819 protein-coding genes, 8 tRNA genes, 2 other RNA genes and 4 pseudogenes (2 of these 833 running past the window's edge) are annotated in these 902,583 nt (G+C 65.7%); 437 read left to right on the top strand and 396 right to left on the bottom strand.

Going from position 1 to position 902,583, the window contains the following annotated elements; translation table 11 throughout:
* From ABIE08_RS11880 to ABIE08_RS11855, 6 genes are all read right to left on the bottom strand, one after another.
* On the bottom strand, window positions 1-660 hold the 5' portion of the coding sequence (locus ABIE08_RS11880; RefSeq protein ID WP_354551169.1) for an ABC transporter ATP-binding protein. 135 nt of this gene lie to the left of the window's left edge; the window shows 660 of its 795 coding nt (coding positions 1-660); the start codon lies at window positions 658-660; its stop codon lies beyond the left edge, outside the window.
* Entirely contained in the window at window positions 654-1,652 is a 999-nt protein-coding gene (locus ABIE08_RS11875) for an ABC transporter permease (RefSeq protein ID WP_354551167.1), read from the bottom strand. The genes ABIE08_RS11880 and ABIE08_RS11875 overlap by 7 nt, the downstream gene beginning before the upstream one ends.
* A gap of 7 nt (window positions 1,653-1,659) precedes the next feature.
* A complete protein-coding gene (locus ABIE08_RS11870) occupies window positions 1,660-2,694 on the bottom strand; it encodes an ABC transporter substrate-binding protein (protein WP_354551165.1) in 1,035 nt (344 codons plus the stop codon).
* A gap of 26 nt (window positions 2,695-2,720) precedes the next feature.
* Window positions 2,721-4,031, bottom strand: coding sequence for an O-acetylhomoserine aminocarboxypropyltransferase/cysteine synthase family protein (locus tag ABIE08_RS11865; RefSeq protein ID WP_354551164.1), 1,311 nt, complete (start codon window positions 4,029-4,031; stop codon window positions 2,721-2,723).
* Between the two features lie 37 nt (window positions 4,032-4,068).
* Entirely contained in the window at window positions 4,069-5,112 is a 1,044-nt protein-coding gene (locus tag ABIE08_RS11860) for an isopenicillin N synthase family dioxygenase (protein ID WP_354551162.1), read from the bottom strand.
* 502 nt (window positions 5,113-5,614) lie between these two features.
* Window positions 5,615-6,469 (bottom strand): sulfurtransferase, encoded by an 855-nt coding sequence (locus ABIE08_RS11855; RefSeq protein WP_354551160.1) that lies wholly within the window; start codon window positions 6,467-6,469, stop codon window positions 5,615-5,617.
* A 453-nt stretch (window positions 6,470-6,922) separates the two neighbouring features.
* Here ABIE08_RS11855 and ABIE08_RS11850 point away from each other — a divergent pair, with 453 nt between their 5' ends.
* The 7 genes from ABIE08_RS11850 to ABIE08_RS11820 all read left to right on the top strand — a co-directional run bounded on the left by ABIE08_RS11850 (window position 6,923) and on the right by ABIE08_RS11820 (window position 15,431).
* Window positions 6,923-7,897: a substrate-binding domain-containing protein gene (locus ABIE08_RS11850; protein ID WP_354551158.1), complete on the top strand. Its 975-nt coding sequence runs from the start codon at window positions 6,923-6,925 to the stop codon at window positions 7,895-7,897.
* On the top strand, window positions 7,894-9,468 hold the full coding sequence (locus tag ABIE08_RS11845) for a sugar ABC transporter ATP-binding protein (protein ID WP_354551157.1): 1,575 nt from the start codon (window positions 7,894-7,896) through the stop codon (window positions 9,466-9,468). The genes ABIE08_RS11850 and ABIE08_RS11845 overlap by 4 nt, the downstream gene beginning before the upstream one ends.
* Window positions 9,469-9,489: 21 nt before the next feature.
* Window positions 9,490-10,506: an ABC transporter permease gene (locus tag ABIE08_RS11840; protein WP_354551155.1), complete on the top strand. Its 1,017-nt coding sequence runs from the start codon at window positions 9,490-9,492 to the stop codon at window positions 10,504-10,506.
* A complete protein-coding gene (locus ABIE08_RS11835) occupies window positions 10,503-12,476 on the top strand; it encodes a hypothetical protein (protein WP_354551153.1) in 1,974 nt (657 codons plus the stop codon). Before ABIE08_RS11840 ends, ABIE08_RS11835 begins: the two co-directional genes overlap by 4 nt.
* On the top strand, window positions 12,473-13,519 hold the full coding sequence (locus ABIE08_RS11830) for a Gfo/Idh/MocA family protein (RefSeq protein WP_354551151.1): 1,047 nt from the start codon (window positions 12,473-12,475) through the stop codon (window positions 13,517-13,519). Before ABIE08_RS11835 ends, ABIE08_RS11830 begins: the two co-directional genes overlap by 4 nt.
* The gene (locus tag ABIE08_RS11825) at window positions 13,516-14,568 is read left to right on the top strand and encodes an aldo/keto reductase (RefSeq protein ID WP_354551150.1); all 1,053 of its coding nucleotides are present in this window, start codon (window positions 13,516-13,518) and stop codon (window positions 14,566-14,568) included. Before ABIE08_RS11830 ends, ABIE08_RS11825 begins: the two co-directional genes overlap by 4 nt.
* Window positions 14,569-14,639: 71 nt before the next feature.
* The gene (locus ABIE08_RS11820; protein ID WP_354551148.1) at window positions 14,640-15,431 is read left to right on the top strand and encodes an SDR family NAD(P)-dependent oxidoreductase; all 792 of its coding nucleotides are present in this window, start codon (window positions 14,640-14,642) and stop codon (window positions 15,429-15,431) included.
* Between the two features lie 486 nt (window positions 15,432-15,917).
* On the opposite strand, the gene ABIE08_RS11815 is transcribed toward ABIE08_RS11820, so the two are convergent.
* Both ABIE08_RS11815 and ABIE08_RS11810 read right to left on the bottom strand, forming a co-directional pair.
* Entirely contained in the window at window positions 15,918-16,148 is a 231-nt protein-coding gene (locus ABIE08_RS11815; protein ID WP_436409548.1) for a hypothetical protein, read from the bottom strand.
* Window positions 16,149-16,242: 94 nt separating this feature from the next.
* Window positions 16,243-16,659: a hypothetical protein gene (locus ABIE08_RS11810; protein WP_354551146.1), complete on the bottom strand. Its 417-nt coding sequence runs from the start codon at window positions 16,657-16,659 to the stop codon at window positions 16,243-16,245.
* On the opposite strand from ABIE08_RS11810, the gene ABIE08_RS11805 reads away from it, so the two are divergent.
* Window positions 16,579-17,040 carry an SDR family NAD(P)-dependent oxidoreductase gene (locus tag ABIE08_RS11805; RefSeq protein WP_354551679.1) on the top strand — a complete coding sequence of 154 codons (462 nt, stop codon included), beginning with the start codon at window positions 16,579-16,581 and terminating at the stop codon, window positions 17,038-17,040. The two genes, ABIE08_RS11810 and ABIE08_RS11805, sit on opposite strands and share 81 nt — an antisense overlap.
* A gap of 715 nt (window positions 17,041-17,755) precedes the next feature.
* Here ABIE08_RS11805 and ABIE08_RS11800 read toward each other — a convergent pair.
* The 4 genes and pseudogenes from ABIE08_RS11800 to ABIE08_RS11780 all read right to left on the bottom strand — a co-directional run.
* Window positions 17,756-17,944: pseudogene (locus ABIE08_RS11800) on the bottom strand (L,D-transpeptidase); the annotation flags it as partial.
* A 1,406-nt stretch (window positions 17,945-19,350) separates the two neighbouring features.
* The gene (locus ABIE08_RS11790) at window positions 19,351-19,914 is read right to left on the bottom strand and encodes a GNAT family N-acetyltransferase (RefSeq protein ID WP_354551144.1); all 564 of its coding nucleotides are present in this window, start codon (window positions 19,912-19,914) and stop codon (window positions 19,351-19,353) included.
* The gene (locus tag ABIE08_RS11785) at window positions 19,911-23,072 is read right to left on the bottom strand and encodes a multidrug efflux RND transporter permease subunit (RefSeq protein WP_354551143.1); all 3,162 of its coding nucleotides are present in this window, start codon (window positions 23,070-23,072) and stop codon (window positions 19,911-19,913) included. The genes ABIE08_RS11790 and ABIE08_RS11785 overlap by 4 nt, the downstream gene beginning before the upstream one ends.
* 12 nt (window positions 23,073-23,084) lie before the next feature.
* Window positions 23,085-24,278, bottom strand: coding sequence for an efflux RND transporter periplasmic adaptor subunit (locus tag ABIE08_RS11780; RefSeq protein ID WP_354551142.1), 1,194 nt, complete (start codon window positions 24,276-24,278; stop codon window positions 23,085-23,087).
* A 151-nt stretch (window positions 24,279-24,429) separates the two neighbouring features.
* Here ABIE08_RS11780 and ABIE08_RS11775 point away from each other — a divergent pair, with 151 nt between their 5' ends.
* On the top strand, window positions 24,430-25,113 hold the full coding sequence (locus tag ABIE08_RS11775) for a response regulator (RefSeq protein ID WP_354551140.1): 684 nt from the start codon (window positions 24,430-24,432) through the stop codon (window positions 25,111-25,113).
* A gap of 22 nt (window positions 25,114-25,135) precedes the next feature.
* Window positions 25,136-26,203, top strand: a complete 1,068-nt coding sequence (locus ABIE08_RS11770) for an ATP-binding protein (protein WP_354551139.1) — start codon at window positions 25,136-25,138, stop codon at window positions 26,201-26,203.
* A 236-nt stretch (window positions 26,204-26,439) separates the two neighbouring features.
* Here the strand turns inward: ABIE08_RS11770 and ABIE08_RS11765 are convergent, their stop codons facing one another.
* Complete coding sequence (locus ABIE08_RS11765) at window positions 26,440-27,081, bottom strand: TetR/AcrR family transcriptional regulator (RefSeq protein WP_354551137.1); 642 nt, start codon at window positions 27,079-27,081, stop codon at window positions 26,440-26,442.
* A 381-nt stretch (window positions 27,082-27,462) separates the two neighbouring features.
* On the opposite strand from ABIE08_RS11765, the gene ABIE08_RS11760 reads away from it, so the two are divergent.
* From ABIE08_RS11760 to ABIE08_RS11730, 7 genes are all read left to right on the top strand, one after another.
* On the top strand, window positions 27,463-28,578 hold the full coding sequence (locus ABIE08_RS11760) for a sugar ABC transporter substrate-binding protein (protein ID WP_354551136.1): 1,116 nt from the start codon (window positions 27,463-27,465) through the stop codon (window positions 28,576-28,578).
* A gap of 143 nt (window positions 28,579-28,721) precedes the next feature.
* The gene (locus ABIE08_RS11755; RefSeq protein WP_354551134.1) at window positions 28,722-29,690 is read left to right on the top strand and encodes an ABC transporter permease; all 969 of its coding nucleotides are present in this window, start codon (window positions 28,722-28,724) and stop codon (window positions 29,688-29,690) included.
* Window positions 29,691-29,696: 6 nt separating this feature from the next.
* A complete protein-coding gene (locus ABIE08_RS11750; protein ID WP_354551132.1) occupies window positions 29,697-31,202 on the top strand; it encodes a sugar ABC transporter ATP-binding protein in 1,506 nt (501 codons plus the stop codon).
* 12 nt (window positions 31,203-31,214) lie between these two features.
* Window positions 31,215-32,156, top strand: coding sequence for an ABC transporter permease (locus ABIE08_RS11745; protein WP_354551131.1), 942 nt, complete (start codon window positions 31,215-31,217; stop codon window positions 32,154-32,156).
* Window positions 32,153-33,196: a zinc-dependent alcohol dehydrogenase gene (locus ABIE08_RS11740; RefSeq protein WP_354551129.1), complete on the top strand. Its 1,044-nt coding sequence runs from the start codon at window positions 32,153-32,155 to the stop codon at window positions 33,194-33,196. The genes ABIE08_RS11745 and ABIE08_RS11740 overlap by 4 nt, the downstream gene beginning before the upstream one ends.
* A gap of 94 nt (window positions 33,197-33,290) precedes the next feature.
* Window positions 33,291-34,790 carry an aldehyde dehydrogenase family protein gene (locus ABIE08_RS11735; RefSeq protein WP_354551127.1) on the top strand — a complete coding sequence of 500 codons (1,500 nt, stop codon included), beginning with the start codon at window positions 33,291-33,293 and terminating at the stop codon, window positions 34,788-34,790.
* A complete protein-coding gene (locus ABIE08_RS11730) occupies window positions 34,790-36,388 on the top strand; it encodes a GMC family oxidoreductase (RefSeq protein WP_354551125.1) in 1,599 nt (532 codons plus the stop codon). Before ABIE08_RS11735 ends, ABIE08_RS11730 begins: the two co-directional genes overlap by 1 nt.
* A gap of 72 nt (window positions 36,389-36,460) precedes the next feature.
* Here ABIE08_RS11730 and ABIE08_RS11725 read toward each other — a convergent pair whose 3' ends face one another.
* Complete coding sequence (locus ABIE08_RS11725; RefSeq protein WP_354551124.1) at window positions 36,461-37,279, bottom strand: aldo/keto reductase; 819 nt, start codon at window positions 37,277-37,279, stop codon at window positions 36,461-36,463.
* 228 nt (window positions 37,280-37,507) lie between these two features.
* On the opposite strand from ABIE08_RS11725, the gene ABIE08_RS11720 reads away from it, so the two are divergent.
* From ABIE08_RS11720 to ABIE08_RS11710, 3 genes are read left to right on the top strand one after another with little or no spacing between them, the layout of a single operon-like run.
* Window positions 37,508-39,094, top strand: coding sequence for an acyl CoA:acetate/3-ketoacid CoA transferase (locus ABIE08_RS11720; RefSeq protein WP_354551122.1), 1,587 nt, complete (start codon window positions 37,508-37,510; stop codon window positions 39,092-39,094).
* Window positions 39,091-39,879 (top strand): enoyl-CoA hydratase/isomerase family protein, encoded by a 789-nt coding sequence (locus ABIE08_RS11715; protein ID WP_354551120.1) that lies wholly within the window; start codon window positions 39,091-39,093, stop codon window positions 39,877-39,879. Before ABIE08_RS11720 ends, ABIE08_RS11715 begins: the two co-directional genes overlap by 4 nt.
* Window positions 39,880-39,930: 51 nt before the next feature.
* Window positions 39,931-41,190: a glycerate kinase type-2 family protein gene (locus ABIE08_RS11710; RefSeq protein WP_354551119.1), complete on the top strand. Its 1,260-nt coding sequence runs from the start codon at window positions 39,931-39,933 to the stop codon at window positions 41,188-41,190.
* A gap of 99 nt (window positions 41,191-41,289) precedes the next feature.
* On the opposite strand, the gene ABIE08_RS11705 is transcribed toward ABIE08_RS11710, so the two are convergent.
* A complete protein-coding gene (locus tag ABIE08_RS11705; protein ID WP_354551117.1) occupies window positions 41,290-42,306 on the bottom strand; it encodes an aldo/keto reductase in 1,017 nt (338 codons plus the stop codon).
* Window positions 42,307-42,510: 204 nt separating this feature from the next.
* On the opposite strand from ABIE08_RS11705, the gene ABIE08_RS11700 reads away from it, so the two are divergent.
* The 6 genes from ABIE08_RS11700 to ABIE08_RS11675 all read left to right on the top strand — a co-directional run bounded on the left by ABIE08_RS11700 (window position 42,511) and on the right by ABIE08_RS11675 (window position 48,299).
* A complete protein-coding gene (locus ABIE08_RS11700; RefSeq protein WP_354551115.1) occupies window positions 42,511-43,656 on the top strand; it encodes an acyl-CoA dehydrogenase family protein in 1,146 nt (381 codons plus the stop codon).
* The gene (locus ABIE08_RS11695; RefSeq protein ID WP_354551113.1) at window positions 43,653-44,432 is read left to right on the top strand and encodes a 3-ketoacyl-ACP reductase; all 780 of its coding nucleotides are present in this window, start codon (window positions 43,653-43,655) and stop codon (window positions 44,430-44,432) included. The genes ABIE08_RS11700 and ABIE08_RS11695 overlap by 4 nt, the downstream gene beginning before the upstream one ends.
* A 9-nt stretch (window positions 44,433-44,441) precedes the next feature.
* Window positions 44,442-45,590: a dihydrodipicolinate synthase family protein gene (locus ABIE08_RS11690; RefSeq protein WP_354551111.1), complete on the top strand. Its 1,149-nt coding sequence runs from the start codon at window positions 44,442-44,444 to the stop codon at window positions 45,588-45,590.
* Window positions 45,591-45,600: 10 nt separating this feature from the next.
* Window positions 45,601-46,461, top strand: coding sequence for a sugar phosphate isomerase/epimerase family protein (locus ABIE08_RS11685; protein WP_354551109.1), 861 nt, complete (start codon window positions 45,601-45,603; stop codon window positions 46,459-46,461).
* Window positions 46,462-46,542: 81 nt separating this feature from the next.
* On the top strand, window positions 46,543-47,289 hold the full coding sequence (locus tag ABIE08_RS11680; protein WP_354551107.1) for an electron transfer flavoprotein subunit beta/FixA family protein: 747 nt from the start codon (window positions 46,543-46,545) through the stop codon (window positions 47,287-47,289).
* An 80-nt stretch (window positions 47,290-47,369) separates the two neighbouring features.
* Window positions 47,370-48,299, top strand: coding sequence for an electron transfer flavoprotein subunit alpha/FixB family protein (locus tag ABIE08_RS11675; protein ID WP_354551106.1), 930 nt, complete (start codon window positions 47,370-47,372; stop codon window positions 48,297-48,299).
* Window positions 48,300-48,883: 584 nt separating this feature from the next.
* On the opposite strand, the gene ABIE08_RS11670 is transcribed toward ABIE08_RS11675, so the two are convergent.
* A complete protein-coding gene (locus tag ABIE08_RS11670; protein ID WP_436409547.1) occupies window positions 48,884-49,225 on the bottom strand; it encodes a GFA family protein in 342 nt (113 codons plus the stop codon).
* A 165-nt stretch (window positions 49,226-49,390) separates the two neighbouring features.
* On the opposite strand from ABIE08_RS11670, the gene ABIE08_RS11665 reads away from it, so the two are divergent.
* A complete protein-coding gene (locus ABIE08_RS11665) occupies window positions 49,391-50,098 on the top strand; it encodes a helix-turn-helix transcriptional regulator (RefSeq protein ID WP_354551676.1) in 708 nt (235 codons plus the stop codon).
* Window positions 50,099-50,280: 182 nt separating this feature from the next.
* Here ABIE08_RS11665 and ABIE08_RS11660 read toward each other — a convergent pair whose 3' ends face one another.
* Window positions 50,281-50,532 carry a GlsB/YeaQ/YmgE family stress response membrane protein gene (locus ABIE08_RS11660; protein ID WP_354551104.1) on the bottom strand — a complete coding sequence of 84 codons (252 nt, stop codon included), beginning with the start codon at window positions 50,530-50,532 and terminating at the stop codon, window positions 50,281-50,283.
* A gap of 390 nt (window positions 50,533-50,922) precedes the next feature.
* Between ABIE08_RS11660 and ABIE08_RS11655 the strand changes: the two genes are divergently transcribed.
* Window positions 50,923-52,107 (top strand): GGDEF domain-containing protein, encoded by a 1,185-nt coding sequence (locus tag ABIE08_RS11655; protein WP_354551102.1) that lies wholly within the window; start codon window positions 50,923-50,925, stop codon window positions 52,105-52,107.
* Between the two features lie 44 nt (window positions 52,108-52,151).
* Here ABIE08_RS11655 and ABIE08_RS11650 read toward each other — a convergent pair whose 3' ends face one another.
* Window positions 52,152-52,841, bottom strand: a complete 690-nt coding sequence (locus ABIE08_RS11650) for a hypothetical protein (protein ID WP_354551100.1) — start codon at window positions 52,839-52,841, stop codon at window positions 52,152-52,154.
* Between the two features lie 576 nt (window positions 52,842-53,417).
* Between ABIE08_RS11650 and ABIE08_RS11645 the strand changes: the two genes are divergently transcribed.
* Complete coding sequence (locus ABIE08_RS11645) at window positions 53,418-54,206, top strand: SDR family NAD(P)-dependent oxidoreductase (protein ID WP_354551098.1); 789 nt, start codon at window positions 53,418-53,420, stop codon at window positions 54,204-54,206.
* A 294-nt stretch (window positions 54,207-54,500) separates the two neighbouring features.
* On the opposite strand, the gene ABIE08_RS11640 is transcribed toward ABIE08_RS11645, so the two are convergent.
* Complete coding sequence (locus ABIE08_RS11640) at window positions 54,501-55,208, bottom strand: helix-turn-helix transcriptional regulator (protein ID WP_354551096.1); 708 nt, start codon at window positions 55,206-55,208, stop codon at window positions 54,501-54,503.
* 88 nt (window positions 55,209-55,296) lie between these two features.
* Between ABIE08_RS11640 and ABIE08_RS11635 the strand changes: the two genes are divergently transcribed.
* The 4 genes from ABIE08_RS11635 to ABIE08_RS11620 all read left to right on the top strand — a co-directional run bounded on the left by ABIE08_RS11635 (window position 55,297) and on the right by ABIE08_RS11620 (window position 61,066).
* A complete protein-coding gene (locus tag ABIE08_RS11635) occupies window positions 55,297-55,695 on the top strand; it encodes a VOC family protein (protein WP_354551094.1) in 399 nt (132 codons plus the stop codon).
* Window positions 55,696-56,136: 441 nt separating this feature from the next.
* Window positions 56,137-57,207 carry an HlyD family secretion protein gene (locus ABIE08_RS11630; RefSeq protein WP_354551092.1) on the top strand — a complete coding sequence of 357 codons (1,071 nt, stop codon included), beginning with the start codon at window positions 56,137-56,139 and terminating at the stop codon, window positions 57,205-57,207.
* Window positions 57,204-59,954, top strand: coding sequence for a ribosome-associated ATPase/putative transporter RbbA (rbbA, locus tag ABIE08_RS11625; protein WP_354551091.1), 2,751 nt, complete (start codon window positions 57,204-57,206; stop codon window positions 59,952-59,954). The genes ABIE08_RS11630 and rbbA overlap by 4 nt, the downstream gene beginning before the upstream one ends.
* Entirely contained in the window at window positions 59,954-61,066 is a 1,113-nt protein-coding gene (locus tag ABIE08_RS11620; RefSeq protein ID WP_354551089.1) for an ABC transporter permease, read from the top strand. Before rbbA ends, ABIE08_RS11620 begins: the two co-directional genes overlap by 1 nt.
* A 33-nt stretch (window positions 61,067-61,099) precedes the next feature.
* On the opposite strand, the gene ABIE08_RS11615 is transcribed toward ABIE08_RS11620, so the two are convergent.
* Both ABIE08_RS11615 and ABIE08_RS11610 read right to left on the bottom strand, forming a co-directional pair.
* Window positions 61,100-61,624, bottom strand: a complete 525-nt coding sequence (locus ABIE08_RS11615; RefSeq protein ID WP_354551675.1) for a cupin domain-containing protein — start codon at window positions 61,622-61,624, stop codon at window positions 61,100-61,102.
* Between the two features lie 126 nt (window positions 61,625-61,750).
* The gene (locus tag ABIE08_RS11610) at window positions 61,751-62,542 is read right to left on the bottom strand and encodes a phosphatase PAP2 family protein (protein WP_354551087.1); all 792 of its coding nucleotides are present in this window, start codon (window positions 62,540-62,542) and stop codon (window positions 61,751-61,753) included.
* Between the two features lie 194 nt (window positions 62,543-62,736).
* Between ABIE08_RS11610 and ABIE08_RS11605 the strand changes: the two genes are divergently transcribed.
* Window positions 62,737-63,432: a response regulator gene (locus ABIE08_RS11605; RefSeq protein WP_354551086.1), complete on the top strand. Its 696-nt coding sequence runs from the start codon at window positions 62,737-62,739 to the stop codon at window positions 63,430-63,432.
* On the top strand, window positions 63,429-64,601 hold the full coding sequence (locus ABIE08_RS11600; protein WP_354551085.1) for an ATP-binding protein: 1,173 nt from the start codon (window positions 63,429-63,431) through the stop codon (window positions 64,599-64,601). Before ABIE08_RS11605 ends, ABIE08_RS11600 begins: the two co-directional genes overlap by 4 nt.
* A gap of 327 nt (window positions 64,602-64,928) precedes the next feature.
* On the opposite strand, the gene ABIE08_RS11595 is transcribed toward ABIE08_RS11600, so the two are convergent.
* Complete coding sequence (locus ABIE08_RS11595) at window positions 64,929-65,651, bottom strand: GntR family transcriptional regulator (protein WP_354551083.1); 723 nt, start codon at window positions 65,649-65,651, stop codon at window positions 64,929-64,931.
* A 280-nt stretch (window positions 65,652-65,931) separates the two neighbouring features.
* Here ABIE08_RS11595 and ABIE08_RS11590 point away from each other — a divergent pair, with 280 nt between their 5' ends.
* Window positions 65,932-66,894, top strand: a complete 963-nt coding sequence (locus tag ABIE08_RS11590) for a dihydrodipicolinate synthase family protein (RefSeq protein ID WP_354551082.1) — start codon at window positions 65,932-65,934, stop codon at window positions 66,892-66,894.
* 176 nt (window positions 66,895-67,070) lie between these two features.
* Complete coding sequence (locus ABIE08_RS11585) at window positions 67,071-67,928, top strand: SDR family oxidoreductase (protein WP_354551081.1); 858 nt, start codon at window positions 67,071-67,073, stop codon at window positions 67,926-67,928.
* A 67-nt stretch (window positions 67,929-67,995) separates the two neighbouring features.
* Here ABIE08_RS11585 and ABIE08_RS11580 read toward each other — a convergent pair whose 3' ends face one another.
* A complete protein-coding gene (locus ABIE08_RS11580) occupies window positions 67,996-69,186 on the bottom strand; it encodes an acetate/propionate family kinase (RefSeq protein WP_354551079.1) in 1,191 nt (396 codons plus the stop codon).
* Between the two features lie 180 nt (window positions 69,187-69,366).
* Here ABIE08_RS11580 and ABIE08_RS11575 point away from each other — a divergent pair, with 180 nt between their 5' ends.
* The gene (locus ABIE08_RS11575; RefSeq protein ID WP_354551077.1) at window positions 69,367-71,763 is read left to right on the top strand and encodes a phosphoketolase family protein; all 2,397 of its coding nucleotides are present in this window, start codon (window positions 69,367-69,369) and stop codon (window positions 71,761-71,763) included.
* A gap of 53 nt (window positions 71,764-71,816) precedes the next feature.
* On the top strand, window positions 71,817-72,656 hold the full coding sequence (locus tag ABIE08_RS11570; RefSeq protein ID WP_354551075.1) for a universal stress protein: 840 nt from the start codon (window positions 71,817-71,819) through the stop codon (window positions 72,654-72,656).
* Between the two features lie 192 nt (window positions 72,657-72,848).
* Here ABIE08_RS11570 and ABIE08_RS11565 read toward each other — a convergent pair whose 3' ends face one another.
* The 8 genes from ABIE08_RS11565 to ABIE08_RS11530 form a co-directional block, all read right to left on the bottom strand.
* The gene (locus tag ABIE08_RS11565) at window positions 72,849-73,832 is read right to left on the bottom strand and encodes a zinc-dependent alcohol dehydrogenase family protein (RefSeq protein ID WP_354551074.1); all 984 of its coding nucleotides are present in this window, start codon (window positions 73,830-73,832) and stop codon (window positions 72,849-72,851) included.
* Window positions 73,829-74,524: a CBS domain-containing protein gene (locus tag ABIE08_RS11560; RefSeq protein WP_354551073.1), complete on the bottom strand. Its 696-nt coding sequence runs from the start codon at window positions 74,522-74,524 to the stop codon at window positions 73,829-73,831. The genes ABIE08_RS11565 and ABIE08_RS11560 overlap by 4 nt, the downstream gene beginning before the upstream one ends.
* 379 nt (window positions 74,525-74,903) lie before the next feature.
* Complete coding sequence (locus ABIE08_RS11555; RefSeq protein ID WP_354551071.1) at window positions 74,904-75,056, bottom strand: hypothetical protein; 153 nt, start codon at window positions 75,054-75,056, stop codon at window positions 74,904-74,906.
* A gap of 128 nt (window positions 75,057-75,184) precedes the next feature.
* Window positions 75,185-75,895, bottom strand: coding sequence for a helix-turn-helix transcriptional regulator (locus ABIE08_RS11550; RefSeq protein WP_354551070.1), 711 nt, complete (start codon window positions 75,893-75,895; stop codon window positions 75,185-75,187).
* 472 nt (window positions 75,896-76,367) lie between these two features.
* Window positions 76,368-81,635 (bottom strand): beta strand repeat-containing protein, encoded by a 5,268-nt coding sequence (locus ABIE08_RS11545; RefSeq protein WP_354551069.1) that lies wholly within the window; start codon window positions 81,633-81,635, stop codon window positions 76,368-76,370.
* 245 nt (window positions 81,636-81,880) lie between these two features.
* Window positions 81,881-82,564, bottom strand: coding sequence for a response regulator transcription factor (locus ABIE08_RS11540; protein WP_354551067.1), 684 nt, complete (start codon window positions 82,562-82,564; stop codon window positions 81,881-81,883).
* The gene (locus ABIE08_RS11535; protein WP_354551066.1) at window positions 82,558-84,381 is read right to left on the bottom strand and encodes a sensor histidine kinase; all 1,824 of its coding nucleotides are present in this window, start codon (window positions 84,379-84,381) and stop codon (window positions 82,558-82,560) included. Before ABIE08_RS11535 ends, ABIE08_RS11540 begins: the two co-directional genes overlap by 7 nt.
* A 297-nt stretch (window positions 84,382-84,678) precedes the next feature.
* Complete coding sequence (locus tag ABIE08_RS11530) at window positions 84,679-85,407, bottom strand: GntR family transcriptional regulator (protein ID WP_354551065.1); 729 nt, start codon at window positions 85,405-85,407, stop codon at window positions 84,679-84,681.
* A gap of 263 nt (window positions 85,408-85,670) precedes the next feature.
* Here ABIE08_RS11530 and ABIE08_RS11525 point away from each other — a divergent pair, with 263 nt between their 5' ends.
* The 7 genes from ABIE08_RS11525 (at window position 85,671) to ABIE08_RS11495 (ending at window position 93,047) form a co-directional block, all read left to right on the top strand.
* Window positions 85,671-86,480, top strand: coding sequence for a carbon-nitrogen hydrolase family protein (locus ABIE08_RS11525; RefSeq protein ID WP_354551064.1), 810 nt, complete (start codon window positions 85,671-85,673; stop codon window positions 86,478-86,480).
* Between the two features lie 30 nt (window positions 86,481-86,510).
* The gene (locus ABIE08_RS11520; RefSeq protein WP_354551062.1) at window positions 86,511-87,482 is read left to right on the top strand and encodes a cyclase family protein; all 972 of its coding nucleotides are present in this window, start codon (window positions 86,511-86,513) and stop codon (window positions 87,480-87,482) included.
* A 155-nt stretch (window positions 87,483-87,637) separates the two neighbouring features.
* The gene (locus ABIE08_RS11515; protein WP_354551061.1) at window positions 87,638-88,714 is read left to right on the top strand and encodes an ABC transporter ATP-binding protein; all 1,077 of its coding nucleotides are present in this window, start codon (window positions 87,638-87,640) and stop codon (window positions 88,712-88,714) included.
* A gap of 35 nt (window positions 88,715-88,749) precedes the next feature.
* Window positions 88,750-89,652 carry an ABC transporter permease gene (locus ABIE08_RS11510; RefSeq protein WP_354551674.1) on the top strand — a complete coding sequence of 301 codons (903 nt, stop codon included), beginning with the start codon at window positions 88,750-88,752 and terminating at the stop codon, window positions 89,650-89,652.
* A gap of 6 nt (window positions 89,653-89,658) precedes the next feature.
* On the top strand, window positions 89,659-90,507 hold the full coding sequence (locus ABIE08_RS11505; RefSeq protein WP_354551060.1) for an ABC transporter permease: 849 nt from the start codon (window positions 89,659-89,661) through the stop codon (window positions 90,505-90,507).
* Window positions 90,508-90,631: 124 nt separating this feature from the next.
* Window positions 90,632-91,867, top strand: coding sequence for an ABC transporter substrate-binding protein (locus tag ABIE08_RS11500; RefSeq protein WP_354551058.1), 1,236 nt, complete (start codon window positions 90,632-90,634; stop codon window positions 91,865-91,867).
* A gap of 91 nt (window positions 91,868-91,958) precedes the next feature.
* On the top strand, window positions 91,959-93,047 hold the full coding sequence (locus tag ABIE08_RS11495) for an ABC transporter ATP-binding protein (protein ID WP_354551057.1): 1,089 nt from the start codon (window positions 91,959-91,961) through the stop codon (window positions 93,045-93,047).
* A 96-nt stretch (window positions 93,048-93,143) separates the two neighbouring features.
* On the opposite strand, the gene ABIE08_RS11490 is transcribed toward ABIE08_RS11495, so the two are convergent.
* The 8 genes from ABIE08_RS11490 to ABIE08_RS11455 all read right to left on the bottom strand — a co-directional run bounded on the left by ABIE08_RS11490 (window position 93,144) and on the right by ABIE08_RS11455 (window position 98,767).
* Window positions 93,144-93,854, bottom strand: coding sequence for a L,D-transpeptidase family protein (locus ABIE08_RS11490; RefSeq protein WP_436409546.1), 711 nt, complete (start codon window positions 93,852-93,854; stop codon window positions 93,144-93,146).
* A gap of 319 nt (window positions 93,855-94,173) precedes the next feature.
* Entirely contained in the window at window positions 94,174-94,662 is a 489-nt protein-coding gene (locus ABIE08_RS11485) for an SRPBCC family protein (protein WP_354551056.1), read from the bottom strand.
* Window positions 94,637-94,993 carry an ArsR/SmtB family transcription factor gene (locus ABIE08_RS11480; RefSeq protein WP_354551055.1) on the bottom strand — a complete coding sequence of 119 codons (357 nt, stop codon included), beginning with the start codon at window positions 94,991-94,993 and terminating at the stop codon, window positions 94,637-94,639. Before ABIE08_RS11480 ends, ABIE08_RS11485 begins: the two co-directional genes overlap by 26 nt.
* 160 nt (window positions 94,994-95,153) lie before the next feature.
* On the bottom strand, window positions 95,154-95,855 hold the full coding sequence (locus ABIE08_RS11475) for a VIT1/CCC1 transporter family protein (RefSeq protein WP_354551053.1): 702 nt from the start codon (window positions 95,853-95,855) through the stop codon (window positions 95,154-95,156).
* A gap of 34 nt (window positions 95,856-95,889) precedes the next feature.
* Window positions 95,890-97,248, bottom strand: a complete 1,359-nt coding sequence (locus tag ABIE08_RS11470; RefSeq protein WP_354551052.1) for a sensor histidine kinase — start codon at window positions 97,246-97,248, stop codon at window positions 95,890-95,892.
* On the bottom strand, window positions 97,241-97,921 hold the full coding sequence (locus ABIE08_RS11465; RefSeq protein WP_354551051.1) for a response regulator transcription factor: 681 nt from the start codon (window positions 97,919-97,921) through the stop codon (window positions 97,241-97,243). Before ABIE08_RS11465 ends, ABIE08_RS11470 begins: the two co-directional genes overlap by 8 nt.
* The gene (locus tag ABIE08_RS11460; protein WP_436409524.1) at window positions 97,918-98,493 is read right to left on the bottom strand and encodes a cytochrome b/b6 domain-containing protein; all 576 of its coding nucleotides are present in this window, start codon (window positions 98,491-98,493) and stop codon (window positions 97,918-97,920) included. Before ABIE08_RS11460 ends, ABIE08_RS11465 begins: the two co-directional genes overlap by 4 nt.
* Entirely contained in the window at window positions 98,486-98,767 is a 282-nt protein-coding gene (locus ABIE08_RS11455; protein ID WP_354551050.1) for a PepSY domain-containing protein, read from the bottom strand. The genes ABIE08_RS11460 and ABIE08_RS11455 overlap by 8 nt, the downstream gene beginning before the upstream one ends.
* A gap of 268 nt (window positions 98,768-99,035) precedes the next feature.
* Here ABIE08_RS11455 and ABIE08_RS11450 point away from each other — a divergent pair, with 268 nt between their 5' ends.
* Window positions 99,036-99,923, top strand: a complete 888-nt coding sequence (locus ABIE08_RS11450; protein WP_354551049.1) for a cation diffusion facilitator family transporter — start codon at window positions 99,036-99,038, stop codon at window positions 99,921-99,923.
* Between the two features lie 48 nt (window positions 99,924-99,971).
* Window positions 99,972-100,592: a hypothetical protein gene (locus ABIE08_RS11445; RefSeq protein ID WP_354551048.1), complete on the top strand. Its 621-nt coding sequence runs from the start codon at window positions 99,972-99,974 to the stop codon at window positions 100,590-100,592.
* 29 nt (window positions 100,593-100,621) lie between these two features.
* Here the strand turns inward: ABIE08_RS11445 and ABIE08_RS11440 are convergent, their stop codons facing one another.
* From ABIE08_RS11440 to ABIE08_RS11430, 3 genes are all read right to left on the bottom strand, one after another.
* Window positions 100,622-102,298 carry an EAL domain-containing protein gene (locus ABIE08_RS11440; RefSeq protein WP_354551046.1) on the bottom strand — a complete coding sequence of 559 codons (1,677 nt, stop codon included), beginning with the start codon at window positions 102,296-102,298 and terminating at the stop codon, window positions 100,622-100,624.
* Between the two features lie 635 nt (window positions 102,299-102,933).
* The gene (locus ABIE08_RS11435) at window positions 102,934-103,590 is read right to left on the bottom strand and encodes a TetR/AcrR family transcriptional regulator (protein WP_354551045.1); all 657 of its coding nucleotides are present in this window, start codon (window positions 103,588-103,590) and stop codon (window positions 102,934-102,936) included.
* Between the two features lie 142 nt (window positions 103,591-103,732).
* On the bottom strand, window positions 103,733-104,677 hold the full coding sequence (locus ABIE08_RS11430) for a nucleoside hydrolase (RefSeq protein WP_354551044.1): 945 nt from the start codon (window positions 104,675-104,677) through the stop codon (window positions 103,733-103,735).
* Between the two features lie 103 nt (window positions 104,678-104,780).
* On the opposite strand from ABIE08_RS11430, the gene ABIE08_RS11425 reads away from it, so the two are divergent.
* The 10 genes from ABIE08_RS11425 to ABIE08_RS11380 all read left to right on the top strand — a co-directional run bounded on the left by ABIE08_RS11425 (window position 104,781) and on the right by ABIE08_RS11380 (window position 114,439).
* Window positions 104,781-105,794: an isopenicillin N synthase family dioxygenase gene (locus tag ABIE08_RS11425; protein ID WP_354551042.1), complete on the top strand. Its 1,014-nt coding sequence runs from the start codon at window positions 104,781-104,783 to the stop codon at window positions 105,792-105,794.
* A gap of 84 nt (window positions 105,795-105,878) precedes the next feature.
* Complete coding sequence (locus ABIE08_RS11420) at window positions 105,879-107,207, top strand: NAD(P)/FAD-dependent oxidoreductase (RefSeq protein WP_354551041.1); 1,329 nt, start codon at window positions 105,879-105,881, stop codon at window positions 107,205-107,207.
* A gap of 161 nt (window positions 107,208-107,368) precedes the next feature.
* Complete coding sequence (locus tag ABIE08_RS11415) at window positions 107,369-108,229, top strand: ABC transporter substrate-binding protein (RefSeq protein WP_354551040.1); 861 nt, start codon at window positions 107,369-107,371, stop codon at window positions 108,227-108,229.
* A gap of 75 nt (window positions 108,230-108,304) precedes the next feature.
* Window positions 108,305-109,249 carry an amino acid ABC transporter permease gene (locus tag ABIE08_RS11410; RefSeq protein ID WP_354551038.1) on the top strand — a complete coding sequence of 315 codons (945 nt, stop codon included), beginning with the start codon at window positions 108,305-108,307 and terminating at the stop codon, window positions 109,247-109,249.
* The gene (locus ABIE08_RS11405; protein WP_436409523.1) at window positions 109,246-110,049 is read left to right on the top strand and encodes an amino acid ABC transporter ATP-binding protein; all 804 of its coding nucleotides are present in this window, start codon (window positions 109,246-109,248) and stop codon (window positions 110,047-110,049) included. Before ABIE08_RS11410 ends, ABIE08_RS11405 begins: the two co-directional genes overlap by 4 nt.
* Window positions 110,050-110,419: 370 nt before the next feature.
* Entirely contained in the window at window positions 110,420-110,854 is a 435-nt protein-coding gene (locus ABIE08_RS11400; RefSeq protein WP_354551037.1) for a cysteine rich repeat-containing protein, read from the top strand.
* A gap of 5 nt (window positions 110,855-110,859) precedes the next feature.
* Window positions 110,860-111,468, top strand: a complete 609-nt coding sequence (locus tag ABIE08_RS11395) for an OmpA family protein (RefSeq protein WP_354551036.1) — start codon at window positions 110,860-110,862, stop codon at window positions 111,466-111,468.
* Window positions 111,469-111,638: 170 nt separating this feature from the next.
* Window positions 111,639-111,977 (top strand): YciI family protein, encoded by a 339-nt coding sequence (locus ABIE08_RS11390; protein WP_354551035.1) that lies wholly within the window; start codon window positions 111,639-111,641, stop codon window positions 111,975-111,977.
* Window positions 111,978-112,074: 97 nt separating this feature from the next.
* Window positions 112,075-112,431 (top strand): hypothetical protein, encoded by a 357-nt coding sequence (locus tag ABIE08_RS11385; RefSeq protein ID WP_354551033.1) that lies wholly within the window; start codon window positions 112,075-112,077, stop codon window positions 112,429-112,431.
* Between the two features lie 277 nt (window positions 112,432-112,708).
* Window positions 112,709-114,439 (top strand): FAD-binding protein, encoded by a 1,731-nt coding sequence (locus ABIE08_RS11380; protein WP_354551032.1) that lies wholly within the window; start codon window positions 112,709-112,711, stop codon window positions 114,437-114,439.
* Between the two features lie 150 nt (window positions 114,440-114,589).
* Here ABIE08_RS11380 and ABIE08_RS11375 read toward each other — a convergent pair whose 3' ends face one another.
* Genes ABIE08_RS11375 through ABIE08_RS11365 form a run of 3 tightly spaced genes read right to left on the bottom strand, consistent with a single transcriptional unit; the run spans window position 114,590 to window position 118,246 of the window.
* The gene (locus ABIE08_RS11375) at window positions 114,590-116,071 is read right to left on the bottom strand and encodes an aldehyde dehydrogenase family protein (protein ID WP_354551031.1); all 1,482 of its coding nucleotides are present in this window, start codon (window positions 116,069-116,071) and stop codon (window positions 114,590-114,592) included.
* Window positions 116,072-116,125: 54 nt separating this feature from the next.
* Window positions 116,126-117,754, bottom strand: coding sequence for a GMC family oxidoreductase (locus ABIE08_RS11370; RefSeq protein WP_354551029.1), 1,629 nt, complete (start codon window positions 117,752-117,754; stop codon window positions 116,126-116,128).
* 60 nt (window positions 117,755-117,814) lie between these two features.
* On the bottom strand, window positions 117,815-118,246 hold the full coding sequence (locus ABIE08_RS11365; protein WP_354551028.1) for a MaoC family dehydratase: 432 nt from the start codon (window positions 118,244-118,246) through the stop codon (window positions 117,815-117,817).
* A gap of 424 nt (window positions 118,247-118,670) precedes the next feature.
* On the opposite strand from ABIE08_RS11365, the gene ABIE08_RS11360 reads away from it, so the two are divergent.
* From ABIE08_RS11360 to ABIE08_RS11325, 8 genes are all read left to right on the top strand, one after another.
* The gene (locus tag ABIE08_RS11360; RefSeq protein ID WP_354551027.1) at window positions 118,671-119,897 is read left to right on the top strand and encodes a CaiB/BaiF CoA transferase family protein; all 1,227 of its coding nucleotides are present in this window, start codon (window positions 118,671-118,673) and stop codon (window positions 119,895-119,897) included.
* Window positions 119,898-119,919: 22 nt separating this feature from the next.
* Window positions 119,920-120,378 (top strand): MaoC family dehydratase, encoded by a 459-nt coding sequence (locus ABIE08_RS11355; protein WP_354551026.1) that lies wholly within the window; start codon window positions 119,920-119,922, stop codon window positions 120,376-120,378.
* A 73-nt stretch (window positions 120,379-120,451) separates the two neighbouring features.
* Window positions 120,452-122,059, top strand: a complete 1,608-nt coding sequence (locus ABIE08_RS11350) for a choline dehydrogenase (RefSeq protein WP_354551024.1) — start codon at window positions 120,452-120,454, stop codon at window positions 122,057-122,059.
* A gap of 89 nt (window positions 122,060-122,148) precedes the next feature.
* Window positions 122,149-123,129 (top strand): ABC transporter substrate-binding protein, encoded by a 981-nt coding sequence (locus ABIE08_RS11345; RefSeq protein WP_354551023.1) that lies wholly within the window; start codon window positions 122,149-122,151, stop codon window positions 123,127-123,129.
* Between the two features lie 113 nt (window positions 123,130-123,242).
* Window positions 123,243-124,772, top strand: a complete 1,530-nt coding sequence (locus tag ABIE08_RS11340; protein WP_354551022.1) for a sugar ABC transporter ATP-binding protein — start codon at window positions 123,243-123,245, stop codon at window positions 124,770-124,772.
* Window positions 124,773-124,843: 71 nt separating this feature from the next.
* Entirely contained in the window at window positions 124,844-125,788 is a 945-nt protein-coding gene (locus ABIE08_RS11335; RefSeq protein WP_354551669.1) for an ABC transporter permease, read from the top strand.
* Window positions 125,788-126,813, top strand: a complete 1,026-nt coding sequence (locus ABIE08_RS11330) for an ABC transporter permease (RefSeq protein WP_354551020.1) — start codon at window positions 125,788-125,790, stop codon at window positions 126,811-126,813. The genes ABIE08_RS11335 and ABIE08_RS11330 overlap by 1 nt, the downstream gene beginning before the upstream one ends.
* Window positions 126,814-127,005: 192 nt before the next feature.
* Window positions 127,006-128,124: a LacI family DNA-binding transcriptional regulator gene (locus tag ABIE08_RS11325; protein WP_354551019.1), complete on the top strand. Its 1,119-nt coding sequence runs from the start codon at window positions 127,006-127,008 to the stop codon at window positions 128,122-128,124.
* A 67-nt stretch (window positions 128,125-128,191) separates the two neighbouring features.
* Here the strand turns inward: ABIE08_RS11325 and ABIE08_RS11320 are convergent, their stop codons facing one another.
* The 3 genes from ABIE08_RS11320 to ABIE08_RS11310 form a co-directional block, all read right to left on the bottom strand.
* Window positions 128,192-129,406 carry a CaiB/BaiF CoA transferase family protein gene (locus ABIE08_RS11320; protein ID WP_354551018.1) on the bottom strand — a complete coding sequence of 405 codons (1,215 nt, stop codon included), beginning with the start codon at window positions 129,404-129,406 and terminating at the stop codon, window positions 128,192-128,194.
* Between the two features lie 184 nt (window positions 129,407-129,590).
* Window positions 129,591-131,213, bottom strand: coding sequence for a GMC family oxidoreductase (locus tag ABIE08_RS11315; protein WP_354551016.1), 1,623 nt, complete (start codon window positions 131,211-131,213; stop codon window positions 129,591-129,593).
* 28 nt (window positions 131,214-131,241) lie between these two features.
* On the bottom strand, window positions 131,242-131,967 hold the full coding sequence (locus tag ABIE08_RS11310; RefSeq protein WP_354551015.1) for an FCD domain-containing protein: 726 nt from the start codon (window positions 131,965-131,967) through the stop codon (window positions 131,242-131,244).
* A gap of 219 nt (window positions 131,968-132,186) precedes the next feature.
* On the opposite strand from ABIE08_RS11310, the gene ABIE08_RS11305 reads away from it, so the two are divergent.
* Together ABIE08_RS11305 and ABIE08_RS11300 are read left to right on the top strand one after the other, a co-directional pair.
* On the top strand, window positions 132,187-133,662 hold the full coding sequence (locus tag ABIE08_RS11305; RefSeq protein ID WP_354551014.1) for an aldehyde dehydrogenase family protein: 1,476 nt from the start codon (window positions 132,187-132,189) through the stop codon (window positions 133,660-133,662).
* 52 nt (window positions 133,663-133,714) lie between these two features.
* On the top strand, window positions 133,715-134,815 hold the full coding sequence (locus ABIE08_RS11300; RefSeq protein ID WP_354551012.1) for a mandelate racemase/muconate lactonizing enzyme family protein: 1,101 nt from the start codon (window positions 133,715-133,717) through the stop codon (window positions 134,813-134,815).
* A gap of 192 nt (window positions 134,816-135,007) precedes the next feature.
* Here the strand turns inward: ABIE08_RS11300 and ABIE08_RS11295 are convergent, their stop codons facing one another.
* The 6 genes from ABIE08_RS11295 to ABIE08_RS11270 all read right to left on the bottom strand — a co-directional run bounded on the left by ABIE08_RS11295 (window position 135,008) and on the right by ABIE08_RS11270 (window position 141,702).
* Complete coding sequence (locus tag ABIE08_RS11295) at window positions 135,008-135,214, bottom strand: hypothetical protein (RefSeq protein ID WP_354551011.1); 207 nt, start codon at window positions 135,212-135,214, stop codon at window positions 135,008-135,010.
* A 172-nt stretch (window positions 135,215-135,386) separates the two neighbouring features.
* Complete coding sequence (locus tag ABIE08_RS11290) at window positions 135,387-138,332, bottom strand: hybrid sensor histidine kinase/response regulator (RefSeq protein WP_354551010.1); 2,946 nt, start codon at window positions 138,330-138,332, stop codon at window positions 135,387-135,389.
* 289 nt (window positions 138,333-138,621) lie between these two features.
* Complete coding sequence (locus ABIE08_RS11285; protein WP_354551008.1) at window positions 138,622-139,881, bottom strand: NAD(P)/FAD-dependent oxidoreductase; 1,260 nt, start codon at window positions 139,879-139,881, stop codon at window positions 138,622-138,624.
* Between the two features lie 6 nt (window positions 139,882-139,887).
* Window positions 139,888-140,355, bottom strand: a complete 468-nt coding sequence (locus ABIE08_RS11280) for an MgtC/SapB family protein (protein WP_354551007.1) — start codon at window positions 140,353-140,355, stop codon at window positions 139,888-139,890.
* Window positions 140,356-140,444: 89 nt separating this feature from the next.
* Window positions 140,445-141,482 carry a DNA topoisomerase IB gene (locus ABIE08_RS11275; protein WP_354551006.1) on the bottom strand — a complete coding sequence of 346 codons (1,038 nt, stop codon included), beginning with the start codon at window positions 141,480-141,482 and terminating at the stop codon, window positions 140,445-140,447.
* Complete coding sequence (locus ABIE08_RS11270; RefSeq protein ID WP_354551005.1) at window positions 141,466-141,702, bottom strand: hypothetical protein; 237 nt, start codon at window positions 141,700-141,702, stop codon at window positions 141,466-141,468. Before ABIE08_RS11270 ends, ABIE08_RS11275 begins: the two co-directional genes overlap by 17 nt.
* Window positions 141,703-141,940: 238 nt before the next feature.
* Here ABIE08_RS11270 and ABIE08_RS11265 point away from each other — a divergent pair, with 238 nt between their 5' ends.
* Entirely contained in the window at window positions 141,941-142,354 is a 414-nt protein-coding gene (locus tag ABIE08_RS11265; RefSeq protein ID WP_354551667.1) for a (R)-mandelonitrile lyase, read from the top strand.
* Window positions 142,355-142,451: 97 nt separating this feature from the next.
* Window positions 142,452-143,126 carry an HAD-IA family hydrolase gene (locus ABIE08_RS11260; protein ID WP_354551003.1) on the top strand — a complete coding sequence of 225 codons (675 nt, stop codon included), beginning with the start codon at window positions 142,452-142,454 and terminating at the stop codon, window positions 143,124-143,126.
* Window positions 143,127-143,165: 39 nt separating this feature from the next.
* On the opposite strand, the gene cyoD is transcribed toward ABIE08_RS11260, so the two are convergent.
* From cyoD to cyoA, 4 genes are read right to left on the bottom strand one after another with little or no spacing between them, the layout of a single operon-like run.
* The gene (gene cyoD, locus ABIE08_RS11255; protein WP_354551002.1) at window positions 143,166-143,555 is read right to left on the bottom strand and encodes a cytochrome o ubiquinol oxidase subunit IV; all 390 of its coding nucleotides are present in this window, start codon (window positions 143,553-143,555) and stop codon (window positions 143,166-143,168) included.
* A complete protein-coding gene (locus tag ABIE08_RS11250) occupies window positions 143,552-144,244 on the bottom strand; it encodes a cytochrome (ubi)quinol oxidase subunit III (protein ID WP_436409522.1) in 693 nt (230 codons plus the stop codon). The genes cyoD and ABIE08_RS11250 overlap by 4 nt, the downstream gene beginning before the upstream one ends.
* Window positions 144,241-146,244 carry a cytochrome o ubiquinol oxidase subunit I gene (gene cyoB, locus ABIE08_RS11245; RefSeq protein ID WP_354551001.1) on the bottom strand — a complete coding sequence of 668 codons (2,004 nt, stop codon included), beginning with the start codon at window positions 146,242-146,244 and terminating at the stop codon, window positions 144,241-144,243. The genes ABIE08_RS11250 and cyoB overlap by 4 nt, the downstream gene beginning before the upstream one ends.
* Entirely contained in the window at window positions 146,245-147,243 is a 999-nt protein-coding gene (gene cyoA, locus ABIE08_RS11240; RefSeq protein WP_354550999.1) for a ubiquinol oxidase subunit II, read from the bottom strand.
* A gap of 361 nt (window positions 147,244-147,604) precedes the next feature.
* On the opposite strand from cyoA, the gene ABIE08_RS11235 reads away from it, so the two are divergent.
* Window positions 147,605-149,230: a GMC family oxidoreductase gene (locus ABIE08_RS11235; protein ID WP_354550998.1), complete on the top strand. Its 1,626-nt coding sequence runs from the start codon at window positions 147,605-147,607 to the stop codon at window positions 149,228-149,230.
* Between the two features lie 9 nt (window positions 149,231-149,239).
* Here ABIE08_RS11235 and ABIE08_RS11230 read toward each other — a convergent pair whose 3' ends face one another.
* From ABIE08_RS11230 to ABIE08_RS11205, 6 genes are all read right to left on the bottom strand, one after another.
* On the bottom strand, window positions 149,240-150,247 hold the full coding sequence (locus ABIE08_RS11230) for a LacI family DNA-binding transcriptional regulator (protein ID WP_354550997.1): 1,008 nt from the start codon (window positions 150,245-150,247) through the stop codon (window positions 149,240-149,242).
* Between the two features lie 88 nt (window positions 150,248-150,335).
* Window positions 150,336-151,127 carry an SDR family NAD(P)-dependent oxidoreductase gene (locus ABIE08_RS11225; protein ID WP_354550996.1) on the bottom strand — a complete coding sequence of 264 codons (792 nt, stop codon included), beginning with the start codon at window positions 151,125-151,127 and terminating at the stop codon, window positions 150,336-150,338.
* 45 nt (window positions 151,128-151,172) lie between these two features.
* Window positions 151,173-152,132 (bottom strand): ABC transporter permease, encoded by a 960-nt coding sequence (locus ABIE08_RS11220; protein ID WP_354550994.1) that lies wholly within the window; start codon window positions 152,130-152,132, stop codon window positions 151,173-151,175.
* A 4-nt stretch (window positions 152,133-152,136) separates the two neighbouring features.
* The gene (locus ABIE08_RS11215) at window positions 152,137-153,693 is read right to left on the bottom strand and encodes a sugar ABC transporter ATP-binding protein (protein WP_354550993.1); all 1,557 of its coding nucleotides are present in this window, start codon (window positions 153,691-153,693) and stop codon (window positions 152,137-152,139) included.
* Complete coding sequence (locus ABIE08_RS11210) at window positions 153,690-154,688, bottom strand: ABC transporter permease (protein WP_354550992.1); 999 nt, start codon at window positions 154,686-154,688, stop codon at window positions 153,690-153,692. Before ABIE08_RS11210 ends, ABIE08_RS11215 begins: the two co-directional genes overlap by 4 nt.
* 146 nt (window positions 154,689-154,834) lie before the next feature.
* The gene (locus tag ABIE08_RS11205) at window positions 154,835-155,935 is read right to left on the bottom strand and encodes a sugar ABC transporter substrate-binding protein (protein ID WP_354550990.1); all 1,101 of its coding nucleotides are present in this window, start codon (window positions 155,933-155,935) and stop codon (window positions 154,835-154,837) included.
* 669 nt (window positions 155,936-156,604) lie between these two features.
* Between ABIE08_RS11205 and ABIE08_RS11200 the strand changes: the two genes are divergently transcribed.
* The 10 genes from ABIE08_RS11200 to ABIE08_RS11155 all read left to right on the top strand — a co-directional run bounded on the left by ABIE08_RS11200 (window position 156,605) and on the right by ABIE08_RS11155 (window position 167,901).
* The gene (locus ABIE08_RS11200) at window positions 156,605-158,068 is read left to right on the top strand and encodes an aldehyde dehydrogenase family protein (protein ID WP_354550989.1); all 1,464 of its coding nucleotides are present in this window, start codon (window positions 156,605-156,607) and stop codon (window positions 158,066-158,068) included.
* Between the two features lie 4 nt (window positions 158,069-158,072).
* Window positions 158,073-159,593, top strand: a complete 1,521-nt coding sequence (gene xylB / locus ABIE08_RS11195) for a xylulokinase (RefSeq protein WP_354550988.1) — start codon at window positions 158,073-158,075, stop codon at window positions 159,591-159,593.
* A 31-nt stretch (window positions 159,594-159,624) separates the two neighbouring features.
* Window positions 159,625-160,305, top strand: a complete 681-nt coding sequence (locus ABIE08_RS11190; protein WP_354550987.1) for an HAD-IA family hydrolase — start codon at window positions 159,625-159,627, stop codon at window positions 160,303-160,305.
* Between the two features lie 10 nt (window positions 160,306-160,315).
* Window positions 160,316-161,158 carry a MurR/RpiR family transcriptional regulator gene (locus ABIE08_RS11185; RefSeq protein ID WP_354550985.1) on the top strand — a complete coding sequence of 281 codons (843 nt, stop codon included), beginning with the start codon at window positions 160,316-160,318 and terminating at the stop codon, window positions 161,156-161,158.
* A gap of 37 nt (window positions 161,159-161,195) precedes the next feature.
* Window positions 161,196-161,900 (top strand): ribose-5-phosphate isomerase RpiA, encoded by a 705-nt coding sequence (gene rpiA, locus ABIE08_RS11180; RefSeq protein WP_354550984.1) that lies wholly within the window; start codon window positions 161,196-161,198, stop codon window positions 161,898-161,900.
* 251 nt (window positions 161,901-162,151) lie between these two features.
* Window positions 162,152-163,240 carry a substrate-binding domain-containing protein gene (locus ABIE08_RS11175; RefSeq protein ID WP_354550983.1) on the top strand — a complete coding sequence of 363 codons (1,089 nt, stop codon included), beginning with the start codon at window positions 162,152-162,154 and terminating at the stop codon, window positions 163,238-163,240.
* Between the two features lie 98 nt (window positions 163,241-163,338).
* Window positions 163,339-164,865: a sugar ABC transporter ATP-binding protein gene (locus ABIE08_RS11170; RefSeq protein WP_354550981.1), complete on the top strand. Its 1,527-nt coding sequence runs from the start codon at window positions 163,339-163,341 to the stop codon at window positions 164,863-164,865.
* A 58-nt stretch (window positions 164,866-164,923) separates the two neighbouring features.
* Window positions 164,924-165,937: an ABC transporter permease gene (locus tag ABIE08_RS11165; RefSeq protein WP_354550980.1), complete on the top strand. Its 1,014-nt coding sequence runs from the start codon at window positions 164,924-164,926 to the stop codon at window positions 165,935-165,937.
* A gap of 205 nt (window positions 165,938-166,142) precedes the next feature.
* Window positions 166,143-167,180, top strand: a complete 1,038-nt coding sequence (locus ABIE08_RS11160) for an amidohydrolase family protein (RefSeq protein WP_354550979.1) — start codon at window positions 166,143-166,145, stop codon at window positions 167,178-167,180.
* Window positions 167,167-167,901, top strand: a complete 735-nt coding sequence (locus ABIE08_RS11155; protein WP_354550977.1) for an iron-sulfur cluster assembly protein — start codon at window positions 167,167-167,169, stop codon at window positions 167,899-167,901. The genes ABIE08_RS11160 and ABIE08_RS11155 overlap by 14 nt, the downstream gene beginning before the upstream one ends.
* Before the next feature lie 332 nt (window positions 167,902-168,233).
* On the opposite strand, the gene ABIE08_RS11150 is transcribed toward ABIE08_RS11155, so the two are convergent.
* From ABIE08_RS11150 to ABIE08_RS11130, 5 genes are all read right to left on the bottom strand, one after another.
* Window positions 168,234-169,418, bottom strand: a complete 1,185-nt coding sequence (locus tag ABIE08_RS11150; RefSeq protein ID WP_354550976.1) for a saccharopine dehydrogenase family protein — start codon at window positions 169,416-169,418, stop codon at window positions 168,234-168,236.
* A gap of 133 nt (window positions 169,419-169,551) precedes the next feature.
* Window positions 169,552-170,046 (bottom strand): Lrp/AsnC family transcriptional regulator, encoded by a 495-nt coding sequence (locus ABIE08_RS11145; RefSeq protein ID WP_266330023.1) that lies wholly within the window; start codon window positions 170,044-170,046, stop codon window positions 169,552-169,554.
* A gap of 4 nt (window positions 170,047-170,050) precedes the next feature.
* On the bottom strand, window positions 170,051-170,788 hold the full coding sequence (locus ABIE08_RS11140) for an aspartate/glutamate racemase family protein (protein WP_354550975.1): 738 nt from the start codon (window positions 170,786-170,788) through the stop codon (window positions 170,051-170,053).
* A 36-nt stretch (window positions 170,789-170,824) separates the two neighbouring features.
* Window positions 170,825-172,534 (bottom strand): GMC family oxidoreductase, encoded by a 1,710-nt coding sequence (locus ABIE08_RS11135; protein WP_354550973.1) that lies wholly within the window; start codon window positions 172,532-172,534, stop codon window positions 170,825-170,827.
* A 98-nt stretch (window positions 172,535-172,632) separates the two neighbouring features.
* Complete coding sequence (locus ABIE08_RS11130) at window positions 172,633-173,109, bottom strand: Lrp/AsnC family transcriptional regulator (RefSeq protein ID WP_396309112.1); 477 nt, start codon at window positions 173,107-173,109, stop codon at window positions 172,633-172,635.
* Window positions 173,110-173,251: 142 nt separating this feature from the next.
* On the opposite strand from ABIE08_RS11130, the gene ABIE08_RS11125 reads away from it, so the two are divergent.
* The 12 genes from ABIE08_RS11125 to ABIE08_RS11070 all read left to right on the top strand — a co-directional run bounded on the left by ABIE08_RS11125 (window position 173,252) and on the right by ABIE08_RS11070 (window position 189,952).
* The gene (locus ABIE08_RS11125) at window positions 173,252-174,730 is read left to right on the top strand and encodes an aminotransferase class V-fold PLP-dependent enzyme (protein ID WP_354550971.1); all 1,479 of its coding nucleotides are present in this window, start codon (window positions 173,252-173,254) and stop codon (window positions 174,728-174,730) included.
* Entirely contained in the window at window positions 174,687-175,613 is a 927-nt protein-coding gene (locus ABIE08_RS11120) for an MBL fold metallo-hydrolase (RefSeq protein ID WP_436409521.1), read from the top strand. Before ABIE08_RS11125 ends, ABIE08_RS11120 begins: the two co-directional genes overlap by 44 nt.
* Before the next feature lie 43 nt (window positions 175,614-175,656).
* Window positions 175,657-177,420: a SulP family inorganic anion transporter gene (locus ABIE08_RS11115; protein ID WP_354550968.1), complete on the top strand. Its 1,764-nt coding sequence runs from the start codon at window positions 175,657-175,659 to the stop codon at window positions 177,418-177,420.
* Between the two features lie 149 nt (window positions 177,421-177,569).
* Complete coding sequence (locus tag ABIE08_RS11110) at window positions 177,570-178,994, top strand: NAD-dependent succinate-semialdehyde dehydrogenase (protein ID WP_354550967.1); 1,425 nt, start codon at window positions 177,570-177,572, stop codon at window positions 178,992-178,994.
* Between the two features lie 4 nt (window positions 178,995-178,998).
* On the top strand, window positions 178,999-180,729 hold the full coding sequence (locus ABIE08_RS11105; RefSeq protein WP_354550965.1) for a GMC family oxidoreductase: 1,731 nt from the start codon (window positions 178,999-179,001) through the stop codon (window positions 180,727-180,729).
* 211 nt (window positions 180,730-180,940) lie between these two features.
* Window positions 180,941-181,597 (top strand): TetR/AcrR family transcriptional regulator, encoded by a 657-nt coding sequence (locus ABIE08_RS11100; RefSeq protein ID WP_354550964.1) that lies wholly within the window; start codon window positions 180,941-180,943, stop codon window positions 181,595-181,597.
* A 483-nt stretch (window positions 181,598-182,080) separates the two neighbouring features.
* Complete coding sequence (locus ABIE08_RS11095; RefSeq protein WP_354550963.1) at window positions 182,081-183,673, top strand: ABC transporter substrate-binding protein; 1,593 nt, start codon at window positions 182,081-182,083, stop codon at window positions 183,671-183,673.
* Window positions 183,674-183,740: 67 nt separating this feature from the next.
* Window positions 183,741-184,733: an ABC transporter permease gene (locus tag ABIE08_RS11090; RefSeq protein WP_354550961.1), complete on the top strand. Its 993-nt coding sequence runs from the start codon at window positions 183,741-183,743 to the stop codon at window positions 184,731-184,733.
* Between the two features lie 17 nt (window positions 184,734-184,750).
* Window positions 184,751-185,575, top strand: coding sequence for an ABC transporter permease (locus tag ABIE08_RS11085; protein ID WP_354550960.1), 825 nt, complete (start codon window positions 184,751-184,753; stop codon window positions 185,573-185,575).
* A complete protein-coding gene (locus ABIE08_RS11080; protein ID WP_354550959.1) occupies window positions 185,576-186,589 on the top strand; it encodes an ABC transporter ATP-binding protein in 1,014 nt (337 codons plus the stop codon). It abuts the gene before it with no gap.
* Entirely contained in the window at window positions 186,586-187,560 is a 975-nt protein-coding gene (locus ABIE08_RS11075; RefSeq protein ID WP_354550958.1) for an ABC transporter ATP-binding protein, read from the top strand. Before ABIE08_RS11080 ends, ABIE08_RS11075 begins: the two co-directional genes overlap by 4 nt.
* Window positions 187,561-187,621: 61 nt before the next feature.
* Window positions 187,622-189,952 carry a molybdopterin-dependent oxidoreductase gene (locus ABIE08_RS11070; protein ID WP_354550956.1) on the top strand — a complete coding sequence of 777 codons (2,331 nt, stop codon included), beginning with the start codon at window positions 187,622-187,624 and terminating at the stop codon, window positions 189,950-189,952.
* A 302-nt stretch (window positions 189,953-190,254) separates the two neighbouring features.
* Here ABIE08_RS11070 and ABIE08_RS11065 read toward each other — a convergent pair whose 3' ends face one another.
* The 6 genes from ABIE08_RS11065 to ABIE08_RS11040 all read right to left on the bottom strand — a co-directional run bounded on the left by ABIE08_RS11065 (window position 190,255) and on the right by ABIE08_RS11040 (window position 196,005).
* Window positions 190,255-191,658, bottom strand: a complete 1,404-nt coding sequence (locus ABIE08_RS11065) for an FAD-dependent oxidoreductase (protein WP_354550955.1) — start codon at window positions 191,656-191,658, stop codon at window positions 190,255-190,257.
* Complete coding sequence (locus ABIE08_RS11060; RefSeq protein ID WP_354550954.1) at window positions 191,637-191,915, bottom strand: (2Fe-2S)-binding protein; 279 nt, start codon at window positions 191,913-191,915, stop codon at window positions 191,637-191,639. The genes ABIE08_RS11065 and ABIE08_RS11060 overlap by 22 nt, the downstream gene beginning before the upstream one ends.
* Entirely contained in the window at window positions 191,896-193,002 is a 1,107-nt protein-coding gene (locus tag ABIE08_RS11055; RefSeq protein ID WP_354550952.1) for an NAD(P)/FAD-dependent oxidoreductase, read from the bottom strand. The genes ABIE08_RS11060 and ABIE08_RS11055 overlap by 20 nt, the downstream gene beginning before the upstream one ends.
* Window positions 192,999-193,724 carry an aspartate/glutamate racemase family protein gene (locus tag ABIE08_RS11050; RefSeq protein ID WP_354551665.1) on the bottom strand — a complete coding sequence of 242 codons (726 nt, stop codon included), beginning with the start codon at window positions 193,722-193,724 and terminating at the stop codon, window positions 192,999-193,001. The genes ABIE08_RS11055 and ABIE08_RS11050 overlap by 4 nt, the downstream gene beginning before the upstream one ends.
* 128 nt (window positions 193,725-193,852) lie before the next feature.
* Window positions 193,853-194,791 (bottom strand): 4-hydroxy-tetrahydrodipicolinate synthase family protein, encoded by a 939-nt coding sequence (locus tag ABIE08_RS11045; RefSeq protein ID WP_354550951.1) that lies wholly within the window; start codon window positions 194,789-194,791, stop codon window positions 193,853-193,855.
* A gap of 311 nt (window positions 194,792-195,102) precedes the next feature.
* Window positions 195,103-196,005 (bottom strand): hypothetical protein, encoded by a 903-nt coding sequence (locus tag ABIE08_RS11040; protein WP_354550950.1) that lies wholly within the window; start codon window positions 196,003-196,005, stop codon window positions 195,103-195,105.
* Between the two features lie 288 nt (window positions 196,006-196,293).
* Between ABIE08_RS11040 and ABIE08_RS11035 the strand changes: the two genes are divergently transcribed.
* Window positions 196,294-196,686: a PRC-barrel domain-containing protein gene (locus ABIE08_RS11035; RefSeq protein WP_354550949.1), complete on the top strand. Its 393-nt coding sequence runs from the start codon at window positions 196,294-196,296 to the stop codon at window positions 196,684-196,686.
* A 232-nt stretch (window positions 196,687-196,918) separates the two neighbouring features.
* Window positions 196,919-198,340 carry a PAS domain S-box protein gene (locus ABIE08_RS11030; protein WP_354550947.1) on the top strand — a complete coding sequence of 474 codons (1,422 nt, stop codon included), beginning with the start codon at window positions 196,919-196,921 and terminating at the stop codon, window positions 198,338-198,340.
* A gap of 19 nt (window positions 198,341-198,359) precedes the next feature.
* Here ABIE08_RS11030 and ABIE08_RS11025 read toward each other — a convergent pair whose 3' ends face one another.
* Complete coding sequence (locus ABIE08_RS11025) at window positions 198,360-198,731, bottom strand: response regulator (RefSeq protein WP_354550946.1); 372 nt, start codon at window positions 198,729-198,731, stop codon at window positions 198,360-198,362.
* 277 nt (window positions 198,732-199,008) lie between these two features.
* Between ABIE08_RS11025 and ABIE08_RS11020 the strand changes: the two genes are divergently transcribed.
* From ABIE08_RS11020 to ABIE08_RS10985, 8 genes are all read left to right on the top strand, one after another.
* On the top strand, window positions 199,009-199,254 hold the full coding sequence (locus tag ABIE08_RS11020; RefSeq protein ID WP_354550945.1) for a hypothetical protein: 246 nt from the start codon (window positions 199,009-199,011) through the stop codon (window positions 199,252-199,254).
* A gap of 282 nt (window positions 199,255-199,536) precedes the next feature.
* Window positions 199,537-202,632 carry an autotransporter outer membrane beta-barrel domain-containing protein gene (locus ABIE08_RS11015; RefSeq protein ID WP_354551663.1) on the top strand — a complete coding sequence of 1,032 codons (3,096 nt, stop codon included), beginning with the start codon at window positions 199,537-199,539 and terminating at the stop codon, window positions 202,630-202,632.
* A 113-nt stretch (window positions 202,633-202,745) separates the two neighbouring features.
* On the top strand, window positions 202,746-203,510 hold the full coding sequence (locus tag ABIE08_RS11010; protein WP_354550944.1) for a DUF4198 domain-containing protein: 765 nt from the start codon (window positions 202,746-202,748) through the stop codon (window positions 203,508-203,510).
* A 73-nt stretch (window positions 203,511-203,583) separates the two neighbouring features.
* On the top strand, window positions 203,584-204,225 hold the full coding sequence (gene cbiM / locus ABIE08_RS11005) for a cobalt transporter CbiM (protein ID WP_354550942.1): 642 nt from the start codon (window positions 203,584-203,586) through the stop codon (window positions 204,223-204,225).
* The gene (locus tag ABIE08_RS11000; protein WP_354550941.1) at window positions 204,209-204,823 is read left to right on the top strand and encodes a hypothetical protein; all 615 of its coding nucleotides are present in this window, start codon (window positions 204,209-204,211) and stop codon (window positions 204,821-204,823) included. The genes cbiM and ABIE08_RS11000 overlap by 17 nt, the downstream gene beginning before the upstream one ends.
* On the top strand, window positions 204,820-205,590 hold the full coding sequence (gene cbiQ, locus ABIE08_RS10995; RefSeq protein ID WP_354550940.1) for a cobalt ECF transporter T component CbiQ: 771 nt from the start codon (window positions 204,820-204,822) through the stop codon (window positions 205,588-205,590). Before ABIE08_RS11000 ends, cbiQ begins: the two co-directional genes overlap by 4 nt.
* Window positions 205,591-206,355 carry an energy-coupling factor ABC transporter ATP-binding protein gene (locus ABIE08_RS10990; RefSeq protein WP_354550939.1) on the top strand — a complete coding sequence of 255 codons (765 nt, stop codon included), beginning with the start codon at window positions 205,591-205,593 and terminating at the stop codon, window positions 206,353-206,355.
* Between the two features lie 153 nt (window positions 206,356-206,508).
* Window positions 206,509-207,807, top strand: a complete 1,299-nt coding sequence (locus ABIE08_RS10985; protein WP_354550937.1) for a DUF1576 domain-containing protein — start codon at window positions 206,509-206,511, stop codon at window positions 207,805-207,807.
* Here the strand turns inward: ABIE08_RS10985 and nikR are convergent.
* Window positions 207,804-208,337, bottom strand: coding sequence for a nickel-responsive transcriptional regulator NikR (nikR, locus tag ABIE08_RS10980; RefSeq protein WP_396309084.1), 534 nt, complete (start codon window positions 208,335-208,337; stop codon window positions 207,804-207,806). The genes ABIE08_RS10985 and nikR overlap by 4 nt on opposite strands.
* 131 nt (window positions 208,338-208,468) lie before the next feature.
* Here nikR and ABIE08_RS10975 point away from each other — a divergent pair, with 131 nt between their 5' ends.
* Genes ABIE08_RS10975 through ABIE08_RS10940 form a run of 8 tightly spaced genes read left to right on the top strand, consistent with a single transcriptional unit; the run spans window position 208,469 to window position 214,907 of the window.
* A complete protein-coding gene (locus tag ABIE08_RS10975; RefSeq protein WP_354550936.1) occupies window positions 208,469-208,987 on the top strand; it encodes a Na+/H+ antiporter subunit E in 519 nt (172 codons plus the stop codon).
* Window positions 208,980-209,240, top strand: coding sequence for a monovalent cation/H+ antiporter complex subunit F (locus ABIE08_RS10970; RefSeq protein WP_266329985.1), 261 nt, complete (start codon window positions 208,980-208,982; stop codon window positions 209,238-209,240). Before ABIE08_RS10975 ends, ABIE08_RS10970 begins: the two co-directional genes overlap by 8 nt.
* 1 nt (window position 209,241) lies before the next feature.
* Entirely contained in the window at window positions 209,242-209,484 is a 243-nt protein-coding gene (locus ABIE08_RS10965; RefSeq protein ID WP_354550935.1) for a hydrogenase subunit MbhD domain-containing protein, read from the top strand.
* A gap of 2 nt (window positions 209,485-209,486) precedes the next feature.
* On the top strand, window positions 209,487-209,861 hold the full coding sequence (gene mnhG / locus ABIE08_RS10960; RefSeq protein ID WP_354550933.1) for a monovalent cation/H(+) antiporter subunit G: 375 nt from the start codon (window positions 209,487-209,489) through the stop codon (window positions 209,859-209,861).
* The gene (mbhE, locus tag ABIE08_RS10955) at window positions 209,858-210,736 is read left to right on the top strand and encodes a hydrogen gas-evolving membrane-bound hydrogenase subunit E (RefSeq protein WP_354550932.1); all 879 of its coding nucleotides are present in this window, start codon (window positions 209,858-209,860) and stop codon (window positions 210,734-210,736) included. The genes mnhG and mbhE overlap by 4 nt, the downstream gene beginning before the upstream one ends.
* A 16-nt stretch (window positions 210,737-210,752) precedes the next feature.
* The gene (locus ABIE08_RS10950) at window positions 210,753-211,127 is read left to right on the top strand and encodes a sodium:proton antiporter (protein ID WP_354550931.1); all 375 of its coding nucleotides are present in this window, start codon (window positions 210,753-210,755) and stop codon (window positions 211,125-211,127) included.
* Window positions 211,121-214,219, top strand: a complete 3,099-nt coding sequence (locus tag ABIE08_RS10945) for a complex I subunit 5 family protein (RefSeq protein WP_354550929.1) — start codon at window positions 211,121-211,123, stop codon at window positions 214,217-214,219. The genes ABIE08_RS10950 and ABIE08_RS10945 overlap by 7 nt, the downstream gene beginning before the upstream one ends.
* Window positions 214,220-214,226: 7 nt before the next feature.
* Window positions 214,227-214,907, top strand: coding sequence for an urease accessory protein UreF (locus ABIE08_RS10940; RefSeq protein ID WP_354550928.1), 681 nt, complete (start codon window positions 214,227-214,229; stop codon window positions 214,905-214,907).
* Between the two features lie 452 nt (window positions 214,908-215,359).
* Here the strand turns inward: ABIE08_RS10940 and ABIE08_RS10935 are convergent, their stop codons facing one another.
* The 7 genes from ABIE08_RS10935 to ABIE08_RS10905 form a co-directional block, all read right to left on the bottom strand.
* Window positions 215,360-216,373: a L,D-transpeptidase gene (locus ABIE08_RS10935; RefSeq protein ID WP_354550927.1), complete on the bottom strand. Its 1,014-nt coding sequence runs from the start codon at window positions 216,371-216,373 to the stop codon at window positions 215,360-215,362.
* A 120-nt stretch (window positions 216,374-216,493) separates the two neighbouring features.
* Window positions 216,494-216,802 carry a hypothetical protein gene (locus ABIE08_RS10930; protein ID WP_354550926.1) on the bottom strand — a complete coding sequence of 103 codons (309 nt, stop codon included), beginning with the start codon at window positions 216,800-216,802 and terminating at the stop codon, window positions 216,494-216,496.
* A 90-nt stretch (window positions 216,803-216,892) separates the two neighbouring features.
* On the bottom strand, window positions 216,893-217,948 hold the full coding sequence (locus ABIE08_RS10925; protein WP_354550924.1) for an urea transporter: 1,056 nt from the start codon (window positions 217,946-217,948) through the stop codon (window positions 216,893-216,895).
* Window positions 217,949-218,353: 405 nt separating this feature from the next.
* Window positions 218,354-220,057 (bottom strand): urease subunit alpha, encoded by a 1,704-nt coding sequence (ureC, locus tag ABIE08_RS10920; RefSeq protein ID WP_354550923.1) that lies wholly within the window; start codon window positions 220,055-220,057, stop codon window positions 218,354-218,356.
* Window position 220,058: 1 nt separating this feature from the next.
* Window positions 220,059-220,370 (bottom strand): urease subunit beta, encoded by a 312-nt coding sequence (locus ABIE08_RS10915; protein ID WP_354550922.1) that lies wholly within the window; start codon window positions 220,368-220,370, stop codon window positions 220,059-220,061.
* 9 nt (window positions 220,371-220,379) lie between these two features.
* On the bottom strand, window positions 220,380-220,682 hold the full coding sequence (gene ureA, locus ABIE08_RS10910) for an urease subunit gamma (RefSeq protein WP_266329972.1): 303 nt from the start codon (window positions 220,680-220,682) through the stop codon (window positions 220,380-220,382).
* 25 nt (window positions 220,683-220,707) lie between these two features.
* Window positions 220,708-221,556, bottom strand: a complete 849-nt coding sequence (locus tag ABIE08_RS10905) for an urease accessory protein UreD (RefSeq protein WP_354551662.1) — start codon at window positions 221,554-221,556, stop codon at window positions 220,708-220,710.
* A 383-nt stretch (window positions 221,557-221,939) separates the two neighbouring features.
* Between ABIE08_RS10905 and ABIE08_RS10900 the strand changes: the two genes are divergently transcribed.
* The 3 genes from ABIE08_RS10900 (at window position 221,940) to ABIE08_RS10890 (ending at window position 224,645) form a co-directional block, all read left to right on the top strand.
* Entirely contained in the window at window positions 221,940-222,473 is a 534-nt protein-coding gene (locus ABIE08_RS10900) for an urease accessory protein UreE (protein WP_354550920.1), read from the top strand.
* Between the two features lie 51 nt (window positions 222,474-222,524).
* Window positions 222,525-223,160: an urease accessory protein UreG gene (ureG, locus tag ABIE08_RS10895; protein ID WP_354550919.1), complete on the top strand. Its 636-nt coding sequence runs from the start codon at window positions 222,525-222,527 to the stop codon at window positions 223,158-223,160.
* 384 nt (window positions 223,161-223,544) lie between these two features.
* A complete protein-coding gene (locus ABIE08_RS10890; RefSeq protein ID WP_354550918.1) occupies window positions 223,545-224,645 on the top strand; it encodes an NAD(P)/FAD-dependent oxidoreductase in 1,101 nt (366 codons plus the stop codon).
* Between the two features lie 211 nt (window positions 224,646-224,856).
* Here the strand turns inward: ABIE08_RS10890 and ABIE08_RS10885 are convergent, their stop codons facing one another.
* The 8 genes from ABIE08_RS10885 to ABIE08_RS10850 form a co-directional block, all read right to left on the bottom strand.
* Window positions 224,857-225,606, bottom strand: a complete 750-nt coding sequence (locus tag ABIE08_RS10885; protein ID WP_354550916.1) for an SDR family oxidoreductase — start codon at window positions 225,604-225,606, stop codon at window positions 224,857-224,859.
* A gap of 25 nt (window positions 225,607-225,631) precedes the next feature.
* Window positions 225,632-226,399: an SDR family NAD(P)-dependent oxidoreductase gene (locus ABIE08_RS10880; RefSeq protein WP_354550915.1), complete on the bottom strand. Its 768-nt coding sequence runs from the start codon at window positions 226,397-226,399 to the stop codon at window positions 225,632-225,634.
* A 186-nt stretch (window positions 226,400-226,585) separates the two neighbouring features.
* Complete coding sequence (gene denD, locus ABIE08_RS10875; protein WP_354550914.1) at window positions 226,586-227,575, bottom strand: D-erythronate dehydrogenase; 990 nt, start codon at window positions 227,573-227,575, stop codon at window positions 226,586-226,588.
* A gap of 27 nt (window positions 227,576-227,602) precedes the next feature.
* On the bottom strand, window positions 227,603-229,540 hold the full coding sequence (locus tag ABIE08_RS10870) for a hypothetical protein (protein WP_354550912.1): 1,938 nt from the start codon (window positions 229,538-229,540) through the stop codon (window positions 227,603-227,605).
* On the bottom strand, window positions 229,537-230,514 hold the full coding sequence (locus tag ABIE08_RS10865) for an ABC transporter permease (protein WP_354550911.1): 978 nt from the start codon (window positions 230,512-230,514) through the stop codon (window positions 229,537-229,539). The genes ABIE08_RS10870 and ABIE08_RS10865 overlap by 4 nt, the downstream gene beginning before the upstream one ends.
* A gap of 17 nt (window positions 230,515-230,531) precedes the next feature.
* Window positions 230,532-232,439 carry a sugar ABC transporter ATP-binding protein gene (locus ABIE08_RS10860; RefSeq protein WP_354550910.1) on the bottom strand — a complete coding sequence of 636 codons (1,908 nt, stop codon included), beginning with the start codon at window positions 232,437-232,439 and terminating at the stop codon, window positions 230,532-230,534.
* 97 nt (window positions 232,440-232,536) lie between these two features.
* Complete coding sequence (locus ABIE08_RS10855; RefSeq protein WP_354550908.1) at window positions 232,537-233,520, bottom strand: substrate-binding domain-containing protein; 984 nt, start codon at window positions 233,518-233,520, stop codon at window positions 232,537-232,539.
* A 96-nt stretch (window positions 233,521-233,616) separates the two neighbouring features.
* Window positions 233,617-234,372 carry a FadR/GntR family transcriptional regulator gene (locus ABIE08_RS10850; RefSeq protein WP_436409520.1) on the bottom strand — a complete coding sequence of 252 codons (756 nt, stop codon included), beginning with the start codon at window positions 234,370-234,372 and terminating at the stop codon, window positions 233,617-233,619.
* 331 nt (window positions 234,373-234,703) lie between these two features.
* Between ABIE08_RS10850 and ABIE08_RS10845 the strand changes: the two genes are divergently transcribed.
* The 11 genes from ABIE08_RS10845 (at window position 234,704) to ABIE08_RS10795 (ending at window position 248,815) form a co-directional block, all read left to right on the top strand.
* Window positions 234,704-235,663, top strand: a complete 960-nt coding sequence (locus ABIE08_RS10845) for a class I mannose-6-phosphate isomerase (RefSeq protein WP_354550906.1) — start codon at window positions 234,704-234,706, stop codon at window positions 235,661-235,663.
* A complete protein-coding gene (locus tag ABIE08_RS10840; protein WP_354550905.1) occupies window positions 235,660-237,951 on the top strand; it encodes a glycosyltransferase family 4 protein in 2,292 nt (763 codons plus the stop codon). The genes ABIE08_RS10845 and ABIE08_RS10840 overlap by 4 nt, the downstream gene beginning before the upstream one ends.
* 37 nt (window positions 237,952-237,988) lie before the next feature.
* Window positions 237,989-239,287 (top strand): glycoside hydrolase family 130 protein, encoded by a 1,299-nt coding sequence (locus ABIE08_RS10835; RefSeq protein ID WP_354550903.1) that lies wholly within the window; start codon window positions 237,989-237,991, stop codon window positions 239,285-239,287.
* A gap of 144 nt (window positions 239,288-239,431) precedes the next feature.
* Complete coding sequence (locus ABIE08_RS10830; protein WP_354550902.1) at window positions 239,432-239,995, top strand: gluconokinase; 564 nt, start codon at window positions 239,432-239,434, stop codon at window positions 239,993-239,995.
* Window positions 239,996-240,154: 159 nt separating this feature from the next.
* Entirely contained in the window at window positions 240,155-241,279 is a 1,125-nt protein-coding gene (locus ABIE08_RS10825; protein WP_354550901.1) for an ABC transporter ATP-binding protein, read from the top strand.
* A gap of 14 nt (window positions 241,280-241,293) precedes the next feature.
* On the top strand, window positions 241,294-242,421 hold the full coding sequence (locus ABIE08_RS10820; protein ID WP_354550899.1) for a polyamine ABC transporter substrate-binding protein: 1,128 nt from the start codon (window positions 241,294-241,296) through the stop codon (window positions 242,419-242,421).
* A gap of 380 nt (window positions 242,422-242,801) precedes the next feature.
* Window positions 242,802-243,692, top strand: a complete 891-nt coding sequence (locus ABIE08_RS10815; RefSeq protein ID WP_354550898.1) for an ABC transporter permease — start codon at window positions 242,802-242,804, stop codon at window positions 243,690-243,692.
* A complete protein-coding gene (locus ABIE08_RS10810) occupies window positions 243,689-244,534 on the top strand; it encodes an ABC transporter permease (protein WP_354550897.1) in 846 nt (281 codons plus the stop codon). Before ABIE08_RS10815 ends, ABIE08_RS10810 begins: the two co-directional genes overlap by 4 nt.
* A 401-nt stretch (window positions 244,535-244,935) precedes the next feature.
* Complete coding sequence (locus ABIE08_RS10805) at window positions 244,936-246,069, top strand: pyridoxal-phosphate-dependent aminotransferase family protein (protein ID WP_354550896.1); 1,134 nt, start codon at window positions 244,936-244,938, stop codon at window positions 246,067-246,069.
* 55 nt (window positions 246,070-246,124) lie between these two features.
* Window positions 246,125-247,495, top strand: a complete 1,371-nt coding sequence (locus ABIE08_RS10800; RefSeq protein WP_354550894.1) for an LLM class flavin-dependent oxidoreductase — start codon at window positions 246,125-246,127, stop codon at window positions 247,493-247,495.
* A 141-nt stretch (window positions 247,496-247,636) separates the two neighbouring features.
* Window positions 247,637-248,815, top strand: a complete 1,179-nt coding sequence (locus ABIE08_RS10795; protein WP_354550893.1) for a M24 family metallopeptidase — start codon at window positions 247,637-247,639, stop codon at window positions 248,813-248,815.
* A 3-nt stretch (window positions 248,816-248,818) separates the two neighbouring features.
* Here the strand turns inward: ABIE08_RS10795 and choV are convergent, their stop codons facing one another.
* From choV to ABIE08_RS10780, 3 genes are all read right to left on the bottom strand, one after another.
* Window positions 248,819-249,997 (bottom strand): choline ABC transporter ATP-binding protein, encoded by a 1,179-nt coding sequence (gene choV / locus ABIE08_RS10790; protein ID WP_354550892.1) that lies wholly within the window; start codon window positions 249,995-249,997, stop codon window positions 248,819-248,821.
* Between the two features lies 1 nt (window position 249,998).
* Window positions 249,999-250,850: a choline ABC transporter permease subunit gene (gene choW, locus ABIE08_RS10785; protein ID WP_354550890.1), complete on the bottom strand. Its 852-nt coding sequence runs from the start codon at window positions 250,848-250,850 to the stop codon at window positions 249,999-250,001.
* A gap of 116 nt (window positions 250,851-250,966) precedes the next feature.
* The gene (locus tag ABIE08_RS10780; protein ID WP_354550889.1) at window positions 250,967-251,917 is read right to left on the bottom strand and encodes a choline ABC transporter substrate-binding protein; all 951 of its coding nucleotides are present in this window, start codon (window positions 251,915-251,917) and stop codon (window positions 250,967-250,969) included.
* A 354-nt stretch (window positions 251,918-252,271) separates the two neighbouring features.
* Between ABIE08_RS10780 and betI the strand changes: the two are divergent.
* The 3 genes and pseudogenes from betI to betA all read left to right on the top strand — a co-directional run.
* Window positions 252,272-252,853: pseudogene (gene betI, locus ABIE08_RS10775) on the top strand (choline-binding transcriptional repressor BetI); the annotation flags it as partial.
* A gap of 72 nt (window positions 252,854-252,925) precedes the next feature.
* Complete coding sequence (gene betB, locus ABIE08_RS10770; protein WP_436409545.1) at window positions 252,926-254,374, top strand: betaine-aldehyde dehydrogenase; 1,449 nt, start codon at window positions 252,926-252,928, stop codon at window positions 254,372-254,374.
* A 113-nt stretch (window positions 254,375-254,487) separates the two neighbouring features.
* Window positions 254,488-256,158, top strand: coding sequence for a choline dehydrogenase (gene betA, locus ABIE08_RS10765; protein ID WP_354550888.1), 1,671 nt, complete (start codon window positions 254,488-254,490; stop codon window positions 256,156-256,158).
* 6 nt (window positions 256,159-256,164) lie between these two features.
* Here betA and ABIE08_RS10760 read toward each other — a convergent pair whose 3' ends face one another.
* The 13 genes from ABIE08_RS10760 to ABIE08_RS10700 form a co-directional block, all read right to left on the bottom strand.
* Window positions 256,165-256,929, bottom strand: a complete 765-nt coding sequence (locus ABIE08_RS10760; protein ID WP_354550886.1) for an electron transfer flavoprotein subunit beta — start codon at window positions 256,927-256,929, stop codon at window positions 256,165-256,167.
* Window positions 256,922-258,049, bottom strand: coding sequence for an electron transfer flavoprotein subunit alpha/FixB family protein (locus ABIE08_RS10755; protein WP_354550885.1), 1,128 nt, complete (start codon window positions 258,047-258,049; stop codon window positions 256,922-256,924). The genes ABIE08_RS10760 and ABIE08_RS10755 overlap by 8 nt, the downstream gene beginning before the upstream one ends.
* Window position 258,050: 1 nt before the next feature.
* Complete coding sequence (locus ABIE08_RS10750; RefSeq protein ID WP_436409519.1) at window positions 258,051-259,946, bottom strand: (Fe-S)-binding protein; 1,896 nt, start codon at window positions 259,944-259,946, stop codon at window positions 258,051-258,053.
* Window positions 259,943-262,006 (bottom strand): NADH:flavin oxidoreductase, encoded by a 2,064-nt coding sequence (locus ABIE08_RS10745; RefSeq protein WP_354551660.1) that lies wholly within the window; start codon window positions 262,004-262,006, stop codon window positions 259,943-259,945. Before ABIE08_RS10745 ends, ABIE08_RS10750 begins: the two co-directional genes overlap by 4 nt.
* Complete coding sequence (locus tag ABIE08_RS10740; RefSeq protein ID WP_354550882.1) at window positions 262,006-262,530, bottom strand: DUF5943 domain-containing protein; 525 nt, start codon at window positions 262,528-262,530, stop codon at window positions 262,006-262,008. The genes ABIE08_RS10745 and ABIE08_RS10740 overlap by 1 nt, the downstream gene beginning before the upstream one ends.
* On the bottom strand, window positions 262,530-263,501 hold the full coding sequence (locus ABIE08_RS10735) for a dipeptidase (RefSeq protein ID WP_354550881.1): 972 nt from the start codon (window positions 263,499-263,501) through the stop codon (window positions 262,530-262,532). The genes ABIE08_RS10740 and ABIE08_RS10735 overlap by 1 nt, the downstream gene beginning before the upstream one ends.
* Window positions 263,502-263,533: 32 nt before the next feature.
* Entirely contained in the window at window positions 263,534-264,652 is a 1,119-nt protein-coding gene (locus ABIE08_RS10730; protein ID WP_354550880.1) for a hybrid-cluster NAD(P)-dependent oxidoreductase, read from the bottom strand.
* Between the two features lie 2 nt (window positions 264,653-264,654).
* Window positions 264,655-265,914, bottom strand: coding sequence for an aromatic ring-hydroxylating oxygenase subunit alpha (locus ABIE08_RS10725; RefSeq protein WP_354550878.1), 1,260 nt, complete (start codon window positions 265,912-265,914; stop codon window positions 264,655-264,657).
* Between the two features lie 106 nt (window positions 265,915-266,020).
* Complete coding sequence (locus tag ABIE08_RS10720; protein ID WP_354550877.1) at window positions 266,021-266,590, bottom strand: sarcosine oxidase subunit gamma; 570 nt, start codon at window positions 266,588-266,590, stop codon at window positions 266,021-266,023.
* Window positions 266,583-269,570 (bottom strand): sarcosine oxidase subunit alpha family protein, encoded by a 2,988-nt coding sequence (locus ABIE08_RS10715; protein ID WP_354550876.1) that lies wholly within the window; start codon window positions 269,568-269,570, stop codon window positions 266,583-266,585. The genes ABIE08_RS10720 and ABIE08_RS10715 overlap by 8 nt, the downstream gene beginning before the upstream one ends.
* Complete coding sequence (locus tag ABIE08_RS10710; protein WP_354550874.1) at window positions 269,570-269,854, bottom strand: sarcosine oxidase subunit delta; 285 nt, start codon at window positions 269,852-269,854, stop codon at window positions 269,570-269,572. The genes ABIE08_RS10715 and ABIE08_RS10710 overlap by 1 nt, the downstream gene beginning before the upstream one ends.
* Window positions 269,855-270,048: 194 nt before the next feature.
* Window positions 270,049-271,302 (bottom strand): sarcosine oxidase subunit beta family protein, encoded by a 1,254-nt coding sequence (locus ABIE08_RS10705; protein WP_354550873.1) that lies wholly within the window; start codon window positions 271,300-271,302, stop codon window positions 270,049-270,051.
* Window positions 271,303-271,314: 12 nt separating this feature from the next.
* The gene (locus tag ABIE08_RS10700; protein ID WP_354550872.1) at window positions 271,315-271,458 is read right to left on the bottom strand and encodes a hypothetical protein; all 144 of its coding nucleotides are present in this window, start codon (window positions 271,456-271,458) and stop codon (window positions 271,315-271,317) included.
* A 75-nt stretch (window positions 271,459-271,533) separates the two neighbouring features.
* Between ABIE08_RS10700 and ABIE08_RS10695 the strand changes: the two genes are divergently transcribed.
* Both ABIE08_RS10695 and ABIE08_RS10690 read left to right on the top strand, forming a co-directional pair.
* The gene (locus tag ABIE08_RS10695) at window positions 271,534-272,562 is read left to right on the top strand and encodes a GlxA family transcriptional regulator (protein WP_436409518.1); all 1,029 of its coding nucleotides are present in this window, start codon (window positions 271,534-271,536) and stop codon (window positions 272,560-272,562) included.
* Window positions 272,563-272,658: 96 nt separating this feature from the next.
* Window positions 272,659-273,324, top strand: coding sequence for a hypothetical protein (locus ABIE08_RS10690; RefSeq protein WP_354550871.1), 666 nt, complete (start codon window positions 272,659-272,661; stop codon window positions 273,322-273,324).
* Window positions 273,325-273,489: 165 nt separating this feature from the next.
* On the opposite strand, the gene ABIE08_RS10685 is transcribed toward ABIE08_RS10690, so the two are convergent.
* Both ABIE08_RS10685 and ABIE08_RS10680 read right to left on the bottom strand, forming a co-directional pair.
* Entirely contained in the window at window positions 273,490-273,669 is a 180-nt protein-coding gene (locus tag ABIE08_RS10685) for a hypothetical protein (RefSeq protein WP_354550869.1), read from the bottom strand.
* Window positions 273,670-273,813: 144 nt separating this feature from the next.
* Entirely contained in the window at window positions 273,814-274,026 is a 213-nt protein-coding gene (locus ABIE08_RS10680) for a hypothetical protein (protein ID WP_354550868.1), read from the bottom strand.
* Between the two features lie 205 nt (window positions 274,027-274,231).
* Between ABIE08_RS10680 and ABIE08_RS10675 the strand changes: the two genes are divergently transcribed.
* A complete protein-coding gene (locus ABIE08_RS10675) occupies window positions 274,232-274,414 on the top strand; it encodes a hypothetical protein (RefSeq protein ID WP_354550867.1) in 183 nt (60 codons plus the stop codon).
* A gap of 116 nt (window positions 274,415-274,530) precedes the next feature.
* Here ABIE08_RS10675 and ABIE08_RS10670 read toward each other — a convergent pair whose 3' ends face one another.
* Both ABIE08_RS10670 and ABIE08_RS10665 read right to left on the bottom strand, forming a co-directional pair.
* On the bottom strand, window positions 274,531-274,905 hold the full coding sequence (locus ABIE08_RS10670; protein ID WP_354550866.1) for an MmcQ/YjbR family DNA-binding protein: 375 nt from the start codon (window positions 274,903-274,905) through the stop codon (window positions 274,531-274,533).
* Window positions 274,902-275,987 (bottom strand): transporter substrate-binding domain-containing protein, encoded by a 1,086-nt coding sequence (locus tag ABIE08_RS10665; RefSeq protein WP_354550864.1) that lies wholly within the window; start codon window positions 275,985-275,987, stop codon window positions 274,902-274,904. Before ABIE08_RS10665 ends, ABIE08_RS10670 begins: the two co-directional genes overlap by 4 nt.
* A 386-nt stretch (window positions 275,988-276,373) precedes the next feature.
* On the opposite strand from ABIE08_RS10665, the gene ABIE08_RS10660 reads away from it, so the two are divergent.
* Window positions 276,374-276,736 carry a hypothetical protein gene (locus ABIE08_RS10660; protein WP_354550863.1) on the top strand — a complete coding sequence of 121 codons (363 nt, stop codon included), beginning with the start codon at window positions 276,374-276,376 and terminating at the stop codon, window positions 276,734-276,736.
* Between the two features lie 58 nt (window positions 276,737-276,794).
* On the opposite strand, the gene ABIE08_RS10655 is transcribed toward ABIE08_RS10660, so the two are convergent.
* Together ABIE08_RS10655 and ABIE08_RS10650 are read right to left on the bottom strand one after the other, a co-directional pair.
* Window positions 276,795-277,862, bottom strand: a complete 1,068-nt coding sequence (locus ABIE08_RS10655; RefSeq protein ID WP_354550862.1) for a D-TA family PLP-dependent enzyme — start codon at window positions 277,860-277,862, stop codon at window positions 276,795-276,797.
* Window positions 277,863-277,917: 55 nt separating this feature from the next.
* Window positions 277,918-278,673 (bottom strand): SDR family oxidoreductase, encoded by a 756-nt coding sequence (locus ABIE08_RS10650; RefSeq protein WP_354550860.1) that lies wholly within the window; start codon window positions 278,671-278,673, stop codon window positions 277,918-277,920.
* A gap of 180 nt (window positions 278,674-278,853) precedes the next feature.
* Between ABIE08_RS10650 and ABIE08_RS10645 the strand changes: the two genes are divergently transcribed.
* From ABIE08_RS10645 to ABIE08_RS10605, 9 genes are all read left to right on the top strand, one after another.
* Entirely contained in the window at window positions 278,854-279,228 is a 375-nt protein-coding gene (locus ABIE08_RS10645; RefSeq protein ID WP_354550859.1) for a RidA family protein, read from the top strand.
* A gap of 283 nt (window positions 279,229-279,511) precedes the next feature.
* Window positions 279,512-280,495: an HWE histidine kinase domain-containing protein gene (locus ABIE08_RS10640; protein ID WP_354550858.1), complete on the top strand. Its 984-nt coding sequence runs from the start codon at window positions 279,512-279,514 to the stop codon at window positions 280,493-280,495.
* A gap of 6 nt (window positions 280,496-280,501) precedes the next feature.
* Window positions 280,502-280,882 carry a response regulator gene (locus tag ABIE08_RS10635; protein WP_354550856.1) on the top strand — a complete coding sequence of 127 codons (381 nt, stop codon included), beginning with the start codon at window positions 280,502-280,504 and terminating at the stop codon, window positions 280,880-280,882.
* A 165-nt stretch (window positions 280,883-281,047) separates the two neighbouring features.
* Complete coding sequence (locus ABIE08_RS10630; RefSeq protein ID WP_354550855.1) at window positions 281,048-281,230, top strand: hypothetical protein; 183 nt, start codon at window positions 281,048-281,050, stop codon at window positions 281,228-281,230.
* Window positions 281,231-281,698: 468 nt separating this feature from the next.
* Window positions 281,699-283,171, top strand: a complete 1,473-nt coding sequence (locus tag ABIE08_RS10625) for a M81 family metallopeptidase (RefSeq protein WP_354550854.1) — start codon at window positions 281,699-281,701, stop codon at window positions 283,169-283,171.
* A 348-nt stretch (window positions 283,172-283,519) separates the two neighbouring features.
* Window positions 283,520-284,950, top strand: coding sequence for an MFS transporter (locus ABIE08_RS10620; RefSeq protein WP_354550853.1), 1,431 nt, complete (start codon window positions 283,520-283,522; stop codon window positions 284,948-284,950).
* Window positions 284,951-285,022: 72 nt separating this feature from the next.
* Window positions 285,023-286,276, top strand: a complete 1,254-nt coding sequence (locus tag ABIE08_RS10615) for an aminopeptidase (protein ID WP_354550851.1) — start codon at window positions 285,023-285,025, stop codon at window positions 286,274-286,276.
* A gap of 347 nt (window positions 286,277-286,623) precedes the next feature.
* Entirely contained in the window at window positions 286,624-289,251 is a 2,628-nt protein-coding gene (mprF, locus tag ABIE08_RS10610) for a bifunctional lysylphosphatidylglycerol flippase/synthetase MprF (protein WP_354550850.1), read from the top strand.
* Entirely contained in the window at window positions 289,248-290,654 is a 1,407-nt protein-coding gene (locus ABIE08_RS10605) for an AcvB/VirJ family lysyl-phosphatidylglycerol hydrolase (RefSeq protein WP_354550849.1), read from the top strand. Before mprF ends, ABIE08_RS10605 begins: the two co-directional genes overlap by 4 nt.
* Window positions 290,655-291,072: 418 nt before the next feature.
* Here the strand turns inward: ABIE08_RS10605 and ABIE08_RS10600 are convergent, their stop codons facing one another.
* From ABIE08_RS10600 to ABIE08_RS10590, 3 genes are all read right to left on the bottom strand, one after another.
* Window positions 291,073-291,492, bottom strand: a complete 420-nt coding sequence (locus ABIE08_RS10600) for a DoxX family protein (protein ID WP_354550847.1) — start codon at window positions 291,490-291,492, stop codon at window positions 291,073-291,075.
* A 97-nt stretch (window positions 291,493-291,589) separates the two neighbouring features.
* Complete coding sequence (locus tag ABIE08_RS10595; protein WP_354550846.1) at window positions 291,590-293,488, bottom strand: DUF2207 domain-containing protein; 1,899 nt, start codon at window positions 293,486-293,488, stop codon at window positions 291,590-291,592.
* A gap of 10 nt (window positions 293,489-293,498) precedes the next feature.
* Window positions 293,499-294,053 carry a LemA family protein gene (locus ABIE08_RS10590; protein WP_354550845.1) on the bottom strand — a complete coding sequence of 185 codons (555 nt, stop codon included), beginning with the start codon at window positions 294,051-294,053 and terminating at the stop codon, window positions 293,499-293,501.
* Between the two features lie 243 nt (window positions 294,054-294,296).
* Here ABIE08_RS10590 and ABIE08_RS10585 point away from each other — a divergent pair, with 243 nt between their 5' ends.
* Window positions 294,297-294,881 (top strand): hemerythrin domain-containing protein, encoded by a 585-nt coding sequence (locus tag ABIE08_RS10585; protein ID WP_354550843.1) that lies wholly within the window; start codon window positions 294,297-294,299, stop codon window positions 294,879-294,881.
* Window positions 294,882-294,889: 8 nt separating this feature from the next.
* On the opposite strand, the gene ABIE08_RS10580 is transcribed toward ABIE08_RS10585, so the two are convergent.
* The 10 genes from ABIE08_RS10580 to ABIE08_RS10535 all read right to left on the bottom strand — a co-directional run bounded on the left by ABIE08_RS10580 (window position 294,890) and on the right by ABIE08_RS10535 (window position 307,182).
* Window positions 294,890-296,353: a patatin-like phospholipase family protein gene (locus ABIE08_RS10580; protein ID WP_354550842.1), complete on the bottom strand. Its 1,464-nt coding sequence runs from the start codon at window positions 296,351-296,353 to the stop codon at window positions 294,890-294,892.
* Between the two features lie 82 nt (window positions 296,354-296,435).
* Window positions 296,436-297,284, bottom strand: a complete 849-nt coding sequence (locus tag ABIE08_RS10575; RefSeq protein ID WP_354550841.1) for an ABC transporter permease subunit — start codon at window positions 297,282-297,284, stop codon at window positions 296,436-296,438.
* Window positions 297,281-298,051: a taurine ABC transporter ATP-binding protein gene (locus ABIE08_RS10570; protein ID WP_354550840.1), complete on the bottom strand. Its 771-nt coding sequence runs from the start codon at window positions 298,049-298,051 to the stop codon at window positions 297,281-297,283. The genes ABIE08_RS10575 and ABIE08_RS10570 overlap by 4 nt, the downstream gene beginning before the upstream one ends.
* 285 nt (window positions 298,052-298,336) lie before the next feature.
* On the bottom strand, window positions 298,337-299,353 hold the full coding sequence (tauA, locus tag ABIE08_RS10565) for a taurine ABC transporter substrate-binding protein (protein ID WP_354550838.1): 1,017 nt from the start codon (window positions 299,351-299,353) through the stop codon (window positions 298,337-298,339).
* A gap of 446 nt (window positions 299,354-299,799) precedes the next feature.
* Window positions 299,800-302,268 (bottom strand): membrane-bound PQQ-dependent dehydrogenase, glucose/quinate/shikimate family, encoded by a 2,469-nt coding sequence (locus ABIE08_RS10560; RefSeq protein ID WP_354550837.1) that lies wholly within the window; start codon window positions 302,266-302,268, stop codon window positions 299,800-299,802.
* Between the two features lie 344 nt (window positions 302,269-302,612).
* Window positions 302,613-303,158 (bottom strand): RBBP9/YdeN family alpha/beta hydrolase, encoded by a 546-nt coding sequence (locus ABIE08_RS10555; protein ID WP_354550836.1) that lies wholly within the window; start codon window positions 303,156-303,158, stop codon window positions 302,613-302,615.
* A 236-nt stretch (window positions 303,159-303,394) separates the two neighbouring features.
* A complete protein-coding gene (locus ABIE08_RS10550; protein ID WP_354550834.1) occupies window positions 303,395-304,582 on the bottom strand; it encodes a lytic murein transglycosylase in 1,188 nt (395 codons plus the stop codon).
* 158 nt (window positions 304,583-304,740) lie between these two features.
* Complete coding sequence (locus tag ABIE08_RS10545) at window positions 304,741-305,088, bottom strand: MmcQ/YjbR family DNA-binding protein (RefSeq protein ID WP_354550833.1); 348 nt, start codon at window positions 305,086-305,088, stop codon at window positions 304,741-304,743.
* A 73-nt stretch (window positions 305,089-305,161) separates the two neighbouring features.
* On the bottom strand, window positions 305,162-306,748 hold the full coding sequence (locus ABIE08_RS10540) for a peptide chain release factor 3 (RefSeq protein ID WP_354550832.1): 1,587 nt from the start codon (window positions 306,746-306,748) through the stop codon (window positions 305,162-305,164).
* A 74-nt stretch (window positions 306,749-306,822) separates the two neighbouring features.
* A complete protein-coding gene (locus tag ABIE08_RS10535; RefSeq protein ID WP_354550831.1) occupies window positions 306,823-307,182 on the bottom strand; it encodes a DUF423 domain-containing protein in 360 nt (119 codons plus the stop codon).
* Window positions 307,183-307,455: 273 nt separating this feature from the next.
* Here ABIE08_RS10535 and ABIE08_RS10530 point away from each other — a divergent pair, with 273 nt between their 5' ends.
* The gene (locus tag ABIE08_RS10530; RefSeq protein WP_354550829.1) at window positions 307,456-308,298 is read left to right on the top strand and encodes an NAD-dependent epimerase/dehydratase family protein; all 843 of its coding nucleotides are present in this window, start codon (window positions 307,456-307,458) and stop codon (window positions 308,296-308,298) included.
* Window positions 308,299-308,302: 4 nt separating this feature from the next.
* On the opposite strand, the gene ABIE08_RS10525 is transcribed toward ABIE08_RS10530, so the two are convergent.
* The 3 genes from ABIE08_RS10525 to ABIE08_RS10515 form a co-directional block, all read right to left on the bottom strand.
* Window positions 308,303-308,863, bottom strand: a complete 561-nt coding sequence (locus ABIE08_RS10525; RefSeq protein WP_354550828.1) for a methylated-DNA--[protein]-cysteine S-methyltransferase — start codon at window positions 308,861-308,863, stop codon at window positions 308,303-308,305.
* Between the two features lie 42 nt (window positions 308,864-308,905).
* Entirely contained in the window at window positions 308,906-309,706 is an 801-nt protein-coding gene (locus tag ABIE08_RS10520; protein WP_354550827.1) for a potassium channel family protein, read from the bottom strand.
* 87 nt (window positions 309,707-309,793) lie between these two features.
* Window positions 309,794-310,489 carry a GntR family transcriptional regulator gene (locus ABIE08_RS10515; protein WP_354550825.1) on the bottom strand — a complete coding sequence of 232 codons (696 nt, stop codon included), beginning with the start codon at window positions 310,487-310,489 and terminating at the stop codon, window positions 309,794-309,796.
* Between the two features lie 386 nt (window positions 310,490-310,875).
* Between ABIE08_RS10515 and ABIE08_RS10510 the strand changes: the two genes are divergently transcribed.
* Window positions 310,876-312,270, top strand: a complete 1,395-nt coding sequence (locus tag ABIE08_RS10510) for an FAD-binding oxidoreductase (RefSeq protein WP_354550824.1) — start codon at window positions 310,876-310,878, stop codon at window positions 312,268-312,270.
* 49 nt (window positions 312,271-312,319) lie between these two features.
* On the opposite strand, the gene ABIE08_RS10505 is transcribed toward ABIE08_RS10510, so the two are convergent.
* The 5 genes from ABIE08_RS10505 to ABIE08_RS10485 all read right to left on the bottom strand — a co-directional run bounded on the left by ABIE08_RS10505 (window position 312,320) and on the right by ABIE08_RS10485 (window position 318,278).
* Window positions 312,320-313,318: a LacI family DNA-binding transcriptional regulator gene (locus ABIE08_RS10505; RefSeq protein WP_354551657.1), complete on the bottom strand. Its 999-nt coding sequence runs from the start codon at window positions 313,316-313,318 to the stop codon at window positions 312,320-312,322.
* A 293-nt stretch (window positions 313,319-313,611) separates the two neighbouring features.
* Window positions 313,612-314,721, bottom strand: a complete 1,110-nt coding sequence (locus ABIE08_RS10500; protein WP_354550823.1) for a substrate-binding domain-containing protein — start codon at window positions 314,719-314,721, stop codon at window positions 313,612-313,614.
* 29 nt (window positions 314,722-314,750) lie between these two features.
* Window positions 314,751-315,794, bottom strand: a complete 1,044-nt coding sequence (locus ABIE08_RS10495) for an ABC transporter permease (protein WP_354551656.1) — start codon at window positions 315,792-315,794, stop codon at window positions 314,751-314,753.
* A gap of 82 nt (window positions 315,795-315,876) precedes the next feature.
* Window positions 315,877-317,382, bottom strand: a complete 1,506-nt coding sequence (locus ABIE08_RS10490) for a sugar ABC transporter ATP-binding protein (protein WP_266329878.1) — start codon at window positions 317,380-317,382, stop codon at window positions 315,877-315,879.
* A 134-nt stretch (window positions 317,383-317,516) separates the two neighbouring features.
* Entirely contained in the window at window positions 317,517-318,278 is a 762-nt protein-coding gene (locus ABIE08_RS10485; RefSeq protein WP_354550821.1) for an SDR family oxidoreductase, read from the bottom strand.
* Between the two features lie 169 nt (window positions 318,279-318,447).
* On the opposite strand from ABIE08_RS10485, the gene ABIE08_RS10480 reads away from it, so the two are divergent.
* Window positions 318,448-319,476: an L-idonate 5-dehydrogenase gene (locus ABIE08_RS10480; protein ID WP_354550820.1), complete on the top strand. Its 1,029-nt coding sequence runs from the start codon at window positions 318,448-318,450 to the stop codon at window positions 319,474-319,476.
* 89 nt (window positions 319,477-319,565) lie between these two features.
* On the opposite strand, the gene ABIE08_RS10475 is transcribed toward ABIE08_RS10480, so the two are convergent.
* Window positions 319,566-319,997, bottom strand: a complete 432-nt coding sequence (locus tag ABIE08_RS10475; RefSeq protein ID WP_354550819.1) for a hypothetical protein — start codon at window positions 319,995-319,997, stop codon at window positions 319,566-319,568.
* Window positions 319,998-320,264: 267 nt separating this feature from the next.
* On the opposite strand from ABIE08_RS10475, the gene ABIE08_RS10470 reads away from it, so the two are divergent.
* The 3 genes from ABIE08_RS10470 to ABIE08_RS10460 all read left to right on the top strand — a co-directional run bounded on the left by ABIE08_RS10470 (window position 320,265) and on the right by ABIE08_RS10460 (window position 322,541).
* Window positions 320,265-320,792, top strand: a complete 528-nt coding sequence (locus ABIE08_RS10470) for an HPP family protein (RefSeq protein WP_354550818.1) — start codon at window positions 320,265-320,267, stop codon at window positions 320,790-320,792.
* A 64-nt stretch (window positions 320,793-320,856) separates the two neighbouring features.
* Complete coding sequence (locus ABIE08_RS10465) at window positions 320,857-321,783, top strand: ABC transporter ATP-binding protein (protein ID WP_354550816.1); 927 nt, start codon at window positions 320,857-320,859, stop codon at window positions 321,781-321,783.
* Window positions 321,780-322,541, top strand: a complete 762-nt coding sequence (locus tag ABIE08_RS10460) for an ABC transporter permease (RefSeq protein WP_354550815.1) — start codon at window positions 321,780-321,782, stop codon at window positions 322,539-322,541. Before ABIE08_RS10465 ends, ABIE08_RS10460 begins: the two co-directional genes overlap by 4 nt.
* 59 nt (window positions 322,542-322,600) lie before the next feature.
* On the opposite strand, the gene ABIE08_RS10455 is transcribed toward ABIE08_RS10460, so the two are convergent.
* Complete coding sequence (locus tag ABIE08_RS10455) at window positions 322,601-322,987, bottom strand: YciI family protein (protein ID WP_354550814.1); 387 nt, start codon at window positions 322,985-322,987, stop codon at window positions 322,601-322,603.
* 209 nt (window positions 322,988-323,196) lie between these two features.
* Between ABIE08_RS10455 and ABIE08_RS10450 the strand changes: the two genes are divergently transcribed.
* A complete protein-coding gene (locus ABIE08_RS10450) occupies window positions 323,197-324,834 on the top strand; it encodes a Na+/H+ antiporter (RefSeq protein ID WP_354551654.1) in 1,638 nt (545 codons plus the stop codon).
* A 203-nt stretch (window positions 324,835-325,037) separates the two neighbouring features.
* Here ABIE08_RS10450 and ABIE08_RS10445 read toward each other — a convergent pair whose 3' ends face one another.
* The gene (locus tag ABIE08_RS10445; protein WP_354550812.1) at window positions 325,038-325,805 is read right to left on the bottom strand and encodes a glucose 1-dehydrogenase; all 768 of its coding nucleotides are present in this window, start codon (window positions 325,803-325,805) and stop codon (window positions 325,038-325,040) included.
* A gap of 243 nt (window positions 325,806-326,048) precedes the next feature.
* Here ABIE08_RS10445 and mgrA point away from each other — a divergent pair, with 243 nt between their 5' ends.
* Window positions 326,049-327,056, top strand: coding sequence for an L-glyceraldehyde 3-phosphate reductase (gene mgrA, locus ABIE08_RS10440; protein ID WP_354550811.1), 1,008 nt, complete (start codon window positions 326,049-326,051; stop codon window positions 327,054-327,056).
* Between the two features lie 98 nt (window positions 327,057-327,154).
* On the opposite strand, the gene ABIE08_RS10435 is transcribed toward mgrA, so the two are convergent.
* On the bottom strand, window positions 327,155-327,871 hold the full coding sequence (locus tag ABIE08_RS10435; RefSeq protein WP_354550810.1) for a FadR/GntR family transcriptional regulator: 717 nt from the start codon (window positions 327,869-327,871) through the stop codon (window positions 327,155-327,157).
* A 329-nt stretch (window positions 327,872-328,200) separates the two neighbouring features.
* On the opposite strand from ABIE08_RS10435, the gene ABIE08_RS10430 reads away from it, so the two are divergent.
* Complete coding sequence (locus tag ABIE08_RS10430; RefSeq protein WP_354551653.1) at window positions 328,201-328,698, top strand: L,D-transpeptidase family protein; 498 nt, start codon at window positions 328,201-328,203, stop codon at window positions 328,696-328,698.
* A gap of 97 nt (window positions 328,699-328,795) precedes the next feature.
* Here ABIE08_RS10430 and ABIE08_RS10425 read toward each other — a convergent pair whose 3' ends face one another.
* Window positions 328,796-329,380 carry a hypothetical protein gene (locus ABIE08_RS10425; protein ID WP_354550809.1) on the bottom strand — a complete coding sequence of 195 codons (585 nt, stop codon included), beginning with the start codon at window positions 329,378-329,380 and terminating at the stop codon, window positions 328,796-328,798.
* Window positions 329,377-330,012 carry a YjbE family putative metal transport protein gene (locus tag ABIE08_RS10420; RefSeq protein ID WP_436409517.1) on the bottom strand — a complete coding sequence of 212 codons (636 nt, stop codon included), beginning with the start codon at window positions 330,010-330,012 and terminating at the stop codon, window positions 329,377-329,379. The genes ABIE08_RS10425 and ABIE08_RS10420 overlap by 4 nt, the downstream gene beginning before the upstream one ends.
* Window positions 330,013-330,260: 248 nt before the next feature.
* Between ABIE08_RS10420 and ABIE08_RS10415 the strand changes: the two genes are divergently transcribed.
* Window positions 330,261-331,490, top strand: coding sequence for a cyclopropane-fatty-acyl-phospholipid synthase family protein (locus ABIE08_RS10415; protein ID WP_354550807.1), 1,230 nt, complete (start codon window positions 330,261-330,263; stop codon window positions 331,488-331,490).
* Between the two features lie 206 nt (window positions 331,491-331,696).
* On the opposite strand, the gene ABIE08_RS10410 is transcribed toward ABIE08_RS10415, so the two are convergent.
* From ABIE08_RS10410 to ABIE08_RS10385, 6 genes are all read right to left on the bottom strand, one after another.
* Window positions 331,697-332,803 carry a DUF1513 domain-containing protein gene (locus tag ABIE08_RS10410; protein WP_354550806.1) on the bottom strand — a complete coding sequence of 369 codons (1,107 nt, stop codon included), beginning with the start codon at window positions 332,801-332,803 and terminating at the stop codon, window positions 331,697-331,699.
* A complete protein-coding gene (locus ABIE08_RS10405; RefSeq protein ID WP_354550805.1) occupies window positions 332,793-333,896 on the bottom strand; it encodes an imelysin family protein in 1,104 nt (367 codons plus the stop codon). The genes ABIE08_RS10410 and ABIE08_RS10405 overlap by 11 nt, the downstream gene beginning before the upstream one ends.
* Window positions 333,893-335,107 (bottom strand): di-heme oxidoredictase family protein, encoded by a 1,215-nt coding sequence (locus ABIE08_RS10400; RefSeq protein WP_354550803.1) that lies wholly within the window; start codon window positions 335,105-335,107, stop codon window positions 333,893-333,895. The genes ABIE08_RS10405 and ABIE08_RS10400 overlap by 4 nt, the downstream gene beginning before the upstream one ends.
* An 11-nt stretch (window positions 335,108-335,118) precedes the next feature.
* Complete coding sequence (locus tag ABIE08_RS10395; protein ID WP_354550802.1) at window positions 335,119-336,531, bottom strand: multicopper oxidase family protein; 1,413 nt, start codon at window positions 336,529-336,531, stop codon at window positions 335,119-335,121.
* 118 nt (window positions 336,532-336,649) lie between these two features.
* Window positions 336,650-337,915, bottom strand: coding sequence for an imelysin family protein (locus ABIE08_RS10390; RefSeq protein ID WP_354551651.1), 1,266 nt, complete (start codon window positions 337,913-337,915; stop codon window positions 336,650-336,652).
* Between the two features lie 48 nt (window positions 337,916-337,963).
* A complete protein-coding gene (locus tag ABIE08_RS10385; protein WP_354550801.1) occupies window positions 337,964-338,464 on the bottom strand; it encodes a hypothetical protein in 501 nt (166 codons plus the stop codon).
* A gap of 418 nt (window positions 338,465-338,882) precedes the next feature.
* Here ABIE08_RS10385 and ABIE08_RS10380 point away from each other — a divergent pair, with 418 nt between their 5' ends.
* The 4 genes from ABIE08_RS10380 to ABIE08_RS10365 are packed head-to-tail and all read left to right on the top strand — an operon-like array spanning window position 338,883 to window position 341,789.
* On the top strand, window positions 338,883-339,140 hold the full coding sequence (locus ABIE08_RS10380) for a hypothetical protein (protein WP_354550799.1): 258 nt from the start codon (window positions 338,883-338,885) through the stop codon (window positions 339,138-339,140).
* Between the two features lie 7 nt (window positions 339,141-339,147).
* Window positions 339,148-339,900 carry a metal ABC transporter ATP-binding protein gene (locus ABIE08_RS10375; RefSeq protein WP_354550798.1) on the top strand — a complete coding sequence of 251 codons (753 nt, stop codon included), beginning with the start codon at window positions 339,148-339,150 and terminating at the stop codon, window positions 339,898-339,900.
* Complete coding sequence (locus ABIE08_RS10370) at window positions 339,900-340,772, top strand: metal ABC transporter permease (RefSeq protein ID WP_354550796.1); 873 nt, start codon at window positions 339,900-339,902, stop codon at window positions 340,770-340,772. Before ABIE08_RS10375 ends, ABIE08_RS10370 begins: the two co-directional genes overlap by 1 nt.
* 33 nt (window positions 340,773-340,805) lie before the next feature.
* The gene (locus ABIE08_RS10365; protein WP_354550795.1) at window positions 340,806-341,789 is read left to right on the top strand and encodes a metal ABC transporter substrate-binding protein; all 984 of its coding nucleotides are present in this window, start codon (window positions 340,806-340,808) and stop codon (window positions 341,787-341,789) included.
* A gap of 185 nt (window positions 341,790-341,974) precedes the next feature.
* Here the strand turns inward: ABIE08_RS10365 and ABIE08_RS10360 are convergent, their stop codons facing one another.
* From ABIE08_RS10360 to ABIE08_RS10325, 8 genes are all read right to left on the bottom strand, one after another.
* Window positions 341,975-342,565, bottom strand: coding sequence for a protein-S-isoprenylcysteine O-methyltransferase (locus ABIE08_RS10360; protein WP_354550793.1), 591 nt, complete (start codon window positions 342,563-342,565; stop codon window positions 341,975-341,977).
* 9 nt (window positions 342,566-342,574) lie between these two features.
* Window positions 342,575-343,807, bottom strand: coding sequence for a lipase (locus ABIE08_RS10355; RefSeq protein WP_354550791.1), 1,233 nt, complete (start codon window positions 343,805-343,807; stop codon window positions 342,575-342,577).
* Window positions 343,804-344,757 (bottom strand): sugar kinase, encoded by a 954-nt coding sequence (locus ABIE08_RS10350; protein ID WP_354550789.1) that lies wholly within the window; start codon window positions 344,755-344,757, stop codon window positions 343,804-343,806. Before ABIE08_RS10350 ends, ABIE08_RS10355 begins: the two co-directional genes overlap by 4 nt.
* An 83-nt stretch (window positions 344,758-344,840) precedes the next feature.
* Entirely contained in the window at window positions 344,841-346,016 is a 1,176-nt protein-coding gene (locus tag ABIE08_RS10345; protein ID WP_354550787.1) for an iron-containing alcohol dehydrogenase, read from the bottom strand.
* Window positions 346,017-346,159: 143 nt separating this feature from the next.
* A complete protein-coding gene (locus ABIE08_RS10340; protein WP_354550785.1) occupies window positions 346,160-347,563 on the bottom strand; it encodes an aldehyde dehydrogenase family protein in 1,404 nt (467 codons plus the stop codon).
* Window positions 347,564-347,593: 30 nt separating this feature from the next.
* Complete coding sequence (locus ABIE08_RS10335) at window positions 347,594-348,958, bottom strand: glutamine synthetase family protein (RefSeq protein WP_354550784.1); 1,365 nt, start codon at window positions 348,956-348,958, stop codon at window positions 347,594-347,596.
* Window positions 348,959-349,144: 186 nt separating this feature from the next.
* The gene (locus ABIE08_RS10330) at window positions 349,145-350,725 is read right to left on the bottom strand and encodes an amino acid permease (protein WP_354550782.1); all 1,581 of its coding nucleotides are present in this window, start codon (window positions 350,723-350,725) and stop codon (window positions 349,145-349,147) included.
* A gap of 194 nt (window positions 350,726-350,919) precedes the next feature.
* Window positions 350,920-351,738, bottom strand: coding sequence for an N-formylglutamate amidohydrolase (locus tag ABIE08_RS10325; RefSeq protein WP_354550780.1), 819 nt, complete (start codon window positions 351,736-351,738; stop codon window positions 350,920-350,922).
* A gap of 167 nt (window positions 351,739-351,905) precedes the next feature.
* Here ABIE08_RS10325 and ABIE08_RS10320 point away from each other — a divergent pair, with 167 nt between their 5' ends.
* Entirely contained in the window at window positions 351,906-352,745 is an 840-nt protein-coding gene (locus tag ABIE08_RS10320) for a MurR/RpiR family transcriptional regulator (RefSeq protein WP_354550778.1), read from the top strand.
* A 292-nt stretch (window positions 352,746-353,037) separates the two neighbouring features.
* Here the strand turns inward: ABIE08_RS10320 and ABIE08_RS10315 are convergent, their stop codons facing one another.
* The 9 genes from ABIE08_RS10315 to ABIE08_RS10275 form a co-directional block, all read right to left on the bottom strand.
* On the bottom strand, window positions 353,038-354,420 hold the full coding sequence (locus tag ABIE08_RS10315; RefSeq protein ID WP_354550776.1) for an FGGY-family carbohydrate kinase: 1,383 nt from the start codon (window positions 354,418-354,420) through the stop codon (window positions 353,038-353,040).
* Window positions 354,421-354,428: 8 nt separating this feature from the next.
* The gene (gene rhaM, locus ABIE08_RS10310; protein ID WP_436409516.1) at window positions 354,429-354,791 is read right to left on the bottom strand and encodes an L-rhamnose mutarotase; all 363 of its coding nucleotides are present in this window, start codon (window positions 354,789-354,791) and stop codon (window positions 354,429-354,431) included.
* Window positions 354,792-354,814: 23 nt separating this feature from the next.
* Window positions 354,815-356,185 (bottom strand): FGGY-family carbohydrate kinase, encoded by a 1,371-nt coding sequence (locus ABIE08_RS10305; RefSeq protein ID WP_354550775.1) that lies wholly within the window; start codon window positions 356,183-356,185, stop codon window positions 354,815-354,817.
* 5 nt (window positions 356,186-356,190) lie between these two features.
* The gene (locus tag ABIE08_RS10300; RefSeq protein WP_354550773.1) at window positions 356,191-357,246 is read right to left on the bottom strand and encodes a class II aldolase/adducin family protein; all 1,056 of its coding nucleotides are present in this window, start codon (window positions 357,244-357,246) and stop codon (window positions 356,191-356,193) included.
* Window positions 357,247-357,597: 351 nt separating this feature from the next.
* Entirely contained in the window at window positions 357,598-358,704 is a 1,107-nt protein-coding gene (locus ABIE08_RS10295) for an autoinducer 2 ABC transporter substrate-binding protein (protein WP_354550771.1), read from the bottom strand.
* Between the two features lie 68 nt (window positions 358,705-358,772).
* Entirely contained in the window at window positions 358,773-359,723 is a 951-nt protein-coding gene (locus ABIE08_RS10290) for an ABC transporter permease (protein ID WP_354550770.1), read from the bottom strand.
* A gap of 7 nt (window positions 359,724-359,730) precedes the next feature.
* Window positions 359,731-360,717 (bottom strand): ABC transporter permease, encoded by a 987-nt coding sequence (locus ABIE08_RS10285; protein ID WP_354550768.1) that lies wholly within the window; start codon window positions 360,715-360,717, stop codon window positions 359,731-359,733.
* Window positions 360,717-362,225 (bottom strand): sugar ABC transporter ATP-binding protein, encoded by a 1,509-nt coding sequence (locus ABIE08_RS10280; RefSeq protein WP_354550766.1) that lies wholly within the window; start codon window positions 362,223-362,225, stop codon window positions 360,717-360,719. Before ABIE08_RS10280 ends, ABIE08_RS10285 begins: the two co-directional genes overlap by 1 nt.
* Window positions 362,226-362,298: 73 nt before the next feature.
* Window positions 362,299-363,090, bottom strand: coding sequence for a DeoR/GlpR family DNA-binding transcription regulator (locus ABIE08_RS10275; RefSeq protein ID WP_354550764.1), 792 nt, complete (start codon window positions 363,088-363,090; stop codon window positions 362,299-362,301).
* A 290-nt stretch (window positions 363,091-363,380) separates the two neighbouring features.
* Between ABIE08_RS10275 and ABIE08_RS10270 the strand changes: the two genes are divergently transcribed.
* From ABIE08_RS10270 to ABIE08_RS10255, 4 genes are all read left to right on the top strand, one after another.
* Window positions 363,381-365,483: a bifunctional rhamnulose-1-phosphate aldolase/short-chain dehydrogenase gene (locus tag ABIE08_RS10270; protein WP_354550762.1), complete on the top strand. Its 2,103-nt coding sequence runs from the start codon at window positions 363,381-363,383 to the stop codon at window positions 365,481-365,483.
* A gap of 197 nt (window positions 365,484-365,680) precedes the next feature.
* Window positions 365,681-366,973 (top strand): L-rhamnose catabolism isomerase, encoded by a 1,293-nt coding sequence (gene rhaI / locus ABIE08_RS10265; protein WP_354550760.1) that lies wholly within the window; start codon window positions 365,681-365,683, stop codon window positions 366,971-366,973.
* 254 nt (window positions 366,974-367,227) lie between these two features.
* On the top strand, window positions 367,228-367,491 hold the full coding sequence (locus ABIE08_RS10260) for a glycine zipper domain-containing protein (protein WP_266329816.1): 264 nt from the start codon (window positions 367,228-367,230) through the stop codon (window positions 367,489-367,491).
* A gap of 287 nt (window positions 367,492-367,778) precedes the next feature.
* The gene (locus ABIE08_RS10255; RefSeq protein WP_354550758.1) at window positions 367,779-368,042 is read left to right on the top strand and encodes a glycine zipper domain-containing protein; all 264 of its coding nucleotides are present in this window, start codon (window positions 367,779-367,781) and stop codon (window positions 368,040-368,042) included.
* Between the two features lie 116 nt (window positions 368,043-368,158).
* Here ABIE08_RS10255 and ABIE08_RS10250 read toward each other — a convergent pair whose 3' ends face one another.
* Window positions 368,159-370,045, bottom strand: a complete 1,887-nt coding sequence (locus ABIE08_RS10250) for a peptide ABC transporter substrate-binding protein (RefSeq protein ID WP_354550756.1) — start codon at window positions 370,043-370,045, stop codon at window positions 368,159-368,161.
* 193 nt (window positions 370,046-370,238) lie between these two features.
* Between ABIE08_RS10250 and ABIE08_RS10245 the strand changes: the two genes are divergently transcribed.
* Entirely contained in the window at window positions 370,239-370,868 is a 630-nt protein-coding gene (locus tag ABIE08_RS10245; RefSeq protein WP_354550755.1) for a hypothetical protein, read from the top strand.
* Window positions 370,869-371,055: 187 nt separating this feature from the next.
* Complete coding sequence (locus ABIE08_RS10240; protein ID WP_354550753.1) at window positions 371,056-373,035, top strand: FUSC family protein; 1,980 nt, start codon at window positions 371,056-371,058, stop codon at window positions 373,033-373,035.
* A 177-nt stretch (window positions 373,036-373,212) separates the two neighbouring features.
* Here the strand turns inward: ABIE08_RS10240 and ABIE08_RS10235 are convergent, their stop codons facing one another.
* The 10 genes from ABIE08_RS10235 to ABIE08_RS10190 all read right to left on the bottom strand — a co-directional run bounded on the left by ABIE08_RS10235 (window position 373,213) and on the right by ABIE08_RS10190 (window position 381,866).
* A complete protein-coding gene (locus ABIE08_RS10235; protein WP_354550752.1) occupies window positions 373,213-374,298 on the bottom strand; it encodes a hypothetical protein in 1,086 nt (361 codons plus the stop codon).
* A gap of 73 nt (window positions 374,299-374,371) precedes the next feature.
* Complete coding sequence (gene yut, locus ABIE08_RS10230; protein ID WP_354550750.1) at window positions 374,372-375,394, bottom strand: urea transporter; 1,023 nt, start codon at window positions 375,392-375,394, stop codon at window positions 374,372-374,374.
* 117 nt (window positions 375,395-375,511) lie between these two features.
* Complete coding sequence (locus ABIE08_RS10225; protein WP_354550748.1) at window positions 375,512-376,420, bottom strand: urease accessory protein UreD; 909 nt, start codon at window positions 376,418-376,420, stop codon at window positions 375,512-375,514.
* Entirely contained in the window at window positions 376,420-377,055 is a 636-nt protein-coding gene (ureG, locus tag ABIE08_RS10220; RefSeq protein WP_354550747.1) for an urease accessory protein UreG, read from the bottom strand. Before ureG (ABIE08_RS10220) ends, ABIE08_RS10225 begins: the two co-directional genes overlap by 1 nt.
* A gap of 20 nt (window positions 377,056-377,075) precedes the next feature.
* Complete coding sequence (locus ABIE08_RS10215; RefSeq protein WP_436409544.1) at window positions 377,076-377,807, bottom strand: urease accessory protein UreF; 732 nt, start codon at window positions 377,805-377,807, stop codon at window positions 377,076-377,078.
* Window positions 377,779-378,405, bottom strand: a complete 627-nt coding sequence (gene ureE / locus ABIE08_RS10210) for an urease accessory protein UreE (RefSeq protein WP_354550743.1) — start codon at window positions 378,403-378,405, stop codon at window positions 377,779-377,781. The genes ABIE08_RS10215 and ureE overlap by 29 nt, the downstream gene beginning before the upstream one ends.
* Window positions 378,406-378,436: 31 nt before the next feature.
* On the bottom strand, window positions 378,437-380,158 hold the full coding sequence (locus tag ABIE08_RS10205; RefSeq protein WP_354550742.1) for an urease subunit alpha: 1,722 nt from the start codon (window positions 380,156-380,158) through the stop codon (window positions 378,437-378,439).
* Window positions 380,159-380,198: 40 nt separating this feature from the next.
* On the bottom strand, window positions 380,199-380,684 hold the full coding sequence (locus ABIE08_RS10200; protein WP_354550740.1) for an urease subunit beta: 486 nt from the start codon (window positions 380,682-380,684) through the stop codon (window positions 380,199-380,201).
* Window positions 380,685-380,721: 37 nt separating this feature from the next.
* A complete protein-coding gene (locus ABIE08_RS10195) occupies window positions 380,722-381,024 on the bottom strand; it encodes an urease subunit gamma (RefSeq protein ID WP_266329803.1) in 303 nt (100 codons plus the stop codon).
* Window positions 381,025-381,383: 359 nt separating this feature from the next.
* Window positions 381,384-381,866 carry a hypothetical protein gene (locus ABIE08_RS10190; protein WP_354550738.1) on the bottom strand — a complete coding sequence of 161 codons (483 nt, stop codon included), beginning with the start codon at window positions 381,864-381,866 and terminating at the stop codon, window positions 381,384-381,386.
* Between ABIE08_RS10190 and aspT the strand changes: the two genes are divergently transcribed.
* Window positions 381,865-383,556 carry an aspartate-alanine antiporter gene (aspT, locus tag ABIE08_RS10185; protein ID WP_354550737.1) on the top strand — a complete coding sequence of 564 codons (1,692 nt, stop codon included), beginning with the start codon at window positions 381,865-381,867 and terminating at the stop codon, window positions 383,554-383,556. The genes ABIE08_RS10190 and aspT overlap by 2 nt on opposite strands.
* Before the next feature lie 240 nt (window positions 383,557-383,796).
* Here the strand turns inward: aspT and ABIE08_RS10180 are convergent, their stop codons facing one another.
* The 5 genes from ABIE08_RS10180 to ABIE08_RS10160 all read right to left on the bottom strand — a co-directional run bounded on the left by ABIE08_RS10180 (window position 383,797) and on the right by ABIE08_RS10160 (window position 389,645).
* Window positions 383,797-385,353, bottom strand: coding sequence for a TolC family protein (locus tag ABIE08_RS10180; RefSeq protein ID WP_354550735.1), 1,557 nt, complete (start codon window positions 385,351-385,353; stop codon window positions 383,797-383,799).
* The gene (locus ABIE08_RS10175; RefSeq protein WP_354550733.1) at window positions 385,350-387,224 is read right to left on the bottom strand and encodes an FUSC family protein; all 1,875 of its coding nucleotides are present in this window, start codon (window positions 387,222-387,224) and stop codon (window positions 385,350-385,352) included. Before ABIE08_RS10175 ends, ABIE08_RS10180 begins: the two co-directional genes overlap by 4 nt.
* 4 nt (window positions 387,225-387,228) lie before the next feature.
* The gene (gene mdtN / locus ABIE08_RS10170; RefSeq protein WP_354550732.1) at window positions 387,229-388,272 is read right to left on the bottom strand and encodes a multidrug transporter subunit MdtN; all 1,044 of its coding nucleotides are present in this window, start codon (window positions 388,270-388,272) and stop codon (window positions 387,229-387,231) included.
* Window positions 388,273-388,274: 2 nt separating this feature from the next.
* Entirely contained in the window at window positions 388,275-388,523 is a 249-nt protein-coding gene (locus ABIE08_RS10165) for a YtcA family lipoprotein (protein ID WP_354550730.1), read from the bottom strand.
* Between the two features lie 225 nt (window positions 388,524-388,748).
* Window positions 388,749-389,645 (bottom strand): metallophosphoesterase family protein, encoded by an 897-nt coding sequence (locus ABIE08_RS10160; RefSeq protein ID WP_354550728.1) that lies wholly within the window; start codon window positions 389,643-389,645, stop codon window positions 388,749-388,751.
* A 186-nt stretch (window positions 389,646-389,831) separates the two neighbouring features.
* Here ABIE08_RS10160 and ABIE08_RS10155 point away from each other — a divergent pair, with 186 nt between their 5' ends.
* Window positions 389,832-390,287 carry an NUDIX domain-containing protein gene (locus ABIE08_RS10155; RefSeq protein ID WP_354550726.1) on the top strand — a complete coding sequence of 152 codons (456 nt, stop codon included), beginning with the start codon at window positions 389,832-389,834 and terminating at the stop codon, window positions 390,285-390,287.
* A gap of 209 nt (window positions 390,288-390,496) precedes the next feature.
* The gene (locus ABIE08_RS10150; RefSeq protein ID WP_354550724.1) at window positions 390,497-390,997 is read left to right on the top strand and encodes a GNAT family N-acetyltransferase; all 501 of its coding nucleotides are present in this window, start codon (window positions 390,497-390,499) and stop codon (window positions 390,995-390,997) included.
* Window positions 390,998-391,265: 268 nt separating this feature from the next.
* On the opposite strand, the gene ABIE08_RS10145 is transcribed toward ABIE08_RS10150, so the two are convergent.
* Genes ABIE08_RS10145 through ABIE08_RS10130 form a run of 4 tightly spaced genes read right to left on the bottom strand, consistent with a single transcriptional unit; the run spans window position 391,266 to window position 398,098 of the window.
* The gene (locus ABIE08_RS10145) at window positions 391,266-393,341 is read right to left on the bottom strand and encodes a hypothetical protein (protein WP_354550722.1); all 2,076 of its coding nucleotides are present in this window, start codon (window positions 393,339-393,341) and stop codon (window positions 391,266-391,268) included.
* Window positions 393,338-396,163, bottom strand: a complete 2,826-nt coding sequence (locus ABIE08_RS10140) for a DUF4159 domain-containing protein (protein ID WP_354550720.1) — start codon at window positions 396,161-396,163, stop codon at window positions 393,338-393,340. Before ABIE08_RS10140 ends, ABIE08_RS10145 begins: the two co-directional genes overlap by 4 nt.
* Window positions 396,160-397,077, bottom strand: coding sequence for a DUF58 domain-containing protein (locus ABIE08_RS10135; RefSeq protein WP_354550719.1), 918 nt, complete (start codon window positions 397,075-397,077; stop codon window positions 396,160-396,162). The genes ABIE08_RS10140 and ABIE08_RS10135 overlap by 4 nt, the downstream gene beginning before the upstream one ends.
* Window positions 397,078-397,081: 4 nt before the next feature.
* Window positions 397,082-398,098, bottom strand: a complete 1,017-nt coding sequence (locus ABIE08_RS10130) for an AAA family ATPase (protein ID WP_354550717.1) — start codon at window positions 398,096-398,098, stop codon at window positions 397,082-397,084.
* A 131-nt stretch (window positions 398,099-398,229) separates the two neighbouring features.
* On the opposite strand from ABIE08_RS10130, the gene ABIE08_RS10125 reads away from it, so the two are divergent.
* Genes ABIE08_RS10125 through ABIE08_RS10110 form a run of 4 tightly spaced genes read left to right on the top strand, consistent with a single transcriptional unit; the run spans window position 398,230 to window position 400,975 of the window.
* A complete protein-coding gene (locus ABIE08_RS10125) occupies window positions 398,230-398,838 on the top strand; it encodes a DUF1285 domain-containing protein (protein ID WP_354550716.1) in 609 nt (202 codons plus the stop codon).
* Window positions 398,835-399,473, top strand: coding sequence for a CoA pyrophosphatase (locus ABIE08_RS10120; RefSeq protein ID WP_354550715.1), 639 nt, complete (start codon window positions 398,835-398,837; stop codon window positions 399,471-399,473). The genes ABIE08_RS10125 and ABIE08_RS10120 overlap by 4 nt, the downstream gene beginning before the upstream one ends.
* A complete protein-coding gene (locus tag ABIE08_RS10115; protein ID WP_354550713.1) occupies window positions 399,474-399,737 on the top strand; it encodes a DUF6111 family protein in 264 nt (87 codons plus the stop codon).
* On the top strand, window positions 399,734-400,975 hold the full coding sequence (locus ABIE08_RS10110) for a CCA tRNA nucleotidyltransferase (protein WP_354550712.1): 1,242 nt from the start codon (window positions 399,734-399,736) through the stop codon (window positions 400,973-400,975). The genes ABIE08_RS10115 and ABIE08_RS10110 overlap by 4 nt, the downstream gene beginning before the upstream one ends.
* Before the next feature lie 51 nt (window positions 400,976-401,026).
* Here the strand turns inward: ABIE08_RS10110 and ABIE08_RS10105 are convergent, their stop codons facing one another.
* From ABIE08_RS10105 to ABIE08_RS10085, 5 genes are all read right to left on the bottom strand, one after another.
* Window positions 401,027-401,911: a cytochrome c1 gene (locus ABIE08_RS10105; protein ID WP_436409543.1), complete on the bottom strand. Its 885-nt coding sequence runs from the start codon at window positions 401,909-401,911 to the stop codon at window positions 401,027-401,029.
* A 28-nt stretch (window positions 401,912-401,939) separates the two neighbouring features.
* On the bottom strand, window positions 401,940-403,208 hold the full coding sequence (locus ABIE08_RS10100) for a cytochrome b (protein ID WP_266329781.1): 1,269 nt from the start codon (window positions 403,206-403,208) through the stop codon (window positions 401,940-401,942).
* An 18-nt stretch (window positions 403,209-403,226) separates the two neighbouring features.
* Entirely contained in the window at window positions 403,227-403,787 is a 561-nt protein-coding gene (gene petA / locus ABIE08_RS10095) for a ubiquinol-cytochrome c reductase iron-sulfur subunit (protein WP_354550709.1), read from the bottom strand.
* A gap of 295 nt (window positions 403,788-404,082) precedes the next feature.
* The gene (locus tag ABIE08_RS10090) at window positions 404,083-405,918 is read right to left on the bottom strand and encodes an ABC transporter ATP-binding protein (RefSeq protein ID WP_354550708.1); all 1,836 of its coding nucleotides are present in this window, start codon (window positions 405,916-405,918) and stop codon (window positions 404,083-404,085) included.
* Window positions 405,919-406,336: 418 nt separating this feature from the next.
* Window positions 406,337-408,187: an ABC transporter ATP-binding protein gene (locus tag ABIE08_RS10085; protein WP_354550707.1), complete on the bottom strand. Its 1,851-nt coding sequence runs from the start codon at window positions 408,185-408,187 to the stop codon at window positions 406,337-406,339.
* Window positions 408,188-408,248: 61 nt separating this feature from the next.
* Here ABIE08_RS10085 and ABIE08_RS10080 point away from each other — a divergent pair, with 61 nt between their 5' ends.
* From ABIE08_RS10080 to ABIE08_RS10055, 6 genes are all read left to right on the top strand, one after another.
* The gene (locus tag ABIE08_RS10080) at window positions 408,249-408,746 is read left to right on the top strand and encodes a tRNA (cytidine(34)-2'-O)-methyltransferase (protein ID WP_354550705.1); all 498 of its coding nucleotides are present in this window, start codon (window positions 408,249-408,251) and stop codon (window positions 408,744-408,746) included.
* Window positions 408,733-409,620: an oxygen-dependent coproporphyrinogen oxidase gene (hemF, locus tag ABIE08_RS10075; RefSeq protein ID WP_354550704.1), complete on the top strand. Its 888-nt coding sequence runs from the start codon at window positions 408,733-408,735 to the stop codon at window positions 409,618-409,620. Before ABIE08_RS10080 ends, hemF begins: the two co-directional genes overlap by 14 nt.
* A gap of 319 nt (window positions 409,621-409,939) precedes the next feature.
* Complete coding sequence (locus ABIE08_RS10070) at window positions 409,940-410,815, top strand: S-methyl-5'-thioadenosine phosphorylase (protein ID WP_354550703.1); 876 nt, start codon at window positions 409,940-409,942, stop codon at window positions 410,813-410,815.
* A gap of 107 nt (window positions 410,816-410,922) precedes the next feature.
* The gene (locus ABIE08_RS10065; RefSeq protein WP_354550701.1) at window positions 410,923-411,465 is read left to right on the top strand and encodes an adenine phosphoribosyltransferase; all 543 of its coding nucleotides are present in this window, start codon (window positions 410,923-410,925) and stop codon (window positions 411,463-411,465) included.
* A 1-nt stretch (window position 411,466) separates the two neighbouring features.
* Window positions 411,467-412,111 (top strand): glutathione S-transferase, encoded by a 645-nt coding sequence (locus ABIE08_RS10060; protein WP_354550700.1) that lies wholly within the window; start codon window positions 411,467-411,469, stop codon window positions 412,109-412,111.
* A gap of 69 nt (window positions 412,112-412,180) precedes the next feature.
* The gene (locus ABIE08_RS10055) at window positions 412,181-413,395 is read left to right on the top strand and encodes a DUF4282 domain-containing protein (RefSeq protein WP_354550699.1); all 1,215 of its coding nucleotides are present in this window, start codon (window positions 412,181-412,183) and stop codon (window positions 413,393-413,395) included.
* Window positions 413,396-413,495: 100 nt separating this feature from the next.
* On the opposite strand, the gene ychF is transcribed toward ABIE08_RS10055, so the two are convergent.
* The 3 genes from ychF to ABIE08_RS10040 are packed head-to-tail and all read right to left on the bottom strand — an operon-like array spanning window position 413,496 to window position 416,029.
* Entirely contained in the window at window positions 413,496-414,590 is a 1,095-nt protein-coding gene (gene ychF / locus ABIE08_RS10050) for a redox-regulated ATPase YchF (RefSeq protein ID WP_354550697.1), read from the bottom strand.
* Between the two features lie 8 nt (window positions 414,591-414,598).
* Window positions 414,599-415,363: an aminoacyl-tRNA hydrolase gene (gene pth, locus ABIE08_RS10045; protein WP_354550695.1), complete on the bottom strand. Its 765-nt coding sequence runs from the start codon at window positions 415,361-415,363 to the stop codon at window positions 414,599-414,601.
* 39 nt (window positions 415,364-415,402) lie between these two features.
* On the bottom strand, window positions 415,403-416,029 hold the full coding sequence (locus tag ABIE08_RS10040) for a 50S ribosomal protein L25/general stress protein Ctc (protein ID WP_354550694.1): 627 nt from the start codon (window positions 416,027-416,029) through the stop codon (window positions 415,403-415,405).
* Between the two features lie 255 nt (window positions 416,030-416,284).
* On the opposite strand from ABIE08_RS10040, the gene exbB reads away from it, so the two are divergent.
* Window positions 416,285-417,202, top strand: coding sequence for a tonB-system energizer ExbB (gene exbB / locus ABIE08_RS10035; protein WP_354550692.1), 918 nt, complete (start codon window positions 416,285-416,287; stop codon window positions 417,200-417,202).
* Between the two features lie 8 nt (window positions 417,203-417,210).
* Complete coding sequence (gene exbD, locus ABIE08_RS10030; protein ID WP_266329765.1) at window positions 417,211-417,630, top strand: TonB system transport protein ExbD; 420 nt, start codon at window positions 417,211-417,213, stop codon at window positions 417,628-417,630.
* 168 nt (window positions 417,631-417,798) lie between these two features.
* Here exbD and ABIE08_RS10025 read toward each other — a convergent pair whose 3' ends face one another.
* The 5 genes from ABIE08_RS10025 to lgt form a co-directional block, all read right to left on the bottom strand.
* Window positions 417,799-418,731 (bottom strand): ribose-phosphate pyrophosphokinase, encoded by a 933-nt coding sequence (locus tag ABIE08_RS10025; protein ID WP_266329763.1) that lies wholly within the window; start codon window positions 418,729-418,731, stop codon window positions 417,799-417,801.
* A gap of 150 nt (window positions 418,732-418,881) precedes the next feature.
* Window positions 418,882-419,319, bottom strand: a complete 438-nt coding sequence (locus ABIE08_RS10020; protein WP_354550690.1) for a hypothetical protein — start codon at window positions 419,317-419,319, stop codon at window positions 418,882-418,884.
* A 197-nt stretch (window positions 419,320-419,516) separates the two neighbouring features.
* Window positions 419,517-420,287 (bottom strand): peptidoglycan editing factor PgeF, encoded by a 771-nt coding sequence (gene pgeF / locus ABIE08_RS10015; RefSeq protein WP_354550688.1) that lies wholly within the window; start codon window positions 420,285-420,287, stop codon window positions 419,517-419,519.
* Window positions 420,288-420,339: 52 nt separating this feature from the next.
* The gene (locus ABIE08_RS10010) at window positions 420,340-421,398 is read right to left on the bottom strand and encodes a class I SAM-dependent methyltransferase (RefSeq protein WP_354550686.1); all 1,059 of its coding nucleotides are present in this window, start codon (window positions 421,396-421,398) and stop codon (window positions 420,340-420,342) included.
* Window positions 421,395-422,219 (bottom strand): prolipoprotein diacylglyceryl transferase, encoded by an 825-nt coding sequence (lgt, locus tag ABIE08_RS10005; RefSeq protein ID WP_354550685.1) that lies wholly within the window; start codon window positions 422,217-422,219, stop codon window positions 421,395-421,397. Before lgt ends, ABIE08_RS10010 begins: the two co-directional genes overlap by 4 nt.
* A gap of 150 nt (window positions 422,220-422,369) precedes the next feature.
* Between lgt and ABIE08_RS10000 the strand changes: the two genes are divergently transcribed.
* Entirely contained in the window at window positions 422,370-422,666 is a 297-nt protein-coding gene (locus ABIE08_RS10000; protein ID WP_354550683.1) for an accessory factor UbiK family protein, read from the top strand.
* A gap of 142 nt (window positions 422,667-422,808) precedes the next feature.
* Window positions 422,809-423,144 (top strand): GIY-YIG nuclease family protein, encoded by a 336-nt coding sequence (locus ABIE08_RS09995; protein ID WP_354551648.1) that lies wholly within the window; start codon window positions 422,809-422,811, stop codon window positions 423,142-423,144.
* A gap of 74 nt (window positions 423,145-423,218) precedes the next feature.
* On the opposite strand, the gene ABIE08_RS09990 is transcribed toward ABIE08_RS09995, so the two are convergent.
* Window positions 423,219-424,106, bottom strand: a complete 888-nt coding sequence (locus tag ABIE08_RS09990; RefSeq protein ID WP_354550681.1) for a branched-chain amino acid aminotransferase — start codon at window positions 424,104-424,106, stop codon at window positions 423,219-423,221.
* A 256-nt stretch (window positions 424,107-424,362) separates the two neighbouring features.
* Between ABIE08_RS09990 and ABIE08_RS09985 the strand changes: the two genes are divergently transcribed.
* From ABIE08_RS09985 to ABIE08_RS09975, 3 genes are read left to right on the top strand one after another with little or no spacing between them, the layout of a single operon-like run.
* Entirely contained in the window at window positions 424,363-424,899 is a 537-nt protein-coding gene (locus ABIE08_RS09985; RefSeq protein WP_266329754.1) for a MarR family winged helix-turn-helix transcriptional regulator, read from the top strand.
* A 19-nt stretch (window positions 424,900-424,918) separates the two neighbouring features.
* The gene (locus tag ABIE08_RS09980; RefSeq protein ID WP_266329752.1) at window positions 424,919-425,629 is read left to right on the top strand and encodes a response regulator; all 711 of its coding nucleotides are present in this window, start codon (window positions 424,919-424,921) and stop codon (window positions 425,627-425,629) included.
* 43 nt (window positions 425,630-425,672) lie between these two features.
* Complete coding sequence (locus ABIE08_RS09975) at window positions 425,673-427,163, top strand: ATP-binding protein (protein ID WP_354550679.1); 1,491 nt, start codon at window positions 425,673-425,675, stop codon at window positions 427,161-427,163.
* Between the two features lie 7 nt (window positions 427,164-427,170).
* On the opposite strand, the gene ABIE08_RS09970 is transcribed toward ABIE08_RS09975, so the two are convergent.
* The 6 genes from ABIE08_RS09970 to ABIE08_RS09945 all read right to left on the bottom strand — a co-directional run bounded on the left by ABIE08_RS09970 (window position 427,171) and on the right by ABIE08_RS09945 (window position 431,352).
* The gene (locus tag ABIE08_RS09970) at window positions 427,171-427,989 is read right to left on the bottom strand and encodes a VOC family protein (protein WP_354550677.1); all 819 of its coding nucleotides are present in this window, start codon (window positions 427,987-427,989) and stop codon (window positions 427,171-427,173) included.
* 153 nt (window positions 427,990-428,142) lie between these two features.
* The gene (locus ABIE08_RS09965; RefSeq protein WP_354550675.1) at window positions 428,143-428,496 is read right to left on the bottom strand and encodes a tRNA-binding protein; all 354 of its coding nucleotides are present in this window, start codon (window positions 428,494-428,496) and stop codon (window positions 428,143-428,145) included.
* Window positions 428,497-428,548: 52 nt separating this feature from the next.
* Complete coding sequence (locus ABIE08_RS09960; RefSeq protein WP_354550674.1) at window positions 428,549-429,214, bottom strand: TetR/AcrR family transcriptional regulator; 666 nt, start codon at window positions 429,212-429,214, stop codon at window positions 428,549-428,551.
* A 58-nt stretch (window positions 429,215-429,272) separates the two neighbouring features.
* A complete protein-coding gene (proC, locus tag ABIE08_RS09955) occupies window positions 429,273-430,097 on the bottom strand; it encodes a pyrroline-5-carboxylate reductase (RefSeq protein WP_354550672.1) in 825 nt (274 codons plus the stop codon).
* Between the two features lie 197 nt (window positions 430,098-430,294).
* Window positions 430,295-430,798, bottom strand: a complete 504-nt coding sequence (locus tag ABIE08_RS09950) for a YbjN domain-containing protein (protein ID WP_266329747.1) — start codon at window positions 430,796-430,798, stop codon at window positions 430,295-430,297.
* Between the two features lie 341 nt (window positions 430,799-431,139).
* A complete protein-coding gene (locus ABIE08_RS09945; protein WP_266330359.1) occupies window positions 431,140-431,352 on the bottom strand; it encodes a cold-shock protein in 213 nt (70 codons plus the stop codon).
* A gap of 607 nt (window positions 431,353-431,959) precedes the next feature.
* Between ABIE08_RS09945 and ABIE08_RS09940 the strand changes: the two genes are divergently transcribed.
* Window positions 431,960-432,157, top strand: a complete 198-nt coding sequence (locus ABIE08_RS09940; protein WP_354550670.1) for a hypothetical protein — start codon at window positions 431,960-431,962, stop codon at window positions 432,155-432,157.
* Window positions 432,158-432,181: 24 nt separating this feature from the next.
* On the opposite strand, the gene ABIE08_RS09935 is transcribed toward ABIE08_RS09940, so the two are convergent.
* Window positions 432,182-433,351, bottom strand: a complete 1,170-nt coding sequence (locus ABIE08_RS09935) for an MFS transporter (RefSeq protein ID WP_354550668.1) — start codon at window positions 433,349-433,351, stop codon at window positions 432,182-432,184.
* Between the two features lie 155 nt (window positions 433,352-433,506).
* Complete coding sequence (gene lepB, locus ABIE08_RS09930) at window positions 433,507-434,280, bottom strand: signal peptidase I (protein WP_266329744.1); 774 nt, start codon at window positions 434,278-434,280, stop codon at window positions 433,507-433,509.
* Between the two features lie 214 nt (window positions 434,281-434,494).
* On the opposite strand from lepB, the gene ABIE08_RS09925 reads away from it, so the two are divergent.
* The 5 genes from ABIE08_RS09925 to ABIE08_RS09905 all read left to right on the top strand — a co-directional run bounded on the left by ABIE08_RS09925 (window position 434,495) and on the right by ABIE08_RS09905 (window position 438,351).
* Window positions 434,495-435,553, top strand: coding sequence for an LLM class flavin-dependent oxidoreductase (locus tag ABIE08_RS09925; RefSeq protein ID WP_354550666.1), 1,059 nt, complete (start codon window positions 434,495-434,497; stop codon window positions 435,551-435,553).
* A 332-nt stretch (window positions 435,554-435,885) separates the two neighbouring features.
* Complete coding sequence (minC, locus tag ABIE08_RS09920; protein WP_266329741.1) at window positions 435,886-436,590, top strand: septum site-determining protein MinC; 705 nt, start codon at window positions 435,886-435,888, stop codon at window positions 436,588-436,590.
* Window positions 436,591-436,610: 20 nt separating this feature from the next.
* A complete protein-coding gene (minD, locus tag ABIE08_RS09915; protein WP_354550664.1) occupies window positions 436,611-437,426 on the top strand; it encodes a septum site-determining protein MinD in 816 nt (271 codons plus the stop codon).
* Entirely contained in the window at window positions 437,423-437,710 is a 288-nt protein-coding gene (gene minE, locus ABIE08_RS09910) for a cell division topological specificity factor MinE (RefSeq protein WP_354550662.1), read from the top strand. The genes minD and minE overlap by 4 nt, the downstream gene beginning before the upstream one ends.
* Before the next feature lie 173 nt (window positions 437,711-437,883).
* Window positions 437,884-438,351: a DUF4126 family protein gene (locus ABIE08_RS09905; protein WP_354550660.1), complete on the top strand. Its 468-nt coding sequence runs from the start codon at window positions 437,884-437,886 to the stop codon at window positions 438,349-438,351.
* A gap of 110 nt (window positions 438,352-438,461) precedes the next feature.
* On the opposite strand, the gene ABIE08_RS09900 is transcribed toward ABIE08_RS09905, so the two are convergent.
* From ABIE08_RS09900 to ABIE08_RS09880, 5 genes are all read right to left on the bottom strand, one after another.
* Entirely contained in the window at window positions 438,462-438,692 is a 231-nt protein-coding gene (locus ABIE08_RS09900) for a SlyX family protein (RefSeq protein ID WP_354550659.1), read from the bottom strand.
* Window positions 438,693-438,766: 74 nt separating this feature from the next.
* Complete coding sequence (locus ABIE08_RS09895) at window positions 438,767-440,038, bottom strand: RNA polymerase sigma factor (RefSeq protein WP_354550657.1); 1,272 nt, start codon at window positions 440,036-440,038, stop codon at window positions 438,767-438,769.
* 55 nt (window positions 440,039-440,093) lie between these two features.
* On the bottom strand, window positions 440,094-440,633 hold the full coding sequence (locus ABIE08_RS09890; protein WP_354550655.1) for an SRPBCC family protein: 540 nt from the start codon (window positions 440,631-440,633) through the stop codon (window positions 440,094-440,096).
* A gap of 23 nt (window positions 440,634-440,656) precedes the next feature.
* Window positions 440,657-441,076, bottom strand: a complete 420-nt coding sequence (locus ABIE08_RS09885; protein ID WP_354550654.1) for a YciI family protein — start codon at window positions 441,074-441,076, stop codon at window positions 440,657-440,659.
* Window positions 441,077-441,117: 41 nt separating this feature from the next.
* Window positions 441,118-441,540 carry a YciI family protein gene (locus ABIE08_RS09880; protein WP_354550652.1) on the bottom strand — a complete coding sequence of 141 codons (423 nt, stop codon included), beginning with the start codon at window positions 441,538-441,540 and terminating at the stop codon, window positions 441,118-441,120.
* Between the two features lie 203 nt (window positions 441,541-441,743).
* Between ABIE08_RS09880 and ABIE08_RS09875 the strand changes: the two genes are divergently transcribed.
* Window positions 441,744-442,772: an Ldh family oxidoreductase gene (locus ABIE08_RS09875; RefSeq protein WP_354550650.1), complete on the top strand. Its 1,029-nt coding sequence runs from the start codon at window positions 441,744-441,746 to the stop codon at window positions 442,770-442,772.
* Here ABIE08_RS09875 and ABIE08_RS09870 read toward each other — a convergent pair.
* Window positions 442,759-443,715, bottom strand: a complete 957-nt coding sequence (locus tag ABIE08_RS09870; RefSeq protein WP_354550648.1) for a DMT family transporter — start codon at window positions 443,713-443,715, stop codon at window positions 442,759-442,761. The two genes, ABIE08_RS09875 and ABIE08_RS09870, sit on opposite strands and share 14 nt — an antisense overlap.
* A 109-nt stretch (window positions 443,716-443,824) precedes the next feature.
* Window positions 443,825-444,580 carry an AraC family transcriptional regulator gene (locus ABIE08_RS09865; protein ID WP_354550646.1) on the bottom strand — a complete coding sequence of 252 codons (756 nt, stop codon included), beginning with the start codon at window positions 444,578-444,580 and terminating at the stop codon, window positions 443,825-443,827.
* 96 nt (window positions 444,581-444,676) lie between these two features.
* Between ABIE08_RS09865 and uvrB the strand changes: the two genes are divergently transcribed.
* Window positions 444,677-447,505 (top strand): excinuclease ABC subunit UvrB, encoded by a 2,829-nt coding sequence (gene uvrB / locus ABIE08_RS09860; protein ID WP_354550644.1) that lies wholly within the window; start codon window positions 444,677-444,679, stop codon window positions 447,503-447,505.
* Between the two features lie 174 nt (window positions 447,506-447,679).
* On the opposite strand, the gene ABIE08_RS09855 is transcribed toward uvrB, so the two are convergent.
* Window positions 447,680-448,396, bottom strand: a complete 717-nt coding sequence (locus tag ABIE08_RS09855) for an MgtC/SapB family protein (RefSeq protein ID WP_354550643.1) — start codon at window positions 448,394-448,396, stop codon at window positions 447,680-447,682.
* A gap of 85 nt (window positions 448,397-448,481) precedes the next feature.
* Entirely contained in the window at window positions 448,482-449,207 is a 726-nt protein-coding gene (locus ABIE08_RS09850; RefSeq protein ID WP_354550641.1) for a phytochelatin synthase family protein, read from the bottom strand.
* A 604-nt stretch (window positions 449,208-449,811) separates the two neighbouring features.
* Here ABIE08_RS09850 and chvE point away from each other — a divergent pair.
* The 3 genes from chvE to mmsB all read left to right on the top strand — a co-directional run bounded on the left by chvE (window position 449,812) and on the right by mmsB (window position 453,810).
* Window positions 449,812-450,882 carry a multiple monosaccharide ABC transporter substrate-binding protein gene (gene chvE / locus ABIE08_RS09845; protein WP_396308920.1) on the top strand — a complete coding sequence of 357 codons (1,071 nt, stop codon included), beginning with the start codon at window positions 449,812-449,814 and terminating at the stop codon, window positions 450,880-450,882.
* 106 nt (window positions 450,883-450,988) lie between these two features.
* Window positions 450,989-452,521, top strand: coding sequence for a multiple monosaccharide ABC transporter ATP-binding protein (gene mmsA, locus ABIE08_RS09840; RefSeq protein ID WP_354550639.1), 1,533 nt, complete (start codon window positions 450,989-450,991; stop codon window positions 452,519-452,521).
* Complete coding sequence (gene mmsB / locus ABIE08_RS09835) at window positions 452,518-453,810, top strand: multiple monosaccharide ABC transporter permease (protein WP_354550637.1); 1,293 nt, start codon at window positions 452,518-452,520, stop codon at window positions 453,808-453,810. Before mmsA ends, mmsB begins: the two co-directional genes overlap by 4 nt.
* A 271-nt stretch (window positions 453,811-454,081) precedes the next feature.
* Here mmsB and ABIE08_RS09830 read toward each other — a convergent pair whose 3' ends face one another.
* The 4 genes from ABIE08_RS09830 to ABIE08_RS09815 all read right to left on the bottom strand — a co-directional run bounded on the left by ABIE08_RS09830 (window position 454,082) and on the right by ABIE08_RS09815 (window position 456,623).
* Complete coding sequence (locus ABIE08_RS09830; RefSeq protein WP_354550635.1) at window positions 454,082-454,909, bottom strand: SDR family NAD(P)-dependent oxidoreductase; 828 nt, start codon at window positions 454,907-454,909, stop codon at window positions 454,082-454,084.
* A gap of 130 nt (window positions 454,910-455,039) precedes the next feature.
* Window positions 455,040-455,315, bottom strand: a complete 276-nt coding sequence (locus ABIE08_RS09825; protein ID WP_354550633.1) for a TM2 domain-containing protein — start codon at window positions 455,313-455,315, stop codon at window positions 455,040-455,042.
* A gap of 242 nt (window positions 455,316-455,557) precedes the next feature.
* On the bottom strand, window positions 455,558-455,791 hold the full coding sequence (locus ABIE08_RS09820) for a hypothetical protein (RefSeq protein ID WP_354550631.1): 234 nt from the start codon (window positions 455,789-455,791) through the stop codon (window positions 455,558-455,560).
* Between the two features lie 211 nt (window positions 455,792-456,002).
* Window positions 456,003-456,623, bottom strand: a complete 621-nt coding sequence (locus ABIE08_RS09815) for a glutathione S-transferase family protein (protein ID WP_354551645.1) — start codon at window positions 456,621-456,623, stop codon at window positions 456,003-456,005.
* A 160-nt stretch (window positions 456,624-456,783) separates the two neighbouring features.
* Here ABIE08_RS09815 and modA point away from each other — a divergent pair, with 160 nt between their 5' ends.
* From modA to modC, 3 genes are all read left to right on the top strand, one after another.
* Window positions 456,784-457,581 (top strand): molybdate ABC transporter substrate-binding protein, encoded by a 798-nt coding sequence (modA, locus tag ABIE08_RS09810; protein ID WP_354550629.1) that lies wholly within the window; start codon window positions 456,784-456,786, stop codon window positions 457,579-457,581.
* Between the two features lie 65 nt (window positions 457,582-457,646).
* The gene (gene modB, locus ABIE08_RS09805) at window positions 457,647-458,342 is read left to right on the top strand and encodes a molybdate ABC transporter permease subunit (protein WP_354550628.1); all 696 of its coding nucleotides are present in this window, start codon (window positions 457,647-457,649) and stop codon (window positions 458,340-458,342) included.
* On the top strand, window positions 458,339-459,406 hold the full coding sequence (gene modC, locus ABIE08_RS09800) for a molybdenum ABC transporter ATP-binding protein (RefSeq protein ID WP_354550626.1): 1,068 nt from the start codon (window positions 458,339-458,341) through the stop codon (window positions 459,404-459,406). The genes modB and modC overlap by 4 nt, the downstream gene beginning before the upstream one ends.
* Window positions 459,407-459,451: 45 nt before the next feature.
* Here the strand turns inward: modC and ABIE08_RS09795 are convergent, their stop codons facing one another.
* Both ABIE08_RS09795 and ABIE08_RS09790 read right to left on the bottom strand, forming a co-directional pair.
* A complete protein-coding gene (locus ABIE08_RS09795) occupies window positions 459,452-459,832 on the bottom strand; it encodes a septal ring lytic transglycosylase RlpA family protein (protein WP_396309499.1) in 381 nt (126 codons plus the stop codon).
* Window positions 459,833-460,032: 200 nt separating this feature from the next.
* Window positions 460,033-460,824, bottom strand: a complete 792-nt coding sequence (locus ABIE08_RS09790) for a DUF72 domain-containing protein (RefSeq protein ID WP_354550622.1) — start codon at window positions 460,822-460,824, stop codon at window positions 460,033-460,035.
* 71 nt (window positions 460,825-460,895) lie between these two features.
* Here ABIE08_RS09790 and ABIE08_RS09785 point away from each other — a divergent pair, with 71 nt between their 5' ends.
* Window positions 460,896-461,135, top strand: coding sequence for a YgaP-like transmembrane domain (locus ABIE08_RS09785; protein ID WP_354550621.1), 240 nt, complete (start codon window positions 460,896-460,898; stop codon window positions 461,133-461,135).
* Window positions 461,136-461,155: 20 nt separating this feature from the next.
* Here the strand turns inward: ABIE08_RS09785 and ABIE08_RS09780 are convergent, their stop codons facing one another.
* On the bottom strand, window positions 461,156-461,410 hold the full coding sequence (locus ABIE08_RS09780) for a GlsB/YeaQ/YmgE family stress response membrane protein (RefSeq protein WP_354550619.1): 255 nt from the start codon (window positions 461,408-461,410) through the stop codon (window positions 461,156-461,158).
* A 75-nt stretch (window positions 461,411-461,485) separates the two neighbouring features.
* Window positions 461,486-461,905 carry an alternative ribosome rescue aminoacyl-tRNA hydrolase ArfB gene (gene arfB, locus ABIE08_RS09775; RefSeq protein WP_354550617.1) on the bottom strand — a complete coding sequence of 140 codons (420 nt, stop codon included), beginning with the start codon at window positions 461,903-461,905 and terminating at the stop codon, window positions 461,486-461,488.
* Between the two features lie 110 nt (window positions 461,906-462,015).
* On the opposite strand from arfB, the gene ABIE08_RS09770 reads away from it, so the two are divergent.
* The gene (locus tag ABIE08_RS09770; protein WP_354550615.1) at window positions 462,016-462,204 is read left to right on the top strand and encodes a hypothetical protein; all 189 of its coding nucleotides are present in this window, start codon (window positions 462,016-462,018) and stop codon (window positions 462,202-462,204) included.
* Window positions 462,205-462,346: 142 nt separating this feature from the next.
* Here the strand turns inward: ABIE08_RS09770 and ABIE08_RS09765 are convergent, their stop codons facing one another.
* The 3 genes from ABIE08_RS09765 to ABIE08_RS09755 all read right to left on the bottom strand — a co-directional run bounded on the left by ABIE08_RS09765 (window position 462,347) and on the right by ABIE08_RS09755 (window position 464,210).
* Window positions 462,347-462,670: a GYD domain-containing protein gene (locus ABIE08_RS09765; protein ID WP_354550614.1), complete on the bottom strand. Its 324-nt coding sequence runs from the start codon at window positions 462,668-462,670 to the stop codon at window positions 462,347-462,349.
* A gap of 127 nt (window positions 462,671-462,797) precedes the next feature.
* Window positions 462,798-463,055: a hypothetical protein gene (locus tag ABIE08_RS09760; RefSeq protein WP_354550612.1), complete on the bottom strand. Its 258-nt coding sequence runs from the start codon at window positions 463,053-463,055 to the stop codon at window positions 462,798-462,800.
* Window positions 463,056-463,220: 165 nt separating this feature from the next.
* Entirely contained in the window at window positions 463,221-464,210 is a 990-nt protein-coding gene (locus tag ABIE08_RS09755; protein WP_354550610.1) for a substrate-binding domain-containing protein, read from the bottom strand.
* Window positions 464,211-464,686: 476 nt separating this feature from the next.
* Between ABIE08_RS09755 and ABIE08_RS09750 the strand changes: the two genes are divergently transcribed.
* From ABIE08_RS09750 to ABIE08_RS09740, 3 genes are all read left to right on the top strand, one after another.
* Entirely contained in the window at window positions 464,687-465,427 is a 741-nt protein-coding gene (locus ABIE08_RS09750) for an ATP-binding cassette domain-containing protein (RefSeq protein WP_354550608.1), read from the top strand.
* Window positions 465,428-465,460: 33 nt separating this feature from the next.
* Window positions 465,461-466,456 (top strand): ABC transporter permease, encoded by a 996-nt coding sequence (locus ABIE08_RS09745; protein ID WP_266329701.1) that lies wholly within the window; start codon window positions 465,461-465,463, stop codon window positions 466,454-466,456.
* Window positions 466,457-466,807: 351 nt separating this feature from the next.
* Complete coding sequence (locus tag ABIE08_RS09740) at window positions 466,808-467,173, top strand: winged helix-turn-helix domain-containing protein (RefSeq protein ID WP_354550606.1); 366 nt, start codon at window positions 466,808-466,810, stop codon at window positions 467,171-467,173.
* Between the two features lie 3 nt (window positions 467,174-467,176).
* On the opposite strand, the gene ABIE08_RS09735 is transcribed toward ABIE08_RS09740, so the two are convergent.
* The 5 genes from ABIE08_RS09735 to ABIE08_RS09715 all read right to left on the bottom strand — a co-directional run bounded on the left by ABIE08_RS09735 (window position 467,177) and on the right by ABIE08_RS09715 (window position 472,381).
* Window positions 467,177-468,415 carry an NAD(P)/FAD-dependent oxidoreductase gene (locus ABIE08_RS09735; protein WP_354550605.1) on the bottom strand — a complete coding sequence of 413 codons (1,239 nt, stop codon included), beginning with the start codon at window positions 468,413-468,415 and terminating at the stop codon, window positions 467,177-467,179.
* 51 nt (window positions 468,416-468,466) lie between these two features.
* Window positions 468,467-469,294, bottom strand: coding sequence for a lytic murein transglycosylase (locus tag ABIE08_RS09730; RefSeq protein WP_354550603.1), 828 nt, complete (start codon window positions 469,292-469,294; stop codon window positions 468,467-468,469).
* Between the two features lie 179 nt (window positions 469,295-469,473).
* A complete protein-coding gene (locus tag ABIE08_RS09725) occupies window positions 469,474-469,971 on the bottom strand; it encodes a YaiI/YqxD family protein (RefSeq protein ID WP_354550601.1) in 498 nt (165 codons plus the stop codon).
* A gap of 297 nt (window positions 469,972-470,268) precedes the next feature.
* Complete coding sequence (locus ABIE08_RS09720; RefSeq protein ID WP_354550599.1) at window positions 470,269-471,504, bottom strand: lytic murein transglycosylase; 1,236 nt, start codon at window positions 471,502-471,504, stop codon at window positions 470,269-470,271.
* Between the two features lie 76 nt (window positions 471,505-471,580).
* A complete protein-coding gene (locus ABIE08_RS09715) occupies window positions 471,581-472,381 on the bottom strand; it encodes a DUF1194 domain-containing protein (RefSeq protein WP_354550598.1) in 801 nt (266 codons plus the stop codon).
* Between the two features lie 169 nt (window positions 472,382-472,550).
* Here ABIE08_RS09715 and ABIE08_RS09710 point away from each other — a divergent pair, with 169 nt between their 5' ends.
* Window positions 472,551-474,065, top strand: a complete 1,515-nt coding sequence (locus ABIE08_RS09710; RefSeq protein ID WP_354550596.1) for a DHA2 family efflux MFS transporter permease subunit — start codon at window positions 472,551-472,553, stop codon at window positions 474,063-474,065.
* On the opposite strand, the gene ABIE08_RS09705 is transcribed toward ABIE08_RS09710, so the two are convergent.
* From ABIE08_RS09705 to ABIE08_RS09695, 3 genes are all read right to left on the bottom strand, one after another.
* Window positions 473,979-475,880 (bottom strand): diguanylate cyclase domain-containing protein, encoded by a 1,902-nt coding sequence (locus ABIE08_RS09705; RefSeq protein WP_354550594.1) that lies wholly within the window; start codon window positions 475,878-475,880, stop codon window positions 473,979-473,981. The genes ABIE08_RS09710 and ABIE08_RS09705 overlap by 87 nt on opposite strands.
* A gap of 165 nt (window positions 475,881-476,045) precedes the next feature.
* Window positions 476,046-478,109 carry an elongation factor G gene (locus ABIE08_RS09700; protein WP_354550592.1) on the bottom strand — a complete coding sequence of 688 codons (2,064 nt, stop codon included), beginning with the start codon at window positions 478,107-478,109 and terminating at the stop codon, window positions 476,046-476,048.
* A 269-nt stretch (window positions 478,110-478,378) separates the two neighbouring features.
* Window positions 478,379-478,897, bottom strand: coding sequence for a DUF992 domain-containing protein (locus ABIE08_RS09695; RefSeq protein ID WP_354550590.1), 519 nt, complete (start codon window positions 478,895-478,897; stop codon window positions 478,379-478,381).
* 240 nt (window positions 478,898-479,137) lie between these two features.
* Between ABIE08_RS09695 and ABIE08_RS09690 the strand changes: the two genes are divergently transcribed.
* Window positions 479,138-480,112: a magnesium transporter CorA family protein gene (locus ABIE08_RS09690; protein WP_354550588.1), complete on the top strand. Its 975-nt coding sequence runs from the start codon at window positions 479,138-479,140 to the stop codon at window positions 480,110-480,112.
* On the opposite strand, the gene ABIE08_RS09685 is transcribed toward ABIE08_RS09690, so the two are convergent.
* From ABIE08_RS09685 to ABIE08_RS09675, 3 genes are all read right to left on the bottom strand, one after another.
* On the bottom strand, window positions 480,109-481,551 hold the full coding sequence (locus ABIE08_RS09685; protein ID WP_354550586.1) for a phospholipase D-like domain-containing protein: 1,443 nt from the start codon (window positions 481,549-481,551) through the stop codon (window positions 480,109-480,111). The genes ABIE08_RS09690 and ABIE08_RS09685 overlap by 4 nt on opposite strands.
* A gap of 54 nt (window positions 481,552-481,605) precedes the next feature.
* On the bottom strand, window positions 481,606-482,010 hold the full coding sequence (locus ABIE08_RS09680; protein WP_354550584.1) for a VOC family protein: 405 nt from the start codon (window positions 482,008-482,010) through the stop codon (window positions 481,606-481,608).
* 221 nt (window positions 482,011-482,231) lie between these two features.
* Window positions 482,232-483,434, bottom strand: a complete 1,203-nt coding sequence (locus ABIE08_RS09675; protein ID WP_354550582.1) for a pyridoxal phosphate-dependent aminotransferase — start codon at window positions 483,432-483,434, stop codon at window positions 482,232-482,234.
* A 207-nt stretch (window positions 483,435-483,641) separates the two neighbouring features.
* Between ABIE08_RS09675 and msrP the strand changes: the two genes are divergently transcribed.
* A complete protein-coding gene (gene msrP / locus ABIE08_RS09670) occupies window positions 483,642-484,613 on the top strand; it encodes a protein-methionine-sulfoxide reductase catalytic subunit MsrP (protein WP_354550580.1) in 972 nt (323 codons plus the stop codon).
* Between the two features lie 467 nt (window positions 484,614-485,080).
* On the opposite strand, the gene ABIE08_RS09665 is transcribed toward msrP, so the two are convergent.
* Both ABIE08_RS09665 and trxB read right to left on the bottom strand, forming a co-directional pair.
* The gene (locus tag ABIE08_RS09665) at window positions 485,081-485,971 is read right to left on the bottom strand and encodes a LysR family transcriptional regulator (RefSeq protein WP_354550578.1); all 891 of its coding nucleotides are present in this window, start codon (window positions 485,969-485,971) and stop codon (window positions 485,081-485,083) included.
* A gap of 42 nt (window positions 485,972-486,013) precedes the next feature.
* A complete protein-coding gene (gene trxB / locus ABIE08_RS09660) occupies window positions 486,014-486,982 on the bottom strand; it encodes a thioredoxin-disulfide reductase (protein WP_354550577.1) in 969 nt (322 codons plus the stop codon).
* Between the two features lie 217 nt (window positions 486,983-487,199).
* Between trxB and ABIE08_RS09655 the strand changes: the two genes are divergently transcribed.
* Entirely contained in the window at window positions 487,200-487,664 is a 465-nt protein-coding gene (locus ABIE08_RS09655) for an Lrp/AsnC family transcriptional regulator (protein ID WP_354550575.1), read from the top strand.
* Here the strand turns inward: ABIE08_RS09655 and ABIE08_RS09650 are convergent.
* On the bottom strand, window positions 487,633-488,457 hold the full coding sequence (locus ABIE08_RS09650; protein ID WP_354550573.1) for a glycosyltransferase family 2 protein: 825 nt from the start codon (window positions 488,455-488,457) through the stop codon (window positions 487,633-487,635). The two genes, ABIE08_RS09655 and ABIE08_RS09650, sit on opposite strands and share 32 nt — an antisense overlap.
* Before the next feature lie 428 nt (window positions 488,458-488,885).
* Between ABIE08_RS09650 and ABIE08_RS09645 the strand changes: the two genes are divergently transcribed.
* On the top strand, window positions 488,886-489,770 hold the full coding sequence (locus ABIE08_RS09645) for a hypothetical protein (RefSeq protein WP_354550571.1): 885 nt from the start codon (window positions 488,886-488,888) through the stop codon (window positions 489,768-489,770).
* Between the two features lie 47 nt (window positions 489,771-489,817).
* Here the strand turns inward: ABIE08_RS09645 and ABIE08_RS09640 are convergent, their stop codons facing one another.
* On the bottom strand, window positions 489,818-490,546 hold the full coding sequence (locus ABIE08_RS09640) for a glycosyltransferase family 25 protein (protein ID WP_354550569.1): 729 nt from the start codon (window positions 490,544-490,546) through the stop codon (window positions 489,818-489,820).
* Window positions 490,547-490,778: 232 nt separating this feature from the next.
* Here ABIE08_RS09640 and ABIE08_RS09635 point away from each other — a divergent pair, with 232 nt between their 5' ends.
* Together ABIE08_RS09635 and ABIE08_RS09630 are read left to right on the top strand one after the other, a co-directional pair.
* A complete protein-coding gene (locus ABIE08_RS09635; protein ID WP_354550568.1) occupies window positions 490,779-492,092 on the top strand; it encodes a cytochrome P450 in 1,314 nt (437 codons plus the stop codon).
* Window positions 492,093-492,147: 55 nt separating this feature from the next.
* A complete protein-coding gene (locus tag ABIE08_RS09630) occupies window positions 492,148-493,245 on the top strand; it encodes a glycosyltransferase family 8 protein (protein WP_354550566.1) in 1,098 nt (365 codons plus the stop codon).
* Window positions 493,246-493,333: 88 nt separating this feature from the next.
* Here the strand turns inward: ABIE08_RS09630 and greA are convergent, their stop codons facing one another.
* Together greA and carB are read right to left on the bottom strand one after the other, a co-directional pair.
* A complete protein-coding gene (greA, locus tag ABIE08_RS09625) occupies window positions 493,334-493,807 on the bottom strand; it encodes a transcription elongation factor GreA (protein WP_354550564.1) in 474 nt (157 codons plus the stop codon).
* 240 nt (window positions 493,808-494,047) lie between these two features.
* Complete coding sequence (carB, locus tag ABIE08_RS09620) at window positions 494,048-497,356, bottom strand: carbamoyl-phosphate synthase large subunit (protein ID WP_354550562.1); 3,309 nt, start codon at window positions 497,354-497,356, stop codon at window positions 494,048-494,050.
* Between the two features lie 231 nt (window positions 497,357-497,587).
* On the opposite strand from carB, the gene ypfJ reads away from it, so the two are divergent.
* Window positions 497,588-498,526: a KPN_02809 family neutral zinc metallopeptidase gene (gene ypfJ / locus ABIE08_RS09615; RefSeq protein ID WP_354550560.1), complete on the top strand. Its 939-nt coding sequence runs from the start codon at window positions 497,588-497,590 to the stop codon at window positions 498,524-498,526.
* Window positions 498,527-498,937: 411 nt separating this feature from the next.
* Here the strand turns inward: ypfJ and ABIE08_RS09610 are convergent, their stop codons facing one another.
* On the bottom strand, window positions 498,938-499,882 hold the full coding sequence (locus ABIE08_RS09610; RefSeq protein WP_354550558.1) for an alpha/beta hydrolase: 945 nt from the start codon (window positions 499,880-499,882) through the stop codon (window positions 498,938-498,940).
* A gap of 273 nt (window positions 499,883-500,155) precedes the next feature.
* On the opposite strand from ABIE08_RS09610, the gene ABIE08_RS09605 reads away from it, so the two are divergent.
* On the top strand, window positions 500,156-502,411 hold the full coding sequence (locus ABIE08_RS09605) for a DUF6600 domain-containing protein (RefSeq protein ID WP_354550557.1): 2,256 nt from the start codon (window positions 500,156-500,158) through the stop codon (window positions 502,409-502,411).
* A gap of 106 nt (window positions 502,412-502,517) precedes the next feature.
* On the opposite strand, the gene ABIE08_RS09600 is transcribed toward ABIE08_RS09605, so the two are convergent.
* The 4 genes from ABIE08_RS09600 to dnaG form a co-directional block, all read right to left on the bottom strand.
* Window positions 502,518-502,808, bottom strand: coding sequence for an HlyU family transcriptional regulator (locus ABIE08_RS09600; protein ID WP_354550555.1), 291 nt, complete (start codon window positions 502,806-502,808; stop codon window positions 502,518-502,520).
* 36 nt (window positions 502,809-502,844) lie between these two features.
* Complete coding sequence (locus ABIE08_RS09595; protein WP_354550553.1) at window positions 502,845-503,435, bottom strand: Uma2 family endonuclease; 591 nt, start codon at window positions 503,433-503,435, stop codon at window positions 502,845-502,847.
* A gap of 75 nt (window positions 503,436-503,510) precedes the next feature.
* Window positions 503,511-505,505: an RNA polymerase sigma factor RpoD gene (gene rpoD / locus ABIE08_RS09590; RefSeq protein ID WP_354550551.1), complete on the bottom strand. Its 1,995-nt coding sequence runs from the start codon at window positions 505,503-505,505 to the stop codon at window positions 503,511-503,513.
* A 173-nt stretch (window positions 505,506-505,678) separates the two neighbouring features.
* Complete coding sequence (gene dnaG, locus ABIE08_RS09585) at window positions 505,679-507,628, bottom strand: DNA primase (RefSeq protein ID WP_354550549.1); 1,950 nt, start codon at window positions 507,626-507,628, stop codon at window positions 505,679-505,681.
* A 210-nt stretch (window positions 507,629-507,838) separates the two neighbouring features.
* Here dnaG and ABIE08_RS09580 point away from each other — a divergent pair, with 210 nt between their 5' ends.
* The 4 genes from ABIE08_RS09580 to ABIE08_RS09565 all read left to right on the top strand — a co-directional run bounded on the left by ABIE08_RS09580 (window position 507,839) and on the right by ABIE08_RS09565 (window position 511,582).
* Window positions 507,839-508,681 carry a sugar phosphate isomerase/epimerase family protein gene (locus tag ABIE08_RS09580; protein WP_354550547.1) on the top strand — a complete coding sequence of 281 codons (843 nt, stop codon included), beginning with the start codon at window positions 507,839-507,841 and terminating at the stop codon, window positions 508,679-508,681.
* Between the two features lie 66 nt (window positions 508,682-508,747).
* A complete protein-coding gene (locus ABIE08_RS09575) occupies window positions 508,748-509,530 on the top strand; it encodes a DeoR/GlpR family DNA-binding transcription regulator (RefSeq protein ID WP_354550545.1) in 783 nt (260 codons plus the stop codon).
* Between the two features lie 241 nt (window positions 509,531-509,771).
* The gene (gene glpD, locus ABIE08_RS09570) at window positions 509,772-511,286 is read left to right on the top strand and encodes a glycerol-3-phosphate dehydrogenase (protein WP_354551644.1); all 1,515 of its coding nucleotides are present in this window, start codon (window positions 509,772-509,774) and stop codon (window positions 511,284-511,286) included.
* Between the two features lie 107 nt (window positions 511,287-511,393).
* Window positions 511,394-511,582, top strand: a complete 189-nt coding sequence (locus ABIE08_RS09565) for a hypothetical protein (protein ID WP_354550543.1) — start codon at window positions 511,394-511,396, stop codon at window positions 511,580-511,582.
* Window positions 511,583-511,696: 114 nt separating this feature from the next.
* On the opposite strand, the gene ABIE08_RS09560 is transcribed toward ABIE08_RS09565, so the two are convergent.
* Window positions 511,697-511,969 carry a hypothetical protein gene (locus tag ABIE08_RS09560; RefSeq protein ID WP_354550542.1) on the bottom strand — a complete coding sequence of 91 codons (273 nt, stop codon included), beginning with the start codon at window positions 511,967-511,969 and terminating at the stop codon, window positions 511,697-511,699.
* 153 nt (window positions 511,970-512,122) lie between these two features.
* Entirely contained in the window at window positions 512,123-512,383 is a 261-nt protein-coding gene (locus tag ABIE08_RS09555) for a DUF2171 domain-containing protein (RefSeq protein ID WP_354550540.1), read from the bottom strand.
* 248 nt (window positions 512,384-512,631) lie between these two features.
* On the opposite strand from ABIE08_RS09555, the gene ABIE08_RS09550 reads away from it, so the two are divergent.
* Both ABIE08_RS09550 and ABIE08_RS09545 read left to right on the top strand, forming a co-directional pair.
* Entirely contained in the window at window positions 512,632-513,744 is a 1,113-nt protein-coding gene (locus ABIE08_RS09550) for a sensor histidine kinase (RefSeq protein WP_354550538.1), read from the top strand.
* Window positions 513,745-513,911: 167 nt separating this feature from the next.
* Window positions 513,912-513,987, top strand: a tRNA-Ile gene (locus ABIE08_RS09545).
* A 181-nt stretch (window positions 513,988-514,168) separates the two neighbouring features.
* Here the strand turns inward: ABIE08_RS09545 and ABIE08_RS09540 are convergent.
* Window positions 514,169-515,440, bottom strand: a complete 1,272-nt coding sequence (locus ABIE08_RS09540; protein ID WP_354550536.1) for an NAD(P)/FAD-dependent oxidoreductase — start codon at window positions 515,438-515,440, stop codon at window positions 514,169-514,171.
* 129 nt (window positions 515,441-515,569) lie between these two features.
* On the opposite strand from ABIE08_RS09540, the gene ABIE08_RS09535 reads away from it, so the two are divergent.
* Window positions 515,570-516,289: an SIMPL domain-containing protein gene (locus ABIE08_RS09535; protein WP_354550535.1), complete on the top strand. Its 720-nt coding sequence runs from the start codon at window positions 515,570-515,572 to the stop codon at window positions 516,287-516,289.
* Between the two features lie 76 nt (window positions 516,290-516,365).
* On the opposite strand, the gene ABIE08_RS09530 is transcribed toward ABIE08_RS09535, so the two are convergent.
* Both ABIE08_RS09530 and carA read right to left on the bottom strand, forming a co-directional pair.
* The gene (locus ABIE08_RS09530) at window positions 516,366-517,286 is read right to left on the bottom strand and encodes a diacylglycerol kinase family protein (protein ID WP_354550533.1); all 921 of its coding nucleotides are present in this window, start codon (window positions 517,284-517,286) and stop codon (window positions 516,366-516,368) included.
* A 97-nt stretch (window positions 517,287-517,383) separates the two neighbouring features.
* Window positions 517,384-518,640, bottom strand: coding sequence for a glutamine-hydrolyzing carbamoyl-phosphate synthase small subunit (gene carA, locus ABIE08_RS09525; RefSeq protein ID WP_354550531.1), 1,257 nt, complete (start codon window positions 518,638-518,640; stop codon window positions 517,384-517,386).
* Window positions 518,641-518,887: 247 nt separating this feature from the next.
* Here carA and ABIE08_RS09520 point away from each other — a divergent pair, with 247 nt between their 5' ends.
* Window positions 518,888-519,340 (top strand): GatB/YqeY domain-containing protein, encoded by a 453-nt coding sequence (locus tag ABIE08_RS09520; RefSeq protein ID WP_354550529.1) that lies wholly within the window; start codon window positions 518,888-518,890, stop codon window positions 519,338-519,340.
* Between the two features lie 8 nt (window positions 519,341-519,348).
* Complete coding sequence (locus tag ABIE08_RS09515; RefSeq protein ID WP_354550527.1) at window positions 519,349-520,317, top strand: small ribosomal subunit Rsm22 family protein; 969 nt, start codon at window positions 519,349-519,351, stop codon at window positions 520,315-520,317.
* A 69-nt stretch (window positions 520,318-520,386) separates the two neighbouring features.
* On the opposite strand, the gene ABIE08_RS09510 is transcribed toward ABIE08_RS09515, so the two are convergent.
* The 3 genes from ABIE08_RS09510 to ABIE08_RS09500 form a co-directional block, all read right to left on the bottom strand.
* Window positions 520,387-521,628 carry an NAD(P)/FAD-dependent oxidoreductase gene (locus tag ABIE08_RS09510; RefSeq protein WP_354550526.1) on the bottom strand — a complete coding sequence of 414 codons (1,242 nt, stop codon included), beginning with the start codon at window positions 521,626-521,628 and terminating at the stop codon, window positions 520,387-520,389.
* 4 nt (window positions 521,629-521,632) lie between these two features.
* The gene (locus ABIE08_RS09505; RefSeq protein WP_354551643.1) at window positions 521,633-521,962 is read right to left on the bottom strand and encodes a MocE family 2Fe-2S type ferredoxin; all 330 of its coding nucleotides are present in this window, start codon (window positions 521,960-521,962) and stop codon (window positions 521,633-521,635) included.
* A 249-nt stretch (window positions 521,963-522,211) separates the two neighbouring features.
* Window positions 522,212-523,297, bottom strand: coding sequence for a fatty acid desaturase family protein (locus tag ABIE08_RS09500; protein WP_354550524.1), 1,086 nt, complete (start codon window positions 523,295-523,297; stop codon window positions 522,212-522,214).
* Window positions 523,298-523,476: 179 nt separating this feature from the next.
* Between ABIE08_RS09500 and ABIE08_RS09495 the strand changes: the two genes are divergently transcribed.
* A complete protein-coding gene (locus ABIE08_RS09495; protein WP_354550522.1) occupies window positions 523,477-524,514 on the top strand; it encodes a LacI family DNA-binding transcriptional regulator in 1,038 nt (345 codons plus the stop codon).
* Between the two features lie 128 nt (window positions 524,515-524,642).
* Window positions 524,643-525,749 (top strand): FUSC family protein, encoded by a 1,107-nt coding sequence (locus ABIE08_RS09490; protein WP_354550520.1) that lies wholly within the window; start codon window positions 524,643-524,645, stop codon window positions 525,747-525,749.
* Here the strand turns inward: ABIE08_RS09490 and iolB are convergent.
* The 5 genes from iolB to ABIE08_RS09465 form a co-directional block, all read right to left on the bottom strand.
* Window positions 525,746-526,543: a 5-deoxy-glucuronate isomerase gene (gene iolB / locus ABIE08_RS09485; RefSeq protein ID WP_354550518.1), complete on the bottom strand. Its 798-nt coding sequence runs from the start codon at window positions 526,541-526,543 to the stop codon at window positions 525,746-525,748. The two genes, ABIE08_RS09490 and iolB, sit on opposite strands and share 4 nt — an antisense overlap.
* Before the next feature lie 196 nt (window positions 526,544-526,739).
* Entirely contained in the window at window positions 526,740-527,624 is an 885-nt protein-coding gene (gene iolE / locus ABIE08_RS09480; RefSeq protein ID WP_354550517.1) for a myo-inosose-2 dehydratase, read from the bottom strand.
* A 484-nt stretch (window positions 527,625-528,108) separates the two neighbouring features.
* Window positions 528,109-529,956: a 3D-(3,5/4)-trihydroxycyclohexane-1,2-dione acylhydrolase (decyclizing) gene (iolD, locus tag ABIE08_RS09475; RefSeq protein ID WP_354551642.1), complete on the bottom strand. Its 1,848-nt coding sequence runs from the start codon at window positions 529,954-529,956 to the stop codon at window positions 528,109-528,111.
* 763 nt (window positions 529,957-530,719) lie between these two features.
* On the bottom strand, window positions 530,720-532,657 hold the full coding sequence (locus tag ABIE08_RS09470; RefSeq protein ID WP_354550515.1) for a bifunctional 5-dehydro-2-deoxygluconokinase/5-dehydro-2-deoxyphosphogluconate aldolase: 1,938 nt from the start codon (window positions 532,655-532,657) through the stop codon (window positions 530,720-530,722).
* Between the two features lie 129 nt (window positions 532,658-532,786).
* Entirely contained in the window at window positions 532,787-533,626 is an 840-nt protein-coding gene (locus tag ABIE08_RS09465; protein WP_354550513.1) for a MurR/RpiR family transcriptional regulator, read from the bottom strand.
* A 204-nt stretch (window positions 533,627-533,830) separates the two neighbouring features.
* Here ABIE08_RS09465 and ABIE08_RS09460 point away from each other — a divergent pair, with 204 nt between their 5' ends.
* From ABIE08_RS09460 to rfbA, 8 genes are all read left to right on the top strand, one after another.
* Complete coding sequence (locus tag ABIE08_RS09460; protein ID WP_354550511.1) at window positions 533,831-534,754, top strand: sugar ABC transporter substrate-binding protein; 924 nt, start codon at window positions 533,831-533,833, stop codon at window positions 534,752-534,754.
* 162 nt (window positions 534,755-534,916) lie between these two features.
* Complete coding sequence (locus ABIE08_RS09455) at window positions 534,917-536,044, top strand: ABC transporter permease (RefSeq protein ID WP_354550509.1); 1,128 nt, start codon at window positions 534,917-534,919, stop codon at window positions 536,042-536,044.
* On the top strand, window positions 536,044-536,823 hold the full coding sequence (locus tag ABIE08_RS09450) for an ATP-binding cassette domain-containing protein (protein WP_354550507.1): 780 nt from the start codon (window positions 536,044-536,046) through the stop codon (window positions 536,821-536,823). Before ABIE08_RS09455 ends, ABIE08_RS09450 begins: the two co-directional genes overlap by 1 nt.
* Window positions 536,824-536,855: 32 nt before the next feature.
* Window positions 536,856-537,974: a Gfo/Idh/MocA family protein gene (locus tag ABIE08_RS09445; RefSeq protein ID WP_354550506.1), complete on the top strand. Its 1,119-nt coding sequence runs from the start codon at window positions 536,856-536,858 to the stop codon at window positions 537,972-537,974.
* Window positions 537,975-538,056: 82 nt separating this feature from the next.
* Window positions 538,057-539,052, top strand: a complete 996-nt coding sequence (iolG, locus tag ABIE08_RS09440; RefSeq protein ID WP_354550504.1) for an inositol 2-dehydrogenase — start codon at window positions 538,057-538,059, stop codon at window positions 539,050-539,052.
* An 89-nt stretch (window positions 539,053-539,141) separates the two neighbouring features.
* On the top strand, window positions 539,142-540,197 hold the full coding sequence (gene rfbB, locus ABIE08_RS09435; protein ID WP_354550502.1) for a dTDP-glucose 4,6-dehydratase: 1,056 nt from the start codon (window positions 539,142-539,144) through the stop codon (window positions 540,195-540,197).
* Complete coding sequence (gene rfbD, locus ABIE08_RS09430) at window positions 540,197-541,081, top strand: dTDP-4-dehydrorhamnose reductase (RefSeq protein ID WP_354550500.1); 885 nt, start codon at window positions 540,197-540,199, stop codon at window positions 541,079-541,081. The genes rfbB and rfbD overlap by 1 nt, the downstream gene beginning before the upstream one ends.
* A complete protein-coding gene (rfbA, locus tag ABIE08_RS09425; protein ID WP_354550498.1) occupies window positions 541,078-541,950 on the top strand; it encodes a glucose-1-phosphate thymidylyltransferase RfbA in 873 nt (290 codons plus the stop codon). The genes rfbD and rfbA overlap by 4 nt, the downstream gene beginning before the upstream one ends.
* Before the next feature lie 15 nt (window positions 541,951-541,965).
* Here rfbA and rfbC read toward each other — a convergent pair whose 3' ends face one another.
* Window positions 541,966-542,517: a dTDP-4-dehydrorhamnose 3,5-epimerase gene (gene rfbC, locus ABIE08_RS09420; RefSeq protein ID WP_354550496.1), complete on the bottom strand. Its 552-nt coding sequence runs from the start codon at window positions 542,515-542,517 to the stop codon at window positions 541,966-541,968.
* A gap of 212 nt (window positions 542,518-542,729) precedes the next feature.
* On the opposite strand from rfbC, the gene ABIE08_RS09415 reads away from it, so the two are divergent.
* Window positions 542,730-543,335, top strand: coding sequence for a phosphatase PAP2 family protein (locus ABIE08_RS09415; protein WP_354550494.1), 606 nt, complete (start codon window positions 542,730-542,732; stop codon window positions 543,333-543,335).
* Between the two features lie 3 nt (window positions 543,336-543,338).
* Here ABIE08_RS09415 and cueR read toward each other — a convergent pair whose 3' ends face one another.
* Together cueR and ABIE08_RS09405 are read right to left on the bottom strand one after the other, a co-directional pair.
* Window positions 543,339-543,782 (bottom strand): Cu(I)-responsive transcriptional regulator, encoded by a 444-nt coding sequence (cueR, locus tag ABIE08_RS09410; protein WP_354550492.1) that lies wholly within the window; start codon window positions 543,780-543,782, stop codon window positions 543,339-543,341.
* Between the two features lie 18 nt (window positions 543,783-543,800).
* Window positions 543,801-546,035: pseudogene (locus ABIE08_RS09405) on the bottom strand (heavy metal translocating P-type ATPase); the annotation flags it as partial.
* 182 nt (window positions 546,036-546,217) lie between these two features.
* On the opposite strand from ABIE08_RS09405, the gene ABIE08_RS09400 reads away from it, so the two are divergent.
* A complete protein-coding gene (locus tag ABIE08_RS09400) occupies window positions 546,218-546,415 on the top strand; it encodes a heavy-metal-associated domain-containing protein (RefSeq protein ID WP_354550490.1) in 198 nt (65 codons plus the stop codon).
* Here ABIE08_RS09400 and ABIE08_RS09395 read toward each other — a convergent pair.
* Entirely contained in the window at window positions 546,412-546,822 is a 411-nt protein-coding gene (locus tag ABIE08_RS09395) for a DoxX family protein (RefSeq protein WP_354551640.1), read from the bottom strand. The two genes, ABIE08_RS09400 and ABIE08_RS09395, sit on opposite strands and share 4 nt — an antisense overlap.
* Window positions 546,823-547,040: 218 nt before the next feature.
* On the opposite strand from ABIE08_RS09395, the gene ABIE08_RS09390 reads away from it, so the two are divergent.
* Window positions 547,041-547,256, top strand: a complete 216-nt coding sequence (locus ABIE08_RS09390) for a hypothetical protein (RefSeq protein ID WP_354550488.1) — start codon at window positions 547,041-547,043, stop codon at window positions 547,254-547,256.
* 495 nt (window positions 547,257-547,751) lie between these two features.
* On the opposite strand, the gene ABIE08_RS09385 is transcribed toward ABIE08_RS09390, so the two are convergent.
* Together ABIE08_RS09385 and ABIE08_RS09380 are read right to left on the bottom strand one after the other, a co-directional pair.
* Window positions 547,752-549,251: an FGGY-family carbohydrate kinase gene (locus tag ABIE08_RS09385; RefSeq protein ID WP_354550486.1), complete on the bottom strand. Its 1,500-nt coding sequence runs from the start codon at window positions 549,249-549,251 to the stop codon at window positions 547,752-547,754.
* A gap of 60 nt (window positions 549,252-549,311) precedes the next feature.
* Window positions 549,312-550,166, bottom strand: a complete 855-nt coding sequence (locus tag ABIE08_RS09380) for a DeoR/GlpR family DNA-binding transcription regulator (RefSeq protein ID WP_354550484.1) — start codon at window positions 550,164-550,166, stop codon at window positions 549,312-549,314.
* Window positions 550,167-550,325: 159 nt separating this feature from the next.
* Here ABIE08_RS09380 and ABIE08_RS09375 point away from each other — a divergent pair, with 159 nt between their 5' ends.
* Entirely contained in the window at window positions 550,326-551,108 is a 783-nt protein-coding gene (locus tag ABIE08_RS09375) for an SDR family NAD(P)-dependent oxidoreductase (protein ID WP_354550482.1), read from the top strand.
* Between the two features lie 73 nt (window positions 551,109-551,181).
* Here ABIE08_RS09375 and ABIE08_RS09370 read toward each other — a convergent pair whose 3' ends face one another.
* The 4 genes from ABIE08_RS09370 to ABIE08_RS09355 all read right to left on the bottom strand — a co-directional run bounded on the left by ABIE08_RS09370 (window position 551,182) and on the right by ABIE08_RS09355 (window position 556,250).
* Window positions 551,182-552,402: an MFS transporter gene (locus ABIE08_RS09370; protein ID WP_354550480.1), complete on the bottom strand. Its 1,221-nt coding sequence runs from the start codon at window positions 552,400-552,402 to the stop codon at window positions 551,182-551,184.
* 159 nt (window positions 552,403-552,561) lie between these two features.
* The gene (locus ABIE08_RS09365; protein WP_354551639.1) at window positions 552,562-553,758 is read right to left on the bottom strand and encodes an amidohydrolase family protein; all 1,197 of its coding nucleotides are present in this window, start codon (window positions 553,756-553,758) and stop codon (window positions 552,562-552,564) included.
* 8 nt (window positions 553,759-553,766) lie between these two features.
* Window positions 553,767-554,810, bottom strand: a complete 1,044-nt coding sequence (locus ABIE08_RS09360; protein ID WP_436409515.1) for a questin oxidase family protein — start codon at window positions 554,808-554,810, stop codon at window positions 553,767-553,769.
* Window positions 554,811-554,825: 15 nt separating this feature from the next.
* Window positions 554,826-556,250, bottom strand: a complete 1,425-nt coding sequence (locus ABIE08_RS09355) for an NAD(P)/FAD-dependent oxidoreductase (protein ID WP_354550479.1) — start codon at window positions 556,248-556,250, stop codon at window positions 554,826-554,828.
* Window positions 556,251-556,592: 342 nt separating this feature from the next.
* Here ABIE08_RS09355 and ABIE08_RS09350 point away from each other — a divergent pair, with 342 nt between their 5' ends.
* The 3 genes from ABIE08_RS09350 (at window position 556,593) to ABIE08_RS09340 (ending at window position 559,831) form a co-directional block, all read left to right on the top strand.
* Complete coding sequence (locus ABIE08_RS09350) at window positions 556,593-557,873, top strand: extracellular solute-binding protein (protein ID WP_354550477.1); 1,281 nt, start codon at window positions 556,593-556,595, stop codon at window positions 557,871-557,873.
* 192 nt (window positions 557,874-558,065) lie between these two features.
* Window positions 558,066-559,016, top strand: a complete 951-nt coding sequence (locus ABIE08_RS09345) for a carbohydrate ABC transporter permease (protein ID WP_354550476.1) — start codon at window positions 558,066-558,068, stop codon at window positions 559,014-559,016.
* Window positions 559,013-559,831: a carbohydrate ABC transporter permease gene (locus ABIE08_RS09340; RefSeq protein WP_266329608.1), complete on the top strand. Its 819-nt coding sequence runs from the start codon at window positions 559,013-559,015 to the stop codon at window positions 559,829-559,831. Before ABIE08_RS09345 ends, ABIE08_RS09340 begins: the two co-directional genes overlap by 4 nt.
* A gap of 239 nt (window positions 559,832-560,070) precedes the next feature.
* On the opposite strand, the gene ABIE08_RS09335 is transcribed toward ABIE08_RS09340, so the two are convergent.
* The 8 genes from ABIE08_RS09335 to ABIE08_RS09300 all read right to left on the bottom strand — a co-directional run bounded on the left by ABIE08_RS09335 (window position 560,071) and on the right by ABIE08_RS09300 (window position 567,533).
* Window positions 560,071-560,235: a hypothetical protein gene (locus ABIE08_RS09335; RefSeq protein WP_354550474.1), complete on the bottom strand. Its 165-nt coding sequence runs from the start codon at window positions 560,233-560,235 to the stop codon at window positions 560,071-560,073.
* 138 nt (window positions 560,236-560,373) lie between these two features.
* Window positions 560,374-561,540 carry an ABC transporter ATP-binding protein gene (locus tag ABIE08_RS09330; RefSeq protein WP_354550473.1) on the bottom strand — a complete coding sequence of 389 codons (1,167 nt, stop codon included), beginning with the start codon at window positions 561,538-561,540 and terminating at the stop codon, window positions 560,374-560,376.
* 115 nt (window positions 561,541-561,655) lie between these two features.
* Window positions 561,656-562,399 (bottom strand): copper homeostasis protein CutC, encoded by a 744-nt coding sequence (locus ABIE08_RS09325; protein ID WP_354550472.1) that lies wholly within the window; start codon window positions 562,397-562,399, stop codon window positions 561,656-561,658.
* A gap of 13 nt (window positions 562,400-562,412) precedes the next feature.
* Window positions 562,413-563,321 (bottom strand): ROK family protein, encoded by a 909-nt coding sequence (locus ABIE08_RS09320; RefSeq protein WP_354550471.1) that lies wholly within the window; start codon window positions 563,319-563,321, stop codon window positions 562,413-562,415.
* A gap of 13 nt (window positions 563,322-563,334) precedes the next feature.
* Window positions 563,335-564,498: an N-acetylglucosamine-6-phosphate deacetylase gene (gene nagA / locus ABIE08_RS09315; RefSeq protein ID WP_354550469.1), complete on the bottom strand. Its 1,164-nt coding sequence runs from the start codon at window positions 564,496-564,498 to the stop codon at window positions 563,335-563,337.
* A 350-nt stretch (window positions 564,499-564,848) separates the two neighbouring features.
* The gene (locus ABIE08_RS09310; RefSeq protein WP_354550468.1) at window positions 564,849-565,874 is read right to left on the bottom strand and encodes an SIS domain-containing protein; all 1,026 of its coding nucleotides are present in this window, start codon (window positions 565,872-565,874) and stop codon (window positions 564,849-564,851) included.
* A gap of 22 nt (window positions 565,875-565,896) precedes the next feature.
* A complete protein-coding gene (locus ABIE08_RS09305; RefSeq protein WP_354550467.1) occupies window positions 565,897-566,661 on the bottom strand; it encodes a GntR family transcriptional regulator in 765 nt (254 codons plus the stop codon).
* Window positions 566,658-567,533, bottom strand: coding sequence for a BadF/BadG/BcrA/BcrD ATPase family protein (locus ABIE08_RS09300; RefSeq protein WP_354550465.1), 876 nt, complete (start codon window positions 567,531-567,533; stop codon window positions 566,658-566,660). Before ABIE08_RS09300 ends, ABIE08_RS09305 begins: the two co-directional genes overlap by 4 nt.
* 334 nt (window positions 567,534-567,867) lie before the next feature.
* On the opposite strand from ABIE08_RS09300, the gene ABIE08_RS09295 reads away from it, so the two are divergent.
* The 8 genes from ABIE08_RS09295 to ABIE08_RS09260 all read left to right on the top strand — a co-directional run bounded on the left by ABIE08_RS09295 (window position 567,868) and on the right by ABIE08_RS09260 (window position 577,184).
* Window positions 567,868-568,776: an N-acetylmuramic acid 6-phosphate etherase gene (locus ABIE08_RS09295; RefSeq protein ID WP_354550464.1), complete on the top strand. Its 909-nt coding sequence runs from the start codon at window positions 567,868-567,870 to the stop codon at window positions 568,774-568,776.
* Between the two features lie 51 nt (window positions 568,777-568,827).
* Window positions 568,828-570,099, top strand: coding sequence for an ABC transporter substrate-binding protein (locus ABIE08_RS09290; protein WP_354550463.1), 1,272 nt, complete (start codon window positions 568,828-568,830; stop codon window positions 570,097-570,099).
* 205 nt (window positions 570,100-570,304) lie between these two features.
* Entirely contained in the window at window positions 570,305-571,246 is a 942-nt protein-coding gene (locus tag ABIE08_RS09285; protein WP_354550461.1) for a carbohydrate ABC transporter permease, read from the top strand.
* Window positions 571,247-571,254: 8 nt separating this feature from the next.
* Entirely contained in the window at window positions 571,255-572,094 is an 840-nt protein-coding gene (locus ABIE08_RS09280) for a carbohydrate ABC transporter permease (RefSeq protein ID WP_354550460.1), read from the top strand.
* A gap of 50 nt (window positions 572,095-572,144) precedes the next feature.
* Window positions 572,145-573,197: a Gfo/Idh/MocA family protein gene (locus ABIE08_RS09275; RefSeq protein WP_354550459.1), complete on the top strand. Its 1,053-nt coding sequence runs from the start codon at window positions 572,145-572,147 to the stop codon at window positions 573,195-573,197.
* A 63-nt stretch (window positions 573,198-573,260) separates the two neighbouring features.
* Complete coding sequence (locus ABIE08_RS09270; protein WP_354550457.1) at window positions 573,261-574,259, top strand: ABC transporter ATP-binding protein; 999 nt, start codon at window positions 573,261-573,263, stop codon at window positions 574,257-574,259.
* A 512-nt stretch (window positions 574,260-574,771) separates the two neighbouring features.
* Window positions 574,772-575,992, top strand: coding sequence for an NAD(P)/FAD-dependent oxidoreductase (locus tag ABIE08_RS09265; RefSeq protein WP_354550456.1), 1,221 nt, complete (start codon window positions 574,772-574,774; stop codon window positions 575,990-575,992).
* Window positions 575,993-576,083: 91 nt separating this feature from the next.
* Window positions 576,084-577,184: a sulfite oxidase gene (locus ABIE08_RS09260; RefSeq protein ID WP_354550455.1), complete on the top strand. Its 1,101-nt coding sequence runs from the start codon at window positions 576,084-576,086 to the stop codon at window positions 577,182-577,184.
* Window positions 577,185-577,387: 203 nt separating this feature from the next.
* On the opposite strand, the gene ABIE08_RS09255 is transcribed toward ABIE08_RS09260, so the two are convergent.
* Genes ABIE08_RS09255 through ABIE08_RS09245 form a run of 3 tightly spaced genes read right to left on the bottom strand, consistent with a single transcriptional unit; the run spans window position 577,388 to window position 580,654 of the window.
* The gene (locus ABIE08_RS09255; protein WP_354550453.1) at window positions 577,388-578,461 is read right to left on the bottom strand and encodes an HlyD family secretion protein; all 1,074 of its coding nucleotides are present in this window, start codon (window positions 578,459-578,461) and stop codon (window positions 577,388-577,390) included.
* Window positions 578,462-578,486: 25 nt separating this feature from the next.
* Window positions 578,487-580,184 (bottom strand): MFS transporter, encoded by a 1,698-nt coding sequence (locus tag ABIE08_RS09250; RefSeq protein ID WP_354550452.1) that lies wholly within the window; start codon window positions 580,182-580,184, stop codon window positions 578,487-578,489.
* Window positions 580,181-580,654, bottom strand: a complete 474-nt coding sequence (locus ABIE08_RS09245) for a MarR family winged helix-turn-helix transcriptional regulator (RefSeq protein ID WP_354550451.1) — start codon at window positions 580,652-580,654, stop codon at window positions 580,181-580,183. Before ABIE08_RS09245 ends, ABIE08_RS09250 begins: the two co-directional genes overlap by 4 nt.
* Window positions 580,655-580,881: 227 nt before the next feature.
* Between ABIE08_RS09245 and ABIE08_RS09240 the strand changes: the two genes are divergently transcribed.
* From ABIE08_RS09240 to ABIE08_RS09230, 3 genes are all read left to right on the top strand, one after another.
* Window positions 580,882-582,309 carry a glycosyltransferase gene (locus ABIE08_RS09240; RefSeq protein ID WP_354550449.1) on the top strand — a complete coding sequence of 476 codons (1,428 nt, stop codon included), beginning with the start codon at window positions 580,882-580,884 and terminating at the stop codon, window positions 582,307-582,309.
* A gap of 167 nt (window positions 582,310-582,476) precedes the next feature.
* Window positions 582,477-584,129: an energy-dependent translational throttle protein EttA gene (gene ettA / locus ABIE08_RS09235; protein ID WP_354550448.1), complete on the top strand. Its 1,653-nt coding sequence runs from the start codon at window positions 582,477-582,479 to the stop codon at window positions 584,127-584,129.
* A 109-nt stretch (window positions 584,130-584,238) separates the two neighbouring features.
* Window positions 584,239-584,943 carry an aspartate/glutamate racemase family protein gene (locus tag ABIE08_RS09230; protein WP_354550447.1) on the top strand — a complete coding sequence of 235 codons (705 nt, stop codon included), beginning with the start codon at window positions 584,239-584,241 and terminating at the stop codon, window positions 584,941-584,943.
* Between the two features lie 4 nt (window positions 584,944-584,947).
* Here ABIE08_RS09230 and ABIE08_RS09225 read toward each other — a convergent pair whose 3' ends face one another.
* A complete protein-coding gene (locus tag ABIE08_RS09225; RefSeq protein ID WP_354550446.1) occupies window positions 584,948-585,649 on the bottom strand; it encodes a phosphotransferase in 702 nt (233 codons plus the stop codon).
* A gap of 643 nt (window positions 585,650-586,292) precedes the next feature.
* On the opposite strand from ABIE08_RS09225, the gene tam reads away from it, so the two are divergent.
* The gene (gene tam, locus ABIE08_RS09220; protein ID WP_354551637.1) at window positions 586,293-587,063 is read left to right on the top strand and encodes a trans-aconitate 2-methyltransferase; all 771 of its coding nucleotides are present in this window, start codon (window positions 586,293-586,295) and stop codon (window positions 587,061-587,063) included.
* 50 nt (window positions 587,064-587,113) lie between these two features.
* Here the strand turns inward: tam and ABIE08_RS09215 are convergent, their stop codons facing one another.
* On the bottom strand, window positions 587,114-587,410 hold the full coding sequence (locus tag ABIE08_RS09215; RefSeq protein ID WP_354550444.1) for a hypothetical protein: 297 nt from the start codon (window positions 587,408-587,410) through the stop codon (window positions 587,114-587,116).
* A 70-nt stretch (window positions 587,411-587,480) separates the two neighbouring features.
* Window positions 587,481-588,425 carry a hydrogen peroxide-inducible genes activator gene (locus ABIE08_RS09210; RefSeq protein WP_354550443.1) on the bottom strand — a complete coding sequence of 315 codons (945 nt, stop codon included), beginning with the start codon at window positions 588,423-588,425 and terminating at the stop codon, window positions 587,481-587,483.
* A gap of 155 nt (window positions 588,426-588,580) precedes the next feature.
* On the opposite strand from ABIE08_RS09210, the gene ABIE08_RS09205 reads away from it, so the two are divergent.
* From ABIE08_RS09205 to ABIE08_RS09155, 11 genes and pseudogenes are all read left to right on the top strand, one after another.
* Entirely contained in the window at window positions 588,581-590,041 is a 1,461-nt protein-coding gene (locus ABIE08_RS09205) for a catalase (protein WP_354550442.1), read from the top strand.
* Between the two features lie 168 nt (window positions 590,042-590,209).
* The gene (locus ABIE08_RS09200) at window positions 590,210-591,214 is read left to right on the top strand and encodes an ArsR/SmtB family transcription factor (RefSeq protein ID WP_354550440.1); all 1,005 of its coding nucleotides are present in this window, start codon (window positions 590,210-590,212) and stop codon (window positions 591,212-591,214) included.
* Window positions 591,214-592,164 carry a methylenetetrahydrofolate reductase [NAD(P)H] gene (metF, locus tag ABIE08_RS09195; RefSeq protein ID WP_354550439.1) on the top strand — a complete coding sequence of 317 codons (951 nt, stop codon included), beginning with the start codon at window positions 591,214-591,216 and terminating at the stop codon, window positions 592,162-592,164. The genes ABIE08_RS09200 and metF overlap by 1 nt, the downstream gene beginning before the upstream one ends.
* Window positions 592,161-592,586: an endonuclease domain-containing protein gene (locus ABIE08_RS09190; RefSeq protein ID WP_436409514.1), complete on the top strand. Its 426-nt coding sequence runs from the start codon at window positions 592,161-592,163 to the stop codon at window positions 592,584-592,586. The genes metF and ABIE08_RS09190 overlap by 4 nt, the downstream gene beginning before the upstream one ends.
* Window positions 592,579-596,312, top strand: a pseudogene (gene metH, locus ABIE08_RS09185) (methionine synthase). The gene ABIE08_RS09190 and the pseudogene metH overlap by 8 nt, the downstream one beginning before the upstream one ends.
* 132 nt (window positions 596,313-596,444) lie before the next feature.
* Window positions 596,445-597,170, top strand: coding sequence for an AzlC family ABC transporter permease (locus ABIE08_RS09180; RefSeq protein WP_354550436.1), 726 nt, complete (start codon window positions 596,445-596,447; stop codon window positions 597,168-597,170).
* A gap of 1 nt (window position 597,171) precedes the next feature.
* Window positions 597,172-597,492, top strand: a complete 321-nt coding sequence (locus ABIE08_RS09175; RefSeq protein WP_354550435.1) for an AzlD family protein — start codon at window positions 597,172-597,174, stop codon at window positions 597,490-597,492.
* Window positions 597,493-598,179: 687 nt separating this feature from the next.
* Window positions 598,180-599,241 carry a DUF2336 domain-containing protein gene (locus ABIE08_RS09170; protein ID WP_354550434.1) on the top strand — a complete coding sequence of 354 codons (1,062 nt, stop codon included), beginning with the start codon at window positions 598,180-598,182 and terminating at the stop codon, window positions 599,239-599,241.
* Between the two features lie 74 nt (window positions 599,242-599,315).
* The gene (locus ABIE08_RS09165; protein WP_354550433.1) at window positions 599,316-600,536 is read left to right on the top strand and encodes an alanine racemase; all 1,221 of its coding nucleotides are present in this window, start codon (window positions 599,316-599,318) and stop codon (window positions 600,534-600,536) included.
* Window positions 600,537-600,614: 78 nt separating this feature from the next.
* Window positions 600,615-601,547 (top strand): extensin-like domain-containing protein, encoded by a 933-nt coding sequence (locus ABIE08_RS09160; protein ID WP_354550431.1) that lies wholly within the window; start codon window positions 600,615-600,617, stop codon window positions 601,545-601,547.
* A 79-nt stretch (window positions 601,548-601,626) separates the two neighbouring features.
* Window positions 601,627-602,328, top strand: coding sequence for a hypothetical protein (locus ABIE08_RS09155; RefSeq protein ID WP_354550430.1), 702 nt, complete (start codon window positions 601,627-601,629; stop codon window positions 602,326-602,328).
* A gap of 207 nt (window positions 602,329-602,535) precedes the next feature.
* Here ABIE08_RS09155 and ABIE08_RS09150 read toward each other — a convergent pair whose 3' ends face one another.
* Window positions 602,536-606,327: a hydantoinase B/oxoprolinase family protein gene (locus ABIE08_RS09150; RefSeq protein ID WP_354550429.1), complete on the bottom strand. Its 3,792-nt coding sequence runs from the start codon at window positions 606,325-606,327 to the stop codon at window positions 602,536-602,538.
* 167 nt (window positions 606,328-606,494) lie between these two features.
* Here ABIE08_RS09150 and ABIE08_RS09145 point away from each other — a divergent pair, with 167 nt between their 5' ends.
* From ABIE08_RS09145 to recN, 23 genes are all read left to right on the top strand, one after another.
* Window positions 606,495-607,211: a DnaJ family molecular chaperone gene (locus tag ABIE08_RS09145; RefSeq protein ID WP_354550427.1), complete on the top strand. Its 717-nt coding sequence runs from the start codon at window positions 606,495-606,497 to the stop codon at window positions 607,209-607,211.
* Between the two features lie 50 nt (window positions 607,212-607,261).
* The gene (locus ABIE08_RS09140; RefSeq protein WP_354551635.1) at window positions 607,262-607,993 is read left to right on the top strand and encodes an N-acetylmuramoyl-L-alanine amidase; all 732 of its coding nucleotides are present in this window, start codon (window positions 607,262-607,264) and stop codon (window positions 607,991-607,993) included.
* A 171-nt stretch (window positions 607,994-608,164) separates the two neighbouring features.
* Complete coding sequence (locus ABIE08_RS09135) at window positions 608,165-608,671, top strand: lytic transglycosylase domain-containing protein (protein WP_354550426.1); 507 nt, start codon at window positions 608,165-608,167, stop codon at window positions 608,669-608,671.
* A gap of 234 nt (window positions 608,672-608,905) precedes the next feature.
* Window positions 608,906-609,295: RNase P RNA component class A (gene rnpB / locus ABIE08_RS09130), an RNA gene on the top strand.
* A 536-nt stretch (window positions 609,296-609,831) separates the two neighbouring features.
* Window positions 609,832-610,305 carry a division/cell wall cluster transcriptional repressor MraZ gene (locus tag ABIE08_RS09125; RefSeq protein ID WP_354550425.1) on the top strand — a complete coding sequence of 158 codons (474 nt, stop codon included), beginning with the start codon at window positions 609,832-609,834 and terminating at the stop codon, window positions 610,303-610,305.
* On the top strand, window positions 610,302-611,327 hold the full coding sequence (gene rsmH, locus ABIE08_RS09120) for a 16S rRNA (cytosine(1402)-N(4))-methyltransferase RsmH (RefSeq protein WP_354550423.1): 1,026 nt from the start codon (window positions 610,302-610,304) through the stop codon (window positions 611,325-611,327). The genes ABIE08_RS09125 and rsmH overlap by 4 nt, the downstream gene beginning before the upstream one ends.
* Window positions 611,327-611,785 (top strand): cell division protein FtsL, encoded by a 459-nt coding sequence (gene ftsL, locus ABIE08_RS09115; protein ID WP_354550422.1) that lies wholly within the window; start codon window positions 611,327-611,329, stop codon window positions 611,783-611,785. The genes rsmH and ftsL overlap by 1 nt, the downstream gene beginning before the upstream one ends.
* Entirely contained in the window at window positions 611,782-613,515 is a 1,734-nt protein-coding gene (locus ABIE08_RS09110) for a peptidoglycan D,D-transpeptidase FtsI family protein (protein ID WP_354550421.1), read from the top strand. Before ftsL ends, ABIE08_RS09110 begins: the two co-directional genes overlap by 4 nt.
* Window positions 613,516-613,600: 85 nt before the next feature.
* Window positions 613,601-615,061, top strand: a complete 1,461-nt coding sequence (locus tag ABIE08_RS09105; RefSeq protein WP_354550419.1) for a UDP-N-acetylmuramoyl-L-alanyl-D-glutamate--2,6-diaminopimelate ligase — start codon at window positions 613,601-613,603, stop codon at window positions 615,059-615,061.
* Window positions 615,058-616,509: a UDP-N-acetylmuramoylalanyl-D-glutamyl-2,6-diaminopimelate--D-alanyl-D-alanine ligase gene (locus ABIE08_RS09100; RefSeq protein WP_354550418.1), complete on the top strand. Its 1,452-nt coding sequence runs from the start codon at window positions 615,058-615,060 to the stop codon at window positions 616,507-616,509. The genes ABIE08_RS09105 and ABIE08_RS09100 overlap by 4 nt, the downstream gene beginning before the upstream one ends.
* Complete coding sequence (mraY, locus tag ABIE08_RS09095) at window positions 616,509-617,594, top strand: phospho-N-acetylmuramoyl-pentapeptide-transferase (RefSeq protein ID WP_266329558.1); 1,086 nt, start codon at window positions 616,509-616,511, stop codon at window positions 617,592-617,594. The genes ABIE08_RS09100 and mraY overlap by 1 nt, the downstream gene beginning before the upstream one ends.
* Window positions 617,595-617,601: 7 nt before the next feature.
* A complete protein-coding gene (murD, locus tag ABIE08_RS09090; RefSeq protein WP_354550417.1) occupies window positions 617,602-619,002 on the top strand; it encodes a UDP-N-acetylmuramoyl-L-alanine--D-glutamate ligase in 1,401 nt (466 codons plus the stop codon).
* Window positions 619,002-620,162, top strand: coding sequence for a putative lipid II flippase FtsW (gene ftsW, locus ABIE08_RS09085; RefSeq protein ID WP_354550415.1), 1,161 nt, complete (start codon window positions 619,002-619,004; stop codon window positions 620,160-620,162). Before murD ends, ftsW begins: the two co-directional genes overlap by 1 nt.
* Before the next feature lie 4 nt (window positions 620,163-620,166).
* Entirely contained in the window at window positions 620,167-621,285 is a 1,119-nt protein-coding gene (gene murG, locus ABIE08_RS09080; protein ID WP_354550414.1) for an undecaprenyldiphospho-muramoylpentapeptide beta-N-acetylglucosaminyltransferase, read from the top strand.
* Window positions 621,286-621,288: 3 nt separating this feature from the next.
* Window positions 621,289-622,701 carry a UDP-N-acetylmuramate--L-alanine ligase gene (gene murC, locus ABIE08_RS09075; RefSeq protein ID WP_354550413.1) on the top strand — a complete coding sequence of 471 codons (1,413 nt, stop codon included), beginning with the start codon at window positions 621,289-621,291 and terminating at the stop codon, window positions 622,699-622,701.
* Between the two features lie 85 nt (window positions 622,702-622,786).
* A complete protein-coding gene (locus tag ABIE08_RS09070) occupies window positions 622,787-625,555 on the top strand; it encodes an autotransporter domain-containing protein (protein WP_354550411.1) in 2,769 nt (922 codons plus the stop codon).
* Window positions 625,556-625,693: 138 nt separating this feature from the next.
* A complete protein-coding gene (locus ABIE08_RS09065; RefSeq protein WP_354550410.1) occupies window positions 625,694-626,617 on the top strand; it encodes a D-alanine--D-alanine ligase in 924 nt (307 codons plus the stop codon).
* Window positions 626,605-627,522: a cell division protein FtsQ/DivIB gene (locus tag ABIE08_RS09060; RefSeq protein WP_354550409.1), complete on the top strand. Its 918-nt coding sequence runs from the start codon at window positions 626,605-626,607 to the stop codon at window positions 627,520-627,522. The genes ABIE08_RS09065 and ABIE08_RS09060 overlap by 13 nt, the downstream gene beginning before the upstream one ends.
* Before the next feature lie 29 nt (window positions 627,523-627,551).
* Entirely contained in the window at window positions 627,552-628,844 is a 1,293-nt protein-coding gene (gene ftsA, locus ABIE08_RS09055) for a cell division protein FtsA (protein ID WP_396308780.1), read from the top strand.
* 99 nt (window positions 628,845-628,943) lie between these two features.
* On the top strand, window positions 628,944-630,722 hold the full coding sequence (gene ftsZ, locus ABIE08_RS09050; protein WP_354550406.1) for a cell division protein FtsZ: 1,779 nt from the start codon (window positions 628,944-628,946) through the stop codon (window positions 630,720-630,722).
* A gap of 268 nt (window positions 630,723-630,990) precedes the next feature.
* The gene (lpxC, locus tag ABIE08_RS09045) at window positions 630,991-631,941 is read left to right on the top strand and encodes a UDP-3-O-acyl-N-acetylglucosamine deacetylase (protein WP_354550405.1); all 951 of its coding nucleotides are present in this window, start codon (window positions 630,991-630,993) and stop codon (window positions 631,939-631,941) included.
* Window positions 631,942-632,124: 183 nt separating this feature from the next.
* Window positions 632,125-632,997 carry an outer membrane protein assembly factor BamD gene (locus ABIE08_RS09040; RefSeq protein WP_354550403.1) on the top strand — a complete coding sequence of 291 codons (873 nt, stop codon included), beginning with the start codon at window positions 632,125-632,127 and terminating at the stop codon, window positions 632,995-632,997.
* 18 nt (window positions 632,998-633,015) lie between these two features.
* Window positions 633,016-634,686, top strand: a complete 1,671-nt coding sequence (recN, locus tag ABIE08_RS09035) for a DNA repair protein RecN (protein WP_354550402.1) — start codon at window positions 633,016-633,018, stop codon at window positions 634,684-634,686.
* Window positions 634,687-634,734: 48 nt separating this feature from the next.
* Here the strand turns inward: recN and ABIE08_RS09030 are convergent, their stop codons facing one another.
* Window positions 634,735-636,117, bottom strand: coding sequence for an FAD-binding oxidoreductase (locus ABIE08_RS09030; RefSeq protein ID WP_354550401.1), 1,383 nt, complete (start codon window positions 636,115-636,117; stop codon window positions 634,735-634,737).
* 364 nt (window positions 636,118-636,481) lie between these two features.
* Here ABIE08_RS09030 and ABIE08_RS09025 point away from each other — a divergent pair, with 364 nt between their 5' ends.
* Complete coding sequence (locus tag ABIE08_RS09025) at window positions 636,482-637,759, top strand: multidrug effflux MFS transporter (RefSeq protein ID WP_354550399.1); 1,278 nt, start codon at window positions 636,482-636,484, stop codon at window positions 637,757-637,759.
* 93 nt (window positions 637,760-637,852) lie between these two features.
* On the top strand, window positions 637,853-640,000 hold the full coding sequence (gene ligA, locus ABIE08_RS09020) for an NAD-dependent DNA ligase LigA (protein ID WP_354550398.1): 2,148 nt from the start codon (window positions 637,853-637,855) through the stop codon (window positions 639,998-640,000).
* A gap of 60 nt (window positions 640,001-640,060) precedes the next feature.
* Here ligA and ABIE08_RS09015 read toward each other — a convergent pair whose 3' ends face one another.
* Window positions 640,061-640,663: a PRC-barrel domain-containing protein gene (locus tag ABIE08_RS09015; RefSeq protein ID WP_354550397.1), complete on the bottom strand. Its 603-nt coding sequence runs from the start codon at window positions 640,661-640,663 to the stop codon at window positions 640,061-640,063.
* A 128-nt stretch (window positions 640,664-640,791) separates the two neighbouring features.
* Window positions 640,792-642,627 (bottom strand): aminopeptidase P family protein, encoded by a 1,836-nt coding sequence (locus ABIE08_RS09010; protein ID WP_354550395.1) that lies wholly within the window; start codon window positions 642,625-642,627, stop codon window positions 640,792-640,794.
* Between the two features lie 233 nt (window positions 642,628-642,860).
* Between ABIE08_RS09010 and ABIE08_RS09005 the strand changes: the two genes are divergently transcribed.
* Together ABIE08_RS09005 and ABIE08_RS09000 are read left to right on the top strand one after the other, a co-directional pair.
* Window positions 642,861-643,079, top strand: coding sequence for a hypothetical protein (locus tag ABIE08_RS09005; protein WP_266329538.1), 219 nt, complete (start codon window positions 642,861-642,863; stop codon window positions 643,077-643,079).
* Between the two features lie 140 nt (window positions 643,080-643,219).
* A complete protein-coding gene (locus ABIE08_RS09000; RefSeq protein ID WP_354550394.1) occupies window positions 643,220-644,713 on the top strand; it encodes an acetyl-CoA hydrolase/transferase family protein in 1,494 nt (497 codons plus the stop codon).
* 282 nt (window positions 644,714-644,995) lie between these two features.
* Here ABIE08_RS09000 and ABIE08_RS08995 read toward each other — a convergent pair whose 3' ends face one another.
* Complete coding sequence (locus tag ABIE08_RS08995; protein WP_354550393.1) at window positions 644,996-645,934, bottom strand: 50S ribosomal protein L11 methyltransferase; 939 nt, start codon at window positions 645,932-645,934, stop codon at window positions 644,996-644,998.
* Here ABIE08_RS08995 and ABIE08_RS08990 point away from each other — a divergent pair.
* The gene (locus tag ABIE08_RS08990; protein ID WP_354550391.1) at window positions 645,933-646,334 is read left to right on the top strand and encodes a GNAT family N-acetyltransferase; all 402 of its coding nucleotides are present in this window, start codon (window positions 645,933-645,935) and stop codon (window positions 646,332-646,334) included. The genes ABIE08_RS08995 and ABIE08_RS08990 overlap by 2 nt on opposite strands.
* A gap of 91 nt (window positions 646,335-646,425) precedes the next feature.
* Here the strand turns inward: ABIE08_RS08990 and ABIE08_RS08985 are convergent, their stop codons facing one another.
* A complete protein-coding gene (locus ABIE08_RS08985; protein ID WP_354550390.1) occupies window positions 646,426-648,774 on the bottom strand; it encodes an ATP-dependent helicase in 2,349 nt (782 codons plus the stop codon).
* A 190-nt stretch (window positions 648,775-648,964) separates the two neighbouring features.
* Here ABIE08_RS08985 and ABIE08_RS08980 point away from each other — a divergent pair, with 190 nt between their 5' ends.
* The 3 genes from ABIE08_RS08980 to ABIE08_RS08970 all read left to right on the top strand — a co-directional run bounded on the left by ABIE08_RS08980 (window position 648,965) and on the right by ABIE08_RS08970 (window position 655,351).
* Window positions 648,965-649,948, top strand: coding sequence for a zinc-binding dehydrogenase (locus ABIE08_RS08980; protein WP_354550389.1), 984 nt, complete (start codon window positions 648,965-648,967; stop codon window positions 649,946-649,948).
* 174 nt (window positions 649,949-650,122) lie between these two features.
* On the top strand, window positions 650,123-651,544 hold the full coding sequence (locus ABIE08_RS08975; protein ID WP_354550387.1) for an FAD-binding oxidoreductase: 1,422 nt from the start codon (window positions 650,123-650,125) through the stop codon (window positions 651,542-651,544).
* A 6-nt stretch (window positions 651,545-651,550) separates the two neighbouring features.
* Entirely contained in the window at window positions 651,551-655,351 is a 3,801-nt protein-coding gene (locus tag ABIE08_RS08970) for an AsmA family protein (protein ID WP_354551634.1), read from the top strand.
* Here ABIE08_RS08970 and ABIE08_RS08965 read toward each other — a convergent pair.
* The 5 genes from ABIE08_RS08965 to ssrA form a co-directional block, all read right to left on the bottom strand.
* On the bottom strand, window positions 655,338-655,589 hold the full coding sequence (locus ABIE08_RS08965; RefSeq protein WP_354550386.1) for a ribbon-helix-helix domain-containing protein: 252 nt from the start codon (window positions 655,587-655,589) through the stop codon (window positions 655,338-655,340). The genes ABIE08_RS08970 and ABIE08_RS08965 overlap by 14 nt on opposite strands.
* Window positions 655,586-655,786, bottom strand: a complete 201-nt coding sequence (locus ABIE08_RS08960; RefSeq protein WP_354550385.1) for a DUF4169 family protein — start codon at window positions 655,784-655,786, stop codon at window positions 655,586-655,588. Before ABIE08_RS08960 ends, ABIE08_RS08965 begins: the two co-directional genes overlap by 4 nt.
* Before the next feature lie 297 nt (window positions 655,787-656,083).
* Entirely contained in the window at window positions 656,084-657,475 is a 1,392-nt protein-coding gene (gene fumC, locus ABIE08_RS08955; RefSeq protein ID WP_354550384.1) for a class II fumarate hydratase, read from the bottom strand.
* 57 nt (window positions 657,476-657,532) lie between these two features.
* A complete protein-coding gene (locus tag ABIE08_RS08950; protein ID WP_354550382.1) occupies window positions 657,533-658,051 on the bottom strand; it encodes an SspB family protein in 519 nt (172 codons plus the stop codon).
* Window positions 658,052-658,313: 262 nt separating this feature from the next.
* Window positions 658,314-658,671, bottom strand: a transfer-messenger RNA (tmRNA) gene (gene ssrA / locus ABIE08_RS08945).
* Between the two features lie 292 nt (window positions 658,672-658,963).
* Here ssrA and ABIE08_RS08940 point away from each other — a divergent pair.
* A complete protein-coding gene (locus ABIE08_RS08940; protein WP_354550381.1) occupies window positions 658,964-660,169 on the top strand; it encodes a multidrug effflux MFS transporter in 1,206 nt (401 codons plus the stop codon).
* Between the two features lie 14 nt (window positions 660,170-660,183).
* Here ABIE08_RS08940 and ABIE08_RS08935 read toward each other — a convergent pair whose 3' ends face one another.
* Entirely contained in the window at window positions 660,184-660,774 is a 591-nt protein-coding gene (locus ABIE08_RS08935; protein ID WP_354550380.1) for a hypothetical protein, read from the bottom strand.
* A 169-nt stretch (window positions 660,775-660,943) separates the two neighbouring features.
* On the opposite strand from ABIE08_RS08935, the gene ABIE08_RS08930 reads away from it, so the two are divergent.
* The 9 genes from ABIE08_RS08930 (at window position 660,944) to ABIE08_RS08890 (ending at window position 668,501) form a co-directional block, all read left to right on the top strand.
* Window positions 660,944-661,738, top strand: a complete 795-nt coding sequence (locus ABIE08_RS08930) for a thymidylate synthase (RefSeq protein WP_354550378.1) — start codon at window positions 660,944-660,946, stop codon at window positions 661,736-661,738.
* A 90-nt stretch (window positions 661,739-661,828) separates the two neighbouring features.
* Window positions 661,829-662,833, top strand: coding sequence for a DUF4424 domain-containing protein (locus ABIE08_RS08925; RefSeq protein ID WP_354550377.1), 1,005 nt, complete (start codon window positions 661,829-661,831; stop codon window positions 662,831-662,833).
* 14 nt (window positions 662,834-662,847) lie between these two features.
* Window positions 662,848-663,363: a GNAT family N-acetyltransferase gene (locus tag ABIE08_RS08920; protein WP_354550376.1), complete on the top strand. Its 516-nt coding sequence runs from the start codon at window positions 662,848-662,850 to the stop codon at window positions 663,361-663,363.
* 39 nt (window positions 663,364-663,402) lie between these two features.
* On the top strand, window positions 663,403-663,933 hold the full coding sequence (locus ABIE08_RS08915) for a TIGR00645 family protein (protein WP_354550374.1): 531 nt from the start codon (window positions 663,403-663,405) through the stop codon (window positions 663,931-663,933).
* A gap of 2 nt (window positions 663,934-663,935) precedes the next feature.
* Window positions 663,936-664,442: a dihydrofolate reductase gene (locus ABIE08_RS08910; RefSeq protein WP_436409542.1), complete on the top strand. Its 507-nt coding sequence runs from the start codon at window positions 663,936-663,938 to the stop codon at window positions 664,440-664,442.
* Window positions 664,443-664,590: 148 nt separating this feature from the next.
* Entirely contained in the window at window positions 664,591-665,712 is a 1,122-nt protein-coding gene (gene hflK, locus ABIE08_RS08905) for an FtsH protease activity modulator HflK (protein ID WP_354550372.1), read from the top strand.
* A complete protein-coding gene (gene hflC, locus ABIE08_RS08900) occupies window positions 665,712-666,740 on the top strand; it encodes a protease modulator HflC (RefSeq protein ID WP_436409541.1) in 1,029 nt (342 codons plus the stop codon). The genes hflK and hflC overlap by 1 nt, the downstream gene beginning before the upstream one ends.
* Window positions 666,737-666,922 (top strand): DUF2065 domain-containing protein, encoded by a 186-nt coding sequence (locus ABIE08_RS08895; RefSeq protein WP_354550369.1) that lies wholly within the window; start codon window positions 666,737-666,739, stop codon window positions 666,920-666,922. The genes hflC and ABIE08_RS08895 overlap by 4 nt, the downstream gene beginning before the upstream one ends.
* Window positions 666,923-667,007: 85 nt before the next feature.
* Complete coding sequence (locus tag ABIE08_RS08890; RefSeq protein WP_354550368.1) at window positions 667,008-668,501, top strand: DegQ family serine endoprotease; 1,494 nt, start codon at window positions 667,008-667,010, stop codon at window positions 668,499-668,501.
* 217 nt (window positions 668,502-668,718) lie between these two features.
* Here ABIE08_RS08890 and ABIE08_RS08885 read toward each other — a convergent pair whose 3' ends face one another.
* Window positions 668,719-669,279, bottom strand: coding sequence for a GNAT family N-acetyltransferase (locus ABIE08_RS08885; protein ID WP_354550367.1), 561 nt, complete (start codon window positions 669,277-669,279; stop codon window positions 668,719-668,721).
* Complete coding sequence (serB, locus tag ABIE08_RS08880; RefSeq protein WP_354550365.1) at window positions 669,276-670,187, bottom strand: phosphoserine phosphatase SerB; 912 nt, start codon at window positions 670,185-670,187, stop codon at window positions 669,276-669,278. Before serB ends, ABIE08_RS08885 begins: the two co-directional genes overlap by 4 nt.
* Here serB and miaA point away from each other — a divergent pair.
* The 6 genes from miaA (at window position 670,186) to ilvN (ending at window position 678,020) form a co-directional block, all read left to right on the top strand.
* Window positions 670,186-671,124 carry a tRNA (adenosine(37)-N6)-dimethylallyltransferase MiaA gene (miaA, locus tag ABIE08_RS08875; protein ID WP_354550363.1) on the top strand — a complete coding sequence of 313 codons (939 nt, stop codon included), beginning with the start codon at window positions 670,186-670,188 and terminating at the stop codon, window positions 671,122-671,124. The two genes, serB and miaA, sit on opposite strands and share 2 nt — an antisense overlap.
* Before the next feature lie 224 nt (window positions 671,125-671,348).
* Window positions 671,349-672,929, top strand: coding sequence for a glucan biosynthesis protein (locus ABIE08_RS08870; RefSeq protein WP_354550361.1), 1,581 nt, complete (start codon window positions 671,349-671,351; stop codon window positions 672,927-672,929).
* Between the two features lie 336 nt (window positions 672,930-673,265).
* Complete coding sequence (locus ABIE08_RS08865; protein ID WP_354550360.1) at window positions 673,266-673,868, top strand: hypothetical protein; 603 nt, start codon at window positions 673,266-673,268, stop codon at window positions 673,866-673,868.
* A 138-nt stretch (window positions 673,869-674,006) separates the two neighbouring features.
* Complete coding sequence (locus ABIE08_RS08860) at window positions 674,007-675,212, top strand: hypothetical protein (RefSeq protein ID WP_354550359.1); 1,206 nt, start codon at window positions 674,007-674,009, stop codon at window positions 675,210-675,212.
* Window positions 675,213-675,554: 342 nt separating this feature from the next.
* Window positions 675,555-677,321: an acetolactate synthase 3 large subunit gene (locus ABIE08_RS08855; RefSeq protein WP_354550357.1), complete on the top strand. Its 1,767-nt coding sequence runs from the start codon at window positions 675,555-675,557 to the stop codon at window positions 677,319-677,321.
* Window positions 677,322-677,480: 159 nt separating this feature from the next.
* Complete coding sequence (gene ilvN / locus ABIE08_RS08850; protein ID WP_354550356.1) at window positions 677,481-678,020, top strand: acetolactate synthase small subunit; 540 nt, start codon at window positions 677,481-677,483, stop codon at window positions 678,018-678,020.
* 45 nt (window positions 678,021-678,065) lie between these two features.
* On the opposite strand, the gene ABIE08_RS08845 is transcribed toward ilvN, so the two are convergent.
* Window positions 678,066-678,530, bottom strand: coding sequence for a MarR family winged helix-turn-helix transcriptional regulator (locus ABIE08_RS08845; protein WP_354550355.1), 465 nt, complete (start codon window positions 678,528-678,530; stop codon window positions 678,066-678,068).
* Between the two features lie 63 nt (window positions 678,531-678,593).
* Here ABIE08_RS08845 and ABIE08_RS08840 point away from each other — a divergent pair, with 63 nt between their 5' ends.
* Window positions 678,594-679,079 (top strand): cupin domain-containing protein, encoded by a 486-nt coding sequence (locus tag ABIE08_RS08840; RefSeq protein WP_354550354.1) that lies wholly within the window; start codon window positions 678,594-678,596, stop codon window positions 679,077-679,079.
* Window positions 679,080-679,274: 195 nt separating this feature from the next.
* Here ABIE08_RS08840 and ABIE08_RS08835 read toward each other — a convergent pair whose 3' ends face one another.
* Window positions 679,275-680,315, bottom strand: coding sequence for an LLM class flavin-dependent oxidoreductase (locus tag ABIE08_RS08835; RefSeq protein ID WP_354550352.1), 1,041 nt, complete (start codon window positions 680,313-680,315; stop codon window positions 679,275-679,277).
* A gap of 255 nt (window positions 680,316-680,570) precedes the next feature.
* Here ABIE08_RS08835 and ABIE08_RS08830 point away from each other — a divergent pair, with 255 nt between their 5' ends.
* Window positions 680,571-681,248, top strand: coding sequence for a TetR/AcrR family transcriptional regulator C-terminal domain-containing protein (locus tag ABIE08_RS08830; protein ID WP_354550351.1), 678 nt, complete (start codon window positions 680,571-680,573; stop codon window positions 681,246-681,248).
* A gap of 14 nt (window positions 681,249-681,262) precedes the next feature.
* Window positions 681,263-682,282 carry a ketol-acid reductoisomerase gene (gene ilvC, locus ABIE08_RS08825; RefSeq protein ID WP_354550350.1) on the top strand — a complete coding sequence of 340 codons (1,020 nt, stop codon included), beginning with the start codon at window positions 681,263-681,265 and terminating at the stop codon, window positions 682,280-682,282.
* Window positions 682,283-682,425: 143 nt separating this feature from the next.
* Here ilvC and ABIE08_RS08820 read toward each other — a convergent pair whose 3' ends face one another.
* Entirely contained in the window at window positions 682,426-682,791 is a 366-nt protein-coding gene (locus tag ABIE08_RS08820) for a BA14K family protein (protein ID WP_396308743.1), read from the bottom strand.
* A 195-nt stretch (window positions 682,792-682,986) separates the two neighbouring features.
* Window positions 682,987-683,727 (bottom strand): SDR family oxidoreductase, encoded by a 741-nt coding sequence (locus ABIE08_RS08815; protein WP_354550348.1) that lies wholly within the window; start codon window positions 683,725-683,727, stop codon window positions 682,987-682,989.
* 100 nt (window positions 683,728-683,827) lie between these two features.
* Between ABIE08_RS08815 and ABIE08_RS08810 the strand changes: the two genes are divergently transcribed.
* Both ABIE08_RS08810 and ABIE08_RS08805 read left to right on the top strand, forming a co-directional pair.
* Window positions 683,828-684,721: a LysR family transcriptional regulator gene (locus tag ABIE08_RS08810; protein WP_354550347.1), complete on the top strand. Its 894-nt coding sequence runs from the start codon at window positions 683,828-683,830 to the stop codon at window positions 684,719-684,721.
* Window positions 684,722-684,820: 99 nt separating this feature from the next.
* Window positions 684,821-685,846 (top strand): hydroxyacid dehydrogenase, encoded by a 1,026-nt coding sequence (locus tag ABIE08_RS08805; RefSeq protein WP_354550346.1) that lies wholly within the window; start codon window positions 684,821-684,823, stop codon window positions 685,844-685,846.
* A gap of 49 nt (window positions 685,847-685,895) precedes the next feature.
* Here ABIE08_RS08805 and ABIE08_RS08800 read toward each other — a convergent pair whose 3' ends face one another.
* A complete protein-coding gene (locus ABIE08_RS08800; protein ID WP_354550344.1) occupies window positions 685,896-686,210 on the bottom strand; it encodes a hypothetical protein in 315 nt (104 codons plus the stop codon).
* Between the two features lie 113 nt (window positions 686,211-686,323).
* Window positions 686,324-686,689, bottom strand: a complete 366-nt coding sequence (locus ABIE08_RS08795; protein ID WP_354550343.1) for a BA14K family protein — start codon at window positions 686,687-686,689, stop codon at window positions 686,324-686,326.
* Between the two features lie 177 nt (window positions 686,690-686,866).
* On the opposite strand from ABIE08_RS08795, the gene ABIE08_RS08790 reads away from it, so the two are divergent.
* Window positions 686,867-687,775: a PhzF family phenazine biosynthesis protein gene (locus tag ABIE08_RS08790; protein ID WP_354550342.1), complete on the top strand. Its 909-nt coding sequence runs from the start codon at window positions 686,867-686,869 to the stop codon at window positions 687,773-687,775.
* Between the two features lie 473 nt (window positions 687,776-688,248).
* On the opposite strand, the gene ABIE08_RS08785 is transcribed toward ABIE08_RS08790, so the two are convergent.
* A complete protein-coding gene (locus ABIE08_RS08785; protein ID WP_354550340.1) occupies window positions 688,249-689,337 on the bottom strand; it encodes a glycosyltransferase in 1,089 nt (362 codons plus the stop codon).
* Between the two features lie 396 nt (window positions 689,338-689,733).
* On the opposite strand from ABIE08_RS08785, the gene ABIE08_RS08780 reads away from it, so the two are divergent.
* Entirely contained in the window at window positions 689,734-691,302 is a 1,569-nt protein-coding gene (locus ABIE08_RS08780; RefSeq protein ID WP_354550339.1) for a 2-isopropylmalate synthase, read from the top strand.
* A 358-nt stretch (window positions 691,303-691,660) separates the two neighbouring features.
* Here ABIE08_RS08780 and ABIE08_RS08775 read toward each other — a convergent pair whose 3' ends face one another.
* Window positions 691,661-693,868 carry an esterase-like activity of phytase family protein gene (locus tag ABIE08_RS08775; RefSeq protein ID WP_354550338.1) on the bottom strand — a complete coding sequence of 736 codons (2,208 nt, stop codon included), beginning with the start codon at window positions 693,866-693,868 and terminating at the stop codon, window positions 691,661-691,663.
* Between the two features lie 226 nt (window positions 693,869-694,094).
* On the opposite strand from ABIE08_RS08775, the gene ABIE08_RS08770 reads away from it, so the two are divergent.
* The 3 genes from ABIE08_RS08770 to ABIE08_RS08760 all read left to right on the top strand — a co-directional run bounded on the left by ABIE08_RS08770 (window position 694,095) and on the right by ABIE08_RS08760 (window position 694,765).
* Window positions 694,095-694,170, top strand: a tRNA-Lys gene (locus ABIE08_RS08770).
* Window positions 694,171-694,231: 61 nt separating this feature from the next.
* Window positions 694,232-694,307 (top strand) — tRNA-Lys (locus ABIE08_RS08765).
* A gap of 173 nt (window positions 694,308-694,480) precedes the next feature.
* Window positions 694,481-694,765: a DNA-binding protein gene (locus tag ABIE08_RS08760; RefSeq protein WP_354550336.1), complete on the top strand. Its 285-nt coding sequence runs from the start codon at window positions 694,481-694,483 to the stop codon at window positions 694,763-694,765.
* 41 nt (window positions 694,766-694,806) lie between these two features.
* On the opposite strand, the gene ABIE08_RS08755 is transcribed toward ABIE08_RS08760, so the two are convergent.
* Both ABIE08_RS08755 and ABIE08_RS08750 read right to left on the bottom strand, forming a co-directional pair.
* A complete protein-coding gene (locus ABIE08_RS08755; protein ID WP_354550334.1) occupies window positions 694,807-695,205 on the bottom strand; it encodes a hypothetical protein in 399 nt (132 codons plus the stop codon).
* A 153-nt stretch (window positions 695,206-695,358) separates the two neighbouring features.
* Window positions 695,359-695,901, bottom strand: a complete 543-nt coding sequence (locus ABIE08_RS08750) for a sterol desaturase family protein (protein ID WP_354550332.1) — start codon at window positions 695,899-695,901, stop codon at window positions 695,359-695,361.
* A gap of 171 nt (window positions 695,902-696,072) precedes the next feature.
* Here ABIE08_RS08750 and ABIE08_RS08745 point away from each other — a divergent pair, with 171 nt between their 5' ends.
* Window positions 696,073-696,966, top strand: coding sequence for a trypsin-like serine peptidase (locus ABIE08_RS08745; RefSeq protein ID WP_354550330.1), 894 nt, complete (start codon window positions 696,073-696,075; stop codon window positions 696,964-696,966).
* A gap of 24 nt (window positions 696,967-696,990) precedes the next feature.
* Here ABIE08_RS08745 and ABIE08_RS08740 read toward each other — a convergent pair whose 3' ends face one another.
* The 5 genes from ABIE08_RS08740 to ABIE08_RS08720 all read right to left on the bottom strand — a co-directional run bounded on the left by ABIE08_RS08740 (window position 696,991) and on the right by ABIE08_RS08720 (window position 706,752).
* Window positions 696,991-697,137, bottom strand: a complete 147-nt coding sequence (locus ABIE08_RS08740) for a DUF1127 domain-containing protein (protein ID WP_266329492.1) — start codon at window positions 697,135-697,137, stop codon at window positions 696,991-696,993.
* 100 nt (window positions 697,138-697,237) lie between these two features.
* On the bottom strand, window positions 697,238-698,479 hold the full coding sequence (locus tag ABIE08_RS08735; protein ID WP_354550328.1) for an MFS transporter: 1,242 nt from the start codon (window positions 698,477-698,479) through the stop codon (window positions 697,238-697,240).
* Between the two features lie 164 nt (window positions 698,480-698,643).
* On the bottom strand, window positions 698,644-698,796 hold the full coding sequence (locus ABIE08_RS08730) for a DUF3309 family protein (RefSeq protein ID WP_266329490.1): 153 nt from the start codon (window positions 698,794-698,796) through the stop codon (window positions 698,644-698,646).
* A 93-nt stretch (window positions 698,797-698,889) separates the two neighbouring features.
* On the bottom strand, window positions 698,890-700,131 hold the full coding sequence (locus tag ABIE08_RS08725; protein ID WP_354550326.1) for an MFS transporter: 1,242 nt from the start codon (window positions 700,129-700,131) through the stop codon (window positions 698,890-698,892).
* A 222-nt stretch (window positions 700,132-700,353) separates the two neighbouring features.
* Complete coding sequence (locus ABIE08_RS08720; protein ID WP_354550324.1) at window positions 700,354-706,752, bottom strand: hypothetical protein; 6,399 nt, start codon at window positions 706,750-706,752, stop codon at window positions 700,354-700,356.
* Between the two features lie 769 nt (window positions 706,753-707,521).
* Between ABIE08_RS08720 and ABIE08_RS08715 the strand changes: the two genes are divergently transcribed.
* From ABIE08_RS08715 to ABIE08_RS08705, 3 genes are all read left to right on the top strand, one after another.
* Window positions 707,522-707,842, top strand: coding sequence for a 2Fe-2S iron-sulfur cluster-binding protein (locus tag ABIE08_RS08715; protein ID WP_266329487.1), 321 nt, complete (start codon window positions 707,522-707,524; stop codon window positions 707,840-707,842).
* Between the two features lie 127 nt (window positions 707,843-707,969).
* Window positions 707,970-708,998, top strand: a complete 1,029-nt coding sequence (locus ABIE08_RS08710; RefSeq protein WP_354550322.1) for an NAD(P)/FAD-dependent oxidoreductase — start codon at window positions 707,970-707,972, stop codon at window positions 708,996-708,998.
* Window positions 708,999-709,088: 90 nt separating this feature from the next.
* Window positions 709,089-709,601 (top strand): cupin domain-containing protein, encoded by a 513-nt coding sequence (locus ABIE08_RS08705; RefSeq protein ID WP_354550320.1) that lies wholly within the window; start codon window positions 709,089-709,091, stop codon window positions 709,599-709,601.
* Window positions 709,602-710,221: 620 nt separating this feature from the next.
* Here ABIE08_RS08705 and ABIE08_RS08700 read toward each other — a convergent pair.
* From ABIE08_RS08700 to ABIE08_RS08685, 4 genes are all read right to left on the bottom strand, one after another.
* Window positions 710,222-711,244, bottom strand: coding sequence for a YcjF family protein (locus tag ABIE08_RS08700; protein WP_354550318.1), 1,023 nt, complete (start codon window positions 711,242-711,244; stop codon window positions 710,222-710,224).
* The gene (locus ABIE08_RS08695) at window positions 711,241-712,704 is read right to left on the bottom strand and encodes a YcjX family protein (protein ID WP_354550316.1); all 1,464 of its coding nucleotides are present in this window, start codon (window positions 712,702-712,704) and stop codon (window positions 711,241-711,243) included. Before ABIE08_RS08695 ends, ABIE08_RS08700 begins: the two co-directional genes overlap by 4 nt.
* Window positions 712,705-712,801: 97 nt before the next feature.
* Window positions 712,802-713,347 (bottom strand): SixA phosphatase family protein, encoded by a 546-nt coding sequence (locus ABIE08_RS08690; protein WP_354550314.1) that lies wholly within the window; start codon window positions 713,345-713,347, stop codon window positions 712,802-712,804.
* A 148-nt stretch (window positions 713,348-713,495) separates the two neighbouring features.
* The gene (locus ABIE08_RS08685; protein ID WP_354550312.1) at window positions 713,496-713,972 is read right to left on the bottom strand and encodes a hypothetical protein; all 477 of its coding nucleotides are present in this window, start codon (window positions 713,970-713,972) and stop codon (window positions 713,496-713,498) included.
* Window positions 713,973-714,345: 373 nt separating this feature from the next.
* On the opposite strand from ABIE08_RS08685, the gene dksA reads away from it, so the two are divergent.
* A complete protein-coding gene (dksA, locus tag ABIE08_RS08680; RefSeq protein WP_354550310.1) occupies window positions 714,346-714,762 on the top strand; it encodes an RNA polymerase-binding protein DksA in 417 nt (138 codons plus the stop codon).
* A 129-nt stretch (window positions 714,763-714,891) separates the two neighbouring features.
* On the opposite strand, the gene ABIE08_RS08675 is transcribed toward dksA, so the two are convergent.
* Entirely contained in the window at window positions 714,892-716,241 is a 1,350-nt protein-coding gene (locus tag ABIE08_RS08675; RefSeq protein WP_354550308.1) for a flagellar biosynthetic protein FliO, read from the bottom strand.
* Window positions 716,242-716,769: 528 nt separating this feature from the next.
* Between ABIE08_RS08675 and cckA the strand changes: the two genes are divergently transcribed.
* The 3 genes from cckA (at window position 716,770) to ABIE08_RS08660 (ending at window position 721,691) form a co-directional block, all read left to right on the top strand.
* A complete protein-coding gene (gene cckA / locus ABIE08_RS08670; protein ID WP_354550305.1) occupies window positions 716,770-719,313 on the top strand; it encodes a cell cycle histidine kinase CckA in 2,544 nt (847 codons plus the stop codon).
* A gap of 90 nt (window positions 719,314-719,403) precedes the next feature.
* Window positions 719,404-720,687, top strand: coding sequence for a cytochrome P450 (locus ABIE08_RS08665; RefSeq protein WP_354550303.1), 1,284 nt, complete (start codon window positions 719,404-719,406; stop codon window positions 720,685-720,687).
* A gap of 131 nt (window positions 720,688-720,818) precedes the next feature.
* The gene (locus tag ABIE08_RS08660; RefSeq protein WP_354550301.1) at window positions 720,819-721,691 is read left to right on the top strand and encodes a class I SAM-dependent methyltransferase; all 873 of its coding nucleotides are present in this window, start codon (window positions 720,819-720,821) and stop codon (window positions 721,689-721,691) included.
* On the opposite strand, the gene ABIE08_RS08655 is transcribed toward ABIE08_RS08660, so the two are convergent.
* A complete protein-coding gene (locus ABIE08_RS08655; RefSeq protein WP_354550299.1) occupies window positions 721,604-722,503 on the bottom strand; it encodes a DUF1194 domain-containing protein in 900 nt (299 codons plus the stop codon). The two genes, ABIE08_RS08660 and ABIE08_RS08655, sit on opposite strands and share 88 nt — an antisense overlap.
* A 342-nt stretch (window positions 722,504-722,845) precedes the next feature.
* The gene (locus tag ABIE08_RS08650; RefSeq protein ID WP_354550297.1) at window positions 722,846-723,757 is read right to left on the bottom strand and encodes a pseudouridine-5'-phosphate glycosidase; all 912 of its coding nucleotides are present in this window, start codon (window positions 723,755-723,757) and stop codon (window positions 722,846-722,848) included.
* 233 nt (window positions 723,758-723,990) lie between these two features.
* On the opposite strand from ABIE08_RS08650, the gene ABIE08_RS08645 reads away from it, so the two are divergent.
* On the top strand, window positions 723,991-724,680 hold the full coding sequence (locus ABIE08_RS08645) for an SDR family oxidoreductase (RefSeq protein WP_354550295.1): 690 nt from the start codon (window positions 723,991-723,993) through the stop codon (window positions 724,678-724,680).
* 18 nt (window positions 724,681-724,698) lie between these two features.
* Here ABIE08_RS08645 and ABIE08_RS08640 read toward each other — a convergent pair whose 3' ends face one another.
* Window positions 724,699-725,928 carry a serine hydrolase domain-containing protein gene (locus ABIE08_RS08640; RefSeq protein ID WP_354550293.1) on the bottom strand — a complete coding sequence of 410 codons (1,230 nt, stop codon included), beginning with the start codon at window positions 725,926-725,928 and terminating at the stop codon, window positions 724,699-724,701.
* 338 nt (window positions 725,929-726,266) lie between these two features.
* On the opposite strand from ABIE08_RS08640, the gene recA reads away from it, so the two are divergent.
* The 4 genes from recA (at window position 726,267) to ABIE08_RS08620 (ending at window position 732,429) form a co-directional block, all read left to right on the top strand.
* Entirely contained in the window at window positions 726,267-727,352 is a 1,086-nt protein-coding gene (recA, locus tag ABIE08_RS08635; RefSeq protein WP_354550291.1) for a recombinase RecA, read from the top strand.
* A gap of 90 nt (window positions 727,353-727,442) precedes the next feature.
* Window positions 727,443-727,802 (top strand): GFA family protein, encoded by a 360-nt coding sequence (locus tag ABIE08_RS08630; RefSeq protein WP_354550289.1) that lies wholly within the window; start codon window positions 727,443-727,445, stop codon window positions 727,800-727,802.
* Between the two features lie 142 nt (window positions 727,803-727,944).
* Window positions 727,945-730,596, top strand: coding sequence for an alanine--tRNA ligase (gene alaS / locus ABIE08_RS08625; protein WP_354550287.1), 2,652 nt, complete (start codon window positions 727,945-727,947; stop codon window positions 730,594-730,596).
* A gap of 36 nt (window positions 730,597-730,632) precedes the next feature.
* The gene (locus tag ABIE08_RS08620; RefSeq protein ID WP_354550285.1) at window positions 730,633-732,429 is read left to right on the top strand and encodes a cation:proton antiporter domain-containing protein; all 1,797 of its coding nucleotides are present in this window, start codon (window positions 730,633-730,635) and stop codon (window positions 732,427-732,429) included.
* 32 nt (window positions 732,430-732,461) lie between these two features.
* Here ABIE08_RS08620 and ABIE08_RS08615 read toward each other — a convergent pair whose 3' ends face one another.
* The 4 genes from ABIE08_RS08615 to ABIE08_RS08600 all read right to left on the bottom strand — a co-directional run bounded on the left by ABIE08_RS08615 (window position 732,462) and on the right by ABIE08_RS08600 (window position 735,977).
* Window positions 732,462-733,190: an SDR family oxidoreductase gene (locus tag ABIE08_RS08615; protein WP_354550283.1), complete on the bottom strand. Its 729-nt coding sequence runs from the start codon at window positions 733,188-733,190 to the stop codon at window positions 732,462-732,464.
* Between the two features lie 75 nt (window positions 733,191-733,265).
* Window positions 733,266-733,976, bottom strand: a complete 711-nt coding sequence (locus tag ABIE08_RS08610; protein WP_354550281.1) for a hypothetical protein — start codon at window positions 733,974-733,976, stop codon at window positions 733,266-733,268.
* Between the two features lie 38 nt (window positions 733,977-734,014).
* Entirely contained in the window at window positions 734,015-735,037 is a 1,023-nt protein-coding gene (locus tag ABIE08_RS08605) for an aldo/keto reductase (RefSeq protein ID WP_354550279.1), read from the bottom strand.
* A 103-nt stretch (window positions 735,038-735,140) separates the two neighbouring features.
* Window positions 735,141-735,977: an oxidoreductase gene (locus tag ABIE08_RS08600; protein WP_354550277.1), complete on the bottom strand. Its 837-nt coding sequence runs from the start codon at window positions 735,975-735,977 to the stop codon at window positions 735,141-735,143.
* Between the two features lie 155 nt (window positions 735,978-736,132).
* Between ABIE08_RS08600 and ABIE08_RS08595 the strand changes: the two genes are divergently transcribed.
* The gene (locus tag ABIE08_RS08595; protein WP_354550275.1) at window positions 736,133-737,044 is read left to right on the top strand and encodes an AraC family transcriptional regulator; all 912 of its coding nucleotides are present in this window, start codon (window positions 736,133-736,135) and stop codon (window positions 737,042-737,044) included.
* Between the two features lie 67 nt (window positions 737,045-737,111).
* Here the strand turns inward: ABIE08_RS08595 and ABIE08_RS08590 are convergent, their stop codons facing one another.
* The 9 genes from ABIE08_RS08590 to ABIE08_RS08550 all read right to left on the bottom strand — a co-directional run bounded on the left by ABIE08_RS08590 (window position 737,112) and on the right by ABIE08_RS08550 (window position 748,159).
* Window positions 737,112-738,008, bottom strand: coding sequence for a carbohydrate ABC transporter permease (locus ABIE08_RS08590; protein ID WP_354550273.1), 897 nt, complete (start codon window positions 738,006-738,008; stop codon window positions 737,112-737,114).
* A 10-nt stretch (window positions 738,009-738,018) separates the two neighbouring features.
* The gene (locus tag ABIE08_RS08585; RefSeq protein ID WP_396309487.1) at window positions 738,019-738,906 is read right to left on the bottom strand and encodes a carbohydrate ABC transporter permease; all 888 of its coding nucleotides are present in this window, start codon (window positions 738,904-738,906) and stop codon (window positions 738,019-738,021) included.
* Between the two features lie 116 nt (window positions 738,907-739,022).
* Window positions 739,023-740,339, bottom strand: a complete 1,317-nt coding sequence (locus ABIE08_RS08580; RefSeq protein WP_354550269.1) for an ABC transporter substrate-binding protein — start codon at window positions 740,337-740,339, stop codon at window positions 739,023-739,025.
* An 85-nt stretch (window positions 740,340-740,424) separates the two neighbouring features.
* Window positions 740,425-741,486, bottom strand: a complete 1,062-nt coding sequence (locus ABIE08_RS08575; protein WP_354550267.1) for an ABC transporter ATP-binding protein — start codon at window positions 741,484-741,486, stop codon at window positions 740,425-740,427.
* A gap of 795 nt (window positions 741,487-742,281) precedes the next feature.
* Complete coding sequence (locus ABIE08_RS08570) at window positions 742,282-743,493, bottom strand: NADP-dependent isocitrate dehydrogenase (protein ID WP_354550265.1); 1,212 nt, start codon at window positions 743,491-743,493, stop codon at window positions 742,282-742,284.
* Between the two features lie 183 nt (window positions 743,494-743,676).
* The gene (locus tag ABIE08_RS08565; protein WP_354550263.1) at window positions 743,677-745,002 is read right to left on the bottom strand and encodes a glycosyltransferase family 2 protein; all 1,326 of its coding nucleotides are present in this window, start codon (window positions 745,000-745,002) and stop codon (window positions 743,677-743,679) included.
* Window positions 745,003-745,430: 428 nt separating this feature from the next.
* Window positions 745,431-746,600 carry a glycosyltransferase family 2 protein gene (locus ABIE08_RS08560; protein ID WP_354550261.1) on the bottom strand — a complete coding sequence of 390 codons (1,170 nt, stop codon included), beginning with the start codon at window positions 746,598-746,600 and terminating at the stop codon, window positions 745,431-745,433.
* A 108-nt stretch (window positions 746,601-746,708) separates the two neighbouring features.
* Window positions 746,709-747,599: a glycosyltransferase family 2 protein gene (locus ABIE08_RS08555; protein ID WP_354550259.1), complete on the bottom strand. Its 891-nt coding sequence runs from the start codon at window positions 747,597-747,599 to the stop codon at window positions 746,709-746,711.
* A complete protein-coding gene (locus ABIE08_RS08550; protein ID WP_354550258.1) occupies window positions 747,596-748,159 on the bottom strand; it encodes an HdeD family acid-resistance protein in 564 nt (187 codons plus the stop codon). The genes ABIE08_RS08555 and ABIE08_RS08550 overlap by 4 nt, the downstream gene beginning before the upstream one ends.
* 143 nt (window positions 748,160-748,302) lie before the next feature.
* Here ABIE08_RS08550 and ABIE08_RS08545 point away from each other — a divergent pair, with 143 nt between their 5' ends.
* A complete protein-coding gene (locus ABIE08_RS08545) occupies window positions 748,303-749,112 on the top strand; it encodes an RNA methyltransferase (protein WP_354550256.1) in 810 nt (269 codons plus the stop codon).
* Window positions 749,109-749,906 carry a glutamate racemase gene (gene murI, locus ABIE08_RS08540; protein WP_354550254.1) on the top strand — a complete coding sequence of 266 codons (798 nt, stop codon included), beginning with the start codon at window positions 749,109-749,111 and terminating at the stop codon, window positions 749,904-749,906. The genes ABIE08_RS08545 and murI overlap by 4 nt, the downstream gene beginning before the upstream one ends.
* Before the next feature lie 30 nt (window positions 749,907-749,936).
* Here murI and ABIE08_RS08535 read toward each other — a convergent pair whose 3' ends face one another.
* Window positions 749,937-750,938: an LLM class flavin-dependent oxidoreductase gene (locus ABIE08_RS08535; RefSeq protein ID WP_354550252.1), complete on the bottom strand. Its 1,002-nt coding sequence runs from the start codon at window positions 750,936-750,938 to the stop codon at window positions 749,937-749,939.
* A 166-nt stretch (window positions 750,939-751,104) separates the two neighbouring features.
* Between ABIE08_RS08535 and ABIE08_RS08530 the strand changes: the two genes are divergently transcribed.
* The 5 genes from ABIE08_RS08530 (at window position 751,105) to ttcA (ending at window position 755,747) form a co-directional block, all read left to right on the top strand.
* On the top strand, window positions 751,105-752,100 hold the full coding sequence (locus ABIE08_RS08530; protein ID WP_354551633.1) for a Gfo/Idh/MocA family protein: 996 nt from the start codon (window positions 751,105-751,107) through the stop codon (window positions 752,098-752,100).
* Window positions 752,101-752,176: 76 nt separating this feature from the next.
* Complete coding sequence (locus tag ABIE08_RS08525; RefSeq protein WP_354550250.1) at window positions 752,177-752,953, top strand: SDR family NAD(P)-dependent oxidoreductase; 777 nt, start codon at window positions 752,177-752,179, stop codon at window positions 752,951-752,953.
* Window positions 752,954-753,144: 191 nt separating this feature from the next.
* The gene (gene rpsD, locus ABIE08_RS08520) at window positions 753,145-753,762 is read left to right on the top strand and encodes a 30S ribosomal protein S4 (protein WP_266329449.1); all 618 of its coding nucleotides are present in this window, start codon (window positions 753,145-753,147) and stop codon (window positions 753,760-753,762) included.
* Window positions 753,763-753,900: 138 nt separating this feature from the next.
* On the top strand, window positions 753,901-754,794 hold the full coding sequence (locus tag ABIE08_RS08515) for a DMT family transporter (protein ID WP_354550249.1): 894 nt from the start codon (window positions 753,901-753,903) through the stop codon (window positions 754,792-754,794).
* A 155-nt stretch (window positions 754,795-754,949) separates the two neighbouring features.
* A complete protein-coding gene (gene ttcA, locus ABIE08_RS08510) occupies window positions 754,950-755,747 on the top strand; it encodes a tRNA 2-thiocytidine(32) synthetase TtcA (RefSeq protein WP_354551631.1) in 798 nt (265 codons plus the stop codon).
* A gap of 17 nt (window positions 755,748-755,764) precedes the next feature.
* Here the strand turns inward: ttcA and ABIE08_RS08505 are convergent, their stop codons facing one another.
* Both ABIE08_RS08505 and ABIE08_RS08500 read right to left on the bottom strand, forming a co-directional pair.
* A complete protein-coding gene (locus ABIE08_RS08505) occupies window positions 755,765-757,018 on the bottom strand; it encodes an arsenic transporter (RefSeq protein ID WP_354550247.1) in 1,254 nt (417 codons plus the stop codon).
* 114 nt (window positions 757,019-757,132) lie between these two features.
* Window positions 757,133-757,645, bottom strand: coding sequence for a hypothetical protein (locus ABIE08_RS08500; RefSeq protein ID WP_354550245.1), 513 nt, complete (start codon window positions 757,643-757,645; stop codon window positions 757,133-757,135).
* Between the two features lie 132 nt (window positions 757,646-757,777).
* Here ABIE08_RS08500 and ABIE08_RS08495 point away from each other — a divergent pair, with 132 nt between their 5' ends.
* Both ABIE08_RS08495 and ABIE08_RS08490 read left to right on the top strand, forming a co-directional pair.
* Window positions 757,778-758,449 carry a response regulator transcription factor gene (locus ABIE08_RS08495; RefSeq protein WP_354550243.1) on the top strand — a complete coding sequence of 224 codons (672 nt, stop codon included), beginning with the start codon at window positions 757,778-757,780 and terminating at the stop codon, window positions 758,447-758,449.
* Window positions 758,446-759,801: a sensor histidine kinase gene (locus tag ABIE08_RS08490; protein ID WP_354550241.1), complete on the top strand. Its 1,356-nt coding sequence runs from the start codon at window positions 758,446-758,448 to the stop codon at window positions 759,799-759,801. Before ABIE08_RS08495 ends, ABIE08_RS08490 begins: the two co-directional genes overlap by 4 nt.
* A gap of 59 nt (window positions 759,802-759,860) precedes the next feature.
* Here the strand turns inward: ABIE08_RS08490 and ABIE08_RS08485 are convergent, their stop codons facing one another.
* The 8 genes from ABIE08_RS08485 to purC form a co-directional block, all read right to left on the bottom strand.
* Entirely contained in the window at window positions 759,861-760,337 is a 477-nt protein-coding gene (locus ABIE08_RS08485; RefSeq protein WP_354550239.1) for a BA14K family protein, read from the bottom strand.
* 265 nt (window positions 760,338-760,602) lie between these two features.
* Window positions 760,603-760,938 carry a Grx4 family monothiol glutaredoxin gene (gene grxD, locus ABIE08_RS08480; RefSeq protein ID WP_266329445.1) on the bottom strand — a complete coding sequence of 112 codons (336 nt, stop codon included), beginning with the start codon at window positions 760,936-760,938 and terminating at the stop codon, window positions 760,603-760,605.
* 36 nt (window positions 760,939-760,974) lie between these two features.
* Entirely contained in the window at window positions 760,975-761,208 is a 234-nt protein-coding gene (locus tag ABIE08_RS08475; protein WP_266329444.1) for a BolA family protein, read from the bottom strand.
* 41 nt (window positions 761,209-761,249) lie between these two features.
* Window positions 761,250-763,463: a phosphoribosylformylglycinamidine synthase subunit PurL gene (purL, locus tag ABIE08_RS08470; RefSeq protein WP_354550236.1), complete on the bottom strand. Its 2,214-nt coding sequence runs from the start codon at window positions 763,461-763,463 to the stop codon at window positions 761,250-761,252.
* A gap of 76 nt (window positions 763,464-763,539) precedes the next feature.
* Window positions 763,540-764,202: a phosphoribosylformylglycinamidine synthase subunit PurQ gene (purQ, locus tag ABIE08_RS08465; protein ID WP_266329442.1), complete on the bottom strand. Its 663-nt coding sequence runs from the start codon at window positions 764,200-764,202 to the stop codon at window positions 763,540-763,542.
* A 23-nt stretch (window positions 764,203-764,225) separates the two neighbouring features.
* The gene (locus ABIE08_RS08460) at window positions 764,226-764,459 is read right to left on the bottom strand and encodes a hypothetical protein (RefSeq protein ID WP_354550234.1); all 234 of its coding nucleotides are present in this window, start codon (window positions 764,457-764,459) and stop codon (window positions 764,226-764,228) included.
* Between the two features lie 21 nt (window positions 764,460-764,480).
* Complete coding sequence (gene purS, locus ABIE08_RS08455; RefSeq protein ID WP_354550232.1) at window positions 764,481-764,723, bottom strand: phosphoribosylformylglycinamidine synthase subunit PurS; 243 nt, start codon at window positions 764,721-764,723, stop codon at window positions 764,481-764,483.
* Between the two features lie 88 nt (window positions 764,724-764,811).
* The gene (purC, locus tag ABIE08_RS08450; protein WP_018185113.1) at window positions 764,812-765,579 is read right to left on the bottom strand and encodes a phosphoribosylaminoimidazolesuccinocarboxamide synthase; all 768 of its coding nucleotides are present in this window, start codon (window positions 765,577-765,579) and stop codon (window positions 764,812-764,814) included.
* A 284-nt stretch (window positions 765,580-765,863) separates the two neighbouring features.
* Here purC and ABIE08_RS08445 point away from each other — a divergent pair, with 284 nt between their 5' ends.
* The 3 genes from ABIE08_RS08445 to ABIE08_RS08435 all read left to right on the top strand — a co-directional run bounded on the left by ABIE08_RS08445 (window position 765,864) and on the right by ABIE08_RS08435 (window position 767,772).
* Entirely contained in the window at window positions 765,864-766,187 is a 324-nt protein-coding gene (locus tag ABIE08_RS08445) for a DUF1476 domain-containing protein (protein ID WP_354550230.1), read from the top strand.
* Window positions 766,188-766,218: 31 nt separating this feature from the next.
* The gene (locus tag ABIE08_RS08440; RefSeq protein WP_354550228.1) at window positions 766,219-766,992 is read left to right on the top strand and encodes an HpcH/HpaI aldolase family protein; all 774 of its coding nucleotides are present in this window, start codon (window positions 766,219-766,221) and stop codon (window positions 766,990-766,992) included.
* 78 nt (window positions 766,993-767,070) lie between these two features.
* Entirely contained in the window at window positions 767,071-767,772 is a 702-nt protein-coding gene (locus ABIE08_RS08435; protein WP_354550226.1) for an MIP family channel protein, read from the top strand.
* Window positions 767,773-767,867: 95 nt separating this feature from the next.
* Here the strand turns inward: ABIE08_RS08435 and ABIE08_RS08430 are convergent, their stop codons facing one another.
* From ABIE08_RS08430 to rpe, 5 genes are all read right to left on the bottom strand, one after another.
* The gene (locus ABIE08_RS08430; protein ID WP_354550224.1) at window positions 767,868-768,344 is read right to left on the bottom strand and encodes a glutathione peroxidase; all 477 of its coding nucleotides are present in this window, start codon (window positions 768,342-768,344) and stop codon (window positions 767,868-767,870) included.
* 96 nt (window positions 768,345-768,440) lie between these two features.
* Complete coding sequence (gene purB / locus ABIE08_RS08425; protein WP_354550222.1) at window positions 768,441-769,748, bottom strand: adenylosuccinate lyase; 1,308 nt, start codon at window positions 769,746-769,748, stop codon at window positions 768,441-768,443.
* A 68-nt stretch (window positions 769,749-769,816) separates the two neighbouring features.
* Window positions 769,817-770,152, bottom strand: coding sequence for a hypothetical protein (locus ABIE08_RS08420; protein WP_354550220.1), 336 nt, complete (start codon window positions 770,150-770,152; stop codon window positions 769,817-769,819).
* A gap of 85 nt (window positions 770,153-770,237) precedes the next feature.
* A complete protein-coding gene (locus tag ABIE08_RS08415; protein WP_354550218.1) occupies window positions 770,238-770,948 on the bottom strand; it encodes a DUF2259 domain-containing protein in 711 nt (236 codons plus the stop codon).
* Window positions 770,949-770,986: 38 nt separating this feature from the next.
* Complete coding sequence (gene rpe / locus ABIE08_RS08410) at window positions 770,987-771,655, bottom strand: ribulose-phosphate 3-epimerase (protein WP_354550216.1); 669 nt, start codon at window positions 771,653-771,655, stop codon at window positions 770,987-770,989.
* A gap of 179 nt (window positions 771,656-771,834) precedes the next feature.
* On the opposite strand from rpe, the gene ABIE08_RS08405 reads away from it, so the two are divergent.
* Both ABIE08_RS08405 and ABIE08_RS08400 read left to right on the top strand, forming a co-directional pair.
* Window positions 771,835-773,082: an NAD(P)/FAD-dependent oxidoreductase gene (locus tag ABIE08_RS08405; protein WP_354550215.1), complete on the top strand. Its 1,248-nt coding sequence runs from the start codon at window positions 771,835-771,837 to the stop codon at window positions 773,080-773,082.
* A 267-nt stretch (window positions 773,083-773,349) separates the two neighbouring features.
* On the top strand, window positions 773,350-775,239 hold the full coding sequence (locus tag ABIE08_RS08400) for an amidohydrolase (RefSeq protein ID WP_354550213.1): 1,890 nt from the start codon (window positions 773,350-773,352) through the stop codon (window positions 775,237-775,239).
* A 217-nt stretch (window positions 775,240-775,456) separates the two neighbouring features.
* Here the strand turns inward: ABIE08_RS08400 and ABIE08_RS08395 are convergent, their stop codons facing one another.
* The 7 genes from ABIE08_RS08395 to ABIE08_RS08365 form a co-directional block, all read right to left on the bottom strand.
* Complete coding sequence (locus ABIE08_RS08395; protein ID WP_354550211.1) at window positions 775,457-776,569, bottom strand: branched-chain amino acid ABC transporter substrate-binding protein; 1,113 nt, start codon at window positions 776,567-776,569, stop codon at window positions 775,457-775,459.
* Window positions 776,570-776,675: 106 nt separating this feature from the next.
* Complete coding sequence (locus tag ABIE08_RS08390) at window positions 776,676-777,794, bottom strand: branched-chain amino acid ABC transporter substrate-binding protein (RefSeq protein WP_354550209.1); 1,119 nt, start codon at window positions 777,792-777,794, stop codon at window positions 776,676-776,678.
* Between the two features lie 163 nt (window positions 777,795-777,957).
* On the bottom strand, window positions 777,958-778,302 hold the full coding sequence (locus tag ABIE08_RS08385) for a DUF6867 family protein (protein ID WP_354550208.1): 345 nt from the start codon (window positions 778,300-778,302) through the stop codon (window positions 777,958-777,960).
* Between the two features lie 37 nt (window positions 778,303-778,339).
* Window positions 778,340-779,077 (bottom strand): ABC transporter ATP-binding protein, encoded by a 738-nt coding sequence (locus ABIE08_RS08380; protein WP_354550206.1) that lies wholly within the window; start codon window positions 779,075-779,077, stop codon window positions 778,340-778,342.
* Window positions 779,074-779,976, bottom strand: coding sequence for an ABC transporter ATP-binding protein (locus tag ABIE08_RS08375; protein WP_396309484.1), 903 nt, complete (start codon window positions 779,974-779,976; stop codon window positions 779,074-779,076). The genes ABIE08_RS08380 and ABIE08_RS08375 overlap by 4 nt, the downstream gene beginning before the upstream one ends.
* Entirely contained in the window at window positions 779,973-781,352 is a 1,380-nt protein-coding gene (livM, locus tag ABIE08_RS08370; protein ID WP_354550202.1) for a high-affinity branched-chain amino acid ABC transporter permease LivM, read from the bottom strand. Before livM ends, ABIE08_RS08375 begins: the two co-directional genes overlap by 4 nt.
* Before the next feature lies 1 nt (window position 781,353).
* Window positions 781,354-782,271 carry a branched-chain amino acid ABC transporter permease gene (locus tag ABIE08_RS08365; RefSeq protein WP_354550200.1) on the bottom strand — a complete coding sequence of 306 codons (918 nt, stop codon included), beginning with the start codon at window positions 782,269-782,271 and terminating at the stop codon, window positions 781,354-781,356.
* Between the two features lie 273 nt (window positions 782,272-782,544).
* Here ABIE08_RS08365 and ABIE08_RS08360 point away from each other — a divergent pair, with 273 nt between their 5' ends.
* A complete protein-coding gene (locus tag ABIE08_RS08360) occupies window positions 782,545-783,042 on the top strand; it encodes a flavin reductase family protein (RefSeq protein WP_354550198.1) in 498 nt (165 codons plus the stop codon).
* A 139-nt stretch (window positions 783,043-783,181) separates the two neighbouring features.
* On the opposite strand, the gene ABIE08_RS08355 is transcribed toward ABIE08_RS08360, so the two are convergent.
* Window positions 783,182-784,492 (bottom strand): MFS transporter, encoded by a 1,311-nt coding sequence (locus tag ABIE08_RS08355; RefSeq protein ID WP_354550196.1) that lies wholly within the window; start codon window positions 784,490-784,492, stop codon window positions 783,182-783,184.
* A 139-nt stretch (window positions 784,493-784,631) separates the two neighbouring features.
* Window positions 784,632-785,477 (bottom strand): uracil-DNA glycosylase, encoded by an 846-nt coding sequence (locus tag ABIE08_RS08350; RefSeq protein WP_354550194.1) that lies wholly within the window; start codon window positions 785,475-785,477, stop codon window positions 784,632-784,634.
* Between the two features lie 86 nt (window positions 785,478-785,563).
* Here ABIE08_RS08350 and ABIE08_RS08345 point away from each other — a divergent pair, with 86 nt between their 5' ends.
* From ABIE08_RS08345 to ABIE08_RS08335, 3 genes are all read left to right on the top strand, one after another.
* Window positions 785,564-786,877, top strand: coding sequence for a PQQ-dependent sugar dehydrogenase (locus tag ABIE08_RS08345; protein WP_436409513.1), 1,314 nt, complete (start codon window positions 785,564-785,566; stop codon window positions 786,875-786,877).
* Between the two features lie 178 nt (window positions 786,878-787,055).
* Window positions 787,056-788,717 carry an electron transfer flavoprotein-ubiquinone oxidoreductase gene (locus tag ABIE08_RS08340; protein ID WP_354550192.1) on the top strand — a complete coding sequence of 554 codons (1,662 nt, stop codon included), beginning with the start codon at window positions 787,056-787,058 and terminating at the stop codon, window positions 788,715-788,717.
* Between the two features lie 108 nt (window positions 788,718-788,825).
* On the top strand, window positions 788,826-789,233 hold the full coding sequence (locus ABIE08_RS08335) for a DoxX family protein (RefSeq protein WP_354550190.1): 408 nt from the start codon (window positions 788,826-788,828) through the stop codon (window positions 789,231-789,233).
* Here ABIE08_RS08335 and pcaD read toward each other — a convergent pair whose 3' ends face one another.
* From pcaD to ABIE08_RS08320, 3 genes are all read right to left on the bottom strand, one after another.
* On the bottom strand, window positions 789,234-790,019 hold the full coding sequence (gene pcaD / locus ABIE08_RS08330; RefSeq protein WP_354550188.1) for a 3-oxoadipate enol-lactonase: 786 nt from the start codon (window positions 790,017-790,019) through the stop codon (window positions 789,234-789,236). It abuts the gene before it with no gap.
* Between the two features lie 254 nt (window positions 790,020-790,273).
* The gene (locus tag ABIE08_RS08325) at window positions 790,274-790,720 is read right to left on the bottom strand and encodes an SRPBCC family protein (protein WP_354550186.1); all 447 of its coding nucleotides are present in this window, start codon (window positions 790,718-790,720) and stop codon (window positions 790,274-790,276) included.
* A 174-nt stretch (window positions 790,721-790,894) separates the two neighbouring features.
* The gene (locus ABIE08_RS08320) at window positions 790,895-791,677 is read right to left on the bottom strand and encodes an SDR family NAD(P)-dependent oxidoreductase (RefSeq protein ID WP_354550184.1); all 783 of its coding nucleotides are present in this window, start codon (window positions 791,675-791,677) and stop codon (window positions 790,895-790,897) included.
* Window positions 791,678-791,816: 139 nt separating this feature from the next.
* Between ABIE08_RS08320 and ABIE08_RS08315 the strand changes: the two genes are divergently transcribed.
* Window positions 791,817-792,713, top strand: a complete 897-nt coding sequence (locus tag ABIE08_RS08315) for a LysR family transcriptional regulator (protein ID WP_354550182.1) — start codon at window positions 791,817-791,819, stop codon at window positions 792,711-792,713.
* 11 nt (window positions 792,714-792,724) lie between these two features.
* Here the strand turns inward: ABIE08_RS08315 and ABIE08_RS08310 are convergent, their stop codons facing one another.
* The 4 genes from ABIE08_RS08310 to ABIE08_RS08295 form a co-directional block, all read right to left on the bottom strand.
* A complete protein-coding gene (locus ABIE08_RS08310; protein WP_354550180.1) occupies window positions 792,725-793,468 on the bottom strand; it encodes a peptidase in 744 nt (247 codons plus the stop codon).
* Between the two features lie 78 nt (window positions 793,469-793,546).
* Entirely contained in the window at window positions 793,547-794,362 is an 816-nt protein-coding gene (locus tag ABIE08_RS08305; RefSeq protein ID WP_354550178.1) for a transglutaminase family protein, read from the bottom strand.
* Window positions 794,363-794,374: 12 nt separating this feature from the next.
* Window positions 794,375-795,316: an alpha-E domain-containing protein gene (locus tag ABIE08_RS08300; protein ID WP_354550176.1), complete on the bottom strand. Its 942-nt coding sequence runs from the start codon at window positions 795,314-795,316 to the stop codon at window positions 794,375-794,377.
* A 147-nt stretch (window positions 795,317-795,463) separates the two neighbouring features.
* Window positions 795,464-796,882 (bottom strand): circularly permuted type 2 ATP-grasp protein, encoded by a 1,419-nt coding sequence (locus ABIE08_RS08295; protein ID WP_354550174.1) that lies wholly within the window; start codon window positions 796,880-796,882, stop codon window positions 795,464-795,466.
* Window positions 796,883-797,312: 430 nt separating this feature from the next.
* Between ABIE08_RS08295 and ABIE08_RS08290 the strand changes: the two genes are divergently transcribed.
* The 4 genes from ABIE08_RS08290 (at window position 797,313) to ABIE08_RS08275 (ending at window position 801,746) form a co-directional block, all read left to right on the top strand.
* Window positions 797,313-797,798, top strand: a complete 486-nt coding sequence (locus ABIE08_RS08290; protein ID WP_354550172.1) for a VOC family protein — start codon at window positions 797,313-797,315, stop codon at window positions 797,796-797,798.
* 102 nt (window positions 797,799-797,900) lie between these two features.
* Window positions 797,901-798,890 carry a potassium channel beta subunit family protein gene (locus ABIE08_RS08285; RefSeq protein WP_354550170.1) on the top strand — a complete coding sequence of 330 codons (990 nt, stop codon included), beginning with the start codon at window positions 797,901-797,903 and terminating at the stop codon, window positions 798,888-798,890.
* Window positions 798,891-799,063: 173 nt separating this feature from the next.
* The gene (locus ABIE08_RS08280; protein ID WP_354550168.1) at window positions 799,064-800,092 is read left to right on the top strand and encodes an amino acid ABC transporter substrate-binding protein; all 1,029 of its coding nucleotides are present in this window, start codon (window positions 799,064-799,066) and stop codon (window positions 800,090-800,092) included.
* Window positions 800,093-800,156: 64 nt separating this feature from the next.
* Complete coding sequence (locus ABIE08_RS08275; protein ID WP_354550166.1) at window positions 800,157-801,746, top strand: L,D-transpeptidase family protein; 1,590 nt, start codon at window positions 800,157-800,159, stop codon at window positions 801,744-801,746.
* A gap of 336 nt (window positions 801,747-802,082) precedes the next feature.
* On the opposite strand, the gene ABIE08_RS08270 is transcribed toward ABIE08_RS08275, so the two are convergent.
* The 4 genes from ABIE08_RS08270 to ABIE08_RS08255 are packed head-to-tail and all read right to left on the bottom strand — an operon-like array spanning window position 802,083 to window position 805,577.
* Window positions 802,083-802,934 (bottom strand): metal ABC transporter permease, encoded by an 852-nt coding sequence (locus tag ABIE08_RS08270; RefSeq protein WP_436409512.1) that lies wholly within the window; start codon window positions 802,932-802,934, stop codon window positions 802,083-802,085.
* Window positions 802,931-803,788, bottom strand: a complete 858-nt coding sequence (locus tag ABIE08_RS08265) for a metal ABC transporter permease (RefSeq protein WP_436409511.1) — start codon at window positions 803,786-803,788, stop codon at window positions 802,931-802,933. Before ABIE08_RS08265 ends, ABIE08_RS08270 begins: the two co-directional genes overlap by 4 nt.
* Window positions 803,788-804,648 (bottom strand): manganese/iron ABC transporter ATP-binding protein, encoded by an 861-nt coding sequence (locus tag ABIE08_RS08260; RefSeq protein WP_354550164.1) that lies wholly within the window; start codon window positions 804,646-804,648, stop codon window positions 803,788-803,790. The genes ABIE08_RS08265 and ABIE08_RS08260 overlap by 1 nt, the downstream gene beginning before the upstream one ends.
* Window positions 804,645-805,577, bottom strand: a complete 933-nt coding sequence (locus tag ABIE08_RS08255) for a metal ABC transporter substrate-binding protein (protein WP_354550162.1) — start codon at window positions 805,575-805,577, stop codon at window positions 804,645-804,647. Before ABIE08_RS08255 ends, ABIE08_RS08260 begins: the two co-directional genes overlap by 4 nt.
* A gap of 251 nt (window positions 805,578-805,828) precedes the next feature.
* On the opposite strand from ABIE08_RS08255, the gene ABIE08_RS08250 reads away from it, so the two are divergent.
* The gene (locus ABIE08_RS08250; protein ID WP_354550160.1) at window positions 805,829-807,313 is read left to right on the top strand and encodes an MFS transporter; all 1,485 of its coding nucleotides are present in this window, start codon (window positions 805,829-805,831) and stop codon (window positions 807,311-807,313) included.
* On the opposite strand, the gene radC is transcribed toward ABIE08_RS08250, so the two are convergent.
* Window positions 807,300-808,001: a RadC family protein gene (radC, locus tag ABIE08_RS08245; RefSeq protein ID WP_354550158.1), complete on the bottom strand. Its 702-nt coding sequence runs from the start codon at window positions 807,999-808,001 to the stop codon at window positions 807,300-807,302. The genes ABIE08_RS08250 and radC overlap by 14 nt on opposite strands.
* Window positions 807,998-808,831, bottom strand: coding sequence for a type I methionyl aminopeptidase (gene map, locus ABIE08_RS08240; RefSeq protein WP_354550156.1), 834 nt, complete (start codon window positions 808,829-808,831; stop codon window positions 807,998-808,000). Before map ends, radC begins: the two co-directional genes overlap by 4 nt.
* Window positions 808,832-809,216: 385 nt before the next feature.
* Here map and ABIE08_RS08235 point away from each other — a divergent pair, with 385 nt between their 5' ends.
* The 3 genes from ABIE08_RS08235 (at window position 809,217) to ABIE08_RS08225 (ending at window position 810,989) form a co-directional block, all read left to right on the top strand.
* Entirely contained in the window at window positions 809,217-809,978 is a 762-nt protein-coding gene (locus ABIE08_RS08235) for a competence/damage-inducible protein A (protein ID WP_354550155.1), read from the top strand.
* A gap of 96 nt (window positions 809,979-810,074) precedes the next feature.
* Entirely contained in the window at window positions 810,075-810,572 is a 498-nt protein-coding gene (gpt, locus tag ABIE08_RS08230) for a xanthine phosphoribosyltransferase (protein ID WP_354550153.1), read from the top strand.
* Between the two features lie 72 nt (window positions 810,573-810,644).
* Window positions 810,645-810,989: a hypothetical protein gene (locus ABIE08_RS08225; protein ID WP_266329398.1), complete on the top strand. Its 345-nt coding sequence runs from the start codon at window positions 810,645-810,647 to the stop codon at window positions 810,987-810,989.
* A 69-nt stretch (window positions 810,990-811,058) separates the two neighbouring features.
* Here the strand turns inward: ABIE08_RS08225 and ABIE08_RS08220 are convergent, their stop codons facing one another.
* Window positions 811,059-811,976 carry a DMT family transporter gene (locus ABIE08_RS08220; RefSeq protein ID WP_354550151.1) on the bottom strand — a complete coding sequence of 306 codons (918 nt, stop codon included), beginning with the start codon at window positions 811,974-811,976 and terminating at the stop codon, window positions 811,059-811,061.
* Window positions 811,977-812,109: 133 nt separating this feature from the next.
* Between ABIE08_RS08220 and ABIE08_RS08215 the strand changes: the two genes are divergently transcribed.
* A complete protein-coding gene (locus ABIE08_RS08215; protein ID WP_354550149.1) occupies window positions 812,110-812,970 on the top strand; it encodes a LysR substrate-binding domain-containing protein in 861 nt (286 codons plus the stop codon).
* 6 nt (window positions 812,971-812,976) lie between these two features.
* On the opposite strand, the gene ABIE08_RS08210 is transcribed toward ABIE08_RS08215, so the two are convergent.
* Complete coding sequence (locus tag ABIE08_RS08210) at window positions 812,977-813,675, bottom strand: hypothetical protein (protein ID WP_354550147.1); 699 nt, start codon at window positions 813,673-813,675, stop codon at window positions 812,977-812,979.
* A gap of 160 nt (window positions 813,676-813,835) precedes the next feature.
* A complete protein-coding gene (locus tag ABIE08_RS08205) occupies window positions 813,836-814,798 on the bottom strand; it encodes a helix-turn-helix transcriptional regulator (RefSeq protein ID WP_354550145.1) in 963 nt (320 codons plus the stop codon).
* A gap of 410 nt (window positions 814,799-815,208) precedes the next feature.
* Here ABIE08_RS08205 and ABIE08_RS08200 point away from each other — a divergent pair, with 410 nt between their 5' ends.
* The 3 genes from ABIE08_RS08200 (at window position 815,209) to ABIE08_RS08190 (ending at window position 817,087) form a co-directional block, all read left to right on the top strand.
* Complete coding sequence (locus ABIE08_RS08200; protein ID WP_354550143.1) at window positions 815,209-815,568, top strand: PepSY domain-containing protein; 360 nt, start codon at window positions 815,209-815,211, stop codon at window positions 815,566-815,568.
* 294 nt (window positions 815,569-815,862) lie between these two features.
* On the top strand, window positions 815,863-816,834 hold the full coding sequence (locus tag ABIE08_RS08195; RefSeq protein ID WP_354550141.1) for a hypothetical protein: 972 nt from the start codon (window positions 815,863-815,865) through the stop codon (window positions 816,832-816,834).
* 168 nt (window positions 816,835-817,002) lie between these two features.
* Window positions 817,003-817,087 (top strand) — tRNA-Leu (locus tag ABIE08_RS08190).
* A gap of 12 nt (window positions 817,088-817,099) precedes the next feature.
* On the opposite strand, the gene ABIE08_RS08185 is transcribed toward ABIE08_RS08190, so the two are convergent.
* Complete coding sequence (locus ABIE08_RS08185) at window positions 817,100-817,777, bottom strand: PadR family transcriptional regulator (protein WP_354550139.1); 678 nt, start codon at window positions 817,775-817,777, stop codon at window positions 817,100-817,102.
* A gap of 205 nt (window positions 817,778-817,982) precedes the next feature.
* Between ABIE08_RS08185 and ABIE08_RS08180 the strand changes: the two genes are divergently transcribed.
* Both ABIE08_RS08180 and ABIE08_RS08175 read left to right on the top strand, forming a co-directional pair.
* Window positions 817,983-819,566 (top strand): AMP-binding protein, encoded by a 1,584-nt coding sequence (locus ABIE08_RS08180; protein WP_354550137.1) that lies wholly within the window; start codon window positions 817,983-817,985, stop codon window positions 819,564-819,566.
* A gap of 147 nt (window positions 819,567-819,713) precedes the next feature.
* Entirely contained in the window at window positions 819,714-821,177 is a 1,464-nt protein-coding gene (locus ABIE08_RS08175) for a GGDEF domain-containing protein (RefSeq protein WP_354550135.1), read from the top strand.
* Here ABIE08_RS08175 and ABIE08_RS08170 read toward each other — a convergent pair.
* Both ABIE08_RS08170 and ABIE08_RS08165 read right to left on the bottom strand, forming a co-directional pair.
* On the bottom strand, window positions 821,174-822,343 hold the full coding sequence (locus ABIE08_RS08170) for an FAD-dependent monooxygenase (RefSeq protein ID WP_354550133.1): 1,170 nt from the start codon (window positions 822,341-822,343) through the stop codon (window positions 821,174-821,176). The genes ABIE08_RS08175 and ABIE08_RS08170 overlap by 4 nt on opposite strands.
* A gap of 12 nt (window positions 822,344-822,355) precedes the next feature.
* Window positions 822,356-822,604: a zinc-finger domain-containing protein gene (locus tag ABIE08_RS08165; RefSeq protein WP_354550131.1), complete on the bottom strand. Its 249-nt coding sequence runs from the start codon at window positions 822,602-822,604 to the stop codon at window positions 822,356-822,358.
* Between the two features lie 154 nt (window positions 822,605-822,758).
* Between ABIE08_RS08165 and ABIE08_RS08160 the strand changes: the two genes are divergently transcribed.
* The 4 genes from ABIE08_RS08160 (at window position 822,759) to ABIE08_RS08145 (ending at window position 825,670) form a co-directional block, all read left to right on the top strand.
* Entirely contained in the window at window positions 822,759-823,523 is a 765-nt protein-coding gene (locus tag ABIE08_RS08160) for an alpha/beta fold hydrolase (protein WP_354550129.1), read from the top strand.
* 301 nt (window positions 823,524-823,824) lie between these two features.
* Complete coding sequence (cysE, locus tag ABIE08_RS08155) at window positions 823,825-824,649, top strand: serine O-acetyltransferase (RefSeq protein WP_354550127.1); 825 nt, start codon at window positions 823,825-823,827, stop codon at window positions 824,647-824,649.
* 115 nt (window positions 824,650-824,764) lie between these two features.
* The gene (locus ABIE08_RS08150; protein WP_354550125.1) at window positions 824,765-824,980 is read left to right on the top strand and encodes a DUF3126 family protein; all 216 of its coding nucleotides are present in this window, start codon (window positions 824,765-824,767) and stop codon (window positions 824,978-824,980) included.
* Window positions 824,981-825,148: 168 nt separating this feature from the next.
* Entirely contained in the window at window positions 825,149-825,670 is a 522-nt protein-coding gene (locus ABIE08_RS08145; RefSeq protein ID WP_354550123.1) for a gamma carbonic anhydrase family protein, read from the top strand.
* A gap of 71 nt (window positions 825,671-825,741) precedes the next feature.
* Here ABIE08_RS08145 and ABIE08_RS08140 read toward each other — a convergent pair whose 3' ends face one another.
* From ABIE08_RS08140 to ABIE08_RS08130, 3 genes are all read right to left on the bottom strand, one after another.
* Window positions 825,742-826,899: a CAP family protein gene (locus tag ABIE08_RS08140; protein WP_354550121.1), complete on the bottom strand. Its 1,158-nt coding sequence runs from the start codon at window positions 826,897-826,899 to the stop codon at window positions 825,742-825,744.
* Between the two features lie 209 nt (window positions 826,900-827,108).
* A complete protein-coding gene (locus tag ABIE08_RS08135; protein WP_354550119.1) occupies window positions 827,109-827,723 on the bottom strand; it encodes a transglutaminase-like cysteine peptidase in 615 nt (204 codons plus the stop codon).
* A gap of 411 nt (window positions 827,724-828,134) precedes the next feature.
* Complete coding sequence (locus tag ABIE08_RS08130) at window positions 828,135-828,752, bottom strand: PAS domain-containing protein (protein WP_354550117.1); 618 nt, start codon at window positions 828,750-828,752, stop codon at window positions 828,135-828,137.
* A gap of 268 nt (window positions 828,753-829,020) precedes the next feature.
* On the opposite strand from ABIE08_RS08130, the gene ABIE08_RS08125 reads away from it, so the two are divergent.
* A complete protein-coding gene (locus tag ABIE08_RS08125) occupies window positions 829,021-829,878 on the top strand; it encodes a rhomboid family intramembrane serine protease (RefSeq protein WP_354550115.1) in 858 nt (285 codons plus the stop codon).
* Between the two features lie 190 nt (window positions 829,879-830,068).
* The gene (locus ABIE08_RS08120) at window positions 830,069-830,497 is read left to right on the top strand and encodes a CBS domain-containing protein (protein ID WP_354550113.1); all 429 of its coding nucleotides are present in this window, start codon (window positions 830,069-830,071) and stop codon (window positions 830,495-830,497) included.
* 33 nt (window positions 830,498-830,530) lie between these two features.
* On the opposite strand, the gene hisI is transcribed toward ABIE08_RS08120, so the two are convergent.
* Both hisI and folE read right to left on the bottom strand, forming a co-directional pair.
* Window positions 830,531-831,007 carry a phosphoribosyl-AMP cyclohydrolase gene (gene hisI / locus ABIE08_RS08115; RefSeq protein WP_354550111.1) on the bottom strand — a complete coding sequence of 159 codons (477 nt, stop codon included), beginning with the start codon at window positions 831,005-831,007 and terminating at the stop codon, window positions 830,531-830,533.
* A 111-nt stretch (window positions 831,008-831,118) separates the two neighbouring features.
* The gene (folE, locus tag ABIE08_RS08110; protein ID WP_354550109.1) at window positions 831,119-831,745 is read right to left on the bottom strand and encodes a GTP cyclohydrolase I FolE; all 627 of its coding nucleotides are present in this window, start codon (window positions 831,743-831,745) and stop codon (window positions 831,119-831,121) included.
* Window positions 831,746-831,874: 129 nt separating this feature from the next.
* Here folE and ABIE08_RS08105 point away from each other — a divergent pair, with 129 nt between their 5' ends.
* The 5 genes from ABIE08_RS08105 to ABIE08_RS08085 all read left to right on the top strand — a co-directional run bounded on the left by ABIE08_RS08105 (window position 831,875) and on the right by ABIE08_RS08085 (window position 834,894).
* On the top strand, window positions 831,875-832,330 hold the full coding sequence (locus ABIE08_RS08105; protein ID WP_354550107.1) for an iron-sulfur cluster assembly scaffold protein: 456 nt from the start codon (window positions 831,875-831,877) through the stop codon (window positions 832,328-832,330).
* A gap of 33 nt (window positions 832,331-832,363) precedes the next feature.
* Window positions 832,364-832,663 (top strand): hypothetical protein, encoded by a 300-nt coding sequence (locus tag ABIE08_RS08100; protein WP_354550105.1) that lies wholly within the window; start codon window positions 832,364-832,366, stop codon window positions 832,661-832,663.
* A 22-nt stretch (window positions 832,664-832,685) separates the two neighbouring features.
* Window positions 832,686-833,042, top strand: a complete 357-nt coding sequence (gene yidD, locus ABIE08_RS08095; RefSeq protein WP_436409540.1) for a membrane protein insertion efficiency factor YidD — start codon at window positions 832,686-832,688, stop codon at window positions 833,040-833,042.
* A 102-nt stretch (window positions 833,043-833,144) separates the two neighbouring features.
* A complete protein-coding gene (locus ABIE08_RS08090; protein ID WP_354550101.1) occupies window positions 833,145-834,071 on the top strand; it encodes an AraC family transcriptional regulator in 927 nt (308 codons plus the stop codon).
* Between the two features lie 79 nt (window positions 834,072-834,150).
* Entirely contained in the window at window positions 834,151-834,894 is a 744-nt protein-coding gene (locus ABIE08_RS08085) for an SDR family oxidoreductase (RefSeq protein ID WP_354550099.1), read from the top strand.
* A gap of 26 nt (window positions 834,895-834,920) precedes the next feature.
* Here the strand turns inward: ABIE08_RS08085 and ABIE08_RS08080 are convergent, their stop codons facing one another.
* Complete coding sequence (locus tag ABIE08_RS08080; protein ID WP_354550097.1) at window positions 834,921-835,814, bottom strand: LysR family transcriptional regulator; 894 nt, start codon at window positions 835,812-835,814, stop codon at window positions 834,921-834,923.
* 103 nt (window positions 835,815-835,917) lie between these two features.
* Between ABIE08_RS08080 and blaOXA the strand changes: the two genes are divergently transcribed.
* Together blaOXA and thrS are read left to right on the top strand one after the other, a co-directional pair.
* A complete protein-coding gene (gene blaOXA / locus ABIE08_RS08075; protein ID WP_354550095.1) occupies window positions 835,918-836,751 on the top strand; it encodes a class D beta-lactamase in 834 nt (277 codons plus the stop codon).
* A 215-nt stretch (window positions 836,752-836,966) separates the two neighbouring features.
* Entirely contained in the window at window positions 836,967-838,937 is a 1,971-nt protein-coding gene (thrS, locus tag ABIE08_RS08070; protein ID WP_354550093.1) for a threonine--tRNA ligase, read from the top strand.
* A gap of 104 nt (window positions 838,938-839,041) precedes the next feature.
* On the opposite strand, the gene ABIE08_RS08065 is transcribed toward thrS, so the two are convergent.
* The gene (locus ABIE08_RS08065; protein ID WP_354550091.1) at window positions 839,042-839,476 is read right to left on the bottom strand and encodes a hypothetical protein; all 435 of its coding nucleotides are present in this window, start codon (window positions 839,474-839,476) and stop codon (window positions 839,042-839,044) included.
* A 468-nt stretch (window positions 839,477-839,944) separates the two neighbouring features.
* On the opposite strand from ABIE08_RS08065, the gene ABIE08_RS08060 reads away from it, so the two are divergent.
* Window positions 839,945-840,283 (top strand): hypothetical protein, encoded by a 339-nt coding sequence (locus tag ABIE08_RS08060; protein ID WP_354550090.1) that lies wholly within the window; start codon window positions 839,945-839,947, stop codon window positions 840,281-840,283.
* A gap of 67 nt (window positions 840,284-840,350) precedes the next feature.
* Here ABIE08_RS08060 and ABIE08_RS08055 read toward each other — a convergent pair whose 3' ends face one another.
* The 3 genes from ABIE08_RS08055 to ABIE08_RS08045 form a co-directional block, all read right to left on the bottom strand.
* Complete coding sequence (locus ABIE08_RS08055) at window positions 840,351-840,689, bottom strand: hypothetical protein (protein ID WP_354550088.1); 339 nt, start codon at window positions 840,687-840,689, stop codon at window positions 840,351-840,353.
* A gap of 43 nt (window positions 840,690-840,732) precedes the next feature.
* A complete protein-coding gene (locus ABIE08_RS08050) occupies window positions 840,733-841,611 on the bottom strand; it encodes a hypothetical protein (RefSeq protein WP_354550086.1) in 879 nt (292 codons plus the stop codon).
* 745 nt (window positions 841,612-842,356) lie between these two features.
* The gene (locus tag ABIE08_RS08045; protein ID WP_354550084.1) at window positions 842,357-843,331 is read right to left on the bottom strand and encodes a hypothetical protein; all 975 of its coding nucleotides are present in this window, start codon (window positions 843,329-843,331) and stop codon (window positions 842,357-842,359) included.
* 276 nt (window positions 843,332-843,607) lie between these two features.
* Between ABIE08_RS08045 and ABIE08_RS08040 the strand changes: the two genes are divergently transcribed.
* Window positions 843,608-844,186, top strand: coding sequence for a nitroreductase family protein (locus tag ABIE08_RS08040; RefSeq protein WP_354550082.1), 579 nt, complete (start codon window positions 843,608-843,610; stop codon window positions 844,184-844,186).
* 136 nt (window positions 844,187-844,322) lie between these two features.
* On the opposite strand, the gene ABIE08_RS08035 is transcribed toward ABIE08_RS08040, so the two are convergent.
* Entirely contained in the window at window positions 844,323-845,105 is a 783-nt protein-coding gene (locus tag ABIE08_RS08035; protein WP_354550080.1) for an NAD kinase, read from the bottom strand.
* A gap of 102 nt (window positions 845,106-845,207) precedes the next feature.
* Window positions 845,208-845,900 (bottom strand): fumarylacetoacetate hydrolase family protein, encoded by a 693-nt coding sequence (locus ABIE08_RS08030; RefSeq protein ID WP_354550078.1) that lies wholly within the window; start codon window positions 845,898-845,900, stop codon window positions 845,208-845,210.
* A gap of 174 nt (window positions 845,901-846,074) precedes the next feature.
* Here ABIE08_RS08030 and purU point away from each other — a divergent pair, with 174 nt between their 5' ends.
* Together purU and folD are read left to right on the top strand one after the other, a co-directional pair.
* A complete protein-coding gene (purU, locus tag ABIE08_RS08025) occupies window positions 846,075-846,935 on the top strand; it encodes a formyltetrahydrofolate deformylase (RefSeq protein WP_354550076.1) in 861 nt (286 codons plus the stop codon).
* Window positions 846,907-847,839, top strand: coding sequence for a bifunctional methylenetetrahydrofolate dehydrogenase/methenyltetrahydrofolate cyclohydrolase FolD (folD, locus tag ABIE08_RS08020; protein WP_354550074.1), 933 nt, complete (start codon window positions 846,907-846,909; stop codon window positions 847,837-847,839). Before purU ends, folD begins: the two co-directional genes overlap by 29 nt.
* Before the next feature lie 246 nt (window positions 847,840-848,085).
* On the opposite strand, the gene ABIE08_RS08015 is transcribed toward folD, so the two are convergent.
* Window positions 848,086-848,985, bottom strand: a complete 900-nt coding sequence (locus ABIE08_RS08015; protein ID WP_354550072.1) for a DMT family transporter — start codon at window positions 848,983-848,985, stop codon at window positions 848,086-848,088.
* Between the two features lie 323 nt (window positions 848,986-849,308).
* On the opposite strand from ABIE08_RS08015, the gene ABIE08_RS08010 reads away from it, so the two are divergent.
* The 7 genes from ABIE08_RS08010 to ABIE08_RS07980 all read left to right on the top strand — a co-directional run bounded on the left by ABIE08_RS08010 (window position 849,309) and on the right by ABIE08_RS07980 (window position 860,321).
* Window positions 849,309-850,265, top strand: coding sequence for a UDP-glucuronic acid decarboxylase family protein (locus tag ABIE08_RS08010; RefSeq protein WP_354550070.1), 957 nt, complete (start codon window positions 849,309-849,311; stop codon window positions 850,263-850,265).
* Window positions 850,262-850,681, top strand: a complete 420-nt coding sequence (locus ABIE08_RS08005; RefSeq protein ID WP_354550068.1) for an HIT domain-containing protein — start codon at window positions 850,262-850,264, stop codon at window positions 850,679-850,681. Before ABIE08_RS08010 ends, ABIE08_RS08005 begins: the two co-directional genes overlap by 4 nt.
* Window positions 850,682-851,015: 334 nt before the next feature.
* A complete protein-coding gene (gene bcsN / locus ABIE08_RS08000; protein WP_354550066.1) occupies window positions 851,016-851,918 on the top strand; it encodes a cellulose biosynthesis protein BcsN in 903 nt (300 codons plus the stop codon).
* Window positions 851,919-852,092: 174 nt separating this feature from the next.
* Window positions 852,093-854,297 (top strand): UDP-forming cellulose synthase catalytic subunit, encoded by a 2,205-nt coding sequence (bcsA, locus tag ABIE08_RS07995; protein WP_354550064.1) that lies wholly within the window; start codon window positions 852,093-852,095, stop codon window positions 854,295-854,297.
* Window positions 854,294-856,999, top strand: coding sequence for a cellulose biosynthesis cyclic di-GMP-binding regulatory protein BcsB (locus ABIE08_RS07990; RefSeq protein ID WP_354550062.1), 2,706 nt, complete (start codon window positions 854,294-854,296; stop codon window positions 856,997-856,999). The genes bcsA and ABIE08_RS07990 overlap by 4 nt, the downstream gene beginning before the upstream one ends.
* A gap of 59 nt (window positions 857,000-857,058) precedes the next feature.
* Window positions 857,059-858,072, top strand: a complete 1,014-nt coding sequence (locus ABIE08_RS07985) for a glycosyl hydrolase family 8 (protein WP_396309480.1) — start codon at window positions 857,059-857,061, stop codon at window positions 858,070-858,072.
* Window positions 858,069-860,321, top strand: a complete 2,253-nt coding sequence (locus tag ABIE08_RS07980; RefSeq protein WP_354550058.1) for a tetratricopeptide repeat protein — start codon at window positions 858,069-858,071, stop codon at window positions 860,319-860,321. The genes ABIE08_RS07985 and ABIE08_RS07980 overlap by 4 nt, the downstream gene beginning before the upstream one ends.
* A 39-nt stretch (window positions 860,322-860,360) precedes the next feature.
* Here the strand turns inward: ABIE08_RS07980 and ABIE08_RS07975 are convergent, their stop codons facing one another.
* Entirely contained in the window at window positions 860,361-860,660 is a 300-nt protein-coding gene (locus tag ABIE08_RS07975) for a hypothetical protein (RefSeq protein ID WP_354550056.1), read from the bottom strand.
* 146 nt (window positions 860,661-860,806) lie between these two features.
* On the opposite strand from ABIE08_RS07975, the gene ABIE08_RS07970 reads away from it, so the two are divergent.
* Together ABIE08_RS07970 and ABIE08_RS07965 are read left to right on the top strand one after the other, a co-directional pair.
* Complete coding sequence (locus tag ABIE08_RS07970) at window positions 860,807-861,463, top strand: alpha/beta hydrolase family protein (RefSeq protein WP_354550054.1); 657 nt, start codon at window positions 860,807-860,809, stop codon at window positions 861,461-861,463.
* 83 nt (window positions 861,464-861,546) lie between these two features.
* Window positions 861,547-862,527: an SDR family oxidoreductase gene (locus ABIE08_RS07965; protein ID WP_354550052.1), complete on the top strand. Its 981-nt coding sequence runs from the start codon at window positions 861,547-861,549 to the stop codon at window positions 862,525-862,527.
* 79 nt (window positions 862,528-862,606) lie between these two features.
* Here the strand turns inward: ABIE08_RS07965 and ABIE08_RS07960 are convergent.
* A tRNA-Thr gene (locus tag ABIE08_RS07960) sits at window positions 862,607-862,681 on the bottom strand.
* 171 nt (window positions 862,682-862,852) lie between these two features.
* Entirely contained in the window at window positions 862,853-863,695 is an 843-nt protein-coding gene (rlmB, locus tag ABIE08_RS07955) for a 23S rRNA (guanosine(2251)-2'-O)-methyltransferase RlmB (protein ID WP_354550050.1), read from the bottom strand.
* Between the two features lie 200 nt (window positions 863,696-863,895).
* On the opposite strand from rlmB, the gene ABIE08_RS07950 reads away from it, so the two are divergent.
* The 46 genes from ABIE08_RS07950 (at window position 863,896) to rplQ (ending at window position 899,842) form a co-directional block, all read left to right on the top strand.
* Window positions 863,896-863,980, top strand: a tRNA-Tyr gene (locus ABIE08_RS07950).
* Window positions 863,981-864,000: 20 nt separating this feature from the next.
* Window positions 864,001-864,074 (top strand) — tRNA-Gly (locus ABIE08_RS07945).
* Between the two features lie 109 nt (window positions 864,075-864,183).
* Window positions 864,184-865,374: an elongation factor Tu gene (gene tuf, locus ABIE08_RS07940; RefSeq protein ID WP_354550048.1), complete on the top strand. Its 1,191-nt coding sequence runs from the start codon at window positions 864,184-864,186 to the stop codon at window positions 865,372-865,374.
* A gap of 84 nt (window positions 865,375-865,458) precedes the next feature.
* A tRNA-Trp gene (locus ABIE08_RS07935) sits at window positions 865,459-865,534 on the top strand.
* 97 nt (window positions 865,535-865,631) lie between these two features.
* Window positions 865,632-865,832, top strand: coding sequence for a preprotein translocase subunit SecE (secE, locus tag ABIE08_RS07930; RefSeq protein ID WP_266334978.1), 201 nt, complete (start codon window positions 865,632-865,634; stop codon window positions 865,830-865,832).
* 15 nt (window positions 865,833-865,847) lie between these two features.
* The gene (gene nusG / locus ABIE08_RS07925; RefSeq protein ID WP_266334976.1) at window positions 865,848-866,378 is read left to right on the top strand and encodes a transcription termination/antitermination protein NusG; all 531 of its coding nucleotides are present in this window, start codon (window positions 865,848-865,850) and stop codon (window positions 866,376-866,378) included.
* Between the two features lie 141 nt (window positions 866,379-866,519).
* Window positions 866,520-866,951, top strand: a complete 432-nt coding sequence (gene rplK / locus ABIE08_RS07920) for a 50S ribosomal protein L11 (RefSeq protein ID WP_354550046.1) — start codon at window positions 866,520-866,522, stop codon at window positions 866,949-866,951.
* Window positions 866,952-866,953: 2 nt separating this feature from the next.
* Complete coding sequence (rplA, locus tag ABIE08_RS07915; RefSeq protein ID WP_354550044.1) at window positions 866,954-867,652, top strand: 50S ribosomal protein L1; 699 nt, start codon at window positions 866,954-866,956, stop codon at window positions 867,650-867,652.
* Between the two features lie 300 nt (window positions 867,653-867,952).
* A complete protein-coding gene (gene rplJ / locus ABIE08_RS07910) occupies window positions 867,953-868,471 on the top strand; it encodes a 50S ribosomal protein L10 (protein WP_354551626.1) in 519 nt (172 codons plus the stop codon).
* A gap of 45 nt (window positions 868,472-868,516) precedes the next feature.
* Window positions 868,517-868,888, top strand: coding sequence for a 50S ribosomal protein L7/L12 (gene rplL / locus ABIE08_RS07905; RefSeq protein ID WP_354550042.1), 372 nt, complete (start codon window positions 868,517-868,519; stop codon window positions 868,886-868,888).
* Between the two features lie 141 nt (window positions 868,889-869,029).
* Window positions 869,030-873,166, top strand: coding sequence for a DNA-directed RNA polymerase subunit beta (gene rpoB / locus ABIE08_RS07900; RefSeq protein ID WP_354550040.1), 4,137 nt, complete (start codon window positions 869,030-869,032; stop codon window positions 873,164-873,166).
* 95 nt (window positions 873,167-873,261) lie between these two features.
* Window positions 873,262-877,497, top strand: a complete 4,236-nt coding sequence (gene rpoC / locus ABIE08_RS07895) for a DNA-directed RNA polymerase subunit beta' (protein ID WP_354550038.1) — start codon at window positions 873,262-873,264, stop codon at window positions 877,495-877,497.
* A gap of 202 nt (window positions 877,498-877,699) precedes the next feature.
* The gene (locus ABIE08_RS07890; RefSeq protein ID WP_354551624.1) at window positions 877,700-878,968 is read left to right on the top strand and encodes an alpha/beta hydrolase; all 1,269 of its coding nucleotides are present in this window, start codon (window positions 877,700-877,702) and stop codon (window positions 878,966-878,968) included.
* A 116-nt stretch (window positions 878,969-879,084) separates the two neighbouring features.
* The gene (locus tag ABIE08_RS07885) at window positions 879,085-880,419 is read left to right on the top strand and encodes an esterase-like activity of phytase family protein (protein ID WP_354550036.1); all 1,335 of its coding nucleotides are present in this window, start codon (window positions 879,085-879,087) and stop codon (window positions 880,417-880,419) included.
* 158 nt (window positions 880,420-880,577) lie between these two features.
* Complete coding sequence (locus ABIE08_RS07880) at window positions 880,578-881,012, top strand: cupin domain-containing protein (protein WP_354550034.1); 435 nt, start codon at window positions 880,578-880,580, stop codon at window positions 881,010-881,012.
* A gap of 444 nt (window positions 881,013-881,456) precedes the next feature.
* Complete coding sequence (gene rpsL / locus ABIE08_RS07875) at window positions 881,457-881,828, top strand: 30S ribosomal protein S12 (protein WP_018184664.1); 372 nt, start codon at window positions 881,457-881,459, stop codon at window positions 881,826-881,828.
* Window positions 881,829-881,843: 15 nt separating this feature from the next.
* Window positions 881,844-882,314 (top strand): 30S ribosomal protein S7, encoded by a 471-nt coding sequence (rpsG, locus tag ABIE08_RS07870; RefSeq protein WP_018184665.1) that lies wholly within the window; start codon window positions 881,844-881,846, stop codon window positions 882,312-882,314.
* Between the two features lie 23 nt (window positions 882,315-882,337).
* The gene (fusA, locus tag ABIE08_RS07865; protein WP_354550032.1) at window positions 882,338-884,413 is read left to right on the top strand and encodes an elongation factor G; all 2,076 of its coding nucleotides are present in this window, start codon (window positions 882,338-882,340) and stop codon (window positions 884,411-884,413) included.
* 51 nt (window positions 884,414-884,464) lie between these two features.
* Window positions 884,465-885,655 (top strand): elongation factor Tu, encoded by a 1,191-nt coding sequence (gene tuf, locus ABIE08_RS07860; RefSeq protein ID WP_354550030.1) that lies wholly within the window; start codon window positions 884,465-884,467, stop codon window positions 885,653-885,655.
* A 61-nt stretch (window positions 885,656-885,716) separates the two neighbouring features.
* A complete protein-coding gene (gene rpsJ, locus ABIE08_RS07855; RefSeq protein WP_018184903.1) occupies window positions 885,717-886,025 on the top strand; it encodes a 30S ribosomal protein S10 in 309 nt (102 codons plus the stop codon).
* A gap of 16 nt (window positions 886,026-886,041) precedes the next feature.
* The gene (gene rplC, locus ABIE08_RS07850; RefSeq protein WP_266335009.1) at window positions 886,042-886,761 is read left to right on the top strand and encodes a 50S ribosomal protein L3; all 720 of its coding nucleotides are present in this window, start codon (window positions 886,042-886,044) and stop codon (window positions 886,759-886,761) included.
* Window positions 886,761-887,381: a 50S ribosomal protein L4 gene (gene rplD, locus ABIE08_RS07845; protein WP_266335053.1), complete on the top strand. Its 621-nt coding sequence runs from the start codon at window positions 886,761-886,763 to the stop codon at window positions 887,379-887,381. Before rplC ends, rplD begins: the two co-directional genes overlap by 1 nt.
* On the top strand, window positions 887,378-887,671 hold the full coding sequence (locus ABIE08_RS07840; RefSeq protein ID WP_018184906.1) for a 50S ribosomal protein L23: 294 nt from the start codon (window positions 887,378-887,380) through the stop codon (window positions 887,669-887,671). The genes rplD and ABIE08_RS07840 overlap by 4 nt, the downstream gene beginning before the upstream one ends.
* A gap of 23 nt (window positions 887,672-887,694) precedes the next feature.
* Window positions 887,695-888,531: a 50S ribosomal protein L2 gene (gene rplB / locus ABIE08_RS07835; RefSeq protein WP_266335012.1), complete on the top strand. Its 837-nt coding sequence runs from the start codon at window positions 887,695-887,697 to the stop codon at window positions 888,529-888,531.
* 14 nt (window positions 888,532-888,545) lie between these two features.
* A complete protein-coding gene (gene rpsS / locus ABIE08_RS07830; protein ID WP_018184908.1) occupies window positions 888,546-888,824 on the top strand; it encodes a 30S ribosomal protein S19 in 279 nt (92 codons plus the stop codon).
* 1 nt (window position 888,825) lies between these two features.
* Complete coding sequence (rplV, locus tag ABIE08_RS07825) at window positions 888,826-889,206, top strand: 50S ribosomal protein L22 (protein ID WP_266335014.1); 381 nt, start codon at window positions 888,826-888,828, stop codon at window positions 889,204-889,206.
* Window positions 889,206-889,916: a 30S ribosomal protein S3 gene (rpsC, locus tag ABIE08_RS07820; protein WP_354550026.1), complete on the top strand. Its 711-nt coding sequence runs from the start codon at window positions 889,206-889,208 to the stop codon at window positions 889,914-889,916. Before rplV ends, rpsC begins: the two co-directional genes overlap by 1 nt.
* A gap of 31 nt (window positions 889,917-889,947) precedes the next feature.
* A complete protein-coding gene (rplP, locus tag ABIE08_RS07815; protein WP_018184911.1) occupies window positions 889,948-890,361 on the top strand; it encodes a 50S ribosomal protein L16 in 414 nt (137 codons plus the stop codon).
* A 25-nt stretch (window positions 890,362-890,386) separates the two neighbouring features.
* Window positions 890,387-890,587: a 50S ribosomal protein L29 gene (rpmC, locus tag ABIE08_RS07810; protein ID WP_266335019.1), complete on the top strand. Its 201-nt coding sequence runs from the start codon at window positions 890,387-890,389 to the stop codon at window positions 890,585-890,587.
* A 10-nt stretch (window positions 890,588-890,597) separates the two neighbouring features.
* Window positions 890,598-890,843 (top strand): 30S ribosomal protein S17, encoded by a 246-nt coding sequence (rpsQ, locus tag ABIE08_RS07805; RefSeq protein WP_266335021.1) that lies wholly within the window; start codon window positions 890,598-890,600, stop codon window positions 890,841-890,843.
* Window positions 890,844-890,913: 70 nt separating this feature from the next.
* Entirely contained in the window at window positions 890,914-891,282 is a 369-nt protein-coding gene (gene rplN, locus ABIE08_RS07800) for a 50S ribosomal protein L14 (protein WP_018184914.1), read from the top strand.
* A complete protein-coding gene (rplX, locus tag ABIE08_RS07795; protein WP_266335023.1) occupies window positions 891,282-891,599 on the top strand; it encodes a 50S ribosomal protein L24 in 318 nt (105 codons plus the stop codon). Before rplN ends, rplX begins: the two co-directional genes overlap by 1 nt.
* The gene (gene rplE / locus ABIE08_RS07790) at window positions 891,592-892,149 is read left to right on the top strand and encodes a 50S ribosomal protein L5 (protein ID WP_266335025.1); all 558 of its coding nucleotides are present in this window, start codon (window positions 891,592-891,594) and stop codon (window positions 892,147-892,149) included. Before rplX ends, rplE begins: the two co-directional genes overlap by 8 nt.
* A gap of 30 nt (window positions 892,150-892,179) precedes the next feature.
* Window positions 892,180-892,485 (top strand): 30S ribosomal protein S14, encoded by a 306-nt coding sequence (gene rpsN, locus ABIE08_RS07785; RefSeq protein ID WP_266335027.1) that lies wholly within the window; start codon window positions 892,180-892,182, stop codon window positions 892,483-892,485.
* A 13-nt stretch (window positions 892,486-892,498) separates the two neighbouring features.
* Window positions 892,499-892,897 (top strand): 30S ribosomal protein S8, encoded by a 399-nt coding sequence (gene rpsH / locus ABIE08_RS07780; RefSeq protein ID WP_266335029.1) that lies wholly within the window; start codon window positions 892,499-892,501, stop codon window positions 892,895-892,897.
* 40 nt (window positions 892,898-892,937) lie between these two features.
* Window positions 892,938-893,471: a 50S ribosomal protein L6 gene (gene rplF, locus ABIE08_RS07775; RefSeq protein ID WP_354550022.1), complete on the top strand. Its 534-nt coding sequence runs from the start codon at window positions 892,938-892,940 to the stop codon at window positions 893,469-893,471.
* A gap of 12 nt (window positions 893,472-893,483) precedes the next feature.
* Entirely contained in the window at window positions 893,484-893,840 is a 357-nt protein-coding gene (rplR, locus tag ABIE08_RS07770) for a 50S ribosomal protein L18 (RefSeq protein WP_266335033.1), read from the top strand.
* 47 nt (window positions 893,841-893,887) lie between these two features.
* Window positions 893,888-894,433 carry a 30S ribosomal protein S5 gene (gene rpsE, locus ABIE08_RS07765; protein ID WP_266335035.1) on the top strand — a complete coding sequence of 182 codons (546 nt, stop codon included), beginning with the start codon at window positions 893,888-893,890 and terminating at the stop codon, window positions 894,431-894,433.
* A gap of 29 nt (window positions 894,434-894,462) precedes the next feature.
* Window positions 894,463-894,669, top strand: a complete 207-nt coding sequence (gene rpmD / locus ABIE08_RS07760) for a 50S ribosomal protein L30 (RefSeq protein WP_354550020.1) — start codon at window positions 894,463-894,465, stop codon at window positions 894,667-894,669.
* Between the two features lie 19 nt (window positions 894,670-894,688).
* A complete protein-coding gene (gene rplO, locus ABIE08_RS07755) occupies window positions 894,689-895,174 on the top strand; it encodes a 50S ribosomal protein L15 (protein WP_354550018.1) in 486 nt (161 codons plus the stop codon).
* 110 nt (window positions 895,175-895,284) lie between these two features.
* Window positions 895,285-896,619, top strand: a complete 1,335-nt coding sequence (secY, locus tag ABIE08_RS07750) for a preprotein translocase subunit SecY (protein ID WP_354550016.1) — start codon at window positions 895,285-895,287, stop codon at window positions 896,617-896,619.
* Window positions 896,616-897,221, top strand: coding sequence for an adenylate kinase (locus ABIE08_RS07745; RefSeq protein ID WP_354550014.1), 606 nt, complete (start codon window positions 896,616-896,618; stop codon window positions 897,219-897,221). Before secY ends, ABIE08_RS07745 begins: the two co-directional genes overlap by 4 nt.
* A gap of 160 nt (window positions 897,222-897,381) precedes the next feature.
* On the top strand, window positions 897,382-897,750 hold the full coding sequence (gene rpsM / locus ABIE08_RS07740; protein WP_026304634.1) for a 30S ribosomal protein S13: 369 nt from the start codon (window positions 897,382-897,384) through the stop codon (window positions 897,748-897,750).
* A gap of 78 nt (window positions 897,751-897,828) precedes the next feature.
* The gene (rpsK, locus tag ABIE08_RS07735) at window positions 897,829-898,218 is read left to right on the top strand and encodes a 30S ribosomal protein S11 (protein ID WP_266335047.1); all 390 of its coding nucleotides are present in this window, start codon (window positions 897,829-897,831) and stop codon (window positions 898,216-898,218) included.
* Between the two features lie 126 nt (window positions 898,219-898,344).
* The gene (locus tag ABIE08_RS07730; protein WP_266335049.1) at window positions 898,345-899,361 is read left to right on the top strand and encodes a DNA-directed RNA polymerase subunit alpha; all 1,017 of its coding nucleotides are present in this window, start codon (window positions 898,345-898,347) and stop codon (window positions 899,359-899,361) included.
* A 49-nt stretch (window positions 899,362-899,410) separates the two neighbouring features.
* Window positions 899,411-899,842, top strand: a complete 432-nt coding sequence (gene rplQ / locus ABIE08_RS07725) for a 50S ribosomal protein L17 (RefSeq protein ID WP_266335051.1) — start codon at window positions 899,411-899,413, stop codon at window positions 899,840-899,842.
* A 527-nt stretch (window positions 899,843-900,369) separates the two neighbouring features.
* Here the strand turns inward: rplQ and ABIE08_RS07720 are convergent.
* On the bottom strand, window positions 900,370-901,344 hold the full coding sequence (locus ABIE08_RS07720; RefSeq protein WP_354550012.1) for a hypothetical protein: 975 nt from the start codon (window positions 901,342-901,344) through the stop codon (window positions 900,370-900,372).
* Between the two features lie 256 nt (window positions 901,345-901,600).
* Here ABIE08_RS07720 and ABIE08_RS07715 point away from each other — a divergent pair, with 256 nt between their 5' ends.
* On the top strand, window positions 901,601-902,583 hold the 5' portion of the coding sequence (locus ABIE08_RS07715; RefSeq protein WP_354550010.1) for a DegQ family serine endoprotease. It continues 424 nt past the right edge of the window; 983 of the gene's 1,407 nt are visible here — the first part of the coding sequence; the start codon lies at window positions 901,601-901,603; its stop codon lies beyond the right edge, outside the window.

The raw sequence follows: 902,583 nt of genomic DNA, 5'->3' as shown, positions 1-902,583 counted from the left end.
GATGATGACGCGATCCGCCAGCAGCAGCGCTTCCTCGACATCGTGGGTGACGAGCAGCGCGGTGAAACCGGATTGCTGCCAGAGCGACAGCAATTCTCCCTGCATGGTGAGGCGGGTCAGCTGGTCGAGCTTGCCAAGTGGCTCGTCGAGCAACAACAGGCGCGGATCGTTTACGAGGGCTCGCGCCAAAGCCGCGCGTTGCGCCATGCCGCCGGAGAGCTGATGGGGCAAGGCGTCGGCGAATTCGGCGAGCCGCACGCGGGAAATGGCCTCGTCGATGCGATGGCCCTCGGTCTTGAGCCGGCCCTGCGCCTCGAGCCCGAGCGCGACATTGCGGCGGACGGTGCGCCAGGGAAACAGCGTGGGATCCTGAAACACCAGCACGCGGGACGGATCGGGGTTCTCCAACGGCACGCCGTCGGCGAGCACGCTGCCCGTCTCCGGCCGTTCGAGCCCGGCGACGAGGCGCAGCAGCGTAGACTTGCCGGAGCCGGAGGGCCCGAGCAGGGCCACGCAGGCGCCGGGCGCGATCGAGAGGTCGATGCTCTCCAGCACCGCCAGCCGGCCGGATGGCAGGTCATAAGCATGCGAGACGTTGCGCAATTCGATGGCGAGGCCGGTTCCAGCCGGTTCCGGCGCCGAGGCGACAGCCGCTACCATTGCACGATCCCCTTCTGCCAGCCGAGCAGGCGATCGCGCCCGACGAAGAGCAGCTTCACCAGCCCCGAGCAGAGCAGCGCCATCAGGATCAGCGCGGCATAGACATTGGCATAGGCGGAATAGGCGGTCTGGAACTGCAGATACCAGCCGAGCCCGTATTTGGCGCCAAGCATCTCGGCGATGACGAGAACGGCGAAGGAGGAATAGAGGCCCATGAACAGGCCGACGAAGACGTTGGGCAGCGCGGCGGGGATCGCCACCTTCAACACGAGGAAACGGCGATCGGCGCCGAGCGTGCGGGCGACATCGTAAAGCGAGCGGTTGACCGAGGCGACGCCCGAGGCGGTCAGGATGATGACGGGGATACCGGAAGCCAGCGCCACCAGGAAGATCGAGGCGCCGAAAGTGGTCGGGAAGACGAAGAAGGCGCTCGGAATCCAGGCGCTGGCCGGTACCGGCCCGATCAGCTTCAAGAGCGGCATGCCCCAATAGCTGAAGCGCTTCGACCAGCCGAGCGCAACGCCGACGACGAAGCCGATCGCGATGCCGGAGAAGAAGCCGAGCCCCCAGAGACGCAGCGAATAGAGCATGCAGACGAGCAGCCGGTCCCAATCCGTCATATAGACATGCAGCAGCCCCTGCGGCGGCGAGAAGAACGGCTTTGGCAGCCAGCCGAGCTTTGCCGTCGACACCTCCCAGGCGGCCAGCCAGAGACCGAGCGCGATCCACCACGCACCATAGTGAACCAGCTTGCGGCCGATGGCGCCGAGGCGATGGACGGTGAAGGCGAGCAAGACGAACCCGCCGGCGCCGATCGCCAGCAGCAGCGCGAACAGCTGCGTCTGGCCCCAGGGCACGACGTCGGTGAAGCCGGCCGTCACGGCGGCCGCCAGCAGCCAGCTCGCCGCGGCCAGCAGGCCGTTGCGCCAGATCTCGCCGGAGAGTGCCGAAGACGCGAGCGCGCCTCCGGCCGTTTGCGTGGTGTCGGCCATGGATCGCTCAGGCGAGCAGGTTAGCGGTGACGCGCTGTGCCAGTTCGGCCGGGTCGGTCGAGGCATCGATCACCTTGATCAGCTGCAGGTCCTCGGCCGCCCATTTCACCTGCTCGACCAGTTCCGGGCCGATCGGGTGGATGTGATAAACGAAGGAGCCGAGATCGTCGGAGAGATCGGCCAGTGCCAGGTCCGGCTTGAGGTTGTCGAGATACCACTTCGCCACTTCTTCCGGATGCTTGCCGGTATATTCGTGGATCTCGATATTGGCCTCGGCCAGGCGGCGGATTGCGTCACGGTTGGCCTCCAGGAACGGACCGTTGACGCCGAGCACGCAGCAGACCTTGTCGGCGAAGATGCCGGTCTGGGTGTTGGCGATCTCGACCAGGTCGTATTTCTTCTTCAGCGAATAGGCCCAGGGATCGAGATGGGCGAGCGCATCTGCCTCGCCGCGGTCGACCGTCGCGCCGACGAGATCGAACGGCACCGCCTTCCAGTTGACGTCCTGTTCGGGATCGATGCCGGCGCGCGCCAGCGCGATCTGGAAAGAGTGCTTGGGCGGGCTGGCCGGGTCGTAGCTGACGATGGTCTTGCCCTTCAGCCCTTCCAGCGTGGTGATGCCGGAGGCCTTGGAGGCGAGCAGCCGGGTGCAGCCGCCATGCGAGCCGACGAACAGCTTGACGTCGAGGCCTTGTTCCAGCGGCTTGACCCAGTCGAGCAACAGGCCGGCCCCGGCATCGGCCTTGCCGGTCGCGAGCGACTGCACCAGCGTCTGGCCGCTGGCGCCCTGGTAAAACAGCTCGATGTCGAGGTCGTGCTTGTCATAGATGCCCTTGGCGACGCCGAAGGCGATCGGCGAATGGCAGGCGGCGAATTCGGTCCAGGCGAGCCGGATCTTGGTGCGATTGCCGGCGCGGGCCGAGAAGGTCGGCGCGACGCCGAGGAAGGCGGCGCCGGCCAGCACGCCGCCCCCGGTCAGGGCTGTGCGCCGCGAGATGCGGCGACCGAACAGCGAAGGCTTCTTACCGTCGAGAATGCTCATGGCAATGTCCTGAAAAGGGTGGCGGGTCAGGCGCGGTCCAGCGCCTGGGCGAGGTCAGCGATGATGTCGTCGGGATGCTCGATGCCGACCGAGAGGCGCACATAGCCGGGCGTCACGCCGGTCGCAGCCTGTTCCTCTACGGAAAGCTGCGAGTGGGTGGTGGTCGAGGGATGGATGGCGAGCGAGCGCGCATCGCCGATATTGGCGACGTGGTAGAACAGCTTGAGCGCGTTGATGAAGGCGCGGCCGGCGTCGCGGCCGCCCTTGACCTCGAAGCCGACCAGCGCGCCCTTTCCGCCATTCAGATAGCGGTCGCCCCGTTCCTTGGCGATGCCACTCTGCAGGCCCGGGAAGATCACCTTCTCGACCTTGGGATGCGCGTTCAGGAAGTTCGCCACCTTGATGGCGTTCTCATTGTGCTGGCGGATGCGCAGCGGCAGTGTCTCCAGCCCCTGGATGAACTGGAAGGCGGCGAAGGGCGAGATCGCGGCGCCGATATCGCGCAGCAGCACGGCGCGGGTGCGCAACACATAGGCGATCGGACCCAGCGGCTTCGCCTTCTCCAACCAGGTCGCGCCGTGATGGCTCGGGTCCGGCTCGTGCAGATTGGGGAAGCGCTCGGGATGGTCCGCCCAAGGAAAGTTGCCGCCATCGACGATCAGTCCGCCGATGGTCGTGCCATGGCCGCCGATATATTTCGTCGCCGAATAGACGACGATTGCCGCGCCATGGTCGAGCGGACGGATGGTGAGGGGGGCGGCTGTATTGTCGACGATCAGCGGCACGCCAAGCGAGCGCCCTATCGCAGCAACTTCGGCAATCGGAAACACTTCGAGGCGCGGATTGGGCAGCGATTCCGCGTAATAGGCGCGGGTCCGGCTGTCGGTGGCGCGCCGGAAATTCTCCGGGTCGGACGGATCGACGAAGCGGGTCTCGACGCCGAGGTTCTTCAGCGTCGCGTTGAACAGCGCGTAGGTGCCGCCATAGAGGCCGGTCGAGGAGACGATGTTGTCGCCCGGCCGCGTCAGGTTGAGGATGGAATAGGCCGAGGCGGCCTGCCCGGAGGCGAGCGCCAGCGCGGCGACGCCGCCCTCGATCGCCGCGATCCGCTGTTCCAGCGCATCCTGCGTCGGGTTGCCCACGCGGGTGTAGATGTAGCCGAGCTCGTCGAGGGCGAAGAGCCTATCGGCGTGGTCCGTATCCTGGAACTGGAACGAGGTCGACTGATAGATCGGCACGGCGACAGCGCCGGTTGTGGGGTCGGCACGATAGGTCCCGCCGTGCACGGCGAGGGTTTCGAAGCGCTTGGTCTCGAATTGGGTCGGCTGGAAGGTCATGGTGCGTCTCCGGATGCCGATGAATTTTCGTCAGGGATCAGTAGGCCGAGGCCGGCTCGCGCTTGGCGGCGGGGTCGAGGAGGTCGGCGTAGTGGCGCTGCGCCACGTCAGGGTGCGAACGGAGCCGACCCTTCAAGTAGTTCTGGCCGATCTCGCGGAATAGCGGATTGAGCGGGTCCGCGGTGGGGCCGAGTGCCTGCGCGGCAAGGTCGGCGTCGAGATCGAGCAGCGGGATATGCGCGTCGAGGGCAGCGCCCAGGAAGAAGGCGACCGAGAGCCGGTCCTTGCCGGCCGGCGGCGTGACGACCCGGTGCACGGTGGCGCGGAGATAACCGTTGGACGCCATTTCCAGCACTTCGCCAATATTAACGATGAAGGTGCCGGGGATCGGCGGCGCATCGATCCAGCTGCCGTCATCCGCCTCGACCTGCAACCCGCCCTGCACGTCCTGGAGGAGCAGGGTCAGGAAGCCGCCATCCTTGTGCGCGCCGACGCCCTGATCGCCGCCGGTGGCGTCGCGCCCGGGATAGCGGATCAGCTTGATGTGCTGGACAGCGCCCGTCTCGTAGATCGGCGCGAATACGTCCTTGTCCTGGCGCAGCGCCAGCGCGAAGGCCTCCAGCACGCGGATGCCGAGATCCGTCAGCTGGCGCTGCCATTCGAGCACGGTCGGCTTCAGCTCCGGCAACGCCGCCGGCCACTGGTTGGGACCCTGCAGGCGCGCCCAATCCGGCGTTCCCGGTGTGCGCGGCAGGACCTCGCGCTCGGAGGAGAAGTCGATCTGCTCGCGCCAGTCGGCCCGGCCCCGCGTGATCTCGAGCCCGGCCCGGGTATAGCCGCGGAAATGCGGCGAGTTCACCATCTCGATGGCAAGCTTCTCGGCATCCGGCAACGCGAAGAACTGGCGCGACGCCGCGACGATGTCGTGGATCAGCGCGTCAGGGACGCCATGGCCCGTCAGGTAGAAAAAGCCCACGTCACGGGCGGCATCGCCGAGTTCGGCCAGAAAGGCGGCCCGCTCTTCCGGGCTGCCGTCGAACTTCGAGATATCGAGGATCGGAAGCGTCTTGGGTGTCGGCATGGTCGTCCTTCCCTGAATCCAGGCACCGGGCGGTGGTCCGCCGGTGCGACGGGCACGTTGTTCCGTGGCCCGGTTGCTGTCTAGGATTTTAAGACGACTGAATTGGTAGAGAAGAAACGGCGTTCTTTTGTGCAGGCTCGCCGGAGTTCGTTTCCACAAAGGACAAGAGAACGACGCGACGGCCATGCTTGGCACCCGGACGGACAGCTGCCGCCGCGCGCAGCACGCGGACCTGCGGGGCTGCCCCCGACTCGGCCCATAGCGGCCTCGCCTCGCGCAACACAGGGTTGTTGCGAGGACGCTAGGCGTGCGTGGAATGGGGTCGGGGCGCTGCAGCCCTCGTTATCGTGCCCCAGCCGGCTTCGGTCTGTCTTAACGAAGTCGTCGTCAGCCCCAGGCTGAACGAAGTCTAGAAGCGATACCGCTCCGCGCGGCGCCGCAAAAGGCCGGTGTCCCGACGGAATGAAGTCAGGACACTGGCGATCTGGTTGGCGAACGCCGGTCAGGCCTTGGGTGCGGCTGCGCTGCGCTTCGGCGTATCCTCGCGCTGGCCCCATTCGTGCCAGGAGCCGTCATAGAGCTTCCAGTCCGGATTGCCCGCGCGCTCGATCATGAAGCCCAGGATCGCGGCGGTGACGCCGGAACCGCAGGTGGTGATCACCGGACCGCTGACATCGACCTTCGCATCGGCAAAGACCTTGGCGGCGGTGTCCGCGTCGACGAAGGCGAAGTTGTTGGCGGGATCGAAGAATTTGGCCCAGGGCGTATTGACCGCGTTGGGCATGTGGCCGCTGGCCACGCCGGGATAGCCGGAGCCTTCCGTTCCCTCGAAGCGCGCGGCGGTGCGCGCGTCGACAACCGTCACGCCGCTGTCGAGCGCTGCGCGAACCGCCTCGACGTCGACGACCCGTCCGGGCTGAAGCACGGTTTCGAAAGCCGCGGGCGTGGCTTCCTCGGGATCGCCGGCCTCGACCGGGCGCCCTTCGGCGACCCATTTGCGCAAGCCGCCGTCCAGAATGCGGACCTTGTCGTGCCCGAAGACGCGGAACATCCACCAGAGGCGGGCGGATACATAGCCGGCGTCATAGACGATCACGGTCGTCTCGTTGTCGATGCCGAGACGGCCGATCTCGCGCGCCCAAAGCTCGGCGGACGGCAGCATGTTGACATAGGGTGAGTCCGGGTCCGACACGGCGCTCAGATCGATGAAGCGCGCGGTCGGAATATGGCCGCGCCGGAAATCGTCGATCGCCTGCTTGCCCGAATCGGGCAGGTACCAGGAGCAGTCGAGCACGGCCAGCTTGGCATCGCCGAGATGCGATGCGAGCCAATCCGTGGTTACAAGCCATTCGCTCATCGTCATTCTCCAACAGGAGCGGAACTACGGTCCGCCCGGATGAGTATCGTTCGCGGTGACAGAAGACATCCCGTTCGGACGGGATGCCATAAGAGGTGTCTGCCGGTCGCCCCTGCGGGGGTGGCTCGCAGCCTGCCAGGCCGGCCGAAATCGAACTCCGCCCGATGGAGGCATGGAAACGCCGCCTCCGCCGCTCGCGCTTCCAGCCATTCGGCCCGATCAGAGGATCGTTAGCCTTGGGGCCGTCTGGCGGGGGAGGGGACTATACGGCTCCCCGGCTCGCCCTTTCAAAGGACACAGCCGGGCGAGGCCTCCCCGTTTTGGAATTGTGTTTCCTCGGCTCGCCTTTCCGCAGAACATCCTGCCTTCATCAATACACGACAAAATCAATATAGATACTGAAGTATCAACCGCCCAAGACGCTTGGGCACTGAAGTCCCAAGGGAATTTCCGATGTCGATCAAGACAACGATCTCCGCGATAGCGCTCGCGGCGCTGGCAACCGCGCCTGCCTTCCACGCTTCGGCCGAGCCGAAGGGCAAGGATGCCGAGGTGACCATCCTCGTCTCCTCGCTGACCTACTCGTTCCCGCACTTCGTGTTCCTGCAGGAGCAGCTCGAAGATGAAGCCGCCAAGATCGGCAAGGTTAAGGTGCTGCGCGCCGATGGCCAGCTGAGTGCGCCGAAGCAGATCGCCGATATCGAGGCCGCCATCGTGCAGGGTGTCGACGGCATCATCATCGCTCCGGCCGATGCGGACGCGCTCGCGCCCGCCGTGAAGGCCGCGATCGACGCCGGCGTGCCGGTCGTGACGATCGACCGCCCGGTCAATGGCGTCCCAGAAGTGCTCGCCAATGTCGCGGCCGACAACGTCAAGGGCGCCGAGCGCCAGGGCGAGGCGATCGCTGCCCAGTTCCCAAAGGGCGCGACGATCATCAACCTGCAGGGCATCCCAGGCGACAAGACCGCCAACGATCGCAATCAGGGCGTCCACACCACCCTCGACAAGCAGCCCGATCTCTACAAGTTCGTGTCCGAGCAGACCGCGCGTTTCAGCCGCGACCAGGGGCTCGCCGTCACCGAGAACATCCTGACCGGTCTCGCCGAGGTTCCGCAGGTTATCGTCGCCGCCAATGACGACATGGCGCTCGGCGCCGCCCAGGCCGTCGAAGCCCGCAAGCTCAACGGCAAGGTCGCCATCTATGGCTATGACGGCTCGACCGACGCCCTGAAGGCCGTCAGCGACGGCTCGCTTGCCGCGACGGTCGACCAGTTCCCCGGCAAGCAGGGCCGGGTCGCCGTCAAGACGCTGGTCGATTTCATCCGCGAAGGCGTGAAGCCCGCCAACGCCAACATCCTCGTCGAGCCGGTCGCCATCACCAAGGCGAACCTTGCCGACGCAGAACGCATCGGCACGATCACGCAATGACCGCCATCGGCAGCGATGCCGGGACGACTGCCTCGGGTGGCGTTACGCCGCCCGAGACTTCGTTTCTGAGCCTCGAGAATCTCTCCAAGAGCTTCTTTGGCGTGACCGTGCTCGACCGCGTTTCGCTCGCGCTCCACCCCGGCAAGGTGCATGCACTGCTGGGCGAAAACGGCGCCGGCAAGTCGACCCTGATCAACCTCCTGAGCGGCATCCACAAGCCGGATGGCGGCGCGCTGCGGCTGGACGGCGAGACGGTCGAACTGACGGGGCCGCATGACGCGCAGAAGCGCGGCATCTCGACGATCCACCAGGAATTCAGCCTGTTTCCAGACCTGACCGTGGCCGAGGCGATCTTTGCCGGCCGCCTGCCGCTCAACCGCTTCGGCTTGGTCCACTGGCGCCGCATGGCGCAGCAGACGGCCGAGGTGATGCGGCAGCTCGGCGCCGAGATCGCGCCCTGGCGCCGGGTCGCGGATCTGAGCATCGCCGAACAGCAACTGGTCGAGATCGGCCGCGCGCTGACATTGAAATCGCGTTTGATCATCATGGATGAACCCACGGCCTCGCTGACGCCGCGCGAAGTGGATCGCCTGAAGGCGGTCGTTCGCGCCCTCACCGCCGAGGGCGTCTCGATCCTGTTCGTCAGCCACCGGCTGGAAGAGGTCAAGGAACTCGCCGACAGCTTCACCGTGTTGCGCGACGGTGTCGTGGTCGCCCGCGGCGACATCGCCGACGCGACGATCGACGACCTGGTTCGCTGGATGGTGGGCCGCGAACTGCTCGAGGAGGACTGCAGTCATGCGCCGTCCAAGTCCGGCGCCATCGTGCTCGAGGTGGAGGCGCTGAAAAGCCGGCCACACTCCGCCCGCTCGGCTTCGGTCGAAGGCGTCAGCTTCACCGTCCGCGCCGGCGAGATCGTCGGTCTCGCCGGGCTGGTCGGCGCCGGCCGCACCGAGATTGCCCGTCTCATCTTCGGGGCCGACCCGATCGGTGGCGGCGCCATCCGTTTGAACGGCCAGGCTTTTCGCCCCAAGGGACCGGGCGACGCGATTGCCGCTGGCGTGGCGCTGGTGCCCGAGGACCGCAAGCAGCAGTCGCTGTTTCCAACGCTTGCCATCAGCGAGAATTTCGCGGCGGCAGGCGGCGTGCCCACCGGCCCGTTCGGCATTCTTCGCCGCAAGGCGGAAAAGGGCGCGTTTCAGCACTTTCGCGACCGGCTGAAGCTGCGTTCGGCCGGCGCCAACGCGCCGATCGCCACGCTTTCCGGCGGCAACCAGCAGAAGGTCGTGCTCGCCCGCTGGCTGGAGCTGAAGCCGCGGCTGCTGATCGTCGACGAGCCGACGCGCGGCGTCGATATCGGCGCGAAGGCGGACCTGCACCGCCTGCTGCGCGAACTGGCCGCCGACGGCGTCGCCATCCTGCTGATCTCCTCCGACCTGCCGGAAGTACTGGCGCTCAGCCATCGCATCCTGACGCTGCGCGCCGGCCGCTTGACCGGCGAACTCGCCGGCAGCGATGCCGACGAAGAAAGCCTGATGCGGCTGATGACGCTTCCCAAGGCGGCAGCCTGATCCCCAACCCCGGTTGAAACCATGTCCCTTGCTTCATCGCCTCCCTTGGCCCGTCAGCGGCCGGCGAACCTGATCGCGCTGCTTGCCCGCTTCGCGCCGCTGATCTTCCTGCTGCTGTTGATGGCGCTGTTCACCTTTCTCGCGCCGCGCTTCCTGTCGTCGCTGAACCTGTTCAACATCCTGCGCCAGGTCTCGATCTTCGGCATCGTCGCCGTCGGCATGACCTTCGTCATCCTGACGCGCGGCATCGACCTCTCGATCGGTGCGCTGATCGCGCTGACCGGCCTGGTCGCGGCCGTCGTCGCCAAGGGTGGCATTCCGGGCCGGCTTGAACTGACGGCCGGCGGCGGGCCCTTCGCCTGGTATTGGGCAGCGCTGGCCGCGATCGTCGTGGGCGGCGTCGCCGGCGTGCTGCAAGGCGTTTTCGTCGCCAGGCTGAGCGTGCCCGCCTTCGTGGTGACGCTGGGCGGCATGACGATCTTCCGCGGCCTGGCCTTGATCATCGGCAATGGCGGCCCGATCAGCGGCTTCGACGAAAGCTTCGGTTGGTGGGGACGCGGCATGGTCGGCGCGGTGCCGGTGCCGGTGATCGTCTTCCTGGTCGTCGTGGTGATCGCCGGCTTCGTGCTGCATTCGACCCGCTATGGCCGCTCGGTCTATGCCATCGGCTCCAACCCGGAAGCGGCGCGACTTTGCGGACTGAACGTCAACCGCACGCTGATCAGCGTCTATGCGCTGACAGGCCTTTGCGCCGGGCTTGGCGGCTTCCTGCTCGCCTCGCGGCTCAATTCCGCCGAGGCGGTCGCCGGCAACCAGTATGAACTGAACGTCATCGCGGCCGTCGTGATCGGCGGCACCAGCCTCTATGGCGGAACCGGCAGCATCGCCGGCACGGTGATCGGCACGCTGCTGATCGGCGTGCTGCTGAACGGTCTCGTGATCCTCAATGTCTCGCCCTACGTCCAGCAATTGCTGATCGGCGCGATCATCGTCGGCGCCGTCACGTTCGACATCTTCATCAAGAAGTACAAGCGATGAGTCGCCCTCTTTTTCTCACGGGAACGGCGAGCCTCGAGCCGCCGGTTCGCAGTCTCGTCGCCGGCGCGCTGTCGGCGACCTATGATCGCGGCGCGCTGCGCTGGGTGCGCTGGCATGGAAGAGAGATCCTGCGCGGCCTCTCCTTTCTCGTCCGCACGCCGGGCTGGGGAACGCCGGACGCCGAAATTTCCGATCTCGATATCGCAGAGAGCGCCGACCGGTTCTCGGTCGGTTATTCCGCGCGCTATCGCAACGGCGCTTCCATCATTTCGGCCCGGATCCGTTTCACCGGCAACGCCGACGGTGCCCTCGACGCGACCGCGACGATCCTGCCGGAGACGGATTTCGAGACCAACCGCACCGGCTTCGTCGTGCTGCACCCGCTCGACGGCGTCGTCGGCCAGCATTTGTCGGTCGAGCATGCCTCGGGGGGCACGGAAGAATTCGTCATGCCGGAGGCGATCAGCCCGGGCCAGCCGCTGTTCGACATTCGCGCCATCACCCATTCGCCGGAGCCCGGCCTTTCGGTCACGGTCCACTTCGAGGGCGACGTCTTCGAGATGGAGGACCATCGCAACTGGTCCGACGCCTCGTTCAAGACCTATAGCCGGCCGATCGGCCTGCCTTACCCCTACCGGCTCGAAGCGGGGACGCCGACGCAGCAATCCGTGAAAGTCACGGTCCGCGACACGGTCGAGCGGGCTCAGCCGGCCGGTGCGGGCGACGGCGCGCCGAAAGCCACGCTGGTCACGATCGGCGACGCGACAGACGTCCGGCTACCCCGGATCGGCATCGGCCTGCCGGCCGGTCTCGCGGGCGCGGCGCTTGCGGTCGCGCCGCAGTTGGCAACACTGGCGGGTGCGCACTGGCTGCTCCGCTATGATCCGGCAGCCGGCGACAAGCCCGGGGACATCCTCGTTGTCGGCGACCTCGCCCGCCGCACGCGCCTTCCGGTCGCCTTCGAGCTTCTCCTGACGGCCGAGTCGGATCCGCGTCCGGAAATCGCCGAGGCGGCCGGATGGCTCGCTGACGCTGGAATCGCGCCGCTTTTGGTCGCCGCCTTCCCTAAGGTCGACGAAACCTCGTTCCAGCCCGGCGAAGAGCGTCCGCCCGCGCCCGGCGAGGCGGCCATTTATGAAGCAATCCGCGAGAGCTTCCCCGGCATTCCGGCCGGCAGCGGCTCGCCCGCCTTCTTCACCGAGTTGAATCGCAAGCGGCCGCCGGCCGGCACCTTCGATTTCATCACCCACGCCACCGCGCCCACGGTGCACGCAGCCGACGATCTCTCCGTGATCGAGACGCTGCAATCGCTGCCGCATATCCTGCGCTCGGCGCGGGCCATTGCAGGCACCGCGCCCCACCATATCGGCCCGATCGGTATCGGTGCGCGGCTCAATCCCTATGGACCCGGCCCGACACCCAATCCCGACAATGGCCGCGTCGGCCTCGCCGCCGCCGATCCGCGCCAGCGCGCGCTGCTCGGAGCCGCCTGGCATGTCGGTTATGCCGCTGCCGTAGCCCCATTCGGCATCGACACGCTGGTCCTCGGAGCACCTGCCGGCCCGTTCGGGCTGGTCTCGACGCGCCAGGCCTATGCGCGGCCCTGGTGGGACGACGTCGCCGAGGGCAGCGTCTATCCGCTGTTTCATGTCGTTGCCGATCTCGCCGAAGCGTCCGGCAAGCCCCGGCTCGCAATCGAGATGCCAAACGCCGACATCGCAGCGCTCGGCTGGGTCCAGGATGGCAGGCGGCAGGTGATTCTCGCCAACCTTTCCGACCGTCCCGTGGCGCTTCGCCTCGCCGGCCTCGGCGCCGCGACGCTCCGGCTACTCGATGCCGAAAGCTTCACCACCGCCGCGCTGACGCCTGGTGCCTTCCGCGATGCAAGCCTCAGCCTACCGGACGATGGCGCGCTGACGCTTGATGCCTACGCGATCGCGACGGTTTCCGAGACAGGAGCGGCAGCATGACCGCACGCTTGAAGGGCGCCGTCATCGGCTGCGGGTTCTTCGCCCAGAACCACCTGCATGGCTGGGCCGACCTGGACGATGTGGAGATCGTCGCCGTCTGCGACGTCGACGAAGCCAAGGCGCGAGCAGCGGCTGAAAAATTCGGTATCACCCGCGTCTACACCAGCGCGAAAACCCTGTTTGCCACTGAGGCGCTCGGCTTCGTCGACATCCCGACGACGATGGAGACGCATGAAGCGCTGGCGGGGCTCGCCTTCGCCCATGGCGTGCCGGTGATCCTGCAGAAGCCGTTCGCGCCCGATCTCGACGCTTGCCGGCGGATCGTCGCTGCCGCGGCAGCCGCCAACGTGCCGCTGATGATCCACGAGGATTTTCGTTTCCAGAACCTGTCCCGGACGGTGCGGAAGATCCTCGACAGCGGCGAACTCGGGCGGCTGACCTTCGGCCGCCTCTCCTGGCGCACCGGCATCGACGTCTATTCGAACCAGCCCTATCTCGCGAACGTCAAGCGCTTCATGATCATGGATGTCGGCATCCATCTGCTCGACCTCGCCCGCTTCCTGTTCGGCGAGGCGGACGGCGTCTTCTGCCGCACGCAGCAGATCAAGGAAGGCATCGCCGGCGAGGACGCCGCGACCATCCTGCTCAGCCATGAGCAGGGCGCGACGTCGATCCTCGACTTCAGCTACGCCACCAGGCGCGATCCCGACCCGTTCCCCCAGACGCTGGGCGAGATCGAGGGCACCGAGGGCACGCTGGTGATCGGCGCCGACCAGGTGCTGACCGTGCATGGCAAGGGCGGAACGCGGCGTATCGCCGTGCCGCAGGACGGCCGTGCATGGACCCGCGAACCCTGGACACAGATCCAGGACAGCGTGGTCCACACCCAGCGCCATTTCATCGACAGCCTGCGCAGCGGTGTCGAGCCGGAGACTTCCGGCCGCGACAGCCTTGCCACCTATGCGCTGCTCGAAGCCGCCTATCTCTCCGCCGCCAGCGGAAGGCTCATCCATCCCGAACGCCTTGTGGGAGACCCCGCATGACCCTCTTTTCGACCCGCCGGCTCGGCAAGACCGAGCTCCGCCTTCCCGTCTTCGGCGTTGGCACCTGCCCGCTCGGCGATCTCTTCGAGGCAATCCCGGAAGCCGAGGCCAGCGCCACGCTGGAAGCCGCCTGGAATGGCGGCGTTCGCCTCTATGACACCGCGCCCTGGTATGGGCTCGGCCAGGGCGAGCACCGCACCGGTCGTGCGCTCTATCGCCGTCCGCGCGAAGACTTTGTCCTATCCACCAAGGTAGGAAGACGGCTGTTCCGGCCGCGCGACCGCGCCAGTTTCGACGGTTCGAAATGGAAGGGCGGCCTCGCCTTCGAGCATGTGCACGATTACTCCTATGACGGCATCCTGCGCTCCTATGAGGACAGCCTGCAACGGCTCGGCATCAACAAGGTCGATGTCCTCTACATTCACGACCTCGACAGCGGCTATTTCCCCGACGAGGCCGACCTGCTGGCCCGGCTGCGGGAACTGGAAACCGGTGGATTTCGCGCGCTGGAGGAATTGAAGTCTTCCGGCGAGATCAGCGCCATCGGCGCGGGGATCAACGAGCGCGGCATGATCCACCGCTTCCTCGATCGCTACCCGCTCGACGTCTTCCTGGTTGCCTCCCGCTACACGCTGCTGGAACAGACGATCTATGCCGACGAGTTGCTGCGCGCCGAGCGCGAAGGCGCCGGCATCGTCATCGGCGGGGCATTCAATTCCGGCATCCTGGCAACGGGCGCCGCGGGCGCCGGCCGCTACGAATATGGCGCCGTGCCAGTGGCGATCCTCGATTGGGTGCGCCGGATCGAGGCGGTGGCGGCGCGCCATGGCGTCCCGCTCGCCGCCGCCGCGCTGCAGTTCCCGCTCGGCTTCCAGGCAGTCGCGAGCGTGCTGAACGGCCCGTCGCGGGTTGGCGAGATCGAGCAGAACCTCCGGCATTTCCGCCATCCAATCCCGAGCGATTTCTGGCTGGAACTCCGCGCCGAGAAGCTGCTTGGCGACGAGATCCCGATCCCGGCGGCCGTCGCCCACGCACCCGCGGCCGCCTAGCCCTTTCCCCACACGGGACGCGGCTTTTCGCCAGGTCCCCGATCGTTTCCATCATCCCCTGGAGCAAACTTATGGCTCGAATTCTCGATACGCTCTTCTCGCTGGAAGGTAAGACGGCGCTGGTCACCGGCGCCGGTGGCGCCATCGGCCGTGTGCTCGCCAAGGCCCTGGCCGAAAGCGGCGCCAAAGTCGCCATTCACGATTTCGATGACGAACGCCTCGCCGGGGCGAAGGCATTCATCGAGGAGACCGGTGCAGCCGTCCTTACCTTCAAGGCCGATCTCACGGACGCCAAGGCCTGCCGCACGCTGGTCGACGACGCGCATGCCGCCCTCGGCAAGCTCGACATCCTGCTCAACAGCGCCGGCACCAACCGCCGCAAGCCGATTGTCGAGGTTACGCCGGAGGATTTCGACGCCATCATCGACGTCAATCTGCGCAGCATCTATTTCCTGAGCCAGGCAGCTCAGCCGCACATGGCGGCGCAGGGCGGCGGCAAGATCGTCAACATCTCGTCGCTGAGCGCCAAGCACGCCTTCAACACGATCTCGGTCTACGCGGCCTCGAAGGCCGGCGTCAGCCAGTTGACCAAGGCGATGGCGCGCGAATGGGTCGGTGACAACATCCAGGTCAACGCCATCGAGCCGGGCTTCGTGAAGACGGAATTCACCCGCCCGCTCTGGGACGATGAATACCGTGCCGACTGGTTCGCCCGCTTCATCCCGACGGGCCGCCTCGCCAACCCGGACGAACTGATTGGCGCCACGCTGCTGCTGGCCTCGCCGGCCTCCTCCTACATCACCGGTCAGGCGATCGTGGTCGATGGGGGTGTCCTGTCGGGCGCAACATGGGTCAAGCCCTAGCCGCACTCGATGGCGGAAGGCGCGCTCGCGCCAGGACGCAACGAGCCGTCCATGACGGTCCTGGCTGCGCGGGTCTCATCGCGCAGCCCTGAGGAAACCCATCTCAACCCAGCGGAATCCATTCGAGGCCCACCTTCGGCCTATCCATGAGGCCATCTCGTGACTCGGCGACGCGACCGCGAATGAACTGTCTAGAACTGGGCTGTCTGGTGCTTGACCGCAGACTACGAATGGATACGGACCACCAAGGTTTCGCGGAGCAGACTCACCAGCTGTCGAATTTGGTCGATCTACGAGAGCGTTGAGCTCTCTGAGTTTACGACGCGGGTCTGGACTATGGGTATCGCTATAATGGAGCACGCCCTCGACCCCGAGGCTTGGGCAGACCAATGTAGCCCTTGGAATCAGAAGTCCGCAAAGGGTCATATGAGACCTTTGCGCCAGCGGTTTGAGCGTTCGCTGTTAGTTTGCGGTCGCCAGAAGCGGTCAGTCTGCCTCCGGCCCCGTTCCTGTCGGATTTGTCCTCAGCCCCCATGGGCGCCACCATCGCCACACGCCCTGCAAATCGGAATTCGCCGTCTGCTTTCGCGCGGTCCGGGAAATGTCTTCCGGTCGCAATCCCAGAATAACTTCGTCGCGACCAACGCGCGCGGCGATGCTTGCCTGCGCCCCTGCGGATCCCCCGAGCCGGAGGATACTTCCGCCTTCGGCAGCCATGCAGCTCGCCTTTCCCATGTTCATCGCCGGAGAGCCCATGAAACCTGCCACGAACAGATTCGCGGGGTTGTCGTAGATCTCTTTATCTAAACCGTCAGGGGCGTAGTCGCTTCTTCCCGACGTCCTCGCTGCTTCGTTTGCCGGGTTCCTTTGGATCGCCGCTCACGCCAGTCGCGACCGTGTAGTTCGTGCGCGCCGAATTCTCATCAAAGCGGAACAGAACATTTTCGCCGTAGACATGCTGAACGGTCGTGCCGCTATTGTAACACGCGCCGGCGGAGCGATTGGAGGCGCTATTTGCATTGCCCTCACTGTCGCAGGCGCTTGCGTCTTGGCCGTAGACAAGAATGCAGAGGGACTGGCCGGACTGAGGTCTGAGCGCTGTATTTCGTTCGTTTAGGACCTCACCGCCAAGAATGCAGCCGAGGCGATCATCAAGGCTGCGCGTGCGCAGGGGCCGGTCGACATCCTGATCAACAATGCGGGCATCGGCAATGCGCCGGCCCTGCACGAGACCAGCGATGGGACCTTCGACCTCCCGATGGAGGTCAATTTCGGCAGCGCCTTCCGCCTGACGCGGGTGTGCATCCCGGGTCTGATCGAGCGACGTGGATGCGTCCTCAAAACTGCATCGGTAGCAGCTGTGTCAGGATATCAACGGCAGGCTGCATATAGCGCTGCCAAGGCGGAGTTGACTGGCCTGACCCGAAACATCGCGGCAAACTACGGCCGCCATGGCGTCGGCGCCCATTGCGTCGCGCCCGGGATCATCCGCACGGCCCTCGCCGAGCAGAGGCTATCCCAGCCAGAATTTTGGAACCTGATCGTCGGCTCGACTGCCTTGGAACGAGCGGGAATGCCGGACGATGTAGCTGCGGCCATTTTGTCCTAGCCAGTGCCCTTGCATCGTTCATAACCGGGCAGGTGCTGGGCTTGGATGGGGGCAGGGGTGCACGAGCTATATCTCGCCCGACATTATTGCGTCGTCGACGGCGTGGAGCGGGCTCAGGCTGAGCGCTAGCACCAGACTCCCGAAAACTCGGCCTCACGCGCTTGTCATGCCATCGGCTTTGAGGCCGCCGCACCGATCGCGGCAGGGCGGTTGCCACGCCGCTTCGTTGAGCACTCCCGACTTTATCGACGCTCGCACCAGACGCGTCCATCCGTCGCGTCATTCATGCACAAATTCGAGGCCATGGTACAAAAATATGGTATCGTCAATGCAAGATGATGAAAATAAATCATATTTGGTAGCCTCCCCCGCTACCAAATCTCTCAATGAAATTAGGTACTTACAAGGCGCCCTCCGAGGCGCCTTTTTTGTGTCGACAGTCTTGTCGCGTTTTCTGGATAATTTTGTTCCCCGAGCATTCGCGCGCTCCATCTTTTGGGCGACGCCGCGCATCTGCATTTGGCGGTCTGCTTCGGCGCTGTAGTGGTCGGCTTGCGCCTGCGTTTTCTGGCCGAGCAGCGACGATCGAAGCTTTGCAAGGGGCGTCGGGATAGACCCATCCAGGCATGGCAGCCACGTCGACATTGCCCACCGCGCCCGTCTGCGTTTCGGTGGTGTGATTGTCTGGGTCCGATCTCCGTTTCGCGGCTCGGTGCTAGACGACGATCACTGACGCTCCAACAGGAACGCGATCATAGAGTTCAATGATGTCCTCATTGATCATCCGGATGCAGCCGGAAGATGCCTCCGTGCCGATCGTCCACGGTTCCGAGGTGCCGTGGATGCGGTACAGCGTGTCGACACCGCCTGCGTACAAGTAGAGGGCTCTCGCCCCCAGCGGATTGGCCACCTGAATTCTGTAGAAGTTGACCATAGGGCTGGCTGTTACCCGGATTGTCGTGGATGGTGACATTGGCCCCGCCAGACAGCGTTAGCCCGCCATCCAGCGAGCCCTCAACAACCATCGTTGTGTATCTGCCGGCATCCCATATTGTTCCAGTACCATCCAATGTCAGGGTGTGCCCCCCCGTGGTATCAATTGTCACACTTTCGGGTGCGACAGCTGAGGGCAAAACCGTGGGGGCGGTAACGGAAACATCGCCCTGCAAGCGGATGGTTGTGGGCTCCGCGTCCGTGCTGGCATCTGTCAGCGCTTGCACGAACTCAGTGCTGTTACTCACATTGATGTCCGCAGCATAGGCGGGGGGAATGAAGCTTATCGGGGCTAAGATGGCAAATGAGGCCCCGCTAAGCAGCCAGGAGTTAACACGAGGGCACCTTCGGGCTTGCCGCGCAAAGCTTAGCGGCGGCGAGATGCGCTGTTGGCCCGTTAACTCTTTCATTCCATTCCCCCAAAGTCATGCACTCAGCCCCATCGGACAAGAGCACCTAGCCAAAAAGTTAAGTATTTTTTGATTGGATAATAGTTAAGCGCCTTATCAGGCTAGACGACGATCACGGATCGGTCCTACAGGAGCGTGATCATGGACATGTCCCTATTGATCATCCGGATGCAGCCGGAAGAAGCCTCCGTACCGATCGTCCACGGTTCCGAGATGCCGTGGATGCGGTATAGCGTACCGAGTGTAAACCCAGGGGCAGGCCTGAGGCAGAATAGATCAGGCGTACTGCCAGATCCGCCCCCACGATAGTGGGAATTCCGAACTATAATAGGAGTAGGGTGAAACTTACTCTTGATGCAACGCCACTTGCTGTCACTCCCTGTCACTTCCTGTCGGTCGGCGGCGCCAGGCTTCGCGCTTCCCCCTCCCATGCCCGGCCCTCGCTCCTGGGAGCGGCAAGGAGGGCTTGCAGGAAAATTTGGAGGCTCGAACGTTCTCACGGAGCGCTCCGCGGAATGGCATCGCGTCAGGCAAAGGCAACGCTTGCCGGAATGTCCGAGACGGGGCGCGAAGCGGACCTGCGGTCGGGCGGGCAAGATCATTCGAGGCCGCTGATGGCAAAAGTGGTAAACTGCCATAAGTCTTTTGAAGCGATCCCTTTGCGCCCTCATTCAGGTCGTTCAGCGACAGTTTCCGAGTTCCCGAAAGCTGCCGTTCGGTGCCTCTCGCGAGGATGCCGGCCCCGTTGCTGTCGCAATGCGCGCCAGATTAGTCGTTCGATCCAGTCTCTCGCTATCTGGCAACGCGAAGCAAGTTGATCGAAGCGATCGGTGAATGATCCGCCGACCTCCGACGAAGAAAAGTGCGGCCAAGTAAGTAACCGTTGGCGCATCTGGATTTTCGGGCCCTAAGGCAGCTGACTCGATTCGAACTCCGCGGATCCCATGCGCTTTTCGAAGCGGAACATGCCGTCATCGTCCGGGAGGTCTTGGCTGGGCGGATGGTTGGGATCCGGGTGGCGGGCGTGGTGGTACTCGACGATGTGGAACCCGCAGACGTTGACGTAGAAGTGGATGTTACGCTTCTCGAAGTAGGGCGTGTGTGTCGTCCAGACTTTGGTGTCGGGATAGCGCGCCTCAATAGCCGCCCAAGCCTTGCGGCCGATGCCGCGACCCAGTTCGTCAGCCCGCAAGTAAAAGAGGTCGAGTGAGTTGCGTTGTGTCGCGACGTCGATCGAGACAACGGCCCCGCCGACCCACCGGCCATCCTCCAGGATGCGGTGAACCACGGCGTTCGGAGCCTTGAAGGAGGCCTCCACGTCCTCGTCGGCGGGAACAGGCCCATCGGCGACCGAACCAAACGCTTCCACGACCGCGATGGCGAAAGCCTCCTGAAGATCCCTGCGGAAGCGAGGGAGGTCGGCGGCGCTCGCGATATCGAGGGTGATTTTGCCGGTGGGGGAGGCAGTCATGACTTTTCTCCAGTTCCGGTTTCAATGACGGGCGAAACCAGGAGGCGCCCGGTCGGGCTCGTCGCGACCAACTCGCTGCCTTTGCGTGCGGCAGGACGCATCACGAGTACGAAGAAGACCGGCACGAAGAGGAGTGCGAGTACGGTGGCCGAGATCATGCCGCCGAACAGGCCCGTGCCGAGAGCGTTCTGCGTTTCCGAGCTCGGCCCCCTGGCGATGACCAGGGGCACGATGCCGAGCGCGAAGGCGAGCGATGTCATGACGATGGGGCGCAGGCGCAGACGCGCCGCTTCGAGAGCAGCCTCGCGCAAACTCAAACCCTCGTTCCACAGCTTGCGGGCGAACTCCACGATCAGCACCGCGTTCTTGGCCGACAGGCCGATAAGCGTGATCAGGCCGACCTTGAAGAACACATCGTTCTCTAGCCCCCGCAGATGGACCGCCGCGACCGCGCCGATGATGCCGAGCGGCACGACCAGCATGACCGAAATCGGAATGGCCCAGCTTTCGTAGAGGGCAGCCAGCACCAGGAAGACGACGACGATGGAAAGCGCCACCAGAAGCGGCGTCTGGGCGCCCGACTGGCGTTCCTGGAAAGACTGGCCGGTCCATTCGACGGCGAAGCCGGCGGGAAGCTGCGCGGCGATCCGCTCCATCTCGTTCATCGCATTGCCGCTCGACACGCCCAGCGCGGCATCGCCGGAGAGGCTGAGTGAGGGGTAGCCATTATAGCGGTTGAGCTGCAGCGGGCTGACCGACCATTCCGGCGTCACCACTTCGGACAGGGGAACCATGCCGCCCTTGTCGTTGCGCACATGCAGCTTCAGCACGTCCTCGACCTGCATGCGGTCGCTGGCCCGCGCCTGCAGAATGACCTGCTGGAGGCTTCCGGCGCGCGGGAAGTCGTTGACATAGGACGAGCCCATGGCGGAAGCGAGCACGTCGCTGATGGCCGTGAAGGATACCCCGAGCGCGCCGGCCTTCTGGCGGTCGACGTGAAGCTTCACGCTGGGGCCGTCGGGAAGGCCGTCCACCCGCACATTGCGCAGGAGCTTGCTTTGACCGGCGAGCGCGACCAGCGTCTCCGACGCATCCCGCAGCGCCGTCGCGTCGCGCCCTGCGCGGTCGACCAGGCGAAGCGACACGCCCGAGGTCGTGCCCAGTTCGTCGATGGCCGGCGGCTTCATGATCAGGACTTCTCCCTCCGTCGCTTCCTGCATCGCCCGTTCGGCAGCCGCGATTTCCGCGTCCGTGCTGCCGCTGCGCGAATCCCAGTCGCGCAGCGTCGTGAAGGTCATCGCGGCATTTGGGCCCGAACCGGAAAAGCCGAAGCCCATGATGGACAGGTTGTTGGCGATATCGGGACGCGTCGCGGCGTGGCGGTCGAAGCGTGCCACCAGCGCCTGGGTCCGCTCGGAGGTGGCGTCGGCCGGCAGCGTGAACGAGGTCATGAACGTCCCCTGGTCCTCGTCCGGCACGAAAGCGGTCGGCAGCGCGCCGTAGCCCAGCACCAGCGCGCCGATGAGGACGCCATAGACCAGCATGACGCGACCGGCCCGCCGGACGAGCCAGGCGACCCATGTCGTATATGGTCCCGTGAGCCGGTCGAAACCCCGGTTGAACCAGGCGAAGAAGCCCCTGCGCTCTGGATGATGGGCGACCGGCCGCAGGATCGTGGCGCAGAGCGCGGGCGTCAGGCTCAGGGCGAGGAAGGCCGAGAACAGGATCGAGACCGCGAGCGCGACGGTGAACTGCCGATAGATTGCGCCGACCGACCCGCCGGCGAGGCCCATCGGCAGGAACACCGCTGTCAGAACCAGCGTGATGCCGATGACCGCGCCTGTGATCTCACGCATGGCCCGGCGGGTGGCGCCGCGCGGGGACAGGCCCTCGGTCGCCATGAGCCGCTCGACGTTTTCCACGACGACGATCGCGTCGTCGACGATGATGCCGATCGCCAGCACCATGCCGAACATCGTCAGCACATTGATCGAATAGCCGATGGCCCACATCACCGCGAAGGTGCCGAGCAGCGCGATCGGCGCGACAATGGCAGGGATCAGCGTGTAGCGAATGTTCTGCAGGAAGAGGAGCATGATCAGGAACACCAGCACCATCGCCTCGGCGAGCGTCTGCACGACCTTCGCGATCGAGAGCTTCACGAAGGGCGCCGTATCGTAGGAGACGGCATAGGCGATACCGTCGGGCATCGACGGGGCGAGTTCGGCCAGACGCGCCTTCACGCCTTCGGATGCCGCGACGGCGTTGGCGCCGGGGGCGAGCTGGATGGCCGCGGCAGTGGCCGGCTTGCCGCCGTCGAAGATCGAGAAGCCCATCGTCTGCGGGCCGATCTCGATCCTGGCGACATCGCCCAGTGTCAGCTTCGAGCCGTCCGGGTTGGAGCGCAGGACGACGGCGGCGAACTCTTCGGGCGTCTTCAACTGGCCGTCGAGGCTGAGCGGAACGCTGATCATCTGGCCGGGAACGGCAGGCGCCTCGCCGAGGCGGCCGGGCGCCACCTGGACGTTCTGGGCCTGGATGGCCTGCGTGATCTCGGCCATGGAGACCGCGTAGGAAACCAGCCGGGCCGGATCGATCCAGACGCGCATGGCCGCCTCCGAGCCGAAGGACTGGACGCGGCCGACGCCGGGCACCCGCTTGAGCTCCGGGGCCAGGCGGCGCGCGAGATAGTCGTCCAGTGCCAGGGAACTGGCCTTGCCGCCTTCGGAACGCAGCGAGACAATCATCAGGAATCCCGACGTGATGCCCTCCACGGAAAGGCCCGCGCGCCGGACCGTCTCGGGCAGGCGCTGCTCGACCGCTTTCAGGCGGTTCTGGACATCGATCAGGGCGAGCTCCGGGTCGGTGCCGGGCTTGAAGGTGACGGTTATGCTGGCATTGCCCGACGAGTCGGATGACGACTCGAAGTAGAGGACATTCTTGACCGCCGTCAGCTCACGCTCGATGGGGGCGGTGATGCTGTCGTTGACGGTCTGCGGGCTGGCGCCCGTATAGGTGGCATTGATGCTGACGCTCGGCGGCGCGATGACGGGAAAGCGCGAGACCGGCAGTTGCGGGATCGCGGCGAGACCGGCCAGCACGATGAAGATCGCGATGACCCAGGCGAAGACCGGCCGTTCTATGAAGAAATGAGGCATCGGACGCTATCCCTAGATTTCGTTCTTCGGCGAGGCGGGCTGATAGGGGACCAGCTCCAGCGGTTGGCCGCTTTCGGCGCGATCCTGGCCCTGCACGACCACGGTCTCGCCAGCCTTCAGGCCGGACAGGATCACGTATTGACGGTCGACCAGCGCCCCCAGCTCGACGTGTCGGCTGACCGCGGTTTTGTTGTCTGCAATGACCGTCAGCTGGGCCCGTCCCGACGGATCCCGGCGCACGGCCTCCTGCGGCACGGTCAAGGCATTCGCATAGATGGCGCTGGGCACCCTGGCGCGCAGATACATGCCCGGCAGCAACTGCCGCGCCGGGTTAGGCACCTCCACGCGCATGGCGATGCTGCCGGTGCCGGGATCGACGGTACTGTCGGAGAAGAGAAGCTTGCCCTGGGATTCGTAGGGCTTGCCCGTGATCGTCAGGATGTCGACCGGAAGCGCGCCGGCATCCTCCCTCGATCCGCTTTCCAGCATTTCCTCCAGCAGCTCCCGACGCATCGAGGGCTGACGGACATCGAGATAGACGCGGTCGATCTGCTGGACGACGGCAAGCGCCGTCGCGGCGCCGACGGAAGCGAGGCTGCCCTCGGTGACGAGGGCTTGGCCGATGCGCCCTGTGATGGGACTGCGGATCGATGCATGCGACCGTTCCAGTTCGCGGCGCCTCAGGTTGGCCCTGGCCTCCGCGACACTTGCGCGAGCTTGCGCCAAGGTCGCGGTCGCATCGCCGAGCGCGGCGGCGCTCACGGTCTGCGCGGCCGCGAGTGCCTGGACCCGTTCGTGCTTGTTGGTTGCGTTGAGGAGATCCGCCTCCGTGCGGGCCAGGACGGCGGCAGCCGCTTCGACGTCGGCTTCGAACGGCGCCGGATCGATCTGGAACAGGGGCTGGTCGGCCAGCACCTCGGAGCCTTCGGTGAAGAGCACCTTCTGGATGATGCCGTTCACCTGGGGACGAATCTCGGCCGTTCGCAGGGCTGAGACGCGCCCCGGAAGTTCGTCATAAACCACCACGCGGCGTGGCTGTGGCGTCTGCACGGCAATGCGGACGGTGGCGGTCTCGGTTTGCGCCTGCGCCGTCGCGCTATCCTTCCTCTGGCTTTCCCCACCGTCCGTGCAGGCGGAGAGAAACATCGCCGTGGCGGCGACGAGCGCGTGTATCTGGGGGTGGCAAAGGCGCATCGTCGCGGTCATCCTCTATGGCAGTCCTTGAGCAGGGCTCGCGCCCTCTATCGATCCGCCGGGTTGACGCCGTGTGGAGGGTATGTCGCGACTTGATGGAGAAAGGCCGAGACCTCTCGACGCGAGCCACGCTGGATGGCATCCCTTGTCGAAGGAGACCGCCATGACAGCCCTCGTTCTGATAGCCGAAGACGACGACGAGATTTCAGCGATCCTGGACGCCTATCTCGTTCGGGAGGGGTTTCGGACGGTGCAGGCGCGCGATGGCCGCACGGCTCTCGACCTGCACCTCGCGCTGAAGCCGGACCTCATCCTTCTCGACATCACGATGCCCCGAATTGACGGATGGGAGGTGTTGGCGGAATTGCGACGCCGGGGAAACACCCCCACCATCATGATCACAGCGCTCGACAAGGACATCGACCGACTGCAGGGCCTGCGCATCGGCGCCGACGACTATGTGGTGAAACCCTTCAACCCCATCGAGGTTGTCGCCCGCTGCAAGGCCGTCCTCCGCCGCTCGGGCCTTGCGACCGCGGCGGGCATCCTGCGGGTCGGCGATCTCGCTATCGATCTCGATGCCTATCAGGCAAAAGTCGGCAATGACGCCGAAGCAATACGGCTCGCGCTCACGCTGACTGAATTCCGTATCCTTGCCCATATGGCGCGAAGCCCGATGAAGGTTTTCACCAGAAGCGAGTTGTTGGATGCCTGCCTGCCTGGATCCGATGCACTCGACCGCACGGTGGACAGTCATGTCAGCAAGCTTCGTCGGAAGCTCGAACAGGCGGGAGCTCTCGGCTTGCTGCCTGGGGTGCGCGGCATAGGCTACAGGCTGTCGGCCTGACGGGATGGGGCCTCGCACCGGATTGGGCCGGCAGATCCTCCTCGCCATGTTGGCGATCTCCGTGACGGCCGGCGTGCTCGTGTTCTTCGGGACCTATTTCCTCTACAGCGCGATCCTCGCTATTTTCCCCGCTCCAGAGGCGTCGGACAGCTGGCTTACCGCGACGGACCTCGGCATCCTGGGCCTCGTGATCCTTGTAACGCTGCCGATCGCAGCCCTGGTCTCCCTGCGTCTCGCGCGTCGTATCCTGGAGCCGCTGGAATCGCTTGCCCTCAGCGCACGCCGGATCACCGCCGGCGACCTCTCCTCGCGCGCATTCCCTGGCGAGCGGGCACTCGGGGAAACCGCCGCGCTGATCGACGACTTCAACACGATGGCGCAGAGACTTCAGGACATGGCTGCCGACATGGCCCTGTGGAACGCGACAATCGCGCATGAGCTACGCACCCCGCTGACCATCCTGAAGGGACGCATGCAGGGTATGATCGACGGCGTTTTCGAGCCAGACGAACGCTCTCTTCAGGGGCTGATCCTGCAGGTGGACGGGTTGGCGCGCCTCGTCGAGGACCTGCGGACAGTGACACTGGCCGACAGCGGCCATCTGGATCTGCGTATCGAGCCGATCCGTCTCGCGCCGGAAATCCGGCAAATGGCCGAGCTGATGGCGCACGACCTCAGGGCCAGCGGCTTTCGCCTGGAGCTCGACCTTGCCGATCTCGTAGTGGATGTGGACCCGACACGTATCCGTCAGGCCCTGCTGGCGCTCGTCACCAACGCGCGGCGCTATGCGGTTCGAGGCACGATAACGATCCATCTTGCCGAAGGCGACGGCGACATTTTGCTGGGCGTCGCCGATGAGGGGCCGGGACTATCGCCCGAGATGGCAACGCGGGTATTCGATCCGTTCGTCCGCGACGATCCGGTGCGGTCCCAGGAGCTCGGCGGCAACGGGCTCGGGCTGTCGGTCGTGCGCGCCATCGTGGAGGCGCATGGCGGACGCCTTCGCTACCGCAGCGCGCCGCAGGGCGGCGCGCTGTTCGAGATGATCTTTGCAAAGCCAAAGCGTTCCCAGGCCGCGCACGATGCATGATGTTCGGGCGCGTGGGCCTTGTGCCCAAGGTTTAAAGCCCGGGCATCATCTGGTCTTCTCGCGCCTCTCGATGGGAGACCTCTGAACTTCGGCAAACTGCCCAGCTAGGCTGGATCTGGCGATACACTTGTTGGCGTCTTTGCCAGACGCCGACGACGTGGAAAAGAAATAGGCTGGCGAACGAGACGTGATCGAGCCGTAGCCGGCCTGCGATGCTCTCGCGTAACAACAACGCCCTATTTACAGACAAGACGTCTTATTGTGTCGATATTGAACGCCAGGCGGTCGTCCAGCGCCTGTGCTGTCATCAGGTCCTTCTCGAACACGATTGAACCGGTGAAGCGGTTGTTGAGATAATAGTAGCCGATCGCCGCGATGGTGATGTTGAGCTGGACCGGGTCGATGCCCGGCCGGAACACGCCCTCCCGCACCCCGCGTTCCAGCAATTGCTCGACCAGGGTCACCACCTTGCGGCTGACGACGTGGATCACCTGCGACTTCTTCAGGTGCTTGGCCTTGTGCAGGTTCTCGCTGTTGACCAGCGTCAGGAATTCCGGATTGGCGAGATAGTAGTTCCAGGTGAAGCGGACCAGCGTGTCGAGCGCCGTCCCGGCGTCGAGATGGTCGAGCTGCAGCTTCTGCTCGGCCATCCGGATGTCGGTATAGGCGTCCTCAAGCACGCGCTGGAACAGCGCTTCCTTGCTCTCGAAGTAGTGGTAGATCATCCGCTTGTTGGCTTTGGCCCGCTCGGCAATCAGGTCCACGCGTGCGCCCCCCAGACCGTTCTTGGCGAATTCCTTTTTTGCCGCTGCCAGGATTCGCTTCTGGGTCGCCTCAGCATCGCGGGCACGCGGTTTTTCAGTGGTGGACGTGACCATCGCTTTTTCGGTTTCCCCTTCTTCCGTTCATCACTCTTAGCGTTTTGCCGCCGAGCTGCAAAGCAACGACCGCCGCCCTGCCGATCGGCCCGCCATGGCGCATGGCCGCTGCGCCGGAACGCTCCCGGATCCGTTGTCAGGCGTGCTCCAGGCCGTCGCTCTCTAGCATGCCGTCCGATTAAGATGAACTAATGGGATATTTACAACGAGGCGATGGGACGAGCCTTCCTGCCCCATCGACGCGATTGACAGGGGGAATTCATCCCAGTAACTAGTTAGTGCAATAGGCCCCTCGTGACGGCGATGCGTGGGTGGGTCCGCGTCGACCGGGAGCCGGAGGGGCATCGTTCGTTTCGGGATGGTTTTCACAGGGAGGAACCAATGTCGTTCATCAAGGATTTCATCGAGAAAGAAACACTGAGCCGGCGTAATTTCATGCTGGCCTCGGCTTTCGGCCTGACTGGCGCCGCCGCTGCGTCGATCATCGGGGCGGGCCGGGCGCAGGCCGCCGGCGCGATCGAGGACCCGACGATCGCCTGGTCCTATCGTGACCGCACCAACCCGTACTGGAATTCGATCGTCTCGGGCGGCGAGTCCTTCGTCGAGAGCCTCGGCAAGCCGAAGAGCGCGCTGGTGCACCTGATCAACGAGGGCAGCAGCGAGAAGTCACTCGCCGACGTCAAGGCGCTGCTCGGCAAGACCGACGGCAAGCTGGCGCTCGCCATCGACACCAATGACTCGCCGAATGCGCGTCCCGTCGTCGAGGCCGTCGTTGCCAAGGGCGCCTATGTCTCGACGATCTGGAACAAGACCGACGATCTGCATCCGTGGGATTTCGGCGACAATTACGTTTCGCATATGAGCTGGTCGGATGTCGGTCCGGCCGAGCAGACCGCGACGATCCTGTTCAAGGCAATGAACGGAAAGGGCAGCATCGTCGGGCTGGGCGGCATCGCCTCCAACAATCCGGCGATCGAGCGTCGCAAGGGCCTCGACAACGCACTGAAGAATTTCCCCGACATCAAGCTGCTCGACTACCAGGCCGCCGACTGGGACACCCAGAAGGCGAACAGCATCATGTCGAGCTACCTGACCCGCTTCGGCGACGAGATCACCGGCGTGTTCTGCGCCAATGACACGATGGCCTATGGCGTGCTCGAGGCGCTGCGTGCCGAGGGCCTGGCCGGCCAGATCCCTGTCGTCGCCTATGACGGCAATGCCCAGGCGGTCGATCTCGTGATTGCCGGCGAATTGCTCGCCACCGTCTACACCAACCCGCATTGGGGTGGCGGCATCACCGCCGCGCTGGCCTATTACGCGGCGACTGGCGCCTTCAAGCCGTCGGAAGAGCCGCATGAGCATCGCGAGTTCAACGGCCCGACCATCCTGATCTCCAAGGCCGACGCCGAAGACTTCAAGAAGAAGTACATCGACGCGACCCCGACCTATGACTGGAAGGACTTCTGGGGTCCCTCCAACGGTCCGATCACCTACTGAGCCCGTCGTTACCGCGCGACCCCGCAGGGGAGGCGCCCGGTCGCGGGCGTCTCCCTTCGCCTGCCGCTGTCATGGCGGCAAGCCGGGCGGCGCATAGGCGAGGCTGAGCGACATCCAGGCCGCGCGTCCTCCAGGAGCCAAACATGCCGAACCTGTCCTTCCGTGGTGGGGATCTCCAGCGCTGGGCGCCGCTCTTGGTGCTCGTGGCGCTGGTTGTCTTCTTCTCCATGGTCAATCCGAACTTCTTTTCCCTGAAGAACTTCGCCCGTATCGGCATCTCCGCGACGCCGCCGCTGATGATCGCCGTCGGGGCCACCTTCATCATCATCATGGGGTCGATCGACCTGTCGATGGAGGGGGCGGTTGCCGTCTGCGCCGTCGTCTTCGCCAGCATCTTCATGGCGTTGGGCGGAACGCTTGGCGGCTGGGGTTGGCTGGCGCTTCCGGCCTGCCTGCTGGTCGGCGCTGTCTGCGGTCTCGTCACCGGCGCCGTGCATGTCGGGCTGCGAATTCCCTCCTTTATGGCCAGCCTCAGCATGGGCTTCGTCGGCATCGGCCTGTCGCTGATGATGACCGGCGGCGACCGCATCCGCGTCGAGGACCCGCTGTTCCGCTCGCTGCTGACTCAGCGCTTCCTCGGCTTTCCGCTGATGGTGCATGTCGCCTTCGTCGTGCTGCTGTTCGCCTGGTTCATCCAGAGCAAGACCACGCTCGGTCGCAATTTCTACGCCGTCGGCGGCGGCGAGGACCTGGCGCACGCCTCCGGCCTCAATGTCCGCCGCGTCCGTATCGCCGGCTTCGCGCTGGCAGGCGTGTTCTATGCCTTCGGCGCGCTGTTCGCCGTGGCGCAGCTCGGCATCGCCGAGACGGCGACCGGCTACAATTTCATGTTCGTCTCGATCACCTCGATCGTCGTCGGCGGCACCGCGCTCTGGGGCGGCAGCGGCGGCGTCTGGAACACGCTGGTCGGCGTGCTGATCGTCAACGTCATCAATAACGGCATGATCGTCATGGGCCTTCCTCGATACGTGCAGGACGGCGTCCTCGGTCTCTTGGTCATCATTGCCGTCGTGCTGTCGACCGACCGCAAATCCCTCGCTTTCGTGAAGTGACCGCCAATGTTCGAGCTTAGGAAAGTCGAGAAGCGCTTCCCGAATGTGCGGGCGCTGAAGGCGATCGATTTCGAGATCCGCCAGGGCGAGATCGTTGGCCTGGTCGGTGAGAACGGCGCCGGCAAGTCGACACTGATGAAGGTGATCTACGGCGCCTACCAGCATGATGGCGGCGAGGTGCTGAAGGATGGCATCCCCGTCCGCTTCGAGAACCCGCGCCAGGCGATGCAGAAGGGCATCGGCATGGTGTTCCAGGAGCAGTCGCTGATCCCCAATCTCAGCGTCATGGAAAACATCTTCCTCGGCTTCGAGCAGCAGTTCGTGAAGCTCGGCGTCGTCAACTGGAAGAAGATGGCGGCCGCCGCCCGCTTCCAGCTGGCCAAGGTCAAGCTCGATATCGATCCCCGGATCATCACCGCGAAGCTTTCCTTCGCGCAGCGCCAGCTGGTCGAGCTCGCCAAGGTGCTGACGCTGGAGGAGCGCGTCGATGGCGATCTGGTGATCCTCCTCGACGAGCCGACCTCGGTGCTGGCCAAGGAAGAAGTCGAGTTGCTTTTCAAGCTGGTGCGCGAACTGCGCTCGCGCGCCGCCTTCATCTTCGTCTCTCACCGGCTCGACGAAGTGCTGGAGCTGACCGACCGCGTCTATGTGATGAAGGATGGCGAGGTCGTCGACCATGTCGTCTCGGCCGAGGCGAGCGCGGAGAGCATCCAGCGCAAGATGGTCGGCCGCGACATCAACAAGGAATACTACCGCGAAGAGAAGCAGCTTCCCTATGACGCCAGTCGCGTGCTGGTCGAATTGCGCAACGCCACGGTTCCGGGCCAATACAGCAATGTCTCGTTCCAGCTTCACGCCGGCGAGGTGCTGACGCTGGTCGGCACGGAGGGTTCGGGCCGCGAGGCGATCCTGCGCACCATCTTCGGGCTGCAGAAGCTGGTGCTGGGCGACCTCGCCATCAAGGGACGCAAGGTCGAGAGCTTTTCCGCCGAAGCGAGCGTTGCCAGCGGCGTCGGCTACATCCCGCGCGAGCGCAAGGTCGAGGGCATCGTCGCGGGCATGAACGTCTACGAGAACATCACGCTCTCGCAGATGGGCAATTACAGCCGCTTCGGCTTCCTGCGGATCGGCGACGAGAAGGCGACCGCTAAGGACTGGATCGCCAAGCTGTCGATCAAGGCGTCATCGGAGATGGCCGATTGCGGCAATCTCTCCGGCGGCAACCAGCAGAAGGTCGTTCTCGCCAAATGGCGCAGCGGCGGCTCCGACATCATTCTGCTCGACCATCCGACCCGCGGCCTCGACATCGGCGCCAAGGAGGACGTCTACGAAATGGTACGGGCGATGAACGCGGACGGTGCGGGAATCGTCCTGATCGCCGACACGCTGGAAGAGGCGATCGGGCTCTCGCACACCATCCTCGTCGTCAAGGACGGCGCCATCCAGAAGCGGTTCGATTGCAGCGCCGGGACCAAGCCGTCGCTGTTCGATCTCGTTCATTTCATGATCTAGGGGCGCGGACGGATGAACCTTCATAATCTCAAGAAGCACTTCCCTTGGATGACGCTGGTCCTGCTGGCGCTATTCGTCGGCATCCTCGATCCCAACTTCCTGCGGCTGGAGAACCTGATCGATCTGGCCGGCGATATCTCGACGCTGTTCATCATGGCGCTTGGCATCACCTTCGTCATCTATATCGGCAGCATCGATCTGTCGGCGCAGTCGGTCGCCAACATGATCACCGTGCTGGCGACGCTGCTGCTCGTGCACATTGGCGCCTTCGCGGCGCCGGTCTGCATCGCCATCGGCGCGCTGTTCGGTTTTGTCTCCGGCCTGGTCTCGACGCGGTTCAAGGTGCCGTCCTTCATCGCGACCCTCGCCGTCGGCGGCATCGCGCTCTCGGTCGGCCAGTACGCCTCGGGACAGAAAGCGCTCTACATGGACGCCACCCTGCGCGAGCAGGCATTCGGCTGGATGATCGGCACCACGGCCGGACTGCCGCGCGAGATGATCATCGCGCTGGTGCTGCTGGTGGTCGCGCTGGTGATCGAGCGGCGCACCGTGCTCGGCCGCGCCCTGAAGGCGATCGGCGCGGGCGAGCCGGCAGCGGTTGCCTCGGGCCTGCAGGTCAACCGCTACAAGATGATTGCCTTCGCGATCTCCGGTGCCTTCGCCGCCATGGCGGGACTGTTGTTCGCGGTCAAGCTTTCCGGCGGTTCCCCGGTGATGGCGAACGGCTTCCTGCTGCCGGCGATCGTGGCCGTGCTGGTAGGAGGCACGCCACTGACGGGCGGCGTCGGCGGCGTGCTCAACACCTTCATCGGCGCGCTGATCGTCGCCGTGATCCGCACCAGCATGCTCTATCTGAACGTGCCAGCCACAGCACAGCAGATCTTTTTCGGCCTCGTGCTCGTCGGTGCCATCGCCATCACCATCGATCGCACGAAGGTGAGGACGGTGAAGTGAGCGCGGTTCCCTCAATGATGCGCGCGGCGGTATTGGTCGCGCCCGGCCGGTTCGAGATCCGCGAGGTTCCGGTGCCTGCGGTCGGCCGCGACGATGTGCTGATCCGGGTCGAGCGCTGCGGCATTTGCGGCACCGACATGCACATGTTCAATGGCCACTACGCGGCCGAGAGCCTGCCGATCATTCCGGGTCATGAATTCGCCGGTACGGTCGCGGCCATCGGCGCGGATGTTCGCGGCTTTGACGAAGGCGACCGGGTCGTCGCCGACATCAATATCGGCTGCGGCCATTGCTTCTACTGCCGCCGCAACGAAGTGCTGAACTGCGCCGAAGTCCGGCAGGTCGGCATCTCGCGGGACGGTGCCTTCGCCGACTATGTCGTGATGCCGTCGCGGCTGGTGATGGCCGCGCCTGCCGACGCGCCCTTCGATCTCCTGGCGCTGGTCGAGCCGATCGCCTGTGTCGTCAGGGCGGCGCGCAAGGCCAATGTCCGCTTCGGACAGTCGGTGCTGATCCTTGGCGCCGGGCCGATCGGCAATCTGCATATCCAGATGATGCGCCTCGTCGGCGCCGCGCCGATCCTGGTCGCCGAACCCTCGGCAGTGCGTGGCGCCATGGCGCTGGAAGCGGGCGCCGATGTCGTCATCTCCGATCCGGCGACGCTGCGCGAAACCGTGCTGAAGCATACCGGCGGCCGGGGCGCCGATATCGTCATCGAGAGCGTCGGCCTGCCGGCGCTTTATGCCAAGGCGTTCGAGCTGATCCGGCCAGGCGGTCATATCGCTGCCTTTGGCATTGCCGGTCCGGCCGACACCGTGCCGCTGCCGCTGCTCGCCACCGTGCTGCGCGAAAATTCGATCAAGGGCTCGGTCGCCGGCATGGGCGAGGACATGCATGACGCGCTGACACTGCTGGCGCATGGCCGTTTCCGCACGGAGGCGTTCCGCGCTCGCAGCTTGCCGCTGGCCGAAATCCAGCAGGCCTTCGAGACGCTGCCACGCCATCCAGAAGCGCTGAAGGTTCAGATCGTCGTGGCCTGACGCCGGGTCTTGTTGTAACGGAATGGTTACTGGGTAACGTTGGTTTGTGATGTGCGGTCGCCAAGGCGTGTCGGGCGTGGGTAGGAGAATGATGATGGACGTGAACTCTGCAGTCTGGACGGTGCCGGCGCGAGCCCGCGAATTCGGCTTCTTCGTCGATGGGCAATGGGCGGAGGCGGGGGATCGTCCCATGTCCGAGCGCAAGAGCCCCGCGCATGGCGTTGCCGTCACGCGCACCGTCCGTTGCACCAAGGCGGATATCGACCATGCCGTCCGCGTGGCTCGCACGGCGTTCGAGGATCGCCGTTGGTCGGGCCTGCCGGGCGGCGAGCGGGCGAGCGTGCTGCTCAAGGCCGCTGCCGGCATCCGCGCCCGCGTCGAGGAACTCGCATTGCTGGAGTCGCTCGAAAGCGGCAAGCCGATCGGCCAGGCGATTGGGGAGATCGAGGGCGGCGCGAACATTTTCGAATATGCCGCCGGCGCGGCGCGGGCGCTGCATGGCGACGCCTTCAACAATCTCGGCGACAACATGCTTGGCCTGGTGACGCGTGAGCCGATCGGTGTCGTCGGCCTGATCACGCCGTGGAATTTCCCGTTCTTCATCCTGTCCGAGCGGGTGCCGTTCATCCTCGCCGCCGGCTGTACGATCGTGTCGAAGCCAAGCGAAGTGACGTCGGCGACAACGCTGCTGCTGGCCGAGATCCTCTCCGACGCCGGCCTGCCGGCTGGCGTGTTCAACGTCGTGACCGGCAGCGGCAGCGAAATCGGCCAGGCGCTGGCCGAGCATGCTGACGTCGACATGATCTCGTTCACCGGCTCGACCGCGGTCGGCCGCAGCGTGCTGCTCGCCTCGGCCGGCAATTTCAAGAAGGTCGGCCTGGAACTCGGCGGCAAGAACCCGCAGGTGGTGTTCGCCGATGCCAATCTGGACGAGGCCGCTGACGGCGTTGTCTTCGGTATCTGCTTCAATGCCGGCCAGTGCTGCGTCGGCGGGAGTCGTCTCGTCGTCGAGAAGTCGATCGCGGCCGAGTTCGAGGCGCTGGTCGCCGCCAAGATGGCGCGGGTTCGGATCGGTGATCCGCTCGACCCGAACACCCAGATGGGCGCCATCGTCACGGCGGCGCAGAACGCGACCATTCTCGACTATATCGAGGCCGGCAAGCGGGAGGGCGCTCGGCTGGTCTGCGGCGGTGAAGCCTATCCGAGCGATGCAGGCCAGTTCGTCCGGCCCACCGTCTTCGCGGATGTAACGCGCGAGATGAGCATCGCGTCGGAGGAGATCTTCGGTCCGGTGCTCACCATCTCGACCTTCGAGACGTTCGACGAGGCGATGGCGATCGCGAACGACACCATCTATGGCCTGGCGGCCAGCATCTGGACGAGCAATCTCGACAAGGCGACCGATGCGTTCCGCCGCATCCGCGCGGGCCGCGTCTGGGTCAACACGACGATCAACAACGGGCCGGAACTGCCACTCGGCGGTTTCAAGCAGTCCGGCACGGGCCGCGAAGCCGGCATCTATGGTGTCGAGGAGTACACCGAGGTCAAGGCGACGCATATCGCGCTCGGCCGTCGCGAGCCCTGGGTGTCGTGATGGCGGCGAAGGGCTACGATTACGTCATCGTCGGCGGCGGTTCGGCCGGCTGCGTCATGGCCAGCCGGCTGAGCGAGAATCCGGACGTTCGCGTCCTGCTGCTCGAGGCGGGCGGCCGCGACACCAACCCCTACATCCACATGCCGGTCGGCTTCGCCAAGATGACGACGGGGCCGTTGACCTGGGGGCTCGTCACCGCACCGCAGAAGCACGCGGGGAATCGCGAGATCCCCTATGCTCAGGCGCGCGTGCTCGGCGGCGGCAGCTCCATCAATGCCGAGATTTTTACCCGCGGCGTGCCGGATGACTATGATCGCTGGGCCCATGACGAAGGTTGCGACGGCTGGTCGTTCCAGGACGTGCAGCCCTATTTCCTTCGTTCGGAAGGCAATGAGATCCTTGCTTCCGGCTATCACGGCACGGAGGGGCCGCTCGGCGTCTCCAACATCCGCGATCCGCAGCCGGTAACTCGTGCCTTCGTCCAGGCCTGCCAGCAATATGGCATGCCCTACAATCCGGACTTCAATGGCCCGGTGCAGGAGGGGGCGGGCGTCTATCAGACGACGATCCGCAATGCCAGGCGCTGCTCGGTCGCCGTCGGCTATCTGCGCCCGGTCATGGGGCGGCCGAACCTGACCGTCGAGACGGGCTGTCTGACGACGAAGATCCTGTTCTCCGGCAATCGCGCCATCGGCGTCGAATACCGGCAGGACGGCGCGCTGAAGAGCGTACGCGCCGATCTGGAGGTCGTGGTCACGGCCGGGGCCATCGGCTCGCCGAAGATCATGCTGCTTTCCGGCGTCGGTCCGGCCGATCATCTCGGTGCGCTCGGCATCGATGTGGTGCAGGATCTCCCCGGCGTCGGCGAGAATTTGAGCGATCATTTTGGCATCGACATCGTCTACGAGCTGAAGACCGCCGACAGCCTCGACAAATACAACAAGCTGCACTGGATGCTCTGGGCTGGCCTGCAATACACGCTGTTCAAGTCCGGGCCGGTGACGTCCAATGTTGTCGAGGGCGGTGCGTTCTGGCGACAGGATCGCTTGCTGGCCAACCCGGATCTGCAGTTTCATTTCCTCGCCGGCGCGGGCATGGAGGCCGGCGTGCCGGCGATCCAGTCCGGTTCCGGCTGCACGCTCAACTCCTACACGCTGCGGCCGAAGAGCCGCGGCACGGTCAAGCTGCGCAGCAGTCGGCCGGAGGACAAGCCGATCGTTGATCCGAACTTCATCGCCGAGCCGGACGACCTCCGCGTTTCGGCCGAGGGCGTGAAGATCAGCCGCGAGATCATGAACCAGCCGGCTTTCGCCAAATATGTCCGGCAGGAGCATTTCCCGGGCAAGAACGTGCGAACCCAGGCGGATTTCGAGAACTATGCGCGCCAGTACGGCCGCACCTCGTATCACCCGACCGGCACCTGCAAGATGGGCGTCGACGAGATGGCGGTGGTCGATCCGCAACTGCGCGTGCGCGGGCTGGAGGGCATCCGCATCTGCGATTCCTCGATCATGCCGAGCCTGATCGGCTCGAACACCAATGCCCCGACCATCATGATCGCCGAAAAGGGTTCCGACTTGATCCGGGGAAATCGCTGAGCAGGCGTTCAGCCTCCTTCTCCTCTCCCCACTGCGGCGCTCCTTGGAGCGCCGCTTTTCTTTGCGAGGAGGTCAGTCCCATTCGGGCGCGGTCGGCACTTTCGCCTTGTCTACACAGCGATAGCCGGTCGCGCGCATGGCATCGATACGGTCCATGTCGATGCTGGAGAGCGTGAAATCCATCACGTCGAAATTGGCGCGGATGTTGTCTGGCTTGGTCGACATCGTGTTGATCGGCACGCCCTTCTGCAGGATCCAGCGCAATACGACCTGCGCCGCCGACTTGCCGTAGCTCGCGCCGATCTCCGCGAAGAGCGGATATTTGAACACTTCGCCGCGCGCCACCGAGCAATAGGAGGCCAGCGGAATGCCGGTCTCCGTCGCGGCCTTCAGCAGGATCGACTGGTCAAGCAACGGGTGGAACTCGACTTGATTGGTGATGATCGGTTCATCGAGCAGGCTGGCCGCTTCGCGCATCATCGTCGAGGTGTAGTTGGAGATGCCGATATGATCGGCGAGGCCCTGGCGCTTCGCCTTTTGCAGCAGGCGGAGCGAGACGGTATTGTCGCCGTCATAGGCAGGCCAGTGCAGCAGCAGAGCATCGACGCGGTCGAGGCCCAGCTTCTTCAGGCTCCCTTCCACCGAGGCCAGGAAGAGCGCATCGGTGAAATTGTCGGGATGGACCTTGGTCGTGATGCAGATCTCGTCGCGTGGCAGGCCGAGGGCGGCGATTGCAGCGCCGACTTCCGTCTCGTTGTTGTACATTTGCGCGGTGTCGAACGCGCGATAGCCGACCTTGGCAGCCTCGGCAACGGCGCTGGCAAGCGTGTCGCCCGTCAGCGGAAACGTGCCGAACGAGCGCTGATAGGTCTGTTGGAAATACAGGTTCATAAGCTACCTCCCTCATTATGTAACTAATCAGTTATTTACAGCAGTCTGAGCGGAATTGCATTCAGGGATTGTCGCGAAACAGCGATTTCCTCGCCTCGCGGCCATGCAGGATCCGACGCAACCGGCTCCGACAAAGCGGGCCAAGGGCATTTTGCCCCTTGCGAGGGGCGCAGGGATTTTTTAGGGTAATAACCAACTGGTTACTTAAATAGCGCGTCCGGAGGAATGATGTCCAAGTTGCGAGCCGCATCGGAAGTGGCGGCCCTGATCAGGGATGGGGCGATCGTCGCTGTGAATTCGTCGAGCGGCCTCGCATGCCCTGACGCGGTGCTGGCCGCGCTTGGCGAACGCTACCGCAGCGAAGGCGCGCCGCGCGGCCTGACCACGATCCACCCGATCGCGGCCGGCGACATGTTCGGCACCAAGGGCGTCGATCATCTTGCCCAGCCGGGCATGATCTCGACGATCATCGGCGGCTCCTATCCCTCGGGTCCGTCCTCGGCCGAGCCGCCACTGATCTGGCAGATGCTTGGCCGCAACGAAATCGCCGCCTACAACATCCCGAGCGGTGTGCTGTTCGATATCCTGCGCGAGGGGGCCTCGAAGCGCCCGGGCGTCCTGACCAAGGTCGGACTGGAGACCTTCGTCGATCCTGACAACCAGGGCTGCGCGATGAACGAGCGCGCCCGCGCCAAGCCCGTGGTGAGCAAGGTTCAGTTCGCCGGCGAGGAGTGGCTTTATTTCCCGTCGATCCAGCCGGATGTGGCGATCATCCGCGCCAGCACCGCGGATGAACGCGGCAATCTCACCTTCGAGCATGAAGGCGCCTATCTCGGTGCGATGGAGCTGGCGCTGGCCGGCCACAATAGCGGCGGCATTGTCATCGCGCAGGTGAAGCGGGTCGCGCAGGCCGGCACGCTTCGCCCGCATGATGTCCGCGTGCCGGGCATCCTCGTCGACTATATCGTCGAGGTCCCGGACCAGTTGCAGACGACGGCAACCGAATATGACCCGGCCATTTCAGGCGAGCTGTTCCGGCCGCTCGATACCTTCAGCCTGCCGCCCTTCGACGTCGCCAAGGTGATCGCCCGTCGAGTCGCGCAGGAATTGCAGCCCGGCTGGGCCGTCAATATCGGCTTCGGCATTTCGGCCAATGTGCCGCGCATCTTCCTGGAGGAGGGGCGGCATGGCGACATCACCTGGGTGATCGAGCAGGGCGCGGTCGGCGGCATTCCGCTGCTCGATTTCAAGTTCGGTTGCTCGTCCAACGCCGAGGCCTTCGTCGCCTCGCCGCACCAGTTCGCCTATTTCCAGGGTGGCGGCTTCGACGCGTCGCTCTTGTCCTTCCTGCAGATCGACCGGCACGGCTCGGTCAATGTCTCGCAACTCTCGGCTCGGCCGCATGTGACGGCAGGCGCCGGCGGTTTCGTCGACATCACGTCGCGCGCCCGCAAAATTGTCTTCTCCGGCTATTTCAACGCCGGCGCCAAGTTCTCTATCCATGATGGCAAGCTGTCGATCGACAAGGAGGGCAAGGTGGCGAAGATAGTCGACGCGGTCGAGCACATCTCCTTCTCCGGCCAGCGCGCGATCGCACAGGGCCAGGACGTTACCTATGTGACAGAGCGCTGCGTGCTGAAGCTGAAGCCGGAAGGCTTGATGGTGACCGAAATCGCCCCCGGCATCGACCTGCGCAAGGACGTGCTGGAACGTGCGGAGACGCCGTTGCATGTGGCGCCGCACCTGAAGCAGATGGACGCGTCGCTTTTTCATCCGGAGAAGGTCGGGCTGCATCCGGTCCGGGATGCGGCATGAGCGACGCGTCCGAACCTCCGGTGCGGTTTGAGCAGGACGGCGCCATTGCCATCCTGACGCTGGCGCGGCCCGACAAGCTCAACGCGCTTGACGAAGCGGCAGTCGAAGCGCTCGGCTCGCTCTGCCGCCGCATCGAGCGCGACGAGACCATTCGGGCCGTGATCCTGACGGGGGAGGGCGGCAAGGCCTTCTCCGCCGGCGGCGATATCGGCGGCTGGAGCGGCAAGACGCCGCTCGAGTTCGGCCGCTTCTGGCTGCGCGAGGGCCATGCGGTGTTCGACGCGCTGGCGCGGCTGCGCCAACCGGTGATCGCCGTCCTGAACGGTCATGCGCTCGGCGGCGGCCTGGAACTGGCGGCGGTGGCGGATCTGCGCATCGCCGAGAGCCATGTGAAGCTCGGTCTGCCCGAGGCCGGGCTGGGCATCATTCCCGGCTGGTCGGGTACGCAGCGCGCCGTGCGCCGCTTCGGCGCCTTGGCCATTCGTCGGATGGCCTTGTTCGGCGAGGTCTTCGAGGCGCAGGCGGCGTTGGAGCTTGGCCTCGTCGATGTCGTGGTGGCGACCGGTGAGGGGATGGCCGAAGCGAAGCGGTTGGCGGCGAAAGTCTGCGAACGCGCGCCGGTCGCGACGGAACTGACCAAGATGCTGATCAATGCCGCCGAGGGCGAGGAGCGCGAACGCGTGCTGGAGACGATGGCCGGCATGTTCGCCGCCTCGACGGAAGATCTGGCCGAGGGCGTCGCCGCCTTCCGCGACAAGCGCAGACCCGGCTTCACAGGCCGCTGAAGCCGCCATCGAAGTCTGCCACAGAAGCCCGCTTGGACGAACCGTCAGATCATGTTCGAATCCCGTGCCTTTTTGACATCGCTGTTTCAGGCGGCGGTCTCCGCTGCCGACCCGGACATGGCGATCCGACGGTTTCTTCCCGAGCGTCCCAAGGGACGCACGATCGTCGTGGGCGCCGGCAAGGGTGCGGCGCAGCTTGCCCGCGCATTGGAGCGGAACTGGGATGCGCCGCTCGAAGGCGTCGTCGTCACGCGATACGGTTTCGGTGTCGCCTGCGAGCGAATCCAGGTGATCGAGGCAGCGCATCCCGTTCCCGACGAAGCAGGGCTGGCTGCATCGGCTCGATTGTTCGAGGCCGTTCGGAACCTGACCACCGATGATCTGGTGATCGCGCTCATTTGCGGCGGCGGTTCCGCGTTGCTGCCGGCTCCGCCGGCCGGACTGGGTCTCGCCGACGAGATTTCCCTCAATCGAGCGCTGCTGGCATCGGGGGCGCCGATCTCGTCCATGAATGTCATTCGCAAGCATGTCTCGTCGATCAAGGGCGGGCGCCTGGCGCTGGCCGCGGCGCCGGCTCGAGTCGTGAGCCTCGTTGTTTCCGACATTCCCGGCGATAATCCGGCCTATGTCGCGTCCGGTCCGACGATCGCCGACGCAGCGGGGCGGGCCGAGGCTCTGGCGGCGGTTCGTCGCCATGCGCTGGTGCTTCCGGCGAATATCCTTAGCCATCTCGAAGGCGAGGCGGCCGATGCGCCCATGCCCGATAATCCAGGCTTTGCGCGGAACAGCGTCCATGTCATCGCCTCGGCCGCTGTCTCGCTCGAGGCGGCGGCGCGCGTCGCCGCCGTGGCAGGGATCGAGCCCGTCATTCTTTCCGATGCGATCGAGGGCGAGGCGCGCGAGGCGGCGCGGGTTCATGCCGCCATCGCTCGGGAGGTGGCCCATCGCGACCGACCTTTCCGCAAGCCTGCCGTCCTCCTTTCCGGTGGCGAGACGACGGTGACAGTGGTCGGGGCGGGAAAAGGGGGGCGCAACACGGAGTTCCTCCTGTCGCTCGCGCTCGACCTAGACGGCGTCGAGGCGATTTCTGCGTTGGCTGCGGATACGGATGGGATCGATGGCAGCGAAGACAATGCCGGCGCCTTCGCCGATGGCGGCACGATCGGCCGCTTGCGCGATGCCAGCCTCGATCCGGCGGCTCTGCTCCGCGACAACGACGCCTGGACGGCATTCGCGGCGCTCGGTGATCTGTTTGTCCCCGGTCCCACGGGCACCAACGTCAATGATTTCCGAGCCATCCTGATTCGTTGAGGTGGAGGGACGGCTCGCTTGAGTGGGCGGCCTCGCGCCATGCGCCGATGTTCGGCCGGTGGCGCAGCCCGCCCAGTCCTGGGCGGGCTGCGTTGATGGTCAGGCGGGGGTGGGTGCGTCCTCGCGCAGCAGTCCCTGCTTCTTCAATTCGACCCAGAAATCGCCCGGGATTTCGTGGCTGAACCAGCCGAGATTCTTCTGCAATTGCTCGACGGTTCGGGTGCCGGCGATGAAGGACGGAATCGCCGGATGAGCCGTGGCGAACTGCATCGCCGCGGCCGGCAGCGGCACGTCGTAGTCGCGGCAGACCTGCTCGATCTTGCGAACGCGGTCGAGGATTTCGGCCGGGGCGGGCGCGTAGTTGTAGCGGGCGCCCTCGATTGCGCCGGTCGCCAGGATGCCGGAATTGAAACCGCCGCCGATCACGACCGCCGCGTTTCGCTCGACGCAGAGCGGCAGAAACTTGTCGAGCGATTCCTGCTCCAGCAGCGTGTAGCGGCCGGCGAGCAGGAAACAGTCGAAATCGCGCTGCTTCAATGCCTCGTAGCAGACCTCCCATTCGTTGACGCCGACGCCGATCGCCTTGACGAGGCCCTGGTCGCGCAACTCCGATAGCGCCTTCCAGGTACCGTCCATCGCCTGGCGAAACACCTCGGGCTGCTCAGCGCCGCGTGTAAACACGTCGATGTCGTGGATGAAGCAGATGTCGATGCGCTCCAGCGCCAGCCGCTGCAGCGAATCCTCGAATGAGCGCATCGTGCCGTCATAGGAATAGTCGAACACCATTTCATTGGCGGCGGCGTTGTTCCAGGGCGAGAAATCGATTTGGGAACGCTTCGCCGGCTTCAGCAGCCGGCCGACCTTCGTCGACAGCACGAAATCGTCGCGTTCCTTCCAGCGCAGCGAGTGGCCGCAGCGCAACTCCGACAGGCCGTGGCCGTACATCGGCGCGGTATCGTAGTAGCGGACGCCGGCATCCCAGGCCGCCTGGATCATTCCGTCGGATGTCGCCTCGTCGATGGGGCGCGCAAAGTTGCCGATCGGGGCCGTGCCAAAGGCAAACGGCGTCACCTCCAGATCGGTGCGTCCGAATTTCACTCGCTTGGATGGCTGCATGGACTTCCTCCCTTGAAAAGTAACTATTTAGTTATTTAATGCGACGGAGGATGGCAAGAGGGCGCGCGGCAACTCCGAGGATCTGCCAGCCATTTCGCGGCGGGGGCGACTCGAACATTGCAAATCGCGAGGCTCGCCCGCTTGACCGCATGCAGAGCCGATGATAGCCAGTAACTAGATAGTTACATAAGGGGTCATTTTGAGATGTTTGTGACGGAGACGCACGAGCAGGTTCGCGACATGGCACGCCAGTTCGCCGACGAGGTCATCCGGCCGGTCGCTGTCGACCTCGATCGCGACGAGCGCTTTCCCGGCGAGATCTTCGAACAGATGGGCGATCTCGGCCTGTTCGGCATTGGCGTTCCCGAGGCGCTCGGCGGCCCTGGCTTCGATACGCTGGCCTATGCGCTCGTCATGGAAGAACTGTCGCGCGGCTATGCCTCGGTCGCCGACCAGTGCGGCCTCGTCGAATTGATCTCGACGCTTCTGGTGCGCCACGGCACGCCGGAGCAGCAGGCGCAATGGCTGAAGCCGGTGATGTCGGCCCGCACCAAGGTTGCCTATTGCCTGACCGAGGCCGAGGCCGGCAGCGATCTCTCGGGCTTGCGCACCACGGCGGACCGCGACGGCGCCGGCTGGAAGCTGAATGGCGGCAAGATCTGGATCCACAACGCGCCAGTCGCCGATATCGGCTTCGTGCTCGCGCGCACCGACAGGAACGCCGGCCATCGCGGCATGAGCATCTTCATCGTCGATCTGAACGCCAAGGGCGTCGAGCGCGGTCCAAAGGAACACAAGATGGGCCAGCGAGCGAGCCAGGTCGGCGCGCTCAACTTTTCCGACGTGACGCTGCCTCCTGAGGCGCTGCTCGGCGAAGAGGGACGCGGCTTCCACATGATGATGAGCGCGCTCGACAAGGGCCGCGTCGGCATCGGATCGCTTGCCGTCGGCATCGGCCAGGCCGGCCTCGAGGCGGCGCTCGACTACGCCCAGCAGCGCAAGCAGTTCAACGCCAAGATCGCCGATTTCCAGGGCGTGCAATGGCTGCTCGCCGATATGGCGAAGGATATCGAGGCGGCGCGGCTGCTGGTCCAGAGCGCGGCGGTGAAGATCGATCGCGGCGAGAACGCCACCAAGGCCTGCTCGATGGCCAAATGCTTTGCCGGCGACATGGCCGTGGCGCGTACAGCAGATGCCGTACAGATCTTCGGCGGCAGCGGCTACATCCGCGGCTTCGAGGTCGAGCGTCTCTATCGCGACGCCAAGATCACGCAGATCTATGAAGGTACCAACCAGATCCAGCGCATGATCATCGCGCGCGAACTGGTGAAGCATGGTGCACGCGGATGACCGGAGCGCGACAGGCGGCGCTGGTTACCGGAGCGAGCCGGGGCATCGGCCTCGGCGTCGCGCTTGCACTCGGCGCGCGCGGCTTCGACGTCGCGCTGAACGGCTTCGTCGACGATGAGGAACTGGATCGCGCCGCCAGCGCGGTCATGGAAACTGGCGCGCGCGTCGTCAAGGTGCCGGGCGATGTCAGCCTGCTCGCCGGCCATGACGGGCTGCTGCAGCAGGCGGAAGCGGCGCTCGGTCCGCTCACCACGCTGGTCAACAATGCCGGGGTCGGCGTGATCTCGCGCGGCGACCTGCTGGATGTGACGGAAGAAAGCTATGACCGCTGCATGGCGATCAACGCCAAGGCGCATTTCTTCCTGACGCAGGCGTTTGCCCGCCGGCTGCTGTCGCGCAATCGCGCCGACGGCCGCTTCTACAGCATCGTCAACGTCACTTCTTCCAACGCAACCGCCGTCGCGGTCCAGCGCGGCGAGTATTGCGCCTCCAAGGCCGCCGCCGCGATGATCTCCAAGGTTTTCGCTGTGCGCCTCGGCGCCGAGAACATTGCCGTTTATGACGTTCAGCCCGGCCTGATCGAGACCGACATGACGCGCGCGGTGACCGAGACCTACCGGCGCCGCATCCGCGAGGAGGGGCTGACGCTGTTGCCGCGCATGGGCCAGCCGAAAGATCTCGGCCGGATCGTCGCAACGCTTGCCGAGGGCTCGCTGCCCTACACGACCGGCCAGGTTATCTCCGCCGATGCCGGCATGCTTGTTTCCCGCTTCTGAGGAGTTCCGATGGATATCCAGCTTCCTGATCCCAAGGGTCGCCTCACGGCCTACACGCTCGTTGGCAAGCCGATCGAGACCGCGTCCTTCTCGCGCGATTTCAACCGCACGGTATTTTCGGCTGCCCATGTCGTCGCCGATCCTTTTACCGCGCGCGATCCCTCCGGTCCCGCCTCGATCGACTGGGACGCGACGATGGCGTTTCGCCGTCATCTTGCCGATCTCGGGCTTGGCATCGCCGAGGCCATGGACACGGCGCAGCGCGGCATGGGGCTAGACTGGGGCGGCGCCCTCGAACTGATCCAGCGCACCAAGCGGGAAATCCCCGATGCGCTGGTGTTCAACGGCGCCGGCACCGATCATCTCGACCCGAAGGACGCGCGGACGCTGGACGATGTCCGCCGCGCCTATGCCGAGCAGATCGAGGCGATCCAGAAGGTCGATGGCCGCATTATCCTGATGGCGAGCCGCGCGCTTGCCCGCGTCGCAGCCAGCCCGCAGGACTATGTCGACGTTTATCGTGATGTGCTGGCGCTTTGCGACGAGCCGGTGATCCTGCACTGGCTCGGCGACATGTTCGATCCAGCGCTCGCGGGCTACTGGGGAACGGACTCGTTTGACGGGGCGATGGAAACGGCGCTCGCCGTGATCGCGGAAAGCCAGGCCAAGGTTGACGGCATCAAGATCTCGCTGCTCGACAAGCAGAAGGAGATTGATATGCGGCGTCGCCTGCCGGCCGGCGTCAAGATGTATACGGGCGATGATTTCAACTACCCGGAGTTGATCGAGGGTGACGCGCAAGGTTTTTCGCACGCGCTGCTCGGGATCTTCGATCCGCTCGGTCCGGCGGCGGCTTTCGCAATGTCGCAGTTGAGCGCAGGCGATACGGCCGGATTTCGCGAGGTCCTTGATCCGACTGTGCCGCTGGCGCGACTGATTTTTCGCGCGCCGACGCAATACTACAAGACCGGCGTCGTCTTCCTCGCCTGGCTGAACGGCTTCCAGAAGCATTTCATCATGCTGAACGGTGCCCAGGCCATGCGTCCCTTGCCCTATTTCACCGAGATCTTCCGCCTCGCCGATCAATGCGGTCTGCTGCGTGACCCGAATCTGGCCGTGGCGCGGATGCGATCGCTGCTTACTGTCTACGGCGTCTGAGGGCAATCGGGTGCGTGATTTCTCGCAGGATCATTCAGCCCTGGCGCTGAACACCGCGACCCTTGGCCACAATGTCGAGGGTCATGGCGCTGGCTGGTCGCCGGAGCGGGTAATCGACGCCTGCGCCGAGCGCGGCTATGGCGGCATCGTGTTCTGGCGGCGCGAGATCGGTTCGCGCGCCGTCGAGATCGGCGAGCGGGCGCGGGCGGCAGGCCTCGCCATTCCAGGGCTTTGCCGGACGCCCTTCCTCGTCGGCCCCCTGGCGCCCAAGCCGGATGCGGCGATGTTCGACGATCTGCATGCATCGATCGACATGGCCGCCGATCTCGGGGCGGCCTCGCTGACGATCTGCGTCGGCGGCGTGATCGAGGGGTCGCATTCGATCGGCGACAGCCTGAAGCGGGTTACGGAGATCGTCGCCGAGGCCGCCCCGCGCGCTGGCGCAGCCAATGTCCGGCTGGCGCTGGAGCCCCTCAATCCGGTCTATGGCGGCAATCGGTCTTGTCTGGTGACGGTGCGCGATGCCGTCGACATGGTGGAAGCGATCGACCATCCGGCGATCGCGGTGGCCATCGACGTCTATCACGTCTGGTGGGACCTCTCCCTTGCAGCCGAATTGCAGCGTCTCGGCAGCGAGCGTATCGCCGGCTTCCACCTTTGTGACTGGCTCGCCGATACCCGCGATGTGCTGCTCGATCGCGGCATGATGGGCGATGGCGTTGCCGACCTGAAGGGGCTGCGCCGCGCCGTCGAGGACGCCGGCTATGTCGGGCTCTGCGAAGTGGAGGTGTTCTCCGCCGACAATTGGTGGAAACGCGGCCCCGCCGAGGTGCTGGATATCTGTGTGGAACGGTTCCGGACGCTCTGCTGAGCGGACTGTGGCGGGCCCGTGAGCCCGGATTGCGAGAAGCGGACGGCCCTGGCGGCTCCCGTTGAAGGAAAGGTATTCCCGATGAAGATCCTGGTGCCCGTCAAGCGGGTCGTCGATTTCAACGTCAAGATCCGCGTCAAGCCGGACGGCTCCGGCGTCGACCTTCAGAATGTGAAGATGTCGATGAACCCGTTCGACGAGATCGCCGTTGAGGAAGCCTTGCGGCTGAAGGAGGCCGGCAAGGAGGAGGTCGTGGTCGTCTCCATAGGCCCGGCAAAGGCCGAAGAGACGCTTCGAACCGCGCTCGCCATGGGCGCGGATCGCGCCATTCTCGTCGAGACGGATGACGCGGTTGAGCCGCTCGCCGTGGCCAAGATTCTCAAGGGGGTCGTGGAGACCGAGCAGCCGGGTCTGATTCTCCTGGGCAAGCAGGCGATCGACGATGATTGCAACCAGACCGGCCAGATGCTGGCCGCGTTGCTTGGCTGGGGGCAGGGCACCTTCGCTTCCAAGGTCGAACTGTCCAGCGATGCTGTCTCGGTGACGCGCGAGGTCGATGGCGGATTGCAGACGGTTTCGCTGCGGCTGCCGGCGGTCGTTACGACGGATCTGCGCCTGAACGAGCCGCGCTATGCCTCGCTGCCCAACATCATGAAAGCCAAGAAGAAGCCGCTCGACCGCAAGACGCCTGCTGACTTCGGCGTCGCCACGGCCGCGCGGCTACGGATCCTCAGGACCGAGGAACCGGCCCGCCGCGTTGCCGGCGTCAAAGTCGGGTCCGTTGCCGAACTGGTCGACAAGCTCAGGACCGAGGCCGGCGTTCTCTAGGGATCGGCCCATCTCGTTTTCTTCACGCGAACCGCTGAGCGCTTCGCTCGGAACCGCTTCAGGTCCGAAAGGGTAACATCATGGCCATTCTTCTTCTCGCAGATCACGACCTTGCCGGGCTTGCCGGCCAGACCGCACGAGCTCTGACGGCGGCGCTGCAGATCGGCGGCGACGTGCATATTCTGGTGGCGGGCGTGAATGCGCGTCCCGCTGCCGAGGCGGCGTCGCGGCTCGCCGGCGTTGCAAGAGTGCTGCTGGCGGAAAGCGCAGCTTTCGAGCACGCGCTGGCCGAGCCATTGGCGGACCTGATCGTCTCGCTGGCGCCTGGCTATGACACGATCCTCGGGGCAGCCACCTCGACCGGCAAGAACGTGCTCCCCCGCGTCGCAGCGCTTCTCGACGTGGCGCAGGTCTCCGATATCGTCGAGGTCGGGTCGGCCGACACGTTCAAGCGGCCGATCTATGCCGGCAACGCGATCCAGACCGTGCAGGCGACCGACGCCACCCGGGTGATCACCGTGCGCACGGCCAGCTTCGCTGCAACGGGCGAAGGCGGCAATGCGCCGATCGAGCCGGTTGAAGCTGTGGCCGAGTGCGCGCTTTCACGTTTCGTCGGAGAGACGACCGCCATCTCCGACCGGCCGGAACTGGCCTCGGCCCGTGTGATCCTCTCCGGCGGCCGCGCGCTCGGCTCGCTCGAGAAATTCAATGAGCTGATCCTTCCCGTCGCCGATAAGCTCGGCGCGGCCGTCGGCGCGTCGCGCGCCGCCGTGGATGCCGGCTACGCACCGAATGACTGGCAGGTCGGCCAAACCGGCAAGATCGTCGCGCCGCAGCTCTATATCGCGGTCGGAATCTCCGGCGCGATCCAGCACCTTGCCGGCATGAAGGATTCGAAGGTCATAGTCGCCATCAATAAGGACGTGGACGCTCCGATCTTCCAGATTGCCGACTATGGCCTCGTCGCCGACCTGTTCGTCGCGCTGCCGGAATTGGAAAAGGCGCTCTGAGCCCCTCTTCCATCCAGGGTACCTTTCGCTCGGTGGATCTGTTGACAGGGGGAACGACACTGAAGTGCCCCTGCAATGGTCGACTTTCCGGAACCAGAGCGGTTGACGATTCTGAGGGGCTCGCCCGCCGCCATCAGAAATAGGCTTTCTGCCGGTAGAGGCGACGTCCGATAGAAGACAATCGAAGGGTTTTCGGCTCGGAGCCTGAGTCAGATACTCGCCTATGCAGTCTCTGAAGCTATGCATTTGGGCGGATTGAAGTTTTGATGTCGAACGGATTCTTGGAGCTAACTTGTGGCAAAAGTGGTGAACTGCCATGAGCCGGTTCGGGCGATGTGACGCCACACGGAGGGTCCGGATTGGGGCGCGAAGGCGGCGGCACGGGGCCCCGTAATAGCTGAGAAGCGGGAGCTGGCCATTTCCCGAGAGCCGCTTGTTGGCCCATTTTAGCTGCGACTGCAAATCCCTAAAGCGAGGGTATCGTCCACTTTAGCAAAGCGACATGCGTTTTCCGGCAGGCCGCCCGGGCAAAGTCCCATCGCTATTGGCGCGTACCGCATGGCGATAGTCGAACGCGAAATCGTTCAGGTCTCAGCGCTAACCGGATGGCCAAGATACTGGGGCGCGGCATCGCAGATGGCAGCCCATGCCGGCTTCTCAGCGACGAACTCATTGAACTGCACCCGAACCTGTGGGTCATCATCAAGGCAGTTCGCGTTGATGGGAAAACTGTTGCCCGCGCCTGGTTCACCCAGCGCCGTGCCACAGCAGGAGCAAAAGCAGCGATCGTATTTATAGGGTGGGACGGCCGGGTAGCGTTGGACCATCTCCTCGCCATCGATCCAACGGAAGGTATCGCTACGCACAAAGACGATCGTGCTGGCGCCCACCTTGCGGCAACGGCTGCAATGGCAACATCCCATCATCGCAGGCGGTTCTGACAGTTCGAAGGATATCGCTCCACAACAACAACTTCCCTTAATCATAGCTACGCCTCGAAGCCTTTCGTCATTGCCAACAGCAGCCCTTGCGGCGAGAGATATCAGGGCCATGCTGACAGCGTTATGTCAGCATCATGCAGGAGATTGGTCATTCGCCGCGCCGACAGGCTTTTTGAAATCGTTCAGCGTCTCCGACGAGCCCGCAATCCTGTGTCGGCGGAGGCGATCGCCGAAGAGCTGCAGGTGTCGAAGCGCACCATCTACCGGGATATCGCTGTTCTTATCGGCCAGAGGGTACCCATCATCGGCGAACCGGGGATCGGCTATGTCTTGGAGCGTGGCTTCGATATGCCGCCGTTGATGCTGACGCCGGATGAACTGGATGCGGCAATGCTGGGGGCCAGTTGGGTTGCTAGCCGGGGCGAACCAGAGCTGGCGCGTGCTGCGCAAAACCTGATCGCCAAAATCGAAGCTGTCGTTCCGGCAGCGCTGCACAGCCATATACTGGAACCAGCCACCAGCATTGCCCCGGTGCCTGTACCGCCCGAGCGCATCCGAGCAGCTATGTTGCGCGAGGCGATCCGAACGGGACGGAAAATCACTCTCGAATATGAGGATAACAGGGGAGCCGTGACCCGCAGGATCGTGTGGCCGATCCTTCTCGGATATCGGGATTCTGGAAGGATCCTGGCTGCCTGGTGCGAAACCCGAAGTGCTTTTCGATATTTTCGCACGGACCGCATCCTCGCCGCAGACATCCTCGCTGCGCGGATACCCGAACGTCGCGCAACTCTGCGAGCCCGTTGGCAAATCGCTATGGATGATGAACGGGAGCGATATCTCGCCGCTGGTAAGTGATCCCCGCACGCGACGCCGCTTCGAGGGATAGTCAGGTATTTCCCGTCAAGGGTTGAGATCCGATGCTTGCATGGCACCCTCCGACGGCACCTTTTTCGTCAGGCGGTCTTGGGATGTGGCGCCTGGCCACAATCGGCCCGCCGGGACCGCCCGGCGGGCTCTTCCTGGAGGAGGGAGGGGCGCTAGCGCCGGACCGCTCGTCCGATGGCGATCAGGATGCAGGCGCCGACCAGGCCCGCGATGAGGTAGCCGAGCCAGCCCGAGAAGCCGACGCCAATCAGCCCGAAGAGGAAGCTGGCGACGATGGCACCCACGATGCCGAGAATGATGTTCAGCAAGAGCCCGGTGTCGCTCTTCATGATCATAGAGGCGATCCAGCCGGCCAAACCGCCGATGATGATCGCAGCAATCCACCCAATGCTTCTGTCGTCCATGCTTGGCCTCCTAGTCGACAATCGACTCGATCATTGAGGCATGACGCTCGACACTCGGCAAGTTACTGCACCGGCTTAGGGTGAATGTCCGATTGCTTGGGAGTCGCCCTGTGTCTTCACGGTATCACTTGCGCCACTATTCCTTCGTGCCGGACGGCGCCGGCTTTCACGACGAGTTCTCTGGGACGGTCGCCAGCGCGGCTCGATCCGCCGGAGCGGGTGCGCGGGCGCGTTGAGAGGCGGGTCCGCCACAATCCGTCGGCGTTTTGATGCAGCCCGGGCCTTTTCGCTATGCCTTCGGCAGCCTCGCCCCTATAGCGGTTGCGCTAGCGTTTCAGAGGGCGATCCAGCGTTGCTGTGGCGCGCGGAAGTGACGGGGGTCAAATCCAGATGGACGGAACGGTTATCCGCATCACACTTTCGCTGATCGTTCCGAGCCTGATCCTGGTCTTCGCCATTGCGTTTGTCTGCACATGGCTCGTCGAGCGGAAGCGACCCTATCTGTTGCTCCTGGCGGCCGGGTGCGGATTGTTCGCGCTGGGCAGCACGTCGCAGATTCTGTATTGGCCTCCCGATACCGGCATCAATGCTCTGGTCTCAGGCACGATCTACACCTGTGCCGTCATCGCCGTCTCGGAAGGCGTGCTTTCGAGATCTGGCAGACGCTCGAAGATGCTGGTCAATCTGGCGCTGGTCCTGACCATTTCGGCGCTCCTGTGGTACTTCTTCTATGTCGACCGGAACCTGATCGCGCGCGTCTACATCCAGAACTTTGGATACGGGCTCATCTTGCTTGGCGCGGCCATCCGGCTTGCCGACCTGAGGAAGGGGCGGGTTGCCGATCGGATCCTGTTCTGGACCCTGTTGCTGTTTGCCGTTCACTTCTTCCCTCGCACGCTGCTCACTATCGGCTTCTCGGCGCCCGCCGGAGCCAAGGCTTTTGGCAATTCCGTGTTCTGGCAGGCGCTGCAACTGTCCATGGCGGTGCTGGGGTCCAGTCTCGCCTTCGCGATTATCGGAGCGGCCATTTCGGACCTGATCGACGATCTCCGCCGGGAGCGGGACAGCGACCACCTGACCCGGGTCCTCAACCGCCGCGGCTTCGAAGCGGCCGTGGAAGCCCGCCGCATGCGCCACGGCTCGCGCGCGTCCCTGGTCGTTTGCGATGTCGACCAGTTCAAGGCCATCAACGACGCGCATGGTCACGCGGTGGGAGATCCCGTCCTGGAACGGGTCGCGACCATCTTGCGAACGTCTTCGGAGGCAGACGACCCGGTCGGTCGTCTGGGTGGCGAAGAGTTCGCGATCTATCTCGTGGGGGCGAGCGGCGCGGAAGCCTATGGCTGCGCCGAGCGTCTTCGGGAGGCGATCGCCCGGACGGATTTTTCCGATCTCGGCCTCTCTCGCCCCGTCACCGTCAGCTTCGGTATCGCCACCACCGCAGACGGGCCGTGGGGCGACCTCTACAAGGAAGCCGATGGCTGGCTCTACCAGGCCAAGAACGCGGGGCGGAACCGAACCTTCCCGGAACCGGTTCAGAGCTTGACGGACGATTCCCTGCCTCTCCCGGCCTAGCGGGCGGCGGAGCCTCTTCGGAAACCTGAAGCGATCTCAGCCCTTCACTTCTTGGGGAAGAGGAACTGCAACTGCGCCCGGACTTGCCACTGTGGTCCGATATCGTCGGGAGCGATCACATTATAGTAGGCGCCGATCTGCGCATTGACCGGCTGTTTGCCGATCCGGAAGACCCGGCCAAACGCGCCGCCGACCGGCAGCGTCCAGCGATCGTCGTTGTCGGCGTTCCAGTCCGCCGTGACCAGCGGTGACGATGAAAGATACCAGCCGTCCTTGAAATTGTAGTTCACGAAAGGCTGCAGCGTCATCTGGTTGACGTCCTTCCGGCCGGGATCGCCGGCAAACGACCAGATATTGTTGATCAGCGCGCCGTAGACCCACGGTCCGTCCATGATGAGGCCGACGGCGGTCGGTCCAGCGCCCCATTTGCCGGTGCCCAGATCTTGGTCCGTGGCGGTTGGCAGCAGAAAGGCCGGCCCGACGCCCCAGATAAACTTGCCCGAGTGCGCCGGGGAGAGAAAAGCGCTGGCCGTCGTGTCGCCAAGGCCGAAGGTTCGCTCGCCGTCCGGGGTGAGTTGCGGCTGCGAAATGACCGGCACGATCGTCCTGGTTATCAGGTTCCAGTCCGGCGAGAGGTTTATCGGGATGACCGGCTGTATATTGATGACTTCCTGGGTCTTGTCGTAGGCCCCGTAGCCGAAGTTGGTGTTGAACTGGAACGGGACGCTGATCATGTCCGCGACGGGATTCTGCGCTGCCTTGGCAAGGGCCTCGGTGCTGGCGGGCCGGTCTTCGGCAAGGGCGCTTCCGGACCCGAAAAGGACTGTGATCAGCGCTACCTTGAGCCAGGAACGCGCGTGTCCCGGGCCGTTGCCTCCGGTACATGGAGCCGTGTCCCTTCTCTCCATGGGGCGATATGGGCAATCAACTGGCGCGTCTATGGCTGTTGAAGTCATATCGGTAGCCCTTTTGAGGGTTCAGCTATCCGGCTGGCGCTCCGGCCAGCTTGGAGAGTAGCATGCCGTAGCGGAATCGTCACGAAACACTTGGTCTTACGCTTGCCAAAACTATCGTCTCCAGAATAGGCTTCCGATATAGCCGCCGCTCCACTGCGCCTGTCATGAAGACAGTGTGCGAGCGAATTCGCGGCAACCCTCCCACGTCCTCGAAGCCTCGGCGTCGCACGCGCTCCCGGAGCCATGCGGAACGCGACGTGCCCTTCCGGCGCCCGGCCGTTGACATTTACATGATCTCCATCATATTTGCCGACAATGATGACGACCATAATTTAATCAGCAGAGAGATCCCTTATGACCAAGCTGCCTTCCGTGCTCATCACCGGCGCCTCGTCGGGCATTGGCGCGACCTATGCCGATCGTTTCGCCCGGCGGGGGCACGATCTGGTTCTGGTTGCCCGCGACGGCGCACGCATGGAGGCGCTCGCCGCCCGGCTGCGCCAGGATACCGGCGTCGCCATCGACATTCTGCCGGCCGACCTCACCCAGCGGGAGGATCTGGCCAGGGTCGAAGCGCGGCTGCGCGAGGACGAGACGATCGGCATCCTGATCAACAATGCCGGCGCGGCTCTTTCCGGGGCGTTTGACGAGCAATCGCTCGACGATATCGAACGGCTGGTTGCGCTCAACACGACGGCGGTTGTCCGGCTCGCCAACGTCGCCGCCAGCCGGTTTGCCAAGGCCGGCTCCGGCGCGATCATCAACATCGCCTCGGTCGTCGGCCTCGTTCCCGAATTTGGCCAGACGGTCTATGGCGCCACCAAGGCCTTCGTCACCTTCCTCTCGCAGGGCATGACCCACGAGCTGGCGCCCAAGGGCGTCTATGTGCAGGCCGTGCTGCCCGCGGCCACCGCGACTGAAATCTGGCAGCGCGCAGGCGCCGACACGAGCACGTTGCACACGATGATGCGCGTGGACGAGCTGGTGGATGCGGCCCTAGTGGGCTTCGACCGCCGCGAGACGATCACCATTCCCCCGCTTCCCGATGCCGCGCAGTGGGACAACTATCAGGCCGCCCGCCAGGCGATGCTGCCCGGCTTCGGCAATGCGCGCGCCGCCGAGCGTTATCGCGCCGCCAGCTGACGGCTGTCGGCCCAGCGGCTTGACCTCGCCGCATCTGCCGCCCGAACCTATGGGGCCGCTGCCGTCGCGCTCAAGCCTACCAGGCTGAGCATGGTCGAAGCGGTATCCATCCCGCGGGTGGCCAAAGGCTTGGCATGCGCTCGTCGAACAGGTGGACCTCCCCGAGGGCGCAAAGGTGCTGAACCAAGCTGGCTTGGGCGGCGTCGGCACGTTCGCCATGCATGAAGGGCATGCATGGCCCCCAGCCGCGGCTGGGGGGCGTAGCGCGTGCACAGGGCAGGCAGCGTGTTGCCGTCATGGTGCGGGGCGCGGGCGGGAAAGCTCCGTTTCACGCCACTTCCGCCATTGCTGTCTCAGCTTGGCTCGGGAAAGGCCGATGGGCTCTTCCAGAACTTCGAGATCGAGGATGCGTTCGGTGCGAAAGTGGCGGAAAGCCTGCTTGGCTTCGCACCACGCGATCAGGAGGCAATGCGCGTCTGCATAGCCCAGAAGCACGGGCCAGACGATGCGGCGGGTTACCTCGCCATTCGCCGCGCGATAGTCGAGCCGCGTCTTTCGCCCCTCCCGGATCGCCCGCCGGAGGGGACGGGAATCGAACCTTGAGCCGTCCTCCACCTCGCTGGGTTTCAGGCTGACGGCGGGTTCGACCATGAAGGGAAGAAGGTCGCTCGGGATTGTGGACGCAATCTTTGCGAGGACATCTCGGGCGGCATTTGTGATCGCGGCATCACCCAGCTTTGCCACCATCTGGGCGCCGAGGACAACGGCCTCGATTTCCTCGGGTGTCAGCATCAGCGGCGGCATGTCGTATCGCGGATCCAGGACGTAGCCGAACCCGGCTTCGCCGGCGATGGGAACGCGCTGGCCGATCAGGTGTGCGATGTCGCGGTAGATGGTGCGTCGCGCGACCTCGAGTTCATCCGCGAGCTGCGCCGAGGTGACGGGGCAGCTCGACCTTCGAAGGATCTGGATGATCTGAAAGAGCCGTTCCGCTTTTCGCATGGATGCTGACTACTGCTGCCACAACGCTGTCAGCACGACTGTGTCACAAAATCGGGGAAACAGATCGCTCCGACCGAAAGACACAATCATGAAACTGGCATCCATCCGTCTCGTCGCCTCGGATATCCGAGGGATGGTGGCCTTCTACGAGCTAGTAACTAGCTACCGCGCGGACTGGCTTGCTCCCGTCTTCGCCGAGATCGTGACGCCGGGTGCGGCCTTGGCAATCGGCAGCGTGGAGACGGTGGCCCTGTTCAAGGCGGGCAGTGCAGAGCCTCGCGCGAACAAGACCGCCATTCTTGAGTTCATGGTAGCCGACGTCGATGCGGAATTCGCACGGCTGAAGGACCAGGTCGAGGTGGTGCATGAGCCCAAGGATCTGCCCTGGGGCAATCGCACGGTCCAGTTCGCCGACCCCGAAGGCACCCGGGTCGCCCTGTATACGCCGATTACCGAGGCAGCGAGACGACGTTTCAGCGGTCGTTGATCGCCTGACGCCGTCTCCGTAGGTCCTTTCTCGATGGGCGCAGCTCCAGGACGTGCAGCACCCGCGGCATGGCGACAGGGCCATTGCGCCTTGCAGCCGATGCCACCCTCACGGAATTGCTCTGCCGCCCGCGAACCGGTCCGTTGCAGCGCATCACATTTCCTCGACGGGGATTGCCGATCGCGGCGATATCTTCCAGATTACCCGAGGGCGCAACCCCGGCTTGTGCTGGCAAAAAACAACCACTGCTTTCGCAGGCTTCGTTCAGGCAATTATTCCAGTCTCTGTAGTGCGTTCGGAGTAGATGTATTTCACCTCTGAGCACCCATCGCTGATCTCGTGAAGAGGAAGCGTTCGGGATGACAGATCGGGAGAGGTACCTCTCCGTCTTGTTCAGGCCGTTTCGAGGGGGCATGTCCGCGAGGCCATGACAATTCCAGTATGAGCCATGCCAAACGCAACTGGCTGATCGTGGGTCTGCTGGTGGTGCTCGCCGGAATCGCGTTTTATGCTTGGCAACGATCTCACAACGGTGCCTTGCCCGCAGGCATAGCGAGCGCGAATGGCCGCATCGAAGCGGTTGAAATCGACATTTCGGCGAAGTCGCCCGGCCGCATCAAGGAGATCCTGGCGGAGGAGGGCGACTTCGTGAAGGCCGGCGACGTGCTGGCGCGCATGGACACGGCCCAGCTGCAGGCCAAGCGTCGCGAAGCCGAGGCCCAGCTGCAGCGCTCCCGGATCGCCGTGGATACCGCCAATCTGCTGGTCACCCAGCGGCAGGCCGAGAAGAAGACCGCTGAAGCCGTCCTCAGCCAGAGGCAGGCCGAGCGCGATGCGGCGGAGCAGCGGTTCAAGCGTTCGGAGAAGCTCGCCGCCAGCAACACGATCTCGCAGCAGACCCTGGACGATGACAGGGCGGCCGAACGCGGCGCCGCCGCGGCGGTGGCCGCCGCCGAAGCGCAGCTGGTAGCCAGCGACGCGGCGATCAATACCGCGAGGGCGCTGGTCGTCGACGCGCAGGCGGCGCGGGAAGCGGCCAGCGCCGCCACCGAGGCGATCGACACGGAAATCGACGATGCGATCCTCCGCTCGCCGCGCGACGGGCGGGTTCAATATCGCGTGGCCGAACCCGGCGAGGTGCTGGGCAGCGGGGGCAGGGTGATCAACCTCGTCGATCTCGAAGACGTTTATATGACCTTCTTCCTGCCCACCGCGGAGGCGGGGCGCGTGGCGATCGGCAGCGAGGTCCGGCTGATCATGGATGCCGCGCCGCAATACGTCATACCGGCCAAGGCCACCTATGTTGCCGACGTGGCGCAGTTCACGCCCAAGACGGTCGAGACGGAGGAGGAGCGGCAGAAGCTGATGTTCCGCGTCAAGGCCAGGATCGAGCCGGAGCTGCTGCGCAAATATATCCAGCATGTGAAGACCGGCCTTCCCGGCACGGCCTATGTCAAGCTGGATCCAAAGGCCGAGTGGCCTGCCGCGCTACAGGGAAACCTGCTCCAATGAAGCCTGGAGCGCCGCCCGAGCCGGTCGTCCGGCTGCAGGGCGTCGGCCAGACCTATCGGGCGGTCGCGGCGCTGCAGGAAATCACGCTGGATATTCCGTCCGGCTGCGTGGTCGGCCTGATCGGACCCGACGGCGTCGGAAAATCGAGCCTCCTGTCCCTGGTGGCTGGCTCGCGCGTGATCCAGCGCGGCAGCATCACCGTGCTCGGCGGCGACATGGCGGATGCGGCCCACCGCCGGCGCACCTGTCCCCGCATCGCCTACATGCCGCAGGGACTGGGCAAGAACCTCTATCCGTCGCTCTCCGTCTTCGCCAATGTCGACTTTTTCGGACGCCTCTTCGGCCTCGGCCGACAGGAGCGGGAACGGCGCATCGGCGCGCTGCTGGAGAGCACCGGGCTGGCGCCTTTCGCCGACCGGAGGGCTGCCAATCTTTCCGGCGGGATGAAGCAGAAGCTCGGGCTCTGCTGCGCGCTGATCCATGATCCGGACCTCCTCATTCTCGACGAGCCGACGACCGGCATCGATCCTCTGTCCCGCAAGCAGTTCTGGGAGCTGATCGAACGCATCCGCACCAACCGCGACGGCATGAGCGTGATCGTGGCCACCGCCTATATGGAGGAAGCCGCGCGCTTCGACTGGCTGGTGGCGCTGGACGCCGGGCGCGTGCTCGCGACCGGCACGCCCGGCGAACTGCTGGCCCGGACCGGCGCCGCGGACCTCGATGCCGCCTTCATCGCGCTGTTGCCCGCCGAGGCGTCAAAAGGCCACGAGGCGGTGGTCCGGCCCGCCCGCCTGCCGGTCGCCGACGGCGAACCGGCGATCGAGGCAGAGCATCTGACGAAGCGCTTCGGTGATTTCACGGCCGTGGACGATGTCAGCTTCCGCATCGCACGGGGCGAGATCTTCGGCTTCCTCGGCTCGAACGGCTGCGGCAAGACCACGACCATGAAGATGCTGACCGGCCTGCTCGCCGCGAGCGCCGGGCGGGTCCGGCTGTTCGGGCGGGAGGTTGATCCGCGCGACATCCAGATCCGCCGCCGCGTCGGCTACATGTCGCAGGCCTTCTCGCTCTATTCCGAGCTCACGGTCCGCCAGAATCTGGAACTGCATGCCCGGCTGTTCGCCCTGCCGGAGGCCGGCATCCCGGCGCGGATCACGGAAGTGGCGCGGCAATTCGGCCTGATCGAGCAGATGGACGCGTTGCCGGACGAGCTGCCGCTCGGTATCCGACAGCGATTGTCGCTGGCGGTCGCGATGATCCATTCGCCGGATATCCTGATCCTCGACGAGCCGACATCAGGCGTCGACCCGGTGGCGCGGGACAATTTCTGGCGCATCCTCATCGAGCTTTCCCGCCGCGACGGGGTGACCATTTTCGTGTCCACCCATTTCATGAACGAGGCCGAGCGCTGCGATCGCATCTCCCTGATGCATGCGGGCAAGGTCCTGGTGAGCGACACGCCCGAGGCGATCGTGGCCAGCCGCTCGGCGCCGACCCTGGAAGCTGCCTTCATCCGCTATCTGGAGGACGCGGCCGGCGATACGGCCCGCAACGCCACGCCCGCGCCGTTGCTCGTTGGCGATTCAAGGCAAGCCGAGGAGAGCGCCACCCGTCTCCTGTTCGATCCGCGCCGCATGCTGGCCTATACGAAGCGTGAGAGCGTGGAACTGCTGCGCGATCCCATCCGCGCGACCCTGGCGACGATCGGCAGCCTGCTGCTCATGTTCGTGATCGGCTACGGTATCAACATGGATGTCGAGAACCTGTCCTTCGCCGTTCTCGACCATGACGACACCGCCATCAGCCGGGACTATGCGCTCCAGCTTTCCGGTTCGCGCTACTTCACGGAGAAGCCGGCCCTGACCGGCTATGCCGACATGGACCGGCGGATGGAGCGCGGCGAGATCAGCCTGGCGCTCGAGATCCCGCCGGGCTTTGCGCGCAATCTCGCGCATGGCCGCGACGTCACCGTCGGCGCCTGGATCGATGGCGCCATGCCGACGCGGGCGGAGACGATCCGCGGCTATGTCGAGGGAATGCATTCGACCTGGCTCGCCCAGAAGGCGCGCGAGGCCTATGGCAAGGCGGCCGACCAGCGCGACTTCCAGCTGGAGGTCCGCTACCGCTACAACCCGGATGTTCGCAGCCTCGACGCCATGGCGCCGGCCATCATTCCCATGCTGCTCCTGATGATCCCGGCCATGCTGGCGGTCCTGAGCGTCGTACGCGAGAAAGAGCTTGGGTCGATCACGAATTTCTACGTCACGCCGGTGACGCGGATGGAATTCCTGATCGGCAAGCAGCTTCCCTATGTCGCGCTGGGGATGCTCAACTTCCTGCTGCTGACGGCGTTTGCGGTCTACGGCTTCCAGGTGCCCTTCACCGGCAGTTTCGCGACCTATGCTGCCGCCGCCTTCCTCTATGTCGTCATTGCGACATCGATGGGCTTCTTCCTGTCGACCTTCATGCGCAGCCAGATCGCCGCGATCTTCGCCACCGTGCTGCTCACGATGATCCCGGCGTCGCAATATTCGGGAATGATCGATCCCGTCTCGTCGCTGCAGGGCGCGGGCGCGTTCATCGGGCAGATCTACCCGGCCACCTATTTCATGACGATCTCGCGCGGGGTGTTTTCGAAAGCGCTTGGTTTCCATGATCTGTGGGGCGCGTTTGTCCCGCTGCTGATCACGGTTCCCGTCGTCATCGGCCTCAGCGTCGCCTTCCTCCGAAAGCAGGCCCGCTGATGCGACTGGCCAACATCTTCCAGCTGGGCGTCAAGGAACTGCGGGTCCTGCTGCGGAACGTCACGCTGCTGCTGCTGATCGCCTATTCCTTCTCGCTGCAGGTCTACACCGCCTCGCGCGCCCTGCCCGAGACGCTCAACCGCGCGCCCATCGCCATCGTCGACGAGGACAGGTCGGCCATTTCCGATCGCATCGCGAGCGCCTTCTACCTGCCCTATTTCGTCGAGCCGAAGCTGATCTCGCAGTCCGAGATGGACAGCCGGATGGATGAAGGCCTGGATACGTTCGCGCTCGACATTCCCCCCAACTTCCAGCGCGACCTTCTCGCCGGCCGGTCGCCGACCATCCAGCTCAACATTGATGCGACGCGCATGACCCAGGCCTTCACCGGGGGAGGCTATGTGCAGTCGATCGTTTCCGGCCAGGTGAGCGAGTTCCTGGCGCGCCACAGGGAGGAGACGCAGCTTCCCGTCGGGCTCGACCTGCGCGCGCGCTTCAATCCGGAGCTGAACAAAAGGTGGTTCGGCGCGATCAACGAACTGATCGAGGCGATCACGATGCTGTCCGTGATCCTCACGGGCGCCGCGCTCATCCGCGAACGCGAGCACGGGACGATCGAGCACCTGCTGGTGATGCCGGTGACCGCCTTCGAGATCATGGTCGGCAAGCTGTGGTCGATGGGACTGGTCGTGCTGGTGGCCGCTACCTTCTGCCTGCTCGTCATCGTGCAGGGCCTGCTGGCGGTGCCGATCCACGGGTCGCTGCTGCTGTTCCTCACGGCCGCCGCTCTGGATATCTTCGCCATGACCTGCCTCGGCATGTTCCTGGCCACCGTTGCCGGCTCGATGCCGCAATTCGCCCTGCTCGTGATGATGGTGCTGATTCCGCTGCAGCTTCTGTCGGGCGGTGTCACGCCGCGGGAGAGCATGCCCGAGATCATCCGGATCATCATGTTCGCGGCGCCCACCACCCATTTCGTGATGCTCTCGCAGGCCGTCCTCTTCCGCGGCGCCGGCATAAGCGTCGTCTGGCCGCAACTCGTGGCCTTGCTGGCGATCGGCGTCGCGCTCTTCACCTTCTCGCTGAACCGGTTTCGCCAGTTTCTGGGCTGAGCCGCGCGCGGGCCGCCGCCCTGGCGCGATCCGCTACGGATGCTTGTGGATCGGGTCGACCCAGTAGACTTCCTCCGGCTTCTCGACGGGATCGACGGTGTCGATATTGACGACGACCGCCTCGTTGTCGGAACGGACCAGCACGCATTCCAGCGTCTGGGTCGGATCGGCGTTGATTTCCTGGTGCGGCACGAAGGGCGGCACGAAGATGAAGTCGCCGGCTTCGGCCTCGGCGACGAACTCCAGCCGATCGCCCCAGCGCAGCCGGGCGCGGCCCTTGACCACGAAGATCACGCTTTCCAGTTCGCCGTGATGATGCACGCCGGTCTTGGCGTTGGGCGCGATCTGCACCGTGCCGGCCCAGATCTTCTGCGCGCCGACGCGGGCATGGTTGATCGCCGCCTGCCGGTACATGCCCGGCGTCTGGGCCGTGTTGTCGTCGAGCTGGTTGCCTTTGATGACGCGCACGCCATCATGTTTCCAGCGCGGCGCGGCCGCGTGATCGTGCCCGTGGTCGTGATCCCGAGCGGGATTGTCGGAAGGGTCGTTCTGGCTCATCGGATCTGCCTTGTTCTCGTCGGCGGCGCCCGGCTCCGGCCGCCGGCGCTCTCCGTCCATGATAGCGCCCCCACGAGACGGAAGAACGGCCAAATCAACCGATGAAGAGGGGTATGGGGCCTCCAGCTAGCGTCGGCGGGCGGGATGGTAGCCGACGCCCTGCCAGAACCGCCGATCGATCCGCTCGCCATTCCTGGAAAACACGGGCCAGAGCCAGGCCATGAGCCAGAGCAGGAGCATCCAGGCCATCACGACGTCCGAGAGGAAATGAGCGCCGAAGGCGATCCGGTTGATGGAGAAGGCGAGCACGACGGGTATGAGCGCGACGATTGCCGTCTTCTGCCAGCGGCTCGGCAGAAGCAGGGCGAGGGCCAGGAGGGCGACGGCGGAGGATGCCTCTCCGGACGCGAAGGAGCAATTGCGCGCGCAGGCGGAGGATACCTGCCAGGCGGGCGTGAAGGGCAGGCTGCCCCCGAATTCCAGGATCTCATGCGGCCGCGCCCGGCCGACAAGGCCTTTCAGAGACTGGATCAGCACGCCTGGCCCCAGCGCGTAGAACGCCAGGAAGAAGATCGCCTTGTGCGGCCGAAGCAACCAGCGCTGCGGAGCGATCGCCTGGACGAGAAGGAGCGCCATGACTGCCGGCAGAATCAGGAAGGGCAGGGCGCGGTTCCAATCGCGCAGCGCGATCAGCAGCGGTTCTCGGGACAGCGGAAAGCCCCCGCTCCCCGTCGCAAAGCCGTGCGACACGGCGAGATCCAGGCCCGGAAAGGCCATGAAGAGGCCGGCCGCCAGCAGCGTCAGGACGCCCGCGACCTTCGCCGGCTTCGCCTCGAAGCGGGAGCGAACGCTGCGCAGGGCGGCGCGCCATGCACGGAAGTCGACCTCGGAGGCCGGCAGGGGATTGATGTGGGTCATGTCGTCCGTGGCTCGAAACCGGGGGGCGGGGCGAGCGGGACGATCGTGGCGTTCTGTCAAGAAATGGCGGAGATACGGAGCGCAATCGCCCGACATGGGCCCCATCGGCCGGTTTGTCCGGTCCTGTTAATTGCCACCCGGACCTCGCCGCCTCATAAGGCGCTTCGGAAGATGCGCGTTGCGAGGGGTTGGGCATGGTCGATAAGGGTCTCATTCTTCTGGTCGAGGACGAGCCGGAAATTGCCCAGATTCTCGACGCCTATCTGGTGCGGGACGGGTTTCGCACCGTGCGCGCGGCCGATGGAGAGATCGCTCTCACGCACCACGCCGTGTTGTCGCCCGATCTGATCCTGCTCGACATTCGCCTGCCGAAACTCGACGGCTTCGAAGTGCTGGCGCGGATCCGGCGCGAGAGCCAGACGCCGACGATCCTGGTCACGGCGATGGCGGAGGATCTCGACCGGCTGGCCGGACTGCGGCTCGGCGCGGACGATTATGTCGTCAAGCCCTTCAATCCCCAGGAGGTGGTGGCCCGCGTGAACGCCGTCTTGCGGCGGACCCGCCATGGCGGAGGCACGACGGTGCTTCGCTGCGAGGGGGTCGAGGTCGATCTCGATGCCCATGCGGCGTTTGTGGTGACAGCGGGCGATCGGCAGTCCCTGCCGCTGACGTTGAGCGAATTCCGCATCCTGGCCTACATGATCCGCCGCCCCATGCACGCTTTCGACCGGGCCGATCTCCTGGATGCCTGCCTGCCGGATAGCGGCGCAATGGCGCGTACCGTCGATACCCACATCGCCAATCTGCGCCGCAAGCTGGAGGACCTCGGCGCGCCGGGCTTCTTCGCCGCGGTCCGGGGCGTCGGCTACCGGTTCATGGATCCGCGATGAAACTCGCTCTTCAACGCGTACCCCTGGGCGTGCTGACCGCCCTGACTATGGCGGTGCTGCTGGTCGTCAGCGTCATCTTGGTATTTCTCGGCGTGGTCGCGCTGGAGTCGACGCTGGAGCGCCGAACGCTCGATCGCCTGCCCAGCGAGGCGTCGGCGGCTTATCTCGACTTCAATGCCGGCCGCATGCCGACGCAGGACGGCGTGCGCGCCCTGCTGAACAGCTTGCCCGCGGTCGAAAGACAATCCGAAACCGAGGGACAGCTGACGATCCTGGCGCTCGCCATGATCGTGGCTCTCGTCGGCAGCCTGTTTGGCTATTGGCTGGCGCGCAAGATCAGCCGACCGCTCGAGGTGCTGGCGGCGGCGACCGAAAACCTTCGCGCCGGCGACTTCAGCGTCCGCGTGGGGCCGGTCGGCAATGCCGCCAAGGAGGTGGCGCTTCTGGTCCGCAGGTTCGACGCGCTCGCCAGCGAGCTTGAAAGCATGGAAAGCCGGCTTCGCTTCAACACGATGGCCGTCGCGCATGAACTGCGGACGCCCTTGACGGTTCTTCGCGGCAACCTGCAGGGCATGGCCGACGGCGTCTTCCCCATCGATCGGACCCGGATCGTCCAGCTGCTGCTACAAGTCGAAGGGCTCTCGGCGCTGGTCGAGGATCTGCGCACGCTGTCGCTTGCAGCCGGCCAGAAGCTGGTGACGCAACGCCTGCCGCTCGACCTTTCGGTCGAGGTGGGCCAGGTGCTGGAGGCGTCGGGCCATCTTCTCGAGAAGGCCGGCATGACCGTCGAAACCGCACTTCAACCCGTCCGGATCGTCGGCGATGCGCCGCGGCTTCGGCAGGCCGTCCTCGCCCTGGTGGAAAATGCCACGCGCTACGCGGCAGCGGGGGGCGTGCTGCGCTGTGAAGTGGGCTTGCAGGGTGGCCAGGAAGCCTGCATCCGCCTGCTCGATCGCGGGCCGGGGCTGCCCGAAGACGTCTCGTCCGATTCCGTCGATCTGTTCTGGCGGGCCGACACGTCGCGCTCGCGGGCAACCGGCGGCAGCGGTCTCGGTCTTTCGGTCGTGAAGGCGATCGCCGCCGCGCATGACGGGCGCCTCGAATTCGCCAAACGCCCCGGCGGCGGCGCGATCGTCTCGATCATCCTCCCCGTCGAGGCGGGCCCCTGACGCGGCCGGTCGCTTTGGGATCCGCGATGGCGTTTCAAGAAATAGGGAGATAATCCCGCCAGTGGTCGGGCCATCCGGCGGGATCTGGGTCGCTTAGTCGAACTGGCCGCTCGTCGGCAGCGTCGCGGCGATGCGCTGCAGAATTGCCGACCTTTCGAGTGCCGGCTTCGCGTAGGTCTTCTTCATCTCAAGCCCCCTTAGGCATTGTTGACGCCGCGTCTTCTGCCATTCCCTGGCTCGACTGTCGATTGAGTCGCGACGCCGTCCCCACCTGAAATTGTCGGATTGACTGCCGGAGCTTCTCGCTCGCGGCCGATCCCAGCCGCGTCAGATGGCAATGCGGGCGTTGGTGCGGCCGTCGGCCGTGATCGAGGCCTGGATGTGGCGGACGATCTGATCGGCATGGGCGCTTGCCAGGGCATCGGCGCGATCGATGTCGCGCGCGACGATCGCCGCGATCATGTCCTCGTGTTCGTTGACATATTCGCGCGGTAGCACGTCGTGGAATGAAGAATAATAGAGCCGCAGGATGCGTCGGCCCTCGTCCAGGAGTTGGGTGAACAGGTCGGTGTAGTAGCGGTTGCGGCCGGCGCGCGCGATCTCGAGGTGGAAATCGCGGTTGGCGCCGATCATGGCCAGCGCGTCGCGCGCTTCAACCGCCTGGATGAAGTTCGCCTGCAAGGCGCTGATGCGCTGGATGTCCTCCTCGCGATGATGCGCGGCGGCGAGACGCGTCGTCACCCGGTACATCAGCGTCAGCGCATCGAAGAACTGCGGCAGGCCGAGAAAATCGATGTTGGCGACGATGGTGGCGCGGTTGGGCAGCGTTGTGATCAGCCCCTCGGCCGCGAGACGGACGAGCGCCTCGCGGATCGGCGTACGCGACAGCGAAAAGCGCTGCGCCAGCTGCACTTCATCGATCGGGCTGCCGGGCGGCAGCACCAGTTCGATGATGTCGTTGCGCAGCGCCTCATAGACGTGACCCACCCCGGAACCCCGGCGATGGCCGATAGCCGCTTCGACCGCCTGCTCGTCCTGCCGTATGGTCATGGTGACACCTGCCCCTCGCGTTCCGCTGCCGCCTTCTTAGCCAACAACGCGGTTGCGTGAATAGTGTCGATCCCTTTCGTTGCGATTGTCGAGGAATGGGATGCAGGAAGTTTGCGGGCCATCGTGCCCGGCTCGCTTCGAGGTGGGCAAAGCCGAGGAAGCCCCCCATCGCAGGTAGAGTGTCGACAATTAAAATACAAATGATAGAATGCGTCAGGATCGATGCCGTTTCGGGCCTGCGCGCCGCGAAGCCGAAGACCAGGCTCTGAAGGAGAACCCCATGACATCCGCCATTTTTTCCGGCTGCATTCCGGCGCTGATGACGCCGTGCCAGGCTGACCGCACGCCCGACTTCGACGCGCTGGTGCGCAAGGGCAAGGAACTGATCGCCCATGGCATGTCGGCCGTCGTTTACTGCGGCTCGATGGGCGACTGGCCGCTGCTGACCGATGCGCAGCGCATGGAAGGCGTCGAGCGCCTGGTCGCGGCCGGCGTTCCGCTGGTCGTCGGCACCGGCGCGATCAATACCGCGAGCGCGGTCTCGATCGCGGCGCATGCGCAAAAGGTCGGCGCCCAGGGCTTGATGGTCATTCCGCGCGTCCTGTCGCGCGGATCCTCGCCGGCGGCGCAGCGCAACCATTTCAAGGCCATTCTCGCCGCCGCGCCCGACCTGCCGGCCGTGATCTACAACAGCCCGCATTATGGCTTCGCGACGCGCGCCGACCTGTTCTTCGCGCTGCGCGCCGAGCATCCGAACCTGATCGGCTTCAAGGAATTCGGCGGCCCTGCCGACATGTGCTACGCGGCCGAGAACATCACCAGCCGGGACGACACCGTGACGCTGATGGTCGGCGTCGACACGGCCGTGTTCCACGGCTTCGTCAATTGCGGCGCGACCGGCGCGATCACCGGCGTCGGCAATGCGCTGCCGAAGGAAGTGCTGCATCTCTTCGCGCTCTGCAAGGCAGCCGCCAAGGGCGACGTGACAGCGCGTGCGCGGGCGCAGGAACTGGAGAGCGCCCTCAAGGTGCTGTCGTCCTTCGACGAGGGCGTCGATCTGGTGCTCTACTACAAGCATCTGATGGTGCTGAAGGGCGACGCCGAATACACGCTGCACTTCAACGAGAGCGACGTGCTGAGCGACAGCCAGCTCAACTATGCGACCGCGCAGTTGGCGCTGTTCGAAACCTGGTACGCCGAGTGGAACCAGCAGTTCGCCGGCGCACAGAAGCACGCCGCCTAACAACGTGCATCAGAAGGCCGCCGTGAACGGCGGCGGCCTTCTTCACCGGGGATGATCGACACCGGCCTCGGACGACCCGTGGGTCGGCGAGAGGTCAATCATGGGGAACGATAGGGGCAGGGTACCGTTGACCCGGGGACTGGCGGCGGATGCCGCGCCCCCCACACGGAGTTCCCATGACCGATTATCCCAAGCCCCCCTTCGACACCCCGCAGCAGTCGATTCCCGGCGACACCGCCAAGATGAACCCGGTGCCCGATCACGGCGAGACGTCCTATGAGGGCTCGGGCCGGCTGAAAGGCAAGAAGGTCGTCCTGACCGGCGGCGACAGCGGCATAGGACGCGCCGTCGCCATCGCCTATGCGCGCGAAGGCGCGGATCTGCTGATTTCCTATCTCGACGAGCATGATGACGCGAAGGCGACCCAGGAACTGGTCGAGAAAGCCGGCCGGACCTGCATCCTGGTGCCGGGCGACATCCAGAACGCTGCCCATTGCCGAGACGTCATCGAGCGTGCCGTGAAAGAATTCGGCCGGATCGACGTCCTCGTCAACAATGCCGCCCATCAGGCGAGTTTCGACGACATCGGCGATATCTCCGACGAGGAGTGGGAGCTGACCTTCCGGGTCAACATCCACGCAATGTTCTATCTGACCAAGGCTGCCGTTCCGCACATGCCGGAGGGGGCCAGCATCATCAACACCGCGTCGATCAACTCGGATGCGCCCAATCCGACCCTGCTCGCCTATGCGACGACGAAGGGGGCGATCCAGAATTTCACCGCCGGCCTCGCCCAGCTTCTGGCCGAAAAGGGCATACGCGCCAATGCGGTGGCGCCCGGACCGGTCTGGACGCCGCTGATCCCGGCGACCCTCCCGCCGGACGCGGTGAAAAATTTCGGCAAGCAGGTGCCGATGAAGCGCCCGGCGCAGCCGGTCGAACTCGCGACGGCCTACGTCATGCTGGCCGACCCGCTGTCGAGCTACGTGTCCGGCGCGACGATCGCCGTCACCGGCGGCAAGCCGATCCTCTAGCCTTTGGTGCCCAAGTCGCTCTGCCTTCATTCCGCTTCGGGTGAAGGCAGGGTGGCGCGCCTCGCGGCTAGGTCTGCTCGACACTCGCGAGAGTGTGCCGCGCGATCATCCTCTCCTCGTCGGTCGCGATCACGCGGACCTCGACCCGGCTTTGCGGCGCGCTGATGAGTGCGTCGCCGCGCTCGTTGGCTGCGGGATCCAGCACGACGCCCAGCCATTCCAGGCGCTGGCAGACTGCGGCGCGTATGGGCGGCGCGTGCTCGCCGATCCCCGCCGTGAAGACGAGGCCGTCCAGCCCGCCGAGCGAACTCGTCAGGCCGCCGGCTTCGCGGGCAATCCGGTAAGCAAATAGATCCACCGCCTCGGCAGCCCGCGGATCCGGGCTCTCGAGAAGCGTGCGCATGTCGCTGGAAATCCCGCCGGAAACGCCGAGCAGGCCCGACCGGCGGTAGAGAAGATCCTCCACCTCGCTGGCCGTCATCCCCCGCTCCTGCAGCAGATAGAGAATGACGCCGGGATCGAGCGTGCCGGGCCGGGTGCCCATTACCAGCCCGTCCAGCGCGCTGAAGCCCATGGTCGTATCGATGCTGCGTCCGTGATTGAGCGCGCAGAGGCTGGCGCCATTGCCGAGATGCGCCACGATCACCCGGCCGCGGGCCAAGGCGGGCGCGAGGTCGGGCAGGCGGCTCGCGATGGATTCATAGGACAGGCCGTGAAAGCCGTAGCGGCGAATGGCCATGGCCTCGTATTCGCGCGGCAGCGCAAAGCGGCTGGCGACGGCCGGCATGGTGTGGTGAAAGGCCGTATCGAAGCAGGCGACCTGCGGCAGATCGGGTCGCGCGGCGGCGATCGCCCGGATCGGCGCGAGGTTTTGGGGCTGGTGCAGCGGCGCCAGCGGCGTGATCCTGTCCAGCGCCGCGAGCAGTTCCGGCGTCACCCGTTCGGGCTCGGCATGATCGGGTCCGCCATGCACCACCCGGTGGCCGACGGCGATCAGCCGGTCCGGGCCAAGATGCGCCTCGGTCCAGTCGATCACCTTTTCAAACAGCGGCTGCGAGCCCCCGGCCGCGGCATCCGGCCAGCGCTCGTCGACCAGTGCCTTGCCGTCGGCGTCCCAGGCCTGGAAATGCGGATGGGCCGCGATCGCCTCGATCTCGCCGCGCAGCGCAAGCGCCAGCGTGTCGGGGCGCCCCACGCGGAACAACGCGAATTTGAGGCTGGAGGAGCCGGCGTTCAGGGTCAGGATCGCTTCGGTCATGGTCCGGATCTCCCCCCGTGGCCCGCCTGGTTCGCCGCGGGCCTTGCCTTGATGCAAATCAAGGCGCTCCCTGCAGCGGCGCCGCAGTCTCCAGCGCACGGGTTTTTTCCGCCGATTGCGCTATTCTTGGTAATGCAAGCCATAGTGGATCCTTCGCGGCCTCACAACGGAGCATGCCGTATGACAACCGCTGAACAGGACGTATCCGGAGCGGGGTCGCAGCCCTTGTCGCCGGACGAGGTACGGCTGATCAACGCCTGGTGGCGGGCGGCGAACTATCTCTCCGTCGGCCAGGTCTATCTGCTGGCCAATCCGCTGCTGCGCGAGCCGCTGACCCCGGCGCATGTCAAGCCGCGCCTGCTCGGCCACTGGGGCACCACGCCGGGCCTCAACTTCATCTACGCGCATCTGAACTGGGTGATAAAGCGCGACCATGCGAACGTGCTCTACATTGCCGGGCCCGGGCATGGTGCGCCGGGCGTCGTCGCCAGCACCTGGCTCGAAGGCACCTATAGCGAGCTCTATCCCGAGATTTCGCAGGACGAGGCGGGCATGTGCCGCCTGTTCCGGCAGTTTTCCTTTCCAGGCGGCATTCCAAGCCATGCCTCGCCGGATACTCCGGGTTCGATCCATGAGGGTGGCGAGCTCGGGTATTCGCTGAGCCACGCCTTCGGCGCCGTCTTCGACAATCCCGATCTCGTCGCGGCCTGCGTCGTGGGCGACGGCGAGGCCGAGACCGGGCCGCTCGCCACCGCCTGGCACGGCAACAAGTTCCTCAACCCTGCCCATGACGGCGCCGTGCTGCCGTTTCTCCATCTCAATGGCTACAAGATCGCCAATCCGACCGTGCTGGCCCGGATCCCGCATGCCGAACTCGAAGCCTTGCTGCGCGGCTATGGCTATGCGCCGATCTTCGTCGAAGGCGACGAGCCCATGGCGATGCACCAGAAGATGGCGGCCGCCCTTGATGCCGCCTTCGCTTCAATCCGTGCCATCCAGCAGAAGGCCCGGACCGGCGGCGGCACGGCCGAGCGGCCGGTCTGGCCGATGATCGTGCTGCGCTCGCCCAAGGGCTGGAGCGGGCCGAAGACGGTGGACGGCAAGCAGACGGAGGGCTCCTGGCGTTCGCATCAGGTGCCGTTCACCATGGAAAAGCCGGAACATCTCGGCCTGCTGGAGGCATGGCTGCGCAGCTATGTGCCGGAAGAGCTGTTCGACGCGGCGGGAAGGCTGCGGCCGGAAATCGCCGCGCTGGCGCCAGTGGGCGACAAGCGGATGAGCGCCAATCCGCACGCCAATGGTGGCGCCTTGATGCGGCCGCTCAAGCTGCCGGATTTCCGGGATTACGCGGTGGCGGTGCAGCAGCCGGGCGGCGCCAATGCCGAAGCGACGCGGATCAGCGGCGGCTTCCTGCGCGATGTGATGGAGAAGAACGCGGCGAACCGGAATTTCCGCGTCTTCGGCCCCGACGAGACTGCGTCCAACCGGCTGCAGGACCTGTTCGAGGTCACCAGCCGGGCCTGGGACGCCGAGATTCTCGCCTCGGACGATCACCTGTCGCCCGATGGCAGGGTGATGGAGATCCTCAGCGAGCATACCTGCCAGGGCTGGCTCGAAGGCTATCTGCTCACCGGCCGGCACGGCTTCTTCTCGTGCTACGAGGCGTTCATCCACATCGTGGATTCGATGTTCAACCAGCACGCCAAATGGCTGAAGACGTCGAAGGAGGTCGCGTGGCGGCGGCCGATCGCGTCGCTGAACTACCTGCTGACCTCGCATGTCTGGCGACAGGACCATAACGGCTTCAGCCATCAGGATCCGGGCTTCGTCGATCATGTGGTGAATAAGAAGGCCGAGATCGTCCGCGTCTACTTTCCGCCGGATGCCAATACGCTGCTCTATGTCACCGACCACTGCCTGCGCAGCTGGAACCGCATCAACGTCATCGTCGCGGGCAAGCAACCCAGTCCGCAATGGCTGACCATGGACGAGGCGATCAAGCACTGCGCGACCGGCATCGGCATCTGGGAATGGGCCAGCAACGATCGCGGCGCCGAGCCCGACGTCGTCATGGCGTGCTGTGGCGACGTGCCGACGCTGGAGACGCTGGCCGCCGTCGACCTGCTGCGCCAGTACCTTCCCGACCTCAAGGTGCGGCTCGTCAACGTCGTCGACCTGATGTCGCTGCAGCCGAAGACCGAGCATCCGCACGGACTTTCCGATGCCGATTTCGATGAATTGTTCACCCGCGGCAAGCCCGTGATCTTCGCCTATCACGGCTATCCCTGGCTGATCCATCGCCTCGCCTACAAGCGGGCCAACCACGAAAACATGCATGTGCGCGGCTTCAAGGAGGAGGGCTCCACCACCACGCCCTTCGACATGGTCGTGCGCAACGAGCTCGACCGTTTCCACCTGGTCGCCGATGTGGTCGACCGCGTGCCGGGCCTCGGCGCCGCAGCGGCCTACGTCAAGCAGGCGATGCGGGACCGGCTGACCGAGCACTATCACTACGTCCGCGAGCACGGCGCCGACATGCCGATGGTGGCCAACTGGCGCTGGCCGGGCGCGGAGTGACGAAGCGGGGCGGCGGCAGAACTGGAAGCGGCCCCCAACCGAAGGAGCCCACTATGACGAACGTCCGTCTCGCCTATATGCCCCTGATCACGTATCCCGGTTTAGCCCCAGATGAGTCGATCATTGCGGCCGTAGCCTTTGCAGGAGCCCTGGGTTGCGAGCTTCAAGCGACGACCTTCTCAGTAAAGATCCCGCCCGTGAGCTCACCGATTGGCAATTTCCTGCTGAACATCCCTGAGCTAATCCGAACCACGGAAGAGAACAGTCTGGCCGACTGCCTTCGCCTTCAGGACCTGGTTCACCGGTGGGCAGATGGACGGATCAAGGCTCAATGCTCAAGCAAAAAGCTGATGCTCGGCCTGGCGGGAAATGCGGCGACTATTGAGGCAAGGTACTACGATGTATCGTTAGTGCCCTGGGCCGTTGACAACCTTGTCATACAAGAGCTGGCTCAGTCGGTCGTCTTTGATGCCGGCAGACCCGTCATTCTGGTTCCCCCATCGGCCACATCAAAGCCCATTGGGCATGTGGCGATTGCCTGGGATGGCAGTCGCGTCGCCGCACGCGCACTCGCCGACCTGATGCCCCTGCTGGCCCAGAATACATTCATCACGGTCCTGACTGTTCAAAATGAGAAGCCATTGGAAGCGCCCGACATTGCTGAAGCTTTGGCAGCTTCACTAAAGAGACGTGGTGTTCAGGCTCTCGCGCGAAACGTTGAACTGGGCGGCAGGGAAATCGCCGAAGCCTTGCAGGAAACGGCACTCGAGGTCGGCGCGGACCTGATGGTCATGGGCGGGTTCGGACACACGCGCCTCCGTGATTTCATCTTGGGGGGCGCCACCAAAGGGGTTTTCTCCGACCTGCGTCTTCCCGTCCTGTTTTCGCATTGACCAACCGCATTTCCCGACGCGCCGGGGATCCTGCCGATACCGCTCATGCTGGCGATCGGCCTGATCGTCATACTCTATCCAATCGCCGAAGGCCTGAAGCGGGTGGCGATGAATCCGCAGCCGGTCCGGCGAGGGGCCGGTCATTCCCGGGCCACGCGGCGCGTCAACGGATAGAGCAATTGGCGATGCGGGTCAGGGCACCAGGACGGCGGCGCCCTGGAAGCGGCCGGCGCGAAGATCGGCCAGCGCCTCATTCGCCTTTTCGAGCGGGTATGTGGTCGTGGTCGTGCGGATCCCCGCCTTCGCGGCGATGGCGAGGAAATCGATTCCGTCCTGCCGGGTCAGATTGGCTACCGAGACCAGGCGACGCTCTTCCCAGAGGAGTTCGTAGGGAAAGCTTGGAATATCGCTCATATGAATGCCGCCGCAGACGACCGTGCCGCCCTTTTTGACGGCTCGCAGCGCCTGCGGCACCAGCGCGCCGACGGGCGCGAACAGGATCGCCGCATCCAGCGGTTCGGGCGGCAGCTCGTCCGAGCCGCCGACCCAGACCGCGCCGAGCGAGCGGGCCATGGCTTGCGCGGCCGCGTCGCCGGGCCGCGTGAAGGCGTAGACGTCGCGCCCCTGCCACCGGCAGACCTGCGCCAGGATATGGGCGGCGGCGCCGAAGCCGTAGAGGCCGATGCGCTCGCCATTGCCGACGACGACGAGCGAACGCCAGCCGATCAGGCCCGCGCACATCAGCGGCGCCGTCGCGACGGGATCGTCAAATCCAACGAGCGGAAACGCGAAATCGGCCTCGGCCACCACATGGGTCGCGAAGCCGCCATCGCGCGTATAGCCCGTGAAGGCCGGCTCGTCGCAGAGGTTTTCTCGGCCCGATCGGCAATAGGGACAATGTCCGCATGTATGTGCGAGCCAGGGGACGCCAACGCGGGCGCCGAGCTTCGGAAAGGCGACTCCAGCCCCCTGCGCCTCGACGATGCCGACGATCTCGTGGCCCGGGATGACGGGCAGCCGGATATGGCGGAGTTCGCCATCGACGACATGCAGATCGGTTCGACAGACGCCGCAGGCTTCGACGCGGATGCGCAGTTCGCCGGGTCCCGGGACAGGATCGGGCCGTTCCTCCAGCAGCAAGGGTTGCCCGATGGCGCGCAGCACCATGGCCCTCACGGCAGGATCGCCATTCCGGAAAGCGGCTCGATATAGATGAGCTCTTCCCGGACCGACTTCACGCCGGGGACGTTCTCGGCCGCGACCCGGGCCGCGGAGCGGCTGCGATCGTCGAAGATCGTTCCGGTCAGCTCGACTTCGCCATTCTCGACCTGCGCCCGTATGAAACCGCCCCAGCCTCGCCGGGCGAGCTCGGATTCGATGTCGGCCCGGATGCGCTCGTCATCCGAAAGGCGCCGCGGTTCCGATGACAGGATTTTGAGCATCGCCCGCATCAGGTCCGAACGGGTCAGGATGCCCACCAGCTTGCCCTGATCCACGACCGGCAGGCGCTTGACGCGATGCTTGATCATCAGTTCGACGGCTTCTTCCAGCGGCGCATCCTTGCGCGTCGTCACCACATTGCGCGCCATCACCTCGCCGACCTTGCGGCCATGCAGGTGGACATACTGGTCGGCCTCGGCCCCTTCCGAGGTCAGCCATTCCAGCCACCAGGACCGCTTCGGCTCGGTTCCCAGCTCCGGCCGCTGCAGGAAGTCGGCCTCGCTGACCACGCCGAGCAGCTTGCCGTCTTGCGAGACCACGGGAAGTCCGCTGATCCGTCGCGCCAGCATGAGGCGGGCAGCATCCTGGATCGACATATCGGATCCCGCGCTGACGACGGGTGCGGTCATGACACTGTCCACGAGCATTTCGATCTCCCGCATGTGGGTTGACTGTGCTGACGTATCGCGAAGCCTGCCCATCCATAGCTGTGCGACCAGGAAACCGGATCAAGGCCACCCTTGCCTGACTGGAAGCGCTGAATGAGCGGGTCGAGCAACCTTGACGCTAGAAACCCAGGGTCAGATCCGCGGTGATCTTGCTTGCGATCCAGAACAGTACAGCCACAGCTATAATAAGGCCGGTATATTCAACGAGCCTGTGCATGACACTACTCCCGCACGCCTGGCTTGGCGTCAGAGAAGCATCCGGCAGAGGGGGCAAACAACTCCGGTAAATTACGTAGCGGTAAAAGGTGAAGCTAAACGACCGCTTCTTGCCTGGGATCTGCAGGGCAGGAGCGGGCGACTAGTCGTCCTTCGCATCCGAGACCGGGGATTTCCGGGTCCCCTTTGGGCGTGCCTGGCTGTGGCAGCGGCGAGCTTGGTGCAGGGCCTCGATCAGGGTATTGGCGAGTTCCGGCTCCCCCAGCGCTTCCGCCTCATGCACCAGAAGCGACAAGTGCCGTTCCATTTCCGCTAGGCGCTCATGTGGCTGCATGATCGGGCTCTCCTCGATCTCTTATAGGCCGATCGCCTTGACGTCTCAAAGATATTGATGGGTCTGCCGCCTGGGCGCGACGCCTTGCCCTAGAGGGAGGCGAATATGGCGGCGGCTTGGGTCCGGGTGCTGACTTCCAGCTTCTTCAGGATTTCGATGACGTGATAGTCGATCGAGCGCTTGGTCTGCCCGAGGATGACCGCAATCTCGGTGTTCGTCTTGCCGCCTGCCATCCAATTCAGGATTTCCCGCTGCAGCGGGCTGAGCGAGCGGTATTTCGCGCTGCCAACCGAAGTCTGCCCCGAGATCAGTCCGATCGCCGCGGCGCGCTGGGTCGCCACCATGCCGAGGATCGCGGCGGCCTGGGTGACATCCTTGTGATGCTCTCGAGCGGACCAGGACAGCAGCGTCAGGGCGCTGATCTGGTCTGGTTTGGCGAGCAGCGGAACGGTGACGCCGCTCACCAGCCCCGACGATTGCACATATTCAAGATAATCGAACCGGTTCTGGGCCTGCCACGTCGCATGGGTCCAGTGCAGAGGGGCTCCGCTGCTGGCGGCATAGTCGAGCAAGGGATCCCGTTCGGACCATCCGTTACGCTCGTAGGCCACGAGGTCGTCATAGGACCAGTTGGTCAGGGTGGGGTCGGTCATGAACTGACCCTTGGCCGTCTTCTCGGAACCCAGATTGAAACTGTCGAATCCCAGCGATTGTACAGCGGAGTGAATGACTGATTTCAACTCGATTTTGTCATTCGCGTTGCAGATGTCGGCCACGGCCTTTGCGGTTATATCCAGCAAGTGCAATAGAATTCTCCAGTCCGACCAAGTTATTGTTCCTGTCGTGCTGGGTACATTGGGGTTGGGTCCGCGTTATCAAATTACCATTTCGTTAGACTTGGCTATGCTGCGACAATTCGATGCGTATTGGGAAATACCTTGACGGCCAGGCACCGCAGGCCAGCCGGAAAATGTCGTGTAATCCCTTGGGATGTTCAGGCGGCGGGCGGCCTCCAGGCCGATGGTCGGCCGATCATGCGCGGCGCGGTGACGCATGTCGCGTGGTTTCTGCCGGCTGCCGATACCGGCCCGCAAACAGATCAGCCCGGCCCCATCCCGAAGGAGAGGGCCGGGCTGTGAAGGATCAGGCGCGAGGACGCAGCATTGGCGCGTCCGGCTTCAGGCCGAAGGCCGCTCGCGTCTTCCGGTTCCGCCCGCGTATCCATTCGCAGGCAAACCGGAAGACGTCGCGCCACCCCCCGGCGTTGGGTTGTTACCAGCGACCGACCAGGCCGACCGTCCCCTGATAGGAGGTCAGATCGCCGCTCAATCCGTAGGCTCCCTTGAAGTTGGTCGACAGGGTCAGGCCTTCGAGAATGTCGGCCTGAAGACCTGCGCGCATTTCCGCCTGCGTGCCGCCCCAGCCGGTATTGAAGGCGAAATTGTCGACGGTGACCGTCTTGTCGCCAAGCGCGTCATAGGCGACCGCGACGTCGAGATAGGGCTGCAGCCACTCGTAACGGCCTTCCGTGCGCAGGCCGCCCCGCACCATCAGCGAATTGCCGTCGTTGAACGTGACGCTGTCGACCCAGGCGCTCTCGACATCGCCAAAGCTGGTCGTCTGGTAGACCAGCTGCGCCCAGGGCGTGAAGCGGATCTTGTCGACGTTCACGCCATAGCCGGCTTCCAGCGCAGCGGTCGCGGTGTTGGCGTCGACGGTCAGCTTGCTGGCCGCGGTCGGGCTGAACGTCCAGTCGCTCCAGCCATACTGGCCGATGGCGTCGACATAGGCATCGCCCGACGTCCAGTTCACATGCAGGCCGGCCGAGTAGAGGCTTCCGTCCAGCTTGCCGATACCGGTCTCGGTGGTGACATCGCTGCTCGAATTGCCATAGGAGCCGATGACGCCGGCGCGGACATTGCCGAACCGCACGAAGTCGGTGCCGAACTGGCCGAAGGTCAGCGTCTGCGTGGAGGAGACCGTCTCGTTGACCTCCGTCCGGTTGACGCCGAAGCGGCCCCAGATCGGCGATCCGTTCGCATTTTCATCCGCCTGAAGGCGGTCGATATAGGTGCCGAGAATGTCCCGGTTGGCCTGGTCGATCGTGCCGGCGAGGGCGGCGACACCGTAGGTTTCGTCCTGGATGAACGAGCGGATGCCATAGACGGTCATGGAGTCGGCAACGAAGAAATCCTCTTCGGTCAACCAATCCGTTTCCGTCGCGCCGGTGCCGCTGACCAGCGCCTCGGCGCTGGCAAGCCGGGTGCGGGTGTCGAGAACGACCTCGTGGCCATTCTGCGTGTAGCGGTTCGCCTGCACGACCTCGCCTTCGACGTTGCCGCCGACGCGGAGCAGTTCGATATCCTCGATCTTGCCCAGCGCTGCCGAACGCGACACGCCATAGCCGGCCAGGGTGACGGGCAGGGTGCCTGTCAAATCGCCCGCGACATTGACCTGGTCGTAGTCGACGCCGGCCTGCGGCGCCAGGCTGCCGAACACGACCTCGAACTTCGAGGCGGCGAAACTGTCGGCGTTCAGATTGCCGCCGATATCGATGACGCCCGGCGACGCGCCCGGGGAGATCAGCCCGTTCAGGTCCAGATTGCCATGGATGTAGGAGTTGCCCGTGATGGCGCCGCCCTGCACCGAGGCGTTGCCCGTGACTTCCAGCGGACCGGCGATGCTGGAGCCGGATTCGAGCAGCAGGTTGCCGTCGATCGTGCTGCCGGTCTCGAACACGGCCGAGGCGCCCGTTCCGACCGTGAAGCTGCCGGTGTCGGCACGTCCCTGCCAGCTCGAGCCCGTGTTGAGCGCCACGGTGGTGGTGCCCGCGCCGGTGCGCGCATCGCCGTCGAGGATGTCGCCATTGGCGACGCCATTGGTGGCGATGGTGAAGTTGACGATGCCGTCCGAGCCGACGCCGGAGCGGTCGACCTGCAGCAGCACGCCATTATTGGCGACGATGGTCGTGCCCGCGCCCAGCTTGATGTTGGCGGTCTTGCCGGCCTCGTCGAAGCTGGCATAGGCGGTGGCGACGCCGGAGTTCAGGCTCGCCTGCTCGATCTCGATGCCGCCGCCATTGACGACCGAGACGGCCGGCTTCGAGGCGCCCGCATCGATCGAGCCGCCATGGACGAGGATCTTGCCGCCGCTGGCGGCCTGGAGGCCGGTGTTGATCGTGGCCGCCTGGAACGTCTGCTCTCCGCCCGAGACCGTCAGATAGCCGGTGCCGTCGACCGAGCCCGAGAAGGTGGTCGAACCATGGGTGATCGCAAGCGACTGGTCGCCGAGCACGATGGCGCCGAGCCCGGACAGGGTGCGGATCGAGGAGCCATTGTCGGTTTCGGAGATGTCGAAGGTGCCGGCGAGCGCCAGCTCCGACGACTCGGCGATGCTGCCCGTGCCTTCCAGCGCCAGCGCCGAACCGGAGGCGACGGTCGTCTTGCCGCTATAGCTGTTGCTGCCGGAAAGCGTCTGGGTGCCGCCAGCGACCGTGACGCCGCCGGCGCCCTCGATGCCGCCGGCAAAGGTGGTGGAGCCGTTGGTGACGGTCAGCGTCTTGCTGCCGAGCAGAACCGCGCCAACCCCGCTGAGCGTGACGAGCGAAGCGCCATCATCGGTTTCCGAGATGTCGAAATGACCGTTCGCCTCGACGCCAGACGACGAGGCGACGGTGCCCGACCCTTCCAGCGCCAGCGTGGCGCCATCGTCGATCTGGGTCTGGCCCGTGTAGCCATTGGCGCCGGAGAGCGTCTGGGTGCCGCCGGAGACCTTGACGCCGCCCGAGCCGTTGATGGCGCCGGCAAAGGTCGTCGAGCCGTTGCTGACCGTGAGCGTCTTGGTTCCCAGCGCCACAGTGCCGACGCCGCTCAGCGTGACCAGCGAGGCGCCATCACCGGTTTCGCTGATGTCGAAGATGCCATCCGCCTGGAGGCCCGACGAGGCCGCGATGCTGCCCCATCCCGTCAATGCCGCCGTCGCGCCGGCGTCGATCTTCGTTTTGCCGGTATAGGTGTTGGTGCCGGAGAGGGTCTGCGTGCCGCCCGAGACGGTGACGCCGCCCGTGCCGCCGATGGCGCCGGCGAAGGTGGTGGAGCCTTCGGTGATGGTGAGCGTCCGGGACCCGAGCGCCACGGTGCCGACGCCGCTCAGGGTGATCAGCGAGGCCCCTTCATCGGTGGCGGAGATGTCGAAATGGCCATTGGCGACCACCTCCGAAGAGGTCGCGATGCTGCCATTGCCGGAGAGCGCGGCGGTCGCGCCGGCGTTGATCTGGGTCTTGCCGGTATAGGTGTTGGTGCCCGAGAGGGTCTGCGTGCCGCCCGAGACGGTGATGCCGCCCGTGCCGCTGACCACGCCCGCGAAGGTGGTCGAGCCATTGGTGAGCGTCAGCGTGTTGGCGCCCAGCAGGACGTTGCCCGAGCCATCCATGGTGACCAGCGACGTACCGCCGGACAGAGCCGACATGTCGAAATCGCCGTCGATTGTCGTCTTGGACGAGGATGCGATGGTGCCATTGCCCTGCAAGGCCAGCGTGGTGCCGGCCTTGACCGTGGTCGTGCCGGAATAGGTATTGGCGGCGGAGAGCACGATGGTGCCCTGCGTCGTCCCGTCGCCCAGGACCAGCGAGCCGTTCGACAGGACGCCCTTCATGTAGACGAGGTTGTCGCCGTCCGCGCCGCCATTGTTGACGATGGTGCGTTCGCCGCCATTGAGATTGATGGCGTTCTTGAAATGGACATCGGCATTGGCCGAGTCTGATCCGAACAGCAGCGACGATCCCGCGCCGACGAAATTGCCGCTGTCCCAGGTCAGCGTGGCGCCGTTGTTGAGATTGACCGTGAGATCTCCGCCTTCGGCCGCAAAGCCGCCCGATCCCGTCCATTGCAGGCGATTGGATGCGGCGCCGAGATAGCGGTTGAAGGTGCCGTTGCTCTGGAAGATGCCGCCGGCGAGATTGATGTTGCTGTTGCTGTTGACGCCGCCGCCGTCGATCGCCTGCAGCACGCCGCCCGAGATCTTGGTCTGGCCAGTATAGGTGTTGGCGCCGTTCAGGATGACGAGGCCGCTCTGGATGTTCAGGCCGGCGCCCTGGCCGCTGGCGATCGAGGTGCTCGAAATGCTGGCGGCGCTGTTATCGGCGATGGTGCCGTTGAAGACGATCGTGTTGCCCGCGCCGGCATTCAGATTGACAGTCGAACCCTTCATCATGAACAGGTCGGTGCCGGCCGCTTCGCCGGCCTGGCCGCCATTCTCGCTTGATCCGCCGAAGACGCTGTTGCCGTCGAAAGTCGCGTTGCCCGAAATGTTCAGCGTGCCGCCACTGGCAACGAAGATCGCGCCGCCATAGCCGGAGCCGCCGCCGCCGCCCGTGCCGTTCGACGTGCCGTTGCCGGTGCTGCCGACGCCCGCACCGAAGCCGCCCGCGCCGCCTTTGCCGCCATCGCCGTCATGATCGCCATGGACGGCATTGTCGCCGTCCGCGCCACCGGCGCCGCCAGTGCCGCCGAGACCACCGCCGGCGCCAAAGCCGCCGGCGCCGCCCAGGCCGCCCTCGCCCCCATTGCCGCCCGCAGCACTTGTCGCGACGCTGGTCGCGTCGCCGCCATCGCCGCCGTTGCCGCCCGCGCCGCCGCCCTGTCCGAAGGCGCCGGCGCCGCCGGTTCCACCGATTCCGCCAGCACCACCGGCGCCGGCCGCGCCGAGCTCGTAGCTGGTGACCTGGATCGCCAGCAGATAGGCGGTCTCATAAGCTGCCTGTGTCAGTTCTCCGGTGCTCTCCGCCGTGGCCTCCGCCGCCAGCGACGTGAAGGTCGCTGCCATGGCGGTCAGCGCGCCTGCCAACGCCGGATTTGCCGCCGTGACGACGCCACCACCGGACGAGGCTGCGGCCGCCGCCGTCGCGAGCTCGGTGGCGACCGCCGTGTAGAAGCCCGCCGTCGTGGAATTGCCGAGCGCGTCGAACGTGGCCTTGGCCTGGTCGACGATGGTCTTGGCGATATCCGCCGTTGTCGCCGAGCCGTCCGAACCGTCGCCGCCCGCGCCGCCGCGGCCGCCGGCGCCGGTCGTACCGGCCCCGCCCGTGAAGCCGTTCTGGCCGTTGGTGCCGTTGCCGTCATTCAGATAGGCAGCTCCGGCCTTGGCGTCGGCGCCGTTGGTGCCGTTCGTGCCCGCCGTTCCCGCGTTGACGCCGTTCAGCGTGCCGCCGGTCGAGCCGACGCCGCCGGTGCCGCCGACCACGGTATTGCCGAGGAAATCGACATTGTTGATGTTCACCGTCGCGCCATTGCCGACGTAGATCGCGCCACCGAGTCCCGCGCCGCCACCGCTGCCGGTGCCGCCCGTGGTCGTCTGGCCGGAATAGGCCTCATTGGAAATCGTGGTCGTTCCGTTGAGATACATCTCGCTGGCGCGGGCCGAACCGCTGCCGGCGTCGATCGCGGAGAGAGCGGCGATGCTCAAGGCGAGCGCGGAAACGCCGGCCAGCGAGCGCTGGCGAAGCAGGAAAATACGGCCCGCCGGCGCGCGACGATGGTCCATTCCAAGGTGGTTGTCGCAAGGGAGCGCGACGACGTTCGGCGCCGATGGCATGAGGTATTTCTCCGCAGATTGCCTGTGATCCGACTCACAGCTGCGGGACGGTAACACTGCGGAAACCGCGAAAATTACCGTTCGTTACAGGGCGCCCTGGCCTTGATCTTCATCCAGATACCCTATGTATATCAAAGGCTTGTCGAATGTGCGGCGTGTCCTCGTGCTTGCGCGGGTTCAGCTTCGGAAATGCCTCACGAAAGCCGGATCGGCACGAGCAGCTGATAGCCCCAGTTGCGGATAGCCCGGATCGAGCGCGGGTGGCCGGTGACTTCCGTCAGCTTCTTTGTCAGGCGAAAGATCATCACGCGGATGGCGCCGCGTCCGTCGGATTGCTCCATGCGCGGGAAGATCTCCAGGATCTGCCAGACCTCGAGCCGGCCGTCCGGGGCACGGGCGAAAGCCGCGAGGAGCGACGCTTCCTGGCTGGAAACGCCGACCGAACCGAACTCGCCGCGCAGCGTCAGCGTTCTCGCCTCCAGCGCCAGTCCCGATTGGGCCATGGCCGCGGGCTTCAGCCGACGCGCCAGCGACTGGATCGCGGCGCGCAATTCCTCGAACGACACCGGCTTGGTCAGGTAGATGTCGGCGCCGCTTTCATAGCCGGCCGTCCGGTCGGCTATGCGGTCGCGGGCGGTGACCATGACGATGCCGATCTCCGGCTGCACGCGCCGGATGCGCTGAGCCAGGCTCATGCCGTCCTCGCCGGGAAGGTTGAGATCGACCACCATCAGATCGATCGCAAGCAGCTGATGCTGTTCGGTCAGCGCCTCGGCGCAGTCGAGGCCGACGACGGAATGGCCTTCCCCGCGCAGGATTCCCACGATCGCGCTGCGAAGATCGTCATTGTCCTCGATGACGACGATGTTCATCAGCATGGCAGGCGCAGGCTGAAGCGAACCTTCCCCTCGACAACCTCATGCGCCATCGCCCCGCCCAGCAACCTGGCGATGCCCTGAACGATGTAGAGCCCGAGGCCCGACCCGCTTTTCCGGTGCGCGCCAGGCCCGCGATAGTATTTGTCGAACAGGCGGTCGGGGTCGGGCAGGGCGGCGGCGGGCCAGTTCTCGACCGCGATGCCGACGCTTCGGTCGCCGTTGTCCTCGCCGGGTTCGATGCGGATCGCGACCGGCGATTGGGGCGGCGAGTATTTCAGCGCGTTGTCGACCAGATTGTCCAACAGCACTTCGAGCAGCGCGCGATCCGTTTCGACGGCGGCGACCGCGCCGGGATGGAGTTCCAGTCGCTCCGGTTCGGACGAACGCGCGGCGACCTCGTGGAGTAGCGCCTCCATGTCGAACGGTTCGCGGTGCAGCCGCAATTGGCCGTGCTCCAGGCGGTCGGCATAGCTGCAGCGATCGACGATGTCGTTCATGTTGTCGATCGCCGTCTCGATGAGCCTTCGGGGCTCGCCTTCGCCTTTCATGGAGACGAGCGCCAGGCGCGCGACCGAGAGCGGCGTCTTGATCTCGTGGGTGAGCATGGCGAGAAACTGCCGCTTCATCTCCATCTGGTCGTTCTGCAATTCGAGCCGCTGCTGCGCCAGGCTGAGCTGAAGCTTGGCTTCCTGGATCTGGCGGCGGCGAGCGCTGGCCCGGAGATAGAGCAGCAGGAACATCGCAAGCGCCGAGCAGAGCCCCATGAGGAGCGAGCTCTCCAGGCTCCACTGCGTCGCCTTCATCAGGCCGAGATAGTGGCCGTTGGTGAAGACCAAGGCGAGGGTCAGCCCGGTGTAGACGATGCGGAGCCAGGTTCTGCCCGGCAGCGCATCACGGCGGGCCGAGAAGGCCAGGAAGATCAGGGTCGGCGCGACCAGCATCATGACGATGGCGTTGAGCTGCAATCCCGGCTGCGGAATCCCGACAAGCACGAACCCGACCGCGATGACGTCGAGGAGGATCAGAGCATTCAGCATTCCCCGGGCAACGAAATGCGGCGCGAAGGGAAGAACCAGCGCCCGGTGAAACAGAAGTGATGTCAGCGCGACAAGGCAAACCATGACGCTGGTGAATTCGTCGACGTAGTAGGACAGCGCCTCGGGCAGGAACGGCGTCAGCATCCCGGTGATGGCGAGGGTGTAGAGGATGTAGACGGGCTGCGAGACCAGGAACCAGTGCAGGGCGATGTCGCGGCCATTGACCAGTTCGCCGGCGGCGCTGAGCAGAACCCACAGCATGATCGCCAAATAGAAGATCATCACGACGGTGAAGTGGCGGTCCAGCCGCTCCGCCACCACCGGCTCGTAGGCGTGCACGTCGAGCACCGACGAACTGGTGGTTTCCAGGCGCAGATAATAGGTGCTGCCGGCGGGTGCCGGCTGGATCCGGAAGGCAAGCGGCACCGCGGCGACGCCGCGCTCGTGAAACGGCGTGCGGTCGCCGGTCTGCTCCCGGCTCCACTCGCCTGGGCGCTCCGGATCCTGCCAGAACAGCGTCACCTCATCGAGAAAGGTGGGGCGAATTCGAAGGATGAGTTCGCCGCCTTCGTCGGCGGCCCGGATGTCCAGCCGGAGCCAGTGCGCGGCCTTGGTATAGCCGCCGGTCAGGATCGACGGCTCGGGCACGAAGGTCCCCGTGACGGCCTGCTCGATCGTGAAAGACGCGTCCGGATCGACCAGAACGGCCTTTTCTGTGACGTGATCTTCCTCGGCGAATGCGGAAAGCGTGCCGCTGGCCAGCGCCAGCAGCAAGAGCATCACTCGAATCACTTTGGCGGCCCCCCGGCCAGATATTCGGTCGGGAGAGCCCCTCTACCCACGGCCCGATCCCGACATGATTCCGCGCCGGGTGGCCCTCACGCGGCCTGGCGCATCGTCGGCCGGAACGGAAGTCCGGCCCGACGATGGCCGGCAAGTTTTCACATCCGCGGGAAATCGTCGACCATTTTTGCTCGCGCCTTAACCGAGCGTCGCACGGGATTGGTGGCATGCGGGGGTGATGGCGTGCCGTCGATCCGGCATTCCCGAAGCCATTCCGGCGGTGTCGGAAGGCGGTCAGGCTTCGGTATTGAGGGAGAGAACGTCGACATAGAGCGGTCCAAAAACGGTGCCTGCCTCGGCGTCGCCGGTCTCCTTGACGACGAGGGCCCGGACGCTGGTGACGAGGTGGTCGCGCATGGCGGCAGCGGCCCCGGTCGGGTTGTTCCTGGCGATCTCCTCGTAGATCCGCTCGTGATCGCGATAGATCGAATCCATCTCGCGCGTGAAGCCGCCCGAGGTGCCACCGGCGATCATCTGCTGGTCGAAGAGGTTGTCGAGGATGCCTGCCAGCCGCCGGCTGCCGGAGATCAGCGCGATGGTGCGATGGAAGCGCGCGTCCGGCTCGAGATGCGCGCGGACATTGGTCGAGGTCGACTTGTACGCTTCCTCGACCTCGTCGAGCGACTGGCGCAGCTTGCGCAGTTCCGGCGGTGTGATCCGCATCGCCGCGCGGTAGGCGGCGGGCACTTCGAGCAGCACGCGCAGGCTGAAGATTTCCTCCAGATCATGCACGGTCGTTTCCAGGATCCGCGCGCCGCGATTGCGCTCGAAGCTGATCATGCCGAGCTCCTCGAGCTTCAGCATGGCCTCGCGCACCGGGGTGCGAGAGACGTTGAGCTTCTCGGCGATCTCCTGGACCGAATGCAGGCTGCCGGGCGCGAATTCGCCGACGACGATCGCATTGCGGACGATCTCGAAGACCCGTGTCGCGAGGCTCTTCTGATGCAGGTCTGTGCTTTTCATCAAGGTTCGCTTCTCGGTGAGCCGGCGGTCGATTTCTGGCGACACGATACCGGTAGGTCGCATGGATCACACCCATGCAGCGCAGGATTGTGCCCGGAAACCGGATGTTTTCACCGCCATCCCCGGTTGATGCGCGTGAATGATCAGGATTTCACCTATCGCTCAACAAGGCGTCGGCGTGCGCCGCGTTTCTGTGCATTCGAGTCGTTGACTTGCATGTGTAGTGTGACATGCTACTCCCATCATACACGCACGGAGCCATGATGAAAATCGCGGTTGCACAGGTCGGATCGATCAAGGGCGCGGCGGCAGAAAACGCGGAAGCCGTGGTTCGCTGGATCGAGCAGGCGGCGTCGGAGGGCATCGTCCTCACGGTTTTCCCGGAGTGCTGCCTGACCGGTTACGTCTACAACGACCGGTCCGAACTCGAGGCGGCGGCGATCGCGGCGACGGGGCAGGAGATCGAGCGGATCCGGGCGGCCTGCGCCGAGCTTTCCATGCATGCGGTCGTCGGACTGTTCGAGGCGGATGGCGGCCATGTCTACAACACCGCGCTGCTGATCGGACCGGAAGGCGTCATCGGCCGGCATCGCAAGCGCCATCTGCCGTTCCTCGGCGGCGATCGCTTTGTCGACCAGCCGGAGGGCATCGAACCGGCGGTGTTCGACACGCTGGTCGGCAAGATCGGCCTGGCGATCTGCTACGAAATCCGCTTCCCGGAAGTGGTGCGCACGCTGGTGTTGAGCGGCGCCGAGATCGTGGTGCTGCCGACCAATTGGCCGGTCGCGTCGCGGATCCTGGCCGATCTGTTTACTCCGGTCCGGGCCGCCGAGAACTTCGTCTATTTCCTGGCGGCCAACCGCAATGACAGCGAGGACGGCACCACCTTTCTCGGGTCGAGCCAGATCGTCGATCCGATCGGCAAGGTAATTGCTCATGCCGGGACGGAGACGGGCCTGTTCGCGGCCGAGGTCGACCTGGACCGGGCGCGCAACAAGACGATCATCTTCGAGTCGGGGGAATTCGAGATCGCGCCGTTCAAGGATCGGAAGCCCGAAACCTATCGACTTTGAGCCAATAAGAGACGGAGAGGGGATATCGGTATGTGTGTTGCTTGTTACGTGGATGCGGCGACGAAAGACAAGATCATCGCCTATAATGCCGAGTTCCATAAGGTAACGAAGAGTCCGTTCGGCAAGAACGACCAGATCGGCATGCTCAACCTGATCGATGGGGAATCGCGTTCGGCGATCCTGAGCCGGGCCGATGCCAGCAAGGTCTTCGATCTCTCGGTCGATCATTTCATCGGCATGCCGGGCTGGTTCGGCGCCGGTGACCAGCCCTACCAGATCTGGATGACGCATACGCCGGCCGGCGAGATCGTCGCGGACAGCATGAACAAGGGCATTGAGGCGAATACGCTGGTCGCCTATTCCGGCGACGGCATCTCGATGTACACCCATTGCGGCACGCATATCGATACGTTGAACCACTTCGGCTATAACGGGAAGATCTTCAACGATTACAGCGCCAAGGATCACCTTGGCAGCCGCAGCTGGAACGTCGCCGGCCCGGAACTGCATCCGCCGATCTTCGCGCGCGGCGTGATGCTCGATGTCGCCGCGCTGCATGGCGTCGACGTCCTGCCGCCCAGCCACGCCATCGGCGAGGATGACCTCAAGGGCTGCCTGGCGCACCAGAACATCAAGCTAAACCTTGGTGACGTCGTGCTGATCCGCACGGGGCAGATGCGGCTCTGGCCGGACATGGCCTTCGTCGCCAATACGCCCGGCATCAACCGCGAGGGCGCGGAATTCCTGGCCAAGAACGGCGCCATCATGATCGGCGCGGACAACCTTACCGTCGAGCAGACGCCGACGCTGGATCCGATCAACTTCTTCCCGGTCCACACCTACCTCCTGGCGGAGGCTGGCGTGCCGCTGCTCGAGATGATCAATCTCGAGGAGATGTCGGAGGCGCGCTGCTACGAGTTCGCCTTCTTCGGCGCCTGCATCAAGCTGCGTGGCGCGACGGGCGCGCCGATGCGCCCGGTGGCGATGCCGCTGTCCAACTGATCGATCGCGGCGCGCCCCAAGGGGTGGCCGCGCTCCATGACGAACACCGCATCCAGGAACCGGCAGCGCCTCATCAGGGCCGCTGCCGGGAAGGCAGACATGCGTCCGCAGAGACGCGGCCTTCGCCCGGACGTCGAATGCAGGGAACCAGAGCCATGTCACCATTGCTGCAGTTGCACGCCGTCGAAAAGGGCTTCGGCGGAACGCCGGTTCTCCGGGGGATTAATCTCGCACTCAGCGGCGACAGCTATATCTCGCTGCTGGGCCCGAGCGGCTCGGGCAAGACCACGCTTCTGCGCGTCATCGCCGGGTTCGACGAGCCGGATCGCGGCGACGTTATCCTGGATGGCAAGCGGGTCGACGATGTTCCGACCTATCAGCGCAACATCGGCTTCGTGTTCCAGAATTTTGCGCTGTTCCCGCATCTGAGCGTCGCGCGCAACATCGGCTTCGGGCTGGAGAACCGAGCCATCGGCGCGATGCCGGCGGCCGAGCGGCGCGACCGCGTCGCGGCGATGATCGAACTGGTCGGCCTGACGGGGCTGGAGGATCGCGGCATCGCGCAGATTTCCGGCGGCCAGCGCCAGCGTGTGGCCCTGGCGCGGACGCTGGTCACGGAGCCGAAGCTGGTGCTGCTCGACGAGCCGCTTGGCGCGCTCGACGCCAATCTCCGGACACGCATGCGCGACGAACTGCGCGCCATTCGCGAACGGCTCGGTGTCACCTTCCTGCATGTGACCGGCAGCGAGACCGAGGCGCTGGCCATGGGCGATACGGTGATCGTACTCGCCAATGGGCGGATCGCCCAGTCCGATCTGCCGGACACGATCTACAGCCAGCCGGCCAGCGCAGAAATCGCGCGTTTCCTCAATTGCTACAATATCTTCCCCGGCGTTCGCGACGGCGGCGAGTTCGTCGGTCCCGCCGGCCGCTTCGCGATTGCCGCCGCCTCGGTCCGCTCGGTTGATACGGCGCCGGCCTATGCCATCCGGCAGGACAAGATCGCGGTGAAGCCGCAGGGGGCAGGGGCGGGCGACGGCGAGGAAAGCGTCGGCGGCACCTTCATCGCCAGCGAATATTCCGGCGCCGCAGTGCTTTCCTTCTTCGCCCTCGACGATGGCCGCGTGATCGAGGTCGAGGACCATCTCAGCCTCCGCGAGGCGCCGGCCTATGCCGAGAAGCAGCGCTACAGCCTGACCTGGCAGACGCGCGACGCGCTGGTGTTCGCGTGAGCGCGCCGTTGGACAAGGGACAGCCTTCCATGACGATGACCACCACCGCCGCTGCCGCCGAACTCCCGGCCGCCCAGTCCACCGCCCGCCGGTCGCGCCAGCGCACGGCCTATTGGCTGATCGCGCCGGGCGTCCTCTGGATGCTGCTGTTCCTCGTCCTGCCGATCGGCATGATCCTCTATGTCTCGTTCTGGACCCAGACGACCTTCGCCATCCAGCCAGTGCTGACGACGAAGAGCTGGACCACCTTCTTCTCCAGCGACACCTATCTCTCGGCGCTCTGGACCACCGTCCGGATCTGGCTGACCGTGCTGTTCGCGACCATCCTGGTCGGCTACCCGGCGGGGCTGTTCGTCGGCCTGTTCGTCAAGAACAGGACGCTGCAGACGGTGCTGCTGACGCTCTGCGTCATTCCCTTCTGGACCTCGTTCCTGATCCGCGTGCTGGCCTGGCGGCCGATGCTCGGCAAGGAAGGCGCGATCAACATCGTGCTGCAATGGCTCGGCATCACCAGCGCGCCGATCGATGCGCTGCTGTTCTCCGAGCTTTCGGTCGTGATCGGCATGACCCAGATCTACTGCGTGTTCATGGTCGGCCCGATCGCCTTCATGCTCGGCCGCATCGATCCCAACATCATCGAGGCGGCGCGCGATCTCGGCGCCGGCTTCGGCCGCATCTTCCGCACCATCATCCTGCCGTTGTCGCTGCCGGGCGTCGTCGTCGGCTCGATCTTCGTCTCGGTCATGGTGTTGGGCGAGTTCGCAACCTCGGCGGCGCTGTCGGGCCGCAAGGTCAACCTGCTCGGCAACATCATCGTGACCCAGGTCGGTTCGCTGAAATGGGCCTTCGCCTCGGTGATCGGCGTGGTGCTCACCCTCATCATCGGTGTCGTCGTGGCGGGTCTGCTGCGCGTCGTGAACCTGCGCAAGGAGCTCTGAGCGATCATGCAGTCGACATTCGTGAAGCCAGCGCTCGGCCTCTACATCGTCCTGTTCCTGACCTTCCTCTATGCGCCGATGGTGGTGCTTGCCATCATCTCCTTCCAGACGGGACCGGAAGGCGGGCCGCAATTCCCCATCGTCGAGTGGTCGACCTACTGGTATCGCCACCTTCTCGGCCTGGTGCCGCCCAGCCGCATCGCACCGCTGCCGGTCGGCTCCGGGCTGCTGCGCTCGCTGGCGCTCGCCTTCATGACCATGGTCGTCTCGACTACGCTCGGCGTCATGTCGGCCCAGGCTTTCCGCAGCCGCTTCAAGGGCTCGGGCGTCGTCTTCTACCTGATCGTGCTCGGCATGATGGTGCCGGGCCTGCTGGTCGGCCTCGGCATGTCGCTGGTCTCGAACGTGCTGGGCATCGACCGGCATTGGTGGGGCACGGCTTTCGTCCTGCACGTCGTCTACACCTATCCCTTCGCCTTCCTCGTGATGCTGGCGATCTTCAACCGCTTCGACCAGAGCGTCGAGGAAGCGTCCTGGTCGCTGGGCGTATCGCCGGCGCGGACCTTTCGAAAGGTGACGTTCCCGCTGATCTTCCCGGGCGTGCTGTCGGCGATGATGTTCGCCTTCACGCTCAGCTATGACGAGTTCTCGCGCACGCTGTTCGCCTCCGGCCGCGACCTGACGCTGCCCTTGGCGATCTACGGCACGTTCTCGGTCGAGATCCATCCCAACATCTTTGCCTTCGGCGTGCTGACGACCCTGTTCTCCTTCGCGCTGCTCAGCGTCTACGGGGTGCTGATGGGCCTGTCCGTGCGGCGCGCCAAGCAGGTTGCAGTCCAGGAGGAGGCGGCCTGACCGCCCGCCCGTCATTCAAGAAGGAGGCGGCTCTTCCGCCTCGTCCCCCGCGTGTTCCGGCCCCGCCGCCTGACGGGTGCCGGTCATAACAAAAGCAGCAGGCAAAACCAGACCGAGGTGGACCATGAACAAACAAATGGAGATGACGCGTCGCTTCCTGCTCAAGGGTGCGGGCGCAGGTGCAATGGCGGTTGCGGCGGGCAGCGTGCCCTTCGCCTCGGCCTCGCGGGCCTTCGCTCAGGACAGCGCGCTGGCAAATGAGAGCCTGCGCACGATCGGCCTGTCCGTGACCGTGCAGGAACGCATCCTGGCCGACTTCAAGACCGCATCGGGCGTCGGCTCGGTTTCGGGAACGGCCTCGACCCACCCCGACGCGCAGACCAAGATCCTTTCCGGATCGGCCGACTATGATTGCTGGGAAACCAATGTCGAACGGCTGCCGGCCGTCGTCATGACCAACAATGTCGAAGCCGTGCCGGTCAGCGCCCTGAAGAACTGGGCCAACATTCGCGACACCTTCACCAAGCCGAACGACAAGTGGGCCGCCAACGCGCAGATCACCGGCCAGATCTGGGCCGATGAAGGCCAGACCAAGCTCTGGCTGGTGCCCGCCGTCTACAACTACGATTCGGTCGGTTACAATCCCGAGATCGTTTCCGACGAGGAAGCCAACAGCTGGACGGCGCTGTTCGACCCGAAGTGGAAGGGCAAGTCCGGCCTCAACACCGATCCGCTGACGGCGCTCGGCCAGGTGTTCATGGCGATGAACACGCTCGGCCTTTCCGACGTGAAGAACCCGGCCAACCCGTCGCCCGCCGAGATCGACGAGGCGATCAAGTTCCTGATCGCCAAGAAGAAGGACGGTCAGTTCCGTGCGCTCTGGGGCGATTTCGGCGAGCTCGTCAACCTGCTGGCATCGGGCGAGATGGTCGTCTGCGACGCCTGGCAGCCGGCGGTCATGGCCGTCAAGGCGCAGGGCAAGGCCTGCCGGTACGCCGTGCCGAAGGAAGGCTATCGCGGCTGGGCCATCGGCCCGGCCATGCTCGCTTCCTCGCCCAACAAGGAAGCGGTCGCCGCCTATGCCGATTACTGGCTGTCGGGCCCTCCGGGCATCGCCGTTTCGGAGCAGGGCTACTACTCGCCCTCGACCAATCTGAAGCAGTTCATGGCGCCGGAAAAATATGCCTTCTGGTACGAGGGCAAGCCCTGGGTCGGCGCGCCCGAGCGCGGCATCAAGGAAGGCGATCTGCGCGACGGCGGCTCACTGGAGCAGCGCGCGGCCAATGTCGCCTACTGGCACCAGTGGCCGGAGGAATATGACCACCTCGTACAGAAGTGGGACGAATTCCTCAGCGCCTGACGCGGCTTCCACCAATTGGAGCGGCGTTTGTCGACGCCGCTCCTCCAACCGAATGCGCGATCGCGTCCGCGCCCGGCACCAGGAGACTCCCGTGGGCTACGATCTCGAACTGATCAATCTCGGCAAGACCTATGACGACGGCACCACCGCCGTCGCCAATTTCGACCTGTCGGTGACCAAGGGCGAGTTCATCGCCTTCCTGGGACCGTCGGGCTGCGGCAAGACGACGACGCTGCGGATGATCGCGGGGTTTGAATCGATCACCTCGGGCGACATCCGCATTCGTGGCCAGCGGGTCAATGACCTGCCGCCGGAGCGCCGCCCGACCTCGACGATCTTCCAGAGCTACGCGCTGTTCCCGCACATGACCGTCCGCCGCAACATCGGCTACGGCCTCGAAGTGAAGGGCATGGCCAAGGCCGAGCGCGACGACAAGGTGGAACGCATGATCGCCAATCTGGGGCTGGAGGACATTGCCGATCGCCGCCCCGACAAGCTCTCCGGTGGCCAGAGGCAGCGGATCGCGCTCGCCCGCGGCCTGGTGGTCGAGCCCGATATCCTGCTGCTCGACGAGCCGCTCGGTGCGCTGGATGCCAATCTGCGCAAGTCGATCCAGAACGAGCTGAAGCTGCTGCAGCGCACGCTGGGCATCACCTTCGTCTTCGTCACGCATGCGCAGTCGGAGGCGCTGTCGCTCTCGGACCGGATCGTGGTGATGAATCGCGGCCGCGTCGAGCAGATCAGCCGGCCGCACGATCTATACACCCGGCCCAACACCGCCTTCGTGGCGCAGTTCATCGGCCGCAATACGGTGTTTGATGGCGTCATCGGGACGGTCGAGGGCGGGCATGTCGCAGTCGATACGCCAATCGGCCGGCTGGTCGGCGTCGCCAATGGCGCGATCGCCGCCGGTGAGCGCGCCAAGATCGTCATCCCGGCCGAGGCGATCGACCTCAAGGTGCGGGGGGCCGGCGATGTGCAGTCTGGCAACGCCATCGCCGCGCGGATCGCTCGCAGCCATCGGGTCGGCAATGTGCGGCGCCTGGCCGTGGTGCTGCCGGATGCGCGCACCGTCGCGCTCGAGGCGCATGTCGACAAATATCCGGATGACACCTTCGCCGACGGTCGCGACCTCGTCCTGACCTGGCTGCCCGACCGCGCCACCGTGATCGCGGCCTGAGTGGGCCAAGGCCACGGCGAAACCAAGATCGAGGCGTCTGCCGCTGCTTGACGGCAGACTGCCCCGGACCCGATGGGCTGCCTCGTCGGCTCTCGCCTAGGCGGGGAGGACGAGCACCTTGGTGTTGACCGGCGTGCGCGCATAGAGGTCGAGCATGTCCTGCGTCAGCAGGCCGGTGCAGCCGCTGGTCACGCCGGTTCCGATCGAGCGGGCCACGCGGGTGCTGTAGATCGTGTAGAGCGTGTACTTGCCGTCCTGATAGAGATAGAGCGTGCGCGCGCCGAGCGGATTGTCGGGGCCCCCCGGCATGCCGGCGGCATATTTTCCGGCCTCGGGCTGGCGCGCGATCATCTCCTTGGGCGGCGTCCAGGTCGGCCATTCGGCCTTGCGCCCGACATAGGCCTCACCGCTCCACAGGAAACCCTCGCGGCCGACATTGGCGCCGTAGCGGGTGGCATTTCCGTCGCCTTCGATGCGATAGACGTAATGCTTGGCGGGGTCGATGATAATCGTGCCCGGCGCTTCCTTGCTGGGATAGCGCACGGTGCGGCGGTAATATTTCGGATCGACCTTGCTGATATCGACCGCGGCGATCGGGAATTTGTCGCCGGCCACCGGTCCGTAGGCGCGAACCGCCTCGGCGTGGCTCATACCGCCCGATGACGCGCAACCGGTCAGGCTCAGCGCACCGAGACCGAGGGCGGAACCCAGCAGAAACGATCGGCGGTTAAGCTGCCCCGGCCCGGCTTCGGGCAGAGCTTCCTCAGGCAGCGCATCGCCACCGGCAAACATACGGTCCATGATCATGATGTCGGAGTGTCCCATGTCCTGTTGCCCGCCCCCCGAAAGACTTCGGCGCACAGCAGCGAAAATCTTGCCGAACTGACATTGCCGCCAAACCGCTCGATTGGCAAACGCAGCGTGTCGCTGCGTCGCCATGTCATGGCTCAGCGTTGCAAAAGGGTCGCGAAAACTAGCCGTGCAGCGGGTTGGCGATCGGGGCGCCGAGCCGAAGTGCGTGAAGCGAATCTGGAAGCCGGCGCGCTGCGGCGAGCAGGCCATCGGCCCGACTCGCACCTCGCGGCTGTCCGGGAACGGGCAGAGCCCGATCAGCTGCTATACAGGCTCATCTATCCAGCCAGGCGGCGAGCCCGTCTAGCGTCTGCAGCCCATATTCCACCGCGCCGAAGCCGATGACCTCCCGACGCCGCTGGGCGCTCGGATGCAACTGGCGCAAGGTCAGGACCGTCTTGCCGTCAGACTGTTCGTCGAACGTCACGGTCATGCGAAAGCGCTCGGGATCGTCGTCGGCGGGCATGCCATAGTCCATCACGATCCGCTCGTTCGGCACGATCTCGAGAAAGCGCATCAGGTTGGGGAAGCGCTGCTCCCGGCCTTCGAACATGCCCACCATGTCGAACCGCCAGAGCCCGCCCTCGCGGATATCGGCCTCGTGGCTTTCGATGCGAAGGCCGGCCGGGCCATACCATTCGGCCAAGGCCGCGGGGTCCATCCAGGCGGCGAACACCTTTTCGCGCGGGTGATCGAGAAGCTTCACCAGCACGATTTCCCGATCCAGCGACCAGGTCTCAAACAGATTTGTCATATCCTTCATCCTCCGCCTCCCTCTTGTCCAAATAGGCTTCCAGCCGATCCAGCCGCTGGGCCCAGCGTCGACGCTCCGCTTCCATCCAGTCCGCCGCTTCCTCGAAGCGCGGCTGCACCAGCCGGCACCAGCGGCTGCGGCCGCGTTTCTCGCTGGCGATCAGGCCGCAATCCTCCAGCACCTTGAGATGCTGGACGAAGGAAGGCAGCGCCATGTCGAAAGGCTCTGCCAGCGCGCTGACCTGCGCCTCGCCCTCGGCCAGCCGCGAGACCACGGCGCGACGCGTCGGGTCGCTGAGTGCGTGGAAGGCGAGATCGAGTGGCGACGAATGGTAAGGCATGTGCCTTAGTATCAGGGCCTGCGCAACCGGTCAAAGAAAATGAGAGGACCTGGGTTCGGGGGAGGGCGCTTCAGCCCGATCGGGACCGGGGAGGCGGAGGTTGGCCGCTCCGGTGCCGTCTTGCCGCTTGGGTGTTTCCTGTCTTGAACGCGACGGCGCGTCAGACGACCGTGCCGAAGGCCGCGCCGATGCCGGCGGTGATTGCCATGGCGATCGCGCCCCAGAAGGTCATGCGGATGGTGGCTTTCAGCACATTCGCGCCACCGGCCTTGGCGCCGATGGCACCGAGCAGGGCCAGAAAGGCGAGCGAGGCGATCGACACCGCCGGCACCACCCAGGAAGCCGGCGCTATCAACGCTGTCAGCAGCGGCATCAGTGCGCCGACGGAGAAGGTCGCGGCCGATGCCATCGCCGCCTGGATGGGGCGGGCCGTGGTGATCTCGGAAATGCCGAGCTCGTCGCGGGCATGCGCGCCGAGCGCATCCTTTGCCATCAGTTGCTCGGCCACCTGGCGGGCGAGAGCGCTGTCCAGCCCTCTCTGCTCATAGATCTGGGCGAGTTCCTGTCGCTCGGCCTCGATATCGGTCGCCAGTTCCGCCCGTTCCCGGTCGAGATCGGCGTTTTCGGTGTCGGCCTGCGAGCTCACCGAAACATATTCGCCGGCGGCCATCGACATGGCGCCCGCCACCAGGCCGGCGATGCCCGCCAGCAGGATTTCGCTCGGCCCGGACGCCGCCGCGGCGACTCCGACGATCAGGCTGGAGGTCGAGAGGATCCCGTCATTGGCCCCGAGCACCGCCGCTCGGAGCCAGCCGATGCGATGGACCAGATGGTTTTCCCGGTGGGTCAAATGACGTGGCATCTTCGGTTTCCTGGGTGCGGGAGGGAAGCGGGGCTCATGGCGCGGGCTTGGGAGCCAGCGGCGGGAAGGTCAGCACGGCCATCGTGCCGGTCGCCGGATCGGCCGAGATCGCGAAACGGCCGTCATGCAGCGCGGCGATCCGCTTGACGATCTCAAGGCCCATGCCGAGGCTGTCACCGGCCTTGGCCATCGGCGCATCGTCGCCTGTCGCGGCGTGATAGAGGCCCGCCTTGTCGACCACCGCGATCCGGGGGCCCGGGCCGGCGCCAAGCTCGATCTCGGTGCCGGGCGGCGTATGCGTGACGGCGTTGGTGATGAGGTTCATCAGGGCGTCCTCCAGGAGCCCACGATCCCCCAGCATGGCCCCGGCGTCGTTTTCCACGAAGGCGATCGCGTGCGCATGATCGTAGACCCAGGGCCCCATGGAGGCCACCACGCCCCGGCCAAGCTGGGCCAGGTCGATCGGCTTGAAGCCCTTGCGTTCGATCGCCTCGAGGCGGCCGAGCGCCGTGATCTGGCCGACGAACCGGGCGAGCCCCTCGACGTCCTTTTCCATGCGCCGGGCGCGGGGACTGTCGATCTGGCCGAGCTCGAGCTGCAACATGGCGAGCGGCGTGCGGATCTCATGCGCGACGGCCGTGGTGAACAGCTTCTGTTCGCGCATCAGCCGCCCGATCCGCGCGAGCGAGCGATTGACCGCCACGCCCAGTTCCGCGACTTCCCTCGGCATCTGGCTGATGTCGATCTTGTGCTCCGGGTCGAGCGGGTCGATGGCTCCGGCCTGGCGCGCCGCCGCCTTGACCGGCCGCATCGCGAGCCAGGTCGAGACGAGCGAACCGCCCAGGACCAGCACCAGTTGCAGCAGCATGGGGATGGCGAGGTGATCGGCGAATTCGTGACCCAGTGCGCGCCACATCACCGCTTCGTTCTTGTCGAGGATGGCGATCTCGATCACCACTTCCTGGCCGTCGATCTGCATGGACCGTCCGCCCGCCACGGCGATCGGCTTGCCCTGGCTCAGAAGCCGTGTCCAGCGATCCGGCGGATCGATCTCCTCAGGCAGCAGATGCTCGCGGCATTGATCACCGCAATTCGAGAAGATCCGCGTGCCATCGAGGGTTCGGATGCGGGCGACGCGGGTGGGGCTGTCGGGGCCGAACCCTCCGATCGAAGCCGGCAACTCGAAGGCCCACTGGCCATCCTTGCGGGAGATGCCCTGCGCCAGCAGTGCCGTCTCGCGCTCGATCATCAGCGAGCCGAGTTCGGAATCGTCGAAATAATAGTCGGCGAAGACGATGACGAGTTGCGCCGCCATCGCCACGACGGCGAAGAAGACGATGCGCCAGGCGATCGTCGCGACCAGGCCGGGCCGGCGCGCCGCCCGCTCAGCCATGGGTGAGGTCCCGCAGGAGATAGCCGGCGCCGCGCACCGTCTCGATCGCCAGGCCGGCCTCGATTCCCTCCAGCCGCTTGCGAAGCCTCGATATGGCAAGCTCGATGGCATTGGCGGAGAGCTCATCGCCGAATTCGGAGAGCTTCGCCTCGATCCGCTCCTTGGGTACGACCGTTCCGGCGTTGCGCAGCAGCACGGCGAGCACCGAGCGCTCGCGCGGCGAGAGCGCGACGGTCTCCCCGGCGCAGGACAGGACGGCGCTGGTCGGGTCGAAGGCGACATGGCCCAGCTCGATCAGGTCGGCGACATGCGCCGGCGCGCGCCGCAGCAGCGCGCGGCAACGCGCCAGCAGCTCGAAATGGTTGAACGGCTTGACCAGATAGTCGTCCGCGCCGGCGTCGAGGCCGGCGATCCGTTCATCCACCGCGCCGCGCGCGGTCATTATCAGGACGGGGATGGTGTGGCCATCGGCGCGGATGCCGCGGACCAGATCGAGCCCGTCGCCATCCGGCAGGCCGAGGTCGACGAGCAGCAGGTCATAGGGCGCGACCGCGATGGCGGCGCGGGCGTCGGCGACCGTTTCGACGCCGTCCACGCGCCATTCCGCCTTGTGGATGGTTTCAATGAGGAGCTCGCGAAGGCGCGGGCTGTCTTCGACGAGCAGGATCCTCATGCCTTCTTGCGACCCGTCACCATCGACAAAACCAGGTTCTCGCGATGCCGGAAGCTCTCGAACAGCGCGGCGGCGGCATGGAACAGCGCGAGCACCATGATGGCATTTGCCAGCGTGCCATGCACTTCCTGCAGCCAGTCCTCGCCCCAGAAAGCGTCGAGGCCCATCATCCAACCGGTCAAGCATACGCCCGACAGCAGGACCATGAGAAGGATCATCATGACCGCGCCGGCGGGATTGTGACCCAGGTGGCGTGGCTCGCGGCGTTGGACCAGGGCGCGCAGATAGGGCAGCAGTCGGCGCGGCGTCGGGAAGAAATCGGAAAAGCGGGCATGGCGCGTGCCGATGAAGCCCCACACCAGGCGGATCGCCAGTGCCGCGGCGACCGTATAGCCGGCGGCGCGATGCAGCGCGTGGCCGGGTTCCAGAATGAACAGGTTGAGGATGCAGGCGGTGACGATGGTCCAGTGAAAGAGCCGGACGATCGGGTCCCAGACGCGGATCGTGGCCGCCCCTTTCGGGGCGACCGGGCAATCCGTGGGCGAGACACTTGTCTCGCCGCGATCAATCACCGATCTCGGCCTTCACGATGGAGCCGTCGACCGGGTTGAAATAGACCTCGGCCTTCTTGTTGGCCTTGTCGTAGCCATAGATCTCGTAGCACGAGCCCGTGACCTTGAAGGTCTTGATCTTCTGGTAGCCCATGTCGGCGATCTTCGCCTTCATGGCCTCCTGGCTCATCCAGGCCGATTTGGGCTCCTTGGTGCAGGTGGGGCCGGCAAGGGCGACGCCGGCCAGGAGCGGCAGCGACAGGGCGGCGAGGGCGACAGTCGAGACAATACGCATGGGAAACTCCGGGGTTGCTGTTTCGCACGGCCACCGGCCGGCCAACGCAATGTGGCGGAACGAGCTGTCAGTCCGCTGTCAGGCGGCGATTCCGATCCGGACACCCGGCGGGGAGGGGCTCTCGCGGCGATCTCGCAAGGGCGCCCTTTCTTGTGGGCGCGCTCCTTCAGGACCGGCTTTCGCCGCTTTCGTCCGGCAAGGACGTCACACTACCAAGGCATGCTAGACTTGCCCGACCCGCCCCGCGCCAATGCACTCGAAGGTTTCCATGAAAAAGGCCATGAAGTTCGCGATCGGCAGCCTGGCTGTGAGCTTCGTCGTGCTGGGCATCAAGTATGTCGCCTTCGCCGTCACGGGCAGCCTCGCGCTCTATTCGGACTTCCTGGAAAGCATCATCAATGTCGGCACCTCGGTGGCCGCCATCGTCGCCATCCGTGTTTCCGCCCTCCCGGCCGACGCCAATCATCCGTTCGGCCACCACAAGGCCGAGTATCTTTCGGCGGTGCTGATCGGGGTGATGATCATCGTCGCTTCGCTCCTGATCTTCCATGAGGCGTGGGCCGGCTTTCTGGACCCGAAGCCGATCGAGGCGCCGGCGCTCGGCCTGACCATCAGCATGGGTGCGACCGCGATCAATGCCTTCTGGGGGCTGCTGATCATTCGCTTCGGGCGGCGCGCCCGCTCGGCATCGCTCGTGGCCGACGGCAAGCATATGCTGGCCGATGTGGTGACCTCGCTGGGCGTCCTGGTCGGCGTCGTCCTGGTGGTCGTCACCGGCATGGTGGTGCTCGACGCGGCGATCGCGGCGCTGGTGGGGCTGCATATCCTCTGGAGCGGCTATGGCGTGCTGCGCGAAAGCGCCAGCGCGCTGCTCGATGAAGCGGTTCCGGCCAAGACTCTGGATACGATACGCGGCATTATCTCCACCCAGGCGCCGGAAGCGATCGAGGCCCATGACCTCCGGACCCGGCATGCCGGGGCGGCCACCTTCATCGATTTCCACCTGGTGGTGGACAGCGAAATGAAGATCGCGACGGCCCATGCGGTCTGCGACCGCTTGGAATCAGCGCTGGAAGCCGCGGTTGACGGCGCCGTGGTCAGTATCCATGTCGAGCCGGCAAACAAGGCCAAGCATAAGGGAATTGTCGTCCTATGATCGTTGCTGCTGCCCATGCCAAGCCGACCAGGCCTGACGGTGCCCAACATGACTGAGCTGCTGACGGGGCTGGTGCGCCCGACGGATGTGCCCTTTCCCGACCGGCTGCGCCTTGCAGCCGAGCTGGCTGCGCAGATGCATGAGGCGGGGCTGATCCGGGCCGACCGGCTTGCCGATGCCCCGCACGACATCGCGACCTATGGCGACTTCACCAAGGACGGCCGTGAACTGGGCCGGGACCTGGCGCGCTATGAGGCGTGGCGCTGCAACGATGCCGTCTATGCCGCCCTCGACGGCTACGGCCGCTTGCTGGCCGAGCGGCTGGAGGCGCTTCAGCTGCGCTGGGCGGCCGAGAACGAGATCCAGCCGAGATTTCGCGTCGGCGACCGAGTTGTCTGGCCCAAGGTCCGCGGCCAGGACAATATGGGAACGGTGGTGTCGATCGAGCCGGGTGGACGCTATTCGATCCAGCACGACAACGCGGCGAAGACCGGTTCGTCCTTGCGGTTCCTGGTTGATTTCGAGGCGTGCCGCGCCGAGGGAGAGCCTGCACCGTCACGGCTTTCTTCGCTGAAGGGGCTTCCCGGCAAAATATGGGCGGCGATCTCCGCGCTGCTCGCCCTGGAGGCGATGGACTTCACCATGCGGGTCGGCCTGCTGCTTCCCTAGATCGCGTGCTCGGGAGGGGTAATCCCGATTCAGACGCCCTTGCCCAGAGATCCCACACGCCGTCCGTGGTTCTGGCAAAGCGACCAGGGCAGTTGATTGGAATTGGCGAAGGCGAGCAGACTTCCGGCAGGGACACTGGCGCTATAGCGCCAGCCCTGGGCAAAATTGGCTCCCGACAACTGGAAGTAGCTCTCCTGCTCCTCCGTCTCGATGCCCTCGACGATCACGGAGATTCCGAGGTCCTTTGCCATGCCGAGGATCGAGGGAATCAGCCGGGCCCGGATGGTGTCGCTGCCGACGCTCTGCGTGAAGATCATGTCGACCTTGATCGTGTCGACCGACAGTTCTCCCAGATAGGCCAGGTTGCTGTATCCGGTGCCGAAGTCGTCGATATAGATCCGGTAGCCCTTGGCATGCAGCGCCCGGATCGTCGCCATGGCGCCTGGCGTGTCGATCGGCTGCCTCTCGGTCAGTTCCAGCGCGATGCGCCGGGGATTGATGCCCTTGGCGACGATATGGGTCTCCAGGGCCAGCAGGAATCGTGGGTCCGTCAGGTCCCGCGACACGATGTTGATGCTGATCACAAAATCCGGCTCGTCGCTGAGCAGGCTGCGCAGTTCCCGGCTCGCCGTTTCGATGGCAAAGCAGGTCAGGTCGGTAATCAGCGCGCTTTGTTCCGCGCAGGCGATGAAGGCCGTCGGTGGGATTTTCTCGTTCGAGCGTAGCGTCCAGCGCATCAAGGCTTCCGCGCCGGATACCCGGCCGCTGCCAAGATCGACGATCGGCTGGTATTCGAGCGAGATTTCACCGGTGCCGAGCGCGCGCCGCAGCCGATTTTCGAAGGTCGCCCGCCTGCGCTGGGCCTGGAGGATAAAAAGCGCGACGCCAGTTCCGATCGCCGAGCCCAGCAGGACCAGCAGGACAATCGGCAGGCTGAATTCGCGCCAGATTTCTTTCAGCCCAATCACTTGTACCTGGCAGACAAACGAGCTTTCCAAGCATTCCGCAAAAATGATGTGCAGCCCTTTGCGGATCGGCGTGTGCGAAAGCAGTGCGGCAGCGCTGAGGCCTACCCGGGGCCCGTAAATCGTCGTGACGGCCCCGGACAGGGGATTGACCAAAACCGTGCTGATCGGGCTGCCGCCCCGGCTCTGCTGGCCGGTGGGGGCGACCATCAGACTGAAATTTCCCTTCATGATGATGGTTGACTTCACCCCGGGAGCCGAGGGCAGTTCGACGTTGCGCCAGGTCTCCGCGCCACTGACCGCGCGAAAGAGTGGAGGGCCGAAGGAATCGATGGAAACCCGGACCTGGCCCGCACCGCTGCTGCACAGGACGACATTGCCCTGCCGGTAGGCCGCGTCGCGGATCGTATAGCTTTCCAGCACGATGGCCCGCATTTCGGCGAGAAAGTCCGGCGAGCACCGGTCTGCGGAAATGGCTTCCAGTCTGTCGAACGCTCCCTGGATTTCTCCGCCCTGCAAACGCAACCGGTTGGTGGAAGGGCCCCCGCTCGCGTGCAGGCTAGGCAAAATATAAGTGTAGAGACCCAAGAGCGTGGCAATCAGCCCGACGCATGCGCCGTCGACAATTCCGGCGATTAACCAAGTCAAGGTCGCCGCTAAGCTTGGGCCGCCATAGCTAAGGTTGGTTCGTTCAACGTTAGGAATGGAGAGTCGGGGCAGCCGAACAGGGATCCAGTGCATTGGGTCATCTTCTCGGCCAGATTTTCATATCGATTAAAACAGAAATTTAAATCATCTCTAGTCCTTGTCTTATATGAGAATTTCTGAAGCCCATCCGGGATCCCACGAAATACGGGCGGCCCAGGTGGCGGACAGCGCCCCGCCGCTCCTCGCTCCATGCCCCAGGGTGAGGCCGGGGAGGGAGTGGGGCCTGTCGCGATAGCGCCAGGCGCGGCATCCAAAGGGCTGAAGCTTCTCTCGATACGGATCGAAAAGCCGCGGGTGGCGCCTTACGGGCCCCTTGCTGTCTCGATGGGGGAGTAGGCTTCGATCCGTCGTGTCAGGGGCCGGCGGAGCGACATGGCGTCCGCGAGACGGAAGCTAGGGCGCGCCGACGTTCCGATGTGCGGACCGGCCCAGGATCAGATCCATGCGTCGCAAAATCAGCGCAGACCGCCCCAGCGCAAAAGCGCCCGCTTCGAGCCTCTCCTGCAGGGAGAGGGCGGAATCGGAGAGGCCGGGGACGGGATGGTACGGGCGATGGATCATGGTCGCCGCAGGTGTGGGCTACTTGGCCGACGCTGTCGACTGCCCTTTCGTGAACAGCACGTTCACCGAACGGCATCTGCACTGGTCTGACGCTTCAGGGCGCCCGCTCAGCCGTCCTGGCGCTGCGGGGCGGCTTGCCGCGCCTCTGCCGCTTCGGCGTTGGGGCCGAGCAGGACCTTGCCATAGATCGGCTGGTAGCGCTTCCGGTCGGCGGCCGACTCGCGGAAATACAGCGTGTAGTGGCCGATCTGGTGGAAATAGGTGATGCGGGCGCGGACGAGCGCCTCGTCGGCCGGATAGTCGAGCGCCAGGAACGCCTTCTCCAGCAGCGAGATGCGTAGATCGTCCGCCGCCGCCATCTCGTCGGCGAGCTTGCGCGATCCGCGCGACCAATCGCGGACGGCCAAGTCGAGCAGCGGGCTGAACGGGTCCTCGTTGACCCAGGTCAGCACGATGATCTCGAAGAACACCAGCCCGTCTGGGTGCGGATTCCTAGCCAGCGCCTCGAACGGCCGGCAATTGCGCGCGCGCCATTCTTCCAGCAGGGCTTCGCGCAGGTCCTTGATGCTGGAGAAGTGGAAATAGAAGCTGCCGCGCGTCACCTTGAATTGCTTGGCCAGCACGTCGATCTTCACGTCGGCGATGCCGCGCTTTTCGAGAACCTTGAGCGCCGCGGCGATCCAGGCTTCGCGCGTCAATGTCTTGCGCCGAACGGCCGGCGTTTCCTTGGTGCCTTGCCTGGCAGGTCGGTCGGTCTTCGGCAAATCGCGCTCCAGCAATCGGTGACGTACAGGCGACAACCATAGCCCAGCGGCGCGGAGGTTGTGGCCGGAAAATCCGGCCACAACCTGTCCCGGTCCGGTCGGGACAGGCAGGACCTTGCGAGGAGAACGCGCCGGGGCTGCGTCAGTCGAGCGAACCGATGCGCTCCAGCATCAATTCGAAGAACGGCGCCGGATCGATCCGGCGCAGCACGTTGCAATTGCGGCGACGGCCGGTGACATGCCACCAGTCGACCACGGTCATGCCGATCGTCTCCGGCGAGACGATGTCGATGGTGACGTTGCACTGGCGCTGCTCGTAGATCTCCGGCGCCAGCAGATAGCCGGTGACGCAGGCGTCATGGATCGGCCGCGCCGTCGTCGCGAATTTGTGGCTGCCATACTGGCGATAGAAATCGGCCATGTTGGCCGCCTCGATCGCCGCCCGCTTGCCGGTCGCCCGCAGCCGGTCGAGCCATTCGACGGTCATTTCGGCGGTATAGGTGCAATCGATCGGGCACATTGTTACCGGCACGCCGGATTCAAACACGACATGGGCCGCGTGCGGGTCGACGAAGATGTTGAATTCCGCTGCCGGGGTCGCATTGCCGCCCTGGAAGAAGCCGCCGCCCATCAGGACCACTTCGCGCAGGCGCGGGATGATCCGAGGCTCCATGACCATCGCCATGGCGAGATTGGTCATCGGGCCGAGCGTGCAGACGGTCAGTTCGCCTTCCGGCGCCGCCATGATCGTGCGGACGAGATAGTTGACGGCGTGCTCGTCCTGCGCGGCGACTGACGGGGCAGGGAGGTCGGCACCATCCATGCCGGTTGGGCCATGCACATATTCGGCCGTCATCAGCTTCTTCACCATCGGCCCGGTGCAGCCCGCATAGACCGGGACGTCGGAGCGCCCGGCCAGCTCGACCACCTTGAGCGCATTCTCCGTCGTCAGCTTGAGCGGCACGTTGCCACCGACCGTCGTGACGCCCACCACCTCGAGTTCCCCAGGAGAGCCCAGGGCGAACAGGAGCGCGAAGGCGTCGTCCTGTCCCGGGTCGGTGTCGATGATGATCTTGCGCGGAGCCACGGCGTTTCCTTGTCGATGCTGTGGGAGGAAGGGCCTGACTATTGCCAAGCGACGCGATCCGAGAATACAGTACTGTATCTTATGTTCAAGATGGGAGGCTTGCATGGTTGCAGAGGCACGCGGAGATTTTTCGCACATTCCGATCCTCGACGTTTCGGGGCTGTATACCGGCGATCCCGCTGACGCCCGCGCCGTCGCCGAGACGCTGCGCGGCTATCTCGAGACGGTCGGCTTCCTGTATGTTTCGGGACACCGCGTCCCGCGCGAGGATGTCGAGGCCGTGCGCAGCATGAGCCGCGCCTTCTTCGCCCTCCCGGACGAGCAGAAGCTGAAGCTCAAGATCGACAAGAACTTCCGCGGCTACCTGCCCTTCAACGGCTCGACCATCGTCACGTCCTCGGTCGCCAAGGTCAGCAAGCCGAACCAGAGCGAATCCATCTTCTTCATGCACGAGGTCGCGGCTGACGATCCGGATGCGCTGGCCGGCAAGCCGCTGCAGGGTCCGAACCAGTGGCCGTCCGAGGCGGAACTGCCGGGCTTCCACGCCACGATCGATCGCTATGTCGCCGAAATGAGCGCGCTGGCCCGCGAACTGGTCGGCGCCATCTCGATCTCGCTCGGCCTGCCGCCCGAGAGCATGGATCGCTATTTCGAGAAGCCCACGACCTTCCTGCGCCTGCTGCACTATCCGACGCAGCCCGAGGAAGCCGGACTGTTCGGTTCCGCGCCGCATACCGATTACGGCTACATCACCCTGCTTGCGCAGGACGATGTCGGCGGGCTCGAGGTCAAGAACAAGGCCGGCGACTGGATCCCCGCGCCGCCGATTCCCGATACGTTCGTGATGAATGTCGGCGACATCCTCGCCCGCTGGTCCAACGACCTGTTCGTGTCGACGCCGCACCGCGTCATCAACCGCTCGGGCCGCGAGCGCTATTCGCAGCCCTTCTTCTTCGATCCCTCGATGGACGAGACGATTGAGGCGCTGCCGCCCTGCGTTCCGGCCGGCACGCAGCCCAAATACGAACCGGTCGTCTATCGCGACTATCTGATGGAGCGCATCGACAAGAATTATCACTACCGCAAGGGCGCGGCGGCTTCCTCCCAGGCGAGCTAGCGCGCAGGATCCTGCGCTGAGAACCCGGTGGGCCGGATGCATGACGTCCGGCCCACCGGCATCCTGACTGCGAAAGGACCAAGTTTGGGGCCACCCACTGATCCCGTCGGATCCTCCGACACCCAGCCGACATCGTCCGATGTCGTCGTCATTGGCGGCGGCATCATTGGTTTGAGCACGGCCCTGTTCCTTGCGCGGGAAGGGCTGTCCGTTGTCGTCTGTGAAAAGGGTCAGTTTGCCGGCGAGCAATCGAGCCGCAACTGGGGCTGGGTTCGCCGCATGGGCCGCGATCCGCGCGAGTTGCCGCTGGTCGTCGAGGCCATGCGCCTCTGGGACCAGATGGAGACGCTGGTCGGCCGCGATGTCGGCTTCCGGCGCACCGGCATCCTTTATCTCTGCGAGAACGATGCCGACGTGGCGCATCACCGGGGCTGGATCGCCCGCGCCGGCGCGCATGCGTTCGACACGCGGATCGTCTCCGGTCCGGAACTGGCGGTCTTGCTGCCCGGCGCCACCCGGCCGTTTCACGCTGCGCTCTACACCGCCAGCGACGGCCGCGCCGAGCCGCAGAAGGCCGCTCCGGCGATCGCCGCCGCGGCGGCGCGCGACGGCGCCGTGCTGCTGGCCGATTGCGCCGTGCGCGGGATCGAGACGAGCGGTGGCGCGATATCCGGCGTTGTCACCGAACGGGGCCGGATTGCGACGAAGCGGGTGGTCATCGCAGGCGGTATCTGGTCCAGCCAGCTTTGCCGGACCCTGGGGCTGCGCCTGCCGCAACTCGGCATTCGGTCCTCGGTGCTGCGCACCGCTCCCGTCGACGATGGTCCGGAGGGCGCCGCCTGGGGGCCGCGCTTCGCCTATCGCAAGCGCCTCGATGGGGGCTATACGATCGCCGATGGCAGCCGCAGCCTGCATGACGTGGTGCCGGACAGCTTTCGCTTCCTCGGCGATTTCGTGCCGATCCTGAAGCGCGAATGGCGCCACATGCGCCTCGGCTTCGGCGCGCCGCTCGTGGCCGGCCTGCGCCAGAGCCTGCGTGGCGCCGAGGGCGCGGCGAAGGCCTTCGAACAGATGCGAACGCTCGATCCGCAACCCCGCCAGCGCCAGCTCGCCGCCGCCTATGCCGCGCTGCAGGACGTGTTCCCGGTTTTCAAGACTGTGCCCGTGGTGCAGCAATGGGCCGGCATGATCGACGCCACGCCCGATGCGGTGCCTGTGATCTCGACCGTACAGACCCATCCGGGCCTGGTGATCGCCACGGGCTTTTCGGGGCATGGCTTCGGCATCGGTCCGGCGGCCGGGCGGCTCGCGGCGGATCTGGTCACGGGCGCGACGCCGATCGTCGATCCGCGCGCTTTTCGCTATGAGCGCTTCATCGATGGCACGCGGCCGCAACCGACGACGGGGGTCTGAGGCGAAGGCGCGCTTTGAACCGCCGCGGGTCGGCATCCAGATTGACGATTTTCGAAATCCAAACCCGCCCCGGAGAGTGCGGGCTGGATTGCGGGGAAGCCCCACCGTTTGGGTGGGGGACGAGACAACGGACTTCCAGGAGTGATCGAGAGGAGATGATTATGAACCGATATCTGAAACCGATGGCAGGGCTGGGAATTGCGCTGGGGCTGGCGGCTTGGTCCGCGGCACCGGCGTCGGCCGAGATCGCCAAGTCGCCCGAGGTAGCCCAGACGGGCACGCTGGCGATCGCCAACACGCTCGACTTCGCGCCGTTCGAGTATCTCGATGCCGATGGCCAGCAGACGGGCATCATCATCGAACTGGCCGGCGAGGTCGCCAAGCTGGTCGGAGCCAAGCTCGACATCCAGCGCACGCCCTTTCCCTCGATGATCCCCGGCCTTTCCGCCGGTCGTTTCAAGATCGCCTGGGAGACCTTCTCGGCCAATGAGGATCGCCTGAAGCAGGTCGATTTCGTCATGTTCCTGAAGGCGGGCGTGGCGGCATCGACGGCGCCGGACCTGGTCGCCTCCTTCACCGGCGACCATCCGCTTTGCGGCAAGCGCGTCGGCGTCTCGGCCGGCACCGCTTCCGACTTCCTCGTCGACAAGCTGGATGCCGAGTGCAAGGCCGCCAACCTGCCGCCGATCCAGAAGTCGGTCTTCAACGCCTCGACCGACATCATCCAGGCCGTTCTGTCCGGCCGCATCGATGCGCGCCTCGACGACGCCACCGCGTCCAGCTATTTCGAGGTGACGAGCAAGGGCAAGCTGGTCGTGCTGCCGGAGCTCTATGACGTCGCGCCGCTCGGCATGGCGGTCGCCAAGGGCGACGCTGCCACCCAGACGATGATGATCGAGGCGCTTTCGGAGCTGTTCCAGAACGGCACCTACCAGAAGATCCTCGACAAGTACGGCATGGGCAAATACGCCATCCGGGAACCCTATCTGGTCGACAGCATGGACAAGGTCCGCAAGGACTGAGTTTGTCGGCGCCGGGCGTCACGGCGTCCGGCGCCGCTCCCATCGACACCCCCAAAGCTTCGAGGAACCGTGCGGATGAGCCTGGTCGAGCCGAAAAACACTACCGGGCTTCCATTGGATCTACCCGTTGAAGAACTGGTCGTGGTGCCGCGCCGGCGCTATGGCATCTGGATCGGCATCGCGATCGCGATGCTGTTCGCCTTCTTCATCGGCAAGGCGTTCGCGACCAATCCCGCCTTCGATTGGGGAACGGCTGCCAACTACCTGTTCCATCCCTCGATCATGCGCGGTCTCGGCAAGACGCTGCTGCTGACGGTCGTGATCATGGCGGCGGCCATCGTGATCGGCACGATCATCGCCATCATGCGCGTCTCGCCGAGCGCGGTGCTGCAGACCTTCGCCAGCGCTTACGTCTGGTTCTTCCGCGGCGTTCCCGCGCTGATCCAGCTGATCTTCTGGTTCAACCTGTCGCTGCTGTTCCGCACGGCGTCGCTGTCGATCCCGGGCATCGGGACGGTCTTTTCGGTCAATACCAACGACTTCATGACGCCCTTCGTCTCGGCCGTCGTCGCGCTGTCGCTCTGCGAGGCGGGCTATCTGGCCGAGATCATCCGCGCCGGCATCAAGTCGGTGCCGCATGGCCAGTTCGAGGCGGCGAGCGGCCTCGGCATGTCCTACCGGCAGATCCTGCGCCGGATCATCCTGCCGCAGGCGATGCGCTTCATCGTGCCGCCGACCGGCAACGAGGCGATCAGCCTGCTGAAGATGACGTCGCTCGTCACCTTCATCGCCGTCGACGACCTGTTCTATACCGCGCAGAGCATCTATGCCCGCACCTTCGAGACTATACCGCTGCTGATCGTCGTGGCGTTCTGGTACCTGTTCGTGGTGACGGTGATGTCGATCGGGCAGCACTTCCTCGAGCGCTATTACGGCCGCAGCGACCGCCGCCAGGAGAACCCGCTGATCCGGCTGCTGCAATCGATGCTTGGTTCTCGCAAGGGGAGTGTCCAGCCATGACGTCTCAGGGGGAAAGCCGCGCCCGCTTCGGCGTGCCGGCGGATGCGATGGTCTTCGCGCGCTCCGTCCGCAAGTCCTATGGCTCGCTGGATGTCCTGAAGGGCATCGACCTGACCGTTCCCAAGGGTTCGGTCGCCTGCATCATCGGGCCGTCCGGCTCGGGCAAGAGCACCTTCCTGCGCTGCATCAACCACCTCGAGCAATTGACCGGCGGCGTGCTGCTCGTCGATGGCGAGTTCGTCGGCTACGATCTTCGCGACGGCAAGCTCTACGAGGTGAAGGACAGCCTGCTCTGCAAGCGCCGCGCCGATATCGGCATGGTGTTCCAGTCGTTCAACCTGTTCTCGCACATGACCGTGATGGAGAACCTGATCGAGGCGCCGACCCGCGTGCGCGGAATGCCCGTCGCCGAGGCCAAGGCGAGCGCCGAGGTGCTGCTGGCGCGCGTCGGCCTTTCCGACAAGGCCGGTCGCTATCCGCGGGAACTCTCCGGCGGCCAGCAGCAGCGCGTCGCGATCGCCCGCGCGCTCGCCATGAACCCCAAGGTGCTGCTGTTCGATGAGCCGACCTCGGCTCTCGACCCGGAACTGGTCGGCGAGGTGCTGCAGGTGATGCGCGACCTGGCCGAGAGCGGCATGACCATGGTGGTGGTGACGCACGAGATCGGCTTCGCCCGCGAAGTCGGCGACGACCTGATCTTCATGGACGAGGGCGTCATCGTCGAGCGCGGCGAACCGCGCGAGGTCATCGCCAACCCGCAATCGGCCCGCACTCGCGAATTCCTCTCGCGCGTGCTGTAGCGCGGCTTTCCTCCACTCCGTCTGGCGGCACGCATCGCGCTGGGGCTTCGCGCCGCCAGCGCTCGCGCCCGCTTTGGCGCTGTTATGCAAATTTATCTCGGCCTTTGGCGAATCTGTGCGTAAATGACGTGCATGTCGTTGAGGAATTGCACGTCTTCCGACTTCGGAAGCGCGGCCTTTTCCTGACGACGGTTGGGGTCTTTCGGTCCGCCGAGGTTGTTGCAGGATGGCATGTGTGGGAGGGCAGATCCACGCGGCCCCTGCGGGCGGGGCATTCGCCGAAGATCCAGATGGGCGAATTGGAAATGTCGGCGGTCGCGTCGGGCGTTTACCCCGGGGCCGTAACGACGGTTAGCGGGGGAATGAAACAATGCGTATTTCAAGTCGAAGGCTGCTCGGGGCGGGGCTGGCAGCGGGGCTCCTGATGGGCCTGGCGGCATCCGTCTCGGCGCAGACGATCAGCTATTCGGAAGCCGGCGCCTTGCTCGCCAAGAGCTGCGGCAAGGACATCGAAAAATACTGTCCCAAGGTCAATCTCGGCGGCGGGGCGCTCAAGGACTGCCTGCAGGAGCGGGCGGCCCAGATCAATCCGCAATGCATCGCCGACTACAAGATCGTGGTGGCGTCGCTGAACGAGCGCCTTGCGGCGCAGGCTGCGGTGACCAAGGCGTGCCGGGGTGACGCGACGCAGTTCTGCCAGGGCACGGCGCCCGGCAACGCGCACTATCTCAACTGCCTGAACGCCGCCAAGAAGGTTGTCAGCAAGCGCTGCACCACCGCCATCACCAACGCTGGCTGGAATTGAGCGTCATGTCGAGATCGATCCGCAATACATCGCTTCTTTCGCTCGCTGTCGCCGGCATGCTTGCCGGCGGGCTCTCCTCCGCCGGCGCGCAGACGGCTCTGAGCGGCGACCAGATCGTCCAGACCATGGGGAGCGCGGCGCGGGCCGCCCCTCCCGGTCTCTCGGCCGCGCTCATCCGCCAGGCCGTGCAGCAGCACATGATCGACAATCCGGGCATGCCGATCACCTGGAAGCCCCTGGAACTGCTGGATAACCTCGCGCAGATCGACGTGCAGATCCAGTTCGCACTGAATTCGGCGATCATCCGGCCGGAATCCTATTCGACCATCGGCTCGATCGCGGATGCGCTGCATCACCCCATTCTGGGCGGATACAAGTTCGTCGTCACCGGCAACACCGACACGACCGGCAACCGCAAGGACAATCTGGCATTGAGCCAGGCCCGCGCCGACGCCGTGGTGGAAGCGCTGACGACGACCTTCAGCGTCGACCCCGCCCGCGTCGAGGCGGTCGGTCTCGGCGAGGAGGCGTTGGAAGACGTGAAGAATCCGAAGAACCCGATCAATCGCCGCGTCCAGCTGATCAATATCGGCAAGTATCTGCCCGGCAAGTAGGCCGCCGGATATCGGAGGTCGCGTCGCAGGGCGCGGCCTCTCTTTTTGCGCCGACGCGTCACGCCGGCGCAATATCTCCCGGGCGCCGTGTCGAATCCGGTGTGGGTGGTCCGTCGTTCTGGCGAGGGCAGGGCAGGACGCCCGGCCGAGGACCGTGACAGGAACCGCCGATGACACAATATCTGGTCGCCATTCACCACCCCGACGATTTCGACCCCGCCATGGAGTCGGAAGCCGCCATCCGGGACATTCAGGCTCTCAACGTCGAAATGAAGGCGGCCGGCGTCCGGCTGTTCGCGGGCGGGCTGCAATCAGCCGCCAGCGCGCGCTCGCTGCGGCCGCAGCCCAATGGCGAGGTCCACGTCACCGACGGGCCCTATATCGAGGCGAAGGAGCATGTCGGCGGTTTCTGGATCCTGGAAGTCGGCACTCCCGAGGAAGCGCTGGAATGGGGCCGGAAGGCCGCCATCGCCTGCCGCGTGCCGGTGGAAGTGCGAGCCTTTCACTGACGGCTTCGAAACATCCGCGGCATTGACGCCTTGTCACAAAGGACGTCAGGTTGGGCGGCTACGATAGTGCATGTCCAACCGCCTCGGAGTGCGAGAGATGCCGGTATCGAAGAGCGACCTCGAAGAGGTCCTGGTGAAAGGCGCGGCGGAGGGTTTGACCAGCAGCCAGCTGTTCGACCGGGTCCGCAGCCAATATCCGAAGGCGAAGACCGGGAAAATCGTTCGCGCCGCGTTTCACGCCCTGAGCGAACCGACGCTTAAGGATCGGGCCGTGCTTGACGTCATCTACGCTCTGGCGCTGCAGCATCGGCTCGATGAATCGCCGGATGACGGATCCGGCGAGGATGACGAGGCCGAGGTCGCGAAGGTTTCGCCGCCGAAGCGCGTGAAGTCCAAGGCGGCGACCCTGCCGCTGCCCGAGACCGCCAAGAAGCGTCGCAAGAAGGGCGCGTAGCGAAACCATCTTTAGGCATGCTGGCGGCCGAGCCCTTGGACTCGGCCGCGGCCGGAGCGTCTCGGGACCCAGCGTCGCCAAGGCGCAGAACATGCCGACGTTGGGTTGGCATGAAAGCGCTCTTTCGGCTGCATATCGCCCGCTATTCCTAGATTGCCTCAGGTCGCGTAGTCCGATACCCTTGCCAATGAAAGCGCTTTCATTGCGAAGTGAGGCGCTGGTCTTGCTGGGAGAAGCCGGCTGGCGATGGAAATCGGCTGGCCGCGAAAGGATCGGGATGCCAAGCGAACTCAGGGAAATCACGACGGACGTGCTCGTCATCGGCAGCGGCGGCGCCGCGTTGCGGGCAGCGCTCGAGGCACAGGAGGGCGGCGCCGAGGTCACCGTCGCCATCAAGGGCGAATTCCGGCGCAGCGGCGCGACCTTCCACTCCGTGGCCGAGGTCGGCGCGTTCAATGTGCCGGACGGCGCCGGCGACGCGGAAGACAGTCCCGAGGTGTTCCTGGACGACATCCTGACCGCCGGGCAAGGCATGTCGGATCCGCGCCTGTCGGCGATCCTCGCCGAGGAGGCGGAAGAGGCGCTGCGCTATCTGGAAGGCTACGGCGTTCCCTTCGAGCGCGTAGGCCCCGAGGCGGGCGAACCTTACCTGACGTTCAAGGCCTGCTTCTCGTCGAAGCCGCGCTCGCATGTGATCAAGGATCACTTCAAGCCGATCGTGAAGGCGCTGGGCAGCGAGGCGACGCGACGCGGCCTCTCGGCGCTCGACCGGCTGATGATCAAGGACCTGATCGTGCGCGACGGCGAGTGCCTGGGCGCGGTCGCCGTGGATGCCGAGGGGAAACTGGTCGTCATCCGCGCCAAGGCGACGATCCTGACCACCGGCGGCGCCAGCCAGCTCTTCCGCACCAACCTTTATCCGTCCGATATCACCGGCGACGGCTATGCCATGGCGCATCGCGCCGGCGCGCATCTGGTCAATATGGAGTTCATGCAGGCCGGCGTCTCGATCATCGATCCGTTCGTCAATCTGTTCGGCAACTATCTCTGGGATGCGCGCCCCAACCTGACCGATCGCGACGGCAAGCCGTTCATCACCGACTACCTGCCCGAGGGGCTGACCCTCGACGCGGTGATCCATGAGAAGCAGCGGCACTTCCCGTTCAGCTCCAGCGACATCTCCCGCTTCATCGAGATCTCGATCCAGAAGGCGATCAACGAAGGGCGCGGCACCGACAAGGGCGGATTGCGGCTCGATTTCATCCATGACGATCTCGACGCCATCCTGGGCGATCAAAGCCGCAGCGTCGCCAAGATGTGGCCGCTGACCTATAACTGGTACAAGGAGCGCGGCACGGACCTGCGCAAGGACAAGGTGGAGATCACCTGTTCGGCGCATGCGATCAATGGCGGCTTGCGGATTGACGAGGACGCCCAGTCCAACATCAAGGGCCTGTTCGCGGCCGGCGAAGTGGCGGCGGGGCCGCATGGCGCCGACCGGCTGGGGGGTAACATGTCGGTGACCTGCCAGGTGTTCGGCGGCCGGGCCGGAAGGGCTGCGGCGGCGCGGGCGCGCGAGATCGATCATCGTCCGCTGGCCGATCCGCTCGATGGGCATGCCGCCCTGCTCAAGGGCGCGAACGGCGCCTCGAAGCGCGAACTGCCCGAGCTGCGGGCCAGGCTGCAGAACGCTGCCAACCGTTATCTGCTGATCCTGCGTGACGAGGCGGGCCTCGAGGCCTTCGGGGCCGAATGTGCCGAGATCCGGGAGAGCCTGGAGACCGAGGCGCGGATCGATACGCCGGCCGAGACCGTGCAGGCGCTGGAACTCGAAAACCTGATCGCGGTCGGCGAACTGATGGCGCTGGCGGCGCTGGCCCGTCCCGAAAGCCGCGGCAGCCATTATCGCGAGGACTTCCCCGAGCGGGATCCGGCCTTCGAGCACAACATCCTGCTCGATCGCCATGCCAAGGGCGGCTTCTTCCGCGCCCGGCTTGGTGATCTCTGAACCGAATTTCGGGATCGCGCGTGACGCGTGCGAGCCTGTTCCGCCGGGCTTGGCCCTTAGAGGGCCAATGAAAACGGGCGCTGCGAGAGATCGCAGCGCCCGTCCTTCTTAGGCCAGACTTGATCGGAAGGAGAGCGTCGCGCTCCGCCTTCAGCTTTTGGCGGTGTAGTAGGGCTCGCGCTTGCCGAGATGGGCGAACACCGTCTTGATGTTGGTGAACTCGTCGAGGCCGGCCTGGCCCATTTCGCGGCCGAAGCCGGACGCCTTGTACCCGCCAAACGGCATCTGCGGCGAACCGTCGATGGTCGTGTTGATCCAGACCGAGCCGCTGCGCAGCTTCGGCGTGATCTGGTGCGCGGTGTCGAAATTCTTGGTCCAGAGCGAACTCGCCAGACCATAGATCGTGTCATTGGCCAGGCGCACGGCCTCGTCCTGATCCTTGAAGCGGATGATCGACAGCACCGGCCCGAAGATCTCCTCGCGGAAGATCGTCATGTCAGGCGTGACATGGTCGAAGATCGTCGGCTGGACGAACAGGCCGGCGTCCTGATTGGCGGCTTCGCCGCCCAGAAGCACGCTGGCGCCCTCGGCCTTGCCCTTGCTCAGATAGGAGCAAACCTTGTCGAAATGCTTGTCGCTGATCATCGCGCCGACATCGGAATCATCGGCATGGATGTCTCCGAGCTTGAGCGACTTGGCGCGGGCCACGAGACGGGCGACGAAATCGTCGGCGATCGTCTCGTCGACCAGAAGCCGCGTGGCCGAGCAGCAGCATTCGCCCTGGTTATAGAAGATGCCGTAGAGCGAGCCGTCGATGGCGTCCTCGAGATCGGCGTCGGCGAAGACGATGTTGGCCGATTTGCCGCCGAGTTCGAGCGAGACGCGCTTCAGCGTCTCGGCCGAATTGGCGAGGATGCGGCGGCCGATCGCGGTCGAGCCGGTGAAAGAGACGAAATCGACGTCCGGGCTCTTCACCAGGGCTTCGCCGACCGGGTCGCCATAACCGGTCACGACCGACAGCACGCCTTCGGGAATGCCGGCCAGCGTGCCGAGGCGCGCCAGTTCCAGCGCGGTGCCGGAGGTGAATTCGGAAGGCTTGACCACGACGGTGCAGCCGGCGGCCAGCGCGAACGGCACCTTCTGGGCGAAGATCAGCGCCGGGAAATTCCACGGGATGATCATGCCGACGACGCCCACCGGCTCGCGGTGGATCCAGCCGGCCTTTTGCGGGCCGAGATTGGAGTAGGTCTCGCCGTGGACCTGCATGGCGAGGCCGGCGGCGAAGTGGGTCAGCGAGACGACATTGCCGAGATCGCCGCGCGCCTGGCGGATCGGCTTGCCGGCCTCGTCGACCTCGATGCGGGCGAGGCGCTCGACATTCTCCTCGATCAGATCGGCCCAGCGGCGCAGCACGGCGGCCCGCTCCATGCCGGTCTTGTTCGGCCACGGGCCGTTGTCGAAGGCGTCGCGGGCCTGGGCGATCGCCGCGGCGGCGTCCTCGGCCGTGCCCTGTCGAAAGCGGGCGACCAGACGGCCGGAGCCCGGCGAAACGCGCTCGATCATCGGGCCCACGCCGGTGCCTTCACCGGCCAGATGGTGGGCGTAATCGCGTGTCGTGAAAATGTGGTTCATGGCGTCATTCCTTCGATGCAGGCGGTTCATACAGTGTTGGAAGCGGATTCTGGTTCAGCCAGCCCGCTGGAGCGATGCGGCGTTGCCGAGACCGACGCGATTGCCGCGAATGAAGTCCGAGGCGCGCTCGCCGATCATGATGCTGGGGGCGTTGGTGTTGCCCGAGACCAGGCGCGGCATGATCGAAGCGTCCGCGACCCGAAGGCCGTCCACGCCGCGCACCCGCAACTCGGTGTCGACCACGGCCATCTCGTCCTGGCCCATCTTGCAGGTGCCGACCGGGTGATAGCCGGACCGCGCACGCTCACGGATATAGGCCTCGTATTCGGCCCGGCTGCGGCACTTCGGACCCGGCATGAATTCGTCGGTGGCGAAGCGGGACATGGCGGGCTGCGCCATGATCTCCTGGCCGACCTTGACGCAATCGATCGTGCGCTCGACGTCGTAGGGATCGCCGAGGAAATTCGGGTCGATCGAGGGCGCGACACGCGGATCGCTGCTGCGCAGCGTCACGGCGCCACGTGCGCGCGGATGCATGAAGTAGCCGTTCAGCGTGCAGCCGTTGCCGGTGATGGTGGCGTCGGTGTCGTTGACTTCCTCGACGCCGGTGCCGGGCAGGAAATGGTACTGCAGATCCGGCGCGTCCAGGCTCGGATCGCTCTTGCAGAAGGCGCCGCCCTCGACGATCGTCCCGGCGATCGGACCATTGCGGAACAGCGCATACTGGATCGCCGGCATGATCTTCCGGGTCGCCTTCTTGTAGACGTCGTAGCTGTCGACGTTCTTGACGTTGTACATCATGAACACGTCGAGATGGTCGTGCAGGTTCTCGCCGACGCCGGGCAGATCGACCAGCGTGCGGATGCCGTGGCTCTTCAGATGCGCCGAGGGGCCGACGCCCGAGAGCATCAGCAGCTTGGGCGAGCCGATCGCGCCGGCCGAAACGATCACCTCGCGCGAGGCGCGCTCGATCACCGTGCCGTTGCCCTTGATCAGCTCGACACCGACGGCGCGGTTGTTCTCGATGACAACGCGCTTCGCCAGCACGCCTGTGCGGACCGTCAGGTTGGGACGGTTGCTGGCCGAGCGCAGATAGGCCACGGCGGCGCTGCAGCGGCGGCCGTCGCGGTTGGTGGTCTGGTAGAGACCGGTGCCGGGCTGGGTCGCGCCGTTGAAGTCGGCATTATAGGGCATGCCGTATTCCTGGCAGGCCTGGACAAACGCCTTGCTGAGCTTGTGCGGATGGCGCTGGTCGACGACGCTGAGCGGGCCGTCAATGCCGTGAAAGGGTGCTGAATATTTCTCGTTGCTCTCGGCGCGCCGGAAATAGGGCAGCACGTCGCGATAGGCCCAGCCGGGGCAGCCCATCTCTTCCCAGTTGTCATAGTCCTCGGCATTGCCGCGAATATAGACCTGGGCGTTGATCGATGAGCCGCCGCCCAGAACGCGGGCCTGCGGATAGAGCGGGGTGATGCCGCCCTGGTGCTGCTGCGGCGCCAGTTCGTAGCGCCAGGTCAGCGGTCCCTTTGTCGTCTTGTAGAAGCCGACCGGCATATGGATGTACGGGTTCCAGTCGCGCGGGCCCGCCTCCAGCAGCAGCACCTTGGCGTCGGGATCTTCCGACAGTCGGGTTGCGAGCGCGGAGCCAGCGGATCCGCCTCCCACGACGATGAAATCATACATGGCTGTCCTCCCATATTTTCTCTGATTTGCCCGGTACGGCATTGGCGCCCGGGCAGCTGGTCAGCTCACCCATTTCAGGATGTGTTCGCCGATGCAGACGGTCTCGTCGTTCTGGTTGGTGACGGAGATTTCGGAACGGGCACGGCGGCGCTCGGTGTCGATTTCGCGGACGGCATAGCGCAGCCGCACGGTGTCGCCGATAAAAACGGGCTTCAGGAAGCGGATCCGGTCGTAGCCGAGCGAAACCGGGGTCTCGGTGGCGCGGACATCCGGCACCCGCTCGACGATCATCGTGGAACAGGTCGACATGAAGGCGATGATCAGCGCGCCGTGGGCGATGCGGCCTTCATAGGCCGAGGCCGACATGGCGGCTTCGTCGACATGGTTGGGCGAATGGTCGCCGCTGACCTCCGCGAAGGCGTTGACGACAGCTTCGCTGACTTCGCGCTCCAGCGTCACCGAGTCACCCACATTCAGATAGAAATCCGTCACGCTTGGTATCCTCCGGGCACTGCATTGCCGGTCCGCACAAGGGACAGTCCGGGCTAGTCGGTAATCCCCGTGCGGCCGGAACAGCGAGCCGCTTCAAGGGGATGGATCGCCGCGATGCCGGCAGCGCCGCCGCGCATGGCAAGAAAGTCGCTCCTGTTTCATTCTCCTGAAAGTGGGAATGAAAGCGCTTACATTTTTGAATGCTATAGCCTTTTGAAGCGCCGTGCAATGGGTGTCTTTGGGCGGCATCAGTTCGCGGTCAGCCTTGCCGATCGCCAAAAATATAAGGCAATACGTGGAGAATTTGGCGAGTATCGTCCGGTTCACACCGAACAGGGCGCTCGCACGGCCCCATTGCCAAGCCCTGAAACATGCGATAAGCCCAAATGAAATCGCTTTCAGAACTCGTTTCATTGGAGGGGCCGTGCGCCATCTCGAAGGTATCCGGATCGTTAGTTTCAACCATTTCCTGATGGGGCCGGTCGGAATCCAGTTCCTGGCGGATCTCGGGGCTGACGTCATTGCGATCGAGCCCGTGGAGGGCGCGTTCCAGCGCAAATGGGGCGGCGCCAACCGCTTCCTGGACGGCCAGACCATGCTCCAGCTGACCGGCAACCGGAACAAGCGCAGCCTGGCGCTGGACCTGAAGAGCCCGGAAGGGCTGGCGGTGGCCAAGAAGCTCGTCGAGAGCGCCGATGTCGTGGCGGAGAACTACCGCCCCGGCGTCATGGCCAAGCTCGGCCTCGGCTTCGAGGATATCCGCAAGGTCAATCCGGGCATCATCTATGCGGCCGCGTCCGGCTTTGGACCGGATGGCCCTTATGCCAAGCGCCCCGGCCAGGATCTGATCGTCCAGGCAATGTCGGGTCTCGCCGCGATCACGGGAACGCAGGACGATGGACCGCGCGCCGTCGGCGTTTCGGTGGTGGATCACCATGGCGCGGCGCTGTTCGCCGCCGGCATTCTGGCGGCCCTGCTGCGGCGCGAGCGTTCCGGGGAGGGCGGCCGCGTCGATGTCAGCCTGCTCAGCGCCGCGCTCGATCTACAGATGGAATCGCTGGTCTGCTTCCTCAATGGGGCGCGCGACGACGATGTGCGCCAGACCGGCCGTCTCTCGGGCTGGTACTACGGCGCCCCCTACGGGATCTATTCCACCCAAGACAGCTTCATCGCGATTTCGCTCGGGACCCTCGAGGCGATTTCCGAGGCGATCGAGATTCCCGAGGCGGAGCGCATCCCCAACAGCCAGGCCTATGAGCGGCGGCAGGAAGCGGCGGCCGGCATCGCCAGGGCGCTGAAGAAGCGCAGCACGGCGGAATGGAGCGTCATCCTGGCCGAACGCGGGATCTGGCACTCCCAAGTCAACGACTACACCCATCTCGCCGAGGACCCGCAGGTGGTCCACAACGGCAATTTCGTCACCGTCCCGGGGGCGACCGGCTCGCCGATCACCCTGGTGACCCATCCGGTCCGCTATGACGGGGAAGCGCCTGGTGTCCGGCTGCCGCCCCAGAAGCTGGGCGCCCAGACTGCCGAGATCCTGGCCGAGCTCGGCTATGACGAGGCGGGCGTCAAGGCACTTTTCCAAGGCGGCGTGGTGGGCGGCGAACAGGCTCACGAAACCGCCCCGTCGCTCGTCGCGGCGCAATGATCCCAAAGGATAGGCCATCACCATGAAGTCCATGCATGCAGAGATCGGCGACGCCGTCCGTTTCTCCAAGACCGTCGGCGAGGCCGATGTCTATCTCTATGCCGGCATCACCGGCGATTTCTCCGGCAACCACGTCAATGACGAGTTCATGAAGAAGTCGATCTATGGGCAGCGCATCGCCCATGGCGCGCTGACGATCGGCTTCATGTCGACTGCCTCGACGCTGATGATCGAGCGCAGCCTGTCGCAGGGGATCGACTCCACCCCGGTGTCGCTCGGCTATGACCGCGTGCGCTTCCTGGCCCCGGTGTTCTTCGGCGACACGGTCAATGTCACCTACACCATCAAGGAAGTCGACGAGGAGCGCCGGCGGACGCGCTCCCAGGTCGAGGTGCACAACCAGAAGGGCGTGCTGGTCGCGGTCGGCGAGCATCTCCTGAAGTGGGTCAAGAACGAAGTGGCCGAGACCGAGGCCGCCTAGCCTCGTTCACCAGTTCCAAGACGCGGCACCCCTGGTTTGCAGCGGCGGTCGCGGAGGCGTGAGGGAAGAGACAATGACCGACTATGTGATCGTCGGCGCCGGTTCGGCGGGCTGTGTCCTGGCCAACCGTTTGAGCGCAGACCCCGCCATCAATGTCGTTCTGCTCGAGGCCGGCGGGCCCGATCGCAGTCCGTTCATCCATATGCCGGCCGGCTACCGGCAGCTGATGCTGTCGGGCGCCGTCGACTGGGGTTACCAGACTGTGCCGCAGAAGCACTGCAATGGCCGCACGTTCCAATGGCCGCGCGGCAAGGTGCTGGGCGGAAGCAGTTCGGTCAATGGCATGGTTTATATCCGCGGCCACGCGTCCGACTATGACGGCTGGGCGCAGATGGGCAATCGCGGCTGGTCCTATTCGGACGTGCTGCCCTATTTCAAACGCGCCGAAAACTGGGAACTGGGCGAGGACGAGTTTCATGGCAGCGGCGGGCCGCTTCATACCTCCCGGGTGCAGGAGTTTCATCCGCTGGCACGCGCCTGGTTGGAGGCGGGCGTCCAGGCCGGCTATCCGCGCAATCCCGACGTGAACGCCTCGAGCCAGGAAGGCTTCGGCCCGCTCGACAGCACCATCACCAAGGGGCGACGCGCCAGCACGGCCTATTGCTATCTGCGGCCGGCGCTGACGCGGCCGAACCTGCGCGTCATCACCCATGCGCTGGCCTCGCGGGTCCTGATCGAGGGCGGACGCGCCGTCGGCGTCGAATATGTGCGCAAGGGCCGGACGGAGGTCATCCGCGCCGATGCCGAGGTGATCCTCGCCGGCGGCGCCATCAACTCGCCGCAGCTTCTGCAGCTTTCCGGTGTCGGCGACGGCGACCATCTGCGTTCGGTCGGCATCCGCGCCGTGCATGACCTGCCAGGCGTGGGGCAGAATCTGTCCGACCACGTGGCCACCGAAATCCAGCAGGAATGCACCCAGCCCATCTCGCTGCTGAAGGAGTTGAAGCCGGTCAACATCGCCAAGTCCCTGGTGCGCTACGCGCTGACGCGGGACGGCCCGATCGCGCATCCGGGCATCCAGGCGGTCGGCTTCGTGAAGTCACGGCCCGATCTGGTTGCGCCGGATATCCAGTACCACTTCATCATGATCATGTATGGCGAGCATGGCCGCACTTTGCACAAGTCGCATGGCTATCAGCCGCTGATCAATGTGCAGCGACCGGAGAGCGTGGGCACCGTCCTGATCCGGTCGAACGACCCCACCCGGCATCCTGAAATCGATCCAAATTATTTGGCAGCTGAAGAAGATGTGCGTGTTCTCCGGGAAGGCGTGAAAATCTGTCGTGACGTGTTGGCGCAAAAGGCGTTTGATCCGTATCGTGGAATTGAAGTTTCACCCGGACCCGATGTAAAGACGGATGCTCAGATCGACGAGTACGTCCGTCGATCCGCCCATACGCAGTATCATCCGGTCGGCACCTGCAAGATGGGCGCCGATCCGATGGCGGCCGTGGATGCGGCGCTGCGGGTGCGGGGGCTGGGTGGGCTTCGCGTGATCGATGCGTCGATCATGCCGAAGATGGTGAGTGCGAATACGAACGCCGCGACGATCATGATCGCCGAAAAAGGGGCAGACATGATACTCGGCGGACGTGAGGCCTACGCCGCTGGCGTGGCCTGACTAGGGGAGGGGGCTTTTGGCAGAAAGCCCCGGATTGACAAGCGCGGATTTCGGACCCCGCTCAACATGGTCCGAGGGAGGAAGTTAATATGATCAATCGTCGTTCGTTGCTGCAGATCGCCGCCGGTGGCGCCGCTCTGGGTGCCTTTGGCCTGCGCCCGGCCTATGCCAACATGCCGAAGCTGAAGGAAAAGGACACCTACAAGATCGGCTTCGCCCAGACCGAGAGCAACAATCCCTGGCGCCTGCAGCAGACCAAGAGCATGCAGGACGAAGCCAAGAAGCGCGGCTGGCAGCTGGTCTATACCGACGCCGCCGGCTCGGCCGCCAAGCAGGTTGCTGACGTTCGCTCCATGATCGCCCAGAAGGTCGACGTCATCCTGCTCGCCCCGCGCGAAGAGCGCCCGCTGATCCCCGCTGTCATGGAAGCCAAGAAGGCCGGTATCCCGCTCTTCCTGATCGACCGTGGCGTGGATCCGAGCCTCGCCAAGGGCGGCGAAGACTACGTTGCCTTCATCGGCTCCGACTTCGTCGAGGAGGGCCGTCTGGCCGCCGAGGCGCTGGTCAAGGCCGTGGACGGCAAGGCCAAGATCATCGAGCTGGTCGGCACCGTCGGCTCCTCGCCGGCCAATGACCGCGCCAAGGGCTTCGCCGATTACATCAAGGACCATCCGGGCATGCAGGTCATCGCATCCCAGTCCGGCGATTTCGCCCGCGATAAGGGCCGCCAGGTGTTCGAGACGCTCTATCAGGCGCATCCCGAGGCAACGGCGCTCTATTCGCACAATGACGAGATGACGATGGGCGCCATCGCTGCGATGGAAGCTGCCGGCAAGGTTCCGGGCAAGGACCTGATCATCGCTTCGATCGACGGCACCAAGGATGCCGCCCAGGCGCTTCAGGACGGCAAGGTGGTCGTGGTGGTTGAGTGCAACCCGAACTTCGGTCCGGCTGCCTTCGACGCCGTGGTCAAGTATGGCAAGGGCGAGGCCGTCGCGCCGCGCCTGGTCAACAAGGACCGCGTTTTCACCAAGGAAAACATCGCGGCCTACCTGCCCGAGGCTTACTAAGCCTTGCCAGCGGGCGCCCTCGGGCGCCCGCTCTGCTTCAGCTTCGATCATTCCTCGCGACAGCCGTAGCCGGATCGGTTTCGGCTGTCGTCAGCTTCGAGACAGAGTCGCCCATGGCTACCGCAGAACCTTTTCTGTCGATGCAAGGCATCAACAAGTCCTTCGGCAACATTCCTGCCCTGATCGACGCTTCGCTGGAAGTGCGCGAAGGCGAGGTCATGGCCCTGATCGGCCAGAATGGTGCCGGCAAGTCCACGATGATCAAGGTCCTGAACGGCTTCAGCCGCAAGGACGCGGGCACCATCACGGTCAACGGCGCGCCCTGGGCCGCGACGTCGCCTGAAATGGCGCAGCGCGGCGGCATCTCGACGATCTTCCAGGAAATCAATCTCATTCCCTTCCGCTCCGTGACCGAGAACATCTATCTCGGACGCGAGATCAAGACGCGGCTGGGCCTGCTCGACCTTCGCGCGATGCAGGCGGGCGCCCGGAAGCTGCTGGCCGAGTTCGACATCGATGTCGACGTCCGCCGGCCGCTGGGCGAATTCTCCACCGCGATCCAGCAGATGGTCGCCATCGCCCGCGCCGTTTCGTTCGATGCGCGCCTGGTCATCATGGACGAACCGACTTCCTCGCTCGACGAGACCGAGGTCGGCGTCCTGTTCGAAACCATTCGCCGGCTCAAGGCCAAGCGCGTCGCGGTCGTCTTCGTCAGCCACAAGCTCGATGAGCTCTATGCCGTCTGCGACCGCGTCACCGTCATGCGCGATGGGCGCACCGTCGCCGTCTCGACCATGGCCGACATGAGCAAGCTGCAGCTTGTCGCCACGATGCTCGGTCGCGACCTAGCCGAGGTTCGCCGCGCCGGCGCGACCGCCTTCACCGAGGGAACGCGCGCAATAGGCGAGGAACTGCTTGCCGTGCAGGATCTGGCCGTCGGCCGCCGCGTGAGCGACGCGAGCCTATCCGTCCGTCGTGGCGAGATCGTCGGCCTGGCCGGTTTGCTCGGCGCCGGCCGCACCGAGACGGCACGCGCCATCTTTGGCGCCGATCCGCACGAGAAGGGCAGCATCCGCCTGCAGGGCAAGGAGACCGAATTCACCGCGCCCGCCGACGCCATCAAGGCCGGCATCGGCTTCTGCTCCGAGGATCGCAAGCATGAGGGCATCATCCCCGGCATGTCGGTTCGCGAGAACCTGACGCTGGCGCTCCTGCCCGCTCTGTCGCGCGCCGGCATCGTCGACGAGACGCGGCAGCGCGAGATCGTGCTGCGCTTCATCAAGGAGATCGGCATCAAGTGCTCGAGCCCCGAGCAGAAGATCCGCGAACTCTCCGGCGGCAACCAGCAGAAGGTCCTGCTGGCGCGCTGGCTCTGCATGAACCCGAAATTGCTGATCCTGGACGAACCGACGCGCGGCATCGATGTCGGCGCCAAGGCCGAGATCCAGCGGCTGATCCGCAAGCTCGCGGATGATGGACTTGGCGTGCTGATGATCTCGTCGGAAATCGAAGAAATCGTGGAAGGCTCGGATCGCGTCTTCGTGCTGCGGGACGGCAAGATGACCGCAGAATTTGACGGCGAGGCCATTACCGAGCCCGCCGTGATGGGGGCCATGGCCCACGCGCATGGAGAAGTCGCATGAGTTCCACGATTCAGAATGCGCCTTCGCCGGTGCCGGGTGTCAGCTCGCGCCCGCGGGGCGGCATCGCGTCCATGCTGTCGCGACGCCATGTCGGCACGCTCGCCGCACTGGTCGCGCTGCTCATCTTCAACTTCATCTTCACGCCCCACTTCGCCACCATGCAGACGCTGTCGGTGAATCTCACCCAGGTCTGCGTGATCGTCATTGTCGGCGTCGGCATGACCATGGTCATCGCCACCGGTGGCATCGACCTCTCGGTCGGCTCGATCATGGCGATCGCTGGCGCCTTCGCGCCGCAGGTCTTCCAGGGCATGCTGTTCCCGGTGCCCAATCTCTATGTCGGCATTGCGCTCGCCATCGTTCTGTCGATCACGATCGCCGGCTTCTTTGGCCTGTTCAACGGCTGGCTGGTGTCGAGTTTCCGCGTACAGCCGATCATCGCGACGCTGATCCTCTACATCGCCGGTCGCGGCATCGCCCAGGTATGGACCAATGGCGACCTGCAAGTCTTCAAGGTGCCGGAATTCCAGCAGATCGCGATCGGCCGCGTCTTTGGCGTGCCGTTCCAGGTCTGGATCATGCTGGCGCTGGTGCTGGCCGCAGCATGGGCGCTGCAACGTACGGTGTTCGGCCGGCAGGTGCTTGCGGTCGGCGGCAATGAGCAGGCAGCCCGCCTCGCCGGCATTCCGGTGCGTCGCGTCAAGCGCAGGGTCTATGTCATCTCGGGCGTCTGCAGCGGCATCGCCGGCCTGATCGTCATCGCGATGAACTCGGCCGCCGACGCCAACCTCATCGGCATGGGCATCGAGCTCGACGTGATCGCGGCGGTCGCGGTCGGCGGCACCCTGCTCAGCGGCGGCCGGGCGACCATCATCGGCACGCTGCTTGGCGCGCTGATCATCCAGCTTGTTCGCTACACCCTACTCGCCAATGGCGTTCCCGACGCGGCGGCCCTCGTGGTCAAGGCCGGACTGATCGTGCTCGCCGTCTGGCTCCAAAGGCAGGATCGCGCGTAATGCCTCGTCTTCACGCCTCCGCCGGCTTCGGCGCCCTTCTCGCACTCCTGCTGATCATCGGCTTCGGCGCCTGGCGCTATGATGGCTTCATCAGCGAGTACAACATCCTCACGGTGCTGCGTTACAACTCGATGTTCGCGCTGGTCGGGCTCGGCATGTGCTTCGTCATCATGACGGGCGGCATCGACCTGTCGGTCGGGTCCGTCGCGGCCCTTTCGAGCGTGGTCGCGGCCTATCTCAGCCCCTATGGCCTGATCCCCGGTCTGCTCGGCGGACTGGCGGCGGGTCTTGCCGCCGGCATCATCAACGGCTTCATCATCTCCAAGATGAAGATCTTGCCGTTCATCGCCACGCTGGCGACGATGCTCGCCGCCTCCGGCGTCGCCCTGCTGATTTCCAACCAGCAATCGGTTCCCGCCTCCTACGACACCAATTTCATGGCGCTCGGCCAGGGTGACTTCGCCCTCTATGCGCCCGAATGGGTCAATGGCGAGGATGCCGGCTTCCTCGGCGCGGTCATCCGCATCTTCCTGGGCTTTCCGATCCCGGCTTGGATCGCGGTCTTCGCCTATCTGCTGGGTTCGCTGATCCTGAACCGCACCGCCTTCGGCCGCCATGTGCTGGCGGTTGGCGGCGGCGAGGAAGCCTCGCGCCTGATGGGCCTGCCTACCGACCGCACGATCTTCCTGGTCTACGTCATGTCCGGCTTCCTGGCGGGCATGGCGGGCGTCATCCTTGCGGCCCAGTTCGGCGCCGGCCAGCCGATCGAAGGCGTGGGCTGGGAATTGTTCGCGATCGCCTCGGTGGTGGTGGGCGGCACGCTGCTCACCGGCGGCAAGGGCTCCGTCGGCGCGACCCTGGTCGGAACGCTGTTGCTCGGCATCCTGTTCACCGTGCTCAACTTCGAGAACGGCATGGGCTGGATCAGCCTCAGCGCCTATTGGCAGTCGGTCCTGCGCGGCGCCTTCCTGTTCGTGGTGGTGATCCTGCAGAGCCGGCTCACCCGCTCCGCCGCGACCGCCTGAACGAGGTTGCGGCCCGTCCCCGGATCTTCCGGCGTCGGGCCGCAACGCCCGGCTCCACACGGGGTTCGATAGGGCCGGTTCCCTCCCGAGAGGGGACCGTGCCGGATCCCGGGCGAGGCGGCGCACCCACCCCGTTCCGCCGAACTCGGCGCGTCGCTTGCGACGTCCGGGCTTCTGCTTCAGAGTTCCGGCATGGATAGACCCGACAAGAAAGCTGCGTCACCCTCCAAGAAGCAGGCGGAACCGCCGGCCCCCGGGGCGGTGCGCGCCAAGCTCGAGGACGTGGCCAGCCTGGCGAAGGTATCGCTCGCCACCGCCTCCCGCGCGATCAACCAGCCGGACATCGTACGGCCGGCGATTCGCGAGCGGGTGTTGCGCGCCGTCGAGATGCTGGCCTATTCGCCGGATCGCATGGCCAAGGCGTTGAGCTCAGGCCGCAGCCATACGGTCGGCGCCGTGGTGCCGACGCTGGGCAACGCTATATTCGCTGATGGCGTCGAGGCGCTGGAAGTCGGGCTGGGCGCGCGCGGCTACACGCTGATCCTCGCCCATTCGCAATATGATCCGGCGCGCGAATTCCGGCAGATCCGCTCCATGCTGGAATATGGCGTCGACGGGCTGGTTCTCGTCGGCGATTCCTTCGCCCCCGACGCCCTGCCGCTGATCCGCCATCACCGGCGGCCGCTGGTAACCACCTATGTGTGCACGTCGCGCCAGGGCATTCCGGCGATCGGCATCCAGAACCGGCGAGCCACCTATGGCATGACGCGCTATCTGCTGGAGCTCGGCCACCGCGAATTCGCTGTCATCGCCAATACCGGCATGCCGAACGACCGGTCGCAGGCGCGCCTCGACGGCATCCTCGAGGCGATTGCGGAGGAGGGCATTCGCCTGCCGCCGGACCGGATCTTCGAAGCCGCGCAGCCCACCATTGTCGCGGGTCGCGAGGCTTTCCGCCAGCTTCGCGCCGCCCATCCCGGCGTTACCGCCTTCCTCTGCACCACCGACGCCATGGCGGTCGGCGCCCTGGCCGAGGCACGTCGCGAGGGCATTCGCGTTCCCGAGGATATTTCGATTACCGGCTTCGACGATGTCGAGATCGCCGGCGAGACCGATCCGCCGCTGACGACAGTGCGCGTTCCCGCGGCCGAGATCGGCACGCTGGCGGCCGACCACCTGATCAGCCTCATCGAAGGTGACCCGATCCCGATGAGCACGCAACTGGAAGCGGCTTTGGTCGTTCGCGGCTCGACCGGTCCCGTCGCGGCGCCGGTTCTGCGCAAGCGCCGCTCCCGCGCCGCCGTCGCCTGAGGTTGACGCTCGTCTCTGGACTTACGCTCTCCGCGCCAGGCGGCAAGTCGTCGCGCAGCGGTCCTTCCTAGACCGCTTCGGCGAGAGCCTGCGGTTGCCTAGACGCCGCCACGGCGCGGGCAGCGACGAGGCGGTCTATCTCAGCCTCGTCATAGCCCAGTTCCCCCATGATCTCGTGCGTGTGCTCGCCGATCTCCAGCGCCAGCACGCGCAGTTCCGGCACGGCGCCATCATAGCGATTAGGGTGGTTGACCAGATGGACCGTCCGGCCGCGCACCGTCACTTCGCGGAAGACTTCGGCATGCTGGATCTGCGGATCGCTGAGAAGATCGTCGTAGAAGTGGATCGGCGCCCACCAGATGGCATGGGAATCGAGCCGCTCGCCCAGTTCGTCGCGCGAGAAAGGCGCCGTCGCGGCGCAAAGCCGCCGGGCATATTCGTCGCGTTCGCGATAGCGGTCGACGCCGGCGATCTGGCGCAGGGCATCGCAATCCAGCGCCTCGGCCAGCACGCCGGCGTCGCAGAGCGAGATCACGACATGGCCGTCCGTGGTCGGGTAGACGCCATAGGGCGCGGCGTGGAACCAGGTGGCGAGGTTTGATTCCCGCTGGAGAATGTCGCGGGTCATGCCGCCGGCAAAGAAATTGACCAGCGCCTCGCCCTGCAGGTCGAGGCCGGCATTCAGCAGGCTCGCCTCGACGCGGGTGCCGACGCCCTCGCGCAGGCGGCGGACGAGCGCACCCAGGATGCCGATCGCCAGCAGCGCGCCGCCATGCTGGTCGACGATGGCGGCGCCGACCGGTGTGGGCCCGCCATTGGGCGTTCCGGTGACGCTGATCAGCCCCGACCGGGCCTGCACCAATATGTCCTGGCCCGGCTTCTGCGCCATCGGCCCCGTCGAGCCGAAGCCGGAGGCCGAGGCAAAGATCAGCTTGGGATTGATCGCCCGCAGTTCCGCCTCGCTGAAGCCGAGCTTGCTGAACACGCCGGGACGAAAATTCTCCATCACCACGTCGGCGCCAGCGATCAGGCGGCGCGCGACCTCGCGGCCCGCCTCGCTCTTCAGATCGATGCCGATCGAGCGCTTGTTGCGATTGGCGCAGAGATAGAACCCGCTAATGCCCTCGACAAAGACATCGGCTCCCGACCAGCGCCGTTCATGCGCGCCGTCGATTGGCTCGACCTTGATCACGTCGGCGCCCATGTCGGCCAGATATTGCGCGCCCGCCGGGCCCTGCAGGAAATGGCAGAAGCTGACGATGCGGATTCCGTTGAGCAGCATTGGGGAGCATTCTCTGAGCCAGGGACAGTGTCTCTGAAAACGCTTTCATTATTTATCGACCGCGGTCAATCGAGAAGTGCCTTGCTTGCTATGTTTCGAGGTTCGAGAAGACAATCTGTCGGAAGATAGGGCCAGGGCTATCCCCCTCCCGCGGGCGGGAGAGGGGGCTGGCCGCCCGTGCTGCTTAGCGCGGATTGAGGATGAAGTCGGCGCAGCGGTCGCCCAGCATCATCGCCGGCGCATTGGTGTTGCCGGCGTTGATGTTCGGCACCGCCGACATGTCGCAGACCCGCAGCCGTTCGACGCCGCGCACGCGCATGCGGGAATCCAGCACCGCCATCGGGTCGCCATCCGCGCCCATCTTGCAGGTGCCGGCCGGATGATAGTTGGTCTTCACGAAGCGCCGGCAATGGGTGCGCAGCGCCTCCTCGTCCGGATCCGGTTGGGCGGGCAGGGCGACGCGCTCGATCCGGCGGGCGAGCGGCTCGGTATGGAAGGCACGCAGGAAGAAGCGCTGTCCGGCCACCATCTGGCGCATGTCGTCCTCGTCCTTGAGCAGGTTGGGCGAGACGAGCGGCATGGCGGAGGGATCGGCCGAGCGCAGCTTGACGTAGCCGCGCGACTTCGGCTTGACCACTACCGTGGTGATGGTGACGCCATAGGTGTCCTTCATCGACTTGCGCGTGTCGCGGTCGAGATAGACGATCGGCACGCAGAAGGCCTGGATGGTCGGTGGCGCGTCGGGATCGAGCGGGTTGACGAAGGCGCCGGCCTCGACGCCGGCCGTGGTGATCGGGCCGCTGCCGAACAGTTTGAACTGGATGCCGTTCTTCAGCATCCGCCAGCCATTGCCCTGGTTGAAATAGCCGAACTTGCCATTGGTCGTGCCGGTGATCGGCACTTCCGGATGGTCGATCAGATTGGCGCCGACGCCCGGCAGGTCCACCTTGCACTCGATGCCGTGCTCGGCCAGATGGGCCGCCGGCCCGATGCCGGAGAGCATCAGCAGCTTGGGGCTGACCAGCGCGCCGGAGCTGACGATCACCTCGCCCTTGGCATAGGCCGTGTGCTCGGTCTCGCCGATGCGATACTGGACGCCGACGGCGGCGCCGTTCTCGATCAGGATGCGCGAGACCTCGGCATGCAGCCGGACGGTCAGGCGCGGATCGTTCTTCAGCGGCTCGACGAAGGCATAGGCGGCGCTGCTGCGCTTCCCGGCCCGGTTCATGAACTGGTAGAAGCCGACGCCGCGCTGCGACGGGCCGTTGAAGTCGGGATTGAACGGCTCGCGGAGCGCCTGCACCGCCTGGACGAACCAGCGCGACAGTTCGTTGACATGGCCCGGGTCGGAGACGAGCAGCGGGCCATCGGCGCCATGGGCGTCGTTGTTCAGCCGGTTGTTGCCTTCCATGCCGCGGAAATGCTGCAGCACCGCGTTCCAGCTCCAGTCGGCGCCGTCATTGTTGCCGCGCAGGATCTGGTCCCATTCGTCGTAATCGGAAGGACGGCCGCGAATATAGACCTGCGCATTCACCGACGAACCGCCGCCGAGCACATTGCCCTGCGGGATGTCATGCTCGCGGCCATCGAGATGCGGCTGCGGCACCGTCGTGTGGTACTTCATGTACTTGCTGCCATTGATCATCTTGAAGATGCCAGGCGGCATGTCGAGCAGGGGGTGATGGTGCGAATGCCCGGCCTCGAGCAGCAGGACGCGGTGATTGCCCTTGGTGACCAGTTGCGCGGCGGCGACGCAGCCGGCCGACCCGCCTCCGACGACGATATAGTCAAACTCCTCCCGAGCCACTCTCGAAATCCTCCCTGGTATCCGTGAATTAAAATGTGCCGCGCACCGTCTCCCACGCCTCGCTCAGATGGGCGAGAAGCGCCTTTTCGGCGGCGTCTGGATCCCGGTCGATGATGGCGTCGAAGATGGCCTTGTGGCCGGCGTAGTAGATCAGGTTTTGTTCCGGCGAGCGGCTCATGCTCTGCCAATGCTCGAACAGCCAGGTCACGAAGGCCCTGTGCACGGCCGGGAACACCGGATTTCCCAGAATGCCGTAGAAAACAGCGTGAAAGGCGACGTCGGTATTGTCGAACAGCACGGGATCGTCGATCGCGGCGTGGTTGCGCTCGAGCGCGGCGCGGAGCGCGGCGATGTCTTCCTTGCGCGCATGCAGGGCGGCGTGCCGCACCAGCGATGCCTCGAGAAAGATGCGCACGTCGTAGAGGGTCTTCACGCCGCCATCCTGCCGCAGCAGGTGGCTGACCACGCCGCCCACGGCGGAGAAGGCCGCATCATAGCCCGGCTTGCGCACGACCGGCCGGTGGCGCGGCTTGCTTTCAAGCAGGCCCCGGGTGGTCAGCGTCGCGATCGCCTCGCGCACCACCGTGCGGCTGATGCCGAAGCGGCCCATCAGGTCGCGCTCGGGCGGCAGGAGGCTGCCGTTCTCCAGCAGGCCGGAAACGATATCCTGTTCGATCGTCGCGACGACGATGTCGGCGGCGCGGTGCTCCCCGGTGCGGGGCGGCATGTCGTCGAGCGTCAGGTCGTTCAGCATGGGTCTCCATCCGGCCTGCGAAGTCCGTTGCCGCAGCAATCCACCAATCGCCCGCGAAGATCAATAGCGTGGATCTGGACCGACCAAAAGATCGGGCGATTGGCGCCGGTTGGCATCAAATGCTGACTAATCTTTGTAAAATCCAGAACATTTGACAAAATGGGATGAGGTGTGGTCCAACCTCTGCAAAATTTGGTCCGACCAAATCTGGAGGAAGTTGTGCTCGAAAAGCTTGGTGGCGTCGTGGCGGAAACCCCGTCGCATATCGGTATGTTCATTGGCGGCGCCTGGCAGGCCGAAAGCGCGGCGCCGGTGGTCGAGATCGAGAATCCTGCCAATGGCGACATCATCGGCACCGTTCCCGGCGGCTCCGCGGAGCATGCGCAGGCGGCCCTCGACGCCGCCAAAGGGGCACAACCCGGCTGGGCGGCCATACCCGCCCCGGAGCGCGGCAGGCTGGTCGGCCTGCTGGCCAATGCCGTGCGCGACCATCGCGATCTCCTGGCCCATGTTGTCGTCGCCGAGCAGGGCAAGCCGCTCAACCAGGCCTATGGCGAGATCGGCGCGACCGAGGCGTTCCTGCGCTATGCGGCCGAAAGTGGCCGTCGCATTGAGGGCGACATCATGCCCTCCGACGCCGCCAATGAGGAAATCTGGATCCGCCGGGCGCCCTATGGCGTGGTGGTGGGTCTGACGGCGTGGAACTATCCCTCGGCGCTGACGGCGCGCAAGCTCGGTCCGGCGCTGGTCGCCGGCAACACCTTCGTCCTCAAGGCGCATGAGTTCACGCCGCTGTCGGGCCTGGCCATCGCCGCCCTGGCGGAGAAGGTCGGCATTCCGGCCGGCGTCTTCAACGTGGTGACGGGAACCGGTCGCACGGTCGGCCAGGCTCTGGTCGAAAGCCCGCAATCCGACCTGATCACCATGACCGGCAGCACGCGCGCCGGCCGCGAGATCTATGCCTCGGGCGCCGCCCGCATCAAGCCGATCCGCCTCGAACTCGGCGGCAAGGCCCCGTTCATCGTCATGGAAGACGCCGATATCGACCGCGCGGTCGAGAGCGCGGTGACGGCGCGCTACACCAATTGCGGCCAGATCTGCACCTGCAACGAGCGCATGTATCTGCACCGCGCCATCGCGGATGAGTTCATCCAGAAGTTCATTGCCCGCAGCCGCGCCCTCATCATCGGCGACCCGCTCGACAATCCCGACATCGGGCCGAAGATCAGTGGCCCGGAGGTCGACAAGATCGCCGATATCGTGCGCCGCAGTGTCGAGGCCGGCGCTGAGGTCCTGCTCGAAGGCGGCAAGCTGAGCGAGGGCGTCCACTCCAAGGGCCATTGGTATGCGCCGACCGTCCTGCTCGCCAAGGACAATGCGATCCCCGCCATGCGCGAGGAGATCTTCGGGCCGGTCGTGCCGATCGTCATCGTCGACGATTTCGAGGAAGCGCTGCGGCTCGCCAACGATTCCGACTATGGCCTCTCGGCCTATGTCTATACCGGCAGCCTGAAGCGGCTGATGCGGGTCGCGGCAGGCCTGAACTTCGGCGAGATCTACTTCAACCGCACCAATGGCGAGCTTCTTCAGGGCTTCCACAGCGGCTGGGGACAGTCCGGTCTGGGCGGCGAGGACGGCAAATACGGCCTGGATGGCTATTTCCAGAAGAAGACCATGTACGTCAACTGGGGCTGATCTGGCTTCGCCGGGTCGTTCGACATCAAAATTCTTCAAGGGGAAGAGAAACATGTCCAGCCGTCAAGCCATTACCGGCATCCGATCGCGCGTCTTCCGGGTTCCGCTTGAGGAGCCGATGCAGGATGCGCGGCACGGCCTGCAGACCTATTTCGAGCTGGTAACGGCCGAGATCGAGACTGCGGACGGCCAGTCGGGCCTTGGCTATACCTACACGATCGGCACCGGCGGCCACGCCACCAAGGCGATGATCGACCACGACCTCGCGCCGATGCTGATTGGCCACGACGCCGACGATATCGATACGCTTTATGACGAGATGCAGTCGCGCCTGCACTATGTCGGCCGTGGCGGCATCGCCTCCTTCGCCATCTCGGCGATCGACATCGCGCTGTGGGATCTGCGCGGCCTCCGGCAGAACCTGCCGCTCTGGAAAATGGCGGGCGGCGCCGGCAAGTCGCCCCTGACCTATCGCGGCGGCGTCGATCTGAACTATCCGATCGAGAAGCTGGTCCAAAGCGTGGGCGGCTATCTCGACCAGGGCTACCGCGCCATCAAGATCAAGATCGGCAAGCCGGACCTGGCCGAAGACGTGGCGCGTCTGCGTGCCGTGCGCGACCGGATCGGGCCGTCGAACAAGCTGATGGTCGACGGCAATTTCGGCTATGACCTCGACCGCGCCATGGCGGCGGGCAAAGCCTTCGAACCGTTCGATCTGACCTGGTTCGAAGAGCCGATGGAGCCCGATGACTTCGCCGGCTATGGGGAACTCGCCAAGGCTACCCGCGTGCCGCTGGCGATGGGTGAAAACCTGCACACGCTGCAGGAGTTCAAGCATGCCTTCGAGCATTCGTCGCTGTCCTTCATCCAGCCCGACGCGTCGAATTGCGGTGGCGTCACCGGCTTCCTGCGTGTCGCGAAGCTGGCCGAGCCGCTGGGGATTCCGGTCTGCAGCCATGGCATGCAGGAACTGCATGTGAGCCTCGTCCCGGCCGTGCCGAATGCGGGCTGGCTGGAGGTGCATGCGTTCCAGATCGATCGCTACACGCTGCGCCCGCTGGTGGTGGTGGATGGCCGCGCCGTGGCGCCGGACGAGCCCGGCAGCGGCGTCCGGTTCGACTGGGCCGCGCTGGAAGCTCTCCCCATCGCCTGACGCTTCTCCTTGAAGCGGCGAGGCACTCCAACCGATTGACCAGAATTGATATTTCGAGCGAGGCCGTGACGGCGGCGCTCCAAAGGTCCGAGAAATGAAAAGCCCCGGAAGCCTGAGCGCATGCAGCGTTCAGGCTTCCGGGGCTGTTTCTATTTCAGGCTTATAAGCAAAGGATGGAACGGGCGGGCCGTTCTATTCGCCGAGGCGCTCGATCAGGCCGCCATCGGCGCGCTCTTCGTCGGTCAATGCGGAGGTGCCGGTCTTCTGGCCTGGGGCGGGAAGTTCGGTCTGACGCACGACGCAGGCGGCCCGCTGCAACGCGGATCTCGCCTCATCGCTGATCGACTGCTCGGCGAGTTGCTCAAGCTCCTCGCGAAGCGTCGGTAGTGATTGCTCCATATCCGTTCTCAAACCCCGATTCAGGGCGAGAGACAGCTCTCACCAGAGATACAAGTTTATCCGACCTCGGTTGCAAAGTCGAATGCCGGAAGGGGCGGCACGAGCGTTCTAGCGGAACGTGCACACCCCAGATCACGCCTACGGCCGGATGATGCTTAGCCGGCTTTAGAAGCTATTCCTCGCCCGGCGAGGACGATGCGGTAGCCGCCTCGATGGCCGCCTGCATGTCGTCCCCGTCATAGGGCTTTCGCAGCAGAATGCCGGGCTTGCCGGGCAAGGCAGGCGCCTGGCTGTCGCCGGTGGCGAAGACGATCGGGATCTCCGGCTGCATCGCCCGCGCCATCAGCGCAAAGTCGGCGCCGGAGATGCCGGGCAGTCCGAGATCGGTCACGATGACATCGAGCGGATGGGCCTCCAGGGCGGCGAGCCCCTGCTCGGCATCGCGCGCTTCGATGACCTCGTGGCCGAGTTCCTCCAGCACGTCGATGGAGTTGATCCGGATCATCACCTCATCCTCGACCAGCAGCACGCGCAGCGGCCGGGCTTCCTGCTGAGCCGGCGGCGGGGGCGCGACGGGCCGGGCGGCCTCGGGCGCCGACAGCACCGCCTTGGCGGCATTGCGCTGCTGCTCGTTACCGAGCACATGGCGGATCTTCCGCGCCAGCGCCTCGACGGTGTAAGGCTTGGAAAGCAGCTCGACATTGGCGTCGAGGCGGCCGCCATGCACGATGGAATTCTCCGTATAGCCGGAGGTGAAGAGAACCGCGATGCCGGGGATGCGCTCGCGTGCCTTGCGGGCGAGATCCGTGCTCTTCAGCGTTCCCGGCATCACCACGTCGGTAAAGAGCATGTCGATCGGGATGCCGCTTTCGATGATGCTGAGCGCGCTGTCGGCATCCTTTGCCTTGAGGACGCGATAGCCGAGCCCGCCCAGCATGTCGATCACGGCGGCGCGGACTTCTTCATCATCCTCGGCGACCAGAATGGTCTCTTCGCCGCCGGTGACGGGGCCATAGTCCTGGGTGGACGGAACGTCCTCGGTTTGCTGCGTGCGCGGCAGATAGAGCTTCACCGTCGTGCCATGGCCGAGCTCGCTGTAGATCTTGACGTGGCCGCCGGACTGCTTCGTGAAACCGAACACCATGGCAAGGCCGAGCCCCGTGCCCTTGCCGGCCGGCTTCGTCGAAAAGAAGGGTTCGAACACGCGCGACATGACTTCGGGCGTCATGCCGCAGCCGGTATCGCTCACCGCCATTACGACATACTGGCCGGGAACAACCTCGGGCTGGGCGCGGGCGTAGGTCTCGTCGAGGAAGGCATTGCCCGCTTCGATGGTGAGCTTGCCCGTCCCCTCCATAGCGTCGCGGGCGTTGATGCAGAGATTGAGCAGGGCGTTCTCGATCTGGGTCGGATCGGCGAAGGTGTTCCAGAGGCCGCCGGAGACGAGAACCTCGATCTCGATGCTCTCGCCTAGCGTCCGCCGCAGCATGTCTTCCATGCCATAGACGAAGCGGCCGACATTGAGGACCTTCGGCGCCAGGGGTTGGCGACGGCCGAAGGCGAGCAGCTGGCTGGCGAGCTTGGCGCCGCGCCCGACCGCCGTCAGGGCGGTGGCGACCCGGCGTTCGGCCCGCTCGTTGCCGGATATGTCGCGGCTCAGCAATTGCAGATTGCCGGAGAGAACCTGCAGCAGATTGTTGAAATCATGCGCCACGCCGCCGGTCAGATTGCCGATCGCCTCCATTTTCTGGGCTTGCTGCAGCGCTGCTTCGGCGCTGCGACGTTCGGCCATCTCGGCGTCCATGCGCGCCTCGAGCGTCTCGGTCCATTCGGCAAGCGCGCGTGCCGTGGCCTTGGCTTCCTCGATGTCGGTATTGGTCCCGACCCAGCGTCGGATCGAGCCATCGTCGTCCCGCACCGGCATGGCGCGGACCAGGAACCAGCGATAGCTGCCATCGGCGCGGCGGATGCGGAACTCGGTCTCGTATTGCGTGCCCGCTTGCAGCGCCGAACGCCATTTGGTGGTGACTGACGGCACGTCGTCGGGATGGACCAGCGACAGCCAGCCATCCTCGTCAAGATCGCCGGCCCCGGCGCCGCTGTAGCGGTAGACCTGGTCGTTGAACCAGTCGAGTTGTCCTTCCGGCGTCGCCGTCCAGAAATGGTTGGGCATCACCTGCGCAAAGGTGCGGAACTGCGCCTCGCTGGCATTGGCCGCGCGGCGCGCCAGCACGCGCTCCGTGACGTCGGTGCCCTGGGCGAAGATGCCGATGATCGATCCGGTATCGTCGCGAAGCGGGTGATAGACGAGGTCGACGAAACGCTGCTCGCTCTCGTCATCCGGCCGGCGTTGCAGCATCACCGGCATTTCGAGGCCGATGAAGGGTTCGCCCGTCTCGAAAACCCGGTCCAGCCGTTCGAAATAGCCCTGGCCGGAGAGTTCCGGCAGCGCCGCGCGGATCGGCTTGCCGACGATGTCGCGATGGCCGACCAGAGCCAGATAGGCCGGGTTGGCCAGATCGAAGACATGGTCGCGTCCCGTTAGCCGCGCCATGAAGCCGGGGGCCTGCTGGAACATCTGGCTGAGCCGTTCCCGCTCGCCTTGGAGCCACTGCTCCGCCTTCACCTTGGAGGTCGTCTCGACGACGATGGCGATGACGCCGATCGGCAGGCCGTTTTCGTCCGGGATCGGCGAATAGTCGAGGTTCATCCAGACCTGCTCGGGAACGCCGTTTCGATACAGCGTGAGCTCCTGGTCCTTGTAGGCGAGGGTGCCCCCGCCGAGACCGACCTTCATCACATGGGCGTTGAAATCGGCAACCTCGGGCCACCCCTCGAGCACCTTGCTGCCGAGAATGACGGGATGACGGCCGCCCGCAAAGCGGGAATAGCCGTCATTGTAGATCATCACGCCATCGGCGCCCCAGAGCATCACGATCGGCACCGGCGAGCGCAGGACGAGTCCGATGGTCGTCTTGAGCGACTGCGGCCAGTCTGCGACGGGCCCGAGGGAAGTGGATGCCCAATCATAGCCGGCGATGCGCTCGGCCATCTCACCGCCGCCTGCCAGAAAGCCGGTATCCGAGCCAGACGACGCGGGCGTATTGTTCTGGCTCATATCCGTGAACTTCTTCCAGTTGCGCGGGCTAATCGTTTGCGATCAAGCGGTTATAGGGGCATCGACACCCTGTTTCAAATGAAACAGGACATCATCCGGTCGTGAACGCTGCATCGGCAAGCGAGAATAGTCGAGGGTCGCTGCGGAGCTGGTGCATGTCCCTCAACGCGATCCAAATTCCTCCCCGGAAACATCTGCCAGCCTTCCCGATCTTCCAATCTATACAATCATCCGGTGTTCCATCCTCGCGCGGCACCTATCGCTGGCGCTCCTGGGATCGTATCTTTCATCAAGTTGAAGGCTGCCCGCGATCCAGCGCGAAATCGTCGAACCACGGCCGCGGCGCGCCCGCGACGAGTTCAGCGATGATGCGCGAAGCCATGAAGCTGAAGGTGATGCCGTTGCCGCCATAGCCATAGGCTGCGAGGATATTGCGCGCGCCCGGCACCGGGCCAATCAAGGGAAGCCCGTCTTCCGTCTGGCCGAAGGCGGCCGTCCAGGACGAGGTGAAGGTGTAATCGCGATCGGGCCATAGAGCGCGCATCCGGCGGGCGAGGGTTGCCGACTTCTCGGCCATCTTCTTGTCGCGCTCGTCCGCGTCCTCGATCACCTCATCCTCGCCGCCCACGACGATCTCGTCCGTTTGGGTCAGGCGGGCATAGAGATAGGGATCGTCCGCCTCCCAGAGCAGCGCCCGGTCATTCCAGATCGCATTGCGCGGCACGGGGCCTGTCGAGACGCACCAGGTCGACACGATGCTGTGCAAATCGGAGCGGACGAAATCCGGCATGTCATAGCCGGTCGCCAGCACGATCTTCTTGGCGTGCAGCGAGGCGCCGGAGGCGAGCGCGACATAGGCCGCGTCGTCGTCCCAGTCGTAGCGAACCGCCTCGTCGGCAACCAGCCGCGCGCCGCCCCGGAACGCGGTCTGAAGCAGGCCATGCGAAAGCAGAACCGGATCGGCTTCGGCCGATCCCGGGGAGATGAGAGCCGCCGGCCTGTCGAAGCCGAAGGCGCCGATCAGTTCCTCGCGCGAGAGCAAAGCCCCAGGCAGCCCGGCCCGGGCGCGGGCCGCGTGCTCTTGCGCCAGATCGCCGGCGCCTTCGCCGGCCGGCGCCAGATAGAGCGAGGGCCGCAGGGCAAACTGGCAGGGCAGGGCAAGTTGCTCGACCATATCGGCGATGCCCGATACCGCGAGAAGGCTGCGCTGGTAGACGGCGGAAGCCTTCTCGAAGCCGTAGAGATCGGCCAGTTCTACCAGGGGCGTGTCGATTTCCCACAGCAGCATCGCGGTGCTGGCCGCCGTGCTACCCCGTCCGGGAAACGCCCGGTCGACGACGATCACCGAATGGCCAGCCCGCGTCAGGATTTCCGCCGTCATGGCGCCGGTTATGCCGGCGCCGACGACCACCACGTCGCAGCTGACTGTCCCCGACACGCGCAGCAGCGGCATCTTCTGCGGCCAGTGAAGCTGCCATGGGCCGGAGCCGTTGCGGAGCGGATGGATCGAGGAATTGCTGGATGGGCTTGCGAAGTCGAGATCAGCCACAATCCCTCACCGGCCGCGGGGGAGAAAGGACAGCAGGCCGAAGGTCGCCAGGGCAATCACCGTGCAGAGCAAGGCGATCTGCCAGAAGCCCAGCCCTACGGCGAGCCCGGCCGCGCCGGCGAGCCACATGCCGGCCCCGGTGGTGAGGCCATGCACTTCGCCCTTGGAGAAAAAGATCAGGCCCGCCGCCAGGAAGGCGACGCCGGCCGTGGTGGCCTCGACCAGGCGCAGCGGGTCAATCCGGATTTCCTGGCCGCCGAAATCGCCCAGATGCGTGATTTCGGTGGCGATGATCGCGATGGCCGCCGTACTCACGCAAATGAGGATATGCGTGCGCAATCCGGCTGGGCGGTTTCGCCATTCCCTTTCGAAACCGACGATGGCGCCGAGCACGGCTGCCAGCAGCAGGCGGGCCGAGATGACGGAGAAGGGCAGCCAGGTCTTCTGGCCAAACTGCTGTGCGAACTCTTCCATGTCTGGCGCTATGCCTCCTTTTGGCCCGCCGTTAAACGGTTTCGCCTCGATCCGGTTCCAGCGCGAACGCACAAGGTTTTCGAGGCGGCTCAGGAGGCGATGAGGCGCTTCACCAGGCTCTCGCTGCGCTTGCGCAGGCCGACGCTCCGGCAGGTCTTCACGATGGCGGGGAGACCGCCCGCGGCGAAGGCCTCGACGATGCGGGAATGGACGTAGCTCTTGCGGGTGACGGCCGGGGTATTGCCGAGGCGCTCCGCCACTTTCCGCATGACGGCAGCGATCTGCCGGCGCTGGCGCGTCTCGACCGTCTCCGGCTCCATCGCGGCGAATTCCTGCGCCGCGAGCGCGTTGGCAGCCAGCATCCGGAGATCTTTCGCGGTGATTTCGGCGCCGGAGATCTCCTTCAGATAGGCGTTGATCTCCTGCGCATGGATGAGCTTTACCGCACCGGAAGCATCCTGATATTGCAGGAGGCGGCGGCCCGGAAGTTCGGCGATCCGGCTCAGCGCGCGAGCAAGCGGGGAATGCAGCACCGTACAGCGGAACTGCGTGCCGCCCTTGCCGCGAAAGCAGAGCAGGACCTGCTCCTTGCCGAGACTGGAATGCCGCTTGAGCAAGGTTGCCGCACCGCGAGCACCGCTGGTCGAGACATATGCCTCGCAGCCGACGCGAATATGGGTCTCGTCGAGGATCGCGACGGCGCAGGCGAGCGCCTTCGAGCGGTCGAGCTTCCGGCGCGCCATGTCGGCCCGGACGCGGGCGCGGATCTTCGGCAGCACGTCGAGAAGAAGGGCCAGCCTCTCGATCTTTCGGGATTCGCGAACGCCGGTCCAGTTCTCGTGATAGCGATGCTGCCAGCGCCCGGCCGCGTCGCGTCCGATTGCCTGCAGATGCGAGGTCGGGTCGCTCGAGATGCGGACGTCTTCATAGGCGGGCGGGATGGCCAGCTTGGCGATCCGCTCCAAGGCAGCCTTGGCGCGGATCGTCCGTCCCTTGCGATCGACATAGGAGAAGCCGCGACCGCGGCGGCGCCGTCGGATGCCAAGATCCTCGGCGCGCGCCCGCTTCAGCTCTTCCAGCGGCTCGGACGCGGCTACGGCTTCCTCGAGCTCAGAGCTGTCCGGCATCATGGTCCCGCGGGATATGACCGGCCGAACGCGGCGCGGCAGCGCCAAAGTCGATCATCGCGCGACGGGTCTCCCGCTTCTGTTCGCGGGCCGTGCCCCGGGCCAGGAGGTTGGACGCTTCCGTCCAGTAGTCGAGCGGATGGGACCAGATCGGTCGACCCTTCGCCTCGAAGATCCGCTCGGCTTCGGCCCGGATGGACTGTTCTGAAATTGCCGTCATGGCTGTCTCCTTGCTGATCGAGATGATGGTCGGTGATTGCTCCAACGACAGCGCGCCTCGCGAGTTCCGGCAACATCACAGGAGAGCGCGAGGAAATTTTCGAACGTGGGGCGGCAGCTTGTTCGCGTTCCACCTCACCGCTCTGTCGGCGCCGCAGGCAGGCCGAGAAGCGGCCATCGCTTTGTGCGAAAACACGCTATGTCTTTGTCATCGGAACGAACCGGGTGAGGACTGCGAAATGGAAATCAGGCGAGTTGGCACCCAGGCATCCGGCAAGGGGCCTGCGGACTGGTTCACCGGCACCGTTCGCATCGATCCGCTGTTCAACGGGTTCGATCCGGCGCGCGTGCAGGGGGCGAACGTCACCTTCGAGCCCGGCGCGCGGACGGCATGGCACACTCATCCGCTCGGCCAGACCCTGATCGTCACGTCCGGCAAGGGGCTGGCGCAGCGGCTCGGCGGCGCCGTCGAAGAGATCTTTCCGGGCGATGTGGTCTGGTTCCCGCCTGGCGAAAAGCACTGGCATGGCGCAGGCCCGACGACGGCGATGGCCCATATCGCGATCCAGGAAGTCTTCGAGGGCAAGGTCGTCGACTGGATGGAGCCGGTCACCGAGGAGCAATACCGGCGCTGTGGGTCGCGGTCTGCATAGGCGGGGCTGACAGCGGGCGGCAAGGCGGGTAAGGGTCGCAGCGACCCATTCCGGCGCTGCCGCGACCCCTGCGCACGCCATCAGCAAGAGGCTTTCCATGACGACGGATGCGCTGTTCGGCGGACGTTCCTTTGCGGCGTTCCTGTTCGACATGGATGGGACGCTGTTGACCTCGATCGAGGCGGCGGAGCGCGTCTGGTCGAATTGGGCCGGCCGGCATGGCCTCGACGTCGCGGCCTTCCTGCCGACGCTGCACGGCAAGCGGGCCATCGACACGGTACGCCAACTCGCCTTGCCGGGCGTCGATGCCGACGCTGAAGCGGAGTGGATCCTGCAGGCCGAGATCGACGACGTCGACGGCGTGCGGGAGATTGGCGGCGCGGCGGCGTTCCTCGGCGCGCTTCCGGCGGATCGCTGGGCGCTGGTCACCTCGGCGCCGCGTCTCCTCGCCCTTCGCCGGCTTGAGGCCGCGGGCCTGACGCCGCCGGCCGTGTTCGTCACCGCCGACGATGTGGCGATCGGCAAGCCCGAGCCGGACTGCTATCTACTCGCCGCCAGCCGGCTCGGCGTCGTGGCGTCGGATTGCCTGGTGTTCGAGGATGCCCCGGCTGGCATCGAAGCCGGCGAGCGCGCTGGCGCCAGCGTGCTGGTGATCCAGGCGACGCACACCGCACCGCTCGCTTCCAGCCATCCCGGCGTCAGCCATTACGAGGGATTGCGGGTCTCCAGCGACGCAGACGGCCGGCTGACGGTATCGCGCGACCTCGGCTGAGGATCTGCCGGGTCGAGCGCCGAAACGGCGTCCGGCACCTCACATGTTCTTCATCTGCTCCATCATCTGGTCGGGCATCAGATTGTGGTTGAGGTTCGCCATGATCCAGAGCGAGCCGGCCAGCACCAGGAAGACGATGAACACGCCAAAGGCCAGGGCCAGCACATTGTTGGTGCTGTCCGGCGAGGTGGTGATGTGCAGGAAGAACACCAGATGCACGCCCATCTGGGCGATCGCCAGCACGACAAGCCCCATGGCGATGCCCGGCCCCCAGAGCAGGTCGGAACTGGCGACGTAGAACGACATCGCCGTCAGGATGACCGCCAGCACGAAACCGACCAGATAGCCCAGGACACCGCTGGCGATCGATTCCGAGATCTGCTCGTCGCCCGGTGCGACGTCATGCTGGTCGACGGGGTGCGAGGTCATGATGTCGTTCCGATCAGGTAGACAACCGTGAAGAGGGCGACCCAGATGATGTCGAGGGCATGCCAGAACAGGCTGAAGCACATCAGCCGGCGCAGGATGCGCGGATGGAAGCCCTTGACCGCGACCTGCGCCATCATCGTGCCGAGCCAGAGCAGGCCGGTGAAGACATGCAGGCCGTGCAACCCGACCAGCGCGAAGAAGGCCGACAGGAAGGCGCTGCGCGTCGGCCCGGCGCCCTGGTCGATCATGATCGCGAATTCCTGCAGTTCGAGACCGAGAAAGACGAGCCCGAGCACGCCGGTCGCGAGCAAAGCGAGTTGGGTCCAGAGGTGGTTGCGGACCTGGCTGGCAATCATCGCCAGCCCGCAGGCGAAGCTCGATGCCAGCAGGCAGGCCGTCTCGATCGCGACGCGCGGCAGTTCGAACAGCTGCCGGCCGCTCGGTCCGCCGGCGGTTGCGTCGACCAGCACCGCATAGGTGGCGAAGAAGGCCGAGAACATGATGATGTCGCTGAGCAGGAAGATCCAGAATCCATAGGCGACGACGGTGCGCTTCGAGGCCGGCCCGCCCTCGCCATGGCCGGTGGCATCCCCGCCATGATGGCCGTGTCCATGCCCATGGCCCTTGGCGCGTGGCTGGTGTCCCATCCGGTAGGGGTCTGTGTCGGGGCTGACGGCGATATCGCTCATGCCGGTTGCCTCAGCGTGGGCAGCGCTTCCTCGCGCAGGCGGCGGCGCTCGCGATCGAGCCGCGCCACTTCCTCGGCCGGGATTTCGTATTCATCGACATCGCGCCAGGCGAAGACGACGAAGGTGGCGAAGGCGCCGACGAGGCCGAGGATCACCATCCACCAGATGTGCCAGATCAGCGCGAAGCCCATGAGGGTGGTGAAGAAGGCTGTGACGAAGCCGGTCGGCGAATTGCGCGGCATCTCGATCGCTTCATAGTCGGGCTCCTGCACGAGACGCTGCGCGGCAAGAGCCCGCTGCTTGATGCCCCAATAGGGCTCCTCGTCCTCGACATTGGGCAGCACGGCGAAATTGAACACCGGCGGCGGCGAGGTCGTCGCCCATTCCAGCGAGCGGCCGTCCCATGGGTCGCCGAAGACGTCGCGCAGCCTCTCGCGGTCGCGGATGCTGACATAGAGCTGCGCCGCCTGGGCGACGATGCCGGCCAGGATGCACAGCGCGCCCACCGCCGCCAGCAGCAGCCAGGGCCGCCATTCCGGCACGTCGTAATGCTGCATCCGCCGGGTCATGCCGAGCAGGCCGACGACGTAGAGCGGCATGAAGGCGAGATAGAAGCCGACGACCCAGAGCCAGAAGGCGAGCTTGCCGAGCCTCTCGTCGAGGGTGAAGCCGAATACCTTGGGGAACCAGTAGGTGTAGCCGGCGAAGGCGCCGAACAGCACGCCACCAATGATGACGTTGTGGAAGTGGGCCACCAGGAACAGGCTGTTGTGCACCAGGAAATCGGCCGGCGGCACCGCCATCAACACGCCCGTCATGCCGCCGATGACGAAGGTGACCATGAAGCCGAGCGTCCAGAGCACAGGCGTGGTGAAGCGGATGCGGCCGCCATACATGGTGAAGAGCCAGTTGAACACCTTCACCCCCGTCGGGACGGCGATGATCATTGTCGCGATGCCGAACACGGCATTGACGTTGGCGCCGGCGCCCATGGTGAAGAAGTGGTGCAGCCAGACGAGGAACGAGAGCACGCAGATCGACATCGTCGCCAGCACCATCGAGCGGTAGCCGAACAACGGTTTGCTGGAGAAGGTCGAGATCACTTCGGAGAAGATCCCGAAAGCCGGCAGGATCAGGATGTAGACTTCCGGATGGCCCCAGATCCAGATCAAGTTGACATACATCATGACGTTGCCGCCGGCTTCGTTGGTGAAGAAATGGAAGCCGAGGTAGCGGTCGAGCGCCAGCATGGCGAGGGTCGCGGTCAGGACCGGAAAGGCCGCGACGATGAGCAGGTTGGAGGCGAGCGACGTCCAGCAGAACATCGGCATGCGCAGATAGCCCATACCGGGCGCCCGCATCTTGAGGATCGTCGTGACGAGGTTGATGCCGGTCAACAGCGTGCCGACGCCAGATATCTGCAGCGCCCAGATGTAATAATCGACGCCGACGCCGGGGGAATACTGGATGCCCGAAAGCGGCGGATAGGCGAGCCAGCCGGCCTGAGAGAATTCGCCGATCACCAGCGACAGGTTGATCAGCAGCATGCCGGAAGCGGCGAGCCAAAAGCTGACGGAATTCAGCGTTGGAAAGGCAACGTCGCGCACGCCGAGCTGCAACGGGACGACGATGTTCATCAGCCCGATCACGAACGGCATCGCCACGAAGAAGATCATGATCGTGCCATGCGCGGAGAAGATCTGGTTGTAGTGCTCGGGGGGCAGATAGCCCTGCGACTGGAACGCGACCGCCTGTTGCGTGCGCATCATCAGCGCGTCGACGAAGCCGCGCAGCAGCATGACCAGCGCCATCAGCGTGTACATGACGCCAATCCGCTTGTGGTCGACGGAGGTGATCCATTCGCGCCAGAGATAGGGGACATGGCCCTTGACCACGACCCAGGCGAGCACGCCGAGCGCCACGACGATGACGAGCCCGGAGGCGATCAGCGGGATCGGCTGGTCGAAGGGGATCGCGTCCCAGGAAAGCTTGCCGAGCATCTATCCCTCCTGCTTCGACGATAGGGACGCCGGCATCATGGAGTGCGGCGCTTCGGCATCCGGCATTCCCGGCATGGCGGGCATCTCGACTTTTGGCGCTTCCGCGCCGGCGGGCACGGCGTGCATCGGACCGGTGGCAGGCCCGGGACCGGGGGGAAGTTTCTGCGTCAGGATCGACCGGAAAAGCTCCGGCGAACCGAGCTTGTAGATCGTCGGCGGCACGTTCTGGGTCGGGTGCGACAGGACGATATAGGCAGCGTCGTCGAGCACCTTGGTCGATTGCTGCGCCGTCTCGACCCAGGCTGGGAAATCGGCTCCGGCCACCGCGCGAACAGTGAAGTTCATGCCGGAAAAGCCATTGCCGCTATAGTTCGACGACAGGCCATGAAACTCGCCCGGCTGGTTCGCCAGCAGGTTCAAGTTCGTCCGCATGCCATGCATCGTGTAGATCATGCCGCCGAGCTGCGGCACGAAGAACGCGTTCATCACAGAGGACGAGGTCAGCTCGAAATGCACCGGCGTCCCGGCCGGGATGACCAGCTGGTTGACGGTCGCAATGCCCTGTTCGGGATAGATGAACAGCCATTTCCAATCGAGCGATACGACCTGGACTTCGAGCGGCTTGACGCTGGAGACCAGCGGTTTCGGCGGATCGAGGTCATGCGAACCGATCCAGGCGATGCCGCCGAGCAGAACGACGACGAGAATGGGAATCGCCCAGACGATCAGTTCGATCTGGCCGGAATAGACGAAGTCGGGCTGGTACGTCGCCTTCTTGTTGGAGGCACGGAACCACCAGGCGACGAACAGGGTGACGAGGATGGTCGGGATGACGATCGTCAGCATGATCGCCACGGAATTGATGAGGATCAGCTTCTCGGCCTGGCCGACCGGCCCCTGGGGGTTGAGCACGCCGATGCAGCCACTGCCCGTCACTGCCACGATCGCCAGCACGACCCATCGCAGGCCCGCGGCACGGCGTCGCTTCCACTCCGTCATTCAAGCGCTCCGTGTCGTGGCGACAAGCGTACGAGAAAGCGATCCGGAAGATTGAGACGAGAAACGCGCCGGCGCTTCGGACGCGCTGGCCACCGATCAAGATAGAAGAATGGCTTCAAACGGCAAGGGACCGCTTTGGCCGTCTGGGCCGGGTTCAGTACCCTTGCGGCAACACTGCGATGCATGCGCAATGGGATGCATATTTGGCGAAGCGCGAGGACTTTCCATGCGCTAGGCTCGGCGGATCGGGTGCGCCGGCGGGGGGGAGACTGTCGGCGCGCCGGCTTTTTTCGAGCGCGCGAGCGGGCGGTCCATGACATGGGGATCGCTCCCGGCGACGCTTCGCGATGGGAGGTTCTGGATGCCGGATTACATCATCGTCGGCGGTGGCTCCGCCGGCTGCGTCATGGCGGCCCGGCTGAGCGAGGATCCCGACGTGTCGGTGCTGCTGCTCGAGGCCGGCCCGCGCGACACCGATCGCTACATCCACATGCCGGTCGGCTTCTTCAAGATCTCCGCCGGGCCGCTTTCCTGGGGCTACGAGACGGAGCCGGGCAAGGCCGTCAACGGGCGCACCATCCCCTATCCGCAGGGTCGCGTGCTCGGTGGCGGCAGCTCGATCAACGCCCAGGTCTTCACCCGCGGCTGTCCGGAAGACTATGACGCCTGGGCCGAGGAGGAGGGCTGCACCGGCTGGTCGTTCCGCGAGATCCTGCCGCTGTTCCGCCGCTCCGAGGACAACGATACCTTCGCCGGTCCGTATCACGGCCATGGCGGACCGCTGGGCGTCAGCAGCGGTTCGCCGCATCCGCTGACTCGCGTCTTCGTGCAGGCGGCGCAGGAGGCGGGGCTGCCGTTCAACCCGGACTTCAACGGTCCGCACCAGGCCGGCACCGGCTTCTACCAGTCGACCACGCGCAAGGGCCGCCGCTGCAGCACGGCGGTCGGCTATCTCAAGCCGGCGCTCGGCCGGCCGAACCTCACCGTCCGCACCGACGTGCTCACCCGCCGTATCGTCGCCGAAGCGGGCCGCGCCGTGGGCGTCGAGATCGCCACTGATGGGCGCAGCGAGATCCTGCGCGCCGACCGCGAGGTGATCGTCGCCTCGGGCGCCATCGGCTCGCCCAAGCTGCTGATGCTTTCCGGCATCGGCCCGGCGGCGCATCTGCGCGAGCATGGCATCCCGGTCGTGCACGACCTGCGCGGCGTGGGGCAGAACCTGCAGGACCACACCAATATCGACATCGTCTACCAGCTGAACGGGCCGCACAGCTTCGACAAATACAAGAAGCCGCACTGGAAGCTGATGGCAGGGCTTGAATATCTGGCGCTCGGCAAGGGGCCTGTGGCATCGAACATCGTCGAGGGCGGCGCGTTCTGGTGGGGCGATAGGGCGGAGAAGACGCCGGACCTGCAATTCCATTTCCTGCCCGGCGCGGGCGTCGAGAAGGGCGTCGGCTCGGTGCCGGGTGGCAATGGCTGCACGCTCAACTCCTACCATACGCGGCCGCGCTCGCGCGGCTCCGTGACCCTGCGCTCGGCTGACCCGAACGACGCGCCGCGCATCGACACCAACGCGTTTTCCGACCCCTATGATCTGGCGCGCGCCGTCGACGGCGTGAAGATCAGCCAGGAAATCATGGCGCAGGACGCTTTCAAGCCCTTCCTCGCGGGCGAGCATATTCCGGGCAAGGGCGTGCGCACGCTCGCCGAATACCAGGAATTCGCCCGCTCGGCGGCGCGCACCGCCTATCACCCGGTCGGCACCTGCCGGATGGGCCATGGCGAGGATGCAGTGGTGGATCCGGAATTGCGCGTGCACGGCATCGAGGGCCTGAGGGTCTGCGACAGCTCGATCATGCCGCGACTGGTCTCGTCCAACACCAACGCCCCGACGGTGATGATCGGCGAAAAGGCGTCGGACCTGATCCGCGGCAACCGGAGCGGCGCGCGGGAGGCGGTCCGCGAAGCGGCGCTCGACGCATGACGCGCCGCGCTACCGCTGCGTCGTCGCGCGCTCGGCGAGGCGGACGGGCACCGTCGTGGTGACGCCGTCGGCGGGCTCGGGGTCGGCCATGCGAGCGTGCAGGATGGCGATCGCGGCCGCCACCATGGCCTGATGGCCATGCACCACCGTCGTCAGGTCGAATGAGCCCCAGGCCGCCGCCGGCACGTCGTCATAGCCGGCGACCAGCACGTCCTCCGGGATGCGCAGGCCCGCCCGGCGCAAGGCATCGAGCGCGCCGAAGGCCATCAGGTCGTTGGCGCAGAAGAGCGCGTCGGGAACCTTGCGCCGTTCCGCCATGGCGGCTGCCGCCTGGAACGCATCTTCATAGAGATAGTCGCCCATGGCGGTCTCGACGTGATCGAACCCATGCAGGGCGAGGCGCTCCCGGAAGCCGCGCAGTCGTTCGCCGCTGGCATAGTCGCTGGGCGTGCCGCCGATGAAGCCGAAGGATCGCGCGCCGCGGGCGACGAAGAGATCGGCGACGAGCGCCGCGCCGCCGGCATTGTCGGAGCAGACCGACGAGATCCATTGATTGCGGGCCGGCGTATTGAACGAGACGATCGGAATGCGGATGCGGGCGAAGGCCTCGGCCGCCGACTGGGTCACGACCGGCAGCGCGCTGACGATGGCGTCGACCCGGTAGCTGGCGAGGCGGGGCAGGATGCCGTCCAGCGCGTTGCCGCCATCGACGCTGGCGAGCAGCACCTGGTGCCCGGTTTCCTGCAGCGCCCGCGAGAAGGCGTCGACCGCCACGGCATAGAAGGGGTTGGAGCTGTCGCTGACGACGATGGCGACGAGGTCGGAGCGATGCTTGAGCAGCATGCGCGGCAGGAAGTTGGGGCTGTAGCCCAGTTGCTCCGCCGCTTCGAATACCTTGCGGCTGGTCTCTTCCGAGACGCTCTTGCCCTTGTTGAAGGTGCGCGACACGGCCGACTGCGAAACGCCGGCGAGGCGCGCCACATCCGTCGATGACGGGTACCTTCTCGAGGCTTTCATGAGGTGAACCATTTGCGGGAATGACGGGCGCCTGCCTAGCGCCCGCCGGTGCCTTGTTCAACGGAAACCTGTGTTTCCGGCGCCGGTCTCAGATCGTCTTCAACATGCCGCCATCGACGAAATAGGTGGAGCCGACGGAATAGCTGGCCCGGTCCGAACAGAGGAACACGAAGAAATCGGCGATTTCTTCCGGCGAGGCGAAGCGGCCGATCGGCGCGTTCTCGCGGGCCAGATTGTCGATGTAGCCCTTCCAGTCACCGCCGGTTTCGGCGGTGAGCTGGGTCGCCGTCTTGATCCAGTCCGGCGTCAGCACGAAGCCAGGATTGATCGCGTTGACGCGGATATTGTGCGGGATGAACTCGGTCGCCATCGTCTTCGACGCCATGATCAGCGCCGCCTTGGTGACGTTGTAGATCGGCTCGTACCAGAGCGGCTGGGCGGCGCAGATCGAGGCGTTGTTGAGGATGACGCCGCCGCCGCGCCGCTTCATCGAGGGAACCAGCCCGCGCGCCAGCCGGACTGCCGCCATGACATGCAGGTCCCAGTAGAACTGCCACTTGTCGTCCGGCGCATCCAGGATGGTCTCATTGCTGCCGGTGCCGGCATTGTTCAGGAGGATGTCCGCGCCGCCAAAGGCTTCCTCGGTCGCGGCCAGCAGCCGGTCGCAGCCCAGCGCCGTGGCGACGTCGCAGTCGACGGCAACCACCTGCACCGCATGGGCGGCGAGGATTTCCTCGCGCGCCGCCGTCAGCCGGTCGGCATCGCGCGCGGCGATGACGACATGGGCGCCCTCCGCCGCGAAGCCCTTGGCCACCGCCAATCCGATGCCGATGCTGCCGCCGGTGATGACGGCAACCTTGTCGCGAAGTCCGAGATCCATGCTTGTGCTCCTGGCCTCTTGAGAGTGGCCCTTTGAAAAACGCGATTACTTGACGATCGGGATTTTCGACCGGTCGATGGTGATGGCGACGGCGGCGACCAGGACGACGCCGAAGACGATGTTCTGGGCGAAGATGTTGACGCCCAGAAACGTCATGCCGATGCGAACCACCGAGATGATCAGCGCGCCGACCAGCGTGCGCCAGATGCTGCCGACGCCGCCCGTGATCGCGGTTCCGCCGACCACGACCGCGGCGATCGAAGGCAGCAGCAGCTCGCTCGCCAAGGTTGGCGATCCGCTGGCGAGCCGGCCGACAAGGACGATGCCGGCGAGCGCCGCGCAGGCGCCCGACAGGACGAAGGCGATGATCTTCTGGCGGTCGACCTTGACGCCGGACGCGTAGGCCGCCGGTTCGCCGGCGCCGATTGCGGCGCTGTAGCGGCCGAAGCGCGTGCGGCTTTGCAGGATATGCGCGATGGCGAGCACGATCAGCGCAATGATCACGACGTTGGGGATTCCGAAGACCGTGCCGGTGATCCAGCCGAGATAGGCGCGCTCGCTGTCGCCCAGCGTGATCGAGCGCTCCTTCGAGGTGACCAGGGCGGCGCTGTAGAGCACGCCACCCATGGCGAGCGTCGCGATGAAGGAGGGGATGCGCAGGCGGACATGGGCGATGCCGGAAAGCAGGCCCGCCAGCGCGCCGAGCGCAAAGGCGAAGGCGAAGGCGCCATAGCCGAAGCGCGACAGGGTCAGCGCCACCGCCACGCTCGAAAGCGACGCCATCGACTGGATCGACAGATCGATGCCGCCCAGCATGATGACGAAGGTGACGCCGGTCGCCAGGATGAACAGGACGGCGGTGTCGCTGGCGAGCTGCAGCAGCGTGTTCATTTCGAGGAAGGCGGGCTGGAACGCGCCCACCAGGATCACCAGCAGGATCAGCGTGGCGAGAGGCAGCCACTGGCGCAGTCCATCGGTGCGGATCGTCTCGATTATGCTGTTCATCGCGCTACACCATGTGTCCGATGAGATCGACCTGCTGCGGCTTGTGGCCGGGCTCTGCGCCGACACGGTGGGTGATGACGCCATCGCGCATCACCAGCACCGTGTGGCTCAATCCGATCGTCTCCTCCAGCGTGTCCGAGGTCAGGATGACGGCCACGCCTTCGGCAGTGACGGCTCGGATGAGCTCGTAGACCTCCTCCTTGGCGCCGACGTCGAGACCACGGGTCGGGTGGTCGAGGATCAGGATGCGCGCCTTGGCATTCAGCCATTTGGCGAGCACGACCTTCTGCTGGTTGCCGCCGGAGAGATTGAGGCAGAGCGTGTGGATGCCGGGTGTGCGGATCCTCAGCTTCTTCACCCAGTCCTGCGCCAGCCGCTTTTCCTCGCGCGTGTCGATCAGGCCGTGCTTGGTCAGCGTGCCGAGATCGCCCAGCGTGATGTTGGCGGCGACGGGCAGGAACAGCACCAGCCCCTCGACCCGGCGTTCGCGCGGGATGTAGCCGACGCCGATATCGACGGCCTCGGCCGGCGAGCGCAGCGTCACCGTCTTGCCATGCGCGATAAGCTTGCCGCCATCATGCGGCGCGAAGCCGGCCAGCGTCCGCGTCAGTTCCTCGCGGCCGGAGCCGATGACCCCGGCAATACCGAGGATCTCGCCGGCATGCAGCTTGAAGTCGATGTCGCGATAGGCGCCGGCGTGGCGGAGCCCTTCGAGTTCCAGGACCACCTCGTCGCGATAGGGCACCTGCAGCGGTTCGCGGTAATATTCCGCCTGCAGGCTGCGGCCGACCATCAGATGGTGGAGTTGCGTGACGTCGGCCTCGGCGGCGACCAGATCGGCGACGACGGCGCCATCCTTCATCACATAGATGCGGTCGGACAGTTCCAGCACTTCGTCGAGACGGTGCGAGACGAAGATGAACGAGGCGCGGGCGCGCAGGGCGCGGACGCGGGCGAACAGGATGTCGATCTCCGCCCGCTCCAGTACCGAGGTTGGTTCGTCGAGCAGGATGACCAGATGGCCCGGCGCGTTTTCCTCCAGCGTCAGCGCCTTGGCGAGTTCCACCATCTGCCGGGCGGCGAAGTCGAGATCCTCGGCCCGCATCCTCGGATCGGCGTCGATCTGCACCTTAGCAAGCTGGCGCGACGCGGCGGCGTAGAGCGCGCGCCAGTCGACGATGCCGAAGCGGCTGAATTGCTTCTCGTTGCCGAGATAGATGTTCTCGCCAACCGTCAGATTGGTCAGCAGCGACTGCTCCTGAAACACCATGCCGATGCCCTGGTGCATGGCGTCGGAGGCGCTGATGAAGCGGGTCTTCTTGCCATTCAACAGGATGTCGCCGGAGTCCGGCTGGTAGACGCCGCTGAGGATCTTCATCAACGTCGACTTGCCGGCGCCGTTTTCGCCTACCAGGCCGACGACTTCGCCGGGCCGGATCTCGATCGAGACGTCCTTCAGCGCATGGACGCCGGGAAAGCGCTTGTCGACATGGACGAGCGCGAGCGCGGGTGGCGCGGCTTCCGCCGGCTTGGGGGCGGGGTGGAGCTGGGTGACGTTCATTTGACGATCCGCATCCGCTTGCGATCGATCGACAGGGCGACCGCCGCGATGATCATCAGGCCCTGCACGCCGATCTGCACGCTGGGCGGCACGCCCATCAGCACCATGCCGTTCGACAGCACGACGACGATGAGAACCCCGACCAGCGTCTGCAGCACGCTGCCCTGGCCGCCGGAGAGCGCCGTGCCGCCAACGACCACGGCGGTGACGGTGGTGAACAGGCGACCATTGCCGATCTGGGCATTGCCGAGACCGAGCTGGGCCGCGGCCAGCACGCCGCCGACGGCGTAGAACACGCCTGCCAGCGTGAAGGTCAGGATGCGGACGCGGCCGACGGGAATGCCCGACAGCGCCGCCAAGTCCTCTCCGCCGCCCAGCGCATAGATGTAGCGGCCGAGACGGGTGTAATTCTGGATGACGAGCGCGATCAGCAGGCAGAACAAAGCCAGCCAGACGCCCCAGGGAAATCCGAGGAAACGTTCGATCGCGAGGCGCCGGATCATCGGGTCGTTGATGCGGATCGCCATGCCGCCGAGCAGTGCATTGGCGGCGCCCACCCCCACGAACCACATGCCGAGCGTCACCATGAAGGAGGGGATCTTCAGGCGCACATGGATCACGCCATTGGCGAAACCGACGCCGGCCCCGACGAGAAGCACGATCAGAATGCCGAACAGGCCGAAGGTGTTGGAATTGGCGCCGTTCAGCACCAGCATCGACAGGATGACGGCGGACAGCGTCAATCCGCCCTCGACCGAAAGGTCGATCGAGCCCATCAGGATGATGAAGGTGGCGCCGAGGCCCAGCACCAGCGGGATCATCGCCGCCTGGCTGATGCGGACCATGTTGCCGAAGGTCATGAAGTTGGGATTGATCAGGGTGATCAGGCCGCAGAGCAGCACGAGCACGATCAGCGGCGCCCAGGCTGCCAGGCGCCAGCGCCTCCGCGGCGCAGGCTTCGCCGCCTGGGAAGAAATCGAAGCATCAAGGGTCATTGGCCGGATCGCCTCATGGGAAATCGATCGGGATGCGCATCGCCGCGAACGAAGGTTCGGGACGGGGAACGCGCGGCAGGTCGCCGGCTCCGATACACAGGAGCCGGCGATGGGCGCACACCAGGCGCGCCCGCCCCGGGAGGCGGTCAGTCGTACTGGATCTGGCCGCTGACACGGCCCCAGATGTCATTCCAGTCCATCTTCGGCTCGGCCGCGATATTCTCGGCATAGTAAGTATTGGCGTTCTCGTCGGTGATGATCACGCCCTTGCCGTAGAATTCCCGATGTTCCTTCGGCTCCTTGGCCGGGTCGAAGACGCCGGTCTTGGCCGCGTAGCCGATGGCGAGGCCCATGCCGCCCTGCCAGTACGGATCCCAGGCGACGGTGCCGGCCAGTTCGCCCTTCTGGATCGCCTCGACGGCGAGCTGGATGCCGTCCACGCCCGTCACTGGCACCTTGCCGGCGCGGCCGTCGGCGCGCAGAGCCTCCACGGCGGCGAGCGCCATGTCGTCATTCGCGGCCCAGATGCCGGTGATCTGGTCGCCAAACTGGGTCAGCCAGGCATTGGTCTTGTCGAGCGCCTCGGTCGCGGACCAGTTGGCGACCTGGTAGTCGAGCAGCTTGACGTCGGGATGGGCGGCGAGCGCCTCCATCAGGCCCTTCTTGCGCTCGATGGCGGGCACGTTCGACTCGATGCCGCCCAGCGCGACGATGCCGCCCTTGCCGCCCATCTTCTTGATCAGCGTTTCAGCCATGGCCTTGCCGTAGGGCACCCCGCTGAACGAGATGTGGGCGACGTAGTTGGGATCGTAATCCCAGGGATGCAGGTCGGCCGGCTTGTTCCACTGGGTGACGACATAGGCGCCGGCGGCCTTGGCGGCCTCGACGATCGCCCGGGCGTCCGGGCTGTCGTTCGGATCGACGTTGATGACGGCATTGCCGCCCGTCTTGGCCAGGATCGCCTTGATGTCGGCGATGCCCTTCTCGCTGTTGCCCTCGGTGACGAGGGTGACGTAGTCGGCACCGACCGACTTGGCGAAGGCTGCCCCGCCCTTGTTCCAGGTCGCATGATAGGGGTTGGACAGCGACCGGATCGAATTGACGACGGTCGGCTTGTCGGCGGCAAAGGCGGATCGGGTGAGGATGGCCGGGAACACGCCCGCCATGCCGATCAGGCCTGCGCCCTTGAGGATGTCTCGCCGCTTGATCGGCTTCCCCAATGTGCCGGAGATGAGTTTATTGCCCATTGAACACTCCTCCCTGTTTGGAGCGCCCTGGCCGCCGGGGCTCCGTTTTTATGTGTCGTTTCCGGCTGTCCGTCTTCCCTCGAATTGATGATTCCGCCACCGGCGAACGGCGTTGGCGCGCCTGTCGTCCGGATGCAAAAAAGCTGGCGGCTGTCTCTCGGACTTTCCGCAACGACCCATTATGTTTTCTGGCCTTGCATAGCTATGCACGCACGGGAAAGGCTGTCAATCGGCGCTTGAGTGCCTCTCCTCGTCGGCAGCCGGCGATTTTGTAGTGTGCAATGCACGCGGGGTAGGGGTGCTCTGTGGGATGGAAAATAGGCGCCGCGGGCGAGCGCGGAAGGGGGAGGCCAGAACCCGCGTCTCGACATCGTAGTAAAACTATCAAGTTGGCCCAGGGGTGCTCCTGTTTACCCTGGCTGCGCGGCGCTAGGCCAAGGTCGGAAGGTCAGCATCCTGAGCGCTTCAGGGCGCGGAAAAGGCAGCGATCCTAGACGTTTGGGTCAAGTGTCCGGTTCTGCCTCGTCGCTTCCACAGCTCGGGCGTCGGCCGGCCTTGTGCTTGTGTAGTTATGCTATATTCTGCCGCCATGCACGGCCTCGGATGGGCTGTTTCCATGCCCGGCACGGGTTCGAATGAGCGTGCCGCCGGGTTACAGGGACGGATGAAATGATCTCGGAATTGAGTGGTAAGCTGTTCATCGGTGGCGGCTGGAAGACGGGCGTGGGCGCCCGCATCGCGGTCCTCAACCCGGCGACGGGCGAGTCGATCGGCGAGATCGCCGCCTCGACCGCGGACGAGATCAACGAGGCCGTCGCCGCGGCGCGCGCGGCCTTCCGCGGCTGGGCCGATCTGCCGGCCAAGGCGCGCTCCGGGGCGCTGCATCGGCTGGGCGACGCCATCGCCGCCGATGCGGACGGCATGGCGCGGATCATGACGATGGAGCAGGGGAAGCCGCTCAACGAGGCGCGCGGCGAAATCCTGAAGCTCGCCGAAGCCTGCCATTTCTACGCCGAGGAAGCGGTCCGCGTGCATGGCGAGATCGTGCCGGGCGACACCACCGATCATCACAGCCTGGTCATCCGCGAGCCGATCGGCGTCGTCGGCGCGATCACGCCGTGGAACTATCCGGCCGAGCTGGTCGGCTGGAAGCTGTGCGCCTCGCTCGCCGCCGGCTGCACCATCGTCATCAAGCCGGCCGATCTGACGCCGTTCACGGCGCTGGCGATCGCCCGGAAGGTCGAGGAAGCCAAGATTCCGGCCGGTGTCGTCAATGTCATCACCGGGCCGGGCTCCGTGGTCGGCCAGGCGCTGGTCGAGCATCCGGGCGTCGACAAGATCGCCTTCACCGGTTCGAGCAGCGTCGGCCTGCGGATCCAGCAGTCCGCCACCACGGTCAAGCGCATGTCACTGGAGCTTGGCGGCAATTGCCCGATGATCGTCACGGAATCCGCGGATCTCGATGCGGCCGTCAAGGGCGCGGTGCGCCGCTCATTCCGCAATATGGGCCAGATCTGCATCGCGATTAACCGGGTCTATGTCGCCCGTCCGATCTACGAGGCGTTCCTGGCCAAGGTGAAGGTCGCGGCCGAGGCGCTGACCATCGGCAACGGCCTCGATAAGCCGGATGCCGATCTCGGCGCGATGGCTTCGGCCGATCCCCTCGCCAAGACGAAGGAGCATCTCGGCGATGCGCTGGCCAAGGGGGCACGGCTGGTGACGGGCGGCGCGGCGCCGGAAGGTGAGGCTTTCGCGCGCGGGCATTTCTTCCGCCCGACCGTGGTTGCCGATTGCACGCATGCCATGAAGGTGATGAGCGAGGAGACGTTCGGGCCGCTGCTGGGAGTCGCGCCCTATGACGGTCTCGACGAGGCGATCGCGCGCGCCAACGACACGCCCTACGGTCTCGCATCCTATGTCTACGCCAAGGACATGGACGAGGTGCGCTACCTCACCACGCGTCTCGACTACGGCAATGTGGCGGTCAACAATGTCGATGCCGGCGTCATGAACGCGCCTTATGGCGGTCGCAAGCAGAGCGGCGTTGGCTATGAGCATGGCCGCGAGGGAATGCTCGAATATTTCAACTTCAAGCATATCCGCATCCGCCATGATGAGCCGAAGGGGCGCTAGCATCATGCGCGCGCTTCTGGGGATCGATATCGGCACGTCCGGCTGCAAGGCGCTCCTGATCGACGAGGCCGGCGGCGTGCTCGCCAGTTCGACCGCGACCTACGGCCTGTCGCAGCCGCGTCCCGGCTGGACCGAGCAGGATCCCGCGCTCTGGATCGAGGGTGCCCGCCAGTCGGTCGCCGCCGTCCTGGCCGAGCGGGGCGATGTCGAGATCGCCGGCATCGGCCTTTCCGGCCAGATGCACGGCCTGACGCCGCTCGACGAGGCCCATCGCGTGCTGCGGCCGGCCTTGCTCTGGAACGACCAGCGCAACGGCGCGGAATGCGCCGAGATCACGGAAAAGGCCGGCGGCTTCGAAGCGCTGCTGGCCCTTACCAACAACCGCATGCTGGTCGGCTATACCGGCGGCAAGATCGTCTGGATGCGCAACCACGAGCCGGAGCTGTACGCAAAGCTCCGCCATGTCGTGAACCCCAAGGACTATCTGCGGCTGGTGCTGACCGGCGAGATCGCGACGGAAGTCTCGGACGCTTCCGGCACCGGCCTGTTCGATGTCCGCAAGCGTTCATGGTCCGGCGAACTGCTCGAACGTCTCGACATCGATCCGGCGCTGCTGCCGCCTTGCCATGAATCGCAGGTCGTTACCGGTCGGGTGAACCGCTCCGGGGCGGCGCTGTTTGGCTTGCCGGAGGGCATTCCGGTCGTGGGCGGTGGCGGCGACAGCGTCATCCAGACGCTCGGCTCCGGCGTGATGATGCCCGGCGAATTGCAGACAACGATCGGCACGGCCGGCATTGTCGCGAGCGCGCTCGAAGCGCCGGAAGACAATCCCGACGGCCGGCTCCAGGTGTTCTGCAATGTCGCGCCGGATAGCTGGCACTGCATGGGCGTCTCACTTAATGCCGGCGGCGCCATGTCGTGGTTCCGCGACACGATGGGCTCGATGGGGCAGGGGAGCGAAAAGCTCTCCTTCGACGAGATCGTGGCGAAGGCGGCGATGAGCCCTGCTGGTGCGAAGGGCCTGTTCTTCCTGCCCTATCTCTATGGCGAGCGCTGCCCGCATCCCGATCCGATCGCGCGCGGCGCCTTCGTCGGGCTGACGGCCCGCCACGAGGGCGGCGACCTGGCGCGCAGCGTCATGGAAGGCGTCACCTATGCGCTTCGCGATATCCATGGATTGATGCAGCGGATCGGGATGCAGCACAGCGTCATCAAGGCGTCGGGCGGCGGGGCGCGTTCGGCGCTCTGGCGCCAGATGCAGGCCGATTTGTTCGATTGCGAAGTGGTGACGACCGAGGGCGCGGCCGAGGGCGGTGCGTTTGGTGCGGCGCTGGTGGCAGGCGTCGGCGTCGGCATCTGGCCGGACGCGAAGACGGCGGCGCAGCTCTGCAAGCCGCTGACGCGCCAGTTGCCCGATCGCGAGACTGGCGACACGCTGCGCCGGGCCTTTGGCATCTTCGAAGGCCTCTATCCTGCCTTGTCGCAAAGCTTCGCGGCGATTGCGGAAGCGAAGCTCGATGCGTGACGAGACCGGTATTGTCGACAGAGAGACGGACATGACCAAGCCGCTGCCTGCCTATGGGGCGCTGATTTTCGACCTCGACGGCACGCTGATTGACAGCGCGCCGGATATCGCGGCGGCGGTGAATGCCTATCTGTGCTCGCGCGGCTGGCCGGAGCAGGAGACGGAATTCGTCGAGCGCTTCATCGGCAATGGCCCGCGCCGGCTGCTGCTCGACATGCTGGTCGAGCTCGGCCTGCCGAGCGACGACGAGACGATTCGAGCCGCGCATGCCGCCTATCTCGCCCATTATGGCGAGGCGCCGGCGCGGCTGACCCGATTCTACAGCCATGTCCGCGAGGATCTGGCGGCGCTGAAGCAGGCAGGTTTTCGCCTCGGCATCTGCACCAACAAGCCGCATGCGCTGACGCTTCGCGTCCTCGACTTGCTCGGCATCGCGCCCCTGTTCGATGCCGTGCTCGGCGCGGATGCGGTGCCGGCCTGCAAGCCCGATCCCGGCCATCTTCTGGCCGTGACGAAGCTCATGGGGCTCGGCGAGGGCGAGTGGGCCTATGTCGGCGACACTACGGTCGACCAGGCGACAGCGGTGGGCGCCGACGCGCCGTTCTTCGTCGTTCCCTGGGGCGGCGGCAAGCTGGTGCCGGCAGAGCCTGAGCAGCGTCTGACGCGGCTGCTCGATCTCATGGCCTACCGGCCCGTCCAAGCGGCCAGCTGAGGGATAGCGGATGTCAGCCAACAGCCTGCTGCAGCGCATTCTCCAGGAGCAAGACCGGATGGGGCCGGCCGAGCAGCGGCTGGGCAATTTCGTCAAGACGCATCCCGGCAAGGTCATCCATATGAGCATGGCGCGGCTGTCGCAGGAATGCGACGTCAGCGACCCCACCGTGATGCGCTTCTGCCGCCGCTTCGGCTTCGAGGGCTATCAGGACTTCAAGCTCAACCTGGCGCAGAGCCTCGTGCCGTCGGCGCCCTTCGCCTATGAGCAGATCGTGCCGGGCGACTCGATCGAGAACATCGTCCGCAAGACCGCGCGCAATTCGCTGAATGCGATCCAGCGCGCGTTGGAGGATCTGCTGCCCGCCCAGATCGAGGAGGGCGCCCGGCTGCTGCAGGCGGCAAGCTGGGTCGGCATCTATGCCACGGGCATTTCCGAGGTGACGGCGGTCGACGCCGAGCACAAGTTCCAGCGGCTCGGCATGCGCTGCGCGGCCGTGATGGGCCGCACCAAGCAGTGGCTGCACGCCGAAGCATCGCGGCCCAATGAGGTGGCGCTGATCTTCTCGCAGTCCGGCCACACCAAGCAGATGATCGAACTGGCCATCGCTGCCCGCACCGGCGGCGCCCGGGTCGTCTCGATCACGGCGGCGGACAGCCCGCTGGCGCATGTGTCCGATGTGCTGATCGCGGTGACGCCCTATGACCGCACGGAACTGCTGACGCCGCTCGCCTCGCGGCTCAATCATCATTTGGTGATCAACATGCTGGTGACCTCGATCGCCGTCACCAGCGGCAGCGAATTCCCCGACCAGTTGCCGGCGCTCGATTCGTGGCAGACCGACAAGATCTGACCGCCGGCCGATCCGTTTCGCATTCGAAGGACAAGACATGACCACTCAGGATGAAGCCAAGAAGGTAGCCGGCCGCAAGGTGATCGAGGAATTCGTGCGCGACGGCATGAAGCTCGGCCTCGGCTCCGGCACGACGTCGCATTTCTTCGTGCGTGAGCTTGGCAAGCATGTCGCCGCCGGCCTCAAGGTCACCTGCACGACCACGTCGCGCGCCACCAATGACGTCGCCCGGGAAGTCGGCATCAAGATCACCGATCCCAACGAGATCGGCGAGCTGGACCTGACCGTCGATGGCCCGGACGAGATCGACCGGCAGTTCCGCATGATCAAGGGCGGCGGCGCCTGCCTGCTCTGGGAAAAGATCGTCGCCCATGCCTCGAAGCAGATGATCACCATCTGCGACGAGACCAAGATCGTCGACCAGCTCGGCGGATTCCCGCTGCCGGTCGAGGTGGTTCAGTTCGCCTGGAAGCAGACGGAGCGCATGGTTTCGCGCCTGTTGGCCGAGCATGGCATCGCCGAAGCTGTCATCGTGCGGCGGATGAAGGACGGCCAGCCTGTCGTGACCGATAGCGGCAACTTCATCCTCGACTGCCGCTGCGGCGTCATTCCCAATCCGGAACAGCTGGAAATCAAGCTCAACCAGATCCCGGGCGTCGTCGAGAATGGCCTGTTCACGCGGGAATCGCAGGGAATGGTCGTCGGCTGCTTCGACGGCACCGCCTATGTTGCCATGCGGTGATGTAGTAAAACAAACATCCCGCTCCAGAACGGTTCCGTGGCCAGCTTCCAAGCTTCCCCGTTGTGGCGGGGAGGTGCCGGATTGGGGTGTCCGCGATTTCCATATATTCGACTATCAAATCAACTATTTAAGCCAAAAATACCGGATCGCCACGCGCCGCTAGGCCATTGACAGTCCGTCGTGATGTAGTGAAACTAGATTGCATTCCAGTCGGCAGGGATTAGGGAGCCGATGGGACATGGGAGGATTGAGTGACAAACGTGAACAACCTCAGCCGTCGCGGCCTGCTCAAGGCAGGCGCGGCTCTCGGTGTCGGGGCAATGGTCGGCGGGAGCAGCAGCGCTTTTGCGGCGGACCGCGTCTTCGTTCCCTATAGCAACAAGAGCCTCGATTACTACTTCTTCGTCATCCAGGAAGAGGCCGTGAAGCGCGCGGTCCAGGCGAACAAGTGGGAATTCCAGGCGACCAACGCTAATTTCGACAACACCCGCCAGCTGGAGCAGTGGCAGAGCCTGATGCTCTCCGACCCTTCGGCGATCATCAGCGACCCGATCGACAGCCAGGCGATCGTTTCGGCGATCCGCCGCTATAACCAGAAGGGCATTCCGGTCGGCATCATCGACACGCCGGCCGATGGCGGCGACGTCGCGATCACCGTCTCGTTCGACAATTACCTCGGCGGCCAGATGGCGGCCCAGGAGATCATCAAGCGCCTAACCGCCAAGTATGGCAGCCCGAAGGGCACCGTGCTGAACTGCTTCGGCGCGCTGCAAAGCGTCGCCTGGCGCCTGCGCAAGGAAGGCATGGACGCCGAGTTCGCCAAGTATCCGGAGATCAAGTATCTCGCCCGTCCGACAGAAGGCGCGCTCGACCAGATGCTGGCCGTGACGCTTTCGACGCTGTCGGAATTCCCGGATCTCGACGCGGTGCATGCTCCCTCCGATTCGCCTTCGCGCGGCATCGTGACGGCGCTGCAGCAGAAGGGTCGCTGGAAGAAGGTCGGCGAGGAAGGCCACGTCATCTTCGTCAACATCGACGGCGAGCCGGTCGCGCTGAAGTGGATCCAGGACGGCTTCATGGACGCCTGCGTGTCGCAGGATCCGATCGCCTATGGCCAGATCGCGGTCGAGATGCTCGGCACCTATTCGATGAAGAAGCAGGCCGTTCCGATCGGCCCGTACGAGAACAAGAAGTACTTCTGGGAGAAGGGCGAGATCGTCGCCGGCAAGACCGGCCCGACGCTGATCATTCCGCCCTTCATCATCGACAAGTCGAATTCGGCCGATCCGCGCCATTGGGGCGCCATCGCCGAGATCGAGTGGAAGATCCCCTACACATAGTCGGCAAGGACGCCGCGCCGGTGGACCCGTTCCTCCGGCGCGGCGTTGCCTTCTGTTGCGCCGCGCTCGATGCGCGGCCGTTCCGTTTTTGACAGGAGATGCGCGTGACCGTGCCGATGACATCCAGATCGCAGGCCGCGAGCGACTATGTTCTGCGCGTGGAAAACCTTGGCAAGGTCTATGGCGGCGCCGTGGCGCTGCGCGATGTCAGCCTCGCCATCCGCCGCGGCTCGATCCATGGCCTGCTGGGCGAAAACGGCGCCGGCAAGAGCACGCTGGTCGGCATCATGTCGGGTCAGCGCCAGCCGACGACGGGCACCATCTATCTCGATGGCGTGGCGCTCGGCCATGCCGACGTGCCCTCGATGGAAGAGGCGGGCGTGTTCCTGGTCACCCAGGAGCCGATGATCATCGATCATCTCTCCGCTGCCGAAAACCTGATGCTCGGCATCTGGCCGCGCCGCTTCGGCTTCGTGAACTGGCGCAAGCTGCGCAAGGACGCCGCGCGGATGCTGGCCGGCACCGGCATCGATCTCGACAAGCCGGCCGGCAAGCTCGACGCCGTGGCGCGTCGCAAGCTCAACATTCTCCGCGCCATGTTCAGCGGCGGCAAGATCATCATCCTCGACGAGCCGACGGCGGCTCTGACGGTCGAGGACCGCAACCAGCTGTTCGATTTCATGCGCCGGCTGAAAGCCGACGGCGTCACCTTCATCTTCATCTCGCACTACAATGACGAGATCCTCGATATCTGCGACGCCGTCTCGGTGCTGCGCGACGGCGTGCTGGCCGGCGGCTCCGAGGATGTCGGCAGCCTGACCTCGGCGCAGCTTTCCGAACTTGTGCTCGGACGCGGCCTGGTGCTGTTCCAGCGCGAGCGTCGCAGCTTCGCCGACGATGCGCCGGCCGTGCAGCTCCGCGATATCGTTGGTCCCAGCGTCCGCGTTCCCGCGCTCGACCTGCGCCCCGGCGAGGTGGTCGGCTTCACCGGTTTGCCCGGCGCCGGCGCCAAGGAACTGGCGCGCTGCATCTTCGGCCTGACGCCGGTGCAATCCGGCACGATCCGCTTTGCCGATGGCACCGAGACGCAGAAGCTGCCGAGCCATCCGCGCGATGCGTTCGAAGCCGGCATCGCCTTCCTCTCCGACGACCGCCGCCGCGATGGTGCGATCGGCCAGATGTCGATCGGCGCCAACATCTCGCTGTCGTCGCTCTCGGCGGTGGCCAATGCCGGCTTCCTGAGCAAGGACGCCGAGCTGAAGCTTTCGGACCGTTATTTCGCGGCGATGGATATCAAGGCGCCTTCGGCCGCCGTCGCGGTCGATACGCTCTCGGGCGGCAACCAGCAGAAGGTCTGCCTCGGCCGCGTGCTGGCGACGGGGCCACGCGTGCTGATCCTCGATGAGCCGACGCGCGGCATCGATGTCGGCGTCAAGCAGGACGTGCTCCGGATCGTCGACGATCTGAGCCGGACCGGCGTCGCCGTCATCATCGTCTCGACCGATACCGACGAGATCACCCGCGCCGTCGACCGGGTCTGCATCTTCGAGAATGGCACCATCGCCCGCGAGCTCACCGGCTCCGAGATCACCAATGACCGGCTCCGGGGGCTTGAGCCGGCTTAGGTCCACATTCGGATCTTGCGCCGGCCACCCGGGATGCCATGCTGACAACGAGGAAGAGATGAGCCGCACGATGACCGTCGCCGCCAAGACCGCGAGCCCGACCAGCGCCGCCCCGACCACCAAGGAGGGCGGCCGTTCCGCGCTTGGCTGGGTGCTGCACAACGTGGTGTGGATCTGGCTGATCGCGCTGGTCGTGATCTTCGGCCTGTTCAACCAGTTCTTCTTCACCGTCAACAACATGCAGAACATCATGGTGCAGGCCACGGTGCTCGGCATGCTGGGCCTCGCCGTGGCGCTGCCGCTGCTGGTCGCCGAGATCGACTTGTCGCTGCCGGCCAATCTCGGCTTCTCCTCGGCGATCGGCGCGATGGCCTATTCCGACTGGGGCCTGCCATGGTTCCCGGGCATGCTGGTCGGCGTCGGCGTCGCCACCTTCATCGGCTTCTTCAACGGCCTCTGCATCACCAAGCTCAAGATGGTGTCGCTGATCCAGACGCTCTCGATGATGATCATCCTGCAGGGCGCGCTTCTGGCGCTGACCCAGGGCCGCACCATCACCAATCTTTCCGATGGCTATGTCTGGATCGGCCAGGCGACGATCGGCGGCTGGCCGATCATGCCCTTCATTTTCGTCATTGCGCTGGTCGGCGTTGGCATCCTGCTCTCCAACACCGTGTTCGGCCGCCGCGTCTATGCGGTGGGCGGCAATCCGGTCGCCTCCAATTCGGCCGGCATCCGCGTCGACCGGGTCAAGATCCTGACCTATACGCTGGCCGGCTTCCTGGCCGGTTGTGCCGGATTCCTGCTGGCGTCCTGGCAGATGGCGATCACCTCGAACCAGGGCTCGAGCTATCTGCTCTATGCCATCGCGGCCCCCATCATCGGCGGCGTCAGCGTGTTCGGCGGCCGCGGTAATGTCATCGGCGTGCTGGGCGGCGTGCTGCTCCTGACGATCATCCAGGTCGGCCTCGCCATCATCTCGGTGCCGTCCTTCTATGTCGGCATTATCGGCGGCGTCATGATCTTCATCGCCGTTGCCATCGACGCCATCCGCGTGCGCTATTTCAGCTGACCGCGCATCGCGCTAGCGTTGCACATTGCGCCGATCGGCGCGGAGGAGACCATGGGGAACAGCGCCGGAGGCGTGCTGTTTCCGCGACTAGGCCGGCCCTGGACAGACCATAAGGCGCGAAGGGCAGCGTGCCGTCGATTGCAAAGCTTCTTTGCAGGGACGGTCCGCGGTCTAGTCTCTGCCAGGAAGATCCAGGGAGGGATCCATGTTCGTTACGCCGGACGGAGAGCGCATTCTGATCGTCGATGGCCATACCCACCTCTGGGATGGGCGGCCGGAGAACTGGCGCAACGACTATGGCCGCACCTTCATCGACACGTTCTGGGGCGGGCATGTCGGCTTCACGCCCGCCGACAAGCGCTGGACGCAGGAGCAGTTCCGCTACTACGGCGCGGAGAAGGCCGCCCGCGACCTGTTCGTCGACGGCTATTGCGATGCCGCCATCATGCTGCCCGTCGATCTCCGGGATTTCTACAAGGACGGCTTCAACACCACCGATCAGTGCAGCGAGCTGAAGGCACTTTGCCCGGACCGCATCGTGCTGAACGGCCGGATCGATCCGCGCGAGGGCGCGCGCGGGCTGGCAAGGCTTGAGCAGGACCACGACCGCTTCGGCTTCAAGGGCGTCAAGCTCTATACCGGCGAATGGAACGGCATCTCGCGCGGCTACCGCCTCTCCGACGATTTCGTGAGGCCGTATCTGGAGAAGTGCCGCGAACTGGGCATCACCATCATCCATGTCCATAAGGGGCCGACGACGCATCCGCTCGACTATGACGCCTTCGATGTGCGCGACGTCGACAACGTCGCGACGAGCTTTCCGGACCTGACCTTCGTCGTCGATCATTGCGGCATGCCGCGCATCGACGATTTCTGCGCCGTCGCCGGCCAGGAGCCGAACGTCTATGGCGGGCTGGCGCTGGTCACCTCGTTCATCCGCGCCCGGCCGCGCCATTTCAAGACGATGCTGATCGAACTGCTCTGGGGCGTCGGGCCGGACCGGCTGATCTTCGGCTCGGACTACGCGATCACCAGTCCCGACTGGATCATTGAGGCGTTCATGGCGTTCGAGCTCGATGAGGAAGATACGACCGAGGCGGGACACGCGCTCGACCTCGATGCCAAACGCAAGATTCTGGGCCTCAACGCCGCCAAGCTCTACGGGCTCGACGCCGATGCGTTGCTGAACCTGCCGCCGGTCGATCTGCCGGCAGCCGAGGCATCCCGCCATGCGGCCGAATGAGGCCACGCCGTCGCCCGCTGCGCCGTTGGCGGTCGCGGACAGCTTGACCGAGGCGCGAGCGGAAGAGGTGCGCCTCGCTCTGGAGACGATCCGCGACCCCGAACTGGACGAGACGGTCACGGCGATGGGGTTCATCAAGTCGATCGAGGTCGACGGCGGATCGGTCGGCGTTGCCTTCCAGTTGCCGACGCAATGGTGCGCGGCGAACTTCGCGTTTCTGATGGCGGCCGACATCAAGGCGGCCCTGGTGGCGCTGCCTTGGGTCACGTCCGCCGAGGTGGTGCTGCGCGATCATTTCGCGGCGCGGCGCATCAATGAAGCGGTCGCGCAGGATCTCTCCTTCATGCAGGCGTTTCCGCAAAAGGCCGAAGGCGAACTGGACGGCCTGCGCCACACCTTCCTGGAGAAGGCCTTTCTGGCCCGCCAGCACGCCGTGCTCGATGTCCTGCCCAAAGGCGGAAATCTCCCGCTGCCGGCGCTATGGACCCTTCCGGATCTGGAGCGGGTCGCGCGCGAGACGGCAAGCCTGACCGAACCTGTGGCGCGCTATCTGGCGCTGCGCCGCAACCTGCCCGGGGACCGGGCCTTCGTCTCGGCCCAGGGCGAGCCTGTCGAGATTGCGCACTGGACAGTGCATGTGCGCAGCGTCCGCGGCACGGCGGTCACCATGGCGGCCAATGCCGAGCATTGCCGGGTCCTGGCGGCGGCCAATCCGGACTGATTTTTCGAGAAGAGTTAGATGCGGCGCGGGCGGGATAGGGGCTCGACTACCTATGCGTTGGTCAGGGCAAGAAACCGGAAAAACTGCCCTGTTCCCCGTGCCGCCACGTCCGGTTGACGCGCGCCGCATCTGGTAGGGCAACCCCTCAGCGGCGCGATGGTTCCCGGTCGGGGCGATGTCCTGGCCGACCGACTTTGTCGGTTCCTGAGTGTCCGGCCCGCAGCGTAACAAGCCAGCCGATGTCCTCCGTCGAGCCGCATTCCTCATCACCTCTCCCTCGGGGAGAGGTGATGAATGGAAGCGGCCGCACGGCTGGTTCCAGACTTTCACTCTTATGCGGGCAGGAGGCCCGCCGCCTTGGCGTGGCGGCGGGCGCCATCGGCAGGATGCGGCTCTGCCGTCTTTTCCTGCCTCCCCTGGCTGTTGGTGATGCCGGATCCGTCCGGCCGGTAGACGCAGCCGAAGCGATTGGCGAGGAACGCCGCCATCGGAATGTCTTCCTGCCGGACCAGTCCCGTCGCGGGAAGCTTTCCCTCGGCCAGCAGGTCGAGCACCGCGCAGGCGGCCGAGGCCGTCGTCAATTGGATCGCGCTGCAGGCGCTCGGGCCTTCCCCGCGGCTATAGATCTTCTTGGCGTAGATTTCTTCGACAAGCCGGCCCTGCTTCATGCCGCTGACGCTGACGAAGATCACCACCACGTCCTGCCGTGTCGTCGGCAGCGATTGTTCCAGGATATCCTTCAGCAATTCGCGCCGGGCGCCGAGGCGGAGATCGTCGAGCAGCACCTTCATGATCGCCGCATGGCCGGGATAGCGGACCGTCTTGTAGTTGAGCCGCCGCACCTTGCCGGAGAGCGTCTCGCACAGCGTGCCGAGACCGCCGGAGGTGTTGAACGCCTCGTAGAGCACGCCGTCGAGCGAGAATTCCTCGCGTTCTTCCAGCGGCGGCACCGAGACGAGCCGCCCATTGGTGATCGCCTCGCAGGGCTCGCAATATTCGTTGATGACGCCGTCCGTGCTCCAGGTCAGGCTGTAATTGAGCCCGTTGGAGGGAAACTGCGGCAGCGCGCCGACCCGCATGCGGATGCTGTCGAGGCTGTCGAAATCGCGCGCCATGTCGTTGGCGACGATCGAGATGAAGCCGGGGGCGAGGCCGCATTGCGGGATCAGCGCCGCGCTGGCGGTCGCCGCCATGCTCTTCACGAAACGGGTGCTGGCGACGTCTTCCGTCAGGTCGAGATAGTGCACGCCGGCTGATATCGCGGCCGTGGCGACGGCGGTCGTCAGGTGGAAGGGCAGGGCGCTGATGACGGCAAACGAGCCTGCCAGCGTTTCGACCAGCGCGCCTTCGGTGGCGACATCGGCCACGCGGTGCGTCAGGCGCGGCAGTGCCGGCAGCGCGTCGAGGCTCGCTTCGCTGCGGTCGACCAGTTCGACCCGGTAGTCGCCCGTCTCCGCCAGCATCGACGCGATGGTGCTGCCGATCTTTCCGGCTCCAACGACGGTGATGGTTTTCATGGCGGCGGCTCCCTCGCTCTCGAGGTGCCGATTGTCCGGGGCGGGCGATGCGGTCGCCAGCGTGAAAAATAAAGCTCGACCGCCGTTCCGCCGACAAAAGGACGGCCCGACCGACGAAATGACGGAAGCGCTGTCAGCCCTTGTCGAAATTGGTCGTCATGATGATCGAGCTGCGGCAGCGCTCGACGCCGGGAAGGTTGATGATCTCGTCGAGCACGGCGTCGAGATCGTCCATCTGCGGCGCCTCGACCATGAGAGCGAGGTCGAAGTCGCCGCTGACGGTGTGGCAGGTCAGCACTTCCGGCAGCCGCCGCAGCCGCTCCATCACGGCCGGCTGCATGCGCTGCACCAGGCTCAGCATGACGATCGCCCGGCTCGCGGGCGTGCCGAGATTGCGCGACAGAATGGTGGAATAGCCGAGGATGACGCCGCTCTTCTCGAGCTTGGCGATCCGCTCGTGCACGGTGGTCCGGCCGAGCTTCAGCTTGCGCGCCAGCTCCGTGACGGATTCGCGCGCATTCTCCTGCAACAGGGCGATCAGCTTGCGATCGGTGCCGTCGAGCGTGGGCTGCTTGTCCCGGACACGGCCGCTGGAAGCTGCGTCTTTGCCGGAGCCGGGACTGTCCATCGGTTCAGTAGCCTCCCTGATAGGTCCGGCGCCGGCCCGCTCCCTGTACGAAATCGATCATCGTCAGGAAGTCGAACACATGCCGGCCCGTCGCCCGCTGTACCGCCGCAGCGTAAAGGGGAAGGTTGGAGCATTCCAGCAGGATCGCGCCGATTTCGGGATGTTCCTCGACCAGCTTCACGGCGCGCTCGACGACTTCCTTTTCCACCGCGTCGCTGTCGAGCTCGCCCTTCTCGTCGAGAATGGCATAGCGGAAGGCCGGCGCGTCCTGCAGCCCCGCGACATGCAACTCCCGGGTCGGGTGCGGATAGGCGTAGGAGAGCAGCTCCGGCGTCAGCCGATCCTTGTTGGCGCAAATGACGCCGATCGAGGCGCTGGGCGCCAGGGTTGCCGCGATGAAGGGCAGCTGCAGCAGGCTCGACAGCATCACTGGGATGTCGAGCGCGGCGGCGACTTCCTCCTGGAAATACAGCATGTAGCCGCAATCGCTGGTGATCGCCTTGACGCCCATGCCCTGCAGCTTCTTCGCCGCGGCGACCACCGAGGGCGCCATCGAGCGGTCGCCCTCGTTGATCAGGCTGTCGATGGTGACGTCGTAGATCGTCTCGTACAGCACCGGATAATTGTAGCTCCAGGCGTTGCCGACATCGCCCGGCGGGAAGGGGTTGGAGCAGGCGATCAGCAGGATGCCGATCTCATGGCCATAGCTCTGCGCATCCGGACGAACCCGATAGATTCCCACGTTCCTCGTCTCCTGAATTGGTCCTGCGTTCGGCCCTTAGCGCCCGGCCAGGATATCGTCGGCGATCTTCTCGGCGATCATCATCGTCGTCAGGTTGATGTTGGCGGCCGGGATCGACGGCATGATCGATGCGTCGGCGACGCGCAAGCCCTCGACGCCATAGACCGAGCCATGCGGATCGACCACGGCGTTCGGATCATCGGCGCGGCCCATGCGGTTGGTGCCGCAGGGATGCCAGTCGCCCTGCACGCCGGCGCGGATCCATTCTTCCATCAGCGTCTCGTCGGCCATGGTCTTGTCGAGCGGGAAGCGCTTGTCTATGGCCGCGCCCAGCACGAGCTGCCGCGCCGCGCCCCCGAGATCGAGCAGGCCGGCCGCGACATTGGTGATGATCTTGTTCATCGCCGTCGGCGCGGTCAGGTTGCGCAGCGAGGCCGCGTAGATGCCCGGCCAGAAGGCGCTGACATAGTCCGAAACGGGGCCCTGCGTCAGGAACCCGGCGACCTGGCGCGCCGTGGTCATGAAGCGCTCGAGATCGCGATGGTCGGAAAGATAGTTGAAGGCAACGAAGGGCTCGGAATGGGGCGAGGCATCGTTCAGTCGCACGATGCCCTTTGAATAGGCCTTGTTGGGGCCGAAATTGACGGTGGCGAGGCGTTCGCCCAGCCGCGTCGCGGCAAAGCGGCCGGAGACGGTCAGCTTCATGTCGACGCGCGGCGTCTGCGGGTGACCCGAGCTCCAGCGCATATGCATCAGGAAGCCATTCTTGGCGGCGCGCGAAAGCTGGCCCTCCGGCTTCAGATGGACACCGAAGCCGATCAGCGGGTGGTCGAGGAGGTTCTCGCCGACGCCGCGCCGGTCGGCGAGCACGGCGACATTGTGCTCGGTGAGATGCTCGGCGCGGCCGATGCCGGCGCGCATCAGCAAGGCCGGGCTGTGCAGCGCGCCGGCCGACAGGATGACCTCGCCGGCTTCGATACGCTCGTCCTTGCCGTCGCGGCGGATGGTGACGCCGGTGATGCGGCGGCCTTCCGCGGTCAGCCCCTGCACCACGGTTCCGGAGAGGATCTTCAGGTTCGGGCGACGGCGGGTCGACTCGTCGAGATAGCCCGCGGCCGACGAAACCCGGTGGTTGTAGGCATTGTTGCGGCCGAACGGGAAGCAGGCGTCGCCGACCTGCTGGTGGCTGTCGTCGAGATAGGGAATGCCGGCTTTGCCGACCACGTCGCGGAAGGCGAGGGCGAACGGGCTCCAATATTCCGGGAAGGTGCGGCGGATCGGGATGCGCCCTTCGGTGCCGCTCAGCGGCGTCGTGAAATCGAGGTCGCGCTCGATCTTCTTGAAATAGGGCAGGCAGTCGTCCCAAGACCATCCGGCCGCGCCCATAGCCTGCCACTCGTCATAATCGGTAGCGAGGCCGCGGATCAGCACCTGGGCGTTGACCGAGGAGCCGCCGCCCATGACGCGCGCCTGCTCGTAACGGCGCTCGGGCATCGCGGCCTTGATCTCGTCCGCCGACTTGTTGCCGATCGGACCGGTATAGGCCTTCAGCTCCGTCCAGTAGCGATAGGGCTGGAAATAATCCGGCAGGAAGCCTTCGCCATAGATCGTGGCGGGGACCGCTTCGGGCGGGGTGTCGGGTCCCGCCTCGATCAGCAGCACGCGGCGCTTCGGGTCGGCCGAAAGCCGGTTGGCCAGCACGCAGCCGGCGGAGCCGCCGCCAACGATGATATGGTCGAAGAACATGGCGAGCCCGCAAATCCGCTGATTAAAACAACTGTTTAATTTCTAGATCCACGATCGGGCATCGTCAATCGGACTGCGCGGCCTGGGGCGTGCACCGGCTAGCCGCCGAGATCGCGGATCGGGAAGGGGCGCTGTTCCGCGATCGCCTCCATGGCGAAATAGGAGGTGACCGTGTCCAGTTCGACCTTCTCGATCAGGCGCTGGTAGGAGCGGTCGTAGCTCGCCAGGTCGTGCGTGACGATCTTCAGCATGTAATCGTAGTCGCCGCCGATGCGGTAGAAATCGATCACTTCCGGCATGGACTGCACATGCTGGCGGAAGGTTTCCAGCCACGCCTTGGAATGATGGCGGGTGCGGATCATGACGAAGACGACCACGTCGAGATCGACCGCGGCGCGGTTGAGGCGCACCGAATAGCCCTGGATCACGCCGCTCTGCTGGATCGCCTGAAGCCGCCGCCAGCAGGCGTTCTGCGACAGGTTCACCGTCTCGGCCAGCTCGCGCTGCGACAGCGATGAATCATTCTGCAGGGCGCGCAGAATCCGCAAGTCCATGTGATCGAATTTTGGCTTCATGATCCGATCAGGTGATCTATTTCGGACCCTTATGTCAATAAAATTGGTGTATTTTCCGCGTTTGGAAGTTGAAATGATGGTTTGAATGACCCGTTCCGGCCCACGCCTGCGACGGGCTTCTTCCTTCAGAAGGCGCACGGCCATGGATACTCCCCGCGACACGATCGAGACCGTCAACGCCACGCCGCTGCAGCGTTTTCGCGCCGGCCTCGCGAGTCCCGATATCGTGCGCGAACTGCGCGAAGGGCTGATCGGCGAGGGGAAGCTGATCGAAAGCCCCTTCGGGCCGAAGCCCTTGCTCTATGCCGATTACGTTGCCTCGGGCCGGGCGCTGCGCCAGGTCGAGAGCTTCGTCATGGAAGAAGTCCTGCCCTTCTACGCCAACAGCCATACCGAGGCGTCCTATTGCGGTGGCGCGATGACGCGGATGCGCCGCGAGGGGCGCGCCACCATCGGTCGGCTGGTCGGCGCCGATGCGGATTGCGCCGTCATCTTCACCGGTTCGGGCGCGACCGCCGGGATCAACCGGCTGGTCTCGCTGCTCGGCGTCGCCGATGCGGCGCAGCGCGGCGAAAATCCGCTGGTGATCGTCGGCCCCTATGAGCACCACTCCAACATCCTGCCCTGGCGCGAGAGCGGCGCCGAGGTGATCGAGATCGCCGAGGCGGCCGAAGGCGGCCCGGATCTCGGCGAGCTCGAAGCGACACTGGCGCGAACCGGCGACCGGAGCCTTCGCATCGGCGCCTTCTCGGCCGCCTCCAACGTCACCGGCATCACAACGGATACGGATGCGGTGACGGCGCTGCTGAAGCGGCATGGCGCGCTCGCCGTCTGGGACTATGCCGGCGGCGGCCCCTACATGCCGATGAACATGGCGCCGGGCGAGGGCCTGGCGAAGGACGCGATCGTGCTGTCGCCGCACAAGTTCGCCGGCGGACCCGGCGCCTCCGGCATTCTCGTGGTGCGGAAATCCGCCGTGACGCAGACGCGGCCGAGCTGGCCCGGCGGAGGCACCGTGTCGTTCGTTTCACCCTGGGGCCATGATTATGTGAAGGATCTCGCCGCGCGGGAAGAGGCGGGAACGCCGAACGTCGTTGGCGACATCCGCGCCGTGCTGGCCTTTCTCGTCAAGGATGCGGTCGGCCAGGCCTTCATCGATCGCCGCCACGCGGAGCTGAACGCCCGGGCGCTGGCCGTGTGGTCGCAGAATCCGCGGCTGAAGCTGCTCGGTGTCGACAAGGGCGAGCGGCTGCCGATCTTCTCCATGCGCGTGCTGAACGGCGAAGGCGGCTTCGTCCACCACCAGCTCTTCACCCGCATGCTGAGCGATTGCTTCGGCATCCAGGCGCGCGGCGGCTGTGCCTGCGCCGGCCCCTATGCGCATCGCCTGCTTGGCATCGACGAGGACGCCTCCAACGCGATCCGCGCCAGCATCGGCGCCGGCCAGGAAATCGAGAAGCCCGGCTGGGTGCGGCTGAACCTCAGCTTCCTGATGGACGATGCCAAGGCCGATTTCCTGATCCGCTCGGTCGACCAACTGGCGCGCGACCCGTCCGCTGCCGCCGCCTATCAGGTCGATGTCGCGACGGCGAAGTTCCGCCCTGCCGACAAGGCGGCCTGACTTGGCCGGCCGGCCGCAGGTGACGGGGTTCTTCGATCCCCGGACGTTCTCGATCCAGTATGTGGTGGCCGACCCGGCGACGCGGCGCTGCGCCATCATCGACCCCGTGCTCGACTTCGACGAGAAGTCAGGCTCGGTCGCCAGCCGGAATGCCGATCGCCTGCTTGACTTCATCGCCTCGCAAGGCCTGACGCTGGAATGGATCCTCGATACCCATCCGCATGCCGATCATTTTTCGGCCGCCGATTATCTGCGCCGCAGGACGGGCGCGCCGACGGCGATCGGCGAGAAAGTGGTGGGCGTCCAGACGATCTGGAACGACATCTACAATCGGACCGACCTGCCGGCGGACGGGTCGGCCTGGGATCGGCTGTTTGCCGATGGCGACCGATTCCGCATCGGCGATCTCGAGGCGCGGGTGATGTTCTCGCCCGGCCATACGCTGGCTTCGATCACCTATGTCGTGGGCGACGCGGCTTTCGTGCACGACACGCTGTTCATGCCGGACAGCGGCACGGCGCGGGCGGATTTTCCGGGCGGATCGGCGAGCGATCTCTGGCGCTCGATCCAGGCCATTCTGGCCTTGCCGGACGAGACGCGGCTGTTCACCGGGCATGACTACCAGCCTGGTGGCCGCAAGCCCGCATGGGAGAGCACGGTCGCCGAACAACGCGCCCGCAACACGCATGTTTCCACCTGCGAAACCGAGGCCGAGTTCGTGGCGCTGCGCAGCCGACGCGATGCGACCTTGCCAATGCCGAAGCTGATCCTGCATGCCTTGCAGGTGAACACGAATGGCGGCCGGATGCCCGCGCCGGAAGCCAATGGCCGACGCTATCTGAAGATCCCGATCGGCGCGCTGGGCGAGCCGGACTGGGGCTGATCGTTCCCATCTCTGACGCCTTCCTCCAACACGGGCCTTAAGCGTGATCGCGAGACTGCTGCAACGAAGCCTCCCCATTCTCGACTGGGGCCGCCGCTACAATCGATCGACGCTGACCAATGACCTGATCGCCGCGGTGATCGTCACGGTGATGCTGGTGCCGCAATCGCTCGCCTATGCGATGCTGGCCGGCCTGTCGCCCCAGGTCGGGCTCTATGCGTCCATGCTGCCGCTGGTCGCCTACATGCTGTTCGGCACCAGCCGGACGCTGGCGGTCGGCCCGGTTGCTGTCATCTCGCTGATGACGGCCGCCGCGATCAGCCAGGTGGCGGCGCCGGGATCGCCGGAATACCTCGCCATGGCGGTGGCGCTCGCCTTTCTCTCGGGCGTCATCCTGGTGTTGATGGGCGTGTTCCGGCTCGGCTTCCTGGCCGGATTGCTCAGCCGTCCGGTGATTTCCGGCTTCATCACCGCATCCGGCGTGCTGATCGCCGTCAGCCAGCTCAAGCATGTTCTCGGTGTCCCGGCCGGCGGCAGCACCTTGCCCGACATGCTGGCAGGCCTGTTCCACGCGGTCCCGCTGTTCAATCCCTATACGGTCCTGATCGGCGTCGGGGTCGTCGCCTTCCTGATCTTCGTGCGCTCGCGGCTAAAGGGTGTGCTGCTGCGGCTTGGCCTGCGTCGCGCCGCGGCGGAACTGATCGTGCGGCTCGGGCCGATCGCGGCGATCGTCGTGACGACGGCGGCGGCGGTTGTCTTCGACCTCCAGGCCAAGGGCGTGCAACTGGTCGGCGCGATCCCGCAGGGCCTGCCGGTGTTCGCGCTGCCGGATCTTTCGATCGAGACGGTGACGCGCCTGGCGGGGCCCGCCTTGCTGCTCAGCGTCGTCGGCTTCGTCGAGTCGATCTCGATCGCCCAAACGCTTGCCTCGAAGCGGCGGCAGCGGATCTCGCCCAATCAGGAACTGATCGGGCTTGGCGTCGCCAATCTCGCTTCCGGCTTTTCCTCGGGCTATCCGGTCACGGGCGGCTTTGCCCGCTCGGTGGTCAATTTCGATGCCGGCGCCGAGACGCCGGCGGCCGGGCTCTACACCGCCATCGGCATCGGTCTCGTCACGCTGTTCCTGACGCCCTATCTGGCGCACCTGCCGCAGGCGACATTGGCGGCGACGATCATCGTCGCGGTCTTGTCGCTGGTCGACATCGCGGCGATCCGGCGCGTCTATGCCTATTCGCGGCCGGATTTCGTCGCAATCTGCGCGACGATCCTGGTGACGTGGATCTGGGGCGTCGAGATCGGCGTCGTTACCGGCGTGGCCGTTTCGCTGATCCTGCATCTCCAGCGCACGAGCCGGCCACATATGGCTGTCGTCGGCCAGATGCCGGGGACCGAGCATTTCCGCAATGTCGAGCGCCATGCCGTCCTCACCGACGAGGCCGTGCTTGGCCTGCGCGTCGATGAAAGCCTCTATTTCGGCAATTGCGGCTTCCTCGAAGACAGCGTGTTGCGGCTGGTGGCGGAGCGGCCGAAGGTGCGGCACCTGATCCTGATGTGCCCGGCCGTCAACACGATCGATTCCAGCGCGCTCGACAGCCTGTTCGAGATCAACAGCCGTCTGCAGGACGCCGGCATCCAGTTTCACCTGTCGGAAGTGAAGGGGCCGGTGATGGACCGGCTGCGCCGATCCGATTTTCTCGCCAAACTGTCCGGCAAGGTGTTCCTGAGCCAGATGGAAGCGGTCCGCGCGCTGACCCTGCCGGTCCCCGCCATGGTCGAGGCCGGGACGGCGTCCGTGGAGCGCGCCTGAGGGAGAATTCTATTCTCCGCGCCGATGCTTCGGCCGAACGCGCATTTTTATGTCTGTCATCGCCGTCGGGGCAGGGCGCGTTTTCACTTGAGCACGCATTCAAATAAATGTTTTAAATGATTGATTAGGATCTAGCCAAGGCGCGCCCCATGTACGCTGCACCGACCCTGCTGATCAACGGGATCGCCCGTTCGACCTTTGAAACGGCTTCCAACGTCATCGTCAACCCGGCAACCGGGCAGGAACTGGCGCCGCTGCCGATTGCCTCGGCCGAGGATGTCGCGGCGGCGATCGAGGCGGCGGACGCAGCCTTTCCGGCCTGGAGCCGCAAGGCGCCGGTCGAGCGCGCCCGCGTGCTGCGCCGTGCCGCCGATCTGATCCGGCTGCGTGCCGACGACATCGCCACCGGGCTGACGCTGGAGAACGGCAAGCCGCTGGCGGAAGCGCGGGGCGAGATCCTCGCCACCGCCGAGGTTTTCGACTGGTTCGCCGATGAAGCACGCCGCGCCTATGGCCGTATCATCCCGGGACCGCACGATGGCCGCATGGTCGTGCTCAAGGAGCCGGTCGGCGTGGTGGCGGCGATGTCTCCCTGGAACTTCCCGGCCATGACCTCCGGCAAGAAGGTCGCCGCGGCGCTCGCCGCCGGTTGCACCGTCGTGCTGAAGCCGGCCGAGGAAACCCCGTCCGCGCCGCTGGCGATTGCCCAGTGCCTGCATGACGCCGGACTGCCGGCCGGCGCGCTCAATGTCGTCCTGGGACGTCCGGCCGATATCTCGACCCAGATCATGGCGTCGCCCAAGGTCGCCAAGGTGTCGTTCACCGGCTCGACCGCGGTTGGCCGCGAACTCGCGCGGCTCGCCGCGCCCGGCCTGAAGCGCCTGACCATGGAACTGGGTGGCCATGCGCCCGTCCTGGTTATGGACGATGTCGATCCAGCCTGGGCCGCCGCCCGTTCGGCGACGGCGAAGTTCCGCAATGCCGGCCAGGTCTGCACCTCGGCGACGCGCTTCTTCGTGCATCAGTCGATCTATGAGGCCTTCGTCAACGAATTCGCCCGCCTCGCCAAGACCGTGCAGGTCGGCGACGGCCTCGATCCGGCGACCGTGATGGGGCCGCTCACCAATGCGCGCCGCGTCGACGCGGTCGAGCGGCTGACGGCCGAGGCGGTTTCCTGCGGCGCTCGCCTGGTTGCCGGCGGCAAGCGCATCGATCGCCCGGGCAATTTCTTCGAGCCGACCGTGCTTGCCGACGTGCCGGCCCATGCCAAGGTGATGAGCGAGGAGCCGTTCGGCCCTCTGGCGACGATCACCCCCTTTGCCGATCTCGACGAGGCGCTCGCCGCCGCCAATGCCGTGCCGTTCGGACTTGCCGGCTATGCCCTCACCCATTCGACCGCCTATTCGCGCCGCATCGCCCGCGACCTGAAGGTCGGCGTCGTCGGCATCAACACCTTCGTCGCCAGCAGCGCGGAAACGCCGTTCGGCGGCGTCAAGGATAGCGGCTATGGCGTCGAAGGCGGCATTGAGGGGCTCGATTCCTATCTCGTCACCAAGTTCGTGAACGAAGGCTGAGGCCATGCCGGAGCTGACCTGCGATTTCGTCGTCGTCGGCGGCGGTTCGGCCGGCTGCGTCATGGCGAGCCGCCTGTCGGAGGACGGCAGGTATCGCGTGATCCTGCTGGAAGCGGGCCGCGATACGCCGCCCGACCGGGTCGAGCCCGCCATTCTCGACAGCTATCCGCGCGTCGCGTATTTCAACGCCAAGAATGTCTGGCCGGAATTGCGCGTCCACCTGCAGCCGGTGCCGCACAACAATCCCGGCAAGGCGGTGCCTCGGCGCTACGAGCAGGCGCGGCTGATGGGCGGCGGCTCCAGCCTCAACGACATGCAGGCCAACCGCGGCACTCCGGACGACTATGACGACTGGGCGCGGGTCGGTGCGACGGGCTGGGACTGGGACGGCGTGCTGCCCTTCTTCAAGAAGGCGGAGCGCGATCTCGACTATGCCGGCGATCTGCACGGTCAGACCGGCCCGCTGCCGATCCGGCGCATCTTTCCCGACGCCTGGCCGAAATTCTCGCATGCGGCGGTCGAGGCCTGGGGCGCGGCCGGATTCCGGCAGTTGCAGGACCAGAACGGCGAATTCGGCGACGGATTCTTCCCGGTCGCGATCTCCAATATTTATGACCGGCGCGTCTCGACTGCGATCGCCTATCTCGACAACAAGGTCCGCCAGCGCCTGAACCTGACGATCCTCCCGAACGCCATGGTGAAGAAGCTCATCCAGCAGGATGGCCGGATCGCCGGCGTCGAGGCGCAGACGGAGCAGGGCCCCCAGACGATCGTCGCCGGCGAAACCATCATCTGCGCCGGTGCCCTGCATTCGCCGGCCATGCTGATGCGCGCCGGCATCGGGCCGGGCGACACGCTGCGCCGTCTCGGCATCCCGGTCGTCGCGGCCCGGCGCGGCGTCGGCCAGAATTTGCAGGAACATCCGACGATCTCGATCTCGTCGCACGTCAAGCCGGACGCCCGCCTCGGCAAGAAGCTGCGGCGCCATATCCATACGGCGCTGCGCTATTCCTCCGGCGTCGAGGGCGGCGATCCGCAGGACATGTACATGGTGGCGATGACCACCTCGGGCTGGCATCCGGTCGGCCAGCAGGTCGGCTCGCTGATGACCTGGGTCAACCGGGCCCACTCGCGAGGCTTCGTCACGCTCGACAGCGCCTCGGCGGATGCCGAGCCGCATGTCGAGTTCGCGCTGCTCTCCGACAATCGCGACGTGCAGCGGTTGAAAGCCGGCATGCGGCTGATCGCCAGGCTCTACGACACGCCGGCGATGCAATCGGTCGCCAACGATCCGTTCCCGACCAGCTATACCGAGCGGATCCGCGATCTCGGCGTCATCAGCACCAAGAACTACGTCATGACCAAGATTTTGGCGACGATGCTGGACGGACCGGACTGGATGCGGCGGCTGCTGTTGAAGCACGTCGTCACGTCGGATGCGCCGGTCGCCGCCATGATGGCGGATGACGACCTGCTGGAAGCCTTCGTGCGCGAGAAGGCGCATGGCGTCTGGCATGCCTCCGGAACCTGCAGGATGGGCAGCGTCACCGACGAGGATGCGGTGGTCGGCCCGTCCGGCAAGGTGATCGGCGTCGAGGGATTGCGCGTCGTCGACGCCTCGGTAATGCCGTTCACGCCGCGCGCCAACACAAATTTGCCGACCATCATGATCGCCGAGCGAATGAGCGCATTGATCCTCGCGGAGCGAAAAGAAGGCCACCGTACTGCCTGGTGATGCGTTACGACGGCAAAACATGGTGAAAAAGCCTACCAAAACCCGCAGTTAGCGTTCTGCGGGTGTTCGGGCGTGATGGCCAATCGGACGTGGTGAAGGTTAACCTGTAATCTGCGGCGCAGGTCGCCAATGAGCGCCGAGTCGGCGCGGGTGCGCAGGTCGGATCGGATTGGGGAGAACGGGTGCCTTGGTCGTATCGGAAAGCACAGCAATGGCAGGCAAGGAAGCGGACACGCGGGAGCGGCTCATCAAGGCTGCGCTACGGGTATTCGCCGATCGCGGCATTGCTTCCGCCACCTTGCGCGAGATCACCGTCGAGGCCGGCGCCAACGTCGCCGCGGTGAACTATTACTTCCGTTCGAAGGAAGAACTGACCCGCACCGTGCTGGAAGCCTGCCTGCGGCCGATCAACGAGAGCCGCCTGCATTCGCTGGAGAAGCTGGTGGCTTTGAACGGCGACGCGGCTATCCCGCTCGAAAACCTGATCGAGGCGCTGGTCCGGCCGATGGTCGAGCAGAGCCTGGACGAATATGGCGGCCGCTCTCCGGTACGGCTTCTGCTGCAGGTGCGCGCCCTGCCGCAGCCCTTGACCAACACCATCCTCGCCAACCAGTTCGACAGCATCCATCGCCTGTTCGTCGAAGCGCTGGGCCGGGCGCTGCCGGAGCTCACCCGCGAGGAAATCGGCCTGCGCTATGACTTCGCCCGTGGCGCCATCATGCAGATCCTGGGCGACCTCGACCCCGCGGCGCGCGACCTGCCGGATCTGCCGATCAAGCAGGCGCGGCTCGACAACGAGACGCTGATCCGGCAACTCGTCCACTTCATCGCCGCCGGTTTTCGCGCCCCCGCCTTCGCGAGCCCCTGAGCCGCCGCGCGCCGGGCCCCGCCTCGGGATTGGGCAGGCCGCGCCCCTGCCGCTTGCAACACGACCCTAGACCTCGTCCAAGCCGCAAATCCTGCGAGCCCTCCGTCGCCGCGTACGCTGCGCGAAGGCGAGCGTTGCTGCGCCATCGCGCCCGATTTCCGGCGCGGAAGGGCGGATGCCTCCCTCGTTGGAGTCCTCGGTCAGGATGCAATCCTTCCTGCCCGCTAAAAGCGCTTGACCAGCAACAAAACATTCGTTTGAAATGAAGGTATGAAACATATTTTTTGCTTCTGGGACTGACTTAGGCGGCGTTTGCCTCGGGGAGGGCGGACGCAGTTGCTATTTTGCCGAAGGAGTGGCCTCGCGCGTGCAGCCGGGTGCCGACCGGCAAAAGCGGCGCCGCGAAGCGCGGTGGTCGTGAATGGCGGGACGGCAGTCGTCGCGCTTCGGTTTCGTCATGCAGTCATCAAGGGGAGTTCATTCATGCGTCCAGCTAAGTTGCTACTCGGTCTCGGCGCGGCGCTTTGCGCGCTGACGTCCTTCGCGCAGGCGGAAGAGCCGGTGCGCGGCGGAAACGTCACGTTCCTGATGTCGCCCGCGCCGCAGATCCTGACGTCGGCGATCACGACGGCGGGCGCGGAACAGGTGGTGTCATCGAAGATTTCCGACAGCCTGTTCACCTATGACTATGACCTCAATCCGAAGCCCCTTTTGGCCGAGGGCTTTTCGGTCAGTGATGACGGCCTGCGCGTCACGATCAACCTGCGCAAGGGCGTGAAGTGGCATGACGGCAAGGAGTTCACCTCCGAGGACGTCGCCTTCACGACCATGGAAGTCTGGAAGGTCCTGCACGGCCGTGGCCGCACCATCTTCGGCAACGTCACCGCCGTCGAGACGCCCGACCCCTACACGGCGATCTTCGTTCTCTCGAAGCCGTCGCCCGGCATGCTGAAGAGCCTGGCCGCGCAGCAGGCGCAGATCCTGCCCGCCCATCTCTACAAGGGCACGGACATCGCCACCAACCCGGCCAATCTCAAGCCGATCGGCACCGGTCCGTTCAAGTTCGTATCGTTCGCGCCGGGCGATAACCTGGTGCTCGAGCGCAACCCGGACTACTGGGACAAGGGCAAGCCCTATCTCGACAAGCTGATCTTCCGCTTCATCCCCGATCCGGCCACCCGCGCCTCGGCGATCGAATCCGGCGAAGCCCAGATCGCGCCGCAGAACCTGGTGCCGATGGCCGATCTCGAGCGCCTCTCCGCCACCGGCGAATTCGACATCACCACCAAGGGCTACGAGTTCCAGAACGAGATGGAGATGATCGAGTTCAACCTCGATGATCCCGTCATGAAGGACAAGCGCGTCCGCCAGGCGATCGCCCATGCGATCGACCGCGACTGGATCGTCGAGAACATCTTCTTCGGTTATGGCAAGTCGGCCGAGACGCCGCTGCACCAGCAGCTGACCGAGATGTTCGACTCGAGCGGCGTGCCGCAATACGCCTTCGATCCGGAAAAGGCCAAGGCGCTGCTTGACGAGGCCGGTTACAAGCCGGACGCCAACGGCATCCGCCTGAAGCTCACCGTCGATCCGCTGCCCTATGGCGAGCACCAGGCGAGCATCGCCGCCTATATGCGCGAAGCCTTCCGCGCGGTCGGCATCGACCTGACGGTGCGGGCGCAGGATTTCGCCGGTTTCGTCAAGCGCGTCTACACCGATCGCGACTTCCAGTTCACCGTCAATCTGCTGACGGGCGGCTCGGATCCGACGATCGGCACGCAGCGCACCTTCTGGTCGCAGAGCTTCAAGCCCGGCGTCGGTTTCTCCAACGGCTCGCACTATGTGAACCCGGAGATGGACAAGCTGCTTGAGACGGCTGCTTCCGAAATGGATCCCGCCAAGCGCAAGGCCGAGTATCACGACTTCCAGAAGCTCGCCATGGAAGACCTGCCGGTCTTCCCGCTGGTCGCGGTCGAGAGCGTGACCATTGCCAGCAAGCGGCTGAAGAACCATACGATCGATGCCAACGGCACCTACAGCAACTTCGCCAACGTCTATCTGACGCCGGCCCAGTAAGCTCGATGGGAGCCGGCGGCGATCTGCCCGCCGGCTCCCGTTCCCTATCCGCCCGCCACCCGGAGACATGACCGCCTTGAACCGGCATCTGTTGCATTATCTTGGATGGCGGCTGCTCCAGTCCCTCGTGGTCATCACCATCGTCGTGATCGGCAGCTTCATGCTGTTGCACCTCGTCCCCGGCGACATGGTCGATGTCCTCGGCGGCCAGCGCGGCGACATGGACGCCGAGCTGATGGCGACGTTGCGCACGCGCTACGGCCTCGACCAGCCAATGCTGGTCCAGCTCTTCAACTACGTCACCGGGGTGCTGCAGGGCGACCTCGGCTATTCCTTCCGGAACTCGAATACCGTGCTGTCGCTGGTGTTGCAGCGCCTGCCGGCAACCATCCTGCTGGTGGTCTGCTCCGTCGCCGTCGCCGTCTTCATCGGCACGCTGGCCGGCGTCTTCGCCGCCCGCCATGTCCACCGGCCGATCGACGTCATCATCTCGATGGTGGTGCTGATCTTCTACGCCACGCCCGTCTTCATGACAGGTCTCGGCCTCGTCATCATCTTCAGCGTCAAGCTCAAGCTGCTGCCGGTCGGCGGGCTTACCACGCCCGGCGTCGACATGACGACGCTGCAGATGGTCGGCGATGTCGCGCAGCATCTGATCCTGCCGGTCCTGTCTCTGTCGCTGTTCTACATCGCGATCTATGCGCGCCTTGCCCGCGCCTCGATGCTGCAGGTGCTGAACCAGGATTATATCCGCACCGCCTATGCCAAGGGGCTCGGCACCAGCCACGTCATCATCGGCCATGCGCTGCGCAACGCGCTGCTGCCGGTCGTCACCATGGTCGGCCTGCAGATTGCCGAGCTGTTCGGCGGCGCGGTCCTGACCGAGACGATCTTCAGCCTCCCCGGCGTCGGCCGCCTTGCCTATGACTCGGTGTTCGAGCGCGACTATCCGCTGATCCTCGGCGTGCTGGTCGTCTGCTCCTTCGTCATCATCCTCGTCAATCTGATCATCGACCTCATCTACACGCTGCTTGACCCGCGCGTCGAAGTCAGTCGCTGAAACGCAAGGGGATCATCATGCTTCGCCGCGTCCTGCTTTCCCCTGCCGGTTTTGTCGGCCTGTTCCTGCTGCTGATGATCGTCGGCATGGCGCTTTCGGCCGGCTATTTCTTCCCCAAGGGGCCGTGGGCGCTGGTGGCGCGTCCCTATATGTGGCCGGGCCAGCGACCGGGCCTGCCTTTCGGCACGGATTCGCTCGGGCGGGATATCCTGGCGGCAATCTTCTATGGGGCGCGCGTGTCGCTGATCGTCGGCCTGGTCGCCACCGTCTGCGCGCTCGCGGTCGGCATCACGGTCGGTTCGATCGCCGGCTATTTCGGCCGCGGCGTCGATGCCGTGCTGATGCGCGTCACCGACGCCTTCCAGACCATTCCGGGCTTCCTGTTCGCCATCGTGCTGGTGTCGATCCTGTCGCCCTCGGTCACCAACATCGTCATCGCCATCGCCGTGGTTTCCTGGCCGCCGGTCGCCCGACTGACGCGCGCCGAGGTGCTGCGCGTGCGCGAGACGGAATATGTCCAGTCCTGCAAGATCATCGGCATGTCGACGCCGCGCATCATCCTGACCCAGGTGCTGCCCAACAGCCTGTCGCCGGTCATCGTCGTCGCCGCCGTTCTGGTCGCCACCGCCATCATCACCGAGGCGGGCCTTTCCTTCCTCGGGCTTGGCGATCCCAATGTCATGAGCTGGGGCACGCTGATCAATGTCGGTCGGCCATCGATCCGCAGCACCTGGTTCATCTGCGTGCTGCCCGGCCTGTTCGTGGTCATGACCGTGCTGGCGCTGAACCTGCTTGGCGACGCGATCAACGATGCGCTCAACCCCCATTTTAGGAAGCGATAGATGATGCCGAACGCTTCCGTGCCGAGGGAAAGCCTGCTCGATGTCGAGGGGCTTTCGATCCTGATCAAGGATAAGCGCGGCGATGTGCGCGCGGTCGAGGATGTCAGCTTCTCCGTCGCCGCCGGTGAGACGCTGGCGCTGGTCGGCGAATCCGGCGCCGGTAAGTCTCTGACGGCACTGGCGCTGATGCGGCTTCTGCCGAAGACGCTGGCCGTCGAGGCGAAGCGCATCACGCTGGCCGGCAAGGACCTGACCTCGCCATCCGAGCAGGACATCCGCAAGGTGCGCGGCTCGATCATGGCGATGATCTTCCAAGACCCGCTTTCGGCGCTCAATCCGGTGCTGACCGTCGAGCGCCAGCTGGTCGAGGCGATCCGCCTGCACGAGACGATCTCGCGGTCGGACGCTCGCGCGCGGGCGCTGGAACTGCTCGACATGGTGCGCATTCCGGCCGCGGCAGCGCGGCTCGGCGAATATCCCCACCGGCTTTCCGGCGGCATGCGCCAGCGCGTCATGATCGCCATGGCGCTGGCCGGCCGGCCCAAGCTGATCCTCGCCGACGAGCCGACCACGGCGCTCGACGTCACCATTTCCGGTCAGATCCTCGATCTGCTGAAGGAATTGCAACGCGATCTCGGGCTCGGCATGTTGTTCATCACGCATGATCTGCATGTCGTCCGCTCCGTCGCGCACCGGGTCGCGGTCATGTATTCCGGCCGCGTCGTCGAAAGCGGCACGGTGGCGGACGTGTTCGAGCGGCCGCGCCATCCCTATACCGAGGGCCTGATCCAGGCCCGCCCGCATGGCAGCTTCGTCACCGATGGCCACCGGCTGCGGGAGATCGCCGGCACGGTTCCGGTGCCTTCCGCCCGGCCGCCCGGCTGCGCCTTCGAGCCGCGCTGCGTTCGCGCCGAGGCCGATTGCCGGCAGATCGTGCCGCCGTTGACGCCGGAGCCCGGAACGGCCCGGTCTTTCGCCTGCTTCCACCCGCTGCAGCAGGAGCAGTACGCATGAGCCCGCGCCTGCAGATCGACGCCATGGTGGTCGAGCACCGGACGAAGCGTGGCGTCGTCCATGCCGTCGCCGGCGTCAGCCTGGAGCTGGAAGCCGGCGAGACGCTTGGGCTGGTCGGCGAATCCGGTTGCGGCAAGTCGAGCCTCGCCCGCGCCATTGTCGGCCTCAACACGCCGAAATCCGGCGCCATCCGCATCGATGGCCGCGACACCGATCCAAGCCGTCGCGGCGCGCAGGCGCGCGATATCCAGATGGTGTTCCAGGACCCCTACGGTTCGCTCAACCCGCGCATGAGCGTGCGCGAACTCGTCGAGGAGCCGCTCTCGGTGCATCGGCTCGGCAACCGCGCCGAGCGTGCCGCAAGGGCCAAGGCGCTGCTGGAGCGCGTCGGCATCTCGGCCGCCATGCACGATCGCCTGCCGCACCAGCTTTCCGGCGGCCAGCGCCAGCGCGTCGGCATTGCCCGCGCCATGGCGCTGGAGCCGAAGATCGTCATCTGCGACGAGCCCGTCTCGGCGCTCGACGTCTCGGTCCAGGCGCAGGTGTTGAACCTGCTGCTCGACCTGCAGAAGGAGCAGGAACTGACCTTCCTGTTCATCTCGCACGACCTCGAAGTCGTGCGCTATGTCTCGCACCGGATCGCCGTCATGTATCTCGGCGTCATCGTCGAGATTGGCCCGGCCGAGGGCGTCTGGTCGCTGCCGCTGCACCCCTACACGCGCGCGCTGATGCAGACGGCGGGCGATGCCGAGCGGGTCGCGGCCACTGGGCCAATGGTGACGCTCGCCAGCGAATTGCCCAACCCGCTGCATCCGCCGAGCGGATGCCGGTTCCGGACAAGATGCCCCCTTGCAATCGAGGTCTGCGCCCGCGATGTTCCGGCGCTCGAGGACTTTGGCGACGGCCATCGCGTCGCCTGTCATCGCGCCAGGGAATGGGCGGGGACCGCAACGCCGGCCGCCCATGCCTGACTGCGGGTCTTGCGTCCGGTGGGATGACCGAGCCTGACGAGCGAATTGCGAAGGTGAAACCATGACCACGACCAGCCGCAAGTTCCAGTCCCTGGCCCATTGGGGCGCGTTCACGGCCCATGTCGAGGATGGCAGGCTGGTCAGCGTTTCGCCCTTCGCCGGCGATGCGCAGCCGAACGACCTGATCGATGCATGGCCCGAAATGGTCTATGCCGAAAACCGCATCCGCCGGCCCTCGATCCGGCGCGGCTGGCTGGAGACGGTCGGGCGCGGCCTGCCGCATCCGGGTTTCGGCCGCGGCGACGACACCTTCGTCGAGGTTTCGTGGGACGAGGCGCTCGGCCATGTCCAGCGAGAGCTGGAGCGGGTGCGCAGCCAGTATGGCAATCCCTCGATCTTCGGCGGTTCCTATGGCTGGTCGAGCGCCGGGCGGCTGCATCATGCGCGCACGCTGGTCCACCGCTTCCTGGCGACGATCGGCGGCTGCACCGGCCAGGTGACCAATTACAGCTATGGCGCCGCGATGCGGCTGCTGCCGCATGTGCTGGGCGACATGGCGGCGGTGGCGGGCCCGGTCACGGACTGGCCGGCCATCCTGGAAAACTGCGAGCGCTTCGTCGCCTTCGGCGGCATCGCGGGCAAGAACTGGAAGATCCATTCGGGCGGCGGCGGCCTGCATCCCTATGGCGGCTGGATGGACAAGGCGGCGCAGAGCGGCGTCAGCTTCGTCAACATCTCGCCCTTGAAGACCGACACCGCCAACGTCATCGAGGCCGAGTGGATCCCGATCCGCCCCGGCACCGACATGGCGCTGATCCTGGCGACGGCCTGGCTGGTCCATGCCCACGGCAAGACCGACATGGATTTCGTGAACCGCTACTGCGTCGGCTTCGACCGCTTCCTGGCCTATCTGCAGGGCGCCGAGGACGGCATCGTCAAGGATCCGGCCTGGGCCTCGGCGATCACCGGCCTGTCGGTCGAGGCGATCACCGGCTTCGCCGAAAGCCTGTTCGACCGGCGGGTGCTGCTGACCGCCGCCTGGTCGCTGCAACGCGCGGAAAATGGCGAGCAGCCCTATTGGGGCCTCGTGGCGCTGGCGGCGATGCTGGGCCAGATCGGCTTGCCGGGCGGCGGCGTCGCCTTCGGCTACGGCTCGATGAACGGCATGGGCGCGCCGCTCTATGATTTGCCGATCTCCGGCATGTCGGTGCCGAAGGTGCCGGGGGAGCTGAAGATCCCGGTGGCGCGCATCGCCGACCTTCTGCTGCGGCCCGGCGAGCCGTGCGAATTCGACGGCAAGAGCTTTCCTTATCCCGATACAAGGCTGGTCTACTGGGCTGGCGGCAATCCGTTCCATCATCACCAGGACCTATTCCGCCTGCGCGAGGCGTTCCAGCGGCCCGACACGATCGTCGTGCACGAGCCCTGGTGGACGGCGACGGCGCGCCATGCCGACATCGTGCTGCCGGCAACGACGCCGCTTGAGCGCAACGACATTGGCGGCTCCTCGCGGGACCCCTATCTCTTCGCCATGCAGAAGGCGATCGAGCCGGTCGGCGAGGCACGCGGCGATTTCGAGATCTTCAGCGCGCTGGCCGACCGCATGGGCGTCGGCGCCGCATTCCACGAGAATCGCAGTGAAGAGGAATGGCTGCGCGTCATCTATGGCCGCTTTGCTTCGAAGATGGCGGAGCGCGGGTTCAACCCGCCCGATTTCGACGCCTTCTGGGAGGCGGGCCATGTCCGGATTCCGGATCCCGAGGGCGGCTTCAACCTCTACGAGCCGTTCCGGGAGGACCCCGTCGCCCACCCGCTGGCCACCCCTTCGGGCAAGGTCGAAATCTATTCCGAGACAGTCGCCGGCTTCGGCTATTCCGAGTGTCCGGGCCTGCCGGTCTGGCGCGAGCCGACCGAGTGGCTTGGGTCGGAACTGGCCGAGCGCTATCCGCTGCACATGATCTCCAACCAGCCGGAAGACAAGCTGCACGGTCAGATGGATGCGAGCGCGCCGAGCCGCCGCAACAAGGTGCGCGACCGGACCGGCCTCGTCATGAACCCGGCCGATGCGGCCGCGCGCGGCCTTGCCGATGGCGACGTCGTCCGCGTCTTCAACGATCGCGGCCTCTGCCTGGCCGGCCTGCGCATTTCGGAGCTGATCATGCCGGGCGTCGTCTGCCTGCCGACGGGAGCGACGTTCAACCCGATCTCCGACGGCGCCGGCGGGCTGATCGAGAACCATGGCAATCCGAACGCGCTGACCAAGGACATCGGCACGTCGCGCCTTGGCCAGGGCCCGAGCGCCCAGACCTGCTTGGTCGAGGTCGCGCGCCACGAACAGGAAGCCGTTCCGATCACCGTCCTGGCCCAGCCGCCGATCGAAGCGGCGGCCTAGTCAGACCCTCACCCCAACCCTCTCCCGCAAGCGGCGAGGGGGCTCGCCAGCGCTTGTTGTCGGGCCCGGTGCGCTTGGTGAGATTTGTCCGATTCACCCGCTCCACCATCATCCTGAGGCGCTTCGCGCCAGCGAAGCCTCGAAGGAGGGGCCGGCGTAGCGCCGAGGCCCTCGACGAATGTCCGTGCCTCCGGCCTCATCCGGGTGATCCCTGGACCCTCCTTCGAGGCCCGGCTTTGCCGAGCACCTCAGGATGATGGGGGTGGGGTTCGAGCGGATTCAAGAAGAGAAGCGGAATTCGCCTAGGCGTCCGAGCCGGTATGTCCCTGGCCCGTGTGGCTGGCGGCGAGTTCGGCGACCGTGATCGGGCGGCCGGGCGTGCGCAGGCTCGGCCGGGAGAAATCGGTGACGGCGGCGCCCAGTTCCTCGGCTAGCACGCTCACCAGCGACAGGGTGCATTGCCGGCCCTGGCAGGGGCCCATGCCGCAACGCGTCGCCGCCTTGACCTGCCGCGTGCCGGTGGCACCTTGCGCGATCGCGGCGCGAATGCGCGAAACCGGCACTTCCTCGCAGCGGCAGAGCAGCGCCGCGCCATCGGCCTTGGCTGCCGAAAGCGTCGGCGCGTAGAGCGCGTCGACGAAGCGCCGCGCCCGCAGGCGCCTGCGCCGTTCCGCCAGCAGGGGCGCCACGGCTTCCGCATGCGCCTCGGTGGTCACGGCACCCAGTTCGCGCGCGATATCGAGCGCCGCGAGCTTGCCCGTCAGCGTCGCGAGATAGCCGCCCGAGATCGCCGCCGCATCGCCGGCAAGCCAGATGCCGGGGACCGAGGCGCGGACCTCGTCCGTCGTGGTCATCGCATAGCACTGCGTTTCGGCATTCCAGTGGCTGGCGCAGCCGAAGGAGACGGCAAGCTGGTCGTTCGGCACGACGCCGTCATGCAGCGCCACCAGGCTTGCGTCGAGCTGGTGCTCTCGGCCTTTCGAGCGAAACGCCAGGCCCTCGGCGCGGTCGATGCCGAGCACGCGCAGATCGGTAGCATGGCGGAAAACCGGAATGCGGGCGGCGCGGATGCGGGCGAGCAGCTTGATGCCGCTCATCGCCAGCGCCGGGTCACCGAGCAGCCCCGGCGCATGGCGCAGGCTGGAGAGAAAGCGACCGCGCGGCGTGGTGTCGACGATGGCCATCGGCGGCGCGCCGACTTCCAGCAGTTGCAGCGCCGTCAGCAGCAGCAGCGGGCCATTGCCGGCCAGCACGAAACGACCCGACGGCACGGCGGCGCTGCCCTTCAGCAGCGCCTGCAGCGCGCCGACGGTGACGACGCCGGGCAGCGTATGGCCGGGCAGGACGACCGGCCTTTCCATCGATCCCGTGGCGAGGATGACGGCGCCGGCCTGCAGGCGGCAGGTCTGGCCCTCGACACCGTAGACCAGCGTGTCGCCATCGCGCGCCCAGACGCTGGCACCGCGGACATGCTCTACGTCGGATTGCTGGAAAGCGGTGGCAAGTGGCTGCCCCCATGCTTCGTAGGAAACGCGTCGCGTGTGCGTGATCCCCCGCAGGATCTGGCCGCCGATCGCCGGCTGGTCGTCGAGCACGGTGACGCCGAGGCCGTGGCGGCGCGCTTCGATCGCGGCCGCCATGCCGGCCGGACCGGCGCCGATGATGGCGACATCCGTCGCCGGGTCTACGCGCGCAAATTCCGGCATATCACCATTCCGTCGCGCACTGGCGTCAGGCACGCCTGTACATTGCTTCGTCCGTCCAACTCGACCGTGCATTCGAAGCAGGCGCCCATCAGGCAGTAGGGCGCGCGCGGTTGGCCGCTTGGCGTCTGCCGCATCGGCACCAGATCGTGGCGCAGCAGGCAGGCGGCGACCGTCTCGCCCGGATGCGCGTCGAAAGGCTGGCCGTCGACGGTGACGGTCAGTCGCGCATCGGCGGGGTCAAGAAGCGAGCGCAGCATCGAAGCGCCTCGAGGAGAGGGTGACGAGTTCGGCCGGCAGCGCGTCGGCGGCGATGGCGGGGCCAACGATCTCCGCATGCGCGGCGGCCAGCGTGATGCCTGAATGGCAGGCGACGGCGAAGGCGCCGGGGCAGGTCTCGGAGCGGGCATAGATCGGCATGCCATCGGCGGGCATGACGCGGATCGCGCCCCAGCTGCGCAGTACACGCGCCGCGGCGAGGAAGGGGAATTCGCGGATGGCGCGCTGCGCGTGGCTAGCCAGGATCGGCAGCGTGGTGCCGGGTGTCACAACGTGATCCTCATGGCTGTTGCCGAACATGATGCTGCCGGCGCGAGCCTGCCGCGTCGTCGGCGTCGCGTGGGCGATCGAGGGCGGCAGCCGCTCGGTGACGACGATCTGGCCGCGCACCGGCTTCAGCGGCACGCGCATGCCTGCCGTGGCGGCCAGCGGTTGCGTGGCGAGGCCGGCGGCGACGACGACGCGTTCGGCCGGATAGCGGTTTTCCGCGCAGAAGACGGTGAGCTGCGACCCGGCCATGCCGATCGACAGCGCCTTTTCGTTGCGGAGGATCTCGACGCCGAGCCCGCGCGCCTGCACGGCCAGTGCCTGCGTCAGCAGCAGTGGGTTGGCGTGGCCATCGGCCGGGCACCAGCTGCCGCCGATCACGTCCGGCCCGACCTTCGGCAGCCGCTCGCGGATGAAGGCGGGGTCGACCATGACGACATCGTCGGGGATGCCCGGCTGGCCGGAGAGCCTGGCGACCATGTTCGCGCGCGACGTGAGTTCCTCGTCCGAGAGGCAGAGGCTGAAGCCGCCGCGGCGGTCATATTCCGGATCGATGCCGGTCGCGGCCAGCAGTTCCGCGGCGAAGGCTGGCCAGAGCGCAGCCGAGCGCCGGCTCCATTGCGCATAGGGCGGGTGGTTGGCACCCTTGCCCTGCACCCAGACGAGGCCGGCATTGCCATAGGAGGCGCGCGGCTCCTGGTCGGAGCCGTCCAGGATGACGACGGAAAGCCCGGTGCGCGCCATGCCGACCGCGAGCGAAAGCCCGACGATTCCGCCCCCGATGACGATGGCGCGTCTCACGCCGCGTCCCCCGGCTCGTGCGGCGCCTGCGGATAGACGCGCGGTTTGACGCCGGCCATCAGCCAGTCGCCCAGCGTCACGATGTCATAGACCGGCAGGCCGAGTGCGCGCGAAACCTCGGCGGCATAAGGCGGCATGTTGGTGCATTCCAGCACGATGGCGCCGATCTCCGGCGCCCGCGCCGCGAGCCTGCGGGCGGCGGCGATGACTTCGTCGCGCAGCGCGGCGTGGCCGGCGTTGCGGTTGTCGCGGATCATTCCCCAGAAGACGCCGTCGCGCGGCAGGCCCTCCGTCGGCACGGGATGATCGACGCCGACGGCGGCGAAATGGTCCGGCGTCAGCTTGGCCGCGTCCATGGTCAGCACACCGACCGTGCGCCCCTGAGGCAGCAGACGCTCGACGATCGGGATCTGTAGCAGGCTCGACGTCGCCACCGGGACGGGGAGGGCGGCGGCGAGCGCCTTCTGGTGGAGGGCGAGGAAGCCGCAGGTGGTGGAGATCGCGCTGGCGCCATGCGCCACCAGGTCGAGGCCGGCGGTGATGAAGGCGTCGAGCAGGCCCTCGGCGCGGCCGTCGATCACCCTGAGCGCATCGGCGCCGCGCACGATGCGGTACTGAACCGGATAGCTCCAGCTGTCGATGTTGCCGGCGTCGCCGGGCGCGCGCGCGAAGGCGGTGTCGAGGATCAGCAGGCCAAGGCTCGTACCGGATACCGTCGTCAGGGCCTGCTCTCCGTCACTGGAACAAACTTGGGGCCGGCGCGCCGCATAGGACCGCGTGGCCGATGCAGCAAAGGCGCCGCGGGGAAGGCGGCCGTGGGAGGCGGCCGCCTTCCGGCCCTGGGAGGTCGTTACTCGGCAGCGATCCGGGTTGCGGCGTTGAGGCCGTACTGGTCGAGCAGGCCGAGCGTGCGCATGATCTCGACGCCCTTGTCGAGCGCCGGGCCCTTGAGGCCGGTGAGCGGGCGACGCAGGTCACCGGCCGGCAGGCCGACCGCCTTCATCAGCGACTTCACCGCGACCGGGTTGATGGCCGAATAGGTGTAGTGCAGCAGCGGCAGCAGGCGCATGTAGCTCTCGCGGAAGGCGAAGCCGTCCGTGTCGGTCGTCCACGGCTTGGACAAGGCCGCCATTTCGGCCGGGGCGAGATTGCCGGTCATGTTGGCGGTGCCGTGGCCGCCGAGCGCCATGGTCGGCACGACGAGGCCGAGATTGGGCGAGTCGCAGCACATGATGGCGACGTCCGGGTTGCCGGCGATCACCTGCGCCACCTGGCCGACGCGGCCGGTCGATTCCTTGTGAACCACGAAGTTCGGATGCTGGAACAGCCGCAGCAGCGCCTCGTGGCCGAGATCGGTCTTCACGCGCGGCGGGTTGTTGTAGATGCCCATCGGCAGCTCGGTCGACTCAGCGATATCGAGGAAATACTGCTCGATGTCGGCTTCCGAGGCGCAGATATAGGCGGGGGCCGCGAGGATCGCGCCATCGGCGCCTTCGCCCTTGGCAAAGCGCACGAGGTCGATCGAGGTCTTGGTGTCGCCGCCGGTGCAGCCATAGAACAGCTTCATCCCGCCGGTCTTCATCTTGGCGGTCTTCGAGATGATCTCGCGGCGCTCTTCCATGCTGAGCATCGAGATCTCGCCGGTCGAGCCGAGGATAAGAACGGCCGCGGTGCCGTTGTCTTCCTGGAACTTCAGCAGATCCTGGAACGCCTTGAAGTCGACCGTTCCGTCCGCGTTGAACGGGGTGATCAGGGCGACGAAGGATCCTTCAATACGCATCTTGCTCATTGTGTCTGTCTCCGAAAGCCATTCGCGGCCGTCTCGCCCGGGAGGCGCGCCACCCATCCAAGAAACCTCGTTTCAGGCATCTCGGTCTTCGGATTGAAACATGCATTTGAAATGACTGTTCGTCAACGAGCTTCGCACCGGCTGTGACGCCATTGGCGTGTAGGATTTGCTCGCGATCGGGCTCATGAGAGACGTTTCTTGCTGGCCAGGCAGTACAGCTCGCGGAGCGCGGCAAGGCCGATCCCCGGCGTGGGCACAAAAAAATGCCGCCGCTCCTGTGAGCGGCGGCATTCGGGGTCCGAGAGGGACGGTTAGCGACGGACGGCGACGGTATCCTCGTCGCGACGGCTGCCGGCATAAGCGGCGGCGACCGAGGCGATGAAGGCGCCGACCAGCATGGCGACAACCGACAGCAGCGAGGTCGTCAGGGCTGCCTTGCGGGCCGTGTCGGCCGCTTCCTTGGCTTTGTCCTTGACGGACTGGATCTGGGCCAGCACGTCATTGACGCGCTTTTCCGCATCCGCCTGGGGCATGCCGGTCCGGCTGGAAACCAGCTGGGCCAGATAGGCCTTGTCGCCGGGCGGGAATTCACCCGCGGTGGCGTCCTGCAGCAGGATACGGGTGACTTCGCCACGAACGGCGGCGTCATCGCCCTGAACCGGAGCGGCAGCGCCAGTCTGGGTTGCCGGGCGGAACATCAGGTCGATGAAATAGCCGCTCGGATCGCCGACATTGCTGGTCGACGAGGTAGCACCCTGCGCAGCGCCCTGGGCCGCACCGGAAACCAGCGCCGTCGTGGACTGCACGCCCTGGGACACAACCGAACCAATCGCGGAAGAAAGCAGGCCGACCACGATGATCGTCGCGACGCACCAGGCGATGAAGCCATGGACGGTGTCGCGGAAGAACACCTCGTCGGTGTGGATGCCAACCCACTTGGTGCGGAGGCGGCCGGTGATGTAGCCGCCGAAGCCGGAGGCAACCCACTGCGTGATCAGCAGCCAGATCACGGTGGAGACCGCAACGGTGGTTGCCGAGGCGCCTTCACCTGCCCACGGAGACACCGCGGCCAGTCCAAGGCCCGAGCCCAGCAGGGCCATGACGAGAGTGACCGTGATCGCTGCTGCGGCGCCGGCGAAAATAGCACTCCATGACACGGCAGATTGCGACGACTCCGGTGCCGGAGACGGCGATTCTACTTCGATGATGGCCATCTTTTCACCCTATCTGAAGAACAGAGCGAGAAGAATGATGATCGGAATTGGCACACCGAGCAGCCAAAGCAAGATACCGCGACCCATAACAGCCTCCTAGTTGAAATTATCGGCAGTTCAACGGGGAGGGCACTGTTTGGTTCCCGCACTCTCAACATTGTGTTGCGGCGGTTGGTCGGCAATAGCATCCGGATGAATTCGGCGCCGCTGTGGATAAGCTCCAGGGGAATGGAACCATCCGGTATCGTTCGAATTGAACGGTCACTCTACCAATAAGGATGGATCAACATGACGAAGACCCTCACCGCCCTGGCCATTTTCGCGGCTCTCACGGTTCCTGCCATGGCGCAGGATTCGAAGCCCGCGCCGCAGGAGACGGTCGGTGTCGCAACGCTGGATCCGGCTACGATCGCCACGGGCTGGCGTGCGTCCAAGATCATCGGATCGACGGTCGAGAACGAGAATGGCGACAATATCGGTTCGGTCGATGACCTGATCCTGACCGCCAACCAGCAGGTGCCCTATGCCGTGCTTTCGGTCGGCGGCTTCCTCGGCATCGGCTCCAAGCTCGTCGCCGTTCCCTACATGGATCTCGACACGACCCAGAAGGGCAAGACGATTCTCCGCGCTGCGACCAAGGAGAGCCTGACCGCCGCTCCAGAATTCAAATACGCAGAATGACGGTTCCGCCTCGCGTCGTCTGAACTGCACGGATCGGGAAAGTCTCGCCAGGATTGGCGGGGCTTTTTCGCTTTGTGATGGCCGTTGTCCTCTCGGAGCCTTTTCCTTCGATGCGCATTTACCATCTTCCGCAACAGGCGCGATGCCGCTTGATTTGTGGATCGGTTCAACGACCTATAGATGAGACAGTGACGGACTCCGGGAGGGCAGATTGGGTCCTGCATTGGGCGATATGATCAACGAACCGTCGCATGGCGAAGCAGAACTGACCGATCTTGACCGGATGACGCGTAGTTTCGGCCAGATTCGGGACTTCGTGGACGTGCTCCCCGCAGCTATTTATACGGTCGATTCCCAAGGCCGGATCACCTCGTTCAACGAGGCGGCCGTAGAATTATGGGGGCGCCGTCCTGTCCTGCATGCGGAAAAATGGAGCGGCGCCTGGCGCCTTCAGAAGCCAGACGGCTCGCCATTGCCGCACGAGGCCTGTCCCATGGCTGTGGCGCTGTCGGAGGGCCGCCCCCTGCGCGGCGCCGAGGCGGTGGCCGAGCGACCAGATGGCACGCGCGTGCATTTTTCGGCCTATCCCACCCCGCTGCGGGATCCGAACGGCGCGATCGTCGGCGGCGTCAACATGCTGGTCGATATCACGGAGCGCAAAAGTTCGAACCTGTCGGCCGCCGTTCTATCGGCGATCGTCGAATCCTCGCATGACGCCATTGTCAGCAAGGACCTGAACGGCATCGTCGTCAGCTGGAATGCAGGCGCCAAAAGCCTGTTCGGCTACACGGCGGCGGAGATGATCGGCAAGCCGATCGCGCTGCTGATCCCGCCCGATCGGCAGGATGAGGAGCCCGCCATCCTCCGGCGCATCCGCAATGGCGAGCGGGTGGACCATTTCGAGACGGTGCGCCGGCGCAAGGATGGCAGCCTGGTCGAGATCTCGCTGACGATTTCTCCCGTGCGGGACCGCAGCGGCCGCATCATCGGCGCCTCCAAGATTGCGCGCGACATCTCCGATCGGCGCCAGGCGGAGCAGCAGCAGCGCCTGATCGTCCGCGAGATGAGCCACCGCATCAAGAATCTGTTCGCCATTGCCGGCTCGATCGTGTCGATGAGCGCGCGCGCCGCCACGACGCCGGCCGAACTGGCGAAATCCGTCCGCGAGCGGCTCGACGCGCTGACGCGGGCGCATGAGCTGACCCGTCCGGGGCTGATCGACGACATCGACACGGGCGGCGGGGAACAGAACCTGCGCGACTTGATCCAGGCGATCCTGCTGCCCTATCGGGGCGATAACGAAAGCACGCCGCGCCTGGTGCTCGCCGGTCCGGATATCGTCGTCAACGGTTCCGCGGTGGCCAGCCTAGCGCTCGTGTTCAACGAATTCGCCACCAATGCCGCCAAATATGGCGCGCTATCGGCGGCGGAGGGGCGGGTGGAGGTAAGCTGGGCCGTTCATGACGGCATGCTGGCCGTCGACTGGCGGGAGTTCGGCGGCCCGAAGATCGCACATCGGCCGCAGCGCCAGGGCTTTGGCAGCACGCTCGCCAACCGGGTCGTGGTCGGTCAACTGGCCGGCTCGCTGGAATATGCCTGGGATCTGGACGGCTTGGCGATCCATCTCGCCATCGCGCGCGATCAGCTCGGCTGAAACACGGCGTGGGGTGTTTTTAGCCCGTCATGTCCCATAGCGCCTTCGAAACCCGGCCCATGTCATAGGGCTTGGCGAAGAAGGCGCTGTCGGTCGGCAGGATGTCGGAGGTCGGCGACTGGTGGCCCGAGACCAGGACCAGCTTTACCGGCGGCCAGCGCTCGCGCACGGCATGCGCCAGGCGGATCCCATCCATCGAGCCGGGCATGTCGATGTCCGTGAACAGGATGGTTATCTCCGGATGCGCCTCAAGCATCTTGATCGCCTGGTCGGCATTTGCCGCTTCAATGACCTTGAAGCCGGCTTCCACCAGATCGTCCGCTGCTGCCATGCGAACAAGACCTTCATCCTCGACGACGAGAATGACGGGTGGTCCATTGGAGATGCTCATCACAATAGGGTACCCAACCTTGGCAACACCCGGACACTGGCGACCGGGCCGAATATCTCAGCAGGCGCGACGATAGTTTGCGTCATGCTTGCGTTGCTATGAACCGTCCAACGGAGTTAGCTCCGATTTCGTTCCGGCAAGTCACGTCTTGGCGTCACAATATCACCAGGAGGTTAAGAGGACGCTTCCAGGAACGACCTTGGGAACCAACTTGTCCCGCGGAAGCTTTAGCCTAGCCGGGGTGAATGTCTCGCCTACGGTCTCGCGGAGACCACTCATGTTCCATACCTGGCTCAATCTCAATATGCTGGCGTTCGAATCGCAGCAGGTGATTTTCCTGCGCCTCATGACGCTCGCAGCGGGCGGACGGGATGCCCAGCGCGAAGCCGAGCTGATGCTGCGCGAAAAGGTTCTCGCCGCGTCGCAGTCCTCGGTGCGGATGGCCGGCGGTGCTTCGCTCGACAGCGTGGTGCAGACCTATCGCAAGACCGTGCGCGCCAACGCCCGTCGCCTGTCGCGCTAATCGGGCCTGCCGCCGCTGCCGGCGGGGACAATCAATCCCTTGTTAACCATAGTTTAAGGCGCTTCGCGTCACCTATCGTCGGTAATCCCGATGGCTCTGCAAGGCCTTGGGGCCTATGGCAGGTGTCGGGGCGGCAATATGGTTGGGCGGCGAGATTTCAGTTCCGGTCGGCGCGAGGCAGACCGCTTCGTCGCATCCCGGCCGGTCGCGCCGCGCCGTTCCGGGCCGTGGCGCACTCTCTCTTGGGCCTTCGCTCCCCTTTGGTTGGGCTTGTTGCTGCCGATGACGGCGCAGGCGGTCTCCGATCGCGAGTTCAACGGCACCGAGTCGGCCGGGTCGGAACAGATCACCGCGAATGACGGCGATACCGTCCGCTTCAACGACACCAGCACCGCCGACCAGGCCAACATCATCAACAATTCCGGCGGCTCGACCTATTTCTACGATGCCAGCACCGCCGCGAACGCCATCCTGACCAATAACGGTACGGGCAGCCTGTCTTTCGGAGAGACCAGCACGGCCGGCAATTCGACCATCGTCAACAACGGCGGCGGTTCGCTTGGTTTCAGCGGCACGGCGACCGCCGGCACCGCCAAGGTCACCAACAATGGCACCACGCTGTTCAGCGGCTCGTCGACGGCCGGCGGCGGCACCTTCGTCACCAATGCCAGCGGCACGCTCACCTTCGCCGACACCAGCACGGCGGGCACCTCGAAGCTGACCGTCAATGGCAAGATGGAATTCACCGACGCTGCCACCGCCGGTACGGCCGAGATCACCAACAACACTACCGGCGTCGTCGATTTCCTCGACGCCAGCACCCTGGCCGGCGCCTCGCTCAACAATAGCGGCATCGTCAATTTCGCCGGCACCAGCAGCGCCGGCATCGCGACGCTCACCAACAACGCCACCGGCGCTATCGTCTTCTCCGAGCAGGCCTCGCTCGGCGCCGTGGCGCTGCTGTCGAACAGCGGCCAGGTAACGTTCAAGGGCAGCAGCACGGCGGCGACCGGCTTCGTCGCCAACAATGCCGGCGGCTCCATCCTGTTCACCGAAACGAGCACGGCCGGCTCGGCCCGCATCGGCAATAGCGGCTCGGTCGCCTTTTCCGGCTCCAGCTCGGCCGGCTCGTCCGATTTGATCAACAATATGGGCTCGGCGGTCGCCTTTTCCGGCAACAGCACGGCGGCCCAATCGACCATCAACAATGCCGGCCGCGTCGATTTCTCCGGCTCGAGTTCGGCCGGCGCGGCCAAGATCACCACGGGCGGCGGCGGGCTCACCACCTTTGCCGGCAACGCGACGGGCGGCACCGCCTATCTGATCGCCGACGAGAACGCGACGGTCGATTTCTCGCAGGTCACCAGCGGCATCGCCGTCGGCACCATCGAGGGCGCCGGCACCTTCCGCCTCGGCGGCAAGGTGCTGACCGTCGGCAGCGGCAATCTCTCGACCACGGTCGATGGCACCATCGAGGATGGCGGCATTGGCGGCGGCGCTGGCGGTTCGCTGGTCAAGGTCGGCACCGGCACGCTCAGCCTTGGCGGCGTCAGCCTCTATACCGGCCGCACCGACGTTGAGGCCGGCACGCTGCAGGCGGCGAAGAATGGCGCGCTGGCGGAAAAGTCCGCCTTCACCATCGCCGCCGGCGCGGCGCTGGATCTCGCCGGCTTCAAGGCGACGATCGGCTCGCTGGCCGGCGCCGGCGCGGTCACCCTGAACGCCGCGACCAGCGCGCTCTCGGTCGGCGGCGACGGCACCTCGACGGTGTTTTCCGGCATGATCTCGGGTGAGGGCGGGCTGAACAAGTTCGGCGCCGGCACCTTGGCGCTGACCGCCGATAATAGCTACCAGGGCACTACGACGATCACCGGCGGCACGCTGCAGGTCGATGGCGGCATCGCCGATTCCTCCGTCGTGGTCGGGGCGAACGGTACTTTATCCGGCATCGGCACGGTGGGAGCGACCACGGTCGCCGGCATCCTTTCCGGCGGCAATGCCGCGTCTCCAGCCGGCACCCTCACGATCCGGGGCGACCTGGCGCTGCAAGCGACCGCAACCTTGCGCACCACCGTCACGGCCAATGGCATGAGCCGGGTCTCGGTCGAAGGCGACGTCGATATCGATGGCAGCACACTGAAGCTGGCGGTCTCGGCCGTGCCGCTGCAGGTCGGCACCTCCTACACGATCCTTTCCGCCACCGGCACGATCACCGGCACCTTCGGCAATACGCTTTCCGACTACGCCTTCCTGGACCCGACGCTCGATCAGACGACGCAGATGATCAGCCTGACGCTGGATCGCAACGACACGACCTTCGCCTCGGTCGGCGCGACGCCGAACCAGAGGGCGACGGGCGGGGCCGTGGAGCAGCTCGGCGCCGGCAATGCGGTATATGACGCGGTGCTGCCGCTCGAAGTGGCGACGGCGCGCGCCGCCTTCGACAACCTCTCCGGCGAGATCCATGCGACCGCGCTCGGCACCTTGCAGGCGCAGAGCGAGCAGACGCGGACGACGCTGTTGAACCGGATGCGCAATTCCGGCTGGGTCGAGGGCTATACGCCGTGGCTCACCGGCTATGGCGCGCAGTCCAACTTCGACGGCGACGGCAATGCCGCCGGCGGGTCGCGCAATTCGGCCGGCGTCATGGCCGGTATCGACCGCACCACGGAGGACGTCCGCGTCGGCCTCGCCGTCGGCATGGACAAGGGCCAGATCTCGCTCGACGACCGCGACAGCTCCGCCGACCTGCAATCCTTCATCCTGGCCGGCTACGGCCAGTGGAACTACGAGGCGCTGCGCGTGCGCGGCGGCGTCGCCATGGCGCTGCACGAGCTCGACGTCGAGCGGCAGATCCACGTCTCCACGCTCAGCGGCACGGCCAAGAGCAGCTATGGCGGCTGGACCGGGCAGGCCTTCGCCGAGCTCGGCTATGTCCTGCGCTTCGGCGCCAGCGAGGTCGAGCCGATGGCAGGCTTCGCCTGCGGCCGCACCGATCTCGACGGCTTCACCGAGGATGGCGCCGGCGCCGCCAATCTCACCTCGGCGGGCGGCGCGCTCTCAGGCTGCGCCACCACGCTCGGCCTTCGGGCTAGCCATCGGTTCGATCTCGATAACGGCCTCTGGATCAAGCCGCGCGTCGCAGTCGCCTGGACGCATTCCTTCTCGGACGAGACGCCGACGCTCGGCATGGCCTTTGCCGGCAGCGACACGTTCCAGATCGCCGGCATCGGGCCCAGCCGCGATGCGGCGACCGTGGATGCCGGTCTCGATTTCGGCCTGGTCTATGGCGCCAGCGGCTTCGTCAACTATGCCGGCCGCTTCGCCGCCGGCGAGGACAGCCATGCCGTGCAGCTCGGCGTCCACATCGCTTACTGACGCCGGTTGCATAAACCGGTTCGGCCACGTCGAAAACGTGCAGCCGCCGCTTGACGCGTATGACGTTCCGATACAATCCTCACATTCAGTCGGTCTGGATGTGAGGATTGGTTGTGAAGTTCGTACGCATCATCGCCTTGGCAGCCGCCATCGCCGCTCCCTCCCTTGCCCAGGCGCATTTCCAGGAAATCCTGCCCTCGACCGATAATTTCGGCGCCGAGGACAAGGCGCTGGACCTCAACCTCGTCTTCACCCATCCGATGGATCGCGGCCCGACCATGGACATGGCGAGGCCCGTGCGCTTCGGCGTCGTGACGTCCGAGGGGGAGACGGATCTGCTGGGAACGCTGGTCGAGGCGCCGCGCGACGGCAAGATGGCCTGGAAGACCAGCTACAAGCCGGCCAAGCCCGGCGCCTACACCTTCTTCGTCGAGCCGAAGCCCTATTGGGAGCCGGCCGAGGGCAAGTCGATCATCCATTACGCCAAGGTCGTGGTCGACGCGTTCGGCTGGGGTTCGGACTGGGACCGGCCGGTCGGCCTTCCCGTCGAGATCGAGCCGCTGGCGCGCCCAAACGGCCTTTGGACCGGCAATGTGTTCAGCGGCGTGGTGCGCCGCAACGGCGAGCCGGTGCCGTTCGCCGAAGTCGAGGTCGAGTGGGTCAATGACGGCTCCGTCACGCCGCCGGCCGATGCCTACGTCACCCAGGTGGTGAAGGCGGACGGGCAGGGCGTGTTCCACTACGCCATGCCGCGCGCCGGCTGGTGGGGTTTCGCCGCCCTGGTCGATGCCGATTATCAGCTGCCGGATCCGGAAGGCCAGCCCAAGCCGGTCGAGCTTGGCGGTCTGATCTGGGTCCAGGCCCGGGACATGAAATAGCGCCCTGTGCGGGGAGGCCTGCTTTCGCCTCTCCCCCCAGGGAGAGGTGAAGTAAGCGAGGGACCAGGACGTTATGGCTCACATTCCGGATGGCGTCTTGTCGGTCCCCGTCCTGGCGGGCGGCGGCGTCGTCACCGCCGCGGCCCTGGCCTATGCGCTGAAGAAGCTCGACGAGGACAGCCTGCCGCGCGTCGCCGTTCTGGCGGCGCTGTTCTTCGTCGCGAGCCTGATCAGCGTCGCCGTCGGGCCGACCAGCGTCCATCTGCTGCTGTCCGGGCTGATGGGGCTGATCATCGGCTGGGCCGCCGTGCCGGCCGTCTTCGTCGGGCTGGTGCTGCAGACGGTCTTCTTCGGCTTCGGCGGCGTCACGACGCTGGGCGTCAACACGATGGATATCGCGCTGCCTGGCGTGCTCTGGGCGATGCTGTTCGCGCCTCTGCTCGTCCATGCCACGCCGCGCCGCGCCGCATGGGTGGGCGCCGTCGTCGCGGCGCTCTCGGTCGCGACCACTGCCGTCCTGGTGGCGCTGGTGCTGACGCTGAGCGATTCCAGCTACACGCTCTCGGCGCGGATCGTGCTCCTCTCCTATGGCCCGCTGCTGGTCGGCGAGGCGGTCATCACCGCCTTTGCCTGCGGCTTCCTGGCTCGCGTCAGTCCGGACATGCTCGGCGCGCGCGCCCTGCGGCGGGGAGGCAAGATTGCCGCGTCGTCCTGATCGCTTCCGCCTGCTGCTGCTGGCGACGGCGGCGCTTCTCGTCGCCGCCAGTCCCGCCTCGGCGCACCGACTCAAGGTGTTCGCCTCGGCGATCGGGTCGAGCATCGAGGGCGAGGCCTATTTTGTCGGCAGCGGACCGGCCGCCGGCGTCGACGTCACCCTGCGCGACACGGCGGACAAGGTGCTGCAATCGGGCAAGACGGGGCCGGATGGCAAATTCGCGTTGAAGGCGACGGGAACTGGCGACATCACCGTCACGGTCGACGCGGAAGACGGTCATGTCGCGCGCTTCACCGTCGCGGCCTCCGAGCTGGATTCGAACCCGCCCGCGGCCGTGCCACCTGCCTCTGCCGCGCTGGCAGGCGATGCCAAGCCTGTCGACGCCGCGATGCCTGCCGCCGCCGCGCCGGCCGTGTCGATGGCTGATCTCGAGAACGCTGTGGCGCGCAAGGTCGCGCCGCTCGCCGCCCAGATCGACGCGCTGCAATCCGCCCTGCGGATCCAGGACATCATCGGCGGCATCGGCTACATCGTCGGCATTTTCGGGCTGGTCGCCTTCCTGAAGTCGCGCCGTCCTGCGAAAGATCGCCAGTCATGAGCGGCAAGGCGAGCGCCGCGGCCATCTTCGCGGAAAACCGCGATGCAGGTCCGCTCGCCGCCATCGATCCGCGCGTCCGCCTGGCGGCTGCAATCACCTTCCTTGCGCTGCTGGCGGTGTTGCATACGGCGCCCGCTCTCATCGCCGCCTTGTTGGCGGCGCTGGCCGCCGCGTTCTTCGCCCGGCTGCCGTTCCGCGCGACGCTCCGCCGGCTGACGGCGGTCGAGGGCTTCCTGCTGTTCCTGCTGCTAACCCTGCCGCTCACCATGCCCGGCCATGCGCTTTTCAGCCTCTTCGGCCTTCCGGTTTCGGAAGAGGGCGTGCGCCGCGCCATCGTCATCATCGTCCGCGTCAATGCCGGCGTGCTGATGGCGGCCGCGCTGCTCTCGACCATGGGCACGATGCGGCTCGCCGGCGCGATGAGCGGCATCGGCGTGCCCCCGCGCATCGCCCATCTGTTCCAGCTCACCGTGCGCTATGTCGGCGTCTTTCACGAGGAATATGCCCGGTTGCGGCGGGCCATGCGGGCGCGGGGCTTTCGCGCCGGCAGCAACCGCCATAGCTGGCGCAGCCTCGGCCATCTGCTCGGCATGTTGGTGCTGCGCAGCGCCGAGCGGGCCGAGCGCGTCGCCTGGGCGATGCGAGCGCGCGGCTTTTCCGGCCAGTTTCGCGCCTTCGCGCAGCGCCGGCTGGAGCGCGCCGATCGTCTCTTCATCCTCATCTGGCCGGTGCTGCTGATTGCGCTGGCCTGGCTGGAGTTCGGCTGAATGAACGCGCTGCCCCCGCCGCTGATCCGCCTTTCCGGCATCGTCGCCGGCTATGCCGCCGCCAAACCCGTGCTCGACGGCGTCGATCTCGTGCTCAATCCCGGCGAGCGCATGGTGCTGCTCGGCGCCAATGGCGCGGGCAAGAGCACGCTGCTGCATGTCATCACTGGCTTCATCCCGGCCAGCGCCGGCACGGTCGAGGCCTTTGGCGCGGTGCGGCGCTCCGAGGCGGACTTCCGCAGCGTGCGCGTGCGCGCCGGCCTCGTGTTCCAGGACGCCGACGACCAGCTCTTCTGCCCGACCGTGATCGAGGACGTCGCCTTCGGGCCGCTCAATCTCGGGCAATCGCGCGAGGAGGCCTATGAGACGGCGCGGGCGACGCTGCGCTCGCTCGAACTCGGCCATCTCGCCGACCGGGTCACGCACCGGCTGTCAGGCGGTGAAAAGCGGCTGGTCTCGATCGCCGCCGTGCTCGCCATGCAGCCGGAAGTGCTGCTGCTGGACGAGCCGACGGTGGGGCTCGATCCCGATGCCTATGCCCGGCTCAGCGACATTCTCGAAGCGCTGCCGCAGGCGATGATCATCGTGGCGCATGACGCGCATTTCATGGCCCGCTTCGCCACCTGCGCGCTGCTTTTGAAGGATGGGCGCGGCCATCGCGGCAGCGTCCACCAGCATCCGCACCACCACAGCCATGCCCATGTGCATTTCGAGCATGATGTCGAGGGATCGCTGCCGGTCGGCCTCGGCGCGCATCCCCTCTGAGCGTCGCGGCGCGGATGGCTCTACGTCCGCTCCCTGTGCGCTGCGTCTCAGTCTGAGGCGCTCAGAGAGGTTTTAATTTCCGTGACGCCTCTGCCATGATACGGGCGAGCCTGCCGTGCGAGGTCACGGGGGATCAGGCGACGGAATCACACGATGAGCGCATCGAACGCGACCCTGCAGGAGGCGACGCCCGAGCTCTCCAATGATGGCCTGCTCGGCATCGTCGCCCTTGTCGCCGTCCTATTTGTGGTGTTCGGCCTTGTCGTCTCGCCGCCGGGCGACATCGTGCCCGGCCTCGTCAAGATCCTGCTCGCCCGCGATACGCTGATCACCGACTATATCGGCGTCGGCGGCATGGGCGCCGCCTTCGTCAACGCCGGCCTGCTGACGCTGGTTTCCGCCGGAATCTACCGCCTCGCCGGCGCGAAGATCGGCGGCGCCTCGATCGCCTGCCTGATGCTGGTGCTGGGCTTCGGCCTGTTCGGCAAGAACCTGCTCAACATCTGGCCGATCATCGGCGGGGTCTATCTCTATTCGCTCTACAAGCAGGAGGATTTCGCGGCCCATATCAACACGGCCTTCTTCGGCTGTGCGCTGGCGCCGGTGTTCTCCGAGATCCTGTTCTCGACCGCCATTCCGATGTCGATCGGCCTGCCGCTCGGGCTGGCGACGGGGCTGCTGATGGGCTTCATGCTGCCGCCCGCCGCCGCGCAGCTGTTCAAAGCCCATATGGGCTTCAGCCTCTACAATATGGGGTTCACCGCCGGCATCGTCGGTACGCTGGTCGTCGCTATCTACAAGTCCTACGGCTTCGTGCCCGACCCGGTCTTCATCTGGACCACCGGCAACAACTGGCTGCTCGGCTCGTTCCTGACCGTGCTGTTTCTCGGCCTGATCGCGGGCGGCCTCTATGTCGACCGCGCGTCGCTTGGAAAGATGAAGGAGATCCTGGCGCTCTCCGGCCAGTCGCCGAGCGATTTCGTGGCGCTGGTCGGCATCGGCCCGACGCTCGTCAACATGGGCCTCACCGGCGCGATCGGCATGGTCTACGTGCTGCTGGTCGGCGGCGACCTGAACGGCCCGGTGATCGGCGCGATCTTCACGATGGTCGGCTTCGCCGCCTACGGCAAGCATCCCAAGAACGTGTTGCCGATCATGGTCGGCGTCTTCATCGGTTCGCTGGCCAAGCCCTGGAGCGCGTCGGACCCGTCGATCGTGCTGGCGGCGCTGTTCGGCACGACGCTGGCGCCGATCGCCGGCCGCTTCGGCTGGTATTGGGGCATCGTCGCCGGCTTCGTGCATTCCTCCGCCGCGCAGGCGGTCGGCGTGCTGCATGGCGGGCTCAATCTCTACAATAACGGCTTCGCCGCCGGCATCGTCGCCTCCGTGCTGGCACCGGTGATCACGGCGATCCAGTGGCGCAAGGCCGACAAGCCGGAAGAGAAGCTCTAGTCATGGCTGTGCCCGGGATCCTCCCCATGAGCGTGATCGTGACGATGCCCATGGCCATGGTCGTGGCCGTCGTCGTGATGGTGATGGCGGTGCGTGTGGCCCTGTTCCGGCTCGGCATGTTCGACCGGCATGATGTGGAGGGCACCATGGCGCACGCCGCGCTGGCTGATCACGCTGTCGGCGAAGGCCTGCAGCTTCGACACCGTGCCGCGCAGGATCGAGACCTCGAGGCAATTGTCATGGTCCATATGGACATGGGTGGTCGAGATCGACATGTCGGAATGGTGATGGTGGTTGGTGGTCAGCCGGCTCGCCAGCGCACGGGTCTCGTGGTTGTAGACGTAGGTCAGCGTCGCATGGCAGATCTCGTCCGCGCCGGCGGCCTCGGTCGCCGCCGCCTGGGCGCGCGAGAACTCCGAGCGGATGATGTCGCGCAGCGCTTCCGACCGGCTCTGATAGCCCTTGCTCTGGCAAAGTGCGTCGATGCCTTCCAGCAGGTCGTCGTCGATCGTCACCGTCACGCGCTGCATGGCCGCTTCTCCCTAAATATTTGTCATGGTTAGCATAAAATGAATGGCGCGCCGTCTCCAGCATCTCGCTGCGAATTGCATGCGACATCGCCGCAATCTAGAGTCTGCTGGGTCGCTCGGGGGTGAATGACATGGATCAAAACAGTCGGAAATCCATCGCGCCGCAGGGCATGCTCAGCCTCTGGCTGGTGCTGTTCGTCGTCTGGATGGTGGCCAATTCCACGCTGGCCGTCGAGGTCGCCATTTTGGGCGCGGTCATCACCCTGGCGCTGGCCTATGTCTTCACCTCGAGCAGCGACGCCTGGCGCCGGATCCGCTGGACGCCGGCCGGCTTCTATCACTTCCTCGCCTATAGCGGCACCTTCCTGGTCGAGCTGGTCAAGGCCAACATTGCCATGATGCGGGTGGTCTACGCCCCGCGCATCGATATCCATCCCGGGGTGGTCAGGATCCGCACGAAGTTGAAATCGCCGATCGGCCGGCTGGCGCTTGCCAACACCATCGCGCTGACGCCCGGGTCGCTCGTCCTCGATATCAAGGGCGAGACCTTGTACATCCACTGGCTCGACGTCCAGACGACCGATCTCGACAAGGCGACCGAAGCGCTCGCCGGCCCGTTCGAGACGCATCTGGAGAAAGTCTTTGGCTGAGTTCATCATCCAGATCGCCGCGATCCTGATCTTCCTCGCCATCCTGTGTGGCGTCATACGGCTCGTCATCGGCAGGACGCTGGTCGACCGCATCGTCGCCATCGACATGCTCACCGTCATCTCGATCTCGCTGATCGCCCTCTATGCGCATGTCTCCGGCCGCTTCGTCTATATCGACGTGGCTCTGGTCTATGGCCTGCTCAGCTTCCTGGCGGTGCTGGCGATCGCGCGTTTCCTGGAAAAGGGGCTCTAGCGTGCTCGAGTTCCTGCTCCTCCTGGTCTGCGCCAGCATCCTCGTCAGCGGCATCCTCGCCGTCTGCCTGAAGGATGTGCTGCCCGCCATGGTGGCGTCCGGCTTGGCCAGCCTGTTCGCGGCAGTGTCGTTCCTGCTGCTGGCTGCGCCCGATGTGGCGATGGCGGAAGCGGCGATCGGCTCCGGCCTAGCCACCTTCATCTTCCTCTACGCCATCCGCAAAACCGGCAACGGAAAGGGCTGAGTATGATCGAGCTGATCGGCAGCCTGTTGATCCTGGCCGGCGCCATCTTCCTGTTTTCGGCCGGCGTCGGCATCCTGCGCATGCCCGACACCTTCACCCGCATCCAGTCCGGCACCAAGGCGACGACGCTCGGCAACATGCTGGTGCTGGCCGGGCTCGCCTTCCACCACCCCGGCTGGACCTTCAAGCTGATCCTCGCGATCTACTTCGTGCTGATGACCAACCCGATCTCGTCGCACGCGCTGTCGCGCGCCGCCTACCGCATCCGCACGCCGATGACCCCGACCACCGGCGTCGACATGCTGGCCGAGGACGAGGCCGGCGAGAGCGGGGCGAGGCCGCCATCTGGCAGCGCCGGACGGAGGAAGCGCTCATGATGCGCCACATCCTCGTCGCGGCTATCGTCGTGCTGTTCGGGTTGATCTTCGCGCGCATGGTCGGCGGCTATGTCGAACTGGACGCGCTGCGGCCGCTGGCGCTCGATTATGTCACCCGCGCGCCGGTCGAGCTCGGCACGCCCAACATCATCACCGGCATCCTGATCACCTATCGCGGCTTCGACACGCTGGGCGAGGTCGCGGTTCTGTTCATGGTGGCGGCGAGCGTCGGCCTGCTGCTGAAGAAGGATGACGGCAAGGCGTCCGTCGCCAAGGTTTCCAGCGACAAGGCCGCTGGCGAGAAGACGCCGGCGGCGAAGCCGGTGCTCGCCAGGACGGAGGCGGCAAGGGCCGCCGCCGCACGGGCAGCGGCGGCGAAGGCCAATGCCAGCGCCCGCGCCGCGACAGCCGGCACCGTGGCCGTAAAGACCGCCCGGGCGGCGGAGCCGGCGGAAGACGATGAGGCGCCGCAGCGGGAGCCGAGCGAGATCGTCCGCACCGGCACGGAAGTCCTGCTGCCGCTGATCTTCACCTTCGGCGCCTATGTCATCGTGAACGGCCATCTCTCGGCCGGCGGCGGCTTCCAGGGCGGCGCCATCGTCGCGTCCGGCGTTATGCTGATGCTGTTGGCGCGACCGGGCGCGACGCTCAACGTCGCGCTGCTCTCGATCGTCGAATCCTTCGCCGGCGTCTTCTATGTCGGCCTCGGGATTCTGGGCCTGGTGCTGGCCGGGGGCTTCCTCGATCCGCGCTTCCTGCCCAAGGGCGAGTTCGGCGCCTTCATCAGCGCCGGCGCCATCCCGCTCATCTCCGCGCTGCTCGGCATCAAGGTCGGCGCCGAGCTCAGCGTCATCATCGACCGCTTCAGAAGCTGAGCCGGGGAAACGGGACATGACGACAGGCCTACCGGTTTCCACCATCCTGCTGATCACGGGCTTCGGGCTCGCGCTGATCGGCATCTGGGGCATGCTGACCCACCGCAATATCCTGCGCATCATCATCGGCTTCGCCGTGATGGATACCGGGCTGCACCTTGTCATGGTCGCGACGGGCTACATTACCGCCGGCACGGCGCCGATCCTCGACGCTGCCTTGAGCCAGGCCGATGCGCCGCACCGCGCCATCGACCCGATCCCCTCGGCGCTGGTGGTCACGGCGATCGTCATCGGCCTTTCGGTGACCGCCGTCATGCTCGCCTACGCCATCCGCCTCTACGCCGCCAAGAAGACGCTCTCCATCGACGCGTTCACGGAGTCGAAATGGTAGACGCGCTTTTCCATCCGCTGAACATCTTCCTGTTCGGCCTTGGCGGCGGCTTCGTCATTCCGCTGCTCTACCGGCTCGGCAAGCCGTGGCTGCATGCCGGCTTCTTCGTCGCACTGATCGGCGTCGTCGCGGTCAGCGGCGTCTCGTTCGCCGGTCTGTTGCAGGGCGGACCGACGATCGAGGTTCTGACGGGTGTCGGCCTGCCGCCCATGTCGATCAATCTGCGCTTCGGCCTCTGGGAAGGCTTCTTCACCTTCGGCGTCAATCTCGTGGCGCTGCTCGGTGCGCTGCATCTCTGGGATCGGCTCAAGGGCAATTACGGCGCGCTGCTGCTCTATCTCATCCTGGTGATGGGCATAGACGGCATGGTCATGACCCGCGATTTGTTCAATCTCTTCGTCTTCCTGGAGATTGTCTCGATCGCTACCTATGGCCTGCTCGGGCTGGAGCGCCACGCGGCCGCCATGTCGGCGGCGTTCAAATACATCATGGCGACGGTCATCGCCTCGACGCTGTTCCTGCTTGGCTCGGTGCTGCTCTATTACGTCACCGGCACGCTCAACATCGACGCGCTGATCGAACATCGCGCCGAGATCACCGGGCCGATTGGTACCGCGGCGCTCATCATGGTGCTCGCCTGCCTCGTCATCGAGCTGAAACCGTTCCCGGCCAATGGCTGGGGCCTCGATGTCTACGAGACGGCGCCAAGCGGCATCGCCGCGATGGTCTCTGTCGGCGTTTCGGCCGGCGTTTTCTTCGCGCTGATGAAGCTGCTGCCGCTGTTCCCGGACCAGCTCGGCATCATCGCCATCTCCGGCGGCATCAGCTTCCTGTTCTCCAACCTGATCGGCTGCACGCAGACCAAGGTGCAGCGGATGCTCGGCTATTCGTCGATCAGCCAGATGGGCCTGATGATGCTGGCCCTGGCGCTCCTGACGGAGATCGGCGCCACGGCCTCGATCCCGCTCGTCGTCGGCGGCCTGTTCGTCAACCACCTGCTCGCCAAGGCCGGCCTGTTCTGGCTTGCCGGCGTCTTGCGCCAGGATGATGTCGACGCCCGCACCAGCCTTTCCGGCCGGCCGCTTCTGCTTGGCCTGCTGGCGCTGTTCATGGTGGCGATCGCCGGACTGCCGCCATTCCCCGGCTTCTGGGCCAAGTGGGAGCTGGTGATGCAACTGACCAGCGCCGGCAAGCTGCCCTGGATCGCCGTGATCCTGACCGGCTCGCTGCTTGAAGCCGCCTACATGTTCCATTGGTTCGTCCGCGCCATGCGCCCGTCCGATGCGCGGGCCGAAGCGAGGCCGGACCTCGTCGCGCTGCTGCCGATCTTCGGCATCGCGCTGTTGCTCGTCGTCGCCGGCTATACCGCTGCCCGACTGTCCGGCGCGGCATCGCTTTGGATCTTCGCGCCGCTTGCCGTCGGCGTCGTGCTCTATGCGCTCGATCGGCTGCCCGGCCGGTTGAAGGCCGTGCTGATGCTGATCGCCGTGGCGCTGGTCGGCTTCTGGCTGGCCGAAAGCGCGACCGGAATCGCCCGGCTTTTTGCCGTGCTGCTGCTCGGCGGCAGCCTCGTCATCGCCGCCGCCAGCCTCTATCGCGAGGATCCGCGCCCCGGCTATTTCCCGATGCTGGCGGTGCTGCTGCTCTCGATCCCGGCGCTGCTGCGCTCCTCGACCAGCCTCGAATTCTTCTTCAGCTGGGAAATCGTCACGCTCGCCTCCTGCTTCCTGATCGCCAAGGGCAGGGGAGCGGGGCCGCATGTGCTGACCTTCCTGCTGTTCTCGCTGCTCTCGGCCTTCTTCCTGCTGGCGGGCTTTGCCGGTATCGCCTCGGTGAGCGGCACCACCAGCCTTTCGGCGCTGTTGACCGCCGGCCCCGACGCCACCACGGCGCTGGTGCTGCTCGGCATCGGCTTCCTGATCAAGGCGGGCGCCATCGGCGTGCATGTCTGGCTGCCGGGCGCCTATGCGGAGGCGGATGATGATTTCACCGCCATGCTCTCGGCCGTGGTCAGCAAGGTGGCGATCTTCGGCTTGTTGACCGGCACCTATCTGGCGATCCGCTCGCAAGCGGCGCTCGAACTCGCGCATGGCATGGCGTGGATCGGCATGCTGACGACGATCGCCGGCGCGGTGATGGCCCTGCGCCAGACCGACTTCAAGCGCCTGCTCGCCTATTCGAGCATGAGCCAACTCGGTTACATCGTCACGGCGATTGCGCTGATGAGCCATCTCGGCTGGGTCACCGCGCTCTATCTCGTCGCCAACCACATGATGGTGAAGGGCATATTGTTCCTCGCCATCGCCGGCATCATTCTTCGCACCGGCACGCGGTCGTTCGGCGAGACGGGCGGTCTGGCGCGCGCCATGCCCATCACCTTCATCCTGTTCGTGGTCGCCATCATTTCGATGTCCGGCCTGCCGCCGCTGATGGGCTTCGGCGGTAAGTGGCTGCTGCTTTCGGCCATGACCGACAAGGGCTGGAACTTCCTCGCCGCGGCCGGCCTCTTCGCCACCTTCCTCGGCTTCCTCTACATGATCCGCCTCGTCGCCGGCCTGTTCCTGGGCAAGCGCCAGCGCGGGCAGGAGAGCGTGCGCGAACTTCCGCTCGCGCTGCTGGTGCCGCAGGCGCTGCTGGTCGTCGGCATCCTGGTGCTGTCGCTCTATCCGAAGCTGCTGATGGACCCCGTCTCGGCGGCGATCGACCCGCAATTCGCCTCGACGCTGGTCTGGGAGGGCATGTCGCTCTACACGATCTACGGCTACTGGAACCCGACGCCGGTGATGCTGATCGCCGTCGCGGTGGCGGCCGTGCTCGGCGTCATCGCCTGGGCCGTCTATCGCAGCGGCGTCGGTCGCACGGGCAATCTGGCGCGTTTCTACGCCTATTATCGCCGCGGGATCGAGGTGGCCGTGCCGCCGGTCGCCACCCTGTTCTGGCAGGGCGTCACCGATTTCACGCTCGCCACCGCCGCCACCTTCCGCCAGGTCTATACCGGCAACGGGCAGACCTATGCGATGGTGGTGCTGTTCTATTTCCTCGCGCTCTATCTCGCGAGCACCGGCCCCGCCGGCTTTTGGATTGCAGGCTGAGATGAGCATGACCACGCCCCTCGACGAGACGATCCCGCTGCACCTGCTGCGGCTGGTCAGCCCCAGCCTGCCGGTTGGCGCCTTCTCCTATTCGCGCGGCCTCGAATATGCCGCCGAGGCCGGCTGGGTGCATGACGAGCCTTCCGCGAGGATCTGGATCCACGGCACATTGGAAAATTCCTTCGCCGTGCTCGACGGCGCGCTGTTCTGGCGGATGAGCGAGGCGCTGGCGCGCGACGACGCGGAGGCCTTCCTCCATGCGGATGCCTGGCTTTCCGCCGGGCGCGAGAGCCGCGAATTGCAGCTCGAGGACCGCCGAATGGGCGAGGCGCTGCTTCGCCTGCTCGCCGATCTCGAGGTGCCGCAGGCGCAGCTCTATCTCGGCCGGCCCTTGACCTATCCGGCCGCCTTCGCCATCGCCGCGCATCACTGGAACGTCTCGCCGGCGGCGGCGCTGAAGGGGCTGATGTGGACGATCGCCGAGGGCCAGGTCGCGGCGCTCTTGCGCCTGGTCAAGCTCGGCCACACCGCCGGCCAGCGTATTCTCATCGACGCGGTGCCGGTGATCGAGCGGGCCGTGGCGACGGCCCGCAGCCTCGAAGACGACGAGATCGGCAACGTCTCGGTCGCGATGGCCATGGCCAGCGCCTGGCACGAAACGCAGTATTCGCGGCTGTTTAGGTCTTAGAACTGGGGCTGGTTGCCCAGATCGTTAAACCTTCCGGTCCGATCGATTGGCCCCGCCATCACCCTGAGGTGCTTCGCAGGAGCGAAGCCTCGAAGGAGGATCCAGCGAGCCACTCCGGTTCGCAGACGAGGGGAACTCCGCCCGGATCCAGATGAGGAATGTTCACTGGACCCTCCTTCGAGGCCCGGCTTCGCCGGGCACCTCAGGATGATGGTCGAGGGTTGGAGCACGCAAACCACCACCTTCCGGCGTCATCCGGGCTCGACCCGGATCCATGCCGCTGAAGCCGAACGCGTGCGAGCCGCCCGAAATCCCGGCTGGATGGATCCCGGATCGCCGCTTCGCGCCGTCCGGGATGACGACGAGGGTGGAGTAGGATCGGTACTTAATTCTTCCTCGGCACATCGGGGGAGAGGCGAGGGGACGCCCGACGCCGTGCCCACACCTTCCCCTCACACCGTGTGCTGGTCGTTCAGGATAACGAAATCCTTGCCCGAGCGGCTGTCGGCACTGAGCGGCAGGTCGACCGTCACCAGCACCACGCCCGGCTTCATCCGCTGGCGGATGGCGTCGTTGATGCTGCGGTCGGCGCGGATGCGGGTGAGCGTGCTCTGGTCAGCGCTCCGCGCCGCCACCTTCGGGTCGGTGCTGTAGCCGATCGGCTTCCAGTGCAGTTCCTTGTCGTCGGCGTCGAGATGCGACAGCACGAAGACGTGGTTGCCGAGCGGCCGTGACGGCTGCAGGATCGTGGCGCCGCCATCGGCGACGATCTCGCCATCGTCGAGCACGATCACCCGGCTGTCGGCGCTGGAGATCATGATCGAGGTCGCCGGCGGGCTGTAGGGCGCCTGCGGCGAGGCCGGGATCTGCTTTTGCTTCAGAGTCGAGACCGTGTGGTCGAAATCCTTCTCCGCCTCGGCCGAGAGCACCATGCCGGGATGGATCACCGTCTCGGGGAAGGCGGCGCTGTCGGCGATGATCACCGGCGTGCCGACATGGGTGACGGTGAACAGCTTGGACGAGAACGCCATCGGCAATCGCACGCAGCCATGCGAGGCCGGATAGCCCGGCAACTGCCCGGCATGCAGCGCGATGCCCGACCAGGTCAGCCGGTTCATGTTCGGCATCGGCGCCTCGTTATAGGTCGAGGAGTGGTGGTCCTTGTCCTTCTGCAGGATGGTGAACACGCCCGTCGGCGTGTCGTGGCCGGGCTTGCCGGTGGAGCAGGTCGAAACGCCGATGCGAATGCCGTTGCGATAGACATAGACGCGCTGGTCGGGCAGCGAGACGACAATCGCCACCGGCCCGTAAGGCGAGCGCTCGGGGTGCCAGGTGAATTCGCCCGGCTTCAGCGCGTCGACCGTCTCGACGATGGCGGCGACGGCCTGTTCCAGCGACGCGGCGGCAAGGAGCGCGCCGGAGCCCAGTAGCAGGGTGCGTCGGGAAGGATGCCGCCAGGTCGTCATGGATTTTCGCGCTCCGCGTGCCGGGCGGAAGCTCGGTTCGAGCCGCCGCAAATCAGTTTCGGCAACTCTACCGACAGAGGCGAGCGGGGTACAATCGTTTTGGCGGGGCGCCGGCTCGGACTATTCGCCGTCGCTGGTCATGGCCATGACGTCGATGAAATTGCCTTTCTTGTCGAAGCGGCAGGCGAAGGCCTTGATGCCCTCGCTGCCCTTGTCGACCGTGCCCTGGATCGACAGGCTGCCATCCCGCGCTTTGACGATCTTGCCAGTCTTCACATACATCGGCTTGGTGGCGTACATGGCCGAAACCTCGCCCCGGCAATAGGCCGGCATGTTGCCTCGGCTGATGGCGTTTGCCGCGCCGGTGGACGCGACGAGAAGGGCGGTGACGGTGGCCATGCCACCCAGCCAGACAAGCGTCCTTTTCATGACGGGCCTCGCGCAAACAAGACGGCGCCGCCAATTGGCGACGTCTCCCTGCAAGCTAGATCGGCAACCGCCGAAGGCAAGGCCGCGCCGTTAGCGCGGGCCCCTGAGATAGCGCGCGCGGTTGTCCTCGGGGTTCGTCGCCTCGGCCGGCGGCACCGGCACCAGCGCCTTGAAGCCATATTGGCCGATCAGCATCAGCCAGGTGACGAGCACGAAGGTCGAGGTCAGCACCGGCATGCCGATCGGCTTCAGGAAGATCGCGATCGACGCCCAGAGCCAGGTGGTCACGACGATGCCGAATAGGGTGTAGGCGAAGCTGCGCCAGGTCAGCACCAGGAAGAAGCCGCCCAGCGCGATCGCGGTCAGCGCCGCGTTGTAGCCGAACAGGCCGTCGCGGATCGCGCCTTCGGGCCCGCCGAAAACGCCGGCGACGAGTGCCGCGCCGGCCGCGCCGATCAGCGCCATGCCGGCCGAGATGCGCGAATTGACGGCGATTCCGATGACGATCAGGTAGCCGGCGATCCAGTTGTCCTGGAAGAAGATCTGCCCGATGGCGTTGCCGATGCCCATGTACCAGGTGGGCAGGGCATAGGCGATCGCCGCGTCATACTGGTCGGGGGAGACGGGCTTGGCCAGCGGTCCGGCCTCGATCGCCGCGAATTTCAGCACCGCGAACAGGAACAGCCAGCCGACCAGCACGAAGGGCGAGGTCAGCGCCGCCACCTTGTGCGGCCCGAGCAGCGTCGCGATGGTCGAGAAGGCGATGGTGGTCATCGCGGCCGCGAAGACGATGTAGATCGTCATATGGAAGGACGGCACGGCGCCGCTGCGGAAATCGGCGCTGGTAAAGGCGACCAGCGCCAGCCCGACCAGTGCGCCATTGAAGCCGAACAGCCCGTCGCGGATGAGGCCCCTGTCGGCTTTGAGCAGGATGGCGGTGGCGGTCGCCACGACGACGCCGAGAATGCAGATCGCGCCATAGACGGCCGAATTGAAGAACAGCGCCAGAAGGATGATCAGCCCCGTCAGCGGGTTGTTCTGGAACACCACCTGGCCGATGCCGCGCAGGCTCCAGTCGACGAAGCCGAGGGTGGCATGGTCGCGAAACCGGTCCTGGAACGGAAATTCTGTCTGTGTCTGGGTCACGAGCTTTCTCCCCCTGGAGCCGAATGGTTCTGTCTTGAAACGCCTAGGCCGTTCTTCACCTCTCCCGGAGGGAGATCCTTGCGCCATGTTCTTCCCGATCTCCGGCCATCATCCTGGAGGTGCCCGGCAAAGCCGGGCCTCGAAGGAGGGTCCAGAGCGCACCGCCCGCGTTTGGCTGCGAATGGCAGCGTCTCGCTGGATCGTCCTTCGAGGCTTCGCTGACGCGAAGCACCTCAGGATGATGGCGGAGCTTGCAGCGGCGTGACGGAAAATCACGTTCCGCCAACGTCTCCCAAGAGAGGCGAAGGGGCAATTTCCGACAAGTCGGATACGGCCTCCCGAAAAAGAAAACCCCACCGGACGTATCCGGTCCGATGGGGCTTGTGTCCGTCGCTTGCCGTTCTGTCAGAACAGGAAGTAGCGCTGCGCCATCGGCAGGGTTTCCGCCGGTTCGCAGGTGATCAGCTCGCCGTCGATGCGCACCTGGTAGTTCTGCGGATCGACCTCGATCTTCGGCGTCAGCGAATTGTGGATCATGTCCTTCTTGCGCACGCCGCGCGTGCCCTTGACCGCCACGAGCTGCTTCTGCAGCTGCAGCGTCTCGCCGATCTTGTCGTCGAGGGCCGCCTGCGACACGAAGGTGACGCCGGTCTTGCCGCGCGCGCGGCCGAGCACGCCGTACATCGGCCGGTAATGCACCGGCTGCGGCGTCGAGATCGAGGCATTCGGGTCGCCCATCGGCGCGGTGGCGATCATGCCGCCCATGATGACCAGCGACGGCTTGACGCCGAAGAAGGCGGACTTCCACAGCACGAGATCCGCACGCTTGCCGACTTCGATCGAGCCGATCTCATGCGCGAAGCCATGGGTAATGGCCGGGTTGATCGTGTATTTGGCGACGTAGCGCTTGCAGCGGAAATTGTCGTTGCGCTCGCTATCTTCCGGCAGGGGCCCGCGCTGCACCTTCATCTTGTGCGCGGTCTGCCAGCAGCGAAGCGTGGTTTCGCCGATGCGGCCCATAGCCTGCGAGTCCGACGACATCATCGAGAATGCGCCGAGATCGTGCAGGATGTCCTCGGCCGCGATCGTCTCCTTGCGGATGCGGGATTCGGCGAAGGCGACGTCTTCGGGGATCTGCGGGCTCAGATGGTGGCAGACCATGAGCATGTCGAGATGCTCGTCGATCGTGTTGATCGTATAGGGCCGCGTCGGGTTGGTGGAGGAGGGCAGGATGTTTTCCTGGCCCGCCGCCGTGATGATGTCGGGTGCGTGGCCGCCACCGGCGCCTTCCGTGTGGAAGGAGTGGATAGCGCGGCCCTTCATTGCCGCGAAGGTGTCGGCGACGAAGCCGCTCTCGTTCAGCGTGTCGGAGTGGAGCGCGACCTGCACGTCCATCTCGTCGGCAACCGTCAGGCAGTTGTCGATCGCGGCCGGCGTGGTGCCCCAGTCCTCATGCAGCTTCAACCCGATGACGCCGGCGCGGATCTGTTCGCGCAAGGGCTCCGGCAGCGAGGCGTTGCCCTTGCCGAGGAGACCGACATTGATCGGCAGTTCCTCGATCGCTTCCAGCATGCGGTGGATGTACCAGGGGCCGGGCGTGACTGTGGTGGCGAGCGTGCCGACCGAGGGCCCGGTTCCGCCGCCGACCAGCGTCGTCGTGCCGCTCGTCAGTGCTTCCTCGGCCTGCTGCGGCGCGATGAAGTGGATGTGGGTGTCGATGCCGCCAGCGGTCAAAATCTTGCCTTCGCCGGCGATGACGTCGGTGCCCGGGCCGATAATGATGTCGACGCCCGGCTGGATGTCGGGATTGCCCGACTTGCCGATCGCCTGGATGCGGCCATCCTTGATGCCGACATCGGCTTTGATGATGCCCCAGTGATCGAGGATGATCACATTGGTGATCACCAGGTCGGCGACGTCGGCTGCGTTGCGCTGGCTCTGGCCCATGCCGTCGCGGATGACCTTGCCGCCGCCGAAGGTGACTTCATCACCATAGACGGTGCGGTCTTCCTCGATCTCGATGATCAGGTCGGTATCGGCCAGGCGAACCCGGTCGCCCTTGGTGGGGCCATAGAGCGAGGCGTAATTCTCGCGCGTGATCTTCGCCATCTCAGACCTCCAGCTTTCCCATGACCTTGGCATTGAAGCCGAAGACGGCGCGGTCGCCGTCGAGCGCTACCAGTTCGACGGTGCGCTCCTGTCCGGGCTCGAAACGGACGGCGGTGCCGGCCGGGATGTTGAGGCGGAAGCCCCGGGTCTTGTCGCGGTCGAAATGGAGCGCGGTATTGGTCTCGTAGAAATGATAGTGCGAGCCAATCTGGATCGGCCGGTCGCCCGAATTCGCGACGTCGACGGAGATAACGGTGCGGCCGACATTATATTCGATGTCGCCGTCCTCGAGGATGTATTCGCCTGGGATCATGACGCGCCCCTACGGTATGGGATTGTGGACGGTGACCAGCTTGGTCCCATCGGGGAAGGTGGCTTCGACCTGGATGTCGTGGATCATCTCGGGCACGCCCTCCATGACCTGATCGCGCGTCAGCAGCGTCGCGCCATAGGACATCAGCTCAGCGACCGTGCGGCCGTCGCGCGCGCCTTCTAGGATCGCCGCGGAAACGTAGGCGATGACTTCCGGGTAGTTCAGCTTGACGCCGCGGGCCAGGCGGCGTTCCGCCACCAGGGCCGCGGTGAACAGCAGAAGCTTGTCTTTCTCGCGTGGTAGAAGTTCCATCGGCGGTCCCCAATCGTATCCGTGTTTACGTGGCCCAGATGCGCGGCGCGTTGGCGGCCTTGCCCTGGCATGATGTCCTGAGCGCATCCCATGCCCGGACGAAAAGTGCCTTGCCTTCCGAAACCCGCGGCCCGAGATAGCGGCAGACGACCGCGTGCTCGAGCTGGCTGACGGCGAACACGCCGTCCGCCTGGCCGCCGACGGCTTCGCGCACCCGCTCGGCCGCGTCCTCGGCCATGGGGCCGGCATAGATCATCGTGCCCCAGGTCGGCTGATCGGCCAGCGCATAGGGCGCGCCCTGCAGGGCCGAGCCGCCCGGCAGCCGCACCCGCTCGAACCAGATCGGCCTGCCATCGCGCACGATCTCGATGCGCTGGCGCAGCGTGCCGGTCTCGAAGCGCTCGCCCGCCGCCGGTCGCCCGAGGCAGATGAAATCCCAGCCGACATAGGTGGCGCCAGCTTCCAGCGTCACGCGCGTGTCGATCGAAGCATCGGCGCCATCGAAGACGATGGTCTCCTGCGGAAGGTATTCGCAGATGGCATGGGCGCCGACGTCGATCATCGTCGCCTGGGTGCTGCGGCCATGTTCGCTGCGATAGAACTTGGTGGCGCCGGGCGTGGTCAGCACGGCGCGGGCATCAGCCGCCAGATGAAAGCGCAGGTCGAGCTGGTCGCCGCCGGCGACGCCGCCTGGCGGATGCAGCAGGTAGACGTGGCAGGTGCCGTCCTTTTCCGGATGGAACGGCTTCTGGACGACGAGCGGGCCGAGATGGCGGCGGCGCATCAGCCGGGTCTTGCCGGCATTGACCGCGAACCACAGTTCGAGTTCGGCGAGCCAGCGGCTCGGCTGCGCCGCATAGTGCGCGCGCGCCATCGGAACGGCGTCCGGCGAAGCTCCCTCGGCGAGCAAAAGCGGTCTCACTTTGGTCCCTGGTCCCGATCCGGCCGGCCCTTTGGATGGGCACAGCGACGATAGTCGCCGAAGGCTATCACACGGAGTTGCCCCTCCGGCAACCACAAATATTCATTTGCGTGCTCAAAGACTTGGCAGTTGTGCGCCCGATCCCGGGGCTATGCGCCCTGTCCCGAAAATCGCGGCCGAGCTTTCCATCGGCGCGGAAAAAGAGGCAAACTGCCGGCCATCGCATTCGCCCCCAAGACGCGACATCTATCACTGGTATAAGGGGGCAGCCAAGCGGCGCTCCGGCCATGTCGGTGCGGCATTGCCGGGCGGATCTGTTGAACTGGGGAATGGGAATGCTGAGGGCAGTCGCTGTCCGGCGTGCGTCGGACGCCGCCGTGGAAGGTCAGGAGCCGCCGGCCGGTCGCGCGGTGCTGCAGCATGACGAGCGCCATCTGCGCCGCCGCCTGATCGAACTGGTCGATGGCCGCAAGGTGATGGTCGACCTGCCCGAAACGGTGGTGCTTGACGCCGGCGACAGCCTGGTTCTCCAGGACGGCAGCACGATCGCCATCGCCGCCGCCTATGAGCCGCTCTACGAGGTCTTCGCCCGGGATCCCGTGCACCTGCTCGAACTCGCCTGGCATATCGGCAACCGCCATCTCGCCGCCGCGATCGAGCCGACCCGCATCTTGATCCTGCGCGATCACGTCATCCAGGCGATGCTCGAAGGGCTCGGCGCGCGGGTGAAGGAGATTGTCGCGCAGTTCAATCCGGTGCGCGGCGCCTATTCCGGCCATGGCGAGCACAGCCATGGGCACGCGAGCCACGATCACGCCGGGCATGGCGATCACGGCCATGATCATGCCCACGGCCATTCGCACGATTGAGTTTTGCGTCGCGGCTTCGCCGCGCGCTCCAGCAACACGAGGCGAGCTCTGATGACATCGAAAAACGGCCCCCTTCGCGTCGGTATCGGCGGCCCCGTCGGCTCCGGCAAGACGATGCTGACCGAGAAGCTCTGCAAGGCGATGCGCGACGAATTCTCCATCGGCGTCATCACCAACGACATCTACACCAAGGAAGACGCCATGATGCTGGCGCGCCGGCAGGCGCTGTCCGAGGACCGCATCATGGGCGTCGAGACTGGCGGCTGCCCGCATACGGCGATCCGCGAGGACGCCTCGATCAACCTGCAGGCGATCGCGGAGCTCAACCGCAAGATCCCCGATCTCGATATCGTCTTCATCGAATCCGGCGGCGACAATCTGGCCGCGACCTTCTCGCCGGACCTCGCCGACCTGACGCTCTATGTCATCTCCGTCTGCCAGGGCGAGGAAATCCCCCGCAAGGGTGGCCCGGGCATCACCCGCTCCGACTTCCTCGTCATCAACAAGAGCGATCTCGCGCCTTACGTGAATGTCGATCTCGACGTGATGGAGGTCGACGCCAAGCGGATGCGCGGCACGCGCCCCTTCGGCTTCACCGACCTGACGCGCGGCAAGGGCCTCGACCGGGTGGTCGATTACATCGTCGAGCATGGCGGCCTCCGGATGGACGCGCGCAAGAGCGCCTGAGGCGAAACCTGGCTCATCCATCATCCTGAGGTGCCCGGCGAAGCCGGGCCTCGAAGGAGGATGGCCAGAGCCGTTGGGTCGGGTTTCAAACGCGAGCCCGGCTCCCTCTGCCGTCATCCCGGCGGAGGCCGGGATCCAGACCCACCGCCTGGACGGACGGGCTCAGCCAGGATCTTCGTGAACGGTGTTCAGGAGCCCCGGCCTTCGCCGGGGCGACGGGCTGTTCCCACCCCGGTCCGCCCGGCTCTCGCTACGGTGCGAAAAGGCGCGCCTCGGCCAGACACCATCAGCTCGTTCCACCTCGCAAAATCTTGCTCTATAGACCGCAGGGCGCGCTGATTCCGTCGGCGCGCCTGCCGTGCGGTCCTGGATTCGAGTGCGCTCATGGATGAAGTCGATTGCGTCGTCGTCGGCGCCGGTGTGGTCGGGCTGGCGGTGGCGCGGGCGCTGGCGCTCGCCGGCCGCGAGGTCCTGCTGATCGAGGCCGAGGACGCCATCGGCACCCAGACCTCGTCGCGCAACAGCGAAGTCATCCATGCCGGCATCTACTACGCCCCGGGCAGCCGGATGGCGAAGTTCTGCGTCGCTGGCAAGCAGGCGCTCTATGATTATTGCGCCGAGCGCGGCGTGCCACATGCCCGATGCGGCAAGCTGATCGTCGCCGCCGACGAGGCCGAACGCGGCCGGCTCGGCGCGATCGCCGCCCGCGCCGCCGCCAATGGCGTGCACGACATGCGCGAACTCAGCGCTGCCGAGGCGATCGCGCTTGAGCCGAACCTTGCCTGCGCCGGCGCGTTGCTGTCGCCCTCGACCGGCATCATCGACAGCCACGCCTTCATGCTGGCGCTGCACGGCGATGTCGAAAGCGCCGGCGGCATGGTGGTGTTCTCAAGCCCGCTTCTCGCCGCCAAGCCGGATGGCGACGGCATCGTGCTGTCGATCGGCGGCACCGAGCCGATGCAGCTTCGCACCAGGCTGCTGATCAACTCCGCGGGCCTGTTCGCGCCCGCTGTCGCCCGCACGATCGAGGGGCTGAATCCCGCTGCCATCCCGACCGAATATTATGCCAAGGGCAGCTACTTCACCCTGTCGGGCCGCTCGCCCTTCTCGCGGCTGATCTATCCGGTCCCCGTGCCGGGCGGCCTCGGCACGCACCTGACCATCGACATGGGCGGCCAGGCGCGCTTCGGCCCGGATGTCGAATGGATCGACGCGATCAACTACGACGTCGACGCCTCGCGCATCCCGCTCTTCGTCGAGGCGGTGAAGCGCTACTGGCCGGATGTCAGCGCCGACCGGCTGCAGCCGGGCTATTCCGGCATCCGCCCGAAGATCGTGCCGAAGGGCGCGCCGGGCCAGGATTTTGTCGTCCAGGACGCGTCCGCGCATGGCGTCGCCGGCCTGATCAACCTGTTCGGCATCGAATCCCCCGGCCTCACCGCCTCGCTGGCGCTGGCGGAGCATGTCGCGGCGCTGGCGGGATAGGCGGCTTCGTCCGTCAGACGGGCTGCTCGCTTCACCTCTCCCTGAGGGAGAGGGCAAGAGAGCGCGGCCTTGTCCTCGGCGGCATCCCATCCTCCGGCGTCATCCTCGCGTAAGCGAGGATCCATTCAGCCGCCTTCCGACGGCGGCTGAATGGATCCCGGGTCTCGCTGCGCTCGCCCGGGATGACGGCGAGTATTGGACGGGTGCCCGATCAGCCCCGGCCGACGAGCGGCATCTTGGTGGCCATGATCGTCATCTGCAGGATGTTGGCGTCGAGCGGCAGGCCCGCCATGTGGACGACGGCGTTGGCGACGTGGCTGACGTCGAAGGTCGGCTCGACCTTGATCGACAGGTCCGGCTGCAGCACGCCCTTCTTCATCTGGCTCGCCATCGGCGTCTCGGTGTTGCCGATGTCGATCTGGCCGCAGGCGATGTCATATTTGCGACCGTCGAGCGCGGTCGAACGGGTCAGGCCGAGCACGGCGTGCTTGGAGGCCGTGTAGGGCGCCGAGTTGGGGCGCGGCATCACGGCCGAGATCGAGCCGTTGTTGATGATGCGGCCGCCCATCGGCTTCTGGTCCTTCATGATACGGAAGGCGGCCTGGGTGCAGAGGAAGACGCCGGTGACGTTGGTGTCGATCACGGCCTTCCAGCTTGCGACGTCGAGGTCCTCGATGTTGACCGGCGGGGCGTTGACGCCGGCATTGTTGAACAGCACGTCGAGACGGACGAAGCGGTTCTTGATCTCGCCGAACAAAGCGGCGACCGAGGCCTCGTCGGTGATGTCGGACGGGATCGCGACAGCGTCGCCGCCGGCCTCCTTCACGACTTCCTCGAGCGGCTCGGCGCGGCGGCCTGTGACGACCAGCGTGTAGCCGGCGGCGGCCAGCGCCAGGGCGACGGCCTTGCCGATGCCGGTGCCGGCGCCGGTGACGAGCGCGATCTTGCCAGTGTTGGACATAAGCGTTCCTTCCAGGATTTGTTTGTTATTGGGCGAGGAAGCCGCCGTCGACCGGCAGCGTGTGACCTGTGACCATGGAGGCGCCAGGGCCGGCCAGGAACAGGATCGCGCTCGCGACCTCTTCCGGATCGGCCAGGCGGCGGAGCGGCGTCATCGCCTCGATCCGGGCGACCAGCTTCGGATCGGCAACCAGGCCGGCGATGAAGGGCGTGCGGACATAGGTCGGCGCCACGGCGTTGACGCGGATGCCGTTCGGCGCCCATTCGACGGCCAGCGCGCGGGTCATGTTGACGATCGCGCCCTTGGTGGTCTGGTAGGAGATGTTCGGGTAGAGCCCGCCGCCGGAAAAGCCCATGATCGACGAGACGTTGACGATCGAGCCCTTCGTGCCGGCGGCGATCATGTGGCGCGCCGCGATGCGCGAGGCGAGGAAGGTGCCCGTCATGTTGATGTTCACCACCGTGTCCCAGTCGGCGACGGTCAGTTCGACCGCCGGGCGTCGGATCGCCGTGCCCGCGCTGTTGACCAGGATGTCGAGCGCCTTCGCCCGCTCGGTGACGGCCTCAAAGGCTGCCTCCAGGCTTGCCTCGTCGGCGACGTCGGCGACCACCGCGAAGTGGTCGGCCTCGTCCCCCAGCGTCGCCAGGACTTCGTCCGAGACGGGATTGCGGTCGAGGATGGCGACGCGGGCGCCGGCCCTCGCCAGCGCCTGCGCGCTGGCAAGGCCAATGCCGGACCCGCCGCCGGTCACCGCGGCGACGCGGCCGGTCAAGGAGAAGGGATCGCTCGCCATTGGTGCTGTTTCCGGTTTCGTGTCGGTTGGAAGCTGGCTTTCACCTCTCCCTGAGGGAGAGGTCGGAGCGCAGCTCCGGGTGAGGGTTTAGGAAACCATCCGGTGGGGCCGTAAACCCTCACCCGCCGACCTTCGGTCGTCGACCTCTCCCTCAGGGAGAGGTGAAGAGCTGCGCTTGTCCTACGATCAGCCGCCGATCTTGCCGCCGAGTTCGTCCTCGACATGGGCGCGGATGATCTGGTCGAACGAGGTCTCGGCCTTGAAGCCGAGCGACAGGGCGCGGGTGGTGTCGAAATCGCGGGCCCAGCCGGCGACGATCCGGTCGATGGTCTCGTCCTTCTCGTGGCGGATCAGCTTGACGGCCTTGTCGCCGGCAACCTGGCGCAGCGCCTCGATTTCTTCACCGACCGTGGCCGAGAGGCCCGGCATGTTGAGCGTGCGGCGCGGGCCGACCTTATCGAGGTCGATCGTGCCGGCATGGACCAGGAAGCCGACGGCCGAGCGGGGGCTCGCGAACCAGTGGCGCACGTCGGGCGACACCGGCAGCACGGCTTCCAGGCCGACCAGCGGCTCGCGCAGGATGTTGGAGAAGAAGCCCGAGGCGGCCTTGTTCGGCTTGCCGGGGCGAATGCAGATCGTCGGCAGGCGGATGCCGATGCCGTCGAAGAAGCCGCGGCGCGAATAATCGGCCAGCAGCAGTTCGCCGATCGCCTTCTGGGTGCCGTAGCTGGTCAGCGGCGTCTCGAAGAACTCGTCGCCGATCTTGTCGGGGAACGGCGCGCCGAACACGGCGATCGACGAGGTGAACACCACGCGGGGCTTGTAGCCGGACTTGGCGTTCTCGAGCCGGATGGCGTCGAACAGGTAGCGCGTGCCGTCGAAATTGATGCGGTAGCCCTTGTCGAAATCCGCCTCGGCCTCGCCGGAGACGATGGCCGCCAGATGGAAGATCACGTCCGGACGGTTGGCGATCAGCGTCTGCGAGGCTTCCGGCGCCGACAGGTCGATGGTGAGCGTCTCGACCGGGCCGTCAAAGCCCTTGGGCGCCTCGGGGGCGACGACGTCGGCGAGCGTATAACGGCTGATCTCCTTGCCGCCCAGATGACCGTCCGCGACAAGCTTGTCCGTCAGCTTGCGGCCGACCATGCCAGCCGCGCCGATGATAAGGATATGCATAGTACAACCTCGAATAATGAAACGAAATCAGGACAGTCGGATTCTCGCTACCGCGTAGGGTGCCAGTGTAAGCATGCGGTCGTCAAAAGGTTTGGCCAGCGTATCCAGCGCATTTCCGTCCTGCGTCGCAACCACAAAGCTGTCGGCATCGAGCAAGAACCGGTCGCGCGGCGCGCCGGGCAGGGCGACAGACTGTTCGGAGCCTGTGCGATTGGCAAGCCACAGTTCGATACCATCCCCGGTCTCGGCGGCGATCGCCTCGATCGTGTCCGGCGTCGTCACCTTGCGCAGCGGCTTGCCGGCCAGGCGCGCCATGCCGCGCAGGACGTGGAACATCGGGAACACGCCGCCGACCTCGTCGAAATAGGGCTGCGGCCAGGCATGGCGGGCATGCACCAGCCCGAACGCCCCGGTCGTGCCGCCGAGCGTGATCGTCGTGGCGCCGCCTTCGGCGAAGCGAGCGAAGAAGCCCAGCGCCCAGGCGGCGCCGAGCAGGCCGCGATGGCGGGGATCGTTGAAGTTCATCGCCTGGCGGATGTTGCCCGGGTTCTTCAGCGGCGCCTCGCCATAGGGATTCATCCGCATGCCGATGGCGCTCGGGCCGACCGCATAGGGCTTGCCGTCGGCGATGGCGCGGGCGCTGAGCGCGATTGCGGGCAGCGTTTCCAGACCCTCGGTGATCGAGGTGTCGTCGCCGGCATGCAGCATGGCCGTCGTCGTGAACGAGACGAGATCGATGAGGTCGACCGGCGGCCGCTTGCGGTTCATCTCGGTGAACAGGCTGAACATGCCGCCGCCGATGCGGGCCTTCGGGAAGGCCTTGCGAGCGGCCTCGAAGAAGGCGCGCGGCGGCGGCGCGGGCGGCCAGACGCTGCCCGGCAGGGTGCATTTCAGATCCGGCAGCGGCGACAGCAGCACGGTCTTGAAGGGCGAGCCCATGTCGGCGACGTCGCGGCCGAGCGCCGCGATCTCGGCCTCGAAGCCCTCGACCGACTGGACGACCGCCTCGAGCCAGGGCTCGGCCTCGAGCGACCGCGCCGTGGCGAGGATGCCGCCCAGCGTCGTGAAATCATGCCCGAGCGATGGGTCGTAATAGCCGACCAGCACCTTGGCGCCGACGAGATGCAGCCGGTCGCGCCGGGCGATCGTGTCGGTGATCTCGGAAGGGTCGAGGCCGAGACCGAGCGCCGGCACCGTGCCGATGACGCTGCCGAGTGTCACCTGGCCGGCGACCGAACCGGCCTGCGCCGCCGGCAGCGCGCCGGTGACCGTCAGGCGAACCGCCTGTTCGATCCGCTCATCCTTGGGCAGCGTGTAGGGCCAGGGCAAGGCGAGCGGCCGGACATAGGTTTTGTACGAGGCGTCGGTCCAGTTGCGCTGGTCCTCCATCTCATAGGTGTCGCCTTCCATCCGGCAGGTGACCTTCAGCCCCGGCGCCGCCTCATGGGTGAGGGCGCGCAGATCCATCATCGGCTGGACGGGGTCGATGATGTCGGGGAAGCGGCTTTCCACGATGGAGCCGTCGACATGCTCGATCGTCACCGGATGGCCGGAGACACCGGCGATCGGATGCAGCACGACGAAGCCGGTGCGGTTGGTCAGGAAGGGCGTTTCGGCGCTGCCCTCGGCCGAGAAGTCGAGGCGGCCTTCGGCCGAGCCCTCGATGCGGGCCGAATAGCGGAAGGCCTGGTTGTCGTCGAGCGCCAGCGCCTTGTAGGTGACGGTGAAGCCGTCGGCACGCTCGTCGACGACGAGGTCCGAGATCACCGGGTTGTAGGTGCCCCAGTTCTTGTCGCGCACGATGAAGGAAATCGCGCGGATGATCTCGACGCCGCCAAAGCGGATATGGCGCAGATTGCCGGTGTCGAGCTCGGCGGTGAGCGCCCCCGCCCTCAGGATGCGGAGCGGCGTGACGGGTTCGTCGGTGCCAAAGAGCCGGATAGCGAGGGAGGGGGCGTTGTTCATCGGCTGATCCTCGAGGAAACCAGGCGCTCGACCAGAAGGGCGAGGATGATGATGGTGCCGATCGCGGTGCCCTGCCAGAAGGGCGAGACGCCCATCAGGTTCAGGCCGTTGCGGATCATCACCATGATGAAGACTCCGATCAGCGTGCCGAACATCGAGCCGCGGCCGCCGAACAGGCTGGCGCCGCCGATGACCACGGCCGCGATCGCGTCCAGCTCCATCGAGTTGCCCATCAGCGGATCGGCGGAGAGCAGCTGGCTGATCGAGAAGGTGATGGCCACCGCCGCGAAGGCGCCGGAGAGCACATAGGGCAGGATCGAATAGAAGGTGGTGTTGAGGCCGGCGGCGCGGGCCGCTTCCTTGTTGGAGCCGACGGCGTAGATGGTGCGGCCGCCCTTGGTGTAGGTCAGGTAGGCCCAGGCCACGACGTAGAGCACGATCAGGAACAGCACGTTGGACGGGATGCCCAGCACGTCGGTGTAGACGATGCTCTGCATGCCCTCGGGGATGTTCGAGATCGCCGTCTGGCCGGAGAAGATGTAGGCGAGGCTGCGGCCGATGGCCATGACGCCCAGCGTCACCACGAAGGGCGCCAGCCCGAACACGGTGATCAAAGTGCCCGAGATCAGGCCGATGAAGCCGCCGGCGACGACCGCGATGCCAATGGCCGGCACGATCGGCACATGCTGCAGCGACAGGCCGAGGATGATGCCGGTCAGGCCCGCCACCGAGCCGACCGAGAGGTCGATGCCGCCGGTCAGGATGACGAAGGTCATGCCGACGGCGACGATGCCGATTACCACGGACTGGTCGAGCAGGTTGAAGATGTTGGACTTGGTCAGGAAGTAGGGCGACAGCAAGGAGAGGCAGACCGCGATCAGCAGCGCCAGCAGCAGCATGCGGACTTCGAGCCGCTGCGCGATCTTCTTGATGGGCGAGGCCGGGGCCTGACGGGAAAGGGTCTCTTGGACCATGGGCGAAGTTTCCTTGCTCACAGCGTTGCCGCCATGGTGTCGATGCGGGACTTGATGGTTTCCGGAGCGGGCAGCGGGCGGTCGGTCGGCAGCGACAGCCCGACCCAGCCGAGGTCGTGGCCGCGCGGGCTGGTCATCGGCACGACCAGCGTCGTGCGCGCGCCGTCGGGTTCCGGGACGAAGACCGGCTCGCGGCGCTTGAGCGCCTCGGGGATGCGGGTGGCGGCGAGCTCGCGCGCCTCGCCGGCCTTGAAGCCGGGGTCGAGCGCCGGATTGCTCGCGACCGCGTTGAGGCAGATCAGCCGGTCGCCCTCGATCAGGCCCCAGAAGCCGGCGCCATTATGGGCGCGGGCAAGCTCGTTCAGCATCTCGGTATTGCGCACCATCGAGGTGCGCGGAGCGGCGAGCAGGGTCAGGCTTTCCTCGTCGAGCATGGCGCTCGGCAGGTCGGCCGTGGTGCGGCCGTCGCTCATCACCACCACGCGGTCGGAGAGGCCGAGCAGCTCCTCGAAATCGGAGGAGACGACGACCAGCGCCACGCCCTGGGCCGCGATGTCGCGCAGCATGGTGTAGATCGAGGCGCGGGTGCCGATGTCGACGCCCTTGGTCGGCTCGTCGAGGATCAGCACCTTGGGCTCCAGCAGCAGCCACCGGGCGATGATGATCTTCTGCTGCATGCCGCCGGAGAAGTTCAGCATCGAGGCGTCCATCAGACGGTCCTCGGGCATGCCGAGGCCTGCCAGCAGCTCCTTCACCTTGCGCTCGCGCGAAGCGTAGCTGCAGAAGAAGCCGCGATGGGCGCCGAGATGCGCGAGCAGCAGGTTCTCCTTGACCGAGAGGTCGGGCACGATGTTCTGCGTGCGGCGGTCCTCGGCGACGAAGCCGAGGCCGGCGCGGATCGAGGTCTGCGGGCTGTCGCCCCGAAGCGACTTGCCGTTCAGCACCACCTCGCCGCCCGTGCGTGGGCGGAGCCCGAAGATCGCCTCAACCGTCTCCGAGCGGCCGGCGCCGACCAGGCCGCCAATGCCGAGGATCTCGCCCTTCTTCACCGAGAAGGAGACGTCGCGCACGGCCGGCGTCGAGCTCAGATTGCGGACCTCCAGCGCCACCGGCGCATCGATCTCGCGGGTATGGGTGTCCTTGCGCTCGTAGATCGCACCGAGTTCGGCGCCGACCATGGCGCGGATCAGGTCCGCCTGCGACAGCGAGGCGGTCTCGCGCGCATTCATCACGGTGCGGCCTTCGCGCAGCACGGTGACGCGGTCGGTGATGGCGAAGACTTCTTCCAGCCGGTGCGAGACGAAGACCAGGCCGTGGCCGGTGTCGCGCAGCCGCGCCATGATGTCGAACAGGCGCTCGGCCTCGCCCGGGCTCAGCGATGCGGTAGGCTCGTCGAAGATCAGCAGCTTGGCGCGCACGCCCAGCGCCTTGGCGATCTCGACCAGCTGCTTCTGCGCCGAGGAAAGGCGCCGCACTTCCCAGTCGAAGGGCAGGCTGTCGCCCTGGCCGAGATCGTTGAGGATCTCCTGGCCCCGCTGGCGCAGCTGGCTGTAATCGAGCCGGCCGGGACGGCCGAGTTCGGGCAGGAAGATGTTCTCCAGAACCGTGAGGTCGGGGACGAGGCTCGTCTCCTGCATCACGATGGCGATGCCGATGCGCAGCGCGTCGCGCGTCGAACGCAGGCGGATCTCGTGGCCGCGATAGGAGAGGTCGCCGCCGTCGAGCGTGTAGTGGCCGGAAATGACCTTGGAGAGCGTCGACTTGCCGGCGCCATTGGCGCCCAGCAGGCCGTGCACTTCGCCTTCGCGAAGCTCGAAGTCGGCGCCCTGCAGCGCCCGCGTCCGGTCGAATGTCTTGGTGATGCCCCGCGCGACGAGGAGGGGGGAAACGTCTGCCTCCGCGACGGGTGCCAAATTGGGCTGCAACGAATCATGCTCCTGAAGACGGCCTCGACGCGATCCTGCGCGGGGGCGGAAGGATAGGAAACCCGTCGCGCGGCGGTGCCGCGCGACGGGTTATGTATCAGACTTCGTTGGCGAAGACGGTCCGGCGAATGGTCGGCAGTTCCTGCTCGATATTCGTGCTGGTGATGGCGACGATCGGCACGGTGATCTCGGCCTTCGGCTTCTTGCCGTCGAGCACTTCGAGCAGCGCCTCGCCGGAATTGACGCCCATCAGGAAGGGCTGCTGCATGCCGGAGACGACGAGGTCGCCCGACTTCAGCAGGTCGACGAATTCCGGAATGCCGTCGAAAGCGGCGACGAGCACTTCGCCGTTGCGGCGGGCCGCCTTGATGGCGCGCAGTGCGCCGATGGCCGGCTGGTCGGTCTGGATGAAAAGGCCGCGCATGTCCGGGTTGGCGGTGAGCAGGTCCTGCGTGAACTTGAAGGTCTCGTCGGCGGTGTAGCTCTGCATCTGCTGCAGGCCGGCTTCCTTGCCGGTGAAGCCGCCTTCCTTGAGGCCGTCGAGGAAGCCCTTGGTGCGGGCCTGGCCGTTCTTGCGGGCTTGCGAGATGGCGACGATGCCGACCGATCCGCCTTCCCAGCCCTTCTTCTTCAGCGCTTCGGCGAGCGCGACGCCGACGTCATGCGCGCCCTTGTAGTTGTCGGACGAGATGAAGGAGGCGAACTCGCCGGCATTGGTGCCGATATCGCCGATGACGACCGGGATGCCGGCCTTCTGGGCGAGCGCGAGTACGCTCGGCGCGGTCGAGGAATCGGTCGGCGAGATGATGATGCCGGCCACGCCGCGGGCGATCGAGTCCTGGGCGTTGCGGAGCTGGGTCTCGGCGCTGTTATGGCTGTCGAGCGCCTGGAAGTTGAAGCCCTTGGCCTTGACCGTCTCCTCGATGCCCTTCGACAGATAGCGCCAGAAGGGCAGGTCGAGGCCCGGCGTCAGGTAGACGATTTCCTTGCTGGCGGCGCTGGCGGCGGAGATGCCGCCCAGACCGGCGCCGGCGAGCAGCGTGGTGCCGGCGGCAAGCTTCAGGAATGTCCTGCGTTCCATAGTGTTTCCTCCCATTGGATCAGCCATGATCGGCTGCGTTGAAGATAGGTTTCGCCGGGGGCCGCGCGTCCTCGCTTGCGGCCCGCCGAATTCGCGTCAGGCGCCCCCCTTCAGGAAGGGTTGCGTCGTCGTGTAGATGCGGCCCGTATGAGCGGCGAAGGCCTCGGCCGCGGCGTCGGGATCGCGCGCCTTGACGGCAGCGACGATGGCGACGTGGTCGGCATAGCTGGTGGCGATCGCCCCGGGGGAGGCCATCGCCTCGCGCCGGTACTGCATCATGTAGGCGTAGAGATCGGTGCTGATGTCGGCGAGCAGCGGATTGCCCGAGGCCTGGTAGAGCGCGACATGGAATTCGCGGTCGCTGATCAGGAAGCGGACCGGATCGTCCAGCGTCTCCGTCTGCGCCTCCAGCAGCGCCTCCAGCACCGCGACGCCGGCATCATCGATGTTGCGCGCCGCGTCGGCGACCACCTGGCGGTCGACCAGCAGCCGCGCCGCATGCACGGATTCGATGTCGTAGGAGTTGACCGCCCGCGCCATCGCGAAGCCGACGGCGACCGGCCCGACCTCGTTGCTGCGAACCCTGGTGCGGGCGCCGTGCGAAATCTCGAGAATGCCGCGCGCCGCCAGCATCTGGATGCCGCCGCGCACCGCGTCGCGGCTGACATTGAGCGCGTCGGCGAGCTGGCGCTCGCTCGGCAGCGCATCGCCGACCTGCAGGATGCCCGACGCAATCAGGGTCGCGATCTTGTCGCTGATGACGGTCGTCAGCGGACGCTTCACGATCGCTTCCCGAAAACTCGGGAGCTCCGCGATGAGGCCGGGATCACTGACTTTCGCCGAGGACGACATGGCACCTACTAATAGACTGATCGGACCAGCAGACCAGTTGCATTAATCGCGCCGCCCTCGCGGAGTCAAGCGTCCGATGATGGCGCTATCATTTCCTCCACGTCGCGATGCGTCGGGGGCCGCCTCCCGCGCGGGCCTTCGCGGAAAAGGTTGGCTCCGTCAGGCCGCTGCCGCCGACCCCGGCGCCAGTCATCCGATCGACGGGCAGGTTTATGGGAACGGAGCCGGGCCGGTCGCGTTGGGTCCATGTCTTCGGTGATGGAGATGCTTGGCGTTCGGCCGCATCCATCGTCACGGCGACTGTCTGAAAAGCACGAAACAGGAGCGATTCATGACAATCGAACATGCGTCCATGCGAACCGTCCGCAAGCCCTGGGGAAAGAACGATCTCCGGCCGTGGAATGAGATCCATGACGATCCCGACGCCGTTGGGGAGATCTGGTTCCAGCGCAAGAGCCAGGACGTCGCGGACCCCGAACTACTCCTCAAGCTGCTCTTCACGAGCCAGCCGCTTTCCATCCAGGTCCATCCGGATGACGACTACGCCCACAAGATGGGCCAGCCGCACGGCAAGACCGAAGCGTGGTACATCCTCGACGCCGAACCCGATGCTGCTGTCGCCGTCGGGTTGACGCGCGAGATCGGGCCGGATGAGCTCCGCAGGGCGATCGAGGACGGCTCGATCGCCGATCTCGTCCAGTGGCACCCCGTCCGCGCCGGCGAGGTGATCTTCATCCCGGCCGGCACCATTCATGCGATCGGTCCGGGGCTGGTCCTGGCGGAAATCCAGCAGCGAAGCGACACGACGTTCCGGCTGTTCGACTACGGCCGCAAGCGCGAGCTGCATGTCGAGGACGGCGTTGCCGTGGCCCATGCCGGCCCGCCGGAAGCGCAGCCGAAGCCGCACCGGCTGGGGCCTTCGCGCACCGTGCTGATCGCCAACCCGTTCTTCGTGCTGGAGCGGGTGACGCTGGAGCCGGATACGACGCGTGTCCTGAATGCGCCCGGCGAGACGTGGATCCTCGGCCTCGATGGCGACGCGACGCTGGGGCCGACGCATGTGGCCGTCGGCGAGGCCGTTTTCCTCGACCATGAGCGCTGCACGATCAGCGCCGGCGAGGGCGGCCTGACCGCGCTTTGCGCCTATCTCGGACCGGAAGCGCATCCCGATCTTCTGGAGATGCCGGACGCGACCGTTATCGACTTGGCAGCCCGCCGCGCGGGCGCGCCGAATTCTCATCCCGGCGGAAAGGCTGGCGCCTCGTCCCGCATCACGGAGGTTCCTCTATGACCATTGTACACCGGACTTCGACCACCACGCGGGTGGCTTTCATTGGCAACTCGCTTCCGCGCCGCTGCGGCATCGCAACCTTCACGACCGATCTGCAGCAGGCGATCGCGGCGACCGGCAGTGCCGATACCGCCATCATCGCCATGACGGATTGTGGTCGAAGCTATGACTATCCGACCAGCGTCGCGCTGGAGATCCAGGAAGCCACGCTCGAGGACTATGTCGCGGCGGCGGACTATCTCAATCGCGGCGGCTTCGATGTGGTGTCGCTGCAGCATGAATTCGGCATCTTTGGCGGCGAGGCCGGCAGCCATGTGATCGCGCTTCTGGCGCGGCTGGACATGCCGGTCATCACCACGCTCCATACCGTTCTCGCCGAGCCGACCGACGCGCAGCGCCGCGCGCTCGACCGCATCATCGACCTTTCCTCGCGCATCGTCGTGATGGCGGAGAAGGGCCGGGAGCTGCTGCGCACCATCTATCGTGTGCCGGCCGAGAAGATTGACGTCATCCCGCACGGCATTCCCGATTTCGACTTCGTCGACCCGGAACCGGTGAAGGCCAAGCTCGGCTTCGGCGACCGTACCGTGATCCTGACCTTCGGCCTCCTGTCGCCGAACAAGGGCATCGAGGTCATGATCGACGCGATGCCGCAGATCCTGGAGAGCCGTTCCGACGCGGTCTATGTCGTGTTGGGCGCGACCCATCCCAATCTCGTGCGCGACCAGGGCGAGAACTACCGTGACAGCCTTGTCGAACGGGCGCGCCATCTCGGCGTCGAGGCCCATGTCGTCTTCAAGGACCAGTTCGTCGATCGTGAAACGCTGCTCGACTACATCGCCATGTGCGATGTCTACGTGACGCCTTACCTCAATGAAGCGCAGATGACCTCGGGCACGCTCGCCTACAGCTTCGGCCTCGGCAAGGCGGTGGTCTCGACGCCGTATTGGCATGCGAGCGAGCTGCTGGCGGATGGCCGCGGCGTGCTGGTGCCCTTTGGCGACGCCAAGGCGACCGGCGCGGCGATCGCCGACCTGCTGACCGATGACGCGCGCCGCGAGGCGATGCGCAAGCGGGCCTATTCGACCAGCCGGTCGATGACCTGGGAGAGCACGGCCAAGCGCTACCTTGCCTCGTTCGAGACGGCACGCCGTGGCGATCGCCTGAAGCTGATCCCCCCGGCCAGCACCGCCATGCTTGCCAATGTCCCGCCGCCGGCCATGCAGCTCGGCCACTTGCTCGCAATGTGCGACGATACCGGCCTGTTCCAGCATGCGGTTCATTCCGTGCCGGATCGCCATCACGGCTACTGCGTCGACGACAATGCGCGCGCGCTGCTCGTCGCCTGCGCCCTGAACAAATCGGGCGAGCAGCGCCTTTCCGAACCGCTGACCGCCCGCTTTGCCTCGTTCATCCAGCATGCCTGGAACCCCGACACGCGCCATTTCCGCAATTTCATGAGCTTCGACCGGCGCTGGCTGGAAGATCGCGGCTCGCAGGACAGCCACGGCCGCACCCTCTGGGCGCTGGGCGAGGCCTCGGCCAACGATGCGAGCCCTTCGCGGCGGCGCTGGGCGGCCTCGCTGTTCATCGCGGCGCTGCCCACCGTCGAGGAATTCGGCTCCCCGCGCGCCTGGGCGTTTACCTTGCTCGGCCTGGATCCCTATTGCGCCGCATTTCCGGGTGATCCTATCGCCGAGCGGCATCGCACGTTGCTGGCGGACCGGCTTCTGGCGCTGCTGGAGCAGACCGAGACCGAGGATTGGGTGTGGTTCGAGAATGGGCTTTCCTATGACAATGCACGTCTGCCCCAGGCCATGATCGCCACCGGCCGGGCCACCCGCAATGCGGACTACCTGGCGGCGGGTCTGCGCAGCCTGCGCTGGCTGATCCAGATCCAGACTTCGCCCAAGGGCCAGTTCCGCCCGGTGGGCAGCGCCACCTTTGGCGAGCAGCGCAAGCCGCCGCTTGCCTTCGATCAGCAGCCTCTCGAGGCGACCGCCACGATTTCCGCCTGCCTCGCGGCATGGCGGGCCGATGGCGACGGGTCGTGGACAGCCGAGGCGAAGCGCGCCTTTGGCTGGTTCCTCGGCGAAAACGACCTCTCGGTGTCGCTGGTCGATCCCGAGACGGGCAGCTGTCGCGACGGGCTGCATCCCGATCGCGCCAATGAAAACCGCGGAGGTGAATCCGTCGTGTCCTATCTTCTGAGCCTGGCCGAGATGCGCCAGCTCGCACGCCTCAGTGGCGATCGTGTGAAACCGGAGCTGCGAGCGCTCCGTGCTTGAACTCGCCCCCAATCCCATCAGTCAAGGCGACGTCGAATTGACACACGTCACGTTCCTGAATCGCCAGGCGCTCTATCTGCGCCCGGATCCTGCTCGCGTCGTGGTTCGGCCGTTCAAACCGGCGACCGAACCACGCGATCTCCATCCGAAGGAAAAGACCCGCGCCAACCACATCGTGGACCGCGTGCTTGGCCTCGACCCGGAAGCGGCCGCCAGCCAGCTGATCGACGTGCTGGAGAATTTCGACGGCCGGCATCGCAATCTGCTGCGGACCTTCGAATTCCGCTGCGACGAGATGGAAGAGGCCTTCGATCCGCATCCTCCTTTCAGCCGGATCCAGCGCCAGCTGATCGGCGCGTATTTCCTGCATGAGTATTCGTTCGAGGCTGCGGCGCTGTTCAATCCCAGCATCGTGCCGCATCCCGACCAGTCGGGCGCGGGGGAAGGCGAGAAGCGTTTCGTCCTCAGCCTGCGGTCGGTCGGCGAGGGTCATATCTCGTCGCTCACCTTCCGGTCGGGAACGGTGACGGCCCAGGGGATCGTGACCGTGGATCCGACGGTCCGGCTAGCCTCGGTGCCGAAGGTGGTGGCGCGCTCGCCGGTGCCCGACGGCGAGGCGGTGGAACTCGCCTTCTCGCCAGAGGAAGACATCAGCGAGCGGCTAATCTTCCCGATCACCGCCTCGCAGTCCAACGGCATCGAAGATGCGCGCTTCGTGGAATTCCACGATGGCCCCCGCAAGACCTATTACGCCACCTACACGGCCTATAGCGGCAGCGCGATCCGTTCCGAGCTGATCGAGACGACGGATTTCCAGACCTTCCGCATGGGCCCGATGCGTGGCAGCGCCGCCCGCAACAAGGGCATGGCGCTGTTCCCGCGCAAGATCAATGGCCGCTATGCCATGATCGGCCGGCAGGACAATGAGAACCTGTACCTGATCTATTCGGACGATCTGTTTTCCTGGGATGGCGGTGTCGCCATCCTGCGGCCGCGCTTCCCGTGGGAGTTCGTGCAGATCGGCAATTGCGGCTCGCCGATCGAGCTCGACGAGGGCTGGCTGCTCCTGACCCATGGCGTCGGCCCGGTGCGCAAATATTCGATCGGCGCCGTGCTGCTCGACAAGGACGATCCGTCCAAGGTGCTCGCGCGTTCCAGCGAGCCGCTGGTGCGGCCGGAGCCGTCCGAGCGGGAGGGCTATGTGCCGAACGTCGTCTATACCTGCGGCGCCATGCGGCACGGCGACTATCTCGTCCTGCCCTATGCCGTCTCGGACACGTTCTCCGCCTTCGCGACGATCCGGATCGACGCCCTGCTGCGCGAAATGCGCGGCTGAACCGTCAAGCCGCGCCATCCTTTCCATACGGAAGGGTGGCGCGGCTGCGCCTCGACGGGGATGCTCTCCGGTGGACGCGCGCCCTCGGCTCGCGCTATCCCTTGTCGGGTTGGTTTCTCAACGGGGTGGGGCGGAACGCATTTCATGGTGACGACGCAATCGGAACACGGCGCGGCCGCACGGCTCGCCATCATCGTCATGGGCGTCTCCGGCTCGGGCAAATCCAGCATCGGCGAGGGCTTGGCCGAAGCGCTCGGCATCGATTTCGTCGATGGCGACGGGCTGCACAGCCCGGCGAACGTCGCCAAGATGGCGAGCGGCACGCCGCTGGTCGATGACGACCGCTGGCCCTGGCTCGACAAGATCGGCGCGACGCTGGGCGACCGCGCGGCCCATCCCGCCGGCATCGTCGTTGCCTGCTCGGCGCTGAAGAAGATCTATCGCGATCGCATCCGCGCCGCCGCCGGCCAGCCGATCCGCTTCGTCTTCCTCGACGCGCCGCAATCGCTGGTCAAGGACCGGCTCGGCGCGCGCAAGGGCCACTTCATGCCGCCCAGCCTGCTCGACAGCCAGTATGCGACGCTGGAGCGTCCGGGCGCGGACGAGCCCGACGTGCTCGCCGTCGCAGTCGATGTCTCGATCGCCGAGATCGTGCGCCGCGCGGCCGCCGAGCTTGCCGGCGGCGCCGCGGTCAAGCCCTTGAATTGACGAGGATTTGGCGCTCCGGCGAAAAAGCGGAACAAGAAACTCAGCCGGGCCGGATCTTGGCAACAATCCAACTCGATTCTTGCCGAGCGTCCCCGTACTAGTTTCCTGGCGGCGGCGGTCACGCCGTGGCCCCTCCCGGCTTCTGGTTCGCAATCGCCCATGACGCAAAGTCCCCCTCCGATCGCAGTCGCGCTGCATGGCATCGCCAAGAGCTTTGGCGGCGAGCGTGTGCTGTCCGGCCTGTCGCTGGAGGTGCCGCGCGGCGAATTCCTGGCGATCGTCGGCCCGAGCGGCAGCGGCAAGACCACGGCGATGCGCATCATCGGCGGATTTGAAGCGCCCGACGAAGGCTCTGTCTGGATTTCGGGCGAGAATGTCACGGCCGTTCCGGCCGAACGGCGCGACGTCAACACCGTGTTCCAGAGCTATGCGCTGTTCCCGCATATGACCGTCATCGAAAACGTCGCCTATGGCCCGAGGATGCGCGGCGTCGGCCGAGCCGCACGGCGGAAAAAGGCCGGCGAACTGCTCGAACTGGTGCGTCTCTCCGATGTCGGCAACCGCAAGCCCAACCAGCTTTCCGGCGGCATGCAGCAGCGCGTGGCGCTGGCGCGCGCGCTCGCCAACGAGCCGGCCGTGCTGCTGCTCGACGAACCGCTCGGCGCGCTCGACCGCAAGCTGCGCGAAGAAATGCAGCGCGAGCTTCGCCGCATCCAGACCGAGCTTGGCGCCACCTTCATCTACATCACGCATGACCAGGAAGAGGCCTTCGGCATGGCCGACCGGCTCGCGGTGATGCGCCATGGCGGCTTCGAGCAGATCGGCGATCCCGCGACGATCTACGATCGCCCGGTCAATGCCTGGACCGCCCTCTTTGTCGGCAGCGCAAACCAGATCCGCGCCACGCTCGGCGAAAACGGGGCGCTTGTCTCCGATCTCGGCCCCCTCGCGGCCTCGCATGTCGACCCCATGCTGAAATCCGGCGATCCGGCGCTGGTGATCGTCCGGCCGGAAGAAACCCGCTTTCTCCCCGCCTCGGCGGATGCCGCCTCCGGCCCCAATCGCTTCGCGGCCCGCCTTGTTGACGCCGTCGCGCTCGGCCCCTCGCTGCGGCTGCGCGCGGTGACGGCCGGCGGCATCGCCTTTGAATCGATCGAGCGCCGCGCTAGTTCGGACGGCATCGAGCGCCTTCCCGGCGACGCCGTCCTGGTCTCCTTTGCTGCCGCGGCCGCGCGCGCCTATCGCGACGAGCCCGTTGCCAACCCCCTTCGTCCGTCCTCCTGACAAGGATCCCCGTCATGACCCGGCATCTGCTTCTTCCCAACGGTTCCCTTCGCGGCGCGGGCTTCAGCCGCCGCTCCGTCCTCGGGCTGCTGGGCGCGGCCCCGGCGGCGCTTGCCGTCGCGTCGGCCTTCCCGGGCGGCGCTTCGGCCGAGACCACCGGCGGCACGCTCAACGTCTTCTCCTGGCCTAACTATTTCTCCAATGAGAGCCTGGCCAACTACACCCGCAAGTCGGGCGTGACGCCCAACATCACCAGCTATGACTCCAACGAGACGCTTTTCGCCAAGCTGAACAGCCCGGCCGGCGCCGATTTCGATCTCGTCATCCCGAGCTCGAGCTGGATCAAGCAGATGGCCGACAAGGGCCTGCTGCAGGAGATCGATCACAACCGGCTGAACTTCGCCTCGCTCGACCCGGCGCTGCTCGACCGCGACTACGATCCCGGCAACAAATATTCGATCCCGAAGGACTGGGGCGTGCTCGGCGTCGTCTACGATCCGGAAGCCGTCGGGGCTGAGATCAAGACCTGGCAGGACTTCCTCGATGCCGGCGCCAAGCCTGGCGTCAGCGGGAAGGTGCGCCTGTCGGATTCCGGCTGGGAAACCATCGGCATGTCGCTCTGGACGCATGGCAAGGACTGGAACAAGGCGACCGAGGCCGAGATCCGCGCTGCCGGCGAGGAGATCAAGGCGTTTGCCAAGCATGTGAAGACCTTCTCCGGCCTCGACCCGAACCAGCTCGCCAATGGCTCGATCGTGCTGGCGCAGACCAACCAGGGCACGGCGCGCGCCGCCATCGGCCTCAATCCGAAGCTGAAATTCGTCGTGCCGGGACCGATGAGCGAGCTCTGGGTCGACAATTACGCCATCCCCGCCAAGGCGCCCAACCTCGACCAGGTCTACGATTTCCTGTCCTACCAGCTTGAGCCGGAAGTGCAGCTTTCCGAGACGCAGTATATCGGCTTCCCGGCGGCGCTTGCCGGCCTGCGCGAGAAGCTGCCGGCCGACACCAAGAACGCCGACCTGATCTTCGGCGGCAAGGATCTCGACTTCTCCAAGCTGACCTCCTTCGTCGTCGACCCGGCGACGGTCGGCGTCTATCTCGAGGTCCAGGCCGAGATCCAGGCCGCGGCGGGCGGGTGAAGCGCGGGCTGATCCGCTCCGGGAATAGCCCTGGCATGACTCGACCATCATCCTGAGGTGCCCGGCAAAGCCGGGCCTCGAAGGAGGGTCCAGGAAACGCCGTCATGGCGATAGCGGGCGGCTCTCTACGGACTTCCGGTCCGTGCCTGCACAGTCGAGTGTCTGGCTGGACCCTCCTTCGAGGCTTCGCTGACGCGAAGCACCTCAGGATGATGGGGGAGCTTGATCCGGGGCGGTCTCGACGGGGCAACAAGCTCCGTCCGCCCCCTCTACCGCTTGCGGCAGAGGGCTGGGGTGAGGGGCTTTCTTGGCGCGAGGGTCTCCTCCGCGCGCGATGAAGAAGCAGGCGCCGTCTCGATGTATCTTGCGCAAAAGGACCGATGATTTCCGCGAGCCAACCCAGTCAGCTGACATCAAAGCGTGCGCCCTCGGCGCGCGTTGCCGATCACCTGTTCGCTGCTATCCCGACCGCCTGGCTCGCCATCTTCTTCCTGGCGCCGCTGGCCTTCACGGTCGTCTATTCGTTCGGCAATTCGCTGTTCGGCGCGGTCGAGCTCGGCTTCACGCTGAAAAACTACCAGACCGCGCTTTCCGGCTTCTACCTTTCGACCTTCCTGCGCACCGTGCAGTTCGCCATCACCGCCTCGGCGCTTTGCCTCGCCGTCGCCTTTCCCGTCGCCTATTTCATCGCGCGCAAGGCCGGGCGCTTCCGCACGCTGGCGCTCGTCCTGATCCTCATTCCCTATTTCTCGTCCTTCCTCGTCCGCGTCATGTCTTGGCAGATCCTGCTGGCGCGCGGCGGCGTGTTCGAGGTGGTGCTGAATTTCCTGCATCTGCACGAAGGGCCGCTCGATCTGCTCGACACCAAGACCGCCGTCTTCATCGGCATGGTCTATGCCTATCTGCCGATCGCCATCGTGCCGCTTTTCGTCGTGCTCGACCGCATGCCGCCCGCTTTGCTCGAGGCGAGCCGCGATCTCGGCGCCAGCCGCTTCCAGACCTTCTGGGCGGTGACGCTGCCGATGGCGCGGCCGGGCATCGCCACCGCCGTGCTTCTGACCGCCGTGCCCATGCTGGGCGAGATGGTGATCCCGAAACTGCTCGGCGGCAGCCGCGGCGTGCTGATGGGGCAGGCGATCTCGTCGCAATATCTGCAATCGCAGAACTATGCGCTCGGCTCGGCCATGGCGGTGCTGGTGCTCATCGCCGTTGCGGTCGTCGTCGCCGCGCTCGCCCGCCTCACCAAGGGCTTTGCCGAGGTGGCGGCATGAGCGTCCGCATGGATGGCCGGCAGAAGCGCATCACCGATGCCGGGCTGACGCTCTGGTTCGGCCTCGCGATCCTGTTCCTGTTCGCGCCGCTCGCCATCTCGATGATCTATTCGTTCAATGTCGGCGTCGTCGGCAAGCAGACGTCGAATTTCACCGGCTGGACGCTTGAGTGGTATCCGGCCGCCTGGAACGATCTGGCGCTGCGCCGCTCGGTCCAGACCAGTCTCTACGTCGCCTTCTGGGCGGCGCTGATCGCGCTCGGCATGGGCGCCTCGCTCGGCTATGCGTTGGTGCGCCATCCGAGCCCGCAGGTACGAAAATGGCTGTCGGGCCTGACCTATATCCTCCTGATCGTGCCGGAAGTGGTCATCGGCGTCTCGCTGCTGCTGTTCTATGCCGTCACCGGCATTCCGCTCGGGGCGGCGACGCTGATCGCCGGCATCACGCCGGCCGCGATCGCCGTCACGGCGCTGATCGTGCGTGCCCGCGCCCTGACGCTCGACCCGAAGCTAGAGGAGGCGGCCGCCGATCTCGGCAGCACGCGGCTGAAGACGCTGTGGTTCATCGTCCTGCCACAGCTTTTGCCGGCGATCCTGGCCGGCGGGCTGATGTCCTATGCCTTCTGCTTCGACAATCTGGTCGTCGCCGCCTTCCTGACGACGCCCACTGTCAACACGCTGCCGGTCTATCTCTATGGCAGTTTGCAATACGGCCCGGCGCCCTCCGTCTATGCGGCGGCGACGGTCGTTTTCCTGTTCACGGTAACCCTGCTCGGCCTCGCGGCGCTCTGCTTCCAGCTTTCGCGACGTTCGGGGCGGGTGCGACTGGGGGATGTCCGATGAGCGCGACCGTGCCGCTTCACCCTTCTCCGATCGTCCGGCCCCCTATGGCCCATGGCCCGCTCATCATCCTGAGGCGCCCGGCAAAGCCGGGCCTCGAAGCAGGGTCCAGGGAACGCCCGGTTGGAAATCGCGCGGCTATCTGCAATTTCGTGCGCGCCGTCGTGTGCTCCGCTGGACCCTCCTTCGAGGCTTCGCTACCGCGAAGCACCTCAGGATGATGGTGGAGCAAGTCGATTGGCTTGGGCGGTTGACGGGCCTCTACTGGTCAATCTGCAGCATCTATTCGGTCCGCATTCCGCGCCTCCATAATCCCTCAACCAGAGCTTTGCCCAAACCTCTCCCGTGAAGCGACAGAAGAAAGCCAGATCCCCCGATCCGGCTACCAGCATGAGACCCATTTCATGACCCAGTTCTCCGCCGAAGACCTGCTTGATCCGCCCGCCTATCCCAATGTCGGCTATGCCCTGCTGGCCGATCGGATCGGCGCGGTGATGCGAAGCTTCGACGATGTCGTCTTCGTGCAGGCGGAAGCGGTCGTGGCGCTGGAAGCGGTCGCGGCCAGTTTCGCCAAGCCGGGCCTTCGCGTCCTCAACGTCGTCACCAGTCTGTATGGCGACTATTTTGCCACCTGGCTGCGCCGGGGCGGCGCCATAGTCGAGAATGTCGTGGCCGAACTTGGCCGGCCTGTCGATCTCGCGGTCTTCCAGGCGACGCTCGACGCCATGGCCGAGGTCGATGTCGTCGTGCTGGTGCATGGCGAGGCCGCGAACGGCGTCTTGAACCCGTTGCCGGAGATCGCCGAGAGCGCCAAGGCGCGCGGCGCGCTGCTGGTGGTCGACGCCGTCGCCTCAATCGGCGCCCACACTTTCGAGGTCCAGACGCTCGGCATCGATATCGCCGTCATCGGCCCGCAAAAGGGGCTGGGCGGCCCGGCCGGCCTTTCCGCCATCTCGGTCAGCGAGGCGGCCTGGGCACGGATTGCCGAGGAGCCGGCGCTGCGGCTCTCTACCTTGTCGCTGCTCGATCTCAAGGAGAAATGGCTGGATCCCGGCGCCGATGCGCTGCCCGGCACGCCGGCGCCGCTGGAATTCTGGGCGCTCGATGCGGCGCTCGACCGGATCGACGCGGAAGAAGACGGCATCGAGACGGTGATCGAGCGCCACCAGCTTGCCGCCAAGGCGACGCGCGCTGGCCTCCGCGCGCTCGGCGTTACGCCGTGGATCGAAGAAGACGCTTCCGCCTCGGCGCTGGTGACGGCGGCGCCGGTTCCCGCCGGCATCGAACCGCAGGCACTGGTCGACGCTGCAGCCGAGTTCGAGGGCTCGGCCATCAGCCTCGGCGTCGGCGGCGTCGAGCATCTGCTGGTTCGCCTAAACCACACCGGCATCCGCGCCGCCTATCGGCCGGTGGTCGCCAATGTCGTCGCCTATGGCCAGGCGCTGGCCGCGCTCGGCGAGAGCGTCGATATCGACGCGGCGATCGAGGCCGTCGCCAAGACCTACCAGGACGCCGAGCCGGCGGGGTCGGCGGAATAGGCCGTTCTTCACCTCTCCCTCAGGGAGAGGTGAGAAGCCAGCACCGGAACCGCGCATGACCGCCCGAACGATCCATTTGAACGCCTTCGAGAACTGCTCGCCGGTCAACATCTCCTCCGGCCTCTGGCGCCATCCGGAAGACCAGTCGCACCGCTACAAGGACCTGAGCTACTGGACGGAACTGGCCGTGATGCTGGAAGGGGCAGGGTTCGACTCGATCTTTCTCGCCGACGTGCTCGGCATGCTCGACGTCTATCAGGGCAAGCCGGACGCGGCCTTGCGCACCGCCACACAGGTGCCGATCAACGATCCGCTCTCGATCCTCTCGGCCATGGCGGCGGTCACCAAGAACCTCGGCTTCGCCGCCACCGTCTCACTGACCTACGAGCAGCCCTACAGCTTCGCCCGCAAGATGACGAGCCTCGACCATGCAAGCCAGGGGCGCGTCGGCTGGAACATCGTCACCTCCTATCTCGACAGCGCCGCGCGCAATCTCGGCCGCGGCGAGCAGCTCTCGCATGACGAGCGCTATGATCGCGGCGACGAGTTCATGGAGGTGCTCTACAAGCTCTGGGAAGGGTCCTGGGAGGACGATGCCGTCGTCATCGACAAGGCGAGAGGCGTCTATGTCGATCCGGCCAAGGTCCATCCGATCGCGCATCAGGGTCGCTATTTCACCGTGCCCGACGCCTTCATCTCCGAGCCGTCGCCGCAACGTACGCCGGTGCTGTTCCAGGCCGGTTCGTCCTCGCGCGGCCAGCGATTTGCCGCCACCCATGCCGAGGGGGTCTTCGTGCATGGCACGCGGCCGGAGGTGATCGCGCCCGTTGTCGCCAATGTGCGCGCCCGCGCGGCTGCGCTTGGCCGCGACCCGCGCAGCATCAAGGCCTTCGCCGTCACCACCATCATCGCCGCCGAAACGGATGGCGCGGCGGAGGAAAAATATGCCGAGCTGCTCTCCTATGCCGATTACGAGGGCGCGATGGTGCAGTTCGCCGGCCCGCTCGGCCTCGACGTGTCGAAGTTCGATCCCGACATGCCGCTGACCGAAATCAATCCGAACGCGGCGCATTTCGCCCGGCATCTGTTTTCGGACGCCGATCCCGACGTCGTCTGGACGCTGCGCGACATCGCCCATTACATGGGCGTCGGCGGCATGGGCCCGAAATTCGTCGGCTCCGGCAAGACGATCGTCGACGAGATGGAGCGCTGGGTCGAGATCGCCGATCTCGACGGCTTCAACATCACCTATGCCATCCGTCCCGGCACCTTCGTCGACACGGTGAAATACGTCGTGCCGGAACTGCGCCGTCGCGGGTTGATGCGGACGGCCTATCAAGGCTCGACGTTCCGCGAGAGTCTCTATGGCAAAGGCCAGAAGCACTTGCGCGACGACCATCCGGGAAGGAAGTTCTGGAGGGGGTAGGGCTCTTCTTAGCCCTCGCCCGCTTGCGGGAGAGGGTTGGGTGAGGGTCTTTCTTCCTTTAACCCGGCTGACGAACAAGCAAGATTCTCACCCCACCCTCTCCCAGAGGGAGAGGGAGTCCGACAGAGCTTGAGGATCACCATGTTCAATCTCGACGACGCCCAGCGCTTCATGCAGGCCGAGGGCATCGATGCCTGGCTGCTGGTCGATTATCGCGGCAGCAATCCGCTGCTCTGGCACATCCTCGGCGTCGTCCGAAACCCCACCCGCCGCGCCTTCCTGATCGTGCCGCGATCCGGGCAGCCGGTGCTGCTGATCCATACCGTCGACCAGTTCTTCTTCCACGACGTCACCATCGACAAGCGGATCTTCCGCGGCTGGGTCGAGATGCGGGCGATGCTGCGCGACCTGCTCGGGCCGGCCAAGACGCTCGCGCTCGAATATTCGGAAGAAGGCGGCGTGCCGACCGTCGCCTGGGCCGATGCCGGCATGGTCGAGCTGCTGCTGAGCTGGGACTACCGGATCGTCACCTCGGCCGATCTCTTCCAGGTATCGGCCGCCGCCTGGGACGATTTTGCGATCGAGTCCCACAAGCGCGCCTGCGTTGTCGTCGCCGGCATCAAGGATGCCGCCTTCGACCGCGCGAAATCAGCCATCCGGGTTAACAAGCCGCTAACAGAATATGAGCTGCAGCAGTTCATTTTTTCCGAGTTTGACCGCCTCGGCCTGGAGACCGAAGGTCAGCCCGTGGTGCAGGTCAATGGTCATTCCGGGATCGTCTCCTACGAGCCGAAGCCGGAAGGATCGGCGACGATTGGCGCCGGCGACTGGCTGCTGATCGATTTCTGGGCGCGCTATCCCGGCGAGCGCAACGTCTATTCCGACATCGCCTGGGGCGCCTATGCCGGCGCGGTCATCCCGGAAAAGCTCCAGGCCGTCTTCGACATCGTCCGCCACGCGCGCGACGCCGCGCTGCAAGCGATTGAAACCGCTTGGGAAAACGGCGAGACGCTGGAAGGCTGGCAGGTCGACGATGTGGCGCGCGGCATCATCGCGGCTGCCGGCTACGGCGACAATTTCCACCACCGCACCGGCCACAGCATGGGGCCGGGCAAGCGGCTGCACGGCCTCGGCGTCAATCTCGACAACCTCGAAACCCACGACACCCGCCGCATCCTGGCGCGCACCGGCTTTTCCATCGAGCCGGCGATCTATTTGCCGGAATTCGGCGTCCGGCTGGAGATCAACGTCTTCCTCGATCCGATCGCCGGGCCCACGGTGACGACACCGACCCAGACGGAAATCGTCAGGCTTGTCTGAGGTTTAGGCGTTGCGGCGAAGCAGGCTCGCATAGATCTCGTCGTCGCCGCAAAGGCCGGCGAGGCGGCCCAACTGGTCGACGAAAACGATCGGATGGTCGGATTGCCGCTTCAGCGCGATCGCCGCATTGAGCTTCAGATCGACCGGCGCGACGATGATATCGCAGGGCGTGTCGAAGCTCGCCGCATCGCCCTCGACGACGCCGAGCTTGCCCTCGCAGCCATTCACTTCCACCCCGACCGGCCGGTCGGCGGCGTCGACGCGGATGCGCACCAGGCCTTCGCGGTCCAGCAGGACGGCGCCCTCGGCGCGGCGCAGCGCCCGGGCCGGCGTCATCACCGAACGGCCGCGCAACACGTTCAACGGGTTGGTATGCTTGACGAATTCGGCGACATAGGCATTGGCGGGGCGGAGCAGGATTTCCTCCGCCGTGCCCGCCTGGACGATCCGGCCGCCCTCCAGGATGGCGATCTTGTTGCCGAGCTTCATCGCCTCGTCGAGGTCGTGGCTGACGAACAGGATGGTCTTCTGGATCCGGCTCTGCAGGCTGAGCAACTCGTCCTGCATCTTGTCGCGGATCAGCGGGTCCAGCGCCGAGAATGGCTCGTCCATCAAGAGGATGTCGGCGTCGGTCGCAAAGGCGCGCGCCAGCCCGACCCGCTGCTGCATGCCGCCGGAAAGCTCATGCGCGTGCTTGTCAGCCCATTGCGTCAGCCCGACCATGGCGAGCTTCTCGTCGACGATGCGCTTGCGCTCGTCCTTCGCAATGCCGCGGATTTCCAGGCCGAATCCCACATTTTCCCGCACCGAGCGCCAGGGCAGCAGGCCGAATTGCTGGAACACCATCGATACGGTTCGCATGCGGATCTCGCGCAGCATGGCCTCGCCACAGGCCGCCACGTCGACGGGCTTGCCGTCGTGCGAGACCGAGACGCTGCCGCGCGCCACCGTGTTGAGTCCGTTTACCGCGCGGAGCACCGTGGATTTGCCAGAGCCGGAGAGTCCCATCAGCACGCAGATCTCGCCGCGCTCGACCGTCAGGTTGACGCCGGCGGCGCCAAGCACCGAGCCGGTCTGAACCAGGATCTCGTCGCGTGTCGCGCGCTTGTCGATCAGCGCCAGCGCTTCCTTCTGGCGGTCGCCGAAGACGATGTCGACATCGCGGAATTCGATCGCCGCCATCTCAGCGCTTCCCCGATTTGGGCTCGGGGCGCTTGCAGACGCGGTCGAGCACGATGGCGAGCAGCACGATGGCAGCGCCCGCCTCGAAGCCCATGCCGATATTAACGGAATTGAGCGCGCGCACCACCGGCTTGCCCAGCCCGTCGGCGCCGACAAGGGCGGCGATCACCACCATGGAGAGCGACAGCATGATGCACTGGGTGACGCCGGCCATGATCGTCGGCATCGCATAGGGCAGCTCGACCTTGTAGAGCAGCTGCCGCCTCGTCGCGCCAAAGGCCTTGCCGGCCTCCTGCAACTGGCTCGGGACCGAGGAAATGCCGAGATGGGTCAGGCGGATCGGCGCGGGAATGGCGAAGATCACGGTCGAGATCAGGCCGGGCACGGCGCCGAGCCCGAACAGCACCAGGGTCGGGATCAGGTAGACGAAGGTCGGGATCGTCTGCATCAGATCGAGGATCGGCCGGATGCCGGCATAGAGCCAGGGCCGGTGCGCGGCGGCGATGCCGATCGGTACGCCGACGACGACGCAGACGACGGTGGCCCAGATCACCAGCGACAGCGTCTCGAGCGTCGCCTGCCAGTAGCCGAGATTGATCACCAGCAGGAAGGCGATGACCGTAAAGGCCGTCAGGCGGATCGAGCGATGCAGCGCATAGGCGATCGCGCCGAAGATGGCGATGAGCAGAAGCGGCGGCGTCAGGATCAGCAGGTCGGTCAAGCCGTCGATCAGCGAACCGAGGACGAGCGAAATGAAGTCGAAAAGCCACTGCGCATGCAGATTGAGGAAGTCGACGAAGGTCTTGATCCAGGAGCCCAGCGGGATCTTGTGCTCGGTCAGCCAGCTATACATGGGAAGGGTCTCCGGCGGCCGTTAAAGACCGTCCGGGCGGTTACAGCTCCGCCCGGTCTTGCAGCGCGGTCGATGTCGACGCCAGCAAGCCGGCGTCGACAGGGACGGGATTTCGATCAGAGGCCGAGGCTCTTCTTCACGGCCGGCAGGCCGGGCTGGCCGTCGACCGTGTTGACGCCGGCAAGCCAGCCATCGAGCGCGGCCGGATTGGCCTTCAGCCAGGCTGTGGCGGCCGCATCCGGGTCCAGTCCGCCATCCAGGATGCTGGACATGACCTGGCCTTCAATCGGCAGGGTGAACTTCATGTTCTTGATCAGCGCGCCGACATTCGGGCACTCTTCGAGGAAGCCCTTGCGCACGCTGGTCGAAACCGTGGCACCGCCGAAATTCGGCCCGAAGACGTCATCGCCGCCATCTAGATATTCCATCTTGAACTTCTCGTTCATCGGATGGGGCGCCCAGCCGAGGAAGACGATCGGCTCTTCGCGGCGGCCGGCGCGATCGACCTGCGAGAGCATGCCCTGTTCGCTCGATTCCACCAGTTCGAAGGAGCCGAGATCGAACTTGTTGGCCTTGATCATGTCGAGGATCAGGCGATTGCCATCATTGCCGGGCTCGATGCCATAGATCTTGCCGCCGAGCTTGTCCTTGAACTTGGCGATGTCGGCAAAGGTCTTCAGGCCCTCGTTGAAGAGGTAGGTCGGCACGGCGAGCGTATATTTGGCGCCTTCGAGATTGACGCCGACCACTTCGACCGAGCCGTCATCCTGATAGGGCTTCAGATCGGCGGCCATGGAGGGCAACCAGTTGCCGAGGAAGACGTCGATATCCTTGTTCTTCAGCGAGGCGTAGGTGACCGGCACCGACAGCACCTGCAGCTTCGGCGTGTAGCCGAGCCCGGTGAGGATGCGCGAGGTCAGGCCCGTCGTCGCCGAGATGTCGGTCCAGCCGACATCGGAGAAACGCACGGTCTTGCAGGAAGCGGGCTCGGCCGCATAAGCGGTGCCGGCGAGCGCAACGACGCAGGCCGCGGCCGCCAAGGTCTTCGACAGTATCGAATTGAGCATTCAGATTCTCCCAACGGGCGGCCATGCGGAAACGGCCGCTGCTCCCCACCAAGCATAGCGCAGCATGGGACGCGATGAAGCGTCCTATACATTGGATCTGGTGATAGTCCCCGTGGCGATGTGTCCACCGCTCTTCGTTATCTGTCCAATCAACATCAAACGGAGCGCCGTGTCACGCGCATTGTTTGCTCGTTCAATGCTCAAAAGAGCCGTTTTTCTAAGCGCCTGAGTCATTCCTTGTCATTTGTGACGCTGGGGAAGTGCGCCGGCGCATCACGCGGCGCGTAATTATTGATTGCTTGTTCAATCAAGATGCCTGACCATTGATTGGCTTGATGGCGGAAGGGGAATGACATGCGTGAGGCCGGTTCCGTCCGGGTCGAAGCCGAGGACGTCCGGAGACGGCAGCTGATCGAGGCGACGATCGAATCGCTCGCCGATGTCGGTTTCGCCGCCTGTACGCTGATGGATATCGCCCGCCGCGCCGGCGTCTCGCCCGGGCTGGTGGCGCATTATTTCGGCGACAAGGAAGGACTGCTGGAGGCGACGCTCCGCCATCTCGCCGGTCGGCTCGCCCGGCTGGTGTCGATCCGGCTGGCGCAGGCGCGCACGCCGCGCGAGCGGATCCAGGCCGTCATCGACGCCAATCTTGCGCCCGAGGAATTCGACCGCCGCACCGCCAGCGTTTGGCTCGCCTTCTGGGGCCAGGTGATCCATTCGGCCCGCTTCAAGCGCGTGCAGAACGTCTACCAGCGCCGCATGCTTTCCAATCTGCGCCATGGCCTGAAGCAGATCGTGCCGGCGCGCGAGGCGCAGTCGATCGCGATCGCCATCGCGGCCGTCATCGACGGGCTCTGGCTGCGCGAGACCCTGGTGGCCGAAGGCGAGCCGCATGGCGCCGGGGCGCGCGCGATCGCCACCGCCTTCGTCGATGCGCAACTGGCAGCCGTCCGGCCGCGCGCCGCGATCGCCGATCCGCCGACGAGCCGGGGTGGCCGCGACCATGCCATCCGCAATCACATCGGCGGCCGTGCCCATCCGGCCGTCGAGGCGCGCAGCTTCGCCACGATCAATCCCGCGACCGGCGAGACTCTCGCCGAAATCGAGATCTCCGGCCCTGCCGAGATCGAGGCGGCGGTGGAAAGCGCCAGGCGCGGCCAGAAGACCTGGGCGGCGATGACCGGCAGCCAGCGCGGGCAGATCCTGAAGCGCGTCGCCAGCCTCCTGCGCGAGCGCAACGACGAACTGGCGCGGCTGGAGACGCTCGATACCGGCAAGCCAATCCAGGAAACCTCTGTGGTCGACGTGCTGTCCGGTGCGGATTGCATCGACTATTTCGCCGGTCTGGCAGGGGCCATCACCGGCGAACATGTCGATCTCGGACCGGAAGCGTTCGGCTATACGCGCCGCGAACCGCTCGGCATCGTCGCGGGCATCGGCGCCTGGAACTATCCCCTGCAGATCGCCTGCTGGAAGGCGGCCCCGGCGCTCGCCGCCGGCAATGCGATGATCTTCAAGCCGGCCGAGCTCACGCCGCTGACGGCGGTGAAGCTGGCGGAGATCATGACCGAGGCCGGCGTGCCGGACGGCGTCTTCAATGTCGTGCAGGGCTTCGCCGAGACGGGACGGCTGCTGACGCGCCATCCCGATATCGCCAAGATCTCGCTGACCGGCGAGGTCGGCACCGGCAAGAAGGTGATGGCAGACGCGGCCGAGACGCTGAAGCAGGTGACGCTGGAACTGGGCGGCAAGTCGCCCTTGCTGATCTTTAACGACGCCAATCTCGACGATGCCGTCTCCGGTGCGCTGCTTGCCAATTTCTATTCGGCCGGCGAGGTCTGTTCGAACGGCACCCGCGTCTTCGTGCAGGAGAGCGTGCGCGAGGCGTTTCTGGAAAAGCTCGTCACCCGCACCAACCGGATGATTGTCGGCGACCCGCTCGATCCGCGAACCCAGGTCGGCGCGCTGATCTCGGAAGCGCATATGCAGAAGGTGCTCGGCTATATCGAGCGCGGCAAGGCCGAGGGCGCCAGGCTTCTGACCGGCGGTTATCGTGTTGTCGATGGCGCGCTTTCGAAGGGCGCCTTCGTCGCGCCGACGATCTTCGATGGCTGCGCCGACGACATGGCGATCGTGCGCGAGGAGATATTTGGGCCGGTCATGGCGGTGCTGTCGTTTCGTGACGAGGACGAGGCGATCGCGCGGGCCAACGACACGCCCTTCGGCCTGGCGGCCGGCGTCTTCACCCGCGACCTGGCGCGCGGGCACCGGGTCATCGCGCGGCTGCACGCCGGCACCTGCTGGATCAATCACTACAACGTCACGCCGATCGAGCTTCCCTTCGGCGGCTTCAAGCAATCCGGCCTCGGCCGCGAAAACTCCAAGGCTGCGCTCGAGCATTACACCCAGCTGAAGAGCGTCTACGTCAATCTGGGTTCTATCGACTCGCCTTACTGATCCCGAGCCATTCCGTGTTTCATGGAAATACGGATGGCTCCAGCTCTTTGTTTGATCGCGTCTTCTTCACGCGAACCGGTGGCCACTTCGCGAAAACGCTTCAGGAGGATGCCGTGCCGAACGGGAACGCCGAAAGCTTCGACTATATTGTCGTCGGCTCGGGTTCCGCCGGTTCGGTGCTGGCCAACCGGCTGACCGAGGATGGCCGCCATACCGTCCTCGTGCTCGAATATGGCGGCTCCGATCGCTCGGTCCTGATCCAGATGCCGGCGGCGCTGTCGATCCCGATGAACATGGCGCGCTATAGCTGGCGCTATGAAACGGAGCCCGAGCCTCATCTGGACGGGCGCCGGCTGCATTGCCCGCGCGGCAAGGTGCTGGGCGGTTCGTCGTCGATCAACGGCCTCGTCTATGTGCGCGGCAATCCGCTCGATTTCGAACGCTGGGAGGAGGAGGGCGCCTCCGGCTGGGCCTATCGCGACGTGCTGCCCTATTTCCGCCGGGCCGAGGCGCGGCAGGAGGGCGGCGACGACTGGCGCGGCCAGGATGGGCCACTCGCCACCCGCTACGGCTCGCTGGAGAACCCGCTCTACAGGACCTTCATCCAGGCGGCGGCCGAGGCCGGCTATCCCACCACCGACGACATCAACGGCGCGCAGCAGGAGGGCTTTGGCCGGATGGACATGACGGTGAAGGATGGGGTGCGCTGGTCGACCGCGAACGCCTATCTGAAGCCGGCCATGACCCGTCCCAATCTCGAAGTCCGCACCCATGCGCTGGTGACGGCGATCCTGTTCGAGGGGCGTCGCGCCGTCGGCATCCGCTATGAGCAGGGCGGCGTTTCCCACGAAATCCGCGCCCGGCGCGAGGTGATTCTCTCCGGCGGGCCGATCAACTCGCCACAGCTTCTGAAGCTCTCCGGCGTGGGGCCGGCCACGGAGTTGCAGGCGCTGGACATTCCGGTGGTCGCGGACCGGCCGGGGGTCGGCGAGAATCTGCAGGACCATCTGGAGTTCTATTTCCAGATGGCCTGCACCCAGCCGATCACGCTCTATGCCTGGTCCGGGCTGGTCGGGAAGGGCATGGTCGGGGCGCAATGGCTAACGACCGGCACCGGGCTCGGCGCCAGCAATCACTTTGAAAGCTGCGGTTTCATCCGCTCACGCCCGGGCATCCGCTATCCCGACATCCAGTATCATTTCCTGCCGATGGCCGTGACCTATGACGGCACGGGGCTTGCCTCCGAGCATGGCTTCCAGGCGCATGTCGGGCCGATGCGCTCGAAAAGCCGGGGCCATGTCCGGCTCGCCGCGCGGGACCCGCATGTCCATCCCAGCATCCGCTTCAACTATATGAGCCATGACGACGACTGGACCGAGATGCGCGCCTGCGTGCGGCTGACGCGCGAGATCTTCGCCCAGCCCGCCTTCGCGCCCTATCGCGGACGCGAGATCCAGCCGGGCGCGGATATCGTGAGCGACGAGCAGATCGACGCGTTCATCCGCGCCAAGGTCGAAAGCGCCTATCACCCGTCCTGCAGCTGCAAGATGGGGGCGGTCGACGACCGAATGGCCGTGGTCGATCCGGAAACGCGTGTGATCGGCGTTGAGGGGCTGCGCGTCGTCGACAGCTCGATCATGCCGTCGGTGACGACCGGCAATCTCAACGCGCCGACCATCATGATCGGCGAGAAGGCGGCCGACCATATTCTCGGCCGGCCGATGCTGGTTGCCGCCCATGCGCGCTACCACGTCGCCCAGAACTGGCAGACGGCGCAAAGGTGAGGCGTGTTAGAACTCGATCAGCCGGTGGCTGCGCAGATAGGCGAGGATCGCCAGCGCCTTTTCGGTGGGCGTGCCCTCGGTGACGAGGGTGCCGCCCTTGCTCTCGCTAGTGATGGCCGCCGCCATGCGGGCATGGCCGGATTTCTTCTCCGTCGCCTGGAGCACGACCGGTTTCCTGGCCGGTTCGGTGCGCCATGCCGTCGATGCGGCCTCGGTTGAGGCGGGTGCCGGTAAGGTTACGGACTGGCCCGAGACGCGGCGCAGATGGCTGTAGCGCGGCGTGAGCGGCGCCATCGGATGCACGGCGATGATCGCCGGAAGGCGGACTGTTATGCGCCGCCGCTGGCCCTTGGGCAAGAATTGCGTGATCTCGGCCTGGCCCTCCGCCACGGCGAGATCCAGCGCCTGCGCCACAATCGGCAGGCCGAGGCGTTTGGCGAGCGCATAGGGCAGCATGCCGCTCGCCTCGCCGCCTTCCGTCCGGCTACCGGTGAGGATCAGGTGGAAGCCCTGCAAGCGCGCGGCGAGCGGGGGCACGATGTCCGGCCCGCCCGGCATCGGAAGGATCTCGAGCGGCGCGGCGCTATAGGCGAGGTAATCGGCCAGCGCCGGCTCGTTAGGGTCGCCGGCATGGAGGATCGTGAGCTCACCGCCGGCCTTGCGCGCCAGTTCCAACGCCAGCAGATCGTTGCGGTCCGGCCGCGCCGCGCCGCTCACCGGATTGCGGCCGATCGAGACGAGGACGGCGATGCGGAGCTGCCAGCTATCCATCGGCCCGCGCCTCGTCGGCGGCATCGCCCGGCCAGTTGCGCCTGGCGGTCTCGCTCACAAGCGCCTGCATGACCGCCTGCGCATCCGCGACAATGGTCAGATCGGCGCGGCGGGCAATCGGGGCGCTGGCGTCGCTGTTGATGGCGATGACATGCCGACAGGCGCGGATCCCTTGCAGATGCTGAACGGCGCCGGAAATGCCGATTGCCATGTAGACGCTGGCCTGCACCGTCTTGCCGGTCGCGCCAACCTGCTTGTCCTTGGGGAAGCGGCCATCGTCGACGGCGACGCGGCTGGCGCCAATCGCGGCGCCGAACAGGTCTGCCACCGCTTCGACCGTCGGGACGTCGCGAACGCCATTGCCGGCCGCGACGATGAAATCGGCCTCTTCGAGCGGCAGCGCCGCCCCCGCGACCGGCTTGAGCCCGAGATCGCGATAGAGGCCCGGCGCCACGGCATGGGCGGCGTAGTCGAGCCGCTTACCGGCGCCGCGGAAGGGCAAGGCAGCATCAATCGCGCCGGGATCGAGCAGGATGAACCGCGGCAGGCCGCGCCGGGCCAGCACGGTGCCGCCTTGCCGGTTGCAGGCAACCGAGTCCGTCTTCAGTTCGACGACATGGGTTGCAATCTCGGCGTCCAGCGCCGCCGCGGCGCGTCGGCCGAGATCGCCGGTGCCCGTCGGGCTGTCCGGCATCAGGACATGGCGCGGCTGGAAGCGATCAATGACGTCGGACAGTACCGACACCTCCAGATCCGGCAGAAAGGCGCCATTGCCGCATTCCGGCACGGCGAGGATCCGGTCCGCGCCAAAGGGCCCCAGATCCTCCGCCAGATCGCCCAGAACCAGCACCAGCACGGGGGTGGCGGGATCGGCCAGGATCGCAGCGGCGGCGATCGCCTCGCGGGCCGGCGCATCGAGGGCGCCGCGGTCGCTATGCGCCACGACCAGCAGGTTTGCCGTGGCCTCGCCGACGAGGCGTAGCGGCTTGGATGAGGCCATCGCCACGGGCGACAGCGCGATTTCGCCGGCGTCGCCTTCCTCGCCCAGGACGATCCGGCGGATGCCCTCGGGCGTGATGCGAAAGGGGCGTCGCGGGTTGATGCGCCGGGTGCCGCTCATCTCAGGCCTCCAACGACGCGGCGACAAGTTCGGCGATATCGAGGATTTCCGGCCGCTCGCCGACGACGCCTTCCAGCATCGCCGTGCAATTGGGACAGGCGACGGCGATGATGCCGGCACCCGTTTCGCGCGCATCGTCGACGCGGATATCGGGTATCCGCCTCTTGCCGGGTATATCCGTCAGCGGCGCACCGCCGCCGCCGCCACAGCAGCGGCCGCGCAGGCCGGATCGCTCCATCTCGCGCACCGCCACGCCCATGCCGGCGAGCAGGGCGCGCGGCGCGTCGATCTCGCCATTATAGCGGCCGAGATAGCAGGGGTCGTGATAGGTGATCGGCCGAGGATCCTCTCGAGCGCCGAGTGTCAGCGCGCCGCTGCGCGTCAGTTCTGCCAGCAGGGTCGTGTGATGCAGCACGGCGTAGCGCCCGCCCAGCGCGGGATATTCGTTGCGAAGGCTGTTCAGCACATGCGGGTCGGCCGTGACGATCCGCTTGAAATCGAGGCTGTCGAGCGTCGCGATGTTGCCCTTCGCCAGGGTTTGGAACGTGGCCTCGTCGCCGAGCCGGCGGGCGGTGTCGCCCGTGTCGCGTTCCAGCGTGCCGAGAAGGGCGAAGTCGACCTTGGCCGCCTTCAGCGATCGGACCAGCGCGCGCAGCGTGCGCTGATAGCGCATGTCGAAGACGCCTTCGCCGGCGACGAGAAGAATGTCGATTGCCTCGCCGGGCTGCGCCTGTCGCACATCGAGATCGACCGCCCAGTGGGTCCGCGCCGCATGGGGAAAGCCGCCGACCGTGCCGGTCTCGCGCAGATGGGCGAGGGTTTCCGGACCCTTGCCGGGGATGTCGCCATGCGCCAGCGTTTCGAAACGGCGCAGATCGACGATCGCGTCGACATGCTCGATCAGCATCGGGCACTCCTGCACGCAGGCGCGGCAGGTCGTGCAGGACCAGAGCGTTTCCGGCGCCACCAACGTTGGCAGGATGGCCGCGTTCGGCGCGCCAAAATGCTTGCCGATCGATAGCCCTGGCGACGGGCTGCCGGCATAGGCGGCGTCGCTGCCGCCCGTCATGCCAACGACGAGATCCTGGATCAGCTTCTTCGGGTTGAGCGGCTGGCCGGCGGCGAAGGCAGGGCAGGCGGCCTCGCACTTGCCGCACTGGACGCAGGCGTCGAAGGAAAGCAACTGGTTCCAGCGGAAATCGGCCGGCTTCTCGACGCCGAATTCGCCCCCCTGGAGGTCCAGAAGCTTGAGGCCCGTGGAGGGATGGGTGAAGCGCTCGGGGCGGGGGTGGAGGCCCAGATGCAGCAGTCCGGCAACGGCATGCTTCATCGGCCCGCCAGAGCCGATACCGAGCGCCAGTTCGGCCGTGCCGGCGAGAAGCAAAAGCAGGATGAGCGCCGCGAAGCCTGCGACCAGGCCGGAAACGGGCAGGCTCATGCCGGTGATGACGCCGACCAGGACAAGCCCGAGCGCGAAGGCGGCGAGACTGTAGGGCAGGCGACTCCAGGCGCCCCGGGATAGCCGCGCCGGTGGATTACGGCGACGGAGCCAGACGAAGACGCTGCCCGAAAGCATGATGAGGGCAGCGATCGCGATCAGCCAATCGAGCCAGGGCGAATAGAGCAGCAGGCCGTAATTGATGCCGACCACCACCAGAGCGGCGATGGCGCCGCCCGCGACGGCCATGTGGGTTCGGGCGATGTAGGGATCGCGCGCCACGATATGATGGAGGTCGACGAAATAGCGCTTCGGGATGGCGAGCAGGCCGAGCCAGTTCACGCGGGCTTTACGGCCTTTCCGCCAGAGCCTGGCCCGCCGCCACAGGCCGACGATGAGGACCAGCACGGCAAGCCAGAACAGGATCGTGACCGCGCCGGCGAGCGGAAACACCGTCAAAAGTCCTTGCAGAGGCGCAGCGCATCATAGATCGCGCCGTGGATGTTGTGCTGGGAGATGCAGTCCCCGACCCGGAAGAGCAGATAGCGGTCGCCGGACAGGTCTTCGGCAAGGGCGGGCTGCGGCTCCGCCGCGAAGAGCCGGGCGACATCGACCTGGCCGCGGTTGAGCGAGCCTTCCTTCAACTCCCAATAGAGTCCCTCATTCGGCAGGATGCCATTCTCGATGACGACCTGATCGACGGCGCGCTCCTCCAGCGCCTCGGTATATTCGTTGCGCAAGACGGCGATCTTCTTGTCGCCCTCCGCATAGACGCGGTCGAGCCAGTGGTTCGGCGTCATCACGACGTCCATCGCATAGAGGCGGCGATAGAAGATCGGAAAGGTCGTGCCGCCGACATCGTCGGCGATCTTCACGTCCGGCGTCACGATCTCGACCATGCTGCCGCGTGTCGCCAGATAGTCGGCGACGCCCGCGCCGGCATGGGTGCTGACGGCGTCGTAGACGAGGACGTTCCTGGCCGGCTCGACGCGGCCGGAGAGAATGTCCCATGAGCTGACCGCCAATCCGTCCGCCACGCCCCAGCCCGCGACATCGCCGCTATGGCTCGTCCCGCCCGTGGCAAGCACGACAATGTCCGGCTGCTCTCCCAGGATCATCGCGGCGGTCGCCTCCGTGCCCATGCGCCGGTCGACGCCGAGGCGTTTCGTCTCCATGTCGAACCAGCGGACGATGCCGGCCATCTGTTCTCGCTGCGGCGCCTTGGCGGCGAGATTGATCTGGCCGCCGACCGCCGCGTTCCGTTCGAAAAGCACGACCTCATGCCCGCGAGCCTTGGCGACGCGGGCGGCCTCCAGCCCGCCCGGCCCGCCGCCGACCACCACCACCTTGCGGATCGGGCCGGTAGAGCGGGCGACGACATGCGGCATGGTCGCTTCGCGCGAGGTGGCGGCGTTCTGGACGCAGAGCACGTCGTGGCCATTATACTGCCGGTCGATGCAGTAGTTCGCGCCGACGCATTGCTTGATCTCGTCCTCGCGGCCGTTGCGGATCTTCTCGACCATATGCGGATCGGCGATCTGGGCCCGCGTCATGCCGACCAGATCGACCATGCCGCTGGCGAGGATTCGCTCGGCCTGTCCGGCGTCGCGGATGCTCTGCGCATGCATGACCGGAATCGTAACCACGGATTTGATGCCGGCGGCGAGATGCACGAAGGGTTCCGGCGGCAGCGCCATGGGCGGCATGCAGTTCGCCAGCGTGTTGTGCGTATCCGCGCCGGAGCCGATGACGCTCAGATAATCGATCAGCTTCGTCTCGCTCATCGCCTGCGCGATCTGCTTCAGCGTCTCGTGGTCGAGCCCGTCCTCGTGGAACTCGTCGCCGCACATGCGCAGGCCCACGCAAAAGTCCGCACCCACCGCTTCGCGAACCGCCGTCAGCACCTCGATGCCGAAGCGCATCCGGTTTTCGAGGCTGCCGCCGAATTCGTCGCTGCGACGGTTGGTGCGCGGGCTCCAGAACTGGTCGATCAGGTGCTGGTGCGCCGCCGAGATCTCGATGCCGTCGAGGCCGGCGGCCTGGACGCGCTTCGCAGCTTTGGCGAAATCGCCGACGATGCGGCGGATTTCCTCGATTTCGATGATCTTGGCATTGCCGCGATGCACCGGTTCGCGGATGCCGGACGGCGTCATCAGATGCGGCCAGTGCTCGCCATGATAGGAGGAGCGGCGCCCCATATGGGTCGCCTGGATCATGATCTTCGCGCCATGCCGGTGCATGGTTTCGGCGAGCCGGACGAGCGGATCGATGACGGCGTCGGTGGAGAGATTGACCGATTTCCACCAGCCCTGCGGGCTGTCGATCGAGACCGGGCTGGAGCCGCCGCAGATCGCCAGGCCGAGGCCACCCCTGGCTTTTTCCTCGTAGTAGCGGATGTAGCGATCCCCCGGCAGGCCGCCCGGCTCGGCATAGACCTCGGCATGCGCCGTCGAGACGACGCGGTTGCGGATCGTGACCTGGTTGAGCGTGATCGGCGAGAGCAGATGCGGGTAGCGCATCAGGCGGCCATCGGCGTGACGCGGAAGGTGCAATGCGCATGGCCTTCGGCGGCGCACTGCGTTTCGCGGCTGACCGTCCGGTAGTCGCGGCCCTCGCTTTGCCCGACCCAGTCCATCGCGCCGGCGAACCAGCCTTCGAACATGTAGCAAAGCCGGCCCGTGACGCCCGGCTGCTGAAGCACGAAAGACGAGTGCCAGAGTGCGATCTCGGCGTCGCCGGCGTCGGCATTGGCGGACAGGAAGGCGAACTGGCCCCAGCCGCGCTGCGACAGACGCTTCAGATAGTGCTCGAACACGGCGAGACCCTTGAGGCCGTGGGTCTTCGCCTCCTTGTCGCACCAGAAGAACGCGGATTTGTAGCCGGCCGGATACAGGATCTCGGCATAGCGCTCGCGGCCGAGCGCGGCTTCCACGGCGAGGTGGTTGTTGGTGAAGAAGTGGCGCGGCACATAGAGCATCGGCAGGCCGTCCGTGCTCCAGACGCCTGTTTCCTCGTCGACCTCGATCGGCAGGAGCGGCTGCATCATGCGCCCCAGACGGTTCGGAAGGTCCGCAGCCAGTTGCCGCCGATGATCTTCTCGATCCGGGAAGCGCTCCAGCCGGCCTTTTCCATGGCCATCGTCAGGTTCGGCCATTCGCCGATGGTGCGGATGCCTTCCGGGTTCAGCACGGTGCCGAAATCGGTCAGGCGGCGGTGGCGGCCCTTGTCGTGGGTGATCCAGTCGAAGAAGGCGCGGTCATAGCCTTGCGTGAAATCCGTGCCGACGCCGACATTGTCCTCGCCAACGATGTTGGCGACGTAGTCGATCGCCTCGACATAATCGTCGACCGTCGCCTCGGTGCCGCGCTTCAGGAAGGGCGGGAACATGGTGACGCCGACGAAGCCGCCATGATCGGCGATGAATTTCAGCTGCTCGTCGCTCTTGTTGCGCGGATGCGCCTTCAGCCCCGAGGGCAGGCAGTGCGAATAGGTGACGGGCTTTTTCGATTCGAGGATCGTCTCTTCCGACGTCTTGGCGCCGACATGCGAGAGGTCGATCAGTATGCCCACGCGGTTCATCTCGGCGACGACTTCGCGGCCATAGCCGGAGAGGCCGCCATCGCGCTCGTAGCAGCCCGTGCCGATCAAATTCTGCGTGTTGTAGCAAAGCTGTACGACGCGCACGCCCTGGTCGGCGAAGGCCTCGACATAGCCGAGATTGTCCTCGAAGGCGGCGGCGTTCTGGAAGCCGAGGATGATGCCGGTCTTGCCGTCCGCCTTCGCCCTCACGATGTCCTCGGCCGAACGGATCAGCGTCAGGATATCGGCATTGTCGCGGATCTCCCGCTTCATGGTGGCGATGTTGTCGACGGTCGCCTGGAATCCTTCCCAGACCGATACGGTGCAATTCGCGGCCGAAATCCCGCCTTTCCGCATTTCCTCGAAGACGGAGCGGTCCCATTTCGAGATGATCAGCCCGTCGATGACCAGGCTCTTGTCGTGCAGCGCGCTCATGGATCCCCCGGATTCCGGCTCCCTCATCTCTCTCATCGTTCGACCACCAGGTCGCTGGTCGGCCTGGCGCAGCAGAGCAGCGTCATGCCGGCGTCGATCTCGCGCTGGCGGATGCCGCCCTGGTGCTTCAACTCGACCGTGCCGGAAACGAGCTTCGACTTGCAGGTGCCGCACAGGCCCTTGGTGCAGGAGGAGGGCAGGCGGACGCCGGCGCGGCGGGCGGCTTCGAGCACCGGAACGCCTTCCGGACAGTCGATGACGCGGCGTGTCTTCGAAAACTCGACGCGATAGACCTTTCCGACCGGCATGACGGCCTCGGCTTCGCGCACGGCCTCCTGCTCGGCGCCGGAAAGCTTGGCGAAATCAAAGCTTTCCTCGTGATGGCGGGTCATGTCGAAGCCGGCATCGGCGAGCATGGCGCGGACTGCCGCCATGAAGGGGGCCGGGCCGCAGACGAAGATCTCGCGTGTTAACCAGTCGTTAGCCATAAGGTGCAGCATTGGTAGCGTCAGCCGGCCGCGATAACCGCCCCAGGCTTCGCTGCCGCTGTCGGCCTCGCAGAGGGCGGCGAAGTGGAAGCTTTTCGACTGCCGCGCCATCGTCTCCAGCTCGCTGCGAAAGATGATGTCGGCGGGCGAGCGGGCGGCGTGGACGAAGACAATGTCGCGCGGCTCAGCGAGGTCGTGGAACGTGCGCGCCATCGACATCAGGGGGGTGATGCCGCTGCCGCCGGAGAGAAACAGGTATTTCTCCGCCGGATGGTTCAGGCAGCTGAACTCGCCCATCGGGCCGATCGCCTTGACGGTCGCGCCGGGCCTCAGATGATCGTGCAGCCAGTTCGAGACCGGGCCGCCGGGCACGCGCTTGACGGTGATCGAGACGAGGTTGGGGCGGGTCGGTGCCGAGGAGATCGTGTAGCAGCGATGGATCGCCTCGCCGTCGATGTCGAACTCGAAGGTCAGGAACTGGCCGGGCCGGTAGGCGAAGCGATGCTGCAGGCGGGGGGCGAGCAGGAACGTCTTGACGTCATGCGTCTCGTCGCGGACGGCCCGGCAGACGAGGATGTCGTCGCTCTCGCCATTCCAGACCGGGCCGCCCTCCAGAAGGCGGGCGACCGGGTCCTGCAGCAGGGCGCCATTGCCATCCGCCATCGTCACCGCCCGAGATGCGCGGCCATGCGGCCGACATACCAGCGACAGAATTTTTCGACGAGGAATTCGGTGTGCGGCGAATAGCGGCCGGGCTCGTAAGCGGGGCTGCGCGCGCCCTGCTGGGCATAGCCGACCAGGGCGCTGTCCTGTGCGTTGGTGGCGCTCCAGACCTCGGTGAGGTTGGCGAGATCGTAGTCGACGCCCTCGACCGCATCCTTGTGCACAAGCCATTTCGTGCGCACCCGCGTCGTGCCGGCATCGACCGGCATCACGCAGAAGGTGACGATGTGGTCGCTCATGAAATGGTGCCAGGAGTTCGGCTGCGTCCAGAACGACAGCGCGCCGTGATTGGCGCGGGTGAACTGGCCGAGCAGCTTGCGGCTCGCGCGCTTGGTGTCGAGCGTATGCGCCTCGCCGGCGCCGTCGAGCGGCAGCCGTTCGGTGCGGAAGCCGGTGATGCGGCTGTCGAGCCGCTCGATCTCGCGCGAGGGCAGGCCGCTTCCCTCCCAGTCGGCGTGGCTGTCCCGCACCAGGCAGGCATAGCGCTCGGCCTGGGCGCGGTCCTGCTCGTCCATCTCGTCCGGCGCGAAGCCGAAGCCATAGGCGAAGAGCGGCACGGTCAGTTCGGGATGATTGCCGGCGCAGTGGTAGCACTCGCGATTGTTCTCCATCGCGAGCTTCCAGTTGCCCTGCTCGATGATATCGCTCTCGAAGGCGATCTTGGTGTTGGCGATGTCGTGCGGGGCGATATAGGGGCCCATCTCGCGCGCCATCTCGTCGAAATCTTCCGGCGGCTCCTCGGCGAGGCAGAGGAAGATCAGTCCTTGCAGCGAGCGGACATGCACTCGCTTCAAACCGTGGCAGGTCCGGTCGAAATCGGCGCCCATATGCTCGGCATGGATCAGCGCGCCGGAGAGGTCATAGGTCCAAGCGTGGTAGCGGCAGACGATGTTGCCGACGGTGGTCTTCTCGTCATGCAGGATGCGCGCGCCGCGATGGCGGCAGACATTGTGAAACGCCTGGATGCCCATGTCGTCGTCGCGCACGACGATGACCGAATAGCGACCGATATCCACCGTCATCGCGTCGCCGGGCTCCGGCACGTCCGGCTCGACCCCGACATAGATCCAGTGCCGGCCGAAGATCAGCTCCATGTCGGCGGCGAAGATCTCGGGGCTGACATAGAAGGGCGCATCGAGGCTGTGCCCGGGCCGGCGATTGCGGATCAGCGCCTTCAGCGGTGTTTCGGGACTGTCGAGCATCGGCTCAGCTTTCGTGAAGGCGGACCCTGGGTCCCGCTCATTCTGCTACCCGTCCTGCCGTCCCATGCGTGCCGGAACGACATCTTCTCGCCGGAAGGCGACACGCTCAATCGCCATGAAAGTCCCGCGCCGCTTCCAGCAGGAAGCCGTGCACATAGGGGGCGAAGGAGCGCCAGCATTCGACCCGGTAGGTCGGCGCGTCATCCTCGCGGATCAGCACGATTTCCGCCTTGCCCAGCAGGGTGCGGGTGGCGAAGCCGGCCGGGAACGCGGCGGCCGACAGGTCGAGCGGGCAGCCGGCATTGAGCACATCGACAGCATGGTTGCCACGAACCGCGATGCCGACATTGCGGTGGCTGATCTCGACCAGCGCATGGAACCTGTCGCCGAGCGCTTCCGCGATTTCGGCGGCGATGGCGTCGGCGTCCGCCGCTTCGCCGATCAGCAGCCATTCGTCGGGGCCGAGCTGTATCGACCGGCGCGGACCCGGCGAGGCGCGGTTGATGGCGAGGTCGAGCGGGAAGCCCGCCACCGCGCCCAGTTCGGCGGCAAGCGCCGGCCGCAGCCGCAGCGCGAAGCGGGCGGCGTCGGGGAGCGGGGTGATCTCCGGTGTTCCAGTCGAGGCGGACGCGGTCAGCGCCGCGGCGCGGGTGGCCCTGGCGATGGTCTCAAGCATGGACGCGTTCTCCCGCGGGATCGAAGAAGGCCGGCGCGGTTACCGTCGCCTTGGTGAAGCTGCTCGGCGTCGTCACGAAGACATCGCTGCCGATGCGCGCGCGGCCGCCCTCGACCAGCGCCAGCGCGATCGAGCGGTCGCAAGCCGGGCTCCAGTAACTCGAGGTGACATGGCCGAGCGCATGGATCGGGATCGGCTGGTCGCGGTCGGCGACGATCTGCGCGCCCTCGTCGAGAAGGAGGGTCGGGTCGTCGGCCAGGATGCCGACCAGTTGCTTGCGGCCAGGCGCGACCAGATCCGGACGTGCCAGCGAACGCTTGCCGACGAAATCCGGCTTGGACTTGGCGATCATGCCGGCAAGGCCGAGATCGTCCGGCGTGACCGTGCCGTCGGTTTCCTGCCCGATGATGACGAAGCCGCGCTCGGCCCGCAGCACATGCATGGCCTCGGTGCCATAGGGCGTCAGCCCGAACGCCGCGCCTCGTGCAAAAATCGCTTCCCAGACCGCGCGGCCATAATCGGCGGGCACGTTGATCTCGAAGCCGAGTTCGCCGGTGAACGAGACGCGGAACAGCCTTGTCGGCACCCCGCCGATGAAACCGGTCCGCACCGCCATATGCGGGAAGGCGTCGTTGGAAAGGTCGATGCCGGTGACCAGCGGCGCGATCAGGTCGCGCGCCTTCGGGCCCTGCACGGCGATGACGGCGAACTGCTCGGTGGTCGAGGTAAGGAAGACCTCCAGCTCCGGCCATTCGGTCTGGAGATAATCCTCCATATGGGCGAGCACGCGCGGCGCGCCGCCGGTCGTGGTGGTGACGTGGAAGCGGTCGGGCGCCAGCCGGGCGACGACGCCGTCGTCGAGGATGTAGCCATCCTCCTTCAGCATCAGCCCGTAGCGGCAGCGGCCCGGTTCGAGCTTCAGCCAGCCATTGATATAGATGCGGTTCATGAACTCGGCCGCATCGGGGCCGACGACTTCGATCTTGCCCAGCGTGCTGGCGTCGAAGATGCCGACATGCTCGCGCACCGCCGCGCATTCGCGCGCCACTGCTTCGCGTATGTCCTCGTCGCCGCGTGGAAAATACCAGGCGCGCTTCCAGAGCCCGACATCCTCGAACCGCGCGCCCTGTTCCTCGGCCCAGCCATGAATCGGCGTTTTTCGCGCCGGGTCGAAAAGGGGACCGCGCGATGGGCCGATCAGCGTGCCGAAGGTGACCGGCGTATAGGGCGGGCGAAAGGTGGTGGTGCCGACCGCGGGCAGGGGCTTGTCGAGAATGCCGGCGACGATGCCGAGCGCGTTCATGTTCGAGCTCTTGCCCTGGTCCGTCGCCATGCCTGTCGTGGTGTAACGCTTGACGTGCTCGACGGATTCGAAGCCCTCGCGGACGGCCAGGTGGATATCCTTTGCCGTGACGTCGTTCTGGAAATCGATGAATGCCTTGATGCGAGCGGGGTCGGCGTCGGTGGGCAGCACGCGAACGGGCCAGAAGCCGGTCGACGTCGGCGTGGCCGCGAAGGTACGGCTGGCGCTGTTTCCGGCGGCGGCGGTGCCGGCGGCAAAGCCTTCGGCGAGGATCTCGGCGAGATCGTAGCGGCCATTGGCGGCGCCGGCCGAGCGGGTTGCCTGGACCGGTTGATCCGGCACGAAGGCATCGAGCGCTGGGTTGAAGCGCAGCTTGCCGCGCGACTGCGAGAACAGATGCACCGAGGGCGTCCAGCCGCCCGACATGCCGACACAATCGGCGGCCAGGATTTTCCGCGCGCCGATCTTGCCTTCCGGGGACACTGGCGCGACGGCGAGGCCGGTGACGCGCCTGGTGCCGGTCGCGGCCAGGACGGTGTGGCCCGTCAAGGCCGGGACGCCCTTTGCGCGCAGCGCGGCCAGTTCCGGCCCGCAATCGCTTTCGGGCCGGATATCGACCAGCGTCACGTCGAGCCCGGCATCGGCCGCGTCGAGCGCCGCCGCATAGGCCGAGGCGCCGTTAGTGACGAAGACGATCCTGCGGCCGGGGGCGACGGCATAGTGGTTGACGAAGGCGCGCACGCTTTCCGCCAGCAGAATGCCGGGGCGGTCATTGTCGGCGAAGACCAGCGGCCGCTCATGCGCGCCGGTCGCCAGCACAACCTCGCCGGCGCGGACCTGCCACAGTCTTTCGCGCGGCAGGTGGGCGGGGGCGTCTGCGAGATGGTCGGTGATGCGTTCGGCGAGCGCGACGTGATTGTGGTTGTAATAGCCGAAGGCGGTGGTTCGCGGCAGCAGCGTGACGTTGCTTCGCGCGCGCAATTCGGCAAGCGCTTCCGCCATCCATTCCTGCGCTGCCTTGCCGTCGATGAGCGAGGTCCGGTCGTGCAGCAGCGTGCCGCCCATCTCCGCCTGCTCGTCGGCGAGGATGACGCGCTTGCCCGTCCCCGAGGCGGCGAGCGCCGCGGCGAGGCCGGCGGGGCCGGCGCCGACCACCAGCACGTCGCAATGGGCGTGGCGGTTGGCGTAGCGGTCGGCATCCGGCTCGCTCGGCGCCCGGCCGAGACCGGCGGCGGCCCGTATCTTCGGCTCGTAGACGCTGTCCCAGAACCGGCGCGGCCACATGAAGGTCTTGTAGTAGAAGCCGGCGACGAAGACGGGCGACAGCACGTCGTTGATCGCGCCGACGTCGAATTCGAGCGACGGCCAATGGTTCTGCGATTGGGTGACGAGCCCGTCGCGGGCCTCCGCCACCGTGGCGCGGTTGTTCGGGTCGATCTTGCCGGGGCCGCGATCGACCGAAAGCAGGGCGTTCGGCTCGTCCGAGCCATGGCTCAGGAAGCCGCGCGGCCGGTGATATTTGAACGAGCGGCCGACGAAATGGATGTCATGCGCGATGAGCAGCGAGGCGACGGTATCGCCGGCAAAGCCCGTCAGCGTCCTGCCATTGAAGGCGATCGAGACGGGCTTCGACCGGTCGATGCGGCCCCCCCGGGGCAGGCGGTTGCGGCCGGCCATCAAAGGCTCCCTCCGCCGGCCGGCTTTTCGCCCATCCTGTAGCTCTCCAGGATGCGGTCGCTCACCGTGTCGCGCAACGCATTGAACCAGCGCTGGCAACCATGCGCATGGTTCCAGCGCTCGGCCATCAGGCCCTTCGGATTGGTCCGGTAGAACAGGAATTCGGCCCAGGCCTGATCGTCGATCGCCTGGGGATCGCGGGGACGGGCGATATGCGCCTCGCCGCCGCCGCGAAATTCGATCTCCGGCCGGTCGCCGCAATAGGGGCAGGGAATGAGCAGCATCTTCGGGCCCCTCTTGAGGGTGGAACTGACGCTTCACCTCTCCCGGAGGGAGAGGTCGGCTCGAAGAGCCGGGTGAGGGATTAGGGAACTCTCCGGCAAGGCCGTAAACCCTCACCCGCCGGTCCTCGGCCGTCGACCTCTCCCTCAGGGAGAGGTGAAGAATGGCTCTGGTCTTTCAAGGTTTGCATCCTGCCCTAATGCGCGACGGCGGCGGCGGCCGCTTCGTCGATCAGCCGTCCGGTGCGGAAGCGATCGAGGGTGAAGGGGGCGTTGATCGGGTGCGGCTCGCCCTTGGCGATGGTCCAGGCGAAGACATTGCCGGAGCCGGGCGTCGCCTTGAAGCCCCCAGTACCCCAGCCGCAATTGACGTAGAGGCCGGGGATCGGCGTCTTGCCGATGATGGGCGAGCGGTCGGGTGTCACGTCGACGATGCCGCCCCAGCTGCGTAGCATCCGCATCCGCGAGAATTGCGGGAACAGTTCGCAGATCGCGTCGAGCGTATGGATCGGAATGTGCAGCCCGCCCTGCTGGCTATAGGAGATGTATTGGTCAGTGCCGGCGCCGATCACCAGTTCGCCCTTGTCGGATTGGGAGATGTAGGCGTGCACGGCGTTCGACATCACCACGCAGGGAAAGGCCGGCTTCACCGGCTCGGAAACCAGCGCCTGAAGCGGGAAGCTTTCGAGCGGCATACGCAGCCCGGCGCGCGCCATCACCACGCTGGTGTGGCCCGCGGCGACGACGCCGACACGCTTTGTGGCGATGAAGCCCTTCGAGGTCTCGACCCCGGCGATCGCGCCGCCGGCATCGCGGCGGAAGCCGGTGACCTCGCAATTCTGGATGATGTCGACGCCCATCGCGTCGGCGCCGCGCGCATAGCCCCAGGCAACCGCGTCATGCCGCGCCACGCCGCCGCGTCGCTGCAGGGCCGCGCCGACGATCGGATAGCGCAGGTCGGGCGAGATGTTGAGCGGCGGACAGAATTCCTTCGCCTCGTCCGGCGTCAGCCATTCATTGTCGATGCCGGCCAGGCGATTGGCATAGACATGGCGCTTGAAGCTCTGCACGTCGTGGCTGTTATGCGCCAGCATCAGCACGCCGCGCTGCGAATACATGACGTTGTAGTTGAGCTCCTGCGACAGCCCGGCCCAGAGCTTCATCGCATGCTCGTAGATCGCCTCGCTCTCCTCATAGAGATAGTTGGAGCGGATGATCGTGGTGTTGCGGCCTGTATTGCCGCCGCCGAGCCAGCCCTTCTCGATCACCGCAATATTGGTGAGGCCGTGTTCTTTCGCGAGGTAATAGGCGGTGGCGAGGCCATGGCCGCCGCCGCCGACGATGACCGCGTCATAGGCCGCCTTCGGCTCGGGCGTGCGCCATTGCCGCTCCCAGCCCTGATGGGCGTTGAAGGCTTCCGAGATCAGCGATTTCAGCGAGAAACGGCGCATGGGGAACCCCGATTACCGGCCGAGCTTGGCGCGAAGCCGGCGGCCGATCTGGTGCGACAGCGACGCGAATTTGAGGTTTTGCGACGGCGCGCCGCCTTCCTTCAACCTGGTCCAATTCCAGAGTGTATTGACGCCGTTCCCGCGGGCGGGGATCATCGATCCCGGATCCGGCAAGACTTCGAAAAATTCAACAAGACTTCGAAAAATCGGGCAGCCGGCAGGGAAATCGCCATGCAGAAGCCGGTCGAGAGATCGACGATGCCCGTGTCGCTGATGCCGGTCGCCGAGGCGCCGCGCGTCTATGGCTTCATGCTGGTGCCGCAGTTCTCGATGATCGCCTTCACCTCGGCGATCGAGCCGCTGCGCCTGGCAAACCGCGCCGCCGGGCGCGCGCTCTACGAATGGCGGCTCTATTCGCCGGATGGCCGGGCGATCGAGGCGTCGAACGGCGTCGCCGTCGCGGTCGATGGCGCCTATGCCGAGGCGGGCGGGCTCGCGGCGGCGATCGTCTGCGCCGGGCTGGATGTCCAGACCCATGGTCATCGCGAGCTGATGGCTGTGCTGCGCCGGCTGGCTTCGTTTGGCGTCGGCATCGGCGCGGTCTGCACGGGAACATACGTACTTGCCAAGGCGGGCCTGCTGGATGGGCATGCGGCCACGATCCACTGGGAGAATTTTTCCAGCCTGGCCTCGGAATTTCCCGATCTCGATCTGAGCCAGGAACTGTTCGAGATCGACCGCAACCGTTTCACTTGCGCGGGCGGCACGGCGGCGGTCGACATGATGCTGTCGCTGATCGCCGGGCATCACGGGACGGACATCGCCACCGAGGTCACCGACCAGCTGATCCACCATAGGGTCCGCGACGCGGCCGAGCGACAGCGGATGGATCTGCGCGCCCGGCTCGGCGTCGCCCATCCGAGGCTGCTCGCCGTGGTGGCGCTGATGGAGCAGGCGATCGAGCGGCCGCTCACCTGCCAGGAACTGGCGGCGAAGGCCGGCTGCTCGACGCGGCAGCTGGAGCGGCTGTTTCACAAATATCTCGGCCGCTCGCCGACCCGGCACTATCTGACGATCCGGCTGGAGCGGTCGCGCGAATTGCTGCGCCAGACCAGCCGGCCGATCCTCGCCATCGCCGTCGAATGCGGTTTCGTCTCGGCCTCGCACTTCTCGAAAAGCTATGTCGAGCATTTCGGCCGCACGCCGCGCGCCGAGCGCAACGCGCTGCGCAGCGGAATCCCCGTGCGCGCCACCGGCTAGTCTTTCGCGCCCTCGTCGGCCTTCCTCGGCCACCTATATCGGAACGGGTCGCACATCCGCGCGTTGCGGACGAAACAGGCACGAGAGGAGATCGACATGAGACACGCATCCCTGGCGCTCGCGGCGTCGATCGTAACCCTGGCGCTGGCGGTCCCCGCGCAGGCGCAGGACGCCGGCAGCATGACCTTTTTCGTCACGAGCGCCGGCTCGGTCAAAGGCGCGGATCTGGGCGGGCTCGATGGGGCCGACACGATCTGCCAGACGCTTGCCACCAAGGTCGGCGCCGGCAAGCGCGCCTGGGATGCCTATCTCTCGACGCAGGAAGCCGATGGCAAGCCGGCGGTGAATGCGCGCGACCGCATCGGCAAGGGCCCCTGGCAGAACGCCAAGGGTGTCGTCATCGCCAAGGATGTCGCCGACCTGCACAGCGACGCCAACAATCTGAACAAGGAGACCGCGCTGACCGAAACCGGCGCTACGGTGAACGGCCGCGGCGACACACCGAACACGCATGACATCCTGACCGGCAGCCAGCCGGACGGCACCGCCTTCCCGCCCGGCGAGGACAAGACCTGCGGCAACTGGACGAAGGGCGGCGTCGATGGCGCAGCCATGCTCGGCCATCATGACCGTGTCGGCATCAACGACAGCGCGCCGATGAAATCCTGGAATTCGTCGCATCTGACGCGGGGCGGCTGCAATCAGGCTGCCTTGCAGAGCACCGGCGGCGCCGGGCTGCTCTACTGCTTCGCCACGAACTAGGCGCGATGCCGAAACGTCGAGGCGATCACGCTCCGTGATGAGGGGGATGGTCGCGTTCGGCGGTTCGCTAGAAGTGGTGCAAGGGCCTATTGGCCTCGCCGTGTCGCGCTGGCACCTCGCCCCGCGCGGACGTCTCTTCAAACAGCGATGGCGAGTGCCGGCGGATCAATCTGCCTCGGCCTGCCGGTGGCAGCTGCTGCCGGGCGTCAAGGCGGATGGCTCGGTCAGATTGTTGAACAACAGGGCATCGGCGGCCTGTCGCAGCGACTTCTGGACGGCGGGGTCGTCGGCCTGAGCGGCAAGCTCAAGGCACTCCATCGCTTGTTTTTCGCGATCGGAGATCATTGGCGTTCCTCCTCTTTCGGTAGGCGGGAGCGCAATTCTCTCTCAGCCACTGGCAGCCGAGGCCTCTATGCCAATGGTGCAGTAAGTATGGAGTCCAAAGCGATGAAAGTACAGACCGAGCGAATCAGTTTGTAAGGGATTGCATCAATGGCGGGTGCCGGAATGGTTCAAAATTTGAACTTGTTCGATCTTGGGAATGAGTTCGCTGTCGTAGATCTGGCGCTGATCTTCGTCGAGAGCGGTGACGCCATTCTCGATCACCAGCTTGATGATGCGGTGTGCGTTGGAGCGCCGGCCGATCTGACCTTCATCCACCAAACGATCCAAGGCTGCTGTGAGAAAAATTCGTCGCGACATATTCCGACCACCCTGTCGAGAAGAACCAGAATAAAGAATCTGCCTCCTTCGAGATTCGGTCAAGCGGTGGTATGGAACCGTTCTGGGCCATTCTCCCTCATCCACAACAAGTTGGGCGATTGCGTCGCATCGACCGTTGACGGATTTTCGTGTCGATGCCTCATGCAAACCAGTCATATGTCGGTCGGAACGAAGGATAGCATTGATGAACAAGAAACTTACGGCGCTGCGGGCTCGTCTGGTCGAAGCACAGCAGAAGCTGATCACCCAGGCGGTGGATGCCGGCGGGCTGCCGACCGATGGCGCGCTGCGCAAGATCTCCGATCTTGAGAATGCGATCATGGCCGTCGAGCACATGATGGAAGACGTCGGCCACGGCAAGGGCTGAGCCGAGCCGCGTTAGAACGCGCGAAGCGGGCTGCAGCGTCGCGCCGGTTCTCGTTGCAGTCGATGTCGTCCCCGAAGCGCGGCTGCCCCCGGCGCGCCGCTTCGAGGGCGCCAGCTTTAATCGATACGGCGGGCGAGGCGTTTCGACGCGATCAGGCGATAGCTGCGCTCAAGCAGCGCCGCGATCTCGGCCCAGTCGGGATCGTCGTCGACGCGGATGCCGACCCATCCCCTGTGACCCAGATAGGGCGGCACGAAGAAGCGGTCGGGATCGGCGCCCACCAGGATCGACTGGCTGCCATCCGGCGCCTTGAGCCAGACCGAGGCGCGGCCATCGCCGCGCTTGAGCATGGCGAAGATCTTGCCGCCCACGCGAAAGGTCGGATCGCCCCACGCCTCCTGCTCGGCCGCTTCCGGCAGGGCCAGGCAGAGTTTCCGCACTCGATCGATCGGCTGGTCCGGCACGATGGCGCGCTCCGGCGTTCGGATCAACGTTCGCCCAGATAGCTGAACAGGGTCTGCTTCCACCAGTCGCTATGGACGTTGTCGAGCAGGGCGACGTCGATATTCTTGCGCAATGGGCTGCCCAGTGGCAGGCCGATGCCATAATTCTGCGGGTCAAAGACGATGTCGAGCACCTGGATCGACGACGAATAGTGTTGCAGCACAATCCAGGCCAGCAGCGGCTTGTCATAGACGAAGGCGTCGATTTCGCCGGCCTTCAATGCCTTGAGGCCGTCCTCGGCGGAAGCATAGCCCCGATATTTGATGCGCTGGGTCTTCAGATAATCGACGCTCGAGCTATCCGAGATCGCACCGACCCGGATCGACGCCAGATCGTTCACATTGGTGACGATCCCCTGCAGGGCGCTGGTGGTCAGCGCCGAGGTAACGCCGGCCGTGAATACGGCGATGGCGATGATCGAGACGGCCATCCAGAGAATGGCGAGCGACCGTCCGGCGAGCGTAATCGGCGTGTGGACGCCGGTGCTGGCCTGCGTCATCGCCTCGGCCGACCACCAGATCGACGCCCCGATGCCGCGCGCCCCGCCGAAATGCTCGTTGCGGCCGCGCTCAAACACCCAGATCAGGAAGCCGACCAGCAGCGCCAGGCCGATCAGCGCGCCGACGGCCTGCAGGAAGCCGAGCGACAGCATGGAGCGGAGGATAACCGTCCAGCGCGACCCCTCGGTGAGCGAGACGGCGATGCCGAGGCCGGTGCGATAAAAGGGCTGGCTGAAATCGAGGATCTCGGCCCGCGGACCGGTAATCGTCAGGGCCGCGACGGCGGCGTCATATTTGCCGGAGGCCGTGCCATCAATCAGCGCTTCGACGGTCCGTTCCTCGACGAGGCGATATTTGACGCCGAGTTTGTCGGCGATGCGCTGCCACAAGTCGATGCTGATGCCGGTCCAGACGCCGTCGGTGCCCTTGATCGCGAAAGGCGCGGCCTGCTTGGTGCCGATGACGAGTTCGCGGGCCGGGCCCGGGGGCGGGATCTCCTGCGCCGAGGCGCCTGCGATCCCCAGCGCCAGCCAGAGGCCTGTCAGTAGCGTGAAGAGGACCCTGAGCATCGCCGGTCACCATTTCCTGGATCGGCATGCGAAGACGCGGCCGATCTCCCGCCCGGTTCTAGCGAAAGCGGTCAGGATATCCAGTGCCTTTGTGGCGTCAACGCCCGCTCGAAAAGCGGCGCGATGGCTTCGTTTTCTCGAGGCAAACGACCGCATGGGCCATAACGGACCCTGCCATGACGCCGACAGGAGCGCGACACGCCAAGCGCCGCCCTGCGGGTGTCCGATCGCGGCCTTGCACCATGACCTCGAAACGCCCGCGCCTCAGGTCGTATCCGGGCCGGTGTGGTCGTTTCGGGCTCGCTCATCAGAAAGCGATGCGGCATTATTATATTCAACGATTCGAGGACTATGTCCCTAACCTTGAACGCCACCGGAGAAGGTCAGTGTTGTTTCCCCGATTTCGCTCCAAGGAACGCGATGTTCGCAGCGACGTCGAGCGTCTGACCTTGGTGCAGAATTCCATTGCCAAGGTAATTGGCGAGGTCGAGCAGGAATTGGCGGGCCTGACAGCCCGGATCGAGGATGCCCGCGCACGCGCGGCATTTCTCTATGGCGACATGATCGAGGGGGAGTCCGACGACAATGCCCGCGACGCCGCCATCCTGGCCGATGCGGAACGGATCCTTGTTCGCGGCGATCGCCGGATCGAGGAGATCCACCACAATCTCTCTTTCCTGATCGACCTGCGCCACCGCATGACGGCCGAGACCGAGCGGTTGCAGGCCTACGCCGCCGAGGGCGAATAGTAGCCGTATTTGCGTCCGGCCCCGGCCGGAGCCGGGGCCTTGTCCTGTCGGTGCGGGTTCAGTCGACCCGGCCGCGCGCCGCGACGGCGATGGTTTCGACGACGTGGTCGCCCGACACCAGATTGACGTGATCGAACAGGTTCGAGACCGGGCAGGCGTGGTTGGGCAGGATGCGCAGCCGCTCGCCGACTTCCGGCTTCTCCGCCGAGGCCGAGAAGTCGATATTGCCGTGTTCCTCGCTGAGGCCGTAGATCACGGCGTCGGGATAGCCGAGCACCATGCCGTAGCCGTTCTGGCCCAGCAGGTCGCTGGTCAGCGCCTTGGAGCCGGCATCGATGATGGCGCGGTCCTCGGTCGGGCGGCTGACGACGGTGACGAGCACGTTGAGCGCGCAATCCTCGACGGTTGCCACGCCGCGCGAGACCAGCGAGCGATCGTAATAGATGTAGGTGCCCGGGCGGTATTCGGTGGCGATCGTCGTCTCATGCGCGCGCCAGATGTCCGGCGTGCCGCCGGTCGAGATCGTCCTGGCGGGCAGGCCGGCGGCGGCCAGCTTCTCCGCGGCTTCTTCCAGCCATTTGCGCGCGCCGGCGGCGTCGCCGGCCGGCGGATAGGTCATCAGCCCGCCGAAGACGAGACCGCGCTTGCTGGCAATCAGGCGGGCGAGGGCGACCGCATCATCCGGCGTCTGCACGCCGCAGCGGCCCGCGCCGGTGTCGCACTCGACCAGGACAGAGAGCGGCGCATCGGCGCTGTCGGCGAAGGTCTCGGCATAGCCTTCGACGACGAAGGCGCTGTCGGCGGTGACCGCGAGCGTGACGCGTTCGGCCAGTTGCTTCAGGCGGTAGAGCTTTTCCGGCGCCAGGATGTTGTAGGGCAGGAAGATGTCCTCGATGCCCGCGTCCGCCATGACCTCGGCCTCGCCGAGCTTCTGGCAGGTGATGCCGATGGCGCCGAGTTCAAGCTGGCGCTTGGCGAAGAAGGGCAGCTTATGGGTCTTAATATGCGGCCGCAGGCGGACGCCGTGTTCATCGGCGAAATCCTGCGCCTTCTGGAGATTGGCGTCGGCCCGGTCGAGATCGACCAGGACGCAGGGGGTCTGGAGCGTATCGATATGTCTCGGCATGATGTCCTCGCCATGTCGCCGGCCGGCGAATGGATGTTGATGAAGGCCCGGTCCGTCAGAATACGTCGCGGATGAAGCGCAGATTGCCTGCCGTCAGTCCGGCATCGACGGGGAGCGCCACGCCGGTGATCGCGCCGGCCAGCGGCGAGGCCAGGAAGACGGCGGCGTTGGCGACGTCGGCGGGCGTCGTCAGCCGGCCCAGCGGATAATGCTGCACCACCTTGGTCAGGAGGCTCGGATCCTTCTCCATGCGGTGATCCCAGGCCGGCGTGCGCACCGAGCCGGGGCAGATGCAGTTGGCGCGGATGTTGTCGCGGCCGTTTTCCACGGCGATCGACCGCATATAGGCGACGAGGCCGGCCTTGGCCGCGGCATAGGCCGGGTTGCCGTAATGGGCGAGCGCATTGACCGTGGAGGTCATGACGATCGAGCCGCCGCCATTGGCGATCATCGCCTTCAGGGTCGGGTCGATCAGGTTGAAGCTGCCGGTCAGGTTGATGTCGACTTCCTGGTTCCAGGACTGCTGGTCGACGGCGTCCATCGTCTCTGCACGGGTATAGCCCGCATTGCTGACGAGGACGTCCGGCGTGCCTTGCTCGGAAACGATGGTTGCCACCGCGCGCGCTGTCTCCTCGGCATCGGTCAGCTCGAAGACGAACTTCACCACGCCGTCCAGGGCTTCCAGCAGCGACGCGTCGCGGTCGCAGGCCGTCACCTGCGCGCCGGCGGCCAGAAAGGCGGAAACGAGGGACCGGCCGATGCCGCCACCCGCGCCGCTGATCACCACATGCTTGTCTTCCAGACCGAACATCGCCGTTCCTCCATGTGCAGCAAGGCTCGACCGGATCGGTGGACAAAGCAACGGGTGCGACGCCCGAATTTGCTGCTTCCTGTCGATAATGCAGGCGAATTCCTTTAGCTTGCCGCCGCTACACAGCGCTGATCTATCGCCCGCCCGCGGGCGTTCCACATGGCAGAAGGGGCTTGTTACATGAGCAAATTGAAGATCGTCTATGGGGCATCGCATGTGCCGCTTTCGCCGGCCGTGCGCGCGGGCGATTTCGTCTATGTCTCGGGCCAGGTGCCGACCGATTCCACCGGCACCGTCGTGGCCGGCGGCATCGAGGCGCAGACGAAGCAGACGCTCGAAAACGTCAAGGCCGCGCTGGCGCTGGCCGGCTGCACCATGGACCAGGTGGTGAAGACCTTCGTCATCATCACCGACGCGCGCGATTTCGGCGGCTTCAACAAGACCTACGCCACCTTCTTCCCGAAAGACCCGCCGGCCCGCACCACGGTCGAGGCCCGGCTGATGATCGACATTAAGGTCGAAATCGAAGCGATCGCCTACGCTCCCCAGAGCTAAGTGCCATGCGTGGCTCCGGCGTGATCGGAGCCACGCCTTGCGCGCCGCCGCACCCCGCCTTGTCAGTCCGCGACCCTCGGCCCGCGCCGCCGAGCGGCTGGTTGTGGACGCGCTTCCGCTGTCGCTGATTCCGCCAAATCCGGCTGCTTTGGGCCCTCCGCCGGCAGTTCCCGTCGAAAGACGGAGCATCCTTCACGCTTCCTGAGCGTTGCAGTGACGCGTAGCGCCCAGGAGAGCTCGGCCAAAGGGGTCGGCCCAGAGCGCGGAAATGGCAGGATAGAACATGACGCTTGAGGAATTATATCGGCTGCTCCGGAGTGGTCATATCCAGACCCAAGGGATCGTCGATACCCTCCATGAGCCTCTCATCGTGCTGGATAAGGCCTTCACGGTCTGCAATGCCAATCCCGCCTTTTATCGAACCTTCGGCACCGACATGGACGGCACGATCGGGCACAGCCTGTTCGAGCTCGGCAACGGCCAGTGGGACATTCCCGAACTGCGCATGCTGCTCTCGGACGTCGTGCCCAAGGCGTCGGCGATCGTCGGCTACCAGGTCAACCATGACTTTCCGGGCCTCGGCGAGCGGTCGATGTGCGTCACGGCACGGCAGCTTGCCATCCCCGGCAATAACAGCTCGCAGATGCTGGTGGTTTTCGAGGATGTGACGGACCGGCAAAGGGCGGAAGCGCGAAAGGACATCCTGATCGCGGAGACGCGGCACCGGATGAAGAACCTGATCGCTACGGTGAAGGTGATCGCCCGGCAGACGGAAGTCGCCGGCGTGACGGGCGCCGAGTATCGCGACCGCTTTCTAGGCCGGGTCGACGCCCTGCTGATCGCGCAGGACTTCATCTCGGCGAGTGGGGCGAATGCCGACCTCGCCGCGCTCATCGACCAATGCCTGTCGCCGGTCGCCGGGGAGCGGACCGACCTGGTGGCGAGCCCGGCGGTCAGCCTGTCGGAAAACCAGGTGCTGCCCCTGTCGATGATCCTGCATGAGCTGGCGGTCAACGCGCTCAAATACGGCGCCCTGGCTGGCGATGGCGTCATTCGAGTCAAATGGAATACGGAACTGGACGAGGGAAGCCGGCGTTTGGTCTTGCAGTGGCAGGAAGTGGGAGGTCCCCCGGTGGCTCCGCCGAAACACATAGGTTTTGGGACCCGTCTCATTGACTACAGCATCAAGGCAGAGGGTGGCAGCGCGATCTTTCATCACGATCCCGAGGGATTGCGTGTGGAGATAACCTTGCCGATACAGCAGTAGGTAGTTGTGGCATCATCCAGTACAGATTCAACGCCGTTCGAAATTCTTATCGTCGAAGACGAGTATCTCATCGGGATGGAGCTGGTCCAGATCCTGGAGGATAGCGGCTATGTGGTGGTCGGCCCGATTGCGACCGTCTCCGCTGCTGTCGCAACCATCGAACGCAATGCGCCCAGCGCCTGCATCCTGGACGTCAACCTCCGGGGCGAGATCAGCGCGCCCGTGGCGGATTGCCTGAAGGCTAAGCATGTGCCGTTTTTCCTGTCGAGCGGCTACAAGCAGGAAACCATCAACCAGGAGCCGGCCTTCAGCGGCATTACCAATATCGGCAAGCCGGCAAAGCCGGAGCAACTGGTGTCCGCGCTGGATCTGCTCCTGAAGGCGTAGTGCCTTCATAACCTGCGCACCTAAGCCGACGCTGGAATGGGCGGTGAGCGCACCGTCCGGTTGTCAACCGTTCGAACGAACAGTAGCAGGGGCTTTTGTCCCTGTGGGAATGGTGAACCGCGACTTGCTGGATCCCGTGCAACCCGCTGTGGGGCGAAGATGACAATGCAGAAGACAGCCCGTTACATCCAGGACCTGTCCACCGAGCTCAGCCAGCTCGCAAGCCAGCATGAGTTGCGCGATCTCGCCTATCTGCTCAGCCTGGCAGCCGAGGAGGCGCGCTCGAGCGCCGAGACCGGAACCTACACGCGCCTCCCGCCCCCTCACTCGCCCGACGAGGCCGCCTGATCCGTAACGACTTTCTGGCGGATGGGTCGGTCCCGGGAAGATGCAATTGCGCCTTCGCCGCAGGCGAATTTTTGCTGGACGGGCGCCTTACGGTTCTGCCAAATTGCGTAGCGTCAACAATGCCATGGGGGCACTATGAAGAAGACCTACGAAAAGCCGGCGCTCGTGAAGTCGGCACTCCTGCAGCGCATCGCGGCTGAGCCGATCCAGAGCGGCCTCGGGAAATAGTTGTAGCGCATCGCTGCGCCAGATCCAGCCCGCCGCGTGGCCCAGCCCCGGCGGGCTTTTCTTTGGCCAGCGCTATAGGGTCGCGTTCGGAAGGCTGGGGCTTGCGGTCGGGCGGGCGCGGAGAATACCTTTCGAGCCAGACGGCAGCATGGACGCGACGCGCGCCGGATGCATCGCCGACCCCCACCAGGGAACTCGGATCCGGGATCCGAGGGACCGCTTCCGGAACGCCCCCGCATCATGCGCATCTTCACCGCTTCGCTCGCGACCGAAACCAATACGTTCTCGCCGGTTCCGACCGACCGCGCGAGTTTCGAGATGGCGTTTTATGCCGGACCCGGCCAGCATCCCGAGACGCCGACGCTCTGCTCCTCGCCAATGGTGGCGCTGCGCCGCCGGGCCAAGGCGGATGGCATCGACCTGATCGAGGGCACGGCGACCTGGGCCGAGCCGGGCGGGCTGCTGCAGCGCCAGACCTTCGAGGGGCTGCGCGACGAGATCCTCGACCAGCTGCGCGCCGCGCTGCCGGTCGACGCCGTCGTGCTCGGCCTGCATGGCGCGATGGTGGCGCAGGGTTATGACGATCCCGAAGGCGACCTGCTCGCCCGTATCCGCGAGATGGTCGGCCCCGACGTGCTGATCGCCGCCGAGCTCGACCCGCACAGCCACCTGACGGCGAAGCGGGTGGCGAATTCCAACATCCTCGCCGCCTTCCTCGAATTCCCGCATACCGACTTTTACGAGCGCGGCGAACATGTCGTCGATCTCGCCATCCGCACGCTGCGCGGCGAGATCAAGCCGGTGATCTCGACCTTCGATTGCCGGATGATCGACGTGTTCCCGACCAGCCGCGAGCCGATGCGCTCCTTCGTCGACCGGATGAAGGCGATGCACGGCAAGGACGGCATCCTGTCGGTGTCGCTGATCCACGGCTTCATGGCCGGCGACGTGCCGGAACTCGGCACGCGCATGCTCGTCGTCACGGATGACCGCAAGGCCGAGGGTGACGCCTTGGCCAAAAAGCTCGGCATGGAGATCTTCTCGCTACGCGGCAAGACGATGATGCCGCAATTGTCGATCGACGCTGGCATCGACAAGGCGCTGGAACTGGCCGCCGCAAAGCCCGGCAAGCCGGTGGTGATCGCCGACACATGGGACAATCCCGGCGGCGGCGTGGCCGGCGACGGCACGCTGATCCTGCACCGGATGATCGAGCGCGGCGTCGACAATGTCGCCGTCGCGACGATCTGGGATCCGATCGCCGTCACCTTCTGCCTGGCGGCAGGCGAGGGGGCCAAGATCCAGCTCCGCTTCGGCGGCAAGGCGGGACCGGATGGCGGTGCGCCGATCGACGCCATGGTCGAGGTCGTTCGCGCCGTGACCGAGGGCTGGCAGAGCTTTGGCGCCAGCCGCGTCACCTTCGGGCCGACGGCGCTGGTGCGCATTCTTGGTACCCAGATCGACGTGATCCTCAACACCAACCGCACCCAGACCTTCGAGCCCGACGCCTATTCCAATCTCGGCCTCGATCCGCTGTCGAAGGAGCTGCTGCTGGTCAAGTCGACCAATCATTTCCACGCCGGCTTCCTGCCGATCGCGGCCGAAATCCTCTATATCGACGCTGGCGCGCCTTACCCGTCGAACCCGCGCGTCACCGATTATCGCAAGCTGAACCGGCCGATCTGGCCGCGCGTCGAGAACCCGCATGGCTGAGATCGGGGCATATCGGCCGAGAAAGACCCCTCCCCAAAACCGGCTTCGCCGTTTTTGACCCTCCCTCAAGGGGAGGGTTCCGGGAGCGCGTGTTTGACGGTGGAGCCAGACCGCATTTCCTTTTGAACCCTCCCCTTGAGGGAGGGTCGAAAGCGCCCGCGCGCTTTCGGGGAGGGGCTCTTTGACAAAGGCCCGACGCACAACATGGCGGAGCATGCACCTACCCAGAAGCGGCAGCGCGCCGCAGAGGGTTGTGCTTGCCGGCCGAAAGCGCGATGACTCCTGTGTTCGATGTGTCGCCGGCTGGCATCATGTCGCCTCATCTCTTCTCCTGAGCCGTCGGCCGGCATGACCTCCGTCCCATCCCAGACCTCGCCCCATAAATCGACATGGATTGCCCTGCTCGTCGCGGGGGCTTTCTTCATGGAGAATCTGGACGGCACGGTCATTGCGACCTCGCTGCCGCAGATGGCGCATTCCTTCGGCGTCGCGCCGGTGGATCTCAATATCGGCATGTCGGTCTACATGCTGACGCTGGCGATCTTCATCCCGGCCAGCGGCTGGATGGCGGATCGGTTTGGCGCGCGCACGGTCTTTGCCACCGCTGTCGCCGTCTTCACCCTCGCCTCCGTCTTCTGCGCGCTCAGCGAAAGCGTGATGGGCTTCGTGCTCGCGCGCATCCTGCAGGGCGCCGGCGGCGCGATGATGGTGCCGGTCGGGCGGCTGGTCGTGCTGCGCAACACCTCCAAATCGGAACTGATGCGGGCGATCGCGGTACTGACCTGGCCGGCTTTGTCCGCGCCGATCCTGGGCCCGCCGCTGGGCGGCTTCATCACCACCTATGCGTCGTGGCACTGGATCTTCATTCTGAATGTGCCGATCGGCATCGTGGCGCTGGCCCTGTCCTTCTGGCTGATCCCCAACCAGCGCGGCGACGATCGCCAGGGCTTCGACTGGCTCGGCTTCGTGCTCACCAGCGTCGCCTGCGCCGGGTTGATGTACGGGCTCGATCTCGTCGGCCAGACGGAGAGCGACTGGGTGATCGGCGCCGGGATTCTCGCCGCCAGCGCGCTGTTCTTCTGGGTGGCGCTGCGCCATTCGAGCCAGCACCCGCATCCCTTGCCGGATCTCTACGGGCTGACGATCCAGACCTTCGCCGTCACCATGAAGGGCGGCTCGCTGTTCCGCACTGCCGTCAGCGCCGTTCCGTTCCTGCTGCCGCTGATGTTCCAGCTCGGCTTCGGCCTCGATCCGTTCCAGGCCGGCCTTTATGTGCTGGCGCTGTTCGCCGGCAATCTCGCCATGAAGCCGCTGACCAGCCTCGTGCTGCGCAGCTTCGGCTTCCGCAACACGCTGATCGGCAACGGCCTCTTCTTCGTCGCGACCCTGTTCGGCTGTGCGATGCTGACGCCGGCGACGCCCTGGCCGGTCATCATGCTCGTCCTGTTCCTGAGCGGCGCGGCGCGCTCGATGCAGTTCACCGCGATCGGCACCATGGCCTTTGTCGACGTGCCGCAGGAACGCATGAGCGGCGCCAACACGCTGTTCAGCCTGGTGCAGCAGATCACGTTCGGCCTCGGCATCGCGCTCGGCGCCATCGCGCTGCGGCTGGCGGATGCCTGGCTGACGCCGGATGTGAGCGGGCTGACGCTGCGGGATTTCCACGCCGCCTTCCTGATCGTCGGCGTGGTCGGCCTGCTCGGCCTCTATGACAGTTTCGCCCTGCCGCATGATGCCGGCGCGCCGGTGAGCAAGCACCGCGCCCGGGCGCGCGCCTGAGCCCTAGGGGTTTCCTGTTTCGGCCCGCCCTCCGCGGGCCGATCGAACGAAAACGAAGACTGGAGTTCTGCCATGACCAAGTTGAACAAGGATCCGTCGCTCACCCACGAGCAGAAGCTCGACCGGCTTGGCGAAGTGGCCGTTCGCGTCGGCCTCGGCCTGCAGCCGGGCCAGGAACTGGTGATGACCGCGTCGCTCGACGCGCTGCCGCTGGTGCGCCGGATCACCGAGCACGCCTACAAGGCCGGCGCCTCGCTAGTGACGACGCTGTTCTCCGACGAGGAGGCGACGCTGATGCGCTATCGCCATGCTCCGGACGGCAGCTTCGACGTCGCCTCCGGCTGGCTCTATGACGGCATGGCCTCCGCCTTCCGCAATGGCGCGGCGCGCCTCGCGATTGCCGGCGAGAACCCGTCGCTGCTGGCGGGGCAGGATCCGGACAAGGTTTCGCGCGCCAACCGCGCCCGCTCCAAGGCCTACATGCCGGCTCTGGAGCTGATCGCCGGCTTCGACATCAACTGGACCATCGCTTCTTTCGCCTCGCCGGCCTGGGCCAAGGCCGTGTTCCCGAACGAGACCGAGGAAGTCGCCGTCGCCAAGCTCTGGGACGCGATCTTCGCCGCTTCGCGCGTGGATCTCGTCGATCCGGTCGCCGCCTGGGGCGAGCACAACAAGGCGCTGCATGCGCGCACCAAGCTGCTCAATGACAAGCGCTATTCGGCGCTTCGTTTCGTCGGCCCGGGCACCGACCTGACGGTCGGGTTGGCGGACGACCATGAATGGGAGGGCGGCGCCTCGACCGCCAAGAACGGCATCGTCTGCAACCCGAACATCCCGTCCGAAGAGGTGTTCACCACGCCGCACAAGAACCGCGTCTCGGGCCATGTCACCAGCACCAAGCCGCTCTCCTACCAGGGCACGCTGATCGAGGACATCCAGGTGCGCTTCGAGGAAGGCCGCATCGTCGACGCGACGGCGCGCAAGGGCAGCGACGTGCTCTCCAAGGTGCTGGACACGGATGAGGGCGCGCGCCGGCTCGGCGAAGTGGCGCTGGTGCCGGATTCCTCGCCGATCTCGGCCAGCGGCCTGCTGTTCTACAACACGCTGTTCGACGAGAACGCCGCCTGCCACATCGCGCTCGGCCAGGCCTATGCCAAGTGCATCCGCGGCGGCGACACGATGAGCCAGGAAGATCTTGCCGCGCGGGGGGCGAACAAGAGCCTCATCCACATCGACTGGATGATCGGTTCGCGCCATATCGACATTGACGGCATCGGCCAGGACGGCAAGGTCGAGCCGATCATGCGCCAGGGCGAATGGGCCTGACGCTCGACCGTCACAACTTCATGCCAGAAGAGCCGGGCGGCGCAATCGCCCGGCTCTTTTCGTTGCGTGACTGAAATATCGCAGCGGATGACCGTCAATCTTTCGAGAGGCGCAAGCGACGCAGCCTTCGGCCTCAATCCAGCCAGAATTGAAGCCCTTGAAGCTTACGGTAAGATGCAACGAGAAGGCAGCGCTTTGGCTGGTCGGGACTTCGGTCCCCTGGCTTGGTCGAAGCTACAAAGTCCACGATGACCCATAGCGCCACTTTATCGACCCGGCAGGCAGAACGCCGTCCGGGATCCAAGAACCGACCCGAAGCGGACAGCCGTCCGGGACCGCGGGAAGCCATGCTGGAAGAGTTCGAGGCAGCCGACCGTCTGGACGATTCAGAGCCGGTGGCCGAGCCCCGCTTGGAGCGGCTGCGGGCGCTTCTGGCGCCCTGGCGGCCTGCGATCACCGCGGTGGCCGGCATCATCGTCGTGGTGCTGGTCTGGCTCGCCATCTCGAAGCTGATCGCCGAAGTCGACTACAATGACGTGCTCGACACGCTGCATGCGACGCCTGTATGGGCGATCTTCGCGGCGCTCGGCTTCACGGCGCTCAGCTTCCTCGCGCTCAGCATCTACGACCTTTCGGCCCTGCGCTACCTTGGCCGCCAGGTGCCGTATCCCATCGTTGCGCTGACCGCCTTCTGCGCCTATGCGGTGGGCAATACGGCCGGTTTCGGCCCGCTCACGGGCGGCGCCATCCGCTATCGCTTCTATGCCCGCCTCGGCTTCGAGCCGGCGGACGTCGCCAAGGTCGTCGCCTTCGTCACGGTCGCCTTCGGCCTCGGGCTTGCCGGCGTCACGGGGCTCGGCCTTGCCTTTGCGGCGCATGATCTGGCGGAGCCACTGTCGCTGCCGCCCGTGCTGCTCCGCGCGCTGGGCGGCGCCATCCTGCTGGTGCTGGCCGGCCTTCTCGCCTATTCGGCCTTCGGGAAGGGGCGGGTCGGTTGGGGCGGGCTCTCCTTCACGCTGCCGCGCCCCGGCAGCATGCTGGCGCAGTTTGCGGCCACCATCGTCGACGTCTCCACCGCCGCCGCCGTGCTCTGGGTCCTGCTGCCGCAGACCGATGTCGGCCTGCCGGCCTTCGTCGCGGTCTATGCCGTGGCGATCGGCCTCGGCGTCGCCAGCCATGTCCCGGCCGGGCTCGGCGTGTTCGAGGCGGTGATCATCGCCGTCGTGGGCCGCACGGCATCAGTCGATCAGGTGCTGTCGGCCCTGATCCTCTATCGCGTCATCTATTACGGCGTGCCGCTGCTGGCGGCATCCGGACTCGTCACCGGCATGGAGGTGCGCCGCGCCGCCTCGGGCGTGAATGCCTCGCGCTTCCTGCGCGCCGGGGCGCAATTGTCGCCGCGCGTGCTGGCGACGCTCACCTTCGCGCTGGGCGGCGTGCTGGTGCTCTCCGGCGTTACGCCCGCTGCCGATCAGCGGCTCGACATGCTCTCCGGCCTGCTGCCGTTGCCGATCCTGGAGGGCGCGCATTTCCTGGAAAGTGTGCTCGGCCTCGGGCTGATCGTGGTAGCGCGCGGCCTGGCGCACCGGCTAGATGGCGCCTGGTGGGCGGCGATCGTCTCTGTCGGCGCGGCGGTCATGCTGTCGCTGCTGAAGGCGCTCGCCATCAGCGAGTCGATCGCACTCGCCCTGCTGTTCATCGCGCTGCTGGCGACCCGCCGCGAGTTCAACCGGCCGGCCTCGCTGCTGCACCAGCGGCTGACGCCGGGCTGGCTGTTGGCGATCGCCACCGTCATCGTCACCGCCGCCGCGGTCATGTTCTTCGTCTATAGCGACGTCGAATATTCCAACCAGCTCTGGTGGCAGTTCGAATTCTCGGAAGAGGCGCCGCGCAGCCTGCGGGCGCTGCTGGGCGTGGTCATCGCGGCCGGCTCGCTGGCGGCCTGGTCGCTGCTGCGCCCCTCCAAGGGCAAGACCGGGCAGCCCGATCCGGAAGAGATCGCCGAAGCGGTCAAAATCCTCGCGACCCAGCCCCATCCCGATGCGAACCTGGTTCGCATGGGCGACAAGACGCTGCTCTTCTCCGACGACCGCCGCGCCTTCATCATGTTCGGGCGCCAGGCCCATTCCTGGGTGGCGTTGTTCGATCCGATCGGCCCGCGCTCGTCCTGGCCGGGGCTGATCTGGCAGTTCGTCGAGATGGCGCGCGCCGCCGGCGGCCGGGCGATGTTCTACCAGGTGATGCCGGAGAACCTCGCCCTCTATGCCGACGCCGGCTTGCGCGCCTACAAGCTCGGCGAGGCCGCGCATGTCGACCTGCAGGGCTTCGACCTCAAGGGCGCCAAGCGCGCCAGCCTGCGCCATGCCTTCAATCGCAGCCAGCGGGAAGGCCTGAGCTTCGAACTGCTGGAGCCCGATCAGGTGGCGGAGTCGATCGACGACCTGCAGCGGATCTCCAACCTGTGGCTGGCCGAGCATCGCGCCCGCGAGAAGCGCTTTTCGCTCGGTGCCTTCGACCGCGACTATGTGATGGCGCAGCCCGCCGCCGTCGTCCGGCGCGAGGGGCGCATCGTCGCCTTCGCCACCGTCATGACGACGACGATGAAGCAGGAGGCGACCGTCGACCTGATGCGGTTCGAGCCGGAGGTTCCGGCCGGAACGATGGAATTCCTGTTTATCAGCCTGATGCTCCAGCTGAAGGAGCGGGGCTATCACTGGTTCGATCTCGGCATGGCGCCGCTTTCGGGCCTCTCCGAAAGCCCGGCAGCGCCGTTCTGGCATCGCATGGGCCGTGCGGTGTTCGAGCACGGCGAACGGTTCTACAATTTTCATGGGCTCAGGGCCTTCAAGGCGAAGTTCCAGCCCCAATGGCAACCCCGTTACATCGCCGTATCGGGGAGCATGTCGCCAGCACTCGCGCTCGCCGACGTAACGGTGCTGATCAGTGGCGGGCTCAAGGGAGTGGTTGGTAAATGATCCGGAATCTGCTGTTTGCGTCCCTGTTCGCCTGCGCGTCGCTGCCGGCGATGGCCCAGGACGCGCCCGCCGGCAGTGCGCCGCCGAAGCCCGACGGCTTCAATGCCGGCCTGCTCGGCAAGCCCGAGATCCTGCTGCCGACCGAAGCCGTCACCGGCGCGGTCTTCCTGTTCTCCGACAAGGAGGGTTGGACGCCGGCCGACGAGGCCACGGCCGCCACCCTGCAGAAGTCCGGCGCCATCGTGGTCGGCATCGACACGCCGAAATTCCTGGCCGGCCTGGAGGCCGACAAATCCGAGGATTGCGCTTATGTCGTCGGCGACATCGAGGATCTGAGCCATCAGATCCAGCGCCAGCTCGGCACCAGCATCTATCATTCGCCGGTCATCGCCGGCATCGGCACCGCCGGCGCCCTGGCGCTGGACCTGGCGGCACAGACGCCCGACGCCACGATTGGCCGAAACGTCGCCGTCGATCCGGCGCTGGCGCTGCCGCTGGTCAAGCCGCTCTGCACCGATGCGCCGCGCACGGAAGTGCCGGGCGGCGTCACCTATGGCCTGGAGAAGGGCGACCCAGCCAATCCGGTCGACGTGATCTTCACCGCGTCGGCGCCCGCCGACGGCAAGGCGCATGTCGCCGACCTGCAGAAGCAGGGCTTCAAGCTCAAGGACAAGACGGTCGAGGGCGATGCCCGCGCCGCGTTGCTGGAACGTCTGCAGCACCTCCTGGTGCCGAAGTCTTCGGATGCGGATCCGCTCGCCGACCTGCAACTGATCGAGCTGCCGGCCACGTCGAAGTTCGACACGCTGGCGATCGTCTTCTCCGGCGATGGTGGCTGGCGCGATATCGACAAGTCGGTCGCGGAAGCCCTGCAGAAGGAAGGCGTGCCGACCGTCGGCGTCGATTCCTTGCGCTATTTCTGGTCGCAGAAGACGCCGGACCAGACCTCGGCCGACCTTGCCCGCATCATCGAGGCCTATACCGAGCGCTGGGGCGTCGATCACGTCGTCCTGATCGGCTATTCCTTCGGCGCCGACGTGTTGCCGGCCGCCTATAACCGCCTGCCCGCCGACACCAAGGACATGGTGGCGCAGCTCTCGCTACTCGGCCTGTCCGAGGCGGTCGACTACGAGATCTCGGTCGGCGAATTCCTCGGCACCAGCTCCAGCGAGGGCCAGACCCTGCCGGATCTGAAGCAGATCAAGCCGGCGCTGGTCCAGTGCGTCTATGGCGAGGAGGAGGACGATTCCGCTTGCCCGAAGGTCGAGGGAACCGGCGTCGAGATGATCAAGACGACGGGTGGCCATCACTTCGACGGCGATTATGACGCGCTGGCCGCCAAGATCCTGGACGGCATCAAGCGCCGCGTCCCCGCCGGCGCACACCCGCAGGCGAAGAAGTAAGCGTTCAGAGGTAGAACTTCAGCTTCGCAAGCTGAATGTCATGTAGCCAGAGGCGCTTCTTGCCTCTGGACTGCTTGGACTTGCCACCGTCCTCAACATGCTGAGGAGGCCCGAAGGGCCGTCTCGAAGCACGCAGGGCAGTGCGGTATCCCTTGGCACTTGGACGGTGCGTCCTTCGAGACGGCTTGCTCGCAAGCCTCCTCAGGATGTTGGGTGTCGAGGGTGGCACGCCGGTTTCCGAAGGGCGCCAAAGTCTTGCTCCGGGTGAGGGTTTAGGGACCTATCCGGAGAAGCCGTAAACCCTCACCCGCCGGTCTTTGGCCGTCGACCTCTCCCTCAGGGAGAGGTGAAGGGGAGACTGTTATGCGAGGGGCAGTGACCGGCCGGGCACTGCCCCTTCTTATGCGCATTCAAGTCGCTAGGCGGCCGCCCTTCCAAGCAGGGACCTCCGCAGGGCCAGTCTTTCGCCCGGGCCGTGCACGGCGGCGAAGAGCAGGCCGGCGATGAAGGTGAAGTGGTCGACGAAGAAGCCGAACTCCGCCTGGTTGCCGCTCCAGTGCGAGGGCCCATGGAAGGCGATCGCCAGGAACAGGATATAGGCAGCGGCGAGAAGCGCGGCTTCGGAAAAGAACGCGCCGGTCAGCAGCGCGATTGCCAGAGCCGTCTCGAAGATCGCCGCCACCCAGGCCAGGAATAGCGAGGCGGGGAAGCCGGCGGAGGCGATGTAGCCGGCGGTCGCGTTCATGTCGATGAACTTGAAGGTCGCCGCCATCACGAAGACGCCGCCGAAAATCAGGCGCGCGATAACCAGTGCCAGGGTCTTGAATGTGCTGTCCATGGATCGTCCCTCCGAAACGTCGCTCTATTGCCAAGCGACGGATGAAGGGGCCCGGTTTCGACATGCGGCCGGATGATTTTAGTGCTGGTCCCTGCGACTACCAGCCGGAACCACCGCCGCCTCCACCGCCGCCGCCGGATGAACCACCGCCGCTGCTGCCGCTGAAGCCGCCGGAACCCGAACTGGAACCCGGTGCGGTCGCGGCTGCGGCCACCGTCTGCGATAGCCCGGAGCCGAGGCGGTCGACCAGGCTGCCGACGTCCCGGTTGCCGCTCGCGATATACCAGCTCGATACGGCCGCGGTCGCTCCCGCCGCCGCCAGGATGCCGGCGAACTTCGCCGCCCAGGCATTTTCGACGTCGAGCGCCACGGCATAGGGCAGGTAGCGCTCGAACAGTTCCGGCGTCTTTTCCGGCGGATGCAGCATTTCCAGCCGGTGCTCCTCGGCGATGCCGAGATATTGGCGGAAGCCGGCGATGGCATCGCGCAACTTCTGCCCCTCCGGCGTCGGCGCACGCATCCACGAGAAGGACGAGGCCAGCATGGGCAGCAGGGCGAAGGGCAGCACGAGTACCGCCAGATCGATCGGACTGCGCACGGCGCTGAGAAACACGCCGAGGCCCGCGCCGCCAAAGGCGAGCGCGAAGATGCCGATGAACAGCAGGGTGAAGATCCGCTTGTACCAGGGACTGCCGCGCAGCGAGCGCAGGGTCAGCCCGACCACGATGGACGGCACTGACAGGAACACCAGGCTGAAGGCGGCGACCATGCCGTTTTCGCCCATGGCGATCACCAGCCCGATCGCCGCCAGCGCATAGGCCGCGACCGTGATCAGCACGCCGCCGGTGAGCCAGCCGCTGTTCATGTTGAACACGGTGCCGGAATAGGCCTTCTCGAGCGCTCGGGCCAGCGTCGTCCGGGCGTTGGAAAGGGTGGCGTGGTTCGACTGGACGAGCGAGATCTCGCCGCGGCTGCGAAACAGCGCCTGCGCCGCCGCGGCTTCCGGCGCGGGGATCGCCTTGCCGCCCGGCATGCGGGTCACGACCAGGGTCTTGTCGCTGTCGGTGATCTTCAGCTGGCCCTTGACGCCGAGATCGAGGATCGCAGCGGTGAAGACGCGATCGTCGAAGTCCATTTCCGAAATATAGCGGGTCGCGGCGGCCGAAAGGCCCTCGGGCGGCGTGAAGAGGGGAATGATCGGGCCGGGCCTGGGATCGCGGCCGGCCTTGCGCCAGGCCTGGAACAGGTAGAGCAGCCCGCCGGCACCGCCGAGCAGCGCGAAGATCGCGCCGATATTGTCCTTGAGCCACCAGACGGTGCGCCGGCTGGTGCTTGGCGGCTCGACCACGCCTTTCGGCCAGGCGGCGGCAACCGTCAGGCCGTTATGCGCCGGCAGGGGCGCCGTCGTGCGGAAGACGATCCGTCCCGGATCCTTGGAAACGACCGTGGCATCCTGGCCGCGGTCGCCCTGCTGGCCCGTATAGATCGCCGTATTGCCGAACGGGACGGCCTCGGGAAGCGTGATCCGCGCCTCGGCGACATCGATCGGGAAGGTCCAGCCGGTGCCGGTCGCGTTCCAGTACAATTCGTCGAAACCGTCGAAGAAGCCGATCTGGCGTGTCGTGCGATAACGGATGACGTAATCGTGCGGGCCGGGCTCGAGCAGCGTGTCGGCCGAGCCGATGCGGATGCGCTTGCCATTGGCCAGGGATTCGATCTCGAAGGGCTCGTTCTGGCCGTCGCGGGTGACGGATTCCACGTCGAAGCCGACGACCACCGAGCCGCCTCGGTCATCCCGGTAGGTGGTCGGGAAGTCGCGCAGGATGCCGCGCCGGATCTCGTTGCCCTCGGCCTGGACGCGGATGGTCTCGACCACGTCGAGGTCGCCATTGCGCTGCACGGCCACGTCCGAGACGAAGCGCAGGATGCGCTCCTCGGCGGAGGCGGACGCCAGCGACAGCAGGAGAGCGATCAGGAATCCAGATATGCGCAGCATGGATAACGCCTCAGAACGAGACCTTGGGCGGGATCTGCGCGGCGGCGCGATCCTCGATCTCGTAGAAGGCCTCGGCGTGGAAGCCGAACATGTTGGCGACCAGCACGGCGGGGAAGGTCTGGATCGCGGTGTTCAGGTCGCGCACCGTGCCGTTGTAATAGCGGCGCGCCATCTGCATCTCGTCCTCGACGCTGGCGAGCTGGGCCTGGAGCTCCCGGAAATTCGCGTCGGCTTTCAGGTCCGGATAGGCCTCGGAGATCGCGATCAGCCGGCCGAGCGCGCCGGAAAGCGCCTGGTCGGCGGCGGCCTGGCTCTTGACGTCGCCGGCGTTCATGCTGGCCGCGCGCTTGGCGGCGACATCCTCGAAGATGCCCTTCTCATGCGCGGCATAGCCCTTGACCGTCTCGACCAGGTTGGGGATCAGGTCGGCGCGGCGCTTCAGCTGGACGTCGATGCCGCTCCAGCCCTCATGGGCGAGGTTCCGCTTGGTGACGAGGTTGTTGTACAGGCTGACCGCATAGAACGCGGCGGCCACGATCACGGCTAGAACAATCCATGTGGTCAAGGTCTTTCCCCTCGGCTTGGCGGCGCCGGAACGCTCGGCCCTTGTCGAATCCTGCCCGGTTGCGGCGGTGCTGGCTTGTTGATAGCGCTTCGCGGCAAGGTTTGCGAAGTCGCTTTCATGCCACCCGGCCGAATCGCGCCGGCGCGGGCGAGGGCGCATCCCTTGGTTTGGCCGTTCCGATCCCTATCTCTGGGACCTTGTCCCGTCCCGACGCTTTTCCGGCCTTCGCGGCCCAAGGTGCCCATGACCGATCCCGCCACGCTTGCGCTCGAAACCCGTACCGGATTGCCGGAGACGCTGCGCTTCCTCGCCGAGCTCTATCCGCGCGAGGTCTGGACCGGCCACGCCAATCTCGGCATGACGGCGCGCTTCTGGCTGCAGCGCCATGATGCTTTTCGCGAGCAGGGCCGGATCATGGCCGCCGGGCTGGTGGATTTCCGGGAAGGCAGGATCGAGCCGCGCGCCTTCGGCCCTTGGCTGGTGCCGCGGCTGCAGCGCTTTCTCGGCGAGCTCGAGGGCCATCACCAGATTGAGGACTACCAGTATTTTCCCGTCTTCACGGCGGCGGAGCCACGCCTGGCGCATGGCTTCGAACTGCTAGACGGAGATCACCAGACGATCCATCACTGGATCGATTCCGTGGCCGAGACGGCGAACGGCTTGCTGCGGTCGCTCGATGGCGATCGCGATGCCCTGCTGCGGGCAAGCAATGCCTATGCCGATGCGAGCGGCGCCATGCTCGCGGGGCTGATGCGCCATCTCGCCGACGAGGAAGACCTGATCATCCCGCTGATCCTCGACCGGACCGAGGACGGAATCGGCATCTGAGCGCGGCGTCAGTTGCGCGCCATCTGGGCCCGGCCGATCGCGTCGAAGATCCGGGCGCGCTGGCGCGTTTCGCGGGCGACCTTCTGGATGTTCGCATTGTTCCGCACCGCCTCGCGGCCGGCCTGGATCACCAGATCGACCTGCTGCTTGTCGAGGCGCAGCCGGGTCGGGATGTTGTTGAGCGCCCGGTATAGCGACGGGTCGGCGTTGCGGAACGACAGGTGCTCGGTGGTGACGACGACATCGCGGCAGTTCCAGCCGACGAGCGTGCCGCGCGTGCGCAGCACCTGCGCATTGGTAAGGCCGCAGCGATATTCGATCAGCTGCTGCTGCCACTGGTTGAAGGCGAGGTCGACCGCGTCGAAGCCGTGGCGGGTGGAGGCCGAGATCGTCGTATCCGCGACCGAGCGCAGGATCTTGCCGATATGCGGCGGCTGCTGCGATACGCCCCAGTCATATTCGTTCTGGACGCCGGCATCGGTCACGATGAACAGGAAGTGGCGGATGCGCACCGCCTGATACGCCGACAGCGGGGCATAGGGCGTGGTGGCCTGGGCCCGCTCCAGCGACATCGCGCTGATGCCGAGATTGTCGGTCAGGCCGCCATCCAGAAGGCGGACATATTTGAGATCGCTGTTGGACTGGTAGGAATCGAGCATCCGCGCATAGGCCTGCAGGCGGACGGACGGGTTGTCGGAATCGATCGCCCGCTGCAGCCAAGCGGGCCTTTGATACTGGCACTGGCCCTTGGCCGGCGTGGCGAGGATGACGGGCGAGAACACGACCGGAACCGCCGCCGAAGCGGCGACCGCATCGGCGATCTTCACCTGGTCGAGATCGCTGCAAAGCGCCGAGAAAGTATCCTGGGTGAAGAGGAACGGCGTGCGGTTGTAGATGTCGGAGGCGGTGATCCAGACGATCGGCCTGTCCGGCTTGTGGAAGGCCGCGAAGGTCGCGCCCTCGAAGAGCTGTTCGTCCAGCCAGCGGCCGAAGCTGTTGCGGTCATTGGCGCCGCCATCGACGACGGTGCGCGCCAGATTGCTCGGCGTGAAGAGGGTCCGCATGTAGCTCTCGGCGTCCATCGCCAGGAAACGATCGCGGAAGTCGGCATATCCCTCCTTGCCCTTGTAGCCGAGATAGGCGGCCATGACGGCGCCGCCGGAGGTGCCGGCGACCGAGCGGACGTCGTCGACCAGGCTGCGTTCGGTGGGATGCTCGTCGATGATGAGCGTGTCGAGCTCGGTCAGCGCGCCATAGGCGAAGGCGGCGGCGCGGGTGCCGCCGCCGGAAAAGGCCAGCGCCAGGATGGTGCCGCCGTCATCGTCGGGATCGGGAAGGGCGGCGGGCGAGGGCGGTCCTGCCTGCGTCCGCGTCTGGTTGATGGGCGTGGTGTCGGTGGCCGAACACCCCGACACGGCGATCCCGGCCGCCAGCACGACCAGCCGCAGCGCTGCTCCCCACCCATCTCGCACTGTCGCCCCCCTCCGCCCCGTCCCTGCAAGGCAGTCTAGGGCGCGAGGGCTTAATCGTTCAACAACCCAGCGTCCGAGACACCTAGGCCTTGCCCGCCCAGGGCACCAGGCGACGCTCGATCCAGCGCAGGATCGCCTCCAGCGCGAAGGCGACGGCGGCGATGACGAGGATGCCCATCAGGACCACGTCGGTGACCAGGAATTGCGCCGCCGACTGGATCATGAAGCCGAGGCCCCGCGAGGCGGCGACCAGTTCGGCCGCGACCAGGGTCGACCAGCCGGCGCCGAGCGCGATGCGGATGCCGGTCAGGATCGAGGGCAGGGCGCTGGGGAGCACGACATGGCGAAGCAACTGGCCGCGCGTGGCGCCGAGCGAGCGCGCAGCGTTGAGGCGGTCGGGGTCGACGCCCTTCACGCCGGACGTGGTGGAAATGACGATCGGCGCCAGCATGGCGATGCCGATGATCAGGATCTTAGAAGGCTCGCCGATGCCGAACCAGATGATCACCAGCGGCAGATAGGCGAGCGGCGGGATCGGCCGCAGGAACTCGATGATGGGATCGAAGATGCCGCGGCCGATGCGGCTCGAGCCGATGGCGAAGCCGACCGGCACGGCAATCAGCGTCGCGCCGACGAGGGCTGCGAAGACGCGGCCGAGGCTGGCGGAAAGGTGCTGCCACAGCGTCGCGTCGACGAAACCCTCGTGCGCGACCGTCAGGAACGCCCGGCTGACCTCGAAGGGGGACGGCAGGAACAGAGCCGAGACGAGCCGGAAATGCGACGCGATCGTCCAGGCGAGCAGCAGGGCGGTGAGGGTCAGGCCGGCGGTGATCGCGACGACCGGGCGCTTGCGCGGGGGCGTGGGCGGCCGGGCTGCTTCGGATTCTGCGCGGGACGGTGCGAGGCTGGCTTCCGCAAGATCGAGGCTCATGCCGCTTCCCTCTCAAAGATGCTGTCGAGCAGGTCTTCGCGCGCCGCGACGAAGGTCGGGCTCGACTTGATCGAACGGGCGCTTTCCCCGGCCAGGCGACGCCGGCCGAAATCGACGTCGAGCCGGCGAATGATGCGTCCGGGGGCGGGCGCCATGACGATGATGCGGGTGGCGAGGTAGAGCGCTTCCTCGACGCCATGGGTGATCAGCAGCGTGCCGGCGCCGCTTTGGTGCCAGGCGTTGAGCAGCAGGTCCTGCATCCCCTCGCGGGTCATCGCGTCGAGCGCGCCGAGCGGCTCGTCCATCAGCAGGAAGGCGGGATCGGCGGCGAGCGCCCGAGCCAGGCCGACGCGCTGGCGCTGGCCGCCGGAGAGCTGCCAGATGGGCCGGTCGCCGAGCCCGGCAAGGCCGACGATGTCGAGCAGGCGGTCGGCCTGGCGTCGCCGCTCGGCCTGGGCGACGCCGGCGAGGCGCGCGGCGAAGGCGACGTTTTCCGCCGTCGACAGCCAGGGGAACAGCGCATCGTTCTGGAAGACGACGGCGCGCTCGGCGCCGGGTCCGGCGACGGGCCTGCCGTCGACCAGGACGCGGCCGGAGTCGGGCGTGAGGAAGCCGGCGGCAAGGTTGAGCAGGGAAGTCTTGCCGCAGCCGGAGCGCCCGACGATGACGATGAATTCGCCCGAGGCGATGTCGAGCGAGACATTCGAAAGCACCGGCGCCCCGCCATCATAGCGGAGCGAGACGTTTTCCAGCGTGAGATGGGGCATGGGTGTTCGTCCTTCCTTGCCGACTGCTGGCGCTTGTTCGCCAAAGTTCCCGCCGCTCCGGCGTCATCCCCGCGAAGGCGGGGATCCATTCAGCTTCCGTCGCACGTCGGCTGAATGGATCCCGGGTCAAGCCCGGGATGACGGCGAGCACGGGTTGGTCCGCTACGTATGTGCCGAACGGCAACCGCCCCGAAAACGGTTTGGCCCGTTCCGCGACAGAGGGGCGCGGAACGGGCCGGGTGTTGTCGCGGCTTGGCCCGGCCGCCGACGGCCGCCACGACGACCTCAGTTGGAAGCCTGTGCCTCGGTGACGAACTTGGTGGTGACGTAGCCGCTATAGTCGGGCAGCACGGCCGGGATCTTGCCCTGCTCCTTGAGGAAGGCCGAGGCGTCGGCGACCGCCTTCACCGTGCCGCCGCCGAGCAGCGCGTTCGACGCCTGCTCCTCCAACAGCGGGAAGTGGTAGCCCTTCAGCAGCGCCGGGACTTCCTCGACCTTGGCGCCGGTCAGGCGGGCGATCTTGGCTGCCTGTTCCGACTTGGCATCCCAGGCGTCCGGCTTGGCGCGGAAGTCGGCATAGGACTGGCCGGTCACCTTGACGAAGGCCTTGACCGCGTCGGGATGCGCATCGGCGAATTCCTTGCGGACGATCCAGGCGTCGAAGGTCGGCGCGCCGAAGGTGGCGACCTGGGCCGAGTCGGTCAGGACCTTGCCGTTCTCCTTGATCTTGCCGAGCGCGGGATCCCAGACATAGGCCGCGTCGATGTCGCCCCGCTCCCAGGCGGCGGCGATCTCGGGGGGACGCAGGTTGAGGACTTCGACGGTCTTCGGATCGATGTTCCAGTGCTTCAGCGCCGCGAGCAGGCTGTAATGCGTGGTCGAGACGAAAGGCACGGCGATCTTCTTGCCGACGAGATCCTTCGGTTCGTTGATGTTGGCGCCGTTGCGCACGACGAGCGCCTCGGATTCGCCGATCAGCCCGACGACGAAGATCGTCTCGATCGGCAGTTCGCGGCTGGCGGCGGCGGCGAGCGGGCTGGAGCCGACATAGCCGATATCCACCGCGCCGGAAGCGATCGCGGCGATGACGTCGGCGCCGGAATCGAACTTTTTCCAGTCGATCGTGGCGTTGGCGGCCTTCTCGTAGACGCCGTCGGCCTGCGGGACCTTGGAGGGCTCGACGACGGTCTGGTAGCCGATCGTCAGCTTGGTCTGGTCGGCGCGGGCCGTGGCCCCGGCGGCGAAGGTGAGGCCGATCGCGGCGGCCGTGGCAACGAAGGTGCGGCGGGTGATGCGTGACATGGTTTGTCCTGAGAGTAGCGCGCAGGCATCCGTTCGCTGAACGGGAGCGCGGGGAATGCAAAGAGGTTGGAAAGCGCCGCGCGCTGCGCGGCATCGCCATCAGGCGATCTCGACCGATCCGTCGGTCAACAGAGCCGGGTTGTCATGGGCGTCGTGCTCCCTTTGGGGCTTAGCCGTTGTTGGCGCGGGGCAAGCCAATCCTGAAATCGCCGCGGCGGTCGATCATCCGACCGTGTCTTCAGACTAGGAATGACGCCTTAGACGATAAAGGCAGTCGTTTTTAATTTTGAAGAATGTCGGGGTCGTTCATTGCGCGTTTTTCGCCTCCGGCGGATGCCGGCTCACCTTGGGGAGCTTGGTCACGCGATGGCGATCGGGCATCGCTAACGAAAAAGGGAGGGCGCTTGCGCACCCTCCCTCGGATTGTTCGCATTGCTGGATGCGGGTCAGTTCGCCTTGGGCAGGCTGTAGGCGATGATGTAATCGCCGCGATCGGGCGACTGGCGCGCGCCGCCGGCCGAAATCACCACGAACTGGCGACCGGATTCCGGCGAAACATAGGTCATCGGGGTCGCCTGGGCGCCGACGGGAAGGCGGCCCTTCCAGAGTTCGTCGCCCGTCTTGCTGTCGAGCGCGCGCAGATAATAGTCCTGCGTGCCGGCATAGAAGACCAGGCCGCCGGCGGTTGTCGTGGGACCGCCCAGCGAGGGCATGCCGACCGGGATCTGCAGGCCGGTCTTCATGCCGAGCGGGCCGGTATCCTGCAGCGTGCCGGCCGGAACCTGCCAGGCAATCTGGCGCGTCTTCAGGTCGATGCCGGTGATCGTGCCATAGGGCGGCTGGTGGCAGGGCACGCCGAGCGGCGACAGGAAGCCGTTCTTCAGCGCGCCATAGGGCGTGCCCTTCTGCGTGCCGAGGCCGTCATGCGCCGCCGACGGGCCGTAATTGTCAGCCACCTCGCGCGGCAGCAGTTCGACGAACTGCGGCATGCGGATGTCGTTGACGACGAGCAGGCCGTTGGCTTCATCGACCGAGGCGCTGCCCCAGTTCATGCCGCCATAATAGCCCGGGAAGATCAGCGAGCGGGTGGTGCCGGGCGGGGTGAATTCGCCCTCATAGCGCATCTTCTTGAACTCGATGCGGCAGTAGAGCTGGTCGAACGGGGTCGCGCCCCACATCCGCGCCTCGGTGAAGGGCTCCGTGCCGATCGAGGGCATGCCGACCGAATAGGGCTGGGTCGGGGAGAGGAAGTCCTCCTTGACGCCGCCGGTCTGGGGAACGGGCTTTTCCTGCACTTCGGCGATCGGCTTGCCGTCGCGCCGGTCGAGCATGAAGATCTGGCCGCGCTTGGTGACCTGGATCAAAGCCGGCGTCGTGCCGCCCTTGCCGTCCGGCACGTCGTAGAGCGCCGGCTGCGAGGGAACGTCATAGTCCCAGAGGTCGTGATGCACGGTCTGGAACTTCCAGCGCTCGCGGCCGGTGGCCATGTCGAGCGCCACCACCGAGGCGGTGTAATCCTCCGCCGCCTTGGAGCGGTGCGCGCCGAAGAAGTCCGGCGTCGCATTGCCGGTCGGCAGGTAGACGAGGCCGAGCGCGTCGTCATAGCTCGGCGTCGACCAGACATTGGGCGTGCCGCGCGTATAGCTCTCGCCGGCCGGCGGGGCGCCGGTGATCGACGGGTTGCCGAGATCCCAGGCCCAGGCGAGTTCGCCGGTGCGGGCGTTGAAGGCGCGGACCGCGCCCGAGGGCTCGCCGGTCTCGACATTGTCCCAGACCCAGCCGCCGACCAGGATCAGGTCGCGCATGACGGTCGGGGCCGAGGTCTGGAAGTAGAAGCCGGCCTTGACGTCGCCCATGCCGTTCTTGAGATCGACCGTGCCGTTATTGCCGAAGCCCGTGCAGGGCTGGCCGGTCTTGGCGTCGATCTGGATCAGCCGCGCGTCGATCGTCGTCATGACGATGCGGGCGCCGCAATTGTCGGCGACCGGGGCCGGAGCCGGGGTGGCGGCGGGAGCTTCGGTGGCCGGGGTGGCGGCCGTCTCCGTGCCATCGGTGGGAGCCGGCGTTGCCTCGGTGGCGGCAGGCGCCGCGGCGGCCGGCACGGTCACCGGCTCATAGTAGCTTACGCCACGGCAACGCTGCCAGAGCGGCGACTTCGCCTGCGGATCGAATTTCCAGCGCAGCGCGCCGGTTTCGGCGTTCAGGGCGTGGACGATGTTGTGCGGCGAGCAGGTATAGACCGTGTCGCCCACCTGGAGCGGCGTGTTCTGGTCTTCCGAGCCCGAAACCGCGGGGTCGCCGGTCTGGAAGGTCCAGGCGACCCTCAGGTCCTTGACGTTGTCGCGGTTGATCTGGTCGATCGGCGCGTAGCGCGTGCCGTGCGAGGTGCGGCCATACTGGCGCCAGTCGGTGGCGCCCGCCGCCGCTGCGGGGACGGCCGGCGGCGCATCGGCCGAGGCGACCGCATTGCGGATCACGCCATGCGGCGTGAAGGCATAATAGGCCGTGGCGCCGAGCGCGACGATCAGGGCCAGCGCGCCGAGAAGGGCGGGGGCCGAACTGCGGCCGCGCGCCGGGAAGGCCGGCACCAGCAGAAGCGCGAAGACGGCGAGCACGGCCGGCGCGACAAGGCGCGGCACTAGCGGCCAGAAATCGAGGCCGACTTCCCAGAGCGCCCAGGCGAGGGTGGCGAGCAGAATGGCGATGTAGAGCCAGGGCGCGACCGGCCGGCGCAGGATGTAGAGAATGCCGACGACGACGAGGCCGATGCCGGCCAGCGCGTAATACCAGGAGCCGCCGAGCAGGATCAGCTGGACGCCGGGAATGGCGAGCCCCAGTCCGACAAGCGCGACGATGATTCCAAAGAGGACGAGCAACCATCCGCCAATGCCAAGCGGAGCTCTCGAACTGGCCATTTTTTCACCTCGGTATGGGGCGTCGCGGCCGGGGGGAGGCGGCGCCTCGTTTGCGATTGAGCCCGACGGGCCGACAACGCCATGCGCGCCTGGCGGCACGCGGGCTCAACGCGAGCCCAAGAAATAGTATAGTTGCCTATCTAATTTGACGCAACGCATCGGGCTTGACGGCCATGCGATGGCCTCCATCCGCGCTTGCAAACTGCAGGATTCGATAAGGCTTCGCCCGCAACGCTACGTCAGCGTGGGCGGCGACGGGTCCGGCTCACCCATGACGACGGCCCGCGCCGATGGGGATCGGCGACGGCAAGCCGTCGGATTGGGCGAATCGGGGCGGCGGACAATCAGGCCGCGGCGCAGATCGGCTGGCTGCCCAGCTGCGAGGCGAGCCGGAAGCCGGCCGGCCAATGACCATGGCCGCTCTCGGTGTTGACGTGGCCGGCATGGCCGAGGTCGACCAGTTCCGAGCCCCAGCGCGCGGCGAACAGCCGCCCGCGCTCGACCGAGATATACGGGTCGTTGCGGCTCAGGGCGAGCGTGGTAGGGAAGGGCAGGCGCGACAGCGGAACCGGGGCGAAGCCGGAAAGCGGGTGATCAGCAGCGAGCGACTCGGTATCGGCCGGGGCGACCAGCAGGGCGCCGGCGATCGGCGCGCGCGGATAGCGGCGGGCATAATGCGCGACCAGGACCGCGCCGAGGCTGTGGGCGATCAGGACGGGCTGCCGGGTGCGGCGGATGGCGGTATCCAGGCGGGCGAGCCAGTCTTCGAGCTTGGGCGCATGCCAATCATCCTGCTCGACGATCCGCGCGTCGGCATCGACATCGAGCCAGCGGCGCTGCCAGTGGCCGTGGCCGGACCCTTGCCAGCCGGGAATGATCAAACGGGACATGGCGCAATCTCTGCCCAGGAATTGGATGGCTCCAAGAATAGGGCAGGCAGGCTCCGGGTCGAAGGAATGAGGGTCCAAGCTTTTCCGGCATGCCGGATTATCTTCCCTCAGATCGCGAGATGCTTGGAAGCGCAACCGCTGCGCGCCTTCACCCCGGCCGGTCGTGGACGATTCCCGCTTGAGGCGCGCGGTCCGCAAAAAAAGAGGCCGAGCGCTGCCGCCCGGCCTTTTGGTCCTCAGCTGCCGGCGCGCAGGCGCTGCAGCAGCGCGGCGTCGGGATAGGAGTCGGCGGGCATGCCGAGATCGATCTGCATCGCCTTCACCGCCGAACGGGTGCCAGCGCCGATCATGCCGTCGACCTTGCCGACGTCATGGCCGCGCTTGGCGAGAAGCTTCTGCAACTCGATGACTTCCTTGTAGGGAAGCTGCTTGGCGTTATCGCCGCGTCCGACCTGCGGCGCCCCGGCAAGCCGGGTGGCATAGTAAGCGGCCGTCGTTGCGTAGATGAAGGACTGGTTCCATTCGAGATAGACGCGATAATTCTGGTAGGCGAGGAAGGCCGGGCCGTTGCGGCCCATCGGCAGCAGTAGCGACGCCTTGTAGTCGGTGGTCGGAAGCTTGGAGCCGGGAGCGACGGTGACGCCCATCTTCTGCCAGGTCGAGACCGGATGCTGGATCTGCAGATCGGCCTGCGACCAGTCGAGATCGGCGGGGACGCGAACCTCGGTCAGCCAGGGCTGATCGCGCTGCCAGCCTTCATGCACCAGCAGATTGGCGGCGGAGGCGAGCACGTCCGGGACGCTCTTGATCAGGTCGCGGCGGCCGTCGCCATCATAGTCGACGGCGAAATCGCGGTAATGCGTCGCCAGGAACTGTACCTGGCCGAGTTCGCCGGCCCACGGGCCCTTCATCTCGGATGCCGTTAGGTCGCCACGGTCGATGACGGTGAGCGCCGCCATCAGCTGGTCGTGGAAGAGCTGCGGGCGGCGGCAGTCATAGGCGAGCGTCGCCAGCGAACGCAGCGTCGGCATGTCGCCGAGATTGGCGCCGAAATCCGTCTCGAGGCCCCAGAAGCCGACGAGCACGGCGGCCGGGACGCCGTAATCCTTGTCGATCCGGTCAAACAGCTTGGCGTTCGACTTGATCAGCTGCGCGCCCTTCTGCAGCCTATACTTCGCGACCATGCGGTCGGAGAATTCCAGGAAGCTCTGCGAGAAGACGTTCTGCGCACGGTCCTTGGCGATGACGTCGGGCGCATAGGCGATGCCGTCCAGCGCCGAGATCGCCTTCGCCGAAATGCCGCTCTGGGCGGCTTCCTGCCGCACGCCATCGAGCCAGGCGGGGAAGCCGGATGCGTCCTTGCAGGAGGCAGCGAAGGCCGGGGCGGCGGATAGGGCGAGGGCGAAGAATGTCGCGAGCTGCAAGCCAGCTTTTCGCATGGGGGAAAACCTCCGAGGAGAATGCCGGGGGGCATGATGCCGGGCCGGGATGCGGCCCAATCGTTTGAGCGGTCTTTGACCATCGCAATCCGTCGATTCCGTGACGAAAGCAACGGCCTCTGCAATCCTTGATGGGTCCGGCTTCAGCCGGCGGCGGGGTCGAAGGCTCTCAGAAGCCGCTTCGGCGCGGTCTGGCGCCATGACTTTTCCACCAGCGGCGCCAGGCGGTCGGCGTCGATCGCCGGCAGGCGCACCAGCACATAGGCGTAGCCGCGGAAATGGTCGTTGGTGAAGAAGATCTCCGGCTCGACCGCGATCAGCATGTCGCGATCGCCGAAATCCATTTTGAGCGCGAAGGTTCTTCCGTCCTCCTGCATCCGGCCAAAGAAGGTCTTGCCGAGATAGAAGGAGAGCGTGCCGTGGGTGACGCCCTCGCGCACCTCCGGCAACGCCAGGAAGATCTGCTTCAGCCCATCCGTATCGACCGGCATCGTCTCGCCCCGCCAGGAAGGATCCTCGCAGGGCAGTTTGCGCCGGTTGCGGCCGGGTTGCCAGCCTGCCGGATCAGGCGGCTTCTTCGCGCTGGTAGTCCTTGATCTCGCTGGCGGTAATGCCGGGCGTGCGGTCGAGCTCATAGCGCAGCTCGAAGGCTGAGGGAGCCATGAACACCGGGGCGCCGTCGAGATCGGACGCCATGGACGAGCGGTGGCGATCGATGAAGGTTTCCAGCGCGACCTTGTCGGGCGAGGTCACCCAACGGCAGACCGTGAAGCGCGAATGCTCGAAATCGATCGGCAGGCTGTATTCGACCTGCATGCGTTCCTTCAGCACGTCGAGCTGGAGTGCGCCGACCACGCCGATGATCGCCGGCGAGCCGTCATGCGGCACGAAGACCTGCACGACGCCTTCCTCGGCCATCTGCTGCAAGGCTTCCTTCAGCTTCTTCGCCTTCATCGGATCCTGCAGCCGGATGCGGCGCATGATTTCCGGCGCGAAGCTCGGCACGCCGCGGAAGACGAGGTTCTCGCCCTCGGTCAGCGTGTCCCCGATCCGGAGCGTACCATGGTTCGGGATTCCCACCACGTCGCCGGCGAAGGCCTCGTCGGCGAGCAGGCGGTCCTGCGCGAAGAAGAATTGCGGGCTGGACAGCGGGATCGGCTTGCCGGTGCGCACCAGCTTGGCCTTCATGCCGCGCTGCAGCTTGCCGGAGCAGACGCGCAGGAAGGCGATGCGGTCGCGATGGTTCGGATCCATGTTCGCCTGGATCTTGAACACGAAGCCCGACATCTTCGGCTCGGTCGGCTCGACGGTGCGGCCTTCGGCTTCCTGCGGACGGGGCGAGGGGGCGAAGGCGGCGAGCGCGTCGATCAGGTCGTGGACGCCGAAATTGCGCAGCGCCGACCCGAAATAGACGGGGGTCAGGTGGCCCTGGCGGAAGCTGTCGGCGTCAAAGCCGTTGCCGGCGCCCTCGATCAGTTCCATTTCCTCGCGGAACAGGGCGACGGCCTCCGGCGTGGTCAGACCGTCGATCTTGGGATCGTTCGGGCCCGAGACCGGGATGACGGAATTGTCGGTGTCGATGCGGCGGACCGTCCGGGCGACGATGTCGTAGGTGCCGGCGAATTCGCGGCCGCGACCGATCGGCCAGGTCATCGGCACGGTATCGAGCGCCAGCACCTTTTCGATTTCGTCGAGCAGGTCGAAGGGATCGCGCGTCTCGCGGTCGAGCTTGTTGACGAAGGTGACGATCGGGATATCGCGCAGGCGGCAAACTTCGAACAGCTTGCGCGTGCGATCCTCGATGCCCTTGGCGGCGTCGATCACCATGACGGCGGAATCGACGGCGGTCAGCGTGCGATAGGTATCTTCCGAGAAGTCTTCGTGGCCCGGCGTGTCGAGCAGGTTGAAGATCTTGCCGCCATACTCGAACGTCATCACCGAGGTGACGACGGAGATGCCGCGCTCGCGCTCGATGCCCATCCAGTCGGAACGGGTCTGGCGGCGGTCGCGCTTGCCCTTCACTTCGCCGGCAAGCTGGATCGCGCCGCCCATCAGGAGCAGCTTTTCGGTCAGCGTCGTCTTGCCCGCATCGGGGTGCGAGATGATGGCGAAGGTCCGGCGGCGATCGACGGGTCCGGTCAGGGCGTCCATGAAACAGTCTTCTAACGGTTTTTGAGGTGGCGCATCGATAGACGAGACCGGCCCGAAAGGCCAGCCCGAAGCGTCTAGCGCTTGCGCATCAGCAGCGACGCGACCGCAATACCGAGCCAGCCGAGGATCATCGTCGTGCCGCCGATCGGCGCCACGAAGGAGAGAGCCGCGCTGCCGGAGAGGCTGTGGAAGGCCAGCGCGCCGGAAAAGCCGATCAGGCCGAGCGCGATCGCCCAGGCGGAAATCGACATCAGCAGCGCCGTCGTCGGCACGAAGAAGCCGAGCGCCAGCAGCGCGGGCGCCTGCGCCATCGCCATGTTGCCGGCGGTGGCCAGCCTCTCGCCGCCCGGCAAATGCGCGCCGGCGGCGGCCAGCGCCACGCCGATCATGCCGGCGAGACCGGCGACAACCAGAAGCGCCTTTTGTCCGTTCATGTGCCTGTTCTCCCAAAGTCCTTGCCGAAGCCTGCCATCGGCGACCCGCATTCTCCGATCGAATAGAACCGATTGCGCCGGCGCGCGTCGTGGCAAAACCGCCCAACCCGCTGGAGGCCCGAGGGGCTGCGCAAGCGCGAGATATTCCGCTGGGGCATTGTCACATCGCGATCCGATGCTATGTTAGCGCTGTCATCGCGGCTCCGCCGCCTCGCGTCACAGGCCGGTCAGGCGTTGCCGCCGGCTTCCAGTCCAAAGCTTCGGGAGAGAAACATGATCATCGTTACGGGTGGAAGCGGTCTTGCGGGTCGCGCGGTGGTGAAGGATCTCGTCGAGCATGGCTACGAAGTCGCCTCGATCGACATGGCCCTTCCGCCGCCGGGGCAGGGCGTGCCGTTCAGCAAGGTCGATCTGACCGATTACGGCCAGGCGCTGGCCGCCTTCTCCGGGATCGACGATCGCTTCAAGAAGGCAACCGGGATCATCCATCTGGCCGCGATTCCCGCGCCGGGCCTGGCGCCCAACCACGTCATCTTCGAGACCAACATGATCTCGACCTACAACGTGTTCGAGGCGGCGCGGGTGCTCGGCATCAAGAATGTCGTCTGGGCTTCGAGCGAGACGGTGCTGGGCCTGCCCTTCGAGACGCCGCCGCCCTACGTGCCGGTCGACGAGGCCTATCGTGGCCGACCCGAGACGGCCTATTCGCTGTCCAAGTTCCTCGGCGAAGAGATGGCCAAGGAATTCTGCCGTTGGGATCCGGAAATGAAGATCTTCGGCCTGCGCTTCTCCAACGTCATGCCGCCGGAGCGCTATGCGGAATTCCCGGCCTTCGACGCCGACATCAACGCCCGCAAGTGGAACCTCTGGGCCTATATCGACGTGCGCGACGCCGCGCAGTCGTGCCGGTTGGCGCTGGAATCGCCGCTCAGGGGCGCTGATGTCTTCGTCATCGCCAATGAGGACGGCGTCATGAGCCGGACGAACGATTCCCTGCTCGACGAGGCGTTCCCGGGCATCGAGCGCAAGCGCCCCATCGGCCCGAACGAGACGCTGCTCTCGATCGACCGCGCGAAGAAGGTGCTCGGCTACAAGCCGCAATACGGCTGGCGCTGAGCCGTCAGGCTCCCTCCGGACGGCTGCCGAACAGCGGCAGCTCGTCCAGCTTGGCGCGGCTTTCGATGGCGAGGACCCGGCGTTTGGTGGCGATGCCGCCCGTGCCGGAGAAGCCGCCCATCTTGCCCCCGGCCGCCAGCACGCGGTGGCAGGGGATGAGGATCGGATAGGGGTTTTCGCCGAGCGCCCGGCCGACGGCGCGCGCCGCGCCCGGTTCGCCGATCGCCGCCGCGACCTCGCCATAGGTGAGCGTATGGCCGGGCGGGATGGCGCGGGTCACGTCATAGACGCGCTGGTTGAAGGGCGGGATATGATCGGGGTCGAGCGGGACGGCGGTCAGGTCATCATCCGCGCCTTCGAGCAGCGCGACGATCGCTGCGATGGCCGACTGGACAAAGGCCGGCGGCTCCTCGGAGTGCGCATCGGGGAAGCGGCGCGCCAGCGCCAGGCGCGTCTGCTCGGCATCGGCGCCCGGAAATTCAACGCCCGTGATGCCGCGCGCGCTCCAGCTGATGCCGCAGCGGCCGATCGGCGTATCGAACAGGGCAAGGCCTTGGGTGGTCATCCCCGCAATCTAGCACAAACCGGGAACGAGACCAGCCACCGGCTAGCTGTTGCCATCGTCGGGAATGGCCAGGATCTCGCCGCAGGCCTTGCAATGGACGGCGTCCGGGTCGTGCATCTGCAGGGCGCAGCGCGGGCAGGGAAAGTACACCTTGTTGGGCCGGACGATGGATTGCGCCAGGCGCACGAACAGCGAGATGCCGCAGATCATGGTGACGATGGCGGTCAGCTTGCCCCAGGGGCCCGGCAGCGTGATATCGCCGAAGCCGGTCGTGGTGACGGTCGCGACCGTGAAGTAGAGCGCGTCGATATAGCCGGCGAAGCCGGGGCTGAAGCGGAAGAAGAAGGTGTAGATGAAGCCGGTGGCGACGAACAGGAACGTCACCAGGTTGAGCACCGCCTGCACCGGCTGCTGCCAGCGGGCCAGCTGGCGTTTCGACAGCGGCCGCCACAGGAAGCCGCTGCGCGACAGCGACCAGAGCCGCAGGATGCGCAGGAAGCCCAGATTGGCGAGATAGGCCGGAAACAGCAGCGTGATCAGGATGAAGATGTCGACGATCACCGTCGGCTGCCGCAGCCAGCGTTTCAGGTCGGTTTCCGCCAGCCCCCGGCAGGTCAGGTCGACGGCCAGCACGATCGCGATGGCATAATCGTACCAGAGGAAGGCCGAGGCATCGCGGATCATCGGGGTGGCGATGAAGAAGGCAATGATCAGCAGGTCGATGGTGACGACGCAGGTCTGGAACAGGCGGGCCGGCCTGGCGCGGCTGTGATAGAGAAAATGCAGGTGCCGCCGCAGCCGGGCGAAGCCACCGTCCATCGCGCTCTTGGAATTGGATTGCATAAGGGCTCGCTCAACCGCCCGAGTGGCAGCCATGACACGGCCGGGGCCGCTCGGAACTCCGGCTTCAACGCGCCGGCGGGACCAAGCCTATAGATGGGCCAGGGTCGGGTCCAACGGCTTCCGCGTCTCGATCCCTTCCGAATAGATGTCGCGGACTCGGTTGATATGGTCGCGGATCGTGGCCGTCGCGCTTTCGAGGTTCCGGTCGGCCACCGCCTGGACGATCGCCGCGTGCTCGTTGCGCGAGACCTCGAAGAGTTGCTCGTTGGGCGAGGAGAAGTTGGCGCGCAGCGCCTGGATGCGCGGGTCGACCGAGCCATAGACCTCGGCCAGCAGGCTGTTGCCGCAGGCGACGAAGAAGGCCTTGTGAAAATCCTGGTCGAGCGTGTGATAGGTCTCGCGCTGGTAGCCGTCGCGCATCTTTTCCATCTCCGCGAAGGGGCTCGACAGCGCCTCCAGCAATCGGGCCTGCCCCCGCTCCATGGAAAGCCCCAGCGCGTAGCTTTCGAGTTCGATACGCAGCTCGCAGAGTTCGCGCACCTTGTCGATGGTCGGGAAGGGGACGTAGCAGCCCCGCTGCGGCTGGATTTCGACCAGGCCGAGCGACTGCAGCTGGAAGAACGCCTCGCGGATCGGCGTCTTGCTGGTGCCGAAGGTCTCGGCCACGGCCTTTTCGCTCAGCATGGTGCCATAGGCGATCTCGCCATGCACGATGCTGTGCAGCAGGCGATCGAATGCCCGGGCGGTCAGCGACTTGGGCCGATCGAGAGGCAGGGCGGTCATCGGCGGCGGCTCCCCTTGCTGACGTTGCGAGGCCACGCCGGTGGCCTGGCTTCGGCTGGACGATATTTCGACTGTTGAAGAATGGCATGGCACATGCGCGCGCCCGCCGGAAGCCTGACTGTCACGGGTGCCGCCGCTTCCCCCTTTTTATCCCTGGCCTCGGGTCCGGGGCACCTGTCCAAATGGACGAGGTGTCCGGACGGGATCGGGCCGTCGATGGCGCAAAATGGAGGAGCTTTCGGCCTGTATTCTGCTCAAGAAGCATTTCCCTCTGCCGACGCCGGTTGCCAGATCCCAAGTTTTAAAATATCTCAGATATGAATTTGAGGAAAGGCTGGATCGGTCGGCTCGCGGCGCGGCGACGGTTCTTCCGGACGGAGATGGATATGGATACGACCGAGACGACGCTGGACGAGACGATCCTGATCCGGGATGTCGACCGCGGATCGCACTACATCCGCGACTGGACCGGCGAGGCGGACGGCAATCCGTCTTTCGTCGCGCGGCCGCGCTCGGTCGCCGAGGTTGTCGATCTCGTGCGCTATTGCGTCGAGAAGGGCCTCGCCATTGTGCCGCAGGGTGGTCACACCGGCCTTGTCGAGGGCGCATCGGCCCGGATCGAGGGCGGCCATGTCCTGGTCAGCCTGGAGCGCATGAACCGGATCCGGGCGATCGATCCGCTCAATTTCAGCGTCGAGGTCGAGGCCGGCTGCGTGCTGGAAGTGCTGCACCAGGCGGTCGAGGCGGAAGACCTGATGTTCCCGCTGTCGCTCGGCGCGAAGGGTAGCTGCCAGATCGGCGGCAATGTCGCGACCAATGCCGGTGGCATCAATGTCCTGCGCTACGGCATGATGCGCGACCTCGTGCTCGGCCTTGAAGTCGTGCTGCCGGATGGCCGCGTCTGGAACGGGCTGAAGACGCTGCGCAAGGACAATACCGGCTATGACCTCAAGCAGCTCTTCCTTGGCTCGGAAGGCACGCTCGGCATCGTCACGGCGGCGACGCTGAAGTTGTTCCCCCGTCCGAGCAGCATCGAGACGATGTTCCTGGCGGTCTCGTCCGCCAGCGATGCCATTCGCCTGTTCGCCGCCGCGCGCCGGCATCTGGCCGACCTGCTCTCGGCCTTCGAGCTGATCTCGGACCGCAGTGTCGAGCTGGCGCGCACCATGCCGGACATCTCCAATCCGCTCGGCACCGGCGCGCCCTATTACGTCCTGCTCGAAGCATCCTCCAGCGGCCCGCTCGATCTCGAGGTGCTGGTCGGCGGCTTCCTGGAATTCGCCATGGAAGCGGAAATGGTGCTCGACGGCGTGCGAGCCTCCAGCGTCACGCAGGCGCAGAAGATCTGGGCGATCCGCGAAGGGGTCGTCGAGGCGCAGGTCAAGCACGGCACCTATCTGCGCACCGACGTGTCCGTGCCGATCTCGCAGGTCGCCGCCTGCATCGACGAGGTCGAGGCGGCGCTGGCCGAGACCGTCGCCGACGGCGTCGTGCTGACCTATGGCCATATCGGCGACGGCAACATGCATTTCGTCGTGATGCCGCCGCGCGACATGCCGGAGGGCCCAGATCGGCGCAGCTGGATCAAGGCGAGCGAGGCGGTGATCTTCGAGGTGGTCGACCGTCTCGGCGGCTCGATCAGCGCCGAGCATGGAATCGGCCGCGCCAAGCGCAACGCCTTCGAGAAGCGCGCCTCGGCGACGCAGATGGACCTGCTGCGCACGCTGAAATCCGGCATCGATCCGGCCAACCGGATGAATCCCGGCGCGATCTTCGAATGACGGCTTGAGAGCCTTCACCTCGACCGACCTGATCGGGCCTTCGGCCCGGTCACGTGCTTTCGCGCTGGATCACCCGGAACGGCATTTTGTGGGTCTCCGGTGCGATCCGCTGGCCCTCGCGCCGCGCCTCGATCGCGCGCAGTAGCAGGCGGCCCGCCGTGCGGCCGATCTCGAACGCATCGACGGAAACCGTCGTGAGGCGCGGATGGGCGCAGCGCGACACCTCGAAATCGCCGAAGCCGGCGATGGCGATCCGGCCCGGCACGGCCCAGCCGCGCCGATGGCATTCCATCAGCGCTCCGAAGGCGGAGAGATCGGAAACGCAGATCGCGGCATCGACCTCGGGCCATTGCTCGACCAGCTGGACGATCGCCTCGCCGCCTTGTTCCATCGAGATCGGCGGACTGCCGAACGAAATGATGCGGGATGGGCCGAGTTGCAGTTCGGTGATCGCCTGGCTGTAGCCGACGCGGCGATCGGCGCCGCGGGTGTCGCGATTGCTGGTGCCGCCGATGAAGCCGATGTTGCGGTAGCCGCGCACGTAGAGGTCGTGCACCAAGGCGCGGATGGCTGCCGCGTTGGAAAAGCCGACGACATGCTCGACCGGCTCCTGCGGCAGGTCCCAGGTCTCGATGACGGGAATGCCGACCGATTCCAGCAGCCGCCGCGAACGCGGGCTGTGCGAGCCCCCGGTCAGGATGATGCCTTCCGGCCGGCGCGTCAGCATGGATTCCAGCAGCGTTTCCTCCTTCTCGACGAGATAGTCGGTGCGGCCGAGCAGGAGCTGCAATCCGCTGCCTTCGATCGCCTCGCTGACGCCGCGCACTGTGTCGGAGAAGTTGGAATTGTTGATCGAGGGGATCAGCGTGGCGACGAAGCCCGAGCGCTTGGACGAGAGCGTGCCGGCGGTCTGGTCGAGCACGTAGCCGAGTTCGTCGACCGCGGCCATGATCCGGCGGCGGGTTTCGTCCGAGATCGGGCCGCCCTTCTTCAGCGCGCGCGATACCGTCATGGTCGAGACGCCGGCACGCTCGGCGACGTCGGCCATGGTGGGCTGGCTCTTCGGCGTTCGGCCGGGGGGATCGGTCGCCATCGTCTCTATCCATGGGGCGGCGCGGGACAAACCGCGCCGTGGGGAAAAAGGCTGAAACAGCCGGGTGCGGGATATGCCGTCTCGGCGAAGCGTCGTCGTTAGCCCAGCCACGCCCGGAGCGCCAGAGCAGGGCGCACGACCCCGACCGGGGCCAGCGCCTGCGCGGCGCGGGCCTCTCTCCAGGGCAGCGGGCCTGATATGGGGGAACCGGCGGCGACGCGTGGCCGCCGCCGGTCAGCACGCGGCGCTTACTGGACGCCCCAGATCTTCTTGTATTCGGCGCGATAGCCATTGTCGGGGTCGAAAACGTTCTTCGGGCCGCCGTCAAAGGCAACGTTGTCCGGCGTCACGAGATGGACGCCCGGGACGTAGCCCGACCACTTTTCGCCGGCAAAGGCGCGGTTCAGCTCGTCGATGAGCTGCCAGCCCTGCATGGTCAGGGGCTCCGGCACGGTCGCGGCCTGATGATCCTTGGCGCGGATGCGCTGGTAGGCCGATTCCGAGCCGTCGCCGGCCGAAACGTTCTGCGGGTCGCCGTCGCCGGCAATGCCGGCAGCCTGCAGCGCCGGCGGCATGAAGTCGTAATAGAGGTCGTTGATCGCCAGCGAGTGGGTCCACTTGGCGCCATTCTGCTGCAGCAGCGTCGTGGTCAGCTGCGGAATGCGCGTCGAGACGTCGGCGAGCGGCGTGTCCTGGAAGGAGACGACCGAGCAGCCGGCGCACTTCTTGATCCACTCTTCCATGGCGCGGCCCTTGGCGATGGCGATCGCATAGGTCGAGTCGGCGAACACGACCACGCCGGCCTTGCCGTCGGAATCGGCGATCGCTTTCATCGCCGCGACCTTGGCGACTTCCATCGCGTCGGTGGTGACATTGGCGAAGATCGGCGTGCCTGCGAGCGGGCCGGGCACGGGGCCGGAATGCCAGCCGACCATGAGGATGCCTTCCTTGGCGGCGCCCTCCAGTCCGGCCTTCTGCTCGACGGCATCGCTGCCGCCGACGATTATGGCGTCCGGCTTCAGTGCGATCGCCTGGGAGAGCGCCGTGGCCTGGCCCGAAACGGTGCCCTGGCCGTCGATCTCGCGATAGTCCCAGCCGATCGCTTCGGCCGCTTCCTTGGCGCCCTGGGAAACGCCCAGGATGCCGCCATTGCGCATGTCCCCGGCGACATAGACGACGGTCTTCTTGCCGACGGCCTTGGGGCCGGTGGTGGGGCCGTCCCACTTGTCGGCGCGGCCGACGGCCTTGGCGACCACGGCCTTGGCCTCATCGACGAAGGCGTCGGCGTGGGCAACCATCGGTATGGCCATCAGGGCGACGGCGCTGGCCGCGGCAAGCAACAGGTTACGTGACTTCATGAACTTCCCTCCGAGTTGCGACGGGGTTCTTAAGTGCCCGTCTTTTTGAATGGCTTGTTGTTCGTGCCGCGGCGGCGCTGGGCATAGCCGGCGATGCCGATGGCGATCAGCAGCGTGACGCCATTGAACATCGGCTCGACCCAGAACGAGCCGCCGAACTGCTGGATGCCGGCGATGCCGACCGCCAGGATGGCGACGCCGGCGAGCGTGCCCCAGACATTGACGCGACCCGGCTTGATCGTGGTCGAGCCGAGGAAGGCGCCCACCAGAGCCGGCAGCAGGTATTCGAGGCCGACGCTGGCCTGGCCGATGCGCAGCTTCGACGCCAGCAGCACGCCGGCGACCGCCGTCAGCGCGCCCGAGGCGACGAAGGCGCCCATGGTGTAGCGCTGGACGGGAATGCCGTTGAGCGCGGCGGCCTTCGGATTGGCGCCGATGGCGTAGAGATAGCGGCCGATCGGCAGGTGCTCGAGGATCAGCCAGAGCACGATGGCGAGGCCGATCACGTAGAACCCGGTGATCGGCAGGCCGAACACCATGGTTCCGTTCAGCGACAGGAAGCCCTGCGGCAGCTGCGCCACCACCTGGCGGCCTCCAGTGTGCCAGAGCGCGACCGCATAGAGCACGGTGCCGGTGCCGAGCGTCGCGATGAAGCTATCGATGCGGGCGACCTCGACCAGCAGGCCGTTCAGCAGGCCGACGCAGGCGCCGAGCACGATGACGATCAGCACGGCGAAGGGCCAGGGAATGCCGGCCATGGTCTGCAGGCTGATGGCCAGGATATGCCAGAGCACGATGCCGTAGCCGACGGTCAGGTCGATCTTGCCGGCGGCCATCGGGATCATGGCGGCGAGCGAGAGCAGCGCGATGATCGCCTTGTCCGAGATGATCGACCGCACGTTCAGCATGGTCGGGAAGGTCTGCGGCAGGATCAGCGAGAAGATCACGATCAGCAGCACCAGCAGGATCGGCAGGCCATAGACCGGGATGCGGCGGCGCAGGCGCTCGCCGAAGGAAGCGTTCTTCAATTCGCTGCGGGTCGGTTCCAGCGCATCGGAGCGGACGGAGTTCATGGACATGGGCGCGGTTCCTGGAGCGTTTTCGAGCGAAGTCGGGTCCGGTTCGCGGGAAGAAAACGCGACTAAACGAAGGGTTCTAGGCTGCTTCCGACGCGGAGGCCGCGGTGATCACCGATTGCGTGGTCAGGGCAGGGCCGGTCAGTTCGGCGATGATCCTGCCCCGGTTGAAGACGAGCGCCCGATGGCAGATATGGGCGATTTCCTCGAAATCGGTCGAAACGACGACGACGGCGAGGCCCTTTTCCAGCGCCTGCGCGATCAGCCGGTAGATCTCGGCCTTGGCCCCGACATCGACGCCGGCGGTCGGGTCCTCGGCGATCAGCAGGCGGCGGTTGGTGGCGAGCCAGCGCCCGACCACGACCTTCTGCTGGTTGCCGCCGGAAAGCCCTTCGATCGGCAAATCGGGATCGTTGGGGCGAAGGCCGACAGAGGCGCCGAGTTCGACGGCCTGGCGCGCCTCGGCGCGGGGCGACAGATAGGAGAGCAGGCCGCGGCCGATGGCGGCCGGGTTGAGGAAGGCGTTTTCCCGGACGGATAGCGAGAAGGCGACGGATTCCTCGGTGCGGTCGCGCGCCACCAGGCCGATGCCGGACTGGAGCGCGGCGCGCGGGGAGGAGAGGTCCGGCGCCTGGCCATCGATCTCGATCGTGCCGCGATGCGGCGCCGCGCCGAACAGCGCGCGGCCGATCTCTTCCTGCCCCGCGCCCCGCAGGCCGACCAAGCCGAGCAGTTCGCCCTGGCGGATATCGAAGCTGACGGGGCCGGCGGAGGGCGTCTCCAGGTCGCGGATGGCGACGCGGACCTTGCCAGACCCGAGCTCGCCCTTCTTGAACAGCTCCAGCGTCGTCGAGCCGACGATCAGGCTGACCAGCTCGTCCGGGGTGGTCTCGGAAACCGGCTTCTCGCCCACCTTGAGGCCGTCGCGCATCACGACGACGCGGTCGGCGATGCGGAAGATCTCGTCGAGGCGGTGCGAGACGTAGATCATGCCGACGCCCCGGGCGCGCAGCCGGCGGATCGCCTCGAACAGGCGCTCGACCTCATCGGCCGGCAGGCTGGCGGTGGGTTCGTCGAGAACGAGGAAGTCGCAATCGACCACCAGCGCGCGGGCGATCGCGACCAGCGATTTTTCCGTGCGGCTCAGCGCATGGACGCGGGTGGTCGGGTCGAGGTCGCAGCCGACCAGTTCCAGCGCCGTCGCGGCGCGCTGCTCGGTTGATTTCCAGTCGATCAGGCCGCGCTTGCCGCCGCGCCCGGCGAAGCCTTGGGCAAGGCCCATGTTCTCGGCCACGGTCATCCATTCGACGAGGCCGAGATCCTGATGGATGAAGGCGACCTTCTGGCGTTCGCCGCGCGCCTGCGCGCGATGTCGGTAGGGCTCGCCGCCGATGGTGACATGGCCGCTATCGGCGCGGAAAATGCCGCCGAGGATCTTGATCAAGGTTGATTTGCCGGCGCCGTTTTCGCCCAGCAGCGCCACGACCTCGCCGCGCGCCACCTCGAAACTGACGCCCTTCAGCGCTCGCGTGCCGCCAAATGACTTGGCGACATCGTCGAAGCGGAGGACCCCTCCGTCGATCATGGTGTTCCCTCCTGGATGCGGCGCGGTCACCGCTTATCGCATCGTCCGGCTCTTTGTCCGGCTGCTCTTGTTATCGATAACAATCTTGGGCCTGTCAAGCGCGGCCAGCGAACCGGCCGCGCACTTAGCGGTCGCTAGAGGCTGGCGGTGATGCCGCCATCGACATAGAGGATGTGGCCGTTGACGAAGCTGGAGGCGTCGGAGGCGAGGAAGATCGCGGCGCCGGCCAGTTCCTGCACGTCGCCCCAGCGCCCGGCCGGCGTCCGGTTGGCGAGCCAGCCGGAGAACGCCTCGTCGGCGACGAGGGCGGCGTTCAGCTCGGTCTTGAAATAGCCGGGGCCGATGCCGTTGACCTGGATGCCGTAGCGGGCCCAGTCGGTCGCCATGCCCTTGGTCAGCATCTTCACGGCGCCCTTGGTCGCGGTGTAGGGGGCGATGCCCGGCCGCGCCATTTCGCTCTGCACCGAGCCGATATTGATGATCTTGCCGCGTCCGCGCGGGATCATGCGGCGACCGACCGCCTGGCCGACCAGATAGACGCTGTCGATATTGGTAGCGACGATCTTGCGCCATGCCTCGAGCGGGAAGTCCTGCAGGGGCGTGCGGTGCTGCATGCCGGCATTGTTGACGAGGATGTCGATCGGGCCGATGTCGGTCTCGATGGCCTCGATGCCGGCGGTCACCGCGTCGGGATCGGTGACGTCGAAGGCGGCGGTGCGGACGTCATAGCCCTTGGCCGCGAGTTCGGCGCGCGCCTGCTCCAGCCGCGTCTCGTCCCGGGCGTTGAGGACGATGCGGGCGCCGGCCGAGGCGAGCGCGTCCGCCACGGCATAGCCGATGCCCTTGCTGGCGCCCGTGACGAGGGCCAGTCGCCCGCTGAGATCGAACAGGTTCACGCGATCACTCCCCAGAGCATTTTTGATTGGTCGTTGAGATAGGTTGGTATCGATAACAAGGGGCTGTCAAGCTGGTCCGGCGCCGGCGACGTGTCTTGGAGCCGGGCTGACTTGCACTGGGGCGGGATCCTGATATCGATAACAAAAAGCCTGCCGAGGGAGAGAACCGATGCGCGCCGTCGTCATTCATGCCGCCCATGATCTCAGGATCGAGGAGCGGGAGGTCGGGGCGATGGGGCCTGGCGAGGTCACCGTCCGTATCGAGGCCGGCGGCATTTGCGGCTCGGACCTACACTATTACCAGCATGGCGGCTTCGGTACGGTGAAGCTGCGCGAGCCGATGATCCTGGGCCATGAGGTGGCTGGCACCGTTTCCGCCGTCGCGCCGGACGTCACCCGCGTCAAGCCGGGCGATCGCGTTGCCGTCAACCCGTCGCGTCCGTGCCGCGCCTGTCGCTACTGCTATGAGGGCCTGCCGAACCAGTGCCTCAACATGCGCTTCTATGGCAGCGCCATGCCGATGCCGCACATCCAGGGCGCCTTCCGGCAGGAACTCGTCTGCATGGCCACCCAGTGCGAGAAGGGCGACAAGGCCTCGGTCGCCGAACTGGCGATGGCCGAGCCCTTCGCCGTGACGCTGCATGCCCTGTCGCGCGCGCCGTCGCTGCTCGGCAAGCGCGTGCTGATCACCGGCTGCGGTCCGATCGGCGCGCTCACCGTTGCCGCCGCCCGATTCCATGGCGCGGCCGAGATCATCGTCACCGATGTCGTCGACGAGCCGCTCGCCTATGCCCGCGAACTGGGCGCCGACCGCACCATCAACATGGCGCGCGAGCCCGACGCGCTGGCCGCGCTCGCCGTCGACAAGGGCAGCATCGGCGTGATGTTCGAATGCTCCGGCAATGAGCGGGCGCTGCGCTCCGGCCTCGACGTGGTCCGGCCGCGCGGCACCATCGTCCAGGTCGGTCTCGGCGGCGAGCTGTCCCTGCCGCAAAACGTCGTCGTCGCGAAGGAGATTTCGCTGACGGGTTCGTTCCGCTTCCATGACGAGTTCCCGCTGGCGGTCCAGCTGATCGACGCGCGCAAGGTCGACCTGCGCCCGCTGCTCACCGGCAGCTTCGGCATCGAGGATGCGCGCGAGGCGTTCGAGACGGCCGGCGACCGTAAGCGCGCCATGAAGGTCCAGCTGGCGTTCTAGGGGAGGGGCGCCGCCGTCACCCCTCCGGGCCTCCTCAGCATCTCGAGGCCGGTGTGACGCTGGGCCGAGCCACGAAGATTTCAGCAGGATCACCGGCGCCTGGGGCGGGGCGGTTCCGGTTCTTCCCAATCCTCGTCCCAGTCATCGTCGAGATCCGCGTCGGGATCGTCTTCGTCGTCTTCCAGCTCTTCCTCCTCGTCGTCATCCTCTTCCTCGGGCGGCTTCGGCCGAGGACGGCGGGAGAGGTAGCGCAGGATTCCGCCATTGATGGCGAGCGCCAGGGCAAGCAGCAGGAAGTTGACGATCGGGCTGGAACTGTCGATCCACCAGGTCAGCAGCACGCTCCAGGGCAGTCCGAGCACCAGCCCCAACACGGCGGCCAGCGGGTTTTCGGCCACCATTCCGAACGCGCTCAGCGGCACGAGCAGCAGCGCGAAGATGGCCCATGCCACATAGATCAGAAACAGAATGCGGATCAGGCGCCAGCGCATGGTGGGTTCGGTGCAGTTGGATCGCGGCATCGCCCTCCGACGCGGCCGGACGGAACATCACCTCCGCCGGGCTCGAGTCTAGGCGTTCCTGCTTTCCAGAATCTTTCAGGCCTCGCGCGTGCGGAGAGGTTGTGGATAGCCCGGATTTGCCAGCCTGCCGCGTCCGGCGCCACGACAGCCGGGGTTTTCTGCGAAGCGCCGCTTTTCTAGGCGAGGATTGCTCGTTTTTTCGCCAATCTTCGCCTAGAAAAGCAAGCCCATTCTCCGGGCGCCCGATCTTTCCAGCACAGCAGCCCCATGACCCGCCGCCTTCGTCCTTTCGTCACCCGCCATGAAGTGCGCTCCGGCAATACGCTGACGCATCTGAAATCCGGTCTCGGCGGCGCCATCGGCATTGGCGCGGTCGGCGCGGCGGCGGCGCTGACGCATGAGCCGTTCCTGATCGCGCCGTTCGGCGCGTCGGCCGTGCTGCTGTTCGGCCATCCGGCGAGCCCGCTGGCGCAGCCGGCCAATGTGATCGGCGGCTATCTCGTCGCCACGCTGGTGACGCTGCTGGCGCTCGCCTTCTTTCCCGGCGCCTGGGTCGCGGCGGCGGCCGGCGTCGGTGTCGCCATCGCGCTGATGTCGATGCTGCGCATCACCCATCCGCCGGCAGGCGCCATTCCCATCCTCGCCGCCACCTCGACCATCCAGGGCGGCACGCTGCTCGGCGTCGTGCTGGGCGGCAGCATCGGCCTCGTCGGCGTCGCCTCGCTGCATCACTGGCTGCCGCCCCGGCACGAATATCCCAAGCGCCCGCCGGTCAAGGATGTCGCCGCGCCCTGAAATTTGAGTGCGCTGTTGCATAAATCTCGCCGAAATGTCGACTGCCTCGGCTATTATCGGCGCCATGCAAAACATCATTTCCGTCGCGAATCTCTCGAAAGTCTATGCGTCAGGCTTCGAGGCGCTGAAAGGCGTGACCCTCGACATCCGTCGGGGCGAGATCTTTGCGCTGCTCGGCCCGAACGGCGCCGGCAAGACGACGCTGATCAGCATCATCTGCGGCCTCGTCAATCCGTCGACCGGCACCGTGCTTGCCGATGGCCATAACGTCGTCACCGAATACCGCGCCGCCCGTTCCCGCATCGGCCTGGTGCCGCAGGAGCTGACGACCGACGCGTTCGAGACCGTTCTGGCGACCGTCACCTTCAGCCGAGGCCTGTTCGGCAAGCCGCCGAACCCGGCCCATATCGAGAAGATCCTGCGCGAGTTGTCGCTGTGGGACAAGAAGGATTCCCGGCTCCGCACGCTGTCCGGTGGCATGAAGCGCCGCGTGATGATCGCCAAGGCGCTATCGCACGAGCCGGAGATCCTGTTCCTCGACGAGCCGACGGCCGGCGTCGATGTCGAGCTGCGGCGCGACATGTGGGAAGTGGTGCGGCAGCTGCGCGAGAGCGGCGTCACCATCATCCTGACGACCCACTATATCGAGGAAGCCGAGGAGATGGCCGACCGGATCGGCGTCATCCACCGCGGCAAGATCATCCTGATCGAGGAAAAGGCCGAGCTGATGCGCAAGCTCGGCAAGAAGCAGCTGACGCTGCAATTGCAGGAGCCGCTCCACGCCATTCCAGATGGCCTCGGCGACTATGGCCTGGCGCTCGGCGCTGGCGGCAACGAGTTGATCTACAGCTATGACGCCGATGCCGAGCAGAAGGGCATCGCCGACGTGCTCGGCGCGCTCGGCAAGGCCGGTATCCATTTCAAGGATCTGCAGACGAGCCAGCGCTCGCTGGAAGAGATCTTCGTCAGCCTGGTGAGTGAGCGGTCATGAATCTTTACGCAATGCGCGCGATCTATCTCTTCGAGATGGCGCGGGCCGGCCGCACCGTGCTTCAAAGCATTATCGCGCCGGTCATCTCCACCTCGCTCTACTTCGTCGTCTTCGGCGCGGCTATCGGCTCGCGCATGCAGGCGATCGACGGCGTCACCTTCGGCTCGTTCATCGTGCCGGGCCTGATCATGCTGTCGCTGCTGACGCAAAGCATCTCCAACGCGTCTTTCGGCATCTACTTCCCGAAATTCACCGGTACGATCTACGAAGTGCTGTCGGCGCCGGTGGCGCCGTTCGAGATCGTCATGGGCTATGTCGGCGCGGCGGCGACCAAATCGATCATCCTCGCCCTGATCATCCTGGCGACGGCCGGCCTGTTCGTGCCGATCGAGATCCAGCATCCGTTCTGGATGCTGCTGTTCCTGGTGCTCACCGCCGTCACCTTCAGCCTGTTCGGCTTCATCATCGGCATCTGGGCCGATGGCTTCGAAAAGCTGCAGCTGGTGCCGCTGCTGATCGTGACGCCGCTGACCTTCCTGGGCGGCAGCTTCTATTCGATCACCATGCTGCCGCCGGTCTGGCAGAAGATCGCGCTGCTCAATCCGGTCGTTTATCTAGTCAGCGGCTTCCGCTGGAGCTTCTTCGGCACCGCCGACGTCCATGTCGGCATCAGCGTCATCATGACCCTGGTTTTCCTGGCGGTATGCCTCGGCATCATCACCTGGATCTTCAAGACCGGATACCGGCTCAAGAACTGATCGAGCCGAGAGGCCGCGCGTCACCGCGCGGCTTCCGGATCGGGCGTCCGCCCGGACGATCAGGCGGGGGCCGTCTCTTCCACTTCGTCGAGCGTGCCGGGCATGAACAGCGAGATCGGGCGAAGCTCATAGGCGCCGCCGGGATTGGCGCGGGTCAGGTCGCGCGCAACGGCAAGCGCGGCTTCGCGGTCGGCAACGTCGACGACATAGAAGCCGAGCAGCTGCTCCTTGGTCTCGGCATAGGGGCCGTCGATCACCCGGTCCTGGTTCTTCAGCAGGGTCGTGGCGGCCTTGGTCGGATGCAGCCGCGCGGTCGGGCCCAACTGGCCGTTGCGGGCGAGCGTCTCGTGCACACCGTGCAGGCGGGCCATGACCGCGTCGTCTTCCTCCTTCGTCCAGCCGGTGACGACCTCTTCGGAATGATAGCAAAGGATGGCGTAGAGCATCGGACGGGTTCCTCCTCCTCCGAGCGGGTCTCGCGCCAGTCGGCGACGCCCGCTGTAACATTCATGATATCGCCCGGAACTATAACCAGCCTGCCTTCGCAATTTGGCGCCCGGCGGTCGCGAAAAAGTCGAACTGAAGCGGTTCCTTGGCGAAGTGCGATGCGTCGCAGTATATCGGCTTCGGCCGCGAAGTCAGGATCCAGCATCCCTTGGAAACCATCACCATCGTTCTCGTACTGCTGCTTGCCGTGGTGGTCAGCGAGTATCTCTCCCGCATGCTGCGACTGCCGATTCCGCGCCCGCTGGTCCAGATCGCGCTGGGCGGGGCGATCGGGCTGATCGGCGATTTCCAGGTCACGCTCAATCCCGACATCTTCTTCCTGCTGTTCCTGCCGCCGCTGCTGTTCCTGGATGGCTGGCGCATTCCGAAGGAAGAGCTGGTCCGCGACAGCAAGACGATCCTGGCGCTGGCCTTCGGCCTGGTGGTCTTCACGGTGCTGGGCGTCGGGCTGTTCATCCATGCCATGATCCCGGCCATGCCGCTCGCCGTCGCTTTCGCGCTGGCGGCGGTGCTGTCGCCGACCGATCCGATCGCGGTCTCGGCCATCGCCGCGCGGGTCCCGATCCCGAAGCGCATGATGAACATCCTGGAAGGCGAGTCGCTGCTCAACGACGCTTCGGGCCTGGTCTGCCTGCGCTTTGCCGTCGCCGCCGCGCTGACGGGAACCTTCTCGCTCTACGAGGCGACGGCGGATTTCGTCTGGGTGGCGGTGGGCGGCCTCGGCGTCGGCTTCGTGGTCACCACGATCATCAACGCCGCCAAGAACTGGATGGCGCGCCATTATGGCGAGGATACCGGCTCGCAGATCCTGATCAGCCTGCTGATCCCGTTCGCCGCCTATCTGCTGGCCGAGCATCTGGAATGCTCCGGCATCCTCGCGGCGGTTTCCGCCGGCGTGACCATGAGCTTCAGCGAGGCTTCCGGCCAGGCCATGGCGACCACCCGGGTTCGCCGCAGCACCGTCTGGGACATGATCCAGTTCGCGGCCAACGGCATCATCTTCGTGCTGCTCGGCGAACAATTGCCGGCGATCCTGCGCAGCGCCGCCGAAACGGTCCGCCTGACCGGCCATCACGATCCCGGCTGGCTGCTGATCTATGTGCTCGCGATCAACCTGGCGCTGGCGGTGCTTCGCTTCGCCTGGGCCTGGGTGTCGCTCGGCTTCAGCCTGTTTCGGGCGCGGCGGCGCGGCATCGTCATCGAGCGGCCCAGCTGGCGCTTCGTCGTGGCGATGTCGCTGGCCGGCGTGCGCGGTGCGATCACGCTCGCCGGCGTGCTGACCTTGCCGCTGGTGCTGAACGATGGCTCGCCCTTTCCCGCGCGCGACCTCGCCATCTTCCTGGCGATGGGCGTGATCATCCTGTCGCTGGTCGCCGCCAGCATTGGCCTGCCGCTGCTGCTGCATGGCCTGCATCTGGAAACCAATACCGGCCAGCGGGCGGAGGAGAACCGGGCGCGAATGGCGGCCGCCGAGGCTGCCATCGCCGAGGTCGAGCGCGTCCAGCACGAGCTGGCGGAAGGCAAGTCGGACGCCGATCTCTACGTCGCCGCCGCGGCGCGGATCATGGATCTCTACCGCGCTCGCATCGAGGCGCAATCGCGCGCCGGCGAGGATGCGGCGCTGGCCCGCCAGATCGAGGCGATCGAGGCGCGGCTGCGCGTCGCCGCGCTGAAGGCCGAGCGCATGACGATCTACCGCCTGCTGCGCACCCGAAAGATCGGCAGCGAGACGGCGCGCAAGCTGGTGCGCGAACTCGACCTGATGGAAGCGCGCTACGAGGGGTGAGGGGGCTTTTCGTTTGGCGAGGTGCCCCGCGCCAGCCAACCCACCGGCGTCATCCCGGGTGGAGACCCGGGATCCATTCAGCCGCGCCGCCGGGGGGTTGCTCGGCTCTGTATTCCGGCTGGATGGATCCTCGCCTTCGCGAGGATGACGGCGAGCGTGGGGCTTGCTTGCCCGCTTCGTGCGCGCCGCCGCGCCCCTCCGCCCTACACCACGGCCGTCACGCCGCCGTCGACATAGAGGATGTGGCCGTTGACGTAGCTCGATGCGTCAGAGGCGAGGAAGATCGCGGCGCCGGCCAGTTCCGGCGTTTCTCCCCAGCGGCCCATCGGCGCGCGCTGCGCCAGCCAGGTGTGAAAACTCTCGCTTTCGACCAGCGCCTTGTTCAGCTCGGTCTTGAACCAGCCGGGACCGATGCCATTGACGTTGATGCCGTGTTTGGCCCACTCCGCGCACATGCTCTTGGTCATCATCTTGATCGCGCCCTTCGAGGTCGAATAGGGCGTGATCGTCGCGCGGCCGAGCTCGCTCGTCACCGAGCAGATGTTGATGATCTTGCCGCGTTTGCGCGGGATCATCTTGCGCGCCACGGCCTGGCCGACGAGGAAGGCCGCATCGACATTGGTCGCCAGCACCTCGCGCCACTGCTCCAGCGTGAAATCCTCGAGCGGCAGGCGCTTCTGCGTGCCGGCATTGTTGACGACGATGTCGATCGGCCCGATGTCGCGCTCGATGGCGTCGACCGCGCTAGCGACGGCCTCAGCATCGCAGACGTCGAACACCGAGGCGCTGGCGTTGAGGCCGGCATCGCGCAGTTCGGCCGCGGCCGGCTCCAGCGTCTTGGCATCGCGGCCATTCAGCACGACGGTCGCGCCGGCTTCCGCAAGGCCGCGCGCGATGGCGAAGCCGATGCCCCGGCTCGATCCGGTGATGAGCGCGACCCGGCCCGTCAGGTCGAAGAGTTTCGTCGTCATGCAGTCCTCCCGATCGGCGGTTCGATCCGCCTGAATTTCCCGGCCTGGTTGATCGCATCGCCTGCCGGGTCGCGCGACGCGGGCCATGGTGAGCCCTGCCATGCGCGGGCGATGCCCGATGCTTGACGAAGATGCGGCAAGCGCCCAGAATTGTCACTTCGTTTGACGATTTTCGGTGCATGGCTCGTTCGCCTTGCCGGTTCGATCCGGCAGGCCCCGCTGCGCATCCCTGAGGATTTTTCCATGGTCTATCAAGCTGCCGCCAATCGCTATGACGCGATGAAGTATAACCGCGTGGGCCGGAGCGGGCTGAAGCTGCCGGAGATTTCGCTCGGCCTCTGGCACAATTTCGGCCATGACGGCAAGGTCGAGACGATGCGGGCGATGTGCCACCGCGCCTTCGACCTCGGCATCACCCATTTCGATCTCGCCAACAATTATGGCCCGCCTCCCGGCTCGGCCGAGGAATTCTTCGGCACCATGGTGGCCGGCGACTTCAAGCCCTATCGCGACGAACTGATCATCTCGTCCAAGGCCGGCTATCTGATGTGGCCGGGTCCCTATGGTGAATGGGGCAGCCGCAAATATCTGATCGCCAGCCTGGAGCAGAGCCTGAAGCGGATGAAGCTCGACTATGTCGATATCTTCTATTCGCACCGCTTCGATCCGGAGACGCCGCTGGAAGAGACGATCGGCGCGCTCGATGCGATCGTCCGCCAGGGCAAGGCGCTCTATGTCGGCATCTCCAGCTATTCGTCCGCCCAGACCGCCGAGGCCGCCGCGATCGCGCGCCGGCTCGGCACGCCGATCGTCATCCACCAGCCGCGCTATTCCATGCTCGACCGCTGGACCGAGAAGGACCGTCTGCTCGATACGCTGGAGACGGAGGGCATGGGCTGCATCATGTTCTCGCCGCTTGAGCAGGGCGTGCTCTCGGACCGTTACCTGAACGGCATCCCCGGAGACAGCCGGGTCCGTCATTCTCAGTCGCTGCGCGAAAGCGCGCTATCGGCGCAGAACCTGGAGCGGGTGAACGGGCTGAACGACATCGCCAGGGCTCGCGGCCAGACGCTGGCGCAGATGGCGCTTTCCTGGGTGATGCGGGATGGCCGCATGACGTCGGCGCTGATCGGCGCCAGCAAGGTCTCGCAGATCGAGGACGCCGTGGCGAGCCGCGACAAGCCGACCTTTACCGCAGACGAGCTCGCCGCGATCGACAGGCTCGCCATTGACGGCATGCTGAAGGGCTGATCGACCCGGCGCCGTCCTGCCTGTCTGCGGGCAGGATGGCGCCGATCACGCTCTGGCCTGTAGTCTGGGATCTCTTGTAAAGAAATATTACAAGTCGATCAGCGATCCCGACGGGAGTCGGTCAGGCGTCGGCGTGCCTCCACCAGGTGGAACTTGGTGTAGAGCGCCGCCTGGTCGGCCTGCTGGCTGGCGATGGCGTCGAAGATGTTGCGGTGTTCCTCGACGATGGTGCGGCGCCGTTGCTCGGAGCCGAGGCGCGTCATGTTAAGGGCGCTGCGCATCCAGTCCTCGATCCGACCTTTCAGGCTTTCGAGCACGGCGGGGAAGACTTCGTTGCCGGTCGCGTTGGCGATGGCGAGGTGGAAGGCGAAATCCTCTTCCAGACCGGCCTCGCCGGACTGCAACGCCTGTTCGAAGGCGCCGAGCCGGGCCTCGATCTCCGCCAGTTCCGCGTCCGACCGGCGCTCGGCCGCGAGGCGGGCGCATTCGGTCTCTATGGCGATGCGAACCTCGGTGACGCGCAGCACGCTCGCGACCTGCTCCGGCGGCGTCGAGGCCAGCAGTCCGCCCGGCGGCTTGTGCGAAACGAAGGTGCCGGCGCCCTGGCGCGCGATGACCAGCCCGTCCGCCTGCAGCCGCTGCAGCGCTTCCCGCACCACCGGCCGCGACACTTCGAAGGCCTTGCAGATATCGTTTTCCGACGGCAGCCGGTCGCCGGCGGCGAAGGTGCCGGAGACGATCTGTTCCAGGATCTGGCCGTAAAGGATATCGGCGAGCTTTTCGCGCCGCGCCGGCTTCAGTTGCAGATCGACCATCCGCCTCTCGCTTTCCTGTCGCTCCGACTCATGTCGCGAAGGGTAGCCCGGCGCAACGTTTTTCCGAATGGCCGGCAACGCACTAGAGGTATTGCCCGCGAAGCGGGAACTCGAGCCAGGGCACATACGGGCCTCTATTTCGCCTGCCGAGACAGGCCGGGCGGCGCGCCAGGGGTGGGAGACCAATGAATGTTTGGCGGCGTTCCCGTCGAAATCGCTAGCCTTTGCATGGCTTTGGCGGTTTGATGGCGCCGGTTTCGGTTGTTTTCGAGGTTCGTGTGCGCGTCTGGTTTCGGGTTGCCACCATCGCCATCGTGCTGGTCACCGGCATGTTGGGCTATCACCACGGCATGGCGCGCATCGGCTCGGGGCCCGTGCCGTCCATGGCGTCTGGCGAGCGGCAGGCCGACCGGATCATCGTCGACAAGTCGGACCGGCGGCTTGAATTGCGCCAGGGCGATGCCGTGCTCGCCACCTATCGCATTTCGCTCGGCGGCGCCGCCGATGCCGGCCCCAAGCGCCGCGAGGGCGACCAGAAGACGCCGGAAGGCGTCTATGCCATCGACTGGCGCAATCCGAAATCGATGGCGCATATCAGCCTGCACATCTCCTATCCCAACGAAGCGGACCGGGCCGCGGCCGAGGCGGCGGGTCACTCGCCCGGCGGCAACATCATGATCCACGGCCTGCCAAACGGCTGGGGCTGGCTGGGGCCGGTGCATCATCTCTGGGATTGGACAGACGGCTGCATCGCCGTCACCAACAAGGAGATGCAGGAGATCTGGTCGAAGGTGCCGAACGGCACGCCGATCGAAATCCGAAGCTAGAGCGTCTTCGAGCGAAGTGGGTATCGGTTCGCGTCCAGAAAACGCGCCCCAACGGGAGTTGGAGCGTTGCGCCGTTTCAAAGAAACGGCAAAAGGCCCTAGCTGAACCAGCGCCACGCGAACTCGCCGTAGAACAGTAGCCAGAAGGTCGCGAGCAGCATCAGCCGACGCCTGAGGTCGAAGCGCCGGCGGAGCGGTGCGTCGATCGCGGCGACGAGGCTGCTTGCCACGGCAAAGCGCAGCAGGCGCACCGGTATCGTGACGCCGAAGAAGAGCAGGGCGGTCAGGCCCTCCTTGCCGGCGGCGACCGCGTAGACCTTGTAGGGAATGCCGGTGACCGACCCGCGCAGCATGGCGAGCGGCCAGTCCGCGCTTGCCATGCTGGCCATGCCCTTGGCGATCATCCCGGCGGAAACGAAGGGCACGGCGGCCAGGAGGTTTGTCGCGGCGACGGGATCGACCAGGCCATGGCGCCACATGATCATGCCGCCGCAGGCCGCGCCGATCGCCGCCGCGAGCGAGGCCAGCAGGGCGACGCGCAGGCCCATGGCGATGGCGATGAAGGTCAGCAGCACGTCGGCGACGATGAAGAAGACCGTCGCCTCGGCAAAGCTCCAGGCAAAGGCGGCTGCGATGGCTGCCAGCGGCAGCAGGGAGGAAGGAGCGCGCGGCGCGGCGCTCAAAATACCCCGGCGACATCAGCGAAGTGGAACACTTCCAGCCCGCCATCGAAAATCATCTTGAAGGCCACCCAGGCGATGACGGCCAGGCCGACATAGGCGATCCACGGCATCCTCTTCAGCAGGCGCGCGACGAAATTGGCGGCGACGCCCATCAGCGCCACCGACAGCACCAGGCCGACGACTAGCACCCAGGTGTGCTCGCGCGCGGTGCCAGCGACCGCCAGCACGTTGTCGAGCGACATGGACACGTCGGCGATGATGATCTGCGTGATCGCCTGCTTGAAGGTCTTGCCGGGCGCGCCCTCGGCGCTGGCGATCGCCGCCTGCTGTTCGGCGGCCTCGGCGTCATGGTCGGTGCGGATCTCGCGCCAGAGCTTCCAGCAGACCCAGAGCAGCAGGATGCCGCCCGCCAACGTCAGACCGATAATGCCGAGCAGCTTGGTCGCGAACAGGGCGAAGATGATGCGCAGGACCGCCGCCGCCGCGATGCCGACGATGATCGCCTTCTTGCGGACGTCCTTCGGCAGGCCGGCCGCCGCCATGCCGACGACGATCGCGTTGTCGCCGGCAAGGACCAGGTCGATGAGGACGACGGTCGCAAGCGCGACCAACTCGGCAGCTACAAAATCCATCAGAGGTGAAGCCTCGGGGAGGTCATGGGTGGGTTCTGCACATCTGGGGCACGACGATCCGAATGTCCAGCGAAAGCCGGTCACCCGCGGGTACGGCTGCCGTTCCAATGCGCGGCGGCGCGTGCGGGTTGCCCCGTTTACTGAGCTTGCGGGGTCGAGACGCCGTCGGAGCTCCGGGCCGTACGCTTTCCGGTTGCACAAACGTCATGGAGCCGCTTTGATCCTATTCATCGGACGGGGGAGTGCGCATGCGCCTGTTATCTCATCTGCTGAAGCGGTTCGTGCGAAATGGCCGCCTCACCGTGCTCGACCATGAGGGCAAGCGGCATGTCTTCGGGTCCGGCGAAAACGGTCCCGACGTCACGATCCGTTTTGCCGACAAGAAGGTCGAGCGCGAGATCTTCCTCAATCCCGAATTGAAGACTGCAGAAGCCTATATGGACGGGCGGATGACGGTCGAGAACGGCGGCACGGCGTTCGACCTGCTGTCGCTATTCTCGGTCAATCGCAGCGGGCTCGCGGCGCATCCGATCCAGAAGGGCTTGCGCAAGGTCTGGCGGACGCTGCGCCGCAGCCAGCAGCGCAACTCGATCCCGCGCGCAGCCGAGAACATCAAGCATCACTACGATATCCCGCCGAAGTTCTACCGACTCTGGCTGGACGACACGATGACCTATTCCTGTGCCTATTATACCGCGCCGGATGTCGGGCTGCACCAGGCGCAGATCGACAAGCTTCGCCACATCGCCGCCAAGCTGAAGCTCGAGCCGGGCATGCATATCGCCGAGATCGGTTCCGGCTGGGGCGCGCTCGCGACCTTCCTCGCGCGCAATTACGACGTGCGCGTCACCTCCGTGTCACTCTCGCCCGAGCAGATCGGCGTGGCGCGGGCGCGGGCGCTCGAAGAAAACGTCGCCGACAAGGTGACCTTCCTCGAGCAGGACTATCGTCATCTCGAAGGCAGCTATGACCGCGTGGTCTCGATCGCCATGATGGAGGCGATCGGCGTCTCGAACTTCGACAATTACTTCGAGACCATCCAGCGCCTGACCAAGCCGGGCGGCTTCGCGCTCGTCCATTGCATCGGCCGGATGTCGCCGCCCGGGACGACGGCGCCGTTCATCCGCAAATACATCTTCCCCGGCGGTTATGTTCCGGCGCTGTCGGAAGTGTTCGCGTCGCTGGAGCGGACGGGAACCTGGTGCGCCGACATGGAGAGCCTGCGGCTGCACTATTACTGGACGATCCGCGACTGGCGGCTGGCCTATGAGGCGAAGCGGGAGGAAGCTGTTGCCATGATGGGCGATCGCTTCTGCCGGATGTGGGATTTCTATCTGGCCTCGGTCGAGCTCGGATTCCTGCACGGTTCGAACTTCGTGTTCCAGATGCTGCTTTCCAAGCAGCGCGACGACGTCCCGGTGATCCGGGACTACATCGTCGACGAGGAACGCCGGCTGGCGGCGGTACACGCGGAGTAGGGGGCTCGATGGAGCGCTCGCTATCCTTCACCTCTCCCTGAGGGAGAGGTCGGAGCGAAGCTCCGGGTGAGGGTTTAGGGAACCCGCAGGATAGAACCGCCGGCACCCCCTTGAAGCGCCAAGCCGGATAGGCCGTAAACCCTCACCCGCCGGCCTTAGGCCGTCGACCTCTCCCTCAGGGAGAGGTGAAGAACCCGTGCATACCTTCAGATCCGTCTTAGGTGGTTGTCGAACTGGGCATCGCGCCTCGCGACCGGCGTCAGCCTGCCGCCTTCCGCGCGCATGACCCGGCCGTCGCCGGCGGTCGCCAAAAACGCTTCGCCTTCTGTCGCGGCGACGCCACAGCCATCCGGCAATGCCACGACATCGCGAAAATCGCCGCTGGACGCATCCCAGAAGAACACCTGGCCGCCGATCGGCGACGAGGTGGCAATGGTCGAGCCGTCGCGGCTCGCCACGACCGAGCCGATATAGTTGCGGGCCAGCGGCGCTACCTTGTCCGGAAAGGCCATCAGCTTCGCCTTGCCGTCCCTGCCGATGCGGCCAACCAGCGGCGGGCGGACGCCGCGCTCGCCTTCCCACTGGCAGCCGAACCACACGGCACCGGCGCCATCGAAGGTCATGTGGCGCATGGAAAGCCGGTTGAGCGAGCCATCCAGCACCGTCTCGTCGAGCAGGTCGCCAGTCTCACTATCGATGCGCACGATCGACGGTCGCATCTCGGCGAGGTTGAGTTTCTGCCGGCCGTAATCCGGATGGGTCTCGATGCCGCCATTGGCGATCACCAGCGTGCGGCCATCGCCGGCGAGCAGCATTTCATGCGCATCGACGCCATGCGTCTCGAATTCGCCGATCCGATCATAGCTCTCGCCGCTCGCATCATAGATGCCGACGACGCCGCGCGAGCGATCGTCGCCGAAGCGGTTTTCGGTGGCGTAGAGCAGGCGGCCATCGGCGGAGAAGATGCCATGTCCGAAGAAGTGATGTCCCTCGGGCGGTGTGATCGTCGCCAGCGGCGTGCAGGATTGGGCGTCGACGATGACGGCGAAATAGCCGGGCCGGCGGGCAAAGACGGCAAGACGCTTGCGCTCGGGATCGATGGCGATGTCATGCGCGCGGCCGGCGAGCTTCATTCGGCCGACCGAGGCGCCCCGCTCGTCGATGAGAAGCAGTTCATGCTGGCGCGGGCCGACGCGGACCGAGGAGACGAAAACCTGCCGCGCCGTAGCGCCGCCTTCTTCGCGGGCAAAGGGCAGGATCGCGCGCAGCGCGCGTCCCGCCAGGCCGCGTATGCCGCTCGCCTCAGTCGCCATCGAGCGCATTGAACCCCGGCGAGATGCCCGCCGCCTCCGCGAACCGGAAATTGAAGATGTCCTCGACCGTCTTCAGCACCTCGAAGGCATGCTGCAGCCGGGCATAGCTGGCCGGGTCGGCCAGTGCTTCCGACCAGGGCTTGCCGATATCGATCGACTGGCGGAAATCGGTCATCGCCGCTTCGGTGGCGGCCAGCAGCGTCGCGGCCTGGGCGGGCGTCAGGCTGAACACGTCGGAGCGTTCGACCAGCCGGTCGATCGCATCGGCGGAGGCGTTCAGGTAGGCGAAGGTCTCGCCGGATTTGACGAAGGCGCCACGGCCGGGCTTCGCTGTCTCGATCGATTTGCCCAGCGCCGGCAGAAGGCGCTGGTCGCGCATCTGCTGCAGGCCGGTGACAACCGCCTTCAGGATTTCGACCAGCGGTTCGGTCGCGTCGCGATAAACGATGTTGGCGCCGCCGGGGCTCAGCATCAGATCGCGCCAGCCGCCCTGGCGCGTCCATTCCGTCACCGCTTCGGTGGCGATCAGGTTGAGGTTCTCGGCGATGCGCAGTGCCAGCTGGCAGCGATAGGCGGAGGTTTCGCTATCGTCGGACGCGCCGAAGACCAGTGCCTCGAAGGCCGGCATGCCCTGCACGGCGGCGCTCTTCCGGGCGATCGCGCCGGGCTCGAGCAGCGCCGGATCGGGCTTTGCCAGGATCTGGCGCAACTGGCGCGCGCCGGTCCCATGCGGATCCGGCAGGAAGGAGAAGCGCTCCAGCCGGGCCTTTTCGGCCATCGGTCCGAAGCGCAGGAAATCGACATGCGCCCAGGCCTGCAGCACGGCGGTGAAGGCGGCGCGAACCGCTTCACTCGGCGCCGCAGTCGGGTTCGTGCAGCTCTCGCTCATCGCCGCGACCAGCTTGGCCGTCGCGTCGCGCAGCGCCTCATAGGACGGGATGAAATAGTCGTCGATCGCCTTCTTCGCGACCTTGTCCAGCGCCTCCGTGCTGGGACCGGGCTTGGCCGGTGCGTCGCCGGATTGCGCGAAGGCGCGCCGTGCCGCGAGCAGCAGGGGCGACAGCAGCAGCAGGCGTTTGGTGATCGCGATCATAGCGTTTCCAGATAGGCGACGAGCGCGGCCCGGTCGGCCGCCACAAGGGCTTCATAGCGTGTTTTGGCGGCCGTGGCTTCGCCGCCATGCGCGCGGATGGCCTCATCGAGTGTGCCGGCCCGGCCATCATGCAGGTAGCGTCGGTCGGCATCCTTGCGAAAGGCTAGGGTGGTAAGCGGTGCCGTGCGCCATTCGGACGAGGCAACGCCCGGTTCGCCGACGCCGTCATCGAGGGCCGGGCCCATGTCGTGCAGCAGCAGGTCGCTGTAGATCGCGACCGTGCCGCCGCCCTTGGCCGGCAGGCTGGGCACGTGGCAGGCGGCGCAGCCGGCCGAAGCGAACAGGGCAGCGCCGGGCGTCGGCGGATCGACCGGCTTCGGCGCGGCGAGGCTTTTCAGATAGGCGTTGAGCAGCCGCACCATCTCGCCGGAGATCTCTTCATTGTCGAAGGTCGGGCTTCGGCCATCGGGAGCCGCGAGGCAATCGGGCTCGGCCTTCGTGCAATCGCCATGCGGGAAGGGCGCCAGCGGGCTCGACATGCCGATATCGAGCATGAAGGCGTCGGAGGTCATCTGGCTCAGGCTCGGCGCGGAGGCTTTCCAGCCATAGCGGCCGAGCACCGGCTTGCCGTCGACCTGCACGAAATGCGGCCGGCCGCCAATGCCGTCGGGGTGCGTCCTGTTGCGATCGGCGAGCGCCAGCACGGCGGCCTCATCCACCTTTTCGATCAGGCCGATGCCGCGCAGCGAGGGCGCCTGGCGGGGGCCGAGGCGGGTCTCGGGCGCAATATCGCCTCGGGTCGGCGCGAAGATGACGGCCAGCGGCCCGCCGGCCACGTCCGGCAGCGCATAGGTGACCGTCCCTTCGCTGATCAGGCCGGAGACGGCGCGGGGCTGGATCTGGCGGCCATAGACCGGGTCGGTGACGCCCTGCGCATCGCCAAGACGCGTTGCCAGACCGCGCTGCGCCAGAGTGCCATCGGGCTGCACGGTGAGCTTGGCCGAGAGCGCCTTGCCGGAATGACAGCTGGCGCAGCTCTTCTCGTTGAACAGCGGCCCCAGCCCGTCATTGGCGAGCGTCGAGGAGGGGGCCTGCACCCAGATCCGGTCGAACAGCGCCTTTCCGATCGCCGCGTCCAGCCCATCGGCCGTGGCGAGCGCAGGCAGCGCCGTTAACAAAGCGAGCGTGAGAAGGGCGTGGCGCAGGCGCATCGGCGCGATCCTCACGCGACCTCGAACCACGCCATCATGCCCGTCTCCTGATGCTCGATGATGTGGCAGTGGAGCATCCATTTTCCGGGATTGTCGGCGACGAAGGCGATCTCCATCCGCTCCTTCGGCAGCAGCAGCACCGTATCGGCGTGATGCTCCGGCAGGTCGCGGCGGTTCGATTTCAGCACACTGAAGCTGTGGCCATGCAAATGGATCGGGTGCATGTGCGGCGTGACGTTGCGCAGCTCGAAAATATAGGTCTTGCCGCGTTCCAGCGTCGCCATGGGCGGCGGGATCTGGTGCATGTCGCTCGGCCAGGACGCCTTGTTGATCGCCCAGAGATTGCTCTCCGAAAGGCAAAGCGGCCCGAGCGGCGCACCATCGGCGACCAGATCGGCGACGGCCGCGCCAGTCGCGGTAGCGGAGAAAGTGATCGGAAACCGCGTCGCGTTCGCAAGATCGGGCGCGGGAATCCGGCCGGCGGCGAGCGGCGCCGGATCGAACGGCCCCTTCCGGCGCGCTGGACCCTGCGCGACGAGATGGGCGAGCGGCACCGGCTTGGCGGCGAAATAATCGACCAGCGTCGCCGTGCCGCCATCCGCCGGGGTGCGGACGATCAGGTCGGCGCGCATCGCCGGCCCCATGCGCCAGGAGCGCAGCGGGAAGGGCGGGCAGGCAATGCCGTCGATCGCCACCACCGCGGCCTCGGCGCCTTCAATGCCGATCTCGGTCAGGCGGGTCGGGTCGACATTGACGATGCGCAGGCGGACATCGGCGGAGGCCGGCAGGGTGATGTCGGGGAGGATCGCGCCATTGACGCTGCGCACCGTGCCGAAAGTGCCGGCCTTGCCGGCGCCCTCCTGGGTCAGGAAAGGCAGGAAGCCGGTGCCGGCCTCGTCGATGCGCCAGTCCTTCAGCACCACCAGTTCGTCGGCGTCATAAGGCTCCGGCGCGTCACCCTCGACGATCAGGATGCCGATCAGGCCGCGGCCGAGCTGTTCGGCCGAGTTGCAGTGGGTGTGGAAGAAGAAGGTGCCGGTGTCGGGCGGCACGAAGGAATAGTCGTAGCTCTCGCCCGGCTCGACCGGCGGCTGCACCAGATAGGGCACGCCGTCCTGGTCGTTGGGCAGGCGAATGCCGTGCCAGTGGATCGAGACATGCTCGCCCGGCCGGGTCAGCCCGTTGACGAGATGGGTGTTGAGGCGCTGTCCGAGCTTCACGCGCACGACGGGCGGCTGCGCTGCGTCGGTGAAGGTCCAGAGCGGCAGGCTCTTGCCGTTGAAGCAGGGCAGCGAAAGCTGGCGCTCGGCCGCCCTCAGCTGGAGCGAGACGACGCTTTCCGCGCCGACCGGAGCCGTGGGCGGCAGCGGGCGGGTAAAGGCGGGAGCGCTCCCCGGCCGGCCAAACAGGACGGAGCCTGCCATGGCAGCGGAACCGAGAAGGACGGAACGGCGCGAGATCATGATCGGGGGCTCTGGTGGCGTGGCCACGGAAGGTGGCCACGCCGGAATTGCGGCCCGCAATAGGGGCCAATTGTGACCGTTAATCGGCGGTGACGGCGGCCGGGTTGTCGAGGCTGTCGGAACCTTCGACCTCGATCTTCAGGCCGAGCGCCGCGACGACGGCTTCGACCGCGCGGGTCTGGCCGACGAGACCGTCGATCGCCGCCTGGACGATGGCGTTGCCGGCTGCGTTGTCGGGGCCGATCATCTGGTCATAGGCCTCGCCCTTGTCGGACGTGTCCTTGAGGACCTGCATCTTGGCGGTGGTTACAGCCAGCGCCTCGTCGACGCGCTTGGCGGCGTCGGCGTTCTTGGCAGCCGCCAGTTCGCGGATGCTCGGGCCCTCGACGACCGAGCCATCGGTGCGGGTGTACTTGCCCTGCCAGGCGGCGACCATGCCAGCCTGGTCGTAATAGTGGCTGTTGGCCGTGTTGTCGGAGAAGCAGTCATGCTCCTCTTCCGGATCGTGCAGGATCAGGCCGAGCTTCATGCGCTCGCCGGCCAACTCGCCATAAGAGAGCGAGCCGATACCGGTGAGGATGGTGGCGAGGCCGCCCTCGTCACCCTTGGCGGCCAGCTGCTTGCGCGCCTCGCCATCGGCCTTCCAGTTCGCGGCCATCTCTTCGAGATCAGCGACCAGCAGGTCCGTGGCTGCCTTCAGGAAGGCGGCGCGGCGGTCGCAATTGCCATTGGTGCAGTTCTTGGTGTCGTAATCGGTCGCGGGACGGTTGCCGGCGCCCGGACCGGTGCCGTTCAGGTCCTGGCCCCAGAGCAGGAACTCGATCGCGTGATAGCCGGTGGCGACATTCGCCTCGACGTCGCCGGCTTCCTGCAGCTTGTGCAGAAGCTCGGCATTGATCACCGTCGCGTCGACCTTGTCTGGGCCGATCTGCAGCGTCTTGTTGGCGATGACGTTGGCGGCATAGAGCGGGTTCGAATCCGAGCTGTCGCCATAGGACTTGGCGTCGACATAGTCGATCAGGCCTTCATCGAGCGGCCAGGCGTTCACGCGGCCTTCCCAATCGTCGACGATGGCATTGCCGAAGCGGTAGACCTCGGTCTGCTGATAGGCGGGGCGCGAAGCCTTCCACGCATCGCGGGCGGCGGCCAGCGTCGCATCGGTCGGGTTGGCGATCAGCGCGTCGACGGCGACGTTCAGCGCCTTGGCGCCGGCCAGCGCGTCTTCATACTTCGCCTGCGCGATGTCGCCATAGGTCTTGAGCACGGCGCTGGCGGCCGGGGCGTCGGCGGCCAGGACGGGCGCGGCGCCTGACAGGGCGAGCACCGCCGTGGCGGCGAGAAGCATCTTCTTGAGGTTCACAATCGTCTCCGTGCGTGAATGGGTGCGGTGAATTCAGTGAAACAGCCGGCGGCAGGGGCGGGTGGCGATCTCGTGGATCACGGCCTGCGGGACCGGGATGAGGATCTGGCCGGTATCGGCGAGGGCTTCGGCGAAGTTCCGGGTGGCGCGGACGACCTCGGCATGGCCCTCCGGCAGGATCAGCCGCTCCATGGCCTCGAGCAGGCTGCCTTCGTCATGGTTCTGGCAGGCGGCGATCATCGAGACGGCGCAGCATTCGTCGAGGCAAAGGCGCGGGCAGTGCGAGGGCGACAGGCCGGGGGGCCGGTCCATCCAGCTGCGCAGCGCTTCGACCCAGTGCGCCAGCGCGCCAAGCACGCGCCGGCCCTCGGCCGAACCCAGTTCCTCGGCATAGAGGCTCGCGGCCAGTTCCCAGCAGGTCGCCGATCCGCGCTCGCAGCCCTGCATCCAGCGGCGCAAGCCCTCGACAACGAGCTTTTCCGGCTGCCGCTCAAGATAGCGTTGGGTGGCTCCACAAGGCAGGCGCGTCGCCATCAGCGCTTATCCTTGGAATGCGCGCGCCGGGCCGAATGCGGCTCTGCGCGGGGGAAGGTGAAATCCATCGTCCACTCCAATCAACAGGAGGCCTGTTGTTAAAGCGTCCACCGATCGTGGCGCGGATGGGCGACGTTTGGACCTCTTGGCCAGGTGAGTCAAGAATATGTAACACCTTGAAATTATTCTAATTCCAGTATTCGAGGTCGCTCTGGCGCTGAGTTCTTGATCGGCCTGCGGAATTGGCAAGGACGACTTCGGCAGTCCTGAGATATCGATCACCGCGCAGGCGATCCCCACCGCGACGGTCCTGCGACTCTGTCGCGGTCGCCCATCTGAAAAATCCGCCGCGTGGCTCTTGCATCGTGTGAAACGATATAACATAACATCTGGCAATCGGCAGCGAGACGGACCAGCCATGGCAAACGCGAACTCAGGCATAGCGACGAAGGGCGGAACCATCCCCGCCCCGGCGCACGGGCAGGATCCCCATCATGGTCACAGCCATGGTCATGCGCATCCCGCCGGCCGTGAGCACGCCGCGCCGCACGACGCCGTCACCATTCCGCGCGCCTACAAGCATTCGATGTTCCTCGCCTCGGCGATCGAGCGCCTGGTGATCGCGGTGCTGCTGATCGGGTTGATCTGGCTCGGCATCTTCTGGGCGATCGCCTGAGGCCGACATGCTGAAACGCAACGCTCCCTCCATCCGCCTCGACAATCTGACGCTGTCCTACCGGCGTCATCCGGCGGTGCATCATTTGTCCGGCACGTTCACCCCCGGCTCGTTCACCGCGATCTTCGGCCCGAACGGCGCCGGCAAGTCGACGCTGCTCAAGGGCATCGTCGGCCTGATCAAGCCGGATAGTGGCCGCATCGCGCTCGACGGCGTCGGCCGCTCCGATATCGGCTATCTGCCGCAGCAGAGCGCGCTCGATCGTTCCTTTCCGATGCGCGTGCTCGACGTCGCGGCCATGGGTCTCTGGCGCAAGGCGGGCATTTTCTCGTCGATCGGCCGCAAGCAGCTCGGCGCGGTCGAGGCAGCTCTGGCTTCGGTTGGGCTGACCGGCTTCGAGGACCGCATCATCGGCACGCTGTCGGGCGGTCAGTTCCAGCGCGCCCTATTCGCCAGGCTGCTGCTGCAGGACACGCACCTGATCCTGCTCGACGAGCCGTTCACGGCGATCGACGCGCGCACGACCGAGGAATTGCTGGCGCTGATCCAAAGCTGGCATGGCGAGGGGCGCACGGTCGTCACCGTACTGCACGACCTCGACATCGTGCGCGAGCGCATCCCCGAAACGCTGCTTCTGGCGCGTGAAAAAGTTGCCTGGGGCCCGACGGCCGAGGTGATGACCGACGCCAATCTCGCCCGCGCCCGGCATCTGCACGAGGCGTTCGAAGACAATGCCGAACTGTGCGAGATGCCCGCCTGATGGCCCTTTATGATCTTCTCTTCGGGCCGTTCATCGAATTCGGCTTCATGCGCCGCGCCCTGATGGGGTGCCTGGCGCTGTCGATCTCCGGCGCGCCGATCGGCGTGTTCCTGGTGCTGCGCCGCATGAGCCTGATGGGCGATGTGATGGCACATGCGATCCTGCCGGGTGCCGCGATCGGCTTCCTGCTGTCGGGCTTCTCGTTGTTCGCGATGACGGTGGGCGGCGTCGCGGCCGGCCTGCTGGTGGCGCTCGGCGCCGGCGCCATCGCCCGCACCACGCCGCTGCGCGAGGATGCGAGCTTCGCCGCCTTCTATCTCGTCTCGCTCGGGCTCGGCGTGATGATCGTCTCGATCAAGGGCTCGAACATCGACCTGCTGCATGTGCTGTTCGGCAACGTCCTGGCGCTCGACGATCCGTCGATCTACCTGATCGGCGGCATTGCGACCGTGACGCTGCTGACGCTGGCGCTGATCTACAGGCTGCTGGTCGCGGAATGCTTCGATCCCGGCTTCCTGAAGAGCGTCGGCGGCGCCGGCGGGCTCGCGCATTTCCTTTTCCTGGCGCTGGTCGTGCTCAACCTGGTCGGCGGCTTCAACGCGCTCGGCACGCTGATGGTGGTGGGCCTGATCGTCCTTCCCGCCGCCTCGGCCCGCTTCTGGAGCGAGACCGTGCCCGGCCAGATCGGCGCCTCGGCCATCATCGGCATCGTGTCGTCGCTGGTCGGCCTGCTGGTTTCCTATCACGCCGAATTGCCGACCTCGCCGGCCATCATCCTGGCGGCCGGTGCGATCCACGCTCTCTCCATACTCGCGGGCCGCCATGGCAGCTTTGCCAGCCAGGCCCTGCGGGCAAGGCACCTGAGGGGCTGAATTCTACGTTTCCAATGCAGGAGAACTACCCAAATGAAGTCAAGTCTTTGGCTCATCGCGGCGGCGCTTGCCCTGAGCACGGCGCTGCCGGCCCAGGCCGCCGACAAGCTCAAGGTCGTCGCGACCTTCTCCGTGCTCGGCGATCTCGCGACCGAGATCGGCGGCGACCATGTCGAGGTCCGCACGCTGGTCGGCCCGAATGGCGACGCGCATACCTTCGAGCCGAGCCCGGCGGACGCCAAGGCGATGGGCGGCGCGGCAGTGCTGGTCGAGAACGGCCTCGGCCTCGAAGGCTGGCTCGGCCGGCTGATCAACGTCTCCGGCTTCAAGGGCGAGAAGGTGATTGCCACCGCAGGCGTCAAGCCGATCGCCTGGACCGGCGCGGAGGAAGAAGAGGGGCATGACCACGACAAGCCGGACGCCAAGGCCGAGGCGGGTCACGACCATGACGGCCACGACCACGCGGCGCATGAGGGCCATTCGCACAGCGTCGATCCGCATGCCTGGCAGAACCCGCTGAACGGCGTGCTCTATGTCCAGAACATCGTCGCCGGGCTCTCCGCCGCCGACCCGGAGCACGCGGCGGAGTACAAGGCCAAGGGTGAAGAGCTGGCCACCGCGCTGAAGGCGATCGACGCGAACTTCAAGGCGGAATTCGCCAAGGTGCCGGCCGAGCGGCGCAAGATCGTCACCAGCCATGACGCCTTCGGCTACTTTGCCGATGCCTATGGCATCCAGTTCGTCGCGCCGGAGGGCGTGAGCACGGAGAGCGAGGCCTCGGCCGCCGACGTTGCCAAGATCATCCGGCAGATCAAGGCGGAGAAGATCACGGCGCTGTTCGCCGAAAACATCACCGATCCGCGCCTGCTGAACCAGATCGCGCGCGAGACCGGCGTCACGATCGGCGGCGAACTCTTCTCCGACGCGCTGTCGCCGCCGGACGGCCCGGCGCCGACCTATCTGAAGATGTTCGAGAACAACGGCGCGAAGCTTCTCGCGGCGATAAACGCCAACTGAGTTTCTTCGTTTCAACGAGCGCCGGCAAATCGCTGGCGCTCGTTCCACACTCGACGTCATTCCTGCGAGAGCAGGGATCCATGCCGCCGAAGCCTTGCCGATCGAGACGCCCCATGCCTCGGCTGGATGGATCCCGGGTCAAGCCCGGATGACGGCGAGGGTGGTAATCCTGATCGGCTAACCCTTTAATAAATATACGGGATCAGCCGCGCGGTCTTGCTCGCATAGTCGCGATAGACGCCGCCGAACGTGTCCAGCATCAGCTTCTCTTCCTTCTTCACGCGGAAGAAATACAGTATGCCGACGCCGACGATGCCGGCGAGGCCGACGAACCAGTTCTGCAGCAGAAGCGCCTGCGCGATCGCCATCAGCCAGAACGACACATACATCGGGTGGCGGACATAGTGATAGACGCCGCTCGTCACCAGCGTGTGCTTGGCGCGGATCTCCAGCGTCGCCGACCAGTTGTGGCCGAGATCCTTGTGGCTGCGATAGAAGAACCAGAGATAGGCGATGACGGCGACGATGCCGGCATAGGCGACGGCGGGCGAGAAAGGCAGGTTGGCGCCTCTCGGCGCGCCCATGCCGGTCAGCGCCCAGAAGCCCGGAACCAGGCCGAGGCCGACCACCGAGATCGCCACCAGCGTCTGCTGGCCGCCGCGATTGCGGGAATCGACGATCGCATGCTTGCGGGCGCGGCGCTGGTGGGGAAGGCGGATGATGAACCAGATCACCAATCCGGCGACCCAGCACATCGTGGCGGCAAATTGCGTCATGTCGTCCCCTCAGGCTTCCGTATGGTTCCGCGCCGCCGGCTTCTCGGCCAGGGAGAAGCGCTCGCGCAGGACCATCGGACCACAACAAATCTGGAAGAAATCATAGAAGTAGCGGCGCGTGTTTCCCATGACGAACTGATAGTGCACACGGAAAAGACTGTTGCGGATGCGGCTGTAATCGGTCGGCTGCAGCATTTCGCGGATGCGCACATTGAGCACATGCGGAAAAACCCGGTCCGGCGAGGGCTCGAGCCGCATCAGCCTGGCGGGGTCGGTCCGGTAGAAATTCACCACATCGGTCAGGGTCTGGAATTCCAGCCAGTCGACGCCATCCTCGGCCTGCAGGCGCTGGACCCGGGCGCGAAGCTGCTTCGCCGCTGGGTGCAGGCCGAGCTGCAGCACGCAGGACCCGACCGTCATCACCGAGATCGGCAGGTCGCGCCGGGTGATTTCCGGATCGAGCGAGAGCGCCCGTTCGAGCGCCTCGAGCGCGAAGACGCTGCCCTGGCTGTGTCCGATGATCAGCAGTTCGTCGAGCCCCGGCTCGGCCGCGACGGTGACGATTTCGCGGGCGAAGCGGTCGACGCGCGCTTCCATGTCCGGTCTGCCGCCGCGCATATATTCGCCCATGAAGACGCGCGCATCGAGCAGGTGGCTGACGAACCAGCGGTTTCCGGGCCATCGCATCAGCCCGACATAGACGAGCACGCCGACAATGGGCGCCAGCCAGGGAGCGAGTGGGTGATCGATGCGCAGAACGAGCGCAGCGGCCATTCCGGCGGCGATGACGAACAGCAGCGAAAAGAAGAAGGGCGCGACGAAATAGAGGCCGAAGCGCCAGGCGGCGAGGAAATAGCGAAAGATCGTGCCGGAGACAAGGAAATCGGCCAGCAGCCCGAGGGATAGCGGGATGCGCTGCCAGATCGGCCGGGCAAAGTCGCCTTTCACCAGGTCATCCCAGGCGAGCAGGCGAAAATCGGTCTCGACGGTCCAGCCGTCGCCCCGGGTCTCGATCTCGGTGCGCCAGACATGGCCATCCGGCGACGGACGGGCCGGGGTCGGCGTCGCCTCGACATCCCAGGTGGTGCGAAAATGGCCGAGTTCGCGCGCCTGACGGGCGAAGAACTTTTCCGGCGCAACGGGATCGTAGCCGCCAAGATAGAGCACGCAGCGACGAACCGGGCGTCCGGCCGTCGTCGAGGGCTCCCGGAGGGGAGCGTTGGCCAGATCGCCTGTCGTCATTTTCGGTTGAGGAGCGCCGCTTCGACGTCGCTGCGCGTCGGCATTGGCGCGACCGCGCCATAGCCTTCGGTGGCGAGGCCGGCCGCCGCATTGGCGTAGCGCGCGGCGGCGAAGGCGTCCTTGCTGCGCAGATATTCCGTCAGGAAGGCGCCGTCGAACGTGTCGCCGGCGCCGGTGGCATCCACCGGCTTTACCGCGATTGCCGGGATGACCATGCGCTTTTCCTTCGTCGCGACCAGCGCGCCGTCGGCGCCCAGCGTCACGATGACGATCTTCGGGCCGAGGCCGAGATAGAAGTCGGCGATCTTGTCGGCGTCCTTCTCCCCGGTCAGCTCGAAGGCGTCGTCGGAGCTGGTCTTCAGGATATCGGCGAGCGCTGCCGCGGCATGGATGACGGCGCGGGCGCGCTCGATCGGCCAGAGGCGCAGGCGCAGATTGGTGTCGTAGGAAACCAGCACGCCGGCTTCGCGCGCGGTCTTCAGCGCCTTGAAGACGAGGTCGGCGGCCTGCGAGGAGATCGCCTGGCTGATGCCGGAGGTGTGGATCACCTTGGCGCCGCGAATGTAACCTAGCGACAACTCTTCCGGCGTCATCCGGCTCGCGGCCGAACCGGCGCGGCGATAGGAGAAGACATGGCCCTCGGGGCCGTGGGTCACGAAATAGATGCCGGTCGGCGCGGCGGGGTCGATCTTGACCGCGCTGAAATCCACGCCTTCCTTCTTCCACAGATCGAGGAAGGACTGGCCGAAATTATCCGCCCCGACGGCCGTCACATAACCCACCGATGCGCCCTGGCGGGCGGCCGCGATCGCGCAGTTCGACGTGTCGCCGCCATGCCCCGGCAGGAACGCTTCGGAGCCCTTGGCCTGATTGAGTTCGAACAGGGGTTCGCCAATACAGACGATGTCAGGGCTCTGGGTGACAGGGCTCTGAACGGTAGGGCTCGGCATTGACGTTTCTCCGGACGCGAATGGTGCCCTTCATGGCGTGTCACGCGCGGCGGTGCAAGACCACGCCGCGCGTGCAGTCGCTCTCAGAGCTTGCCGTTGATTGCGTTCCGGAACAGGAGATCATAGTCGGCGGCGGTCACGGCGATAGGATTGCCGCCGGTCGAGGGGTCGAGCTCTGCCATGCGGGCCGCTTCCGGCAGCACGGTTTCATCCACGCCGATTTCCTTCAGCGTGTGCGGAATGGCCAGTTCCTCGCGAATCGCCAGCACCCAGTCGACGAAGCTCGACGCACTCTGGCCGGGCAGGTCGAGATAGCGGGCGGCGGCCGCCAGCTTGGCGTCGATCGCCTGGGCGTTGAAGGCGAGCACATAGGGCATGACGACGGCGTTGGTCAGGCCGTGATGCGTACCGCGCAGGCTGGAGCTCGGATGGCTCATGGCATGCATCGCGCCGAGGCCCTTCTGGAAGGCGACCGCGCCCATCGACGAGGCGATCAGCATCTGCGAGCGCGCCTGGAGGTCGTGTCCGTCCTTCACGGCCTTGGGCAGCCAGTCCTTGACCAGCCGCATGCCTTCGAGCGCGATACCGGCCGACATCGGGTGGAAGAACGGACTGCAGAACGCCTCCAGCGAATGCGACAGCGCGTCCATGCCGGTCCAGGCGGTGATCTTGGCCGGCAGGTCGACGGTCAGCTCCGGGTCGGAGATGACGATCTTCGGCAGCATCAGCGGATGGAAAATGATCTTCTTGGTGTGGTCGGACGGATCGGTAACGACCGAGGCGCGGCCGACCTCCGAGCCGGTGCCGGCGGTGGTCGGAACGGCGATGATCGGGGCGATGCCCTTCGGGTCGGCGCGGGTCCACCAGTCGGCGCGGTCCTCGAAATCGAACACCGGCCGCGTCTGGCCCGACATGAAGGCGATGGTCTTGCCGATATCCATCGCTGAGCCGCCGCCAAAGGCGACGACGCCGTCATGGCCGCCGGCCTTGTAGACGGCGAGGCCCTCATCCAGATTGGCCAGCGTCGGATTGCCGTCGACCTTGGAGAAGACGGCGTATTCGACCTTGGCCTCGTCGAGGATCGCCAGCGTCTTCTTCACGATCGGCAGTGCCACCAGGCCGGGATCGGTGACGAAGAGCGGCTTCTTCATGCCGGTCGCCGTTAGTGCCGCCGGCAGCTCGGCAATCCGGCCGGCGCCGAAGCGGATGGCGGTGGGATAGGACCAGTTCGCGTTCAGCGAGGCGTAGTTGTCGAGCATCTCGGGATCCTTTGCTTCACCTCCCCCTGAGGGGGAGGTCGACGGCGAAGCCGGTGGGAGAGGGTTTAGGGAGGTATCCGGATAGGGCGTAAACCCTCACCCGGCCCTGTGGGCCGACCTCTCCCACAGGGAGGTGAAGTGACTTAGTCGGTCTTGGTGCGAAGGTGAAAGCTCTTCGGCCGGGTCAATTGCTCGTAGCCGACCTGTGACAGGCTGGCGCCGCGACCGGTTGCCTTGACGCCGGTCCAGGCGAGCGCCGGATCGACATAGTCGCAGCGGTTCATGAACACCGTGCCGGTCTCAATCCGGTCGCCGATCGCTTCCGCCGCGGCAAGGTCCTCGGTCCAGACCGCGGCGGTGAGGCCGAATTCGGAATCGTTCATCAGTTGGATGGCTTCCTCATCCGACTTGACCTTCATGATGCCGAAGGCCGGACCAAAGGTCTCTTCCGTCATCACCCGCATCGAATGGTCGACATCGACCAGCACCTGCGGGGCGAGATAGGGCGTGCCGGCCTTGGCCTCCGGGAAATGGCTGGGGTCGATCAGGCCCTTCGCGCCCTGGCGAATGGCTTCGTCGATCTGGCCCTGGATGAACGCAGCCGCCGAGGCGCGCACCACGGGTCCGAGCGTCGTGTCCGGATCGGTCGGGCTGCCGAGCTTGTAGGCGTTGACGGTGGCGACGACGCCCTCGACGAAGCGGTCATAAACCGCCTCATGCACATAGACGCGCTCCATCGCGCAGCAGGACTGGCCGGAATTGAAGAAGCCGCCATCGACGATGTTTTCGACCGCGAAGGCGAGGTTGACGTCGGGCCGGACATAGGCCGGATCCTTGCCGCCCAGTTCCAGGCAGGTGGCCGGGAAGTTCGGCGCACCCGCGACCGAGGCCATGATGTTGCGGCCGCCGGCGGTCGAGCCGGTGAAGCCGACCTGGTCGACGAGGCCGGAGCGGATCACCTTGTCGGTCGTCTCATGCGTCATGTTGACGAACTGGAACACGTTCGCCGGCAGGCCGCCCTTGGCGAAGGACGAGGCGAAATGCTCGGCCACCAGCGCCGTCTGGCTCGAATGCTTCATGACGACGGTGTTGCCGGCGAGGATGGCGGGCAGCACGGCATTGAGCGCCGTCATGTAGGGGAAGTTCCAGGCCGGCAGGTTCAGGCAGACGCCGAGCGGCTCGCGGCGGATATAGCGCTTGAAGCCTTCCTTCGGGCCGGCGTCGATATCGGCCAGCGACTTCGCCGCGATGGCGATCATGTAGCGGGCGCGCTCCTCGAAGCCGCGCATCTCGCCATGGCCATAGCGGATCGGCCGGCCCATCTGCCAGGCGATCAGCTCGGCCACCTTGTCCTTCTCCGCCACCATGGCATCGACGAAGGCGGTTGCCATCTTTTCACGCTCGGCGATGGCGACTTCGCGCCAGTCGCGCTGCGCCGCCTTGGCCTTTTCGAGCGTGGCCAGCACATCGGCTTCGGAAGCCAGCGGCCGCTCGGCATAGACCGAGCCATCGACGGGGGTGATGATCTTCAGGACGGGGGCGTTCATAGTTCTATTCCTCGCGGCGTTGGCGCGGACTCAATACCGCTCGAAGCCGCGCTGCAACTCCCAATCCGTGACGCGGCGGTCATATTCGTGCTGCTCCCAGCGGGCGGTGTGCAGATAGTGCTCGACCACCTCGTCTCCCAGGGCCGTCCGCAGTACCTTGGACCCGTCCAGCGCTGCGATCGCGTCGCGCAGCGTCTTCGGCACCTCGGGCAGGTCGGCGGCATAATAGGCGTCGCCGGCGAAGGCCGGTTCCAGCTCCAGCTTCTCGTCGATGCCGTGCAGGCCGGCCGCGATCAGGCCCGAGAAGGCGAGATAGGGGTTCAGGTCGGAGCCGCCGATGCGGCATTCGGTGCGCACCGACTTGCCCTCGCCGACGACGCGGAAGCCGGCGGTGCGGTTGTCGACGGACCAGACGGTCTTGGTCGGTGCGAAGGTGCCGACCTGGAAGCGCTTGTAGGAGTTGATGTAGGGGGCAAGGAAGGCCGTCATCTCGCCGGCATGGGCGAGGTGGCCGGCGAGCCAGGATTTCATGGTCGCCGACATGCCGAGCGGGTCCTTCGGATCGGAGAACAGCGCTTTCTTGCCGGAGGCATCCCAGAGCGAGGAGTGGATGTGCGACGAGGAGCCGGCGAGGTCGTAGCGCCACTTCGCCATGAAGGTGACGGCGCGGTTCTGGAGATGGGCGATCTCCTTGATGCCGTTCTTCATGATGACGTGCCAGTCGGCCATTTCGAGGGCTTCCGCATAGCGGATGTTGACCTCTTCCTGGCCCGGGCCCCATTCGCCCTTCGAGTTCTCGATCGGGATGCCGGCGCCCATCAGGCCGGTGCGGATGGCGCGCAGCAGCGGCTCGTTCTTGGTCGTCTGGAGGATCTGGTAATCCTCGATATTGTCGCCCATCGTCTTCAGGCCGCGCCAGCGCTTGCCGCTCGCGCTCTCGGTCGTCTCGTCGAAGGCGTAGAATTCGAGTTCCGAGGCGAAGAACGCCTTCATGTCGCGGTCGGCGAGCCGCTTCAGCTGGGCCTTCAGGATCGAGCGTGGCGCGTGCGCCAGGTCCTCGCCATGGTGGTCGCAGACATCGGCCAGCATCAGCGCCGTGCCCTCGAGCCAGGGAATGCGGCGCAGCGTCGAGATATCCGGCTTCAGGACGAAATCGCCATAGCCTTTCTCCCAGCTCGCCGCCTTGTAGCCGGGCACCGGCTCCATATCGATGTCGACGGTCAGCAGATAGTTGCAGGCGTGCGTTTCGTTGATGGCGCTGTCGAGGAAGAAGCGGCCGGTGAAGCGCTTGCCGACGAGGCGACCCTGCATGTCGGGGAAGGCGACGATCACCGTGTCGATCGTGCCGTCGGCGATTGCCGTCTCGAGCTCATTCAGCGTCAGGTTTCCGGCCATGGCAGTTCCTTGTTCGATCCGTCGAGCGCTTCTGCGTGCGGGCAGCCGGATCGGATCCGGCCACCCTCCAGCCCTTCGGGCCGGGGCAGGAAGCGGTGAGCCTCAGTGCCGGAGGCGGACCTCCGGGATGGCAGCATGCCGCTTGGGCGGGACCGGCCAGCGAGTGGGCCGCCCGGTCCGCAAGGTTCAGATCTCGCCAACCGCCTTTTCCGCCGCGGCGATTTCGGCCTGCCGCTTGGCGATGACGTCGCCGATCGGCGGGCCCTGGAAGCGGCGGTTCTCGAAGGCGAGCCAGATGATCGCCGTCAGCACCAGGAAGCCGATGGTGATGTAGAGCGCCCATTCGTTCGGCGGCTGAACGCCGATGAAGAAGATCAGCACCATAGAGATGATGGACAGGATCGCGAACAGCGAGAACAGCCCGCGCCCCATGTTCCACGGCCCCATCGCCGGCCATTTGGCCGTGCCATAGGCAAACAGGCCCAGCACGATCGGGATGACGAAGGAGAAGAACAGGAAGATGACCGTGCAGGAGACGACGATCGTATAGACCGGCGTGTCGCCGATCGAGACCAGCGACGAGCCCCAGACGAACAGGACCGCGAGGATCGCGCCGGTCCAGATCGCCGCGACTGGCGTGCGGAACTTCGGGCTCACCTTGGACAGCGCCCGCGAGGCCGGCAAGCCGCCATCGCGCGAGAAGGCGAAGATCATGCGCGACACCGAGGTGACCGTCGCCAGGCCGCAGAGGAACTGCGAGAGGAAGATCGCGATATAGAGGATGACCTTGATCGTCGGGTTCACCTGGACGTCCATCGCCCAGAAGAAGACGTTCCAGCCCTGCTTGGCGGCATCGTCCATGTTGGGCAGCATCAGCACGAACGAGCACAGCATGATGTAGCCGAACACGGCCGACCAGACGACCGACATCACCATGCCGCGCGGCACGGAGTGGGCGGCCTTCACGGTCTCCTCGGAAGTGTGCGCCGAGGCGTCGTAGCCGGTGATCGTATAGATCGGCAGCAACAGGCCGAGCAGGAAAACCCACCAGCCCGACACGGCCGGCCAGACCGGCGCGCCGGTCAGCGTGCCGTCGGCGGCCATCGTCGCCTGGCCGGAATAGTTGCCGAAGGTGAAGAGCCGGGCGAAATCATAGCTCGGCGCGGCGGCGAGGCAGACGATCGCGAGCGCCACGGCGGTGACGAAGATCAGATAGCCGGAGAAGTCGGTGAGCTTGGCGGTGAGGCCGATGCCCATGTGGTTGATCAGCGCCTGCGCGCCGGTCAGCACGGTGAGGAACAGCACGCGTGAGGTCGTCGTGTCTTCCCAGCCGAAGGTAGGGCCGAAGGCGCCGACGAAGAAGTAATAGGTGCCGACATTGATGGCGCCGAGCACGGTGACGAGGCCGAGCAGGTTGAACCAGGCGGTGACCCAGCCGGTGAAGCGGTTGCCGAGGATCGAGCCCCAGTGATAGAGGCCGCCGGCGGTCGGATAGGCGGAGCTGATCTGCGCCATCGCCAGCGCGAAGACGCCCGAGATCAGGCAGCCGACCGGCCAGCCGATGCCGATGCCGGCGCCGCCGGCGCCCGACGTCGCCTGGGCGAGCGAATTGATGCCGCCCGAGAGAATGCAGATGATCGAAAACGAGATGGCGAAGTTCGAGAAGCGGCTCATCCGCCGTTCGAGCTCCTGCGCGTAGCCCATGGAATGGAGGACATGGATGTCCGCCTTCTTGTCGCTGTCGGAATACCCCTCGCGATGGCTCATCAAGTGCTCCCGTCTCTGTTGCCCGTCCGGCCGCAGCCCGGCTGCGTCTCGGATCGGATGAAGTTCCCCTTTGTTCCGTGCCGGGCGGCGGTATCCGCTCGGGTAGTTTCGGGCTTTCGGTCTGCGCCGTTCGGCCCGCCCTGCTTCCTGCTTGTTCTTGTCGTTCGCCGCCGCGGAGGACGGCGTTGTCTCCCTTAGTCTTCCTGCGCCGGTGAAAGGCCGAGCGCGGCGGCACTTTCGAGGAGCGCGTCGCCCAGCCGCTCGACCCAGGCCGCGACATCGGTGGCGCTCTCGACGAGATCGTTGCGAACCTCGATCATGACGTGCGGCAGGCCGCGGTCGAAGCCGTGCCGGCGGATCGTGTAGTCGACATTGTCGCGCGCCGAATAGGGCTCGTCGTCGCCGACCACCAGCGCGGGATCGCGCCGGAGCGCCGACAGCATCGCCTCGGCAAAGCTGCGCTCGCCGCTGGAAATGATGCCGACATGCCAGGGCCGCGACACGCCGCGATAGACCGACGTGAAGGAATGCAGCGTGACGATCACGCTGGGCTTCCCGGCTGCGATGCGCGCCTCGACGAGTTCGTCGATCGCGGCGTGGAACGGTGCCCAGATCGCGTCGACGCGCTGCTGCCGCGCATCCGGACCGAGATCCTGGTTTCCGGGGATCGCGGTATCTTCCGACAGCGTGGTGATCGCGTCCGGCAGGCCCGGCTCGCGGTTGCAGTCGATGACGAGGCGCGAATAGCTCTGCAGGATCGCCGGGCCGCCAAGCCGGGCGGCGAGGCCCAGCGTCATCGCGGCCGCGCCGGGATCCCAGGCGATGTGGCGCGTCAGCGCCTCGGCCGGCAGGCCGAGGTCGCCGAGCGCCTTCGGAAGGCGGTTGGAGGCGTGTTCGCAAAGGAAGACGAAGGGGCCGCCGGCGCTGTCCTGGAGATCGACCACGGGCGGCTCGTCGCTCGCGAGCAAGGGTGCTGCCGCCTCGTCTGCCGCGCCTGCCAAGCCATCCGCCATGACCCGATCCCCCGATCGCCGCGCCTGATACCGGCGCTGCGACATCGTTCGACTCCCCGATGCCGCCTAACTGAAATATACGTTACAGGGTGGGTGTGGCGCGTCAATTCTGAAATGCAGGCGTCAAATGCCTTCCGATGCGGCAACAGGGGCGGCGGCAGAGCGGCATGAACAGCGGGAATGGGGCTTCGATCGCCGAGCAGATTCGGCGCGATCTCGGGCGGCTGACGCCAAATGAACGTCGCGCGGCGCATCGCCTGCTGGCCGAATATCCGATGGCGGGGCTCGATACGGCCGCCCGCTTCGGCGAGGCGGCGGGCGTCAGCGCGCCGACCGTGCTGCGGATGATCGCCAAGCTCGGCTTTTCCAGCTATGGCGCCTTCCAGGACGGGCTGAAGCAGGAACTGGCGGCGCAGCGCGCCACGCCCCTGACCAAGGGCGGCATCCGGCCGGCCGGCGATCCGCTCGATGCGTTCGCGCTGGCCGCGATCGCCAATCTCCGCGCCACGGCGGAGAACGTGCCGCGCGAGGAATTCGACGCCGCCGTGCGGCTGATCGCCGATCCCCGACGGCCGCTGCATCTGCTGGGCGGCCGTTTCACCGATGCGATCGCCGCCTATATGGCCGCGCATCTGCGCGTGCTGCGGCCGCATGTCCAGCATATCGAGGGCCAGCCGGCGGCCTGGTTCGACCGTCTGCTCGACATCGGCAAGCAGGACGTGATCGTCCTGTTCGACATCCGGCGCTATTCCGACGATCTCGTCGTCTTTGCCGAGCGTGCGGCCCGGCAGGGGGCGCGGATCATCCTGATCACCGATCCCTGGCTTTCGCCGATCTCCAAGGTCGCCCGCCATGTCCTGCCGGCGCATGTGCCGGCACCGTCGGTGTGGGATTCGAGCGCCGGCCTGCTGCTGCTCGCCGAGGCGCTGACGGCCGCCGTGGCCGAGCAGAGCCGCGTGGCCCGCGACCGGCTGGAAGCGCTGGAACGCCTGCGCCGGGGCGAGTGAACGCGGGGGCTTCTTTTACCTCTCCCTGAGGGAGGCTTCGCATAGCCGCGAAGATCTTCATTCGAAACTTCAGCGCGTGGGAGCGTTCGTCGCCCCGGCGAAGGCCGGGGCCCATAACCACCGGCCCAGAAAACCCTGGCAAGCCTCTCTTCGGCAGGCCTGCGGGTATGGATCCCGGCCTCCGCCGGGATGACGGCCTTGGCATTTGGCTAGGTTGGGAAGGGCCTCCTTAGCCTGTCGAGGATGGTACTCCCTCAGGGAGAGGTGAAGGACGCCAAGCTTCCCCCGCTTTTTACTCCGTCGTCTCGCGCCAGGCGGTCGCGTAGGCCGTGAGGTCGTGCGCGAAGGGCGGGGCGGGATCGGCGTCGGGGAGGCCGGGGCCGACGCCTTCCGGGCCCTTGGCGAGCAGCGCCGCGCCTTCGGTCGTGCCGGTCGCGTCGGTGCGGGCGACCACGGGGCGGCCGACGATGCTGGTCAGCGCCGACAGGAACAGCGCGTTGCGCGAGATCGGCCCCTCGACGACGATTGGGCCGGCGGCGCCTGTCAGCTGCAGGCAGGTCTCGGCGGTCAGCGCGCAATAGAGGCTCGCCGCCACGATCCTCTCGCCCGGCGTCAGCGACCCTGGATCGTGGCTCCAATGCCCCTCGCGGAAGGCGAAGGGGCCTGTGCCGGGCGCGAAGGACGGCAGCGCCATGATCCGCTCGTTCACGACGCGGGCAATCTCCGCCTCGGTCGGAACGGCCTTCGAATCCCCGGTCAGCAGCGAATATTCGCGTCCCGCCATGAAACGGGCCGAGGGCACCGCGCGGCCGAGCGCATCGACATTGGCGAGGCAGTCGCGCGCCGGGTCGAGATCGGCGATCGAGCCGCCGACGGCGAACAGGATCAGCCAGGTGCCGGTCGAGATCACCGAGAACGGCGCGCGGCGACGCAGGACATGCGGCAGCAGGCTGGCATTGCTGTCATGGATGCCGGCGACAACGCGGCAATCGGCCGGCAGGCCCGTCCTGGCGGCGAGTGCCGGCAGGAGCGTGCCGGCGGTGTCCCAGGGATGCACTATCGGCGGGAACAGTTTCGACCAGCCGCGATCATCGGCGAGCCGCGAGAAGGTGCCGGCCTCCGGGTTCCAGAGGTCGGTATGGCAGCCCAAAGTCGTCGGCTCGCTGACCGCGACGCCGGTCAGCCGCCAGACCCAGTATTGCGGATAGAACAGGATCGTCTTCGCTCGGCCGAAGGCGGAAGGATAGGTCCGCTCCTGCCAGAACAATTGCCGGCCGACATTGAGGCCGCCCGGCAGTTCCGGCGACAGCGTCTCCCAGAACGCGCCGCGCAGGGCGCGGTAGGCCTCGGCGACGGAATCCGGTCCCTTGAACTCATAGTCGAGGATCGGCATGACGAGGTCGTCGCCGTCGGTGACGGCGATCGCCGCGCCATGGGTGGTGGTCGAGATGCAGCCGACCGCCGCCTGGCCGGCGAATTCCGCCAGGCCCTCCAGGATCCATTTCCAGATCCGTTCGACGTCGAAATGCGGGTACAGCCCCTCGGTCAGGACCTCGTTGGCGGTGGTGCGGATCGCGAGGATCGCGCGCGTCTCGTCATCGACCAGCGCCAGCTTGGCGTTGGTCTTTCCGATATCGAGGACGATGGTGGCCTTGGGGAGGGAAGCGTGGGGCATGGAACCGGTCACGGCATGTGGAAGACGGTTTCGAGCGGCGTCGCGATCGGCTCGTTATCCGGATGCGACGCCATGATATCCGCCATATGCGCCCACCAGCGCTGCATGACCGGATGGCCGGGCAGGGCGTCCATGCCGTGATCGTCGGTGCGCCAGAGCACGGCGAACAGCGTCGAGGTCTCGCGGTCCAGATGGATCGAATAGTCCGAGACGCCGGCTTCCTTCAGCAGGGCCGAAAGCTCCGGCCAGATCTCGTCATGGCGGCGCTTGTATTCCGCTTCCTGGCCCGGATGGAGCTGCATCTTGAAGGCGTATTTCTGCACGGGGATCTCCTGGACGGATCGCGGGACGTCTCCGCGCGACCATAACATTTCAGAGCCGGATGGGTGATGCCTCAGGCTTCCGCTTGCTCTTTCCACTGCGCTGCATATGCCGCGAAATCGCCGCCGAGCGGTTCGGCAGGCATCGGGTCCGGCGCGGCCTTGCGGCTGGAATCGGGGCCATCGGCCAGCAATGCGGCGCCTTCCGTCGTGCCGGTCGCATCCGGACGGCCGATCACCGGCCGGTCGACCAGCGCCGACAGCGCCGACAGGAACAGTCGGTTTTTGGCAAACGGGCCTTCGATCAGCACAGGACCCTGCGCGCCGGTGAGGGTCAGGCAGGTCTCGGCGACGAGGGCGACATACAGGCTGGCGGCGGCCGTGCGCTCGCCCGGCGCAAGCGTCGCGGGCTCTACCGACCAACTGCCCCGGCGATGGCCGAACGGGCCATTGCCAGCGACGAAGGCGGGCAGCGCCATGATCTTGCGCCCGAGGACGGTGGCGATCTCCGCCGGGGACGGCTCGGTCGCCTTGCCGTCGGTCAGGATCTCGAATTCGCGCCCCGCCATCGACATGGCCGAAGGCACCGGCCGCGCGAAGGCATCGGCATAGGCGAGGCCGCCGCGCTCGGGATGCAGATGGTCGAGGCTGCCGCCGGCGGCGAACGAGATCATCCAGGTGCCGGTCGAGATCACGGTGAAGGGCAGGGTGCGGCCCAGTATGTGCGGCAGCAGGCTGGCGTTCGAGTCATGGATGCCGGCGACGACGCGGCAGTCTGGGGACAGGCCGGTAAGCTCCGCGATCTCGGGCAGCACGGGCCCAACCGTATCCCAGGGCGCGGCGCGGGGCGGGAACAGCTTTGTCCAGCCCTGCGTCTCGGCGAGCGTCGAATAGGTCTGGCCACGCCCGTTCCAGAGGTCGCTATGCGCGCCAAACGAGGTCGCCTCGGCGACGCGCTTGCCGGTGAGCCGCCAGACCCAGTATTGCGGATAGGGCACGATCGCCGTCGCTTTCGCGAATTCCTCCGGGAAGCGGCGCGCCATCCAGAACAATTGCCGCCCGGTATTGAGCCCGCCTGGCAGGTCGGGTGACAGGATCTCGGCAAAGTCGCCGCGTGCCAAACGGTAGTCGTCGGCCAATTCGTCGGGGCCGGGATGCTCGTAGTCCAGCACCGGCAGCGCCAGGCCGTTCTCGCCGAGCACCGCGATCGCCGCGCCATGCGTCGTCGTCGAGATCGCGGTGATCTCGGCCTGGCCGGCAAATTCCGTCAGTCCCTCGAGAAACCATTCCCAGATGCCGTCGACGTCGAAATGCGGGTAGGGCGGTCCCGGCTGGACGCTGTTCTTGCGAGTGCGGATGGCGAGCACGGCGCGGCTGTCGAAATCGAGCAGCGCCAGCTTGGCGTTCGACTTGCCGATGTCGAGGACGGCGACGGCTTTGGGCATGATGGTCAGTTCTTCGCGGCGGCGGCGAGCGAGCGGCGATAGATCTCGGCGTCCCACGTCACCAGCTCCTGTTCCTCATCGACCGTGAGGAAGCGGAGCGGCGCGTCGACCTCGATCCGGCCGGTCACGTCGGCCAAAGCGCGGGCGAGCGCGTCGCCGCCGCGCAGCACCTCGCGGTGGATCAGCACGCCCTTGCCAGGCACGGCGAGCAGCATGGGCGGCAGCGCCGAACGCTCGGCGACGGCGGAGGGCGTATCGCCTTCGGCCAGCACCGCGGTGCCACTGCCGAGGAACACGACGTGATCGGGATAGAGCGTGCCGCGCGCTGCGATGGCGAGGCGGGCGGGATCGGTCGCGGTGGCATGCGCCGCCGGGTCGGTCGGCAGGCGATAGGGCGAGCCCTCGGCCAGTGCTTCCAGCGCGGCGATATCGGCGGCCGGGGCCGGGCGAACGGGAACCGCCAGCGCGGTGCCGACGCGTTCGATCAAGGCGACCGCCTCGGCCACTGTCTCGGCGGCGACGATCAGGCCATGATTGCCGAGCAGCACGACATTGGTGCCGGCCGGCGACACGGCGTCGATCTCGCGCGCGAGCGGCAGGCCTGGCTTCACATAGGGAACATAGGACCAGACGATGCCGTCGAGCCCGTCCAGCCGGGCGGCGATGGCGTCGCGCGCATCGGCGCGGGCGACCTGGGCGACCGTCTCGACGCAATGGATGTGCAGCACCACGGCTTGCGGCAGCACGGCATGCACCGAGGTTTCGACCGAGGGGCGCAGTCCCAGCGGATTGGCGTCCGCGACGACGAAATCCGTCGCCTTGGCGGCGCGCTCGTCATTGGCTTGGATGGCGTCGAGCAGCGGCGGCAGCGAGACGGGCAGGAAGATCTCGCGTTCCTCGGCCTCGGCGAGCCAGGTGCCGGACGCCTTGACCCAGAGCACGCCGTCGCGCTTCAGCGAGGTATTGCCGCCGGCCGCCTGCGTGCGCAGCGGATCGCGCCCCAGCAGGGCGGAGGCCTGGCGAAGGGCGGCGAATTCAGCGTCGTCGGTATGCGTGGTCAAGTTCCGGCTCCGGATGGATAGGTGGTAGCGCGCTCTTTTACTTCTCCCCCAGGGAGAGGTCGGAGCAACGGTTGAAGGCCGTCCTGCAAGTCTCGATCTCTTCATCCTGAGGTGCCGCCGTCAGGCGGCCTCGAAAGGACGCAGGGCATCGGTGCAATCCTGAAATAGACCCGCCCCAGGGCAGTGCGTCCTTCGAGGCTTCGCTGCGCGAAGCACCTCAGGATGATGAAGATTGGCGCTGCAGAGCGGCCTGCATGGATGGGCGGAAGTCCTCTCGGGGAGTTCGTCGGGACTCTCTCAAAGAGAAACGCGGGGCATGGCCAACCATGCCCCGCGTCAGAGAAGCCTCGACTAGAAGTCGAAGTCGTTGATGTTTTCCTTGGTGAAGGTGTAGGGCGCGCCGAGCAGGATCTCGGAGCCGTTGATCACCTGGAGTTCACCGAGCTTGCCGGCCTTGACCGAGGTCGCGCCGGGCTTCAGGTCGCCATCGGCGGCGGCGCGCAGCGTGTACATTGCTGCGTAGCCGAGATCGACGGGGTTCCAGAGCACGACCGACTTGACGCAATCCTTGGCGACATAGGGCTTCATCGCGTTCGGCGTGGCGAGGCCGATGACGGCGACCTTGCCGCACTGGCCGGCCTGGGTGACGGCCTCGGCGGAAGCCGGGGTCGCGACCGAGGTCATGCCGAAGATGCCCTTGAGATCCGCGCCATGCTTGTTGATCAGCGTCGTGGCCTGGTTGAAGGACAGGACGTTGTCTTCCTGCGCCTCGACCGTCTCCAGCCACTTCATCTTGGGATGGCACTTCTCCTGATAGGCGGCCATCTCGGAGATCCAGCGCGCCTGGTTCGGCGTGGTGAAGGTCGAGGTGACGATGGCGAACGAGCCGTCCTCTCCGATTTCCTTCGCCATGTTGTCGACCAGCGACTTGGCGATGCCGTTGAACTCGGCCTGGTTGACGAACCACTGGCGGGCGTTCGGCTCGGAGTTGGCGTCATAGCCGACGACGTTGATGCCGGCGGCGAGCGCCTTCTTCAGCACCGGTGCGATCGCGACGGGATCGTTGGCGGCGAACAGGATGCCGTCGACGCCCGACGTGATGTAGTTGTCGATGAACGAGATCTGCTGGTCGATGTTCGCCTGGGTCGGGCCGTCCGTCTTGGCGTCGACATTGCCCAGTTCCTTGGCGGCGTCGGCAATGCCCTTCGAGGTGGCATTGAAATAGCCGATGCCGATCAGCTTCGGCACGTCGACGACCTTGATCGGCTTGCCTTTGCGATCAGGCTGGTTGGTGACTTCGCCGCCATCATAGGGCTTGGCGACGGGAGCCGCGGCCGTGCCGTCGCAGGCGAGCGGGTTGGTCGGCAGGTCGTCGCCGCCGGTCCAGGTCGCGGCGAGGGCCGCACTGCTCACGCCGAGGCTCAGTCCGATCGCCAGGGCTAGGGTTCTCTTCAGCATTTGCTCTTCTCCTCCAAAATGACGACGGGTCTTTTTTGTTACGGCGAGACCCGATCGTCTCCTCCCGATCAGCCGTCACCGTTGCGGCTGAAGATGTTGCTCGCGACGATCGCGAGTATGAGCACGAGGCCGATGACGACGATGGTGCCGTCTCCCTTGACCCCGGACAGAGCGAGACCGTTCTTCAGCGCCTGCATCAGGATGAGGCCGAGGACGGTGCCGATGATGGTGCCGCGGCCGCCGAAGATCGACGTGCCGCCCAGAACCACGGCCGTGATGACATCGAGCTCCAGCCCGGTGCCCATGTCGGAACGTGTCGTCGAGACGCGCGAGACGAAGATGACGCCGGCCACGCCGGCGACAAGGCCGGAGGCGGTGTAGATCAGCATCTTGGTGCGATCGACGCCGATGCCGGAGAAGCGCGCGCCGGTTTCGTTGGCGCCGGTCGCGTAGGTGGCGCGGCCGAAGGTGGTGAGGCCGAGGATGACGGCGGCGATGATGACGAGCACGCCGAGGATCCAGAGCTGCGTCGGCACGCCCCAGACCTCGCCCTGGCCGAGCACGAAGAACCATTCCGGATAGCCACGCACCGAGCGGGCCTGGCTGATGCCCTCGGCAAGCCCGCGATAGAGCGCGAGCGTCGCCAGCGTCGCGATCAGCGGCGGCACCTTGAAGCGGGTGATGATCAGCCCGTTGATCAGGCCGCCAATGCCACCGGCGAGCACGGCCAGCACCATGGCGGCCGGCAGCGGCAGGCCGAGATTGTGCCAGAACACGCCGAGCAGGATCGCGGTCAGGCCCAGGATCGAGCCGACCGAGAGATCGATGCCGCCGGTGACGATGACGAAGGTCATCGCCAGCGCGACCAGCCCGACCTCGGTCATGAGCCGGCCCTGGTTGAGCAGGTTGGCGGTGGTGAAGAAGCGATCCGACTGGGTCGCCAGCGCGGCGAGCACGATGACCAGGAGGATGGCGAGGATCGTCTCGTGCCGAAGCAGGGAGCGAAGGGTTGCGGTCATCGGAACGTCACCGGAGCCGGCGTCGACGCGCCATGTCGGCGAGCACGGTGATGAGGATCAGCAGACCCTGCACCGAGCGCAGCCAATAGGCGGAGACGTTGAGGAAGATGAGCGAGGAGGCGATCGCGGCGAACAGGATCGCGGCGAGCGTCGAGCCGATGACCGTGCCGGTGCCGCCAAGGATCGAGACGCCGCCGACGACGGAGGCGGTGATCACGGTCAGCTCCAGATTGGGCGGCACGGTCGACTGGATCACCTGCAGCTGGGTCGCGAACAGTACCGCCGCTATGCCGGCGAAGGCGCCGTGGATGGCGAAGACGATCACCGTCGAGCGCTCGACCTGGATGCCGGCGACGCGCGCGGCCTCGACATTGCCGCCGATGGCGTAGATCGTCCGGCCGAAGCTGGAATAGCGCATCCAGAAGGCGACCAAGGCCGTCAGGATCACCATGAACCAGACCGGCGAGGGCACGCCGAGCAAGCGGAACTGCGCGATCAGGTAATCCTCGGGCAGATTGGTAATCCAGGCGCCGGCGGTGACGCTGATCAGCCCGCCCTTGAGGATCGACAGCATGCCGAGCGTCACGACGATGGACGGGATGCGGAGATAGGCGACCAGAGACCCGACGCCGGCATTGACGACGATGCCGATGAGCACGGGCGCCAGCCAGGCGAGCCAGATCGGATAGCCGTTGACCGCCAGCAGGCCCGAAATCGTCGCCAGCACACCGATCAACGAGCCGACGGCAACGTCGATATGGCCGGAGATGATGACCAGCGACATGCCGATCGCCGCGACGGCGATGTAGGCGTTGCCGGCGAAGATGTTGGAGATGTTGTTGGCGCCGAAGAAGCGTGGGCTGATGATGCCAACGACGATGAACAGCGCGGCGATGGCGCCGAGCAGGATGAATTCCTGGCCATAGGCGGCGACGCGTTTCAGCAGGCGCATTGGCGGGGCGGGACGGGCGGCGGCGGGCGCGGACATCGACATCACGCCACCTCCGCCAGCGTCTGGGTCTGCATCATGGCGGTGCCGACGCTGTCGGGCGTCGCATGCGCGCGGTCGAATTCTGCAACGATGCGGCCATTGTTCATGACCAGCACGCGGTCGCTCATGCCGAGAACTTCCGGCAGCTCGCTGGAGATCATCAGCACGGCGAGGCCCTGGCCGGCGAGCCGGCTCATCAGCGCGTGGATTTCCGCCTTGGCGCCGACGTCGATGCCGCGCGTCGGCTCGTCCATGATCAGCACGCGCGGCTCCGTCGCCACCCATTTGGCCAGCACGACCTTCTGCTGGTTGCCGCCGGAAAGCTGGCGGACCCGCTGTTCCGGGCCACGGGCGCGGATGCCGAAGCGCTTGATCAGTTCGCGCGCCAGGCTCGATTCCTTGGCGCGGTTGATGATGCTGGCCGTCGAGATCCTGTCGAGCAGCGACAGTGACAGGTTTTCGCGGATGGTCTGCGACTTGATCAGGCCCTGCAGGCCGCGATCTTCCGGCACATAGGCGATGCCGAGGTCGCGCGCCTGTTTCGGGCTGGTGATGGCGATCGGCTTGCCGTCGAGCAGGATTTCGCCTGAGGTCGCCGGCGTGATGCCGAACATGGTCAGCGCCAGTTCGGTGCGGCCCGATCCGATCAGGCCGGCAATGCCGACGATCTCGCCGGCGCGCAGCGTCAGCGAAATGTTCTCGATTTCGTCGCGATAGCCGACATTGCGCAGTTCCAGAACGGTCGCGCCGATCTCGGTATTGGCCTTCGGGAACAGCTGGTCGACGGGGCGGCCGACCATCATCGAGACCAGTTCGGCCTCGGTGATGTCGCCGATATCGCTGGTGCCGACATAGGCGCCGTCGCGCAGCACCGAGACGCGGGTGGCAAGCGCGAAGATCTCGGGCATGCGGTGCGAGACATAGACGATGGCGACGCCGCGATCGCGCAGGCGGCGCACGACATCCATCAGCCGGCGCGCATCGGCATCGGCAAGCGCCGCCGTCGGCTCGTCCATGATCAGCACGCGGGCGTCCTGCGACAGCGCCTTGGCGATCTCGACGCGCTGGCGGTTGGCGACCGAGAGGCTGCCGACGCGGGCATCGACATCGAGGTCGTGGCTATCGAGGTCATCGAGCAGCCGGCGCGCCTCGTTGCGCATCTTCGGCCAGTCGAGGGCGTTCATCGTGGTGCGCGGCGCGTGGCCGAGAAAGATGTTTTCGGCGACCGAGAGCTCGGGGAAGAGCAGGAGTTCCTGGTAGACCGTGGCGATGCCGGCGGCGCGGGCCTCGCGCGGCGAGGCGAAGCGCACGACCTCGCCATTGACGCGGATGTCGCCGCTATCGGGGGCATGGACGCCGGCCATGACCTTGATCAGCGTCGACTTTCCCGCGCCGTTCTCTCCCATAAGCGCATGCACTTCGCCCGGTCGGACATCGAAGGAGACGCTCTTCAGCGCGTGAACGCCGGCGAACGACTTCGAGACCCCGTCGAGTGCGAGGATCGGCTGCATAACGTGGCGTTTCCCTTGAATGTTCGGCTTTGCGCCGATTCTTATTGGCCGGGATTGGCGGGGTGTGCGGGCATCAGCTTTCCGGCGGGACCTCCACGACGTCGACGATGACGCCGGCGTCCCGCAGCATGTCGCAGGCTTCCTGCGGGGCGGAACTGTCCGTGATGACCCGGTCGAGCTGGGTCAGCGGACAGAGGATCAGGCTGCCGCGCGGCTGGAACTTCGAGCCGTCGACCAGCGCGATCACTTCCTCGGCCTGCTTCAGCATCTTCTGTTCGGCCTTGATCAGGACGGGATCGCCCTCGATCAGGCCCTGGCGGCGGATGGCATGGGCGCCGAGGAAATACTTCCCGGCATAGAAATGCTCGATGACGGTGTCGCTGGTATAGGGGCTGACGACCATGCGCTGCTCGCGATGCACGTCGCCGCCGGGCAGCACGACCTGGCAATCGCCATTGGCGATCAGGTAGAGCGCGAGATCGAGCGAATTGGTCAGCACGCGCAGCTTGCGCTCGGCGATATAGGGGCCGAGGCAATAGGTGGTCGTGCCGCCATTGACGATGATGGATTCACCGTCCTCGACCAAGGCGGCGGCGGCCCGTGCGATCGCCCGCTTGGCGGCGAGGTTCTGCAGCCGTGTTTCCTCGAAGGCCGGCGTCATCAGGCTGCCGATGCCGTTCTCGCCATGCAGCCGTTCGGCGCCGCCGCGCACCTTGCGCAGCTGGCCGACATCGTTGAGCGCGGTGATGTCGCGACGGATCGTTGCCTCGGAGGCGCCGGTGAGGCCGACGAGCTGCGCCACCGTGACGACGGGGCGCTCGGCCACCTCGCCGAGGATGATCCTGTGACGCTCGATTTCGTGCATGCGACCCTCCGACTGGCCGGGATTTTCCAAGCTTTCCGATGATTGTCAATCAAAAACGATCATCATCGATAATGATGCGACGCAAAAGGATCATTATCGATCATATTGCGCTGCGATATGACTAGTATCTGACCGCTTTTGATTGACAAAGCCCGAAGCTGCTGACAGATCATGATCCGCAATTGCGTGGTCCTCGGCTCCCAAGCCGAGCGACGTCCCCCGTGGATGGTTCGCCGATCCGAATGCGCTCGCATCTGCGCGGCGGCGACCGATCAAGAGCAGCTTTGATCATGACCTCACCCGCCTCCTCGCACCGCCTCGACAATCGCTGGGATGACGCCAAGGCCGCCGGCCTCAGCGAATCCGAGCTTTTGCTCTATCGCTCGAACCTGCTCGGTTCCGACAAGCGGATCACCAATTTCGGCGGCGGCAACACCTCGGCCAAGGTCACCGAAAAGGACCCGCTCTCCGGCGAGGACGGCACGGTGCTCTGGGTCAAGGGCTCGGGCGGCGATGTCGGCTCGATGAAGCTTGACGGTTTCGCGACCCTCTACCAGGACAAGCTCGAAGCGCTGAAGGGCATCTATCGCGGCCTCGAGCACGAGGACGAGATGGTCGGCCTGCTGCCGCACTGCACGTTCAATTTGAACCCGCGCGCCGCCTCGATCGACACGGCGCTGCACGCTTACGTCCCCTACAAGCATGTCGACCACATGCATCCGGACGCGATCATCGCCATCGCCGCGTCGCAGAATTCCAAGGAACTGACGCGGCAGATCTATGGCGACACCATCGGCTGGCTGCCCTGGAAGCGCCCGGGTTTCGAGCTCGGCCTGTGGCTGTCGAAGTTCGCCAACGAGAACCCCAACGCCAAGGGCGTCGTGCTCGAGAGCCACGGCCTGTTCACCTGGGCCAATACCTCCAAGGACGCCTATGAGCTGACGCTCGAGATCATCAACAAGGCGATCGAGTGGTTCGCCAAGGAGACGGAAGGCAAGCCGATCTTTGGCGGCGCCGTCTCGCAGTCCCTCGACGCCGACAAGCGCCGCGCCGTGGCGGCCGCCCTGATGCCGCAGATCCGCGGCCGCATCGGCAAGACGGAATCGAAGATCGGTCATTTCGACGACCAGCCGGCCGTGCTCGAATTCGTCAATTCCGCTCAGCTTCGCGCATTGGCGGCCCTCGGCACGTCTTGCCCCGATCATTTCCTGCGCACCAAGATCCGTCCGCTGGTCGTCGACTACGACCCGGCCAAGGACAATCTCGATGAGGTGCTCGCCGGCCTCGACGGTGCGCTCGACGCCTATCGCGCCGATTACGCCGCCTATTACGAGCGCTGCAAGCATGCCAACAGCCCGGCCATGCGCGACCCCAACGCCGTCGTCTACCTGATCCCCGGCGTCGGCATGATCACCTTTGCCCGCGACAAGGCGACCGCCCGGATCGCCGGCGAATTCTACGTCAACGCCATCAACGTGATGCGCGGCGCCTCGACGGTCTCGACCTATGTCGGCCTCGACGAGCAGGAAGCCTTCGATATCGAGTACTGGCTGCTCGAGGAAGCCAAGCTGCAGCGCATGCCGAAGGCGAAGTCGCTGGCTGGCCGCATCGCCTTCATCACAGGCGGCGCCGGCGGCATCGGTTCGGCCACCGCCGTCCGCTACCTGCAGGAAGGCGCGGTCGTCATGATCGCCGACATCGACCAGAACGCGCTCGACACGACCGTCTCGGGCCTCGGCGCCAAGTTCGGCAAGGACAACATTCGCGGCGTCATCGCCAACGTCACCAGCGAAGCGGCTGTCGAGAAGGCATTCCACGACACGCTGATCGAATTTGGCGGCATCGACATCCTCGTCTCCAATGCCGGCATCTCGTCGGCGGCGCCGTTCGAGGAGACGACGCTGGAGACCTGGGACAAGAACATCGCGATCCTGGCGACCGGCTACTTCCTCGTCTCGCGCTCCGCCTACCGGATCATGAAGACCCAGAAGCTCGGCGGCTCGATCGTCTTCATCGCCTCGAAGAACGGTCTCGCGGCGTCGGCCGGCGCTTCCGCCTATTGCACCGCCAAGGCGGCCGAGATCCATCTCGCCCGCTGCCTGGCGCTGGAAGGCGCGCCGTTCGGCATCCGCGTCAACACGATCAACCCGGATGCGGTGCTGCGCGGATCGAAGATCTGGCAGGGCGAGTGGCGCCAGCAGCGCGCCGAATCCAACAAGATCGGCGAGGACGATCTCGAGGAGTTCTACCGCAACCGCTCGCTCCTGAAGCGCAGCGTGTTCCCGGAAGACATCGCCGAGGCCGCCTATTTCCTCGCCGCCGACCTGTCCAACAAGTCGACCGGCAACATCATCAATGTCGATGCGGGCAATGTCATCTCCTTCACCCGCTGAGACCGTCCGCCAATTCTACTAGGCCGGCCGTCTGACGCGGTCTTCTGCGCTTCCGGTGCTCACGGACCCAAAGTCCGCTCCGCTCCGGTTCTCGAAGAGCACGCCACCCGGCTCGGCCTAGCGAATTCTCGAACGGTCCCAGGCTGCTTCAGCAGCCGGGCCGTTCCATGAACATAGGCTTGGGGAGGACCCGCCACATGACCGATCTTCCGATCTCTTCCGATCTTCTGGCCGAAAAGAACAAGGCCGAGGAAGCTGCGCTCGCCAATGACTATGCCTCGCTCGGCGAGCAGCTCGACCGGCGCGGCATCGACATCGACGTCATCACCCGCAAGGTCGCCGCCTTCACCGTCGCCGTGCCTTCCTGGGGCGTCGGCACCGGCGGCACGCGCTTTGCCCGCTTCGCCGGCCCCGGCGAGCCGCGCGGCATCTTCGAGAAGCTGGACGATTGCGCCGTCATCAACCAGCTGACGCGCGCGACGCCCAACGTCTCGCTGCACAACCCCTGGGACAAGGCCGACGTCAGGGAGCTGAAGGCCAAGGCGGATTCGCTCGGCCTCGGCTTCGACGCGATGAATTCCAACACCTTCTCGGACGCCAAGGACCAGAAGCATTCCTACAAGTTCGGCTCGCTGTCGCACACCGATGCCGCCGTGCGCCAGCAGGCGATCGAGCACAACATCGAGACGATCGAGATCGGCAAGGCGCTCGGCTCCAAGGCGCTGACGGTCTGGATCGGCGACGGCTCCAACTTCCCCGGCCAGTCGAATTTCACCGGTGCGTTCGAGCGCTATCTCGGCGCGATGAAGTCGGTCTATGCGGCGCTGCCGGATGACTGGCGCGTCTTCACCGAGCACAAGCTCTATGAGCCGGCCTTTTACTCGACCGTGGTGCAGGACTGGGGCACCAACTACATGATCGCCCAGGAACTCGGCCCCAAGGCGTTCTGCCTCGTCGACCTCGGCCACCATGCGCCGAACGTCAATATCGAGATGATCGTGGCCCGGCTGATCCAGTTCGAGAAGCTGGCCGGCTTCCACTTCAACGATTCGAAATATGGCGACGACGACCTCGATGCCGGGTCGATCAACCCGTTCCAGCTCTTCCTCGTCTTCAACGAGTTGGTCGATGCCGAATACCGCAAGGCCAAGGGCTTCACGCCCGCCTACATGATCGACCAGTCGCACAATGTGACCGACCCGATCGAGAGCCTGATGACCAGCGCGATCGAGATCCTGCGCGCCTATACCCAGGCACTGCTGGTCGACCGGCCCGCGCTCGCTGGCTACCAGGAATCGAACGACGTGCTGATGGCGAACCAGTCGCTGAAGCGCGCCTTCACCACCGATGTCGGTCCGATCCTCGCCAAGGCGCGGCTCGCCAAGGGTGGCGCGATCGACCCGGTCGGCGTGTATCGGGCCGCCGGCTACCGCGCCAAGGTTACGGCCGAGCGGCCGTCGTCCGGCGGAAGCTCTAGCGGCATCGTGTGACTATTATACTTCTGTTGACAACGGAATTAGAAGAGTCAGGTCCGATTCGACTTGCCGCTTCTCTGTGCTCTTCAGAACAGCTAGCTTGACTTCAAGCCTGACTGACCCTTCAAGGGGCGCGGGTGCATGGCTTTGATGTCGGTCTCCGGCGATTCTCGCGAATGCCGGGGTCCGGATCGAGCGCCAATGCGGGGGAACCGGACGGGTCTGCTCGGACGGCCTCCCTCGGGGGTTCACATCGACAGGAGAGATTGATGAAGAAGGCTTCTACGCTCGTTATGCTCGTTGCCCTCGGCGCAGTGGCAGCTGGCTGCACCACCGGTTCGCGCGCTGGTGATGGTGCCGTTGTCGGCGGCCTCGCCGGTGCAGCCATCGGTGGCATCGCTGGCGGCAGCGTCGGTGCGGCAGCTATCGGCGCTGGCGTCGGTGCGGTCACCGGCGCGATCATCGCTGACGCGACCGGTCGCTGCTACTGGAAGGACCGTTACGGCCGTCGTCACTACACGTCCTGCCGCTAATCGCTTCCCGGGGCATGAGACGGACTGAGGCGCGCAGCGCATCGTCCGTCACGTGCCTGGACAGATCGCGTGGCCGCCCGACCCCAGCGGGGATGGTGCGGCTGCCGACCTAAAAACGGCCGGAACCTGGTTCCGGCCGTTTCTTTTTACCTCGGCTTTGGGGCCTTCAGTGCGCCTGCGATAAAGCGGGACACGTCGCCTCGGAACCCATCGCGGACCTCCTGCATTACAATTTGGCAATCATGCATTCAGGACGTGCCCCCCGGCGGCGTCCAGAGGAGGTCGACATGAAGAAAAGTTCCCTGGTGATCGCTCTAGCCCTGACCGGCGCCGTCCTTGCAGGCTGCACGACCGGTTCCCGCACCGGTGACGGCGCCGTCGTCGGCGGCCTCACGGGCGCAGCGATCGGCGGCATCGCCGGCGGCAGCGTTGGCGCAGCAGCGATCGGCGCCGGCGTTGGCGCAGTGACCGGCGCGATCATCGCGGACGCGACTGGTCGTTGCTACTGGCGCGACAATTACGGCCGCCGCCACTACGTCGCCTGCCGCTAAGCCGGTTGCGCCGACGCTAGAGCCTTTCTCCGTTTCGCTGAAACGGTGAAAGGCTCACTCCTTGTTGGATCGCGTTTTCTTCACGCGAACCGGTACCCACTTCGCTCGAAAACACTCTAGTTGACCGCGAGGAAGCGGGTCGGGTGGACGTTGAGCGGATTGTCGCTCCAGCCCGTCAGCGTCGGCGACACCAGCGATAGCGAGACATAGCCGAGCAGGGGAATGATCGGCGCGTCGGCGGCCAGCAAGGCCGCTGCCGCGCCGAGTTCCTGTTTGCGACGCTCGAAGTCCATGTCGACCGCCGCCTGGTCCAGCAGCTTGTCATACTCGCGGTTGTTGTAGCGCGGGTAGTTGAAGCGGACATTGTCGCTGCGCAGCACCGTCAGCAGGTCGATCGGATCGGCCTCGTCGGCGATCCAGCCAGTTCGCGCCACATCGAAATCCCCACCATCGCGCAGCCGCGCAAAATGCGCCGGGTTCGGCTCGGTGACGATCGTTGCCTCGACCCCGATCGTCTTCCACTGGTCGGCGACGACGCGAGCCGTCTCCTCATGGCCAAGGCCGGTGCCGACGCGGATGGTCAGGCGCAGCGGCTTGAGTCCGGCTTCATCCTTCGCCTCTTCTTCCGTGGCAGCGGGTGCTGCCGGCGCGGCAGCCTTTGTCTCGGGCTGGTCGGCCACCGCCTTGTCGTTAGCCGGCTTTTCAACGACCGGCGCCGCATCGCCGGGGACGGTGACGCTGGGCTTGGCGGTGATCGAATAGGTCACGTCGGGGTTGGCGCCATCCTTGGTGCGGGGAGCGCCCGGCTCCGCCGGCTTGGCGTCCGTGGCCTTGCCGTCCGCGGCGTTCGCCGGCGTCGCGGCGCTCGCCGAGGCGGTCGGCTTGGCTGCCTCCTCAGGCTTTGGAGTTACGGCGGCCATCTCGCGGAAACCGGCGGCCTCGAGCAGCTTGCGCGCCTCAGTGCGGCGAGCCTCGATCGGCTCAGGCGCAGCGGCGGGCGCGCCGGCGAGGGCAGGGGGGACCAGCGTCTCGGCCGGCACCATGCCGCCGGACCACACCGCGCCGGCCAGCGCCTCGCGGTCGATGGCTAGCGACAAAGCGCGGCGCACCTCGATCTTGTCGAACGGCTTCTTGGCCGTGTTGATCGCGAAATAATAGGTGCCGGGGAAGGGCGCGAGCCGCAGCGCGCTGCTGAATTCGCCCTTCAGTTCCGGCAGGTTCTCGGTCGGCACGTCGGGGCAGGAAAGCACCGCCTTGGCGCGATAGGCCTCGACGCAGCCGGCGACATCCTCGAATGCCTTGTAGACGACGCTGTCGATCGGCATCGCCTTGGCATCGCGGAAGCGTGGGTTCTTGACGAGGATATAGCCGTCCTTCTTGTCGATCGCGGCGAGGCGATAGGCGCCGTTGGAGACGATCTTGCCCGTAGTGCCGAAATCGGCGCCGAGCTTGCGGATCGAGACGACGTTGACGGGGAGCGCCACCGGAAGCGCCAGGCGGCCGAGGAAAGTCGGCACCGGCCGTTCCAGCGTTATTTCCAGCGTCTTCGCATCCGGCGCGGCCACACCCAGTGTGTCGGCCTTGGCGTTGCCCTGCTGGATAGCGGAGGCGTTCTTGATGACGAGTAGCGGCCCCGTCTCGGTCGCGCCGGTCTCGGGCGCGAACAGGCGGCGGAACGACGCCACGAAATCGGCGGCCTTGACCACATCGCCATTCGACCAGCGCGCGCCGTCGCGCAGCTGGAAGGTGTAGACGAGGCCGTCGGGCGAGATGGTCCAGCTTTCGGCGGCGCCGGGGATCGTCTTGCCCTCGCCGTCGAGCGCTACCAGGCCTTCGAACAGGTCGTAGAGGATCGGCGTTTCGTTGAAGGTCGCGGCCTTCTGCGGGTCGAGCGTTTCCGGGGCCTTCACCAGCCCGCGCGGATAGATCACGTCGGCGCTGGCGGGAAGCGCGGCAGTCGCCGCAAGCATCGCGCCGGCGATCCAGGCGAATCGCATCATCATGTCTCCGTATCCGTCCCGACCCGGGCGCGATAATCGTCAGAATTCAGGCGATCTCAAGCCTTTGTCGTGCTTTTCCGCGATCGTGCCGCAGAAGGGTTCATGCGCTTGTGCCGAGGGTCGATGCAAGGGATGCGGGCGCGCCGTGGATTTGCTAAGGTGGCGGCATGAGATCGCATCACTCCGGAGCCCAGGGATGACCGACGCCAGCGGCAGGCAGGGTTCGCCTTCCAATGTCCGCCATCTCGCCGATGCGATCCGCAAGGTTCGGCTGGCGGAGGCGGAGCGCGCCGACGTGGTGGTGGAGCTGAGGGACGCCGAACGGGCCAGGCTCGACCTGCTGGCCGATGAATTGCGTGGCGTCTTCGCGGAGGTTCCCGAGGGCGACGACCAGTTCGTGGCGCAGATCGACACCGGAAGCCAGCCGCGCTTCTGGATCGACATGACCTCCTTCGTCTCGATGGCGCGCGACCGGCGCACCTATCGCTTCCTGAAGGATACGCGGCTCGGCCGCACCGTCATCCTCGAAACCGCCGATCTCGACGACATGGCCGATTGCGTCATGCACTACGTCGCCGAGCGCATCATCGAGCGCGACCGCGCGCTGGAGGGCGACTGGCTGCTGCGCCGCGCCGCCGCGCAGGCGGAGACGCCGCGGCGGGAGCGGCGCCGGATCGGGCGCGAACCGGCGGTCGAGGCCCCCCTGGCAGTCACCCCCGCCGCGGCCAGCGCGCCGACGGGCTGGATCGTTGCGGCGTTCCTGGCCGGCATCCTGGTCGGCGTCGTCGCTCTGCTCGGCTATGCCTGGGTGCATGTCGGCGACTGACCCCAAGCCTGTCCTGCCGACGGTCATCGTCCAGGCGCAGAAGGCCAGGTTGTATCCGCCGCCGGCCGGAATCGCGGAACGCCGCCGTTCCCCTGTCCGCCTTTCCCAACTATAAGATTGGCTTCCTGAATCGTTGAAGCCTATGGTTGTGGCTACGGCGGTGGCCAGTGCGATAGTGGTACAGCGGATGCATTATAAGCCTGCCGAATGGCTCGTGAACCTGACGCGGCTCAATCCGAAGGCGGCCTGGCCGTGGCGCCAGTCGATCCGCCTGGCGCTGGCGGTGACGGTGCCGATGGTCGTCGGGCTGATGATCGGGCAGACGGAAGCCGCGATCATGGTGTCGCTCGGCGCCTTGCTGAATTCGATCAAGGTCCAGTCCGGTCCCTATTCGGTCCGCCTCCACAATTTCCTGATCATCGTCCCCATCGCCATGTCCGGCTACGTGCTGGGCGCGATGGTTTCGGGGCACGGGCTGCTGACCCTGGTCATGCTGGTCCTGGTCGGCATCCTTTCCGGCCTGATCAGCGGCTATGGCGCGGTGTTCTCCAAGGCAGCCATGCAGATGATGATGCTCGCTGTCATCGCGGGCGCCGGCGATCCCCCGGCATCGGTCTGGTTGCCGGCGGTGCTTTTTGCTGGCGGCGCGGCCTTCGCCGCGCTGTTGCTCGGGATCCAGGCGGCTTTGGACAGCCACCTGCCGGAGCGGACGACGCTGGCGCATCTGCTGCATGCGCTGGCGCATCTGTCGCGGCTCGATGCCGATCCGCCGGCGGCCCATGGCGGATCGGCGCTCGACACCCCGTTCGAGCAGCAGCGCCGCCATGTCACCGACGCGATGCTCAAGGCCTATTCCGACCTGCTCGAAACCCGGCTCGGCAATGAAGGCAGCACGCAGGACAGCGATCACCGCGCCGCGATCCTGTCGACGGCGAGCCTGATCTTTTCCACCCTGGTTGCCGGCGGCAATACTCCAGAAGCCCTGCACACGGCCAGCCATCGGCTTGAGCAGATCGCCGACGCCGTGGCCAAACGCGGCGGCCGGCCTGCCGCCGCGAAACCGACGCCCGACGCGCCGCCGCTGGTGCGCTATGTCGGTCGCCTCTGTGACGAGATCTGGCCGGGCGAGGCGCGCCGGGCCCCGGCGGAATCCGGCGCCTTGCGCCCCCATCCGATGCACGCGCCCGCCTGGCTCGAGCGGCGCTGGTGGCTCGACCGGATCGGCCGCCTCACCCCGGGGCGCGACGTTGTCATCTCGGCGCTGCGGCTGGCGCTTTGCCTCGCCCTCGCCTTTGCCGCGCAGAGCTATCTGGGCGGCGTGCGCTCCTACTGGATCCCGCTCTGCGTGGTGATCGTGCTGAAGCCGGACCTCGGCTCCGTCTTCGTGCGGGCGATGCAGCGTTCGATCGGCACGATGGTGGGCGTCGTCTTCGGCGTGGTCATCCTGACCCTCATCCCGAAGGGGATCTGGCTGCTCGCCTGCATGGCGGCGCTGGGGGTGGTCCTGCCGGCGGCCGGACAGCGCGGCTATGCCATGCAATGCGCCTTCCAGACGCCGCTGATGCTGATCCTGATCGACATGACCGCCCAGGGGACGGTGGATTTCGGCCCCCAGCGGCTTGTCGATACGCTGGTCGGATCCGCCATCGCGGTCGTGTTCGGCTATCTGATCTGGCCGCGCGATCCCGCGCCTGAGATCCGCCAGTCCTTCGACCGCGCGGTGGCCGCGTCGGAGGCCTATCTCAGGGCTGCCTGCGCGATCGGCACCGGCGACAAGCGGGCCGCGGAGGGACAGCTGTTCAGCGCGATGACGGTCGCCTATCGGAGCCTGTCCAATGTGCGCGCCGGCCTGCAGCGCGCCATCGCCGAACCGCCCCCCGCGAGCCGCGAGGCCGCCGCCTGGTTCCCGGCCGTCGTCGAGGCGGAACGCCTCTGCGATCGCATCACCGGCTTGGCGCAGCTCCATCTCTCGGGCGCGGTGACCCTCGATCCGGCCAGCGTCGAGCGCCGCGTCGCCATGCTCGAGGGGCTGCGCACAGGTTCCGCGGCCGGCGGCACGGAGGCGCCGGAGGCACTCGTCGCGGCGAGCCCGGATGCGGACGCGGCGTTCCAGGAGATCGATTTCGAACTGGCGCGGCTGTCGCAGCTGATGCAGCCGGCGCAGTAGGGGCTGGGGCAAGACCCGCGTTTTGCCCCGCTAGAGCACCGACGGGATAACGAACCGTCGGTGGTGACAGAAGGCCTTTGGGTGGAGGCAGGCGCGTGGTCCAAGCCTCGCCCGCTGTGGGGAGGATGGGCGAGGGCGTTTGGTCCTCGCAGGCAGGCGGCCTAAGCCGCGCTGCGCCTAGATCGCGCTGCTGATCGCCTCGTTCGACGCGGAAGCGGCGCCAGGGAACGGCCCCGTGACGTCGAGCACCGAGGTCGGCGTCAGGGTCGCCACGGCGACCTGCTGGATGAACGGGGCATATTCGACGCGCATGGCAAGATAGCTGCGCCGGCATTCGGCCCGGTCGTGGATCACCGGCAGGCCTGCGGCGACGAGCGCATCATAAAGCCTGTCGAAGCGGTTGGTGTCGGCGGAACGGCCGTGCGGGCGGGGCGGTGCGCCGACGCCGAGCGCGCCGGCGATGAGGCGCATCGTCGTGGCGCCCTCGCGGCGGCAGAGGCGGGCTTCCGCCGGCGCCTGGCGGCCCAGGCAGGCCGTCAGGGCGTTCGCGGTATCGAGCACGCTGAGCGACGTGGCGATCCAGCTCGTGCCGGGATAGATCGACGGCACATAGGACAGGATCGGCGAGAGCGTATGGGTCTCGCGGATGCCGCGGAACCAGTTTTCCCAGTCCTCCCAGCCCTCGGCAATGCCGCCATTATCCTTCTTTTCCAGGAGCCAGCCCAGATAGCGCTCGCTGCTGGCCTCGTCCTCGGTGCGGGCATAGAACCAGCCGACCCGCCGCTCGCGAGTCTGGATCGCGGCCTGGTAGCCGGGAACGAAGGTGAAGAGCAGCATGACGACGGCGAGGCCGATCGCCGCCTGGAACACGGCGAGATATTCGCCGACCAGCGTCGAGGGCGTGAGATAGCCGAGCGTGCTGAGCGCCGAGCCGCTGGCGCTCAGCGCCCGCCAGAAATCCGGCTCGATCCGCAGGCCCCAGAGAATGCCGGTGAACGCGATCTGCACCAGCAGGAACCACGTCACCACGGCGAGCAGCACGAAGAGCGGCATGATCCAGGCCTGGCGGCGCTGGATCTCGGTATAGCCGATGCTCCGGCCGATGAAGCGCTGGATGATAGCAACTGCGCTCCGCCGGGCGTTGCGCTCGACGAAGTCGTTCGATTTCGAGTTCAGCAGGGCGACGACGACGATCGAGCGGAAATAGAGGGCGAGCAGGATGGCGCCCACAAGACAGGCCAGAACATACAGCGCGATCGTCATGGTTTTCCCGGAACAGGCAGAGGGACGGCGAAGACGGTTCGTCTCGGCGGGGGACGGAAGCGCGGGGCTCCCGTCAGGGGCTCTTCTTGAACAGCCCGCCCTGCATGAGGCCATGCGGATGCGGCTTCAGGTCGGCCTTGGGCAGCAGGAACAGCCAGGTCACGAAGACGAACGGGGCAGTGAAGGTGGGGATGCCGAGCGGCGCGACGCCGGCATTCATGGCGCCCTGGACCAGCACGGTGAAGACGGTGCCGAGCAGCGCGAAGACGAGAACGCGCGGGGAGGGTGCATAGAAGACGCAGCCGAGGCCGACCGCCGTCAAGACCGGGCTGAAGCCGTAGAGGCCGGCCGTCACCGCGGCGAGGCTTGCGCCCAGCGCCAGCGAAACGGCCAGCGCCACCGCCGCACCGACCGCCGCGAGCCCGGCAGCCCAGGCCGACGAGACGAGCAATCCCACCAGCACGAGCACGCCGCTGACCGGATTGTTGATCAGGAACACCTGCGCCGGTCCCTTGAGCCAGGCCAGGAACAGCTCCGTGACATTCAGCGCGGATTCCGCGCCGGCCGTATCCAGCGCATGCGGCAGGGCGGCCGGGCCCATCGAGGCGATCGGCAAATGCCCGAAGGAGTAGGCGCCGAGCACCAGGAACCAGGAGGTCAGCACGAAGGGGAAGGTGAGTGCCGGCGCTTCCCAGGTCTTCATGATCTTGGAAACGGCGAGCATGACGACGGTCGAGACCGCCGCGCCGACGAGAAGGATGAACCACATCGCCGCGCCATCGGCGAGCAGGGTCGGCACCGCGACGCCGACCAGCACGCCGTTGAAGCCGAACATTCCCTGTTCGAGCGACGTCTGGTCCACGTTCAGCAGCATGGCGGTGACGGTCGCCACGACCAGCGCCACGACCGCGCCGATGGCGATGTCGATCTGGCCGCTGGCGATCGCGCCCCAGATGATGGCCGCGAGGAAGAACAGGCCGGTCAGGGGATTGTTCTGGAAGATGACCTGGCCGGCGCCGCGCAGGTTGATGTCCAGGAAGCGCGCGAGCGCATTCTTTTGCGTGAAGCCTGTCCAGGCAGAGAGCGCGTCCGACATCCTGTCCCCCTCATCGATGGTCGCCCCTCGGCGACGTGACCGTCCCAAATCGGTTGCCGCCGCCGGCGAGGCGCCGGCGGGTCGTTTGCGGTGGTGCGGCGACCTGGCGGTCGCGCCTCAGGCCCAGAGAAAGTTCTCGGGCACCTTGTGGCCGGCGGCGATCTCGCGCGCCTCGGACCAGAACTCGCGGATCTTGGCCATGGCCGGGGCCGATTCCATCGACAGCACCTTGAAGATGATGCCGGCGTCGTTCGGCAGGCGGCTGGCGCCGTAGGCGATCTCGTTTTCCGCGTCGAAGGCCGGCGTGACCCGGTCGAACAGGGCGTCGGCGTTCTCCTTCGGCGTCAGCACGATGACGTTGCCGAAGACGTGGAAGCCGCCCATCACGCCCATGCGCGAGAGTTCACTGATGTGCGGCTCGATCACGAACTTCTCCGTGAACAGCGCCGTGCCATCCGGCCGCGCCGCCTCGACGGTCGACGAGAACAGCTTGTACTGGAAGATCTCGCCGTCGCCGTAATGCTTGCGGCCCGGCATCAGGATCTCCGAGTAGATCAGCGTCGCCGTCGGATCGACCGAAACCTTGGTCGCCTGGATGAAGCGCGAGTTCTTGGCCGGGATGATCGGGCGCGCGATGTATTCCAGATAGGAGCCGGCCGCCAGCGTCAGTTCCTGGGTCTGGCTGGCATAGTTCGCGTCCATCTCGTGGATGCGGGTCGCCGACTGGGTCGTGACATGCGCCTGCGAGCCGGCCGCCATATCGATCTCGATGACGTTGCGGTCCCCCTGCAGGATACCGCCGGCATTCGAGATGATGGAGACGCAGGGCAGGCCCGGCATCTCCTCGTCCCAGTAGAGCGCCTGCTGGACGATCAGGGGCGCACGGCGGTGCAGGGTGCGCAAGAGGCTGCGATGCGGGCCCGGTTCGAAACCGAGCCGCAACATCGCGTTCTTGCCGAAGGAGCCGCTCGGCAGCTGAGGGGGCTCATCCTGATAAGCCCCCAGTTCCCGGGCGCCGCTGAACATTACGCGCCTGCTTTTTCGGTGGTTTCGAACAGCAGGTTCTGGCGGATCAGGTCGGTCAGCTCCTCGATGCCTTCGTTCGTCTTGCAGTTGGTGAAGACGAAGGGCTTCTTGCCGCGCATCATGCGGGAGTCATCGTCCATGACCTGCAGGCTGGCGCCGACATAGGGAGCCAGATCGGTCTTGTTGATGACCAGGATGTCGGAATGGCTGACGCCGGGGCCGTTCTTGCGCGGGATCTTGTCGCCGGCGGCGACGTCGATCACGTAGATGAAGAAGTCGACCAGGGCCGGGCTGAAGGTGAGCGTCAGGTTGTCGCCGCCGCTCTCGATCAGCACGAGGTCGGAATCGGGGAACTTCGCTTCCATCTCCTCGACGGCGGCGAGGTTCATGCTCGGGTCTTCGCGGACGGCCGTATGCGGGCAGCCGCCGGTCTCGACGCCGATGATGCGCTCTTCCAGCAGGATGCCGCGCAGCGTGCGCTGCACGTGCTTGGCGTCTTCGGTGGTGACGACGTCGTTGGTGATCACCAGGATGCGATAGCCGAGCTTCACGAGCACAGGCGTGATCGCCTCGATGATGGCGGTCTTGCCGGAGCCAACGGGTCCACCAATGCCGATGCGGGGGATCTTTTTCATAGTGCTATCCAGCTACCTTGTTAGTTCATGAACATGCGGACGTGACCCTTGACGTGGACCGCCGCGAGAATGTCGATAATCGGCGAGAAGCTCGCCATTTCGTCGACGGTCGCATCCGCGACCCTCTCATAAGCGGTACCCACCTGGGCCGTGACGTCCAGAAGGATCTTCTGCGTATCGACGAACGAAATCCGCATCAGGCGCAGCGCGGCGCTGAGCACGCCGTTGGCCACGCCATATTGATGGACGCCGAACGCGTCGCGCCGGTTGGCCTTCAGCGTGCCGAGGGTGATGGCGAGGCTGACCGGATGGGTGCCCGGCGTCTCGCCGCTCTTGATCTTCTGGAACCAGTCGCGGGGGAGCGGTTCCTCGATCATGCCGGCCGACAATTCGCAGAGCTTCTTGCCCATGCGAACCGTCATCAGGCGCGTTTCCTCGTTCAGCTTGCGCTGGTAGGTCAGCCGGTCGATCCGCATCAGCGCGTCGACATCGCCGGCCTCGACTGCCCGGTGGGCGCAGAGCACCGCCACGCCATCGCTGGTGGCAGCCTGCCACATCGATGTTTCCGTGTAGGTGCGCAGCGTCGCCGGGCCGTCGACGATGCCCTGCTGAATGGCGGTTTCCAGTCCGTTCGAGAACGAGAAACCACCGACCGGCAGGGCGGAGTCGGCGAATTGCAGCAGATAGAGCAGTTCCGGCAGGGGCCTGTCGGAACCGCCTCCCTCAGTGGTCATGATCGTGGTCATGGGAATGGCCGTGGCCATGCGAATGTCCATGACCATGGGCGTCCTTCGAAGCATTGTGATGCGAATGCGGCGTGTCGCTGGCGCCCCCGAACAGGCGGCGCGATTCATGCGGCGCCAGGTAGGGGATAACCTCCGAGCCGGGCATGAACTCGTGACGGACGCCCGGCAGGGCGTGCGTCTTCATCACCGAGTTCATCACCTTCTTGTCGACGGTGAGCGGCACGTAGACCTTGGTTCCCTTGACGACGGCCGGCCAATGCTGGTTGCCCAGTGCATGGCCAAGCTCGAACAGGGTCTGCACCATCTTCTCGACCTGCTCGCCGACGACTTCCTGCAGGTCGATGATCATCACTTCGCGCAGGGTGATGCGGGCGACGACGGCCGCCCGCTTGGCTTCGTCCCAGATCAGGACGTCGCCATCATGCAGGTGCGAGTTGCGATCGAGCGAAAGGGCCAGCTCGACATCGCCGAGCGTCGCCTTGCGGAGCCGGCTCTTCTGGGCCTCCCACTGGTCCAGTTCGAGCCAGTCGATGGTCGCCCCGTCGAGGGACTTGGCCCATTCCGGATCCCGAACGTTACCAAGCGTGCTTTCGATAAGTATCATGCGTGCCTCTGCTGCATGGGAATGCAGGCGATCAACTGAAGAAATAGAGCTGGTTGAGCGAAATGCTCGTCGGCGGCTCGACGGTCACATGCTTGCCGTCGATGGTGACCGCGAAGGTCTCCGGATTGACGTCGATGTTCGGCAAATAGTCGTTGCGGACCATGTGCTGCTTGCCGAGCGTGCGCGTGCCGCCAACCGGGCTGATCATGCGCTGCAGGCCGAGCTTCTCGCCGATCTTGTCGTCATACGCGGCGCGCGAGACGAAGGTGATCGAGCTCTTCTGCATCGCGGTGCCGAAGGCGCCGAACATCGGGCGGTAATACATCGGCTGCGGCGTCGGCAGCGAGGCGTTGGGGTCGCCCATATTGGCCCAGGCGACGAAGCCGCCCTTCAGCACCATCTTCGGCTTGGCGCCGAAGAAGGCCGGCTCCCACAGCACCAGGTCGGCGAACTTGCCCGGCGCGATCGAGCCGATCTCGTGCGCAAGGCCCGAGGTGAGGCAGGGATTGATCGTGACCTTGGCGAGGTAGCGCAGGACGCGGAAGTTGTCGTTGTCCGGGGCATCCTCGTCCAGCTGGCCGCGGGCCTTCTTCATCGCGTCTGCGGTCTGCAGGGCGCGCAGGAAGTTCTCGCCGATGCGGCCCATGGCCTGCGAGTCGGAGCCGATCATCGAGATGGCGCCGAGATCGTGCAGCACGCTCTCCGCGACGATCGTCTCCGAGCGCACGCGGCTCTCGGCGAAGGCGACGTCGGAGGGGATCTTCGGATTGAGGTTGTGGCAGACCATGATCATGTCGAAGAGCTCGGCGACCGAGTTCTTGCCGCATGGCAGGGTCGGGTTGGTCGAGCTCGGCAGCACGTTGCCCTGGCCGACGACCTTGAGAAGGTCGGGAGCATGGCCGCCGCCGGCGCCCTCGCTGTGGAAGGTGTGGATGGTGCGGCCGTCAAAGGCGGCGATCGTGTCCTCGACATAGCCGGATTCGTTCAGCGTGTCGGTGTGGACGGCAACCGAGACGTCATACTCGTCGGCGACCGAAAGGCAGGCACGGATCGCCGACGGCGTCGCGCCGTAGTCCTCGTGCACCTTGAAGCCGGCTGCGCCGCCATGCAGCTGCTCGATCATCGGGCCCTTGCCCGTCGAGTTGCCCTTGCCGAGCAGGCCGACATTGATCGGCAGCCCCTCGATCGAGCGCAGCATCATTTCCAGGTTCCACGGACCATTGGTGGTCGTGACGCCGTTGCTGCCGTCGACGGGGCCGATGCCGCCGCCCCAGATGGTGGTGATGCCGTTCGAAAGCGCGGCATAGACCTGCTGCGGCGAGATGTAATGGACGTGGGTGTCCATGCCGCCGGCGGTCAGGATCAGGTGCTCGCCGGAAATCGCGTCGGTCGAGGCGCCCGTGACCAGGCCCGGCGTGACGCCGTCCATGGTCGACGGGTTGCCGGCCTTGCCGAGGCCGACGATGCGGCCGTTGCGGATGCCGACATCGGCCTTGACGACGCCGAGCGTCGGCTCGAGCACCGTGACGTTGGTGATGACGAGATCGAGGCAGCCGGCTTCCTGCGTCAGCTGGTTCTCCGAACCCATGCCGTCGCGCAGCGTCTTGCCGCCGCCATATTGAAGCTCATCGCCGTAGACGGCGCGCAGATCCTGTTCGATCTCAACATAGAGGTCGGTATTGCCGAGCCGGATCTTGTCACCGACGGTGGGACCGTAGAGATCAGCATATTGCTGACGGGACATCTTGGTCATGACGCCGTACCTTTGGAAACTGGATGGGAAGGACGAGGGATCACTTCGCGGGCTTGGTCTTCTGCGCCCGGGACTTGAAGCCGAGTTCCTCGGCCTTCGCGATCGAATGCTTCTTGTTGGGCCTGTAGTCGGGCGTCGGGCCGTCGCCGGTCCAGCCATCCACCAGGTTGTTGAATCCGTAGACGAACTGCTTGCCGCCATAGGGGACCAGCGTCACGTCCTTCTCGTCACCCGGCTCGAAGCGGACGGCGGTGTTCGCGGGGATATCGAGGCGCTGGCCGAAGGCGGCGGCGCGGTCGAATTCGAGATAGCGGTTCACCTCGAAGAAATGGAAATGCGACCCGATCTGCACCGGGCGGTCGCCGGTGTTGCGCACGGTCACCGTGGTCCTCGGGCGACCCGGATTGAGCTCGATGAAGCCGGGAGCGACGACATAGCCCCCCGGTGCCGTCGGAGCCGGTTTGGTCGCAGCTGCGTCCGCGGGCTTCGATGCGCTGGCGGGCGCGGGTGTCGATTTATTGGCCAAGGCAACCTCCTGAAGCGTTTAGTCGGCCCGGAGCCGGTCAGACGATTGGGCTGTGCAAGCTGACGAGGCGGCTGCCGTCGGTAAACACGGCTTCCACCTGGATCATGCCGAGCATGGCGGGGACTTCGTCCATCACGTCATTGACCGTGAGGACATGACGGGCGCCATCCATGACTTCTTCCACCGACTTGCCTTCGCGCGCGCCTTCCAGCACGTACTGGCAGAGTACGGCGACCGTCTCGGGATGGTTAAGCTTCAGGCCCTTGGCCTTACGCTTGAGCGCGACATCCGCCATCGTGTGGATGATAAGTTTGTCAAACTCCCGCGGTGTCAAATGCATCGTCGTCTCCGAACTTGTTGAAGCTGATCTACACTGGCTGACATCGATCTATGCCTTGGCATATCGCTCCAGCTTTGTGAAAGTCGATGGCGGCCGAACGGTTTTTTGGGAGATTGTCCAGGAGACCTGCCGCGCGGCTATCGAATCCTGGCCGCCGCGTGGTCTTTTCTGCGCTCCCCGTTTCGCCGAAAAGGGCGATTCGCCAGGCGCATCTCCCGAGTATCCGACGGCGCAGGCGATCCCCTTGCTAAGCCCTCCGCCGCATCGCCTGCATCGAAGCTATATGAGAGCAGGTCACACGACAAGACTATGTCGTAGAACTGCCGTTTTGGGACTATAGACGCCGCTCCGCCGACGGCTCAACAGATTGGTCGATCGGTTGCCAACCGCAAGTTGCCATGATATTGTGCATGTTGGTTCAAAATCCGAAGTATAAATAGTTTGGAAGGTAAAACTTTCGAATATTGGATTGGCGATTTCGTGCGTTGCGCTTGCTGGAAATGATGTCGCCCGCCGTTGCTGCAATATTCCATCGGCGCGGCAAGCACGAGTTGCAGGCCGGGATTTGAACCGTCGTCCGCTTTCCCGCCCGCCGGGACGACCTCGCTTTGGTCCGCGACGAGAGGCCGGCGCGAATTCATCACCATCATCCCGATTCCATGGCCCTGTGATGATCTGGTAGCCTTTGAGACGAGGCGGTCGGAAGACGATCGCCTGTCGCCGTCGCGCTGCTTCGGCGCTGTCTTGCGCGAGACGCGGTCGTCCGGGGATGATCGCCACCCATCAAACCCGCGGGCAAGCCTTCCTTTTCCCGCGGCCGAAGAGCCGAGATTGAAAGACATGTGGAAATGGTTGGTCGACACGCTGCGGGCGAACCCCGAGATCGCCGTGTTCCTGTGTCTCTCCATCGGCGCCTATATCGGAAAGCTGTCCTTCAAGGGCGTCGGCCTCGGCGCGGTGACGGGAACGCTGCTGACCGCGCTCGTCGTCGGACAGCTCGGTATCACGGTCTCGAACGACGTGCGGGCCATCTTCTTCCTGCTGTTCCTGTTCGCCATCGGCTATGGCGTCGGCCCCCAGTTCGTACAGGGCATCGCCAAGAACGGCCTGCCGCAGGCGCTGTTCTCGATCCTCATCTGCGCGCTCTGCCTGGGCACGGCCTGGGTGGCGGGCCGCATCGCCGGCTATGACATCGGCTCGACCGCGGGATTGTTTGCCGGCGCATCGACGATCTCGTCGGCGCTGGCGCTTTCGGTCGACGCGATCGAACAGCTCGGCCTTGCCGCCGGCGAGACCACCCGGCTGGTCAATGCGGTGCCGACGGCCTTCGCCATGACCTACATTTTCGGCACCATCGGCGCGACCATGATCATCTGCGTCGTCGGGCCCAAGCTGCTCGGCATCGACCTTGTGGCGGCCTGCCGGGCCTATGAGCGGAAGATGGGCGGGCACGGCCAGTCCGGCGACGGCCTGCGTGCCTGGCACCTGCACATCGTGCGCGCCTACCGCATCGGCGATGGCTCCGACTGGATCGGCAAGAGCGCGTCCGAGATCGAGGCGGGGCACGGCCTGGCGCAATTGTTCATCGAGCGGATCCGGCGCGATACGCAGATCGTCGATGCCACGGCGGAGATGACGCTGCGGGTCGGCGACGTGGTGGCGGTCGCCGGCAATCGCGCGGTCCTGATGCAGCTCGCCGGTCCAGGACTCGTGGAGGTCGAGGACGCCGAGCTGCTCAATGTGCCCGTCGAGGGTACGGAAATGCTGATCACCAACCGCAAGGTGAATGGCCAGACGCTTGCCGAACTGGCCAAGTTGCCCGTCACGCGTGGCATCTTCCTGCGTCGCATTCGTCGCGGCGCCACCGGCATCGATATTCCGGTGCTGCCGGCGACGACGTTGCATCGGGGCGACGTCGTCACCGTGGTCGGCCGGCCGCAGGATATCTCGCGGGTTCTGGCGGCCTTCGGGCGCGCCGATCGCGCCACGGAGGAGACCGACATTGCGCTGGTCGCGGCGGCGATCGTCATCGGCGCCATCCTCGGCTCCATCGTGCTGCGGATGGGCTCGGTGCCGGTCACGCTGTCGTCCTCCGGCGGCGTCCTGCTGGCCGGCATCGCGCTCGGTTGGCTGCGTTCGGTCCATCCGACCTTCGGCCGGGTACCGCCGGCGGCCAACTGGCTGATGAATGCGCTCGGCCTCAACATGTTCATCGCCGTGGTCGGCCTGTCCTCCGGCCCCAGCTTCGTCGCCGGCGTGCAGGAGCTGGGCTTCAGCCTGTTCCTCTGGGGCATGGTGGTGACGAGCGTGCCGCTGATCCTGGCCCTCTATATCGGCCGGTACGTCTTCCGCTTCGACGACGCGATCCTGCTCGGCTGCGTCGCCGGGGCGCGCGCCTCGACCGCGTCCCTCGGCATGCTGACGGCGCGCGCCAAGAGCCAGACGCCGGCGCTCGGCTTCACCGTCAGCTGCGCCGTGTCGAACACGCTGCTCACCATCGGCGGAATTCTCATCGTGCTGCTGGCGCGGTAGGTTTCCCTCGGTCGTCATCCCGGCGGAGGCCGGGATCCATATCCGGTGGCCGGGGAGATGAGCCACGGTCTTGTCAGCCGGTGTTTATGGGCCCCGGCCTCCGCCGGGGCGATGCTTCGCGCGCTGGCGAGGAAATCGCCCTGTCCACGCTTCGCTCACCGTCGATGACGATTGCCGGCCGAAACCCTCGCCCGCTTGCGGGAGAGGGCAGGGTGAGGGGGCTGGCTTCCTGCGCCGCGTCTACCGGTAGGACAGCGTCTCGGCCGCGCGCGGCGACGTCATGGCGCCCAGCACGAAGGCCAGATTGGCGGCGGCGACCAGCGAGGCGGCGTGCGCGTCGGCCCGGGCCTGGCGGGCGTCCAGCAGGCCGCTATCGGCGACGGTCGCGGCCGTGACCGTGCCGAGCCCGTTGCGATAGGCGTCGAGCGCCGCATCATAGGTGATGGCGGCCGCGTCGGTCAGCTTGCTGGCCGCGCGATAGGAGGCCAGCGCCGAGCGCAGCGTGTTGGACGCCACCACCATTTCGCGGACGGCCTCTTCCTGCGTCTTGGCGAAGGTAGCGCGCGCCACGGCGGCGCGTGATTCAGCCGCCTTCAGATTGGCGGCGCGCAGGCCGCCGTCATAGATCGGCATGGTGGCGCCCACGAGCACGCCGGCGCCGGAGCCCTGCTGGCCGATGGTGGGCAGGCCGGCCGTGTTGAAGCCGCTGGTGCCCTGGCCGGCGACGCCGGAGAGGAACACCTTGGGCAGGAAATCGGCATTGGCGACGTTTATGCCCGCCTCGCCGGCCTTCATGTTGGCATAGCTCGCCAGCACGTCCGGCCGGCGCGCCAGCGCCTCGCGGACCATTTCGTCGGTCGAGACGTCGGACGGGGCCGGCAGGCGGCGGCGGCCGGAATTGGCGATCTTGATGTCGAGGGTCGGCGACACGCTCATCGCGGCGAGCAGCGCTTGGTAGGCGTCGCGCTGCTGGCCCGACGCCACCACCTGGCGCAATTCGGACTGCGCCACCTGCTGGCGCGCCTGCGCGACCTCGACCGTGGTGCCGAGGCCCTTCTTCTCGCGCGCGACGGCGGCGTCGAGAATGGCGCGGCTGTTGCTCAGCGACTGGCCGGCGACCTCGGTGCGCGTCTGCGCCGCGCCATATTGGTAATAGGTGCGGGTGACGTTGAAGATCAGCAGCTGGTGCGCGCCGTTGAAGGTGACGTTCGCCGCTTCCAGCACGTGCTTGGCAACGTCGGTGGCGGCCTTGCGCTGGCCGAAGTCGAACACCAGCCATTGCAGCGCCACCGCCGCGGTCGCGCCGCTGACATTGGTCTGGATATCCTTGCGCTCGCCCAGCACGTCGATCGGCGTGGTGATCTGCTGGCTGCCGCCGATGACATTGGCCGAGATGGTCGGCAGGAAGGTCGATTCGGCGATGCCGACGGCCAGCGCCGCCTGGCGCGCCTGTTCCCAGGCGACGCGCGTCGTCGGGTTGTGGCGGGCGGCGAGGTCGATCAGGTCGGGCAGCTGGTACACCTTGCCGGGGCGCACTTCCGGCGCCGCGGGCAGGGCGGTCAGTTCGGGATTGCCGCGCACGCCGAAATCGCGCGAGGTCGACGGCGCGGAAGGGGCCTGCGGCAGAAGGCTGACGGTCGTCTTGCGGCCCTGCTGATAGGGCTCGTCCGGCGAGGCGGGCGCCAATTGCTCGGCATATTGCGCGCAGCCCGCCAGCAAGGCCAGCAGGCTGGTGGTGAGGGCGAAGCCGAAGCCTGCGCGGGCGCGTCGACGCGGTCGGGAGGGGATCGCCATCATGCCTCGGTCACCAGTGCCGTCTCGATTCGGGAAATGCGTTCCGCAGCCGTAGCACGAGGGGCGGCGGGGGCGTCCAGCGTTTGTTGGCCGTGAGATCCATCCGGCGGCGTCGCCGTGGCGACCGCCTTCGATAGCCGCGCCAGCCGGGCAGCCTCGTCAGGGTCGGGCGCGGGCGCCAGCAGAAGGCTCGCCGGCAGGTGCTCCGCCTCGGCGATCATGGTCTGGAAGCGGCGGATGTCGGCCGGGCTCGGGCGCAGCGACGCGGGCTCGTAATGCGCCATGGCGAGCTGGTCGGAGGCCTGCCGCAGTTCGACGGTGGCAGCCGCCGCCTGGTCGACGAGGGCGCGGCGGTTGTCGCGCGGCAGGGCGGCCAGGCGCGACAGGGCGGCGAGCGCTTTGGAGAGCCCGCTGCGCACGCCCGTGACCACGCCGACCGGCCAGATCCGCGTGAAGATCAGGTAGACGAGCACGTTGCCGAGCAGGATGCCGACGATGCGGTCGCGCGCCGAATCCATGTCGAGGCTCGGCTCGAAGCCCTGCAGCACGGTGAGCAGGAAGGCGAGGCCGATCTGCACGCCGCCATAGGAGATCCGCTCGCTGCCCGAGGACACCCAGGCGGCCGGCAGCATCGCCACGAAGACGAGCCCCATCAGCCCGCCGACGCTGGTAAGGCTGGGGATGACGAAGAGGATTGCGGCCATGCCCATGGCCGCGCCGATCAGGCAGCCGACGATGCGGAGCGTCAGCTTGTGCACCGTCTCGCCGGTGGTGCCGAGCGAGGCGACGAAGCAGGTGATCATGGCGGTATGGATGCCCTGCCAGTCGATGCCGGCATAGACGATGTAGGCGATCATCGCGGCCAGCGTCGTCTTCAGCGCGAAACGCTGATGCGCCGGATTGCTGAGCGCGTCGGCGGCGAAGAACGGTTCCTGCGCCATGGCCGGCCAGGCGGGTTCGGGATCGGCCATGTCGCGCAGCATGGCCCAGGCCTCCCGCAGCGCCGGATCGCCGGATGGCAGAGGCGTGTCGGGCGGGGGAATCGCGGCTTCGGCCTTGAGCGCCGCGGCGACGCGCTCGCACTGCGCGGCGAGCTGGCCGCGTTCCTCGTCCGTCACCGTATCCGGCATCGCGGAGACCGCCAGCAGCAGCGCGTAGCTCTGCTCGATCGCCTGCGCCAGCATGTTGGTGACCCGGCTCGGCACGTAATGCAGGATGCGGGTCAGCAGGGCGCGTTGGTCATGCTCGGCGTTGCCTTCGCGCAGCAGTTCCTGCACCCGCGCCAGGCTTTCGGCGTCGTTGCGGCGAAGATGCTCGCCCGCCACCTCGATCCGCTCGCGCACCGTGGTGCGCAACAGGGTGGAGGGTTTCCAGCCCAGCACCAGGTTGAAGCAGAGCATCAGCGCCATCGGCATGGTCACCATCTGCCAGGCATAGAGAAGGCCGCGCGTCACGACCTCTCCGAGCGGCGCGCCGCTGACCAGCGTCAGCGCGAAGGTAATCACCAGCGCCATGTCGGAGCCGAGCGGCCCGAGCTTGCTGACCGAACCGAGATAGACGAAGGCGAAGGAGGCGAGCGCCATCACCGCCAGCCGCAGGAACGGCACCTCGATCGTCCAGCGCGTCAGCAGGAAGACGAGCGCGACGAACACGGTGACCAGGATGGTGGCACCGATCGCCAGCACGATGTTGGTCGAGGCATCCTGCTTCATCAGGTAGACGATCAGGTAGCAGCCGATCGCCGGTTCCGGGATCTTGTAGATCATGGCGACGGCGGCCACGAGCGCGCACAGCAGCGCGACGCGCCAGGTCATGCCGAACCGCCCCTCGAAGGGCTTCAGGTCGGCGACAAGCTGGTGCATCCGGAGCGACATGGCCTCAGCAGCGGTCTTCGCTATGGATGGTTGCGATCGCCGAGGCGCCGACGCGCATCAGCTCCTGCGGCGGATTGTCGAGCAGGATGCGGACCGGGAAGCGCTGCGAGATGCGTACCCAGTTCAGCGTCTTTGGCACATAGGGCAGGCTGCGCGGAAACAGCAGCACTTCCTCCGAGCTGACGCCCCAGCCGATACCGACGACCCGGCCGCGCAGCGGCACCGAGCGGTTGGCCATGACAAAGGCGGTGGCGCAGGCGCCGTCCTGCAGCTGCCGCAGCTCCGTCTCGCGGAAGGCGGCGGTGACGAACCATTGTTCCGTGTCGATCAGGGTGAAGACCGACTGGCCGGTGATGACGAACTGGCCCGTTGACACGGCGAGGCCGGCGACGAGACCGTCATGCGGCGCGCGAACCTGCGTATCGGCCAGGTTCCGCTCAGCCAGCGCCAGCGCGGCGCGGCGGGCGGAAACCAGCGCCTCGGCGCCGTCCAGCGTGCTGACCAGCGCATCCGCCGCCTCGCGCTGCGCCAGCGCCTGGTTCAGGCTGATCGTGGCGTCGCGCTTGGCGGTCGCCGCGTCATCGACCTGCTGGGCGGTGACATAGCCCTTGGGGCGAAGCGCGGTCAGGCGCTGCAGCGTCTGGGTCGCGAGGTCGAGATTGACGCGGGCGCGGGAGATCTGCTCGCTCGCCACGGCGGCGTTGGAGGTCTCGGCGCGGATCGTGCGCTGCTGCGCGGCCAGCGCCGCCTCGGCGATCAGCAGGTCGGCCTTGGTCTGCTCGACGGCGAGGCGGTAGGGCACCGGATCGATCGCGAACAGCAGGTCGCCCCGCTTCACCCGGCCGTCATTCTTAACCGCGATCTCGATGATGCGGCCCGGCACGGTGGAGGAGATGTTGACCAGATTGGCCTGGACGACGGCGTCGTCCGAGCTCGGGTTCAACTCGCTCTGGCGCAGATATTTCCAGCCGAGCACGCCAGCGCCGGCGATGATGACGAGGGCCACGACGCCGCCGAGCGCCTTGCCGAGGAAACCGGGCTTGCTCATCGTCAGCGTCCGAAAAAGGCGAGGGAAGCGGCGAAGGAAATCCCGGCCGCGAGGCAGACATAGACCAGGAGCCGCAGCGGCAGCCGGTCGTCCAGCCCGATCAGCACGAAGGCGACGCGGATCGCCACCGCGCCGAGAATGCCGATGGTGGCGCAGGCGAGCCAGGCCGGGAAATAGGCGCCGAAAAGCGGAATGGCCGGCGCTCGGGTATCCGAGCAGCCAGCCAGGGCGATCGCGGCAAGCGGTGCCAAGCGAGCGCAGGACATTGATTTCATGAGACGCCAGCCCCCAATTCCGAGCGCGGCGGCTCGTCATCCTTCTATGAAAGGATTACCGTTCCAGCCCGCCGGCTGCAACCAGCGGGTGCTCAGTGTTCATCGGCCGCGTGTTCTTTTAAGATGCCGAATCCGGCCGTCGGATGCGGGATCGCGTCGCGAGCATCGTCCGTCCCCGGATGCTCGCCGCCAGCCGACAGGCTAGACGATGTCGCGCTCGCGGATGACTTCGATCCCGGAGCCCGGCGCGCCATAGCCGCGCTCGACCAGCGAACAGCGCCAGTTTCCGGGCTCACCCTCGATGCCGAACAGGTTGTAGCGGCCGGCGGGCTTGTGGCCGCCCGGCGCATTGGCCGCCGACGGCACGCCGATCACCGGCACGGGTCCGTGCGGCCCCTCAAGCGTCTCGAAGCTGTCGATGTGGGTGTGGCCATGCAGGATCAGCTCGGCGCCGACTTCCTTGATGATAGCGCGGATCCGGCCAGCGCCGACCAGACGCTTGTGCCAGTTCGTCGCGTTTCTGAAGGGCGGATGGTGAATGAGCACGACACGGAAGAAGCCGTCCTCGCGGGCGCGGATCAGCCGCTCGCGCAAGGCCGGAAGGCACTGCGCGTCGACATGGCCCGTGGCCATGAACGGGCCGGAGGCGCGGGCGCTGGAAACGCCGATGATGGCGACCGGGCCGCGGCGGCGCAGATAGGGAAAGGTGACGCGGCCGAAGGAAAGCCCCTCGTCGCCCGTCACATAGGGCGCCCAGAGCGCCAGCGCCTTGGCGAGCACGCCGGGGACATAGGCATCGTGGTTGCCGGGCACGAAGGAGACGTCATGCGGCAGGCCCACCGCCTTCAACCATTCGCCGGCGGCGACGATCTCGGCCGGCAGCGCGATGTTGACCAGATCGCCCGTGACGGCGATGTGATCGGGCTTCCTCGCCAGCATGTCCTCGACCAGGCCGGCCAGCACGTGGCCGCCCAGTGAGCGGACGCGGTTGCGCTGCCAGTTGACGTAGCCGATCACCCGCTTCGAGGCGAGTTCCATCGTGCGCGGACGGGGCAGGGGGCCGATATGCGGATCGGAGATGTGGGCGAGAACGAACATCCTCTGGACTTAACGAAGCGCGGCCCCAGCGTCCAGTTACGATCCGCCGCAGCGAGACGCTCGTGTCGCAGGGAGGGCGGGACGGGGCGACGCGGCATCAGGCAGCATCAAGGCAGACATACGACCCATGGCCTGCCATGTTTGGCGTCCATCGTCCGTCGCTCGCCAATCTGGATCGAAATCCGCATGTATTCCGCTCTTGCCCGCCTAGGAACCCTCGTCGCGCCCGTGCTGCGCGGCATGACGCTCGGTGTGCGCGGCGCCTGTTTCGATGCCGAGGGCCGCATCTTCCTGGTCCGCCACAGCTACATGCCGGGCTGGTACCTTCCCGGCGGTGGCGTGGAACGCGGCGAGACCGTGCAGGACGCGCTGCTGCGGGAGCTGCGCGAGGAAGGCGGCATCGAGGTGGACGACATGCCGGCGCTGTTCGCGATCTACGTCAACCCGAAGCGGCGGCGCGACCATGTGCTGGTCTTCGTCTCGCGCAGCATCCGCCGGCCCAGCCCGCCCGATTATCCCAATCGCGAAATCGCCGAGGCGGGCTTCTTCGACCTGCAGGCCCTGCCGGAGGCGACGACGCCGGCGACGCGCCGCCGGCTGGCCGAGATATCAGAGGGGGCGCCGATCGCGCCGCATTGGTGATTGCCGAGGCCGGCGACCCATGTTATTGCGCCTTGGACCTCGATCCGGAACCCTGAATGACTCCGAGCCTTATCCTGCTGCGACGACGAACCGACGGCCGTGACCTCCTGTCACGCGACGCCGTTCGTTCGCCTGTCCCCGGGATCCGCTATACCTGATCGGTGGCCTCCGTCGGACCGCGCCATGCCCTTCCGACGAGAAACAATTCCATGAAGATCGATTCCTTCACCGTCCAGGCCGAGCAGCCTGCCGACGATGCCGCCATCGAAGCGCTGCACGAGATCTCGTTCGGCCCCGGCCGGTTTGCGCGCGCGGCGTCGCTGCTGCGCGAGGGCGTTCCGCATGATCCCGAGCTTTCCTTCGTGGCAAGATCGGGCGAGCGGCTGATCGGCTCGGTGCGGCTGACGCCGATCCGGATCGGCGGTAAGCCCGCCATCCTGCTCGGGCCGCTGGTCGTCGTGCCGGAGTGGAAGGGTCGGGGCGCCGGCAAGTCGCTGATGCGCACCTCGATCGCGGCCGCCAAGGAAGCCGGCCATGCCGTAATCCTGCTGGTCGGCGACGAGCCCTATTACGGCCCGTTCGGCTTCATCCGGCTGAAGCCCTACCAGATCACCCTTCCGGCCCCGGCCGACCCGGCCCGCGTCCTCGTCTGCCCGCTCACCGACGACGCCCTGGAAGACCTCGGCGGCGCCGCGGAACGCGCGGCTTAGAGCTGCGGCGAGGCCGTAAGCCGCTCGCTGAGCGCCCGGGACTTCAGGCTAGCTTTGTCTTTCCCCCGGCCATCATCCTGAGGTGCTTCGCGTGAGCGAAGCCTCGAAGGAGGGTCCAGCGGACCGCCGAAATCTCCCCCTGCGAGCGCCGGTTCCTACGAGGCCAGAGGGAATCCTGAGCGCTCTGGAACCTCCTTCGAGGCCCGGCTGAGCCGGGCACCTCAGGATGATGATTGGGCGGTTTGCAAAAAAAGCGGGAGCGCGCCGGCTACCGCCCCTCGCGATACCAGGTCGCCGCCATGACGCCGAGCAGCGCGGCGAGGCCCAGGAAGCCGGAGAAGAGCGGCCAGCGGTCGACGCCCTTCAACACCGACGCCTCCGTCATCCGCACGCCCATCCAGTCGCGGCCCGACATGGAGCGGCCGGGGCGCATCGGCACGATGCGCGGCAGGTCGGCCTTGCCGTCCGTGACCATGCGGGCGATGTGCCCGCCGGTCGCGTCGACCACGGGCTGCAGCTTGTCGAAGGTCGACAGCACGTCGGTGAATTCGCGCGGATTGGCGGGGCCGACATGCGCGAAGGCGCGATATTCGCCGTCCTCGACGCGCCAGAGGCCGATTTCGTCGGCCGCCATCTCGGCATGGAAGCGGCCGGGCGCCTGCGGGGCGAGGGTCAGCGTGCGACGTGCGCCGGACGGGGCGATGACCGTGACCGGGCCGACCGTCTCCTGCATGGTCTGGCGGTCGACGAGGAGCGTCGCGCCGCGCGCCGTTGCCCGAAGCGCCTCTTCCTCGAGGTCCGGCTCCTTCATCAGCCAGTGCGCCAGCCGGCGCAGCAGGTCGACATGCGGGCCGCCACCCTCGAAGCCGCGCGCCCAGAGCCAGACCTGGTCGGAGAGCATGAGCGCGACGCGGCCCTTGCCCTCGCGGTCGAGTACCAGCAGCGGATCGTCGTCGGCGCCCTTCATGATGGTCTCGCCGCCCGGCTTGTCGACCTCGACCTGCCGGAACCAGCGGCTCCAGCGCGGCGGCTCGGCATCGGCGCCTTCGAGACCGCGCGTCACGGGATGGCGTTGGCCGAGATCTGTCACGCGCGGGCTGAAGGGCTTTTCGATGACGCGGCCGGTGGGGGCCGCGGGCAGCACGTCCGCCAGCGGCGTGCTCCAGAGGCTGTCATCCGAGGCGTAGTCCGGCCCGGAGGCGACCAGCAGCGCGCCGCCCTCGCGGACGTAGCGGGCGATGTTGTCGAAATAGATGGTCGGCAGCACGCCGCGCTGGGCGTAGCGGTCGAAAATGATCAGGTCGAACTGGTCGATCTTGACCGAGAACAGTTCGCGCGTCGGGAAGGCGATCAGGGAAAGCTCGTTGATCGGCGTGCCGTCCTGCTTTTCCGGCGGACGCAGGATGGTGAAGTGGACGAGATCGACCGAGGCGTCGGATTTGAGCAGGTTGCGCCAGATCCGCTCGCCGGCATGCGGCTCGCCGGAGACCAGCAGCACGCGCAGATTCTCGCGAATGCCGTCGATGACGGCGGCGGCGCGGTTGTTGACGGGGGTGAGTTCGCCGTCGAGTGGGGCGGCCTCGAATTCGTAGATGTTCTGTCCGGCATGGGCGATCCGGATCGGAAAGCGGTTCAGCGCGCCCGGCGTCACGGTTTCCGTGGCCAGCGGCTCGCCGTCCAGGCTGATGGTGACGCGGACCGGCTCGCTGGAGGGCGCGCCCTGGTCGATCACGCTGTATTCGATCGTCTGGTTCTCGCCGACGATGGAAAAGCGCGGCGCCGAGCGGATCACCATCTGGCGGTCGCGCTCGTCGTCATGGCCGGAGACCAGCGCATGCAGCGGCGCGCCGCCAAAGGGCGAGGTCGGCGGCATCGGCACGTCATGCACCTCGCCATCGGTCAGCATGACGACGGCGCCGAGCCGTTCCGGCGCGACATCGGCGAGAGCCGCCTGCACGGCGGTGAACAGTTCCGTGCCGTCGACCGGCGCCCCGCCGGTCTTGCCGCCGGCCTCGACGACGCGCAAATCGATGCTGCGCAATTCGCCGAAACGCTTTTCCAGCGCGGCGCGGGCGTCGGCCGTCATGCTGGCGCGGCCATCGAGATCCTGGCTGGCGCTCCTGTCGACGACGAGCGCCACGACGGTCGGCAAAGGCTGCCGGTCCTCGGCGAGCAGCACCGGCCCGGAAAGGGCGGCGATCAGCGCCACCAGCGCCAGCAGCCGCAACCAGCCGCCGCGAAGGTGGCGCAGCAGCAGCGGCGCCACCGCGAGCAGGCCGAGCACGGCCACCGCCACCAGCCAGGGTAGCGGGATGAGCGGCGCGAAGGTCAGGGACCAATTCACTGGCCTAGCCTCTCCAGAAGCGCCGGCACATGGACCTGATCGGCCTTGTAGTTGCCGGTCAGGGTGTACATGACGATGTTGATGCCGGTGCGATAGGCGAGTTCGCGCTGGCGCGGGTCCGGCGGCACGGTCGGCACCAGGTAGCGGCCGTCCGGATCGGTCGCCCAGGCGGCGGCCATGTCGTTCTCGGTGATCAGGATCGACGAGACGCCGTCACCCGGCCGGGCCGGACGCTGGGCGGCGTTGGCGTCGTCCTCCGGTGGGGAAGCCTCGACCCAGAGCTGGCCGCCGCTATAGCGGCCGGGAAAGTCCTCGAGCAGGTAGAAGGCCTTGGTGAGCACGTGGTTGCCGGGCACCGGCTCGAGCGGCGGGATGTCGAGGCCGGAGAGCATGGCGCGCAGCCGTTCGGCCGCGGGCGTGCCGCCGAAGCCGGTCGAGCCGGGCGCCCGTTCCAGCTCGTCGCGCGTGTCGAACAGGATCGACCCGCCCTGTTTCATATAAGCGTCGATCTTGGCCAGGGTCTGCGAGGAGGGCATGGGCGACGACGGATCGATCGGCCAGTAGAGCAGCGGAAAAAAGCTCAGCTCGTCCTTCTCGATATCGACGCCGAGCGGATTGTCCGGCTCCATCGCCGTGCGGGCACTGAGCGCGCGCGACAGTCCCGCCAGGCCGGCCTCGCTCATGTCGTCGATCTCGCTATTGCCGGTCCGGACATAGGCGAGCCGCGACTTGTTGACGGCGTCCATGGCGAACCGGTCGCTCGCCGCATCGGCATGGGCCGGCGGGGGCGCCAAACCATGCATCAGGGTTAACAGGAGGATAACAGACGCGGTCGCATGACGTCGCATCCGGAGCCCCCCGTTCAGCCAGAGCACGGCGAGCGCATCGGCAATCAGACAGACGAGCGCGGCGAGCAGCAGCCAGGGCGAAAGGTCGATCGGCGCCGTCGTCGGATAGGGCCGGAGCTCGGCCCGGCTCATCGCGCTGACGTCGAAGGGCGGCAAGGTGGCGTCGGGCGCCAGCACGTTGATGGCGCGGAAGCCGTCCTCGCTGCCATAGAGGCCCGGCGGATGTTCGGCGCTGGGGTCGACCGGCGCGCCGGAGGCCGGCAGCGGCCGCGCTACGGGATCGCTGGATACGAAATGACCGAAGCCATCCAGCAGCCTGTAGGGCGGCAGCGTCGCGCCAGCCGCGCCCTCGACCGTCTTGGCAGCATTGTCCTGCATCAGCGGCACCGAGGCGAAGGCCGAAATCCGGCGCAGCATCTCCACGAAAGTGCCGGAAAGCGGCAGGTTGGACCAGCTGGCGTCGGCGGTGACATGGAACAGCACCAGCCAGCCCTTGCCGAGCGGCGCGGCGGTGACCAGCGGCGTGCCATCGGCGAGGGCTGCCCAGGTGCGGGCCGGCAGATTGGCGTCCGGCTCGGCCAGGACCTGCCGCCGGACCTCGATATCCGGCGCGATCGCGAGGCCCGCGAACGGGCTGGTGGCGGCGAAAGAGGCGAGCGGCTGTGGCGACGACCAGGAGAGGCTGCCGCCGAGCACGCGGCCTCCCTCGCGCAGACGCACGGGGATCAGCGTGTCGGTATCGGCGCTCGCCGCCGCCAGGCGCGGCCCCGCGAAGCGCAGCAGCGTGCCGCCGGCCTCGACCCAGCCGGCGAGCTTTTCCTCGACGTCGGGCGTCAGTGTGCCGATATCCGCCAGGGCGATCACGGCCGCGCCGGCCTCGATCATCTGCGGCACGGCGAGCGCCGCATTGGCATCGCGCGGCTCGATGACGTCGGCAAAGGGCTGAACCGCGCGGGTGATGTAGTAGAGCGGCGAAAGCAGCGGCTGGGCATTGTCGCTCGACGCGCCGGAGATCAGGCCAATGCGGCGGCGCTTGAAGCGGTCGTCCAGAAGCTGCACGGCGCCGGCCGTCTGCTGGCCGGCGATCTCCACCCGGACGATCTCGTTGCGCAGTTCGGTCGGCAGGTTGAAAACGGCGTCGGTGCGCAGGTCGCCCGTCTTGAACGCGAACGGCGCTTCGCCGACCGAGCGACCGCGCATGTCGCGGGCGACCAGCGTGCCGCTGGAAGCGGCCGCGCCGTCGCTGCGGATCGCGGAAAGCGTCAAGGCGTCGGCGGTCGCGACGGGCGCCGCGAGCCCGAGCAGAGCCTTGCCATCGCTGCCATAGACCGTCACCGGCGCCTGGATCGAGCTCTCCAGAAAGCGGCCGAAATCCTCCGCGTCCTGGCCGCCAAGGCCATTCGAAAGCCAGGCGACACCGCCAAACCCGGTCGCGTTTGCGGTGGATCGCAATGCGGCGGCGATGGCCGCGCGGTTGGTCGGATAGGGGCGCGGCACCAGCGCATCAAGGCGCGTGCGAATTGCCGCGCCATCGGTGGGCGCGAATTCCTGGTTGGCTGGCTCCGCCGTGGCGATCAGGCCGACCGGCCGGCCGGCGCTCTCGGCCAGCTGCACGATTCGGCGAGCAGTATCGATCCGGGTTTCCCAATCGCGGGCGGAGGCCCAGTCATTGTCGATGACGACCAGCAGCGGTCCCGAGCCGGGTGCGCTTTCGCCCGTCGGCCGCCAGATCGGCGCGGCGAGCGCCAGGATGACGAGTCCGGCCAACAGCAGCCGCAGCGCCGTCAGCCACCAGGGGCTGCGCGCTGGCTGTTCGTCACGCCGGGCGATTTCCGCGAGGATTCGTGTCGGCGGGAAGCTTTCGAGACGTGGCTTGGGCGGGGTCAGCTTCAGCAGCCACCAGATCGCCGGCAGCAGCACAAGCGCCGCCAGCACCAGCGGTGCGCCGAAGGCGAGGGGGAGGCCGGCGATCATGCCCGATCTCCCTGGGTGGTGCGGGTGGACAGCCGGGCGTGCAGCGCCAGCAGCGGCTCGGTCGCCGGGCGGTCGGTGCGGTGGGTCAGATAGGTCCAGCCCAGGCGGCGGCAAGTCGCGGCCAGCGTCTCGCGGCGGGCGACGAGGCGATTGCGATAGTCCTCGGCGATCTGCTCGGCGCGGCCGATGGTGTAAAGCGCGCCCGTTTCCGGATCGCGAAACTCGGTGCGGCCGGCATAGGGGAAGATCTCTTCGACCGGATCGCGGATCTCGACCAGATGAACGGTCGCGCCATGGCGGGCATATTCGGCCAAGCGCGCCTCGATCTCGTCGAGCGGATCGAGAAAATCGCCGATGACCACCAGATCGGCAAAGCGGCTGAGCCGCATGGCAGAGGGGAGGGCCGGCTGGTCCGTGTCGAAGTGGGTCAGCGTCTCCGCCAAGCGCTCGGCCGCATTGCGTGACAGGATGGGATCGCTGAGACCGAGAAGGCCAATGCGTTCGCCGGCTGCCGCCAGCAGGTCGCCCAACGCCAGAAGCAGGACGACGGCGCGGTCGCGCTTGGAGGCGAGCGCCAGGCGGGAGCGGAAATCCATCGAGCGCGACAGGTCAGCGGCCAGCCAGACGGTATGCGCCGCCTCCCATTCGCGCTCGCGGATGTAGAAGTGGTCGTCGCGGGCCGAGCGGCGCCAGTCGATGCGGCCGGGGGCCTCGCCGGCCACGAAGGGCCGAAATTGCCAGAAGGTCTCGCCAGGGCCGGCGCGGCGGCGGCCATGCCAGCCGGCCAGAACCGTGGTCGCAACCCGGCGCGCCTCGACCAGCAGGTCCGGCAGGCTCTTGGCCAAGCCCTTGGCCTCGGCCAGATTCGTGCCGACACGGCTGGATGCCTGCACGGAAGCGCGCGTCTCGCTCAAGATGTCACCCGATTCGTGACTTGAGGGTCCCGATGACATCGCGCACCGTGAGCCCGTCGGCCCGGGCCGCGAAGCTCAGGCTCATGCGGTGCTGAAGCACCGGTTCGGCCAGCGCGATCACGTCGTCGACCGATGGCGCATAGCGCCCGTCGATCAGGGCGCGAGCGCGGACGGCGAGCATCAAGGCCTGGCTGGCGCGGGGACCGGGTCCCCAGGCGATGACACCGGCAAGCTTGCTGTCGGCGATTTCGCCCGGCCGCGCCGAGCGAACGAGATTGAGAATCGCCTCGACGACGCTCTCGCCGATCGGCAGGCGGCGCACAAGTTGCTGGATGGCCTTCAGCGACTGGGCGTCCGTCACCTTCTCGGCGACGGCATCGCTGGCGCCGGTGGTCTCGAACAGCATCTTCCGCTCGGCGTCGCGATCGGGATAGAGCACGTCGATCTGCAGCAGGAAGCGGTCGAGCTGCGCTTCGGGCAGGGGATAGGTTCCCTCCTGCTCCAGCGGGTTCTGCGTCGCGAGTACATGGAAGGGGCTCGGCAGGTCGTAACGCTGGCCGGCGACGGTGACGTGATACTCCTGCATGGCCTGCAGCAGCGCGGATTGCGTGCGCGGGCTGGCGCGGTTGATTTCGTCCGCCATCAGGAGCTGGCCGAAGATCGGTCCCTTCAGGAAGCGGAAGGAGCGGCGTCCGTTCTCGTCCTGGTCCATCACCTCCGAGCCGAGGATGTCGGAAGGCATCAGGTCGGGCGTGAACTGAACGCGGCGCTCCTCGAGGCCCAGCACGATGCCGAGCGTTTCCACCAGCTTGGTCTTGGCGAGGCCGGGCACGCCGACCAGCAGGCCGTGGCCGCCAGCCAGCAGCGTCACCAGCACGCGCTCGACCACCGTCTCCTGGCCGTAGATCACCTTGCCGATGGCGGCGCGTGCCGCCTTGATCGAGGCAACGGCCGCGTCGGCTTCGGCGATCGTGCGGCCCGGATTGACGTCGGCAATGGAGGTCTGATTGAACGCGCTCATATCGGCCCATATAGTTTCGGTTACGGTCGCGACGAGACCGAGTGACTCGATCCGCGTACAATCTTCGCACGACCGGCATGGCAGCGTCAGCCTCTGGCTCCGCCGCCCTGCACGGAAGGATGATACTTAGCATGTCAGTTACAAAGCAGGGCGAAACCAAGGCCGAGGACATTTCGGCGCCGGGTTCGGCCCTCTCGGGGCTTATCGAACGGGCGGGCAAGCTGCGCGGACCGGCGCCGGTCCATCTCTGGAATCCGGCCCATTGCGGCGTGATCGACATCCGGATCGACCGGAATGGCGCCTGGCATCACGAGGGCCGGCCGATCCTGCGCGAGGCGCTGGTCAAGCTGTTCGCCACCGTTTTGCGCCGCGAGCCGGACGGCAGCTACGTCCTTGTCACGCCGGCCGAAAAGCTGGCGATTTCCGTCGAGGACGTGCCGTTCATCGCGGTCGAACTGGCTGTCGAGGGCGAGGGGGCGGCGCAAACCGTGGTTCTCCGCACCAATGTCGGCGATGTCGTCACCGTCGATGCCGAGCATCCGCTGCGGGTCGCTCCCGGACAAGCGGAGGACGGGCTGGTTCCTTACGTCCTGGTCCGTGGCGGACTCGAAGCCCGGCTGGCGCGGCCGCTAGTGCATGAGCTCGCTTCGGCTTTCGAGCAGCGCGGCGCGGAAATCGGCGTGGTTTCCAGCGGTCACTTCTTCGTCATCGGCCCGGCCGAAGCGGCGGTGACGTCTTGACGCAGTTTGACGATGACGACCCTTTCCGGCCGGATCATTTCTTCGAGCGGGCGCGGCAGCGGTTGCTGCCCCTCGAGCATCCGCTGGTCGCGGATCCGAACGAAATCGTCATCAACCCGGAATTCGTGCCGCCAAAGGGCTTTGTCTGGCGCGAGGCGGCAGTGCTGATTCCCATCGTCGAGCGCAGCACCGCCACCGTGCTGATGACCCGGCGGACGATGCAGTTGCGCAAGCATCCCGGCCAGATCGCTTTCCCGGGCGGCAAGATCGATCCGACCGACGCGGATGCGACGGCTGCCGCGCTGCGCGAGGCGCAGGAGGAGATCGGACTGGACCCGGCTTTGGTCGAGCCGATCGGCGGGCTGGACCCCTATATCGCCGGCACCGGCTACCGCATTACTGCCATCGTGGCGCGGGTGGCGCCCGATCATCACCTGGTGCTGAACCCGGCCGAGGTTGACGCGACCTTCGAAGTACCGCTCTCTTTCCTGATGACGCCAGAAAATCACCAGACGATCAGTCGCGAATTTGATGGCGTCCGGCATTCTCTCTATCAAATGCCGTATGACGAACACCATATCTGGGGAGTGACCGCCGGGATCATCCGCGGTCTCTATGAGAGACTCTTTCAATAGATGCTGCGATTTCTCGCCATTACACTGTTCTGCTTCCTGGCGCCGTTCCTAGCCTATGCCGGCTGGCGCCAGTTCGCGCCCGGTTCGTCGCTGGCCCGCGAGGACTGGGACTACAAGGTGCTTTCCCGCTTGTCGGCGGCCGGTGTCGTGCTCGTGCTGATCGCCGTGATCGGGCTGGTGCATCTTTCCGGCGGTGAGGTCGGCACGACCTATCACCCGGCCGAATTCCGCGATGGCAAGCTCGTCCCGGGTGGCTTCGATTGACCCAGAGGGATTGCAGGGACGCAGCGTTCCTGACTCAGCCGCTGGTGCGTCAGGTGCTGGAACTGCTGTCGACCGATGGCGAGGAAGCGCGTGTCATCGGCGGCGCCGTGCGCAACACGCTGATGGGCCTGCCCGTCGCGGACGTGGATGTCGCCACGACGGCCGTGCCGGAGACGGTGATCGCGCGCGCCGAGGCCGCTGGCCTCAAGGTCGCGCCGACCGGCATCGAGCATGGCACGGTGACGGTGATCGGCGATCGCCATGTTGTCGAGGTGACGACGCTGCGCGAGGACATCGAAACCGATGGCCGCCGCGCCGTCGTGCGCTTCGGCCGCGACTGGCAGGCCGATGCCGAGCGGCGTGATTTTACCCTCAACGCGCTATCCGTCGATATCGAGGGGACGCTGCATGATCCGGTCGGCGGTCTCGCCGACCTCGACGCGCGAAAGATCCGTTTCATCGGCTCGGCCGACCGGCGCATCGCCGAAGATCGCTTGCGGGCTCTGCGCTTCTTTCGTTTCCACGCCGCCTATGGCGCCGGAGCGCCGGACCCGGAGGGGCTGGCGGCGACCATCCGCGCCCGGCACGACCTGGCCGGGCTTTCGGCCGAACGGGTCGGCCAGGAGATGCGCCGTCTGGCCGTGGCAAACGGCGCGGTGCCGACCCTGGTGCTGATGCAGGAAAGCGGCATCCTTCCGCTGATTTCCGCCAGCGTGGGCGACTTGGTCGCCCTGGCGCGCCTGCCCGATTTCGAGCCTGACGGACCTTGTCCTGCCCTGCGTTTCGCCGTTCTGTTCGGCCGCGTGCAGGAGGATGTCGACCGGATCGGCCTGCGCTTCCGGCTTTCCAATGCCGAGCGCAACCGCATGCGCGCGGCACTGGAGGCCGCGACCGATATCGTCAGCTCGCCGCCCGACGCCGATCACGCTACGCTCTATGCGATCGGGGAGGGCGCCTTTCGCGACGGGCTGACCTGTGCCGCCGCCAAGGGGCAACTCGCCCCAGACGATTTCGCGGCGCGCCTCGCTGCGGCGCGGGAATGGCCGATCCCGACCTTCCCGCTCTCCGGCCGGGACGTGGTCGAGCTTGGCGTGGATCGCGGTCCGCTGGTCGGCCTGCTGCTTAAGAAGCTGGAGCGCGAGTGGATCGACGACGATTTCCGCGCCGATGCGGAAACGCTGCGCCAGAACCTCAAGGCGTTCCTGACGAGCTTCCAGCAGCAACAGCAGCAGCAATAAAAAAAGGGCCCCGTCGGGGCCCTTTTTCAATGCATGTCTGCCGGTCGCGCCTTAGTGGGCGACCTTGGCCCAGATCTTCTTCTTGGCGAAGTAGAGCAGGCCGGCAAAGACGATCAGGAAGATGATCACCTGGAAGCCGATGCGCTTGCGCGCGTCGAGATGCGGCTCGGCCGTCCACATCAGGAAGGCCGCGACGTCGCGCGAGTACTGGTCGACAGTCTCGGGCGTGCCGTCGGCATAGGTGACCTGGCCGTCCGAGAGCGGCGGGGCCATTGCGATCGCCGAGCCGCTGCCGAAGCCGACATTGTAATGCAGGCCGGGGCCGACGGTGACGCCTTCCGGCGGCTCGCGGTAGCCCGTCAGCAGGCCGTGGATATAGTCCGGGCCGCCTTCCTGGTACTGGGTGAAGATATCCAGCACGAACCAGGGGAAGCCACGCTCGACGGCGCGCGCCTTGCCCATCAGCGACAGGTCCGGCGGAGCCTTGCCATTGTTCGAGGCGGCGGCCGCTTCCGGATTGGGGAAGGGCGACGGGAAGCGGTCCGACGGGCGGGCCGGACGCTCGAACATGTCGCCGGCGTCGTTCGGTCCGTCCTGCACCTGGAAGGTCGCGGCAAGCGCCTTGACCTGCGCCTCGCTGAAGTGCGGTCCGCCGGGCTGGCCCAGATTGCGGAAGCTCATCAGGTTCATCGAGTGACAGGCGGAGCAGACTTCCTTGTAGACCTGGTAGCCGCGCTGCAGCTGCGCCGTGTCGAACTTGCCGAACACGCCAGCGAAGCTCCAGGGCTCCTGCGTCGGATGAACGAGCGGGTAGTGCGGCGTCTCGTGGGCGGCTTCCTCTGCGGCGCTGACGGGGCCGGCCACCAGCGTCGCCGAAGCGACGCTGAGGGACAGGACCAGGCCAAACCGCGCGATTTTCTCGGAAAGGGACTTCATCATGATCGATCCGTGATCCTCTCGCGGCTTACTTGCTCTGCGGCGCGGCGGGCGCACCGGCGGTGACATTGGCCGCACCCTTGCCGAGAACCGACTCGGTGATCGACGCGGGCAGAGGCTTCGGCTTCTCGAACAGGCCGAGCAGCGGCAGGATCACCAGGAAGTGGAAGAAGTAGTAGACCGTCAGGATACGCGAAGCGATGACGTATCCACCTTCCGCCGGACGCGAGCCGAGATAGCCCAGGCCGATCGACACGATCACCAGGATCCAGAAGAACTGGCGATAGAGCGGGCGGAAGTTGGCCGAACGGACCTTCGAGGTGTCGAGCCAGGGAACCACGAACAGCACGGCGATGGCGCCGAACATCGCGATGACGCCGCCCAGCTTGTCCGGGATCGAACGCAGGATCGCGTAGAACGGCAGGAAGTACCATTCCGGAACGATATGCGCAGGCGTCACAAGCGGGTTGGCCGGGGTGTAGTTGTCCGGATGGCCCATGAAATTCGGCAGGTAGAACACGAACCACATGTAGACGATCAGGAAGACGACCAGGCCGAGCGCATCCTTGACGGTGAAGTAGGGATGGAAGGGCAGGGTGTCCTGGCTGGACTTGACCGACACGCCGGTCGGGTTGTTCGAGCCGGGGATGTGCAGCGCCCAGATGTGCAGGACGACGACGCCGGCGATCATGAACGGCAGCAAATAGTGCAGCGAGAAGAACCGGTTCAGCGTCGGGTTGTCGACGGAGAAGCCGCCCCAGAGCCAGGTCACGATGGTCTCGCCGACGATCGGGATCGCCGAGAAGAGGTTGGTGATCACGGTGGCGCCCCAGAAGGACATCTGTCCCCAGGGAAGCACATAGCCCATGAAGCCGGTGGCCATCATCAGCAGGAAGATGATCATGCCGAGGATCCATAGCACCTCGCGCGGCGCCTTGTAGGAGCCGTAGTAGAGGCCACGGAAGATGTGAACATAGACGGCGATGAAGAACATCGACGCGCCGTTGGCGTGCAGGTAGCGCAGCAGCCAGCCATAGTTCACGTCGCGCATGATGCCTTCCACGGAGGAGAAGGCCAGCGAGGTGTGGGGGGTGTAGTGCATCACCAGCACGACGCCGGTGACGATCTGCGCCACCAGCATGAAGGCGAGGATACCGCCGAAGGTCCACCAGTAGTTCAAGTTCCGCGGATTGGGGAACACGATGAACGACGAATGGATGAGCCCGCCGATCGGCAGGCGTGCCTCGAACCACTTCAAGAAAGCGTTCTGCGGCTGATAGCTAGATGGTCCGGACATGATCTCGATTTCCCCCGGTCAGCCGATCTTGATCTTGGTATCGCTCAGGAAGGAATAGACCGGCACGGCCATATTCTCCGGAGCCGGGCCGCTGCGGATGCGGCCGGCCGTGTCGTAGACCGAGCCATGGCAAGGGCAGAACCAGCCATTGTATTCGCCAGACTGGCCGAGCGGAATGCAGCCCAGATGGGTGCAGACATTGACCATGACGAACCAGTTTTCCTTGCCGGCCGCGGCGCGGTTAGCATCGGTGGCCGGAGCGTCGAGCTGCAGGTTGGCGTTGCGCGCGACCGGATCCTTGAGCTCGGAAAGCGAAGCCGCCTTGGCGTCGTCGATTTCCTTCTGCGTGCGGTTGCGCACGACCACGGGCTTGCCGCGCCACTTCACGGTCAGCGAGTCGCCGGGTTGCAGGGCGCCGATGTCGACTTCCGTGGAAGCGAGCGCCAATGCCGACGCGTCGGGATTCATCTGATTGATGAAAGGCCAGACGGCGGCCGCGACACCGACAGCGCCTACTGCGCCGGTCGCAATATACAGAAAGTCGCGGCGGGTCGGTTCTGCCGTAGCATTTTCAGCCAAGATGATCCCCTCATAGTCCTCGGAAGCGGGCGCTGCCGTCGTCATCGTCCGTATGCGGCCCACATCAGTGCGATGTCCGGAACGCCCGGCCGAAATGGATGGGAAAACCGGCATGGTCCCCATCTGTCAGATTAGAAGCTGTTTAGCCACCGACGGCGAGGAATGTCCAGAGAGCGCTCACCCGATGCGCACATTGTCGCGGGAAGGCGACGGGATATGCGCAGGGATCGCGCTGAATTGGGTGGAAAGAGGCGGACGGCCCGCGTGGCCGCCCGCTCTGTCCCAGCGGTGGGACTCAGTTGGCGTGCAGGTCCAGGAACCCGCCCGACTGCCGATGCCAGAGGCCGGCATAGAGGCCGTTCTGGCGCAGGAGCTGCTCGTGCGTGCCGGTTTCGACGATGTGGCCCTGATCTAGCACGATCAGCCGGTCCATCGCCGCGATGGTGGAGAGGCGGTGCGCGATGGCGATCACCGTCTTGTTCTCCATCAGCCGCAGGAAGCTCTCCTGGATCGCCGCCTCGACCTCCGAATCGAGCGCGGACGTCGCCTCGTCGAGGATCAGGATCGGCGCGTCCTTCAGGAGCACGCGGGCGATGGCGATGCGCTGCCGTTGGCCGCCGGAGAGCTTGACCCCGCGCTCGCCGACATGCGCGTCGAGCCCCCGGCGTCCCCGGGGATCGCTCAGCCCCTCGATGAAGCCGTCGGCATGCGCCTGCCGGGCCGCTTCCCGCACCGCCTCTTCCGATGCGTCGGGGCGGCCATAGAGGATGTTGTCGCGCACCGAGCGATGCAGCAGCGAGGTGTCCTGCGTTACCAGGCCGATCTGCTGCCGAAGACTGTCCTGCGTCACGTCCGAGACGTTCTGCCCGTCGATCAGCACGCGGCCGGCCTCGACGTCGTAGAAGCGCAGCAGCAGGTTGACCAGGGTCGACTTGCCGGCACCCGACCGTCCGACCAGGCCGACCTTCTCGCCCGGCTGGATGGTGAAGCTCAGATCCTCGATGATTCCGCCCGCCTTGCCATAGTGGAAGCGGACATTCTCGAAGCGGATCTCGCCCTTGTCGGCGACGAGCGGCCGGGCGGCCGGCTTGTCAAGCAGGTCGTAGGGGCGGGCGATCGTCTCCAACCCCTCCTGCACGGTGCCCATCTGCTCGAAGATCCCGACCGCCACCCACATGATCCAGCCGGACATGTTGGTGATGCGGATGGCGAGGCCGGCTGCCACCGCGATGGCGCCCAGCGTGATGGCCTCGAACGACCACAGCCAGACGGCCAAGGTGCCGGTCGCCATGACGAGCAGGCCGTTCAGGCTGGAGACCGTGGCGTTCATCGCCGTGATCAGCCGCGTCTCGTTCTTGAAGGCGGCGGTGTGCTCAACCAGCGCCTCCTTGGCATATTCGTCCTCGCGCTCGGGATGGGCGAAGAGCTTCACCGTCTGGACGTTGGTGTAGCTGTCGACGATCCGGCCGGTGAGCTGAGAGCGCATCTCGGACATGATGGTCGCGCGGTCGCGGATGCGCGGAACGAACCATGCCAACGTCACGACATAGGCGATGATCCAGAACAGCAGCGGCATCGCCAGCCGCCAGTCGGCGCTCCAGAAGATCACCAGCGCCGAGCCGGCGAAGATCGTCACGAACCACAGCGCGTCGATCACCTGCGTCACCGATTCGCGCAGCGCCGGGCCGGTCTGCACGATCTTCGAGGCGATGCGGCCGGCGAAGTCATTGGCGAAGAAGGTGATTGACTGGCGCATGACGTAGTGGTGCGTCTGCCAGCGGATCAGATTGGTGAAGTTGGGCGCGATGGTCTGCTGGTTGACGAGATCGTGCGCGAGGGCTGCCAGCGGCCGGGCGATGACGATGACGAAGCCCATCCAGAGAAAGGTCGGCCCGTAATCGGCCAGGATCTCGCTCGGCGTGGTCGATTTCAGCAGGTCGACGATCGAGCCGATATAGCGAAGCATCGCGATCTCGATCAGCGATACCACCAGACCGATCGCCATCAGGATCAGCAGGTACGGCCAGATCTGGCGGCAATAGCGCCAGTAGAAGCCGACCAGCGTCGCCGGCGGCATGCTGTCGTCATGGCTGCGGAACGGATCGATCCGGGATTCGAAGAAGCGGAACATGGGGACGTCCAGAGTTTGGATGCTGGACCGCGCCTCGGGCGCGCGGCTCGACGTTGCATTGCGGACGCGCGTCTCCGGCGGGAGAGGGCGCATCTTCCGGCGGAAGCGAGGAGCCTGGGCGTACCGGGACCGGACAGGAGCGGGAAGTCCGGACGAGTGGCCGGTGGGGCCAGGAAAGCGTCAGAGCGTGGCGTGCATCGCCTGACGGGGGCAGATCGCGGGCCGGATGTTCAACAGGACATTTTCCATCCAACCCTCCCGGATCTGCGCTGCGGCGCGCGAAATGCGGCGGCAACTCATGCAATCAGAGGATGCTAGCGCGAATCTCACTTCAAATCCCGCATTTTCACGCAGCGAGCGGGTTTTCGGGCGTCTTGTTGCGGATGGGTGACAGGCGCTTGGCTTGTCACCCGTCGCGCTACTCCGCCGCGATCTCGTGCGGGGTGAGGCCGCCGATGAAGCCGCCGGACTGGCGGGCCCAGAGCGAGGCATAGAGGCCTTGCGCTGCCAGCAGTTCCTGATGCGTGCCGGTCTCGACGATCCGGCCTTCGTCCATGACGACGAGGCGGTCCATCGCCGCGATGGTGGACAGGCGGTGCGCGATGGCGATCACCGTCTTGTCCGCCATCAGCCCCTCGAGCTGTTCCTGGATCACCGACTCGATTTCCGAATCGAGCGCCGAGGTCGCCTCGTCGAGCACGAGTATCGGCGCGTCCTTGAGCAGCACGCGGGCGATGGCGATGCGCTGGCGCTGGCCGCCGGACAGCTTCACGCCGCGTTCGCCGACATGGGCGTCATAACCGGTGCGGCCGCGCGGGTCGGCGAGACCCTCGATGAAGCCGTCGGCGGCGGCCTGGCGCGCCGCCAGCCGCACGGCTGCGTCGTCGGCGTCGGGCCGGCCGTAGCGGATGTTGTCGCGCACCGAGCGGTTCAGCAGCGCCGTGTCCTGCGTGACGACGCCGATCGCGGCGCGCAGCGAGCCTTGCGTGACGGTGGAGATATCCTGGCCGTCGATGCGGATCGCGCCGCTCTCGAGGTCGTAGAGGCGCAGCAGCAGGCTCACCATCGTCGTCTTGCCGGCGCCGGAACGGCCGACCAGGCCGATGCGTTCGCCGGGCTTGACCACCAGGTTGACGCCGCGCAGCACCGGCGTCTGGCCGCCATAGTTGAAGACCACGTCGTCGAAGGCGATTTCGCCCTTGCTGACGATCAGCTGCGGCGCGTCGGGCTGGTCGATCAGCCCATGCGGGCGGGCGATCGTGCGCATGCCATCCTCGACCGTGCCGACATTGTCGAACAGGCCGGTGAGCGTCATCATCACCCGTCCGGACATGACGGTGAGCCGCATGACGAGGCCGAGCGCCACCGCCGTCTCGCCGGCGCTGATCGAGCCGCGCATCCAGAGCACGACCGCCGCCGCGCCCGTCGCTCCGATCAGCAGGGCATTGGTGAACTGCATCAGGATCGACAGCGTGGTGAGCAGCCGGTTCTGGTCGAGCATCCGGCCGGTCTGTTCGGCGATGGCGTTGCGGGCCGTGTCTTCCTCGCGGCCGTCGCGGGCGAACAGCTTCACCGTCTGGATGTTGCCGTAGATGTCGGCGAGCTTGCCGGTCAGAAGCGAGCGCGCCTCGGACGCGGCGGCGGCGCGCTTGCGCACCTTGGGCACGAAGAAATAGGCGAGCGTCGCCAGCGCCACGACCCAGATCGCCAGCGGCACCGCCATCAGCAGGCTGACATCGGCGAAGATGAACAGCGCTGAGACGACGAAGACCGAGATCACCCAGAGCGCATCGATCACCTGTGTGATCGACTGCGTCAGCGCGGAGCCGGTCTGCACGATCTTGGTGACGATGCGGCCGGAGAAATCGTTCTGGAAGAACGAATAGGACTGGCCGATCACATGCAGATGGTTGAGCCAGCGCACGCGCGCGGTCAGGGCCGGCGGCAGGGTCTGGTTCGACAGGATGGTCTGGATCGCGTTGACCAGCGGCCGCAGGAACAGGACCACGACGGCCATGCCGGCCAGTTGCCAGCCATGATCGGCCAGGAAGGTCGCCGTCTGGCCGTTGGCCATCAGATCGACCAGGCGGCCGACATAGGAATAGATCGCGACCTCGGCCAGCGAAACGGCGAGGCCGGCTGCCATCAGCGCGACGACATAAGGCCAGACGGGCATGAGGAAATGGCGGTAGAAGGCGAGCAGGCCGGTCGGCGGATCGTTTTCCTCAGGGACAAACGGATCGATCAGATGTTCAAAGTAGCGGAGCATGCCGGATCCTGTATCACCCTTGCCGCGAGCCTGCCGCGCCAATCCAATATATGAAGGCCAGATGCCCCGCATTGCGCTTTATCAGCCCGACATCCCCCACAATACAGGGGCGATCCTGCGATTCGCTGCCTGCATGGGCGTGGATGTCGACATCATAGAGCCTGCCGGCTTCGACCTGTCGGATCGCGGATTGAAGCGGGCGGGCATGGACTATGTGGAGCGCGCCGCGCTTCGCCGCCACATTTCTTTCGAATCCTTCGAGATTTTCCGGGCGGAGCAGGGCAGCCGGCTGGTGCTGCTCTCGACCAAGGCCGCGATCCCCTATACCGATTTCGCCTTCCGGCCGGATGACATCCTGTTGTTCGGTCGCGAGAGCGCGGGCGTGCCGCCATCCGTGCACGAACGCGCCGAAGCGCGACTGATCGTCCCGATGCGGCCGGGATTGCGCTCGATCAATCTCGCCATGACGGTCGCCATGGTAACTGGCGAGGCGCTCAGGCAGACCGGTGGCCTGCCGGGCGGACCCGCTGTTGAGGAAGACACACATGGCACTGCCTGACGCAATCGAGGACAAGAAGGCCCGCGCGAGCACCTGGTTCGCCGAATTGCAGGGTCGCATCATCGCCGGCTTCGAGGCGCTGGAGGACGCGGCATCGCCCGCGCTCTATGGCGACAAGGTCGGCCGGTTCGAGCGCAAGCCCTGGAAGCGCACCGATCACACCGGCGCGCCGGGCGGCGGCGGCACCATGGCGCTGATGCATGGCCGCCTGTTCGAAAAGGTCGGCGTGCACGTCTCGACGGTGCATGGCAGCTTCGCGCCGGAATTCGCCAAGGAAATGCCGGGCGCGTCGGAGGATCCGCGCTTCTGGGCCGCCGGCATCTCGCTGATCGCGCACATGACCAATCCCAACGTGCCGGCCGTGCACATGAACACGCGCATGGTGGTGACGACCAAGCAGTGGTTCGGCGGCGGCGCCGACCTGACGCCGGTGCTGGACCGTAGGCGAACGCAGGAAGATCCCGACAGCGTCGCCTTCCACGCCGCCATGCGCGGCGCCTGCGAGCGCCATACGGTCGCCGACTACGAGCGCTACAAGACGTGGTGCGACGAGTATTTCTTCCTGAAGCACCGCAACGAGCCGCGCGGCACTGGCGGCATCTTCTATGACGGCCACCAATCCGGTGACTGGGACGCTGATTTCGCCTTCACCCAAGATGTCGGCATCAGCTTCCTCGCCGCTTACGAGGCGGCCGTGCGCGCCAATTTCGAGACGCCCTGGACCGAGGCCGACCGTGAGGAACAGTTGATCCGGCGCGGCCGCTATGTCGAGTTCAACCTGCTCTACGATCGCGGCACGATCTTCGGCCTCAAGACCGGCGGCAACATCGACTCGATCCTGTCGTCGATGCCGCCCGTGGTGAAGTGGCCGTAGGTCGGCCCGTCTGGATGCCTCAAAGCGGTTAACTTGAAGCAGCGCGAGGTTCGCCTGGCGCTGCTTGGTCGGAACCGTGGATCCCTGCTTTCGCAGGGATGACGGCGGAGGGTGTCTTTTCTGTCCGAGCCGGCAGGAAGCGTCGGCGGTTCTCCGCGCTCGCCGTCATCCCGGCCTACGCGCCGGGATCCATCCATCCGCAGGTGAGGGCGGTTGGTCGAAGGCGCGATAGCGTCGCCCGCCCTCTGCCGATCCCGCTTGAGCTTGTCCGGCCGCTTTGCCATCTTCGCGGCTCAACGGACAAGGCAGGTACGGATCCATGACCAAGGCGGTTCTCGGCATCATCGGCGGGTCGGGGCTCTATGACCTGCCGGGCCTTGAAGGCGCGGAATGGCGCTTCGTCGAGAGCCCCTGGGGCCAGCCTTCCGACCAGCTCCGCTTCGGCCGGATCGGCGCGACGGAGATCGTCTTCCTGCCGCGCCACGGCCGCGGCCATCGCCTGTCGCCATCCGGCATCGACTATCGCGCGAATATCGATGCGCTGAAGCGCGCCGGCGTCACCGATCTCGTTTCCGTCTCCGCCGTCGGCTCGCTGAAGCAGGAGCATTTTCCCGGCGAGTTCGTCATCGTCGATCAGTTCATCGACCGGACGGTGGCGCGGGTCTCCAGCTTCTTCGGCAATGGCTGCGTCGCGCATGTCTCGATGGCCCATCCGGTGGCGCCGAAGCTGGTCGAGCAGATCCGGCGCGCCGCCGAGGCCGAAGCGATCGACCATCATGTCGGCGGCACCTATGTCTGCATGGAGGGGCCGCAATTCTCTTCGGTCGCCGAATCGCACCTCTACCGAAGCTGGGGCGCGTCGGTCATCGGCATGACCAACATGCCAGAGGCCAAGCTCGCCCGCGAGGCGGAGATCGCCTACGCTACCATCGCCATGGTGACCGACTATGATTGCTGGCACCCCGGCCATGAGGCGGTATCGGTAGAAGCGGTGATCAAGGTTCTCGGCGACAACCGCGACAAGGCGCAGCGCCTGGTGGCGCGGCTGGCGCGCGATTTCCCGGCCGAGCATGAACCGTGCCCGATCGGCTCCGACCGCGCGCTCGAGCACGCCATCATGACAGCCCCGCATGCGCGCGATCCCGAGCTGATGGCCAAGCTCGACGCCGTTGCCGGCCGCGTGCTGGCGCGCTGACCCCCTGCTATCGGCCAAACGCCGCAGCGTTTGCCGTCTTGGAACTGGACGCGGGCCGAAAGCTGGGGCAAGCCTTAGCCAATATCCGCAGAAATCTGAAAGCCATCATGACCTCTGCCCTGAACGACATCGCCACCTCGATCCGCACGATCCCGGACTACCCGAAGCCGGGCGTCCAGTTCCGTGACATCACCACGCTGCTCGGCAATGCGCGCGCCTTCCGCCGCACGATCGACGAACTGGTCCAGCCCTGGGCAGGCGCCAAGGTCGACCAGGTCGCCGGCATCGAAGCGCGCGGCTTCATCATCGGCGGCGCCGTGGCGCACCAGCTTTCGGCCGGCTTCGTGCCGATCCGCAAGAAGGGCAAGCTGCCCTTCGACACGGTCAGCATGTCCTATGCGCTCGAATACGGCACGGACGAGATGGAGATGCATGTCGATGCGGTCGGCAAGGGCGACCGGGTGATCCTGGTCGACGACCTGATCGCGACGGGCGGCACGGCCGAGGGCGCGGTCAAGCTGCTGCGCCAGCGCGGCGCCATCGTCGAGGCGGCCTGCTTCATCATCGACCTGCCGGAACTGGGCGGCGCGGCCAAGCTCCGGGCGCTCGACGTTCCGGTCCGCACGCTCGTCACCTTCGAAGGGCACTGACATGCCGGACTTCACTGTAGTTATCGGCTCGCGCCAATGGTCGAGCTGGTCGATGCGGCCCTGGCTGGTCCTGCGGCAGACCGGCGCGTCCTTTGACGAGGTGGTGCTGCAGCATCGCACGGCGGCCGGCAAGGCGGAGGCGGCCGCTCTCGGGCCGACCGGCCTCGTGCCGCTGCTGATCGACCGCCGCACCCAGGTGCCGATTAAGATCTGGGATTCGCTGGCGATCTGCGAATATCTGGCCGAGTGCTATCCCGATCGCGGGCTCTGGCCGTCCGATCGCATGGCCCGCGCGACCGCGCGCTCGATCTCCGCCGAAATGCATTCGGGCTTCCGGCCGCTTCGGATGGCGCTTGCGATGGATCTGTTCGAGCATTTCCCAGGCGCCGGCCTCGACGAGCCCGGCGTTGCCGAGGACATTGCGCGCATCGATGCGATCTTCCGCGATTGCCGTACTGCCTTTGGACTGGGTGGCCCCTATCTGTTCGGACATCGGACGATTGCGGACGCCATGTACGCCCCGGTCGTCAGCCGGTTCCGGACCTATGAGCCGGAACTCTCGGAGCATGCCGCGGAATATGTGGCCACAATGCTGGCCGATGAGGGCTTCAAGGCTTGGGAAGATGCGGCGCGCCGGGAATTATGAGAGTCTGGCGCGACTCGCCGGCGGACGGAGCGCTGCGATGCGCGTGGAGTGCTTCATTGGGATGACGACATGACCTCCTTCTTTGACCTCTTCAAATGGGATCGGTTCGTTGCGACGTCGGTCATCGAACTCCTGTTCTGGCTGCTCGCAGCCATCGCCGTGCTGTTCGGCATTTCGGGACTCCTGAACGGCCTGGCGCTGGTCCAACTCGCCCCGGTCAATGCGCTGCTCGCCATCGCCTTCAGCATCATCGGCACGCTGGCGGCGATCGTCGCGGCGCGCGTGGCCTGCGAAGCCGTCATCATGCTGTTCCGCGTCAACGAGAACCTGATGGACATCCGGGACAATATCGCGGCCCCGCCGGAGCGCGCGCCTTTCGTCGCTGCGCCCGTGCCCGTAGTCGAAGACCCGTTCGTCATGGCGTTCGAGGAGATGCTGCCGGCGCCGCCAGAGCCGGTTACGGCGCCTGTCGCGACGCGCGCTGAGGGCCGCTGGAGCGAGACGAGGGCGCCCGCGGCGCGGACGTCGGAGACGGCGCGTGTTCCCGAGCCGCGTCTGGAAGGAAAATCGAGCGAGACCAGTTCGCTGGAGGCGAGGCTGGCCGAGATCCGCGCCCGACGCGACGGCGTGGCGGCGGCTGCCGCGCGCGCGGCCGCGACGACGGCGGCTCCCGCCGTGACGGATGCGGGCCTTGCCGGTGCGAGGCTACATCTCGAAGAGGCCGCGGCACCGAAATGGGAAGCGCCGCCGGTCATCTCAGCGCGACGCGACGAAGCCAAGCCGGAGCCCGTCAAGGCTGCCGCCGTCGAGGTCAAGCCGCCTGGCGTCGAGACCAAGCCCGCCATCGCCACGGCCCCGATCGCGGAGGCCAAGCCTGTCGAGCCCAAGGCTCCTGAGGTGAAGCCGGCGGAAGTGAAGGCGAGCGACCCCAAAGCGGTTGAGACGAAAGCTCCGGACGTGCAGGCGCCGGCCGCCAAGGCTGCGGAGGCCGTGGCGTCGGAGGTGAAGGCACCCGAGGTGAAGGCGCCGGAACCGAAGCGCGGCGAATCCAAGAAGGCCGACTCGAAGAAGACGGCCAAGCTGGCGGACGCCGCCGTCATGAAGGCGGTCGAGGAAGCGCTGGTGGAGGTGGTCCAGGAAGCGCCTCAGGACACGCCGAAGGACGCGGCCACCGAAGCTGCCGACCGGCTCGTGGAAGAAGCCACGAAGGCTCTGGTCGACGCGGCGGAGGCGACGATCGTCGCTGCCGAGCCTGAAAAGCAGAAGACCAACGACGCCGCCTGAGCCATAGGCCCAGCAGGGCTCCGAAGCTTCCAAGGCAGAATAGAAAAAGCCCCGGCGAAGGGATGTTCGCCGGGGCTTTTGCTTGTCGGGGCGTTGCGCCTCAGGTGTTGAAGCGGAACAGCAGCACGTCGCCATCGGCGACGACATATTCCTTGCCTTCGTCGCGCGCGCGGCCCGCTTCCTTGGCGCCGGCTTCGCCGCCGAGGCGGGTGTAGTCGTCAAAGGCGATCGTCTGGGCGCGGATGAAGCCGCGCTCGAAATCCGAGTGGATGACGCCGGCGGCCTGGGGGGCCTTGGTGCCCTTGGTAATCGTCCAGGCGCGGGCTTCCTTCGGGCCGACCGTAAAGTAGGTGATCAGGCCGAGCAGGTCGTAGCCGGCGCGGATCAGGCGGTCGAGGCCCGGCTCTTCCAGGCCGAGCGTCTCCAGGAACTCCGCCTGCTCAGCGGCGTCGAGCTGGGCGATCTCGGATTCGATCGCGGCCGAAATCGTCACGCAGCCGGCGCCCTGCGCCTTGGCCATCTCGAATACGCGGTCGGAATGCGCGTTGCCGGTGGCCGACGCGGATTCCTCGACGTTGCAGACATAGAGGACCGGCTTCGACGTCAGCAGGTTGAGCGCGTCGAACATGGGCCGGTCATCGGCGGAGACGTCGAGCAGGCGCGCGGGCTTGCCCTGGCGCAGCAGTTCCAGCGCGGCGTCCATCAGCACGACCTGGGCCTTGGCTTCCTTGTCGGTGGCGGCGCGTTTGCGCAGCGGGGTCACGCGGCGCTCCAGGCTGTCGAGGTCGGCGAGCATCAGCTCGGTTTCGACGGTCTCGGCATCGGAGACCGGATCGATACGGCCTTCGACATGGGTGATGTCGCCATCTTCGAAGCAGCGCAGCACATGGGCGATGGCGTCGACTTCGCGGATGTTGGCGAGGAACTGGTTGCCGAGGCCTTCACCCTTCGAGGCGCCGCGCACGAGGCCGGCGATGTCGACGAAGGTCAGGCGGGTCGGCACGATCTGCTGCGACTTGCCGACCGCGGCCAGCTTGTCGAGGCGCGGGTCGGGAACCGCGACTTCGCCGGTATTCGGCTCGATGGTGCAGAACGGATAGTTCGCCGCCTGCGCCGCCGCCGTCTTGGTCAGCGCGTTGAAAAGGGTCGACTTGCCGACATTCGGCAGGCCGACGATCCCGCATTTGAAGCCCATAATGTTCCTTACTCGTCCTTGGCGCCGAAGAGGCGCTTCAGCCCCGCCGCGAACGGCCCACCGGCCGGCGGCGAAGCTGGTGAAGATGATGGTGTGCCCGACGCGCCAGCGGAAGCCGTCGCCTCGACCTTGGCGGTCTTCGCCGGCCTTTCGGCCGCGTCCGGCTTGGCCGGCTTGTCGCCCTTCGGGGCTTTTGCCGGCTTGTCGGGCTCGAGGCTGCGGTGCAGCCGGTTGGCGAAGGTGGCATCCTTGCCGTCGGCCAGCAGCGCGGCATTGTCGGCCACGGCGTCGAGCAGCAGATTGATCCACTCGCCGTCGACCTTGGCGAAATCATGCAGCACGTAGCCGTGCACGAGTTCCTTGGAACCCGGATGGCCGATGCCCAGCCGCAGCCGCCGATAGTCCTCGCCGACATGCGCCGAGATCGAGCGCAGGCCATTATGGCCGCCATGGCCGCCGCCGGTCTTCATCCGGATCTTGGCCGCGGGCAGGTCGAGCTCGTCATGCATGACGACGATATCGGCGTTGGGAATCTTGTGAAACCGGGCGGCTTCGCCGACGGCGCGGCCGCTTTCGTTCATGTAGGTCTGGGGCTTCATCAGGAGGGTCTTGCGCCCCGCGAGCGTGCCCTCGGAGACCAGCGCCTGGAAGCGCGAGCGCCAGGGGCTGAAGCCATGGCGGCGGTGGATCGCATCCGCCGCCATGAAGCCGATATTGTGCCGGTTGAGCGCGTATTGGCTTCCCGGGTTACCGAGGCCGACAATGAGGAGCATCCTGCTTCCCCCACGCAAAAACCGGGAAAGTGCCGAAGCTTACGCCTTGGCGGCGGGAGCAGCCTCTGTGGCCGCAGCTTCGTCTTCTTCGCTCTTCAGAGCGGCCGGAGCCGCGATCGTCGCGATCGTGAAGTCACGCTCGGAGATGACCGGGGTCACGCCAGCGGGAAGCTGGACGGCCGAAATGTGGATCGAATCGTTGATGTCGAGGCCGGCGAGGTCGACAACGATGTGATCGGGGATCGCATCGGCCTGGACCGTTGCTTCGATCTCGTGACGAACGATGTTCAGCACGCCGCCGCGCTTGAGGCCGGGCGACTGCTCTTCATTGATGAACTGCACGGGGATCTGGACGTGCAGGGTCGAGCCAGCGGAGACGCGCAGGAAATCGACGTGGATCGGCTGATCGGTAACGGGGTGCAGCGCGTAGTCGCGCGGGATCACGCTGATCTTCTCGCCGTTGACGTCGATCGTGGCCACGGTCGTCAGGAAGCCACCAGCGTGGAGCTTCATGAAGATCTCTTTGTGGTTCAGTTCGATCGCCAGCGGAGCCTGCTTGTTGCCGTAGATGACGGCCGGAATCTTGCCTTCGCGACGCGACGCCCGGGCGGCCCCCTTGCCCACGCGGTTGCGGACAGAGGCCGTGAGCTCGTAAGTATTGCTCATCGGTATTCTCCTTGTGTGAAACAGAAAAAGGCCGCGGTGCCTCCAGGGGTGTCGGCGCGGCCGGCGTCCTTATAGACGAGGGAGTCCGATCGAACAAGCGCGCTGCGGCGGAAGCGGCGGAAACGCTGGCCTCGCGCCAGGAATTTCGGACACATCGGTCCGTGCCGCCCGCGCCACGGAGCGCGCGGGTTGCGTCGGCTGGGTCCGTGCGTTATTCGGAGTGTCATACTCATCTTTAAAACGGTACGTGTCGCCATGCTTGCTAGTCTTTGTCGGGGGGCGGCCCTCTGGGTCGCCATCGTCGCCCTGTCGCTCCCCATCGGCAGCACGATGGCGTTCGGCCAGGCCGGAGAGGCGCCGGCCGCCTCCGCGCCCGCGGCAGCAGCACCGACTCCGGCGCAGCCGATCGCTCCCGAGCCCGCCTTGCCGGATTCGGTCGAGGCGCCGGCCGGTGAACCCGGCGTCGATCGTTCGACCCTGCCGCATGACCTGTCGCCGATCGGGATGTTCACCAACGCCGACATCGTGGTGAAGGGCGTCATCGGCGTGCTGATCGCCGCCTCGATCCTGACCTGGGCGATCTTCCTGTCGAAGACGCTGGAACTCGCAGCATTGCGCCACAAGACGCGGGCGCTGGGAGAGCGGGTCGCACGCTCGCGCACGCTGCCCGAGGCGGAAGCACAGGTCGGACGGCGCAAGGATCCGGCCGCCAGGCTGGTGCAGGCCGCCGTCGAGGAAGTGTCGCTGTCAGCCGGGCTTTCGGCCGAAGGCATCAAGGAACGCGTCGCCTCGCGCTTCGAACGGATCGAATCCGGCGCGGGGCGCGAGATGATCCGCGGCACGGCGGTGCTCGCGACGGTCGGCTCGCTTTCGCCCTTTATCGGCCTCTTCGGCACGGTCTGGGGCATCATGAATTCGTTCATCGGCATCAGTCAGGCCAACACGACCAATCTCGCCGTCGTCGCCCCCGGCATCGCCGAAGCACTGTTCGCGACCGCGATCGGCCTGGTCGCCGCCATCCCCGCCGTGCTGTTCTACAATGTGTTCGCCCGCATCATCGCCGGCAACAAGGCGGTGATCGCCGACGTCTCGGCCGAGACGATGCGCCTCGTCTCGCGCGATCTGGACCGAGCCGACGCGCGAGGCCCTTCGCGCCTCGCCGCGGCGGAGTGAGGGAAGCCATGGCAGGCAAGCTCACCCATCACGACGACGAACTGGTCGAGAACAGCGAAATCAACGTCACGCCGTTCATCGACGTGATGCTCGTGCTGCTGATCGTGTTCATGGTCGCCGCGCCGCTGGCGACCGTCGATGCGCCCGTCGACCTGCCGCGCTCCAACGCCAAGGCGGCGCCCCGCACCGACAAGCCGATCTTCCTGTCGCTCAAGCCGGACCTGTCGCTGGTTCTCGGCAATGATCCGATCGCGGCCGAAGGCCTCGGTCCGGCGCTCGACGCGCTGACCAAGGGGAATCGCGAAGAGCGGCTCTATCTCCGCGCCGATCGCAAGGTGGCCTATGGCGACGTCATGGAACTGATGAACAAGCTGCGCGACGTCGGCTATGCCAAGGTGGCGCTCGTCGGCATGGACGGCGCCCGGTAGGGGCGAGCCGCATCCCGTCCCAAGACCGCCTGAGGCGGGTGGGCGCTCCCTAAGGGCAGGATTGAGAAAGGTCGGCTTCCGCTATTGAACGGTGGCATGCAGCTGAAAACGAAAAAAAGGCCCGACTGCCTGACTGGCATCCGGGCCTTTTTCTTGTATGCAGCGCGATCAGATGAACAGGCTCGAGACCGACTTCTCGCTGGCGGTGCGGTTGATCGCTTCGCCGATCAGGGTCGAGATCGAGGTGACGCGGATGTTCGGCGCCTTCTGGACCGCTTCCGTCGGCTGGATCGAGTCGGTGATCACCAGTTCCTTCAGCATGGAATTGCTGATGCGGGCGACCGCGCCGCCCGACAGCACGCCATGGGTGATGTAGGCGACGACCGATTTCGCGCCCTGGGCCAGCAGCGCCTCGGCGGCGTTGCACAGCGTGCCGCCGGAATCGACGATGTCGTCGAACAGGATGCAGTCGCGTCCCTCGACATTGCCGATGATGTTCATGACTTCGGATTCGCCCGGCCGCTCGCGGCGCTTGTCGACGATGGCGAGCGGCGCATCGATGCGCTTGGCCAGCGCACGGGCGCGCACCACACCGCCGACGTCGGGCGACACGACCATGACATTCTCGAGCTCGTAATGTTCCTTGATGTCACGCGTGATGACGGGAACCGCGAACAGATTGTCGGTCGGGATGTCGAAGAAGCCCTGGATCTGGCCGGCATGCAGGTCGAGCGTCAGGACGCGATCGGCGCCGGCATGAGTGATCAGATTGGCGACCAGCTTGGCGGAGATCGGGGTGCGCGGGCCGGCCTTGCGGTCCTGGCGGGCGTAACCGAAATAGGGAAGGACCGCCGTGATGCGGCGCGCGGAGGACCGGCGCAGCGCATCGATGATGATCAGCAGTTCCATCAGGTGGTCGTTGGCCGGGAAACTGGTCGACTGGACGACGAAGACGTCTTCGCCGCGCACGTTTTCCTGGATCTCGACGAAGATTTCCTCGTCCGCGAAACGACGGACTGAGCACTTCGCCAGCGGGATTTCGAGATAGGTGGCGATCGCCTCGGCGAGCACCCGGTTGGAGTTTCCGGCAACCAGCTTCAAGGTCTCGTGTCCCGACGTGAGGAGGTATAGGGCGAGCCGACCCCGCAAGGAGGTCGTTCGTTCAGGCGGCGCGTTGTACCAACTGCGCTGCCGCACTGCAAACGCGATTCGCGCGCGGGCGGCAAGCGCAGATTGGAGTCGATGTCGCGGTCACGCTCCCGATCCCCAGGCGACGATGGAAGCAACGGTGCGGCGCGCGACGTTCGAGATGGTGGCGTCGTCGACGCCCTGCCACGGATCCTGCGAGCCGTTCGCCGATGTTTCCTGGCCGGAAATCCGGTGGACGCGACGTCCGCTGGCGTCGAGCACGTCCCAGACATAGACGAGGATCGTGCCGGTGGAGTCGCCGACGGCGGAGAGATAGCCCTTGACCACGTAGTTGGCCTGCGGATCGCCCGACGGCACGAGCGCGACGTTTTGCGCCAAGGCTTCCTGGCCCAGTTGCGACGAAAGCTTGGTGAGGATGTTGCCGGGAGCGCCCGTCACAGGCGCGAACGAGAACTTGGCGTTGGCGAGCGGCACCGCGGGCAGGGCTGGCGTCGTGGGTGCGGAGGCCGTCGCCGAGCCGGACGACGAACCGGAGCTCAACGTATTGTTGCAAGCTGCCAAAGCAAACGTGGCCAACAGGATGGCGGCGCATGCGAGCAGCCGATTTCCCTTCACCATCATGGCGATCGTCCTTCCGGCGCGGTCGTCAGGACCCCTGGAGCCTGTCTAGCGGCAATTCTATACGGGGTCCAGACGCGGTTTCCCGAACTGCATGATTGTGGAGCTTTCCGGGCTACTTACGCGACGATCGTGATCGCATGAAGCAGCCGGCCATAGTCGGGCTCGCCGGCATGGGTCGTGCGCCGGTAGGAGAAGAAACGGGCGGGGTCGGCATAGGTGCAGAGCGCCAGGTCATCGACCGTGCCCAGCCCGGCGGCCCGCAGGCGCATGCCGATGAAGGCCGGCAGGTCGAACTGGTGATGCTCGGCGCGCCCCGACGGGGTGAAGAACGCATCATTGGCCGCGTCGGCCTCAAGAAAGCGGGCGCGGAATTCCGGCCCGACTTCATAGGCGGATCGGGAGATGGTCGGTCCGAGCACGGCCACGATCCGTTCCCGGCGCGCGCCCAGCGCTTCCATGGCGGCGACGGTCGCCTCCAGCACACCGGTGAAGGCGCCCTTCCAGCCGGCATGCGCCGCGCCGACGACGCCTGCCTCGCCATCCGCGAACAGGACGGGGCCGCAATCGGCCGTGCCGACGCCGATGGCGATGCCTGGGCGGTTGGTGACGACGGCGTCCGCCTTGGGGCCTTCGCCAACCGGCCAGACCGCATCGACGGTGACGACGTCGGGGCTGTGCACCTGGTAGGGGGTGGCGAGCCGGTCGGCCGCGACGCCCAGATCTGCAGTGACGCGGGCCCGGTTCTCCATCACATGCGCTCGCTCATCGGCCGAGCCGACGCCGCAGTTCAGGCTCGCATAGATGCCTTCCGAAACGCCGCCCTGCCGCGTGAAGAAGCCATGCCGGATCCCCGGGAGGGCGTCGAGGGCGTCGGCGGTGATCTTCATGGCGTGTCTCCTGCGAGGCGGGAAGGGTAGGGCTTGATCCGACGAATCGATGTCATCCGAAAGGCGGGGCGACCAGATTGCCGCCCGTCACGCAGAGCACCTTGAACAGGGAGCCCATCGCGTCCGGGCCGGCCAGGCGCTCGACGGCAGCGCGGATCGCGTCCTGCGTGGCGGCGTCTTTGCCGGCCCCGAGCCGGCCGGCCCGTTCGAGTAGGCCGAGCGTGAGCAGGAAATCGCCCTGCGTCCAGATAGCCGAGGCGCGGGCACCGTTTGCCTCGGCCGTGCGCGCGAGCGCAGCGAAATCGACATGCACGGTGAGGTCCGCTTCGCCGGGATGGGCCAGCGGATCGTCGAAGGCATGGCTGCGGAGCGCCTGCAGGGTGTCGCCATAGCCGGACTCGGCATGGCCATAGTCGATCGCCAGGAAGGCGCCGCCGGACCGTTGCAGCCGGGCGGCGAGCGTCGCCATGATCGCCGCCGAGATCGTGGCGGTCTCGACCAACGAGCCTTCCGGCGCGCGGTCGTCGGCGCCGTCGAAATGCGCATTCGCCCGGAGGCCGAAGGCGAGCCGGCCGTCGCTGACGCCGACCATCCGTTCCGCCCAGCCATCCGCCGTGCGGAGGAACTGCCGGACCGGCAGCGCGTCGAAGAGTTCGTTGGCGACGACAATCGCCGGGCCTTCCGGCAGCGCGTCGATGTGTTCGATCCAGTCGATGACGTGCCCGGCGAGCGTATCGGCCTGGATGGCGCGCAGCCGGGGACTGGTTTCGACGAGGGCGATGGTCGCGGCCTTTTCGAAGTCGGGCGCGATCTTCGCTGCGCGCAGCGCATCGGCCATGAGCGTGCCACGGCCGGGGCCGATCTCCGCCAGGACGAAGGCGGCGGGGCTACCCATGCGCCGCCATGTTTCCACCGCCCACATCCCGATCAGTTCGCCGAACATCTGGCTCACTTCCGGCGCGGTGACGAAATCGCCGGCGGATCCGAACGGTTCGCGCGTCGTGTAGTAGCCAAACTCGGGGTCGCCGAGACAGGCGGCCATATAGTCGGCGATGGTGATCGGGCCGAAATTCTCGATACGATGGACCAGCTTTTCGGCCAGCGGCGTCATGCAGTGGCGACCGGACGGCGCGAGGCAACGACGAGCAGTATGATGCCGGCGATCACCAGCGGCAGCGACAGCAGCATGCCCATGGTGAGGCCGCCGGAGAAGTAGCCGATCTGGATGTCCGGCTCGCGGAAGAATTCCGAGAAGATGCGGGCGAGGCCATAGCCAATCGCGAAAATCGCCGAGATGAAGCCGGGCTGGCGCAGGCGCAGCTGCTTGTGGGTGAAGAAGCGCAGTACAAGGAAAAGCACGAGCCCCTCCAGCAGGGCTTCGTAAAGCTGGCTCGGATGGCGCGGCTGGCTATCGGCATTCGGGAAGATGATCGCCCAGGCGACATCGGTCGGGCGGCCCCAGAGCTCGCCATTGATGAAATTGGCGATGCGGCCGAACAGCAGGCCGAAGGTGACGGAAGGCGCGACGACGTCGATCATCGACCAGGTCGGGATCTTGCGCGACCGCGCGAACAGGATCATGGCGATGACGGTGCCGAGGAAGCCGCCATGGAAGGACATGCCGCCATTCCACACCTGGAAGATCTGCCAGGGGGCGGCCAGGAACATCGGCAGGTCGTAGAAGAGAACGTAGCCTGCCCGTCCGCCGACAATGATGCCGATGGTCGCCCAGACCACGAAGTCGTCGATGTCGATCGGCTTCATCGGCGCGCCGGCCGGGCCCCAAAGCTTGGCATTGTTGACGAGGCGCTTGGCGTACCACCAGCCGATCAGGATGCCGACGATATAGGCGAGCGCGTACCAGCGGATCGCGAACGGGCCGATCTGGATCAGGGTCGGGTCGATGGCCGGGAAGGGCAGGGCGAACAGCATCAAGGGGCTCCGGCGGTCGGTCGGGCGGCATTGGTGCGCTGATCCGGGGGGAAGGGTCAAGCCCGGGCGTGCGCGACCCCTCGACACCTTGTTCGCCAGAGGGCACGCAACCATACTAGAAGGGAGATACCGTTACCCCGGAGGCTGCCCATGAACACGACCCCGAACCGGCTGTTCGACGAATTCGCCAAGCTGATGACCGACGCCGCCGGCATGGCGCAGGGCGTCAAGCGCGAAGCCGAGACCGTGATGAAGCATCAGGCCGAACGCCTGTTTGCCGATATGGACTTCGTCAAGCGCGATGAGTTCGATGTCGTTCGCGAGATGGCGCAGAAGGCGCGCAGCGAGAACGAGGCACTGACGGCGCGGGTCGCCGAGCTGGAGGCCAAGCTGGCGGTGTTGACCCAGGGCCATATCGTTGCCGCGCCCTCGACCGACGAGCGCTAAGCGCTAAGCGCACAATCGGCTGACAAGATCTAATTAAACCCGGGTAATATTTGACATTGGAATATTGCCCGGGTAAAAGGCCGCGCTGTGCGGCTGCTCGATCGTGGCCGCTCTCAACAAGACGATCCGGGGAGCGGATGACATGCAGCGCGACGAGCGGAAGGCGGCCATTTCCGCCTACAAGAAGCGGGAAGACAGCGTTGGCATCTATGCCGTCCGCTGCGCCACGACGGGCGAAGCCTGGGTCGGCAAGGCGCCCAATCTCGATGCGATCCAGAACCGTCTCTGGTTCACGCTCGGACATGGCACGTGCACGGCGGCGAGCCTGCAGGCTGCCTGGAACCGGCATGGCGCGGATGCCTTTCGTCTTGACGTGCTCGAGCGGCTGGAGCCCGAGGAATCCGCCTATATCCGCAATGCGATCCTGAAGGAGCGCTGCCAGCACTGGCGGGCACAACTCGGCGCGCAAATCATCTGACATGCCGACAAAGAAAAAACGGCCGGAGAAATCTCCGGCCGTTTCTTTTGTTTCTCGAGGATCCAGCGACTGGATCAGGCGAGGACCTTGGCGCCCTGGACGAGGTCCGTATAGGCCTGCATCAGGTCCGCGCTGATCTTGCCCGGCGTGAACTTGTGCTCGCCGATCTCGGAGACGGGCGTGACTTCGGCCGCGGTGCCGCAGAGCCAGCATTCGCTGAAGGTCGAAAGCTCTTCCGGGGCGATCCGGCGCTCGATCACTTCAAGGCCGCGCGACTTGGCAAGGCCGATCACCGTCTGGCGCGTGATGCCATTCAGGAAGCGGTCGGCCAGCGGCGTGTGGATGACGCCATCCTTGACGAAGAACACGTTGGCGCCTGTCGATTCCGCGACATTGCCTTCCCAGTCCAGCATCAGCGCATCGGCATAGCCGCGGGCTTCGGCGGCATGCTTGGAGATCGTGCAGATCATGTAGAGACCCGACGCCTTGGCCAGCGACGGGGCGGTGCGCGGATCGGGACGGCGATACTTCGCCCAGTCGAGACGGATGCCCTTCAGGCGCTCGGCAGGGGTGAAGTAGGACGGCCATTCCCAGGCGGCGATGGCGACGTTGATCTTGTTCTTCTGGGCCGAGACGCCCATGGCCTCGCTGCCGCGCCAGGCGATGGGGCGCAGATAGCCGTCGACCAGGCCGTTCTTGGCGAGCGTCGCGTTCGAGGCCTCATCGATCTCCTCGATCGTGTATGGGATCTTGAAATCGAGGATTTCGGCCGAATGGAACAGCCGCTCGGTGTGCTCGCGCAGCTTGAAGATGGTGCCGTTATAGGCGCGCTCACCTTCGAACACGGCGCTGGCATAGTGCAGGCCATGGGTGAGTACGTGAATCTTCGCGTCCTTCCACGGAACGAAGGATCCGTTCATCCAGATCCAACCATCTTTCTGGTCGAAGGGGACCGCGCTCATTTTCCTCACTCCATATCGGCCGCCGGCTGCGGCCGCGCCCTGTTGGCGTTGATTGTCGTGCCTATTTCTCGCGCCGGTTGGGCAAAGTAAAGCCAGTTCCAGCAACGACTTTTTTGCGCCGCCTTGAAACAGTCGGTAAAGTGCCGGTCGAAACGCGATCGCGCGAGAGGGTGTCGCGGGAAGGGAAACGGCTGGCGCGTTCGATCATTTCGTCGCGGCCACTCATCAGGTAACAATCGAACCAAAATATGTCAATATGGCTGACATAAATTTCGCGACCGATTCGAAGGGACCGGCATCCGTGCAGCGCGACGAGTCCGTCAAAACGCCTCTTTCGATCCAGGAACAGCCCGAACTGGTGCTGATCGAGTTGCTCTTCTACGCCTATCGGGACTTCGTCTCCGATCCGGACGTCGTGCTGGCGAAGTTCCAGTTCGGCCGTGCCCATCACCGCGTGGTCCACTTCGTCAACCGTCACCCGGGCATGCGCGTCGCCGACCTGCTGGACATCCTGAAGATCACCAAGCAGAGCCTCGGGCGCGTGCTCAAGCAGCTGATCGATACCGGCTATATCGAGCAGGTGCCGGGGCCCGTCGACCGCCGGCAGAGGCTGCTTTATCCGACCGCCAAGGGCAGGGCGCTCGACCAGCGTCTCACCGAACCGCAGGCGGAACGCATCCGTACCGCGCTTGAGCCGTTGGGTCCGGAAGGGCGCCTCGCGGCCGAGCGCTTCCTTCGCCTGATGATCGATCCGTCCGAACGGGATAAGGTCGCCCAGATGATCGAGCAGTGATGCGCGTGGAGTATGCGTGATGAGCGATTTGGCAACCGCCCCCCTGGCCGATGATGCGCCGCATCTTCTCGTCATCGACGATGATGCCCGCATTCGCACGCTTCTGTCGCGCTACCTCAACGACAACGGCTTTCGCGTCGATGTCGCGGCCAACGCCGCCGAGGCGCGCGGCCGGCTCGGCGGCCTCGCCTTCGATCTGCTCGTCGTCGACGTGATGATGCCGGGCGAGACCGGGCTCGAGCTTCTCCGGAGCCTGCGTGAGACGATGGAGGTGCCGATCCTCATGCTGACCGCGCGCACCGAGATCGAGAGCCGCATCAAGGGGCTGGAGCTCGGCGCCGACGATTATCTCGGCAAGCCGTTCGAGCCGCGGGAACTGCTGCTGCGGATCAACGCGATCCTGAAGCGCGGCACCGCGACCGCGGCGCCGCTGATCGAGCAGGTCCGCTTCGGGCCGTTCACCTTCCACATCGCCCGGCGCGAGCTGCGGCGCGGGCAGGAGACGATCCGGCTGACGGATCGCGAGCGCCAGATCATGGCCGTCTTCGCCGAGACGCCGAACGAGACCGTGCCGCGCCTGTCGCTGCTGGCCGAGGACGAGCCGGCCGGGGAGCGTACCATCGACGTGCAGATCAACCGGCTCCGCCGCAAGATCGAGGTCGATCCCGCCAACCCGCTCTTCCTGCAGACGGTGCGCGGCATTGGCTACCGTCTGGTGACCGAAGCGTGACGCCATCCCGCCAGTCGGCTGTCGCTACTCGGGGTCGGCGCTGATGGACAAGCTTCCGCCTTCCATCCCAAGCCGTCGCGTGACCGGCGGCTGGGCTGAGTGGCCCGCCGTGGTCGCGCTGCGCCGCCTGGCCCGATCGCCGGCTGCCAATTCTCTGCGCCGGCTTGCGCGCCGCGCGCAACCTGTCCTCGACGTCTTGCTGGTGCCTTATCGCTTCCTCGGCAAGCGGATGGCGGCGGCGATGCCGAAGGGGCTCTATGCCCGCGCGCTGATCATCATCATCACGCCGATCGTCATCCTGCAGTCGGTGGTTGCCTTCGTCTTCATGGAGCGGCACTGGCAGACGGTGACGCAGCGCCTTTCGGCCGCGACCGTGCGCGACATCGCGGCGATCGTTGACCTGATCGACACCTATCCCGCCGATCCCAACTTCACCCAGATCATCCGCATCGCGCAGGACCGGCTCGGCCTGACCATTTCGGTCATCCCCAACGAGCCGCTGCCGCCGGCGGCGCCGAAGCCGTTCTTCTCGCTGCTCGACAGCGCGCTGTCGCGCGAGATCGGCCGTCAGATCAACAAGCCCTACTGGATCGACACGGTCGGGCGCTCCAACCTCGTCGAGATCCGCATCCAGCTCGGCGACAAGGTGCTGCGCGTGCTGGCTCGCCGTAGCCAGACCTATGCCTCCAATTCCGAGATCTTCATCTTCTGGATGGTGGGCACCAGCCTGGTGCTGCTTACGATCGCGATCGCCTTCCTGCGCAATCAGATCCGCCCGATCCAGCAGCTCGCCGATGCGGCCGAGAATTTCGGCATGGGCCGCGAAATGGCGGATTTCAATCCGCGCGGCGCGCGCGAGGTGCGACGCGCTAGCGCCGCCTTCATGGAAATGCGCAACCGCATCGAGCGGCAGATGGAACAGCGCACGACGATGCTGGCCGGCGTCAGCCACGACCTGCGCACCGTGCTGACGCGCTTCCGCCTGCAATTGGCGCTGCTGCGCGAAACGCCCGACATCCGCGCCATGCGCCGCGACGTGGACGACATGCAGCGGATGCTGGAGGGCTATCTGGCCTTTGCCCGCGATGACGCGGACGAGCCGACGGCGGCGACCAATATCGCGACGCTGCTGGCTGAGGTCGCGGAGAACGCCAGTCGGGTGGGGCACGACGTTTCGCAGGACTTCACAGGCGATCCGATCGTCAGCATCCGCCCGAACGATTTCAAGCGCTGCCTGTCCAACCTAGTGATGAATGCGTGCCGGCACGGCGACCGCATCGAACTGCACGGCTCGCATGTCGACGGCTGGCTCGTCATCCATGTCGACGACGACGGGCCGGGCATCGAAGAGGCGGAGCGCGAGGCTGTGTTCCGGCCATTTTACCGGCTCGACGAAGCGCGCAATCTCGACGAGAGCGGCACCGGCCTCGGCCTGCCGATCGCCCGCGACATCGCGCGCTTCCATGGCGGCGATGTCACGCTGTCCGATGCGCCGGGCGGCGGCTTGCGCGCCACCGTCCGCATTCCAGCCTGATCGGGCCTCAGGCCCCCGGCTGCAGGCGGATACGGGTGCCCCAGGGGTCGAGCAGTTCGCGCTCGGCCTGGATGCCCGAACCCGCCAGCGTCACATAGGCGAGGCCATTGCGCTCGGGATCGCGCGGGCCCGCGCCGCGGCTCTGCCAGTGGTTTGCCCCGATATGGTGGTGGTAGCCGCCGGAAGACAGGAACGAGGCGCTGGGCATCGTCGTGACTTCATCGAGGCCGACTTCCGACTTCCACCAGTTCGCCGCCACCGGGGCGTCGCCGACACGCAGATGCACATGGCCGATGCGCAGGAATTCCGGCGCGCCGCTCCATGACGAAGGCCGCTCCCCGAGCGAAGCGACGATCGCATTGACGTCGAGCGGATCGGTCGCCATGCGCACATGCGGGCCTTCCCAGACCCATTCGTCGGTCGGGCGATCGGAATAGATCTCGACGCCATTGCCTTCGGGGTCGGTCAGGTAGAACGCCTCGCTCACCAGATGATCCGCCATGCCGTCGACGGGCAGGCGCTTCTCGCTCGCATGCAGGATCCAGCGGCCGAGATCGGCGCGCGTCGGCATCAGGAACGCGGTATGGAAGAGGCCCGCCTGCCGGGTATCGTCGCTCGTGCCGCGCGGATGCGGCTCGATCACAAGGAACGGCACGCCGCCGGCGCCGAGCGTCACGGTCCCGCCGGCGCTCGAGATCGTCTCCAGGCCCAGGACGTCGCGGTAATAGTCGGCGACCTTCTCGACGTCATGCGCCTTGAGGCCGACCTCGGCGATATGGATCGGACGGGTCAGGGAAAAGGGGAGTCCGGTTTCGGCTTGGCTCATGGCGTGGCGACCTCTGGTTGAAACCAATACCTAGTCATTCAGGTCCGGGATCGACAGTCGCACGCCAGTGAACACACCGTCCAATCGGGGCTGAAGCCTTGCGGGATCGCGTTTTCTTCACGCGAACCGGTAGCCGCTTCGCTCGAAAACGCTCTAGAACAGGCGGCCGCCATTCGGAACGGTCCGCTCGACGGCGGTCAGCACCACGTCGCCCTCGGCGTCCGGCATGCCAAGGGTAAGTACCTCCGACATGAAGGGGCCGATCTGGCGTGGCGGAAAGTTCACGACCGCCATGACCTGGCGGCCGATGAGCTCGGCCGGCTGGTAATATTTGGTGATCTGGGCCGAGGACTTCTTGCGGCCGATCTCCGGGCCGAAGTCGATGACCAGCTTGATCGCCGGCTTGCGCGCTTCCGGGAAGGGGCTCGCTTCGACGATGGTCCCGACCCGGATATCCACCTTGAGGAAATCGTCGAAGCTGATCGTCTTCGGGGCGGGCGCGTCCATGTCGTCTCTCCGTTGGCTGTCTGCTCACGGGGTAGCACGACGGGCCGCCCGGTCAAGCGGCCGGCTGGGCTGTATCCGGCTTCGGCTCGCGCGGCCTGCTCTCCGGACGATGGCGATGAAGCCGGTTGGCGACGCGGCAGACGAGGCCTGCGGCCCGGTCGGTGCGACGCGACCAAGTCTCCGCATGCTCCAGCGCGCGGTCGAGGGCCGCCATCGTCTTCGACAGGTCGGGATCTTCATCCTTCAGCCATATCGGCAGGACGCGCGACATCATCAGCACGAAGCCCTGCGTCCGTGCCGCGCCGCGCAGGCCATCGGTCGAAATGCCGGCCCCGGCCAGCATGAAGCGGGCACTGTCGAGGGCGATGCAGTTGAGGCAGAGCGCGAGCGCCGGATCGCGCCGGGCGGATTCGGCCAGATGGCCGATCGCGGCGCGATGCGGCGCCATCTGGTCGAGGCGCTTCATGATCAGGTCGAACAGCCGGTCGCGGCCCGACTCGTCCGTCGAGGGCGTCTCGGCTCCGTCGAGCACGGCACGGTCGATACGGCGCATGAAGTCGGCGAGGATGTCGATCTTGCCGTCATACGCCTCGCGCAGCGCTCCCAGAGAAAGCCCGGCCCGGGCCGCGATGTCGCCAAGGCCGATTTCGGCATAGGGCTTCGCGGACAGCAGACCGAGCAACGCGTCGACGATTTGGGTCTTCGTCTCGTTCGGCATGATGCAATCTCCTCTATTCCCTCTATCTAGGGATGCCTTGTGGCGGAGACGAGGCTGATCAGCCGGCCAGTTCCTCGGCGCGCTGCTTGGCGGCGGCAACCGCGCGCACGAGAAGCGGCGCCAGGCCGTCCTCCGCCATCAGCACGTTCAGCGCCGCCGCCGTGGTGCCGCCCGGCGAGGTCACGTTCTTGCGCAGCGTGTCGGCCGGCAGCGGCGACTGATTGAGCAGTTCGCCGGCGCCGACGATTGTCTGCCGGGCGAAGCGGGCGGCGAGTTCCGGCGTGAAACCGGCTTCAAGGCCGGCCTTTGTGAGGCATTCGACGAGCAGGAAGACATAGGCGGGGCCGGACCCGGAGACGGCGGTCACCGTGTCGATCAGGCTCTCCGTCTCGACCCAGCCGAATTCGCCGACCGCCGCCAGCAGGGCGCCGACCAGGTCGCGATCCTCTGCCGTCACGGCCGGATTGGCGAAGGCGCCGGTCATGCCGCGCCCGACCTGGGCCGGTGTGTTCGGCATGGTGCGGACGATGGCGCCGCCAAGCGCGGCTTCCAGCGTCGCGATCGTGGTGCCCGCGGCAATCGAGATCGTCACCGTGCCGGAGCTTATCAGGTCGCGCACGGCGGGAAGCGCCGTGCCCATCATCTGCGGCTTGACCGCCAGCAGCAGCACACGCGCCGTGACGCCGGCGGGCGCGCTGGTCTCGTGCGCGATGCCGTGCGCGGCCAGCAACGCCAGCGTCTCTTCCGGCGGCTTCGGGTCGACGACGATGACCGCCTTCGGGTCCAGGCCGGAGGCAAGCCAGCCGGTCAGCAGCGCGCCGCCCATCTTGCCGGCGCCGATGAGGACGATAGGGGAGGAGGGCGTCAGGGCGGAGAGAGACATGCGGAAGCGCTCGTTCGTGAATGGCGACGATGTGTCTGTACGGCGCTCCGCGCCGGCGCGAAAGGCCCCTCCCATGCGCCGCGCCCGGGCTCGACGAGCAAACGTCGTCGGAACATGCGGCGAAGTCCCGCGATGGAGCCGGCGGATAGGGAGGGAGGCAGGACGGCGCGCGGGTTACACGCGCCGGCCTCGATCGATCAGGCTTCGCCGACCGTCTCGAACAGGACGGTTTCGAGCGCCTCGGCGGCGGACTTGCCGGCCCAGACGACGAACTGGAAGGCCTGGTAATAGCGCTCGCAGCTTTCGATCGCGTTTTCCAGCAGTCCCTCGACTTGGCGGCTGTTGGGTTCCGCGCCGCCGGCCAGCAACAGCGTCTGCCGATACATGACGACGCCTTCCTTGCTCCAGAGGTCGAAATGGCCGATCCAGAGTTGCTCGTTCACCAGGGAAAGCAGGCGCATGACTTCGGTCTTGCGCGGGTCTGTCACTTTCAGATCGAAGGCGCAAGCCAGGTGCACCGCCTCCATATCCTCCATCCAGGAGAAGGAGACGTGGTAGTCGCACCAGCCGCCGGCGATGGAGATGGTGATCTCGTCATCGCCGGATCGCTCGAAGCTCCAATCATTGAGCCCTGCGATGTGCTCGATCATATCGACCGGATTGGACTGCCGGTCTTCGGTCTCGAAGTCGATGAGGCTCATGGCCGACCCTCGCGCTTGATCGGGGAAAACGCAACGCAACAAAACGACTGCCGAAAGCAGATCTTCAGAGCCAGCCCTCCTGTTGAGCAAGAACCGGTCCGCCCCGTGCGGAAAAACCGGTCTCCATCTCGTTCTCAACGGTGGCGCCAGGCAGAGCAGCGCGAATCTTCATTGAGTATCAGTATATAGGGAGCCTAAGAAATTTCGCGATGACTTTTCCTCCACTGGGGTGTCGGAATTGTGGACGCTCCGGCAGGCGGCGCCCCTGGCGGTTCTCCAGACCTAAAAAAGCCGCCGGGGTGGCCGGCGGCTTTCTCGATCATGTCGCGATGGCGGAGGTACTAGCCCGGCTGCAGATCCACGGCCTTCGGGCCCTTGCCGCGCTTGTCCGGCTCGGTCTCGAATGTGATCCGCATGCCATCGTTCATGTTCGAAATACCCGAACGCTCGACGGCCGTGACGTGAACGAACACATCCTTGCCGCCGTCATCAGGGGTAATGAAGCCGAATCCCTTCGACGCATTGAAGAATTTGACTGTACCAGTCTGTCGCATCGCTGTTCCTTTCCCGTTCTCTTCATTCTGCCAGCCGCTCCGCTCGGCCAGCACACTCCAGGCACTCAGGTTGTCGGGGAAAGGTCTCTGCGTCTTATCGATATCGTGCGGTCGCTCGCGCTAGCCGCCCCGCGAATGTCGTAGCATCCGACGCGCTTTGTTCCAGTCTCCGTCGGGTCCTTTGCCCGTGCAGGGCAAAATATGCTTCAGCATTCGCAGAAAATCAATGCCCTACATTCCCATACGTAAGGTATCGCGTTGCTTGGCAAGACTGCAACCTGCCTTACCATTATTCTATATGTTCGACTGACGGTAAGCATGGCTTGGCAGGCATGGCATATTGCGTTGCGGCACCTTGAGGCCAAGGCGCCTTGCGCTGCAAGGGGAGCATGCCCAGATAGGTAAGCGCGAGGAGCCCGAAACGAAACTCCGAAAACGGAAGCCGGCGTGTCATTCAACTGGCACGAACGCTGCATATTGCGGGGCGGAAACGCTGGCTACGCGCTTGACGAAAATTTGACGTCACGCGACGGAACAAAGTCGGACGGATCGCATTATATCTCACGATCATATTTATCGTGTTCGCAGGGCAGGGCGGAGATCGATGATGTCAGGGTTCAGCGCGGATAATCTGCTGGCAGCGGCGGCAGTCTGGGTTGCAATCATGTTGCCGAGCGCGGCGTTCGGCCACGACCCCGTTTCGGAGGGCGTGGTGGCGCAGCGCTGTCATGCAAGCCAAGTCCAGGCTCAGTCCTCCGACACCGTCCCGGATCTTGTCCGCATCGGTTTGGATCGCGCGGCCTAATCCCTAGCTGATATCTACCTGCATTCAGGCGGCTGGCGCCGTTGCAGGCTGTTGCCTGGCGAGGTGCCAGGAAGCCAACGCCACAATCAGGGCCGCGACCGTCAGCGAGGCGCCGACCAGAGGCAGTTTGTCATAGGTCGCGCCCATGGTGATGGCGAGCCCGCCCACCCACGCGCCGCCGGCATTGCCGACATTGAATGCACCCTGATTGAGTGTGGACGCCAGATTGGGCGCCTCGCCGGCGCATTCGATCACGCGCATCTGCAGGGGCGCGATCAGGATGAACATCACGCAGCCCCAGACGAAGACGCTGATGCAGGCGCCGATGACGGAGTGGCTGCTGTAGGTGAACTGCGCCAGCACGAGGATCAGCGCGGTGAGGGCGCCGAGGATCGTCGGCATCAATTTCCAGTCCGCCAATCGGCCGCCGATCAGGTTGCCGATCGTGATGCCGACGCCGAACAGCAGCAGCACCCAGGTTACCTGATGCGGCGCCAGGCCGGTCACAGTCTGCAGGATCGGTGCGATATAGGTGAAGCAGGCAAAGGTGGCTGCCGCCGACAGCACGCTCACGGCCATGGCGAGCCAGACCTGCAGGCGCTTGAACACGGCGAATTCGCGCATCAGGCTCGGCGGGGCGGTGGCGCCGCGGTCGGACGGAACCCAGGCGATGATGGCCGCGACCGAGACCAAGCCGATCGCCACGACGGCCCAGAAGGTGGCGCGCCAGCCGGCGATCTGGCCGAGCGCGGTGCCGCCCGGCACACCGAGAATGTTGGCGAGCGTCAGGCCGGCGAAGACCAGCGCCATGGCCTGGGCGCGCTGGTTGCGCGGCACGAGCGTGCCCGCGACGACGGCGCTGATGCCGAAGAATGCGCCATGGCCGAAGGCGGTAAACACGCGCGCCGCCATCAGCAGCCCGTAGGTGGGTGCGACGGCGCAGAAGATGTTGCCGACCACGAACAGCATGGCCAATCCGACCAGCGTGATCTTGCGCGGCAATCGCGCGGTGGCCAGCACGATGATCGGTCCGCCGATGACGACGCCGATCGCATAGCCGGTGATCAGCAGGCCCGCGCTCGGGATCGAGACGCCGAGATCCGCCGCTACTTCCGGCAGCAGGCCCATGATGACGAATTCAGTCGTGCCGATGCCGAACGAGGCAATGGCCAGGGCGAAGAGGGCGATCGGCATCAAGAAGTCCGGCGGTGAAGGGCGGTGCGGCTGAAGAGGCGCGATGGACGAGAGAATGACCGCCGACCTGCGCATTTTGCAATGCACAAATCACCGGTCATTGCATTTTGCAACGCACGTTCAGTGAGGCGCGGGGATGATCCCCCCGGAGCCGGTCAGGTGATGGAGGTGAAGAGCCGGTTCCAGCGGATCGACCACGGCCACTTCCAGAATTCCCAGACGCGTGCGCCGTCGGCGATCGAGAAGAACACCCAGCGGGCCTTGCCCTCGACATTCTCGTTGGGAACGAAGCCCATCGACTGCATGTCGCGCGAATCCGCCGAATTGTCGCGGTTGTCGCCCATCATGAAGAGGTGGCCGGGCGGAACTTCATATTTCGGCGTGTTGTCGAACGAGCCGCGATCGCCCTCGATCTCGATGATCTGGTGCTTGACGCCGCTCGGCAGCGTCTCTTCGTAGCGCGGCGCGGAGATGGTGTTGCCGAAGAAGTCCTTGGTCTCGTACGGCTCGATCGGCTGGCGCTCGACCATCTTGTCGTTGATGTAGAGCCGGCCATCGATCATCTGCACGGTGTCGCCGGGCTTACCGATGACGCGCTTGATGAAATCGGTCGAATTGTCCTTCGGTCCCTTGAAGACGACGATGTCGCCCTGGTTCGGCTCCGAGCCCCAGATGCGGCCCTCGAACGGGCCCATGCCGAAGGGGAACGAGTAGCGCGAATAGCCATAGGAATATTTCGAGACGAACAGGTAGTCGCCGATCTCCAGCGTCGGGATCAGCGAGCCCGACGGAATCTCGAAGGGCTGGAACAGGAAGGTCCGCACGATGAGTGCGATGATCAGCGCTTCGGCGAAGACGCGGATGGTGCCGCCGAGACCGTCCTTGGACGACTTCTTTTTCTCGGCGGTCTTCTCTAGTTCAGCCATCATGCGACTTTCAGCCGATTGGGGAGCCTGTCATTTAGGCGATGCCGGCCCGAGCGGCAACCGAAAGCCGTCGGGCCCGCCCGCCCGTCGGCGATGCGATGCTCGTATCGGTTGACGATGCGTCTTCCTGCGTCGAGGCTGACAAGCGACGGGGATATCGCCATATCTGCGGCGATCCGGGCCGTTCTGCTCCGAAGCGCCCCAAGAGGTGACCCCAATGGAATTCGGCATCTATACCTTCGGCGACAATATGCCCGACCCGATCACGGGTGCCCGGCTCGATCCGGTGCAGCGCGTGCGCAATCTGATCGAGGAAATCGAACTGGCCGACCAGGTCGGCCTCGACGTCTTCGGTCTCGGCGAGCATCACCGGCCCGACTATCTGGTATCCGCCCCCGACGTGATCCTGGCGGCCGGCGCGGCGCGGACGAAGACGATCCGTCTCTCCAGCGCCGTCACGGTTCTCTCCTCGGATGATCCGGTGCGCGTCTTCCAGCGCTTCTCCACTCTCGACCTCGTGTCCAACGGTCGCGCCGAGATCATGGCCGGGCGCGGCTCGTTCATCGAATCCTTCCCGCTGTTCGGCTACGACCTCGGCGACTATGACGCGCTGTTCGCGGAAAACTTGGACCTGCTGCTCAAGCTGCGCGAAGCCGAGCGGGTGACCTGGCCCGGCGGCCATCGCGCGGCGATCCACGATCTCGGCGTCTATCCGCGTCCCGTCCAGGATCCGCTGCCGGTCTGGATCGCGGTCGGCGGCACGCCGCAATCGGTCGTGCGCGCGGCGGTGCTTGGCCTGCCGCTGGCGATCGCCATCATCGGCGGCAACCCGGCCCATTTCCAGCCGCTGGTCGACCTCTACCATCGCGCCGCAAAGGAATCCGGCAGCGACCCGACCCATCTGCGCGTCGGCATCAATTCGCACGGTTTCATCGCCGAGAATTCGCAGGACGCGGCCGACATCGCCTATCCGCCCTTCGCCGCCGTCATGACCAAGCTTGGCAAGGAGCGCGGCTGGCCGCCGACGACGCGCGGCCAGTTCGAGGCGCAGCGCCGACTTCATGGAGCGCTCTTCGTCGGCAGCCCGTCCGAGGTGGCCGAAAAGATCCTCTACCAGCACGAACTGTTCGACCATGACCGCTTCCTGATCCAGTTCAGCGTCGGCACGCTGCCGCATGACAAGATGATGAAGTCGATCGAGCTGTTCGGGACCAAGGTGGTGCCGGAGGTCAAGAAGGCGCTGGCTGCGAAGGCGGAAACGGCCGCTGTCCCATAGGCTTGTGGGGGGATGTTGATGCTCCGCAGCGCCGCGGCAATTGTTAACGCGGGGCCGATTCGGGGCCTCCTGGCGATTCGCCGGGAGGGCGCCCTGGCTGGAAGCGGCGCGTTGCGGGATGACGCAGCGACCGGCAGGAAAACGCAGGAAACGAGCGGCTTTTCGCGTTCGTGTTGATGGGGCCGGCGCCTGCAACTCGAATTTTTTTGCGCGCCCTAACCCCTTCGGAATTCCTCACTTTTGCCCTTCAAACCCTTAACGGGCCCCGCGTGGTTAACCACTCGTTAACCAGCGTGTCGCACACATTGCTTAACAGAAGGCAAAGAGCGACCGTGGCTACTCCCGCTTCCAAACAACGCGCAGCAATCCGGTTCCGGGGAAGGTCCTTCCTCGCTACCGTCCTGGCGCCCGAGCTTCCGCTGGCCGATTGGCTGGCCGAACTCGACAAGCTTTCCAAACGTTCCGAGGGCTACTTCGCCAGTCGCCCCGTCATTCTCGACGTCACCGGCCTCGCCATCACCAAGCGCGACTTCGCAGAGCTGATCGCCATGCTCTACGAGCGCGAGATCAAGGTGATGGGAGTCGAGGGCGCCGATCCGTCCTGGCTCGGCTTCGGCATGCCGCCATCCGTCAGTGGTGGCAAGCAGACCGAAATCCTGCACAAGCCGTCCGCCGAGCCACCCAAGAACAGCTTCGTGGACCGTGCGGTCCCGTCGCTGCTGATCGAGACGCCGGTCCGTTCCGGCCAGTCGATCATCTTCCCGCAGGGCGACGTGACCGTGGTCGGCTCCGTCGCCTCGGGCGCGGAGATCATCGCCGGCAACTCGATCCATATCTACGGCACGCTGCGTGGTCGCGCGATCGCCGGGTCGACCGGCAATGCCGGGGCGCGGATCTTCTGCCAGAAATTCGAGGCCGAGCTGATCGCCATCGACGGCCTCTACCAGACTGCGGATGACCTGGATGCGAGCCTTCGCGGCCGATCGGTCCAGGCCTGGCTCGCAAATGACAAGATGAACATGGCGGCGCTGGCCTGAGCCAGCAAGGAGCACAAGCAATGTCTCAGGTTCTCGTTGTGACATCGGGCAAGGGCGGGGTGGGCAAGACGACGTCCACCGCCGCCATCGGCGCTGCATTGGCCCTGTCCGGCCAGCGGGTCGCCGTCGTCGATTTCGATGTCGGCCTGCGCAATCTCGACCTCGTCATGGGTGCCGAGCGCCGCGTGGTCTATGACCTGATCAACGTGGTGCAGGGCGAAGCCAAGCTGCAGCAGGCGCTGATCCGCGACAAGCGGCTCGACACGCTCTATGTGCTGCCCGCCTCGCAGACCCGCGACAAGGATGCGCTCACCGAAGAGGGCGTCGCCCGCGTCATGGAAGAGCTGCGCGGCCATTTCGACTGGGTTGTCTGCGACAGCCCGGCCGGCATCGAGCGCGGCGCCATGCTGGCCATGCGCCATGCCGACGTTGCCATCGTCGTCACCAATCCGGAAGTCTCGTCGGTGCGCGATTCCGATCGCATCATCGGCATGCTGGATTCGAAGACGGTCAAGGCCGAGAAGGGCGAGTACATGGAGAAGCATCTCCTGCTCACCCGCTACGACGCAGCCCGTGCCGAGCGTGGCCAGATGCTGAAGGTCGAGGACGTTCTTGAGATCCTGTCGATCCCGCTGCTCGGCATCATCCCCGAGAGCGAGGCCGTGCTGAACGCCTCGAATGTCGGCTGCCCGGTCACGCTGGTCGACACCGACAGTGCTCCGGCGCGCGCCTATCTCGACGCGGCCCGCCGGCTCGAAGGCGAGACCATCCCGATGGTCGTTCCGGCTGAGCGGCGCGGCTTCATGAGCAAGCTTTTCGGTCGGAGGGCTGCATGACGATCTTCAACTTCTTCAAGCCGTCGCGTTCTTCCGCGCCGGTGGCACGCGACCGGCTGCAGATCCTGCTGCAGCACGAGCGGGTCACGGCAGGCGCCAGCGACCTGATTGCCAAGCTTCGGGAAGAGATCCTCGGCGTGATCGCCCGCCACGTCGACATCCCGGCCGACAAGGTCCAGGTGAAGATGCAGCGCGGCGATGCCGTCTCGACACTGGAGGTCGAGATCGAACTGCCGAACCCGATCCGCCAGCGGCGGAAAGAGGGCGCCGAGGCAGCCGCTTAAACCCAGAAGGCCGGCATTGTTGCCGGCTTTTTCATGCGCGTCCGCGTAAGCTCGATCGGGGCGTGGCATCAACCGGCGGAAGCCGGAGGATTTCTTTCCGACGTTGACGATTTTTCTGGCCAAGGCTACCGGAAATCCCGCACCTATGGTTGTGGGCAACGAAGGGGGACAGCATGTTCATTTACGTTCTGGCACTTCTAATCGGCGTCGTCGCGGGGCTCCGTGCCATGACCGCGCCGGCCGCGGTCGCCTGGGCCGCCTATCTCGGCTGGATCAACCTGGATGGCAGCTGGCTCTCCTTCCTGAGCCACTGGCTGGCGCCGCTGATCCTCACCCTGCTCGCCATCGTGGAGCTGATCACCGACCAGTTGCCGTCGACGCCGAGCCGCAAGGTGCCGGTGCAGTTCGGGACGCGCATCTTCATGGGCGCCGTCTGCGGCGCGGCGATCGGCTTCGCCGGCGGGGTTTGGATCGTGGGCCTGATCGCCGGGGCGATCGGCGCCATCATCGGTACGCTGGGCGGCTATGAGGCGCGCAGAAGCCTCGTCGCGGCGACGGGTGGCAAGGACCTGCCGATCGCGCTGCTCGAGGACGGCATCGCCATCGCGGTCGCGCTTTGGGTCGTCGCCTACGTCACCTGAGTGTTCGGCCTGCAGCGCGACGCGCGAGCGGGGCACGCACTATCCTTCACCTCTCCCTCAGGGAGAGGTGAGATGGGGCTATTTCACCCTTCAATGTCCCGAGCGGCCACTCAATAATGCGGCGGCGGGGGCTCGGGCAGGCCGGGGCGGCCGATCTGTTCGGTCGTCTCGCGCAACTGGTCGGTCAGCTGGGAAATCTTGCGGGTCAGGAAATCGATCTGCTTCCACTGCGCGGTGATCGCGCTGTTCAGATCCTCGATCGTCTCGTCCTGATAGGCGATGCGGATTTCCAGCGCCTCGATGCGGCTGGCAAGAGCGCCGCCAGCGTCCGTGTCGGTCATCCGATCCTCCTGTGCCACAGCGCTGCTCCCTACGGCGTGTCGGCTTCCGGCGCAAGGGCGGGCGAGGGCCAGGCTCAAACGGCGATGCCATTGGCACAGGTCGCGGCGCGTTCGAGCAGCAGCTGGCGCTCGCGCATGTTGCGGGTGAGGGCGGCGGCGCGTTCGAAATCGGCCTGCGCCTCGGCGAGGCGGCCGAGCTTCATCAGCAGATCGGCGCGGACGCCGGGCAGCAAATGCGAGGTGGCAAGCACCGGCTCGTTCGCCAGCGTTTCGACAAGGGCGAGGCCGGCTGCCGGTCCTTCGGCCATGGCGATCGCGACGGCGCGGTTCAGCTCGACGACGGGCGAGGGCGCGATCCGGGCCAGTTCGGCGTAGAGGCTGGCGATGCGGCCCCAATCGGTCTGCTCGGCGGTCGGCGCGCGGGCATGGCAGGCCGCGATTGCCGCCTGCAGCGTATAGGTGCCGCGGGGCCCGAGCGCCTCGGCGTGCGTCAGCGCCGCGAGGCCGCGACGGATCAGCAGGTGATCCCAGCGCGCGCGGTTCTGGTCCATCAGCAGCACCGGTTCGCCGTTCGGGCCGACCCTGGCGGCGAAGCGCGAGGCCTGGATTTCCATCAGCGCGACGAGACCATGCACGTCCGGCTCGTTCGGCGCGAGGCCGGCCAGGATGCGGCCAAGGCGAACCGCCTCGTCGGCCAGTTGCGGGCGGATCCAGTCATCGCCGGCGGTGGCCGAATAGCCCTCGTTGAAGATCAGGTAGATGACCTCGATCACCGAGGCGAGGCGCTTGGCCCGTTCGTCGCCGCGCGGCACTTCATAGGGCACGTTGGCGTCGGCGAGCGTGCGCTTGGCGCGCACGATGCGCTGCGCCACGGTCGGCTCGGGCACGAAGAAGGCGCGGGCGATCTCGCCGGTGGAAAGCCCGCCGATCAGCCGCAGCGTCAGGGCGACGCGAGCCTCGGCGGAGAGGATCGGATGGCACGCGGTGAAGACCAGCTTCAGCAGGTCGTCGCCAATGTCGTCGTCGAGCCGCGCCTCGAGCGCATCGACGACGCTGTCCTGGTCGAGATCGCTGATATAGCCGATCTCGACGTGCTTCTCGTCGGCCAGCTTGCGGTGGCGGATGCGGTCGATGGCGCGCCGCTTGGCGGTCGCCATCAGCCAGGCGCCGGGATTGTCGGGAATGCCGGTTTCCGGCCAGCGTTCCAGCGCCGCCACCAGCGCATCCTGCGCCAGCTCCTCGGCCTGGCTGATGTCGCGCAGCATGCGCGCAAGGCTGGCGACGAGCTTTGCCTGCTCGATCCGCCAGACCGCGCTGATCGCCTGATGGGTTTCGGTACGTGTCACGGCTGCGGATCAGGCCACGTCCCGTCCGCAGACGCAAGACACGAGGCGCGAAGACCTATCTCCCCTCCGTCGCTGTCTTGAGATTGGCGAGGCCGGTCGCGAAATCGCGGCCGATGAGATTGTCCATGTCGACGAATATTCCAAACAGCTTGCCGATGAACGGCGTCGGGCCTTCCATGCTCCAGCGCACGCGTGTGGCGTCGCCATCCGCCTCCAGCGTGAATTCGGTGAGGTTGCTGGCTCGCATCGGCCTGGTGAAGTCGAGGCGAATGCGGACGAGGGAAGGCGGCGCGGTGTCGGCGATCTCCATCCGTCCGGCGCCGGCCTTGCCGTCGCCGCTCCACTGGTAGACCGCGCCCTTGCCGGCCGGTGCGCCATCGAAGCTTCGCTTCATGGTCGGGTCGATCGTCTCATAGGGCGACCATTCGGCCCAGCGATGGAAATCGTTGATCAGCGGAAAGATCGCGGCCGCCGGTGCCTGGATGCGCGCCTGGCGCTCGACGCGCAGGCGGCCCGGACGCGTCGCGGCATAAGCGAGGACTGCGAGGATCGCGACGACCAGGATGATCGCCGCGACGAGAAGGAACTTGAGCATGATGGTCTCCCGGCCGGCGCGGGCTAGCGCCCGGCCGAGCCCCCCTGCATGGTCTCGAAGCCCGCGGCGGCTTGCTGCACGTCGGCGGGGAAGTCCTCCATTTCCTGGACCTGGCGGACCTCGATGATCTCGTTGTCGCCGGCCGGGCACAGGCTCGCCCATTCGATCGCTTCGGCGCGCGACCTGACGTTGATCATCCAGTAGCCGCCGAGCACCTCCTTGGCCTCGGCAAACGGGCCGTCGCTGACCCTGGGCTTGCCGCCCTGGAAGGTGACGCGCGCGCCCATGGAGGGAGGATGCAGGCCGTCGCACGAGAGCAGGATGCCGGCGTCCTGCAGGGCCTGATTGTATTTCATCATCTGGGCCACGGCGTCCGCCTCCGGCATGGTGCCCGGCGTCGCGGTTTCGTAGCCCCTGGGGATCATCAGCATCATGAAGCGCATGGTCTTGTCCTGTTCTGCGTGGTGGGGTCGTGCGGGAAAGTTCAAGCGGGCCTTGCGCCCGCTTCCATCTGGCGGAGGCGATCGATCGCCTCGCTCGGTTCGAAATCCTCGAGTTCAAACAGCTGCCGCAGCTCGATCTCGCCCTCCTTGCCGTCACCGGCGGGGTTCGGCATCCGCTTCGCCCATTCGATCGCCTCGTCGCGTGATTTGACCTCGATGATCGTGTAGCCGGCGATCAGTTCCTTCGCCTCGGCGAACGGGCCGTCGATGACGGAGCGCTGGCCGCGTGGGGAAAAGAGGATCCGGGCGCCTTTGGAGGACGGCTGGAGGCCGGAAGCATCGAGAAGAGCGCCGGCCTTGGCGAGTTCTTCGTGATAGGCCGTCATCTCGGCAATCCGCTTTTCTTCCGGCATCACGCCGGCTTCCGTGTCGTTGTTGGCCTTGACGAGGATCATGAACCGCATGGCGAACTCCTCTGGATCGGGTGCCTTGGCGAGCCGGGCAGCTCCGGCTTCTGACAACACGACGGATGACCGACGGCGGGATCGACAGGGCGCGATGCCAATTTTCGCCAATCGACCGAGAGGGCTTCCCGGCCGTCACGTTGTCGGCGCTCCGGGGCACTGGTAGACAGGCACCAACGCGATATTGGGCAGGATGGCACGATTTGAACCAGGCACATTCCGGCGACACGGTCGCCCTCGGGCTCGACCAGGTATTCGAACTCTCGAAGGCCGTGCTGATTGCGGCCGGGCTCAGCGAAGCCCAGGCGACGCCGGTCGCCCGCGTCATCACCGAGGGACAGCGCGACGAGTGCCATTCGCACGGCCTGTTCCGGCTGCCGGGCTGCGTCCAGACGATCAACCATCCGCGCTTCAATCGAGCCGCCGCGCCGGTTGTCGAGAACACCACGGCGGCGGTGACCAAGGTCGATGCCGGCTTCGGCTTCTCGCTGCCAGCCTTCGAGGCGGCATTGCCGACTTTCGTGGAGAAGGCCAAGTCGATCGGCGTCGCCGTGCTGGCGATCAATCATTGCTTCCACTTCTCGGCGCTCTGGCCCGAGATCGAGATGCTGACGGCGCAGGGACTGGTCGCCATCGCCATGACGCCGAGCCATAGCTGGGTCGCGCCGGCCGGCGGCACCAAGGGAGCGCTCGGCACCAACCCGATCGCCTTCGGCTGGCCGCGCGAAGGGCAGAATCCCTATGTGTTCGACTTCGCAACCAGCGCGATCGCGCGCGGCGACATCTCGCTGCACAAGATGGCCGGGAAGCCCTTGCAGCCGGGCTGGGCGATCGACGCGGACGGCAATCCCACCACCGATGCGGCAGCAGCCCTCGATGGCGCGATGCTGACCTTCGGCGGGCACAAGGGCTCGGCGCTGTCGACGATGATCGAGCTGCTGGCCGGGCCGCTGATCGCCGACATGACCAGCCTTGAATCGATGGATTTCGACGATGGCGTCAAGGCGGCGCCGGCGCATGGCGAGATCCTGATCGCCTTCGATCCGAAGATCCTCGGCGGCACGCGCGACAACCAGGCGAGCAGCGAGCGGCTGTTCTCGGCCATTTCCGACCAGGGCGCGCGGCTACCCTCGCTCCGGCGCTACGAGGCGCGGGCGCGCAGCCTGGCATATGGCGTCCGTATCCCGCGCCATCTCTATGAGCAGATCATGAGCCTGCCTAGGGCGGGCTGACCGCCGGCCGCTCGCCCTCGCGGGCCCGGTGCGCGGTGACGCAGGCGAGCACGCTCGCCACCACCAGGACGATGGCGACGCTTTCCAACGTCGTCGGCAGGCGGCGTTCCCACAGGAAGCCGTAGAGCAGCGCGAAAAGCGTCTCGAACAGGATCATCTGGCCGACCATGGTCAGCGGCATCAGCCGGCTCATCCAGTTCCAGCAGGCATTGCCGATGATCGAAGCGCAGAGCGCGACGCCGGCCGCGACCCCGGCGAAGCGCAGCCACGCGCCGGCTTCGTGGGATTGCGCGCCGATCAGGAGCGCCGGCGGCAGCAGGAGCAGCGCCAGCCCGCCGGTAACCACGCCGGTCAGCAGGTTCCAGTCATAGGACGAGATATGCCGGACGCGGACCAGCCAGCGGGCATTGCCGACGGCATAGCTCGTCCAGGAGGCCAGCGCGCCGATGGCGCAGGCGAGGCCGACCAGTCCGCCCGGCCGCAGGCCTGTCTCGATCGATCCGAGCGACTGCCAGCCGATGCAGAGAATACCCGCCGTGCCGAGCGCGAGCGACGGCGCCAGCCGGATCAAGGGCGTTGCGCCCTGGTCGCGGCTGCCGATCAGCGTGACCGCGACCGGCAGGAAGCCGATGATCAGCGAGGTCATGGCGATGCCGCCAAGCTGCACGGCGCTGGCGAGCAGGACGTAATAGATGATGTTGCCGAGCAGGCTGAGCCAGACCAGCGCTCCCCACTCGCGCGCGCCGAGACCACGGGTGAGCCGGCGCCAGCGCGGCGCGATCAGCGCGGTCGCGAACAGGCCGTAGGCGAGATAGCGGGCGGCGGCGAGCTGCAGCGGCGTGAATTCGCGCACCAGCTGCGGCGCAAGGAACACCAGGCCCCACAGCGCGCCGGCCGCGACGCCGCAGCCCACTCCAATCCACATCCTGCCGTCGCTGGTCACGATCATCTCCCGGAAAGACCCGGTGATGTCATGTCGGGCTGCGCGGTTCTCGGCCGAAGCTATCGCATTTTAGGCCCGGCCTCGCCAAGCGCGTTCGGCGCGCCTTCGGTCAGCGGGACGGGCCTTCGGCGCGGCTTTGACGGCGATAGGCGGCGGGCGTCAGGCCTGTGGCGCGGCGCATCGCGCGGGTCAGTGCATTCTGGTCGGAATAGCCGGCGCGAAAGGCGAGTTCGGCGATGGGCGCATCCGATGTTGCCAGCCATTCGCGCACCCGGTTGAGGCGCAATTCCGATAGCCAGGCCGCCGGCGTCGTATCGAGTTCGCTGCGGAACAGCGCATGCAGGCGGCTGACGCTCATCGCGGTGCGCTCGGCCATCGCCTCGGTGGTCCAGGAACGGTCGGGCGCCGCCTCGATCTGGCCGAGCAGGGCGGCCAGCCGCGATTGCGGCCGGGCCGGCGCCTGTACCAGCGCATCGAGCAGCAGCGGCAGCCAGTGTTCGAGCTGGTCGCCGCGCGCGCCGCCACCGCCGGCCACAAAGCTCATATAGTCGACCAGCCGGTTCGCCGCCGGCGCCAGCGGCAGGAAGGGGCGGGCGACGAGGCGATCGGCGACTTCCGGATCCAGGCTGGCGAGGTCGAGGTCGACAATCAGCCAGCGATTGGCGCGGTCGCCTGCCTGCGAATGCGGCGCGCCGGTTTCGACGAAGGCGGCCCGAAACGCGTCGAGTCTCTGCTCCCGTCCGGCGATGTCGATCGCCAGCGTCCCCTTCAGCGGCAGCACCAGCTGCGCGAAATCGTGCCGATGCGGATCGCTGGCGCCGCCATAGCTGCGGATATCGATGTTGAGAAGGGCGTTCTGGCGCATCCCCCGACTATATCAGTCTCGTGCCGGCATTCCGAAGCGGCAAACTTTGCATCCGACCTCTTCAAATTCGCATCCGGACGTTCTACTTTCGTACCCATGGCCAAGCGTCCCAAAACTTCCGGCTTCGGCGAAGCGCCGCAGGCTCCGCTCGAAGGTACTCCCCTGTCGGGCAACATCGCCGACTGGATGGAGGAGATCGCGCGCGCGGCAGATGCCGAGCCGATCGCCCCCAAGCCGAAGCGCGCCCCTCGCGCCCGTCCCGAGCGCATGCAGCTGGTCGACCTGCCGGTCGATGCCGGGCGCAAGGCGAAGGGCAAGAAGACCGACAAGAAGGCGGAAGGCGACACGCACAAGTCCGGGCGCGGCACGTCGATCGGCGTGGCGGCGACGGCGCGCGAGCGCGCGGCCAGCGGCCTCAACCCGGTTTCCGGCCTGGAGATCAGCCTCGAGGAAGCGGAATCGATGTCCGCCTCGTCGGTGACGGCGACGGTCGCGGCGCTTTCGGCGCTGATCGAGACGGGCCGTCCCGAAATCAAGGACAAGACCTGGGTGCCGCACCGGCCGCCGCGGCCGGAGAAGTCGGAGGGCGGCAAGCCGTTCCAGATCGTCTCGCCCTTCGAGCCGCGCGGCGACCAGCCGAACGCGATCCGCGAACTGGTGGCCGGCGTGGCCGAGCAGGAACGCGACCAGGTGCTGCTCGGCGTCACCGGCTCCGGCAAGACCTTCACCATGGCCAAGATCATCGAGGAGACGCAGCGTCCGGCGTTGATCCTGGCGCCGAACAAGACGCTGGCGGCTCAGCTCTATGGCGAGTTCAAGTCGTTCTTCCCGGAGAACGCCGTCGAATATTTCGTCTCCTACTACGACTATTACCAGCCGGAAGCCTATGTGCCGCGCACGGATACCTTCATCGAGAAGGAATCTTCCGTGAACGAGCAGATCGACCGCATGCGCCATTCGGCGACGCGTTCGCTGCTGGAGCGCGACGACGTCATCATCGTCGCCTCGGTTTCCTGCATCTACGGTATCGGCTCGGTCGAGACCTATACGGCGATGACCTTCGGCATCACGCTGGGCGAGAAGCTCAACCAGCGTCAGTTGCTCGCCGACCTGGTGGCGCTGCAATACAAGCGCCAGGACCTGAACTTCGTGCGCGGCTCGTTCCGGGTGCGCGGTGACACGGTTGAAATCTTCCCGGCCCACTTGGAAGATCGCGCCTGGCGCCTGTCGCTGTTCGGCGACGAGGTTGAGAGCATCACCGAGTTCGATCCCCTGACCGGGCAGAAGACGGCCGAGCTCAAATTCGTCAAGGTCTACGCCAACTCGCACTATGTGACGCCGAAGCCGACGCTCAACCAGGCGGTCGCCTCGATCAAGCATGAGCTGCGCCTGCGTCTGGCCGAGCTGGAGGCGGCCGGCCGTCTGCTGGAAGCGCAGCGGCTGGAGCAGCGCTGCCGTTTCGACATCGAGATGATCGAGGCGACCGGCGCTTGCGCCGGCATCGAGAACTATTCGCGCTATCTCACCGGCCGCCTGCCGGGCGAGCCGCCGCCGACCCTGTTCGAATATCTGCCGGACAATGCGCTTGTCTTCACCGACGAGAGCCATGTCACCATCCCGCAGATCGGCGGCATGTATCGCGGCGACTTCAGGCGCAAGGCGACGCTGGCCGAATATGGCTTCCGCCTGCCTTCCTGCATGGACAATCGGCCGCTGCGCTTCGAGGAATGGGACGCGATGCGCCCGCAGACGGTGCACGTCTCGGCAACGCCCGGCAGCTGGGAGATGGAAGCGACCGGCGGTGTCTTCACCGAGCAGGTCATCCGTCCGACCGGGCTGATCGATCCGCCGGTAGAGATCCGCACCGCCAAGACGCAGGTCGACGATCTGCTCGGCGAAGTGCGCGAAACCGCCAAGAAGGGCTATCGCACACTGGTCACCACCTTGACCAAGCGCATGGCCGAGGACCTGACGGAATATCTGCACGAGAACGGCGTTCGCGTCCGCTACATGCATTCCGACGTCGAGACGCTGGAGCGCATCGAGATCATTCGCGACCTGCGGCTCGGCGCCTTCGACGTGCTGATCGGCATCAACCTTCTGCGCGAGGGTCTCGACATCCCGGAATGCGGCCTCGTCGCCATCCTGGATGCGGACAAGGAAGGCTTCCTGCGCTCCGAGACCTCGCTGATCCAGACCATTGGCCGAGCGGCGCGTAATGTCGACGGCAAGGTCATCCTGTATGCCGATCGCATCACCGGCTCGATGGAGCGGGCGATGGGCGAGACCGAGCGCCGCCGCGAAAAGCAGATGGCCTACAACATCGAGCATGGCATCACGCCGGCCTCGATCAAGCGCGACATCGGCGACATCCTGTCCTCGGTCTACGAGCAGGATCACGTCACGGTTGATGCTGGCCTCGCCGACACGGCGCTTGTCGGCAACAATCTGAAGACGCATCTCGACGCGCTCGAGAAGAAGATGCGCGACGCCGCCATGAACCTCGAATTCGAGACGGCGGCCCGCCTGCGCGACGAGATCAAGCGCCTCAAGGAGACGGAACTCGCCATTGCCGACGATCCGCTGGCGCGCCAGTCGGCGATCGACGATCGCACCGGCGGTTATCGCGGCGATCGCAAATATGGCAGCGCCGCCAACCTGCCGCCCGAACCCGCGACGCGAGCCCGCAAGAACGATCTCGACGAGATGACAGTGAAGCGCACCGAGATCCCCGTCGCGACGCGGGCGCGCAAGCCGCATCTCGACGAAATGGGCGCGAGCTCGAACATGACCTCCGTCGCTGCCGACGAACATGAGCGGCCGCAGCGACCTGACCCGATGACGACCAATCATCGACCAGGCGGGCGTTCGGTCGGTGGCCGGGCGGGTAGTTCGGCCGGCCGCAAGGGACCGAAGCGGCGGTAAGGGTCAGGCTCCGCCCGTGCAGTGGGAGAGGGGCGCTTTGCCGGGACGGCTGCTGTCTGATGGATGGCCTAGTCACTCCGCGGTTCCGCGAAGAACCCCTTCCCAAAACCGCTTCGCGGTTTTGACCCTCCCTCGAGGGCAGGGTTTAGACGGAGGCCGGTCGAAAAGCGGGCATCAGTCCTTGGTGCTGATCGCCCAGGAGGCGTGGATGACGCCGGGCAGGCTGCCGATCCGGCGGGCCACGGCGTCCATCTCCGCGGCATTGACGGCGGTGTTGACCAGCGTCGCGACGATTTCAGCGAGGTTCTCGCCGCGATCGACGACTTCGAGATCGCCGGCCGGATAGTGCGCCTTTTCGAGCATGTCGGCGACGATGGTGCGCAGCCGCGGCAGGTCGCTGTCGCGCACCGTCACGGTCACCTCATAGGTCGCCTCGGAGGCCTCCTCGTTGAGCGGAATGCGGTTGATCGCGTTGACCAAGGGCCGCAGCAGCGTGTTGCCGGCGATGACGAACACCGTCACCAGGGCCGCATGCGCGATCATGTCGGCGCCGGCGCAGGCGCCGATCGCCGCCGCGCACCAGAGCGTCGCGGCTGTGTTGAGGCCCCGGACGTTCATGCCCTCGCGCATGATCGCGCCGGCTCCGAGAAAGCCGACACCGGAAACGACATAGGAGATGACGCGGACCGCTTCCGCCGGGCCGGTGATCGCCATGGCGAGATCGACGAAGGCGGCCGCGCCGACCGCGACCAGCACGTTGGTCCGCAATCCGGCGGTGCGCTGGCGATACTGGCGCTCGGCGCCGACCGCCGTACCGAAGATGAAGGCGGCCGTCAGGCTGACCACGGTATCCAGGAAGGGCCAGAACTCGAAGACTTCAATGAAACGCACGGTCGGTCCTGCCAGTGACGAGGCGAATCAGACGGCTCATCCTAGCCGAGAGCGGCTTGACCTTCATGACGGCAGGGGCGGCTCGTCAGGGCGGGGGTGGTTTCGATACCAGCACGTAGCCCCGCGTCCGGTTGCCATTGTCGGCGTCGGGCGTGTTCATCGCTGAAAAGAGGTCGGCGGCGGTGACCCAGACGGGCGGATATTTGTACCGGGCGACGTCGAGAATCAGAAAGCGGTCGCTGTCGGCATCATAGGCGGCCAGCGGCGAGATGTGGCCGCCGAGTTCCTGCCGAATCGACTTGCGCAGGTAGTTGACGATGACGAACTGGCCGGGCGTTGCCAGATGCTCGCGCGCCGCGCTCCGGAACGCGTCGAGGCTGCTGTCCCCGGCATGTGTCACCGCGACGGTGAGCGGCTGCGTCGCCAGCACACCGCCCAACTGATCGAGCGTCATGCCCTGCATCAGGATAGTGCTGCGCCGGACGACGGCGTCGGTCTTCGCGTCGAGCAGGTTGTCCTGCGTGAAGGTCCGGTAGGGGCGGTATTCCGGAACGTCGGGGGCCGGTACCCCGGCTGCGTTCAGCACCATCACCATCGAGGCGACGCCGCAGAAGGACTGGGTCTTCTGGGTGACGAAATTCTGGACGAGCGGAAAATAGGCTTCGCGCGCTTCGGACTCGATCAGGAGGGCTTCGCCGCTCTCGGTCGCCGCGCCGACCAGGTTTGCCGGCAATGGCAAAGTCTCGGCACGGGCCTGTCCGGCCGAGACCAGGAGCAGAAGAAGCGCGACGCGCAGAGCCAAGGCGATCATGGTGGCGAACCCGAAGCTTTGATGATCCCGCTCGGTATCATGCCGCGCTTTTCGCTCCAGCGCGAGTCGGCGCCCCTGAAGCAATAGGGCGCGGGCCACCATGGTGGTGAATCCTGCTGCGGCAGATGTGGCGCCTTGCCCGCTCGGTCGTCTGCCAGTAGTTCCCCTTACGGCATGCGGTTTGACTGTCTGCGAGATCGCGCAATTCCTGCGCTCCCCGGGGATATTCCGGTTCTGCGCCGCTTAGACCTGCGACGCCGATCGCCTGATCGCGACGCAGCCGATCGGCATGACTTGCGAGGCGGGAAGCGCGACTCGGCGCGTTCATTCATCCGACTATTGCCAAGCGCTCTGAAATTACCGCCAAATTCACCGTGCAGGCGGAGTGGAAGCGCTACACGCAAAAACGTGTTTGACTGGAGGCCGAAATAAATCATACCAAGTCGTGCCGAGCGGAGTCTGGCCCGGTAGGGCGGGTGGACGAACGGCCGCAACCGAGAGGTTGCAGGGCATTGTGATCGTAGGTTCGTGAAGACAGAGCTCGCTGACACAAGCGGCTTGGCGACACGCGTGAGCAAACGTCGTACTATTAGGGAGAAGACGAATGAAGTTGTTCAAGTCCGCGCTCGCGGCAGTTACCGTCAGCATGCTGGCGCTCGCACCGGCAGCGCATGCAGAAGACAAGGGCCTGATCGGCGTCCTGATGCCGACGAAGACGTCGCAGCGCTGGATCAACGATGGCGACGCCGTCAAGTCCCAGCTCGAGGCCAAGGGCTACACGGTCGACCTGCAGTACGCTCAGGACGATATCCCGAACCAGCTCAGCCAGCTCGAGAACGAGATCACCAAGGGCCCGAAGGCCCTGATCATCGCCTCGATCGACGGCACGACGCTGTCGGACGCGCTGCAGAAGGCTGCCGACGCCGGTGTCGTCGTCGTCGCTTATGACCGCCTGATCAAGAAGACCCCGAACGTCGATTACTACACGACCTTCGACAATTTCGGCGTCGGCGTCATCCAGGCGACCTCGCTGGTCAAGGGCCTCAAGGAACGCTTCCCCGACACCAAGCCGTGGAACGTCGAGCTGTTCGGCGGTTCGCCGGACGACAACAACGCCTTCTTCTTCTATGACGGCGCCATGTCGGTCCTGCAGCCGCTGATCGATGACGGCTCCATCAAGATCGTCTCCGGCCAGGTCGGCATGGACAAGGTCGGCACGCTCCGTTGGCTCGCCGCCACCGCCCAGGCCCGCATGGACAACCTGCTGTCGGCCAACTACTCGGACGGCAAGCGCGTCGACGGCATCCTGTCGCCGTATGACGGCCTGTCGCGCGGCATCATCGCTTCGCTGCGTGGCGTCGGCTACGGCACCGCCGAGCAGCCCTGGCCGATCGTGACCGGCCAAGACGCCGAGACCGCTTCGGTCAAGGCGATCATCGCCGGCGAGCAGTACTCGACCGTGTTCAAGGACACCCGCGACCTCGCCAAGTCGACCGTCGAGCTCGTCGACACGGTCCTCTCGGGCGGCAAGCCGGAAAACCTCGACACCAAGACGTACAACAACGACGTCAAGGTCGTCCCCTCGATCCTGCTGACCCCGCATGAGGTCGACAAGACCAACTACGAGAAGCTCGTGGTTGAGTCGGGCTACATCAAGGCCGACGAACTCAAGTAATCACACGATCCAGATTGGGGGCCTCGCCTAGGCGAGGCCCCTTCTCGTCTGGCGGGCGAGGGGCTAACGTCCCCTGGTCCGTATACCTGCGCCGGAGCGGTCCGCCATGCCTTCCTATATTCTCGAGATGCGCGACATCACCAAGACCTTCCCAGGGGTCAAGGCGCTCTCCAACGTCAATCTCAAGGTCGAGGAAGGCGAAATCCACGCCATCTGCGGCGAGAACGGGGCCGGCAAGTCGACCCTGATGAAAGTGTTGTCGGGTGTCTATCCGTCCGGCGACTATGAAGGCCAGATCATCTATCGCGGCCAGGAATGCCACTTCAGGGGCATTCACGACAGCGAGGAAAAGGGCATCGTCATCATCCACCAGGAACTGGCCCTGGTCCCGATGCTGTCGATCGCCGAAAACATCTTTCTCGGCAACGAGCATGCGAAGTTCGGCGTGATCGACTGGGGCGCGAACGAGAAGCGCACCCGCGCCCTGCTGAAGAAGGTCGGTCTCAGCGAAGATCCGAAGACCCTGATCACCAACATCGGCACCGGCAAGCAGCAATTGGTGGAGATCGCCAAGGCGCTGAGCAAGGAAGTCGAGCTGCTGATCCTGGACGAGCCGACGGCAAGTCTTTCCGAGAAGGACAGCCAGGCGCTGCTCGATCTGCTGCTGGAATTCAAGCGCGAGGGCATCACCTCGATCATCATTTCGCACAAGCTGAACGAGATCAACCGCGTCGCCGACCACGTCACGGTCATTCGCGACGGGCGCACGATCGAGACGCTGGACCGCAGCGAGATCAGCGAGGACCGGATCATCACCTCCATGGTGGGCCGCTCGCTCGAGGACCGCTATCCGCCGCGCGATCCCAAGATCGGCGAAGTCTTCTTCGAGGTGAAGAACTGGTCGGTCTACCATCCGCTGCATGCGGACCGGCAGGTGATCAAGAACATCAACCTGAATGTCCGCAAAGGCGAGGTCGTCGGCATCGCCGGCCTTATGGGCGCCGGGCGGACCGAATTCGCCATGAGCCTGTTCGGTCGCAGCTATGGCCGCAAGATCACCGGCGAGGTCGAACTGCACGGCAAGCCGGTCGATGTCTCGACGGTGGGCAAGGCGGTCAAGCAGGGCCTCGCCTATGTCACCGAGGACCGCAAGGTGTTCGGCCTCAACCTGATCGAAGACATCAAGAACAACATCACCATCGCCAATCTGAAGGGCGTGTCGACCAACGGCGTCATCAACGACCTCAGGGAACTCGACGTCGCCAACGAATATCGCAGCAAGACCAACATCCGCTCGCCCAGCGTCTATCAGAAGACCGGCAATCTCTCGGGTGGCAACCAGCAGAAGGTGGTGCTGAGCAAGTGGCTCTTCGCCAATCCCGAAGTGCTGATCCTCGACGAGCCGACGCGCGGCATCGACGTCGGCGCCAAGTATGAGATCTACACGATCATTGCGCGGTTGGCGGCCGAGGGTCGGGCGATCATCGTCATCTCATCCGAAATGCCCGAGCTCCTTGGCATCTCCGACCGTATCTACGTCATGAACGAGGGTGCGATCGTCGGCGAGATGCCGGCGAGCGAGGCGAGCCAGGAAAAGATCATGCGCGCCATCGTGCGCGGAGAAGGAAAAGCAGCATGAGCACCGATACCGCTCCAAACCCGCAGACCGGCGTCGCCACGGATATCCCGGCCGGCACCCGCGTCCCCGTTTCGTCGTTCGTCTCGAACCTGCGCGAATACGGGCTGATCCTGGCGCTGATCGCCATCATGGTGTTCTTCCAACTGACGACCGGCACGCTGTTCAAGCCGGTCAATCTCAGCAATCTCGTGCAGCAGAACAGCTTCATCATCGTGATGGCGCTCGGCATGCTGCTCGTCATCGTCTCCGGCCATATCGATCTCTCCGTCGGTTCGGTCGCGGGCTTCATCGGCGCGCTGGCCGCGATGATGATGGTGATCTGGCCGCTGGGCGGCTTCTTCGCCAATCCGCTCGTCGTCGCCATCCTCTGCCTTATCGTCGGCGGCGCGATCGGCGCGGCGCAGGGCTACTGGATCGCCTATCACCGCATACCGAGCTTCATCGTCACGCTCGCCGGCATGCTGGTATTCCGCGGCCTTTGCCAGGGACTACTGGGCGGCGGCTCGTCGGTCGGCCCGTTGCCGGATTCGTTCAAGGCCCTGAGCTCGGGCTTCCTGCCGGAAGTGCTCGGCACCTGGGTGCTGATCCCTCCGACGGTCAATGCCGCCGGCAAGACGGTTTTTGGCAGCGGCGTCACGCTCAACCTGACCACGCTCCTGCTCGGCGTGATCGCCGTGCTGGCCTATGCCATTTCGGGCCTGCGCGCCCGCCGGACGCGCGAGCGTCATGGCTATGAGGCCGAGCCTTTCGTCCTGTTCGTCGTCAAGACGATCGTCGTCTCGGCGCTGGCGCTGTTCTTCGTCTACCAGTTCGCCGTCTATCGCGGCTTCCCGATCGTCCTGGTTGTCATGGGCATCCTCGTCGCGTTCTTCGTCTTCATCACGCGGCACACCACGATCGGTCGCCGCGTCTATGCGATGGGCGGCAACATCAAGGCGGCGCAGCTTTCGGGCATCAAGACCGAACGCCTGACGCTGCTCGTCTTCATCAACATGGGCGTGCTGTCGGCACTCGGCGGCCTGATCATCGCGGCCCGCCTCGGCCAGGCCGTGCCGGCCGCGGGTCTTGGCAGCGAGCTCGACGTCATCGCGGCGGTGTTCATCGGCGGCGCGTCCGCCATGGGCGGCGTCGGCCAGGTGATCAGCACCGTCGTCGGCGGCTTCATCATGGGCGTCATGAACAACGGCATGTCGATCATGGGCGTGAACGTCGACTGGCAGCAGGTGGTCAAGGGCCTCGTCCTGCTCGGCGCCGTGGTGTTCGACGTCTACAACAAGAACAAGGGCTGACGGTTTCCAAGCCGCGGTACTGCACGAATGAAGAAGCCCCCGCTCGGTTGAGCGGGGCTTTTTTTGTTGCTCGGGTAGCGGGGGAGATGGAAGACCCTCACCCCAACCCTCTCCCGCGTGCGGGAGAGGGGGCTCGCCGGGCCCGGACGTTCCAGCGCCGCCTGCCAACACAGATCTCCACCTCGACAACACGCCGCCCGAAAGGCCCTCGCCCGCTTGCGGGAGAGGGTTGGGTGAGGGGCTTCCTTAGGTGGCTGGCCGAGCCTCGGCCTCACCCCTTCAGAAACGCCTTGAACTTGTCGCCGAAATCCTTGTGCCAGCGCGACAAGGGCGGGCGGTTTTCGACGATGTCGCCGGCGGCCCAGAGGATGCGCTTCTCGTCAGTGGCGCGGTCCACGTCATTGTCGGGGCAGAGGATGTAGAAATCGCCGCGATCGAGCGAGGCGATCATGAAGTCGACCGTCTGTTCCGGCGTCCAGGCGGCAGCCGGCTTCTCGGTGCGGTCGCCCTTGGTCAGATAGGACCAGACGAAGCCCGGGATCAGCAGATGCGCCGTGACCTTGGCGCCCTCGATGTTGCGCAGCTCATGCGCCAGCGCCTCGGTCGCCACCTTCACGCCCGCCTTGGAGACGTTGTAACCCGCGTCGCCCGGCGGGGTGGTGATGCCCTGCTTGGAGCCGGTGTTGATCACCAGCCCGGGCTCCGTGCCTTTCAGCATCTCGGGCACGAACACCTGCATGCCGTGCACGACGCCGAACAGATTGGTGCCGATCACGCGCTCCCAGTTTTCGAACGAACCGAGCACCGGGCCTGCGCCGTCGGTGCCGGCATTGTTCATCAGCACGTTGACCTTGCCGAAGCGCTGGTAGACCGCGTCCTTCAGGCGCTCGATGTCGTCGCGGCTGGCGACATTGGTGCGGACCGCCAGAACGTCGGGGCCGAGTTCTGCCGCTGCCGCGTCGAGCGCGTCCTGGCGATAATCGGCGATGGCCACCTTCATGCCCAGCGCCAGGAACTTCCTGGCGGCGGCGAGGCCGATGCCGGAGGCGCCGCCGGTGATCACGGCGACATGGTTCGGGGCGAGCGCAGGATGGGGCATGGCGTGGCGTCCGGGTTTGGGAATGGGCGCGTAGCTAAGGACGCCCGCGCCGGATTGTCCAGACGCCGTGGCCGATCCTCTCGACCGGCCAGGATTTCGCGCGAAAGTGGCGAGCGGCCTTTCGCGACGCTCAGAACATCCCGGCCATCATCCGCTGGCGGATCTCGTTCTGGCGCTGGCGGATCATGCCGGGGATCAGGAAGGCATCGATCAGGAGCCAGATGAAGCCGATGGCGATGAAATAGCTGAGGATCTGCAGCACGGCGGTTCCCGGCCGGCCCAGATAGAAGCGGTGAGCCGAGACGAACCAGAGAAACAGCCAGAGCAGATAGGCGGTAGCCGTGCTCGGGCTCTCATTGGCCACGCGCATCTCGATCAGCATTTGTTGTTCGGTCGTCAGCGGCATCTATCTTCCCCTATCCGCGGCGACCATAACCGAACCGGGCAGAATAGGAAGTGACCCGCATCGCGTGTATCGCCATGCCGCAGGTCGCTGCCTGCGACGGCCTCACTTTTCGCAGGACCGGAGGGGGGCCGCCAGCCAGAATTGCTCGATCTCGAAGGAGTCGTGGTGCTGACGGCGCTCGCCGCCGGCGGGAGGCCGGCGGACCTGGACGCGTTCGTGCGGGCGGGGAGGACGATTGAACATCAGCCATTCACATCCGCTTGGGCGACGATCGGAATGACCGGGCCGAGCGAAACGCCGCTCCGCGTCGCCTGCCGGGTCGGTTCGCCATCCGGCGCGCTCGCGCCGCCGATGGCATGGACGGCGACGATCGCCACGACGATGGCAGCGTAGGCCGCCATCCAGAGATAGAAGGCTCCGCGCGTCGCCCGCTCGCGCCGATGGCTCCCGCTGAAGCTCCTGTTCGTGTCGTCCATGCTCATCATCTTTTCCCGTCGATCTTGCCGTCAGCCACGCCCGTCCCACGCTCCTATTCAGAGCCTCGACTACGGCGCTCGTCCGGATGGATTGTGGCTTTGCCCGACAGATATCGTGTCGAAAGTAAGGGCTTGGAATCACGGTTAAAAATCCGTGAAAGGCGTTCATAGACGGTGACCGCTGAACTGTCTGTGAACGCCGTCACCGCCCCTACGGCCGCCAGTCGATTCCGACATGCCGAGGCCGCGCCGCGACGCGGGCAAGCCAGGCGCGGATTGCCGGATAGCGGCCGAGATCGTAGTCGGCTTCCTCGGCGACATGGGTGTAGCCATAGAGCGCGATGTCCGCGACCGAGAAGGCCGGACCGCCGAAGAAGTCATGCTTCGCCAGGAACGCCTCCATGATGCCGAGGACGCGGTTGCCCTTCTCCTGCCATTCGTCGATCCGGTGCGCCATGGTCTCGCGACCGCCGGGGATGTAGTGCAGCCAGTTGCGCGCCACGGCGATCACCGGCTCGTGGCTGTACTGCTCGAAGAACACCCACTGGTAGCAGATGGCGCGATCATAGGCGTCGGCCGGGATCAGCGCGCTGCCCTCGGCCAGATGCAGCAGCATGGCGTTCGATTCGGCCAGCGGCCGTCCATCCGGCAGGATCAGCAGCGGCACCTGGGCGTTCGGATTGAGCGCCAGGAATTCCGGGCTCGTGGTCTGCCCGCTGCCCTTCACGAAGTCGACGATGCGGAACGGAATGTCGAGTTCGTGCATGGCAAGGCGCGGCTTGTAGCAATTGCCCGAGAACTGCATCGAATAGAGCGTGTATTCGGCGACCATCATCATCCCCCTTGCTTTGCGTCAGGCTAGCCGGGGCGGGCGCGCCGCGTCCAATTCCAATTCGTGCAGCCGTCATCAATGGGAGTGATCCTTTCGGAGGGGGCGTTGATCGCAGCGATATTTCCGTGCAGAAATGTCGCTCCGATTTCAGGAGCTCTCCATGTCGATCCATCGCTTCCGCCGCGGACTTGTCCTTCTTGGCAGCCTTGCCTTTCTTGTCGCCCCGTTCGCCGCCACGATGGCGCAGGCGGCCGACGTCACCGTCTTCGCCGCCGCCAGCCTGAAGAATGCGCTCGACGGCGCGGCGGCCGTCTACAAGGCCAAGACCGGCAAGGAATTGGCGATCAGCTATGCGAGTTCGTCCAACCTCGCCAAGCAGATCGAAGCGGGGGCGCCGGCCGACATCTTCTTCTCCGCCGATCTCGACTGGATGGACTATCTGGCGAAGAAGGATCTGATCGACCCGGCGTCGCGCGTGACGCGGCTCGGCAACACGCTGGTTCTGGTCGCGCCCAAGGATTCGACCGCCACGCTGACGATCGCCAAGGATTTCCCGCTCGCCGAAGCGCTGGGTGCAGATGGCAAGCTCGCCATGGGCTCGATCGATTCGGTGCCGGCCGGCAAATATGGCAAGGCGGCGCTGACGGCGCTGGGCGTCTGGGATTCGGTCGCGCCGAACGTCGCCCAGGCCGACAATGTCCGCAGCGCGCTCGCTTTCGTCGCCAAGGGCGAGGCGCCGTTCGGCATCGTCTATGGCACCGACGCCAAGGCCGAGCCGAACGTCAAGGTGGTGGGCATTTTCCCCGAGACGAGCCATCCCTCGATCGTCTACCCGGTCGCCCGGGTCGCGGCTTCCACAAGCCCGGACGCCAAGGCGTTCCTGGAATGGCTGAATTCGGCGGAAGCCCGCCCGAGCTTCGAGGCGCAGGGTTTTACCTGGCTCGAGGGCCGCGGCTAGGCGGCTGGATGTCGTGAGGCTGGCGACCTAGTCTCGATGCTGGCGATTCCCCAAGCGGCTGATGGATGAACGGCTTTCTCTCCCCCGAAGAATGGACCGCCATCGGCCTCAGCCTGAAGGTGTCGTCCGTGGCGACGCTGGTCAGCCTGCCGGTCGGCATCGCCATGGCGATGCTGCTGGCGCGCGGGCGCTTCTTCGGCCGGACCTTGCTGGACGGCCTCGTCCATCTGCCGCTGGTGATGCCGCCTGTTGTCACCGGCTACCTGCTGCTGCTCGCCTTCGGCCGCAAGGGTCCGCTCGGTGCGTTCTTCGAGCACACCTTCGGTCTCGTCTTCGCCTTCCGCTGGACCGGCGCCGCGCTCGCCTGCGGCGTCATGGGCTTTCCGCTGATGGTGCGGGCGATCCGCCTCTCGATCGAGAGCATCGACCGGAGGCTCGAGCAGGCGGCCTCGACGCTCGGCGCGGGCAGGGCGCTCGTCTTTCTTACCGTCACCCTGCCACTGGCGCTGCCGGGAATCCTCGCCGGCGTGGTGCTGTCCTTTGCCCGTGCCCTGGGTGAGTTCGGCGCCACCATCACCTTCGTCTCCAACATTCCCGGCCAGACGCAGACGATGCCTTCTGCCATCTACGCGCTGATCCAGACGCCGGATGGCGACGCCGCGGCGCTGCGGCTGACCGCGATCTCGATCGCCATCTCGCTGGCCGCGCTCGTCCTGTCCGAGTTCCTCGCCCGCCGCATGGCGCGGGGAGGCGTGGCATGACGCTCTCGATTGCCATTCGCAAGCAGCTGGGGCAGTTCTCGCTCGATATCGCGTTGGAGACCGGGCCGGGCGTCACGGCCCTGTTCGGCCGTTCCGGGTCGGGCAAGACCTCGCTCGTGAACCTCGTGGCCGGCCTGTCCCGACCCGACCAGGGCCGGATCGTGCTCGACGGGCGGACGCTGGTCGACACCGAGCGGTCGATCTTCGTGCCGGCCGGAAAGCGGCGCATCGGCTATGTCTTCCAGGAGGGGCGGCTGTTTCCGCATCTCTCGGTGCGGTCCAACCTGCTCTATGGCCGCTGGCTGACGCCGCAGGCGCGGCGCTGGGGCAGTCTCGACGAGGTAGTGGACCTGCTCGGCATCGGCGGGCTGATGGCGCGGATGCCGCGGGATCTCTCAGGCGGCGAGAAGCAGCGCGTGGCGATCGGCCGGGCGCTGCTGTCGAGCCCCGATTGCCTGCTGATGGACGAGCCGCTGGCGGCGCTCGATCGCGAGCGCAAGGCCGAGATCCTGCCCTTCATCGAGCGACTGCGCGACGCCAAGCGACTCCCCATCGTCTATGTCAGCCATTCGGTCGAGGAGGTGGCGCGCCTGTCCGATACGGTGGCGCTGATCGAGGCCGGGCGCGTCGCCGCGATCGGGCCGGTCGGCGAGGTATTCGCGCGCCTCGATGCGATCGGGGAGTGGGAGGCGGGCGCCGTGCTGGATGCGACCGTTTTGGCGCAGGATCCGGAAGCCGGCGTCACCCGGCTCGATCACCCGGCCGGGTCGCTGGTCGTACCCTCGATCGATGCGCCGATCGGCAAGCGGCTGCGCATCCGCATTCGTGCCCGCGATGTGACGCTGGCCGTGGGCGAGCCCGGCCGGCTCTCGGTCCGCAACCGCCTGAGGGCGGAGATCGTCTCGATCGGCGAGGGTCGCAGCCACGATGTCGGCATCCGCCTCGACGTCGGCGGGGAGCCGATGCTGGCGCGGGTCACGCGGGACGCTGTGCGGGATCTGGAACTCGTTCCGGGCCTCGCCGTCACCGCGCTGGTCAAGGCCGTGGCGCTGGACGGGACTTAGGCTCGCTCCACCATCGGAGGCGATGGGACCGAGCCCTGGCGGAGATCAGGCGGGGCAGGAATTCTTCACGGCGGCGCCGTCGACGACGAGGCGGACCTTGGCGGTGCCGGACTTGACCATGCCGAGCTGCTGCGCCGCGGCGCGCGAGACGTCGATCACTCGGCCGCCGGTGAAGGGGCCACGGTCGTTGATGCGGACGACGACATACTTGCCGTTCTTGAGGTTCTCGACCCGGACGCGGGTGCCGAAGGGCAGCTTGCGATGGGCGGCAGTCAGGGCGTTGGGGTTGTTGCGTTCACCGTTGGCGGTCTTGCCGCCCAGGGCATACCAGGAGGCTCGGCCACACTGGGTCCCGGCTTCGGCCGGAAGGCTCCCGAAGGAGAGGGCCGCACCGGCGGCTACGAGAGCGGCCGTCACGGCCGCGATACGCAATTTTACCTGCACACTGGATCTCTTCGTTTTCGCGTTCGCCGACGCGGATTGCACCCAAAACGGAAACAAGCTTCGTTGGCTGTTTATCAACAGCCGAAAAAGGCGAGAATTGGGCGCTGGACTGTTCACAAAATCGATACAACCGGGTGCAACCGGTTGGGAATCGACTAGCGTCGGCGGGGCCCCAGACTGACTCAGCGGGAGGCGAGTTTCTCGATCAGCGCCATGGCGGCAAACGGCGCCTTCGGCTTGAAGCCATTGATCATGTAAATGAAAACGTCGCGCTTGCCGGCCTTGGCCGGCTTCTCCGAGAGCAACGGCAGGTCGGCGGGGACACCGCCCTCGGCCCAGCGCTCGGCGCGCTTCTTCCACTCGGAAAGAGCGGACTCCGGATAGCCGATTTTTTCCTCTTCGGATGCATTTTGCAGGCGTGCATACACGAAGTCGGCCGTCGGGTCGGCAATCTGGGGGTGCGTCTCGGAATCGGCTACCACCACCGCGACGCCATGCTTGCGGGCCAGCGCGATGAATTCCGGCGTCTGGAAGCTCTCGTGACGCACGTCGACCGCATGGCGGATGGCGATGCCGTCGACCGTCTTCGGCAGCAGTTCGAGGAAGCCGGTGAAATCCTCGGCGTCGAATTTCTTGGTCGCCATGAACTGCCAGTTGATCGGCCCGAGCTTGGGGCCAAGCTCGGTGACGCCGCTGGCGAAGAAGCGCGAGATCGACTCGCCCGCCTCGGCGAGCACGCGGCGGTTGGTGGCAAAGCGCGGGCCCTTCAGCGCGAAGACGAAATTATCCGGCGTCTCCTCCGCCCATTTGCGGAAGCTCTCCGGCTTCTGCGATCCGTAATAGGTGCCGTTGATCTCGATCGAGGTGAGCTTGGAGCTGGCATATTCGAGCTCGCGCTTCTGCGGGAGCCCGGCCGGATAGAAATTGTCCCGCCAGGGCTCGAACGTCCACCCACCTATGCCAACCCGGATCATCGCCTACCTCTCCATTGGAACGGGCACGACACTCGCGCGTTCAACCCCTGTCAGCAATCGGAGAAAAAATCATGTTTCGGGCAAAACCCCCCGTTGTCGTTCCGGAAGTCTCGACCGAAGGCCGCATCGTCTCTGTGGTTGCCGGCCTCATCCTTGCGGCGGCAGCGGTCAAACCACGGCCGAACCGGCTGCTTTCCGTGCTCGCCCTGGCGACTGGCTCTTATCTCGCCTATCGCGGCGCCACTGGTCAATGCCCGCTGACGAAGGCCGTGCATGATCATTGCCCGGAATGGGAAAGCCGGGTTCGCTGAACCCGGCCGTCTCTTTTCGATCAGGCGCGCTTCTTGACGATGACGCCCCAGATCAGCAGTACGATGACCGCTCCGACGATCGCGCCGATAAAACCGGCCTGGTCGTTGGGGCCGTACCAGCCAATGGCCTGGCCCAGATAGGTGGCCAGGAACGCGCCGGCGATGCCCAGGATAACTGTCAGAATGAAGCCGCTTGGCTCATTGCTGCCCGGGGTGATGAACTTGGCGATGACGCCAGCCACGAAGCCGATGATGATGGTCCAGATAATGCCCATGAGGCTCTCCCCGTAATGATGCCGCAGCAGCGGCCGCGGCAAAATGTTGCACGGGTTCTGCTGATTTGGCGAGGGCTAATCGACCTTCACGCCGCCGCGCATGGCCTTGACCCCGGAACGATTCGCCTTGCCCTCCAGGCGCCGCTTTTTCGATGCGAGTGTCGGTTTCGTCGCGCGCCGCGGCGTCGGCGGAATCAAGGCTTCCTGGATCAGCGCCACGAGACGCTCCAGCGCGTCAGCCCTGTTTCGGGCCTGATCCCGAAAGCGCTGCGCCGTGATGACGATGACGCCATTCTGCGTCAGTTTCGAACCCGCCAGCCGCATCAGCCGCACCGCGACCGCGTCGGGCAGCGCGCGCGAACGCCGCGCATCGAAGCGCAGCTGAACCGCGCTCGAAACCTTGTTTACGTTCTGCCCACCCGGTCCGGAAGAGCGGATGAAGCTCTCCTCGATCTCGCTGTCGTCGAGGGCAATGTCGTCATTGATGCGGATCATGAGTGGCCTTCCAGGCCGACCCCATAGCATGGCAGCACGCTCTTCGGCAGGGGGTGTCGCAGCGGCACGCGACTTGTGCTAGAATCACCGAGCAGAGAACGGGGGTAACGATGGATCTCCAGTTTGGACTAGCTGTCGCACTCGTGGTCGTCGCTGGCTTTCTGCTTGCCAACAAGGCCGGAGCCGGCCCGATCATCTGGGCCGATCATGGCGTTGCTTCGCAGCGGTCGATGATGCTTTCCGGGGTGTCGTTCGTCTTCGACGGGACGCTGCCACGCATCAGCCTGCCGCCGCGCTGAGCCTCGCGGAGAGCGCTGATCGATCTTCCTGCCGATGCCATGGCACGGCGGGCAGGGTGTGGCCGAATTCTGCATGCTCCGCTAGCGCTCTAGGCTTGGCCTCGAGTGAAGCGACCTGTTTGCTTTGTCGGAAGCGGCTGCATCAGGCCGGTGGCGAGTACGCTCCGGTCTTTGCCTTCCGCATCGCGTCCACCCCTTCGGCTGGGGTCATCAGCACGGTGGTCTCGAATTTCGACAGGGCGCCGGTCGCGCTGGTCGCGAGCGCCACGGCGGCCGCCGACACATTGTCGGGGAATTCGGCGATGATCACGACGTCGAATTCGCCAAGCGCGAAATAGAAGGCGTGCAGCTTGCCGCCCATCGACTCAACGACCTTGCGAACCGCATCTTCGCGGTTCTGCGGATTGGCCACCATCGCCTTGACGGCGTTGGCGGCGTAGGAGACCTGCAGAAGATAGTGAGCCATGAGGTCCTCCCCTGGGGCGCGGACGCCCCGGTTGCCCGCCTCGGATCCGGCGGATCGCCGGGCGCGGGACAAGAGTGGACCTCATGCCGACCCAGGGGAAGGCTCGTGGCGGATGCTCGCGAGAGTTTTACTGCTTGGCCTGGGCCTCGGCGATCGCCTTGTCATAGGCGGCGCAGATCTCGTCGAAATTCGTGGTCCGTTCGGCGACACGGTCAACCTCGACCTGCCGCTTGCGCCATTCCGCAGCCTGGCTCGGATCCTTCGTCGTGATCTGCTTGACCAGGTCGGCGAGCGAAATCGACTTGGCCTGAAGCTCCTCCTCGGTGCAGGCGAAGGCCGGTGTCGCGGCCAGAAGGAGCGAAAGTGCCAGGATGGTGCGGCGCATCGTCTGATATCCTCGTCTTGAAGTCAGTCCCCGGTCCGATATAGAGCCTCGGCGCATGCGATGCACGCCCGGCGATCCGGCCTGAATGGAAAAGGGGCGCCATGGGCGCCCCTCTAGTGGTCAGTCGATGCCCCGGGCCTGTCTCGGTCCGTGGGGCTGTCTGGATTACTTGGCCAGGCAGCTGTCGACATTCTCCGGCAGGCAGGTGTCGAGGCCCGTGAACAGGATCTCGTCAACCTTTTCGCCGTTGATCAGCTTGATCATGGCGTCCGGCGCCTTGTAGCCCATTTCGAATGGCCGCTGGCCGATCTGGGCATGGCTGCGACCGGCCTTGAGCGCGTCGATCTGCGGCGGCAGCGTGTCGCCGGCGATGATCACGAGGTCCTTGCTCTTCAGGCGTTCCATGACGCCGTCGGTGACCTGCGCATAGGCCTGCGGGGCGAACTGGGCCCAGCCGCCGACGAGCACGAAGGCGTCGAGCTTCGGATTGGCGGTGAAGGTATCGCTCATCTGCTGGTTGGCGAGGTCGGACTGGTCGTTGGTGAACAGCGGGCAGCCCGCCGGTTCGGTCCAACCGTTCTGGCCGGTCAGCTTGTCGACATCCTTGGCACCGGCCAGCGTGTCGCGCACGCCGGCGGCGCGGGCGGCGATGTTGGCGGCCGCGACGTTGCCGAGCTGAAGGCAGACGGTGCCGCCCTTCTTCAGCTTCTGCAGTTCCTCGCCCATCTTGACGCCCATCAGGTAATTGTCGGTACCCAGATAGGCCTTGCGGAGCGCGGCATCTTCCTTGTTCAGGTCAGCGTCGACCGTCATCACGGGGATGGTGGGCGCGCGCTGCTTCAGAAGATTGGCCATGGCCGGCGCGTTGGACGGCGAGATGGCGATGGCGGCGACGCCCTTGGTCAGCAGGTCGTCGACGATCTGGACTTCGCCGGCTTCATCATTGCTGGAAGCAGGGCCGGTATAAAGGCAAGTATAGCCCTTGCCCTGGTTCTCGGCGTTCCATTTCTGGCAGCCCTTGTTGATTTCCTCGAAGAAGGGATTGTCGAGGCCCTTCACGACTATGGCGAGGACCTTGTCCTCCGCGCGCGCCGCGCCGAGGCTGAGCGCCAGGCAGGTGGTGGCGAGCGACAGTATCGCGAGTGTCTTCTTCATGCTGTTGTCCTCCCGAGACAATAGAAATCCGTCGTCCGCCACCCTATGAAAGTCGCGCATTCCTGGATCCCGGGTGTTCCCGGTCATCGCGGCGCGAACGATTTTGGGCCCTCTGTCGTATCAGCGGACACAACCAACTAAATTCCGAAAGCGAACAAAGTCAATCCGATTAATCCTATGAAATGCGTCATGCTGCATCGCATTGTAAGTTCTTGCAGTGCAATACGCGCCGTTCCGCCACCCATTTTCATATCAGTATACTAGCTATGCTGCCGAACCGAGGTATAGCGGTTTATAGCGGGGCAATAAAACTGGGATGCCTCAGCGGCATCGCCGCGCTATTTGTCTGATGTTAAAGTTGACGGCGCTCTGGCGCGCCAATAAGGGTAAAAAGAGACCCGGGCGGCGTCGCCGCACCGGATACCAGGGAAACGACGGGCCGGCCAACGGCCTGCGTGGCAGGGAGGAGCGCCGGGATGACTGTCCTGGAACTCAAGGGCATTTCGAAGCATTTCGGGGCGATTCAGGCCCTGAACGACGTTTCGCTGACCATCGAGCCCGGCGAAGTCGTCGGGCTGATGGGCGACAATGGCGCCGGCAAGTCGACGCTGGTGAAGATCATCGCCGGCAATTTTCCGCCGTCGCACGGCACCATGCGGGTGCTGGACCGCGAGGTCCATTTCCACAAGCCGGTCGAAGCGCGCGAGAATGGCATCGAGGTCGTCTATCAGGATCTTGCGCTCTGCAACAACCTCACGGCGGCGGCCAATGTCTTTCTCGGCCGCGAGTTGAAGCGCGGTTTCGGGCCGATCCGCATCCTCGATTACGCGACGATGTACAAGCGCGCCGGGGCCCTGTTCAAGGAACTGAAATCCGAGACGCGGCCGCGCGACCTGGTCAAGCAGATGTCGGGCGGGCAGCGCCAGGCGGTGGCGATCGCCCGCACCCGGCTCTCCGATTCGAAGATCGTGCTGATGGACGAGCCGACGGCGGCGATCAGCGTGCGGCAGGTGGCCGAGGTGCTGAACCTGATCCGGCGCCTGCGCGACCAGGGCATCTCCGTGATCCTGATCAGCCACCGCATGCCGGACGTGTTCTCCGTCTGCGACAAGATCGTGGTGCTGCGGCGCGGCACGAAGGTGGCGGACAAGCGGATCGCCGACAGTTCCCCGGAAGAAGTGACGGCCTTGATCACCGGCGCGCTCGAGCGCGCCTGACATCGAGCGAAAGGAAGAGGGAGGACGTTACAAATGGCTGTTTCGCTCGACGACACCATCAATCACCAGACGCACAGCACGCTGAGCTGGCTGCTGTCGCGCCAGACCTTCTGGGTATTCCTGGCGGCGGTGCTGGCCTGCATCGCGCTGACCTTCATGACCGACACCTTCGCGACGAAGAACAATCTGTTCAACGTGACGCGCAACTTTGCCTTTGTCGGCATCGTCGCGATCGGCATGACCGTGGTGATCATTTCCGGCGGCATCGACCTTTCGGTCGGCTCGACGCTCTGCCTCTCGGCGATCGTCACCGGCCTGGTGATGAGCGCCGGCTATCCGCTGGCCGTCGGCATCGCGCTGGCGCTGGTCGCCGCCATCCTCGTCGGCATCGTCAACGGGGTGCTGATCGCCTATGTCGGAATGCCACCCTTCGTGGTGACCCTCGGCATGCTTTCAGTGGCGCGAAGCATGGCGCTGGTGCTGTCCAACAACAAGATGGTCTATCAGTTCGGACCCGACCAAGCCCTGCTGCTGCAGCTCGGCGGCGGCACCACACTCGGGATCGCCAATCCGCTGATCGTGCTGGCCGTGATGGCGCTGATCGCCGGCTTCGTGTTCCGCTGGACCGGCTGGGGACGGCACATCTTCGCCATTGGCGGCAATGAGCAGGCGGCGGTGCTTACCGGCGTGCCGGTGAAGCGCATCAAGGTCGGCGTCTATGTCATCTCGGCGCTGACGGCCGGCATTGCCGGCGTGCTGATGACCGGCTGGCTCGGCAGCGTGACGACCAATCTCGGCACCGGCATGGAACTGACCGTGATCGCGGCGACCGTGATCGGCGGCGCCAATCTCGCTGGCGGCGTCGGCACCGCATTTGGCGCGGTGGTCGGCGCGGCGCTGATCGAGGTCATCCGCAACAGCCTGATCCTGCTGGGCATCTCGACCTTCTGGCAGGGCGCTTTCGTCGGCAGCTTCATCGTCATCGCGGTGGCGTTCGACCGCATCCGCAGCTTCCGTCAGTCGGACTGACCAGAACCTCCGGGCGCCGTCTCGTGTCGGCGCCCGGAGTTCTATAAGCGGCGTCTTCTCACCTCTCTCTGAGGGACACCTGCGCGCAACACTATCCTCAACATGCTGAGGAGGCCCGGAGGGCCGTCTCGAAGCACGCGGGGTGGGTGGGCAGTGCGGATTTGCCCGCAGGCAGTGCGTCCTTCGAGACGACTTGCTCCGCAAGTCTCCTCCGGATGTTGAGGCGGGGTCTGGCACAACGGTCTTTCTTGGGGCAGGCGTGCTGCCTCCGCAGAGGGCATAAGCCCCTCGACGGTCGGCCGGGGGATGCGCCAGAATGCGCGTCCTCGTCCGATGGAATCCTGAAACCGCATGAGACTTCCCAACCAGACCGAAGGCCTGCGTTTTCGCCTCGTGCTCAAGCCTGGCTTTGCGCTCGGGCCGGGCAAGGCGGATCTGCTGGAGGCGATTGCTGATACCGGCTCGCTCTCCGGCGCCGGGGCGCGGCTCGCGATGAGCCCGAAGCGCGTCTGGAGCCTTGTTCGCGAGATGAACACGGCGTTTCGCGATCCGCTGGTCGAGACGGAGAAGGGCGGCACGGGCGGCGGCGGCAGTGCGCGGCTGACGCCAATCGGCCGGCTCGTGCTCGATCGCTATCGTGCCATGGAGGCGGAGACGAATGCGCGCATCGCCGCCGGCGTCGCGGAGTTGCGCGGGCTTTTGCGCGACGAAGGCTGAGCCTCAGGCCTCGGCGTTCAGGCGTGCCAGAATGCCCTTGGCGGCGGCGATGCCGGTCGCGAAGCTTGCCTGCAGCAGATAGCCGCCGGTCGGCGCCTCCCAGTCGATCATCTCGCCCGCGACGAACACGCCGGGCAAAGCCTTCAGCATCATGCCGTCATCAATGCCGTTCCAGGCAACGCCGCCCGCGGTAGAGATCGCGCGCTCGAGCCCTTCCGTGCCGGTGAGCCGGATCGGGACGGCCTTGATCAGGCTGGCCAGCGCGTCTGCGTCGCGCGGCAAGGCAGGGCCATTTCCTTCGCGCATCAGGTTGATGGCGACCGGCGGCAGGTGCGCCGCCTTGCGCAGCAGGTTGGACAGCGACTGCCCCGGCTTCTGCGCTCCGATCCGCGCCGAAAGTTCCGCCGCGCTGCGGCCCGGCGCGAGGTCGAGATGGATCGTCGCGTGGCCGTCGCGGGCGATCGCGTCGCGCAAGGGCGCCGACAGCGCGTAGATGAGGCCGCCCTCAAGGCCATGCGCCGTCACCATCGCTTCGCCGCGCAGCGTGATGTCCTGGAAGCCGATCGCAAGCGCCTTGAGCGGCGTGCCGGCGAAGCGCGTCTTGAACAGGTCGGACCAGCTTGTCCGGAAGCCGACATTGGCCGGCCGGAGCGGCGTGACGTCGACGCCCTTTTCCCAGAGCCTGTCGGCAAAGGCGCCGTTCGAGCCCAGGCGCGGCCAGCTGGCGCCGCCGACGGCGAGCAGCGTCGCATCGGCCATGACCGTTTCGGTCGAGCCGTCCGCATGGCGGAAGATCGGCTGGCGATCGGCGTCGAAACCCTGCCATTCGTCGCGGAGACGGAAACGGATGCCAAGGTCGTCGAGCCGGCGCAGCCAGGCGCGCAGCAGCGGCGAGGCTTTCATCGAGGTCGGGAAGACGCGGCCGCTGGAGCCGACGAAGGTCGCTTCGCCCAGTGCCTCGGCCCAGGCGCGCAGCTCGGCCGGGGGAAACGCCTCGATCAGCGGCGCAAGCCGGCTCGACGCGGCGCCATAGCGGGGGAGGAAGCTCGCTAGCGGCTCGCTATGGGTCAGGTTGAGACCGCCACGCCCGGCCATCAGCAATTTGCGGCCGATGGAGGGCATGCGGTCATGCACCGTGACGGCGAGACCGGCCTTGGCGAGCGTCTCGGCGGCGATCAGGCCGGACGGGCCAGCGCCGATGATCGCCACGGAGCGCGGCATGGGGGAGGGTGTGTTGGACATCGCCGCGGTTTGTCGGTCGAAACCGCGGCGATCGCAAGAGGCTGATTGCGCCTAGCGCTTGCCGACCAGCTTGTCGGCGAACAGAGCGGCGCTCTTGGCATAGACGCCGGCCTTGTTCCATTCGCGCAGTACCGCGAAGTTATGCGAGCCTTCTTCCCAGCTGCCGCCGCGCTGCCAGCCGTAACCCTTGAGGTAATTGGCGGTGGAGGCGAGCACGTCGATCGGGCTGTTGCGCAGGTCGGCATGGCCGTTGCGGTCGAAATCCACGGCGAAGCGGATGTAGGAGGTCGGCAGGAACTGGGTCTGGCCCAGCTCACCCGCCCAGGCGCCCTTCATCTGCGCCGGCGACAGGTCACCACGCTGGACGATCTTCAGCGCGGCCATCAGCTGGTCCTGGAAGAAATCGGTGCGGCGGCAATCGAAGGCCAGCGTGGCGAGCGAGCGGAAGGTCGACATGTTGCCGCTGCCGGCGCCGAAATCGGTCTCCATGCCCCAGATGGCGATCAGGATCGGGCCCGGGACGCCATAGGTCTTCTCGATCGCCGCGAGCGTGCTGGCGTAGCGCTGCATCAGCTGCTTGCCCTTGGCGACGCGGCCCGGCGAGACGACGCGCTTGGCATAGACCTCGAAGGGCTGGGCGAAATGCTTCTGGTTACGATCGAGCTTGATGACGCGCGGATCGTAGGTGACGCCGGCGAGCGCCTGGTCGACGACGCTGCGCGAGATGCCCGACGAAACGGCCTCGGCCTTGAAATCCTGCAACCACGCGCCGAACTGCGCGGGATCCTTGCCGCAGGTTGCAGCTTCAGCCCGTCCCAAACCGGCCGCAAGCGCGACGGAAAGAACCAGGGCCGACAGGCGGAGCTTCGAGATCTTCATAATAAGCCTTTGTCTAGTCGGAACGGCCGTTCACTATGCGGGCTTCGCGAGCACGCGCAAGACGACACTAGTCGAGCGATGGTTACCTAGCAGTTGAGGGTGCGCCCAAGTGTTATCTTGGTCACACTTTGGGTGGTGTTTTGGGCTGCCAGCGTTGTTTGCAGGGATGGATGCGCGTTCTAGCCGAAGCCCGCCCGCTTCAGCCGGACGATGGCGAGATCGAGCGCGGAGAGGAAGGCGGACCGGTCGCGCGGCGAGAACGGCCTGGGGCCGCCGGTGACGGCCCCGGCCGAGCGCAGGTCTTCCATCAGGTTGCGCGTTGCCAGCACATTGCCGATCGAAGCCTCGGTGAACGGCCTGCCATTGGAGCCGATGACGTCGGCGCCGGCCTTGATGCAGCGGTCCGCCAGCGGGATATCGGCCGTGATGACGATATCGCCCCGCCCGACGCGCTCGGCGATCCAGTCATCGGCGATGTTCAGGCCGCTCGGCACGACGACGCGCTCGATCCAGGGCTCGCGCGGGATGCTGATCGGCGTGTTGGCGACGACATGCACCTTGAGGCGGTGCCGCTCGGCGACCTTGTAGATCTCCGCCTTCACCGGGCAGGCGTCGGCATCGACATAGATCTCGATCGGGCGGGAGGCTTGGGGGGAATTATCGGTAGGAGCAGACATTCGATACTCGAAAAGGAAGAAGGGCCGCCCTTCCGGACGACCCTTCCATTGTCAGACCGCGACCCGGCGCGAGGCCGGAGGAAAGCCGGTCACGCGGCGCAAACCTCTGCAAAGAGAGAGATCCGGACCATTGGAACCGACATACGCGGTGAACGACAATGAGACACTAGACCACCTCCTTTCGATTGTTGATGACATGGTTAACGTAGCGCGTTTCCGCCCGATTCGTAAGGGCAGCCGATACGCTTCCGCAGCGGCGCGCTGTTTTTGCATCAGATGGCCAGGGCGGAAGCCGGCTCAGCGGATCGAGCGCAGCATGCCGGCATCGGGGAAGCAGGTGGCGTGGCGGCCATTCGCTTCTTCCCACGCGCCGATGGCGATCCGCGTCTTGAAGCCGACGAGACCATCCGCCGTGCCGACATCGACGCCGCGCTTTTCCAGCCTTTCCTGCATGGCGCGGACATCGGAGCGGGTGAAGCCGCCGACATCGCCCCAGGGATTGGCGATCGCGCCGGCACCGCGCAGCCGATCGCCGAGATGGCCGATGAATAGCGCGTAGAGATCGGACTCGTTGTAGCTCTTCAGCACGTAGAAATTGCCCGAGACGATGAAGGCGGGGCCATGCCGGCCGGCCGGCATCAGCAGATGGCCGATGCGGTCCGGCGTGCGGCCGGCGAGCTTGCCGCCGCCGACGGGGCGCACGCCCATCGCCTGCCAGGCCAAGAGCGGCTTGCCCTGTTCCGGGCCTTCCAGGCTGCAGGAGACGTTTTCGGGAACCTCGACCTCGACGCCCCAGCCGACGCCGGGCTGCCAGCCGCTCTGGCGCAGGTAGTTGGCGATGGAGGCGAGGCTGTCGGGCACGGAATTCCAGATGTCGCGCTTGCCGTCGCCGTCGAAATCGACGGCGAGCGTCAGATATTTGGATGGCAGGAACTGCGGCTGGCCGAGCGCGCCGGCCCAGGAACTGCGCATCTCGTTCAGCCCGATGTGGTCGCCGTCGACGATCTGCAGCGCCGCGAGGAATTCGGGATAGAAGCTCTTCTTGCGCGCGCCCATGAACGCTTCGGTCGCCAGGGCCCGGACGGCGGGGTAGGGCATCTTGGCGGCGCCATAGCCGGATTCGCGGCCCCAGATCGCCACGACGATCGGGGCGGGCACGCCATAGGTCTTCTCGATCTTGGCCAGGGTCTTGGACCATTTCGCCATCAGCGTGCGTCCGCCATTGGCAAGACCGGCCACCTTCGCTTCGCTGAAATACCGGGCGGGGCCGGAGAACTCGGCCTGGCGCTGCGGTTCTTCCTTCTTGCGCGGGACGCCGGGCGGAGCGAGGTCGGGCAAGCTCCAGTCCAGCGTCAGGCCGCTCAGCGCCGTGTCCAGCGTCTGGCGCGAGATGCCGCGCTTGGCCGCGTCTTCGCGCACGGTGCTCGCCAGCCAGGCCTGGAACTGCCTCTCGATGCGGGCCTTGTCGGCAGTCTGGGCGGTTGCCGGCAGCGCGGCGAGGAAAAGCAGGCAGAGGCAGAGCAGAATGCGCACGGGATCGGTCACCTGGCCGTGAAAGGGATATGCACGGCACCTTGGCGAAGCCGGGCCCTTCGCGCAACCTTGTCCGTCAGCGTGGCGCCGTGCGGCCGCCGCCTTCGCCCGTCAGGCAGTCGGTTTCCGGCCCGGCGATCCGATCGGCCACGGGCAGGATTGGCAGCGGGCGCGCGGCGATTTCCGTCACCAGCTTGCGGCGGATGGCGACCTCGAACTGGTCGACATCGGAAACCGCCAGGGTGAAGGCGCCTTCTCCCCCCATCACGCAATCCCGGTAATAGGCGTCGAGATTGTCGATGTCGAACACGCTCGAACTCCCGCTATGCGGGGGCTTCAGCATGATGGCCAGCCCGTTGATCGTGATACCGCGCGCCACGACCCGGTCGCGTATGCCGGGGACGGTAGGTCCCATGTTGTTGGGTCCGTCGCCGGAGATGTCGATCGTGCGCCGGGTGCCGCGATAGCCATTGTTGTCGAACAGCGCGGCCGCGAAGGCGAGACTGCCGGAGATCGAGGTGCCATAGCGGCCGATCACCTCGCCCGGCGCGATGCGGGATGCCACCGCGTCGGCGCTTTCCGCCCCGTCGATAAGGCTCCAGGGCACGATGATCGTCTGGGAGTTGATCCCGGACCACTCGAAATAGGCGAGCGCGATGCGTCCCATCGGCCCCGACTGGATCGCGGCGAGAACCTCGGGATGGCGCAGCGCATTGACGTAGCCCTGGCGCTGCAGATCCTGCTCATCGGCATCCATGGAGCGGGAGACGTCGACGGCCAGGATCAGTTCGAGATCGACGGGGATCTCCTGGGCACGAGTGGACGGCATGCCTGTAATCATCAGCAGGCCTGCGATCAGCACTGGCGAAAGCCGCATGGCGCACCTCGATCATCTTGGGTTGCGGGCGCCCCCAAGGTTCAGCCTAGGGCGCTGTCGGCATGCCGCAAGGGAGCGGGTGTAGATTCCTGTCGGCCGCATGCCATCCCCGGCGCGCCAGACAGGATTCTCGGCTACATTCCGCGCAGCGATGGCGGTGGAGACGAGCGTGACCGAAGCGGGCGTAGAATTTTCTCCGTCAGGCGAGACGAGCCGACGGCGCTATGTGCTTGCCGCCACCATTCTGGCCTCCGGCATGGCCTTCATGGACGGCTCGATCATCACGGTCGGCCTGCCGGCGATCCGGGCCAATCTCGGCGCCAGCTTTGGCGAGGCGCAATGGACCTCCAACGCCTACACGCTGACGCTCGCCGCCTTCACCCTGCTCGGCGGCGCCGCGGGCGATGCCTATGGCCTGCGCCGGGTCTTCATGCTGGGCATCGCCCTGTTCGGGCTCGCCTCGGCGGCCTGCGGCTTCGCCTGGTCGCCTGAAAGCCTGATCATCGCCCGTACCATCCAGGGCGTCGGCGGAGCCCTCATGGTGCCGGGCTCGCTGGCGCTGATCTCCGCGCACTACCCGCCTGAGATCCGGGGGCGGGCGATCGGAACCTGGGCGGCCGCCTCGTCGATCGCGCCGGCGATCGGCCCCATCATCGGTGGCGCGCTGGTCGATCTCGGTTCCTGGCGGGCCCTGTTCCTGATGAACGTGCCGATCGCGATCGGGGCTTGGTTGCTTTGCCGATCCAAGGTTCCCGCCGATGCGCGTACGGTCGCGGTGCGGATGGACTGGATCGGCGGCGCCTTCGCCGTGGTGGGTCTCGGCGTGCTCGCCTATGGGCTGACGGATCTGGGCGCCTCGACCGGCATCCGGTTCGACCTGGCAGTCGCCTTGTCATTGGCCGGAGCGGCGGTGCTGGTCGTTTTCGTGATCTGGGAAGCGATCACGCCCGCGCCGATGATGCCGCTCGGTCTGTTCGCCAACCGGATGTTCTCGGGCGTCAATGTGCTGACCCTGCTGCTCTATTTCGCGCTGGCCGGCGCGTTGTTCTTCCTGCCGACGGCGCTGATCCAGGCGCATCACTATCCCGCCGCCCTGGCCGGTTCGGTCTTTCTGCCCTTCGTGATCGTCATGGGGCTGCTGTCGCGCTTCGGGGGCGGGCTTTCCGACCGGATCGGCGTGCGGCCCTGCCTCACGGTCGGGCCGATCCTGACCGGTATCAGCTTCCTATTACTGTCGCCGGCGGTCGGCAATGGGGCGTTCTGGACGGCGATGGTGCCGACCATGATGCTGATGGGGCTGGGCATGGGCATCACCGTCGCGCCGCTCTCGACGGCGGTGATGAACGCGGCGCCGGAAGCGCGGCGCGGCGCGGCCTCCGGCATCAACAATGCTGTGTCGCGGGTCGCCGGCCTGATCGCCGTGGCCAGCCTCGGCATCGCCGTCACCTATGGCTTCGACGGCGTACTCTTGGGCGCTTCCGACGACGCGGCGCGGTTGGTGCGCGAAGCGGGATTCGGCGGCACTATGGGCGCGGTCGAAGGGACCGATCCGGCGGCGGTGCGGGCGCTTTGGGCGCAGGCCACGATCTCGGGCTTTTCAGCCGTGGCGCTCGTCTGTGGCGTCTTCGCGATCGCGGGCGGGCTGGTCGGCTGGCTGTTCACCGGCAGCCGCCATGAGGTCTAAGACAGTCTTGTCCCACGCGGATGTTTTGTTTTCGCCGGCGGGCGAAGCCTCCGCGACCCGGTAGGCGCCGCCACCGCTGGCCTTGGCGTCATAGAGCGCGATATCGGCGAGCCGATAGGCGTCTGCGAAATCCGGTCCGCCATTCGCCACCGCGGCGATGCCGATGCTGGCGCCGGTGGTGACGACGGAATCCGCGAAGCCGATTGGTTCGCAGATGCGTTCGATCAGCAGCCGGGCCGTCTGCTCGACCTCGGCGGGCGGGGCCTGGATCAGCAGCGCGAATTCGTCGCCGCCAATGCGCGCGGCAATGTCGTTCTTGCCGAGGCAGGCGCGAATGCGGTCGGCGATGGCGAGCAGGGCGTGGTCGCCGAACTGATGGCCGAACCGGTCGTTGATCGGCTTGAAGTGGTCGAGATCGATCAGCACGAAGCAGAAGCTGCGCGCCTGCTCGTTCCAGCGCCGGAAACTTTCGCCGAGGGCGGCCCGGTTCGACAGGCCGGTGAGCGAGTCGTGATGGGCGCGACGGTCCAGTTCCTCCTGGCGGGCGCGCCGGCGCGTGATGTCCTGTATCGTGCCGACGGCGCGATAGGGGCGGCCTTTGGCGTCGCGCTCGACGACGCTGCCCCGGTCGAGCACCCAGATCCAGCGGCCGTCCTTGTGGCGCAGGCGCTGCTCTATGCTGTAGCGCGGCGTCCGCCCTTCCAGGTGATCGCGGATGCGCCGCTTGCTTTCCAGCGCATCGTCGGGATGGCGCAACTGGTCCCAGGTGTCGGCCGTCGCTTCCAGTTCGTCGCGCTCATAACCGAGGATCGCGTACCAGCCGTCGCTGAAATAGGCGCTGTTATCGCCGATGCACCAGTCCCACACGCCTTCGCCCGAGCCGGCTAGCGCATAGCGCAAGCGCTCCTGGCTCTCCTTCAGGGCTCGCGTCATGGCGTAGAGCCCCGCCAGGGCGGCGGCGACGAACAGCGGCGGGATGGTGATGAAGCTCAGGGCCAGTTCGGTGCGCTGCAATTGCCAGGCGAGGGATCGGCTGATCGCCGTGTTCGGCCACTCGCCGATGATCACCAGCTGGACGATCCCGAGCGACAGCAGCGAACTGGTGATCGCGGTCGCCGGGGGTCCGAAGCGGATGGCGCACCAGAGCAGCGGCACGGTGAAGAAGCTGACCATCGACACGTTGGCGTGGCGCATGACCACGATCGACGCGGCGATGATGCCGACAATGGCGAGATATTCGAGAATTCGCACCGTGCTGCCGGAGCGGAGCGCGCTCCGGAATGTTCCGACCCAGCCCATTTTGCCCATGGCGAAATGGGGAGCGAGGATGATCAGCGCGCTGGCAGCGTTGAGGCGCCAAAGCGTGGCGAGGCTGTCGGAAAAGACGACGCCCTCGAACCAAACCAGGGTCGCCGCGGCGCCGATCGCGCTCAGCAGGGTGGCCAGCGACAGGATGGCGATGAGCGCGGCGACGCTGGCGACACTTTCCAGTCCCGATGCGAGCAGGTTTAGCCGACGCGCAAGGATGACGACGACCACCACCTCGACCATGTCTGATGCCGCGATGGCGATGCCCATCGGCCCTGTGCCCAGGACGGTCTGGATGACGACGCCGGCTGCCAGGCCGCCCATCGCTACCCACGGCAGTTGCCGGGCCCCAAGCGCGAGGACCAGGATGACCGTTATGCCGTTGGCGGGCCAGAACGCCGCTTCGTTGCTTGCGACCAGCATCAGCCACAGGCCGATCGTCGCCCCAATCCCATAGACGAGGGCACCCGAGGCGAACGAGATCACGGGGAAAAGAAAACGCTGCACGGTTCGCGCCATGGTTGTGGGTTCTGCGGCCCTCCAATCGCAGCAATTCATTGAGGAAGAGCGAAGATGGTCCGGAAAATTGGACCCATGCAGCGCAAAAAGGGGCGGAGGCGCAACGGAAACCGGAGAGCGACGCAGCTCTCCGGTCCGATAGGGGCGCCCAACTTAGGCGGCGCGGGTTCCCTTCTTGTCTGCAACCTGATCCGCCAGGCGGCCGGTCAGCTCGGCCAGATGGTCGAAGCGGCTGGAATAGGTGCCGACGCCGGCGGTGGCCGAACGCAGTTCGACGATCAGCCCGCGCATCTCCGATTCCGGGATTTCGGCCTCCACCACGTCCCAGCCGGGCCAGCCGGCCTTGGCATCGAAGCCGAGCAACTGGCCGCGCCGCTGCGTCACCATCATGTTGACCCGCGAACTCGCTTCGGACGGCACGGTGACCGAAACATGCAGCACGGGCTCAAGGAGCACCGGGCTGCAGGCCTCCAGCGCCTCTCGCATGCCGATCTGCGCCGCCGTGCGGAAGGCCTGATCGGACGAGTCGACGCTGTGATAGGAGCCGTCCGTCAGCTTGACGGCGACGTCGACGACCGGAAAGCCGAGCGGGCCGCGTTTCAGGACGTCCTGCACGCCCGCCTCGATGGCCGGGATGTAGTTTCGCGGCACCACGCCACCGGTGATGGCGTCCTCGAACAGGAAGCCGTTGCCGCGCCGCTGCGGCCGGATCTCCAGCACGCAATCGCCGAACTGGCCGTGCCCGCCGGACTGCTTCTTGTGGCGGCCACGGACGGTCGCCTGGGTGCGGATGGTCTCGCGATAGGGGATCGAGGGTGGCCGCGTCTCGACCTTGAGGCCGTAGCGCGCGGCGAGACGCTCCAGCGCAACCCTGAGATGCATCTCGCCCTGGCCGGCGAGGTGGATCTCGCTTGTCTCTTCGTCCTGCGACACCACCAGGGCAGGGCTCTCCTCGGAGAGGCGCTGAAGGGCGGCCGACAGTTTCGTTTCGTCCTTGCGCTCGGCCGGGCTGACCGCCAGCGCGATTACCGGCTCGGGCGTGGCGAGCGGCGCGAGTTGCGCCGGCGGCTGCTTGCCCGTGGCGAGCGTCATGCCGGTCGCGGCGCCGTCGAGCTTGCCAAGCCCGACCACCTCGCCGGCGCCGGCGGGATCCCGCTTGGCTACCTGCTGGCCGATGACCCGCAGCAGCCCGGAAACCCTGCCGACCGGCCCGTCCGGGCCGACCAGTTCGGCGCCGTCCTGGATCGTTCCCCGCATCACGCGGGCGATGGACAGCTTGCCGGCATGGCCAGTGTGCACCGTCTTGAGCACCTGGACGACCGTCTCCGGGCCATCGTCGAGGCCGAGACGCTTGGCTGTCGCCGCGACGTCGGGCGCTTCGTGCCGGATCGCCTTCAGCAGGCGGCCCACGCCATGGCCGTGCAACGCGGAGCCGATCAAGACGGGGCAGACCAGCCCGGCGCGCATGTCGGCGACGAGGTCGGTCAACACATGCTCGCGGGAGGGTTCGACGTCCTCGAGCAACTCCTCCATCAGGGAGTCGTCATAGTCGGCGAGCTTTTCCAGCATCGCATAGCGTTCGCGCGCCTCGTTGACGCGAACCTCGTCGGTCATGTCGATCAGTTCGCTTGGTGCATATTCGCGGTAGATGAAGGCGCGCTCCAGCGCCAGGTCGACGAAGCCGGTGACGACATCATGCTGGCGGATCGGGATATGGCGCAGCAGCAGCGGCACGCCGCTGGCCGGTTGCAGCAGGTCCAGCGTCTCGCGAACGCCCTTCTCGCTCTTGTCGATCTTGTTCAGGAAGAGGATGCGTGGGATTCCGAGCGCCTCGAGCCGTCGCAGGATCAGCTGCAGCGCGCCGACCTTCTTCTCGTCGGGCTCGGCGACGACGATGGCGCAGTCGACCGCGGCCAGCACCGCCTCCGCCTCATGCGCGAATTCGACGGAGCCGGGGCAATCGAGCAGGCTGATGCGCTCGCCCATGAAACTGGTTTCGGCGACGTTGAGCTCGACGCTCATGGCATGGGCCCGGGCTTCCGAGCCGGCATCGCCGACCGCCGTGCCGTCGCCCACCAGGCCCTGCCGATGGATGGCGCCGGTTCGAGCCAGGATGGCTTCCATCAGCGTGGTCTTGCCGCTGCCGAACGGTCCGATCAGCGCGATCGCCTTGGGGCCGGCGCTTCTGCCGACTCCACCTCCGTTCCTGTCCGTCATCGCTTCCTCCGTTCATGAAATGTTCTTGTGGCATTCTCATGTCTTGGACGCGTGGACCGGCGCCAGTATCCCGGCCCGCCTCGGGATCGTCTCAGGGAATACCGGATGTGGCAAGGCATTCGGCGCGGAGGTCCCGAAAACGAAAAAGGCCCGCGCCGGGGCGCGGGCCTTTCCATCCTTGCGGATGCGGATTGTTTCGACGGCCAAAAGGGACGGATCGTCGATCCCGGGAGCTTCAACTCTTCGGGATCGCGACCGGCTAGCCTGTCTTAGTTGACCGGGTCGAGCAGCAGCGCGGCGCCGCCAGCGGCGACGTTGAGGCCGACCTGGCCGGTCACGCTGATCGGCTGCAGGGCGATCGAGCCGCGCGTGCCGCCGAACAGGACGTTGGCGCCGACGCCGCCGACAACGGTGGCTTCCGCCGTCGCGCCGAGATAGAGGCCGCCCAGCGAACCGCGGTGATAGCCGGCGGTCGGCGCGAACACGGCCCAGATCAGCTTGCCCTGGCTGGTCCAGCCGAGGTCGACGCCGAGCTTCTTGATGTTGCCGATATACTGTTCCGGAGCGCCACGGTTGGGACGGAAGGTGCAGGCAACTTCCTTAGCCGAACCAATGATATAGCCGAGGCCCGAATTGATGTCGCAGCCCAGCGTGCCGATGCGGACGCCGTTGCGGCCGTCTTCGTAGACCGGAGCGGTCGAGATATCGGCAGCCTTGGCGGCGCCGAGGCCGGCCAGGGTCAGGGCAGCAGCGGTTGCAATCAGCTTAAGGGAAACAAACTTCGACATAATGAATTGTTCCTTTCGTGTTAGGCACCGGCATCGTTGCCTTTGCCGGCATTACGTGGTTCGCCCGATGGAGGATCTAGCGAACCTGGGGGGACGGCCGAGGCTCGGCCTTACAACGGGTCTTGCGCGAGTTCGATCCCATCGACATACGACTTGGGTCCGTCATGACAAACGTTTGCTGGCGGCGCAAGGGACAAGGCGTACAAGTCTTGTCGTTCGGTTAACGCACTGGAGCCCTGCATGCTGACTGCCTACGCGATTTCCGACGCCGGCCTGGGGCCCCTTTCCCCCGAGGCGACGGCAGCCGGGGCGCCTGCCGCTTGGCTCGACCTTTTTGCGCCGACTCCCGAAGAGGAGCATGCGGCGGAAGCCTTTCTCGGCGCGCTGGTGCCGACGCGGGAAGAGACGCAGGAGATCGAATTCTCCAGCCGCTTCTATGTCGAGAACGGCGTCGTGTTCATGACGGCGAGCGTCATCGCCGGCCTCGATGCCGGCCATCCGGTGCTGACCCCGTTCACCTTCGGCGTCGGCAAGTCGAAGATCGTCACGCTGCGCTATGAGGATACCAGGGCATTCCGCCAGTTTCTGTCCGTGGCGCCGAAGCCGGACGGCGGCTGCGGCACGCCGACCGGTATCTTCAATGGCCTGCTCGAAGCGTTCATCGCCCGCACGGCCGACGTGCTGGAGCACATCGCCCAGGCCGTCGACCGGATCAACAGCGAGATCTTTACCCGCAAGGCCAGCGAGCGAATCCGCTCCAAGCGCCTGTCCATTCTGATCGGCGCGATCGGCATGCAGGGCGACCTGGCCTCCAAGGCGCGCGAGAGCCTTTCCTCGCTGGAGCGGCTGGCGCAATACGCCGCCGCCATGCTGCCGGATCAGGCGCTGAAGAACGGCAATGGCACGCGGCTCAAGCTGGCCCTGCGCGACGTGCGGTCGCTCGAGGACCATGTCAACTTCGTGCTCAACAAGATCACCTTCCTGCTCGATGCGACGTTAGGTCTCGTCGCCAACCAGCAGAACCAGGTGGTGAGCGTGCTGACGGTAGCCTCCACCATCCTGATGCCGCCGACGCTGATCGGCACCATTTACGGCATGAACTTCAAGGACATGCCGGAACTGGGCTGGGGCTTCGGTTATCCGCTGGCGCTCGGGATCATGGTGGTGTCGGCGCTGGTGCCGTTCCTCTATTTCAAGCGGCGCGGCTGGCTCTAGAGATAGGGCGTAAGCAGCCGGGTCGCCGCATCGCGCAGCCGGACCGGAAGCTCGCGCTGGCGCAATTCCTGGACGGTGATGGTGCGCCCTTTTGCCTGCTTGGTGTCGATCAACTGGTCGATCTTGGCGGCGAAGTCGGTGTCGTAGGATTCGACATTGAACTCGAAATTGAGCCGCAGGCTGCGCGCGTCCCAATTGGCGCTGCCGAAGAGCACCCAGGCGCCGTCGACCGTCATCAGCTTGGAATGGTCGAAGGGCGGTGCGGCGCGGGCGATCTGGCAGCCCGCGCGGATGAGCGGCGCCAGCGAGGCGTCCATAGCCCAGTCCATATAGAACTGGTCGGATTTTTCCGGCAGCAGGATCTCGACCGAAACGCCACGCAGCGACGCGAGCACCAGCTGGGAGTTGATGCGGTCATCCGGCAGGAAATAGGGCGTCACGATGCGGATGCGGCGCTCGGCGCGCGCGATCGCCGCCGCCATCGTCCACATCAGCTTTTCATTGTCTTCGTCCGGACCGCTGGCGATGCCGCGCGCCGGGATCGTGCCACTGGCGCCAATCTCGGGGAACCAGGCCGGGCCTGCCAGCAGTTCGTCGGTCGTGAAGGCCCAGTCCTCGACGAAGGTTTCCTGCAGGTGCGAGACCACGGGACCCTCGATGCGGAAATGGACGTCCTGGACGGCGTGCCCTTCCGGGATCTCGATCTGCTGGTAGAGATTGCCGGCGCTGATGTTCATGCCGCCGGTGAAGCCGTGGCGGCCGTCCGTCACCATCACCTTCTTGTGGTTGCGAAGGTTGATGAACGACATCTTCCAGGGCGCGACTTCGTGCAGGAAACGGGCAACGGGGACGCCGGCCGCCAGAAGCCGGTTATAGGCCGGGTTGCTCAGATAGCCGCCGCCAATGCCGTCCAGCAGCACGCGCACCGCGACGCCGCGGCCGTGCGCTGCGATCAGCGAGTCGATGATCGGCGCACCGCCCTGGTCGTCATGGAAGATGTAGCCGGAAATGCCGACGCTGGTGGTCGCCGCGTCGATGGCGCGGATCATCTCGGGATAGGCTTTGTGGCCATCCACCAGCGGGGTGATCGCGTTGCCGGACAGCAGGGTGCGGCCGGTGATGCGCAGGCCGAACTTGGCGAGCGGCTCGAGGTGCTCGTCCTCGCCCTGGGCGATATCGGTCGATTTCAGCGCAAAGCGGGATTCCGGCGGATCGACGTCGGCGCCCGGATCGGACAGCTTGATCGCCTTGCGGCGGACGCGGTTGACGCCCAGCAGGAAGTAAAGCAGCGGCCCGATATAGGGCGACAGCCAGGCGACGCCGATCCACGCGATGGTCGACTGCGGATTGAGCCGGGTCAGCAGCGCATGCACCGTCACCGATGAGGCCAGGCAGATATGCAGGAACGAGAAGAAGAGGGCGAAATGATTGCCCGTCATGGCCGGATGCCTATGGAGTGACCGCTGACCAGCTGGGGCGACCGAAGGGCAGGGCTACGGCGCACCGTTGATCTCCACGATGTTCCGGTCCGGGTCCATCATATAGAGCTGCGGGAACCCGGCCAGCCCCTCGCGAATGACGAAGAGGCGCATCGGGTCGCCTTCCTCGGCGTCCTCGCGAAAGCCTTCCGCGACCAGATGGTCAAGGATCCCGTAGAAATCGCGGGTGTGAAACGAGAAATGCGCGTCGTTGTTGTCGATCGTGGCCGCCGCGCGGAACGTGCCCTGCGGATACAGGATCAGGTGGATCTGGATGCCGTGGCAGACGAGCCACGCGCCTTCCGTCTTGAAGGGCGGGCGAGCCAGCCGCTCCAGCCCGAACGCCCTTTGATAGAAGGCAACCGAGCGTTCGAGGTCGGTGACGACGATCGAGACGTGATGGACGCGCAGATCAAGCATTCCGATAGTCTCCCCCGATCGGATGATTCCGAGCCTTGTCGCCAGCATTGACCGGAGGATAGGGCCAAGCCGGGGCCATGTCTTGCGGGATATTGGGCCAAGCCGCCAAGCCGCCAGGCCGGATCCGGCCGCCGCGGACCGCGCCGAGGGCGCGATCCGGAGGTAGAGTGCAAGGGTGGGCGAGGACCGCTCGCCCGGCTCCCCCGCTTGGCGCGAACGCCCTAGCGGAGATTGCCGCAGAAGCGCTGGATGCGCGTGCAGGCCTCTTCCAGCGCCTCGGTCGAGGTGGCGTAGGAGATGCGGAAATAGGGCGCCAGGCCAAAGGCCGAGCCCTGGACGACCGCGACGCCTTCCTCTTCCAGCAGCGCCGTGACGAAGTCCTCGTCGGTCTTCAGCAGCTTGCCGCCGGCAGTGGTCTTGCCGAGCGTGCCGGCGCAGGACGGGAACACGTAGAACGCGCCTTCCGGGTTCGGGCAGACGATGCCGTTGGCCTGGTTCAGCATCGAGACCACGAGGTCGCGGCGCTTCTTGAAGATCTCGGCGTTCTTCGGGATGTAGTCCTGCGGACCGTTCAGCGCCTCGACGGCGGCCCATTGCGAAATCGACGACGGGTTCGAGGTCGACTGCGACTGGATCGTGCCGATGGCCTTGATCAGCTCTACCGGGCCGCCGGCATAGCCGATGCGCCAGCCGGTCATGGCATAGGCCTTGGAGACGCCGTTTACGGTCAGCGTGCGGTCATAGAGCCTGGGCTCGACCTCGGCGATGGTCGCGAACTCGAAACCGTCGAAGACGAGATGCTCATACATGTCGTCGGTCATGATCCAGACCTGAGGATGCTTGAGCAGCACGTCGGCGAGCGCCTTGAGCTCGGCCCGCGTGTAGCCGGCGCCGGTCGGGTTGGACGGCGAGTTCAGGATCAGCCACTTGGTCTTCGGCGTGATCGCGGCTTCGAGCGCGTCCGGGCCGATCTTGAAGCCCTGCGACTGCGGTCCGACGATCTCGACCGGCGTGCCGCCGCCAAGCGCCACGATCTCCGGGTAGGAGACCCAGTAGGGCGCTGGGATGATGACCTCGTCGCCGGGGTTCAGCGTCGCCATCAGCGCGTTGTAGAGCACCTGCTTGCCGCCCGTGCCGACCGTGATCTGGTTCGGGGCATAGGTCAGGTTGTTCTCGCGCTTGAACTTGGCGGAGATCGCCGCCTTCAGCTCGGGAATGCCGTCGACGGCGGTGTACTTGGTCTTGCCCTCGCGGATCGCCTGGATGGCGGCTTCCTTGATGTTCTCCGGCGTATCGAAATCGGGTTCGCCCGCGCCGAGCCCGATGACGTCGCGACCGGCCGCTTTCAACTCGCGCGCCTTGTTCGTGACCGCGATGGTCGCGGACGGCTTGATGCGGGCGAGGCTATCGGCGAGGAAGGCCATTTGGGGCTCCGAAGATGGAAAAACGGAAGGATTTGTGCGGCGCGGAACCTAGTCTGCGAGGGGCACGTTGGCAAGGGAAGACAACGGTTGCCGGGTTGCTTCGCGATCTGCCGCGGCGGCTGCCACCAACGCCAAAGTGATTTGACCTTTGGGACGAAGTTCCTAGTTGTTGCCCGGCGGGGCCAATCCTGAAATCTGGAGAGAACGATGCTTATTCGTCGCAAGCGCGGCTGGGAGATTCCCGAGAGCCGGGCGACCCCCGAATCGGTCTTTCTCAATCGCCGCGAGATCCTGGCTGCGGCCGGCATGGGTGCGGTGGGACTGGCGGCAGGTTCCATGGCGCTGCCGGGCATCGCCCGCGCCGCAGAAACCGATCCGAGCGCCGGGCTTTATCCGGCCAAGCGCAATCCGCGCTACACGATCGAGCGCCCGGTGACGCCGGAGACGATCAACGCCAACTACAACAATTTCTATGAGTACAGCACCGACAAGCAGCTGGCCGACGCAGCGCAGGCGCTGAAGATCCGCCCCTGGACGATCCAGTTCGGGGGCATGGTGGAAAAGGAGAAGACGGTCGACATCGACGATCTCCTCAAGGCCATGAAGCTGGAGGAGCGCCTCTATCGCCATCGCTGCGTCGAGGCCTGGTCGATGACGGTGCCTTGGACCGGCTTCCCGCTCGCTGACCTGGTCGCCTTCGCCAAGCCGTTGTCGGGCGCGAAATACATCCGGATGGAGACCTTCCTGGATCCGGCCATGGCGCCCGGGCAGAACCAGCCCTTCTATCCCTGGCCCTATGTCGAGGGCCTGACCATGGCGGAAGCGACGAACGAACTGGCCTTCATGGTGACCGGCGTCTACGGCAAGCCGCTGCTGAAGCAGATGGGCGCACCGATCCGCCTGCATATCCCCTGGAAGTACGGCTTCAAATCGATCAAGTCGATCGTCAAGGTGAGCTTCGTCGAGGAGCAGCCGGTGAACTTCTGGCAGCAGCTGCAATCCTCGGAATACGGCTTCTGGGCCAATGTGAATCCCGACGTGCCGCACCCGCGCTGGAGCCAGGCTTCCGAGACTGTGATCGGCACCAATGAGCGCGTGCCGACGAAGCTGTTCAACGGCTATGGGGAATTCGTGGCCGGGCTCTACAAGGGCATGGAGAGCGAGCCGCTCTATATGTGAGCATGCCTGCGGATTAGGCAAAGCTGTGGGCAGGCGCGTCCCGCCCGTGGCAAAAAGCTGGCTTAGAAAAGAAAAGGCCGGGCACTCTTGCGAGGCCCGGCTAAGTCTTTGTTGCTGCGGCAGGGAAATGCGCAGCAAACACCTTCCAGAGGGGAACAGCTGAGGTCGAACCCTTCGCAGGGAGGAGGGAGCAAGGGGCCCAACGCATCAACTGTCCCGTATATGGATTGATCAGGATGCCTAATCAACCAGCAGCGGTGCATCTCAGCTATGCAATTTTGATATGACGCAACGATCCGTTCGTCTTGCGTCGATTGGCCCGCCAAAGCTCGGGGAAGATTCGGGCGCGGTGGAAAAAATTTCTCCACTTCGCCCTAAAATCGGCAGCCTCAAAAATACAATAAAAATACCCGGCGACTTTGTCCCGGAATTGTCATCAAACCGTGCCCGGATTCGGGGCGATGCGCTCAGAACTGCCAGTTCTGCGCGCTGGCCAGCATGAAATCGCGGAAAGCCGTGACGCGTGCCGAATTCTTCAGCTCGGACGGATAGCAGAAATAGGTCGGGAAGCTCGGCACCTGCGCCTCGGGCATCAGCTTCACCAGCGAGGAGCCTTCCTCGATCATGTAGTCAGGCAGGATGGCTATTCCCGTGCCGCGCTCGACGGCCGCCTTGATCGCATAGATGTTGTTGATCCGGACCACCGGCTCGCGCGGGTTGTCGGAGGAGCGGCCGGCGATCTCCAGCCAGTTCACGTCGCGGATATTGGGCGGCACCGGCACGCCGAAGGTGACGATGCGGTGGCCTTCGAGGTCGTCCAGCGTCTCGGGCTTGCCGAAGCGGGCGACGTAATCTTCCGAGGCGTAGACGTGATAATGCGCCGTGAACAGGCGCCGCTGGATCAGGTCGGGCTGCACCGGCTGGCGCAGGCGGATGGCGACATCGGCCTGGCGCATGGTGAGATCCAACTCCTGATCGTCGAGGATCAGGTGAAGGTTCAGGTCGGGATGCAGATCGACGAATTCGTTGAGGCGCTGCGTTAGCCAGGTCGAGCCGAGCGCCACCGTGGTGGTGATGCGCAGCGTACCCGTCGGCTTCTCGCGCGAGTCGGTCAGGCGGATCTTTACGCCTTCGAGCTTCTGCATCACGTCCTGCGACGTGCGGTAGAGCAGTTCGCCCTGTTCCGACAGGATCAGCCCGCGCGCATGGCGGTGGAAGAGGGGGACACCGAGATCCTGCTCCAGCGCACCGACCTGGCGGCTGACGGCGGACTGGCTCATCCCTAGCGCCTCGCCGGCATGGGTGAAGGAGCCGGCCTGCGCGGCGGCATGAAAGATTCTCAGTTTATCCCAGTCCATGGTTGGACAGCCCCCTCCGCAGCACCAGCCCTACTATTGCATTTATTCCGCGGCGGCTGCGGTCTCGTTCACAACCGGATTAATGGCCAGCCAGCGCTCGGCCTCGAGCGCCGCCATGCAGCCCTGTCCCGCCGCGGTCACGGCCTGGCGGAAGGTCTCGTCCGTCACGTCGCCGGCGGCAAACACGCCGGGAATGCTGGTCGCGGTCGAATCGGGCGCCGTCCAGATATAGCCCGACGGCTTGAGGGCGAGCTGGCCGCGGACGATCTCGACGGCCGGCGCGTGGCCGATGGCGACGAAGACGCCATGGGTCTCGCGCTCGCTGACCTCGCCGGTCACGACATTGCGCAGCCGGACGCCGGTCACCGAAGGCGGGAAGCCGGTCTTGCCGAGCACCTCGTCGACGACCGTGTCCCAGATGACCTCGACATTATCGAGCCCGAACAAGCGGTTCTGCAGAATCCGCTCGGCGCGGAAATGGTCGCGGCGATGGATCAGCGTCACCTTCTTGGCGATATGCGCCAGATAGAGCGCTTCCTCGACGGCGGTGTTGCCGCCGCCGACCACCACGACCTCCTTGTCGCGATAGAAGAAGCCGTCGCAGGTGGCGCAGGCGGAAACGCCAAAGCCCTTGAATTTCTGCTCGCTGTCGATGCCGAGCCACTTCGCCTGCGCGCCGGTGGCGATCACCAGCGTGTCGGCGGCGTAGATCTCGCCGGAATCACCCTTGAGGATGAAGGGGCGCTGCGACAGGTCGGCCTCGACAATATGGTCGGAGACCATCTTGGTGCCGACATGCTCGGCCTGGGCGCGCATCTGCTCCATCAGCCAGGGACCCTGGATGACGTCGGCGAAGCCCGGATAGTTCTCGACATCGGTGGTGATGGTGAGCTGGCCGCCGGGCTGGACGCCGGCGATCAGCATCGGTTCCAGCATGGCGCGGGCTGCATAGATGGCGGCGGTGTAGCCGGCAGGGCCGGATCCGACGATGATGAGCTTTGCGTGCTGCATGATGGGCCAGACATAATGACGAGGCGCGCCCTTTTGAAGGCCGCGGCTCTGGAGGGTTGAGTGGAACGCATGCAAACATGCAAGCTATGCGATCCTGTGCGTTCTCGCGATCAATTGTTTCCGAATCATGGCAATTGGGCCAGACTCGAATATCCGATTGCCGACCGGCATCCCCGGCTTTCTTTCCCGTTAGAGGCTCTTTAGCCGTGAGGCCCGTGTGAAAGCCCGTTTAGACGCGATCGACTGGAAGATCCTGAAGGAGCTTCAGGCTGACGGTCGCATCACCAATGTCGAGCTGGCCCGCCGCGCCGGCATCTCCGCGCCTCCCTGCCTGCGCCGCATGCGCGCGCTGGAGGAGGCGGGCATCATCGAGGGCTATCGCGCCCTGGTCGATGAAGGGGCGCTGGGCTACGACGTCACGGCCTTCGCGATGATCGGCCTTTCGAGTCAGGCGGAAGCGGATCTGACCGCCTTCGGCGCCCGCGTCCGGGACTGGTCGATCGTGCGCGAGTGCTACATGCTGTCGGGCGAGGCGGATTTCATCCTGAAATGCGTCGCGCCGACGCTGAAGTCGTTCCAGGCTTTCGTCGAGGAGCTGACGGCCGCGGCCAATGTCGCCAGCGTCCGCACCACCCTCACCATCCGCCGCATCAAGGACGAGCCTCTGGTTCCGATCGAGTAGGGGACACGCTCTTCGGCTCGGCGGCGCTATCCGCTTCAGGCGCCGTCCACCCGGCCGAGACATAGCGCCAGAAGATTTCCTGGGTGTTGGCAGCAGCGGCGAGGAAGCCCTCGCGGCCGTCCAGGAAGCCGCGCTTGAGGATGTAGAGCTTCAGGAAGGTTCGCGTCGCGCGCCGGGCGGCTCGGAAGACGCCGCCCTTGTGACGGCTCCGACGTTGCTCGCCGCCCGAAATCGCATAGCGGCGCTGCTTGTCCAGCAGTTCGTCGATATCGCGGTAAGTCTGATGCGGCATGTCGTGGCGAAGGTCGCCGACCTTGCCTTCCACGATCAGGGATTCGTGCACGATATCCGGGGTGAAGCGCGCGAGATCGCGCCGGACGACGCGTACGTGATAGTCGGGATACCAGCCGCCATGGCGAAGCGGCTTGCCAAGAAAGATATTGAGGCGGTTGATACGATAGCCGGCATTCGCGCCGGTTTCGATGGCGGCGCGGATTTCCGCGGCGAGCGCCGGCGGAATGGTCTCGTCGGCGTCGATCGACAGCACCCAGTCGCCCGTCGCGGCATCGAGGGCCCGCTGCTTCTGGGCGCCGAAGCCGATCCAGTCGGTGCGGATGAGGACCCGGCATCCATGTGCTTCAGCGATCGCCACCGTGGCGTCCGTCGACCCGCTGTCGACGACGACGATCTCGTCGCAGAACGCCAGCGAGGCAAGACAAGCCGGCAGGTCCCGCGCCTCGTTCTTGGTGATGATGGTCGCGGACAGCTTGGTTGCTGTCTTGCCAGAGTGCATGTCGAGTATTCCCGTCGCTGTTCAATCGTGCGTCGGCATTCCCGAGTCCGGGAGTGCAGGCGATTGCGTAGTCGAGCTTTTCCCGCGAAGCCAGTCTTCTCGGTCCATGGCCGTGCCGCGCGCTCTGGACTATCGCATCTTGCGGTTGAAGCATCTGTCCTGCGCGCGCATAGAGTTCTCTATTGAGACTAAAAAGTCACTATAGTTCGTAAATAGGGCGAAGAACGCGTGACTTTCGGGAATTACCCTGCGCCTTCCCTAGCGTCGTTCTGAGTTAAAATTATAATGTCTGACATCTCTGGTTCGGTGCGCAGCGGTTACGTTGAGGCCGGAGAGCGGGGCAGAAAAGGGATGTGCATATCCGCTTGTCGTCAGGCAGGCGGAATAATGGCGCCTTTTTGGGAAAGGATTGGTCCTAGGGGTGCGCAATGCCGCGAATTTTCGACTGCTTTCTATTGTTCAACGAGCTTGATTTACTGGAAATCCGTCTGAATGAAATGGCGCCCTTCGTGCACCGTTTTGTTATTGCCGAGGCGACGACCACTTTTTCAGGCCAGAAGAAACCTTTGTATTTTGAGCGCGAACGGGCTCGATTCCGGGCTTTCGAGAGCAAGATCGACTACATCGTCGTCGACACGGCTGGGTTGAATGGGGATGGTTGGGATCGCCGTCGGCGACAATGCGATGCTCTGGAAGGCGGACTGCGCGATTCGGCGTCTGACGATGTCGTCCTTCTATCTGATCTCGATGAAATCGTCTCCGCCGACGCCATGATCGCCCTTCTCCAGCAGCCGCCCCGGTCTGGTGAGGTGATCTGTTTCGAACTGCGGATGTTCAACTACTTTCTCAATCTGGAGATCGATGAGTTCTGGCTGCGGAGCGGCCCCCGCGCGATCCGGCGTGAGGATCTGAAGACGATGGAGCGACTGCGAAAGGTGTATGGGCCGTCTCCCGTATGGCGGAGAGACGTCATGCGGGCGATCAAGGCATCGTTCCAAATGGGGCGCCCAGTGCGACGGCGGGTCGTTCGGAACGCCGGATGGCACTTTTCTTATCTCGGTGGCATCGAGGCGATCCGGCGCAAGCTGAAGTCCTATGCGGCGCATGACACTGTGCCGGAGGACTACCTGATCTCGGACCGGCTGCAGCGCCTGCTTTCTGCGGGAATCTCGATAAGCGAGATGGGCAGCCGCCGATTGCACCATCGCATCGTGGATCACACGTTTCCAACCTATGTCCGCGAAAACCAGGACCGCCTCGCGCACCTGATCGCCGCACCGGTAGGTGAAGCGCGGGTCATGGAGCTCACTTGAACAGCGTTCGCGGTCTGTCCGTTCCGATGATGTTTGAAAAACGAGGGTCAGTGCGGCCAGTGGCGAATGTTGTAGATCAGGCGCGCCATCACATCGGTTTGGCGGCTGAGTTCGCGCCGGAATTTCGCCATGCCGGTTCGGCGGTGCGATCGTGCTCCAATCGCACCGACAAGGATGTCGCGGCTCATTTCCTCGAGCTCGTACGGGACGATCGCCTTGCTCGCGACGCGGTGCAGCCAGAACCGGTCGAGATAGTGGTCGACGGGTTCGTTCCAGAGGGTCGCCTTCGACAGGAGGGCACGCGCCCCGTCAGGGGACACGCAATAGCTCTGCGTTCCTATGGGGCCCTGCTGGAAGCGAACAAGTGTGTAGCCGGCGCTGAGCGTTTCGAGATGCCGTGTCCTGCGGTTGTGCTTGCCGAAGAGCCGTATGAGTCGATGCTGATCGATGCGCGAGGCGGCGAGGGCGAGAACCTGTGGGAAGCGCGAGCCGAGCAGGACGTCATCCTCGAAGATGGCAAGCGACTCGTCGCGTTCAATGCAGAGTTGCCAGGCGGAATAGTGGCTGGCGAAGCATCCAATTTCAGCTGCGGTGAGCGGCGCGCCGTATCGCGCCATGGCAGCACCTTCGTCATAGCGCGACAGCCGGATGTGCTCGTTTTGACTGGCGTCGACGGCGTCGAGGAAATCAAAGCCAAGACCCATTGCTTCAAATTGCCTCGCGATCAGCGATCGTCTCTCCGTCATTCTGGCAAGGCTGATGACGACGGATTTCATTTGGGCTCGCTTTGCTGCATGGGCGCGGTTCGAAGGCCGGATGATCGTGCTGGAAGGTGGCTAGCGGAATCTATGCGGGAACCATCACATTAGGAAATGCCCTGATGTGGGTCTGTGTCCTTCCTTATTCTTTGTGGAACGAGTGGCCTCGCATCAAGGCGCTCTTGTCGGGATTTGGGCATGCAGGCGCAGCCAGGAAGGGAAATTATTTTTATGCCGTGGGAGTTTGGATGTGCTCGACAATAGCTTGATCAGATTAAAGCGCTTCGGGAAATCGCTGCATCTCCGGCGTGTGACCCTTCAGCATGGATTTCGTGCTGCGCTGAAGGGCAAGCCGCTTCCTCCCGGGCGTCTGCACATCTTGTCGAGCACTGCCCTCGCTAACCAGTTCCTGCTCCTTGAGGAGTCGCGTCGGCTTGGGCCAATCTTCAAGGTCTGGTGGGGCGGCAAGTTCACCACCTGCATCGTCGGTCACGAGATCGGACGAAAGTTTCTGACCGAGAACGAGGGCAAGACCAAAGCTGCCACGACGGATCTCAGCGACTTGTTCCCGTTCGGATTTCTGCGAGCGCTGGAAGGCGAAACGCATCGCAAATACCGTCGCATCTTCATCGACGTATTCAAGGGCCTCGATCTTGCGGATCACGATGCTTTCCTGCGGCGTGTCGTGCGGAAGGTGCTGGTCCAACTCGCGCAGATGGAAGGTCCGCTCTCCGCCGCAACAATCACGCGAGCGTTCAAGAAGGCGACCACGGAAATGCAGCTTCGGCTGATCCTCGGCGTCAAGCGGGATGATCCGCTATATGAGCCCTTGGCAAAAGCCTATGACGACTATGCCCCCAACGGCATCTTTCTCGTCGCCAAGGACAAGCACAGGGCAGCCTACAGGCGTCTGCGTGCCTTGGTCGGTCAGGTCATCGAAAAGGGGGCTACCCCGGACAGTCTGCTCGGTGTCGCCTTGTCCAAGGGAGATCCTGATGAAACCGTCCTCGGCAATCTGATCCAGATGACGGAAGCGTCGCGCTACGACCTTCACGGCCTTTGGTTCTGGATCATGAACATGCTGTCGCGGGACCCTTCCATCCTCGCGAGAGTGAGGGCAGCCGCACCTGGGCCAGAGCGCCGGGCCTTCGCTCGATCCGTCGCGCAGGAATCCCTGCGCATGGAGCAGAGCGAGTTCATTCACCGGGCGACGACACGCGACATAGTTTTCGATGGCTTTTTCCTCCCCAGGGATACACGCGTGCGCATCTGTGTCTGGGAGGGGCATCGCGACCCCATCAAGTTCGCGGCGCCGTCCACATTCGATCCCGAGCGCTTCCTGGGTGAAAAGCACTCCATGGACACGTATGCGCCCTTCGGCATGGACAAGCACCGTTGCCTGGGGGGCGACTGGACGATCGAAACGAGTGCCGTCTTCATCGAGGAACTTGCATCGACCCTCGAATGGGATGTCGTTTCCGATGGCCCGCCCGCGCGGGGTGTTTTCCATTTCGAGCCGAGCAGTGCCTTCAGCGCCAGGTTGAAGCTTCTCCAGGACGCATAGGCCCGGCTTTCGAGCCGAACTGGTCATGCCAGGAGCCCGTTTCCAAGGGATCGCCATGCGGAACGTCGTCTATTTTGTCGTCAACGACCGCTTCCTTCCCATCGCGCTCGCCGTGAGCAGTGCCTTGGTGCGGGAGCCGGAACGCAATTTCGACGTCGTCATCATTCTCGACGGAAAGGCCGCATCGAGCTATCGGATACCGGAAGGGGTTCGGATCCTCCCCAACGACTTGGTCAGGCATGTCCCGGCCGGTCTGGAGAACACCGACGCGGCCTGGGCGCGGATGTCCTTCACCCGCCTGTTCGCGCCGATGATGTTCGCCGGGGAATATGACCGTGCCCTCTATCTCGACGCGGATGTCGGCGTGCTCGGCCCGGTCTCGCCGCTTTTCGGGCTGGATATGCAGGGGCTGCCGCTGGCGGCCGGCGAGGGCATGATGGACGAAGGCACCGACCTTCATCGGTTTGACGTTGGCGAGTACAAGAAGCGGCTTGGGGTCAAGGACGGCCGGACTTTCAACTCCGGGCTGCTGCTCATCGACGTCGAACGGTGGAACGCGCTTAATCATCGCGAGATGCTGGCAAGCTACGCCGCCTTCAAGCGCAACCATGCTGGGCCGGGCATCGGCATGTCGGGCGACCAGGACTATCTCAATTTCAGCTTGAAGGGCGCCTGGAGCCTTCTATCGCCCCGCTGGAACTTCCAGACGTTCCTGCTCCGGCTCGAGCTGGAAGCGTTGATCGATCCTGCCATCGTCCACTATGTTGGGCCACGGCGGCCATGGGATGCAAAGCTGTTCCCGTTCGGGAGGCGGCATGTCGAATTCTACGATCAGGCATTCGAGCGCATCGGGCTGAAGGATCGCTCATCCTTCCGCGCCGGATCCTATCACTGGCACGCAGTCTGCGACCGGTTCCGTCACGCTGTCTACAACTACGCGCGCCCCGAACGAACGCGCGACATGTTCGAGGAATGGTCCCGGATGCGGCGCATTTTCAAGCAGGCGATCCAGACAAGGCTGGATCAAGGGCGGTATGCGGATGTGGTGCAGGGCATAAGTCGCATCGACCTCTTGGACGACCCGTTCGAGCATACCCGCTTCGAGGACGTTAGGTACTACCGGAAGCGCATCCGCGTGCGCTCGACGATATAGCGATCCGGGCTGCATCCGATCGCGATAGGTGTATCAGCCCACCCGACGCGCTCGCGCGAGGCGTCGGGTGGGCTGATCCAGGCAGCCTCTAGCGGAATGCCACTTCCAGGACTTCGTAGGAGCGTTCGCCGCCGGGGGCGGTGACGGCGACCGTGTCGCCCGCCGTCTTGCCGATCAGTGCGCGGGCGATCGGCGAGGAGATCGAGATGCGGCCCGAACGGACGTCGGCCTCCAGATCGCCGACGATCTGGTAGGTTTTCTCTTCCTCGGTGTCCTCGTCGACCAGCTTCACCGTCGCGCCGAACTTGATCGTCTCGCCCGAAAGCTTGCTCACGTCGATGATGTCGGCGCGCGAAAGCTTGTCCTCGAGCTCCGCGATGCGGCCCTCATTGTGGCTCTGCGCTTCCTTGGCGGAGTGATATTCGGCGTTCTCGGAGAGGTCGCCATGCGCGCGTGCTTCCGAGATCGCCGCAATGATGCGCGGGCGCTCTTCCGAGGTCAGACGCTTCAGCTCCACTTCGAGAGCCGCATGACCGCCAACGGTCATTGGAACCTTTTCCATGGTCTTTCTGGCCTTTTCTTCCTTCTTGGCCGCCGCCCTGAAAAGGGTGGAAGCACAATAATTCAGGCGCCGGTGCCCGTGGGAACCAGCTGCCTGACTTCAAAATCCGAAGCCGGCGCCGATCAGGGCGCGCGTTCCTTCGGGTACCTACGAGGCAAACTCTGCCTTCGAGTGTCGTCCACGATTGCGGCAAGCGCAAGGGGGATGCTTGCGGACCCAGGGCCCGCAAGCGAAACGAACCTACTCGAAATAGGCCTGCAGCGGCCGGACTTCCAGAGTTCCGGTGGCATAGGCCTCAATGCCGAGCGAGGCGGCGACGGCGCCCGAAAGCGTCGTGTAATACGGCACCTTGTGGAGCAGGGCGGCGCGACGCATCGAGCGGCTGTCGCCGAGCGCGCGGGCGCCCTCTGTGGTGTTGAAGACCAACTGCACGTCGCCATTCTTGATCGCGTCGACGATATGCGGGCGGCCTTCGGCGACCTTGTTGATCTTGGAGCAGGCGATGCCGTTCTCGGCCAGGAACCGCTGCGTGCCGCTGGTCGCGATTATCTTGAAGCCGAGGCCTTCTAGGCGGCGCATCGATTCCAGGATGCCGGCCTTGTCGGAATCGCGCATCGAGACGAACACGGTGCCGGTCTTGGGCAGCGAGTTGCCGGCGCCGAGCTGGCTCTTTGCGAAGGCGACCGCGTAGTCATAGTCGAGGCCCATGACCTCGCCGGTCGAGCGCATTTCCGGGCCGAGCAGCGTGTCGACGCCGGGGAAGCGGGCGAACGGGAACACGGCTTCCTTGACCGCGATGTGGTCGCGGCGAGCCGCCTTGAGATCGAAGCTCTCCAGGCTTTCGCCGGCCATGACGCGGGCGGCGATCTTGGCGACCGGAAGGCCGATCGTCTTGGCGACGAAGGGCACCGTGCGCGAGGCGCGCGGGTTTACTTCGAGCACGTAGATGTCGCCGTCCTTGATCGCATACTGCACGTTCATCAGGCCGCCGACCTCAAGCGCCAGGGCGAGCTTGCGGGTCTGCTCCTCCAGCACGCCGATCATCTCGGGGCTCAGCGAATGGGGCGGCAGCGAGCAGGCGCTGTCGCCCGAATGGATGCCGGCTTCCTCGATGTGCTCCATGATGCCCGCGACGAACACCGTCTTGCCGTCGGAGAGCGCGTCGACGTCGACCTCGATCGCATCGGAGAGATAGCGGTCGAACAGCAGCGGGTTCTTGCCGAGCAGCGTGTTGATCTGGCCGGTCTTGTCGTTGGGGTAGCGGACCTTGACCTCGGCCGGCACCAGTTCGGGCAGCGTGCCGAGCAGGTAATCCGACAGCGTGTCGTCGTCGCGGATGATCTGCATGGCGCGGCCGCCCAGCACATAGGACGGGCGCACGACGAGCGGATAGCCGAGATCGGCGACGATCAGGCGGGCCTGCTCGACCGAATAGGCGATGCCGTTCTTGGGCTGGCGGATGCCGAGCTTGTTCAGCAGCTTCGAGAAGCGGTCGCGGTCCTCGGCCAGGTCGATCGCGTCGGGCGAGGTGCCGAGGATCGGTACGCCGGCCTCTTCGAGGGCGGCGGCGAGCTTCAGCGGGGTCTGGCCGCCGAACTGCACGATGACGCCATGCAGCGTGCCGTTCGACTGCTCGACGCGGATGATCTCCAGCACGTCCTCGGCCGTCAGCGGCTCGAAATAGAGCCGGTCCGACGTGTCGTAGTCGGTCGAGACCGTTTCGGGATTGCAGTTGACCATGATCGCTTCATAGCCGGCATCCTTCAGCGCGAAGGCGGCATGGCAGCAGCAATAGTCGAACTCGATGCCCTGGCCGATGCGGTTGGGACCGCCGCCGAGGATGATCACCTTCTTGGCGTTGGAAGGCTCGGCCTCGCTGATCGGCTCGCCGGTGAACGGACCTTCATAGGTCGAGTACATGTAGGGCGTCGGCGAGGCGAATTCGGCCGCGCAGGTGTCGATCCGCTTGTAGACCGGATGCACGCCGAGCGAGAGGCGCAGCGCCTTGACCTCGCTGTCCGCCTTGCCGGTCAGGTTGGCCAGCCGCTGGTCGGAGAAGCCCATCGCCTTCAGGCGGCGCAGCGCGCCCGCCGTCTGCGGCAGGCCATGCGTGCGAATCTTCAGCTCGGTATCGATGATGCCCTTGATTTCCCTGAGGAACCACGGGTCGATCTTGCAGATGTCATGCACCTGCTCGACGGAAATGCCGAGCCGCATCGCCTGGGCCGCCTGCAGCAGGCGGTTGGGGGTCGGCGTGCCGATCGCGGCGCGTATGGCATTGGCGTCATCGCCCTGGCCGAGGCCGGGAATCTCGATCTCGTCGAGGCCGGAAAGGCCGGTTTCGAGGCCGCGCAGCGCCTTCTGCAGCGATTCCTGGAAGGTGCGGCCGATCGCCATGACTTCGCCGACCGACTTCATCGCGGTGGTCAGCACGGGCGAGGCGCCCGGGAACTTCTCGAAGGCGAAGCGGGGGATCTTGGTGACGACATAGTCGATCGTCGGCTCGAACGAGGCCGGGGTCGCGCCGCCGGTGATGTCGTTGTCGAGTTCGTCCAGCGTGTATCCGACGGCGAGCTTGGCTGCGACCTTGGCGATCGGGAAGCCCGTCGCCTTGGAGGCGAGCGCCGAGGAGCGCGACACGCGCGGGTTCATCTCGATGACGATCAGCCGGCCATCGGCCGGGTTGACGGCGAACTGGACGTTGGAGCCGCCGGTCTCGACGCCGATCTCGCGCAGGACCGCCAGCGAGGCGTCGCGCATGATCTGGTATTCCTTGTCGGTCAGGGTCAGCGCCGGCGCGACCGTGATCGAATCGCCCGTGTGGACGCCCATCGGATCGATGTTCTCGATCGAGCAGATGATGATGCAGTTGTCCTTCTTGTCGCGGACCACCTCCATCTCATACTCTTTCCAGCCGAGGACGCTTTCCTCGATCAGGACTTCGTCGGTCGGGGACGCATCGACGCCGCTCTCGACGATCTCGATGAATTCCTCGCGCGTATAGGCAATGCCGCCGCCGGTGCCGCCCAGCGTGAAGGACGGACGGATGATGACGGGCAGGCCGATCTCTTCCAGCGCGGGCAGGGCTTCAGTGAGCGAATGGGCGAGTCGCGAACGCGGCGTCTCCAGCCCGATCTTCGTCATCGCATCGCGGAAGCGCTCGCGGTCCTCGGCCTTGTCGATCGCCTCGGCCGTCGCGCCGATCATCTCGACGTTGAACTTGTCGAGCACGCCCATCTTCTTGAGCGAGAGCGCGCAGTTCAGCGCCGTCTGGCCGCCCATCGTCGGGAGCAGCGCGTCGGGGCGCTCCTTCTCGATGATCTTGGCCACGATCTCCGGTGTGATCGGCTCGATATAGGTTGCGTGCGCGAGATCCGGATCCGTCATGATCGTTGCCGGATTCGAGTTCACGAGGATGATTCGATATCCTTCATCCTTCAGCGCCTTGCAGGCCTGAGTGCCGGAATAATCGAACTCGCAAGCCTGGCCGATAATGATGGGCCCAGCTCCGATGATCAGGATCGATTGGATATCTGTACGTTTCGGCAATTTCGTCTCGCGCGTAGCAAAAAACCCGACGCGGTGATCCGCGCGGGCCATCAAGCAGGGGGCGTGTAAGGCTAGAGCGGCCTTATAGGGGAAAAGGCGGGGAGGGGGAACCCCTGCAGGCAACTGTCTCCGATGCGCACACGTTAGAGCCACTGGCGGCGTCATGCTGGCGGGATTAGGGTCAACGAAATCGAAGGCGCGGCTTTGGCCGCGGCAAAAAGGAGAACGTCCATGCGTCTCGATGGACAGCGCGAGAGCGACAACGTCGAAGATCGACGCGGCGGAGGAACGGGCGGGCTCGGCGGCGGCTTCCGCCCGGCCGGCATGGGCGGCGGACGGGGCATCCCGCTCCGGGGCGGATCGCTGGTGACGATCGCGGTGCTTGTCGGCATCGGCTGGCTGGTTTTCGGCATCAACCCGCTGCAGATGCTGGCGATGGTGACGGGCGGGGGCGGAAGCTTCACCCAGAGCGAGGACGCTGGCTACCAGCCGGCGCCATCTTCTGGTGGCACCCAGACCGGCGCGGGCGTCAACGACGCCGGCAAGCAGTTCGTCTCGAAGGTTCTGGGCAGCACCGAGGACGTCTGGACCGACATCTTCAAGTCGGCCGGCGAAACATATGCGGCGACGCCGCTGGTGCTCTTCTCCGGCATGACCCGCTCGGCCTGCGGCCAGGCCAGCGCTGCTTCGGGGCCGTTCTATTGCCCGCTCGACAAGAAGGTCTACATCGATCTCGCCTTCTATGACGAGCTGAAGCGCCGCTTCGGCGCGCCCGGCGATTTCGCTCAGGCCTATGTGATCGCCCACGAAGTCGGCCATCACGTCCAGGATCTGCAGGGCATCCTGCCGAAGTTCAACGAGATGCGACAGGGCATGAGCAAGGCGGATGCCAACGCGCTCTCCGTCAAGGTCGAGCTGCAGGCGGATTGCTATGCCGGCGTCTGGGCCAACCGCACCGACCAGAAGGGCATGCTGGAAGCGGGCGACATCGACGAGGCGCTGAATGCGGCGACCCAGATCGGCGATGACGCGATCCAGAAGCGCACCCAGGGCGTGGTGGTTCCGGAAAGCTTCACGCACGGCACCTCGGCGCAGCGCAGCACCTGGTTCAAGCGCGGCTACCAGACCGGCGATGTGAGCCAGTGCAACACGTTCCAGGGCCAGATCTGATCCGGGAACTCGCTGAACTCCTGCTGGCCGACGGCATCTCTGTGCTGCCGGTCAGCGTTCTCATTTAGGGCGTTTCGAAGCCGTTCATCGAACTGCTTGCTGGCGACTAGGCACGGGCCGGTGCATCCATCCTTGCAGCTAGGGCGAAGGGCACGGCTGGGCATCGGTTCTGCTGCCACCGTGCGGAGCGCGAGCCCCCGCTCTCTCGGTCGTCATCCCGGCGAAGGCCGGGATCCATACGCTCCCGGCCTCAGAAGAGAGGGAGACATATCCCGCTTGGCCGGTGTTTATGGGCCCCGGCCTCCGCCGGGGCGACGAGCCGCTACATGCTCGAGAGACGGGTACGGCAATCTGAGAGGCTTCGGGAAAGCCTCTACAAGCGGCCTCGATGCGCTCAACGGACCCCCGCCCTCACTTCTCGCCTGCTGCCAGCATCCAGTTCAGCGTCTCGCGCCAGTCGGTCATGCGGATTGGCGTGCCGTGGTTGCCGTTCTGGAACAGCACGAACTGGATGGGGTAGCCGGGCGACTTCTTGCGCACGCTGTCAAAGAAGGCCTGTTGCGTCTTCCAGTCGATGATCGGGTCGCGGCTGCCATGGCCAATGAAGATCGGGATTTTTCGACCGCCGGGTTTCATAGCCGCCGTCTTCAGGAAGCCCGGATCGTTAAGCGAGCCGAGCAGGATCAGGCCCGAGATCATCGAGGCCGCCTCGGGATCGCGGGCGAGCGACCAGCACAGCTTGCCGCCATAGGAACCGCAGGCGACGAAGATCGGGGCGCCCGGCGAGCGGGCGGCGTAATCCTGCATCAGCGCCTCTATCTCGGCCGTTCCGGTCGCCTCGAAGTCGCTGAAATCGGGCGACAGGTACGCGCCGCCGGCCGCGACCGTCAGGTTCTTCACCCGGTTGAAATTGCCGCCAAACGTCCAGTCGTCGGCGCCCTGGAAGCGCGTGCCGTTCTGGCCGTGCAGATAGAGGACGATCAATTTCGCCGGGCCCTTGGTGGCGCCAGCGCCGACATATTTGAGGCTGTGGCCGCCGACCTTGTAGGTCAGGTGGTCCTCCACGCGCTTGGTCTTCAGCGAGACATACTTGCCCTGCGCCTTGCGCTCGGGGACCTCGTCGCGGCCGTTGATGTCGCGCATCTCGTCATAATCGACGACGCGGAAATCGCCATCGACGCGCGTCTCGAGGATGGTGCCGTACTGGAACAGCGCATCCTTGTAGGGCGGCAGGCTCAAGCCGGCGGCGGAGGCTGCTGTGGCCAGGAGACAGGCCGGCAGCAGCGCGGCGAGTAGGGCGAGGCTCGCCCGGATTCCGGCAATGGCCGGCCGCTTGCCGGAATGGTGGACTGTCATGCGTCGCGTATCTCCCGTCGCGCCTTCGACCGTGGGCCAAGATGGCATCTCCGCGCCGCGTCGCCAATCCGTCGCACGGCCGGTCATTCAGGGAACGTTCAGGCGCCTCGGCCGATTGAGGGAGGGAGAATGAGGCAGGCCGGTCGTTGAAACGGCCTTGATTGGGCCTCGCCCATGCCGCTTTCCCCCGCTGATATCGGGAAAACGGCCAAGTCCATTGGCATGATTCGGTTCGACCGGCCCGCAACGGCCGGAAACGACGGGAAGGTGAATATGAAACTCTGGGGTCTGGTTGGTGCCGCGCTCGCCGGCGGTGTCGTCGTCGCGGGGGCGGCGGTCGTCACCGGCGTCGTCGATGTTCCCTACAAGCTCGAACTGCGTCCCAACACGCCGGCCGTCGCGCCCGACGAGTCGGCGCCGCCGTCCGATACGACGGACATGGACGAGTATGATCAGTCGGCCGAAAGCGAGAGCCCGGCCGCGCCCGCAGCGCAGCCCGTGAAGGTCGCCGAGACGCGTCCGGCCGTCGTGCCGCCCGCGCCGCGGCCGAAGCCCGTGCAGGTCGCGCAGTCGCGGCCGCGTCCCCAGCCGGTCTCGTCGCGTCCGCGCGCCAGTCGTGCATCGGGCGATGTCGGCTATTTCTTCGACCAGCTGCAGCCTTATGGCCGCTGGATCGAGGATGAGGATTACGGCTACGTCTTCGTGCCCAAGCGCCGCGGCGCCGGCTGGCGCCCCTATCAGGAGGGCCGCTGGACCTGGACCGACGATTACGGCTGGTACTGGGAGTCGAGCGAACCGTTCGGCTGGGCCACCTATCACTATGGCCGCTGGGACTATAGCCCCGATTATGGCTGGTACTGGGTCCCGGGCGACACCTGGTCGCCGGCTTGGGTGACCTTCCGCGTCGGCGGCGGTGCTGTCGGCTGGGCGCCGATCGCGCCCGACCGTTCGGGCTACCAGTATGGCGCGCCGAAGCGCTACGACCCGCCGGTTTCGGAAAGCTGGGTGTTCGTCGACGACCAGTATTTCGATGATGACGATATCGGCCGCCGGGCAGCCCCCGTGCGCGATGTCGGCCGCTATCTCGGCGAGGCACGCGATGTTCGCCGGCCGCAGCTCGAGGATGGCCGTTACTTCAACGAGCCGGTTCGCCGGCGTGACCGTCCCGGCCGCGAGGTCGTCTTCGTCGATGACCAGAGCGACATCTTCGATGACGATCAGGGTGGCCGCATCGGCGTGTTCCGTCCGCGCATCGACGACCAGCGCTTCGATCGCCGGCCGGATCGCTTCGACCGCGACGTGCCGCGGGATGACCGGACTCTGATCCACCAGTATGTCGAGCCCGATCCGAAGGCGGCCATCGCCGGCGTCGTGTCGGCGGCGCTGCTCTCCGTGCTCAACCCGGAGGAGCGGCGCGACCTGCGCCGCGATCGCGACCAGCCGCAGCAGCGCGATCGCATGCAGGCCGAGATCGAGAAGCTGAGGGCCGAGAAGGCTGATCTGGTGGCGAAGCAGCGCAAGGCGGCGGAAGACCGTTCGGCCGAAATCGATGCCGCGACCCAGAAGGCCGCGCAGCAGCGCCAGGCCGAGCAGGAGCGTATCCGTCAGGAGCGCGCTGCCAGGGCCGAAGACGTGCTGAAGAAGGTCGAGGCCAATCCGCAGCCGGCCGAGCCGCAGGTCCCCGCCGACGGCAATCCGCCGCCGGTCAATCCGGACCAGCCCCAGCGGCCGAACCGTCCGGATCGGGCTCCCGATGCGGGGCAGCCGGGTGAGCCGGCCGGCCAGCCTGGCGACGCCCCGCAGGGCGAGCGTCCGCGCAAGGATCGTCCGGCCAAGCCGGCCGAGGCGGCCCCCGCTGTCGAGGCACCAGCCGCCGAGCAGCCGAAGCCGGTCGAGAAGCCTGCGCCGGAAGCGGCTCCCGCCGAGCCGGCCCAGGAGCCGGCGGTCAAGCCGGAGAAGCCGCGCCGCGAGCGTCCGGCCAAGCCGGCCGAGGAGCAGCCTGCGCCGGAAGCCAAGCCCGAGCCGAAGCCGGCCGAGAAGCCTGCGCCGGAAGCGACACCGGCCGAGCCGGCACAGGAGCCGGCCGCCAAGCCGGAGAAGCCGCGTCGCGAACGCCCGGCCAAGCCGGCCCAGGAAGCCGCGCCGCCCGCTACCGAGCCGCAGCCGGAGGCACAGCCCCAGCCGGAGCCGGCCGAGCGTCCGCGCCGCCAGCGCCCGCAGGCCGAGCCCCAGGCAGAGCCGGCAGCGCCGGCCCAGACCGAGGAAGCGCCGCGCCAGCGTCGCCAGCAGCGGCAGGAGCAGCCCCAGCAGGAGCCGCAGCAGCCCCAGCAGGAGCAGCAGCGCGAGCAGTCGCAGCCGGAGCCCCAGGCCGAGCATCCCCGCCGCCAGCGCGAGCCGCAGGCGGAACAGCCGGCCCAGCCTGAGCCGCAGCAGCAGGAGCAGCGCCAGCCCGAGCGCCGCGAGCGTCCGCAGCGGGGTGGCGAGTGCCCCGAGGCTGCCGTCCAGCCCGATGGCAGCTGCGCCCAGTAGCGCCGCCTGCCTCGCAAACAAGAAAGCCGGCCGCGTCACCGCGGCCGGCTTTTTCATGTCTGGGTCTTTGGATCCGTGAGCGCCGCGCCGGAAGAGGTGCTACGGATCAGTTTGAGTCGAAGATCCGGTCGCCCTGCTCGTCGATGATCTGCTTGCCCTTGATGACAGCGAAATCGGCCGCCGCGTCGCGGCTCGCATGCGAGTCGACGCGCACGAAGCGGTAGGACTTCTCGACGCCGTCAATCGTCTTCTCGATAAAGCCGGCGGTCTTGTACTGGCCGCCCTCGGAATAGGGGGCAGGGCGGATGTTGTAGCCCTTGTATTCGGTCGCCTCGCCCTTGGGCTCGACGGCGTCCGAGCCGCCACCGCCGCCGAACAGCTTCTTCAGGAACGACATGGATTGCCCTTTTCGATTGGTGTCCGTGTCCGAGCCTTAGCCCGATCCGTCGCCGAGGTCGAGATCGGCGAGGCGCAGTGCGAACTCGACCGGCGCGAAGGCCGGCACGACGAGGTCCTCGGCCGTCCATGGCGCGATCGCCTGATAGCGCCCGTCGACCGGCTCGCGGTGGACATGGATCGTGCCGGTGGTCGCGTCGATCACCCAGAGCTCGCGAATACCGAAATGCGCATAGACGAGCGCCTTCGGGCCGAGGTCGAAGCCGAGCGAACTGTCGGAGATCTCCACGGCGAGCAGCGCGGTATCGCCATCGAGCCTTCGAATGCCGATAGCCCGCTCGAACAGCACCACGTCGGGCTCGAGATAGGTATCGAGCGCAAGGCGGAAGGTCGTTTTCGGGATGAGCATAATATGGTCGGGCGTCGCCCTGTACCACCGCTTCAGCAGAGCGGCCTTCAGGAGTTCGTGCCGGCTGCCCTTGGGACTCATCGGAATGAGCTCTCCCCCGATCAGCTCGACCCGTTCCCCGTCGCGCAGCAAGCCGACCTCGCTCATGCGCTCGACTTCCTTCACCGTGAAGCGACGGCGGGGGAGGCCGGCATTTTCGATCAGGGTGCGGACGTTCATGGCGGCCATTCTAAAACAAAAGGGCCGCTCTCGCGAGCAGCCCTTTTGCAGGAGGTCAGGACCGGATCCCGGCGATCAATTGTCCAGGAACGAGCGCAGCTTGCGCGACCGGCTCGGATGCTTGAGCTTGCGCAGCGCCTTCGCCTCGATCTGACGAATGCGCTCGCGCGTCACCGAGAACTGCTGGCCGACTTCTTCCAGCGTGTGGTCGGTGTTCATGCCGATGCCGAAACGCATGCGCAGCACGCGTTCTTCACGCGGCGTGAGCGAGGCCAGAACCCGCGTCGTCGTCTCGCGCAGGTTCGACTGGATCGCCGCGTCGATCGGCAGGATCGCCATCTTGTCTTCGATGAAGTCGCCGAGATGCGAATCCTCCTCGTCGCCGATCGGCGTTTCGAGCGAGATCGGCTCCTTGGCGATCTTCAGGACCTTGCGGACCTTTTCGAGCGGCATGGCCAGCTTCTCGGCCAGCTCTTCCGGGGTCGGCTCGCGGCCGATCTCGTGCAGCATCTGGCGCGAGGTGCGGACGATCTTGTTGATCGTCTCGATCATGTGGACCGGGATGCGGATGGTGCGGGCCTGGTCGGCGATCGAGCGGGTGATCGCCTGGCGGATCCACCAGGTCGCATAGGTCGAGAACTTGTAGCCGCGGCGGTATTCGAACTTATCGACGGCCTTCATCAGGCCGATATTGCCTTCCTGGATCAGGTCCAGGAACTGCAGGCCGCGGTTCGTGTACTTCTTGGCGATCGAGATCACGAGGCGAAGGTTGGCCTCGACCATTTCCTTCTTGGCCTGGCGGGCTTCCTTCTCGCCCTTCTGCACCATGTGCACGATGCGGCGATATTCGGTGATCTCCAGGCCCGTCTCGGTGGCGAGGTTCTGGATCTCGCCGCGCAGTTCGCGGATCCGGTCCTTGCCGTTGGTGACGAAGTCCTTCCAGCCGCGGCCGCCCAGATTGGCGACGCGACGCAGCCAGTTCGGATCGAGCTCCGAGCCCTGGTATTCACGCAGGAACTCGTCGCGGCTGACGCGATAGCTCTCGGCCAGGCGCAGCAGCCGGCCCTCGGAACTGACCAGGCTCTTGTTGATCGTGTAGAGCTGCTCGACCAGCGAATCGATGCGGTTCTGGTTGAGCGAGAGCGACTTGACCTCGAGGATCAGGTCGTCCTTCAGCTTCTTGTAGCGGCGCTCCTGGGAGGGCGAGAGGGTCTCGTTCTTGAGACGGCCTTCCACCAGCTGGTCCTGCAGGCGGCGCAGCTTCTTGTAGTTCTCGGCGACGTTGTCGAAGGTCTCGACGACCTTCGGCTTCAGCTCGGCCTCCATGGCGGCGAGCGACATGTTGTTCTCGAGGTCGTCCTCGTCGTCATTGTCGTCCGTCGGGGGCGGCGTGGGCGCCTCGGCGTCCTCGTCCTCGGCGTTCTCGTTGAACGGAACGCCGCCTGGGCCTGCCATCGGGGCGTTCTTGGCCTCGGGACCGGCATAGGTCGCTTCGAGATCGATGATGTCGCGCAGCAGGATCTTGCCCTCGGCAAGCTCCTCCTTCCAGATGATGATGGCCTGGAAGGTGAGGGGGCTCTCGCAGAGCCCGGCGATCATGGTCTCGCGGCCGGCCTCGATGCGCTTGGCGATGGCGATTTCGCCTTCGCGCGACAGCAGCTCGACCGAGCCCATCTCGCGCAGATACATGCGCACGGGATCGTCGGTACGATCGGTCGGTTCCTTGGTGGTCGTGGCGCGCGCGACGGCGGTGCCGGTCGATTCGGCAAGCTCGCCCGCTTCCTCCTCGGCGTCGGCAGCCGTCGGCTCCTCGGCTTCCTCGACCTCGTCGGCCTCGATCACATTGATGCCCATTTCGGAGAGCATCGACAGAATGTCTTCGATCTGCTCCGAACCGACCTGTTCGGACGGCAGGACGGAATTCAGCTCTTCATAGGTCACAAAGCCGCGCTTCTTGGCGACCTTGATCATCCGCTTGACGGCGGCATCCGAGAGGTCGAGAAGCGGACCGTCCTGCGGCTCGGCCTGCGCGTCCTGCGCCTCGTCGTTTTCCTGAACCTTCGTCGCCATGCTGTTCTCCGTCTTGGCAGAGGCTTCGCGCCAGACGGTTCTCGTCCGTCGCGCTCGCACACCACCGTTAAATCCTAGAGGCGGCAGGAGGATTCCCTCTTGCCGTCGGTCGCCCGACAATTAGACTTTGTTGTCTTAAGGCCCGCTTAACCTTACGCCGCCGCGCATCGATCCTACATCGACTTCTGTCGTCGGCCCGAACTTAATCCGAAGCCCTCGATCTGGGCCTCGGTGCCATCGCTGTTTGCCATCTGGTTCTGGATGTCGATCATCTGCGCCAAATTGGCGTCGCTGGGGTCGGCAGCCAGTGCCGCCTCGGCATCCTTGAGTTCCTTATGTAACGTTCGCGCCTTCCTGTGCAAGGTGAGAGCCTGCATCCAACCATCCGCTGCGTCACGATCCGACGCATCCGCCCGTGCCTGCCAGTTGCCGCATCGCTCGATCTGCTGGTCGAGTTTGTCCAGCAATTCGCCGAAGCGTGCGGATACAAGCCGGTCGCGTAACCCTCCGCCTTCTATATGAGGATCCTCGGCCGCAATCTCTAGGATTTGCGTGCGAAGGGAGTCAAGTTCGCGATTCGTCAACTCGATCTGGGCGAATTCATCCAGAAGGTCGGGGACAAGCCCCGGATGATTGGCCATGGTCATGACCAGCACCACTTCGCGCAGGGGCGCCTGTACCCGGCCGGACAGGGTCGTGGAGCGCTTCAGGCTCTCGGAAATGATCGGCGGGGGCTGCCGAATCGGTCGCGACGCGCCGCCCGCTCCACCGTTTGGGCCGTTGCGCCGGTCGCCGCCGCCGCCATTGCCGCGCTGCTGGCGGAAGCCGTTTTTCTGGCCATAGCCGAAGAACTCCCGCGCCCGTTCGGCAAAGGCCTGCTCGTAGTGATGGCGGATGCTTTCGTCGGCGACGGTGCGGGCAATGTCGCGCAGCCGCGCCTCCAGCGCCGCGCGGCGCTCCGGCGTGTCGAAGCCGCCGCCATCCGTCTCGCGCGTCCAGACCATGTCGAAGAGCGGGCGGGCCGCGGCCAGCACCTGCGCCATCGCCTCGCGGCCGGCCGAACGGATCAGGTCGTCCGGATCCTGGCCTTCGGGCAGCAGGGCGAAGCGCACCGTCTTGCCCGGCTTCAGGGCGGCCAGCGCCAGGTCGGCGGCGCGATAGGCGGCGCGAAGGCCTGCCTTGTCGCCGTCGAAGCAGAGAATCGGTTCCGGCGTCAGCCGCCAGAGCAGGTCGAGCTGGCGCTCGGTCAGGGCCGTGCCGAGCGGGGCGACGGTGTGGCCGAAGCCGGCCGTCGCCATGGCGATGACGTCGACATAGCCCTCGACGGTGATGATCGTGCCGGCGCTCTGTACCGCCTTGCGCGCCTCGAAGCCGTTATAGAGCAGGTCGCCCTTGCGGAAGAGCACGGTCTCCGGCGAGTTGAGGTACTTCGCCTGCGCGTCGGCCGACAGCGCGCGGCCGCCGAAGGCGACGATGCGGCCGCGGAAATCGGTGATCGGGAACATGACGCGATCGCGAAACCGGTCATAGGAAACCGGGATGTCCTCGCCCGAGATCAGCAGGCCGGTCGCGATCATGTCCTCATGCGGCACGCCCTTCGAGGCGAGATGCTCCTTGAGCGCATTACGGCTCTGGCGCGCATAGCCCAAGCGGAAGCGGCGCTGGATGTCGGGGCCGAGCGCGCGGCCGTTCAGATAGCCGCGGGCGCTGGCGCCGTCGCGCGACTGCAGCCCTTCCTCGAAGAAGCGGCAGGCAAGCTCCATGACTTCGTGCAGCGAGGCGCGCTTGCGCTCCTCGGCCTCGGCGTGGACGTCGCGCGCCGGCATGGAAAGCCCGGCCTCGCCCGCCAGCCGCTCGACGGCTTCTGGGAAGGAGAGGCCCTCGAGCTTGGTCAGGAAGGTGAAGTGATCGCCCGATTCGCCGCAGCCGAAGCAGTGGTAGCGGCCCTTGCGATCCTCGGCATGGAAGGAGGGCGACTTTTCGCCATGGAACGGGCAGCAGGCCCAGAAATCACCCTTCTGCGGCTGCGACTTGCGCCGGTCCCACGTCACCCGTTGTCCGACGATCGAGGAGATCGGCAGGCGGGCGCGGATTTCGTCGAGAAAGGAAGGCGAGAAGCGCATTGGACCCCGGATAGGCGATGACCCTCCAATTTAGGGCCTGGGACGTCGAAGGGCAAAGGCGAGCTGCAAATTATCCCGCGTCATCGCGGCGGCTTAAGGGCGCAGGCGAGGGGGCAAGGCGGAGCCATGCAACGATTCTCGATGGCCGTCGACGGTTTCCGCAACCGGCGCTAAAACCGTCTTCAACCTGTCCAAGCCGGAGCGCCCGCCATGCAACGCCTGCTCGTCTTTGAATCGCTCTGGGGCATGCAGCGCCTGAAGGGCCGCGAGGCCGACTTGCCGCTCGCCGATATGGTGGCGGAAGCGGCCGCCGCCGGCTTTGACGGCGTCACCAACCTGTTCTTCACCAAGGAGCTGGCAGCGCCCCTGGCACAGGCGGCGAGCGACAATGGCATCCAGGTCGAGGGCCAGTGCTTTCCAACCTCGATCGAAGAACTGAAGCCGGCACTCGAACTCGCCAACCATTACGGCATCCATCATTTGACCATCCAACCGGATGTCCGCCCGCGCGCCCTGGCGGAAAGCCTGCGTATCCTCGAGGGCTGGAACCGGATGGCCGAGGATTCCGACGTGCCGGTCTATGTCGAGACGCATCGCGGCCGCATCACCAACGACCTGCTGGTGACGCTCGATATCCTCGACGCCATGCCGGACCTCAAGCTGCTCGCCGACCTCTCGCATTTCATGGTCGGGCGCGAATTCCCCGAGGTGCCGGTCCCCAGGGAGATGGACGACCAGATCCGCAGGATTCTCGACAACTCCTGGGCGGCGCATGGCCGCGTCGCTTCGCCCGAGCAGGTGCAGGTCGAGATATCCTTCCCGCACCACAAGCCCTATCTCGACCAGTTCCTCGCCTGGTGGGGCTATCTGTTCGAAAGCTGGAGCCGGCGCGCCGGGCCGAACGACACGCTCTCCTTCACCTGCGAGCTCGGGCCGAAGCCCTATGCGATCAGCGGCCCCGACGGCTTCGATCAATCGGACCGCTGGGCCGAGGCGCTGATGCTGAGGGATCTCGTGCGCGAGCTCTGGAACAAAAATCCGGCAAAGCGCTAGGAGGCGCGGATGGATCGCTGCTAGTTTCGTTTTTCGACTGAATCGAAACATTCGAAAGCCGAACGCATGTTGCCGTCGCGCCAGACCGCCATTCTCGAAATCGCCAAGCAGCGCGGTCGCGTACTGGTCGACGAGCTCGCGGCGCAATTCGCCGTCACGCCGCAGACGATCCGCAAGGACTTGAACGACCTCTGCGACAAGAAGCTGATGGCGCGCACCCATGGCGGCGCCATCCTCGCCTCGGGCATCGAGAATGTCGGCTACGAGGCGCGCTCGCAGATCGCGGCACGCGAGAAGACGGCGATCGCCGAGGCGGTCGCCAAGCTGATTCCCAACGATGCCTCGCTGTTCATCAATATCGGCACCACGACGGAGGCGGTGGCGCAGGCGCTGCTGCAGCATCAGGGCCTGATGGTGATCACCAACAACATCAACGTCGCCCACATCATGCGGCCTTATCCGCAGATCGAAGTGGTGATCGTCGGCGGCGTGGTGCGCAGTTCCGATGGCGGCATTGTCGGCGAGGCGGCGATCGACTTCATCCGCCAGTTCAAGGTCGACTACGCCATTGTCGGCACCTCGGCGATCGACGAGGACGGCTCGCTGCTCGACTATGATTTTCGCGAGGTGAAGGTGGCGCAGGCGATCATCGCGAATACGCGCCATGTGATCCTGGCGTCGGACTCGACCAAGTTCGCCCGCACGGCGCCGGTGCGGATCGGCAGCCTCAGGCAGATCCACACCTTCGTCACCGATTTCTGCCCGAGCGACAGCGTGCGCGAATTCTGCGCCGCCAACGAGGTCGAGCTGGTCGAGGCGCTGCCGGAAGCCGCCCGGTCCGAAGACTAGGCGGTCTCGACCCATTCGTTTTTCGCATTTCGCCTATGCAATGCACGGGCAGCGATCGACCGCGCGCGCCGCGATCTGGCGAGATCGGCCATGTTTATCAAGGCGTTGATCGGTTCGATCGGCAGCCGAGGCGTGCTGCACGACTTTCGTTTTATGCGCGAAGACATTCGAATTTACTTGCGTTTCCGTTTCGTCTGGCGCATAGCAACCACATTGCAGCGGGAGGCGATGCGTCTTGGCTATGCTCGACATCTTCATCATCGGCGGCGGCGTGAACGGTTGCGGCATTGCCCGCGACGCGGTCGGGCGCGGCTTCTCCGTCGCCTTGGCCGAGATGAACGACCTCGCAAGCGGCACCTCGTCGCGCTCGACCAAGCTGGTGCATGGCGGCCTGCGCTATCTCGAGCATTACGAGTTCCGCCTGGTGCGGGAATCGCTGATGGAGCGGGAAGTGCTCTGGGCGAGCGCGCCGCACATCATCCATCCGCTGCGGTTCGTGCTGCCACATCACAAGGGCCTGCGCCCGGCCTGGCTGCTGCGGCTCGGCCTGTTCCTCTATGACCATATTGGCGGCCGCAAGCGCCTGCCCAAGACAAGGACGATCGATCTCACCCGCGATCCCGCCGGCGCGCCGCTCAAGGGCGACTATCGGCTGGGCTTCGAATATTCCGATTGCTGGGTCGACGACGCCCGCTTGGTGGCGCTGACCGCCCGCGACGCCGCCGATCGCGGCGCCCGCATCGATACGCGCACGAAGGTCACCAACGCCGAGCGCGTCGGCAATCATTGGCGCATCACGCTGCGGGACGAGCTTACCGACGAGACGCGGCAGGCCGAGGCGCGGCTGCTGATCAATGCGGCGGGCCCCTGGGTCGACCGCGTGCTACGCGGCATGTCGGGAGCGGATGCTGGCCACCATGTCCGCCTCGTGCAGGGCAGCCACATCGTCGTGCCGAAGATGTTCGAGCACGACCGCTGCTACATCTTCCAGAATGCCGATGGCCGCATCATCTTCGCCATTCCCTATGAAGATGATTTCACGCTGATCGGCACCACCGACCGCGACTATACGGGCGATTTGAAAGAGATCGAGATCTCCGACGAGGAGACGGACTATCTCTGCGCGGCGGCGAGCGAGTATTTCAAGCAAGAGGTGCGCAGGGACCAGATCGTCTGGTCCTATGCCGGCGTCCGGCCGCTCTATAACGATGGCGCCAGCAGCGCGCAGGAAGCGACGCGCGAATATGTGCTGAAGGTCGATGGCGCGGCCGATGCGCCGAAGATCATCAACGTCTTCGGTGGCAAGATCACCACCTTCCGCAAGCTCTCCGAGCATGTGCTGGAACATGTCGAGGCGGCGCTCGGCAAGCGCGGGCCGGCCTGGACGGCGGAGGCGATCCTGCCGGGCGGCGATCTGCCGGCTGGCGGCATCGAGGCCAAGATAGCCCTTCTGGTGGAACGCTACCCGGCGATCGATCGCGCGCTGATCGGGCGGCTGGTGCGCCATTACGGCACGCGGGCGCGCAGCATCCTGGGCATCGCGCGCAACGAGGCGGAGCTCGGCCGTAATTTCGGCGCCGGCCTGACCCAAGCCGAGGTCCACTATTTGATCGAGCAGGAGTGGGCGCGTTCGGCCGAGGACATCGTCTGGCGGCGCAGCAAGCTGGGGCTGCGCATGAGCGCGGCCGAGATCGCGGCGCTCGACGACTACATGCGGAGCGCGCTGCAGGAGCGGATGGCGGCGGCGGCGCAGTAGCGGCGGCGATAGCGCTGGACCGCGATGGCGCGGGCTGACACACTCGGCGACGATTGATTTGACACGCCGTTGTTCAGCCGGCGCCCGGACGCCGCAGGAGACTTTGTATGAGCGATACCAACGACTACAGCGAGATCAATGGCCGGATCGCGGCTGTGCGCGAGGAAATCCGCATCGTGACCGAGCAGGCCGCGGCCGAGTCCGGCGGCGCGGTCGAGGAGCGGTTGAGCAACCGTCTCGCCGAGTTGGAAGCGGAGCTCGAAGAATTGCAGAAGGGTTCGAAGGGCGCGGCCTGAGCCTGCCTGTCTGAAGCCGTCCCGCGTCGCCCCGAAGGGCGGATGGCTTCCGTGCCATCCCGTCCTTCGCGACGCCCGCCTCCGAGAAATCACGCTGGTCCGCGGACTGCCGGCTCAGCGTGCATTTTCCTTCTGGTCGACCGTGTCCTGCAGCGCCGCATCGATCATCGCTGACAAGATGCGCGCCGGCTTGCGGCCGTCCCAGGGCGCGTCGCTGACCAGGCCGGCGCGAAAGATCATGTCTTCCGTCGGAAATCGCATGGCCTCCATCGCCGCCCGAGCCTGCTTCTCATAGCTGCGCCAGTCCCGCATCGCTTCTTCGGTTGGCTCGGCCACGCTCGCGTCGCGAATTGCCATGGCGACGCGTTTCACCATCTCGTTGCTCATCATCGGGCTCCTCTCTTCATGGAAAGAGATGGCGCGCGCCGGATCGACCGCAATCCTGTTCCGCCAGCAAGGCAGGCCTTCACGTCCCGTGCGGCGGGGACAAAAAAAGCCCCGCACGATGGCGGGGCTCTTTTGGGCGTCCTGAAAGGACCGTTATTCGGTCGAGGCGCCGGTCTCTTCTTCCTCGAAGGTCACGGCAACATCGCCATTGGCCGAAAGCCGGACGCGGTTGCCCTCGACTTCGGCGACGAGGCCGAGCGAGATATAGTGGTGGTGGCCCTTGTGGGATCCGACGCCGCTATCGGTGCGGGTCAGCTTGATGCGGTCGCCCTCGACGTGATCGACCGTCCCGACATGAACACCGTCCGCGCCGATGACTTCGGCATGTTCCTTGATCTGGCTGGCAATCGACATTGGATTCTCCTGTGTTGGCAGGAGACAACGCGCTCGCCCGTCAATGGATGCACGCGCGGCGGGACGCCGGCAAGAACGCCCGCTGCGACGATGGCAACGGCGGCCTCGGGTAGACTCCGTTTGGACAACCGGCCGGAGATGCCTATTGTACTTCCGCTATCCGCTATCAATCACGAATGCGGGCCACCGGGACCTCTACATGTACGCCGTGACTGATCGAAAATATGTCTGACACCGGACCTGCGGGCATGGCCGACGGCGCTCAACACTTTCTTGCAACGGCGGCTGGCCAAGGGGCCGATCTGCGCTTCCTGTCCGGCGGGGGCGAGATGGGCGCGCGCGTGCGGGCGTTCGATTGGGCTTCCAGCCCGCTTGGCGAGCCGCAGGACTGGCCGCATTCGCTGCGCACCGTCGTCGCCCTGGTGCTGTCCTCGCGCTTTCCGAAATGCCTCGTCTGGGGCGATCCGATGATTTCGATCTACAACGATGCCTTCGCGCCGATCCTCGGCAAGAAGCCGATGTCGATCGGCCGGTCGTTCCGCGACATCTGGAGCGAGGCCTGGCCCTCGATCGGCCCGATCGCCGACAAGGCCTTTGCGGGCGAAGCGACCTTCATCGAGGACTTCCCGCTGGTCGTGAACCGCAACGGCTATCCCGAGCAGGCCTATTTCACCTTCTCCTACAGCCCGGTGCTGGGCGAGACGGGCGAAGTCGCCGGCTTCATGGACACGGTGATCGAGACGACGGGCAAGGTCGAGGCCGAAAACCGGCTTCGCGTGCTCAATGCCGAACTCGGCCACCGGATGAAGAATACCCAGGCGATCGTCCAGGCCATCGCCCGCCAGACCCTGCGCGGCATGGCCGACGAAGAGGCGCTGCATGCCTTCACGCAGCGCCTGATCGCGCTCAGCTCGGCGCATGAGATCCTGCTGAAGCAGGATTGGCAGGCGGCGCCGCTCAAGGCCGTCGTCGAAGGCGTTCTGGTGCACCACCTCGAGGCCAACCGCTTCCAGCTCGACGGCCCGGATTTCCACATTGGCCCGAAGGCCGTCCTGTCGATCTCGCTGATGATGCACGAGATGGCGACCAATGCGATCAAGCACGGTTCCTTCTCCGTCCCGAACGGGCGGGTCGATATTGCCTGGACGATTGAGGGCGAAGGCGAGGATGCGGTCCTGCGGCTGCGCTGGTGCGAGCGGGACGGCCCGCCCGCCGCGGCACCGACGCGCCATGGTTTCGGCTCGCGGCTGATCGAGGGCGGCCTGACCGGCACGGGCAACACGAAGCTGCACTTCCTGCCGACCGGCCTCGTCGGCGAGTTCGAGGCCCCCGTCAACTGGATCTCCGCCGGGGCGATCTAGCCTCCGCCGGCGACGGCGGGTTTCGCGGGAGCCTCGCTCCGCGCCGGCCTGCCGCCGCCTTCGCCGGCGCGGCGGCCACCTCCCATGGGGAGGACGCTCGCCTGTGAAAGCGGACCACGCGTTCCGGGTCGACAAGCCAGGCCAAAGGCGATACGGAAAGCCCTTGGGGGCCTATAGCTCAATGGTTAGAGCCGACCGCTCATAACGGTCTGGTTCCAGGTTCGAGTCCTGGTGGGCCCACCAACTCGACCCTCGGCTTATCTTCCCGTCCGAAGGCGTACAAATTCCTCAATGAAATCAATGGGTTTTGGACTGCAGGGACGCTGACGGACCTTTCCGTCTGCCGTTTTGTTAGTACGGTTTTTGGTATCCAATCGGCAGGCGCCATCCGTACCAACGCATCAGCTGATTCAGGGGCGGCGGTTCAGTCGTCGCCTACCAGGGGATCGCGCTGGGTGATCAGGCGGGCGCTGCGGCTGCCGGTGGTGTGGATCCACAGCCAGGACAGTGCGACGGCGAGGCGGTTGCGCACGCCGATCAGGAAGAAGATGTGGGCAAGGCCCCACATCCACCAGGCGAAGCCGCCCTTGAAACGGATCCAGCCGAAATCGACCACCGCCGCCTTGCGGCCGATCGTGGCGAGGTTGCCCTGGTCGCGATAGCGGAACGGACGCGGCGTCCGGTCGCCGGCAAGCCGCGCCAGCAGCGTCGCGCCGACATGGCGCCCCTGCTGCTTGGCGGCGGGCGCCACGCCCGGCACCGGCTTGCCCTCCGACATCACCATCGCCGTGTCGCCGATGACGAAGACGTCGGGATCACCGGGAAGACTCAGATCGGGCTCGACCTTGACCCGCCCTGCGCGATCGGCCGGCGACACGCCGAGCCAGGTCGCGGCGGGCGAAGCCTGCACGCCAGCGGCCCAGATCACCGTCTCGGCCGCAAGGACCGTGTCGCCGATCGAGACCTCGCCGGCCGCCATGCCGGAGACCGGATGCCCGGTCCGCACCTCGACGCCGAGCTTTGCGAGCGCCCTGGCGGCATAGTCGGAGAGCTCCGGCCGGAACGCCGCCAGCACGCGCGGTCCCCCCTCGATCAGCAGCACGCGGGCGCTGGCCGGATCGAAATTGCGGAAATCGCCGGGCAGCGTCCGGTGCGCCAGTTCGGCGATGGTGCCGGCCAGTTCGACGCCGGTGGGGCCGCCACCGACGATCACGAAGGTAAGCCAGGCGGCGCGCCGGGCCGGGTCGGGCTCGCGCTCGGCCCGCTCGAACGCCGTCAGGATGCGCCGGCGCAGGGTCGTGGCATCCTCCAGCGTCTTCAGGCCCGGCGCCAGGGGCTCCCATTCGTCATGGCCGAAATAAGCGTGGCGCGCGCCGGTCGCGACCACCAGCTGGTCGAAGGGCAGTATGGCGCCATCCTCGAGCTCGACGTTGCGGGCCTGCCGGTCGACGCCGACCACCTTGCCGAGCACGACCTCGATGTTCTTGTAGCGGCGCAGCAGGTGGCGGATCGGCCAGGCGATCTCGGAGGTCGAAAGCAGCGCCGTCGCCACCTGGTAGAGCAGGGGCTGGAACAGATGGTGGTTGCGCTGGTCGACGACGGTGACGCGGGCGGTGCTGCCGCCCAGGCGCATGGCTGTCTCCAGCCCGCCAAAGCCGCCGCCAATCACGACAATCCGGTTCGAAGGCTCGGTCATTCGTCCGTCCTTTGTTGCCCTGGTGACGATCATCATCTCGCCAACAGGTGGTCGCAGTCCCGTCGCAATGCCAACCTATTCAACAACCTATCGTAGTGCCTGCCAATCGAGACGAAGGAAACCGCGACCATGCGCACCATCAACTTCCGCACCGCCATCCTGGCTTCTACCCTGCTCGCGGTGTTCGCGGCCCCCGCGCTGGCGCAGTCGGCGCCGCAGCCGCCGACGCTCACCGTCTTTGCCGATGGTAGCGCCACCGCCGCCCCCGACATCGCCATCGTGACGCTCGGCGTCATTTCGGAATCTCCGACAGCCAAGGACGCGCTGGCCGCCAACGCCACCGACATGAACGCCGTGATCGCGGCGATCACCGGCGCCGGCATCGCCACCAAGGACATCGCCACCAGCGGCCTGTCGGTCAATCCGGTCTATTCCGACCCGTCCAAGGACCCGAATGGCCAGGCGCAGGTCACCGGCTACCGCGTGCAGAATCAGGTAACGGTCAAGATCCGCGATCTCGCCCAGTCCGGCCCGCTGCTCGACAAGGTCGTCTCGGCCGGCGCCAACCGCGTCACCGGCATCGATTTTGACATCGACAAGGCGACCTCGCTGCGCGACGCCGCGATGAAGGCGGCGATCACCGAAGCGCGCCGCCGCGCCGAACTGATGGCGGAAGCGGCGGGCGTGAAGCTCGGCGAGATCCAGTCGATCCAGACCAGCGATGGCGGCGGCGTTCCGATCTTCCGCGCGCAGATGGCGATGAAGGCCGATTCGTCGACCCCGGTGATGGGTGGCGAGCAGCAGATCACCGCCAACGCGACGATCGTCTACCAGATCTCGCCGCGCTGACCCCCTGCGCCTGACATCTGGCGCCTGACGAAATGGCGGCCTCTCCCTCGGCGGAGGGCCGCCCCCGTCGGCACGGCTAAGCGACATCCTCGACGGCCTGGCCCGTGGGGGCCGGCGCGAGGACGGAAATCGCGCCGGGCACGCTTTCGAATACCAGTGGCGTCTGCATCCGCGTCAGCTCGCCATCGACCGAGAGCCAGACCCGGGACCGGTGGCTGGTGATCGTGGCATGGCTGACCGCCAGCGAGTTGATTTCCGGATTGTCGCGCCAGCGCCCGGACAGAAGGTCCAGCCCCGCCTGCATCCGGCTTGCCATCTCGGCGCCTTCCGCGAAATGGATCTCGATCACGCCCTCGTCGAGCCGCGGGCGATCGAAGCCTCCGGTAGACAGCCGGTTGTTGGTGACCAGCAGCGCATAGGCGGCAATCTCGCGCTCGCCCTGCGGCGTCTCCAGGTTCAATTGCAGGATGCCGGCGCGGGTGAACGCGCGGAATGACGAGCGCGCCACCGCGATGAAGCGTCCGAAGGGCAGGCTGAGGCCGCGGAACTGCGCCCGCCCACGCGCCACCTCGGCGAAGAAGCCGAGCCCCGCGAGCGAATGGAACAGGCGGCCATTGACGGAGGAAAGATCGATCCGGCTCGGGCTGGCATCGGCCAGCGCTACCAGCGCGGCGTCGAGATCCGTCGGCATGCCGAGGCTCTTGGCGAACAGGTTCATCGTGCCGAGCGGCAGGACGCCCAGCGTGCGCTCGGTGCCGGCGATCTTGCGGATGGCGTGCCCGACCGAGCCGTCGCCGCCGCCGACCACGACGGTCTGAGGACCCGACTTGGCGGCGTCGTCGATCGCCCGCATGAAGTCGTCGCCTTCGGCGAGCACCACCTCGGCCGAATGGCCGCGCTCGGTGAAGGTGCGCTCGACCGCGGCACGGATCTCGGCCGGATCCCGATCATGGATCGTTCCGGCCTTGGCATTCAGGATAACGATGGTATCGACCACTATGGGCTCCCCCGCGACGCCTCAAGGTGGCGACGCCGACGGGGCAACGCAAGCCGTCCCGGAACGATCCGTGGTGCGGCGATCGAAACCGGCTTCCTTAGCGGGTCTGCAGCGGGACCGGCGTCGGGCGCGCTTCGGAGAGGGCGGCCTCGCCCTTGCGGGCGCGCATCAGATTGACGAAGCGCGTGAACAGATAGTGGCTGTCCTGCGGGCCGGGGGAAGCTTCCGGATGGTACTGCACCGAGAAGATCGGCTTGTCCTTGACGCGCAGGCCGCAATTCGAGCCGTCGAACAGCGAGACATGCGTCTCCTCGACGGTATCGGGCAGCGAGCCGGCATCGACGGCGAAGCCGTGGTTCATCGAGGTGATCTCGACCTTGCCGGTGGTGCGGTCCTGGACCGGATGGTTGGCGCCGTGGTGGCCCTGGTGCATCTTCTTGGTCTCGCCGCCGAGCGCGATGCCGAGCATCTGGTGGCCGAGGCAGATGCCGAACAGCGGCACGTCGGCCGCGATCACTTCCTTGATCGCCGGCACGGCATATTCACCCGTTGCGGCCGGGTCGCCCGGGCCGTTCGACAGGAAGACGCCATCCGGCTTGTGCGCCAGGATTTCCTCGCCGGTCGCCGTCGCCGGCAGCACGGTCACGTCGCAGCCGGCATCGGCCAGCAGGCGCAGGATGTTGCGCTTGATGCCGTAATCGACGGCGACGACCTTGTGGACCGGGTTCTCCTCGCGGCCGAAGCCCTTGTTCCAGACCCAGGTCGTCTCGTCCCAGCGGAAGCTCTGTCCGGTGGTGACGTCCTTGGCGAGGTCCATGCCTTCCAGGCCCGGCCAGGCGGCCGGTTCCTGGGCAAGCGCCTGCCGGTCGAAGGCGCCGTCCGGCGCATGGGCGATCACGGCGTTGGGCATGCCCTTCTCGCGGATCAGCGAGGTCAGCGCGCGCGTGTCGACGCCGGCGATGCCGACGATGCCGCGCGACTTCAGCCACTGGTCGAAATTCTTCAGTGCGCGGTAGTTGGACGGGTCGGTGATGTCGGTCTTGATCACGCAGCCGCGCACGCCCGACGCCGAGGCCATGTTGATGGTCTCGATATCCTCGTCATTGGTGCCGACATTGCCGATATGCGGGAAGGTGAAGGTGATGATCTGCCCGGCATAGGACGGGTCGGTCAGGATTTCCTGGTAGCCGGTCATCGCCGTGTTGAAGCAGACTTCGCCGACCGCGTGGCCGACCGCACCGATGCCTCGGCCCTCGATCACGGTGCCGTCGGCGAGGATCAGAAGCGCGGTCGGCTTCGGCTCGGCCCAGACGTTCTCATCCGCGATCGTGTCGGTCAGCATTGTGTCGGCCATGGTCTACCTGCGGGTCTCGAGACGGGGCGCCAAGCTCGTGCCGACAAGCTCATGCCGCACAAAAACGCGGCGGATCCCGTGGATCCTCCGCCTCGCGCCCATTTGCCGGGAAACTAGGCCAAGAGGCCCCACCCGTCAACCCGAAGCGGAAAATACAAAAGTCATAGATTTCAATGTGTTAGCATTGATGTGCTTGAAGGCCGCGCCAAGCTTCTCTATGGTGCGGCAGCGTTCAAGGAGATTGAAGATGCGCGACACCATCACCGCAGCCCTGAAAGCGGCCACGCTGGCCCAGGACAAGAGGCGCACCGGCACGCTTCGCCTGATCATGGCCGCGATCAAGGATCGCGACATCGTCGCCCGCACCGCCGGCGCCGGCACGGCCAGCGACGTCGAACTGATCGACCTGCTCGCCAAGATGGTCAAGCAGCGGCTGGAATCGGCCAAGATCTACGAGGACAATGGCCGTCCCGAGCTCGCCGCGCAGGAGCGCGAGGAAATCGCCATCATCGAGGAATACCTGCCCAAGCAGTTGAGTGAGGACGAGGCCAAGGCCGCGATCGCCGCCATCGTCGTCGAGACGGGCGCCAGTGGCATCCGTGACATGAACAAGGTGATGTCCGAGCTGAAGGCCCGCTATGCCGGGCAGATGGACTTCTCCAAGGCGAGCGCCGCCGTCAAGGCAGCCCTTTCCAGCTAGGAACGACCATGGAACTGCCGCCCGCCCTCCGCGACGCCGTCGACGCGGCGCTCGAGGGCGCCTCGACGGCGGCCCTTGCCGAAGCCTCGGCCATGCTGTCACAGCGCTATCGCAGCGAGCTTCGCGACGGCCGGTTCCACGTCTCCGAGGACGATGCCGCGCGCGCCTATCTGGCGGCGCGGCTGCCCGCCACCTTCGCCGCCGTCCGCGCCGCGATGGGCGAGGCCGAACTTCAGATGCTGGACTTCCAGCCGACATCGCTGCTCGACCTCGGCGCCGGGCCCGGCACCGCCATGTGGGCGGCGCGCGACGCCTGGCCTTCGATCGACGACACGCTGATGATCGAGGGCAGCCCGACCATGCGGCGCTGGGGCGAAAAGCTCGCCGCCTCCGCCGCGCCGTTTCGGCGCGAATGGCGTGTGGCGGATTTTTCCAAGGGCAGGCTCGCGGTCGGGACGCATGATCTCGTCACCATCGCCTATGTGCTCGACGAACTGGAAATCGACGCCCGCGCGGCACTGATCGAGGCGGCGTGGCAGGCGACCGGCTCGCTGCTGCTGATCGTCGAGCCCGGCACGCCGGCCGGCTGGCAGCGCATCCTGGACACGCGGACGCAATTGCTGGGCCTCGGCGCGAACATCGTCGCGCCCTGCGCGCATCAGGCGCCGTGCCCGATCGTTTCGCCCGACTGGTGCCACTTCTCACGCCGCGTGGCGCGGACGAAGATCCATCTGCGCAGCAAGGGCGCGGTGGTGCCTTTCGAGGACGAGAAGTTCATCTATCTGGCCGTCTCCCGGGCACCGGTCGCCCGGACCACGGGCCGCGTCCTGTCGCCGCCTCGCGCCGGCAGCGGCAAGGTCAGCCTGAAGCTCTGCCTCGCCTCCGGCGCCGCCGAGACGCGGCTGATCACCAAGCGCGACGGCGAGCTGTTCAAGGCCGCCCGCCGCATCGACTGGGGCGACGCGCTCGAGGTCTAGCGGGCAGGGGCGTCTCTTCCCCCTTCCTGCGCCGCCGCCCGACACGCAGAAATGCGGCCGGGACTTCGATCACCCCGCCAGCAATCCCTTCAGCTTCACAGAGCCATCCGCCAGCGCCGCCTTGTCCGGTGTCGCGCGCTTGGCGATGAGCATTTCGGCGAGGCGGACATCCCGGCCGATCTTGCCGTTCGGGCCGACCGCGCTGGCCGCGATCAGGCGGCCGTCGCTGGCGAGGTGGAAATCGAGCCGTGCCCCGTCGCCGAGATCGCGCGTCACCGTCTCGTGGCCTTCATCGGGAAGGCCGGCGATCTGGAGGGTGAGGTCATATTGATCCGACCAGAACCATGGCACGGCGTCATAGGCATCGCCGCCGCCCAGCATGGATTTCGCCGCCGCGTTGCCCTGGTCCTGCGCGTTGCGCCAGGCCTCCAGCCGCAGTCGCCGGCCGTCATAAAGCGGGTGCGGGAAAGAGCAGCAGTCGCCCGCGGCAAAGATATCGGGATCGCTGGTCGCCAGTCGCTTGTCGGCGGCGATGCCGTTGTCGATCGCGAGCCCGGCCCGTTCGGCAAGGCGGGTCTCCGCCACCGCGCCGATGCCGGCGATTATGCCGTCGCAGACGATGCGTTCGCCGGTCGACAGCCGGATGGCGTGGCGCGCGCCCTCCGCCTCGATGCGCTCGATCCCGAGGCCGGTCAGCAGCCGGACACCCGCCGCGGCGTGCCGGGCCGCGATGACGTCGGCAATGGCCGCGGGCACGGCGCGGGCGAGCAGGCGCGGCGAAAGCTCGATCAGCGTCACCTCGGTGCCGCGCGCGCGAGCCGCCGCCGCCAGTTCGAGGCCGATGAATCCGCCGCCGATGATGGCGATGTGCACACCCGGAGTGAGGCGAGAACGCAGCGCGCGGGCTTCCTCGAAAGTGCGCAGATACAGCACGTTTTCCGGTCCCGCGCCGGGAAGGGCCAGCTTTCGCGCCCGCGCGCCGGTGGCGAGCAGCAGCCGGTCGTAGCGCAGCCACCCGCCACCGGCGAGTTCGACCGCATGCGCGGCGCGGTCGATGGCGATGGCGGCGCGACCGCCGAGATGGCGGATGCCGTGTTCGTCGAGCCGATCGGGCGTCAGGATGAAGGCGGCCTGCGGCTCGGCTTCGTCGGTCAGCGCGGCCTTGGAGAGGGGCGGGCGCTCATAGGGGCGGTGCGCTTCCTCGCCGAGCAGGGTCACGTTGCCTTCAAAGCCGTTCTCGCGCAGCGCCATGGCCGCGCGCGCCCCGGCTTCGCCCGCGCCGATGACGAGGATGGTTTCCGCCTTCGTCATCGCCTCACGCCAGGCCGAGCAGGACTTTGCCGCCGTCCAGCTTGACCGGATAGGTCTTCAGATTGAGGCAGACCGGCGCGCCCTTGGCCTGGCCGGTGCGGTAATCAAAGCGGCCATTGTGCTTGGGGCATTCGATGATGTGGTCCATGACGAGGCCATCGGCCAGATGGATCCGCTCATGCGTGCAGAGCCCGTCGGTGGCGAAATACTCGTCGTCCGGCGAGCGGTAGATCGCATAGGTGTGGCCGGCATGGTCGAAGCGGATGACGTCCTCCGCATCGATATCGTCGGCCTCGCAGGCTTCGATCCAAGTCGTGGCGGTGGTGGTGGTCATGATCATGATGGTTCCTGCTTATTGAGTAGCGTTCGTGCGCTGGCGATGGGCGCGATTTCGGGGGGTACCCCCTCCCCAAAACCGGCCTTGCCGGTTTTGACCCTCCCTCAAGGGGAGGGTTTAAACGGAGATAGATCCGGGCTCGGCAGGCCTAGGCGCTCCTCTTGAACCCTCCCCTCGAGGGAGGGTCGAAAGCGCAAGGCGCTTTCGGGGAGGGGGAGCTTGACGCCCAGCACACACGGCGCCCTCTCACTCCGCCGGCACGAACTGCGTGCCATGATTGTAGGGCACGGACTTTTCCGGGTTAGGCAGCTGGCGTCTGACGAAGAAGCCGGGCTCGCGGGTCTGGCGGAACAGGGCCGGGATGATCTCGGCATAGGCTTCCCAGAGGCCGCTATAGGGCGTCGGGCAATCGTCCTTGATCGCCTCATGCAGCTTCGGCAGCGCGTGATAGGGCACCATCGGGAACATGTGATGTTCGACGTGGTAGTTCATGTTCAGATAGAGGAAGCGATAGACCGGGTTCATGTAGACGGTGCGGCTGTTCAGCCGGTGATCGAGCACGTCCTCGTCGAGGCCGGCATGCTGGGTCAGGCCAAAGATCACCGTGAAGTAGCCGCCATAGAGCGTCGGCAGACCGATGAACATCGCCGGCAGGATCGAGCCGATGGCAACGCACCAGATCGCCACGGCGGCGAAGATCGCGAGGTACAGCCGCGCGATCCAGTAGACCTTGCCGCGCTCCATCTCCGGAATATAGGTCCGCTCCTCGTCGGTGAGCCTGCCGCCCGCATGCAGGAACAGCTTCTTGAAGGCGGCGTAGCTGCTCTGGATCGCGAACAGGTTCAGCAGGATGCCGAGGATATCCGGCGGGCGCGGCACGGCGATCTCGGGGTCGCGGCCGACGATGATCGTGTCCGTGTGGTGCCGCGTATGGCTCCAGCGCCAGACGGTCGGCTCACGCAAAATCATGAAGCAGGCGATGTGATAGACGACATCGTTCATCCAGCGCGTCTTGAAGGCGGTGCCGTGGCCGCATTCGTGCCAGCGCGAATCCGACGCCGAGCCGTAGAGAATGCCGTAGACCGCGAAGAAGGGGAGCGCCCACCAGCTGCCCCAGAAGTAGTAGCCACCGAGACCGGTCAGGACGAGAGCCGCGAACCAGATCGCCGTGTCGCGCAGCGCCGGGCCATCGGAGCGTTTCATCAACTCCTTCAGCTGCTTGCGCGGGATCGGACATTGATACCACTCCGCCGCTGCCAGGCCCATTTCCTCGGCCCGCCGGGTATCGCGCCCGACTAGGGAATAGTCGCGTAACACCGTTCCGGTGGTCATTCCGTTCCTCCGCCGCATCGCGCTTTTGGGCCAGTCCGCAGGGGGAGGCGCGCTTTCGATGTCTGAAACGAGACTAGCCCCGCAGGCTTCCCGGCTCAATCGGACGATGATAGAATCTCTCACGAAAGCTCAAGGCTGCGGCGGATCGCGATGATGGAAACTATCAAGGCTGGACCCGCATGGACGGCGTGACCCGGCCGACCATCCGCGACCTCGCCGAAGCCGCCGGCGTCGGCGTCGCCACGGTCGATCGGGTGCTGAACCAGCGCGCGCCCGTCCGGCGCGAGACGGCGGAGCGCGTGCTCGCCGCCGCGGAGGCGATTGGCTATCACGGCACCGGCCTGCTGAAGCGGCGGCTGGAGGAAACCGCGCCAAGCCGCACCTTCGGCTTCCTGCTGCAGCGCCGCGCCGATGCCTTCTATCAGGAGATGGCGGCGGCGCTGGTGGCGGCCACCCGCGCCGCGCCGGGCGTGCGCGGCAAACCGGTCGTCGAGTTCGTCGAGGATATCTCGGCCGGCACGGTGGCGGAAAAGCTGCTGGCGCTGGGCGCGCGGGTCGATGCGCTGGCCGTCGTCGCCGCCGACCACCCCAAGGTGACCGAGGCGGTGGAGCAACTTGCCGCGCGGGGCGTCGGCGTGATGACGCTGCTCTCGGAACTGTCGGCGCCGGGCGGCATCGGCCATGTCGGCATCGACCATCGCAAGGCCGGGCGCACCGCCGCCTGGGCGATTGCGCGGCTGGCGAAGAAGCCCGGCAGCGTCGGCATCTTCGTCGGCAGCCACCGCTATGTCGGGCACGAGCTCTCCGAGATCAGTTTTCGCAGCTATTTTCGCGAGCATGCGCCGGAGTTTCGCCTGCTCGAACCGCTCGCCAATCTGGAGGATCCGCATCTCGCGCATGAGGGCACGCTGGAGCTGCTGAAGCGCAATCCGGACCTGGTCGGCATCTATGTCGCCGGCGGCGGCATGACCGGGCTGATCTCGGCCCTGCGCGAGAGCGGGGCGGCCGGCCGGATCCTCGCCGTCTGCAACGAACTGGTGCCGGAGACGCGCGCCGCCCTGGTCGATGGCGTCCTCGACGCGGTGATCGCGACGCCGGTGCAGGCGCTCGCGGAAAGGTCGGTCGAGATCCTCGCCCGCGCCGTGGCGGGCCGGGCCGGGGAGGGGGAGAACCGCGTGCTGTTGCCGTTCGAACTCTATGTTTCCGAGAATGTCTGATGGTGGCGGGCCGATGAAAAGGGCTAGGGTGAGGCCTCGGGCCGGCTGCGCGCCCTTCGCATCGCGTCGTCCCGGGCATGATCCCGCCCTGGGGTCGCTTCCCGAAACTCTTTAAGCGGGTGAGCCGCGTGCCAATCCATCGCCTTCTTCGCGCCCGGATCCCGGTGCGTCGGTACAGCCAGGAAATGTTCGCGTTTCGGCGCGGCGACATCCGGCCGGAAACCGTCATTGCCTGCATGCCGGCGATCGCCATCTGCCTCGCGGCCGGCATCGTGTTCGGACGGCCGGATTTTGGCCTGGTCGCGGCCAGCGGCGCCTTCTCGGTCGGCTTCGGCGCCTATCAGCGCTTCACGGCCGTGCGCGCCGCCCCGATGATCCTCGCCATGGCGGGCATGAGCGCGGCTGCCTGTGTCGGGTCGTTTTCCGGCAGCTACCTGCCGCTGATGATCCTGTTTTCCGCCATGTTCGGCGCGCTTTGCGGCGGCGCCAACGCCGCCGGCCCGGCCGCCTGGTGGATCACGCTGCAATGGGCGATCGCCTTCTTCGTCGCCGACGCCTATCCCTCCGACATCCAGGGCGCGCTGGGGCGGGCGGGCCTGATTTTCAGCGGCGGCCTGCTGCAGATCGCGCTGGTGACGCTGGTCTGGGTGCTGGCCGGCAAGTCGGCTGTTATTCGCGAGCATGACGGCTCCGATCACTGGCAGGACCTGTTCGCCGTGATGGGCCGCCGCCTGACCGGGCATTCCGACACGCTGCGGATTGCCATTGCCACGGCGATCCTGGCGGTGGCGACGACCCTGCTCACCAAGACGACGCAGATCCCGAACGGCTACTGGATCCCGGTGACGGCGCTGATCATCCTGAAGCCGCAATCCGACAAGACGGTCGAGCGCGTCGTCTTCCGCATCTGCGGCACGGTCGCCGGCGCCGGCATCGCCACGCTGATCGCAGCGCTGCTACGGCCCGATGACAGCTTGCTGGCGGTGCTGGTGGTCCTGCTCGCCGGCGTCGCCTATTCGATGCAGCGCTCCGGCTATGCCGCCTTCGTCGCCTGCGTCACGGCCTGCGTCGTCTTCCTGGTGGCGCTGGCCGGCCTGCCGGAGATCCAGGTGGTCGAGCATCGCATCATCGCCACCGTGATCGGCGGGCTGCTGGCGCTGGCGACCGCGGTCTGCGTCGAGGCGTGGGACCGGCGGGCGCAGCGTGGCGCCGAGCCGCCGGCCACCGACGGCTAGCGCTTCAGCAGCCACTCATGCTCGGGATCGTTGTGGAACTTCCACGTCCGCTTCGGCCCGGCCATGACGTTGAGATAATAGAGATCGTAGCCATGGACGGTGGCGCAGGGGTGATAGCCCCTGGGCACCAGCGTCACCACGCCGTCCTCGACCAGCATCGTCTCGTCGAGCGTGCGGTCGTCGGTATAGACGCGCTGGAAGGCGAAGCCCTGCGGCGGGTTGAGGCGGTGGTAGTAGGTTTCCTCGAGCTGCGATTCCGCCGGCAGGTTGTCGGTGTCGTGCTTGTGCGGCGGATAGCTCGAGGTGTGGCCGCCGGGCGTGATCACCTCGACGACCAGCAGCGAATCCGCCGCCGCTGTCTCGGGCAGGATGTTGGTGACGTAGCGCGTGTTGGTGCCGGTGCCCCGCGTCTCCTGCGTGACCTTGTCGGGCCGGATATGGCGCGGCGGCAGGTTGCCGCCGGTCGACGGCGCGGAGCAGACGGCGAGCGTCACCGGCGTCGTCGCCGTCACCATCCAGTCATGATCGGCCGGCACGTAGACTGAGTCCGGCTTGCCGTCGAAGGGCGACATCCGCTCGCCCAGAATGTTGAAATCGACATCCTCGATGATGATGCGCGCCTTGCCGGAAACCAGCACCAGGCAGACCTCGCGGTCATTGGTGTTGGCCTGCGCCATCTCGCCCGGCGCAAGCTGGTAGAGATCAAAGCCGACATGCGACCATCCCGCCGATTGCGGCGTGACGTGGATGGTCTGGCCCTTGCTGCCGATCGGCTTGACGAGAAGATCTGCCATGAAGGTCTCCCTGGATTGCAACACAGGCTTGGGCCGAAACTCCACTTCACCTCTCCCTGAGGGAGAGGTCGGAGCGAAGCTCCGGGTGAGGGTTTAGGGAACTTGCCCGGTGAGGCCGTAAACCCTCACCCGCCGCACTGCGTGCGTCGACCTCTCCCTCAGGGAGAGGTGAAGAACCGCGTGGTGCAAAGTCCCTTTACCGCTTCAGTCCCGCAGCATCGATAAACCGGTTGAGATTGTCGAATCCCATCTTCACATAGCGCGCCGGTGGCGCCTTGACGGGGTCCTGTTCGGCCTCGATGACGATCCAGCCGGCATAGTGCGGGATCTCCCGGAACACGGCGACATAGTCGATCGCGCCGTCGCCCGGCACGGTATAGACGCCGGCCAGCACGCTATTGAGGAACGACCAGTCGCCGGCGGCCGCCTGCTTCGCCACGTCCGGGCGGACGTCCTTGGTGTGGACATGGGCGATGCGGTCGCGATAGTGCCGCGCCAGCCGGACCGGGTCGCCGCCCGCCCAGGTGATGTGGCCGGTATCGAGCAGCAGCTTGACCGCCGGCCCCGTCGCCTCCATCAGCCGGTCGATCTCGGCCTCGGTCTGGATCACCGTGCCCATGTGGTGGTGGTAGACCAGCGTCAGCCCCTCGCGGGAAAGATAGTCGGCGAACTCGGTCAGCCGCGTGGTGAAGCGGCCCCATTCGACCTCGCTCATCAGCGGCCGCGTCGAAAGCGGCGCGGATTGCGTGCCATGGATGGTGCGGGTGCATTCCGCCGCGATGAACACCTTGCAGCCGAACGCCTTCAACAGGTCGATATGAGCGCGGGCCTGCTTCCACTCTTCCTCGGCGTCGCGCTCGATCAGGAAGGTCGAATACCAGCCGCCGACGAGGTCGAGGCCATGAGCGGCCAGGATCGGCCGCAGCGTCTCCGCGTCGCGCGGAAACTTGTGGCCGAGCTCCATGCCCTCGATGCCGATGGCCTTCGCCTCGGACAGGCATTGCTCGAGCGAGATGTCGCCGCCGATGTCCTGCTTGTCGTCATTGGACCAGCAGATCGGGTTGGCGCCGATGCGGATCATGGGGTGCTTCCTCGTTGGTTTGTCGGCGGTATCGGTTCTGGTTGGCGTTCCCTCTCCCGCGCGTGGGAGAGGCTAGGGGCTTTGCTTTTGGCTTCACCTCTCCCTCAGGGAGAGGTGAGGGATCTCGTTCATCCCATTCAAGCTTCCCTCCGCCCGTCATCCCGGGCAAGCGAAGCGCGACCCGGGATCCATATCTCCGCCGGGCGGCTGGCGGGTGGATGGATCCCTGCTTTCGCAGGGATGACGACCGAGGTTGTTGTTCCATTGTGCCTACGCTCCCGTCATCCCGGACCGTCTCCGATCATCCCGCAACGCTTTCGGCTTCAACTCTTGCCTCGAGCGAAGCTCAAGACACTCGCCGTCATCCCGGGCTTGACCCGGGATCCATTCAGCCGACTGCCTTGGGAGGCTGAATGGATCCCCGCCTTCGCGGGGATGACGCCGGAGCAGGGGACGGAGGGGCACGGGACGGAGAGGGCGAACGTCAATCCACCACCCGCTGCGCCTGCATCGCCTTCTCGTATTCCTTGCGCGCCGCGTTCACCTGGGGCCGCGGACTGACTTCCGGGACGGCGACGTCCCACCAGTTGCCGCCTTCCTCGGTCGTCACCAGCGGGTCGGTGTCGATGACCAGCACTGTCGTGCGGTCGTTCGTCACCGCGGCGGCGAGGCCCGCTTCCAGTTCGGCGATCGAGGCGACCTTGGTCGCGATCGCGCCGAGGCTCGCCGCATGCGCGGCGAAATCGATCGACGGCAGGACGTCGTGCCGGGCGTCCTTGAGCAGATTGTTGAAGTTGGCGCCGCCGGTGGCCATCTGCAGCCGGTTGATGCAGCCATAACCGGCATTGTCGAGCACGACGATGGTGAGCCGCAGCCCCAGCATGACCGAGGTGGCGATCTCGGAATTCATCATCAGATAGGAGCCGTCGCCAACCATGACGACGACTTCCTGGTCCGGCTTCGCCATCTTGACGCCGAGCCCGCCGGCGATCTCGTAGCCCATGGTCGAATAACCATATTCGAGATGGTAGGAGCCGGGCGCGCCCGCCTGCCAGAGCTTGTGCAACTCTCCCGGCAGGCCGCCGGCGGCGCAGACCACCGTCGCGCCGGATCCGAGCGCCCGCTGCACCGCGCCGATCACCTGGCCGTCCGAGGGAAGCGCCGCATTGGTGGCGGCGGTCGCCTTGTCGGCCGCGCGGAACCAGAGGTTGCGCCCCTCTGCTGCGCGCTCCGTCCAGTCTTCCGGGGCGCTCAGCGCTTCGAGCTGCAATCCGATCTCGCGAAGGCCCGCTTGCGCGTCGGCGACCAGCGGCAGCGCCCGATGCTTGGTCGCGTCGAACACCTGCGTGTTGAGGCCGATGATCGTCTTGCCGTTCTGGAACAGCGACCAGGAGCCGGTGGTGAAATCCTGCAGCCTGGTGCCGACTGCGAGGATGACGTCGGCGTCCCGCGCCAGCTCGTTGGCGGCGGAGGTGCCTGTGACGCCGATCGAGCCCATGTTGAGCGGATGGTCGGCCGGCAGCGAGGATTTGCCCGCCTGCGTCTCGGCGACGGGAATGCCATGCGCTTCGGCGAAGTTGGCGAGCGTCTCCGTCGCGCCGGAGTAGAGCACGCCGCCGCCGGCGATGATCAGCGGCTTCCGCGCCGTGCGCAAAGCTGCGACCGCGGCGGCCAGTTCGTCGTCGGAAGGTCGTGGCCGGCGCTGCGTCCAGACCTTCTCGTCAAAGAAGGCTTCCGGATAGTCATAGGCCTCTGCCTGCACGTCCTGGCAGAGCGACAGCGTCACCGGGCCGCAATCGGCCGGGTCGGTCAGAACGGCCATGGCGCGGGGCAGGGCAGCGAGGATCTGCTCGGGCCGGGTGATGCGGTCGAAATAGCGCGAGATCGGGCGGAACACGTCATTGACCGAGACCGTGCCGTCGGCGAAATCCTCGACCTGCTGCAGCACCGGGTCGGGCCGCCGGTTGGCGAAGATGTCGCCGGGCAGGAACAGGACGGGCAGGCGGTTCACATGCGCCATGGCGCAGGCGGTCACCAGGTTGGTGGCGCCGGGGCCGATCGAGCTGGTCACCGCCATCATGCGGCGGCGGAAGCTCGCCTTGGCATAGGCGATGGCGGCATGCGCCATCGCCTGCTCGTTATGGGCGCGGAAGGTCGGCAGCGCGTCGCGATGCTGATAGAGCGCCTCGCCGATCGCGGCGACATTGCCATGGCCGAAGATCGCCCAGACGCCGGCGAAGATCGGCACGGTCTTGCCGTCGATGATGGTCTTCTGGCTGGCGAGATAACGCGTCAGCGCTTGCGCCATGGTGAGACGGATGGTGGTCATCAGGCTGTTTCCTCGCCCATTTTTGTCGCGCTCCGCCCCGGTCGTCTGGGACGGTCTCCCTTGTTCTTCAAGCTAGTCTCTCACGGCTGTCGCCGCGAGAGACGGAGCCTCGCCTTCTTCACCTCTCCCTCAGGGAGAGGTCGACGGCCGCGGGCCGGCGGGTGAGGGGTTCAGCCCTTACCCGTGAGATCGCAGCCCCTCACCCGGAGTTTCGCTCCGACCTCTCCCCATGGGAGAGGTGAAGATCTTCCCTCGCGCCCGCATCGCACCGCCCGCATTCCCACCCTCGCCGTCATCCCGGGCGAAGACCCGGGATCCATTCAGCGGGGTTGGCCGCCACGCGAGACGCCCGAGGCCGCGGATGGATGGATCCCTGCTTTCGCAGGGATGACGACCGAGGGTGTTGAGTCCTTCTCGTCCACCCTCGGCAGTCAGGCTCCGCCCGCCTTACCATCCTCTCCGTCATCCCTGCGAAAGCAGGGATCCACTCTTCCACTCTTCCATTCTTGTCCTCTCTTCAGACGCGTGGGCGCCGCCGCATGGGTCCCTGCTTTCGCAGGGATGACGACGGAGGGTGTTGAGTGCTTCTCGTCCACCCTCCTCAGTCAGCTCCGCCCGCTTTTCCATCCTTCCGTCATCCCTGCGAAAGCAGGGATCCATTCTTCCATTCCAGTCCTCACTTCAGACGCCGAGGCTGCCGGCTCCCCGCCTTCGCGGGAATGACGACCGAGTGGGGGGGACCCTGGCGGCCCTCCAAAAAAGAACCTCACGCCACCTCCGGCTGCCGCGTCGATTCCCAGGCTGCCACCAGCTTGCCGAAGCGGGTCGCCATGTCGGCCACCGCCGCCTCGTCGTCGATGTGGCCGGAAAGCCAGCCTTCCGCGGCTTCCGCGAAGATCGTCCGGCCGACAGCAAAACCCTTGACCAGAGGCGTCGCGGCGGCGATGCGGAAGGCGGCGACCAGCTCGCTTTCCGGCGCCTCCAGCCCGAGCAGCACGATGCCCCGGCAGAGCGGATCGTGGGCTGCAATCACCTGTTCGATGGCGCGCCACGCGGCCGGGCTCGTCTGCGGCTCCAGCTTCCACCAGTCCGGCTTGATGCCGAGCTCGTAGAGCCGGGCGAGGATCGACGACACGGTGGTCTCGGTCAGCGCGCCATGCTTTCCGGCGATGATCTCGATCAGAAGTTCGCGGCCCACGGTCCGCGCCGCGTCGGCGACGCGCAGCAATTCGCGCTCCTGCTTCGCCTTCAGTTCTGCGCTGTCGTCAGGATGATAGAAGCAGAGGCACTTGATCGTGTGGCCGATCGGCCATTCGGCCAGGTGGCTGCCGAGATCGGCCATATGGTCGAAGTCGAGCGGGCGCGAGCCGGGTCTCTCGACCGGCCGGCCGATCCAGAAACCGTGTTCGGCGGCGCGCGGAAACGCCTTCTGGCCATAGGTGGAATCGAGCAGCATGCCGAAGCCTGGCCGCCCCTTGGCGACCCGCGCCGCCGCTTCGACCGCCAGCGCCTTGATGCCCTCGATTTTTTCCCGCGGCACGTTCAGCCGGTCGGCCACCGCCTCCAGCTGCGAGCGATGGTCGATCGCCAGCGCCATCAGGGTCTCAGGTTGCTTGCGGCGCGTGGTGGCCCAGTGCAGATGGTTGAGCGCCGCGTCCTTGCGCAAAGCGCGGTGCGAACTGCCATGCTCGAGGAACCAGGAAAGCTCGGCCCAGGTCGGATATTCCGGCGAGCAGAGCAGCCGCGACACCGCGAAGGCGCCGCAGGCATTGGCCCAGGTGGCGGCGGTTTCCAGCGCCTCGCCCTTCAGCCAGCCGCGCAGGAAGCCGGACATGAAAGCGTCGCCGGCGCCGAGGACGTTATAGACCTCGATCGGAAAGCCCTTGCCGACGATGCCCTGTTCTAGATCGTCGGGGATCGCGCCCTCATAGACGATGCAGCCCATGGCGCCGCGCTTCAGCACGATGGTCGCCTGGGACAGCGCCCGGATCGTCTTCAGCGCACCGAGCACATCATCGGCGCCGGACGCGATGCGGATTTCCTCCTCGGTGCCGACGATCAGGTCGCAATCCCGCAGGATCGACTTCAGCTGCTCGGAGACGCGGTCAGATTTCACATAGCGGGCGAAGCCGTCGCCATGGCCGGCGAGGCCCCAGAGATTGGGGCGGTAGTCGATGTCGAACACGACCTTGCCGCCATGCGCCTTGGCGATCCGGATCGCCTTGCGCTGCGCCTTGTCGCTGTTCTCGCGTGAGAAATGCGTGCCGGTGACGACGATCGCCTCGGCCGAGGCGATGAAGGCCTCGTCGATATCCGCCTCCGACAGCGCCATGTCGGCGCAATCGGTGCGGTAGAAGATCATCGGCGAGACGCCCTCATCCTCGACGGCGAGCAGCACCAGCGCCGTCAGCCGGTCGGGGTCGGTGGCGATGCCGTTGGTCGCCACGCCCTCGCGCATCATCTGCTCGCGGATGAAGCGACCCATCTGCTCGTCGCCGACGCGGGTGATGACCGCCGACTTCAGGCCGAGCCGGGCCGTGCCGATCGCGATGTTGGACGGGCAGCCGCCGACCGACTTGGCGAAGGAGGTGATGTCCTCGAGGCGGGAGACGATCTGCTGGCCGTAGAGGTCGACCGAGGATCGCCCGATGGTGATCACGTCGAGCGGTCGGGCCGGCGTGTCGCCCCCACGAGCCTGGGTCATCGCAATCTCCGTCCCGGTTAACGAGGGGGTTACGGGCCGTTACCAGAAAACGGCCGCGACGCACCCTGACTTACGCGGGGAAGTGAAACAAAAATTCTGCGATTTCGTCAATATGGAATATTCGAACCGTCAACTGCGACGTGCTTCGGCGACGGCGACGGTCAGCGTCATGGCGAGCGCCATGGAGGCGGAGAGCGAGCGGAAGCCTTCGTAGTCGGCCTCGACCACTTCGAACCAGACGCCGATCTTGGGGATCAGCGGGCTGAACGGGCTGTCGGTGATGACCACCAGCGGCGTGCCGCCCTCGTTGATCTGGCGCGCGTAATTGAGCGTCGCCGAGGCATAGGGCGTGAAGGAGATGGCGATCGCGGCGTCGCGCGGCGTGGCGAAGGAGAGCGTTTCCGGGTCGTTGCCCTGGGCCGAGCCGACCAGAACCGACTTCACGCCGAGCTTGCCGAAGGCGTAGCTCATATAGGAGGTGACGGGGAAGGAGCGGCGCTGGCCGATCAGATAGATCGTCTCGGCGCGGGCGAGCAGGGCTGCCGCCTCGTCGATCTGCTCGACCTGCACGCGCTCGCGGAGCGAGCCTACCGACCGTTCCGCTGCCTTGCAAAACCCGGCAAAAAGCGTGGCCGACTTGCTGTCGCCGGCGACATGCGAGCGCAGCGACGACAGGCGTTCGGAGTAGTTGGAGGTGCGGTCGCGCAGCCGGTCCTGGAATACGGCCTGCAGGTCGGAAAAGCCCTGATAGCCAAAGGCCTGGGCGAAGCGCACCAGCGTCGAGGGCTGGACCTCGGCCTTTTCGGCGATGCTGGCCGCCGTGCCGAAGGCGACATCGTCGGGATTGGCGACGGCGTAGATGGCGACCTGAGCGAGGCGCTTCGGCAGCGTCTCCTTCCGGCTCACCATCAGATTGCGCAGGCTCCAGAAATCGCGGGGCGGCAGGGCGTCATTGTCGTCGAGGGTCATGATCGCGGTTCTTTCCTACGCATTCGCGCAGCTTTCTCCGACTTCGGCGCGAAAATCAACTCTTGACGCGCATCCGGGTTGATGGAATGAATATTCCGGCATCGGATATGAGGGTTCATTTATTCCGGAATATCGATGCGGCGAAATCACAGAGCAGCAAAAACGGCCGGATTCTCGCATTTTTTCATTCTCGGGAGGAATGTCATGAAGATGAAATTGAAGGCAATGCTCGCGGCCACGGCTCTTGCCGTCTCCGCCGTCGCCGCGCATGCCGATATCATCGTTGTCAGCCACGGCCAGGCGTCGGATCCGTTCTGGTCGGTGGTCAAGAACGGTGTCACCGAGGCCGGCAAGGATCTAGGCGTCAAGGTCGACTACCGCGCGCCGGAAACCTTCGACATGGTCGCGATGGCGCAGCTGATCGATGCGGCCGTCAACCAGAAGCCGGAGGGCCTCGTCGTCTCGATCCCGGATGCGGATGCGCTCGGGCCGTCGATCCAGAAGGCCGTTGCGGCCGGCATTCCCGTCATCTCGATGAACTCGGGCTCCGATGTCTCGAAGAAGCTCGGCGCGCTGCTGCATGTCGGGCAGAGCGAATATGATGCCGGCAAGGCCGCCGGCGCGAAGCTGAAGGAAATGGGCGGCAAGAAGGGAATTTGCGTCAACCACGAGGTTGGCAATGTCTCCCTCGACGTTCGTTGCAAGGGCTTCACCGATGGCTTTGGCGCCGTCACCGTCCTGCCGACCTCGAACGATCCCGCCGACGTGAAGGCCAAGGTGAAGGCGGCGCTTGCCTCCGATACCGCGATCGACACGATCCTGACGCTGAACGCCTCGCTCGCCGGTGAGCCCTCTGTCGCCGCGGTCGGCGAATCCGGGATGGACGGCAAGGTCCATGTCGCCAGCTTCGACCTGTCGTCGGGTCTCCTGCAGGCCATCGCCGACGGCAAGGCAGCCTTTGCCATCGATCAGCAGCAGTTCCTGCAGGGCTACCTGCCGGTCGCCTTCCTGGCGCTGCACAGCAAATATGGTCTGATGCCGGGCGGCGACGTCCCCTCGGGCCCCAATCTCGTGACCAAGGACTCGGCCGCCAAGGTCATCGAGCTCTCGTCCAAGGGCATTCGCTAGCCGCAATCTGGCCGGATGCGCGCGGGCCCGAGGGCCGGCGCGCATCAAGCTTGTTGGCCGCCCGGTTTCGCTCGGGCGTGCCGGATGAACACCTTTCGAAAACGAGCCGGCGTTCTCAAGCGATCTGCGTGAATGCAGACGTGCGCGCCAGCGGGAGCGACCATGACCGACCGCAGCAGCCCGACCGAACTGATCCCAGACGAACGCATCCGGCCCGCCTCGGTCGTTACCCGCATCCTGCGGCGGCCCGAGCTCGGCGCCGTCCTCGGGCTTGTCATCGTCACGGTCTTCTTCATTGGCATCGCCAATCCGGTGATGTTCGAATTGTCGGGCATCGTGAATTTCATGGCGCCGGCAGCCCAGCTCGGCATCCTGGCGATCGGCGCCTCGCTGCTGATGGTAGGCGGTGAGTTCGACCTCTCGGTCGGCTCGATGGTGGCTTTTGCGGGCCTGATCTTCGCCGCCTGCGTCGTCACCTTCGGCTTGCCGCTGCCCGTGGCGATCGTCATTACGTTTGCCTGCGCCGCTGCCTTCGGCTTCTTCAACGGCCAGCTGGTTCTCTATACGGGCCTGCCCAGTTTCATCGTCACGCTGGCGTTTCTTTTCGTGTTGAGGGGGCTTTCGCTGGTCGGCCTCAAATGGGCGACCGGCGGCGCGACGCAGCTGCGCGGCGTACGCGAGGCCGCGACCGATACTCCGCTCGACGCGTTCTTCTACAATCTCTTCTCCGGCGACGCGTTCGAGGGTCTGTTCGTCTGGCTCGCGGCGCATGACTGGATCGCCAAGTTTCCCAACGGCCAACCCAAGGTCACGGGCGTGCCCGTTGAGATCATCTGGTTCGTCGCCCTGGCGATCATCGCCGCGGTGGTGCTGGCGCGAACCCGTTATGGCAACTGGATCTTTGCCTCGGGCGGCGACGCGAACGCGGCGCGAAACTCCGGTGTTCCGACGCGGCGCGTCAAGACTTCGCTCTTCGTCCTGACGGCCTGCTGCGCCGCGCTGGTTGCGATCCTGACCGTGCTCGATGCCGGATCGACGGACGCCCGGCGCGGCTTCCAGAAGGAGTTCGAAGCGATCATTGCGGCGGTCATTGGCGGGTGCCTGCTGACCGGCGGCTATGGCTCGGTCATCGGCGCTGCGATCGGGGCGATCATCTTCGGCATGGTGCTGATCGGGCTCACCTATACCTCGATCGACCAGGACTGGTATCTCGTCTTCCTCGGCGGCATGCTTCTGATGGCGGTGTTCTTCAACAACATCATCCGCAAGCGCGTGACGGGAGAGCGGTGATGACGACACCTATCCTGGAAATGCGCGATATCGAGAAGCATTTCGGCTCCGTCGTTGCGCTGGCGGGCGTGTCGGTATCGATCCAGGCCGGCGAGGTTCATTGCCTGCTGGGCGACAACGGCGCCGGCAAGTCGACCTTCATCAAGACCATGTCGGGCGTTCACCGGCTGACCAAGGGCGAGATGTTCGTCAACGGCGAACCGGTCAATTTCACTAGTCCGCGCCAGGCGCTCGATGCCGGCATCGCCACGGTCTACCAGGACCTCGCCATGATCCCGCTGATGTCGGTGACGCGGAACTTTTTCATGGGCCGGGAGCCGGTCAAGGGCATCTGGCCGTTCCGCTTCATGGATATGGGCTTCTGCGACCGGGTCACGCGTGAAGAAATGAAGCGCATCGGCATCGACGTGCGCGATCCCGGCCAGGCCGTCGGCACCTTGTCGGGCGGCGAGCGTCAGTGCGTCGCCATCTCGCGGGCCGTCTATTTCGGCGCCAAGGTCCTGATCCTCGACGAGCCGACCTCGGCGCTTGGCGTGCGCCAGACCTCGATGGTGCTCAAATATATCGACATGGTGCGCAAGCGCGGGCTTGGCGTCGTCTTCATCACCCATAATGTCCGCCATGCCATGGCCGTCGGCGATCGCTTCACGGTGCTGAACCGCGGCAGGACCCTAGGCACGGCGACGCGCGGCGAGATCTCGGCGGACGAATTGCAGAATCTGATGGCGGGCGGCAAGGAGCTTGCGGACCTCTCCTCGGAACTGGGCGGCACCGTCTAGAGACCCTCTCTCATCCTCGGGAAATGACCAGCATGAAATCCCTCGGTATCGGCCTGATCGGCACCGGCTACATGGGCAAGTGCCACGCACTGGCCTGGAACGCCGTCGCGCCGACCTTCGGCGATGTGGCGCGGCCGAGGCTGGTGCATCTCGGCGAGGCCAACGAGGCATTGGCCGCACAAAAGGCAGCAGAACTGGGCTTTGCCCGCGCGTCCGGTGATTGGCGCGCCGTGGTCGAGGATCCGGAAGTCGATGTCGTCTCGATCACGACGCCGAACCAGTTTCATGCCGAGATGACAATCGCCGCGCTCCAGGCGGGCAAGCATGTCTGGTGCGAGAAGCCGATGGCGACGTCGGAGGCCGATGCGCTCGCCATGCTGGAGGCGGCGGAAGCCTCGGGCAAGGTGGCGGCGCTCGGCTACAACTATATCCAGAACCCCGCCATCCGGCATATGAGCGGGCTGATCGGCCAGGGCGCGATCGGCATGGTCAATCACGTCCGTGTCGAGATGGACGAGGACTTCATGGCCGATGCGGCCGCGCCGTTCGGCTGGAAGAGCGAGGCGGCGTCGGGTTATGGCGCGCTCGACGATTTCGCCGTCCATCCGCTGTCGCTGCTCTCTGTGCTGGTTGGACGGATAACGAGCGTCGTCGTCGACATGGCCAAGCCGTATGCCGAACGGCCGCTCGCCTCCGGCGGCAGCCGCGCGGTCGAAACGCACGACATCGCCAATATCCTGTTCCGGCTTGAAAGCGGCGCTTCCGGCAGTCTGCTGGTCAATCGCTCCGCCTGGGGCCGCAAGGGCCGGATCGCCATCCAGATCTTCGGCTCGGAAGGCTCGCTGCTCTACGACCAGGAGCGCATGAACGAGCTGCAACTGTTCCAGGCGCGCGGTCCCGTTGCTGAGCGGGGCTTTCGCACCATTCTGACGGGAACCGCGCATCCGCCCTATGATCGCTTCATCCCGGCGCCCGGCCATGGTCTCGGCTTCAACGATCTTAAGGTGATCGAGGCGCGCGAGTTGATGCGCCGGATCGCCGGCGAGCCCGCGCATCTGATCGAATTCGCGACGGGTCTGCAGATCGAACGCGCCGTTCACGCCATGGCTCGCTCGCATGAGGTGCGAGGCTGGGTGGACGTGCCGGAATAGTCCAATTGCCCAAGAGGCCGCGCGCCTTGTCGGGGCGGCGCGGCAGATCGTCTACTTCGCATGAGCTTTCAGGGACTTTGACATGACCGTGAGACTGGGACTTCTGGGCGCCGGGCGTATCGGCAAGGTGCATGCAGGCGCGATCGCCGCGAATGCCGGCGCGACGCTGGTTGCCGTCGCCGACGCCTTTCCGGACGCGGCCAAGGCGCTGGCTGCCTCGACCGGCGCGGACGTGCGCGACGCCGACGCGATCATGAACGCGTCCGACATCGACGCCGTGCTGATCACCACACCGACCGACCTCCACGCCACGATGATCGAACAGGCGGCGCGCGCGAAGAAGGCGATCTTCTGCGAAAAGCCGATCGATCTCGACGTCACCCGCGTCAAGGAATGCCTCGCCGTCGTCAAGGCGGAGAAGGCGCTGCTCATGGTCGGCTTCAACCGCCGCTTTGATCCGAACTTCATCGAGGTGCGCCGCCAGATCGACGAAGGCGCCATCGGCAAGATCGAGATGGTGTCGATCACCTCGCGCGATCCCGGTCCGCCGCCTGCCGATTACATCAGCCGTTCCGGCGGTCTGTTCCGCGACATGACGATCCATGATTTCGACATGGCGCGCTTCCTGCTCGGCGAGGAGCCGGCCAGCGTCTATGCCTCCGCCTCGGTGCTGGTCGATCCGGAGATTGGCAAGCTCGGCGACTTCGATAGTGCCTCCATCGTGCTGACGACGAAATCCGGCCGCATCGCGCAGATCTCGAATTCGCGCCGCGCCAGCTATGGCTACGACCAGCGCATCGAGGTGCATGGCTCGAAGGGGCTGGTCAGCGCCGACAATCTGCGCGCCACCAATGTCGAGATCGCCAATGGCGACGGCTATCGCCGCGAGCCGCTGCTCAACTTCTTCATGACCCGCTACACCGAGGCCTATCGCAACGAGATCGCCGCCTTCATCGCCGCCGTCAAGGATGGCGGACCGGCGACGCCCTCGGGCGAGGATGGCTGGAAGGCGCTGGTGCTGGCGGACGCGGCGCTGCAATCGGTCCGGGAAAAGCGCGCGATCCCCGTCTCGATCTGAGGCCCCGGTCCTTCACGGGGCGATCACGCCTTTGCGATGCCATGTTGAAGCGCTAGGCTTGGCGCTTCCAACAGGGTGGCACGTTTCCTATGCGCGTTCTTGTTACCGGCGGCGCCGGGTTCATCGGATCGGCCTTGTGCCGGCATCTGGTCGGCGAACTCGGCGTGGGCGTTGTCAATGTCGACAAGCTCACCTATGCCGCGAACCTCGCCTCGCTGGCCCCGATCGCCGACGATCCGCTCTACACTTTCGTCCGCGCCGACATCTGCGACCCCGTGGCCATGGCCGATGTCTTCCGCCGGTATGAGCCGGACGGCGTGATCCATCTAGCCGCCGAAAGCCATGTCGACCGCTCGATCGGCAGCCCCGGTGCTTTTCTGCAGACCAACATCATGGGTACGGCGACGCTGCTGGAGGCGGTGCGGGCCTATCAGGACCGGCTCGGCGCCGAGAAGCGGGCGGCGTTCCGCTTCCTGCATGTCTCGACCGACGAGGTTTTCGGCACGCTTGGCCCGAGCGGGCTGTTCCACGAGGCCTCGCCTTATGATCCGTCTTCGCCCTATTCGGCCAGCAAGGCGGCGTCCGACCATCTGGTCCGGGCCTGGCAGCGCACCTATGGCCTGCCGGCGCTGATCTCCAACTGCTCGAACAATTACGGGCCCTACCATTTCCCGGAAAAGCTGATCCCGCTGGTCATTCTGAACGCCATCGAGGGGGCGCCGATCCGCGTTTATGGCGATGGCTCGAACGTTCGCGACTGGCTGCATGTCGAGGACCATGCCCGCGCTCTGTTCCTGGCGCTGACCCGCGGTTCCCCGGGCGAGAGCTACAATATCGGCGGCCGCAACGAGCGGGCCAATCTCGAGGTGGTGCAAAGCATCTGCGCGATCCTCGACCAGCGTCGCGGGGGTAAGCCGCACGCCGAACTGATCGAATTCGTCGCCGACCGTCCGGGCCATGACCAGCGCTACGCCATCGACCCGACCAAGGCCGAGGCGGAGCTGGGCTGGCAGGCGGCGGAAAGCTTCGACAGCGGCATCGAGAGGACGGTCGACTGGTATCTCGACCGGCGCGACTGGTGGGAGCCGATCCGCAGCGGCGTCTATCGCGGCCAGCGGCTCGGCCTGCTCGAAGGCGCTCCTTGATGCGGATCTTCGTCGCCGGTTCGAGCGGCCAGCTGGCGCGCGCCTTGAAAGCGCGGGGGGCGGCCCATGGGCATCTTGTCGAAACCTTCGGCCGGCCGGTTCTGGATCTGGCTGATCCTGACGGCGCCGCTGCGCTCATCGAGGGCTTCGCGCCCGACCTGGTCCTCAACGCGGCCGCCTATACGGCGGTCGACCGTGCCGAGAGCGAGGCGGAACTCGCCATGGCCATCAACCGCGACGGCGCGGCGCAGCTCGCTGCCGGCGCGCGCAAGCTCGGTCTGCCGTTTCTGCATGTCTCGACCGACTACGTCTTCGACGGCGAGAAGCGCGCGCCGTATGTCGAGGTGGACGCGACCCATCCGCTCGGGGTCTATGGCCACACCAAGCTCGAGGGCGAACGCCAGGTTCTGGCCGAAAATCCCGACGCGCTTATCTTCCGCACCGGCTGGGTCTATGGCGCTGATGGCGGCAATTTCGTCCGCACCATGATCCGCCTCGCGGGCGAGCGTGAAAACCTCGACATCGTCGCGGACCGCTATGGCAATCCGACCTTGGCTGCCGATCTCGCCGATGGCCTTCTGACGATCGCCGCGAAGGCGAGGGGGGCGTCTGGCGGTGTCTTCCACCTTGCCGGCAACGCCGAGGCAAGCTGGTTCGATCTCGCCGCCGGCGTCATGGCGCGGCTTTCCGCGGCCGGGCGCAAGGTGCCAGCGCTCGGCAAAATCTCGGGCGATGCCTATATCGCCCCGGCGGCGCGGCCGCGCGATTCCCGGCTCGATTGTACGCGGGCGGAGCAGGTCTTCGGCGTTCGCTTGGCCGGCTGGCCGCAAAGCCTCGGCGTCGCCGTCGACGCCATCCTCGATTCCGATCGGAGCGCGGCATGAAGGGCATCGTTCTCGCCGGCGGCGCCGGAACACGGCTGCATCCGATGACGCTGGTCACCAGCAAGCAATTGCTGCCGATCTACGACAAGCCGATGATCTATTACCCATTGTCGACGCTGATGCTGGCCGGCATTCGCGACATCCTGATCATCTCGACGCCGCAGGACCTGCCGAAATTCCAGGCCCTGCTCGGCGACGGTTCGCAATGGGGCATCGCGCTTTCCTATGCCGAACAGGCGGCGCCGGAAGGCCTGGCTCAGGCCTATCGGATCGGCGCCGATTTCGTTGCCGGCTCGCGCTCGGCTCTGATCCTCGGCGACAACATCTTCTTCGGCCATGGACTGACGGGACTGCTGGCCGACGCGCGAGCCCGGACCCTTGGCGCGACCGTGTTCGCCTACCACGTCCAGGATCCCGAGCGGTATGGCGTGGTCGCCTTCGACCGCGACCGGAAGGCCGTCTCGATCGAGGAAAAGCCGAAGGAGCCGAAATCGAACTGGGCGGTTACCGGGCTCTATTTCTATGACGAGGCGGTTGTCGACATCGCGGCCGACCTCAAGCCCTCGGCGCGTGGCGAACTGGAAATCACCGACGTCAACAGCGCCTATCTCGAACGCGGTGCGCTGCATGTCGAGAAGATGGGTCGCGGCTATGCCTGGCTGGACACGGGCACGCCGGACAGCCTGATCGAAGCTTCGGAATTCGTACGCACCTTCGAGAAGCGGCAGGGGCTGAAGATCTGCTGCCCCGAGGAAGTCGCCTATCTCATGGGCTTCATCGACGCCGCCGCGCTGGAGCGTCTCGGCGTTGCGCTCGGCAAGAGCACCTACGGCCAGTATCTGCTGAACATGGTTCTGGCCGACCGCTGAGGCGTCGATTCCGCTTTAGGGCTGAAGAACGGCGAGGCGCGGATGCTTCCGGTCGCGATCCGAAAGGGTCGCGTCCGCCTCGGCAACCGGCCAGAGAATCCCGAGCGCCGGATCGTCCCAGGCGAGGCCGCGATCGTGCTCGGGGCTGTAATAATCGGACGCCTTGTAGAAGACCTCCGTGTCCTCTTCCAACGTGCAGAAGCCATGCGCGAAGCCGGCCGGGACGTAAAGTTGCGCCCGGTTCTCGGCTGAAAGCGTAACCGCGACATGCTGCCCGAAGGTCGGCGAGGCGGGGCGGATATCGACTGCCACATCGAGGATCGAGCCGCGCAGCACCCGCACCAGCTTGGCCTGCGCGCGCGGATCGAGCTGGAAATGCAGGCCCCGCACCGTGCCGGCCGGACGGGAAAAGGACTGATTGTCCTGGACGAAGCGCACGCCAGGCGCGACGTCGCGGTCGAAGAGATCCTGCCGGAAGGCCTCGAAGAAGGTGCCCCGTGCGTCGCCATGCACTTTCGGGTGGATAAGCGCCGGGCCCTCGATGGCGAAGCGTTCGATGGTGGTCATGCTGGAAAACGGTCCGGTTCGCCGATGGGAGCGTCAGCTTGACCGCGATCACGGCCCGGATGCAAGCCGCGTCGGCGCATCGCCGCATGGACAGCGCGTTTGACGGTCGCCATGGTGGCGCTCACGCGCAGGAAGCGGGGCGAATCGCGCCGGCTGGCGCGGCGCAGCGCCGGCAGGGGCAGCGTCTTCCGTCGTTCGTTCTGGATTCCTGCATGTCGCTTCGTCCCCTCACCATTTTCGTCACGAGCTTTGGCGGCCAGGGCGTGATCCTGCCGATCCTGCTACTGGTCACACTGATCCTGCTCATCTCCGGCCAGAGGCGGGCGGCAGTCTGGTGGGCGTTTTCGGTTGCCTTGGTGCTGGGGCTCGTGCTGGTCGCCAAGATCGCCTTCATCCCCTGCGGCCGTTATCTCGGCGCCCTCGATCTTCGCAGCCCGAGCGGACATGCCGGCGCATCCATGGCGGTCTATGGGGGTCTCGCCGTGCTGGTGGCGCGGCTGGCGCGGAGCCGGGCGCTCGCGGGACTGGCGCTTCTCTGTGGTTTTGGCATTGCCCTGGCCATTGCCGTCACGCGCGTGGTGCTGGGCGCCCATAGCGTTTCCGAGACGATCCTGGGCGGTGCGATCGGCCTGATCGCGCCGCTGTTTCTGGCCAGCCGGCCGGATCTGTTCGTGCGGCCCGTCCGGCTCAAATGGATCTGGCTGCTTGTGGCGCCGGTGATCGTGGTGGCGCTGCTGCATGGCGTCGAACTCGGCGCCGAGTCGGTCATCGAGCGCATCGCACGCGAACTCAACGCGTGGCTCGGCGTCTGCCGCTGAGCGTCAGTTTCGTCCGCGCAGGGCCGGCTTGCGGGCGGGCGCGGCTTTCCCGGGTTCCGAGATGGCGGCGAGATCGTCGAGAATGGGGCAATCCGGCCGTTCGTCGCCATGGCAATGGCCGGCGAGATGGCGCAGCGTGCGCGCCATTCCCTCCAGTTCATGGATCCGTTTCTCGATCTCGGCGACATGCTGCAGCGCCACGCGCTTGACGTCGGCGCTCTCGCGCGCCTTGTCCTGCCAAAGGGCCAGCAGCGTACCCATCTCCTCGACCGAGAAGCCGAGGTCGCGGGCGCGGCGGATGAAGCGCAGCGTCTCGACGTCCCGGGTCGAATAGACCCGGTAGCCGGACTCGGTGCGCAGTGCCGCCGGGATCAGGCCGATCTGCTCGTAATAGCGGATCATCTTGGCGGAAACGCCGGAGGCGGCGGAGGCTTCACCGATGTTCATCGTGTTGATCTTCCTTGTCTATTCGGCCGGCCGATAGCGCTTGAGGCGCAGCGCGTTACCGACCACGAAGACGCTCGACATCGCCATGGCGCCGGCCGCCAGCATTGGCGACAGCAGCCAGCCGAAGGCCGGATAGAGCGCGCCGGCGGCGATCGGGATCAGGGCGGCGTTGTAGGCAAAGGCCCAGAACAGATTTTCCTTGATGTTGCGGATCGTTGCTTCCGACAGGCCGATCGCCTTGACCACGCCGCCGACGTCGCCGGACATCAGCACGACATCGGCGCTCTCGATGGCGACGTCGGTGCCGGTGCCGATCGCGATTCCGACATCGGCGGCGGCCAAGGCGGGGGCGTCGTTGATGCCGTCGCCGACGAAGGCGACCTTGGCGCCGCGCGCCTTAAGCCTTTCCACCGCCTCGACTTTTCCGTCCGGCAACACTTCGGCCAGCACCTCGTCGATGCCGAGTTTCCGGGCGATCGCCTCGGCGGTGGCTCGGTTGTCGCCCGTCACCATGACGACGCGACGACCGAGCTTGTGCAGCGCGGCCACGGCGGCGGCGGAACTCGGCTTCACCGGATCGGCGATGGCGAGGATGGCAGCAAGCTTGCCGTCGATGGCGACATAGAGCGGCGACCGGCCCTCGTTGCCCAGGCGGGTGGATTCGGCAGCGAATCCAGAGACATCGAGCCCGAGCTTGGCCATGAAGCGGTCGGCGCCGACGGCAACGGCGTTGCCATCCGCCTCGGCGCGCACACCGTAGCCGGGCACGGCCTCGAAGTTGGTGACGGCCGGCAGGTCAAGCCTAGATTCCTTCGCCGCCGCGACCAGCGCGATGCCGATCGGGTGCTCCGACCGGCCTTCTACGGCCGCCGCCAGCCGCAGCACGAAATCGCGCTCGGAGGGGTTAACAGCAGTCAGGTCCGTTAACCCTGGACGCCCTTCTGTTAGCGTTCCGGTCTTGTCGATGGCGACGATCGACGTGTCGCGCAGCGTCTGCAGCGCGTCGCCCTTGCGGAACAGCACGCCGAACTCGGCAGCCCTTCCGGTCGCGACCATGATCGAGGTCGGCGTCGCCAACCCCATGGCGCAGGGGCAGGCGATGATCAGCACCGCGACGGCATTGACCAGTGCGAAGGAGAGGGCGGGCTCGGGTCCGAAGATCAGCCAGACGAGGAAGGTGACGAGGGCAGCCGCCATCACCGCCGGCACGAACCATTGGGTGACCTTGTCGACCAGGGCCTGGATCGGCAGCTTGGCGCCCTGGGCGCTCTCGACCATGCGGATGATCTGCGCCAGCACCGTGTCGGCGCCGACCTTTTCGGCCCGGAACGAGAAACTGCCGGTCTTGTTGATCGTGCCGCCGACGACGGCCGCGCCGACCGACTTCTCGACCGGCACGGGCTCGCCGGTGATCATCGCCTCGTCGACGAAGGACGAACCGTCGCTGACAATGCCGTCGACGGGGATCTGGTCGCCCGGGCGGACCAGAAGGACGTCGCCGACCTTGACCGCGTCGAGTTCAACCTCGACCGGCTGGCCATCCCGCAGCAGGCGGGCGGTCTTCGGGCGCAGCTTGACCAGCTTGCGGATCGCCGCGCCCGTCCGGCCCTTGGCGCGCGCTTCCAGCATGCGGCCGAACAGCACCAGCGTGACGATGACGGCGGCGGCTTCGAAATAGACATAGCCGGTGCCGGCCGGCAGCAGGCCCGGCAGGAAGGTGGCGACGGTCGAATAGAGATAGGCGGCGCCGGCGCCGATCGCGACGAGGGCATTCATGTCCGGGGCGAGGCGGGCCAGCGCCGGCAAGCCCTTGCGGAAGAAGCGCAGGCCGGGCCCGAACAGCACCAGGGTGGTCAGGGCGAACTGGAGATAATTGTTCCAGGGGCCGAGCGTCATCATCACCCAGTGGTGCAGCGCCGGGATCAGATGCGACCCCATTTCGACGATGAAGATCGGCAGGGTCAGGGCGGCGGCGATCGCGAGCGAGCGGGCGAGGGCTGCCGCCTCGGCGTCGCGCTTTTCGGACATGTCGTCCGGCGCGTCGGTGGCGGCGATGGCATGCGCGTCATAGCCGATGCCGCGCACGGCTTCTTCCAGCGCGGCGGTAGACACCGCGCCGGCCGGGGCCAGGATGGTGGCGCGTTCGGTGGCAAGGTTGACGCTGGCGCGGGAGACGCCCGGGACCTTCGAAAGCGCCTTTTCCACGCGCGCCACGCAGGACGCGCAGGTCATTCCCTCAATCGCGAGATCGAGTTCCTGATCCGCCAGAATCTGGCGCGGGGAGGGTAAGCTGGTCATCGAGGCGGCCTTTCATTGGCGTGATGACGATATAGGTAAAGCTTCCCATTATTGGAAGGTCAAGGGCTGATTGCGGGCTTGACCTTGCCATGATGGGAAGCTCCATATTCGCCTCAACCCAACGAATGGAGCCCAATATGCTGACGTTGAATATCAAGGACATGTCCTGCGGCCACTGCGTCTCGACGGTGCAGAAGACCGTGAAGGCGCTCGATCCGGCCGCCGAAGTCGGCACGGATCTGGCGTCCAAGACCGTGCGCATTGAGAGCACCGCGGAAACCGGTGCGATCGTAGCCGCGCTCGAGGAAGCCGGCTACCCGAGCATCCTCGTCTAGAACTCGCTCTCGCGCCGCCGCCGCGCCAGAAGGCCATCGACGCTCCAGGCGCCGGGGCCTGCGGCGGCGATGTAGAGGAAGATGAAACAGAACAGGATCGCCTCGACGCCGCCATTGCGAAGCGGAAAGAGGTCGTTCGGCTGGTGGGCGAGGAAATAGGCCACGGCCATTTCGCCGGACAGCAGGAAGGCGACCGGCCCGGTGAAGAGGCCGACCAGCAGCAGCGGCGACCCGATCAGCTCGATCCAGCCGGCGAACCAGGGCAGCGAATACGGCGCCAGGCTGGAAAGCATGTCGGAATAGGGAAAGCCCAGCAGCTTGCTGGTCCCGTATTCCCAGAAGACCAGCGCGGTGACGATGCGCAGCAGGGACAGGATCTGGGGCCGCCAGTCGCGCAGAACCGGCATTCGCGCCCAATTCGCCTGATCGTTCAGCCCTTTGCCGAGTGGTCTGCCATCCCGAATGTCCATGTCTCGCTCCCGATTGGCTGCCGCGCGTTCGCGCCGTCCTGACAAGGCGAAAATGTAATTAGCGCGGGCCGCGCGATTGCATCGCTTTGTCTGGAACGAAAACAGCCGTCGGGCCTTGTTTATTCGAAGACGATTTCAGCCAAGGAGGACGTGAAGTGGCCGTCAAGGAATTGCTGAAAACGATACTGCCGGGTCATGCCGCGCGTACCGCTCGCAAGGAAAAGAACGACCGCCTCGACAAGGAGCTCACGGAGTCCTTTCCGACGAGCGACCCGCCGGGGATGGTGCAGCCGGGTTCCGGCATTACGGGCGCCGAGGTGAAGCCTTCCAAGCTGTCGCCGTCGCAATTGGCGAAGGGCAAGAAGGCATAGCAGGTCCAGCCGGAGCGAACGGCTTCGGTGTGACAAGTCATAGATCTTCCGAGGTTTGTTCCCAACCTCCCAGAGCGCCCCTCCCGCGCTCCATCTCAGACCCCGGAGCCGCCAGGCTTCGGGGTCCTTTTGTGTGGGCTTCCCGAAATGCTCTTTCTTCACCTCTCGCCTCTAGGGAGAGGTCGACGGCCGCAGGCCGGCGGGTGAGGGTTTACGGCCTCTCCGGATGGTTCCCTAAACCCTCACCCGGAGCGTCGCTCCGACCTCTACCTCAGGGAGAGGTAAGGGCAATGCGGCTCGAATGGAGAAATCGGCATCGCTCGTCGACCTACCGACAAGACACCGGGCGCTTCGCGACAGCGGAGCCGCGAAGGAGGCTGCAGCGTATTGTCTAAGGCGTTCGCTGGACCCTCCTTCGAAGCCCGGCTTTGCCGGGCGCCTCAGGATGATGGTCGAGGTTAGGAACCGAGGATGGCTACTCGCTTAGTAATCGTCCTAGGGCATGGCGAAGACGGGCTTCAGAGCGACATAGGCGGCGCGGTAGCGCGCATAGCCATGGTCATAGACCTCGCGATTGGCCGGGTTCGGCTGGATCAGCGCGCCCTGCGTCGCCAGGCTGGAGATGCCGCTCCAATCGGTGGCGAGGCCCGTTCCCATCGCCGCGACCCAGGCAGCGCCGACCGAGGAGCCATAGGGGTTGTCGAGCAGTTGCACCGGCGCGCCCATCACATCGGCCATGATCTGCATCCAGACCCGGCTCTTGGTGCCGCCGTCGGAGGCAAAGAAGCGGCGCGGGGCGTGGCCCATGTCCGCGAGAACGTCGACATGGTGGCGGAAACCATAGGCGACGCCCTCCAGCAGTGCGCGCCAGAAATGACCCTTCCCGTTGCCGAGGCTGAGGCCGATATAGGTGCCGCGCGCCAGGGGATCGTGGATCGGCGTCTTCTCGCCGAGGAAATAGGGCAGGCACAGCACGCCATCGCTGCCGGCGGGAACCGCGCCGGCCAGCTTGTCGAGCGCGACATGCGGGCGTTCCTCGCCATCCGAATCCGCCAGCAGCCGGGCCATCCAGTTCAGGGCCGAGCCGGACGAGGCCATGCAGCCATTCGGCGCATAGAGACCGGGCACGAGGTGATAATCGAGATAGAGCCGTGCGTCCGGCTTGGCCTTGTCGGCGGCCACGACGATATCGCCGGCGCCGCCGAACTTGAGCAGGACGTCGCCATTGGAGGCGATGCCGGCGGCGAGCGCCGAGGCGATGTGATCCGCCGCGCCGCCGAAGATCGGCAGGCCCTCGGGCAGCCCCGTTTCGCGCGCGGCTTCGGCCGAGACCGTGCCCATCTGCTCATGCGTCACGGTCCGATCCGGCACGGCGCTGCGCGGAATGCCGGCCAGCGCCACGAGATCGTCGGCGATGCGGTCTGTCGCGACGTCGGTGAAGCCAGCCTCCAGCGCCCAGTTCTGTTCCACCGCCCGGCGGCCGGTCAGGCGCCAGTTGATGTAGTCATAGGATCCGAACACCGTGGCGATGCGCGCGAACACGTCCGGCTCGTGCTTGGCGATCCAGCGCAGCTTGGCCGCCACGAGCTGCTGATTGATGCCGTTGCCGGTGCGCTTGAGAAAAGCCGTCTCGTCGACCTCGCGCTTCAGCCCCTCGACTTCCTCGCCGCAGCGACCGTCGCTCTGCTGGATGCTCGGGCGCAGAACCCTGCCGGCCGCATCGAGCAGCACGACCGCCGGCAGCATGCCGGTGACGCAGAGGCCGGCCAGCGAATCCGGGCCATCCGGCAGGGCGGCGATGGTTTCGCGCAGCACGTCGCAGGTGTTCGCCCACCACTCGGTCGGATCTTCCTCGGCCCAGCTCGGGCGCGGCGAGGAAAGGGTCACCGGCCGCGACGCCATATGCAGGATCTGGTCGGGTACGCGGACCGCGATCGAAATGGTCGAGGTCGTGCCGATATCGAGGCCGATGACGGTGGTCTTCTGGGCGGGCATGCAGGGATCCAGTTTCGTTGGGAAGCGGCGCACGAGAGCGGCGGCAGTCCGTGCGGGCGGTCAGTCGGGCAATCGTCCGGGCTCCGGCCCGGCGATGATGGTTTCTATGTTCGCGGCCTCCAGGGCGCGCGCCAGATGGGCGGGCGGGGCCGCATCGGTGACCAGCACGTCGGCGCCGGAAAGCTCGCACACCCGCGCCAGCGAACGATGATCGAATTTGGACGAATCGCACAGGATGACCACCTGGTCGGCCCGCGCGATGAAGGCGCGTTTCACCTCGGTATCCTCAACCGAATAATCGAAGAAACCGGCCTCGATCAGCCCGGAGACGCCGATGAAGACACGGTCGATATTGTAGTTCTGCAATTCGCTGACGGCGCGCGAGCCGACCACGGACTGCTCGGGATTGCGGACCTCGCCGCCCAGCACATAGACCGGACTCTTGGAGGCGGAGAGCGTCATTGCCGCGCGCAGGCTGTTGGTGAAAACCCGGAGGTCGGGGCGGCCGAGCACCGCTTCGGCCAGGGTCAGCGTCGAGGTGCCGACATCGATGCCGATCGTCTCGCCGGGGCCGATCAGCGCGGCGGCGGCGGTGGCGATCGCGGTTTTTTCACGAGCGTTTCTGTGACGCCGGCGCTTGAAAGCGGGCTCCTCGAGGTCGAAAACCTCGCGGGGATCGGAGGCGGACGAGACGGCGCCGCCATGCGTACGGGCCAGCAGGCCGCGCTCTTCGAGCAGCACCAGGTCGCGCCGGATCGTCATCTCGGAAACGCTCAGATTTCCTGCGATTTTCGAGACGGAGACGAAGCCGTTCATCTCGATCCAATCGAGGATGAGGGATTGGCGCGCGCCGGCGGGAATGCGGCCGAGTTCCTGCCCGGCCAGTTCGGCCTGGCCGAAGAGGGGGCCGCTCATGGCGCGCCTGCGAGGAAATCGGCTGGCATCGCAGTTCCTTCCGGACGTTTAAACTGCAACAGGTTCGAACATTTACAAACATTATCTGGAAGCAGGGCGTTGTAAAGTGTTCGATTTTGCGTTTTGTTGGGCCACCCAATCCAGCAAGGAACAACTGATATGGCCGGCATATTCGATCTTTCAGGACGCAAGGCAATCGTCACCGGCGGATCGAAGGGCATCGGCGCGGCGATCGTGCGGGCCCTCGACAAGGCCGGCGCGACGGTCGCGATCGCCGATCTCGACGTGATGGCGGCGCAGGCCGTCGTGGCGGAGCTTGAGAATGGCGGCTTCGCGGTCGAGGTCGACGTCACCAAGCGCCAGTCGGTCGACGAGGCCATGCAGAAGGCGATCGACGGCCTTGGCGGCTTCGACCTGCTTTGCGCCAATGCCGGCGTATCGACCATGCGCCCCGCGGTGGATATCACCGACGAGGAATGGGACTTCAATTTCGACGTCAATGCGCGCGGCGTCTTCCTCGCCAACCAGATCGCCTGCCGCCACTTCCTCGCCAACAAGACCAAGGGCGTGATCGTCAACACCGCCTCGCTGGCGGCCAAGGTCGGCGCGCCGCTGCTGGCGCATTACTCCGCCTCGAAGTTCGCCGTGTTCGGCTGGACCCAGGCGCTGGCGCGCGAAATGGCGCCGAAGAACATCCGGGTCAACTGCGTCTGCCCGGGCTTCGTCAAGACGGCGATGCAGGAACGCGAGATCGTCTGGGAAGCGGAACTGCGCGGCATGACGCCGGAAGCGGTGCGCGCCGAATATATTTCGCTCACCCCGCTCGGCCGCATCGAGGAGCCGGAGGATGTAGCCGACGTGGTCGTCTTCCTCGCCTCGGACGCGGCCCGCTTCATGACCGGCCAGGGCATCAACGTCACCGGCGGTGTGCGCATGGACTGAGGCGAGCCGGAGGTTTGTTTCCCGGTCTTGAGAAGAAGATGGGGCGGATCGGAAGCGATCCGCCCCATTTTTGTCAGTGCGCCGAGGCGCGGCTGCCTACCAGTTCGGTGAGGTAGAAGAGGAAGGCGGCGAGGGGGAAAGCGAGGCCTGCCACGACGATGCCGTTCCAGCCGAAGGTCTCGTAGAGCGGGCTGGCGATGGCCGAGCCCACGGCGCCGCCCATGAAGATGGTGGCGACATAGATGCCGCTCAGGCGGCTGCGGATCGCCGGCGCCATCATGAACAGCGAGCGCTGGCCGAACACCATGTTCGCCTGGACGCAGAAATCGAGCAGGATCGCCGCAATCACCAGCACCGCGATCGAGCCGACCGAGACCAGCCCCGACAGCGCGAAGGCGATGAAGACGCCGGCGATCGCCAGGCCCGTGCCGATGCGCCCGAAGCCGCGATCGGCGAGGCGGCCGGCCAGCGGCGCCGACAGCGCACCGGCGGCACCCGCCAGCGCGAAGACCGCGATCTGCGTCTGCGACAGGTGGAACGGAGCGCCGGCGAGTTCCAGCGGTACGCTGGTCCAGGACAGGCTGAAATCGGCGAACAGGGCGAACTGGTAGAAGCCGCGCCGGCGCAGCACCGGCGTATCGCGGAAGATCGACCAGAGCGAGCCGATCAGCTGCGAATAGGTGTGGCCGGAATGGGGATGGCGCTTGGGCAGATGGCGCAGCAGCAGGAGCGCCAGGGCCAGCATCAGGCCGGCCGAGCAGAAGAACACGCCGCGCCAGCCGATCAGATCTGCCAGCACGCCGGCGAGCGGCCGCGCGAACAGGATGCCGACCATCAGCCCGCCCATGACGTTGCCGACCGTGCGGCCGCGCGTCTCGTCGCTGGCCATGTGGGCGGCCATCGGCACCAGCACCTGGGCGATGCTGGAGCAGATGCCGATGAACAGCACCGCGCCGAGGAAGGGCAGGCTGCTCGGCGCGACGGCAGCGAGCAGCAGCGCGAAGGCGGTGACGCCGACGGCGATCAGGATCAGCTTCTTGTTCTCGATGATGTCGCCAAGCGGCACCATCAGCATGAGGCCGACGCCATAGCCGATCTGGGTCAGCGTGACGACGAGGCTGGCGAGCGCCGGCGGCAGGCCGATATCCGGCCCGATCAGCGCGATCAGCGGCTGGGCGTAATAGAGATTGGCGACGATGGCGCCGCAGGCGGCCGCCATCAGGATGGTCAAGGGCCCGGAAATGGTGGCGGGAATCGGCGCCGGCTCGACGCCGGCTGAATCTGGCAGTCGCATGAGAAAGCTCTTGTTTGATGGTGGGGCGATCGCCTCAGTGCGACGTCCGGCCATCCGGGGGGAAGGACGATGGGCAAGAAATGGCAGCTTTCGCGGGCCAATCCTATCATCCGTAAGGATGAGTGGATCCCCGGGCCGCGGTTTTGAAATCGGAGAGGCTCAGTCCCTCGGCGTCAGCACGCCTTCGAGCGCCACCAGCCTTCCACGCTTGATCACGGTGCGGCCGCGCGGCGCGCCGGCGACGGCCTCCGGCACCGAGCCGGAATCGAGCAGCACGATGTCGGCGCGCCGGCCCGGCCCGAGGCCATAATGCGTGACGCCCAGCACGGCGGCGGGGATTTCCGTCACCATGGCGAAGGCGTGCACGAGATCCGGGTCGGCGAGGAACTCCTGCCGGTAGCCGATGATCTGGGCGCGGCGCAGCAGGTCGCCATCGCCATAGGGCGACCAGGCGTCGCGGATGTTGTCGGAGCCGGCGAAGACGGTGACGCCCGCCTCCCGCAGTCGCTTGACCGGCGGCATGGCGACGGGGCCGGGGCCGTTGGTCATGATGGCGACGCGAGCGTTGGCCAGTGCCTCGGCCGTGCGGAAAAACTCGAAATCATCGATCTGGCCGAGCGCGAAGGCGTGGCTGACCGCCACCTTGCCCTCCAGCCCGAGCGCCAAGGTGCGCGCTGCGATCTGGCGCAGTTCGAAGGCACCGAGCGGGCCGGAATCATGCAGGTGGATGTCGACGCCGACCCCATGCTTCTCCGCGACCGCGAAGACCGCGTCGAGATGGCCGGTCACGTCCTGGTCGATGCCGGCCGGGTCGAGCCCGCCGACGAGATCGGCGCCTTCGCGGATCGCCGCATCGAGCAGGTCGGCGACGCCGGGATCGATCCGGATGCCGCTTTGCGGGAAGGCGACGATCTGGATGTCGACCAGATCCCAGTAGCGTTCCTTGAGGCGCAGCAGCGCATGCAGGCCTTTCAGGCCCACTTCGGTGTCAATGTCGACATGGCTCCGGAGGCTGCCGGTGCCGAAGGCGGCGATCTGCTCGATCAGCCGTCCGCCGCGCTCCTCGACCGGAAGCGCCACGGTGCGGCGCAACTGCTTCTCCGCCTCGATCCGCAGCGCGACCGTGTCGCCGGGAATATGCGGGATGAAGGGCAGGCCGAGCAGCGTCTTGTCGAGATGGATGTGCCCCTCGACAAAGGAGGGCGCAGCCAGGCGATCGGTGGCGTCGATGCGGTCGCAATCGGCGGGCCCCTGTCCGGCCGGCACAATGGCCGCGATGGTTTCGCCGGCGATCAGGATATCGACGCGGCGCCCATCGGCAAGCGTGGCGCCGGCAATGACGAGGCTCGGCAGCAGCGAAGGGCTCAAGAGATCAGTCCCATCCGCCGGGCGGCGACGACGCGGTAGAGCCGGTCGCCATAGACGGCTTCCTCCTCGCGGGCGGAGAAGACGAGGCTGATGTCATGCTCGTCGTCCGACTGGATCGCAGCCGCAGCGATTTCCGGCCAGCCCGGAGCAGGCAGGTGGCGCCATTGATCCAGCTGCTCGGCGCTCGGCAGGCTGGGGAAGCCGATCTTCGGCACCAGCGAGGCGATGATCTGCCAGAAATAGCGCTGCAGCGCCGGACGGTCGGCCTCCGCCAGATGCGGCCCGATCATCCGGATCCAGTGCGAGCCGGTCAGCGCGTGCAGCGAGGAGAAGTCCATGGTCGCGGCGAACAGCGCCAGCGAGGTCTCGGCCAGCCTGCGGCCGGTATCCGGGCCGATGGCGAGCCAGTCGACGACCGGGGCAAACGATTCCTTCTCGCCCGCCGCGCGGATGTTGTGCCAGAGCAAGTCGGTTTCGGGCTCGACTTCGCGCAGGCAGGACAATTCGCAGGCACGGGCCAGCACCTGGCCGGGATCGTCGGTGACCGGGGCCGCGCCGGTGGCGCGCGGCATGGTGAGATAGGTGGCCGACCAGTAGCCGAGCGCGGTGCCGACTTCGCTCGGATCCATCCGCATCACGCCATAGGCGGTGCGCATCATGCCGTGCAGCGCGCTGGCGCCGATGCCGGGGATTAGCGTCGGCAGATAGGTCTGGATCGCGGCGTCGATGCCGATCCGGCGCACTTCAGCCTCGAAGAACGTCCGGTAATCCTGTTCGCGCGCGCGGTCGCCCAACGCCTCCGTCCAGCTCTCGCGCGAAATCGGCGCGACCGGCGGCGGCTGCGGAACCAGGCCATTGGTGTCCCGATAGGTGTCGAAATAGTCGCGCAGCCGTTCCTTCGAAGCGCCGAGCCGATCGAGCGCCACCAGGATCATCGGCAGATGATTGGCCAGCAGCAGCGGAAACTCGGCGCTGAACATCCGGACTTCGACAAGCAGGTCCTCGAGAGTGTCAGTCTCGGTGCGCGGGGATAGGGCCATGGCATTCCTCGGGAATTAGGTCTTCGTGTTCGAGACGCTGAAGTGAACTTCATCATAGGCCATCAATTCCGCATAGTGCCGGTCTGCGTCGTCGAGGAAAAGGCCCTTTGTCAAAGCCGCGACCATTCTTGGCACGCCATATTTGAGCCCGGTAATGCCGTTGCAGATCGGCCCCAGGCTCGGCACCGCGCCATTGTTGAAGACATGGATGTTGGCGAGATGCGGCGCCGTTCCCGGATGCTTCTCGGTGAATTCGAAGGCGCGGCCGAGATAGGGATAGCGGCCGAGGCTTGCATCCGTCTCGCCCTCCGGCGCGGCGAAGCGATCGGACCAAAGCGCGATGTCGTCGACGAGGCTGGCCAGCTCCGGCCGGCGGCGCAGGTCGATGTCGTAGCCGGTGCCGAGCAGGAGGTGGTCGAAGTCGAACCGGCCGCGCGGCGTGTCGAGCCGGATGCGGCCGTTCTCGATGCCCAACCGCTCGGGCGGACAGCCGAGCTCAAGGCGAAAATTCGGAAAGGCGCAGGCGGCGTTGAACATCTCCGTCGTCGGCGGCGTCTTGATGTCGAAGAAGCGGCGCATGAAGCGCCAGCGACGCAGATCGTCGAGATCGGCGAAATGGCTGAGGAAACCCGGAAAATTCGTCCAGGCGAGAACCTCGGTCTTGGCGAATTCGGTGGCGCGGCCAAACAGGGTCGCCGAGCGCGCGCCGGCCCGGAGCGCCGCCGTCGCCCAGTCGAAGGCGGAGGAGGACGAGCCGAGAATGCCGACGTCGCGGCCGGCCAAGCGCGACGTGTCGATCGCCTCGCCGCTATGGGTCCAGAATTCGCGCGGCAGGTTCTCCGAGACGATGGCCGGCACGGAATGGCCGCCGGCGCCCTCAATGCCGGTCGCAAGCACGATCTTGCGCGCGTAGATCCGTTGGGTTCCCTGGGGGCTCTCGACCGAGAGCGCCAGGCCGTCAGAAAAAGGCTCGATGGCGGTGAGCGTGGTTTGGTTGCGCACGGCAAGGCCGGTGACGCGGCGATACCAGCGCAGATAGTCCATCCAGTCGGCGCGGCCGATCTTGCCGAGGCTGTCCCAGGACTGCGCGCCATGGATCGCCTCGTGCCAGGCGCGATAGGTCAGGCTGGGGACGCCCAGATCGGGGCCCGCGAGATGCTTGGGCGAGCGCAGCGTGTCCATGCGCGCGCAGGTCAGCCACGGCCCTTCATGCCCCTCGGGCCGGGCATCGAGGATCAGCACGTTGACGACGCCCTGCCGCTTCAGCCCGAAGGCGATCGACAATCCGGACAGGCCGGCGCCGATGATGACGACGTCATGGACCGGTGCGCCTTCCGGGCCGCCGCGCGCCGGAATCCATGCCCGCGGCGCAGCCTCGATGCGGACCAGGTCGGCCGCGATTTGCCGTTCCAGTTCGGCCAGTTGGGGGCAAAAGGTCATGCAGCGCATCCTCGCTCGGGAAGGCCTGCATCGTATCGCATCGGTGCGAAACTGTGCTTGACGTAAAATTAGGCATCAGCGATTTTTTCTGTCGTGCGCCAGGGCTCGTGATTTTGCAGCAATATGCATGCCCGAATGCTGCAAGCGAACATCGTTGTTGTTTGCGAGGGAACATCGCGACGCAAGCTGACTGCAAGTTGGGCAAGCTGCCAATTGAAGGAACAGCTTGATGAAAGCTGTTCATCTTGGGTTTTGCAGGAATAAAAGGTAGGTCTTGAGCCCGGTATTGTTTGATGTAAGCTGCGCCACGCCCCTTGTCCCGAGGAAGAGAAAGTCACAGGAATGAGCACCGCATCGCTGTTAAAGCTCGGAGTTGCCGGGCTGGTCTATGTGAGCATCGCGGGCGCCGCGCTCGCCGCGGACAAGCCGCTGGCCGGCATCACGCTGAACCTTGCCTCGCAGAACGACCAGTTCGCGCCGGTGATCGCCAAGCTGGCGCCGAAGTTCGAGGAAGAAACCGGCGCGACCGTCAAGGTCGATATCCTCGATTATGGCTCGCTGCTGACCAAGACCCAGGCCGACTTCATCGGCCACACCAAGAATTACGACCTGGTGACGATGGATATCGTTTGGGCCGGGCAATATGCCGACAACAAATACACCGTCGACCTGACCGACTGGATCAAGCGCGACGCCGCCGAGATGAAGCTGGACGATATCTATCCGTCCACGATCAAGTATATCGGCCAGTATGACGGCAAGCAGGTGGCGTTTCCGTTCGCCGGCTATGCGGCTCTGCTGGCCTATCGCAAGGATCTGCTCGACGCGGCCGGCCTGAAGGTTCCCGAGACGGCGGAAGAGTTCGTCGAGACGGCGATCAAGCTGACCAATCCCGACAAGAAGCAATATGGCTTCGTCGCCAACGGCCAGAAGGGCCCGGCGGTGGCGCAGGACTGGCTGCAGTACAACGCCCAGCTCGGCGGCTCGGTGCTCGACGCGTCCGGCAAGCCGGCGATCAATTCGGAAGCCAACATCAACAGCCTGAAGGTCTACAAGGAACTGTTCGACAAGGCGGCCCCTCCCGGAGCCGTCGACTATGACTGGGGCGGCCGCGAGGAAAGCTTCCGCCAGGGTCTGGTTGCGATGATGGAAACCTGGTCGGTCGGCGCGCCCGGCTATTATGATCCCTCCATGTCGAAGATCGTCGACAGCGTCGCCATCACCACCACGCCGGGCGCCAAGGGCCTGCCGGTCAAGTATGGCCTCGGCGGCTGGGGCATGGGCATCAATGCCGATATCGACCCGGCCCAGCAGGAAGCCGCCTGGAAGTTCATCAAGTGGCTGACCAGCCCGGAGATCCAGAAGGAATTCAACATGGAGGGCGCCGGCAGCTACATCCGCAAGTCGACGCTCGCCGACCCGGACCTGAACAAGAAGTTCCCCTACCTGCCCGTGATCGCCAAGTCGTTCGAGAACGCCGACGGCGACTATCGCCCGCGCATTCCGCAGTATCCCGAAATCCAGGATCTGCTCGGCACGGCCGTGAACGCCGTGCTGGTCGGCGGCGTCGAGCCGAAGGCGGCCCTCGACGAAGTGCAGGAAAAGGCTTTGAAGCTGTTCTGATCGGCCTCGATACCGGGCGAGGGCGCCACGCTCTCGCCCGGCTCCTCCCTGTGCAGGTGAGGGGGACCCATCCGGAAAGACTGCAGACCTTCGCCCGCCGCACGATGTGCGTCGACCGCTCCCTCAGGGAGAGGTAAGGAAGTGACGGGTGCTTCCGCTTAGACGATCTGGATCCAGCGAGGGTGTTCCGCATTGGCTACGACTTCCGTCGGCTCGATCGATTTCCCCCAGCGCAGGGCGGCCCGCCTGCGCTTCCAGGACCGGCGCAGGCTCTTCCTGATCGCGCTCGCCGTCCCGGCCGTCGTCTATGTCGTGCTGATCGCGCTCTGGCCGCTGGCGCAGGGCATCTGGTATTCGTTCTTCGATTATAATCTGCTGCGCGGCGGCGGAAGGCGGACCTTCGTCGGCCTCGCCAACTATGCCGAGCTCTGGACGGACTCGACGGCGCGCCGGGCGCTGATCAACACTTTCGTCTTCACCTTCGCCGCCGTGGCGCTGGAGTTCGTCTTCGGGCTCTGCCTGGCGCTGCTGCTCTGGCGCGAGGGGCGCTTCAATCGCATCTGCCTCGCCTTCCTGCTGATCCCGGTCACCATCACGCCGGTGGTTGTCGGCCTGATCTTCCGCGCGCTGCTCGCCGTCGACTACGGCTTTTTCGGCTATTACCTGGCCGAATGGGGCATATCCGGCCCGCGCGGCTTCCTCGCCTCGACCAGCGCCGCGCTGCCGGTCGTCATCCTGATCGATGTCTGGGAATGGACGCCGCTGGTCGCGCTGATCCTGCTCGCCGGGCTCAAGTCGCTGCCGGGCGATATCCTGGAGGCGGCCTCCGCCGATGGCGCGACGGCGTTGCAGCGCTTCCGTCTCGTCGTGCTGCCGCTGCTGCTGCCGACCGTGTTCCTGGCGCTGGTATTGCGGGTGATGGATGCGTTCCGCGTGTTCGACATCATCTTCGTCACCACCGGCGGCGGGCCGGGCGACGCGACCAATTCGCTGATGGTCTATGGCGTCAAGCAGGGCCTGCAGTTCTTCAACATCGGCTTTGCCTCGGCGATCGGCAATGTCGCGATCCTCTGCATCGCGGTGCTCTGCGCCGCCTTCACCCTGCTGATCCGCCGTGCCGATGTGAGGGCCAACGAGACATGAAAGCCCGCACCCGTCAGATCGCGATCGAGCGCACCACGCTGGTCGTCATCCTCGCCCTCTACATGATCCCGGTGCTGTGGCTGGTCTCGACCGCCTACAAGCCGCCGCGCGAGATCTTCTCCTCGCCGCCGAGCTTCACCTTCAGCCCGACCCTGTTCAATTTCGAGCGCATCTTCCAGCTGTTCGACGTCTGGCAATTGCTGAAGTCGAGCATCGTCATGAGCCTCGGCACCACCGTGCTGTCGCTGCTGCTCGGCGTGCCGGCCGGCTATGCGCTGGCGCGCTCGAAATCGCGCTACGCCATCGTCGTCGCCTATTTCTTCCTGGCGATCCGCACGGTGCCGATCATCGCGACGCTGATCCCGTTCTACCTGATGATGCGCGACATCGGCCTGCTCGGGACGTGGTGGGCCGTGATCCTGATCAACACGACGCTGAACTGCGCCTTCGTCACCTGGATGATGTTCTCCTATTTCCGCGCGCTGCCGCGCGACATGGAGGAGGCGGCGCTGACCGATGGCTGCACCCTCTGGGGCGCGTTCTACCGCGTCGCCCTGCCGACCGTGGTGCCGGGCATCATCGCCAGCGCGCTGTTCTGCATCATGTTCTCGTGGAATGACTTCCTGACGCCGATGTTCCTGACCAATTCGGACACCAAGCCGCTCTCGGTGGCGCTGCTGGCCTCGTTCGGCACCAAGGACATCACCTGGGGCACGCTCGGCGCGCTGGCGCATTTCTCGACCGTGCCGATCGTGCTGATGGCGCTGTTCCTGAACCGCTATTTCGTCCAGGGCCTGACCAAGGGCGTGCACTGACTCTCTGTGGGACGGGGAGGGCGCGGCCTATGCCGCGGCCTGCCGCAGTCCGTGCGGTCGGCAATGTCAGATGGCCCTTCGAGCGCCATGGCGCGCGGGCAAGGAATCGACGGAAAAAGTGGGCAAGGCATCGCACCGCGCCGCCGACCATTCAGCCGGTTGCGCGGTGCGTAGGGCGCGGGCAACAGCGCTCGGCCCCCCGACCGATCGTGCGCCCGCAGCGCCTGGAGGCAGCGTCCTCAGTTCCGTAGCGGACGAGCGGCCTGGATCGGGGGCCGCTGGCCGGTGGGCTTCGGGTTGACGCTCAAATGGCGCGTCTGCCGTTCGGCCCAGGCGACGGAGGTCATAAAGACCAGGAAGGCGCTGATAATGGCGCCCAGAGCGAGGATGTTGGCTGCAGTCATGACAGGCTCCGTTTTTCGACGGAACCAATATCGAGCTCCAGATTGTAGCCTGCCTTGATCGAAATCAACCGATCTCTTTGACCCAATAGGCGATTTTCCGGAATTGCCCGTAAATTGCCGTTATTTTGATCCGATTGCTCAGGCGACGATCGCCTGCTCGGTCGCTGCATCGAACAGATGGATGCGGGATGGGTCGACGGTCAGGCAGATTCGGTCGTCCTTGCGCACCGGCAAGGTGCCGTCGACGATGGCGCGCAGCCGCGTGCGGGCCGAGCTCAGCTCCTCGCCATCCTCCGAAACACCGGCCGCGACCACCGCCGCGCCGTCGAGATCGAGATGGACGAGCAGGCTGGCGCCGAGATCCTCGACGAACGCCACGCGGCCGGAGAGCTTGCCCGGGCCAGGCGTGGGGTCGTCGACGAACTGGAAGGCCTCGGGGCGGATGCCGGCGATGATGTCCCGGCCGGCGAAGCGCGCAATACCGGGGCGGGCGGCAAGCGACGCCGGGTCGAGCGCGATCGTCAACTCGCCGAGCTTCAGCGCGGGGCCGCCCTCGGTGGCGATGACTTGACCGGGCAGCAGGTTCATCGGCGGCGAACCGATGAAGCCGGCGACGAACAGATTGGCCGGCGCGTCATAGAGCGTGCGCGGGGCGGCGAGTTGCTGCAGAACGCCCTTGTTCATGACGGCGACGCGGTCGCCCATCGTCATCGCCTCGACCTGGTCATGCGTGACATAGACGGTGGTGACGCCGGTCATCTTCTGCAGATGCGCGATCTCTGCTCGCATCTGGCCGCGCAGCCGCGCGTCGAGATTGGAAAGCGGCTCGTCCATCAGGAAGGCTTTTGGCGAGCGCACGAGGGCGCGGCCCATGGCGACGCGCTGGCGTTGGCCGCCGGAAAGCCGCCCCGGCTTGCGGTCGAGCAGGTCGGAAAGCTCCAGCAGCTTGGCCGTCTCCTCGACCTTGGCGCGGATTTCCGCCTTGTCGGAGCCGCGCACCCGCAGGCCGAAGCCGATATTGTCGGCGACCGAGAGATGCGGATAGAGCGCGTAGGACTGGAACACCATGGCGATGTTGCGGTCGCGCGGCGACAGGTCGTTGGCGACCGCGCCGTCGATGACCAGCGAGCCGTCGGAGATTTCCTCCAGCCCCGCGATCATGCGCAGCGCCGTCGACTTGCCACAGCCGGACGGGCCGACCAGCACCAGAAACTCGCCATCGGCGATCTTCAAATCGAGCGCGTTGACGGCGAGCTGGCCGTCATCATAGCGCTTGGTCACCCGCTCAAAGACGATCTCGGCCATTGCCATTCCCTCATGTCGGAAGGCGAGCGTGCCACGCCCGGGGACCGCCTGTCAAAGCCGAGGAGTGCTGCAATTTCAACCGTTTCGGTGCCTTATTCGGCATGTTCGGTTGGCGCTATCCGGCGGGCGGAATCTCGAACACGCGGATGATCTCGACCATCTTGGCGACGCTCTCTTCCGAGGTGACGTCGAGCGTCGGCGCGGTGGCGAAACCGAGTGCGACGGCCTCCGGCGCCACGGCCTGGCTGCCCGTCCGGCACGAAGCATGGATCTCGCGCGCGCCGGTCCTGTCGAGGATATGCGCGACATTGTCCGGCCGCACGCCCGAGCCCGGCATGATCGCCAGCCGGTCGCCGGCACGTTGCACCAGTTCGGCCAGCAGCGGCACGCCGTCCATCGCCTTGCGCTCGCGACCCGAGGTCAGGATGCGTTCGAAGCCGAGCGAGACGGCCGTCTCCAGCGCCTCGAACGGATCCGGCACGAGGTCGAAGGCGCGATGCAGGGTGGCGCCGAGACCTTCGGCATGGCTGCGCAGATAGAACAGTGCCTCGGCATCGAGCTTTCCGCGCGGTTCCGATGCGCCCAGCACGACGCCGGCGAGGCCGGCGGCGCGAGCGGCGTCGATGTCGCGGCGCATCTGGTCGATTTCGCCGGGCGAGAAGACGAAATCGCCCTCGCGCGGCCGGATCATCGCATAGACCGGCACGCCCGCTTTGGCGGCGATCTTCATCAGGCCGGGGGAGGGCGTCAGCCCGCCGATCGACAATGCGCTGCAGAGTTCGATGCGGTCGGCGCCGCCATGGATGGCTGCGGCTAGGCCGTCGGGCGTGTCGACGCAGATTTCAAGCTGGATTTTCATGGGCGCCATTGGATCATGCCGGAAGTTCTTCCGCCAGCATCGCCGCGCCGATCAGGCCACTGGCGCCGCGCGTCCGGCCGGGGACGACCAGCGGCGTGTCATAGCGGCCGAGCACGCGCGCCCGCACGGCGAGGTCGATCCGCTCCAGCAGCGCCGGATCGGAGGAGAGCCCGCCGCCGACCGGGATGACCCAGGGGCCGATGGTGTTGACGATCACCGAAAGTGGCCCGGCGATCAGTTCCACGAAGGCGTCGACCGTGCGCGCAGCATCGGCATCGCCGGCGTGCCAGGCCTGCGTGATCTCGTGGCTGGTCAGGCTTGCGCCGGTGAACGCTCCGTGGATCCGCTCCAGCCCGCGCGCCGAGCCATAGCTGTCGAGGCAGCCGATCTGGCCGCAGCCGCAGCGGATGACCGGGATGCCGCGCGCCGCGACAGCCTCCGCCAGAATGGGGCCATGGCCCCATTCGCCGGTGACGCCGTTGGCGCCGCGCACCATGCGGCCGCCGATCACCAGCCCGCCGCCAACGCCGGTGCCCAGGATGGCACCGAAGACGATCGGCTTGCCCCGGCCGGCGCCGACCGTTGCCTCGGCCAGCGCGAAGCAGTCGGCGTCATTGCCGACCCGCACGGGCACACCGAGCGCTGCGGAGATCTCGTTCTCCAGATGGTGACCATTCACGACGGGGACGTTGGCGGCCTGCGCGATGCCGGTGGCGCTGTCCGTGGTGCCGGCGATCGAGATGCCGATCCGCGTCGCATGGCCGCCGTCGGCGGCGACGAGCGATCGCAGGGCGGCGACGAAATCGCCCCAGTTCGTGTGCGGGGTCGGGAGGGTCGCGCGGTTGGTCACCGCGCCCTCCCGGTCGACACGGGCGAACTCGATCTTGGAGCCGCCAATGTCGAAGGCTGCGGTAACGGACATCTCGTCTCCCGGATCAGGCGAGCGGTGCAAAATGCTGGCGCTCGCCGCCGATGAACACGTCGAGGACGGAGAGATCCCCGGCGAGATGGACGAAGTCGGCGCGCGAACCCGGCGCGATCCGGCCATGCGTTCGATCGATGCCGAGGAACTGCGCCGGATAGAGCGAGGCCATGCGCAACGTCTCGTCCAGGCCGATGCCGACCGTGCCGGTCATGAAGCGGATGGCGCCGACCATGTCGAGATCGGAGCCGGCCAGCGTGCCGTCGTCCAGTGTCAGCTTGCCGTTCTCGCGGGTAATGGTGCGGCCGTTGAGCTCGAACTCGGTCATGGTCGTGCCGATCGTCGACATGGCGTCGGTGACGATGAAGATGCGGCCCGGGGCGCGCTTGGCGCGCAGCGCATTGGCAATCGCCGCCGGATGGACGTGCAGCCCGTCCGGGATGATGCCGCACCAGGCGTCGGCGCTGTCGAGCGCCGCGCCGACGACGCCCGGCGAGCGGTGGCCAAGCTGGCTCATCGCATTGAAGAGATGGGTGATGCCGCGCGCGCCGGCATTGAAGGCCGCCATGGCGGTTTCATAGGAGGCGTCGGAATGGCCGATGGCGACATGGACACCGGCCGCCGTCAGTCGGGCGATCTGCGCCGGCGGCACGGTTTCGGCGGCAACCGTGGTCAGCACATGCTGGAGCCCGGTCGAGATCAGCCGCTCCAGATCGGCCTCGTCCATCGCGCGGATGAAGCCCGGATTATGCGCGCCCTTGCGGGCGATCGAGAGGTGCGGTCCCTCAATATGCAGGCCGAGGCAACCCGGTACGCCGGCGGCGATGGCGTCGCGCGCGGCGGCGATCACAGCCTCGGTCACGGCGGGCGTGTCGGTGATCAGCGTCGGCAACAGCGCCGTGGTGCCGTAGCGGGCATGCGCGGTGCAGATGGTGCGGATGCCCTCGACCGTCGCGGCGCTATTCAGCAGTGCGCCGCCGCCGCCATTGACCTGTGCGTCGACGAAGCCGGGCGCCAGAAGGCCGCCCTCCAGGTCGATCGTGGCCACGCCTTCCGGCAGGCCGCCGGGCCCGACGATATCGACGACCGTGCCGCCTTCGACAAGAATGGCGGCATCCCGGCGGCGCGTCGCGCCGTCGAACAATTCTGCGCCCCGATAGGCGGTCAGGTTCGGCATGGGCTCTTCCTGAAAATCCGTGTTGGCAGAATGGATAGCATGGCCGGTACCGCAAGGAACCGGCCACTTGTTCTTCACCTCTCCATCAGGGAGGCCTTCGCGTTCGCGTAGCGCCATCCTCAACATGCTGAGGAGACCCGAAGGGGCGTCTCGAAGCACGCAGAGCGTGGCCTCATCCAAATTTGCCCTCGGGCAGTGCGTCCTTCGAGACGGCTTGCGAAGCAAGCCTCCTCAGGATGTTGAGATCGAGACCTGCCCGACTGCCTCACGGGTTCGTTCCTAAACCCTCACCCGCCGGCCTCCGCCCATCGATCTCTCCTTCCCGGAGAGGTGATGGAAAGTGGCCCCTCCTAGACCGTCTCGGTCACCTTGTTGAGGCCGCGCGGTTTGTCGGGGTTGTAGCCTCGGGCCACGGCCACCGTTTCGGCAAAGCGGTAGAAGGAGAGCGCGATCGAAACCGGATCTGTCAGGGCGTGGCCGGTGGGGGCGATCGGCAGGCGCGGGCCGGGGATCGTCGCGGCTGTGGCGGTGAACACCTTGGCGCCGCGCGCATGCAGCGCCGAAACGGTCGCGACCATGCTGGGCGATGCCGCATCGTCCGGGATGAAGGCGATGAGCGGGAAGTTTTCGTCGACCAGGGACACCGGGCCATGCTGCAATTCGGCGCCGGAATAGGCCTCGGCATGCAGGATCGAGGTTTCCTTGAGCTTCAGCGCCGCTTCCTGCGCCACCGCGAAGCCGGGGCCACGGCCCAGCGTATAAAGCGACGAGGCGTTGACGACCATGTCGCGCGCTTCGCTCCAGTCGCATTCGAGCGCGGCGTCGAGCTTGTCGGGCAGGGCGGCGATGGCGGCCTGCAGATCCTTGTCCTGGCGCCACTCGGCGAGGATGGCGAGGCCGGCGACCACCGAGGTGATGTAGGACTTGGTCGAGGCGACGCTCTTTTCCGGACCGGCGCGCAGCGGCACGAAGATGTCGGCGAGCGACGCCAGCGGCGCGTCCTCGACATTGACGAGGGCGATGCTGGCGGCGCCGCCCTTCTTGGCGGCCTCGACCATGGCGAGCAGGTCCGGGCTCTTGCCGGATTGCGAGGTGGCGATCACCGCGCCGCCGGGCAGATGCAGCGGTGTCTTGTAGATCGAGGCGATGGAGGGGCCGAGCGAGGCGACCGGCACGCCGGTGGTGATCTCGCAGGCATATTTGAAGAAGGCGCTGGCGTGGTCGGACGAGCCGCGCGCCACGGTCACGATGACCTTGGGATCCAGGCTGCGCAGGCGCGCGCCGGCTTCGCGAATCGCGTCGCCGGATTGCTCCAGCAGGCGGCGGACGGCGGCCGGGGCTTCGTCGATCTCGGCGCGCATCAGGGTCGTGGTCATCGTCGTGTTCCTCTTTCCAACTCTAGCGCGGCGGCGCTTCGGTCAGGTTCAATTCGGCTACGAAATCATAGGCATCGCCGCGATAATGCGAGCGCGTGAACTCGACGATGCGGCCATCCGGCAGATAGGAGATGCGCTCGATCGCCAGCGCGGCGGAGCCGGCGGCGATGCCGAGCAGGCTGGCATCGGCGCTGCCGACATTCTCGGCGTTGAGGCGCTGCACGGCGCGCACCGGGCGCATGCCGACCGACGTCAGCGCATCATACAGCGAATTGGTGACGATCATCGGGTCGGGCAGGATCCGAGCCGGGATCACGGCGCGCTCGATCGCCATCGGCTCGTTGTCGGCAAGGCGCAGACGGTGGAGGCGCGAGACGCGCTCGGTCGGGGCGAGGCCGAGGATCATCGCCTCGGCCGAGGTCGGCATGCCGACGGAGCGCTCGATCCAACTGGCGGTGGGCACGAGGCCGCGGCTCTTCATGTCCTCGGTGAAGGAGGAGAGGCGGGACAGCGGCTGCTCGACGCGGCCGCCGCTGCGTGACACGAAGGTGCCGGAGCCGTGGCGCTGGCGCAGCACGCCATCGGCGACGAGGCCCTGGATCGCCTTGCGCACCGTCACGCGCGAGACGCCGAGCGAACTCGCCATGTCCCGCTCCGGCGGCAGCGCAGCATTGGCCGGCAGACGGCCATCCGAGATCGCGGCGCGGATCAGCGTCTGCAGGCGGAAATAGAGCGGGCCGCCTTCTTCGTCGGCGAGATGGTCGGGCGCGAAGAGGAAATCACTCATGCCGACACCCCGGCGGGAAGCAGCGTCGCGGCCAGGATCAGCGCGCCGTCGAGCGCATCGCCGACGGGCGGCGCGACATGGACGGCGATCCCGGGCGAGAGCCGCTCCGCATAAAGCGGCGCGAGGCCGCCCAGCAGGCTGATGCGCGCCGCGCCGAGCTCGACGAGCCGGTTCAGCGCCACTTCGATGTCGCGGGTGGCTTCCGCCAGGAGCGCCGAGGCGATGGCGTCGCCGGCGGCGGCGCGCTCGAACACCAGCGGGGCGAAAGTGCCGTAGTCGCGCGGCAGCGCCGTCTTGCAGAAGGTGACCATCCGGTCCGGCTTGCCGTCGAACTGCGCCAGCAGCGTGTCGGTCAGGGCGGTCGAGGGAACCAGCGAGTCATGCGCCAGCACGGCCTGGCGCATGGCCATATGGCCGAGCCAGGCGCCGCTGCCCTGGTCGCCGAGCTGGAAGCCCCAGCCGCCGACCGTGACGAAGACGCCGCCGGTCTGGACCACATAAGCAGTGCCGGTGCCGAGGATGGCGATGGCGCCATTGCCGTCGGGATGGGCGCCGCGACAGGCGATCCAGGCATCCATTTCCAGCGCGGTGCGGGCGAAGGGGAGGTCGGAGGCCAAGAAGCGTTCGGAGAGATCCGGGATGTTGGCGCCGGCGAGGCCGAGGCCCACGAGGCAGCGGCCGAGATCCGCGCCGCTCAATCCCCCCGCCACCAGGGCGCCCTCGACGGCGGCGACGATGTTGTCCCGCGCCGTCTCGACGCCCGCCAGGATGTTGGCCGTGCCGGTGACGCATTCGCCGATCGGCGTGCCGTCGGGCCAGCGGGCGCGTGCCCTGCAGCGGGTTCCGCCACCGTCGACGCCTACCAGAATCAATTGGCCAGCCCTTGCTATCGATCCGGACATGTCACCCGCTTCGAGCCGAAATGCGAGGTTGCAGGCGGCCGGAGGGCCCGATCCGGATGCCGATATCGATAATACCAAATTGAATCCAGTTGGGAAGACCGAATACCACTTCAGACCATGGTATCCTGGTTCTTATGGGAGTAAAAATAAGGCATTTAGGATCATGTATTTGAATTAGCATGATAAAATCGATTTGCATCGCCGCTTTTGGAAAAGTGGGCGGAAGCGCGTCCTTGCCGTCTGGACGCAATGGTACTTTGTTGGTATCGTTTTCCTGAGGACGTCAATGGGGGATGCTGGTTTCATGGCAATGCCGCGTACGGAAGTGGTGGAAGACCGCTTCGAGGGCATCGATCTCTGGCCGACCGCCGACGCGCTTGCCGCCTTGGCCGAAGGGCAGATTCGCGGCGCCATGTCGGTCCGCGGCGCCATTCCCGCGCTCGCCGCCGCCGCCGAACGGGCGGCCGAATGCCTCGCCAAGGGCGGTCGCCTCGTCTATTTCGGCGCCGGATCCTCGGGCCTGCTCGCCCTCGTCGATGCGCTCGAAATCCCGCAGACCTTCAGCGTGCCGCAGAGCCAGATCCTGGTGCTGATGGCCGGCGGCATGGCGATGACCGAGACGCTGACCGGCGGGCCGGAAGATATCGCCGAACTCGGCGTTGCCGACATCGAGGCCGCACGGCTTGGACCCGACGATTGCGTCGTTGCAGCGTCCGCCAGCGGATCGACCCCTTACACGGTCGCCGGCCTCGAAGCGGCGCGGAAGACGGGCGCGGCCACCGTGGCGATCGCCTGCAACGCCTCGGCGCCGCTGTTCGCCCATGCCCATATCGCCGTGTTCCTCGATTCCGGCCCGGAAGTGCTGGCGGGATCGACGCGGATGGCGGCGGGGACGGCGCAGAAGGCCGCCTTCAACATGCTCTCGACCATGATCGCCATCCGCCTCGGCCATGTGGTCGATGGGCAGATGGTCAATGTCCGCGCCGACAATGCCAAGCTGCGCGGCCGCGCCGCCCGCATCATCGCGCGGATCGCTCGGGTTGACGAGAAAACCGGCATCGCGGCGCTGGATGCCGCCGATGGCGAGGTGAAGCCCGCCATCCTGATCGCGGCCGGAGCGGCGGATGCCGCCCGCGCCGAGCAACTGCTCGCGGCCCATAAGGGCAATCTCCGCGCGGCGCTCGCTGCGCTCGGAACACGCGAAACCGCATAACCCGATGCTGCCGCACCAACGCGGCGGCACGGACCAGAGAGGAGTCATTTCATGAACAATCTCAGGAAGACCCTGCTTGCGACGACGGTCGCAGCGATCGGCGCGAGCTTCGCTGCCCCGGCCTTCGCCGAGGACGTCACGCTGACGATCGAAAGCTGGCGCAATGACGATCTGCCGATCTGGCAGGAGAAGCTGATCCCGGCTTTCGAGGCCAAGCATCCCGGCATCAAGCTGAACTTCGCCCCGTCCGCTCCGACCGAATATGACGCGGCGCTCGGCGCCAAGCTCGACGCGGGCTCGGCCGGCGACATCATCACCTGCCGTCCGTTCGACAAGTCGCTGGCGCTGTTCCAGAAGGGCCAGCTCGCCTCGCTGAACGACGTCGCCGGCATGGACAAGTTCTCGTCCGTCGCCAAGTCCGCCTGGATCACCGATGACGGCAAGGACACGTTCTGCGTGCCGGTCGCCGCCGTCATCCATGGCTTCATCTACAACAAGGAAGCCTTCGACAAGCTCGGCATTTCCGTGCCGCAAACCGAAGACGAATTCTTCGCCGCGCTCGAGAAGATCAAGGCCGACGGCACCTATATCCCGCTCGCCATGGGCACCAAGGATCTCTGGGAAGCCGCGACCATGGGCTACCAGAACATCGGTCCGAACTACTGGAAGGGTGAAGAGGGCCGTCTCGCCCTGATCGCCGGCAAGCAGAAGCTGACTGATCCGCAGTGGGTCGAGCCCTTCGCGACGCTCGCCAAGTGGGCGCCCTATATGGGCGACGGCTTCGAGGCCCAGACCTATCCGGACAGCCAGAACCTGTTCACGCTCGGCCGCGCCGCCATCTACCCGGCCGGCTCGTGGGAAATCTCGGGCTTCAACCAGCAGGCCCAGTTCAAGATGGGTGCGTTCCCGCCGCCGGTGAAGAAGGCCGGCGACGAATGCTACATCTCCGACCACACCGATCTCGCGATCGGCATGAACGCCAAGACGGCGCATCCGGAACAGGCGAAGCAGTTCCTTGCCTGGGTCGCTTCGCCCGAATTCGCCGAGATCTACGCCAACGCGCTGCCGGGCTTCTTCAGCCTGTCCTCGACGCCGGTGAAGATGCAGGACCCGCTCGCCGAGGAGTTCGTCTCCTGGCGCGAGAAGTGCAAGCCGACGATCCGCTCGACCTACCAGATCCTGTCGCGCGGCACGCCGAACCTCGAGAACGAGACCTGGACGGAATCGGCCAATGTGATCAACGGCACGGATACGCCGCAGGTCGCCGCCGAGAAGCTGCAGAAGGGCCTGGACGCCTGGTACAAGCCGGCGGCCGCTAAGTAATTCAGGGAAGGCCCTCACCCCAGCCCTCTCCCGTGGACGGGAGAGGGGGCAATCGAGGCAAGCCGCAAGGTTTGTGACGATCGCCGTGGAAAAGCCCTCGCCCGCTTGCGGGAGAGGGTGGGGTGAGGGGCTTCCTTCGAGATCGACGTTCCGGACGCCGCATGCGCCCGGAACGATTTCCAAGCCGCGAAAGAGATGGCCCGGGATGACCACGATCGATGCTACCGACGCCGTCGCCAAGCGCCCCGTCCGCTGGCACATCACCGTATTCCTGGCGCCGGCCGTCCTGATCTACACCGCCGTGATGATCCTGCCGCTGATCGAGACGCTGCGGCTGTCGCTGTTCAACGTCCAGAACGGCCAGTCGATCTTCGTCGGCTTCGACAATTTCAAGGTGCTGTTCGGCGATGACCGCTGGTCGGTCTCGTTCTGGAACGCACTGAAGAACAATCTCGTCTTCTTCGTCATCCACATGCTGGTGCAGAACCCGATCGGCATCGCGCTGGCAGCGCTGCTGTCGCTGCCGGTCCTGCGGCTGCGCGGCTTCTACCGCACCGCGATCTTCCTGCCGACCATTCTTTCCTTCGTGATCGTCGGCTTCATCTGGAAGCTGATCCTGTCGCCGATCTGGGGCGTCGCGCCCTTCCTGATGGATCTGGTCTGGCTGAAGCCGTTCTTCGGACCCTGGCTCGGCAAGCCGGGCAGCGCGCTGATCACGGTGTCGCTGGTCTCAGTTTGGCAGAACATCGGCATCCCGATGATGCTGATCTACGCGGCACTGCTGTCGATCCCGGACGAGGTGATCGAGGCGGCGGAATGCGACGGCGTCACCGGCTGGGCCCAGTTCTTCAAGATCAAGCTGCCGCTGATCCTGCCGACCATCGGCATCGTCTCGATCCTGACCTTCGTCGGCAATTTCAACGCCTTCGACCTTGTCTACACCATGCAGGGCGCGCTGGCCGGGCCGGACGGATCGACCGACATCCTCGGCACCTTCCTCTACCGCACCTTCTTCGGCTTCCAGCTGCAGGTCGGTGACCGCTCGATGGGTGCGACCATCGCCACGGTGATGTTCCTGATCATCCTGGCCGGCGTCAGCCTCTATCTCTTCGTCATCCAGCGGCGCATCCGCCGCTACCAGTTCTGAGGCGGGTCATGTCGAAAGCACGTTCTTCGCTCGCCCGTTCCGGCTTCGTCCATCTGGCGCTGGGCGGCTACACCCTGCTGGCGCTGTTCCCGATCTTCCTGGTCATCGCCAACTCTTTCAAGACGCGCGCCGGCATCTTTTCCGCGCCGCTGCAGCTGCCGAACGCCACCACTTTCAGCTGGATCGGCTACCAGACCGTGCTGAAGCAGGGCGACTTTCTCGGCTATTTCCAGAACAGCCTGATCGTCACCATCGTGTCGATCTTCCTGGTGCTGCTGTTCGGCGCCATGGCCGCCTTCGCGCTGTCGGAATATCGCTTCCGCGGCAACACGATGATGGGCCTTTACCTGGCGCTCGGCATCATGATCCCGATCCGGCTCGGCACGGTGGCGATCCTGCAGGGCATGGTGGCGACCGGCCTCGTCAACACGCTGACGGCGCTGATCCTCGTCTATACCGCGCAGGGGCTGCCGCTCGCGGTATTCATCCTGTCGGAATTCATGCGCAACGTCTCGGACGATCTGAAGAACGCCGGCCGGGTCGATGGTCTCTCCGAATACACGATCTTCTACCGCCTGGTGCTGCCGCTGGTCCGGCCCGCCATGGCGACGGTCGCCGTCTTCACCATGATTCCGATCTGGAACGACCTCTGGTTCCCGCTGATCCTGGCGCCGAGCGAGGCGACCAAGACGGTGACGCTGGGCGCGCAGATGTTCATCGGCCAATACGTCACCAACTGGAACGCCGTGCTGTCGACGCTGTCGCTGGCGATCCTGCCGGTGCTGGTTCTCTACCTGATCTTCTCGCGCCAGCTGATCCGCGGCATCACCGCCGGCGCGGTGAAGTGACTTTTGCGCCGAAACTCGGCCCGTTCTCTCTGATGGCAGGTTGCTGACCCATGACTCGTCCCCTTCGCGTATTCGTCGCCGGCCTCGGTCAGATGGGGCGCAGCCATGCGCTGGCCTATCACGCCAATCCGGGCTTCGAGATCGTCGGCATGTACAACCGTTCCGAGGTCGACCTGCCGGCGGAGCTGATGGCCTATCCGCGCGTCGAGAGCTTTGAAGCGGGGCTGGCGCTGAAGCCGGATGTCGTTTCGGTCAACACCTATACGGACAGCCACGCGCCCTTCGCGATTGCGGCGATGGAGGCGGGCGCGCATGTCTTCGTCGAGAAGCCGCTGGCGGCCAACGCCGCCGATGCGCGTTCGGTCGTCGAGGCGGCCAAGCGGACGGGCAAGAAGCTCGTCATCGGCTACATCCTGCGCCATCACCCGTCTTGGATCGGCTTCATCGCCAAGGCGCGCGAGCTCGGCCCGCCCTTCGTCATGCGCATGAATCTGAACCAGCAGTCGTCGGGGCCGAGCTGGCACATCCACAAGCAGCTGATGCAGACGACCTCGCCGCTGGTCGATTGCGGCGTCCATTATGTCGACGTCATGTGCCAGATCACCGACGCCCGGCCGGTCGAGGTTCGCGGCATGGGCGTGCGTCTCTCCAACGAGATCGCCGAGACCCAGGTCAATTACGGCCATCTGCAGGTGATCTTCGAGGATGGCTCGGTCGGCTGGTATGAAGCCGGCTGGGGCCCGATGATCTCCGAGACCGCCTTCTTCGTGAAGGACGTGATGAGCCCGAAGGGCGCCGTCTCGATCGTCATGGATGAGGGCGCGAAGTCGGACGATGTCGACACCCACACCAAGACGGCGCGCATCCGCGTCCATCATTCCGAACTCAAGGCGGATGGTTCGTTCGAGCGCGCCGATGAATGGTTCTCGACCGAGGACGAGCCTGGCCACCAGGCGCTTTGCGACCGCGAGCAGGCCTATCTGCTGAAGGCGATCCGCGACGACATCGACCTGACCCGCCACATGCAGGACGCCATCACTTCACTGGAAATCGCGCTGGCCGCCGAGGTCAGCATGCGCGAGGGCAGGGTGGTGAAGCTGTGACCTGGCATATCGACAGAGTTTTCCTGGGCCGACGCTCAGCCAACGATCACGAAGGATAAGCCCGTGAGCGCACTGACCCTCCAGAACGTCACCAAGCGCTTCGGATCGACCGATGTCATCCGCGGCGTCGATCTCGAGGTCTCCGAGGGCGAGTTCGTCGTCTTCGTCGGCCCGTCAGGCTGCGGAAAGTCGACGCTGCTGCGCATCATCGCGGGCCTCGAGGACCAGACCTCCGGCCACGTGACGATCGCCGGGAAGAATGTCGACGTGACGCCGCCCGCCAAGCGCGGCATCGCCATGGTGTTCCAGAGCTACGCGCTCTATCCGCACCTGACGGTGAAGGGCAACATGGGCCTGGCGCTGAAGCAGGAGGGCGTCGAGAAGAGCGAGATCGAGCGCCGGATCGCTGCCGCTGCCAAGATGCTGCATCTCGACCCGCTGCTCGATCGCCGGCCTTCCGAGCTTTCCGGCGGCCAGCGCCAGCGCGTCGCCATCGGCCGGGCCATCGTGCGGCAGCCAAAACTGTTCCTGTTCGACGAGCCGCTGTCCAATCTCGATGCGGCGCTTCGCGTCAATACGCGCATCGAGATCGCCAATCTGCACCGCCTGCTGGGCGGCACGATGATCTATGTGACGCATGACCAGGTCGAGGCGATGACGCTGGCCGACAAGATCGTCGTCCTGAGCGCCGGCAAGATCGAGCAGGTCGGCCGCCCGATCGATCTCTACAACAAGCCGGCCAATCTCTTCGTCGCCGGCTTCATCGGTTCGCCGAAGATGAATTTCCTCACCGGCGCGCCGGCGGAAAAGCTGGGCGCCACGACGATCGGCATCCGGCCCGAGCACGTTCGCATCGTGCCGACCGGCGGCAATTGGGAAGGCAAGGTCAGCCATCTCGAGAAACTGGGCTCCGACACCTTCGTCTATGTCGCCGTCGAAGGCGCCGACATGGTGACGGTCCGCATCGTCGGCCAGGAAGATTTCGAGGTCGGCGCGACGGTCGGCCTCGCCGCCGACGAGACGCATATCCACCGCTTCGACAGGGGCGGCCGGGCGATTTGATTCCGGTGAAGGGCCGGAGATACAAGCTCGCCGTCATCCCTGACGCAGCGAAGCGGAGATCCGGGATCCATGCATCCGGGTTTTTGGGAGTCTTAAGCGGCCAAGGTCTACGCTCGCCGTCATCCCGGCTCGGGAGCCGGGATGACGGCGAGCGTGATTGTCCGTTGTGCCCTGTCCTGCCGGAGACGCGCTTCCTTCACCTCTCCCTGAGGGAGAGGTCGACGGCCGCAGGTCGGCGGGTGAGGGTTTACGGCCTTACCGCTTGATCTCTGCATTCTGAGCTTTATCCGGATGGTTCCCTAAACCCTCACCCGGCTCTTCGAGCCGACCTCTCCCTCAGGGAGAGGTGAGAGGCTGATGTCCCCTTTATGGGAGCCGTCGCGCGCGTTCTATCGCCCGCTTGCGGGAGAGGGACAGGGTGACAGGCTTTCTGCCCGTCTCCGGACCCTCCGCCCCTTGCACGGAACGGCCCCCCGGTGCCAGTGTCGCGCGGAATCGGACTGGCGGGTGACATGACCAAGAACATCGTAATCATCGGCGGCGGCCATGCCGGCGCGCAGGCCGCGGCGAGCCTCCGCTCGGACGGATTTGACGGCAGGGTCACGCTCGTCTCGGCCGAGCGCGAGATCCCCTATCACCGCCCGCCGCTCTCGAAAGGCTTCATCAAGGCCGAGGGCGACGAGCTGCAAGAGCTGCGCCCGGCCGCCTTCTACGAGAAGAATGCCGTCGATCTGGTGCTGGGTTCGGAAGTGACCGCCATCGACCGCGACGCAGGGTTGGTGCGGCTCGGAGCCGACAGCCTGCCCTTCGACGGGCTGGTGCTCGCGACCGGCGCGCGCGTCCGCGTGCCGCCGGTACCCGGCATCGATCTCGAAAACATCTTCCTGCTGCGCACCGCCGAGGACGCGCGCCGGCTGAAGCGGCGCTTCGCGATGGCGCGGGATGTCGTCGTGGTTGGCGGCGGCTTCATCGGCCTGGAGCTGGCCGCGACCGCGCGCCTGCTCGGCAAGACCGTGACCGTGCTGGAAGCCGCGCCGCGCCTCATGGGCCGCGTCGTGGCGCCGGCGATCTCGGCCTATTTCCTCGACCTGCACCGCGCCATGGGCACGACGATCCGGTTGGAGACTCCGGTCCACGGCATCATTGGCGAGAACGGCCAGGCCGTCGCGGTCGAGACGCTGTCCGGCGAGCGCATTCCCGCCGACACGGTGATCGTCGGCGTCGGCGTGGTGCCGAATGTCGAACTGGCGGAGGCCGCCGGCCTGCATGTCGCCAATGGCATCGTCGTCGACGAGGCGATGCGCACGTCCGATCCGCGCATCGTCGCGGCCGGCGACGCGGTGTCGTTCCATCATTGGGCGCTGGGCCGTTCGGTGCGGCTCGAAAGCGTGCAGAACGCCGTCGACCAGGCAAAGACCGGCGTCGCGGCGCTGCTCGGCAAGGGCGAGGCCTATCGCGCCGTGCCATGGTTCTGGTCGGATCAGGGCGACGCCAAGCTGCAGATGGTCGGCCTTTCCAACGACGCCAATTCCAGCGTCCTGCGCGGCAGGCCGGAGGACGGCTCGTTCTCCGTGTTCCATTACCGCGACGACGAACTGGTCGCGATCGACTCGGTCAACCGCGCCGGCGATCACATGCTGGGCCGCCGCATGCTGGGATCCGGCTTCCAGCTCGACAAGGCGGTGGCGGCGGACGAGGGCGTGGATCTGAAGAAGCTGGTTCTGGCCGGCTGAACCGAGCCGGCCGGTCTGGTGCCGCGCCGGTTCCATGCTAGGCTTTGCAACGGCCGGTAGCTGTCGCAGAGCTTTGATCATGGGGTCGCGCATGTCCGATACGCCGCTTTCCATCTTTGGCCGCCCGTCCTTGCCCAAGGGACCGACCGAGGGGCCGCTGACGGTCGAGGAGTTGCAGCTCGCGGCGCGCAACCACGCCATGCCGCTTGAGGCGCTGCGGTACGACATCACCCCGGCGGGCCTGCATTACCTGCTGATCCATTTCGACATTCCGATGATCGATCCCGCCGACTGGCGGCTTTCGATCGAAGGCTCCGTCGCGCGCCGCCTCGAGCTGACCCTGGACGACATCCGCGCGCGGCCCCGCGTCAGCCTGCCGGTCACGCTCGAATGCGCCGGCAATGGCCGTTCGCGCCTGCATCCGCGGCCGGTCAGCCAGCCCTGGGTGACGGAGGCGGTCGGTACGGCGCTGTGGACCGGCACGCCGCTCTCCGGCCTGCTGGCCGAGGCCGGCGTGCAAGCCGATGCCGTCGAGATCGTCTTCACCGGCGCCGACCATGGCTTCGAGAAGGGCGAGGAGCTGGATTACGCCCGCAGCCTGCCGGTCGACTATGCCAACCGGCCGGAAATCCTGCTTGCCTATGAGATGAACGGCCAGCCCCTGCTGCCGCAGCACGGCTTTCCGCTGCGCCTGCTGGTACCGGGCTGGTACGGCATGGCCAGCGTCAAATGGCTGAACCGGATCGAGGCGGTGAACCGTCCGTTCCAGGGCTACTATCAGGCGACCAACTACCATTATCGAAGCGGCCCGGACGATCCCGGCGTGCCGGTGCAGCGCATCCGGCCGCGCGCGCTGCTGGTGCCGCCGGGCGATCCCGATTTTTTGACGCGCCAGCGCACGCTGGGCGCCGGGCCGTGCCGGATCGAGGGCCGGGCCTGGTCGGGCGAGGCGCCGATCGAGCGGGTGGAGTTCGGGGTCGATGGCGGCTGGACCGCGGCGGAGCTGGATCCGCCGCAGGGGGAGTTCGCCTGGCGGCGCTGGACCTGCCTCTGGGAAGCGGAGCCCGGCGAGCACGTGCTGTCCTGCCGGGCGATCGATGCGGCCGGCAATATCCAGCCGATCGAACCGAACTGGAACTGGATCGGCGTCGGCAACAACATGGCCCAGGCCATTCCCGTCACCGTGCGCTGAGGCGAGCGCGGCAAAAGGGCTCGCGCCCGTCCAGCGCACGCCTCGTTACCTCTCCCTGAGGGAGAGGTCGGAGCGAAGCTTCGGGTGAGGTTTTAGGAAACTATCCGGTTAGGCCGTAAACCCTCACCCGCCGGCCTACGGCCGTCGACCTCTCCCTCAGGGAGAGCTGAAACCGGGCGCCCTTGCCGGGCGCCCGTTGGTGGTCACTGCGCCGAAGCCAGGGCCGGCAGCGGCTTGTCGGCGGTGTCGATCTTGACGATCACCGACATGCCGGGGCGCAGATCCGCAGCCGCGGGCTGGCCGCCATCGATCTCGATGCGCAGCGGAATGCGCTGGGCGACCTTGGTGAAGTTGCCCGTGGCGTTGTCCGGCTTGAGCACACTGAACTCCGAACCGGCAGCGGGCGCGATCTGCGACACGCGGCCGTTCAGCTCGACGTCGCCGAGACCGTCGACCGTGAAGGTGGCGGGCTGGCCGACTTCGACATGGGCGAGCTGGGTTTCCTTGAAATTGGCGATGACCCAGGTTTTCGACGGCGTGATCGAGGTCAGCTGCGTGCCGGCGGCCGCATATTGTCCAAGCCGCGCCGCGACCTCGCCAAGCCGGCCATCGACCGGCGCGACGATGCGGGTGTTGCCGAGGTTGATCTGGGCGAGTTCGACCGCCGCCTCGGCGCTGGCGACGGCGGCTTCGAGGGAGCTCTTGCCGGCGTCGATCAGAGCGAGGTTCTGCTCGGCGATCTGCACCGAGGCTTCCGCCTGGGCGACCATCGACTGCGCCTGCAGCCGCGCAACGCGGGTCTGGTCGCCGGAGGATTGGGTCGAGAAACCGCGATCGACCAGCGTGCCAGTGCGCTTGTCGTCGAGCTCGGCCTTCTCCAGCCCGGCCTGCGCGCTTTGCCGCTGCGCCTTGGCGAGGTCGAGGCTTGCCTGCTTGGCGAGGCGGTTCTCGGCGAAATTGGCGAGCGCCGCCTGCTGCTGGACCAGGGTCGCCTGGGCCTGAGCCAATTGCTGGCGATAGATGCGGTCGTCGATCTGCACGAGCAGGTCGCCCTTCTTGACGCTCATATAGTCCTGGACCGGAACGGCGACGACATAGCCGGCGATCTGCGGGCTGAGCAGCGTGACCTGGCCTTTGACATAGGCGTTGTTGGTGGTCTGCACCGACGAGGCGAAGGGCGGCAGCTGCCAGGAATAGAGCACGAGCAGCACGCCGAGAATGCCGACGGCAAGCGCGGCGAGGGTGGTTCTGGATTTGAAGATCGACTGGATCTGCATGATGAACACTCGATTCTGATAACCGTCAGGCCGGGGTGAGCGCGGCGAGGCGGGTGGTGCGATAGCGGACATAGGCGGTGTGGGCGGCCAGCAGGGCGATGCCGGCCAGCGCGACGTAGAAGATCAGCAGGAACATGTCCTGGTAGGCGAGGATGCTCGCCTCCTGGCTGGCCAGCTTGCCGAGTGCAACGACGCCTTCGGCATTCTGGAGCGCTGGATCCGGCAACACCTTGGAATAGGCGGCGCCGTAGGCGCGGATGCGCTGGGCGACGAGCGGATCCTGCAGCGTCAGGTGCTCGACGATGACGCTCGAATGGAACTTCTCGCGCACCGTCTGGAAGGTCCCGAGAATGGCGGAGGCCAGGATGCCGCCCATGCTCTGGGTGCCGAGGAAGACGACGAGGAAGCTCAATATGCCCATCGGCCCCCTGGCTATCGCCTTGCCGAAGCCCACGAGCAGAGCGGGCGGCAGGAACATCGCGCCGGCAAAGGCGATCATGGCCTGGCTGACATAGAACTGCTCCGGCCGGGTCAAGTTGGTGACGCGCGAATCCATCCAGGCGCCGGCGGCGATCAGGATCAGCGCCGCCAGATGCAGGCGCGGGCCATTTGCCGGGCTGATGACGCAGGCCGTGAACAGATAGCCCGCCAGCGTCGCCGCTAGGATGATCGTGAACAGCGGGATCAGCTGGTCGTTCTGCAGGCCGATCGAGTTGAACAGGCCGATGGCGCCGACCGACTGTTCGGACAGCAAGAAGCGGAACAGCAGGAACGAGCCCGTCAGCGTCAGCATGTCGTAGGACGACAGCCAGCGCAGGTCGATGATCGGATGGGCGCGGTGCCATTCGATGATGACGACGAGGGTGAGCGACGCGATCGAAACGGCGAGCAGCACGCCGATCCAGGGCGCATCGAACCACCAGTAGAGCCGGCCGACGGAAAGGACGATGGCGGTCGAGCCGAAGCCGGCGGCAATCAGCGGAAAGCTGATCCAGTCCTCCCGGTCGAACACTTTCACCCGCGGCGGGTGGGTAATCGGCAGGATGTAGATGACGGCAAGGCTCAGCATCGCCAGGCCCGCTTCGATCAGATAGAGCCCGTGCCAGTCGCCGAGTTCCAGCAGGTCCGGCGAGATCACGCGGGCAATGGGCACGGCCAGCTGGCCGCCCAGAACGCCGAAAGTGACGCCCAGCGTCAGCTTGCGGGCCGGCGGCAGCCATTCGAGCATGTAATAGAAGGCAAGCGTCGAAAGCGGCGCGGCGGCGATGCCCATCACGGCGCGCACGGCCAGCGCCGAGCGCAGATCGTTGCTGAACAGATGGGCGATGGTGACCAGCGCGTAGATGACGAGGCCGATCTCGGCGAAGCGGCGCAGGCCGAACTGGGTCCGCACCTTGTAGAGCAGCATGGTGCCGGTGATGTTGGTGGCCATGTAGGCGGCGGTCAGCCAGGCGATCTCGATCTGCGTCGCATGCAGCGGACCCTGCAGGCCCGTCAGGTTGGCGCTGACCAGATTGAGGCCGAGGCCCTGCGTCAGGCCCAGCAGGATCGAGGCGCCGGCATAGATGGCGGCGCGCAAGGGCGGCATCGGCACGAAGACGGGCGCGGCCGGAGGGGCCGGCGGCGCGACGATGGCGGCGGGGGCAGGCTGGACAGGAACGGGTTTCGGCGCCGCCGGGCCAGTTGCCTCGGGCCGCGGCGCCAGGGCGATCGCGTTGCTCATGATGCCGGCTCGACTTCCGTTTCCTTGGCGAGCGCCCGGCCTAGATTGTCGGAGAGAGCCACCAGGACCCGTTCCGCCACGTCGATATCCTGCGGCGAAATTCCTTCCAGCAGGCGCTCGCTCAGCGTGTCGGTCATGCGCAGGACGCGTTCGCCGATGGCCTGGCCTTCCGCCGTCAGGACCACGGCCTTGGCGCGGCGGTCGCCGGGCAGCGGCTGGCGCTGGACGTGGCCCGACTGCTCGAGCCCATCGAGCAGCCGCACGATGGTGGGATGCTCGACTTCCAGCGCGTCGGTGAGCTCCGACTGGGTGACGACATGCGACGCCGAGACCAGATGCAGCATCAGCCGCCCGCGCGACAGCGTCAGGTCGAGCGTCTTCAATTCGGAATCAAAACAGGTGCGCATGGCGCGGCTCGCCTGCGATAGCCGTCCCAGGAACGTCTTGGGCCGATTTTCATAGCTTACCATAACAGTCGCCTCGTACATTGTATGAAGCTACATATATGGAAGGCCTTACGATTTGTCGAGGGGTCTTTGTCGATCCTGAAGCCGTGGACGAGGGCGCGACTGTCCTGCGCTCCGTTGACAAGTGGGGGGGCCATGCGGGCATTTCGCCCTGATCAAACTATCGACTGAATTGTCCGCGAGGATGATTCTCGTCACCCTGTACCGTCTGCCGCTGGGATGCGCCCCTTATGTCCAAGTTCTATTTCGACGCGACCCAGCCCCTGCGGTGGGGGCCGCATCCCCCTGTAGGCATTCCCCGCGTCGAGAGCGCGCTGATCCGCCAGGTGCTGCGCCGCAAGGACCCGAACATCGCGTTCTACCTCGTCGAGGGCAGCGGCAAGGCGCGCATGCTGACTTCCGTGGAACTGCGCTATCTCGAGGCGCTGGTCGAGCGCCGCATCCCGTTCATCGAGGGCGTCGGAGACGCGCCGTTCCCGCAGCGGGTGATGACCGTCTACCAGGTGATCCGCGCCAGTGGCGGCTCCGCCGGGCGCGAACTGGACCGCGTGGCCGCCGGATACCTGGCCAATCGCGCCGGCCGTTCCGGCCTGCCGTTCGAGCTGGCGAAACTCGGCATCCGCATCGGCAAGCTCGTCTTCGCGGCCGGCGCCAAGAAGGGCGGGGCCAGCGAGGATCCGCTGTCCGACCCCCAGGCGCAGTGCTTCCTTTCGAATATCGGGCTGCATTCGATCGCCGGCCACCGGTCGGCCGAGGTCCGGGCGAAGGTCACGGCGATCCTGCATGACACGATCCCGCTCGACATGCCCGACCTCGTCCACAAGGGCCATGCCAAGTCCTTCGCCCGCGACTTCAAGTGGATGCAGGCGTGGTGCAGCCAGCTGGTCTGCGTCTCGGAATATTCGGCCCGAACGACCCGGGCGGGCCTGGAGGGCGAACGCCGGCCGACGGTCACCGTCAATCCGCTGGGATCGTTTCTGCGCGAGGGACTGGCGGGACGTAAGCCCGAGCCGGTGGAATCGCTGATCGGCACGAATTTCGTCGTCTATTGCTCGACGATCGAGATCCGGAAAAATCACATCACGCTGCTGCGGGCCTGGGAACGCCTGATGCCGCAGCTGGGCGACCGCATGCCGAAACTCGTCCTCTGCGGCCGATGGGGCTGGATGGTGGAGGAAGTCGAGCAGTATCTGGCCGATCATCCGGAACTGGCCGACAAGGTAACTTTCCTCTCGGGCATCAGCGATCCGCAACTGGCCTGGCTGTATCAGAACGCCCGGTTCGGCGTGTTTCCCTCGCTCGCGGAAGGCTGGGGCCTCGGCGCCGCCGAGTGCCTGGATTTCGGCCTGCCGGTTCTGATTTCCGACGCGCCGGCCCTCGCGGAGGCGACGCAGGGGCTGATGCCGGTTATCCCGGCGCGCGATCTGGAAGGCTGGATTGCGGCGATCGAGCGGGCGGCGACCGACGACGAATGGCTGGCGACCCTGCGATCCGCGATCGCGGCGCGCTATCATCCGACGTCCGAGGCCGACTTCGCGGCAGGCCTGCTGGCGCTGATGGAGCAACTCCCTGCCTCGGACGGCGCGGGCGCCGCCTTCGTGCCGGCGCCGGTCGTCCCCCTCGGCGGCGAAGTCGCCGCCGACCCGGCGGCGATCTAGTTTTTCAACCCCCCGCCTTCCGGTGTCTCGGGATGGCGCCAATCCGGCGTCCACGATCCGGGCGCGGCGTCACGCGCGTTGCCCCTTGGCAGCGCATCGACTAGAAGAGCGGCAACCTAATCCCTACATCCTGCCTCTTTGGCGAAGAGGGCCTTCGGAGCGAATTTATGGCGCGGCAGTTTATCTATTTCATGCAAGGTCTGACCAAGACCTATGTGGGCGGCAAGAAGGTCCTGGAGAACGTCCATCTCTCCTTCTATCCCGACGCCAAGATCGGCGTGCTCGGCCCGAACGGCTCGGGTAAGTCGACCCTCCTGAAGATCATGGCCGGGATGGACAAGGATTTCTCGGGCGAGGCCTGGGTGGCGCAGGGCGCTTCCGTCGGCTACCTCGCGCAGGAACCGAAGATCGATCCGACCAAGAACGTGTTCGAGAACGTCATGGAAGGCGTCGCCAAGAAGAAGGCGATCGTCGACCGCTACAATGACCTGATGATGAACTACTCCGACGAGACCGCGGAGGAGGGCGCCAAGCTCCAGGACATCATCGACAGCCAGAACCTGTGGGATCTCGAGAGCCAGGTCGAGATGGCGATGGACGCGCTGCGCTGCCCGCCCAGCGACGCCTCGGTGGAAAACCTCTCCGGTGGTGAGAAGCGCCGCATCGCGCTCTGCCGCCTGCTGCTCGAGCAGCCCGATCTGCTGCTCCTCGACGAGCCGACCAACCATCTCGACGCCGAGTCGATCAACTGGCTCGAAGGGCATCTGCGCGATTACCCCGGCGCCATCCTGATAGTCACCCACGATCGCTACTTCCTCGACAATGTAACGGGCTGGATCCTCGAGCTCGATCGCGGCCGTTCGATTCCGTACGAAGGCAACTACTCCGCCTATCTGGAGAAGAAGGCCAAGCGCATGGAGCAGGAGGGTCGCGAGGACATGACCCACATGAAGGCGATCGAGCGCGAGCGCCAGTGGATCCAGCAGTCGCCCAAGGCCCGCCAGTCCAAGTCCAAGGCCCGTATCAAGGCCTATGACGAGCTGGTCGAGCGGGCAGAGGGCAAGTCGCTGCAGACGGCGCAGATCGTCATTCCGGTCGGCGAGCGCCTGGGCGACAAGGTCATCGAGGTCGAGAACCTGTCGAAGAGCTATGGCGACCGCCTGCTGATCGACAACCTCTCGTTCAAGCTGCCGCCCGGCGGTATCGTCGGCGTGATCGGCCCGAACGGCGCCGGCAAGTCGACCCTGTTCAAGATGATCACCGGCGAGGAAAAGCCCGATTCCGGCTCGATCTCGCTCGGCGATACGGTCCAGCTCGGCTACGTCAACCAGGGCCGCGACGACCTCGGCTCGAACAAGACCGTCTGGGAGGAAATCTCCGGCGGCGCCGAAGTGTTCTATCTCGGCAAGAAGGAAGTGAACACGCGCGCTTATGCGGGCGCGTTCAACTTCAAGGGTGGCGACCAGCAGCAGAAGGTCGGCACGCTTTCGGGCGGCCAGCGCAATCGCGTTCACCTCGCCAAGCTGCTGAAGGACGCCAACAACGTCATCCTGCTCGACGAGCCGACCAACGACCTCGACACCGAAACCCTGGCAGCGCTGGAAGAGGCGCTCGAGGATTTCGCCGGTTGCGCCGTGATCATCTCGCATGATCGCATGTTCCTCGACCGTCTCGCGACCCACATCCTCGCTTTCGAGGGCGACAGCCATGTCGAGTGGTTCGAGGGCAACTTCGCGGAATATGAGGAAGACAAGAAGCGTCGCCTCGGCAACGATGCGGTCATGCCGCACCGGATCAAGTACAAGAAGCTGACGCGCTAGTCGCTTCGGCGTTGGGTTGATGCGGGCGGGTCGGTCCTATCCTTTCGGATAGGCGGACCCGCCCGTTCTTGTTTGGGCTGCCCGGAAACGGGCATCGTGGGGATGCGGCATGGTGCAGAAGGTGATCGGACTGATCGGCGGCCTGAGCTGGGAAAGCTCGGCCGAATATTACCGCATCCTCAACGAGGCGGTGCGCGGCCGGCTCGGCGGCCTGCATTCGGCCCGCATCGTGATGTGGTCGTTCGATTTCGCCGAGATCGAGGCGCTGCAGCATGTCGGGCGCTGGGACGAGGCGACAAAGTTGATGATCGACGCCGCCCGCCGGCTGGAGCGCGGCGGGGCCGATTTCGTGCTGATCGCCTCCAACACCATGCACCGCATGGCGGGTGACGTGCAGGCGGCGATCGATATTCCGCTGCTGCACATCGCCGACCCGACCGCGGAACGGATCCGGGCGGCGGGCGTCACGCGCGTCGGCCTGCTCGGCACCGCCTTCACCATGGAGCAGGATTTCTACAAGGGCCGGCTCGCCAGCGAGCATGGCCTCGAGGTTCTCGTTCCGGACGAGGCCGACCGCGCCGCGGTGCATCGCATCATCTATGAGGAGCTGGTGCAGGGGCGCGTCGAGCCATCGTCGCGCGAAACCTATCGCGCCGTAATGGCCCGGCTGGTCGAGCGCGGCGCTGAGGCGATCATCCTCGGCTGCACCGAGATCATGCTGCTGGTCGGGGCCGAGGACAGCACCGTGCCGCTCTACGACACGACCACGATCCACGCAGAGGCGGCGGGGGAGCGGGCGCTCGCCGAAGGCTGAGACCTCAGGCCGGCAGCACGATCGAGCGGTCCACCTCGTCTCGCTCGGCGGACTCCAGCGCGGCGAAGATGGCGTGGCGGTCGTCGAAGCGGTGGATGGCGAGCCGGTGCTGGCGGCCGATGCCCTGCGGCCAGTGCGGCGGGATCGGATCGCCCTTGGCGGTCGCCCAGCCGAAATCGACCAGGGTCAGTCGGCCGTCGCGCACCATCAGGTTGTCGCACTTGATGTCGTTGTGGCAGCAGCCGACGGAGGCCAGCGCGGCGAGGATTGCCTCGGCCTGCTCGCGCCAGTCGGCAGGCAGGTTGTAACGCCGGGTGGGTTCGCCGACATATTCCATGCGCAACAGGCGCGGAATATGCCCCAGCAGCTTCGGCACGACGCCCGTCGGCGCCATGGCGGTCAGCCAGCGGATTTCGCGGCCCTCGATGCCGTGCTCGATGAAGCGGGCGAGCTTCTTGTGCACTTCCAGCCGGTTCAGGTCGATGCGCACCGTCGAGCTGGAATGCTGGTCGAAGTGGATCTCGTAGAGGTTCGACGTCTGGGGATCGTGGAAATAGGCGATCTTCGCGGCGGCCGGACTGGCCGAGCAGCTCACCGATTGCGCGTCGTCCTGCCCGTCATGCCGATGCAACACGGTTCGACCCGGCTCCACGGCGGCGAGATAGTCCAGCAGAGCCGGCGGCAGGGGAGGGCATCGATCGTTCATTGCAACGGTCGTAGCCATTTTCGCGGCAATGTCGACCGAATGTGTTGCTGCGCCGCCGAAGGCGGGGCGTGACGCACTGCAAATCGCAGCGTGCCCGACATTTGCGGAATAACAGCGGACGGCCCCGACCCGCGCTCTGCGGCGCAGCGGGCCAGGAACCGTCCGCCGCCCCACCGGCCCTGCCGGTATGGCGGTTGGCCCGTCGAGCGGGCGATGCTTTCAGCGAACGGCCCTGCCTGGGTCTAGGGGGGCAGGGGCAGGGCCGTTCGCCCTTCCTTGGCCCGGTTGAGGGGCTAAGGGTCCGGGTGTCCTTGCGTCGGGCCACGGGGGCTGCCGGGTGCGAGCAACGGGCAGCGGTTGGCTGCCATCGTCGCCTTGCGGGCGGCTGTTCCCTTGGCTTTGACTTGATTGGAGATTGTCATTCGGTCCCGTCCCTGTCTGTGATGCGCATCACAACATGGGTCGTCGCCAGGGCTGGTGGTTCAAACCAACGCGCGGGACAGGGAAGACTGTCATCCTATTGTCCGCCTGCGAGGCTATGCGGCACGGTACGAGAGCCTATTTCCTATCCGCGGAACGCAGGCGGACTTAAGGAGTTGGGCTGCGGCGCAGGAAATGAAAGAAGGGGGCCATCATGGATCAGCTGGCGTGGTCGGCGAGCCAATATGTGAAGTTCGAGGACGAGCGCACGCGCCCGGCACGGGACCTGCTGGCGCAGGTTCCCCTCGAAACCGCCCAGTCGGTGGTCGATCTCGGCTGCGGCCCCGGCAATTCAACGGAGCTTCTGGCCGAGCGCTTTCCGGGCGCCACGATCACCGGCATCGATTCGGCCCCGGACATGCTGGTTGCGGCGCGCAAGCGCCTGCCGGGCGTCACCTTCCTTGAAGCCGACATCGCCGACTGGGCGCCGGCCGAGCCCGTCGACCTGCTGTTCGCCAATGCGGTGTTCCAGTGGGTGCCCGAGCACCTCGCCGTGCTGGTCCGCCTGATGGAAAGCCTCAAGCCGGGCGGCGTGCTCGCCGTTCAGATGCCGGACAATCTCGGCGAACCCACGCATATGCTGATGGAAGAGGTGGCGCATTCCGGGGCATGGGCCAGCGCGTTCGCCAATCGCGGCATCCGCCGGCCGATGCTGCCGTCGCCGGCGGGGTATTTCGAAGCTCTCGGACCGAAATCCGCCCGCCTCGATGTCTGGCACACGATCTACAACCACCCGCTCGCCGATGCGGCGGCGATCGTCGAATGGGTCAAGGGGACGGGGCTGCGCCCCTATCTCGAGCCGATCCAGCCGGACCTGCGCGAGGCGTTCCTCGAAGCCTATCTGGAGCGGATCGCCGCCTGCTATCCGCCGATGTCGGACGGACGAGTCCTGCTGCGCTTCCCGCGCCTGTTCCTGATCGCGGTCAAGGCATAGCCGGCCGTCAAAGAGGCAGCCGGCGGGCCAAAGGGGCTTGAGGCAGGGCGCTACTTGACGATGCAGACGCCGTTGGCGCCGTGCTTGCCGGTGTAGGACACGTTCGCCGTGCCATCGGGGTTGATGGCCAGCGAGATGGTCACGCCGCTGCCCTTGGCCTCGAAGTAGTTGTCGTTGAACTTCTTCAGCTTGCCTTCCTTGCCATTGATGTAGATCGGGCCGCCCTCGTCGGCGTGGACTTCTATGTTCATCGGGCAGGTGGCGTTGACCAGGGGGATCTTGGCTTGAGCCGGACCTCCGACGGTCAGTGCGGCGAGGCTGGCAGCGGCGAGCAGCGTGTATCGCATCGTGTTTCCCTTTCCGGTTTGGACCCGAATTCAACTAGGTCGCCGGGATCGGGTTGCCACCACCCCTTTGTCAGGAGATGGCCAAGGCTGGCACGGCCCTCGCCGCCGTGTCGACGGTCGGCGCCGTGTCGGAGGCAGCTTTCACCAGCAGGCGGCCGATCGCCTCGAAATCGGCCCGGCGCGGCGACGAGCGTCGCCAGACCAGCCCGATCTCGCGCTGCGGCTCGGGCGCGCTGAAGCGCGAGAGCGCGATGCGCTCGTCGCGCGCTTCGATCGGTACGCACATTTCCGGCAGCAGGGTCACCCCATAGCCATTGGCCACCATCTGCATGATGGTGGAAAGGCTGGCGGCGCCAAAGCCGTTCATCTTCTCCGAGCGCGGAATCCGGCAATAGGTGAGCGCCTGGTCGCGCAGGCAGTGGCCTTCTTCCAGCAGCAGGAGCCGGTCGGGCGGGATCATGTCCGGGCTGCTGAAGGCGGCGGCGGAGGCCGGCATGCCGGCCTGGGTCGCGAGCAGGAAGCGATCGACGAAAAGCGGCAGGCTCTCGAAGCCCGAATCGCCTGCCGGTAGGGCCATCAGCACCACGTCGAGTTTGCCCTGCGCCAGTTCGTCGACCAGCACGCTGGTATGCGTCTCGCGCAGTTGCAGTTCGAGCGCGGGATAGGTGTGCTGGACCAGCGGCAGCGCCTTGGGCAGGAGATAGGGGGCGATCGAGGGAATCACGCCGATGCGCAGTGGCCCGGACAGCACGCCGCCACCATGGCGGGCGTAATCGGTCAGGTCGCGCACTTCGCCCAGGATGCGGAGCGCCCGCCGCGCCACTTCCTCACCCTTCGGTGTCACGGCGATGCGGCGCGAGCCGCGCTCCAGCAGCGGTACACCGAGCGTCGCCTCGAGTTCACCGATCTGCTGCGACAAAGCCGGCTGCGTCACGGCGCATTCGGCCGCAGCCTTGCCGAAATGCAGGTGGCGCGCCACAGCCTCGAAATAGCGCAACTGCCGGAGCGTGATCACGATTTTTGCCGTTTGGAATTGATCCAGATCATGGCCGATAAGTTATTCTTATCGATAGTCGCATTCAATATGATTTGGAACCGGTCTAATCGCATGGCATCTTGCGGCCATGTCGAAGGCGGCTCGAATGTCGCCAAATACCCTTGGAGGGCGCCATGACAGACAAACTAACGACAACGGCCGGCGCGCCGGTTGCAGACAACCAGAACTCCCTGACGGCGGGGGAGCGCGGACCGGTCCTCCTGCAGGATTGGCAACTGGTCGAGAAGCTTGCGCACCAGAATCGCGAGCGGATCCCGGAGCGCGTGGTCCATGCCAAGGGCTGGGGCGCCTATGGCACGCTGACCGTCACCGGCGACATCTCGAAATATACCAAGGCCAAGGCGCTGCAGCCCGGCGCGCAGACGCCGATGATCGCACGCTTCTCCACGGTGGCCGGCGAACTCGGCGCCGCCGACGCAGAGCGCGACGTGCGCGGCTTCGCCCTCAAGTTCTACACCGAGGACGGAAATTGGGACCTCGTCGGCAACAACACGCCGGTGTTCTTCGTCCGCGATCCGCTGAAGTTCCCCGACTTCATCCACACGCAGAAGCGCCATCCCAAGACCAATCTTCGCTCGCCGACGGCGATGTGGGATTTCTGGTCGCTGTCGCCCGAGAGCCTGCACCAGGTGACGATCCTGTTCTCGGATCGCGGCCTGCCGACCTCCGTGCGCAAGATGAACGGCTACGGTTCGCACACCTATTCGTTCATCAACGCCGAGAATGAGCGCTTCTGGGTCAAGTTCCACTTCAAGACGCAGCAGGGCCACGAACACTGGACCAATGCGGAAGCCGCCGATGTCGTCGGCAAGACCCGCGAATCGACGCAGGAAGACCTGTTCGGCGCGATCGAGAAGCATGAGTTCCCGCGCTGGACCGTTCAGGTCCAGGTGATGCCGGAAACGGACGCCGACAAGACTTCCTACAACCCCTTCGACCTCACCAAGGTGTGGCCGCATGCCGAGTATCCGCCGATCGACGTCGGCATCCTCGAGCTGAACCGCAATCCGGAAAACTATTTCGCGGAGATCGAGCAGGTCGCCTTCTCGCCGTCCAACATCGTTCCGGGCATCGGCTTCTCGCCGGACAAGATGCTGCAGGCGCGCATCTTCTCCTATGCGGACGCCCACCGTTACCGGCTCGGCACGCATTACGAGGCGCTGCCCGTCAATGCGCCGAAGGTTCCGGTGCATAACTACCACAAGGACGGGGCGATGCGCTTCTTCCCGCCGGCGACCAACAACGACGCCTATTACGAGCCGAATTCGTTCAACGGCCCGAAGCAGGACCCGGCCGTCGCCGAGCCGCCGCTGAAGATCCAGGGTGATGCGGACCGCTATAACCACCGCATCGGCAATGACGACTACAAGCAGCCGGGCGACCTGTTCCGCCTGTTCAATGCCGAGCAGAAGGACCGCCTGTTCAGCAATCTCGCCGCCGCCATGCAGGGCGTCCCGGTCGAGATCATCAATCGTCAGCTGGTGCACTTCTACCGCGCCGACCGCGAATACGGCATCGGCGTCGCGACCAAGCTCGGCCTGTCTGCCGAAGGGCTCGCAGCCGCAGCCGAGTAAGCCTGTCGACCCTGGATCGAAAGGGCGGCGCCTCTGCGCCGCCCTTCTTGCGTTCCGTGGCAACCGCGATCGCCGACAAGGCCCTTTACAGATATAAAGATATGTTTATATCTTCTGCCGTCCGGTGGCGGCCTTCCGCCGTGAGTTCGGACGAGCGGAGCGAAGCACATGGCGGGCCAGGCGGCTCTCTCGACAGACGCGATCATCACGGCGCTGAAGGCGGCGGGTGAGGCGACGCGCTATCGCATCCTGGCGCTGCTGTCGGCCGGTGAGCTTTCCGTCAAGGATCTGACCGCCATTCTCGGCCAGTCGCAGCCGCGCATCTCGCGCCATCTGAAGCTCCTGACCGAGGCCGGTCTGATCGAGCGCAATCCAGAAGGCGCCTGGGTCTATTACCGCATTTCCGAATCAAGCGCCGAACGGCGGCTGGTCCAGGATCTGGTCGGGCTCGCCGATCCCGCCGACACCGCGCTGGCGCGCGACCGCGAATGGCTCGCCGGCGTCAAGCGCGAGCACGCGCAGAATGCCGCCCGCTATTTCACCGAGAATGCCGCCGACTGGGACACCATCCGTTCGCTGCATGTGCCGGATACCGCCGTCGAGGCGGCGATGCGCTCGATCCTCGGCACCCGGCCGATCGACAGCTTCCTCGATATCGGCACCGGTACGGGACGGATGCTGGAACTCTTGGCGCCGCTCTATCACAAGGGCGTCGGCATCGATTCCTCGACGGCGATGCTCTCGGTCGCCCGCGCCAATCTCGACAAGGCCGGCGTCAGTCACGCGCAGATCCGCCACGGCGACATCATGAAGCTGCCGATGCCACGCGACAGTTTCGATCTCGTGGCGATCCACCAGGTGCTGCATTATCTCGATGATCCAGCCGTGGCGCTGGCGGAAGCTGCGCGCGTGCTGCGCCCGAACGGCCGGCTGCTGGTCGTCGACTTTGCCCCGCACGGGCTGGAATTCCTGCGCGAGCGCCATGCGCATCGCCGGCTCGGCTTCTCGCATGAGGTGATGCGCGGCTGGATCGAGCAGGCGGGCCTCGTGCTCGAAGAGGCGACCGATCTCGCGGCCAAGTCCGCGGCGGAACAGTTGACAGTAACGCTCTGGCTGGCGCGCGATCCGCGCTTTGTCGTTGCCGGAGCTTCGAAGGGGTTGGAGACGGCGTGATGCGTGAGACGATCGATCGGGCGAGCCGCAATGGTGTCGGCGCATCGGGGCTGAAGGTCTCCTTCGAGTTCTTCCCACCCAAGACGGAAGCGATGGAAGAGACGCTGTGGAGCTCGATCGAGCGGCTGGCGCCACTTTCGCCATCCTTCGTCTCGGTGACCTATGGCGCCGGCGGTTCGACGCGCGAGCGGACGCATGCCACCGTGTCGCGCATCCTCAAGGAAACGGCGCTGAAGCCGGCGGCGCATCTGACCTGCGTCGGTGCCAGCAAGGCCGAGATCGACGCCGTCGTCGACGGTTATGCAGAGACGGGCGTGCGCCACATCGTGGCGCTGCGCGGCGATCCGGTTGCCGGCATCGGCACCGTCTACCAGCCGCATACCGAGGGCTACGCCCAGGCGTCCGACCTTGTGACGGCCATCCGCCGCCGCCATCCGGAGATCGAGATCTCGGTTTCCGCCTATGCCGAACGCCATCCCGAAAGCCGCGACTGGCAGACGGAACTGGACAATCTGAAGCGCAAGGTCGACGCCGGCGCGACGCGCGCCATCACGCAGTTCTTTTTCGACAACGATCTCTACGCCGCTTTCCTCGACCGCGCGGCGGCGGCGGGCATCACCATTCCGATCGTGCCGGGCATCGTGCCGGTGATCAATTTCACCCAGACGGCGAAGTTCGCGGAGAAGGCCGGCGCCAGCATTCCGTCCTGGTTCGCGGCCCGCTTCGAAGGCCTGGAGGACGACGCCTCGACGCGCCAACTTGTGGCGGCGGCAGTCTGCGCCGAGCAGGTGTTCGACCTGGTCGACCGCGGCGTCAACGAGTTCCATTTCTACACAATGAACCGCGCCGACCTCGTCTACGCGATCTGCCACCTGCTCGGCATGCGGCCGGTGGCGGCGGATCGAGTAGGGGCGCTCGAAGCCCTCTCCCCCCGGGAGAGGGTTGGGTGAGGGCCTTGCGGCTCAAGACCAGTACAGCGAAGAAACTACGACGAGATCAAAGCGATGCAGAGAAGAAGCTCTGGCTCCATGTTCGAGATCGTCGCCTGGAAGGACTGAAGTTTCGCCGACAGGCTCCTATCGGCACATTCGTAGCGGATTTTGCGTGTGTCGAAGCCATGCTCATCGTCGAACTCGATGGAGGGCAGCATGCGGAAGAGCAAGCAGGTTATGATACGCGCCGAACTGCGTATCTACAGGGTTTAGGATATCGCGTTTTGCGTTTCTGGAACGCGGACGTTCTGATGAATACCGAAGGCGTGCTGACGGAAATCGTTCGCGCGGCAAGGGAGGCCGAGCAAGGCCCTCACCCCAACCCTCTCCCAGAGGGAGAGGGGGCAACGCAGCGAACGCGGAGAGAAGATCATGAGTAGTTCGACGTCCACTGCCGACCTGAAGCGCGCCGCTTCCGAGCGCATTCTCGTGCTCGATGGCGCCATGGGCACGATGATCCAGCAGCTGAAGTTCTCGGAAGCGGATTTCCGCGGCGAGCGCTTCAAGGACTGGCATCGCGACCTGAAGGGCAATAACGACCTGCTCATCCTGACGCAGCCGGACGCCATCGAAGGCATTCACCGCCAGTATTTCGAGGCCGGCGCAGACATCGTCGAGACCAACACCTTCTCGTCGACCACGATCGCCCAGGCCGATTACGGCATGGAGGAACTGGCCTACGAACTGAACCTCGAAGGCGCCCGCGTTGCCAAGCGGGCGGCCGATGCGGTCGCGGCCGCGACGGGGCGGCCGCGCTTCGTCGCCGGCGCCATCGGGCCGACCAATCGCACCGCCTCGATCTCGCCCGACGTCAACAATCCCGGCTTTCGCGCGGTCACCTTCGACGATCTGCGCAATGCCTATGCCGACGCGACGCGCGGGCTGGTCGATGGCGGGGCGGACATCATCCTGATCGAGACCATTTTCGACACGCTGAACGCCAAGGCGGCAGTCGCCGCCGTCGAGGATGTGTTCGACGAGAAGGGGATCGAGCTGCCGGTGATGATTTCCGGCACAATCACCGATCTTTCCGGCCGCACGCTTTCGGGCCAGACGCCGACCGCCTTCTGGTATTCGCTGCGCCATGCGCGGCCGTTTTCGATCGGCCTCAATTGCGCGCTCGGCGCCCGCGAGATGCGCGCCCATATCGACGAGATTTCGCGCGTCGCCGATACGCTGGTCTGCGCCTATCCGAATGCCGGCCTGCCGAACGAATTCGGCGAATATGACGAGAGCCCGGCCGCCATGGCCGTGCTGGTCGGCGAATTCGCGCAATCCGGCCTGGTCAACGTCGTCGGCGGCTGCTGCGGCACGACGCCGGACCACATCCACGCGATCGCCGAAGCGGTCAAGGGACTCGCACCGCGCGTCCTGCCCACCGTCTCTCCCAAATTGCGCCTTTCCGGCCTCGAACCGTTTGAACTCGCCTCATGACCTCTTCGACCGCCGTCTTCGTCAATATCGGTGAACGCACCAACGTCACCGGCTCGGCCAAGTTTCGCAAGCTGATCACCGCCGGCGACTATTCGGCGGCGCTCGACGTCGCGCGCGAACAGGTCGCCAACGGCGCGCAGATCCTCGACGTCAACATGGACGAGGGCCTGCTCGATTCCGAAGCGGCGATGGTCACCTTCCTCAACCTGCTGGCGGCCGAGCCGGATATCGCCCGGGTGCCGGTGATGATCGACTCGTCAAAATGGTCGGTGATCGAGGCCGGCCTGAAATGCGTTCAGGGCAAGCCGATCGTCAATTCCATCTCGATGAAGGAAGGCGAGGACCAGTTCCGCGAGCAGGCGCGCAAGCTCCGCCGCTATGGCGCGGCCGTCGTCGTCATGGCCTTCGACGAGAAGGGTCAGGCCGACACGTTCGAGCGCAAGACCGAGATCTGCGCCCGCGCCTACAAAATCCTCGTCGACGAGATCGGCTATCCGCCGGAAGACATCATCTTCGATCCGAACGTCTTCGCCATCGCGACGGGCATCGAGGAGCACAATAATTACGGCGTCGACTTCATCGAGGCGACGCGCTGGATCCGCCAGAACCTGCCGCATGCGCATATTTCGGGCGGCATCTCGAACCTGTCGTTCTCCTTCCGCGGCAATGAGAGTGTTCGCGCGGCGATGCACTCGGTGTTCCTCTACTATGCCATCGCCGCCGGCATGGACATGGGCATCGTCAATGCCGGCGCGCTGCCGGTCTATGACGATATCGATCCGGAACTCCGCGGCCTCTGCGAGGACGTGATCCTCAACCGCCGCGCCGACGGCACGGAGCGGCTGCTGGAGATTGCCGAGCGCTTCAAGGGTGGCGCGAGCTCCAAGAAGGAGGCCGATCTCTCCTGGCGCGAATGGCCGGTCGAGAAGCGGCTGGAGCATGCGCTGGTTTCCGGCCTGACCGATTTCATCGAGATTGACACCGAGGAGGCGCGCGCCAAGGCGAGCCGGCCGCTCGACGTCATCGAAGGCCCGCTGATGGCCGGCATGAACGTCGTCGGCGACCTGTTCGGCGCCGGCAAGATGTTCCTGCCGCAGGTGGTGAAATCCGCCCGCGTGATGAAGCAGGCCGTCGCCTATCTGATGCCGTTCATGGAGGAGGAGAAGCGCCGCCTCGGCACGACCGGCTCGTCCTCGGCGGGCAAGATCCTGCTCGCGACCGTCAAGGGCGACGTGCACGACATCGGCAAGAACATCGTCGGCGTCGTGCTCCAGTGCAACAATTTCGAGGTGATCGACCTCGGCGTCATGGTGCCTGCGGCGAAGATCCTCGCCACCGCCAAGGCCGAGAATGTCGACATCATCGGCCTCTCGGGCCTCATCACGCCGTCGCTGGACGAGATGTGCCATGTCGCGGCCGAGATGGAGCGCGAGGACTTCCATGTCCCGCTGCTGATCGGCGGCGCCACGACCTCGAAAGTGCATACTGCCGTCAAGATCCATCCGAACTACGCCAAGGGCCAGGCCGTCTATGTGCTCGACGCCAGCCGGGCCGTCGGCGTCGCGTCGAGCCTGCTCGGCCGCGACAAGGCCAGCTATGTCGCTGACGTGCAGGCTGACTACGTCAAGATTGCCGACGCGCATGCCCGCGCGCAGGAAAACAAGCGCCGCATCACGCTGGCCGCCGCCCGCGACGACGGGCTGAAGCTCGACTGGACGAACTACAAGCCGGTCAGGCCGAGCTTCCTCGGCACCAAAGTGTTCAAGGACTACCCGATCGCCGAACTCGTCCCCTATATCGACTGGACGCCGTTCTTCTCGACCTGGGAGATCAAGGGCACCTATCCGCTGCTGTTCGAGGACGAGAAGGTCGGCGAGGTTGCCCGCTCGTTGTTCAACGATGCGCAGGCGATGCTGAAGCAGATGGTCGAGGAGAAGTGGGTTTCGGCCAATGCCGTGATCGGCTTCTGGCCGGCCAACTCGGTCGGCGACGATATCGCGCTCTATGCCGACGATGCGCGCGACAAGGACCTCGCGACCTTCTTCACGCTGCGCCAGCAGATCGCCCGCTCGACCGACAAGCGCCGCCATGTGGCGCTGTCGGATTTCGTCGCGCCGAAGGAGACGGGGATCGGCGACTATGTCGGCGGCTTCGCCGTCACGACCGGCATCGGCGAGGAAGTCATGGCGGAGCGTTTCAACCGCTCCAACGATGATTACTCGAAGATCCTGAGCCAGGCGCTGACCGACCGTCTGGCGGAAGCCTTTGCCGAGCGGATGCACCAGCGCGTGCGGCGCGAATTCTGGGGCTATGCCGCCGACGAGACGCTGACCAACGAGGAACTGATCCGCGAGAGCTATGCCGGCATTCGCCCGGCGCCCGGCTATCCGGCCCAGCCCGACCATACCGAGAAGCGGACGCTGTTCGACCTGCTCGACGCGGAGAAGCAGGCCGGCATCCTGCTGACCGAGAGCTTCGCCATGTGGCCGGGCTCGTCCGTCTCGGGCCTCTATATCGGCCATCCCGAAAGCTATTATTTCGGCGTTGGCCGGATCGAGGCCGATCAGGTCGCCGATTATGCCGCCCGCAAGGGCTGGGAACTGCGCGAGGCCGAGCGCTGGCTGGCGCCGGTGTTGAACTACGATCCGATCCGGGTCGAAGCGGCCGAATAGGTCTTAGCCTGCATGCCGTCGACGAAGGACGGCATGCAGGCCTCTTGCCCGCGAACGGGTCTGGCACCGGGCCCCTGAATCCGCTAGGGACAGCCTTTGTCCTCCCCGGCTTTCCGTCTCAGAAGCAATCCCATGTCGGCCACATTTACCGCCACCGGCTTTCGCCGCGGCTTCCTCGAAGGCCTTGCGCTGTTCCCCGGCATGGTCGCCTTCGGCGTCGTGTTCGGCGTGCTGGCCGGCCAGGTCGGCATCTCGATCCTGGGCGCGGCCTCGATGAGCGTCTTCGTCTATGCCGGCACCGCGCAGCTTCTGGCGCTGCATGCCTGGGGCGCGCCTGACCTGCTGGTCGCCGTGGTCGTGGCGGTTATTGCCATGAATTCCCGCTATGTCCTGTTCGGGGCGGCGATGCAGCCCTGGATGCGCGGACTTTCGCCCTGGATCGCCTATCCGTCGATGTTCCTGATGGTGGATGCCAATTGGGCGACCGCGATGCAGGAGCGCGATGCGGGGCGTCGCGACGTCGCCGTATTCGCCGGCCTTGGGCTTGGCTGCATGGTCGGCTGGGTCGCGGGCACCATAGCCGGCACCGGCTTCGGCCAGCTTCTGGGCGATACGCGTCGTCTCGGGCTCGATTTCTTCCTGCCGGCCTTTTTCCTGTCGCTTGCCTGCGGCTTCTGGAAGGGCAGGGGCGACGTGTTGCCATTTGTCGTGGGCGGGCTGGTAGCGATCGTCTGCGACCGCTTCGTCGGCGGTTCCTGGCACGTGCTGGCCGGCGGCCTCGCGGGCAGCCTGGCAGCGGCCTTCGCGCCCCGTTCGGCAGCGAACGCCGCGGTCGGGCCAAAGCTGGAGGGCGAATAGCTTGTCGCTCGATCCGAACACCACAGCCGGCTTTGCGCTCATCGTCACGGCGATGGCGGTCTCCGCCTATCTGACGCGCATCGCCGGCTTCTTCCTAATGCGTTTCGTGGTTGTGACGCCGCGGGTGGAGGCCTGGCTGCGCGCCTTGCCGCTGGCCATCATGGGCTCCATCCTCGGCCCGATCGCCATGCATGGCGGCCCGGCCGAATATGCGGCTTTCGCGGCAACGGCCGCCGTCTACTTCTGGCGGCGCAGCGACATTCTGGCGGCGTTTGCGGGCATGGCGGTGGTGGCGGGAAGCCGCTGGGCGTTCGGGCTGTAGGATGGGGTGAGCCTGATCGCAGGCAGACCCTCACCCCAACCCTTTCCCGCAAGCGATAGAGGGGCGGTTCGAGCCCGGTCTCAGCGTTGACGTCCCAAAATTCGAAAAGCCTTCGCCCGCTTGCGGGAGAGGGTTGGGTGAGAAACTTGCTGGCCATTTGACAGTACAACTCAACCCGCCAAGCAATGGCTCGGCAACTTTCGGTCAAGTACGCTGTCAAGAATACAATGTCGCGGGAGGACTCAGATCGCTCCCAAGACGATGGCCGCGACGAACAGAAAAGCGGCGCTCACGGCGAGCAGATGGAACGGTTTTGCGAGGCTCATGGACATCTCCCGGGTCTCTCTTACACGCCCAACTTCGAGCTTAAGTATTAACTCGATCGTCCCTTCGAGCAAGGCCCCAACTTGCCGGTTTCGCCGCTAAGTCGGCGCAATCCTGCCATGAATGGGCTAAGCCGTGGAATAATCTCCCAAATCCCTCGGTGGAAAAACGTGCAGGCAGTGGCTTTGTTCCGCTGCAATCTTGCCTCAATCGTCAACGGGATTCCGCTCTCGGCGGCGGGGAGGGAGAGGCGACGCAGGGATGCCGGCCTCCCCGGTAACGTTCCGGAAACCGCGCCTCTCAATCGTTTCTTATGGTTTCGCTGCGACCGTCCCGGCATGAAAACAGGGCCGGAAAACCAGCATGGATGATCGCCGGACGGAGGCAGCCCACCAGACCGCGCCGGCGCGGCGGGCCGAGCTGCTTGCCTCCATCACCGATCTGTTCGGCAGCGCCGGCGCGGCCGTGTCGTCGCCGACGGCCGCGCTGTTCTCCGAAATCATTCTCGGCGTGTTCGACGACATGCGGCCCGACGAGAGGGCCGTCCTGGTCGAGCGGATTGCTGCTTTGCCCAATGCGCCGGCCGAGGTGCTGCGGTTCCTCGCCTTGCGCGAGATCGAGGCGGCCGAACCGGTGCTGCGACGCTCCTTCGCCTTCGAGGAGGCCGATCTCGCCGCCCTCGCTGCCACCCTGCCGCATGACCGCCTCTGCGCCATCGCCACGCGCGCCCAGGTGCCGGAAGCGGTTTCGGACGCCTTGCTCGATCGGGGCGACCGCGCCGTCCTGCGCCTGCTGGCGCAGAATCCGGGCGCGCGGTTCTCGCAGCATGGCTTGTCCATCCTGGTCCATGAGGCGACGCAGAAGCTGGCACAGCGTCAGGCGGCCGCCCGCGAGAGCGACGAAGAGCGCGGCCAGATGCTGGATATCCGCTCCGCGCCGCCGGTGCCGCGGTCTCGCCGTTCGTTCGCCGCGCCCTCGGAGAGCGGCGTCGTCATCGCCTTCCCGACGCGCACGCGCTCCCGGCCTGGGGACGACCACTCGGACGAGACGGCCGCCGCTCCCAATGCGGTGGCCGAGGTGATTGCGACCGTCGCTTCGGGCGACCGGATGATGGAAGTCGCGGGCCTGCTCGCCGGGTCCGCCGGGCTGCCGGTCGAGCTGGTGCGTCGGATGATCGCCAAGCCCGACACCATGCCGCTCGCCGTGCTCTGCAAGGCCGCCGGCGTCAACGACGAGACGTTCGCGGCGATCGCCGCGATTCGCGGCCGCCGCCATGGCCATTCGGCCGAGGCGATCGAAACGCTGGTCCGCGCCTATCAGTCGCTGGGCCAGGACGACGCCGCCCATACGCTGCGCTTCCTGCGGGCGCGCCAGGCTTCCGACGAAGCGGCCGCCATGCCCGCCCAGCAGAATCCCGCCCTCTGACGCCATCGGGGTTCCCGTACCGGCTGGGCGCTGATAGCGTCTGCCGGCCAACGGCCATACGGGATCGCGAAACGATGGATCGCTTCGAAACCGCCCGCGACGCAGCCTACAAGCTTCGTCCGGATCAGCCGCTCTACTGCTTCCGCCCGAGCGTGCTTCGGGCCGATGCGCTGGCGTTCAAATCTGCCTTTCCCGGCCGAATGGCCTATGCCGTCAAGACGAATGGCGAGCCGCTGGTGCTGCAGACGCTTGCGGATGCCGGGGTCGATTGCTTCGACGTCGCATCGCCGGCCGAATTCGCTGCCGCGCGCGCCGTGGCGCCCGACGCCGAGCTTCTCTACATGCACCCGGTCAAGGCGCAGTCGGACATCCGGCTGGCGCTGGAGACCTATGGCATCCGCGTCATCGCCCTCGACCACGAGGACGAGATCGCCAAGATCGTCCGCATCGTGCGGGCGCTCGATCTCGACCCGGAAGAGATCACGCTATTCGTGCGCCTGGTGACGCGCGGGCACGCCGCCTATGAGCTTTCCAAGAAATTCGGCGCGGCCCCCGGCCACGCGGTCGAACTGGTCGAGCGGATTGGCAAGCTCGGCTTCAAGGTCGGGCTCTGCTTCCATGTCGGCAGCCAGGTCGAGGATACCGACACTTATGAGCGGGCGCTGGCCTCGGCCGCCTGGGTGCGGTCGCGCGCCAGCGTCGACATCGCCGCGCTCGACATTGGCGGCGGCTTTCCGGCCGCCTATGGCAGCGATCCCCGGCGCAAGCAGGTGGTGCGGCCCGAAACCGGCGCGCTGATCGCCGACGTGGTGCGCGAGGCGCAGGAATGGGGCTTTGGCGACGTGCCGCTGGTGGCCGAGCCCGGCCGGGTCATCGTCGCGCGCTGCCTCTCGGTCGTGGTGCGCGTGCTGCTGAAGAAGGGCAGGCGGCTCTACATCAATGACGGCATCTGGTCGTCGCTGTCGGATTCCTGGACCGGCAAGATCACGCTGCCGGCGCGCCATCTGCCCGATCCCGCCCGCCGCCAACGCAGCGGCGACGGCGACAAGATCGTGCCGTTCCGGGTCTGCGGCGCGACCTGCGATTCCGTCGACATCCTCTCGCGTCCGTTCTACCTGCCGGAGACGATCGGCATGGGCGACTGGATCGAGATCGGCCATATCGGCGCCTATTCGCTGTCGCTGCGCACCCATTTCAACGGTTTCTATCCCGACAGCTTCGTCGAGGTGACGACTCCGTTCGAGGCGGCGGGTCCGGTCGAAGGCTTTGCCTCGATCGAGACGATGGGCGAGTAGCGCCGCGCGCCGGAAGACCATCCCTGGTTGCGGGTATGGTTGACCATTCTTTAAGAGCTTCGGCCGCATTCTACGCGCATGTTCAGTTGCGTAGCGTTGCGTACCGCGTCGGTGCTCGCTCTTGTCTCGCTCTCCGGCTGTGCCCTCAACTTCCTCGGGGAAGAAAGGGAAAGCTGGCGGGATGCGACGGAGCGAGCCTGTTACGCGCAGAAACTGGTCGTCCCTTCCTACTTCCAGCGCCCGGCGAAGGAAGTGGATGGGAAAGGCACGTGCGGCATAGAACGGCCGCTGAAGGTCAACGCCTTCGAGCGGGGCGTCGTCGCGGTCACCGGTGGCGATGTGGTGCTGGGCTGCATGATGACCAACGCCATGGAGCGCTGGATCCGCGAGTCGGTGCAGCCGGCGGCGCAGGCCCGCTTCGCCATGCCGGTCACCGAAGTGCTCACCATGGGCACTTATGCCTGCCGGTCGCGCAACAACCGCCACGGCGCCAAGCTTTCCGAACACGCCTTCGCCAACGCCTTCGACGTCGCCGGCTTCCGACTGGCCGATGGCCGCACGATCCGGGTCAAGAGCGACTGGCGGCGCGGCGATCCGGCCAGCCAGGCCTTCCTGCGCGAGGCGCTGATTTCGGCCTGCGGCTATTTCACGACCGTGCTCGGCCCGGGCTCGAACCGGCTGCACGAAGACCACATCCACATCGATCTCGCCCGCCACAACGCCAGCGGCACGTCGCGCTATTGCCGGCCGAAGCTGGACATGCCGGGACCGACGCCGCTCGATCCGAATGCCGGCATCCCGATGGCGACCTTGCTGCAGACGCCGCCGCCCGCCGCTCCCGCCAATATGGAGCAGCGCGCCTTCACCTATCGCTTCGACGACAATCTCGGCGCGCCCGACGCGGAGGCGCCTTATCCGGGCGACCAGATCCGTGCCGGCGAGGTGCCGTCCGTCCCGGCATCCGGCCCCTATACGCCGCCGGCCAGCATTCCGATGTCCTATGCGCAGTAGCGCAAGTGATTTGCGTCACAGCATGACCTAACGTCACATTGTACTCCGCCCTCCCTCTAGGGATTTGAGGAGTTTGATGATGACCGCCACCACAACCGTCTACGTCGACGAGACGCGCTACAATCTCTACGCCAGCATCCACAAGGGCCTGCGCCGCGCCCAGGGACAGCTGATGACCCGCCTCGGCGCGATCGATCCGCTCAACGACGCCGACGTCGCGGGCCTGCTGCAGGATATGCGCCTGATGGTGACGATGGGGCGCAAGCATCTCCATCACGAGAACATCTTCATCCACACCGAGATCGAAACGCGCCGCGCCGGCGCGACGACGCGGCTGGTCGACGATCACGACCATCACGAGCGCGATTTCGACGAGCTGGAGACGCGGTTCCGCCAGATCGAGGCCGCGCCGCCCGAGCGCCGCTCGCCGATGCTGCGCGCGCTCTATCTGCGCTACACCGAATTCCTGGCGCATGATTTCGAGCACATGATCGAGGAGGAGACGGAAACGCTCTCGCTCCTGCACCGCCTGTTCAACGACGGCGAACTGGCCGCGATCGAGGGCCGCATCGTCGGCTCGGTCGAGCCTGCGATGATGATGGAATTCATCCGCATCATGATCCCGGCGATGAACCCGGCCGAACGGCTCGGCATGCTGGGGGGCATGAAGGCCGCCATGCCGGTGCCGGTCTTCGCGGCAGTGGTCGACATGGGCGTCAAGCCGGTGCTCGCCCCGTCCGACTGGCACGCGCTGGAACAGGCGCTCGCCAAGGCGGCGTGAGGCGAGGAGCGGGCTTTTCTTTCCGCCCAAACACCCCTCCCTTCATCACCAAGATTCCGTCATCCCTGCGAAGGCGGGGATCCATTCAGCCTGGTTCCCGGGAGATAGCCTCCACACGTCTCGGCTGAATGGATCCCGGGTCTCCGCCCGGATGACGTCAGAGGGTGGGGTGGCAGTGGAGACAGGTGAAGTGAGACCGCTGTTCGGCTATCTCGCCCGCCCAAACCCGCCGCCCGTCGGGGTCGTGACGATCACCGCCTCGCCAGGCTGGAGCACCGTCTGGTCGCAGCCTTCCAGTGCTTCGATCCGGCCGTCGTTCCGGCGCACTTCGGTCTTGCCGAGGGCGCCGGGCGCTCCGCCCATCAGTCCGTGCGGCGCGACAAGCCGATGCGAGGCGAGGATGGCGCATTCCATTTCTTCCAGGAAGCGGATCGTCCGCTTGGTGCCGCCGCCCGCTGACCAGTTTCCACGCCCACCCGAGCCCGCGCGAATGTGGAAATCCTCGAGCAGGACGGGGAAGCGGAACTCCAGCACTTCCGGGTCGGTCAGGCGCGAATTGGTCATGTGGACGTGCACGGCATCGACGCCGTCGAAGCCGGTGCCGTCATTGAACACGCCGGCCGGCGCGCCGGAGCAGAGCGTCTCGTAATATTGATAGGTCTGGTTGCCGAAGGTGAGGTTGTTCATCGAGCCCTGCGACGACGACAGCGCCCCCAGCGCGCCGAACAGGGCATTGGTCACCTGCTGGCTGGTCTCGACATTGCCGGCGACGACGGCGGCCGGATAGCGCGGCGCCAGCATCGAGCCCTCGGGGATGATGATGTGGATCGGCCGGAGGCAGCCGGCATTCATCGGAATGTCCCCCTCCACCATGACGCGGAAGGCATAGAGGACCGCGGCGCGGGTCACCGGTTCCGGCGCGTTGAAATTCGTCGGCTGCTGCGGGCTCGTGCCGCTGAAATCGACCGTCGCCTCGCGCTTTTCCCGGTCGACGCGGATCTTGACCCGGATGACCGCGCCCTGGTCGGTCTCGACCGCGAATTCGGAATCCTTGAGGCTGCCCAGCACCCGCCGCACGCTTTCGGCGGCGTTGTCCTGCACGTGCCCCATATAGGCGGTGACGACGTCGAGCCCGAAATGCTCGACGATGCGACGCAGTTCCTGCACGCCCTTCTCGTTGGCGGCGATCTGCGCCTTCAGGTCGGCGACGTTCTGCGTGACGTTGCGGACAGGGTAGGGGTGGTTGGTCAGAAGCTCCACCAACTCGGCCTCGCGGAAACGGCCGCGATCTACAAGGACAAAATTGTCGATGAGGACGCCTTCCTCGTCGACGGTGGTGGCGCGCGGCGTCATCGAGCCGGGCGCCGTGCCGCCGATATCGGCATGGTGGCCGCGGCTGGCGACGAAGAACAGGATTTCCTCGCCGGCATCGTCGAACACTGGCGAGACGACGGTGATGTCCGGCAGGTGCGTGCCGCCATTATAGGGCGCGTTCAGGGCATAGACGTCGCCCGGCCGCATCGCTCCCCGGTTCAGTTCGATAATCGTTTCGACCGAGCGGTCCATCGAGCCCAGATGCACCGGCATATGCGGCGCGTTGGCGACGAGAGCACCCGTCGCGTCGAACACGGCGCAGGAGAAATCCAGCCGCTCCTTGATATTCACCGAATAGGCGGTGTTCTGCAGCGTCACGCCCATCTGCTCGGCGATCGACATGAAGAGGTTGTTGAACACCTCCAGCATGACGGGGTCGGCATCCGTGCCGATGGCATGGCTGCGGTCGAGCGCCTCCACCCGCGTCAGCACGACATGGTCGCGGGGCGAGATCGCCGCCTGCCAGCCGGGCTCGACAACGATGGTCTGGTGCGGCTCGATGATGAGGGCAGGGCCTGGGACGATCGCGCCACGCGAGAGGCTTTCGCGCACGAAGATTCCGGCCGGGTGGGTCGCGCCGCCGGAAAAGATCGAGACGGTCTCGGAGGGCTTTGGCCGGCTCTCCGGCGCGTCGAGCGCGGGCTCCTCAATCGAAGCTCCGCCGCCGACCGCCTCGACCTCCAGGCTCTCGACGACGATTGCCTTGCCCTCGAACACGAAGCCGAACTGCTTCCTGTGGGCGTCCTCGAAGGCGGCGAGGATTGTTTCCATGGGCAGCCAACGGGAAGCAAGACCCTCACCCCAGCCCTCTCCCGCAAGCGGGCGAGGGGGCTGGCTGGGGGCTGCATCGACGGGCGAGCCCGGCTGGTTAGCAAGGTGGGGGCTGGGCTCGACGTCTGTCGTCGAAACGCCTCCCTCTCCCGCCTGCGGGAGAGGGGTGGGGTGGGGGTCTTGCTGCAAGACCTCGACCGGGATCGGCGTGTCGGTGCCGTCATAGCGGAGATGCGCGCGGATGAAGGTCTCGGCCGCCTCGACGCCCTGCTGCGTGAGTTCGGCCTGAACCTCGTCGGTGAGCGACGCGGCGAGCGCCTGTAACTCTGGCAGCGGTTCGGGCGCCAGCTTCTTGACCACCGCCTGGCTGCGGCTGGCGCGGATGTCGGCGAGGCCCATGCCATAGGCCGAGAGAATGCCGGAGAAGGGATGCACCAGCACCGTCGTCATGCCAAGCGCATCGGCGACCCGGCAGGCGCTCTGGCCGCCGGCGCCGCCAAAGCAGTTCAGCGCGTAGTCGGTCACGTCATAGCCGCGCTGGACCGAGATCTTCTTGATGGCGTTGGCCATGTTCTCGACCGCGATGCGCAGGAAGCCGTCGGCGATCTCCTCAGGCCTGCGGCCGTCGCCGATCTCGGCGGCCAGAGCCTCGAAGCGCTCGCGGACGATCGCCGCATCAAGCGGCTGGTCGCGGGCGGGTCCGAAGATTTTCGGAAAATGCTCCGGCCGCAATTTGCCGGTCATGACATTGGCGTCGGTGACGGCTAGCGGGCCGCCGCGCCGATAGCTGGCGGGGCCGGGATCGGCGCCGGCGGAATCCGGGCCGACGCGGAACCGGCCGGCTTCATAATGCAGGATCGACCCGCCGCCGGCGGCGACGGTGTGGATGCGCATCATCGGCGCGCGCATGCGCACGCCTGCGACTTCCGTCTCGAACGACCGCTCGTAGACGCCGTCATAATGCGAGACGTCGGTGGACGTGCCGCCCATGTCGAAGCCGATCACCTGACTAAAGCCCGCCTGCCGCGCCGTCTCGACCGCCGCGACGACGCCGCCGGCCGGGCCCGAAAGAATGGCGTCCTTGCCGCGAAACAACTCCGCCGCCGTCAGGCCGCCCGACGACATCATGAACATCAGCCGGGGGGAGGGCTCGTCGGCGACGCCGAGCTCCCCCGCCACCTGTTCGACATAGCGGCGCAGGATGGGCGAGAGGTAGGCGTCGACCACCGTCGTGTCGCCGCGCCCGACCAGCTTCATTAGAGGCGAGATCTCGTGGCTGACCGAGATCTGCGGGAAGCCGACGCGGCGGGCGATTTCCGCGACGCGGGCCTCATGCTCGGGATATTTCCACGCATGCATGAACACGATGGCGACCGAGCGGATGCCGCTGGCATAGGCGTCGCGCAACGCCGTCTCCACCGCGGCCGGATCGGGCTCCGCCTCGACCGTGCCGTCAACGCGGACACGCTCGGCGACCTCGACGACGCGTTCGTAGAGCAGTTCCGGCTTGATGATCTTCTTGGCGAAGATGTCCGGCCGCGCCTGGTAGCCGATCGCCAGCGCGTCGCGAAATCCCCGGGTGATCAGGAGGAGTGTTCGATCGCCCTTGCGCTCCAGCAGGGCGTTGGTGGCGACCGTCGTGCCCATCTTGACCGTGGCGATCGCGCCTTGCGGGATCGGCTCGCCCGGGGCGAGGCCAATCAGTTCGCGAATGCCCTGCACGGCGGCGTCGCGATAGGCCTCGCGGTTTTCCGAGAGCAGCTTGTGGGCGCGGATACGGCCTTCGGGATCGCGGGCGACGATGTCGGTGAAGGTGCCGCCGCGATCGATCCAGAAGTCCCACTGCGTCATCATCCTGCCCTTCGCGCGATTGAAGCCCGGGCGCATGAGTAAGGCTCGGGCGGCGTCCGTCAATCCGTTACGGCATGGGGCGCCGCGGTCCCCGTGAGATCCGGGGGCGACCGATGTGCGCGACACCCTGGACTCTCGCGCTCGGCGAGCGAGATGCTTATGGTTCGCCCATGACAATCTGGCAACGACTCGGCGATCTCATTCGCCAGCTTCCTGGGTCCTGCACCATCGGCCGGGCCCTGGACGATCTCATCGAGACCGTGCGCACGGCGCTCAGCGGTTCACCCGTCGAGCGGCGGCAGGTGGCGTTTTCCGTGTCGATGATCGCGCTTTCGGCCAAGATGGCCAAGGCCGACGGCGTCGTGACGCGCGATGAAGTCGCGGCGTTCGAGCAGCTATTCGATATCCCGCCCACCGAGCACCAGAACGTGGCGCGGCTGTTCAACCTGGCCAAGCAGGACGTCGCCGGCTTCGATGCCTATGCGCGCAAGCTTGCCAGCCTGTTCGACCCCGGCTCCAGCGTGTTCGAGGATATCGTCGACGGCCTGTTCCATATCGCCAAGGCCGACGGCATGGTGCACCAGGACGAGCTGGCCTTCCTTGACCATGTCGCGTCGATCTTCGGCATCAGCGAGGCCGCCTTCGCCCGCATCCGCAGCCGCCATATCGTGCCGGAGGAGGGCGATCCCTATCTCATCCTCGGCATCGATCGCGGCGCCTCCAACGACGACGTGAAGCGCCATTATCGCCGCATCGTTTCCGAGACGCATCCCGACAAGCTGATTGCGCGCGGCGTGCCGGCCGAATTCCTGGCGATTGCCACCGCCAAGCTTGCCGCACTGAACGGCGCCTATGACCGCATCCGGCGCGAGCGGGCCTTTGCATGATGGAGAAAGACGTGGCTGACGCGGCGATTCCCGGCGTGACCCTGCCGGATATGGTGTGGCGGCCGTCGCCCAATTTCGGCCCGCGCGCCGAGGGCGCCGCGATCGATATCCTGCTGCTGCATTATACCGACATGAAGACGGCCGAGGCGGCGATCCAACTGCTGTCGGACCCGGCCTCGCAGGTCTCCTGCCACTATGTCGTCGCCGAGGACGGGACCATCACCCAGTTGGTGCGCGAGGCCGATCGGGCGTGGCATGCCGGCGTTTCTTCCTGGCATGGCGAGGGCGATATCAACTCCAGGTCGGTCGGCATCGAGATCGCCAATCTGGGCCATGACCACGGATATCCCGATTTCCCCGACGTCCAGATCGAGTCCGTGATCGCGCTGGCCTGCGACATTTGCGCTCGACACAAAATTCGTCCGGAACGAATCCTGGCGCACTCCGACGTGGCTCCGGCGCGCAAGCGCGACCCCGGGGAGAAGTTCCCATGGGGCCGCCTGGCTTCTGCGGGGGTCGGCCATTACGTCGAGCCGGAACCGATTCGAGGCGGTCGTTTTTTTAGCGCTGGTGAAAGCGGTGCGCCGATCGAAGCGCTGCAGGCGATGCTGGCGCTCTACGGCTATCCCCTTCAGATCTCTGGAAATTACGATCTCGCGACCGAACAGGTCGTGACGGCCTTCCAGCGGCATTTTCGTCCGGAGCGGGTCGACGGAATCGCCGATTCCTCGACGATTGCGACGCTGCACCGGCTCGCCCGGGCCCTCGCCGAGACGCGTTGATTGTCGCTACGGAAGGATAATATCGGTTAGTCGGCTAACCGATTACGGGGCGGTGCTGGTCGATCACGAAATGTTAAAGCCTGTAATCTGATTTCAGTTCCGGTGCCCCAATTCGGGACTCTTGGGCAACGACAAGCGGCGCATCGTCAATGATGTGAGTTACCCCCAGGTATGAAGAAGTTTTGCGTACTTGCCTTGGCCGCCCTCGTCGCCACTGGCAGCCTCGCCATTTCCCCCGCGTCGGCCAAGTCGGGCTCCGGTCGTCTTCTCAAGTCCAGTGTCGTTCGTGTCGCTGCCGCGGATCGCAGCAGTTTCGATGATCTGATCCGCACCCATGCCGCCGCCAACAATGTCCCGTTGTCGCTGGCCCACGCCGTCGTGACGGTGGAAAGCAACTACAAGCCCAACATGACTGGCAGCGTCGGCGAAATCGGCCTGATGCAGGTCCGCCTCCAGACCGCTCGCGGCATGGGCTACAAGGGCAGCGCCAAGGCGCTCTACGATCCCGCCACCAACATCCGCTACGGCATGATGTATCTCGGCCAGGCCCGCAAACTCGCCGGCGGCGATCTGTGCGGCACGATCCTCAAGTATAATGGCGGCCATGGCGCCACCCGCATGAGCAAGGGCCCGCTGCGCTATTGCGGCAAGGTCCAGCAGATCATGGCTTCGAACTGAGTTCGAACCGTCATTGGGATGATTGCGGCTGAAGCCTCTCGTCCGGCTGCGCCCGTTGGATCGGGCGCCCGCGAAGGACGCAAGACTGCCAGGCTCGATGCGCCCCTCCCGGGTGTCGCCTGAGTGCGTTGCGGGCCGCAGGACTTCCAGATCGTGTTCAAGACCGGGTGCGGGAGCCGAGTTCCCCTTGGTTGGGCTTGACCCGCACCCGTCGCACCCCTAAGCCCCGCATTGCCAGTCGGCCGGACGACCGCTGCTGCAAGATCGAAAGGTCGCAGGGGAGGAAAGTCCGGGCTCCATGGAAACACGGTGCCGGGTAACGCCCGGCGGGGGCGACCCCAGGGAAAGTGCCACAGAAAGCAAACCGCCCGTGCGTTCGCGCAACGGGTAAGGGTGAAAGGGTGGGGTAAGAGCCCACCGCGGGCCCAGCAATGGGAACGGCACGGTAAACCCCACCGGGAGCAAGACCGAATAGGGGCGACATGGCGCAAGCCAGCCTGTTTCCAGGTTCGTCGCCCGGGTTGGTCGCGCGAGGCGTCCGGTAACGGACGTCCAAGATGAATGGTCGTCACGCGGCGGTTCGCCGCCGCCCTACAGAACCCGGCTTATAGGCCGACTGGCAATTTCTCTTCTTCGGCCGCCTGCCGGCATTGCGGGACGTGCGGCTCTGGCATGGGCCGCGCGGGCTCGGCAGGCCGCCGGAACGTGGTCCCTGAGCCCTCGGCATGGGCGATCGTCCCACCGTCACGCGCCGCGTCCCGATCCGAGGCGGCCGTCGCCGCCTCCCGTCATCGGCATTCCCAACATTTTGCGAAAATTCTCCTGTGCGCCTGCCGTGCCGGGGCCTGAGAAATCGTACGGATTCCTTACGCCCGGGCCGTGAAAAGCTACGGAAAATTAAGCTTAACCCTGTGTGATCAGCGCGAGGGCGCCTGCGTGTCGTGGGGGCCGATTCCATTGACGCCCATATTCACCCATGGTATCCCAAATCATCCCGGTCAGAGGGCGCTGCGATCGACAAAATCAGGTCGATCCGTGGGGTCGCATGCCACGTCGTCGGGGTGTTGTTTCCAGTCCGCGTCCCATGAGTGTTTTCCCGGCTCGCTACGCGGGCGGGTGTTCATTGGGCATTTTCAAGAGGAGCGCCGGCGCGAAAGGTGATGGACGAATTCGTTTCAACCTTCACCAACAGGCTGGACTCGAAGGGGCGAGTGTCGATCCCGGCACTGTTCCGTTCGGTCCTGACGCGCGACGGTTTCGAGGGCCTCTATTGCTGTCCCACGCTGGACCAGAACGCGGTGGATGCCGGCGGCAATCGCCTGGTCAGCCAGATCCGCGCCAGCCTGACGCTGTTCGAGCCGTTCTCCGAGGATCACGAGTTTCTCTCGACGACGCTGATCGGCGAGAGCGAAGTGCTGCGGATCGATCCGGAAGGGCGCGTCGCCCTGTCCGAGGGGATCAAGGCGCATGCCGGCATCGGCGATACCGTGACCTTTGTCGGTCAGGGCTACAAATTTCAGATCTGGGAACCGGAACGGTTCGTCGCCTATCGCGACGAGGCCAAGAACCGCGTGCGCGAACTGCGCCGCCGGCTCGGCTCGGGCCCGCGTTCCTCGGGAGGTACGGAAACATGACGGCCGGCGACGCCATTCCTGCAGGCGGACCGGACCGTCACGTCCCGGTGCTGCTCGCCGAGGTGCTCGCGCATCTCGTGCCGGCTGCCGGCAAGGTCATCATCGACGGCACCTTCGGCCTCGGCGGTTACAGCCGCGCCATCCTTGATGCCGGCGCGTCGGTGATCGGCATCGACCGCGACCCCAACGCGATCGCCGATGGCCAGGCGCTGGTTTCCGAGTATGCAGGCCGGCTGCAGCTCGTGCATGGCCGCTTCGGCGACCTCGACGAGATCGCGGCCGGGCAGGGGCATGAGAAGGTCGACGGCGTCGTGCTCGATATCGGCGTTTCGTCGATGCAGTTGGATGAGGCCGAGCGCGGCTTCTCGTTCCGCTTCGACGGCCCGCTCGACATGCGCATGAGCCAGGAAGGCCCGAGCGCCGCCGACGTCGTCAACACGATGGAGGCGCGCGATCTCGCCCGCATCATCTCGGTCCTGGGCGAAGAGCGCCGCGCCGGCGCCGTTGCCCGCGCCATCACGCAGGACCGCGTCGCCAAGCCCTATCTGCGCACCAGCGAACTGGCCGGCCTGGTCGAGCGCGTCGTCGGCAAGAAGCCGACCGATCCGATCCATCCGGCGACCCGCACGTTCCAGGCGCTGCGCATCTACGTCAACCAGGAGCTCGACGAGCTCGGCCGGGCGCTGGTCGCCGCCGAGCGCGTGCTGAAGCCGGGCGGGCACCTCGTCATCGTCTCGTTCCATTCGCTCGAGGACCGCATCGTCAAGCGCTTCCTGGCCGAGCGCAGCGAGATCCGCGCCGGTGGCTCGCGCCACATGCCGGAGCGCACGCTCGCCGCACCGACTTTCACGCTGATGTCCAAGGGGCCCGTCGTGGCCGGCTATGAAGAAACGTCGCGCAACCCGCGCGCCCGTTCCGCCAAGCTTCGCGCCGGCATCCGGACCGAGGCGCCGTCGCGTCCGTTCGATGCCGCGGCTGCCGGCGTACCGGCGCTTCCTGAATTCAAAGTGGCGAGGTCGTAATGCTCCGGGCACTCAACGTCATCTGGGTTGCTTTGATGGTCGCCGGCGCCGTCGTCACTTACGCCATGAAGGATCGCGCGGGCCGGGCCGCCGATCACGTCATGGAACTGCGCCGCGACATCGCCCGCGAAAAGGACCTGATGAACATTCTTCAGGCGGAATGGAGCGTGCTGGACCAGCCGTCGCGCCTCCAGGAACTGGTCGGCCGCTACAGCAGCTATCTGCATCTGACCCCGCTCGACGTGCGCCAGCTCGCCAGCCTCGACGAGGTTCCGGACAAACCGATCGAGGTGCCCGGCGCGAGTCTCGACCGGATGATCACCAGCGGCGTGGCCAAGAGCGGATCGGCCAAGCCGATCCTCGCCAAGCCGATCGTCGCGAAACCCACCACCGCCCAGGCCAGCATCGCCAAGCCACGTCCGCGTGACCTGGCGGCTCAATCGGGAGCGAATCCATGACGATGACGCTGACCGACCGCCCCGGAATGTTCAGCCCTTCCAATGGTCCCCGCCACGTCGCGCTCAAGGGCGCGAGCAAGGCCCGCCACGACCAGACGCGCAGCCGCATCGGGCTGACGATGATGGTCTTCATGATCGTCTACGGCGTGATCGGCGGCCGGCTCGTCATGCTCGGCATGAGCGATCAGGCCGGCTCCGCCGCGCGTGGCAGCGCGGCTTCCTCCGTCGCCACCGCCCGTCCCAACATCGTCGACCGCAATGGCGAAATCCTCGCCACCGACATCAAGACGGCCTCGCTCTTCGCCGAGCCGAACAAGATCGTCGATCCCGACGAAGCGACCGAACTGATCACCAGCGTCCTGCCGGACCTCGATGCGGCGCAGCTGCGCAAGAAGCTGTCGACCCAGGCCGGCTTCGTCTGGGTGAAGCGCGAGATCACGCCGAAGCAGCAGTCCGAAATCCACAATCTCGGCATTCCGGGCGTCGGCTTCCTGACCGAGAACCGCCGCTTCTATCCGGGCGGCCCCGCGGCTGCCCATATCGTCGGCCTGGTCAATATCGACAACCAGGGCATTGCCGGCATCGAGAAGGCGATCGACGAGCGGGGCCTTGGCGACCTGCATGGCGCCGGCTTCGCGATGAAGGGCGCCGACATGCAGCCGGTCAAGCTGTCGATCGACCTGCGCGTCCAGCACATCCTGCGCGATGAACTCGTCGGCGCGATGCAGCGCTACCAGTCGATCGCGGCGATGGGCGTCATCCTCAACGCCAAGACCGGCGAGGTCATGGCCATGGCGTCGCTGCCCGATTTCGATCCGAACAATCCTACCGATGCCAACAAGCCCGACCGGCTCAACCGCCTGACGGCCGGTACGTTCGAACTCGGTTCGGTGTTCAAGAGCTTCACCTTCGCGATGGCGCTCGATTCCGGCCGCGTGAAGATGACGGACAGCATCGATGCGCGCTTCCCGATCCATGTCGGCCGCAACGTCATCCGCGACTTCCACGCTAAGGCGCGCTTCCTGACCGTGCCGGAGATCTTCCAGTATTCCTCCAATATCGGCACCGCCAAGATGGCGCTCGCCGTCGGCCAGGAAGAGCAGCAGGCCTATCTGAAGAAATTCGGCCTCTCGACCCGGCTCAAGACCGATCTGCCGGAAGTGGCGACGCCGCAGGTGCCCAAGCGCTGGAGCCAGGCGACGCAGCTGACCGTCTCCTTCGGCCATGGCATCGCCATCACGCCGATGCAGGCGGCGGTTGCCGACGCGGCGCTGGTCAATGGCGGCCATCTGCTCTCGCCCACCTTCTTCCCGCGCACGCAGGAAGCCGCCCTGGCCGACTCGACGCAGATGGTCTCCAAGAAGACCAGCGACGAGATGCGCTGGCTGTTCCGCTTCAACGCCGTCAAGGGCTCCGGCCGCAACGCCGACGTTCCCGGCTATGTCGTCGGCGGCAAGACCGGCACGGCCGAGAAGATCGCCAACGGACGCTATGTCGAAGGCCACTATCTGAACTCGTTCCTGTCGGCGTTCCCGATGGACGACCCGGAATATGTGATGCTGATCTCGATCGACGATCCGAAGCCGGAGAAGCCGGGCCTGCCGGCGCTCGCGGCCTGGAACGCGGCCAATGTCAGCTCCAGCATCATCCGCCGCGCTGCCGCCATTCTGGGCGTCCAGCCGCGCAGCGAGAACGAAAGCCACCCCGACGCCATGCTTGTGTCGTATTGAGGATCGATGAGCGGGCCTCTGATTTTTGGCTCGCGCGCCCCTGCCTTGGCGTAAACTTGAACGATCGGGAGGATTCGACCCCAGAATGCGGCTCGGTGACCTAGCTTCCAACGACTTCTCGCTCCCCGCCGATGCGGCGGCGATCGAGATATCCGGCCTTACCGCGGACAGCCGGGCTGTCCAGCCGGGCTTTCTGTTCGCGGCCCTGAAGGGCGTCGCGGCGGACGGCTCGCGCTTTGCGCTGGATGCGGTGAAGCGGGGCGCGGCGGCGGTCGTCTGCGGTCCCGAAGCGAACTTGCCCGATGACATCGGCGTTCCCGTGCTGCGCGCGGCCGACCCGCGCATGGCGCTGGCGCATCTCGCCTCCCGCTTCTATCCGCTGCAGCCCGAACAACTCGTCGCCGTCACCGGCACCAGCGGCAAGACCTCGGTCGCGGCGTTCGTCCGCCAGATCTTCGAGGTCGCGGGCAAGCAGGCCGCTTCGATCGGCACCATCGGCGTCGTCTCGCCGGCCGGTTCCGACTATGGCAGCCTGACCACGCCCGATCCGATCCAGTTGCACCAGATTCTCGATCGGCTCGCGCGGCAGGGCGTTACCCACGCCGCGCTGGAAGCGTCGAGCCACGGCCTCGATCAGCATCGGCTGGACGGCGTCCGGCTGGTGGCAGCCGCCTTCACGAATCTCGGCCGCGACCACATGGACTACCATCCGACGGTCGAGCACTATCTCGAAGCCAAGCTGAAGCTGTTTGGCAATCTGCTGCCGGAAGGCCGCACCGCGGTGCTCGATGCCGATGGCCCCTATGCGGATGCGGTCATGGCCGTGGCGCGCCGGCGCGGACAGCGCCTGATCGATATCGGCCGGGCAGGGCGGGCGATCCGTCTTGTCAAGGCGGAACCCGATCTCTACAGCCAGTCGCTCGAACTCGACGTCTTCGGCACGCCGATGCATGTGCGCCTGCCGCTGGCCGGCGCCTTCCAGGTCTCCAACGCGCTCGTTGCCGCCGGCCTTGCCATCGCCACCGGCATCGAGCCGCGCGTTGCCATTGATGCGCTTGGCACGCTGGTGGGCGCGCCCGGCCGCCTCGAGCGGGTCGGCGTCACCGACAAGGGCGCGCTGGTCTTCATCGATTATGCGCACAAGCCCGACGCGCTCGATCATGCGCTCGGCGCGCTGCGGCCGATGACGCGCAAGCGGCTCTTCGTGGTGTTCGGCGCCGGCGGCGACCGCGATGCCGGCAAGCGCCCGCTGATGGCGGAGGCTGCCAGCCGCAATGCCGACGTCGTCATCGTGACCGACGACAATCCCCGCTCCGAGGATCCGGCCCGCATTCGCGCCGAGATCCTTGCCGGTGCCCCCGACGCGATCGAGATCGCCGATCGCCGCTCGGCCATTCTGGAGGCGGTTTCGATGCTCGGCGAGGGCGACGTGCTTTGCGTTGCCGGCAAGGGCCACGAGACCGGCCAGATCGTCAACGGCGTCACGCTGCCCTTTTCCGATCATGAGGTCGTCGCGGCGGCGCTCGCCGCGGAGGCGCGCACATGACCGACAAGCTCTGGGGTTTCGAGGAATTCGTCGCTGGCATGAAGGGCCGCCCGACGGCCGCCGGCCCTGCGATCACCGGCATCTCGATCGACAGCCGGACCGTGCAGCCGGGCGATGCCTTCTTCGCCATTCGCGGCGACCGCTTTGACGGCCACCGTTTCGTCGGCGCCGCCGCCGGCCATGGCGCGACGGTCGCCGTCGTCGCCTCCGACCAGCTCGCAGGCCTCGGCCGCATGACGATCCCGCTGGTCGTCGTGCAGGACGTGCTGGAAGCGCTGCAGGAGCTGGCCCGGGCTTCGCGGGCGCGCTCGACCGCGCGGATTGCCGCCGTCACCGGCAGCGTCGGCAAGACCTCGACGAAGGAAATGCTCGGCCATGTGCTGTCGGGGCAGGGGGCGACGCATTTTTCGCCCGCCTCGTTCAACAATCACTGGGGCGTGCCGCTGACCCTGTCGCGCATGCCGGCCGACGCCCGCTTCGCCGTGTTCGAGATCGGCATGAACCATGCGGGCGAGATCACGCCGCTGGTTGCGCAGGTTCGCCCGCATGTCGCGATCATCACCAACATCGAGGCGGTGCATCTGGAGTTCTTCCCGGATGGCATTGATGGCATCGCCCGCGCCAAGGCCGAAATCTTTTCCGGCGTCGAGCCCGGCGGCAGCGTCATCCTGAATGGCGACAGCCCGCAATTCGAGCGCCTGGCGCTGCTCGCCATGGATTCCGGTATCAACCATGTGTTGTCCTTCGGCACGGGCCGCGATTGCGATGCGCGGCTCGAAGCCCTCGACATGCAGCCCGATCATTCCCGCGTCAGCGCCCGCATCCTCGACCAGCTGGTCGAGTTCACGATCGGCGCGCCGGGGCGTCATTTGGTGCAGAACGCGCTCGCCGTCCTGCTGGCAGTCGCCCAGATGGGCGGCGATGTCGGCGAGGCGGCCTTGGCGCTCGGCGATCTGAGCGCGCCGAAGGGCCGCGGCGCCCGCCACGAGCTCGTCGTCGGCGAGGGCCGCGCGACGCTGATCGACGAAAGCTACAACGCCAGCCCGACCTCGATGCGCGCGGCGATCACCGTCCTGGCGCAGGCGCGGACGGAAGGCGCCGGTCGACGCATCGCCGTTCTCGGTGACATGCGCGAGCTGGGCGACGACACGCTGCGATTGCATGCCGAACTGGTCGAGCCGCTGACCGCGGCGGGAATCGACCGGGTCTATGCGGCGGGCCCCTCCATGCTGGCGCTCTGGGAGGTCTTGCCCGACGCCATGCGGGGCCATTATGCCGAAACCTCAAATGAGCTCGAGGCGATTCTTCTCGACGAGCTCGCCGCCGGCGACGTCGTGATGGTCAAGGGCTCGAATGGCAGCCGCATGGCGCCCATCGTCGAGACATTGAAGATCCGCTTTGCATCGGCGCCCGTCGAGAGCGATCCCGCCACTGAAGGACCCGTCTGATGCTGTACCTGCTGGGGGATCTCTCCGCGCAATTCTCGGGCCTCAACGTCTTCCGCTACATCACGTTTCGTGTGGGCGGCGCGACGATGACGGCGCTGATCTTCGTCTTCCTGTTCGGCCCTACGATCATCCGCGCGCTGAAGGTCAAGCAGGGCAAGGGCCAGCCGATCCGCGAGGACGGCCCCCAGAGCCATCTGGTGACCAAGAAGGGCACGCCCACCATGGGCGGCCTGATGATCCTCTCCGGCCTGATCGTCTCGACCCTGCTCTGGGCCAATCTTTCCAGCATCTATGTCTGGACCGTGCTGGGCGTCACGGTGGGCTTCGGCTTGATCGGGCTCTATGACGACTATCTCAAGGTCACCAAGCAGAGCCACAAGGGCTTTTCCGGCCGGTCGCGTCTCGCCGTGGAATTCGCGATCGCGGCGATCGCCTGCATCGCCATCTCGCATCTCTCGACCGGGCCGCTGTCGAACGCGCTGACCTTTCCCTTTGTGAAGGCCTTCGTGCTGGATCTCGGCTGGTTCTTCATTCCCTTCGGCGCCTTCGTCATCGTCGGCGCGGGCAATGCGGTGAACCTGACCGACGGTCTTGACGGCCTCGCCATCGTTCCGGTCATGGTCGCCACGGCCTCCTTCGGCGTCATGGCCTATCTCTCCGGCAACGCCATCTTCGCCGAATACCTGCAGATCCATTTCGTGCCCGGCACCGGCGAACTGGCCGTGCTCTGCGGCGCGATGCTGGGCGCGGGCCTCGGATTCCTCTGGTTCAACGCGCCGCCGGCCGCGATCTTCATGGGCGACACCGGCTCGCTCGCGCTGGGCGGCATGCTCGGCGCGATCGCCGTCGCCACCAAGCACGAGATCGTGCTGGCCATCGTCGGTGGCCTGTTCGTGCTCGAGGCCGCCTCGGTCATCATCCAGGTCGCGTCCTTCAAGCTGACCGGCAAGCGCGTCTTCAAGATGGCGCCGATCCACCACCATTTCGAACAGCTTGGCTGGACCGAACCGCAGGTCGTGATCCGTTTCTGGATCATCGCGGTCGTCCTCGCCCTGATCGGCCTCTCCAGCCTGAAGATCCGGTAACACGCAGATGACGCCGATCACCTCCCTTGCCGGCAAGTCGGTCGCGGTCTTCGGGCTCGGCGGCAGCGGGCTCGCGACCGCCGAGGCGCTCGTCGCCGGCGGCGCGAAGGTCGTGGCATGGGACGACAATGCGGATTCGGTGGCGAAGGCGGCCGCAGCCGGCATTCCGACCGCCGATCTGCGGCCGATCGATTTCGCCGGCTTCGAGGCGCTCGTCCTGTCGCCCGGCGTGCCTCTGACCCATCCGAAGCCGCACTGGACGGTCGAGCTCGCCCAGGCGGCCGGCATCGCGATCATCGGCGACATCGAGCTGTTCTGCCGCGAGCGGCGGGCGATCGCGCCCGGTTCGCCCTTCATCGCCATCACCGGCACCAATGGCAAGTCGACGACCACGGCGCTGATTGCGCATATGTTTCGCACCGATGGCTGGGATGTGCAGCTTGGCGGCAATATCGGCACGGCGATCCTGTCGCTGGCGCCGCCGGCCAGGGATCGCATCCATATCGTCGAGTGCTCGTCCTTCCAGATCGATCTGGCGCCGACCATCGATCCGACCGTCGGCGTCCTGCTCAACCTGACCGAGGACCACCTCGACCGGCACGACACGATGGAGCGCTACGCCGCCATCAAGGCACGGCTGGTGCGCGGCGCCGGGACGGCCGTGGTGGGCGTCGACGACGAGTGGTGCTCGGCGATCGCCTCTGATCTCGACAAGCGCGGCACGCCGGTCGAGCGGATCTCGGTTCATCGTCCCGTCGCCAACGGCTTCTTCGCCGACAAGGGCCGGATCTTCGAGGCCGAGGACGACGCGATCCGCGAAATCGCCGATCTCGCCGGGATCGGCGCGCTGCGGGGCGTTCACAACGCCCAGAATGCGGCGGCGGCGATTGCGGCGGCCCGCGCCATCGGCATGTCTGATCTCTCGATCCTGGAAGGGCTGAATAGCTTTCCCGGGCTGGCGCACCGCATGGAAGGCGTCACCCGGATCGGCAAGGTGCTGTTCGTCAACGATTCCAAGGCGACCAATGCGGATGCCGCCGAAAAGGCGCTGGCAAGCTTCGAGCGGATCTACTGGATCGCCGGCGGCAAGGCCAAGACAGGCGGCATCACCAGCCTCGAGCCCTATTTCCCCAGGATTGCCAAGGCCTATCTGATCGGCGCGGCGGCGGAGGAATTCGCGGCTACGCTCGCCGGCAAAGTTGAGACGGTGATGGCTGGCACCATGGACGTAGCGGTCGCCGCGGCGGCGCAGGACGCGGCCCGCGATGGCGCGGCGGAGCCGGTGGTGCTGCTGTCGCCCGCCTGTGCTTCCTATGACCAGTATTCCAATTTCGAGAAGCGCGGCGATCATTTCCGCAGTCTCGTCCAGGCGCTCGAAGGCGCCAAACCCCTCGTGGAGGTTAAGTGATGGTCAGCCGGGCCGATCGCAGTGTCTTCGCCGAGTGGTGGTGGACCGTCGACAAATATCTGCTGTTCGGGCTGCTCGCGCTGATGATCGGCGGCGTCGTGCTGTCTCTCGCCGGCAGTCCGCCCGTGGCCGAGCGCATCGGCCTCGACAGCTTCCACTTCGTCAAGCGGCACGTCTTCTTCATGGTGCCGACGATCGCCATCATGATCGGCACGTCCTTCCTGTCGCCGCGCAATGTGCGCCGGACGGCGCTGATCGTGTTCGCGATCGCCATCGTCCTGATGTTCGCGACCCTGTTCATCGGCCAGGAAGTGAAGGGCGCGCGGCGCTGGATCAACATCCTGGGCTTCTCGCTGCAGCCATCCGAGTTCGTCAAGCCGGCCTTCCTCGTCCTGTCGGCCTGGCTGTTTACCGAGAATTCGCGCCGCAACGACATTCCGGGCAACATCTTTGCCATGCTGCTGCTGGCGATCGTCGCTGCTCTGCTGGTGGCGCAGCCGGACCTCGGCCAGACCATGCTCGTCGTCATCGCCTGGTCGGCGGTGTTCTTCATGGCCGGCCTGTCCTGGTTCTGGATCGCCGGCCTCGCCGGCCTTGCCGGCGTCGGCATCGTCGCCGCCTACACCGTGTTTCCCCACTTCGCGGGCCGCATCAACCGCTTCCTGGACCCTGCTGCGGGCGACACCTTCCAGGTCGACACCGCGCTCAATTCCGTCATTCACGGCGGCTGGCTCGGCCGTGGTCCTGGCGAGGGCGTCGTGAAGCGCATCCTGCCGGACAGCCACACCGACTTCATCTTCGCGGTGGCCGCTGAAGAATTCGGCATCATCCTCTGCATGGGGCTGGTGCTGATGTTCGGCTTCGTCGTCGTGCGCGGCATGAGCCATAGCCTGAAGAACGAGGATGCCTTCGTGCGCCTCGCCTCGGCCGGCCTGCTGGTGCTGTTCGGCGTTCAGTCGGTCATCAACATGGCGGTGAACCTGAACCTGATGCCGGCCAAGGGCATGACGCTGCCGTTCATCTCCTATGGCGGCTCCTCCATGCTGGCGCTCGCTTTCCAGATGGGCCTCGTGCTGGCGCTGACGCGCCGCCGCTTCGAGCCGGCCCGCCTGACCTCCGGTTTCAGCCGGTTTGCGACGACCCGTCCGAAGGCTGCTTGAGGCGATGGAAAAGACGATCCTGCTGTGTGCCGGCGGAACGGGTGGGCATCTGTTTCCGGCGGAGGCGCTGGCCTACGCCCTGAAGAGCCGGGGCTGGTCGGTGCATCTCGCCACCGATCATCGCGCCGAGACCTACGGCCAGAACTTTCCCGCCGACGAGACGCATATCATCCGCTCGGCGACCCCCTCGGTGAAATCGCCGAAGGTCTTTCTCGCCGCCGCCCTCAGCCTCTGGCATGGCTACCGACAATCCAAGGCGATGCTGAAGCGGCTGCGTCCGGCCGCCGTCGTCGGCTTCGGCGGCTACCCGACCGTGCCGCCGCTCATGGCGGCCGTGCGACTTCGCATTCCCACGATCGCCCATGACGCCAATGCCGTACTCGGCCGCGCCAACCGGCTGCTTGCTTCGCGCGTCAGCGCGGTCGCGACCAGCTTCCCGGAGGTCGGCCACGCCAATGCCGCCGGGGCCAAGATCGTGCAGACCGGCAATCCCGTCCGCCAGATGGTGATCGACGCCAGCAGGGTGCCTTATCCGCGCATCGCGGCGGACGGTTCGCTCAATCTGGTGATCTTTGGCGGCAGCCAGGGCGCACGCTTCTTCTCCGACCTCCTGCCCGAGGCGCTTGCCAAGCTCGATCCGTCGGCGCGCGCCCGGCTTTCGATCGTGCAGCAGTGCCGGCCCGAGGATATCGACCGCGTCCGCGCCGCCTATGCCAAGCTCGGCGTCACGGCGGAACTGGCGCCGTTCTTTACCGACATGCCGGCCCGTATCGCGGAGAGCCATCTGGTGATCTCGCGTTCCGGCGCCTCGACCGTCTGCGAACTGGCCGTCATCGGCCGCCCGGCGATCATGGTGCCGCTTCCCGGCGCGATCGATCAGGATCAGAGCGCCAATGCGCTCGTGCTGGCCAAGGCCGGTGGTGGCTGGGTCGTGCCGCAGGCCGAGTTGACAGCCGACCGGCTGTCGCGCGAATTGACCGCCTTTCTGGCTGAGCCGGGCCGTCTGGCCCAGGCGGCGGCCGCAGCAAAATCAGTCGGTCGTCCCGACGCCGTGGAACGCCTGGCCGATCTGGTCGAGCGCGTGGCCGGCGGCGAGCGGCTCGGCGCATCGACCGGAGTTTAAGTCATGAAAATGCCCCGCGACATTGGGCCCGTCCATTTCGTCGGCATCGGCGGCATCGGCATGAGCGGCATCGCCGAAGTGCTGGTCAATCTCGGTTACCGGGTCCAGGGCTCGGATACGGCGGAGAACGCCAATGTCCAGCGCCTGAAGGCCAAGGGCGTCACCATCGCCGTCGGCCATGACGCGGCCAATCTGGGCGATGCCCGCGTGGTCGTCGTTTCCTCCGCCATCAAGGCCAGCAATCCCGAGCTGAAGGCCGCGCGCGAGCGCCTGCTGCCGGTGGTTCGCCGCGCCGAGATGCTGGCCGAGCTGATGCGCCTGAAGAGCGCCATCGCCATTGCCGGCACGCATGGCAAGACCACCACCACCTCGATGGTGGCGGCCCTGCTCGACGCCGGCGGCTTCGATCCGACCGTCATCAATGGCGGCATCATCAACGCCTACGGCACCAATGCGCGCATGGGCGCCAGCGACTGGGTCGTCGTCGAGGCGGATGAGAGCGACGGCACCTTCGTCAAGCTGCCGGCCGACGTGGCGCTCGTCACCAACATCGATCCCGAGCACCTCGATCACTACGGCACGTTCGACAAGGCGCGCGACGCCTACAAGCAGTTCATCGAGAACATCCCGTTCTACGGCTTCGCCGTGATGTGCCTCGACCATCCGGAAGTGCAGTCGCTGATCGGCAAGATCGAAGACCGCCGCATCATCACTTATGGCGCCAACCCGCAGGCGGACATCCGCTACAGCGAACTGCGCAACGATGCCGGCAAGTCGATCTTCACCGCCAGCATCCGCGACCGCGTCACAGGCGAGACCGACGAACTGGTCGACCTCGTCCTTCCGATGCCTGGCGAGCACAATGTGCAGAACGCGACCGGCGCCATCGCCATCGCGCATCATCTCGGCATTTCGAACGAGGCGATCCGCGCCGGCCTCGCCGCGTTTGGCGGCGTGAAGCGCCGTTTCACCCATACTGGCTCCTGGAACGGCGTCGAAGTGTTCGACGATTACGGCCACCATCCCGTGGAGATCGCGGCCGTGCTCAAGGCGGCCCGCGCCTCGACCCGGGGCAGGGTGATCGCCGTGGTCCAGCCGCACCGCTACACGCGCCTGCGCGATCTGTTCGACGGCTTCTGCACCTGCTTCAACGATGCCGACACCGTGTTCGTCGCTCAGGTCTACGCGGCCGGCGAAGCGCCGATCGACGGCATCGACAGCGACCATCTCGTCGAAGGCCTGCTCGTGCGCGGCCATCGCGATGCACGGGCGCTGGCTGGCCCGCAGTCCCTGGCTCCGGAAGTCGCCGCGATCGCCAGGCCGGGCGATTTCGTGGTCTGCCTCGGCGCCGGCTCGATCACCAGCTGGGCCTATGCGCTGCCGGGCGAACTCGAGGCGCTGCCCGCGATCGCCTAGCCGACCCGGCAGCCGATGCCGGCTGTTGTCTGGCTGTCATATTGAATCCGTAAAGCACCCCGGTTGTCAGACCGGGGGCTTTGACGTGATCAGGAAATTCTCTTCCGTAAGCTGGATGGTGCTCGCCGCGACGGGCGTGCTCTCCACCATGTCTAACGCCGCATATGGCGCGGACACGACCGTGGTCGCCGGGACGCCCCGTACCACGGCGCTGACCATGGCCGGGACCGACACTCTGACGGTGCAGAGCGGCGGCAGCTTCCAGACGAGCGCAACCGCCGTCACCATCAACGGCGCCTCGACGACCCTGTCGATCGACAATGCCGGCACGATCAAGTCGGCTAGCGGCCGCGCCATCCGTCTGAATGACAACACCGCCAACAACAGCCATTCGCTGACGCTGGCCAACCGCGCGACCGGCCTGATCGAGAGCAACGGCGACGACACGTTCCAGATCAGCAACCCGCTCTATGGCGGCACGGTGCTGGTCGAGAATTATGGCACGATCACCTCGACGGCGAGCCGCGCGATCAATCTGAACGCGGCGACCGGCGGCACGATCACCATCAACAATTACGCGACCGGCGTGATCAGCGCCGCCACGGGCGCCGATGTGATCCGGCCCGGCGAGAACGCCACGATCAACAATCACGGCACGATCCAGTCCACGGCGAACGCCAACAGCTTCAACGGCGACGGCATCGACTTCCAGGACAAGGGCGGCGGCGCGGTCAACAACTTCGCTGGCGGGCTGATCGAGGGCTCGAAGCACGGCATTACCGGCGATCTCGGCGCCTCGGTTGTTAACGAGTCCGGCGCGACGATCCGCGGCCGCAACGGCTCCGGCATCAATTTCGACACCTCGGGCTCGGCAGCGCCGGTGTCGATCGTCAACCGCGGCCTGATTTCCGGCGAGGCGCAGGTCACGAGCTCGACCGATACGGACGGCGACGGCGTCGATGTCGACGGCCTCGTCGCGATCGAGAACTACGGCACGATCCAGGCACTGGGCGCGCGCGGCTTCAAGGACGGCGTGCTCACGGATCCCAACATCTCCGACGCCGTCTCGATCGGCGGCGGCACGATCAACAACTATGCCGACGGCGTCATCCACAGCGTCCAGCGCGGCATCCTCGTCGACGACAGCGAGGGCGGCGCGGCCTTCGCGGCGACCTCGATCTACAATGAAGGCGAGATCTCCAGCGACATCGGCCAGGCGATCACGCTGACCGGCGAATGGAACGACAAGCTGGTCAACAAGGGCGAGATCGTTGGCGACGTGCGGCTGGGCGGCGGCGACGATGCCGTCACGCTCTATGCCGGCCAGTCGATCGACGGACTGCTCGACGGAGAGACGGGCTCGAATTCGCTGACCCTGGCCGACTACGGCACGTCCACGGTCGGCTCGCTCGACAACTTCCAGACCCTGAACGCCTCCATTGCCGGCAATGGCGATCACGGCCAGCTCGATGTCGACGGCGTTGCCACGCTGGATGGCGGCACGATCGCCCTGACGACGGAGAAGGGCCCCTATACGCTCGGCAGCCGCTACACGTTGATCAACGCCACCGGCGGCATCGAGGGCAAGCGCTTCGACACGCTGACCGTCACCTCCGACTTCCTGTTCATCGACCCGACGCTCGGCGGCGACGCCAACACGGTCTCTGTGACGCTCGATCGTAACGATGTCGCCTTCGCCAGCGTGGCGAATTCCGCCAACCAGCGCGCCGTTGCCAACGCCATCGACGCGGCCAACGGCAATAGCGAGCTCTATCGCTGGGTGTTCGGCGCCGAGGATCCGGTCGCGCTGGCAAATTCCTTCGCGCTGCTGGATGGCGAGGTGCATGCCGATGTGACCGGCGCGCTCGCGCAGCAATCCATGCAGGCGGAACTCGCCATCCTCTCGCGTCTGTCGCGGATAGGCGCCGCCAAGGCGCCGGCGACTTCGACGGCTCCGCTCGCCTATGGCGAGGAACCGAAGGGGAAGGGCACCTCGGCCTTCGGCGCGCTGGCGCCGGCCGACATGGGCTATTCCGCCTGGACTCAGGCGTTCGGTGCGTGGACCTCGACCGATGGAAATGAGAACGCCGCGGGCGTCGATACCAATCTGGGCGGCGTGCTGGTCGGCGCCGACCTGACGGGCGAGGGCTACACGCTGGGCCTGGCCGGCGGCTACAGCCGGGGTTCGACCGATGTCGACGACCGCGCTTCCTCGGCCGACATCGGCACCGGCCTGCTGGCGCTCTATGGCGGCGCGCGGTTCGACCAGCTCCGCCTGCGCGGCGGCGCCTCGATCGCCTGGAGCTCGATCGACACGAAGCGCACGACCGTCCTTGGCGACCTCGTCGAGCGGCCGGAGGCGTCCTATGACGCGACCACGGCCAATCTCTTTGCCGAGCTCGGCTACGAGACCCAGTTCGGCGCCTCGACGCTCGAGCCCTTCGCCGGCATCGGCTGGGTGAATGTCGACGCCGATGGCTTCACGGAAACCAACGCGCCGGTAACCGGCCTGCGCTCGGACGGCGCCTCGTTCGACACGCCCTACACGACGCTCGGTGTTCGGGCCTCGACCGAGATGGTGGTTGGAGGCGTCAAGGTGGCGCCGCGCGGCATGCTGGGCTGGCGCCATGCCTTCCAGGATATCCCCGACGCCGCGCTAGCCTTCAGCGGCACCGGCACCGGCACCGGATTTACCGTCGATGGCGCGCCAATTGCCCGTGACAGCCTGCTGCTTGAAGCCGGTCTCGACGTCGCCGTGAATGCCAACGTCAATCTCGGCCTGACCTATGCGGGTTCGTTCGGAGATGGCGCCACGTCGAACGCCGTGAAGGTCAATGGCGAGATCCGCTTCTGACGCGACCGATTGACTCAGTCGGCCAGGCGGCCCCGCAAAGGGCCGCCTTTTTCACGTTCACCATTTCGGTTGGTTAACGCTTCTTTACCATTTTTCGTAGATATTCCGACCATACGATTCGGTTGGAAGGAATGCGTTTTGGCGAAGCATGTCGCCGTCCTCATGGGCGGGTGGTCCAGTGAACGACCGGTGTCGCTCAATTCGGGGAATGGCTGCGCCGACGCGTTGGAGCAGGCCGGCTACCGGGTCACGCGCGTCGACGTGCAGCGCGATATCGCCGAGGTCCTGGCGAAGCTGAAGCCCGACGTCGCCTTCAATGCATTGCATGGCCCGTATGGCGAGGACGGCTCGATCCAGGGCGTGCTCGAGATCCTCGGCATCCCCTATACGCATTCCGGCGTGCTTGCTTCGGCGCTCGCGATGAACAAGGCGCGCGCCAAGGACGTCATGCAGGCCGCCGGCATTCCGGTCGCCGACTCGCTGCTCATCCACCGCCTGGAAGCGGCCCGCGCCCATGCGATGGAGCCGCCCTATGTCGTCAAGCCGGTCGCGGAAGGGTCGAGCTTCGGCGTGCTGATCGTGCGCGAGGACGCGATTAACCCGCCTCAACAATTATTTGCGGATGACTGGGCCTTCGGCGAGACCGTCATGGTCGAGCGTTACGTTGCGGGACGCGAGCTCACCTGTGGCGTCCGGGGCGATGAAGCCTTTGATATCATTGAACTCGTGACGGCCGAGGGCGGCTGGTACGACTATGATTCCAAATATTCCGCGAACGGCGCGCGCCACGTTATTCCGGCGCCGCTTTCACCAAATATTTACCAAAGTATACAGAATCTAGCGGTACGGGCGCATCGGGCTCTCGGGTGTCGCGGCATCAGCCGGGCGGACTTCCGATACGACGATGGTCCGGGTGGTACGGGGCAACTGGTTTGCCTCGAAGTGAATACCCAGCCGGGCATGACGGCGACGTCGCTGGTCCCGGATATGGCGCGCTACGCGGGAATGGATTTCCCGGCTTTGGTGAGTTGGATGGTGGAGGACGCGTCTTGCGGCAGATAAGCCCGAGAACCGGCAAGGAGACGGCAGGCGATGCGCCGGCAACGGAGATGGCCGCTGGCCTGAAACTGTCGCCCTGGCTGCGTCGGCGGATCCGTGCCTTCTCGCGCGTCGAATGGCGCGTGCCGCGTCACGCCGGCCTCAAGGGCACGGCGCTGCTGTTCGCGGCGACGGGCATTGCCGGCATCATCTCCGCCGACCGCGTCGACGAGACCGTGACCTGGCTGAGCTCGGCTTCGGGCCTCGCGATCGACTCCGTGCGCATCACCGGCCAGACCGAGACGTCCGAGATCGCGGTGCTGAACCGTCTGGAGCTGCCGCCGCAGGCGTCGCTGGCAACCTTCGACCTCGCCGCCGCGCGGGAACGCGTCGAGACGCTGCCCTGGGTCGAGAATGCGACCCTGCGCAAGATCTACCCGGCGACCCTCAAGATCACCATCGACGAGCGCAAGCCCTACGTCCTGTGGCAGCGCGACCAGACGGTTTCTGTCATCGACGAATCCGGCCGCGTCATCGGCGATGCGTCGGACGATCACTACCAGAACCTGATCCGTGTCGTGGGACAGGGCGCCGACAAGCGCGCCGGCGAGGCCATCGCGCTCGCGGAGACGGCTTCCTCAATCCGCTCGCGCCTGCGCGCCGCTGTGCTGATCTCGGAGCGCCGCTGGAACCTGATGCTCGACAATGGCGTCACGCTGATGCTGCCGCAGGACAAGCCCGAAGCGGCGCTGGCCCTGATCGCCCAGCTCGACGCCAAGGACGGGCTTCTGTCCAAGGACATCGTCAGCATCGATTTCCGTCTCGCCGACCGCATGTTCGTGCGCATGACGCCGGAAGCGGCCGCCCGGCGCACGGTCGAAATCAAGGAACGCGAAAAGCTCGCCAAGCGTAAGGGAGCGAGCACCTGATGTCCCTTTTTGTGTCATCCGACAGCCGCATGCGTCCTCTGCCAACCAAGAAGAGCACGGTCGTCTCGATCCTCGATATCGGATCGTCGAAGATCTGCTGCCTGATCGCCCGTCTGAAGCCGCGCGAAGTGGGCGACGTCCTGCCGGGCCGCACCCATGCGGTCGAGGTTCTCGGCATCGGCCACCAGCGTTCGCGCGGCATCAAGTCGGGCGTCGTCGTCGATCTCGACAAGGCCGAGCAGGCGATCCGTCTGGCCGTCGACGCGGCCGAGCGCATGGCCGGCGTGACCGTCGAGTCGCTGATCGTCAACGTTTCCTGCGGTCGCCTGGCGAGCGAGGCGTTTTCCGCCAGCGTCGCCCTGGCCGGCCATGAAGTGGTCGAGGCGGATATCAAGCGGGTTCTGGCCGCCGGCCGCGAGCACTCCGTCACCGATGATCGCGCCGTCATCCATTCCCTGCCGATCGGCTATGCCATCGACGGCAATGGCGGCATCCGCGATCCGCGCGGCATGCTGGGCGAGCGTCTCGGCGTCGACATGCATGTCGTCACCGGCGAAAACGCGCCGCTGCGCAATCTGGAACTCGCCATCGGCCGCTGCCATCTCTCGGTCGAGGCGATGGTTGCCACACCCTATGCCTCCGGCCTCTCGGCGCTTGTCGACGACGAGACCGAACTGGGTGTTGCCTGCGTCGATCTCGGCGGCGGCACCACGACGATCTCCGTCTTCATGGACGGCCAGTTCGTCCATGCCGACGCCATCGCCATCGGCGGCCAGCATGTCACCACCGACATCGCCCGCGGTCTCTCGACCCGGATCGAGGATGCCGAGCGGCTGAAGACCATGCATGGCAGCGCGCTGCCGAGCGTGTCGGACGACCGCGACATCCTCTCGGTCCCGCCGATCGGCGACGACGACCGCGATCTGCCGAACCAGATTCCGCGCTCGGCGCTGACGCGCATCATCCGCGCGCGCATCGAAGAAATCCTGGAGCTCGTCCGTGACCGGCTCAATGCCTCCGGCTTCCAGACCATGGTCGGCCGGCGCATCGTCCTCACGGGCGGCGCCAGCCAGTTGACAGGTATCACCGAGGCGGCGCGGCGGATTCTTGCCCGCAATGTCCGGCTCGGTCGTCCGCTCGGCGTAACGGGTCTGCCGGAGGCGGCGCGCGGGCCGGCCTTCTCGGCCGCGGTAGGTCTTCTGATCTATCCGCAGGTCGCGCAGATCGAGCAGGTATCCGCGATGCGGGGGCATCGGTTGGCCATGACCGGAACGGGCGGGTACTTCTCCCGCTTCGGTCACTGGTTTCGTGAAAGTTTTTAAGAAGCAACAAGATGAAGCGTCCGCGGCGGGGCGCTTCAGTTTGACGGAAATATGGTCGGGGAACGCCACCGGCTTAGGGGTCAAGACGACGAGGTCACCATGACGATCAACCTGAAGATGCCGGATATTACTGAGCTGAAGCCCAAGATCACGGTCTTTGGCGTAGGCGGCGCGGGTGGCAACGCCGTCAACAACATGATTCGCTCGGGCCTCGAAGGGGTCGAGTTCGTCTGCGCCAACACCGATAGCCAGGCGCTGATGTCGGCCCGCGCCGAACGTCTGATCCAGATGGGCGTCGCTGTCACCGAAGGCCTTGGCGCCGGCTCGATGCCGGATGTCGGCCGCGCTGCCGCCGAAGAAGTCATCGACGAGATCAACGACCATCTCGCCGGTTCGCACATGGTGTTCGTCACCGCCGGCATGGGCGGCGGCACGGGCACGGGTGCGGCTCCCGTCATCGCCCGGACGGCCCGCTCGCACGGTATACTGACCGTCGGTGTGGTGACCAAGCCCTTCCAGTTCGAAGGTGCCCGCCGGATGCGCGTTGCCGAAGCCGGCATCAAGGAACTGCAGGAGAGCGTCGACACGCTCATCGTCATTCCGAACCAGAACCTGTTCCGCATCGCCAACGAGAAGACGACCTTCGCCGACGCCTTCGCGATGGCCGACCAGGTCCTCTATTCGGGCGTCGCGTGCATCACCGACCTGATGGTCAAGGAAGGCCTGATCAATCTCGACTTCGCCGACGTCCGCTCGGTGATGCGCGAGATGGGCAAGGCCATGATGGGCACGGGCGAAGCTTCCGGCGAGCGCCGCGCGATCATGGCTGCCGAGGCGGCCATCGCCAATCCGCTGCTCGACGAGACCTCGATGCACGGCGCCCGCGGCCTGCTGATCTCGATCACCGGCGGCCGTGATCTGACGCTGTTCGAAGTCGACGAAGCCGCGACCCGTATCCGCGAGGAAGTCGATCCCGACGCGAACATCATCCTGGGCGCCACGTTCGAGGAAAGCCTCGAGGGTGTCATCCGCGTGTCGGTCGTCGCAACCGGCATCGAGTCGGATGCCAAGGACGAAGTCTCGCCCGGCGACCTGCGCACGCAGGAAATGGCTGCCCGCATGAAGGCCGCCGCCCAGCAGGCTGCCCCGCAGGCTCCGGCCCAGACGCGCCCCTCGGTTCAGACTGAATCCCGCGCGCCGCAGGCCCAGGCTCCGGCCTTCCGCCCCGCCGTTCCCCAGCAGGCTCCCGTGCAGCAGCACGCGCCGGCTCAAAATCCGGTGCGTGATCCTGGAGTAACCATCGCTCCGATGGCGCCGCCGGCCGTTTCCTACGCCGAAGCCGAACTCGACCACGAGTTCGACATGGTGCCGGCTCCGGTCCGTGACGATCACGTTCCGGCTCCGCAGCCCTTCATCCCGCCGGCAGCCGAGGCTCCGTCCGCATCCCGCATGCCGCGGGTCGAGGACTTCCCGGTCGTCGCCCAGCGCGAGATGCAGGCCCAGCGCGCCGAGCCCCAGCAGCAGGTCGAGGAAGATCGTGGTCCGATGAGCCTTCTGCGCCGCCTGGCGCATGTAGGTCTTGGCCGCCGTGAAGAAGAAGCCGCACCGCCGGTGACCCGCCAGCAGCCGGCCCCGCAGCAGCGCGCTCCCCAGCAGGGCAGCCCGCAGCAGCCGGTTCGCCAGCCGCAGGCCCCGCAGGCCGGCTACGCTGCCGCGCCGCGCCAGCCGCAGCAGGCCCAGCCGCCGCGTGCCCCGCAGCAGGCACAGCCGGACTATCGCCCGCGCCAGGCAGAGCTCGACCAGCATGGTCGCGTGATGCCGCGCAGCGAGGATGACCAGCTCGAAATCCCGGCTTTCCTCCGCCGCCAGGCGAACTAAGCCGCGACACAAGCAAGATCGAGGCCCGGCACTGGAGACAGCGCTGGGCCTCTTTTATTCAGGGTCCGTAAGCCACGTTACAGAAGGTTAGAAAGAGTGATTTGTTGACCGCCCGGTCGACGCTCTATCTAGGCATCACAACATGCTGACGAATCTGGTGATTCCTGGTTGGCCGTTCTCCTGGTCCAGGGATCAGACAGGTGCGGAACAGCAGGGGGCGGACCACAGAGCAGTCGCAGATTTTGACAAGCTCTCTCGGGGCGATTTGATGGCTAAACGACAAGGCCTGCACCAGACCACTCTGCGCGACCGCGTGGTGGTATCTGGAATTGGCGTTCATAGCGGCAAGCCCGTGGCAATGTCCCTCAATCCGGCCGAGGCCGATACGGGCATTGTATTCCACCGCATCGATGCCGGCGACGGTCACCCGATCCATGCGCGGATCGACCACCTGCACGCCACCGATTCCTGCACCACCGTTGCGTTCGCCGGCGTCTCCGTCGCGACCATCGAACATCTGCTCGCGACCTTCAACGGCCTTGGCGTCGACAATGTCGTCGTCGAGATCGACGCGGCCGAAGTGCCGATGATGGATGGCAGCGCCGCAGCCTTCGTCGACCTGATCGACCAGACCGAGATCGTCACACTTTCGGCGCCGCGCCGCTTCGTCAAGGTTCTGAAGCCGGTCCGCATCGAGCATGCCGGTGGCTTCTCCGAGCTGCTGCCCTTCGATGGTCGCCGCTTCGAGATCGACATCGATTTTGAATCGCCGCTGATCGGCCGCCAGGCCTTCGTCGTCGACCTCGATCCCACGGTGTTCCGCCGCGATCTCGCCCGCGCCCGTACGTTCGGCTTCCTGAAGGATGTCGAGTTCTACTGGTCGCGCGGCCTCGCGCTCGGCTCCTCGCTCGACAACACGGTCGTGCTGGGCGACGACAAGGTGATCAACCCGGAAGGTCTCCGTTTCGCGGACGAGTTCGTGCGTCACAAGACGCTCGACGCCGTCGGCGATCTGGCCCTGGCCGGCGCGCCGATCCTGGGCGCCTACCGCTCCTATCGCGGCGGTCACCGGATGAACGCCAAGATCGTCGAGACGCTGCTGGCTGATTCGGATGCCTGGACCTTCGTCGAGGCGCCTTCGGTGCCGAAGCGCGACATTGTCCACGACCAGATGCCCGTCCGCTTGCCCGCGGCGGCCTTTGGGCCGGACAAGTCCTAGGCTGCAAAAGCAGCAAATTCCCCACAGATCGGATATTTCTATCACCCCTCGCATCTCCGCCACGAAATTGCGGCAATGGGTTGCGAGGGCTGGTGGCGTCATCGTGCTGTTTCCGATACAGAAGCTGCACCGCTTTGCCCCATCGAAAGAGGCGATGCCGGCTCACGCCGGTTCGATGTGTGAATGAACGTAGTTAGCTCGATCCGCCCGTCGACCTTTGCCGCTTTTGGCCGGTTCGGCTCCGTCACCCTGCGTGCCGCCGCGCTCTGCGCGCTCGTGGCCGTCGCTGGTTGCTCTCTGACCAAGGACGACGACACTGTAGACGAGCCCGATGTCCCGGCCGGCCAGATGTACAATCAGGGCCTGACCCTGATGCAGAATGGCAAGCTGAAGGCCGCGGCGAAGCAGTTCGAGCAGGTCGATCAGCAGCACCCCTATACGGAATGGGCGCGCAAGGCGCTGATCATGACGGCGTTCACGAATTACCGTCTGGGCAACTATGACGACGCCGTGAACGCATCGCGCCGCTACATCTCGCTCTATCCGGCAAGCCCGGATGCGGGCTACGCGCAGTACATTATCGGCCAGTCCTACTTCAAGCAGATCCCGGAAGTGACGCGCGACCAGGACGCGACCAAGAAGGCGATCGCCGCCATGCAGGAGGTGGTCGACAAGTACCCGACCTCCGAATATGTCGACGACGCTCAGAAGGCGATCGTCGTGGCGCGCGACCAGCTGGCCGGCAAGGAAATGCAGGTCGGCCGCTACTATCTCGAGCGCAAGGAATATCCGGCCGCGATCAACCGCTTCAAGCTGGTCGTGACCGATTACGCGAACACCCGTCACGTCGAGGAAGCGCTCTATCGCCTGACCGCGGCCTATTACGCGATGGGCATCGTTCCGGAGGCGCAGACCGCCGCCGCGGTTCTGGGTCACAACTTCCCGAACTCGCAGTGGTACAAGGACGCCTATTCGCTTCTCCAGACGGGCGGCGTTTCGCCGTCGGAGAGCAAGGGCTCCTGGATCAGCCGCGCCTTCCGTTCCGTCACGGGCTAGCAGGGGACAGGGCGCGCCATGCTCGCCGCGCTCGCAATCCGCGACATCGTTCTCATCGATCGGCTCGAGATCGACTTCTCGCGCGGTCTCACGGTGCTGACCGGCGAGACCGGCGCGGGCAAGTCGATCCTGCTCGACGCGCTCTCGCTCGCCCTTGGCGGGCGAGGGGACGGGGCCCTGGTCCGCCAGGGCGCCAGCCAGGGCCAGGTGACCGCCGTCTTCGACGTGCCGTCCGGCCATCCCGCGCGGACGCTGCTCGGCAGCAACTCCATCGATCATGACGGCGACATCATCCTTCGGCGGGTGCAGACCGGCGACGGGCGGACGCGTGCCTTCGTCAACGACCAGCCGGTCAGCGTCGCGCTGCTGCGAGACGTCGGCGCGTCGCTCGTCGAGATCCACGGCCAGCATGACGACCGCGCGCTGATCGACCCGGCGATCCATCGCCGGCTGCTCGACGCATTTGGCGGGCTGGATCCCGAGGCTGTCGCGGTCGCCGAGGCGTTCCGCGCCTGGCGGTCTGCCGAGAGCGAGGTCGCGGCCCTGCGCCGTCGGATCGCCTCGGCGCGGTCGGAGGGCGACTATCTCCGCGCCTCGGTCGAGGAACTCTCCAAGCTCTCGCCGCAGCCCGGCGAGGAGACGGAACTCGCCCAGCGCCGCCACACCATGATGCAGGCGGAGAAGATCGCGGGCGATCTGTCCGATGCGCATGACACGATCGCCGGCCACACCTCGCCGATCCCCAACCTCGCCAGCCTCGCGCGCCGGCTGGAGCGCAAGCGCGACCAGGCCGGGGGGTTGCTCGACGGCGTCGTCGAGGCGATCGACAGCGCCATCAACGCTCTGGAAGAGGCGGAGACGATCCTGACGCGTTCGATGCGCGACAGCGAATTCGATCCGAATGAACTGGAGCGCACCGAGGAGCGCCTGTTCGCGCTGCGCGGTGCCGCCCGCAAGCATGATGTCGCGGTGGAAAATCTCGCCGCCCTGCGCGACCGCATGGTGGCGGATCTTGCCGCGCTCGATTCCGGCGAGGAGCGGCTCGCGGCGCTGGAAGCGGCTGCCGAGGCTGCCTGCCGGACCTATGATGCGCTGGCCGCGGCCTTGTCTGCCCGTCGTCGCGCCGTCGCCGAAGAACTCGAGACGCGCGTGGCGGAAGAACTGCCGGCGCTGAAGCTGGAACGCGCCGCCTTCATCGTCTCGATCGAAACGGATGCGGAAGAACGCAGCGACGCCGGCATCGATATCGTGAATTTCTTTGTCCGCACCAATCCGGGCACCCGGCCGGGGCCGATGATGAAGGTCGCCTCGGGTGGCGAGCTTTCCCGCTTCCTGCTGGCGATCAAGGTGGCGCTGGCGGATCGCGGCTCGGCGCCGACCCTGGTCTTCGACGAGATCGACACGGGTGTCGGCGGCGCGGTGGCCGAAGCCATCGGCAGGCGGCTTTCGCGTCTGGCCGAGCGCGTGCAGGTGCTTTCCGTTACCCATGCGCCGCAGGTCGCGGCGCGGGCCGGCAATCACCTTCGCATCGCCAAGGATGGCGTGGCCGGAGAGGACCGCGTGGCAACCGGCGTGACGCCGCTGCTCGGCGAAGAGCGGCGCGAGGAAATCGCCCGCATGCTGGCCGGCAGCGTCATCACCGACGCCGCGCGCGCCGCGGCCCAGCAACTCATCCACGGCAACGCCTGATCAACCCTCAGGCGGCACGGCGCTCGCCGCGCCGCCTGGCTTGGTCGATCAGTGCAGGGGACGGATGTTCTGGTTCACCCGGAACAGGTTGTCCGGATCGTATTTCGACTTCACCGCCATCAGGCGATCGTAGTTGGGACCATAGGTCGCCTTTAGCCGGGCGTCGCCTTCGTCATCCATCATGAAGTTTACATAGCCGCCATCCTTGTTGTGCGGATGCACGGCCTGCCAGTAGCTCTTGGTCCAGCGGCTGATCGGCCCGGCCTGTTGCGGGTTCGGATCGATGCCGGCGATCACCATGGACCAGCGGGCGTCGCGGGCGCTCCAGGCCGTCTCGTCCTTGCCGACCCGGTGCACGGCGCCGTCGATCGGATAGAGGTGCATCAGCGACAGCATGCTCGGCGTGTCCGCCGCCTGGGTGAGGTGCGCGTCGATCGCGGCGTCCGTGAGTTCGCCGACAAAATCGCCCTTCCAGTACCACTGCATGCCGGTCGGCATCAGCGGGTCGAACAGGCTTTGCAGCGCGGGGAAGGGCATCATGCTCATCCAGTTGACGAGCGGCGGCGGGACGCCTTCCAGGAAGGGTTTCATCGCCGCCACGCCCTCTTCTTGTGGCCCGTTATAGCTGGAGATGAGCGCGCAGATGCGCTTGCCCCAATGCTCGCGCGGGAAGGGATCGGCGGAGGGCATGGTTTTCAGGCCGAAGAAGGCGCCGAGCCGTTCGGGCGCTGACGGCAGCTTGTCGCGATAGCGCCGCATGACGGCGGCCGCGTCCTTCTGGTCCCAGAAGATGGGGCCGCCATAGACCATGTTCACCGGATGGGCCTTGAACAGGAAGCTGGTCACGACGCCGAAATTGCCGCCGCCGCCGCGCAAGGCCCAGAACAGGTCGGGTCGCTCGGATTTGTTGGCGGTGACGAAGCTTCCATCGGCCAGGACGACATCGGCCTCGAGCAGGTTGTCGATGGTGAGGCCGAACTGGCGGGTGAGGTAGCCGGTGCCGCCGCCGAGCGTCAGCCCGGCGATGCCGGTGGTCGAGACGATCCCGGCCGGGACGGCGAGGCCGAAGGCGTGCGTCGCATGGTCGACGTCGCCCTGGGTGCAGCCGGGGCCGACCCGAACGGTCGCGGCCTCGGGATCGACGCGGACGCCTTTCATCTGGGACAGGTCGATGACCAGACCATCATCGCAACTGGCGAGACCGGGTCCGTTATGGCCGCCGCCGCGTATGGCGATCAGCAATTTGTGATCGCGGCCAAAGTTGACCGCCTCGATCACGTCGGCGACGTCCGTGCAGCGCGCGATCATCCGCGGCTTCTTGTCGATCATCCCGTTGTAGAGCTTGCGGACGTCGTCGTATTCGGGGCTGTCGCGGTCGATGACCGGGCCGCGAATTTTGCTGGCGAGTTCAACGGCTTCCTGATTGGGCATGGCCTTACCTCCGCTGGTCTGCGTCTGCCGCATCTCGGGAGTGCCCGCCGCATGGTACGATAATGTGCCGCCCGCGACCATATCGCTCCGCGAGCATACGACATCGGGGGCGGATCTCGGGCCGCTTCCGGGCCTTCCTGGCGCCGGGCGACGTTAATCATAAGGTTGCCTTTGGAGTGAGGATGGATTAGGGATGAGGCTGATCTCGCGTCTCCTGTGACCTGTGTCACGGCCACGCCACATATTTCCGCCTAGTTGAATACCCTCGCAAGGATCGTTTCAGGCCAGCGCCATGCTGCCTCCGGCGCTTCGTTGCACTCGCGCAGGCCATTTCGCCTGCCGACGTCCCGTTTGGAAACTTGCTATGTCCGTCTTGTCCGTGGGCGCTTCCGAGCGTCCAGCCCGTGAGCCGTCTTTCGCCGAATTCGTCGTCATCATCGCCTTCATGATGGCGCTTGGCTCGATGTCGATCGACAATCTGCTGCCTGCCTTCGGCCACATCCAGCGTGATTTCGGCCTCACCTCGGCGAACGAGGTTCAGCTGATCCTGAGCGTCTACATGGCCGGCTTCGCCATCATGCAGCTGTTCTACGGGCCGGCATCCGACATCATCGGCCGCCGTCCGACGCTGATGATCGGGCTGGTGGTCTTCTCGATCGGCAGCGTGATCGCGCTGTTCGCGCCGAATTTCGAACTGATGCTGGTCGGACGTCTCGTCCAGGGCATGGGTGCGGCGGCGACGCGCATTCTTTCCGTGGCGATCGTGCGCGACCGGTATGAAGGCCGCGAAATGGCGCGGGTGATGTCGTTCACGATGATGATCTTCATCATCGTGCCGGTGTTCGCGCCGGCGATCGGCAGCCTGTTCCTGCTGTTCGGCTCCTGGCACGCGATCTTCGTCAGCATGCTGGTGATGGCCGTGGGCATCGCCATCTGGTTCGGCCGCCGCATGCCGGAAACGCTGCATCCCGAATACCGGATGCCGTTCTCGGTCTCGCGTATCGGCAACGGCATGAAGCGCTGCCTGCACGAGCGCGCGACGGTCGGCTATTCGACGGCGATCGGCCTGATGTTCGGTGGCCTGATGGCCTATATCGCGTCGTCGCAGCAGATCTTCGAGACGGAGGTCTATGGCCTCGGCACGATGTTCCCGCTCGTCTTCGGCATGATCGCCGCCGTGATGGGCATCGCCTCCTTCGTAAACATCCGCCTGGTCCGCCGGCTCGGCATGCGCCGCATTTCGCATGCCGGCGTCTGCGGCCATGTGCTGATGTCGCTGGTCATGGTCGGCATGGCCTATTGGTTCGACGGCAAGCCGCCGCTGATCCTGTTCGCGCTCAACCTTGCCGCCTGCCAGTTCCTGTTCAGCCTGACGATGCCGAACTTCAACACGATGGCGATGGAGCCGCTCGGCGAGATCGCCGGCACGGCCTCGTCGATGATCGGCTTCTACACGACGATCCTCGGCACCATCGTGGGCACGATCATCGGACAGGCCTTCAACGGCACGGTTCTACCGCTGGCGACGGGCTTCCTGCTTACCGGCGTGCTGAGCCTGATCGTGGTGATCTGGACGGAGCGGGGCCGGCTGTTCGCGCCGCATCATCCCGATCCGGCGGCCGTGATCGACGTCGGCCACTAATGACGGCTGGCAAGGGGCTGTTGGCGAAAGCCAATCCCCCTTGCGAGCCCATCGGCGGCGCGGCATAGCTTTTCCCTGAATGGGAGTTCTGCCATGCCGTCGGATAGCCTGCGCGACATACCGGTCGAGACGCTGAAGCCGGATCAGGCGTTCGAGGAGCATGCGCTCCTCAGCACCGAGATCGCCGAAAACGACATCCGCTATCATCAGGAAGACGCGCCGACGATCTCGGATGCGGACTATGACGCTCTGCGTCGCCGCCTCAACGCGATCGAGGCCCGCTTTCCGGAACTCATCTCGGCAGCCAGCACGTCGGTCGGCGCCGCCCCTTCCGCGAAGTTCGCCAAGGTGCCGCATGTCGTGCCGATGCTCTCGCTCGACAACGCCTTCGACGATCAGGACGTTATCGACTTCATCGACCGCGCCCGGCGCTTCCTGAAGATCGACGCGGCCGACGCCATTCCCTTCACGGCCGAGCCGAAGATCGACGGGCTGTCGCTATCGCTGCGCTATGAGGGTGGCAAGCTGGTCACGGCGGCAACGCGCGGCGACGGCTTCGAGGGCGAAAACGTCACCGCCAATGCCCGCACCATCACCGATATCCCGAACAAGCTTCCCGCCGGCGTGCCCGAGATCGTCGAGATCCGCGGCGAATGCTACATGGCGCATGCCGATTTCCAGGCGCTGAACGCGCGCATGGCGGCGGCGGGCGGCGGCAAGACCTTTGCCAATCCGCGCAACGCCGCGGCGGGTTCGCTGCGCCAGCTCGATTCCAAGATCACGGCCGCGCGGCCGCTGCGCTTCTTCGCCTATGCCTGGGGCGAGATGAGCGCCATGCCGGCCGAGACGCAGATGGGCATGGTCGAGGCCTTCGCCGCCTGGGGCCTGCCGACTAATCCGCGCATGACGCTGTGCACCAGCGTCGAGGAGGCGCTCGCCTTCTATCACGGGCTGGAAATGGATCGTGCCGGCCTCGGCTACGACATTGACGGCGTCGTCTACAAGGTGAACGCGCTCTCTCTGCAGAACCGCCTCGGCTTCGTCTCGCGCAGCCCACGCTGGGCGATCGCGCACAAGTTTGCGGCCGAGCAGGCGGTGACCGTCCTCAACGGCATCGACATCCAGGTCGGCCGCACGGGCGCGCTGACCCCTGTGGCGAAGCTGGAGCCGATCACGGTCGGCGGCGTCGTGGTCGCCAACGCGACCTTGCACAACGAGGATTACATCAAGGGCATTGGCGGCGACGGATTGCCGATCCGCGACGGCGTCGACATCCGCGTCGGCGACACGGTCGTGATCCAGCGCGCCGGCGACGTCATTCCGCAGATCGTTTCGGTCGTGCTGGAGAAGCGGCCGGCCGATGCCGTGCCCTATCAGTTTCCGACGGTTTGCCCGGTTTGCGGCAGCCATGCGGTGCGCGAGGAGGACGAGGCGGTCCGGCGCTGCACCGGCGGCCTGATCTGCGCCGCGCAGGCGGTCGAGCGCATCCGCCACTTCGTCTCGCGCAATGCCTTCGATATCGAGGGGCTCGGCGAGAAGCAGGTCCAGGCCTTCTATGAATGGGGGCTGATCAAGGAGCCGGCCGACATCTTCACGCTGGAAGCACGCGACGCGGGCCAGTTGCAGCGATTGAAGAACCGAGAAGGCTATGGCGAGACCTCGGCGCGCAACCTGTTCGCCGCGATTAACGAGCGGCGCAGCATCGCGCTCAATCGCTTCATCTTCGCGCTCGGCATCCGCCATGTCGGCGAGACCAATGCCAAGCGCTTCGCCCGCCATTTCGGCACGGTCGAGGCGTTCCGCGATACGGCGCTGGCGGCCCGGCCGCCGGGACCGGAGCTTCTGAAGGGCAATGACGCCTGGATCGAGATGATCGGAATCGAAGGGGTAGGAAGCGTCGTGGCCGAGGCCGTGGTCGACTTCTTCGACGAGCCGCACAATCGCGATGCCTTCGCCCGCCTGCTGGAGCAGGTAACGCCGCAGCCTTTGGAAGCCGCCAGAACCGACAGCCCCGTCGCGGGGAAAACGGTCGTCTTCACGGGAACACTGGTGCGGATGACCCGCGAGGAGGCCAAGGCGATGGCCGAGCGCCTGGGCGCCAAGGTAGCGGGCTCGGTGTCGAAGAAGACGGACCTGCTGGTAGCCGGGCCCGGCGCCGGCTCGAAGCTCAAATCCGCGGCCGAGAATGGCGTCGAGGTGATCGACGAAGACGGGTGGTTCGCCCTGGTCGGCGCCAACTGAGTCGACAAAAAAGAGGCCCGCCCTTGCGGGCAGGCCTCTGATCCTGCGTCTTCTTGGGTCTTACGGCGTCGCAGGAGCCGTTTCAGGTGCCGGCGTTGCGGGAGCCGGGGTCGCGGGTTCCGGTGCCATAGGAGCCGGCGTGGTCGCTGCCGGCGGCGTCATCGGATCCGCGGCCGGGACGGTGGCGTCCGGGGTGGCGGGGGTCGATGTCACGCTCGACGATTCCTGCTGCGCGGCGGTCTTGAATTCCGGTGCCGCGTTGAGCTCATCCTTGGTGGTCTTGAGGATCAGCTTCTGGGTGTTGTCGGCCTTGACCCGCTCGAGGGTGCTCGGCGATACCGCGACATCCTTGCGGCCGATGCCGAGGAAGCCGCCAACGCCGATCACCACGGCTTTCACCTGGCCATCGTCGGTCGCGAGAATATCGACGATCTTGCCGAGGTTTTCGTCGGTGCCGCTATAGACGGTCGATCCCATCAGCGTCGAAGCGAGCCAGTCGGTGCTGCCATCTTCGAGCACGATGAAACGTCCGGCCGGCGCGCCGGCTTCGGTTGTGGTGGTCGCGGCCGGGGTCGTGGTGGCAGGCGTGGATGCGTCCTGCGCCAGCGCGGGGCCAGCAGCAAGGAGAGCGACCAGGGCGGTTGTCGGAAATAGCATCTTCATGGTCGTAACTCCGTGTTTTATCTAGCCAATTGAGCTTGGGCTCGATCGGACAACGGAGTGCGGCGGGTCACGTTCCATCACGAAGCCTATCACATTGATATGTTTCGTGATGGAACGGAGGGCTCGGTCTATGCGCCCAGAGGTTGCGTCGACGCGAGCAGGAAGGCCAGATCGTCGCCTTCGAGCGACGGGGCCAGGGTCTCGCGAACCCGCGCATGGTAGGCATCCAGCCAGGCCCGCTCGGCCGGGCTGAGCAGCGCGACCTCGATTAAATTGCGGTCGATCGGCGCCAGCGTGATCGTCTCGAAGCCCAGCATTTCGCGGTCACCGCCGGCAATCGGCTCAGGCGGCGTGACGACGATCAGGTTCTCGATGCGGATGCCATAGGCGCCGGTCTTGTAGTAGCCGGGCTCGTTCGAAAGGATCATGCCGGGTTCGGGCGGCAGGTGGCCTGCCTTGGAGATCCGCACCGGGCCTTCATGCACCGAGAGGAACACGCCGACGCCATGGCCGGTGCCATGGTCATAATCGAGGCCGGCCTGCCAGAGAGCGTGGCGGGCCAGCGTGTCGAGCTGCGCGCCGGTCGTGCCCTGCGGAAAGCGTGCCGTCGCCAGTGCGATATGGCCCTTCAGAACGCGGGTGAAGCGATCGCGCATCTCTGCCGTCGGCGTGCCAATGGCGATGGTCCGGGTGATGTCGGTGGTGCCGTCGCGATATTGCGCGCCGGAATCGACCAGGTAGAGCGTACCGCTTTCGATGGGGCGATCGGTGCTCTCATTGACCCGGTAGTGCACGATGGCGCCGTCCGGGCCGGCGCCGGAGATGGTATCGAAGGAAATCTCCAGCAGCGGCATGTCATCCGCCGCGCCCGCTTCGGCCCGGAACTGCTCGAGCTTCCGGGCGACGCTGATTTCCGTTTCGCGGCCGTTGGCGCCGTTCTGGTCGAGCCAGGCGAGGAAGCGGGTCATCGCCGCGCCGTCGCGCCGGTGCGCCCGGCGCGTGCCGTCCAGTTCCACGGCGTTCTTGCGCGCCTTCGGCAGCACGACGGGATCGGCACCCTCGACCAGAACGCCCTTGGCGTCGGTGAGCGTCTTGGCGAACAGAGCCGGGGTGGACTGCGGATCAACCAGCACCCGCCGGCCTTCGGTGCCCAACTGGGCGAGATCGGTCAGGAAGGCGCGCTCTTCCTTGATGTCGGCCCGTTCGGAAAGCTGGTCGCGCACCGCGTTGGAAAGCTTGCGGCCATCGACATAAAGGATCGGCCGTTCGTCGCGGCGCAGCAGCGCATAGGAAAGCACGACGGGGTTATGCGGCACGTCGGCGCCGCGGATGTTGAAGGTCCAGGCGATGGAGTCGGATTGCGCAAGGATCGCGGCGTCGACACCCTTGTCGGCCAGCACTTCCTGCATCCGGCGGATCTTCGAGTCGGCCGTCTCGCCGGCCAGTTCATCCGGCTGCGGCATGACCTGCGAGAGGGGCGGGAGAGGGCGGTCGGCCCAGATCGCGTCAACAGGGTTTTCATCGAGCGCCACGAAGGTCGCGCCGGCTCCCTGGCAGACCGCCTCGAAGCGCCGAGCTTCCGCGAGCGTCAGCAGGCGCGGGTCGTAGCCGATCCGGTCGCCCTGGGAGAGCTTGCCCTTCAGCCATTGGTGCGGCGGATGGCCAATCAGGTCTTCCGGCGTGAAATCGTTGACGTCGACCTGGTCGCGTACCTGAAGCGTGTAGCGGCCATCGACGAAGACGGCGGCCTCGCCGGCGAGGACGACGGCGGCGCCGGCCGAGCCGGTGAAGCCCGTCAGCCAGGCGAGCCGTTCCGACGCGGCGGGGATGTATTCGCCCTGATATTCATCGGCATGCGGGACGACAAAACCCTGCAGACCCGCGCGCGCGAGCTGGGCGCGCAGCGCGACCAGCCGGTCGCGGATCGGATGGGCGCGGCTGGGGGCGTCGAAATTCTGGAACATGCGCAGGGGCCTTCTCACGCGAGAACAATGGGGCGACCCTAGCGAGGCCCCTTGCCGACTGCAATTCCATCACACTCCGTGTTTGCGGCGCGGCGCAAATACGGCAGCATCTTGTGCGTTGCAAAAACCGCATGTCTGTCATTCCGTTACAGCTGTACCTTCACGTCAGCGTGAGGGCTATAAGGACGATGGTTAAGGGACGCATAGGGCGTCTCCACTCAAAGGAATTGATCATGTTGACTGCAGCATTTGGCGAGTTCGGCGTTGCCCCGGCTGGAAGCCGCGGCCATGGCGTCGTACGGCGCGCTGTGGCTCGCATGACCCATACGCGCGACCGGCAGATGCCGCGCTTCGTGAATGGCTACCAGCTCTCGCTCGACGACGCCTCGCTCGCCACGTTTGGCTATGACCGCGAGACCTTCGAGCGCGGCGCGATGGGCTCGGTCGTCTAAGCGACCTCTGCCCCGACCGTTGTGAGCGGTCTGCCTTTTGAAAATCCGCGACAGCCCGTCGCGGATTTTCTGCTTTTTGCGGGGTGATTCCGCCTTTTCCGAAGCCTATGGTCCAGCGATCACAACCCAAGCTGGTCATCATGCTTCAGGATCGAATCCGCCGCCCCTCGCTTCTCGACAAGGTCATGTCGCCGGCCGAGGCCGCCCTGTTCATTCGCGACGGGATGACCGTCGGCATGAGCGGCTTCACCCGGGCAGGGGACGCCAAGGCCGTGCCGCTGGCGCTGGCCGAGCGCGCCGCCACCGAGCCCTTCGGCATCACGCTGATCACCGGCGCGTCGCTCGGCAACGGCATCGACGAGGTGCTTACCCGCTCGCATGTGCTGAAGCGCCGCCTGCCGTTCCAGTCCGATCGCGTGCTGCGCGCCGCCCTGAACCGGGGCGAGGTGATGTTCATCGACCAGCATCTCTCCGAGACGGTCGAACTGCTGCGCTCGCGCCAGATGGGGCCGATCGATGTCGCGGTCGTTGAGGCGGTGGCGATCACGCGCGAGGGCGGCATCATCCCGACGACCTCGGTCGGCAATTCCGCCACCTTCGCGATCCTGGCCGAAAAGGTGATCATCGAGCTCAATATCGGCCAGCCGGCCGAGCTCGAGGGCCTGCACGACATCTACATTCCGACCCGCCGCCCGCATCGCGAACCGATCCCGATCGTCTCGCCGGATAGCCGCGTCGGCCTGCCCTTCATCCAGATCGATCCCGACAAGATCGCTGCCATCGTCATCACCGAGCGTCAGGACAGCTCTGCCGAGACGACCGCGCCCGATGACGAGACGCGGGCGATTGCCGGCCATCTGATCGAGTTCCTGAGCCATGAAGTGCGCAAGGGCCGGCTGACCGAGACGCTGGCGCCGCTGCAGGCCGGTATCGGCTCGATCGCCAACGCCGTGCTGCACGGGCTGATCGACAGTCCGTTCCACGATTACACCATGTATAGCGAGGTGCTTCAGGACAGCACGTTCGACTTGTTCGACTCCGGCAAGCTCGCCTTCGCCTCGGGCTCGTCGATCACGCTGTCAGCGGCCTGCCAGGCGCGCGTGATGCCGGATCTGCGCCACTACAAGAGCCGGCTGGTGCTGCGGCCGCAGGAGGTCTCGAACCATCCGGAAGTGCTGCGGCGCCTCGGCGTCATCGCCATCAATACCGCGCTCGAATGCGACATCTACGGCAATGTGAACTCGACCCATGTCGGCGGCACGCACATGATGAACGGCATTGGCGGCTCCGGCGATTTCGCCCGCAACGCCTATATGGGCATCTTCGTCACCAAGTCGCTGGCCAAGGATGGCTCGATTTCGCGCATCGTGCCGATGGTGCCGCATGTCGATCACAACGAGCATGACGTCGACGTGGTCGTGACCGAGATCGGGCTGGCCGATTTGCGCGGCCTCGCCCCGCGGGAACGGGCCGAGGTGATCATCGCCAACTGCATCCATCCAAGCTATCGCGAGCTGGCGGCCGACTATTATCGCCGCGCCGTCCGCGATCATGGCGGCCAGACCCCGCATCTGCTGGCGGAGGCCTATTCATGGCACCTGCGCCAGGAAGCGACGGGGTCGATGCTTCCCTAGGGTCTACAAGACCCTCACCCCAGCCCTCTCCCGCAAGCGGGCGAGGGGGAGCGCCTGCGTACGCATAGGGCGGTCAGGAACCCCATCGCGTCAAACTCCGGCGTCATCCCGGGCATGACCCGGGATCCATTCAGCCGCGCTTTGGGGAGGTTCGTCCGTATGAACTCCCGGCTGCATGGATCCTCGCTTTCGCGAGGATGACGGCGAGCGTGGGGTCGCGCCGCGCCTGTTTGTCGGCAGTTCGCCTGCCGCCTGCCGACTACCGGCGAACGTCTGCTGCCCCTACCGCTCCAGCGTGAGCGTCAGCCAGCCTTCCTGTTCGCCCTGGCGCACCAGCTTCATGCCTTCGGCTTCGTAGGCGGCGGTGACGCCGGGGCCCTGGGCTACCAGCAGGCCGGACAGCACCACGGTCGCCTGCGGCGCCAGATGCTGGACGATTTCCGGCGCCAGCGCGATCAGCGGACCAGCGAGGATGTTGGCGACCACCAGGTCGAACGGCGCGCGCGCCGCCATCACCGGATTGCCGAAGCCCTCGGCCGTCGCCGCCTCGATCTTGTCGCCGACGCCGTTGAGCGCGGCATTCTCGGCCGTGACGCGGGTGGCGATCGGGTCGATGTCGGTGGCAAGCACCGGCTTCTCCCAGGCCTTGGCGATGGCGATGGCCAGCACGCCCGTGCCGGTGCCGAGGTCGAGGATGCTCTTGTAGTCGTGGATCTTGCCGAGCCGGTCGATTTCCTCCAGGCAGCCCGCCGTCGTGCCGTGATGGCCGGTGCCAAAGGCCTCGCCCGCTTCGATCTCGATGGCGATGTCGCCGGGCTGGATCCTGTCGCGGTCGTGGCTGCCATGCACGAGGAAGCGCCCGGCGCGAACCGGCTTCAGCCCTTCGAGCGATTTGGCGACCCAGTCTTCGTCGGGCAATTCGGCGACGGTGAAGGCGCCGGCATCGGGGCCGAGCGCCTGGGCGACCACGCGGGCCAGCGCCACCTCATCCGGCGCATCCTCGAAGTAGACATCGACGGTCCAGCTCTGGTCCGCCTGTTCCGTGGTGGCGGCAGAGGGGTAGCCGAGATCGTCATCCTCGCCGATCGCCTCGATGAGACGGATCGCGTCGGATTCCTTGGCGAGGTTGAGGGAGGCGATGAGGGTCAAGTTGGCAACCTTGTCTGGCGGGGGCGGAGATGCTTCATAGCCGCCCCGAGATCGAATGGGTGCATGCTTCATGGCCGAAACCGAAATCCGCGTCGATCCTTTTCCGACGCATCCCGACCTCGATCGGCTGTGGCAGGCCGCCTGGGGGCATCCCGGGCCGCGCGATCCGCAGGCGATCCTGTCGCGCAGCCTGGTCCATCTCGGCGCCTATTCAGGCTCGCAACTGGTCGGCTTCGTCAACGTCGCCTGGGATGGCGGCATCCATGCCTTCCTGCTCGACCCCTGCGTGGATCCCGGCCACCGGCGCCTCGGGCTCGGCACGCAACTGGTGCGCCGCGCGGCCGAAATGGCGTCCGATCGCGGCGCCCTCTGGCTGCACGTCGACTTCGAGCCGCATCTCGCCGGCTTCTACCGCGCGTGTGGCTTCCGCCCGACGGAGGCCGGGCTGATGCGGCTCGTTGCCGGCCTGTAGAGCAAGGCGAATTTCGGCTGGAGCTGGCATTCACCTCTCCCCAAGGGAGAGGTGAGGAACGGCAGCGAACCTCCAAGCCCGATGTCGCGCCCTAACCCTTGCTTACGAAGCTGTCGACGACCTTCTTGGCGCCGGTCTTCTCGAAATCGACGGTCAGCTTGTTGCCTTCGATCTCGATGATCGCGCCATAGCCGAACTTCTGATGGAAGACGCGCTCGCCGAGCGCGTATTTCGAGTTGGTGCCGCTCGATTTCGCCACCAGCTCGCCCTCGATCTGGCGCGGGGCGGAGCGGGCATGCGCCTGGGCGGAGCCCTTGTTCGCCTGGGCGCGCTGCCAGCCGGGCGTCGAATAGGTGTTGCTGAACGAGTCGGCGCGGTCGAAGCGGCTGGCGCCGTAATTGCCGACGCCGCCGACATTGTAGCCGCCATAGCTCGACGTCTGCTCGATCACCTCGACATGCTTCTCCGGCAATTCGTCCAGGAAGCGCGACGGCACGTTGGACTGCCAGAGGCCATGGATGCGGCGGTTCGAGGAGAACCAGATCATCGCCCGCTGCTTGGCGCGGGTGATGCCGACATAGGCGAGGCGGCGTTCTTCCTCGAGGCCGGCGCGACCGCTCTCGTCCAGCGCGCGCTGGTGCGGGAACAGGCCTTCCTCCCAGCCGGGAAGGAACACGGTCTCGAATTCCAGCCCCTTGGCCGAATGCAGCGTCATGATCGAGACGGCATCCTGGTTCTCGGCGCGGTCGGTGTCGGTGACGAGGGCGATGTGCTCGAGGAAGCCGGGGAGGGATTCGAATTCCTCCATCGAGCGGATCAGTTCCTTCAGGTTTTCCAGCCGCCCCGGCGCATCGGCCGAGCGGTCCTGCTGCCACATCTCGGTGTAGCCGCTCTCCTCCAGGATCATCTCCGCCAACTCGCCATGCTTCATGGCGGCGAGCTTCGAGCGCCAGAGCTCGAATGAGGCCAGCAGTTCGCGCAGCGCGCCGCGCGTCTTCGGCTTGATCTCCTCGGTATGCACCAGTTCATCGGCCGCCTGGATGATCGGGATCTGGCGGGCGCGGGCGTGGTCGTAGAGCAGGCGCACGGTGGTGTCGCCGATGCCGCGCTTCGGCACGTTGACGATGCGTTCGAAGGCGAGGTCGTCGGACGGCTGCACGACGACTCGGAAATAGGCGAGGGCATCGCGGATTTCCTGCCGCTCATAGAAGCGCGGGCCGCCGATGACGCGATAGTTGAGGCCGAGCGTGACGAAGCGGTCTTCGAAGGAGCGCATCTGGAACGAGGCGCGGACAAGGATCGCCATGTCGTTGAGCTTGTGGCCCTGGCGCTGCAGCGCCTCGATCTCCTCGCCGACGGCTCGGGCTTCCTCTTCCGAATCCCAGGAGGAAGCGACGCGAACGCGGGCGGCGTCCGGATCGACGGCGTCGGTGAACAGCGTCTTGCCGAGCCGGCCTTCATTGTGGGTGATCAGATGCGAGGCGGCGCCGAGGATATGCGAGGTCGAGCGGTAATTGCGCTCGAGCTTGATCACGACGGCGCCGGGAAAATCCTTCTCGAAGCGCAGGATGTTGTCGACCTCGGCGCCGCGCCAGCCATAGATCGACTGGTCGTCGTCGCCGACGCAGCAGATGTTCTTGCGGCCCTGCGCCAGCAGGCGCAGCCAGAGATATTGCGCGACGTTGGTGTCCTGATACTCGTCGACCAGCATGTAGTGGAAGCGCTGGTGATAATCCTTGAGCACGTCGGGGTGCTCGCGGAACAGGCGCAGGTTTTCCAGCAGCAGATCGCCGAAATCGCAGGCGTTCAGCATCTTCAGCCGGTCCTGATAGGCCTGGTAGAGCTTGATGCCCCGGCCATCGGCGAACGAGCCGCCATCGCCGGGCGGCACGTCCTTCGGCGACAGGCCGCGGTTCTTCCAGCTGTCGATCAGGTTGGCGAGCTGGCGCGCCGGCCAGCGCTTCTCGTCTATGCCCTCGGCCTGGATCACCTGCTTCATCAGGCGGATCTGGTCGTCGGTGTCGAGAATGGTGAAATCCGAACGCAGCCCGACCAGTTCGGCATGGCGGCGCAGGATCTTGACGCCGATGGCGTGGAAGGTGCCAAGCCAGTTCATGCCCTCGACCGAGGGGCCGATCAGTTCGCCGATGCGGTGGCGCATCTCGCGCGCCGCCTTGTTGGTGAAGGTGACCGCCAAAATCTGGCTCGGGAACGCCTTCTGGGTGGCGAGCAGATGCGCGATGCGGGTCGTGAGCACGCGCGTCTTGCCCGTGCCGGCGCCGGCGAGCACCAGCACCGGTCCCTCCGTCGTCTCGACAGCCAGGCGCTGCTCGGGATTGAGGCGTGCGAGATAGTCGGGCGGCGCCGCCTTGCCGAGCGCACGCGCAGCAATGCCGCCGGGACGCGGGACGGGCGCGGAACTGTCGAAGGGAGCGGTCATATGCGGGGCGGTCGATTCGAAGAACTATACATGAGAACAAATATGGACCGTGGCAGCCGTCCATTCCAGCTTTCGTACAGAAGGAGAACGCGCCTGTCCAAGCGCGAGGCCGCCTTTTTCCGCTCCGGCGCGGTTTGCGGGGGCGGCATGGGCGCGCTACCTATGGGCAGGAGAAACAGGAGTGCGACCCATGCAAGCGGCCATTTACGAGCGTTTCGGCGATCCGACCGAGGTTCTGGTGACCGGCGAGCGGCCGACGCCGGAGCCCGGCCCCGGCGAGATCCGCGTCCGCATGACGCTGTCGCCCATTCATAACCACGATCTTTGGACCATTCGCGGCACCTATGGCTACAAGCCGGTCCTGCCGGCGATCGGCGGCAGCGAGGCGGTCGGCGTCGTCGAGGCGCAGGGCGCGGACGTAACGGTGCCGGCCATCGGCCAGCGCGTCGTTGTCGCGGGTGTGCTGGGTGCCTGGGCTGAAAGCTTCGTGGCCAAGGCCGCCTCGGCGGTGCCGCTGCCGGACGCGATCGACGACGACACGGGCTGCCAGCTGATCGCGATGCCGCTCAGTTCGCTGATGCTGCTGGAAGACCTGCAGATCGGCAGCGGCCAGTGGATGATCCAGAACGCGGCCAATGGCGCGGTCGGCAAGATTGTTGCCATGCTGGCCAAGGCGCGCGGGATCAAGGTCGTGGGGCTGGTCCGGCGCGACGAGGGCATTGCCGAACTCGCGGCGCTCGGCGTCGACAACGTCGTCTCCACAGAAAGCGCCGGCTGGGAGGATCGTGTTCGGGCGCTGGTCGGCAGCGGGTCGATCCTGCGGGCGGTCGATTCCGTCGGCGGCGAGGAGGGCGGCCGGCTCACCAGCCTCCTGGCCGAGGGCGGAATGCTGATGTCCTTCGGCGCGATGTCGAACAAGCCGCTGGTGATCAGCTCCGGCGACCTTATCTTCCGGCAGGTGTCCGTGAAGGGGTTCTGGGGCGCACGGCGCATGCAGTCGACCGACAAGGTCGAAATGGGGCGCCTGATCGGCGAACTGGTCCGGCTGGCGGCCTCCGGCGAGCTCCGATTGACCGTCGACGAAAGATTCGCCCTCACGGAGGCGGCCGCGGCCGCCGCTGCCAGCGATCGGCCCGGCCGGTCGGGCAAGATCGCCATCCGGGGTTCGGTGTGACGAACCGGCTGGTAGGCTATTCCGAGTCGGGCCACTGCGCCGTGTGAAACCGTCGATTTCGGCGCAGGGCAGGGCGCGAAAGCGGCAGGAAGTCTTTGGCGTGGCAGCATGGTTTTGCTAGGTTGCGCGCACCATGGCGAGCGAGCCATGAAATCGTTCGGGAGGCTTTTCAGTATGGTAGTTTCGGCGCTGCGCCATGATGATGCGCGTGACGAAGTGGCGCTCGCCACGGCGCTCAATCTTCTGCAGGAGCGCTTCGGCTCGCGCTTTACGCGCGGGCTCGAGGTCCGGCGCCAGCATGCCAATACGACCACCTGGCTCCCGAACGAACCGGCCGATGCGGTGGTGTTCGCCACGTCGACGGAGGAAGTCTCCGAGATCGTGAAGATCTGCGCCGCGCACCGCGTGCCGATCATCCCCTTCGGCACCGGCACCTCGCTGGAAGGCCATGTCAACGCGCCGTTCGGCGGCGTGTCGATCGACCTGTCGCAGATGAACAAGATCGTCGCGGTGCATGCCGAGGATCTCGACTGCACGGTCGAGGCGGGCGTCACGCGCATCCAGCTCAACAATTACATCCGCGACCAGGGCCTCTTCTTCCCGATCGATCCCGGCGCCGATGCCAGCCTTGGCGGCATGGCGGCGACGCGCGCTTCCGGCACCAATGCCGTGCGCTATGGCACGATGCGGGAGAACGTCGTCCGTTTGACGGCCGTCATGGCCGATGGCTCGATCCTCCGCACCGGCAGCCGCGCCAAGAAGAGCTCGGCCGGCTATGACCTGACCCGCCTGCTGGTCGGCTCGGAAGGGACGCTCGGCATCATCACCGAGGTGACGGTACGCCTGCATGGCCTGCCGGAATCGGTCGCCGCCGGCGTCTGCTCGTTCCCGACCGTGGAGGACGCCTGCAACGCGGCGATCCTGACGATCCAGAGCGGCATCCCGATCGCCCGCGTCGAGCTCGGCGACGCCATGATGATCCGCGCCACCAACGAGTTCGCCAAGCTCGGCCTGCCCGAGACGCCGCATCTGTTCCTCGAGTTCCACGGCTCGCCGGCCTCGGTGCTGGAACAGTCGGAGCAGTTCGCCGCGATCGCGCAGGAATTCAACGGCGGCGAATTCGCCTCGGCGACGCGTCCGGAGGACCGCACCAAGCTCTGGCAGGCGCGGCACGATTCCTATTTCGCCGTGAAGGGGCTTCGGCCCGGCGACACCATCCAGAGCGTCTCGACCGACGTCTGCGTGCCGATCTCGATGCTGGCCGAATGCGTGGCCGAAACCAGCGCCGATATCGCGGCCAATGGCTTGATCGGGCCGGTCGTCGGCCATGTCGGTGACGGCAATTTTCACACCCAGCTGCTGATCGACATCACCAATCCGGAAGAGATCGCTAAGGCGGAAGCCGTGATCAGCCGGATGAACGAGCGGGCCATCGCGCTTGACGGCACCTGCACCGGCGAACATGGCGTCGGCCAGGGCAAGCGCAAATATCTCGTCAAGGAGCATGGCCACGGTCTCGACATCATGCGAGTGATCAAGGCGGCGCTGGACCCGCTCGGGATCCTCAATCCGGGCAAGATCCTGCCCGATGCATGACGTGGCATAGCGGAGGCTGAGCTGAACAGGCTGTATCTGATCATCGGGGGCATCATCATCGCCGTTCTCGTATCGGCGCTGGTGATCCCTTGGTTCGTGGACTGGAATGCCTTCCGTTCGACCTTCGAGCGTGAGGCAGAGAAGATCCTTGGCCAGCCGGTGACCGTGGCAGGCACGGCCGATGCCTCCCTGCTGCCGATGCCTTCGCTCGTCTTCACCGATGTTCGGGTCGGCGGCACCCCCGGCGAGCCGATGATGAAGATCGACCGGTTCGCTGTCCGGATCGAGCTGATCCCCCTGATCACAGGCACGTTCAAGGTCGTCGACATGGCGATCACCCGGCCGAGCCTGCAGGTGACGGTCGGAGCCGATGGCACGCCCGACTGGCTGCGCCGCTCGGAGGCGTCCAAGACGCTCGATCCCGATGCCGTGACGCTGGAAAAGGTCGATATTTCAGACGGTTCGATCGACTATCGCGACCTGCGCACCGGTCGTTCGGTATTGCTGACCGGCATCAATGCGGCCGTCGATGCGCGCTCGCTGCTGGGGCCCTGGAAGGTCGAGGGCGGCCTCGTCGCCGATGGCGTGCCGTCTACCTTCCGGATCGCGACCGGCCGGCGCGATGACGATCATACGATCCGCGTCAAGCTGGAGGCCAACCCGGCCAATATGCCGATCGCCGTCTCGGCCGAGGGTCCGCTCGGTCTCGACGACAAGGGCCTGACCTGGGCCGGCAATTTCACGCTGGCGCATGTCGAGGACGATGACGGCACGCCGGCGGGCAAGAAGCCGTCGCTCGGATGGCGGGCGTCCGGCAGCTACGATCTCCGCCCGGAACAGTTGCGGCTGCCGGCCTTCACGCTGTCGCAGGGACCGGCGGACCGGCCCTACAGCCTGACGGGCGCGGCTTCCGTCGATCTCGGCAAGGCCATGCGCTTCGACGCTGTGCTGAAGGCGCGCCAGCTCGATCTCGACCGCTCGATCGGCAAGGGGCCGAACGAGCCGGCCAGCGTCGACCTCGCGTCGCAGGCGATCGTGACGGGGCTCGCCGGAATTCCGGTGCCGACCATTCCGGGCCGGGTCGGCTTCGACATTCCCGGCATCGTCATCGGCGGTTCGGTGATCCAGAACCTGCGTTTCGACGCGGTCACTGCCGAGAATGGCTGGAAGATCGAGGAGCTGGGAGCAGACCTGCCGGGGCGTACCCGCCTCGCGGCCGATGGCGTCATCACGACTTCACCCAAGGCGACGTTTGACGGCGCCGTGCGGCTGGTGTCGGATCAGCCCTCGACCTTCGCCGCCTGGTGGCGGGGCGGCAAGGTGGCGGCGATGCCGCAGCTTCGCGCCTTCGAGATGAACGGCCAGCTGCACCTTGGGCCGGGCTCGTTCGGCGTCTCCGGCATGACGGCGCAGATGCAGAACTCGGACCTGCGCGGCAACCTCGCCTGGCAGCAGGCCTCCTCGACCGGCCGGCGCAACCTTACCGTTGACCTGACAGCGGACCGCCTCGACTACAACCAGCTTGCGGCGCTGACCGAGCTGTTTGCAGGGCAAAGCCTCAACCACACCGGTGGTCTGGCCGATGATTTTCAGATCAAGCTTGCGACGGAATCCCTCGATATCGACGATGTCACGCTGGAAAAGGTCGTCGTCGACGGCAGCCTTTCGAGCGGCGTCCTGGTGGCCAGGAAGCTTTCGATCGGCAATGTCGCGGGCGCCGCGATCACGGCCAGCGGTCGCGTGGCGGATCTCGCCGGGGCGCCGAACGGCCAGCTCTCCGTTTCGATCGACGCATCGGACCTGACCGGCGCATCGACCCTCGTCGAACGGCTGGTGCCGGCAACCGGCATCGCGCGCTGGTTCAAGAGCGCCGCGCCTCTGCTCGGCCCGGCGATCCTCGATTCGGTCATCAGCGCCCGCGCCCAGGACGGCATCACGCACGCCAATCTGACGGTGAACGGTACGGCCGGCGGCACCGCGATCGACATGGCGCTCGGCTTCAAGGGAACGCCGGCGGCATGGCGCGATGGCGAGCTCAAGGTTTCGGCCGCCGTGGACAGCGCCGACGCCGGGCATCTGCTGCGCCAGCTCGGCTATCAGGCGCTGCCGCTCGACAAGCCCGGCCGCGCGCGGATCGCGGTGGAGACGGTCGACGGAGGCGGAACGCTGGCCGACGGCGTGGCCGCCTCGATCAAAGGCGAATTCGCGGGCCTCTCCTATGTGAGCGACGGCAAGATCGGTATTGATGATGCGGGTCTGCCGAATTTCCAGGGCACGGTCACGGCGAACAGCGCCGACGCCACGCCGGCTCTGTCGCTGGCCGGACTGGGCCTGCCGGGCATTGCCGAGAAGCTGCCGCTGGAGGCGGCGACGTCGCTCGACATCAAGGATGGCAGCGCAACGCTTTCCTTCCGCGATGCCCGCCTCGGCGGCGCTTATTCGAGCGGCATGATCGACTTCGGCCGCGATGCCGGCCGCTGGAAGCTGAAGGGCGACGTGGCGGTCGACGAGGCGGATCTGGCGCTGGTCACCGCGCTCGGCCTCGGGCTGCCGCCGGATCTCCTGAGCAACACGGAAAGCGTCTGGTCGAAGACCACCTTCGGGCGCCCGGTGATCGAGGGCTTCGACGCGAGCTTCCGGATTTCCGCCGATCGGCTTTCGATCAGCGACAATCTAGTCGTCACCAATGCGGCGGTTGAATCGAGCTTCTCCGGCGACCGGACGGAAGTGCGGCTGACGAATGGCGATTTTGCCGGCGGCAAGGCGACCGGCTCGCTGTCTATCGTCAATCCCGAAGGCGACGCCGCCATCTCCGGGCAGCTTTCGGTCAAGGGCGCGGCGCTCGCCGACGTCGTCTGGCAGCGCGACGGGCGGTCGGTCGCCGACGGCACGTTCGACTTCTCCGGCCAGTTCGACGGCAGCGGCCGCTCGGTCTCCGGCGTCGTCTCCTCGCTTGCCGGCGGCGGTTCGCTGTCGATCGGGCAGGGTTCGGCCCGCTTCGTCAATCCGGAGGCGTTTGGCGCCGTGATCCGCGCCTCGAATGCCGGCCGCGAGATCGGCGAGGCGGAACTGCGCAAGCTGTTCGCGGGCTATCTCGATGCCGGCACGCTGGCTTTCGAGCGCGTCGAGGGCGCGTTCTCGATCGCCGCCGGCACGATCCGCGCGCAAAATCTCAACGTCGTCAGCAAGAGCGCGACGATGGTGGGCGGCGCGACGATCGACCTGAACGCAGACACGATTGACAGCCAGTGGACCCTCACGATCGATCCGGGCGAGGATCGGGTGAGCGGGGCGATCCCGCAGGTGGGGCTCGTCTTCTCCGGGCCGCTGGATGCGCCGACGCGGCGCATCGATGTGGCGCCGCTCGCCGGCTTCCTGTCGGTGCGCGCCTTCGAGCGCGAAGTCGAGCGGATCGAGAAGCTGCAGGCCGAGATCCTGGAAAAGGAAAAGCTCAACCGTCTGGTTCGCTTTGCCCGCGAGGACGACCAGCGCCGGTCGGATGCTGCCCGCAAGGCGGAGGAGGCCAGGCTGGCCGCCGAGGCGGCTGCCAAGCAGGCTGCGAAGAAGGCCGCGGCGGAGGCCGCCGCCGCCAAGAAGGCAGCCGAGGCTGCGCGCAAGGCCGAGGCGCAGCGCCAAGAGCGTGCGCGCCGGGCCGCCGAGGCCGAGCAGCGCCAGCAGCTCGATTTCACCAACGGGATCGAATCCCTGCTGCGCGATGTTCCGCCGACTCCGCCGGGCCGGGCTGTGCCACCGGCCGATAGCGGCGCGCCGATGCGGCTGACGCCGCCGGAATCTATTCCGAACTGATGGGCGCCTGGTCTGTCGGCGTGATGGCCTCGAGCCGCGCCTGATACCAGGCGAGCACGGCGAGGCGGATGGCGGAGGAGAGGTTGGTCTCGGCCGCGCGTTCGCCGTCAATCGTGGCGATCAGGCCGGCCAGGCTCTGGCCGCGCTCCGTGGCGAGCCCGCGCAGCGCCAGCCAGAACGGCTCCTCGATCGAGATCGACGTCTGGTGGCCGGCAATCGAGACCGAACGCTTCTTCATGCCGGTGTGGGATCTTCCTCGTCGTCACGGCGATGGTTGTCGACGTGATGCCGGGCCTTTTCGGCCGAGATCCTGTCCAGCGCCTTCTGGGCGCGGGTGCGGCCGAAGCGGACGCGGTTTTCCTCGGCCGTCGCAGCCTTCTCGGCGCGGGCTTTTTCCTTGCGGAGGCGGTTCAGATTGATGATTTCTGCCGTCATGCTCGATCTCCCCGATGGGCCGCCCAGGCGGCCTTGATCCGATGCGGTCATTGCGGAAGGGGGCGAATTCCATGAAAAGCCCCTCGGGCACCGGTGGGCCTGGGCCATGACAACACATCGAGATTGCCGGGGCGCAGCCAAACGATACGCCAGCTAATCTGGCTTCTTCCGTCGGGGCGGCTGTTGCCGGCTACTCGTTACATCGCTGGCGTAAAAACTCACGAGGCGCTCCATGCGCAGGTAACCTGCTCATGATGCGCCCCGCTTTGATCGATATCAAGCCGTTCGAGATTCCGACTATTTCGGGCCGATCATGTCCTCGGGGCGGACGATCTCGTCGAACTCCTCGGAGGTCACATAGCCGCCGACGACGGCTTCCTCGCGCAGCGTCGTGCCGTTCTTGTGCGCCGTCTTCGCGATCTTGGCGGCGTTGTCGTAGCCAATCTTCGGCGCCAGCGCAGTGACGAGCATCAGCGAGCGCTCGACGCCCGACTTGATGTTGTCGAGGCGCGGCTCGATGCCGACGACGCAATTGTCGGTGAAGGACACGGCCGCGTCGGCGAGGATGCGCACCGACTGCAGGAAGTTGTAGGCCATCACCGGATTGTAGACGTTGAGCTCGAAATGGCCCTGGCTGCCGGCGAAGGTGATGGCGGCCTGGTTGCCGAACACCTGGACGCAGACCTGGGTCATCGCCTCGCACTGGGTCGGATTGACCTTGCCCGGCATGATCGACGAGCCGGGCTCGTTTTCCGGCAGCGACAGCTCGCCGAGGCCGGCGCGCGGGCCGGAGCCGAGCAGGCGGATGTCATTGGCGATCTTGAACAGCGAGCCGGCGACCGTGTTGATGGCGCCGTGGCTGAACACCATGGCGTCATGGGCCGCCAGCGCCTCGAACTTGTTCGGGGCGGAGGTGAAGGGCAGGCCGGTGATCGCGGCGATCGCGGCGGCGACATCCTCGGCGAAGCCGACCGGGGCGTTGAGGCCCGTGCCGACCGCTGTGCCGCCCTGAGCGAGCTGCATCAGGTCGGGCAGCGTCATCTCGATGCGGCGGATGCCGTTCTCGACCTGCTGGGCGTAGCCGGAGAATTCCTGGCCGAGCGTCAGCGGGGTCGCGTCCTGCGTATGGGTGCGGCCGATCTTGACGATGCCGGCCCATTCCTTTGACTTGGCGGCAAGCGCGGCATGAAGGTGCTTCAGCGCCGGCAGCAGACGGTGGACGATTTCCTCGGCCGAGGCGATGTGCATCGCCGTCGGATAGGTGTCGTTCGACGACTGGCTCATATTGACGTGGTCGTTCGGGTGCACGGGCTTCTTGGAGCCCATCACCCCGCCCAGCATCTCGATGGCGCGGTTCGAGATCACCTCATTGGCGTTCATGTTCGACTGCGTGCCGGAGCCGGTCTGCCAGACGACGAGCGGGAAATGGTCGTCGAGCTTGCCGTCGATCACCTCCTGCGCGGCGGCCTCGATGGCGCGGGCGATGTCCGGGTCGAGGCGACCGAGCTTGGCATTGACCTGCGCCGCCGCATATTTGACGACGCCGAGCGCCCGCACGATCGGCAGCGGCTGCTTCTCGAGGCCGATCTTGAAGTTGCCGAGCGAACGCTGCGCCTGCGCGCCCCAATAGCGGTCGGAAGCCACTTCGATCGGGCCGAAAGTATCCGTTTCGATGCGGGTCGTTGTCATGAAGTCAGCCTCTATCAGCCGCTGGCGCGGCGCCGTTCAGGAAAAGTCAGGGAGGGATTAGCTCTTCTTGCGGAACGCGTCGAGACGCACGACCTCGGCGGCCGGCTTATCGGAAGGCTCGGCGGGCGCCTCGTCGGAACGATCCGGCGTATCGAGTACGAGCGGCGACGTATCGACGTCTTCCATCTCGTGGCTGCCTTCCAGCGCATCCTCATCGGCAGCGGCGGTCTCGAACTGCAGGCCGAACTGGACCGAGGGATCGACGAAGGACTTCAGCGCCGTGAACGGCACCAGCAGGCGCTCCGGCACGCCCTTGAAGGAGAGGCCGATCTCGAAGGCATGTTCCGTGACCGAGAGGTCCCAGTACTGATGCTGGATGATGATCGTCATTTCCTCGGGGTAGTCGGTCATCAGCCGGGTCGAGACGCGGACGCCGGGCGCCCGGGTTTCGAAGGTGATGTAGAAGTGATGGTCGCCGGGAAGCCCCGTCTTGGCGACTTCGGCCAGCACCTTGCGCACGACGCCGCGAAGCGCGTCCTGGGCGAGAATGTCGTAGCGGATAAGATCTTCGGCCATGAACGGCGACTACCCAGAATCAATGCGGTCGGGATCAAGACAGGCACCCGATGCGGCAAGCCGCGGACCCGCGCCAAAAAAGGCCCCCTGACGAGCCTCGTTGTTTCGAAAACTCGATCTCCAGCCCGGATAAGTCAAGGTCGCGCCGGGAAGCTTCGCCGAAAAGGTGAATACCGGGGCGGCAATCCGGCGCCCAAACGCAACGCCCGGCGCGATTCGCACCGGCGGGCAGGAGAAACGGTTGTCGCACTCGAAGGATGAAAGTGGAGGCTTCTGTTGCCAGGTGCCTCCGAACCCCGCCTGTCCGGTGCTAACCGGGAGGACTTTTATTCAGGTTCCGGCACCGCTTACGCGGCGACAGCGACCTTAGCATAGTTGTCGTTTGCAACTACAGATTTGGTCCGATAACGGCGGTACCATGCCGAGCGAAAGAACACCCTTTACGCCCTCGTCGATCCTATTTCGCCCCCGCCGAAAACCATCCTGTTGGGATGGGCTTGGGTGGAGGCGCCGGGTACCGCCCCCGGGTCCGATGGGTTTATTTCGATGACAGTTTATCGCCATAGCCGGCTTGCACCGGCGAACCTGATATAGGGGATCGAAACGCCCCTGAAAAGGTGTTGTTGTCCCGTCGAGCCGTTCCCGGCCGGGATGCGCACGGGAAACGTCGCGGCAGGGGGCGAAACAGGCCGTCAGGCGTTGCAGACGGGCCACTTCGGGGCGTTTTGCGATTCTTGGCCCATAATCCAACTTGACGCTCGCGGCATTGCTGCTAGTTACTGTGCCGATCATTACAAAAAGATGCCGGCCTCGCTTGCCGGATCGGCTGTCCAATTTCATACGGGGATCCGGGTTCGCGATGGCTTTGCCGTCCTGCGATGCGCCGGGTCGTCCGCATTCATGGTGTTCGTCATGTCCTCATCCCTCCTGCGCTATGCGGTCGTGCTCGGCCTGTTGAGCGCCATCGGTCCCTTCGCGATCGACATGTATCTGCCGGCGCTGCCGGCGATCGGGCAGGATCTCGGCGCTTCGACCAGCGCCGTGCAGATGAGCCTGATGGCCTTCTTCATCTCCGTCGGTCTCGGCCAGCTCATCTATGGGCCGGTCGCCGATATGGTGGGCCGCAAGCCGCCGCTCTATTTCGGCCTCGTCCTGTTCGCGCTCGCCAGCATCGGCTGCGCGCTGGCGCCGAATGTCGAGATGCTGATCCTGTTCCGCTTCATCCAGGGCCTCGGCGCCTGTGCCGGCATGGTGGTGCCGCGCGCCATCGTGCGCGACCTGCACACCGGCAACGAGGCGGCCAAGCTGATGTCGATGCTGATGCTGGTCTTCAGCATCTCGCCGATCCTGGCGCCGCTCGCCGGCAGCGCCGTGACGGCGTTCGCCTCGTGGCGCGCCATCTTCTGGATCGTCATGGTGGCGGCCATTCTCGGCCTGGTCCTGCTGGCCCTGGCGCTGGACGAGACTCGGCCGGCGGAGGATCGGGTCGAAAGCGGCGTCGGCAGCGCGATCGCCGGCTATTGGCAGCTGCTGCGCGACCGCCACTTCCTCGGCCTGGTCTTCATCGGCGCCTTCGGCATTTCGAGCTTCTTCGCCTATCTCGCGAATTCGTCCTTCGTGCTGATCGACCATTATGGCCTGACGCCGACCCAATACAGCCTGGCCTTCTCGGTCAACGCCGTGTCGTTCTTCGGCTTCTCGCAGCTGAACGGCAAGCTCGGCGCGATGTTCGGCCTGGCCAAGGTGATGAGCATCGCCGTGACCGGCTTTGCCGCCTCGGTCGTCCTCCTGTTCCTGCTCGTGCTGGCGGGCGTTGACGGGCTGGCGGTGATCATCGGCATGCTGTTCATCGGCAATGGCTTCCTGGGCCTCGTCATCCCCACCTCCGCCGTTCTGGCGCTGGACGAGCATGGCGAGATCGCCGGCACCGCCTCGGCGCTGATGGGCACGTTGCAGATGGTGACGGGCGCGGTCGTGATGGCGGTGGTCGGGCTGTTCCTCGACGGCACGGCGTTGCCGATGATCGCGGGCATCGCGGCCTGCGGCGTCATCGCCTTCACGCTGACCCAGGTGACGCTCGGCCGTCGTGGCCGTCCGCTGGCGGCGCCGGCCGAATAGGGCCGGCGCGCGTCCTATTGCAGGGTGCTGAAGGCGCGCAGGATCCAGAAGACCTGGAAGGCGAGGGCGAGAATCGCGATGGTCAGGTGGAAGCGCTTGTCGCTGACGAACATCGCGTAGATCGCCACGCCGGAATAGATGATGTTCCGTGCGGGGTAGACGAACCCGAACGAGTGGAAGTGCTCGCTGCCCTTGATCGCGGTGTCGACCAGATCGACGAGAAAAATAACGGCGATCAGGCCGTAGAACCACTTCCGGCGCGACATGAAGTAGTCTTCATAGCCGGAATACTCCGCCATGCTGTCCGGAAAGAGCGTGGCGCAGAGGATGAAGTACAGGCTCGCATAGACGATGATGAAGATATAGAGCTCGAAGGTCCAAACGCGGACGGAGGCGAGGTAGAACTCGAACCACCAGAAATGCACCACGCAGAGGAAGGCGAAGGCCACCCAGAGCAGGTGCGTGACGAAGACGGGATTGCGCAGCGGATGCTGGGCGAACCGGCTCACCCCGTTCAGCAGCCGCGAGACGCTGAGGCCGAGGATGATGCCGATGATGACGCGGACATGCAGGTAGACGTCGGGGTTGGCGATGGTCTGCGACATGCCGTGCTCCAGGAGGGCGGGTGCGACTCCGCCGCCGAGTCTCACCCTCGACCCGGCGTGGCCGCCCGCCAGTTGAACCCAGTCCCGCGCGCGGTGCAAATTCCGGGTCCGCGATCGCGCCCGCCCGTTGTATGGTCGCGCAAACCTCGAATCTCTGCCGGACTTATCGATGCGCCAATATCTCGATCTCATGCAGCACGTCCTGGACCACGGCGTCCGCAAGGAAGACCGCACCGGAACCGGCACGCTTTCCGTGTTCGGCTACCAGATGCGCTTCAATCTCGCCGATGGCTTCCCGCTGGTCACGACCAAGAAGGCGCATCTGCGCTCGATCCTCCATGAACTCCTCTGGTTCGTCGCCGGCGACACCAACATCCGCTACCTCAAGGAAAACGGCGTTTCGATCTGGGACGAGTGGGCGGACGAGAACGGCGATCTCGGCCCGGTCTATGGCGCGCAGTGGCGTTCCTGGCCGGCCCCGGATGGCAGCGCCATCGACCAGCTCGCCAATGTCATCGAGATGATCCGCACCAAGCCGGATTCGCGCCGGCTGATCGTTTCCGCCTGGAACCCGGCGCAGGTCGACGATATGGCGCTGCCGCCCTGCCACAGCCTGTTCCAGTTCTATGTCGCCGAGGGGCGGCTTTCCTGCCAGCTCTACCAGCGCTCGGCCGACATCTTCCTCGGCGTGCCGTTCAACATCGCCTCCTATGCGCTGCTCACCATGATGGTGGCGCAGGTGACGGGGCTGAAACCCGGCGATTTCGTCCACACCTTCGGCGACGCGCATCTTTACTCCAACCATCTGGAGCAGGCGAAGCTGCAGCTCTCGCGCACGCCGCGCGCGCTGCCGACCATGAAGCTCAATCCCGAGGTGAAGCGGATCGAGGATTTCCGCTTCGAGGATTTCGAGCTCGTCGGCTACGATCCCGAGCCCGCCATCAAGGCGCCGATCGCGGTGTGACCGGCGTTACGCCCGGGTGCCGTCGGGCTCGACCGGCGGGGCAGGGGGCTGGTAGATCTGGGGTCGGTTTTTTCTGGCTGGAGTTCCCTCATGCGCGCCGCGACCGCCTGCCTTGCCGCCCTGCTCGCCGCCGCGTCGGCATTGCCGGCCAGCGCCAATGATTCCACCGCGGCCCTTTCGACCGGCGGCCTCGTCTATGTCCTGACCGAGGACATAGAGATGCAGTCGGAGGACCTGTTCATCTCGCTCGACGAGGTCCGGGTTCGCTACACCTTCGAGAACCATTCGGACCACGACATCACGACGCTGGTCGCGTTTCCGATGCCCGACATCCAGGGCAGCATCGACTTCATGGTGTCGATTCCCGTCGAAGAGCCGGAGAACTTCCTGGGCTTCAAGACGACGGTCGACGGCAAGCCGGTCGAGACCAAGGTGCAGCAGCGCGCTTCGGCGCTCGGCATCGACCAGACGCCGCTGCTGACCAGCCTCGGCGTGCCGCTGGCGCTGCATCTGGATGCGACGCGCAAGGCGCTCGACGCGCTGGCCCAGCCGGACAAGGACAATCTGGTCCAGCTCGGCCTCGCGGCGATCGACGAATATGACAATGACGGCAAGGGGATGGTGAAGCATCTGGCGCCGAACTGGCTGCTCTCGACCGCCTTCTACCGCGAGCAGACCTTTCCCGCCGGCAAGCGTATCGTCGTCGAGCACAGCTACAAGCCGAGCGTCGGGCAGAGCGCCGATGTTTCCTTCGTCGCGCCCGAGGCGCAGTCGGAGCCCTGGTTCGAGGTCTACCGCCAGAAATACTGCATGGACGACGCCTTCCTGAAGGCGGCGCGGGCGGGGCTCAAGCCGGACGGCGGCAACAGCCTGTTCGAGAACCGCATCTCCTATGTGCTGCGTACCGGCAGCAATTGGGCCGGCCCGATCGCCAAGTTCCGGCTGGTCGTGGACAAGGGCGCGCCGAAGAACCTGGTTTCCTTCTGCGCCGAGGGCGTGAAGAAGATCAGCCCGACGCAGTTCGAGGTGGTGAAGACGGATTTCGATCCGCAGCAGGACCTCGACATCCTGATCCTTCAGCCCCGCGAGCCCTGAACCCGGAGCGCATCATGTCTCTTGTCCTTCGCCACGCCCGCCCGGGCGACGCGCCGCTGGTGCTCGAATTCGTCCGCGAACTCGCCGACTACGAGAAGCTCTTGCACGAGGTCGAGGCCGACGCGGCCGCGATCGACGCGGCGCTATTCGGCGATGCGCCAAAGGTGTTCTGCGAGATCGCAGAGTGGAACGGCGAGCCGGCCGGCTTCGCGCTGTGGTTCTACACCTTCTCCACCTTCAACGGCCGGCATGGCATCTATCTGGAGGATCTGTTCGTCCGGCCGGAATTCCGTGGCCATGGCGTGGGCAAGGCGCTGCTCGCCGGCCTGGCCGAGCGCTGCGTCGCGGAGGGGCTCGGTCGCTACGAGTGGTCCGTACTCGACTGGAACGCGCCCTCGATCGCCTTCTACGAGGCGCAGGGCGCTCGGATCCTGACCGAGTGGCAGCGCTGCCGGGTGGAAGGCGATGCGCTTTTCCGTCTCGGTTCAACATTTCAGCAGCGGGGGAGGGTTGGCGAAACGGTTCCCTGATCCGTATATGCTGGCCTCAGATCCACGGAGCCTCCCCCCTTGAAATCCCTCGAAAACTCCATCGAAAAGATCATCATGTCAGCCCGCTGGCTGCTGGTGATCTTCTATGGCGGCCTTGGCGCGGCGCTGGTGCTGTATGCACTGTCCTTCATGTCCAAGTTCTGGAAAGTCGCGCTCAACGTCTTCGTCTACGATGAATCCGACATGATCCTGGCCATGCTCGGCCTGATCGACGCGGCGCTGGTCGCCAGCCTCGTGGTCATGGTGATGATCTCGTCCTACGAGAATTACGTCAGTCGCTTCGACTCCGCCAACCACGACCTTTCCTGGCTCGGCAAGCTCGATTCCGGCAGCCTGAAGATCAAGGTGGCGTCGTCCATCGTCGCGATCTCGTCGATCCACCTGCTGCAGGTGTTCCTGAACGCCAACGAATATACCAACGACAAGATCATGTGGTCGACGATCCTGCACATGACCTTCGTCGTCTCCGCCCTGCTGCTGGCCCTGGTCGACCGGATCTCGGCCGGACCGAAGGCCAGCAAGGCGGCGGCTGCGCCGAAGGCGCCATGACGATGCGGCTCTCGATCATCGCGGCGGTGGCCGCCAATGGCGTCATCGGCAGTGACGGCGACATGCCGTGGAAGCTGTCGACAGACCTCAAGCGCTTCAAGGCGCTGACGACCGGCAAGCCGGTGATCATGGGCCGCAAGACCTTCGCCTCGATCGGCCGCCCCTTGCCCAACCGCGTCAATATTGTCCTGACGCGGGACAAGGCCTTCGCGCCCCAGGGCGTGGTCGTCGTGCCGACGCTGGAAGCGGCGCTGGCGGCGGCGGAAGCCGCCGGCGAGGAGGCGGAGGCCGAGGCGATGGTGATCGGCGGGGGCGAGATCTACCGCGCCTTCCTCGATCGGGCCGACCGTCTCTACATCACCCATGTCGAGGCGGAGCCCGCCGGCGATACCCACTTCCCGGACATCGATCCGTCTGTATGGGAAGTGGTTTCGAGCGAGGACGTTCCCCCCGGCGCGTCGGATACGGCGGCGACCCGCTTTACCATCTATCAACGACGTCGTGGATAAACGGCCGCACCCAAGTTGAAAGCGCGACGCCTGCACACCACTTCCAGCCCGCTGAGGCCCTGCAGAGGCCGCATATCCGGGGCTTCTCTTGCTTCGATGGGCGGGGGCAGGTACGCCTTCCCTATTGTTACACAATGAAGGAGCGAAGATGCCCTGGAGCAACCAGACGGGCGGCGGATGGAAAGGTGGCGGCAATGGCGGTCCCTGGGGTCAGGGCCCGCGTGGCAATGGTCCCAATCCGCCAGATCTCGAGGAACTCCTTCGCCGTAGCCAGGACAAGCTGAAACAGGTTCTGCCGGGCCGTGGCGGCTCGGGCGGCGGTTTCAATCCCATCCTTTTCGTCGCCGTCCTGGCGGTCGTCGTAGCCTTCCTGGGCTATAATTTCTTCACCTTCCGCGTAGAGCCGGACGAGCAGGGCGTCGTCCTCCGCTTCGGCGAATACCAGCGCAGCGCCCCTCCGGGCCTGAACTTCCGCCTGCCTTATCCGATCGAAGCCGTCTACACGCCGCAGGTCACGCGCGTGAACCGCACCACGGTCGGTACGATCCAGGACGACCGCAACACCGCTTCGAACGGTCGCGACGTCCCGCAGGAAAGCCTGATGCTGACCGGCGACGAGAACATCGTCGATGTCGATTTCTCGGTCTTCTGGGTCATCAACGACGCCAGCAAGTATCTCTTCAACGTCCAGAACCCCGAAGGCACGGTCAAGGCGACGGCGGAAAGCGTCATGCGCGAGATCATCGGCCGTTCGGACATCCAGCGCGTGCTGACCGAAGAGCGCATCGGCATCCAGACCGCCGCGCAGGAGCTGATGCAGAACAAGCTCAACCAGTACGGCGCCGGCATCCTGGTGACCCAGGTGCAGCTGCTCAATGTCGGCCCGCCCTCCGAGGTCATCGACTCGTTCCGCGACGTTCAGGCGGCCGAGCAGGACCAGGACCGCGTCCAGAACGAAGCGCAGACCTATGCCAACCGCGTCATTCCGGGCGCGCGCGGCCAGGCCTCGCAGATCGAGGAAGCCGCCAGCGCCTATCGCGACCAGATCATCGCGGAAGCTAAGGGTCAGGCCGATCGTTTCGTGAAGGTCTACGAATCCTACAAGGCGGCGCCCGCCGTCACGCGTGAGCGCATCTATCTGGATACGCTCGCCGGTGTCTTCGCCGACATGGACAAGATCATCGTCGACGAGAAGGGAAGTGGAGTGGTGCCGTTCATGCCGTTGCCTGCCTTGCAGGGCTCGACCGCCAAGCAGGGAGGCTCGCAGTGATCAGTCGGATTTTCGGCGGGCTCGGCCTCGTCATCATCGTCATCCTGGCGATCATCGCCTATTCGGGCCTGTTCATCGTCGACCAGACCCACCAGGCGCTGGTCCTGCGCTTCGGTAATCCGGTTCGCGTCGCGACCGAGCCCGGCATCTATGCCAAGATCCCGCTAATCGACAATGTCGTGATGTTGGACAAGCGCCTGCTCGACATCGAATCGCCGCCGATCGAAGTGATCGCGCGCGACCGCAAGCGTCTCGTCATGGATGCGTTCGGCCGCTACAAGATCGTCGATCCGCTGCTGTTCTTCCAGGCAGCCGGCTCGATCCCGGTGGCGGAATCGCGTCTCGCGGTCATCCTGAACTCGGCGATCCGTGGCGCCGCGGGCCAGATGGACTTCAGCGCCATCGTGCGCGAAGGCCGTGCGCCGCTGATGTCGCAGATCACCGACCAGGTGAACCGCGAAGGCCGGCGTCTCGGCGTCGACGTTGTCGACGTCCGCATCCGCCGCGCCGACCTCCCGCCGGAGAACAGCGCCGCCGTCTACCAGCGCATGCAGACGGAACGCCAGCGTGAAGCGACGGACATCCGCGCGCAGGGCGAGCAGGCGGCCCGGACCATCCGCGCCCAGGCCGACAGGCAGGCAACGGTGATCGTGGCCGAGGCGAACCAGCGCGCCGACGAGATCAAGGGTGACGGCGATGCCGAGCGCAACCGCATCTTCGCGGGCGCGTTCGAGCAGGACCCGGACTTCTTCTCGTTCTATCGCTCGATGCAGGCCTACCAGGACGGCATGAAGGCGGGCACGACGCGGATGGTCATCTCGCCGACGTCGCCCTTCTTCCGCTACCTGACCGATCCGAGCGGCAACGCTCTGGCGGTTCCCGAGCGGAGCACGCCCGGCAAGCCGGCGCCTGCGCCGGCCGCGGCAACGCCCCCACCGGCAACCCCGGCTCCGGCCGTGGCGCCTGCGGCACCCGCCGTGCCGGCGGTTCCGGCCCCGGCTGAAGCGGCGCCCGCCGCGACGCCGTGAAGGACTTCGTCACCGCGCTGGGACTCGTCCTCGTCATCGAGGGCGCGTTCTACGCGTTGGCGCCGGCCGTTGCGAAAATCATGATGCGGCAAGGCATTGCCGCATCAGACTCGGTGCTTCGAGGGTGCGGGCTTGTGGCGCTGGCCCTCGGGGTTGCCATAGTATGGCTCGCGCGGATTTGACACTCGGCGCAGAAGCGCCGTGCGCTAGATGTATCGAAGTCGCCGTCGTGCCATGCTCGACGATGACGCCAGAGGAGAGATGCAGATGGCCGCGGCCAAAATGAAGACCTATCGCCTGTGCCTTGCGGCCACGCTGGGCACGTTTCTGACAGCCGCGGCGCCGGCGACCTTCGCGCCGCCCGCCTCGGCCTCGCAAGGTCCGGAGTCGGTGGCGGATCTCGCCGCCGGGCTGGTCGATTCCGTCGTCAATATCTCGACCTCGCAGACGGTCGAAGGCGCGCGCGGCATTCCGGCGCCGCAGGCGCCCGACGGTTCGCCGTTCCAGGAATTCTTCGACGAGTTCTTCAACAAGCAGAAGGATGGCACCACCAACGCGCCCCCGCGCAAGGTGCAGTCGCTCGGCTCCGGCTTCGTCATCGACGCTTCCGGCATCATCATCACCAACAACCACGTCATCGATGGCGCCGACGAGATCATCGCCAATTTCAACGATGGCTCGAAGCTGACCGCGACCCTGATCGGTCGCGACGAAAAGACGGACATTGCCGTCCTGCAGGTCAAACCCACCGCCGCCAAGCCGCTCAAGGCGCTGAAATTCGGCGATTCCGACAAGATGCGCGTCGGCGATTTCGTGATGGCGATCGGCAATCCGTTCGGCCTCGGCGGCACGGTCACCACCGGCATTGTCTCGGCGCGCAATCGCGACATCAATTCCGGCCCCTACGACAATTTCATCCAGACCGACGCCGCCATCAATCGCGGCAATTCGGGCGGACCGCTGTTCAACCAGCTCGGCGAAATCATCGGCATCAACACGGCGATTATCTCGCCCTCGGGCGGCTCGATCGGCATCGGCTTCGCCATTCCCTCCGACGCGGCGGTCCACGTCGTCGACCAGATCCGCCAGTATGGCGAAACGCGTCGCGGCTGGCTCGGCGTGCGCATCCAGCAGGTGACGGACGAGATCGCCGAAAGCCTCGGCATGGGCCCGGCGCGCGGCGCGCTGGTGGCGGGCGTGACGGAGAAGGGCCCTGCGGCGGAAGCCGGGGTTGAGCCGGGTGACGTCGTCATCTCCTTCGACGGCAAGCCAGTCGGCGAAATGCGCGACCTGCCGCGCCTGGTCGCGGATGCCGACATCGACAAGGTCGTCGACCTGGTGGTGATCCGCAAGGGCAAGCAGACCACGCTGAAGGTCAAGGTGGGCCGCCTGACCGAGGAAGTGGCGAAGACAGAGGAAAAGCAGACCACGACGCCGGCGGAGCCGCCGAAGCCGGTTGTGACCGAGTTGCTCGGCCTGACGCTGTCGGAGCTGACGCCGGATCTGCGCAAGCAGTATTCCATCGCCCCGGAGGTCAAGGGTGTGGTGGTGACGCAGGTCGGCCCCGGCAGTTCCGCCGCCGAAAAGGGCATCGCGGCCGGCGAGGTGATCGTCGAGGTGTCGCAGGAGCCGGTGTCGCAGCCGTCCGAGATCTCCAGCCGCATCGAGGCGTTGAAGAAGGACGGTCGCAAGTCGGCGCTGTTCCTGATCGCCAACACGGCCGGCGAACTGCGCTTCGTGCCGCTGAAGCTGGACGAGTAGGGTTCTTGTCGTCTCTCCCATGGGAGAGGTGAACGGCACCCTGCCTTTTCCGGATGTTCGCAACGGACAAAAGCAAGACCCTCACCCAACCCTCTCCCGCAAGCGGGCGAGGGCTTTTGGAGAGCCGCTTCGTCATTCGGCTTTTATGGGATGACGGATGGCCTGGCTGCGACGAGCCCCCTCTACCGCTTGCGGGAGAGGGTTGGGGTGAGGGGCTTTATGCCCTCTCCCGCCGCTCGTAATCCGCGCGCGACAGGCGATAAAGCACATGCCGCCGCAGCGGATGTCCCACCGCGATGCCCGGATGATCGAAATCATCTGCCGCATTGCGGGTCATGCCAAGACGCTGCATCAGCGCGGCCGAGCGGATGTTTGGCACCGCCGTAAACGCGACGATCTCCGGAAAATCATGCTCGGCGAAGGCTGTGGCGATGACGGCTTCGGCCGCTTCGCGCGCATAGCCCTGGCTCCAGAACGGCCGGGCCAGGCGCCAGCCGATCTCCACCGACGGCGCGAAATGGGCCTCGGGGAAGACCTTGAACAGGCCGGTCAAACCGACAAACGCTCCGGTGGCACGCTCCTCCAGCGCATAATTGCCAAAGCCGTGCGCGTCCCAATGCGCCTCGACGCGATCGATGAAGGCGCTCGCCTGATCAGGCGTGAGGAGCGACGGAAAGAACTCCATCACCGCCGGGTCCGCGCTCATCGCCGCGAAGGGCGCGCGGTCGGCATCTCGCCAGCGGCGCAGGCGCAGGCGCTCGGTCTCGATCGGGCTCATTCGACGAATTCGCTTTTGCGATAGCCCTGGGCGTAGAGCAGGGCGGTCAGGTCATTGTGGTCGATGCGGGCGGCCGCCTCGGCGGCGACCTTGGGCTTGGCATGATAGGCGATGCCGAGGCCCGCGGCGCGGATCATGGCAAGGTCGTTGGCGCCGTCGCCGACCGCCAGCGTCTCGTGCTTCGACAGCGAGAAGCGGCGGGCAAGGTCCATCAGCGCAGACAGCTTGGCTTCCTGGCCGAGGATTGGCTCCTCGACCGTGCCGGTCAGCACGCCGTCTTCATGGTTCAGGATGTTGGCGCGGTTCTCGTCGAAGCCGATCTGCGCCGCTACGGGGCCGGTGAACAGGGTGAAGCCGCCCGAGACCAGGGCGGCGTAGGCGCCGGCGGCCTTCATCGTGCGGATCAGCGCCGGGCCGCCCGGCATCAGCCGGATGCGCTCGGCCAGCACCGTGTCGACGACGGAGAGCGGCAGGCCCTTCAGCAGGCCGACGCGCTCGCGCAGCGCCGGCTCGAAGGCGATCTCGCCGCGCATGGCGCGCTCGGTGATCGCGGCGACATAGGGCTTGAGGCCGGCCATATCGGCCAACTCGTCGATGCATTCCTGACCGATCATGGTCGAATCCATGTCGGCGATCAGCAGCTTCTTGCGGCGGCCGGCGATCGGCTGCACCACCACGTCGACAGGCCGGCCGTCAATGCTCTCGAACAGATCGTCGCGGATGGCCTGCAGGCTGTTCTCGGCCGCCGGCAGCGGCACGTCGCAGGCCTCGCCATCGGCGAGCCAGTCCGGCCGCCCGGCGCCGGGAAGATCCACCGCCTCGTCGACGACTTCCGAAAGCGATGCCGCGTGTTCGGGCCGTGCTATGAACGTGGCGACATATTCGAACGGAGCGGTATCGGACGGCATGGGGAACCTGAACTTTGCGACGAGGAAACCTGCTGTCCTGATAGCCGGGCCAACCGCGAGCGGCAAGTCGGCGCTGGCGATCGAGCTGGCGCGGGCGAATGGCGGCGTCGTCATCAATGCCGATTCGATGCAGGTCTATCGCGAGCTGCGCATTCTCTCCGCCCGCCCCGACGCGGAGGAGGAGGCGCAGGCGCCACATCGCCTCTATGGCCATGTCGCGGCCAGCGAGCGCTATTCGGTGGCGCGCTGGCGCGAGGATGCGAAGATCGCGCTGGAAGACGCCTGGCGGGACGGGCAGCTGCCGATCGTCGTCGGCGGCACCGGGCTCTATTTCAAGGCGCTGACCGAAGGGCTTTCCTCGATCCCGCCGATCCCGGCCGAGCTTCGCGCCGCGATCGAGGCGCGCGCCGATGCCGAGGGCGTGCCGTCGCTGCATGCGGCGCTCAAAAAGTTCGATCCGGAAAGCGCGGCCCGGCTCGCGCCGCTCGACCGCACGCGCGTGGTCCGCGCTCTGGAGGTGGTGGAGGCGACCGGACGGACGATCGGCGCCTGGCAGCAGGAGACCGGCGCGCCGCCGCTGGTCGAGGCCGGGGCGGTGCGCCGCATCGTGCTCGAGCCGGAGCGGGCCGAGCTCTATGCCCGGATCGGCCGGCGCTTCGACCTCATGGTCGCGCGCGGCGGCATGGCCGAGGCGGAGAATCTGCTGGCGCTCGGCCTCAATCCCGCGCTGCCGGCGATGAAGGCGATCGGGGTGCGCGAATTCGGCGTGCACCTTGCCGGCGAGCTCACGCTCGACGAGGCGATCGAGCGGGCGAAGATGGAAACGCGCCGCTATGCCAAGCGGCAGGGCACCTGGTTCCGCAATCAGATGGCCGACTGGGAACGGCTCTCACCCGGCGCGCCGCCGGCCGCGATCGCTGCATCGCTGGCTGGCTGAGCAGAACAGGTCGGCCCGGCGCAAGAAGACGACCCCGCTTTTCGCCACGATCTGGTCTTCTCTGTGCGGGATAGTCTGAATAGATCGGTTCGGCGCGATAGCAACCCTGCGCAACGCTGCGGAACCGTGCTATCCGATTGTCGTTTTGTGGCGCCTTGCTGGAATGCGCCGCGATGTTTTTCATGATGAGAGCGGACATGGTCCAACCGACGCGTCGAGACGCAATGCTGACTTTCCTGTCGGCCTTTGCCGCAGTTTCCCTTTCCGGTGCCGGCCACGCTTCGGCGGCGGCCTCGGCCGAGGATGCCGGCCTGGTTCTCGGGCCGCCCGAGCCCTTCTCCTTCGATCGCATCAAGGAACTGGCGGCCGACAAGGCGAGCCGCCCCTTTGTCGTCGACCGGTCGCCGCATGGCGATATCCTCGACAAGATCGACTATGACAATTTCCAGAGCATCGTGTTTCGCAAGGACCATGCGCTGTGGGCGGACGGCAAGGGCGGCGATCCGATCCAGCTCTTCCATCTCGGCAAGTATTTCCAGGAGCCGGCCTCGGTTCATGTCGTGGATGACGGCCAGTCGCGCGAAATCCTCTATCGCCGCAGCGCCTTCGACATGCCGGAGGGCCATCCGGCCCGGGCGCTGCCGGACGATATCGGCTTTGCCGGCTTCCGCATCGAAATGCCGTCGCAGACCAGCGATTGGCTCGCCTTCCTCGGCGCCTCCTATTTCCGCTCGTCCGGGTCGCAGGACCAGTACGGCCTTTCGGCGCGCGGCATCGCCGTCAACACCGCCATGCCGGAGCCGGAGGAATTTCCGCGCTTCACCGGCTTCTGGCTGGAGCGCGTGCTCGGCCAGGATGGCCGCGTCATCGTCTATTGCCTGCTCGACGGCCCGAGTTTGACCGGCGCCTATCGGATGGATTGCACCAAGGACCCCATCACCAAGGGCGTGGTGATGGACATCGACTGCAAGCTGTTCCCGCGCCGGCAGATCGCCCGTCTCGGCGTCGCGCCGCTGACCTCGATGTACTGGTATTCCGAGACCATGCGCCGCCAGGCGATCGACTGGCGCCCGGAGGTGCATGACAGCGACGGCCTCGGCATGTGGACCGGCACGGGCGAGCGCATCTGGCGTCCGCTCAACAATCCGCCCAGCGTCATGACCAACAGCTTCCAGGACAAGGATCCGCGCGGCTTTGGCTTCCTGCAGCGCGACCGCAACTTCGACCATTTCCAGGATGACGGCGTGTTCTACGATCGCCGGCCGAGCGTCTGGGTCGAGCCGAAGGGGCAATGGGGCAAGGGCGCCGTACAGCTCGTCGAGATCCCGACCGATCGCGAGATCGACGACAACATCGTCGTCTACTGGGTTCCGACCGAGCCGGTGCTGGCCGGGCGTCCGCTCGATTTCGGCTACAAGCTCTATTGGGATAGCGACGAGCCCAACCCGACCGATCTCGGCCGCGTGCAGTCGACCTATCACGGCGTCGGCGGCATTCCCGGGCAGCCGCGTCCGGAGGGCGCGGTCCGCTTCGTCGTCGATTTCACCGGCCCCAAGGTGGCCGAGCTGAAGCGCGGCGACGGCAAGGCCGACATCACCGTCTCGCGCGGCAATGTCACGCTTTCCGACGCCTATCCGGTCGTCGCCGGCGAGAAGGGCGTCTATCGAGTCTTCTTCGACCTGATGGCGCATGGCAACGAGCCGATCGACATGCGGATGTTCGTCCGCGACAAGGACGGCTCGGCGCTGACCGAAACCTGGCTCTACCAGTTCTTCCCCGGCAACGGCCACGGCGACAAGGCCTGATCCCCGCCGGTTCTCGTATATAGAAGCAAGGGCCCGCCGGTCGATCCGGCGGGCTTTTTTGTTGCCGCCTATCTTCGATGTCATCCGTTCAGGAAGTCCAGGCCAATTCTGCCGTCATCCCGGCGGAGGCCGGGATCCAGACACACCGGCGCTTGGCCAGAAGGCTCGGCCCTCACGTGCCCGGCCGGTGCTTATGGACCCCGGCCTTCGCCGGGGTGACGAGCTTTGCTCGTTGGCCGTGGCAACCTTCGACGTCGTGCAAGAGCCCCTTTCGGAGAGGTGAAGTAAGCAGAGCCATCCGCCCCCGATCGCGCTAAAATCGGCGCGAGGGCGAACATGCGCTGCTGCATTGGCCTTCTTCTGCTGCTGCTGGCGAACGGCGCTTCGGCCGAGGAGATGGCGCGCGTCTATCTCGAAGCGTTTCAGCTGGGCAGTCCCGCCCGGCGCATCGAAGGCTGGCGCGAGCTCGATCCGGCCCGCGCCGTGGCCGGTTGCCAGGCGCTCGGCTTCGATTGCAGCGACGACCCCGATCCGGCCCGCGCGGCGACGCGCTTCCTGAAGCCGATTCTCGTCTCCGGCCCCTATCGCGGTACGGCCAAGATCCTGCGCCAGCGCGGCAACAGCTTTTATGCCGCCTTCGAGGCCCCGCCGGGCTTTCGCCTCTGCAAGGCCGGCATCGACCGGGTGGGCGGCAGCATCGATCGCGGCGCCGTCTTCGCCGGATCGATCCAGCGCGCCGGCGGCGACCGCCTCGGCGTCTATGCGGCCCTGCCGGCCGACGGCTCCGGCGCCATCGCCTTCCGCCTGATGACCGTCATGGTGCCGGAAGCCCGCTTCGCCGCCGAACCCTGCTGGCCGGACGGCACGCTCCTGTTCCTCTGCTCCGGCACAACCCGCTGCCAGGTCAGCCGCGCCTTTCCGGAGGCGGATTTGCGGTAGAGCGTGTTCGGTCTCTGCATTACGCATCAAAGAGAGTGTATCTGGTTTGATACTGTTAAAATTGCGGCGCCATATTCATGCTACCTGCGATATAGTAAATCGATGTTGTTTAACCGATCCAACGCATTGGTGTTCTGAATGACAGAATCTGAGAAACCCCGGAAGGCTAAAGGCGACGCCTCTCAATCTGCAAACGACGCAGTAAAAGCTTCCGTTGCAGAGGCGAATGAGAAGGTCGCTACAGAAGTTGCAAGGCGGAAGCGCGTCGTTAGAAACTTCCCTGCCGCGCCTTTTGAGGAATCTCTAGCTTTTGCCAGGCAGATATTCGAGTTCGGCAGCGGCGAAGCCGTCCGTAGACTGACCTTGTTCGATCATATCAACAAGGCTCCAGAAAGCGGTACAAGTCGCCAGTTGATTACCAATGCGGGAAAGTACGGCCTTATTAAAGGGGGTACGCAGTCCGACATTATTGAATTAACGCCAGACGGTGTTAGATGCGTAGATTCGCAAATTCAGCCGCGGGATCAAGCTCGTTCACGAATTAAGCTTGCGGTCGAAGACGTCGAGATATTTAGCAAGTTACATGAACGTTTTGTAGGCAAGGCGCTTCCAGCGCGGGCTGCACTAATCGACTCGGCCTTGGAATTCGGTGCTCCAAAAGACGCTGCCGAGGAGGCGGTCGATACCTTTATCCTAAACATCAGGTTTGTTGGTCTTTTGGTAACACTGTCCGGCGCTGAGCGGATCGTTTCTAAGGACCTGGCCCTAGATCAATTACCTGCATCGGGTCCGATCACTCGAGCGCAGACTATTACCGCTCAACAGGGCGCTGTCGTTACAGCCGAACATGCTCATTTCGAATCGACTTGCTTCTACATCACGCCAATTGGAGCAATCGACAGCGAGCAGAGAAAGCACTCTGATCTTTTTTTGGGGTCCTTTGTCGAGCCAGCCATCTCGTCGTTTGGACTCAATGTCGTACGAGCCGATTCCATCGACAAACCAGGCGTCATAACTAAACAAATAATAGAATACATTGTTAAGTCTCGGCTAGTGATAGTCGATCTTTCATATCATAATCCAAACGTTTTTTACGAGTTGGCCATCCGTCATATGATGAGGCTTCCAATCGTTCAGATAATTCGAAAATCTGATTCGATACCTTTTGACATCAATCAGATGAGGACCATCATTATCGATACTACTGACATCTTTTCGCTTGTTCCTAAAATAGCAACCTATCAATCTGAAATTTCTTCCCAGGTAAGGCGAGCTCTTGAGAATTCAGACGCTGTCGAGACGCCGATATCAACCTATTTCCCGGGCTTGCGTGCCTCAGTGTGAGTTGTGCTCCTGACCTATAATGCCGCCAAGGGAAGCATGTAGAGGAGGCGTCTCGCTACCTCCCCATAATTTCCCGCAATCCCAAGACCCCTTTTGCGCAATTTTCTTCTCCGGGGGTTGACGGCTCCCCGGAGCTGCGCCATGTTCCGGCGAATTCAATTCGAGGGGCCCGGACATGATCCGCCGCGACGTTATTGTACTTAGAGAGCGCACTGCCTGATGGTCTAAAGCCGTCACGATAGGTAGTGCGCGAAAATGGGCCCCGAGAGGGCCTTTTTTATTGGCTTGATGGAACTGACAAAAGGCGGACCCGGCGATGAGCGTCCGCGACGGAGCGAAACGATGACACGGCAGATGACCGGCGCAGAGATGGTCGTTCAGGCATTGATCGACCAGGGCGTGGAACACCTCTTCGGTTATCCCGGCGGCTCGGTGCTGCCGATCTATGACGAGCTGTTCCAGCAGGACAAGGTCCAGCACATCCTCGTCCGCCAGGAAGGCGGAGCCGGGCATTCGGCCGAAGGCTATGCCCGCTCCACCGGCAAGGTCGGCGTCGCGCTCGTCACCTCCGGCCCCGGCGCCACCAACATGGTGACCCCGCTCGCCGACGCGCTGATGGATTCCATCCCCATGGTCTGCATCACCGGCCAGGTCGCGACGCACCTGATCGGCTCGGACGCCTTCCAGGAGGCGGACACCGTCGGCATCACGCGCCCCTGCACCAAGCACAACTGGCTGGTCAAGGACGTCAACGACCTCGCGCGCATCCTGCACGAGGCCTTCTATGTCGCGCGTTCCGGCCGTCCGGGTCCGGTCGTCGTCGACATTCCGAAGGACGTCCAGTTCGCCACCGGCACCTATAACGGTCCGGCGATGGTCGAGCACAAGACCTATCGTCCGCGCGTCGAGGGCGACCCGGATGCGATCCTGGCTGCCGTCGAGATGATCGCCAAGGCGAAGAAGCCGATCTTCTATACCGGCGGAGGCGTCATCAATTCCGGCCCCGAGGCTTCGCAGTTGCTGCGCGAACTGGCGCATCTGACCGGCTTCCCGGTCACGTCGACGCTGATGGGCCTCGGCGCCTTCCCGGCGACGGACAAGCAGTGGCTCGGCATGCTGGGCATGCACGGCACCTTTGAAGCCAACCATGCGATGCATGACTGCGACGTCATGATCAATGTCGGCGCGCGCTTCGACGACCGCATCACCGGCCGCCTGGACGGCTTCTCGCCCGGCTCGAAGAAGATCCACATCGATATCGATCCGTCCTCGATCAACAAGAACGTCCGCGTCGACATCGGCATTGTCGGCGACGTCGCGCATGTGCTGAAGGCGATGCTGGCGGCCTGGAAATCGGCCGGGCACAAGGCTGACAAGGCGGCGCTGAAGAACTGGTGGGGCGAGATCGACCGCTGGCGCGCGCGCAACAGCCTCGGCTTCCGCCAGAACAGCGAGACGATCCTGCCGCAATATGCGATCCGCACGCTCTATGAGCGGACGCGGGGCAAGGATGTCTACATCTCGACGGAAGTCGGACAGCATCAGATGTGGGCGGCGCAGTACTTTGGCTTCGACGAGCCGAACCGCTGGATGACCTCGGGCGGACTGGGCACGATGGGCTATGGCCTGCCGGCGGCGATCGGCGCGCAGGCGGCGCATCGCGACGCGCTCTGCATCGACATTGCCGGCGACGCCTCGATCCTGATGAACATGCAGGAGCTGTCGACGGCGATCCAGCATGAGCTGCCGGTCAAGGTGTTCATCCTGAACAACCAGTATATGGGCATGGTGCGCCAGTGGCAGCAGCTGCTGCATGGCAACCGCCTGTCGCACTCCTACACGGACTCGCTGCCCGATTTCGTCAAGCTGGCGGAAGCCTATGGCGCGGTCGGCATGCGCTGCGAGAAGGCGTCCGAGCTCGAAGGCGCGATCGACGCGATGATCGCGGCCAAGGGGCCGGTGCTGTTCGATTGCCGCGTCGCCAATCTCGCCAACTGCTTCCCGATGATCCCCTCGGGCAAGGCGCATAACGAGATGCTGCTGGCGGAAGAGGCGACGGACGAAGTGATCGCCAACGCGATCGACGCGGCCGGCAAGGCGCTGGTCTGAGTCCTTCGATATGCCAATCTTGGCGTCATCCCGGGCGAAACGCAGCTGAGGCCCGGGATCCATTCTGCCGAGGACCGTCACGGCTGAATGGATCCCCGCTTTCGCGGGGATGACGGCGAGTTCTTGTTTCAGGCGGATGCCGAATATTTGGAGAACAACATGCAGCCCGGATCCGTCTACGCGATCAAGGAAGGCAAGGATAAGACCGAGCAGCACACGCTATCGGTGCTTGTCGACAACGAGCCGGGCGTCCTAGCCCGCGTCATCGGCCTGTTCTCGGGGCGCGGCTACAATATCGAGAGCCTTACCGTCTCGGAGACCGAGCACGAGAAGCATCGCTCGCGTATCACGGTCGTGACCATGGGCCCGCCGCAGGTGATCGAGCAGATCAAGTCGCAGCTGGAGCGCATGGTTCCGGTGCACCGGGTCATCGACCTGACCGTCACCGGCAAGGCGATCGAGCGCGAGCTGCTGCTGATCAAGGTGCGCGGCGCCGGCGACGACCGGGTCGAGGCGCTGCGCCTCGCCGATGCGTTCCGCGCCCGCGTGATCGACGCGACCACCGAGAGCTTCGTGTTCGAGCTGACCGGCCGCACCGACAAGCTCGACCAGTTCATCCTGCTCATGCAGCCGCTCGGCCTGGTCGAAGTCTCGCGCACCGGCGTCGCCGCCATTACCCGTGGCGCCGACGCAACCTGATTTCGTGACCTTGCCCCGGCCCGTCACGGGCCGGGGATCCGCCGCCTAGCCGAGCTTGGCGTGGCCCCAGGCCCGCATCAGCAGGCGCTTCAGCACGGCGAAATCCGCCTCGCCCAGTTCGTCGCGCCAGTCGCGCTCGACCGCGTGCTGGATCTCGACGATTTTCCGGAACGCGGCGTGCCCCCGCTCCGTGAAGCGGATGACGCGCGCGCTGCCATCTCCCTCGACATTCGACCGCACGAGATAGCCGAAGCCTTCCAGGCTGCGCAGCAGCTGGTTGATCGCCTGCTTGCTCATGCCGACGCGCTCGGCCAGCGCAGCGGGGCGCACGCCATCCGGCCCCGGATATTGCAGCACCGGAATATGCGGAAGGCGCAATTCGTCAAAGCCGGCCGCGTTCAGCTCGCGGATGACGCGCCGGTGGATCGCCTGCGCCGGCGCGCGCAGCAGCGCGCCGATCAGCGGATCGTCCGGGGAGAGGGAGGGTGCGTCGGGAGCTGTCAGGGTCATTGACTTTCAGTAAATGGAGTTTACCACTATGCGTAAATCCAGTTTACTCGAAGGAGCTTTTCGATGCCAGCGCCCGACACCGGCCTCCGCGTCAATCCGGCCGAGGAAATCATCGCCACCAAGGGGCTTTCCATCCGCTTCCTGCTGACCGGCGAAAGCTCGAATGGCAGCGTCGCCACCTTCGAGCTCACCGTGCCGCATGCCGAAGGCTTGCCCGCGCCGGCGCACAGCCACGATCACTATGAAGAGACGATCTATGGCCTGGAGGGCGTGCTGCGCTGGACGGTGGATGGCGCTGTGATCGATCTCGGGCCGGGCGAGGTGCTCTGCATCCCGCGCGGCGCGGTGCACCGCTTCGACAACCAGGGAACGCAGGATGCGAAGGCGCTCTGCGTAATTACGCCGGCGGCGATCGGGTCGGATTATTTCCGCGAGACCTTCGCGGTGATCAACGAGGCCGCCGGCGGCCCGCCCGATCGCGCCCGGATGCTGGAAATCATGCGCCGCCACGGCCTGACGCCGGCACCGCCACCGGTGGCGAAGGCCTGAGGGCGGTAGGAAGACCCTCACCCCAGCCCTCTCCCGCGTGGCGGGAGAGGGGGCGGCTGCGTGCTCCGGCCGTAACGTGAAAGGGATCGGCCCGACGCTCTGTAAGGAGCCGCGAGGGTTGTGACGCGCGAGGGCGCCACCCTCGCCCGCTTGCGGGAGAGGGTAGGGTGAGGGGCTTGCTTGCCTTGCCTTGCCTCAGGCGATCTGCAACTCGGCGCGCTTCCAGCCGATGGCCGGGGCGATGTGGTCGGCGATGGTCTTCAGCAGCTTGGCATTGTATTCGACGCCGAGCTGGTTCGGCACCGTCAGCAACAGCGTGTCGGCGTCGAGCACTGCCTGGTCCTTGGCGAGTTCGGCCGCGATCACGTCCGGCGCGCCGATATAGCTCTTGCCGAAACGGGCGATGCCGCCGCCGAGATAGCCGACCTGGTCCTGGTCCGAGCCGTCGCGGGCGCCGAAATACATCCGGTCGATGTCGTCAACGATCGGCATCACGCTGCGCGAGACCGATACGCGCGGCTCGTGCTGCCAGCCAGCCGCCTTCCAGGCATCGCGATAGAGCTGGATCTGCTCGGCCTGCAATTCGCTGAACGGCACGCCGGTATCTTCCGAAAGCAGCGTCGAGCTCATCAGGTTCATGCCCTGCTCGGCGGTCCAGACCGCCGTCTTGCGCGTGCCGGCGCCCCACCAGATGCGCTCCGGCAAACCGGCCGATTGCGGCTGGATCGCAAGCCGGCCGCTCATGCCGGTCATCTTCAGGTCGGCCTTGGCGATGCCGGCGCCCTTGATCGCCGCGCGGAACAGTTCGGTGTGGGTGCGGGCGAGGTCGGCGCCGCTCAGATCCTCGCCGGAATCATAGCCGAAGGCTTCCCAGCCGCGCTCGGCAGGCTCGGGCGAGCCGCGGCTGATGCCAAGCTGCAGTCGCCCGTCTCCGATCAGGTCGGTGGCCGCGGCCTCCTCGGCCATGTAGAGCGGGTTCTCGTAGCGCATGTCGACGACGGCGGTGCCGAATTCGATGCGCTTGGTGCGGGCTGCGATCGCCGCGAGCACGGGGAAGGGGGCCGCCGCCTGGCGTGCGAAATGGTGGACGCGGAAATAGGCGCCATCGATGCCGATTTCCTCGGCGGCGACGGCGAGATCGATCGCCTGGAGCAGGGACTCCTGTGCTGTGCGCGTCTGCGAGCCGCGGGCGGCCTGCCAATGGCCGAAGGAAAGGAAGCCGATCTTTTTCTGCAACGGAATTCTCCATGGGCGGGCGCGGCGATGACTGTTCAGATAGGCGCGAGGCCGCTCGTTTCCCATGGCTATGAACCCGGCAAGGCCCGCCCGTCCAGACCGCTTCCGGTGAACGGCCTGTCGCGTTTCGATGATCGGGAAGCTTGACCGCCTCCGGGGCTTGCTGTAGTCAACTGGAACCGTACCGTACGGTACGCTGCAACGCAGCATCAGGCGGGTCGCCCCGTCTCTTGGCAAGGACATTCCGGAAGCCGCATGAACGAGACGCTGCCCCAGACCGAGGCCTATTCGCCGCGCCAGAACGCCGTTCTGGAAAGCGCGCTCGGCCTGCTGGTCGAGGGCGGCGAGCGGGCGCTGACCACGGCGGGCGTGGCGCGCGCGGCGAACTGCTCGAAGGAAAGCCTCTACAAGTGGTTCGGCGATCGCGACGGCCTGCTGGCGGCGATGATCACCTTCCAGTCGAGCAAGGTGAAGGCGGAGCCCGCGGGTTCCGGCTCGACGGGTCGGGCGGCGCTGGCCGCGCAACTGACCGGGATCGCCGCCACCCTGCTGAAGGTGCTGGCCGGCGACGTGTCGCTGGCGCTGAACCGGCTCGCCATCGGCCAGGCCAAGCGCGGCGAGGCCGATCTGGGCCAGCTTTTGCGTGAGCATGGCCGCCGGCCGATCGAGACGCGGCTTTCGGCGCTGCTCGAAAGCGGGCGGCGGGAGCGGCTGCTTGACTTCGCCGACACGCGCGAGGCCTATCGCACGCTGTACGGCCTGATCGTGCGCGATATGCATGTGCGCCTGCTGCTGGGCGACAGCCTGGACGGCGAGGAGCCGGCGAAGCGGGCGGCGCAGGCCATCAAGGAATTTTTCCGGCTCTATGGCACGGAAGAAAATTCCGGACCGGCTCCAGAGAGAGCCGGCGCGGGAAACGAACGGACGGGATAGAAAGGAACACCCTCATGCGCGTTTATTACGATCGCGATGCCGATCTCAATCTGATCAAGTCCAAGAAGGTCGCGATCATCGGCTACGGCTCCCAGGGCCGCGCCCATGCGCTGAACCTCAAGGATTCGGGCGCCAAGGACGTTGTCGTCGCTCTGCGCGCCGGCTCCAACACCGTCGCCAAGGCCGAGGCCGATGGCTTCAAGGTCATGACCGTCGCCGAGGCAGCTGCCTGGGCCGACCTGATGATGATGGCCGCTCCCGACGAGCTGCAGGCCGACATCTACAAGGACGACATCGCCGCCAACATCCGTGACGGCGCCGCGATTGCCTTCGCGCACGGCCTCAACGTTCACTTCGGCCTGATCGAAGCCAAGAAGACCGTCGACGTCGTCATGATCGCGCCGAAGGGCCCGGGCCACACCGTCCGCGGCGAATACCAGAAGGGCGGCGGCGTTCCCTGCCTCGTCGCGATCTCGCAGGACGCATCGGGCAACGCGCTCGACCTGGCTCTGTCCTACGCCTGTGGCGTTGGCGGCGGCCGTTCGGGCATCATCGAGACCACCTTCAAGGAAGAGTGCGAGACCGACCTGTTCGGCGAGCAGGCCGTTCTCTGCGGCGGCCTGGTCGAGCTGATCCGCGCTGGTTTCGAGACGCTGGTCGAAGCCGGCTACGCGCCGGAAATGGCCTATTTTGAGTGCCTGCACGAAGTGAAGCTGATCGTCGACCTCATCTATGAGGGCGGCATCGCCAACATGAACTACTCGATCTCGAACACCGCCGAGTGGGGCGAGTATGTCACGGGTCCGCGTATCGTCACCGCCGAGACCAAGGCCGAGATGAAGCGCGTCCTCACCGACATCCAGACCGGCAAGTTCACCTCCGACTGGATGCAGGAATACAAGGCCGGCGCATCGCGCTTCAAGGCCATCCGTCGCAACAACGACGCGCACCAGATCGAGGCCGTCGGCGCCAAGCTGCGCGAGATGATGCCCTGGATCGGCAAGAATAAGCTGGTCGACAAGTCCGTCAACTAAGCCTTCGGCTTCGGGCAAGGCCCTTGCCACAACCCTCTCCCGCACGGGAGAGGGGACATTGCGGGGCTTCCTGCCACCGAACCGAAAAAAAAAGCCCCGCGGGAGCGATCCCGCGGGGCTTCTGCATGTCCGGCAGCGGCGGCTCAGTAGGAGCCGCGGCAGCGATATTCGTAGCCGTCCGCGCCGATGAACGTATCGGTCTCCGGGCTGTAGCTGCGGTAGCGGTCGAGGCAATAATCGACATGCGCGCGCCAGGCGGCGCCGCGCGGCGGCGGAACCTCGTAGTCGTCGGCATAGGCGCGCGGCTGCGACGCGATGGCACCGATGCCGAGGCCGAGCAGGGTGCCGGCGGCGAGGCCGCCGATGACGGCGCCGCTATTGTCGCGGTGATAATGGCCATAATAGCGCGGCCCGCCGTGCCAGCGGTCCGCCGACGCTGTCGAAGCCGTTGCCGTAACGGCAAGAATGCCGAGAACGCCAGCGAGAGACGCGGTAACGAAGCTTCTCATCGTGAAGCCTCCTGTTCGTGAAGCCTGTGATGACGCGAATATCCGTGCGCATCGGGGCAAAACTATGACTGGAGAACTTCGCTCGCCCGCGGCAAATCTACCTTAGGTGGTGGTTGCGTTGTTTGCCTGCGGAAGAGAAGCCAAGAATAGGGGCCGGTTCAGCGCGCGGCAGGATCCGGTGTCGGCCAAGGTCGCTCAGACGACGCCGCCATTGGCGCGGATGACCTGACCGTTGACCCACGCGCTGTCCGGGCTCGCCAGGAACGCGACTACGGCGGCGATATCCGCCGGCTGGCCGAGCCGGCGCATCGGGTTCATGCCGGCGATGGCTCGGATCTGCTCCTCGGTCTTGCCCCTGGTGAACAGTTCCGTCTCGACGGGGCCGGGCGCCACGGCGTTGACGGTGATCCGCCGCGGCCCAAGCTCCTTGGCCAAGATGTGGGTCATCGCCTCGACGGCGGCCTTGGTCGCGGCGTAGACGCCATATCCCGGCTGGTACAAGCCGACGACGCTCGACGAAAAGTTGACGATGCGTCCGTCGTCGCGAAGCCGCCTGGTTGCTTCGCGCATGCCCCGGAAGGCGCCGCCAAGATTGATCGCGATCTGCGATTCGAAGGCGGCGTCGTCGACATCGGCTATCGGGCCCAGCGTCATCACACCGGCATTGTTGACGAGGATATCGACGCCTCCAAAGGCCGCCTCGGCAGCGTCGAACAGGGTAGCGACGCCGCCCGGACGGGCGATGTCGGCCTGAACGACGATGGCCTTGCCGCCGGCCGCCTCGATGGAGGCGACGATTTCGCCGGCGGGCTTTTGGCTGGACGCATAGTTGACGGCGACGGCGATTCCGTCCGCGGCGAGACGGAGGGCGATCGCCGCGCCGATCCCCTTCGAGGCTCCGGTGACGATCGCAACACGTTGGGCTTGGCTGGTCATGGCATTGTTCCTGTTTGGATGGGCCCAAAATGGCGCATGACAAATTCCAGAACAATCAGCGGATAATTGACATGACAATTCGGCTGTGATGAACAAGCGCATGGACCGTCTGGATCGCATGGAACTGTTTGTTCGCGTCGTGGACCGCCGCAGCTTTTCGGCGGCGGCGGCCGATCTGGGGCTCGCCCGCTCGACCGCAACGGAAGCCTTGAAGCAACTGGAGCGAAGTCTCGGTGTGCGCCTGCTGGAGCGGACCACACGACACGTCGCGCCGACCCTGGACGGGCAGGCCTATTACCATCGCTGCCTTTCCATTCTTTCCGAGGTGGACGAGGCGGAAAACGCGTTTCGCGATGCGCAGCCCCGTGGCCTGCTGCGCGTCGACGCGCATGGCCTGCTCACCCGCACCTTCCTGCTGCCCCGGCTGCGGGAATTCATGGAGCGCTATCCGCTGCTCGATTTGCAGATCGGGCAGGGCGACCGGCTTGTCGATCTGGTGCGCGAGGGCGTGGATTGCGTCATCCGCGCCGGGACGGCGGTGGAAAGCGGCCTGATCATGCGGCGGCTGGCCACCATGACCGAGATCACCTGCGCCAGTCCGGCCTATCTCGAAAAGCACGGCACGCCTCAATCGCCGGATGCGCTGGAGGGGCATTTCGCGGTCGGCTTCCTCTCCTCCCGCACCGGGGAGGCGATGCCTCTGGAATTTCACGTCGACGGTGCGGTCCGCCAGGTCAGCCTGCCAGGACGGCTGACCGTGAATAATTCCGACACGATGGCCGATCTGGCGCGCCGCGGTTTTGGCCTTATCCAGGCGCCACGCTATCGCTTTCGGCAGGATCTGGCCGATGGCGCGCTGGTCGAGGTGTTGAAGGACTTTCCTCCGCCACCGACGCCGCTGGCCGCGTTCTATCCGCAAAACCGCCAATTATCGCCGCGACTGCGCGTGTTTCTGGACTGGATCGCCAAAATCTTCGCCGAGGCCGATCTCTAGAAAAAGTCGGTGGACGACAGCTCTCGCCCCGTCAACCGATGGCGAAGGCCGGACAAACTGGCCTAGGCTGACGCCCAATCAAGATTGGGAGGAACTGCCTTGGCTGAGGGAATTATTCTGGTCGATCCGCTGCCGCGGACGCTGGATCTGATCATGGAGCCGGATGTCCGCGCGCGGCTGGAAAAGCTGGGCCGGGTGGTGATCTCGGAAGATGCGCCGATGTCGGACGCGCAAATTGACGAACTGCTGCCGGAGACGGTCTTGATCTTCGGCCAGACCGCATTGCCGCGCGAGCGTCTCGATCGGGCGAAGAAGCTGAAGGGGGTCATCAATGTCGAGACCAACTTCCTGCCCAATATCGACTATCAGGCCTGCCAGGAACGCAACATCTGGGTGCTGACGCCGGGTTCGGCCTTTGCCGCCCCGGTGGCGGAGGCCGCCCTCGGCATGGCGATCGACCTGGCGCGCGGCATTACGGCGGCGGATCGCGCGTTTCGCGCCGGCACGGAGCAATATGGCCTCGCCGCCAACGCCGAGACCTTCCGCTTCGCCGGCGCCTCGGTCGGTATCATCGGCCTGGGCGATCTCGGCAAGAATCTGCGCGAACTGATCCGGCCGTTCCGCAACCCGGTCAAGGTCTTCGACCCCTGGCTGCCGGACGAGATCATCGAGCGCCACGACTGCACGCCCGCCTCGCTGGACGAACTGCTTTCGACCAGCCAGGTCGTCTTTGTTTTCGCGGCGGTGACGGGCGAGAACCAGGGCTTCCTGGGCGCCCGCGAATTCGCGCTGATGGAGAAGGGCGCCGCCTTCCTGCTGATGAGCCGCGCGGCGGTGGTCGATTTCCCGGCCATGCTTGACGCGGTCCGCTCCGGCCATATCCGCGTCGCAACCGACGTGTTCCCGGAGGAGCCGGTGCCGGCCGATGATCCGGTGCGCCAGATGGAGGGCATTCTGCTCTCCGCGCACCGGACCGGCGGCACGGTCGACGCGCTGTTTTCGATCGGCCGGATGGCGGTGGCGGATGCGGAACTGATCCTGCGCGGCCTGCCGCCGCAACTTTGCCGTCGCGCCGATCCGGCGCTGGCAAGCCGGCTGCGCTCGAAGCCCGTCAGCGTGACCTGAAGCGACCCCGCCGAAACGCAAAGGCGGGAGACCTCTCGAGGTCTTCCGCCTAGCGGCTTTGCTGGAGCTGCGCTTTGCGGATCTTCCGGATCGTGCCGACGATGGCCAGGAGGAAGACCGCCATTGAGAGAAGGATCGAGATTTCGATATAGCGCTCGAAGGCCCAGTCTCCGACGATCAGCCGGATCAGGCGTTCGTTGCGGGACATGATCGCCGGGATTCGATTGGCGCTCCAGATCGCATCCCGAAAGATGAATGCGATCAGCAGAAAGATTTCGATGCCGATGAAGACAGCGAGATATTTAAGATTCTTCGACACTGGGGAACGGCAGACTGCAGCTTGTATGAAAACAGACTGCAGCATCCCGGATTCGCGGCCGGGGGTAAACCTCGGCGGTCAACGGTCGCAAACAGGGACCGGGAACGGGCCGGGACAGGCAGCGCGTTCAACCCGCTGCCCGTCCCGAAACGGAACGCTTAGTAGGAACCGCGGCAGCGATATTCGTTGCCGTCGCGACCGATGAAGGTATCGGTGCGCTCGTCATAGGAGCGGTAGTTGTCGTAGCACCATTCGGTGTGGGCACGCCAATTGGCGCGGACGACGCGGCGCGGCGGTGCACGGTAGCCATCGTCATAGACCGGGGCGGCGTAACGGGGCGGGGCGATCTCGTAGCCATTGTCGTAGCGGGGCGCGGCGAGCAGGGCGCCGACACCGAGGCCGACGGCCGCGCCGGCTGCCAGGGCGGCGTTCCTGCCGTTTTCGGCGGAGGCGGTCTGCGCCGTGCCGACGACGGCGGTGATCCCGATGAGGGTAGCAAGAGCGGCGGCTGCGATCTTCTTCATGCTGGTATCTCCGGTAGGCGTTGATGCGGTTTTAGAGGGGGCGACCTGAACGCTCGCTGAATGACCAGAGCACAACAAAACGCGGGCTTCGCCGCTATGAATGCCATCACAGAGGCCGCGCCGCTTCCCGCCGTGCTATGACGGATCATCTAGTTCCGATCGACGCATGAGGTTGCCTTGTCCCGCCGCTTTGCCCTTCTCGACGTGTTTGCCAAAACCCCGCTTCAGGGCAATCAGCTTGCCGTGGTCCTCGACAGCGAGGGGCTGAGCGACGAGCGCATGCAGGCGATCACGCGCGAGTTCAACCTGGCCGAGACGGTGTTCGTCCTGCCGCCGGAACGGCCCGGCCATCGCGCGCATCTGCGCATTTTCTGCCCGGCCTATGAAATGCCGTTTGCCGGCCACCCGACCGTCGGCACGGCGGTGCTGCTGGCGCTCGAAACCTTCGGTCCGGATGCGGCCGGGCAGGATGCGGTCTTCGTCGTCGAGGAAAAGGTCGGCGACATCCGCTGCGCCGTCGCGCTGCATTCCGGCAAGGCGGGCCACGCCATCTTCGACGTGCCGCGCCAGGCGGAAAAGATTGAGGCCGTGATCGACGACGCGGCGCTGGCGGCGATGCTGGGGCTGGAGCCGTCGCAACTGGGCTGCGAGAATCACCGCCCGTCGGTCTATTCGGCGGGTGTGCCCTATCTGCTGGTGCCGGTGCGCGATCTCTCGGCCATCGCCCGCGCAAGGCCGGTGATCCAGAACTGGAAGAGCGTGCTGCCGGAGGGCGTCGGCAGCGTCTATCTCTACACGCGCGAGACCACGACCAACGAGCATCAGTTCCACGCCCGCATGTTCTGGCTCGGCGAGGGCATCATCGAGGACCCGGCGACCGGCTCCGCCGCCGCCGCCTTCGCCGGCGCGGTTGCGGCCTTCGACCAGTTGCCCTCGGGCACGCATCGCTTCGTCATCGAGCAGGGTTTTGAAATCGACCGTCCGAGCCTGATCTCGCTCGAGGTTGACATCGAGAATCACGCCCTGTTCGCCAGCCGGATCGGCGGCGACACCGTGCTGATCGCCCGGGGAACGCTGGATATCTAGGCAAGACCCTCAGCGCTCTCGAGCTTGCTTTCCTGCCTGCTGAGTGTCTCGAACATCATCCTGAGGTGCCCGGCAAAGCCGGGCCTCGAAGGAGCGTTCAGCGATCGCTCTTGAAAGCGCAAAGGCCGATTTCGTCGACTCCAGATTCGGGGCGCTCCGCTGGAGCCTCCTTCGAGGCTCGGCTCACACGAAGCGCCTCAGGATGATGGCGGAGGGCGGCGGAAGCCTTTCTTCACCTCTCCCTGAGGGAGAGGTCGGAGCGAAGCTCCGGCCGAGGAGTTAGAGAACCCTCAGGACAAGGCTGCGGATGTGAGGCGCCAGCTTGCGGAGGCCGTAAACCCTCACCCGCCGGCCTTTGGCCGCCGACCTCTCCTTCAGGGAGAGGTGAGGGTGATTTTACAGCCTCGTAGCAACCGAACCTCTGCCCCTACGATGTCAACGTAGGGATCTCCTCTTCGCGGACCCGGCAGCCCTCACGCCACCGCCGCTGGTTCTCCGTCCAGCGAACGCTCCAGCACCGTAGTCACCACATATTCCGCGCGGGCGCGGATCGTGTGGTTCTCCAGCGTGAACGCCCGCGCCGCGACGGCCATGCCGGCGAGGCGGTCGGGGTCCTGCAGGGCGCCGCGCACGGCGCGCGAGAGGCCGCCGGGTTCGGGCGAATAGTAGAAGCAATGCTCGCCATTGCGGAACGGTCTGTGCTGGCAGATCGTCGGATAGTTCATCACCGGCACGGTGCCGAGTTCGCTCGACTCATAGTGGCGGTAGCAATCCCAGCCATAGCCCATTGGCGACCAGGCAAGCCGGGCCGAGGCGAGGCGGTGGTGGAAGGTGGCGCGATCGAGCGGGCCATCCGGCACGTCGATGATGTAGCCCTCGTTGCGCAGCGCCAGCAATTCCTCGATGCCTTCGCTGCGCACGCTGCTATTCGGGTGCGTGTCGCCGGCGAAGAACACGTCCGACGTCTTCACCGTCGTCGGCTGGCTGGCGAGCCGGCCGGGATAGCCGAGATGGATCGGCTTCAGCTTGTGGATCCGGCGCTGCGAGCTCTTCTTCAGCCGCCAGCGCCGGCCGGGCAGGTCCCAATGGCTCGACTTGAAGAACACCTGCCATTTGTCGGCGGTGAGCTCGCGCTTGAAATAGCTGTGGCAGCGGTCGATCAGGCGGAAATTGTGCTTCCCCACGCCGAAGGAATCATTGATGTCGATCACCGCCACGGGGACGTCGTGGAAGCGATGCATCAGCCGCGTGGCGGCAATGGCGAACAGCGCCTTGGGCGCGCGCACGTGATAATCGCGCAACGCCGTCAGCCAGGTGCGCGGATGCCAGGCGGGAAGCGTCGGCCCGTCCACGACGACGAGGTCATAGTCGCCGTCGCGCAGCATTCGCATCGTGCGGAAGAAGGCGCCGGGGCCGAGCAGGGGCGCGTTCGCGCCGCCGGGCTTGCGGCCCGACCAGAAGAAGTCGGTCTGGTCGGGGGCTGCATGATGGAACAGGCGCGTGTTGATATCGAGAATGCGCAACGGGCGGCCGCCACGCGTCCTGGCTTCGTCGACGGTCATGGTGGGGCCCGGTCCTCTGCTTCGCGTGGTCTATAGCAACCCGCCAAATCCCCATGCAACAGAAACGGCGAAGGCCCGATTGTCGCCTTGCTTCCGATAGGGGTCCTTTGCTATGGGTCTTGCAGTCTGATCCCGGCGTGACGCCGCGCGGTCCGGCGGAATGCAAACGAGGGCGAGAGCGTGCGGCTCTTCACGATTCATGGTTCCGGGTTCCAGGTTGCGTCCGACGCGACCGGCCGTGCCATGTCCGCTCTTCGTGGTCTGCTTCTCCTTAGACGCCCCTGAGCGTCGGCTGCCCCATGTCGGGCGGGCACTCAGGGGAATGAAAGCGAAGACCTCCGCCATTCATGCCCTGATCGCCATGCGCGCGTCGGGCACCCGATAAGGAAGACCAGAATGACCGCGAATGCCAACTCGTCCTCGTCCAAGGACCGGATCGTCATCTTCGACACGACCTTGCGCGACGGCGAGCAGTGCCCCGGCGCCTCGATGACGTTCGAAGAAAAGATCGAAGTCGCCGAACTGCTCGAAGACATGGGCGTCGACGTGATCGAAGCCGGCTTCCCGATCGCCAGCCAGGGCGATTTCGAGGCCGTGCACGAGATCGCCAAGCGCGCCGGTGACAATGTCACCATCGCCGGCCTCGCCCGCGCGATTTCCGGCGACATCATCCGCGCCGGCGAGGCGGTCCGCGTCGCCAAGCGTTCGCGCATCCACACCTTCGTCTCGACCTCGCCCATCCATCTGGCGCATCAGATGCGCAAGACCGAGGAGCAGGTGCTCGACATCATCGCCGCCACGGTTGCGCAGGCGCGCAACCTGGTCGAGGACGTCGAGTGGTCCGCGATGGACGCCACCCGTACGCCGATCGAATATCTGGTCCGCTGCGTCGACGCCGCCATCAAGGCCGGCGCCACGACGATCAACCTGCCCGATACGGTCGGCTATGCCGTGCCGGAAGAATATGCGGCCATGTTCCGCCAGGTGATCGAGCGCGTTCCCAATTCCGACAAGGCGATCTTCTCCACCCATTGCCATAACGATCTGGGCCTGGCCGTCGCCAATTCGCTGGCGGGTATCGCTGGCGGTGCCCGCCAGATCGAATGCACGATCAACGGCCTCGGCGAGCGCGCCGGCAATGCGGCGCTGGAAGAGATCGTCATGGCGATCCGCACCCGCCGCGATGTCATGCCCTATGACACCAATATCGACGCGACCATGCTGACCCGCGCTTCGAAGATGGTCTCGAACGTCTCGGCTTTCCCGGTCCAGTACAACAAGGCGATCGTCGGCCGGAACGCCTTCGCGCATGAAAGCGGCATCCACCAGGACGGCATGCTGAAGAACGCCGAGACCTACGAGATCATGACGCCGGAGAGCGTCGGCGTGAAGGCGACCTCGCTCGTGATGGGCAAGCATTCGGGCCGCCATGCTTTCCGCGAGAAGCTGAAGGAATTGGGCTACGAGGTCGGCGACAATGCCCTGGAAGACGCTTTCAAGCGCTTCAAGGATTTGGCGGACCGCAAGAAGCATGTCTATGACGAGGACATCGAGGCGCTGATCGGCGACGAGGTCGCTACCGCCGCCGAATCGATTCGCCTGTTGTCGCTGACCGTCATCGCCGGCACCGGCGGCGCCGCCAAGGCGATCATCAGCCTCGACGTCGAGGGTTCGCACGTCACCAAGGAAGTCTCCGGCAACGGCCCGGTCGACGCGATCTTCAACGCGATCAAGGCGATCGTGCCGCATGAGGCGACGCTGTCGCTCTATCAGGTGCACGCGGTCACCGAAGGCACCGACGCGCAGGCCGAGGTTTCGGTCCGGCTCGAGGAAGACGGCAAGTCGGTCACCGGCAAGGGCGCCGACCCGGATACGATGGTTGCCTCGGCCAAGGCGTATCTCTCCAGCCTGAACAAGCTGACGGTGAAGCGCCAGCGCCAGCACGCCCAGGCCGTTAACGCCTGATCGGGTGACGTTTGAATGCCAACGGCCGCGTCGATGACGCGGCCGTTTTCGTTTGTGACGGCACTTTCGCGGATAGGGGCCTTCAACGACGGTTGCTCCGCCATCATCCTGAGGCGCTTCGCGAGAGCGAAGCCTCGAAGGAGGATCCAGCGTGACGCCTCTCGCCGCATACGATCGTGCCCGGCCTGCGTGGTCACTGGACCCTCCTTCGAGGCCCGGCTTCGCCGGGCAACTCAGGATGATGGCGGAGCTTTGGGCCAGCCCTGGAATCCGTCCCCGCCGAGTGAAATAGCGTCCCCAGCAGCGAAACGGCGCCCTGCTTTCGCAGGACGCCGTTTCCGTCGATCCGAATGCCGTCTTATTCCGGCAGGGAGAAATCCAGGCGGAGGAACTGCGTCTCGCCGGAATGGTCGTCGACGCCGTCATTGTCGGTGATCGCATAGCCATTGCCGGCGGCGTCGATGGCGAAGCTCTCGATCTTGTCGAGGACGTAGCCATTCGTCGCCTGCAGGGCCGGCAGCAGGTCGTAGAGGTCTTCCTTGGCGACCTTGGGCAGCTCGCCGCCGAGCGGCGCCGGCTTGACGCCGTCCAGCGAGACGAAGGTCAGCTTCTTGATCTTCGCGTCGCGGCCGATCTGGTTGTCGCGCTCGATGGCGACGAGGCCGCCGGGAACGGCGGTCAGCTCGGACAGGCCGACCCAGCCCTTTTCCGCCTTGTCGAGCGGGTAGAGCACGGCCGCCCATTCCTTCGACGCAGGCTTGTAGGCGAGGAGCTTGGTGAAGCCCTTGGGATCGTCTTTCCATTCGCGCTGCACGGCCACCCAGACCGTCTCGTCCGCACCGGTGCCGACCACCGTCACGCCTTCAAAGCCGAAGCGGGTGGCGTGCTGCGCCAGCGCCTCGGGCAGGGCGATCTCTTCCTGAACCACGCCCTTGGCGTCGACGCGGACGAGGGAGGACTGCGTCTTGTTCTTTTCGCGCTCGGGATTGCCTTCCGAGGCGAGCCAGAAGCCGCCATCGCTCGAAAGCGCGATGCCTTCGAGGTCGAGGTTCTCGACCGGCTTGCCATCCTTGGTGACCGTCATCTCGTCGGTGATGAGGGCCGGGGTCTGGGTGGCGTCGATGGTCAGGATGCGGCCGATCTTCTGCGCGCTGTCGATGACGGCGTAGAGCTTGCCGACCTCCTTGGCGTCGGCAACCGTGCCCGAGAGGGCGGCCCAGCCGATCGGCTTGCCGTTCTTGTCGGCCGAGACGAGGGTCGGGTAGGCGGCCGGCGCGTCGCTGCGCTCATAGATCGTCACGACGGAGCCGATCAGGCCGTCCTCGCGCAGATCGTTTTCGGCGGCCGTCACGAACAGGTTGCGCGAGGGGATGGCGAGCAGGCCTTCCGGGCCGATGCCGCCCGGCAGCGCCTGCAGGAAGGTTGGGGCCTTACCGGCGCCCTCGTCCTTGTAGACGCCGACCAGCGAGGCCCGCTCGGAGCCGACGAAGATCAGCTTGTCGGCGCCGAAGGTGCCGACTTCGGCGCCTTCCGGCTCGTTGCCCTTCTTGTTGCGCTTTTCCGGGTAGTGGCCGAGGCGGACGGTCTCGTATTCGAGCGCGGTGCCCGAGTCATAATCGAGCGTGCCGTCGATGTTGAAGATCGAGAAGCCGCGCGAGCCGCCCTTCCAGTCGCCCTCATTGGCGGTGAAGAACCGCTCATTGTCGATCCATTGCACGCCGTCCGGCTCGCGAGCGACCTTTTCCATCTTGCCGGAAAGGCCGATCACGCCGTCCTTCTTCACGTCGATGCCATCGAGATCGACGGTGCCGGCCGAAAAATGCTTCACGACCTTTCCGGTGGCGAGGTCGGCGATGACGATGTGGTTGTTCTCCTGCAGGGTGAGAACAACCTGGTTCTTGTCGTTGATATCGACGAATTCCGGCTCGGGATCGGTCGGGGCGATGTCGGCAAGGCCCGTGACGTCGATGACCGTCTTGCTGGCGCAGTCGACGGAACCATCGGCGCCGATCGCGAAGCTGGTCAGGTTGCCGCCCGGCAGCTGCGGGATGGCGCCTTCGTTGATGTCCTCGTCGCGCTCATTCTCGATCGCGATGGCGAGGAATTTGCCGTCCGGGCTCTTGGCGAGCGAATCCGGCTGGCCGGAGAGATCACAGGTAGCCTTCACGGTCTTGGAGGCGAGGTCGACGATGGCGAGATGGCCCGAGGGCTCGCTCTTCGACTTGGAGGTGACGACGCCGACCAGGGCGAAGCCGTTGGCGACGACGGTCGAGGTCGGCTCGCCGCCGAGAGCGACGGTGCCGGCCGGCTTGGGGGCCTTCGGATCGGTTATGTCGATCAGGCCGATACGCTCGCCGGGGCTGTCGGTATAGACCAGCGTCTTGCCGTCGGCGGTCGCGGTGATGATCTCGGCGACCGTCTTCTTCTTCGCGTCGGCATCGGCAGGCAGGTTGTCGACGACATGGAAGGTCGCGATGCGGTTGAAGTTTTCCGCGGCGTGGGAGGCGAGGGCGGTGCCCGCCAGGAGGCTGGCTGCGAGCGCGCTGCGCAGGATCGGCTTGAGCATGGTTTCCTCAATCATTTCAGAGAGGTCCGGGGCGGAAAGCGCCAAGGATTGCCGGCAATAGACCGAGCGCGCATGACGGGAGAATGACAGTTTCCCGCGGCTCGCCGCCTGGCTTTCGAAGATTTCCACAGTCCATTGAAAGGGCGGCTGGACAGGCCGGGAGCGCTTTGCTACATACCGCCTCGTTCCGGGCGTCGCGGCGAAGGCTTCGAGGCCGCCACGGAATGGGTGCATAGCTCAGTTGGTAGAGCAGCTGACTCTTAATCAGCTTGTCCTAGGTTCGATCCCTAGTGCACCCACCAAATTACCGACCGTTCGCGGGTTCCAGAGCCTTCTTGTTTTCGCTCTGTAATGTCAGCGAATGGGTGCATAGCTCAGTTGGTAGAGCAGCTGACTCTTAATCAGCTTGTCCTAGGTTCGATCCCTAGTGCACCCACCATCTTCGACAAGGCCGCCAGTCTCTGACTGGCGGCCTTGTTCGTTTCCGGACCTTGCCAGACCCACGGCCTTGCCCGACTTATACGGGAACGTCCCGGCGTCCGCGCGGTTGATTGCCCAGCGGGCGGGCGGATGGTCTACTGGCCCGACGACAACAAGGAGTGGTGAGCCGACATGAATGTCCTTCAATGCAGGATGGCGCTGGCGGGTCTTGGCTGGAGCGTCGAGGATCTGGCGCGGCATGCGGGTGTTCCGGCTGATGCGGCGCTGCGCTTCGATGCCGGCGAGGTCGTGCCGCCGCACGTCTACGAGACGCTGCGGGACACGCTTCAGGCTGCCGGCATCATCTTCGAGGACGAGGGCCAGATGCTCGAGGGCGGGCCCGGCGTGCGGCTCCAGCGCAACCATATCGACGAGGGCAAGCGCCCGGAAGAGCTCAGCTCGGCGAATGACGGCTGAGTTAGCCGCGTTATTCCGACGGGCCAGTTCGGCTGCGTATTCTAGTGAAACGACGTCGTGACCTGAGGAGCGTCTGGGGCGTCGGCGGGGCCATATCGTCGAACTGCATGACCTCCCCGGGATAACGGGCTCGACGCAACTATTGGACCAACGGCATCGAAGAGCCTATCCGCGCTCTCGCCGTACATGAAGAAGATGTACCATCCTTCACCCCATTCATCTCCGTCAAACTCTCCCAAGCCGTTGGAGGTGATCACATGGGCTAGTTGTTCGCCAAGCTCTTCCATGGCTCGGCGTTCTGCTGGATGAGCTGCATTGGCAAATGGCAGATGGATGATGAGTGCCTGCTCTGCTTGTCTTGCCACTGGTTGAGCCTCTGCCGGTGACAAGAGTGATCCAAAAAGTGCGCAGATCGTGCCGATTATTCCAAAAATGCGCATCTTGATTCCACGTTGGCATGTATGCCGCAGCCGCGGGGGTTTCGGAGAGTAGGGGGCTCGATATCAGGTAGGCCGCAGCGCGGTCTGCACCTCCCGCCTGTCTAGCCGGCTATCTCTCTGCGTGTCTGGTGAATTCCCTGCGGCCCTAGCTGCCTAGCGCCGCTTCGGCAGCGTCGTTCCGAAGACGTGATCCCAAAACAGCGTCGTGACGCCGAAATTGCCTTCGTCGCCGCTGTGATGATGGAGGGCGTGCCGGCGCTTGACCCTGTACAGGTAGGAATCGTGCGGCGGGTGCCAGTGGTGCAGCACGTGGTGCACGAAGCTGTAGCTGAGATAGCCGGTGGTGACGCCGGCCGTGAAGCCGCTCGCGACGCCGAAGCCGAACAGGTGCCAGCTCGGCCAGAACACGACGGCGGCGATGACGAAGAAGGACAGCCAGATCGGCGTGCCGATCAGCGCGGTCGGCGCCGCGTGATGCGTCTCGTGCAGATCGCGGAAATAGACGACGTTATGCAGGATGCCGCGATGGATCCAATACTCGGCGAAGGTCCACACGCACAGGCCGACGCCAAAGGCGGCGATCCAGACGAGAGGATTGATGTGTCCCTGCCAGAACACGACAGCCAAGACCAGCCCGGCTAGCGTGATTGGGTAGATGACGAAGTCGGAATAATACGTGACGGGTCTCAACTGCATTTCGCCAACCTAGTCTGGATACACGTCTACAGGAGCGTCATCTTGAATTGAGCCAGCTTAACAGCTTCACTACAAGTGGCGATCCGAGGGTGCGACCAAATATGTTCGAGACACCCATTTCAAGCCCGAGAGGCAGGTGACGGCACCGCACCGGCATGGCATGGTCGCCCCATGCGCATCCTCACTTTCTGCCTCGCCCTGCTGCTTCCCGCCGCTTCCCAGGCCATGGATCTTTCGACGCGGATCGGTTTCGCGGACCTGCAGCCTGGGCGGTCGGCGCCGCTCCTGCAACGTGTGAACATCATCGACGGCACGGATGACCGCGATTCGCTGCTCAAGATCGGGCCATCGCTTGGCCTCTCCCGCAGCGAGATTTCGCGCATCCGCAGCGTCTCGGGCTATGTCGGTTGCCTGTCGCCATCGCCTTCCGTCGGATCTGCGGCGCTGTTCCTGACCAACCAGCAGATCCTCACCGCGGCGCATGTCTTCTTCGAGCCCTCGGGCAAGCGGCGCTGGAAATGCTTCTTCCGCCCGCAGAGCGTCGATGGGCCGATGATCGACCTGATCGTCGACGACCGGACGCATTTCGGCTCCAAGAAGCCGAAGGCGGGATCGAACAATGATTATGCGATCGTGCGGCTGGTCGAGCCCCTGGCGGGCGCCGTGCCGTTCCCGGTCGCGCCGGACGTGCCGGTGCAGAATGGCGACAAGCTGATCGTCATCACCGCGCATCCGGCCGAGATGGAGAAGGACGTCGATCGCGATATTCCCGTCGCGCAGGGCTGCCAGGTGCGGCGCGCTATCAACAAGTCGCGCTCGGCGGCGGCGACCTCGTTCTTCCGGACGGATTGCGATGCGACCGGCGCCTCGTCGGGCGGCATGAACCTGTCGCGCGTCAATGGCCAACTGGTGTTTCGCGGCATCACCATCACCACGGGGCCGTGGCGCGATCCGCGCTACAAGGGCGCGCCCTACAACGAGAAGGGCGGCAGCGTCACCACAGCCCTGGGGGCTGACGCCGCCATTCTCGCCGCCGGCCGGGCAATGGCTGCCGGCGGTTCCTGACGCTGGGGTCGGATCCTGGTCATCTCAGCGGCCGCGCGCGCCGGAGATGTAGAGGTCAATCTGCGACCGGCTGATGCCGACATCGGCGAGCATGCGATCGTCCATCGACATCAGGATCCGGCGATCCTGGCGGCGACGCAGCCAGCGCGGAAGGTTGAGCGCGTTCTTCATGATGGTATCTCCCTGCAAGACCGGCGGTTCATCCGTCGGCGAGGGGTTGATACCGTAGCGTCAGGCCGGGCGCTGTGAACGCTGTCACGGCGCGCGACTACTAGCCGAGATGCATCGCCGCCGTGCTGATCGCCGAGCCCTCATAGCGCGGCAGCAGGTAGATCGCGGCGATCGCCGGCAGGGTGATGACCGCGAAGGCGATGGCCAGCGCCGGGAGGCCGAACTGGATGAACGGCGCCACGAGCGCCGTGCCGATGGTCGGCAGCAGCGTGATCGCGAGCATCAGCGCCGCCGAGCCGCGCCCCTCGTCGGGGGCGGAAGCCGCCAGCGACTTGACGAAGCCGACGCCGCCGCGAAGTCCCAACCCGCCCGGAACCGGAAGCATGATGAACAGCAGCACGACGATGCTGGAGCCCCCGGCGAAGGCATAGACCAGAAGGGCGATCGCCGAGGCGCCGACCATCAGCGTGCCGATGGTGACGAGCCGTTCCGGACCCCAGCGATGGACGAACACGCCGGCGAGGTTGGAGGTCACCACGAACATGGCGACGCTCAGGAGCTGGAACAGGACGAAGGCCTCCACCGTGCCGCCCATCGTCTCGACCATGATGTAGGGCGCGCTGAAGACGAAGGTGATCAGGCCGCCGAGGATCAGCGAGTGGCTGAGCGCATAACGCAGATACGGCCGATTGCGGAGCAGCGCCCAATAGCCGCCGCGCGTCTGGCCGGCCTGCATCTGCGGATTGGCCGGCAGCAGCGACGGCTTGAGGAAGATGACGATGGAGACGAGCCCGCCCAGGACGGCCGGCACGATGAACGAGGCCTGCCAGCCGGAGACATGCAGCAGCCACGCGCCGATCAGCGGGGCGAGGCCAGGCACGAGCGACTGGATGCTGCCGATGACGGAAATGGCGCGCACCGCGCCGGTGTCGCTGAAAAGTCGGCGCAGCATGGGGGCGGGGAGGACGGCGGCGCCGGCCGAGGTGGCGCCCTGGACGACGCGGATGGCGTTCAGCGTCCAGATATCGGTCGAAAGCGCCGCCAGCGCCGAAACGATCGCATAGGCCAGCAGCGACCAAGCCAGCAGCTTTCGTGCGTCGAAGCGATGGGCGATGCTGCCGAACAGGATCAGGCCGATGCTGGAGCCGCCCATATAGGTCGCGAGCACATATTGCGCCGCCTGCGGATCGCCGCCCAGCAGCGAGGGCAGGGTCGGAATTGCCGGCAGGACCAGATCGATCGACACCATGGTCGAGAGGGTGGCGATGACAACGATCAGGCAGGCCAGCATTCGTTCGCGCGAGGTGCGGGCTTCGTCGACGGCGGAATCAGGGTGGTGCATGGGAGACGCGATCCATAGGCAGGGATGCGTCAGCTACCGCAATGGGCGGCGCGGGGATAGTGCTGGAATGCAATCCGCGAGGGGTTCGCTGCTAGGAGCGATTCGGGCGTCGCCACGCCCAAAAGAAAAATGGCCTCCCGAGGGAGGCCATTTTGTGGTTCAGGCTAGAGCCTGCCCATCAGCAGCAGGATCAGCAGAATGATCAGGATCAGGCCGAGACCGCCGCTCGGATAGTAGCCCCAGCCGGAGCTGTAGGGCCAACTGGGCAGCGCTGCGATCACCAGGATCACGATGATAATGAGAAGAATGGTACTCATGTCAGCTCCCCGAATTGGCTCATATAAAGCTCAATGCGGCGGGCCTGTTTCGGTTCCGTGAACCGCGCTCTCTCTCATTCTTTTTCGTTGGGATCAGGGGCGTCCGTCCAGATGGCGGGCGCGGCGCAGATCCGGGAAGAACCGGGCCCACAGCGCCGCGACGGCAACCGTGCCCGCGCCGCCGATCACCACCGCACTGACCGCGCCGAAAACGGCGGCCGACATGCCGGCCCGGAACTCGCCAAGCTCGTTTGAGGCGCCGACGAACACCATGTTGACGGCGTTCACCCGGCCGCGCACCGCGTCCGGCGTCCAGAGCTGGATCAGGGTTTCGCGGATATAGACGCTTACCATGTCGCTGGCGCCCATCAGGATGAGGGCGACGACCGACACCCAGACCAGCGTCGACAGGCCGAAGACGATGGTGGTCAGGCCGAACATGGTGACAAACGCGAACAGCAGCAGGCCGGCATGGTTGCGGATCGGATGGAAGGCGAGCCAGGCCGCCACCGTCAATGCGCCGACAGCCGGCGCGGCGCGCAGCAGGCCGAGGCCCCACGGGCCGACATCCAGGATATCGCGCGCGAAGATCGGCATCAGCGCCGTGGCGCCGCCAAGCAGGACCGCGAACAGGTCGAGCGAGATCGCGCCCAGTACGATCTTTTCCTTCCAGACATAGCGGAAGCCGGCGATCACCGTTTCCCAGCTCGCCTTGTCGCCCAGGATCTTCTGAGCCGGCTTCGGCACCAGCAGGATCAGGATCGCGCCGATGATCATCATGGCCAACGCGACGGCATAGGGCGCCTCGGGCGAGATGCCATAGAGCAGGCCGCCGGCGACGGGGCCGACGATGGTCGCGATCTGCCAGGCGGAGGAATTCCAGGCGATGGCGCTGGCGAGATCCTGCGTCGGCACGAGATTGGGCGCGAGCGATTGCGAGGCCGGGCCCATGAAAGCGCGGACGATGCCGAAGAAGAGCAGGATGCCGAAGACGATGACGACCATCTCGCTGCCCGAGATGGTGAAGGCCAGCAGCGCCATCACGGCCACGGCTTCGCCGGCCAGGCAGAGCGCCATGATCATGCGGCGGTTGAAGCGGTCGGCGACCGAGCCCGTTACCAGGACGAGCAGCAGCGCCGGCAGGAACTGCACCAGTCCGATCAAGCCCAGATCGAAGGGATCGCGCGTCAGGTCATAGACCTGCCAGCCGACGGAGACGCTCACCATGTTGACGGCGAAGGTCGCACAGAGGCGGGACAGCCAATAGAACAGGAAGCCGCGATGTTGGAAGGCGCCGAAGCTCTTGCGCCTGTGCGCAGCCGTGGTGTCGGGCATGGGAGGGAGGTCCAGACCTCTGATGCGGGGAGCGCCGGAAGCGACGCCCGGCGCGATGGTCAGAATGGCCTGTCTAGTCCCGCGCCGGGACTGCGACAATCCGGAACAGCCCGTTAATCGCAATGCAGCCGGCCGTGTGACCTTCTGGTCGCAACGAGCGGGCTCCAACGAAAAAGGGCGCAGCCTTGGCTGCGCCCTTTTGGGATTTCAGTGCCTTGTCGATCAGTCGAAACGGCCGCTCGCATGGGCCAGCATCGTGTAGACCTTGCCGGTATCGGACACGAGGTAGGCATTGTTGCCGGCCGTGTCCTGGCCGTTGCGGGCCACTTCCTTCAGCAGGCGCTCGAAATCGCCGACATAGCGATCGACCGCTGCCTTGAAATCCGCCTCGCTCTGATACTTGCGGCGGATCTCGTCGAAGGTCTGCTGGCCCGCCAGCGTGTAGAGGCGGCGGGTGAAGACGTTCTTCTCGCCGCGATGGTGACGCTCCCAGAGCTCCGCCGCCGCGCGCGGGTCGATCGCCCGGGCAATGTCGGAAGAGAGGTTGCCGAGCGACGCGCCGTTGCCGGCGGCGGCAGCCGGAGCTTCCGCCTCACGACGCTCGACCGGAGCGGCGCTGTGGTCTTCGTCGCGCGAGGCGCGGCGCAGCAGATCGGAGACCCAGCCGCGCGGTTCGGCCTGTTCCGTGGCCGGAGCGGGCTTGGCCTCGGCGCGGGCCGGAGCCGGAGCCGGAGCCGGGCGGACCGAAGCCGCGGGACGGGCCGGCTCGACAGGAGCCGGACGAACCGGGGCAGGGCGCTGGGCAACCGGGGCAGGCGCCGCCGGAGTCGGAGCGACGGCCGCGGCGCGAACCGGCTCGGGTGCCGGCTGGCGGAGGGACGGCGCGGCGGCCGGCTGCGACCGGGCGAAGGAGGGCGCTGCCTCGGCGATGCGGCCGCGCGGCGCCGGAGCCGGCGTGCCGGGCACCGAGACGTCGAGCGACTTGCCATGCTTGCCGACGATTTCCGAAAGCTCGGAAAGGGCCTTCAGCTGGTCGGTGACGACACGGCGCATGGCGTCGGCGCTTTCGCGCGTTTCGGCCGGGAGTTCGAGCACGCCACGCTTCAGTTCGGTGCGGGTGGTCTCGAGATCCTGCGCCATCTCCTTGGCGGCGGAGCGCATTTCGTCGGTCGCGGCCGAGAACTGCTTGGTCGCCTGGGCCACCACGGCGGCCATGTCGTCCATCAGGGCGCGGTTCGCCTCGCGGACGGCGTCGGCTGCCTTCTGGCTCTGGCTGCTGGCGGTGGCCTGCATGCCCTCGAGATTTTCGAGAACGCCCTTGGCGGCGGTCTCGCTCGAACGGGCGAGCATCCGGGCGACCTCGGCAGCGCGATCCTCGGCATCCTTCAGCGAGGTGCTGACGGTTTCCGTGAAGGTGCGCATCATGCCATCCAGCTCGGACGAGCGGGCGGCAAGGCTCTGGGCGAGCTGGTCGAGGGCGATGCGGCGCTGCTCGATCGAACCTTCGATCTCGCTGTTGGCCGAGGTGAGCGTGCTGGCGGCGAGGCTGAGCGAGCGGCCCTGGTCCTCGAAGCGGCCGGCGATGGCGCCGACATTTTCCAGCACGTCCTTCGAAACGTCGCGCAGCATCTCGACCTGCGAAGCGAGCAGGGTGGAGGAATTCTGCGTGCCGCCGATCGCCTGTTCGATCGCCTGGGCGAACTCGCCGGTCCGGGTCGCGAGACCCGTCTCGATCTGGTTCAGGTTCTCGGTAGTGCGGGTCAGCAGCGCATTGAGCATCTCGTTCGACTGCGCCAGGCGGTCGACGATGCCGGCCACGTCGGTGCGGAGCCGCTCATTGGTGGAGCCGAAGCTGCGCGACACGGTCTCGCCGCTGTCGATCAGGGCGCGGGCGGCCTCGTCGGTGCGCGACAGCACCATCGAGACGATCTCGGAGCCCTTCGTCGACAGCAGGTCGACGATGGTGTCGCCGGCGGTGGCGACGCTGCTGGTCAGGTCGTTGCTGCGCTGATCGATCGCTGCGACGAGGCGGTTGCCTTCCCCGTCGAGCAACTGGGCGAGTTCCGCGCTGCGGGTTTCGAGAACCGCGTTGAAGGCGCGGGTCCGTTCTTCCAGCGCGCTGGCGGTGTTCATCGCACGACCGCCCAGGCTCTGCTCGACTTCGAGGGAGACCCGCGAAATCTGCTCGGCCGCTTCGGCGGAAACCCGCGACAGGTGACCGGCCGCGTCGGCGCTCGAGGTCGACAGCAGCTCGACCGTCGAGCTCGCCACCTGCGACAGGGCCTCCGATGCCTGATTGGCCGAAAGCGTGACGCTCTCGGAAGCATTGGCGGCCGAACGGGTGAGGTTCTGCGACGCGTCTTCCACCGACTGCATCAGCGCCTGCGTCGCTTCGGCTGCCGATTGTGAGAAGACCTGGGTTGCGTCCGCCGCCGACTGGGTCAGGCTCTGCGAGGCATCGCTTGCCGAGGCGCGCAGCGCGCCGCTGGTCGTGGTCGAGGCAGCAACGAGCTGCTCGGTTGCGTCCGAGAGCGAGCCGACGATCTGCTCGGCGGCGCGGACCGATTCACGGCCGAGCGTCGAGCTGATGTCGCTGAGGCGCGTCGAGAGGATCTGGTCCATCTGGGCGGCGCGGGCGTCGAAGCTGTTGGCGGCCTCGACGGCCTTTTCGCCCAGCGTCTCGTTGATCGACTGCCAGCGCTCGGACAGCATGTCCGAAAGCGCCTGGGTGCGATCGGAGAGACGGTTGGTCACGTCCGACAGGCGGTCGTCGATGATCGCGCCGATTTCGGCCTGGCCGTTGGAGAAGGCCTCGGCGATGTGGCGCGTGCGCTCGATCAGGGTCTGGTTGATCTGGGCCGAGCGGGCGTCCAGGGCCTCGTCGATACGCCGGGTATTGCTGTCGAGGGTCTCGGACACAGCGCCGATCTTGGATTCGATCGCGTCGCCGAAGCCTTCGAGGCGTTCCGCCAGCGTCGTGTCCATCAGGTTGGCGCGATCGGCGAAGCGGGTGACCAGTTCGGGGCCGCGAACCTCGATGATGTCGCGCAGCGCTGCGAAGCGCTCGTCGAGACCAGTTGCGATGGCAAGGCCGCGATCGTTGATCAGGTCGCCGAAGCGGCTGGACGTATCGACGATCCGGTCATGCACGGAGGTGGCGCGGTTCTCGATCTCGCTGGCCAGGTCGGTGCCCGAGGCGACGATGCGCTCATGCACGGCCGTGGCGCGGCCCTCGATCTCGTTGGCGAGATTGGCGCCGGAGCTGACGATGCGCTGATGCACGGCATTGGCGCGGTCTTCGATCTCGTTGGCGAGCTCGGAGCCGGAGGTCAGGATCCGGTCATGCGCGACGCGGGCCTGGTTGGCGATCTCTTCCGAGAGCGACGTGCCGGACGCGACGATCTGCTCGTTGGCAAGGCGGGCATGGCTGGCGATCTGGTCGACCAGGCCCGAACCCGAGGTGACGATCTCCTCATGCGCGGCGCGCGCCTGGCTGGTCAGCTCGCCGATCAGCGTATTGCCGGACGAGATGAACTGGCGATGCGCGGAGAGCGCCTGGTTGGCGATCTGGTCGGCAAGGCCGGCGCTGGCTTCCAGCATCTGCTCCTGCGCCAGGCTCGCCTGGCCGGCAATGTCGCCGATCAGCGACGAGCCAGCGGTGACGATCCGGTCATGTACGGCGCCGGTGCGGGTCTCGATCTCCTCGATCAGGCCGGTGCCGGCCTGGATCACGCGCTGATGCACGGTCGAGGCGCGGTTCTCGATCTCGTCAGCGATTTCGCTGCCGGAGACGATGATGCGCTGATGCACGGCTTCGGCGCGGCTGGTGATCTCGTTGGCGAGCTCGGAACCGGAGCTGACGATGCGCTGATGCACGTCGGTGCCGCGGCTTTCGATCTCGGCCGCGATCTCGCTGCCCGAGGAAAGGATGCGCTGGTGGATCGCGGTGGCGCGGTTGGCCAGTTCGTCGGCCAGTTCCGAGCCGGAGCTGACGATGCGCTGCTGCGCATCGAGGCCGCGACGCTCGATCTCGCCGGAGATGTCGGTGCCGGACGCGATGATGCTCTGGTGGACAGCATCGGCGCGGTCGGTGATGTCCTGCGCCAGCTCGGTGCCGCTGGAAAGGATGCGCTCATGCACCGCCTGGGCGCGGCTTTCGATCTCGCCGGCCAGTTCGGTGCCGGAAGCGACGATGCGCTTGTGCACGGCCTCGGCCCGGCTCTCGATGTCGCCGGCCAGATTGACGCTGGAAGACAGGATCCGCTCATGCGCCGCCTGGGCGCGCGTCTCGATCTCGCCGACCAGATTGCTGCCCGAGGTCAGGATGCGCTCATGCGCGACTTCGGCGCGGCTCTCGATCTCGCCGGCCAGGTTGGTGCCCGAAGCGATGATGCGCTGGTGCGCGGCTTCGGCGCGGCTCTCGATCGTGTCGGCCAGCTCGGTTCCGGAAGCGAGGATGCGCTGGTGCACGGCGCCTGCGCGGCTTTCGATCGCGTCCGCCAGTTCGGTGCCGGAAGCGAGGATCTGCTGGTGCGCGCTGTCGGCGCGGTTGGCGATCTCGTCGGCGAAACGGCTGCCCGAAGCGAGGATGCGCTCGTGGATGTCGGTGCCGCGGCTCTCGATCGTCGAGGCGATCTCGTTGCCGGAATGCAGGATGCGCTGGTGAACGGCCGAGCCGCGCGTCTCGATCGCATCGGCCAGCTGCTGGCTCGATTCGATGATCAGGTCGTAAACGGCGGTGCCACGGCTCTCCATCGTGTCGGAGATCTGCTTGCCGGATTCGATGATCCGCTCATGCAGCAGGCCGGCGCGCGAGGCGATGGTCTCGGAAATCTCGTTGCCGGAAGCGATGATCGTCTCGTTGACCTTGAGGCCGCGCACCGCGATCGCCTTGGCGACTTCGCCGCCGACGGTGGCGAGGCGTTCGGTCAGCTCGGCCGAGCGGGCGTCAAAGGTCTCGTTGACCGCGTTGGAAGCGCCGTCGATGGTGTCGCGCAGCGCCGCCGTGCGGGCTTCGATCAGCGTCGCCATGATGTCGCCGGCCGAGGTCAGCCGCTCCGCGAGCGCGCTGCCGTCGATGGCGATGGCGTCCTGGATCCGGTCGCCGGTCAGCGCCAGACGGTCGGCGAGGTCGCCGCCGCGGTCGGAAATGGTGTCGGCGATGCGGTTGCCGGTCTCGTCGAGCTTGTCATTGATCTCCTGGCCGCGCAGGGCCAGGTCGACGATCAGGCTGTCCGCATTGGATTTGAGCGCCGCGTTCACTTCGCGGGTGTGCAGCGAAATCGTCTCGGCGACCTGGTTGCCGGTGACCGAGATCGAGCGGGTCATGTCGGCGGTGCGGCGGTCGAGGCCTTCGGTCAGCTCTTCCGTGACGCGGGCCAGGGTCTCGTTGACCTCGCGGCCGCGCTCGGCGACGGTTTCGGCCATGGCGCGGCCGGTCGTCTCGAGCGTCTCGTTGATGTCGGCGCTGCGCGAAAGCAGCACGTCCGTCACTTCGACGCTGGTGCGCGAGAAGGATTCGGTGACGTCGGTGGCGGCGCTGGTCAGACGGTTGACCAGATCCTCGCCGCGCAGCGACAGCTTGCTGATCATCTCGTCGCCGGCCGTGCCGAGCGCCGTGGTGATGTTTTCGCCGCGTCCGGCCAGGGCCTGGGTGATGCGGTCGCCGGAGCCGATGATGTTGGCGGCGATCTGCTCGCTCGCCTCGCCCAGATCCTTCGACAGCGATTCCTGCGCCGAAACGATCGAGGTGCGGACGCGCTCGGAATTGATGACGATTGCTTCGCGTTGGTTGGCGAGGTCGTCGATCAGACCGCGCATACGGACTTCATTGTCGGAATAGGAGCGTTCGAGCGCGGCGACTTCGTTATGGACGAGCAGTTCGAGCTCGCTGGCGCGGGCCAGTGCCCGCTCGATGCCGTCGCCCATGGCGGCGACTTCGCGGCGGATGGCCTGGCTGACGGTGACGACTGCCTCGGAAGCGGCGTCCTCGGGCTCGGACAGGCGGGCGGCGACATCGGAGATCGAGCGCGCGGCGATGCGCATTTCCTGGGCGCGGGCCACCATCATGGCGATGCCCCAGACGATGCCGACCGGCAGCACCAAGGCGAGCGCGATATTGGTGAACTGGGCCGAACCCACGGCGCTGTCGCCGGAGAACAGGCTGATATTGGCGGAGCTCACATAGGCCGCAATGGCGCCGACCCAGGCGATCGAGAACAGCGAGGCGAGCGGATAGATCAGGCGCGACGGACGGCGCGCGGGCAGCGAGGCACCGCCGACGCGACGGTCGTCATTGGCGGGCATGCGGCTGTTGCGGCTGGACTGGCGGCCGCGCGGCGAGGCGCCGGCTTCTTCGGAACGGGTCGGGGAGGGCAGGGCGCGATTCGCAGCCGCTGCTGGGGCTTCTACCTTGCGCGGCGCATCGGCGCGGCGGGGCGCATCTCCCTTGCGGGGCGCCTCCTGAAGTCTGGGGGGCTCAAGCCGGCGATCGCGTGGAACGCCTCCAGCGGGTGCCCGGGGGCTCGCCGCCGTCGGAGCGTCGAAATCGATCCGGAGCGCCTCCTCCACGGCGGTGAGCGCTGCATCCACCGGGTCCTTGGACTTCGGGGTATTCGCCATTTTTTAGCCTCGCGTCCGTACTCGATACTCTGTCGGCCGCTTCGACGGGAACCCGTCAAAAGCAACAGGATGCTTCCAGGACACAGCTAGCGCTTGATACGTGCGCCGAGATTGCCACAACCCGTAGATCAGCCTGTCCCCCGGAGACGCCATACTCGCGATCCAGATCGGCCTTCACACCCTTGCCCGTAGCCCCACCTTTTGGCACATTAGGGGCAGGGGTACAAGAAAGTACGGCTTTCGGTCGCAATTTGTTAACAAGGTATTGACGGCGTGCGTCCCGGCTCCTCGCGAGACCGGCGGGAGCAGTTGTGTCCAAACGGAAAGACGTCGCAACCGGTTGAACGGCGATTTAGCCCGCACAGGTTGTATTGGATCTCGATCATCTTTGCGCCTTGCCGGCCGTGACGTGTTTTTCGCGGCGGTCCGCCTGTCGAATTGGCTCTTTCAGGGCGGCTCTTCAACAGACGCGAAATATTCGGGATCGCGGTTGCAGCCTTTTCGGTCGCCGATTGCGTTCTAGACCATCCGACGCCCATATGACGAAACGGAAAGTCTGCGCGGCACCGCGATTTCGCTTGGAGATTCGAGGGCGCCGGACCGGCGATCGATCGTTAACCATCGCATCGGATTTCTCGCATCGGGTCGGCAGCGCCCCTGCCGCCAGGGCCGGAGTACCAATCGGTCGCGGGCGCGGCCGCGCACAGGCCTTGGCACGCAAGCGGCATATCGCCTATAGGGGGCGGTCTTTTGCAGCGTCGCGGATGCCATGGCCAAGATCACCTATATCGCCTTTGACGGTACGCCCTACGAGATTGAAGCCCGTGACGGCTCCACCGTCATGGAGAACGCCGTGCGCAACGCGGTGCCCGGCATCGAGGCGGAATGCGGCGGCGCCTGCGCCTGCGCCACCTGCCATGTCTATGTCGATGAAGCTTGGGTCGCGATAACAGGCGAGCCGGAGGCGATGGAAGAGGACATGCTCGACTTCGCCCAGGACGTGCAGCCGAATTCGCGTCTCTCCTGCCAGATCCGCGTCAAGCCCGAGCTGGACGGACTGATCGTCCGGATCCCCGAGCGCCAGGGCTAAGCCTCGGCTGGGCCGCGAGTGAGGTTGGTTTTGCTCGCTGGAGGCGTTTGCGCGGAACTTTGATCCTTTGCAGCAGTGCGCGCAGCGGTTAAACGTCGCGCGCATTCACTATTTTAACGGTATGATCATGAGCGAAACCATCGAAGCCGATGTCGTCATCGTCGGCGCTGGACCTGTCGGACTGTTTGCCGTCTTCGAACTGGGCCTGCTGGACGTTCGCTGCCACCTGATCGATATCCTGGAAAAGCCCGGCGGCCAGTGCGCCGAGCTCTATCCCGAAAAGCCGATCTACGACATTCCAGCGTTTCCGATCATCACCGGCGACGGCCTGACCGAAAACCTGATGGCGCAGATCAAGCCGTTCGATCCGACCTTCCATCTCGGCGAGCAGGTGAACGGCATCGAGCGGCTGGAAGACGGTTCGTTCCGCGTCACCACCGATGCCGACAAGGTGTTTCTCACCAAGGTCGTGGTGATCGCGGCCGGCGGCGGCTCGTTCCAGCCCAAGCGCCCGCCGGTGCCCGCGATCGAGAATTTCGAAGGCAAGTCGGTCTTCTATTCCGTCCGCAAGATGGAAGCATTCCGCGACCATGACATCCTGATCGTCGGCGGCGGCGATTCCGCGCTCGACTGGACGCTGAACCTGCAGCCGATTGCCCGCAGCGTCACGCTGATGCACCGCCGCGACGCTTTCCGCGCCGCGCCCGATAGCGTCAACAAGATGCGCGCGCTGGTCGAGGCGGGCGAGATGAAGCTGATGTTCGGCCAGGTCACTGGGCTCGAGGGTGCCGATGGTCAGATCACGCACGCCGTCATCGCCGACAATGACGACAACGAGCATAAGTTGCCGACGACGCGCCTGCTGCCCTTTTTCGGCCTGACGATGAAGCTCGGCCCGATCGCCAATTGGGGCCTCAACCTGCATGAGAACCTGATCAAGGTCGACACCGAGAAGTTCCAGACCTCGGAGCCGGGCATCTTCTCGATCGGCGACATCAACTGGTATCCCGGCAAGCTGAAGCTGATCCTGTCCGGGTTCCACGAGGCGGCGCTGATGGCGCAGGCCGCGAGCCGGATCGTGTTCCCGGACAAGAAGATCCTGTTCCAGTACACGACCTCGTCGACCAGCCTGCAGAAGAAGCTCGGCGTCGCCTGACCGGGCGCGCCCGATGGCCCGGCGACAGCGCCGGGCCGGAACTCCGGGCGGCTCGGCCCGTTTTCCGATGATCCAGAGTCGGAGACGACGATGAAATCCAGCACGCATGAATTCGCCGATGCCGGCGACATCCCCAACAACCCGTCCCTGCCGCTGATCCTCTATCGGCAGGCGCTGACGGAGGACGGCACCGACCGCGCCTCCGCCTTCGAGCGCCTGTTCGCGTCGCATGGTTGGGGCGGCACCTGGCGGAACGGCATGTATCCGTTCCATCACTACCATTCGACCGCGCATGAAGTGCTCGGCATCGCTTCGGGGACGGTGACCGTCCAGCTTGGCGGCGAAACCGGCAAGGCTATGGAACTCGCGGCCGGCGATGCCGTGCTCATTCCGGCCGGTGTTGGGCACAAGCGCCTCAGTTCCAGCCCCGACCTGTTGGTCGTCGGCGCCTATCCCGTCGGCCAGCGCTGGGATCTGATCCGTGACGACGACGTCGTTGACGGCGTGGCGGTCCGGGCCAGGATCCGTGCGCTCGAGATGCCAGGCCAGGACCCGATCCGCGGCGCCGAAGGCCCGCTGCGCACCCATTGGGCGCAAGGGTAGGGGTTCAATCCAACAATTTAAGCCAAGGCTCGTGCAAGCTCACGTCCATTCTCGGCGTTTGAGTAGCCCCTTCTGCTAGGGTGAGGCGAGGGGGTATGTGCAATTCCATGCCTTGCACAGAGCAGACTGGCCTGATCGCCTAAAGTGATAACCCGCCGCCCGGCTAGTTCGTGAGCCGTAACGGATTGGAACGACTCATCCATGGCCCAACGAGGAATACTCTCAGAGCGCAATCGAGGTATTAGGTGAAATGCTTGCGTCATGTAGAGGGATGATCGCGTCATGCCGACTGCTTCAAGGGCAAGATCTAACGTTCGATTGAAGCGGATGCCGGGCAAGTAGCCCAATCGCTCCAGTGTCGCTCGATGCAATTGGATGGATTCAGCGTCAAGCCAATGTAGCGCAACGAGAACGGGTCCATCCATAGACCGGGACGAAATCTGGTACGGTGTAACCCAGTCTCCATCAAATCCGACATCGGCTAGTGTCTTGTAGCCATCAATACGCAGTGCGCGTCGACGAGCAATAATCGAGGTATACTCTGTTTTCATTGATCCTTTCCCTGCGTTAGCATGGGTAGTATCAACTCTATTGCATTGTCAATCGATGCAGTTTCCCTGTCAGTCCGTCTTCTTTCCGCCCTTGCCGCCGATCTTGGTCAGTTCCGCGATGAAATCCGCCATGGCCGGTGGCTTCTCGGCGATGAAGGGCAGGGGGCGGCAGACGTCGATCGCGGCGATGCCAACGCGCGCCGTCAAAATGCCGTTGATCACTCCCTCGCCAAGCCGCGCCGAAAGGCGGGCGGCGATGCCGTGGCCAAGAATCTGCTGCACCAGCGAGTCGCCCGCCGCCATGCCGCCGGTGACGGCGAGATGGGCGATGACGGTGCGGGCGAGGCGCAGGAAGCCGAGCGTGCCGGGCCGGCCGCCATAGAGCTGGCCGAGCTGGCGGATCAGCCGCAGCGCCGTCACCAGCACGAACAGCAGGTCGACCAGGGCGCGCGGCGAGATCGCCGTCACCAGCGTCACCCGCTTGGCAGCGGACAGCACCAGCGTCTGCGCGGCGATGTCGAGCGGGCGGAGCAGTTCCTGCTCGGAGAGGCCGATCAGATCGCGTCCGTCGATGATCTCGGCGGCGTGCTGCGCCAGCGCGGCGCGGCCATGCGCCGTGTCCGGGCGCTCGCCATAGAGCTCCGTCAGGTCGCGCACCGAGGCGCGGGCGGCGATGCGGTCGTCGCGCCGGGCGGCATCTTCGGCCGCCTCGCGAATCCTCGTGATCCGCCGCAGCCGCAGGAGCCCGCCGATCTCGCGGAAGGCGAGGGCGACCAGTGCCACCCCGCCGATGGCGGCAACCGCCAGCGCGAACCAGCCAAGCCATTCGGCGCGCTGGAACAGATCGCGGATCAGCTGGTCGACGGCGAGGCCGATGCCGAGCGACAGCAGGATGCCGAGCGCGGAGACGAGGATGTTGGCCCAGCGCGGGCCGCGGCGCGGCTTCGGCAGGACGGGAACCGGCAGTTCCAGTTCCTCCGGCTCGGCGATCACCACCGGCCGGTCGCCGGGCCGATGCGCGATATCGGGATCGTCGACGACGCGGATGCGGTCGAGGCGGAACGCGGTCGGCTTGCGCGGAATGTCGGTCATGACAGCCGGTCTCCGATCAGGAATTCCAGAGCCCGGTCGAGGCGGATATGCGGCAGCGACAGGGTGATGCCCTCCGCCGTCCGCTCCAGCGCGGGCGGGCGGAAACGGACGAAGCGCAGCGAGGTCTGGCCCAGTTCAGAAGTTGAGTCAGCACCTGAAAGAACTGAATCAGGATTGTTCGGCAAGTCGCCGGGAAAGAACGCGATTTCGCTTTTGCCGTCGAACGTCTCGCCATCGATCGTCTCGCCGGCGAGCGGCGTTCCGATAATCGACGGCAACTTTTCCGAGTCCTGGATGACCACGCCCTCGCGGGTCGCGCGGACCGAGGCGAGCGCCGCCACCTCGACGCGCGCGCCGGCGGCAGAGGCCCGTTCGATCGCCGGCGCCAGCAGGCGCGACAGGATCGCTTCGAGCCGGTCATGGTCGGCGTGATGCAGGTGGTCGGCCTTGGTGGCGCCGATCAGGATGCGGTCGATACGGCGGGTCATCAGCCCGCCCAGCCACGAGCCGGAGCCGGGCCGGTAGCAGCCGAGGATCTCGGTCAGCGCAGCGCCGAGATCGGCCACGGCGGCGGGGCCGGCATTCAGCGCGTTCAGCGCGTCGACCAGCACGATCTGCCGGTCGAGACGGGCGAAGTGATCGCGGAAGAAGGGTTTTACCACCACGGACTTATAGGCCTCGTAGCGGCGCGCCATCATACGGCCGAGCGAGCCGGGGGGCAGGGCGGCCTCCCGCTCGGGGAGAGGCGAGAAGGTCAGCGCCGGCGAGCCCTCGAGATCGCCCGGCATCAGGAAGCGGCCGGGCGGCAGGGTCGACATGGCGTTTTCATCGGCGCGGCAGGCGCGCAGATAGCCGGTGAACAGCGCCGCCAGCTCGCGCGCCACGGCCTCGTCCTCTGCTGCCGCGGGGTCGATAGTCTCGAGCCGCGCCAGCCAAGGGGCGGCGGCGGCCATTCGAGCCGGGCTGCGGGCCATGCCGAGCGCCTCGCGCGACCAGGTGGCGTAGTCCTTGGCGAGCAGGGGGAGATCGAGCAGCCACTCGCCGGGATAGTCGACGATGTCGAGGTTGAGCTTGCCGGGCCCGAAGCGGTGCTTGAAATAGGACGCGGATTCGTAGGCGATGGTCAGCCGCAATTCGCTGATCCGGTAGGTCGAATCCGGCCAGATGCGCTGGTCGACCAGGGCGCGGACGTGATCCTCGTAATCGAAGCGCGGCACGTCGTCGTCGGGCTGCGGCTCCAGCCTGGCACCGGTAACGCGGCCCGTCGAATAGGCGCGGAACAGCGGCAGGCGGCCGCCATGGACGAGATTGTGCACCAGCGCCGTGATGAAGACCGTCTTGCCGGCGCGCGCCAGCCCCGTGACCCCCAGGCGGACGGTCGGCGAGACGAGATCCGCCGCGCGATCTCCAAGCGTTGCGAGCGCGAGGCGCGCTTCGTCGGTCAGCGTGGTCAGCTTCAAGGGTCCCGTTCCTGGCCGGAGGAGTGCGGCCGCTCGCGTCTCGGCCGAACAGCCGGCCGCTGTCCCATGTAGGCACGGCCGGCGGGCGGCAAAAGATCTATTCGTCGTCGGCGATCGGTTCGGAGCCGACCAGCTCCAGCTCGCGCGGGCGGAAGAAGGCGACGACGCGGCCGGTCCGGGGCCGGAGTTCCGACCATTTGTGAATGTCGAAGTCGATCACCGCGAGGCCGGCGGTCGGGAACTTGTCGGCGATCTCCTCGCGCAGCGCGGGATTGCCGTTGCCGATCAGTTCGATGGCGGTGTCCTGCATGGTCGGGTTGTGGCCGATCATCATGAGGTTGCGCGCATTGCCGCCCAGCGCGCCGATCGTGTCGATATAGGCGTCGGCGCCGACTTCGTAGAGCCCGCGCGTGATGCGGATCTCCAGATCGGTCGAGATCATCGGCATCAGCCCCATCAGCGTCTCGCGCGTGCGCCGGGCGGAAGAGCAGAGGATGCGGTCCGGGATCAGGCGGTGGGCCGCGAGATGCTCGCCGATCATCGTGGCCGCGCGCCGTCCGCGAGGGGCCAGCGGTCGATCGAAATCGGCGAGGCCGGCGACATCCCAGGCGGACTTGGCGTGGCGGAGCAGAAGAAGACGCATGTTGGTCGTTTCGTTCCCGGTTCGGCCGCGAATTCTACCTCAATCGAGGCAGCCGCGCGCGTTCTGATGAATACGCTGTCATGGCTTGCTTGCGAACTCAATCCGGCGCCGAAGGGAGACGGGGCGCCGATCGGCAGGGGGAGTGGCGTCAGCCCGCGTTGCGGGCGAAGCGCGGATTGGGGCGCACTTCCCCATTATAAGGCTCGGGACGGCGGACATTGCGCGAATTGTCGACCACGGCCTGGAGCGCGCTGTCGGAAACGGCGCGGGCGGTCGCCAAGGCGGCAAGGTTGATCTGCAGCACCGAGCGGAACTCCTCATGCCGCTGGCGCAGCCGGGCGACCTGGCCCGGATCGAGGTCTTCCAGGCTCTGGCCGATCGCGCCCAGCACGGCGAGTTCGTCCATGTAGCGCTTGGCGTAGTAGCTCTTGCGCTGGCCCAGTTCGCGCGCGGCGAAGATCTTGCCTGCGCGCAGCAGCTCGGCCTCTGCTTCGATCAGCTGCAGGAGGGCGTCCATGGTCGCCTCGATGCCGGTGAGCGTGGTGGCGGCGTCGGGGTTCCCGGCTTCGGGTGCCGGCTCCGACGAGGGCCTGCGGTGGGCGTGCTGGGATCGAGCTTCAGTCACCGAGATTTTCCCTGGTCGAGCGCAGCGGACGCGGAACGGTAGGCCTCCCGCTCGGAAGCGAGACCGGCAGCTCTGGCCGCAAAGCCCATTCAAACATTGGTAATATTAACGAAGTTTTACCTTCCGTTGCGGCAATGTCACGGTCGTCGCCGGCCTGTTGCGCCGCAACAAGGCCATTTTCCGGTTTGGCGGCGGCATGAGTATTTCAAGTATATTCAATGGGTTGAAGAGATACCCAAAACTTCGGCGGCCGTCATAGCCGGCTTCGAAAGTGCTTTTTTCGGGAGTCTCATAATCCCGCTCGCGGGCGGTTGTCCTAGGCAAGACGCATCGCTATATTCCGCGCCGAAATGCCATCGACAAGGGGTCATTCATGACGCTAGATACCCTTGAAGCGTATCGGCCTTCGGAAGCCGAACCCTTCATGAACGAGCGGCAAAGGGAGTACTTCCGCAAGAAGCTCCTCGCCTGGAAAGACGATATTCTCCGGGAGTCCCGGGAAACCCTTCAGCATTTGCAGGACGAAAACGTAAACCATCCGGATCTCGCCGACCGTGCGTCGTCGGAGACGGATCGCGCGATCGAACTCAGGGCCCGCGATCGTCAGCGCAAGCTGATCGCCAAGATCGATGCCGCCCTGCAGCGGATCGATGATGGCAGCTACGGCTACTGCGAGGAAACCGGCGAACCGATCAGCCTCAAGCGTCTCGACGCCCGGCCGATCGCAACGCTGTCGATCGAGGCACAGGAGCGCCATGAGCGGCGCGAGCGCGTCTATCGCGACGAATAGCGCGATCGTCCTTCGAAGAATTGAAAAGGGCGCGGAACCATGGTTCCGCGCCCTTTTTGTTGCATCAGCGTTGGGAGAGCCACGCAGGTGCCGACGGTTCGCCCTGGCGAACCGAGGCCCAGGCCTCGCTTAGCTCTTGCGAGCGTTGGAAATCTCGCCCAGCAGGCGCGCCATTTCCTTCTCGAGATCGCCGACCGACGACGAGACCTCGGAGGGTGCGGGCGATTCCGGCTGCGGCGCTTCGATGAAGTCCTCGGCGATCGCCACCGGGGCGTCTTCCGGCTGCGGCGGCTCGACCGAAGGAGCGGAGGAGCGGGGCGGCGCACCATAGAGATGCGCGTCGTCGGCGCTGGCCGAGTCCGGCCCCAGATCGAAGATGGGCTCGAAGCGCGCCAGGCGGTCGGCCTCGTCCTCCATTCCCGCGAAGGGATCGGCATCTGAGATCACCGGAGGCGCGGGCGGAATGATCGGACGGCGCGGTGCGGCGCGGGCCGGGTCGACGGAAGGCGCCGGCGCGGCGTTGGGGGCTACCGGCGTCTGCTGCGAGCCGAGCAGCGGGCGCGGATCGTAGGGGCGGGGACGCTGGCCGGTCGGACGACCTTCATTCGGCTCGGAGGGCGACGCCGCCGGCATCGGGCGCGGCACGGGAACCGATTCCGGCGGGATCTCGACGGTGGTCGGCGTGTGGCGCGGACGATTGCCGGACAGGAAGCTCGGGAAGCCCCGGCCGGTGCGCGGCTCGGGCGCCGGGCGCTGCGGCGGGGTAGAGGGAGCCGGCGGGGCGGCGCGCTGCGGCTGGGGCGCGGGCTCGAAGCTGGCTTCGGGCTCGGTCGGCGCGAAGTCCGTCTCCGTCACGCGCTCCTCGATCGATTCCGATTCCTCTTCGAAAACCGCAGCCGGACGGCGAGCGGACGCCTCGGCGGGCAAGGGCGCTTCGGCCGGCTGAATGTCGGCCGGCTGCGCCAGATCGGGGCGGCGCGATTCCGCCGGGCGCGCGGCAGCTTCCGCGACGGGCGGCACGGCGCGGGCGGTCTGCGGCATCGGGCGCGCCGGGGCGGGCTCGGCGCGGGCCGGAACCGGCTCGGGACGCTGCGGCTCCTGGCGGATCGGATCCGGACGGATCGGTTCCTGCCGGATCGGCTCCTGGCGCAAGGGCTCGAGACGGCGCGTCTGCTGCTGCGGGCGCTGGATGCCGGGCTCGACGACCACGTCGCTCGGGCCACCGATCAGGATCAGGTGCTCGACATTGTCGCGGCGCACCAGGATCAGCCGGCGGCGCTGGTCGAGCGGCAGGGCGTCCAGCACGGCGAGCCGCGGCTGGCGGCCGCGCGCCGGGTTGGCGCCGAGGCTGCCATTGGTGAACAGGCGGATCAGCCAGAAGACCACCAGGATGACCAGGAGAACCACGACGAGCGTGATCACGAACTGGGCAATGGTCGCGCCTGTGTCGCCGAACATTGGCGCCAGATAATCGTGCATCTTACTCTCCCGACTTCCGATTCCGGTGCTGCCCGCATGCAGGCCATGAAACGGATCAAACCGGCGCCATCAGGCGTCTCGGCTCGATTCCTTGCTTATTCGACGTCTTTGCCGGGCGCTAGGCCTGGAAAGGCCCGGCAACACCAGCCGTCGCCAACAATCCCTTGGCGCCGTTAAGAATTCATTGACCATGGCTGTGGCAGAATCCAGTGGATTCGCATGTCCATGCGCGTTGAAGGCGTCATTGTTCCGGGAAAAGTGGCCTTGTCAGGGCTCAGCCGGCTTCATGTCGCCGGTGATTCTCGATCCTGCGGGCGCAGGGAGAGGCTCCCTCTCCAGGGGAGAGCCTACCGTCCTGCGCCGATTTCCGCCGGTCCGCGTTGAATTAACAAGCGATCCTCCGCATTCTGCCTGTTAGAAGCGAACAGCGATTCTTCGCGGTCAACAAGCGTTCGCAAGGATCTATGAACAGATGGGGCAGACCGGGGTGCAGGGGTTCATGCCGCACAAGTCGAGCCGCGTGACGGCATGACCGACGACAGCAACCAGAAAACGCATCGCCGCGCGCTGGTCGATCGGTCGGATCGCCCCGGCGGGATCGGGCGACTGCTCGTGCTTGCCTGCTGCCTGGTCGGCGCTGCGCTCGCCTTTGCCCTGCTGCCGCCCCAGGCGGCGGAGCCCTTCATCTTCGCGCTGCTCGGACTGCTCGCCGTGGTCGGCGTCTTCACGCTGTTCGCTGCGGCCATCGGGCTGATGCGCTTCACCGGCCGCTCGCCGCGCGACGATCTCGGCCGCGGCTTCATCGACAGCATGGCCGAAGGCTTGGTCATCACCGATCGGGACAGCCGCATTCTCTATGCCAATGCCGCCTATGCCGATCTGGTCGGCGCCGACGAGGGCAAGGATGTCCGCGTCGTCGAGCGCGTCTTCTCCGGCGACCAGGCAGCGAGCGAGGCGATCTACCGCCTGTCGCAATCGATCCGCGAAGGTCGCGCCGCCGTCGAGGAAGTGCGCATGCCGAGCCCGCTGGCGGGGCCTGCCAACGGCACGCCGCGCTGGTATCGCATCCGCGTCCGCCCGGTGAATGCCGGCAAGGATGACGGCCGCCTGCTGACCGCCTGGCAGGTCGCCGACGTGACCCATGACCGCGCCCAGCAGGAAACCGTCTTCCAGGACCTGCAGCACGCCATCGACTATCTCGACCATGCGCCGGCCGGTTTCTTCTCGGCCGAGCCGGATGGCCGCATCGTCTATCTCAACGCGACGCTCGCCGACTGGCTCGGCATCGACCTGACCTATTTCAAGGCCGGCGCCCTCACGCTCGGCGACATCGTGCGCGGTGACGGCGCGGCGCTGCTCTCGGTCGACCGCGAGAATTCCGGCGAGATGCGGCCGCAGACGATCGATCTCGATCTCGTCAAGCAGAACGGCCAGAGCCTGCCGGTGCGTCTGCTGCATCGCGTGCCCTTCGCCGGCGACGGCGCACCGGGCGCGACCCGGACCATCGTGCTCAATCGCGGCCCCGGCGAGGAGACGTCCGAGGCGTTGCGCGCGGCGGAAGTGCGCTTCACCCGCTTCTTCAACCATACCCCCTTCGCGATCGCCTCGATCGACAAGTCCGGTCGGATCGGCCGCACCAACGCGCCCTTCGCCCGCCTGTTCGGGCCGATCAAGTCGGATGGTGGCAGCCGCGCCCGCCTGATCGACGTGATTGCCGAGAGCGAGCGCCCGGCGCTGGAGGCAGCGCTGGAAAGTGCGGCCGGCGGCCGCAGCGAAATCCCGCCCGTCGACACCACCATTCTCGGCCATGGCGAGCGCAGCGTGCGCTTCTACGTGACGGCCGTCGACGAGGACGCGAACGAGCGCGAGATTGCCACCGTCTACGCGTTGGAGACGACCGAGCAGCGGGCGCTGGAGCTGCAATTCGCGCAGAGCCAGAAGATGCAGGCGATCGGCCAGCTGGCCGGCGGCGTCGCGCATGACTTCAACAACGTGCTCACCGCGATCATCGGCTTCTCCGACCTGCTGCTGGCCAACCATCGGCCGAGCGACCCGTCCTTCCAGGACATCATGAACATCAAGCAGAACGCCAACCGCGCGGCCGGACTCGTCCGCCAGCTGCTGGCCTTCTCGCGCCGCCAGACGCTGCGCCCGCAGGTGCTGGCGATGGGCGACGTGCTGTCCGATCTCTCGATCCTGCTGGAGCGTCTGCTCGGCGAGAAGGTCAAGCTGCAACTGGTGCATGGCCGCGATGTCTGGCCGATCAAGGCCGACCTCAACCAGTTCGAGCAGGTCGTCATCAACCTCGCCGTCAATGCGCGCGACGCCATGCCGAAGGGCGGCACGCTGACCATCCGTACGCGCAACGTCACGCCGGAAGAGGTAGCGGAGTTCAGCTACAAGCCGCTGCCGCCGGCCGACTACGTGCTGATCGAAGTGGCGGATACCGGCACCGGCATCCCCGTCGAGGTGCAGTCGAAGATTTTCGAGCCGTTCTTCTCAACCAAGGATGTCGGCAAGGGCACCGGCCTCGGCCTCTCGACGGTGTACGGCATCGTCAAGCAGACCGGCGCGCATATCTTCTTCGACAGCGAGACGGATGTCGGCACGACCTTCCGTATCTTCGTGCCGCGCCATGTTCCGCTCGTCTCGGCGAAGCCCGAGATCATCGCCGAGAAGGCGCCGGAGATCGCCGATCTCACCGGCAGCGCCAGTATTCTTCTGGTCGAGGATGAGGAGGCCGTGCGCGCCTTCGCCGCCCGGGCGCTCGCCTCGCGCGGCTACACCGTGCACGAGGCGGCCTCCGGCATCGAGGCGCTGGAGATCATGCGCGAGACCGGCGGCACGATCGATCTCGTCGTCTCCGACGTCGTCATGCCGGAACTCGATGGCCCGTCGCTGCTTCGCGAGCTGCGCAAGGAGCGTCCGGGGCTGAAGATCATCTTCGTTTCCGGCTATGCCGAGGACGCCTTCGCCAAGAACCTGCCGGATGGCGAGACCTTCAACTTCCTGCCGAAGCCATTCTCGCTCAAGCAGCTGGCGACCGCCGTCAAGGAAACGCTCGGCCAGTAGGCCCAGCGGTGAGCGCTGCCGCAGGCCGCGCTTGCCAAGCCGCGGCTGCCTGCGGAGAATGCCGGCCTGTTTCCAACTGGAATGATGTGCATGAACGACCGAACCGCGTCCGCCGTCGAGGCCGCGACCACCGCCTTGCCTTTCCGGATCGACCCGGTCACCCGGCGCGTTTCGATCGACGCCAAGGATCCGGCCTTCTTCCAGAATCCCTATCCGGTGTTCGAGGCGATCCGCGCCATCGCGCCGGTGTTTTTCTGGGAAGAGCTGAATGTCTGGTGCTTCCTGTCGGCCGATGACGTCAACGCGCTCTATCGCGACCGCCGTTTCGGCCGCGAGATCCTGCATGTGGCGACGCGCGAAGAGCTCGGCATCCCCGAGATCCCCGCGCACCTGAAGCCGTTCTACGACGTCGACAACCTCTCCATGCTGGAGCGCGAGCCGCCGGTTCACACGCGCCTGCGCACGCTGGTGAACCGCGCCTTCGTCTCGCGCCAGATCGAAAGGCTGCGCCCGCGCATCGAAGCGCTCTGCCACGAGCTGATCGACGGGTTCGCGGCGAAGGGCGAGATCGACCTGATCGAGGCCTATGCGACGCCGATCCCGATCACGGTGATCGCCGAAATTCTCGGCGTGCCGGTGGAGCGCGCGCCGGACCTGCTCGCCTGGTCACATGCCATGGTCGGCATGTACCAGCTCGGCCGCACCCGCGCGATGGAGGACGCCGCCGTCGCCGCGACGCTCGCCTTCTCCGCCTTCCTGCGGGGCTATGTGCAGGAGCGGCGCGGCAAGCCCGGCGACGACCTGATCAGCCAGTTGATCGCGGCCGAGGAACAGGGCGAGAAGCTCTCCGAGGACGAGCTGATCACCACCTGCATCCTGCTACTCAATGCGGGCCACGAGGCGACGGTGCATGCGCTGGGCAATGGCGTGCGCGCGATCCTGCGCTCGGGCGCGGATCCGGCGACCCTGTTCGCGACGCCCGAATCGACGGCCGCGACGGTGGAGGAATGCCTGCGCTACGACCCGCCGCTGCACATGTTCATGCGCTATGCGCTGGAGGATCTGGAGTTCGGCGGCCTCGCCCTGAAGAAGGGCCAGCAGGTCGGCCTGATGCTGGGCGCGGCCAATCGCGATCCCAACCGCTATCTCGCCGCCGACCAGTTCGATGCCACGCGGGAGCTGAAGCCGCATGTCTCCTTTGGCCTCGGCATCCATTTCTGCATCGGCGCGCCGCTGGCGCGGCTGGAAATGCAGGTCGCGCTGCCGATCCTGTTCGAGCGGCTGAAGGGCCTGCGCCTGGCCGGCGCGCCCAGCTATCGCGACGCCTATCATTTCCACGGTCTCGACGGGCTGCAGCTCGCATGGGACGCCTGATGCGGAACCCTTCCGCCGACGCTCGTGCCGTTTCGTCGCTGCGGCCGCCCCAGCCTGCCTGGTGCGTGGCGGGTATGGAAACGGGGACAAGGCCGCTTATCAAGCCGGGCCGCGTGGAGTAAAACCCAGCCATGATTGAAGGTCAGCCCAGCGCAACAGCCTTTCGCGTCGCCATGCGTCGCGCGGCCCACCAGCTCCTCGATAAGCCTTTGATATTCGAGGATCCGCTCGCTCTCACCATCGTCGGGGGCGATCGCGGCTCGGTTCTGGCGCGCGACGAACTCTCCCGCGCCGATTCGCCGGGCGGCGAGACGATTCGCGCCTTCCTTGCGGCGCGCAGCCGCTTTGCCGAGGACCGGCTCGCCGCCGCCGTCGCGCGCGGCGTCCGCCATGTCGTCGTGCTTGGCGCCGGGCTTGACACCTTCGCCTATCGCAATCCCTTCGCCGACAGGGGCGTCGTCGTCTATGAGGTCGACCACCCGGCCACCCAGGCCTGGAAGCGCGATCGCCTGGCCGCGACCGGCATTCCGGTGCCCGAAGGCGTGCGTTTCGTGCCGGTCGATTTCTCCGTCGACAAGCTGGACGAACGGCTGCTCGCCGCCGGGCTCGACCCCGCCGCGCCGACCTTCTTCTCCTGGCTCGGCGTCGCGCCCTATCTGACCGAGGCGGCGATCTTCTCGACGCTCGGCATCATCGCCGCGCGCCCGGGCGGGAGCGAAGTCGTGTTCGATTATGCCGAGATCCCGGACAAGCTCACCCTGCTGCAGCGGCTGGCCTTCACGACGCTCTCCGGCCGCACGGCGAGCCTTGGCGAACCTTTCGTCACCTTCTTCAAGCCAGACGACCTGGCAGGTCGGCTGGCGGGGCTCGGTTTCGCCTCGATCGAGGATCGCACCGGTCCGGAACTGGGCCAGCTCTATCTCGGCGGGGCTTCGGCGCTCGACCGCGCCGCCGTCGGCCATGTCGTCGCCGCGATCAAGGCTCCCGCAGCGCCATCGCCGTGACGGGGGCCGTCCGCCGGCGGTAGCGCCGCCAGGTCTTCCGACCCTCGGATCTCGCGCAGCAATTTGCGCCGGATCGCCTGCCGGAAATGGTGGAGCCCGAGCACGGGCTCCACGAAGGCGCCCGGCCCGCCAATGACCTCGCTATGGAAGTAGTCGACCAGTCGCATCGGCGTGACGGTGTCGTCGTCCTGCGACGAAACCCCTTGCAGCAGGCGCTTGTAGACGATCGGCAGTCCGTTGATGGTGATGCCGCGCGCCACCAGGACATCGCGCACGCTGGCTGGGTCGGGTCCGCGATTGTTGACGCCATCGCCGGATATGTCGATCACCCGGCGCGCGCCGACATACCCGGCGCTGTCAAACAGCGAGGCGGCGCGAAGCAGCGCGCTGCTGATCGAGGTTCCCATCGGCAACCGACCAGGAATCCGGCGCTCCAGCGCATCGGCCCATTCTCCGGCGCTGGCGGCGTCCGAGACCAGTAGCCAGTCGACGATGACATTCTGGCGCTGCTCGCCGGCCCATTCCACGCACACCACGGCGATTCGCCGATGACGGCCGCTCTGGATCGCCTGCACGATCTCCGCGTCGCGAAACGCCGCGACGAAGCCGTCGCGCTGCAGGGCACGCTCTTCGACATCCATGGACGTGGAAACGTCGAGGGCAATCACCAGTTGTAGATCAACTTGGATGCGGTCTTGGGCATTTGCTTCCCGCCAAATGCCTATTTGACTTATCGCGAAGGCAGCCAAAGTTATGATGAGGCATGTCCGAAGCGCTTTTCCAGTCTTCCGGAAGGCGGAAGAGCACGACATGCTTCACCCCATGGCGGCGTTGTTCTGGATTCCCGTGGCAGAATCCCTGGATAAGCCGCGTCTTCGCGCCATCGAGGGGATTATGCATGGCGCCATCCCATCACGATCTTGATGGAGGTGTCCATTCACATTCGCGCCGGTTGGGGGACGGGCGCTGGGGGGCTTTGGGGATGCTGGCGCGACAAGACGGGCTTCCATCCGTCGCCGCGAAAGTCTGGCTGCCGTCGCCGCAATCGGCCTTGTCTGGCGGCGCGGCGCGCCGCGCGAGCGGGCCGGGGTGGCTGACCGCCTCCGGCAAGGGGCCGAGCCCCGGGCGCGAAATGCCCGGGGCTCGGCGGGGTCTCAGACCAGGGCCGCGGCGATCTCGGCGGCGAGCTTGGCGTTGTTCTTCACCAGGGCGATGTTGGTGACCAGGCTGCGGCCGGCGGTCAGTTCCAGCATGCGGCCGAGCACATAGGGCGTCACCTGCTTGGCGCGGATGCCGTCGCGATCGGCATCGGCGATCGCGGTATCGATATAGCCGCGCATTTCCTCGGCGGGGATCTCGTCGGCGAGCGGCACCGGATTGGCGACCAGCATGCCGCCCTCGAGGCCGATCTCGGCGCGCTTGGCGATGAAGGCTGCGATCTCGCGCGGCGCGTCGAGGCGCAGCGGCGTAGGCAGGCCGCTCTGGCGCGACCAGAAAGCCGGCAGTTCGTCCTGGCCGACGGTGACGACCGGCACGCCCAGCGTTTCCAGCACTTCCAGCGTCTTCGGAATGTCGAGCAGCGCCTTGGCGCCGGCGCAGACGACCGTCACCGGGGTCTTGGCGAATTCGTAGAGGTCGGCCGAGACGTCATAGGTCGTCTCGGCGCCGCGATGCACGCCGCCGATTCCGCCCGTTGCGAACACGCGCACGCCGGCCAAATGGGCGGTGATCATGGTGGCGGCCACTGTCGTGGCGCCGGGACGGCCGGTCGACAGCGCGAAGGCGAGATCGGCGCGCGACACCTTCATCACGTCCTTGAGGCTCGCCAGACGCTCCAGCTCGTCCGCCGTCAGGCCGACCCGGATCTTGCCGTCCATGATGGCGATGGTCGCCGGCACGGCGCCATTGGCCCGCACGATGTCCTCGACGGCGCGCGCCGTCGCGATGTTGTCGGGATAGGGCATGCCATGGGTGACGATCGTCGTTTCCAGCGCGACCAGCGGCTTGCCATCGGCCTTGGCCGCCGCGACTTCGTCGGAAAGGATGATGAGATCGGACTCGGACATTCTGTGGATCACCATTCTGAAGGGGGCGGACCGGCACCGGGGTTCGGCGAAGCGCGTCCGCGAAAAGGCGGACCATGGCCGATCGCCCCCGTTCTCGGCAAGCCTTGTCCACGCCGGGCGGCCATGCCCGGCGCACATGTCGCGCCGGTCGATTGCAGGCCGAGCGGTTTGCGGTTCTTATCGGCGCTCGATCGATCCAATCCGGCCTTGGCCGGCAGCAAGAGGCTTCCAGCATGTCGAAGACCGCTCTCGTCACCGCCGCCAGCAAGGGAATCGGCGCGGGTATCGCCCGCCGCCTGGCCGCCGACGGCTATCGGGTCGGCCTGCTCGGCCGTTCGGAAGGCGTCGAGGCGCTGGCCAAGGAACTGGGCGGCTTCGCCGTGCGCGGCGATGTGACGAACGCCAAGGATTTGCAGGCGCTGGTCGAGCGCGCCCGGGCGGAGACGGGCCGGATCGACGCCATCGTCGCCAATAGCGGCCATGCCGCCAAGAAGAAGCTGCTCGATCTCGACGACGACGACTGGCGCGCCGCGCAGGACATGTTCCTGATGCCGACCGTCCGGCTGTTGCGGGCGGCGCGCGCCGATCTGGAAGCCTCGAAGGGCGCTTTCGTCGCCATGTCGAGCTTTGCCGCCGCCCGGCCGGATGGCGATTTCGCCTCGTCCTCGGTACTGCGCGCCGGGCTTTCCGCCTATGTCGCAGTGGCGGCGCGCACGCTCGCCAAGGATGGCATCACCATCAACGCGGTCGCGCCCGGCTTCATCGATTCGCTGCCCAGCACGGCCGAGCGGATCGCCCGCATCCCGGCCGGCCGCTATGGCGAAGTCGCCGAGCTTGCCAGCGCCGTCGCCTATCTCGTCTCGCCGCTGGCGCGCTATGTCACCGGCCAGACGATCACCGTCGATGGCGGCCTGACGTCCTGATCCCCTGCGCGGGCGGGGCTACTTGTCCTTCAGGTAGTCCGCCACGGCGGCATAGGCCGGCAGGCTGGTCGGGTCGTTGGCCGCGTTGCTGGTGACCGGGTTCGAGGCGAAGCGGGCAATCACCATCTGCGCGGCCGGATCGATATAAATCGCCTGGCCGTGCACGCCGCGCGCCATGAAGGCGCCGTTCGGATTGTTGGTGATCCACCACATGCCGGTATAGCTCCAGCCCTTGAGCAGCGGGTAGTCGGCCTTGGCGAACTTGGCCGGGTCGCCGCCGGCGCGGATATGGGCGATCGCGGCCTCCGGGATCAGGCGTTCGCCGTTCAGCATCCCGCCACCCAGCATCAGCTGGCCGATCCGCGCGAGGTCGCGCAGGCCGGCATTGAACCCGCCGCCGGCAAACGGCGTGCCGATCGAATCGACCGTGTAATAGGCGTCCAGCTCGGCGCCCATCCGGCTCCAGATCCGCTCCGACAGCAGCGTGGCCACCGACTTGCCGGTGACGCGGACGATGATCCAGCCAAGCGCATCGGAATTGATCGTCTTGTAGCCGAAGGCGGCGCCATGCTCGCCTTCCTTGCGCACCGTCTTCAGGTAATCGAAATAGCTGCGCGGGCCCTTGTAGTCGGCGGGCTTTGGCAACGGACTGCCGGCGGCCGAATAGATCCAGACATCGGCGTTTGGATCCGAATAGTCCTCGCTGTAGTGAAGCCCGGTGGTCATATCGAGCACCTGGCGCACGGTCGCGTCGCCGAAGGCGCTGCCGGCGAGTTCCGGCACTAGCGTCGCCACCTTCGCCTTGTCGTCGATCGTCCCCTCGGCGACGAGTATTTCGCCCAGCAGGCCGGTCAGCGACTTGGTCACCGACATCGCCGCATGCTGCCCGGTCTCGTCCAGGCAGCCGGCATAGCGCTCATAGATTAGCACGCCCTTGTGCAGGATGACGAGGCCATCGGTATAGTTGACGTCGAACGCGTCGCCGAACGTCATCGGCTTGGTGCTTCCAAGCGGCATGAAGCTCAGGCCCTCGATCGAATCGTCGATCTTCCGTTCGAAGAAGCGCAGCGGCCCGAGGCCGCGCCCGACGCCGATCGTCGGCATCAGCTGGCGGAAATGGCAGACCGTCCAGCGCAGCTTTGGGAAGGTGAAATAGTCGCCGTCGCTGAAGCGGATGATCTTGTCGGCCGGCGGCGGCGCGCCGACCATCCAGCCAAGCGTTGCGGGATCCGATTGCTGCGCTGTCATCGGGGTCGCCTCCTCGGCGCGGGCAGGGGGTGGCAGTGTCATCGCGCAGCCCAGGCTCAGGGCGACAAGGGCGGCCAGGCGGCGGGGCAGGGCGCGGAGAGGCGGCGGAGCTGGGATCGGGGCAGGCGGGAGCGACATCATGCGGTCTCCTCGGGTCCGGCTTGCGGCTCGCAGCGGTGGCGTCCGCACCTTCCTTGCTGCCACTCTAGCCCGCCCTGCGGCGTCGTGGCTCAAAAAGAGAACAAGGGTCGCCGTATTCCCGCTTGATGACGAGAACAAAACGTGTACATTGTCCCTGTTTGCTCACGTCCGAGCGGTGTGGAATAAGGAGCGCCGGAATGTCTCAATCTTCTCTCCGTCTCGTCGAAGGGGCCACAATGGACAAGTCGAAGGCGCTGGATGCAGCGCTCTCCCAGATCGAACGGGCCTTTGGCAAGGGCTCGATCATGCGCCTCGGCCAGAACAAGGCCGTCGAGATCGGAACCGTTTCCACCGGCTCGATCGGGCTCGATATCGCGCTCGGCATTGGCGGCCTGCCGCGCGGCCGAATCGTCGAGGTGTACGGTCCGGAATCCTCGGGCAAGACCACGCTGGCGCTGCAGACCATCGCCGAAGCGCAGAAGAATGGCGGCATCTGCGCCTTCGTCGACGCGGAACACGCGCTCGATCCGATCTACGCCCGCAAGCTAGGCGTCAATCTCGATGATCTGCTGATCTCGCAGCCCGATACGGGCGAGCAGGCCCTGGAGATCACCGACACGCTGGTGCGCTCCGGCGCCGTCGACGTGCTCGTGGTCGATTCGGTTGCAGCGCTGACGCCGCGCGCCGAAATCGAAGGCGAGATGGGCGACAGCCTGCCGGGCCTGCAGGCCCGCCTGATGAGCCAGGCGCTGCGCAAGCTCACCGCTTCGATCTCGAAGTCGAACACCATGGTGATCTTCATCAACCAGATCCGCATGAAGATCGGCGTGATGTTCGGCAATCCCGAGACCACGACCGGCGGCAATGCGCTGAAGTTCTACGCGTCCGTCCGCCTCGACATCCGCCGCATCGGCGCGATCAAGGAGCGCGACGACGTCGTCGGCAACCAGACCCGCGTCAAGGTGGTCAAGAACAAGCTGGCGCCGCCCTTCAAGCAGGTCGAATTCGACATCATGTATGGCGAAGGCATCTCCAAGATGGGCGAACTGGTTGATCTCGGCGTCAAGGCCGGCATCGTCGAGAAGTCGGGCGCCTGGTTCTCCTATGACAGCCAGCGACTCGGCCAGGGCCGCGAGAACGCCAAGAGCTTCCTGCGCGACAACCCGAAGGCAGCCGCCGCGATCGAGCTGGCGATCCGCCAGAATGCGGGCCTTATTGCCGAGCAGCTGACCAAGGGCGAGCCCGAGTCGGATGACGGCGAGGACGACGCGCTCGAGGCGTGATCGTCCCGGCCGGGCACATCGGATGGCGGCGGTCGCCGCCATCCGCGCTTTGGACATGCTGGCTAGAAGTCGTGCCGGGGAGGAATGGGGATGACCGAGCTGGAGACGCGGAGCGGCGGCTGTCATTGCGGGCGCGTGCGCTTCACGGCGCGCGGCGCCTTCGACGCGGCGATCTCGTGCAATTGCTCGATCTGCGGCAAGCGCGGCCATTGGCTCGCCTTCGTGCCCGCCGGCGATTTCGAGCTGGAGCAGGGCGCCGATTCCCTTTCCGACTACCAGTTCAACCATCGGCGCATCCACCATCTCTTCTGCGCGACCTGCGGCGTCGGCTCCTTCGGCCGCGGCACCGCGCCGGACGGTTCGGCGATGGTGGCGGTCAATGTGCGCTGCCTGGACGACGTCGATCTCACGGCGGTGACGGTCACGGCCTATGACGGTCGCAGCGCCTGAACGGCGCCGCCGCGCGCGGCGTTAAGGACGGCTTACGCGTTTTCTGGACAGTCCGTCGACCGGTCGCTACAAACGCCCGCACAATTCCTTCGGCGGGGTACGCTCTTGCGCGCCCCCCTCTGTAGCAGGCGGGTCAGTTTCCATGAGCAGCGTCAACGACATCCGGTCGGCGTATCTCGGCTTCTATCAGAAGAACGGTCACGAGATCGTCGCGTCGAGCCCGCTCGTGCCGCGCAACGATCCGACGCTGATGTTCACCAATGCCGGCATGGTCCAGTTCAAGGACTATTTCACCGGCCGGTCGGCAGCGCCCTATCCGCGCGCCACGACCTCGCAGAAATGCGTCCGCGCCGGCGGCAAGCACAATGATCTCGACAATGTCGGCTACACCGCCCGGCATCACACCTTCTTCGAGATGCTCGGCAATTTCTCGTTCGGCGACTATTTCAAGGAACGCGCGATCGAGCTGGCCTGGACGCTGGTCACCAAGGAATTCGGCCTGGCGCGCGAGAAGCTGCTCGTCACCGTCTATCACGACGACGAGGAAGCCTTCGGCCTCTGGAAGAAGATTGCCGGCCTGTCGGAAGACCGGATCATCCGCATCGCGACGTCGGACAATTTCTGGCAGATGGGCGATACCGGCCCGTGCGGTCCCTGCTCGGAGATCTTCTTCGACCATGGCGACCACATCCCCGGCGGCCCGCCCGGCAGCCCGGACGAGGATGGCGACCGCTTCATCGAGATCTGGAATCTCGTCTTCATGCAGTTCGAGCAGATCGCGCCGGGCAACCGCGTGCCGCTGCCGCGCCCGTCAATCGATACCGGCATGGGCCTCGAGCGCGTCGCCGCGGTCATGCAGGGCGTGCACGACAATTACGACATCGACCTGTTCAAGGCGCTGATCCGCGCCTCGGTCGAGGCGACCGGCGTGCCGGCCGAGGGCGCCAACCGCGCCAGCCACCGCATCATCGCCGACCATCTGCGCGCCACCTCCTTCCTGATCGCCGACGGCGTGCTGCCGTCCAATGAAGGCCGCGGCTATGTGCTGCGCCGCATCATGCGCCGCGCCATGCGCCACGCGCATCTGCTGGGCGCGGCGGAGCCGCTGATGTGGCGCCTGGTGCCGGCGCTGGTCCGCGAAATGGGCCAGGCCTATCCGGAACTGCTGCGCGCCGAAGCGCTGATCACCGAGACGCTGCGGCTGGAGGAAATCCGCTTCCGCCGCACGCTGGCGCGCGGCCTGACGCTGCTCGACGACGCGACGGGCACGCTCACCAGCGGCGCGACGCTCGATGGCGAGACTGCGTTCAAGCTCTACGACACCTATGGCTTCCCGCTCGACCTGACGCAGGACGCGCTGCGCGCCCGCGGCATTGGCGTCGATACGGACGCGTTCCAGACGGCGATGGAGCGGCAGAAGGCCGAGGCCCGCGCCAATTGGGCGGGTTCGGGCGACACCGCGACGGAGACGGTCTGGTTCTCGCTGCGCGACAAGCTCGGCGCGACCGAGTTCCTCGGCTATTCGGCGGAAGCCGCCGAAGGCAAGGTGCTGGCCCTGGTGCGCGACGGCGCCGAGATTGCCGAGGCCAAGGCCGGCGAGCCGGTGTCGATCGTCGTCAACCAGACGCCGTTCTATGCCGAATCGGGCGGCCAGGTCGGCGATGCCGGCCGGATCGAGACCGAGGGCGGCGCCGTCATCCGGATCGAGGACACGCAGAAGCGCGCCGATGGCCTGTTCGTGCATGTCGGGCAGGTCGAGAGCGGTTCGGTCAAGACCGGCGACGCCGTGCGCCTTGTCGTCGATCATGGCCGCCGCGGCACCATCCGCTCCAACCATTCGGCGACCCATCTGCTGCACGCAGCACTGCGCCGTGTGCTCGGCGATCACGTCGCCCAGAAGGGCTCGCTGGTCGCGCCGGAACGCCTGCGTTTCGATTTCAGCCACCCGAAGCCGATCGACGAGGCCGAACTCGCCGCCGTCGAGGAGATCGCCAACCAGATCGTCCTGCAGGACGCGCCGGTCGTCACCCGCCTGATGGATCGCGACGAGGCGATGCATTCCGGCGCGATGGCGCTGTTCGGCGAGAAGTATGGCGATGAAGTTCGCGTCGTCACCATGGGCGAAGAGAACGGCAAGCCCTATTCGGTCGAGCTTTGCGGCGGCACCCATGTCGGCCGCACCGGCGAAATCGGCCTGGTCACCTTTGTCGGCGAAAGCGCGGTCGCGGCCGGCGTGCGCCGCGTCGAGGCGCTGACCGGCAAGGCGGCCCGCGAGCATCTGGAACTACAGGACAAGCGCCTGAAGGCGGTCGCGGCTGCGCTCAAGGTGCGCCCCGACGAGGCGGCGGACCGGGTCCAGTCGCTGGTCGAGGACAAGCGTCGCCTTGAGCGCGAACTGGCCGAGGCCAAGAAGAAGCTGGCGCTGGGCGGCGGTGGCGGCCAGGCGGCCGGCGACGGCGTTCGCGAAATCGGCTCCGTGCGCTATCTTGGACGTGTGGTGTCCGGCATTTCGCCCAAGGACCTCAAGGGCCTGGTCGACGACGCCAAGAAGTCGGTCGGTTCCGGTATCGTCGCGATCGTCGGCGTCTCGGATGATGGCAAGGCCGGTCTGGTCGTTGGCGTCAGCGAGGATCTGGTTGGCCAGTACAGCGCCATCGACCTGGTTCGCGCCGGCTCGGATGCGCTGGGCGGCAAGGGCGGCGGCGGCCGGCCGGACATGGCGCAGGCCGGTGGCCCGGATGGCGCCAAGGCCGACGATGCGCTGGCGGCGATCGAGGCGGTACTGGCAGGCTAGTTCCGGCGGGGCCACGCCCCAAACGAGGATAACGCTGTGGAACATCTCGCGGCGGGCAGGGAACTTCTGATCTTCCTGGTCGCCGCGGGCATCGTCGTTCCGCTGTTCCAGTATATGCGGCTCGGCGTCGTGCTGGGCTTTCTCATCGCCGGCGTGGCGGTGGGGCCTGGCGGCTTCGGCCATCTGGCCGAGACCTGGCCGATCTTCGGCTATGCCGCGATCAGCGACGTGACCCGCCTGCAGACACTGGGCGATCTCGGCGTTCTGTTCCTGCTGTTCACCATCGGGCTGGAGCTGTCGCTGGCGCGGCTTGCCGCCATCGGCAAGATGATGGTCCAGGTCGGCGGCCTTCAGGTCATCTTCGCCACCGGCGCCATCTATGCGATGGCCGCGATCTCAGGGTTCCAGTTCGACGATTCCCTGGTGCTCGGCATGGCGTTCGCGCTGTCCTCGACCGCGATCGTCACCCAGTCACTGATCGAACGGAAGCGCCTCGTGGCGCCGGCGGGCCGGACGACGCTCGGCGTGCTGATCCTCCAGGATCTGACCGTCGTTCCCGTGGTCATTGTCGTCGGCATCCTGGGCACCGCGGGGGCGACGGCGGGCGCCAGCGTCGGCCTCGCTTTGGTCCAGGGCATCGGCATCGCGATCGCCGTGGTCATCGCCGTGCTCGCGCTTGGCCGCTTCCTGATCAAGCCGTTGATGCAGCTTGCCGGTGCCACCGGAAATCGCACCTTGCTGATCGCAATCACGCTGCTGATCATCATCGGCGCGGGCGCGCTGACCTCGGCGGCGGGACTTTCCTCGGCGCTCGGCGCATTCCTTGCCGGCCTGCTGCTCAGCGAGAGCGAATACCGCCACCAGCTCGATGTCGATGTCGAGCCGTTCCGGGATCTGCTGCTCGGCCTGTTCTTCATGACCGTCGGCATGACGATCGATCTCGACATCGTCTACCTGCAATGGACGATGGTGCTGCTGGCGCTCGTGCTGATGCTGGCGGTCAAGCTCGTGACGGCCTATGTCGCCGCCCGTCTCGTCCGCGTCGAGCGCTCGGTCGCGATCGAGATGGCCTTCCTGCTCGCCGGCGCCGGCGAGTTCGCCTTCGTCATGTTCGCGCTGGCCTTCCGGGACAATGTCATCACCGCCGATGTCGCCCATTTCGCGACCACCGTTGCGGCGCTTTCCATGATGTTCACGCCGGCGCTTGGCATGATCGGCGGGCGCATCGCAAAGGCGATGGAAAGCCGGACCCATATGGCGAAGCACGGCGTCCACGCCGATGAGGAGTGGGTCGATCACGTCATCATCGGCGGCTATGGCCGCGTCGGCGGGATGGTCGGCGGCCTTCTCCGCGCCGAGGGCATCCCCTTCGTGGCGCTGGATCTCGATGTCGTCCATGTCGAGCGCGCGAAGCAGGACGGACTGCCGGTGTTTTACGGCGATGCGACTCGCGCCGAGATCCTGACGCGGCTCGGCGCGGAAAATGCGCTGGCCTTCGTGGTCACGGCCGATGGCGGCGACATGGCGAAGCGCATGGTCGAGACGATTCGCGCCCGCTGGCCGGGCTCCACGATCCATGCCCGCGCGCGCAGCGTCGCGCATGCGCGGGAATTGCTGGATCTGGGCGCCACCCATGTCGTGCCGGAGGCCTTCGAGGGCAGCCTGCAGCTGAGCGGCGAATTGCTGGCGTCGATTGGACTTCCCCCGGAAGCGATCGCCAACCGCCTGGCGGTCGTGCGCGCCGTCGTCGAGGCGCGGCTGAGCGAGGAAGGGCCTTATCCAGCCAATCCCGAGGCGGAGGCCGGAGCCGCAATGCAGCCCGGCGACGGCTGACCCGCCAGAAGGGCGGGCCAGCCGTCATATCGTCAGTTGACCAGGAATCCGCCATCGACCGGCAGCGCCACGCCATTGATCATCGAGGCGCGGTCGGAGAGCAGATAGGCGATCGTCTCGGCGACTTCGCGCGGCTCGATGAAGCGGCCGAGCGGGATGCGCGCCAGCATCGGATCAGCCTTGGCCGGGTCGCTCCAGGCCTTGACCGCCATCGGGGTCAGCGTCACGCAGGGATTGACGGCATTGACGCGGATGCCCTTGCGGCCGAGCTCATTGGCCATCACCGTGGTCAGCCCGTCGAGCCCGCCCTTGGAGGCGCAATAGGCGGCGTGGTCCTCGAAGCCGATCCAGGACGAGAGCGAGGAGACGTTGACGATTGCGCCCTTCACGCCGCGCTCGATCATGCTGCGCGCGGTTTCCTGGGCCACAACCGCCGCGGCGATCACGTTGACGTTGTAGAGATGCTGGAAGCTCTCGACCTTGGCGTCGAGGAACGGCTCCAGCGTGGTGGTGCCGGCGCAATTGACCAGCAGGTCGATCGGCTGGGCCGCGCGGGCCGCCTCGCGCGTCGCGACCGGGTCGGCGAGGTCGACGGCATAGGTCTCGCAGCCGATCTCGGCCGCCAGCGTCTCCAGATCCTTCGGATCGCGCGAAAGCGCCACGACGGTGGCGCCATATTCGGCCAGCAGCAGCGCCGTGGCGCGGCCGATGCCCTTGCCGGCGCCGGTGACCAGGATGCGCTTGCCCTTGAATTCAGTCATGGATTTCCTCCCGATATCGTTGAGCGAAACTAGCCCGAACCCCGGGGAAAAGGCCATGGGGTTGATCGCTCCGGATTATCGTCCCCAGATTGTCAGCGGCCCGCAGGCGGTGAAGCCCAGCGCGAGGGATTGGGCGAGCGCTTCGCCGCGCTCATAGCCGAGGAGCGGCAGGTTTCCCGCGAGGCCGAGCGCGAAACGGAGCGCCCCTGCGCGGCATTCGGGTGCTGCTTCGTCCGGGACGAAGACATTCGACCAGCCCACGGCGCCGGCGGAGCGGTTGAGCGCCGCGCCGGCAAGGATCGTGTCGCCGCGCCAGCCGCCGATCAGGGTGATGGCGGGATCCTCGAGCAGCGTCGCGGCGAAAGGCGAGGGGGTGCTGGCGTCGCCCGACCATCCGGACTGCCAGGCATCGAAGGCTTCCGGCGTCCCGACGATCCGCCAGTCGAGACCGTCTGGGTCGCCTTCCGGTGCCGGATTGGCGGGCAGGCGGGCGATCCAACTGGCAGAGAAGAGCGGTGCCAAGCCAAGCGGGGCGAGATCGAGCGTCGCGAAGCTGTCCTTGATCGCGAAGCCGCTGCCGAGTTCGTTTGCGAGCGCTTCGAGGGCGGCGCGCTGGCGGCCGTCGTCGTCAGGAGTAAGCGTGACGGCATTGGGATAGAAGGGTGGCGCCGGATGCCGGTTGAGCCAGACGTTCGGCCGGAACTCTCCCGGGCGGCCCCAGCTGCGGCACACGGCGTCGCACCATTCTGCGTTGTTGCGGGCGGCAAGGCGGACGAGATCGCTCATCCGCCCTGCATCCCCTGGCGGCCGGCTGCCGTCAAGCGTCAGTCCGGACGGCGGTTGGCGCTCTGGCGTTCGATCATCCAGCCGGGATATTCCGCCGGCAGCGCGCTGACTTCGTCGAGGCGCTTCAGTTCCTCGGCCGAGAGCGTCACGCTCGTCGCGGCGAGATTGTCGTCCAGCTGTTCCACGCTCTTGGCGCCGATGATCACCGAGGTCACGACCGGCTGGTGCAGCAGCCAGGCGAGCGCGATGCGGGCGACCGAGACACCCTTGGCGTCGCCGATCTCGCGCATCACGTCGATGACGTCGAAGGCGCGATCCTTGTTGATCGGCGGGAAGTCGAAGCTGGCGCGGCGGGCGCCGTCCGGCCCCTTGCCGTCGCGATCATACTTGCCGGACAGGAAGCCGCCGGCGAGCGGGCTCCAGACCATCAGGCCGACCTTCTGGTCCCGCAGCATCGGCGCGATGTCGCGCTCCAGGTCGCGGCCGGCGATGGTGTAATAGGCCTGAAGCGAGGCGAAGCGGGCCCAGTTCTTGTGATCGGCGACCCCCAGCGCCTTCATGATCTGCCACGACGCCCAGTTGGAGACGCCGACATAGCGGACATGGCCCTGGCGGACGAGATCGTCGAGCGCCCGCACGGTTTCCTCGACCGGGGTCAGCGGATCGAAGCCGTGGATCTGGTAGAGGTCGATATAGTCGGTGCCGAGCCGCTTCAGGCTCGCCTTGACGGCGTCCATGATGTGGCCGCGCGAAGCGCCGCGATCGTTCGGGCCGGGGCCGGTCTGGCCGAGCGCCTTGGTGGCGAGCACGATGTCCGAGCGCTGGCGGCCTGAATTGACCATGGCGCGGCCGGTGACTTCCTCCGAGACGCCTTCCGAATAGACGTCGGCCGTGTCGATGAAGTTGACGCCGGCATCGAGCGCGCGGGCGACGATGCTGTCGGCGACCGACTGGTCGAGCTGGCCGATCGCCGTCCAGAAGCCGCGGCCGCCGAAGGTCATGGTGCCGAGGCAGATTTCGGAAACGAGAAGTCCGGTGCCGCCGAGTGTCTTGGTGCGCATAAGTGAGATCCGTTCTGGTGGGGGGGCGCCAGGGCGCCGATCAGGAGATAGGGCAGGCGGCCGGACGCGCCAGGGGGCGGTCCGGGCGCGGGCTTTGGCGTGGCTAGAAGCTGCCGTCCGTGGTTGCGGAGAGCGGGCGGCTCGCTTCGAGTTCGGATTGCAGCCGCTCGATCTTGGCGGCGAACACGCCGGCGGAATCGGAGCCGGCGGCATAGCGGAACAGCGGCTTCTCGCGGGCAGCGAGTTCGACGATCACGGCCGCGAGCTTGGCCGGGTCGCCGGCCTGCTGGTGGTTGCGATCGCGATAGCCGGCGCGGATCTGGGCCGAGATTTCGGCATAGTCCTCGATCGGCTTGGCGCCGAAGCGCACCGAGCTTTCATCCAGGAAATCGGTCCGGAAGAAGCCGGGCTCGACCACCGTCACATGGATGCCGAAGGACTCAACTTCCTGGGCCAAAGATTCCGAGAAGCCCTCGATGGCGAATTTGCTGGCGCAATAAAGCGAGCCGCCCAGCCCGCCGCGAATGCCGGCGATGGAGGAGATGTTGAAGACACGGCCGGCGCGCTGCTGGCGCATGACCGGCAGGACCGCGCGGGTGACGTTGAATAGGCCGAAGACATTGGTCGCGAACTGGCGCTCGGCGTCTTCGGGGGCCGATTCCTCGAACAGGCCGAGATGGCCATAGCCGGCATTGTTGACCAGCACGTCGATGCGGCCGAACTTATTGACGGCGGCTTCGACGGCGGCGGTGATCGCGGCCGGGTCGGTGACGTCGAGCGCCAGCGCCAGGACGCGGTCGGCGTACGCGGCGAAGGCCGCGCGGATCTTGTCGGGGTCGCGGCCGGTGGCGACGACGCTGTCGCCGCTCTGGAGTGCCGCCTTGACGATCTCGGCGCCGATGCCGCGCGTCGAGCCGGTGACGAACCAAATCTTGCTCATGTCGAACTCCTTCGATTGCAGGACCAAGATGGGGCGCGGGGTAACGAAGCGTTACCAGGAAGCTACCAGCTTCTTGCCTGATCCTCTCAGAGTGTCGATCCAGGCTGCGACCGCGCTTGCGCGATGCGAAAGCCGGATGTCTTATCGGAGCCATCATGGAAGCGATGAACGAACTCCGCGCGCTGATCGAACGGCATTGCGTCTCGACCCGTTTCGAGACGGCTATCCCGCGCGTCACCCTGCTGCGCTCCTGCACCCAGACCGGTCCGGCCCGCGTGCTCTACGAGCCGCTGTTCTGCGTCGTGGCCCAGGGCCGCAAGCAGGTGATGGTCGGCGACAAGATGCTGATCTATGACACGGCGAAATATCTGGTCGTCTCGGTCGACCTGCCTGCCAGCGGCGCCATCCTGGATGCCAGCGCCACCGAGCCCTATCTCGCCTTCAGCATGCGGCTCGACCGCGGCGCGCTCGCTTCGCTGCTGCTCGAACTGGCGAGCATCGACGATGATGGCGCGCCCTCGGCCGGCATGGCCGTCAGCCCGATCGACGCGGAATTGCTCGATCCTGTCATCCGCCTGTTACGTCTTCTGGACCGTCCCCGCGACATGGCGATTCTATCCCCGCTGATCGAGCGCGAAATCCTCTATCGCCTGCTGACCGGGGCGCAGGGGCGCATGCTGCGGCAGATCGCGCTTTCCGACAGTCGACTATCCTGCATCAGCCGCGCCATCGACTGGATCAAGCACAATTACAGCGAGACCATGCGCGTCGAGGCGCTGGCCGAGATCGCCGGCATGAGCGGATCGTCGTTTCACCGGCATTTCAAGGCCGTGACCTCGATGAGCCCGCTGCAGTTCCAGAAGCAGATCCGATTGCAGGAAGCCCGCCGCCTGCTGCTGGTGCAGCGCGCCGACGCCGGCAGCATCGGCTTCGCGGTCGGCTATGAGAGCCAGTCGCAGTTCAGCCGCGAATATAGCCGCCTGTTCGGCGAGCCGCCGGCGCGCGATGCCGCCAGGCTGCGCGACCTCTCGGCGCTCGATCCGCAGCGCCTGTCGCAGCCCGTCTGACCTTGGCCAACGAAAAACGGCGCGGGAGGGCCCGCGCCGTTTCCAAAGAGCTTGGGTGGTAGGCCCTCTATTCCTTGACCGCTCCCGTCATCGACGAGACGTAGGAGTCGACGAAGAACGAATAGAGGATGACGACGGGAAGCGAGCCGAACAGCGCGCCCGCCATCAGCGCTCCCCATTCGAACACGTCGCCGCGCACCAGTTCTGTCAGCACGCCGACCGGGATCGTCTTGTTCTCCGACGACTGGATGAAGGTCAGCGCGTAGATGAATTCGTTCCACGACAGGGTGAAGGCGAAGATGCCGGCCGAGATCAGCCCCGGCACGGCGAGCGGCAGGATGACCTTGATGAGGATCTGCCAGCGCGTCGCCCCGTCGACCAGGGCGCTCTCCTCAAGCTCGAAGGGAATCGAGCGGAAATAGCCCATCAGTAGCCAGGTGCAGAACGGAATCAGGAAGGTCGGGTAAGTGAAGATCAGCGCCAGCTTGGTGTCATAGATTCCGAACTGGAAGACGATGACGGCGAGGGGGATGAACAGGATCGAGGGCGGAACGAGATAGGCGAGGAAGATCAGCAGCCCCGCCGGCCGCGATCCGGTGAACCGCACCCTTTCGATGGCGTAGGCCGCGAAGACGGATGCCGCGAGGGAGAGGACCGTGGAGCCGAAGGCGACCAGCATCGTGTTCCAGAGCCAGCCCGGATAGGACGTTTCGAACAGCAGATACTTGATGTGGTCCAGCGTCGGCTCGACCACCCAGAACGGGCTGTATTGCTCGTAATTGGTCAGCTGATGGTTGGGCTTCACCGCCGTGATCGCCATCCAGTAAAACGGGAAGATCAGGACGAAGACGAAGACGGCGAGCGGGAGATAGATCGTCACGATCCGGCGGGGCAGGCGGTTCAGATAGCTCATGCCCTCCGCGTCATCGTTGAGGGACGGGTCGTTCTGTGCGGTAATTGCCATGGTTTCTCTCCTAGTCTTGACCGCCCTGCTGCCACTTCCGCCGTTGCAGGCCGAAGAAGCTGAACAGGATCGCTGCGAGCAGGAAGGGGATCATCGCGACGGCAATCGCCGCACCCTCGCCAAGCTGGCCGCCGGGTATGCCGCGCTGGAACGACAGCGTCGCCATGAGGTGGGTCGCGTTGACCGGGCCGCCCTTGGTGAGGACGTAGATCAGCTGGAAGTCTGTGAAGGTGAACAGGACCGAGAAGGTCATCACCACGGCGATGATCGGGCTCAGCAAGGGCAGCGTCACGAGACGGAAGCGCTGCCAGCTGGTGGCGCCGTCGAGCGACGCAGCCTCCTGCAGCGACGGCGAGATGGTCTGCAAGCCGGCCAGCAGCGAGATGGCAACGAAGGGAATGCCGCGCCAGACATTGGCGGCGATCACCGAGATGCGGGCATTGGTGGGATCGCCGAGGAAATTGATCGGGCCGTCGATCCAGCCGATCTGCATCAGCGACCAGGAGATGATCGAAAACTGCGCGTCGAAGATCCACCAGAAGGCGAGCGCGGAAAGAACCGTCGGCACGACCCAGGGCAGAAGCACGAGAGCGCGAAAGAAGGATTTGAACGGCAGATTCTCGTTCAGGATCATCGCCAGCCAGAGGCCGAGCGCGAATTTGAGGACCGAGGCGACGAAGGTGTAGACGACCGTGTTGAAGACGGAGGTCCAGAAAACCGGGTCGTGCCAGAGATAGCGGTAGTTTTCCAGGCCGATGAAGACGCCGTCGCGGCCGATCTTCGCATCGGTGAAACCAAGCCAGACGCCGAGGCCGAGCGGATAGGTCAGGAAGCAGATCAGGAACGCCGCGGCCGGCAGCATGAACATCAGTCCCATCGCATTCCGGCTCTGGAACATTTCCGCGATGCGCGATGGCGGCTTTTGGGTGGGGTAGGCACTCATGGACATCTCCGCGCCCAGCAAGGAATCAGGGTGTTTCCCGCCGCTTGCGCGGCGGGAAAGGAGGGCGTCGACTAGACGCGGTAGTAGCGCTGGGCCCGGCGCTCGGCCTGGGCGATGGCGTCTTCCGGCGACATCTGGCCGGTGACGGCGGTCGCGTACATGTCGACCAGCACATAGTCGGCCATCGTCGCGGCCGAGGCGGTGCCGAGCGGGCCGGCATAGCCATTGGGACGCAGCGAGCCCGATGCCTTCGCATAGGCCGCATGGATCGGATTGCTGGTCCAGACGGGGTTGTCGGCAAAGGCCTTGAGCGGCTGGCAGCAATAGGCGCTGGCGCCTTCGATCCAGCTGTTCATGTTATCCGGCTGGTACATGAACTGCAGATAGGCCTTGGCGGCTTCCGGATACTTCGTGTGCTTGAAGACCGAGAGGGTCGAGGCCTGGTGCAGCTCGACGGATTCACCGACCGGGCCGATCGGCAAATTGACCGAACGCATGTCCTCGGCAATCTCCTTCATCGAAGGATCCTTGAGGGCGGCGTAATAGACCGAGACGCCGTTGGCGGTCAGCGACACCTGGCCGGCCAGGAAGGCGCGGTTGTTGTTGACGTCCTGCCAGCTTTCCGTGCCCGGGATGAAGGTCTTGTAGAGCTCCTGCGCATATTTGACCGAAGCCAGCGTCTCCGGGCTGTTGAGGACGACATTGCCCGCCTCATCGACCATCTTGCCGCCATGGCTCCACAGCAGCCAATGCGCATAGTTGTTGCCGTCGCCCACCGCCTTGCCATGCGGGAAGCCGGCCGGCGTGCCCTTCGCCTGCAGGGCCTTGCAGAGTTCGAGGAAGCCGGCCGTATCCTTCGGGAATTCGTTGAAGCCGGCCGCCTTCATGTGGCTGTCGCGATAGACAATCGCGTTGCCGATGGCGCAGAGCGGCAGGGCAATGAACTTGCCGTCGCGCTTGGCATAGCCCTCGAGGCCCGGATACCAGCCGCCATTGGCGCTGCCCAGATATTCGCCGAGTTCCGTCAGGTCGACCAGCTTGTCGGGATATTGCTGCGGATCGTCGAACCAGCTCATCACCATGTCCGGGCCCGAGCCGATATTGGCTGCAACCGCCGCCTTCGGGCGGACGTCTTCCCAGCTTTCCTTGTCGATACGAACCGGGACGCCGGTGGCGTCGGTGAACTTTTTGGTGTTGGCGAGCCAGGCGGCTTCTTCGCCCGGAACGAACGGGACCCAGCGCAGCAGCCGCAGCGACGCGCCTTCCTCCGGCTTGTAGGTCGGCGCAGCGGCCTGGGCGAATGCCGGGCTGATGCCGAAGCCACCGAGGCCTGTGGCGGCGACGAGTCCGGCGGATGTGGTCAGAAAATGGCGTCGGTTCAAAGTCATGGGGTTCCTCCTCCTCCTGCTTTTGCGGGATTTGCCTGCCAGGCAGGCAACGCCGTCCCGAAGCGGCGCGGATCTTGGGACTCGCCTAGAGGCGAAGTCCCGTGGCGGCGTTGAAGATGTGCGTCGAAGCCGTATCGATGCCGATGTTCAGCGTCTCGCCCGGCTTGGCGGCGACGCGCTCGCGGAACACGCAGGTGACATCCGTTCCGGCGAGCTTGGCGATGATCTGCGTCTCCGAGCCGGTGGGTTCGGTGACCAGAACGGTTGCGGGGATGCCAGCGGGATCGAGCCGCATGGCCTCCGGCCGCAGGCCATAGACGAGATCCTGCCCCTTGGCGGCCTCGATCTCCCGGTCGACGGGGAGCACGGTTCCATCGGTGGCGACGAAGCGGCGCGCGTCGTTCGGATCGAGGTGTCCCTTGATCATGTTCATCGAGGGCGAGCCGATGAAACCGGCGACGAACAGGTTGACCGGCCGATCATAGAGCTCGAGCGGCGCGCCGATCTGCTCGACGCGGCCATCCTGCATGACGACGATCTTGTCGGCCATGGTCATGGCCTCGATCTGGTCGTGCGTGACATAGACGGTCGTCGTCTTCAGGCGCTGGTGCAGTTCCTTGATTTCGGCCCGCATGGCGACGCGCAGCTTGGCGTCGAGATTGGAAAGCGGTTCATCGAACAGGAACACCTGGGGATCGCGGACGATGGCCCGGCCCATGGCGACGCGCTGGCGCTGGCCGCCCGAGAGCTGGCGCGGGTAGCGTTCCAGAAGGTGGGTCAATCCGAGGATCTCGGCGGCGGGGCGGACGCGCTCGTCGATCGTGGCCTTGCTCGCGCCCTTCAGCGTGAGCGAGAACGCCATGTTGTCGGCGACCGTCATATGCGGATAGAGCGCATAATTCTGGAACACCATGGCGATGTCGCGTTCCTTCGGCGGCACTCGATTCACGACCTTGTCGCCGATGCGGATCTCGCCCGCGGTGATGTTTTCCAGCCCCGCCAGCATCCGCAGCAGAGTCGACTTGCCGCATCCGGACGGGCCGACCAGGATGACGAACTCGCCATCATCGATCCGGACATCAACGCCCCGGATGATGGGCTGAGCACCGAAGGACTTCTTCACATTTACGAATTCTACTGACGCCATGCACGTCCTCCCGGAATTTTATGGTTGTGCCGCCTTGGGCTGAATTTGGGCGGGGATGGTTCGAAGCCCGCCTTGGTCCCGGGCGCCGGCTCCGTGCGCCCCTCAGGACACGTTGGCTCCGCATAGGAGGGCGGTCACGCCCTGTGACGGACCTGCGGATGCCGCCGGAAAGGGGGCCTGCAAGGCTCCCGGCGCCTGTCGCCCTTTGCGCCCGCTATGTCCCTCACGAGGCCGAGTGCGCCGGAGCGCGGCCGAAGTGGCCAACTAGAGGGCGAGGGGGCGTTGCGGCACACATACGGTCGATCGCCCCGCCAACAGCCAGAGGCTTCGCGCTTCGCCGTACCAGCGACCGTCTCATTCGTCGCACGAAAGGTAGTGGGAATTCGACCCGATGATCAAAGACAGCTTCTCCCTCTGTCTGTGAAATGCGCTCCCTCGCGCCTCTCTATTGATCCTATGAAAACTTATCCGGCGGGGTCAACCGACTGTTGGGTGTATTTCCCAAGAAGGTCCGAGTCTGTGTATTTGTTGCGATGCAACAATATGATTATTGGCCGTGACTTAATCCATAAATACTGACAAATTATCGATAGTATTTACTGTATAGCTTCAAATGCATTTTCCCTTTCCGTAATCGGAATCCTGACCGGTGGGGAGGCGCTTGGCGGGCCTGCCGGAGACTGGATGGGGCTGCCAGCGCAGTGGGAGTTGGGGCGAGGCGGCGCGATGACAGAAAACGAAAACGGCGCGGGATGAGCCCGCGCCGTTTCCTGTGTCAATTAAGACGGGTGAGGCTTATGCCATCGCCTTGGTCAGGTTTTCGCTGACCTTGTCGAGGAAGCCCGTCGTCGACAGCCACTTCTGGTCCGGGCCAACGAGCAGCGCCAGATCCTTGGTCATGTCGCCGGCTTCGACCGTATCGACGCAGACCTTCTCGAGCGTCAGCGCGAACTTCGCCAGTTCGGCGTTGTCGTCGAGCTTGGCGCGATGGGCGAGGCCGCGGGTCCAGGCGAAGATCGACGCGATCGAGTTGGTCGACGTCTCCTTGCCCTGCTGGTGCTGGCGATAGTGGCGCGTCACGGTGCCGTGGGCGGCTTCGGCTTCGACGGTCTTGCCGTCGGGCGTCAGCAGCACGGAGGTCATCAGGCCGAGCGAGCCGAAGCCCTGTGCGACCGTGTCGGACTGGACGTCGCCGTCATAGTTCTTGCACGCCCACACATAGCCGCCGGACCACTTCAGGGCGGAGGCGACCATGTCGTCGATCAGGCGATGCTCGTAGGTGATGCCGGCTGCCTTGAAGGCGGCGGTGAATTCGGCGTCGAACACTTCCTGGAACAGATCCTTGAAGCGGCCGTCATAGGCCTTGAGGATGGTGTTCTTGGTCGAGAGATAAACCGGATACTTGCGCATCAGGCCGTAGTTCAGGGAGGCGCGGGCGAACTCGCGGATCGATTCGTCGAGGTTGTACATCGCCATGGCGACGCCCGCGCCCGGGAACTTGAAGACTTCCTTCTCGATGACGGTGCCGTCTTCGCCCTCGAACTTGATCGTCATGCGGCCCTTGCCGGGGACGAGAAAGTCGGTCGCCTTGTACTGGTCGCCAAAGGCATGACGGCCGACGATGATCGGCTGGGTCCAGCCGGGCACCAGGCGGGGCACGTTCTGGCAGATGATCGGCTCGCGGAAGATCACGCCGCCGAGGATGTTGCGGATGGTGCCGTTCGGCGACTTCCACATTTCCTTGAGGTTGAATTCCTTCACGCGGGCTTCGTCCGGCGTGATGGTGGCGCACTTGACGCCGACGCCGACCTTCTTGATCGCCTCGGCGGCCTCGACCGTCACCTTGTCGTTGGTGGCGTCGCGATGCTCGATGCCCAGGTCGAAATACTGGAGGTCGAGATCGAGGTAGGGGTGGATCAGCTTGTCCTTGATGTTCTGCCAGATGATCCGGGTCATCTCGTCGCCGTCGAGCTCAACGACGGGATTGGCTACCTTGATCTTCGCCATGGATGAGAACCTCGCTTCGGGGTTGGACGGCTCGGCTTGCCGGCGGAAGGAGGCCGCGGGCGGCAAGGCAGCGCCGAGGATGGTGCGGGCTCCCCTATAGCATCGCACTCAAAACGCGCAAAGGCGCGCGGGCAGGAGAATGTTGCCGCGGCGCGGGGATTCGAAAGCGTCGGCGGGGCTGCGTCAGGAGACGTGCGACGGCAGCATCCGGCGTCGTTTGCCGATGGCACGCTTGATCCGGGCGTGCAGGCGACGCGGCGCGCTCAGATGCAGTTCGATATGCGCATGGACCGGCCATTTGCCGCCATGAAGCGCTTCGACGCCCTCTCGCAGCAAGGGTTTTGGAATGAATGTCGCCAGCTTGCGAATGGCCCGGCGTTCCCCGAATGTTGCGGCAAGCTGCCGGACCTGCTCGTTGAAGAACTGGTCGCGGTTCCAGTCTGCGAGGTCGCGCGCCGTCGCGAGGCCGCCCCACTGGAACAGGGCCGCCAGCGCGTTCCAGTACCGCTTTTCGCCGATCCGTACCGAGAAGTCGGCTGCGTTGGCGACGAGAACCCGGACGCCCTCCCGCATGCGGATGGATTTGTATTGCGTTGCCGGGCCAGCGTCGCTGCCCAGATGGGCGAGACTCGGCGTCGAGGCCGCGAAATTGCTGCCATGGATGCGGTAGGTCGAAAGCGGAAGATCGATGACCATCGAGCCGCCGAGAAGATGGGCGAGACGGTTATAGTGCCCGTCCGCCGAGAGCTTCGGGAGGTCGCACGCTTGGCACGCCGGCGCGAGCATGGTGAGGATGAAGCGGCGGTACATGTTCGCCGTGCCGGGGGACCATGGCCACTCCATCGGCACGGGCTGAAGCAGGCGCGTGTTCCGGTGGAGGACTTCGTAGGTTTCGTCGTCGATCGAGCGAAGGCGAGGCACGATCTCGGCCGGGCGCAGCCCGACGGATGTCACTTCTGGTCGTGTGCCAGCGGTATTGCGCCGTCCGTTGACGATCGCGCCATCCGGTCCCGTCTCCAGGGTGGAACTGGACGTAAAGACCACATTGAGCCGGCTCGCCAGATGCGCCTGGATATGCACCGAGGCAAAGTTCGACAGCAGCGTGTCGTCGGAGTCGACGAACGTGACGAAGTCGCCGGTCGCCAGTTCCAGGCCGCGCAGGGCGCCTCCCAGGGGGCCGAGATTGACGTCGGAATGGATGACGCGAAAGCGCGGGTCCGCTGCGACGTGCTTTTCGATGACCTCGTGGCTCTCATCCGTCGAGGCGTTGTCGACGATCACGACTTCGAAGTTCGGATAGTCCTGGGCGCGGATGGAATCGATCGTGCGGCCAATGTACCGGCCGTAATTCCAGTTGCGGACGATGAAGGACACTTTGGGAAGCTGTACGTCTCCGAAAGCTGCCAGCCGGGATGTCGCGACGCCGCCAATCGTCAGCTCCTCGCCGAGGTTGGCGCGGCTCGATGCTGGCAGTTCCGATGATCCGGAATGGTCCAAGCGGTCCAACATGACTCGAATTGCGCCCTTTCGAGGTGCTCATCCCCGTTCGATTGATCGGTTTGCCTCGGCCTCATGAGCTTGCCACGGCCAAACCTGCGAATGAGTTGTACTGGTATTAACATGCTCGTCGGTGCGCAATGACTGGTTTGGAATTCGTCCAAAATAGCCGTTGAAAAGGCTGCCGCTGAGGCAGGATCACAACACTGGAAAGCATATCGGTGTCGGTAGACTGCATGGGACGCTACGACGATGTCGATTCAGCAGAGGACAGGATGTATTCGCGCCGCTTCGCGCGGCGAATCGAGCGGGTTCGATTGGTCCAGTGTAATTGCCGTGACATGTCTTGCTGCGGTGGGGTGCGGATCCCCACGCGCCAGATTCTTCCGGGGCGTCCTGCGACAGGGAAGGCCTCAGCGCGCGCGAGATCTGCCCCCTTGCTAGCTTTGGCGGCGCTTCGCCTTGCGGGCGCGAAGATGCTGGCGGAGCCTCTCGTTCATCTGTCGCAGGACCGTGGTGTGAAGCGCGAAGTGCACACGCAGCGGCAGGCCGGCTCCGTGGTGCTTCCGGAGGATCGCCAGCACGGCGGGGCGAGGCAGTTGGCTGTCCAATCGGTGAATGGCCCGCCTCTCACCAAAGGCGCGGACGAGCAACGGCAGCAGGCCGTCGGTACGCTCCGCGATTTGTGAGGGGCTTGGCACTTCGCCGGATCCCGGCGGCAGGCCGCCAAGCAACAGGGTCAAGCCGTCCCAATAGCGTTGCGCGCCGATGCGGCGGGCGAAGTCCGAACCATTGGCGGCCCAGACCCGGAGCCTGAGCCGGTCGTCGGCGACGGTTCCCCCGGCCACGCCCTCGTCGGTTGGCTCGGGAACGGCACCTGGCAACCGTCTCGAAAGCGGCATCCCGATCCCGGCCGACCCGCCAAGCAACTGGCAGAGGGGCGCATATAGCGCGGTAGGCGAGGATGGCTGTTCCGTCGACGCGCCGGCGCCTGGATCCAGCAGATCGATGATGAAGCGCCGATACATCTGGGCCGCGTCGGGAGAGGCCGACCAGCCCAGCCTTGCCGGCTCGAGCAGCGTGGTGCGCGAGGCGAGATCCGCGAAGACGTCGTCGTCGAGGCAGGAAAGCCGCAGGACCGGCGTTGCCGGCTGCAGCCACGCAGCGGCTGACCCGGACGCCAGGGACGCGTGTGGCAAACCGCCGCGTGCCGGTTCGTCCATTGAGATCGATGAGGCGGTGAAGGCGATGTTATGGCGGCTCGCGAGATGAGCCTGGATATGGACGGCGGTGAAGCTCGGCACGGGAAGCTCCGTCGCATCAAGAAAGGTGACGAACTCTCCCTCGGCAGCCGCAAGGCCAAGAGACGCCCGGCCGAACGGCCCCGGATCCGTATCAACGGACACCGTCTTGAAGCGCGGATCACCGTCGATCAGGTGCTCAAGGGTTGTGCGACTGGAGGCGGTGGCGCCGGCGTCTACGAGAATGGCTTCGAAGCGGGGATAGGTCTGCATCCGCATCGCTTCGATGACCCGGGCGAAATCGTCGCCGGGCTGGCGCGTGAGCACGAAGGAGACCAGAGGCAGCCGGATGGCGCCGGGGTCGGCCAAGGTCGCCTCCCCATGATCCTGGATGGAGAAATTGGATCTATCCATGGCGTTTCCCATCCAGAGCGATCGTGTCGAGTGCGGATCGGCCCTCCCACAGCAAGGCGACCGTCATGCCCTCCGTTGCTTCCGGAAGTTCTTGCGGAACCAGCGTTCCTGCCGCTTGTTGCCCTTCTCGAACGAAGCGCGCCCGGAATCGAAATGCTGCAATTGGGGCGCGGTCACGCTCGAATTCCTGCCGTGGATCCGATAGCCGGATAGCGGCTCGTTCAGCATGATGCTCCCGCCTTCCGTGTGACAGAAGGGGGCCGCGGAGGCGTCGAGCGCGAACTTGACCTCGATCGGATCGCGGATCGCCCGCATCAGGCGTTCGATCTTCGGCCGGCGGTAGACGATGGAGGTTCCCGGATACCAGCACCAGCGCCGCTGTGTCGGCGGGATTAGAGTCACGGAGAGCCGTTGTGGCGCGTCCTGCTGCGTTGTGACCGCGGTGTCGACCCAGCCCGGCCGGTCCACGCCCAGTTCCTTCCACCAATGCGGCATGTTGCCGGCGACAATCGTGCCGTGTCGGTCGACCTGCAGCGTGTCACCCGTCGACACGTCGGCGCCGATATTCAGCAGCAGATGCGCGCGAATGTGGTGGCTGATGAAATGCGGAAACAGGAAATCGTCGGTGTCGAGGAAGGACGCGTAATCGCCGGAGACGGGATGCTGCGTCAAAATGTGGTGCGCGGCGCCGAGTTGGCCGATGTTCTGCGCCAGTTGGATGAAGCGTACCTGCGGATGCTGCTCGACGAAGGTCCTGATCAGGGCCGGGCTGTCGTCTTCGGAGCCATTGTCGAGGACGATGATTTCCAGCGCCGGGTAGTCTTGCGCCACCGCGGATCGGAGCGCCGTCAGCAGATAGGCGGCGTAGTTCCAGTTGATCGCGATGATCGTAACGAGCGGCAGCTTTTCGCTGCCGCTCACGCCGTAGGCCCGGCGCCACTCGGTCTCGTTCATGCAATGATGCGTCGCGCGGCCAGGGCCAGCGCGATGTAGCTCCAGCCCGTGAAGAGCAGCGAGATGCCCGCCAGCGTGCCGGGGACCCAAAGGCCCGAGAACGGATACTGCAGCAGTATGAACAGGCCGGCCAGGAAGGCGATGATGCCGGCGGCAAGGATCCAGCCCCAGCCATCCATCGGCCGGACGCGCATCGACAGGGCGATCTGGAAGATGCCCTTGGCCATGAAGACGGAAGCGATGATCAGGGTGAGCGCGACGCTGCCGACGACGGGCGACATGTAGATCGCGATGCCGCCGATCAGCACGACGATGCCGACAACCAGCTGCCACAGGAAGCCGCCCCAGCCCTGGACGCTGAAGGACTGGAAGATCTGGACCGCGCCGGCGATGACCAGGACGACGGCGAGGAAGATCGTGACGGTGACGCTGGAGATCAGCGGCATCGCGATGGCGCAAATGCCGCCAATCACGAACACGATGCCGAGAAACAGGAACCAGCCCCACTTTTCTCGAACGCTTGTCGAGAAGCTCTTACCGGCTGTCAGATCTGCGGCCATTTTCGCGTCCTCCCCATGAACCGTCCGTGTTGCCAAGGTTGCGACTCGGTAGAGCCCTGCAACCTGCTTTGCGCAGTGCAAATATAGCGTGAGAGCTCTCTATGGGCTAGGAGAGGGCGAAATCAACATGATGCACGGACGCAATGGTCGCTTCTGAACTTCTCGTCGACGGGCCCGCCGTCATTCTCGTCGAACCGCAGCTTGGCGAGAACATCGGCACGGCCGCCCGCGCCATGGCGAATTTCGGTCTGCGTGACCTCCGCATCGTCAATCCGCGCGACGGCTGGCCGAGCGAGAGCGCGCGCCGCGCCGCCAGCCGGGCCGACCATGTCTTCGATCGCATCCGCCTGTTCCAGACGGTGGAGGAAGCTGTCGCCGATCTCGGCTATCTCGTTGCGACCACGGCCCGCTCGCGCGAGCTTGCCAAGACGGTTCGCGGCCCCGCCGCCGCCGCCGGCATCATGCGCGGGCATATGGCCGGCGGCGTGAAGACCGGCATTCTGTTCGGGCGCGAGCGCATCGGTCTCACCAATGAGGAGATCTCGCTGGCCGACGAGATCGTGACGCTGCCGATCGACCCGCAATTCGCCTCGCTCAACATCGCCCAAGCCGTGCTGATCCTCGCCTATGAATGGCGGCGCAGCGGGCTCGAGACGGAGGAGGCGGGGCTTCGCTTCACCACGCCGAACGATAGCCGGCCGGCGACCAAGCAGGAGCTGATCGGCCTGTTCGAGCATCTGGAAGGCGCGCTCGACGCGGTCACCTTCTTCCGCCCGCTCGAGAAGCGACCCGTCGTCGTGCAGACCCTTCGCGCCATGCTGCAGAAGGCGCAGTTCACCGAGGCCGATATCCGCACGCTGCGCGGCGTCGTCGCCGCGCTGGAAAACCGGCCTACCCGGCCGCGCCGTCGCGCCGATGGCACGGAAACCACGAGCCGCGAGGCCGAGGATTGACCGCCAGGCTGCTGGTCTTCGATTCGGGCATTGGCGGCCTCTCGGTTCTGCGCGAGATCCGGCGCCCATTGCCGTCCGCCGATATCACCTATGTCGCGGACGATGCCGCCTTTCCCTATGGCGACTGGGAGGCCGGTCCGCTTTCCGATCATATCGTCGCGCTGATGGGCCGGTTGATCGAGCGCTTCCGGCCGGATGCGGTGGTGATTGCCTGCAACACGGCCTCGACGCTCGTCTTGCCGCCGCTGCGGGCGCTGCATGCGATTCCCTTCATCGGCACGGTGCCCGCGATCAAGCCGGCGGCCGAGCGTTCCGGCAGCCATGTCGTCGGCGTGCTGGCAACGCCGGGCACGATGAAGCGGGACTATACGCGCGAACTGATCCGCAGCTTTGCTCGGGATTGTCATGTTCGGCTGGTTGGCTCGTCGGAGCTGGCGCCGCTGGCGGAAGCGGTGATGCGCGGCGATGCCGTCGACGATGCCGCCCTTCGCACCGAGATCGAGCCGGCCTTTATCGAGGTCGAGGGCAGGCGAACCGACACGATCGTGCTCGCCTGCACGCATTATCCCTTCCTGATCGACCGGCTGGAAGCCGTGGCGCCCTGGCCGGTCACCTGGATCGACCCGGCCGAGGCGATCGCGCGCCGGGTTCTGTCGGTCCTGTCGTTGACGGCCGAGCCGTCGGACGTCCCGATGGCGGAGGGTCAGGCCTTCCTCACCTCCGGCAAGGCCTGGGCGCCTGCCCAATTGCGCCTGCTGTCGCAGTTCGGCCTGACCGGCGCCGTCCTAGACTGAAACGGGCGCGGGCCTGCCGCGCCCGGTCGCTCAGCCGCGATGGGCGTCCATCAGGATCTCGAAGGAACGCTTGCGGTCGGCCGGATCGTAGAAATCCGTCGTGACGATCAACTCGTCTGCCCCGGTCTGCTCGATCACGGCCGCGAGCTTCTGCTTCACCGTTTCCGGGCCGCCGATGATCGCCACACCGAGGTGTGAGCGGACATAGGCTTCTTCGCGCGGCTCCCAGCGGCCTTCCATGCTGTCGACCGGCGGCATCAGTACCGTCGGCTGGCCGCGCACGAGATTGACCAGGCGCTGGTACTGCGTCGTCACCTGGTAATTCGCTTCCTCGTCGGTTTCGGCCGCGATCACCGGCAGCCCGACCATCACATAGGGCTTCTCCAGATATTCGGAGGGGCGGAAGAAGTGGCGGTAGGTCTCCAGCGCCTCCATCAGCCGCTGCGGCGCGAAATGGCTGGCGAAGGAGAAGGGCAGGCCGAGCAGCGCGGCGAGCTGGGCGCTGAAGGTCGAGGATCCGAGCAGCCAGACAGGCACGTTGGAGCCTTCGCCAGGAACGGCCCGCAACTTCTGGCCCTCGGCGGCGGGCGCGAGCAGCGCCAGGAGTTCCTGCACATTCTGCGGAAACGCGTTGTCGTCGTCCGTCATGTCGCGGCGGAGCGCCCGCATCGTCATCGGGTCGCTACCCGGCGCGCGGCCGAGACCAAGATCGATGCGGCCGGGATAGAGCGCTTCCAGCGTGCCGAACTGCTCGGCAATGACGAGCGGCGCGTGGTTGGGCAGCATCACGCCGCCGGACCCGACGCGGATCGTCGACGTGCCGCCGGCGAGATAGCCGATCAGCACCGACGTTGCCGAACTGGCGATGCCCGGCATGTTATGGTGCTCGGCCACCCAGAAGCGATTGTATCCGAGCCCTTCGACATGGCGCGCGAGATCGAGCGAGTTGTTCAGCGCCGCGGTGACGGTCCCGTTCTGGCGAACCGGCGCGAGGTCGAGGACGGAGAGCGGAATGGGGGATGGCTGGGGCATGGATCGGTCCGGTGGGGCAAATGTGGACTCCCATGTGGGAAGCCGCGCCCGGATCGGGAAGGTCGCGGCGCGAAAATTTTTGTATTGATCGGTACATAAATCTGTGTCCCTTTTCGCGGCCTCTGTGCGACGCTGAGCGCACGGCAGGCAGGCAAGGGACGTGGCGATGATCGGTTGGGGCATTCTGGGCACGGGGTTCATCTCCGATACCGTCGCGGCGGCGATCGGCGAGAGCCCGGGGTCTCGGCTTGCCGCCGTTGCCGGGCGCGACGTCGCCCGCACCGAAGAATTCCGCGCCCGCTTCGGCGGGAACCGCGCCTATGGCTATGCCGCCGAACTGTTTGCCGATCCCGCCGTCGACATCGTCTATGTCGGCCTGCCGAACCATCTGCATCACGGCTTCGTCGCCGAGGCGGCGGCGGCCGGCAAGGCGGTCCTCAGCGAAAAGTCGCTCTCGATCGACATGGAGAAGAGCCGCGCGCTGGTCGATGCGGTGGCGGTGAACGACGTCTTCTTCGTCGAGGGACTGATGTATCTCGCCCATCCGCTGATCGCACGTTTCGTCGATATCCTTCGGGATGGCAGGCTTGGGACCGTGAAGTCGATCCACGCCAGCTACGCGGCCGACATCTGGCAGGTCGTCAATCCGCAAGGGCGGGGCACGCTGTACAATCTCGGCTGCTATCCGGTCTCGCTGCTGCAACTCGTGGTGCAGACCGTCGCCGGCGAGGGCGCTTTCCGGGACCGGCGCCAGACCGGCACCGGCTCGATCTCCGCCCATGACGGCAATGTGAGCGAGGCGGCGCTGGCGGTTCGCTTCGGCAACGGCATTCTGGCGACCGTCCAGACTGCCGAGACCTATGGCATGCATCCGGAATTCATCGTCGTCGGCGACAAAGGCAGCCTGCGCTTCCTCGACAATCCCTGGCTGCCGCAGGCCGGCACCAGCCGGCTGCTCTTCACCGGCTTCGATGGAACGGTCGAGGAAATCCAGGTCGAAAGCGATGCGGACGCTTTCCTGCATCAGGTCCGCATGGTCGAGCGCAGCCTTGCCGCCGGTTCGAAGATCGCGGACCGGCCGTCGCCGAGGCCGGCGGACTCGATCGAGATCATGGAGATGCTGACCGAGTGGGAAGCGGACATCCGTCGCGTTCCGGCCTGAAGGGCCGGACTCGCTCACTCTCAAGCCTTTCACTAGCTTCTAGACGCGGCGTGGCCGCAACCATCAGGAGATCGCAATGGACCTTCAACTGTCGAACAAGACGGCTCTGGTGACCGGCTCTACCGGCGGCATCGGGCTGGCGATTGCCAGGACCCTGGCCGAGGAAGGCGCGGCCGTCATCGTCATCGGCCGTTCGGCTGAGTCGGTAGAGAGGACCGTTCAGGAGATTGGCGCGGCGCGCGGCATTGTCGCAGATCCCGCCACGGCCGAAGGCGCTGCCGCGCTGACCAGTGCCGTGCCCTCGGTCGACATTCTCGTCAACAATCTCGGCATCTACGAAGTGAAGCCCTTCGCCGAGATCACCGACGCGGACTGGCTGCGCTTCTTCGACGTCAACGTGCTCTCCGGCATCCGGCTGGCGCGGCACTATTTCCCAGCCATGCTGGAGCGCAACTGGGGCCGCATCATCTTCGTCTCCAGCGAATCGGCGCTGCAGGTGCCGCCGGACATGATCCACTACGGCATGACCAAGACGGCGCAGCTTTCCGTGGCGCGCGGCCTGGCCGAACTGACCAAGGGCACGGCGGTGACGGTCAATTCCGTGCTGCCGGGGCCGACGCGTTCGGCCGGAATTGGCGATTTCCTGCGTTCCGTCTTCCCGGGCAATCCCGGCAGCGAGGCGGAACTCGAGAAGGAATTCTTCCGGCAGTATCGGTCGTCGTCGCTGCTGCAGCGAATGATCGATCCCAAGGAGATCGCCGCGCTGGTCGCCTATGTCGCGAGCCCGCTCGGGGCGGCCACGAATGGCGCGGCGCTGCGGGTTGAGGGCGGCTTGCTGATGTCGGCTACCTGAGGCGGCGAACCGTCTCCGGCATTTGACTCATCCGGGCTTCTCCTCTACACCCCGGCCCATCGCGTCGGCTCGTTCGGGCCGGCGTGGTATTTCACGCACCCGCGGAAACGCTCTTCGTTTCCTGTCGGCCGGCCCAAAAGACCGGCAGAGGAGGGCACGTGTCCCTGTAACTCGTATCCAAGGGATATGCGATGTCGAAGCGTGCTTCGTCTAAACATAAGATTGACCGCCGTCTTGGCGAAAACCTCTGGGGTCGTCCCAAGTCTCCGGTCAACAAGCGCGAATACGGCCCCGGCCAGCATGGCCAGCGCCGCAAGGGCAAGGTTTCCGATTACGGTACCCAGCTTCGCGCCAAGCAGAAGCTCAAGGGCTACTACGGCAACATCTCCGAGAAGCAGTTCCGGAAGATCTATGCCGATGCGACCCGTCGCAAGGGCGATTCGTCGGAGAACCTGATCGGCCTCCTCGAGTGCCGTCTGGACGCGATCGTCTATCGCGCCAAGTTCGTCCCGACCGTGTTCGCCGCGCGCCAGTTCATCTCGCACGGTCACATCAAGGTCAACGGCCGCCGCGTCAACATTCCGTCCTTCCAGGCGAAGGTCGGCGATGTGATCGAGGTCAAGGAAGCTTCGCGTCAGCTGACGATCGTCCTCGAGGCGACCCAGCTCGCCGAGCGTGACGTTCCCGACTACATCGAAGTCGATCATCACAAGATGAGCGCCAAGTTCTCGCGCGTGCCGGCTCTGGCCGACGTGCCGTATCCGGTTCACATGGAACCGAACCTGGTCGTCGAATTCTATTCGCGCTGATCCGTCAGCGTTATCGAGTTCTGGAAAAGGCCGCCTTCGGGCGGCCTTTTCTTTTTCGCCGCCTTTGCCGGCATTTTCGACCTTCGGATTGGCGGGTGGGCGGCGTATCAAGGAAACATCCGGCCAAAAGGGTGCGACATGACCGAAATCGGGATCGAGAAGCGGCGCGGGGGCGATCTCGTCGGCTTTGCGGCCATTGCCACGACGATCATCGGCTGGGCATCGGCCTTCGCGGCCATCCGCGTCGGTCTCACCGCGCTGACGCCGGTCGAGCTGGCCGCCGCGCGCTATCTCGCCGCCGCCGTTCCGGCCGGTCTCTATCTGCTCATCGCCCGTCCGCCGCTGCCTTCGCTTCGGGATTTCCTGCGTCTGATCGTCATCGGCGTGCTGTTCATTGCCGCCTATGCGGTGCTGCTCAACACCGGCGAGCAGACGATCGCGGCGGGTCCGGCCTCGTTCATCATCCAGATCAATCCGATCATCGTGGCGCTGATCGCCATGCCGTTGCTCGGAGAGCGCTTCGGGCTTGGCGGCTGGGTCGGCACGCTGGTGTCGTTCCTGGGCGTTGGGCTGATCGCCTATGGCAGCGGCGACGGGCTCGGGCTGAATGTCGGAGCGCTGCTGATCCTCGGCGCAGCGCTTTGCACTTCGGTCTCGACCATCCTGCAGAAGCCCATGCTTGGGCGCATGCCGGCGCTGGCTGTCACCGCCTGGGTGCTCCTTCTTGGTAGCCTTCCGTTAACCCCGGCGATCCCCGACACGCTGGCCGCGCTGAAACTGGCGCCCCCTGCCGTCCTCTGGTCGATCGCCTATCTCGTCGTGCTGCCCACCGTCGTCGGCTACCTGACCTGGGCGATCGCGCTGAAGCGCTTCCCGGCCTCGCGCGCCTCCAACTTCCTCTATTGCATCGCGCCGACCGCGACGCTGATCGGCTATCTGTGGCTGGGCGAAGTGCCCTCGCCCACCAGCCTGCTCGGTGGCGCCATGGCGATCGGCGGCGTCGTCATCGTCAATCTCACCCGCCGGCGATAGGGTCGCGGGCGTTTGGGCTTGCCGGGCGGCTCGCGAAGCGGCATCAAGGCGGCAACAGCCGGAACCCACACACCATGACCGAACTGCTCGACATCGCCCGCCGCATCGCGGCCTCGGACCCGCTGGAGGCGGAGAGCAGCGACGCGTGCCATCCGATGTTCCGCAAGGGGCCGGATAGCGTCGAGTTCGGCAAGCTGCGCAAGCGGCTGATCCGGCAGGTGCGGCAGGCGCTGGACGATTTCGCCATGGTGCGGCCGGGCGACCGCTGGCTGGTCTGCCTCTCCGGCGGCAAGGATAGCTACACGCTGCTGGCGCTGCTGCTCGATCTGAAATGGCGGGGCATGCTGCCGGTCGACCTGCTCGCCTGCAATCTTGACCAGGCGCAGCCGGGCTTTCCGGCCGAGATCCTGCCCAATTACCTGACCAAACTCGGCGTGCCGCACCGGATCGAGCGGCAGGACACCTATTCGATCGTCACCTCGAAGATCGAGCCCGGCAAGACCTATTGCGCGCTCTGCTCCAGGCTGCGGCGCGGCCATCTCTACCGGATCGCGCGGGAGGAGGGGTGCCAGGCCGTGGTGCTCGGCCATCACCGCGAGGACATACTCGAGACGTTCTTCCTGAACCTCTTCCATGGCGGCAAGCTCGCCTCCATGCCGCCGAAGCTGCTGAACGAGGAGGGCGACCGGCTGGTGCTGCGGCCGCTCGCCTATGCGGCTGAGGATGACATTGCCCGCTTCGCCACGGCGATGCAGTTTCCGATCATTCCCTGCGACCTCTGCGGTTCGCAGGAGGGCCTGCAGCGCAATGTCGTCAAGCAGATGCTGGCGGACTGGGAAAAGCAGACGCCCGGTCGCAAGGAGATCATGCTGCGCGCGCTCGGCAAGGCGAATCCGTCCCACCTGCTCGACCGCAACCTGTTCGACTTCGAAAGCCTGGTCGGCAAGCGGTAGGCGAAGGCCGCGCCCGCTTATGCCGTCATCAGCCAGAGCGCCAGCAGCGCGCCGATCAGGGCCGGCGGCATGACGAGGATGCCGAGCTTCAGGAAGGTCCAGGCGCCGACGCGCTGACCCTCTCGCCGCAGCGCGACCAACCAGAGGATCGTCGCCAGCGAGCCGGTGATCGACAGGTTGGGTCCGAGATCGACGCCGACCAGTACCGCGCTGGTGACCGAATGCGGCAGCTGCGCCGCCTCGATGGTCGCGCCGGCGATCAGGCCGGTCGGCAGGTTGTTGAGCAGATTGCTGGCGATGGCGACGATGATGCCGGCGCCCGTCGCCGCCCAGCCGATCGATTGCGCCGCCGATTGCTGGGCCAGACGCGCCAGCGCGTCGATGACTCCGGTCAACTGCAGCGCCTCGACCAGCACGAACAGCCCGGCCACCAGCGGCAGCACGCCCCAGGAAATGTCCCGCAGCACCGGCCAGGGGGATTGCCGGCTGCCGAGCAGGATCCCGGCGGCGGTCAGCGTTCCCGCGATGAAGGTCGGCAGGCCGAGCTGCCAGTCGAGCGCGGAGGCGACCAGCAGTAACAGCGCCGTCGCGGCGATGCCGCCGGCCGCAAGCTTGCCGCCGAAGGTCAGGACGACGGGCGGGATGTCGGTCCTCAGCCGGTCCGGGATGGACCGGCGCAGCGTCAGCCGCAGCATCAGATAGGTCAGGCCGATCGCCGCGATCGAGGGCAGGGTGAAGGTTGCGAGCCAGGTGGTCAGCGGCGGCATCTGGCTGCCGAAGATCACCAGGTTGGCCGGGTTGGAGATTGGCAGCACGAAGCTCGCGGCATTGGCGATGAAGGCGCAGATGAACAAATAGGGCAGCGGCTCGGCGTCGGCGGCGCGGGCTGCGGCATAGACGGCCGGCGTCAGCACCACGGCGGTGGCGTCGTTCGACAGGAACACCGTGACGACGATGCCGACGACATAGATCAGCCAGAACAGGCGCGTGCCCGAGCCGCGCGCGTGGCGGACCGCCAGCGTCGCCAGCCAGTCGAACAGCCCTTCCTTCCGCGCCAGCTCGGCCAGAAGCATCATGCCGATCAGGAAGAGATAGACGTCGCTGCCGCGGCCGATGCCTTCCAGCGCAGCCGAGAGCGGCATCAGCCCGAGCAGTACCAGCAGGGCAGCGCCGCCAAACGCCCAGATTGCCTCCGGCAGGTTCCAGGGACGTACCAGGACGCCCCCGAGAGCGATGGCGGCAATGCTCCAGATGGCGACAGGCGCACCCATGGTCAGGTCTCGTGCTTGGCGGGGAACGGTTGGCGGGAGGCGGCTTCTGCCGTCTCCCGCAAGCTTGTGCCATATCCGCAGCGCCGCTTCCATGCGGCGTTGCGCACTTTTCGATCAGGGTTTGAACCAGGCGCGCGGCCCGCCATGCGGGGGCGGCGGCGGGCCGACGGGGCCGATCGCCTCGGCGCGTCCATCGGCGTGCACGACGAAGCTGGCGCGCAGGAAGCCATCGTCGAAGCGCCCCTGGACGGTGACCGGCTCGTCCTTGGCGACGAGCTTTCCGCCTTCGCCGGCGCGGCCCGTCTCGACCAGGGCGCGGCCGCTCGAATCCTGCAGGACGAACTTGTTGCCGTAGATCTCGGCGACCTGGCCCTTGACCGTTACCAGGCCGCTGGTCGGCATGGAGGCGATGGCGACCGGGGTCGTCGGCGCCATCTCCGGCGAGGGGCGCGTCAGGCTGACGGCACCGGCGCCGGCGATGATGCCGACGGCCAGGATTCCCAGAACGCCCAGCGTCATCGCCGCGTAGCGGGTCGAAGCGCCGTGTGGGGCGCGGGTCAATCGGGCATCGCCCGGCTTCGGCGCGTTCGGCTCATGAGAAGGGGTGACAGTGCTATCCGAGGACATCGCGATCTCCTTTGGTTGCGACATGCCCTTTTCTAGCGAAGGGCCGCCCAATCCCGCCTGAACCGGACCGTTCAGGTTGAGTTAAGCTCGGGAGACTAGCGATGGATCTCGCAATCGGAGCCAAGCCAAGACATGCGCGTCCTTCTCGTCGAAGATGACAAGCTCCTCGCCGAGCGGATCGCAGGCGCGCTTCGGGCCGAGAATTTCGCGGTCGACGTGGCGAGCAATGGCGAGGACGGCCAGCATCTCGGCGCCACCGAACTCTTCGATGTCGTCATCCTCGATCTGGGTTTGCCCAAGGTCGACGGAATATCCGTGCTCAAGGCCTGGCGCGCCGAGGAGCGCGGCGTCCCCGTGTTGATCCTGACGGCCCGCGACGGCTGGTCGGAAAAGGTCGAGGGCTTCAAGGCCGGCGCCGACGACTATCTGACCAAGCCCTTCAAGCTCGAGGAACTGGTAATGCGGCTGCGCGCGCTGGTGCGCCGCTCCAAGGGCCATGCCGCAACACGGCTGGTCTGCGGGCCGCTCGTCTTCGACGCGCAGGTGGGCACGTTCGAGCTGGACGGCCTGCCGCTGAAGCTGACGGCGCTGGAATGGCGCGTGCTCTCCTGCCTGATGTTGCGCAAGGAGGTGGTGGTCGAGCGCGCCGATCTCGTCGAGCGCGTCTATGAGGGCGATGCCGAGGTCGATTCCAACTCGCTGGAGGTGATCATCGCGCGGCTGCGGCGAAAGATCGGCCATGACCGGATCGAGACTTATCGCGGCCGCGGCTATCGGCTGACGGCCGAGTCGGCATCGGCATGAGGCTTCTTCCGGCCTCGCTGAGCGGGCGGCTCCTGGCCGGCGCCGCCGTCTTCGTCACCCTCGCGCTGGTGGCCGCCGCCGTCCTGATCAGCCTCATCCTGCAGCAATTCGTGACCGACCAACTGGACCAGCGGCTGGACAGCCAGATGGTCGTCGTCGCCGATGCCCTGCAACGAAACAGCGAGGGGAAGCTGGTCCTGTCGGTGGATGTCGATGGCCCGCCCTTCGATCGGCTTGCCTCCGGCTGGTACTGGCAGGCGAGCGGCGATGGGGTGGACCTGCGATCGAAATCGCTCGGCAACGGCTCCATCGACGTTCCGCCGCACCGCTTTGAGTGGCGCGAGCTTCTTTCGGGTCGGGGCAGCCCGGCCGAGGGGACGGGACCCGCCGGCGAGAGCCTGCATCTGCGCACGCGGACAATGGCCGCCGCCGGCCAGACCGTCACCCTTGTCGTCTCGGCCCCGCGAGAGGCGTTGCTCGGGCCGATGAAGAAGGCACTGGTGCCGCTGGTCGGCTCGCTGATCGCGATCGGTGTCGGGTTGCTGCTCGCCAGCTTCCTGCAGGTGCGATTGGGCCTGCGCCCGCTTCGGCATCTGCAGGCGAGCCTGCGCGAAATCCGCGCCGGCCGCGCGCAGCATGTATCGTCGGACCAGCCGGACGAACTGCGGCCTCTGGTGGACGAACTCAATGCGCTGATCGACCAGAATGCGCAGGGGCTCGAGGCGGCCCGGCGGCACGTCGCCAATCTCGCGCATGGGCTGAAGACCCCGCTGGCGACGCTGGCCATGGAACTGAACGAACCAGGCGCCGACCCCACGGGGTCGATGAGGCCGCTGGTCGAACGCATCGAGGGGAGTGTACGCCATCACCTTGCCCGCGCCAGGGCGGGGGCGCTCGGTGCTTCGGGGCGGGTATCGACGCCGCTGCTGGCGCGCTGCCGGGAGATCGCGTCCGTGCTGGGCAAGATCCATGCGGACAGGAACGTCGAGGCGGTGATCGTCGGCGACGGGACGCTCGCCGTCGCCTGCGAGATGCAGGACCTCGACGAGATGCTCGGCAATCTGCTCGACAATGCGTTCAAATGGGCCCGCTCTCGCGTCTCGCTCGCAGCCACTGCCGAAGGGCAGTTCGTCGTCATTCGCATCGAGGATGATGGCGTCGGATTGGCCGAGGAACGCTTGCCGGATGTCTTGCTGCCGGGAAGGCGGCTGGACGAGGCGATGCCCGGCCATGGCTTCGGGCTTTCGATCACGCGGGAGTTGGCGGAACTCTATGGCGGATCGCTGGCGCTTCGTTCCGGTCCGCCCGGCGGCCTCACCGCCATCCTCACCCTGCCCATCGCCAGCGCCTGAACGCAGCTCACAAAAAAAGCGGCGCAAAATGCGCCGCTTTCCTGAGGTCTTCTTGCCGATCAGCGCATCACGCAACGATGCTGCAGGCCGTCATAGCCGGTATAGGTGCCGGTGCGCGGGTTGAACGAGCGATAGCGGCTCGAGCAATACGAGACATAGTCGTCGCCGGCGTAATAGCGCGGCTGATTGGCCGAATTGGCGATCATGGCGCCGGCGGCCAGGCCGATGATGCCGGCGGCGGCCGCACCGCCCCAATTGTTATTGTCGCGATAATAGTAGCCGCGATTGCCGTAATAGCCGCGGTTGCCATAATAGCGGGGGCCGTTGCGGTAGCCGTGGTGGCCGCGCCAGTTGCCGCCGCGATGGCGACGCCAGTCATTGCCACCATTCCAGCCACGGTTATCCGCGACCTGGAAGGATCCATCGGACCGCACGCCGGACTGTGCCTGCGCCGTGGCCGGAACAGCCAGGAAAGACGTAGCAACAACCGAGGCAATCAGGCCCGCTTTCAGAAAATTCTTTGTCTTCGTCAGCATTGGATCGCTCCTCAAACGTCGAGTGAAGGACCGCGGACAGAATCGACACACGGTTAACATCAACACAGACGGTCCATTCGATGACTTATCAACGTTGAACGCAGGAGAACGTTCCTTCCGTCGCGAACTCCTTGCGATAGGGGCGATTATTTCAATCTGGGTTAGGGAAATCCGGCGCGGGGGTGTCGCAGCGGAAAGCTGCGCAAAGAAAAACCGCGCGAGACGGCGTCACGCGCGGTTTCGATGGGGTCGCGGAAAGGAGGGATCAGGCCGACTTGGCGACCGTGATGCCCTTTTCCGTCAGGAAGGTCTGCATCTCGCCGGCCTGGAACATCTCGCGGATGATGTCGCAGCCGCCGACGAACTCGCCCTTGACGTAGAGCTGCGGAATGGTCGGCCAGTTGGAGAAGTCCTTGATGCCCTGGCGGATTTCCGGGTCGGCGAGCACGTTGATGCCCTTGTAGTCGACGCCGAGGAAATCGAGGATCTGGACGACCTGGCCGGAGAAACCGCACTGCGGGAACGCCGGGGTGCCCTTCAGGAAGAGCACGACATCGTTGGAGCTGACTTCGTTCTGGATAAGGGCGTGGATATCGCTCATCTCAACTATTTCCTTTTTGCCGGCCGCTGGCCGATCTCAATCCGGAGCGCTGGTCTGCAGGGCGAGCGCGTGGAGGACGCCGCCCATGTTTCCCTTGAGCGCAGCGTAGATCATCTGGTGCTGCTGCACGCGGTTTTTTCCGCGAAAAGCCTCGGACACAACTTCGGCAGCATAATGGTCACCGTCACCCGCGAGATCGCGGATCGTGACCGTCGCGTCCGGGAGAGCCTCCTTGATCAGAGCCTCAATGTCGCGTGCGTCCATTGCCATCAGTCAATCCCCTCAGCCGTCGGTATGGGTAGGTCTGCCGATCACTCGGCGGCGGCCATGAATTCAGGGAACCAATTCTCATGGCCCTGCTTCAGCTTTGCAACAGATATGGTGGCGATGCCGGCGACATCCAACACCTCGCCGCCGACGGTGCCCAGAACCCGAGCCTCGACACCGGCTTCCGCCGCCGCTGCCGTGACCGCATCGAGCACCGACGGGTCGACGGTGACGACGTAGCGGGCCTGGTCCTCGCCGAACAGGAAGCCATGCGGCGTCGCAGCGCTTTCCGGCACTTTGACCGAAGCGCCGAGGCCGCGCGCCATCGCCATTTCGGCGAGGGCAACCAGCAGGCCGCCATCGGAAATGTCGTGGCAGGCGGTGACGAGACGGCTGCGGATGATGCCGCGCACGAAATCGCCGACGCGGCGTTCCTCGGCGAGGTCGACCGGCGGCGGGGCGCCTTCCTCACGGCCGAGAATCTCGCGCAGATAGACCGACTGGCCGAGATGATGGCCGTCGCGGCCGATCTGGACGATGACGTCGCCGGCATTTTTGAAGGCGACGGTCGCCATCACGTCGATGTCCGGCAGGAGGCCGACGCCGCCAATCGCCGGGGTCGGCAGGATGCCGACGCCGTTGGTCTCGTTGTAGAGCGAGACATTGCCGGAGACGATCGGGAAGTCGAGCGCGCGGCAGGCGGCGCCGATGCCCTCGATCGCGCCGACCAGCTGGCCCATGATCTCGGGCTTTTCCGGATTGCCGAAATTGAGATTGTCGGTGGCGGCGAGCGGCTCGGCGCCGACGGCCGACAGGTTGCGCCAGCATTCGGCGATCGCCTGCTTGCCACCTTCGAACGGATCCGCCTCGCAATAGCGCGGCGACACGTCGAGCGTGAAGGCGAGGCCCTTCTTGTCGTGGCCCTCGACGCGGATGACGGCGGCGTCGCCGCCGGGCTTCTGCGCCGTGTTGCCCTGGATCAGGTGGTCATACTGCTCCCAGACCCAGCGGCGCGAGGCCATGTCGGGGGCGGAGACCAGCTTCAGCAGCGCCTCGGCATAATCGTTCGGCTCGGCGACGTCCTCGGCCTTGAGAACGGCGGGAACCGGGCGGCGGACGAAGGGGCGGTCATATTCCGGCGCTTCGTCGCCCAGTTCCTTGATCGGCAGGTCGGCGACGACCGCGCCCTTGTGCAGGATGCGGAAGCGCAGATCGTCCGTGGTCCAGCCGACGATGGCGAAGTCGAGGCCCCATTTGTGGAAGATCGCCTCGGCTTCTTTCTCCTGCTCGGGGCGCAGCACCATGAGCATGCGCTCCTGGCTCTCCGAGAGCATCATCTCGTAGGCCGTCATGTTGGCTTCGCGGCAGGGGACCTTGTCGAGGTCCAGCTCGATGCCGAGGTCGCCCTTGGCGCCCATTTCGACGGCCGAGCAGGTGAGGCCGGCGGCGCCCATGTCCTGGATGGCGATGACCGCGCCGGTCTTCATCAGCTCCAGGCAGGCTTCCAGCAGCAGTTTCTCGCCGAAGGGGTCGCCGACCTGCACGGTCGGGCGCTTCTCCTCGATCGATTCGTCGAACTCGGCCGATGCCATGGTCGCGCCGCCGACGCCGTCGCGGCCGGTCTTCGAGCCGAGATAGACGACCGGGAGGCCGACGCCTTCCGCCTTCGAATAGAAGATCTTGTCCGCGTCGGCGAGGCCGGCGGCAAAGGCGTTGACCAGGATGTTGCCGTTGTAGCGCTCGTGGAAATTCACCTCGCCGCCGACCGTCGGCACGCCGAAGGAATTGCCATAGCCGCCGACGCCCGAGACCACGCCGGAAACCAGGTGGCGGGTTTTCGGATGATCCGGCGAACCGAAGCGCAGCGCGTTCATCGCCGCGACCGGGCGCGCGCCCATGGTGAAGACGTCGCGAAGGATGCCGCCGACCCCCGTCGCCGCGCCCTGGTAGGGCTCGATGAAGGACGGGTGGTTGTGGCTTTCCATCTTGAAGATGATCGCCTGGCCGTCATCGATGTCGACCACGCCGGCATTCTCGCCGGGGCCGCAGATCACGCGCGGGCCGGTCGTCGGCAGGGTGCGCAGCCACTTCTTGGACGATTTGTAGGAACAATGCTCGTTCCACATCGCCGAGAAGATGCCGAGTTCGGTGAGCGTCGGCACGCGGCCGATCAGATCGAGGATGCGCTGATATTCGTCGGGCTTGAGGCCATGGCTGGCGACGAGTTCGGGCGTGATCGGCGTGTCGTTCTGGAGCACGGAAACCTCAGGGGCAATCGGGTCGCGGACCGGCGGGCGGTCGGGATCTTGGCTGTCGGGATCAGTCGGGCGAAAGTCAGGCGACGGCGGAAAGCGCGGCTTCGAACAGAGGCCGGCCGTCGGTGCCGCCATTCAGCGGCTCGATCAGGTTTTCGGGATGCGGCATCATGCCGAGGATGTTGCGCTTCTCCGAAAGGACGCCCGCAATGTCGTCGACCGACCCGTTCGGGTTGGCGACATAGCGGAAGGCGATGCGGTCCTCGCCCTTCAGGCGGGCCAGCGTCTCGTCGTCAGTGCGGTAGTTGCCGTCGCCATGCGCGACCGGCGAACGGATCACCTGGCCCTTGGCATATCCGCGCGTGAACTGGCTCGCCGTCGTCTCGACGCGCAGCTCGACTTCCTTGCAGATGAACTTGAGCCCGGCATTGCGCATCAGCACGCCCGGCAGCAGGCCTGCTTCGCACAGGATCTGGAAGCCGTTGCAGACGCCCAGCACGGCGACGCCGCGTTCGGCTTCGCGGGCGATGGCGCCCATGATCGGCTCGCGCGCGGCGATCGCGCCGGAGCGCAGATAGTCGCCATAGGAGAAGCCACCGGGAATGACGATCAGGTCGACCTTGGGCAGGTCGTGGTCGCCGTGCCAGACGGTGACGGGCCGGTGGCCGGTGATCTTCTCGATCGCGGCGACCATGTCGCGCTCGCGATTGGACCCGGGGAAGACGACGACAGCGGATTTCATGGGCGATCCCAAATCAAAGTTGCTCAGGGCAGGGCGGGGGAGGAGAGCTCCAGCCGCCGCTCGATGCGATCAAGCCGTGTTTCGTGGCGATCGAGGGTCACGTAGATGTTGTGGAGGTCCGTCTGGAGCGCAATCATGTGCCCACGCATGGCCTGAAGCTCGGCCCTTATCTCATCGGTCTTGGGATCGATGCGCGTGACGTCATTCCGGATCGACTTCAGAACCTCGTAGATCAGTTCGTTGGTCACGTCCGCCATGAGGATGCTCCGCCTTCGGGATCAGTCCACGATCTCCACACGATAGTTCTCGATGACCGTATTGGCCAGAAGCTTGGCGGCCATGGCTTCGAGCTCGGTCTTGGCCTTGGCGGCATCGGTCGCTTCGACCTCGATGTCGAACACCTTGCCCTGGCGGACGCTGCCGACGCCGGCAAAGCCCAACGCGCCGAGGGCGCCTTCGATTGCCTTACCCTGGGGGTCCAGAACGCCGTTCTTCAGGGTGACGGTGACGCGGGCCTTCATCGGTAACTCCAAGTCGGGGTAGTGAAAGTCGGGGTGATCCAGAAATGCAAACGGCCGCCTCGCGGCGGCCGTTGCCATGAACGGGTGACTACTGAACGAGGACAGGCCCGCCGCCCTGCGGCCGCTCCTGCTCTTCGGTCAGGATGCCGAGACGGCGCGCGACTTCCTGGTAGGCCTCGACGAGGCCGCCCATGTCGCGGCGGAAGCGGTCCTTGTCGAGCTTGTTCTGGGTCTGAACGTCCCAGAGCCGGCACGAATCGGGCGAGATCTCGTCGGCGACGACGATCCGCATCATGTCGGCTTCCCAGAGGCGTCCGCACTCGATCTTGAAATCGACGAGCTGGATGCCGGCGCCCAGGAAGAGGCCGGACAGGAAGTCGTTGACGCGGATGGCAAGCGCCATGATGTCGTCGATTTCCTGCGGGGTGGCCCAGCCGAATGCCGTGATGTGCTCTTCCGAGACCATCGGGTCGTCGAGCGCGTCTGCCTTGTAGTAGAACTCGATGATCGAGCGGGGCAGAACCGTGCCTTCCTCGAGGCCAAGGCGCTTGGCAAGCGAGCCGGCCGCAACGTTGCGGACGACGATTTCGAGCGGGATGATCTCGACTTCGCGGATCAGCTGCTCGCGCATGTTCAACCGACGGATGAAATGCGTCGGGATGCCCATCCGGTTCAGATGCGTGAAAATGTGCTCGGAAATGCGGTTGTTCAACACGCCCTTTCCGTCAACAACCTCATGCTTCTTGTTGTTGAAGGCAGTCGCATCGTCTTTGAAGAACTGGATCAGCGTCCCAGGCTCGGGTCCTTCGAAAAGGATCTTGCCTTTGCCTTCATAGATGCGCCGACGACGGTTCATGGGCACATACCGTGGTTTGAGGAAATCCATATAGCCGGGGTTCCAATGTAAGGGATTCGCCGCGGCGAAGCTTCAGGCAAGCGACTCTTGAAAAGGGTCGCCTGCGCGGCGTGAACCTACTCGATCACTCGCCAATTCACAATGACGGATAAATGCGGCGCTTTGAGCACCTTCGAGCAACGAGTTCCCTTTCGGTACTGTCGTTGATTTGGGGTGGCGAGGAAGATATGCAAGGCCCATATCATGGCCGTGGCCAACAAGTTGACCGAGTGGAGAGACTGCGAATGACGACGTTCGACCAGCGCAAGGACGCTTTCGAGAACCGTTTTGCCCTTGATGCGGCGCTTCAGTTCAAGGCCGTCTCGCGGCGGAACAAGCAGCTCGGCATCTGGGCCGCGGCGCTTCTGGGCAAGTCCGGCGTCGACGCCGAAACCTATGCCTCCGACGTGATCGCAGCCGATTTCGAGGAGGCCGGCGACGAGGACGTGTTCCGCAAGATCCGCGCCGATTTCGACGCGGCCGGCGTTCAGCAGTCGGATCACCAGATCCGCCGCACCATGGACGAACTGCTCGCGCAGGCCGTCGAGCAGATCAAGTCCGAAGGCTAAGCCTTTCGCAGATCCTTCGGAGCACCGAAAAATGGCGTCGATTTCCCTTGTTTCGGTGCTCCGTTCGCGCGGCAGCTGCCTCACCGCGTGGCTGGCCAGTCCGGAGCCGCTGATCGCCGAAAGCGCGGCGCGCGCCGGCTTCGATTGCGTGACCCTCGACATGCAGCATGGCCTGCATGATCCGGGCAGCATCATGAGGGGCATCGGCGCGATCGCCCTGGGCGGCGTCCCCGCGATCGTCCGGATTCCTGTCGGGGATTTCGCCATGGCGAGCCGTGCGCTCGACATGGGCGCCAGCGCCATCATCGCGCCGATGATCAATTCGGTCGAGGATGCGCGCGCCTTCGCGGCGGCGACCAAGTATCAGCCGCTTGGCGAACGGAGCTGGGGCCCTGTGCGCGCCATGCAGCTCGCCGGCGCCACGGACGGCGCCGCCTTCCTGCGCAATACTAATGCCGAGACGCTGACCTTCGCGATGATCGAGACCCGTGCGGCGCTGGCCGCCCTCGACGACATTCTCGCGGTGCCTGGCATCGACGCGGTCTTCATTGGCCCGTCCGATCTCTCGATCGCCCTTTCGGACGGCGCCGACGTCAACCCGATGCGCCCGGACAACCAGGCCGCAGCCGCCGATGTCCTGGCCCGCGCCCGCAGGGCTGGCAAGCTGGTCGGCATCTTCGCCATCACCGGTGAGCAGGGCCGTCTTTACCGGTCGCTCGGCTACGATTTCATCGCGCTGGGCACGGACGGCATGTATTTCCACCTCGGTGCCTCTACAATGCTTGCAGAAGCGCGCGCTGGTTAAACCGGCACTATTTTACAAGTTCAAGATCAGGCGTACCTTTCCCGAGCAGTGATTCGGCTGTTTTCGGGGAAATTACACATGCAAAAAGCCATCGCAGAGTTCATCGGGACTTTTACACTCGTTCTGTTCGGCTGCGGTGCAGCCGTTATCGCGGGTCCCTCGATCGCCGGCGCCGGCACGGTCGGCGTTCTGGGTATTGCCTTTTCCTTCGGCCTGGCGATCGTCGCGATGGCCTATGCGATCGGCCCGATCTCCGGTTGCCACGTCAATCCCGCCGTCAGCCTCGGCGCTCTCATCGCCGGGCGCATGAATGTCAGCGACTTCATCACCTACGTGATCGCCCAGGTTGCGGGCGCCATCGTCGGCGCGTTGGTTCTCTTCATCATCATGCAGGGCAAGGCATCCGGCTGGACGGGCGGCATGGGCACCAATGGCTGGGGCTCCGGCTATCTCGGCGAATACAACGTCATCTCGGCGTTCATCTTCGAAGTGGTCGCGACCTTCATCTTCCTGGTCGTCATTCTGGGCGTCACGCACAAGCTGGTGCCGCACCACTTCGCCGGTCTCGCCATCGGCCTGACGCTGGTCATGATCCACATCGTCGGCATCAACGTCACCGGCGTTTCGGTCAATCCGGCTCGCAGCCTCGGCCCGGCCCTGTTCGCGGGCGGCGCGGCGCTGTCGCAGCTCTGGCTGTTCATCGTGGCGCCGTTCATCGGCGCGGCCCTGGCCGGCTTTGTCTACAAGGCCGGCATTCTCTATAACGGCGACGCGGCATAGCGCCTTCGAGGCCAAGCAAAGGGGCCGGTGCAAGCCGGCCCCTCGACGTCCCGAAAGAAGAACAAGCCCGCCCTTTGGCGGGCTTTCCTTTGCCTTCAGCCCTTCGCCAGTTCCGTCTCGATCGCTTCGACGACGGCCGGATCCTGCGGCTCCGTCTTCGGCGCGAAACGCGCGACGACCTTGCCATCGCGGCCGATCAGGAACTTCTCGAAGTTCCACGAGATATCCTCGTCGCCGGCCAGCGCGTCATAGAGCGGGTGGCGGTCGTCGCCCTTGACCGAGATCTTGGCGAACATCGGGAAGTCGACGCCATAGGTCAGGCGGCAGAAGTCCTGGATTTCTGCATTGGTGCCCGGCTCCTGGCCCATGAAGTTGTTGGCCGGGAAGCCGACGACCGTCAGTCCCCTGTCCTTGTAGGTCCGATAGAGCGCTTCCAGCCCGTCATATTGCGGCGTCAGTCCGCATTTCGAGGCGACGTTGACGACGAGCAGGACGCGCCCGGCATAGTCGCCGAGCGAAGCCTGGCTGCCGTCGATGCGGTTGACGGGAATGTCGTAGAGCGGGGAGGACATGCTGGGGATCTCGCGGTCTGATGGCAGGGAAACGAAAACAGGCGCCCTTAGAGATAAGGGCGCCTGCCAAAAGCTCAAAGCTTGTTCGTCGAATTCCTACGCTTCGCCGAAGACGCGGCGGAAGATCGTGTCGATGTGCTTGGTGTGGTAGCCGAGATCGAACTTCTCCTCGATCTCCGCGTCCGACAGGAGCGCGGTCACGTCCGGGTCGGCTTTCAGCTCGGTCAGGAAGTCGGCGCCCTGTTCCCAGACCTTCATCGCGTTGCGCTGGACCAGGCTGTAGGCGTCCTCGCGGGAGGCACCCTTCTGGGTCAGGGCGAGAAGCACGCGCTGCGAATGCACCAGGCCGCCGAGGCGGTCGAGGTTCTTCTGCATGTTGTCGGGATAGACGAGCAGCTTGTCGATGACGTTGGTCATGCGGGCGAGGGCGAAATCGAGCGTCACCGTCGCGTCGGGGCCGATCATGCGCTCGACCGAGGAGTGCGAGATGTCGCGCTCATGCCAGAGGGCGACGTTTTCCATCGCCGGCAGCGCCATGCCGCGCACCAGACGGGCGAGGCCGGTCAGGTTCTCGGTCAGAACGGGATTGCGCTTGTGCGGCATTGCCGACGAGCCCTTCTGGCCGGGGGAGAAATACTCCTCGGCTTCGAGCACTTCGGTGCGCTGCAGATGGCGGATCTCGGTCGCCAGGCGCTCGATCGACGAGGCGACGACGCCGAGCGTCGCGAAATACATGGCGTGGCGGTCGCGCGGAATGACCTGCGTCGAGACCGGCTCCGGGACCAGGCCAAGCTTCTCGGCGACATGCTCCTCGACGCGCGGGTCGATATTGGCGAACGAGCCGACGGCGCCGGAAATGGCGCAGGTGGCGACTTCGGCGCGGGCCGCGACCAGGCGGGCGCGGTTGCGGTCGAACTCGGCATAGGCCTGGGCCAGTTTCATGCCAAAAGTGATCGGCTCGGCATGGATGCCGTGGCTGCGGCCGATGGTGACCGTGTTCTTGTGCTCGAAGGCGCGGCGCTTCAGGGCGGCGAGCAGCTTGTCGACATCGGCGATCAGAAGATCGGCGGCGCGCACCAGCTGGACATTGAAGCAGGTGTCGAGCACGTCGGAGGAGGTCATGCCCTGATGCACGAAGCGGGCGTCCTCGCCTACGATCTCGGCCAGATGAGTCAGGAAGGCGATGACGTCATGCTTGGTGACGCGCTCGATCTCATCGATCTTGTCGATGTCGAAGGTCGCGGCGCCGCCCTTTTCCCAGACGGTCGCGGCGGCGGATTTCGGAACGGTGCCGATTTCGGCGAGCGCGTCGAGCGCATGCGCCTCGATCTCGAACCAGATGCGGAACTTGGTCTCCGGCGACCAGATCGCCGTCATTTCGGGGCGCGAGTAGCGCGGGATCATAGGCGGGCCCTCTTGGTTTCGCCCGGCAAATAGCAGACCAGGAGGGCCCGAACAACCCGATGGGGTGCTTAATCGAGCGGCGGGGGCGGCGGCGGCTCGTCCGGGTCCATGTAGCCATCCGGCGGCGGCGGGGGCGGTGGCATGCAGTCGGTGCGGCGCTCGGTGGTCGTGCCGGTCTCGTCCTGCGTCTCGATCGTCGTCTGGCTGCAGCCCGGCGGCGGCGGAGGCGGCTCGTCGCGAACGGAGGGCGGCGGCGGAACCTCGATATCCTCGGCCAGCACGATGTTTCCGGCCGATGCGGCGGATGGCACGGTCAGCGCGCCGAACGTGCAGGCGACCACGCCCAGCGCTGCCAGCCGCACCGTTCTCGATACCAAACCGCGTTGGTTCGAATGCAATGTCATGGAACGATCCTCTTGCCTGCCCCCGAGCTTCAACGGCGGGCCGGCGGAGGCGTTCCCACGATAGGCCGGTGGCGCCGGCGGGCGATCAGGGCAGTTGCGCCGTCACCGCCATGTAGCGGCCATCGGGGCCCTCGAAACCGCGCGTCAGTACCATGACCAGCACGACCAGCGTTGCCGGCTGGCCGAAGCGCTGCTGGATGATGACGTCGTTGATGCGGTAGTCGAGCGCCGTGCCGCGGCTCGCCGGCAGCGCCTTGTCCTCATGCAGGACCGTCTCGCCGCGCTCGTCCTTGAGCACCAGGCGGAAGCCCTGGGTCTTGTAGGCGGGATCGTCGTTGTTGGGGGCGTCGAGCGGGATTGTCTGCAGCGAGACGGTCAGCTCCGGCCCGTCGAGTTGCTGGACCGGATGGCGCCGGAACGTGACCGAATAGGGATCGCGCCCGCTCTCGGTGATCGGGTTGGAGGCGAGCAGCGTGCCGGGCTGGTCGAGGCCGTTCAGCTTATCGCCGGCCTGCTTGCGGGCGGCAGCGCGGGCCGCGGCGATCCCGGCGGTCTCGTCGTCCAGCCGGACGCGCACCGGCGTGCCGGCGACCCAGGCGTCCTTCTGCGTGTCGAGCACGAAGATGTTGGAATAGGGGAATCCGGAGCCGTCCTGGATGCCGAACTCCTCGAAGGCGAAACGGCTGCCGTCCGGCGTGAAGCCGAGGATCGAGCGCTCGGCGAAATCGCCGGCCATAGCGAGGGCGGGCGCGCCGGCGAGGACGCATGTCGCAAATAGCCTGGCAAGAACGCGCATGGACCTGTCTCTCCTCTGGCTTGGGGCGCGCGCGGGGATCAGCCCCGGGCGACCGCGTCCCGGATGGCGGCAATGTTACCAGCAAAGGCGCTGCTGCCGCCCTTGAAGATCGAGGAGCCGGCGACGAGCACGTCGGCGCCCGCCTTCACCAGGGCCGGGGCGGTATCCGGGGCGACGCCGCCATCCACTTCGATATGGATCGGACGGTTACCGATCATCGCCTTGATGCGGGCGACCTTGTCGACCGATTCCGGGATGAAACTCTGGCCCCCAAAGCCGGGATTGACGCTCATCACCAGCACCAGGTCGATCATGTCGAGCACATAGGCGATGGCGCTTTCCGGCGTCGAGGGATTGAGCGCGACGCCGGCCTTCTTGCCGAGATGGCGGATGGTTTGCAGCGAGCGGTGCAGATGCGGGCCTGCCTCGGCATGGACGGTGATCAGATCGGCGCCGGCCTCGGCGAATTCGGCCAGGTAGGGATCGGCCGGCGCGATCATCAGATGCACGTCGAACATGGCATCGGTCAGCGGCCGCAGCGCGCGGACGACCGGCGGGCCGAAGGTGATGTTGGGGACGAAATGCCCGTCCATGATGTCGAGATGGATCCAGTCGGCGCCCGCCGCCTCGACCGCGCGCACTTCCTCGCCGAGACGGGAAAAGTCCGAAGCGAGGATGGATGGCGAGATCAGCAGGGGCGCGGCCATGGTATCAGCTTTCAGCTTCGAGCCCCTCGATCAGCGGGGCGGGACGGGGTTCGTTCGGCCGTAACACGGCAATCGGGCCTCGGCAATTGCCCGCCCGCCCCGGGACGGGCAAACTCACGCCGTCCCAGGAAAGGAACAGAGCGATTCCCGCGATTCAACCGCCTTCCAGCACCCCGGAAATGGAGCGTTTCGACGCCATCGTGCTCGGCGCCGGGATCGTCGGCGTGTCGGCCGCCCTCAACCTGCAGAAGCGCAACCGAAACGTGGTCCTGATCGACCGGCGCGATCCGGGCGAGGCCACGTCCTATGGCAATGCCGGCGTCATCGAGCGCGACGGTTTCTATCCGATCGTGTTTCCCCGCCAGTTCGGGGCGCTGTGGAAATATGGCCGCAACGACGAAACCGCGCTGCACTACAATCGCCGCTTCCTGCCGAAGATCGCGCCTTGGCTGCTGAAGCTCAGGGCCGAATCCTCGCCGCGCGCCATCGACGCCTATGCCGAGGCGATGAACCCGATCCTGGCGCATGCGGCGAGCGAGCATGGCGTGCTGGCCGGCAAGGGCAGGGCGGTCGAGTTCTTCCGCGGCACGGGATGGCTCAAGGGCTATCGCAGCATCGCCCGCTTCGAGGCCGACACCAAGATGCAGCTGGCCTTGGCCAAGCGTTTCGGCGTTCGCTACGAGATCCTGGATAACCACGAGATCACGGATCTGGAGCCCGACCTCGCGCCGGTTTTTGCCCGCGCCGTGTTCTGGCCGGATACCGTCTCCGTCGCCAGCCCCGGCGGCGTCGTCAAGGCCTATGCACGGCTGTTCGAGGCGATGGGCGGCACCTTCGCGCATGGCGACGCGATGTCGCTTCGGCGCGAGAACGATCTCTGGGTGGTCGACATGGACGGCCGCAAGGCGACCGCGCCGGATGTCGTCGTGGCGCTCGGACCCTGGGCGATGGACCTGCTCAAGCCGCTCGGCTACCGCTATCCGCTCGCCGTCAAGCGCGGCTATCACCTGCATTTCAAGCCGCGCGGCGACGCCGCCCTCGAGCGGCCGGTCGTCGATGTCGCGCATGGCTATGCGCTGACGCCGATGCGGCAGGGCTACCGGATCACCTCGGGCATCGAGTTCGACGCGCGCGATGCGCCGCCGACCCCGGTGCAGATCGCCAAGATCCTGCCGCAGGTCAAGGCGCTGTTTCCGCTCGGCGAGCAGATCGAGGAGGAGCCCTGGATGGGATCGCGGCCCTGTTTCCCGGACTCCATGCCGATCGTCGGGCCGGCCCCGCGCCATCCCGGCCTCTGGCTGAATTTCGGCCACGGCCATCTGGGCTTCACGCTGGGGCCGGCCACGGGCCGGCTCCTGGCCGAACTGATCACCCGCGAAATGCCCTTCGTCGACCCCGCCCCGTTCAGCGCGACGCGGTTTTCCTAGTGGCCTGACGGGGGACGGTTCGAACCCCGTGATCGCGCCCGCGTGGTGGCAAGTGTTGACGGGCGAAGGCTGAAGCGGACGTTGGACGGTCGGCCATAGTCGGCCATTTCCAGCCGTTCGCAGCACCGTATCCACGGCCCGGTTCTGGTCCAGGGCCAATACGATGCGCCGGGGCGCCCTGCGGATGCCGGCCAGCTCAATCGAGATCCGTCGCGTTGTCAGCGGGATTCTATTATAATGGTCGGAAGCGCATCGGAGGAGGGTGCCGTGAAAGCCATCGACCGCAGGGTACTGATGAAGGGCGGGCTCGCGGCTGCGGCCCTGATCGGGCCGGCCGGGCGCGTCTTCGGCGAGACTAGCTCCCTTTCGGACCTCGGGGCCTCGCTCGTATCGTCGCCCGAAGCGACGATCTACTTGGCGCGCGAGATCGTCACGATCGATCCCGTCCGTCCGTCGGCGAGTGCGGTCGCCGTTGTGAACGGCCGCATCCTGGCGGTCGGGTCGCTCAATGACGTCCGGCTCATTCTCGGCGACCAGCCGCATCGCGTCGACGACAGGTTCGGAGACAAAGTCATCATACCGGGCTTCATCGCCCAGCACGATCACCCGGTCCTCGCCGCCCTGACCATGTCGTCGGAAATCCTCTCCATCGAGGACTGGGTTCTGCCATCCGGTACGGTTCGCGCCGTCAAGGACAAGCGGGACTTCATCGAGCGCCTGACGAAGGCCTCAAACGCACTGAGCGGACCGGACGAGCCGCTCGTGAGCTGGGGCTATCACCCGGCCTTCTACGGCCCTCTGACGCGCGAGGATTTGGACGCAGTCAGCTCCGAGCGCCCCATCCTTGTCTGGGCGCGCTCCTGCCACGAAATGATCCTCAATAGCGCGGCCCTTGCCGCCGGCGGCGTGACGCGGGCGGTGGTGGACGGATTCGACGAGACGTCCCGCAAGCAGTCTGATCTTGACCAGGGGCGGTTCTGGGAGCAGGGGCTGTTCGCGGTCCTACCGCGCATCGCGTTCCTGGTCGCGACGCCCGAGCGGCTGCGCGCCGGGCTCGAGCTGAGCCGCGACTATATGCATGCCAAGGGGATCACCTTCGGAAACGAGCCCGGCGGCATTCTCTCGAAGCCCGTGCAGGATGGGGTGAATGCTGTCTTCTCGAGCCCCGACATGCCCTTCCGCTGGTCGTTCATCGTTGACGCCAAAAGCCTCGTCGCCGCCCATGACGACGAGGCCGAGGTTATCGCCCGGTCGGAGGCGTTGGCCTCCTGGTACGGCGGAATGACCAGCCTCGCACCAAGGCAGGCCAAGCTCTTCAGCGACGGAGCGATCTACTCGCAGCTCATGCAGGTGCGCGAGCCCTATCTTGACGACCATCATGGCGAGTGGATGATGGACAAGGCGCTGTTCGATCGGGCTTTCCGCATCTACTGGGACGCCGGCTACCAGCTCCATGTGCATGTCAACGGGGATGCAGGACTCGACCGGGTGCTCGACGCGCTCGAGGCGAACCTGCGGCGCAATCCACGCTACGACCACCGTACCGTGATCGTGCACTTCGCAGTGAGCGCCTTCGAGCAAGTCCAGCGCATCCGCAACCTCGGCGCGATCGTCAGCGGCAATCCCTACTATGTCAGGGCGCTCGCCGACCAGTATTCGGTAGTCGGCCTCGGCCCCGAGCGCGCGGACGCGATGGTCCGGCTCGGAGACCTGTCGCGCGCGGGCATCCGCTGGTCCTTGCATTCCGACATGCCGATGGCGCCCGCAGATCCCCTGTTCCTGATGTGGTGCGCGGTTAACCGCGTCACCGCGTCGGGCCGCGTCGCCGCGCCCGATCAGAGGATCTCGGCGGAGGAGGCTCTGCGCGGCGTGACGATCGAGGCGGCCTACTCGCTGAAGATGGAGGACGAGATCGGCAGCCTCGCGCCGGGCAAGCGCGCCAACATGACGATCCTCGACCGGAATCCGTTGGCCGTGAACCCCATGGAGATCCGCGACATCGCGGTCTGGGGAACCGTCATGGAAGGTCGCGTGCTACCCGGCTCAAAGGGCGAGCGGCACGCCTCGAAAGTGCCGGCGGATGGCGGCGGGGCCGCTCCGGCGTTCGAACGGGCGGCATTGCAGCACGCGCTGAAGGTCGTGCACGCTCATCTCTGAGCGAGGTCGGCCGAAGCGTGGGAGCTCGCGTACGGCATATTGCGGAGATAGCCATGCTCCGTCGCCCCGGCGAAGGCCGGGGCCCATAAACACCGGCCCGGCAAGCCATAGCGAGCCCCGAAAGGCCTGTTGGTATGGATCCCGGCCTTCGCCGGGATGACGGCGGAGGAAGGAGACGCCTCCTCAAGCCAAGGCTGGGTCAGGCAGAAGCGGCCGCTTACGGACCCGTCTCCGGCACCAGCGCGCCGTTCTCCCAGCGATAGACCGAGAAACCCGCAAGCTGGGCGTCGCCCTTGCCGTCGAAGGCGACGGTGCCGAGCACCGTCGGGGTCGGGGAAGCCGAGAGTGTTGAGGCCAGCGTGTCGCCGGCAGCGGGGCCGCTCGACTGGCGGGCGGCGGCCCAGAGCTGGACGGCGGCATAGGCCGGCAGGACATAGCCCTGCGGCTCGATTCCGGCCTGGCGCAGGGCGGCGTTGGCCGTCTCGGCCGGGGGCTGCAGGCGCCAGTCGGTGAAGAAGGTGAGCAGCGTGCCGTTGGCAGCGTCGCCGGCCGCGGTGACGAACTCGCTGGTGGCAAGCGAATCGCCGCCCATGACGACCGCCGGCGAACCCTTGGCGCGCAGCGCCTTCAGGATCAGCGCGATGTCGCCCTGGTCGCCGCCGACGAAGACAACGTCGATCGCGTCGGCGATCAGGCGGTCGGCGAGCGCGTTATATTCCTTGGCGCCGGGATCGAACGTGTCGAGCCGCGCCTCCCGCTTGCCGGCCTCGTTCATCGCCTGCTTGGTGGCCTCGGCCAGCGGCTTGCCATAGGACGAGCCGTCATTCAGCAGGGCGATGCGCTTGTTGCCGAAGCGCTCGGCCAGGAAGGCACCGGCGGTCGGCGCCTGCGCGTCGTCGCGCGTGGCGAGGCGGAAGAGCGTCGGTCCCGCGCGCTGGTCGGTGTAGCGATTGGCGGTGACGGCCGGCGTGATGGCAAGCAGCTTGTTGTCCGCATAGACGCTGGCGGCCGCAATCGCCGCTTCGGCGCAGACATGGCCGACCACGAGCTGGTCGCCGCGTCCGACCGCGCGGTTGGCGGCGGCCACCGCCGCTTCCGGCTTGCAGGCATCATCCTCGATGTCGACGCTGATCCGTTCGCCGTTGATGCCGCCCTTTGCATTGAGCGCATCGACTGCCGTTTCGACGCCGGCGCGGATCTGCTTGCCGAGCGCCTGGTAGGGGCCGGTCATGGGGCCGACCGCGAGGATGCGGATATCGGCCAGCGCCGGGCCGGCAGTGGTGGCGAGCAGAAGGGCGAGGCAGGCGGGCAGGCAATTGACGCGCAACATCAGTGGTCCTTTTCGGGCTTGGCGCGATCATGCCCGGCGGCGGCGCAAAAGAAAACGCCCGCATCTGCGAGAGATGCGGGCGCTTGGCGTTCAAACGGCGATCGGCTTAGAGCTGCTTGTAGTCCAGCTTGCCGTCGGCGTCCTTGATCCAGGAGTAGACGACATAGTCGGCCGTGGTGCGGTCGCCCTTGGCGTCATAGGAGAGCGGGCCGAGAACGGTCTTCCACGGGCCGCCGGACTTGATGACTTCCGCGACCTTCTGCGGATCGGTCGTGCCGGCCTTCTCGATCGCCTGGGCGATGACCTGCACGCTGGCATAGGAGTAGAGCGTGTAGGCTTCCGGCTCGAAGCCCGAAGCGCGGAAGCGTTCCACCACTTCCTTGGCGTCGGGGTTCAGGCGCGGATCGGGACCGAAGGTCATCAGCGTGCCGTCGGCAGCCGGGCCGGCGATCGCCGCGAATTCGCGGTCGGTGATGCCGTCGCCGGAGAAGAGCACGGCCTTCAGGCCCTGCTCGGCCGCCTGGCGGACGATGAGGCCGGCTTCCTGGTGCAGGCCGCCGTAATAGATGACCTCGACGCCGGCCGACTTCATCTTGGAGATGAGGGCGGAGAAGTCCTTGTCGCCGACATTGATGCCTTCATAGACGACTTCGGTGACGCCGCCGGCATTGGCGGTCTTCTTGGTCTCGTCGGCAAGCCCCTGACCATACGGGGTCTTGTCGTGGATGATGGCGAGCTTCTTGTCCTTCAGGTGGTCGATGATGTACTTGCCGGCCACCGCGCCCTGCTGGTCGTCACGACCGCAGGTACGGAAGGTGTTCCAGAGGTCCCGCTCGGTGAATTTCGGGTTGGTCGAGGCCGGCGAGATCTGAAGGATGCCGTTTTCGGCATAGACTTCCGAGGCCGGGATCGACACGCCCGAGTTGAAATGGCCGACGACGAAGGTGACGCCGTCGCCGACGAACTTGTTGGCGACCGACACGCCCTGCTTCGGATCGGAAACGTCGTCGCCCAGCGTCAGGACGAACTTGTTGCCATTGATGCCGCCGGCTGCATTGAGGTCGGCGATGGCCTGCTCGGTGCCCTTCTGGATCTGGGCGCCAAAGGCGGCGTTCGGGCCGGTCAGGGGGCCTGCGGCGGCGATCTTGATATCGTCGGCATGGGCCAGTCCGGCCAGTGTCAGGCCTGCGGCGAGCGCCAGGCCTGAAATGAGGGTCTTCTTCATTCTTAAGTCTCCCGTTGGATCTGGAAGGTGGGCTTTCTGCCCTATCGGCGGATGACGGGTCGCCTTGGTCGGTTATCTTGCCGATTTCCTTAGGGCTGTCATCCGGATTCTAAAAAACAGTCTTGGTTCAACTTTGCGCAATTGTGCACGAGACAGGCGATCGTCAGATCGATCGCCAGGCAAACGGCCCCGACTTTGCGTAAAGCCAGTAATATTGCGACACCATCTGGTTGGTGCGGGTGTAGCGGTAGGCGATCGATCCGACGACCAGCACGAAGATCGCGTCGACGATCCAGTAATGTACCGAAAGCAGCGTCGCCTGGAACAGCGAGAAGTGGATGAAGCGAACCGCGAAGGACAGCAGCAGCAGGTAGAACAGCAGCAGGTAGAAGGGCCGCCAGGTTATGGCGCAGGCCCGCCCGGTCATCCAGGCGCCGGCGCCGCCCAGGATGACAGTGACGAACAGGAAGGTCGCCAGCGAGGCTTCTTCATAGAGGATGCCCGACATCAGGAATGCCTCCTTGGCGTGCAGGACGGGGAGGGGATCAATGGGCACCGCCTTCCAGGTAGGCGGCGCGGATTTCCGGCTTCTGCAGCAATTCCTTGCCGGTGCCGGACATGGTGACGAGGCCATTGACCAGCACATAGCCGCGATGGGCGAGCTTCAGCGCGTGATAGGCGTTCTGCTCGACCAGGAAGACGGTGAGGCCCTCCGTGCGGTTCAGCTCGCCGATCACGTCGAAGATCTGCTTGACGATCAGCGGCGCGAGGCCGAGCGACGGCTCGTCCAGCATCAGGAGCTTCGGCCGCGCCATCAGCGCGCGGGCGATCGCCAGCATCTGCTGCTCGCCGCCCGAAAGCGTGCCGCCGCGCTGGGCGACGCGCTCCTTCAGGCGCGGGAACAGCGTGAACATCCGCTCCACGTCCTCGTCGAAATGGGCGAGCTTGTCGAGCGCCGCGCCCATCTGCAGGTTTTCCAGCACGGTCATGCGCGGGAAGATGCGCCGGCCTTCCGGCGACTGGGCGATGCGCAGCCGGGCGATTTCATGCGTCGGCATCTCGGTGATGTCGCGGCCCTCGAAGAGGATCCGGCCTTCGCGGGCCCGCGGGTTGCCGCAGATGGTCATCATCAGCGTCGACTTGCCGGCGCCGTTGGCGCCGATCAGCGTGACGATCTCGCCCTGGTGGACATCGACGTCGACGCCCTTCAGCGCGATGATCTTTCCGTAATAGGTCTTGGCGCCCTGCACGGACAGCAGCGGCGTCCCGTTCTGACCGGTCATGTCGCCGCTCCCTCGATGATCTCGTCCAGCGCTTCCTCGACGACCTCGACCTCCTCGTCATCGACGCCGAGATAGGCGGCGATCACGCGCGGATCGTTGCGCACCTCGGTCGGCGTGCCGTCGGCGATCTTGGTGCCGTATTCGAGCACGATGACATGGTCGGAAATCTCCATGACCACGGACATGTCGTGTTCGATCAGCAGGATCGAGGTCTTCTCGGTTTCGCGGATGCCGAGCAGCAGCGCATTCAGCTCCGCCGATTCGCGCGGATTGAGGCCGGCGGCCGGCTCGTCCAGGCAGAGCAGCTCGGGCTCCGTGCACATGGCGCGCGCGATTTCGAGCCGGCGCTGTGCGCCATAGGGCAGGTCGCCGGCAGGATCGTCGGCGCGCGGCGTCAGACCGGTCTTTTCCAGCCAGTACTTGGCCTTTTCGACGGCCTGCTTCTCGGCCTTTCGATAGCCCGGCAGGCCGAGCACGCCCAGGATCGTCATGCCGGAGGCGAGCATCAGCGTGTTGTGCTGCGCGACCAGCAGGTTTTCGAGCACGGTCATGCCCGAGAACAGGCGGATGTTCTGGAACGTCCGCGCCACCCGCGCCTTGGCCGAGATCTTGAAGTCCGGCATGCGCTCGAGCAGGAAGGTCGAGCCGGCCTCGTGCTCGAGCCGCAGCATCCCCTGCGTCGGCTTGTAGAAGCCGGTGATGCAGTTGAACACCGTGGTCTTGCCGGCGCCGTTGGGGCCGATCAGCGCCGTGATGTCGCCGCGGCCGACGCTGAAGGACAGGTCGTTGACGGCGATGAGGCCGCCGAAGCGCATGAACACATGCTCGACCTTCAGCACCGGGCGGTTCTCCCAGGGCATCGGCGCGTCGCGGGTCATGGTGAGGGTTTCGCTCATCAGCCATGCCCCTCTTTGACGAGCGAGCCGGAGATCGTCTTCTTCTCGGCCAGGAAGATCGTCGGCTCGCGCGAGGACACGAAGCCGCGCGGCTTCCAGATCATGATGCCGACCATGGCGAGGCCGAAGATCAGCATGCGGAACTGGTCGGGATTGAAATTGTCGCCGAAGATCGTCTTGAGGAAGGCGAGTTCGCGCAGCAGTTCCGTGCCGCCGATCATGGCGACGGCGGCGAGCGCCACGCCGACCATCGAGCCCATGCCGCCCAGGACGACGATCGCCACGATGATCGCCGATTCCATGAAGGTGAAGGATTCGGGGCTGACGAAGCCCTGGCGTGCGGCGAAGAACGACCCGGCGAAACCGGCGAACATCGCGCCGAGCGCGAAGGCGGTCAGCTTGGTGTTGGTGGTGTTGATGCCGAGCGAACGGCAGGCGATCTCATCCTCGCGCAGCGCCTCCCAGGCGCGGCCGACCGGCAGCTTGCGCAGGCGGATCGTGACGAAGGCGGTGAGCAGCGCCAGCAGGAGGATCAGGTAATAGAGGAAGATCTTGTAGTAGGCCGATGAGACCGGCAGATCCATCAGCTTGGCGAAGCCGGTCGGCGAGGCGTCGAACTTGATGCCGAACAGCGTGATCTTCGGGATCGAGCTGATGCCGGAGGAACCGTTGGTGAGTTCGCGCCAGTTGATCAGCACCAGGCGGATGATCTCGCCGAAGGCCAGCGTCACGATGGCGAGGTAATCGCCGCGCAGGCGCAGCACCGGGAAGCCCAGCAGGATGCCCCAGAGCGCCGCGAAGATGCCGGCCATGGGCAGCAGGATCCAGAAGGACAGGCCGAAATGGCTCGACAGCAGGGCATAGGAATAGGCGCCGACGGCGTAGAAGGCGACATAGCCCAAGTCGAGCAGGCCAGCGAGGCCGACGACGATGTTCAGGCCCCAGCCCAGCATGACGTAGATCAGGATCTGGATGCCGAAATTGTCGACCCATTTCAGCGAGCCCTGGAAGCCGAGCAGGCTGACGATGATCACCGGATAGAGGAACAGGAAGACCAGCGAGGCCGGCGCGAACCAGCGCGAGACGGCCTGGCGCGCCGCGGACGGCGTCTCGGAGACGGGGCCGGCCCGCTCCTTGCGCGCCGCCATGGCGGGCCATACCAGCGTCAGCAGCAGGAAGCGGCCGACGACGATGACGCCGATGACGGAGGCGAGCAGGCCCCAGCGTCCCTGCACTACCAGCTCATTGCGCATGTTCTGTTCGGTGCGCAGGCCGACCAGCGGCCCGAACAGGCCGAGGGCGATCAGCCCGGACAACAAGGCATCCTTCACGGCCGCGGAGATGTCCGGGCCATGTTTTTTCGCGATCACGTCTGCCATGTCACACCTTCTCGACTTCAGGTCGTCCGAGGAGGCCCTGCGGCATGAAGATCAGCACGATCGCCAGGATCGAGAACGCCGCGACGTCCTTGTAGTCGATCGAGAAATAGCCGGACCAGAAGGTCTCGATCAGGCCGATCAGCAGCCCGCCGATCACGGCGCCCGGCAGCGAGCCGATGCCGCCCAGAACCGCGGCGGTGAACGCCTTGACGCCCGGAACGAAGCCGTCCGAGAAGTTGACGACGCCGTAATAGGACAGGAACAGCGTACCGGCGACGGCGGCCAGCGCGGCGCCCATCACGAAGGTCAGCGAGATCGTGCGGTCGACATTGACGCCGAGCAGCGCCGCCATCTTGCGGTCCTGCTCGCAGGCGCGTTGGGCGCGGCCGAGCGAGGTCTTCTGCACGAGATACCAGAAGCCGGCCAGCAGCACGGCGGTGGTCACCCAGATCAGGATCTGCTTGTAGGACAGCGTGACGGCGAAGTTGTTGGAATTCATCACCTCGATGCCGCCGCTCAGCATGGGCGGGATCGGCTTGTTGCGCGGGCCCTGGGCGACCTGCACGAAGTTGGAGAGCACGATCGACATGCCGATGGCCGAAATCAGCGGCGCCAGGCGGAACGAGCCGCGCAGCGGGCGATAGGCGACCCGCTCGATCGCCCAGCTCATCAGGCTCGTCAGCACCATGGCAATGACCATGACGATGATCAGCGCCAGTATCATCGACGACATGCCGAGAACTGTGGTCAGGACCAGCAGGAAAATCAGCGCGATGAACGCAGACGTCATGAAAACGTCGCCATGCGCGAAGTTCACCATTCCGATGATGCCGAACACCATCGTGTATCCGATCGCAATCAGGCCGTAGATAGACCCAAGCGTGATCCCATTGATCAACTGTTGTAGGAAAACTTCCATCTCGTGGATCCCCGCGTGCAGCGCAGTGCTTTATTGTTCCCGGAGGTTGTATCCGTAGACCACCCTCTCATTGAACCTCGATTAGGTACACGAACCGAACAAAACAACAAGCCATCGCCGAACACTGTCCGCGACGCGGTCGTAACGCTAAGTCATCCTTATAAAATGGCCGGCCGATTTTTGCCGGGGGAAGCGCCGTCCGGCTTGTCGTCGCCGGCCCGACCCGATACGACCAGACGTGACGGCGCCAGCAGGATTGGGATAGATACAGGCATGGATACGCTCACGGATCTGGTCGATCCGGCAATGTTCCGCGAGGCGATGAGTCGCCTTGTTGCTCCGGTCCACGTGGTGACCACGTCGGGCGAGGGCGGCGCCTGCGGCCTGACGGCCTCTGCCGTGACATCCGTTTCCGACCGTCCGCCGATCGTGCTGGTCTGCGTCAATCGCAAGAGCCTGACCAACGCCGCCTTCAAGCTGAATGGCAGCTTCTGCATCAATACGCTCGAGGGCAACCAGCAGGGCCTGGCCGAGGCCTTTGCCGGCCGCACGGGCCTGACCATGCCGGAGCGCTTCGCGCTCGGCTCCTGGGTGACGCTGGCGACCGGCGCCCCGGTGCTGGAATCGGCGCGCGCCAGCTTCGATTGCCGCCTGACCGAGGTGATCGAGCAGGGGTCGCATTCGGTGATGTTCGGTCTTGTCGAGGCCGTCCGCGTCGGTCCGAATGACAGCGCGCTGGTCTATCTCGACCGGACCTATCACCGGGTCTGAGCCCGACAAACGATCCAGGAATCAAGACCCTCACCCAACCCTCTCGCGCAAGCGGGCGAGGGCCTTTTGGCGTGCGGGGTGAGCTATTGCGGCTCGCTCGACGTGCTTCTTCGTTCGCGAGAGGAAGGCGCGGCGGCCGTCAGACCGCCGGCGGCAGGGCGGGCGGCAGGACCGGAAGCGGCGCCGTGGGCGGGGCCACCGTCTGCGGCGGCTTGGCTTCCTCGGCGCGCGGGTCGAGCGCGATCGTCTCCGGCGTCGCGTTCTTCAGCGGCGGCATCGATTGGAACGCATCGCGGGGGACGTCGCGCGGCGCCGGGCGACGCGACATGCGATAGGCCGTGTAGCCGATCAGCACGACATGCACGATGGAGAAGAAGGTGAACAGGCCGGCCGGGCCGAGATAAGTCATGGCGAGCGCGCCGATGATCGGGCCGATCATCGTGCCGAAGCCGGACATCAGCAGCAGGCCGCTCGCCACCTTCACGAAATCGTCCGGCGCGGCATAGTCGTTGGCATGCGCCACGGTAAGTCCGTACATTGGATAGATCATGCCGCCGAACAGGGCGATCATCCCGATGATGACGGTAGGCTGTGTGGGGCTGACGAAGGCGATGGCGAGGCTCATCACGATCGCCGCCGTAGCGACGCCGATCAGCACGAAGCGGCGGTCGATCTTGTCGGAGAGCTTGCCGAGCGGCACCTGGGTGATGGCGCCGCCGAGCACGGCCGCGCTCATGAAGAAGGCGATCACCGCCGTTGGCAGGCCGATCTTCTGGCCATAGACGGCGCCGAGCGTGCCGAAGGCGCCGTTGACGAGGCCGATCAGGAAGCAGCCCACTGCCGAGACGGGCGAATTGCGGAACAGGCTGCGTAGGTCGAGCGTGGTGGTCTTCAGCGGACGCGGCGTCTGCGCCGTCGAGAGCGCGGAGGGCAGGATCGCCAGGCAGTAGAAGATGGCGCCGAGCACGAAGAAGAAGAACCCTTCGGCCGGCGCGGTGGCGAGCAGCAGCTGGCCCGCGGTCGAGGCGGCGAAATTCACCATCTGGTAGACGGAGAAGATCGTGCCGCGGTTTTCGCGGGTGGCGCGCTCGTTGAGCCAGCTCTCCACGATCATCTGGGCGCCGGCAAAGCAGAAGCCGGAAAAGGCGCGCAGGCCGATCCACGCCCAGGGCGAGATCCACAGCAGGTTGATCAGGATGACGACGCCGGCGATCGAGGCCATGACGCCATAGGCGCGGACATGGCCGACACGGCGCACGATGCGCGGGACGATGATGCAGCCCAGCACGAAGCCGACCGCCCAGCCCGTGCCGATCAGGCCAAGCTCCGTGGTCGAGAACCCTTCAATCGCCCCGCGGATCGGGAGGAGCAGGCCGTGAATGCCGCCTGCGATGAGGAGAAGTGCCGACCCCATGAGGAGCGCGGCGACGGGAAGGAGCTGGGATGCCATTTTGACCGGGGGCGCCGAATTGCGGCCAATTCGATTTGAGGTGATGACTGACTTTGTCAGCCGTCCGCATGTCCAAAAGATGGCACTTTGTGGTGAATATCAGGTTTACAGAATGAAAAACCTGCGTCGCGCCAGATCTTTAGACTGGAGCAGCGTCCAAAGCAGCCTTCAGCACCAGAAGATCGCGCCAGACCAGACGCTTCTGCAGCGGTTGCAGTAGCAGATAGGCCGGATGCAGCGTTGCCATCGCCTGGATCTTGCGCTTGCCGGTGTCGTAGGGGAACCATTGACCTCGGACGCGCAAAAGACCTTCGTTCGTCGGCAATAATTCCTTGGCGGCCATTGGTCCGAGGCAGACCAGGAAATCCGGATCGACGAGCTCTATCTGCCGGTCGAGGAAGGGCCGGCAGATGGCGGTCTCCTGCGGGGTCGGCGCGCGGTTGCCCGGTGGCCGCCACGGAACGATGTTGGTCAGGCAGACTTCGGCCCGCGACAGGCCGATCGCGGCCAGCATGCGGTCGAGCAGGGGACCCGGCGGTCCCACGAAAGGCTCGCCCTGCAGGTCCTCGTCGCGGCCCGGCGGATCGCCGACCAGCATGACGCGGGCGGCGGGGTTGCCGCTCGCAAAGACCAGCGACTTCGCCGTCGTCTTCAGCGCGCAACCCTCGAAGCGCGTCAGCACGTCCTTCAGCGCTTCCAGCGTATCGGCGCTCGCGGCGGCTTCCCGGGCTGCGAGCGCGTCCGCCTCCGGCGACATGGCGGTGGCGATCGCCGCGGCGACGGTCGCTTGCGGATGGGGGCGGGCGGCGGGCTCGAAGCTTGGCAGGGGGCGATGCGCCGGCTCCGGCGCTGCCTCCTCGGCAACTCTCGCGACCAGGCGATTGACAGGCTCTTCCTCGATCGCCACGTCGACATCATTGGCGACGTACCAATCCAGCAGCGCCGCCAGCGCGTCGGGGGACGGGGATTGCAACTCGGAAGCCATCATATCGTTCTTGAGTAGGCGCAACGCTCGCCTATGTCGACCCTGTGGGGCCGCCGCACAATAGCATAATTCAGGGAGATGCCGCCGTGACCCGACGCCTGCTGGCCGCCGCCCTTGTCCTTCTTCCCGCGATGGCGCTCGCCGATGCGCCGAAGACGGGAGCGGCAGCCTTTGGCGACTGGCGGGCCGACCGGCCCGGCGTGCAGCGCTGGATTCGCCCGGGCGATCTGCCGGCGCCCTATGCGACGGAATCGGTCGCGACCCAGCCCGATATCGTGGCGCGGCCGAAGGGCAGGGTGCCGCGCGTTCCCGCCGGCTTCGTCGCGGAACTGGTCGCGGACGGGCTGAACATCCCGCGCGTCCTGCGCACGGCGCCAAACGGCGACATCTTCCTGGCCGAAAGCGGTGCCGGGCAGGTCCGCGTGCTGCCGGCCGGAGGCGGCGACCCGGCGGTCTTCGCCAAGGGGCTCGACCGGCCCTATGGCATCGCCTTCTATCCGCCCGGCCCGGATCCGCAATTCGTCTATGTCGCCGAGACCGACAAGGTGGTGCGCTTCCCCTATGTGGCCGGAGACCGGCAGGCGCGGGGCAAGAGCGAGGTCATTGTTGACGGATTGCCGAAGGGCGGATCGCACTGGACGCGCGACATCGCCTTCTCGCCGGATGGCAGGAAGCTGTTCGTCTCCGTCGGTTCGGCTTCGAATGCTGGTGAGTCGATGGGGAAGAAGGACAAGCAGGCCATCGCCGACTGGGAGGCCGGCCATGGGCTTGGCGCCGCCTGGGGATCGGAAGCCGGCCGCGCCGCGGTTCTGACCGCGGATCCGCATGGTCGCAATGTCAGCAGCTTCGCGACCGGCATCCGCAATTGCTCGGGGCTGGCGATCGAGCCTGTCAGCGGGGCGCTCTGGTGCGCCACCAACGAGCGCGACGGCCTCGGCGACAATTTGCCGCCCGACTACGCGACCAGCGTCCAGGAGGGCGGATTCTATGGCTGGCCCTGGTTCTATATCGGCGCCAATCCGGACCCTCGCCATGAGGGGGCGCGGGCCGATCTGAAGGCGCGCGTCACCGTGCCGGACGTGCTGATCCAGCCGCATTCGGCGCCGCTCGGCATCACTTTCTATGAGGGCGACACCTTTCCTCAGGACTATCGCGGCGATGGTTTCGTCGCCCTGCATGGCTCGTGGAAACGCGGCAAGCCTACGGGATACAAGGTAGTCCGCCTGCTCATGAGAGATGGCAAGCCGACGGGCGCCTATGAGGACTTCATGACCGGCTTCGTTCTCTCCGATGACAGCCTGTGGGGTCGCCCGGTCGGTGTCGCCACCGGCAAGGACGGCGCGCTCTATGTCTCGGAAGACGCCAATGGAACGGTCTGGCGCGTTCGGAAGGTGAAATAATTCGCTGCCCGCCGCGAGTGCTGCGGCTTGCGCTGGTAGGCAGGAGCGAACCTTGCCCGATCGGCATCATGTTGATGCGCAAGGCTCATCAAGTCCTTCGCTTCACTATATTTTCGGCATTGCCTGAGGTTTGTTGCTCTTCTAAAGAGGGGCCAACAACCGAACCGGATGGGCACGCATGGCAATCTCGGCAGAGCTTCCCGATCGCGAAGCGATGGAATTTGACGTTGTGATCGTGGGCGCCGGTCCGGCCGGGCTCGCGGCGGCCATCCGCTTGAAACAGCTCGATCCGGACGTCACCGTCGTCGTGGTCGAAAAGGGCTCCGAAGTCGGCGCGCACATCCTGTCCGGCGCGGTGATCGATCCGATCGCCCTCGACAAGCTGCTGCCTGAATGGCGGCAGGAGAGCGACACGCCGCTGAAGACGCCGGTGGTCGAGGACCAGTTCCTGTTCCTGGGTCCTGCCGGATCGGTTCGCCTGCCGAACTTTATGATGCCGCCGCTGATGTCGAACCACGGCAATTATGTCGTCTCGCTCGGCAATGTCTGCCGCTGGCTGGCGGCCAAGGCCGAGGCGCTGGGCGTCGAGATCTATCCGGGCTTCGCCGCCGCCGAACTGCTTTTCGACGAGAACGGCGCCGTTGCCGGTGTCGCGACCGGTGACATGGGCGTCGGCCGCGATGGCGAGCCGGGCCCCAATTTCCAGCGCGGCATGGAGCTGCGCGGCAAGTACACGCTGATCGGCGAGGGCGCGCGCGGCTCGCTCGCCAAGCAGCTGATCGGCTCGTTCGGCCTGGCGGAAGGGCGCGAGCCGCAGAAATACGGCCTGGGCATCAAAGAGCTCTGGCAGGTCGACCCGAAGCTGCACAAGCCCGGACTGGTGCAGCATTCCTTCGGCTGGCCGCTCGATTTCTCGACCGGCGGCGGCTCGTTCCTCTATCACCTCGAGGACAACCAGGTCGTCGTCGGCTTCGTCGTGCACCTGAACTACAAGAATCCCTATCTGTCGCCCTTCGAGGAATTCCAGCGCTTCAAGACGCACCCCGCGATTGCACCCGTTTTCTCCGGCGGCAAGCGCCTTTCCTATGGCGCGCGCGCGATCACCGAAGGCGGCTACCAGTCGGTGCCGAAGCTGGTGTTCCCCGGCGGCGCGCTGATCGGCTGCTCGGCCGGCTTCGTCAACCTGCCCCGCATCAAGGGCAGCCACAACGCCATGCTCTCCGGCATGGAGGCGGCAGAGAATGTCGCCGAGGCGCTGGCGGCGGGTCGCTCGGGCGACGAACTGCTGGGCTATGAGGCGAACTGGCGCAAGGGGCCGATCGGCCGCGACCTGAAGACGGTGCGCAACGTCAAGCCGCTCTGGTCGAAGCTCGGCACGCTGGGCGGCATCCTCGCCGGCGGCATCGACATGTGGGCCAACACGCTCGGCTTCACCCTTTTCGGTACGCTGAAGCACGGCAAGCCGGACTTTGCCGCGACGCGCCCGGCGGCCGAATGCAAGAAGATCGCCTATCCCAAGCCGGACGGCGTGTTGACCTTCGATCGTCTTTCCTCGGTGTTCCTGTCGAACACCAACCATGAGGAAGACCAGCCGATCCATCTGCAGGTGCTGGACCCGGCGCTACAGAAGACCTCGGAACACGACGTCTATGCCGGACCCTCGGCCCGCTATTGCCCGGCCGGCGTCTATGAGTGGGTGGAAGAGCCGAACGGGCCGCGCTTCGTGATCAACGCGCAGAACTGCGTCCACTGCAAGACCTGCGATATCAAGGACCCGAACCAGAACATCAACTGGACGACGCCCGAGGGCGCCGGCGGGCCCAACTATCCCAATATGTGATCACGTTTGCGTGATCATAAGTTTATCTTCTGTCCCCGTCTCGATGTCGCCCTGTGCTAGGCGCGATCCCTGATGCTGTGTTAGCAGGGGCGCACCGATCACCTGGAGATGTTGACAGTGCTATTTGAGAAGGTTTCTAAGTTTCAGCCTTATACGCTTGGGTTGTTGCGCATCGTTTCTTCGTTGATCTTCATGGCGCACGGAACGCAGAAGATTCTCGGCTTCCCGGCTTCGGATAAAGCGCCGGCCATGTTCAGTCTTTCGTGGACGGCGGGCATGCTGGAACTGGTCGGCGGTTTCCTGCTGCTGATCGGGCTGTTCTCGCGCCCGGTCGCCTTCGTGCTGTCCGGCCTGATGGCCTTCGCATACTGGATGGCCCATGCACCGCGGAGCGTCTACCCGGTGCTGAATGGCGGCGACGCCGCCATCCTCTATTGCTTCATCTTCCTGTATCTGGTCTTCGCCGGCCCCGGCCGCTGGAGCGTCGACGCGCTGCTGAAGCGCGAGCGCGCCTGATCAGGCCAGGAGGAAGTCGAGCAGGATGCGGTTGAACGCCTCGGGCTGCTCGACATTGCAAAGATGCGCGGCGTTCCGGATGACTTCCATCCGGGCGCCGTCGATATGCGACACCCATTCGCGCGCCTTGGCCGGCTGCACCGTCGCATCGTGGTCGGCACAGATCACCAGGGTCGGCGTCTGGATCAAGGCGAGGTCCTCGCGCAGGTCCATCTCGCCCAGCGCCTCGCAGCAGGCGGCATAGCCCTCGGCCGGCGTATCGAGAATCATCTCGCGGATGCGGGCCACGGTTTCCGGGTGGGCGGCGCGAAAACTTTCCTGGAACCAGCGGCCGATCACGGCGTCGACGAGCGCCGACAGGCCTTCGTTGCGCGCCGTCTTGGCCCGGCCTTCCCACATGTCGCGCGGCGGCAGATGCGGCGCCGAGGCGCAAATCACCAGCTTCTCGACATAGTCCGGCTTGTTGGCGGCCAGCCAGGCAGCGACCATGCCGCCCTTGGACAGGCCGACGACATGCGCCGTTTCGACGTCGACCGCGTCGAGCACGCCGCGCGCATCGCGGCCGAGCCGGTCGATCGTATAGGGCGTATCGGGCACGTCGGAGCCGCCATGGCCCCGGTCGTCGAAGCGGATCAAGCGGAAATGCTCGCGCAGCGCCGGGAGCTGCGGCTCCCACATGCCGAGATTGGTGCCGAGGGCGTTGGTCAGGAGGAGTGGTGGTTTGCCATTGTCCGGATCTGCCTCGACATTCAGTCGGATGCGATCGTCCATAGCGATCAGTGGCATGAGAAACCCCGTCAAACTTGCCAGCGGATCGGGTCGGCCCGCAGGATGGCGGCATGCTCCTGACGAGAGCATTGCTGGCGTCAGCCTATATAAGGGAACTGGTTCGGCCAAGAGGCTGGATCAACCGGTACTTCGTCAACCGCTGATCTTCCCCAATCCTTGGCGCGGCAAGATGAGCAGGCCTGGCAGCCCCCGGCCGTCTTGCGGGACGCGACGGCATGAGCGCGCCGTCGCGCGTTCCCGGAGCGCCGCCGCTATTTCTTGCCGCCGCGGGTGACAAAGCGTTCGAGCCGCTCGATCGCCCCTGTCCAGATCGCCAGCTGGCTGGCGCGGCTCGCCTCGTCGGCGAGGCCTTCCTGGGTGAGCGTCAGCATGGTGCCGCCTTGCTCGCCGTGGAACGTCACGGTCACCAGGCTCGGCGCCTCGGGCGCGGCCAGCCAGGTCCAGTTCATGGCCAGCGACTGGTCGGGTACAAGCGCTTGGTAGCTGCCGGTGGCCTCCTGCTGGCCGTCGGCGGTTTTGAAGCGGATGCGGAAGGCGCCGCCGACGCGGAGATCCGTCTCGGCCTCGACGCTGCCTTCTGCGGTGTCATGCGGGCCGAACCAATGGACAAGCTTGGCGGGGTCGGTCCAGGCCTTGAAGATCCGGGCGGGCGACGCCTTCAACTGGCGCTTCAGCGTCAGGCTTGGCTTGTCGGTCATGATGTTGGGTGCTCCACGAAAACGGCGGGGCGGCCGAACGGCGCCGCCCTCGACGCTGGTATCGATGCAGCCACCCCGCCTGTCAATCGAACGCGGCGCTCCCTCCCGCTCGATCCCGCCGCCAGGTCGTGCGAGCGGGAGCTGTCGGGACCTGGCGGGTAGATGGTTCCAGAGTCAGCGAAGACCGGCGATGGTGAACCCGCCGTCGACGAGCAGGGACTGGCCGGTGACGAACCGCGCTTCGTCCGTCGAGAGCCAGACGGCGACGTCGCCGACATCCTCGGAGGTTCCGACACGCTTGGCCGGCGTGTGGGCGACGAAAGGCGCCAGCGCGCTGGCGTCATTGTTCGTCATGCGCCGCGCCATCGGCGTGTCGATGATGCCGGGATTGATGTTGTTGATGCGGATGTTGTGCGGACCGACTTCCAAGGCCACCGCGCGGATCATCGCATCCAGCCCGCCCTTGCTGGCCGAATAGGCCGAGGATCCGAAGGAGGCGCCGGCCGCCAGCCAGGATGAGGTGTTGACGATAGCGCCGCCTTGGCCGAGGGCGATCATCGCCTCGACCTCATATTTCACCGACAGCCAGACACCCTTCAGATTAATGCCGATGACGCGGTCGAATTCCTCTTCGGTCATCGCGGTGATCGGCGCGAAGCCCTCGATGCCGGCATTGTTGAAGGCGGCATCGAGGCGACCGAAGCGGTCGACGGTCGCCTTGACCAGCGCCTGGACCTCGCCCGACTTTGCTACGTCGGTGGAGACGGCGAGGGCGCTGCCGCCGGCTGTCTCGATGAGGCGGACGGTCTCGTCCAGTTCGGCGGCGCGCCGGCCGGCAACGACGACCCTGGCGCCCTCGCGGGCATAGGCCAAAGCTGCCGCGCGGCCGATGCCGCTGCCGCCGCCGGTAACGAGCGCGACGCGATCCTGCAGGCGGGGGGAGGGTGACTGGGACATTTAGACCTCATCCTTGGGACGGATGGCGCGCCGCAGACCGGCAGGGCCATCGATTGGTGACGAGGTGCAAATGGCTGTCGCGATTGTGAAACATAAGCCATGGTGCTTCGCATGTAGTCATGGGTGACATTCATCAATCATGCGTGCCAATGAACTGGCCGAACTGACGGCTTTCATCGCGGTCGCCGAGGAACGCAGCTTTCGCCGCGCCGCGGCGCGGTTGAACCTGACGCCTTCGACGCTCAGTCACTCGCTACGGTCGCTGGAAACCAGGTTGGGCGTCCGCCTGCTGAACCGCACGACGAGGACCGTCTCGCCGACCGAAGCAGGGCAGGCGCTGCTCGACCAGATCGGTCCCGCCTTCGCCAGTGTCGATCGGGCGGTCGAGGGGGTGAATGCGTTCAGCGCGCGGCCGCATGGCACGGTGCGCCTCAACGTGCCGCGCATGGCGGCCGCGCTGATCCTGGCGCCGCTGTTCCGCCGCTTCACGCAGGCCTATCCGGAAGTCACGCTGGAGGTCGCCGTCAACGACGCCTTCGTCGATATCGTGAGCGGCGGGTTCGACGCCGGCATCCGGCTCGGCGACAGCATCCGCCAGGACATGAGCGCGGTGCGGGTTTCCGCGGATTTCCGGGCTGCGATCGTCGGTTCGCCCGATTATTTCGCCCGGCATCCGCCGCCGAGGCAGCCGCAGGATCTGCGCGATCATCTCTGCATCGGCCGGCGGGAGATTTCGAGCGGCGGGCTCTATCGCTGGGAATTCGAGAAGGACGGCAAGTCCCTGGCGATGCCCGTCACCGGGCCGCTGGTGGTCGACACCTTCGACACGCTGCTGATCACGGCGGCCGTGGAGGGCATCGGCCTGCTCTACGCCGCCGATATCCTCGTCGCGAAGGAACTCGCGGATGGGCGGCTGATCCGCGTGCTGGAAGACTGGAGCCCGACGGTGCCGGGCTTCCATCTCTATTATCCCGGCCGCCGCCATGTCTCAGCCGCCTTGCGCGCGCTGATCGAGATGATCCGCGTCGAGTCCTGAGCGTTCCGGACCTAGATCGGGCCGTAGGGCGGCTCGGGGATCGCCTGGTGCGCGGCGCGCAGCGCGGCCGACCAGCGTTCGCGCAGGCCCGCGAAATAGGCGTCATTGTCGTCGATGCGATGCGAGATCGAGATCTTCAGCTCGTCGCGACGGACGACCAGGACATCGATCGGCATGCCAACGCCGAGATTGGAGCGCAGCGTCGAATCCATCGACACGAGGCCGAGCTTTAGCGCTTCGGAAATCGGCGTGTCGGCGGTGACGGCGCGGTCCAGGATCGGCTTGCCGTATTTGTGCTCGCCGATCTGCAGATAGGGCGTATCGGTCGTCGCCTCGATGAAATTGCCGGCCGAGTAGACCATGAACAGACGCAGGCGCCCGCCCTTGACCTGGCCAGCCAGCAGCATGGTGACATCGAAGCTCGCGGCCTGCTGCTCCATCGACTTGCCATGGATGCGGTAGACCTCGCGGATCGCCCGGCCGACGAACTGCGCCACCTTGAACATGCTGGGGATGGTGTAGATCGTGTCGATCTTGCCCGTTTCCGGGTTTTCGAGGCCTTCGGTCAGGACATTGAGGACGGACTGGCTGACGGCAAGGTTACCCGCCGTGGCAAGCGCGATCACGCGCTCTCCCTCGGTCTGGTAGAGGTGCAGCTTCCGGAACGTCGCAATGTTGTCGAGGCCGGCATTGGTGCGCGTGTCGGCCAGCATAACAAGGCCTTCGCGAACCAGGATTCCAACGCAATAGGTCATAAATTCTTTATCCTGCCCCACCCCGGCCGGTGTTTTAGGCCGCTAAATTTGAGGCGCAAGTGAAAAATTGCCATCGACCTATCTCCGGGCCGAGCGCGCTTCCGACACACTGATCGAAATCGTCGGCGCGGTAACCCCGTCGCCATAGGCTGCCCCGCGTACCGGAGACGACCCGATTCGGTCCAATCCGATGGCCAGTCGGACATGAGTATCCGTCGGACAGAGATTCGTTGCTACATCGAATCCGACCCAGCCCACTCCATCGAGAAAGGCTTCGGCCCAGCCATGCTCGCTGGTCGCCGGCGCCTCGGCCTCCGGCCGGAACAGATAGCCGCTGGCATAGCGGGCCGGGATCCCGAGATGGCGAGCGGCGGCGATCATCACATGCGCCATGGCGCGGGCGTCGCCACGGCTGGCGGCGAAGGTGGCCTTGGCGCTGTCGTCGGTCGTCTCGCCGAGCAGGATGCGCTCGTGCAGGCTGTTCATCAGCCAGTGCAGCCGCGACAGCCGGTCGGTCGGCGTGGAGGCGGCGACATCGTCGGCAAAGGCGCGGATCTCGGCGTCGGGGACCGTCAGCGGCGTCCCGCGCAGGAAGACGCCGACCGGAAAGCGCTCCGCCTGGCCGCGCACCATGCCGGCCATGTCGTGCGTCTCGACATCGCCAAGCGCGGTGATGACCAGGCCGTCGAGCTTTCCCTGGGTGGTGAAGGACTGGACGACATTGCCGAACGGGTCGGTGGCGGTGTCGAGCCGGCAGTCGTGATCGACCTCGATGCGCCAGTTGACGACGAACTGGCCGTCATGGCCGCGCGGGGTCAGCCGAAGCGTCTGGATCGCGCCCAGAGCGGGCGGGTCGAAGCTGTAGGCGGTTTCGTGAACGATCCGGAGGCGCATGAACCGTTCCCGTCAGGCTAGATACTGGTCGGTGATCGCCTGTCCCAGACGGCCATTGTCGGCGATGAACTCGGTCAGGAATTCATGCAGGCCGCCGCTGAATACGTCGTCGATATTGGCGTTTTGCAGCCGGTTGCGGGTCGAGCGGGCGACACGCTGGGCCGGCCCCTGGCGGCCATAGGCGAGCGAGAGCTCGTCAAGGAAGGCGCAGATGTTCTCGTAGCAGGAGGCGAGCGAGCGCGGCAGCTGGTCGTTCAGGACCAGCAGATCGGCGACGAGCCAGGGCTTCAGGCTCTCGCGATAGACCCAGTGATAGGCCGTGTTGGCCGATACCGAGCGCAGGATCGACGACCACTGGAAGAAATCGAGGCCACCGCCGACGCTCTCCTCGGCCGGCAGCAGCAGGTGATATTTGACGTCGAGGATGCGGGCCGTGTTGTCGGCGCGCTCGATGAAGGAGCCGAGGCTCGAGAAGAAATAGACGTCGTTGCGGATCATTGTCCGGTAGGCGGAGCCGTCGAAGCGCAGCGAGGCTTCCTTCACATAGACCAGGAAGTCGTTGAGGCGCATGCGGTCGCGCGAGGCGCCGTTGAAATCGCGCAGGCCGAGCCAGGCGCCGTTGATGGCGTCCCACATTTCCGACGTCAGCGCGGTGCGCACGGTGCGCGCGTTCACCCGGGCACGCTCCAGGCAAGAGCGGATGGAGGAGGGGTTTTCCGGCGAGAAGGCGAGGAAATCGATGATGTTCTCGGCCGTCGGTTCCCGGTTCAGCGACTTGAACAGGCCGAGCGCGCCGGTGGCGGCGACGGCGGATTCCCATTCGTTCGAGCCGCCGGCATAGGCGATCGGCATGGCGGCGAGGCGGTTGGCGGCGTCGATGATGCGGGCGGTGTTTTCGGCGCGCTCGACATAGCGGGCAAGCCAGAACAGATTATCGGCGGTACGGCTCAGCACGGAAAACAACTCCGGATGGTAAGACCCTCGCTCCGATCCCGCCCCGTGACGGGGAGGGAAGAAGCGGCTGTCGCAAGTCGATCCAGCCCGCGCGCCGCATGCCTTGCCCGATGAAGAGCGGAGGCATGGTGCCGGGGGCTATCCAGTTCAGGCATCGAGCACCCACGTGTCCTTGGTGCCGCCGCCCTGGCTCGAATTGACCACCAGCGAGCCCTCCTTGAGGGCGACGCGGGTCAAGCCGCCGGGAACGATGCGCACCTTGTCCTTGCCCGAAAGCACGAAGGGACGCAGGTCGACATGGCGCGGCGCGATGCCGGCATCCACGAAGGTCGGCGAGGTGGAGAGCGCCAACGTCGGCTGGGCGATGAAATCGTCCGGATTGGCGCGCAGCTTGGCGCCGAACTCCTCGCGGGTCTTCTTGTCGGCGGCCGGGCCGATCAGCATGCCATAGCCGCCGGAGCCCGCCACTTCCTTGACCACCATCGTGTCGAGATGTTCGAGGACGTATTTCAGCGCGTCCGGCTCGCGGCAGCGCCAGGTCGGCACGTTCTTCAGGATCGGCTCCTCGCCGAGATAGAAGCGGACGATCTCCGGCATGTAGGAATAGACCGCCTTGTCGTCGGCGACGCCGGTGCCGACCGCGTTCGACAGCGTGATATTGCCGGCGCGATAGGCATTCATCAGCCCCGGCACGCCGAGGATCGAATCCGGCCGGAAGGTGAGGGGGTCGAGGAAGTCGTCATCGAGGCGGCGATAGAGCACGTCGACGCGCTTCGGCCCCTCGGTCGTGCGCATGTAGACGACATTGTCGCGCACCTGCAGATCGCGGCCCTCGACCAGTTCGATGCCGAGCTTGTCGGCCAGGAACGAGTGTTCGTAGAAGGCCGAGTTGAACGGGCCAGGGGTGAGCAGGGCCACCGTCGGGTCGCCGGGGGCCGAGCGCGGCGCGACCGATTTCAGCGTGGCGAGCAGCGCGTCCGGATAATTCTCGACCGGTGCGATGCGGTGCTCGGCGAACAGGTCCGGGAACAGCTTCATCATCACTTCCCGGTTCTCCAGCATGTAGGAGACTCCGGAAGGCGTGCGGGCGTTGTCCTCGAGCACGTAGAAGGTGTCGGGGTCGACGCGGACGATGTCGATGCCGGCGATCATCACATAGATGTCATGCGCCAGCTTCACGCCGGCCATTTCCGGCTGGTAGTAGGGATTCTGGTAGATCAGGTCCTGCGGCACGATGCCGGCGCGCAGGATGTCTCCCTTGGAATAGATGTCGGTCAGGAAGGCGTTCAGCGCCTTGACCCGCTGTTCCAGTCCCTTCGAAAGCTTGGTCCATTCCGGCGCGGTGATGATGCGCGGAATGATGTCGAACGGAATGATCCGCTCCTCACCATCATTGTCGCCATAGACGGCGAAGGTGATGCCGATCCGGCGGAACAGCAGTTCCGCCTCGGCGCGGCGCGTCGAAAGGAGATCCGGCGGCGTCGCGTCCAGCCAACGCTTGAGGATCTCGTAGCCCGGCCGGCAGCTTTCGCTGCTCGCGCTCATCTCATCGAAGGCGACGACCATTGCGCGCTATCCCCCTTTGGTTGTCGTCACTCCCCAACCGCAAGCCCCGTGCCAGACAAGAATTCTCCCGGCTGCCACGGCGCCTCCAGCACGGGAGCGCGAGCACCATTGCATATGAGCCGGGCAATCTTGGCTAGGGGCTATCTGCCAAATTCGGCAGTTCCGCATTGACGCGGCGCGGAAGGCACCATTTGCCGCATAAATAGGCATTTTGGACCCGCCGCCGATCAAAGGGCTTCGGCACCAGGGAACGTAAACGGCCTGCTGGCGTTTTCCGATTTCTCGCCAGTGCGATCTTGCGCGCCCTAGGGCCCGACAGGTCGGGCCGCGCTTCGAGCGAGCGCAGCGACTCCGTTTTTCCGGAGGCTGCATCTTCGCATCGGGCGGGACCGGACAGCTCGGCGCGCAACTCGGATCAAAGGACATGGCCATGCAGAAGATCACTCCCTTCCTGTGGTTCGATAATCAGGTCGAAGAGGCGATCATCTACTACGTCTCGATCTTCAAGAGTGCGAAGGTCGGCAAGGTGGCTCGCTATGGCGAGGCGGGCCCGGGCCCCAAGGGCAGCGTCATGGCGGCGTCGTTCGAACTGGAGGGACTGGAGTTCACGGCGCTGAATGGCGGTCCTCACTTCAAGTTCAACGAGGCGATCTCCTTCGTGGTGAAATGCGATGACCAGGCGGAACTCGATGATCTCTGGGAGCGGCTTTCCGAAGATGGCCAGGAACGGCGCTGCGGCTGGGTGACGGACCGGTTCGGCATTTGCTGGCAGATCGTGCCCAGTACGCTCACCCCGATGTTGACCGACCCGGACGCCCAGAAATCGCAGCGCGTCATGGAGGCGCTGCTCCAGATGAACAAGATCGACATCGCGACGCTGGAGCAGGCCTTCGAGGGCCAGCCGGTCGAGTCGTGACGTCCCTTATGGGGCGGACGGTGGCGCGGCGCGAGCAACTCCACTAGTTTGCAGCCGCGGCGCGTGCGCCGCACAAAGATTTCCAGAAGGATCGGATTCACGATGCAGTATCGCCGTTTGGGCAAGTCGGGCCTGCAGGTCAGCGAGTTTTCGCTCGGCTCCTGGGTGACGTTCGGCAAGCAGGTCGACCAGCGTGACGCGCTCGACATCATGACGCTGGCCTATGACAGCGGAATCAATTTCTTCGACAATGCCGAGGGCTATGAGGCCGGCGTCTCCGAGACGCTGATGGGCGAGGCGCTCGCCAAGCTCGCCTGGAGCCGGGATTCCTACATCGTCTCCAGCAAGGTGTTCTGGGGTGGCTCGAAGCCGACGCAGCGCGGCCTTTCGCGCAAGCACGTCACCGATGCCTGCCACGCGGCGCTGAAGCGGCTGCACGTCGAATATCTCGACCTCTATTTCTGCCACCGCCCCGACATCGATACCCCGATCGAGGAAACGGTGCGCGCCATGCACGACCTCGTGCAGCAGGGCAAGGTGCTCTACTGGGGCACGTCGGAATGGTCGGCGCAGCAGCTGACCGAGGCCTGGGCCGTGGCGAAGGATCTGAAGATCACGCCGCCGACCATGGAGCAGCCGCAGTACAATCTGTTCGAGCGCGACAAGGTCGAGGGCGACTATCGCCCGCTCTACGACCTGATGGGCCTCGGCACCACGATCTGGTCGCCGCTCGCTTCCGGCATCCTGACCGGCAAGTACAACAAGGGCATTCCCGCCGGCAGCCGCCTGGACCTGCCGGGCTATGAGTGGCTCAAGGAGCTTTGGCAGAGCGAGAAGGGCAAGCAGCGCATCGGCCAGGTCGAGAAGCTGGCGGCGCTGGCCGAAGAGATCGGCATTCCGATCCACCACATGGCGCTGCTCTGGTGCCTCGCCAACAAGAACGTCTCGACCGTCATCCTCGGCGCTTCGAAGAAGAGCCAGCTGCAGGACAACCTCGCCGCCCTCGACAGCCGCGACAAGCTGACGCCCGAAGTGCTCGACAAGATCGACGCCATCCTCGGCAACAAGCCGGCCGCGCCCGAGCGCTACTAGGCGGTCCCGGTCCGCTTCCCTTTCACGAAGAAGATGTCATGGCCGGGCTTGTCCCGGCCATTTCCTTTTGTGCCTGCCGCCGGGACGTCGCGACATCTGTGGTTGTGGCCTTGTTGGCGGCGCGCGCCGATGTATCATGGCCCAATTGCCGTAGCGCTATCCGGGGTTCGTCGATGACGTTGCCATGCTTTTCCGTTCGCTGGTCGGCGTGCGCCACGGCCCTGTTCCTGGGCCTGCTGCTGATCACTGGCTCCGGCGGCCCGGCGAAGGCGGGGACGCTGGAGGACGTGAAGGCGCGCGGTACGCTGGTGTGCGGTGTCAGCGAGGGGCTGGGCGGCTTCTCGGAGAAGGACGAGCAGGGCACCTGGCGCGGCTTCGACGTCGATTTTTGCAAGGCGGTCGCGCTCGCCATCTTTGCCGATGCCGGCAAGGTCGAATACGTGCCGCTTTCGGCCTCCGACCGCTTCCAGGCGCTGATGGACCGAAAGGTGGACCTGCTCTCCCGCAACAGCACCTGGACGCTGGCGCGCGATGCCGGGCAGTCGCTGGAGTTCGTCGGCGTCAGCTATTTCGACGGCCAGGGCTTCATGGTGCCGGCGCTCTATGGCGCAACCAGCCCGCTGCAGCTGAATGGTGCCACCATCTGCGTCGTCAGCGGAACCACGACCCAGGACAACGCCACCGCCTATTTCGAGCGGGCCGGGCTTAAGGTTTCGTTCCTGCCCTTTGAAGCGCGGCAGGATGCGCGCAAGGCCTATGCGGACGGCAAGTGCGACGCCTACACCGCAGATCGCTCGGCGCTTGCCGGCGAACGGGCCGACCTGCCGAAGCCGGACGACCATGTCATTCTCAAGGATGTCATCTCGAAGGAGCCGCTCGGGCCCGTGGTGCGCGATGACGATCCCAAATGGGTCAACCTCGTGCGCTGGGTGTTGTTCGGGCTGATCGACGCGGAGGAGGTCGGGCTGACCTCCGATTCCATCGCCGCCGACAAGGCTCAGCAGGCGGGCATGCTCGGTTCCCTGAGCGGGCCGTCTCTGGGCTTGCCCGATGGCTGGCTCACCCAGGTGATCGGCGGGGTCGGCAATATGGGCGAGATCTTCGAACGCAATCTCGGCGAGGAAACGCCGATGCAATTGAGCCGTGGCATCAACGCACTCTGGACACAAGGCGGGATCCTCTATGCGCCGCCCCTTCAGTAACGCTCCGATCCGACACTTCCGGGTCCGCCTCTGCGCGGCAGCTTTTCTTGCATTCGCGACCCTATTGCCGTCGCTTCGGGCTGCCGAGGCCGCGACCGTGCAGGAACAGCAGCGCAACCTCGCCGTCATCCGCATCAATGCGATCGACCTCCTGGCGCGCGAGAAGCGGCTGCCCCTGCCGATCCAGCAGCGCCGCGAGGTGCTGCGCGCCTATTACGAGGAACAGGCCGGAGAACTGCTCTGGCTGCGCGACGACCGCGCCGAGGCGCTGGTCGCGATCCTCAACGATGCGGGCTCGGACGGATTGCGGCCGGACGACTATCCGACGCGCCAGCTGTTGTCGCTGATGCAGAATACCGACCCGGAAGACGTTCGGGGTCTTGCCCTGATCGAACTGTTCTTTTCGGCCGCCTTTCTCGAATATAGCGGCGACCTGTCGGTCGGACGCTTCCTGCCGGCCAAGGTCGATCCCAATTTCTTTCTGAAGACCCGCACCTTCGATCAGGCGGCGGCGTTGCAGGCCGTCGCCAAAGCCGACGATCTCGACGCATTCTTCGACGCCTGGCAGCCGCCGAGCAGCTATTACGCATCCCTGCGCGGCGCGCTGGCGCAGTATCGCGAGCTTGCGGTGGAGGGCGGGTGGGACCTCGTTCCTCTTGGCCCGACGCTGAAGCCCGGCATGACCGATCCGCGCGTCGCCGCCCTGCGCGAGCGGCTATCCACGACCGATGGCGCCGATCCGGCGCCGGCGGGCGGGGCCGAGGTCTACGACGCCGAGCTGGTCAAGGCGGTCGAGCGCTTCCAGGCCCGTCACGGGCTCGATGTCGACGGCGTCGTCGGGCCGGCGGCGCTGGTCGCGATGAACGTGCCGATCGAGGAACGCATCCAGGAAATCGAGCTGGCGATGGAGCGCTGGCGCTGGATGCCGCGCGATCTCGGCCAGCAATATCTGATGGTCAACATCGCCGGCTTCGAGCTTCGGCGCGTCAAGGACGGCCGCGCCGAAGAACGCATGTCGGTCGTCGTCGGCAAGCCCTATAGCCGCACGCCGATATTCAGCGACCAGGTTCGCTACATCGAGATCAATCCCTACTGGACGGTGCCGTCCGGCATCGCCGTCAAGGAACAGCTCGGCAAACTGCGCACGAATCCCAGCGCGCTTGCCTCGCAGGGCTTCCAGGCCGTGCGCGGCAAGGACGTCTACGACCTTACCTCGATCAATTGGGCGAGTTACGGGCCGGGCAATTTCCCGTTCCAGCTGCGCCAACAGCCGGGGCCGAAGAATGCGCTCGGCCGCGTCAAGTTCATGTTCCCCAACCAGCACGATGTTTATCTGCACGATACGCCGTCGCGCGCCGCCTTCTCGAAAGCCGAGCGCGCCTTCAGTCATGGCTGCATCCGCCTGAGCCGGCCGCTTGAACTGGCCCTGCAGGTGCTGACCGCCGGTGGTGTCACCGGATGGAGCATGGACCGGATCAACCAGGTGGTGGCGACGGAAAAGAACACCGTCGTCAAGCTGGCAACGCCGCTTCCCATCCACCTGACCTACCTGACCGCCTGGGTGGACGAGGACGGCGTCAATTTCCGCAAGGACATTTACGGCCAGGACGCCAAGCTGCTCGCCGCCCTGGATGGCAAGGCGCTGGCCTGGTGAGGGCAGAGTCTGCCTGACGGGTGATTCTCTGCCATGACGCTGTGCCGACCGGTCCCTTACCTCTCCCTGAGAAGATCTTCGCATACCGGAAGCCGGTGTTGTGCAGATCTCGATTTCCAACATCCTGAGGAGGCTTGCGCAGCAAGCCCTCTCGAAGGACGCACTACCTGCGGGCAGATCTGCCGGCAACTGCCTCCCTGCGTGCTTCGATACGGCCCTCCGGGCCTCCTCAGCATGTTGAGATGGTGCTTCTCAGGAGGTTGGAACGGTAACTGGGACCCGCTCGGGAGAAGCTTCGAGCCTCCACTCGCTTCAATCACTCACTTCGGCCGGAGACTAGGAGAACCCGGCTTCCTTCGTCTCGATGCGCGCCGCGCGACGGGTCGAGATCAGGAAGGCGGCGATGAAGGTCGCCGTCAGCAGCAGCACGATGGTGGGGGCAGGCGCGCTGTCGAGGAAGAAGCTCAGATAGACGCCGGAAAGCGAGGCGATCACCGCGATCGCGGTCGCGAGCCACAGCATCGTGCTGAACTTTCGCGTCAGCAGGAAGGCGATCGCGCCGGGCGAGACCAGCATGGCGATGGCGAGGATGATGCCGACCGCCTTCAGCGCGCCGACGATGGCGAGCGACAGGATCGCCAGCAGCCCGTAATGCAGCCAGTTGACGCGCAGGCCCACGACCCTGGCCTGGACGGGATCGAAGCTGTGCAGCAGCAGATCCCGCCATTTCAGCGCGAGGATGCCGGTGATGACCAGGGCGATGATCCCCGTCTCGGCGATGTCGCGCCAGCCCACCCCCAGCATATCGCCGAACAGGATATGGTCGAGGTGAACGTCGGTCTCGATCTTGGTGTAGAGCACGATCCCAAGCCCGAACATGCCGGAGAACACGATGCCCATCACCGTATCCTGCTTGATGCGGCTGTTTGCCTTGAGATAGCCGCTGGCCAGCGCGCAGCCCATGCCGGCGAGGAAGGCGCCGATGGCGAGCGGCGCGCCGACGATATAGGCGATGACGACGCCCGGCAGCACCGCATGCGAGAAGGCGTCGCCCATCAGCGACCAGCCCTTCAGAACCAGATAGCAGGAGAGCAGCGCGGTCGGCACGGCGACCAGCGCCGAGATGATCAGCGCGTTGCGCATGAACTCGAACTGAAACGGCTGCAGTAGGATCTCGAAAACGGTCATGATGCCGTCTCCAGCGCTTCCGCCGCGCGGCGGCGGGCGGCGAGCAGGCCGTGCTTCGGGGCGAAAACGAAGGCTGCGAGGAAGATCAGCGTCTGCAGCACGACGATGATGCCGCCGGTGGCGCCGTCGAGGAAATAGCTCGCATAGGCGCCGGTGAGGCTGGTCAGCGCGCCGACGGCGACGCTGATCGCGAGCAGCCGTGGAAAACGGTCGGTGAGCAGATAGGCGGTGGCGCCCGGGGTCACCACCATGGCGATGACCAGGAAGGCGCCGACCGTCTGCAGCGCGGCCACCGTGCAGGCCGAGAGCAGGGTGAAGAACAGGATCTTCAGCGCCGTCGGGTTGAGGCCGATCGAGCGGGCATGGCTCTCGTCGAAGAAGGTGACCATCAGGTCCTTCCATTTCACCAGCAGGATGGCGAGCGAGACGAAGCCGATGATGGCGAGCTGCAGCGTGTCCTCCGGCGTGATGGCCAGGATGTTGCCGAGCACGATGGTCTGGATGTTCACTGATGTCGGCGACAGCGACACCATGAACAGGCCGAGACCGAAGAAGCCGGTGAAGATCAGCCCGATGATCGCGTCTTCCTTCAGCTTGGTGCGCTGGTTCAGGAACAACATGGCCGCGGCGGCGAGGCCGCCGGAGAAGAAGGCGCCGATGGAAAAGGGCAGGCCTAGCATGTAGGCGCCGGCGACGCCGGGCACGATCGAGTGGGAGAGGGCGTCGCCGATCAGCGACCAGCCCTTCAGCATGAGATAGGCGGAGAGGAAGGCGCAGACGCCGCCGACCAGCGCGCTGACCCACATGGCGTTGAGCATGTAGCTGTAGCCGAAGGGCTCGAGCAGCAGGGTCATCAGCGCTGCGCCTCCGCGCTCTCGGCCTGGGCCAGCAGCGGGCTTTCGTCGTCGCTCAGGATGTCGATCGTACCGCCACCGCCCGCCGCCGGATCGAGCACGACATGGCGCAGCACGCCACCAAAGGTCTTTTCGAGATTGGCGCGGGTGAAGGTTTCGCGCGTCGGGCCATAGGCCAGCACCGTGCGGTTCAGCAGCACGGCGCGATCGCAGAATTCCGGCACGCTGCCGAGATTGTGGGTCGAGACCAGCATCACCCGTCCTTCGTCGCGAAGCCCGCGCAGAAGTTCGATAATCGCGCCTTCCGTCTGCACGTCGACGCCGGTGAAGGGTTCGTCGAGCAGGATGACGCGGCCATCCTGCGCCAGAGCGCGGGCGAGGAAGACGCGCTTGCGCTGGCCGCCGGACAACTCGCCGATCTGGCGTTTTCGCATGGCGCTCATGCCGACCCGTTCCAGCGCCTTGTCGACGGCGGCATGATCGCGTGCCGAGGCGATACGCATGAAATTCATGTGGCCATAGCGGCCCATCATGACGACGTCCTCGACCAGGACGGGAAAGTTCCAGTCGACGTCCTCGCTCTGCGGCACATAGGCGACGAGGTTCTGCTTCAGCGCCTTCTCGACCGGCTGGCCGAGAATGGTGATCTCGCCGCGCGAGACGCGGACGAAGCCCATGATCGCCTTGAAAAGGGTCGACTTGCCGCTGCCATTGACGCCGACCAGCGCCGTGATGGTGCCGGTCGGGATCTGGAAGCTGGCGTCGCGCAGCGCGGTATGGCCATTGCGGTAGGTGACGGTCGCGTTGGCGACCGAGATGCCGTCGGCCAGCCGGGTTCGGGCGTGCAGGGGAGCGTTCATTCCGTGGCCGCCTCGGTCTGTGTGATGCCCTTGGCGATCGTTTCCGACGTGACGCGCAGCAGGTCGAGATAGGTCGGCACCGGCCCGCCGGCCTCGCTGAGGCTGTCGACATAGAGGACGCCGCCATAGGCCGCGCCGGTTTCGCGCGCCACCTGCTTGGCCGGATTGGCTGAAATCGTGCTCTCGCTGAACACCACCGGGATGGCGTTGGCGCGCACCGCGTCGATCACCTTGCGCACCTGCTGCGGCGTGCCCTGCTGGTCGGCGTTGATCGGCCAGAGATAGAGCTCCTTCAGGCCGAAATCGCGCGCGAGGTAGCTGAAGGCGCCTTCGCTCGAGACGAGCCAGCGCCTCTCGGCCGGGATCGCTTCGAGCGCAGTGCGGATCGGCGCCACGGTGGCATCGATCTTCGCTTTGTAGGCCTCGGCATTCGCCTTGTACGTGTCGGCATTGGCCGGGTCATGCTGCACGAAGGCGTCGCGGATGTTGTCGACGTAGAGGCGGGCGGCGGCGGGCGACATCCAGGCATGCGGGTTCGGCTTGCCGGAATAGGGGCCCTCGGCAATGCCCATCGGCTCAACGCCGGCCGAGACGGTCGCCTGCGGCACGCCGTCCAGATTGGCGAAGAACTTCTCGAACCAGAGTTCGAGGCCGAGTCCGTTCCAGAGGATGAGCTGCGCGTCCTGCGCCTTCACGATGTCGCGCGGCGTCGGCTGGTAGTTGTGGATCTCGGCGCCGGGCTTGGTGATCGATTCAACGATCGCCGCCTCGCCGGCAACGTTCCGGGCCATGTCGGCGATGATGGTGAAGGTGGTGACGGCCTTGAATTTCTGGCCCTCCGCGGCGGCAGCGGCCGCCGGCGACATCATCGTGGCCGCCAACAATCCGGAGACGGCGAGGAGGAAGCGGCGGCGCGTGCGGTCGAGCATGTTGGGTCCAGTCCGTGCAATTGCGACTTACTCGCAATAAGCTGGCATGGCAAGATCGCAATTGCAACTCATTCTCAATAATGGGGCCAGGTGCTGTTCCGGCTTGGCGCGGGCAGCGTGTGCGAGCGTTGCAGACACGGGCAGGCGGCAAAGGCGGGATAGCGGCCGCCCGGCGGTTGCAAAGGGCGCCTCTCGGCGACACTGTCGGTCCCGTCACGCGGGCTGCGATGCGCGCCGAAGAGGGGAAACACATGCTTCAGACGCCAGAACAGCGGGCCATGCTGGCCGTGCTGGACCATGCGCCGATGGGTTTCGCGCAGCGCTGGTACTGGCTGCTGTCGACCGGCGGCACCACGCTGGGCGGCTTCTCGGTCTTCACACTCGGCGTCGCGCTGCCGCTTCTGATGCAGACCTTCGTCATCGATGCGACCATGCAGGGCCTGCTGGGCGCCGCCCTTCTCTTCGGCGCTGTGCCGGGCTCGCTGCTCGGCGGTCCGCTGGCCGACCGGTTCGGCCGCAAGCCGCTGATGATCCTCGACATGGCGATGATCACGCTCGGCGCGCTGATCTGCGTCTTTGCCGGCAGTCCCGACATGCTGCTGGTGGGCCTGTTCATTTTCGGCGTCGGCGTCGGCATCGATTATCCCGTCGGCAGCGCCTATGTCGCCGAGTGGATGCCGATCCAGTCGCGCAGCCGGATGATGGTCGCGACCATCGCGTTCCAGGCGGTCGGCTTCGTCCTGGCGGCGGCGTTGACCGGCTCGGTGCTGTGGTGGGTCGAAAGCGCCTCGGCGTGGCGCGGCTTCATGCTGGCCCTGGCGGGCCTGCCGCTCCTCTATCTCGTCCTGCGCCTGCCGCTGAAGGAAAGCCCGCGCTGGCTGATGGGCAAGGGGCGCAATCTGGAGGCCGCCCGCGCCATCGGCGCCGTGGTGGTCACCGACAAGGCCAAGTTGGAGGCGCTGGGCCAGGCCGCCGCCGCCAACGTGCATCTGGTCGCCAGGGACGCGGAGGCGGTGAAGGCGCAGGGCATGGCCGCCTTGTTCGGGCGCAGCTATCGCCGCCGCACGGCGCTGGCCTGCGTGCCTTGGTTCCTGATGGATATCGCGTCCTATGGCATCGGCCTGTTCACGCCGTTGCTGCTGGCGGACCTGCATTTCGGCAAGGCTGCCCGCGGGCCGGTCGCGTCGGATTTCTCCGATATTGGCGGCTCGTCGCTGATCGACCTGTTCCTGCTGATCGGCTTCCTGATCGCGTTCTGGGTGGTCCCGCGCTACGGCCACATTCGTCCGCAGGTGCTGGGTTTCCTCGGCATGGCGGTTGGCATGGTCGCGCTGGTCGCGGTGCTGTGGAGCAGCGGGACGGCGGGACCCGGCGCGATGGCGGTGTTCCTCGGCTTTGTCCTGTTCAATCTCGCCATGAACATCGGGCCGCATTCGACCACCTTCGCGCTGCCGGCGGAGCTTTTTCCGACCCAGTTGCGCGGGGCCGGCTCCGGTTTCGCATCGGCCGCCGCCAAGGTCGGCGCGGCGCTCGGCGCGTTCCTGCTGCCGATCATCCGGGCGGAATATGGGCTCGAAGCCGTTCTGCTGTTGGTGGCGGTTGTCAGCCTCGCCGGCGCGCTGGTGACGGCATGGCTGGTCGAAGAACTGGGCGGCGCGGCAAGCCTGGAGGACCGGCATGGCGACGCCATCGCCTCAAAGCCGACCGATCCGAAACCCGCCGTCAGATCAGCTTGAGACCGCGAAAGCTGGCGTGGCCGTTGCGTCCGACGATGATGTGATCATGCACGGCGATGCCGAGCGGGCCGGCGATATCGACGATTGTCTTGGTCATTTCGATATCGGCGCGCGAGGGCGTCGGGTCGCCGGAAGGATGGTTGTGCACCAAGACGATGGCCGTGGCCGATAGCTCCAGCGCGCGCTTCACCACCTCGCGCGGATAGACCGGCGTGTGGTCGACGGTGCCGACCTGCTGCACCTCATCGGCGATCAGCACGTTCTTGCGGTCGAGGAACAGGATGCGGAACTGCTCCTTTTCCTCATAGGCCATGGCGGCGCGGCAATAATCGATCACCGCGCTCCACGAGCCGAGGAGCGGGCGCTGACGCACCGCGCCTCGGGCGTAGCGGGTCGCCGCGGCATGGACGAGCTTGAGGTGGGTCGCGACCGAGGCGCCGACGCCGGAAATCTCGATGAGCCGGGCTTCCGGTGCCGCCAGCACGTCGGAAAACGTGCCGAAGCGGTTAAGCAGCGCCTTGGCGATCGGCTTGGTGTCGCGCCGGGGCACGACCTGGAACAGGATCAGTTCCAGCAGCTCGTAATCGGCGACGGCCTCGGGGCCGTTTTCGCGGAAGCGCGCCTTCAGCCGCTCCCGATGCCCCGCATAGTGGGGTACATTTTGGAGATTGTCGTCGAACCCGCTCATTCCCCGGTCGGGTAGGGCGGGCAGGTATAGCCGCGCGGCGACAGGGTGAAGATCTCGCAGCCCGTGTCGGTGACGCCGACGGTGTGCTCGAACTGGGCCGAGAGCGAGCGGTCGCGGGTGACGGCGGTCCAGCCGTCGCGCAGCACCTTCACATGCGGCCGGCCGAGATTGATCATCGGCTCGATGGTGAAGATCATGCCGGCACGCAGTTCGACGCCTTCGCCGGGATTGCCGTAATGAAGGATGTTCGGCGTGTCGTGGAACACCTTGCCGACACCATGGCCGCAGAAATCCCGCACGACGCTGCAGCGCTCGGCCTCGGCATAGGACTGGATCGCGTAGCCGATGTCGCCTGTGGTGTTGCCGGGCTTCACCGCCGCGATGCCGCGCATCAGCGATTCATAGGTGACCTCGACCAGCCGGACGGCGGCGCGCTTGACGTCGCCGACCAGGTACATCCGGCTGGAATCGCCATACCAGCCATCGACGATATAGGTGACGTCGACATTGACGATGTCACCATCCTTGAGCGGCTTGTCGTCGGGAATGCCGTGGCAGACCACATGGTTGATCGAGGTGCAGGTCGACTTGGTATAGCCGCGATAGCCGAGCGTCGCCGGCAGCGCGCCGTGGTCTGCGCCGAACTCGTAGACGAAGCGGTCAATCTCGTCGGTGGGGATGCCCGGCTTGACGATGTCAGCGAGGCCGTCGAGGCAGGCCGCGGCCAACTGGCCAGCGCGCCGCATCGCCGCGAAGGCTTCCGGGCCGTAGAGACGGATCTGCCCGGTATTCTTCAGCGGGGTGGCATCGGCATCGACATAAGTGACCATGTGTGTACTCCGTGCCCCGCCAGCACATCATCGAGTGGACGCGGGGACAAGCCTGAATATGAGATTTGCCCCCGATCTGGCGTATCGGGCCGCGAGTTACAAGAGGATTCGCGTCAGGCGGCCTCAGCGCCACACCGTCCGGGCGACGTGCCACCCTCTGTCGTCATCCTGAGGCGCTTCGCGCAGCGAAGCCTCGAAGGAGCATCCAGCAGGCTGATGCTTTCCTGCCAGCAAGTTCCTGGACCCTCCTTCGAGGCCCGGCTACGCCGGGCACCTCAGGATGATGATCGAGTTTTGGAAGGCAGTCCTGGCCGGCATCGTGCTCTCGCCCTTGAGCGCCCGGCGCTGGAAGGCTAAACCCATTCCAGACCGATGGAGTTAGTGAATGGCCGAAACTGCCACTGAAGCGGCGCCTGTCGTCGTCACCGCAGCGATCCTCGTCATCGGCGACGAGATCCTTTCGGGGCGGACCAAGGACAAGAACATCGGCTACATCGCCGAATATTGCACCCAGATCGGCGTCGACATCCGCGAAGTGCGGATCGTGCCGGATATCGAGGATGAAATCGTCGCCGCGGTCAACGCGCTGCGCGCCCGCTATGACCACGTCTTCTCGACCGGCGGCATCGGGCCGACGCATGACGACATCACCGCGGATTCGATGGCCAAGGCCTTCGGCGTGACGATCGACCATGATCCGCGCGCCGTCGCCATCCTGACCGACCATTATGCAACCGGCCAGTTGAACGAAGCGCGGATGCGCATGGCGCGCATTCCCGCCGGCGCCGACCTGATCCTGAACAAGGTATCGAAGGCGCCCGGATTCACGCTCGGCAACGTGCATGTGATGGCCGGTGTGCCGTCGATCATGCAGGCGATGTTCGACGAGGTGGCGGCCAAGATCCCGACGGGCGCCAAGATGCTGTCGCGCACCGTGCCGGTCGGCATGGGCGAGGGCCGTATCGCCAAGCAGCTCGGCGAGATCCAGCTCGATTATCCCGATGTATCGATCGGCAGTTATCCGAAGATGCTCGACGGAACCTTCGCCACCGACATCGTGCTGCGCTCGCGCGACGAAGCTCGGCTCGACGAGGCCGCGCGCGCCGTCGAGGCGATGGTGGCCGCCTTGATGCAGGCGAATGGCTGACATGACCGGAATTTCTGTGGATCGCCCGATGTGCGGATTGCCAGGCGCGGGGCCGCATCCCAAGGGTTCGCCTTCCAACACGCGCAGGAGACTTTGATGGTGGACGCTCGCAGCGACAAGGCGTTTCCCGTATCCTGGGACCAGTTCCACCGGGATGCGCGGGCGCTGACCTGGCGCCTCTCCGGCGACCAGAAATGGCAGGCCATCGTCTGCGTGACCCGCGGCGGCCTGGTGCCGGCGGCGATCGTGGCGCGTGAGCTTGGCATTCGCATGATCGAGACGATCTGCGTCGCCTCCTACCAGAACTACAAAGAACAGGGCGAGTTGAAGGTCCTGAAGCCGGTCAGCCAGGAGATCGTCGATCTCGGTGGCGGCGAGGGCGCCGGGGTGCTCGTGATCGACGATCTTGTCGACACCGGCCGCACCGCCAGGCTGGTGCGCGAGATGCTGCCCAAGGCGCATTACGCGACGCTCTATTCCAAGCCGATGGGGCGCCCGCTCGTCGACACCTTCATCACCGAAGTGTCACAGGATACGTGGATCTATTTCCCCTGGGACATGGGTCTCACCTTCCAACCGCCGATCGTCGGCTAGAAGCGCGACCGGTCGCGTCTTCTTCACGCGAACTGCACGCCCTTCGTTCGAACACGCTCAGGAGACAGCGAAATGACCGATCCGAACCCGCCCGTCGACGACGAAGATTTCGAGGCTTTTGCCGAGGAATATGAGGAACACCGCGACGCCCTCTACGACCTGATCTCGGACTATGCCGACGACAAGCAGCTCGATGACGGCCTGCTCGCCGCCATGGTGCTGGATCTCGCCGTCTCGCTGCGCATGATCGCCTATGCCAACAGCGTCGAGAAGCCTTCGGTCAGCGGCCTGAAGATGGAGCTCGATCGCTTCAACAAGGATGCCGAGGAACACGCCCGTTCGGCCAAGCAGGACGCCGAGGACTTCATCGCCGAGGTCAAGGCTTCGCGCGAAGAGGGCGGCGAGCCCAACGCCTGATCGGCGCTGAACTCGCGAAATATCAAGGCGGCGGCTCCTCTCGGGGCCGCCGCCTTTTCTTTTTACGGGTTAGCCGCGCGTCACCATGGCGATCCCGATGGCGATCGGCACGATGCCCAGGCAATCCACGAGGCTGACCGGCTCGCGAAAGATCAGCCAGCCGAAGAAGAGCCCGAGCGGCGGCATCAGGAAATGCAGCGACGAGGCTTCCGTCGCCGTCTTCTTCTGCAGCAGGCGGAACCAAAGCAGGTAGCCGCCGATCGAAGCGGCGATCACCAGATAGCTCCAGCCGCCGATGAGCGCGGGCGTCAGGCGTACGTCGCCGAGGCTTTCGGTCGCGAGCGCAACGGGCAGCAGCAGGATGCCCGCCGCGAGCGACTGGATCGCCGTGCCGGTCCACAGGTCGCCGCCGGGCTTCAGCTTCTTGAACAGGATGGTGCCGGCGACCAGCGCGACCAGGCCTGCCAGGACCAGAAGCGTGCCGTGTCCGTCCTCGATGCCGCCCGAGAGCCGCGAGCGCAGCAGGATGGCGACGCCGAGCATGCCAAGCAGCAGCCCGCTTAGCTTGAGCGCCGAGAGCTTTTCGCCCAGCACCGACGCCGCGACCAAGGCGGTGAGCAGCGGATTGGCACTGATCAGCACGGCCGTGAAGGCGGAGGAGACCGTCGCCATGCCGGAATAGCTGAGGCCGAGATAGAGGGCGCTGTTGAAGGCGCCGAGAATGGCCCAACTCGCGACCGTGCGCCGATCCAGCCGTTCCAGGCGGCCGGCGACCTTGGCCAGGGCGAGCAGGATCACCCCGGCGGCGAGGAAGCGACTCGAGAGCAGGATCAGCTGCGGACAATCCGGCAGGGCGAATTTCGCCGCCGCGAAAGCCGAGCTCCAGATCAGGCAGAAAAGCGCGATCAGCCCGAGATCGGCCAGGCTGTTGCCATGCTCGACACGGGCCCCCGGCGTTACCGCTGTTATCGTCACTCGATCCGTCATTTCCGCCTGCCTGTTGATTCAACATCCGGCCGGAGCCGGGCAAGGCATGGCATAGGCGCTTGGCGTGGCATTTGGAAATTCAATGTTCGGATGCTATTCATTCGATAATCGAATGCCTGCTCCGAGGTGCGCCATGTTCGATCTCGATCTCCTGAAAACCTTTGTCTCGGTCGTCGATGCCGGGGGCTTTACCCGTGCCGGCGAGCGGGTGCACCGGACGCAGTCGACGATCAGCCAGCAGATCCGCAAGCTCGAGGATCTCGCAGGAACGCCCCTCTTGCTTCGAGAGGGAAGGGGCGTGACGCTCACGCGCGAAGGCGAGCGGCTGGTCGGTTACGCCCGCCGCATCCTCGCGCTGTCGGAGGAGGCGCGCAGCGTCGTCGGCGCGTCGCTGGCGTCGGAGCATGTCCGCCTCGGCCTGACCGAGGATTTCGCGGTGGCGGAACTGACCGGGCTGGTGGCGGAATTCGCCCGGCTCCGCCCGGAATGCCGGCTCGACGTGCGATGCGACCTTTCCGTGGAACTGGAGCGCGGGCTGGAGCGCGGCGATCTCGATATCGTGCTGATGAAGCGCGACGCCGGCGGCGGTCCCGCCGAAGGTGTCTGGCCGGAGCGGCTCGTCTGGGTCGGCGCACGCGATCTCGACTGGAAGCGCGCCGATCCGGTACCGCTGATCGCGTTTCCGCAGGGCTGCCGCTATCGCGACCGCGCCGTGCATGCGCTGGAATCTTCGGGCCGGCGCTGGCGGGTGGCCTATGAAAGCGCCAGCCTGATCGGCATCGAGGCGGCGATCGCAGGCGGCCTCGGCGTCGCGCTGGTCGAGGCGCGGGCGGTCCGCCCGGCCTATGCGGTGCTGTCGGGCGAGGGCTTTCCGTCCGTGCCCCCGACCGAACTCGCGCTGCGGGTGGCATCCGGCGCGCGCCGTCCCGTCCGGGACCTGGCCGACCTCGTCATCGCCTTTTGCGAACGGGAAGGCCTCGCGCGCGCCGCTTGAGGTCGCCTAGCCGGCGAGGGCGCCGGCTTCGGCCGTAAGGGTGAGGCCGATCGCCTTGCCCGCGCCGTCGATGGCGCTGAACACGTCGGAGCCGTCGACGCTTTCCCTGTTCCACGCGGTGATCGCGCCGGCGCGGATATGCAGGTGCATGTCGGGCTGCATGGCATTCAGGAAGCCATGGCTGAACGAAACGCTGGTCAGCGTGCCGGTCCAGCGGTGCACGACGCCGGTCTTCACGGCCTGGAGCGTGACCGGCTTGCCGGCGGCTTCCGCGGCCTTGAGCGGACCGTCGGCGGGCTCATCGCCCGGACCGGGGCGGGCGGCGGCCGGGGCGGCGTCGAGCGGCGTGCGCGCAAGGCCATCGAGCGCCGCATCGAAGCCCTCCAGCCCGTCCAGCGCGGTGAGCTTGGCGATCGTATTGCCCTGGGAATCGAGGATTTCGAGGAAGGGCAGGACGTTCTTCATCACCATCTGGTCGGTGACGATCTGGGCGATGGCGGCGAGTTCGAGCCGCGTCTCGCGGCCCGGGCCGCGCAGCACGGCAAAGCCATCCTCCAGCGTGGCGGTCTCGATCGCGCCGATGCCTTCCAGCAAGGCGCCGTCCGCGCGCACGCCGAGAATGAGATTGCCGATGGCCGGCACGCGGCTCAGGACAGCAAAAGGTTCCACCGCCAGGGCCTGGCGATGCGAAACGGGATCGGTCATGGGAGCACCCTCTATGGCTCGTCTTCCAAAGCTTGGGCGAGCCGTCGTGGTGCCACGATTCCCCCGCGCCGATGTAGCAGCGGGAGGGAGGGGATTTGAAGGTCTAATGTTGGGCTGGGTCGTATCGCCGCCCTCGCGATCGCAGGCGGCCCTGCCGGTCCTATCGCCGGAGGCGACCCGTCAGCGCCACGAGCTCATGCTGGCGATGCGTGTTCGTCTTGGAAAAGATGGACTTCAGATGGGTCCGCACGGTGTGCAGCGACAGGTTGTTCGCTTCGGCAAAGGCGCCGAGGCTGTCGCCCCGTTCCAGCGCCAGAACCAGCCGGATCTCGGCCTGGGTGAGGCGGAAGTCGGAAACCAGCCGTCGGCGCGCCTCGTCGACGGAATCGGCCTTGCCGTAGGGGCGCAGCACGACCAGGAAACTGGCGGGTGAGGGGAAGAGCACGCCCACGCCGGTCGTGTCGGGAAGAGGGCCGGCGATCGGCAGGATCGAGATCGTCATCGGCGTCTCGGGATGGTTGAGCACCAGGTCGTCGGGCGGCGGTTGATAGCGCAGGCCGTCGCCACGGTGACGCAGCCGTTCGAGAAACAGCGCCTGAACCTCGGGCAATCCGAAACGCAGCAGGTCGCCGCTGCCGATGGCAACCGCATCGTTACGGCCGAGGATGTCAGCCAGCGCCTGATTCGACGCGATGACCCTGCCGCTGGCCGTGACGATCAGGGCGGGAGTTTCGAGCGCGTGCAGCAAGGAAACGTCCCCTCGAAAGCGGGGCGTCGCCTGCGCGAGCACCCGGTTTATGTCCAGCGATTGACGCATTCGCCCGCCGATCCCTTGCAGGATCGACCCGACAAAGCTGTGCATCTCTTGCCCGAATCTCCCATCGTAATGGGCCGCGAGTACGGCCGCGCGGCTTCCCTCCTTGATCAGGGATATGCCGGTGGCGCTATCCATCTGTCCTTCGGGGCGTGCCAGGTCATGGTAGAACTCCGTCTTGCGGAACTCGTCCGGGGGCAGCAGGTGGTCGGACCATACGGGGCGCTTGATGGTGGAGCGGATCATCAAATCGCGCCAGGGCGATATCCGGACATAGTAGTCGGCGTAGTTGCGTAGCGTGCTGTCCATGAAGCCGCTGCTGTGGATCGTCAGGGACTTGGATGCTTCATGGTCGAGGACCTGAAAGGTGACCTTCGAATCCAGTGTCTTCTGGCGAAGCAGGTCGATGAAGTCGGCCCAGCGCCCTGGCTCGAGCGCCGCTGCGTCCGCGACCTCGCCAAGCTCGGAGAGTGCCTTCGTCAGATAGGATCTGCGTCTGTGCATGCGCGCCTCGCCGCAACCCTAGGGTATTTTGTTCCGCAGTTGAAGATATGCTCGTAGAGATCGGCAGCTTTCACACCGACAACTGAAATGGGCCGCGTAAGACAGTCGGGTGTGCCTGGTCTCGTCGTGACCGTGAGGAACCTTACATCGGCGGGCCGCGTTTGCTTGCCGATCGGGATTGGCAACGCGCCGGCCCCACGTGGAGGAGATCTCCCATGAGACTTCGAATTCTACTCGCAACGACCCTCTTTGCTTCCGCCCTGATCGGCGTCGTGCCCGCGGTATCCGCGCAGGGCGTTATGATCGACGAGGGCGGTGTCCGGGTCGTCCCGCCTCAGGGCCGGGGCTATGACCGCTACGACCGGCAGGATCGCCAGGACAGTTACGATCGCGGCATCGGCCCGCGCGATGCGCGTCGCATCGCACGCGGCGCCGGCATGGCCGATGTGAACAGCGTCGGCCGACGCGGCCGCGCCTGGATCGTCGACGGCGAGGATTATCGCGGTCGCGACATCCGCGTGACCATCAGCGCCCGCAGCGGCGAGGTGATGGACGTCCAGCGCTACCGTCGCTGATACGTTTCCTTAGACGCGAAAGGGGTCCAGCCCGAAAGGCTGGGCCCCTTTTCTGTATCCGGATCACCGCTTCGGTCGCCGTGCCGCAGTGCGACAGAATGGTCGGGACGGCCTGGCGTCCAAGACATGAATCTTTGCCAAAACGCCCATGTTGCATTGCGGGACTGGAAGCCTTCGTCCGTTATCGATAGTGTATTTTCTGGCTCAGAAGCATCCGGCGCCGCGACCTTCGTGTCGTCGCGGCCAGTTTGAAATTAGTTCGAATGTAGTTTCGTTTTAGCGCAGAGATATCGCATGGAAGAGCTGTTCTCCGGTCAGTCTTACCGGGTATGGGCGGATTTGCAGAACGATGGGCCGGCGGTGGTCTGCTTCGATCCCTGGTACAACCGCCAGGATCCGGAGCGTCCTGCGTTTGGCCTGCGCTATTTCTCGACCAACAACATCAATGTCGTGGCCGTGAAATCCCATGGCAATCACTGGTACCAGCATGCCGAGATGGATGAGGTCGTCGACCGGATCAATGAGCGGCTGGGCAGTCGGCAGCGCGTCGGCTACGGCTCGAGCATGGGCGGCTATGGCGCGCTCAATTTCTCCGAGCGCCTGTCGCTCGACCGCGTGCTGCTGTTCGCGCCGCAATTCTCGGCCGATATCCGCACCGTGCCATGGGAGCGGCGCTGGCAGAGCGAGCAGGATACGCTGGCCTGCCGCTATGATGCCGTGGCGCAGATCGCCCCGGTCGGCGGCTACATCTTTTTCGACCCCCACAATCGCAACGACCAACGGCATGCCGATCTGATCCGGCAGCGCCATCCTTTGACGCCCATCAAGATGCCGTTCTCGGGCCATCATGCGCTCGACTGGTTCAGCCAGAACCGGACCATCAGCGCGCTGATCCGGTCGCTGGTGTTCGACGGCACCCGCGAGCGAGAGGCAATTCGCGCCCGGCGGCAGGATCGGGCCAAGGTCGCGACCTACTGGCTCAATCTCTCGGCGCATCTGTGGGCCAAGGGACGGATGGGTAAGGCGTTGCAGGCGGCCCGGCGGGGCGCGGCCTGCGAGAAGGGCGACATGATCTTCGCGCGCCACACCTATGCCATGTGCCTCTACGCCACTGGCGAGACGGAGGCCGCCAGCGCCATCTGGCAGGCGGCGCTCGCCAATCCCGAGGAAGCGAACCGCCAGCGCTGGCTGCTCCGCCAGTCGATCGCCGATCATGGCTGGGAGGAACTGCGCAGCGCCTTTTTGGAGCCGGCGGCATCGGCCTAGGCCGACGCGCGTCGGCGCCGCGCACTGCGGAGTGACAGCTGGGGGCAGGGCGGGTCTCGCTAGCCCTCCCGTTTTACGACGCTTCGCGACACGATTTTACACAACTGCGTTGGGAGTTGTGCAATTCCCCTATCCAGCACGTCCCCAAGATGGCAGAAAGCCGCCGCTGCGGGCGTGGCGAAACTGGTAGACGCAAGGGACTTAAAATCCCTCGACCTCGGTCATGCGGGTTCGATCCCCGCCGCCCGCACCAGCGCCAAAAAACCTAGATGTCGATGCCGTCTTCCGGACGGTCGGCGCGGATTTCCGCGACGGCGCGCATCAGGATTTCCACGACGCGGTGCTGCTCGATCGAGGTCGCGCTGATCTTCGAGGCGATCGCCGCCTTTAGGGCGCGCCGTGCATCGTTCATTTCCGGAATGACGCCGGGAATGTCGCGATCGGGCCGGTCGTCGCGCAAGGCGGCCTCGCCGCGTCCGAACCATTCCCGCGCCTGCGCGATGCGGCGGCCGATTCGGTCGAGATGGTCGAGGATCACGTCGACCGCGAGCCGGTTCTCCGCCAGATAGGCCGTGCCCATCGGCGAGATGGAATAAACCTTCTTGTTGCCCTGGCTGCTCGCCGTCGCGTGGCCCGCCTCCTCGAGATAGTTGAGGGTCGGATAGATCACGCCCGGGCTGGGGCTATAGCTGCCGCTGGTCAGTTCCTCGATGGCCTTGATGATGTCGTAGCCATGACGGGGCAGATCCGCGAGCAGCGAGAGCACCACCAGGCGCAGATCGCCATCGGCGACCATGCGGCCGACACGGAATCCGTCGCCACCTCTTCCGCCCAGCGGCGCGCGGCCCGAGACCGGGCTTTCGGGGCTGTCGCCGCGGCGGGCCATCGACAACAGGCCGCGGCCATGGGCAGCGCGCGGATCTCCCGGAGGGGTATGAGGCAAGATCGCTCCGATATCGTAAGATACAAAATCGCTAAATCGATCGCTCTTTCGCGTCAAGATATATCTTACGACATGTCGTGGTGGGGGTGCAGGTGAGGCGGCGGTCACGCTGACCTCGCTTCTGTGTCGCTCGTCATTGTATGTTGACGCGCCGTTCGGATGATGCGCGGCCCGACTGACCCCGTAGCAGAGCGAACCAGCGCCTATGGACATGCCGACTGCCATTCCCAGCCCTGCCACGCAGGCGATTCCGCTCGACGAGAAGCGCTGGCGAAAGACGCTGTTCGGCATGCTGCTCGATTCGCGCGCCCGCTTCGGCGGCAAGCGCGAGGTAATCGAGGACAATCAGCGCAAGCCCATGACTTTCGATCGCGTCGTCATCGGCGCGCAGGTGCTGGGCCGGGTATTCGCGGCGAAGACGAAGCGTGGCGAACGGGTCGGCCTGCTGCTGCCCAACGTCGCCACCGTGGCGCCGGCCTTCTTCGGCCTGGTGGCGTTTGGCCGGGTGCCGGCGATGCTCAATTTTTCCGCCGGGCCGAAGAACCTGCTCGTGGCCTGCAAGGCGGCCGACATCAAGCATGTGATTTCCTCGCGCCGCTTCATCGCCGAGGGCAAGCTGGAAGAACTCGTCGCGGCGCTGCAGGCGCATGTCGAGATCCTCTGGCTCGAGGACATCGGCAAGACCGTCAGCAAGTTCGACAAGCTGCGCGGGGTCGTCTCGTCTTGGCTGGCGCGTCCGCTGCATGCGCTTTCCCGCGTCAAGCCGGACGACATCGCCGTCCTGCTGTTCACCTCCGGCTCGGAGGGAGCGCCCAAGGGCGTGGCCCTGACGCATGCCAACGTGCTCGCCAATGTCGAGCAGTTCCTGCGGACGCTGGAGCTGAAGTCGGACGATTCGCTGTTCAATCCGCTGCCGGTTTTCCATTCCTTCGGCATGACGGTCGGCCTGATCGCGCCCTTCGCGATCGGCATGCGCGTGTTCTTCTATCCGACGCCGCTGCACTACAAGCAGATCCCGGCGCTGGTGCGCGATAGCGGCTCGACCATCCTGATCGGTACCGACACCTTCGCGGCCGGCTGGGCGCGCATGGCCGAGCCCGAGGATTTCGCCAAGCTGCGGCTCGTGGTGCTCGGCGCCGAGAAAATCAAGCCGGCGACCCGCACGCTCTGGCGCGACCGCTTCGGCATTGAACTGTTCGAGGGCTATGGCGCAACCGAAGCGGCGCCCGTCGTCTCGGCCAACACGCCGCTCTATCACCGCGACGGCACGGTCGGGCGGTTGCTGCCGGGCATGTCCTATCGCATCGAACCGGTGCCGGGCCTCGAGGAAGGCGGTCGCTTCTGGATTCGGGGACCGAACGTCATGCTCGGCTACATGCGCGAAAGCGCGCCGGGCGTCCTGGAGAAGACCCCGGATGGCTGGCACGACACCGGCGATATCGTCACGCTCGACGCGGACGGCTACATCACCATTCGCGGACGGGCCAAGCGCTTTGCCAAGATCGGCGGCGAGATGATCTCGCTGGCGGCGGTCGAAGCCTATGCGGCGCAGGTCTGGCCGGACAATATCCACGCCGCCGTCTCGGTGCCGGACGAGCGCAAGGGCGAGCAGATCGTGCTGGTGACCGATCGGGTCGAGGCGGACCGCAATGCGTTGATCGCCTCCGCCAAGGTGCATGGCGTGCCGGAAATCATGGTGCCGAAGCGGATCGTCACCGTCGAAGCGCTGCCGATGCTGGCGACCGGCAAGACGGACTATCTGGCGATCGCGGCGTTGGCGCGGGGATAGGTTTTGCGTGCATGATGCGCGGGAAGGGGAAGGCGCTGTTGCCGGAGGTTCGTTGCGCATCGTGGCGATGACGGCGTCCGCGTCTTTCGAAACTGCGTCCTACCCCAGCGGATCGAGCCGATCCGCCATGTTGCGACCAAAGCGGACATGATGAACAGCAACACCGAGCGCATTCGAAGCGGGATCGACGCGATCCTGGACCGGCTTCGATCGATAGGCTGGGTTGCGCTGGTCGTGTTCTGCGCCGCCGAGCTCGGCATTCTGACCCGGCCGCTTGGCTTCGTCGCGGCCTTCTGGCCCGCCAATGCCATCCTGCTTGGCCTCTTCGTCATTCGTCCGGCCTTCTCGGACGTCTATGGCTGGCTGGCGGCGGTGGCGGCGTTTCTCGGTGCCGGCTATCTGAGCGGTGATGAATTCGCCACCAGCCTGTGGCTGACGGCCGCCAACATACTGGGCGTTGCGAGCGGCGTGCTCCTGTTCCGGCGCCTTGGGGCGGAGGATCGGGCGCTGCGCCATCCCCTGTCGGTGCTGCGGATGCTGCTGATCTGCGTCGCCGCCGCCGGCACCTCGGCTGTGGTGGGTTGCTTGATCGCGCCCGTCTTGTCGAATTTCTCGATCCGCACCGGCATCGCGTTCTGGTTCACCACCGAGCTCAGCAACTACGTCATCATCCTGCCGGTTCTGCTGACCCTGCCGGCGGTGTGGGACCTGGAGAAGCTCGCCACTTCGCTGGTCAATTTCGAGCCCGATGCCAAGACGACGATGCCCATGGCGGCGCTCTGCCTCTCGGTGGTGGGGTCCGTCGCCATTGGCGGGCCGGGCGCGATCGCGTTTCCGGTGCCGGCGCTGCTCTGGTGTTCGCTCACCTACGGATTGTTCCCGACGACCCTGCTGGTGATGGTCACGAGCCTCGCCATGCTGGCGGCGGAGTCGGCCGATCTCTACGTCCTGATGCCCTCCGACGATCTGCTCGACAGCAAGACTTCCTTCCGCCTCGGCCTGACCCTGCTGGCGATGGGGCCGCTGACGGTCGCGACCATCTCGGTCATGCAGAGGAAGCTGCTGGCCCGTCTCGATCGCGCCGTCAGCATGGACGGCCTGACCGACATCCTGGCGCGTCGTGCCTATCTCGAGCGCAGCGCCGTGCTGCTCGCCAAACCGCGCGCCAATCTCTTTTCCGGCGTCGCCGTGCTGATGATCGACATCGACCACTTCAAGCGGGTCAATGACCAGCATGGCCATGCGGCGGGCGACGCGGTCCTGATCGCGGTGACCGATGCGATCGCCGGCGAGCTTCGGCGCCACGATCTGTTCGGCCGGGTCGGCGGTGAGGAGTTTGCGATCACCCTGCCGGACATTCCCTGCGACGACGCCGTCGCCATGGCCGAGCGGCTGCGCCATACGGTGGAGCGCTTGTCGGTGCCCGCCGGAGGAACCGATATCCGGGTCAGCATTTCGATCGGCGTCGTGCACAGGGTGCGCCATCCGGCAGGCGGCGTGATCGAGATGCTGCCGCTCGCCGACGCCGCGCTCTACCAGGCGAAAGCCTTGGGGCGGAACCGGATCATCCTCTATGCGGCGCCGAGCCGGACCAGCCCGGCAATTCTCTAGGACGACCGCCAGCCATAGATCCAGTCGTAACGCTGCAGAAGCCTCCGGCCGCCCAGCGCCGTCATGGCGAGGTCGCGGGCGGTCGCCATCGGGCCGCCCAGATGATAGATCTGTCCGGCCTGGCGGGCCGTCTTCCAGACGCGCATCACCCGGGGGCGGCGCTGCGCCTGGTAGCGTTGCAGCGCGTCGGGGACGGGCGCGTTGGACAGTTCGCGGGCTATCACGTCTGCATCCTCGATCGCCATCGCCGCGCCTTGCGCCAGGAACGGCAGCATGGCGTGCGCGGCATCGCCGATCAGCGCGATCCGGCCATCGACCCAGGTGCCGGTCGGGGCCACTTCCGTCAGGCACCAGCGCGTCCATTGCAGGTCGAGCTCGGTCAGCCGGCTGATATAGCGCGTGCTGTCGCGATCGAAGCGCTGGCGCAGAACCTCGGCGGCGCCCGGGCCGCTCCAGCTATCGTCGCCCCAGTCTTCCTCGATCACGACGATGATGTTGATCAGGCGGGCGCTGCGCAGCGGGTAGATGACGACATGGGCGTCGCGGCTCAGCAGCACGGTGGTGCGCTCATGCGGCAGGTCGCGAGGCGCGATCCCGACGGGAATGGTCGATCGCCAGGCTGTGCGGCCGTTCGGCCGGGGCGGCGAGGCGCCATCGACAGCCTGCTTCAGTTTCGAGCGCACGCCGTCGGCCACGATCATGGCGTCGAAATCGAGCGTCTCGTCGCCCACCGACAGCGTGGCGCCGTCGCGCGTCTGGCGCACCGCCGTCGCCTCGGCGCCGAGCCGCAACTCGATCCGTGGCTCCGCCTCGACGGCTTCGAGCAGGATGGATTGGAGATCGGCGCGATGCAGCAGCCGGTAGGGCGCGCCATAGGCCCGGCGGGCGCTCTCGCCCAGCGGCAGGCTGACGATCGGCTCGCCGGTCCGGCCCGAGCGCAGGTCGATCGCCTCGGGCAGCACCGCGGCGCGATCCAGCGCTTCGGTCAGGTCCAGCGACTCCAGGATGCGCCCGGCATTGGGCGAGATCTGCAGCCCCGCGCCGACTTCCGACAATTGCGGCGCGCGCTCGACCACGGTCGAGGCGATGCCCCTTCGCGCCAGCGCGAGGGCGGTGGTCAGGCCCGCGATGCCCGCGCCTGCAATTCCGACGCGGATCGACGTCATGCCCCGGGTCCGTTACGCCGCGATCGGATCGATGAACAGGTGGCCGGGCGGCGACGTCTCCGTGCCGTGCAGGCGGGGATTGAAGCGATAGAGGGTCGAGCAGTAGGAGCAGACCTTCTCGTGGTCGTCGCCCATGTCGATGAAGATGTGCGGGTGGTCGAAGGGCGGCTTGGCGCCGACGCACATGAATTCCTTGACGCCGATCTCGATCGTCACGACACCGGAATCGTTATGGAAATGCGGAATCACATGTGCGGCCATGGCGGGGGTCCGTCGGTTCGAAGCAACAATTTCGCGGACCATAGCGTTGTGATCGCGCTATGAACAGACCGGGCTCACTTCCGGCGCGGCGACACCTTGGCGCGGCCGCAACCATCCTTCATAAGTGCGCCGCAGACATCCTCGGGTTCCCCTCATGCAAAGCTTCCTTTCGAACGGCTACTCCATCGCTTATCTCGATGAGGGCGAGGGGCCGCCGATCCTGCTTATCCACGGTTTCGGATCGAGCGCGCGGGTCAACTGGGTCAATCCCGGCTGGGTCGACACGCTGGTCAAGGCCGGGCGCCGGGTCATCGCCTTCGACAATCGCGGCCATGGCCACAGCGACAAGCCGCATGACGTGGGCGCCTACCGGGTCGCCGCCATGGCGGAGGATGCGCGCAACCTGCTTCAGCATCTGGGAATCGCCCGCGCCGACGTGATGGGCTATTCGATGGGCGCACGCATCGCGGCTTTCCTGGCGCTCGGACATCCCGAGATGGTGAAGTCGATGATCCTGGGCGGCCTCGGCTACGGCATCGTCACCGGCATCGGCCCGTGGGGCCCGGTCGTCGATGCGCTGGAGACGGAAGAGCCGGACAGCATCACGGATCCGATCGGCCAGATGTTCCGCAAGTTCGCCGACCAGACCAAGAGCGACCGCGTGGCGCTCGCCGCCTGCATGAAGGCGACGCGCCAGGCGATCTCGGCCGACGACCTCGCCACGCTGCGTCTGCCGGTGATGATCGCCGTCGGCGAACGCGACGAATTGGCCGGCTCCGCCGCCGACCTCGCCGAGATCATCCCGAATGCCGAGGTGCTGGATATTCCGAAGCGCGACCACATGCTGGCCGTCGGCGACAAGGTCTACAAGGCCGGCGTGCTGGCATTTCTGGAGAAGAATGGCCTGCGTTCCGTCTGAGCCAAACGCCTGTTCGGACAACGGGTTGGCGGCGTCGGTGCAGAGGATGATTCAAGCCGCGCGGCCCGTTTCGGAACGCGCTTAGGCGGTGAACCGGACCGAATTGGCTGTGCCGATGATTTGATTTCCGTTGCTTTTTCGCGTCCGGCCGATATGTCTCTCCCCCCGCCCTGAGCGCGCATCGCCGGCGCGGGTCGTGAGCAATATCTACTCACGGATGTCTGTTTTGCGGCATTTGGCCCCCATGTTAGGGTGCTGCCTGGAAATGGCTGCAGAGATGGATGGCAGCAAGGAGACGTCAATGTCGGCCGTCAATTCCCGCCTCGTCGGCGAGGGTCTCGCCAGCTTCGATCCGCTCTGGTCCGCCATGCGGGTGCAGGCCGAAGAAATCATGCGCGCCGAACCGGCCCTCGCGAGCTTCATCTACGCGACGGTTTTGAACCATGATCGTCTGGAAGACGCGGTGGCGCACCGCATCGCCGAACGGCTGCATCATCGCGATCTCTCGGCCGAGTTCATCCGCCAGGCCTTTGCCGAGGCGTTCGCCTCCGAGCCGGACATCACCAAGGCTGTGCGCGTCGATATCCAGGCGGTGCTCGACCGCGACCCGGCCTGCAACCGGGCCATCGAGCCGATCCTCTATTTCAAGGGCTTTCACGCGATCGAGACCCATCGCCTGGCCAACTGGCTGTGGCGGCAGGGCCGGCGCGACTTCGCCTATTACCTGCAGAGCCGGGCGTCCTCCGTGTTCCAAGTGGACATCAATCCGGCCGTGCCGATGGGCAAGGGGATCTTCCTCGACCACGCTACCGGCCTCGTCGTCGGCGAGACCGCGGTGATCGAGGACGACGTCTCGATCCTCCAGGGCGTGACGCTCGGTGGCACCGGCAAGGAGACGGGCAACCGTCATCCCAAGGTGCGTCACGGCGTGTTGCTTGGCGCCGGCGCCAAGATCCTCGGCAATATCGAGATCGGCCATTGCTCGCGGGTTGCGGCCGGTTCCGTCGTGCTGCACGCTGTGCCGCCCAACACGACGGTGGCGGGCGTGCCGGCCAAGGTGGTCGGCAAGGCGCCCTGTGCCGAGCCGTCGCGGATGATGGACCAGATCGTGCCGGATCAGGCATAGTCGACATAGTTTCGTGGGTTGTAGCGGCGTCGCTCGGGGCGATGTCGCGACGGGCCTTGGCGCTTTCTGCGTCGGGGTGGCACCCGGTCTTTTCCCCGAACCTCAGGAGATCAAATTGGATCGAAAAGAGATCCAGAAGCTCGAGAGCTTCTTTCACCGCCGCTTCAACATGAAGGGCATCACCATTCGTCCGCGCCCCCGCAAGGACGACACCGCGGAAGTCTATTTCGGCGATGAATTCGTCGGCGTCCTGTTCCGAGACGACGAGGAGGGCGAACTCTCCTACAACTTCACGATGGCCATCCTCGACATCGACCTCGAGGAAGCCTGAGACGAAGCGCTTGAGGCGCCTCGTCGATCGACACTGAGGTTCCATGATTGGCGCTGGTTCAACCCAGCCGCCGGTCGTGGGGACCCCCACAAGCGGCGACCTTGCGTCCCCGCCCGCCGGTCCGGCGCGGAGCGCAACTCGCCCCGCAGCCTTGGATCGGAACTCCCCATGCCCCTGCACGCCCTTGACGGAATCTGGCCGGACGTTCCCGCCGCAGACCTGTTCTGGGTCGCCCCGGACGCGCGCGTGATCGGCAAGGTCACGCTCGGCGACGAGGTCGGCATCTGGTTCGGCGCGGTGCTGCGCGGCGACAATGAGCGCATCACCATCGGTGCGCGCAGCAATGTCCAGGAACATTGCGTCCTTCACACCGACATGGGCTATCCGCTGACCATCGGCGAGGGCTGCACCATCGGCCATCGCGCCATCCTGCATGGCTGCGTCATCGGCGCGAACTGCCTGGTGGGCATGGGCGCCACCATCATGAATGGCGCCAGGATCGGCGCGAACTGCGTCATCGGCGCCGGCGCGCTGGTGCCGGAAGGCAAGGAAATCCCGGATGGCTCGCTGGTCGTCGGCGTGCCGGCCAAGGTGATCCGCGCGCTGGACGAAGCCGCCATCATCAAGCTGCAGGGCGCTGCCACGCACTATGTCGCCAACTGGCGCCGTTACGCAGCCGGCTTCGAATAGCGGTCTCGCGGCCCGAACCAAAAGAAAAGCCCGCCGGTCCGGCGGGCTTTTGTATTTCGCAGGGCCGGAGTTCAGTTGCATTCCTGCCCCGGCTCCACAGGCCGCTTGACCTGCTGGCTCAGCACGAACGGGTTGTCGACATTGACGTTGCCGCGCAATTTGTAGCGGCAGACCCATTGCGTTCCCTGATGACCGTCGATCTCGCAGGTGGCGCGACCGCAGCCGAGATACTCGGTGTCTTTCCAGACCACCTGGGTGAAGTGGCCGTTGACCCTCGCACAATTCCGGGTGAATCCCCCAACGAAGACCGGATTGTTGAAGTCGTAGTTGTCGATTTCACAATACCAGCTCTGGTCGAACGCATCCTGATCCGAGAGCGCCGGCAGGACGGGGTTGCCGTTCTGGATGTAGTAGGCGTTGGCCAGGTTCTCGCCGGTGTCAGGGGCGATGTTGGGGTCATGGGCTCCGACAATGCATTTGCTCGCATAGGTCTGCGCCGCCTTGGCGATGGACTCACACCATTTGAGCTTCGGGACGCAATGTTGCGCCCGCCGATCATTGTGCGCCTTGAGCATGTCGCTCCATTCGGAGGGCACTTCGTCGCCGCCGTCCGGGCAATCGACAACCTTTTCAGGTTCTCCCGCTTTGACCTTGATCTGGTCGAAGGTGTCGCAGACCAGGCCGATGGCATTCACATGCTTGCCGTAACGAATGCGGGCGCCGACAACGGCTTCGCCGGTCGGACACATCTCGAAGATGCTCGGAAAGTAAGGCGAGGTGTTGCCGAGGTCCAGATTGTGTCGCGCGGTGCTGGTGGTCGAAACGCACTCAAAAACGAAGCTGCGGATCTGGCGTTCACCCCCGGTCATCGTCAGTCCGACGCCGTGAATGACGAAGCCGGGCAGGCATGTTCCGCTGGATTCGCCACCACCCGTACCGCCACGTGCCGGCAGCACGTCCTTCGCGAGGCCCGTCGCACCCGTAGTCGGGTCCACAGGCGCGCAGGTGAGGGCGATCTGATCCACCCATGCGCCGGAGCGAAGGCGAAGACCGACGAGTATCGTCCCTGAGGGGCAACTGTCGGTGACATCATGGTCGCCCACGCCGCCAAAGGGCGGGAAAGCTACGAAGGCTCGAGCTTCGCCTGCATAAAGGATGAGACTGAAGAGCGAGAAAGCCAACAGCGCAGCGAGAGCGCTGCCGTTCCATCTGGAGCGAGCGTTCGACATAAACCGCGTTCCCTCTGCTGAAAGGCCCCGACCGGAATTATGAGGCCGAGAGAATAACGCAGAAGTGACGTAGGGGAAAGTGGTAGTCAGCTTGCCGGACAAGCGGGCTTCCGTCGCCGCCAGGGCGCGGCGCGGATGGGGTGTCGGCGCGAAGAATGCCTCAGCCTAAGGCGGCTGGAGCAGGCCGCCCAGGCGGCCTGCCGGCGCGATCAGCGCTTGATGCTGCCGACGAGGGTCGGCCGGTCGTCGTCGATGGCAACCCAGCGGCCGCTGTTCTGGTCGGACTGGCGCTTGACGAACTGGTACTCGGTGTCGCCCCAGAGCTTGATCTTCGGCTCGAGATTGTCGAGCACGAGGTCGCCGCGATCGGAGCGGACGGTCAGCACCGCATGGCCTTCGCCATTGGTCTGGCGCACCACGGTGATCAGCAGGGCGCCTGCGGGCCAGCCCTTCTCGATCAGTTCGCGGCGCTTCAGCAGAACGAAGTCTTCACAGTCGCCCTTACCGTCATCGGGATAGTTCCAGTATTCCTGACGACCATAGAGTTCTTCGTCGGTTACAGGCTCGATGGCAGTATTGACGTTGTCGTTGACGGCGATCAGCTCGTTCCAGCGCGTGACCGTCAGATGAACGGGAGCGGCATTGCGCGTGATCTCGTTGCATTCGACCGGCATCCGCGAGCAGAGCTCATAGTGGCCGACCGGCTGGCTTGTCTTGCCTGTTACCCGCATGAATGCGGCGTGTTCCTGTGCGGAAGCCCCGGCGATCAGGCCGAAGAACAACGCAAGCCCGGCAATGCAACTCGATACGCGTACAAACGACATAGAACCCGTCCTCTTGTCCGAGGAAGACTATGCCATATATGCTTTTACTGGGATCTAAGCCAAGCCCGATGATTCTAATCGACTTCTCTTCAAATTCGCGACGAAGTTTAAGCTTTGGTTTAATGAACGATTAACCAATTGCTCTCGCGCCATTGTCTCTGCTGAGTGGACAATGCGGAGCGGTCCGGCAAGCGTTTGTGGCGGAATCGCTGGGTTCCGGGGTCCGCTGTGATGCGGCGGACACATCATGGTAAGGAAATTGTGAATAGCGCCGTGAGCCGGGCCAAAACCGGGCTCCAGACCCTCGTCGGGACGACCCGCTCCGGCAAAATCTGACAGCGCGGGGTCGAGCCTCAGCGCGAGGGGCTCGCCAGCGCGATCCGCGCCGGTGCCTTCAGCGGCCGGGAGAGGTCAGTCGCGACCGCCATCCAGCACGACGAGATGCTGCCGGCGACGTCCGGCAGGCTGGGTCGCGACGGCCGGCGTGGCTTCGCGCGGCGCGGGCCGCGCGGCAGCGGGCAGGGGGCGGGCCGCGAGTGGCTGGCTCTCTTCGACCGGCAGCCATCGGAGGCCGGCGATCTCCAGTCTCGGGATCGGATGCAGGCCAAGCCAGTAGGGCCGCTCCAGCGGCGCCAGCAGGCCCAGCACGCGGTCGAGGTGGCGGCCGTCCTGACTGAGCGGCAGCAGCAGCATCTCCATGGCCAGCGTGCTGCCCCGCCCGGTCCGTCCGGCGAGGTCGAGCACGACCGCCGCGGCGTCGCGCGTCACGCCGGTCAGGGCTGCCCGGACAGCTTCGCGGTCCGCGCCCCGCCAGAGCGAGAGGAAGCTCTCGCCCGTCAGTTCCCGCCCGATGCCCGCGCAAAGGCGGGTGCCGGCGAGGCGGAACGGAAAGCTCTGCGCCTTAGACGCATCCAGGATGAACACATCGCCCAGCAGCCCCGCAATATGCGCCGGCTCGATGGCGCTACGCAGCGGGGCGGGCCTGCCGTCGCGCTGGCGCTGCCAATAGGCGTGAAGCTGTCGGGTCAAGGAATGCCGCATCGGGATCGAAAACTCACGGGCGCCCAGGCTGTCCGATGGCATCCGGGAGCGCCGCGCCTCTGCAGTCCGCGCTCCGGAGGGAAGCGATGCCGCCACCGATGAAGGCGCTCATAGCAGATGGCGGACCCGCCGGGGCAAAAGCCGCGGGATAGGGTTACGCACAAGTTGCGAGTAGTTCGATATTGATCTTAAATTTGAAGCATGACAGGTTACGTTGCGTTCACGGGGCGTCTTATGCCGGGGGGCTAGACGGGGCGTGACGAAGGCCGTCCGCGCGTGCCCGTCTGAGAAGCGCGCCGGACGGCCGATCCATTTTGACGCCCCCGTTCTCGCCACGCTTGCGCTGAATTCGTGGGCCGACTATGCCGGATCGATGAGCCCGAGAAGCGAACGCGCCGAGCGCGAACCTATATTCAACCTCCCCGTCGTCATCATTGCCTCGCTGGCCGTGCTGGCGCTTGTGCACATCCTGCGCGTCTATGTGCTGGACGAGGAACAGGCGAGCTGGCTGATCGCCACCTTCGCCTTTTTCCCGATCCGCCTGACCGGGCCGGCGATCGAGGGCTTCTATTGGCCGGGCGGGGTCGCGGGCGATGTCTGGACCTTCTTCAGCTACGCCTTCCTGCACGCCGACTGGATGCATTATGGCGTCAACGCGCTGTGGCTCGCCGCCTTTGGCACGCCGCTGGCGCGCCGCTTCGGCGCCTGGCGTTTCCTCGCCTTCTCGCTTGGCGGCGCGGCGGCCGGCGCGGCGGCGCATCTGCTGCTCTATCCTTCCGGGCAGGCGCCGCTGATCGGGGCTTCTGCGGCGATCTCGGCCCAGATGGCGGCATCGGCCCGGTTTGCCTTCTCGGCCGGGGGGCGGCTTGGCGGCGGCATCCCGCGCAGCGATGCCGATTTCCGGCCGGCGCTTTCCTTCATGGAGATGGTGCGCGACCGGCGCATAGTCGCCTTCCTGGGCGTGTGGTTCGTCTTCAACCTGGTGTTCGGCCTGCTGTTCACCCCGCCCGGCGTGACCAACAGCACCGTCGCCTGGGAAGCCCATCTCGGCGGCTTCCTCTTCGGCGTCCTGCTTTTCCCCTGGTTCGATCCCATCGGACGTCAGCGCCGATAGATCGGCTTTCCTTGCTTTCGCCCGCGCGCGGTCCCATCATCTGGACACGGGCATGACGACCGGGGCGCAGAGCCTGGCGTCGTGCACGGTGGATGATCGCAAGGCGATCGCGCCTCCGATCATGATTGGGGTCCGGACCGGTCCAGTTGAGAGATTGGCCGACCCTGTCTGGAACAGGGAGCCGACGCCAATGACGGTTGCAGCCATTCTTTCCAAGAAGGGGCGGGACGTTGTCACCGTTCCCGTCGATCTCAGCATCGCCGAGGTGGTCCAGATCCTGGCCACGCGCCGGATCGGCGCGGTCGTAGTCACCGACAGCGCGCAGCGCATCCTGGGCATCGTCTCGGAGCGGGACGTTGTCCGCGCCCTGGCGCGGGGTGCCGATGCGCTCGCAGGCTCCGTGTCGTCGATCATGACGGCGAAGGTCGTCACCTGCACCGACGGCCACACCATCAACGACGTGATGACCCGCATGACGGAGGGGCGGTTCCGCCATCTCCCGGTGGTCGAGGGTGACCGGCTTGCCGGCATCGTCTCGATCGGCGACGTGGTGAAGGCGCGGATCGAGCAGGTCGAGCGCGAAGCCGACGAGATGCGCGCCTATATCGCGATGGCCTGAGCGGCCGGCGAACGGCGGCGGCGGGCTCTGCCCTCAGCCGTCGCCGTAGATGGCCTTGGGGTCGAACAGCGGTGCGTCGCCGGTGAAGTCAAGCTTCAGCTCGGGCGAGAGCGGCTGGCCGACGGGAACCGTGCGGTAGAAGCAGCCCTTGCGGCCGGTATGGCAATTCGCGCCCGTGCCGGCGGTGCTGACCTTGATCCAGATCGCGTCCTGGTCGCAGTCGACCCGCATTTCGCGGACCGTCTGGGCGTGGCCGCTGGTGGCGCCCTTGTGCCAGAGTTCCTTGCGCGAGCGGCTCCAGTACCAGCCTTCGCCGGTCTCGATCGTCCTGGCCAGCGCCTCGGCATTCATCCAGGCGAGCATCACGACGTCGCCCGTGTCAAAGTCGGTGACGACGGCCGCGACCAGGCCATCGGCGCCGAAGCGGGGCGTGAGCATGCTGCCTTCCTCGACTTCGGCATGGCTGCCGGGCGTGGCGAAACGGGGCTGGTCGGCGGCAAGGGTGGTCATGGTCTACTCCGGCGGTTTGCAACCGCCATAGCGCCGGCAACGCGGCGAAGGAAGCAAAAAGGGGTGATGCGCCGCATCCCGCCGGCAAAGGGGAATGCGGCGCTGCCGGCGCTAGCGGTGCTGGACCAGCGACAGGAAGCGGGCGCGCTCGGCCGGGTCCTTGTGGAAGATGCCGGTAAAGCTCGTGGTGATGGTCGAGACGCCGGATTTGTGGGCGCCGCGCATGGAAACGCAATGATGCTCGGCTTCCAGCATGACGGCGACGCCGCGCGGATCGAGGCCGCTATCGACGGCCTGGGCGATCTGGTTGGTCAGCCGCTCCTGCATCTGCAGGCGGCGGGCGAAGATGTCGACGACGCGGGCCAGCTTCGACAGGCCGACCACGCCGCTCCTCGGATAATAGGCGATATGCGCCTTGCCGATGAACGGCACCATGTGGTGCTCGCAATGCGAAAAGAAGGGGATATCGCGCACCAGGACGATGTCGTCATAGCCGCCGGCCTCATCGAACACGCGATCCAGCGTTTCGGCGGCATCTTCGTGATAACCTTTGTAGAACTCGCCAAAGGCCTTGGCGACGCGCTTCGGCGTGTCGAGCAGGCCCTCGCGCGACGGGTCGTCGCCGGCCCAGGCGATCAGCGTGCGGACGGCGGCTTCGGCTTCCTCGCGGCTCGGACGATGGCTCGCCTGCGGAGCAGGCTGCGTCTCGGGCTTTGCCGGGGGGCTCTTGGCGTCCATGGGGGTACTCCGACTGGGCCGGACTCGGGCGGAGGATCCCGAATGGGCCGATGGTGCGACTGCTTGGCCGCAGTCCTACTATCTGGTCCCTCGGTTGGCGAGTTTCTATATTGGCGTGAGGAGGTCGCAATGATCGACGACATCTACAATGCGCGGATCCTGGAATTCGCCGCCAATATCTCGCGGCTCGGCCGGCTCGACCAGCCGGACGCGAGCGCGACGGCGCATTCCAGGCTCTGCGGCTCGACCGTGACCGTGCATCTCAAGATGGATGGCGACGTCGTCAGCGATTTCAGCCATGAGGTGCGCGCCTGCGCGCTGGGCCAGGCTTCATCCTCGGTGATGGCGCGGCATGTCGTCGGCAGCGATGCGCGCACCTTGCGGGCGCTGCGCGAAACCATGCGGAAGATGCTACAGGAGAATGGCGCGCCACCGGAAGGTCGCTTCGACGATCTCCGATTCCTCGAGCCGGTGCGCGACTACAAGGCCCGCCATGCCTCGACCCTGTTGACCTTCGACGCGGTGGTCGATGCGATCGACCAGATCGAGGCGAAGCGGCAAGCGCTTGAAATGACGACCTGTTAGTCGAGCCACCGGATGGTGGCAGGGAGATTCGCCATGCGGATGCAGAATTCTCTACGGATTGCACAGGGGGCGGCGGTTTGCCTCCTCGCCCTGGCGGCTGGAACCAGCGCGGCCTTCGCTCTTTCCAACGACGCGCAGGCCATTGTCGACCGGGTCAAGGCGACGACGCCGGAACTGCACCCGGTCTGTTCGGACCGGGGCAAGCTCACCCAGGTGGTGACGGCGGCGACGATCGCGCTGGCCGAGGCCAAGAAGATCAATGGCGACCACACGGTCGCCCGGGCAGCGGGCCAGGAGGCCGGGCGCTATCTGTACTTCCACTGCCCATCGTGACGGCTGCAAGCATGGATCGGCCCTGGCGGAGCCTTCGGCCGGCCGGGCAGGGGGCGATTTCTCGCCCGCGCGCTGGCCGGGGCTGCTCGGCATCGGGCTGATCCGCGTCTATAAGCTGACGCTCTCGCCCTTCATCGGCCAGAACTGCCGCTATCTGCCGACCTGTTCCAGCTATGGCGAGGAGTGCATCCGCCGCTACGGGCTCTGGGCCGGCGGCTGGATGACGCTGGCGCGCTTCCAGCGCTGCGGTCCCTTCGGCGCCTCCGGCTACGACCCGGTGCCGGAAGAACTGCCGTCAGAGGGCCGCTGGTACCGGCCCTGGGCCTATGGAAGATGGACGGGCAAGCATATCGACCCGAAGACGAGGCTCGACCTCTAGCCGCCGAAATAGCTCGGCCGGTCAAGATCGGCGCATTTTGGCTGGACACGCCAGCTGGACTATCCATCAATGAGTGGGCCTCAAGATTTACGGGTCGTCCAGATGGATCCTCTCAGCGACATCATCGCGCTTCTTCGCCCCGCTACAGCCATCGCCAAGCCGATTACGGGGCGCGGCCGGTGGGGCGTTCGATACGCCGCCCATGATGCTCCAGGCTTCACGATCGTTCTGGAGGGCGATTGTTGGATCACCTTCGAAGGGGGCGAGCCCCTCCGGCTGGCGAAAGGCGACTTCGTGCTTATTCCCACCACGCCAGCCTTCTCCCTCAGCAGCGATGTCGGCATCCAGGGTGATCTGCGTGATCCAATGGACGTGGCCGTCCGCCATGGCGATCCGGATGGCGATCCTGATTTTGTCTCCCTCGGCGGAACGTTCTGCGTCGAGCCAGTCAATTCCGCACTGCTGCTGATGCTGCTTCCAAGACTCGTACATATTCCTGCAACCGAGGGCCGAGCGGGCCGGATCGGCACGGTCATCCAGATGATTCAGGAGGAGTGCCTGCGGGACGATCCCGGCAAGGAAATGATGCTCCAACGCCTGCTTGAGGTCCTGCTGCTGGAGGCGCTGCGTCGGCACGGCGTCGCTTCCGATGCTGCGGGCTTGCTGGGGGGAATGCGGGATCCGTTCCTGGTGCGCGCCCTGCGCGCCATGCATGCGGATGTCCGGGCCAACTGGACTGTTGAGGGTCTGGCGAGGCTCGCGGGGCTATCGCGGTCGGCGTTCGCGGCGCGCTTTGCGACGGTACTCGGCTGTGGCCCGATCGAATATCTGGCGCGATGGCGGATGTCACTTGCCAAAGATGCCCTGATCAACGGCGCCAAGACGCTCGACAGGATAGCCGACGAGATCGGTTACGAGTCGGCGAGCGCTTTCAGCACAGCCTTCCGAAAGCGCGTGGGCTGTGCGCCTGGCCGGTTTTCTCGAACTGCCGGAGCCTTCCCGCTGCAGGATGGTTTGGACAGTTGGTAATTAAAACGGGACTGAGTATTATGTTTCGTCCAGACGAGCCGGGCTAAAAGACAACCTGCAAACACAAACGGAGGTTGTCATGAAGACCATTTTGATTACGGGCAGTTCGTCAGGCTACGGCCTGGAGACGGCACGCCATTTTCTCGCCAGAGGCTGGCACGTCATCGCCACGATGCGGACGCCGCGCTCAGATGTTTTTCCGCCTTCCAGCGCCCTGCGCATCCTGCCGCTCGATGTTACGAGCGAGCAGAGCATTCGCGTGGCCGTCGAAGCGGCTGGGCCGATCGATGTCCTCGTGAACAATGCGGGCATCGGGGTGGTGGGCGCCTTCGAGGCAACGCCGATGTCCCACATCCGCGATGTATTCCAAACCAATACGCTGGGCACGATGGCGATGGCGCAGGCCGTCATTCCGCAAATGCGCGAGCGCCGATCGGGTGCGATCATCAACGTAACCTCAAGCGTCACGCTGGCCGCGATGCCGCTTGCGGCGGCCTACACCGCCAGCAAGCAGGCAATCGAGGGGTTCACCGGTTCGCTCGCCCATGAACTCGCCTATTTCGGCGTTCGTGCCAAGCTGGTCGAGCCTGGCTATGCGCCGACGACGCGCTTTGCCGAGAACAGTTCGCTCCGCATCGCCGACCTGATCCCCGAAGACTATGCCGGCTTCGCGGGTCCGATCTTCGAGGGCTTTGCCAAGCCGGCTCTGACGACGCGGGAAAGCGACGTCGCCGAGGCCGTCTGGGCGGCAGTGCACGACATGACGGGCCGGCTCCATTTTCCGGCAGGCGCCGATGCGGTCGCCCTCGCGGGCGCCGCCTAGCGTCGGCGCCAAATCCCGATCGGCGATCAGCTGGCCTCGGCGGTGTCGGAATAGGGCAGCGAGGCGGCGAGGATCCAGGCCTGGAACGCCCGCATCGCGGGCGTGGGCGCGGAGGATTTCAGCCAGGTCAGCCAGTAGCAGCCATGGGTGACGAAGATCTCGAAGGGCTGCTGGATGGCGCCTGCCGCCAGCTGGCGCTGGAACATCAGCGGCGGCGCCAGCGCCACGCCGGCGCCGAGGATGGCGGCCTCCACCATGGTGCGCGACGAGTCGAAGATCGGCCCCTTCACCGTTGGCGCTGCAATGCCGGCGGCGGCGAACCAGCTCGGCCATTCGTCGGCCCGGTAGGAGCGGAGCAGCGTTTCGCCATGCAGATCCTGCGGCTGCGCCAACCGCTCGGCGATCTCGGGGATGCAGAGGACCGAGAGAGGGGCGGCGAACAGCCGCTCGGCCTCCGTGCTGTGCCAGGCGCCGTCGCCAAAGCGGATGGCGAAATCGAGCCCCTCGGCGGCGATGTCGACGCGGTTGTTGTTGGTGGAAAGGCGAAGGTCGATGAACGGGTGCGCCCGCTGGAATGCGGGCAGCCGCTCGATCAGCCAGCCCACGGCGAAGGTGCCGACCACGCCGACATTGAGCACCTCGCGGACATGGCCGCCCTCGAATTGCTCCAGCACGCCCGCGATCCGGTCGAAGGAATCCCGCAGGGCCGGCAGCAGCGCCTGGCCCTCATCGGTCAGCGCCAGTCCGCGCGGCAGGCGGCGGAACAGCGTCGAGCCCAGCCGTTCTTCCAGCGACTTGACCTGATGGCTGACGGCGGCCTGCGTCACCGCCAGTTCAATCGCCGCGCGTGTGAAGCTCAGGTGGCGGGCGGAGGCCTCGAAGGCCTTGAGCGCATTCAGCGGCAGATGCGGGCGAACCATTCGATCCCCTAGATTTTCTTATGGCTTGCCAGAGTTATCATCGTTTGCCGCAGCTTGGCGAGTGACCTACCAAGGGGCATCCCAATCAACGGAGATGGTGCGAATGATCGACAGGCGGCAGTTTTCCAAGGGCTTTGCGCTGGCGGCGGGAGCAGCCCTGCTGGGTGGTCCGGGCTTCGCCTCGACGGCGCTGGCATCAGAGAAATTCGTGTCCACGGTGCTGGTCGACGTCGAGAGCGGCGCCGCGATCCATCGCGAAGGCCCGGCGGAACGACGTTTCACCCCCTGTTCGACCTTCAAGTTCCCGCTGGCAGTGATGGGTTTCGACTCCGGCGTGCTGATCGACCCGCACCATCCGCGCTGGGACTATCGTCCGGAATTCCAGACCACCATGGAATTGCAGAAGAAGGCGACGGATCCGACGATCTGGCTCAAGGATTCGATCGTCTGGTATTCGCAGGAACTGACCCGCAAGCTCGGCGAGGCGCGGTTCCACGACTACGTCACCGCCTTCGGCTATGGCAATGAGAATGTCTACGGCAATCCCGGCAAGAAGGACGGCTTGACCCAGTCCTGGCTGATGTCGTCGCTGGCGATCTCGCCGGACGAGCAGGTCGCTTTCGTGCGCCGCTTCCTCGACCGCAAGCTCGGCGTTTCCGACCATGCCTATGAGGCGACTCTGGCAAGCCTGGCGCAATATCCGGCCGAGGACGGGTGGACGCTGCATGGCAAGACGGGCAGCGGCTTTCTGCGCGACGCGAAGGGCGCGATCGATCGCAGCAAGCCGCTCGGCTGGTTCGTCGGCTGGGGCGAGAAGGATGGCCGCAAGATCGCTTTCGCGCGCTTCAACCTCGGCAATGAGCGGGCCAAGACCTATGGCGGCATGATCGCCCGCGACGCGATGGTGAAAGATTTCGCCAGGCTGGCCGCAGGCTGAGTGAGACCCGATGCCGGACTGGCCAAATCGGGGTTGGGTGCCTGATTTTGGCCGGCCTGGCTCGGTTTTGGGCCGTGCAGCTTGAATGGCGGGCTGCCATCGTATAGCCGTCTCGCACCGGCATTGTCGGCCGGTGGGGCGGGGTCCGGATCCCGCCTCTCTTTCAGCCCAACCGCTTACCCGCGTTCGTCTGCGGGAGTGAGCAGGAGACAGATATGATCAATCTGACATTTCCCGATGGTTCCGTTCGCCAGTTCGAAGCCGGTGTGACCGGCAAGGCGATCGCCGAAGGCATTTCCAAGTCGCTCGCCAAGAAGTCGGTCGCCATGACCCTCGACGGCGTGCTGAGCGACCTTTCCGATCCGATCACCCGTGATGCCAGGCTCGAGATCGTGACGCGCGACGACCCGCGCGCGCTCGAGCTGATCCGCCATGACGCGGCGCATGTGATGGCCGAAGCCGTGCAGGAGCTGTTCCCCGGCACCCAGTGCACCATCGGCCCGGTGATCGAAAACGGCTTCTTCTACGATTTCGCCCGCAACGAGCCCTTCACGACCGAGGACCTGCCGAAGATCGAGCAGAAGATGCGCGAAATCATCGCGCGCAACGCTCACTTCACCAAGCAGGTCTGGTCGCGCGACTACGCCAAGAAGGTCTTTGCCGACAAGGGCGAGGCCTACAAGGTCGAGCTGATCGACGCGATCCCGGAAGGGCAGGATCTCAAGATCTACAACCAGGGCGACTGGTTCGATCTTTGCCGCGGCCCGCATATGGCCTCGACAGGCCAGATCGGCTCCGCCTTCAAGCTGATGAAGGTGGCCGGAGCCTATTGGCGCGGCGACAGCAACAACCCGATGCTGACGCGCATCTATGGCACCGCCTGGCACGACCAGGTCCAGCTCGACGCCTATATCCACATGCTGGAAGAAGCGGAGAAGCGCGACCACCGCAAGCTCGGTCGCGAGATGGATCTGTTCCATTTCCAGGAAGAGGGACTGGGCGTCGTCTTCTGGCACGCCAAGGGCTGGACCATGTTCCAGGAGCTGATCTCCTACATGCGCCGCCGGCTGCGTCCGCTTGGTTACCAGGAGGTTAACGCGCCGCAGCTGCTCGACAAGTCGCTCTGGGAAACGTCGGGCCACTGGGGCTGGTACAAGGAGAACATGTTCGCGGCGACGTCGGCCGGCGACGACACCGAGGACGAGCGCGTCTTCGCGTTGAAGCCGATGAACTGCCCCGGCCATGTGCAGATCTTCAAGCACGGCCTGAAGTCCTATCGCGACCTGCCGCTGCGCCTCGCCGAATTCGGCGCGGTGCATCGCTACGAGCCATCTGGCGCGCTGCATGGTCTGATGCGCGTGCGCGGATTTACGCAGGACGACGCGCATATCTTCTGCACCGAAGAGCAGATGGCGGAAGAGTGCCTGAAGATCAACGACCTGATCCTCTCGACCTATGCCGATTTCGGCTTTGACGAAATCGTCGTGAAGCTTTCGACGCGTCCGGAAAAGCGCGTTGGCTCGGATGAGAACTGGGATCATGCCGAAGAGGTCATGACCAAGGTTCTGAAGACGATCGAGGAACAGTCGGGCGGCAAGATCAAGACCGGCATCCTCGAAGGCGAGGGCGCGTTCTACGGTCCGAAGTTCGAATATACGCTTCGCGACGCGATCGGTCGGGAATGGCAGTGCGGCACGACGCAGGTCGACTTCAACCTGCCGGAACGCTTCGGCGCCTTCTATGTCGATTCCGACAGCAACAAGAAGACGCCAGTGATGATCCACCGCGCCATTTGCGGCTCGATGGAGCGCTTCCTCGGCATCCTGATCGAGAATTTCGCCGGACACTTCCCGCTCTGGTTCGCGCCGCAGCAGGTCGTCGTCACGACGATCACCTCGGATTCGGATGCTTATGCGGAAGAAGTCTGCGCCAAGCTTCGTAAGGCCGGTCTTCGCGCCGAAGTCGATCTTCGCAACGAGAAGATCAACTACAAGGTCCGCGAACACTCGGTCGCCAAGATCCCGGTGATCCTGGTTTGCGGCAAGCGCGAAGCGGAAGAGCAGACGGTGAACGTCCGCCGCATCGGTTCGCGCGACCAGATTTCGATGTCGCTGGATGACGCGATCGCGTCGCTGGTGGCCGAGGCGACGGCACCGGATCTGGTGCGGGCGCGCGCCGAGGCCTGATTGAACTCTGCATCCACGCAGGCACAACAATAAACGGCCGGGGTTTCCCCCGGCCGTTTTTGCTTGCCGTACCTGATCCAGGCCCGCAAGCGAGCGGAAGCCTTTTACGGGCCCCAAGAGAAGCTGAGACCGCCGGTGCCGGCCGTGCTGCCCTGCGACGAGCCGCCCGAGGTTCCGCCGCCGCCATGGCCGCCGAAGAAGCCGCTGCCGCCGCCACCACCATGATAGTCGCTGCCAGCGCTGCCCGAAGAGCCGCCGATGCCGCCGGCCACGCCGACCGAACCCCAGCTGTTGCTCGAGGAGGCGGTCGTGGTGGAGGAGCCGCTGTTGGACGAGCTCGTGCTCGCACCGGTGCCGCCGCCGCCGCCGCTGGACAGACCACCGGAACCGCTGCCGCTGCCGGTCGATGAGGTCGAGGAGGTGCCGCCTGCGGTCTGCGTGGCGCTGCTCGAAGCCTGGCCGGCCATCGCTGAGGCCGAGGCGATCACGAACAATGCGGAAGTAGCAACACCGACGAGAATATTACGATATGAGGACATAGTGTAACTCCCTTGGGTTAGTGCAACATTTCACTTCTTGTTCTGGCATTTTGCGCTAAGGGCGCAATTTGCACTTCCTAATTTAAATAATTATAACGTAATTGGAAATGACATCTGTTGATATTTCTGTGATCGAAAATTTGTGAAATACTTGTCGTGATAATGATCTATTTCCTGAACTCGCAGTAGTATTGCCACTGCTTTCTCTGCTTCCAGGTCTTGGGTTTGAAATTCTCGCAATTGATGTCGGAGGACGAGCCGCCCCCGCCAAACAGGCGTGCGAGAAAGCCGTTGGGATTGGGCGTTGGTCCAGGTCCAGGGCCCGGTCCCGGCCCGGGGTCGCCATCCGGACCCTCGGAATAGGCCCCCGCGAACGTGCCGACCGTGGCGGTGTGGGTCGCGGTCGCCGAGCCGCCGTCCCAGCCATTGCCCGTTGACGTCGATCCACCATAGGCGAGGGCTCCCGCCGTGCCCATTCCGGATGTCGAGGCGTTTGCCCCGCTGGTGGACGTGCCATTGGCACCGGCGCTGGCCGATCCGCCGCCGCCGCCGCCATTCGAGCTTCCACTCGAGGTGTTGGAGGCGCTGGCCGAACCGGACGGGCCAGAGGAGGAGGCGCTTGAATGGCTGCCGCTGCTGCTGGACGCAGACCCGCCTGCAAAGCTCGCGTCGCTGAAAGCAACAAGGGTGAGAAAGGCCGCGGATGTTACGAGCGATAGTCTGGTGATCGAAATACTTTGCATGATCAAAACTCCCCTGTTCGTTCCTCTTGCGGGAACGAGAATGAACTTCGGTCAGATCGTGTGAGTGTTCCGAAAGCTGGCCTGGCCGCTGCGGTTTTCGCTATGGCTGGGCTATGCGCGGCAGGCCGGAGTCACGGTTGCTTCGGCGCATCGCAACGATATTGCCACTTCTTGATTCCGCCATTTTCCCGCTTCCATTCGACGGCCATGCAGCTCGTGCTGGAACCGTTGGTGGTGGTCGTGACGGAGATCCCGTGGTCGCCGCTGCTTTCCGACCAAGCCGTTGCAGTGCTCTGCTGAGACGATGCGGGCGCGCTCATGGTTCCGTCGGTCAATTGCTGCACCAGGGCGTCGATATCCGGGGCGCCTCGATTGCTGGCGGCGGCGGTGCCGACGCCGATGGCCAACAGGCCAGTGGCAAGACCGATCGAGAGAGATGAGATCCGGCGTTTCTGGATGATGGTACTCATGATGGAACTCCATCCGTTTTCTTGTTCTTTTGGCGCATGCGAACTAGCGGGTGCCGAAGGGCTGGCAATAGAGCGTCTTCTGCTTCTGGCTCCAGACGCAGTTGGCGCCGCTCTGTCCGTTCTGGCTCGCAATGCGGACACTCTTCAAACCCTTGGTGCTGTTACCGAAGTTTGCACTGGCGAACGAACTGCTCGATGCCGAGGACGTACCCCAGGGCGTTTTTGCATTGGACGAGGCTGTGGCGCGGGCCCATGCGGTTGCCGTGGTGCGTGTCGCCTGGGCATAAGCCGTGGCGGCGCTCCTGGCTGCGGCGCGGACATCGCTTGCGGTGAAGGCTGCGCCGTTCGCGAACGTGCTCGACATGGCGGTGGCGCTGACCCGGTTCGAGATGGCGATCGAATAGGTGCCTTGGCTCGTATAGGCCATGGACATCGTACCGCCGCCTCTGATCTTCCGGTTGACGACCGTTTCGCCGGTCGCGGAAGTCTTGGCGTTCTTGCCGCCGATCGCGGTGGCGCTGGTCTGGTTGCCGGCTGAGGTGTAGGCCGTTGGCGTTTCCCCGGCCGTGGCGACGGCGGTTACCGTGGTGCCGGCCGTGGCGGACGCGTCATCGCTGGGCGTCGTTGCCGAGGCGCCTGCCGTGCCGGTCGCCGATGACGACGCCTGCATGCTGCCGCCTTCATTGGAGACACTGGCGGTTGCGCTCGTGCCTGCCCCGGCACTGGTGGCGGAGCCTGTGGATGAGTCAGACTGGGACGACTGGGCGCCGCTGCTGCTTGTGGTCGAACTCGAGCCGCCCGAGCCGTCGCCATCTTCCCCATGGCCAATGGCCGGGGCGGCGAGCAACAGAATTGCTGCCAGGGCAGCAAACCGCGATGCCTGCCCAACAATATGGGCAAACGAGTCCTTTTGCCGAAACATGATGTGAACCCCTCAGCCGAAATACAAATATAAAAATGTCCAATCGAGCGAAGTTCCCTGCCAGATACCCGCTCTCCAAGATCCAAAACTACTGCAGATTCGGGCGGTATTGAAGGGTGGCTAGTCGGCACCTGTTGCCAAGTATCCATGATGCATTCGGGAGTTTCGCTACGGAAGGTAGAGTTAAGATTCAGTATAGCTGGTGACGATTCCGGAGATAGAGTCAGGATTAGTGGAGAGCGGAGGCCGGATTCTCCGATCCAACGGGAACCAGCAAGACTTGGGAGACTGAGGATTGTTTCAAAATTCGTCGGATTGCCCATCCGTCCCGTATGGCTTTCCGGGAAGGATTATGTCTGGATTAAGGCAGCCTATTCGTATGATGAAATGGCGGCTGGGAAAGCGCTATGGTTGCGTTTGGGTGTAACAAAGTTGTGAGAGTCGGGGAGCTTGGCCGCGAATTCGACGGTCGCTTTACTTCCGTGATCGGAAAACTCGATCTGTCAGCCGCTTGCCGGAATCGCGATGTGCAAAAAGTCGATATTGGGTGGTATCGGGTTGTGACCGTCGTCACAGCCTTATGACCTGGCGGAAAACCGCCCCTCAAGTAGATCCGAAGACTTACGGGCTAGTTCTATCGATCAGGTTGCCAATGGTCGGCCATATGGGGGGTGCCAGGCCGCCGTTTCGCCGGCTGACAACCGGCCCCAAAAGCCCGGCGATTCGCCGGCACCCGGCCGGACGCCTACTTTGCCAGGACCTCGATTTCGCGGTTCAGGCCTGGCTCGACCTTGAAGTTCCGCTCGTGGATCTGGTTGTCGTGCTTGGCGATGGCGGTGTAATCGCCGATGGCCAGGATCACGTCCGGAAAGGCGCCGGCGCTGTCGAAGACCGTCTCGCCGGCGGGCGTCATCACCGTCCAAGAGGTGTTGGCGAGGGCCTCGCCGCCGCTCTCGGATACCAGCTTCAGCGTGATGCGCGCCGCCTGGTGGAACATCCGCACTTCGGTCAGCTTGCCAGCCTCGACGACGATGTCGGCGCGGGCGATCGCGTTGGCGTCGCCGTATTTGCTGACGATGTGATAGGTGCCGGCATTGAGGCGGACGATCTGGTCGTCGCGCAGCGCCGGCACGAGGGGGCTGCGTTCCTCGCCCCCGGCGCCATCGCCCGGGAAGATGTCGAACTTGACCAGATTGGGCAGCGGCGCCAGGTCTTTGCCGACCAGCGCGTCGAGCTTGAGCCCGCCGGCGTTGAGCACAAGGGTCTCGTATTCGTCGCCGCCTGCCACGCTGATCTGCTTCATGCCGCCGGCGCGGCCATAGGCGGCGTGCACGACATAGTCGCCGGGCTTCAGCGGGACGTTGACCGCGCCGCCCTCGACCTCGCGGACGAGGGGCAGCTTGCCGTCCTTGCCTGGCTTCTTCGAGAAGACGCGCCAGACCACCCCCTTCGGGATAGTGGGCCCGCCATCGAGCAGCTTGGCTTCCAGCATCAGGCCGGGCTGCGGCCGGCTCTCGGTGGCGCGCTGGCTCGTCAGGTCGCCCTTGCCGGTCTTGAGCAGGGCGGCGGGATCGATCTTGTCAGGGAGCAAGGGCGCCAGCAGCATCGGGTCGGCGGGCGCGGCGCCATCGGGAATGTCGGCGGGAGGGATGGGCGCATCCTGCGCCAGGGCGGAGGTTGCGGATAGCGCGAGGGCGAACGCGGCGGCGGTTCCTGCCATCCGGGCCTGCCGCAGCAACCATGGTGAAGCGTTCGCGCGCAAATCCAGATCCCCGTCTCGAACGATCGTGTCGGTGGTTCGTTAGAGCCCGATCAGCGTGGCGATTTCAAGACCGGGGGCGGCGAAAGCTGCGCCCCGGCAGGGGAAACCAGGCCGCCACGCCGCAGGGGCGGGGGTTGTATTGAGGGCGGATTCGTCCGATGTCTGGGGCAGCCAGACGCGCTTTGCCCGCGGCAAGCCGCCCGCCATTCCTTGTCCTTCCTGTTCGCGGTCCCCATGACAGATACCCTTTCGCTTCTGAAGACTCGCCGCTCGTTCCCGTCCATGAACCTCGTCGAGCCCGGCCCGACGCCGGAGCAACTGACCGAACTGCTGACCATCGCCAGCCGCGTCCCCGACCACGGCAAGCTGGCGCCCTGGCGCTTCATCCTGTTCCGGGGCGATGCGCGCGCCCAGGCGGGCGAGGCGACGGCGGCGGTGCTGAAGAGCAACCGTCCCGACATCGACGACAAGTCGCTGGCGCATGAGAAGAACCGCTTCCTGCGCTCGCCGCTGGTGGTTGCCGTGGTCAGCCGCGCCGCGCCACATGCCAAGATTCCCGAATGGGAACAGCTGATGTCGGCCGGCGCCGTGGCGATGAACCTGATCGTCGCCGCCAATGCGATGGGTTTCGCGACGCAGTGGCTGACCGAATGGGTCACCTATGACGCCGAGGCGCGCCGCGTGATGGGGCTGGCCGAGGCCGAGAAGCTGGTCGGGCTGGTCTATGTCGGCACGCCGAACACCGAGCCGTTCGAGCGCCCGCGCCCCGCGCTCGCCGATATCGTCAGCGAATGGACGCCTCCGGCCGTCTGATCCCAGGCAAGACCCTCACCCAACCCTCTCCCGCAAGCGGGCGAGGGCTTTTGCGCCGATGTGGCGTCGATGGCGAGGCCAGTCTTGATGCGCCCGCTCTCCCACGAGCGGGCTGGGGTGAGGGCTGACTTCGGCCTCAGTACCGGAACTGCTCGGCCAGGATGCGGTCGTCCCAGCTGTGGCCGGGGTCGAACAGGATCAGGCTCTTGGCGCGGCGGTCCTGCTTGATGGCGATCTTCAGCACCGACTTGATTTCGGTATGGTCGGCAACCGCGTTGACCGGCCGCTTCTCCGGCTCGAGCACGTCGATCGACACCGTGACGCGATCGGGGATCAGCGCGCCGCGCCAGTGACGCGGCCGGAACGCGCTGATCGGCGTCAGCGCCAGCAGCGGCGCATGGATCGGCAGGATCGGCCCGTGCGCCGACAGATTATAGGCCGTGGAGCCGGCCGGGGTCGAAACCAGCACGCCGTCGCCGATCAGCTCCTCGAGCCGCACCTGCTGGTCGATCGAGATGCGCAGCTTCGCGGTCTGGTAGGACTGCCGAAACAGCGAGACCTCGTTGATGGCATAGGCGCGGTGTTCGTTGCCGCTGGCGTCCTGTGCGTCCATCCGCAGCGGATGCAGCAGCGAGGGCAAGGCGGCGGCGATTCGCTCGCGCAGGTGATCCTCGCGATACTCGTTCATCAGGAAACCGACCGAGCCGCGATTCATGCCGTAGATCGGCTTGCCGGAATTCATGAAGCGATGCAGCGTCTGCAGCATGAAGCCGTCGCCGCCCAGCGCCACGATGATGTCGGCGGCTTCCGGATCGACCGCGTCATATCGGGTCGACAGCCGCGCATGCGCCTCGGTCGCGTCCGGGGTGGCGCTGGCGATGAAGGCGATCGCCCCTTGCCGCGCTGGTTCGATCGCCATGATTTCCTCCCGGATGCGACGAAGGTCGCGCCCGCACTTCCTGTTGGACGGGCCCTACCATGCCGCCCGCATGTTGCCAAACCGTTGAGGGCGGCGGCGTCGTCAGGCGATGCTGACTTCCAGCTCGCCCAGCCCCTCGATTGCACCGACGACGACATCGCCGCGCTTCAGTTCGCCGACGCCGGCCGGCGTGCCCGTGAAGATGAGGTCGCCCGGCGCCAGCACGAACCAGCGCGACAGATGCGCGATGATTTCCGGCACGGACCAGATCATGTCGGCGAGGTCGCCATCCTGACGCGGTGCGCCGTTGACGGTGGCGGTCAGCCGGCCGGACTTCGGATGGCCGAGCGTCGAGGCCGGCACGATGGCGCCGATCGGCGCGGAGTGCGCGAACGCCTTGGCAGTGGCCCAGGGGCGTGCCGCCTTCTTGGCTTCCGCCTGCACGTCGCGGCGGGTCAGGTCGAGGCCGATGGCATAGCCATAGACATGCGAAAGCGCGTCCTCGACCGCGATGTTGCTGCCGCCCTCGGCGAGCGCCACGACCAGCTCGACCTCGTGATGCAGGTCGGCTGTCTCCGGCGGGTAGGGCACCGGCGTGCCCGGGGCGACGAGATCGTCGGGGTTCTTCTGGAAGAAGAAGGGCGGCTCGCGGTCGTCATGGCCCATCTCGCGCGCATGCGCCGCATAGTTGCGGCCGACGCAATAGACCCGGTGCACCGGGAAGCTGGCGGTCGAATCGCGCACCTCGACGGAGACGCACGGCGGCGGGGGGACGACATAGCTCGGTTCGGTCATGGTGATTTCCTGCGGGCGAGGGGATCACTCTGTCCCGAGCCCGCCGCGGGGTGCAAGCGTTTCGGGGTTTTCCCTCGTGCGACGCAGTTGTCAGTTGCAGCGCGGCGGCTCGGACGCTAGTGCTGCCCGCCTGCGGAGCCCGGCTCCGCCGCATCCAGATGAGGCCAGTGCACCATGTCCGTTGATCCCGCGCGTTTCGTGCTCACCCTGTCGTGCGGCGACCGTCGAGGTATTGTCGCGGCGGTGGCCAACTGCATCGCGTCGCAGGGCTGCAACATCGTCGAGAGCGCCCAGTATGGCGATCCGGACAGCGGCCGCTTCTTCATGCGCGTCTCGTTCTCCGGCCTGCCCGATACCTCGGTCGAAAGCTTTTCGCGCGGTTTCGAGCCGGTGGCGACGGCCTATGATCTGAACTGGAAGCTGCACGACCTCCGGGTCAAGCCGCGCGTCATGATCCTCGTCTCCAAGATGGGGCACTGCCTGAACGATCTGCTCTATCGCAACTCGATCGGCCAGATCCCGATGGATCTCGTCTCCGTGGTGTCGAACCACGAAACGATGCGCCGTCGGGTCGAGGGCGAGGGGCTACCCTATCACTACATTCCGATGGACGGACGCACCAAGGCCGAGCAGGAAGGCGAGATCCTCGCCCTGATCGACGAGCAGAAGATCGATCTGGTCGTGCTGGCGCGCTACATGCAGGTTTTGTCCGACGACATGTCGGCCCGTCTCGCCGGCCGCGTCATCAACATCCATCACTCCTTCCTGCCGAGCTTCAAGGGCGCCAAGCCCTATCACCGCGCGCATGAGCGCGGCGTCAAGCTGATCGGCGCGACGGCGCATTACGTCACCGCCGAACTCGACGAAGGCCCGATCATCGAACAGGATGTCGGCCGCGTCGATCATTCCATGTCGGCGGAGGCTATGGTCGCCATCGGCCGCGATATCGAGAACACAGTGCTGGCCCGTGCGGTCAAGTTCCACATCGAGCATCGGGTCCTTCTCAATGACACACGGACAGTCGTCTTCCGCTGAGGCCAAAGCCGCCGTCATCGATGGCAAGGCGGTCGCCGCCGAGATCACCGCCAAGGTCGCGGTGGAAACCGGTCGCCTGGTTGCGGCCGGTGGACTGGCGCCGGGGCTCGCCGTCGTGCTGGTCGGCGACGATGCCGCCAGCCAGGTCTATGTCGGCGCTAAGGGGCGCAAGGCGACCGAGCTCGGCTTCCATTCGGTCCAGCACACGCTGCCGCTCTCGACCAGCGAGGCCGAGGTGCTGGCGATCGTCGGTGAGCTGAACCGCGACCCGGCCATCCACGGCATCCTCGTCCAGTTGCCGCTTCCCCGTCACATCGACACCACCAAGGTCATCGAGGCGATCGACCCGGCCAAGGATGTCGACGGCTTCCACCCGATCAATGTCGGCCGGCTCGCCATCGGCGAACGCGACCGCGCGCTGGTCTCCTGCACGCCGGCGGGCTGCCTCCTGCTGATCCAGCGCGTGCTGGGCAACGACCTTGCCGGCAAGGACGCGCTGGTGATCGGCCGCTCCAACATCGTCGGCAAGCCGATGGCGCAATTGCTGCTGCAGGAAAGCTGCACCGTGACGGTCGCGCATTCGCGCAGCCGCGACCTGCCGGCGCTGGCGCGCAAGGCCGATATCATCGTCGCCGCCGTCGGGAGGCCGGAGATGGTGAGGGGCGACTGGATCAAGCCCGGCGCCGTGATCATCGATGTCGGCATGAACCGCATCCCGGCGCCCGAACGCGGCGAGGGCAAGACTCGCCTGGTCGGCGACGTCGCCTATGCCGAGGCCGCGGCCGTCGCGTCGGCGATCACGCCCGTGCCGGGCGGCGTCGGCCCGATGACCATCGCGATGCTGATGGCCAACACGCTGACCGCCGCCTGCCGCGCGGCAGGCCAGGCCGAGCCGAAGTTTTAACCTCCGCCGCTTTGAATGATTTTCCTTTCCCTCTCCTCGGGGAGGGTTGAAGGGCGACTCCCGCTCTGCGTCGATGAGATGCTTTGGATGCTCCACCCTCGGCCGTCATCCCGGCGGAGGCCGGGATCCAGAAACACCGGCCCCTGCCCGAAAGGCGCGGTCCACTCGTGTTGGCCTGCGTTTATGGGCCCCGGCCTCCGCCGGGGTGACGGAGCCACAATTGTGTAGCGGTGGATTCTCCCCGACCTAACGCCCCTGCCGCGCGCGGCGGCGTTCGCGGTGCATGATGTAGACGCCGCTGGCGATCACGATCATCGCGCCGAACACCATGACCGGGTCGACATGGGTGCCGAACAGCAGCGCGCCATAGATGATCGCCCACAGGATCATCGAATATTGCATCGGCGCGATCACCGAGGCCGGTGCCAGCGACAGGGATTTCGCCACGAAGAACTGTGCGCTGCCCATGAGCAGGCCGGTGCAGGCGAACAGCGCCATGTCGGGCAGGGTCGGCAGGCGGAAGGTCGCGATCATGCCGGGCAGGCCGACCGTGATCAGGCCGGTGACCACCGCCAGAACCATGACGGCATGCTGCTCCTCGCGCGCGATCCGGCGCATCACCAGCACGGTGAAGGAGCCGAGGAACGCGCCGGCCAGCGCGGCCGCATGGCCGGCATTCAGCGTCTCGAAGCCCGGGCGCACCATGATCAGGATGCCGAGGAAACCGACCAGCACGGCGCCCCAGCGATGCAACCCCACCTTCTCGCCGAGGATCGGGATCGACAGCAGCGTGACGAAGAGCGGCGTGCAGAAAGCGATCGAATAGCTCTCGGCCAGCGGCAGCTGCGAGAAGCTGTAGAAGCCGAACACGGTGGCGCTGCCGGCGAGCAGGGCGCGCAGCAGAACCAGTCGCGGGTGACGGATGCGCAGCGCGCGAAAGCGGGTCGTGCGCAGGATCATCACGGTGAGAGGGATCAGCGCGAACAGCGCCTGGGTGACGATGATCTGGAACACCGAGTAGCGGGCGGTGAGCAGCTTCACCAGCGCGTCGCTGGTGGCGAACATGATGTTCCCCGACAGCGCCATCAGGATGCCGGCGACGACGCGTTCGGTCTGGTCATTGGAGGCCGGAAGGACGACGGTCATCGGAACGCCCCCCGATGCGACAGCGTAGACGAGCGCACGTCGGGAAAGACGCAGCGCTTCTCGGCAAGGATGGACACGTCGGCCTCGGCGGTGGCGGGGTGACAGACCGGCTGGCGAGACTCACCAGCCATGGTTGCACCCCGATGCAAGACCTGCCGGGTGACGGAATCAAGGCGAATTCGCGCTGAATCGCGGCCAGTATGATGATGTTATGATGTTGTTGGCCGCCTGTGGCGGAAAAGCCCCGGCGAAGCGGTATCCGCCGCATTGGCGGGGGCGTCGCAAGCGGTCAGTATGGCCGCGCACGAATCGAAGGGGCACCCATGCATTCGAACAAGCGAATTCTCGTCACCGGCGGCGCAGGCTTTCTCGGCTCGCATCTTTGCGAGCGGCTGCTGGCCCGCGGCGACGAGGTGCTCTGCGCCGATAATTTCTTCACCGGCTCTCGCCGCAACGTCGAGCACCTGATCGGCCACAAGCGCTTCGAGCTGATGCGCCATGACGTGACCTTTCCGCTCTATGTCGAGGTCGACGAGATCTACAATCTCGCCTGTCCGGCCTCGCCGGTGCACTACCAGCACGATCCCGTGGCGACGACCAAGGTCAGCGTGCATGGCGCGATCAACATGCTGGGCCTCGCCAAGCGCGTGAAGGCGAAGATCCTGCAGGCCTCAACTTCCGAGGTCTATGGCGATCCCTCCGTCCATCCGCAGACCGAGGATTACTGGGGCAACGTCAACCCGATCGGCATCCGCTCCTGCTATGACGAGGGCAAGCGCTGCGCCGAGACGCTGTTCTTCGATTACTGGCGCCAGCATCAGCTGCGCATCAAGGTAATGCGGATCTTCAACACCTACGGTCCCCGCATGCATCCGAATGACGGCCGCGTGGTGTCCAATTTCATCGTCCAGGCGCTGCGGGGCGACGACATCACGATCTATGGCGAGGGCGGGCAGACGCGCTCCTTCTGCTATGTCGACGACCTGATCGACGGCATGATCCGCCTTATGGATACGCCGGACGACGTCACGGGACCGATCAACATCGGCAACCCGAACGAGTTTACGATCCGCCAATTGGCCGAGCGGGTCATCGCCCTGACCGGCTCGAATTCCAAGCTCGTCTTCAAGCCGCTTCCCTCGGACGATCCGCGCCAGCGCAAGCCGGATATCGGCCTGGCGCAGCGCACGCTCGGCTGGCAGCCGACGATCGAGCTGGATGAGGGCCTGCGCCACACGATCGGCTATTTTGACCAGCTGATGAAGGACGACGCGGCATGAGCGCCGCCTTCGAGATCGCGGAGCGCATTGAAGCCGACAGCGTCTGGATTGCCGAGCTGGCGCTTTGCCAGGTCCGGCTGATGGATGATCGCCGCTTTCCCTGGCTGCTGCTTCTGCCGCGCAAGCCCGGGCTGGAGGAGTGGACCGAGCTCGACGACGCCGAACTGGCCACGCTCTCGGTCGAAATCAAGCAGGCCGGTGCGGCGCTCGGGGCGGTTTCCACCTTCGACAAGCTGAACGTCGGCGCTCTCGGCAACATCGTCCGGCAGATGCATGTGCATGTCATCGGCCGCATGGTCGGCGACGCCGCCTGGCCCGGTCCGGTCTGGGGGCAGGGGACGCGCGAGCCCTATGGCGCGGCGGAGCGCGATGCCCTCGCGTGCAGGTTGCAGGCGCATTTCGCGCCTTCGCGTTAACCGTGATTTCCGGCGCCGGCGTGTGACGGCGCCGGCCGCAAGCGCAGCGTGCGCCTGCGCTTTTCCCTGTTGATCCTATGCCGCAGTGCGAGATTAACGGCCCTTAACGTTCTCCTGGTAACGCGTTGTTAACCATGCTCGACCGAGGTTGGGCATTGAGGCCCAGGGCTGTTCGCAGCCGGGCTGATCGGCTGTCGCAGCCGGCTGGGTTCCGTTCAGGCCGGACATTGCAATTGCTGGCGCACAGGGGACGATCGATGCGGCGAATTCTCAGAAACCGGGTCAACCAGCGGCGCTCCGCGGCGTCCGGTTTCGCTCGGGGATATTTCGCCCGATGACCCTGGCTGTCGCCCGCACCTCCTTCCAGTGGATCGGCTGCGCTCTGGCGCTGGTAAGCCTCGCGGCTTGCGGCAGCATCGGCGGCCGTCCCATCGAATCGGGCTCGATCGCCACCAGCGTGCCGATCGAGAAGGCCTATATCGACATGCCGCCCGGCGGCCCTGGCGTGGTTGGTGTGATCGAGCGCCGCTTCGCCAATTCAACCACCCAGGAAATCATCCTCTCCAACCGCTCGCACACGCCCGGCCAGAACATGGTGACGGCGACGCTGTTCGGGCCGGTGAAGTCGGTGACCGGGCCGGAGAACGTCCAGGCCAATCCGGCTATCAGCCTCAGCGCGATCGGCGCCGAGATGCGTCAGGTGCTTCCCGGTGTGCCGATGCGCGTATCGCCCTATTTCGCCCAGAGCCGCTACGGCTCCTTTGGCTATGCCATGGGCGGCTCGGCGCAGGGCGATACCTGCATCTATGCCTGGCAGCGCATCCGGACCCCCGATCTCGATTCGAACTTCACGATCGGGCAGGGCACGATCACGCTGCGCCTGCGCCTCTGCGAGCCGAACACCACCGAGGCTAGCCTCCTCGCCGTGATGACGGGCATGACGATCAGTTCCTACTTCATGGCCGCCAACTGGAATCCCTATGGCGGCGCGCCGCCGATCCCCGCCGATCTCGGCAAGCTCGGAACCACCGTGCTGCCGACCGCGCAGGTGACGCCGCAACTGGCGCCGGAGCCGGCCCCCGTGGCCGTGCAGGCCGCACCGGCGCGCCGCGTCGTGCGGAAGGCGGCGCCCGTCGAGGCTGCCCCGGTGGCGGCCGACGTGCCGGCGCCGGATGCCGCCGCCGGTCGATTTGAAGACTACGCCGCCGTCCCGCCCCCCCCAACTCTGAGCCCATGACATGACGTGCCGCGCCAAGGCGCTTTTCGGTGACAGAGCAGGCCCCCGGGCCCGCGAGACGGCAAGGGCGGTCCGGTCGGCAACGACAGGCCGCCTTTTGCGATCCCCGTCGCAGCTTGTGCATCGGGTCGAGTTTTCCGGGTCCTGGCCCGAGCATGAAGCAAGGAACGCTTGATGGGACGCATCGGCATCGCGCTGCTCTGGGCCGTCGCGGCGATCGTGATGGCCTTCCTCATCACGCTCCCGATCAGCCTGCAGGCCCACCTGATCGCCGGCACCGCGGTGCTGGGCGCCATGGTCGTTCTGAAGACCTTCACGAGCGGCGGCGTCTGGCGCCAGATCGCGCTCGCGCTCGGCACCTCGATCGTCCTGCGCTACGCCTATTGGCGCACGACCAGCACGCTGCCGCCGATCAACGAACTGCAGAACTTCATTCCCGGCTTCCTCGTCTACATCTGCGAAATGTACAGCATTTTCATGCTGTTCCTGAGCTTGTTCGTCGTGATGCTTCCGCATCCGTCGCGCAACCTGAAGATCTCGTCTTCCGATCCGGACCTGCCGACGGTCGACGTGTTCGTGCCAACCTATAACGAAGAGCCGGAGCTGCTGGCGACGACGCTCGCTGCCGCCAAGGCGATGGACTATCCGGCCGACAAGCTCACGGTCTGGCTGCTCGATGATGGCGGCACGGTGCAGAAGCGCAATGCCGAGAACATGCAGGCCGCCCAGGAGGCCGAGGAGCGCTACATCACGCTGCAGAAGCTGGCCGAGGACATGGGCTGCCGCTACCTGACGCGCGAGCGCAACGTCCACGCCAAGGCCGGCAATATGAACAACGGCCTGCAGGTCGCCACCGGCGAGCTCGTCGTGGTGTTCGACGCCGACCATGCGCCGGCGCGCGACTTCCTGCTCTACACGGTCGGCTACTTCAAGGAAGATCCCAAGCTCTTCCTCGTCCAGTCGCCGCACTTCTTCCTCAACCCCGACCCGGTCGAACGCAATCTGCGCACCTTCGAGACGATGCCGTCCGAGAACGAGATGTTCTACGGCATCATCCAGCGCGGCCTCGACAAGTGGGATGCCTCGTTCTTCTGCGGTTCGGCCGCGGTGCTGCGCCGCGGGGCGCTCGACCAGACCGGCGGCTTCTCCGGCGTCTCGATCACCGAGGACGCCGAGACGGCCCTGGAACTGCATGCGAGCGGCTGGCACAGCGTCTATGTCGACCGCCCGCTGATCGCCGGCCTGCAGCCCGCGACCTTCGCCTCGTTCATCGGCCAGCGCAGCCGCTGGGGCCAGGGCATGTACCAGATCCTACGGTTCCGCTTCCCGCCCGGCAAGCGCGGCCTCTCGATCCCGCAGCGCCTTTGCTACATGTCCAGCACGCTGTTCTGGTTCTTCCCGATCACGCGCTGGATCTTCCTGCTCGCGCCGCTCTGCTACCTCTTCTTCAACCTCGAGATCTTCACGGCCTCGGCAGGCGAGTTCGTCGCCTACAGCGCGACCTACATGGTCGTGAACCTGATGATGCAGAACTACCTCTATGGCCGCTTCCGCTGGCCGTGGATCTCCGAGCTTTATGAGTATGTGCAGTCGGTCTACCTGCTGCCGGCGCTGGTCTCCGTCATTCTCAATCCCAGCAAGCCGACCTTCAAGGTGACCTCGAAGAGCGAGTCGCTCGACACCGCCCGCGTCTCGGAGCTGTCGCGGCCGTTCTTCATCATCTTCGCCGTGCTGGTGCTCGCCGTGTTCATGACCGCCTGGCGCGTCATCAACGAGCCTTGGAAGGCCGACGTCGCCCTGGTGGTGGGCGGCTGGAACCTGCTCAACCTGGTCATCGCCGGCTGCGCGCTGGGCGTCGTTTCGGAGCGCCGGGAGAACCGGGGCAGCCGCCGCGTCGACGTGAAGCGCCGGTGCGAGATCCTGGTCGGCGACAAGGTCTTCCCGGCGACCATCGAGGATGCCTCGGTCGGCGGCGCGCGGATCAACATGGGCAATGTGAAGGTTCCGGAGATCAGCCGCGACCTCTATTGCGACGTCCGCTTCAAGACCAACGTGCCGATCCCTACCGAGGCCATGCCGATCAGCGTGCGCAGCATGACCCGGACACCGGACGGCGTGATGCTCGGCGTGCGCTATGAGCCGACCATCGCCGACCACTACAAGCTGATCTCCGACCTGGTGTTCGCGAGCTCGGATCTCTGGACCAAGTTCCAGTGGTCGCGCCGCACCAATATCGGCATCCTGCGCGGCACCATCTGGTTCCTCAGCCTGTCGATCTACCAGACCGGGCGCGGGCTCGGCTACTTCATGAAGTCTTTCCGCCGTTCGACGCCGGAGAAGGCCGCTGTCTCCGCGACCGCTGGAAAGCCGAACTCATGAAAGCGCTGATCCGCACCAGCCTCGCCGTCTCCCTGCTTGGCACGAGCGCGCTCTGGGCAATAGCTCAGAGCCCGTCGCCCTTCGACATGTCCGGCGAGCGGGCGGCGGATCCCGCGCCGACCGCGATCCCGTCGGCCCCCGCAACCGGCACCCGGCCGGCAGCGCCCTTCCAGTTCGAGCCTGCGCCGCCCGCCGTTGCTCCGGCACCGGTCGTCGTGCCGACGCAGCCGCCGGTCGTGGCTCCCGTGCAGGCGCCGACCGCGGCTCCCGTGCAGCCGCCCGTAACAGCTCAGCCTCCGGCTCCTGCGCCCGCACCGGCACCGATCCGGCAGATCCCGGTGGCCCCGGCTGTCGAGCCCGAGCCGGTCGAGCCTCTCATCACGGCGCCTGTCGCGCCGCCGGCAACGGCTCCCGAGTCGATGGCTGCCCCGCAGGCCGAGCCGGCGCTGCCGGCCAATCTCGACCGGCGCTATATCGTGCCGTTCCCAACGATGCGTCTCGAAGGCGAAATGGACCAGCGCACCTGGGCCATCTATCTGACCGCCGATCAGGCAAGCCAGGCCGCGCGCCTCGACGTCTCGTTCAAGAGCGCCATCGTCGTGATGCCGGAGGCGTCGCGCCTGCGCGTCTCGATCAACAACGAGCCGGTGCTGGAAACGGCGTTGTCGTCCTCGGAATCGTTCCGCGACGCGCTGGCCATGGTGCCCCCCGGTCTCTTGCAGGCCGGCGCCAATACGATCCGCTTCCAGGTCGCGCAGCGCCACCGGACGGATTGCAGCGTGCCGTCGACCTACGAACTTTGGACCGAGATAGATCCTTCCGCGACGACGCTGACCTTCGCGCGCGGCGACGCGCCGCGCAGCCTGCGCGGCATGGACGACCTGCCGGCGGTCGGCTTCAACGGCAAGGGCGTCACCTCGATCCACGTCATCGCGCCGGGCAGCAACCAGGTCACGATCGCGCCGCATCTGCTGAAGCTTGTCCAGACCCTCGCGCTGGCCGGCAATTATCCCAATCCCGTCGTCACCGTGTCGGATGGAATCACCGCGCCCGACGCGGATGGCTCGCTCACCGTCGTCCTGGGCGTCGCCAGCGAGATCAACTCGATCCTGACCGACGCCCCGGCCGATGCCAGCACGCGGCCGATCGTCGGCTTCGTCGACGACGCGAGGCTCGGTTCCTCCGTGCTCGTCGTCTCGGGCGGCAACTGGAGCCAGATCGGCTCGGCCATCGACTCGATGGCCTCGAACGTCGATCGTCCGGCGAACGTGGTGCGGACGACGATCAACACCGCGCCCTGGATGGCGCCTGACGTCCGCTTCCTGACCGGCAGCGACAGCTTCCGCATCGCCGATGCCGGCTCGGGTACGCAGGAGTTCGCCGGCCGCCGCTTCCGCACGGAATTCGCGGTCGGCGTGCCCTCCGATTTCTATGCCCAGGCCTATGGCGAAGCGACGATTCTGCTCGACGCCGCCTATACCTCGGCGGTGCGACCGGCGAGCCATATCGACATCTATGTGAACGACCAGATCGCGGCGACGACGCGCATCACCCGCCAGCAGGGCGGCATCTTTCGCCAGTTCCCGATCCAGGTCCCGCTTCGCCACTTCAAGCCGGGCGTCAACCGGATCGCGATCAATGCGATGCTCGACACGGCCGAGGACGCGGCTTGCGCGCCGGGCGGCTCCACCGCCGGCGGACAACGCTTCGTGCTGTTCGACACCACCACCTTCGTCATGCCGACCTTTGCCCGCATCGGCAGGCTCCCCAATCTCGCGGCCTTCGCCGGCACGGCGTTCCCGTATAACCGCGCCGCCGAGCCGAGCGCCTTTGTGATGGGCCGCACCGATCCGAGCATCTATTCCGCCGCCGCCAGCCTGGTGGCGCGCATGGCGCTCCAGGCCGGGCGCATCGTTCCGCTGGCGCCGGCCCCGGCGACCGGCGTCGGCGACCGCTCCGCGATCTTCGTCGGAACGGCGGCGCAGATGCCGGCCAATGTCCTGAGCCAGGTCCGCGTGGCGGAAAGCATCCGCACCGGCTGGCGCGACGAGACGGGCGCGGGCAATCGCGTCGTCCCGGCCGCGACGGCGGCAGGGTTCGAGGCGCTCGACGGCGCGCTGCGCCGCCCGGGCGCCGAAGTGAGCCAGGCTCCGTTGGCGAAGACCGAAACCGAGAATACCGACGCAACCTTCAATCGCTGGCGCAACGAAGTCGGCGGCGGCGGCATTCAGGGCCAGATGGCCGGGGTCGAAGGTTGGCTGCAGCGCAATTTCGATATCTCGTTCTCGACCTTCCGGCTGCGCAACGCCGAGATGCCGGCCTATGAGCCGCAGCCGAAGACGACGCTGATCGTAGCCCAGCAGGCGAGCCCGAATGGTGGCGGCACCTGGACCGTGGTGACGGCACCGTCGGAAGGCACCCTCATCTCGGGCATCCAGGCGATCTCCGGCATCCAGCGCTGGCCGGAACTGAGCGGCCCGCTCACCACCTATTCCGCCACCACCGACAGGATCGAGAGCCGGCCGCTCACTAATTTCGAGTTCGTGCCGACCCAGCCGGTCTCCGTCATCAACCTGCGCCTGATCGCCGCCAACTGGCTCTCCAGCAACATCGTGTTCTACGCGCTCGCCCTGGTCGGTCTCTGCATCATCCTCGGTGTCGTGACGACGGGGCTGCTGCGTCGCCTGGGGAGACGCTCGTGATCCGCTCCTTCCTCCGATCCGCAGCCCTGGCCGGCCTGGTCGCGGCCGGCCTGGCGTCAATGGCGGTCGCCGCCGATGGGGTACAGCTCGCCATGCGGGGAACCGTCTCGGCCACCGACTGGCGCGCCTATAGCGACCGATTCGTCGCCCCCACGGGCCGGGTCATCGACGATGGCAATGGCGGCATCAGCCATAGCGAAGGGCAGGGCTACGGGCTGCTGCTGGCGTTTGCGGCGGACGACCGCGCCAGCTTCGAACGGATCTGGAGCTTCACCCGCACCGAACTGATGCTGCGAGACGACGGCCTGGCCGTGTGGAGCTGGCAGCCGACCGCGCCGCATGTGCGCGACATCAACAATGCCAGCGATGGCGACCTGCTGATCGCCTATGCGCTCGCCGAGGCCGGCTGGGGCTGGAACGTGCCGGCCTATGTCGAGGCGGCGACGGCGATCGCCACGGTCCTCGGCACCAAGACCGTGGTCGACGATCTCGGCCGCGTGCTGATCCTGCCGGGCGTCGAAGGCTTCAGCCGCGCGGCGCGTCCGGACGGGCCGGTGATCAACCTTTCCTACTGGATCTTCGAAGCGCTTCCCGTGATGGCGCAGCTGGCTCCGGCAACCGATTGGCAAGGCTTGGCGAAATCGGGGATGACGCTGGCGCAGCAGGCGCAGTTCGGCGTCGAGAAGCTGCCGACCGACTGGATCTCGGTCAAGGACGAGCAGGTTGTGCCGGCCGCCGGTTTCGATCCGGTCTTCGGCTATAACGCCATCCGCATTCCGCTCTACCTGATGCGCGCCGGCATCACCAATCCCGCGCTGCTCGATCCCTACGCGAAGGCCTGGCTCGGGACCGGCAAGCTCGGCCCCGCCATCATCAATGTGAAGACCAATGCGATCGAGAGCCCGCTGAACGAGCCCGGCTATCGCATCCTCGGCGCGGCGCTGGCCTGCGTGCGCGACGGGACGCCGGTGCCGGCCGACCTCAAGAGCTTCGCGCCGACGCTCTACTTCCCGTCGACGCTCCATCTTCTCTCTCTGTCCTTTCTGACGGAAAGGCACGCGGAATGCCTGTGAAGCAGCAGCTCCTCATCCTCGGTACGCTCGCCGTCATCGGACTGGAGGGCGCGTATATCCTTGACCAGACCCTTTCGCCGGCGGAAGCCGGGGTCGAGACCCACCAGGCATTGGCTCCCCGTCCACCCGTCTTCGGCAATTTCCTGACTTCGGGCAGCGCGAACCGCCCCGCTTCGGAACGCCGCTTCGCCCAGGGGGAGGCTGCCCCCGCCGCCGCGCCCGCGCCCGCACCGGCAGCGACGCCGGCACCCGCGGCTCCCGCTCCGGCGGCCAGCGGCCCCGTCGTCGACGAGACCGCCCTGCGCTATTTCGCCCGCCAGGGCGACGACCGCCGGCTGCAGGCGGAGATCGCCCGGCTGCGCGCGCTCTATCCCGACTGGACCCCGCCGGATGATTTCTCCGCGCCGGCGCCGATCGCCGACGCCGTGCTCGACCAGATGTGGAAGCTCTATGGCGACGGCCAGTACGCCGCCGTGCGCGCTGCCATCGCCGCCCGGCTGGTGCGCGAGCCGCAATGGCAGGCGCCGCCCGACCTGCTGGCCCGCCTCGAGATCGGCGAACAGCGCGAAAGGCTGGTCAACGCCTCGAACGCGCAGCAGTGGAACACGGTCGTCTCGATCGCCGCGGCGACGCCGACGCTGCTCACCTGCGCCGATGTCGATGTGCTTTGGCGCGTCGCCGAGGCGTTCGGCAAATCCTCCCGCACGGGCCGTGCCCGCGATGTCGGCACCTATATCCTGACCAATTGCCAGGATCCGAAGGAACGCCTGGCCACCATCCAGAAGGCCATGGGCTATCTGGACGATGCCGAACTGGCCGATCTGCTGAAGCTGGAGCGCATCGGCGCGGACGGGCAGGGCGAGTTCGCCCCGGTCAAGAACGATCTGGCCCGCCGCCGCCTCTCTGCCGGCGCCAAGGATCCGAGCCTCACCGTTGCGCCGGAGGATATCGCGCTCGTCGAGCGGCTGGTGCGCGAAGGCACAGGCCCGGATGATGCCGTGCTGCTCGGCTCCTACTGGTTCCAGCACAACGACCCGACCCGCGCCGCGCAATGGTTCGAGCTCGCCAAGGGCCGTGCGGACAACGCCGAAATCGCACGCGGCTATGCCTATGTGCTGAACGCGCTGAAGCGTCCGGCCGAGGCGGAAGAAGCCGCCTACAAGTGGCGCGATGCCAGCAAGGAAAACACCGACGCCTATCTCGTCGTCGCGACCGCCATGCTGTCGGTCGACCCGCCGGTGAAGATGGACCGCGAGGTCCTCACCCGCACCGCCAAAGCGATCAGCGACGCGAAATATGCGCCCGGCGCGCAGGAGTTTGGCTGGTACGCCTACAAGATCGGCCAAACGGCCATCGCGGCCCGCTGGTTCGAGACGGCGCTTTCGCTGATGCCGGAGGACGAGCCGTCGGCCTATGGCCTGGCGCTCGCCAACCAGAAGCTCAAGGACAAGGCCGGCTTCGACAAGATCGTTCGCGAATGGAGCGCCCGTTCGCCGCGCATCGCGGCGCTGGCCGATCCGAAGGCGCGTCGCAACCTCGTGCCCGCCGCCGAATCGCTTCCCGGCCCCGATGGCGAGACCGTCGCGCCGGCGCGGGCTGCCCGCGTCGAGGCTGTCGATGACGAAGAAATGGAGCCCGAGCCCGTTGCAAGACCGGTTCGCCGCCAGGCAGCGCCCCGTACCGCCGAACCTTCGGTCGCCCGCGCGCCGCAGCGCAGCGCTGCCAAGGGCGGTGGCCGCTCCTGTACCGGCGAAGTACGTCCGGCCCTGCTGTCGTCGATGAGCGCGCTCACCCGGGGTTGGTGTCTGATGGAGCTGAACCGTCCGATCGAGGCGGCTGACGCCTTCGACATGGCGCTTCGCACCAGCTATGGCCAGGTCGCGCAGGACGCCGCCTATGGCAAGACGCTCGCCTATCTGCGCGCCGGCCTCACCGATCAGGCCGCGGCTTCCGCCGCCCAGACCTCGCAGGCCGTGCCGCGGGCGATCGAACTGAAGACGGAGATCCTGACCCAGCGGGCCATCGGTTCCTACAATGACGGCCGCTATGTCGAGACCCTGCTGATGCTCGACGAACGCTCGCGGATCGCGCCGGAACAGAACGACCTGATGATGATGCGCGGCTGGTCCTATTTCCACCTTCGCCGCTGGAACGACGCCAAGACGATCTTCGTCGCCGTCGCAGGCACGGGTTCGCGCGAGGCGCAGCGCGCGCTCGCCACGCTGGCGCAGGAAATGAAGCCGAAGTGAGTTGCACGCGACGCCCGGGCGTCGCGTGAATCACGTTGCTCAGCGCATGACGCAGCCCTTGGGATATCCGACGCGCTTGCAATAGACGACGCGGGGCGCCGGCCGTGCGACGCAGCCCTTCACATACACCCCGTTCTGGCAGTAGACGACGGCCCCTGGGCGGACGACAGGCGCCGGCCGCACGACGCAGCCGACCGGATAGCCGACGCGCTTGCAATAGACCACCGCCTCGGCCGGCGTGGGATGCACCAACAGCAGGCCCAATCCGCCGAGGCTCGCGAGCCCGGCGGCCAACAAGGCGAGCTTCCACGGCTTGAAGGTGGATGATTTCGTCTGCATGTTTCCCTCCCTGGTTGACGAGGGAGAACACGCCGCCCTCATGTCACGGGTTACCATGCGGAAGGCGGGGCCATTTCAAACTTTCTCGTGATCCGGATCGGCGCCCAGGCGTCGTCCGGACCGCGCCGCAGCATCGGGAGAGACGGATGAGCGAGGCCTTTCTCTTGGACGGGCCGGACGACGCGCGGGCGACGATCCTGCTGGCGCATGGCGCAGGCGCGCCGATGGATTCGGCCTCGATGACAGCGGCGACCAGGGCGCTGGCGGCGGCCGGCCTGCGCGTGGCGCGCTTCGAATTCGCCTATATGGCCGAACGGCGGGACGGGACCGGGCGGAAGCCGCCCCCGCGCGCCGAAAAGCTGATGCCGGAATACCGCGCGGCGATCGCGTCGCTTGGCGCCACCAAGCCGCTGGTGATCGGCGGCAAGTCGATGGGCGGCCGCGTCGCCAGCATGATTGCCGATGAATACTTCGCCAGGGGCGAGATCGCGGGGCTGCTGTGCCTTGGCTACCCCTTTCATCCGCCGGCGAAGCCCGAGCAATTGCGCACGGCGCATCTGCTCGAACTCCGGACGCCGACCTTGATCTGCCAGGGCACGCGCGACCCGTTCGGGACCAGCGAGGAAGTCGCCGGCTATGCGCTGTCGCCTGCCATCGAGATCCGCTGGCTTGAGGATGGCGACCATGACCTGAAGCCTCGCAAGAGCGTGACGGGTGTTTCGGCCGCCGATGCGCTGAAGGCGATGGCGGAGGACATTGGGCTCTGGATCGACAGGCTGCTGGCGGGCTCGCCTGCGCCCTGAGGGGCCCGCGCCCATTGCCTCGCCATGCCAATGTCTTCCAAGGTGGGCGGGTTGAGTCCCCGCATCCGACAAAGGTTCTTCAGATGGCGCTGAACATTCTCTTCATCGGCGGCACCGGCCAGATATCCTATCCCTGTGTCGAGCGTGCCGTGGCGCAGGGGCACCAGGTCAGCGTCTTCAATCGCGGCAAGCGCGAAAGCGCGCTGCCCCAGGGCGTCCAATCGATCGTCGGCGACCTCGCCGGGCCGGAATACGCCGGGCTCGCCGAAAAGAATTTCGACGTCGTCTGCCAGTTCATCGCGTTCACGCCGGATCAGGTGGAGCGTGATATCGAGATCTTCACCGGCCATTGCGGACAATACGTCTTCATCTCGTCGGCCTCGGTCTATGAAAAGCCGGCGCGGCACTACGTGATCACCGAGGCGACGCCGGCGATCAATCCCTACTGGCCCTATAGCCAGGCCAAGATCGAGTGCGAAAAGCGGCTGCAGGATTCGCGGGGACTGGCCTGGACCATCGTGCGCCCCAGCCATACGGTTCGCACCGGCCTGCCGATCATGATCGGCGACAGCGATATCATGGCGCGCCGCATGCTGGACGGCGAACCGACCATCGTGGCCGGTGATGGTCATACGCCGTGGACGCTGACCCGCTCGGTCGATTTCGCGGTGCCGTTTGTCGGCCTGTTCGGCAAGGAAGCGGCGCTCAACGACATCTTCCACATCACCAGCGACCGCGCCCATATCTGGGACGACATCCAGAAGACCATCGCCCGCATGCTTGGCGTCGAGGCAAAGATCGTGCATGTCCCGACCGATACGCTGGTCCGCTACAACCCCGAATGGATCGGCCCGCTGACCGGAGACAAGGCCTGGACGGCGATCTTCGACAATTCGAAGGTCAAGCGCGTGGCCGGCGATTTCCAGTGCGCCGAAAGCCTGGAGGAAATCCTGGCCGAGCCGATCCGGCACCTGCAGCAGCGCCTGGCGAAGCAGCGGCCGCCCAAGGGAGACTTCGACGTCCTGGTCGATCGCATCTGCCGCGAGCAGTCGGTGCTGGGCTAGGTTCGGGGCAACATTGGTGCAGTGCCCTGCGGAGCCTCGGGGGAGGGTCGGTGTCGACGGGCGCACATGTCAGGGAAGATGGTGCCGGATGAGGGGATTGAACCCCCGACCTTCGGTTTACAAAACCGCTGCTCTACCGCTGAGCTAATCCGGCACGGAGACGGGTGTAGTGAGGACCGCCCCCGCCGGTCAAGCGTGGATCGTGCAGTTTTCCGCAATCCGCTGCATTTCGCGTTTCGGCTACGGCGGGTGTGCCGCCGGGGCGAGGACAGGGCGGGACGGACGAATCACGCGGGACAACGAGGCCCGCGTGATTCGACGGAGCTTAAGTCGTCGCCGTTTCGAGATGGCGGTGGGCGAGGTAGAGCGACAGCACGGCCGCGTTGGAGACGTTGAGGCTCTTGATCGCGCCGGGCATGTCGAGCCGGGCGACGACGTCGCAGCGATCGCGGGTCAGCCGGCGTAGGCCCCTGCCCTCGGCGCCGAGCACCAGGGCGATCTTGTCGCCCCGAATCGCTTCTTCCAGCGGAACCGTGCCCTCGCTGTCGAGGCCGACGCAGGAATAGCCCATGTCGCGCAGGTCGGTGAGGGCGGTGGCGAGATTCGGAACTTCGATCATCGCGATGTTTTCGAGCGCGCCCGAGGCGGACTTAGCCAGCACGCCGGTCTCGGCCGGCGCGTGGCGGCCGGTGGTGATCAGCGCATCCGCGCCGAACGCGACGGCGGACCGGAGAATGGCGCCGACATTATGGGGATCGGTGACCTGGTCGAGCACGACGACGAGGCGGGCATCGCCCAGCGCATCGAGATCGAGCGGTTCGAGCGGCGCGACTTCCACCGCGGCGCCCTGGTGCACGGCGTCCGAGCCGAGCAGCCGGTCGAGGTCGCGCGGTGAGGTGTCCTTGAGGTCGCCCGGGAGAGTCGCCCCTTCCTCGACAAGCCGGCTGGCTGCATTCTGCGTCGCCAGCAGCTGCAGCACCTTGCGGCGCGGATTGCCAAGCACGGCCGCGACGGCATGAATGCCATATATCCACAGCTGATCCGGACGGCGTTCGGCCGGGGCGTTGGAGGCGAAGCGGCGGGGTCCATTGTGGCCGGGCTTGCCCTTGCCACCGCGGAAATGCCCGGGTTGCCGCTGCGATTTGCTCTGTTTGTTTTCGTCGGTCATGCCCCGCTTATACGAGGGGCGAGCCAAACCGGCAATCGAACTGCGCGGCCGTTTTCCAGCCATGCACGGAACGCGGGATAGTTGGTTGGTTAGGCGTTGACAGGGCAAGGTCTCCCCGTCATAAGAGCCCCCATCGGCGGGGCAGCAACGGCTGCTTCCGACGGTAAAGCCTGAACGATGACGCTCTGCCGAAGTGATTTGGAGGAGTGCCCGAGTGGTTAAAGGGGACGGACTGTAAATCCGTTGACTTAGTCTACGTTGGTTCGAATCCAACCTCCTCCACCATTTCGACGGAACGTTAGCGTGCGGGTGTAGCTCAATGGTAGAGCAGCAGCCTTCCAAGCTGAATACGAGGGTTCGATTCCCTTCACCCGCTCCATCAACTGAGCCTTGCGCTACTTGCGCGGTTTGAACGCGGTGCGCAGCAGGTTGATGGTGCAGTTCGAGCCGTCCGGCTCGTAGGAACGAGACGACAGGAAGCGACGTCGATGGCAAAAGAGAAATTCCAGCGCAACAAGCCGCACTGCAACATTGGCACGATCGGCCACGTGGATCACGGCAAGACGTCGTTGACCGCGGCCATCACCAAGGTTCTTGCAAAGACCGGTGGCGCTACGTTCAAGGCTTATGATCAGATCGACGCTGCTCCCGAGGAGCGCGCTCGCGGCATCACGATTTCGACGGCACACGTCGAGTACGAGACGCAGAACCGCCACTACGCCCACGTCGATTGCCCCGGCCACGCCGATTATGTGAAGAACATGATCACCGGCGCAGCCCAGATGGACGGCGCGATCCTGGTCGTGTCTGCCGCTGACGGCCCGATGCCCCAGACCCGCGAGCACATTCTGCTCGCCCGTCAGGTCGGCGTTCCCGCCCTCGTCGTGTTCCTGAACAAGTGCGACCTGGTCGACGATCCGGAGCTCCTCGAGCTCGTCGAGCTCGAAGTTCGCGAACTGCTCTCGTCCTACGACTTCCCGGGCGACGACATTCCGATCATCAAGGGTTCGGCCGTTGTCGCGCTCAATGATGGCGACGCCAAGCTGGGCGAAGACGCGATCCTCGAGCTGATGACCGCCGTCGACACCTACATCCCGCAGCCGGAGCGTCCGGTTGACCTGCCGTTCCTGATGCCGATCGAAGACGTGTTCTCGATCTCGGGCCGCGGCACGGTCGTGACCGGCCGCGTCGAGCGCGGCATCGTCAAGGTTGGCGAGGAAGTCGAGATCGTCGGCATCCGTCCGACCGTCAAGTCGACCTGCACCGGCGTCGAGATGTTCCGTAAGCTGCTCGATCAGGGCCAGGCTGGCGACAACATCGGTGCTCTGCTTCGCGGTATCGACCGTGAAGGCGTCGAGCGCGGCCAGATCCTCTGCAAGCCCGGTTCCGTGACGCCGCATACGGTGTTCAAGGCCGAGGCCTACATCCTGACCAAGGAAGAGGGTGGCCGTCACACGCCGTTCTTCACCAACTACCGTCCGCAGTTCTACTTCCGCACGACCGACGTGACGGGCGTGGTGACGCTGCCGGAAGGCGTCGAGATGGTGATGCCGGGCGACAACATCTCGGTGGATGTCGAGCTGATCGTGCCGATCGCCATGGAAGAAAAGCTTCGCTTCGCCATCCGTGAAGGCGGTCGTACCGTCGGCGCAGGCGTCGTCGCCAGCATCATTAAGTGATGCAAGCCCGGCGCGGGTCTGCTAAGTAGCAGGAACGTCGTCGGAAGGTTTTGAGAAGGGCTGGAAACAGGCCTTCTCTCCGGTAGGGGTATAGCTCAGCTGGTAGAGCGACGGTCTCCAAAACCGTAGGTCGTAGGTTCGAATCCTACTGCCCCTGCCAATTTACTACTTGAGGAATCGATTGATCGGTTCTATGTAACGCTTCCCAGCGGGGTGCGCAGACAGACGTCCGCGCGCCCGCAAGCCGTGAGCGGGTAATGGCCACCAAAACTAATCCATTTACGTTCCTCCAGCAGGTTCGCACGGAGGTATCGAAGGTCGTATGGCCGTCTCGTCGCGAAACCGCGATCACGACAGTCATGGTCTTCGTTATGGCCGTGCTTGCGAGCCTGTTCTTCACCATTGCCGATTTCGGTCTGAGCTGGGGCGTCTCGTTCCTGCTCGGTCTCGGCCGATAGGCGGAGGACAGTTCATTGGATAAACGCTGGTATATTGTCCACGCCTATTCGAACTTCGAAAAGAAGGTCGCGGAGTCGATCCGCGAGCAGGCGGGCCAGCGTGGCCTCGCCGATCTTTTCGACGAGATCCTGGTTCCGACCGAGAAGGTCGTCGAGGTTCGCCGCGGTCGCAAGATCGATGCCGAGCGTAAATTCTTCCCGGGTTACGTACTCGTGAAGATGGCGCTGACCGATGACGCCTATCATCTGATCAAGAACACGCCGAAGGTGACGGGCTTCCTCGGCTCCGACAATCGGCCGATGCCGATCTCGGAAGCCGAAGCCAACCGCATCATCCATCAGGTGCAGGAAGGCGTGGAGCGGCCGAAGCCGTCCGTCAGTTTCGAAGTCGGCGAGCAGGTCCGCGTCTCGGACGGCCCGTTTGCTTCGTTCAATGGCCTTGTCGAGGAAGTCGACGAGGTTCGCGCGCGGCTCAAGGTCGCCGTGTCGATTTTCGGGCGCGCCACTCCGGTGGAGCTCGAATACGGTCAGGTCGAAAAGCTCTGATCGTTTGGGCGTGGGAGGATGCGGCGCTCGCCAAGTGTCGCCATCCGCACCACGCCATTCCTGCCAGCTGAGGCTGGCAATTGGCCGATGTGATGTCGGCCTACCTCGTCGGCGGGTTGCCGGCATGGGAAAGGAATAAAAATGGCAAAGAAAGTTGCAGGCTACCTGAAGCTTCAGGTCAAGGCCGGCTCGGCGACCCCGTCGCCGCCGATCGGTCCCGCGCTCGGTCAGCGCGGCATCAACATCATGGAATTCTGCAAGTCGTTCAACGCGCAGACCCAGGAAATGGAAAAGGGCTCCCCGGTACCGGTGGTCATCACCTACTACCAGGACAAGTCCTTCACCTTCGTGATGAAGACGCCGCCGGTGAGCTTCCTTCTGAAGAAGGCCGCTGGCCTTGCCAAGGGCGCAACGACGCCGGGCAAGGGCGCCGTCGCCGGTTCGGTCACGCACGCCCAGTGCGTCGAGATCGCGACGAAGAAGCTCAAGGATCTGAACGCCGAGAACATCGAAGCGGCGGCTCGGATGATCGAAGGTTCCGCCCGGTCTATGGGCCTTGAGGTGGTTGCCTGATCATGGCTCAGCACGGTAAGCGCGTTATCAACGCCCGCGAGGGCATCGACCGCAACAAGCTCTATCCGATCAGCGTCGCAGTGGCGCTCATCAAGGATCGCGCCAATGCGAAGTTCGACGAGACGATTGAGGTCGCCCTCAATCTCGGCGTCGATCCCCGCCATGCAGACCAGATGGTCCGCGGCGTCTGCAACCTCCCGAACGGCTCCGGCCGTAAGGTCCGCGTCGCGGTTTTCGCACGCGGCGCCAAGGCTGAAGAAGCCAAGGCAGCGGGTGCGGACATCGTCGGCGCCGAGGATCTGCTCGAGATCGTTCAGGGCGGCACGATCGATTTCGATCGCTGCATCGCGACCCCGGACATGATGCCGCTGGTCGGCCGTCTCGGTAAGGTGCTCGGCCCGCGCGGCCTGATGCCGAACCCGAAGGTCGGCTCGGTCACCATGGACGTCGCAACGGCTGTTGCCGGCGCCAAGGGCGGTTCGGTCGAGTTCCGCGTCGAGAAGGCTGGTATCATCCATGCCGGCATCGGCAAGGCGAGCTTCGACACCGAGAAGCTGGTCCAGAACATCAAGGCTTTCGTGGACGCCGTCCAGAAGGCCCGCCCGACCGGCGCGAAGGGCACGTACCTTCAGAAGGTTGCCGTTTCCTCGACCATGGGCCCCGGCGTCCATGTCGATCCGGCCACCGCGCTCGGCGCGTAAGGCTCAAGAATCTCCGCCCGGTCTTCCGGGCGGCAAGATGGCCGGCGGAGGGTTCGCTCTCCGCCCGGCCCAATACCTGTCCGAGACTGCAGGGGCCGGCTTGCCGGCTTAATCTCCTGCATAGACGGGGGGAAGATGGATTTTCGGCGCAAGCCGCTTATCAGTTCGAACCTCTTTGACCCGAAGCTCGCGAGAGTGGCTGGGGGACAGGCACGCAGCGCTGCGATCGGACATCTGGTCGCGGCATACGTAACCGGTGGTAAGGACCGAAAGGTCACCCGCCTATCTGGAGAGAGGCAAGTGGAAAGAGCGGAAAAACGCGAACTTGTCTCGACGATGAACGAGGTCTTCCAGGAGGCCAATGTCGTCGTCGTGGCACACTATGCCGGCCTCACCGTCGCCGAGCTCACCGCCCTTCGTGGCAAGGCTCGCGTGGCAGGGGTCAGCGTAAAGGTCGCTAAGAACCGCCTCGTCAAGCTCGCCCTTCAAGGCACTGAGTCTGCTCACATTGCGGACCTGTTCACAGGTCCGACGATCGTCGCTTATTCGAGCGATCCGGTGGCAGCTCCCAAGGTCGTGTCCGATTTCGCCAAGACGAATGACAAGCTCGTCATTCTCGGCGGCGCGATGGGCAAGACCAATCTGGATCCGAACGGCGTCAAGGCTCTTGCCACGCTGCCGTCGCTGGATGAACTGCGCGGTAAGTTGGTCGGCCTGCTTCAGGCACCGGCCACCAGGATCGCGACGGTCGTCAGCGCACCCGCGGCGCAGCTTGCCCGCGTGTTCGGCGCCTATGCCAAGAAGGATGAAGCGGCGTAGGCCGTTCTCTCATTCAAACGAAGTTCGAACTGACAGGAATATAAAATGGCTGATCTTGCAAAGATTGTGGACGATCTGTCCGCCCTGACCGTGCTCGAGGCTGCTGAGCTCTCCAAGCTTCTCGAAGAGAAGTGGGGCGTTTCGGCTGCTGCTCCGGTCGCTGCTGCTGCCGCTGCTGCCGCTCCGGCCGCCGCTGTGGAAGAGAAGACCGAGTTCGACGTCATCCTCGTTGAGGCCGGCGCGAACAAGATCAACGTGATCAAGGAAGTCCGCGCGATCACCGCTCTTGGCCTCAAGGAAGCCAAGGACCTGGTCGAAGCAGCTCCCAAGGCCGTCAAGGAAGGCGTCTCGAAGGACGAGGCTGCCAAGCTCAAGACGCAGCTCGAGGGCGCAGGCGCCAAGGTCGACGTCAAGTAAGTCGATTGAAATAGGCCGGCCCCGGATTGCCGGGGCCGGTTTCCATCATGGTCCATAAGGACCGCTATCCAGAGAGCCGCGCCTGAGCGCGGCTATACGGCTTTCCGGATAGCTGTTCTTGAACGTAAAGAAGGAGCGAACATGGCCCTGGAATTCACCGGTCGTAAGCGCATCCGCAAGGTCTTCGGGTCCATCGGCGACGTGGCCGAGATGCCGAACCTCATCGAGGTTCAGAAGGCGTCCTACGACCAATTCCTCATGGTTGAGGAAGCGAAGGGCGGGCGTCCGGACGAAGGTTTGCAGGCCGTTTTCAAATCCGTATTTCCAATTTCGGACTTCTCGAATACGGCGCTGCTCGAATTCGTCCGCTATGATTTCGACCCGCCGAAGTATGACGTCGACGAGTGCCGCCAGCGTGGCATCACCTTCTCGGCGCCGCTGAAGGTCACGCTGCGCCTGATCGTGTTCGATGTCGACGAGGACACCGGTGCGAAGTCCGTCAAGGACATCAAGGAGCAGGAAGTCTACATGGGCGAAATGCCCCTGATGACGTCCAACGGCACCTTCATCGTCAACGGCACCGAGCGCGTGATCGTCTCGCAGATGCACCGCTCGCCGGGTGTCTTCTTCGATCACGACAAGGGCAAGACCCATTCTTCGGGCAAGCTCCTGTTCGCCGCCCGCATCATCCCGTATCGCGGTTCCTGGCTCGACATCGAGTTCGACGCCAAGGACATCGTGCACGCACGCATCGACCGTCGCCGCAAGATTCCGGTGACGTCGCTGATGTTCGCGCTCGGCATGGACGGCGAAGAGATCCTCGACACCTTCTATTCGAAGATCGTCTACTCCAAGGTCGGCGATGGCTGGCGCATGCCTTATGATCCGGCGCGTATGCGCGGGATGAAGGCCGCCATGGACATGATCGACGCCGACACCGGCGAAGTCGTGGTCGAGGCCGGCAAGAAGCTGACGGCCCGCGCCGCTCGCGGCCTGGCCGAGAAGGGCGTCAAGGCGCTGAAGGTTCTCAACGAGGACCTGCATGGCACCTATATCGCCGAGGACATCGTCAACCCGACCACGGGTGAAGTCTACGCCGAAGCCGGTGACGAGATCAGCGAGAAGCTGCTCGAGATCCTGGACGAGGCCGGCTACGACGAAGTCACGGTTCTCGATATCGACCACATCAATATCGGCGCCTACATCCGCAACACGCTGGCCGTGGACAAGAACGAGTCGCGTGAAGACGCGCTGTTCGACATCTACCGCGTCATGCGTCCGGGCGAGCCGCCGACCGTCGATACCGCGACCGCCATGTTCCAGTCGCTGTTCTTCGACAGCGAGCGCTACGATCTGTCGGCCGTCGGCCGCGTCAAGATGAACATGCGCCTCGACCTGACGGCCGAGGACACCGTGCGCGTGCTCCGCAAGGAAGACATCCTCGCGGTCATCAAGACGCTTGTCGAACTGCGCGACGGCCAGGGCGAAATCGACGACATCGACAATCTCGGCAATCGCCGTGTGCGTTCGGTCGGCGAGCTCATGGAGAACCAGTACCGCGTCGGTCTGCTCCGCATGGAGCGCGCGATCAAGGAACGCATGTCGTCGGTCGAGATCGGCAACGTCATGCCGCAGGATCTGATCAACGCCAAGCCGGCGGCTGCCGCCGTGCGCGAGTTCTTCGGCTCGTCGCAGCTGTCGCAGTTCATGGATCAGACCAACCCGCTGTCGGAAATCACCCACAAGCGTCGCCTTTCGGCGCTTGGCCCGGGTGGTCTGACGCGCGAACGCGCCGGCTTCGAAGTGCGCGACGTGCACCCGACGCATTACGGCCGTATCTGCCCGATCGAGACGCCGGAAGGCCCGAATATCGGCCTGATCAACTCGCTCGCGACGTTTGCCCGCGTCAACAAGTACGGCTTCATCGAGAGCCCGTACCGGCGCGTCAAGGACGGCGTGGCGACGATGGACATCGTCTATCTGTCGGCGATGGAAGAGTCGAAGTACTACGTCGCCCAGGCGAACGTGAAACTCGATGCGAACGGCAAGCTGACCGATGACCTGATCATCAGCCGCCATTCCGGCGAAAACGTCATGGTCACCTCGGACCGCGTCGACTTCATGGACGTGTCGCCGAAGCAGCTCGTTTCGGTCGCGGCCTCGCTGATCCCGTTCCTCGAGAACGATGACGCGAACCGCGCCCTGATGGGCTCGAACATGATGCGTCAGGCGGTGCCGCTCGTTCGCGCCGAGGCGCCTTTCGTCGGTACCGGCATGGAGGCCGTCGTTGCCCGTGATTCGGGCGCTGCCATCGCGGCTCGCCGCGGCGGTATCGTCGACCAGGTCGATGCGACCCGTATCGTTATCCGCGCGACGGAGGAACTTGATCCTTCGAAGTCGGGTGTCGATATCTATCGTCTGATGAAGTTCCAGCGTTCGAACCAGTCGACCTGCATCAACCAGCGGCCGCTTGTCCGCGTGGGTGATCGCGTCGGCAAGGGCGATATCCTGGCGGACGGCCCGTCGACGGATCTCGGTGATCTGGCGCTCGGCCGGAACGTGCTCGTCGCGTTCATGCCGTGGAACGGCTACAACTTCGAGGACTCGATCCTCCTGTCCGAGCGCATCGTGTCGGATGACGTCTTCACCTCGATCCATATCGAGGAGTTCGAGGTCATGGCGCGCGATACCAAGCTCGGTCCGGAAGAAATCACGCGCGACATTCCGAACGTCTCGGAAGAAGCGCTGAAGAACCTCGACGAAGCCGGTATCGTCTATATCGGCGCCGACGTGCAGCCGGGCGACATCCTTTGCGGCAAGATCACGCCGAAGGGCGAAAGCCCGATGACGCCGGAAGAAAAGCTTCTGCGCGCCATCTTCGGTGAAAAGGCTTCCGACGTTCGCGATACCTCGCTCCGCGTGCCGCCGGGCGTGACCGGCACCATCGTGGAAGTGCGCGTCTTCAACCGCCATGGCGTGGAGAAGGACGAGCGCGCGATGGCGATCGAGCGGGAAGAGATCGAGCGTCTCGCCAAGGATCGTGACGACGAGCAGGCCATCCTGGACCGTAACGTCTATGGCCGCCTGGTCGATATGTTCGACGGCAAGACCGCTTCCAGCGGCCCGAAGAACTTCAAGAAGGACACCGTGCTGACGCGCGATGTCATCGAGGAGTATCCGCGGTCCCAGTGGTGGCAGTTCGCCTTCGCCGACGAAAAGGTCATGGGCGAGATCGAGGCTCTGCGCGGGTCGTATGACGAGAGCCGCAAGCGGCTGGAGAAGCGCTTCATCGACAAGGTCGAGAAGCTGCAGCGCGGCGACGAGCTGCCTCCGGGCGTGATGAAGATGGTCAAGGTCTTCGTCGCGGTGAAGCGCAAGATCCAGCCGGGCGACAAGATGGCCGGCCGTCACGGCAACAAGGGCGTCGTGTCGCGGATCACCCCGATCCAGGACATGCCGTTCCTCGAGGACGGTACGCATGTCGACATCGTGCTCAATCCGCTCGGCGTGCCGAGCCGCATGAATGTCGGCCAGATCCTGGAGACGCATCTGGGCTGGGCTTGCGCAGGCATGGGCCTGAAGATCGGCAAGATGCTCGAGGATTATAAGAAGTCGGGCGACGTCAAGCCGCTCCGCCTCACCCTCGACGGCATCTATAACGGTCCGAAGGATCAGCCGGTTGCGGAACTGGACGACGCTTCGGTCATCCGGATGAGCGAACACCTGAAGAAGGGCGTCTCGATCGCGACGCCGGTCTTCGACGGTGCGCGTGAGCCGGACATCGTCGAGATGCTGGAGGAGGCGGGTCTTCACGACTCCGGCCAGTCGGTTCTGTATGACGGACGTACGGGCGAGGCATTCGACCGCAAGGTGACCGTGGGCTACATCTACATGCTCAAGCTGCACCACCTGGTCGATGACAAGATCCACGCCCGTTCGATCGGCCCGTACTCGCTCGTCACGCAGCAGCCGCTGGGTGGTAAGGCGCAGTTCGGTGGCCAGCGCTTCGGCGAGATGGAGGTCTGGGCTCTCGAAGCCTATGGCGCCGCCTACACGCTGCAGGAAATGCTGACCGTGAAGTCCGACGACGTGGCCGGCCGTACCAAGGTGTATGAGGCGATTGTCCGCGGCGATGACACGTTCGAGGCCGGTATTCCGGAATCGTTCAACGTGCTGGTCAAGGAAATGCGGTCCCTCGGGCTCGACGTCGAGCTCAATCAGTCCAAGAAGGCCTTGGACGCCGAGGCGAACGCAAGGCTTCCGGACGCGGCGGAATAATCCGCCGCGGTTTCCGATAGGCCCATTCAGTTTACATGCGGTGTTCCGGTAGAGGGTGATCCTCAACCGGCCACCGGCATCGAAGGAGATCGGCGATGAATCAAGAAGTCGCGAACATCTTCAATCCGCTGGCGCAGCCGGCACAGAATTTCGATCAGATCCGCATCCACATTGCGAGCCCTGAGAAGATTCTGTCCTGGTCGTACGGTGAGATCAAGAAGCCGGAAACGATCAACTACCGTACGTTCAAGCCCGAGCGCGACGGCCTGTTCTGCGCGCGCATTTTCGGACCGATCAAGGATTACGAGTGCCTGTGCGGTAAGTACAAGCGCATGAAGTACAAGGGCATCATCTGCGAGAAGTGCGGCGTGGAAGTCACGCTCGCACGCGTTCGGCGCGACCGCATGGGTCACATCGAGCTCGCAGCGCCCGTCGCTCACATCTGGTTCCTGAAGTCGCTGCCGTCGCGTATCGGCATGCTGATGGACATGACGCTGAAAGATCTCGAGCGGATCCTGTATTTCGAGAACTACGTCGTCATCGAGCCGGGCCTCACCCCTCTGAAGGAGCGTCAGCTTCTTTCCGAGGAAGAGTACCTGCGCGCCCAGGACGAATATGGCGATGACTCGTTCACCGCCCTGATCGGCGCGGAAGCCATCCGCGAGATGATGATGGCGCTCGACCTGCCGAAGCTGGCCGTCGACCTGCGCGAAGAGATCGCCACCTCGACCTCGGAGCTGAAGCCGAAGAAGCTCGGCAAGCGCCTGAAGCTGGTCGAAGCGTTCATCGAATCCGGCAATCGCCCGGAATGGATGATCATGACGGTCATCCCGGTCATCCCGCCGGATCTGCGTCCGCTGGTTCCCCTCGACGGCGGCCGCTTCGCGACCTCCGACCTGAATGACCTGTATCGCCGCGTCATCAACCGCAACAATCGTCTGAAGCGGCTGATCGAGCTGCGCGCTCCGGACATCATCATCCGCAACGAGAAGCGCATGCTTCAGGAAGCGGTCGATGCGCTGTTCGACAACGGCCGTCGTGGCCGCGTCATCACCGGCGCCAACAAGCGTCCGCTGAAGTCGCTCTCCGACATGCTGAAGGGCAAGCAGGGCCGTTTCCGCCAGAACCTGCTCGGCAAGCGCGTCGACTACTCCGGCCGTTCCGTGATCGTCGTGGGTCCGGAAATGAAGCTGCACCAGTGCGGCCTGCCGAAGAAGATGGCGCTCGAGTTGTTCAAGCCGTTCATCTACTCGCGTCTTGACGCCAAGGGCTTCTCGTCCACGGTCAAGCAGGCGAAGAAGCTCGTCGAAAAGGAAAAGCCGGAGGTCTGGGATATCCTGGATGAGGTTATCCGCGAGCATCCGATCCTGCTGAACCGCGCCCCGACGCTTCACCGCCTCGGCATCCAGGCTTTCGAGCCCGTGCTGATCGAAGGCAAGGCGATCCAGCTGCATCCGCTCGTCTGCTCGGCCTTTAACGCCGACTTCGACGGCGACCAGATGGCCGTGCACGTTCCGCTGTCGCTGGAAGCGCAGCTGGAAGCGCGCGTCTTGATGATGTCGACCAACAACATCCTGCATCCCGCGAACGGCCAGCCGATCATCGTGCCGTCGCAGGATATCGTCCTCGGCCTCTATTATCTGTCGATCATGGCAGACAAGGAGCCGGGCGAGGGCATGCTGTTCGGTTCGATTGCCGAGATCGAGCATGCGATCGCCGCCAAGGCGATCACGCTGCACACCAAGATCAAGGGTCGCTATCGTGGCGTCGACGCGGACGGCAACGTCACGTCGAAGATCTACGACACCACCCCGGGTCGCCTGCTGATCGGCGAATTGCTGCCGAAGCACCACAACCTGCCCTTCGACGTCGTCAACAAGCTGATGACCAAGAAGGAAGTCTCGAACACGATCGACGCCGTCTACCGCCATTGCGGTCAGAAGGAGACGGTCATTTTCTGCGATCGCATCATGGCGCTCGGCTTCCGCGAAGCCTGCCGTGCCGGCATCTCGTTCGGCAAGGACGACATGGTCATCCCGCCGACCAAGGCCAAGCTGGTCGAGGAAACGCAGGCGCTCGCGAAGGATTACGAGCAGCAGTACAATGATGGCCTGATCACCTTCGGTGAGAAGTACAACAAGGTCGTCGACGCCTGGGCCAAGTGTGGTGACGCCGTCGCCGCCGAGATGATGAAGGGCATTTCCGCCGTTCATCACGACGCGGAAACCGGCCGTCAAAAGCCGATGAACTCGGTCTACATGATGAGCCACTCGGGTGCCCGTGGTTCGCCGACCCAGATGAAGCAGCTTGCCGGCATGCGCGGTCTGATGACCAAGCCGTCGGGCGAGATCATCGAGAACCCGATCATCTCGAACTTCAAGGAAGGCCTGACCGTTCTCGAGTACTTCAACTCGACCCACGGTGCCCGTAAGGGTCTGGCCGACACCGCCTTGAAGACGGCGAACTCGGGCTATCTGACGCGTCGTCTCGTCGACGTGGCGCAGGACTGCATCATCATTGCGCAGGATTGCGGCACGACGAACGGCCTGAAGATGCAGGCAGTGATCGACAGCGGCCAGGTCGTCGCTTCGCTCGGCCTGCGGATTCTCGGCCGTACGGCTGCCGAGGACATCGTTTCGGGCGCGACCGGCGAAGTGCTGGTTCCGGCCGGTCACCTGATCGTCGAGAAGGATGTCGATCGCGTCGAGAAGGCTGGCGTCCAGGCGGTCAAGATCCGCTCGGTGCTGACCTGCGACACGAAGATCGGCGTCTGCGCGGCCTGCTACGGTCGCGATCTGGCGCGCGGCACGACCGTCAACATGGGCGAGGCCGTCGGCGTTATCGCGGCCCAGTCCATCGGCGAGCCCGGCACGCAGCTCACCATGCGCACGTTCCACATCGGTGGCACGGCACAGGTGGTCGACTCGTCCTTCATCGAGTCGAGCTTCGAAGGCACGGTCACGATGCGTAACCGCAACGTGGTCCGCGACTCCGGCGGCAAGCTGGTGGCCCTCGGCCGCAACATGGCGATCGTCATCGTCGACAAGGACGGCATGGAGCGCGCGGTCAACCGCGTCACCTACGGTTCGCGCGTTCACGTCGACGAAGGTGACCAGGTCAAGCGCGGCCAGCGTCTGGCCGAGTGGGACCCCTACACCCGTCCGGTTCTGACGGAAGTCTCGGGTATCGTCGGCTACGAAGACATGGTCGAAGGCATCTCGGTCGTGGAAACGGCCGACGAGGCGACCGGCATCACCAAGCGCGTCGTCATCGACTGGCGTGCCAATCCGCGCGGCGGCGATCTGAAGCCGGCGATCGTGATCAAGGGCAAGGACGGCAAGATCCTCAAGCTGGCCCGTGGCGGTGAAGCCCGGTACATGCTGTCGGTCGAGACCATTCTGTCGGTCGATCCCGGTTCGACGGTTCACGCCGGCGACGTGCTGGCGCGTATTCCGACGGAAGGCGCCAAGACGCGCGACATCACGGGCGGTCTGCCGCGCGTGGCGGAGCTGTTCGAGGCCCGTCGTCCGAAGGATCACGCCATCATCGCAGAGATGGACGGCACGATCCGCTTCGGCCGAGACTACAAGAATAAGCGTCGCGTCATCGTCGAGCCGGTCGAGGGATCGGTCGGTCTGGATGGCGAGCTGCTGGAGCCGATCGAGTACCTGATCCCGAAGGGCAAGCCGTTCCATCTCCAGGAAGGCGACGCCGTGGAGAAGGGCGACTACATCATGGACGGCAACCCTGCGCCGCATGACATCCTGGCGATCAAGGGCGTGGAGGCACTCGCGGCCTACCTCGTCAACGAGATCCAGGACGTCTATCGCCTGCAGGGCGTGCAGATCAACGACAAGCACATCGAGGTGATCGTTCGCCAGATGCTGCAGAAGGTCGAGGTCTATGATGCCGGCGAGACGGAGTTCTTCAATGGCGAGCAGATCGATCGCCTGGAGTTCGACGTGGTGAACGAGAAGGCCAAGTCCGAGGGCAAGAAGCCGGCCCAGGGCAACCCGGTCCTGCTCGGCATCACCAAGGCCAGCCTGCAGACGCGTTCGTTCTTCTCGGCAGCGTCCTTCCAGGAAACGACCCGCGTCCTCACCGAGGCGGCCGTCAACGGCAAGGTCGATCCGCTCGAGGGTCTCAAGGAGAACATCATCGTCGGCCGCCTCATCCCGGCGGGTACCGGCGGAACGATGGGCCGTATCCGCGAGATCGCGACCAAGCGCGACGAGCTGATCCTCGAGGAGCGTCGCCGTTCCTCGGCAGCGTCGCAGCCGGCGGCAGCGCCTGCTGGCCTGCTCGGTGATCTGACCAACGCGGCCGAGTAATCCACTCGGTCCAGGAATGGAAAAGGCCGCCTTCGGGCGGCCTTTTTCGTGGCGCAGAAGCCGCGCTCCCGAAGTTTGTTGTCGCCAGCGGGCCAGACATGCAACTTGCTTTCGGGATAGGCTACAATGAGCGTTGCGGAGCTTGGCTGGGGAATGGCGAAGGCTTCGTGTTTTTCGGGGGTAGGTCAACTTGCGTAGCCTGATGGTTCTGGTCCGGACTGGTGTCACGAGCCTCGTGCTCGTTGGCTTGCTCGCAGGCTGCGGCGGCCGTCCGAAGGACGTGCTGCTTCCCGTGTCGATCACGGCGCCCGTTCCCGGCAGCACCACGGTCGACATGGCCGTCGCGACCACGCGCCAGCGTTCGACCGTCCCTGGCCAGATGTTCACGGGTGAACGCGGCCGGGCCATCGATTTTGCCAACATCGTCGTCTCGATCCCGCCGGACTCGATCCGGAAAAAGGGCGACGTGCAGTGGCCGAAGAAACTGCCGGGAAATCCCTCTACGGATTTCGTCACGGTCAAGGCCGAGGATATGAACCTCGCTCAGGCGAGGGCATGGTTCAACAAGCGCATCAAGGCAACACCGAAGCGTCAGGCCTTGGTCTTCATCCATGGCTTCAACAACCGTTTTGAAGATGCCGTCTACCGCTTTGCCCAGATCGTGCATGACTCGGATTCGGACGTCGTGCCGATCCTGTTCACCTGGCCCTCGCGCGGCAGCGTCCTTGCCTATGGCTATGACCGGGAGAGCAACAACTATTCGCGCGATGCGCTCGAGCTTCTGCTGAAGGCGCTTGCGGATGATCCCAATGTCGACGAAGTCTCCATCCTGGCCCACTCCATGGGCAATTGGGTGACGCTGGAGGCGCTGCGCCAGATGGCGATCCGCGACAAGCGCATCGCGCCGAAGATCAAGAACGTCATGCTGGCCGCCCCGGACGTCGATATCGACGTCTTCCGCCGCCAGATGGCCGATATTGGCGTCAACGGGCCGAATGTTACCCTGTTCGTCTCGCAGGATGATCGCGCCTTGAAGGTTTCGCGGCGCGTCTGGGGCAATGTTGAACGCCTGGGGCAGATCAACGTCGCCCAGGAGCCATTTGCGTCCGAGCTGCAGCAGGACAAGATCACCGTCATCGACCTGACCAAGTTGCATACGGATGACCGGCTGAACCATGCGAAGTTCGCCGCGAGCCCCGAGGTTGTGCAACTGATCGGGGCGCGTCTCGCCGAAGGCCAGACCATGACGGATTCGAAGACGGCGTTCGGTGACAAGCTCGTTGCCGTGACAACGGGCGCTGCCGCCAGCGTTGGCACTGCGGCCGGCCTGATCGTGACCGCGCCGGTCGCCATCATCGATCCGGATACCCGCGATACCTACAACTCCCAGATCAAGGCGCTCGGCAACACGCTTTCGGACAATGCCGATACGGCTGGCTCGCTGCTGAAGCCCAGCGGCGTGGCCTATTAGGGGCTACGCCGGGTCTGACTGTTCGGCGGCCTGTCATGAAGGTGACATTGCGCCGTCGCTCGGCTGAGACATGGGCCGCCTAGGAGAACTCCGTTATCCCGAACGGAGATTCGTCCATGTCGCCTCGCCAGTTCCTTCTCGCCGGCCTTTCGCTCGTCGCCATGGCGGCAAGCGCTTCCGCGGCAGAGCCCACGCAGTTCGATGCCGTGCTGAGCCAGCACGCCCTGCTGCCGGCCCAGAGCTTCGCCGTGCCGCCTGCCGATGCGCCCGCGACGCTCAATACCTCCGGCCGCTACACCGGTACGGGCGCCGATTTTGGCCGCCGCTTCGATCGTCTCTATTCGATCTTCGACGAGAAGACCGGCCTGGCCCGTCCGTTCGCCGGCCAGCCCGTGCAGGGCTTCTCCGGCATCCGCGCGCTCGGCGACGGTACCTATGTCGTGCTGACCGACAATGGCTTTGGCGCCAAGGCCAATTCCGCCGACGCGATGATCATGTTCCACATCGTCAAGCCGGACTGGAAGACGGGCCGCGTCGAGATCGTCAAGACGGTCTTCGCCAAAGACCCGAACCGTGTCGTCCCGTTCCGGGTGGTCAACGAGAATACGGATGCCCGCTATCTCACCGGCGCCGACTTCGATCCCGAGAGCATCCAGAAGGTCGGCGACCATTTCTGGATCGGCGATGAGTTCGGCCCCTACCTGGTCGAGGTGGATGCGGATGGCACGGTGCTCAGCCTCAAGGAGACCGTCGTTGCCGGCGTGACCTATCGCAGCCCCGACAATTATGCGGTCGTCATGCCGGCCGGTCCCGACAAGCCGATGCCCGAATTCAACGTGCGCCGCTCCAAGGGTTTTGAAGGCATGGCGCTGTCAGCGGACGGCAAGACCCTGCATCCCATGCTGGAAGGCGCGCCCTGGGACGCCAAGGCCGGCAAGTTCGTCGAGAAGGGCGGCAAGTCCGTGCTGCCGATCTTCGATTTCGACCTTGCGTCGAAGGCCTTCGCCGATACGGTCCGCTACTATCCGCTCGAGGACTTCGGCAACGCGATCGGCGACTTCAACATGATCGACGCCAACCGCGCGCTCGTGATCGAGCGCGATGGCGGGCAGGGCGATGCCCGCGAGGGCTGGGCGGAAACACCGGCCAAGTTCAAGCGCATCTACCTGGTCGATCTCTCCAAGACCGATGCCGACGGCGTCGTGCGCAAGATCGGCTTTATCGACCTGATGAACATCAAGGATCCGAACGCCGTCGCTCGCGTCGGCTCGAAGGACGGCGTCTTCACCTTCCCGTTCGAGACCATCGAGAATGTCGACCGGATCGACGAGACCCACATCATCGTCGCCGACGACAACAACTTCCCGTTCTCGGTCGGTCGTGCGCAGGGCAAGGCCGACAACAACGAGTTCATCGTGCTCGAGGTCGGCGACTTCCTGAAGGCCGAATAGCGGCCGGCGGCTACAAGGGTTCATCATGATGAAGGGTCGCCTCCGGGCGGCCCTTTTCCTTTGGCGTCGAACTCTCTAGCAATGACGCCGAGGAAAGCCGCTCCGGACAGGGGCAGCTACCGTTGCGCTCCATGGAGCGCGCCCGGGGAGGGGCCAGGATGAAACTTCTGACACTGATCGCGCTCGGCGCGACGCTCGCGACCACCGCCGCGTTTGCCGAGGAGAGCTACAAGCCCTCCGTCAAGGTGAAGCGCATCCTGCAGACGACCACGACGACGAGTGGCGATCCGATCCACTACCCGAGCTTTACCGATCCCGAAGTGCAGAGCCTGATCGTCGAGATTCCGGCGGGCGGCGAGACCGGCTGGCACACGCATCCGGTGCCGGCCTACGCCTACATCCTGGCCGGGACGATCGAGGTCGACAGCGAGGGCGGGGCGCAGCGAATCTTCAAGGCGGGGGATTCGTTTGCGGAAATGGTCGATCACCGCCATAACGGCCGAGTCGTCGGTGACGAAACCGTGCGAATCCTGATGATCGTAACCGGTCAGAAAGGAATGCCGTTCTCCACGCGGACGGCTGCCCCGGAGTGAGTCGAGGCGATTCCCGCCTCGCTTGAGATCCACGCGGCAGGCTGGGCAACAATCTTCCGTGATCGCGTTCCGATCATTGCGAATGTTGCGGGACGGTCCTGCGGTTTGGGGAATCCTTGCGTGGCGGGGCGCTTTGAAAAGAACCCCGCGCAGGGGTTGACTGGAACCATCCGAATAAGTAGGTTCCGCAAGCTTTCAGGCAGGCGGTAAGTTCAGTTTTTCCAGCGGCGCCACGTCGCGGAGTTCAGACTTAAACGCTGTCCGAATCGAAACAAGAGTTAAGAACGACACGCACGATCGCGGCAACCGCCGTGATCCTCTGCTTTTCGTAGCGCCTCCGCGGTAAGCGGTCCGGGCGCTCTTTGTTCATGGTCAATCGGCTGTGGCGAAGGTGCGAAGAGCGGAAGACAGAAACAGAACCGTAGGCTAGCTGAAAGGCGAAGCATGCCGACAATTAACCAGCTCATCCGCAAGCCGCGTCAAGCGCCGGCGAAGCGGAACAAGGTTCCGGCGCTGCAGGAGAACCCGCAGAAGCGCGGCGTTTGCACTCGCGTCTATACGACCACGCCGAAGAAGCCGAACTCGGCCCTTCGTAAGGTCGCGAAGGTTCGCCTGACCAATGGCTTTGAAGTCATTGGCTACATCCCGGGCGAAGGCCACAACCTGCAGGAGCACTCTGTCGTCATGATCCGTGGCGGCCGCGTCAAGGATCTGCCGGGCGTGCGCTACCACATCCTGCGCGGCGTGCTCGATACCCAGGGTGTCAAGGGCCGTAAGCAGCGTCGTTCCAAGTACGGCGCGAAGCGTCCGAAGTAATAGGGAACAGGATCAATGTCCCGTCGCCATAGTGCAGAAAAGCGCGAGATCATCCCGGACCCCAAGTTCGGCGATATCGTCGTCACCAAGTTCATGAATGCCGTCATGTATGACGGCAAGAAGTCGGTTGCCGAGAGCATCGTTTACGGTGCCTTCGACATCATCCAGAATCGGACCAAGCAGGAGCCCGTCGTGGTGTTCCGCCAGGCTCTGGACAACGTCGCTCCGCACATCGAAGTGCGTTCGCGTCGTGTCGGTGGTGCAACCTACCAGGTTCCCGTCGAGGTTCGTACGGACCGTCGCCAGGCTCTCGCCATTCGTTGGCTCCTCACCGCGGCTCGTGGCCGCAACGAGAAGACGATGATCGAGCGTCTGTCCGGCGAGCTGCTGGACGCCTCGAACAGCCGCGGCAATGCCGTGAAGAAGCGCGAAGACACGCACCGGATGGCTGAAGCCAACCGCGCATTCTCGCACTATCGCTGGTAACGATCGGACAAAGGCAGACCATTATGGCCCGCACGCATAAGATCGAAGACTACCGCAACTTCGGAATCATGGCCCACATCGACGCGGGCAAGACGACGACGACCGAGCGGATTCTGTACTATTCGGGCAAGAGCCATAAGATCGGCGAAGTCCACGACGGCGCTGCCACCATGGACTACATGGAGCAGGAGCAGGAGCGTGGCATCACGATTACCTCTGCCGCGACCACGACGTTCTGGAACGGCAAGCGCCTGAACATCATCGACACCCCCGGCCACGTTGACTTCACGATCGAAGTCGAGCGTTCGCTGCGTGTGCTCGACGGCGCCGTTTGCGTTCTCGACTCCAACCAGGGCGTCGAGCCGCAGACGGAAACCGTCTGGCGTCAGGGCGACAAGTACCACGTTCCGCGCATTGTCTTCTGTAACAAGATGGACAAGACCGGCGCCAATTTCGACATGTGCATCGCGGACATCAAGCAGCGCCTCGGCGCTCGCCCTGTTCCGATCCAGCTGCCGATCGGCGCCGAGAACGAGTTCAAGGGCATCATCAACCTCGTGACCATGAAGGCCGCCGTCTGGAATGACGAAAGCCTCGGCGCGATGTATGACGAAGTCGAGATCCCGGCGGATCTGCTCGAGAAGGCCCAGGCCGCTCGCGCCAATCTGATCGAAGCTGCCGTCGAGCTCGACGATGCCGCTATGGAAGCCTACCTCGAAGGCAACGAGCCGGACCTGGCGACCCTCAAGTCGCTGATCCGCAAGGCCGTGCTGCATTCGAACTGGTTCCCGGTTCTTTGCGGTTCGTCCTTCAAGAACAAGGGCGTTCAGACGCTGCTCGACGCGGTTGTCGATTACCTCCCGTCGCCGGTCGATGTGCCGCCGACCAAGGGCATCGACGTCAAGACCGAGCTGGAAGTCGAGCGTCATTCGACCGACGACGAGCCGCTTGCCATGCTGGCCTTCAAGATCATTGAAGACCCGTTCGGCATCCTGACCTTCGCCCGCATCTATTCCGGCGTCCTGAACAAGGGCACCACGCTCCTCAACTCCACCAAGGAGAAGAAAGAGCGTATCGGCCGCATGGTCGCGATGCATGCCAATTCGCGTGAAGATATCGACGTGGCTTATGCCGGCGACATCATCGCTCTCGTTGGTCTGAAGGAAAGCCGCACCGGCGACACGCTCTGCGACCCCGCTTCTCCGATCATCCTGGAGAAGATGGAGTTCCCCGAGCCGGTCATCGAAATGTCGGTGGAAGTGGCTTCGAAGGCCGACCAGGAGAAGCTGGGCACTGCGCTGCAGAAGCTCGCTTCCGAGGATCCGTCCTTCCGCGTCTCGACGGACAGCGAGTCCGGCCAGACTATCATCAAGGGGATGGGCGAGCTTCACCTCGACATCAAGATCGATATCCTTCGTCGTGCGCCGTACAACATCAACGTGAATGTCGGCGCTCCGCAGGTGGCTTATCGAGAGACCATCCGCAAGAAGACGGAAATCGACTACACCCACAAGAAGCAGACCGGCGGTACGGGCCAGTTCGCCCGCGTCAAGTTCGTCATCGAGCCGAGCGAGATCGGTGCCGGTTACAGCTTCGAAAACAAGATCATCGGCGGCGTTGTTCCGAAGGAATACGTCCCCGGCGTCGAAAAGGGCCTGAACTCGGTCATGACCTCCGGCCCGATCGCGGGCTTCCCGGTCGTGGACGTCAAGGTCTCGCTGATCGACGGCGCCTATCACGAAGTCGACTCCTCGGCGATCGCGTTTGAAATCGCGTCCCGTGCGGCTCTTCGCGAAGGTCTCCTGAAGGCCAATCCGGCCCTCCTCGAGCCCGTCATGAAGGTCGAAGTCGTTTCGCCGGAAGAATATGTGGGTTCGGTTATCGGCGATCTGAATTCGCGCCGTGGCCAGATCCAGGGCCAGGACATGCGCGGCAACGCAAATGTCATCACGGCCTTCGTCCCGCTCGCCAACATGTTCTCTTACGTGAACAACCTGCGTTCCATGAGCCAGGGCCGCGCGAGCTACACGATGCAGTTTGATCATTATGAGCAGGTCCCGCAGGCCGTCGCTCAGGAGGTCCAGGCGAAGTACGCCTAGACCTTTACGACGCGAAACTGAACCTGCTGATAGACGAGACGGAGAAGTCCGATGGCAAAAGAAAAATTCCAACGCAATAAGCCGCATTGCAACATTGGCACGATCGGCCATGTTGACCACGGCAAGACCTCGCTGACCGCGGCCATCACCAAGGTGCTGGCGAAGACCGGTGGTGCGACGTTCAAGGCGTACGACCAGATCGACGCCGCCCCCGAAGAGCGCGCTCGCGGCATCACGATTTCGACCGCACATGTCGAGTACGAGACGGCCAACCGTCACTACGCTCACGTCGATTGCCCCGGCCACGCCGATTATGTGAAGAACATGATCACCGGCGCAGCCCAGATGGACGGCGCGATCCTGGTTTGCTCGGCCGCCGACGGCCCGATGCCCCAGACCCGCGAGCACATCCTGCTCGCCCGTCAGGTCGGCGTTCCCGCCCTCGTCGTGTTCCTGAACAAGTGCGACCTGGTCGACGATCCGGAGCTCCTGGAGCTCGTCGAGCTCGAAGTTCGTGAACTGCTGTCGTCCTACGACTTCCCGGGCGACGACATTCCGATCATCAAGGGTTCGGCCGTTGTCGCGCTCAATGATGGCGACGCCAAGCTGGGCGAGGACGCGATCCTCGAGCTGATGACCGCCGTCGACACCTACATCCCGCAGCCGGAGCGTCCGGTTGACCTGCCGTTCCTGATGCCGATCGAAGACGTGTTCTCGATCTCGGGCCGCGGCACGGTCGTGACCGGTCGCGTCGAGCGCGGCATCGTCAAGGTCGGTGAGGAAATCGAGATCGTCGGCATCCGTCCGACCGTCAAGTCGACCTGCACCGGCGTCGAGATGTTCCGCAAGCTGCTCGATCAGGGCCAGGCTGGCGACAACATCGGTGCTCTGCTTCGCGGTATCGACCGTGAAGGCGTCGAGCGCGGTCAGGTTCTCTGCAAGCCCGGTTCCGTGACGCCGCATACGGTGTTCAAGGCCGAGGCCTACATCCTGACCAAGGAAGAGGGTGGCCGTCACACGCCGTTCTTCACCAACTACCGTCCGCAGTTCTACTTCCGCACGACCGACGTGACGGGCGTGGTTACGCTGCCGGAAGGCGTCGAGATGGTGATGCCGGGCGACAACATCTCGGTGGATGTCGAGCTGATCGTGCCGATCGCCATGGAAGAGAAGCTGCGTTTCGCCATCCGTGAAGGCGGTCGTACCGTCGGCGCCGGCGTCGTCGCCAGCATCATTAAGTAAGGTCGGCCGGACCGGGCACACGGCGGTGTCGTGTGCCCATGTCACCTGAGGACAGAAATCGATGAACGGTCAGAATATCCGGATCCGGCTCAAAGCGTTCGATCATCGGATTCTCGATGCATCCACGCGAGAGATCGTGAACACGGCAAAGCGTACTGGTGCCCGCGTAGTAGGCCCGGTGCCACTTCCCACGCAAATTGAGAAGTTCACCGTGAACCGGTCGCCGCATATCGACAAAAAAAGCCGTGAGCAGTTCGAGATGCGGACGCATAAGCGTCTTCTCGACATCGTCGACCCCACACCGCAGACCGTGGACGCGCTTATGAAGCTCGACCTGGCGGCCGGTGTGGACGTCGAAATTAAGCTCTGAGGCGAGCGAGGATAGAATGCGCTCTGGATTGATCGCACAGAAGGTGGGCATGACCCGCATCTATACGGATGCAGGCGAGCAGGTGCCGGTAACGGTGCTGAAGCTGGACAACTGTCAGGTTGTCGCTCATCGGACGGAAGATAAGAACGGTTACACCGCGGTCCAGCTTGGAAGCGGTCTCGCCAAGGTGAAGAACACGCCCAAGGCTGAGCGTGGTCATTTCGCCAAGGCAGAGGTCGAGCCAAAGCGCAAGGTCACGGAGTTCCGTGTGACCCCGGACAACCTCATCGAGGTTGGTGCCGAGCTCACCGCCGAGCATTTCGTCGTCGGACAGTTCGTCGACGTTAGCGGCACCTCGATCGGTAAGGGTTTTGCCGGTGTCATGAAGCGCCACAACTTCAGTGGTGGCCGCGCGACACACGGTAACTCGGTATCGCATCGTGTGCACGGTTCGACTGGCCAGCGCCAGGACCCGGGCAAGGTGTTCAAGAACAAGAAGATGGCTGGTCACATGGGCGATGTCCGCGTGACCACTCAGAACCTCAAGGTCGTTCGCACGGATGTCGAGCGCGGCCTGATCATGGTCGAGGGTGCCGTTCCCGGCGCCAAGGGCGGCTGGATCGAGGTTCGCGATGCGGTCAAGCGCGCACTTCCCAAGGATGCTCCGGTTCCCGGCGCAATCCGGAAGAACGGCGCGGCGGCTGAAGTTGCGGTCGAAGCGAAGGAGGCCGAATGATGGATATTAAGGTCACCAAGCTCGACGGCACGGCAGCGGGCGAAATTTCGCTCTCGGACGAGATCTTCGGTCTCGAGCCGCGCGGCGACATCCTGCACCGCATGGTGCGGTGGCAGCTGGCCAAGCGCCAGGCTGGCACCCACAAGTCGAAGGGTCGCTCGGAAGTCTCCGGCACGACCAAGAAGATGTACAAGCAGAAGGGTACCGGCGGCGCTCGCCACGGTGCCAAGACTGCGCCGCAGTTCCGCGGCGGCGGCAAGGCCTTCGGTCCGGTGGTGCGCAGCCATGCGCATGACCTGACCAAGAAGTTCCGCCAGCTTGCTCTGAAGCATGCGCTCTCGGCCAAGGCCCGGGGCGACAACCTGGTCATCGTCTCGGACATCGCCATCGATGCGCCGAAGACGAAGGCGGTTCGCGAGAACCTCGCCAAGCTGGGTTGGGCCAATGCGCTGATCATCGACGGCGCGTCGGTCAATGAGAATTTCGGGCTCGCTACCCGGAACGTGCCGCACATCGACGTTCTGCCGGTGCAGGGCATCAACGTGTACGACATTCTGCGCCGCGAGAAGCTCGTGCTGACCAAGGCTGCGGTCGAAGCGCTGCAGGAGCGGTTCAAATGAGCAATCTGTCGCATTACGACATCATCCGCAGCCCGGTGCTGAGCGAGAAGTCGACCATTGCCACCGAACAGAGCAAGGTCGTCTTCAACGTTCTGAAGACCGCGACGAAGCCCGAAATCAAGGCGGCTGTCGAAGCGCTGTTCAAGGTTAAGGTCACGGGCGTCAACACCCTGGTCCGCAAGGGCAAGGTGAAGCGCTTCCGCGGTATCGTGGGCAAGCAGAGCGACGTCAAGAAGGCGATCGTGACGCTGGCTGAAGGTCAGTCGATCGACGTTTCTACCGGTCTCTGACGCGAAGAAAATAGGCTGAAGCCATGGCTCTCAAGCACTACAAGCCGACAACGCCGGGACAGCGCCAGCTCGTTCTCGTCGATCGCTCGGAGCTCTACGCCGGCAAGCCCGTCAAGGGCCTGACGGTTGGTCTCCGCCAGAGCGGCGGTCGCAACAATCTCGGACGCGTCACGGCCTATGGCCGTGGCGGTGGCCACAAGCGCACCTACCGCCTGATCGATTTCAAGCGGAACAAGCGCGACATTCCGGCCGTCGTCGAGCGGATCGAGTACGATCCGAACCGTACGGCCTTCATCGCCCTCATCAAGTATGAAGACGGTGAGCTGAGCTACATCCTGGCGCCGCAGCGCCTGGCCGTTGGCGACAAGGTCATTGCATCGGCCCAGGCCGACGTGAAGCCCGGCAACGCCATGCCGCTCGGCGCGATGCCGGTCGGCACGATCGTGCACAATGTCGAGATGAAGCCCGGCAAGGGCGGTCAGATCGCACGTTCGGCCGGTGCTTATGCACAGTATGTTGGTCGCGACGCGGGCATGGCCATTCTTCGCCTGAATTCGGGTGAGCAGCGCCTGGTTCACCAGACCTGCATGGCCACGATCGGCGCGGTTTCGAACCCTGACCATTCCAACATCTCGCTCGGCAAGGCCGGTCGTAATCGTTGGCTTGGCAAGCGTCCGAGCGTGCGCGGTGTCGCCATGAACCCGGTCGACCATCCGCACGGCGGTGGTGAAGGCCGTACCTCGGGTGGCCGTCATCCGGTTACGCCCTGGGGCAAGCCGACCAAGGGCAAGAAGACCCGCAATAATAAGTCGACCGACAAGTTCATCGCGCGCAGCCGTCATCTGCGCAAGAGCAAGTAAGAGAGAGGCTGTCCGTGGCTCGTTCTATTTGGAAAGGCCCGTTCGTCGACGGTTATCTCCTGCGCAAGGCAGAGAAGAGCCGCTCTTCGGGTCGTGGCGAGGTTATCAAGATCTGGAGCCGTCGCTCCACGATCCTGCCCCAGTTTGTGGGCTTGACGTTTGGCGTCTATAACGGCCAGAAGCACGTTCCGGTCATCGTCAACGAGGACATGGTTGGCCACAAGTTCGGCGAGTTCTCGCCGAGCCGGACCTACTATGGTCACACGGCCGACAAGAAGGCGAAGAGGAAGTAACATGGGCAAGCCGAAGCGCGAACGCGCGCTGAAAGACACCGAGGCCCGCGCCATCACGCGGATGATCCGTGTCTCTCCGCGCAAGCTCAATCTCGTCGCCCAGCTGATCCGGGGCAAGAAGGCAAGCGCGGCTCTGGCCGATCTGACCTTCTCGAACAAGCGGATCGCACTGGACGTCAAAAAGACGCTGGAATCAGCGATCGCAAACGCCGAGAACAATCACGATCTCGACGTTGATTCGCTGGTCGTTGCCGAAGCGTTTGTCGGCAAGGCCCTGGTCATGAAGCGCTGGACGCCGCGGGCTCGCGGTCGTGTCGGCCGGATCGAGAAGCCGTTTTCGCACCTCACCATTGTGGTGCGTGAAACCGAGGAGGCTGCATAATGGGCCAGAAAGTCAATCCGATTGGCCTCCGCCTCGGTATCAACCGGACGTGGGACAGCCGCTGGTTCGCCAACAAGGGCGAATACGGCAAGCTGCTTCATGAGGACATGCGGATCCGCGAAAAGCTCATGGTCGAGCTGAAGCAGGCCGCGGTCTCCAAGATCGTGATCGAGCGCCCGCACCGTAAGTGCCGCGTGACGATTTACTCGGCTCGTCCGGGTATCGTCATCGGCAAGAAGGGTGCCGATATCGAGAAGCTTCGCAAGCTGGTCGGCAAGCTGACCGACAGCGAAGTGCATCTCAATATCGTCGAAGTGCGCAAGCCGGAAATCGACTCGACCCTGGTGGCTGCCTCGATCGCACAGCAGCTGGAGCGCCGCGTTGCGTTCCGCCGCGCGATGAAGCGTGCCGTGCAGTCGGCGATGCGTCTGGGTGCCCAGGGCATCCGCATCAACGCCGGCGGCCGTCTTGGCGGCGCGGAAATCGCGCGTCTGGAATGGTACCGCGAAGGTCGCGTTCCGCTGCATACGCTGCGCGCAGACATTGACTATGGCACCGCGACGGCGCACACGGCCTATGGCACGTGCGGCATCAAGGTGTGGATCTTCAAGGGTGAGATCCTCGAGCACGATCCGATGGCTTCCGAGCGTCGCCAGACTGAGGGTAACGAGCAGGGCTCGAATACTCGTCGTCGCGACTCCGCGGCCTAATCGGTCGACCTGAGGGCGAGAGAGAACAGAAATGCTGCAACCGAAGCGCACCAAGTTCCGCAAGCAGTTCAAGGGCCGTATCCATGGCGTTGCCAAGGGTGGTACGGATCTGAACTTTGGCGGGTTCGGCCTCAAGGCCCTCGAGCCGGAACGCGTAACAGCGCGACAGATCGAAGCGGCCCGCCGTGCGATTACACGTGCTATGAAGCGTGCCGGTCGAGTGTGGATCCGGATTTTCCCGGATGTGCCCGTCACGTCGAAGCCGACCGAAGTCCGAATGGGTAAGGGCAAGGGAGCGCCGGAATTCTGGGCCTCCCGCGTCAAGCCTGGTCGGATCATGTTTGAGATCGACGGTGTCGACGAGGAGACTGCCCGCGAGGCGCTCCGCCTCGGCGCGGCGAAGCTCCCGATCAAGACGCGCTTCGTACAGCGCATCGCCGATTGATCGGCGAACGGACGAGGATACTGCCATGAAGGCGAAAGACGTTCGGCTGCAGACCGCCGATCAGCTCGATACCGAGCTCGGGAACCTGAAGAAGGAGCAGTTCAACCTGCGCTTTCAGCGGGCTACCGGACAGCTCGAAAACACGGCGCGTGTCCGGCAGGTTCGCCGCGACATCGCCAGGATCAAGACCATCGCTGCGCAGAAGAGCGCGGCGGACAAGCGCTGAGGAGGCGACAATGCCGAAACGCGTTCTGCAGGGCAGCGTCGTCAGCGACAAGACCGACAAGACTGTCGTCGTTCTCGTCGAGCGGCGCTTCACGCACCCGGTCATGAAGAAGACCGTGCGGCGGACGAAGAAGTATCATGCCCATGACGAGGGCAATGTTCACAAGATTGGCGATATCGTCTCGATCCAAGAGACTGCGCCGATCTCGAAGAATAAGCGCTGGGTCGTTATCTCCGAGCAGTCGGGCGATAAGTAAGGCACTGGATAAGGTTCGTTGCTGCTGATCCCTTTGGATCGGTGGCGACCAGAAAAGTAGGCGGCCAGTCATGATTCAGATGCAGACTAACCTCGACGTGGCGGATAATTCCGGCGCTCGTCGTGTGATGTGCATCAAGGTTCTCGGCGGTTCCAAGCGGAAGTACGCCTCGGTCGGCGACATCATCGTCGTGTCGATCAAGGAGGCGATCCCGCGTGGTCGCGTGAAGAAGGGCGACGTCATGAAGGCGGTCGTCGTTCGCACAGCTAAGGATATCCGTCGCGCGGATGGCAGTGTCATCCGTTTCGACAAGAATGCGGCGGTTCTGATCAACAACCAGAAGGAGCCGATCGGGACTCGTATCTTCGGACCGGTTCCGCGTGAGCTTCGCGCGAAGAACCACATGAAGATCATCTCGCTCGCGCCGGAGGTGCTGTGATGGCTGCTAAGATCAAGAAGGGCGACAACGTCGTCGTCCTCACGGGTAAGGACAAGGGCAAGTCGGGCGAAGTGCTCCGCGTGATCCCGACCGAAGACCGCGCCGTCGTGCGTGGTGTGAACGTCGCGCGCAAGCACCAGAAGCAGACGGCTAGCGAGCAGGGCGGCATTGTTGCCAAGGAGCTCACGATCCATCTGTCGAACGTCGCGCTGGCGGACCCCAAGGACGGCAAGCCGACCCGCGTCGGCTTTAAAGTGACCGAAGACGGGCGCAAGCAACGCGTCGCAAAGCGTTCGGGAGATGTGATCGATGGCTGAGGCAGCTTACGAGCCGCGGCTCAAGAAGTTTTATGAAGACGAAGTTCGGGCGAAGCTCGTCGAGGAATTCGGGTACAAGAACCCGATGCAGGTTCCTCGTCTCGAGAAGATCGTCCTGAACATGGGCATCGGCGAAGCCGTCAATGATTCCAAGAAGGTCGGTACGGCCCTTGGCGATCTGGCGCTCATCGCCGGTCAGAAGCCCGCTGTGACCAAGGCCTCGAAGTCCATCGCGACTTTCAAGCTGCGCGAGCACATGCCGATCGGTGGCAAGGTAACGCTGCGCAAGTCGCGGATGTATGAATTCCTGGACCGCCTGGTCACGATCGCGCTGCCGCGCGTTCGCGACTTCCGCGGGCTCAATCCGAAGAGCTTCGACGGTCGTGGCAACTTCGCCATGGGCATCAAGGAACACCTGATTTTCCCGGAGATCAATTACGACAAGATTGATCAGGTCTGGGGAATGGACGTGATCGTCTGCACCACGGCCAAGACTGACGAGGAAGCTCGCGCCCTTCTGAAGGCGATGAACTTCCCGTTCCGCCAGTAACCGGTGCCGGGATAGGACGAGGGATTATCGATGGCTAAGAAAAGCTCGATCGAGAAGAACAACCGGCGCCGCAAGCTTGCGAAGCAGTATGCTCCCAAGCGCGATCGCCTGAAGGCTGTGGCCAATGACGAGAGCCTGTCGCTCGAGGAACGCTTCCAGGCGCGCCTCAAGCTCGCAGAGCTGCCGCGGAACGCGTCCGAGACGCGCATCCGTAATCGTTGCGAAGTGACGGGCCGCCCGCGCGGTGTCTATCGCAAGCTGATGATGTCGCGTATTGCATTGCGCGAACTCGGGTCGCTGGGGTTGATCCCGGGCCTCGTCAAGTCGAGCTGGTAAGGAGCACGGTCCGATGACAATGACCGATCCTCTGGGTGATATGCTCACCCGTATCCGCAATGCTCAGATGCGCCGGATGTCGAAGGTTTCGACTCCCGCTTCCAAGCTGCGCGAGAACGTTCTCGGAGTGCTGCAGTCGGAAGGCTACATTCGTGGCTTTGCGTCGGTGGATAGCGGCGATGGCCGCCCGGTGATCGAGATCGAACTGAAGTATTATGATGGCGAGCCTGTGATCCGCACAATCGAGCGTGTCTCGAAGCCGGGTCGCCGGGTCTATGCCTCGGTCAAGAACATTCCGCAGGTCAAGAATGGTCTCGGCGTGTCCATCCTCTCCACGCCGAAGGGCGTGATGTCGGATACGGACGCCCGCGACCAGAATGTCGGCGGCGAGGTTCTTTGCCAGGTATTCTGATCTGGTTGATGGCGAAACACGAACCGGACGGATTTGTCTGATGTCTCGTATTGGTAAGAAGCCGGTAGCGGTGCCCAAGGGCGTAACGGCTACGATCAACGGCCAGACGGTTTCTGTGAAGGGTCCGAAGGGCGAAATGTCCTTCGACTTCACGGAGCACGTCGAAGTTGAACTGACGGAAGCGGGCGTTCAGGTCGCCCCGCGTGACGACAGCAAGCCGGCTCGCGCCGCTTGGGGTATGTCGCGTACGATGATTTCGAATCTGATGAAGGGCGTGACCGAGGGCTTCACCAAGAAGCTCGAGATCAACGGCGTGGGTTACCGCGCTGCCGTTCAGGGCTCGAACCTGCAGCTCGCTCTTGGCTACAGCCACGACGTGGTCTATGCGATCCCGGAAGGCATCACGATTGTGACGCCGCGCCCGGTCGAGATCATCGTTTCGGGTATGGACAAGCAGCGCGTCGGCCAGGTCGCGGCCGAGATTCGCGAATATCGCAGCCCCGAGCCTTACAAGGGCAAGGGCGTCAAGTACGCCACCGAAACGATCTTCCGCAAGGAAGGCAAGAAGAAGTAAACGGAGCCCGTCATGGCAAATAATCTGCAGGACCGTCGCGCTGCGCGCGTCCGCCGGGCGCTCCGCAAGGTTGCGAACGGACGTCCCCGGCTCAGCGTGTATCGCTCGTCGGAGCATATCTATGCCCAGATCATCGACGATGCCGAGGGGCGTACCCTCGCCGCGGCTTCGTCGCTCGAGAAGGATCTGCGCGGCGCGCTGAAGACGGGTGCCGACAAGGCGGCCGCCGAAGCGGTTGGCAAGCTCGTCGCCGAGCGTGCCAAGGCTGCTGGCGTGAGCCAGGTCGTGTTCGACCGCGGTGCGTATCTCTTTCATGGCCGCGTCAAGGCGCTGGCTGATGGCGCTCGCGAGGGCGGTCTGGACTTCTGATGCGCTGAGGCGCGTCATCACGTAACACAGGACGATTGGATCTTTCGATGGCCAGAGAGCAGCGGGAAGAGCGCGACAGCGAATTCGTCGACAAGCTCGTTCACATCAATCGCGTCGCGAAGGTGGTGAAGGGCGGACGGCGTTTCGGCTTCGCAGCCCTCGTCGTCGTCGGCGACCAGAAGGGCCGGGTCGGTTTCGGCCACGGCAAGGCACGTGAAGTGCCGGAAGCAATCCGCAAGGCGACGGAAGCCGCAAAGCGCAGCCTGGTTCGGGTTCCGCTCCGCGAGGGACGTACGCTTCATCATGACGTGTTCGGTCGCCATGGCGCCGGCAAGGTCTTCCTGCGCGCCGCAGCGCCGGGTACCGGCATCATCGCCGGTGGTCCGATGCGCGCCGTGTTCGAGACCCTCGGTGTCCAGGACGTCGTCGCCAAGTCGATGGGTTCGTCGAACCCGTACAACATGGTGCGTGCTACGTTCGCGGCACTGAGTGCAGAAGACAGCCCGCGTTCGGTCGCGGCTCGTCGCGGCATCAAGGTGTCGGCACTGCAGGCCCGTCGCGGCGGCGAAGCCGAAGCTTCCGCCGAGGCGTGAGCGCCCGATTGAATTCGAGGATTTGACCAATGGCCAAGAAATCTGAAGGCGCCGCCCAGACGGTTACCGTCGAGCAGACCGGCAGCCCGATCCGCCGCCCGGCCGACCAGCGTGCAACGCTGATCGGCCTCGGCCTCAACAAGATCCGTCGCCGTTCGACGCTGCAGGACACTCCTGCGGTTCGCGGCATGATCGCCAAGGTGGCTCACCTCGTCCGCGTTGTGGACGAGGCGTGAGCCCAGAAGGACCAGTTCGATGAAGCTCAACGAGATCAACGACAACCCGGGTTCCAGCAAGGACCGTATGCGCGTTGGACGCGGTATCGGTTCCGGCAAGGGCAAGACCGGTGGTCGCGGCGTCAAGGGCCAGAAGTCGCGCACGGGTGTGGCGATCAAGGGCTTTGAAGGCGGCCAGATGCCGCTGCATCGGCGTCTGCCGAAGCGCGGCTTCACCAACATTTTCGCCAAGGACTACAACGAGGTCTCCCTCGGCCGTGTCCAGACGGCGATCGATGCGGGCAAGCTCGATGCGACGAAGCCGGTGACGGTCGAAGCGCTGAAGGAAGCCGGCGTGCTGCGTCGCGTCCAGGACGGTGTTCGTCTGCTGGGCGTTGGCGAGCTCAAGGTCGCTGTCAACTTCGAGATCGCAGGCGCTTCCAAGCCCGCTATCGAAGCGGTCGAGAAGGCTGGCGGTTCCGTCAAGCTCCTCGCCGTCAAGGCTGAAAAGACGGACGCAGAATAACTGCGTCGTTCGGGGAGGGGCGCCGCCGCTTGTCGTGGCGCCTCCGAGAGACCACTTGATGCCCGGTAGGGGCATTGGGGCCCGGTTTCCGGGCCCGAACGGAGCGGCGAATGGCATCAGCGGCTGAACAACTGGCGGCCAATCTCAATTTTGGCGCCTTCGCCAAAGCCGAGGCTCTGAAGAAGCGCATCTGGTTCACACTGGGTGCGCTGCTCGTCTATCGGCTCGGCACCTATATCCCGCTTCCCGGCATCAATCCGGAAGCGCTGGCAAGCGCCTTCAACAATCAGCAGTCCGGCATCCTGGGCCTGTTCAACATGTTCTCCGGCGGTGCCGTCGGACGCATGGCGATCTTTGCGCTCGGCATCATGCCGTACATCTCCGCGTCGATCATCATCCAGCTGATGACGTCGATCGTGCCCTCCCTCGAAGCCTTGAAGAAGGAAGGGGAGGCGGGTCGCAAGGTCATCAACCAGTACACTCGGTACGGGACGGTGGCTCTGGCCATCGTGCAGGCCTACGGCATCGCCGTCGGTCTCGAAGGCGGAACCAACATCGTCATCGATCCCGGCATGTTCTTCCGGATCGCCACGGTCATCACCCTGACCGGCGGCACGATGTTCCTGATGTGGATCGGTGAGCAGATCACGTCGCGCGGTATCGGCAACGGTATTTCGCTGATCATCTTCGCCGGCATCGTCGCCAACCTGCCGCATGCCCTGATCGGTATGCTCGAGCTTGGCCGTCAGGGCGCACTGCCGACCTGGGTCATCCTGGCCGTTGCCGTCGTCGCCGTCGTCGCGATCGCCTTCATCGTGTTCATGGAGCGCGCCCAGCGCCGCCTCATCATCCAGTATCCGAAGCGCCAGGTTGGCAACCGGATGTTCCAGGGTGAGTCGTCGCATCTGCCGCTGAAGCTGAACACGTCGGGCGTGATCCCGCCGATCTTCGCGTCCTCGCTGCTGCTGCTGCCGGCAACCATCGCCAACTTCACCGCCTCCAGCGGTGCGCCTGGCTGGCTGACCTCGACGGTTGCGCTGCTTGGCCACGGCACCGTGCTCTACATGCTGCTGTACGCTGCGATGATCATGTTCTTCGCCTTCTTCTATACGGCGATCGTGTTCAATCCGACGGATACGGCCGACAATCTGAAGAAGCATGGCGGCTTCATTCCGGGCATCCGTCCGGGCCAGAGGACGGCGGAATACATCGACTATGTCTTGACGCGCATCACCCTTCTGGGCGCTGTCTATCTGGTCATCGTCTGTCTGCTGCCTGAGGCCCTGATTTCGGCTACCCACGTACCCTTCTATTTCGGTGGTACGTCGCTGCTGATCGTCGTCAACGTGACGATGGACACGGTGTCGCAGGTCCAGGGCCATCTGTTGGCGCATCAGTATGAGGGCCTGGTCAAGAAGTCCAAGCTCCGGGGGAAGAGGCGATGAGACTGATCCTGCTCGGACCACCAGGAGCGGGTAAGGGCACGCAGTCGGCTCGTCTTGTGAAGCGTTACGGAATTCCGCAGCTGTCCACCGGGGACATGCTGCGGGCCGCCGTCGCTGCCGGAACGCCGATCGGCCTGCAGGCCAAGGCGATCATGGACGCCGGCAATCTCGTTCCCGACGATGTCGTCGTCGGGATCGTGGCGGAGCGGATCGAGGAAGCCGATGCCCGCAAGGGTTTCATCCTCGACGGCTTTCCCCGGACGATTGCCCAGGCGGACGCGCTTGAGAAGATGCTGGCGAGCAAGGGCGTCAAGCTCGATGCCGTGGTCGAACTCAAGGTCGACCAATCCAAGCTAACGGACCGAATCACCAAGCGCGCCGACGAAACGCGCGCTCGCGGTGAGCCGGTCCGCAAGGACGACGATCCGGATGTCTTCAAGACCCGGCTCGCCGCCTACAACCGGGATACCGCGGTCATCTCGCCCTATTACCGGGCAGGCGGCCGTTTGATCGAGATAGACGGCATGCGTTCGATTGACGAGGTTTCCTCGGAGATCGCAAGCACGCTGGATAGGCTTGACGAACAGGTCGAGAGTCGATAAGGCTCGCGACCTGCTGCAAACGGGTCTTGGCGTTCCCTGATATTTCAGGGGACGACATTGCTTGTTTGCGCAAGAGAATGCCCGCACGAGCCGGCCTCCACCGGACGCGGGATTTTGCGGCGCCGACGGAATGTTCCGTTGGCTGGAGATGGAGACGGCATTGGCCCGTATCGCAGGCGTAAACATCCCGACGAACAAGCGCGTTGTCATCGCGCTTCAGTACATTCACGGGATCGGCGCGAAGAACGCGCTGGACATCATCACGAAGACGAACATCGCTCCCGAGCGTCGCGTCAACGAGCTTTCCGACGCCGAAGTTCTGGCGATCCGCGAAGCGATCGACCGCGACTACGTCGTGGAAGGCGATCTGCGTCGCGAAGTCGCGATGAACATCAAGCGGCTCATGGACCTCGGCTGCTACCGCGGCCTGCGTCACCGCCGTGGTCTTCCGGTTCGCGGCCAGCGCACGCATACCAATGCGCGCACCCGCAAGGGTCCGGCTAAGCCGATCGCCGGCAAGAAGAAGTAATTCAGAATTCGGGGCGCTAGGCCCCCGGTGGAGCCGCCGGTGTTACGGCGGTGTCGAGATCGAACGTAAGGATAGAGAATGGCCAAGGACACAACGCGCGTACGTCGCCGCGAGCGGAAGAACATCTCCTCGGGCGTTGCGCATGTGAGCTCGACGTTCAACAACACGATGATCACCATCACCGATGCACAGGGAAATGCGATTTCCTGGTCGTCGGCTGGCATGATGGGCTTCAAGGGTTCGCGCAAGTCGACCCCGTATGCAGCGCAGATGGCTGCTGAAGACGCGAGCCGCAAGGCTGCTGAACACGGCATGAAGACCCTCGAAGTCGAAGTGACCGGTCCGGGTTCGGGTCGTGAGTCGGCTCTCCGGGCTCTCCAGGCTGCTGGCTTCACCATCACCTCGATCCGTGATGTGACGCCGATCGCGCACAATGGCTGCCGGCCGCGTAAGCGTCGCCGCGTCTAAAGCCTCGGACGGCGTCCTCGGTGGGCGCCGTCTTCACTGCGTATCGGCATTCGGCGCTCCGCCCTTAGCCGGAGCGCCACGCTACCCGAACCGTCGGGCGGCGTTCGAGATCGAAAGGATACGGTCGTGATCCATAAGAATTGGCAAGAGCTGATCAAGCCGAACAAGCTCGAGGTGACGCCGGGATCCGATCCCAAGCGTCTTGCTACCGTTGTGGCAGAACCTCTTGAGCGCGGCTTTGGTCTGACGCTCGGCAATGCGCTGCGCCGCGTGCTGCTTTCGTCGCTCCAGGGCGCTGCGGTTACCGCCGTCCAGATCGACGGCGTGCTGCATGAGTTCTCCTCCATTGCCGGCGTGCGGGAAGATGTCACCGACATCATCCTGAACATCAAGGAAATCTCCATCCGCATGCAGGGCGAAGGCCCGAAGCGCATGGTGGTTCGCAAGACCGGACCGGGCGTCGTCACCGCTGGCGACATCCAGACCGTCGGCGACATCGAGGTCCTGAACCCCGAGCTGGTTCTCTGCACGCTGGACGACGGCGCCGAGATCCGCATGGAGTTCACGGTCAATACCGGCAAGGGCTATGTCGCTGCCGACCGCAACCGCGCGGAAGACGCTCCGATCGGGCTGATCCCCGTCGACAGCATCTATTCGCCGGTCAAGAAGGTCTCGTACCGCGTCGAGAACACCCGCGAGGGCCAGGTTCTCGACTATGACAAGCTCACGCTTACGGTCGAGACCGATGGTTCGCTCCGTCCCGACGACGCAGTGGCTTACGCCGCCCGCATCGTTCAGGACCAGCTGTCGATCTTCGTCAACTTTGAAGAGCCGCAGAAGGAAACCGTCTCGGAAGCCATTCCGGAGCTGGCCTTCAACCCGTCGCTTCTGAAGAAGGTGGACGAACTGGAACTTTCCGTCCGTTCGGCCAATTGCCTGAAGAACGACAATATCGTCTATATTGGCGACCTGATTCAGAAGACCGAGGCAGAGATGCTGCGGACGCCGAATTTCGGTCGCAAGTCGCTCAACGAGATCAAGGAAGTTCTCGCCCAGATGGGTCTCCATCTCGGCATGGAGGTCACGAACTGGCCGCCGGAGAACATCGAAGAACTCGCCAAGCGTTACGAAGATCATTACTAAGACAGCACCCACGGCGTGAGCCGCCGGTCGATAAACTGAGGAGAGAGCCATGCGCCACGGTAATTCCGGTCGCAAGTTCAGCCGTACCGCGAGCCACCGCAAGGCGATGTTCGCGAACATGGCTGTAGCGCTGATCACGCACGAGCAGATCGTCACCACCCTGCCGAAGGCGAAGGACCTGCGTCCGATCGTCGAGAAGCTGGTCACGCTCGGCAAGCGCGGCGACCTGCATGCCCGCCGCCAGGCCATTGCGCAGCTGCGCGACGTCGAGGCAGCCAAGAAGCTGTTCGACACGCTCGGCCCGCGCTACCAGGAGCGCCAGGGTGGCTACCTTCGCGTTCTGAAGGCCGGCTTCCGTCATGGCGATAACGCCCCGGTCGCCGTCATCGAGTTCGTCGAGCGCGACGTCGACGCCAAGGGCGCTTCGGACCGCGCCCGCGCAGCGGCTGAAGAAGCGGCTTCGGAAGGCGTCGCAGCGTAAGCTGCTCGCAATTCGGGTTTGGATCAGGGCGGCCTTCGGGTCGCCCTTTTTCGTTTGGGGTTTTCGCTGCCGGGCAGGGGGCGCTTGGACTGGTGCGGTCGATATCTTGCGGTGACGGTTCGCTGCCGCGGCGGCCATGACGAACGGGGGTTGGGAGCACGTTGCATCGCCTTAGTGACCGCTTTGTCGTGGTGGACACAGCTCTGGTCGTCGGGGCAGGGTGAGAAATCCCGCCACAGAGAAGCAAGACCCTCACCCAACCCTCTCCCACAAGCGGGCGAGGGCTTTCGGGCGGCGTGTCGGCGGCTTAGCGGCTCCCGCCCTATGGCTGAGGCCCAAAGCTGCGATCACTCTCCGGACCTTTGGCTCAGGTGCCCCGGTGGCACAACGCGCTCCCTCTCCCGCTTGCGGCAGTGGGCTGGGGTGAGGGGCTCGCTACGCCTTGGACAACTGCGGCCGCCGACCAGATCTGCGGCCCTCTGCTCAGCGCACAAGGTGAGGCGCCAATCGACGGCGTCCGGCAGGCGCTACAGCTTCTCCACCGCCGTGAAACGGAACAGGAAGCTGGGCTCCATCATGGATTGCGTCAGTGAGAGGCGGCTGGAGCGATAGCAGTCCGGCTCGTCGGCGAAGAAGGTGCCGGAGAAGCGGACCGTGTCGCCGGTCTTCAGCTTGCCGAGGCTCTGCGCGACGGCGGATCCGGCCGGGACCAGGGTCTGGTCCTCCATGTCGGACATCGCGTTGTTCCAGGTCTTCACCAGCGTGCCGTCGGGCAGGGCCATGGTGACGGTCATGCGCTTGCCGGAATCCGCTTCCATCGACTGGATCTTGCCGACCCAGCCCTTCACTTCGGGCTTCGGCAGCGCCTTGCAGATCGCGGCGGCGCGCTGGGGCTGGATCGCATCGCGCTGCGTGTCATCGGCCTTGTCGAAGGCCTCCCGCGCCGAGTCCACGGCCTGGGTAAAGGCCGCCTGGTCCTTCGGCTGCTGCGGGGCCAGCAGGCCGAGAACGGCCGCGGCTTCCTCGGCCGGGCTCGCCGTCGGCGTGGCTGCCGCACTCTGGGCCGGAGGCTGGCCGGTGATTGGGTCCGGCTCGGCGCCTGGAATGACCGTCGTCGTCACGGGAACCGGATCGGGCAGGGGCGTCGGTTCGAGCTGCGATTCATCCTTGTTGGATGGACCCGGGACCTCGACCGGCTCGACCACCCGCACATTGGGGGGCGGCGTGGCGGGCTCGGATGCGGCGGCCGGGGCTGATTCGGAGGGCGGCACGATCTGCGTTTCCGGCGCAATCTCGGGAGCGGCGGGCTCGAGGATCGCGATGTGCGGCATGGTGACCGGTAGGGACGGCTTCATGATCACGCCGGCGGCGCCCGCCACCAGCAGCACCGTGCCGACAGCGATTCCGGCGAAATTCGTGCGGCTCAACCCATTGAGAAGCAGGGGAACCAGCCCGGCCAGGAGACCCAGCAGACCTACGATGAACAGTGCGATCCAGAGCATTCTGATCCCTTCGTCCCGGCTGGATTATCCAGATCTCGGGCCCGACGCCAAGAGTCGCCCGGCCGGCAGGACTCTATATCCGACCGTGAGTGGCATGAAGTCTGGGCGAGCCTGTGGCGGTTGAACAGGCCGTATCGACAACGGCCTGTGGATTCGATCGCGGACCAGGGAGGCGAGGCGCCCGGCCAAGGCCACTGCGGTGCCGCATTTCGTGTAGCATTGTTCACGAAGGAATCCTGTCAGAAAGGCTCTCTCCATGCGGTTTGGAATTGCGGTTGCAGTTGGTTTGGCCGGAGCGTTGCTTTGCGGCACGGCGACGGCGGCAGAACGCACGGTACCCCAGTCGGAGGCGGCGCTCCGCTATTCCTTCTCGCCGATCGTCAAGCGGGTCTCGCCGGCGGTCGTCAACGTCTATGCCTCGCGCGTCGTCCAGCAGCGCGCCTCGCCCTTCATGGATGATCCGTTCTTTCGCCGGTTTTTTGGCGGCGAGATGAACAATGCGCCGCGCAAGCGCGTCCAGCAGTCGCTGGGCTCCGGTGTCATCGTCGATCCCTCGGGCATCGTCGTGACCAATTATCACGTCATCGCCAATGCCGACGAGGTCAAGGTCGCGCTCTCCGACAAGCGGGAGCTGGAGGCCGAGGTCGTGCTGAAGGACGAGCGGATGGATCTGGCGGTTCTGCGGCTCAAGGGCGGCGACGGGCAATATCCGATCGTTTCCTATGCCGATTCGGACGCGCTGGAGGTCGGCGATCTCGTGCTGGCCATCGGCGACCCCTTCGGCGTCGGTCAGACGGTGACCAGCGGCATCGTCTCGGCGCTGGCGCGCACGCAGATCGGCGCGTCCGACTATCAGTTCTTCGTGCAGACCGATGCGGCCATCAACCCGGGCAATTCCGGCGGCGCGCTCGTCGATATGGATGGCAAGCTGGTCGGCATCAACACGGCGATCTATTCGCGCAGCGGCGGTTCGATCGGCATCGGATTCGCGATTCCTTCCAATATGGTACGCGTGGTTGTTCAGTCCGCGCTGAAGGACGGCAAGCTCATGCTGCCCTGGCTCGGCGCCAACCTGCAGCAGGTGACGCCGGAGATTGCCGACGGGCTCGGCATTGGCCGTCCGCGCGGCGCGCTTGTCACCGACGTCGCGGCGAATGGTCCGGCCGCGAAGGCGGGGCTGCGATCGGGCGATCTCGTCATCAGCGTCGATGGCGTGGAAGTGGATGATCCGAACGGGCT

Source organism: Kaistia defluvii (assembly GCF_040548815.1).
In the GTDB taxonomy this organism is placed as follows: domain Bacteria; phylum Pseudomonadota; class Alphaproteobacteria; order Rhizobiales; family Kaistiaceae; genus Kaistia; species Kaistia defluvii_A.
This window is presented reverse-complemented; position numbering and strand designations above follow the sequence as displayed.

What these genes read in the sequence shown, in the direction of transcription:
- ABIE08_RS09780 (WP_354550619.1), bottom strand. Translation starts at nt 461,410, where the DNA reads ATGGGCATTATCTGGACCATCATCATCGGCTTCGTGGCTGGCGTCATC.
- yut (WP_354550750.1), bottom strand. Translation starts at nt 375,394, where the DNA reads ATGTCGGACGCGCTCTCTGCCTGGACAGGCTTCACGCAAAAGAATGCG.
- ABIE08_RS09105 (WP_354550419.1), top strand. Translation starts at nt 613,601, where the DNA reads ATGCGGCTCGGTGACCTAGCTTCCAACGACTTCTCGCTCCCCGCCGAT.
- ABIE08_RS08910 (WP_436409542.1), top strand. Translation starts at nt 663,936, where the DNA reads ATGCGGCTCTCGATCATCGCGGCGGTGGCCGCCAATGGCGTCATCGGC.
- ABIE08_RS08490 (WP_354550241.1), top strand. Translation starts at nt 758,446, where the DNA reads ATGAGGCTTCTTCCGGCCTCGCTGAGCGGGCGGCTCCTGGCCGGCGCC.
- ABIE08_RS10360 (WP_354550793.1), bottom strand. Translation starts at nt 342,565, where the DNA reads ATGACGCAATTTGCCGCCACGATGTGCTGGGTCGCCGGATTGGTGATC.
- ABIE08_RS08360 (WP_354550198.1), top strand. Translation starts at nt 782,545, where the DNA reads ATGGATACGCTCACGGATCTGGTCGATCCGGCAATGTTCCGCGAGGCG.
- ABIE08_RS09595 (WP_354550553.1), bottom strand. Translation starts at nt 503,435, where the DNA reads ATGAACGTCCGCACCCTGATCGAAAATGCCGGCCTCCCCCGCCGTCGC.
- ABIE08_RS08170 (WP_354550133.1), bottom strand. Translation starts at nt 822,343, where the DNA reads ATGACGTCGATCCGCGTCGGAATTGCAGGCGCGGGCATCGCGGGCCTG.
- ABIE08_RS08415 (WP_354550218.1), bottom strand. Translation starts at nt 770,948, where the DNA reads ATGCGCGTTCTTGCCAGGCTATTTGCGACATGCGTCCTCGCCGGCGCG.
- ABIE08_RS08475 (WP_266329444.1), bottom strand. Translation starts at nt 761,208, where the DNA reads ATGGCAATGGACGCACGCGACATTGAGGCTCTGATCAAGGAGGCTCTC.
- ABIE08_RS08495 (WP_354550243.1), top strand. Translation starts at nt 757,778, where the DNA reads ATGCGCGTCCTTCTCGTCGAAGATGACAAGCTCCTCGCCGAGCGGATC.
- ABIE08_RS08065 (WP_354550091.1), bottom strand. Translation starts at nt 839,476, where the DNA reads ATGTCCTCATATCGTAATATTCTCGTCGGTGTTGCTACTTCCGCATTG.
- ABIE08_RS11105 (WP_354550965.1), top strand. Translation starts at nt 178,999, where the DNA reads ATGCCGGAGCTGACCTGCGATTTCGTCGTCGTCGGCGGCGGTTCGGCC.
- ABIE08_RS10245 (WP_354550755.1), top strand. Translation starts at nt 370,239, where the DNA reads ATGACCGACGCCAGCGGCAGGCAGGGTTCGCCTTCCAATGTCCGCCAT.
- ABIE08_RS09460 (WP_354550511.1), top strand. Translation starts at nt 533,831, where the DNA reads ATGAAGATGAAATTGAAGGCAATGCTCGCGGCCACGGCTCTTGCCGTC.
- ABIE08_RS08525 (WP_354550250.1), top strand. Translation starts at nt 752,177, where the DNA reads ATGGACCTTCAACTGTCGAACAAGACGGCTCTGGTGACCGGCTCTACC.
- dnaG (WP_354550549.1), bottom strand. Translation starts at nt 507,628, where the DNA reads ATGCGCTTCTCGCCTTCCTTTCTCGACGAAATCCGCGCCCGCCTGCCG.
- rlmB (WP_354550050.1), bottom strand. Translation starts at nt 863,695, where the DNA reads ATGACCGACGAAAACAAACAGAGCAAATCGCAGCGGCAACCCGGGCAT.
- ABIE08_RS08930 (WP_354550378.1), top strand. Translation starts at nt 660,944, where the DNA reads ATGCGCCAATATCTCGATCTCATGCAGCACGTCCTGGACCACGGCGTC.
- ABIE08_RS08865 (WP_354550360.1), top strand. Translation starts at nt 673,266, where the DNA reads ATGCGCTGCTGCATTGGCCTTCTTCTGCTGCTGCTGGCGAACGGCGCT.
- ABIE08_RS08870 (WP_354550361.1), top strand. Translation starts at nt 671,349, where the DNA reads ATGCTGACTTTCCTGTCGGCCTTTGCCGCAGTTTCCCTTTCCGGTGCC.
- ABIE08_RS10985 (WP_354550937.1), top strand. Translation starts at nt 206,509, where the DNA reads ATGAGCGCATCGAACGCGACCCTGCAGGAGGCGACGCCCGAGCTCTCC.
- ABIE08_RS11670 (WP_436409547.1), bottom strand. Translation starts at nt 49,225, where the DNA reads ATGATGGGATGTTGCCATTGCAGCCGTTGCCGCAAGGTGGGCGCCAGC.
- ABIE08_RS10345 (WP_354550787.1), bottom strand. Translation starts at nt 346,016, where the DNA reads ATGCTCGACAACTACGCCTCGCTGAACGCGAACTGGTCCTATCCCACC.
- mgrA (WP_354550811.1), top strand. Translation starts at nt 326,049, where the DNA reads ATGGTCTATCAAGCTGCCGCCAATCGCTATGACGCGATGAAGTATAAC.
- lgt (WP_354550685.1), bottom strand. Translation starts at nt 422,219, where the DNA reads ATGCTGTTCGCCCTGCCCTTCCCGGCCATCGACCCGACCCTGATCCAG.
- ABIE08_RS10495 (WP_354551656.1), bottom strand. Translation starts at nt 315,794, where the DNA reads ATGAACTCCGTCCGCTCCGATGCGCTGGAACCGACCCGCAGCGAATTG.
- thrS (WP_354550093.1), top strand. Translation starts at nt 836,967, where the DNA reads ATGATCAATCTGACATTTCCCGATGGTTCCGTTCGCCAGTTCGAAGCC.
- ABIE08_RS09325 (WP_354550472.1), bottom strand. Translation starts at nt 562,399, where the DNA reads ATGAAAATCCAGCTTGAAATCTGCGTCGACACGCCCGACGGCCTAGCC.
- ABIE08_RS08505 (WP_354550247.1), bottom strand. Translation starts at nt 757,018, where the DNA reads ATGGGTGCGCCTGTCGCCATCTGGAGCATTGCCGCCATCGCTCTCGGG.
- ABIE08_RS07970 (WP_354550054.1), top strand. Translation starts at nt 860,807, where the DNA reads ATGAGCGAGGCCTTTCTCTTGGACGGGCCGGACGACGCGCGGGCGACG.
- ABIE08_RS11130 (WP_396309112.1), bottom strand. Translation starts at nt 173,109, where the DNA reads ATGAAGCCAAAATTCGATCACATGGACTTGCGGATTCTGCGCGCCCTG.
- mraY (WP_266329558.1), top strand. Translation starts at nt 616,509, where the DNA reads ATGCTGTACCTGCTGGGGGATCTCTCCGCGCAATTCTCGGGCCTCAAC.
- ABIE08_RS11235 (WP_354550998.1), top strand. Translation starts at nt 147,605, where the DNA reads ATGCCGGATTACATCATCGTCGGCGGTGGCTCCGCCGGCTGCGTCATG.
- ABIE08_RS10475 (WP_354550819.1), bottom strand. Translation starts at nt 319,997, where the DNA reads ATGCCGCGATCCAACTGCACCGAACCCACCATGCGCTGGCGCCTGATC.
- ABIE08_RS11585 (WP_354551081.1), top strand. Translation starts at nt 67,071, where the DNA reads ATGACCGATTATCCCAAGCCCCCCTTCGACACCCCGCAGCAGTCGATT.
- ABIE08_RS08430 (WP_354550224.1), bottom strand. Translation starts at nt 768,344, where the DNA reads ATGTCCTCCCCGCTCTACGACATTCCCGTCAACCGCATCGACGGCAGC.
- ABIE08_RS09975 (WP_354550679.1), top strand. Translation starts at nt 425,673, where the DNA reads ATGGACAAGCTTCCGCCTTCCATCCCAAGCCGTCGCGTGACCGGCGGC.
- ABIE08_RS10615 (WP_354550851.1), top strand. Translation starts at nt 285,023, where the DNA reads ATGACCAAGTTGAACAAGGATCCGTCGCTCACCCACGAGCAGAAGCTC.
- rpmD (WP_354550020.1), top strand. Translation starts at nt 894,463, where the DNA reads ATGGCCAAGAAATCTGAAGGCGCCGCCCAGACGGTTACCGTCGAGCAG.
- ABIE08_RS09340 (WP_266329608.1), top strand. Translation starts at nt 559,013, where the DNA reads ATGAAAGCCCGCACCCGTCAGATCGCGATCGAGCGCACCACGCTGGTC.
- ABIE08_RS08860 (WP_354550359.1), top strand. Translation starts at nt 674,007, where the DNA reads ATGACAGAATCTGAGAAACCCCGGAAGGCTAAAGGCGACGCCTCTCAA.
- rplA (WP_354550044.1), top strand. Translation starts at nt 866,954, where the DNA reads ATGGCTCAGCACGGTAAGCGCGTTATCAACGCCCGCGAGGGCATCGAC.
- ABIE08_RS11705 (WP_354551117.1), bottom strand. Translation starts at nt 42,306, where the DNA reads ATGCAGCCATCCAAGCGAGTGAAATTCGGACGCACCGATCTGGAGGTG.
- ABIE08_RS11690 (WP_354551111.1), top strand. Translation starts at nt 44,442, where the DNA reads ATGGATATCCAGCTTCCTGATCCCAAGGGTCGCCTCACGGCCTACACG.
- ABIE08_RS09380 (WP_354550484.1), bottom strand. Translation starts at nt 550,166, where the DNA reads ATGAGCGGCCCCCTCTTCGGCCAGGCCGAACTGGCCGGGCAGGAACTC.
- ABIE08_RS10710 (WP_354550874.1), bottom strand. Translation starts at nt 269,854, where the DNA reads ATGCTGCTCATTCCCTGCCCCTATTGCGGCGACCGGCCGGAGATCGAA.
- ABIE08_RS09010 (WP_354550395.1), bottom strand. Translation starts at nt 642,627, where the DNA reads ATGTTCCAGAATTTCGACGCCCCCAGCCGCGCCCATCCGATCCGCGAC.
- mdtN (WP_354550732.1), bottom strand. Translation starts at nt 388,272, where the DNA reads ATGAGCAAGCCCGGTTTCCTCGGCAAGGCGCTCGGCGGCGTCGTGGCC.
- rpsC (WP_354550026.1), top strand. Translation starts at nt 889,206, where the DNA reads ATGGGCCAGAAAGTCAATCCGATTGGCCTCCGCCTCGGTATCAACCGG.
- ABIE08_RS09770 (WP_354550615.1), top strand. Translation starts at nt 462,016, where the DNA reads ATGGATCTCCAGTTTGGACTAGCTGTCGCACTCGTGGTCGTCGCTGGC.
- ABIE08_RS11380 (WP_354551032.1), top strand. Translation starts at nt 112,709, where the DNA reads ATGCCAAGCGAACTCAGGGAAATCACGACGGACGTGCTCGTCATCGGC.
- gpt (WP_354550153.1), top strand. Translation starts at nt 810,075, where the DNA reads ATGGTGGACGCTCGCAGCGACAAGGCGTTTCCCGTATCCTGGGACCAG.
- ettA (WP_354550448.1), top strand. Translation starts at nt 582,477, where the DNA reads ATGGCGCGGCAGTTTATCTATTTCATGCAAGGTCTGACCAAGACCTAT.
- ABIE08_RS08760 (WP_354550336.1), top strand. Translation starts at nt 694,481, where the DNA reads ATGAATGTCCTTCAATGCAGGATGGCGCTGGCGGGTCTTGGCTGGAGC.
- denD (WP_354550914.1), bottom strand. Translation starts at nt 227,575, where the DNA reads ATGCATATCCTTATCATCGGCGCGGCTGGCATGGTCGGCCGCAAGCTG.
- ABIE08_RS09695 (WP_354550590.1), bottom strand. Translation starts at nt 478,897, where the DNA reads ATGTCGAAGTTTGTTTCCCTTAAGCTGATTGCAACCGCTGCTGCCCTG.
- rpoC (WP_354550038.1), top strand. Translation starts at nt 873,262, where the DNA reads ATGAATCAAGAAGTCGCGAACATCTTCAATCCGCTGGCGCAGCCGGCA.
- exbD (WP_266329765.1), top strand. Translation starts at nt 417,211, where the DNA reads ATGGCAGGCAAGCTCACCCATCACGACGACGAACTGGTCGAGAACAGC.
- ABIE08_RS08405 (WP_354550215.1), top strand. Translation starts at nt 771,835, where the DNA reads ATGGAGCGTTTCGACGCCATCGTGCTCGGCGCCGGGATCGTCGGCGTG.
- ABIE08_RS09550 (WP_354550538.1), top strand. Translation starts at nt 512,632, where the DNA reads ATGGCCGACGGCGCTCAACACTTTCTTGCAACGGCGGCTGGCCAAGGG.
- ABIE08_RS11695 (WP_354551113.1), top strand. Translation starts at nt 43,653, where the DNA reads ATGACCGGAGCGCGACAGGCGGCGCTGGTTACCGGAGCGAGCCGGGGC.
- ABIE08_RS10305 (WP_354550775.1), bottom strand. Translation starts at nt 356,185, where the DNA reads ATGCCCAAAGCCGTCGCCGTCCTCGACATCGGCAAGTCGAACGCCAAG.
- ABIE08_RS08530 (WP_354551633.1), top strand. Translation starts at nt 751,105, where the DNA reads ATGATCGGTTGGGGCATTCTGGGCACGGGGTTCATCTCCGATACCGTC.
- ABIE08_RS11615 (WP_354551675.1), bottom strand. Translation starts at nt 61,624, where the DNA reads ATGAGCCAGAACGACCCTTCCGACAATCCCGCTCGGGATCACGACCAC.
- ABIE08_RS08755 (WP_354550334.1), bottom strand. Translation starts at nt 695,205, where the DNA reads ATGCGCATTTTTGGAATAATCGGCACGATCTGCGCACTTTTTGGATCA.
- ABIE08_RS11095 (WP_354550963.1), top strand. Translation starts at nt 182,081, where the DNA reads ATGCGTCCAGCTAAGTTGCTACTCGGTCTCGGCGCGGCGCTTTGCGCG.
- minD (WP_354550664.1), top strand. Translation starts at nt 436,611, where the DNA reads ATGTCTCAGGTTCTCGTTGTGACATCGGGCAAGGGCGGGGTGGGCAAG.
- ABIE08_RS08940 (WP_354550381.1), top strand. Translation starts at nt 658,964, where the DNA reads ATGTCCTCATCCCTCCTGCGCTATGCGGTCGTGCTCGGCCTGTTGAGC.
- ABIE08_RS09385 (WP_354550486.1), bottom strand. Translation starts at nt 549,251, where the DNA reads ATGCCCGCCCAGAAGACCACCGTCATCGGCCTCGATATCGGCACGACC.
- ABIE08_RS11190 (WP_354550987.1), top strand. Translation starts at nt 159,625, where the DNA reads ATGACCAAGCCGCTGCCTGCCTATGGGGCGCTGATTTTCGACCTCGAC.
- ABIE08_RS11725 (WP_354551124.1), bottom strand. Translation starts at nt 37,279, where the DNA reads ATGAACCTGTATTTCCAACAGACCTATCAGCGCTCGTTCGGCACGTTT.
- ABIE08_RS08285 (WP_354550170.1), top strand. Translation starts at nt 797,901, where the DNA reads ATGCAGTATCGCCGTTTGGGCAAGTCGGGCCTGCAGGTCAGCGAGTTT.
- ABIE08_RS10370 (WP_354550796.1), top strand. Translation starts at nt 339,900, where the DNA reads ATGGCCCTTTATGATCTTCTCTTCGGGCCGTTCATCGAATTCGGCTTC.
- ABIE08_RS09815 (WP_354551645.1), bottom strand. Translation starts at nt 456,623, where the DNA reads ATGGTCGCCGAATACACGCTCTATTCGATGCAGTTCTCGGGCAATTGC.
- modC (WP_354550626.1), top strand. Translation starts at nt 458,339, where the DNA reads ATGACGCTCTCGATTGCCATTCGCAAGCAGCTGGGGCAGTTCTCGCTC.
- ABIE08_RS08140 (WP_354550121.1), bottom strand. Translation starts at nt 826,899, where the DNA reads ATGTCGAACGCTCGCTCCAGATGGAACGGCAGCGCTCTCGCTGCGCTG.
- ABIE08_RS10975 (WP_354550936.1), top strand. Translation starts at nt 208,469, where the DNA reads ATGGATCAAAACAGTCGGAAATCCATCGCGCCGCAGGGCATGCTCAGC.
- ABIE08_RS11450 (WP_354551049.1), top strand. Translation starts at nt 99,036, where the DNA reads ATGAAAAAGGCCATGAAGTTCGCGATCGGCAGCCTGGCTGTGAGCTTC.
- ABIE08_RS10705 (WP_354550873.1), bottom strand. Translation starts at nt 271,302, where the DNA reads ATGCGCCGTTTCTCGCTGAAATCGCTGATCTCGGAAGCCTTCAACGCC.
- ABIE08_RS10680 (WP_354550868.1), bottom strand. Translation starts at nt 274,026, where the DNA reads ATGTCGCGACGAATTTTTCTCACAGCAGCCTTGGATCGTTTGGTGGAT.
- ABIE08_RS09965 (WP_354550675.1), bottom strand. Translation starts at nt 428,496, where the DNA reads ATGGACGCGCCCGCCCCGAAGACGATCAGCTTCGACGATTTCCTCAAG.
- ABIE08_RS09970 (WP_354550677.1), bottom strand. Translation starts at nt 427,989, where the DNA reads ATGAGCCAAGCCGAAACCGGACTCCCCTTTTCCCTGACCCGTCCGATC.
- ABIE08_RS09950 (WP_266329747.1), bottom strand. Translation starts at nt 430,798, where the DNA reads ATGAGCCTCATCGACTTCGAGACCGAAGACCGGCAGTCCAATCCGGTC.
- rplF (WP_354550022.1), top strand. Translation starts at nt 892,938, where the DNA reads ATGTCTCGTATTGGTAAGAAGCCGGTAGCGGTGCCCAAGGGCGTAACG.
- ABIE08_RS11250 (WP_436409522.1), bottom strand. Translation starts at nt 144,244, where the DNA reads ATGAGCGATATCGCCGTCAGCCCCGACACAGACCCCTACCGGATGGGA.
- ABIE08_RS08950 (WP_354550382.1), bottom strand. Translation starts at nt 658,051, where the DNA reads ATGGCCGAAGATCTTATCCGCTACGACATTCTCGCCCAGGACGCGCTT.
- ABIE08_RS10525 (WP_354550828.1), bottom strand. Translation starts at nt 308,863, where the DNA reads ATGACCACCCAAGGCCTTGCCCTGTTCGATACGCCGATCGGCCGCTGC.
- ABIE08_RS08010 (WP_354550070.1), top strand. Translation starts at nt 849,309, where the DNA reads ATGCATTCGAACAAGCGAATTCTCGTCACCGGCGGCGCAGGCTTTCTC.
- rfbB (WP_354550502.1), top strand. Translation starts at nt 539,142, where the DNA reads ATGCGCGTTCTTGTTACCGGCGGCGCCGGGTTCATCGGATCGGCCTTG.
- radC (WP_354550158.1), bottom strand. Translation starts at nt 808,001, where the DNA reads ATGAGCGGGTTCGACGACAATCTCCAAAATGTACCCCACTATGCGGGG.
- ABIE08_RS10845 (WP_354550906.1), top strand. Translation starts at nt 234,704, where the DNA reads ATGACAATCGAACATGCGTCCATGCGAACCGTCCGCAAGCCCTGGGGA.
- recA (WP_354550291.1), top strand. Translation starts at nt 726,267, where the DNA reads ATGTCTCAATCTTCTCTCCGTCTCGTCGAAGGGGCCACAATGGACAAG.
- ABIE08_RS11210 (WP_354550992.1), bottom strand. Translation starts at nt 154,688, where the DNA reads ATGACCCTTGATGCTTCGATTTCTTCCCAGGCGGCGAAGCCTGCGCCG.
- ABIE08_RS11845 (WP_354551157.1), top strand. Translation starts at nt 7,894, where the DNA reads ATGACCGCCATCGGCAGCGATGCCGGGACGACTGCCTCGGGTGGCGTT.
- ABIE08_RS08235 (WP_354550155.1), top strand. Translation starts at nt 809,217, where the DNA reads ATGGCCGAAACTGCCACTGAAGCGGCGCCTGTCGTCGTCACCGCAGCG.
- ABIE08_RS08165 (WP_354550131.1), bottom strand. Translation starts at nt 822,604, where the DNA reads ATGGCCGCACATGTGATTCCGCATTTCCATAACGATTCCGGTGTCGTG.
- ABIE08_RS08545 (WP_354550256.1), top strand. Translation starts at nt 748,303, where the DNA reads ATGGTCGCTTCTGAACTTCTCGTCGACGGGCCCGCCGTCATTCTCGTC.
- tuf (WP_354550030.1), top strand. Translation starts at nt 884,465, where the DNA reads ATGGCAAAAGAAAAATTCCAACGCAATAAGCCGCATTGCAACATTGGC.
- ABIE08_RS11215 (WP_354550993.1), bottom strand. Translation starts at nt 153,693, where the DNA reads ATGAACGTCACCCAGCTCCACCCCGCCCCCAAGCCGGCGGAAGCCGCG.
- rpsL (WP_018184664.1), top strand. Translation starts at nt 881,457, where the DNA reads ATGCCGACAATTAACCAGCTCATCCGCAAGCCGCGTCAAGCGCCGGCG.
- ABIE08_RS08315 (WP_354550182.1), top strand. Translation starts at nt 791,817, where the DNA reads ATGCGTGCCAATGAACTGGCCGAACTGACGGCTTTCATCGCGGTCGCC.
- ABIE08_RS11030 (WP_354550947.1), top strand. Translation starts at nt 196,919, where the DNA reads ATGATCAACGAACCGTCGCATGGCGAAGCAGAACTGACCGATCTTGAC.
- rpsD (WP_266329449.1), top strand. Translation starts at nt 753,145, where the DNA reads ATGTCGAAGCGTGCTTCGTCTAAACATAAGATTGACCGCCGTCTTGGC.
- ABIE08_RS08310 (WP_354550180.1), bottom strand. Translation starts at nt 793,468, where the DNA reads ATGACCTATTGCGTTGGAATCCTGGTTCGCGAAGGCCTTGTTATGCTG.
- ABIE08_RS08205 (WP_354550145.1), bottom strand. Translation starts at nt 814,798, where the DNA reads ATGGACAGCACGCTACGCAACTACGCCGACTACTATGTCCGGATATCG.
- ABIE08_RS08775 (WP_354550338.1), bottom strand. Translation starts at nt 693,868, where the DNA reads ATGCTCAAGCCGATCCTGCGCAGCGCGCTCGCAGCCAGCCTCCTGGCG.
- ABIE08_RS09230 (WP_354550447.1), top strand. Translation starts at nt 584,239, where the DNA reads ATGGTGCAGAAGGTGATCGGACTGATCGGCGGCCTGAGCTGGGAAAGC.
- ABIE08_RS09640 (WP_354550569.1), bottom strand. Translation starts at nt 490,546, where the DNA reads ATGAAATCCGTCGTCATCAGCCTTGCCAGAATGACGGAGAGACGATCG.
- ABIE08_RS08640 (WP_354550293.1), bottom strand. Translation starts at nt 725,928, where the DNA reads ATGACAGCGCAGCAATCGGATCCCGCAACGCTTGGCTGGATGGTCGGC.
- ABIE08_RS09280 (WP_354550460.1), top strand. Translation starts at nt 571,255, where the DNA reads ATGTCGAAAGCACGTTCTTCGCTCGCCCGTTCCGGCTTCGTCCATCTG.
- ABIE08_RS11825 (WP_354551150.1), top strand. Translation starts at nt 13,516, where the DNA reads ATGACCCTCTTTTCGACCCGCCGGCTCGGCAAGACCGAGCTCCGCCTT.
- ABIE08_RS07720 (WP_354550012.1), bottom strand. Translation starts at nt 901,344, where the DNA reads ATGCTCTGGATCGCACTGTTCATCGTAGGTCTGCTGGGTCTCCTGGCC.
- ABIE08_RS09715 (WP_354550598.1), bottom strand. Translation starts at nt 472,381, where the DNA reads ATGCGGCTTTCGCCAGTGCTGATCGCAGGCCTGCTGATGATTACAGGC.
- ABIE08_RS08100 (WP_354550105.1), top strand. Translation starts at nt 832,364, where the DNA reads ATGCGGATGCAGAATTCTCTACGGATTGCACAGGGGGCGGCGGTTTGC.
- ABIE08_RS10915 (WP_354550922.1), bottom strand. Translation starts at nt 220,370, where the DNA reads ATGATCCCAGGCGAATACATCCTCGAGGACGGCGACATCGAATATAAT.
- ABIE08_RS11040 (WP_354550950.1), bottom strand. Translation starts at nt 196,005, where the DNA reads ATGGCCATCATCGAAGTAGAATCGCCGTCTCCGGCACCGGAGTCGTCG.
- lpxC (WP_354550405.1), top strand. Translation starts at nt 630,991, where the DNA reads ATGGCTAAACGACAAGGCCTGCACCAGACCACTCTGCGCGACCGCGTG.
- cckA (WP_354550305.1), top strand. Translation starts at nt 716,770, where the DNA reads ATGACCGACGACAGCAACCAGAAAACGCATCGCCGCGCGCTGGTCGAT.
- ABIE08_RS10225 (WP_354550748.1), bottom strand. Translation starts at nt 376,420, where the DNA reads ATGTTCAGCGGCGCCCGGGAACTGGGGGCTTATCAGGATGAGCCCCCT.
- ABIE08_RS11470 (WP_354551052.1), bottom strand. Translation starts at nt 97,248, where the DNA reads ATGGCTGAGCGGGCGGCGCGCCGGCCCGGCCTGGTCGCGACGATCGCC.
- map (WP_354550156.1), bottom strand. Translation starts at nt 808,831, where the DNA reads ATGGTCACTTATGTCGATGCCGATGCCACCCCGCTGAAGAATACCGGG.
- ABIE08_RS10535 (WP_354550831.1), bottom strand. Translation starts at nt 307,182, where the DNA reads ATGAACGGACAAAAGGCGCTTCTGGTTGTCGCCGGTCTCGCCGGCATG.
- ABIE08_RS10355 (WP_354550791.1), bottom strand. Translation starts at nt 343,807, where the DNA reads ATGACGACAGGCGATCTGGCCAACGCTCCCCTCCGGGAGCCCTCGACG.
- ABIE08_RS10650 (WP_354550860.1), bottom strand. Translation starts at nt 278,673, where the DNA reads ATGTTCGGTCTGGAAGACAAGCATGTGGTGATCAGCGGCGCGGGTGGC.
- murG (WP_354550414.1), top strand. Translation starts at nt 620,167, where the DNA reads ATGGAAAAGACGATCCTGCTGTGTGCCGGCGGAACGGGTGGGCATCTG.
- ABIE08_RS09785 (WP_354550621.1), top strand. Translation starts at nt 460,896, where the DNA reads ATGTTTCGGGCAAAACCCCCCGTTGTCGTTCCGGAAGTCTCGACCGAA.
- ABIE08_RS08890 (WP_354550368.1), top strand. Translation starts at nt 667,008, where the DNA reads ATGGCCGCGGCCAAAATGAAGACCTATCGCCTGTGCCTTGCGGCCACG.
- ABIE08_RS09155 (WP_354550430.1), top strand. Translation starts at nt 601,627, where the DNA reads ATGACCGCCACCACAACCGTCTACGTCGACGAGACGCGCTACAATCTC.
- ABIE08_RS10330 (WP_354550782.1), bottom strand. Translation starts at nt 350,725, where the DNA reads ATGAGCCATCGCGAGGGGTATTCCGACAGCGACAAGAAGGCGGACATC.
- ABIE08_RS08665 (WP_354550303.1), top strand. Translation starts at nt 719,404, where the DNA reads ATGAACGACCGAACCGCGTCCGCCGTCGAGGCCGCGACCACCGCCTTG.
- ABIE08_RS09905 (WP_354550660.1), top strand. Translation starts at nt 437,884, where the DNA reads ATGTTCATTTACGTTCTGGCACTTCTAATCGGCGTCGTCGCGGGGCTC.
- ABIE08_RS10250 (WP_354550756.1), bottom strand. Translation starts at nt 370,045, where the DNA reads ATGATGATGCGATTCGCCTGGATCGCCGGCGCGATGCTTGCGGCGACT.
- ABIE08_RS09100 (WP_354550418.1), top strand. Translation starts at nt 615,058, where the DNA reads ATGACCGACAAGCTCTGGGGTTTCGAGGAATTCGTCGCTGGCATGAAG.
- ABIE08_RS11400 (WP_354551037.1), top strand. Translation starts at nt 110,420, where the DNA reads ATGCGTATTTCAAGTCGAAGGCTGCTCGGGGCGGGGCTGGCAGCGGGG.
- ABIE08_RS10515 (WP_354550825.1), bottom strand. Translation starts at nt 310,489, where the DNA reads ATGACCGCCCTGCCTCTCGATCGGCCCAAGTCGCTGACCGCCCGGGCA.
- ABIE08_RS07965 (WP_354550052.1), top strand. Translation starts at nt 861,547, where the DNA reads ATGGCGCTGAACATTCTCTTCATCGGCGGCACCGGCCAGATATCCTAT.
- murC (WP_354550413.1), top strand. Translation starts at nt 621,289, where the DNA reads ATGAAAATGCCCCGCGACATTGGGCCCGTCCATTTCGTCGGCATCGGC.
- metF (WP_354550439.1), top strand. Translation starts at nt 591,214, where the DNA reads ATGCGTGAGACGATCGATCGGGCGAGCCGCAATGGTGTCGGCGCATCG.
- ABIE08_RS11610 (WP_354551087.1), bottom strand. Translation starts at nt 62,542, where the DNA reads ATGACCCACATCAATCCCCTGCCGGCCTCCGAGGTCGACTTCCGTGCA.
- ABIE08_RS08580 (WP_354550269.1), bottom strand. Translation starts at nt 740,339, where the DNA reads ATGACTTTGAACCGACGCCATTTTCTGACCACATCCGCCGGACTCGTC.
- ABIE08_RS10530 (WP_354550829.1), top strand. Translation starts at nt 307,456, where the DNA reads ATGATCATCGTTACGGGTGGAAGCGGTCTTGCGGGTCGCGCGGTGGTG.
- ABIE08_RS09025 (WP_354550399.1), top strand. Translation starts at nt 636,482, where the DNA reads ATGTCCGTCTTGTCCGTGGGCGCTTCCGAGCGTCCAGCCCGTGAGCCG.
- ABIE08_RS11840 (WP_354551155.1), top strand. Translation starts at nt 9,490, where the DNA reads ATGTCCCTTGCTTCATCGCCTCCCTTGGCCCGTCAGCGGCCGGCGAAC.
- ABIE08_RS10555 (WP_354550836.1), bottom strand. Translation starts at nt 303,158, where the DNA reads ATGTCCCGTTTGATCATTCCCGGCTGGCAAGGGTCCGGCCACGGCCAC.
- ABIE08_RS08645 (WP_354550295.1), top strand. Translation starts at nt 723,991, where the DNA reads ATGTCGAAGACCGCTCTCGTCACCGCCGCCAGCAAGGGAATCGGCGCG.
- ABIE08_RS10690 (WP_354550871.1), top strand. Translation starts at nt 272,659, where the DNA reads ATGAGACACGCATCCCTGGCGCTCGCGGCGTCGATCGTAACCCTGGCG.
- xylB (WP_354550988.1), top strand. Translation starts at nt 158,073, where the DNA reads ATGCGCGCGCTTCTGGGGATCGATATCGGCACGTCCGGCTGCAAGGCG.
- ABIE08_RS08135 (WP_354550119.1), bottom strand. Translation starts at nt 827,723, where the DNA reads ATGTCGTTTGTACGCGTATCGAGTTGCATTGCCGGGCTTGCGTTGTTC.
- ABIE08_RS09250 (WP_354550452.1), bottom strand. Translation starts at nt 580,184, where the DNA reads ATGAGCAACGCGATCGCCCTGGCGCCGCGGCCCGAGGCAACTGGCCCG.
- nikR (WP_396309084.1), bottom strand. Translation starts at nt 208,337, where the DNA reads ATGCAGCGCGTGACGGTGACGATCGACGACGACCTGCTGGAAGGCATC.
- ABIE08_RS10160 (WP_354550728.1), bottom strand. Translation starts at nt 389,645, where the DNA reads ATGTTCGTTCTCGCCCACATCTCCGATCCGCATATCGGCCCCCTGCCC.
- ABIE08_RS11475 (WP_354551053.1), bottom strand. Translation starts at nt 95,855, where the DNA reads ATGCCACGTCATTTGACCCACCGGGAAAACCATCTGGTCCATCGCATC.
- ABIE08_RS11410 (WP_354551038.1), top strand. Translation starts at nt 108,305, where the DNA reads ATGAGCCTGGTCGAGCCGAAAAACACTACCGGGCTTCCATTGGATCTA.
- ABIE08_RS10280 (WP_354550766.1), bottom strand. Translation starts at nt 362,225, where the DNA reads ATGCAGCCGATCCTCGCACTCGACGGGGTCTCGAAGTCGTTCGCCGGC.
- ABIE08_RS09900 (WP_354550659.1), bottom strand. Translation starts at nt 438,692, where the DNA reads ATGACCGACACGGACGCTGGCGGCGCTCTTGCCAGCCGCATCGAGGCG.
- ABIE08_RS09735 (WP_354550605.1), bottom strand. Translation starts at nt 468,415, where the DNA reads ATGTCCAACACACCCTCCCCCATGCCGCGCTCCGTGGCGATCATCGGC.
- rplX (WP_266335023.1), top strand. Translation starts at nt 891,282, where the DNA reads ATGGCTGCTAAGATCAAGAAGGGCGACAACGTCGTCGTCCTCACGGGT.
- ABIE08_RS09350 (WP_354550477.1), top strand. Translation starts at nt 556,593, where the DNA reads ATGAGCACCGCATCGCTGTTAAAGCTCGGAGTTGCCGGGCTGGTCTAT.
- uvrB (WP_354550644.1), top strand. Translation starts at nt 444,677, where the DNA reads ATGGCCAAGCGTCCCAAAACTTCCGGCTTCGGCGAAGCGCCGCAGGCT.
- ABIE08_RS08015 (WP_354550072.1), bottom strand. Translation starts at nt 848,985, where the DNA reads ATGACCGTCGTCCTTCCGGCCTCCAATGACCAGACCGAACGCGTCGTC.
- ABIE08_RS11205 (WP_354550990.1), bottom strand. Translation starts at nt 155,935, where the DNA reads ATGGGCAATAAACTCATCTCCGGCACATTGGGGAAGCCGATCAAGCGG.
- ABIE08_RS08730 (WP_266329490.1), bottom strand. Translation starts at nt 698,796, where the DNA reads ATGAGTACCATTCTTCTCATTATCATCGTGATCCTGGTGATCGCAGCG.
- ABIE08_RS10285 (WP_354550768.1), bottom strand. Translation starts at nt 360,717, where the DNA reads ATGTCGATGTCCGCGCCCGCCGCCGCCCGTCCCGCCCCGCCAATGCGC.
- ABIE08_RS08960 (WP_354550385.1), bottom strand. Translation starts at nt 655,786, where the DNA reads ATGACGGCAGAAATCATCAATCTGAACCGCCTCCGCAAGGAAAAAGCC.
- ABIE08_RS10730 (WP_354550880.1), bottom strand. Translation starts at nt 264,652, where the DNA reads ATGGCGGATGGCAATGGCGCCCTGCTGCAGGACCCGGTCGCCCGCCTT.
- ABIE08_RS08260 (WP_354550164.1), bottom strand. Translation starts at nt 804,648, where the DNA reads ATGAACGCTCCCCTGCACGCCCGAACCCGGCTGGCCGACGGCATCTCG.
- ABIE08_RS11530 (WP_354551065.1), bottom strand. Translation starts at nt 85,407, where the DNA reads ATGAAAAGCACAGACCTGCATCAGAAGAGCCTCGCGACACGGGTCTTC.
- ABIE08_RS11045 (WP_354550951.1), bottom strand. Translation starts at nt 194,791, where the DNA reads ATGAGCAAGATGCGTATTGAAGGATCCTTCGTCGCCCTGATCACCCCG.
- ABIE08_RS10255 (WP_354550758.1), top strand. Translation starts at nt 367,779, where the DNA reads ATGAAGAAAAGTTCCCTGGTGATCGCTCTAGCCCTGACCGGCGCCGTC.
- ABIE08_RS11830 (WP_354551151.1), top strand. Translation starts at nt 12,473, where the DNA reads ATGACCGCACGCTTGAAGGGCGCCGTCATCGGCTGCGGGTTCTTCGCC.
- carA (WP_354550531.1), bottom strand. Translation starts at nt 518,640, where the DNA reads ATGGCCGACACAATGCTGACCGACACGATCGCGGATGAGAACGTCTGG.
- rplD (WP_266335053.1), top strand. Translation starts at nt 886,761, where the DNA reads ATGGATATTAAGGTCACCAAGCTCGACGGCACGGCAGCGGGCGAAATT.
- ABIE08_RS10905 (WP_354551662.1), bottom strand. Translation starts at nt 221,556, where the DNA reads ATGGCGCGCGCGCACTATGCGGCGCAGCCGAGCCGCTGGCTCGCCGAA.
- ABIE08_RS10100 (WP_266329781.1), bottom strand. Translation starts at nt 403,208, where the DNA reads ATGTCCGGACCATCTAGCTATCAGCCGCAGAACGCTTTCTTGAAGTGG.
- ABIE08_RS08830 (WP_354550351.1), top strand. Translation starts at nt 680,571, where the DNA reads ATGAACGAGACGCTGCCCCAGACCGAGGCCTATTCGCCGCGCCAGAAC.
- ABIE08_RS10465 (WP_354550816.1), top strand. Translation starts at nt 320,857, where the DNA reads ATGCAAAACATCATTTCCGTCGCGAATCTCTCGAAAGTCTATGCGTCA.
- ABIE08_RS11330 (WP_354551020.1), top strand. Translation starts at nt 125,788, where the DNA reads ATGCCTCGTCTTCACGCCTCCGCCGGCTTCGGCGCCCTTCTCGCACTC.
- mmsB (WP_354550637.1), top strand. Translation starts at nt 452,518, where the DNA reads ATGAGCACCGATACCGCTCCAAACCCGCAGACCGGCGTCGCCACGGAT.
- rpsE (WP_266335035.1), top strand. Translation starts at nt 893,888, where the DNA reads ATGGCCAGAGAGCAGCGGGAAGAGCGCGACAGCGAATTCGTCGACAAG.
- ABIE08_RS09605 (WP_354550557.1), top strand. Translation starts at nt 500,156, where the DNA reads ATGAAACTCTGGGGTCTGGTTGGTGCCGCGCTCGCCGGCGGTGTCGTC.
- ABIE08_RS08335 (WP_354550190.1), top strand. Translation starts at nt 788,826, where the DNA reads ATGTTGACAGTGCTATTTGAGAAGGTTTCTAAGTTTCAGCCTTATACG.
- ABIE08_RS10325 (WP_354550780.1), bottom strand. Translation starts at nt 351,738, where the DNA reads ATGGCGGATGGCTTGGCAGGCGCGGCAGACGAGGCGGCAGCACCCTTG.
- ABIE08_RS08305 (WP_354550178.1), bottom strand. Translation starts at nt 794,362, where the DNA reads ATGCGCCTCCGGATCGTTCACGAAACCGCCTACAGCTTCGACCCGCCC.
- ABIE08_RS10080 (WP_354550705.1), top strand. Translation starts at nt 408,249, where the DNA reads ATGCCCCGCATTGCGCTTTATCAGCCCGACATCCCCCACAATACAGGG.
- rplO (WP_354550018.1), top strand. Translation starts at nt 894,689, where the DNA reads ATGAAGCTCAACGAGATCAACGACAACCCGGGTTCCAGCAAGGACCGT.
- ABIE08_RS11415 (WP_354551040.1), top strand. Translation starts at nt 107,369, where the DNA reads ATGAACCGATATCTGAAACCGATGGCAGGGCTGGGAATTGCGCTGGGG.
- ABIE08_RS09450 (WP_354550507.1), top strand. Translation starts at nt 536,044, where the DNA reads ATGACGACACCTATCCTGGAAATGCGCGATATCGAGAAGCATTTCGGC.
- ABIE08_RS09600 (WP_354550555.1), bottom strand. Translation starts at nt 502,808, where the DNA reads ATGTCGTTCCTGAAGAAGCTGTTCGGCGGCGGTGGCGGCTCGGACGCC.
- ABIE08_RS07890 (WP_354551624.1), top strand. Translation starts at nt 877,700, where the DNA reads ATGGTTCTGGTCCGGACTGGTGTCACGAGCCTCGTGCTCGTTGGCTTG.
- ABIE08_RS11265 (WP_354551667.1), top strand. Translation starts at nt 141,941, where the DNA reads ATGGAAATCAGGCGAGTTGGCACCCAGGCATCCGGCAAGGGGCCTGCG.
- ABIE08_RS08595 (WP_354550275.1), top strand. Translation starts at nt 736,133, where the DNA reads ATGGAAGCGATGAACGAACTCCGCGCGCTGATCGAACGGCATTGCGTC.
- ABIE08_RS10890 (WP_354550918.1), top strand. Translation starts at nt 223,545, where the DNA reads ATGGATGAAGTCGATTGCGTCGTCGTCGGCGCCGGTGTGGTCGGGCTG.
- ABIE08_RS10455 (WP_354550814.1), bottom strand. Translation starts at nt 322,987, where the DNA reads ATGCTCTACGCCATCCTTTGCTATCATTCCGAAGAGGTCGTCACCGGC.
- ABIE08_RS09030 (WP_354550401.1), bottom strand. Translation starts at nt 636,117, where the DNA reads ATGCCCAATCAGGAAGCCGTTGAACTCGCCAGCAAAATTCGCGGCCCG.
- ABIE08_RS11715 (WP_354551120.1), top strand. Translation starts at nt 39,091, where the DNA reads ATGAGCGACGCGTCCGAACCTCCGGTGCGGTTTGAGCAGGACGGCGCC.
- ABIE08_RS11510 (WP_354551674.1), top strand. Translation starts at nt 88,750, where the DNA reads ATGACCACCACCGCCGCTGCCGCCGAACTCCCGGCCGCCCAGTCCACC.
- ABIE08_RS09165 (WP_354550433.1), top strand. Translation starts at nt 599,316, where the DNA reads ATGGATCGCTTCGAAACCGCCCGCGACGCAGCCTACAAGCTTCGTCCG.
- ypfJ (WP_354550560.1), top strand. Translation starts at nt 497,588, where the DNA reads ATGCGTCTCGATGGACAGCGCGAGAGCGACAACGTCGAAGATCGACGC.
- ABIE08_RS09320 (WP_354550471.1), bottom strand. Translation starts at nt 563,321, where the DNA reads ATGTCCGTTACCGCAGCCTTCGACATTGGCGGCTCCAAGATCGAGTTC.
- ABIE08_RS10365 (WP_354550795.1), top strand. Translation starts at nt 340,806, where the DNA reads ATGAAGTCAAGTCTTTGGCTCATCGCGGCGGCGCTTGCCCTGAGCACG.
- ABIE08_RS10510 (WP_354550824.1), top strand. Translation starts at nt 310,876, where the DNA reads ATGGATACGACCGAGACGACGCTGGACGAGACGATCCTGATCCGGGAT.
- ABIE08_RS09755 (WP_354550610.1), bottom strand. Translation starts at nt 464,210, where the DNA reads ATGAAGAAGACACTCGCGATACTGTCGCTCGCCACCACCTGCCTGGCG.
- ABIE08_RS08840 (WP_354550354.1), top strand. Translation starts at nt 678,594, where the DNA reads ATGCCAGCGCCCGACACCGGCCTCCGCGTCAATCCGGCCGAGGAAATC.
- ABIE08_RS11605 (WP_354551086.1), top strand. Translation starts at nt 62,737, where the DNA reads ATGGTCGATAAGGGTCTCATTCTTCTGGTCGAGGACGAGCCGGAAATT.
- ABIE08_RS09650 (WP_354550573.1), bottom strand. Translation starts at nt 488,457, where the DNA reads ATGCACTCTGGCAAGACAGCAACCAAGCTGTCCGCGACCATCATCACC.
- ABIE08_RS11505 (WP_354551060.1), top strand. Translation starts at nt 89,659, where the DNA reads ATGCAGTCGACATTCGTGAAGCCAGCGCTCGGCCTCTACATCGTCCTG.
- ABIE08_RS10520 (WP_354550827.1), bottom strand. Translation starts at nt 309,706, where the DNA reads ATGCAATCCAATTCCAAGAGCGCGATGGACGGTGGCTTCGCCCGGCTG.
- ABIE08_RS10270 (WP_354550762.1), top strand. Translation starts at nt 363,381, where the DNA reads ATGACCTCACCCGCCTCCTCGCACCGCCTCGACAATCGCTGGGATGAC.
- trxB (WP_354550577.1), bottom strand. Translation starts at nt 486,982, where the DNA reads ATGCAGCACGCAAAGCTCATCATCGTCGGATCCGGCCCTGCCGGCTAC.
- ABIE08_RS10695 (WP_436409518.1), top strand. Translation starts at nt 271,534, where the DNA reads ATGCAGAAGCCGGTCGAGAGATCGACGATGCCCGTGTCGCTGATGCCG.
- ABIE08_RS10645 (WP_354550859.1), top strand. Translation starts at nt 278,854, where the DNA reads ATGAGCAAATTGAAGATCGTCTATGGGGCATCGCATGTGCCGCTTTCG.
- ABIE08_RS09880 (WP_354550652.1), bottom strand. Translation starts at nt 441,540, where the DNA reads ATGCGGTTCATGATCCTCGTCAAGGCCAACAACGACACGGAAGCCGGC.
- ABIE08_RS08420 (WP_354550220.1), bottom strand. Translation starts at nt 770,152, where the DNA reads ATGACATTGCATTCGAACCAACGCGGTTTGGTATCGAGAACGGTGCGG.
- rplQ (WP_266335051.1), top strand. Translation starts at nt 899,411, where the DNA reads ATGCGCCACGGTAATTCCGGTCGCAAGTTCAGCCGTACCGCGAGCCAC.
- ABIE08_RS11125 (WP_354550971.1), top strand. Translation starts at nt 173,252, where the DNA reads ATGGATACTCCCCGCGACACGATCGAGACCGTCAACGCCACGCCGCTG.
- ABIE08_RS08440 (WP_354550228.1), top strand. Translation starts at nt 766,219, where the DNA reads ATGGCGTCGATTTCCCTTGTTTCGGTGCTCCGTTCGCGCGGCAGCTGC.
- ABIE08_RS10575 (WP_354550841.1), bottom strand. Translation starts at nt 297,284, where the DNA reads ATGAGCCTCGATCTTGCGGAAGCCAGCCTCGCACCGTCCCGCGCAGAA.
- ABIE08_RS10780 (WP_354550889.1), bottom strand. Translation starts at nt 251,917, where the DNA reads ATGCTCAATTCGATACTGTCGAAGACCTTGGCGGCCGCGGCCTGCGTC.
- ABIE08_RS10830 (WP_354550902.1), top strand. Translation starts at nt 239,432, where the DNA reads ATGGTGACGACGCAATCGGAACACGGCGCGGCCGCACGGCTCGCCATC.
- ilvC (WP_354550350.1), top strand. Translation starts at nt 681,263, where the DNA reads ATGCGCGTTTATTACGATCGCGATGCCGATCTCAATCTGATCAAGTCC.
- ABIE08_RS09470 (WP_354550515.1), bottom strand. Translation starts at nt 532,657, where the DNA reads ATGACCCAGGCTCGTGGGGGCGACACGCCGGCCCGACCGCTCGACGTG.
- ABIE08_RS10295 (WP_354550771.1), bottom strand. Translation starts at nt 358,704, where the DNA reads ATGCTGAAGAGAACCCTAGCCCTGGCGATCGGACTGAGCCTCGGCGTG.
- ABIE08_RS07885 (WP_354550036.1), top strand. Translation starts at nt 879,085, where the DNA reads ATGTCGCCTCGCCAGTTCCTTCTCGCCGGCCTTTCGCTCGTCGCCATG.
- ABIE08_RS09830 (WP_354550635.1), bottom strand. Translation starts at nt 454,909, where the DNA reads ATGCCCCATCCTGCGCTCGCCCCGAACCATGTCGCCGTGATCACCGGC.
- rplC (WP_266335009.1), top strand. Translation starts at nt 886,042, where the DNA reads ATGCGCTCTGGATTGATCGCACAGAAGGTGGGCATGACCCGCATCTAT.
- ABIE08_RS08885 (WP_354550367.1), bottom strand. Translation starts at nt 669,279, where the DNA reads ATGAGCCCGATCGAGACCGAGCGCCTGCGCCTGCGCCGCTGGCGAGAT.
- ABIE08_RS08180 (WP_354550137.1), top strand. Translation starts at nt 817,983, where the DNA reads ATGGACATGCCGACTGCCATTCCCAGCCCTGCCACGCAGGCGATTCCG.
- ABIE08_RS11440 (WP_354551046.1), bottom strand. Translation starts at nt 102,298, where the DNA reads ATGCACTGGATCCCTGTTCGGCTGCCCCGACTCTCCATTCCTAACGTT.
- ABIE08_RS11575 (WP_354551077.1), top strand. Translation starts at nt 69,367, where the DNA reads ATGACAACCGCTGAACAGGACGTATCCGGAGCGGGGTCGCAGCCCTTG.
- ABIE08_RS08390 (WP_354550209.1), bottom strand. Translation starts at nt 777,794, where the DNA reads ATGAAGAAGACCCTCATTTCAGGCCTGGCGCTCGCCGCAGGCCTGACA.
- ABIE08_RS10320 (WP_354550778.1), top strand. Translation starts at nt 351,906, where the DNA reads ATGAACAGCGGGAATGGGGCTTCGATCGCCGAGCAGATTCGGCGCGAT.
- ABIE08_RS08460 (WP_354550234.1), bottom strand. Translation starts at nt 764,459, where the DNA reads ATGGCGGACGTGACCAACGAACTGATCTACGAGGTTCTGAAGTCGATC.
- ABIE08_RS11080 (WP_354550959.1), top strand. Translation starts at nt 185,576, where the DNA reads ATGATGCCGAACGCTTCCGTGCCGAGGGAAAGCCTGCTCGATGTCGAG.
- ABIE08_RS09310 (WP_354550468.1), bottom strand. Translation starts at nt 565,874, where the DNA reads ATGACCACGACCCTGATGCGCGCCGAGATCGACGAAGCCCCGGCCGCC.
- ABIE08_RS10070 (WP_354550703.1), top strand. Translation starts at nt 409,940, where the DNA reads ATGACCAAGGCGGTTCTCGGCATCATCGGCGGGTCGGGGCTCTATGAC.
- ligA (WP_354550398.1), top strand. Translation starts at nt 637,853, where the DNA reads ATGCCGTCGGATAGCCTGCGCGACATACCGGTCGAGACGCTGAAGCCG.
- ABIE08_RS09925 (WP_354550666.1), top strand. Translation starts at nt 434,495, where the DNA reads ATGGAATTCGGCATCTATACCTTCGGCGACAATATGCCCGACCCGATC.
- ABIE08_RS11445 (WP_354551048.1), top strand. Translation starts at nt 99,972, where the DNA reads ATGACTGAGCTGCTGACGGGGCTGGTGCGCCCGACGGATGTGCCCTTT.
- ABIE08_RS08085 (WP_354550099.1), top strand. Translation starts at nt 834,151, where the DNA reads ATGAAGACCATTTTGATTACGGGCAGTTCGTCAGGCTACGGCCTGGAG.
- ABIE08_RS10275 (WP_354550764.1), bottom strand. Translation starts at nt 363,090, where the DNA reads ATGCACGAAATCGAGCGTCACAGGATCATCCTCGGCGAGGTGGCCGAG.
- rplV (WP_266335014.1), top strand. Translation starts at nt 888,826, where the DNA reads ATGGGCAAGCCGAAGCGCGAACGCGCGCTGAAAGACACCGAGGCCCGC.
- ABIE08_RS09415 (WP_354550494.1), top strand. Translation starts at nt 542,730, where the DNA reads ATGTCGCTTCGTCCCCTCACCATTTTCGTCACGAGCTTTGGCGGCCAG.
- ABIE08_RS11875 (WP_354551167.1), bottom strand. Translation starts at nt 1,652, where the DNA reads ATGGCCGACACCACGCAAACGGCCGGAGGCGCGCTCGCGTCTTCGGCA.
- ABIE08_RS08210 (WP_354550147.1), bottom strand. Translation starts at nt 813,675, where the DNA reads ATGACCGATCCCGTTTCGCATCGCCAGGCCCTGGCGGTGGAACCTTTT.
- rplE (WP_266335025.1), top strand. Translation starts at nt 891,592, where the DNA reads ATGGCTGAGGCAGCTTACGAGCCGCGGCTCAAGAAGTTTTATGAAGAC.
- ABIE08_RS09150 (WP_354550429.1), bottom strand. Translation starts at nt 606,327, where the DNA reads ATGATGACGCAGTGGGACTTCTGGATCGATCGCGGCGGCACCTTCACC.
- ABIE08_RS10140 (WP_354550720.1), bottom strand. Translation starts at nt 396,163, where the DNA reads ATGATCGCCGGCCTCCCCCTCGCCTTCGGCGCACCGCTGGTGCTGGCG.
- ABIE08_RS10930 (WP_354550926.1), bottom strand. Translation starts at nt 216,802, where the DNA reads ATGAAAAGGACGCTTGTCTGGCTGGGTGGCATGGCCACCGTCACCGCC.
- secE (WP_266334978.1), top strand. Translation starts at nt 865,632, where the DNA reads ATGGCCACCAAAACTAATCCATTTACGTTCCTCCAGCAGGTTCGCACG.
- ABIE08_RS11160 (WP_354550979.1), top strand. Translation starts at nt 166,143, where the DNA reads ATGTTCGTTACGCCGGACGGAGAGCGCATTCTGATCGTCGATGGCCAT.
- ftsA (WP_396308780.1), top strand. Translation starts at nt 627,552, where the DNA reads ATGCGTCCTCTGCCAACCAAGAAGAGCACGGTCGTCTCGATCCTCGAT.
- aspT (WP_354550737.1), top strand. Translation starts at nt 381,865, where the DNA reads ATGTGGAAATGGTTGGTCGACACGCTGCGGGCGAACCCCGAGATCGCC.
- ABIE08_RS08590 (WP_354550273.1), bottom strand. Translation starts at nt 738,008, where the DNA reads ATGGCAATTACCGCACAGAACGACCCGTCCCTCAACGATGACGCGGAG.
- lepB (WP_266329744.1), bottom strand. Translation starts at nt 434,280, where the DNA reads ATGATGGCTGAACTAGAGAAGACCGCCGAGAAAAAGAAGTCGTCCAAG.
- ABIE08_RS09510 (WP_354550526.1), bottom strand. Translation starts at nt 521,628, where the DNA reads ATGACGAAGGCGGAAACCATCCTCGTCATCGGCGCGGGCGAAGCCGGG.
- ABIE08_RS09170 (WP_354550434.1), top strand. Translation starts at nt 598,180, where the DNA reads ATGGATGATCGCCGGACGGAGGCAGCCCACCAGACCGCGCCGGCGCGG.
- ABIE08_RS11350 (WP_354551024.1), top strand. Translation starts at nt 120,452, where the DNA reads ATGACCGACTATGTGATCGTCGGCGCCGGTTCGGCGGGCTGTGTCCTG.
- ABIE08_RS08745 (WP_354550330.1), top strand. Translation starts at nt 696,073, where the DNA reads ATGCGCATCCTCACTTTCTGCCTCGCCCTGCTGCTTCCCGCCGCTTCC.
- ABIE08_RS09395 (WP_354551640.1), bottom strand. Translation starts at nt 546,822, where the DNA reads ATGCCGGTTCTGCGCGACTGGCGGCCCCAGATCCTGTCCCTGCTGCGC.
- ABIE08_RS10335 (WP_354550784.1), bottom strand. Translation starts at nt 348,958, where the DNA reads ATGGCCGGAAACCTGACGCTGAATGAGCTCGAGACGGCAATCGCCGAC.
- ABIE08_RS10000 (WP_354550683.1), top strand. Translation starts at nt 422,370, where the DNA reads ATGAACACGACCCCGAACCGGCTGTTCGACGAATTCGCCAAGCTGATG.
- ABIE08_RS09575 (WP_354550545.1), top strand. Translation starts at nt 508,748, where the DNA reads ATGTTGCCGTCGCGCCAGACCGCCATTCTCGAAATCGCCAAGCAGCGC.
- ureA (WP_266329972.1), bottom strand. Translation starts at nt 220,682, where the DNA reads ATGGAACTTCTACCACGCGAGAAAGACAAGCTTCTGCTGTTCACCGCG.
- ABIE08_RS08810 (WP_354550347.1), top strand. Translation starts at nt 683,828, where the DNA reads ATGGACCGTCTGGATCGCATGGAACTGTTTGTTCGCGTCGTGGACCGC.
- ABIE08_RS08290 (WP_354550172.1), top strand. Translation starts at nt 797,313, where the DNA reads ATGCAGAAGATCACTCCCTTCCTGTGGTTCGATAATCAGGTCGAAGAG.
- ABIE08_RS10700 (WP_354550872.1), bottom strand. Translation starts at nt 271,458, where the DNA reads ATGATCCCCGCCCGCGGGAACGGCGTCAATACACTCTGGAATTGGACC.
- rplN (WP_018184914.1), top strand. Translation starts at nt 890,914, where the DNA reads ATGATTCAGATGCAGACTAACCTCGACGTGGCGGATAATTCCGGCGCT.
- proC (WP_354550672.1), bottom strand. Translation starts at nt 430,097, where the DNA reads ATGTCTCTCTCCGCCCTGACGCCCTCCTCCCCTATCGTCCTCATCGGC.
- ABIE08_RS08220 (WP_354550151.1), bottom strand. Translation starts at nt 811,976, where the DNA reads ATGACGGATCGAGTGACGATAACAGCGGTAACGCCGGGGGCCCGTGTC.
- ABIE08_RS09215 (WP_354550444.1), bottom strand. Translation starts at nt 587,410, where the DNA reads ATGCGATACACGCTGCTCGCCGCTGCCAGCCTCGCCGCACTGACCGTC.
- ABIE08_RS11395 (WP_354551036.1), top strand. Translation starts at nt 110,860, where the DNA reads ATGTCGAGATCGATCCGCAATACATCGCTTCTTTCGCTCGCTGTCGCC.
- rpsG (WP_018184665.1), top strand. Translation starts at nt 881,844, where the DNA reads ATGTCCCGTCGCCATAGTGCAGAAAAGCGCGAGATCATCCCGGACCCC.
- ABIE08_RS11025 (WP_354550946.1), bottom strand. Translation starts at nt 198,731, where the DNA reads ATGAGCATCTCCAATGGACCACCCGTCATTCTCGTCGTCGAGGATGAA.
- ABIE08_RS10415 (WP_354550807.1), top strand. Translation starts at nt 330,261, where the DNA reads ATGCGCCTGTTATCTCATCTGCTGAAGCGGTTCGTGCGAAATGGCCGC.
- ABIE08_RS11325 (WP_354551019.1), top strand. Translation starts at nt 127,006, where the DNA reads ATGGATAGACCCGACAAGAAAGCTGCGTCACCCTCCAAGAAGCAGGCG.
- ftsL (WP_354550422.1), top strand. Translation starts at nt 611,327, where the DNA reads ATGCTCCGGGCACTCAACGTCATCTGGGTTGCTTTGATGGTCGCCGGC.
- bcsN (WP_354550066.1), top strand. Translation starts at nt 851,016, where the DNA reads ATGACCCTGGCTGTCGCCCGCACCTCCTTCCAGTGGATCGGCTGCGCT.
- ABIE08_RS10315 (WP_354550776.1), bottom strand. Translation starts at nt 354,420, where the DNA reads ATGCCCCACGCTTCCCTCCCCAAGGCCACCATCGTCCTCGATATCGGA.
- ABIE08_RS11295 (WP_354551011.1), bottom strand. Translation starts at nt 135,214, where the DNA reads ATGGAGCAATCACTACCGACGCTTCGCGAGGAGCTTGAGCAACTCGCC.
- ABIE08_RS10130 (WP_354550717.1), bottom strand. Translation starts at nt 398,098, where the DNA reads ATGAGCGCGTTCAATCAGACCTCCATTGCCGACGTCAATCCGGGCCGC.
- ABIE08_RS11675 (WP_354551106.1), top strand. Translation starts at nt 47,370, where the DNA reads ATGGCCATTCTTCTTCTCGCAGATCACGACCTTGCCGGGCTTGCCGGC.
- ABIE08_RS09265 (WP_354550456.1), top strand. Translation starts at nt 574,772, where the DNA reads ATGACCAAGAACATCGTAATCATCGGCGGCGGCCATGCCGGCGCGCAG.
- ABIE08_RS11820 (WP_354551148.1), top strand. Translation starts at nt 14,640, where the DNA reads ATGGCTCGAATTCTCGATACGCTCTTCTCGCTGGAAGGTAAGACGGCG.
- rfbA (WP_354550498.1), top strand. Translation starts at nt 541,078, where the DNA reads ATGAAGGGCATCGTTCTCGCCGGCGGCGCCGGAACACGGCTGCATCCG.
- ABIE08_RS08250 (WP_354550160.1), top strand. Translation starts at nt 805,829, where the DNA reads ATGCTTCAGACGCCAGAACAGCGGGCCATGCTGGCCGTGCTGGACCAT.
- ABIE08_RS10480 (WP_354550820.1), top strand. Translation starts at nt 318,448, where the DNA reads ATGCGCGCCGTCGTCATTCATGCCGCCCATGATCTCAGGATCGAGGAG.
- ABIE08_RS11485 (WP_354551056.1), bottom strand. Translation starts at nt 94,662, where the DNA reads ATGAAGGATATGACAAATCTGTTTGAGACCTGGTCGCTGGATCGGGAA.
- ABIE08_RS11680 (WP_354551107.1), top strand. Translation starts at nt 46,543, where the DNA reads ATGAAGATCCTGGTGCCCGTCAAGCGGGTCGTCGATTTCAACGTCAAG.
- ABIE08_RS09110 (WP_354550421.1), top strand. Translation starts at nt 611,782, where the DNA reads ATGACGATGACGCTGACCGACCGCCCCGGAATGTTCAGCCCTTCCAAT.
- ABIE08_RS09985 (WP_266329754.1), top strand. Translation starts at nt 424,363, where the DNA reads ATGGCTGACATAAATTTCGCGACCGATTCGAAGGGACCGGCATCCGTG.
- ABIE08_RS10400 (WP_354550803.1), bottom strand. Translation starts at nt 335,107, where the DNA reads ATGCGCCTGCGCCACGCCCTTCTCACGCTCGCTTTGTTAACGGCGCTG.
- livM (WP_354550202.1), bottom strand. Translation starts at nt 781,352, where the DNA reads ATGGCAGACGTGATCGCGAAAAAACATGGCCCGGACATCTCCGCGGCC.
- ABIE08_RS10850 (WP_436409520.1), bottom strand. Translation starts at nt 234,372, where the DNA reads ATGTCGTCCTCGGCGAAAGTCAGTGATCCCGGCCTCATCGCGGAGCTC.
- ABIE08_RS11645 (WP_354551098.1), top strand. Translation starts at nt 53,418, where the DNA reads ATGACCAAGCTGCCTTCCGTGCTCATCACCGGCGCCTCGTCGGGCATT.
- ABIE08_RS11710 (WP_354551119.1), top strand. Translation starts at nt 39,931, where the DNA reads ATGTTCGAATCCCGTGCCTTTTTGACATCGCTGTTTCAGGCGGCGGTC.
- ABIE08_RS10420 (WP_436409517.1), bottom strand. Translation starts at nt 330,012, where the DNA reads ATGGATTTTGTAGCTGCCGAGTTGGTCGCGCTTGCGACCGTCGTCCTC.
- ABIE08_RS11465 (WP_354551051.1), bottom strand. Translation starts at nt 97,921, where the DNA reads ATGAGGATCCTGCTCGTCGAAGACAGCCCGCGCCTTCGCGAGCTCCTC.
- ABIE08_RS10940 (WP_354550928.1), top strand. Translation starts at nt 214,227, where the DNA reads ATGACCACGCCCCTCGACGAGACGATCCCGCTGCACCTGCTGCGGCTG.
- ABIE08_RS08920 (WP_354550376.1), top strand. Translation starts at nt 662,848, where the DNA reads ATGTCTCTTGTCCTTCGCCACGCCCGCCCGGGCGACGCGCCGCTGGTG.
- ABIE08_RS11075 (WP_354550958.1), top strand. Translation starts at nt 186,586, where the DNA reads ATGAGCCCGCGCCTGCAGATCGACGCCATGGTGGTCGAGCACCGGACG.
- ABIE08_RS08615 (WP_354550283.1), bottom strand. Translation starts at nt 733,190, where the DNA reads ATGACTGAATTCAAGGGCAAGCGCATCCTGGTCACCGGCGCCGGCAAG.
- msrP (WP_354550580.1), top strand. Translation starts at nt 483,642, where the DNA reads ATGCTTATTCGTCGCAAGCGCGGCTGGGAGATTCCCGAGAGCCGGGCG.
- ABIE08_RS08435 (WP_354550226.1), top strand. Translation starts at nt 767,071, where the DNA reads ATGCAAAAAGCCATCGCAGAGTTCATCGGGACTTTTACACTCGTTCTG.
- ABIE08_RS08515 (WP_354550249.1), top strand. Translation starts at nt 753,901, where the DNA reads ATGACCGAAATCGGGATCGAGAAGCGGCGCGGGGGCGATCTCGTCGGC.
- ABIE08_RS11515 (WP_354551061.1), top strand. Translation starts at nt 87,638, where the DNA reads ATGTCACCATTGCTGCAGTTGCACGCCGTCGAAAAGGGCTTCGGCGGA.
- ABIE08_RS11720 (WP_354551122.1), top strand. Translation starts at nt 37,508, where the DNA reads ATGTCCAAGTTGCGAGCCGCATCGGAAGTGGCGGCCCTGATCAGGGAT.
- pgeF (WP_354550688.1), bottom strand. Translation starts at nt 420,287, where the DNA reads ATGAAGATCACCGCCGACGCCCTCGACGCCCTCCCGGGGATCCGGCAT.
- ABIE08_RS10600 (WP_354550847.1), bottom strand. Translation starts at nt 291,492, where the DNA reads ATGGACAGCACATTCAAGACCCTGGCACTGGTTATCGCGCGCCTGATT.
- rplL (WP_354550042.1), top strand. Translation starts at nt 868,517, where the DNA reads ATGGCTGATCTTGCAAAGATTGTGGACGATCTGTCCGCCCTGACCGTG.
- ABIE08_RS10810 (WP_354550897.1), top strand. Translation starts at nt 243,689, where the DNA reads ATGAGCGTCCGCATGGATGGCCGGCAGAAGCGCATCACCGATGCCGGG.
- ABIE08_RS09790 (WP_354550622.1), bottom strand. Translation starts at nt 460,824, where the DNA reads ATGATCCGGGTTGGCATAGGTGGGTGGACGTTCGAGCCCTGGCGGGAC.
- ABIE08_RS11535 (WP_354551066.1), bottom strand. Translation starts at nt 84,381, where the DNA reads ATGCTCTTGCTGCTGGCGCTGGCCAGCGGCACGCTTTCCGCATTCGCC.
- ureG (WP_354550747.1), bottom strand. Translation starts at nt 377,055, where the DNA reads ATGAAAAAGATCCCCCGCATCGGCATTGGTGGACCCGTTGGCTCCGGC.
- exbB (WP_354550692.1), top strand. Translation starts at nt 416,285, where the DNA reads ATGCTTGCTAGTCTTTGTCGGGGGGCGGCCCTCTGGGTCGCCATCGTC.
- ABIE08_RS09200 (WP_354550440.1), top strand. Translation starts at nt 590,210, where the DNA reads ATGGCGGGCCAGGCGGCTCTCTCGACAGACGCGATCATCACGGCGCTG.
- ABIE08_RS08985 (WP_354550390.1), bottom strand. Translation starts at nt 648,774, where the DNA reads ATGACCGCTCCCTTCGACAGTTCCGCGCCCGTCCCGCGTCCCGGCGGC.
- rfbC (WP_354550496.1), bottom strand. Translation starts at nt 542,517, where the DNA reads ATGACCACCATCGAACGCTTCGCCATCGAGGGCCCGGCGCTTATCCAC.
- ABIE08_RS11540 (WP_354551067.1), bottom strand. Translation starts at nt 82,564, where the DNA reads ATGCTGATGAACATCGTCGTCATCGAGGACAATGACGATCTTCGCAGC.
- ABIE08_RS08445 (WP_354550230.1), top strand. Translation starts at nt 765,864, where the DNA reads ATGACGACGTTCGACCAGCGCAAGGACGCTTTCGAGAACCGTTTTGCC.
- ABIE08_RS08735 (WP_354550328.1), bottom strand. Translation starts at nt 698,479, where the DNA reads ATGCACCACCCTGATTCCGCCGTCGACGAAGCCCGCACCTCGCGCGAA.
- ABIE08_RS11730 (WP_354551125.1), top strand. Translation starts at nt 34,790, where the DNA reads ATGGCGGCGAAGGGCTACGATTACGTCATCGTCGGCGGCGGTTCGGCC.
- ABIE08_RS08660 (WP_354550301.1), top strand. Translation starts at nt 720,819, where the DNA reads ATGATTGAAGGTCAGCCCAGCGCAACAGCCTTTCGCGTCGCCATGCGT.
- hisI (WP_354550111.1), bottom strand. Translation starts at nt 831,007, where the DNA reads ATGACCACCCTTGCCGCCGACCAGCCCCGTTTCGCCACGCCCGGCAGC.
- ABIE08_RS08965 (WP_354550386.1), bottom strand. Translation starts at nt 655,589, where the DNA reads ATGAAGAAGCGTTCGGTCTCGATTGCCGGCCACCAGACGTCGATCTCG.
- ABIE08_RS09205 (WP_354550442.1), top strand. Translation starts at nt 588,581, where the DNA reads ATGACAGACAAACTAACGACAACGGCCGGCGCGCCGGTTGCAGACAAC.
- ABIE08_RS11425 (WP_354551042.1), top strand. Translation starts at nt 104,781, where the DNA reads ATGGTTGCAGAGGCACGCGGAGATTTTTCGCACATTCCGATCCTCGAC.
- ABIE08_RS08700 (WP_354550318.1), bottom strand. Translation starts at nt 711,244, where the DNA reads ATGACCGACATTCCGCGCAAGCCGACCGCGTTCCGCCTCGACCGCATC.
- ABIE08_RS11525 (WP_354551064.1), top strand. Translation starts at nt 85,671, where the DNA reads ATGAAAATCGCGGTTGCACAGGTCGGATCGATCAAGGGCGCGGCGGCA.
- cyoB (WP_354551001.1), bottom strand. Translation starts at nt 146,244, where the DNA reads ATGCTCGGCAAGCTTTCCTGGGACGCGATCCCCTTCGACCAGCCGATC.
- ABIE08_RS10725 (WP_354550878.1), bottom strand. Translation starts at nt 265,914, where the DNA reads ATGCTCGACAGTCCCGAAACACCGCTGAAGGCGCTGATCCGCAATCGC.
- cyoA (WP_354550999.1), bottom strand. Translation starts at nt 147,243, where the DNA reads ATGACGGAGTGGAAGCGACGCCGTGCCGCGGGCCTGCGATGGGTCGTG.
- ABIE08_RS11635 (WP_354551094.1), top strand. Translation starts at nt 55,297, where the DNA reads ATGAAACTGGCATCCATCCGTCTCGTCGCCTCGGATATCCGAGGGATG.
- ABIE08_RS09040 (WP_354550403.1), top strand. Translation starts at nt 632,125, where the DNA reads ATGAACGTAGTTAGCTCGATCCGCCCGTCGACCTTTGCCGCTTTTGGC.
- chvE (WP_396308920.1), top strand. Translation starts at nt 449,812, where the DNA reads ATGAAGTTGTTCAAGTCCGCGCTCGCGGCAGTTACCGTCAGCATGCTG.
- ABIE08_RS08995 (WP_354550393.1), bottom strand. Translation starts at nt 645,934, where the DNA reads ATGAAGCATGCACCCATTCGATCTCGGGGCGGCTATGAAGCATCTCCG.
- greA (WP_354550564.1), bottom strand. Translation starts at nt 493,807, where the DNA reads ATGGAAAAGGTTCCAATGACCGTTGGCGGTCATGCGGCTCTCGAAGTG.
- ABIE08_RS11655 (WP_354551102.1), top strand. Translation starts at nt 50,923, where the DNA reads ATGGACGGAACGGTTATCCGCATCACACTTTCGCTGATCGTTCCGAGC.
- ABIE08_RS11780 (WP_354551142.1), bottom strand. Translation starts at nt 24,278, where the DNA reads ATGACCGCGACGATGCGCCTTTGCCACCCCCAGATACACGCGCTCGTC.
- ABIE08_RS10390 (WP_354551651.1), bottom strand. Translation starts at nt 337,915, where the DNA reads ATGCTTCTCGCCGCCACGGCGGTGCTCGCCCTGTCAGGCGCCGCGCCC.
- ABIE08_RS11085 (WP_354550960.1), top strand. Translation starts at nt 184,751, where the DNA reads ATGCTTCGCCGCGTCCTGCTTTCCCCTGCCGGTTTTGTCGGCCTGTTC.
- ABIE08_RS11480 (WP_354551055.1), bottom strand. Translation starts at nt 94,993, where the DNA reads ATGCCTTACCATTCGTCGCCACTCGATCTCGCCTTCCACGCACTCAGC.
- ABIE08_RS09885 (WP_354550654.1), bottom strand. Translation starts at nt 441,076, where the DNA reads ATGCGCTTCATGATGCTGATGATCCCCAGGGGCTACGAAACCGCGACG.
- ABIE08_RS08690 (WP_354550314.1), bottom strand. Translation starts at nt 713,347, where the DNA reads ATGCGTCTTCTTCTGCTCCGCCACGCCAAGTCCGCCTGGGATGTCGCC.
- ABIE08_RS08935 (WP_354550380.1), bottom strand. Translation starts at nt 660,774, where the DNA reads ATGTCGCAGACCATCGCCAACCCCGACGTCTACCTGCATGTCCGCGTC.
- arfB (WP_354550617.1), bottom strand. Translation starts at nt 461,905, where the DNA reads ATGATCCGCATCAATGACGACATTGCCCTCGACGACAGCGAGATCGAG.
- hflK (WP_354550372.1), top strand. Translation starts at nt 664,591, where the DNA reads ATGCCCTGGAGCAACCAGACGGGCGGCGGATGGAAAGGTGGCGGCAAT.
- blaOXA (WP_354550095.1), top strand. Translation starts at nt 835,918, where the DNA reads ATGATCGACAGGCGGCAGTTTTCCAAGGGCTTTGCGCTGGCGGCGGGA.
- iolB (WP_354550518.1), bottom strand. Translation starts at nt 526,543, where the DNA reads ATGGCAGATCTTCTCGTCAAGCCGATCGGCAGCAAGGGCCAGACCATC.
- ABIE08_RS11120 (WP_436409521.1), top strand. Translation starts at nt 174,687, where the DNA reads ATGTCGCGACGGCGAAGTTCCGCCCTGCCGACAAGGCGGCCTGACTTG.
- ABIE08_RS11145 (WP_266330023.1), bottom strand. Translation starts at nt 170,046, where the DNA reads ATGGACAGTCCCGGCTCCGGCAAAGACGCAGCTTCCAGCGGCCGTGTC.
- ABIE08_RS11765 (WP_354551137.1), bottom strand. Translation starts at nt 27,081, where the DNA reads ATGGTCACGTCCACCACTGAAAAACCGCGTGCCCGCGATGCTGAGGCG.
- ABIE08_RS07990 (WP_354550062.1), top strand. Translation starts at nt 854,294, where the DNA reads ATGAAAGCGCTGATCCGCACCAGCCTCGCCGTCTCCCTGCTTGGCACG.
- recN (WP_354550402.1), top strand. Translation starts at nt 633,016, where the DNA reads ATGCTCGCCGCGCTCGCAATCCGCGACATCGTTCTCATCGATCGGCTC.
- ABIE08_RS09180 (WP_354550436.1), top strand. Translation starts at nt 596,445, where the DNA reads ATGTCGGCCACATTTACCGCCACCGGCTTTCGCCGCGGCTTCCTCGAA.
- ABIE08_RS10040 (WP_354550694.1), bottom strand. Translation starts at nt 416,029, where the DNA reads ATGAGCAATACTTACGAGCTCACGGCCTCTGTCCGCAACCGCGTGGGC.
- ABIE08_RS08605 (WP_354550279.1), bottom strand. Translation starts at nt 735,037, where the DNA reads ATGCGCACCAAGACACTCGGCGGCACCGGACTTCTCGTTTCCGAAATC.
- ABIE08_RS10125 (WP_354550716.1), top strand. Translation starts at nt 398,230, where the DNA reads ATGTCAGTTACAAAGCAGGGCGAAACCAAGGCCGAGGACATTTCGGCG.
- ABIE08_RS10260 (WP_266329816.1), top strand. Translation starts at nt 367,228, where the DNA reads ATGAAGAAGGCTTCTACGCTCGTTATGCTCGTTGCCCTCGGCGCAGTG.
- ABIE08_RS08925 (WP_354550377.1), top strand. Translation starts at nt 661,829, where the DNA reads ATGCGCGCCGCGACCGCCTGCCTTGCCGCCCTGCTCGCCGCCGCGTCG.
- ABIE08_RS11390 (WP_354551035.1), top strand. Translation starts at nt 111,639, where the DNA reads ATGACACAATATCTGGTCGCCATTCACCACCCCGACGATTTCGACCCC.
- ABIE08_RS11580 (WP_354551079.1), bottom strand. Translation starts at nt 69,186, where the DNA reads ATGACCGAAGCGATCCTGACCCTGAACGCCGGCTCCTCCAGCCTCAAA.
- ABIE08_RS08555 (WP_354550259.1), bottom strand. Translation starts at nt 747,599, where the DNA reads ATGAACGAGACCGAGTGGCGCCGGGCCTACGGCGTGAGCGGCAGCGAA.
- ABIE08_RS09295 (WP_354550464.1), top strand. Translation starts at nt 567,868, where the DNA reads ATGGCAATGCCGCGTACGGAAGTGGTGGAAGACCGCTTCGAGGGCATC.
- ABIE08_RS07975 (WP_354550056.1), bottom strand. Translation starts at nt 860,660, where the DNA reads ATGCAGACGAAATCATCCACCTTCAAGCCGTGGAAGCTCGCCTTGTTG.
- serB (WP_354550365.1), bottom strand. Translation starts at nt 670,187, where the DNA reads ATGCCGTCCGATACCGCTCCGTTCGAATATGTCGCCACGTTCATAGCA.
- ABIE08_RS09865 (WP_354550646.1), bottom strand. Translation starts at nt 444,580, where the DNA reads ATGCGCCAGAACGCCCTTCTCAACATCGATATCCGCAGCTATGGCGGC.
- ABIE08_RS10675 (WP_354550867.1), top strand. Translation starts at nt 274,232, where the DNA reads ATGAACAAGAAACTTACGGCGCTGCGGGCTCGTCTGGTCGAAGCACAG.
- ilvN (WP_354550356.1), top strand. Translation starts at nt 677,481, where the DNA reads ATGCAGCCCGGATCCGTCTACGCGATCAAGGAAGGCAAGGATAAGACC.
- ABIE08_RS08655 (WP_354550299.1), bottom strand. Translation starts at nt 722,503, where the DNA reads ATGTCGTGCTCTTCCGCCTTCCGGAAGACTGGAAAAGCGCTTCGGACA.
- ABIE08_RS09685 (WP_354550586.1), bottom strand. Translation starts at nt 481,551, where the DNA reads ATGACGGGCAATCATTTCGCCCTCTTCTTCTCGTTCCTGCATATCTGC.
- rpiA (WP_354550984.1), top strand. Translation starts at nt 161,196, where the DNA reads ATGACCACTCAGGATGAAGCCAAGAAGGTAGCCGGCCGCAAGGTGATC.
- ABIE08_RS10625 (WP_354550854.1), top strand. Translation starts at nt 281,699, where the DNA reads ATGCGCATCTTCACCGCTTCGCTCGCGACCGAAACCAATACGTTCTCG.
- ABIE08_RS08365 (WP_354550200.1), bottom strand. Translation starts at nt 782,271, where the DNA reads ATGGAAGTTTTCCTACAACAGTTGATCAATGGGATCACGCTTGGGTCT.
- ABIE08_RS10540 (WP_354550832.1), bottom strand. Translation starts at nt 306,748, where the DNA reads ATGGACGCCCTGACCGGACCCGTCGATCGCCGCCGGACCTTCGCCATC.
- hemF (WP_354550704.1), top strand. Translation starts at nt 408,733, where the DNA reads ATGGCACTGCCTGACGCAATCGAGGACAAGAAGGCCCGCGCGAGCACC.
- ABIE08_RS11600 (WP_354551085.1), top strand. Translation starts at nt 63,429, where the DNA reads ATGAAACTCGCTCTTCAACGCGTACCCCTGGGCGTGCTGACCGCCCTG.
- ABIE08_RS08990 (WP_354550391.1), top strand. Translation starts at nt 645,933, where the DNA reads ATGGCCGAAACCGAAATCCGCGTCGATCCTTTTCCGACGCATCCCGAC.
- ABIE08_RS08610 (WP_354550281.1), bottom strand. Translation starts at nt 733,976, where the DNA reads ATGAGCGATCTCGTCCGCCTTGCCGCCCGCAACAACGCAGAATGGTGC.
- ABIE08_RS09690 (WP_354550588.1), top strand. Translation starts at nt 479,138, where the DNA reads ATGCTGACTGCCTACGCGATTTCCGACGCCGGCCTGGGGCCCCTTTCC.
- ABIE08_RS11455 (WP_354551050.1), bottom strand. Translation starts at nt 98,767, where the DNA reads ATGCGTATTGTCTCGACTGTCGCCCTCGCCGCCCTGTCGCTGCCGCTC.
- iolE (WP_354550517.1), bottom strand. Translation starts at nt 527,624, where the DNA reads ATGATCCGCATCGGCGCCAACCCGATCTGCTGGTCCAATGACGACAAG.
- ABIE08_RS08385 (WP_354550208.1), bottom strand. Translation starts at nt 778,302, where the DNA reads ATGTCGGGCATCCTCTATGAAGAAGCCTCGCTGGCGACCTTCCTGTTC.
- modA (WP_354550629.1), top strand. Translation starts at nt 456,784, where the DNA reads ATGTCGATCCATCGCTTCCGCCGCGGACTTGTCCTTCTTGGCAGCCTT.
- ABIE08_RS09935 (WP_354550668.1), bottom strand. Translation starts at nt 433,351, where the DNA reads ATGCCGATCGCCCTCTTCGCCCTGGCCATTGCCTCGTTCGGCATCGGC.
- ABIE08_RS09260 (WP_354550455.1), top strand. Translation starts at nt 576,084, where the DNA reads ATGTCCGATACGCCGCTTTCCATCTTTGGCCGCCCGTCCTTGCCCAAG.
- secY (WP_354550016.1), top strand. Translation starts at nt 895,285, where the DNA reads ATGGCATCAGCGGCTGAACAACTGGCGGCCAATCTCAATTTTGGCGCC.
- ABIE08_RS11595 (WP_354551083.1), bottom strand. Translation starts at nt 65,651, where the DNA reads ATGACCATACGGCAGGACGAGCAGGCGGTCGAAGCGGCTATCGGCCAT.
- ABIE08_RS11275 (WP_354551006.1), bottom strand. Translation starts at nt 141,482, where the DNA reads ATGCCGGACAGCTCTGAGCTCGAGGAAGCCGTAGCCGCGTCCGAGCCG.
- ABIE08_RS08795 (WP_354550343.1), bottom strand. Translation starts at nt 686,689, where the DNA reads ATGAAGAAGATCGCAGCCGCCGCTCTTGCTACCCTCATCGGGATCACC.
- ABIE08_RS09675 (WP_354550582.1), bottom strand. Translation starts at nt 483,434, where the DNA reads ATGGCCTTCCTCGCCGATAGCCTCGCCCGCATCAAGCCGTCCGCGACC.
- ABIE08_RS09745 (WP_266329701.1), top strand. Translation starts at nt 465,461, where the DNA reads ATGGCTGTTTCGCTCGACGACACCATCAATCACCAGACGCACAGCACG.
- pcaD (WP_354550188.1), bottom strand. Translation starts at nt 790,019, where the DNA reads ATGCCACTGATCGCTATGGACGATCGCATCCGACTGAATGTCGAGGCA.
- ABIE08_RS09505 (WP_354551643.1), bottom strand. Translation starts at nt 521,962, where the DNA reads ATGACCACCACCACCGCCACGACTTGGATCGAAGCCTGCGAGGCCGAC.
- ABIE08_RS11590 (WP_354551082.1), top strand. Translation starts at nt 65,932, where the DNA reads ATGACATCCGCCATTTTTTCCGGCTGCATTCCGGCGCTGATGACGCCG.
- ABIE08_RS10585 (WP_354550843.1), top strand. Translation starts at nt 294,297, where the DNA reads ATGACCGATCCCGCCACGCTTGCGCTCGAAACCCGTACCGGATTGCCG.
- ABIE08_RS10545 (WP_354550833.1), bottom strand. Translation starts at nt 305,088, where the DNA reads ATGCCGGTCGATACGGATGGGCTGAAGCAGATCTTCCTGGCGTTGCCG.
- ABIE08_RS08550 (WP_354550258.1), bottom strand. Translation starts at nt 748,159, where the DNA reads ATGGCCGCAGATCTGACAGCCGGTAAGAGCTTCTCGACAAGCGTTCGA.
- ABIE08_RS10065 (WP_354550701.1), top strand. Translation starts at nt 410,923, where the DNA reads ATGACCTCTGCCCTGAACGACATCGCCACCTCGATCCGCACGATCCCG.
- ABIE08_RS08575 (WP_354550267.1), bottom strand. Translation starts at nt 741,486, where the DNA reads ATGGCGTCAGTAGAATTCGTAAATGTGAAGAAGTCCTTCGGTGCTCAG.
- ABIE08_RS08215 (WP_354550149.1), top strand. Translation starts at nt 812,110, where the DNA reads ATGTTCGATCTCGATCTCCTGAAAACCTTTGTCTCGGTCGTCGATGCC.
- ABIE08_RS10865 (WP_354550911.1), bottom strand. Translation starts at nt 230,514, where the DNA reads ATGGTCCAAGAGACCCTTTCCCGTCAGGCCCCGGCCTCGCCCATCAAG.
- ABIE08_RS08705 (WP_354550320.1), top strand. Translation starts at nt 709,089, where the DNA reads ATGAAATCCAGCACGCATGAATTCGCCGATGCCGGCGACATCCCCAAC.
- ABIE08_RS08175 (WP_354550135.1), top strand. Translation starts at nt 819,714, where the DNA reads ATGATGAACAGCAACACCGAGCGCATTCGAAGCGGGATCGACGCGATC.
- rpsJ (WP_018184903.1), top strand. Translation starts at nt 885,717, where the DNA reads ATGAACGGTCAGAATATCCGGATCCGGCTCAAAGCGTTCGATCATCGG.
- ABIE08_RS08720 (WP_354550324.1), bottom strand. Translation starts at nt 706,752, where the DNA reads ATGGCGAATACCCCGAAGTCCAAGGACCCGGTGGATGCAGCGCTCACC.
- ABIE08_RS10490 (WP_266329878.1), bottom strand. Translation starts at nt 317,382, where the DNA reads ATGATCGACGGAGGGGTCCTCCGCTTCGACGATGTCGCCAAGTCATTT.
- grxD (WP_266329445.1), bottom strand. Translation starts at nt 760,938, where the DNA reads ATGAGCGATATCCACGCCCTTATCCAGAACGAAGTCAGCTCCAACGAT.
- ABIE08_RS10720 (WP_354550877.1), bottom strand. Translation starts at nt 266,590, where the DNA reads ATGCTTGAGACCATCGCCAGGGCCACCCGCGCCGCGGCGCTGACCGCG.
- ABIE08_RS11490 (WP_436409546.1), bottom strand. Translation starts at nt 93,854, where the DNA reads ATGATCATGGACCGTATGTTTGCCGGTGGCGATGCGCTGCCTGAGGAA.
- iolG (WP_354550504.1), top strand. Translation starts at nt 538,057, where the DNA reads ATGACCGTGAGACTGGGACTTCTGGGCGCCGGGCGTATCGGCAAGGTG.
- ABIE08_RS08265 (WP_436409511.1), bottom strand. Translation starts at nt 803,788, where the DNA reads ATGACCCTGCTGCTCGAGCCCTTCGGCTACAGCTACATGCTCAACGCC.
- ABIE08_RS11570 (WP_354551075.1), top strand. Translation starts at nt 71,817, where the DNA reads ATGACGAACGTCCGTCTCGCCTATATGCCCCTGATCACGTATCCCGGT.
- ABIE08_RS10195 (WP_266329803.1), bottom strand. Translation starts at nt 381,024, where the DNA reads ATGCATTTGACACCGCGGGAGTTTGACAAACTTATCATCCACACGATG.
- cbiM (WP_354550942.1), top strand. Translation starts at nt 203,584, where the DNA reads ATGGCTCACATTCCGGATGGCGTCTTGTCGGTCCCCGTCCTGGCGGGC.
- ABIE08_RS08350 (WP_354550194.1), bottom strand. Translation starts at nt 785,477, where the DNA reads ATGGCTTCCGAGTTGCAATCCCCGTCCCCCGACGCGCTGGCGGCGCTG.
- ABIE08_RS10150 (WP_354550724.1), top strand. Translation starts at nt 390,497, where the DNA reads ATGAAGATCGATTCCTTCACCGTCCAGGCCGAGCAGCCTGCCGACGAT.
- purS (WP_354550232.1), bottom strand. Translation starts at nt 764,723, where the DNA reads ATGAAGGCCCGCGTCACCGTCACCCTGAAGAACGGCGTTCTGGACCCC.
- ureC (WP_354550923.1), bottom strand. Translation starts at nt 220,057, where the DNA reads ATGGCGAAGATCACGCGCGAGAATTACGCCTCGCTCTATGGCCCCACC.
- ABIE08_RS11355 (WP_354551026.1), top strand. Translation starts at nt 119,920, where the DNA reads ATGAAGTCCATGCATGCAGAGATCGGCGACGCCGTCCGTTTCTCCAAG.
- ABIE08_RS11375 (WP_354551031.1), bottom strand. Translation starts at nt 116,071, where the DNA reads ATGAACCACATTTTCACGACACGCGATTACGCCCACCATCTGGCCGGT.
- ABIE08_RS11300 (WP_354551012.1), top strand. Translation starts at nt 133,715, where the DNA reads ATGTCCAGCCGTCAAGCCATTACCGGCATCCGATCGCGCGTCTTCCGG.
- pth (WP_354550695.1), bottom strand. Translation starts at nt 415,363, where the DNA reads ATGCTCCTCATTGTCGGCCTCGGTAACCCGGGAAGCCAATACGCGCTC.
- ABIE08_RS09540 (WP_354550536.1), bottom strand. Translation starts at nt 515,440, where the DNA reads ATGACCGAGCCTTCGAACCGGATTGTCGTGATTGGCGGCGGCTTTGGC.
- rplB (WP_266335012.1), top strand. Translation starts at nt 887,695, where the DNA reads ATGGCTCTCAAGCACTACAAGCCGACAACGCCGGGACAGCGCCAGCTC.
- ABIE08_RS09960 (WP_354550674.1), bottom strand. Translation starts at nt 429,214, where the DNA reads ATGCCGAACGAGACGAAGACCCAAATCGTCGACGCGTTGCTCGGTCTG.
- ABIE08_RS08855 (WP_354550357.1), top strand. Translation starts at nt 675,555, where the DNA reads ATGACACGGCAGATGACCGGCGCAGAGATGGTCGTTCAGGCATTGATC.
- ABIE08_RS10795 (WP_354550893.1), top strand. Translation starts at nt 247,637, where the DNA reads ATGTTCAATCTCGACGACGCCCAGCGCTTCATGCAGGCCGAGGGCATC.
- ABIE08_RS11310 (WP_354551015.1), bottom strand. Translation starts at nt 131,967, where the DNA reads ATGCTGAACGACCTGACGCTCGACGACATGCCGCCCCGCACCGGGGAG.
- mnhG (WP_354550933.1), top strand. Translation starts at nt 209,487, where the DNA reads ATGATCGAGCTGATCGGCAGCCTGTTGATCCTGGCCGGCGCCATCTTC.
- ABIE08_RS11560 (WP_354551073.1), bottom strand. Translation starts at nt 74,524, where the DNA reads ATGCTCGTGGACAGTGTCATGACCGCACCCGTCGTCAGCGCGGGATCC.
- ABIE08_RS11340 (WP_354551022.1), top strand. Translation starts at nt 123,243, where the DNA reads ATGGCTACCGCAGAACCTTTTCTGTCGATGCAAGGCATCAACAAGTCC.
- ABIE08_RS08005 (WP_354550068.1), top strand. Translation starts at nt 850,262, where the DNA reads ATGAGCGCCGCCTTCGAGATCGCGGAGCGCATTGAAGCCGACAGCGTC.
- ABIE08_RS09565 (WP_354550543.1), top strand. Translation starts at nt 511,394, where the DNA reads ATGAGCGATACCAACGACTACAGCGAGATCAATGGCCGGATCGCGGCT.
- ABIE08_RS11640 (WP_354551096.1), bottom strand. Translation starts at nt 55,208, where the DNA reads ATGCGAAAAGCGGAACGGCTCTTTCAGATCATCCAGATCCTTCGAAGG.
- ABIE08_RS11370 (WP_354551029.1), bottom strand. Translation starts at nt 117,754, where the DNA reads ATGTATGATTTCATCGTCGTGGGAGGCGGATCCGCTGGCTCCGCGCTC.
- ABIE08_RS09465 (WP_354550513.1), bottom strand. Translation starts at nt 533,626, where the DNA reads ATGACCCTCGACGACAATGACGCCCTGCCGCCCCGCGATTTCTGGAGC.
- ABIE08_RS11230 (WP_354550997.1), bottom strand. Translation starts at nt 150,247, where the DNA reads ATGAAAGCCTCGAGAAGGTACCCGTCATCGACGGATGTGGCGCGCCTC.
- ABIE08_RS11345 (WP_354551023.1), top strand. Translation starts at nt 122,149, where the DNA reads ATGATCAATCGTCGTTCGTTGCTGCAGATCGCCGCCGGTGGCGCCGCT.
- ABIE08_RS11815 (WP_436409548.1), bottom strand. Translation starts at nt 16,148, where the DNA reads ATGGCTGCCGAAGGCGGAAGTATCCTCCGGCTCGGGGGATCCGCAGGG.
- ureG (WP_354550919.1), top strand. Translation starts at nt 222,525, where the DNA reads ATGACATCGAAAAACGGCCCCCTTCGCGTCGGTATCGGCGGCCCCGTC.
- ABIE08_RS10605 (WP_354550849.1), top strand. Translation starts at nt 289,248, where the DNA reads ATGATCCGGAATCTGCTGTTTGCGTCCCTGTTCGCCTGCGCGTCGCTG.
- ABIE08_RS10500 (WP_354550823.1), bottom strand. Translation starts at nt 314,721, where the DNA reads ATGAAGTCACGTAACCTGTTGCTTGCCGCGGCCAGCGCCGTCGCCCTG.
- ABIE08_RS09255 (WP_354550453.1), bottom strand. Translation starts at nt 578,461, where the DNA reads ATGCAGATCCAGTCGATCTTCAAATCCAGAACCACCCTCGCCGCGCTT.
- ABIE08_RS11320 (WP_354551018.1), bottom strand. Translation starts at nt 129,406, where the DNA reads ATGCTGCTCAACGGAATCCGCATCGTCAGCTTCTGCCATTTCCTGCAG.
- ABIE08_RS10430 (WP_354551653.1), top strand. Translation starts at nt 328,201, where the DNA reads ATGTTGGGCTATCACCACGGCATGGCGCGCATCGGCTCGGGGCCCGTG.
- ABIE08_RS10885 (WP_354550916.1), bottom strand. Translation starts at nt 225,606, where the DNA reads ATGTCCAACACTGGCAAGATCGCGCTCGTCACCGGCGCCGGCACCGGC.
- ABIE08_RS08355 (WP_354550196.1), bottom strand. Translation starts at nt 784,492, where the DNA reads ATGGCATCCCAGCTCCTTCCCGTCGCCGCGCTCCTCATGGGGTCGGCA.
- ABIE08_RS10010 (WP_354550686.1), bottom strand. Translation starts at nt 421,398, where the DNA reads ATGACGCCGCTGGCCGAAAAGCTGGTCCATCGTATCGAGAATTTCGGC.
- ABIE08_RS08710 (WP_354550322.1), top strand. Translation starts at nt 707,970, where the DNA reads ATGAGCGAAACCATCGAAGCCGATGTCGTCATCGTCGGCGCTGGACCT.
- ABIE08_RS10340 (WP_354550785.1), bottom strand. Translation starts at nt 347,563, where the DNA reads ATGAACGCCCCCGTCCTGAAGATCATCACCCCCGTCGATGGCTCGGTC.
- ABIE08_RS11405 (WP_436409523.1), top strand. Translation starts at nt 109,246, where the DNA reads ATGACGTCTCAGGGGGAAAGCCGCGCCCGCTTCGGCGTGCCGGCGGAT.
- ABIE08_RS08280 (WP_354550168.1), top strand. Translation starts at nt 799,064, where the DNA reads ATGACGTTGCCATGCTTTTCCGTTCGCTGGTCGGCGTGCGCCACGGCC.
- rbbA (WP_354551091.1), top strand. Translation starts at nt 57,204, where the DNA reads ATGAAGCCTGGAGCGCCGCCCGAGCCGGTCGTCCGGCTGCAGGGCGTC.
- ABIE08_RS09015 (WP_354550397.1), bottom strand. Translation starts at nt 640,663, where the DNA reads ATGAAGATGCTATTTCCGACAACCGCCCTGGTCGCTCTCCTTGCTGCT.
- ABIE08_RS09630 (WP_354550566.1), top strand. Translation starts at nt 492,148, where the DNA reads ATGCGGAACGTCGTCTATTTTGTCGTCAACGACCGCTTCCTTCCCATC.
- ABIE08_RS08200 (WP_354550143.1), top strand. Translation starts at nt 815,209, where the DNA reads ATGAGACTTCGAATTCTACTCGCAACGACCCTCTTTGCTTCCGCCCTG.
- ABIE08_RS08145 (WP_354550123.1), top strand. Translation starts at nt 825,149, where the DNA reads ATGCCCCTGCACGCCCTTGACGGAATCTGGCCGGACGTTCCCGCCGCA.
- ABIE08_RS10945 (WP_354550929.1), top strand. Translation starts at nt 211,121, where the DNA reads ATGGTAGACGCGCTTTTCCATCCGCTGAACATCTTCCTGTTCGGCCTT.
- ABIE08_RS10375 (WP_354550798.1), top strand. Translation starts at nt 339,148, where the DNA reads ATGCTGAAACGCAACGCTCCCTCCATCCGCCTCGACAATCTGACGCTG.
- ABIE08_RS09740 (WP_354550606.1), top strand. Translation starts at nt 466,808, where the DNA reads ATGAGACTTCCCAACCAGACCGAAGGCCTGCGTTTTCGCCTCGTGCTC.
- ABIE08_RS09005 (WP_266329538.1), top strand. Translation starts at nt 642,861, where the DNA reads ATGTTGACTGCAGCATTTGGCGAGTTCGGCGTTGCCCCGGCTGGAAGC.
- tuf (WP_354550048.1), top strand. Translation starts at nt 864,184, where the DNA reads ATGGCAAAAGAGAAATTCCAGCGCAACAAGCCGCACTGCAACATTGGC.
- ABIE08_RS10880 (WP_354550915.1), bottom strand. Translation starts at nt 226,399, where the DNA reads ATGGCGAGCGATCCCTTCTCCTTGACCGGCCGCGTCGCCGCGGTGACC.
- ABIE08_RS09355 (WP_354550479.1), bottom strand. Translation starts at nt 556,250, where the DNA reads ATGACCTTTTGCCCCCAACTGGCCGAACTGGAACGGCAAATCGCGGCC.
- ABIE08_RS09125 (WP_354550425.1), top strand. Translation starts at nt 609,832, where the DNA reads ATGGACGAATTCGTTTCAACCTTCACCAACAGGCTGGACTCGAAGGGG.
- choV (WP_354550892.1), bottom strand. Translation starts at nt 249,997, where the DNA reads ATGGCGGCGATCGAATTCCGCGATGTCGACATCGTCTTCGGCGACCGC.
- alaS (WP_354550287.1), top strand. Translation starts at nt 727,945, where the DNA reads ATGAGCAGCGTCAACGACATCCGGTCGGCGTATCTCGGCTTCTATCAG.
- ABIE08_RS11545 (WP_354551069.1), bottom strand. Translation starts at nt 81,635, where the DNA reads ATGGACCATCGTCGCGCGCCGGCGGGCCGTATTTTCCTGCTTCGCCAG.
- ABIE08_RS09665 (WP_354550578.1), bottom strand. Translation starts at nt 485,971, where the DNA reads ATGGACTGGGATAAACTGAGAATCTTTCATGCCGCCGCGCAGGCCGGC.
- ABIE08_RS10950 (WP_354550931.1), top strand. Translation starts at nt 210,753, where the DNA reads ATGACGACAGGCCTACCGGTTTCCACCATCCTGCTGATCACGGGCTTC.
- ABIE08_RS08320 (WP_354550184.1), bottom strand. Translation starts at nt 791,677, where the DNA reads ATGTCCCAGTCACCCTCCCCCCGCCTGCAGGATCGCGTCGCGCTCGTT.
- ABIE08_RS11745 (WP_354551131.1), top strand. Translation starts at nt 31,215, where the DNA reads ATGAACCTTCATAATCTCAAGAAGCACTTCCCTTGGATGACGCTGGTC.
- ABIE08_RS09680 (WP_354550584.1), bottom strand. Translation starts at nt 482,010, where the DNA reads ATGCTTGATCTGCGCGTCCATCACGTCTCGATCGTCGTCACCGACCTC.
- rpsQ (WP_266335021.1), top strand. Translation starts at nt 890,598, where the DNA reads ATGCCGAAACGCGTTCTGCAGGGCAGCGTCGTCAGCGACAAGACCGAC.
- fumC (WP_354550384.1), bottom strand. Translation starts at nt 657,475, where the DNA reads ATGACAACGACCCGCATCGAAACGGATACTTTCGGCCCGATCGAAGTG.
- ABIE08_RS09760 (WP_354550612.1), bottom strand. Translation starts at nt 463,055, where the DNA reads ATGCGCCGCACCATCCTGGCACTTTCGCTCCTTCTGGCCGCGACACCG.
- ABIE08_RS11650 (WP_354551100.1), bottom strand. Translation starts at nt 52,841, where the DNA reads ATGATCAGCGTCCCGTTCCAGTTCAACACCAACTTCGGCTACGGGGCC.
- purU (WP_354550076.1), top strand. Translation starts at nt 846,075, where the DNA reads ATGTCCGTTGATCCCGCGCGTTTCGTGCTCACCCTGTCGTGCGGCGAC.
- mbhE (WP_354550932.1), top strand. Translation starts at nt 209,858, where the DNA reads ATGATGCGCCACATCCTCGTCGCGGCTATCGTCGTGCTGTTCGGGTTG.
- ABIE08_RS10900 (WP_354550920.1), top strand. Translation starts at nt 221,940, where the DNA reads ATGCTGAGGGCAGTCGCTGTCCGGCGTGCGTCGGACGCCGCCGTGGAA.
- ABIE08_RS09245 (WP_354550451.1), bottom strand. Translation starts at nt 580,654, where the DNA reads ATGGTAAGCTATGAAAATCGGCCCAAGACGTTCCTGGGACGGCTATCG.
- ABIE08_RS08055 (WP_354550088.1), bottom strand. Translation starts at nt 840,689, where the DNA reads ATGAGTACCATCATCCAGAAACGCCGGATCTCATCTCTCTCGATCGGT.
- ABIE08_RS10990 (WP_354550939.1), top strand. Translation starts at nt 205,591, where the DNA reads ATGAACGCGCTGCCCCCGCCGCTGATCCGCCTTTCCGGCATCGTCGCC.
- ABIE08_RS10820 (WP_354550899.1), top strand. Translation starts at nt 241,294, where the DNA reads ATGACCCGGCATCTGCTTCTTCCCAACGGTTCCCTTCGCGGCGCGGGC.
- ABIE08_RS08535 (WP_354550252.1), bottom strand. Translation starts at nt 750,938, where the DNA reads ATGCCCCAGCCATCCCCCATTCCGCTCTCCGTCCTCGACCTCGCGCCG.
- ABIE08_RS10815 (WP_354550898.1), top strand. Translation starts at nt 242,802, where the DNA reads ATGATTTCCGCGAGCCAACCCAGTCAGCTGACATCAAAGCGTGCGCCC.
- ABIE08_RS07985 (WP_396309480.1), top strand. Translation starts at nt 857,059, where the DNA reads ATGGCGGTCGCCGCCGATGGGGTACAGCTCGCCATGCGGGGAACCGTC.
- ABIE08_RS10445 (WP_354550812.1), bottom strand. Translation starts at nt 325,805, where the DNA reads ATGACGACGAAACTCTTCGACCTGACGGGCCGGGTCGCGCTCATCACC.
- rhaI (WP_354550760.1), top strand. Translation starts at nt 365,681, where the DNA reads ATGACCGATCTTCCGATCTCTTCCGATCTTCTGGCCGAAAAGAACAAG.
- cyoD (WP_354551002.1), bottom strand. Translation starts at nt 143,555, where the DNA reads ATGACCTCGCACCCCGTCGACCAGCATGACGTCGCACCGGGCGACGAG.
- ABIE08_RS08980 (WP_354550389.1), top strand. Translation starts at nt 648,965, where the DNA reads ATGCAAGCGGCCATTTACGAGCGTTTCGGCGATCCGACCGAGGTTCTG.
- dksA (WP_354550310.1), top strand. Translation starts at nt 714,346, where the DNA reads ATGACGCTAGATACCCTTGAAGCGTATCGGCCTTCGGAAGCCGAACCC.
- ABIE08_RS08570 (WP_354550265.1), bottom strand. Translation starts at nt 743,493, where the DNA reads ATGGCGAAGATCAAGGTAGCCAATCCCGTCGTTGAGCTCGACGGCGAC.
- modB (WP_354550628.1), top strand. Translation starts at nt 457,647, where the DNA reads ATGAACGGCTTTCTCTCCCCCGAAGAATGGACCGCCATCGGCCTCAGC.
- ABIE08_RS10715 (WP_354550876.1), bottom strand. Translation starts at nt 269,570, where the DNA reads ATGGCCGGCCGCAACCGCCTGCCCCGGGGGGGCCGCATCGACCGGTCG.
- ABIE08_RS11170 (WP_354550981.1), top strand. Translation starts at nt 163,339, where the DNA reads ATGCGCGTGACCGTGCCGATGACATCCAGATCGCAGGCCGCGAGCGAC.
- ABIE08_RS09360 (WP_436409515.1), bottom strand. Translation starts at nt 554,810, where the DNA reads ATGGCCCTATCCCCGCGCACCGAGACTGACACTCTCGAGGACCTGCTT.
- ABIE08_RS08270 (WP_436409512.1), bottom strand. Translation starts at nt 802,934, where the DNA reads ATGACCGTTTTCGAGATCCTACTGCAGCCGTTTCAGTTCGAGTTCATG.
- ABIE08_RS10175 (WP_354550733.1), bottom strand. Translation starts at nt 387,224, where the DNA reads ATGTCGCTCCGGATGCACCAGCTTGTCGCCGACCTGAAGCCCTTCGAG.
- ABIE08_RS09145 (WP_354550427.1), top strand. Translation starts at nt 606,495, where the DNA reads ATGACAATCTGGCAACGACTCGGCGATCTCATTCGCCAGCTTCCTGGG.
- ABIE08_RS11700 (WP_354551115.1), top strand. Translation starts at nt 42,511, where the DNA reads ATGTTTGTGACGGAGACGCACGAGCAGGTTCGCGACATGGCACGCCAG.
- ABIE08_RS10560 (WP_354550837.1), bottom strand. Translation starts at nt 302,268, where the DNA reads ATGGCCAGTTCGAGAGCTCCGCTTGGCATTGGCGGATGGTTGCTCGTC.
- ABIE08_RS11620 (WP_354551089.1), top strand. Translation starts at nt 59,954, where the DNA reads ATGCGACTGGCCAACATCTTCCAGCTGGGCGTCAAGGAACTGCGGGTC.
- ABIE08_RS09980 (WP_266329752.1), top strand. Translation starts at nt 424,919, where the DNA reads ATGAGCGATTTGGCAACCGCCCCCCTGGCCGATGATGCGCCGCATCTT.
- ABIE08_RS10060 (WP_354550700.1), top strand. Translation starts at nt 411,467, where the DNA reads ATGCCGGACTTCACTGTAGTTATCGGCTCGCGCCAATGGTCGAGCTGG.
- ABIE08_RS09445 (WP_354550506.1), top strand. Translation starts at nt 536,856, where the DNA reads ATGAAATCCCTCGGTATCGGCCTGATCGGCACCGGCTACATGGGCAAG.
- ABIE08_RS08040 (WP_354550082.1), top strand. Translation starts at nt 843,608, where the DNA reads ATGACAGATACCCTTTCGCTTCTGAAGACTCGCCGCTCGTTCCCGTCC.
- cueR (WP_354550492.1), bottom strand. Translation starts at nt 543,782, where the DNA reads ATGAACATCGGTGAAGCCTCCGCCGCCTCCGGCGTTTCCGCCAAGATG.
- fusA (WP_354550032.1), top strand. Translation starts at nt 882,338, where the DNA reads ATGGCCCGCACGCATAAGATCGAAGACTACCGCAACTTCGGAATCATG.
- ABIE08_RS11735 (WP_354551127.1), top strand. Translation starts at nt 33,291, where the DNA reads ATGGACGTGAACTCTGCAGTCTGGACGGTGCCGGCGCGAGCCCGCGAA.
- ABIE08_RS10655 (WP_354550862.1), bottom strand. Translation starts at nt 277,862, where the DNA reads ATGCCGAGACATATCGATACGCTCCAGACCCCCTGCGTCCTGGTCGAT.
- ABIE08_RS08785 (WP_354550340.1), bottom strand. Translation starts at nt 689,337, where the DNA reads ATGACCGTCGACGAAGCCAGGACGCGTGGCGGCCGCCCGTTGCGCATT.
- ABIE08_RS11200 (WP_354550989.1), top strand. Translation starts at nt 156,605, where the DNA reads ATGATCTCGGAATTGAGTGGTAAGCTGTTCATCGGTGGCGGCTGGAAG.
- rplP (WP_018184911.1), top strand. Translation starts at nt 889,948, where the DNA reads ATGCTGCAACCGAAGCGCACCAAGTTCCGCAAGCAGTTCAAGGGCCGT.
- miaA (WP_354550363.1), top strand. Translation starts at nt 670,186, where the DNA reads ATGGGGAACCTGAACTTTGCGACGAGGAAACCTGCTGTCCTGATAGCC.
- ABIE08_RS09580 (WP_354550547.1), top strand. Translation starts at nt 507,839, where the DNA reads ATGCAACGCCTGCTCGTCTTTGAATCGCTCTGGGGCATGCAGCGCCTG.
- ABIE08_RS11335 (WP_354551669.1), top strand. Translation starts at nt 124,844, where the DNA reads ATGCTGTCGCGACGCCATGTCGGCACGCTCGCCGCACTGGTCGCGCTG.
- rpsN (WP_266335027.1), top strand. Translation starts at nt 892,180, where the DNA reads ATGGCTAAGAAAAGCTCGATCGAGAAGAACAACCGGCGCCGCAAGCTT.
- ABIE08_RS09725 (WP_354550601.1), bottom strand. Translation starts at nt 469,971, where the DNA reads ATGTCTGCTCCTACCGATAATTCCCCCCAAGCCTCCCGCCCGATCGAG.
- ABIE08_RS10435 (WP_354550810.1), bottom strand. Translation starts at nt 327,871, where the DNA reads ATGGTCGATCTGCAACTGAAGCCGGCGCGGCGCGAAAAGCTCGCCGAT.
- ABIE08_RS08340 (WP_354550192.1), top strand. Translation starts at nt 787,056, where the DNA reads ATGGCAATCTCGGCAGAGCTTCCCGATCGCGAAGCGATGGAATTTGAC.
- purQ (WP_266329442.1), bottom strand. Translation starts at nt 764,202, where the DNA reads ATGAAATCCGCTGTCGTCGTCTTCCCCGGGTCCAATCGCGAGCGCGAC.
- ABIE08_RS09370 (WP_354550480.1), bottom strand. Translation starts at nt 552,402, where the DNA reads ATGCGACTGCCAGATTCAGCCGGCGTCGAGCCGGCGCCGATTCCCGCC.
- rfbD (WP_354550500.1), top strand. Translation starts at nt 540,197, where the DNA reads ATGCGGATCTTCGTCGCCGGTTCGAGCGGCCAGCTGGCGCGCGCCTTG.
- folD (WP_354550074.1), top strand. Translation starts at nt 846,907, where the DNA reads ATGACACACGGACAGTCGTCTTCCGCTGAGGCCAAAGCCGCCGTCATC.
- purC (WP_018185113.1), bottom strand. Translation starts at nt 765,579, where the DNA reads ATGAACCGTCGTCGGCGCATCTATGAAGGCAAAGGCAAGATCCTTTTC.
- ABIE08_RS11850 (WP_354551158.1), top strand. Translation starts at nt 6,923, where the DNA reads ATGTCGATCAAGACAACGATCTCCGCGATAGCGCTCGCGGCGCTGGCA.
- ABIE08_RS11790 (WP_354551144.1), bottom strand. Translation starts at nt 19,914, where the DNA reads ATGACTGCCTCCCCCACCGGCAAAATCACCCTCGATATCGCGAGCGCC.
- rpoB (WP_354550040.1), top strand. Translation starts at nt 869,030, where the DNA reads ATGGCCCTGGAATTCACCGGTCGTAAGCGCATCCGCAAGGTCTTCGGG.
- ABIE08_RS10085 (WP_354550707.1), bottom strand. Translation starts at nt 408,187, where the DNA reads ATGCTCCGCTACTTTGAACATCTGATCGATCCGTTTGTCCCTGAGGAA.
- ABIE08_RS10350 (WP_354550789.1), bottom strand. Translation starts at nt 344,757, where the DNA reads ATGCCGAGCCCTACCGTTCAGAGCCCTGTCACCCAGAGCCCTGACATC.
- ABIE08_RS09520 (WP_354550529.1), top strand. Translation starts at nt 518,888, where the DNA reads ATGCGCGACACCATCACCGCAGCCCTGAAAGCGGCCACGCTGGCCCAG.
- ABIE08_RS10685 (WP_354550869.1), bottom strand. Translation starts at nt 273,669, where the DNA reads ATGATCTCCGATCGCGAAAAACAAGCGATGGAGTGCCTTGAGCTTGCC.
- ABIE08_RS09285 (WP_354550461.1), top strand. Translation starts at nt 570,305, where the DNA reads ATGACCACGATCGATGCTACCGACGCCGTCGCCAAGCGCCCCGTCCGC.
- ABIE08_RS11385 (WP_354551033.1), top strand. Translation starts at nt 112,075, where the DNA reads ATGCCGGTATCGAAGAGCGACCTCGAAGAGGTCCTGGTGAAAGGCGCG.
- ureE (WP_354550743.1), bottom strand. Translation starts at nt 378,405, where the DNA reads ATGATACTTATCGAAAGCACGCTTGGTAACGTTCGGGATCCGGAATGG.
- ABIE08_RS09995 (WP_354551648.1), top strand. Translation starts at nt 422,809, where the DNA reads ATGCAGCGCGACGAGCGGAAGGCGGCCATTTCCGCCTACAAGAAGCGG.
- rpsH (WP_266335029.1), top strand. Translation starts at nt 892,499, where the DNA reads ATGACAATGACCGATCCTCTGGGTGATATGCTCACCCGTATCCGCAAT.
- ABIE08_RS08225 (WP_266329398.1), top strand. Translation starts at nt 810,645, where the DNA reads ATGACCGATCCGAACCCGCCCGTCGACGACGAAGATTTCGAGGCTTTT.
- minE (WP_354550662.1), top strand. Translation starts at nt 437,423, where the DNA reads ATGACGATCTTCAACTTCTTCAAGCCGTCGCGTTCTTCCGCGCCGGTG.
- ABIE08_RS10935 (WP_354550927.1), bottom strand. Translation starts at nt 216,373, where the DNA reads ATGACGACCTGGCGGCATCCTTCCCGACGCACCCTGCTACTGGGCTCC.
- ABIE08_RS11290 (WP_354551010.1), bottom strand. Translation starts at nt 138,332, where the DNA reads ATGAGCCAGAACAATACGCCCGCGTCGTCTGGCTCGGATACCGGCTTT.
- ABIE08_RS10855 (WP_354550908.1), bottom strand. Translation starts at nt 233,520, where the DNA reads ATGGAACGCAGGACATTCCTGAAGCTTGCCGCCGGCACCACGCTGCTC.
- rpe (WP_354550216.1), bottom strand. Translation starts at nt 771,655, where the DNA reads ATGGCCGCGCCCCTGCTGATCTCGCCATCCATCCTCGCTTCGGACTTT.
- glpD (WP_354551644.1), top strand. Translation starts at nt 509,772, where the DNA reads ATGCTCGACATCTTCATCATCGGCGGCGGCGTGAACGGTTGCGGCATT.
- ABIE08_RS11100 (WP_354550964.1), top strand. Translation starts at nt 180,941, where the DNA reads ATGGCAGGCAAGGAAGCGGACACGCGGGAGCGGCTCATCAAGGCTGCG.
- ABIE08_RS11755 (WP_354551134.1), top strand. Translation starts at nt 28,722, where the DNA reads ATGCCGAACCTGTCCTTCCGTGGTGGGGATCTCCAGCGCTGGGCGCCG.
- ABIE08_RS11185 (WP_354550985.1), top strand. Translation starts at nt 160,316, where the DNA reads ATGTCAGCCAACAGCCTGCTGCAGCGCATTCTCCAGGAGCAAGACCGG.
- rsmH (WP_354550423.1), top strand. Translation starts at nt 610,302, where the DNA reads ATGACGGCCGGCGACGCCATTCCTGCAGGCGGACCGGACCGTCACGTC.
- ABIE08_RS09000 (WP_354550394.1), top strand. Translation starts at nt 643,220, where the DNA reads ATGCTTCAGGATCGAATCCGCCGCCCCTCGCTTCTCGACAAGGTCATG.
- ABIE08_RS11260 (WP_354551003.1), top strand. Translation starts at nt 142,452, where the DNA reads ATGACGACGGATGCGCTGTTCGGCGGACGTTCCTTTGCGGCGTTCCTG.
- ABIE08_RS09750 (WP_354550608.1), top strand. Translation starts at nt 464,687, where the DNA reads ATGACTGTCCTGGAACTCAAGGGCATTTCGAAGCATTTCGGGGCGATT.
- ABIE08_RS11660 (WP_354551104.1), bottom strand. Translation starts at nt 50,532, where the DNA reads ATGGACGACAGAAGCATTGGGTGGATTGCTGCGATCATCATCGGCGGT.
- ABIE08_RS10620 (WP_354550853.1), top strand. Translation starts at nt 283,520, where the DNA reads ATGACCTCCGTCCCATCCCAGACCTCGCCCCATAAATCGACATGGATT.
- ABIE08_RS08630 (WP_354550289.1), top strand. Translation starts at nt 727,443, where the DNA reads ATGACCGAGCTGGAGACGCGGAGCGGCGGCTGTCATTGCGGGCGCGTG.
- ABIE08_RS08395 (WP_354550211.1), bottom strand. Translation starts at nt 776,569, where the DNA reads ATGTTGCGCGTCAATTGCCTGCCCGCCTGCCTCGCCCTTCTGCTCGCC.
- ABIE08_RS10760 (WP_354550886.1), bottom strand. Translation starts at nt 256,929, where the DNA reads ATGGATAGCTGGCAGCTCCGCATCGCCGTCCTCGTCTCGATCGGCCGC.
- ABIE08_RS09515 (WP_354550527.1), top strand. Translation starts at nt 519,349, where the DNA reads ATGGAACTGCCGCCCGCCCTCCGCGACGCCGTCGACGCGGCGCTCGAG.
- ABIE08_RS09535 (WP_354550535.1), top strand. Translation starts at nt 515,570, where the DNA reads ATGCGCACCATCAACTTCCGCACCGCCATCCTGGCTTCTACCCTGCTC.
- ABIE08_RS10825 (WP_354550901.1), top strand. Translation starts at nt 240,155, where the DNA reads ATGACGCAAAGTCCCCCTCCGATCGCAGTCGCGCTGCATGGCATCGCC.
- ABIE08_RS09160 (WP_354550431.1), top strand. Translation starts at nt 600,615, where the DNA reads ATGTTCAGTTGCGTAGCGTTGCGTACCGCGTCGGTGCTCGCTCTTGTC.
- ABIE08_RS10090 (WP_354550708.1), bottom strand. Translation starts at nt 405,918, where the DNA reads ATGTTCCGCTTCTTCGAATCCCGGATCGATCCGTTCCGCAGCCATGAC.
- ABIE08_RS10665 (WP_354550864.1), bottom strand. Translation starts at nt 275,987, where the DNA reads ATGCTCAGGGTCCTCTTCACGCTACTGACAGGCCTCTGGCTGGCGCTG.
- ABIE08_RS11150 (WP_354550976.1), bottom strand. Translation starts at nt 169,418, where the DNA reads ATGAAAACCATCACCGTCGTTGGAGCCGGAAAGATCGGCAGCACCATC.
- ABIE08_RS11860 (WP_354551162.1), bottom strand. Translation starts at nt 5,112, where the DNA reads ATGCCGACACCCAAGACGCTTCCGATCCTCGATATCTCGAAGTTCGAC.
- ABIE08_RS08500 (WP_354550245.1), bottom strand. Translation starts at nt 757,645, where the DNA reads ATGTCCTCGGATAGCACTGTCACCCCTTCTCATGAGCCGAACGCGCCG.
- ttcA (WP_354551631.1), top strand. Translation starts at nt 754,950, where the DNA reads ATGTTCCGCAAGGGGCCGGATAGCGTCGAGTTCGGCAAGCTGCGCAAG.
- ABIE08_RS10735 (WP_354550881.1), bottom strand. Translation starts at nt 263,501, where the DNA reads ATGAGCGCGCTGCACGACAAGAGCCTGGTCATCGACGGGCTGATCATC.
- ABIE08_RS09645 (WP_354550571.1), top strand. Translation starts at nt 488,886, where the DNA reads ATGCCGCGAATTTTCGACTGCTTTCTATTGTTCAACGAGCTTGATTTA.
- purB (WP_354550222.1), bottom strand. Translation starts at nt 769,748, where the DNA reads ATGATCCCGCGCTACTCGCGCCCCGAAATGACGGCGATCTGGTCGCCG.
- ABIE08_RS10155 (WP_354550726.1), top strand. Translation starts at nt 389,832, where the DNA reads ATGTATTCCGCTCTTGCCCGCCTAGGAACCCTCGTCGCGCCCGTGCTG.
- ABIE08_RS08975 (WP_354550387.1), top strand. Translation starts at nt 650,123, where the DNA reads ATGGTAGTTTCGGCGCTGCGCCATGATGATGCGCGTGACGAAGTGGCG.
- ABIE08_RS11065 (WP_354550955.1), bottom strand. Translation starts at nt 191,658, where the DNA reads ATGCCGGAATTTGCGCGCGTAGACCCGGCGACGGATGTCGCCATCATC.
- ABIE08_RS09225 (WP_354550446.1), bottom strand. Translation starts at nt 585,649, where the DNA reads ATGAACGATCGATGCCCTCCCCTGCCGCCGGCTCTGCTGGACTATCTC.
- ABIE08_RS11760 (WP_354551136.1), top strand. Translation starts at nt 27,463, where the DNA reads ATGTCGTTCATCAAGGATTTCATCGAGAAAGAAACACTGAGCCGGCGT.
- ABIE08_RS10380 (WP_354550799.1), top strand. Translation starts at nt 338,883, where the DNA reads ATGGCAAACGCGAACTCAGGCATAGCGACGAAGGGCGGAACCATCCCC.
- ABIE08_RS10115 (WP_354550713.1), top strand. Translation starts at nt 399,474, where the DNA reads ATGCTGCGATTTCTCGCCATTACACTGTTCTGCTTCCTGGCGCCGTTC.
- ABIE08_RS10385 (WP_354550801.1), bottom strand. Translation starts at nt 338,464, where the DNA reads ATGGCGACGCGCCTGCCTTGTGGAGCCACCCAACGCTATCTTGAGCGG.
- ABIE08_RS08815 (WP_354550348.1), bottom strand. Translation starts at nt 683,727, where the DNA reads ATGACCAGCCAAGCCCAACGTGTTGCGATCGTCACCGGAGCCTCGAAG.
- ABIE08_RS08050 (WP_354550086.1), bottom strand. Translation starts at nt 841,611, where the DNA reads ATGTTTCGGCAAAAGGACTCGTTTGCCCATATTGTTGGGCAGGCATCG.
- bcsA (WP_354550064.1), top strand. Translation starts at nt 852,093, where the DNA reads ATGGGACGCATCGGCATCGCGCTGCTCTGGGCCGTCGCGGCGATCGTG.
- ABIE08_RS08845 (WP_354550355.1), bottom strand. Translation starts at nt 678,530, where the DNA reads ATGACCCTGACAGCTCCCGACGCACCCTCCCTCTCCCCGGACGATCCG.
- tauA (WP_354550838.1), bottom strand. Translation starts at nt 299,353, where the DNA reads ATGTCACGCATCACCCGCCGCACCTTCGTTGCCACGGCCGCCGCGATC.
- ABIE08_RS08750 (WP_354550332.1), bottom strand. Translation starts at nt 695,901, where the DNA reads ATGCAGTTGAGACCCGTCACGTATTATTCCGACTTCGTCATCTACCCA.
- ABIE08_RS09290 (WP_354550463.1), top strand. Translation starts at nt 568,828, where the DNA reads ATGAACAATCTCAGGAAGACCCTGCTTGCGACGACGGTCGCAGCGATC.
- ABIE08_RS07840 (WP_018184906.1), top strand. Translation starts at nt 887,378, where the DNA reads ATGAGCAATCTGTCGCATTACGACATCATCCGCAGCCCGGTGCTGAGC.
- ABIE08_RS10410 (WP_354550806.1), bottom strand. Translation starts at nt 332,803, where the DNA reads ATGGCGACTGAGGCGAGCGGCATACGCGGCCTGGCGGGACGCGCGCTG.
- ABIE08_RS08325 (WP_354550186.1), bottom strand. Translation starts at nt 790,720, where the DNA reads ATGACCGACAAGCCAAGCCTGACGCTGAAGCGCCAGTTGAAGGCGTCG.
- ABIE08_RS11060 (WP_354550954.1), bottom strand. Translation starts at nt 191,915, where the DNA reads ATGCTGCGCTCGCTTCTTGACCCCGCCGATGCGCGACTGACCGTCACC.
- ABIE08_RS08715 (WP_266329487.1), top strand. Translation starts at nt 707,522, where the DNA reads ATGGCCAAGATCACCTATATCGCCTTTGACGGTACGCCCTACGAGATT.
- rpoD (WP_354550551.1), bottom strand. Translation starts at nt 505,505, where the DNA reads ATGGCGACGAAGGTTCAGGAAAACGACGAGGCGCAGGACGCGCAGGCC.
- ABIE08_RS07745 (WP_354550014.1), top strand. Translation starts at nt 896,616, where the DNA reads ATGAGACTGATCCTGCTCGGACCACCAGGAGCGGGTAAGGGCACGCAG.
- ABIE08_RS11035 (WP_354550949.1), top strand. Translation starts at nt 196,294, where the DNA reads ATGACGAAGACCCTCACCGCCCTGGCCATTTTCGCGGCTCTCACGGTT.
- ABIE08_RS08160 (WP_354550129.1), top strand. Translation starts at nt 822,759, where the DNA reads ATGCAAAGCTTCCTTTCGAACGGCTACTCCATCGCTTATCTCGATGAG.
- ABIE08_RS08030 (WP_354550078.1), bottom strand. Translation starts at nt 845,900, where the DNA reads ATGACCGAACCGAGCTATGTCGTCCCCCCGCCGCCGTGCGTCTCCGTC.
- ABIE08_RS10105 (WP_436409543.1), bottom strand. Translation starts at nt 401,911, where the DNA reads ATGAAGTCCCTTTCCGAGAAAATCGCGCGGTTTGGCCTGGTCCTGTCC.
- rplR (WP_266335033.1), top strand. Translation starts at nt 893,484, where the DNA reads ATGGCAAATAATCTGCAGGACCGTCGCGCTGCGCGCGTCCGCCGGGCG.
- rpsK (WP_266335047.1), top strand. Translation starts at nt 897,829, where the DNA reads ATGGCCAAGGACACAACGCGCGTACGTCGCCGCGAGCGGAAGAACATC.
- ABIE08_RS08035 (WP_354550080.1), bottom strand. Translation starts at nt 845,105, where the DNA reads ATGGCGATCGAACCAGCGCGGCAAGGGGCGATCGCCTTCATCGCCAGC.
- ABIE08_RS08650 (WP_354550297.1), bottom strand. Translation starts at nt 723,757, where the DNA reads ATGTCCGAGTCCGATCTCATCATCCTTTCCGACGAAGTCGCGGCGGCC.
- ABIE08_RS10840 (WP_354550905.1), top strand. Translation starts at nt 235,660, where the DNA reads ATGACCATTGTACACCGGACTTCGACCACCACGCGGGTGGCTTTCATT.
- ABIE08_RS11165 (WP_354550980.1), top strand. Translation starts at nt 164,924, where the DNA reads ATGAGCCGCACGATGACCGTCGCCGCCAAGACCGCGAGCCCGACCAGC.
- ABIE08_RS11785 (WP_354551143.1), bottom strand. Translation starts at nt 23,072, where the DNA reads ATGCCTCATTTCTTCATAGAACGGCCGGTCTTCGCCTGGGTCATCGCG.
- ABIE08_RS11865 (WP_354551164.1), bottom strand. Translation starts at nt 4,031, where the DNA reads ATGACCTTCCAGCCGACCCAATTCGAGACCAAGCGCTTCGAAACCCTC.
- ABIE08_RS10870 (WP_354550912.1), bottom strand. Translation starts at nt 229,540, where the DNA reads ATGAACAACGCCCCCTCCCTCGCTATCCGGCTCTTTGGCACCGACGAA.
- ABIE08_RS11155 (WP_354550977.1), top strand. Translation starts at nt 167,167, where the DNA reads ATGCGGCCGAATGAGGCCACGCCGTCGCCCGCTGCGCCGTTGGCGGTC.
- rplK (WP_354550046.1), top strand. Translation starts at nt 866,520, where the DNA reads ATGGCAAAGAAAGTTGCAGGCTACCTGAAGCTTCAGGTCAAGGCCGGC.
- ABIE08_RS08045 (WP_354550084.1), bottom strand. Translation starts at nt 843,331, where the DNA reads ATGGCAGGAACCGCCGCCGCGTTCGCCCTCGCGCTATCCGCAACCTCC.
- ABIE08_RS08600 (WP_354550277.1), bottom strand. Translation starts at nt 735,977, where the DNA reads ATGAGCAAGATTTGGTTCGTCACCGGCTCGACGCGCGGCATCGGCGCC.
- ABIE08_RS10570 (WP_354550840.1), bottom strand. Translation starts at nt 298,051, where the DNA reads ATGCCCCATCTCACGCTGGAAAACGTCTCGCTCCGCTATGATGGCGGG.
- ABIE08_RS08820 (WP_396308743.1), bottom strand. Translation starts at nt 682,791, where the DNA reads ATGAGAAGCTTCGTTACCGCGTCTCTCGCTGGCGTTCTCGGCATTCTT.
- ABIE08_RS11015 (WP_354551663.1), top strand. Translation starts at nt 199,537, where the DNA reads ATGACGGCGCAGGCGGTCTCCGATCGCGAGTTCAACGGCACCGAGTCG.
- ABIE08_RS11630 (WP_354551092.1), top strand. Translation starts at nt 56,137, where the DNA reads ATGAGCCATGCCAAACGCAACTGGCTGATCGTGGGTCTGCTGGTGGTG.
- ABIE08_RS09455 (WP_354550509.1), top strand. Translation starts at nt 534,917, where the DNA reads ATGACCGACCGCAGCAGCCCGACCGAACTGATCCCAGACGAACGCATC.
- ABIE08_RS10740 (WP_354550882.1), bottom strand. Translation starts at nt 262,530, where the DNA reads ATGCAGCCGCTCCTGCCGATCGAGGTCGACGAGGAAACAGGCGTCTGG.
- cbiQ (WP_354550940.1), top strand. Translation starts at nt 204,820, where the DNA reads ATGAGCGGCAAGGCGAGCGCCGCGGCCATCTTCGCGGAAAACCGCGAT.
- ABIE08_RS11070 (WP_354550956.1), top strand. Translation starts at nt 187,622, where the DNA reads ATGACCACGACCAGCCGCAAGTTCCAGTCCCTGGCCCATTGGGGCGCG.
- ABIE08_RS09850 (WP_354550641.1), bottom strand. Translation starts at nt 449,207, where the DNA reads ATGATCGCCTTGGCTCTGCGCGTCGCGCTTCTTCTGCTCCTGGTCTCG.
- ABIE08_RS09610 (WP_354550558.1), bottom strand. Translation starts at nt 499,882, where the DNA reads ATGACAGTCCACCATTCCGGCAAGCGGCCGGCCATTGCCGGAATCCGG.
- ABIE08_RS11775 (WP_354551140.1), top strand. Translation starts at nt 24,430, where the DNA reads ATGACAGCCCTCGTTCTGATAGCCGAAGACGACGACGAGATTTCAGCG.
- ABIE08_RS08120 (WP_354550113.1), top strand. Translation starts at nt 830,069, where the DNA reads ATGACGGTTGCAGCCATTCTTTCCAAGAAGGGGCGGGACGTTGTCACC.
- ABIE08_RS10640 (WP_354550858.1), top strand. Translation starts at nt 279,512, where the DNA reads ATGACGCTTGAGGAATTATATCGGCTGCTCCGGAGTGGTCATATCCAG.
- rhaM (WP_436409516.1), bottom strand. Translation starts at nt 354,791, where the DNA reads ATGTTATGGTCGCGCGGAGACGTCCCGCGATCCGTCCAGGAGATCCCC.
- ABIE08_RS09140 (WP_354551635.1), top strand. Translation starts at nt 607,262, where the DNA reads ATGGTGTGGCGGCCGTCGCCCAATTTCGGCCCGCGCGCCGAGGGCGCC.
- ABIE08_RS11750 (WP_354551132.1), top strand. Translation starts at nt 29,697, where the DNA reads ATGTTCGAGCTTAGGAAAGTCGAGAAGCGCTTCCCGAATGTGCGGGCG.
- ABIE08_RS09495 (WP_354550522.1), top strand. Translation starts at nt 523,477, where the DNA reads ATGGACGGCGTGACCCGGCCGACCATCCGCGACCTCGCCGAAGCCGCC.
- ABIE08_RS08740 (WP_266329492.1), bottom strand. Translation starts at nt 697,137, where the DNA reads ATGAAGAACGCGCTCAACCTTCCGCGCTGGCTGCGTCGCCGCCAGGAT.
- ABIE08_RS11225 (WP_354550996.1), bottom strand. Translation starts at nt 151,127, where the DNA reads ATGGATCTCGGACTTCGCGACAAGGTTGCCGTCATCACCGGCGGCAGC.
- ABIE08_RS10205 (WP_354550742.1), bottom strand. Translation starts at nt 380,158, where the DNA reads ATGACCAAGATGTCCCGTCAGCAATATGCTGATCTCTACGGTCCCACC.
- ABIE08_RS08105 (WP_354550107.1), top strand. Translation starts at nt 831,875, where the DNA reads ATGATCGACGACATCTACAATGCGCGGATCCTGGAATTCGCCGCCAAT.
- ABIE08_RS09500 (WP_354550524.1), bottom strand. Translation starts at nt 523,297, where the DNA reads ATGACCACCGGAACGGTGTTACGCGACTATTCCCTAGTCGGGCGCGAT.
- ABIE08_RS08725 (WP_354550326.1), bottom strand. Translation starts at nt 700,131, where the DNA reads ATGCCCGACACCACGGCTGCGCACAGGCGCAAGAGCTTCGGCGCCTTC.
- ABIE08_RS09240 (WP_354550449.1), top strand. Translation starts at nt 580,882, where the DNA reads ATGTCCAAGTTCTATTTCGACGCGACCCAGCCCCTGCGGTGGGGGCCG.
- ABIE08_RS09375 (WP_354550482.1), top strand. Translation starts at nt 550,326, where the DNA reads ATGGCCGGCATATTCGATCTTTCAGGACGCAAGGCAATCGTCACCGGC.
- ABIE08_RS09820 (WP_354550631.1), bottom strand. Translation starts at nt 455,791, where the DNA reads ATGGACGACACGAACAGGAGCTTCAGCGGGAGCCATCGGCGCGAGCGG.
- ABIE08_RS10595 (WP_354550846.1), bottom strand. Translation starts at nt 293,488, where the DNA reads ATGCTGCGCATATCTGGATTCCTGATCGCTCTCCTGCTGTCGCTGGCG.
- ABIE08_RS08675 (WP_354550308.1), bottom strand. Translation starts at nt 716,241, where the DNA reads ATGCACGATTATCTGGCGCCAATGTTCGGCGACACAGGCGCGACCATT.
- ABIE08_RS08585 (WP_396309487.1), bottom strand. Translation starts at nt 738,906, where the DNA reads ATGTTCCAGAGCCGGAATGCGATGGGACTGATGTTCATGCTGCCGGCC.
- ftsW (WP_354550415.1), top strand. Translation starts at nt 619,002, where the DNA reads ATGGTCAGCCGGGCCGATCGCAGTGTCTTCGCCGAGTGGTGGTGGACC.
- ABIE08_RS08195 (WP_354550141.1), top strand. Translation starts at nt 815,863, where the DNA reads ATGGAAGAGCTGTTCTCCGGTCAGTCTTACCGGGTATGGGCGGATTTG.
- folE (WP_354550109.1), bottom strand. Translation starts at nt 831,745, where the DNA reads ATGGACGCCAAGAGCCCCCCGGCAAAGCCCGAGACGCAGCCTGCTCCG.
- cysE (WP_354550127.1), top strand. Translation starts at nt 823,825, where the DNA reads ATGTCGGCCGTCAATTCCCGCCTCGTCGGCGAGGGTCTCGCCAGCTTC.
- ABIE08_RS10460 (WP_354550815.1), top strand. Translation starts at nt 321,780, where the DNA reads ATGAATCTTTACGCAATGCGCGCGATCTATCTCTTCGAGATGGCGCGG.
- ABIE08_RS10805 (WP_354550896.1), top strand. Translation starts at nt 244,936, where the DNA reads ATGACCCAGTTCTCCGCCGAAGACCTGCTTGATCCGCCCGCCTATCCC.
- ABIE08_RS11135 (WP_354550973.1), bottom strand. Translation starts at nt 172,534, where the DNA reads ATGTTCTTCGACCATATCATCGTTGGCGGCGGCTCCGCCGGCTGCGTG.
- choW (WP_354550890.1), bottom strand. Translation starts at nt 250,850, where the DNA reads ATGTATAGCTGGCTGACCGAGCACAAGATCCCGCTGGGCTCCTGGATC.
- ftsZ (WP_354550406.1), top strand. Translation starts at nt 628,944, where the DNA reads ATGACGATCAACCTGAAGATGCCGGATATTACTGAGCTGAAGCCCAAG.
- ABIE08_RS10180 (WP_354550735.1), bottom strand. Translation starts at nt 385,353, where the DNA reads ATGATGGCGATCCCCTCCCGACCGCGTCGACGCGCCCGCGCAGGCTTC.
- ABIE08_RS09940 (WP_354550670.1), top strand. Translation starts at nt 431,960, where the DNA reads ATGTCAGGGTTCAGCGCGGATAATCTGCTGGCAGCGGCGGCAGTCTGG.
- ABIE08_RS09825 (WP_354550633.1), bottom strand. Translation starts at nt 455,315, where the DNA reads ATGCCGCTGACGACCGAACAACAAATGCTGATCGAGATGCGCGTGGCC.
- ABIE08_RS09335 (WP_354550474.1), bottom strand. Translation starts at nt 560,235, where the DNA reads ATGACTGCAGCCAACATCCTCGCTCTGGGCGCCATTATCAGCGCCTTC.
- ABIE08_RS10235 (WP_354550752.1), bottom strand. Translation starts at nt 374,298, where the DNA reads ATGACGATCGCGCTGTATGTTCTGGCCTGTCTTGTGGGCGCCATCCTG.
- ABIE08_RS10395 (WP_354550802.1), bottom strand. Translation starts at nt 336,531, where the DNA reads ATGGCAGGCTCCGTCCTGTTTGGCCGGCCGGGGAGCGCTCCCGCCTTT.
- ABIE08_RS09890 (WP_354550655.1), bottom strand. Translation starts at nt 440,633, where the DNA reads ATGCTCAAGTTCCTTCTCGTCGCGGCGATCATCCTGGTCGTCGCGATC.
- ABIE08_RS10055 (WP_354550699.1), top strand. Translation starts at nt 412,181, where the DNA reads ATGACCTCCTTCTTTGACCTCTTCAAATGGGATCGGTTCGTTGCGACG.
- nagA (WP_354550469.1), bottom strand. Translation starts at nt 564,498, where the DNA reads ATGCCGAACCTGACCGCCTATCGGGGCGCAGAATTGTTCGACGGCGCG.
- ychF (WP_354550697.1), bottom strand. Translation starts at nt 414,590, where the DNA reads ATGGGCTTCAAATGCGGGATCGTCGGCCTGCCGAATGTCGGCAAGTCG.
- ABIE08_RS09945 (WP_266330359.1), bottom strand. Translation starts at nt 431,352, where the DNA reads ATGCGACAGACTGGTACAGTCAAATTCTTCAATGCGTCGAAGGGATTC.
- ABIE08_RS10470 (WP_354550818.1), top strand. Translation starts at nt 320,265, where the DNA reads ATGACCCGCCGCCTTCGTCCTTTCGTCACCCGCCATGAAGTGCGCTCC.
- ABIE08_RS08380 (WP_354550206.1), bottom strand. Translation starts at nt 779,077, where the DNA reads ATGACCGGTCAGAACGGGACGCCGCTGCTGTCCGTGCAGGGCGCCAAG.
- ABIE08_RS11520 (WP_354551062.1), top strand. Translation starts at nt 86,511, where the DNA reads ATGTGTGTTGCTTGTTACGTGGATGCGGCGACGAAAGACAAGATCATC.
- ABIE08_RS10190 (WP_354550738.1), bottom strand. Translation starts at nt 381,866, where the DNA reads ATGTCTTTCAATCTCGGCTCTTCGGCCGCGGGAAAAGGAAGGCTTGCC.
- ABIE08_RS10290 (WP_354550770.1), bottom strand. Translation starts at nt 359,723, where the DNA reads ATGACCGCAACCCTTCGCTCCCTGCTTCGGCACGAGACGATCCTCGCC.
- ABIE08_RS09275 (WP_354550459.1), top strand. Translation starts at nt 572,145, where the DNA reads ATGACTCGTCCCCTTCGCGTATTCGTCGCCGGCCTCGGTCAGATGGGG.
- ABIE08_RS11280 (WP_354551007.1), bottom strand. Translation starts at nt 140,355, where the DNA reads ATGGAAGAGTTCGCACAGCAGTTTGGCCAGAAGACCTGGCTGCCCTTC.
- mprF (WP_354550850.1), top strand. Translation starts at nt 286,624, where the DNA reads ATGCTGGAAGAGTTCGAGGCAGCCGACCGTCTGGACGATTCAGAGCCG.
- ABIE08_RS11110 (WP_354550967.1), top strand. Translation starts at nt 177,570, where the DNA reads ATGTACGCTGCACCGACCCTGCTGATCAACGGGATCGCCCGTTCGACC.
- ABIE08_RS08295 (WP_354550174.1), bottom strand. Translation starts at nt 796,882, where the DNA reads ATGGTCGTCGCCTTCGATGAGATGAGCGCGAGCAGCGAAAGCTGCCGG.
- ABIE08_RS10630 (WP_354550855.1), top strand. Translation starts at nt 281,048, where the DNA reads ATGCAGAAGACAGCCCGTTACATCCAGGACCTGTCCACCGAGCTCAGC.
- ABIE08_RS11500 (WP_354551058.1), top strand. Translation starts at nt 90,632, where the DNA reads ATGAACAAACAAATGGAGATGACGCGTCGCTTCCTGCTCAAGGGTGCG.
- rpmC (WP_266335019.1), top strand. Translation starts at nt 890,387, where the DNA reads ATGAAGGCGAAAGACGTTCGGCTGCAGACCGCCGATCAGCTCGATACC.
- ABIE08_RS11090 (WP_354550961.1), top strand. Translation starts at nt 183,741, where the DNA reads ATGACCGCCTTGAACCGGCATCTGTTGCATTATCTTGGATGGCGGCTG.
- ABIE08_RS11835 (WP_354551153.1), top strand. Translation starts at nt 10,503, where the DNA reads ATGAGTCGCCCTCTTTTTCTCACGGGAACGGCGAGCCTCGAGCCGCCG.
- ABIE08_RS10240 (WP_354550753.1), top strand. Translation starts at nt 371,056, where the DNA reads ATGCATTATAAGCCTGCCGAATGGCTCGTGAACCTGACGCGGCTCAAT.
- ABIE08_RS10800 (WP_354550894.1), top strand. Translation starts at nt 246,125, where the DNA reads ATGACCGCCCGAACGATCCATTTGAACGCCTTCGAGAACTGCTCGCCG.
- ABIE08_RS08090 (WP_354550101.1), top strand. Translation starts at nt 833,145, where the DNA reads ATGGATCCTCTCAGCGACATCATCGCGCTTCTTCGCCCCGCTACAGCC.
- ABIE08_RS08255 (WP_354550162.1), bottom strand. Translation starts at nt 805,577, where the DNA reads ATGCTCGACCGCACGCGCCGCCGCTTCCTCCTCGCCGTCTCCGGATTG.
- ABIE08_RS09765 (WP_354550614.1), bottom strand. Translation starts at nt 462,670, where the DNA reads ATGGCTCACTATCTTCTGCAGGTCTCCTACGCCGCCAACGCCGTCAAG.
- murD (WP_354550417.1), top strand. Translation starts at nt 617,602, where the DNA reads ATGACGCCGATCACCTCCCTTGCCGGCAAGTCGGTCGCGGTCTTCGGG.
- ABIE08_RS08485 (WP_354550239.1), bottom strand. Translation starts at nt 760,337, where the DNA reads ATGCTGACGAAGACAAAGAATTTTCTGAAAGCGGGCCTGATTGCCTCG.
- ABIE08_RS09730 (WP_354550603.1), bottom strand. Translation starts at nt 469,294, where the DNA reads ATGAAGATCTCGAAGCTCCGCCTGTCGGCCCTGGTTCTTTCCGTCGCG.
- ABIE08_RS09700 (WP_354550592.1), bottom strand. Translation starts at nt 478,109, where the DNA reads ATGACGGACAGGAACGGAGGTGGAGTCGGCAGAAGCGCCGGCCCCAAG.
- ABIE08_RS11855 (WP_354551160.1), bottom strand. Translation starts at nt 6,469, where the DNA reads ATGAGCGAATGGCTTGTAACCACGGATTGGCTCGCATCGCATCTCGGC.
- ABIE08_RS09305 (WP_354550467.1), bottom strand. Translation starts at nt 566,661, where the DNA reads ATGAGTGATTTCCTCTTCGCGCCCGACCATCTCGCCGACGAAGAAGGC.
- ABIE08_RS11020 (WP_354550945.1), top strand. Translation starts at nt 199,009, where the DNA reads ATGTTCCATACCTGGCTCAATCTCAATATGCTGGCGTTCGAATCGCAG.
- ABIE08_RS10745 (WP_354551660.1), bottom strand. Translation starts at nt 262,006, where the DNA reads ATGCGCTACCCGCATCTGCTCTCGCCGATCACGCTCAACCAGGTCACG.
- ABIE08_RS10755 (WP_354550885.1), bottom strand. Translation starts at nt 258,049, where the DNA reads ATGAGCGGCACCCGGCGCATCAACCCGCGACGCCCCTTTCGCATCACG.
- ABIE08_RS08800 (WP_354550344.1), bottom strand. Translation starts at nt 686,210, where the DNA reads ATGCTGCAGTCTGTTTTCATACAAGCTGCAGTCTGCCGTTCCCCAGTG.
- ABIE08_RS11220 (WP_354550994.1), bottom strand. Translation starts at nt 152,132, where the DNA reads ATGAACAGCATAATCGAGACGATCCGCACCGATGGACTGCGCCAGTGG.
- ABIE08_RS11270 (WP_354551005.1), bottom strand. Translation starts at nt 141,702, where the DNA reads ATGACGGCAATTTCAGAACAGTCCATCCGGGCCGAAGCCGAGCGGATC.
- ABIE08_RS09135 (WP_354550426.1), top strand. Translation starts at nt 608,165, where the DNA reads ATGAAGAAGTTTTGCGTACTTGCCTTGGCCGCCCTCGTCGCCACTGGC.
- ABIE08_RS07880 (WP_354550034.1), top strand. Translation starts at nt 880,578, where the DNA reads ATGAAACTTCTGACACTGATCGCGCTCGGCGCGACGCTCGCGACCACC.
- ABIE08_RS10405 (WP_354550805.1), bottom strand. Translation starts at nt 333,896, where the DNA reads ATGATCGCGATCACCAAACGCCTGCTGCTGCTGTCGCCCCTGCTGCTC.
- ABIE08_RS10505 (WP_354551657.1), bottom strand. Translation starts at nt 313,318, where the DNA reads ATGGCCGACGTCGCCGAGCGTGCCGGCGTCTCGACCATGACGGTATCG.
- ABIE08_RS09560 (WP_354550542.1), bottom strand. Translation starts at nt 511,969, where the DNA reads ATGAGCAACGAGATGGTGAAACGCGTCGCCATGGCAATTCGCGACGCG.
- ABIE08_RS09990 (WP_354550681.1), bottom strand. Translation starts at nt 424,106, where the DNA reads ATGAGCGCGGTCCCCTTCGACCAGAAAGATGGTTGGATCTGGATGAAC.
- ABIE08_RS08780 (WP_354550339.1), top strand. Translation starts at nt 689,734, where the DNA reads ATGACCGCGAATGCCAACTCGTCCTCGTCCAAGGACCGGATCGTCATC.
- ABIE08_RS09330 (WP_354550473.1), bottom strand. Translation starts at nt 561,540, where the DNA reads ATGGCCGAGATCGTCTTTGAGCGGGTGACCAAGCGCTATGATGACGGC.
- ABIE08_RS08565 (WP_354550263.1), bottom strand. Translation starts at nt 745,002, where the DNA reads ATGTTGGACCGCTTGGACCATTCCGGATCATCGGAACTGCCAGCATCG.
- ABIE08_RS09400 (WP_354550490.1), top strand. Translation starts at nt 546,218, where the DNA reads ATGCTGACGTTGAATATCAAGGACATGTCCTGCGGCCACTGCGTCTCG.
- mmsA (WP_354550639.1), top strand. Translation starts at nt 450,989, where the DNA reads ATGCCTTCCTATATTCTCGAGATGCGCGACATCACCAAGACCTTCCCA.
- ABIE08_RS11870 (WP_354551165.1), bottom strand. Translation starts at nt 2,694, where the DNA reads ATGAGCATTCTCGACGGTAAGAAGCCTTCGCTGTTCGGTCGCCGCATC.
- ABIE08_RS08080 (WP_354550097.1), bottom strand. Translation starts at nt 835,814, where the DNA reads ATGGTTCGCCCGCATCTGCCGCTGAATGCGCTCAAGGCCTTCGAGGCC.
- ABIE08_RS09555 (WP_354550540.1), bottom strand. Translation starts at nt 512,383, where the DNA reads ATGTCGATTGCCAGCCAGATCAAGGAACATGCCGAAGTCATCGGCGCG.